Genomic DNA, 866,781 nt, shown 5'->3' with positions numbered 1-866,781 from the left:
AAGTGTAAAAATTAACAAAAACCATAAAAAAAGATTTTGGTTAGTATTTCCCGAAATGTTTTTACTAAATTGCTCTAGATTGTATTAGAACTAAAAAAAATAAGCAAACTAGTTTATTTGTATCTGTGGATAATTTTGTGAATTAAATTGTTTATTGTTTGTTACATTTATTGTTTTTAAACTTATTCACAAATATGTTGATAAATTTGTTAATAATTCAGTTTGTCTTTTATCCACATTTTTACTCAGATTCTTTTTAGTATCTTTTGACATGCTTATACTTTTTTTATTCTTCTCATAAATCCCTTTATTTAAAAGGTTTTTATGAAAGTATCCACAAGTTTTTGCTTGCATAATAAATAATAATATATAAAAAGAATAAATAACTTTATATAAATAGGTAAGAGTAAAAAAAGAGCTTTTAAGAAAATAAAAAAAATTGTATATAATAAATGTTAATAAAAAAAAGCTTTTAAAGAAATGTCTATAAATACAGAAATATTTTTAAATATAAACCATTATGAACAAAGAATCGCTATCAAAGAAAACAATGTTTTAAAAGAAATTTTCATAGAAAGAGATGATAGAAAAAGAATAGTAGGAAATATTTACAAAGGTAAAATAATAAGAGTTTTACCAGGAATGCAAGCTGCTTTTGTTGATATAGGTTTAGAAAAAGCAGGTTTTTTACATTTATCTGAAGTTTTGCCTTTAGAAAAAGAAGATCAAGAACAAGATGAAAAAGTTAAGCTAAACAAGTTAAACGAAGAAGATATCAATAAGTGGTTACGTGAAGGTCAAGAAGTACTTGTTCAAGTAGTCAAAGAAAGTATAGGTAATAAAGGGGTTAAACTTACTTCTCATTTATCAGTATCATCAAGATTTTTAGTGTTTTTACCTGATTTAGATCATATAGGAGTATCATTAAAAATAACTAAACAAGAAGAAAAACAAAGATTAATACAATTAATCCAAAAAATAACTATGAGTGAAAACCCTCGTGGTTATATATTAAGAACTGCTGCTGAAGGAGCTAGTTTTGAAGATTTACAAAATGATATAAAATTTTTAAATAACTTATGGCAAGACATATTGGACAATTCAAGTACCATTATTAAGCCTGGAGTTGTTTATGAAGATTTTAGCTTAATAATTAAAACTATAAATATTTTTGCTAATGATAATCCAAATAAAATATTAGTAGACAATATAGATTCATATAAAGAAATTTGCCATTTTGCAGACAGATATATCCCTGGACTTAGAGATAAAATAGAGCTTTACCAGAAACATAATATTTTTGAAGAGTATGATATAGATGCAGAGATAAATAAAGCTTTAGAAAAAACTGTATATCTAAGATCTGGAGGTTATTTAGTTATTGAGCAAACTGAAGCTATGATAACTATAGATATAAATACAGGTGGTTTTATAGGTTCTAAAAATCTTGAAGAAACTATTTTTAAAACAAATCTAGAAGCAACGAAAGAAATAGCCAGACATCTTAGATTAAGAAATCTAGGAGGCATAATAATTATAGATTTTATAGATATGATGGATGAATCTCATAGAATTCAAGTTTTAGAGGCTTTAAAGAAGGAATTAGAGCTTGATAAGGCAAAGACCAAGGTTAGTGATATATCGGAGCTAGGCTTAGTTGAAATGACCAGGAAAAGGGTTAATGAAAGTCTAGCTAGGACATTATGTCAACCTTGTGAGTATTGTAAAGGTAAAGGTAGTACTAAAACACTACAAACAATCTGTTATGATATTTTTAGAGAGGTAAAATCTGAATCTAAAAACTATCCTAATTACAATGGCTTTTTATTGATTTCATCTGAAAAAATAATTGATTACATACAAAAAGAAGAATCTATATGGCTTGGAGAATTGGAATTAGAAATAGGTAAAAATATTCACCTAAAAGCTGAAAATAGTCATATTTACAATCAATATGATATTATTCCATTAAATTAGAAAAAATTATAAAAACTTTGTTGACAGTTTTTTTAAAAAAGCTATAATACTAACTCATAGTAGCCGACTTAGCTCAATAGGTAGAGCAACTGACTTGTAATCAGTAGGTCGCCAGTTCGATTCCGGCAGTCGGCACCATAACGGAGTGGTAGTTCAGTTGGTTAGAATACCTGCCTGTCACGCAGGGGGTCGCGGGTTCGAGTCCCGTCCATTCCGCCATATTTATCTTGAGGTTTAGTTTTTAAATTCAGTTTTTCCCCTTTTTACTTCTGATATTTAATACTAAACCTTAATTTATTTGTCTTTGTAATTATTTAATTTAAGAATCTATTGAGTACTTTTTTCTATCTATAGCTAACCAAGAAGAAGTGGAGCACAATAATGAAATAGCTGGATTTTAATCTATTTCAGGAGATCTCAGGGGCAAGCAAGAGGTTAGCGTAATACTTTTTAGTATACGCGTGATATACTTTCTTTAGATTTCTGAAAATGGAAATATTGTTATTTAATTTGTAATGATGTATCATTACAAAAATACGTAAATAGTTTTAAATATATGAACACAATTAAAGATGGTTGGCAACAACTGGTTAGTATTTTATCAGAAAATACAGATCCACAAGATATTAGTGTAATTTGTGATTTTTTATTAACAAAAGAAGAGAAAGAACAGTTAAGTAAGAGAGTTCTTTTAACTAAAGAGCTTATAAAGAAATCTAAATCTCAAAGAGAAATTTCTAAAGAAATAGGTATTAGTATTTGTACAGTTACTAGGTGTTCTAATGCTTTAAAAGATTGCCCTACAAGAGTAAAAGAAATATTTAGTAAAAATATTAAAAAATAGGTGAATAAATGTCAGTTAAAGAGCCAAAAAAATTTTTAGCATCACTTGTTTACAGTATAGATTACCAAGAGGATTTGAATAAATGTTTTGCTAATAGTTGTATTGGTAAAAAAAATAACATTTTATTAGAATCTGCAGAAATAAATACTAAGGATAGATTAAAAAGCATTTTGGTAATAGACAGTGCTTTAAGAATATCGTGTATAGCTAATAAAGTAGTTATAAAAGCTTTGTCAAAAAATGGCGAATATGCAATAAAATCTATAGCTAAAAATCTAAAAAAGAATGTTAATCACAATTACGCCTCAGAAAATCAATTAATATTGGATTTTGAAAAAAATAAATCTATTAATTTGGATGAGCATCAAAAACTTAAGCAAAATTCTGTATTTGACGCTCTAAGGTTAATAAAGGATAGTTTTGAAATAACTAATGGATATAGTGTGTTTTTATCTGGGTTATTTGCCTATGATTTAGTAGGAAATTTTGAAGATATAGGTAAAGTAGAAAGAAAGAATAAATGCCCTGACTACGTTTTTTATTTAGCGGAAACTATTTTAGTTAGTGACCATCAGCAAAAAAAATCATTTATTCAGGCAAATAGTTTTGATAAAAAAATACAAAGTCAATTGGATAAAAGTCTTGAAGAAATAAAGAAAAGTCTTAAACACGATTTTCAAACACAAGTAACTAAAATAAAAAATTTAGAAACACAAACATCTATAAATGACAGGGAATTTTGTAATGTGGTAGATCAATTAAAAACTCATATTGTTAATGGCGATATATTTCAAGTAGTTCCATCGAGAAGTTTTTATTTGCCATGTCAAAACTCTTTAGAAGTTTATAGAGAACTTAAACGTACAAACCCTAGTCCATACATGTTTTACATGCAAGATGAAGATTTTATATTATTTGGAGCATCTCCAGAAAGTGCTTTAAAATATGAAACTAAAACTAACCAAGTAGAGATATACCCTATAGCAGGTACTCGCCGCAGAGGTAAAAATGAAGATGGCAGTATAAATCATGATTTAGATAGCCGTATAGAGTTAGAGCTTAGGTTAGATACTAAAGAAAATGCTGAGCATATGATGCTAGTTGATTTAGCAAGAAATGATATTGCTAGAATATCTAAGACAGGTACACGTTTTTTAGCTGATTTATTGAAAGTAGATAGATATAGCCATGTAATGCATCTGGTATCTAGAGTAGTTGGGCAATTAGCTGATGATTTAGATGCTTTACACGCCTACCAAGCATGTATGAATATGGGTACCCTTACTGGCGCTCCTAAAATAAAGGCCATGCAGCTAATATCTGAAGTTGAACAGCAAACAAGAGGTAGCTATGGTGGAGCTGTTGGATATATAAATGGCTATGGTGATTTAGATAGTTGTATAGTTATTCGTTCAGCTTACGTTGAAAGTAGTATTGCTGAGATCCAAGCAGGAGCTGGTGTTGTTTTAGATTCTATACCAATAGCAGAAGCTGATGAAACAAGGACTAAAGCACAAGCAGTAATATCAGCTATTAAAAATGTACATGGAGAAGCACATGGCTAATATTATATTTATAGATAACTTTGATTCTTTTTCTTATAACTTAGTAGATGAATTTAAATCTTTAGGTAATCAAGTGGAAGTTTATAGGAATAATTTAGAACTAGAGTTTTTATTGGAAAAAATAAATGCTACAAAAAATCCTATAGTCGTTATATCTCCAGGTCCAGGTAATCCTAATCAAGCTGGGTATATTGTTCCTCTAATATCGAAAATAAAAGGTAAAGTACCTGTTATAGGTATATGTTTAGGACATCAAGCTATTGTTGAAGCTTATGGTGGCATTGTTTCTCATGCTAATGAAATCGTACATGGCAAAATAGCTAGGGTTAAACACAATAACCATATTATTTTTAAAGGTTTAGGATCCCCTTTAACAGTTGCTAGATATCATTCTCTAGTAGCTGTAAAAGTACCTATGGACTTAAAAGTTACAGCTGAAGTAAATGATTTAGTGATGGCTGTAGTTGATGATGAAAATAAAATTTGTGGTCTACAATTTCACCCAGAATCAATAATGACAACTCAAGGAACAAAACTTTTAAAAAATATCATAAACTGGATACAAAATGATTAGTTTAGATAATATAAAAAATAAGCTTTATAATTTAGAAGATTTAACATACGAAGAAAGCTACCAGTTATTTGATTTTTTTATAAAAGGTGAAATTCCTGTAGCTTTACAAACTAGTATTTTAATTGCCCTTAAACTAAAAAAAGAAACACCAGTAGAGATATCAGCAGCAGCAAATGCTTTGGTGAATAATGCTAAAAAATTTCCTGAAATGGATAATAACGTAGTAGATATTGTAGGTACAGGTGGAGATGGCTTTAGTACTATTAATATATCAACTACAGCTGCTATTGTAGCTGCAACAGCAGGTTTTAAAGTTGCAAAACACGGTGGTAGAAGTGTTTCTAGTAAATCAGGTTCTTTTGATTTACTAGAAACGTTAGGTGTAGATATAAATCTTTCACCTGAGAAAACTAAAAAAAGTATAGAAGATAATAATTTAGGTTTTTTATTTGCTCCCTTTTATAATGATGGTTTTAAATATGTTAAAGAAGCTAGATCTATATTAAAAACTAGAACAATATTTAATATTCTTGGACCTTTAATAAATCCTGCTCGCCCTAAAAAGGCTCTAATAGGTGTTTATTCAAAAGATTTAATTTTGCCAATGGCAAAAACTCTATCCCAAATGGATACACAAAAAGCTATAGTAGTTCATGGAAGTGGTTTAGATGAAGTAGCTATACATGATATAACTTATGTAGCAGAAGTTAACAAAAACGGTATAAAAGAATATACACTAAAACCAAGTGATTTTGGTATAGATCTTTTTGATATTAAAGAACTTCAAGGTGGCTCCCCAGCAGAAAATGCTCAAATTATAAAACAAATATTGTTAGGTAAAGGCACACAAGCTCAAAATAGTGCTGTGGCAGTTAACGTTGCTTTAATGATGAAACTTTTTGATAAAAGTAATTTAGTAGAAAATACTAAAAATATTTTAGCTCTTATAAGGTCTGGTGAATGTTATAAAAAGTTAGAAAAAGTTAGAAATTATGGTAAAAATAAATTATTATCTTCTATGAGCCTTTCCACTTAACTGTGTAAATTCACTTACATGAATCTCTGAATTCTATGCTCAAACTCGATAGCGAAATAAGGCATAGCCTCATTCCAATATTTAACAGGCATAGACCATTTTTTAGTCAAATAATCTATAGCCAAGTACAAAGATTTGAAAACAGAGTCATCTTTAGGAAATAGCTTTTTATTCTTAATGACTTTCCTAAACTGGCTATTAAGCGATTCAATCGCATTAGTAGTGTAAATAACTTTACGAATTTTTGGAGGATATTGCAAGAATACAGTTAAATTATCCCAATTATTTATCCATGACTTTGAAATTAAAGGATATTTAGTATCATATTTATTTGCAAAGTTATCAAGCTCAGATTGAGCTATTGCAATGGTATCAGCATCATATATTTTCTTTAACTCTCTAGCTACCTCTTTCTTGTCTTTATATGGCACATACTTAAGACTATTACGAATTTGATGAACGATACAAAGCTGATGCTTTGTCTCAGGGTATATAGCTTGTATAGCATCAGACATGCCTTTTAAATTATCAGTACATGCTATAAATATATCCTGTAAGCCTCTATTCTTTAATTCAGTAAAAACACTAAGCCAATATTTAGCACCTTCATTTTGACTGATCCAAAGACCTAATACATCCTTATGACCAGTTAACGATATGCCAAGAGCCACATACACAGCTTTATTAATAATATGCTTGTCTTCTCTAACTTTAACGACTATACAGTCAAAAAACACTATTGGATAAACTGACTCTAAAGGTCTATTTTGCCATGCTTTAACATCATCAATAATAGCTTCTGTAACATCACTTATAAAGCTTGTACTTATCTTTGTATCATATAACTCAAATAACTGTTGTTGGATATCTGTAGTACTCATACCTTTAGCATACAAAGATATAATTTTTTGGTCTAAGCCGTTTATCTTGGTGACTCTTTTGGGAACTATTTGAGGTTCAAAGTCACTATCTCTATCTCGTGGAACTGATATTTCCAAATTACCTGTGTCTGTAGCTAATGTCTTGTTACTATAGCCATTCCTAGCATTTGATGAATTAGTCCTTTGGTGTTTTGAATAACCAAGATGACTATTCATTTCTGCATCTAGTGCTTTTTCTAATAATCGTTTTGTTAGTTGCTTTAGCAAACCATCTTTCTCAAACATTTGATTAATATCAACACCTGAATCTATTATTTGATCTGCAATAGCTGTGTAAATATCTTCTGACTTCTTATTCTTAGACATTGTTTCTATCCTTAATATTTCGCTAGAAATAATCTAGCAGGTTAATTAAGAATTTACACATTTATTTGGAAAGTCCCTCTTCTATATCTAGACTAATTTAAATCATATAAAACTAACTCTTGAAAATCACTTCAAAGCTTCTTTTTTCTCTAAAACTTTAGCATAAAGCTCTTGATACTTAGCAAGCTTTTCTTTTTCTGCAGCAACTACAATCTCTGGAGCATTTGAGACAAATCTTTCATTAGATAGCTTCTTTTGTACCCTATCAACTTCGCTTTTTAGCTTGTCTAATTCTTTATCTAACCTTGCTTTCTCAGCTTCAATATCAACTAACCCTGCTAATGGAATATTTAACTCAAGCCCTTCAACAATTTGTGATAAAGAAGTTGGTGGATTATCATTAAACTCAATATCTTTGACTTTAGCTAAAGCTTTTATAAATCCTTGAGTTTGTGCTAGATACTCTTTATCCTTATCTGCAACATCTTTAACAATTAAAGAAATCTCTAAAGATGGCTTGATACCAACTTCACTACGCATATTACGCAAAGTAGTCACTACAGTTTGTAACCATGTTATGACCTTTTCAGCTCCTGGTGCCTCTAAGTCTTGAGCAACTACAGGGTAAGATACATCCATAATTGTTTCTTTAGCATCATTTAAGTGCGCCTTTAACTGCTGGTAAACACTTTCCGTAATAAATGGTATCAGCGGATGTGCTAAAGCAAGGATATTTTCTAAAACTTTAGTAAGTGTATATTTAACGCCATTTTTTTGGCTTTCAGATAGTGACTCATCTTTCAAAGCGACTTTAGTAAACTCAACATACCAATCACAATAGTTATTCCATACCAAATCATAAATAGTATTTGCTACTAAGTCGAAACGATAGTTATCCAAGTGCCTATGCACATCAGCAATTGCAGTGTTTAAAACACTCCACATCCATTTATCTGCAACATCTAGCTCATAGTTACCACAAATCTTATAATCATCAAGGTTCATCATTACAAATCTTGAAGCATTCCAAAGCTTGTTACAGAAGTTACGATAACCCTCAACTCTAGCCGTATCAAAGCTAATATCACGCGATGTAGAAGCTAATGCTGCATAAGTAAATCTCACCGCATCGGCACCATAAGCACTAATACCTTCTGGGAATTCTTTCTTAGTCGCTTTCTCAATCTTAGCTTTCATTTGTGGTTGCATCAGACCAGTAGTTCTTTTCTTAAGTAAATCATCTAATGAAATACCATCTATCAAATCTACAGGATCTAAAACATTACCTTTTGATTTAGACATTTTTTGACCTTCACTATCACGGATAAGACCTGTAATATAAATATCTCTAAATGGCACATCTTTCATAAAGTACATGCCAAACATCATCATTCTAGCAACCCAGAAGAAGATAATATCAAAGCCAGTCACAAGTACGCTTGTTGGATAATATTTTGCTAACTCAGGAGTCTTCTCAGGCCAACCTAATGTACTAAATGGCCATAATGCAGATGAAAACCAAGTATCAAAGACATCTTCATCTTGCTTGATAGTCACATCATCAGCCAGACTATATTTAGCTCTAACATCTACCTCATCTTCGCCCACATAAGCATTACCTGCTTCATCGTACCAAGCTGGAATTCTATGACCCCACCATAACTGACGAGATACGCACCAATCTTGAATATCTCTCATCCACGCAAAGTAAGTATTTTTCCAGTTATCTGGTACAAATCTAACCCTACCTGTTTCTACAGCTTCTATTGCAGGCTTAGCAAGCACATCAGCTTTAACAAACCATTGTTTAGTTAGATATGGCTCTAAAATTTCTCCCGTTCTATCTCCAGTTGGCACTTTTAGTGCATGAGGCTCAATTTTATCTAAAAGACCTAAAGCTTCCATATCAGCAACGATTTGTTTACGTGCCTCAAATCTATCTAAACCTTGGTATTTTTCAGGAACTTGCGAATTTAAACTAGCATCATCGTTTAAGATATTGAACATTTGCAGATCATGTCTTTTACCCACCTCATAGTCATTAAAATCATGAGCAGGAGTAATTTTTACGCAACCTGTACCAAAATCTTTTTCTACATAATCATCAGCAATAATTGGAATCTGTCTATCTGTAAGTGGTAGATTTATCATTTTACCAACAAGATGAGTATATCTTTCATCTTCTGGATGAACTGCAACTGCCATATCACCTAGCATTGTTTCAGGACGAGTTGTAGCAATTATAATTTTTTCATCACAATTAGCTACTGGATATACAAAATGCCAAAGCGAACCTTGCTTGTCTACCTGAGCAACTTCTAAGTCAGATACAGCTGTCTTTAGCTTAGGATCCCAGTTTACTAATCGCTCGCCACGATAAGCTAAACCATCTTCATATAGTTTGATAAAACATTTCTTAACCGCATCAGAAAGACCCTCATCCATTGTAAACCTTTCTCTTTCCCAGTCTGGTGAAGTGCCTATTCTACGCATTTGCGACGTAATCGTACCACCTGAAAGCTCTTTCCATTCCCAAACTTTACTAACAAAATTTTCACGTCCTAAATCATGTCTTGAGATGCCTTGAGCATTGAGTTGTCTTTCTACAACCATTTGAGTTGCTATACCTGCGTGATCTGTACCTGGTTGCCATAGTGTGTCTTTACCTGACATCCTATTATAACGCGTAAGTATATCCATTAGAGTCATCTGAAAACCATGCCCCATATGTAAAGTTCCTGTGACATTTGGTGGTGGCAACATTATTGTATAAGTTTCTTTTGAATCAGTATTACCGCAAGCAAACTTACTAGCTGTTTCCCACTGCTGATAATTAGATTGTTCTATTTCTTTTGGATTATAGTTTTTGTTCATCTCTTTCATTTATAAAAAACCGTAAATTACTATGTAAGCTTTAGAAAAATTAATGAAGGTAATTTTAGCAAGGTTGGAAAAGAAAATATAGAATCTAAGCTTTTTAATAAATATATTTTAAGAAAGGATAGACAAATATATAGGTATACCAACACTTATATTAAAAACAAAAGTTATAACTAATGCTAAAGCAACCATTAATCCTATATTTCCACCTTTAACTGTTTCAGACATTGCTGCTGGAACAGCTATATAAGATGCTCCACCGAAAAGTACCGCTAATAATAGAGTATTACCTTCGCCTAGATGTATAATAGAGCCTAACAAAATAGCTAGTAATGATAATGCTATTGGCATTAGTATCGCGAAAGCTATTAATTTAACTCCAGCTTTTTTTAATATACCTATTTGCTCCCCAGCTGAAATACCCATACTCAAAAGAAAAAGCGCTAACATTCCTTTAAATAACGAAGAAGTCAGAGGTGACATATCCATGTTTCCACTATCTCCACACAAAAACCCTATAAACAAGCTTCCTACAAGCAATATAACAGAATAATCTAATAGTGATTCCTTAACAGAATTTAAAAACACAGTAGGTTGATATGTCTTTGTTGTTTTTTCAATAAAGAGATAATATATCATCGTGCCTGCTATTATTGCTGGAAACTCCATAATAGTCAAAGCTACTATCATATATCCATCATAATTTACACTATCTGCCACAAGTACATTTATTGCTGTTATAAAAGTTACAGCACTTACAGAACTATATGATGAAGCTATCAAAACAGAATCAGTTCTTACCTTTAAAATCCATTTTTGTAAAAAAGCATATAAAATAAAAGGCATTGTAAAAGAAAATAGCATACAAATTATTATTACCAAAATACCATTAGTATCTATGCCATTATGATATATTTGAAAGCCTCCCTTATAACCTATAGAAATCAATAAATATATAGATAAAAATTTTTTTATATCATTAGGAATGTGAATATTACTTTTAAATATTGCTGCTATAAAACCTAAAAAGAAAAATAGGATTGGAGGCGTTATAAGAGAACTCATTTGCTTAACCTAAAAATTATAGAATTAAATTATAGCATGAAAATATTAATATTTGAGAGTGTAAACTAAAAAATAGCTAGAGCAATTTTTTGGAATTTATCGAGCCTTTACGATTAAATGTAGTTAACTGTTTTTATATCAAAACCCAGTTTCTTATAAAAAATGTATTTATTGCGAGAAACTCCTAAAGCCTTTTGGTCTTGGTATACAAATTCAACAAGGTTGTTTATAGATACTTTCTCTAATTCTATAGGAATATCTATTAAATTAATTAGCTCATCAAAACCAGAAGCTATAAACATATTATCAGTTATTAAGATTGGTATATTTTTAAAGGTATTATAATCTTTAGCACTGATAGCGCAAAAATGTGGTATAAAACTTTCTTCACCAGCTTGCCAGAGTTTAATGTCTAGTTTTTTCGCAGCAACCTCTGGGGCAAGTATCACTATTGTTTTACCAGCGTCATATACTGATATAACTCTTTGCGCTACTACATCTAAAGTCTCAGCTAGATTATTTATTTGTAAGACATGAAATTCAACTTTCATAGAAAACGATAAACCTAATGTTTGTATTTACTAGTTTAACAAATAATCGACTAATTACCTTGGTATTTAAAAGCTAATTTTAATTTGTTTATAAAATCGCCACCTAATACAAAAAAACTACCTATAAATAAGATATCCCCACTAAACAATATCAACATCATATTAACTTTGCCAACTTGATCAATCTTATCAAACAACAGAATTAACTCCATTAATACTGTCGGATAGAATAAACTACTAAAAAACATTATTATACCTATAAGATACCTTTTATAGCTTATAGATTTATTATAAGTAAAAGTTTTTTTAAAAACTTTAGCAATAGCTGTTTTGATTGTCATAACTATTGTTTCACCTAGCAACATTACAGATAAAATAAATATACCTTCCGCACTTATTAATAATATTGATGATATAGCAAGATAACTAGAAGTTGAAAATCCGATAAAAGGCATAATGCAAAATACTAATATATACGGTACAAATGACAGTACAAAAAAGCTCACTCCTAAGTAATATTTCCAATCTTTTTTTTGCATAATCAATCCTAAAACTTTATTATTCGTATAAATCTTTAATTAATTTAGCAGATTGATGGATTTTTTGCTCCTTATTTACACTATCTACTAATTCTAATAACTCTTTGTATTGATTAAAACTTTTATTTGCGTATATTGCTGCGTTAAGATTTTTTAGTAATGGCAAAAGCTGTGGCATCAAATCAGCTATATCCAATAATGAAAATATCTCGCTATCAAATTTTAAAGAGGCCCAATTAATCAAAGCTTTTTGTAAAGCGATATTATCCTTATTAGAACAAGCTTTTTTTATTTCTTTTAAGCTTTCTGATCCTTTAGGTGCAACACTTTTAACACTATCATCATAAGACGACTTTCTAAATTTTGTAAATTTACATTTTAGCAGTAAAAGTAAAGTAATAAACCATAAAATAATAAAGAATATCGCAATGTTCCGCCAAAAAGGATCAACCACTTTTTTATGAATAATTTGGGTATCAGGAATTGGAGAGCCTAAAGGGTTAACGTTTGAAAGGTTACCTTTCTGTATATTAAATTTTTTTGTAGCTATTTTAGCTACTTTTGATTTATGGGTATCTACATCGTACCATTTAAGCTTAACATCTGGTACAGTGACTTCACCTTGTTTTATTGGCATATAACCAATCTTATATGTCGCTACTCCTATAAGTTTGCCACTATTCTCAATATCTTCTAATTTTGGTTTTTCAGCATAGATATTAAAACCATCTGTAGATTCAAACTCCAGTTTTGGAATATCATCACTTAAAACATTATCAGCGGTAATTTTTATAGTCCTTGTAACAAGTTCTCCTTCTTTGATATCTATCTCTTGAGACCAATTATCTGTTAAACTAACATTTGACGCTGGAAACCAATCTTGAATATCCACATTATCTGGAATAGGTGCTATATTTAAGCTAATAGGTTTGGTTGATACATATTCTGTTTTAGCCCCTAGCTGACCAAACCCATTTGGCATAGTCACTTGTAAAACCATAGCTGGAATATTGATCTTACCTGTACTATGGGGGACTATCAACAAGCTTTCCTCAAGAACATCATACATTCTACCATTAACCTTTTTTTGGTAAACTACTCTATGGCTAGTCTGACGTATCTCAGAATTTTTAATTTGAAAAGGCTTAGCTTGAAGGCTTAATATTGGTGTTGAATAGTAAAACTTAAGTGTATAAAGCACTGGCACATTTACATAACTTTTTGTAGTTGCTAACGTACCTATCGCAAAAAGGTCATTATATTTAGTTTCTTCTTCACTTGATAATGGCTTATCCACTTTAATCTGAATAGCTTTAGTGCTTTGACTACCAATCTTAATTGCTGGAATAGTTAAGTTGCCTGACTTATTGGGCATTAAAGTGATTATCATTTCATATTGTACACTTTTCTTACCATTTATAATTGTTGTTTTGCTACTAGTACTAGTGTTATAGACTATAAAATTCTTATCCAATACAGATAAATCCGGCTTACTATCAAAGTTATCTAATTGTAATACTAGCTGAGCTGTTTCACCCTTTTCAAGATGAGTTCTATCTATAGTTGCCGATACGTTGGCATAACTAATATTAATCGCTATAAATACCGTTAGTATAAAACCAATGATTTTAAATAGACTAATTTTCATAGTTAGCTCCTGCTATTCTTTGGTAATCTCTAGCAAACTTATGTTTTAAAAGACCGCCAGGGTCATCATCTATCATCGACAATAACTTATCTGCTTCTTTCTTACTAAGCTGGTCTTCTCGTGTTTGCTCAGCTGCATATTGTTGAGACTGGTCTTTGTTATCTTTGTTGTCTTTGTTGTCTTTGTTGTCTTTGTTATCTTTGTTGTCTTTGTTATCTTTGTTATCTTTGTTGTCTTTGTTATCTTTGTTATCTTTGTTATCTTTGTTATCTTTGTTATCTTTGTTATCTTTGTTATCTTTGTTGTCTTTATTGTCTTTGTTGTCTTTGTTGTCTTTGTTGTCTTTGTTGTCTTTATTGTCTTTGTTGTCTTTATTGTCTTTATTGTCTTTGTTGTCTTTGTTGTCTTTATTGTCTTTGTTATCTTTGTTGTCTTTGTTATCTTTGTTGTCTTTGTTATCTTTGTTATCTTGAGAATTATTTTGTTTTTGCTGCTGCTTTTCTAGTTTTTTTGTAATTTCTAAATTATTTTTTGCATCTTCAAAATCTGGTCGCTGTTGTATTGCTTTATTATACGCATCTATAGCTTCTTTATATTTACCTAAATGAGCTAAAGCATTTCCTTGGTTATATAACCCTGTTGCCGAACTATCTTTTTTAAATTCATCGTATGCATTTTGGTAATCCCCAGCCTTATAATAAGAAGCTCCTTTCCAATGATTATTTTCAAATGCTTGAGCGGCCTCTTTATGCTTTGCCTTATCAAAATAACTCATTCCTTGTTGATCTTTAGTTTGCCACATATCACTCCATGTACTAGCTAAAGCTAAACTAGGTAACAAAAGCATAATAAGCGTGATTTTTTTTATCGACATATTCTCTCCAAAAAACCTCTTCTAAATAGTAACGCACTCAAAATAGTTAATATCCAGATTATATAAACCCCTTCATCTTGCCAGAAGATATTTACTGATGACAGCTCAGATTTTTTAGCATCAGTATTATTTTTTATGCTTGTGAGTAAAGCTTTTACATCATCATTATTAGCTGTTAAAGTAATCAACTTACCACCACCAGCTTTAGCTAAACTTTGTAGCTGCGGCAAATTTACCCCAAAATATCCTATATTGCCTTGTTCATCCTTTAGATAATTACCATTTTTATCTTTTGCTATACCACCTTTAGGGGTACCTATAGCATACACATCTACTGTTATACCATTGTTTGAGAGTGTTTGAGCCTCTTCTATGGCTTTCTCATTAGGTGTAGAGTCTGTAATTAAAATTATTTGTCCTTCAGTTGCTCCAGCTTGCGATATTAACTCTGCTGATTTTTGCAAAGCTTTAGCAATGTCATTACCTTGTACAGGAACAATACCTGTATTTAACACAGAAACCAAATTCTCTACAGTTTTTGCATCAGAAGTAAGGGGAGAAACTACAAAAGCTTCACTTGAAAATACCACCATACCGACTTGACCTTCTGTAATTCTCTTTAAAATATCAAATATTTTATACTTCGCTCGTTCAAGACGGCTTGGAGAAACATCAGTCGTATCCATTGATTGAGAGACATCTAAAGTTAACACTCGCGATACGCTTTTTTGATATACGGATGTCTCCTTAAACTTCCATGTCGGGCCTGCTAAAGCCACTATTGCTAATCCCCAAAGTAATAAAAAACCTAATGGTAACAATGATTTTTTAATTCTCGATTCTTGTCCTACTAATAAATGATCTAATAAATGCTTGTCACAATATTTAGCCCAACTATTTATTTTTGCTGAATTTCTAAATAAGAAAACAACAGTAAACAGTGCCGGGATCAAAGCTAAAAGCCACCATGGACGTAAAAAATGCAACATCATTATTAAAGTCCTCTCCTACGCTTAAGCCAAATAGTTGAGACAATAAAACTTAGTAGTAATGCTGCCCCTAAACTCCATGGATAAAGATACGTAATTGGTCGCACTACTGTTTTATCTGATTCCACAGGCTCTAGTTTGTCAATTTCTTGATAAATTTTCTGTAGATCTTGACTATTTTGAGCCCTAAAAAACTTTCCTTTAGTCATTTGTGCAATCTCTTTAAGCACACTAGTATCTAAATCTTCAGAAGTATCTATAATTCTTTGACCAAACGCTGTTTGCACAATCATCTGACCACCACCTAAACCTATTGTATAGACTTTTATACCATTTTGTTTAGCAATTTCTGCTGCTTGTAATGGTTGTAATGCTCCTGAATTATTCTCACCATCTGTTAATAATACCAAAGCCTTTGATTGAGACGGGTATTGCATCAGTTTTTTAACAGCAAGGCCTATAGCGTCACCTATAGCAGTCTGGGGCCCCGGTAAAGCTATACTTGAATCATTAAGCATTTTTTTAACTGTCGGAATATCAAAAGTAAGTGGTGCTTGTAAATATGCTTTACTCCCGAAAAGTATCAATCCAACCCTATCACCTTTACGGGTATCTAGAAACTCATTAGCAACACGCATTACTAAGTCAAAACGGTTTTCCATTTGACCATCAGATTTTTTCATATCCTGTATAGCCATGCTTCCAGACAAATCAATAGCCATCATTAGGTCTCGACCACTTTGTGGCAAATCCATTGGCTTACCAAACCATTGCACCCCGGAACCTGAAATTACCAAAAGAGCCCATATAATACCTAATAGATACTTTAGGTAATTAGCACTCTTAAAATTACTATTTTTACTATCTACAATTTGTGACTTTATTTGCTGGAAAAAAGGAGTTTTTAAAGCTAATTGCTTATCTGTTTTCGCTCTAGGTAAAATCCAATATATTAATATAGGTAAAATTATCAGTACCAAAAACCAAGGATATTCTATTTTTATCATAAAACTCTCCTTAGCCATTTTTCTGACACCGTAATTATTTCTTGTAGCTGAGCAGTTTCTAAGGTTTGTGGTTTATAGCTATCAGCGAGTAAGCCACCGGATGATTTAGAAAACTCTTGGTTGTCTAATTTAGTATCTAAAAACTCAACCCAAGCATTACCGTGCAACACTTTCACGTTTTCATTAGGAAATTTTTGTAGAGCTACCCTTTTTAAGTAAATAGATATATTCAGCATTACTTCTTGAGGTCTATTTTCAAGAGTTTTTTGAATTGTAGCTTTAAAATCATTTATAACCGCCTGTTTATATATTTCATTTTTCTTCTTCTTATAGAGAAAAAATACTAATAAAAGCAGCCCTACAATAAAAATACCTATAACAATCCACCAACCGTATGCTAATGGCCACCATTGAGACACTCTAGCAGGTAGATAAATATCTTTTAACTGCTCTAAAAGATTATTACTTTGCATAGTTAACTATCCCATGGTTAATGGTTTTTACTAAATCATCATTTGTTGCTATCTGTACGAAGCCCATCCTATATTTATGTGAGTAATCTTTTATAGCTGAATATCTTGCACTGTATATATCTTGGTACATTTGATTTTGTTTTTTACTTGCAGCATCTAAAACAAATTTTTCTTTACCATCACTAAAGTAATAAAGATCTAAGGCAGGTAAAGCTTTTTCTATAGGATCATAAGTAAAAATATTTATAATTTGATTTTTTTTAGCCAAAAGCTTCAGATATTGCTGAGCGTGGCTATCAAATTCAGTGAAATCACTAATTAGTATTATCACACTATTACTACGTACTTTTGAATATAAGAATTTTAAAACAGTAGCTAAACCGCCTTCAGATTTAGTCTGATATTCAACTTCCTCAGCAACTGTAAAATTAAACATTTTAACTAAAGAGGATTTATCTTGTTTAGCTGGATAAAAATTATAACCATTATTATCAAAAACCATTCCACCGACTTTTTCATGAGCTTCTAAAGCTCCAAAACCTATTAAAGCCAGAATATTTGCAGCCTTTACTGATTTGAAGCACTCTCTAGTACCAAACTTCATAGTGTTACATTGATCTAACACAAAATATACTCTACGCTCTCTTTCTTCATGGTAAACCTTGGTATAAGGCTTACCCAATCTAGCTGTAAGTGACCAATTCATTAGACGAATGTCATCACCAGCTTGATAATGACGGACCTCATCAAAGTCCATACCTCGACCTTTTGCTTTAGAAAGACTATTACCAGCATTTACATTATTAACCTTTTGGTTAGCAAAAAGCTTTAAAGTCTTGGCTTGGTAACGATAGTTTAATAGCTCATTGATATCAGGTTTTACACCTTTATAGCTTTTCATTAAGCTTAACCTCTATGGAACTGGTACTACCTTTAATAAACTGGTAATAACGTCATCTGTTGTTATACCCTCGACTTCAGCTTCAAAAGTCAATAATATTCTATGACGTAAAACTTCATACACGACTGCATGAATATCACTTGGAGACACAAAATCATTACCGGATAACCATGCATGAGCTCTTGCTGCTCGATCAAGGGCTATAGTGCCTCTTGGGCTTGCTCCAAAAGATATCCACTTACACACCTCTTGACTATATTTGGTTGGATTTCTAGTCGCCAATATCAGCTCTATAATGTAATCTTCTACAGCTTGAGACATCTGTATATTTAGCACTTCCTTTTGGGCTATCAAAATCACTTTTTGAGTTATATTAGGATGCTCAAACCTATATCCTAAAGCTTCTCCACGGCTAATAGCTAATATCTTAGCTTCTGTTTTAGGGTCTGGATATTCAATCTTAATGAACATCATAAACCTGTCTAATTGAGCTTCTGGTAAAGGATAAGTTCCCTCCTGTTCAATAGGATTTTGGGTAGCCATTACCATAAATAAATCTGATAGCGGATAAGTCTTTTTACCAACAGTTATTTGTTTTTCACCCATTGCTTCAAGAAGAGCAGATTGAACTTTAGCAGGGGCTCTGTTTATTTCATCAGCTAAAAGAAGGTTGTGAAACAATGGCCCAGATTGAAATTCAAAACTTTGTTGTTGTGGCACATATATTTCCGTGCCTGTCAAATCAGCTGGTAACAAGTCTGGAGTAAATTGCACTCGGTGGTATGAGCAATCTATACATTCTGATAGAGTTTTTATAGCTGTAGTTTTTGCTAACCCTGGAGCTCCTTCAACTAATAAATGTCCTCCTGCTAGGAGTGCTATTAATAAACGTTTATTTAAATTTTCTTGTCCAACTACCCTATTATTTAAAAATTCTAGCAGCTCACTAAATTGATTATATGCTGACACAACCTTTCTCCAAAAGTCTAAACATAGCTTTAGTAAAGTATAGGGGCTATTATCGCTTTTTCAAGTTTTGTTAGTATCTTTTATAAAACATAACTAAACTTAAAAACAATAAGGTAATCAGAGAAACTTCAATTAATTTTGGATGATACAATTTAATTTAGGCCCTCAATCAGATGATTATTCCACCACCTAGACAAACGTCTTTACTATAAAAAACTACTGATTGTCCAGGTGTTATAGCCCTTTGTGGATGGTCAAAATACACTTCTACAGAGCCATCAGGATTTACCATAACTTCACAAGATTGATCTTTTTGTCTGTATCTAACTTTTGCGCTACATTTAAAATTATTTGATGGGGGCATACCAACTACCCAACTTAAGCCTATAGCATGCAATTTACTTTTAAAAAGCATGGAGTGATTATGACCTTGCACAGCTATTAAAACATTATTTTCTAGATCTTTTGCTGCTGCAAACCAAGGTATTTCTGGACGATTTTTTACCCCGCCTATGCCTAGCCCTTGTCGTTGTCCAATCGTATAGTACATAAGGCCATCATGTTCACCAATTTTAATTCCATTTTCGTCATGAATTGCGCCTTTTTGGGCAGGTAAGTATTTAGATAAAAAATCTTTAAATTTACGTTCACCAATAAAACAAATTCCTGTGCTATCTTTTTTATCAAAAGTAACAAGCTTGTTTTCTTTTGCTATTTGGCGAACCTTTTCTTTTGGCATATTACCTATTGGAAATAGAGTTTGTTTTAATTGCTCTTGTCCTAGTGTGTATAAAAAATAAGTCTGATCTTTGTTATCATCCAAGCCTTTTACCAATTGTACAGAACCATCTTTGGCAACCCTAGTTCTAGCATAATGTCCTGTTGCAATATATTCACCTCCTAAAAGATGAACGTAGTTTAGAAAAGCTTTAAACTTAATTTCTTTATTACACAAAATATCCGGATTAGGAGTTCTTCCAGCTTTATATTCAGTTAAAAAATGCTTAAAAACATTATCCCAATATTCAGCAGAGAAATTTATTTTTTTAAAAGGTATTCCTATAGAGTCACATACTGCTTGAGCATCTTTTATATCCTGTTCAGCAGAACAAAATTCATCGGTATCATCCTCCTCCCAGTTTTTCATAAAAACACCAGTAACATCATAGCCTTGTTGCTTTAACAACAAAGCTGATACCGAAGAATCAACTCCTCCTGAAATACCTACTATTACTTTTTTGGACATATTTCTATCCCATATTACTTTTTAAGTACAGATAAAAAAGCTTCTTGAGGGATTTCAACTGAACCGATATTTTTCATTCTTTTTTTACCCTCTTTTTGCTTTTCTAACAGCTTTTTCTTACGTGAAACATCACCACCATAGCATTTAGCTAATACATTTTTACGTAAAGCTTTAACTGTACTTCTAGCAACAATTGTACCACCTATAGCGGCCTGAATAGCTACTTCAAACATTTGTCTTGGAATAAGTTCTTTTAACCTTTCAACTAGCTCTCTACCTTTGTACTTAGCTTGTTCTTTATGAACGATGCTTGCTAGCGCATCTACCTTGTCACCATTTATCAATACATCTAGGCAAACCATATCTGCAGGCTCGTAACGGATTAATTCATAATCTAGTGAACCATAACCTTTGGTTACTGACTTTAGAGTATCAAAAAAGTCTGATACAACTTCTATCATTGGTAAATCATAAACTATAGAGACCTGACTACCTACATAATTCATATCTACCTGGATACCTCTTTTCTCTATACAAAGCGTAATTACACTACCAACATAATCTTTTGGCACAAGTATATTAGCCCTAACTATAGGCTCTTGGATTTCTTGTATAGCTCCCGGGTCAGGTAGTTTAGCAGGGTTATCAACCTCAACTGTTTCACCATCTTTTTTTACTGCCTTATAAACAACTGTTGGTGCTGAAGTTATTAAATCAAGGTTATATTCCCTCTCTAATCTTTCCTGGATAATTTCCATATGCAACATACCCAAGAAACCGCATCTAAAACCAAAACCTAATGCTTGAGAAACCTCTGGCTCAAAAAATAATGAAGCATCGTTAAGACTTAGTTTTTCTAGAGCCTCTCTAAAGTCAGGGTAGTCATCTGAGCTTATTGTAAACATCCCAGCATAGACTTGTGGCTGAACCTTTTTAAAACCAGGTACGGCTTTTTCAGTAGGGTTATGAGTATGTGTAAGAGTATCGCCAACCGGAGCTCCGTGGATATCTTTTATCCCAGCTACGATAAAACCAACCTCACCTGCTTTTAAGTGATCAAGATCTTTCATTTTAGGAGTAAATACACCTACCTTATCAACTTGATAAGAGTTGCCTGTGGACATTACTTTGATTTTCTCACCCACCTTCAAAGTACCATTTTTGATCCTAACTAGAGATACCACCCCAAGATAGTTATCAAACCATGAATCTATAATCAAAGCTTGTAACTTATCATCTGAATTACCAGCTGGAGCTGGAACCTTTGCAACAATAGTTTCTAAAACATCTTCTACACCTAAACCTGTTTTTGCGCTACATGTAGTAGCACCTGTTGCATCTATTCCAATAATTTCTTCGATCTCTTCTGCAACTTTCTCTGGGTCTGCAGATGGTAGATCAATTTTGTTTAATATAGGGATAACCTCTAGGTTTTGCTCTATCGCTGTATAGCAGTTTGCTACAGTTTGCGCTTCTACTCCCTGAGCAGCATCTACAACTAAAAGAGCTCCTTCACATGCTGCTAATGAACGAGAAACTTCATATGAAAAATCAACATGCCCTGGTGTATCAATAAAATTAAGCTTATAAGTTTGACCATCTTTTGCTATATAATCTAGAGTAACAGATTGAGCTTTAATTGTGATTCCTCGCTCTCTTTCAATATCCATGGAGTCTAGAACTTGTTCTTTCATCTCACGTTCAGTCAAACCATTGCAAACTTGGATAAACCTATCTGAAAGCGTTGATTTACCATGATCAATGTGAGCGATTATTGAGAAGTTCCTAATATTTTTTATGTACATATTTTTTAATAAACAATTTTTCTTAATGTTATAACTTAGCTACCTATTATGCTATAAAATAATTTTAAAATGTAGCTATTGCGACTTTTATGCAAAACAAATATTCTTTAACCATAACCTATTTAGTAAGAACCTTACTTACGCAAAACTTCTACTTTTGTTTTTTATTAGTATAATATTTATTGTTAGTATGGTGGCTTGCTTTTTCGAAACATTAATGTCCTAACTAGTAAAACATTTAATCAGTTATAAAAGTTTTTCTTCATAGTTATTGTTTGCTATAATTGAAGTTCAAAGAAGTCCAAATTAGGAGAGCTACTATGGCATATAAAAAAATACTGTTAGCAATTAATGTTTATGAGAAAGCAAATGTTGTTATTGATTCTGCAGTTAACTTTGCTAAGAAAAACAACATCAAACAACTTCAGGTTGTTTCTGTAGTTGATTGTGTGGCACCTTTTGCACCTTCTATAGTTGATTTCCAGCACTCTATAGAAAGAGATGCAAAAGAAGCGTTAGCAAAGATAGTGGCTAAAGTTTCAGGAGTGGATATTAAGCATGAAATCTTAATAGGTAATCCAGCTTCTGAAATAGTTGCATATGCTGAAGAAAGTGAATGCGATCTGATTGTTTTGGGCTCACATGCTACTCACGGTATTAACTTATTATTAGGCTCGGTTGCTAATGCAGTATTACATAAGGCAAAATGTGATGTTTTAACTATACGAGTTGGTAAAGATAAGCAAACAGCGATTGTAGACTACAAAAAGATATTGGTGCCTACAGATTTAGAAAATGATTCATGTGCGGTAGCGGCAAAAGCTAATGAAATAGCTAAGCTCTATAATGCAACAGTAGATACAGCTTTTGTTATACCAAATGACAGTATATCTTTAATGACTTATGAAACAGCAAAGGTAGAAAATGCTATAAAGGAATTTTCCAAAGAAAATGATATTAATGGAGAAAAATCTGTGTTAATTGGGGGAGTTTCTAATAGTATTTTAGAAAAAGCTAAAGAGCAAGGAAATGATCTAATTGTTGTGGGAAGCCATAGAAGAAGCGCCATTGGCAGATTCTTTTTAGGTTCTACGGCTAGTGGGATACTACATGAAGCAGACGTTGATGTTTTAGTAGTTAGATTAAAGTAGTTTTTGTCTTATTTTTCTCATTTTGGTTTAAGTTTTAGGTATATTTCTTACAGAATTTCGAGCCTTTCCACTTAACTGTGTAAATTCACTTACATGAATCTCTGAATTCTATGCTCAAACTCGATAGCGAAATAAGGCATAGCCTCATTCCAATATTTAACAGGCATAGACCATTTTTTAGTCAAATAATCTATAGCCAAGTACAAAGATTTGAAAACAGAGTCATCTTTAGGAAATAGCTTTTTATTCTTAATGACTTTCCTAAACTGGCTATTAAGCGATTCAATCGCATTAGTAGTGTAAATAACTTTACGAATTTTTGGAGGATATTGCAAGAATACAGTTAAATTATCCCAATTATTTATCCATGACTTTGAAATTAAAGGATATTTAGTATCATATTTATTTGCAAAGTTATCAAGCTCAGATTGAGCTATTGCAATGGTATCAGCATCATATATTTTCTTTAACTCTCTAGCTACCTCTTTCTTGTCTTTATATGGCACATACTTAAGACTATTACGAATTTGATGAACGATACAAAGCTGATGCTTTGTCTCAGGGTATATAGCTTGTATAGCATCAGACATGCCTTTTAAATTATCAGTACATGCTATAAATATATCCTGTAAGCCTCTATTCTTTAATTCAGTAAAAACACTAAGCCAATATTTAGCACCTTCATTTTGACTGATCCAAAGACCTAATACATCCTTATGACCAGTTAACGATATGCCAAGAGCCACATACACAGCTTTATTAATAATATGCTTGTCTTCTCTAACTTTAACGACTATACAGTCAAAAAACACTATTGGATAAACTGACTCTAAAGGTCTATTTTGCCATGCTTTAACATCATCAATAATAGCTTCTGTAACATCACTTATAAAGCTTGTACTTATCTTTGTATCATATAACTCAAATAACTGTTGTTGGATATCTGTAGTACTCATACCTTTAGCATACAAAGATATAATTTTTTGGTCTAAGCCGTTTATCTTGGTGACTCTTTTGGGAACTATTTGAGGTTCAAAGTCACTATCTCTATCTCGTGGAACTGATATTTCCAAATTACCTGTGTCTGTAGCTAATGTCTTGTTACTATAGCCATTCCTAGCATTTGATGAATTAGTCCTTTGGTGTTTTGAATAACCAAGATGACTATTCATTTCTGCATCTAGTGCTTTTTCTAATAATCGTTTTGTTAGTTGCTTTAGCAAACCATCTTTCTCAAACATTTGATTAATATCAACACCTGAATCTATTATTTGATCTGCAATAGCTGTGTAAATATCTTCTGACTTCTTATTCTTAGACATTGTTTCTATCCTTAATATTTCGCTAGAAATAATCTAGCAGGTTAATTAAGAATTTACACATTTATTTGGAAAGTCCCAGAATTTCCATTAAAAAGCTATATTTTTTTGTTTTTTTATAATTTAATAAAACAATATACAGATTTTACTTTCAGATTTTTATGAAAAAACTACTAGTTCTTCTTGCAAGTTCAGCAGAGTGGTATGAATTTACTGTGTATTCATTTTGTGCAGGATATATAGGCGCTGCATTTTTTCCATTTAATAACTCTTTTACCAACTTTTTATTTGCTTTTGGTGCTTTTGCTGTAGGTTTTCTTGCTAGACCACTTGGTGGAATTATTTTTGGCTACATAGGAGATAAAAAATCACGTATCTCAGCTCTTGCTTGGGCAGCATTTTTTATGGGAGTTCCTACAGTAGGTATGGCTTTGTTACCACCATATACTATGATAGGAATTTTAGCGCCTTTATTATTAGTAGTTTTTAGAATATTACAAGGTATAGCAATTGGGGGGCAATATAGTGGTTCTGTTGTTATTCTTATAGAAGGTGAAACTACAGCCTTGGGTAAAGCTAAAGCCTCAGCAAATGTGATAGCAAGCGCTTTTGGTGGAATATTACTTGCTATAGTTAGTTTTCAGGTTATTAGTTATTTTATACCAGATGAACTTATGGCAAATGGAGGCTGGAGAATCTTATTTGCTGTAGCAATTCTTTTAGTGATTTTGTCATTCTTTATTAAACATAGTGGTGCGAAAGAGGAAAAAAGTGCACCAAAAACTCAGGTTAAGCTAACATTATTATTTTTAGAGTATAAGGCGAGTATTTTGTATATGATACTATTATGTTTTCCTGGAGCAGTTGTAGCATACTTTCAGATTACTATATTGCCTAATATTATTAAGGAAGTACTTGGTCAAACTCACACCAATGTAGCTTTACTAACTACTATAAGCTTAGCTGTGTTTATAGGATCTTGTGCTTTGGCTGCTAGGCTGACGAAGTTTTTTGCTACAAAAGTCATAATTACAGCAGGATTAGTTTTGATGCTTATTTTACCTTTGCCAATGTATGCGCTATACAAGGCAAATAGTGAGCTATTGGTATTTTTCTTTATAGTCATGGGAGTAATCTTTGGGGTTTTTTATGGCAATATTATGGTAATATTCACAGACTGTTTTCCAAAAGATGTACGCTATACAGGCTTTGCTCTGGCCTATAATATAGGGTTTGGGGTATATGGAGGCTTATTGCCATTTGTATGCTTTTACTTAGCAGGTAAGTTCTCTGATTATGCAGCTGTTGGTGTTATATGTCTAAGTGCTATAGTTGGTTTGATAACATTATATACATTAGAACCAGAGATCTGCAAAAAAGGTACCTCAAAATAAAACTAATCTGTAAAATAGTATATAAAGGTATACTTGCTGCATATTGTTTATGAGTTACTATTTTTTAAGTGAAAGTTGCTTTGTTTATAACCTAAGTGATCGACTTTCTATAGATGATAATCTTAAGATCCTTAGAATTTATAAGTCTATTTCAGAAGATAAGTCATTTTGTAACGATTTAAAGATTCATGACATTGTACCGGCATATAACTCAATAGCTTTTCATTTTCTTTATACTAACGATTTTTTATCCTTACAAAACAAAATCATTAGTAGAATAGAATCAGTTGATTATAGTAGCTATATAGAATTTAAAACGCATTATATTGATGTTGAGTATGTTGGTGTAGATTTAGAATCTGCTTCACAAAAACTAGGCTTAAGTGTGCCGGAAATAATAAAAAGACACACAGCAGCAGAGTACCATATAGCAATGCTTGGCTTTAAACCGTACTTACCGTATTTATTGGGACTAGATACTAGTTTAAGTTTGCCTAGACTGGCTACGCCAAGAAATAAAATAGATGTTGGCTCTGTTGGGATAGGTGGCTCGCAGACTACTATATTTACAACGGATACTCCAAGTGGTTGGAATATTATTGGTAAAACAGCTTTTAGAAATTTTTCTAGTTTTAACCCAGCAGATAAAGTGATTTTTAGGGAAGTTTAGTTATGTTTTTAGTCAACTGTGATTTAGGAGAAAGAGGAGTAGCTCATCCAACAGATGATGAGTTAGTTAATTATATTGATATTGCAAATATAGCTTGCTCTGGACATGCTGGCGATAAGCAAAGTGTTGAGTATTATACAAAGCTTTGTAATGAGAATAACGTTAAAATAACTGCTCATATATCTTACCCAGACAAACAAAATTTTGGTAGAAAAGTTATTAGTATTGATAATACCTCTTTACAAAAGTCTTTTGATCAGCAGCTAGCTCTTTTTGATGGTACTATAAAAGCTATTAAGCCACATGGGGCATTATATAATCAATTAAACGTTGATGATAAGTTAGCTAATTTTTTTGTAACATGGTGCTTAGATAGAGATATAGAAGAGCTTTTAGTTAGTCCTGTTGGTATATTACGAAAATATGCAGAACAAAATGACATAAAGATACTTAAAGAGAGTTTTGCAGAAAGAGGGTATATGTTAGATAAAAACAATAATCCTATGCTTATCCCTAGAGGTACGCCAAATGCAGAAATCCATGATTTAAACAAGGCACTGTCTCAATATATGGATCTAAAAGAAGGTTTTATAAAGATAGCCAATAAAAAAGTTGCTTTTAATTCCGAGACGATTTGTGTTCATTCTGATAGTAAAATAGCACTAGCACTTGTAAAAGAAATATATAATCATAAAGGCTAAGTATGCAAACAAAAATATTTTCCGTGAAAGGAGGGTTATCGTTCCCTGTTTATGAAAGACTATATGGCTTTCAAGATAAGGGTATATCTCTTGGTGGCGCTCAAGATCAATTAAGTTTTAGAGTTGCTTATCAGTTATTTAATCAGCCTTTAGATTTTCAAGCCATAGAGATGATTTACCCTGCGAAAATAACAGCTGAAGAAGATTTGCTTTTTATATTGTGTGGAGCAACTTACGAAAATACTTCTATGGGCGGCAAACAAATAGTATACAACCAAATACAGTCTTTTAAAAAAGGAGATACACTAGAATTCAGTGGTATTAAGACTGGGTTTCGTACTTTAATTTTTGCTATAGCTCAAACTTCCAACCAAATTGTAGATATTGGTAAGAAAAGGTCAAAAGAAATTGAGCAGTTTATAGATTCAAACTATAAAAATAACTATATACGAGTAATTAAGGGCCCAGAGTTTGATATTCTAGAAGATAATGGTTTTTTTGAGCAAGTTTGGACAATCTCACCAAACTCAAGTCAAATGGGGATCTCTCTAGATGGTAATGCTTTGCCTATTAAGAAAGTAGAAATGATCTCACAACCTGTAGTTGATGGTACAATACAGCTCTCTCCAGGTGGACCGATAGTTTTGATGCGCCATAGACAAACTGTAGGTGGTTATCCAAGAGTGACTATAGTCGTTGAGCCAGATATAAATAAACTTGCTCAGTTTGTACCAAAGGCCCATTTAAGATTTAAGCTTGTTAGTTTCGATGAAGCAATAGAATTAAATTCTAAGTTTAATACTCTTTTTACAAAAAACCTTTTTTCGTAAATTAAGAGTGTTTTTATCTATTTTTTTGTTATAAACTTCTCATCGTAACTAACTCTAAATTAGAGGAACCATTTATAATGTTGCGAAAACTAGTAAAAACCTTAATTCCAAGTCAAGATAAGATATTTTTTGACCTATTGATACAGGCTACAGAGAGTGTAGAAGAGTCAGCAAGGATTTTAGATCAGATAATGAAAGAGAAGGATAATCTAACGATATCTGAGCTTGCAGAAGAGTTAAGACTAACTAGAACCGTCACAGTTGAGTTAGCTAATAAAATTGATCATGAGTTAGCCAGATATTTTGTAACACCTATAGATAGAGTCGAATTACATAATATTATAACTCTACTTTCAAAGCTGAATAAGCGAATCGTAAGAGCTTATCGCTATATGCAAATCCTAATGGAAGAGGAAAGAGGCAACGTTAACCTATATTTATCAAACTGTGTTGAAACTCTTAGAAAAATGACAAAAGTTCTAGATGGTATGATGAAAGCTTTTAGTAAAGGCGATTATAAAACTCTTAAATCACTTTACACAAGAATAACTGTTTTAGATGAGAATGTTTTAGAGGATCTAGGCTATGCTCTTAAGAAATTTTCTCATTTTGAAGAGGGCGATATTATTTTTATAATGAAGGTTAAAGATATCTACAAAACTATAGAGAATGCTATTTCAACTTGTACAGCTGTCGCAGAATCAATAATGAGAATATATGTAAAAGAAGTTTAAATAGGATTTTGTTATAATGGTTACCTCAATGTTAATAATAATCATTTGCGTGGCTTTATTTTTTGAGTTTACAAATGGTTTTCACGATGCAGCAAATGTCGTTGCTACACCAATAGCTACTAAATCTTTAACACCTTACCAAGCTATAGGTCTAGCCGCTTTTTTTAATTTTTTAGGAGCATTTTTTGGTACTGCTGTAGCAGCTACTATCTCAAAAGGCCTTGTAGATACAAGTATAGTTTCAGATATAGTTCTTGTATCTGCCTTGTTAGGAGCTATAAGTTGGAATTTTTTCACATGGTATTTTGGGATCCCGTCAAGCTCATCTCATGCCCTAATAGGCTCTTTAGTAGGGGCTGTTATAATAGGAGCTAGCTATAAAGACGTTAATTACATTACAGTAGTTAATAAGGTTCTTGTACCAATGATTAGCTCACCAATTTTAGCTTTTTTCGTAGCTTTAATTGTTTGTATAGTTTTGTTAAATATTTTTACTCAAGTAAAAAATGTAAGACTTACTAACAAATACATTAGGGAGTTACAAGTAGTATCAACTAGTTTATTATCCTTTTCGCATGGTTCAAATGATGCTCAAAAAACTATGTCAATTATAACCTTAGCATTATTAAGTGCCGGTTTAGTACAGAGCACTGTAGTTCCAGATTGGGTTATAATAGTTTGTGGTGCAGCTATGGGTTTGGGGACTCTTTCTGGTGGTAAAAAAATCATAAAAACCTTAAGTACAAAACTTTCGAAACTTGAGCCTACAAATGCTGTTTCAGCCGAGTTAAGTTCAGGATTATTAGTTTTAGGTGCTTCTCATATAGGCTTACCAGTTAGTACTACTCAAGTTGCATCAGGTTCAATCATGGGTGCTGGCTTTGCTGATTCAGGAGTTAATTGGAGAGTTGTTAAAAAGCTAGCAACCGCATGGCTACTAACCATACCTGCGTGTATCTTTGTTACAGGGATCATCTATACCATACTATATCATTCTTTTGGTAGTTTTTAGCTGTAAAATATTTTCCTAAAAGTCTCTGTTGGCTTATAATTTAGAATTAAGATATTATATTTTTTTCAAAGTATGCTAAAAAGAGATCTAGTTAAAAAAATTATTATGGCCCTTCACTGGTTTACGGTTGTTTTGTTAATCTTAGTATTTATATCTATAGAGTTTAGAAGCACTTTTGGTAAAAACACAGTTTTTTACAATTTTATGAAAAGCTCGCACTTATATATAGGTTTTAGTATTTTATTTTTAACCATTTGTAGGATTATTTTAAAGCAGTTTGCTATATTTCAGAGATCAGATTATAGTTTTTTGCGTGATTTTTCGGCCAAAGTAGTTCATGGGTTTTTATATTCTTGGTTAATAATTATGCCTATTTTAGGTTGGTGTATAATAAGTGCAAAAGGTACATATACAATACCATTTGGATTGCCAAGTATTCTTGACACCATGCCAAAAGAACAAGTTATACAGTTAAAGAATATGCATGAATACTTAGCATATCTTGGGTTAGGTATAGTATTTGTTCATATTTTAGTAGGTTTATCTAATTATTTATTAACAAGTAGAACTATTTCTTATTCGAAAATAAAAGTTTCTAAAAACACTAACAAATATAAGGAGAAAGTTTTCAAATAAAACAGCCGATTTTTTTGGAGGGGAGAAATGATAAAGCTGATATCTATAGAAGCTGTAAAAAAAGCTTTTCTAAAAGGCATCGATTCATTTACTGGTCTATATGCAATTCAAAATAATAAAAACCACGTCAATTTAGCTATTGGTAATTTAATGTTGAATATTAAAGGTCAAGGGGTTCATATAAATGAGATAACAACTATAGAGCTTGAAAAAGCTAACCGGATAAAGGCTATTTTAAATAGAGATAGTGATGAAGAGCTCAAAAAGCTTTTTATAGGTCTTGGAAGAAGGTTAAATCAAATAAGCCAAGACAAATGTAAAAGATGTTTTATAACGACTCATTACTCTTTTATAGCGCTATCGGTGTTTCATTATGCCTCTATAATAGATCCAAAATATTTGGAAGTAAACAATAATGTCTCCGTGCTTGATTTTTATGATATGGAGCGGTTGCTAGCATATTACTTAACTCCTGATACCCGCCATAAAAAAGTTATTTTGAAACTTTTTAATGTCATAGGAAATACTTTAATGAATATAAATACATCACTATATGAAGAAAGCTTTTTAGATCAGCTTTATTTAGATCAGATTTCTGAAAGTGAAAAGCTATGGGCTTTTATTTGTCAGTCAGACTCTAGCTTAAAAACTCAGGCAAAAGACTTTCTTGATTATAAAAGTTTTAAAAAATTCTCTGATCTAGGGAAAAAGATGTTAAAAGAAAAAAGCTTTAGAGATTTTAATAGTGGTAGAATAGCAGAATTCCGAGAGGTACCAGAAGATACTGACTTATTTATAAAACTAGATGAGCTATTTTTAAATACTAGAGACATTCTTAAGGGTGTTGATAATATATGTAATGGTATATTAGCTTATGAACTAAAATTTAAGCAAAACACAACAAACCTTCATTCAACAGCAGCGTTACTAAAAGGTTTCCGAGAAACGTATATATCTGGTGAAGCCATAATGCAGCGAGATACATTATCCCATTTAATATCTAAGGGTATAGCTTTTGGTATGTTAAAACCTGTTCTTTCATCGTCTATAATTGCTTTACTGATAACAAGTATTACTGGGAAAACTCTAAATATATCGTTTAATTCTCCGTATTATGGAGCTTGGAATAGGCATGGTATAACAGGACAAATCAGGGGTTTCCTACTAAAAAACTATCTTGAGATGTTTTCCATTTTTATAGAAAATCATCTATATTTTGTTTTATCTCAAGCGGAAAATTTTAATATACCTATGCTAACTGTTAACAAACTCTGTTTATTTGGAAATGATTTTATAAAAAAGTTTACTTCTTTTTATAAAGGTTGTTTAGAGCTACTGCCTAATAAAAAGCAAAAAGGAAGTTTGTATTTTTACCTGAAAATGTATGCTGGTATTACACCAGATGGACAATTTACTTTTGAACCTGACTTTGAGAAAATAGAAGCCTGGGATAAGTCAAAATTACCTAAAGTATATAGAGACATTTAGCTTCAATTTAGTTATTAACTAACATCATGGCTTCCTAAATCATTTCCTAATAATTCTAACAACTCAGTTCTAAATGCCTCAACTAACTTATCTTTATGCTTTGAATACTTGTATACTAAAACTAAAAAAGATTCTATGAGAAAATCTACCTCAAAGCCTCTTATAAAGTCAATATATTCGGAATCTTTCATCAGTGAGTCGTAGTAAAATTTAGGCATAAAACCAATTACATTCTCTTTTTTTATAATATTAGATTTTTGTACTTCATTACTAACTAGATATTTTATTTTATTAGGGTTGAACCTATAGGTTTTGTTTTGATGGTTATCTTCAGCATCTTCTTTATGTGTGAAGTTAAAAATATTGTGGTCCCAGTCATATCGGTTAAATACCAAGTCTGTCTCTAGAACTCTCTGGGGTTCGTTATGTAAATCTTTTATAAAATTTTTATCCCCATATATTAGAGCAGGTAGTTTTGCGGTATTGACAGATTTACAAATTATCCAATCATTTAAATCAATATGTTCCAGATGTTTTGTATTTATTAAGATTACATCATATGTCTCAAATTGATATTCTTTACCGTCTAGATGGTTTAAGGCATAATTGTCTAAAGTAAACTTTAAGTTACTAGTGGAGCCTTGATTTAGTTTGGGTATTACTCTATCTATAGTTACTTTTATAGAAAGTGGAGACCCCAGTATTCTTATAGCTCGTCTTTCTTTAAATCCATTATTTTTAACGCTATCTATAGTGCTTTCTAAATCCTTATAGATTTTGCTACAAGAATGAAAATATTTGACACCATTTTTTGTTGGGGTGATGCGATTGTGTATATTTTGTATGAGTTTAACTCCAAGATAATTTTCTAATATGTCTATCTTGCTTTTTATAGTGTTAAGTTCAACGTTATAGAATTTTTTTACAGAGCTGTATGATCCTAGTTCTACTACCTTGATGAAATAACGTGTTGCCTCAATAATATCTTTGCTGAAATCAATATTCATATAATAAAACCCCTTTATGTATTATATTAATATATAAATATACTTAAAAAAATTTAAATAATAAAGATATTTATATAAAATTAACCACATTATTTAATTTTTCTCTTTCTGTGCGATAATTATTTACTCTATCTTGAGTATCTTCGTATCCTATAGCGATACCACATAACAATATATAATCTTTGTAGCCTAACTCTTGTTTTACTACATCTGGATAGTGTGCTAATGATGCTTGAGGGCATGTTGCTAACCCTAGATCAATTGCTGCTAGCATTATAGATTGGATTAGCATCCCACAGTCCATGTAGCCACTAATTCCTGTATTATGGTACTTAAATATAAATGCTGTAGTCGGAGATTCGAAAGAAAGATAATTTTTTGCCCATTGTTGTAACCGTCTATCTTTATCCTCTCTGGTTATTCCTAAAGCACTATATAGATCGTGCCCACACTTTATAGCTCTTTGCTTTAGTTCGCCATCTAACTCTTCACCTTCATACCCGTATTCCATGCATGGTTTTTGTCCTTCTTTATGAGCTTTAAGTATTTTGTTCATTAGATTTTCTTTTTTTTCTCCGCTGATGACAGCTATCTTCCATGGTTGGGTGTTTTTGCTAGAAGGCGTCCATTTTGCAGCTTCAAATAATTTAACAAGAAGTTCTGGAGGTATAGGTTTTTCTAGAAATTTCCTAACAGATTTACGCTTTTTTAATGCATCGATTACATTCATAATTTATATAAAATAGTTTTTTGTCTGGATACTTTATTTTACTAGATAAAAGCAATAAAAGGGTAATTTCTACAGGCGAGCGCTTTTATTGCTTGATTAGTGATCTAGGTCTATATTAAAAAAATTTTTTATTTATTTGAGTTAGACTTCCTAAAACTATAAAATCTATACACAAAATTACTTATATAAACGGATAAAAATATGGAATCAGTAAACTATAGAACTTTATTAAAGGATTTATCTAATCGTATAGAATCATTACGAGGCTATCTTTGACTATGATGTCAAAAAAGAAAAATTAACAGAAATTTTAATGGAGCTAGAAGATGGCTCTATATGGGATAATCCTGAACATGCACAAAACCTGGGCAAACAAAAGGTTGAACTAGAAAACATTGTGTTAACTTGTGAATATATTATAGAGACTTTAGGAACTTTAACAGAACTTCTTGAGTTAGCACAAGAGGATGAATCTTTAATCCAAGAAATTGCAAAAGATACTCATGAGATTACTCAAGAAATTGAGAGGCTAGAATTTAGAAGAATGTTTTCTAAAAAGATGGACCCTAATAATGCTTATCTAGATATTCAGTCTGGTTCTGGAGGAACAGAAGCACAAGACTGGGCTGAAATGTTAATGCGAATGTATATGCGTTGGTCAGATAGTCATGGTTTTAAAGTTACGATAGATAATGTCTCAGATGGTGACGTTGCAGGTATAAAAGGATGTACTTTAAAAATTGAAGGTGAATATGCATATGGATGGTTAAGAACAGAAACAGGGATTCATAGGCTAGTTAGAAAATCACCCTTTGATTCTAATAATAAAAGACATACATCGTTTGCTTCAGTGTTTATCTCACCTGAAGTTGATGATAATATCGATGTTGAGATTAATCCAGCTGATTTAAGGGTGGATACATATAGAGCATCAGGAGCTGGTGGCCAGCATGTTAACAAAACTGATTCAGCTGTTAGAATAACTCACTTACCAACAAATATTGTGGTCCAGAGTCAAAGCGATAGATCGCAGCATAAAAATAGAGAAAATGCTATGAAACAGTTAAAATCTAAGCTGTATGAAATGGAGCTACAAAAACGAAACGCTGAAAAAAATGCTTTAGAAGATTCAAAATCTGACATTGGTTGGGGAAGTCAAATTCGCTCTTACGTTTTAGATCAATCTCGTATTAAAGATCTAAGAACAGGTGTGGAAAACACAAATACTCAAGCAGTATTAGATGGTGATTTAGATAAATTTATAGAAGCAAGCTTAAAAAGTGGTTTATAGGATAATTTTAAATGACGGATAAAAATAATAAAGTAGAAGAGCAAGTTTTAGATGAAAACTCACAAATTGCTTTAAGAAAAGAAAAATTAAAGATATTAGCTGAACAAAACGCAGGGATTAGTCATCCAAATATTTTTAAAAGAAATGTAGTTGCTGCGTGTCTTCAAGCTAAGTATGCAGATAAGACAAAGCAAGAATTAGAAGAAACAGAACCCAAACAGAATTATAAAGTCGCAGGACGTGTAGTATTAAGAAGAGTTATGGGAAAAGCTTCTTTTTTTACTCTTCAAGATATGTCAGGCAGAGTGCAAGTTTATCTTAAAAAAAGTGATTTGCCAGAAGGTCAATATGATACATTTAAGAATCTATGTGACTTAGGAGATATAGTTGCTGTTTCTGGTGTTGTGTTTAAAACTAATACAGGTGAGCTTTCTATTCATGCTGATCATTTTGAAGTTTTAACTAAAGCTATCAGACCATTACCAGATAAGTTTCATGGCTTGTCAGATCAAGAAATGAGATACCGTCAAAGATATGTCGATCTTATAACAAATGAAAAAGCTAGAGAAGTTTTCAAAGTACGTTCGAAGGTGGTTAGTTTTATTCGTAAGTATTTTGATAATTTAAATTTTATGGAAGTAGAAACGCCTATGATGCATGTGCTGCAAGGTGGTGCTGCAGCAAAACCTTTTAGAACCCATCATAATGCTCTTGATATGCCTTTATATTTACGTATTGCTCCGGAGTTATACTTAAAAAGGTTAGTAGTTGGTGGTTTTGAGCGTGTATACGAGATAAATCGTAATTTTAGAAATGAAGGGGTATCTTCTCGTCATAATCCGGAATTTACAATGCTTGAGTTTTATATGGCATATGCTGATTATAATGATTTGATGGATCTAACAGAGGATATGCTTTCAAAGTTAGTTAAAGAAATCACTGGTAGTGTAGAGCTGGAATATGGTGAACATAAGATCAACTTTTCTGCACCATATCTACGTATATCTATGGTTGATTCTATAGTTAAGTACAATCAAGATATTACAACTCAAGATTTAGCTGATTTTGAATCAGCAAGAAAAGTAGCAGAGAAGTTAAAGATAAAGGTAGAGCCTTTCTATGAGCTTGGTCATTTAATAAATGAAATTTTTGAAGAGACTGTTGAAGATAAGCTTATTCAACCTACATTTATAACAGACTATCCAGCTGTAGTTTCTCCTTTAGCTCGTCGTAGTGATAGTAATCCAGAGTTTACAGATAGGTTTGAGTTTTTTGTAGGAGCCCGTGAGATTGCAAATGGGTTTTCTGAGCTAAATGATGCTGAAGATCAGGCAGAAAGATTTAGAAAACAAGTTGAGGCAGCAGCTTCAGGTGATGATGAAGCAATGCCATATGATAAGGATTATATTAGAGCACTAGAGTACGGTATGCCACCAACAGCAGGTCAAGGTATAGGAATTGATAGGCTTGTGATGTATCTAACCAACTCACAGTCGATAAGAGATGTGATACTTTTTCCTCATATGAAACCTGAAATATCCTAAAATAGCTATAAAGCCCAATAAAAATACATATAATATAGTTAAAGAAATCTAATAGTTTATTAGGGCTTACGAGTGAAAAAAAACTTACCTAGAAAAAAAGTATACTTATTACTTTTATCATTATTGATAGTAATAATAGGCTTTATTATTTTATCTAAAAACACAGAGCTTAGTGTGCAACCGTCTGAAATGATCGGTAAGCAAAAAGAAAAACCAGCCAAATCAATCTTAGAATCACCGCATAAAAAGTTACTGCCAGATAGAATTATAGGAGGTTTTCTAGATATGATGGCTTTAAGTTCAGCTAATAATATTGATATGAAAAAAGTAGCCGATGACGGTTATAATGTTATAATTATTGCAAATACAGAGGTTTATGGTACAGACATAAATTTTTCTTCTAATAGCTTAGCTGGTGTTAGTAATCAAGAATTTGAAAAAAAGATAGCTGAAGCTAAAAGTGCAGGGTTAGACGTTATCTTAGGCGTTGGAGGCATCCCAAATACTTTTTATCCAGGGGGCCAAAAGAACGAGGTTGGTCCTAAAGTGATAGGGGAGGACTTAACAGATGCCCAAATAAATACACTTGCTGAGAATATAGTTAAATTCTTAAAAAAGTATGATATCAACGGTATCGTTTTTGGAATTAGGAGATACATTTCTCCAGCGTTTCTAAATAAACTAATAGCAAAAATTAAACATGCAGACTCAAATTTAGCTATTATAGTAAGTCCTAAGGTAAATGATTATAAACTTGTTACTACAGGTCATAGTGAAGATTACTCTAGTGCTATTAAATCTGGAAACGTTGATTATTTATTTATACAAGAATACGATGAATACCCACAGTATGATCCTAATTTTATTTCAGAAAGTTACGATAAAATTATTCAAAATGCTGAAGTTCCATTTAAAACAAAAGTTTTGATAATGGAACCAACAGACCCTTTAGCTGGAGGGGGAGTTAACACTGTGTATCATCCTATGGCAGATGCTACAAATTCTCTTACAACGTCTCAAGCCGTAGCTTTAATGTTACCACAGCTTGAAAAAATAAAACTTAAACCAAGATTTTCTGGCATTGTAGGTTGGACTTTAAATGCTGATTATACCTCTGGTTTATATGATGACGCTGACCATAAAGCAGGATCTTTTGCTTTAGGATTACGCAATTGTATTTATAAAAACATTTGTGATCCAAGAGTCAAAATCATTAAAGGACCAGTTGTTGCAGGATTTTTACCTTTGTGGGGGAAAAACAGTACGTATAACATTTCTGGTAGACAATTAAATAGTAGTCCTATAAGTATTAAAATGCCAGAGGATAAAGAGTATTGTGATGAAAACCCACAGGTTTGTAAGTATAACGTTTTTATAGTCGCGTATTTAACTTACAGCAGTAGCGGTGGATTTAAGTTTACTTTTAATCAAGAAAATGGTGACTCGAAAGAGATATATTCTCCACAAGATCTTAAAGAGTTTATAGGCTATATGAAACAAAAAGGCAAACATGTCATAGTTTCGATTGGTGGAAAATTTTCTTACATTGAGTGGCAAGAGTTTGATTTTGATGAGCTTGAAAAAATTGTTGGTGATTATGGTTTCGATGGTGTGAATTTTGACTTATCTCCTTCTGACCTTCCACAAAACAAACAGATGACACAGCAAGCTGCTAAAAAGATTATAGAGTTTGTAAAACATATGAAAACTACAAAACCAGATTTTTGGTTAACATTTTCCCCTGTTTGGACATATATTGTGGCGCCTTTAGATAAAAATGGTGAAGATAATATTTACCGTAATCAAAGTTATGCTGATTTAATGGATGAAATAGGAGTTAATAACATTGATTACATATGGTTAAATACATATGGTCATTCAGGTATGGCCGGTATTTTAGGTTTCTATAAAGATCCTAAAGGAAACTATCTGAAGGTTACTTCAAATGATGGTTACCCTAGTTTTATGGCTTCTTTAGCTTGGGCCTTAACGACACAACAGGGGTACGATGCAAATAAGCCTAAATACGAGGTAGATCGTGTTCCTAAAATTCCTGCTGATAAGTTAATATTTACTATCCCAGCCATAGAAGGAGTTACTGCAAGGGGGTTGACATACGCACTTTCTGCTAATGATATCAAAGCTACTGTGGAGTTGATGGAAAAACATCAAGCATCTTTTGGGGGTTTTGCATTATGGAGTATAGATTTTGATGCTATGAAAATTAACCAAGGAGAACTGTCTGCTGGATATTCACATCAGCCATGGAGTACTACTGATGCAATAGCTTCTATAAAGCTTCCTCCAGTTATTTCTAAAGTGATTTATAAATCCAGCATTAATAAAAATTCTAGTAAAAAAAACTACTCAGATGGATCCTTGATTACTAGTACACTAATCAATTATCCAGATGGTATAGGCACATATGGTGCTGGTACCATTGTTAGTTATCAAGCTGCAGAATATAAATGTATTTCTACTTTAGTGGCAAGTCTGTGTAACGATAAAATGTACATGCCAAATGGCTTATATGGAAAACTTGCATGGGAAAAAGTTCAAAAAGATAGCGTTGTCGATGATAGCACATTTACTAATAAACCTGAAATAATAATGGTCAATGGAGCTTATAAGTATCCTAGTGGCATAGGCTCCTACAGAGATGCTGAAGTTGTAGTAAACGGGGATAAAAAATATGAATGTATACCCGGCAATCAAGATTTATGTAACAATCTTACTTATGCACCTTACGGTGATAAAAGTTATCTGGCATGGAGTGATATAACAAAAGCGACTAATGTGGAGCGCTCGACTATAGATTCTAAGGTTAAAAAACCAAAAGCTGCCGAATATGTTTATCCAGATGGCATAATTTCGTATGCAGGTGGTACAACAGTATCAATAGGTAACGATCTGTATAGATGTAAAGTAGGACCAGAGTCAAGACTATGTTCTATAGAAGCATTTGATCCTTCGGGTGACTATGGTACAGATGCTTGGGTAAAAATAAATTAAAACTATTCGATAGAATCCATAAGCTCTTGGAGCTCCCCTGATTCTTTCATCTCCATTATGATATCACATCCTCCAATAAGCTCCCCTTTAACCCAGAGTTGAGGGAATGTTGGCCAGTCTGCATATTTAGGAAGAATGGCTCTAATATCTGGGTTTTCTAATATATTCACAAAAGCAAATGGTTTGCCACAAGCTCTAATTGCGCTAGCTGCATTAGCTGAAAACCCACATTGAGGCATATTTGGAGAGCCTTTCATATAAAGAATAATTTGGTTTTCTCTTATTTGTTTTTCTATTCTATCTATTACTTTTTGTTCATCAGGAGTATTCATTTTATATCCTCTTTATAGGTTAAGTGGTTAGTATACTTAGAAATTTTATTTAAAAAATGATAGCATATTATACTAAACGGGTATAGTCATCTAGAGGCTATTAAGATAAAAACAAATTTAAAGGGAGTTTTACTATGAAATTTGAATTACCAGCTTTACCTTATGCTAAGGACGCGTTAGAGCCAGTTATCTCTAAAGAAACTATAGAATACCATTATGATAAGCACCATCAAACTTATGTTACTAACTTAAACAAGTTAGTAGAAGCAACTGAGCATGACGGAAAAAACTTAGAAGAAATTATTAAAACTGCTAATGGTGGCTTATTTAATAACGCCGCGCAAGTTTATAACCATACGTTTTATTGGAACTGTCTTTCACCTGAAAAAACAGAGCCTTCAAGTCAACTTAAGGCTGCTATAATGGAAACGTTTGGTTCAATAGATAAATTTAAAGAAACTTTTTCAGCAGCAGCTATAGCTACATTTGGTTCTGGTTGGGCTTGGCTAGTTAAAGACTCTACAGGGAAGCTAGAGATAGTAACAACAAGTAACGCAGGGTGCCCATTAACAGATAACAAAAAGCCTTTATTAACTTTTGATGTTTGGGAGCATGCGTACTATATTGACTATCGTAACGCTAGGCCTAAATATATAGAGGCCCTCTGGAATTTAGTAAACTGGGAATTTGTTTCAGAACAGTTTGCTAAATAACTTTATACAAAAAGCTATAAACTTTTTAATTCTTTTTATATTATTAAAATTCTAGATGCTACAAAATGCTATACTAGTTTTGCTAATATGTCTTTGGATATTTCTTGGGCTTGGGATTGTGTAGTAGTAAAGCAAAATTATACTTATTTAAGATTTGCCATAGCTTTTATCTGGTTTTTGGATATATAGATAACCAACGACACAATTATCCCTATGATAAAGCTAAAGATAAATAGCCCACTCCAGCTATAGTAGTATTGGATATAACCAGCTAGCGGTCCGACTAGTACTCTACCAAGTGAATCAATAGAGCTAAGTATAGCGAATTGGGTTGCTGAGAATTTAACGTTTACTAAGCTCATTATCATTGCTACTAAAATAGCTGTACCCATTGCACCACAAAAATATTCAACTGCCACAGAGGCAACCATTAGACTATAATTTTTCCCTACTATTGCTAAAATGACGTACATTAAATTTGCACATGCCATGATAATGCTAAAATAAAGAAAGCTCTTATATATACCTATTTTTTTTGCTACTAGACCACCAAAAATTAATCCCAAGATAGTAAAAACTAGAGACAGGCCTTTATATGATACAGCAATAGTAGTTTTGTCAAACCCTAAATCAACAAAGAAAACTGAGTTTAGGGAAAAAGCTATAGCGTCTGCTAGTTTATAAGCTATTAGAATCGCTAATATAGTGAGAGCAGGTTTGATACCTTTGCGTGTTACAAATTCTATAAATGGATTAATAAAAGCTTCTTTAAAGGTCCTTGGTACAATAATCTTAGTATCTTCTTTTAAAAATAAAGTAAATATCGGACAGAGCGCAAAAAAAGCTAAAATGATTAGTAAAGCATTACCCCAGCCACAATTTATAATATGTAGGATGTTATCGTTACTAGAAACTAAAATTAAAGAACCTAAAAGGTGGGAAGAGTTCATAAGGTTAGTAACTTCAAGTGGAGTAAGACATAGCTGATCAAGGCTGTAACCATGGTTAAAGTTATCTACTAAAATTAAGAGTATTGATCCAGTAATTAACATGCCTATACGATACCCCATTACGGCAACAGCATTTCCTAGGGCTCGCTCAGATTCGTCAAGAACTTCAGTTTGGTATGCGTTGATGGCTATATCTTGTGTTGCTGATGTAAGGCATATTAAAAATCCGATAAAGGCTATTACTAAGGGGTAGTTAACAGGTGAAAACCTACTCATTAGAGCAATTAGTAAGATTAAAGTTACTTGGGTGATAAATATCCACCCCTTTCTTCTACTAAAACCTTTAATACTGACTTTGTCTAGAATCGGAGCCCATAAGTATTTAAAAGTATACGGTATTGCAATTAGTGTTAAAAACCCAATATCTTTAATTTGAATATTATTATCTTTATACCAAAGAAATAAAGATGACGCAGTAAGCATTAAAGGTAGGCCAGAAGCATAGCCTAAAATTAGCATACTAAACATTTTACTTTGCTTAAATGGTGCAATTAATTTCTCTAAAATGGTCGGGGATTTATTCATTAAGGATGAGATACAAAATTTTAGCCTGTATTTGATAATAGGCTAATTTAAAAATTATTGAATGTAAAGGTAAATAATGAAAAGTGACTAGAAGTTCCTACTAGTTGCACCTGTGTATAATTGTCTTGGGCGACCAATTTTTTGAGCTGAATCGTTTACCATTTCTATCCATTGAGAAATCCAGCCAGAGGTTCTAGCAAGAGCAAAGATTGCAGTGAACATTTCTTCTGGAATTCCCATAGCTTTTAAGATGATACCTGAATAAAAGTCCACATTTGGAAAGAGTTTCCTTTCTATGAAAAACTCATCTTGTAGTGCAATTTCTTCTAACTTTTTAGCTACAGCTAAAAGTGGGTTATCCCCATTGCCAAACTTAGCTAAAATTTGCTCACAGTTTTGTTTCATAGCAGTAGCTCTAGGGTCGGTATTCTTATATACTCTATGACCAAAACCCATCAATCTGAAAGGATCATCTTTATCTTTGGCTTTTTCAATAAACTTGTTGATATTATCCATGCTACCAATTTCTGATAACATTTTTAGAACAGCTTCATTTGCTCCCCCATGTGCTGGTCCCCAGAGTGCTGTTATACCTGCTATAATGGCAGCATAAGGTGAGTTACCTGTAGATCCTGATAATCTAACAGTTGACGTTGAAGCATTTTGTTCGTGGTCGGCATGAAGTATAAAGATTGTGTCCATCGCTTCAACATGAAGTTCATCTGGTTTATAGTTTTCATCTTCAGCGAACATCATATATAGGAAGTTTTCAGCATAACCGTAGTCTGGTTTTGGCTCTAGGAATTTTTTGCCTTGGTTATGTCTATAGGCCATAGCTGCTATAGTAGCAATCTTGGCAATTATATTTTTGGCAACCTCCTCTTGAGGTTCTTTTTGTCCATTGTGAACATGCTCAGCAGCAATCACGTTAACCCCAGCAATTAGGCTAGACATAGGGTGAGTATGTTTTGGCATAGCAGATACGGCTGCTTTTATATGTTCACATACAGGCATTTTTGCTATAATTTCTCTTCTGAAAGCTTCTCTTTGCTCGTTAGTTGGTAATTGACCGTAGATTAGAGCATAACATAGAGTTCTATAATTTGACTTTTGTGTCCATTCTTGTATAGGGTAGCCTCTATGAAGGAGAACACCTTTTTCTCCGTCTATATAAGTGATTTTAGATTCACACGATGCAGTTGACATAAAGCCAGGATCATAAGTGAAAAGACCGTGTTTTACTAGAGATGAAACATCTATGCAATCATTACCCAAACTAGGAGAATATACGGGCAAGTCTATCTCAATATTTTTCTCAGCATATTTAAGTGTAGCGTACTTTGACATTATTATAAAACCTCCGAATAAGAGTTGATTATTTTAAAAAGTAATAAAGTTTTACAGTAAAAAGAAACACATGCTACTTAACATATGATCATAGTCGAAATAATAAGCTAAACAGTATTTTTTTGCAAATAAAAATTGTTATTTGTAAAAGCTGCTTCTTGTTAAATTAGAGGATTAAAGCTACCTAGATCAAAAGCTTTTGACATGTGTAAATTAGTTCTAGGCTTTTATTTATAAATGTTTGAATTTCATCTTACAAAAATATATTATAAAGAGGTTAAGAACGTGAATTCACTTTGGTTTTAGTGTGAAGTTGCTTCGGAGGAATATCGAGCATGAAAAAAATAACAAATATTGATCTGATATCAATAAAATCCTATAACTTTCCTATTACGGCTATAAGCTCAATATTGCACCGTATAACAGGTGTGATTCTTATAGTGGCTATTCCATTAGCAGTGGTTGGAATGAACTATTCTTTAGCGGGGCCAAATGGTTATGAGCAGACTGTGTCAATTTTGACAAAAGGGTGGGCTAGCTTATTTTTTTGGGTTTTCTTGTCGGCTTTGACTTATCATGTATATGCTGGTGTCAGGCATATGATTATGGATATGGGCTTCGGTGAGAGTATGAAGATTGCTAAGTTAACTTCATTTATAACGATTGTTTTGGGTATTTTATCAGCGGTTTTTTGGGGGTACTTTTTATGGCTGTAATTTCGCTTACATCTTCAGGTGTTAAAGACTTTTTTGTGCAGCGAGTTACAGCTGTTATTATTGCTGTTTACTTTGCCTACATACTTATAAAAGCTTTATGTTTATCTCATGCTGGAGCACTTAATTATGACAGTTGGCACGGTTTGTTTACAGATGGAATATTTCTTAGAATTCTAACTTTGATGGCATATTTATCAATTTTCTTACATGCTTGGGTTGGTCTTTGGATTATCTGTGGCGACTATATTAAATGTGCATGGGCTTCAGCGGTCGTTATGCTAAGTTTTATTTTGATTTATGTGTTTTGTTTTTTTTGGTTATTTGCGATTTTATTTTTCTATTAAGAGGTTGTTTTTATGAGTATAGCTACACAAGAATTTGACGCGATTGTTGTTGGTGCTGGTGGCGCTGGACTTAGGGCTGCGTTTCAGTTATCGCAATCAGGATTTAAGACCGCGGTTGTTTCGAAAGTCTTTCCAACAAGATCTCACACTGTGGCAGCTCAAGGTGGTATAGCTGCAGCTTTAGGTAATATTCAGTTTGAAGATGATCTTCCATCTGATGATTGGAAGTGGCATATGTATGATACTGTTAAAGGTTCTGATTACATTGGTGATCAAGATGCTATCGAATATATGTGTGAACATGCACCTCAATCAATTATCGAATTAGAGCATATGGGTATGCCGTTTTCACGCTTAGAAAATGGAAAAATTTATCAGCGTGCTTTTGGTGGTATGTCTAGAAATTTTGATCCAGCAAATCAAGCAAAAAGGACATGTGCAGCTTCTGATAGGACAGGACATGCCCTTTTACATACTTTATATCAAGGTAACTTAAAACATAACACTAATTTTTACACAGAATGGTTTGCTGTGGATCTTGTCAAAGCTGATGATGGTAGTATATCTGGTGTTATAGCTCTTTGTATAGAAACTGGTGAAACAGTGTTCCTTCAATCAAAGATAACAATTCTTGCAACAGGGGGGGCGGGTCGTATTTATGAGTCTAGCACTAATGCCTATATAAATACAGGTGACGGTATGGGCTTGGCTTTAAGAGCTGGCTTGCCTCTTCAAGATATGGAGTTTTGGCAATTTCATCCTACTGGTATTGCAGGAGCTGGTGTGTTAGTTACAGAAGGTTGCCGTGGTGAAGGCGGTATCTTACGTAATAAAGATGGTGAAAGATTTATGGAAAGGTATGCTCCTAATGCTAAAGATTTAGCTTGCCGGGATGTTGTATCGCGCGCATCTCAGCAGGAAATCATGGAAGGTCGTGGGGATACTTTTAGTGGTTCTAGTTGTGTATGGTTGGACCTTACTCATCTTGGGGAAAACGTTATTGATGAAAGGCTTCCTACAGTTAGAGAGTTAGCAAAAACTTTTGCAGGTGTAGATCCTGTTGAAAAGCCTATTCCTGTTGTACCAACTTGTCACTATCAGATGGGTGGTATACCAACTAATAAATATGGACAAGTTATTACTCAAGAAAATGGTGAAGATAAAGTTATTGAGGGATTATACGCTGTTGGGGAATGTGCTTCAGTATCTGTGCATGGAGCTAACAGGTTGGGGAGTAATTCATTATTAGATTTGGTTGTATTTGGTAGAGCTGCGGGAATGCATGCTGAAGAAAGTTTAAAGTCAGGAATGACTATTAAAAAAACTTCTTGTGAAAATATTGAGCAAGCTGCAGCTAGAATTAAAAAATGGGACACTTCTGAACAGAGAGGCTGTAAAGAAAAAATCTCTGTATTGAGAAAAGAGTTACAGCAAACTATGCAACAATATTTTTCGGTATTTAGACAAGAAACTACAATGAAAGAAGGCTTTGATAAGCTTCTTAAGTTAAGACAAAGACTTGATGATGCTGTTTTAGAAGATAACAGTAGAATATTTAATATGACAAGAATCGAAGCATTGGAGTTAGATAACCTAATGTTAACAGCTATTGCGACGGCTAAGTTGGCTATAGAGAGAAAAGAATCTCGAGGCGCGCACTCAAGAGTTGATTATCCAGATAGAGATGATGAGAATTGGATGAAACATACACTATATTTCTTGGATGAAGATAGAACATCTTCTCGTGAAGTTAACATGTCTCCAACAAAAGTAAAAGCCTTTCAACCAGCAGAACGTAAATATTAATACAAGGATTTAATATAATGGACGTAAGATTTAAAATTTACAGATATAATCCGGAAACAGATAAAAAACCTTACTACGATGAGTATACGGTAACAGTTGAAAACGAAGGCGTAAAAGTTTTAACAGCTTTAGAGCTTATCAAAGAACAAGATCCGACTCTTGCTATGAGAAGATCATGTAGAGAAGGAGTTTGCGGTTCTGATGGTATGAATATCAACGGTAAGAATCGTTTGGCATGTATCACCTCTGTTGGAGAGTTAAAGCAGCCTATTAAGGTGAATCCTTTACCTGGATTACCTGTTGTTAGGGATTTGATTGTAGATATGAAACAATTCTACAAAAATTATGAAAAAGTAAAGCCTTACTTGATAAACGACGAAGAGGCTCCTGCCAAAGAAAGGCTACAATCGCCAGAGGATAGAGCTAAGCTTGATGGGCTGTATGAATGTATTTTGTGTGCGTGTTGTACTACTTCTTGTCCATCATTTTGGTGGAATCCTGACAAATTTATTGGTCCATCAGGGCTTTTACAAGCTTATAGATTTATAGCAGATTCTAGAGATACAGCTACTAATGAAAGGCTAGAAGACTTGAAGGATCCGTTTAGTTTATTTAGGTGTAGGACTATTATGAATTGTGTTTCTGTGTGTCCAAAAGGATTAAATCCAACAGAAGCAATAGGTAAGATTAGGTCAGCTTTATTAAAAAAGAGTGTATAAATAGTAAACCTAAGATCAGGTGGGTATATGAGAAAAAACCAACCAAATTTTAACCAATGGCTGGAAACAACGCAGTTCTTTGGCGGTAACTTGGAATATTTAGAGTCAATTTATGATGACTACATTGCAGGCAATCATGATGGGATAGATCCAGAATGGTTATCTTTTTTTGATTCAGTAGCTAGTGCAACAGATGAAGCTCATAGAGACATTGTAGAAGAGTTTAAGTATTTGGCTAAAAATAAAGTTAATGCTAGTAGTGTAGTAGCTACTGGTGGAAATGAAATATCATATAAAATAAAATCTTTGATTAATGCTTATAGGTTTTATGCTTATAAGTCTGCAAATATTGATCCTCTTGGACTTTTGAAAAAAGATAAAGATCCTGATTTGGATCCAAAAAGCCATGGATTAGATACTCAAGATATGCAGCAATCTATCAATTTAGGCGTTTTAACTCAAAACAAAGAACAATCAATAGAAAGTCTAATTAGTAATCTTAAGTCAATATATGAAGCTAGTATAGGTTACGAATATATGTATATTGACAGTAAAGAAGAAAAGAAATGGTTGCAACAGCAAATAGAGTCTAATATACCGATTTCTTTAGAAGAAAAAAAATGGATATTGCAGCAACTAGTCGCAGCAGAAGGTTTGGAGAAGTATCTAGCTGTGAGATATGTAGGTCAAAAGAGATTTGGATTGGAGGGTGGAGAATCAATGATTCCAGCCCTACAACATATTATTGAAAAATCTGTAGCTAGACATTCAACTCGATTTATACAGCTTGGTATGGCTCATAGAGGTAGGCTTAACGTTTTAGTCAACATACTTGGTAAAAATCCAAAAGAGTTGTTTGAGGAGTTTGAGGGTAAACAAAGTGGAAAGAGTTTATCTGGAGATGTTAAGTATCATATGGGTTACTCAAACTACCGTAGTATTGATGGCAAAGAAGCTAAAATAGCGTTGGCATTTAACCCTTCACATCTTGAAGCTGTTGATCCTGTGGTAGAAGGGGCAGCTAAAGCAATACAAAATAAGCTTGATGGCGATGTTTATAATAAAGTTGTACCTATACTTATACATGGTGATTCAGCCTTTTGTGGACAAGGTGTAGTTATGGAAACTTTTGGTTTTTCTCTTACGGAAGCTTATGGAACTGGTGGTACGATACATATAGTCATTAATAACCAAGTTGGTTTTACTACAAGTAGTAAGTTTGGTGTTAACAGAAGTAGTAATTATTCTACTGATATAGCTAAGATGGTAGATGCGCCAATTTTTCATGTGAATGGTGATGATCCAGAGGCTGTACTTAGAGCTACAAACATCGCTCTAGAATACCGTATGAAATTTAATAAAGATGTAGTCATAGATATCCTTTGTTATCGTAGAAATGGTCATAATGAGACAGATGAGCCATCTGGTACGCAACCAAGAATGTATGAGGTGATTAAGAAGCTTCCTACAACTTTGAAAATCTATAGTGATAGACTTCAGGGTCAAGGAATTGTTGATGCAGAGCTTTTATCAAGGTTAAATGCCCAATATCGCAGCAAGTTGGATGAAGGAAAAACTACTGTAGATATTCTTGATAGAAACAGTGTCAAAGATAAGCTAAAAGTTTGCGATTGGCTTCCTTATTTAGGTAAACAAAAAACTGAATATGTTTACAAGCCAATAGAGCAAGATGTGCTTAAAAATTTGGCATATAAAATGTGTGAAGTTCCTAAAGAGATCGATATTCAAATGCAAGTTAAAAAAACCATCTCTGACAGGCTTAAAATGGCAAAAGGTGATATTCCTGTTAATTGGGGGTTTGCGGAATCTTTAGCTTATGCAACGCTGCTTAATGATGGTCATACAGTCAGAATTTCTGGAGAAGATAGCGGTAGAGGAACATTCTCACATCGCCATGCTGTAGTTAAAAACATGGATACAAGCTTAGCAGTAAAAGAATATATACCTCTTAAGCATATAAATGAAAAAGCTAGATTTGATATTATTGACTCTACACTTTCTGAATATGGTGTATTAGGTTTTGAGTATGGCTATAGTTGTTATAGTCCAGATGCCTTAGTAATTTGGGAGGCTCAGTTTGGTGATTTTGTTAACACTGCTCAAGTAGTTATAGACCAGTTTTTAGTTGCAGCAGAGGAAAAGTGGGGTATATTATCAGGTTTAACTTTATTTTTACCACATGGCCAAGAAGGAGCTGGTGCTGAACATTCTTCAGCAAGGTTAGAGAGATTTTTAAGTTCTTGTGCTAACGGTAACATGCAGGTTTGTACACCAACGACTCCCGCACAAATTTATCATTTACTAAGAAGACAAGTTATTAGACCTCTAAGAAAGCCTCTTATTGTTATGACTCCAAAAAGCTTACTAAGAAATCCTATGGCTGTTTCATCTTTAGAGGAGCTTTCAAAGGGACATTTTGAAAGTGTAATAGATGATAAAAAAGCAAAAGCAGATGAAGTTAAAAAACTGATTTTATGTAACGGTAAAGTTTATTATGATCTTATGCTTAAGAAGCAAGACGTTTATGCAGATACAGCAGTAGTTAGAATAGAAGAACTTTACCCTGTTCCTAATGAGAAGTTGGAAGAAATATTTAAGAAATATGAAAATGCTAAGAAAATTGTTTGGTTACAAGAAGAGCCGCAAAACAAGGGGGCTTGGTACCATGTAAGGCATTTTATTGAAAGAATTCTTGGAGATGATCAAAAACTATTGTGTGTAGCTAGAGAAAGGTCTTCAGCTCCTGCTGTAGGCTACCATGCGATGTACGTAAAACAGCAGGAAGAAATTGTTAATAAAGCTTTAGAAATATAAATTTTAAATTTATTACTAGGAGTAAATAATGTTAGAGTTAAAAGTACCTATGTTTCCAGAATCAGTAGCAGATGGAACCTTGGCGCAATGGCATAAAAAAGAAGGTGACTTCGTAAAAGAAGGTGAGATAGTGGCTGAAATTGAAACTGATAAAGTTGTTTTAGAGGTTCCTGCTACCTCCTCTGGTATTTTAAAAAATATCAAAAAGCAGGCTGGTGATATTGTATTATCAGAAGAAAGCCTTGCTAATATAGATATAGATGGAAAGGCTATTTTTAGCAAAGAAGAATCTTCTACTCAAGGAGCCAAAAACCAAGTTCCAGTTTCTTCTGGTGCAGAAGTTGATGTTAAAGCGCCGGTTTTCCCAGAATCAGTAGCTGATGGTACAGTTTCTGAATGGCATAAAAAAGAGGGCGATGTGGTAGCAGAAGGTGATATTCTGGCAGAAATTGAAACCGATAAAGTTGTTTTAGAAGTTCCTGCAGTCGTAAGTGGTACATTAGTTAAAATAATAAAAGGTGCTGGAGATACTGTTTTATCAGCACAAACTATAGCTAAGATTGTAGAAGGCGCTTCTTCGATAGCTGTAGCGTCTAAGGAAACTAAGTCTGAGTCTGTAAATAATACAACTGCTCCACATTTGGTTCCATCAGCACGAAAAGCGTTTAACTCAAGTAATTTAGATTCGGCTGCGGGTATACAAGGTACAGGTAAAAAAGGACGTATTACGTCAGAAGACGTTAAAAAAGCAGCTACTATATCAAATAGTTCTCAAAATAGCTCTCAGCCAGTGATTGCTCAAGGTTCAAGGTTTGAAAAGAGAGTTAAGATGACTCGTCTACGCCAGACTATAGCAAATAGGCTTGTTGAAGTTCAACATACAAATGCTATTTTAACTACTTTTAATGAAGTAGATATGAGTGCTGTAATGGAACTTAGAAATAAATATAAAGATATGTTTTTAAAAGAGCATGACACTAAACTTGGCTTTATGTCTTTCTTTATAAAAGCAGCTACAGAAGCTCTTAAAAAATTCCCAGATGTAAATGCTTCTATAGATGGTGATGAAATCGTTTATCATAACTATTTTGATATAGGTATTGCTGTAGGTACAGATAGAGGACTTGTTGTACCTGTGTTAAGAGATACCGATACAAAATCTTTAGCAGAGTTAGAGGCAGATGTACTTGATAAGGCAATTAAGGGGCGTGATGGTAAATTAAGTTTAGATGATATGAAGGGTGGCACGTTTACTATTACTAACGGTGGTACTTATGGTTCTATGTTATCTACGCCGATCATTAATTCACCACAGAGCGCTATTTTGGGTATGCATAATATAGTAGAGCGCCCAGTTGTAATTAATGGAGAGATAAAAATCCGTCCTATAATGTATTTGGCGCTATCTTATGATCATAGAATTATTGATGGTAGCACGTCAGTTAAGTTTTTAAAGATGATTAAAGAATTACTTGAAGATCCAACTAGAATTCTTCTTCAAGTTTAGTTTTTCTAACATTTTCTTCAAGGTTTTCTCAGATGAGTTTGGAATTTATAAAAAGTAAGATTATGGCTGTGCCAGATTTTCCTAAAGCTGGTATCACATTTAGAGATATTACACCGCTTTTAGCTGAGCCCCAGGGTTTAAGAGTGACAGCCCAAGAGATGGCGAAAGAGTTACAAAGAAGAAATATAAAACCAACTATAATAGCAGGAACGGAAAGTAGAGGATTTATATTTGGAGTAGCTTTAGCAGAAGTTTTAGGAGTAGGATTTGTACCAGTTAGAAAGCCTGGTAAACTTCCTAGGGAAACTTATAGTGTTAGCTACGATCTTGAGTATGGCAGTGATAGTCTAGAGATTCATAAAGATGCTTTCAAAGAAAGTGATAAGGTATTAATTGTAGACGATTTACTGGCTACTGGAGGCACTGCAAAAGCTACCGTTAAGCTGATTGAAGAAACACACGCACAAGTTGCAGCTCTTATATTTGTGATGGAGCTTAAAGGCTTGGGTGGAAGAGATGTTTTGGATGGGTACAATGTTTCAGCGCTATTAGAATTTTAAATAAGGTTTTAAAAAAATGACAAAATATTTTGGTACAGACGGCATTAGAGGAGAAGTTGGTAATTCAACTATCACAGCAGAATTTGTTCAAAAATTAGGTAATGCTGTGGGATCTTTGATTAATGATAAAGAGTATCCGAAATTTGTCATGGTCGGTCAAGATACACGTAGCTCTAGTAATCTGTTAAAGTTTGCTTTGGTCTCAGGGCTAAATGCAGCTGGTATAAATGTTTTGGATTTGGGTATTGTACCAACCCCAGTGGTGGCATTTATGACTGTTAAACATAAAGCTTCAGCAGGTTTTGTCATAACAGCATCACATAATAAATTTACAGATAATGGTATTAAATTATTCTCCTCTAATGGTTTTAAGTTAGATGACTCTTTAGAAGAAGAGGTTGAGAAGAAAATAGATAGCTCATTTATATATCAGCCTCAATATAAGTTTGGTAACTACAAAATGTTAGAAAACACTATTACTGAATACATAGAGGATAATTACCAGCGTTTTGGAGATTTGGTTAAATATAAAGGTAAGGTTGTTATAGATTGTGCTAATGGTGCAGGATCGCACAATTTTGAGGCTTTACTTGATAAGTTTGGTATTGATTATATTTCGATAGCTTCTAACCCTGATGGTGTAAATATTAATGTCAATTGTGGAGCTACATGCGTAGAAAATATAAGTAAAGCTGTTTTAGAGCATAAAGCAGACCTTGGCGTGGCTTTAGATGGCGATGGTGATAGAATTATAATTGTTGATGAAACCGGTAGTGAAATAGACGGCGATGGAATTTTAAATATCATATCTCGATATAGTGATATTTGTGGTGGTACTAAAGGCATAGTTGGCACGCAAATGACTAATATGAGTTATGAAAACCATTACAGAAAAAATAACGTCCCATTTATTCGCTCTAAAGTAGGTGATAGATATGTTTTAGAAGACCTCGTGAAGTATGATTATAAAATAGGTGGTGAGTCTTCTGGACACGTCATTAATTTAAATTTTGGTACTACTGGAGATGGTCTTCTTACAGCTATACAGCTTTTAGCTATTTTTTCACAAATTGATAAGCCGGTTTCCCACTTTAAATTAAAAGATAAGCTAATGCAGCAGACTTTGATTAATGTGCCATTAGAGAAAAAAGTTACTAAAGAAGATTTACTCAAGCTTTCTATAGATATTGAAGAGGTTGAGAATAGATTGGCGGATAGAGGCAGAGTTCTGCTTAGGCCATCAGGGACAGAACCTGTTTTGCGTGTAATGGTAGAAGCCGATGATAAAGACTTGGCTACTTTAGAAGCAGAGTATTTAGCTAAACAAGTCAAGCAAAAATTAATATAGGGATGAGTATGCAAAAGTTAATCATGGGTAATTGGAAAATGAATGGCAACTCTCAGAGTATCAAAGAGCTTTGCTATGGTATTTCAAAAGTTGAGTATGATATTTCAAAAGTTAGCGTTGCTGTTTTTCCATCTAGTGTTTATGTAAAGGAAGTGGTTTCACAGTTGCCAGAAAGCATGGGTGTGGGTTTACAAAACATTACATTTTATGATGATGGGGCTTACACCGGAGAGTTATCTGTAAAAATGCTACAAGATACAGGTTGTAGTTATGTTCTGATTGGACATTCTGAGAGAAGAGCATTGTTTGGTGAGTCTGATGAAGATGTCTTTAAGAAGTTGCAGAAAGTTATAGATACAGATGTGGTACCAGTAGTTTGCATAGGTGAAACTTTATCAGATAGAGAAGGCGGAGTTTTAGAAGATGTTCTGGGAGCTCAGCTAGGTTTGATTTTAGAGAATTTTTCTGTCAAACAATTAGGGAAGTTAGTTATAGCTTATGAGCCTGTTTGGGCTATTGGTACAGGAGTTGTAGCATCATTAGAACAAATACAACAAACGCATAAATTTATAAGATCTTTGCTAGCAAAAATTAATCAAGATCTTGCTAAAAAAATCAAAATAGTGTATGGTGGTAGCTTAAAAGCTGAAAATGCTAAAGACATTTTAAGTTTACCGGATGTGGATGGTGGGCTTATAGGTGGAGCGTCTCTAAAAGCTTCTGAATTTAACGAAATAATAAGTCAAGCAAACAAGATATGTACGGAATAATTTTAACTATAGATATTATCGCTGCTTTAGCTGTTGTTGTATTAGTGTTATTACAACAAGGGAAAGGTGCAAATATGGGCGTTTCATTTGGAGGCGGTGCGTCAAATACTGTGTTTGGCAGTAAGGGTGCAGCATCATTTTTATTTAAAATGACTGTGTTCTTTACCGCTGTTTTTTTTGTGTGTTGTTTGACTTTAGGATACCTGGGTAAAAGTTCAGTTACAGCTTTAGTAGCTACAGAACAATCTATTGTTAGTCAGTATGACTATGATCAATATCAAAAGGAAATTGGTCAAAAATCCACATCATCAAATAATGCTTCTAAAGGTGAAATATAACTAACTAAGAAAATATCTATTGCACCGGTGGTGGAATTGGTAGACACGCCATCTTGAGGGGGTGGTGTCTTAAAGACGTGTGGGTTCAAATCCCACTCGGTGCACCATAATTTAGCGTTCTTAAAAGGTCTTTTTAGGACCATAAATCCATATATGGTATATTTCTGCGGAAGGTTATCAAGGTTGTATAAATACTTGTATGAGGGTATTTTTTTTCTAACATGTATTATATAATAATTACTCTTGATATAATGTAAGTTAAATAACTTAATAATTTTAATTTGACGAAGGAATATATTTGCTATGAACTGGAAAAAATGTTTAATCATACTGTTTAGCATATTAGGAGTTTTGTCCTTATCGGGTTGTAAAGGTGGTATATGGAACCCTATGGGGGTAATCACGCTACAAGAGAAAAAATTACTTATATTTGCGGTGCTTCTGATGCTTATCGTGGTTGTGCCTGTTATTATTTTGACTCTCTGGTTCGCTTGGAGATACCGTGAAGGAACAAATGCTGAATATCGTCCAAACTGGTGTCATAATAACCTTCTTGAAGTTATCTGCTGGGGGGTTCCTTTTATAATTATATTAATATTAGCAATCGTTACGTGGAAAACTACACATTCACTTAGCCAATATAAGCCTTTAGAGTCAGATAAAGAACCTGTAAACATAGAGGTTGTTGCTTTAGATTGGAAATGGATGTTTATATATCCTCAGTATGATATTGCTACGATTAATTATATTGAAATTCCAAAGGATCGTCCTGTGAATTTTAAGATTACGTCAGCTGCACCCATGAACTCTTTCTTTATTCCAGAACTAGGTAGCCAGATTTACGCTATGACTGGCATGACTACTCAATTGCATATTCTTGCAACCGAAGAGGGTAAATACCGTGGTTTTTCTGCTAACTACACTGGTAAAGGTTTTGCTGAAATGCAATTTTATACAAAAGTAACAGATCAAGATAGTTTTGATAAATGGGTCAAAGAAGTTAAAGATGGTAAGCATAAGTCGTTAACATGGGATTATTTCTGGAAGAATTTAGTTAAGCAATCTATTGACGATCCAGTAACTTACTATTCACATGTTGATGGAAACTTATTTAATGATATCGTTATGTCTTATATGATGCCAAATTATAAGCCTGGTGATATGGACCATATGCATATGCACCATAGTATGTCGCATTAATAATAAGTAGTATTTAAATAGGAGACGAGTATGCTAGAAGCATTGATAGGGAAACTGAGTAATCCACATTTAGTTTTTCCATATCTGTATGAGCCAGTAAGTCAGCAGATGATAATACTGGGGATGTTCATATTTATTGTGATCACAGGTGTGGCAGTCTTAGGTGGAGTAACTTATTTTAAGAAATGGGGTTACTTATGGAGAGAGTGGTTTACTACAATCGATCATAAGAAAATAGGAACAATGTATACAATAGTGGCTCTGGTCATGTTGTTTAGAGGCTTTATTGATGCTGCTATGATGAGAACGCAGCAAGCTTTAGCGGCAGGTGATAGTACTGGTTATTTGATACCAGAACACTTTGATCAGATCTTTACTGCTCATGGTGTCATCATGATTTTCTTTGTGGCGATGCCGCTTATATTTGCATTAATGAACTGGGTTATACCTCTGCAAATTGGTGCTAGAGACGTTGCTTTTCCTTACATGAATTCTTTAAGCTTCTGGCTTTTTGTTGTTGGAGCAATGCTTATTAATATTTCACTACTTGTTGGTGATTTTGCTCATGCTGGTTGGCTTGCATACCCTCCTTTTTCAGATATAACTTATAGCCCTACTGTGGGTACAGATTACTACATTTGGGGGCTACAAATATCTGGTATTGGATCATTAATGACCGGTATTAACTTCTTTGTGACAATTATTAAAATGCGTTGTAAAGGTATGACTTTGATGAAGATGCCTATTTTTACATGGGCTTCATTATGTTCAGTTATACTAGTTATAGCAGCTTTCCCTGTGTTAACAGTAACATTAGGTTTATTAACTTTAGATAGATATTTTGGTACGCATTTCTTTACAGTTTCTGGTGGCGGAGATCAAATGATGTACGTCAACCTAATATGGATATGGGGTCATCCAGAGGTTTACATTTTAGTACTTCCTATGTTTGGTGTATATTCAGAGGTTGTTGCTACTTTCTGTAAGAAACCTTTGTTTGGGTATGTAACCATGGTATGGGCAAGTATCGTTATTACTATCTTGTCATTTACCGTATGGCTACATCACTTCTTTACAATGGGAGCAAGTGCTAATGTTAATGCTTTCTTTGGTATAATGACGATGATTATTGCTATCCCAACAGGGGTGAAAATATTTAACTGGTTATTTACAATGTACAAAGGACGTATAACATTTACTACACCGATGTTATGGTTAGTTGGCTTTATAGTGACTTTCTCAATAGGTGGGATGACAGGTGTATTATTATCTGTACCAGGTGTTGATTTCCAAATGCATAATAGTGTATTTCTAATAGCACATTTCCATAATGTTATTATTGGAGGTGTAGTATTTGGTGCTTTTGCTGGGCTTACTTACTGGTTTCCTAAAATATTTGGCTTTAAGCTAAATGAACGTTTAGGTAAATATGCATTTTGGTGTTGGTTAGTTGGTTTCTTTGTAGCGTTTATGCCTTTGTATATACTAGGTATGATGGGTATGACTAGAAGACTTTATCACTATGATGCAGCAACTGGATATCAGCCGCTATTGATAGTAGCTTGGTTTGGAGCAATGATTATTGCTTTAGGTGTGTTCTTCCAAGTTCTACAGATTATAGTAAGTGTACGTAATAGGAATGAAAACCGTGTTACTGGTGATGCTTGGGGTGCCGGTCGTACTTTAGAGTGGGCTATACCATCTCCAGTACCTTTCTACAATTTTGCGCATGATCCAGTAGTATCAGAAAGAGATGCATTTTGGGATCAAAAACAAAAAAGCTTAGATATCCAAAATGAATCAAAAGATGGGACTAAGTCATATGAAGATATTCATATGCCAAGAAATACAGCTGTAGGTTTTGTTATAGGAGTATTCAGTTTTGTCTTTGGCTTTGCTGCAGTGTGGCACATTTGGTGGCTTGCAGCAGTTGGTGTAATAGGTATTATAGGTACTGTATTATATAGATCTTTTGATTACGATATTGATTATTACGTCAAAGCAGATGAGGTTGAAAAAGTAGAGAATGAATATAAAAATTCACAAGGGGTGATATAATGAGTGCAGTAACTGTAGATAATCATCATCACCAAGGCGAACACGACCATCATTTTGATGGTTCTAAAAACGTATTTGGGTTTTGGATTTACATTATGAGCGACTGTGTTCTTTTTGCGACACTGTTTGCTGTTTACGCAGTTTTTCATAAAAATACATTTGGTGGAGCTGGTGCTCAAGAATTATTTAGCTTGCCATATGTGTTTGTAGAAACTATGCTTTTATTAGTTAGTAGCTTTACTTTTGGTTTAGCTATGCTATCGCGCAACTCTGATAACATTAAAAATGTTACAAAATGGCTATGGGTTACTTTCTTTTTAGGTTTAGGCTTTATACTTATGGAAGTTCATGAGTTCTACGAGCTAGCCGTCGAAGGACATACTTGGTCAAGTAGTGCGTTTTTATCATCTTTCTTTGTACTGGTAGGTACACATGGATTACATGTATCTATGGGTCTTATATGGATAGTGAGTATGATTTTGCAACTTAAAAAGTATGGTATGACGCCGATGGCAAAAACAAAGCTTACTTATTTAGGTTTATTTTGGCATTTCTTAGATATCGTATGGATATTTGTATTCTCAGTAGTTTATTTGTTAGGAGCAATATAATATGGCTAAAGAACACTTATATGATCATGAAACAGGTGCAGCATATGGTACTCATAAAAGTTATATACAAGGGTTCATATTATCAGTAGTGATTACTACTATAGCTTTTGTATTAGTAGGCTTTAAGCTACTATCACCAGTAGCTTTATGTGTATCTGTTGCTTTACTAGCATTAATACAGCTTTTCGTTCAGTTGGTATTTTTCTTACATTTAAGCACAGATTCAAAAGCACGTTGGAACCTAATAAGTGCTATATTTGCATTAATAGTAGTTTTTATCGTTGTAGCAGGTACTATTTGGATCATGTTTGATCTTTATGACATGATGATGTAACTTTTGATTTTTAATTATGTCCTTCAAAAAATATCTTCAGTTAACTAAGCCGGGAATTATTTTCGGGAATTTGATTACACTTACGGGTGGTTTTTTATTAGCTACAAACCGCCAAATAGGCTTCACGCATTTAGATTTATATCTTTATACTATTATCGGTACAGCTTTAATGATAGGGTCAGGATGTGTTTTTAATAATTGCTTTGACCGTGATATCGATGCAAAGATGCAAAGGACCCAAAATCGACCTTTAGTTACGAATGATATAGGTCTTTTATCTGCAATGATTTTTGGAATAGCATTATTCCTATTAAGTAGTGTGGTCTTGTATGTATTAGTTAACCCTTTGACATTATGGATTATTATAATCGGCTTTATAGTATATGTAGGAATATACACTGTATCTAAACGTTTTACAGTGCATGCTACTTTGTTAGGAGGCATTTCAGGAGCTGTTCCTCCAGTTGCTGGATATACGGCTGTAGTAAATAATCTAGATCTAAATGCTTTTGCATTATTTTTAATACTATTTTTTTGGCAAATTCCACACTCTTATGCTATAGCAATACTATATATCAAAGATTATAAGAATGTACAAATCCCACTATTGCCTATAGTTAAGGGATTAAGCTATACAAAAAAAATAATGCTAAGTTATATGATCTTATTTTTAATTTCTTGTAGTTTACCTTATCTTTTAGGTACAGCTGATATTTATTCTTTTATAGTTTGCATACTGATAGCTATATTTTGGTTGTATAAAACTATGAAATCATTTTATACAGATAGTGATCGTGATTTTGCAAAAACAGTTTTTAAGTGGTCGATTATTGTAATTACAGTTATTTGTTTATCTATAGGTTAAGGGTTGCTGTATAGGTGTAGTTATTATACCTAAATATTCTAAAATAAATTTTATCAAAAGTGTAATTATATGCTAAAGCATAAAGTACATAAAATATGACAAATCCAATATCTACAAATAATGCTTCGAATAAGCTTATTCTTAGCCAGGAAGCTATGAAAGGAATGGTTATAATTAATAGAACAACCTCAAATAAAAGTGTGTGTAGTATTCTAACATTAAAATACCTTTTTGACCTATGTCCACCCAAAAAAGTTTCTATAACATCAAAAAGGTAGTTGTAGATGAAATTCCATATCATAGCCATTATAGATATAATAACGACTAATACACTTGTATCCAAAAAATTCTTATTTAATATAAACATGGTGATAGGAGTAAAAATAATTATGCCAATTACTTCAAACCCAATCATATGAATTATTCGACCTAACAAACCCATATTATTCCTAATAATTTTAAGTTAAAAAATACATAATAAAATTTATTCGATTTTTCTCTATTACATGGAGAAACCAATTAACTATTTATATTGTAGTTATTTGCTAAACCATTTTATAAATCGATATTTAAGCTTTTTGCTAAAGCTTTTAATTTTTTCATAGTCTCTGGAAGCTGCTTAATAGCTACCCATTGACGCATTAATTCACGCCCTTCACAAGCAGGGTAACCCATCTGGCTTTGGCCAGCAGGTACATCTTTCATAACACCTGATTTAGCGCCAATTCTAGCACCAGCTCCTATATTGGTATGATCTTTAATACCAGCATTGCCTGCAATTATAGCTCCATCACCAATAGTTACAGAACCGCTAATTCCAGCTTGACCACAAATCATACAACCTTTTCCAATAATTACGTTATGACCTATCTGTACAAGGTTATCGATCTTTGTAAAGTCACCTATAATGGTTGAACCAAACTTAGCAATGTCTATACATGTTGAGGAGCCAATATCAACATAGTTACCTATAACTACATTTCCGATATGTGGGATTCTTACTATGCTTCTACCATCTTCTGATGGTCTATATCCAAAACCGTCACTACCTATGGAGCAATTTGAATAAAGCCTGCAAAAGTGTCCTATTTGGGTTCTTTCTCTAATAGTAACGTTTGGCCATATAATACAATTTTGTCCGATAGTAGCTTCATCATAGATGCTTACATTTGCATATATGATAGTATTATCACCAATAACTACGTTTTTGCCTATGTAAGCTCCAGGACCAATAGAAACGTTGGCCCCGATAGTTGCTGTAGGTTCGATGACAGCTTTTTTATGAATACCATTTTGTTCCGGGTTGGGTTTAGAAAATAACTCTAAAGCTTTTGCCATAGCTAAATCAGCATTATGTACAACAATTAATGGTTTATTATTAATATTTCCTATATCGCGTAAATCTTTACTAATGATTGCGGCGCTAGCATTAGAATATTGCCAGAGTTTAATATGTTCATTTTTATCTATTAAGGTTAAATCGCCATTTTTAGCTTGGTTAGCGTAATTTAAGCCAGAAATATGAAAGTTATCATTAGAGGTAAAGTTAATTATTTCTCCACCAATTTGCTCAGCAATTTGCTGTATTGTATATTTCAAGTAAATTTCCCCTCATATATTAATTTATTTAACCATATTATAACATGTTTTTTGATATTTGACTTCATAAAAAATAAGTTATTAAAAAATTTTTACTTAACCTACGCCAAAATCTGTATTATCAACTAATATTTCGAATTGCGGATCATTGTATAAGTAGATGTACTCTTCTAAAAACCATTTTTTTAACTCATCATCGGCTTTAATGTGAGTGGTGTTGTTCTTATAGATATTTATAGTTGTATGGTTAAAATATGTTTTTGCTATCTCAATATCTTTTCGTATAATTTCTTTAGTTTGTCCTTTTACACCTATTAGTAAGCAGACAGAATCAAATAGGTTACTAAGTTCAGTCAGTGATTGATAGTTAAAACCTTTCTTCAGAATATTTTCCCTGAAATCATAATCGAAGCTTTCTAATCCTGTTTTTATAAATATATTAGTTTCAAAGATATCTTTTATTTTGTGTAGATGGTCTTTGTACATCCAGTGTGCTTCGACAAAAAGAAGATTAATATTCTTTTCTTTAATGATTTGTTTTATATAGCTTTTTGTTTTTAGAGGTAGCTCAAAAATATTGCCAGAATTGATAATTTCTAAAATGCCAAATTCACCAGTTACATTTTCTAGAACTTTGAGGTTTATCGAATTAATTTCATCGGTATTTTTGGAGTTATCTAGAATATAGTCACAAAATGAGCATTTTCCATAAGCACAAGGACGGCTTTTTAGAAGTACTATTTCTCGTTTATAACGATGAACGTTTGTTATCTTACTATAGCGTTGCATAATTATTTAATATACCTTTGTGCTTGTATTAGAGCTAATTCATTAGTATTTAACTCATAGGTGGTTTTAAATATACCATCTAAACATTTGATTACTTTATTTAAAGCTTGAAAAAAGTCTTTACCTTTTAAAATATAGCTTAAGAACATCGCAGCTGTGATATCTCCAGAACCACTTACGTAGGGTTGAACTTTATATTTTCGAGACTCTAAATATTTAAACTTATTTTTATGGTATATTGCAATACCAGTTTTAGAGTTATCAAAAGATGTGCTTGTAATAATAATTATTTGATTTGGATTTTTAATTTTAATTATTAGATTTTTACAAGCTTCGATAATATCATTAAAATTTTTAATTTTTGTATCACTTAGTATAGAAAGCTCAAATAAGTTCGGGGTAATAATATCAGCTATAGGCAATAAATATTCTAAGAAAATATTAGGATGTTCTTTTGTTGCAAAAATACGTCCTTGCTGGTTACCCGTGTCGTAGATGTCTCCAAATACTGGGTCACAGCAATATAGAGCATTTTGATTATCATTTTTAATGACCTTGACTGTATTGGCAATAACTTTAGCAACTTCAGTATCCCCAATGTAGCCAGAAAGCACCGCATCATGTTTAGTCAAAAAGTTATTTGCAACCATACCATCAATAACATTCTGGATCTCTTTTGCATTAAAAAAAGATCCCTTGTAGTGTGGATACTGAGTATGGTTAGATAATTGAACTGTATAAATAGGAGATACTTCTATCCCAAGCTTTTGCATCGGGAAGATAGCAGCTTTGTTACCTGCGTAACCATAAGCGACATGTGATTGTATAGAAAGGATTCGCGGAGTTTTTTTGATCAAAGCCATTACTATTATTTTATCGACCTAAGTTATTTCTTATATCAGCTAACAAATTTACATAAGCTTTTTTATCACCAAAAGTACCTATTTTGAGATATATATTTACTATGTCACTGTTGTCCTTTATCATTTTTACTTCAAAAGGGTCTTTGCCAGGTTTAACAATACCAGATATTTCAGCGTAATCGTCTTTTATGTAGCTCTTTTTAATATCATAACTACCATCATTGCTAAGAGCTAACCCTGTAGCATTGTAGACGCTTTGGATACTTGTGTTATCTATTTCTGCAGAAAAAGTACCATTTACAAACCTAACTATAGACTCGCTAGTGGAATTTAAATCATTAGAAAGACTAGCATTATTTGAGCAGCTAACTAGGGTAAGTGTAGCTAATGTATATGCTAAAAGTTTGACTTTTTTCATTGTATTGCTTGATTTATAGTTTAATGTTTAGATTTTATAGTAGTATTTAGGCTTTGTAAATTAACTAGATTCTGTAGACAAAAATAAATATAGATACTAATGATGGATAATTTTTTGTTCATGGAACCTAGTAGTTTTGTAAATTAGTAGGGTATTTTAGCTATTGTTAGATGTAGTAGTTACGCTTGAAGGCTCTTTATTAGGTTTGGAGCTATCAGATTTAGTGATAGTGGAATTATCAACGTTGCTACTACTACTAACCATATTTGTTACTAAACTATCGTCATTATTTAAGCTAGCCACCATTTGAGTAATTTCTGTATCTATAGAGCTACTTTGTTGGCTATTATTTGTTTCTTCATCAACAATCTTTTTTAGGTAATTATCAACCTCTTTAGTTACTTTTTTCTGACTTTTATGAACATTTTTTTGTGCATATTGAGCTTCGTGTACAGCATCCATAGTCATATGAGTGTATAGGTATGCAGGGTCTATAACAAAAGGCCTTAAGTTTGCGTTGTATTTTTTCACTACGTCAGGGAAATTAACAGTATAAGCGACTTTAATTTGTTTTTTACCCTCAGAATTAGTTACTACCATAGCAACTAGGTTTGCAGCTATTTTGAAGTCTCCTCTAACCAGATGATACTGTTGTTGTCTATCCATCATTATTTGTCTAACAGGAGTTGCATACACCTCACCTATTTTTATAGGCTTATTGATGGTAGTAATACCAGCTTTCTCAAGCTCAGAAATAGCATAATTGCCACCGTAACTATCTTTTTCTAGGAGTATATTCATTTTGATCATCTTAGCTAAGACATCATTTCTAAAAGATTTGGTCTGCTTTAAACTAAAAGCTAGACAAGTGCCTGTATCATCTTTTTGGAAACATCCATTTCTTTTATCTATTAGAATGAATAACTTCTTAGTTTTATCATAATATAATTGGTAGCTAGGAGTATCATCGCCATGACCAAGATAAACAAACTGATCATTAGTCAACATATTACAGGAGCTAAGCAAAACGATTAGTAATACTAAAGCGATTTTTTTGAATAAGTTACTTATATACATTTATAATCCCAATTTTATATATCTTTAAACACAATTTTTGCTTAGAAGCGCTGAAAAGTAAAGCTTTGACCATGAAAAAATTAATAAAATTCTAAAGTCTAGCATTCTCTTGCATTAATTTCTTATATTTTTTTTCTATCATTTGCCTTTTAAGTGGCCCTAAATGGTCAAAAAAAGTTATCCCATTAAGATGATCTATCTCATGTTGTACACAACGAGCTAAAAAACCTTCTTTTATAATCACCATGTCTTGACCAAACTCGTTTAAAGCTTGAACCTTGATCGTATTAGCCCTTTTGACTTTTGCTGAAACCCCTGGAAATGATAAACATCCCTCTTCATCTATAATTTCGCCATCTTTTTCAATAATTTGAGGATTAATTACAGCAATAACATTAGGCTTAGGACTTTCTAAGTCATCAACCATAATAAAAAACCTCTTTTTTATGCCTACTTGAATTGCTGCAAGCCCAACACCGCCAGCTTGTGTCATAAGTTGACGCATTTCACTAAACGTAGCTCGCAACTCATCGTTTATCTCATCTTTTGAGACTTCTTTTGCAATCTCTTTTAATACCGGATGTGGGTATTTTAAAATCTGTAGAGACACTATTAAGCTCCTTGAGTTTGTATATCCTTTTTCATCTTTGCCATAGTAATAGCTGCTTGTACGCAATACTTTCCTTTATGACCTTTTTTTCCGCCCACTCTATCTAAAGCTTGGTCTTTATTGTGGGTAGTTAATACACCAAAGATTACAGGTAAATTGTATTGATGCATAACTTTTTGTGTACCGTAGCTTACCTGTTCACATACGTAATCATAATGGTCTGTTTCACCACGGATGACACAACCAAGTAATATTATAACATCAAACTTACCTGTTTCAGCAAGTAGTTTAGCAGCATATGGCAACTCAATAGCTCCTGGTACTTTGTGTATTTCAAGTTGATCATCTTTTAAACCTTGAGTGTATGCCTCTTCTAAAGCACCTTCAAGCATTTTATCTGTTATTAATGCGTTAAACTCACTTACAACTATAGCTAATTTATTCATACTGATACCTATATACCCCTAATTGTGTGTTTCATTTTATTTTTTTTAGTTATAAGATAGTCTTTATTGTGTGAATTTACAAAAGCTTCACATGCAACAGGCTCTGTCTCTATACCAACCATTCTCAGAGCATTAACTTTTTTTGGATTATTTGAGATTAATCTACATTTATCAATTTTATTGTACTTTAATACTTGAATAGCTAAATCATATTTTCTAGCGTCCACAGGCAACCCTAGTGCTAAATTTGCCTCAATCGTATCCATATTATCATTAATTTGTAAATTATAAGCTTTAAGTTTATTAGTTAAACCAATACCCCGACCCTCTTGATTAAGGTAAATAAGATATCCTCCTTCTTCATTAATCATTTGCATAGCTTTCTTAAGTTGAGCTTGGCAATCACAACGCAAAGAACCAAATAAATCTCCAGTTATACAAGAAGAGTGCATTCTTACTAAAGGTTTATCTCCTTGATATGATTTGGATAATACAACTACCTCATCACTGTTAAATTTATCCTTATAAACAGATATTTCAAGCTCACCCACATCAAAAAAGGGTATAGAAGAGCTAGCCGTTTTCTCAATGAAAATTTCTGTTGCTAAACGGTATTGATATAGTTCAGCAATGGTTAGTACAGGTAGACTATGCATTTGAGTAAAATTTTCAATGTCTTTAGCTTTCATCATTGAGCCATCTTTATTCATAAGCTCGCATAGAACACCAGTGCTATTAAAACCACCTAGTTTCATTAAATCGACCGTTGCTTCTGTGTGACCATTGCGCCCTAAAACACCTTTATCATTAGCAATTAGTGGGAATATATGTCCGGGACGAGCTAAGTCTTCTGCTTTAGCATCAGATGCTGAGGCAATTTGAATTGTGTGTGCTCTGTCCTTTGCTGAAACACCAGTAGTTACACCTTCTTTTGCTTCTATAGTCACTGTAAAAGGAGTACTAAAGGTACTGTTGTTTTGGTCTGCAGCAACCATTGGAGTCAAATTTAATTTTTTAGCCTGCTTAGAGTCCATAGCCAAACAGATTATGCCACTTGTATGCTCTAACATAAAAGCAATATTCTGTTCAGTTGCCATTTGTCCTGGCAAGATTAGGTCTCCCTCGTTTTCACGATCGTAGTCATCAAGGACAACCACAGGTTTACCGGACTTAAGTGCTTGTATAGCCTTTATTACATTATTTTTTATTTGTTCAAACATTTTTGAATCCTTGTATATATTTGTAAATATATTTACCTGTAGCATCAGCTTCAAGGTTTACCAGAGAGTTTTTAGCGTAGTTTTTTGCAATAGTGGTATCTATTGTGTGTGGTATAAGAGTTATAGTGAAACTTTTCTCTAAAACATCCACAACAGTAATACTCATACCATCTATAGCCACGAACCCTTTAGGAATTAGATAATTTAAGAATTCCTTTGAAGCTGTTATTTCAACAATCCATGCTCCACCGACATCTTTAATCTCTTTAATAGAGCCTTTTTCATCAACATGGCCCTGAACTATATGGCCTCCGACTAAGTCTCCGTAGCGTATAGCAAGTTCAATGTTTACAGTATTTCCAATATTTAGTTCATTTAGATTTGTTTTGCTTAAAGTTTCTGGGACAGCATCAAAACTTGCTATAGTATGCTCTAAATTAAGGTCTGTGACAGTTAAACAGGTCCCGTTTATAGCAACACTATCACCTACACTACATTTACTACAGTTTTCAAAAGCAATATAAAAAGTTTTTATATTACCTCGAGTAGTTATTCTTTTTACAGTTCCTAATTGCTGAACTATTCCACTAAACATTTTGATCTTCCTTAATTCTTGAATTTATAAGTAAGTCACATCCAAGATAGCTAGTTTTATTAATAACTAGTTGTCTTTTAGGATTATTATTAGCCACCAATACAGGTGATATGTATGTTATAAACTCATTAATTGCATATACAGTAGCAAAATTTTCTATGAGCTTCATGCCACCTTCCAAAAGCGCACTTGTTATGCCAGTGTTAGCCATTTTTTTTAATAAACTATTTATACATACCTTGTCTTTTTGAGCTGGTAGTATCCAAAATTCGAGATTTAGACTTTGTAATATTTGCTTTGCTGAGTCTGTTATATCAGTGCATACAAAAATTGTTTTTGCATCAGTTTGATCTAAGATTTGCCAGCTTAGGTCTACCTCTTGTATTTTAGTAAATACAACGATCTTGATAGGGTGGATAGCACTTTTAATATCTAAGCGGACGTTCAATCTAGGATTGTCTTCGACCAGAGTATTTTTACCAATAATTATAGCATCACAAATGTTTCGTAGTTGGTGTGTGTAGATAGCTGCCTTATCTGAGCTGATTTTTTTTGAGTCATCAGCATTGACGGTAGTTTTTCCATCTAAAGACATTGCCCACTTAGCAAATATATAAGGTTTTTGATATTGTTGGTAATAGAAAAATATTTTATTCAATTCTTGAGCTTGTTTTTCTAAGACCCCTACTTTGACTTTGATACCAGCTTTTTTTAACTGCTGGACACCTTTACCAGCAACTTGGGGATTAGGATCAAGAGTTGCTATTATAACTTCTTTAATTTGAGCTTTTATCAGAGCATCTGTACAGGGTCCAGTTTTACCTGTGTGGCAACATGGCTCTAGAGTAACATAAACGATAGAGCCTTTAGTTTGTTCACCAGCTTGTTTAATGGCCAAACATTCAGCATGAGCTTGCCCAGCCCTGATATGCCAGCCTTCGGCAATTATTTTGCCATTTTTAACGATTATGCAACCAACCATAGGGTTTGGAGATACAGTAAGTCTACCTCTAGTAGCTAGAGCTAAAGCTTGTTGCATATAATACTGGTCGATATTTTTCATTAGCCACTTTGTTTTTTTTATTAGCAAATAAGGGCAGAAAGATAAGCTAAGAATATAGCAATCCGCTGACTAAAACATAGCACATGTCTTAGTCGGAGTAAATTTAGCTATAAAAATACTAATGTTACTATCTTCTTTCATCCAGACTTTAACTGTCGGCTTTGGAATCTCACCAAATCTGCTAGACCTCTTATTCTATTATAAGAGCGCTCGCGGGCTTCTTATGTAAAGTTACCGCCGGTAGGGAGTTTCACCCTGCCCTGAAGATTTGCTAATAATTATAGCATTAATGAATCAAATATCTAAGTGATAAAATAAGTGTGGTTTAAAGAATTTAGCTCATTCTTTATGTGCTGGTTGTAAAGGCTTGCTAAAAGCATATTTTTTCACAATTTCGCCACCGATAAGGTGTTTTTGAATTATCTCTTCAAGCACTTCTGGGATACATGAATGATACCACACGTTATCAGGATGAACTACTGCTATAGGGCCATTTTGGCAAATCCTTAAACAGAAGGTTTTAGATCTGTAAACATGTCCATTTTGGGTTAACCTTAGCTCTTTAAGTCTCTTTTTTAAAAAGTCCCAAGATTCTAATGATGTTTTCCCAGAACAGCATTTTTGTCTATCCTGGTCACAACATAAGAATATATGTTTTTGAATATTCTCAAGTCCAAGACTTTTTGCTTTTTCATCCAAAGATAAACCCATAACCGTGTCTCCAAAATAGGTTTTTTCTGATAATATATTTATGCCAATATTAACACTTGGAGTAAAAATGGAAAAGAATATTTCTAATGAGATGTTAGAAGAACTTGCAAAAACGTATATTAAAGATGTTAAAAGTAAGAGAAGATGGCGGTTATTTGTACGAAGCGTAATACTTTTGTTAGGAATAATTATTATAGTGCCTAACTTGTTTTTTTCAACAAAGGAGCTAGGGCCTCATGTGGCATTGGTCAAAGTTGACGGTATAATAGCAGCTGACTCTCAAGCAAATGCTCAAAGAATAAACAAAAGCTTAGATAATGCTTATAAAAATGAGTTTACAAAAGCCATAATTGTAGAAATAAATAGTCCAGGAGGCTCACCAGTACAGTCTGATGAAATATACTCACATATGAAATATCTTCAAAAAAAATATCCTTCAATCCCAATGTACGCGGTGTGTACAGATGTATGTGCTAGCGGAGGGTATTATATAGCAGTAGGAGCAAAAGAGATTTATGTTAATAAAATGACTATCACAGGTTCAATAGGAGTAATAGGAAGTAGCTTTGGTTTTACTGGTTTAATAGATAAACTAGGTATAGAACGAAGAATATATATTTCTGGAAAAAATAAAAATTTCTTAGATCCATTTTCTCCACAAAAACTAAATCAAGTAGAAGATTATCAAAAACTTTTAGATCAAAGCCACCAAGTATTTATAGATGCGGTTTTACAATCAAGAGGAGATAGGTTAAAAGACAAATCGAATGAAACAACTTTCTCTGGGCAACCATTTAGTGGTATAGAAGCTGAAAAAATAGGTCTAGTAGATGGTTTTGCATCTATAGACCAATTAATGTCGGAAAAACTACATGACATGGAGATGATCGATTATACTCAACCTTTAGATTTCTTAACGAAAGTATCAAGCAAGTTAACTAACGGTGTTTATTATAAAGCATTATTAGAGAATAGTTTTAGTTTGAAATAAAATATTTAAAATATTGAAACATTGTTTAACCAGGATTATAATCGATAGACATAATGATTTAAGTTTCAAACTAAAAAACTAATAAGGAAAGATAGTTATGAAAAAAACAATTATTGGTGCAGCAATTGCAGGTAGTTTAATGTTCTCAGCTACTACAGCCATGGCTGGCGGGGTTGGTTTTGCTAATGTGCAAGACATTTTTGAAACATCTCCACTTGGCAAGGCAAAAGTTACCGCTGACGAGAAAAAATTAAAACCTCAAATGGATGAGCTTAAACAAAATATCACAGATTTACAAGATAAAGTAAACTCTTACACAGAGGAGAAAGATCAAGTAGAGTTTGATGAAGCAAAAGGCGACACTAAAGATGCAGAAAGTGCAGATCAGCAAGAAAATGCTGATAAGCAACAAGCACAAGTTGATTTACAAAAAGCAATGAAAGAATACCAAAATCTTATGGCTCAGGTCCAAAAAATGGCTTCTGATGACGCTGATGCTTTCAAAGATGCTCTAACTAAAGCTTCTGCAGAAGTTGCTAAAGATAAACAATTAGACGCAATCTTACCAGCAGAGATGAGTTTGTATAATGTTGATAGCGTAGATGTGACTAAAGAAGTAATTGCAAAAATGCAATAATTGGGACTTTCCAAATAAATGTGTAAATTCTTAATTAACCTGCTAGATTATTTCTAGCGAAATATTAAGGATAGAAACAATGTCTAAGAATAAGAAGTCAGAAGATATTTACACAGCTATTGCAGATCAAATAATAGATTCAGGTGTTGATATTAATCAAATGTTTGAGAAAGATGGTTTGCTAAAGCAACTAACAAAACGATTATTAGAAAAAGCACTAGATGCAGAAATGAATAGTCATCTTGGTTATTCAAAACACCAAAGGACTAATTCATCAAATGCTAGGAATGGCTATAGTAACAAGACATTAGCTACAGACACAGGTAATTTGGAAATATCAGTTCCACGAGATAGAGATAGTGACTTTGAACCTCAAATAGTTCCCAAAAGAGTCACCAAGATAAACGGCTTAGACCAAAAAATTATATCTTTGTATGCTAAAGGTATGAGTACTACAGATATCCAACAACAGTTATTTGAGTTATATGATACAAAGATAAGTACAAGCTTTATAAGTGATGTTACAGAAGCTATTATTGATGATGTTAAAGCATGGCAAAATAGACCTTTAGAGTCAGTTTATCCAATAGTGTTTTTTGACTGTATAGTCGTTAAAGTTAGAGAAGACAAGCATATTATTAATAAAGCTGTGTATGTGGCTCTTGGCATATCGTTAACTGGTCATAAGGATGTATTAGGTCTTTGGATCAGTCAAAATGAAGGTGCTAAATATTGGCTTAGTGTTTTTACTGAATTAAAGAATAGAGGCTTACAGGATATATTTATAGCATGTACTGATAATTTAAAAGGCATGTCTGATGCTATACAAGCTATATACCCTGAGACAAAGCATCAGCTTTGTATCGTTCATCAAATTCGTAATAGTCTTAAGTATGTGCCATATAAAGACAAGAAAGAGGTAGCTAGAGAGTTAAAGAAAATATATGATGCTGATACCATTGCAATAGCTCAATCTGAGCTTGATAACTTTGCAAATAAATATGATACTAAATATCCTTTAATTTCAAAGTCATGGATAAATAATTGGGATAATTTAACTGTATTCTTGCAATATCCTCCAAAAATTCGTAAAGTTATTTACACTACTAATGCGATTGAATCGCTTAATAGCCAGTTTAGGAAAGTCATTAAGAATAAAAAGCTATTTCCTAAAGATGACTCTGTTTTCAAATCTTTGTACTTGGCTATAGATTATTTGACTAAAAAATGGTCTATGCCTGTTAAATATTGGAATGAGGCTATGCCTTATTTCGCTATCGAGTTTGAGCATAGAATTCAGAGATTCATGTAAGTGAATTTACACAGTTAAGTGGAAAGGCTCCAATAAGGAAAGTCCCAGTAATTTTTCTATTTTTCAGTTAAAATATAACTCTTTAAAATCCGTCATATACCATGGGCAATTGCATCAAAATTTCCGATGACTTTACATATAATTACTAGATATAATTTATGCTGACACAGAGTTTATTACACTCTCTATAAAACAGGTAACTGTCACATCAAGACTAGACTTTTACCTTTTACCATCAAAAACTTATCCACCAAGAAGTGTATACCCACAATACGTTTTATCTTTTTATATATAATAGGTTATATTATCTGATTATCTATGACTAAAAAAACTGGTAATCATTTTATTTGTTAAACTAAACAATTATATCAATAAAAGGTTTTCTCTTTTAGTAGTAGAATTATATTCTAAGCTATTAGATAATAAACGTTATGAAAAATATTTTCTCAAAACAGTAAGAATGAGTGTATCGTCTAACAAACAGGAAGTTATTAGTGGCTTAATTCTTTTTACTGCGGCTATAGCAGCTATTGTAGTAAACAATACACCATTATCTTTGTATTACGGTATGCTTGAAACTGTGAATGCTAAAATAGGCATAGGTCATTTAATTATAGATAAAAACTTAATACACTGGATAAATGATGGCCTAATGGCTATCTACTTCCTTTACGTTGGTCTAGAAATAAAAAGAGAAGCTTTGGTTGGAGCTTTATCCAAACCAACAAACGTGATTGTACCGGCAATAGCAGCTTTTTTAGGTTTACTAATTCCATCTTTTATATATCTTCTTATAAACATAAATTATCCTAATTTTATAGCTGGTTGGGCTATTCCATCAGCGACAGATATAGCCTTCACACTTGGTATTTTGGCTTTGCTTGGCTCTAGGGTATCTCCCACCCTTAAATTACTCGTTGTAACTATTGCTATTTTTGATGATATCGCCGCAATTATTATTATCGCCATATTTTATACAACCGATCTTTCAGTACCTTCATTACTTTTAGGGACAGTGTTTATTGGGTTAATGTTTATTTGTAATCTTATATTCAAGGTTAAAAGAATTTCTTTATACGTTGTACTTGGATTTTTTGCTTGGGCTTGTACTATTAAGTCAGGTGTGCATGCTACTTTAGCAGGCTTTGCAACTGCAATGTGTATTCCTTTTGAAAATAAAAGAGATAAAGAATCTCCTATTAGGTTTATGGAAGAATCATTACAACCTTGGATTGTGTATTTTATACTGCCAGTATTTGCTTTTGCTAATGCGGGTATTAATTTTTCTGGTTTTAATTTTTCAATGTTTTTTGAGCCTATAACTTTGGGTATTATTTTAGGTTTATTTATTGGTAAACAATTAGGCATATTCACAATTTTATTTATCTTTAAAAAAACCAGGTTTTTTCCTATGTCTAAGAATTTATCAAACGCTCAACTATATGGAATAGGTTTAGTATGTGGTATAGGTTTCACAATGAGTTTATTTATAGGTACACTTGCTTTTGACAGCAATCAAACTCTAAACCTTGTCAAGCTGGGAGTGTTAACAGGCTCTATACTATCTGGAATATTCGGATATATTGTATTAAGGTTAGTTACCCATAAGCCTAGTAAATGTACTTCTAACTAAAAACGGTTTTTGTTTTAAGCTATAATATCTATATTAAATACTTTTTAGTATAAACTGTATGTCTAAAAAAAGCTCTTTTCAAGAATTTCAAAATAAATTCTGTTTAATGAGTTGGAACACTTTTAAAATAGATTATAAAAACCCTCAAGCATTCAGGTCTTACATAACTAATATACACTCTGCGCATAATGTAGATATTTTCTGCTTACAAGAGGCTGTACACCATGACGATACAGTGTTTCCAATAGAAAATTTCAATATAAATTTTGCGTCAAATATTATCCTAAAAAACCATAATTATGGAGTGGCTACTGTAAGTCATTATCCTGTGGATAAAAATATTAAAATTCTTACAACACATCGAGAGTCTGTTATAAAAACACATAAAGCATCTTTAATAAGTCATATAAAAATTGATGATAAAAAAATAGTTGTGGTAAATATTCACGCTATAAATTTTAAAAGTAATAAGGTTTATGAGTATGAGTTTGAAAAAATAAAAGAAATTATTGACCCAGTAAAGTATAAAAACCCTATTATAATAGCAGGTGACTTTAATACTTGGAATAGAAAGAGAGTAAAGCTAATAAAAGATTTTTGTAGAGAATTCAAGTTTAGAATAGCTTTTATAGATGAACCAGACTTGGTTAAATCTTTCCAAAAGAATCATCTAGATTTTATTCTCTATAGGGGTCTAAAACTAGATAAAGCTTGTGTTTTAGATTGTAAAAAAATATCTGATCATAACCCAATAGTTGCTGAGTTCATTCTATAATAGAAAAGACCATTGATTTACTCATAAAAGCCCATGGGATACCAACACAATACCGTCATTCTCGTGATTGACATGGGGACCTTTTAACTTAACCACCAAAAGACTTTGTTTTAGTGTTTATAATTTCATAACATTTATCTGTTAACTCTGATACACTGTAACTTTTAGAATCTATAGCAGCTCCAAAAGACATTCTAGCAATTCCAGGTTTTATAAAGTCACCTTTTTTACGACCAAAATAAACCCCAAAATTATGTGCTACTGGTATTATGGGAGTCTGGGTTACTGTTGCAAGTTTTATAGCTGAACGTTGAAACTTAGGGTACTCACCTACAGGGACTCTAGTACCTTCAGGGAAAATTATTATACTTAAACCTTTATTTTTTATCCTGTCTTTTCCTTCTTCAATAACTTTTTTCATAGATGAGAGGCCTTTATCTCTATCTATACCTATTGCTTCAGCAAACTCATTTGTTTTACCAAATATAGGTTTTTCTAATAATTCTTGCTTCATAACAAAACAACATTTTTTAACTAACCCATAAAAAACAAAAGTTTCAAGCATCGATTGGTGTTTTGAGACATATATACAAGGAGTATTAGGAATATTTTCCTTGCCATCAATCTTTACATATATCTGTAAAATAATTAAAACCCCTAATCTATATAAACATGACCACAGCCAACATACAAAAAGCCTAACTTTCAAAGAAAATCCTAGTACACCAACTGTATTCATCAAAATACAACAGAACATAAGTACTATATATGCATATATTTTAAAGATTTGCATCCTCATCACTAATAAAGGATAGAGTATTTTTTTCATATAATATCCCTTAGTTAACCATTAAATTCTTTTGTTTTTTCATTAATAATTTTATGACAAAGGCTTGTTAGCTCTTTTGAATCATAATCATTAGGGTCTATTCTTTTACCAAAATCCATCCTAGCTATACCTGGTTTAATAACTTCTGACCAACTTTTTGGGAAAAATCTACCAAAATTATGTGCTACTGGTATTATAAAAACATTTGCATCAGATGCCAGTTTCATAGCTGAACGCTGAAACTCTGGATACTCTCCTACTTTAACTCTTGTGCCTTCTGGAAAAATAACAACATTTATTCCATTTGCTAAGCTTTCTTTACCTTCTGTAACAACCTTTTTTAAAGATTCTCTAGGCTTGTCTCTGTCTATAGCTATACTTCCTAAATTTTTCATAGCAGAACCAAATATAGGTGCATCAAAAAGTTCTTTTTTCATTATAAAGTGACATTTACCAATAAGTCCATAAAACATAAATGTCTCAAGCATTGACTGGTGTTTTGAGACGTAAATGCAAGAATAATCTCTATCTATATTAGCTCTACCTGTAACTTTTATAAAAACTTGTAAAAATACTAACATCCCTATCCAGTAAAGATATGTCCAAACATAACATACAGCCATTCTCCAAGATAAGGGCAACTTTAAAAAAGCGAAAATATTTATAAGAATACTGCAACCACCAATTACAGCAAAAGAGTAAAGCTGAAAAGCAGTCATTCTTGACCACATTAAAATATTCCAAATCTTTTTTAGAAAAGATTTCATCTATCTGTCTCCATAAATATAGATGTTAAATACATAAAGCTATATAACATTAGCCTTGTTCCTTAAAATGAATGCTACGAACAAAGTCTATGTATGCTGAACTTTTTCTGTATCGTAACAAGACAACATTTTTACAGGCTAGCTACATTAAACGATAATTACCCAAAATAATCAGTTTTCTTGAGTACTTATTATACACTTTTTTGTGGGATATTTTTTGATAAAATTGCTTCTAATATCAAATAACTACAATAACATCTAACATAGAAAGAGGCTTTTATCGGTAAATTTATCTCTCTAAATATTTTAATTTATCTGTTACAGATGCCCAATTATCAGCATCTTCGCAAGGCTCACATTTTTCTACTATATTTGGCCATAAATTTGCTAACTCTTTATTTAAATCTAGCATTTGCTCTTCTTTTTCATTAAGATCATCACTAGATTTGATTGCACTAACAGGACATTCTGGTTCACATAAAGCACAATCAATACACTCATCTGGATTTATAACCAACATATTTGGCCCCTCATAGAAGCAATCTACTGGACAAACCTCAACGCAATCACCATATTTACATTTTATGCAGCTTTCTGTTACTACAAACGGCATTTTTAAATCCTTTATTTTTCTGTGTTTTAAAAGAAACCCCAAAATTATACCATAGAAAATAAAAAGGTAAATGTTCTATTACTACGATTAAAAAGCATCTAATAGAATCGAAAGTTATTTAAAATTAGCAATTTTGACGATTTATGGTAGTATAAGCTCAACAAAAACAAGCCAAAAACATACTTAATATAGAATTATGAAAGCAGAATTTAACCCCAAAAAACTTATTTTTATAACTACTACTTCTGTAGCTGTACTTTTTTTAGTTATATATTTTATATCTATTGTTAATGGTCACAATAAATTATGTAATCCTTTTATATCCGGATGTTCTGACATAACTCATGCAGGTTTTTATCCACCTGAATCGTACATGTTAAAAGCTGTTTTAATACCTACAGCAACACTTATGGCTATTATTTTCTTTTTTATAAAAGAATGGCTAGTACAAATTAGTGATTATAATAGTGCCGTTATTAAGCAAGGTAAATTTATGCTTTTTTTAGCAGCTATAGGCTGTGCGGGTTTAGTTATTGGTACATCTGTCATCGATGGAGAAAATACCCCTCTTCAATTTCATATAAAGTGCGTTTCTATCTTTTTTGTATCTATGACTATCTGCCAAGTATGGTATACCTTAGTTGAATATAAATACTTTCACAAAGTTAACAAAAATCCTATTTTCATCAGATACTTTTGTTTAACTATAACAGTAGTCACAGCCATAGTTTCTATTTTTATGGCACCAACTTACGAAAATCAAAGTATAGTTGAATGGTGGGGGGTGTATGCTTTGGTTTTGTGGTTTTGGACTTTTTCTATAAATAAAAAAGTAGTCTCTGCTAAAAGGAATTAGCCTCAGAAACTAACTTTTTTCTAAAATGTATAATGTAAAATTCTGTTTCTCATCAGAGTATCTACCTACTCTATCTATTGTTATACATTTTTGCTTACCTATTGTGTAACCAAGAGATTCAAGATAAGCATTATTAGCTTTGATATTACAGTTATCCAAGACACCAAGTGAAACAGTGTTAGTTGGAATTCTGGTATCTTCAAAGTTTCTATATGCAGTTGCGGTGTCTGAAATAAAAGGTGTAATGTATATAGAAAAATACCCTATAACATTTTTCAATGGTTGGCTTTCATTTTGTTGCCAAAATTCTTCTGCCTTCAGCGCTACATGATTTGATAATGTTCTTGGATCTTTCATCGGTGTGAAATAGCCAAATAAGTTATATACCATAAAAACCAAAATCTGAAAACAGAGTACTACATATACAATCTTTCTTAATGAGAACTCTCTTATTTTAATATTCAACAAATAAAATACAGCTGGTAATGTAAGTGACATAATTGGAATTAACCAGCCATATTCAATATGAACTTTATAAGTTTGTAAAGCAAAGAAAAATAATAAAGGATATAGGCCATAGCAAACTAAAGGTTGTCTTAACCTTTTAAGGAAAGTTGTTTCGATGTTTTTTTGTATTCTGAATATACCTATTTTAAATAAAATCAAAATACATAATATTGGAACAGCGATAATACCAATTGTAGATAAGTTATTTAACTGTGCTAATAAAAAGTTGATTATAATATTATGATCTGTTGCACGTAATCCAGAGTATCTATTTAATGCGTAATTTATCAAAGCAAAGTTTGTATAAAATAGCCACCAAATAAGTGGAATTAAGCTAACTATAAAAATCCAAAAGGAAATAAAAACTTTACTCAAATACTCTTTTTTGTAATTAAAAGCTAGATAAAGTGCTAAACATAAAATAATCAACCCCATTTCTAGCTTAGCATATAACCCTAGCGCACATACCAAGCCAAGTGTAACCCAATAAATAAACTTATTGTTTCTCATGGCTAAAGTAAAATAATAGCAAGACATTACCCAAAATGGCAAAACTATAGAATTTTGACTATAGTCAACAAAATTTAAAGCTGTGTAAATACCCCCGCAGCTACTGAGGATAATGATAACAATAGACTCATTTTTTGACATAAAAAGCTTAGTTACTTTATAAGTGTAAAGTAGAGTCACTAACAAACAAATACTACTAGCTAATAAATTTGCTACCATAGTAGAGGGTGAAAAAGGCAATATTAACTTTATAAAAAACGCCCCTAAGAATGGATGCTTATCAAAAGCTATTTGCAGATGTTTTGACCACGCTATATTTTCTGCAACGTCTATGGGTAGTGCATTTGCATCGTATATCAAAATGCTTAGCCCAATCCAGATAAGCAGATAAAAGAAAAAATATGCAGAGATTATAACTTTATTTTGTAACAATAATTTTCTCATGGATGCTCGTAAAGTTTATATTTTTTAAGTGAAAAATAGAGTAAATTACATGGTATACTAAAGTAAATCCTCAACAATCTCAACTGTTAAAGTTAAGTGTGAGCAATAATAATTGCAACGTAAAATATCAGTTTTAGGTTTTGAAATAGATAGGTTTTGTGCACTATGTTTAAGTAATCAGTAAAATATTTTAAATACATAAAGTACAAGATTATTTATAATAATAGAATTTAATGAAAAATTTATTTTAATATGATTAGCATTATTCAAAGAGTTAGTTCAGCTAGTGTTATGATAGATAATGCAACTGTTGCTAAAATAGAACAAGGTATTTTAGCTTTGATATGTGTTGAAAAAGAAGACGATAGCAATAATTTTAACAAGGTAACTGATAAAATCCTAAAATATCGTATCTTTGAAGATGATGCTGGCAAGATGAATTTATCACTACAAGATATTAGTGGTGGAATTATCTTAGTTCCGCAGTTTACTTTAGCAGCTAATACCAGTAAAGGTAACCGTCCTAGCTTTAGCGATGGTTGTTCTCCAGCTATTGCTAAGGGTAAATTTGAAAACTTATTACAAATATTTAGAGATAAATACCCAAACACACAAGCAGGGGTATTCGGGGCTGAGATGAAAGTTTCATTAATAAATGATGGTCCTGTAACTTTTAGTTTTAAGGTATAAAGAATGCAAAAAAAGATTTGTATAGTAGGTGGTAATGGTGAAATGGGGCAGATGTCTCAATACATTTTTTCAAAGTTTTTACCAGAATACAAACTCACTATTTTTGATGAAGATGATTGGAATAATCCTAAAGATAAGCTTGCTAACCAAGATATAGTTATACTATCGGTGCCTATATATTTAACAGAAAAAATCATTAAAAAAGTTATTCCGTACCTCTCTCAAGGAACTATATTAGCTGACTATACAAGTATAAAACAAGAGCCTTTAGATGCTATGTTAAAGTATTATGATGGACCTGTAGTTGGACTACATCCAATTTTTGGACCAACTATAAAACATCCACATAAACAAGTAATTGTAGTGTGTGAAGGTAGGCATCAAGAGCAATATAAGTATTTTATTGATGATTTAGCTAAAATCGGTTTTTCTATCGAAAAAATGACTGCCAAAGATCATGATAAGGCTATGACTTTTATTCAAGGGATCGAGCATTTTAGTGTGTATTGTTTAGGTATGTTTCTAAGACATAAGGATATCGATATTCAAAAGATGCTGAAACTGGCAAGTCCAGTGTACAAAATGGAGTTAAACATAGTCGGCAGGCTATTTAGCCAAGGACCTGGATTGTATGCTGATATTATTATGTCTGATGAAAGTAGACAAAAAGCTATCGCTGAGTTTGCTGAGTTTGTCGCTGAAAATTCGAAAGATATCATCAAAGGTGATAAGCAAGCTTTTATGGAAAATTTTAAAGCTGTAAAGCAATGGATGGGTGATTTTGCTGAGCAAGCATATAAAGATAGTGATAAGTTATTGCTTAAAAAAAATTAAGTTTTTTATATTGAAAAGTATGAATATCGGAGTTTGACACTATTTTAGCAGCCCCTTTTTTGTAATAATTCGCAACGTTCATGGCAATATTTTTTCATATGATTTATAAAAGCCTTTTTAAGTGAAGTGATTTGTAATAAAAATTTATTTAGGCTATTTTGCAACGTCTCACCTTGCTCGCCAATTATTGTGTTTTGGCAAAGTATAGGTTCTTCTTTCGTAAATTCACTAGTTTCAAGCTTATCAATTCTATTAATAAGTAGTCCTCTTAGCATGTCTATAAAAATTAAGTTATATTTTTGATTACTTTCTTTTAATGCTTCATCTCTAGCTTTGAATATTTCACTAAGGGTGGCGGGATTATATTTTTTTATTTTTTCTACTTTATTAACTATTTTATTAAATGATGATTTAATGCTAGAGACATCTTCGGAATTTACTAAATTATAGATTATTTGTTGTGGCGCCCCATGAGTTTTTGTTTTTGGTAACACAAACTTATCACTGCTTAGCGCACTCTCTAACGTTATATTTTCTAAATAACCTGTAACACTAAATTTAAAACCAGTATCTTTATATTTTTTGCTCAATAAATTAAAGAACTTTTCATGATAATTTTCAATAGCAGCTTTGCATGATATAAGTTGTATGTCTGCGTCCAATATATTTAGATCCAACGAGGAAAAAAGGATATTATCTAAAATAGTTATAACGTCACTATAGCTTACAAAACCGTTGTTTAATTTTTTGTCTCCTGTTCCAAACTTCATATTATAAGCACCATGACCAGAAATAAAAACTCTTATCTTTGTTATCTTTTTATTTGGATTAATATATTTATTTAAAATATGTTTTTTCAACAACTCCACATATTTATGAAAGAGTTCATTATCAAAATTACAAGTAAGGTTAAACACTGGCACAAGTTTTTCATATTTTCGAAAATTAAAACTGGAGTGCAGAAAGATTTCGTAAGGTTCAGCACCTTTAAGCCTTTCATATTGGACTTGTCCTATCCAAGCACTTGAGTTATTATTAAAACGGTCTAAATCGTACTCGTTAAGTCGATCTCCAACAAATTTAAAAATAGAATGGTAATCAGGATTTAAACTATTTGTTTCATTAACAAACTTACTAAAGTTTATTGCTAACTCTAAATCATATGCCATTTTAGTTCTCCCTTTATTTTTGTTTTATTACCATCCGTCTAATTTCAGCTTACAACAGAGCCACCTACTTAGCCGCAATAATCATCTGTCCAGGAGTATTAATACTTATTTGGCCTCCCCAAATACACATACAAGTCGCGTTCTGTAGCAGAGCTGGTTGACCGTTAACCTTTGTTTTAGTTGCTGATGGTGTCCATGGAGATGGTATTATAGGTACGCATGGACATGGAGTAGGTACTATTGGTTTGCCCATACCAGCCGGATTTGAGGGGCTATTACACATTCCAAATGGCTTAATATTTACCATAGGAATATGATCATTTATAGTTGCTGCCAATTGACCTTGACCTTTTACTAAAGGTCCTTTAGGTAATACTGTTAAAGGAGTTGATACAGTGCCAAAAGAACATTTTAAAAGAGCATTACTTACTACAAAATTACTCATTATTACCTCCTATGTTAAATTTTATTACCTAATCAACAATATGCCAAAGTAAGAAAAAATAGGAAAACAAACAGCCGCTAAAAATATACTTTTATAGATCCATAATTTATAAGTTTTCCTAAATTTATTATCTAGATTATTAAGTGTTGGATAACTAATGTCACCTACTTCCTCATTTGGCAATATAGCACAAAGCTTATTTTTATATTTGTTTATTTCAGATTGTAAGCCGACATAACAACCTTTAAACCCTAATGCTAATATTAAATACAAAACTTGAGCTACAACTTTAGGAAATACGGGATTATCAAGGACAATTTCTATTATTTCAAAAAAATAGTCTCCCCCGTCGTTTCGCTGATAAACCTCCTCTTGGAGTAAGTGCCAATTAGTAACATTACTATCTGCTTCGAAGTTTAGTTTATTAATCACCTCATCGCAGTAAATGTATATTGCAAATGCAATATAAAAACTGATTCTCTCACCAAGCTCTTGGTGAATCAAATTGTGTATATGCGTTGTTTTAGTAATTACTTTCTCACGAAAAGCTATAATATCTTGCATATTTGTGTCTAAGTTATAACTTTCTATGAAAAAATTTATAGTAGCAAAAACGTCTATAATATCTTGATTCATAAATACTCCTTATATTATTTTGATTTGAAAGTTAACCTTAACACCTATTCGTTTAGAAAGGTGTGTTTTAAGAAACATACGTACAAGATCCGCATAGAAAACAAATTCAGGTTTATATAAGTCAGTTTTTATAGATATTACATAACGAAATTCACCACTTGACTCAATGTTAATAAGGTTTTTCTCAATAAACTTTACGGCATATTTATCATGATTTGTTATAAGAGAAATTAGCGTTTTAAAAGTGTCAATATCAAGACCTGTAGCGTTAATAATATTTAATACTTTTAAGATATTTTCTGCTCTTTCTAAGAGTTGATTCCTTCTAAAGCCGTAACTATAAATTATATTGAATTTCAGGCTACCAATACTCCTACTCAAAGGAATAAAAGTATAACTTTTTTTCTTAACATCCGCGGAGATTATCTGTGTCCATTGAGCGTTTATAACAATTTCATTAGAACCTGAAAGCTCCTCTAATGAAGGATCCAGGAAGGCTATTCTCATATGCCCTGAAGGCTCAAATATTAAATTATAGCTTTTTGCATTACTAAGATTTAGATAGCTATGATAAGCAATTTGTTTATTATATTCTACGCTATATAATTTTGTGGGAACATATTCATTAGGTCCATCTAAGTTCTTTACTCCATAGCTTTCTTGAGTATAATCACAGTTAATTTTCATTGCGTGATCTTCAAATAGGTTAAAGACAGGGAGTAGATTAGTTTTTATAACATTGGAAGCTAAAGGTTTCGATATATTATTAGATTTTGGTATTTCTATTTCTAACAAAATTTTATAAAAAAGATAATCTTCTGGTAAATCCTCAAACTCTATGTAAAAGTTACTAAATACGGCTTGTGTTAATGCCTTTAATATAATTTCTTGAGTTATCTCCAGATTAAACTTTAAATCAAAGTTTAAAAAAACAGTAATAGGTATGGGTTTATCTAACTCATTTACAAATAAAGTCATCTTTGCTGATTTATATTCTCTCAAAGTATTTATAAGATGGTAAATTTGATGGTTTTTCATAACCAAAGGATTAGCGCTTAGCAAAAAACGGTTTCTATCAAACCTAAAAGGTTTAATTGCGTCAATTTCAATGTTAATAATGTTGTTATCTATATAGCAATTTGTTACTTGAAAAGGTAATAGAGCAAAAGGTATAGCAGCCTGAAACCTAAAATTGCTATCGTCTAACTTTAATACGAATTCTTCACCTAGCTCTAAATCTATAAACTTATCATTTTGGTTTGTAGAAGCTTCTACTATAGCATGATTGGGTACATGTTGAAAAAAGTAAGGATAATAGCTATAAAATAAGTTAAACCTTCTTTGTAATATAAATTCTTGAATGCTTTGTGTAGAGCGTTGTACCGTATACTCTACCGCATCTATAATTACTTTTAGGTCGCCTGTCCCTAGAATATCATTTTTATTATGTTTATTTAATTCTAAATATTGATATAACTGCTCTTTTGACTGGATGTTCTTTAAGTCAGTATCCATACATACACCTTTCATAAATTTTTATTTTATGATTAATTAACTTAGTGTCTTGAGATAGATAAAAGGGCATAAAAATTATTTTTACAGGTTGAACTATAAGCCAAACAGTTACCATAATAGCATATCTATTTATGTCAAAAAGCTTACTTAAAACCAACTTTTCTATACATTTTGAAACTTCTTTGCATTTTTTTTTGTTAAATAAACGGTCAGATTGAAGAGTTATAGTAAAATGTAATTTAGGTGACAGTAATTTATTTCCAAGATGCATATTAGAGAGGTTCGTTTTTTGACTTAAGTAGCTAGCTTTATTAACTAAACTTAACTGCCACTTTGATCTAACGTTCAATTTATACTGTACAAGAGCCCTTTCAAATAAGCTGTTATAAGAAGATAATGAATAAAAAAAATTATCGTTTCTTGTAAAAAGAACGTCTCCATTTAAATATAAATGTTTTAACTCATCAGATTGTTCTATCAGAAGCATATTTATTTGGTGTTTTAAAAGTTTACTTGCTAAAGCGTTTAATACAGTACAAGATACAGAATCATTATTTATAGAAAAAAAATCCAATATGTGATCAGGCAAAGCCGAATTTGCAGATAGTATCCCCATATTTACAATAAGCTTAATTTTGTCCCGATCAAAAACTATATCTTCTATAAGCCTGCTAGTCTGGCTAAGACTTAAACGGCTTTCAAATGTAATATCTTGTGTATTAAAACCAATACGGTGCAACATGTTTAGCAGTATCATAAGATCAAGTTGCTTAAGTTTATCTAGAGGTATTTTCTTTAAATCTGTTTTGTTCATATATAATCTAACTATCCCTATACATAGTAATAAACGAATTTAAGTTCATTTACATCTTTACTATTTAGCAAAGATATTACCTGTTCACTAAGAACGTAATCCCACTCTCTTGATGGTAGAATTTCATAAATATCACAGTATTTATCGACACTTGATACAGGTAAAGGGTTAAAGTCCAACTTAGAAAGCTTTAAACCAACCATTGCGTATTTATTTACATGCTTAATTCTGCTTGGAGAAGTTAGCTTAATTGTAGAAAGTGAATAGCTATAATCTTGTGTTGGTTTACGCACAACTAAATAGTGCTTTTTACGATTTAAAACTTCAAACTCTATAATGCCTGTAGATAGTAAATTTTCTATAGGTTTTAAAACCTTATACTCTATAGCTTTTGTATGTAACACTTTCTCACGGATTGCTGCAATTAGATATTGAAAACTTTCCAAAGGTTTCTCGTGCTTATAAACCAAAGTAGAATCTACTTCTGTAGTTTCTTGGTATTGTAATAAATATAAATATATATTTTGAGTAGCATGAAATATAATTATAGGAGAATACTTACTATATGATAACTGCCAAATATAATACTGCAGCTGGTTACGGCTGTACAAAATATTATTTAATAACGTTAATTTAAAAGATGATATAGCTGAGTTAGTTGATTTTTCGTTTAAAATATAGGAGTGTATTATTTGTAATAAATTACTTAGTTTATCAGTCACTAATTTAAAGTTATAAACTTTTGTAGTTAAGATAGGAGGAAGGAATTCTTTAAGTGTCCAGTTGCCGTCTTCTAGTTTATTTAAGGTTAGTACTTTGAAACTAGACAACTCATCTGTTTTCTCAGGATTTACAGCTAGTGAGATATTGGAAAATTTTGTTTGAACTTTTGTATCATTATCACCAACGTCTTTTGTCAAAGGTTTTTTATTAATTTGTACGACAATCTCAGCGGTATCTGAATCTATAGTATTTAAATTTAATTCTAAGACTTTAGGGTAAGTGGAACTTTGGTAATGGATGCATTCGCAAGTAAGTGTTATGTATAGTAAGGATTCTACCCTAAGGATGTTTTTATCAAATAAATATTCATCTATTTTGAGCTCTGCTAGACCATAAAAATCTACAGTAGAGTTAACTTGGCAAAGGTGAATATTGCGCTTGTTTGATAAATGCTGAGATAGCGTAAAATGCTCAGGCAAAACTGCTTGTCCTAAGTGCCAATTTATTTGTTGCATACTCTTACTTCCACTCTACTGTTAGTAAATGTAATAATCATTTCTGCTCCTCTTTATAAATCCAAAATATCAAAATCTGGACCAAAAGCTTCATCATTATTTGGTGGTGTCTGATAATCATCAATTTTTTCATCAAGCATATTTTTAATATTATTTTTATAGTTAGAAGCTTGCAAAATATCGTCTATATCAAATCCAGTATTTATTTTTTTATTTTTAATATTTAACTCAATATCAGCGTGAGTTTTTTGCAGCATAAAATCCCATAAAGCAGAGCCTTTACTATTCTCTATAATTTGTTGAATTTGAGAGTAAGTTTCTGGTGTAACCGAATTTAAAAAAACCTGGAATTCCTTGGGAAAATATTTAATTGGATTAAATTCTTGTATTTCAGTCTGAATCGAATCAAAGAGTAAAGCTAGCTCAAACCTATCTGATACAGTATCCAAAGGGTTAGCTAAATTGTTAAATCTAGCTATTTTTAGCAAAAGGTTAGACCAATAGAAACTATATATATTTTCTTTGTTTGTCTGAGCCAAAGAGGTATCTACTTTCTCAATATCAGCTTTTTCTTGATTACTATTAACAACTTCTTTAAAAACGTATTTAGAAATAGTAGCTAGTATTTGGTTTTTTGCTCTATTAAAGTTAATTAATCCAACTTCTTGGATATTACATGCCAAAAGATCTTTAACTTGCTCTAAAAATTCTGTAACTTGCTGTAACTGATTATCCAAAAAATCAGGATAATAGTAGTTAATAGCATCATTAGCTTCATTAATTAAAGTTATGACGCTACGTAACACTATTGTATCTTTTTTATTTGTAGGAGTAATAAGATGATAACCACTTAATACTCCAGCTAAAATTTCTAATACTGAGACAAAATTTCCAGCTGAGTGGTTTATATTAAAGTAAGCTTGCAAGTAAAGGCAAAATAATTGTATATCTAATACATTATTTTCTTGAATATACTTAGTAATTAAACACATCGTTTCTTGAAAGCTTCGGTTATTTAAAAGTTCTGTACACTCATTTAGTAACTCAAGATTAGAGCGTTTACAAACTCGCCAATCCTGATTAGTATCAAATAGTTTTTTTAACTCTTCACTTGCCTTACTCATGTTTATATCTACTTATTATTTACCACTATCTACGCCTACAACTATTTTTTGACTACTATCACTAGTCCATGTAGAAATGGGTGTACCTTTTTCCCATTTACCGGAAATGATAATAGTTCCTGTTAACTCAGTTTCATTATTTGTAGCTGAACGGCTATATAAATCACCACACTCATGAGCTAGCAGATGCTGAAACTGGCGGGTCTTTTCTTCACACAGTGTAAATTTTGCTCCCTGTGGATCAAAATATTTAACAATAGTACCTTTGTTAGCTTGATCTACAGTTTGCTTATCATTAGCAGATGCTATCTCTACACTTAGCTGTGCTTTTGCTCCAGAAGACAATAGTTTTGTAATAGCCTTGTTTAATTCAGAAACTATAGTTTTTGTTGTTCGTAAGTGTAAGACTATAGTTTGGTTGACAGCATCAAAATCGCCATGCTCTAACTTAAAATTTACAGCAGCACTTCCTGGAGACGTTGTACCAACATCATAATAAGGTATTTTTGTTTTTAGGTCTGCTGGTCCTGCTTCTGCACTAAATTTAAGCTCCAAAAAGACAGCGTCATGGGTTGGTGACGGACTAGTTAAATTTGCACTAGGGTGCGAGTTTGGAGTTAAAACCATTTTTTGACCATCGATAGCTATAAAATCTGACATCTCTACTCTCCTTATTTATTTAAATGCCAACTACTTATGAGTTAAGTCTTGCATCAATACTTAACTCAACATCCATACCTTCAAATTGAACATGTGGAAGTATGGTAATATTTGATCTGTACCAACCGATTTTTCCTTCTATTGGCTCCACAGATATTTCTGCAGCTTTGAAAGGAAAATAACTTTTTGTCAGATCAGTAGGGTTTGGAACCGTGGTAACATAGCTATTAATCCAACTAGAAAGAGTGTTTGTAATAGTCTCTTTTGTAGCGGATGATCCAATACGATCACGCATTATCATCTTTATATAATGAGCTAATCGAGTAACTGAATATGTGTAAGAAATATTCGCTATTAACTGCGAGTTCTCAGAGTCTTTTGGATCTTTATATTCTTGAACCATCTTTAATGAATTAACACTAAAGAAGCAGCCTTCAGAAGTCCCTTTTTTATATACAAAAGGCATAAATCCTGCATTAGCAAATTCTAACTCCCTGTAATCTGGTATAACAAATTCTGTAGGGACTTTTAGCTCTTCATAACCTCTTATGTTAAAGGTATGAGCAGGAAGTCCTTCTACAGTACCTCCAGCACGAGGACCTCTAATACTTTGACACCAACCAGTAATTTTAAATGCTCTCATTAAGTTTTTAGCAAATAGTACTGATGAATTACCCCATGTATACTCTTCATTTGAAAGAGGACTAGTTATTTTTTCTTTAAAGTTCTTAATATACTTGCCAATGGTCGGATTATTATCTGGATCATACGGAGCTCTTAACAAAAATTGTGGTACTGTTAAACCGATGTATGCAGCTTGTTCTGTTTTACGAAAATTATTCCACTTACCGTATTTTGGATGTTCCATAAGAGCACCTAGATTTTTGATATCTGCTAAATCTTCAGCTGTTTCACACCCGAAAAACTTAGGACTAACTGCTGCAATAAAGGGAGCGTGTGAAGCTGTAGCTATTTTACCCATCAAAGACAGCCAGTTTATATCATCTTGTGTATTTTGAAATTCATACAAGCCAATCATTGTGCCGTAAGGCTCCCCACCATACTGGTCATATTCGCTTACGTATAGTTTTTTAAACATATCGCTGGATGAAATATCAACAGCATTGGTCTCAAAATCATCTAATAACTCTTCTTTTGAAACATCTAGAACTGAAAGTTTAATAGGAGCATCATTTGGTTTATCTAGGTAAATTTCATTAATAGATAACCATTGTTTCTCTAAAGCTTTAAACTTTTCATTGTGAATAATATCATTTACTTGCTCTTCGATTATACTGTCAATGCGGTTTATAACGTTACGTGTTAAATGTTTATTATAAAGGTTCATATCTTCATTTTTTGCATTTGCAAAAATAGCCGATAATCCAGCAGCTAGTCTTAAAACATCATCAGATGTTATATCTATCTGGTTATTTGCGTCTGTAACGTATTCATATTCAACTTTTCGCAAGATGTTTTCTGTTGTTTTTAAATTCAAGCTAGAGAATAGCTTTGATAAGTTAATCTCATCCTTTACTTCTATTGGTGTAACTTCAGACATTACTTCTCCTCCTTTTCGACTAAAAAAACTTCTTCAGTAACCATTTTGAAAGTCTCTAACGCAGGGAGCTCTTGTTTTATTTTTTCCAAAGTGGATTCATCTCTTAAGATTTCTTTTACCAAATTGCGAAAACCTTTATTGTTATCAACCGTTGACTCAAATTCTTGAACCATTTCTCTTAGTCGAATTAAAGACTTAAGCTGAGGAACGCTTTCAGCTATTACTCCTGGTTGAAAAGATTTCATGGAATCAATTTTTAACTTGACATCTAAATTTGAAGATTTAGTTGGAGTTATACGATTTGGAACTGAAATGTTAAGCTCCATATCCATATCCTTCATCATAGAGTCTATTGTTCCGTCCATGTGACGGATTTTTCTTTCTTCAAAGTCTTGCTTTCTATCTTTTGATAAACCTTGGGAAAGATCCCCCACTACCAAAAGTCTAAATGGCAACTCTTTGTCTTTTAGTTCCCCGTCGACCTCTGTTTTATAGCGAAGCATTAGTCGTGACTTAGGAATTTCATCATTTACAGCCATTTGCATCTCTCCTATTTCTTTGTCTTTAACTCTATCTTACAAAAATAGGGTTTTTGCTTTTATCTCAAAATTGATTCTAACAAGTAAAATTTTTTTTATAACTTTTTTTACAGCACTTTGTTTTAAACAAAAAACTAATATTAAACAAAAAAACTCCTTCTATGCATTAATTTTTTAGGATAAAAAGATGGTAAATTTTAGATTGTTTTTAATCTTCATAAATTTTTGGTGTAGAATCTCACGAAACTTTACTTTTCATATGTATAATTTATAAGAACCAGGAGGGATAAAAAACTAAGCGTAAGAACATGGATGAAGAAAACATAAATGATTTGATACTGCTAAATTTAATTAAAGAAGTTTCTCAAGATAAACTTATAGACTTAGTATACACAGAAAAATTTAATGATCTATTTAAACGAGATGGCATCCTAGAGAAGATGTTACCTATAGATGAGAAGCTTCTGAATAATATTGATCTAAATAAAAAATGGCATAAATCTCTTATAGAAAAATTGCTTCCAAATACATATTTATCGTTAGCTTGGCAATCAATAAAATTAAAAATAATACCTCTTGATGAAAAGCTTTCTTTACAGGCAGATAAGAGTATAGAAGTTAACTCATTCTATATTCAAGACCTTAAACTTTCTTTAGAAACTAAAGGATTTTGTGGCCATATAGATTTTGTATATCCATACCAAACTGAGTATGATAATAAGCTTATGGATATACTTGCAAATGGACTTCCTTTTCAACTAGAAATCTTGATTAAACAAGAGTTTTTCTTAGAGAGTGATCAAAAAGAATTTATTGAAAAAAATGGTGATTTAGGCAATCAAGAAATAAAGTTTACCGCCTATTCAGGTAACCATGAAACGAAAGAAACGCTAATAAGATCTCCAGAATTTGGCTTAGTAAGTGGAAAAATAAATTCTCCTTTAGTTAAATGTGATGCTTTATACAAAATAAGTTTTTGTGACGCAATGAGTTTCTTTTGGAAGCAGTTAAACCCTGTTTGCATATATAGTGGTCAATCATATAACGATATTTTTATAGAGCAAAACAGGCCTTTTGAAAAATTAGTTAAATTAATTTTTGATAAAAGTAGTGAAACAACTCTCAAGCAAAAGTTACCTTTTATCTGCATGAATTGTGAAGATGGTAGTTGTGAGGACGGGTTTCTTGGATACGTTAGTTATATTTTAAAACAATACAATTTATTGTTATTATACGATTATATTAGTGCCACATATACAATAACTTCTGATTACTCGAGTATATTGTCAAAAGCTAAACCTGTTAAAAGTATTCTAAAAGAAGATAAACAGCGTATACAAAGTATTAGGTATATATACAATAAGCCTTACTTACCAGAAAAGACTCTAATAAATGTAAATCCAAACTCTGCTGCTAAGCAACAATTAAAAGTCACAGAGTTAGACGATATACCTAAGAAAATAGATTCATTTAAGCAAGATTATACAACACAGCATGATGTTAACAACTTATTTAAACTAAAAGTAGATAATTGCCAAGCTAGACTAAAAAATAAATTTGCAGCAAAAAATACTGGTTTAGAAATAAATTCTAGCTCGCTTCCATGTTCATACTCAATCTTTCCATTACAAAACACTATTAGCTTAACCTCAGAGGAATGGTCCCTTATTTTAGGTAAAACTGATAAAAATATGGTTTTACATAAGATTGATTTGAATTTTGAAAAGACACCACTTTATGCAAAAAATAATAAAAGGCATCCTCTTGCCTATGAAGATAGGCAGGAAGGCAAAATATTAGAAGACAAAATTAGTTTTGAATTTGAAGATAAGCTTTTAAAAAACAATAAACTTCCTTTAATGTTTAACTGTCATTCAAAACTATACTTATATAATAAGGAGTTATGGCCTAAAAATAAAAGTTACCCAGCTTCTAAAGCACTAAAAATTAGTGGACATATTTTTGCTACAAAATCAGACGATGAAAAAGCAACCTATACCAGTGAACTTTTTAATTACACAGCTGATTCAAGTAAAAGTATGGCTGCAAATGAAAGCTATAGTTGTTCTGATAAGATAGCTACCCTGGATCCTAACGCAGCTAGTAGACCTAGATATCAAGTAAAGGTAGCTCCTCAACTATGGACAAAATTAACACCGGAAAATAAGCGCTTTGTACCTGCTGATATGATCTTATTCTCATATTCAAACGTATTGCTTTACTTAAAATCTGGAACGGAAGTAGAGATTAAGCTATTTCACGAACATGCAAACGTGACGAAAATAAAGAACTATATTGCTCCAGAAGATATGTTTACAGCAGGTGATAAAGAACAAAACCAAGGAATAATATTTGAGAATCGTAAAGAACAACTCACGATGGTTCAAAATACTTATGTACCTGGAGATAAAACAAGCTCATTTAAAATAAGTCACTGCCCTACAGATAACGGTACTCCATCAAACCTAGAGATGAATAATAAGTCGTTCAAAATAAGTGTAGATTGCAAAAAATAAGATTTTGGAGTAAATACATATGAACTTATATATCTTAATATTATTAGCTTTTGTATTAATTTTTATTGTTGCTGTTATTATATTACTAGTTTTTAATATTAAAAATTTAAGAAAGTATTTACGAAAGTTTCTTCCAAAATTTAGGTTAGGAAATTCTCTAAGGCTAAACAAGTCTTTTAGACAGTTATTATCACAAGCAGACAGAAAAACGAAAAAATCTTTTAAAACTAATGCTAATTTTTTTATCCATATAAATCCATCTAACTCAAAAGTTGTCGAAAATGAGACAAATAAAACTCTAGGGGTAGAGCTGTATAAGGTTGAAAGCACTAGCTACAATCATTATCTATCAGACCAATCTTATATCCTTGAATTACATAGATTTAATGAAGATCATATATACAAAGAATTAGGAACATTTTGTCATAAGGTTAGTTCGATGTGTGGGAAAATCCCAACTATTGTTTACTCATTTGAGCATATAAATATTAAGAACGAAACACTTATTTTAGAAGAAATAAAGAATCTAAGATCAGTAATAATACAACTAGCAAAAACTTACAAAAAGCTTCCTAATTTTATTTTGTCTGTTGCTGATATTGAAAAGCACCCTAACTATAGTACTTTTATTGATTATGTTGCAAAACATGATATCCCTCTATTATCATCTACTTTAAGCCCACAAAACATAAAAGAAGAATTTGAACATTATCTTAAGAAATTAAACGCCCTAGCAAATAATATGTTACTTAAAAAACATCCTCAGGGATTTTTGCGTTTTAGTTATTTCATCAACGATATCTATAATTGTTTTAAATATTTTTTAGAAAAATTAGATTATATAGATACGCCAAAAGCTATTCAGAGTATTTCTTTATATCTTAACAATACTACAGCTAGCATTAACCAGAACCTGTTTCAGAGGTCTTTTGGCTCTCAGCCATATAATGAAAAAATGCTCAAGAAAATAATATGGATATGTATGGTAGCTACATTAATTATACTAGGTGTAATGTTTGTAGCTAATATTTTCATTTACAAAAATATTATTAGTAGATATAAACAAGAGCTTTTTGCTATTTCAATTAAACCTAAAGAAGCTAAGCAAGTGGTCAATTTAAGTAAAAACTATATATCAGAGGTAAAAAGTAAACTAATAAAAAGTGTTCTGTACCCAGATAAAATGTTAAAGCATGGGATTTATATTAATGAAGGTATAAAGATTCAACATCAACTTTTAGGCTTATTAGAAAATACTTTCTCCTCAGATGATACAATAAATAGAATTTTTATCTTTTTAACCTTATACGCACCTCAAAATACTGATTTACAACGTTTTGTAAAGTCAAATATGAAGTTATGGAGTTTAGCAACAAATATACCTGAAGATGTTATTACAACGTATATCAGCGCTCCAGTACCAAAAGTAAATATTAATATGACTAATAAAGATCTTAATAATTTAGATTTGACTTATAAAAACTTACTTGTTAATTCCAACCTGTACGAAATGGTTAAATCATATGTGTTAGAGAATACTACTATTAATCTAAAAACTTTACATATATTTCTAGACGAACTAGGCTTACCTGTAGCAAAACAACAAGCTATAATCATATTCATGGAGAAGGTTTTTCCTACAATGAAAAAATCTCTATCAGAATATAACAGAGTATTTCTTGAAAAACTTTACGATAAGATCAAAGATACTACAAAGTCTTCAGATGAGCTTAAAGATATAAAAGAGCTAATTCCTTCTATGAGTGAAACCCAAGTAGACAATCTCCAGGCAGCTATTGACTTGTTAAAAAAAATAGACAAAAAGTTAGAAAAGAATTTACCTAATGATACAAAAATGGCAAAGCCAATATGGCATAAAGTAATTATGCAGGCAACTTATAACGATATAACGAACAATCTTGTATTATCAAGAGCTAAACTTATAGATAAAAATACTGTTAAGCAATCTACAATTAATATAGCTGACAAAGGCAGTTATTATGGCAATATCTCAACTATATATACCAAGGCGGGACTAAAAGAAATAATATTCCCAGAGATAACTTCCTATAAAGAGGTTATTAATTTACTAAAAAAATATGATATTAATAGTTCTGCTATTAATAACTATTATAATAATGCTTTACAAACATATATAGACAATTATAAAAAATCATATATTAAACTTATAACTTCATACAAAAATAGTATAAATCCTAATGATATAGTTTCTTCTTTACTGCTTATTTCATCAACTAGTTCCCAGTTTAATAATATGTTAAAAACTCTAATAGAGAATACGACTTTTGATAAAAAAAACCTAGAAAAAATACCTCAATTAGAACTAATTAATTCATACTTCCAAAACGTTAATAAAATGATTTCTAACCCTAATGATATGGAACAATATAATCAAATAATAAGAAGTATAGTCGATAAAATTCATGACTCTGATGACAAAAGTGATGCTATAAACAAGGTAACTCTTGATTTATTTACACAGCCAAAAGGTTCTTATTTATATAAAGTAAATTCTTTGCTGAAGAAGAATAATATCAGTGAAGAAAATTCTATTATTTTCACAGCACCATTACAAAGTATCATGCAATTTGGGAGACCTTATCTTACCACGTGTAAGTATAATCTTTGGGAAAAAGATATATTACCAATGATTGATAAACAAAAAAAATATTATCCTTTCATAGATAAATCTGACACAGCTATTTCTCCAAAAGAGCTTACTGAAACCTTTGGTCCAAAAGGGAAATTTTGGAAAACTGTCAAAAAAGATATGTACGGAATATTTGAATACAAAAATGAGCAATGGATAGCTAAAATTCCAGGTCTATTTGGCTCTAATACTCAAAATATGGTTAGTATTCTTAATAGTGTCCAAAAACTTACAAACTCTTTATGGGATAAATCTGGAAAGCCAAAACCTTTAGACATTACATTACATATAATGCCAGCTCCAAATGCCTACTTGGCAAATAATACTTTTGTTAAAATGACTATTTTAAGTACTGGTAATGAAAAAGTTATAGGAATTAGTACCCAACAAAAGCCTATAACGCTAAAATATAAATGGTTTGAGCAGCAACCCAGCTCTGTGGGGTATATAGATAACTATGATCAAATTAACTCTATAGAAATACATTCAAGCTACTGGTCTTTTTTAAAGCTTCTTGATGCAGCAAATAAAGACGGTAACACATATACTTGGAATCAAAATAATATAGCTACTAAATTTAAAATTCAATTTGACAATATGTTTAGTGAGTTTAATAAAATAAATACCGCGGAGAGCATATAATGAAAAAACTCCTCTTTAGTATAACCACCTCCCTTTTATTATCAGGTTGCATAACGACTACAGCAAAAGATAAATTTTATCTTAATCTAAAATCTTCTGCTCAGGCAAACGAAGGTAACAATTATCTAGTAGTTTATGAGCAACCTAGTTCTATGGAAAAGATGACTCAGACAACATATGACTCTCTTAGCAAACAAATCCTAGATAGCGAACACCAAACAAAGCTAATTCACCCTCAGAATCTAACTGACACATTATCGTTTAAATCTAAGGATGAGCCTGGAGCTATATATTTTGTTATGAATATAGGCAAAGATTATAACACCTGGAGATATTATATACCTGACCCTGCTGGAAACTCATGGAGTTGTACAGTAGATAATAATGGGTATATAAGCTGCAAAGAAAGCGAGTAATAATATTATGGCAGATAATAATAATTTTTTTGAAATAACTTCTGACGATATAACTATAAATGCAAACCAAAAAACCATTTTGACACTAAGTCAGAAAGATGAGTCAGCTAAATTAACAGCTAAAGAGACAACTATTGAATGTAAAGATAAAATTATTCTAAAATGTGGTAGTAATAGTATAGAAATAAATTCTAGTACAGTGATCATAAAATGTGGAGAAAGTTCGGTGGAGCTTTCTTCTAGTGGTGTTAGTATTAAAGGAACATCTATAAATCTTGATTAATTCGTTTGAAAAAAATAGTTGCAAATACAATATTCTTAAATTTTTAACAAAAGTTATAAAAAATTAATTTGGCTTAGCGTAAATAAAGGGACTTTCCAAATAAATGTGTAAATTCTTAATTAACCTGCTAGATTATTTCTAGCGAAATATTAAGGATAGAAACAATGTCTAAGAATAAGAAGTCAGAAGATATTTACACAGCTATTGCAGATCAAATAATAGATTCAGGTGTTGATATTAATCAAATGTTTGAGAAAGATGGTTTGCTAAAGCAACTAACAAAACGATTATTAGAAAAAGCACTAGATGCAGAAATGAATAGTCATCTTGGTTATTCAAAACACCAAAGGACTAATTCATCAAATGCTAGGAATGGCTATAGTAACAAGACATTAGCTACAGACACAGGTAATTTGGAAATATCAGTTCCACGAGATAGAGATAGTGACTTTGAACCTCAAATAGTTCCCAAAAGAGTCACCAAGATAAACGGCTTAGACCAAAAAATTATATCTTTGTATGCTAAAGGTATGAGTACTACAGATATCCAACAACAGTTATTTGAGTTATATGATACAAAGATAAGTACAAGCTTTATAAGTGATGTTACAGAAGCTATTATTGATGATGTTAAAGCATGGCAAAATAGACCTTTAGAGTCAGTTTATCCAATAGTGTTTTTTGACTGTATAGTCGTTAAAGTTAGAGAAGACAAGCATATTATTAATAAAGCTGTGTATGTGGCTCTTGGCATATCGTTAACTGGTCATAAGGATGTATTAGGTCTTTGGATCAGTCAAAATGAAGGTGCTAAATATTGGCTTAGTGTTTTTACTGAATTAAAGAATAGAGGCTTACAGGATATATTTATAGCATGTACTGATAATTTAAAAGGCATGTCTGATGCTATACAAGCTATATACCCTGAGACAAAGCATCAGCTTTGTATCGTTCATCAAATTCGTAATAGTCTTAAGTATGTGCCATATAAAGACAAGAAAGAGGTAGCTAGAGAGTTAAAGAAAATATATGATGCTGATACCATTGCAATAGCTCAATCTGAGCTTGATAACTTTGCAAATAAATATGATACTAAATATCCTTTAATTTCAAAGTCATGGATAAATAATTGGGATAATTTAACTGTATTCTTGCAATATCCTCCAAAAATTCGTAAAGTTATTTACACTACTAATGCGATTGAATCGCTTAATAGCCAGTTTAGGAAAGTCATTAAGAATAAAAAGCTATTTCCTAAAGATGACTCTGTTTTCAAATCTTTGTACTTGGCTATAGATTATTTGACTAAAAAATGGTCTATGCCTGTTAAATATTGGAATGAGGCTATGCCTTATTTCGCTATCGAGTTTGAGCATAGAATTCAGAGATTCATGTAAGTGAATTTACACAGTTAAGTGGAAAGGCTCTAAATAAAACCATTACTATCCGAGTAGTATCCTAAATTACTATAATTATTATCTATTAAATTATTTTCAAGGTATCGTTTTGAACGAAGACCCATGTAAAAATCATCTTTTGGTTTTTCTTTTATACTAAATCTAAAATCACGTTTTTTTAGATACCTTATATTAGTAAAAATATTATACATATTTTGACATATTGGGGAACCAGGTTTTCGTATACTAAAGTTAGCGACACCTCTAAATAAATATAAAAAATTTTCTTTATATCTCCATAAATACTCAAATAACATTTCAGCAAAAAAACATTTTTTAGGAGTGTACTTGTCATAATCACATATTAGCTGATAAATACATTTATGTGCACTTAAAAGACTGCCTGAGGTTATATATATGGCAACCATGTCAGTAACAAACTTTCTAACATATGCATCTTCTTCTTTTGACCCTATTTGCTTTTTTATATAGTTATTAAAGCAAACTATAGTAGCCTCTATTAATATATTTCTATTTCTAATTTCAGAGTTATGAAGCTCTAACAACAATGTATGCCATTGATCTTTATTAGATATCCATGGAGGAAGCGACTCTACACATCCTACTACGTGATGTTTGTAGCGTTTTACCTTATAGAATTTAATGTTCTTTCTATATGTATAATCTAGGTTGTAAAGACGGTAACATTCTATTAGTTCATCAAGTGTGGTACTAGGTATTTGTATAGATATATCACCAATTAATTTCTTAATCTTATCTATATAATATTGGTTTTTAAGCATATTCTCATTCAGGTCTATATGGCTAAAAGTAAGAGGCACATTGGTGGTATATGGTTTTAGATTTATACCCTCTAAAATAAAATGTATTTTCCTGTTTTTCTTTATAAAGCGTGATATATTTTGTCTGCAAAGGAAACTTATAATTAAGTGATAAATATCAGCGCTTAGATTGAGCGCACTCTCGTTAAATTTCTGTGGATATTTACCAATAGCTTTGGCCCAATCAGTAGCATATTCCTTATAAGAATACATTTCATCGGGTCTTCTCGAAAGGTATGTTTTAATCAATGGATCATCCATATTTTTATCAAAATCGAGGAAATTCTCAAAATTGGCTAATTTAAATTTGTTTTTCTCTCTGCCAAAAAAGTTATATATTTGTAGAAATAAGTTGTGAAATGTTAACGCAGTTTTCTTACCTCCTATACCTATTAGTGCATTATATTGATCAGATAGATGGGGGTATGTTTTTATATATTGACTTTCTGTTCTAGATAGATGCTTCAATACACCTATTCTTATACCGGCCATGCCATAAATTAAATCACCAAGGTTAAAGTTGTCTTTTAAATCCATATACTTTTTTACGCAATAACTAAACTACTAAGGAGACTATTTTACGGTGTATTATTTTTATTTTAAAGTAATGAAAAAATTTTTTAATAATATATTACTTATATACAACTTTATTTATTACAAAAACTTATTTAAAACTAATTTAGTAGCCGAGCAGAATGCAGCAGGTAAGCTTATGTCGAATACAAAATAGTCTCCTTAGTTATTAGATACACAATAACCTTTTTACAAGTTTCCTTGCTTTAACAGGATTAAATAAAACAGTACTTAGAGATAAATGATCAGCCCCAGCATCTAGGTATTTTTGGGCATCTTCTAGAGTGTATATCCCGCCGCCGCCAATTATGGTTATATTATCGCCAAACTCTTCTCTAGCTGCTTTTATAGCTGGTAGGGTATATTTCTGCAAAGGGTAGCCTGATATACCACCTTTCTCTGTAGGGATTGTATTACAAAGATGAAACGTTGTTATTCCAACAGCTACATACTCTTTTATCTTAGCATTAATATTTATAGTTGGTGGCATTTTGATAGATATATTTCTACCCTCAAATAGATAGGCAAGCTCAGCAGGAAAATCAACAATACTAGCATTAGGACAACCAATATTAATTTCTATGTTTTTATGATTAGCAAACTTTTGTGTTTTTAAAGTTGCTGCAAAACTATGCCAGTCTGCTATTTCTAATGCAGCTAATGAAATAATATCTTGCGATCTTTTGGGTGGATTTGTATTTGCTAAACCAGGATTACGTAAACCAATTTTATTACGCCAAGCATTTTTTTCTATTTTGCGAATAGTCTTTATAGCTTGTTTTATAAGGCCCCAACGTCTATTTACTGTAAAAGATCCATATACATTAGAGGTTTCTTTAAATTTAATATACTTCCCAAAGGGTGGAGAGATTATTATCTTCTTTAAAGTTTTGTTTTGCATAATTTTTATATAAACTCTTGTAATTTAGCCACGATATTATCAGCTTTTAGTAATGGTCTACCAACGATTATATAATCTACACCCAACTCTTTAGCTTTTTGCGGAGTTAAAGCATTAAAATGATCATCTTTAGAGTCTGACTCAAGTCTAACACCTGGTACATATAACTTAATTTTATTACCAAATTTTGCTTTTACATCTGTAACTAAATGTGGATGACATATAAAGTTTTCCACACCTAAATTCACGCATCTTTCAAACTTAGCTAAACTATCTTGTTTATCAAAATTAGCATCACTACTTAGTGTAATCACTGCTAAAGGAGTAGCCTGTGTATCTGCACTAAGAGCTGCTTTTACCATCTCATCACTAGCTGTACCATGAAAAGTAAAATATTTAAAGTTTGGAATAGCTTTTGAATAATTTTCAATGGCTGTTTTAACAGTATTTGGAATATCGTGTAGCTTAAAATCTAAAAATATATCTTTATCGCCTACAAGTTCATGAATTTCTTTAAAAGAAAGAGTAGAACATAAAATATGACCTATTTTTATACAGTCAACATACTTTGAAATAATGGCTGTCTTTTCTAAATCAAATTTAGAAATACCATCAGCTGAAAACATTATTTTCATATAATTCTTCTTAAAGTTAGTTACTAAACTAGTATTTTGTATTAGTATAGCAAACCTTGTTGAATATAACTAAATGGGTTTTTATAAAAAATTTATTAAATATCTATAAACACACATAGATATAATTAATATGACTATATTTTGCAGTCACTCAAATCACCAAAGTTGTCACCAAAACTAAGTTACTGAGTTTTACCTTTCCTTTGGATACCGCTTTTTGGGATTAGCTATAAATAACCATTATCTTTATACAGTCGTAGTTAAAATGCATGATCAAACTCTAAAGCTAGACCTTTCTTATCACTTACTATTTTTCCTTGATGGTATTTTAATATGCCATTTACGATAGTTGAATGGATTCTTGACTTAAATGTATAACCTGCAAAAGGTGTCCAACCACATTTATAATGACAACATTCATCAGTTACTGTATGCGGATTATTCAAATCAACTAACACTAAATCAGCCATATAACCTTCTCTAATAAAACCACGATCTTTAACTTTATACACTATAGCAGGAGCGTGAGCCGTTTTTTGTACCACTTGTTCAAGTGTTAAGAAACCTTTGTGATAATGCTCTAAAACCGAAATAAGTGCTTGCTCAACTAATGGTAAACCAGCTGGTGCTTTAAAATATGTCCCTTGCTTTTCTTCCCAAGTGTGCGGAGCATGATCTGTAGCTATCACGTCTATCACGTCATTTTTAACTGCTTCTAGAAGAGCTAAACGGTCAGTTTCTTCTTTTATAGCTGGATTACATTTAATTAAAGCTCCTTTTTCAGCGTAATCTTTACGTGAGAAAAATAAATGATGAGCACAAACTTCAGCTGTAATTCGCTTTTGTTCTAGTGGTAACTCATTATTGAAATGAATCATTTCCTCAGCTGTAGTTAAATGTAAAACATGCAAACGAGAGTTATATTTTTTAGCTAAAGACACCGCTAATTGTGACGATTTAAAGCAAGCTTCACGTGAACGAATATCAGGATGCAAGTCAAATGGTACGTTTTCACCATATTTTTCACGGGCTTTATCTTCATTTGCTTTAATCATAGGTGTATCTTCACAGTGAGTCACTATTAGTAAAGGACTATTAGCAAAAAATCCTTCTAATGTTTGTTGGTTATCTACTAACATATCACCAGTGGAAGCGCCCATAAAAATTTTGATTCCACAGGCATCATTTGGTTTTAAGCGCTTAAGCTCATCGACATTGTTATTCGTAGCTCCTAAATAAAAAGCGTAATTTGCATGTGAACGTTGAGATGCTCGTTCTTTTTTCTCAGCTAATCTCTCTACAACTGTGGTGGCTGGATTAACGTTTGGCATCTCCATATAAGAGGTAATACCTCCCATTACAGCTGCTCGTGACTCAGATTCTATATCTGCTTTATACATTAAACCAGGCTCTCTAAAGTGTACCTGATCATCAATCATTCCGGGTAATAAATGAAGGCCTGTAGCGTCTATAACCTTATCAGCGTTTTTATTTATATCACTATTAATCTGCGTTATTTTGCCATTTTCGATGAAAATGTCAGATTTAAAAATTTTTCCTTCATTTACAACGGTAGCATTTTTAATAAGTAAACTTTGAGTAGACATATTTTATCTCCTTTTGACGTTCTAAGGAGATTATAATCAACGAAGTTATAAATCTCTAGGCTTAAAAAAATATCGTACATGGTAAGTCAAAGGAGGATTTTAATAATTTCTAATTACTTCAAAAACTTCTTGTAATTTTTTCTCATCTTTTTCACCAGTTTTAGATTCTACTCCTGAGTTTATATCATATCCAGAACATTTGAGCTCTATTGCTTTAGCTATATTTGTAGAATTTAGACCACCAGATAAAATTATACTTTTTCTATCCTTTATAAGATTCCAATCAAAAGTTTTGCCTGTGCCACCTTTTTTACCATTTACTTGGCTATCTAAAAGATGGTAATCAACATTATCTAAAAACTTCGGAATTTCTGTACCGACACCGTACGCTTTCCAGATCTGACAATTTTTATGCAATTTAGCTTTTAAATTATCTATGTATTGCTGGTTTTCGTTGCCATGAAGTTGGACTGCGTTTAACTTTAAACCATAAGCAAAATCTACAACTTCATTAATATCAGCATCAGAAAACACACCTACATAATTTAATCTAACTTTTTTAGATATCTGTTTAGCGATGTCATAATTTATAAAACGAGAAGATTCTTTTACAAAAATTAACCCTCCATAAACAGCTCCTGCATCATATGCTTTTTGAGCATTCTCTACAGATGTTAAACCACAAATTTTATTAAATCCATAGATAATCTTTCTTACAGCAAGTTCTAGGTTACGTTCCCCCATAAGAGAGCTGCCGATAAGAAAACCGTCAGCATAATTTCTTAAATCTCTAACCTCTTTGTTTTTATAAATACCTGACTCAGAAATTATAATTGCTCCTTTTGGTATTTTAGGGGCTAGTATTTTTGTTGTGTTTAAATTTATAGATAAATCTCTAAGGTTACGATTATTTATACCTATAACTTTTGCTTTTAGATTTATAGCTCTTTGCAGTTCCTCTTCATTACTTACTTCTGTTAAGATACCCATATTTAATCTATTAGCAACTTTTGCTAATTTTTTATATTCTTGATCTCCAAGCACAGAAAGCATTAATAAAATAGCATCTGCCTTATAATATCTAGCTAAATATATTTGGTATTCATCTATAATAAAATCTTTACACAAAATAGGTTGTTGTACTTGGTTTCTAACTATTTCTAAGTTTGCAAAACTTCCCATAAAAAATTCTTCATCTGTAAGTACAGAGATAGCATTAGCATAATTTTTATATACAGAAGCTATTTCATTAAGATTAAACTTTTTACGGATAATTCCTTTGGAAGGTGAGCCTTTTTTGCACTCTAATATAAATACAGCTTTTTCAGACTCCAAAGCTTTATAAAAATCCCTATCTGTTTTGACAACTTCATTTTTAAAAATTTCTAGAGGAAATAATCTTTTTTTTGCAAAAAGCCATTTTCTTTTTGCTTCAACAATTTTTGCTAATATCGTTTCCATATTTTACTTCTTTAGGCTTTTTGTGACTATTTTAAACGAAAAAGAAGTAAATGTTGAATATTTAAAACCAGTCTTTTCTTGAATTTATAGGTATTTATTTGTTACCGTGTGTAATTTAAATTCCGAAGCGGAGCTATCGCTGTAAAATATAAATTATATCGCTACCAAATATGGTAAAATGTATTTTATATAAGTAACTAATTAGCGGAGTATTAATTATAAAGTTACTATCAGAATTTGACGACATATTGGTTATAGACAGAGAATACGTTTTTAGAAATATAAGCAACCCTAATGAGAGCTCTATAGCTATCGGACCTTTATTCACCTGTGTAGCATTTTTATTGATATGCTATTTAGATGAAACAGATGCTGATGAGATCATTCTATTTGCTGCTCACTTACAGTGTGGCGGATTTGGATATAAAAATTTAGACATTATAGATAAAAAGATATCTAAAAAAAATATCCAAAAATTGGAATACTATTATATTATCCCAGGATCTGTTGATAAATATTATGTAGAAGATATTGAGAAAATAACAGCTTTTCTAAAAGAATATAATGTAATAGTTCAAGATAACGTAATTGAGCTGCGTAGTGATGGTGCTCCTACTCCACTATTTATATATACCCATATTTCATTTCAAACTACAGAACTAACTTTAAGAAAAACTAATAGTGATTTGAGCTTATACATATTTGATCTTATATATGAAGATCAAACTAAATATGCATGGGAAAGAAATTCATCTATTTGTAGGTGTTGTAAAAAAACAAAATTAAAACTATTTCATAGGCACCATTGTAGGGTTTGTGGTAAGTCAATATGTGATAGATGTACCTTTAGAAAAAATATAATTGATAAACACATCAGACTAGCTACAAAGAATAGCTTTACTCCTTCAAAGAAAAAAACGGATGAAAACCTACTAGAAGTTAAAATTTGTGCCAATTGTATTAATCTATACTTAGATGATATTAATGATTTTAAGTGAGCTGGGAGTGCCATAAAGTGTAGCAAAGAATGAGTACTTATATCCTAATGATGTTTAATTTTTCTCTTACTACTGGAGACGCACACCTATTTTCAGAATCTAACGTTATAACAGTAAAACTCTAGTCCTCTTCCCTTAAAATGACACTAATAATGAAATCTATCGAACACTTATTATCACAGTTTCTATTAAAAAAAGATATTGTCTATCAAAAATACCTTATATAAAATAATGTTTTTAGCGTGTATGGTTAAATGTCAAAGTGTATAAAACCGTTTGAAAAATAAAAATCTCTGGCTAAATAAAAATGCGGGATACCGAAGTTCAGTTTAATTTTTATTATTACAAGACAACGACGTTTTATAACATATAATTTCTTGTTAAATTGGGGATCATAAAGTATGAATATTTTAGACAGCTTAAGTAACATAGAGTTGTCTTATTCAATCATCAGTTTGTCAGCCAATATTTTTAAACAGCACAACATAAGCAGATTTAGAGATTGGTTAAAAGTTTTAAGTATGCAACAAAATCCAAGAAGGAGATAATAATGAATGACTTTGAATATATAGACAAGGCAGTTAGCATTGTTTATATGCAAGATGATTTGCTGGCTATGCTATCATTAGTAAAAATTTTGGGTAAAGATGGTGAGCCAATATACGAATCAGCAGAGACAAGTTTAGTAAAATTTATCTCATCTTTGAAAAGCCTTGAACCAATTGTCCTTGGTGAAGGGGTTTCAAAAATTACTTTAGAACAGTTGCTTAAGCAGCTTGAAAATCCTCTTACAAGAGCTAAGGCATCTATTTTGTTACAACAGTATCATCAAAACCTAGTGACAAAGATTAATTTAGAAGCATCAACAAAACAAAAAAACACTTCTGTTAATGGTATGGGCGTTTTGTTATATGCTTACTCTTTGGTTCAGGCTTTTTACAGCGCTAAACCATTAGCTACGCTTTTAAAAGCTGTGCACACTTTAGCAGTTAAGGAGAACGGTTATACCTATGCACTAGAGCAAATAAAAGACTCGGAAAATGCACCTTATTACCTGTATAGCTTACTTATGCCTAGCGAAATTATTGAAGAAAATAATAATGCTGAAGCAGCATTTTTAGAAAGGCTTGACCAACGTTACGAGCAATCAGGATTGCCTAAAAAAATCAGCTCTAAGCTAATAGGAAAAAGGTTTGAAGATGGTTATTACTATGAAATGCTTTACTATGTATTAAGTTACTTTGCTGATTCTAAAAATTATGCAGAGGTACACAATAAGATTTCAGAACAATCACGTGAACCTGAAAGTTATTACATCATCAGTAAAGATCTGTATCCAGAGTTTCCAATAACTGCGCTAAGTACCATAGATGAAAAATTAAAATCGGTTTTGTGTAATGCTGAGAATATACAAAAAAAGACAAATGAGTATTTTAAAGAGCTTGAGCAAATCAAAAAAAATGCTGAAAAGCTGAAAGAATATAAGCGTAAAACGTTAAATGTCAGTTTAAAACAAGCTATTTTAATGTCTAAACTAAACTTGGCAGTTGCTATGCTTCATGAGTTAGGTACGCGCTTATCAAAGCTAGATATTGAAATTAAAGATAAGTTACTTTTGCCGAAAGAAGCCGTTCTTAATACAAGAAAGCTCCCTAGGTTCCAACAGTGGTGTAGCGCATTAGATGAGTTGATGTTACGATTAAACAATAAAAGGGATAGTTTCTCTTGCTTGGTATATCATAAAATAATGTCAGCTACTTTAGCAAGGTATGATGAATTATCTAAGATTTATGACGAAATATATACTGGAACAGTTTATGATGATAAAGCTATTCGTGGCTTAGTTACGACTAAAGCAAAGATGATTGCAAGTATCCAGATCAATCCTCTTAAATTATTAGGTGATGTATGTAGTGAAAATAATGTCCAAAAAAGTGATCAAGAAACAATTAAACACCTATTTTTAGATTTCCATAGTGAAATTCTTCCAATTACTAAAAACTGCTTGGAAGAATTTTGTTATTCATCTCCAACTAGTTTAAATAAACAATATCAGCTTGCAAAGAGAGAAACGCATCGCCATCCATTATATCCGTTAATAACAATATACAGCGAGTGGTATAAGCTAAGGTCTTTTGTTTTATTTTTTGAGAACTTTGGTAATAATCTTAGCGGCTATCTTTTAGGGTTTGAGAAAGTTAACGGAGTTGCATTTGAGATGCTCCATAAAGATTTGGTGTATCTAAGTTATGCTTTTGGTGCAATTTATAATGATCTTGAGCAATCCGCGCAAGCAATGTTGTTGAAGTATATGGCGATTTTTGCTATTGATCCAAGCAGTGAAAATTACTATTTAGCATTTAAAAAGTTTGCAATTATTGAGAGCTGTATTTTCACACACTCAGCGTTTAAATCAGTATCCTTTAATGCAATGCTAGATAAATATATTAAAAAAGAAAATTTAGAAATAAGCTCTCAATTTATAGAATTTATGAAAAGCTGTGAACGTACTAGAACTGGGTTTACACTTTTTAGTGTAGATCGAGGTACACACACTCTAGCCTATCAAGCAAGTGGTCAATACCAGTTTGAGTTAATTGTTACACATCAAGAGTTTCAAGAAGTTCAAAATGAACTTACACAGTTATATGAATTGGGTGGGGTCCCAGCACTTACAGCAATTGCAATGGTGGTATTTATAAAAAGTTATAATGATAAATTTTTAACTGGAACACGAGCTAAAGTTGAAAGCTTTAAAGGGCTTTATACTTCAGACATTTTTGCAGCTTGGCGCAGAACAGGCGTCAATAGTATGGGAAGAATTCTTAGATTAGTTAATTTAGATAATGACTATAACAGCCTACAGAAGTTAATTGAGAAGTTACAACAATATAAAACAACAGAGTCTATAAAGAAGGACGTAAATGATTTTTTAAAGGAAAAAAGTCAGCTCCTTATAAATTGTTTTACAGAAAAAACTAGACTAAATCTTGAGCAAATTAAATCCACTATTGATAATATTGACCGAATGCTAAACGTAGAAGCAGTTACCAAAGCGACAGGTAAATCAAAATGTAGGGAAAACTTATTACAATCAAAGGAAGTTTTTAGCAGTTTATACCAGAAGCTTGTGTACCTTGATATGTCATGTTTTTCTCAACGTTTAATTACAGGATTAAAACCATTTAAGGCTAATAGAAAATTTATTGATATGTTGGCATATTATTTGACCAAAACTTTTGCTCGCAATGATGAAGTAGTAATTACACGCTATGAAAATCTACCGAAGCTTGAAAGTTTTGGCAATGTTAACAAGAATGAAAATTTTCAACTTGCGTTACAGAGCGATACTCAGCTTGCTTTCCGATCAAGCTATGAGAAAGACCGTGAAATTTTAGGAATTACTCACGATCATGAGACAGGTAGAGAAATCGTGCCGCGTGATACCAGTAATAAGTTTTATTTTTTCTTGAAAATGCTCACCAGCATGTGCGAATACTACATGGATAGTATTATTAGAATATTCGGTGATCACTATGATAAAAAAAATAAGGAACGTTTTGATCAATTTCTAGATAAATTATTGGAAGATTTTCAAATAGCAGTTAACACTGACTTTAAGACCACCTACTTAGATAAAGTAGTTTCAGATTTGAAACTAAATATCAAAATTATTAATTTATATGTTATATTTTCGTCAGCTCCTGAAACAAATCGTTTTAAAGAAGATAATGGTGTTGACCTTCATTTTTTGCAACTATTTATTGAAGAAAGTATTGCAAGCCTTAAGGTTAGATCTTTTGATAAAGTAAAATTCTTTGATAGTTCATACCGAGAATTTAGCTTGATTGAGCGTTTCACCAAAGTCTACGATGAACTTGAATATATTTATACCTTTATGAAAGATAATGATAATTTTATTATATTATCGCGTTCAGATTTATTTGCTATATACAACTTAGCAAATGATCAAGAGTTCAATAAGCGTCTTTCTAATCCAAAAGATAAACAAGCTCAGGCTTTAAAGACCATATTTGATAGTAAAAGCACAAAGCGCTTTAAACTTAAAGATCTAAAGCGTGCAGTTGATTCCTATGAATTATATTTAACAAAACATGTTATATTCCCTGAATACAATGAGAATACAGTTTTGTCATGTGGATTATTATGTTATGAGTATAACCAAATTATTACTATCATATATCAGGATATCCTTGAAAGAAGCCAAAACTACCATGGGCTGTACAAGTTTAAATGGTGGCATGTCGCATCTTTAGGGTTCGGTGCTGCAATTGATTACCTTTATACGACGAACAATCTTGCTGAAGGAATTAAAGAAATTCAAACAATAATTTCTAAAGGGTCGTCTAATGCTAACCAACAAATTCAACACATCATAGCAGTTGCAAATAAGCGTTTACAAAAGCATAGTAAACGCAATGATAGCGTGCGACGCCTATATGCGTTTTTAAATCAAGATTTATCTAAATATATAGCAGAAAAAACCAAACAAATTAAGCTTTCTAAGCCAGATTTTGAGTTTCGACGAGTGTCTACTGTTAATCAAAGTAGTTTTGAGCAACATTTAAACAAAAAAGATTCGAATGATGGTAAAGAAAAATTTAGCTCTATGAATGACAGTTCATTAGATATTGGTATAAATAACGCATTAGTACTCTCAATTAGCCAAAATTTAGCTCCTTTAAACTTACTTACACCAGAATTGCGAGCTTCTATGGCTCTTGATATTGTTCAAGATATCGCTAGTCATAATGTGGAACGCGCATCCTTTATTTCTAATGGATTTATTGATATTTGCGTTGGCAAAAGGCACCAGGAAGGTGTTATTAACTTAAATCAAGATGACAAGTTTATAATAAAACCTTGCCGAACGATATTAAGTGATGAAATTGAAAAAGGGAATATACTAACTGAGATTAGCCAATTAGTAGCAGTTTCAAAAGATAGCTTAATTATCTTACCAATTAGTTTTGGAAACTGGCACTTTATGTTATTTATGATTGACACTGTAAATAAAAGGCTTTATTTTTTTGACTCATTAAACGGTAATCGAGCTGAGTGGGCTAAATCTAAAATCAAAGTGTTAGGGATAGAACGTTATCAATTAGTTTGCCTTACAGAATCATTTCAGCAAAACAATGATTGTGGATTTTTAGTGCTTGCCTTTATAGATCAGATTTATCTTCGCAATAATAAAAATATGGATATGGTTGAGCTATATAGATCAATCAAGAAAGAATATGATAGTAGTTTCCTAAGACAATATTTTTGTCACTATGCTGGGAAACCTTATGCTGCAGATAATTGGGTATTCACCATTGAATATAACTAAATAATTTTGGCAACAGTCTTATTATGTAACTTAAAAATTGAGAAAATCTAAGGCTTTATAATCTTTATATTAAACTTTTTTCTGATATCTTTTATAGGCGTATTCAGGTAACTATCATGACTGTACCAGTCCCATTTTTTAGTCATTTTAAAAGCTCTTTATATCCTTTAAAAGTAACGTTGGAACCAACTAAGGTCCAAATATCATTTATAGCCTCTCCTTTTATTTAATCTTTTGATTGCTTAGCTTTTTCGTTATTCTTATCCTTAGGCTTTTTATTTTCCTCGTTACAAGCTTTGTCAGTATCATGACAAGGGCAAGCAGATTCAGAATCACAGATATCTTTTTTATAGTATTTATAAGCAAACAATACGATAACTGCAGCTATAACAACCAACCAAGCATTACCATAGCTGGAACCTGGCAATATAGCTAAGATTAAAGTAATTATCTTTAATACTACAGCAACCCCTAAAATAGCTAAAAAGACTGCTAAAGCGCATTTAGCCATTTTTTTATAACATTCAGGATTTTCTTTAAAGCAACATTTCATAATTCTATCTCCATTGTTTTATGATACAGCTTAATTTTACCAAGAAAAAACGCTATTAGGTAGTATTAATTCAAGAGGCAGCAGATGAAAAATTAAATGATTTGGCTGCAATAATTGCTTGCACTATTTATTGCCTAAATTAAACAAAGGTTACCAAAAATAATATCGTTACAACAAGTTTTTTTATACCATATAACATAAGTAGATGTAAATATTGAGTTTTAAAGCATGAAAGAATTTAGTAAGAAAACCCATACACCTTTTTTACAAAAAAATTATCATAATTTATTATCTAACCCTGTAGATCATTATCTTAGGGGTGTAACAGCATCTTTAAAGGCTTATCCTGCTATTTTGCTTGCTGAGGAGCAGCCTAATTCTATCAAAAATGGTATCAGATTATTAAAAAAATTAAGTGATGACAAACGCATCGGCCATGCTACAGCGAAAAAATTTTGGTCAATAGTAGGAGATTCAAAAGTATTAGATTATTACGAGTTAGTTAAGAATGCTAATGAAGGGGCAAAGGTCATATTTGCTAATAATTTTGACTTAACTAGTATCTTAGCTGAGATTTTAAATATTTCAGGAAAGTCAGCTTTAGATTTGCTTAAAAGCATAGGGCTTGGTGAAATAGGTGCATTTGCTCTTGATTTAACTATTCCTGATTGTTGGGGGACTTTAATTGGTGTTAGTTTATCAGTTTGTTTACTTGGGCTGGATTTTGGCAGTTGTGCTGTAGTTGGTATGGCTGCGGACGCTGGTAAGAGCGTTAAAAAGACTTATGATTATACTAAAAAAGGTCTTGAAATTGGTGGTGTTGCCCTTAATCATAATTTGATGCTCCAAGCCTTAATATGTAAGATGTTAAATGGGATTATTAAATACAAACCTGCTGGCATGCCTTCTAGAATCTGCGTTGATATTGTTGACATGGTGCTTTTTCTGTTTTCAAAAATGAATGGTGTGTATATAGGGTCATATTCATTATTTGAACTGCTAATGGTTAATAAGCTCAATTTTATTAGTACAGCTCGTGACAATAAAGTTGATGCTTATATAATGAATCTTTATAAAGAGCTTCAAAAAAAATCTGAAGCATTAAATTACGTTGTAAATATAAAAGATATTGATGAGGTTATGAAAATTAGGCAATCTTTTTTTCAAAATCGTTTTAGTAATTTAGAAAGTCACTATGTCTCTGTTATGAATGCTGCTACAGATGATAAAATAAAAACCCAAGCTAAAAACAGAAATAATTCTGTCATTACACAACCTGATGAAGTATCAAGGAAAATAGCAGATTCTTATCTAACTATTCAGACAATTTTCAAGGAGACATTAGTAATAGAAGAAAGGCGTATAGCATTAAGTGGTAAAATTCCTATTGAAAAAATTAATAATAGTACCAGTAACTTTTGCAGCAAAGTGTTCGATTCATTTAATGAAGTTGATAGTTTATTGATATATTACCGAACTCAAAGTACTAATATTAGAAGATTACTTGACAAAATTTCTGGTGATTGCAAAAAACTTAGAGCTTCATTAGCCCAGGCACAAAAAGTTGGAGTTAAACGTAGATTTATAAATAATACGGCAGAGGATAAACGTTTAGGAAATTTAAGACAACAAATTGACACTGTGACAAGGATTAATGATCAACAAAATAGGGTTCGTCTAGAAGGTATGGATTTAGCCACAGAATCTTTAGATTATAAAAAAGTTATTCACAATGGTAAAGCAGTATTTGAACGTAGAAATAACACTTTTAGAATGAATCAAATAATTCGACATAGTCAATGTCAATCATTAGGTTCTTTACTAAATAGTAATTACCAAAACTCTAATAATAGTGTTGATAATTTTCTTAAGCAGGTAGAGGATGCTCTAGGTGACAAAAGTAATATTGATAAATATTATCAATATGGAAAAGCGATAACTTCAACTATACCCAGAATTAAATATAAAGCTATTGATTACTCTAAAGTTTCTGAGCTTCAGATTCTTAGCAGAGCAGCACTAACTTGCTTTTGGAGGACTGAAAGCGAATTTTCATTGAGATTCATTTTTTGGCACTATTGTGTTTGTACAAGAATTGACATAGATGACATTTCAAATAGATTTATTGATGATAAAGTAGCGATAGTACATAAATTATTTTCTGATAATTTGTACAAAAAATTTAAAACAGCAACTTCTAATTTTGAGTACTAGATTTTATATAGCATACTACTAGTATAAGAAGTATGCTATATTGTAGTTTTTGACGTTCAAACTACTTATATGAGCCAAATATCAAAAGATGATTATCAAATTTTATTAAAAATGCAAAACTTATATAAAGAGTTAGGCTTGGATTTTCCAGAAAAATATAAAGTAGGTGGAGCAAGAAAAAAATGTTTTTCTACCGAATATTATATGAGCAATGAAATTGCTAATATTGATGCTTTAAGGAAAATTGCAAAGTTCAAACTGCATCTTCATAGTAATAACCCTTATTCACAATATAATAAAATAACAGAAACCGTGTTAAGGCACTTGTGTAGACTGTTGAGAGAATATGTAAATAGATCCATTGGCCATAGAGCTGACCTGGTTAGGTATTTACTCATATATGAAAACATTGATGCAATTTTGGCATTAAGCCAATCTGATATGACACCTAGCTCAATGAAGCAAATTATGTCTCGATGTTTGCTTTATAAACAACTTGGTTATTGTGAGAGGTTTTTTTACGCAGGGATTCTAAGTACAGAATTTGCAAACACGTTTAAGAAGATATATGAAGAAATCAGAATTTTAATTTTTGAACTTCTAATAGATTTTATTAACCAAAGCCATGTAGAGAAAATAGGAAGTTTAATCAATATATTAACAACATATCGCGAATATCTCTTTCTCTACTTCACATCTAGTGACATACTCTCGCTTGAAGAAGAGGAAAATAATGATTTAGATATTAATCATCTTAAAGTTTATTTAAACCAAACGATGCTTGGCGCATTTTCTTTATCAGAAAATAAAAGCAAAAATAGATATTTAAATATGGTGAGGTTCACGAAACAATTGGTTCAAATAATAGAAAGAGAATTTCACATAAAATTTATTTCTATTGGCACTAATAACTATAATTTAAAAGATATTACCGAATCGCATAATCATATTAGGCATATCACAGCCAATATTTGTAAAAGCTATGACGACTTTGCAAAAAATTGCGTATATAAAGAACTATCGGAAAAATACATGTCTAAAGAATCACGAGATTTAAGGGATCAGAATATATTTATAGGTAATAAAAATGGTTTAAAAGGTATTGTATTTTCAGATTTGTTATTGGCATATTTTTGTAATGGCTTTTTAATATCTTCATCGCTAGGCAATTTAATTGATGGTTCTATAAAGTCGGGATTTATCGATGAGGTGTTACAAAAAAGATCAGATAAACGTAAATTTTCTAAAATGATCCAAGATTTTATAATACCCTTAATAAACTTGCTTAGAAACTATATTATTATTTCAACCATTTTAATTGAGCTCAAACTATATAAAGATTTCTATATACACCACGGTGAGCAGTCTCGGGAAAACTTAACTAAACTATTTATAAATCTTTCAACTGATATTCAAAAAGTGCTAAACCATACCAGAGATAATATGTCAAAAGTAAAAGATTATTTAATTGAAGAATCGCCTATACCTCACAAATGTAGAGAAATGAATTCTATTTTTAATCAATTAAACGTTGGCGAATCATCTTATGTTTCTAATATTTTTAAAGAGTCTGAAAGTATATGTATACAGAACGATATGATTAGTAAAGGTGAGTTGTTAGACTTTAAACAATTTTTTATATCAGCAAAAAATAATAAAGATATATTTTCTATTTTATCTTTATTCGGTATGAGGATAAAAGGTTATAATAATCACCATCAAAATATAAACCCAAATATGAATGAGAAAATCCAAAAGTGGGTAAATGGAAGTAATGAAGTAATTTACGATACTATGAAGGTTTTTCTTGAGCAAGTACAGTTTACTAAAAAGCAAATTGATAATATTAAAATAGGTGAAGAAAATATAGATATTAACGCCTTGGATGAGAACATTAACATTAATGTTTCATACTTTATTGCTTAAATAATCTCTATGTAAAATAAACCTAGTTAAGTCTTTGTTATAAGATATAGATTTAAATAAAGAGGCAAATTATGGCAAAATTAAATGAAAACCAATTTAATACGCTAAACCGTATATTCAAGTACTATGAACAAAGTAATATTTATGTAGATAAAGAAAAATATGGAATTGACTTAACACCTCATAGAATGTTTAGTTTTTTTCTAATCGGGGAATTTGGACCAAAAAGATGGTACAGTTATTCAAACGATTTAACACAAGAAAACCTTAAAAAAGCACGACTTGAAGGTAGGTCAAAATTGATAGAAGACCCTCATGGGAAATTTACATCTCTTGCAATAACTATCTCAAACGTATTTCAAAACTATTTTCATTCACATGACTCGGAATGGCTTACTTCTCCAGATATTATAAGAGGTATTGTGGCGCAAATAGAGTTAGAGTGGATAAAGAGCAAATTATGTAGATATCAATACTCTAATTATGCTTTACTAGAAATAGCTAAGCGAATTAAATTTTATACAAGTCTAGAAACTGATGAATATTTTTATCAAGGGAGATCAAAAAGGTTTATTGAAGTAATAAGACAAGTTAAAAAGGAATCTATTCTTGTATTAAAAGAATCTATGTTAAATTATTATAACTACGGAAAAGTTAAGCAATTTAAAGATATAAAAAGAGTAGCTACATACAATAATGAAATAATACTAACTATTATAACATCAGATGAACTGCAGAACGCTCATGATGGCCGCTACCAAGAGTTAATAGAATTTATTTTTAATACCTCTAGAGAGATTTCAAACATGCATATTATTGATGATTTAATCAATAAAAAGCGACCTAATAATCATATACCATCAGATGGGATGAACCATTTAGTTTTTAACAAAATTAAAAAACCCAGTAAAGAAGATTTAGTAATTAGCTTTTTATCTAAATGTGAAGACACTTTAAATAAAGCGTTATTGAAACTAGATAACATTAAAAAGTACGCTTTAAGTAAAAAGATTACAGGATACACCACAACACAATTAAGGGCGAGAAATTTTGCCCTCCCTTTAAATGGAAATTTGATTCCTGATAAGTCATATCACCACTCAGGGCTAAAGAAAAAGCAGTATTTTGACCAACAATCATTAGAAGCATTATTAGATATTCATAAAGCATTTTTAGTGTGTGTTTTTATACACTCTATTTCCTCTGCGATAGAATGCTATTTAGAAATATGTGGAGAAATTGTCTTTAATACTAATGAAGAATTTAAGAATATTGTTTGTGGTTTTTTAAATAAAACTACGAATGTATTGCTTTACGAAATAAACCCAAGCAAAGCTTTGGATGAGTTGATTTACACTTTTGTAAGGAATAACGGAGATAGTGAGTTTTTATCTGCCGCTAAAAGGAAGATATCTATCACCCCAGGCTTTAATTCTAATGGATCATTGCATTTGCTAAGGGAGCTAATATCTTTGTTGGCAGACACTAAAGAGTATAAAAAAAATATTAATACCTCTGGGGCTGAAATCGGTGAGATTAGTAGCTTTATTAAAGAACATGGAGGTTATTTACATAACAATCCTATAAACGATGAATTAATAGATATAATTCACACCAATGGCACACCTACTGATGTCACGATGCTTTTTGGGGCCTCAGCTGCTTTAGCATATGTAATTTATAAAACGTCATCAATCACAAGATTTTTTTAGGGTAAAGGTAAAGCTGAACAAAGAGTTAAAGGATAAGTAACATTTAATTACAAAGCCAAAGCGTGTTAACATTTTCATAAGTTGTTTGATATCGGTTAATAAGTTTATAGAAGTAGTTGATTATTATCCGTCTTATAGTGAGTCTTAAGTTTATCTTTATTCCACGCATCCATAGTTGCTTTGGATATGGTGACACCTTCATAGTTTTTAGATGGGTTAGCATACATTTCCAGATAGTAGTAAAAGCTACCATTTTGTTTCTTGTTTGGAAGCAAAACAGCAGCATTTTTATAGCTTTCTATAAATAGATCCTTAATGCCGGCTATATTGTTACAGTAAGATATAATATCTTCATCTTTTGTTAATGAGAAAGTATAATCGTAACTATTATTAAGGTGCGTTGTAAGCATTTCTATATAGAATTTTAGTAAAATTGCTCGAGTTTGCCCTGTTATCCCATGTCGATTAATAAAGCCATATCCCTTTGATGTTGTTGCTATTGCCAATAATTCTGCAATTAACCCTGATGCCATTTTGCTAATAACACCTGGTGGAAATATTGATTGCAGGATTTTTAAAGATCCTGTGGGATTTGAGCCACCCATTAGGGAAGTAATTTCATTACCTATATGTGGATCCAAAGAACCAAAAGCAAAAGTTTGAGCTTTACCTTTTGCTATGTTAATTGCTTCAGACCCTGTAGGAGGAGAGCCAGTTTTTTCTTGGTATTTTCCTTGGTAGGCGATAATTGCTTCACAGATTAACTGTTTGATCTTAAAAGTATTTGTTATATTATTAAAAGATTTTTTTATAGCTTTAGATGCGGCTTCGCTGACTACCTCATCAAGATGATTATCTACAATGTCTTTATTTTGTATACACCGTTCGATTTTTCTATTTAGATCTGTATAATGGTCGTATTTTTCATTTCCAAGTAGTGCTTTAATTTTATTTCTAAATTGAGGTTCTCCACATAAGAAGGCCCATAGTTTATCAGTATCACTTACTTGCATGACTGATCTGTAATCAAAATCTACATTATTATCATCCAAATATTTATAGTTGGGATCAGAAAAATTACTTAAGGACCTTCCTACAGTATTAAAAAGATTTTTAGTGACCTTAGGTTGTAGAGTATCAGGGGTAAGGTAGCATTTCAGTAGATCACCCATATTTAAATAATCATTATACTTATCTGTTACTATACATGCATTGTGGAATACTGCTAGAGCAATGAATGAGTAGTGTGAGGTTATAAATCTTCTTTTATTATCGTCTTCTTTATTACTACTTAAATTAAGAAGAGTATTCCCGAAATTTTTAAAAAATTCATTCAAAGCAGCCCGGTCATCATCATGATCACGCATACGAATTAAAGCAGCCTTAATATTATTAGCTTTTTCAACTTCCACTGAAGTAATATTATTGGTGTGTACGCTTTGGTTTTTTTGCAAAAAAAGGTTGCCTATATTACTACTAATAATGTTCTTGTTGCTCTGTAGTTTATATAATTCGTTAAAATTAGAGATGCCTTTTAAAAAAGCCTCAATTAAAGCTTCTTCTGATATGATTTTTGGGATATCTGCCATGTCGTTTTCCTCAGATGATGTATTTTACACCCATATTTTATTAAATTTTATTAAATAGCTTTCATTTTTTATTCGACCATGTATCAAGTTTCTCATATTGGGTAGAATTGTCAATTCTATAGAATAATTTTATGCGTTATTGTAAAAGTTTTTAGATTTTGCGTTAATAGACAAGAATACATTTCGCATATGACTCTTAATTTTGTAAAGAAACTAGGTAAAAGGATAGGTATTCAAAGAAATATTGCTAAGAGACCTAAATTTTGAGTTAGCAAAGTTTTATAAGGAATCAAAAATAAGAGAAAAATTTGCATAAATAACTAAAAAAGGTAAAGGTGTACAGGAATTCGCACGGATTATTTAAAAAGTATGTAAATTTTCACTCTCTAAATAAATAGCAAAAAGTTATAGAATAGTAAAATTATTTCAATTACTCCAGTTTTTAATTTTAAACTCACAGTTCATCAAATAATAATTTTGACCAATAAATTTTGCGAAATAAACACATAACTATTATAATCTATTTTATAACTATGTGATTTGGAGAGTTGCAATGAAACAAGCGGTTGATAAAAATATTATTGAAGCTACAAGATATTTTATAGCGTTAGTCGAAATGGGGTCCTACACTGCTGTGAAAAACTTTTATTCTGTAGAATTAAATACAGTTAAGAGTAAGCTTGAGGCTTTAGAAAAGTATTTAGATATAAACCTTTACCAAAATGTCCACAATAAGATAGTTATAACTAAAAATGGGATGAAATACTATCATTCGTGTCATAAGTTGTATTTTGACCTTGAAGGTATTATTAATAGAGTGAAATATAAAGGTTTAGACAACTCTTTCTCTATACGCGTCTTAAGTACTCGAGCTGGTTTAAATTTTACTATTCCGTATGTTTTACCTAAGCTAAATGAAATAAATCCAGCTTACACATTTACTTTTGATAGCTATTTTTTATATCAAAACAAAAGTTACCATTATCAATTAGATAATTATGACATTGCAGTTATAAATTCTAGAGATTTACATGTAATTGACCAAGACCGATGGATAGTTTGTTATACAATTGATTCAACCACTATACATTCTAACCTCTATGCGAAAAAAGAGTATATTGAAGCAAATAAACTTACAGACCCAAATAGCGTTTCTAAAGCACCTTTTGTATTTAGGCGTGATGAGATGGTTAATCATAGTTTTGGCTTTGAAAGTGGTAGTGAAAATAAAAGCTACCCTATAAATAATATAAAATATGTTGTTGAGGATGATACCCTTAAAGTCAAATTTATAGAAAGTGGTTTGGGGATTTGTATTCTACCGGAACATGCAGCAAACATTTTATTAGAAGGAAAAGAAGGAATAGCCAAAATAGAGGGATTAACTTCAGATGTATTTATGGAAGAGCAACTTATAATAGTGTCTAAGTATTTAACTGATAGGAAAGAGATTATTGCTGCTTTTAGAGAAAGTTTTGATGAGTTTTTAAAAATTTGGGGCTATTGTCCTAAATGATTATAGATTACGACTTTATTTGTTAGGAAGTCATAAAAATAAATATACAAATAGTATAAAAAGTTTCTAGAATCAGATAAGGTATGTTTGTTAAGATTTAACAGACTTAACTATATGTTACGTGTTCTGTCTTTAGCAAGAGATTCTTTTGTAGACTAAATTTAAGTAAAAACCAATTTTATAAACATGTCTGCATGCTATAATTAAAAACTAATAGAGTACCAGTTTTAATTGATATGCAAGATTTATATCATGTCATAGGCTATCCAGTTAAACATAGTCTTTCCCCTAAAATCCAAATGGAATTAGCTAAACAGTACAACCAGGACATGCTTTTTACGGCAATAGAAATTGCACCAGAAGACTTAGAGCAAAAAATCAAAGAGTTTAAAGCTAACCCGCAAATAAAAGGTTTAAGTGTAACAGTTCCCCATAAAGAAAGAGTTTTTGAACTATGTGATGATGCGGACGATATTGCAAAAGACGTTAAAGCAGCTAGTAATGTTATATTTACACCTGATCGTAAAATGATTGCCTTAAATTACGATGGTTTGGGAATAGTTAATGATATAAAAAACAATCATAAAGTAGGTTTTCAGAATAAAGATGTTCTTGTAGTAGGGGCAGGTGGTGCAGCTAAAGCTGTGGTAGCTGCAATTATAAAAGAAAAACCTAAATCCTTAACTATAACAAACCGCACTAAAGAAAAAGCTTTAGTTATTAAAAGCCTATTTAAATATAAATGTGACATTGAAATTGAAGATTTTGAAAATATTTCAAAATGTTTTGATATAGTCATAAATTCAACATCGTCAAGTATATCTAAAGAGTTTTTACCATTAACTGTAGAAAATTTTAATGAAAAGGCTCTAGCTTATGATCTTATGTATTCTGAAACTGGTACAGTCTTTACGCAATGGTGTCAAAACAATGGTATCAAAGCTATAGATGGTAAAGGAATGTTACTTGAGCTTAGCAAAGCTGTTTTTAAATATTGGCGAGGGATTTAAAACAAATATTTTAGTTGTGGTAAAATATAAAGTATATAAAACTCTGGCATGAAAATGTTTAGTGTAGGTTAGATTGAATAAGAAAATATTGTTTCTAGGAGTCGGTGGTATAGGCGTTTCAGCTTTAGCTATAGCAGCTAAAAAGCTTGGAGCAACAGTTGCTGGGTATGATAGCAAACCAAGTAAACTTACAGCTAAGCTAGAATCTTTGGGGGTAAACGTTTTTTCTAATCCTCTAGAAACTGATGTAGAAGAGTATGATATGGTTGTCTACTCTAGTGCTATTAAAGGTGATCACCCTTTATTATCTAAAGCTCGTCAATTTAATATACTTTGTTTACAAAGAGCTATGTTTTTAGCTATATTAATGAGGGATTTTAAGTATAGTGTAGCGATTACGGGAACTCATGGGAAAACAACTACTTCAAGTGTACTAGCGACGTTATTACAGCAATTAGATAGAACTAGTAGTTTTGTTGTAGGAGGCGTAGTTAAGCATACTAATTCAAATATAGATATAAATGGTACAGGTAAGTTAGTTATAGAAGCAGATGAAAGTGATGCTTCTTTTTTACACTTAGATCCGACTAGTATAGTAGTCACGAACATTGATAAAGATCATATGTCTACATATAAAAATAGTTATGATAATTTACTGAAAAATTTTTACGTTTTCTTATTCAAAGAGAGTGTCGAAAGTATCTATTTGTGTCTAGATGATAAGGGTTGCCAAGATTTGTTAGAAAAATATAGTTTTGGAGGAAAAAAAATAACTACTTATGGTTTTGCTAATAATGCTGATGCTAAGATTGCAGGCTACCAAATAGAAGATGGTTACACTAAATTTAGTATTTTCTATAATCAGCAAAAGTTAGACTTTTGCACTATTTTACCAGGTAGATATAACATTTTGAACATAACAGCTTGTGTAGTAAGCTGTTTAGATTTGGGTTTTAAGTATAGCCAAATTAAAAAAGCTCTTAAGCAAGTAGCTGGAGTAGTAAGAAGGTTTGATATATACACTAAAACTATCTCAAGCCATACAGTGCAAGTAATTGATGACTATGGGCATCATCCGGTTGAAGTCATTAATTGTCTAAGTGCAGTTAAAGATAAGTATCCTAATAAAAAAATTATTCATATATTTCAGCCTCATCGCTATAGCAGAAATAGAGATCTTTTTGATGATTGGACTAAAGCTTTAGCGATAGCAGATAAGCTTATCTTACTTCCAACATACTCTGCAGGTGAGGATATTATAGATGGTGCAACAAGTTTAGACTTATCAAAACAATTATCAAACTGTATTCTGGTAGGGGATTTTAGCCAAGCAATATCAGAGCTAGAAAATGTTATTGATGATGGTTATGTAGTTTTGGTTCAAGGGGCGGGTGACATAACAAATCTAGTGGAGATGTTAGGTGAGTAATTTAGAAAAAGGAATATTATACGTGGTTGCAACACCTATAGGGAATCTTCAAGATATAACGCTTAGGGCTATAGAAACCCTAAAAAAAGTAGAAATCATCTTAGCAGAAGATACTAGGGTAACTGGTAAACTATTATCTAACCTAAATATTAAAAATCAGCAAAAATTGATCTCGTGTCATGACTTTAATGAAGAGCAACGCATAGAGCAAGTAAAGCAACTTTTAGATGATAATAAAAATATAGCTCTTGTTAGTGATGCTGGTACTCCTTTAATATCTGATCCGGGTTATAAAATCGTAGCTACCTTACGTAAAAATGGTTATACAATAATGCCTATTCCAGGGGTTAGTGCTGTAATTACAGCCTTATCAGTAGCTGGGTTGCCATCAGATAGTTTCATTTTTAAAGGTTTTTTATCATCTAAAAAGAATAAAAGGCAGCAAGATTTAGAAAGCTTTATCAAGCTAAATTCAACAGTGATAATTTATGAATCAGTACATAGAATAACATATTTATTAGACGATATTAGTGAGGTTTTACCAGCTTGTAATATAGTTGTCGCAAAAGAGTTAACCAAGCAGTTTGAGCAGCTTATAAGTGGAAAAGCTTGTGAAATAAAAAAATACTTTGTGGATAATCCTAATAGGCTAAAAGGAGAGTTCGTTATTCTTTTAGATTGCAATAACAATGATCAGCTAACAGTAGATTCTAGTATTGATCAGGAAACTCTTTTGAAAGAATTATTGCTAGAGCTTCCTCTTAAAAAGGCTGTCAAAATAACAACTAAAATTTTAGACTTAAAAAAAAATGAAGTCTATGAAAAAGCATTACAGTTAAAAAAAGATTTGGAAGATTAGGATGTTTAAAAGATCTATATACACTTTTAACAAGATGTTAAAACACAAAAAAGAGCTAAAGAATATCAGAAAAGATCACGCTCTAGAAAGTGTTATACAGCTTGAATCTACATTTTTAAAGCAAAAGGGTATAAAGTATTTGGCTTTAGATTTTGATGGCGTGTTAGCTAGTCATGGTAAACCGAAAATATATCCTGAAGTAAAAACATGGTTAGACAATTTTGCTCTAAAGTTTGGAGAAGAAAAGATTTTTATTCTTTCAAATAAACCAACTAATCAAAGATTAGAGTATTTTAGAAAAAATTATCCACAAATCAGGTTTATATCAGACGTTGCAAAAAAACCTTATCCTGAAGGTCTTTTAAAAATACAAAGTTTATTAAACTGTGATATGAAAGAAATAGCTTTAGTTGACGATAGATTACTTACAGGTTGTTTAGCTTGTATAATCGTTGGAAGCTACCCTATATTAATTACTAAGCCATATGTTGATAGACAAAATTACTCTAAAGAAGAGAAGTTCTTCAATTTTCTGCGTTATTGGGAACAGAAGTTATTCTTATAAACTCTAATCCTCTAGCATTTTGATATAACTTTGCTTAAGATTATTATTAGCAGCTTTCGAAATAAATTTTTTAATATGAAAAAAACGATACTTTTAGTTATATTCTTATATGTTTTCTATCCAGTTTTTGCAACAGATACTTTTTCACAAACTTTCTTTGATAATTATAATCCTCAAACGGAAAACAACTTTGCAACTAAAGAAGATGATTATCGTGATGATAGTAAACTAAAAAAATATGGTGAAAATTATGATATTGAAAATGCCAAGGAATATAATTGTGAATACGATGTTGCTGGAGATCTTAGATGTTGGAAATATAAATTAAAAGACACTAGTAAGTCAAAAAAAAGTAATAAAAAAGTGACTAACATCTCAGTTGATATCAAAGATTTAAAAATAAAAGAGATTAGTAGAGGGGCGGACTTTAATTGTGCATTAGATAATGGTGATGATTTATACTGTTGGGGGCATAACGATAGAGGGCAATTAGGGCGTAAAACCAAGAAAGAAAATATTAACGTGCCATTAAAGATTGCTACAGATGTTAAATTTAAAAGAATATACACAAAGGCTCATTATGCATGTGCTTTAGATAAAGATAATCATGCTTATTGTTGGGGAGATGGTACTTTTGGGGAGGTTGGTAATGGTGAAAAAGGTATCTTTACTACCCCTCAAAAGGTCAAAACAGATCTGCAATTTAGCCATTTAGTTATGGCAACAACGTACACTTGTGGTGTAAGAAAAGATACAAAAGAAATCTATTGTTGGGGTAAAGGTGTAAAAGGTCATTCTAATACGTCTAACCTTGACTCTAGTGTTCCCGTTAAAATTTAAGTATGCAAAAACACACAAATAAATTTATTACCAACTCTCAATATTCTAAAGTTATTACAGAAATTATTAGCCAATTTGATGAATGTGAAGAATTTATTATAAGTGTAGCCTTTATCACCCTTAGCGGAGTTATTTGTATACTAGAATCGTTACGCCAACTTAAGCTTAAAGGTGTAAAGGGTAAAATTCTAACTGGATGTTATCTAAATTTTACTGAGCCTAAAGCTATAGAAAAGTTGCTAGAATTTGACAATATAGAGCTAAAAATACTCGACTCTGAAAACTTCCATGCAAAAGGGTTTTTCTTTCGTAAGGCGGATAACTGGCATATTATGATAGGTAGTGCAAATCTGACACAATCTGCCCTTACTGTTAATAGCGAATGGAATCTATTATTTAGCGCTAATTGTCAAGATAATGTAGTCAGACAAATTTTAGCAGAATTTAATAAGCTTTTTGATAGAGCTAAAGAAGCTTTGGCTATACTTGATGATTACCGTTTAAACTATGAAGTTGTCAACAGACTTATTACTTTTGGCAATTTGGAAAAAGTTAAACCTATCTCACCAAATTTTATTCAAAGCCAAGCACTAGAAAACCTAAAGTCTCTAAGGTTGAGTAATATAGATAAAGCTTTGATAATCAGTGCAACTGGTACAGGAAAAACTTTTTTAAGTGCATTTGATGTTGCATTAGTTAAGCCAAAACGATGTTTATTCGTTGTACATCGAACTAACATTGCTACTAAAGCAAAAGACACCTTTGCAAAAATTATTAAAGATAAGAAATTAGGGCTTTATACAGGAAGTAGTAAATCTCAAGCCGATTATTTGTTTGCGACGGTTCAAACTCTTAAGGATCCAAAAGTCTTTAGCAGTTTTCAAGCTGATGAATTTGATTACATAATCATCGATGAGGTCCACCATGCAGAAGCTAATAGTTATAAGAAAATTTTAGGCTATTTTAAACCAAAGTTTCTTTTAGGAATGACAGCAACACCAGAGCGTACTGATACTGGCGATATATTTAAGCTATTTGATTATAATATTGCTTATGAGATTAGACTGCATCAAGCTTTAGAACAAGATTTGCTGTGTCCTTTTCATTATTTTGCTATTGAGGATTTTTACCTTGAATCTGAAAAGGTATTAGCTAAAGATTTTGCTAAATTAACAAGTGATTTTCGTATAAACCATATTGTGGGAAAAATGAATTTTTATGGGTTTAGTGGTCAACATAGATCAGCTTTAATGTTTGTTAGTAACGTTAATGAAGCAAAAGAGCTAGCAACTAAGCTTAATCAAAGAGGTATAAAGTCACAAGCTTTAACAAGTCAAGATTCAGAGTATACAAGGGATTTGGCTATATCAAAACTTGAAAGTTATAGTTTAGAAGTGATCGTAACAGTGGATATTTTTAATGAAGGAATTGATATTCCATGTATTAACCAGATTATTTTACTACGCCCAACCCAAAGTAGTATTGTTTATATCCAGCAGCTAGGCAGGGGACTTAGGAAATTCAAAGATAAAAAATTTGTTGTGGTTTTAGATTTTATTGCTAATTATGAAAACAATTTTTTGATACCTGTAGCCCTAAGCCAAGATAACAGCTATGACAAAGACCAACTTAAAAAGTTTGTTGTTTCACCAAATAATTATATTAGTGGTAAAAGTACGATAACCTTCACTAATATTGCTAAAGAACTAATTTATAGAAACATCCAAAAAACTAATTTTTCTCAGTTAAAAAATATAAAAAGAGATTATGTTCAGTTGAAGAAAGAGTTAGGTAAAATACCTACCTTAGTTGACTTTGAAACACATAATTTTATTGCTCCAGAGGTTATTTTATCAGCAAAGGATACTTATTATGACATTCTTAAAGCCTTCAAAGAGGATATACCAAATTTAAATGAGCAAGAGTACAGAATTTTAAAGTTTATCTCAAAGGAGTTTACTCCTGCAAAAAGGTTGTACGAAATTTTAATTTTGGAAAAACTTCTAAAGCAATCGTGCATGGAAGTTAAAAACTTGGAAAGATTAGTAGCTCAAGAAATAGAGAATTTTAATATAGAAAGCTTTGTTAGTGCATTACAGCACTTATCTCTAAAAATATTTACAGTTAACGCTGGTAGGCAAGAGTATACACCTTTAATAAAGCTAGAAGATAAACAGATCTCTCTTTTACCTTATAGCACTATAATTGGTAACAGTTTCTTACAGTGGCACATACAAGATTTACTGGTTTATAATAAACTTATTTATCAGCAAAAATATCATAAAAATAAACTCAATGGTTTATCTCTGTATGCTAAATATTCTAAAAAAGATATTGCTCACTTACTTAATCAAGATTATACAAACGGTGGAGTTAATTTAGCTGGTTATAGATTTTTTGATAATAAGGCTTTGTTGTTTATGACTTTTGATGAGAATAAAAAATTTAGCCAATATGATAATAAGTTTCTTTCAGATTCAGTCTTTACATTTTACTCTAAAAAGAACAAATCTTTAGAAGATAAACAAGAAAAAGCCTTAGCAAAGAATAGCGTTATAAGCTATGTGTTTGCTAGAGTGGAGAAAAATGACGGCTATTACTATTTAGGAGATATACTAAAGTGTATAGAAGCTAAAGAGCTATATTCTAGCAAAACTATTAGATACACTTTTGAACTGTCTAAAAAGTTACCAGCTGACTTATGGGTATATTTTAAAACTGTTTATAAAAACCAAAACAGTATTGGTAGGCTATGTTGAATTTACACAATTACCTAGAAAGGCTCGCTGTTCACGCAAAACTTTGCATAGAGTACTTAGCCTCCAAAAACTCATAAATACCTTCATCTGAACCTTCTCTACCTAATCCAGATTCTTTAATACCTCCAAAAGGTGCCTTTTCATTTGAAATCAATCCTGTATTTATACCAACCATGCCATATTCCAAAGCATTTCTAACTCTTCGTATTTGATTTATATCGTTACTAAAAAAGTAACTTGCTAAACCATAATTTGTATGGTTGGCTCTTTTTAAAGCTTCTTTCTCGGTATCAAAATCAAAAACAGCTATGACTGGGCCAAAAGTCTCTTCACAACTAACTGTCATTTGATCAGTCATATTATCCAGTATTGTTGGCTCAAAAAACTTCCCACCTAGTTTAGGGTTAATTTGCCCACCATAAACTATTTTTGCACCTTTTGATACAGCATCAGCTATATGGGCTTGTACCTTTTCCACAGCAGACTTATTAATCAAAGGTCCTATTTGTACGTCCTTATCTAAGCCATTCCCTTGCTTTAGCTTAGCTATTGCTTCTTTAAGCTTAGACATAAATTCAGCTTTGATATTTTTTTGTACAAAGATTCTATTTGGCGCTACACACACCTGACCAGCATTTCTGATTTTTGCAGCAATAAGTCCTTCGACAGCTTTCTCAAGATTTGCACTTTCAAATACTATAAATGGAGCATTACCTCCAAGTTCTAGAGATACTTTCTTGACAGTCTCAGCAGCTTGTTGCATAAGTAACTTACCAACTTTTGTCGAACCCGTGAAGGTTATTTTTCTGACGATACTACTATGTTGAAACTCTTTTCCAATGATACTTGAATCTCCACAGATCACCTGCAGCAGATTTTCATCAGCACCTGTGTCAATAAATAACTCTCTTACAGCAAATGCAGTTAAAGGTGTAAGCGCAGAGGGCTTAAGTATCACACTGCAGCCTGCAGCAACAGCTGGAGCTACTTTTCGTGTGACCATAGCAATAGGGAAATTCCATGGAGTAATAGCTGCAACTACACCTACTGGCTGGTAGTCAACTCGACCTTCCGCGTCTTCAAAACCAGGTTCAAATATACGGCTATCTATTCTTTTAGCTTTTTCTGCATACCACTGTATAAAATTAGCTCCATATAGTATTTCAGATTTTGCTTCAGTTAAAGGTTTACCACTTTCTAAAGTAATGATCTGAGCCAATTCATCAGCGTTTTTAACAATTAAGTCATACCATCTGCTTAAAAGTTTTGATCTTTCTGTAGCTAACTGCTGTCTAAAACTATTTTGAGCTTGTTTTGATGAAATTATACTTTTTTGAATATATTCAGCACCTTTAGTCTCAAGCTTACAAATAAGCTCATCTGTAGCTGGGTTTATTACTTCAAAACTATTTATTCCATTAAAGGAATATCTGTTTATAACTCTAGTTAATAATTTATTATCTAGCATAGTTTTTTCCTATAAAAATTTTTATATTGCTTGTATAGCTGTAATTGCAATCGTGTAGGTTATGTCATCAACAGTCGCCCCTCTTGAAAGATCATTTACAGGCTTGTTGATACCCTGCAATACAGGTCCAATACTTAACACATTAGCACTTCTTTGGACTGCCTTATAGACTGTATTACCTGTATTTAAATCAGGGAAAATAAGAACGGTCGCCTTACCTGCAACTGGACTATTAGGAGCTTTTTTCTTCGCTACACTCTCTATCATTGCAGCATCATATTGTAACGGTCCATCTACCAATAATTCTGGTACCTTTTGCTTTAGAAGTTCTGTCGCTGTCCGTACTTTCTCAACTTGAGCACCAGAACCAGAAGTGCCTGTACTATAGCTAATCATCGCAACACGAGGCTCTATACTAAATTTTTTAGCAGACTCCGCGCTTTGAATAGCTATATCTACCAATTGCTCTGCTGTAGGATCTTGATTAACTGCACAATCTGCAAAAACTATAACTTCATCAGGCATGCACATAAAAAACACCGATGAAACTAAAGATACATTAGGTTTTGTTTTAATAAGTTGTAACGCTGGTCTTAGCACATCTGCTGTTGTATGTTCCGCTCCTGAAACTAATCCATCCGCCTCTCCAAGGTACAACATAAGAGTAGCTACTATTATAGGGTCTTTTAAAGCATCTTTGGCTAAACTTTCGGATAATCCTTTATGCTTTCTAAGGCTCATTAAAGTATCTAAATATCTTAACTCTTGAGCCTCATTTAACGGGATAATTTCTATACCTTTAGGTAAGCTAAAACCATTTAACTCAGCAACTTTATTAATCTTTACTTTATCACCAATAAGTACACAATCTGCGATACCCTGCTCATAGCAGTTTTTAGCTGCTAGCAAAGTTCTAGGTTCGTAACTTTCAGGTAAGATAATTCGTTTTCTCGCTTGCCTTGCCATTTTTAGTAGATGGTACCTAAATGCTGGTGGCGACATCACTTGTTGCTTTGGAACCTCTTGTCTGATCGCGTGTAAAATCTTTTCTTTATCCAGTGAGCTTACTATGGCTTCTTTAACCATTTGGATACGTTCTTTATCATCATTTGGTATACCCATAAAATCAATATTAGCTAGCTTAAGGATTGTATTTACGCTTCTATTTTTTGTGGTTAATATTACTAAACCAGCTTCTTCAGCTGTATCTAAACATAGCTGCTTTACCTTCTCGTCTAAATATTCCTCCGCTGTTAAAATAATCCCTGCTATCTTTAAACCATTTCTAGCAGCTAGACACACTGTAACTAATATATCCGATCTATCAGCAGAGGTTATTACTAAAGAATTTGGTGCTAGATCTCTAATAAAATTCTCTATCCTTCTAGAGCACATTGTCACTTTATGTACTCTAGCATCAAGGTTATTAGAGGTAATAATATTTAGTTTCAAACTATTTTTGATATCTACAACCCGTGGATAAGTTTTTTCTTTATCCCACTCTATCACACCTAATAAAGAGAGTTTATTTTCTCTTAAAATAGGTAGCTCTCGGATTTCTTCAAAGCTGACATTATTTCTCCTAATAGTAGAAGCATCCTCTTCTGCTAAACTAAAGCTCATATGTCCATCATCATCGTAGGGTGCGTTTAGTTTTGTGATTATTACCCCTAAAGTTTTTATTCTTTGAGGTAAATTCCGATAAGCGTAATCTAACTCACTATTGATATCATCCAAAGATTTATTACCATGATATGAAACCACTATAACTTTAGCTGATAGAGCTTTGATTAATTCCGTATTTAATTCACTAATTACACTATTTAACGGATATAGTTTATGGGTATCATTCCCTTGACGAAATAAACCATAAACTATAATAAAATCATAGCCTTGACACTTATCATAAAATTTACTAAGCAATATTTCTACATAATCTTTTACACGGCCATTTAACAAATATTTTTCAATCTCTTCTATAGTCATTCCTATATCAAAAATAGGGTGAAAAGTGGCTACTTTAAAACCTTCTTCCTGTAAAGCATACTCTAAGCTTTTTGTTAAAATCCTAAGTCCAGTATACTTCGATGTGGGTAACATAAGTATAGATGTTTTCATATCGTACCTCTAAATAAGACGCATTGTTTCCTGAGCTATCATCAACTCTTCATTTGTGTTTATAATCATAATATTATGGCTTTCTTGAGTATTAATAAAACTTTCTTTATTACTATTTTTTTGATGATCAAGCTTAAAACCAATATTTTTAAGCTTAGTGACTATATTCTCACGAATATTAATTGCATTCTCACCAATCCCACCTGTAAAAACTAGTCCATCAAACTTTTCAAAATAAACCATATAACTTGCAACAAACTTGGCGACTCTATGACAAAACATTTCTATGGCTAATTTCGCTAGCTCATTACCTTGATTAGCTAAATGAGAAATCTCTCGCATGTCACTATGTCCACAGATCCCTAATAGCCCGCTTTGTTTATTTAAAATAGTTGTGATTTTGTTTATATTCCAACCTAAATTATTGGCTAAAAAATCAAAAACTCCAGCATCAATACTACCTGAACGTGTACCCATAATTAAACCATCTAGCGGTGTAAAACCCATACTTGTATCTACACTTTTACCTTCAACTACAGCTGATAAACTACATCCATTACCTAGATGGGCCACTATAAAATTTCCATTTTTTTTGCCTAAGAGTTTAGCTGCTTGAGTAGATACATACTTATGCGATGTACCGTGAAAACCATATTTTTTTATATGATATTTTTTTGTTAACTCTCTAGGGATAGCATATTCTGATACGTACTTTGGTATTGTTTGATGAAATGCTGTATCAAAAACAGCTACTTGTGGTAGATTTGAAAATATTTGCTGACAAAATGTTATACCCTCTATATTTGCTGGATTATGCAGAGGCGCAAGTGGTATACAGTCTTTAATTTTTTCTAGGTTTCCTTCATCTATTACAACAGAATCTGAAAAGTACTGTCCGCCATGCACGACTCTATGACCAACAGCTACAATACCATTTAAATAACCACTTTCTTCTAAAAATACTTTCAACTCTATAAAAATATCTTTATATTGACCATTCTCTATGATCTTTTCGAAATTTTGCTTACTTTTAAGAACTATTCTACAATTTCGTTGACCTATGTTTTCAGCCAAACCTGTTAGCAAAGACTCTGAGCTTGTAGGATCGATAAGAGCGAACTTAACTGAGGAACTGCCGCAGTTTAGTACTAGAATATGAGGCATTTATTAAAACATTTAAAATAACTATTGGACTTAATTATACTATCTATTGTTACATAAGGCTAACTGTAGACATCTGTAAGACAATCGCATTAGGCTTCTTTTGAAATTCTAGTTTAGAAGATAGTAATCAAATTTGACATGAGGTTCCTATCAAAATCCCCCTAGACCATATCAAATTTATCATATATGAAATTATTTTTTTAATTTGTATTATTGATTGTGTTAAAAAAAGAAAAATTCTGTTTGATTCGCTGTTTGCGGCGGAAGCTATTTTTTTTGTATATAAAGGAGGTATATAAAAATGGATATAGATGATCTTATGAATGAAATGATGGACTCGTACGAAGAAAAATTATTAGATAGAAATGAAAAAATAATTATTAATAAACAATCAGTTAGAGAAAGGCTTAAAGTAACACCTACAAATATTGATAAAAGTATGCTTTTGACATTTGTAAGCCCAGAATCTCTTAAATATGCTTTTTTGGATGGTATTCAACAATACAACTCATATTTTAACATTCAGATCAACTATGGTGAAATAGCTAAAATTGCTAAACGATTGAATAAAAGTGAACACTATGTCTCAACAGCAGGTCTACAAGCAGCTGCAGAGTGGAATCGTCTTATGAGCTCAGCAGATGACTCAAAACGTATATTAAGTGTGTTACAAACATTTCTTGAGTACCAAGGTGCTTATGCTGAAGCAGGTTATAATACAGAAACTCTACAATACTCTAGAGCTTTTGACTGGAAATCAGAACAAACTTCTAAGTTAGATTCTAAGGGTAATTCTATAAAGAAAAGACACATGTCATCTGAAAGTTTAGTATCTATGAGTACATTTGTATATATGGCCGTTCTACACCAAGCGACTATATTTAGAGGTCTAAATAATAAATTAAACTTATATATGATTGCAGCAGCATCTAACCCACCTGACACAGGTAGTAGGCCGTTTCAAGGAGTTGGAGCAATGATAGCAAAATTTATTACAGGAAGGACCAATTCAGGAAACAGCTTATTTTTGAGTGAAGGCGATGAATCAGAATTAGATATGGTTTCCCTACCCGAATCTGAAAAAATTTTGGCTGGATTAGCATATTTACTATCTAAAACCCCTGAAGGAGCAAAAGTGCTAGGAAGTATTATTTCTGGAGATAGATTAAAACAATTTAGTGAATTAGGAAAAAAACTTGCTAGTTCTAATAATTTAACCCAACCTAATATAAATAAAGACGCAGGGCTTTCTGAAAACATGATAAAAAACGCTGGTAAATATTTAGCTCTTATTACCCAAGGAATAAGTGATTATGTTTCTAAGGTAACTAATAGAGTTGGACAGACTGATCATTTTAATTTACAGTTAGGGTTAACAGCTGGAAATATCTCAATGGCACTTAAGCCATTAGGTTATATTCCTGTCCTTGGTGGAACAATAGAATCATATTTTAACACTATTTTAGGAGGACTAGCTGATAAAAAAACTTATGGAGTCTTAGAACCTCATGGAGTAGATGGACGCGTTCGCGCTTTTTTATTTGGCAATGCATGTAAGAATTTTGCTATGCACGTTAGAAAGACGCAGCAATACCTTACTTCTTCTCACAATAAAAACAGAACAGGTCTACAGTTTGGTCAATTAAATAAAAAATCATTATTATTAGCTATAGATTGCTTTCATAATACGTATAAAGACTGTTTAAATATCATGCCAAATAAAAAAGGATCTTTGGGAACAATGTTGCGCATGCATGCTAACCCAGATGTAGATCTAATGAATGGTAACTTACCAGATATAGATCAAGCGGCAATGAACAAATATGTACAGCAGCGATTATAACTGATAGAGTTAGAAACGAGTCAAATATGAAAGTAAGAAGTCATATTTTCATGTATTCAGATTGTAGTAGTAAAAAACCTAAAAACTCTTATCAATTTAATTGTTTTAAAGAGAGCCTTTAAAAAGGGACTTTCCAAATAAATGTGTAAATTCTTAATTAACCTGCTAGATTATTTCTAGCGAAATATTAAGGATAGAAACAATGTCTAAGAATAAGAAGTCAGAAGATATTTACACAGCTATTGCAGATCAAATAATAGATTCAGGTGTTGATATTAATCAAATGTTTGAGAAAGATGGTTTGCTAAAGCAACTAACAAAACGATTATTAGAAAAAGCACTAGATGCAGAAATGAATAGTCATCTTGGTTATTCAAAACACCAAAGGACTAATTCATCAAATGCTAGGAATGGCTATAGTAACAAGACATTAGCTACAGACACAGGTAATTTGGAAATATCAGTTCCACGAGATAGAGATAGTGACTTTGAACCTCAAATAGTTCCCAAAAGAGTCACCAAGATAAACGGCTTAGACCAAAAAATTATATCTTTGTATGCTAAAGGTATGAGTACTACAGATATCCAACAACAGTTATTTGAGTTATATGATACAAAGATAAGTACAAGCTTTATAAGTGATGTTACAGAAGCTATTATTGATGATGTTAAAGCATGGCAAAATAGACCTTTAGAGTCAGTTTATCCAATAGTGTTTTTTGACTGTATAGTCGTTAAAGTTAGAGAAGACAAGCATATTATTAATAAAGCTGTGTATGTGGCTCTTGGCATATCGTTAACTGGTCATAAGGATGTATTAGGTCTTTGGATCAGTCAAAATGAAGGTGCTAAATATTGGCTTAGTGTTTTTACTGAATTAAAGAATAGAGGCTTACAGGATATATTTATAGCATGTACTGATAATTTAAAAGGCATGTCTGATGCTATACAAGCTATATACCCTGAGACAAAGCATCAGCTTTGTATCGTTCATCAAATTCGTAATAGTCTTAAGTATGTGCCATATAAAGACAAGAAAGAGGTAGCTAGAGAGTTAAAGAAAATATATGATGCTGATACCATTGCAATAGCTCAATCTGAGCTTGATAACTTTGCAAATAAATATGATACTAAATATCCTTTAATTTCAAAGTCATGGATAAATAATTGGGATAATTTAACTGTATTCTTGCAATATCCTCCAAAAATTCGTAAAGTTATTTACACTACTAATGCGATTGAATCGCTTAATAGCCAGTTTAGGAAAGTCATTAAGAATAAAAAGCTATTTCCTAAAGATGACTCTGTTTTCAAATCTTTGTACTTGGCTATAGATTATTTGACTAAAAAATGGTCTATGCCTGTTAAATATTGGAATGAGGCTATGCCTTATTTCGCTATCGAGTTTGAGCATAGAATTCAGAGATTCATGTAAGTGAATTTACACAGTTAAGTGGAAAGGCTCTTTAAAAAGGTATATCATCGTCAAAACTAGATGAATTTATCTCTGCAAAGTCAGGGATGTTATCCTGTTGTGTGGTTTGCTGGTTAAAATTACTAGTTGCTTGCTCATTATTATAGCTTGCGTCACCTTGAGTATTGCCACCACCAATAAACTGAAAATTACTTGCCACTACTTCGGTTGAGTATTGTGTGTTACCATTTTTATCTTGCCATTTGTTTGTACGTAATCTACCTTCTATAAATAGCTGTGAACCTTTAGTAGCATATCTTTGAATAATTTCCGCTGCTTTACCAAATACAACTATTCTATGCCATTCTGTAGTTATATTTTCACCCAAGCCGTCATTTGTAGCTAAACTTAAGGTTGCAACGGTTGTACCATTCTGGGTAGTTCTAACTTCTGGAGTTATACCCAATCTACCTAGTAAAATAACTTTATTTACGGTTCCTTTTGCCATTATCAAACTCCTATATTAAATTTTCATCAGCAACTATAGCTTACCTTAAAAAAACTAACTTATAAATAATTTATAATAAAAACATAATTTTTTTAATCTTCGGTGATTATAGTATTCTTTATTTCATCATAACTAAACCCATTATATACTAAATAGTTTATAGCTTTTTGTTTTAGTTTTGGATCTAGCTCTAACATTTCAATATCTGTATACTTTTTATATAAACATTTCTTGCATAGATCAAGCCAGTCAATGTCTAAACTTGCCAAAAAGTTTTCTACCAACTCTTGAGATAAACCTTTTTGATATGCAGCTATATTTATAATCCTCTTCTTTCCTCTTAATTTGTTAATTTCACTACTAACAAAGACCTCTACGAACCGCCTGTCTGATAACCAATTATTTTGCTCAAACTCATCTAGCAAACGCTCTATTTGCTCTTGTGAGATATTTGCTCTTTTATTTAATTTATCAAAAAGCTGTTTGCGTGAATATTCTTGTTTAGCAAGAAGATATAGAAGGTAGTTTCTTTCTTTAGATAAGCTCATTTTGAGTTTTTGAGTTTACTTTTGGTTCAGACTCTGAGTTTTGGTTTGTGTACTCTTGAGGAAGCAAAAGCTCTAAAATAGACTTTTCTATCTCATCACGTTCGACAGTATTTTCTTTTAGATAATCTTTAGCTTTTTCTTTACCTTGACCTATTTTTTTACCTTTGTAACTATACCAAGCCCCAGATTTTTCAATAATATTATGCTTTGCACCAAGGTCAACAAGCTCTGCCTCTAAAGATACACCCTCTCCATACACTAGCTCAAACTCTGCCTGTTTAAATGGAGGAGCAACTTTGTTTTTAACTACCTTCACTTTGATTTCATTACCACTAACATCAGCACCATCTTTTAGCGATCCACCTTTTCTTACTTCTAATCTTACAGAAGAATAGAATTTTAAAGCATTACCGCCTGTTGTGGTTTCAGGATTACCAAACATTACTCCTATTTTCATACGAATTTGGTTAATAAACATTACCAAAGTGTTCGAGCGTTTGATATTGGCTGTAAGCTTTCTCAAAGCTTGTGACATTAATCTAGCTTGTAGACCCATATGAGAATCTCCCATATCACCTTCTATCTCAGCTTTTGGAGTAAGTGCTGCTACAGAGTCAACAACAACGATATCCACGCCACCAGAGCGTACAAGCATATCAGCAATTTCTAAAGCTTGTTCACCAGTATCTGGTTGAGACACTATTAGATTGTCAATATCTACTCCTAGAAGCTTGGCGTATTTAGGATCAAGCGCATGCTCAGCGTCAATAAAGGCTGCTGTGCCACCTTGCTTTTGACATTGTGCTATCGCAAGAAGAGTAAGAGTAGTTTTACCAGAAGACTCATGTCCGTATATCTCTATTATTCGCCCTTTAGGATAACCTCCTATCCCTAAAGCAACATCTAATGCTATAATCCCTGATGGGATAACATCAATATCATGTGCAGCCTGCTGGTCGCCTAACCTCATGATTGAGCCTTTACCAAACTGCTTTTCAATTTGTGATAATGCTGATTCTAACGCTTTTTCTTTACTCATTTTTGACTTCCTTAGTGTTGCTTAGTGCTATCACTAGATTTCAAAGAATCTTGATACATCGCATCAAAGTTTACCGCGGACAGACATAACTGAGGGAAACCGCCGTTAACTACTAAGTCAGAAATAGCTTCACGAGCGTAGTGATAAAGTATGTTCGGGCAAAAAGAATACTTAGCATGTTCTATTTGTTGATCTTGCATATTAGAAATTGTAAAAACACCTGCCTGCTTAACTTCTATTTCAAAAGCTGTGACACCATCATTCTCAACTTTTACTTCTACAGTTAATATACTTTCATAAGTATTTTCTTCTGGTAGTTTTTCTGCTGTAATTTTCAAATCTGTATGTAATTGCGGTCTCCACTGTGTAGCCCATATTTTGTCAGAATTTGGAACAGAGAAAGAAAGATCTTTTATATAAACTTTTTGGATTTGAAATTGTGGTTGTGTTTGTTGATCCATTTTATGATCCCTTTTTAGTTTAGTCTTTTTAGTTTGAAGATGATTTTACTGGATAGTTGGCTTGTAGCCATGCTTTTAGACCATCTTTCAAAATATATACTTGCTCAAAACCTTCTTTACGTAATAATTGCATAGCTTTTTCTGCTTGGTCACCATAAATAACTATTGGTTTTGTTTTACTTTTAATTAACTTCTTATGCTTATCTGCTAAATCATTAATATTAATATTTTGAGCTCCTATAATATGAGTTTTACTGTATTGTTCATGATCTCTAACATCTAGATATATCCCTTTATTTTTATTTACAGTAGCAACTGCTTCTACTACTGAAAGCTTATATTGAGACTTCTTTGATTGTGTTAGCTCAAAAACTATATATACAGCTAAAATAAGAATAAAAGATATACAAAATAACAAATTCTGTGATACAAAGTAAGCTAGATTTTCCATAACTTATTGCTAATAATTAAAATATACCTGAGATAAGATTATACATATCTTTAGGTATAAAAAAAAGCAGTTTTGGGTTTATGAGACTGTTGCAAACTAAAATTATATGTTTCTAACTGTGAAGGGCGCCTGCAGTTGCGTGCTTATTGATAGACATTTTTCTAGCAAGTACTCTTATTTAGTTTAGAGAAAATTTTTATTCATGAAACCTAAACTCTTTTGAATACTTTGTCTCAGGCATCTTGTATATGACTCCCAGAGTGATTATAGATGTAATTATTAAGTAAAAGGCAGGAGCGTGACTAGAGTTAGTTAGACTAATCAGCCAAATACAAATCATAGGAGTAGTTCCAGCAAATAAGGCATTTCCTAAATTATAAGCAGCAGACATGCCACTATACCTATAATTTGTTGGAAAAAGCTCTGTAACAGCTATTTGAAAAGCTGCTGTCATGGCGGAAATAAGTAAAGCTAATATTAGCTCTAATATTAAGATACTTTCTAACCTCCCATTATTAAAAAATATAAACATAGGAAAACTTAAAATAGCAATTAGGATTATAGGGAAGTATAAAAATGGTTTTCTCCCCCATATATCTGATAACCACCCAAAAATAGGCGAGACTACTGCATATAGAGTTGAGACAACTACAGTTATAAACATAATTTTATTTACATCGAACTGTCTATTGGTTATCAAAATATTAGGTAAAAAAGTAGCCATCATGTAATAAGCAATACCCACATAGCCTGTTATTACAAATGTCCAAACAAGAGGCATCTTAGGGCCACTTAAAGCATCCCTTAGCGGGGTTTTGCTTAGTCTACACTCATTTTTTATGCTTTTAAAAAACGGAGACTCTTTTGCCTTTTTCTGAAGAGTAGTTGAAACAATTGCTAATATTAAGCCAACTCCAAAAGCTATGCGCCAGCCATATGCTAGCATTTGTTCTTTAGTTAAAAAAGTAGATAATATACCAACAGTTGAAGCACTCATAATAACGCCTATTTGTGAAGCTAAACCAGCTAAAGCTGTCGTAAATCCACGATACCTACTTGAAGCACTCTCTGCTAAAGCTACTAATACACCAGAATATTCACCACCTACAGAAAATCCTTGGAGCATACGGGCAAAAAGTAATATAAAAATAGCCCATATTCCCCCAGACTCATAAGTAGGCATAATCGTCATAATCAACATAGGCACACACATCAGAATCATACTTAATGTAATTGCATAACGCCTACCAAACCTATCGCCTAATGATCCAAAAAAGAACCCTCCAAGCGGGCGCATAATATAACTAGCGGCAAATATACCAAACACTGTAAGCAAAGCTACTGTTTGATCTTCTGTTGGGAAAAACAATATGCTTAAATAAGTAGAAAGATAACCATAAAGACTAAACTCAAACCATTCTAAAACAGCTCCAAGATTCGTTATAAAAATAGTTTTTCTTCGTTGGCTTGAAGTTAATTGTTTTATCATTTCGATCGAGTAAATATTAATACTGCTATTTATTATATAGGTTTAAGTATTTTAGAGGCAAATTTTATAAGTTTCATAAAATGTACACCACGATCAATTAATATAAATCTTTTGCTTTTGAACAATGCTGTTATTTTTATATTTAAATTACAAATATAATTTAATAATAAAATAACCCAATACTTTTATTGCTTAGTTATTAATGATGTGAATTTTGGAATCATAATAAACATTGAGAATACAACCTAGCATTAATATACGAATCATGATTTTCATAAAAAGTTTAAATTAATTTTTGATTTCTCCATTAAGACAGCATTATTTAAAGTTGTATTTGCAATCTCTTCAAGTGCTTCTTTAGTTAAAAAAGCTTGGTGAGCAGTTACTAAAACATTTGGAAATGTGAGAAGCCTTTCAAAGATGTCATCATTAATAATTTCTCCAGACATATCTCTAAAGAAAATATCTTTTTCATACTCATAAACATCTATAGCTAAACCAGCTATGGATTTAGATTTAAGAGCTTTGATGATAGCTTGAGTATCAATTAATGCTCCACGACTTGTGTTGATTATAAATGCCGAAGGTTTTATTAAACTAAGAGCTTTTTGGTCAATTATATATTTAGTATCATCATTTAACGGGCAATGTAAGCTTATAACATCAGCTTTCTTAAATATAGTATTCAAATCTACTAACTTAGCATATATAGGTATATCCTTTTTGTTTATAAAAGGATCATACACTAAAATTTCTCCACCAAAGCCAGACATAATTTGACCAAAAGCTTTACCAATATTACCAAAACCAATTATTCCTATAGTTTTTTGATGAATATCAAAACCTTCTAACCCCTCTATATTAAAATTACTTTCTTTGACTCTATTATAAGCTTTATGTATCTTACGATTTAAACATAATAAAAGAGCTAAAGTATGTTCAGCAACTGAAAATGGCGAATATGCTGGTACTCTGGCAACTTTTATACCTAGACTTTTAGCATGGGCAACATCAACGTTGTTAAAACCGGCACACCTTAGAAGAACATTTTTGACTCCAATATCATTAAGTTTATCTAATACATTTGCGTCACAAACATCATTTACAAAGATGCACACAGCATCATAGCCTTTAGCAAAAATAAAAGTTTCCTGGTTTAAAGAATAATTACCAAAAGTTAGTTGGTGATTAGAGTTTAGTTTAGAAAAATACTCTTTGTCATACTTTTTAGTAGAATAAAAAAAGATTTTCATGAGCTTTAGCTCCTGTTTTTAGCCAACAGAAATTCTCTTATACTTAATTTTAGTAACAGCATCATACTTATCGCCAAGACGGCGTTTTTTATCTTCTATATAAGCATCATAATTACCTTCAAACCATACTACTTCACTATTACCTTCAAAAGCAAGCATGTGTGTAGCAATACGATTTAAAAACCATCTATCATGCGAGATTACCATTATACAACCAGGGAATGCTAAAATAGCCTCTTCTAAAGCTCTTAAAGTTTCTACATCTAGATCGTTTGTCGGTTCGTCAAGCAATATTACATTACCGCCACTTCTAAGTAGCTTAGCAAGATGAACACGGTTTCTCTCACCACCAGATAACTGAGATATATATTTCTGCTGATCAGCACCTTTAAAATTAAATCTACCAACATACTGACGTGATGGTATAGTGTATTTACCAACTGATATAACATCTAAACCATCAGATATTTCTTCCCACACGGTTTTGTTATCATCTAGAGCATCGCGAGATTGATCTACATATGCTAGATTTACAGTTTCTCCAATTGTGATATTACCAGCATCTGGAGTTTCTTTGTCTGTTAGCATTTTAAAGAAAGTCGATTTACCAGCACCATTAGCCCCAATGATTCCAACAATCGAGCCAGGATAGACGTCCATATCAAGACCATCGATTAGTAATTTATCATCAAATGATTTAACAAGATCTTTAACCTTGATTACATTATTTCCTAAACGTTCTCCAGGTGGGATATATAGCTCTTGAGTTTCATTACGCTTTTGGAACTCTTGCGAGCTTAATTCATCAAATTTTGCAAGTCTAGCTTTTGATTTTGCTTGACGACCTTTAGCGTTTTGACGCACCCACTCTAACTCTTCTTTTAGGGCTTTTTGGTGCGATGATTCACGCTTTTCTTCCATTTCTAAGCGTTTCTGTTTTTGCTCAAGCCATTCTGAGTAATTACCTTTAAATGGTATACCTTCACCACGATCTAGCTCTAAGATCCACTCAGCAACATTATCTAAGAAATATCTATCGTGCGTAATAGCTACAACAGTACCTTTGTATTCTGCTAGGAATTTCTCAAGCCATGCTACAGACTCTGCATCTAAGTGGTTAGTAGGCTCATCTAGAAGTAAAATATCAGGAGCAGATAATAGTAATTTACATAAAGCTACACGACGAGCTTCTCCACCGGATAATTTAGTAACATCAGCATCCCAAGGCGGTAAACGTAAAGCTTCTGCAGCTACTTCAAGCTTGCGGTCTATTTCCCAAGCTCCAGCGGTATCTATAGCATTTTGTAACTCTCCTTGTTCTTCAAGAAGTTTTGCCATTTCATCATCAGACATTGGTTCACAGAATTTCATACTAATTTCATCAAATCTAGTAAGCATATCTTTTAAGTGGGAAAGGGCTTCTTCAACATTACCACGGACATCTTTAGTATGATCTAGTTTTGGCTCCTGTGGTAGGTAACCAATTTTAACTCCTTTGCGTGGAGCTGCTTCGCCAATAATCTCTGTATCAAAACCAGCCATAATTTTAAGTAGGGTCGATTTACCTGAGCCATTTAAACCAAGCACCCCAATCTTTGCACCATCAAAAAAAGATAGCGAGATATCTTTGAGTATGTATTTATTAGGCGGCACAACTTTACCAACCCTATGCATTGAGTATATATATTTTTCAGCCATGAAATTATTTTTTGAAAAATTTAAAGTAGTAAGATTATAGCAGATATGCTTAGGTTCCATGAACAAAAAAACATCTGAGCCAATTAAATGTACTTGCTAGAGCAGGTATCTGTCACATCAGGTCTAGACTTTTACAGTCTATACGTTTACACTCTCAGGAGTTGTAAGGCTTGCTCAAGTGTTATATAGAAAGAACTGTCTGTTACTTTGTTGTATTTTTTAGTAGTAATTTTTTTTACTTTATCTGAACGGCCTGTAATAGGTGTAATCTCTAACATATTTTTAATATTATTCATGTCCGCTTCATTTCCAGTTTGAATTGTTAGCTGCGTCATCTTTATAAGTGCGATGGCATAACTCTTGGATTCTACTTTTTCCAAAAGCTCTACCAATTGTTTATTCTTCCCATAATTATGTTTAAACACATTATATTTTGCATATCCTTGTAGAATTTCTAAGACCGATTTTTTGAGTGATCCATTAAAATTATTAGCGACGTTAAGAGACAAGTTACTTGCTGCCAAAGAGTCTCTCAGATTTTTTTCCGCAAACGTTAGGTTACCATTATAAAGATTCACATTATCAGCATCTATTAATTTAATAATATTTTTAAATTTGTCCTCCATTTCTTTTGGTATGTATAATTTATACTTAGACACATCCCTCCCATTCAACAATAAATCAGTCATGGGTAAGGGATAGGGGTTTCGAAGCTGTTGATCATAATAATCTATATACTGTTGGTTCTTGTTATTAGCAACCCACAACCACTGATCTTTATACATTACACTACAGCGGTCATCAAAAAAATCGGATCCGGGTTCAATATTTTTAACATGATATATAAATTCATTGAATTCTTGCTGGGTCATACGCTGCTTAATTTCATCTAGCTTTGCATAATATTCTTCCAGACTTAAATACCGTACCGGGAAATCGTCGACAATAACTAAATCATTATCCGAATACATCACATTTTGCCCTGATCTATGAGCCGGGGTTATCATTAAATCGGTGTGGTAATACCCTAATTGATTAAGTTCAAACAAAATCGACATGAGTCTATCTTCATATTCAGCTCGAAACCCATGAGTAAATCCACCTTCATGATCTTTCAAGTATCTCATTCGTTGGAACGGACGTAAAGTCCCATTTGTTAAATAATCAGATTTTTTGAAGCGAGTTTTTTCAGTCAAGTAATTTTTCAGACTAGGATTATTTTTTTCGAGGGTCCAATTTTTTATATCTTCTTCATTCTGAATAACCTTTAAGAGTGTGATTACGAAGTTTTTAGCTACACCTCTTTTTTTAAGTGCAAAAAGTAACTTAAGATTCTCGTAATTAGATTTACTTTCAGATTCGTAGTAATCATCCTCTTCTAGAAATCTTGCTCCGTATTTTTCAACACGTTTCACAGTAGATTTTCCTAATCCGTGGTAGATAGCATTTGCCTGTCCTTCAGCTATCTCGAATTCTTCTTTAGGTTTATAGGTGCCAGCGTTAACATAGTGACTCCCCCCCTCATTATAATGCTTCGTATCTCTAGATTGCCATAATTCTATATAATCACTCTCAAATTTTGAGTTGACTAAAGCATAAGCCACTCCATTATATGTGTATATATCAAATTTTTCCGTTCCAAAATTTTTGTAATCCTCTATTTGTTTCTGATAGTTAGAGTAAGTAAAATAATTATAACTTTTATTGATTCCTTTGCTTATAATTTCATTATACATCGTTTAAATTCTCCAACAAAACTTATTAATTTCAGATAGGATGTTAGCACACCTCCTGAATTGATTAAATTTTTTATTTTTATTGGAATGATGTTGATGAGGTTTGAGCAGATTAAAGATGAGTCACCTGAAGGATTTCGTAGACTTACAGGTGTTAAACGCACTACTTTTACTGTCATGACAAAGATATTAAAAGAAGCGCAATTCCAACTAAAAGCAAAAGGAGGCAAGCCGAATAAATTGTCTATAGAAGATAGGCTACTTATGGCGCTGGAATATTTACGCGAATATAGAACATATTTTCATATTTCACGCAGCTATGGTCTAAGTGAAAGTGCTTGTTATCGTAATATACGCTGGGTTGAAGATACTCTGATTAAAGATGGGCAATTCTCATTGCCTGGACGTAAGGCATTATTAAAAAGTGATGTTAAGTATGAGGTTCTTAACATCTTTATGCAAAAATTTTGTTCATGGAACCTAATAAAGATGATAAGAGAAAATTATTTTTCATAACCAATATACTCAACAGAGTCATTAGTCACTTCAAATTTAAATATCACAAGTCTAAACCTAAAGAGAAACATCCCTTGCGTAATACTTTCTTCTTTAACTCTTCTAATAATTTCTTCTTCTAGAGACTCATCTGTATATCTACATAAATTGAATATACTTGTAAAATCAGCGTATAATTTTTTAAAGTTTATGATTTTCATAATTAATATAGTGCCTGGTGTTGTTATGTAGTTTTAATATACTTTATGGAAAGTATTATCTCTATTAAATTATGCGAAGTTAATAAGAATTAATACCCATACGGATTAATAACTATACAGTAATAAAAATCCGGGTTGTAGAAATAAGTGAGAAGATTAAATAAGCAACCTTACCGAGCATGAGGGCGACGGGTTTAATCCCGCTAATGTGCGTTACTTTAATTCTAGTGTCTAAAATGTCTCATATTTGTAAAGATCATTGCTATAGCAGCTTTATTCGCGGCGTTGATTACTTCTTGATCATTTTTTGAGCCACCTGGTTGAATCACAGCTTTTGCTCCTGCTCTGATACACTCTTGTAAACCGTCAGCGAAAGGAAAAAAGCGTCAGAAAGCAGCTACAGAGTTTGTAGCTTAGGCGTCTGCTTTTAATTTTTTAATGAACGCATGCGGTATTCCAATTATTACTAATAATAAATATATTAATAATTATATATAAATAAATAAATAACTGTGTTATATTTAAAATAAACAAATAACTAGGTTAGTTAAAATAATTAAATGGAAGAATATAAAATTAAAAAAATTATTAATAATATTAATCACATGATAAAACTTGGTTTCCGTAGTTTAGACTTATCTAATTATAATCTATATAATTTAGATGTTAAAAGAATATTTAGTAAAATTGGATATCCAAATTTAGTAACCTCGCTTAATCTTAAAGGTAACAAAATTATAACGAATGGAACTTTTGAAATTGCTAACACTCTAAGTAATTTGGAAGCATTAAATTTGTCTGGTAATAAGATTGGGGATGAGGGTTTAGGGCATATAACTTACCGTTTAAAGCAAATGAAACACTTAACTCTCTCAGATTGTGACATTACTGACAAAGGGGCAAAGGAAATTGCTAACAACTTAAAAAAGTTGGAACACCTTAATCTTGAGCATAATGAAATAGGAATTGAAGGTGTTCGAGATATTTTTACGAATTTAAAAAATTTGAACTCGATAGATTTTTCTCATAATACTTGGTTAAAAACTGGGATAGAAATGTCTGATGGAAAAGAAATGACTCAAGCTATTGAGTCTTATTTACCAGCAAGCTCAAAAAACTCAATGACGACTCTAAAAATTTCAGGCTATCCTGAAGGCATGAGAAATGTAATCATAAAGATTGTATCTTGCTTACCCAACATAAAACACTTACACTTGTCCGGTAATAATATTGGTGATGAAGAAGTAGAACTTATTGTTGGTAAACTAACAGGCTTAGAGTCATTGGATGTTTCGAATAATAGAATCACAGATAAAGGAGTGGGAGACATTGTCTCAAGGTTGCCAAGCTTGAAAGTATTAAATTTAAATTGCAATGAAGTTACAGATAAAGCAGTGGAATGCATTGTCTCAGAGATGAAAAGCTTGGAATCATTAAAATTATGTGGCAATAAAATAAGTAATCTATCTATAACTGATAGCCACGCTTTCGGTCTGAGCAAATTGAAGTCTCTAGATATTTCAGGATATAAAATTTCTCATCCTTTAGCATATAATATTGGCCAATACTTAAATTTAAGATCACTATACCTTTCTAATTGTGAAATATTTGATATTAATTGGTTACTGAAATTATCAGCTCTGGAATCGCTGGATCTTTCAAATAGTGAAACCATAGACTATCCGCGTGTGAAGAAGCTTACGGAAGGGTTACCAAATTTGAAATACTTAAATATTTCAAATTGTAAATATATTGATAGTGAAACGTTAGAACACTTACGTAGAAGCCCTGATAAAAAAAACTTAATTATAAAAGGATAGTCGTTGTCATATAATTCTAGAGGTTATATTGTTAGATTGTATCCTCAGTGTTTATTTGGATCCAAATAATTGCGCTGTATTACATAAAAATGGGTGTTGTTAGGGATAATAAACATGAGTGCGTATAGAAATAATGGGGAGTACAGTCTATCATTTAGGATTTTATTAGGCGATATGAGTTTAAAGGTAGTTAGCTTAAATTACTCAGCGCGTTGATTTTTTTAAAATCGTATCATTTCTCTAGGCAAATTATTTATTTTATTTATGTTTATCTTTAAAATAAATTTGTTAATAATAATTCATGATTTTATTTTATTGTGATAATATTTAATATATATTAGTTTACAATTTTGAGAAACAAATTATGTATGGTATAACTCATAAAGAAATTGAAAAAATGGCTCGGTTTTTTGATAATGGAAAAGTAGTGGACTTATCTAATCATGGATTAACTGATGATGCTATAGAGCTGCTAGTTAAAACTATTAAACACCCTGACAAAAAAACTCATTTGAATCTTAAAGGTAACAGTATTGAAGATCAAGGAATAAAATATATTACTAATAAGCTAAAAAATTTGAAGGTTTTAGATCTTTCAGATTGTAATATTACTGACAAAGGAGTGGAATTTATTGTTAATCAACTAGAAGGTTTGGCAGGATTAAACCTTTCAGGTTGTAATATTACTGACAAAGGAGTAAGAGATATTGCTTTAAATACGTCATCTCTAAAATCTTTGAGCTTTTCAAGTCATGAAATTACTGATGTAGGAGTAAGAAGTATTACAACTTTTATGTCACATCCGAAATGTTTAAAATCCCTAGAACTTTCTAGCAATAGTATTACTGATGTAGGAGTAGGGTATATTACTAGAAATCTGTCGTCTTTAAGTTCATTAAGCCTTTCTAGTAATAGTATTACTGATGTGGGATTAAAGTATATTGCTAAAAATCTGCCATCTTTAAGTTCATTAAGTCTTTCTAGCAATAGTATTACTGATGAAGGGGTAAGATATATTGCTCAAAATTTACCGGCTTTAATGTCCTTGAATCTTTTAGATTGTAAAAAAATTACTGATGTAGGAGTAAGAGATATTGCTAAAAATCTGCCATCTTTAAGTTCATTAAGTCTTTCTAGCAATAGTGTTACTGATGAAGGGGTAAGAGATATTGCTAGAAAACTGTTATCTTTAAATTCATTAAGTCTTTCTAGCAACAGTATTACTGATGTAGGAGTAAAGTATATTGCTAAAAATCTACCGAAGTTAACGTCATTGGATTTTTCTAATTGTAGAAAAATTACTGATCAAGGAGCGATAAGAGTTATTAAAAGTATGTTTTTAAAAGAACTAGGTCTTTCTGGTTGTGATATTACAGATAGGGCATTGACACATCTTTGTAATCAAAGTTATAAAAGAGAGGGCTTTTTTAACAACATTTGTGAAGCTAAATTGCCTGATGAGAGAAATTCTACCTTTAGTAATGTGGGAGGAGATACAATGTGGGGGGGGCGCTCACTTAACCTTTCTAATTGTAAAGGAATTACTGATGTAGGGGTATCGTATGTCGCTCATTGTAGATTCTTGGAAGAACTTAATCTTTCAGGTAGTAGTGTTACTGATAAAGGATTGAAATATATTGGTTTTGGGCTATACAATTTAAGGATCTTGGACCTTTCAAATTGCTCTGATGTTACAGATAAAATTATAGTTCCTCTCCTTATAAATAACCTACCTAAATTGGAATTTTTAAACGTTTTGGGTTGTAATAATATTTCTATAGCTATGTTAAATTCGACTATCAGGCTACGTCCAAGATTATTATCATTAAAAAGTGACATGAGCATATATAAAGATGACTTTAATACTGTGGATTTATCTTACAGTAAATTATCTCTATCAGAGCTTATAGAAAGGGTGAATTTATTTTTAAAACTAAAAAGAACAATTAATAAATTAAACCTGGAGGGTAACAATATTAAACAATTTCAGCTCAAAAGCATAATATCTCTTCTAAGTTCTAACGAAATATGTCAAAGCCTGAAGTCATTAAACCTTTCGGGTTGTGAAATTGATGATAAAGGATTGGAGGTTATTACTAAAGAACTGACACATTTGAAGACTTTAATTCTAGCAGGTTATAGTGCAGGTAGCTTTTTAGAAGGATTGTTTGCAAATGGTAGAATGCCAAATTTGAGAACTTTAGTCCTTGCTGATTGTAATATGGAGGTTGATATGGTGGTGGCTTCTCGTATCACTCAAAAGTTCCAAAATTTAGAATCACTAGACCTCTCGGGCTGTAGAATTAGTGATAAAGGATTAGAAATTATAGCTAAAGGGTTAACACGCTTGAAAACTTTAATTCTCGCAAATTGCGATATGGCTAGCATTAATGATGGATTGTTAGCGATTGGAGGAATGTCAAATTTGGAGTCTTTAAATTTTTCAAGTTGTGGAGAAGGTATAAATGACAACATCATGCATTATGTAGCTAGAGCTTTACCAAATTTAAAGTTGCTCAATATTGCTTACTGTAAAATTACTGCTCAAGGGGTAAAAACTATTGCAAACAAACTAAGAGGATTGAGTTCGTTAAATCTTTCAGGTAGTAACATTAGTGAGATGGATGCGCGTATACTTGCTCAACAGCTAAACTGCTTAGAATTATTAGATCTTTCAAACTGTCAGAATATTGACGATAAGATGCTAGGGACCTTAACCAAAGAGTTTCCACATTTGGCATTCAAGAGTCTAGATTGTAAAAATTTAGGCTTTAAGACAAAGAGCTCAAAGTTATTAATAATAGGGTTTTAATGCCTAAAATGTCTCATATTTGTAAAGATCATTGCTATACCAGCTTTGTTTGCAGCGTCGATTACTTCTTGATCATTTTTTGAGCCACCTGGTTGAATCACAGCTTTTGCTCCTGCTCTGATACACTCTTCTAAACCATCAGCGAAAGGAAAAAAAGCATCAGAAGCAACTACAGAGTTTGTAGATCCAGCATGTACTTGAGCTTTTTCAGCCCCAATCCTTGCAGAATCAACACGACTCATTTGTCCAGCTCCAATTCCTACAGTTTGAGTATCTCTAGCATAAACGATAGCATTTGATTTAACATATTTGACTGCTTTCCAAGCAAACATCAAATCCGCCCATTCTTGCTCGCTAGGAACTCTGTTTGTAACTACCTTACAGTCTTGTATCGTAATGCTACCGTTATCATAGGATTGAGATAGTAAACCTCCGTGAATATTTTTACTAATCATACGTGATGATTTAGTATCAAAATTTTGACCTGTTTCTAAAACTCTTAGATTTTTTTTACTTGCTAATATTTCTAGAGCTTTAGGTGTGTAGCTAGGAGCTATTATTACCTCTAGGAATATTTTTCCTAATGAATTTGCAAACTCTTCATCAACTTCGCAGTTAAATGCAACTATACCACCAAACGCTGAAATAGGATCGCACGATAAAGCTTTTTGCCACGCTTTATAAGCACTTTCACCTGACGCTACACCGCATGGATTAGCATGTTTAATAATCGCACAAGATGGTTCTGTAAACTCGCATACCATTTCAAATGCACCATCTGCATCGTTGATATTATTATAAGATAATTCTTTTCCTTGTAGTTGTTTGGCGTTTGTTATACTTACTGTGTTAGAGTTTGTAGCGTATACAGCAGCTTTTTGGTGTGGGTTTTCGCCGTACCTAAGTACTTGTTTCAGAGTGCCTACAGAAAAAAGTTTTTCAGGATATTCTTCTTTTAACTCTTTGGAAAACCAGTTGGCTATATGACTATCATACTCTGCCGTATGTGAAAAAGCTTCTAAAGCTAGTTTTCTACGAGTTTCTAAAGTAGTAGAACCCTTATTTTCTGCCATTTCTTTTATTATGGTTTGGTATTGATTCGGATTAGTGACGATAGTAGTATGCTTGTGGTTTTTTGCACATGAACGAACCATAGAAGGTCCACCAATATCTATATTTTCTATACAGGTTTCAAAATCAGCACCTGAAGCTACAGTGTTAACAAAAGGATATAAATTAACTACAACCATATCTATTTCACTAATATTATTTTCTTGCATAGCTTTGATATGCTCAAGGTTATCTCTATCAGCCAAAATACCACCATGAATTAGAGGGTGCAAGGTTTTAACTCGACCATTCATAATCTCAGGAAAAACAGTATGTTCTGAGACATCTTTAATTTTTAGTCCAGCATCTTTTAGAGTTTTAGAAGTTCCACCTGTCGATAAAATCTCAATACCATATTTAGCTAATTGATTTGCAAAATCTACTATACCAGTTTTATCCGAGACAGATATTAAAACCCTTTTGATCTTTTCCATTTTTATTCCTTGTGAATTTAGAATATTTATAAACCTTCGGTACTCATTATAACAATTTTATTATAACAATTTTGGAAAGAAAAAAACTATAGTTAGTTTGCCTTAATAAAGATTGCACTAGCAAAATTAGTACTAATATATTAGTATATTAGACATCTAAATTTTAAATCTCAAAAAATTCAAATAAATGTCAAATATCGTAATCGTTGGTGCCCAGTGGGGCGATGAAGGTAAGGGTAAAATAGCAGATACTTTAGCAGAAAAGTCAGATTTGGTCGTTCGTTACCAAGGTGGTAATAATGCTGGCCATACTCTTGTTGTAGATGGTAAAAAAACATTTTTACATCTTATACCATCAGGTGTTTTGCATAAACATACTAAATGTGTAATAGGTCATGGAGTAGTTTTAGATCCAGTAGCTCTTGACCAAGAAATCACTAGATTATTAACAAATGGTGTGGAAATCTCTCCTAAAAACCTGTTTGTTTCTGAATCATGCGTTGTTATTACTTCTTATCATAAACTTTTAGATGCGGTTAGAGAAAATAATACTAATGAGAAAATAGGTACAACAGGTAAAGGTATTGGCCCAGCGTATGAAGATAAAGTTTCTCGTAAAGGTATAAAGTTTAAACATTTATTTGATAAAGAACAGTTAAGAACGAGACTTGTTAATAGCTTATCGGAAAAAGAAATTTTGTTTAAAGATTTGTATAAAGTTGAGTATCCAAGTTTAGAAGAAGAGCTAGAAAGATTGTATAATTTAGGACAAAAACTAAAGCAATATGCAGCAGATACTTTTTCTATAATTGATGGAGCTATTTCACAAGGTAAAAATATTGTTTATGAAGGAGCTCAAGGCGTATTGTTAGACATTGACTATGGTACCTATCCTTTTGTTACATCTTCGAATACTTCAGTAGCAGGTGTTTATTCAGGTGCGACAACAGCCGGTCATAATTTGGACCATGTAATTGGTATTACCAAAGCATATACTACTAGAGTTGGTGAAGGACCTTTCCCTACAGAGCTTTTTGATGATATCGGTAAATTTATCCAACATAAAGGTGGGGAAATAGGTGTAACTACAGGTAGAATCCGTAGATGTGGTTGGTTAGATTTACCACTTTTAAAATATTCTGCTAAATGCTCTAATTTAACATCTATAGCTTTAACAAAAATTGATGTACTTTCAGGTATGGACACTTTGAAAATATGTGTTGGTTATAATTATGAAGGTAGAGAAATCGATTGTGCTTACCCTGGTATTGATTTAGCTAAAGTTGAGCCTATATTAGTCGATTTAGAACCTTTTACTATCCAAGAAAAAATTACTCAAGATAATATACCAGAAGCTCTTAAAACATATTTAGAAATGATCGAAAAACATGTAGGCATTCCTATATCCGCAGTTGCTTATGGGCCATCTAGAGAACAAATTTTATTTTTAGAAGATTATTTTAAATAAAGGTTAAGTGTAATGAGTTATTCTGCGTATGATACAGATGTGTACATAACTAGTGAAGAAATAGAAAAAGAAGTAACAAAGCTTGCTCAAAAAATAAATAAAGATTATGAGGGGCAAGAACTTACTTTAATATGTGTGCTTAAAGGCTCATTTATGTTTTTTGCAGACCTTGTTAGAAAATTACGTGTAGACTTAAGAACCCAATTTGTAACAGCTTCATCATATGGTTCTGGTACTAAAAGCTCAGGTAAGGTAAATTCAACAGTAGAAGCTTTGAAAGAAGAGCATATTAAAGATAAGAATATAATAATAGTTGAAGATATTGTTGATACTGGACATACTTACCATAGATTGCTAGAAGGGGTTAAAAATTTCCAACCTAAAAGTCTAAAATTTGCAACTTTATTATTTAAGCCGGCAAGATTAGAAAGAGAGGTGGTTTTAGACTATGTTTGTTTTGAAATAGAAGATAAATTTATAGTCGGTTATGGTTTAGATTATGATGAAAGATTTAGAGAGTTGCCATATATAGGTTTGATAAAGTAGTACATCTTTCTAAAGTTCACCGAATTCTAAACATAAGTGTAAAAAACAAGAGCTTGCAAAAATTTCATTACGTACAAATAATCGTTCCAAAGATTTAGTAAATATCACCTTTAATGTTTATAATATAACTATATTTAATGTATCGTAGGTAGATATATGAAAGTTCTAATAGTTGGTGCTGGCCCTACAGGTCTTACTTTAGCTGTAGAATTAGCTTATAGAGGTATCGATATTCGAATCGTTGAAAAAAGAAAAAATGCTTCTAATTTATCTAGAGCTATAGGCATCCAGCCAGCTACTTTAAAGAGATATGAACATTTAGGAGATATTAAACAAAATATACTAGCGGAAGGTGTACACATACCACACGTAAATATTTTTCGTTATGATAAACTTCTAGTAAGTATAGATCTAAAAAAATATTTGGCTGATGATGAGCTTATGATCTCATTGCCTCAAGATAGAACAGAAGCAATTATAGAGCAGAGATTAAAAGAACTTGGTAGAGAAGTTGAATATGGTGTTGAGCTAAAAAGCTTGCATCAAAATGATGATGCCACAGTTACAGCAGAGTTTTTAAATGCTAAAGATGAAACTTTTGATTATGTGGTTGGTACAGATGGAGCTCATAGCAAAGTTAGAGAATTAGCAGGGATTGAGCAACAAGGTTATGTATTGCCTGATACATGGTATATAGCAGATTTTTATGCCAAGTCAGAAAATATTGACGCAGCTACAGTTTCAAATACTAAAGCAGGCTTGTTTTTTATGATGAGAATGGCTGATAAGAGATATAGAATTGTTTCCAACCATGAGATAGATTTAAAAAAATTACCGTATAACCTAGAAGTTGATAACGTTTATCGTCAAGGTAGCTTTAAAATATCTATTAAGCAAGCTAAGCAATATTTCAAAGGACATATTATCCTCTGTGGTGATGCAGCACATACTCATTCTCCTGTTGGTGGTAGGGGTATGAATCTAGGTATAGCGGATGCATTTGCTGCAGCCAAAGCTATTGTAACAGGCAATTTAGCAGCTTATAATGATAAGCAACATGCAAAAGGCAAAGAGATAATAAATATGACGGAGCGTGGTAGAAAGTTTATTATGTCGCAAAGCCAAGGTAACGCATGGCTACTTAGGTTAATCCTTCTTATATTGTCTAAGACTCCATGGCTACAGCGGAAATTTGCTAAGACTATAGTTACTTTTTAGTAATTAGTTGATCATGAGAGAGTCTTCAAAACCATATATGACGGCACTTTGATAACAAAGTATGAGTAAATAAACTCCAAGAAATTTACAGTGGTACTATTAAAAATTTGCAAATCTATATTATATAACTAATAGATAAAAGATAGTAAGTCTCGCGCATTAGCGGTTAGTAGTTACAAAAACAAATGATTAGAAAATAAAACTGTTTGAGCCAGTTTTTTAAATTGGTGAGTTTTTTATTTTCCATTTGTTTGTGAGTACGTTAGCGTAGTGCTAGGCAGTTTTGCATACTTTTTTTGCCATGAAAAAAGTATGTCGCTTTAGCTTACGCAGTAAGCAGCGAAAACTATTTTATTTATAAAAAATAATTCTTTGACTTTTGCAGGGAGCTAAACAAAAGAGTTTATATTGTTAAAAAAACCTACTTTTTAGAATACTTATAAGATATAAACCACATATGATAGTTGTTATAAGAAAGCTAATCGGTATATCTATATAGTATGCTGTAGCTATACCGACCCAAACTGTTAGTAAAGAAATTATAGTGCTTAAAAAGATTGGTTTATAAAAGCCATCAACCCATTGTGTTGCGATAGCCCCTGGTCCAATTAATAAAGAAAAAATTAGTAATATCCCAACTACCTGACAAGCCATAGACACAGTAATAGCTATAGCTATAAAAAGTGCTACAGAAAGTAGTTTATTTGGTATTTGTTTTGCTTCTGCAAATACAGGATCTAGAGAAGATATAAAAAGAGGTCTAGCAATAATTGCTAGTAGAATAATTGTAAATATTGCTAATCCTATTAGCACATATATTTGTTCAATAGATACTGCTAGGATATTTCCAACAAGTATAGTCATTACTGAACCAGAATAACCTGTTTGGTATAAAAAAAGGAAATAAGTACCCAAGCCTAAGAAGAATGTTAAAACGATTCCTATAGCAATATCGTTTTTTTTGATTTTATCACCAAAAGCTCCCATGAGTATACCAGCTATTAGGTTGATAACTAATTGACCAGTCATGGGCGAGAGATTTATTAATACAGCTCCAGCAGCTCCAGTAAGGCTAATATGTCCTAAAGCATGAGATGCAAATGATAATCTACGAATTATCACGAAAAAGCTTATGGCTCCACACATAACCGCAATAATACTTCCAGCAATAAAAGCATTTTGCATAAAGGTATAGTTAAACACAGATATCCTCCTGTAAGCAAGGCAATTCATCACAGTAGTGGCAAGCACCGTCTTTAAAATGGATAAAAGCATCTAGCTGGGAACTTATTTCTTTCATGTCATGAGATATTATTAACAAAGTAATATTCTCTTTTTTATGTATTTCTTTTAGGCTTGCAATAAATTTTTGTTTTGCATTAGGATCTAAATCTGATAGTGGCTCATCAAGCAAAAGTATTTTCGGTTCGTTTATTAGAGCTTGAATCAAAAATATACGTCTTTTTTGACCACCAGATAGGTCTTTGAAAGGTTTTTTGATATATTCTTTAGTTTCAGTTAGTTCTATAAGATAATTTAGTTTCTTTTTAAACTCTCTACTAAAGAAAGGCAAGCCCCAGGATTTTGGTTTAAAACTGTATTTTATTAGTGTCAAACCAGAAGTTTTTTCCTCATAATTAATTTCACGTTCTTGTGGGATATAGCTAATAGAGTTTATATCTATTTTTCCATCATTTATGGTGATTTCTCCAGAAATAGCAGGTATTTTTTTGAGGATAGTTTTGAAAAATGTTGACTTGCCTATACCATTTTTTCCGACTATTCCTACCCATGCATTAGTTGGGACATTTAAATTAAGAGGTTGGCTTAAGGGAACATTCTTATAGCCGATAATCAGATTTGAGCATTTAATCATTTTGAGCTGTCTTACTATTTTCTTTAGCTTGCTTTAATGCTTTTGCTGTAGTATTTAAAGTTTCAATCATCCAGCTTATAACATTTTTATCTGCAGGCATGGTTTCTGTAACTCCAACTACAGGAATATCGTTTTTACCAGCAACACTTAATATATTTTTGGTAGTGTTGTCTGTAACTTGTTTGTTGTAAAATAATACTTTGACTTCTCTATCAGCAAAAAGCCTTTGGTAATCTATTACCATTTTTGGACTGGGTTCTGAATCATTCATGATAACCCATTGGAAATCTAAACCTTTCATATCTAAGCCAAGAGCTGTAGCCATATAACCAAACAGAGGCTCTGTTGCAGTAACAGGGGTACCTTTATATTTTTTATTAATTTCGGTTACAAGCTCAAACACCTTTTTATATTTTTGGTTAAAGGCTTGATAATTTTTACTGTATAAACTACTATTTTCTTCATCCATTTCAGAAAAAATAAGTTCTAATTTTTCTGCTAAAGCAGGAAAAGTTTTTGGGTCATACCATAGATGGGGATTAATGCCTAAATTTGAAGTTTTTTCAAAATCACTTAAATCTTCTACTTTAATTACTCTTGCATTTTTATTGCTTTTTAAAATAGAGTCCACCCATGAATCATAATCTGCTCCATTGTAAATAATTACATCAGCATCAGCCAGTAGTTTGGCGTTTTTTACTGATGATATAAAAGTATGAGGGTCCCCATCAGCGTTACTGATAATATTTGCAACATCAACATTATCTCCACCAATCAGACTAGCAACACTGCCATATTGGTTTTCTGCAGCTACGACATTAATTTTTTCAGCAAAGGTTAAACTACAAAATCCAATAAATAGCAGTAAAAGATATGATAGCTTTTTCATTATATAACTTTAGAAAATATTTGTTTAAATAAAAATAATAAATTAAATAATTAACTGAGTAAAGCACTATTGTTAGCTTCTAGAGTCTTTTATAAAAAAACCTATTATAAAAGAAAAAAACATTAATATAGGGATAGCTAGCATAGTTACTTTAAATGCAAAAAGTTCATGATGTGATTGGCTTATATAGTTAATAATCTCTCCTGTTAGTGGCTGTAGGACTCCGCCGCTAAGAGGTAAAAATAAATTTACTAAAGCTAAAGCTGTGGCAATGCGTGTTAGCGTAACTGTATTTCTTAATGCTGAAAAGTTAAGTACGTGAACTGCTTGAACACCACCAAATAATAAACATAATATGAAAACTATATATACGTTAGTATTTATGTACAGTAGTAATATAACTACAAATATTCCTAAAAAAGGAGCTATTATAAGAGGCTTTCGTTCTCCATCTAATAACGTAGCGATCATACCCCAGATGGGACTAAATATAGCGACACCTATAAAAATTAAGGATGTGCAAATCCCAGCATTGTATTGAGAAAAACCTAACAATTTTAAATATTTTATTCCCCATAAATCAGCAAATAGTACAGTAGTTCCATAAATAGTGAAGCAGTATATACCGTTGAGCCAAATTTGTTTATTTTGTAAAACTTCCATTAAACTGGTTAAAGATTTAGTTTGTTGCCTCTTAAAAAGTATATTTTTAGAAAATTCTGGGTGGGTCTTAATTATGAAAATACTTAGTAAGAAAGTAATGATTGAAACTAAAAAGACCCCGCTCATAATCATTGAAATATTAAAATATTTTGATAATACCACAAGAGGGGCTGCCGATAACATTGCGCCAAAATATAAAAAAAATTGAGTAAGCCCAGTAAATAAAGGAAATAGTCGCGGAGGCAACCAAAGGGATATACTTTTAAAAGCACATAAAAATGCAAATCCTCCTCCTAATCCAGCAAGGCTACGATATATAATAATACCATTAAGAGAAGTTGCTACGGTGGCAATAAATATTGAAACGCTAAAAATTAGTGTGCTTACAATCATGACTCTTTTTATACCAAATTTATCTACTAATAATCCTGCAGGTAGTTGAGCAATTACATATGTTAGATAAAAGGCAGAGCTAGATAAAGAAATATCTTGAGCAGACATATTGTACGGGGAGATAGAAAAAGAGTGATATAATGCTCCGCTAGAGGATCTTATGAAATATTCTAGAGCATAGAAAAAAGCACAAATAAACCAAATACTTAACCCTAAGGTTTTTACTTTTTCCTTTAACATCAAAATGCTCCATATTTATTGTTTAGGTGATTCTATAGGTATTATCCTAGTATTATTTCCAGCAAATAAGATTGTTACTTGATCGCCTACATGAAGATTTTTATCATCTTCTTGTAAGACTGCAATTGTACTACCATCTTTAAGCTGTATGGTAAATTGGTAAGCTCCAGAAGACGTTAAAGCTTTTTCAGTTACACCTCCAGCGATGCCTCCAACTATGGCGCCACCTATAGAGCCTGCTATGCGTCCAAGTGTGCTGCCACCGCCAGCAAGCGCGCCTCCAAGACCGCCAGCAAACCCGCCTACTTGTGTACCAATATTGTCTTGGCCTTTAATATTAACTTTTTGGATATCAATAATCTTACCTTGTTCTACTTGAGAAACTTGTCCTACTGAATTAGCTGAGTAGGTTGGTCCGGAGCTAGTGCAGCTAACTAGAATCACAGATATAATAGTTAATAAAATTATACTGTAAATTTTTTTCATCGAACAGGCTCCATAAATTAACTAGTACCACAGGTATAATAGTTAATAAAATTATACTACAAATTTTTCTCATTGAATAGGCCTACTAAATTGAAAGTCTAATGGCTATAGTTGCTACTCTTTTGCCTAGAGTTTTACATATCCTAATTTCGTCATCAGATAGTGTTTTATTAGCTGAAAATGTGTTTAAATGTGATGCACCATAAGGGGTTCCTCCTGTACGAGTATGTTCCAAAGCTTGCTCGCTGTATGGTATACCGACTATCAAACAACCATGATGCATAAAGGGGATCATCATTGATAGTAGAGTACTTTCATGTCCTGCGTGCATCCCTGAAGCAGCTGTAAAAAAGCCTACAGGTTTATCTATTAAGTTACCTTTAAACCATAAATCACTATGTTTTTCTAGGAAGTGTTTAAGTGGTGAGGCCATATTACCAAAGTAAGCTGGGCTGCCAACAATTAAACCATCACAGTTAGCAAGATCCTCTTTTGTTGCAAATAGATCGCCACTTTCTGGGATGGAGGGTTCAGTTTTTTCTACATTGACAGAAATGTTTGGTACTGTACGAATCGTTGCTTCAGCTCCAGTAGCTTCAACACCAAGAGCTATCGTATGAGCCATTTTTTTTGTACTTCCACCTTGGCTGTAGTATATTATTAGTATGTTTTTCATTGCTGTGTTTCTATGTTTATTAATATCGAGTTATACAAAAAGTATCTACTAGTTTTTAAAAACTATTGGATATGGGTCTTTAAAGAATATGTCCGTAAAGATTGTCCAACTGTAGCAGCCTCTATGACACTTATTAGTTTATTTGCTATCGTACCAACTTTCTTTATAATAATAAACATTTTGAATATTTTTAATGTATTTAATTCGCTTTCTAGCAATATTCAAACATTCTTGTTCGAAAATATGCTTCCAGCTACAGCTGCAACTGTACAGGAGTATATTTTAAGTATTTCTAATAATATGACTTCCTTACCGGTACTTTCTGTATTCTTTCTTGTTTTAATTATATTTTTAATGATTAAAAACCTGGAAATGACTTTAAATAAAATCTTTTTTGTTAAAAAATCTCGTCCAATGATACAAAGCTTATTAGTATATTGGGCATTAATGACAATGGGCCCTTTACTATTAGGGTTTGTTTTTATTTCTAGCACGTATATATTATCTATGGCATGGTTTTTTGATGGTATTGGGGCTAAACAATATTTTTTGAACTCTTTATCGATAACGTTCCTGACAGCAGGTTTTTTTGTGGTTTATAAAATACTTCCGAATACAAAAATTAACTCATGGATAGCTTTAGTAGTTGCTTTATTTGTAACTATAGTTTTTTTTATAGCAAAAAGGATATTTTCTTTATACATGTTTTATGTGCCTACATATTCAGTTATTTATGGCTCTTTATCACTAATTCCAATATTTATTCTATGGGTGTACGTAATTTGGCATATTACTTTGTTAGGTGCAGTTATGATCAGGGCTATACAGTATATGAAAATCACTTTAGACTTCAAAAAAGAGGTCAAAAGAGATGATTTAAGTATTGGAATAAACATTCTAAAAGAGCTATATCTGGCTCAAAAAGAGCAGTTGGATGGTATATTAATAGATGACATCTATAAAAAGATGTCTGTAGCAGATTATGATAAAATAAAAAAAGTACTTTATGCTTTAGAAAGCAGTAGTATTATACGGATAGATGCAAATGATAAGTGTTTTATTAACTGTGATATATTTGGTATTAGTTTACATCAAGTATATTTAGCCTTTAGACCAACGTTGAATTTTAAAACGAGTTCATTTAGGAAAATTAATGCCATAAAATCGCAGTTGTATAAAGAACTTGATGTGAAATTATATGAATGTTTTAACTAGGTGATTTAGATGCTTTTAAACTTTCTTGATTATTTTGCTTTAGTAGTTAATGTGTTGTACACAGTGTACCTTGCTAGATTAAAGGTATGGTCATGGTCTTTGGGTATAGTGGGTGCCATTGCTCTTTTGATTTTATTTGCTCTCAAAGGAATTTATTCTCTTGTTTTATTACAAACTGTTTATGTAGGTTTTTTTAGCTTTGGCTGGTATAAGTGGTCTAGCCAAGGGATAAAAGGTGAAAAACAATCTATTAGATGGATGAATATAGCTGATTATCTACACTATAGTTTTTATACAATAGCGTTATGTTTATTATGTTTAGGGTTTAATTGCCTTACAAATTCAAGTGATATTGTATCCACTGGTATTCTAACGGGTATAACATTTACAGCTATTATTATGACTATACAGAAATTTATGGAAAATTGGATAGTTTGGATAATCTCAGATTTGTATTTTGTTGTAGTAATGTATCAGCAAGGATTGTATGGTCAAGTTATTCAGAATTTTATATTTTTTCTTACAGCAGTATATGGGTTTTACTATTGGTATACTAACACAAAGGTCGCTAAAAACTAGACTATGATAGTAAAAGTCGCTTTAGCAGTTCCACCGTCTTATTTACTGGATTATAAAGTAGATGGACAAAACTTAGATTTATTTGACAGAGTCTTAGTACAAGTTGGTAAGCGTCAACTTATAGGCTTTGTTGTAGCTAAAGATGTTACAGTGGATTATGAAACCACTAAAATAAAACCAATAATTAAATTGCTTGATAAACCTATAAGTTTACAAATGCAAAAGATTATCCAATGGATAGCTAATTATTACTGCTGTGATCTATATAGTGCAATACGTTTGGCTTTACCCAACGACTATTTTAGAGATGAAATTATAGCACCGAGCCAAGAGGTTTTTGTGTATGTTGATCAAGCTAGGTTGCAAGACCATAAGCCTACACTTAAACAGCAGCAGCTATTAGCAAGTTTTAAACAAAGAGAAATTATTAATTTTGAAGAACTAAAAAAATTAGGTTCTATTTACGTTATTAATAAACTTCTTGAGAAAGGAATTTTATTAAAGAAGACACAGTTGAAAAGTTTACCTGCAAAAATTGGTAAAGGCGATAGTTCTAAAAAATTAACTATAGAACAACAAAAAGCTGTAGAAACTATTTTAAGTGTAGATATCTTTGAAGTTTTCCTACTATATGGTGTAACAGGTAGTGGTAAGACTGAAGTTTATTTACAAACTATTGATAAATATCTAGAAAACTTACAACAAGTTTTGGTTTTAATTCCAGAGATAAATCTTACACCACAAACTGTAAGTAGATTTGAACAACGCTTTAATGATAAAAAAGTTGTTGTGTTACACTCTAAATTAAGTGAAAAAGCACGTTTGACAAATTGGTATAATATAAAAGAGGGTAATGCTGATATTGTAATCTCAACTAGAAGTGGTGTTTTAGCAGATTTTAAAGACTTAGGTATAATTGTGGTAGATGAGGAGCATGATACCTCATTTAAACAACAAAACAGCACTATACGCTATAATGCTCGTGATGTGGCTATATTCAGAGCAAAAGAGCTAAATATCCCTGTTATATTAGGTAGCGCTACTCCCTCTATTGAAAGCTATTATAATGCTCTAACACGTAAGTACAAGCTTTTAGAACTTAAAAACAGAGCTCTTAATAACCACACAAATGAAATTAAACTTGTAGATTTAAAATCAGCAATTGTAGATAACGGTATAAGCAATACGCTTTTTTCGCTTTTGGAAAAAAATATTAATTCTCACCAGCAGTCATTAATTTTTGTAAATAAGCTTGGCTTTGCAAAAGCTTTAGTGTGCAAGAGCTGTGGGGTCGCAGTTGAATGTAAAAAGTGTGATAAACCATATACATTACATACTCAACCCTATCAGTATTTAGAGTGTCATTTTTGTGGCACACGTAAGCCGCTAGTTGTTGTATGCCCTTGCTGTGGAGGAGAGTTGTTTACTTATGGTGTAGGAACCGAAAAGATCCAATCTCGGCTAGAGGCTAAATTCCCTTATAATAAAATCATTCGCTTTGATAGAGCTAACGTTAAAACCATAGATGATCTTGATAGCATAAATAAAATGATTAGCTTAAATATGGTTGATATTGTAGTCGGTACGCAAATGATAGCTAAGGGTCATCATTTTGAAAACATTACTTTAGTTGGGCTAGTTAATATAGATGCTGGATTATATAGTACAGACTTTCACGCAATAGAAAAAACTGCCCAAATGATTGTGCAGGTATCAGGGAGAGCTGGCAGAGCAGATAAAAAAGGATTGGTTTTATTACAAACTTATCAGCCAGAAAATAAGCTTTTACAATTATTGGTGAATAAGGACTATTTGGAATTTTTAGATTATTTGCTAGAACAAAGAAAATATGCAAATTATCCACCATATAGTTATCAAGCTCAGGTGATTGCAGAATCCAGAAAAGAAACTAATATCTTAGAGTATTTAAATACTTTACATAGTCATATAACTTTTGCCAATGATATTACGATATCAAAACCGTTACCGGCATTACATTTAAAGAAGAATAATATTTACAGATACAGTTTATTAGTGACATCACCATCTCGCAAGCATATAAATACTTTAATTAGGTGGATAAAAAGTACCACAGAAAAGCAAACACTTAAATCAATAAAATTATACTTTGATATAGATCCAGTGGAATTAGCTTGAACCATTTATAATATCTACTTTTTTATATATGTTTTTCTACTTAAGTGTTTAGTGAGAGCTATATTTTTGGCATAAAACGGAAAATCTATTGTTGTATTGTTGTAGCACAGGATATTTATCCTCACAATTTTGTAGCTCAATTAGCTTCTCTATTCGCTTACTTATATTATTCCATTTTTGCATCAGTTGATTATACGAGTCTTTATTAAGGTGTAATGCTTCTTGAGCTTTTAAGATTTTATTTTTGAGCATATTTAAGTCATTATTATAATCTTTATACTCCATGTTATTTTTAACATATATATTCTGATATTGACGTGACTCTATGGTTTGCTTTTTAATTTCATCTTGAATAGTGCATTTAGCTTTTTCAAACCCAGAATATCTCTCTTTATAATCTGAATAATCTTGCTCATACATAGAGACTCCAGAATTCTTTTTTATATATGCATCTAGTTCTTTATCTAAAGAGTCAAGTTTATTTTTTATATGATTAAAAGATTTTTCAAGGTTTTGGATAGTCCCCATCTTTTTTGAATATACATCATAATTTTTATCAAAATTCAATCGGTTGTCGCTTATCTTTAATTCTACATCTTTTAATAAAACTTCATCGTTCTGTTTCTCCTTTATAATAGTAGGCCATTCGGACACTAAATTATCAAGAGAAGAAATAATTGAATCTAGTTTGCGAAAATGATATTCAATCGCAGCATCTTTAATTCCCATCACGTTCTTTTTGAAATCTTCCGCCTGCATACGATGCTTTTCATTTGCGATCAAACTTAGAGCTTCGTTACGAGAGTATTTTAAATATTTACCATTTATGTTTAAGAAATTTCTCCATATCGGAATAATATTTTGTACGAACTGTATTTTATTTTTATCAGTATATGACGATCTTAAGTCCTCTATTCTTTTAAAGGTATTTTTGTATTGTTGAACATCACTAGGTCTATATTGCTCAACGTTGAATATATGCTTTGCATATACACATTGTAACCATTTTATGACTATCTGACTAAAGAACGAGTAATATTCTTTATTATTATTTTCATTTATCTCAAGAACAAGATAAATAAATATATTATTAATTGCTAATAAGATATTAGGCATGGGAGATACTTGATTGAAATTTACTTTTATTAGGTCATTACTTAACCCAGATATTATATCATGTATTGTATAAATAAAGGTAAAAGCAGCAAATATAGGATCTAAAAGGTTATTTTTTAGACTAGGAGTATTAATAGTGTCTTTTGATATTGCAATTGAAGATGGGTGAAATTGAGAAAGGTTTGACACGTATATAGCATTTTCTAGTTTTTGAGATGAGTGTATAAAATCATTTTCCAAACGTTTTAATTTTCTAATAGCGTTTTCTAGTGCCATACATGATGATTGTTTACTAGATTTCGGACCGTTCTTTCTAATATTAAGTGCTTGGTTAAAACCAATCTCAAGTTGATTAATTAATTCTATACATGAGAGGTTCATTTTTAGAAGAGATTTAGCATGATGAAACCCAAAATCTTTATTTGAAACTTCTTCATATCTTGAATTTATTTGCTCTAATATGACAGGGTTTACCATTTCCAAAGTTTTTCTGTAAGGTTCAAATTCTACCATATCTATTTACCAATATTTTAAATTTAACAAGTATTGGTATTAAATAATAACACAACACATCTAAGATTGTATCGATAAAATTTAATAAATAATTTCAAAATGGTTTCAAATGTAGTCTATAATAATTGTATTAGCAAATAATTTATTAGGTAAAACGATGAAAAAGTGTTTAATTACTCTGACTGGAGCCTTAGCAATTTTATCGCCAAATATTTATGCAAATAGTATCAATAAAGATACTATTCTTTTCGTTTGTGGAGGGAACACTGGTCGTAGTGTTATGGCTGAGTGGTATACAAAACATACATATAAGGATCTTGATACTTTTTCAAGAGGATCCGGAATTGACCCTAATGATGAAGTAACAACAGAACCTTATGCTGAAGAGCTTATACTTAAAAATAATGACGCAACGAAAAAAGAAATTAGTTTACATCGCGCCACACCAATTGCACTTACTGATATTTATAAGGCAAATATTGTTCTTACGATGGGTACTAAATATAGCGATAGACTAAAGAATACTATTGATAGGGAGTGTTCTGATTTTAACTTAAATTATTCAAATAGAAGTTTTAATAAGGATCAGTGGATTGCAATGTGTAATGATAAAGATCAATTAAAGGCAAAAATATATACGCTAATTGGATGTGCCACAGGAGCAGATGGAGATATACCTGACGCATATGGGCAAAATAAAGAATTTTATATTGACGTTAGAAACCAAATTACTCAAAATATAGATGAAATTATTCCTACTTATGTTAAAACTGGTCAATGTCCATACCCAATAATAATTCAAAAATAAAAACAAATTTATCAGATAAAAGACGGTCGGTTTAACCGCAGATATCCATATAGCTTGTCGAAATGGGTTTGTTAAAGTATAGTAAACCCTTGGTATCTGTTATAAAAATCAATAATTTGTTTATGTTTCATATGAGTTTTTTCTTTTAATTGTGATTCATTATATGAACTTCTTAAGTTGCGAATTTTCGGGCAAGTAAAGCAGGGGTAATAATTATGTGTTTCTAACTTATCAAAATATCATCATAACTTGTTAAAATAACTGTATATGAGATAGTATTTTTAATTTGTATTATCTCATGTAATAATAGTAAAGTTAAAAAGGAATGATTATATGTCAATTAACAATAGTGATATGGTTGTTCATATTATTTATGGTTATCATGAATCTACTATGAACTTACCTAATTTATCTCCTGACGGCTATGTTCAATCACAAATCGAAACAATAAAAAGTTATGCTAATTCTCTGGTGCAGCATAAAGTAGGACAAAGGCATTTAGTAGTTTGCCCTGAATATTTTTTAACTTATAAAGACAATAATCATTCTGGCTCCACAAAGGAGGAGTACAAGAAATATCTTATTGGACTTTCAAATATCCCGTCATATGTTATTCTAGTCCCTGGTACATGCGTTCGTAAAAAAACAGTCAATAGCGCTTACGATGATCTTCTAGACCTTCACACTAGTTTGGTCCAAAAAAAGGATAAAGATAAGGATGAAACTATTTCACAACAAATACAAGATGTTGAGAAAGAGCTTTATCATCATAAGCCACGTTTAGTAAATAAGTATCCGCAGTTAAATTCATTAGCTAACTACCGTTATCAGGTTTACAAAAACGCCTTTGATGATAAAAAATCTAGTTTACAAAATACTTATGTGGTTAATAGCGTAAGTAATTCAGATACTACAAATTTTATAAAAAATGAATATAGTAAATTTGATGTTAATAATATTAAGAAAATGAGTTTCGTATTTAATACCTTGAATGTCATTTATAATAAAAAAAATATATATAAGTATAATAAACGAAGCTTCTGGAATGAGAAAAAATCGCAAGTTGATTCAATCTATATGCCTTTAAATTTAAACTATGGCCATACATTAACGCTTGATAATCAGATAAATTTTTCTTTTGAAATATGTTTTGATCACAGATTAAAAATTCGATACAATGATATAAAAAATAATCAGGCAAAACCCTCAGATTATCATATAGTTCTATCTGACACTGTCAGTAATCATTTAGATACTTATCTAGCTCCGTATCTTGTTCACAGTAGTACAGAAAGTCGTAGTTCAGGACTTTTTGTTTGGGATGGTGGTTCTTACGTTAAACATCCTCTCTGTTCATATGCGTCAATTTTAAATAGTGTAACTAATGTAAAATATAGAGTTAACATTCATTATTCTTATTCTTATACAGATAAACAAAAGCTAAATAATAACTTTAATCTGTTATTTTCGGCTTTAAATAATAATGATGTAAAAAATATAACCGATTATATTAGGCAGACCTTATCTTTAAATCTTAGTCATTGGGAAACAGAGAAAGTTTTAGCTGCAAAAGATCGTAATGGTACACCTGGGTTACTTTTGGTTTTGGAGAATGGTCATGCTGCAGCAGTTAAAGCGTATATTGGTGGTATTAGAAATACACCTATGATCGATAAAGATATGCTTTTAGCTGCAAAAGATCGTGATGGTACACCTGGGTTACTTTTGGCTATGGAGAATGGTCACACTGCAGCGGTTCAAGCGTATATTGATAGTATTAGAAATATACCTATGATCGACAAGGATATGCTTTTAGCTGCAAAAAATCGTGATGGCACCCCTGGGTTGTACATGGCTTTGCAAGAAGGTCATACTGAAACTGTTAAAGCGTATATTGAAGGTATTAGAAATATACCTATGATCGACAAGGATATGCTTTTAGCTGCAAAAGATCGTGATGGTACACCTGGGTTGTACGTGGCTTTGGAGGGTGGCCATGCTGAAGCAGTTAAGGTGTATATAGAAGGTATTAAAAACATGTCTATAAACGATAAAGATATGATTTTAGCTGCAAAAGATCGTGATGGTACACCTGGGTTATTCATAGCTTTGCAAGAAGGTTACACTAAAGTTGTTGAAGTGTATATTGATGGTATTAGAAATATACCTATGATCGATAAGGATATGCTTTTAGCTGCAGAAGCTATTGATAGTACGCATAGTACGCCTGGGTTATTCATGGCTTTGCAAGAGGGTCATGCTGAAACCGTTAAAGCGTATATTGATGGTATTAGAAATATACCTATGATCGATAAGGATATGCTTTTAGCTGCAAAACGTAATGATGGTATACCAGGATTAAACCTGGCCTTACAGAAAGGTCATGCTGAAACTATTAAAGCGTATATTGAGGGTATCGATAATACACCTATGGTCAATAAAAACCTACTCTTAGCTGCAAAACGTAATGATGGTATACCAGGGCTAGTTATGGCTTTGGAAAAAGGTCACGTTGAAGCAGTTAAGGTATACATTAAGGGCGTTGAAAATGCAACAGGGGTAAACAAAGAAGTACTCTTAGTCCCGAAAGATAGTAATGGTACGCCTTGGTTATACCTGGCCTTGCAAAAGGGTTCTCGTATGGAAGCTGTAGCACAATATTTACAAATCGAAGATACGGATCAAAATATTGCTTACTCTATACTGTCAAGTATAAAAGGATCAAGAAAAGACTTAAAAAATAAACTATTAGACTGGTCGAGGAATTATAATTCAAACCACATTAAGTTGAAAAAGGATTATCAATTACTTATTAGTTTGCTTTCTTCTAATAGATCAAATTTTTTTAAAGTAGAGGTTTCAGATTCATTGAAAGAGCTTAACCGCGTTAGTCATTGGAAGTAACATACAATTCAATTAGTCAGCAATTACTGCTGCTGTAATATTGGTAAAATAAAGGCGCATAAAAAAAACTATAAATAAATACCTATCCAGGCTGTTGAATTAATCTTTAAACATTAACTTACTCACCTTACGCAAAAGATTGTAAGTTTTAAAAAGATATTTAGAATACTGATCATAGAAAAAAATTGTATTATCTAAGAAATGGACAAGGATTTACTAGACATATACACAGATTATCTTATAAGCCAAACTAAGTATGCTACGGCTACAAAATTATCAGATATATTAGATCAAGAAGTATCCCATGACAAAATAACAAGGTTTTTAAACAAGTCAGATTTAACAAGCTTAGAATTTTGGAAATATATAAAGCCTTTAGTTAGAAAACATAACAGCGAATACGATGTTCTTTGTTTGGATGATACAATTAGTGAAAAGCCAAGTACAGATGAGAATGATATAGTCTGTTGGCATCACTCTCATGCTAAAGGTGTTCATGTAAAAGGTATTAATATAGTCTCATGTATGCTTAGTACATCAAATTTATCTATTCCTATAGACTATGAAATAGTGAAAAAGGATGAGCGATATTATGATGAAAAAGATAAGCGGTATAAAAGAAGATCTAAAGTTACTAAAAACCAAATATTTCAAAACATGATAAATCGAGCAGTTATTAATCATGTTAAGTTTAAATATATTTTGGCAGATAGCTGGTTTTGCTCTAAAGATAATATGAATTTCATACATCACACATTATCGAAGAAATTCATACTTGGTATGAAGTCAAATAGAGTTGTTGCCTTGAGTGATTATGCTAGAAATAGTAAGGATTTTATTAAACTCTCTGAACTTGATATTGCTGATGGAGAATCTTTAAAGATATGGCTTAAAGATATGAATTTCCCTGTACTTTTAACAAAAAAGATTTTCATAAACGAAAACGGTACAAAAGGAATTTTATATCTTGTAACAAATGATTTAGAAATAGATTCTAATCAGTTATATTATGACTATCAAAAAAGATGGCAAATAGAGGTTTATCATAAATCAATTAAGCAAAATACTTCTTTATCAGCCTCGCCAACTAAAGTTGAGAAAACTCAAAGAAATCATATTTTTGCTCATTAGTGGCTTTTTGTAAACTAGAAATGCTCAAGATAAAAACTTCACTAAACCACTTCGCTCTGAAATATAAGCTCTTGGTTAGAGCTAATGCTATTGCTCTTAAGCAACTATATGAAATTAGAAATTCATAAGTAACATGCGTAAGGTGAGTAAGATAGAGAAAAAGTGGGCTCAAGCCAAGCATTATAAAAGAAAATATAGGTGTGATGTTGATACTTTATTTAGACAATTTAGAGCCTTTCCACTTAACTGTGTAAATTCACTTACATGAATCTCTGAATTCTATGCTCAAACTCGATAGCGAAATAAGGCATAGCCTCATTCCAATATTTAACAGGCATAGACCATTTTTTAGTCAAATAATCTATAGCCAAGTACAAAGATTTGAAAACAGAGTCATCTTTAGGAAATAGCTTTTTATTCTTAATGACTTTCCTAAACTGGCTATTAAGCGATTCAATCGCATTAGTAGTGTAAATAACTTTACGAATTTTTGGAGGATATTGCAAGAATACAGTTAAATTATCCCAATTATTTATCCATGACTTTGAAATTAAAGGATATTTAGTATCATATTTATTTGCAAAGTTATCAAGCTCAGATTGAGCTATTGCAATGGTATCAGCATCATATATTTTCTTTAACTCTCTAGCTACCTCTTTCTTGTCTTTATATGGCACATACTTAAGACTATTACGAATTTGATGAACGATACAAAGCTGATGCTTTGTCTCAGGGTATATAGCTTGTATAGCATCAGACATGCCTTTTAAATTATCAGTACATGCTATAAATATATCCTGTAAGCCTCTATTCTTTAATTCAGTAAAAACACTAAGCCAATATTTAGCACCTTCATTTTGACTGATCCAAAGACCTAATACATCCTTATGACCAGTTAACGATATGCCAAGAGCCACATACACAGCTTTATTAATAATATGCTTGTCTTCTCTAACTTTAACGACTATACAGTCAAAAAACACTATTGGATAAACTGACTCTAAAGGTCTATTTTGCCATGCTTTAACATCATCAATAATAGCTTCTGTAACATCACTTATAAAGCTTGTACTTATCTTTGTATCATATAACTCAAATAACTGTTGTTGGATATCTGTAGTACTCATACCTTTAGCATACAAAGATATAATTTTTTGGTCTAAGCCGTTTATCTTGGTGACTCTTTTGGGAACTATTTGAGGTTCAAAGTCACTATCTCTATCTCGTGGAACTGATATTTCCAAATTACCTGTGTCTGTAGCTAATGTCTTGTTACTATAGCCATTCCTAGCATTTGATGAATTAGTCCTTTGGTGTTTTGAATAACCAAGATGACTATTCATTTCTGCATCTAGTGCTTTTTCTAATAATCGTTTTGTTAGTTGCTTTAGCAAACCATCTTTCTCAAACATTTGATTAATATCAACACCTGAATCTATTATTTGATCTGCAATAGCTGTGTAAATATCTTCTGACTTCTTATTCTTAGACATTGTTTCTATCCTTAATATTTCGCTAGAAATAATCTAGCAGGTTAATTAAGAATTTACACATTTATTTGGAAAGTCCCATTTATGTGACTAAAATATAGTGATTTATCTATATCAGTACAACCTCATAGTCAACATCACTTTTTAATAATGCCTTACGTCCAGGCAATGAGAATTGCCCATCTTTAATCAGAGTATCTTCAACCCAGCGTATATTACGATAACAAGCACTTTCACTTAGACCATAGCTGCGTGAAATATGAAAATATGTTCTATATTCGCGTAAATATTCCAGCGCCATAAGCAGCCTATCTTCTATAGACAATTTATTCGGCTTGCCTCCTTTTGCTTTTAGTTGGAATTGCGCTTCATTTAATATCATTGTCATGACAGTAAAAGTAGTGCGTTTAACTCCTGTAAGTCTACGAAATCCTTCTGGTGACTCATCTTTAATCTGCTCAAATTTCATCAACACCATTCCAATAAAAATAAAAAGTTTAACCAATTCAGCAAGTTATGCAAGAGGTCTATTTATCTTAAATTGCTCATAAGCAAGGGCTAGCTGTGAAATTAAACTATTTACTCAACGGTCTTAATAAGTTTACTAAAAATTATGCCGTATAGCGTAAGTTTTAATAATTAGAAAATGTGTAGTTTATGGCTAACTCACTCTAAAACTAACATGTCAAAAACCATCTATACCTTATCAAATTCACCTTCTATGAAAAAGCATCCTTAATTTGTACTATCAATTTGATGAGATAACATCACAACGGAGGACGTATTGTATGGTGGAAACAAGAAGTAATGGAAATAATAAAAATAATAAAAATAAAGCTTCCTTTCATAAGAAAACACTTAATAAATATTTTCCTTCTAAAAAAATGACAACAGGAATTAAAAGTTCCCAGTTTGCTACTAGACCCCATCAACAAACATTAAATTTACATAGGCAATATTCTACAGATAGTATTGTAGAAGAACATGACGGTATAAATATAACAAGTCGTCCTATGACGGCATGGAATCGCCAACACTTAGGCAACTCTTTTGACCAATCTCTTATAAGCAATAGTCCTCAATCTAGAGATTGTGAAGTTTCAATAGGGGTAGTAAGTACTGAAGCGGTTCCAAACTTCGCTAATAGCAGTTGGGGCAAATTTGAAAAAAAAGATTCTAGTGTATTAGATATTAAGAATAGGAGATTAGAAACTCCGCGAGTTAATATGCCATTTAATAGTAGCCTTACAAAACCCGTGTTAATTGAACAAAAAAATTTAGCTGGTATTGAAAGCCTGCTGAATACTCTTTTTCACAGTCACAATACCCCAGAAAATATTGTTTTCATTGAGACTAATCCAGATCTGCTTCCTGATAGAATCAAGGTTAAGCCTAATATGAATGAATATACTTTCAGCAAATTTGCTACCATTAAAAATAGTGATAGCAGACAAAGCATGACCTCTTATGAACGTATAGATTGTGAAGGTTGGACAAAACATAACATTATAGAAACCCAGGTTGATAATATTAAGACTAGTTTTATAGCTATAGAATCCAGGTTCATAGACACACTATTTCCAAACAAAATATATGTGTTTATAGAATTGATCGCTCATATTCCAAATAAATTAAAGGATAACCCTAACAAAGTTTTTTATCATATTAAGGATGAGGTATGCCAAAAGATTAGGAATGGCCAGTCTTGCAAAGGTGTTATCTATCCTAATTTCTGGAATCCTGCCACGCTTAATTTACCAGTTTATTGCGATGAAGAAAGGATTATAGTCAGAGTTTCTGGTGATACTAACTTTAAGAAAGAATATCAAACTTTTGGTGCAGGAACCTTTAAAGGGTATGGTATTACGAACACCTCTCCTTATTTTAATACTTTTAAAGGGTCTGGAGCTGATGATAATGTTTTCATGCAAGCGATGAAGCTCATGCATAGTAATCATTATGCGCCACGTCAGGCAAATTTACTCCAGCCTGTCACAGCAAGACAAGGAGTATTAAGTGGAGGGAAATTAGGAATAGACCACCCTAGTTTTAACGTAACAGCCACTGTTAGTGGTCTTAAGAGAATAAAGCAGGTGGGAGGTGTTTGGGAAATAGTTTAAGAGTTAAAAAATATTATTTTTCTATTTCTCTTTTTTTATCTATCTTGCTAGCAACGTAGCAGCCAGCACTAGTTGCTAAAAACGCTGATATTATCCATGCTAAATAATACATATATTTTCTCCTTTATTTAGTACATTTCTAAAGAATTAGCTTTAATTTCTTCGGCAGTTGTTCTGCGACCATTAGCCCACATTTTTTTATACACAAAGAATGTATAGCTAAAGATGATGGGTAGGATTATCACTGCAGCACACAAAATACCTATTAAAGAAGTTTGACTACTACTAGCGTTCCAGATTGTTAAGCTATATTGATGCACACCAACATTAGATACCATGATAAATGGGAATAGTGTAAATCCAACAGTTAATATAGCACCTAATATAGAAGCCGTACTTGCTAGAAACGCAAATCCATCTTTATCTTGTTTGTTAAATTTAATTACAAGCAAGGCACCAACTACAGCTAATATCGGAGCAAACCACATCCAAATATGTGCATGGTTAAAATTATAATACCAAGAATCGTTAGTAGATACAGTACCAGATGTGAAAGGGTGATGCAGAGCATCAGACATATTTACTAAGTTTGCATTTGGGGTATATTGATAACCAGGGATAAAAGTAATCCAGATACCAGCTATTATAAATATTAGTATATAAGTCATAGCTGATACGTTAGTTACTTTTCTAAATCTATCTCTTAATGTACCCGCGGTTCTTAATTTTGCGTAAGCTGAACCATGCATAAGAGTCATGATTAAAGCAAATACACCAAATAACAAAGCAAAAGGTGATAATAGGTGAAGCAACGTAATCCACATAGATTGGTATTGTCCATTCACTATTGTACCATAAGTTAATCTTGCTGTGTCATCATAAGCTATAGGAAACCCTAGATACAAATTACCAATAGCAACTCCCATTACAACAATAGGAATTACACTACCTAAAACTAGCATCCAGTCCCAGAAATTCTTCCATTTTTGGTTATTGACTTTTTTTCTGTATTCAAAAGCTGGCGGTCTTAGGAATAATCCCCATAACACCACTAAAATCGCAATATATAAGCCAGAGAAACTAGTAGCATATACTTGAGGCCATATTGCAAAAATTGCTCCTCCTGCTGTGATAAACCAAACCTGGCTTCCATCCCAAGTAGGACCAACAATGTTTATAATAGCTCTTTTTTCATAGTCATCTTTGCCTACAAATTTAGCTAGAATTCCTACACCAAAATCAAAACCAACTGTAGCAGCTACTAAAAATATCAAAACTCCTACAACTAGCCAAGAGATAACTTGTAAAATATCTAATAACATTTATTTACCTCTCCTTATTTATCTTGTTTGTTTTGTTCAAAATGATATTTACCAGTTCCTAGTGAACTAGGGCCAAGTTTGGCATATTTGAACATTAAAAATAGTAATACAGCAAATAAAGCAGTATCTATTAGTAAGAAGATCGCCATAGATGTTGCTATATCTATAGAAGTTAAAGCAGATGAGCTAATACTAGTAGGTAATTCATTGTATACTGTCCAAGGTTGGCGTCCATGTTCTGTTACATACCATCCTGCTAAACATGCTATAAATGGTAAAGGTATTGACCATGTCATAATCCTTAAAGTAAACCTAGTAAAGGCGTTGCTAGTTAGAATGTTTCTAATTAGTAAGATTAGACCAACTATTATCAACCCAAACATAAAGAACCCTATAAATACCATTACCCTGAAACTCCAAAAAACACTAGCAACGTCAGGAACCATGTTTGTAGCAACTGATTTAACTAGCTCTGAGTCATTAGCAGCTTTAGCGATAGTTGTAGAATCAGCTACACCATATTTTTCTGTAGCTGCTTGTGTTAACATTTTACCAAAACCGATATATCTTTGATATTCAGGGTTATTGTAATATTTATAGTTACTGTTTGGTTTATCATCGTTGTGACCAGATTCTCTCCATTTTAGAAGATCTGCATAAGCTAAACCACCTTGTTTTATCATTACTAAAGCAGAAGGGACTTTTTCATAAATACTTGGGTTAGCAGCGGCTTCTTCCGGAGAAACACCAGCAGTTATGCCAGTTTTTATATTTCTGTAGTAAGCAAAGTTTGGATCTCTAGAGCCATTAGCTGTCATTTTCCCGTATAATATTGCTTTAACGCCAGGGATTTGTACATCTGTAGAGTGAGTTGCTATCAATCCCAATACAGCTGGAATTTCGACAGCGTAATTGTTTTTTTGTTCTTTTTGGCTTGGTAAAGCTACAGCATTAAATGCAGCAGGAGCCTTTGATGTTTCCCATTCTGCTTCGATAGCAGCCATTTTTAATGGTTGTACTTTAAAAACATCAACACCGTTTGCATCACCAAAAAGTATCGCAACGATACATGTCACTAAGCCAAAGCCAAGTCCTATACCTAGAGATCTTTTAGCAAAAGCTAGATCGCGACCTCTAATTATATAGTATGCACTAATTCCTACAACAAACATTGCTGCAGTAGTATAACCAGCAGTCATTACATGACCAAAGTTGGTTTGAGCAGTATGATTTAAAAATACATCTAATAAACTAACAGTTTCCATTCTCATAGTTGACGCTACAAACTCAGAACCAACAGGGTGTTGCATGTACCCGTTTGCTACTAAGATTAAAAGAGCTGAGAAGCTTGATCCTATAGCCATACAAAAAGTAGCTAATAAATGCTGTCTTTTTGATAGCTTATCCCAGCCAAAGAAAAACAACCCAGCAAAAGTCGACTCAAGCATAAATGCAGCAAGCCCTTCGATAGCTAGAGGTGTACCAAAAATATCACCTACGGATTGAGAGTAGTAAGACCAGTTAGTACCAAATTCAAACTCCATAGTAAGTCCTGTAATGATACCTAAGGCAAAGTTTATTCCGAGTAATTTACCCCAAAACTTTACCATGTCTTTGTAAACTTCCTTTCCTGTTCTTATATACATAAGCTCCATAGTGAATATGATCCACGTTAAACCTAATGTTAAAGGTACAAATAAGAAGTGAAATGATGCCGTTAGACCAAACTGCCATCTTGCAAGGTCTACAGACATAAGCGTTGGTAACATATTGTTTTCTCCTTAGTCATTCATTGAAGTAATAATCAAATAAATTGATTTTTTATTAAAAATTGGAGGAAGAAAAAATAGGCTTAGCTTGGTTGTAGTCACTTTTTCTAACCTAAAAACCTAAGCTTGCATGTGGTTACCAACCTCACCCTAGCTTAGGTTAAAAAAGTACGCTCAAATTGTAACACAATAGTTAACAAAATCAAAAAAATAAATTTCACTCAAAGCCTTTATTTTCAATGGTTTGAGTATACCAAATTGGTATAGTTTAATTTAAGAAAATAAGCTTTATGAGCACAGTATTTTGTGGTTATGGATTAATGAGTTGGCAATTAAATTCTCTTTGTAACTTATGAGTAAATGAGCTCTCGTTAAATTCTTTTTTATCTATTTTTAGGTAAATTGTTTCCTCATCTGGACAAACTATTGACTCATAAACACCTTTTTCTTTAAGGAGAAATTTTTCTAATTGATCTTTGATTTCAGATACATGGCAGTTTAGTTTATAAATTTTTGAGTTTAAGTAAGTTGGTTCAGCCATAACTAGAGAAATTATTAACCATGAAAGCGCTAATAGGATACAAAGTACTAATACTCCTAGGATTCCAAAGTGATGAAAAATAATTCCTCCTAAAGTACCTCCTATAAAAATACCGAAAAACTGACAACTGGAGAAAATCCCCATAGCAGTGCCCTTACTGCCAGCAGGGGCAATTTTAGATACTAATGATGGTAAGCATGATTCTAAGAAAGTAAAAGCTGCAAAAAAGAAGATAAGTATAGTACTTACTACAAGAGTTTGACTATATCCAAACACTAGGCTTGTTAAACATATTGCCAGTAGAGCTATTGCTAATATAAAATACTTCCTCATTTTACGTTTAACTTCAGCAATCATAACAAATGGGAACATCATGAAAAATGATATTATTAAAACAGGCAAGTATATTATCCATTGGTAGTTGGTTGGGATTTGTAAAATATTTGTTAAGATAGTTGGAATTATTATAAAAAGAGCCGTTAAGATGGCGTGTAAACTAAATATACCGTAGTTAAGGCGTAACAGTTCTTGGTGAATGATTACATCTTTGATTAGTCTAAACACTGTCTTAGCTTCATGGTGGAAACTAGGAGTTTTAGGAGTTGGAATTTTGGTTAGCATAAATATTCCAGCTACACCAAATATAGCAGTTAGCCAAAAAATTCCTGATAATCCGATAATGCTATTTAAAATAGAGCTAAGCATCATCGCCACTATAAAAGAAAATCCAATAGATAGTCCAATCATAGACATTGCTTTAAGACGATTTTCTTCTTTAGTCGTATCAGCAACTAGCGCTGTAAGTGTGCTGCCAATTGCTCCAGCTCCTTGAATAGCTCTACCTATTATAATTCCATAAATACTGGTTGAATAAGCTGATATGATACTTCCTATAATTAAAAGTATTAATCCAAACATTATTATAGGTTTGCGACCAAAGCGGTCAGATAGTATGCTTAAAACAATTTGTAGCATAGCTTGAGTTAGTCCATATATGCCCAGTGCTAAGCCTATTAGAAAAGGGGTAGCATATTGTAGATCGTCAATATACAGGCTAAATATGGGGAATATTATAAATAGTCCTATCATTCTGAAACTATATATTAACGAGATATAAGCGGTTGTTTGAAATTCTTTGTTATACATATAAGATAGTTTTTCTTATAAAAATAAAAGTAAAAATGAGTATAGCTAATAGAGGCTTATAATTAAATAGTGTTTTTTAGGTTTATACTGGAGGAGTTTTTTTAATCAGCTATATTTTTTTCAAACACATTAAATGTAAAATCAAACTCATTTTTATCATCTTTCAGGTATTGTTTTTGACCTATGCGTTTATATTTTGATTCATCCCACTTGGGGAAAAATGCATCAAGATCTTTAATCTGTGTATCAACTTCAGTGATATACAATCTATTAGCTAGATTTATAAATTCTTTATATATTTGAGCACCACCAATTATAAATATTTCATAATGAGGTTTAGCTTGTGAGAAATTGATTATTTCTTCTACGCTATGAATAATTAAGCAGTTATCTTGCTTGTAGTTTTTATCTCTAGTTAAAATTATATTCTTACGATTTGGTAGGGGTCTCCCGATAGACTCAAAAGTTTTTCTTCCCATTACAATATAGTTATTCTCGGTTATTTTTTTAAAATTCTTTAAATCTTCAGAAAGCTTCCAAGCCAAAGAGTTTTTTTTACCGATTCCAAAGTTTTTATCGTAAGCAACAATTAGAGAAATCATTTTGGATCTCAGGTTTTTTTAAAAATATGTTTGGTATTGTAGCATTTTACACAATAATTAAATAGCCAAATAGCTTTGTAATTTTTAGTTAAGTTGTGATATGATAGGCGAGCTTGAATGTATTTTTAAGCAGGTATGTATTTAATTTAATAAATCAAGCATCTGTTAAATTATAGTCTATTTCAAGGGGTGTCTTAGGATATTTGAAATAGTTTAGATGCTAGATAATAACCCAAAAGAGGAAAAACAAATGTCATTAATGAAAGATATGTTATCAGCTGGTGTGCATTTTGGACACAAAAAAGCTTTCTGGAACCCGCAAATGAACGAATATATTTTCGGTATTAATCATGGGGTTCATATTATCAACTTAGAAAAAACAGTTCCACTTTTTCAAGATGCTGTAAATTTTATTGGTAAAACAGTAGCTAATGGCGGTAAAGTACTTTTTGTTGGTACTAAAAGACAAGCGCAATCAATAGTTGAAGCTGAAGCTAAAAGATGTGGTATGCCATATGTAAGTCACAGATGGTTAGGCGGGATGCTTACTAACTATAAAACTGTTAGACAATCTATCAAAAGGTTAGCTCAGTTAGAAAAAATGAGAGAAGATGGTACTTTAGAATCTTTAACTAAAAAAGAAATGTTACAGAACTTAAGAACTATCGAAAAGTTAGAGAAAGTCCTTGGTGGTATCAAAGAAATGGGTGGTATTCCTGATGCTATCGTGGTTATCGATAGTAATAAGGAGCACATTGCTATCCAAGAAGCTAAAAAGTTAGGTATCAAAGTTGTAGCTGTAGTAGATACAAACTCTAATCCAGAAGGTATTGACTACATTATTCCAGGTAATGATGATGCGGTTAAATCAATATCTTTTTATATGAGTAAGTTTGCCGATGCTATTATCGACGCTCAAGGTTTAGATAGAGCTATAGCAGCAAAGACTGAAGAAACTACAGAAGCAAAAGAAGACTGATAGGAGCTAAAGCAATGTCAAATATTTCTGCTAAATTAGTAAAGGAACTTAGAGAAAGAACAGGTGCAGGCATGATGGAGTGTAAGAAAGCTCTTGTTGCTACAAATGGGGATATTGAAAAAGCTGCTGAAGAAATGAGAATTTCTGGTCAGGCAAAAGCTGATAAGAAGGCGTCTCGTATTGCTGCTGAAGGTGTTATAGAAGCTTATGCTGCTGATGGTAAAGCAATACTACTTGAGATTAATTCAGAAACAGACTTTGTTGCTAGAGATGAAAGTTTTAAAACTTTTGCTAAAGAAGCTGTTAAGGCTGCTCATACTGCAAACGCGCAGAATATAGAAGAAGTTTTAACTGCTAAGCTTTCCGTGCATAAAGAAACAGTAGAAGAAGCAAGAAAATCACTAATTGCAAAAATTGGTGAAAATATTCAAGTTCGTAGAGTAAAAACTATAGAGGCTCCTACATTAGGATCATATGTTCATAGTGGTAAAATAGGTGTTGTAGTTGCTCTAGAAGGTGGTGATGAAGAGCTTGCTAAAGATATAGCTATGCATGTTGCTGCTGTAAACCCTATGGTTGTTTCAGGTGATGAAGTTCCTGCTGATGTTGTGGCTAAAGAAAAAGAAATTTTCACGGCTCAAGCAAAAGAAAGTGGTAAGCCTATGGAGATCATTGAAAAAATGATTGAAGGAAGAATTCGTAAATTCTTAGATGAGGTTGCTCTTTTAGGTCAAGCTTTCGTGAAGGATCCTAGTATCAAGGTTGAAAAACTAGTTAAAGATAAGGGTGCAAGAGTGCTTGGCTTTATCCGTTTAGACGTTGGCGAAGGTATCGAGAAAAAAGAAGAAGATTTCGCAACAGAGGTAATGAACCAAATCAAAGGTTAATTTTTATGTCTAGCGATTCGTCAGAATATTCTAAAATAACTCCGAAGTTTAAGCGCATTTTGCTCAAACTTAGTGGAGAGTCTTTATCTACAGATCATGGTTTTGGTATAAGCGTTGAAGCTGCACAGCCTATTTTAAATCAGATTAAAATTCTTATCCAGCTAGGCGTTGGGTTAGCTATAGTTGTCGGAGGGGGTAATATCTTACGTGGTGGTAGAGCTAACTTTGGCGATAAAATTAGAAGAACTACAGCTGATTCTATGGGTATGATAGCAACTATGATAAATGCTTTGGCATTACGTGATATGCTTATGTCAGAGGGTTTAGAAGTTGATGTTTTCTCTGCAAGAGGTGTTGATGGGCTACTTAAGGTTGCTAGTGCACATGAGTATAATCAAGCATTAGATGCTGGTAAGATAGTTATATTTGCTGGTGGAACTGGTAACCCTTTTGTTACTACAGATAGTTCAGCTAGCCTTAGGGCTATTGAGATAAATGCAGATGCATTACTTAAGGCCACTACAGTTGATGGTATTTATGATAAAGACCCGAATAAGCATCCAAATGCTAAACGTTTTGAGAGAGTTAGCTTTGAAGAGGTTGTGCGTGAGGAGTTGTGTGTAATGGATTTAGGAGCTTTTACTCAGTGTAGAGATTTTAATATACCTATTTACGTATTTGACTTAGGTCAGCCATATGCTTTACTTGATGCTGTAACTGATTCTAAGTATGGTACTTGGGTAACTTTAAATTAAGGAAAATTTTATGATAAATGACGTTATAAGGGATGCAGAAGCTAGAATGACTAAATCACTAGATGTTTTAGCGGATGATTTAGCAAAAATTAGAACAGGAAGAGCACATCCTGACATTTTGGCTCATATCACTATAGATTACTATGGTGTTGAAACACCAATTTCACAGGCTGCTAATATAACTGTTTTAGATGCCAGAACGTTGGGGATTGCACCTTGGGAAAAAGGATTGGCTTCTAAAATTGAAAAAGCTATTTTGACTTCTGATCTTGGGCTTAACCCAGCTAATTTAGGTGATAGTCTTAGAATTCCAATGCCAGCTTTAAATGAGGAGAGAAGAAAAGAGCTTGTTAAGCTTGTTAAATCAGAGACAGAAAACGGCAGAATTTCTATTAGAAATATTCGTCGTGACGCTAACGGCGATATCAAAGAGCTGCTTAAAGAAAAGCAAATTACAGAAGATGAAGCTAAAAGAGCAGAAGATAGTATCCAGAAGCTTACTGATAAAATGGTAGCTCAAGCTGACGCTATGGCAGCTAAAAAAGAACAAGACTTAATGTCTGTTTAAATTCTTAATTCCTGAATAAAGCTTGTATTTGCAACTGTTCTTTCTTATTATTTAGTCAATACATCATGTTAACAAAATATATTTATGACTTTGGCTGAGAATAGCGCTCTAAAACATGTTGCCATAATTATGGACGGTAATGGTAGGTGGGCAAGAAAAAAGCTTAAGCCAAGGGTTTTTGGTCATAAGAGTTCAATAGCAAGTGTTGATGCTGTGATAGAGTATTGTGTTGAGAATTCTATACAAGTGCTTACCTTATTTGCTTTTGGTCGCGATAATTGGTCTAGACCGCCTCAAGAGGTTTCGGATTTGATGGATCTTTTTTATAAAACACTGAAAGATAAAGCTCCAAAGCTTGATAAAAATAACATTGTCCTTAAAGTAGTTGGTGATAGATCAAGATTGTCTAAAAAATTGCTGGAAAAGATAGTTCAAAGTGAGGATCTAACCAAAGGCAATACAGGTCTAGAACTTAGGATAGCTATTGATTACTCAGGCAGTTGGGATATTGTAAATGCAGCAAAAGCTTTTGCTAAAGATGTGGTTTTAAGTGGTTTATCTCCAGATGATCTAGATAGCAATTCTTTTGAAAAATACTTAATTGGTGGAACGCTGCCTATAGATTTGCTTATTCGCACCAGTGGAGAGGTTAGGCTTAGTGATTTTATGTTGTGGCAATTAGCATATGCTGAAATGTATTTTACGGATGTGATGTGGCCAGATTTTTCCAAAAAGGAAATGCAACAAGCGGTAGATTATTTTCATTCCCGTCAGCGAAGATTTGGCAAGAGTTTAGAGCATATTTAAGGTTTTTTTATAGATAAGAGGATAGTATGAAAGAGAGAATATTAACAGGTATAGTATTAGTTACGATTGTGTTTGGTTTTTTACTTTGCGCATCGGATTATTTATTTGGTGTGGGAGTTTTTTTGGTGTCTATACTGGCAGCCTATGAATGGCTGAAGCTTGCAAAAACCCCAGAAGATGATATGGTGAGAAATTTAATAGTGTTTTCTGCGACAACGTTTTTGGTTTCTAGTTTCTTTGTATATTTGCAATTTTTATTTCCATTGTTTTGGCTATATGCAATATTTAAGTTAAATCAGTATGAAAGACAAAAAATAGATACTCTAACTACTAACCAGATGCTTTTTATGGGACTTTTTGTTGTTTCTCCTTTTTGTGCAAGTTTGTACGTGTTGCATAGTAATGGTGTGGCTTGGATATTTATGTTTATACTGGTAATTGCTGCGGCTGATAGTGTGGCTTATTTTACTGGTAAAGCTATTGGTAAGAAAAAGATGTTACCACGCTTAAGTCCAAATAAAACAATAGAAGGTTTATTGGGTGGGCTTATAGGTGCAATCGTTGTTGCGGTAGTATTTTTGTTCTTTATGGATTTGAGCGTTGTGCAGTATTTATTTATGGTTGTGGTTTTAGCTGTTGTTGCTGCAGTATCTGTCATAGGCGATGTCTTTGAAAGTATGATGAAGCGTATTGCTGGTGTAAAAGATAGTGGCAATATTTTACCGGGACACGGTGGGATACTTGATAGATTAGATGGTTATATGCCAGCGCTGCCATTATTTGTATTGCTGGGTTATTTGGTTGGAGTTTTTGTTATATAAGGTGCTTTTGTTATGAAAATACAGATTAAAATTTTGGATAAAGAAAATATAAAAGAGGCGCCGGCGTATGGAACGGAAGGTTCAGCAGCAGTTGATTTAAGTGCTTGTATTAAAGAAAAGGTTTTTCTAAAGCCGGGCGAATGCAAGCTTATAGGTACGGGTGTGGCGATAAATATAGCAAACCCTGGCTATGCAGCCTTGATCCTTCCTAGATCTGGATTGGGTCATAAAAAGGGGTTGGTTTTGGGTAATGGGACGGGACTTATAGATTCCGATTATCAGGGTGAGCTAAAGGTTTCTTGTTTTAATAGGTCCCAAGAAACTATAGAGATTGAGCCCCTAATGAGGTTTGCTCAGCTTGTTATCGTGCCAGTTGTGCAGGCAAGATTTGAACTAGTTGAAGAGTTTTCTAATGTGACAAGTAGGGCAGATGGTGGCTTTGGTCATACGGGAGTGTAGATATGTTTTTTAATATTCCTAACATCTTAACTTTTGGACGTTTAGTTTTAATACCTTTTATAGTAATTTGCTATTACTTTGAATTTCCTCACCATCATGGTATTACAGCAACTTTGTTTTTGTTTGGAGCAGCTACTGATTGGTTGGATGGGTATTTAGCACGTAGGTGGCAGCAAACTAGTAAATTAGGAGCATTTCTTGATCCAGTTGCAGATAAGTTAATTGTTGCTACAGCATTATGTTTATTTATTGAGATGTACCCTTATTGGTGGGCGACTATTCCTGCTATTATAATGATATGTAGAGAGATAGTTGTTTCAGCTTTACGTGAGTGGATGGCGGAATTGGGTCAGCGTAGCGTCGTTAAGGTTGGATGCTGGGGCAAAGTTAAAACCACGGCACAAATGGCAGCATTATTTATATTCCTTATCAAGCCTGCTATAAATTTTGACTATCAAGTGGATTATGCAAGTTTTAATACTTGGTTTATATTTTTGGGGTTTTTAATGTTATACATAGCAGTCATTCTGACAATTTATTCTATGTGTAACTATTTGTATCTGGCTTTTAAGTCAGTTTTTGGTACTGCAAAAGAGTAGGATTTTTCTTTTATTTTATTTGTTTTTTTGTTATTATTGTCGTCTAATGCCATTTTTGTGTAAAAGTGGGATTAAGAATTTACATAAAATTTAAAACTGATAATAAAAAAACGGAGAATAATAACTAATGGCAACTATAAATCAGTTGGTGAACAACCCTCGCAAGAGATCGGTTGTTAAGTCTAAGGTTCCTGCGTTGAAGGCTTGTCCTCAAAGAAGGGGTGTGTGTACAAGGGTTTATACTACAACTCCTAAGAAGCCTAACTCAGCACTTAGAAAAGTTGCTCGTGTGAGATTAACGAGTGGTTTTGAGGTAACAAGTTACATTGGTGGTGAAGGTCACAACCTACAGGAGCACAGTGTAGTGCTAATCAGAGGTGGTAGGGTTAAAGACTTGCCAGGTGTTCGTTACCATATTGTTAGGGGTGCTTTAGACACTTCAGGTGTTAATAATCGTAAGCATGGCCGTTCTAAGTATGGTACAAAGCGTCCTAAATCTTAGTTTGTGTTTTAACTTTAATTTAAAAAGGTGTATTAATGTCTAGAAGAAATAGAGCTCCTAAAAGAGATATTTTACCTGATCCTAAATATAAGAGTCAGGTTGTTACTAAATTTGTTAACCATATAATGTTAGATGGTAAAAAATCTATTGCAGAAAAAATTGTATATGGCGCATTTGATAAGATTAAGGCAAAAAATGCTTCAGTCAGTGAGGTTGAAGCTTTTGAGCAGGCTTTAGAAGGTGTTAGTCCTATGGTTGAGGTTAAATCTCGCCGTGTTGGGGGTGCTACTTATCAAGTTCCTGTCGAGGTTAGACCAGAGCGTCGCCAAACTTTAGGGATGAGATGGATTATAGAAGCTGCTCGTAAGAGAAAAGAGAGTACTATGGGTGATAGAATTGCTGCTGAAATCCTAGAGGCTTTAGAGGGCAGGGGTGCTGCTGTCAAGAAAAGAGAGGATACTCATAAGATGGCAGAAGCTAACAAAGCGTTTGCTCACTTTAGATGGTAATTAAGGAGAAAGATAGTGTCTCGTAAAACTGCTTTAGAGAAATATAGAAATATTGGTATCTGTGCTCATGTTGATGCAGGTAAAACTACTACTACTGAGCGTATCCTTTTTTATACAGGTTTATCTCATAAGATAGGTGAGGTACATGATGGTGCTGCTACAATGGACTGGATGGAGCAGGAGCAAGAAAGAGGTATTACAATTACTTCAGCTGCGACTACTACATTTTGGAAAGGTATGGATCAACAATTTGATGAGCATCGTATAAATATTATTGATACTCCAGGCCACGTTGATTTTACAATTGAAGTAGAGCGTTCTTTACGTGTTCTTGATGGCGCTGTGGTTGTTTTTTGTGGTTCTTCAGGTGTTGAGCCTCAATCAGAAACTGTATGGCGCCAAGCAAATAAGTATGGTGTTCCTAGAATAGTATTTGTTAATAAAATGGATAGATCTGGAGCTGACTTTGAAAGAGTTTGTGCTCAGATTAGAACTAGATTAAAAGCAAAAGTTGTTCCTGTACAGCTAAATATAGGTGCTGAGGAAGATTTTAAGGGTGTAATAGATCTTGTTAGAATGAAAGCTATTATGTGGAATGAAGAAGACATGGGTCTTACTTATGAGCTTGTTGATATTCCCGCAGAACTTCAAGATAGAGCAGAAGAGCTTCGTATGGAAATGGTAGAGGCTGCTGCTGAAGCTTCGGAAGAGCTTATGGAAAAGTACTTGGAAGAGAGCGAACTTACTGAAGAAGAAATCCATGAAGGTTTGCGTAAACGTGTGATTTCTAACGAAATTGTATTAGCTTTTTGTGGCTCGGCATTTAAAAATAAGGGTGTTCAAGCTGTTCTTGATGGTGTTGTGCGTTATTTGCCGGCACCTAACCAAGTTCCTGCTATTAAATGTGAAACTGAAGATGGTCAGCCGGCAGCAAGAAGATCTTCTGATGATGAGCCTTTTGCGGCATTGGCCTTTAAATTAGCTACTGATCCATTTGTTGGTAACCTTACATTTATACGTGTTTATTCTGGTGTTCTTAAGTCTGGTGATGCGGTTTATAACCCTGTTAAGAGTAGGAAAGAGCGTGTAGGACGTATAGTTCAGATGCATGCTAATAAGCGTGAAGAGATTAAAGAAGTTAGGGCTGGTGATATTGCTGCCTGTATTGGCCTTAAAGATGTAACTACTGGTGATACATTGTGTGATCTTGATAAAGTAGTGGTTCTTGAGAGAATGGAATTCCCTGAGCCAGTTATTTCTGTTGCTGTTGAGCCTAAGACAAAAGCAGATCAAGAGAAGATGGGTATTGCTTTAGGTAAATTGGCTGCGGAAGATCCTTCATTTAGAGTTAAAACTGATGAAGAAAGTGGTCAGACAATTATTTCTGGAATGGGCGAGCTTCACTTAGATATTATTGTTGATCGTATGAGACGTGAGTTTAAAGTAGAGGCAAATGTTGGTAATCCACAAGTTGCATACAGAGAAACTATTAGATCAACTGTTGAGCAAGAGTCTAAATTTGTTCGTCAGTCGGGTGGTCGTGGTCAATATGGTCATGTATATGTGAAATTCGAACCGTTATCTGGCCAGGATGAGAATGGTGAAGATAAAGTTTATGAGTTCGTTGATGCTATCGTTGGTGGTGTAGTTCCTAAAGAGTATATAGGTTCTGTATCTAAGGGTATCGAAGAGCAATTGTCAAATGGTGTTTTAGCGGGCTATCCTATGATAGGTGTTAAAGCTACACTGTTTGATGGTTCATATCATGATGTTGACTCATCTGAAATGGCATTTAAGATTGCTGGTTCCATGGCTCTCAAAGAAGGTGCTAAAAAAGCTAACGCTTGTATTTTAGAGCCTATCATGAAGGTTGAAGTTGTAACTCCAGAGGATTATCTTGGTGATGTTATGGGTGATTTAAATAGAAGAAGGGGTATTATTGAAGGTATGGATGAAAATCCAAGTGGTAGAGTGGTTAGTGCTTTAGTTCCTCTTGCGGAGATGTTTGGTTATGCAACTAACGTACGCTCTATGAGTCAAGGTAGAGCCTCTTTCTCTATGGAATTTAAAAAGTACGCGGAAGTGCCAAATAATATCGCTGTTGAAATTATAAAATCTCGTAACTCATAATTAAAAGGAAATAAAAAATGGCTATAAATAATCAACGTATTAGAATTAGATTGAAAGCCTTTGATCATAAGCTTATTGATGTTTCTACGCAAGAAATAGTTGATACTGCTAAAAAAACAGGGGCACAAGTTAAGGGACCTATTCCTTTACCAGTTCGTAAGGAAAGATTTACAATTTTGATTTCTCCTCACGTAAATAAAAAAGCAAGAGATCAGTATGAGATAAGAACTCATAAGAGATTGATTGATATCGTAGAGCCTACAGATAAGACTGTGGATGCTCTTATGAAATTAGATTTAGCATCAGGTGTTGATGTTCAGATCAGTTTAAGCTAATATATACGTTACTTTTTTGAATATAATTTCAGAAATTCCAAAAAGTAGCTATTAGGTCTCTGTGGTCAATCGCAATCATGGAGTTAATATAATAATAATAGAGGATTAAATAATGTCTTTAGGATTAGTTGGTCGCAAATGTGGTATGACTCGTATTTTTACTGAAGATGGTGTTTCTATACCTGTAACAGTTATCCATGTGGAGCCAAATATGGTTACGCAAGTTAAAACTGTTGAGAAGGATGGTTATAATGCTATTCAGGTAACTACTGGCTTTAAAAAACGTTCTAATGTAAATAAGCCTATGTCTGGGCACTACGCTAAAGCTGGTGTAGAGCCAGGGAGAGGTTTGTGGGAATTTACAATCGAGGGTGATGATAAATACCAAGTTGGTTCATCTTTTGATGCTACAGTGTTTGAGGCTGGTCAAAAAGTTGATGTAAGAGGTGTATCTAAAGGTAAAGGTTTTGCAGGTGCTGTAAAGCGCCATAATTTTAGTACACAAGATGCTACTCACGGTAACTCTTTATCTCATAGGGTGCATGGTTCTACTGGTCAGAACCAAACTCCAGGCCGAGTTTTTAAGAACAAGAAAATGGCTGGGCATATGGGTAATGAGAATGTTACTATCCAGTCACTTGAGGTTGTAAGAGTAGATGCAGAAAATGGTTTACTTCTTTTAAAAGGTGGTATTCCAGGAGCGGTTGGTGGAGATGTTATAGTTTCTTCAGCAGTAAAGAGTTAGTAGATTAAATATTAAAATACCGGAGAGTTATTGTGGACTTAAATATTAAATCATTAACTGGTAAAGAGGCTAGTTCCGTTGATGTTGCAGATAATGTTTTTGCAATCGACTATAACGAGTCTTTAATTCACCAGGTTGTTGTTGCCTATATGGCAGGTGCTCGTCAAGGTACAAAAGCTCAGAAAACCAGATCAGAAGTTTCTGGTGGTGGAGCAAAGCCTTGGAGACAAAAAGGTACAGGTAGGGCTAGAGCTGGGACCATCCGCTCTCCTATCTTTAGAAAGGGTGGAGTTACATTTGCCGCTAAACCTAAAAGTTATAAACAAAAAGTTAATCGTAAGATGTATGCTGGAGCAGTTAAATCAATCTTATCTGAGTTGCTAAGATCAGGTAGAATGATTGTTGTTGAAGAAATGAAGTTAGAAACTCCAAAAACAAAAGAATTTAAAGCTATGGTTGATACTTTGGGTCTTAAGGATGTGCTTTTTGTGGTTGGCGTTGAGGAGTTTGATGAGAACTTATACCTTTCTTCAAGAAACCTTAAGAATGTGGCTGTGTGTGATTCTGTAGATATTAACCCAGTTTCTTTGGTGTGCTTTGAAAATGTAGTTGTTACTAAAAAGGCAATAAAAGAAATAGAGGAGAAATTAGTATGAGTTCTCAAGAAAAAATATTAAAAACTGTTGTAAGACCTCATGTTTCTGACAAAACTTATGGTTTATCAGATGCTAATTCTACAGTTGTGTTTGAGGTTGCTAGGTTCGCTAACAAGTATGATGTTAAAGATGCAATTGAGCAGCTATTTGAAGTTAAGGTTGAATCAGTTAATATCCTTAATGTGAAGGGTAAAGCACGAAAATTTGGCCGTATTGAGGGTAAAACAAAAGCTTGGAAGAAAGCTTATGTGAAGCTTGCTGAAGGGCATGATATCAATTTTGTTGGTGCAGAGTAATTTTAAGAAGGTTTGTAAGTCATGATTGAAATAAAAAAAGCTAAACCTACTTCACCTGGCCGTCGTCACGTAGTGAGCGTAAAAAATACAGAATTACATACAGGTAAGCCATTCAAAGGTTTGGTAGAAGTAAAGAAAAAAAATGCTGGTAGAAATAACACTGGTAGAATAACAGTACGTCATCAAGGCGGTGGTCATAAGCAGCACTATCGTATAGTTGACTTTAAAAGAAATAAAGATGATATTGTAGCTAAGGTTGAAAGGATTGAATACGATCCTAACCGTAGTGCAAATATTGCTTTAGTTTTATATGCTGATGGTGAGAGAAGATATGTGATTGCACCTAAGGGTCTAAGTAAAGACATGTCAATAATTTCTGGTGAGAAAGTTGATGTGGCTGTTGGCAATTGCATGCCACTTAGAAATATCCCTTTAGGTACAGTAATTCATAATCTAGAAATGAAGCCTAAGAAAGGTGCTCAGATGATTAGAAGCGCAGGGACTTTCGCTCAGCTTGTTGGTAAGGATAATGCATATGCAATTATTCGTTTAAGATCAGGTGAGATGAGAAGGGTGCTTTTAGATTGTAGAGCTGTTATTGGTGTTGTATCTAACTCTGAACATAACCTAAAATCTCTAGGTAAGGCTGGTGCTAAGCGTTGGAGAGGGATTAGGCCTACTGTTAGAGGTGTGGCTATGAACCCGGTAGATCATCCACATGGTGGTGGAGAGGGTCGTACTTCAGGTGGTAGACATCCTGTTACACCTTGGGGCGTACCTACAAAAGGTTATAAGACGCGTAAAAATAAGCGCTCTAATAAATTAATTGTTCAAAAACGTAAGTAATTAGGGAGAAGGGTGTGCCTCGTTCGTTAAAAAAAGGACCTTTTGTAGATCATCATCTGCTAAAAAAGGTTTTTGAAGCGCAAGAAAGTAATTCTAAAAAGCCGATCAAAACTTGGTCAAGAAGATCAATGATCGTGCCAGATATGATAGGTTTAACCATGGCTGTACATAACGGTCAGCAACATGTGCCAATTCTTATGACAGAAGAAATGGTGGGTCATAAGTTAGGAGAGTTTGCTATAACTCGTAACTATCGTGGCCATGCGGCTGATAAAAAAGCTAAGAAGAAATAGTTGGGGTTATATACATGGAAGTACAAGCTAAATTAAAATTTGCAAGAATCTCGGCTCAAAAATGCAGATTGGTTGCTGATCAAGTTAGAGGATTGCCAGTAGAAAGAGCTCTTAATATTTTGTCTTTTAGTAATAAAAAAGCAGCGGTTTTAATAAAAGAAGTTTTAAACTCTGCAATCGCTAATGCTGAGCATAATGACGGTATGGATATTGACTCTTTATATGTCTCAACTGTATTTGTAGATGAAGGTCCTACTATGAAGCGTTTTGAAGCAAGAGCTAAAGGTAGGGGTAATCGTATTTTAAAAAGAACTTCACATATTACTGTGAAAGTTGCTGAGAAAAATTAAGAGGTGTAGTAATAATGGGTCAAAAAGTAAATCCTAATGGAATTCGTTTGGGTTATATAAGAGACTGGCGTTCAACTTGGTATGCAGACTCCTCTAGTTACGCTACAAAGCTTAATGAAGACATTAAGGTAAGAGAGTTTTTACATAAGAAGCTGGCGTCTGCAGCAGTAAGTAAAATCCAAATAGAGAGACCTGCTCAAAATGCTAAAATCACAATTCATACAGCAAGACCTGGGATTGTGATTGGTAAAAAAGGCGAGGATGTTGAAAAATTACGTGCAGAAGTGCATAAGTTAATGGGTATTCCTGTACAAATTAACATAGAAGAGATTCGTAAGCCAGAATTAGAGGCTAAATTAGTGGCTGAAAGTGTTGCTCAACAATTAGAAAAAAGAGTGATGTTCAGAAGAGCTATGAAAAAAGCTATGCAAGCTGCTATGAAGTCAGGAGCTAAAGGAATCAAAATTATGGTAAGTGGCCGTTTAGGTGGTGCTGAAATAGCTCGTTCTGAATGGGCTAGAGATGGTAGGGTTCCGCTACAGACTTTTAGAGCAGATGTTGATTATGCTACAGCTGAAGCTTTAACAACTTATGGTGTTATTGGTGTTAAAGCTTGGATTTATAAAGGAGAAATTCTTCCGGGTCAATTGGCTGAGAAGAAAAATAATAAAAAAGGAGCTAGATAATGCTACAGCCTAAGCGTACAAAGTTTCGTAAACAGCAAAAGATGCGTAATAGAGGCTTGGCTCATAAAGGCAATAAAGTAAGCTTTGGTGAGTTTGGTCTTCAGGCAACATCTAGAGGTAGAATTACTGCTAGACAAATAGAGGCGGGACGAAGAGCAATCAATCGTCATATCAAGCGTGGTGGTAAGGTTTGGATAAGAATTTTTCCAGATAAGCCTATTACACAAAAGCCTTTGGAAGTTCGTATGGGTAAAGGTAAAGGTTCAGTTGAGTATTGGGTTGCTCAAATTCAACCAGGACGTGTGCTATATGAGATTACTGGTGTTAAAGAAGAGTTGGCTCGTGAAGCTTTTGAAAGAGCGGCTGCTAAGTTGCCAGTGTCGACAACTTTTGTTGAAAAGCAGGTGATGTAATGAAGAGAAAAGATACTTTAAAAGATTATAGAGGTAAAAGTATTGACCAGTTGCAAGAAGCTAAAATCGAGTTGTTACAACAGTTATTCTCGCTTCGTATGCAAAAGGGTACAGGGCAATTAAAGAAAAATCACTTATTTAAAAGTGCAAAAAAAGATATTGCTCGTATAAATACAATAATATCAGAAAAGAGTAGATAGGTGTCTATAAGATGAGTGATAAGGTTAGACTACTAGAGGGTAAAGTCTCTAGCGATGGTATGGATAAAACAGTAGTTGTAAAAGCTGAAAGATATGTTAAATTCCCTGTGCTTGGTAAGTTTGTGAAAAAAACTACTAAATATTATATTCATGATGAAAAAAATGAATGTAAAAAAGGTGATGTTATTAGGTTTAAGGAAACTAGGCCTTATTCAAAAACTAAGAGATGGTGTTTAGTAGATATTATTCGTAGAGAAAAATAATAAATTTGATTTTATTTTTGTTTATTGATATATTTATTGGGCTGCAAAAAGTCACTGCAGTCTTTATATAATAATAAATAAGGGTTATTTGTATGATTCAAATGCAGACAGAGCTCCAAGTTGCTGATAATAGTGGCGCTAAGAGAGTTGAGTGTATAAAGGTGTTGGGAGGCTCTCATCGTAGGTATGCATCTATAGGTGATGTTATCAAGGTTACGGTGAAAGAAGCTTCTCCAAAAGGTAAGGCTAAAAAAGGAAATGTGTATAACGCTGTGGTTGTTAGGACTGCTAAAGGTGTACGCAGAAAAGATGGTTCTTTGATTCGTTTTGATAATAATGCAGCTGTACTATTAAATGCTAATGGTCAGCCAATTGGCACGCGTATCTTTGGCCCAGTTACAAGGGAACTTCGTTCTGAAAAGTTTATGAAGATTGTATCTTTAGCACCAGAAGTACTATAATTATTTATTGAGGTGTAGGTAATGAATAGATTAAAAAAAGGTGATGACATAATAGTCATTGCCGGGAAAGACAAGGGTCGCAGAGGCGTAGTTAAATCATTCGCTAAAGGTGGTTCTTTGGTTTTGGTAGAAGGCGTAAATGTTGTTAAAAAGCACGTTAAGCCAAATCCAAATAGAGGTATCGAAGGTGGAGTTGTTGAAAAAGAGCTTCCTATAGATGCGTCGAATGTTGCTATTTTTAACCCAGCTACACAGAAAGCTGATAGAGTGGGTTATAAATTTGTTGATGAGAAAAAGGTTCGCTACTTTAAGTCTAATGGCGAGCTTGTAGACTTATAGGAATAAGTTTTATGGCAAGATTAAAAGATCATTATCAAAAAGAGCTTGTTGCTAAGTTAAAAAATGAGCTTAAATTGGATAATATAATGGAAGTGCCTCGTATTGAGAAAATTACTCTTAATATGGGTGTTGGTGATGCAGCAAAAGATAAAAAGATTATGACTTTTGCTCTAAACGATTTGACAGCAATAGCTGGGCAAAAGCCAGTTGTTACTAAGTCTAAAAAATCTATCGCTGGTTTTAAAATACGTGATGGTTGGCCAATAGGCTGTAAAGTTACGTTACGAGGCGAGCGTATGTATGAGTTCTTAGATAGGCTTATAACAATTGCTGTCCCTAGAATTAGAGATTTTAGGGGGTTAAGTCCTAAGTCTTTTGATGGTAGAGGTAATTATAGTTTGGGTATGAGAGAACAAATCTCTTTCCCAGAAATTGATTACGATAAAATTGATATCATTAGAGGTTTAGATATTTCAATAACGACTACTGCTAAAAATGATGACCAAGGAAGAGCTTTGCTAAGAGCTTTTGGTTTTCCTTTTAAATCATAATTAAATTGAGGTTTTAAATGGCAAAAAAATCTATGATTCAGAGAGAGTTAAAGAGAGAAAAGTTAGTAGCTAAATATGCTCAAAAAAGAGCTGAGCTTAAAGCTATTGTTCTCGATATAAACTCTACTGAAGAGCAAAAATGGGAAGCTCAAATTAAGCTGCAAAAATTACCAGTAAATTCTTCAGCTTCTAGGGTTCAAAGAAGATGTAAGGTTACAGGTAGACCTCACGCTGTTTATAGAAAATTTGGTTTATGCCGTAATAAACTAAGAGAGTATGCAATGGCAGGTGATGTTCCTGGTCTGAAAAAAGCTAGTTGGTAATAAGGAATTTAGATTATGAGTATGCAAGATCCTATAGCGGATATGTTTACAAGAATTAGAAATGGTCTTTCGGCACATAAAGAAACCGTTTCTATTCCTTTTTCAAAAATGAAAATGGAAATAGCAAACTTTTTGGTAAAAGAAGGTTATGTTGCACAATGTTCAAAAGCAACAACAGCAAAGGGTCATCCTTCTATAAATATTGAGCTTAAATATCATGCTGGTACCCCTGTGATTGAGATGATCAAGAGAGTTTCTAGGCCAAGCTTAAGAATATATAAGTCACATGCAGAGTTACCTAAAGTGTATGGTGGTTTTGGTGTTGCTATCGTTTCTACTTCAAAAGGTTTGGTGAGTGATAGAGAGGCTAGAGCCCTTGGTATTGGTGGTGAAATTATTGGCTACGTGGCTTAATGTTGGAGGAATATAATAATGTCAAGAATAGGTAAAAAACCTGTCATTATACCAAGTGGAGTTACCATAAGTGTGGCTGCTGGTAATGAGGTGCAGGTTAAAAGCGCTAAAGCAACTTTGACAAAAAAATTCTCTACTGATGTGAATTTTGATATCGCTGACAACGTTGCTAATATCAAACCTTCAAGTAGTAGCAAAAACGCTATTGCTCAATCTGGTACAGCTAGAGCTATATTAAGTAATATGGTTGAAGGTGTAACAAAAGGATTTGAAAGAAAGTTGAAAATTATAGGTGTTGGTTACCGTGCTAAGGCTCAAGGTAGTGAATTAAATCTAACTTTAGGTTTTTCACATCCAGTTGTTTATCAGCTGCCTGAGGGGATAATAGCGGAAACTCCAGCTCCTACAGAGATAATTTTAAAAGGTGCTGATAAAGAACTTTTGGGTAAAGTAGCTGCTGAAATTAGAGATTATAGGAAGCCTGAGCCTTATAAAGGCAAAGGTGTCCGCTATGAAGGCGAATTTGTAGTTAAGAAAGAAGCTAAGAAGAAGTAGTAGTAAAGGATAATATTATTATGGATAAGAAAACTGCTCGTTTGAATCGTAGTAAGCGTACTAGAATCAAGCTAAGAGAATTAGGGCATACTAGGCTTTGTGTTTTTAGAACACCTAAGCACATTTACGCTCAGGTTATTTCTAGTGATGGTTCTACCGTGTTAGCTGCTGCATCTACTGTAGAAAAAGATATAAAAGCAAAATGTAAATATACTGGAAATGTTGCATCTGCTGTAATTATTGGTGAAGAGATCGCTAATAGATGTAAAGAAAAAGGTATAGAAAAAGTTGCTTTTGATAGATCAGGATATAAATATCATGGACGTGTTAAGGCTTTAGCAGATGCTGCTAGAGAACATGGTCTACAGTTTTAATAAATAAAATATGGATGATTATTCATTATGTCTAATGAAGTGAAAAAAAATGAAGAACTGATTGAAAAGTTGGTTAGTGTTAAAAGGCACTCTAAGACAGTAAAAGGTGGTAGAATTATGAGCTTTGCTGCCTTGACAGTTGTGGGTGATGGCAAAGGCAAGATTGGAATAGGTAGAGGTAAATCAAGAGAAGTGCCTATAGCTATCCAAAAAGCTATGGAAAGCGCTAAAAGAAACATGGTATCAGTCAATTTAAATAATGATACGTTATGGTATCCAGTGATGTCGAATCATGGAGCATCTAAGGTGTTTATGCAACCTGCTTCAGCAGGTACAGGTATTATTGCTGGTGGTGCTATGCGTGCAGTTTTTGAAGCAGTAGGTGTGCATAACGTTTTAGCAAAGACTTATGGTTCAACTAATCCAGCAAACGTTGTTAGAGCTACTATCGCTGGTTTGGCAAAAATTAAATCACCAGAAGAGATCGCTGAGAAAAGAGGCCTTTCTGTTGAAGAGATTCAGGAGTAATTTAAAATGACTCAAGCTAAAACATTCAAGGTTACTTTAGTAAAAAGTCTTATTGGCCGTAAGCAAAACCATATAGCATGCGCTAGAGGTTTGGGGTTAAGAAAGATACGCCATACAGTAGAAGTTCTTGACACTGTTGAGAATAGAGGTATGGCTAATAAAATATATTATATGGTTAAAGTAGAGGGGTAGTATAAGATGAAATTAAATACAATTGCTCCTGCTGTTGGCTCAAAAAGTGCTCCTAAGAGACTAGGTCGTGGTATTGGAAGTGGACTGGGGAAAACTTCTGGTAAAGGTCATAAAGGACAAAAAGCGCGTTCAGGTGGCTATCATAAAGTAGGTTTTGAAGGCGGACAAATGCCTTTGCAAAGAAGACTACCAAAGTTTGGTTTTACTTCTCCAACTAAGAGATATATTGCTGAAATCAGATTGCATGAATTAAATAATATTGCAGTAGATGAGATTACTTTGGATGTCCTGAAAGACTTTGGTCTTGTTAGAAAAGATATAAAAACAGCTAAGGTTATAGCCAGTGGAGAGATTCAAAAAGCTATTAATCTAAAAGGAGTGGCTTGCACTAAAGGTGCGAAAGAAGCTATCGAAAAAGCTGGCGGTAAAGTAGAGTAAGAAACAAAAATATGTCAAAGTTTAATAGTGCTTCAGGTACAGGTGAATTAAAATCTCGTTTGATCTTTGTTGTGATGGCTATTATTGTGTTTAGGTTAGGAGTTTATATTCCTATTCCGAACATAGATCCAGCAAAATTGGTAGATATTATTTCTAATCAACGCTCATCAACTAGTGGTTTGATGAGTATGTTTAATATGTTTTCTGGCGGCGCTCTTACTCAGATGAGTATATTTGCTCTAGGTGTAATGCCTTATATCTCAGCATCTATAATTTTTCAAATGTTGTCAGCAGTTTATCCTAAGTTTATAGAGTTAAAAAAAGAAGGTGAATCTGGCCAGAAAAAAATAACTCAATATACTAGATATTTAACTCTTGCTTTAGCGTTGGTGCAATCTTTAGGTATAGTTGCTTTTGTGTTACACCAAGAGGGTTTAGTAACAACAAATAATACAGTTTTGTTTTATTTGACAACTATCGTTTCGGTGACTACAGGTAGTATGTTTTTGATGTGGCTAGGTGAGCAAATTACAGAAAGAGGAGTTGGTAATGGTATTTCATTATTAATTTTCTCTGGTATTGTAGCTAACCTTCCCGCTGAAATTTTAAATACTATTTCACAAGCAAATGCGCCAGGTTCTAGTATAACTTATTTATCAGTTTGGGTACTACTTATTTTACTACTACTAGTGATTGCTTTTGTAGTGTTTATGGAAAGTGCTCAAAGAAAAATAACTGTAAATTACGCTAAAAGACAGCAAGGTAGAAAAATGTATGCTGCTCAAACTAGCCATTTACCATTAAAACTTAATATGGCAGGGGTGATTCCAGCGATATTTGCATCTTCGATACTTATGGTACCAGGTGTATTATTTGGTTGGTTATCTAACTATAGTTCATTAGGTTGGTTGGCTGATGTTTCAGAAATACTTCAGCCCGGTAGTATAGTTTACACTATAGTATTTGCAGTAACTATTATATTTTTCTGTTTCTTTTATACTTCTTTAGTATTCAATCCGAAAGAAACAGCTGATAACCTGAAAAAGTCAGGAGCTTACATTTCTGGTGTTAGACCTGGTGAGCAAACTGCTAAATATATAGATGCAGTCATGACAAGGCTAACTTTGGTAGGATCGTTGTATATTACAGCAATATGTTTATTGCCTATATTTGTAGTTAAATTTTTTGCACAGGGATTGTCATTTACATTTGGTGGTACTTCGTTGCTAATTGTGGTAGTGGTTATGATGGATTTCATGGCTCAAGTGAGATCACATATGATGTCAACTCAGTATGATTCTTTATTAAAAAAAGCAAATCTCAGCAGTAAGAGAAAGTAGAGAAATTTTTGGAGAAATATAATGAAAGTTAGAGCTTCAGTTAAAAAAATGTGTAGGAATTGTAAGGTTATAAAACGTAATAGAGTTGTTCGCGTTATATGTACTGATCCTAGGCACAAGCAAAGACAAGGTTAAGGTACCAAGCTTATATAAATAAAGCTTGATTATTTGTTTTTAAAAAGTTATCCTAGCAAGTTACTAATTGCTTGTGGTAGCACTAAACTAAAGATAATTATTAGGAGTGAAATAAATGGCTCGTATAGCTGGTGTTAATATTCCTGTTCATAAACACGCTGTAATAGGATTAACTTCGATTTATGGAATAGGTAAAACAAGAGCGATGAAAATTTGTGAGAATTGCAAATTAAATCCAACTGTTAAAATCAAGGATTTAACAGAAGAGCAAGTTGAGAGCTTAAGAGCAGAAGTTGCTAAATTTACTGTAGAAGGTGATTTACGCCGTGAAGTTTCTATGGATATAAAAAGACTTATGGATTTGGGTTGCTACAGAGGTAGAAGGCATCGTCGTAGCCTTCCTGTAAGAGGGCAAAGAACGAAGACTAATGCTCGTACTCGTAAAGGTCCGAGAAAGCCTATAAAGGCATAATACAATTATAACTATAACGATTAAAGGGTAGATTATATGGCTAAGTCTGTTAGATCAACAAAGAAAAAAGTAAAAAGAGTAGTTACTGATGCAGTTGCTCATATTTACTCTTCTTTTAACAACACTATAGTAACTATTACAGATAGACAAGGTAATGCTTTATCATGGGCTACATCTGGTGGTAGTGGCTTTAGAGGGTCAAGAAAAAGTACACCATTTGCCGCGCAGGTTGCAGCAGAAAGAGCAGCTGATATGGCCTTAGAATATGGTGTTAAGAATGTAGATGTTTTAGTAAAAGGACCAGGTTCAGGTAGAGATTCAGCTGTTAGAGCTTTGAATACTAAGAACTTGAAGGTAACTAGTATAACAGATGTGACTGGTTTGCCTCATAATGGATGTCGTCCTCCTAAAAAACGTCGTGTTTAATATTTTAAAGGGAATTTTATAATGGCTAGATATCTAGGACCAAAGTGTAAACTTTCTAGAAGAGAAGGTACGGATTTATTCTTAAAAAGTGGCGTAAAAGCTATTGATGAAAAATGTAAAATGAATACAGCGCCAGGTCAGCACGGAGCTAGAAAGGCTCGTCTTTCTGACTATGGTCTTCAGTTAAGAGAAAAGCAAAAAGTTCGTCGTATGTATGGTATTTTAGAAGGTCAATTTAAGAAATACTATGTTGAAGCAAGTAGAAGAAAAGGTAACACAGGTGCTACTTTACTAGAGCTTTTAGAGTCAAGGTTGGACAACTTAGTTTATAGAATGGGATTTGCTGCGACTAGAGCTGAAGCAAGACAATTAGTCGTGCATAAAGGTATATTATTAAATGGTAAAACATGTAATATACCATCTGCGCAAATTAAAGCTGGTGATATTGTTGCGGTTAAGGAAAAATCTAAGAAACAATTGAGAATACAAAACGCAGTAGAGCTTGCAAAACATAGAAAAGAACTTTCTTGGATAGATGTAAATACTGATACTTTAGAGGGAACTTTAAAAACTTCTCCAGATAGATCTGAATTATCATCAGATATAAATGAACAATTAATTGTCGAGCTTTACTCTAAGTAATTATATTTTTTAAGATTCATTACTTTAGTAGCTCATTATAGCCTTATTTCAAGGAGATTTTTAGTGAGTAATAATAATTTGAAACAGGAATTTACACCTAGTGTACGACTTATAGAAGAATTGGGTGCTTTTGGATATAAGGTGCAGCTTTCTCCTGTGGAAAAAGGTATGGCTCATATTCTTGGTAACTCAATCAGAAGGGTTCTGCTTTCATCTTTGCCTGGAGCATCTATAGTTAAAGTAAATATAAAAGGTGTTTTGCATGAATACTCTACATTAGATGATGTTAAGGAAGACATTGTTGAAGTAGTTTCAAATTTAAAAAAAGTAGCGGTAAAGCTTGATGAAAATGTTGATAATGTTGAACTAGAGCTATCAGTTAATAAAAGTGGCGTTGTTACAGCAGGCGACTTTAAAGTTACTGGTGGAGTTGAGATTATAAATAAAGATCAAGTGATCGCAACTTTAACGAATAAGAGAGAACTTAATTTGGTAGCTAGCGTTGTTTGGGGAAGAAACGTTGGTATTCTTTCAGCGATGCCTGCTGAATTAGAGAAAGTAGGTGATATAGCTGTAGATGCTGATTTTAACCCAGCTAAAAAGGTAGCCTTTGAAGTTATTGAGAATGATGATAGTGAAGTATTAGAAATATTTCTAAAAACAAACGGGACTATAGAACCATTAGAAGCTGTTACAAAATCGTTGGAATACTTTTGTGAACAAATGTCAGTATTTGTTTCTTTAAAGGTGCCAAATCACAGTAAGATCGGAGATGCTTTAATAGATTCTAATATTGACCCGATACTTCTTAAGCCGATAGATGATTTAGAACTTACAGTTAGATCATCTAATTGTTTACGGGCTGAAAATATTAAGTATTTAGGAGATCTAGTTCAGTATTCTGAGTCGCAACTAATGAAAATACCTAACCTAGGTAAAAAATCTCTTAATGAAATTAAGCAGATACTTATAGATAACAACTTATCTCTAGGAGTTGTAATTGATAATTTTAGAGAATTAGTTGAAGGTAAATAAAATATATAGTAATCAAATAATATTAACTATAAAGGAGTAATTACTATGAGACATCATAAACAAGGTAGGAAGTTCAGCAGAACTAGTAGTCATAGAAAAGCAATGTTCAAAAACATGTCAGCTTCTCTTATTAATCATGAGATTATCAAAACTACATTACCTAAAGCTAAAGAACTAAGAACAATAATTGAGCCTTTAGTTACTTTAGCAAAAAGAGAACATAAATTAAGAAATGAGTTAGATACAAACTCTAATGAGTTTAAATCACAGTCTGTAGCTTTAAGAAGACAAGCTTTTGATTTCCTGAGAAATAAAGCAGCAGTAAAAAAGCTTTTTGAAGAGTTTGGAGTGCGTTTCGCTGAAAGAGCAGGTGGTTATACTAGAGTTCTGAAATGTGGATATAGATTTGGTGATAAAGCACCAATGGCATTTATTGAGCTAGTTGATAGACCACAAGTTGAAGAAGTAGCTGACGAAGGATAAATCTAATTTTTAATTTAACAATATTTTCCTTATCTTTTTATATAAAAAAATCTTGAAAAATAATATATAACTCTCATATTAACCATGTTGTAAATAGGTTAATCTAATAAAAGAGGGTTATATAAATGTCAGAAAAAAAATACACTTTTGAAACTGAAGTAGATAAGTTACTTCATTTAGTTATTCATTCGCTATATTCAAATCGTGAAATATTCCTAAGGGAGCTAGTTTCTAATAGTTCTGATGCTATTGAGAAACTTAGATACGAAAGTATTTCAAATGCACAACTTAATGAAGATGATACTGATTATGCTATAAAAATAGATTTTGATAAAAAAGCTAAGACAATAACTGTTAGTGATAATGGTATTGGTATGACAGAAGAAGAAGTTATCGAAAATTTAGGAACAATAGCAAAATCAGGCACTAAAAAGTTTTTAGAAAGTTTAACTGGTGATAAAAGTAAAGATAATGAGCTGATAGGCCAATTTGGAGTTGGGTTTTATTCGTCATTTATAGTCGCAGATAAGGTAACTGTAAGAACTAGAAAAGCAGGACAAGATAAATCTCAAGCAACAAAGTGGGTATCTGATGCACAAAATGGTTTTACTGTAGAGAGTATTACAAAAGAAAAGCGTGGTACGGAGATTACTCTTCACCTTAAAAAAGAGCATGAAGACTTATTGGAGCACCAAGTTTTAAAAGGGTTAGTCAATAAGTATTCTGACTGTATAAATACTTCTATCCAAATGAAAAAAGTTGAGTTTGATAAAGATGGTAAGCAAACTATAAAAGATGAATATGAAACTGTAAATAATACTAAAGCTATCTGGTTAAGATCAAAAGATGAGATTACAGATGATGAGTATAACGAATTCTATAAGTATATTTCACATGATTTTGCTAATGCATTGATATGGTCACATAATAAGGTAGAAGGTAATCTTGAATACACTAGCTTGTTATTTATACCAGAAAATAAATCTTTTGATTTTTGGAATAGAGATAAGGATTATGGTTTATCTTTATACGTACGTAGAGTGTTTATTATGGAGAACAAAGAATTACTACCTCCATATTTGAGGTTTATTAAAGGTGTAGTTGACTCTGCTGATTTGCCTTTGAATGTGTCGCGTGAAATTCTACAACATAATAAAGTAATTGATAAAATTAAAAAAGCATCGGCTACAAAGATTCTTAGTGAGTTAAGTAAGTTAGCTAAGAAAGATAAAGAGAAATACCAAAAGTTTTGGGATAATTTTGGTCAAGTGCTAAAAGAAGGTGTTTCGGATGACTATAGCAATAAAGAGAAAATCGCTGGTCTATTAAGATTTACTTCTACAGCTAGTGAAGACGCTAAACAAACAGTATCTTTAACTGACTATATTTCACGTATGAAAGAAGGTCAAGATATTATTTACTATATTACTTCAGATAGCTATAAAGCTGCGCTAAACAATCCTCAATTGGAAGTATTTAAAAAGAAAGGTATCGAAGTGCTTCTAATGACAGATAGAATAGATGAGTGGATGATGTCTAGTTTGACTGAATTTGATGGTAAGCATATGAAATCAATTATCAAAGGTGATATTGATTTAGATAAGTTTGAGACTGAAGAAACCAAAGAAAAATTTGAAAAAGAAACCAAAGATTTCGAAAAAGTGTTAAAAGATATCAAAGAAGTGTTAAAAGATAAGGTTGAAGATGTACGTTTATCTAAGCGTTTGACAGATTCTCCAAGTTGTGTGGTTGTAAATGATTATGGTATGAGTTTACATATGCAGAAAATGATGGAAGAAGCTGGACAAGCATTTATGCCTGGTATGGGTATGAAGCCAGTTTTGGAGCTAAATTCTGAGCATCATCTTGTACAAAGGTTAAAAGATGAGCCTGATACAGAGGTTTTTGGTGATTTGTCACAGTTACTGCTTCTTCAAGCGATGTTTGTAGAGGGGGCTAAGATAGAAGATCCAATGACTTTTGTTAGATTAGTTAACAAGTATATCAAGTAAACTTTCTATGTCAGCCTTGAGTCCCTTGAGGCTTTCTATTAACTGTGTAAATAGGTTTATAAATATGTCTGTGAGACTTAGGTTAAGCTGTAGTTACTTTAGATATCTATTATTTAAATGTTTATAATTATTTTTAATTTCATTCCATTTATTCAAAAGAGCCGTTGTTTTTACATTAAATTCATTTCTACTATAGGCCTGGTTCGCGCCTAAAAAATGTGTAGCATTGGATAATGAATCTAGGTCATAAAATTCATTACCTATTGTCAAAGAAATCCGAGAATTATTGGCATGACAAGTTAATTTATCTATATGTCCTACAATTTTTTTAACCTCATTATTTTTGACGTAAAGCTTTAGTTGAAATTCTTTTGTATTATAAGTAAAGAAAGAACCAACATTATTTCTTGAATTTACAATAATAATATTATTTGGATCTATCATGACATTAAATTTTTTATAATTAATAAATAAAGTTGAGCCTTCAATATTTATAACTTGATAGTTATTATCTATAGTTGTAATATTTAATTCCTCATCTAGAGGAATTAAGCTAACTTCTTTAGTCAATGGATACATTTTATATAATGAAAATAATATTGTGGAATAATAAAAAGGTAGAAACCTATCTCCCATAGACATTAGATTTTTATTATTACTATTGAAATTTGGAATTTCAATATTAAATTTATTACAAATATTTTTTATATCTTTATTTATATGAGAATCACTTAAGTACTCATCTGGTAATCCGATCATATGACCAAATTCATGTACAGCAATTGGGAAGTCTTGATAAGAATCTTTATGCATGACCTCTATATTATTTCTGCCTTTAATTATTATTTTAGGCGGTATATTTAATGCTTCTTTGTAAGTAATATTAGGGTAAATATTCTCTTTTTTAATACGTTGATACAAGCCTAAGTTATTATAAATGGTTATTGGATAAAACTCATAACAACCCTTATTCACATAATTTTTTAATTTTTGAATAAGTTCATTTTCGCTACTGATTTGTAAAATGGATTGTAACTTGGTTTTTGAGTAATGAGTTATAGCTGAAGTATTTGACCATTGTCCAAAAGTTAACTTGTATCCTATATTCATAGCCATGCTTTTAGTAGAAGAGCTTGAATCTAAGGCTCCAGAATATAATACTACATTTCCACTAAAGCAATTAACACAAGAGCGTCCTGAAGCCATATTTTTAACTAAAATATTCCAACAATCTTTTTCATTGTCGGGGTCAGCTTCAATAATTTTAAATATAGGAATAAGTTTTTCACCATCTATATTTATAATAAACCTACGTGACCAGTTAGATTCTATTGTATTTTTCCAGTCATTCTTAAATTTTTCTTCTGTGTTAATAGGAGAAAGGACGGACCATCCTTTCTCAAATTTCCAACTAACATATAATATAATATACAGAATATTAGATTCTTTTTTGAGGTGATATCTTTTTTTTGTAAAATTACCCTCAGCAAACTCTTTATTTATTAATGTAGTCATTAATAATGCTCCTTTTACATTTTTAAGGTAAACTATCTGTGATCTGACCAATTATTAAATTATTAATATTGCTAATAACAGTTACCTATATTTTATTTATATTCATTGTTTATAGCTGTTATTTGTTTCAATTTGAACTAGATATACATTAACATTATTTATCTCACCTTGTTATATATAAATCAATGCACACAATCATTTTTTGACAAACCATGTCATATATGATGCAGAGTTTCTTGATATTTTATGGGGCTTTGTTGCAACTTAGTAAGTTTAATGCTTTATCTACCTTTATTAACTTTATAAGTTCACGTGAAATATCTTAATCAAGAAAATCATAGTTTTTAATTTGCTATTGAAATTTGCCGTTTTGAAATGGTAACACTTGGTTAAAAATGTTATCATTATGTTCCATGATTTTCTAAAATTTCTTTTTCAAGATGAATTCAAATACTAAAATTATTTTTGTAACTGGTGGAGTTGTATCTTCACTCGGTAAAGGTGTTACAGCTGCATCTTTAGCTACTCTTTTAGAAAGCCGTGGTTTAAATGTAACTATGCTAAAACTTGATCCCTATATTAATGTCGACCCTGGCACGATGAGCCCGCTACAGCATGGAGAAGTATTTGTAACTGAAGATGGTGCAGAAACTGACTTAGATTTAGGTCATTATGAGCGTTTCATACGTGCTAAAATGACTCAAGCAAATAATTTCACTACAGGTAAAGTTTACCAAAGTGTACTTAGAAAAGAGCGTAAAGGAGACTATCTGGGTGCTACTATCCAGGTCATCCCACATATTACAGATGAGATTAAAAATCGTATTTGTATGGGTATAGCTGATAATGTTGATGTGGCTATTGTAGAGATTGGTGGTACAGTTGGTGATATTGAGTCTTTACCATTTTTAGAAGCTATTAGGCAGCTAAGAATAGAGTTAGGTAGATCTAGAACTTTATTTGTACATTTAACTTTGTTGCCATATATAAGGGTAGCAGGTGAACTAAAAACTAAACCTACGCAACACTCTGTAAAAGAGCTAAGAGGTATTGGTATACAAGCAGACGTTTTAGTTTGCAGATGCGAGCAAGCTTTTGATGAGAGTGAGAAAAGAAAGATAGCTCTTTTTACCAATGTAAGCCAAGATTGTATTTTTATAGCAGAAGATGTAAAGACTATTTATGAAGTACCACTTAAGTATAATAAGCAAGGATTTGATGCTAAGCTGGTAGAGCTTTTATCTTTACAAGCTAAAGAAGCAGATTTGACAGAATGGCAAAATGTTGTTGACACTATTAAAAACGTCAATGGTGAAGTAACGATAGCAATGGTTGGTAAATATGTTTCATTAACAGAAGCCTATAAATCTCTTAATGAAGCCCTTTACAATGCTGGCTATAAAAAAGGTGTAAAGGTAAACATCAAATTTGTTGATTCAGAAACAATTACAGAGAATAACATAAATTCATCTTTTAAAGGTGTATCAGCAATCCTTGTGCCTGGTGGATTCGGTAGTAGGGGAGTAGAAGGGAAAATCACGGCAATAAAATACGCCCGTGAGAATGATATTCCATTTTTGGGGATCTGCTTGGGCATGCAGCTTGCTGTAGTCGAGTACGCTCGTAATGTTTTAGGTTTAAAAGATGCTCATTCTAGTGAATTAGAACCGACTACAACTAATCCAGTAATTGCTCTTATAGAGGAGTGGCAATCTGAAGATGGAACTATACATCAACGTAACAAAGAGTCTGATCTAGGTGGTACAATGCGTCTAGGTGTTTATAAGTGTATATTAAAAGCAAGTTCTCGTGCTAGAGAAATATATCAAGCAGACAGTATCATAGAGAGACATCGTCATAGATATGAAGTAAATAATAATTACGTTGAAAGACTTGAGCAAGTAGGATTAATTTTTTCAGGCAGATCAGAAGATGGTAGCTTAATGGAGCTTATAGAGATACCTCAGCACAGGTGGTTTATAGCTTGTCAAGCACACCCGGAATTTACATCGACACCAAGATATGGTCATAAATTATTTGAATCATTTATAGAGGCTGCTATAGAAATAACTAATAATTAATGCTTGTTTTGATATTTCGTGAATAAAAGTGCTATAATTCAAACTAATAAAATATTGGAGAAGTAAAATGAGTAAACAGAGAACTCTATCTATAATAAAGCCTGACGCTGTAGAAAAGAATGTTATAGGTGAGATTTATAGCCGTTTTGAAAAAGCTGGTTTAAAAGTAATTGCTGCGAAGATGAAGCATTTATCAAAAACAGAGGCAGAAGGTTTCTATGCCGTACATAAACAAAGACCTTTTTTTAGCGCTTTGGTAGAATTTATGATTTCTGGGGCAGTTATGATTCAAGTTTTAGAAGGTGAAAATGCAATAGCAAAAAACCGTGAGTTGATGGGGGCTACTAATCCTAAAGAAGCAGCAAAAGGTACAATTAGAGCTGATTTTGCAGATAGTATAGATGCTAATGCTGTACACGGCTCTGATAGTGAAGATACAGCAGCCCAAGAAATAAAATATTTCTTTAGTGATATAGAAATATTTAGCTAGTTTTGTATATCTGTTTTATTTTAGGAGGACAGTAGTTTATGAGTTGGTTAACTAGGGTAATAAGTAGGAGTCTAGGGTTAAATGCTCAGAAAAAAGATTTACCAAGCGGAGTATGGAGTCAATGTCCAAGTTGTCAGGTGACACTATATTCTGAAGAGTTAAATAATAATAAGTCAGTGTGTCCTAATTGTAATTACCATTATAGAATCTCTGCTAGACATAGGCTAGAGATATTTTTTGACCGCCACAGCGCTGTAGAGCATTTTGCTAATATAGAGCCTGTAGATATGCTTAAGTTTAAAGATACAAAATCTTACAAAGATAGACTGTCGCAAGCTCAAAAAAAGACCGATGAAAAAGATGCTTTGGTAGTTATGCAAGGAACGGTAGAAGGTTTTCCAGTCGTAGCAGCTGCATTTAACTTTATGTTTTTAGGGGGCTCTATGGGATCTGTAGTAGGTGAAAAATTTGTCCGAGGCGTTAAGCTTGCAATGGAGAAAAAAATACCATTTATATGCTTTACAGCAAGTGGTGGCGCTAGAATGCAAGAGTCATTATTTTCATTAATGCAGATGTCAAAAACTAGTGCTGCTTTACAGAAGTTATCTGAAGCTAAGCTACCATATTTAGTTGTTCTAACAGATCCTACCACTGGTGGGGTATCGGCATCTTTAGCTATGCTTGGTGATGTACATATAGCTGAGCCAAAAGCTTTGATCGGTTTTGCTGGGCCTAGAGTTATAGAGCAAACAGTGAGAGAGCAATTACCAGAAGGGTTCCAAAGAAGTGAGTTTTTGGTAGAAAAAGGTATGGTTGATATGATTGTAGATCGTAGAAACTTAAGATCGGAAGTAGCACAGCTAATCGATAAACTAATGCCAGAACTTACAAAAAACAATTCTTACGCTTTGGAGCATAAGCATACTGAGCAACCACAAGCTTAACAAGAAAGCTAAAAATGAGCGTTGAAACCAAAATAGCTAAAATTATGGCTAACGATGCTCGTAAATGCACTCTTACAGATATTTTATTTATTCTTAGTAGATTCAATTTTAACAAGAAATTTAAAGTTATAACTATAGCTGGGACTAATGGTAAAGGGACTACTGTAGCTATGCTTGAGGAGTTGCTTGTTGCAAATAATAAAAAAGTACTAAGTCATACATCTCCTCATGTTTTTAAATTTGTTGAAAGGATATCTTTGAATAAATGTCCTATATCAGATAGTCAGCTATTAGAGCTGTTAGAAAGGTTAGAAGAACTAACACCAGAATATAAACTATCTTATTATCAAATAGCTTTTTTGTGTGCTTGTTTGTATTCACAAAGGATAACTAGGCTAGATTATTTACTATTAGAGGTTGGTATAGGTGGTAGGCTAGATGCTGCTAATATGATTGACCCGGATATAGCAGCGATTACAAATATAGATTTTGACCATTGTGAAATTTTAGGGGATACTTTGGAAAAAATAGGCATAGAAAAAGTTGCTATAGCTCGTAAAGGTAAACCTCTATTTTTAGGTTCAACGATGCCTAATAGTGTTTATGAGTATGCAAATATTATAGAAGCTGTAATCTACGATAAAGATTATAATCCTAAAGCAAAGAACTGCTTTCGTGACAGCTATAATATAGCTATGGGAATAGCTGATTATTTACTAAGAAAAATGCAGATTACTTATATTCCTAAGCTAGAGGATATAAGAGCTAGAGCTCGTTTTAATATACTCAAAAATGACGAAATAAATAATAGTTATGTGGTAGTTGATGTTGCACATAATCCAGCTTCAGTAGAGTATTTATTTAAGCTTTTGAATAATAGGTTTGGTACTAAGGATATTAAATATGAAGCTATATTTGGTGTTTTGGCGACCAAGGATATAAATGCAATTGTATCTATTGCTAAAAAACACATCTATAAGTGGGAAGTTATAGACCTTAAAACTTTTGATGAAAGAGCTCTAAATGTAGATAATATAAAACAGGTATTTAGTAACCATGACATTTTGCGAGTTGAGTTTAATAAAGATCTAAGTAGTGTTTATTTGTCAAAAAAGAGTACTGTAACAGTAGTTTTTGGATCATTTGTATTGGCAGGAGAATTTACAAAAGAGTATGAAAAAAATAGCTTCTAATGAAAGACAAATGCTAAGTTTAGCTGCTGAGTATTCTAAAAGTTTACAGCCTGGTAAAACAATTTTCTTACATGGTGATTTGGGAGCAGGTAAAACAACTTTTGTAAAAGGTATACTAAAAGCATTAGGCTATAAGGGCAATGTGAAGAGTCCGACCTATACTTTGGTAGAGAGTTATGAGTTTAAAGATTTTAATATTTACCACTTTGATTTGTATAGAATTTCTGATCCTGAAGAATTAGAATGGGTTGGTATTAGAGATTACTTTAATGAAAAAAGTATATGTTTTATAGAATGGCCAGATAAAGGCAAAGATTTTTTACCAAAACCCTCTTCAAATATTTACATAAGATATCTGGTTGAAAGAAGAGAGGTAGAAATTTCTTAAATAATTAAGGTATATTTTTATGGAAATATTAAATATTACTATATATCATTACCTTAAATTGTCTTTAATTCCAGCTAAGTTAGAAGGGAAACTGCATGAAAGTTAAGTTTTTAATTTGTTTTTTAGGCTTGTTGGTCTTTGGATCATCTTACGCGACTTTAGAGAGTTGCTACCAGGATGGTGCGCAGGAGAAATATGGTCAAGCTTTGGAAAACTGCCAGCCATATGCTAAAAAAGATGCAAAAGCTACAACAATATTAGCTCAAGCATATATTCAGACAGACCAAGATAATAAACTTGCTTTAGAATACGCTTTATGGGTAGTAGATTTTTACAATAAAAATGGTATCCCAAGTAGTGGGGATGGTTTAAAAGTTTATTATAGCCTAATGTATTCAATAGGAGAGATGTATTATTTTGGAGCGGATGGTGTAAAAATTAACCGAGCTAAAGGTTTTGAGTATATCAAAAAATCAGCAGAGTTAGGATATATGGTTGCGCAAAACCAATTAGGGAATCTTTATGCTAGATCTGGAGGAAATCCGTGGCCTAATTTTGCTCAAGCATTTAAATGGTATAAATTAGCTGTGGCTAATGGAAGTTTAATGGCTAGAGATTCTTTCTTGATTAAAAAAGAAAGTAGCTTTGTGAAATTATATCCATACTGCGTAGCTCAGGCTAGAACGTTTATTGGTGATGCCTATATGTCTGGCACAGGAGGTTTACCAAAAGATGACGCTATAGCATTAGAGTGGTATAAGAAGGCTTATGAACTTAATCATGTATCACCAGTAGAAGTTGGGTTGGCAAAAGTATATTTGGCTAAAGGTGATAAAAAAACAGCTCTAGTATATACTAAACAGGCTATAACTCAGCCTTTTGCACCAGCTTTTGTTTTAGCTGCTGAGCTAACTCAAGATCCTGTGGAAAAGTACGCTTATTTATCTGTGGCAATTGATTTGTTCAAAAAACCTAAGAAGGATTATTGGAAACAGTTTAATGAGTATTGTATGCCAGACTTTTCAAAAAATGGTTTTAAAGATGCCCAAGCTAACTTAGCAGCAATTAAGTTGTCCGAAAGCCAGGTTCAAGCTGCCAAAGAAAAAGTAAAAGCAATAGAAAGTCAGTGGAAGACTATAGTGTCTTTAAAGGATTCTAACTAATTTTTATTCTTGATTCCTATTTTGGCTTGCCTATGGTTATAATTGGTAAATATGGATTTTATTAATGTTTGTATTCTGTGAAAAAGTTTTTTTCCAATAGTTTAATTATTTCTGGTTTATTGCTTGTATCAAAAGTACTAGGCTTTGTGCGGGATTTGTTATTGGCAACGTTTTTTGGAAGTAGTGGAGCGTTACAGGCATTTTTGGTGGCATTTAGAATACCAGAATTTATGCGTAAAGTTACATCCTCAGGCACTTTTACTCAAATTATTAATCCATATATTGATGGAAAAATCTCAGATGAGCAAAAAGAATTTATAGCAACAATATTGTATTTAATCGCTATAATGCTGATGTTTTTAATCATAGTAGGTTTAGGTTTTAGTAGAGTATGGGTTGATATATACGCTTATGGACTTATTTCTAATAATGAGATGTTACAGCTAGTATGGACGATGTTTATCATAATGCTACCGTACGTTTTATTAAATTGTACTGTTGGATTAGTAGCTGCAATCCTTAATAGTTATAGTAAATATATAATTTCTTCATCTTTTCCAATATTTTTAAACTTAGTAATGATAGGTGGGATAATAATATCTCCAAAGTTTAGTGTACCTATTTATATTGTGGCTTATAGTGTTTTACTAGCAGGATTATGTCAGTTAATAATAGCGGTATTTTCATTATCTATGCTCTTAGGTAGGATAAATATAACTAAGACGATACTTTTTGTGAAAAATATAAAAGCAAAGCTTTTCTTCAAAAAGCTACCTATGGCTTTTCTAGGGGCAGCAGTTTTACAAATTAGCTCACTTATAGAAACTTTTTTTGCTTCATTTTTATTATCAGGAAGTTTAGCATGGCTGTATTACGCTGATAGAGTTAACCAGTTTTTATATGGTATATTTGGTACAGCTATAGCTATGGCTATGATTCCATATTTAGTTAAATCTAAGAAAGATAATGCACTATTTTATAAAAATCTAGCTTTAGTAATAAAAGTTATGTTTCTGATGGTAATACCAGCTATTATTGGGCTATCAATATTAGCTAAACCTATAGTTATAACATTATTTTATTATGGTAAGTTTAGTTTAAACGATGTGAATTTCACATATTTAGCAATGCTTGGGTATTTACTTTCATTGTTTTGTTTTGTTTTTATCCGCGTCATAGTTTCTGCTTTGTATGTTCAAAACAAAGCAAATATTGTTTTTTGGATTAGTCTATTTATTTTGATTTGTGGGGTTGCGCTTGATACTTACATAATACGCCTGTACAGTCATGACAAATACGCTTTTGTGTATTTAGCTGTTGTTAGCTCAATAACAGCTTTAATAAATATGGTTATCCAAATATTGATACTTATTAGATTCAATTTTAAGCTATTTGTTGATGTTTTCTTGCCATTTAAATATTTGCTAAAGATAGCTGTAGCCTGTGTTTGTATGGTAATGACATTAAAGTTATTTAATTTGACTGATGATTATTGGATTAGTTTAACAATGTTTGGTAGACTCAAGAATATATTAATGATTATATTATTTGGCGTTTTGGTGTATGTAAGCGTAATATTTGTTTTACGCTTAAAAAAAATGCTAGTATTAGATAATTAGCCTACCTAAGAATGTTTGGTTTGGCTGATTTTAACTATTTAGGACTAACATGTACGATCTTAAAAATGTAATGAACCTTAGAGGTATTGAGAGGGAGACTTTACGTATTTATAGTGATGGTAGCTTAGCTTGTTCTGGACACCCGCAATCTTTGGGTCATAAGCTTACTAATAGTAGTATCACGGTGGATTTTTCAGAAAACCTTCTAGAAATAATAACAAAACCACACAAAAATATAGATATAACATTGCATGAGCTTACTACCTTGAGCGCTTTTACTTTGCAAAGTATGTCTAAGGAAGAGTTTATTTTAAATACTAGTATGCCATTATCAGCAACAGAAGCACAAATAAAAGAAGCTGATTTTGGTGACTCAAATTCTGGTAGGATGAAACAAGTGTACCGTAAAGGGTTAACTGCTCGTTATGGTAAGATTATGCAGATTATAGCTGGGATCCATTATAATTTTTCATTTGATAAAAGTTTGATTCTAAAAAAGGCAATTGAGCTTGGGATATCAAATTCAGATGTTTATTTCGGGGTTATAAATAATTATTTTGAATATATGTGGTTATTGCCATATCTATTTGGAGCAAGCCCTATTTGTGCAAAAACTTCTGTCAGGAAAAAAACAGAGTATTTGGTAGATCTGGATGAGGAATTTTATGTTGGAGAGTTTTCAACTAGTCTTAGGATGAGCGATCTTGGTTACACCAGCCCTGCTCAAAAAGATCTTAATATTTCGTATGACAATGTTAAAGCTTATGTCAAAGATATGTTAAATGCAACAGCTCAAGAATTTAAACAATATAAAGAAATTGGGCTGTACAATGAAAAGGGTGAGAGAATACAACTTAACGAGAGTATTTTGCAGATAGAAAATGAGTATTACAGCCCTATACGACCTAAGCAAATAACAAAAAGATGTGAAAGGCCTGCTTTTGCTTTATCTAATAGAGGAGTAGAGTATATTGAGGTTAGGGTGCTTGATGTTGATCCTTTTGATAAAAATGGGATTAGTAAAAACACATCACTGTTTGTAGAGGCAATGCTAATGACCTGTTTAATGCAAGATTTTAAAGGCTATTCTCAAAGGCAGATCAGTTTAGGTAAACAAAATCTCACTAATGTTGCTATACAAGGGCGTAAGCCTAATTTAGAACTAGTTGACCCTGTTGGTGAAAAAGTTCTATTAAAAGAATATGGCTTAGCTTTATTTGGCAAAATTGAGATTGTAGCTAAGCAAATGGGGCAAGAGTATCTAGATGCGGTACTACTTGAGAAACAAAAAATTTTAGATGCTTCCAAAACTCCTTCAGCAAAAGTTGTGGAGTTGGCAAAAGAATTTGGATATAAAAACTTGGTGCTAGAAATCTCTAAGCAAGCTTCAGATGACTTTAGAAAGGTCACTTTAACGCAAAAAGAAAGAGAAACATTGCTTGATCAAGTTAAGCAGTCAATAGAGGCAGAAAAGAGTTTAAGAGATAATGATACAATTCATTTAGATGAGTACATAAGTAGGTATTATGGAACTGTTGCAAACTAAAATTATACTATGCTAATTGCGTTAAAAATATTCTCAAAATGCTCATTTACTATATGTAAACTGTGCTTTTTCAAATGTTTTTGCCTAATTTCAACTTTCAATAGTACCATTATAAGTCTGTAAGAGTGTGGGAGATTGTTGCTGATAAATAAAAAAAACCAGCGAAAGCCGGTTTAAATTGTTTAATAGAATTTGTTAGATAGTATGTATATATTATACTTTTTTAAGAGCACCAAATCTTTTGTTGAATCTGTCAACACGTCCTGCTGTATCCACAACTCTTTGCTTACCCGTATAGAATGGGTGACACTCAGAACAAATATCTATATTCATAGCTTCTTTAGATATAGTTGATCTAGTTGTGAAGCTGTTACCGCAACTACAAGTTACTTTAACTTCTGTATATTTAGGATGAATTTCTTGTTTCATTATTTATTTTCCTTATTTTTGTAAACTTTGACATCGCCACTTAGACTATCTCATCTAAGCACCATATCCTAATAAAAGTAGAATAGCACAAAGATTTTAGCTTAAATTATTAATAGTATCAAGCTTAATTGGAGGAAATATATTTCTCTCGGCGTACACTTTTAGCTTCAAATCCAACATTTGTAAGTATTTCGTAAGATTGATCAATCATGTTTGGGTTACCACAAACATAGATGACATCTTTTTCTGGATCTAAGTCAATTTTTTCAAATTGCTGTTGAACGTAACCAGAAACTTCATAGTCTTTTAAATCCTCTGTTTCTCTACTTAGGCAAAGTGTAAAATTTATGTTATTGTGCTTTTTTGCGAATTCTATAAAATCATTTTGGTATAGAGCATCTTTGCGATATTGCACACCTAATAATATGTGTATTTCAGTAGTTTCAGCTCGCTCTAGTAACTCTGGGAACATTGATCTATAAGGAACAATACCAGTACCAGTACCTACAAGTATTAGTTTTCTAACCTCTTCATCCTTTAGGACAAGCCTTCCCGCAGGTCCCATAGCAGCAGCAGTATCACCAATTTTCATATTGAAAAAAAACTCTGAAGCTGTACCACCTTTGACATGAGTTATCCCTATTTCTAGAAGCATATTGTCAGAAGGTAGTGATCCTAAACTATAACTTCTACGCTTTAGGTTACCCTTGTCATCTTTTAAAAGAAAAGTGATAAATTGTCCAGCTATAAAATTAAGTGGTTTTCCATCTGTTCTTTTAAAAACAAAATGTCTTACATTATTAGTAATATCTTTGAATGATACTAGTTCTAGATCAAATTTTTCTAATGCCATGATATTTAGCTTATTGTGTATATTTGCAACAGCTATAATTGTATAATAAATTTATCTCGATGATAAGTTTGTATTTTAAATATGTTTAGGTATTTTTATGTATTTTTGATTACACTAATATTGGTAAATACAGCTGTAGCTAAGATGACTCAAGAAGCTGTTGATAAAGTGTATACAAAACCAATAGTTCTTGAAGATAAACAAAAAATAATAAATATTAGTTTGCCAGTAGATTCAACAGATGGATATAGATGGTTTTTGGTATCCCCTGATTATGATTATATAAGAGCTGTTAGTTTTGTCCATAAAAGTGTGGATATGAAAAACTCAGAATATGGGTCTACAGATAACTTTAAATTTAGGTTACAAGATAGCTTTAAAAAGGTTCCACAAAAGATAGTTCTACATTTTGAATGTTTTAAGCTATTTGGTGAGGATAATCCAATAATTAGTAAAGATATTGTGATATTATCAGCTTTAGACTAAAAAGGAGATAAAAAGATGTTTATGGTTTGGTTAGTATTTTTATTATTACTTGTTGTTGTATTGCTAGGTTTTTCGATAAGTCTTGTAGCAACACAATCTGTAAATATTATAGAGAGATTTGGGAAATTTGTAAGGATTCAAAAGGCAGGCCTTAATTTTAGAATTCCATTTATAGAAATGGTAGCTGGTAGGGTTAGCTTAAGAGTGCAACAGTTAGATATAATAGCTGAGACTAAAACAAGGGATAATGTATTTGTACATATGAAAGTTTCGGTACAATTTTTAGTGGAAGAATCTCGAGCTGTAGACGCATTTTATAAGCTTACAAATGCTAGAGCGCAAATGGAGTCGTATGTCTTTGACGTGATTAGGTCATCTTTACCACGTATGAGTTTAGATGAGTCTTTTGAGAATAAAGATGCTATAGCTTTAGATATCAAAAAAGAGCTTTCTGAGGAAATGAGTACTTATGGTTATACAATAATTAAATCTTTAGTTGTTGATATAAATCCAGAAGAAAACGTAAAACGCTCTATGAATGAGATTAATGCCGCCCAAAGGCAACTTGAAGCTACAAAAGCAAAAGCAGAAGCCGAAAAGCTTATAAAAATAAAAGAAGCTGAAGGTCAAAAAGAATCGATGAAGCTACTTGGTGAAGGTATTGCTGAGCAACGTAAAGCAATAGCTAGAGGCTTAAGAGTTTCTATAGAAGATGTTAAGGAAGGTACTGACGGTAGTATATCTTCTGAGTATATATCTTCACTTGTGATGATGTACCAATATTTAGATAGAGCCTTTCCACTTAACTGTGTAAATTCACTTACATGAATCTCTGAATTCTATGCTCAAACTCGATAGCGAAATAAGGCATAGCCTCATTCCAATATTTAACAGGCATAGACCATTTTTTAGTCAAATAATCTATAGCCAAGTACAAAGATTTGAAAACAGAGTCATCTTTAGGAAATAGCTTTTTATTCTTAATGACTTTCCTAAACTGGCTATTAAGCGATTCAATCGCATTAGTAGTGTAAATAACTTTACGAATTTTTGGAGGATATTGCAAGAATACAGTTAAATTATCCCAATTATTTATCCATGACTTTGAAATTAAAGGATATTTAGTATCATATTTATTTGCAAAGTTATCAAGCTCAGATTGAGCTATTGCAATGGTATCAGCATCATATATTTTCTTTAACTCTCTAGCTACCTCTTTCTTGTCTTTATATGGCACATACTTAAGACTATTACGAATTTGATGAACGATACAAAGCTGATGCTTTGTCTCAGGGTATATAGCTTGTATAGCATCAGACATGCCTTTTAAATTATCAGTACATGCTATAAATATATCCTGTAAGCCTCTATTCTTTAATTCAGTAAAAACACTAAGCCAATATTTAGCACCTTCATTTTGACTGATCCAAAGACCTAATACATCCTTATGACCAGTTAACGATATGCCAAGAGCCACATACACAGCTTTATTAATAATATGCTTGTCTTCTCTAACTTTAACGACTATACAGTCAAAAAACACTATTGGATAAACTGACTCTAAAGGTCTATTTTGCCATGCTTTAACATCATCAATAATAGCTTCTGTAACATCACTTATAAAGCTTGTACTTATCTTTGTATCATATAACTCAAATAACTGTTGTTGGATATCTGTAGTACTCATACCTTTAGCATACAAAGATATAATTTTTTGGTCTAAGCCGTTTATCTTGGTGACTCTTTTGGGAACTATTTGAGGTTCAAAGTCACTATCTCTATCTCGTGGAACTGATATTTCCAAATTACCTGTGTCTGTAGCTAATGTCTTGTTACTATAGCCATTCCTAGCATTTGATGAATTAGTCCTTTGGTGTTTTGAATAACCAAGATGACTATTCATTTCTGCATCTAGTGCTTTTTCTAATAATCGTTTTGTTAGTTGCTTTAGCAAACCATCTTTCTCAAACATTTGATTAATATCAACACCTGAATCTATTATTTGATCTGCAATAGCTGTGTAAATATCTTCTGACTTCTTATTCTTAGACATTGTTTCTATCCTTAATATTTCGCTAGAAATAATCTAGCAGGTTAATTAAGAATTTACACATTTATTTGGAAAGTCCCTTTAGATACTTTAGAAAATATGACAAAATCAGGTAAATCGAATGTGATATTTACTCCTAATTCTCCAAGAGGCTTTAATAATTTAACTTCTGAAATGATAAGTGCTTTATCTGCTGCTAAGGATATGTAGTGAAATTATACTTTAGCAAGGCCCTAAAAGAATGTCGGTTCTTTCCACCTTATTACCATTAGACACATTGCTTTGGCTTATTTGTACACCTTTTAAGATTATAATCATTTTGTAGCTTGTTTAATTTAACCAGTAGCTATCAAAAAAGAATATAGATATACTATTTTTTTCCTATATTATTTAACGTTAATATAAGTTATAAGTTTTGATAAGCTTATTAGGCTTGTACTACAGCTATAGTAATACCAGCCCTAAGGTACTAGGGTATAGCAAGTTAGTGACAGGCCATTATATTGAGAACACTGGTTAGAGTAAAAAAGCATATAGTTTATGAACTTGTAGGTTAAGAGGAGCCACATGATTAAAAAGATAATAAATAGGTTTAAAACAAGAAGGTTTGTCACTGAGTTTGAAATTTACAGATATGAAAATAAACTAAGGTTTGTAAAAGTTAGGTGATATTAAGAGAGTTATACTTAGCTGAAGAGAAAAGATTTTCCTAGATTTACCCTGAGCATAAACAAACTATAGAAACTAAAACTAATATGGAGCTTAATAGCAATATAATTTATACGGTTTCTATAAAGCGTCTAAATTATATTTGTGTTAAAAACTAACTTTGAGAGTGAAACTATATAGGCTAGTTAAAAAGATATTGCTAGTATTTTTGAAATTGAAAGAAGTCTAGTTACTAAGCATATAAGAAATATATATTTAGATAATGATGTGGACAAAAACTCAACATGTGCAAAAATTGCACAAATTCAAAATGATGGATTCTAGAACTGTAAAAGGAATATCGAGATATATAACCTGGATATAGTATTAGCAGTTGGTTATAGAACAAATTCATCTAAAGCTATCCTTTTTAGAAAATGGGGACTTAATTTGTCTACAGGTTTATTTGATTATTACACTTAAAAGCATTGAGTTTAAATGGATAAATAAGTGGTAGCTATGACTGGACTTGAACCAGTGACCCCAGCATTATGAATGCTGTGCTCTAACCAACTGAGCTACATAGCCACAAAGATGTAGAATATTATAGTGAAATTATGGTTTTTGTCAATGATAATTGCTTTTCATGACAAAAAAAATCTCCACAAAGCTTTATTGCTTGCTAAAAGATATGATTTTGTAGTAGGATATAGCATAAGTATATAAAAGAGTAGAACTCTACAAATTAGAAAATAAATAAGATGTCTGAAGGTAGAAATAAACTAAACGATTTTTCATTGTTACAGTCTTTGATTGGTGCATCCTCTAAGATAGAGGAAAAAACATCTAGAATGAAACAAGCTAGAGACAAAAATATCTCTAAAAATAAAACTATCCCCCCTACGAAGGCTCCTGCTAAAAAAGTAGAAGATAGAGATACTTCTTTTATACGTATTCCACAATATGGTCATAGAATAAATAATAAAATAGTTGATGAGCTGCAAAACCCTATAGTTGAAGATAGTGAAGAGCTAGTTATTACTGTAGATATTGAAAAAGAAAGACAAAAAGAAGAAGCTAAATTATTTAAATGGTTGTGTGTTCGTTTCCCTAAATGTTTTGACCCAATAAGCAAAAAACCACTCAAAATAGGTATAAGTGAAGAGATAGAAATAATATATCAAAACGAGCATTTCACACCTGTAGATAAACTAGTTTTACGTAATGTTTTGCGTCGTTATGTGGGTGATACTCGTTATCATAGAGCTGTTTTTGAGCTTAAGCAGAGATTTAATTTACAGGGTCAACCAGTTGAAGATTATGCTCTAGAACATGTTGAGTATTCTAAGAGAAGACTAGATGAAATAGCAGAAAAAGCTGAGTTTAGAGCTAAAGGTTTAACTATGAAAGACTACTATGAGTACAAAAAGCAACAAAATTCTGAAGAGGTTGAGACAGAAGAATAAATAAACCTAAAATATTATAAATCCTTGCGTATCTAGTAATAAAAGTTTAAGATTTGCTTTATGAAATAGAAATTTGGAAGGTTTCTATGAGAATAAGAAAACGTTTTCTAAAACTAAAGAGAAATGCAACAATAGTTTTAAGTTTAGTTATTGTATCTGTTGGTTGTATTACAGAAACTCAATCACAAGTTAAAGCTCAACGATTAGCGTTGTTAGACCAAGGGTTTAGTAAATCAAAAGTTACTGCATATAAAGATTACAGCTTTGATTCGGCTAGTTTGCCTAGCGGAATAAAAAATATTGATCAAACGGATCCAACAGAGTTTAATATCAAAGTATATATAACTAATAATAAAGGTTGTAAATTTATTTATATAAAATCTAAAGATGGTATAAAAGATAAGCAGACTGAGTCTGGTTCCTTCAAAGCTTACTTGTCTGATAAAAATGTTTTGTTAAGAGCATCATGTAAAGGAAAAGAGTCAAATATTGATTATAAAATAATCATTAAAGTTAACGACATAGAGTATAACCGTGTAGGTAATTTGTCTTATAGGGCAGAGGCATCTGAATTTTAGAGGTTTACTTCTTCCAGAACTCTGGCATAAATAAAACTAAGATAGTAAAGATCTCCAAACGTCCAGCAATCATAGTGAAGTTGCATATCCAAAGAGCTTGGCTTGGTAAATTTTTGAAGTTAGACCCTATTTCTCCTAATCCAGGACCTACATTAGATAAAGTGGTAGCAGTTGTAGAAAAAGCTGTAGTAACATCTAACCCACATCCTAATAAAGCTAGCCATGCAACAGCAAAAACTATAATATAAACTGAAATGTAGCCAGATACTCTATTTAGAGCTTGTTCTGAGATGTGTATATCACCAAGCTTAACTGTAAAAACACCTTGTGGGTGAATAACTCTCTTTGCTTCAAGCATAGCTTTTTCTTTAAAGAGTATAGCTCGAATCATTTTTAATCCGCCAGCAGTTGAACCACCGCAGCCGCCAATTATAGCCATAAACATAAGCATGACTGGTAGAAAACTGGGCCATAAATAGAAGTTACTGTCAGACACAAATCCTGCACTAGAACTTATAGTTATTACTTGGAATATACTATCAGTTATAATTCTAGGGATCTTTGTTAAATCATCTGTATAAGCTATCATGGTGATAGCTATAATAAATGAACAAAAAAACAGAAAGTAACAGTATGCTTTAAACTCTATATTTTTGAAATAATGCTTAAGGCTTAGTTTTGATAAAGCTATATAATGGGCTTTAAAACTTGTAGCACCTAGAAATAAAAATATACCACAAACAATCAGAACCCCAGTAGATTTGTCAGTCATACTGGCATCACTAGGAGCAAAACCGCCAGTTGATACTGTGGAGAACGTATAGCATATCGCGTTAAAAGGATCCATTCCAACAATTATATAAGAGATAAAACATAAAAATGTAAATAGTAAATAAACCATCCAAAGTGCCTTAGCTGTACTAGATATTTTTGGTGTTAGTTTTTCGTCTTTCCATTGTCCTGCTATTTCCGCTTTGTAAAGCTGCATACCACCAACTCCAAGTAAAGGCAGGATAGCTACAGATAAAACGATAATACCCATACCGCCAAAAAACTCTGTTTGTTGACGGTAAAATAAAATGCTATGAGGTAAATTATCCAAACCACTTATGACCGTACCGCCAGTTGTAGTAAACCCAGATGTTGACTCAAATACAGCGTGGCTAAAGGATAAGCCCAAACCAGGAAAAGTCATATATGGAATTGCTCCAAACATAGTAACAATAATCCATACTAGCGCAACGATAATAAAACCATCTCGGTTAGAAAGTTTTTTGCTAGAATTTCTACCTATAAGCCACAGTATAAACCCAGCTGAAAAAGTGATTGTAAAACTTATCAAAAAAGGAAATGAGTTATGCTCAGAATATATATAATCTACTATAATGGGGCTAAGCATGGTAACGCTTAGAAACATTAAGAATATTCCAATAATTCTAGGTTTTTGACTTAAACGCATGCGCTTAATACTTAAAAGCTTATGTTTATAAGTGACTTTGGTGTCTAGTTTAGTATAATTATCAGCAAGCCACAAGAAAAATGTAATAGTATAAAGAGAGGTTCTATAATATGATGAAACTTATATTGCGATTAGCGCATTTGTTTGATAATAAGAAAAATAGAGCTTATGTTAGTGAGATTGATAACTTTTTGCAGGAGTTTGATAAAAAAAATCCTCAGAAGTCAGAATCTCAAAAAAAAGAAATCTTAAAACATAGAAATATTTTTAAAAGAGAGTCTAAAAAGAAACTAAGCTTTTTAGATGGTTAAATTTAAATGTATCAAGTTATACCAATTCCAATATAAATTGGTGCATTTATCACGAAGGAGTTTATTGGTAACAGAAAAAAATATACTTTTAAAATTAATTATCAGCTTAAACACTAACTAATAAAGTTCAGCATATTTTTTATTAGATTCATACATTTGATTACTCTCAAAAAAATTAAGAAAGTCACTACTATTTGCAAAAGGTTCGCCAGCAAAACTACAAAAGTACTGCCTTAAAAAATTACTGTCGTAGTTTCTTCTCATAGCATTATATACTTGAAGCATATTCATATTAAGATCGTTATGCATGTAGATATAGTCGATGAAGTGAAGTACTAAAAAGCCACAGTCATTATTTTGTTGAAAGTTGTCTATAAGAGCGATTAGATTATAATTTCTTAATTCAGGGATTTTTTTGATAACATCTTTTGCCCAATTGACCCGCTGATCGCCATAGGAGTCGAAAAAATAAAGCGTACGATGTTTGATATCAATGATTAAAAGTATAAAATGCCAGTTGTTAAAACTTATTGGTAATAGGATTAAGTTATTGCCGAATGCTCCTAAACTTCTGGTAAGTTTTAAGATATCGGGCACTATAGGACCTTCAAGCTCATTTTTTGTTACACAACGGCAGGGTTTAATATAAAATTTTTCTGCGGGATTTAAGTTAATCTGTCCTGATAAATGCCTTTTACCTATACAGACATCAATAAAACCACTAGAAACTAAGGAAGCACGTTCTATATCATGACTATTGACGTCGCTTACTATTTCTAGTGCAACACTGCTTCGCATTTCATCGTCTAGTAGATATAATGGAGCTAAATTTTTACTAATCTCCTTAACTTGAGGATGATTTATATTAATTTCTTCTATCACAGGACCTCTTTGATTACTCCTAGGAGGGCTGTGTCCTAAATTGCTAGAGTCATACTTGTAGTGGAAACTACGGCTCCTTTTATTTAAAAAGTCAAATTTAATAGTTGGTTTGCTCTTGGAAATTTGTTTTTGTTTTGAAATATAATTTGATAAGTCTCGAGTTAAAAATTCGTAAACGTTACGTACATCATCTCGCCGTTTATTATTTTTTTTAAGGCGGGTGTCTGCAACTTCTATAATTTTATCGATTTTTCTTTGTAGGTCTGGTTCATTTTCATCATTTAATATTTTTTGGATTTCTTTAATTCCCTTCGCTAAATGACTTGTGGTATAAAGATAATCAATTACCTCTCCTATGAGAGTTAGGTGCCACCATTTAAAGTTAAGAACTCCTTTATAATTTTTCCTATTTTCAAGTATGTCCTGGCAGATTATAGTGATGATTTGCTCATATTCATAGTTAAGTAAACCACAGGGTAGTACAATAGAGTCAACATCGTAATCAGGAAGTATAATATTATTTGAGAGATACTCATGATACCTGTCAATAGAACTTTTAAAACTACTGAGGTCATAAGATGTTGTAGACGGATCAAAAAGTATACGATTTAATATATGTTTTTCTTCAGTGTCAGGATTATTTAGGTAGTTTGTTAAAGCTTCTTCATTTCTTAACTCATATATGGTTAAAAGATCTGAGTATGATATAATTATAAAATTCTTATTTTCTTTCATAAAAGAATATATTTTATTAAGCTCATCAGTAGTTCTAGTAAACTTGTCGATTAAGCTAAATTCCTTATATGAGCTACTATAGAATTTGATTTTATCAAAAGACCCAATTTTTAATCGAGACCGGCTACTTGAAATAAATGTCTCGAGTTTAGAAAGGTCTAAGCTATTATTATGCTCAAAACCTTTAGATTTTTGAGTTTTTAATGTAAAATTTACATAAATATCAAGTTCTAGCATGCTTATTTTAAATTCTTTGATAATCTTATCTAGTTTTGTGGTTTTGAAATCTGTATTGATAGCTAGTTGAAAGTCTATAATAAGTTTATCTAAGAATTTTTCATATCTATCATGGTCTTTCTTATCAAAACTTTCCCCAAAAATATTTATAATAGCATCCATATAGTACTCACTCATTTCAGCTAAAATTCTAAGAAACACGTAAAACCTATTATCTATATTATGAGGAATAACCTCTTGTTCAATTTCTTTATCGTAAAATGCACCTAACATTTTTTGGTCATTTTCGTAGTTAAATTTGTGTAAAGAAGTCTCTATATTTGCTACTTCCAAAGCGGTTTTAGACTCTTCTTTGTTAAAGCGTTCTGGTATATTATAAGGGTTTAAGTTTTGATGCCGAGTCAAAGAAGATTCTTCATTGCGGACAAATGTTTTTGATAGATAATAAGCCATATTGTCCGTGAACATATCGTTGGGTTTAAATGGTTTTAAGCTTGTAACAGTGTATTGAGAGAAATAGCATTGGTCGATATGGGTTAGCTTATAATACAGTTCACTAAAAACAGTAACAGCTTTTTTTAAATTAGCTTTACACTTAGATTCTCCTACAGTAGCTTTAGTGATATCTTTATCTTCTAAAAGTTTTCTAATGTTCATTATAAAATCTTCTAATACATTTAATTCTAACCTATCCAATTTTGAACCTGATTCAAGAAAATACCTTTTATAGAAGTCACATTTTTCTAAGATGTAGTTAGTAGCTCGGATTTTTTTGTTTTCTACAGCCTTAGGTGATTTTTTCTTCGCTGATTTTCTTGTATATTTAGATAAATCAAACATTAAGTTTTCTAAAGCTATACAGTTTTCTTTTAAGTCTATAAAAGAGCTAACTGGGTCACTTTTTAATTTAACTTGACGAAAGGCTGCAAATATTTCATTAGTATAAAAGCCTTTAAACTTTACTTTCGGTAAATCAGTATCTATTAAAAAACTATCAAAATATTTTTTCATGAATATAATTGCTGCAAGTGCTATAACTGCTGTTTGATCTCCTAACTCCTGTAATTGTTGAAGCTCTTCTTTTATTTCGTTATATTCGTTATGAGATAATGTTAGTTTAAATAGAGTTTTATTATCTTTTTTATAAGCTAAAACATGGTTATCTTGATTGATTTCAATAAGGGAGACCCCATCTTTTCTTTCACTTAGAGAGCGGATAAAAAGTATACATTTAGAACTAATTTTGACATTTTTTTTAGTAGTAAAATATTTCTCCAGTTCTAAAGCGTCAAATTTTTTAGATGTAAAAATTAAACTCTCTATGACAGCGAGCCTTTTGAATCCTATATGGTGGTTTGGATTTTCAGGTTTTATAGAGAAGATGGAGAGAAATTTTAAAACCATACTCTGGGTTGATGGATCTAGCTCATCATAAATAGAGCTGAAAAGGTAATTTAGGTAGATGAAATCTCTGTATAAAATCTCAAAATCATCACCCTTAACACTTTCTATCCCGATGTAATAACTAGATAGATTATTGCCAAAATTTTCGAAAAAATTTATAAAAGCTCTTAATTTGTACCATTCACAATATATAGTAATTAAAGGGTAAAGAGGATGTTTGTTTGTTCTTTTAGCAATTTCTTGGTACTGTTGTCTCATGTGTGTATTAGGTAGAATGCAACAAAACTCTTCTATACAGTTTTGAGTAATGGGAACAATTGAGCTATTAGCGTCTTTAAAAAAATTTGCTATAACATCTTGGGTCTCGATGTCAAGATTTTGGTCACTACAGATACTATCCATAAGCATAAGAGGGTTTTTTTGTATATTTGCTATTAACTTTGATTTCTCTGTAACTATTGTGCGAATAGTTGTGTCGTCAAATGGTGTGTTAGTAAATATGTCATTATATATTTTAGAAGTTTCATCATATTCACTTAAAATAGCAGACATTAATTTATAATAAATAAGATACAGGAAATTATCAGTTTTGTTATCAAGCGACTCTATGAATTTATCAAGGGCTTCTTTCCATTTAATAAACCGTGGTAATTTATCAGCATTTACCTCATGTCTTTTAGGTATCTTTGGAGTCTTTGCTACTGTGGGAGCTAACTTTGATAAGCGTTCACTTAATTCTTGTAGCATAGCTATAGTTAAGCTTAGTGTCATTAATATAATAGATTGTTTAAGAGATACGTTAACTTTATTCTTTTTTTGTTCCTTTAGTCGCAAAGCTTTATTCTTGATTTTTTCTATTTCTTTAAAGTAACTATTTGTTTTATTTTGTATGCTTTCAGCGTTCGCTAGTACTGAGTTGAGCTTCGAGGAAATATTGTCATTTTCAAGTTTTTTGGGTAGTTTTTTATAAATGTCTTTATCAATTATGTAATAAATTTCAGGAGCTTTATTTGACTCTTTAATTTTATCGTAGACAAATTTATAGCTGAGATTATCTTTAAAGTAGCAAAGAATGTAATAAAGCGTTTGGTAGTGAAAATTTGATTCAAGTGTTATTTGGGGCAGGCCTTTGGGGATTTTCTTGCTGAAATTTGAGTAATCTCGTTCAATTTTTTCTAAAAAAGTACCTTGGTTTCCTGCCACTGTGGTAGTAACCTCTGTAGGCATAAGCAAATCGAATATATGAAAAGGAGCATTCTCTGAAGTATTAAGGCATTCAAATGCAAAGATATAACCCGATTCTTCATCTTTAGCTATTTCATGTAGTGATGTGGCTAAATTGGCAAGTACATCGCTTCCGTAGAATGAGAGTATTAAATTACGTGCTAAGTGGAAGATGTTTATATTTTTAATGGAGCTTTCCATTGAAGTAAGAGAACTATTTTTTTGTTTTGCTAAACAATATTTACGATAAATTTCCTCAACGATTATTTCATGATGCGCTTGTATTATTGCAAGTGCTCGATTTTTTTTATTAGGATTCTCAAGAGCACGGATAATTTGTGCTAGAGTGACAGTAGATGAGCCTTGTCCTATTATTATGTCGTCTTTTTCTTTTAGTGCTTCGGTGAATTTTTTTAGATTTTCTTTAGTTTTGTTATATATGTCTTCTTCACCACGGAACTTTGTAAGGGAAATAACAGCTAGTAGATCATCTTGTATATAAAGAATCTCAATAGCTTTTTGTATATATTCAAACTCTTCCATCCCACCACCACCTTAACCTTTGTTGGGGTTTTAACTTGGTAACTAAACTAAACCATAAGATATTATTTGCTAATTTCCAAGTTGTTTTATAGCAATTTGCTTGGGTGTTTAAAGAGAAAAAGCTGGTTGAGGTAATTAGGTTGAATATAAGTATTTGGGAAGTTGTAAAACTTATTAAGTTTCATCAATTATATCGGTACCTTTGGGAGGTACGAAGTTGAAGTCATCATTTTTTATATTAGATATATCGGTTTTAGTGTTACTAAAATTTATTTGAGTATATTGCTGCAAAGATGTTGAAATATCTAAGTAATCTAGCTGATTTTCATCGGTGAATTTTATAGTTAAGCTAGTTATCATCTCATTGTTTTTTGGCTTTAAGATATAAGTATTATTATTTTTTTTATATATATTAAACATTTCACCAATATTCTCAGTATTGTCTGCTAGTAATATCAAATAAGGAAATTGAGCAATATTATCAGATACCTTTTTAACAATTAGTTGCTCAAGGTCGCTATCATAAATCCAAAGTTTTTTACCATTTGATACAATTTCTTGTTTATTAGGTGACTGTGTTACCCATTTAAAAAAGTGAGGTTTTTTTAAGAGTATAAAGCCTTTTGAGCTAATATTATTACTGCTTTGTCCATCAATTAGCTTTTGTGTAAAATCTGCTGTCATCGAGTCTATATTGTTTAGCTTATCAATCAAGCTAATAGAATCAGATTTAGCAAAGCAAGTGCTAGTGATTAGTATTAACAATATGTATAAAATTGCTTTTCTCATTAATTTTCTCTCTTTATAAGTACTTCACGCATACCATTTGAATTCATTTCTGATACTATACCGTTTTCTTCCATCTCTTCCATAAGTCTTGCTGAGCGGTTATAGCCAATTTTGAGCTTACGTTGTATTGCAGATATAGAGGCTTTTTGAGTTTTAATAACTATTCCAACAGCTTCATTATATAGAGGATCTTCACTTTCTCCACTAGAGTTTGAAGCTCCATCATTACTGTCTTCGGTGGATTCTAGTATACTTTCAATATATTCTGGGGCACCATACTCTTTCCAAGCATCAACAACTTTATGGACTTCATTATCATCCACAAAAGCACCATGAATACGCATAGGGGCACCAAACCCTGGTTTTAGATATAGCATATCACCTTGACCTAATAGTTGTTCAGCTCCTTGTTGATCTAAAATAGTTCTAGAGTCAATTCTTGAAGAAACCTGAAATGACATTCTAGTAGGAATGTTTGCTTTTATAAGACCAGTTACTACATCTACAGAAGGTCTTTGAGTCGCTAAAATTATGTGTATCCCAGCAGCACGAGCTTTTTGTGCAAGTCTTGCTATTAGCTCTTCGACTTTTTTACCAACAACCATAATCATATCAGCAAACTCATCTGCGACTACCACTATATATGGCATTTTTGTTAAAGTGGGCGCTTCGTGTGCTCTTTCTGGATTCATCTTTATGAACATAGTATCTTTTAATGGACGTCCTGCTTTTTCAGCTTGTTCTATTTTGTCATTTAAAAGAGCTATATTACGCACTCCAGCAGCTGACATAAGAGCATAACGGCGCTCCATTTCCTTGACACACCAGCGTAGTGAGTTAGCAGCTTCTGTCATATCTGTAACTACAGGAGTTAATAAGTGAGGTATGCCATCATAGATAGAAAGCTCTAACATTTTAGGATCAATCATTATAAATTTTAATTCCTCAGGAGAGCATTTATAAAGCATACTAATGATCATGGCATTAACCCCTACAGATTTACCAGATCCTGTAGTACCAGCAACTAGTAAATGAGGCATTTTTGCAAGCTCAGCAAATGTAGGCTTACCAGAAATATCTACACCTATCCCCATTAAGGTAGGAGCTTTTGATTTGATAAACTCAGGAGCTGATAATACTTCTTTTATACGTACCATTTGGCGATATGAGTTTGGTAGCTCTAAACCAACATATGGCTTACCTGGGATCACCTCTACAACACGCACAGCGGTGGTTGATAAGGCTCTAGCTAAATCTTGAGAAATATTTGTAAGTTTACTAACTTTAGTACCTCTAGCTAAATCAATTTCATATCTAGTAATTACAGGTCCTGGGTATGCTGCGACAACTTTTGCACTAATATTAAAATCATTGAGGGTTTGCTCAAGTAAAGAAGATGTTTGCTTAAGCTCCTCTTGCGAGACTACGGTTTTTTTCTTCTCAGGTTCTATAAGTAAATCAAGAGATGGTAGATCATTTTTTTTAAGAGCAGTATTCGCTTTCGCTGAGCTTTGTACCGTTGTTGAGAAAGACGTTTTTTTTACAAGTTGTTCTGTAGTATTAATTTCTATTTCATTTTTTTTATCTATAAACGTAAGTTCACCCGAAGCTTTTTTATTGCTTAGGATTTCTCTAAAGGCATCTTCTTTGGGGTTTGTAGTGTTTTTTATTTCTAAAGAAGATATTTGGTTTTGACCTTTAGCTAGAGATTTTGTTTGTTGTGTATCAAATTCGTTAAAATCATTTGGATCTGATATTTTATAATTATTAGATCTAGGTTTAGTAATATAACTAATACCTTTTGTTAAAGAGAGGATTATAGTTTTAGTCAGATAAATCCATGTGGTTCCACAATAAAGTGTTAGTCCCACAAAGAGTGTAACTATTAGAGCAACTGATCCACCAACCGTACCTAGGTACTTAGTTGTAAACTTAACAACTTCGTAGCCGATGATTCCACCGGAGCGTTGAGGCATCCAGTAGTTAGCGAATCCTAGATATAATTCAGCAAGTCCATCACAAGCGAATATAAATGCAATTATCCCTAATGCTTTTATCACTACCATGAGGTAATTAGGGATTTGACTTGGCTTTTTTAACAGAAGGACCCTAATGCAATCAATAAGTAAAAATGGTATTATGAAACCAATAATACCAAATATTGATAAGATAACACTAGCAACGTAAGCACCTACTGGACCAGCGTAGTTTTTAATATAAGGCTCGGAAGAGACACTACTCCAACCCGGGTCATTTATATTGTAACTAAAAAGTGCTATAAATAAATATATCACAGTGGCAGTTAGAATGACTATTAGAGTTATTTTAAGCCGTCCAGTCGCATGATTTGTTTTTTTAAGCTTACTATCTGTCATATTTTTGTATAAAATTAAAAATTAAAATAATAAATTAAACTAATAAGTATTCTAGCAAAAAAAAGTTTAAAAATGTTAGAGTCTTTAGTTTATATGTAAGTAAACTTATAAAATCGAGATTGTTAAGGAGCTGTTTTGATAAGATTTCATATAGCGTTAGGTGTTGTTGTCTGTTTTATTGCTTGGGTGTTTTTTTTAATTTTACCTAACTTGGATATAGCTATAGCTGGTCATTTTTATAATTACTCAACACAAGAGTTTATCGGTAGTTATGACGGTCTTTTAGGGTTTTTGCATCTTTTTGCTAGATTTTTTCCTATTATTTTTTCTGTTGGAGTAATTTTATTTTTGCTTGGATCTTTATTTATTAAGGCTTTGCAAGTCAAGTATAGAAAAGAAGTATTCTTTATAGTTGTTTGTTTATGGGTTGGACCAGGTTTGGTTGTTAATTATATATTTAAAGATCATTGGGGCAGGCCCAGGCCTGAAATGGTGCAAGAGTTTAACGGTGATAAGATTTTCCAAAAACCGTTTGTAATATCTTCACAATGTAATAAAAACTGTTCTTTTGTTTGTGGTGATGCTTCGATGGGTTTTTGGCTATTTGCCTTTATGCCTTTGTTAGCTTCTAGAAAAAAGAAAGCCTTAGTATTTGCTGCAGCAGTATTTGCTGGTGGCGGTTTAGGTTTGATGAGAATCGCACAAGGTGGGCATTTCTTTAGTGATGTGGTGTTTTGTGGGATATTCGTTTATATATGTACATGGATGGTATATTCGATTATGTATCGCTCAGGGGACAGAAAGACGGATGTCAAATAACAGGGTATAAGTTTTATAGTATACGATTTACAAATTTTTTTATGCTGAGTTTCTTCATGGCTCTAAATTAACCTTTAAACAAAAAATATAATTGATTTATTGAGTATTAATAGACATAATGAAGTTAGTAAATTAGTAAATAAAAAATGAGTATGTAAGATGGATTTAGGTTTTATTTTTATGGCAGAGGTTTGGAATATTTAGAAAGAAGGTAAAACTTTCAACCTTGCTTTCTTTTCTCATGTTATTTTTACCTAATAATTCCCTTACAAACTGATGCCTAAATATGGCAAGTAAATTTTATAGTTTTATTTTTGTAATAAAGCTTAAAAGCTATATATGTAGTTTAAGGAGAAAAATATAAATGTCAGAAAGTCTTAGTCGTAATTTACAAAGTCGTCATATGTCAATGATAGCCTTAGGTGGCTGTCTTGGTACGGGATTATTTTTAGCTTTAGGTGGAGCTATAGCTGATGCCGGACCTGGTGGAACTGTTTTAGCATATACCATAATAGCTATTATGGTATATTTTTTAATGGCAAGTTTAGGTGAGATGGCAGCTTATAATCCAGTTGCAGGTACTTTTTGTGAGTATACTACAAAATACGTGGATCCTGCACTTGGGTTTAGTACAGGTTGGAGCTATTGGTTTAATTGGGCAATTACTGTTGCTACAGAGGTTATTGCTGCAGCGATAATTATTCAATATTGGTTTCCTGATACTTCTATATTGTTATGGAGTTCCTTTTTTCTCTTAATTATCTTTTGCTTAAATTTGTTTTCAGTGAGGGTGTATGGTGAATTTGAGTATTGGTTTTCTTTTATAAAGGTTTCTACTGTTATTATATTTATCATTGTTGGAGGATTATCAATATTTGGTTTAGTTGGAAATCATACAAATGTTGGTTTTAATAATTGGCATATAGGAGACGCTCCTTTTCATAATGGCTTGTTTGGATTTATGGCTGTGTTTATGATAGCAGGTTTTTCTTTTCAGGGTAGTGAGCTTGTCGGTGTAACAGCAGGAGAGGCAAAAGACCCTAAAACTTCTGTGCCTAAGGCAATAAAACAGACATTCTGGCGTTTGGTTATCTTTTATATTTTTGCAGTGATAATTATTAGTTTCTTGATCCCGTATAATGATCCTAATCTAGTAAGTGTAGCTAATGAGTCTCATAGCGATATTTCTATGAGTCCATTTACTATAGTTTTTAAAGCTGTTGGGTTATCATCAGCAGCTACTATAATGAATGTTGTGATTTTAACGGCGATATTATCTGCTTGTAACTCTAGTATGTATAGTGCTACTAGAGTTTTATGGCATTTGGGTAAGATTAACCATGCTCCTAGAACCTTTGCAATTACTAATTCTAAAGGCACGCCAATGATGGCGTTACTTGCTACCTCTTTGATAGGTAGTTCCTTTTTTTTAGTGTATTTTGTGGGAAGTAAGGGTATATTTAATTGGTTAGTAAACGTTTCTAGTCTTGCTGGTTTTTTGGCATGGTTTAGTATAGCAATTAGTCATTATAGGTTTAGAAGAGCATATATAAAACAAGGTAAAAGCTTAAAGGATTTGCCTTTTGTGGCGAAGTTTTTCCCGTGGGCACCTTTGATTGCCTTAGCTCTTGTAAGTATAATTATCCTCGGGCAAGGTATAAATATCTTTACAAACCCTAGTAAGAGCTGGCTTGGAGTTAGTATAGAGTTTTTTTCGACCTACATTGGATTTATAGCATTTGTAGTATTATATTTGGCATATAAGTTTATTAAAAAGACAAAACTGATAAAATTAGAGGATTGTGATCTGACATCTCAATTATAGAGAGACTTATGAATACATTTTTTATCGAGGGTAAACAAGGCCGTATAGAAGTAGCTCATGATAAAATCAAAGAGGCTAGAGAGGGTATTGTAGCGGTTATATGTCATCCTCATCCCTTATACCAAGGTAGTATGCATAACAAAGTAGTTACTACCATCTCTAGAGCCATGAAAACTTTTAAGATAGAATCATATAGGTTTAACTACAGAGGTGTAGGGGATAGCCAGGGTGAATATGGTGAGGGTTTAGGCGAGCTTGAAGATTTGCTTGTGGTTTGCAAGTGGATAGAGCAAAATACAAGTGTTAAAAAAATAATCTTATGTGGTTTTTCTTTTGGTGGAGCTATAGCATACAAGGGCGTAAGTAAACTAGATAATGTAGTATCTTTAATTACGATAGCTCCAGCTGTAGATAGATTTAATTTGTCAAAATATCCAGAACCAAATTTACCTTGGTTTTTAGTTCAAGGAGTAGACGATGACATTGTTAATCCAAAATCCGTTTTTGATTTTGCTATTAATAAGGTAGAGGCCGATCTAGTAATGCTCAAAATGAATCAAGTTGGACATTTTTTTCATGGTAAATTAACTGATTTGAAGAAAAAAATAGAAAATTTTATATCTCCTATTTTGAGCGATTTATAACTGTAAAACAATTAAAAAAGGATCTGTAAATGAATAGAAAAGTAGCTCTTGAGGCGGTTAGAGTAACGGAGTTGGCAGCTTTAGCATCATGGAGTCAAATGGGTAGAGGAGATAAAATAGCAGCAGATCAAGCTGCTGTTGATGCTATGAGAAATGCCCTTAATGAAGTAGATGTTGATGGTACGGTTGTTATCGGTGAAGGAGAGCTGGATGAGGCGCCTATGCTATACATAGGTGAAAAGGTAGGCAGAGGTGGACCAAAGGTAGATATAGCTCTAGACCCTCTAGAAGGGACCACTATCACGTCAAAAGGTGGGCCAAATGCTCTTACAGTTTTAGCTATGGCTGATGAAGGAGGCTTTTTGAACGCTCCTGATGTATACATGCAAAAAATAGCAGTCGGAGGTATAACAGCTCCTAAAGGGATAGTAGATTTAGATGATTCTGTTACAGAAAATCTTAAACGGATAGCAGAATATAAAGGCGTGCATTTATCAGCGTTGGTTGTGTGTACTATGGATAGGCCGAGGCATGCTGATATTATTAAAGAAGCAAGAGCGTGTGGTGCTAGGGTTATATTGATAGATGATGGTGATGTTTCAGCAGTTATTTCAACGGCTACTGAAGGATCTGGAATAGACGTATATATAGGTACAGGTGGAGCTCCAGAAGGCGTTTTAGCAGCTGCAGCCTTGAAATGCCTAGGTGGGCAGATGCAAGCAAGGCTCGTATTTAATAATGATGAAGAAATTAAAAGAGCTTATAAATGGGGTATAACAGACCTTAATAAAAAGTATGATATAGATGATTTGGCGTCAGGAAATATTATATTTGCTGCAACAGGAGTTACTGATGGTAATATGCTAAAAGGCGTTAAGAGAATAAACAGTTCTCGCAGAGGCTCATTTGCTGTAACTCATAGCATAGTTATGCGCTCAACAACAAGAACAGTGCGTCATATAACAGCTGAACACAGTTTTGACTTTAAAGACGGTGTTGAGAAGTTTATGGCTTAAATTTTTTTTGATTTTTTTTATTTTTATTTTTAGTAAAAATATTTTGAGTATTATATGACACAAATTTTACTAGATTGGGGTTTTAAAAAGCCTGCTAAAATGTTAATTTTTAATCAAATATGATAATTAATTAGAGGCTCTTGATGAATAATATACAAATACTTTGGATAACTTTTATTGTTTACATAGTTATTATATTTACTATAGGTATTTATTCGTATTTTCAAACAAAAAAAGTTTCTGATTATATGCTTGGAGGTAGATCTTTAAGTGCTCCGATAGCAGCATTGGGGGCTGGTGCTTCTGATATGGGCTCTTGGCTATTATTAGCTTTACCTGGTGCTTTTATGATATATGGTTTTAACCAAATATGGTTACCTTTAGGGTTAACTATAGGAGCTTTTATAAATTGGGGTGTTATAGCTAAAAGATTAAGGATATACACTGAAATAGTAAAAGATTCGATTACAATACCTGCTTATTTCGAAAATAGGTTTCATGACGATAAAGGAATACTTCGTTTTGTTACAGCTATAGTTATAGTAATGTTTTTCACGATTTACGTTGGAGCAGGTTTTGTATCCGGAGGAGTACTGTTTGGCTCTATGTTTGGTATTTCATACCATCAGGCTTTGCTTCTTACTGCTTCAATAATGTTTGTTTATACATGTGTGGGCGGCTTTTTGGCTATATCTTGGATAGATTTTTTTCAAGGAACTTTAATGCTATTTGCTCTTTTAGTGGTACCAATTGTTGTATTTAGTAATTTTGGTGAAGCAGATATTATGAGTGCTCTTTCAAATATAAATATATCTGGATTTTATGATATTACGGCTGGTGTTCCTATTATTACAATAATCTCTCTATTAGCTTGGGGTTTAGGGTATTTTGGTCAACCACATATTATTGTTAGGTTTATGGCTATAAAAGACCCAAATAAAACTTCTAAAGCAATGTGGATATGTATGTCATGGATGATAGCTGCACTCGTAGGCGCTGCTTGTATTGGTATATTAGGAGCTGCTTACTACCAAGCAGAAAAAATAAATCCAGAATCAGTTTTTCTTAGATTATCAGCGGTGTTTTTTAATCCTTGGATAGAAGGGGTTTTACTCGCGGCAGTTCTTTCAGCTGTTATGAGTACATCGTCAGCTCAATTATTGTCTTTATCTAGTGCTTTTTCTGTTGATGTATATGCTAAATTTTTTAGGAAAAAAGCCTCGCATACCGAGCAGCTGAATGTGAGTAGATTGACTGTTTTAGCAGTAACTATATTAGCGATTATTATCTCTTATAATCCAGAGAGTAGTATATTAAATCTAGTTAGCTACGCTTGGGCTGGCTTAGGTAGTTCTTTTGGTGCAGTAGTAATATTTTCATTATTTTGGTCAAGAATGAATAAGTATGGTGCTATAGCTGGAATTATTTCAGGGGCGTTTATGGTTTTGATATGGCCACTGTTTAAAAGTTTTGGGGGATGGTTTGAGATTTATGAGATGGTTCCTGCGTTTGCGCTTAGTTGTGTTTGTATAGTTATCTTTAGTTTAGCAACTTCAAAACCAGAAAGCTCAATTACAGCTGAATATGAAAAGTATAAGCTGGCTTTATAGATTTATTTATTGAGGCTATTAACTCTTTTAAGTAAAATGTAGCAGCATTTTGCTTAATTATTAATATGAAAAATATTGTTTTTACTCTTGATAGGAGTATATTGGACTACTTGTCATTAATAATTATTGGCTAACTTTTTCACACTTAATACTTATAATATGATAATTTTTATTTATTATTAAATATTATAATGTATAATTAAAATTAACATTATAATCACATATATTAAGTTACTATTTTATGGTTGATGACCTATATGGATTTATCACTACTAATTAATGTTAGTAATTTAAGTATTAAGAGAAAGGTTCTTGAAAGGTGAAAAATATGATTAGGAAAAAAGGTTTTTCATTATTGGAAGTGTTAATAGCATCAGCATTAGTTATATTTTTGTTATTTGCAGTATTCTATGCTATAGGTAATCTTTTATCAGGGTCTATTTTGGCTGAGAAAAAAGTTAAGCTAAATAGTGAGCTAGATGATAGGATTAACCATTTTTTTATCACTGGAACATTTGATGATAGTACCTCTGGAGAGATGGATTTTGCTAACAGTGGAGAAAGTGATAGTATTCTAACTTTTACAGGAACCAATTCTAATTATAATATTAGTGTAACTAAAAGATTGTTCAAATTAGATGAAGCTGAAAATAGTATTAGTTCAAGTGGTAGCTCAAAGGTAGTTATATGTCATAAACCTGGTACTGGGGCTCAAAAGACTTTAACGATACCAGCTCCTGCTTTAAACGCACACCTTAGTCATGGTGATTATATAGGAGCTTGCTCAAGTAGTTAGGCAAAATAAGATTAAAGTAGAGTGAAGAAAAAAGGATCTATTAAATGTATGCTAGGAAAAACTTAGCAAGGTTAAGAAAGGGCTTGACGTTAGTAGAATTATTAGTCTCTACAATAATTGCTATGATAGTTTTTTCTATGGTTATAACTATTTATTACACAGCAAAGACTAAATATAACTCTTTCAAAGATAAACTATCTATTGAAGTCAAAGAGTTAACTATTAAAAAGACTTTGTACGATTTTATCAAAAATACTGGGTTTGCATGTAAGTTTGGTTATAGTAGTCAAACTTATTATGATAAAACTGGGGACTCTTTAGATAGTTTTTTTTTAGGAAATTCGGGATTGCGTGTAGGCCCTTTACCATTAGATAGTAATAATATTAAATCTTCTTTAGGAAGTAGCTGCACCAGTAACTGTTATCAATCAGGAACTAACTATATAATGGTCAAAAAAGAAGATAGTCATACTAAACTTAAAGATACTAACATTTTGTCAACGATATTAAAGCTTGACTCTTTGGACAATGTATCCGTAGGTGTGTACATGGCTTTATGTAATAAAAGCGATATTAACTTAACTAAAGTATCAAGTATAACTAGTAATACCAATACGGTTGAATTAGCTTCTGCACCTAATAGTATATATTACGCTGGTGATTATGCTGGAATATATCGTTTAGAAATCCTTTATATTAAAGCTACAGGAGACCAAGATGCAAACGGTAATAATATTTATTCATTATATGTGTACATAAAGACTAATAATTCTAGTGGTAATACATATGAGCTAGTACGAGGAGTTAAAGATTTGCAAGTAGAGTATGCTACTATAAGTAATGGGGATATTACTTGGAATTCAGTATCTACCGATATGGATATTAAAAGAGCAGATTACCCGGCATTAAAGATATCATTTACAATTGATGGTGAAGCATTTAGTAAGGTGGTAGTCCTGTAGGAGTTGTATGCTAAAGTCTAAAAAGTTAAAGGGTTCATCATTGCTAACGACTCTTATATTTGCTTTTGTATTGATGGTGATAATATCTGCTCTTGCTTATAACTTTAGGATCAGTGCACTTGCAGTAAATACATTGGTGAGTAAGGAGGAGAACATAAATGTTGAAGAAGGATATATAGATGACATTTTTGTAACACACGACGTAGCAAACACCTTAGATGAATCGATAGATGAATCAGCAGGAAGTTTTAGGTTTTTGACAACTCATAACTCTACTATCCCAGGATTTTCTTTTGAAAACATAAATGCAGAGCTATATCAAGCTGATCCATATTTGCTAAGTAGCAATCTTACTTACCAGTTTTTTTATAACAATGTTGTCCAATCCACTACAAATCTTATATTTAATAGCTTAATTGGAGATATTATGATTCAGTATAGTGATAATATTTATCCTTTAAATGTGCCTTATGTTAACTCTGATAGTATAAAAGACTCTTTAGTTATTAATTATAAGTTAGATAATGGTGGTAAAATTGTAAGTAATAAAAGAGCTTATATAGGTTATATTGAAAAAAATAGCAACAAATTAGATATAAAAGCTAGCGGTACTGATTCTAGTGTTACAATACCAACTGATTTAGCTATAAGTGATTATAAGTTTAGTGTGGGATGGGACCTTAAAAGTGGCAACTGGAATATTTATTTAGCTGTTTATGATAGTGATAAAACTTATACATCTTCTACAACTTTAGACAATTTAGTGGATAATGCATCTCAAGCACAAGTTGATTTGGCAAATTGGCAACAAACAGTGATGCCTAGTGGTAGTGGGATAGTTAGTGGAAGTACAGTACTTACTAAATGGTTTCAAGACTCAAGTGTTGATATTCCTAAACTTTTAATTCTAAGGAAAGTTATTAGGTCAGAAGGTGGTCAAGACGTATATGACTTAGATGTACATTCAAGTATTTACGATGCAAATTCCAAGGTATTCACAGCTACTTCACCAGCTAGCTTTAGATCAACTAGTGATTTACTTAGCTCGAATGTGACAGTAGCTTTGCCTGATAATTTGTTTACTTTAGATGTTGTAAACCCTTTGGTGCAAGAAGGGCGAAATTTTATGACATATGACCCTATTAATTATAGTTTAAGTAGTGCTACACAGCTTGCTATTAGTTCAACAGGTACACCAGTTATTCTTAGAAAGAATAATACTGATTTGTATTATATAATCTTTAATGGTAGTCAGTATTACCAATACAATTATACAGGCAGTGCAATTAACGGTAGTCAGCATGTTGATTACTCTGGCGAAACTATTAACAAAATAATAGCTAAATTTGAAGCCTTGTTTATATTTACGGACCAGTACTTGAGAGTCAATGACTTTAGCACCAATACTTTAAGTATACTATCTATAGATAGTACAAAAGAATATCAAATACTCCGAGATGATAATGGCCAGATATATGCTATGCCAGATGGTTTGGCTTGTAATATCAATAATAGTTGTGATTCAAATAGTAGAGTTTATATAGATACGGGTTGTTCTACTTATTGTGACGAAATAACAGCTTTAAATGGTATTTACCAGAATCTAGGTTTGGTATATAGAAGTCTAGTGTAGTGCTAATAAAAAATCTTATTTCATAACATTTACACCAAATAATCATTAACTTCAGCCTTTTAGTTAAAGGCTTATTCTTATCGATAAATACAGTATATATCATATGACCACAAATGTCTTGGTATTGGTATAACATATATAGCTAATCCGAAAATATTTTGTTAAATACATGAGAAATAGCATCAGCTAAATTTTCAAAATTATTATTAATCTTCCTAAGCATTCTTTTAAAATTAGCCCATACCTTTTCAATAGGGTTTAAGTCAGGAGAATAAGCAGGAAGGTATAAGATTTGCACATCAAATTTTTTAGCAATGTCCACTAATTTAGGAGATTTATGAAAGCTAGCATTACCCATTACTACAGTTGTTTTGGGTTTTAGTGATGGACATAAATGTCTTTCAAACCATTCATTAAATATTTGAGTATCAGTATAACCACTATATTACCTGTGGAGCTATAATATTCTTATCAAAATAGTTATATCCAGCAATAATACTCTTTCTTTGAGTCTTATATGCTATAACTTCTCCATAACTAGGCTCACCAACAAGTGATCAGCCTCTTAATACTGATAGCTTATTATCAACACCCATCTCATCAAGATAAACAAGTAGCTTTGGGTCAATAGATTTAAGAATATTTAAATATTCTTGTCTGTCTTGTTCTTTTCTTTGTTTATATTTTGGCGTCTTTTTTTAAAACTAAAACCCAATCTATTTAAGCAATCATAGAATGTGCTTCTAGGAAGATCTGGAGCTAAATATTCTCTAATTTCCAGAGCATTAGCATCAGGATTAGTTTGTAAATATTCTTCTATTGCTTGTTTATCAGTAAAGCTTGCTTGTCTTCCATTATTAAATCCTAACTTAGAGCTATAGTTACCTGTAGTTTTATAACTTTCAACCCAACATCTAACTGTACGTATATCTATGCAAAAAAATCTCTTAGCTCTTTTAATGTGAATCCTTCTTTATATTTATTGATTACTATATCTCTAAAATCTTGGCTATAATGCTGGCATCTTTTTTCGATTTATTATAGCATATTAGCGGAAATATTTCGGATTAACTATAGATAAATTTACCTTTTTTATTGGTATTAATTAATATCTTTAATAAAATTTTATCTAGCTTAAGAGTTTGGTGAATTTAGAACCTAAATCGTTGAGGTTTAGTTTGAGGTTTAGTTTGAGGTTTAGTTTGAGGTTTAGTTTGAGGTTTAGTTTGAGGTTTAGTTTGAGGTTTAGTTTGAGGTTTAGCCCCGGTTTGGGGTAATCCAATTTTATTATCTACGACAAAAGGTTTCTTATTATTTTGAGAAAATGTCTGTTTGCTATCTGTAGACTTCTGGTTTACATTACTTGGAGGAAATGTCTGTAGAAAAACTTTTGGAGCTGCCTTGTTTGAAGTTTTAAACCAAGGGAACCCTGTTTTAATATTTCTTAGCGGTAGTGAGTCACCGAAGGCGTTCATTTCGGCGGTATCCATTTCAGCTACTAAAGAATAACTCGAAAGGGCCGTAGCACCTGTTAATACCTTTTGGTTGATTATTGTAGGATCAAAATCATTAGGGTTGGCAGGATAATATATGCAACGTTGACCTAAGCTTCCATCAAAAGGTGCAGAGTATTGAAAGCTGTAAAAACTATGTTTGAAGTCAGGTTGCACTTTATACCAACAGTCAGTTAGAAATTTTAGATATTCCTTAAGGCCTGCTAAATCTTGGATTGGTTGACAATCGTGCGAACGGGCCTCAAAAACTATATCTTTACTTTTAATACGGTCTGGGTTTCTATTATCCATCTGGTTAAGAATTTTGTTACTAACTTTATTAATAACACCTTTCTTGTCATACATTGGGTTTGGATTATTAATACGAGATTTTTTTATAATTTCTTCATCAGTAGTGTAAAAAACGGCTGATAATGTTTTTGAAATAGGACTAATAGGGTCATCAATAGGAAGTGAATCCTGGAATTCCCCAGACCATTTACCTTGATTAAATTTATTTAAAATTGTTACAGCTTCTGATAGCTCCAGGTCATAATCATTATATTTAGTAACAAGTGATTGTATCTCCTGGTCTGATGATATAATCGCATCAAAGGCAGCACCAACCTTTATAGATTTATCAATTTTTTGTCTATCTAAATTGTTTGTAGTTTGTTCATCATTCTTAGAAAAATAACTCCACCCTAGTTCTGTATCAGGAGTGATCTTTCGTTCAGGAGTACTGAGCACTTCACAAATAAAACTCTTCAAAGACGATGCATTTTGTTTGATGTAATCTTGATCTCTATGATTAAGTGAAATGTAGTAAGCGATAACGCTATGAGTTTTACATAACATAGGATGATATTGTTTCTCTTCGCCAATAACGAATTTTCTGACATTAACTAAATAGTCATGGTAGTGGTTACGACACCACACCGCCCAAATGAAAATAAAAAGAAAACCTTTGACACGATTCATTTCACGTGGCTTAATCGACGTTCCAGCTTTGAAAATAGATGAAGAAGTAAGAAAAAAAGAGTTAATGCGTTTAGCAATTTCACACCAAGAGTGATAAGCAAAAGGCGAACGACCAAACAAACCTTTTAAACCATCAAAAATAGCTGGATTACAAATGTGAGAAATAGGGATACTCCCATTACTTTGTATACTATATTTACTAGCCCAGGAGTTTTTATCAGCAGCATATTTAACAGTACATGGGTTAATGGTATCATAGATATAATTATCCCAATGGTATTGGTCTTGCAAAACCTCTTCAGCTTCCGTGAAAGATGTAGTTAAATCTGTTTTTGGAGCTATATTTTTGTCTGGGTCTTTATTAATTTCCCATTTTTTTATCCGGCCGCATAATTCCTGAAAAGTAGAGCTATGAGACTCCAGTGCGGGGAATATGGTACTGAGACCTTTCTCCTTTAAAAGAGGAACTAAAGGGTTATCATTGACCGATAGCCCACATAAGTATACATACCACTGTTTTATTGTCCTCCGTTTAGAATAGTGAGTTTTAAGGTTCGGATCTTTAATAAAAGCATTTGCCTTATCAACTGGTCGCATTAAAGCAACACCCTGAGATAGAGTCTTACTGCTAGAATGTTGTTGTTTAAAATCATTAATAAAGGAAGTGTATTCTAAGATGTAACTAATTTCTAGGAATTGAAAAACATCCGCTATTGTTTCATATACATTAACCATCGAATTAGAATCTTTGCGATTCATATCTGGAGTAGATTTTATCTCTATGATAGCTTTGTGTAATTCGCCTGGCCATAATTTACTAATCACGGCCGTAGGATAGCGATCAATCATGGTTTTAATATCTCGAGCAGAGTGATCGATTGCAACTTCTATACGTAAATCTTGAGATAAAGAGATTTCAAATAGCTGGAAATCATAATCATAATCCTCATCACTGCTGATGTGTTCGCTAGCTAAGTATTGATGAGGATTTCTACATAATAGTTGTATTTCACGCCCTTCTACTTCAAATCCAATGCTCATATTTGTCTTTCCTTATTGGTTTCTTGTTGGTAACAACAACTCTAAATTGCTTCTTTTTTCTTATTATCCAATTTGCAACTTATATAGATATATTACACCTTAAAGAAACCATTTTATATACATAAAAATTGATAAGTAGTGTATGTTTTTTGATAAAAAATGTAATTATATTGCTTATCTTTAATAGACTTCCTCGTAAAGTAGATTTTACGTAAAATTTAATATAAAAAAGCTTTGTAGTTGTGTATGAAATACGAACAGAGAAAAAGAAAAGCTTTGCTTAAAAAGGACTGTTGATTTAATATCTTCTTCTTAACACTTAATGTGTTCCAAATAGGAGGGTATGATCATATTGCAAAAAATTTTGTCCATGGAAAATGGTTATAAAAACAACCGTCTCTAATTTTTTTTAAAAAATCTACAAATTTAGTTATACTAATAGCTTATAATGTAACGTCTAGAAAAAGTATTTTTTTATTTTATGATTTTTTATAATTCCCTATCAGGTAAAAAAGAGGAGTTTAAGCCAATTACTCCTAATAAAATCAAGATGTATACATGTGGTGTAACAGTATACGATGACTGCCATATTGGTCATGCAAGAACTTATATTGCGTTTGACGTTATAAATAGGTATTTTAAATATCGCGGCTTTGACGTAACTTTAGTGAGAAATATCACAGATATTGATGATAAGATTATTACTCGTGCTAAGCAAAATGATGAATCAACCACTGAGCTTGTAAATAGAAATATCAAAGCTATGCATGAAGTTTTTGATAAACTTAATATCCTTGTCCCTGATAGTGAGCCTAGAGCTACAGAAACAATCCCTGAAATGATAGCTATGATAGAAGACTTGATAGAAAAGGGTTATGCCTACCAAGGAGCAAATAAGGATGTATTTTATCGTGTAACTAAATTTGTCGACTATGGTAAGTTAAGTAAGCAAAATCTAGAATCTTTGCAACAAGGAGCTAGAGTTGAGGTTACTGATGAAAAAGAAAACCCTATGGATTTTGTACTTTGGAAAGCAGCTAAAGAGGGTGAGCCAGTTTGGGATTCACCATGGGGAGAAGGTCGCCCTGGTTGGCATATAGAATGCTCCGCAATGGCAAAAAAACTTTTAGGTAAGAGTTTTGACATCCACGCAGGCGGCTCTGACCTTAGGTTTCCTCATCATGAAAATGAAATTGCTCAGTCAGAAGCTTGTAATGAGTGTACTTTTGCTAACTACTGGTTACATTCTGGCATGGTAAAAGTTAATGCTGAAAAAATGTCTAAATCGTTAAATAATTTTTTTACCATAGTGGATGTTTTACAAGGATATCATCCAGAAGTTGTTAGATATTTCTTAGCTTCGACTAATTATAGAAGTGAGATTAATTATTCAAAGGAAAACTTAGACAACGCTAAAGCTTCTGTTGAGAGATTATTTAATGCTCTTAGAGATATTGAGCCTATAGAGTTTAATTTGCCAGATGATGCTTGTGAATATGAGCAAAAGTTTATAAAAGCAATGGATAATGATTTTAATACTTCTGAAGCATTAGCAGTTTTATTTTCATTAGCTAAAGAGATAAATACACTCAAGGCAATAAATAAATATAAAGCTAGTGGCTATGCTTATTTGTTACGTAAACTGTGCGATGTGTTGGGTATTTTATTTACAAACGTAGAGGATTATTTTAAACATATTAGTGATGAAGATGTGAATATCGAGCAAATAGAGGAACTAATAGCTAAGCGTATACAAGCTAAGAAAGATAAAGATTATGCAACAGCTGATCAAATAAGAAGCCAGCTACAACAACAAGGTATTATGTTAGAAGATACAGCCACAGGCACAACTTGGAAAAAAGGATAGTTAATGTTTAGCAGAGAAAAACATAAGGATATTTTAGAAAATCTACACTCTATTAAAGACTATATTCGTTGGGCGATTTCAGAGATGACTTTGCAAAAGGCTTATTTCGGTCATGGTTCAGAGTCTGTGTGGGATGAAGCTGTACATTTGGTGCTTTCGGCAATAAATATGTCTCATGATATTGATAGTAATATGATTAGTGCAAAGTTGCTTACCGAAGAAAAAAGCAAAATTGTAGATTATGTTTACCAGCGAGCATATAAACGTAAACCACTACCATATATTCTTAAAAAAGCATGGTTTGCTGATATGGAGTTTGACATAGATGAAAGAGTTATTATCCCTCGTTCACCTATAGCTGAACTTATTCTTAATGATTTTTCTCCGTGGATAAATGATGTTGATGAGATTAGTGAAGTACTTGATTTATGTACAGGTAGTGGTTGTATCGGTATTGCTTGTTCAGATGTTTTTGAAAAGGCAGATATAACTTTGGTGGATATATCTGATGGTGCTTTAGAGGTAGCTAGACATAATATTGCAAAGCATAAGTTAAATGATAGAGTAAAAGCTATAAAATCAGATTTATTTAATAACTTGGAAGGTAAAAAGTTTGATGTAATAGTTTCAAATCCACCTTATGTTGATAGAGATGATCTAGCAAGTATGCCAAGAGAGTATCACTATGAGCCAAAGCTTGCTTTAGAGGCTGGTGATGATGGTTTAGAACTTGCTAAGAGAATTATTCTAGAGGCTGATCAGTATATGACTGAAAATGGGGTTTTAATTGTAGAAGTTGGAAATAGTCAGTATGCTTTGATGGAGATGTGCCCAGATATCCCATTTACTTGGTTAAGTTTTAGTGAGGGTGGCGATGGTGTATTTTTACTTACATACGCTGAGTTAGTTAAATATAAAGAGCTTTTTAAAGAGTATTTTCAGAAGTTTTAGTATAAAAAGCGTTAACTTAAATAAGTAAGGTTTAGTACAGTCTTATTATTTAATAACTATGTCAGGAAAGAAGTGTTTAACACACTTAGTGTAATCTCCTGGTGTAAATGCAGAAAACGGAGTTTGGTATCCTACTAATTTACATGTATAAGATTCATTTTTAGGGTTTTCAGCTACCCAACTATCGTCTTTTTCCCAGTAAATGTTAATAGCTCCAGCACCACTAGCATTAAAAGGTTTCATAGCTTTACAACTAAAAACCTCATCTGCAGGCATATCTACTTTAAGGTATTTAGCGAAGTTTTCATAATAGTTGATACGGTTTTTAGATTGGGGAGCCTCTATACCCTTTCCACATTCTACACCACCATTGATGATCTGAGTTGTTACACCAAATCCTGGAAGTAAACCATTAGCTTTATCAGCAGTATTTGGCTCCCATGTTCCATCAATTACATGCAGCATGGATGGCTTTGGTGGTTGTGGGTAAATAAAAAAGAATACTGCAGAAGCTAAATTTAACCAAGTATCAGCAACTAGCTCTGGATTATCTAATAATACCCTTACATCACCAAACATTGCTTGTGAGAAAGGACCGTAGTTATAGTTATTACTTAGTTGTTTCGCTCCTCTACCGAAGTACGATTTGAATGTACCATCTTCGAATTTACCGCAAGGCCAAGTTTCACCTTGCCATGTTGTTGGATCGCATTCTTGGTTATAGCCATCTCTAGATTCTTCAGTAAATCCAGATTCACGTAAGAAAACTAAACCTTGACGCCACTCAGGAGTGATGCTAGATTTAGAAGCATCGTGGCCGCCAGTCTCCTGAGTAAAGTGAGCAAACATAGTAGCTAGTGATTTACGACATATTGCCTCAGCATCTCTGCCATCATTATAACTACCACAGAAAGCTGGAAACTTAGCTACAGCTTTTAGAAAATTTTCATAGCTGTATTCAGGAGCTCTATCAGGGAATAGGTAATTCCAATTTGCTTCAGAGATTATCTTTTCAACTAGCTTTACATTTCCTGGGTTGCTAGTAGCTTTAGCTTTGACGGCCTCAACAGTTTTGTTATCTCTAGTTTTAATAGAGCTTTTTATTTGTAGCAGTTTTGGATCATTAGTTAACTCAGCTTCTTTAGCATCTAATTCTTTTTGGGTAGTAACGTATTTATCACTTGAATTTACAGGAGCTATTGAATTACTTTGGCTATCCTGGTCAACATAATTTTCATATATTGAAAGATCAATACCTCTACTTTTATCAAATCCATCTATATCATATGCCTGAGTATATGATGCTGTACTTATTAGAGCTAGAATAGTAGTTGTAATAAGTTTCATTTTTAGTTTCATAAGTTTTTCCTGCTTTAAATTGTTATTAATAATTTGCATAGGTAAATATATAGATTAGGCGTGTTACTTTATATATGGCAAATTTGATAAGGTATGGAGAGTTTTTGATAGGGTTTAGTAGTAGATAACCTCTATTTCACCTTCTAAACTATTTGGAATTATTTTGAGTTTATACTAATTATTCTCGGTATAATTAAGCTAAAGACGGTCATTAGATGATAAAAAGCAGGGTGATAAATAATAGCTTTAAAACCTTAATAAAAATATAAATTAATTAGTTTAATTTATTAATTAAATTTATTTAAAATATTATATATGTTAAAATAATTTATTCACACTTAATGAATGGTCATGATGCTAATTGGATACATACGTTTCGTATTAGGAAATACAAATTGCCAAAAACATTTACAATTTAATGCTTTAAGAGAATATGGAGTAGAGAAAAGACGTATATATAAGGATTATGTTTTTGGAGATGAAGCTAAAATAGAAGGGTTAAATAAAGCCATGAAGCGTCTTCAAAGAGGTGACACTTTAGTAGTGTGGAGCTTAAATAATTTAGCTGAATCTTATTCTCAGCTTATAGATATAATAAAAAAGCTTAGTGAGAGAAAGATAAGATGCTTTTTTATCAAAGAAAATTTTGATACAACAGTGTTTGTAAACTCACATAGCTCTTATATATTTTCTTGTTTTGCGAAACTCGAAAAACAATTAACTCAAGAAAATGTAGATTTAGGCTTAGACCCAGTAAGAAATAAAAAAATTGGAAATAGCTATAATCCGAGTATTAACGAGTTTAAATTAATGAATGGTGAATTACCTAACCAAGTATTTGGTAATTTCTCGCTTTCACCATTTTTAGCTTCTAGACCGAAAGGCACAATGAAAGCTTCTATGTTAGGCATGGCTAGAGCACATTTACCTTCAAATTTCACTGGAGCAAATAAAAGTGTTTTAGGAGGTGGAGTTGGTGGTCTTCCTCCTAATCAACCTCCTGATGGAGGAGATAAGAAATCAGGAGGCACTTATTCTCGTATTAAGAAAAAAACTCTTAGAGTTGTACCTTTTCAAACATATAGGTTAAGGCTTATACCAGGAGGGCCTTATACACATTTTGTTGACTTACCTGATTTAAATAGTCCATACGCAGAAAATTTACTGGTAGAAAGAGAGTATATTATCTATGATATCCAAACTGAAGAACCATACTTTATTGGTTCATTTAATTTGAGTCAAGATAGAAATTCAATACGTGCTATTATGGACTCTTTTTCATACTATCATAATGGCATTGGTTATATTTTTGATCGGGTGGAGGAGAGTGATGATCGAACAATTTTTAATGTTAATTATGATTGTGTTTCTAATCCAGTAATAATTTCCTGTGAAAAGAGCCGTGATTGGATAGATGGCCCAATTAATTGATAATGATAGATTTTTTGAGATACCTCTTATGAATATGAGCCGTATTAGTTATAGAATAAGTTATTTGGGTGCTACATGTGTTTTGGATGTAGAAGGCTTGTTCGGAGATGGTTATATTGATGAGGAGGAGAACGTGGATAATTTTAACCTCAAAGAAGTGGACACCTTTAATTTGTCTCATCTTTTTCATAATATGCGTGCAATTAGGTTTAGAGCCTTAGCTAACCATGTTGTACTAGAGTGTAGACATAGATATACAGGCCAATGGGTAAATACTGGAGTTAGGGTGCCTTCAATATCTTTACCACAAGTTAATAGAATTTTCTATTTCTAACAAAAAAGTGTAAGTCTTTTGGTTACTCAAATCAGATTTTTATATTATAAATACTAGGGTACAAAAAGTTTTAGAAAGTTATTTAGAAGCTTTGGCTTTGAGCAAAAGCAGAAATTGATCTTAATGAAAAATAGTTATTTAAGATTATTTTTTAATAATTATATCTGGAAAGAAATGCTTAACACAGTTAGTGTAGTCACCAGCTTTGAAAGCTGAAAATGGTGTTTGGTAACCCACTAGTTTACATGCATAAGATTTACCTTCAGGGTTTTTAGCTACCCAACTATAGTCCTCTTCCCAGTAGATGCTAGTAGCACCAGCGCCTGCAGCATCAAATTGTTTCATTAGTTTACAACCTAATACTTCATCTGCTGGTATTTCTACACCTAGGTATTTAGCAAAATTCTCATAGTAGTTGATACGGTTCATAGATTGAGCAACCTCTACGCTGCCACCACATTCTACACCACCATTGATAATTTGGGTTGTAACACCAAATCCTGGGGTTAATCCGTTAGTCTTATCAGCAGCGTTTGGTTTCCATGTGCCATCAATTACGTGTAGCATAGAAGGTTTTGGAGGTTGCGGGTATACAAAGAAAAACACAGCAGAAGCTAGGTTTAACCATGTATCTGCAACTAATTCTGGATTGTCTAATAACACTCTTACATCACCATACATAGCTTCTGAGAAAGGACCATAGTTATAGTTATAACTTAACTGTTTCGCGCCTCTACCGAAATATGACTTGAAATCACCATTTTCAAACTTTCCACAAGGCCAAGTTTTTCCTTGCCAAGTATCAGGGTTACATTCACCATTATAGCCACCACGCATGTTTTCATCCCAACCCATTTCACGGACATGAACTAGACCTTGACGCCATTCTGGAACTTCCCAGTGTATTGTGTGACCACCAGTTTCTTGAGTAAAATGAGCAAACATAGTAGCTAGTGACTTACGACAGATGGCATCAGCATTCCTACCATCATCATAACTTCCACAGAAAGCTGGAAATTTAGCAACAGCTTTTAAAAAGTTTTCGTAAGTATACTCTGGTGATCGTTTAGGAAATATGTAATCCCAATCTTTTTCAGAAATTATACTCTCAACTCTTTTTACGTTTTCTGGGTTGCTAGGATCTTTAGCTTTAACTGCTTCGACAATATTATTATCTCTAGTTCGGATCGAGTTTTTAATTTCAGTCATCAATGGATCACTAGTTAATTCAGCTTCTTTTGCATCTAGTTCTGCTTGGGTAGTTACATATTCATTACTTGGATCAACTGGATCAACTGGATCAACTGGATCAACTGGATCAACTGGATCAACTGGATCAACTGGATCAACTGGATCAACTGGATCAACTGGATCAACAGGGTTGCTAGGGTCATAATCTTCCCAAGCCATATACCAAGCACTTCCTGTACCTGGAGCATAAGCCCAAGCTGCTCCTGAACACCAAGCTGCTACTCCGTCTTTACAACGATAAAGTTTTCCATCTTTTTTAACTATATCTCCACTTTTGTATGTAGTAGCTTCCGAATATTGTGGGTATTCTGAACCAGGATCAACAGGATCAACAGGATCAACAGGATCAACAGGATCAACAGGATCAACAGGATCCGCTAAACCAGCTTTAAAATCTTGAACACTAAAATCAGGAGCACTAGGAGAAAATTGTATAGTAGCAGATTTTCCTTTTTTTAGAATCGTTGGGTTACCACTCCAATCCTTCGAAGTTATAGATACAGAACTACCATTAGTCTCTAGGTCAGTATTACCTAGGTTCCAAACGCTATTTACTTTTACTCCATTAGTTAGTTTAAAGCTAATAGGGTTTTTAACTAAGTCAGTATCTCTATCACAACTAAATTTGATACTAGCTGTCCAACCTGTGTTAACTTCTTCAGTACTACAGTTAGCAAACGCTGCAGTATTTATCAAAGCTAAAGTTAAGGTAGAAATTACTTTCATTTTTAAGCGCATATTTTATTCCTTTGATTTGTTGTTATATCTCCTCTTAAAGACGGAAACATTTTATAATATGAGCTTTAGAAAAGCTAGAGAATAAATGGTTTTGAACTTGTTAGATTTTAATAATATTCTTGTTATTTATGATACGGGTGTCCTTCTAAAATAGTGTGTGCCCTATATATTTGCTCTGCTATTATTATCCTAACTATAGGATGTGGAAAAGTCATTTTTGAAATAGAAATTTTATCTTTAGCTAAGTTTTTAATGCTTTGATCAATACCATCTGGTCCTCCAATCAAAATTACAATATTTGGGTTGTTAAGTTTCCAATTTTGCATTTTGTTAGCTAATTCCTCAGTAGATATTAGCTTAGATTGAACATCTAATATAACTAGATAGTCATTGTCACTAAGCCGGTTTAGTATAGTCTTTGCCTCCTGTTCTAACCATAGAGTAGGGTTACCAGTTTTAGTACGCTTTGCTATAGGTAATTCTATAAGTTCAACAGGTATGGCTTTACTAAGGCGTTTTTTGTACTCTTCAAAACCATCTGTTACCCACTTAGGTGGTTTTTCACCTAGTGATAAAATTTTGATTTTCATAACTATCTAGTAAAACAAAAAAGGTTACTGTGGGAAAATTCAGGATTATATTGGTAGCCCTCAACCTTAAAATTTTTAATATCTTGGATATTCTTGACTCTATTTTCAAGGATAAATCTAGCCATTAAGCCACGAGCTTTTTTTGCGTATATGCCTATGGTTTTGTAAGAGCCATTTTTATTTTCCTTAAAGTCTATATCTAGCCAGTTAGCCTTTAAAAGCTTTTTATCAATAGCTTGAGAATACTCATTAGAAGCTAAGTTTACTAAAGTTTTATTCTCTTGGTTTTCAAAAAGCCTATTTAACTGAGTAGTTATCTTATTCTGCCAGTATTTGTATAGTATCTTATTGTCTATTTTGATTTTTGTACCCATTTCTAATCTATATGCTTGCATTAGATCAAGAGGGCGTAAGAGTCCGTACAAACCAGATAACATTAGTAAATGCTCTTGAGCATAGTTGATAGTTTTTTCATCTAAAGTTTCAGCATTTAAACCTTTATAAACATCACCATTAAAAGTAAATACAGCAGCTTTTGAGTTTGTGCTATCGAAGTTAGTTGGTTCAAAACTGTTATGCTTATCAAAAACTTCTTGTGCCAATTTAGGGCTTATTTTCATTAACTTTTCAATTTCTTCAATTTCATAGTGTTTGAGCTTATTTATCAACTCTTTGATTTCTTGCTTAAATTCTGGTTGCGTAAAATTATAATTTGCTTTTTTTGACTCAAAGTTTTGGCTCTTTGCAGGGGAAATTACGATGATCATTTGTTTAACATTTATTTAAAAATTCACTTTGCTAAATAATACCAATTTATGAGCAATAATGGAATTTGCAATGAGAACTTGTAATTTAAATTTATCTCTAGTAATATGTAGCCTGCTGACTTGGTTTCCACGCAATGATAGATTGTGAACCCCGCCAGGTCCGGAAGGAAGCAACGGTAACAGTTGATTCATGTGCCGTGATAAGGCTAAGTCAGCGCTTTGAAAAAATACTCTTTTATAAATTTACCCTTATTTGTGTTCTAAAGATTCTCTGGTATTTATGGCGTTTTACATTTTATTTACCTTTACTTTCTGTATGGCACACCCAGAGAGTGTTTTGTAATGGTATTTTAGAGCTAATTGAAAAAAATAGGGTTTATCTTATAATTAGAGGTAAAATGTTTTTTACAATCGAGCTTTAAATGAAAAAAATCCCTATAGGTGTTAGTAGTTGTTTAATTGGTAATAATGTTCGTTTTAATGGTGGTAATTGTCATAAATCATACATAACAGGCGTTTATGCAAACTATTTTGATTATAAAGTAGTCTGTCCAGAGATTGCAGCAGGTTTAGGTGTTCCCCGACCTACTTTATTTCTAGTCGAAGATGCCACAAAAAATTTTTTAGCTGTAAAAACTAGTAAAATGCATGATGATATGACTGATAAAATTAATTCAGGCATTGAGCAAATAATCTCTAAACTGGATACTGTTTATGGATTTATTCTGCGAACAAAGTCTCCTAGCTGTGGAGTTCAAACAGCAAGAGTTTTTGACGCGCAGCATAATTATACTGGAACTAAAGCAGACGGTATATTTGTTAAAGCGTTACGAGAATATGATCCATTACTACCTTTAGAAGATGATGGTAGACTTACAGATAAAACGTTACGTGATCACTTCTTGAGAAAGGTATTTTGTTACTATGATCTTAAAACTACTTTTATGAATTGTGAAAATATAGCACAAATGATGGAGTATCATTCAAAACATAAAGTTTTGTTACGTTTATATAACAATAAGTTAAAAAAAGAGTTAGGCAATATGTTATCGGATTACTCACAAAGCTTAAATCTACAGACGCTTAAGAGTAAGTATATAGAATTTTTTATGCAAGCTATGGATAAGCCTGTAGGAAGAGGAGCTCATTATATGGCTTTACAGAATGTCTTAAGAGAAATAAATAAAAAAATTTCGAAATCGCAACGCCAATATTTACAAGAAATTCTTAATAAGTACAAAGATAGTAAAGTAGCTTGGGATGTTCCAGTAAGTATCATTAAGATGTATTTATTGGAACTCGAATTGCCTTATTTGAATAAACAAAGTTATTTAAATCCTTATCCTGATGACCTTATGACAATTTAAATTTTAATTCTCTTGGGTAGAAACATAGCTACTGGTAGACATATTATTGTAGGTATTAAGATAGTAATAAAAGCATGTTGGTAGCTTGTAATATCATAAAGGTTTGAGCCTGATATCATAGATCCATGTCTTGATAGAATATAGCCTATTGTTGGTAATAGTACTATAGGTATGAGGTTGTTAACTATATTTACACACGCTGTGCTTGACCCGGAAGCCCCTGGTGGTGATATAACTTTAGCTATAGTGAAAGTAATTGCTTGAGGACCAATCATAGCGCCTAATAAAAAATATAAGAGTATAAAGGTATTCCTATCAAGAGGTATATACATTAATATACTTGTAAGAATAGCTAAGCTTGAAAGACTAATAATAATCATTAGTCTAAAACGATTAGTATAAGCTGCAATTATTCCAAAGATACCAAATCCGACCGCTGCACCTATAAATAAAAAACTATTAATATGAGAGGCTATGACTTCGGGTACATTCAATTTTGTTTGGATAAAACTAACTCCCCAAAGTGAGCCTAAAACATTTATAGGCATAAACATAGTAGCCCCTACTGTACTAGCAACCCAAAATCTGACGTTAGTCAAGATGCTTAGTAACCTCAAAGTAGCTTGTTTGAAGCTACTTTCATTAATGTGAGAAAACTTTTGTACATGTTTAGGGTTATCTTTTATAAAAATAATTATTAATATAAAGAGTACTACTCCAAAGTAGGTAAATACATTATTACCTTGTTTCCACCCAAAATTATTTACTAAAGAAGATAATACAGTGTCAGTTACTAAGCCTCCTAGAATTCCTACAATTGTTGTAAAACTAATAAACGTTGAGAAAAATCTTTGAGGTAACCACATAGCAGCCATTTTAGCAGCACCAATAAATCCAAATGCTGAACCAATCCCCATTAGTATTCTACCTGTGAAGGCAACCTCGTAATAGTTTGTAGCAGAAAATAAATAATTACCTAACACGCATAGACCAGTAGCCACACCTATTACAGTCTTGCGATTATATTTATCTATTATAACTCCTGCTGGAATTTGCATTAAAGTATACGAAATAAAATAAGCTGAAGACAACCAACCTATTTTTGCACTGTTGATATTAAAAGCATCTGCTAAACTATGCGACATTACTCCAGGGGCAGCTCTAATAAAGAAATCATAGCTATAGTTTAGAGTTGCAATTAGACAGATGATCCAAGCCATAATAATTAAAAGTTTCTGATTTGGTAAATGTGATTCGTTATGCATAAAGATAAGTTATATATTAAGTAACAAACACGTATAGTAGCTTTTATTTTATAGATTAGCAATATTTAATTTAACTACTTTTTTAGGATTTATGAACAAAAGATATTAATAGTATCGGATGCGATTAAATATAGTTTTTGAAGTTAAATAACTCCTTGAATTGCCAGTGAAATACTAATGTATCAGAAATAAATTGATCAAGTATGTTACTTATTTCTATACTGGCAAAAAGGTTGAAGATGAGAAGCTATTTGAATTTAATAGGTAGTATCAAATTTTGATAGTTATAATTTAATTTTAAACCTATATATTTATAGAGTCAGTAATGGAAATGGTAGTAAGTTAGTGTAGGTGAATTTAAATTAATTACCTGTTTAATGTGCCATGATGAAAGTAAAGGAATTAATAGTCATTTAAAATGTACAGTGTTTTATTGCAAATAAAAAAAATCAAAAACTTAAATCTTGAGAAAGTAAATATAGCTAGTGTCTTAGGAAATAGATATTTTAACGTTTTTAGTTTAAACCCAAGTGACAATGAGTGGAAAGAATGTGTATCTAAACATAAACATGCTTGGTATTTAACAGAAGAAATTAACAATAAAAGACGTAAAATAACTTTATATTTTAAGCCTGGAAGTATAGATATAACTCTATTAATATTAGACCTTGGCTATGATGGTCTTAGGGATTATATATCCAACACTAGAACAATGTGTTGTGTCCTTGGACAGCGTACTGTGGAAAATGCACTAGAGCCGTATGCGTTAAAAATTATTGATAATAAAAATGAACAAATATACCAACAAATAAGTACTCAAAAAACATCATCCGTTTTAAATTTGTTCAGTGATCAAGAGGATTGTGGTACACCAACGTTTCGTGGCTTGAAAGAAAAACGGTATCAAGAACAACAGGATGCTGAGAAGTATCAAGAACAACAGTTTGTTGGTGGAATAACTATTGGAATAGGTGATAAAGCACAATTTCAACCTTATTCAAAAGATTTGTCTGGTATGCGATTTGATAATAAAGCTGTGAATGAGAAAATAGAACCTATTCAATTCATACCACAAAAAGACTTTGAGTATAGCTTTGTTATAGATTACAGTGCAAATAAAGAACAGAGCGTCATTTATGAAGTTCAAAGTTTACATTCTTCTAATATATACCATGGAGATGAAAAGTTTAAACCAAGATACGATAAGTTTTTTATAAACGAAAATAATATTGGTGTCCCTGGTGTAATTGATTACGATAAATGTTTACAGAGAGCAGCAATGGCAGCTTTCAATCTACCAGAAAAATTTTACCCTAAATTTATGATAATAAATAGACCAGGTACACTTGGCGAGCAATTTAAAGAAGGTGAAATAAATTAAAAAATTTCTATGAAGAATCTAAAAGGCAGGCTGTACAAAAGCGTGAAGGTACAATAGGAAGCGCAAATAGATTTTACCATAGAAATGACCCTGATTCGGTATGCCGTGATTTAGCTTCGGGGTGTCTTCATGTAGGTGGTATGAGTTTCGAACATATAATTATGTACGGATTGGAGAAACATCAAAGTTATGATTACTATCAAAGGCAGCAAAATAAAATTAATCAATATGATGATGAAATCGTTGGTCATAAGGTCGTATCTAAAAAAGAATTTGATTCTCGCAATCCACTATCTAGATCAGGGGTATACCTCAGGGATATTGTCTTTTATAATCCAAGAACAACATCTATAAGAGTATATAAAGTATATAAAACTATTATAGGTGATATAAATGTCACAACAGATAACCATTCTGGAAAAGGATTTCTACAAGATAGATGGTATCTAACAAACCTAGATCCAGATCAAACTGGCATTAAAATGGATAAAAGTAAACAAAAAAACCCGCATGTTTGGGAAATGTATACAGAAGTGGGAAAGTGGATTGAGAGGATATGTGGTAATTTAGGTAAGGATGAAAGATATAAGAATTATGGGTATCCTGAAAAGGAATTTGCACATCCGGATCATAGTTTCCAAAATACTTTTTTTGATAAAAATTCTTTGGCAAAACATTGTTTAAATGAAGTCGATTTCGAAAGAACTATAGAACAATTGCGAAATAAAGGAGTTTCAGTTTCAGGTTAAATTGTAGAAAAGTTCTAATGTTGCTCATTAGATAGATTATCGATAATTTTTTGTTGTTCTTTTTCTTTTTTAACAGCAAGAGTTTTATCTTCGGCTATGTACATGTACACCACAGGTAAAACGAATAATGAGAACATTGCTCCTATCACTAGCCCACTAGAAATAACAACACCTATACAGTTTCTACTAATTGCACCAGCTCCTGAAGAAGTTACAAGTGGTATAACACCTACAACCATTGCTGATACAGTCATAAGTATTGGTCTAAGACGTTGGGATGATGATTTCACAATTGCATCATATTTGTTAAGACCATCTACTTTTTGTAAGTGGTTAGCAAACTCAACTACCATGATCCCTTGTTTTGAGATCAGTCCTATTAGTGTTACTAAACCTAGTTGTGTATATATATTTAATGAAGCCCAACCAGCTCCTAAATATTGCCCTAGGTATAAGGGAATTAGTGCTCCAGATATTGCCATTGGTATGGTTACAAGGATTACTAATGAATCTCTAAAGCTCTCAAACTGAGCTGCTAAAGCTAAGAATATAAGAATAATAGCAAAACCAAAAGCAACCATCATAGTGTTACCATTTTCAATATATTGACGTGCAGATCCTGAGAAGTTGTAAGAGAACCCTTCAGTAAGTTCACTTTTTGCTAACTTCTCAACATAGTCTATAGCTTGGCCTTGAGTTACTCCTGGTGACATAACAGCGGAAATTGTTGCAGAGTTGAGCTGTTGGAATGTATTTAATGTAAGAGGTTGGCCTTCTGTACGGAAACTAAGTAAAGCTGATAATGGTAACTCAGAGTTAAACAGATTATCAGTAGCATCTGAACGGATATAAATATTGCTTAGTTGCTCTTGGGTGAGCATTTCATTACGGGCTAACTGTGGAATTACCTGGAAACTATAACCTTTTAAAAAGAAGTAATTGATGTAGCCTCCAGCATATGAATAACTAAGAGTTCTAGCGATATCTGACATAGTAATGCCAAGCATACCAGCTTTTTCACGATCTATATCGATATCTATGACAGGGTTATCAAATTTAAGGTCACTTTGAGCAAATACAAACAAACCACTTTTCATCATCTTACTAATTAGGTTATTTGTCACTTCATTTATAGCTTCATAATCATTGATGCTTTGAATAACTAATGACATAGGAGCTCCACGTGGTATCCCTGGAAGAGAAGGTGTTTGGTATGTATAAGTTTGAATACCAGGAAGATCGGTAACTTTTGATTGGACTATATTTGCAACTTTACCCTGAGAAATGGTACGATCATCCCATGGTTTCATTATAAAGCCACCAAATATTACATTTGAACCCATAACACCATTTAGTATAAAGACATTTTCTTTACCAGGGGTTTCATCTAATACTTTTTCAAGTGGTTTACTAAACGTTTCTAAATAGTTAATGTTGGCTGATGAGGGAGTTGTACCCATTATACCTAAAAAACCTTGGTCTTCATTAGGAGCTAGCTCTGATTTAACACCTCTAATCATAATAAAACAACTAGCAAGGACTATTATACCAACTATAGCTATTGCTGGCTTAATTTCTAATATAAATTCTAAAAGAGCTTTATATTTAGCTGTTAATTTACTAAAAAATCTATCTATAAAGACCACCAGTTTTGAGCTCATCATTTCACGGTTAAGTACTTTTGAGCACATCATAGGAGAAAGTGTATAAGCAACAAGCCCAGATATTAAAACTGAACCGGCAAGAGAATAGGCAAACTCTGTAAATAGCTGACCTGTAAATCCACCCATCATCCCAATAGGGGCGTACACAACCACTAAGGTTAATGTCATTAATATTACAGGATTAGCTATCTCACGAGCCCCTTTAATAGATGCAGCGAAAGGTTCCATACCTTCTTCGATGTGTCTATAAATATTTTCAAGTACTACAATAGCATCATCAACTACTAGACCAATAGCGAGAATCATAGCTAATAAGGTCAGCAAGTTTATTGAAAATCCCATAATCTTCATAAAGAAAAAAGCTCCTATGATAGATAACGGAATAGCAATAATCGGTACAATAATAGCTCTAAGTGAACCTAAAAATAAAAACATCACAATTGATACAATAATTACAGCTTCTATTAAAGTATGTATAACTTCATCAATAGAGCTTTCTATATAAAGAGTGCTATTGTAGGCAATATCAACATCTAAACCATTTGGTAAGCTTGCTTTTATACTTGGCAGCTGATCAACGAGTTTACTTACTACTGTAAGAGGATTCTCTTCCGGAGAAACTACAGCGCCAGCCAAAACAGCATTTTTATTATCAAAAGTTACAGATGAATTATAATCCTGTGCACCAAGTTCTACTTTAGCGACATCTTTTAATCTGATTATTTGATCACCAGATTTTTTTATAATCAGGTTTTCATATTCTTGAGAGGATGACATGCTTGTTTCAGGATTAAGAGTATAATTTAGGTATGGTCCTTGAATTTGTCCGCCAGCAGAAACTAAGCTATTGGATCCAACTGCTGTTGCTAGCTCAGTTGGAGTTATTGCATATTCTGCCATATGTTCTTTATTTGGGTATATACGCATAGCGTATGGTTTAAACCCCCAAATGTTAACATCTGTTAACCCCCCCTGAGCTAGTAGTTTAGGTTTTAGTTCAGAGTTTACATAAGCTGATATCTCAGATGTATTCATAGACTTACTGGTAAAAGCAAGTATCAAAGAGGGGAAATTATCAGCTGGATTTAATTTAATCGAAGGAGAATAGGCATCTTGAGGAAGCCTATTTAATACAGCATTGACGTTCTGGACTACTTCTGATAGTACATCGTTGGAATTATACCCAAGTTTAACGTATACAGTAATACTACTAGTACCTAAAGCAGACTCAGAAGTCATGTAGTCGATACCTTTTGAGGTGCCAACAGATGATTCAAGGGGCCTAGTTACAAACGCTTGGATTGTAGATGGGTTAGCTCCTGGATAACTGGTTGTTATGGTTATTGTTGCACTATCTATATATGGATATTGTCTAATCTGTAATGTGAAAAAAGAGCCAATACCGACAACGATAATCATAAAGCTTATTGAAAGTGATAAGACTGGTTTTCTGATGAAGATATCAATAAGTTTCATTACTGTATCCCTTCGTCGTAGATGTTATTGTCTATTTTCACATCATTATTTATTACAGCGTTGGTACCTTTACGAACTTTGTTTTGCCCAGATGTAACTATCGTAGTGCCAGCTTTAAGTCCAGATACTAGAGCTAAGTTATTTCTGGTGTCTAGAACTTGTATGTTTACTTGGCCTACTTTATATAAGATTTTATCTGTATTTACAGTTTCCATGCTCCCATTAGCGGTTGATGTATAAGAGGCTTTTTGGGGTTTACCATCTGGGTTAAGTGCGGGCTTTAAAGTATATACAGATTCACCATATAGACTATAAGAAACAGCATTTCTTGGTATAACTATGGAGTTTTCCTTTGGTGGTAAGTTTACATGGACTGTTAAAAACATGCCTGGGAAAATCTTACGATCAGGATTATCGTAAGTAGCTTGAACCATGATTGATCTGTTCGTTTGGTTGATAAATGAGTTCATGGCAGTAATTTTTGCTTTAAAAGTTTCTCCTGGAAAAGAGTCTGAGTAGAAGCTTATTTCTTGACCAACGCTAATTAGACTGACTTTGTTTTGTGGTACTGGGAAGGTTATAAATATAGGATTTATTTTTGTCAATGTAGCTGCGCTATCCCCATTATTAAAATACTGACCTAAGCTTATATTTCTAATACCTATCTTACCATCAAAAGGCGCTCTGACTACTTTGAAAGCTATTTGGGATTCAATATTTTGTACTTGTGCTATATTAGATAAATAATCAGCATCAGCTTTATCAGCAGTCTCTTTAGAAGTTGCTTTTTGTTCAGCTAGTTGATCGTATCTATCTTTAGTTAATTTGGCAAGTTTTAGTTTTGCAAGAGCTTCTTCTAAATTTGCTTTTAATTGACTTGTGTCAAGTTTAAAAAGTAGATCTCCTTTTTTCACTTCTTGGCCACTTTTAAAATGTATTTCGCTGACAATACCACCTGATTGAGATGATATTTCGGTCGATTGAACAGCTTGGGCTTCACCAATAGTATTGATTATTTGCTTCCACTGTGTTTCTTCAACTACAGACGAAGTTACAGCTACTGGTTGAGGCACATATGATGCCATCCCATGTTTGATTAAGCTTTGTACAAAGCTTGTAAAGCTAAATATTCCTCCAAATATTAAAGCCGCTCCAACTACAACAGCAATAGATGCAACTTTTTTATCCTTTAGTCTTGAAAGTTGTTTCTTTATAAATCCGAATTGAAATATAAAGTATACAATAGCTATTGAAACACCAATGTTTCCCAAGATTAGCCAGGCTAGTACTAAAGTCGTTATAGTAAAAGCTAAATAATTTTTTTTACTAGCATGAATTTTCTGTTTTGTATTGGACAGAATTTTTTTGTAATCTAACATCTATTTTTCTACCTTTTTAAAAAGAATCATAAAAAAAGAAATTGTATTTATGATTAATAAACTTGTAAAGAACATTAAGCTATAGACTGCTAAGCTGATACCAGAAATTTCTTCGGAAATATCAGAACAGTTTTCTACAGCACCTGTAAAAGCTTTTGTAGCCTGGATGATCAGAGTATTATCTAACATACCACATGAGCTGTCATATGTTGATGCATTTATTGAAAAATACTGAATATATGTTTGATATGCAGCTACATAAAGCCCCGCGATAATAACTGCGAAAATAATAATTCTAATTATCAAAGAAAAAATAACGGGCTTTTTTTTAACCCACCCTAGAATACTAAAGATTGCTACTGTAATTACACTAAATTGCTGTAGCAAACACATAGGGCATGGCTTCCAATTTAGTACTATAATTGTAAATACAGTAGTTATGATAGCTAGCGTACAAACTAAAGTATTAATTGGGAATATTAAATTATCAAACCTTTTCATTTTTGAATTCAATAAAATATATTATTTTTTGGTTCAAACATTAAATTATTGTATCATAAAAAATATAGTTTTTGACAATATCTAAATGTAGTTGATAAACTCTTGGTTTGAGTAAATTTGTCGGTGTCGAGTTCACTAAGCATTTAATATCTAATTTATTTATATCTGAAACTAATTTTTTAAGTAGCTTAAGTTTAGTTATTGGCTTATGTATATTTTCGTCTTGGCACAAAATTTTTATTAAACGTAAATATGCTTTCATGGTTTTGCTAAATAGACACTTATCTCTTAACAGGTTTGCATTTTTTAATAGCGATAAGATTTTTTTTGGATCATTTTTTTCTTTAGATTTAAGTATGGTGTGGATGTTATTGACAGCCACTATTAATTTATATTGATTATTCGTTAAGAATAATTCTTTTCTAATGCTGTTTAATAGATTTGGATCTATGTTAAAGAAAGTTAAAGCTATTTTTATATCAGTAGTTGCTAACCTGTATAGATTATGGTGAAAAAAGTTTCCGGAAGGTATTAAGTTTAATTGTTTATGAATACTAGGAAAGAGTATTTCTAAAGATTTTAATTCATTTAGTGACTCAAAAAAAACCCGAGGATTTTTTAGTGATTTTATAAACTCCATATACAGACGTGCTTTTGCTATATGTAGAAGCTCGTCAGACTCTAATATGTTATTGACCACCTTTTTTGTTTCATCTGCTATTTGAAAGTTAAATTCACATAATTGTGTTTTAAATCTAGCTAGTCTAACCACTCTAAGCGGATCTTCACAGAAGGCCTCTGAAGTATGTCTGAGAATTTTATTTTTTATATCTTGTTGGCCATTAAAAGGGTCAATGATATTATTATTTTCGTCTAAAGCTATTGAGTTAATAGTTAAGTCACGTCGTTTTAGGTCCTCTTCTAAAGTTGTAGTTATAGAAAATTCTGGCTTAAAACCGTGATAGCCTTTAGAAATTTTACGTTCGGTCCTAGCTAGAGCATATTCTTGTTTTGTTATGGGGTGGATGAAAACTGGAAAGCTTGATACAACTTTTTTAAATCCTAGTTCCTGCATTTTTTCTGGAGTGGCACCGACAACTACCCAATCTTTATCTTTTGGAATTAATCCAAGTAACATATCTCTAACAGCACCACCTACTAGATAAGTTTTCATCGAGCTAAAGCTAAGGTTATTTGTCTGTTTATGTTAACAGAAAAAAGTGTATAATGTTGATTTATGTATTTAGGTTTTTCGGTGCTTTTGTACCTTTTTAGCGGTTATATGGCAAATTTAATAGATAAAATAGAGTTAAAAGGTTCCTCTAGTAATCTTTCAGGCAACGCAAATAAAGAAAAGGTGACAGCACTTTATAAAAGGTTACTTAAGCAAGTAAGTCACCTATGGTATTTTTTAGTGCTTGCCGCGATTGGTAGTATCTTTTTTTCAGCAGCTGATGCTGCGATGATTTATTTGATAAATCCTATTTTAAACTATGGCTTTGGGCCTGATGGAGATATTACTAAGCAAAGTGGTCAAATATTAATGTTGATGGGTTTGGGTATGGTAGGACTGCTGGGGTTAAGATCTATAGGCTCTTTTATTTCACAGTATTTCATAGGCTCCTTAGGGCAAAAGGTTGTATATAAGTTTAGAAAAGATATATATAAAAGATTTACAAACCTACCTGCAAGTTTTTTTGATAAGCATTCCATAGGGCAAATTATATCTAGATTATTATACAATGTTGATCAAGTAACAGAAGCTACCTCTACAGCAGTTATTACTGTGGTTCAAGATGGTACTTTTGTAATTGGCTTGATAATAGTGATGGTAGTTTCAAGTTGGCAATTATCTTTATTTTTGATTATAGTTGGCCCTTTTTTGGGTTTATTTATAACAGTGATAAATAAAAAATTTAGAACTCTAAGTAGAAATACTCAGTCATCAATGGGGGATGTCACTCATACTGCAGAAGAGACACTTAGAAATTATAAAGAGATAAGAATTTTTGGAGCAGAAAAAAAGCAAGAAAATAAATTTTTTAAAAATTTAGATTACACATATTCACAACAAATTAGAACTATAGCTTTGGATGCTCTGACTTCTCCTGTTATACAAATTATTGCATCATTAGTTTTGGCTCTTTCTTTATTTACTATAGCAATCTTTGGCACTAATGAAAGTGGAGCTTCATGGTTAACAGCTGGTTCATTTGCTTCATTTTTTGCAGCAGCTGCGGCTATATTAAAGCCTATTAAAAACTTAACTAAAGTAAATGTTGTTATTCAAAAAGCTGTAGCAGCTACAGAAGATATTTTTTATATACTTGATTATCCAAGTGAAAAAGAGACTGGAAGTAAAGAACTAACGAAGGTTAAAGGCAACGTTAGTATTAAGGATTTAAGTTTTTCATTTGGTGATCAAAAAGTGTTAGACGGTGTAAGCGTAGACATTAAAGCAGGTGAAACAGTAGCTTTTGTTGGTAGATCTGGTAGTGGAAAAACTACACTTACTAGTGTTATATCAAGGTTTTATACACAACATAATGGAGTTGTTTATGTTGATGATGTCGATAGTCGTGATTTAACGTTAAAAAACCTACGTTCTCATTTATCATTGGTTTCACAAAATGTACATCTATTTGATGATACTGTTTATAATAATGTGGCATTTGGTACAGATAAAGATGTGACAGAACAAGAAGTTATAGATGCTTTAAAAAAAGCTAATGCTTATGAGTTTGTAGAAACTTTGCCAGAAGGTATACATACTGGTATAGGTAATAATGGATCTAAGCTCTCGGGAGGACAACGTCAGAGATTATCTATAGCTAGAGCATTATTAAAAGATGCTCCAATACTTATATTTGATGAAGCTACAAGTGCTTTGGATAATGAATCTGAAAGAGTAGTTCAGCAAGCTCTTGAGAACCTGACTACTTCACGTACAACTATAGTGATAGCACATAGGTTAAGTACAGTTGAAAACGCTGATAAAATCATAGTCATGGATAGAGGTAAAGTTGTTGAAAGTGGTAAGCATCAAGAACTTTTGGAAAATAATGGATTATACAGTAAACTATACCAATCAGGACTTAAGTAAGTCAAATGTTAGATAAAATATGGTATCAGCGAAAGACTAACGTTGTGAGTTTTTTGCTAAAACCATTATCAATTGTTTTTTCAAGAGTTGCTAATTTTCGTAAAACCAAGCAACTCCAGTTTCAGTATAGGTCTAATATACCTGTTGTTGTCGTTGGCAATATTTCTGTAGGCGGTACAGGTAAAACTCCTGTAGTTAGGAAGCTGGCGGAAAATTATCTTAGACAGAATAAAAAACTAGCTATTATAAGTAGAGGCTATGGTGCTAAATCTGCTGAGTATCCTTTTGAAGTAAGCAAAGGTACTCTTCCTAGTCAGTGTGGTGATGAACCTGCTATGCTTTATGATTCTTTAGGTGGTAAAGTGCCTATAGTTATCAGTCCGAAAAGAATAGACTCTGTTAAGTTTATTGAAAAAAAATACCCTAATACAGATATAATAATTAGCGATGATGGCTTACAGCATTATAAATTAGCTAGAGATTATGAGATAGTTGTTGTTGACGCTACACGCATGTTCGGGAATGGTTTGTGTTTACCAGCTGGACCACTAAGAGAGCCTATAGAAAGGTTAAAATCAGTAGATAGTATAATAGTTATTGGTCAATGTGATCTAAAGGATAAAGAGTTCTTAGTATCTTATAATCAAAATGTTATATTTACTAAAATTACAGCTACTAGGTTTGTAAATATTACTTCAGGTAGGTGTGTACCTATAAAAATTTTTGGTAAAAAACCAGTAGTTGCTGTAGCAGGTATTGGTAACCCAAATAAATTTTTTACTAGTTTGGAAAGTTGTGGATTAGATATAGTAGATAAAAAAGTGTTTAAAGACCATCACAAGTTTAGTCAAGAAGATTTTTCTATTATTGGTGACTCACAAACTGTAGTAATGACATATAAAGATGCTATTAAGTGTAAAAATTTTAGTAAAGAAAATTGGTGGTATTTGGATATCGATTTAGAATTATCTCTAACTGACTTAAGTATATTTAACTAAGCTTGGGACATTAAGTGTTTGCTAAACTGGGTTATATAGATTACTATTTAGCTTGATAAAAATTTTTATAAAATTTCTCATGAAAAAAATAGTTTTGGTTGATGGTTCGTCATATTTATTTAGAGCCTTTCACGCGCTACCAAAGCTCACTAATAGTCAAGGTGAGCCTACAGGGGCGATCTTGGGTGTAATCAATATGATTAAAAAACTACCAGTAATGTATCAAACAGAATATATTGCAGTAGTATTTGATCCCAAAGGTAAGAGTTTTCGTCACGAAATTTATCCAGAATATAAGGCAAACCGTAAGGATATGGATGACGAACTAAGGGTTCAAATTAAGCCTTTACATGAAATAATCAAAAAAATGGGTTTTCCTCTTATTATCAAAGAAAATGTCGAAGCAGATGACGTGATAGGTACTTTAGCAAAACAGCTTGAAGCTCAGGGGTATCAGGTGGTTATTTCTACTGGTGATAAAGATATGGCTCAGCTGGTAAGTGAAAATATAATGCTATATGACTCAATGAAAGACGCTACAACAGATATTCCCAAGGTTTTAGAAAAGTATCAAGTTAAACCTAGCCAGATTATAGATTATTTAGCTTTAATGGGAGATTCTTCAGATAATATTCCTGGGGTTCCAAAAGTTGGTCCAAAAACAGCAGTTAAGTGGTTACAAGAGTATAAAAATATTGAAAATATTATAGTAAACAAAGATAAAATAGCAGGCAAAGTTGGTGAGAATTTGCGTAACAATATTGATCTTCTTAGGTTATCTTATCAATTAGCTACTATAAAATGTGACCTTGACCTGAATATTTCTATAAATGAGCTAAAATGTAAAGAAATGGATAAAGAAACTTTACATAAATTTTTTGTAAGATACGAATTTAAATCTCTTTTAAAAGCTCTAGACATTGGTGTAGAAACTGTGGAAAGAAAAACCGTAAATATTGATTATAAGACAGTTTTTACAGATAAAGAGTTAGAAAGTTTGGTGAAAATTTTAGAAACTAAAGAAGGTTTTGCATTTGATACTGAAACAGATTCATTAGATACTTACGAAGCAAATCTGGTAGGGCTTTCTTTTTGTGCTGAAGAAGGCCAAGCATATTATATCCCTTTACAACATAGATACCTTGGAGTGCCGCAACAGCTTGAGTTAAAAACTGTATTGGAGTCCCTAAAACCAATATTCTCTAACATAAAGAAGTTTAAAGTCGCTCATAATTTTAAGTTTGATGAAAAAGTTTTATCAAAATATGGAGTTAATATTCAAGGAAGTATTCATGATACTATGATTATGTCTTATGTACTAAAAAGTAGTGGTAAGCATGATATGGATAGTGTCTCCAAAGAGTATCTTGATGTCGAGCCTATCCCTTATAGTGCAATAGCTGGGACTGGTAGAAACCAGCAAACTTTAGACCAAGTGGAAATCGACAAAGTAGCTAAGTACGCCGCTGAAGATGCAGATATTACTTTCAGATTATATAATTTTCTAAAAGTTTTATTGGAAAAAGAAGAGACACTTAATAAGCTGTATTTTAAAATAGAAATGCCATTGACCCTAATTTTAAATCAAATGGAAAAATTGGGTGTCAAGATAGATGCTGATAAGTTAATTAGACATAGTCAAGAGCTTGAAAATAGTATTAAAGAGCTAGAAAAAAAGTGTTTTAAGTTGTGTGGACAAGAGTTTAATTTATCTTCACCAGTGCAATTAAGAGAAGTACTATTTGAAAAAATGGGGTTGCCAGCAGTTAAAAAAACTGCAAAAGGTCAGGCTTCAACTTCAGAAGAGGTACTTACACAATTAGCTCAAGAATATGAAGTGGCTGATTTAATTATGAAATATCGCCACCTTTGTAAGTTAAAAAACACTTATACTGATAAGTTGCCAGCTATGCTTGATAAGAATTCAAGAGTACATACCTCATATAACCAAACAGGCACTGTAACAGGTAGACTATCTTCATCTGATCCTAATTTACAGAATATTCCGATTAAAAGTTCTGAAGGTAGAAAAATAAGAGAAGCCTTTATAGCAGAAGAGGGTAATTATATAGTTGCAGCAGACTACTCACAGATAGAGCTTAGGATTATGGCTCATTTATCCAAAGATGAAAACCTTCTTAAAGCTTTTAGACAGGGCTTAGATATACACCGTGCAACGGCTGCAGAGGTTTTAGGGATAAGCATAGCTGATGTAACAAATGAGCAAAGAAGAAGAGCAAAAGCTGTAAATTTCGGTTTGATTTATGGGATGAGTGCATTTGGATTGGCAAAACAGCTGGAAATTTCTAGAAGTGAGGCTCAAGAATATATAGAAACATATTTTAGTCGCTACCCGGGGATTAAGGAATATATGAATACAGCAAAAAAAGTTGCTCAAGAAAGTGGCTATGTAGAAACTACATTAGGAAGAAGGTTATATTTACCAGAGATAAACGCGAGAAACGTTATGCAACGTAATGCTGCTGAAAGAGCAGCTATTAACGCTCCAATGCAAGGCACAGCGGCAGACATTATTAAAAAAGCAATGATAGATGTTAGTACTAAGCTTGTTCAAGATTACAATCAAGACGTTAAAATGATAATGCAGGTTCACGATGAGCTTGTATTTGAAGTTACAAAAGATAAGATAGATGATGTTTGCAAGCAGATAAAAGGTATAATGGAGCAAGCAATCATGCTTAGCGTGCCACTTGAGGTAAACGTAGGATTTGGAGATAACTGGGATCAAGCACACTAGACTTATTTTGTGAGATATCTGCCAAAATTTTAGAGTGAGAGTGAATTATATCAATTAGGTAGTCAAAAGAAGCGCTTTAAATTATAGTTTTAAGTTGGCGTAAAGTTTTGGTTATTAATAGTTATTAATGGGTTTAAAATAGTGAATAACGAATACGTAAATAAGTACGTTAACATTATTAAGTTACATCATGGTGTTATTTATGTTTAGTAGAAAATTGAGGTTAATAAAATGTTATTAGTTATGGATGTGGGTAACTCACATATTCACACAGGTGTTTTTGATAGTGATAAATTAATTAATCAGACGCGTTATGCTACAGCTTCGGCTGATTCAACTTCTGATCAGTTGGGTGTATTTTTACGACAAGTTTTACGTGAGAATAATATTGATCCTAATTATATAACAGGGTGTGCAATTTCCTCAGTGGTGCCACATTTAAATTATTCACTTGGGTCAGCAATCATAAAATATTTCAAGCTAAAACCTTTTTTTGTGAATATGAATCTTAAACTAAACCTTGATATGTCTGCTGTAGAGGCACATCAAGTAGGAGCAGACAGGCTAGCAAGTTGTATAGGAGCAGTTGCTGACTACCCAGATAAGGATCTGATTATAGTTGACCTTGGTACTGCAACTACTTTAGATGTTGTAACTAAAGATCATAAATATTTAAGTGGTTGCATATTACCAGGTGTTAAGCTATCTTTGAACGCTTTATGCCAAGGAGCTGCTCAATTACCGTCAGTAACAATTATTAAGCCCAATAAGGCTATAGGTAATGATACAATAACAAACATTCGTTCGGGGTTGTATTTTGGCCATCTTGGGGCATTAAAAGAGCTTAAAAGTAGGATTATCGAGGAAGTAGGTACAAATGAAGTGTATACCATAGCGACAGGTGGTTTTGCTAATTTGTTTAAAGATGAAGACATTTTTGATGAAATCTCACCAGATTTGGTTTTACGAGGCATAAGAATAGCTTTTTTAGAAAATATTAACAATAAAGGTTAGTTGCCAGGAGTTTATATGTTGAGAAATAAAAAGGTTGTAATCTTGCTTTTTGATTCTTTTGGGATTGGTGAAGCTCCAGATGCTGCAGAGTTTGGTGACCAAGGGACTGATACTTTAGGGCATATAGTTGATTACTTTAAAAACAATGGTATGAGTATTAGTCTGCCAAACTTAGCTAAAAAAGGCTTAAAAAAAGTTGCAGAACATAGTCGTGGCCAAGCTTTATCTTTGAATATAGCAACTCAAGGTGATGAAATTGAAAACTCTAAGTATGGGTATTGTGCCGAAATTAGTAGAGGAAAAGATACTCCAAGTGGCCACTGGGAGTTAGCAGGTGTACCTGTTACATTTGATTGGTATTATTTTACACCTAAAAGTGAACAAAGTTGTTTTGACCAAGAATTTATAGATAAATGGGTTGAAAAAGCAAAGTTAAATGATGGTTTTATAGATGCGGGACATGCTTCAGGAACTGAAATTTTAAAACAATATGGTTGCGAAAGCTGTGTTACAAAAAAACCTATAGTTTATACGTCCGCAGATAGTGTATTTCAGATAGCTGCCCATGAAGATTATTTTGGATTAGAACGGTTGTTAGAGATATGTAAGATAGCTCGAGAAACGCTTAATGAAATGAATATTAAAGTAGGGCGTGTAATAGCTAGACCATTTATAGGCGAATCAGCAGATGAATATGCGCGCACTGGTAATAGAAGAGATTTTTCTATATTACCACCAGCACCAACTTTATTAGAGAAATTGACTAAAGCTGGTGGTAAAGTTATTTCGATAGGCAAAATAGCCGATATTTACGCTAACCAAGGGATATCTAAAAAAGTTAAAGCAACAGGTTTAGAAGAGTTGTTTGATCAAACTATAAAAGAATATGCACAAGCTGAGCCAAATAGTTTAGTATTTACTAATTTTGTCGATTTAGACTCAAGTTTTGGCCATCGTAGAGATCCAAAAGGTTATGGTAGAGCGTTAGAATATTTAGATTCTATGATTCCTGAATTAGATAAAATTTTAGACACAGACACTATGGTTATCCTTACTGCCGATCATGGTTGTGATCCAACTGCAGCAGGGACGGATCATACTAGAGAATATGTGCCTTTTCTAGTGTGGGGAAAAAATATAGAGTCAGAGTTTATAGGAGCTAGAGAAACTTTTGCAGACATTGGGCAAAGTATAGCTGATTTTATGGGAGTAGAGAAATTAGAGTATGGTAGATCAATTTTTGAGAAAAAGTAATGATTAGTAAACAAGAAATAGTACCTTTAATAGATTTAACGCAGTTAGGTGATAATGATACAGATCAACAAATTGTTGATTTATGTTTAAAAGCAAGAAATTCACTTGGTACAGTTGCTGCAATTTGTGTTTATAAAAAGTTTATTCCATTGGTTAAAAAGTATTTAGGAAAAGATTTTAGAGTTGCTACAGTTGTTAATTTCCCACAAGGCACCTTTTCTATAGAAGAAGTTTTAGCTGAAACTGCAGAAGCTTTAGAGCTAGGCGCTGATGAGATTGATGTAGTTATAGATTATAAAGAGTATTTGGAAAAAGGTTTTTCTGGTAAATCATGTGAGATAGTTTCAAAGCTCAAAGATCTCTGTGGTGATAAAATTTTAAAAGTTATAATTGAGTCAGGAGAGCTTAAGTCAGATAAGCTGATACATAAAGCAACCCAAGACGCTATAAATAATGGTGCTGATTTTATTAAGACTTCTACTGGAAAAGCACTGGAAGGCGCAACACCACAGGCAGCGAAAGTTATGCTTCAAACAATAAAAGAAACTAAAAAAACAATAGGATTTAAAGCATCTGGTGGTATAAGAGACTATGAGCAAGCAGTAGAATATATAAAGTTAGCACAAGCGCTCTTTTCAGATGATTATATCGACCCAAAAACTTTTAGATTTGGAGTCAGTAGTTTATTGGATAATTTATTAACAGATGGTGGATGTGTAAAGAATGGTTACTAAACTTTTATTTTTTGTATTAGATATTTTAGCAATTTTTTTATTAGCTTATATTTGGAGCAGTGATAGAAAAAAAATTAGGTATAACTATTTATTATTAATCCTTATAGTCCAAACCGGCTTAGCTTACTTTTTTTTAAAATCAAACATCGGTGAAAAAGTTATTACTGTAATTGTTGTTGGATTTAGTTATTTGCTAAATAGTGCTAATGTAGGGACAAGATTTATCTTTGGTTCGTTAGCTGATATGGATGGGGGACATATTTTCTTTTTTTCAGTGGCGATGCCGATTATTGTTATGTCTGCTATTATTGGTATTTTACAATATTTAAAAATATTACCGGTTCTAATAAAATTTGTTGGATTTGTACTATCAAAAATAACAGGAATGGGTAAGTTAGAGTCTTTTAATGCTGTTAGTTCACTTGCTGTTGGCCAATCAGAAAATTTTATAGCTTATAAAAAAATAATAGGTCACCTTCCTTCAAATGTATTATATACAATGGCAGCAACGGCTATGTCTACAGTTTCGCTTGCTATAGCAGGTGCGTATATGGGGATGTTGAGTATAGAAAATGGTTTTGATCCTAGATATGTGGTTGTGGCTATGGTTATGAATATGTTTGGTACCTTTTTTGTACTAACAATTATAAACCCATATGAGAAATCAGAAGCTTTTGATTATGATAACTTACATATTAGCCTAGAAGAGAATATTGAGAAGCAAAGTTTTTTTGAAATGTTGGCTGAATACATATTAGACGGATTTAAAATAGCTGTAATTGTTAGTGCTATGCTTATCGGTTTTATAGCATTACTGAGTATTATAGATATTATATGTAAAGCAGTTCTTGGAATTACCTTTACGGGTATCTTAGGCTATATCTTTTATCCTATAGCATGGTTGCTACGTATTCCAGACCAAGAATTACATCTTGCTGGTGAAATCATGGGAACAAAGTTGGTTAGTAATGAGTTTGCAGCTATAGATCTTATGATTAAAAAGGGTGTCGAACTCTCAACTCATGCAAAAGCTGTTTTATCAGTGTTTTTAATATCGTTTGCTAATTTTAGCTCTATAGGTATTATCATAGGGGCTATTCAAGCTGTTAGTAAAAAAGCCTCTATCAAGGTGGCAAAGTTTGGCTTAAAAATTGTATATGGAGCTTCGATAGTAAGTTTTCTATCGGCTACTGTAGTTGGTCTTTTTGTTTAGTAAAATAGGGTTGCTAGGTAATGCAAGGTAAATTTTTAGTTATAGAAGGTTTGGATGGAGCAGGTAAAAGTACTGCTATGCAATTTATTCAAAATTTTTTTGCTGAGAAAAAAATCCAAGCTATTTATACGCGAGAACCAGGTGGTACAAAGGTAGCTGAAGAGCTAAGAAATCTTGTTCTGCATAATAAGTATAACGAAGAAATTCACTCTGACGCTGAACTGCTGATGATCTACGCAGCTCGAGTGCAGCATTATAGAAATTTAATCCTACCAGCTTTAGAGCGAGGTGTAAATGTTGTCTCAGATAGATTTTACTGGTCTAGTTTAGCTTACCAAGGTGGTGGTAGAGGTTTAGACTTGGCAAAGATAGAAGCTTTAAATAGTAATTTTCTTGGTAATTGCGAGCTTGATTTAGTTATTTACCTAGACATAGAACCTTTAGTTGGGTCGCAAAGAGCAAAAAAAGTTAATTCTCCAGATAGAATAGAACAAGCTGGTTTAGAATTTTTCGAAAGAACAAGAAAGGTGTTTAAGAAACTCGTAAACAAATCAAATAAGGCTGTAGAAATAGATGCTAGTTTACCGTTAGAGGAAATACAAAAAAGGATCCATCAAGTTTTAAATGAATGTTTTTAGTTTTTAAATTATAAAATATTTAGTAAACTCTTCTAATTAAAATAAAGTCAATTAGTTTATTTATATTATTATGAACAATATTCTTAAAGAGATCGCTAAGCGTAGAACTTTTGCAATTATTTCTCACCCTGATGCGGGTAAGACAACCATAACTGAAAAAATGCTATTGTTTGGAAATGCAATAAAGACGGCAGGTACTGTTAAGGCTAAGAAAAGTGGTGTGCATGCAACCTCTGATTGGATGGAAATGGAAAAACAAAGAGGTATCTCAATAACTACTTCAGTTATGCAATTCCCTTATAATGATAGAATTGTTAACTTGCTTGATACTCCGGGCCATGAAGATTTTTCAGAAGATACGTATCGTACTTTAACGGCTGTAGATTCAGCTTTGATGGTTGTTGATGCTGTAAAAGGTGTTGAGGACAGAACTATTAAGTTAATGAATGTATGCCGCTTGAGAGATACACCAATAGTAACATTTATGAATAAGTTTGATAGAGATACGCGAGACTCTTTGGAACTGTTAGATGAAGTTGAGAGTATCCTTAAAATCAAATGTGCTCCTATGAATTGGCCAATAGGTATGGGTAAATATTTCAAAGGTGTTTATGATTTGTACAATGACGAAGTAACCATTTTTGAGGGTGGTCATGGCCATGAGATTTATCACTACAAAAAAATTAGTGGTTTAGAAAATGCTAAAGATGCTATAGGTTCAGACCTTTACGAAGATCTAGAGATGGAAATAGAACTAGTACGTGGTGCAAGTCATAAATTTGATGAGCAGGAGTTTTTAGAAGGCAAACTCACACCAGTTTATTTTGGTACAGCACTTAGTAATTTTGGAGTCAAAGAAATGATGGATGGTTTTACTAAGTATGCTCCAGCGCCGCAATCTAGAGAGGCTGACCAAAGAGTTGTTAAAGCCTGTGAGGAAAAACTAACTGGTTTTGTGTTTAAAATCCAGGCAAACATGGATGATAAACATAGAGACAGAATAGCATTTTTTAGAATTTGCTCAGGTAAGTATGAAAAAGGTATGAAAATATACCATGAAAGAACAGGTAAAACACTCCAAATCTCTAAAGCTTTGACATTTTTAGCAGGAGAAAGAGAGCAAGTTGAAGAAGGGTTCGCTGGGGATATTATTGGTTTGCATAATCATGGAAGCATCCAAATAGGCGATAGTTTTACTCAAGGTGAAAAATTAAAGTTCAAGGGTATACCAAACTTTGCACCAGAAATTTTTAAAAGAGTTAGACTAAATGATCCATTAAAAATGAAAGCTTTACAAAAGGGTTTAGTTCAGCTTTCAGAAGAAGGCGCTACTCAAGTTTTTAAGCCAGCTATTTCAAATGATCTTATTTTAGGAGCTGTAGGTGTATTACAGTTTGATGTGGTAGCACAACGTTTGGCCAGTGAATATAATGTTAAGTGCTCTTATGAAGGGGTTAACGTAACATTAGCTAGATGGATTTTTTCTAAAGATGAAAAAAAACTTAATGAATTTAAGAAAAAATATGAAGTAAACTTAGCTTATGATGGCACCGGTTATTTAACTTACTTGGCACCTACAGGGGTGAATCTACAGCTTGCTCAGGATAAAAACCCAGATATTATATTTAGTTCGACAAGAGAGCATTAATATCAAGGGCTTTTTAAGTGCAAAAAATATGCTATAATTTTTTAGTCTTTATTAGAATAAATTTAGGGTCGTTAGATGCTGGCAAGTGTTAAGAAAATTTTCGTAGCAAGCGTTGTTGTAGCTGTTACTAATATATCGTTTGGGATGGAAATATATACTGTTAAACCAGGTGACTATTTGTATAAGATAGCAAAATCACACGTTATCGATGGTGTTAGTAGCTCAGAATTAACAGATGCTATTAGAGGTATAAATAAAGCTGAAATACCTGGTATTGTTGATAATAGAATAAAAATTGGTGATAAGTTAGCTTTACCAACAACAAAATCAGAGGTTGAAGATGGTTTGGCGCTTGCTAGAAATCAAATTTTGCAAGGTTCTTATGAAAATGAAAGCCAACAAGATAATTCAACTAGTAACCAAAATTTACCAACAGTAATAAACACAGCCGAACAAAAGCTTGGCGATAGACCAACGATAGATACAAGTTCGTCTGCTGAAAACATAAGTACCGCAGAAAACGTAATTAGTAGTCAAGCAACAATACCCTCTTTGATCCCTGACGATAGTACTTCAACTATTGTATATAGTGATAGTCTAGACTCCAGAAATATCCAAACGACGGAAGATTCCAGTAGTGAGCAAGGGGGGGGAACTACATTTTTCAGCATATTTAAATTAATTTTAAGTTTACTGATTTTGGTTGTGTTATCTTTTGTGGCAAAGAAAGTATGGGAAAATATAAGTTCTAAAAAAGAGCTAGAACTAGCACTTATATCAAAGAGAAAGAGAGATCATCTTATGTCGCGTATTTCTCCGGTAGTATCAGACAGGGATTTTTACAAAACACAGCAAACTTTACAAAGTGAGTTTGATTTTTTTAATGATAATCCTACAGATAAGCAAGAAGAATCAGTTACAAAAACACCAGAGCTTTATCCAAGAGATAGCTTAGATGTATCGCCAGGTGATGGTGTAGAAGAGTTTGGTGAGAATGATAAAAGTATAGTTGTTAAGACCGAAAAAGGGATAGTATTTGAAACCAGCGTTAATGATAAGTTTAAATTTAATACAGAAAACTCAGTCCAAGAGATAGACTTAAAAGAGAATATTGAACAAGAATTGCTATATGTAAAAGAGTTAGTGGAGCAATATTTGGATAGTGAAAAATACATCGAGGCTAGTATCACTATTCAAGATTCTTTAGAGAAAGATCCTAATAATATTGATTTGCGTTATAAGTTACTGGAAGTTTATGCAAGAGCAAGGGATGAAATAGCTTTTGAAGGAGAGGTGCATTTTATTAAATCTAAAAATATCGTAAGTATGTTTGACCCTTTACATCAAAAAATTGCTAAGCTTAGGGATAAATATTTCGAATAGCACTTATGTTTATATATAAACCTTATAAACACTAACTTTCAAGGTTCTAATAATGCTCTTTAGAAAAAAGAAACAATCAGAAGATAATAGTCTAGATCAAAAACCAAGCAATAAAGGCTTATTTGCAAGACTACAGTCTGGACTGTCAAAGACAGCAAGTAAATTTGGTAATAGCTTAAATACTCTTTTAATGGGCCAAAAAGTTGTGGATGAGGACCTTTTAGAGGAACTGGAGATGCAGCTTTTAACAGCAGATATCGGTGTTGCAGCAACAGATGAAATTATCGCTCATCTAAGAACTAAAATTTCTAGAAATGAGCTACAAACAGCAGACATGCTTAACCAGATTATCAAAGAGAAACTTATAGAAATACTTCTACCTTGCCAACAGGCTTTAGCAATAGATAGTAGCAAATCTCCATATGTAATACTTGTTGTAGGAGTTAACGGTGTCGGCAAGACTACAACTATAGGGAAACTCACTAAAAAATTTCAGTCTGAAGGGAAAACTGTTATGTTAGCAGCTGGTGATACATTTAGAGCTGCCGCAGTTGAACAATTATGTGAGTGGGGTCATAGAAATAATACTCAAGTTATATATCAAAAAGAAGGTGCTGATAGTGCTTCAGTAATTTATGATGCTATTAGTTCAGCAAAATCAAAAAATATAGACGTTGTGATAGCCGATACAGCAGGTCGATTACATAATAAAGATAATTTGATGCAGGAGCTTAAAAAAGTAGTTAAAGTTATTAAAAAACTAGATGATACAGCACCCCATGAGGTAATGTTAGTATTAGATGCAACTACTGGTGGAAATGCTCTTAGTCAAGCAGAAGCATTCAATGAAATTGTAAAGCTCTCCGGTATAACAATTACTAAGCTTGATGGAACTGCTAAAGGAGGGATTGTTTTTTCAATAGCCAAAAAAATGTCTTTACCAATTAGATTTATAGGAGTTGGTGAAAAAATTGATGACCTTCAAGTTTTTAATGCCGAGGGTTTTACAAAAGCTTTATTTTAATCACATATGAAAAGCTTAGTTTAGTGAATACCTATTTACTTTTTATAAGGACTTCTTTTCTGCTAAAATATCTCCATTAATAAAATAATTTTTTTCTAATGTCTTTAAAAGATTTCTTGGGTAGCTTAAACCCACAACAGTACAAAGCTGTACTACTTGAAGATCGTAATTCCCTTATTTTAGCGGGTGCTGGGAGTGGTAAAACTAAGGTTCTTACTTCAAGGATAGCTTATCTATGCCATGATAAGGGTATAGCTGCTGACAACATTTTAGCTGTTACATTTACAAATAAAGCTGCTAAGGAGATTCAGCAGCGTGTTGAAAAAATGCTTGGAATCTCGACATTTGGGATGTGGATAGGAACTTTTCATGGCATAGCCCATAGATTACTACGTAAGCATTCACATGAACTTGGCTTAGATAAAAACTTTAGAATCCTTGATCAAGAAGAGCAAGCTCAACTTATAAAAAAAGTGATAAAATCTTTAGACCTTGATGATAAAAAATATCCTCCAAAATTACTTCAAAACTTTATAAATAAACAAAAAGACCAAGCAACCCGCAGCAATAAACTTTCTAGACAATATGATGCAAACTTTAACCGTATTTATGAGGCTTATGAAGAGAGATTACAGCTTGATAATGCTTTAGATTTTGCAGATTTATTACTTTACTTGTATGAGCTATTTTCTTTAAATATTCAACTAAGAGAATATTACCAAAATTTATTTAAATATATACTTATAGATGAGTTTCAAGATACTAACCATGTACAGTATCTTTGGTTAAAGCTTTTGCTGACGGATGATAATTATATTATGGCTGTTGGTGATGATGACCAATCAATATACGGCTGGCGAGGAGCTATAGTAGATAACATCCATAGCTACGTAAAAGAAGTAAACAATGTTGAGATAATCAAGTTAGAGCAAAATTACCGCTCAACAAAAAATATCCTTAAGGCAGCAAATTCTGTCATCAAAAATAATAATAACAGAATGTCCAAAGAACTTTGGTCCTCCGCTGAAGAAGGTGAAAAAGTACAAGTATACAATGCTGTAAATGAAAGAGAAGAAGCCAAATATATAATTGATAAAATCTGTAAACTTCATCAAGATGGTGAAAATTATAGTGATATTGCGGTATTGTACCGCTCTAACTATTTATCTCGTGTACTAGAAGAAAGTTGTATATATGCTAGTATTCCATATAGGATTTATGGTGGTTTTAGATTCTTTGATAGAGCGGAGGTTAAAGATGCTTTGGCTTACCTAAGACTAGCAGTTACAAGTACAGATAATTTAGCCTTTGAGCGTATCATTAACACTCCAACACGTGGGGTAGGTAATAAAACTTTAGATACAATTAGAAATTTTGCTCATATTAACTCATTATCATATCAGCAAGCAACTTTAGAAGTTATACAGAAAGAACTAGTAACAAAACGAACAGCAAGTTTGCTTTTAAATTTTATCCAATTAATTGACGATATCGCTAATCAGATAAAAGAGCTTAGTTTAGATAAATTACTAGAGTACGTGATTACAAAAAGTGGGCTTTTAGCTTCTTATGAGGAAAAGGATACAGAAAAAGATCGTCAAAAAATAGATAATTTAAAAGAATTAATAAGTGCAGCTAAGGACTTTGAACCACAAATTGAGTTGCTTGATGATAACGGTGATATTTTACAAGATTTTTTATCTTTAGCAGTTTTAGAAGCTGGTGAAATGCAGGCTGATGAATCAGTAGATAGTATACAATTGATGACTATCCATGCGGCAAAAGGCCTAGAGTTTAAACATGTGTTTATAGTTGCTGCAGAAGAGGGTGTTTTTCCTCCAAATGCTGTTATTAATAGTCAGGAAGCTTTTGATAATTCTCATTCAAAAAGACTTCAAGAAAAACTTGCTGAAGAAAGGAGACTTTTTTATGTCGCGATTACTAGGGCTATGGTGTCTCTAACTATTAGTTACGCTCAGGTACGTAATATTTTTGGTAGAAGTAGTTTCCAAGTTTGTTCTAGGTTTTTAGCTGAGATTGACGAGGAACATTTAAGCCAAGAACAAAACCAACTATCTAAAGCTAAAGTAAGGGCTAAATCTAACTTTGGTGTTTCGCCATTTGATTTTTTAAAAGCAAGTTCTCCCACTAATAAAATCTTCAAATCTGGAGATAAAGTTTTTCATAAAATTTTTGGTAAAGGTATTTTTATTAAATCACAAGCTCAAGGTACAAAAGAGTTTTATACAGTAAATTTTGGCCCTGACGTTGGGCAAAAGATTCTTTTGGCAGATATTGCTAATCTAGTCAAGGTATAGCTTTATCTTTTATGTTGAGTTTTTTAAAAACTATAGCTCCTAGTATTAGTGAAGTAACTAAGCATACACTTATACTTGTTTTAGGTGCTAGGTTTATGACATTTCCTATATCGATCGATAAACCAACTGTTAATTGACCAACTTCAGTGACTAAGGTAATTAGCATATTTGTGATAGCAATCCCTATAGCGGCAAAATTCTGAGGACATATTTTATTAAAAAAATACCATACTAAAACTTGTGAGGCAGAAAATGCACCAAAAATAAAAACTAAGAATATCGTATAGTTTTTTAATATTTCAAAGTTTATGACAATAACGGTTGTTATAGCTCCTAAAATGCAAACATTGATGACTTTTGTTGTATCAAATTTATCAGCTAATAGAGTTTTTATTGGAGAGAAAATAACCCAACCTATAAATATTGAAGTTATCAATGCTGTTGCAAGTATATCACCAAAACCATATGCTTGTTTAAAATATAAAATTCCATATTGCGAGGTTAAAACCACAGTCGGTATATATATCAAGCCTGCCCAAGTTGCATTAACCCAAAGCTTTTTATCTTTTATTAAATTTTTACTGGCGCTATAAATTTGTCTAAATTTTGGCATCAGTTTTACAGTTTGTACTTCTTTAGGTGAAAATATTTGAAACAATATAGCTAATGGTAGTGCAAACATACCGGAGTATACAAAAACATTTATCCAAGAAGTATTATAGTTGGATATAAGCACGCTAATGTTTTGTGAAAAAGCAGCAGCTAAGGTTCCTAACGATATTATAATGCTTGTTATGAAGCTAAAGTATTTGGGGTTAAAATTCTCTAGAGTTAGTTTTAGAACTCCTATAAATGCAAATGATGACCCAATACCTACTAACAGTCTACCAGCTATAGCTAAATTAAAACCTCCAGCTATAAATAGTATGTTACCAGCACCACACACTAAAGTTGCTGTGATTAAAATTCTTTTGCTACCAAATCTATCTAGCAATATACCAGCTGGTATTTGCATTATAAGGTAAGTTATATTGTAACTAGATATTAAAAATGAAAAGCCAATATGAGTTTTTATGTTAAAGTAGTTAACTATTTGTTCTTGGTATGCTCCAGTTAGTATCCTTAAAAAAAACTCATAGCAATAAAAGCTTATTCCAATAACTAGTATTATAAAGGTTCTGAAGTTCTTCATTTTTATAAAAAAATGCTCTTATTAATTTAGAAATTTACACTTTTATAACAATATTGTCTAATTAACTTTTTTTAATTCATCATTTACCCTATGGGCTATTAAATATATAATTTCTATATAAATTCTAAGTGTTGAAAATAACAATGTCAGAAAAATTTGTTTTAGCTGTTGATCAAGGCACAACTAGTTCACGAGCAATTATCTTTGATAAAAATGGTAATATCAGAAAAATTGCTCAGAAAGAGTTTACTCAGATTTACCCAAAAAGTGGTTGGGTTGAGCATGATCCTATGGAAATATGGGGAACACAAAGTGGTGTTGTTAGAGAAGTTCTTGAGTCTGGAAGAGTTAAACCAGAGCAGATTGTAGCCATAGGTATCACAAATCAGCGTGAAACGGTTGTTGTTTGGGATAAAGAAACTGGTGATCCTGTTTATAATGCTATAGTTTGGCAGTGTCGCCGTACTTCGTATATTTGTGATGAGATTAAAAAAGATCCGAAACTAGTTAAATACATTAAAGAAAATACTGGCTTAGTAGTGGATGCATATTTTTCTGGTACAAAAGTTAAGTGGATTTTAGATAATGTTGAGGGTGCAAGAGAAAAAGCTAATGCTGGTAAGCTTCTAATGGGTACTATAGATACTTGGCTTATTTGGAATATGACGCGTGGTAAAATCCATGCAACCGATTATAGTAATGCTTCACGTACTATGCTTTTTAACATTAATACGCTAGAGTGGGATAAGAAGATTTTAGAGTGTTTAGATATTCCAGCTTCTATGTTGCCAGAGGTGAAAAATTCAAGTGAAATCTACGGTTACACGGATGAAAAAACTCTAGCAGGAGCTAAAATTCCAATAGCTGGCGTGGCTGGAGATCAGCATGCTGCTTTGTTTGGACATTGCTGTTTTGAGAAGGGTATGGCTAAAAATACTTATGGCACGGGCTGTTTCGCACTTATGAATGTTGGTGATAAGCCAGTATTTTCTGATGCTGGGCTTCTAACAACTATCGCGTGGGGTGAAAATGGTAAACCAACTTATGCTTTAGAAGGTAGTGTGTTTATTGCAGGAGCTGTTATTCAGTGGATTAGAGATGGTTTGGGTCTTATTCGTTCAGCAGAAGATAGTGAGTATTATGCAACCAAAATTGATTCTACTAACGGGGTATATTTAGTACCTGCATTTGTTGGCTTAGGTACTCCATATTGGGATATGTATGCTCGTGGCACTATAGTTGGTATCACTAGGGACACTAAGAGAGAGCATATTATTAGGGCTGCTCTTGAAGCTATAGCATACCAAGCAAAAGCCGTTTTAGATTGTATGAAAGATGATACAGGATTAGATTTAGCTGGCTTACGTGTAGATGGTGGAGCGGTGCAGAATAATTTCTTAATGCAATTCCAGTCAGATATTCTTCAGTCTGAAATTTCAAAACCAAAAATCAATGAAATTACGGGTTTAGGAGCAGTTTTTTTAGCAGGTCTAGCAGTTGGCTTTTGGGAAAATAAAGAAGAGCTGAAAACTATATTGACTACCGAGAAAATCTTTGAGCCACAAAAAGATCCTAAAACAGTTGCTCATGACTATAAGGGTTGGAAAAAGGCAGTAGAAAGAAGTAAGGCTTGGGCTGAATAAAATGGAGAATAATTACGACATAATAATAATTGGTGGTGGCGCAACTGGGTTTGGGTGTGCTATAGAAGCTGTTTCACGTGGCTATAAAACTTTACTTTTGGAAGCATATGATTTTGGTAAAGGAACATCTTCAAAGTCTACTAAGCTTATTCACGGTGGCTTGAGGTATTTAGAAAATTTTGATTTTGCACTTGTAAAAGAAGGTTTGGAAGAAAGGTTTTCATTTTTACATAACGCTCCTCATTTGACTTATAAACAATCTTATCTTATTCCTACACGTAGTTATTTTGAAACTATTAAATACACAATAGGAGTTAAGTTATATGAGTTTTTGTCAGGTAAATACAAGATTGGTAAGAGCTATAATCTAAACAAGCAACAAACTTTAGCAGAGCTACCAAATATAGAAAGCTCTAAACTTAAAAAAAGTTTGGTGTATTATGATGGTCAGTTTGATGATACTAGACTTTTGATCTCTTTAATGAAAACTTTTGAATCAAAGGGTGGTGTAGCTTTAAATTATCATAAAGTTGAAAAAATTTATAGTTCAACAGATTCAAAATTAGACACTGTGGTAGCTACCGATACATTAACTCAGGAAAGAAGAGAATTTAAAGCAAGTCATATTATTAATGCTACAGGGACTTTTTGTGATACTATTATAAGCTTAGCAGGGCGAAAAGAGGCTCATAAATACGTTTCAGTTGCTCAAGGAACCCATATAGTTTTTGATCGAGAGAAGTTTCCAACCAAGCATGCAATTTTAATCCCAGAAACAGAGGATGGTAGAGTGTTATTTATTTTGCCGTGGCATGACCATTTGATAGTTGGTACTACGGATATTAAAAAAGAGGTTCCCAATATTGAACCAAAAGCCGATAAACAAGAAATTGAGTTTATTTTAGAAACCTTTAACCAATACGCTAAGCAAAAAGCAACTATTGCAGATATAAAGTCAGTATACTGTGGTCAGCGTCCGTTAGTTTCGCCTAAAAGAAATAAAAAAACGGCCAATATTTCTCGCAAGCATGAGATTATTGAGTCTGCAGACGGTTTGATTACGGTAGTAGGAGGTAAGTGGACTATATTTAGACGTATGGGGCAGGACACTTTAGATTATATGGAAAGTGGTAAAATTGCGCAAAAACCTTCTAAAACCTCTGAAGAATTATTGATTGATGCTGTTGAGTCTAAAGAGAGTTATCCACTAAAAGTTTATGGAAAAAATGCTGATGATATTAAAGCAATTCAGCAAGAAATGAATAACTATGAACTATTGCATAGCGATTTGCCATACTATCAGGCAGAAGTCGTTTACCATGTAAGAAGTGAAAAAGCTAAAACAGTTGAAGATGTGTTAGCGAGGCGTACACGAGCTGCTTTTTTAGATATTAAAGCAAGTATCAAAGCAGCGCCTATAGTCGCTGAGCTTATGGCTAAAGAGCTTGGAAAAGATAAAGCTTGGCAGAGTGAGCAGGTAGAGGAGTTTATAGAGTTTTCTAAAAATTTTGATGTGCAGGAATTATTTAGGTAGGACTAATTATGTTGGCAGCATGTGTAGCAGAAATTGTAGGAACTATGATTCTTATCCTTTTGGGTAATGGCGTAGTTGCAGGTGTAGTTTTAAATAAGACAAAATCACATAACAGTGGCTGGATTGTTATTGCTTTTGCTTGGGGACTTGCTGTTTTTATAGGTGTCTTGGTAGCTGGCCCTATTAGTGGGGCTCATATGAATCCAGCTGTTACACTTTCACTAGCAATAGCTGGGAAATTCTCATGGAACTGGGTAGTCCCTTATGTTATTTGCCAAGTTATGGGTGCTATGATTGGTCAATTTCTGGTATGGATTATGTATTATCCTCACTATTCTGCTACAACTGATGCCGATTTAAAATTGGCGACATTTTGCACGTCTCCAGCGATTAAACATCTACCTTCTAATTTTATGAGTGAGGTTATAGGAACCTTTGTGTTAGTGTTTGCTATATTAGCTATGCATGGGGTTGTAATACAGGTTGGAGGTTCTAATATAACAACAGCTTATGCAATTAATATGGGAGCTTTAGGCGGTATCCCAGTGGCATTTGTCGTTATGGCTATAGGTTTATCTTTAGGTGGTACTACTGGGTATGCTATTAATCCAGCTAGAGATTTTGGTCCAAGATTGTTTCATACTGTTATGCCTATACAGAGTAAAGGTTCATCTCACTGGAGTTACGCATGGGTACCAATTCTAGGTCCTGTTGTTGGTAGTGTAATAGCAACGGTCTTTTATCTGTTATTGAAAGCACAAGGGGCACTTTAGAATAAATGTGTGATTTTACATATGTGCCTATGTTTGGTGATGAGTTTTTAAGACTTATTTTATCTATCTTACTATTCTTTTGTTGTGTTATTTTAGCCCAAATCTTCATGTACAAGAAAAATTGGGGTGTAGCATTTTGGAGTTGCTTTGCTATTTTTCTAGTGGTTTTAGGCGGATATGGGTACGTTATTCACCGTTTATATTTGGAAAATACTTTTTCTTACGATGGTTTTATTTCAGGTGCTGGGTTTTTGACAGTGGTGGGTTTATTGTTCTCAAAATCTAAGGGTGAGGAAATTATCTTTAATGATAAGCTTATAAATAACGATACACCAATGTTTTTGACAAGCTTTATTGTGTTTTCAATCATTTATGTTTTGACTGTTGATTATAATTTTGAGTGTATTTATGATGCCAGTCAGCTATTTATAGAAGCGTTACAGATAATTGTTTATCCTGTATTATTACTACTTGGATTAACAGCATTTTTATTTAGGTTTGTGGTATGTATATATGTTTTTGCAATATGCATGGCTTTGTTTATAATTGAAGATATGGTTTCTGTTTATTACATATTATCACTTATTACAGATGAGTCTATAACCGTTGAAACGATGATGCTAGCTATTATTTCAACTATTATAAGTATAATGTCAATCTGCATACTTATCAAAGCAAAGAGAGTTTATAATAGGAGGAGAGTAAATGATTAAGTATTTTGACAATTTTTTTTGGACTAATGCGGTTGTAGCACTGGTTATACTAGTGGCAGGTTTACTCTTATCCAAGTATGTTAAATCATTAACTTATAACTTGTTAAAAAAGTATGACAATACAGTCTCTCAGTTTCTAGCAAGTTTAATCTATGTAATTTTTTTAATTTTAGTTGTTGTGGTAGCTTTGGCAAAATTAGGTGTCCCAATTTCTCCTATAACTGGTGTTTTGACAGGTATCGTTTTTGGTATATCAATGTCTTTAAAGGCATCTTATAGTATTTTCGCCTCTGGCATAATGCTTGCTTTTAGTAAACCCTTTGAGATTGGTGATAATGTTGATATAGGGGGCTCAGTAGGTGCTGTTAAATCTATAGGCTTTTTGTATACAAAGCTTAGTAGCGAAACTGGTGATGAGATTGTGATTGTAAATAATATGGTTATGTCAAAAGTAATTACTAGGTTTTCTAGTAAATAAGCCTTTTATAGCAAAATAATATTTACATTAATTTTTAAACGTAGTAGTATGTGATTAGTTCTTTAAGAAAAATTTTAAAGTAGTTATTTTCTTAAAAAGCTTTATAGATTCAAGCACAAAAAGCTTGATTTTTATTCAAATAGACTTTATAGTATTCTAGAAAGTTTTAGGGGAGGGATTCCCGAGCGGCCAAAGGGATCAGACTGTAAATCTGACGGCTCAGCCTTCGCAGGTTCGAATCCTGCTCCCTCCACCATGCGGGTGTAGTTCAATGGTAGAACTTCGGCCTTCCAAGCCGATAGCGTGGGTTCGATTCCCATCACCCGCTCCACCCTAAACGTGGTTATAAAATTTAAGCTCGCATGGCTCAGGTGGTAGAGCACTCCCTTGGTAAGGGAGAGGTCACCAGTTCAAGTCTGGTTGTGAGCACCATATTATTGGTTTTTTGTTTTTTGTTGAAAAAAAATGGAGTAATAAAAGAATGGCTAAAGAAAAATTTGAACGTTCGAAGCCGCACGTAAACGTAGGTACAATTGGTCACGTTGATCATGGTAAAACTACTCTTACTGCAGCTATCACTAAGGTAATGGCTGAAAAAAACGGTGGCTCTGCTCGTAGGTTTGATGAGATTGATAATGCACCAGAAGAAAAAGCACGTGGTATTACTATTAACACTTCTCACGTAGAGTATGAGTCTCCAAATAGACACTATGCTCATGTTGACTGTCCAGGACACGCGGATTATGTTAAAAACATGATTACTGGTGCTGCTCAGATGGATGGTGCTATCTTAGTATGTTCTGCTGCTGATGGTCCTATGCCGCAAACTCGTGAGCATATTCTACTTTCTCGTCAGGTTGGTGTACCATATATCGTAGTTTTCTTAAACAAGTGTGATATGGTTGATGACGAAGAGTTATTAGAGCTTGTAGAAATGGAAGTGCGTGAGCTTTTAGATCAGTATGAGTTCCCTGGTGATGATACTCCTATTATTATGGGTTCAGCTCTTAAGGCTTTAGAAGGTGATGAGAAGTACGTTGAGAAGATCGTTGAGCTAGTTCAAGCTATGGATGACTATATTCCAGCTCCTGAGCGTGATACTGATAAGCCATTTATTTTACCAATTGAAGACGTGTTCTCTATTTCAGGTCGTGGTACAGTTGTAACTGGACGTATTGAGCGTGGTGTTATAAACGTTGGTGATGAAGTTGAGGTTGTAGGTATTCGTCCTACTCAAAAAACTACAGTAACTGGTGTGGAGATGTTCCGTAAGCTTCTAGATAGAGGGGAAGCTGGAGATAACGTTGGTATTCTAGTTCGTGGTCTTAAGAGAGACGATGTTGAGCGTGGACAAGTATTATGTAAGCCAGGTTCAATTAAGCCTCACACTAAGTTTGAAGCTGAAGTTTATGTGCTTTCTAAAGAAGAAGGTGGTAGACATACTCCATTCTTTAAAGGCTATAGACCACAGTTCTATTTCCGTACTACAGATATTACTGGTGCTGTTGAGCTACCGGAAGGTGTAGAGATGGTTATGCCTGGTGATAACATTAAGATGGTTATAACTCTAATTAACCCAATTGCAATGGATGAGGGTTTACGTTTCGCTATCCGTGAAGGTGGTAGAACTGTAGGTGCTGGTGTTGTTGCTAAAATTATTGAGTAATAAATAGTTGTAAAGTAAAATAAAATAAAAGGTCAGTAGTTCAATTGGTAGAGCAGCGGTCTCCAAAACCGCAAGTTGGGGGTTCGAGTCCCTCCTGGCCTGCCAAATAATTAAGACAGTGATGCAATTTTGCTCACTGTCTTTTTTATTTTTCTTGATATTATATTTTCTGTGTGTTATTTTATACCCTACGTTTTAAAGGAGTATCATTCTTGTGAAAAAGAGTCAAAATTTTAATAAAGTTTGGGTGAGTGGAGCTACTAAACCTACAGAAGTGACAAGGATTTCAAGTTCGCTTAACGTTTTGCTGTGGTTTGCTGCTACCGTTGTTGTGATTTTGGGTGTTATGGTTACTATGGCTTCAGGTATTTGGGGTTTTGATTATAGTTCTTATAATACATCAATTGCCGTAGTGGTTGTTCTTGTGGCACTAGTTATTGCAAGGTTTACTAATCAGGGTCGTAGATTTTGGGCTTTTTTTAATGCTTCAAAACTGGAGTTGTCCAAAGTGGTTTGGCCTACACGCAAAGAAACTATGACTATATCTGCTATGGTTATAGTGGTGGTTATCATTTTTGCTATCTTTATATCTATATTTGGTTTGGTATTTGAAAAATTTATTCAATATTTCCTAGGTTAATAGGGGTTTACAATTATGCTTTGGTATGTCGTGCAGGTGCACTCAGGTTATGAAAAAAGAGTAAAAACTCAGTTGGAAGAAAATATTAAAATAGCTGGTTTGGAAAATAGTTTTGGTAGAATACTTGTTCCTACTGAGAATGTGGTAGAAATGAGAGCAGGTCAAAAGCGTAAAAGTGAACGTAAGTATTTTCCGGGGTATGTTTTGGTAGAGGCCGACCTTACTACAGATGCTTGGCAGCTTGTAAAGTCAGTTCCTAGAGTATTAACTGTTGTTGGTTCAAGAGGTAAGCCTATTCCATTAAGTAAGCAAGAAGTTGATAAAATTCTTAGTTTCATGGAAGGTAATAAAAATACTATTGAGCCAAGACTTAGAAAGTCGTATCAGGTTGGTGAAGTGGTTAGAGTTCTTGAGGGGCCATTTAATGACTTTACTGGTGTGGTAGAAGAAGTTAACTATGAAAAATCAAGGTTAAGGGTGGCTGTATCTATATTTGGTAGATCTACGCCTGTTGAGCTTGAATTTTCACAAGTTGAAAAAGAGTCTTAGTTTAAGAAATAAACTAAGTCATGGGGAGCTTATATTTAAATAATATGAGTGCTATTAACCTAAATTTTGGAGAAAACAATGGCTAAGAAAAAAGTAGAAGCTATTATTAAATTGCAAGTTGCTGCTGGTAAAGCTAATCCAAGTCCTCCTATAGGACCTGCATTAGGTCAGCGTGGTGTTAATATTATGGGATTCTGTAAGGAATTCAATGCTAAAACTCAGGGTATGGAGCCAGGTATGCCTATCCCTGTTGAAATTTCTGTATATAGCGATCGCAGTTTCACTTTCGAGCTGAAAACTCCGCCAGCTTCTTATTTGATTAAAAAAGCTGTCAAAATAAAATCAGGTTCTTCAAACCCTTCGAAAGAGTTTGTTGGTACTATTACTCGTGAGCAGTTGGAAGAGATTGCTAAAGTAAAAGATCCTGACTTGACAGCTGCTGATTTAGATGCTGCTGTAAGAATTATTGCTGGTAGTGCTCGTAGTATGGGCGTAAAAGTAGAAGGGGTTGCGTAATGGCTAAAATTTCAAAAAGAATGAAAACTATAGCAGCTAAGATAGATGCTGAAAAAAAATATCCTGTAGCAGAAGCTTTTGATATTTTAAGAGATGTTTCTTCAGTTAAGTTTGTTGAATCTGTGGATGTGTCAGTTGCTTTAGGTGTTGATCCTCGTAAATCTGATCAAGTGGTTAGAGGGGCTTCTGTGTTACCTAATGGTACAGGTAAAAGTGTTAGAGTAGCAGTTTTTGCAAAAGGTCCTGCTGCTGATGCAGCTAAAGAAGCTGGTGCAGATATCGTTGGTATGGAAGATCTTGCGGATGAGGTTAAAAAAGGTAATATGAATTTTGATGTTGTGATCGCTTCTCCTGATTCTATGAGAGTGGTTGGACAGTTGGGTCAAATTTTAGGTCCTAAAGGACTTATGCCAAATCCTAAGGTTGGTACTGTAACTATGGATGTTGCTAAAGCTGTAAGAGATGCTAAAGCAGGTCAGGTTAGATATAGAGTTGACAAAGCAGGTATTATACATACAACTATTGGTAAGGTTAATTTTACTTCAGATGCGCTAAAACAAAACCTAGAGCAGCTTTTGATTGATCTTAAAAAAGCAAAACCATCTGTTTCTAAAGGCATATATCTGAAGAAAGTTTCTGTGTCTAGTACTATGGGTCCAGGAATAGCAGTTGACTTTTCAGATTTAAGTATATAGAATAATACTTTGCAATTTCTTTGGGTTGTATGTGAATACAACGTTAAAGACCGTAGGAGCTAAGCTTGCTTGGCTTAATATTTATCCTACGCAGACGATGTTGACAACCTTTTTTGGTCTAAATATCGTGTTAAATTAAATAAAAGTGTAGACAATATAAGGAGTCGATTATGGCACTTAGAATAGAGGATAAAAAAGCAATTGTCGCTGAAGTTGCTGAACAGGTGTCCTTGGCGTTGTCTGCGGCAGTAGCCGACTATCGTGGTTTGACTGTTAATGAAATGACTTCATTAAGAAAACAAGCTCGTGAGTCAGGAGTTTATTTAAGGGTTGTTCGTAACAACTTAGCACGTTTAGCAATTAAAGGAACTAATTTTGAGTGTTTATCAGATGCTCTTAAAGGTCCTCTTGTTCTTGCTCTTTCTAAGGATGAGCCAGGTGCAGCAGCTAAGCTATTTAAAAACTTTCAAAAAGACCATAAGGCTTTTGAAGTTAAAAATTTAGCTATGTCTGGTGAACTGTTTGGTCCAGAAAAGTTAGATGACTTTGCTAAGCTTCCTAGTCGGGAAGAGGCACTTGCTACATTACTTAGTGTTATGCAAGCACCGGTTACTAAGTTTGTTCGTACCCTTAATGAGATTCCTTCTCAGGTGGTACGAGTATTTGCTGCTGTTGGAGATAGTAAATAATTGCATTGGCTTACTAGAAGAGCTAAACAAAGAATTAATTGTTAAATAAATAGGAGTTATAAAATGGCTATAACAAAAGAAGATATCCTAAATGCTGTTGCTGAGATGAGCGTAATGGATGTGTGTGATTTGGTTAAAATGATGGAAGATAAGTTTGGTGTATCTGCTGCAGCTGCTGTTGCTGTTGCTGCTGGTCCAGTTGCTGGTCCAGCTGAAGCTGCTGAAGAAAAAACTGAATTTGACGTTGTTTTAGTTGATGCAGGTTCAAATAAGATCGCTGCGATCAAGGCGGTTAGAGGTGTTACAGGTTTAGGTCTTAAAGAAGCTAAAGATGCTGTAGAAGGTACTCCTTTTACAGTTAAAGAAGCTGCTTCTAAAGAAGAAGCGGAAGCTCTTAAGAAGCAACTTGAAGAAGCTGGCGCTAAAGTTGAGCTTAAATAATAATATTCATAAAAAGTAATTTTTAGGAATTATGGCTAGTGGTCATTTATATGGCTTCTAGTCTTTCTAGTATTGAAAGATACATAGGTTGGTGCAAATATATTCATGTTTGCTTTTTATTTTGTGTAAACAAAATCTTAAGGGTTTTTTGATGTCTTACTCATACGCTGAGAAAAAAAGAATTCGTAAAGAGTTTGGGGAACTACCTCATATCTTGGATGTGCCATATTTACTCTCCATTCAAACAGAGTCATATAAAAAATTTTTAAATCCTGAAGGGACTAAAGGTAGAGAACGTTCTGGTTTGGAGCAGGTGCTTAAACAGTCTTTTCCTGTGGAAAGTAAAAATGGACAATATGAACTTCATTATGTTGATTATCAAATTGGTGAGCCAACATTTGATGAGAGCGAATGCCAGGTTCGTGGAGCTACTTATGACGCTCCTCTTAATGTTAAGATGAGGTTGGTTGTTTATAATAAAGAGGCTCTTCCAAATGAAAAAATCGTTGAAGATATTAGAGAAGAGTATGTATATATGGGTGATATCCCTCTAATGACAACAAACGGTACTTTTATTGTTAATGGTACTGAAAGGGTAGTCGTTTCTCAGTTACATAGGTCTCCGGGAGCATTTTTTAGTAAAGATGACACAGAAGAAGGGGCTTTTTCTGCACGTATAATCCCGTATAGAGGTTCATGGTTAGATTTTGAATTTGATTCGAAAGGTATAATCTGGGCTAGGATAGATAGGAAAAGAAAAATTTGTGCAACTGTTATTTTAAAGGCACTTGGATATTCGCAAGAAGATATTTTAGAACATTTTTCTACTACTAAAACGATTAAATTTGACGGTGAAAATTTTGCCTTGAAGTTGGGCGATCTTTCTTTAATAAAAGGCGAGTTACTAAAGTTTGACATCATAGATTCAAAAGGTGATGTAATAGCAAAGAAAAATAAAAAGATTACTTCGAAAGATGTTAAGAAAATAAAAGAAGCAGGTATTGATTCTGTAGCTATAGACTTTGACCTGGTGAGTACCCTTAGGGTGGCAAAAGATGTTATCAGTGAGAATTCAGGTGAAGTTATAGCTTATGCAAATAATGATATTACAGAAGGTTTATTAGACGCTTGTATAAAAGCGGGAATGTATGAGTTAGAGGTTGTAGATTTTATAACTACAGAAAAAGGTAGGTATATTTCTGACACTCTTAAGTATGATGTTACAAAAAATACTGATGAAGCTTTGGTTGAGATTTATAAGGTTTTAAGACCTGGGGATCCTCCAGCAGCAGCATCTGTAAAGGCTTTATTTGAAGGGTTATTTTTTATTGAAAGTAGATATAGCTTATCTGATATTGGTAGAATGAAATTAAACGCAAGATTAGGTTCTGACAAGGTTTCTAAAGACGTTTATACTCTTGAAAATAGTGATATAGTTGGTGTCCTTGAAGAGCTTATTAAGATCCGTGATGGTAAAGGAAAAGTGGACGATATAGATCATCTTGGTAACAGACGTGTTCGTTCTGTTGGTGAAATGGTCGAGAACCAATTTAGAATAGGTCTTTACCGTGTAGAAAAAGGAATCCGTGAGAGCATGTCTTTGGTACATAAAGATAAGTTAATGCCGAAAGATATAGTTAACTCTAAGCCTATAACAGCTTCGATAAAAGAGTTTTTTACTTCTGGAGCATTATCTCAATTTATGGATCAAGATAATCCACTATCAGAAGTTACACATAAAAGAAGAATTTCAGCATTAGGCCCTGGTGGTTTATCTCGTGATAGAGCTGGTTTTGAAGTTCGTGACGTTCATGCAACTCACTACGGTAGATTATGTCCTATTGAAACACCAGAAGGACCAAACATTGGTCTTATTAACTCTTTAGCAATTTATTCTAGGGTAAATGATTATGGTTTCTTAGAGGCTCCTTATAGAAAAGTTATTAATGGTAGAGTTACAGATGAAATTGAGTATTTATCAGCAACTGACGAAGACAATTTCGTAATTGCTCAGGCTTCAACTCAACTTGATGAAAATAACCATTTTGTTGATGAATTGATCCAATGTCGTTCAGGTGGTGAAGCAATGTTTACTGAATCTAGTAGAGTTCAGTATATGGATGTTTCTGCTAAACAGATGGTTTCGGCAGCTGCAGCATTAATTCCTTTCTTAGAGCATGATGACGCAAACAGGGTATTGATGGGTGCAAACATGCAACGTCAAGCAGTCCCAACTCTTAAGTCAGAAAAACCTTTGGTTGGTACTGGGATAGAGAAGATTGTTGCTAGAGATTCAGGTAACTGTATTATTGCTAGAAACCCTGGAACGATTGTTGAGGTTGACTCAAACAGAATAGTAGTTAAGGTAAATACTGAAAAATCTAAAACTAATAGATTAGTAGACATATATAGTTTAACTAAATTCAAACGCTCAAATAAGAATACTTGTATTAACCAGCGTCCTATAGTTAATGTTGGTGATAAAGTTGAGCAAGGTGATATCTTAGCAGATGGCTTTGCAACCGATTTTGGTGAGTTATCTTTAGGGCATAATCTAATGGTTGCATTTATGCCATGGAATGGTTATAACTTTGAGGATTCGATTCTATTGTCAGAAAGAATTGTTAAAGACGATAAGTATACAAGCATACATATCGAAGAGTTTACTTGCGTTGCTCGTGATACTAAACTTGGACCAGAGGAAATAACAGCAGATATTCCAAATGTTAGTGAAAGCAGCTTGGTTAAATTGGATGAATCTGGTATTGTCCATATAGGTGCTAATGTTGAATCTGGTGATATTCTTGTAGCTAAAATTACACCAAAAGCAGAGCAGCAGTTAACTCCAGAAGAAAGATTACTTAGAGCAATCTTTAATGAAAAAGCATCAAACGTTGCAGATAGTTCATTAAGGATGCCTAGTGGCACTTCAGGCACAGTTATTAATGTTCAAGTATTTGAAAATGATAAAGGTGGTAAGAGTCATAGAGCTTTAAAAATAGAAAAAGAGCTTATAGAAAAAACACGTAAAGACTTTGATGAAGAATTTAGTGTTATTGAATCTATAGTTAAACAATCTATTGAAAAGGATATTGTGGGTGCTGAGATTCTTAAAGCTAAAGGTCTTAAAAAAGGAGCTATTTTAACAAAAGAGTTTTTAGAAAAGCTGCCTTTTTCAAAATGGTTAGAAATTTCGTTCGAAGACGAGAAGTTAAACACTAAGGTGCAAAAAACTAAAGAATACTATGATGAAGCAAAATTAGCAGTAGATGCTAGATTTGAGGCTAAGAAAAAGTCTATAACTCAAAGTAATGAGCTATCTCCTGGTGTGTTAAAAACAGTAAAAGTATTTGTCGCTATTAAAAAGCGTATACAGCCTGGTGATAAGATGGCAGGGCGTCATGGTAACAAAGGTGTGGTATCCCGCGTATTACCTATTGAAGATATGCCATACATGGAAGATGGTACTCCAGTAGATGTTTGTTTGAATCCATTAGGTATACCATCACGTATGAATATTGGTCAGATCTTAGAAGCACATATGGGATTAGCTTCTTATGGTTTGGGTAAAAAGATAGAAAAAACTTTAGATCAAACTAGAAAAGCTGCTGAGCTTAGAAAGACTTTAGATGAAGTATATAACACTGTTGGTGGTAAGAAAGTAGACTTAGAGGCTTTAAGTGATGAAGAAATCTTACAGCTTTGTGAAAATCTTAAAGGTGGTGTGCCAATCGCAACGCCGGTATTTGATGGAGCTAAAGAAGAAGATATTAAATCGCTACTTCAACTAGGTGGTTTTGCAACAGATGGTCAAATGAAATTGTTTGATGGTCGTACTGGTAAAGCATTTGACAGACATGTAACTGTCGGGTTTATGTATATGCTTAAGCTTGATCACTTGGTAGATGATAAAATGCATGCTAGATCGACTGGTTCATATAGTTTGGTTACACAACAACCTCTTGGTGGTAAGGCCCAGTTTGGTGGTCAAAGATTTGGTGAGATGGAAGTTTGGGCGTTACAAGCTTATGGTGCAGCTTATACATTAAGAGAGATGCTAACAGTTAAGTCTGATGATATAGCTGGAAGGTCAAAAATGTATAAGAACATAGTTGATGGTAAACTAACTATGAACGTTGATGTTCCAGAATCCTTTAACGTTTTAAGAAATGAAGTTAGAGCGTTAGGTATAGATATGGATTTTGACTACTCAGCAGAGCAAGAATAAGCATCTTTAATAGAGTAACTTATTTTTTTTATTAAAATAAAAGTATAGGAGAGCTACCTGTGAATAACGGTATCCTACATCAAAACTACAATAGTAAAAAGTTTGATATTATAAAAATATCTTTAGCATCACCAGAGGTTATACGCTCGTGGTCTCATGGTGAGGTTAAAAAACCAGAAACTATTAACTATAGAACATTTAAGCCAGAGAGAGATGGTTTATTTTGTGCTAAAATTTTTGGTCCTGTTAAAGATTATGAATGTTTATGTGGTAAATATAAGCGTTTAAAACATCGTGGTGTGGTATGTGAGCGTTGTGGTGTTGAAGTCGAGCAAGCTAAAGTAAGAAGAGAAAGAATGGGACACATTGATTTAGTGTGTCCAGTAGTACATATTTGGTATCTAAAATCTTTACCTTCTAGGATAGGTTTGTTTTTAGACATGCCTCTTAAAAATGTAGAGAAGGTATTATACTTTGAGTCATATATAGTTACTGATCCTGGTATGACTCCATTAGAGAAAAAGCAATTACTTACTGATGAAGAATACATAGAAGCTCTAGAAAACTATGGATATGAGTTTGAAGCTTCTATGGGTGCAGAGGCTATTAGAGAATTGTTATCTGATACTGATATCGAATCAGAAATAGAGCAGCTACAAGTTGAATATGAAGAAAGCAAATCTGCAGCTAAAAAAGAAAAAGCTATAAGAAGATTAAGGCTTCTAGAGACTTTTCAAGCTTCTGGTAATAAACCTGAGTGGATGGTAATGACTGTCTTACCAGTTCTTCCTCCTGATTTAAGACCACTTGTACCAATAGAAGGTGGTAGGTTTGCTACATCTGATCTTAATGATTTATATCGTAGAGTAATAAATAGAAACAACAGACTTAAAAAGCTATTAGACCTTAATGCTCCTGATATTATTGTTAGAAATGAAAAAAGGATGTTACAAGAGGCTGTTGATGCTTTATTAGACAATGGTAGACGTGGAAGGGCGGTAACAGGTTCAAATAAACGTCCTCTTAAATCATTAGCTGATATGATTAAAGGTAAACAAGGTCGTTTCCGTCAAAACTTATTAGGTAAGCGTGTTGACTATTCTGGACGTTCTGTAATTACAGTAGGCCCATCTTTAAGATTGCACGAGTGTGGTTTACCTAAGAAAATGGCTTTAGAGTTGTTTAAGCCATTTGTTTACTCTAAGCTAAGATTTGGTGGGCATGCAACAACTATTAAGCAAGCTAAAAGAATGGTTGAGATAGAGGAATCTGTAGTTTGGGATATTTTAGAAGTTGTAATTAATGAGCATCCAGTACTATTAAACAGGGCTCCTACACTTCATAGGTTAGGTATTCAAGCATTTGAGCCGAAGCTTATCGAAGGAAAAGCTATTCAGTTGCACCCATTAGTGTGTGCGGCTTTTAACGCTGACTTTGACGGTGACCAAATGGCTGTTCACGTGCCATTAACAGTTGAGTCTCAGCTAGAAGCTAGAGTTTTGATGATGTCTACTAATAACATCTTATCACCAGCTTCAGGACAGCCTATTATCACTCCTACTCAAGATATAGTGTTAGGTTTATACTATATTACAAGAGAGAAAGATGGAGCAAAAGGAGAAGGTAAATTATTTGCAAGTTATGAAGATGTTAGTAGAGCGTATAACTCTGGAACTATAGATATCCATGCTAAAATCAAATTAAGAGTGGATAGACAAGTATTTGATACTAAAGGTAACACTTATAATGAAAAAGGCGTTGTTAATACAACTGTTGGTAGAGCATTGCTTATCAATATATTACCTGAAGGGTTATCATTCTCGTTAATTAATAAGGTTTTAGTTAAGAAAGAAATCTCTAAGATTATTAACCAAGCATTTAGAGTATTGGGTGGTAAAGCTACAGTCGTTCTAGCTGATAAGCTTATGTATGCTGGTTTTAAATACTCCACTATTTCTGGTATTTCTGTAGGTATAAATGATATGACTATACCTGCTGATAAAGACACTAAGGTAGAAAAAGCAGAACAAGAAATTAAGCATGTAACAGAGCAATACCAGTCTTCACTTATTACTGAGAATGAAAGATACAATAATATAATCAATATTTGGAGTAAAACTTCAGATGAAGTCGGTGCTTCGATGATGGATGCTATATCTAAAGATAAAGTTATTGTTAGCGGTCAAGAAAAAGAGATTGAATCATTTAACTCTGTATATATGATGGCTAAATCTGGTGCTAGAGGTTCTTATAACCAGATGAGACAGCTTGCAGGTATGCGTGGTTTGATGGCAAAACCTGATGGCACGATGATTGAGACGGCTATTACAGCTAACTTTAGAGAGGGTTTATCAGTATTACAATACTTTACATCGACTCACGGTGCTCGTAAAGGTTTGGCTGATACAGCTCTTAAAACAGCTAACGCTGGTTATTTAACTCGTAGACTAGTGGATGTGGCTCAGGATTTAGTAATCATTGAAGAAGACTGTGGTACAGATGATGGTTTAATGTTCTCAGCTATTGTAGAAGATGGTGAAGTTAAAGTGCCTCTTACAGAAAGAGCATTAGGTAGAACATTAGCGGCTGACGTTGTTACGGAAAAAGGTATCGTATTGTTAGAATCAAATACTTTATTAGATGAAAATTTAGTAGAGCTATTAGATGATAATGGTATTGATATGATTAAGGTTAGATCACCAATCACATGTAAGACTCGTAGAGGGTTGTGTTCTAAGTGTTATGGTAGAGATTTATCTCGAGAAAGAAAGGTTAATGTTGGTGAGTCTGTAGGTGTAATTGCAGCTCAATCAATTGGTGAGCCTGGTACTCAGTTAACAATGAGAACATTCCATACTGGCGGGGCAGCATCTTTAGGTGTAACAATTAGTGATATCAAAGTTAAAACTGCTGGTAAAATCAAGTTTAAAAATATTAGAACAGTAACAAATAAAGAAGGCCAAGACATTGTAATATCACGTGCTGCTGAAATCATTGTTTCTGATACTATGGGTAGGGTTAGAGAACAGCACAGAATCCCTATGGGTGCAGTACTTCCTCTAGCAAGTGGTAAAGCAGTAGAGATTGGTGATGTGATAGCTACCTGGGATCCTCATGCGCAGCCAATAGTCACAGATGTCGCAGGTAAGGTTGTTTTAGAGGATGTTATTGATGGTATTACATCTAAACATACTTATGATGACCTAACTGGCCAGCAGACTATTGAAATAACGTCGCTATCTCAGAGAATTACTTCTAAAAACTTAAAACCGGTAGTTAAAATAGTTGACAATGATGGTAATGAGTTAAAATCAATAGCATTAGCTGTTGGGGCAGTGTTAAACGTTACTGAGGATATGCAAATTTCGATAGGAGATGTTGTTGCCAAAATTCCTCTAGAAGGGTCTAAGAATAAAGATATTACAGGGGGTCTGCCTCGTGTTGCTGAATTATTTGAGGCAAGACGTCCAAAAGAAGCTGCGATACTTTCTCCTTGTGATGGTATAGTTAGATTAGGTAATAGAGACACCAAAGAGAAGCAAAGAATAGAGATTTTAGACAAGCGTGGTCATATTGTTGAAGAAATATTACTATCTAAATCTCGCCATTTGGTTGTATTTGATGGTGAAGCTGTCTCTAAGGGTGATGTATTAGCGGATGGTCCTACGGATCCGCATGATCTACTTAAATATAAAGGGTTAGAAGCCTTTGCTGACTATATCCTTTTTGAGGCTCAATCTGTATATCGTATGCAAGGTGTTGTAATTAATGATAAACACATTGAGACTATTGTTAGACAAATGCTTAGAAAGGCAGTTATTCTAGATGAAGGTGGCAGCAAATTTGTAAGAGAAGAAACGGTTGAGCTTGTTAGAATTCTTGAAGAGAATGATAAATTAAGTTTAGAAGGTAAAAAAGAAGTTGTATATGAGCCAGTATTAATGGGTATTACAAGGTCTTCTTTGTCTACAGAGTCTTTCTTATCAGCAGCATCTTTCCAAGAGACGACAAGAGTATTAACAGAAGCTTCTATTAATTCTCAGATTGATCAACTAAGAGGTCTTAAGGAAAATGTTCTAATTGGTAGATTAATTCCTACAGGTACAGGGCTGGCTGTCAGAAAAGAAGCAGCTAAGATTGAGAAGCTAAAAGAAGAGTTGGGGGTTGAAGATGGTATGGCATTTACAGATGCTACAGCATTTGGAATAGACAGTTCGTCTTTTGAGAATTATCAGCATGTAAGTGAGGAAAAAGATATAAATGATGATATCGAAGAATCATTAAGAAATGCTCTTGAATCATTAGACTTCTAAATCTTAAATTTTTACCCCAAATAAAATTTTATTATTCTAACTTTTTAAATTATACTATCTACATAACTTACACATTTATTAATGGTTAATATTTCGATGTTAGCGAAGCTTTTTTGGCAGATATTTTTTGGTATAGCGATCATACTTATAGTTATTTTATCTATATTAAATACTGACAGAGTTAGTTTTGACTATATATTTGGAATTACTACGTTACCATTGATAGTTCTTATGTCAATAGCTTTTGTGTTGGGTTTATTGTTAGGTTCTTTTATTACTAAGTTTATCCAAATAACAAAAACTTCTGGTGGCGCTAAAAAATAATGCTGATTCTGGGTATAGAAAGCTCGTGTGATGAAACTGGTATAGCTTTATATGATTTTTCTAAAAAGAAATTAATAGCAGATGCTTTGTATAGCCAAATAAGCTTACACAAAGATTATGGCGGAGTTGTACCAGAGCTAGCATCACGTGAACATATTGCAAAGCTTAATGTATTAACTAAAGAAATTATGAACAAGGCAAAAATTAGCTTTGCAGATATGGATTGTATTGCCTACACAGCTATGCCTGGTTTAGTTGGAGCTCTTATGGTTGGTGCAACGTTTGCTAAAACTTTAGGGTTTATGCATGATATTGACACTGTCGCAGTGCATCATTTGGAAGGACATTTACTTTCACCATTATTAGATGATAACAGCAGTATAGAATACCCTTTTATAGCTTTACTAGTTTCAGGAGGGCATACTCAACTTTTCGAGGTTAGGAAATTTGGTGATTACCAGTTATTAGGGGAGTCTATAGATGATGCTGTTGGTGAGGCTTTTGATAAAACAGCAAAGTTGTTAGGAATGTCCTACCCCGGAGGGGTTGAAGTTGCTAATCTTGCTGAAAAAGCTTCTGATAAGAATAGGTATACTTTACCAAGACCAATGAAAAATAAAACTAATTTGGATTTTAGTTTTAGTGGTTTAAAAACAGCTGTTTTAAACACGTGGTATAATGAGTTAGAGCAAACCCAAGAAAATAAAGCTAACCTTTGCTATGCTTTTCAAGAGGCAGCTATAGAAGTTTTAGTAGCTAAATGTGATAAGGCACTAGCTGCAACAAAAAACAAAAGGTTGGTAGTGTCTGGTGGTGTAAGTGCAAATAAGTTTTTACGTAATAAATTAAATAATCTAAGCCAAAAGAAAAATTATCAGATATTTTTTCCACCAATGAAGTACTGTACAGATAATGGTGCAATGATAGCTCTTGCAGGGGCGTATAGGTATAATCAAGGTTTTAAGGATGATAACCTCGAAATTAATGTAAAAGCACGAGCAGTAATTTGATATATATTAAAGCTCTGTTATAAAGTTATCTTATGTGGTATTATCTATATTGAAAAGATTAAAGTTTAAATTTTTTCGTGAATTTATCAAAGAAAATTAAGGTTTTGAATGAATAATACAATAGATCAAACTTTCGAAAAAGAAGGAAGCATAGTTTGGAAAAGTGTCTTTGGACTACTAATAATTCCTTTATTTACCATAATAGCGGTACCATGGTATGGCTTTACATATGGTTTTCAGACATCTGATTATGTTTGTCTTATAGTTTTCTACTGTTTGACAGGCGTTAGTATAACTATGGGTTACCATAGATTGTGGTCACATAAAACATATAAAGCTAATAAGTTTGTTAGTTATTTTTTACTGATATTTGGTACAGCAGCGTTACAAAACAGTGTACTACAGTGGGCGTCAGATCATAGAAAGCATCATAAAGACGTTGATGATCCAGTGAAAGATCCGTATGCAGCTACTAGGGGCTTTTGGTATAGCCATTTTGGATGGTTGCTGAGATATAACACGCATGACGTCCAGGAAATAAAAGGCGTTAATGATTTAATGAAAGATAAGGCTTTAGTGTTCCAACATAAGCATTATACAATACTTGCTATATTAGCTTGTTTTGGTCTACCTGTGCTATACGGGGTGTTTACGGGTAGAATTTTAGCAAGTGTGCTGATGGGCGGGTTTCTTAGAGTTGTGTTAGTTCATCATGCAACTTTTTGTATTAACTCTTTGGCTCATACTATCGGTAGAAGACCATACTCAACAAAAAATACAGCTAGAGATAGTTTTATAACGGCTATAGTTACTGGTGGAGAGGGTTATCACAACTATCATCATGCTTTTGCTGGTGATTATAGGAATGGTATTAGATTTTTTGACTTTGACCCTTCAAAATGGTTTATTGCGGGTTTAGCTAAGATAGGTTGGTGTTATGACCTTAAGAAAACTCCTAAACATTTGGTTGAAATAGCAAAAGCAAAAGTTAAGTTAGAAGAAACTTTAAAAAGGAAAAATAACGCTTCACAACTTGGTATAGAAGAAAAATATACTAAATTTGTTGCTAATGTTAAAAGTATGTATGGTGCAAAACAAGAGTATCTTAAAGCTAAAAGAGATAACGTCTTGTCTAAAGCTGACATTCAAGCTATAAAATCAAGATATAAAGATCTTAAAATTGAGTTTGTTGAGGCTAAAAAGAAATACAAAGCTAGTACATTAGTGTAGTTCGGCTCATAAAGTTTTACACCTTCTAATAATTTGAGCTCTAGGCTTTAGATTTTTCTCAGTTAACTTATTTTTATAAATTGTTATTAAATCGATAGAGTATATTAAGAGTTTAGTTGGCAGTTCTAAGAGCTTCTGCTTTATCAATTTTTTCCCAGCTGAATTCTGGTAATTCTCTACCAAAGTGACCATAGTTGGAAGTTTTTCTATAAATGGGCCTTAATAAATCTAGATTTTCAATAATTTTACCAACTCTTAAATCAAAAGTTTTGACAATAAGTTGCTCTATTTTTGAATCAGCTATTCTACCTGTACCAAATGTATTTACCATAAGTGATACGGGGCTTGCTACACCTATTGCATAAGCAACTTGTACCTCGCATTTATCAGCTAAGCCGGCAGCTACGATATTTTTGGCGATATATCTTCCCATATATGCACCAGAACGGTCAACCTTGGAAGGATCTTTACCAGAAAAAGCTCCTCCACCATGGTGTGCAGCGCCACCGTAAGTATCGACTATGATTTTTCTACCTGTTAAGCCACAATCTCCTTGTGGTCCACCTATCAAAAACACTCCAGTAGGATTTATATAGTATTTTGTGTTTTTTGTTATTAAGTTTTTAGGAATTACATCTTTTATGATTTCTTCTATTACTGCATCATGTAAGTCTTTCTGAGAAATTGTCTCATCATGTTGAGTCGAAAGTACAATAGTATCAATAAACTTTGGTTTATCATTTTCATATGCTAAAGTAACTTGAGCTTTGGCATCTGGTCGTAACCAACTTAGTTTATTTGTCTTTCTAAGCTTAGCTTGTTTTTTCATTAATAGATGTGAGTAATAAATTGCAGAAGGCATCAAGGTGGGGGTCTCGTTAGTCGCAAATCCAAACATTAAACCTTGGTCACCTGCTCCTAAATCTTCTGGTGAGCCGCGATCAACACCCTGCGCTATATCACTTGATTGTTTTCCAATAGCGTTTATAACTGAACAAGTTCTACCATCGATGCCTTTATTAGCATTATCGTAACCTGTTTCTGTAATTACGTTTCTTACTAGTTCCTCAATATCAACCCATGCTGAGGTTGTAATCTCACCAGCTACTAAAGCCATTCCAGTTTTTACAAGAGTTTCACATGCAACACGAGCATTTTTATCTTGTTTTAATATTTCATCTAGTATGGCATCAGATATTTGGTCAGCTAGTTTATCTGGGTGTCCTTCTGAGACTGATTCAGATGTAAAAAGGTAGTTTTTTGACATTTTTTGTTCCTTTTAGATTGTGCTAAAAGGCTTCTAGAAAATAATTTGGGAATAATTTATTTAATAGAAACGCTTTAGCTTATTGTTTTATGTCGCAAGCAAGTTGTTTGTTAAATACAGCGACAAATTGTATTATATCTAATGTTTATATTATGTCAACTATTGACTTTTTAGTTAAGAAACTTTAAAGTAGTGCTATTAAAATTTGTATAAAATTTGTACCAAAGGTAAATGATAGCATAAATCAGAGCTTTGGTAGTTTATAGTTTTAAAAATTTAAAAACTGGAGAAATAATAAATGGTAGTAATTCGTATGGCTCGTGGTGGAGCTAAAAAGCGTCCTTTCTATAAAATAGTAGTTGCAGATAAAAAAAGCCCTAGAGACGGCAAATTTATCGAAAAACTTGGCTTTTTCAATCCAATCGCTAAAGGTGGTGAAGAAAGATTAAAGCTAGATGTTGCAAAAGCTGATGAATGGATTTCAAAAGGAGCTCAACCTTCAGAAAGAGTAGCTTCTTTAATTAAAGAAGCTAAGAAATCTGCTTAATTTTTTCATAAGATCTATATTTTATGTCAGAAGATTTCGTTGAAATAGCTAAAGTGGGTTCTACTTACAAGCTTGACGGCGAACTTAACTTATACACTTTGGCAAATCCAATAGAAGTTTTATTAGGTTATGGTGATTGGTATATACGGCTTGCAGGAGCTGACTCCTGGCAATTGCTAAAGGGCGAAAGTGTATACCGCCGAGCTGATAAGATTTACCTGAAATTAGCTAACGTGAATGATGCAAGTGTTGCAAAAAAATACGTTAATGCATTAATAGGTGTACCTGTAGAAGCATTACCAGTATTGCTAGAGGATGAAGCTTATTTCAAAGACTTAATTGGTTGTAAAGTTAGTAATCATCATGGAGAACCCTTTGGTAAGGTTATAGATATTATTGAAACAGGAGCAAATGAGGTTTTAGTTTGCCATGATGGGGAGCATGAGTATTTAATTCCTTATGTTAAGCAATATATTGTTAAAGAAGAAATTAATCTAAAGAAAATAGTCGTTGATTGGGAATACGATTTTTAATTATGAAATTTGGAATAGTTTCAATCTTTCCAGAAATGTTTAAGGCATTAAGTGATTTTGGTATAACTTCTAGAGCATTTAAAACAGAAAAAGCAGAAATAAAATATTTTAACCCTCGTGACTACACTACCGACAAGCATGCAACCGTAGATGATACTAGTTTTGGTGGCGGAGCTGGTATGGTTATGAAATACCAACCATTAGCAGATGCTATTTTGAGAGCAAAAAAAACTTTAGGTTATGATACAAAAGTAGTATACTTGTCGCCGCAGGGTAGTATTTTTGATCATAGTAAGGCTCTAGAGCTTTTAAATAATGATTCTTTAATATTACTTTGTGGTAGATATGAGGGAGTTGATGAACGCTTAATCCAAGAACATGTTGACGAGGAAATCTCTGTTGGTGATTTTGTGTTAAGTGGTGGTGAAATTCCAGCTATGTTGATTATGGATAGTTTAATTAGGCTACTGCCTAATGTGTTGGGCAATAAAGATTCTGTTGTAGAAGATTCATTTTATGATGGTTTATTGGATTACCCACATTATACAAAGCCAGCAGTTTTACCTAATGGTGAAGCTGTCCCGGATATATTGTTATCTGGTAATCATTTAGAAATAGCAAGATGGAGACGTAAGCAAAAGTTGATTAGAACTTATGAGCGTCGTAAAGATTTAATACAGTGCCTATGCCTATCTGATAAAGATAAACATGTATTAGAACAGTACCAAAAAGATAAGGTAAGCACACAAGGGGTAAAAGATGAAAAATAAATTTGTTGAGCTAGTAGAAAAATCGCAAATAAGAACGGACCTTCCTGAGATCAATCCTGGAGATTCAGTAACAGTTAATCTATGGATTAAAGAAGGTGATAAGCAAAGAATTCAAGCATTTAAAGGTTTTGTTTTAAAAAAGAGAAACAGAGGTCTTCATTCAGCTTTTACAGTAAGAAAAATGTCTTCAGGTATGGGTGTTGAGAGAACGTTCCAAACGCATTCTCCTCTTATAGATAGCATAGTAGTTGAGAAGAAAGCTGATGTACGTAGAGCTAAACTATACTACATGAGAAACCTCACTGGTAAAGCTGCTAGAATTAAGGAAAAAGTATAATTATTTATATTCAGGGCTGATAAAAGTGTCTGCTAATATAGATGCTTTTTTAGATAACTTATGGCTTGAGCATGGTTTAAGTCAAAATACTATCTCTTCTTATCGTACAGATCTTAAATTCTTACAGAATTATTTTTCAAAATTGGACATTACAAACCTTAGCTTTGAGCAGGTATATGCTTTTATATCTTATAGGTCAAAAAAAGGCTATAGTGCTCGTTCTAACGCCAGGATGATTTCTACTTTACGTAAGTTTTATAATTGGCTTTTTTCAATAGGTCAGATTACGCTTAATCCAATATCTAAGCTCGAGTTACCAAAGCTAGCAAAAAATTTACCTAAAGATATGACGGAGTTAGATGTTGAAAAACTACTACAAGAACCTGATTTATGTGAAGATGTTGGTATACGTGATAAAGCAATGTTAGAGTTAATGTATGCTACAGGATTGCGTGTAAGTGAGTTGGTGGGTTTAAATATTAATGATTTAGACTTAAGCATGGGAGTTATACAAGTTTTAGGTAAAGGCTCAAAGGAACGTATAGTTCCAATAGGCGAATATGCTCTAGAGTATTTACAAAAATATTTTAATGAAGTAAGACCAAATCTAATAAAAACGTTCAAAGAAAAGGCAGTTTTTGTAAGTAAGCATTTTAGGCGGATTACTCGCCAATCATTTTGGCATCGTATAAAACATTATGCTTTAACAGCGGGGATAGATACAGATATATCTCCACATACCTTAAGACATGCTTTTGCTACTCATTTGCTTAATCATGGAGCTGACTTAAGATCTGTACAGTTATTACTAGGGCATAGTAATGTTTCTACTACAACAATATATACGCATATTTCACAGAATAGGCTTAAACAAATTTACCAGAAACACCATCCTAGAGGTTAGTAGGGGTGATCTTATAAAAAAAAATTTTAATAATTTTATAATGATAACTTGTTAGAATTGTACTAGACTTACTCTATTAAGCAAGTTTTTGCCAAAAACCTAAAGGCTTGCTGATGCTACTTTAATTGGCTGTATAATTTTAAAGATAAAATGGAGCTTTAAGTGAATATTTTGAGTGTTGACTATTACGCTGATGGTGCTGCTAAGGATTTTACTAGGTCTCTGAAAGAAACTGGTTTCGCTGTATTAAAAACTCATCCTATAGATTGGAGTTTAATTCAAACAGTTTATAAGGAGTGGGAAGATTTTTTAAAGTCTGATAAAGCTCAAATATATAAATTTGACATTGAGAAGCAGGATGGTTATTTTCCAAAAGATGTATCAGAAATAGCTAAGGGTGAAAAGGTTAAAGATATAAAACACTTTTACCATTTGTATTTTCCATGGGGGAGATACCCTAGTGAGGTAAGTGACGCTGCTAAAAAAATGTTTTATCAGATGCTAGAGCTTGGTAAGACTTTATTACAGTGGATCGATGACTATATGGATCCTAAAGTAGCTGATAAGTTACCTATGAGGCTTCGAGATACTATTTCTGAATCTGGTACTTTGTTGAGAATATTACATTATCCAGCAATACAGGGGAATGAAGATCCAGGTGCTATAAGGGCTGCAGCTCATGAAGATATAAACCTTATAACATTATTGCCAATAGCATCTTCACCCGGTTTACAAGTTTTGTCACCAACTAATAACCAATGGTACGATGTACCATGTGATAGTGAGTCTATAATAGTAAATATAGGTGATATGCTCCAAGAAATGACAAATGGAGAGTATATTGCGACTAAACATAGAGTAGTAAAACCAGAGGGTGAAGCTGAAAACGTTGATAGGATTTCTACACCTTGTTTCATACATCCTAAATCAGATGTTTACTTATCACAAAAGTACCCTCAAGCAGGCGATTTTTTGAACGAAAGGCTAAAAGAGTTAGGGTTAAAATAAAAGTTTCTTTTAAATGTAAAACAAATCTTTTGCCAGTTTGTATTTAATATTTACTTAATACTGTAGAAAAATATTAATCTTTATAATTTTAGTTTAGAATATAGGTTAGGTAAAAGAAATTTTTTTATATAATGATAGATAAAAATGGATATCGAGCAAACGTTGCTGTTGTATTGCTCAATAAGCAAAACAGAGTATTTTGGGGGCAACGTCGTAACCGAACATCTTGGCAGTTTCCTCAAGGTGGAGTAGTCTCAGGAGAAACGCCACTACAAGCTATGTATCGTGAATTGCATGAAGAGGTGGGGTTACGTCCTCATGATGTCGAGGTTTTAGCCTCGACTAGGGATTGGTACAAATATGACATACCAGAAGCTTTAATCAGAAATAAGGAGCCTATTTGTATAGGGCAAAAACAAAAATGGTTTTTGCTAAGACTCAAATCTTCGGAAGATAATATAGATTTAGAAGCTAATAAATCACCAGAATTTGATAACTGGCGCTGGGTTAGCTACTGGTATCCTATAAATCATGTTGTTTACTTTAAGCAAGAGACTTATCGTAAAGCTCTGACTTATTTTAAAGATTATGTACGCTGCACATAATCATGAAATAATTATCAGAATTTAACTCGTTGTGATATTATTTTTTTTTAGTAAAAGGATCTTGAGGGATGGAGATGGGAATATGTAGTCTGTGTTATTCATATGGTACATTGAATCAAAATAATCAATGCCTAAATTGTTCCACAATTTCAAAAACATATGTTTTGGATAAGAGATATGAAGAATTAGCTATAGTAATAAGTGAAAAAATTGATGAAGGGGATTATTATTATAGTAATGATACTAAATATATTGAAGTAGAAAATAGTGCTCAAATTGCATATATAATGAACCCTAGAGTTTTGAGTCAATGTAAAAACATCAAAAAGATTAGTATACACGCGCATGGTTCTCCAGTAGATAATATCTACTTATATAAAGATGCCTCGACAAATAAGGAATGTTACTATATTAGTGTAAACTATGTTGGAGAAATTATAGGAAAGTTTCTTAATTCAATTGGAGTATCGAATGTAAATATAGAGTGTATAGTTTGTTTTAGTGCTGATAGTTGTTATTATGGAAGAAATTTCAGTCTGAGCTCAAACATATTGAGAACTGAAGTGAAAAATTCAGTAAAAGGCAGTTTAATTGATAACCTTAGAAATCAAATTAAAAGACATTACTCTAAGGAGTTTACAGTAAAGGGTTTTACTGGACAGGCTGGAAGACTCTCGGATAAACAACGCTTTAGATCTGCAGGAGATGTCAACGCAAAATATTATTTTGATACCTTTAACAAAGATAAAGGAGTAGTATTTGGCCAGAAAAATGTTTTTAAAGGGTACCCTAATTTATCTAAAAATTTAACATATGAAGATTATGAGTGCCTTGAAGAGCAATTTATCTTATTTTCAGAGCTGGGTTTTTTAGATTATAAAGAAAAAAAAGAAGCTATTGATAGAATATTAACGAAATTGGCCTTTTTACAAGAAGATCACCAAATTGATTTAGATACTGCTAATGTACTTAACAAATTTTTTACTGGTTTTCTCCTTAATAAAAAAACTTCTAATTATGAAGATTTATTGAAACTAGCTGATAAAAATATTACTGCTGTAAAGGAATTAGCAGAAAGCATAAATGTAAATTATTACTATTCTTTCAAGAATGCAATCAGAAGTGCTATAGATAAAGATTATAGTATTACTATCAATCAACATGGTAACGTTATTGACTAGTTAATATTATAAGCCAAAGCAATTTATGTGGGCTCTTTCCAAATGATTGTGTAAATCCTGGTTACCAGTTACCACCCGTCTAATGACAGTTTGCAACAGATCATCCATATTAGATCAAGTAGTCGATATAATTCAGATGTTTGAAAAGCAAGGTCTGTTTAAACAACTTAAAAATCACTTTTATAATTTGCCTGAGCTTCTACAAAAGTTTTTGCCCATAAGTATGAAAATACACCTATATATGCAGCTATAAGAACATCAGATATATAGTGATCTAATATTATCACTCTACTAATAGCTACAAAACAAGCTAGCAATATAGCTACAGCAGTAATATATTTCTTATTAAAAAAATTGGCAAACGCTAAAAGTCCAGCAAATGATAATGTTGTGTGTCCTGATGGCATTGAGTTGAACATTTTCTTTAAAGAAAAAAAGTGAAAGCCATAGTTATTATCTAAAATAAGCATTTCTGGTCTGTATCTTGCTAGTATAATCTTTACAATGCTGGCTACAATGCTAGCTAGTATTAATGAAAGAGAGAGGGTGTAAATTTTAATAGAAGGTTCTTTTGATTTTATGTATTTAAAGATACAAAGTATCGTTGCTGAAATAGCTATAACCGTCCATACCTTTGTAGAGAATATTTTTGAAAACATAGTTGCAACACTACTGATTCCTGCTCCAAAAAAATCTTTGGTGTGTATTAGATTAACGATTTTTATATCAAGAAAATTATAACTTAAGGTAGCTAATACTAAAGTAAGAATTCCGTATAATCCAGTAAGTTTTATAAGTTTTAAATCTAAATATTTCATGCTGTTTATTTAAAATCATTCGGTTAACTGATAGAGTTGTAATATTACCATATGTTATAAATAAAGCCTAAGATGTTTGAACAAGGTTGGTATTCAAAAGCAACACAAATTTTAAGTGAAAATTTTAACCAACGTCCAACTAACGTTGAAGTTGATTTGGTAGTTGTGCATTGTATAAGTTTGCCAGAAGGTCAGTACAATAATTCCAACGTTGAGAAACTATTTACAAATATTTTAGACTGTAGTATAGATGTTAGTTTTGAAAGTCTTAGAGATATAAAAGTTTCTGCGCATTTTTATATCAAGCGAGATGGTGAAATTTTTCAGTTTGTTGCTGTAGATGATAGAGCTTGGCATGCAGGAGTTAGTAGTTATAATGGTAGAGAAAATTGTAATGATTTTTCTATAGGTATAGAGCTACAAGGTACGGATAAGTCAGCATACACAACAGAACAATACATCTCTTTAAATCTTTTATTGAAAGATTTGAAAGAAAGCTATCCAACTTTGAAGGATATAGTAGGACACCAAGAGATAGCGCCACAACGAAAAACCGATCCTGGTAGATGTTTTGATTGGAGCAAAGTAGTTTTTTAAATGTACTATTTTAAATGCTAACAGTTTTACAAGTTAGAATAATAATATTCCATAGCATTTTGATAAAGGTTAGCAATTGTGTCAGAGTTTTGTTTACTAATTTCTTTTATGAGATCTAGATTCTTTACCAAATCTTTGTAGTCAGATATTTGTGTTGTAACAGCTTTATTTTTATCATATTGATTTGTAAGAAAATGGAATTCCTGTTTCTTTCCTAGTAGTTCATATAGTTGCTTATATTTAACTATAGTATTTTCTAAGCTTCTAACAGAATAGTTAAAATCAGACATTGCAAACTGTTTGTAATTATTTATTTCTGCATCATCGCAAGTTTTTTGATCATTATTTTTACAGTCTTTTGTTTTTTGCGTATATGTTTCAATGTAACCTATGGTACTGTCAAAAGAGCCAAACTGCCACTCAACAGTATTAATCAGTCCCTGAATGACTTGGGATTTTTGATATTTACTGATGGTTGAATTGACTATACATAAAATACCTAGCAAAGTTATGATGATGATAGTTAATTTTTCGTTTAAAAGTTTCCATAAAGTTTTCATATTTTTTTCCTTTTATTCAATAATAGCTTTATCACCATAACTTTCTAGCCAGTCACGGCGGTCTTTGGCTCTTTTTTTTGCTAAAAGCATGTCTAGGGTCTCACTATCTTTGTGTGTATCTGAAATTGTAAGTTGTATTAGTCTTCTTGAAGATATATCCATTGTTGATTCCCTTAACTGAGTAGGGTTCATCTCTCCTAGACCTTTAAAACGCATTATATTTACTTTATTGTTAGTTTTAGCATGCTGAGAAAGTATGGAGTCTCTTTCAAGCTCATCTAAGGCATAAAAAGTATTTTTACCAATATCTATCCTAAATAGAGGCGGTTGAGCAATGTATATATGACCATTTTCTATGAGCTTTCTAAAATGTTTTAGAAACATAGCACATAATAAAGTAGCAATATGTAAACCATCAGAATCAGCATCAGCAAGGATACAAACTTTATTGTATCTTAGCCCAGAAATATCATCACTGTCAGGATCAACACCAATAGCTGTAGCTATATTATGGACTTCTTGAGAGTTCATAATTGAATCAGCATCTAGTTCCCAGCTATTTAGGATTTTCCCTTTAAGAGGCATTACAGCTTGAAAATTTTTATCACGAGCTTGCTTTGCTGATCCTCCCGCTGAATCTCCTTCAACTATAAAAAGTTCTGTGGAGTTTATATCTGAGCTAATACAATCAGTAAGTTTGCCTGGTAAACGAATAGAAGTATTCATAATGCGCTTACGAGTCGTTTTTTTATCAGCATTAATTCTTTTTTGGGCTATTTTGTTAATATTTTCGATTATCTCGCGAGCTTCATTGGGGTGTTGATTAAGCCAAATTGTAAGTATGTCCCTCACTGTAGTTGCTACAAAAGAGGTTACATCTTTATTTGACAGTTTTTCTTTTGTTTGTCCAGAGAATTGAGGATTTGGAATTTTTACAGATATTACATAGTTTAGTTGAGCAAAAGAATCATTAGCAGTTATTTTTACATTTTTTAGACCCAAAGAGTTCTTTTCTACATAAGTTCTAATAGCATCGTATATTCCATTTTTTAATCCTGCAACGTGAGTACCATCTTGTGGAGTTGGAATTAGGTTTACGTAACTATTTTTTATATATTCTATGGGAGAGTCACACCAGCAAAAAACAGCATCTATGTAAGACTCACTATTTGAAAAATTATCTATAAAAAATGGTTCTAAAGGTAAGGTATCCGTACCAAGCTTATGATCTAAGTAACCTTTTAAACCTGTATTGAAATGCCAAGTATGATTTTCTTTTTTTTGCTCGTTAGAGTATTTAATAGTAAGACCCTTACAAAGTATAGCTTTGGCTTCAAGTAGGTTTTTTAGTGCTTTTAAATTAACCTTAGTGTCATCGAAATACTTTTTATTAGGCCAAAATCTGACTTTTGTACCAGTATTTTTTTTACCAACAGAACCTATAACTTCTAGATCTTTTGTCTTAAAACCATCTTCAAAGAAGATGCTATAAATTTTACCATCTCTTTTTACTTCTGCTTCTAGGCGATTTGATAAAGCGTTTACTACCGATACACCTACACCATGCAAGCCACCCGAATGAGTATAGTTTTTATTATTAAATTTACCACCGGAATGAAGTTTTGTCATAATAAGTTCAACCCCTGATATTTTATGTTCAGGATGTATATCTACAGGCATGCCACGGCCATTGTCAATAACTTCGATACTGTTATCACTATAGATAGTCACTTGGATATTATCCGCAAAACCGGCAAGCACCTCATCGATACTATTATCCACGATTTCTTGAACAAGGTGGTTTGGGTTTTCTGTATTTGTGTACATACCTGGTCTTTTTTTAACGGGGTCAAGACCAGTCAGCACTTCTATAGATTTAGCATTATAGTTTTGCATAATATTTATTATAAGATATATATTCTAAAATTAACTAATACACATAGTAATTATTTTTTTAAGAAATAACAACTATAAGGTAAAAATATAGCAAGACCAATAGTGGGTAATATTATGAACGCAAACGATAAAACAAACTCACTTCCTAAGCCAATTTGACTCATAATGGCTGTAGTTATGGAGGCTATTCCCATTTGCATAAATCCCATAATTGATGATGCTGCACCAGCTGTTGAAGAGAAGTTTTCTAAAGCTATAGGAGTCAGTAGTGGCACACTAAAAGAAACTCCAGTAAATGTTAGTGACAGTATCGCTGTTAAAGCTAATGAAAGCTCTATGTCAGTTAGTTCTCTAAATGCATAAACACATAAAATTCCAGAGATAAGTGTACAAAGCATGCCGAAGTTGACTAAATACTTGTAAGCTATTATACGGCTTATCTTAGCACATACAAGTGAGCCAGAAACCACAGCTACAACTATTAATGTAAGTAAATATAAGAAGCTAAATTTATCAAGCTTAAGAATGTTTAAAAAAATATCGGGAGCTTCTATTAAGCAAGCATAAATGACACTAATGTTAATACCTAACACAAATGTTGCGAAAAAAAATTGATGATCTTTAAAGAGAGATAAATAGTTTACAATTAGATATTTTGGTTTTAATGCATTTATATTTTTTTTTCTTATAGTCTCAGGGAAAAATAAAGCAACGTTTATAAATAAAAAACTAGATGCTACAAGGAGTATCCAAAAGATTAGTACCGGTGTTAGGAATACCCCTAATATTGCCCCAACAGCAGGTGCCAAAACGAAAGCAATATTCATGATGGCAAAGATATATCCTTGCTCTTTTAGTTCAAAAGCATCCTTTACAGCAACAGTAGCTATTACTCCACCAGCAGCAGCCCCAAAGCCTTGTAGTAACCTTGCATAGATTAAATTTTCTACACTATCAACAAATATGCATATTATAGAGCTGAATATAAAAAAAATAGCTCCAGTGAGGATTAAGGGTTTACGACCATATCTATCAGATAAAGGTCCATATAATACTTGGCTAATAGAATAGCCTAGTAAATATGAGGTTATAGTAAGTTGCACATGTGAATAGTCAGTAGCAAGAATTTTTTTTAGCTCAGGCAACACAGGGGCGTAGATAGTATCACCAAATGGTCCTAATGAGACCATCAAAATAAGTATGAGTAAAGACGGTTTTGTTATTTTATACATTTACCCCTACTTATTTCTGCTAAAATCACCAATTATTACGTTAATTTTTAAACCTTTTGTTTGAGGTTTATTTTTATCAATCCCATTACTTCCAACAGTAAGTTCTTTAGTTTTTACTGGATAAATTTGCTTGATCTCTGTGCCTCTATCAACTTTGTAATCGCTAAGTATACTATCATATATAACTTTATCGCTATATGCATCTACTAAATATATAGTTCCATCTTCAGCTTGTATAATGATTCCTTCTTCGGTTGGAATTAGCTGCCCAGAAATCCCATAGTCAAAAATTTTACTTTCAGGAGTTAATTTAAACCTACCCAAATATTCACCATTTAGAGAGTTAAAGAAGTGTAGGTATCCTTGGTAATCTGCTACAACAATTAAGCCTTTGTAATACACTGGTCCAGTGATTTTACGCCATTTAAGTATGTCTTGGGTCCATACTGTGTCACCATTTTGGATGTCAAAAGCTTTTAGTGAGCTGTCATCTTGGCTGGTAAAAATTATTCCATCATTAATAGCTACGTTATTAATTACAGAAGATTTTTTTGCCCATAACATTTTACCATTATCTTTATCTAGAGCTACTATTGCTCCTTGATACGAGGCAAATATCAGGTAGTCATCATATAGCATAGGATTAGCAGTTATATCGACCATTTTGTCTGCAGGTGAAGAACCATGAGCTATAGCAATAGGAATATTAATAGTTCTATCCCCCTCTTCGGTCGTAAAACCAAGAACAGTACCAAAAGCCGAGCCAATCATAACGGTATTATTAAGAACTATAGGAGAGGAGTTGGTTGGCAAGGTGATTTCTGGAATATTATTAAGAGCACTCCACTTTTTTTCACCATTTTTTGCATCAAATGCAGACACAGAACCATCATGCGTGTAAGTATATATAATACTGTCATAGATGGTTGGTTGAGATAATAGACTACTTGGCATTTGCGTATGCCATAATGTTGAACCGTCTTTTGTATCAAGAGCGATTAAGTCGCCTTTTATTGAGCCCAATATTATAGCGTTGGCTATATCATTTGGTTGAGCTGATAAGCTCATATCAATATCTTTTTGCCAAATTATTTCACCATTTTTAATATTTAGAGCATATACTAGTCCATTTTCATTAGGGACAAATATTGATTCGTTAGTATATGTTGGTGCAAGATCATAGTTGCCCATTCCGCCATTGCCATTACCTGTTTTTGTTTGCCATTTTACTTTTATATGGGTTTGTTGAGGAGGCTTTTCTTCTAAAGGTGTGGGTGGTGGTACATTACTTTTTGAGCAGCTAGTAATTAAGATAGTCAATATTAAAAGAATAATAAAGTAGTTAATATTTAATAACCTATTCATAGTTAGTTTGAATTATTTATAAATTGAGTGATTATTTGTTTAAACTCTGGTGTGGTATTAGGGTCTTGAGTAGCTTTTTGCCAAATCTCAATAGCTTTTGTTGTATTACCCTTTTGCTTATATGCTTGGCCTAATAACATTAGAGGATAAGCACTATTTTGTAAATATTTTAAACTATTAAGGGTTTCTATAGCTTTATCTGATTGGTTGGTTTCTATGTAAAGTTTAGCTAATCTGGTTTTTGTAATATCTGTTAAGCTGTCTTTAGGGTTAGCATTAGCACTTTTTAGTAGAGCGTCAATAGCCTTTTTATAATCAGTAGCGCTAATCTCTTTTTTAGGATTTAATTTAGTTGATGTAATATATATATTTGCTATATTCCAACTTGCAAATATACCAAAACTCGTAGTTGGATAGATGTTTACTACACTTTCAAAACTAGCTATTTTAGTGTCTATAGGGTTGTCTGGATTTTCGCTTGTTATAAGTGCTTTTTGGTAACTTTCAGAGGCTTCTAGCATTTTCTGGTTATCCCCAGAATTATAAAACTGAAATATCGTAATACAAATAATAGCAACAATAATCACGCCAGCAATAGTGTATAAAGCTTGAGCTTGTTTTCTAGATAGATTTTTAATCTTCATTAGTTTAACTTCTTGTAAATTAGTAAACTTACAATATCTTATCATAAAAACAAGCTTGTTGTTAGTTCCTTAATGCCCCTAATAAAAAGAATAGCATATAATGTCAAGGTATTTTGTGTTAGAATAGGGAGTGTTTTTCCAATTGATTAAATTATTTTAGAAAATTTTAAAAATAAGTATGGCATTAATATCTTTAGCGATTGATTATAAAAAATCTCCCATAGAAGTACGCAGTGAGTTTTCATTATCTGGGTATGATGTAAGAGAGTTGTACAGCTCCATACTTGCTATAGATGATGTTTGTTACGCTGTTATTTTATCAACATGTAATCGTACAGAAATTTATCTTGAAATATCTAATTTAATAGTTGTCGATGCTATTTTGGTATGGTGGCAAAATTATGTCAGAGATTCAAAATACGCTCTTAAAGATTACTTTAAACTAAGACAAGGTACAGAAGTTATAAGACATCTAATGAAGCTTGCTTGTGGCTTAGAATCAATGGTTTTAGGTGAGCCACAAATATTAGGACAGGTTAAAGACTCTTATACGCAGAGTAAACAAAATCGTGCTTTAGGCAAAGAGTTAGATAGGGTGTTTCAAAAAGTTTTTGCTACAGCTAAAAAAGTTCGTAGTGAAACAAGAATTGGGCATTGTCCAGTTTCAGTAGCTTTTTCAGCTATTTCTTTGGCTAAAAAACAACTAGATAGTATTTCAACCAAAAATGTTTTGATTATAGGGGCTGGTCAAACAGGAGAACTCTTATTTAGACATGTTACAGCTTTAGCTCCAAAACATATTATGCTTGCTAATAGAAGTTTGGACAAGGCACAAAAGATCACCAGAACCTTTGCTAATGCTACAGCACATACTTTAGCTCAGTTGCCAGAGTTGCTTAAAGAAGCTGATATAGCCATTGCTGCAGTTACTGTGAAAGACTATATTGTTACACCAGTATATTTAGATTTTAAACCAAGAGTTTTTGTCGATATATCAATCCCTAGAGCTATAGATCCTACTGTCGGAAGTATTGGACAAAACGTATATTATTGTGTTGATGATATACATGCAGTCATGGAAGAAGGTAAAGATAAGCGTAAACTTGAAAGTACAAGAGCTCATAAGATTATAGTTAAATCTTTAGAGGAGTATTTAGAAAAAGAAAAAGCTATTATATCTAATACAGCAATTAAAGAACTTTTTGATAAAGCTGATGATATGGTTGATATGTCACTAGAAAGAAGTTTATCTAAAATTAGAAATGGTAAAGATGCTGAAGAGATAATAAAAAGATTTGCATATGAGATTAAGAAAAAAGTTTTACATTATCCAGTTATGGGAATGAAAGAGGCATCAAAAGAAGGTAGAAAAGATTGTCTTGTATGTATGAAACGAATGTTTGGTTTAAACATGGAAAAATAAATGAAAGATTCTATAAAATCAAAATTACAAAGCCTTGTAGAAAGGCATGAGGAAGTAAGAGCGTTACTTAGTGATGCTGGTGTTATTTCCAACCAAAACAAATTTAGAGATTTATCAAAAGAATACTCTAGTTTAGAGCCAGTTGTTAATGCTTTTAAAGAATATTCTCAAGCACAAGAAGATAAGCAAGCAGCTCAAGAGATGCTAAATGAGAAAGATCAAGACTTGGTTGAGATGGCAAAAGAGGAATTAAAACTTGCTGAAACTAAAATCATAGAGCTTGAGAAAGACCTACAGATCTTACTGTTGCCACGTGATCCTAATGATGATGCTAACGTATTTTTAGAAATAAGAGCAGGTACTGGTGGTGATGAGGCTTCTATATTTTCTGGAGATTTGTTTAGGATGTATTCTAAATACGCTGAGCAAAAAGGCTGGAAAATAGAAGTTGTGTCAGCTAGTGAAGGTGAGCATGGTGGCTATAAAGAAATAATTACAAAGATAAATGGTGAAGGTGTGTACTCACAGCTTAAATTTGAGTCTGGGGCTCATAGAGTGCAACGTGTTCCAGCTACTGAGTCACAAGGTAGAATCCATACTTCAGCATGTACTGTAGCTGTTATGCCAGAGGTTGATGAGGTTGAAGGTATTGATATTAACCCGGCGGATTTGAAAGTTGATACTTTTAGAGCATCAGGAGCAGGAGGTCAGCACGTTAACAAAACTGATTCTGCGATTAGGATAACACATATTCCAACAGGTGTTGTTGTTGAATGCCAGGATCAGCGTTCACAGCATAAAAACCGTGCAGCTGCTATGTCGATGCTAAAATCTAAGCTTTTACAAGCTGAGATAGATAAACAACAAAAAGAACAGTCAGATACGCGCAGAAATCTAGTTGGTAGCGGTGATAGGTCAGAGAGAATTAGAACTTATAACTACCCTCAAGGAAGGATTACTGATCATCGTATTAACCTTACATTGTATAAACTTGATGAAGTCATGGAGGGTTATTTAGACAGTATAGTTCAACCATTAGTTTTAGAGCATCAAGCTGATCTTTTAGCTACTATGTCAGATGAGTAGTAATCTAACAATTTCTAATCTAATAAAAACAAATCTAACGAAGTTTAAATTTAGTGATACTGCTACAGCTAAATTTGACATTCAGGCTATAGTTTGCGAAATCTTAGGTGTAAATAAGACTTATTTGTATATGTACCCAGAGCAAACTTTAGGTGATCAACAAACTAAAGAAATTGAGCAAAATATTTCACGATTAAGCCAAGGTGAGCCATTAGCTTATATATTAGGATATAAATACTTTTGGAAACAAAAATTATTTGTAACTAAAGATACACTTATCCCTAGAGCAGATACCGAAGTTTTAGTTGAAGCGATTTTGAGTGATATTAATAAACCAGTCATTCCGGACACTGATCTGGAATCTCTTGACTATAAGTTTCGTGTTAAATTGAAAATATTAGATTTAGGTACAGGTACAGGGGCAATAGCTTTGGCGCTGGCTAGTGAATTACCAAATAGTCAAATAATTGCTGTAGACTTCTCTAAAGAGACTTTAGAAATTGCTCAAAAAAATGCTGTAGTAAATAATATAGCTAACGTTAAATTTATGCAAAGTAATTGGTATCAAGCTTTAGGATTAGAAAAATTTGATATTATAGTTTCAAACCCACCATATATTGATTTTGCTGATAGTTATATTGATCATGAAGTGAAAGCTTATGAACCTAAATCAGCACTTTTTGCTGGCGATGAGGGGTTAGCTGATATAAAAATTATAGTTACTCAAGCTGCTAGATTTTTAGTACCAAAAGGGAGGATATATCTAGAACATGGATTCTCTCAAGCAGAAGCAGTAGTAGGATTGTTACAAGAAAATAACTTTTCAAATATTCAGACCATCAAAGATTTGAATAATAAGGATAGGTGTACAGTTGGGCAGAATTTATAAAGTTTTATATAAAAATTTAGATTTGTATATACTAAGCTTAGTTTTCAAAAATCCTTATTCTTCCAGATTTTCAATTACTTCAACTGGTAAAAAATTTGTTTGACATCTAACTCCGCCATGCTCTTCTTCAAAATATTCCATGGTTCTATGAGCGTTTCTACCATTATAATTGACAAAATATGGCTCAATACCAAATTTTTTGATCAACTTTGAAAAATATAGTTTATGATTTTCGTGAGGTGAGTCCATAGTTACATATAAATAGGTCTGTTTTTTAGGGCTATAAACATCAAACCCATTGACGAATGATGATTCTATATAGTCTCCATTCCAGGTTTCTAATGTCCAGTTTTCAGAAGCACAATGTGGCTTATAATTCATAGTAAGAAATGCTTCCTCAGCTTTAAAATTATTTTTATGTAGAATATTTATGATTTCTTCTACTTTACGCTCTTTGTCACTTAACAATTGTTTTGATCTTGAATGCGTTTTTAAATAATAAAATAATCCTGGTTTAAATTCCTTATACCAATTTATATCATAAGAGTTTACTAAAAAAGTACCTTTACCTATAAATGACATTTGTAAATCTAAATGATAAGCTAAATTGGGTAGTATGACGATATTATTTGTCTTAAAGATCTTCTTGTATTTTAATATAATCTCATTTTCTGTTTTATCTATTTTTTTATTTGCAGATATTTGTCTTTCAAACGAAATAATTTGCTCCCCTAAGAAAACATATTTTTGACCAAGGGTGTTATTTACGCAAAAAATATTTCCTCCTTCTGCTGCTCTATTTGTTGGTTTTATTTGGATACCATTGTTGGTAGGAGTGTCTAAAAATCTTAGGTTATTATCTTTCATACCAGGTATTACATTATGCATATCTGCAAGATAATCAATTTTTTTAGGATTGTATAAGTTTGTTTTAAAGCTACTTTCTTTAGCATAATCGCTATTCTTATTTCGAAGGTAAATTGTGCTACTATTCTCAAAAAAATAATCTCTAACCCAAACGTCTACCTCACCCTTAGCGTTTCTATGAAGTATTTGAAATGGAATGTCGTTTTCTTCACATAATCCATATAGGTCATATAAATATGAACTTTGCGCAGAAAAAACAAGAGTTTTCTGGTTATTATCGTTGGTATATAGAGATCCTTTTTTATTAGCTAAAAGAGGTTGCTTGTCATAAGGGTTATTATGATACTCTTTAAAGAGATTAGATGAGAGAAGTTCACGTACGGTTAAATTTTGGGTTTTAGAAAAGTTACGGATAATCTTACCTAATCGCCCATCTCTCAAAGCCTGAATCTCGTTCGGTTGAAAAATAATGTCTTTTCCTTCTGTAAAAAGAATGAAATTATTAAAAGCATCTTTTTTGGTATCTCGGCTTATTCCCGTATTAAATAAATCAGACCTTCTATGTTCGCGTGTAGCATTAGGCCCATTAAAACGTATTAATCTATAATTATCGAGTGCATTTATAAATTCTTGATATTGATTCTGTGATATAGGCATATTTACTACCAAATTTTATAATTTTTGACACACTTTTAGTTTATATTAATAGGCTTGGAATTAAAATATCAACCTATCTAGTAAATTTGGTAAGTAGTAGAGATTTTTGATGGTTGATTGGTTTACTAGACAAAATGTCTATATATTAAGAAATGTTTGTTTAAACTATATTTTAGTAGTGCAAATTCATGCTCACAGCTTTGCTAAAGTTCTTTTAAGTTGTATGTAATATAGTCAGATTCTGACTTACTGTGTGATTCTTAACTCATATCTTTTTATACAACATTATATATGCGTGTTTTCTTAGTCCTATTTCTTTATTTTCGTTTAAGATTATTACTTTTTCATCATTAATCTTATACATGTTAGGGTAGTTTTTAAGTGAAACTAAATAGTAATGTCCACTTGTAAGTTGATTTCCTTCATGAATAATATAGGCTACTAGTTTATAACGATTATGGTTTTGTATTGTTAGCTCGTTTTCTATGTCGATACTATCATTTATTTTGTATGCCCCCGTATTCTCATTATACCCAAATCTCTTTAGGTGAATAATCAAATAACTACTAGTACTGACAAGTTTCCTTATTTCAACCCCCTTGGCACACCTATATTTTTTTTCGTTCTCAATCGAATAATTATCATCACCTGCTGTGCTCATACAAGCATAACATACGGGATTATCGAGAGGTGATTCCTCTAGCTGTGCTTTTTCTATTAGTTTCTTTAACGATGGGTTATATTGTTTCTGAATTTCCTCTTTATTAAGACTTATCTCCAGCATGTTTGAATCATCATTACGACAGTATTGTAGAGCAGTTGCATGCTTCCAGCAGCTAGTGATTTTTTTTTGCACTTCGTATGAAATTTGAAATCTAGGCAACAATGAGTCTCTATACTTATTTGATTCTATTAGACACTGCAAAAATGCCGCCGCATCCTGCTGTGAATAATTTTCATTTAACGTTTGGTCTTCAGGACACCAAAAATCTGATACTAAAGCACTTAAACTCTTTCTTGAAGAAAAAGATGGGAAATTGAAAATATTGTCAGCAGATTCATTTATATGGTCTAATAGCTGTAAAGATGAGTTTATGTAACAAGTGTTATAAACGTTGTGTAATGGTGTGAAAAAATTACTTTTTCTATTAAAGTGGTGGGAAGCAAGATGATTAAAAGAAACTTGAGATGAATTATAGCGTGGACCAGAGGCCTTCTGCAGCTTTGTATTTACATAATTAAGCGCACTATTAATGGTTTTGTAAAACTCCGATTTATTTAAATCTTTAGGTATATTTTTTATCGTGCTATATTCGTTTTTATTCCAACGCTCAGAAATGCTACCTTTTACTTTGGTTTTGGAATATGACATTGCAGATTCAAATATGTCCTTTTGCTGTTGCAAAATGCTTTGCATATCATTTATATTGGTTGATCTTTCTATTTCTTCATAAACCTTTTTTAGGCGATTTATATGGTTTCTACCTTTAAGATATAGCCATATATTTCGAGACTTTGAGGTATTATTAGGGTTAGTTTTTAAGTATCCTTCTAATATTTTCAAAATATTTGTTTTAGTATCTTTAGTTTCCCTAATATCTTTGGCGCTATTTCGTTTTTTACAAGTAACATAGTTTTGGTCACTACTTTCAGCTTTAAATGAGGTTTTACTAGAGTCTATACTTTTGTCCCTAAGCTCAAGATGTTCTTCAAACAGCTCATTCATTTCCTCATTAGAGAAATCGTAGTTAGTGAAATTTTCAGAGGTTTGATATTTGTAAACAGAGTATATTTTTAAGTCACCTGTAGGAGGATCATTATCTTTGCCAAAATTTGAATATAAATTTACCTGATTTTGGTTGTTGGTGTCTTTGTCATCTATATGACCAAAAACGTTTATAATTTTAGGGTTAACAAATTTAGTATTCGTTAGACTACAACATACGAAGTTGTGGAGACGAGTAACCATTATCCACTTGCTAGTAAATGATTGATTACTATTAATGACAAAGTCTTGGAAATAATTATTGATGCCAATTATCGTACCACTTAGTTTTTTATTTGTTGGAGCAAACTTAATTTTCCTAATTGCCTCAAAATTGCAGGGAGCATGAGAGTAAACTATTTCGTTGTCTCCTATAGTTTCATATTCCATAACTTTTAAATGTGGTAAGTAAGCTGTAGCATAATTCTCTAGGAATGTATCTTCATATTGTTCAGATTGAGGTATTGAATCTAAATCATAAGACTTAGGGATGGAACGAGGCTTTATGCACCCTTTTAGTAAATCAATAAACTTCTCATCATGATTTGAAAGACATATCGTATAATCGATTCTAGATTCTTTCATTTTTCCGAAAACCAACAGAGTCATATAGTCGGAATTTCCTCTATCAGCCAAAATAGCACCAATAAAAACTAATTTTACTTGTTTAATGCGACTGGCATCAAATCGAATTTTATTTAGGTGAGTTTGAAAGGTAAGGTAGTTTTTACTGTAATAAGCAGACTTTAAACTATCATATATACTTTGTAGGTTATGCTGCTGCAAATCTATAACACCGATTTCAATGAGAAATCTAATTGCTTTTAATGCATTTCCATGTAAATCTCCAATAGCAAATGTAGCTTTATAACCAGGTTCTATTTTGAAGTTTTCATCTAATTCTTTTTTTATTTGTTCTATATCGATTACATTTAAATTTTTATATTCAGCATAATACTTCTTATACTCTATCATTTTAATACCTTATTCTTATTTTTGGTTTGAGTTATAAGACACTGTTGCAACTTAAAAGTTAAACAAGTGCTTATAAACAGCTCTTTTGGTTAAATTTAATTTTCACCGAAGGAAATGGTTTTTAAGTGAAATAACTTAATTTCAGTATATATTTTTATTAGTATAACTAAATTATAACATATATTAATTATTTACAAATATATTAAATATTTTTATTTAATATATTTGTAAAAAAACTCATTCTAAAGTGGTATTGAGTTATTAAAGTAATTTAGAGCAGTTGAAAGCATCAATAATTAATTAGAAGTGTTCATAGTAAAAGCTTATATCAAATTAAATCAGCCCTATGAATCTTTATTGAGTTATAAAGGCATTTTTTATCCAATTGACATCATTGTTATTTATAGTAATTACATCAAACCGGCACTCATAATTTTCATACTTTGAATTTCTCTTTAGAAAAATATTGGCAGTGTTTATAAGCTTTTTTCGTTTAGAATAAGTTATCATCTCTTCAGCTTTAGCAAAAGTTGTAGCGCTTCTATATTTGACTTCAATAAAAATAAGTGTGTTTTTGTCTAATGCAATAATGTCAATTTCACCATAAGGCAAAACTTTGAAATTTTGCACTAAAATTTGCAGACCTTGAGACTTTAAAAATTTACAGGCTTCTAATTCTGCTTTATTACCAATTTTTGTGGTTTCTTTCATGTTTGTAGTTACTTGTAGTGACAGCACATTGTGATGTCTTTGATAGTAAATTTAGGTTTTGACAGATCAGCGAATTGGTCACTACACTAAGGATTAAATTTCTTAATTGTTAATTCCACTATGTCTTAGTAATGCCTCTTCACTAGGTTTTCTACCCATAAATGCCATAAAATTATCCATAGCATCACGAGATGATCCTTTTGAAATAATATTCTCTAGTAATTCTTGTCCGACTTTATCGTTTAAAATACCTTCTTTTTCAAAGCGGGAAAAAACATCAGAAGAGAGGATTTCTGCCCATTTGTAGCTATAGTATCCAGCTGCATATCCACCAGCAAAAATGTGTGAAAAACTATTTTGGAATTTATTATAATTTGGCACTGGAAGTAGATCTATTTTTTTACGAACAGCATCTAGCTCTGCTTGTACCATATCTACGCTAGTTAGTTTTTTAAAGTGAATATTCATATCAAAAATACCAAACTCTAGTTGTCGAACCATCATTAATGCTGAATGAAAATGTCTTGTTCCAACGAGTTTACTTATTTGCTCTTTAGAGAGATTTTTACCATCACGTGAGCCTGAGATTAAATTTAGTCCTTCTTCACACCAACAGAAGTTTTCCATAAATTGGCTTGGAAGCTCTACAGCATCCCATTCAACACCATTTGTCCCAGATATTGAAGGAATACTAACTTTTGATAAAATATGATGTAAAGCATGACCAAATTCATGAAATAATGTAACAACATCGTTATGAGTTAGGTTAGCACCTTGTTTAGATGGTGGTAGAAAGTTACAAGTTACATAAGCAACAGGATTTTGTGTTTTACCGTCAGGTTTTATAAACGCTGTACGAGAGCCATCCATCCAAGCACCACCACGTTTATTATCTCTAGCAAATAAGTCACAAATTATACTACCTATATATTTTTCATTTTTGAAAAAATCAAAAGTTTGTTGTTCAGGAATGTATTTTTTATAAGAAGTATTTTCTTTTATCTCTAAACCGTATATGGAATTAAGGATTTTAAATAAACCAAGTTGTGCTTTTTCCAGAGGGAAATATTCTCTTAGCTCTTCGGCTGTGAAATCATATTTAGCTTTTTTAAGTTTCTCAGCGTAGTATGCTGTATCCCAAGGTTTTAGTTCATCTTTTAAACCATTTTCTTTAGCGAAGGTACATAACTCTTCTAACTCTTTCTTTGCTTGTAGTTTTGATTTGTCTAAAAGTTTATTTAAAAGTTCTAAAACTTGTTCTGGGGTTTCAGCCATCTTTGTAAAAAGTGAATATTCAGCATAATTATTAAAACCTAATATTTGTGATTTTTCGATACGTAATTTTAGGATTTTTTCAATAGTTTCATCATTATCAAAGCTAATATTATCAGCCTCTTTAGAGGCTTTTGTCGAGTATGCCTTATAGAATATTTCTCGTAAATCTCTCTTATCAGCTTGTTGCATTACTGCTAAATACGTTGGGATATCTATGCCAAGAGCATATTTTGAGTTTAATTTTTTTTGTTTAGCTTTATCCTTAGCCGCTTGAATAGTATTTTTTGGCAATCCACTTAAGTCGTTGTCATTATCGGTAGTGTAAGTCCAGTCCATAGTAGCATCTAAAACATTATTTTCAAATTTGCTAGCTAGTTGGGCTAACTCTTCTGATATTTCTAGTAGTCTTTGTCTTTTAGCTTCTTCAAGGTTTACGCCTGACATTTCAAAACCAACAATAGCTTTACGTACAGCTTGTGCTTGCTCGGAATTTAAATCTTGATTTTGTACTTTCTGATAAAAGCTTAGTAATTCTTTATTTTGTCCTACTTTTGTATAAAAGTTTGTAAGTTTGGTTACAGCATATTCATAGCTTTCTCGTAATTCTTTAGTATTACATACAGCATTCATATGAGAAATTGTTGAAAAGACTTGGGTGATTTTTTCATCGTCTTCTTCTAGCTTTAAAATAGTTTCCCAACTTATATTTTTAACTTTCAAAGTATTTTTTAGATTAGTTTGAGCTTGTTCTATAGCAGTATCTATAGCTGGTTTTACTTCTGGTTCTTTAAAATTAGCTAAATCTGGTAAGCTAGAGTGTTCTAGTATTGAATTCATAATTACCTCAAAATTTTTTTAAACATTAATATATGCTACAATATTATATAAGATCTATCTTAGCATACATCAAGGTTTTATTTATGATGAGTTTACAAGAAGATAAAATTACAGCCCCAATTTTTTTCAAAGAATATATAAATGGCTTTTTTAAACTTAATATAGGTGAATATAACTATCCACTGATTTTATCTGCTAATAAGATGATAGAGTATGATGAAAAGATAACTTCGATTAATGATATTAAGAAATCTCATTTAAAGTTGATACTTAAAGCTGATCCAGAGATTGTAATTTTAGGTACAGGTAATAAGCAGGTGATACCGTCTATAGAAATTATAAATGAACTAGCAAAGTCTGGTAAAAGCGTTGATTTTATGGCTAGTGACATTGCTTGTAAAACTTATAACTTACTTGTTAACGAAAACCGCAATGTAAGCTGTATAATTATTTAAAGAACTATTTTTTTTTTTAAATATAAGTGTTACAATTGGATTGGTTATGTGTAAATTGTAAGTGTAATACTCAAAGGAGAAATATTATGAAAAAAGTAATTAAGTTGGGAGTTTTTTCTCTATCAGTTATGGCGTTAGCAGGTTGTTCTACACTTGGGTCAGATAGTCCAAGTGCTACTGCTAACCAAGATAAAGATAAAGCTCCAGAAGTAAGCTCATCAAGTACAGCTCCTACTGCAAAAGTAAGCTTAAAACAGAGCTCACAAGATAAAATTGTAGCAATAATAGTTACAAATTATAATAATAATCCAGAAGGTAGTGTTAAGCTACAATGGAAGGCTCCAAGTGATACTAATTGTTATGACACTAGTTTCCCTATCACAAAATATGGTGAGAAGAATGATAAAACTTGGGCATCTGTACAAACTAAGCAAGGTGGTAAGTATTGTAAAGGTACATGGACAGCAAATGTTGTTTATGACAAGCATGTAATCGCTACTGATTCTATTACTATATAATTAGTGTTGTGTAACTTCTTTATAAAAAGTTAAACTTATTATTAAAGACCTTATCGATTAGTTAATTTATTTCATTCTAAAAAATATTTCCTTATAATCTTTTTTCAAAAGCTAATTCTTTTATGTCAAAATGATTATTTTGAAAAATTTAAAGTTTGTAAAGTCTATTAATCGAATGGTGGTTGTAATATAATATAAAACTAAAATAAGAAGTAAAATTTAAACTTAAAACTTAAAACTTAAAACTTAAAACATATAGTGGATAGGTGGGGATGAAGAAAATATTGTTATTTTGTTTGGTGAGTATTGGTTTGGTGAGTTGCAGTACTTACAATTCTTTTATAGATAAGCTTTATAGTCATGATGATGCTGTGTCAGTAAATCCAGATGATACTTTAGAGAATCCAGACCAAGATGGTGAAGCTGTAGCTTATGATACTCCTACAGCTTCCTTAACACTTAAGTATAAACCGGCTACTCATGAGATAGATGCTCGTATGGTTACTAATTGGAACGGAGCTCCTCAAGGCACGGTATATTTAACTTGGTTTGCTCCAAAAGATACTGATTGTTATAGTACATCTTTCCCTATTGCTAAATTTAAAGAAACAGAAGACTATACTGTTGACAGTCAAAGTGTGCTTAGTGATGATAAAATATGTGCAGGTACTTGGAAAGCGGTAGTAGTAAATAAATCTGATAATTCAGAATTAGCTAAAGCTTCTGTGATAATAGGATAATATTCATACTTCTTTTTCAAGACTTATTGTAGTTTAAGTATAATAATTTCCTTTTTTCTATATCAATGATTTTCTGCACTTTGAATTGGAATTGGTATTACAGTTTTTTTAAAGATAGAAGTTTGTGACTTTTATTTATGTTAAACTGTTTATTCCAGTAATAAAGAAATATTACCTAATGCTAAATTTTCTTAAAAAGATAACATACCAAGATATAATATTCTATTTTTTATGTATATCTTTATTTATAGTTTTTCTGATGCCTTTTATGCCTTATAGTACCCTAAATTTAATTAAAACCTCATCTGGTGGAAAGACGGTTTTTTTAAATGATATTCTTTCAGAAAACCTTTATTTGTTTAAGGTGAGATATCTTATTTTCTACTATACTTTATGTATTTGTAGTATAGCAATAATCTTTAATACAAAGCTTTTAGCTAGATTAATAAACTATTTTAAAGGCTTTAGTAAATTGGTCCAAACCTCGATATGCTTGTTTTTTATATTTGGGTTAATCTCATCATCTTTTGCTATCTCTCCTTCGATAGCTTTTAAGGGAGTTAGTGTTACTTTCTTACAATTTATTTGTGTGCTATTTGTTGCGTACTATGTTAGCCAAAATACTACCGTGGTAAAAAGGTTTTACATGATAATTTTGTTGTCTCTAATATTTTTTGGTGGTAGTTTATTTTTGCATTTGCTTTTGTCTAACTTTTCCGTTTATGGTCAAATAGTAGCTGGTAATATTCAGAAGGTTTTATTATATACATATAACTGCCTGAATCCTCGTTTTTTAGATAATTATTTTAGTTGGTTTATACCTTTGTTATTGCTGCCATGGTTTATTAACTTAAGACCAATATTTAAAGTAGGGTCTTTAATAGCTTTAGTGATGGTTTGGTTTGTGCTTATTAATCATGCCTTTAGGACAGTCGTGGCTGAGTACATAATTATATTTCCATTACTTATGTTTTATAACCGTAAGATGTTTAAGCTAGTATTGAAAATTTTTATTGTAAGTATAGTTATAGCAATTATTACTAATTTTTTATATATCAATTATATTATGGCAGTTCCAAATCAGGAGGTTTCTACTATTTTTAGGTACGGCACATCTGGGCGTATACCAGTATGGATAGAAGCCTTTAAGATAGGTCTTGAATATCCTTTTACAGGGATAGGGCAATGGAATTATATAGCTATCACAAAATATGATTCTGCTGGTTATCCTCATAATTTACTATTAGAAATTTGGTCGCAGTGGGGGATATTAGCATTTGTAATGGCGATAGTAGTTATTTTTACTGCTATTAAAAACTTATTTAAACAACGTATAGAGATATGTGAAAATCCATATTACTGTATTTTTATAATGATGTTAACAGCTGGAATGGTTGATGGTATGTTAAACGCTATGTTTAAAACATCTTTGGGTTTATTCGGTTGTGTCTTTGTATTTGGATTTTGTTTATCAATATTTAAGTCCAATGGACAGCAAAATACAGAAGCATTTAGCTTGGCTTTTCTCGTTACTAGATTAACAGTTTTTATTAGTATATTTTGTATAATTATTTTACCTTTAATTTTTCCACCTATGTGGATTTAGCAAATAATGAAGGCTGTTGAATTAATTTGATTTTGTAATAAGTCCTAGATATAAAAGCAGTACTAATTGAAATAGCTTAAAACCAAGCTATTTTGGTAGATTCCGTTGACAAGCCTGACGAAATGGTATACTACTTTTTAGATATTTTTGCTTGCGTTTAATCCATCTGATTCCAGCTTGCATCAGTTCCAGAGTGGAAATGAATTTTTAGTTTGTGAGAATACTAAAGATATTAGACTTCGATCAACTATGTTCAGTAACCGGTTAGCTTAGCTATCTTATTTTCTTATAGGTTATTATTAAATCAACAGCCTTTTGGTATTATTTTTTATCTAGAGAAACAGCATAATCACATTCTGTATTGGGGCATGCTTTTTGCTCACCATCTTTCTTTGTGGTTTTATGCAAAAGTATAGGTGAATTGCATTTAGGACAAGGCTCTTTAATCGGAGGATACCAATATGCGTTTTTACATTTTGGAAACCCTGAGCAAGCATAAAACACTTTTCCTTTACGAGATTTCTTTTCAACTATGTGATTTTGATTACATTTAGGGCAGACTACACCAGTATCTTTAGGCTTCTCAAGCGGTTCCATATGTTTACAAGTCGGATAGTTAGAACAACCAATAAACTTTCCATAACGCCCTTGTTTTATATGTAGATCAGAGTCACATTTAGGGCATTTTCTATCTTCAATAACAATAGGTTCTTCTTTTTCTTTTGGTTCTTCGCCTGCACCGACTATTTGTCTTGTGTAGGTACATTTAGGATAATTTGTACAACCAATAAAACGACCATTTTTACCTAAACGTAATGATAGTTTACTGCCACATTCTGGACAGTCTTCATCAATTACTTCTTGAACAACATCTTTACGAGATACCTCTTCAGAGATTTTATTTATTCTTTCTATAAAAGGTTGCCAGAAATTATTCAAAACACTCAAATAATCATTTTTATGATTAGCAATTTCATCTAGCTCTTCTTCAAGCCCGGCGGTATAGGAGTATTCTACATATTTTTTAAAATACTCTGTTAAAAACTTATTTACAACTCTGCCTTTATCTGTGGGGATAAACCTTTTTTTCTCAATCTCCACATAATCTCTTTGCTGAAGTGTGGATATGATACTAGCGTAAGTAGAAGGTCGCCCAATACCATATTTCTCAAGAGCCTTGACTAAAGATGCTTCTGTAAATCGTGGTGGGGGCTCCGTTGAGTGAGCTTTACTTATAATATCGTTAAGTTTGACCTTTTCACCTTTTTCAAATTTTGGTAAAGTTTGTTGGCTTTCAGGATCATCTTGGTCATCCTCATCTTTCTCAACGTTATATAAGCTTAAAAAGCCAGCATCAACTATAACTGTACCAGTAGTTCTAAATTTGTGTTTGCTATTTTCTGTAATTAAATCAACAGAGGTGCTATTTAAAGTAGCATGCTTCATTTGGCAAGCTATCGTTCTATTATAAATTAGACTATATAACTTAAACTCATCTGAAGTTAGATGTTCTTTAATAGATTCTGGTGTTCTACTTGCTGCTGTTACTCTTATAGCTTCATGTGCTTCTTGAGCATTTTGGGATTTTTTGCTAAACACACGAGGTTTGCTTGGTAGCATACCTTTTTGATATTTTGACTCTATGAAGTTTCTTATGTCATCTAAGGCATCGTTAGATAAATTTGTAGAATCAGTTCTCATATATGAAATAAGACCAACTGACTCACCATCACCCAGGTCTATACCTTCATAGAGTTTTTGTGCAACAGACATGGTTTTTTTCGCTGTAAAGCCTAATTTTTTAGCTGCTTCTTGCTGTAGAGTTGAAGTTATAAAAGGCGGATATGGGTTTCTTTTTAATGTTTTTTCTATTATTTCATTAACTATAAGATATCCGTTAGCGTCTTTTAAAATGGTTTTTTTAGCTGCTAACGCTGATTTTTCATCAGTAAAACTAAATTGCTCTATTTTATTTTCATTGAACTCTATTAAGTTTGCCAGTATTTGCTTTTGTTTAAAAGTATCTGCAGTAAGACTCCAATAATCTTTTTTAATAAAGTTTTCACGCTCAATTTCACGTTCGACTATCATGCGTAAAGCGGGACTTTGCACTCTTCCAGCAGATAACCCACTTGTAATCTTACGCCATAGTAAAGGAGATAGGTTAAAACCAACTAGAAAATCTAAAGCTTGACGAGCTTTTTGAGCATTCACAAGATCCATAGAAATTTCTTTAGGGTTAGCTATAGCATTAGATACAGCTGTTTTAGTGATTTCATTAAAGCTAATTCTATAAACATTCTTACCTTTTAGGAGTTTAGCGTTTTTAAGGATTTCTTGAACATGCCATGATATAGCTTCTCCTTCTCTATCTGGATCAGTAGCAAGATATATATTTTCAGCTTCTTGAGCAGATTTTTTTATAGCTTCAATATGCTTTTTACTTTTATCGTTAACAACATATTTAATTTTGAAGTTATCATTTACATCTATCGAAGTATCTTTAGAAGGGATCTCTCTTACATGCCCAAACGAGGCTAAGATATCAAAATCTTTTCCTAAGTATTTTTTGATAGTTTTAGTTTTTGCTGGTGATTCTACGACCACTAAATTTTTTGCCATTTTTTACCTTTTTCTAATTTTTTTCTAAAAAAGAGTTTTATTTATGCTTTGTAGTTGCATTATAAAATATAAGAAAAGCAGATGCTTATCAATAGTTAATATCATAAAAGTTAGTTTTATAGTCAATAAATATAGACTATAATTCTGTAAGTATTTTTAATTATTAATAAGCTAAGCTATATAGTTTAAGGTTTTGATTAGATGAAAGCAGCTAAAGTAATTTCTTTACTCCAGCAAAAAGGAGGTTCTGGGAAAACCACTACCGCAATCAATATAGCGTGTGGTTTAAAAGAGTTGGGTTTTAAAGTTGCCATAGTAGACATGGATAAAGATAAACCAGATGCATACATGTGGATGACAAAAAACAATGAAAACAATGATTTTGTTTATAACTTAGATGAGAAAAATGTTCGTGAAAAGGTCCTAGAATTAAAATCCTCCGTAGATTTTATAGTTATTGATACTCCTCCAAATTTCCAAACAGCTGCATTAAAGTCAGCTTTGTTGTCAGATTTAGTTGTGATTCCATGTTCACCAAGCGGTATGGATCTATCTGGATTGGTAGAAGCAAAAGATTTAGCTTTAACAGCAAATAAACCATATAAGTTTTTTGCAAATAGAGTACAAATGCAATCGAATATGTCAAAAAGTTTAATAGAATTTTTTGAAGAAGATGGACATTTTTTTGAAGCTTTTGTTTCCCAAAGTGTTAAATTTATCGAAGCTGAAGCGGAAGGTGTGTATATAGGTGACTATGCAAATGGCAGTAAAGTTCATCTTCAAGTTAAAAAGCTTGCTAGAGAGGTAGAAGAGTTTTTTGGAGAGGGTATAAATGGCTAAAAAAATATCTCTAGCTAATCGTAAAATTAACCAAAAAATTAATGACCCAGTAAGCCAAGAGAAAAAAGATATTCTAAGAGCTATGCAGCTACAGGAATTAAGTGAGCAAGCAAGCAAAGTAGGTAGACTTTTTGAACTACCTCTTAGTATTGTACAGCCAGATAAAAACCAGCCGCGTAAAACATTTAAAAACATAGAATCTTTAGCAGATAGTATTAGAGAAAATGGTGTGATTCAACCAATTATAGTTACACCTAAAAATATTGATGGTACTCACCATATAATTGCAGGTGAAAGAAGGTATCTAGCAAGTATACAAGCAGAGCGTAGTACGATACCATGTATTGTTAGGGAAGAAGAGTCTGATGCAAGTATACTATTGTTACAACTTCTAGAGAATGATCAACGTGAGAACGTTTCACCATTTGAAGAAGCAGACGCATTAAGACAATTGATTGAAGTTAAAAAACTAAAAAAAGCTGATATAGCAAAAATACTTGGACGAGATGCAAGCTGGATTTCTATGCGCTTGAAAATATCTGATGCAGATGAAAATATTCGCAAATTAGCCCAAAAAGGTATCATAGAAGATGTACGAACTTTATATGAGTTAAAAAAGTTTGCAGAAGAGATACCAGAAGGTGCTAGCGAGTTTGTTAAAAAAGCCTTGGATAATAAGATTTCAGGATCCTTTAGATCAGCTATAACACGTTATAGAGAAAACTGGAAAAGAAAAACACAAATTTTAGACAGTACAAAACTAGATGTGATAAATGTAAAAGAAGTATCTAAAGAAGGTAAGTTTCTAAAAATAAAAGGGTCTCGTTCAGGATTAAAAGCACACACATATACTTTTGAGATAACAGAAAAATTTAAAAAAATACTATTTGAAGCACTTGTAAAATAAGATTTATGAAGGTAGCTATATTACAAACAGATCATATTCCAGAACATCGACGTGAAATGGCTGGAGGTAATTATCCAGAGATGTTTGCAAATTTATTTTTTAAACTGTCATTGATTGTGGATTTTGATATTTTTGATGTGACAGAGCAAGATTATCCATCAGATTATGATATATATGATGGTTTTATAATAACAGGTAGTAAAGCTACTGCATTTGATAACTTACCATGGATATCTAAGCTTAAATCAACTATAGTTGAGTTGTATAATAGTAGTAAAAAAATAATAGGAGTTTGCTTTGGTCATCAGATTTTAGCACAAGCTTTAGGAGGCAGAGTTGAGCGAGCTACTAAAGGTTTCTCTGTTGGAATAAAAAATGTAAAAATTTTAACTAAAAAATCGTGGATGGAGCCATTTCATCATTATCTGAGTTTATTGTTTTATCATCAAGATATGATAGTTGAGCTCCCAACTGGTGCTGAACTTATTGGAACTAGTGACTATTGTCAGATCCAGATGTTTTGTATTAGTAATCAAATATTTGGTATACAAGCTCATCCAGAGATGTTAAAAACACATAATTACGCTTTGATAAAAGAGTATCAAGATGAGATAAAAAATGAATTTCAGCATGCTTTAGAAAGTTTGAGAATAAGAGATAATAGTTTAGTTATAGGCCATTGGATGGCAAATTTTTTTGAATTTAAGGATTAATGATGCAGATTAAACGTTTAGTTGTATTTGGTGATAGTTTATTAGATGCGGGGAATATTATAAAAACGCTAGATGTACCAGGGGAGCCGTATTATCAAGGTAGATTCTCTAACGGTATAGTGTCTACAGAATATTTAGCTCAGTATATCGCTAAAGACCAAAATATAGAGACTATTGAGCATAAAAGTTATGCTATTGGCGGTGCTTTAACTCATGGTAATAATCCTTCATCTTTACTGAGGTACCATTCTTTTGCTGTCTCACAACAGTTAATAAGATTTGAAAATGAAGAGGGAAGATTTTCTAAAGATGATCTTGTGATTATAAATGGCGGAGCTAATAATTTTATGTTTACCGTTTACAATGAAATACCTTATATAAATCTTATGGCTAAACTCAGAGTTGCCAGAGACCTTAAAAAAATAATTATAAAAACTATTAAGATGGGCGCTAGTAATATTATAGTTTGGAATATTCCTGATGTGACTAAAGCACCTGCTTATAAAGACTATTTGTCTAATTGGGTTGGCAAGTTTTTTAGATCATATTTGCAACTAAATATTAATTTACAAAATAACCTGCTTAAAAGTCGTGTAAATGATTTGCAACTTTTATTCCCTAAAGTAAATATAAAGCTCTTTGATTTTTATGCTTTACTGAATGATTGTTTTAATAATCCTACTGATTATGGTTTTGAAAATGTTACAGATATTTGCGTAGATAGTTATGGAGGAGCAGATTCTCTTGGCAATATTCAATATGATATAGAGTTGGTAAATGACCCGGATAAATTTTTATGTTGGGATTATTGTCATCCTACAACAAAAGGTCATGAAGTAATAGCCAAGAGAATGTTTGAGCTTTTAAAGCATAATATTTAACCTTTAAATCCTAGAGCAATAATATAAAACTCTCTGGATCTAGGTCGTGACGATTTGGGTTTAAATTGAGTAACTTTGGTAAAGTGGTTTTTAACTTGCTTTATATATGTATCAGCCCCTTCACCTTGAAAAATTTTAGCTACGAAACCACCACTTTTTTTAAGATTGTTTATTGCAAAATCTAGAGCTAGTTCTAATAAGAATATAGATTTAGCTTGATCAGAAGTTTTATTGCCGCTTATATTTGGAGACATATCAGAAACTATACAGTCTATTTTGTTTTGACCAATTAGGTTATTTAGCTTCTCATAAGTTTCATCACTTGTGAAATCGCCTTGAATAAAATCCACGCCTGGGATAGGTGCCATTTCAAGTAAGTCAAGAGCGATAAGTTTTCCATTAGAACCAATATATTTGATTATCTGCTCAGACCAACCACCTGGAGCAGCGCCTAGGTCTATAACAAACATATTTTGTTTAAATATTTTATATTTTTCTTGAATCTCAATTATTTTAAAGCTTGCTCTACTACGATAGCCTAGTTTATTTGCCTGAATAACATAGTAATCTGAGTTGTGCTCTTGTACCCAGCGTTTACTGCTAGCTGTTTTAACCATTTTTTGTATTTATTGGAAAGTTTGTTATATTGTATGAATATTTAAATCTTAAATAAAGTCTAATCCCTGTTTTAGGGTTGATATAAATTTATAAATCTATGTCTTTTGGATATAATAGTTATATATTGAGTGTTTATAGGTTTATAAATGTTAAAGAAAATATTTCTTATAGGTGTAGGCGCTTTAGTTATTAGTTCTTGTACAATTAGAGAAGACATTCAAGATAATATAGATCATTATAATAGACTAACTAGAGACCAAAATGTTAAGGAAATTAGTTTTGATAAATATACAAATACAGTTGAGGGAATGCGATTTTTAGTTGCAAATCACCCGGATCAAGTAATTCTCTTAGATGGTGAAGACTTTGATGTCAGGTATAATAAATTGGTAAGTTACCTTAAGCATGAAGAATACACTATAGTAGTTGATGAAAAATTACCAGCAGTAGCTACAATTATAGCAGAGGTTAATAAGCCTATGCCTGATGTTCATTATGTTGGTATCTTAATGGAACAGAATTCTCGAGCTAAGCAAACTAAATATAGTATAGTTTACGGAGATAATAATTTCTTAGCTCGTAAATTTTATAATGATTATAAAAAAACACTGTAAAGTAAAAGTTTGTAATTCTTAAACTAGCTTTAAGTAAATTTTGGATTTTAATCCTTGAGCGTGGTTTGTGCACATCTTTAGAGACTTGACTTGTACATACTTAGCTTGGTTATTATAATCGTAGTACCAGCAGAAGTATGAATATAGATATAAATGTGGACATGATCGCGTATAAAAAGCTTAAGTTTGAGAGTAGTTTGTCTCTAGAAACGCTTTTTCAAAGTAGCCAAGGTTATGATAATAACTTTCGGGATCTAAACAGCCCATATAGAGATAGTTTTAAGTGTAGTTTCCAAGGTATTTTCAGAAAGTGGAGGACTTTAAAAGGAGACCACTATCAAGGTGATTTTGTTTGGGACGGTAGTGATAATATTACTATAGGAGATCTCTTTTTTGGCACTGGCCGCGGTGGTTACCCAAGCTTGACAGAGCAAGGTGAGTTACTAAAATAAATAACCCATTAAGTGGCAAGGGTATGAAAATCAAGCAAGGATTATATAAGACGAAAGTATGTACTACTTGTGTTAGTTTATGACTTTATTAACTTGCACTAATTTCATTTCAAGGTTAAAGGCAATATGTGATAAGGTTTTGATAGTGCAGTTAGATTAAAGCAAGTGTGAAACTATTAAAAATCGCTAGGTAATAATAGGTTTACTTATATCAATTTATTCTTAATATTAGTTTGGAATGAAGTATTGGTAATAGGAATTTTTATTGGGTAACTCATTTGGAAACGTTCTAGGTATGGTATATTTTCCAAAATTCTGCCCTCCTTTAGAACCATACTGAATAATATCAGAAGCATTATAATCGAACATAGGTTCATTTTTTCTGCCATAAAAGACAAGTCCATGATCGGCTGTTCGCTTTTTGAAAAAATAAGATCTTGGTTTAAGTGGATTGTCATTGTCTTCTAGTTTATCTCGATTGACAAGTAAATTTTGTTGTTTTGGGTTCAAAGACATATCCAGATAATTAGGATAACAAAGTTGGAATCGGTTTAATCTCTCCGTTGTGGTTGCGAATCGATATTTATCATCTTCGATAAATGATAGCATTTGCAATGCTTTTAAACTTGATCCTGCTCCGTAAACAGAGATGCATCTGTCGTTATGATCAACGGATAAGGTAAAAACAATTTTGTCCAGTGCAGTGCCACGTAACCGTCCATTTGCAAGTCCTGCAAAGAATTTTTGGTAGTCCATTTTGAAATATCTATCCATATCATTTTCATGCATGGAGAGATATAAAAAAGAACCATTTATTTTTGTCATTGTTTTTTTCTTTATTTCTTGAAGTTTTTGCTCATAACATTTTTTTATCTGCTCCTGAGAAATTACTTTTTTAAGAGCCAGTTGACGTCTAAAGTTACGAATGTTACGAGCAAGATCTTTATAATTAGCCTCTCTTTTTGATATGATCTGTTGGATTTCAGGTTCTTGTATATGGTTATATCCTGCACTATTACAACACATAAGAACAAGTTCGTTCACGTTTTCAAAGTAACCTAATAATGCACTAAAGAACCGTCCACTTGCTTGTAATTTACCATAGTTTACTCCATATATCATGGTGCGATCTAAGTTTTCATGGGAACCATCTGTTGTAGAGATTAGTCCACCATGACTATACCATATAATTCTGTCATATTTTTTAGCATCAAGACAATTAATTTTAGGCATGTTTTCAATAGTTGACCACCATATGTCAGCATCTAAATATTCTTTAGGACCATAATCTGAGGGTTGTAACATAATGAAATCAGAGTTTTCCATCAACTTTAATCGGCCACTTAAATGGACTGTAAATTCAGTTTTTAGATCAAGACTATTCATTATATGTAGGGTTTTCATGAAATAAACGTTTCCTTAAGTTTTAGAGTTATCTGTTACAATAGCTTCCTGGCGTCTATGTTACATAAGTTTTTCCCAGTAATCTATAATTTCAACTTGCTTTTTTTACATATGTTTATCAAATTTAGATATGTTGTATGATAAATTTAGGTTCCGAACAAAATTTTTTACAATATGTATGTAAGTATATTTAAATATTTTTGCGAAACAAAAAATATACTTAATGCACATGGAATCTAATTTGTTCGTCTTTTTTATGAACAATCTGTTTCAGCGAGGAATACTTTTATATCAGTATTTACTTGTTATCATCTGTTTAATTTCAACTTGCAACAGTCTTATTAGTTTGAATCTAATTTTTATTTTTAAGCTAAGCGTCAGATGTCTCAAACGTATTGCCTAAAATTTGTCTGTAAAATATGTTTAATTTAAACTAAGGTTTTTTAGTAAAAGACTTTAAGATTATCAATATGACCCCACAAGTGATTGCTGAATCTGCAATATTAAAAGCAGGCCAGTGGTAGTTACCAAGATGAAAATCTAAGAAGTCTATTACAAACCCTCTAAAAGCTCGGTCATAAAAATTTCCTAACGCACCACCAAGTATTAATGAAAAAGAGATTAGATTTAATTTACCTTGTATTGGTTGTTTGATAATTAAGTATATTAGTATGACTGCAGCTATCAATGAAATCGACGAGAACATAATTAGTTGCCATGAGGTTTGGCTATTACTTAAAAAGCTAAATGCTGCTCCATGGTTATACAATAAAGTTAAGTTAAAAAAGCTTGTTACTTTAACAGGAGTAGCAAAATTTAAGTTGATGTTAGCTAAGTATTTGGTATACAAATCAAGAGCTATGATTATAATAGCTAATCCAAAATACTTAAGTTTAGGTCTAAGCATATTTGCGAGACTCCCCTAATTCCATTGTAATATTTTCTATGCAACGACTGCATATATCTTTATGTTCAGGATTTTCGCCAACTGTAGAGCTACGGTGCCAACACCTTTCGCATTTTGGTTCTTGTAATTTTTGAATGTCGATATATAAACCTTGTATACTTGATTGAGTGGCAATACTAGACTTTTCACTAAGATTTTTTAACTCAGCTTCAGAAGATATTAGTAAAAACCTTAGTTCATCCTCAATTTTTGCTAGAAGTTCATAGTTTTGTTTGTCAGCATAAAGGGTTATTTTTGCTTCCAAAGATGCTCCAATAAGACCTTCATTTCTCTTTATCTCGAGTACTCTATTTACTTCAGATCGAACTTCTTGAATTTTTGCCCAGAAATCTAAATCTAATTCATCAGTAGGCGAGAATGATTTTAACTCTGTATACCATTCACATAACTGTATTGGTAGATCGGTAGTTTTTGGAGCAGCTTCCCAGATTTCATCAGCTGTATATGATAAGATCGGAGCTATCCATCTAACTAATGCATGCACAATATGGTAAATTGCAGTTTGTGCTGACTTACGTGGATGTCCATCAGTTTTAGCCGTGTATTGTCTATCTTTAATAATATCAAGATAAAAGCTACCCATTTCAATTGAGCAAAAATGATGTATTAGCTGCGCTACAGTATGAGTTTGATAGTTTTCATAAGCTTGAATTACTTTATCCTGAAATTCTTTTGTTTTTGCTATAGCCCACTGGTCAAGTTTGACTAACTTGTCAAATTCTATGATATCAGACTTAGGATCAAAACCAGTTAGGTTTGATAATAAAAACCTTGCTGTATTACGCAATCTACGGTATGTATCAGCTGTTCTTTTAAGAATTTGGTCTGACACAGCCATTTCACTTTTATAGTCACTAGAAGCAACCCATAAACGCAAGATGTCAGCTCCTAAAGTATTATAGATATCTTGAGGAGATGTGACATTACCTAAAGATTTAGACATCTTACGGCCATGTTCATCAACTACAAAGCCATGAGTTAAAACTTCCTTGAAAGGTTTTTCTCCTTTAGCAGATAATCCAACAAGTAGAGAGGTTTGGAACCAACCACGATGTTGGTCTGACCCTTCTAAATATAGATCAGCAGGGTAACTTAATTGAGGGTCTTTGTCTAATACACACATGCTGGATGATCCTGAGTCAAACCAAACATCTAAAGTATCTTTTACAGATTTATATTCGTTAGTTTCTGATATGAATTCGCTATCATCAGCATTAAACCAAGCTTCAATACCACCTTTTTCTATTTTTTTGGCTACTTTCTCAAGAATTTCAGCTGTATTTGGATGTAGCTCTTCTGTATCTTTATGTATAAACAGTGGTAGCGGTACTCCCCAAGTTCTTTGACGAGAGATGCACCAGTCAGGTCTGTCTTTCATCATAGCTTCTATACGGTTTTGACCCCATGAAGGAATCCACAGTGTGTTTTTAATAGCAGTCATCGCGTTATTGCGTAAATTCTGTTTCTCCATGCTTATAAACCACTGTGGGGTAGCTCTAAACATTAAAGGGGTTTTATGACGCCAGCAATGAGGATAGCTATGTTTAACTTTATCAAAATTCATTAAACGTTTTCTTTCACCTAAAAGCTCTACTATTCGATCATTAGCTTTGAAAATGAATTCACCGGCAAAGAGTTTAGTATTTTCACTATAACAACCATTGCCTTTTACAAAGGATTCCATAGACAGATTATGTTCTTTACCTATAGAGAAATCTTCTACACCATGAGTAGGAGCTGTATGAACCATACCAGTACCATCAGTATCAGTCACATGATCACCATGTAAAATAGGAACATGGCGGCTGTAAAAAGGGTGTTCAACAAATATACCGGTTAGCTTATCTCCAGTAGTTGTTGCGATAATTTTAGCATTATCTGTAGCGTACCTTTTTAAAGTTTGCTCAATTAAGCCACTAGCTAGTATTATGTAAAAGTTATCAATTTCTACTAGACTATAATTAAGATTATCGTGTACAGCAATAGCTTGGTTAGCAGGTAGTGTCCATGGGGTGGTAGTCCATATCACCGCAAAAGCTTCATTTTTTAGAGATTCTAATCCAAACGCTTTAGCAAGTTTATCATGGTCTTTTACTTTAAATTTTACATCGATTGCTGGTGAGACTTTATCCATATACTCAACTTCAGCTTCAGCTAATGCTGAGCTACAATCAGTACACCAGTGTACGGGCTTAAATCCTTTACTTAGATGACCGTTTGAGATTATTTTAGCTAAAGTTCTTATCATGTTAGCTTCGTATTCAAAGTCCATTGTCAGATAAGGGTTTTCCCAGTCTCCTAATACACCTAATCTTTTAAAATCTTTTTTTTGTAACTCTACTTGTTGTTTTGCATATTTACGACATTCTTTTCTGAAAGTATTTTCATCTATCTTTTGTCCAGCTTTACCATATTTTTTTTCAACTTGTAGCTCAATTGGCAAACCGTGGCAATCCCATGTTGGAATATATGGAGCATCGTAACCACTTAAAGTTTTTGATTTTACTATAATATCTTTAAGAATTTTATTAACAGCATGGCCAACATGTATATTTCCATTAGCATAAGGGGGCCCATCATGAAGTATAAATTTATTTCTTCCAGCAAAATGCTCACGGATTTTTTTGTAGATACCTTGTTTTTCCCATTTGTTAAGAATCATGGGCTCTTTGTTTGCAAGGTTACCTTTCATGGAAAAAGAGGTTTTAGGAAGATTTAAAGTGTCTTTGTAATCACTCATGCGGATTCCTTAGTTTATTTGGTATATGATTAATTTAAAGTTTAATGAAATCAAACTATTTAAATACAAATTATAAAGTACAAAGCTAGTTATGTTAATAGTCTAGGATGTAGTTATCAATCTTTTTGCTGTTTGTATATCTTTGGCTATTTGGTCTTTTAGCTCCTCAAAGGAGTTAAATTTCTTTTCAGCACGAATAAATTTAAGTATTTCTACAGTAATATGCTTTTTATAAATTTCTTTATCAAAATCGAATATATGAGTTTCTAAGAGGTTTTTTTTGCCGTCCATAGTTGGTCTGGTTCCGGCGTTAGAAACACCATAAAAAATATCATCATCAATATATATTTTAGTTAAATAGACACCTTTTAACACAGAGTTTTTAAGTAATTTTTGGTTTGCAGTATGGAAACCTATTTTTCTACCGTTTTTTTGTCCGTGTATAACTCGTGAGTTTATTCTTAGTGGTTTTCCTAGTAGCTTTGCAGCATTTTCAAGCTGGTGGTTTTCAATAGCTGTACGTATTTGGCTGCTACTAATGCGTTGGTTGTTAAGAGTTAAAGTAGATATTTTATCAACCTGAAAGTCATATTTTTTTGAGAGTTGTTCCAAAAGCTTATAGTCTCCTTTACGGTTTTTACCAAATTTAAAGTCATCACCAATAATTATATGCTTGATTTTTAGTTTTTTAACAAGGTATTCAGTGACAAATTCCTCGGCATCAATATTGGCAAATTGCTCATTAAATTTTTGACAAATAATGTTTTTTATCCCTGCATGATTAATATTTATAATTTTGTTTCTAAAGTCATAAATTCTAGTAGGAAGTTTTTCTTTTCTAAAAAACTCTTTGGGTAAAGGTTCAAAGAAAAAAACAAAAGGAGCTAAAATATTTAAATATGAGATTGAAAGAAGTTCATTAATTACGGTTTGATGTCCTAAATGAACCCCATCAAAAGCTCCTATTGCTACAGCTGTATTCTGGGTACTAGAGAATTTGTTTAGGTGGGTTATTATGTTCATTACTAATGTTTTATTGGATGTTGGAAAAACCATAACTAATAGCATTATAGTATTCATTTTTTGTTGAAAAAAAGCAACTGCTGTTAGATACTTATTAGCTGTAAAAGAGCATTAGTGTATTATAGTTTTTGTACAATTTAACCTTTGGCTATATATGGAAAAGAAAAGAATAAGAAAATTAAGAAATAAAACTGGAAAAGTTTTTGCAATTGAAACGAACCTTACAGGTAGAAAGTTACTAAATAATCGCGTTTTAAATAAGGACGTAGCTTTTAGTCAAGAAGAGAGAATAGTTTTTGACTTAGTAGGGTATCTACCAGAGAAGGTGGAAAGCTTGGAAGAGCAGGCTCTTAGAGTCAGAAGGCAGCTTGATCTTAAGCCTAACTCACTAGAAAAGTACGTTTTTCTCAATAGGTTACATGATTTTAACCTTACACTTTTTTATCATTTTGTACGTGAGAATTTAGAAGAAATAATGCCGATAATATACACTCCAACTGTTGGTGAAGCTGTACAAAAGTATAGTAGCCAGTTTAGAAAACAAAGTGGTTTATTTATTTCAATTAATCATAAAAAGCATATTGGTAAAATTCTAGAAAGGTATGACTTTAATAGTATTGATTTGGTTTTGGTTACTGATGGTGAAGCTGTGCTTGGTATAGGTGACCAAGGCATAGGTGGCATGAATATCAGTATAGGCAAAATTATGGTATATGTTGCTGCAAGTGGTATAGATCCGGCTAGAGTTCTACCTGTGCAGCTTGACATGGGCACTAATAATGATGAACTACTAAGCGCGCCTGGATATTTGGGTATGCGCTTGCCAAGAGTCTCAGGAGAAACTTATGATGAATTTATTGAAGAGTTTGTAACACAAGTTAAAAGTAGGTTTCCTAATGTGTTTTTACATTGGGAAGATATTGGTAGAGATAATGCTACACGTATTCTTGAGAAATACAAAGAAAGATTATGCACTTTTAATGATGATATAGAAGGTACAGGTATTGTTGCAGCAGCTAATTGTATAGCGGGATTAAAAACTGTGAATTCTATCAGAATCAACGCAGGAGAACTAACCACAGAGCAAGCTATAAGTAGTATTAGTAACATTAAAGTAGTAATTTTTGGCGCAGGTAGTGCAGGTTGTGGTATAGCCAGACAGATTGCTGATATGATAGCAGATAGATCTCAAGTTTCTATTGAGAGGGCAAGGCAGAATATTTATCTAGTTGATAGGTATGGTTTGGTAACTGATAAGTTAAAAGCAAAACGGGTTACTCCTGAACAAAGGTTGTTTATAAAAAGCTCAAAAGAGTTTAATAAGTGGAACGTTGCTGACATAAATTGTATCACCTTAGAAGAAACTGTAAAAAACACTAAGGCTAAAATTCTAATAGGCACATCTGGTCAGCCAGGATCATTTACCGAAGAGATAATAAAAGAAATGGCTAAGCATAATAGTTATCCTATTATTATGCCTCTTTCTAATCCTACTTCATTATGTGAAGCTTTACCGGAAGATATTGTTAAATGGACTGACGGTAAAGCTCTAATAGCTACAGGTAGTCCATTCCCAGATGTTGAATATAATGGTAAGAAATATCGTATATCACAAGGTAATAACGCCTTTATTTTCCCAGGGTTAGGTCTAGGATGCGTTGCTGTACATGCTAGAGTTTTAACTAGTGGAATGATTAGGGCAGCTTGTTATAGATTGAGTGAATTGTCACCTATGGTTATTAACGAAGATATTACACAACCATTACTAGCGAAAATCACAGACTTAGTGGAAGTGACTAAAGAAATTACAAAAGCTGTAGTTAAACAAGCTATAGTAGAAGGTGTACATGAAGTAGATATAGACCTAGAAGATATGACTGATGAAGAGTTAGCTCAAGAAATAGATAGATTAATAAATCTTGCTTCTTGGACGCCGACCTATGCTCCATATATGCCAATATAAGCAATTAAAAATTTTAGTTTTTTCTCCTGTTTAATTTAATATTGTGATAAAATAGGCGTAATTTCTCAGTTGTTAAGATTTCTATTGTTTAGTTGTTGAAAATGTTATTCTTAATTGCTAAAATCAAAAAAATATATGTGTTTTTGATTAACTTACCCGGGGTTTTTAATGTTTAGAAAATTAAGTAAAACTTACGCTATTGTTGGTGGTATTCTGTCTTGTTGGAGCTTTGGTTATTCTGCAGAAAATTCTCCTGAAGTTGCTTCCCAAGGTGGGCCGTTAGGTTTTACAAGTATTGGTGAACAGGATATTGATGATAAATCATCAGATAGTAGCAGTGCTACAGGTACCAATACGACAAACATAGATGAAAGAAAGCTACTGTTACAGTTGCAACAACAAGTCCAGCAATTACAAGGTCAGTTACAACAATTAAAAAAACAACAAACAAATTTTAATAACACTTCTAGTGGCGGGTCTCAGTTTACAACTTATAGCTCTAAAGTAGATGATAATAAAGATTTTGGAAGAGCAAATCCTAATGCATCTCTGAAGGAATCTTTTATAGATAGTGACAATTCAGATATTTTAGAAAATGTTAGTTCAGATCATGCTATTGTAAACTTAGGAAACCAGTCTTTTGGAGGGGTATTTAACAAAAGCGGAGGTATTGATGTAGGGGGAGCACCTCCAATTACAACCCAAGGTCAAATAGCCTTTTTAGGTTCATATTCAGGTAACAATAGTATCCCAATTGGAATGATATCTTCAAACCTTTTTGCTTCTACATTGATGGGTCAAAGAAGTAAATTTGACGATTACTCAGTTTTCTTTGGGGGCTTTTTAGAAACTGATGCGCAAGTGTTTTTTGGTAGTCCAATTACGAAAAATAATAATGATATATCCCAAAGTAATGGTCAAAATATTTATCTAACAGCTGCAAACTTATATTTCTTATCAAACCTTGGTCATTATGTTACAGCTCAGTTTGATTTTGATACAGACGAATCTGGTAATTTTAACTTAGGTAATGCTTTCGTAATGTTTGGTAACTTAGATACATCGCCTTTCTTTGTAACTGCAGGTAGAAACAAGCTATCTGTTGGTTCTTATGGTGGTGGTGGTACTTTAACTTCGGGTATAATTAAGAATTTTTTATCACCGGGACAAGTCACTAACGTTTCTCTTAATTATAAGTCTGATACTATCAACGCCAATGTGGCGGTGTTTGGTTCAGATGATAGACGTGCTAACTTTTCTACAGGTTTATTTTATGCTGATAGTTTATCAGAAAATCTAGCAGCTGGTTTTAACGTTGGATATGTATTTAATATGGCCGGTGCAGGTAATAGTGCTCTTGCAGGAGCATTAAAAGATACACCACAAGAGAATGATAATGTGGGTGTTTTTAACCTTGATGCCAACGTAGGATATGCTATGTTAGGAGGTTTTTGGCAGGTTCAAGCAGGTTGGGCAACTACAACTAACGAAGAAAACTTCAATGGCACAGGTAATAACGTTCTTGCAGGTGCATGGTATACGGCTCTTAACTATTCACTGGAACTTTTTGGTAGAAATACTAACTTTGGTGCATCCTATGGTCAATCTTATAATGCTGCTAATATACCAATGGCTATAGCCTCTTCGCCTATTAGTTTTGGACGAGCAGCCTCAGGTATTCAAAACCAATTTATTGTTTCTGCTCAGCGAGCTTATTTTGATGATAATGTGCTATTTGGCCCAGAGTACGCGTACCAAAAGCTTTATAGTGGCCAGCATATGAATACTATTACGCTTGATGTTTCAGTATATGTTTAATAAGAATCTTTTATAGTGTAGAATAGGACCCTAAATACCATATCATAGTTGTTTTTTTAATTTTGATGTCAAAAAAAAAGTATTTTTTTTCACAGTGCTGTCAATTTTTAGTGCTAGCGTAGCTAATTCTAAAGATACTACTAGTGGTCTTAAGAATATTCAACAACAAGAAATAAGTAAATTAGTATATCAAATTCAGCTTTTAGAGCTTGAGATTGGTAACCTTAATGCCAAGCAGCAAAGTCCGGTTAGTTTGGATTTACAAAGAGAAATTATAAACTCTACTTTTAATGATGACCTTTTTGAGGATAAGAGTAAAGAGCTTCAAGAAAAGATTTTACAAGAGCGTATAAATAAGACTAATAAAAAAGTATCAGATGTTAATGTAGGCGGTGAAGTTAAGATTACAACACAGGGTCAGGTATCTTACGTCGGATCATTTTCAAGTAATAACAGTATCCCAATTGGTCAGCTACCTAGTAATTTATTTGCTTCTAGTATACTTAACCAAAGAGGGTTGTATGATGATTATGCTATTTTTTTTGGTGGTTTTATAGAAACTGATTTGCAAGGCTGGAGAGGTTCAGCTATCACTCAACGTAATGGCTCGGTGCTTGAAGGTGCTGGTGAGGGAGTTTACTTAACTGCCGCAACACTTTATTTTTTGGCAAACGTAGGTCATTATGTTACAGCTAATTTAGATTTTACAGCTAGTCAAAATAATAGCTACAATATCCAAGATGCTTTTTTCATGATTGGGAATTTAGATACGTCACCGTTTTTTTTATCTGTAGGTAAGTACAGGGTTTCTTTGGGAAGTTTTGGGGGAGGTGGTCCCTGGACAACTGGTCTAACTGCAAATATGTTTCGCCCACTTCGTGTAGCTAATGCAGCTATTAATTATAAGGGGGATACTTCAAATGCTAACTTCACAGTTTCAAATGCAGGAGATCATCCTACTTTTTCTTTGGCCTATTTTGATGCGGTTGGATTATTTGATATGGTTCAACTTGGTTTTAATACAGGATATATGCATGATATTCGTGGAGCTAATAATAGGTTTTCATTTGTAAATAAGCGAGTAGGCGAGTTTAATATTGATTTTGCTTTAAACCTTACAAATATGTTCCCTGGGAGTTTTAACTTAGGAGCAGGTTGGGCTACTACAACGAATAAAAGTATCCAATTTAATGGTATAAATGATTCCTACGCAGGAGCTTTTACAGTTCAAGCTGCATACACATTTACTATTTTCGGAAGTGGCCAAAATATCAATATCAGCTATGGACGTTCATATAATGCTGATAACATTCCTATGCCTCTTTCTTTTTCAGCAAGTAGGGTTATGGGTGCTTCAGGAATTAAAGATCAGGTATTGATCTCTACGCAAAGGTCTTTTTTTGATAATAATGTATTGTTTGGTCCGGAGTATTCTTATCAGAGTTTGTATAATGGCCAGCATATGAATACTGTTACTTTAGATATTTCAGTTTATATTTAAACCTTTGAATCAGATCAATTGTGATTGAATATGCCATTCCACATCTAAATATATATTTAAGTAAAATAATAATTATTATATGTTGATTTTTTATTTAAAACAAATATTTTTCTTAAAAATAATTTATTTTGAGGCTGAGTATGAAAAAAGTGCTATATCTATTTTTTAGAGGAACTGGAGATCCAAATTCTGTGATAAAGGTAAGAAAAGAATACTGCCGAAATAATCCAGAGGCAAAAGAAATGCCTAAAGATTGCGGTGTTCCAATTTATGACAGTTGGCATAATGAAAGCCAACTTAACGTCGATCTCTCACCTATGGTTGTTATAAATTCGATAGATATACCTGGAGCAGCCACTACAGGTACATCGTTAAAAAAAATTTATGATGGACTATTTTGTAATATAGAAGAAGAGGCTAGTAACGTATTTGAAGCCTTCAGTTTTCCCAAAAGTGGTACAGCACACTATAATTATCAAAACTATGACTACGTCATTACAGCAGGATTTAGTAGAGGTGCAATAGTGGCTATGTATTGCGCCACAATGCTTTCAAAAAGAGGCATTAAAGCTAGCTGTATAATGATGGACCCTGTACCTGGAAATGCAAAGGATCACTATTTTTCTGAGGTAAAAAAAGCAAATGATTTTTTTAAAACAGGAAAAGTAGATTTTGTCGTTTCACTTTTAAATAGAGAAGCAGCTTATCCTCTTCCTAAATCTTTTTTAAAAGAACCAGTTGCTTATGCTATTAATTCTTGTTTAAATCCTTTTTATAAAAGGGTGTGCTTTGAGTTGCCTTCTACGACTATTTACGATCAAGCAATTACAATTGACATACGTCACTCATGTAAACACAGTGAAATAATAGCTCGACATTATTTTCTTTATATCGTTGTTAAGTACGCTCTTGGACAAAATTTTGATACTAAAAAATATAAAAAATACTTCGTACCCAACTTAACGGTTAATGATTGTCTAGTTGAAGGTTTTAATTTGAATAAAACACCACAACCTGGATTTTTCAATTACATTTGTACTCAGCAACCCAGACACATACGAAATTTGAAGAGCGGAAAATACATGGAAAATATTCCACCATATTTAGCACGTTTCTCACCAGAAATATATGAAGAAGGTCATTATAATCCTATTAATAAGAATCGGTCTGCTACTCCAACTTTCAAATATGAAGAATATCATTATAATCCTATTAATAAGGATCGGTCAGCTACTCCAACTTTCGCTAGTAGTAGGTCACCACTAAATACATGGGACTCACGTCTGGATTATAGTAATGAACTTAGAAAGAAAGCACTACAAGATAAGAATACATATGACTGTGAGCAGATACTTATGGATGAAAATGTTTGTTTTGACCGTTCAACCAAAAAAATGTCTTTTCAGCAATTTATGGTAAACTCTCAGGTGGAGGTGAAGCCAAGAGAGACTGGTAATAAAATATCTAAAAGGCAAGTTAATCAATCTATCATTAAACCTAAAGCAGCCGTATTTCAAGATAAGAAGCCTTCGGTTGCAACACCTCGGTCAATGACGCCGTGGGAGAGTTAGTTTTATAAGTTTAGTTTAATCTTATTTCTAGGACGGAAGTCTTTATTTAATGTAAAAGTTAAAGACATCTAAATAGTATTCGCTTTATAAATACATATAAATAGAGTAATATTGAGCAATAATAATATAATAATCTAAATGGCTATATTTTAATGTCTTTTCTAACAGCTATAGTGGGTAGAGCAAACGTTGGTAAATCTACTCTGTTTAATGTATTAACTAACTCTCGAGATGCTTTGGTTTTCGATTTTGAGGGTGTTACTCGTGATCGTCAATATGGACAGTCAAAGTATGATGATCTTGATTATCTGGTGGTAGATACTGGAGGAATTTCTGATAAAGATATTGGCTTTGATGAATTTATGGCAAAGCAAGCAGAGATGGCTATAGATGAAGCAAATTTGGTTTTTTTTGTTGTTGATGGTAGGTCAGGGCTAACAAGCGGTGATGAATACGTTGCTAATTTACTTCGTCAGAAAGATAAAAAAGTTGTAGTAGTTGTAAATAAAGTAGACGGTGTTGAAGAAAATTCTGCAATGGCAGAGTTTTATGAATTAGGTTTTGAAAAAGTATTTGCTATATCTGCAGCACACCGTCGTAATATTCAAAAGCTTTTAGATAAGTATTTAAAAAAACCGTTGTTAGAGTATTACCAAGATCATACACAAACAGATGAGCATAAAGAAAAAACCCGCCATGGCATACACTTTTCATTAATTGGTAGACCAAACGTTGGTAAGTCGACTTTGACTAATAGAATGCTTGGAGAGGAGAGAGTTGTTGTATTTGATATGCCTGGTACAACTATTGATAGTGTAAGTGTCCCATTTGAGCGACATGGTAAAAAATATACTATTATTGATACTGCTGGAGTACGTAAAAGAGGTAAAATAAAACAAACTTTAGAAAAATTCTCAGTAGTTAAAACCTTACAAGCTATTCAGGATTCTAATGTTGTAGTAGCTATAGTTGATGCTAAAGAAGGTATTTCAGATCAAGATTTAAGTTTAATTCATTTTGCTATAAAAAATGGCAGAGCATTAGTTATCGCTGTTAATAAATGGGATGGTATGACAGATGAAGCTAAAGAAAACGTTAAAAAAGAACTTAAAAGACGTTTATTTTTCTTACAAGATTATGTAGATATCCATTTTATTTCAGCGTTGCATGGTACAAATGTTGGTCATGTGTTTGAATCTATAGATACAGCTTATGAATGTGCTAATAAGAAAATAACTACAGCCGATACTACTAGATTGCTACAATTAGCGATAGAAGCACATTCGCCACCAATGGTTGGTAAATTTAGAATAAAACTTAAATATGCTCATGTTGGCGGACATAATCCTCCTGTTATAGTTATTCATGGAAACCAGCTTAGCAAACTACCACAGTCTTATAAGAAATATTTAGAAAATTTCTTTAGAGAAGCTTTAGATTTTCGTGGTACCCCTGTAATATTTGAGTTTAAACAGTCAGATAACCCTTTTGCAAATAGAAAAAATAAGAGAATAAATAATGAAAGTACTAAGAGTAAGAAAGCTAAATAATATTGCTTCTGATGTAACTATAAATATTAGTGGGGCGAAAAATGCTCTTTTACACCTTATTTTTGCTAGTTTAATTCCAGATACAAAAACAAAATTTACTAATGTCCCTACTACTCTTTTAGACTATAAAGGCGCAAAGGAAATTTTAGAAAACGTTGGTGCAAAAGTTACCGAAAAAGGTGAAGAAGTAAGTATTGACACGAGTAGTGTCACTATAGAGCCACTTGAACTATGTGGCGAAATGACTTCAAAGACGCGCTGTTCTTTGATGCTTTTAGGTTCAATGCTAAAGAAAAAGGGTAAAGTTAAGATTGGCTTTCCAGGTGGATGTAGTTTTAGTGAAAAAAGGCCTTTTGATATTCATTTAAGTGGCTTAGAAGCTTTAGGAGCAGAAGTTAAATTAACTGATGAGCATATTGAAGTCATATACAAAGAAGAAAAAAACGCAGAGTTTAAGATGCCTTTTCCGTCTGTTGGTGCTACGATGAACTTAGTGATGTATGCGGTGATAGGTAGTTCAGAGGTGGTTTTAGAAAATGTTGCATTAGAACCAGAAGTGGTTACCTTAATAGAATACCTAAATAAGTGTGGAGCAAGGATTGATTTTGATATTGGAAGTAGAAAAATAAAAATACACGGGGTAACTAGACTTTTAGGATGTGAGTTTGAGATTATATTTGATCGTATCCAAGCTATGACTTACGCAGCTATGGCATATTTGTATAAAACGGACGTTACAATCACAAATATTAATACATATGATATCTACAATATTGAAAAACCTTTAGAAAAGCTTACTAATGCTGGAGCAAATTGGGAATATAACCAAGAAAATAAAACTATAAAATTTTTTGGTAAGGATAGTAGTTTAAACGGGGTGGACATAATTGCAGCGCCGTTTCCGCATTTCCCTACAGATTTGCAACCGATCTATGCTGTTATGCTGCTTATAGCAAACAGTCCTAGCACTATACAAGATACGGTATATCCAGAGCGTATTAATTACGTTTATCAGATTCGTAAAATGGGTTTTGATTTATCTATTGATAATAACCTTATAAAGATAAATCCAATAAAAGACTACGAAAACCTTAGAGCAGCTGTTATGAGTGTGAAGGATTTACGTGCTGGTATGGCGTGTTTGATGGCAGGTTCTTTACTGGATGAATTTTCTACTATTAATAATGCCCATCAAATATTTAGAGGCTATGATAATCTTGTAGATAATATGTCGCACTTTATGCAAATAGAGCTTCTAGAGCAAGATATTTAGGTGACTCGATGCCAGAAAATTACTTATCTCTAGAGAAATATAATACTTATAGAATTAAATCTTTTGCTAGGAATGTTTATTTTCCAAGTTGTGAAGAGGAGGTTTTAGCCATAGCCAATAAGCATGAGAAAATATTTTTTTTGGGTAATGGTAGTAATATTATCTTTTCTAAAAAATATTATGATGATGAGGTTGCTTTTGTAATTTTTTGTAAGAATTTTAATTCGTTTACAATTCAAGAAAGCACAGTCAATGTGCAGTCAGGAGCGTTATTACAAGATCTTGCTATAGCCACATATAAATCCGGTTTAAGTGGAATAGAAACATTTTATGATGTTCCAGCTAGTATTGGTGGGGCACTTATTATGAATGCTGGTGCTTATGGTGATGAGATTTATACTTGTGTCAAGAGTGTAAGAGTTTTGGATCTTCTTACACAAGAGGTTATAAACTATGCAAAAAAAGATATAGAATATGGATATAGGTATTCAATGTTTAAAGATAAGAGTAACCTGTGTATTTTGTCAGCAGAATTTGAGTTTGAAAAAAAACCTAAGCAAGAGATCAAAAATAAGTTAAATGACATTTATTCTCGGCGTCTGGCTAACTTACCTCAAAAACCTACAGCAGGAAGTGTTTTTAAAAGACCTCAGGCTAATATTCCAGTGGGTGTAATGGTACAGGAGCTTGGTTTAAAGGGAAAATCTATAGGAGATGCGCAAATTTCCCCGAAACATGGGGGGATTATTGTTAATAAAGGTGAAGCTACTGGTCAGGAAATTTTAGCTTTAATTAACTTTATTAAAGATCAAATATTTAAGCACTATAATATCGAGTTACATGAAGAACAGATAGTAATTTGATGATACAATTGCAAAATGGCTTTTTTATATTCACAATATTTAATATACTTTTTTTAATCGTACAAAATCTTTTTATATGTTATATGAAAATTAATAAATTACTTACTCTTTTAATTATTTCCATATCTTTGGGTTTTGCTTATGCAGACACTGCTGGAAGTACTAATTTAGAATCTCAAACTATTGGTTTGGCGGGTACAGTAGCTGACAGTGAGCAAGCTGAACAAACTGATAAAAATAGTGTAGAAAAACTCAGAAATGGGAAATTACCTGAACACACTAAAAAAGAATGGGACCAGTTTAGCAAAAATATGAACCAAGAATATGATCAGCTAATGGCTAGAGCTGAAAAAATATTAGGCAAAGAAACATTTGAAAAAGAAACAGAGCAAGGTAATAAAACAACTAGTGTAATAACATCACAAGTAACTAATTTAGAGGATAATGTTAATAGTAGTAGATCAGAATACCAATCAGAAGATGGCTACCGTATAGAGGATGTAACTACAGTTGGGTTGCTTAAAAATGAAGAAATACGTTTTAAAAATTGTTTGATTATGAAGAAATATGGTGATGGTGCATGGCAAACTTACTGCCAACCTTTAGCAAAGCCAAATATGTGTACATCACAAGACTGGCGCGATATTTCAACTATGGCAATTATGTATTGCTAGTAGTATTTTTAAATTCAATAATTTGTTTTTTTAAATCATCTAAGCTTATTCTGTTTGAAGTTGGTCGAGGAGTAACGTTATTATCATTAGCTTTACGTACAGCATAGCCATATAAGGCTTCTATTTCTAATTGTAAATTTTTACTAAGTTTATTTATAAATTTTTGCCAGCGTTTTTTACCAGTAAAAGTTGTTCGCATCTTGGTATCAGATAGAGGTTCGTTTAGAGAACGTATATCATTAAATAGAGTTTCTGTAGACTTGTATGTAAAAGTTATAAGATCAGATTCTATTGCAGGTGTTTTATATTTGCTAGCCTGTAGAGTATTTCCCCACGTTAATGCATCTATCATGGTATTGGTATGTTTTAGATTATCTATCTCAGCAAAAGTTTTGTTAAAACTACTAAAAGTTCTATCGCCAAAAGTTGAAAACAGCAGTATGCCATCATCATTTAACGATTCATAATAATACTCTAGTTTATTAGCTATGTTATCTGTTAAGTGGATTGTCGAGTTTGAGACAATAAGGTCAAATCTAATGTGGTGGCCTGGTTGTTTGTGTATTTTGCTTGTAGGAAATCGTAAGCTCAAAATATTTTGATATTGTTCATCGCTGTAACCGTCGACTAAAATATTGTTAGGTTTTAATTTTATGAACTCAAGTCTGCTTAATAACCTTTGAGCAATTTCATTTTTTATAAAAGACTCTTGGTGAACCTTAGTAGCAGGTTTACTAGATTGTAACTTTAGAAAAAGGTTATAATTAAACATAAGTTTTTTATAAAAGGTAGCTAGTTATATGGTGATTATACCAAAAATAATAAAAATACTCCTTAAACAAAGTTGCTTACTATGTAGACAAAGCTCAGACGATATTATTTGTGAGTATTGTTCTGATGATTTGGCTAGCCATTTAAATTTTAACAAAGAAACACTAGAACTTGATTGTGGGGAGTATGATTATTATTATTTACTTAACTACACTGCAGAAGTTAAGTATTTACTCAAGAAACTAAAATTTCATAAGGATTTATTAGTAGAATCAATATTTGATAAATTAATATCTATATGGTGGCAAAATTCTATTGATAAGGAGTTAGTTGATATCGACGCTATAGCTGCAGTACCGATCCATAGATTTAGGTATTTATACCGTGGTTTTAATCAAGCAGAGCTTCTAGCTAATAAACTCTCACAATATACTAATATCCCAACAACTTTCACAAATTATAAAAGAGTTAAGTATACAAAACCTCAATCAAAATCTTCTAAGCAAAAACGTATAGATCAGATAAAAGGAGTTTTTAAGTTAAATAAGCCAATACAAGCAAAACACTTAGTAGTTTTTGATGATGTATTAACAACAGGGTCAACTTTAAAAGAATTTGTTCAAACTATTAAAAAAGGAAGTCAGATTGACAAGATATCTATAATCACCTTAGTAAGGGCGGGGTAGAGTATTCTTAGATTACTCAGGCAGTCTCATATGTATTTTACCACCTAGTATATGAGCATGGAAATGAAATACCATTTGACCGCCTTCTTTACCTGTGTTTATAACAGTTTTAAAACCTTTTAGTCCTAAATGCTTAGCGATTTTTGGGATAATTAACATAAATTCACCCATAAGCTCTTGGTCTTGTATAGATAACTCATTTAAGCTAGCTATATGCTTTTTAGGTATGACTAGTACATGGATATCTGCAGCAGGATTGATATCATGAAAAGCTAAAAAACTATCATCTTCATAAACTTTGTTGCATGGAATTTCACCTGTGATAATTTTACAGAAGATACAGTCAGACATTTTTTATTTCTCCTTCTTTAAAATATAGTAAATTAAAAAAACTACTCCTGTAGCAATAAATCCATTGTGATGGGTTTCTATAAATTCTTGTAGTTTTACTAAAGGAGTGGGATCAGCATATAAACCATACCACATACCTAAGCCTGTCAACCCAAGCCCTAAAACTAAAGGCCATTTTCTAGGTTTTTTTCGTGGAATTTTTATGTAAGATACATGTTTTTCTTTTTTTAGATTAGCTTGAGTTTGTTGCAAGATATCAAAAACTATACGTGGTAACTCTGGAAGTTTGTCACTAACTCTAGGCATATTTTCTATAGAACGATGGTAAAAGCCTCTAAGCCCCATCTGCTCTTTCATCCATTTTTCTAAAATAGGGCGAGAGGTTTCCCAAATATTTAATTCAGGGCATAATTTTTGCCCTAGTCCTTCAACATGGAATAAAGTTTTTTGTAGCAAAGTTAGTTGAGGTTGGATATTCATCTCAAATCTTCTTGCGACGTTAAATAGTTGCATTAAAGTATAACCAAGAGAAATTTCTTTCATAGGTCTTTCAAATATAGGTTCACAAACTGTCCGAATTGCTGATTCTAGTACATCAACACGCGTATTAGCTGGTACCCAGCCAGATTCAATATGCAATTCAGCAACTTTTCTGTAATCACGCTTAAAGAAAGCTAAAAAATTTCCAGCTAAATAGCGTTGGTCTTCTCTATTTAGGGTACCAACAATACCAAAATCTATAGATATGTATTTAGGGTCGGCCGGGTTTGTTACATCTATAAACATGTTTCCAGGATGCATATCAGCATGAAAAAAACAGTCATCAAAAACTTGAGAGTAGAAAATCTCTACACCTCTTTTTGCTAGTAAACGTCGATCAACTCCTAGGGAGTCTAAAGTTTCTATGTCTGAAACGCTAACACCACTAACCTTTTCCATCACCATTACAGTAGAGCTAGTATATTCCCAGTAAATTTTAGGGACGTAATGTATAGGACTATTTTCAAAATTTCTACGTAATTGAGAAGCATTTGCAGCTTCTCTTACAAGATCTAGCTCGTCAAAAAAACTTTGGTTAATTTCACTAACAATTTCAACAGGTTTAAATCTTCTTATTTCTTTTAGTAGTCGAAGTCCTTTAGCAAAAATTAGCATCAAAGAAGTATCAAGTTTAAGGATTTTCTCAATGTTTGGACGCAGAACTTTAACTACAACTTCTTCACCACTATGAAGAGTGGCGCTATGTACTTGCGCTACTGATGCAGAAGCTAGTGGAGATTCGTTAAACTCACTAAATATGTCTTTAATAGTTTGTTTAGTTGCTTTTTCAATTTGTTGCATTGCAAGTTTACTATCAAAGGGAGGTACATCATCTTGTAGCTTTGCAACTTCTTTTATTACTTCTGGAGGTAGTAAGTCAGCTCTAATAGATAAAGCTTGTCCAAATTTAATAAATATAGGCCCTAGCTTTTCTAAAGCTTCACGTATGCGTACACCATGGTCTAGTTTTCTAACTCTTCTTGAATAGTAGAAAGGATTTAGAAAAAGTATAGCCCTTAAAGATTTTAGATTTGTAGCTCGTACTGGTTCATTAAATAAGCAGTATTTATTGACGATATAAAAAATATAAATAAGTCTGAAAAATTTTTTAATCATTATACAAACCTTGTAATAACTTTAGTTTCAAATCTATTCTATCAACCGATTGCTTTAATTCTTGAATCTCACGATAGAAGATATTTATTTCATTTTGTGAAATTAGTAGCTGTTTTTCTTCAGTTAAGTAATCTTTTATATCAATGATAGTTTCTTGACGAGATATTCGTAAATATTCTCTAGCTTTGTTAAATGGTTTTGCAACTAGGTTAGCAAAGCTTGGGCTTGTAATTTGCGAAATTTTGTAGATTATATCAATATCAAGAGCATTAAAAAAATGATTAAACTCGTTGAGTGCTTTTAAGCTGCCTTTGTAGTCTAGTTTTTTAGCTATTAAAAGCTCTTGTAGGTTTTTATTAAATATTAACTCTATAACGTGAGCTAACTTGCCACTTAAAGTATTTTCTGAAGTGGAGTCGGTAGCGTATATGTGTTGATTCTTTATGTTTATAGAAACTATGTAGTCTATATCACTAAAGCGTATAGCTAGTGACTTATTCTCTAAAGGAAGTAGTAAGTGACTAGCTTGTGGGTCAAGTTTGGTTATTAAATTTAAAGCTTTGTTAATGGTTTCTATCATTCTTAGTATTTATATCCATTGTGTAAAGCGACTATACCACCAGTCATATTTTGATATTCAACACTATCAAACCCAGCAGCTAACATCATTTGTTTTAAAGTTTCTTGGTCAGGATGCTTGCGTATTGATTCTGCTAGATATTTATAGCTATCAGCATCTTGTGTAATAATTTTTCCTAAAAAAGGTAATGCTTTAAAAGAGTATTCATCATAAATTTTAGCAAGCATAGGTATTATAGGTTTAGAGAACTCTAAAACTAGTAATCTACCACCTGGCTTTAAAACTCTACACATAGAAGCTAGAGCCTTATCTTTGTCTGTAACGTTCCTTAAACCAAAAGATATAGTTATGCAATCAAAAAAGTTATCAGGAAATGGTAAGTATTCAGCATTTGCTTGTACATATTCAATATTTCCAACACAACCTTTATTAGTTAGTTTTTCTTTACCAACTTCTAACATAGAGGAGTTAATGTCGCTAAGAACAACTTTACCTTGAAAACCTACTAGCTGACAAAACTTATAAGCTAAATCTCCTGTACCGCCTGCTAAATCTAGAACTCTATCTCCTTTACGAATACCAGCTTTTGAGATTGTTTGCTTTTTCCATATTCGATGTATTCCAAAAGACATTAAGTCATTCATTAGGTCGTATTTAGCTGCAACTGAGTGAAAAACTCCAGCAACTTTTTTTTGTTTTTCTTCCCATGGTACTTCTGTAAAGCCAAAATCTGTGGTTTTATTTTCTTTAGACATTTAGACTAAGATTTATGATATATTAGTTATTGTCTAATTATAGCAGAATATCATATATTTGTACTGGCAAGATAGTAAATAAGGGAAATAGGGTTTATGTATATATTATCTGGAGATATTGGAGGAACTAATACTAGATTAGAAGTTTCTCAGTTGGAAAATGGTAAAACTCAAAGTATAGCTGTAAGAAAATACAAAGGAGCAGATTTTAATTGTCTATCTGATGTTATTGATATTTTTTTATCTGCAATTGATTTGGCTGGAAAAATTGATTCTGTCTGCTTAGCTGTTGCTGGTTTTGTGGTAGATGGAGAGGTCGAAATTACAAATTTGCCATGGATGGTTTCAGAGCAATACGTTGCTGAGGGTTTAGGTATTGATAAAAGTAAAGTCAAAGTGATAAATGATTTTGAAGCCATTGGCTATGGTATTGAAAGATTAGATCGACAAAAGGATATTATCACTGTTCAAGAAGGTAAAAAAGATGATAATAGCCTTTGTGCAGTTATTGGTGCAGGAACTGGGCTTGGAATGTGTTTGGTGAGTTATGATGAAAACCATAAGCCTAGAGTTTACAAAACTGAAGGAGGGCATGTTGATTTCCCTCCAGTTGATGATGAGCAGGTTGAATTATTTAAATTTATGCGTAAGACTTTACACAGAGTTTCTCCGGAAAGGTTTTGTAGTGGTTATGGTATTTATAATATTTATAAATATGTAGTTAGAAACCCATTATATAATCAACCAGAATGTACCAGTTTACGTAGAGACCTATTTAAAGTTTCAGATTCAGATAAAGCAGCAATAATAGTTAAGTATGCTATAGAATATAAAGAACCATCTGCTTCAAGAGCTGTAGATATATTTTTGAGTATTTATGGATCAATTGCAGGTAATCTAGCTTTAACAAGCTTACCATTTAGGGGTTTATATATTGCCGGAGGTATTGCACCAAGACTTATTGATCAGATTAAAGAAAGCAAATTTTTGGAAAAATTTAGAGATAAAGGGAGAATGTCAGCAATGATGAAAGATTTTCCAATCCACATAATAATGAATACAGACGTTGGATTGATAGGAGCTAGAGCTTATGCTGCAAACTTGGTTAAAAAAGATTAAGTAGCTTTTTTATCTTTTATGTTCTTCTTTACTTTAAATGTGTATGTAATAGCTAAGTATATAGTGCCCAAAATAATTATAGCTACATAGAAACTTATAAAAATTAAAAATATTACTATCATTACTACTAGCTCAAGAAAGCTAAAAATAGCTAATATTATAGTTAAAAGTAAATAGCTGACTAGTTTATTAAAAAAGAGAATTTTTTTTGGGTATTTTCTATAATTGTCTTTCATTGTTTTGCAAAAGCTTAATTTAATTATTTTTTATATATTTTAGAACTATCTAGGTAGATGTAAATTATATATTTTGTAACATGTAGTTTGCAATTAAAAATCTAATTTATTTTTTCATATTTCTGGATAAATATAATGATTGGATTACCATAAATATAAAAGTAATACCTAAAAGCCCAAAAAGTTTAAAATTCATCCATATATTTGTAGAGAAAAAATACGCTACAAAAAGATTAATCGTCCCAAGAATTACAAAGTATGCCCCCCACATATTATTAATTACTTTCCATTTGTGTGAATTAAGATTAACAGCTTCTTTAAGAAGCTTTTCCATGGGAGTTTCTTGCATAACGTAGGTTGTTATTATTAATCCAATACCTATTAGCCAGTTTACTATACTAACTTTCCATTTGATAAACTCCTCGTTATGGAAATATAAAGTGGCACCACCAAATATTATTACCAATACAGTAATTAAAATTTGCATCTTGGCAATTCTACGATGAGCTATGTATTCCCATATAACTTGTGCTATAGTAACGATAATTAAAGCAGCAGTTGCATAAAAAATATCATAGACTTTATAAATCGCAAAAAAAACGATTGCGGGCAATAGATCATTAAGCATTTTATTCATAATTTAGGCTAAATTTAATAAGTGTTGTATAATTATCATAAAAGTATAACCTTTGTTAAGAAGATTATGAAGAGATTAATAGAATTATATAGTTACGGTAACAACACTTTAGCACTACAAGAAATAAAACAAGTATTAGATAAAGAAGGTGTTGTAGCCATTCCAACCGACTCAGGATATGCTTTAGCTTGTAAAATGAAATCAAAAAAAGCTATAGATAAAATTAGGAAAATAAGAGATTTAGATAGTAGCCATAATTTTACACTTTTGTGTAAAGATCTTTCTGAAATTTCAGAATACGCTAAAGTTGATAACAATGCTTATAGACTACTAAAAAGGTATACTCCAGGTCCATATACATTTATACTAAATGCTACTAAAAAGGTATCTTCTTTACTTGTTACTAAATCTAAGAACACTGTGGGTATAAGAGTAAGTGATCATTATGTTCCTCAAGCTATAAGTGCAGAGATAGGAGAGCCTTTGGTAGTTAGTTCTTTTATTCTACCGACTCAGGGTCATGTTATAACTGACTGTAGTAATATTGATAATGAAATCATGAATAATATAGATTTAATAGTAGAATCTGACTACTGTGGTTATGAGTCAACTACTGTAATTGAGATGCTAGAATTGCCTTATACTGTTTTGCGTGAAGGTGCAGGAAGTGTCGAAGGTTTTACAAATGAATAAAATAGTAGTTAATTCGAGCATATTAGATTAGGGTGGTAAGTTTGCTGTGAAGGTTAGGAAAGCTTATTGGATAATTTGATGACTAATTATTTTTTTAGTATTTATAAATAAGTAGCTCAAGGAGCCTAAAATACAAATAATACTTCCAGCAATAAAAACGATGCTAAAATTATTTCCTGTTTCCTGCAAAATAAAACCAGTTGTTAGAGGGGCTAATCCAGCGCCAATAAAATTAGCTAGATTTTGTATACCACCAACTATTCCTATTAATTTAGGTGGGGCTATGTCAGCAATTATTGCCCATGTTGGTGATATTCTAAGTCCTAGACAAAAGATACTAATGCTTATAAAAAAAATTATACTTAAGATATTGTCTAAAATAGGGATTACTATTATTGCTACACCAGCTATTAGACAACCAAAGATGATAGGAGTTAGACGTGAAGCAATAGCTGAAACACCTCGTTTTATAAGGTAATCAGAAACTATACCACCTAGTACGACAGATATAAGCGACGATAAAAATGATAAAGATGTTGCAAGCCCCATTTGTGATAGGCTAAGGTTCTTTGTTTCAATAAAATAAAATGGCAACCATGTTATAAATAACCAATAAGTATAAGTGCTACAGATATTACCGATACATAAAAATATTACATTATGATTGGTTATTATGGCTTTGAATTGTTTTTTTGTCAGCGGTTTTGGTTTTAAGCCATCATTATTGTGGGCAAAGTAACTATGATTTTGTAATTTAGCCCAGATAAAAGTTGTGGTTAAGCCGACAACTCCAAGTAAGATAAACATGCCTCGCCAACTAACTAAAAGCATTAAGCTAACTAAAAATATTGGAGCTATAACATTTGCAAGTCTTGGACCGAGAGCAACTATTGAATATACAAAACCCCTTTTAGCAACTGAGAAATTTTGTTGGATAATTTTTGTTGCAATTATGAATAAAGGTGCTTCAGCTATTCCTAATAAGATTCTCATTACAAGAACCGAATAGAAACCAACAGCTAAACCACTTAGAATACATACTCCTGCCCATGCTACCATACTTAATATAGCAATACGTTTAATACCAAAATAGTCAATTAAGTATCCAGCTGGAAGACTTGATAAAGCATAAGACCACATGAAAGCAGATAGTAATAATCCCATTCCTGAAGGGCTTATATTGAAATCAGTAGCGATTGAGGTGTTGGCAATACTTAATGTTGAGCGATCAAGGTAATTTATTAAGGCGCCTAGAAAAAGTACAAAAACGACAAAAATATAAAAAGTTTTTTTGGCCATATTTACTTTACTCTCATGCCAGGTTTAGCGCCCTCATGAGGTTCTAGTATATATAGACCTTTACCATCTCCAGCAGCTAAAACCATTCCTTCAGAAACACCAAATTTCATTTTTCTTGGTGCTAGGTTTGCAACCATAACAGTATGTTTACCTACTAAGTCCTCAGGATTATATGCTGATTTTATACCAGCAAATACTTGCTTAGTAACACCACCTAAATCTAAAATTAACTTAAGGAGTTTATCAGCTCCTTCAACATGTGAGGCTTCAATGATTTTTGCAACACGTAAATCTACTTTCATGAAATCGTCAAAAGTACATTCTGTAGCTATATCCACTTTTTGATCTTGTTGCTTATCCTGAGGCTGCTGAGATTGTTCTTTTTCGAGTATCATTTTTGTATCTTCCAAAATTTTATCAACTCTTTCTTTTTCTATACGAGTAGCGAGAGGCTTGAATTTGCTTATTTTATGGTTTTTTAAAAAATTTGGTGCGTCATTCCAGTTGTTAACTTTAATATTTAAAAATGTTTCAGCTTTTTCAGCTATGCTAGGAACAATTGGTTTAAGATAAGAAACTAAAACCTTAAACATATTAATACCTTGGGAGCATACTTGATGAACTTTCTTTTCATGTTCAGCTTCTTTAGCTAGTTGCCAAGGTTTATGAAAGTCTATAAATTGGTTTGCTTTATCTGCTAATGCCATTATTAGCCTAACAGCAGTTGCAAACTCTCTTTTTTCAAATGCCTGCGTAATAGAATTATGACTATCAGTAAACTCTTTCTCTAGATTTGTGTCATAAGTTTCAGTTGATAAAGTAGCATCAAAATTTTTGTATATAAATCCTGCACAACGACTAGCAATATTTACAACTTTTCCGACTATATCGGAGTTTGATTTAGTAACAAATTCCTCTAGATTTAAATCAATATCATCTATTTTAGAGGTTAGTCTAGATGCGAAATAATATCTTAGGTAGCTTGGCTCTAGATTATCAAGGTATGTTCTTGCTTGGATAAAAGTACCGCGTGATTTTGACATCTTCTTACCATTTATAGTCAAAAATCCATTTGCAAAAACACTAGTTGGTGTTTTGTATCCTGTAGAAGCTAAGATAGCTGGCCAGAATAAAGCATGAAAATATATAATATCTTTTCCTATAAAATGGTAAAGTTCACTTTGATTACCATTGCCCCAAAATTGGTCGAAATCTATACCAGTTTTATTGCAATAGTCTTTAAAACTAGCTATATAGCCCATAGGAGCATCTAGCCATACGTAAAAATATTTCTGCTCATTTGTGTCAGGTATTGCAAAACCAAAGTATGGAGCATCGCGTGATATGTCCCAACTTTGTAAACCTTGCTCAAACCATTCTTTTAGTTTATTGGCGACTTCTGGCTGTAACTGTTGGTTTGTGCTTATCCAAGTTTCTATATCTTTTTCTAAAGCTGGTAAATCAAAGAAAAAGTGCTCAGATTTTTTTTGAATAGGAGCTTTACCAGAAACTACAGATTTTGGGTTTATTAAATCAGTAGGATCGTAGGTTGCTCCACAGACTTCACAGCTATCTCCATATTGATCTTCAGCTTTACACTTTGGGCATGTGCCTTTTACAAATCTATCAGGCAGAAACATTTTAGCTTGTACATCATATGCTTGATTAATTTCTTTTGTTGAAATTAAGCCTTTTGTTTTTAATTTATTGTATATCTCTTCAACGATTTCTTTATTTAGTTTATTATGGGTAGAATGATAATTATCAAACTCAACTTCAAAATCTGTAAAATCTTTTAAGTGTCTTTCTGAAAAACTTTTAACCAATTCTTCAGGAGAAATACCTAGGCTCTTAGCTTTTAACATTATCGGTGTACCATGAGTATCACTACCACAGACAAAGACACATTTATTACCTTGTAATTTTTGGAACCTAACCCAAATGTCTGATTGTATATAGCCAAGCATGTGACCTAAGTGTAAATCACCATTAGCATAAGGTAAGGCGTTGGTAACTAGTATTTTCCGCATTATTATTTGATATTGACTTGTTGGATTATAGCTATTATAAAGATTTTTACCTATTTTGTTTAGATAAATTTTTGGAAGATATATTTACTTACAGAAGTAAAGTCATTTATTACACTTGACTAAAATCAAGGTAAACAAAAGTAAGAGGATTATACTTCTTATGATGTAGTTATATTAATAGTTGGGGGAAACGATACGGAGATTATAATGTTAAATAATCAAGCTTATCTAGCTTTAAATTGTACCAAAAGCTTGGAAGTTGTTCCGGGAGCACCCACTTATTTGAAGAACCAGGCACCTTGGAGAAAATGACTAGCCTTACAACGGGATGGTTTATGCGTTTTTTATCTTCTTAATTTAGAGTTTGTAATAAAGGAGAAGTGATATGAAAAAACCAACTTTGCTTTTAGTCACTAACACTATTAAAGCAAAAGCCTATGATGTAAATGGGTTTAAATACTTACATATTGAGGATTTAGAACATCCTCAGAGTAGGCTAAAAGCACAACAGTTAACTAGCGATAGTCCTGGTAATTATCATTCCAGAAAATTTATTCCAGCATCTGACCCTCATAAGCAAGAGCATATGCATTTTGCAAAAGTGGTGGCAGAGTTTATTAAAGAAGTTGTGGATAAAAAGCATTACAAGCAGGTGATTTTATGTGCCGAACCTTATTTTTATGGTCTATTAAAACAATTTTTTACTTCTGTATTAAAATCTTTGGTGGTAAAAGTGATTGAAAAAGATTATATCCCTTTGCCAGAGCATAAATTAAATGAAACTATCGAGGCTATAATTCATGAACCTTTTTAAAAGCCGTGCTGACGCTGGTCAACGTTTAGCTGAAAAGCTAATAACTTATAAAGGTAAAGAGAATGTTTTAGTTTTGGCATTACCACGCGGCGGTGTGCCGGTTGCTTTTGAAGTTGCTAATACACTGCAAATTCCAATGACTGTTTTTCTTGTAAGAAAACTTGGAGTTCCCGGTCATGAGGAATTTGCTATGGGAGCTATCTCTGAAGAAGATGTCTGTACCCTTGATCATAGTTTAATCCAGCAGTTAAATATCCCTAAGGAGCAAATCCACAGGGTATTACAAAAAGAAAAACAAGAATTAGAACGGCGTTTATATAAGTATCGACAAAATAAAAAGTTACCACCCTTAAAAGATAAGGTTATTATCTTAGTTGATGATGGTATAGCTACAGGCAACACACTTAAGGCAGCTATTCAAGCTTTAAAAACTTTAAAGCCAAAAAAAATAGTTCTTGCTGCACCTGTAGCAAGTTCTGACAGCATCCAAAAACTTTCATTATTAGTAGATGAAATTGTTTGCTTAGCAACTCCTGAACCTTTTTATGGTGTAGGACAATGGTATCATAATTTTCAACAAACAACAGATGAAGAAGTGTTACGATTACTTCAAAATTCACCAAAAAAATAGCTGGAGGGAAGTTATGAGTACACAATCTAAAGTTATTTCCGACAAACTTATTAAGCTACTAAATGAAGAAATTATTGCTTTTGATATAAAAGAACAACCCTCTTACCAAGATGTTGCTAAGCTGATTGGAGATGCCCGTATTGTGCTTATGGGTGAAGCTACTCATGGGACATCAGAGTTTTATCGAACGCGTATGGAATTAAGCAAATATCTTATCCGAGAAAAAGGATTTAAAGCAATAGCAATTGAAGGAGATTGGACTAGTGTATACCCTCTTCATTGTTATTGTAAAAGCTTAAGTAAGTTAAATAAAGCACAAGAGGCATTAAAGGCTTTTGATCGTTTTCCGAAATGGATGTGGTGTAACACTGATATGTTAAAATTTATTGAGCAACTTAGGCAATTTAATGATAACTATGAAAATAAAGAAGATAAAGTTGGTATCTATGGTTTAGATTTATATTGTTTAAATGAGGCTACACGAGCAATTATTAATTACTTACAACAGTACGATCCAGAGGCTGCAGAGATGGCAGCTAAACGTTATGCTTGTTTTGGCCAGGTGCAGATGGATCCTCAATTTTATGGTTATGCAGTTGAAAAACATTTGAGAAAAGCTTGTTTAGATGAAGTTACTACTCAGCTATTGGAAACTTATCGTAGTGCTTACCAAAACTTAAACATAGATACTACTCTTGACTTTAAGGAGCAGCAATTCTATATGACACAAAATGCTCGCGTTGTTAAAAATGCAGAATATTATTATAGAACTATGTTTGAGTCTCAAGCTAGTACTTGGAATATTCGCGACCAACATATGGCAGATACTTTGCAAAACATTATATCGCATTTGGAAACATTAACTAATAAGCCCGCTAAAGTAATTGTGTGGGCACATAATTCACATATAGGCGACGCCCGGGCAACAGAAATGTCTGAGCATGGAGAGATAAATTTGGGTCAGCTAGTCAGAGAGCGTTTTAATACAAATAGTTTTTTATTAGGTTTTTCTACTGCTACTGGTATGGTTACAGCAGCTAGTGGATGGGGAGCAAAAGCAGAGGTTAAAACTATTAACTCTCCTTTAAAAGGTAGCTATGAATGGTTTTTCCATCAACTTGATGAAAAAAATTTTTTGTTAAACTTACGTGAAGAAACTCACCTAACACATTTGCTTAAATTGCCTCTGTTACAGCGAGCGATAGGGGTTATTTACAGTCCTGAAACAGAGCGTATGAGTCATTATTACTTCTCACGCTTACCCTACCAGTTTGATGCTTTGATCCATCTTGATCATACAGAAGGAGTCATGCCACTTGATAGTTAATTTATATGGCAAAAGTATATACGTCTTGAAAGTTTCATAATATAGTACAGAAAAGATTAGAAAGGTCATTGTAATACAGATTACTTTTTTCTTGTTTATGAAAATTAAAACCAAATATCTATAACGTTTTACTTGACACCATATTATATCTATATATAATAACCATTCACATGGTTTAGGAGAGGTGGCCGAGAGGCTGAAGGCGCTCCCCTGCTAAGGGAGTATAGGCTTTAAACCCTATCACGGGTTCGAATCCCGTCCTCTCCGCCATTTCGATTTCATATCGGGTGCTTAGCTCAGCTGGGAGAGCATCGCCCTTACAAGGCGAGGGTCGGGGGTTCGAACCCCTCAGCACCCACCATGAACAATGGTGATAAAAAGATTATTCTTTAAAAGTACATTTAAATCTTGATTTTTAATACCATTATTTTTTGACAATTGATTAGTTAAGTTTAAGCTTTATTTTAGTCTCATTACACACAAGCTATGAGGATAGTAATTTTCATATGTGTTCCGTTATCAACTATATAATAATCCATGGTCATTATTATATTATTTATGAAGTGTAAGTGTTGACTTTCCTATTTTTAATAATTAGAATACATTGCTAATGTAGTTTTCAACAAAATAAATGTTAATTATGATTAACAAATCAGTTTTAGGAAGGAAGTACGCTATTAGTATCCTCTTTATTATTAAGTAGCTGTAGTCCAGAAAAAGAAAAAGTAGTTGAGTATCAGATAGTTACAAGCTGCGTTAATCTAACATGTAGTGTAGCATTAGACCAAGTAGACTTGCTTAGGTATACAAATGTGCTAGGTACACAAAAGGACCAAATATTGAAAGCCGAGGCCGTTGGCTCCAATGAAACGACACAATTTAATATAACGTGGAGTATATCAGGTGGAGATTATGCTACATCACAACAAATGACAGATGCTAATTTGACAGCATGTGAAGAAGACGCTTGTACAAACACAGCCAACCCAACTGGTTACGTATTTGCATCACCTGGAGCTTACAATATAAGTGTATCAGTAACTATAACTAATGACGATGGTAATACGGTAAGCGTTAGTGAAAGCACAACGGTTGAGGTGGAGGCCCAACCTGGCGCATATAGTCATGTGTTCAAGCGTACAGCTTCACCTGCTTTACCGGACGGTCAAACAATGCAAGAAGTAGTCAGTGCTCTTAATCAAAACGCCGCGTCTGCAAACGGAGCATTCTTTGTAACTACGGACCAAGTATCGGGTCTCGAGACATGGGCAATTATATGCAACGCAGGTTATAATTGGCAGAATGATCAAGACCCGGAATGGGGAGCAGTTGATACTAGCAGCGATTCGAGAAACACAAGTGTAACGTTTTGGAACGGAACAAGGTGGCAAAGTAATAACGTTAATCAGCAAGATACGATGAACGGGTTTTTTTCAGGAGATAATTTTTCCGCAGGCTGCTGGCCAAACCCTTAGTCAATATAATAATTAACGTTTAGCTGGGCACCAAGGTTATAGATTTAAAATAATTACCGAACCCAGCTAGGCATTTTATAAACTTCTTAACCAACACTAATTCAAGCATATTTAGACATTTATATAGACTTTCGCCATTGTCATAAGATGTATTTATCTTTGTTTTGATTTTAGCTATAACTTGGATGCACTCATAAAGTCTGGTGATTTTGATTGAGAAGTTTTCTTTAGTTTGTTTTTTGATGTCCTTGGCACCATTTTGGTTAAATTCAACTCCTAAGAAATTAAATGGTTTAGAGATTGGATTATTAAAATTTCTGTAGTCAGTTTTATCAGGATGCTCTTTTAGCTGTAGTTTTGACAATATTTGTTTGCATTTTTTAACAGCTTTTCTTAGTTTATGTTTGGTTTTAGCTAAGATTATCCAATCATCAGCGTAGCGTAGGTATTTTATATTTAATTTTTCCATAGCCTTATCTAGCTCATCTAGATATATGCATCCAAGTACAGGTGATAGTGGAGATGACTTAGATATACCTTGCTTAATTTCTACATATTCACCGTCTTGCCACTGAATTCTATCTAGATGCTTTGCTATCAATTTGCATTCGTTAGGTAGGGTATATGCAGGTAGTTTACTAAGTAGTATTTTATGGTTTATAGAATTGTAGAAACTTTTTATATCTGATTTATAAATATATTTGTGAGTTTTAAGAAGTCTATATACTGTTTTTATAGCTTTTAGTGTCCCTCCTTTACCTTTATTGGATACGCAGTATTTACTGAAGTTGTTTCTGTAGTTTATATTTTCAGCTAGATATTTAAGCACAAGAGAATCATTGGCATCCCATACTATGGTTTTGTTGCCATTAGCTGTGATTATTTGCTTAGCAGGAGAGAAATTATATTGAGCATTATTGATTTGGACTTGTAGCGATTGAATTTTTAAGTGTGAAGCTTTGATTTTGTAAATAAAATCCCAGTAATCATTATTATGAGACCAGTCTTTGCGCGATTTGCGGAGCCATTTAAAAACTAATTTCTACCAGGCATACCACCTAATTTATTAAGTTTAAAAAAATTTTTCTGAGTTGCAAATGAATTTTTTCATAAACAAATATATTTGCCTAAAAAACCGTAAAAAACTTTAAAAATTTTAGAAAAATCTCTTGCGTTGAGAGATGTAGGTGTGTATTATATGTCTTCACTGGCTGACGGGTGATGTTAGCGGTAGAGAGGGTTTAGGCCTGAAAGATATTTAAGAGATATATTATATACAAACACTTTGTTGATGAATTTGAGTTTAGTAATTGAGTCAAGAAATAGATTAAACTGAAGAGTTTGATCCTGGCTCAGATTGAACGCTGGTGGTATGCTTAACACATGCAAGTCGAACGGTAGCAGGTCTTCGGATGCTGACGAGTGGCGGACGGGTGAGTAACGCGTAGGAATTTACCCATTTGAGGGGGATACCAGTTGGAAACGACTGTTAATACCGCATAATATCTGAGGATTAAAGGTGGCAACTTGTTGCTGTCGCGAATGGATGAGCCTGCGTTGGATTAGCTAGTTGGTAGGGTAAGGGCCTACCAAGGCGACGATCCATAGCTGATTTGAGAGGATGATCAGCCACATTGGGACTGAGACACGGCCCAAACTCCTACGGGAGGCAGCAGTGGGGAATATTGGACAATGGAGGAAACTCTGATCCAGCAATACCATGTGTGTGAAGAAGGCCTTAGGGTTGTAAAGCACTTTAGTTAGGGAGGAAGGTCTGTTAGTTAATAGCTAATGGAATTGACGTTACCTGAAGAATAAGCACCGGCTAACTCCGTGCCAGCAGCCGCGGTAATACGGGGGGTGCAAGCGTTAATCGGAATTACTGGGCGTAAAGGGTCTGTAGGTGGTTTGATAAGTCAGATGTGAAAGCCCAGGGCTCAACCTTGGAACTGCATTTGATACTGTCAAACTAGAGTATGGTAGAGGAATGGGGAATTTCTGGTGTAGCGGTGAAATGCGTAGAGATCAGAAGGAACACCGATGGCGAAGGCAACATTCTGGACTAATACTGACACTGAGGGACGAAAGCGTGGGGATCAAACAGGATTAGATACCCTGGTAGTCCACGCTGTAAACGATGAGTACTAGCTGTTAGGTTCGGTGTAAAGGGCCTAGTGGCGTAGCTAACGCGATAAGTACTCCGCCTGGGGACTACGGCCGCAAGGCTAAAACTCAAAGGAATTGACGGGGACCCGCACAAGCGGTGGAGCATGTGGTTTAATTCGATGCAACGCGAAGAACCTTACCTGGTCTTGACATCCACAGAACTTTTCAGAGATGAATTGGTGCCTTCGGGAACTGTGTGACAGGTGCTGCACGGCTGTCGTCAGCTCGTGTTGTGAAATGTTGGGTTAAGTCCCGCAACGAGCGCAACCCCTATTGATAGTTACCATCATTAAGTTGGGTACTCTATTGAGACTGCCGCTGACAAGGCGGAGGAAGGTGGGGACGACGTCAAGTCATCATGGCCCTTACGACCAGGGCTACACACGTGCTACAATGGGTATTACAGAGGGCTGCCAAACCGCGAGGTGGAGCGAAACTCAGAAAGGTACTCTTAGTCCGGATTGTTCTCTGCAACTCGAGAGCATGAAGTCGGAATCGCTAGTAATCGCGAATCAGAATGTCGCGGTGAATACGTTCCCGGGTCTTGTACACACCGCCCGTCACACCATGGGAGTGGGTTGCTCCAGAAGTAGATAGCTTAACGAATGGGCGTTTACCACGGAGTGATTCATGACTAGGGTGAAGTCGTAACAAGGTAGCCGTAGGGGAACCTGCGGCTGGATCACCTCCTTAAAGGAAATACGAAAAGAATAATAAGAATAGAGCTTAATTGCTAATTCAGATAAATTGATAGAGTGTTTGTAGATAATAGATTTTAGTGTAAATAAGATACGGGTCTGTAGCTCAGTTGGTTAGAGCGCACCCCTGATAAGGGTGAGGTCGGTAGTTCAAGTCTACTCAGACCCACCATTTTTTTTGGGGCCATAGCTCAGCTGGGAGAGCACCTGCTTTGCACGCAGGGGGTCAGCGGTTCGATCCCGCTTGGCTCCACCACTGTTTTATTTGCATGAAGATAGAGATATTTAACAATTTAGTATAGAGATAGACTTAAGAAAATAAGTGCAAGCGGTGGATGCCTTGGCATTCAGAGGCGAAGAAGGACGTGTTAGTCTGCGATAAGTCTGGGGTAGCTGACAAATAAGCATTGATCCCAGAATTTCCGAATGGGGGAACCCAACTAGAGTAGTCTAGTTACTTTATCTGATATAAGATAGAGAGCGAACGAGGGGAACTGAAACATCTAAGTACCCTTAGGAAGAGAAATCAATTGAGATTCCCATAGTAGTGGCGAGCGAAGTGGGAAGAGCCTGGTATGATATAGTCTTAATTATAGTAGAACAAGTTGGGAAGCTTGACGATAGAGGGTGATAGTCCCGTATACGAAATGATTAAGATGGAACTAAGCATACGAACAAGTAGGGCGAGGCACGAGAAACCTTGTTTGAACATGGGGGGACCATCCTCCAAGGCTAAATACTCCTGAATGACCGATAGTGAACTAGTACCGTGAGGGAAAGGTGAAAAGAACCCTTATAAAGGGAGTGAAATAGAATCTGAAACCGCTTGCATACAAGCAGTAGGAGCATGATTTAGTCATGTGACTGCGTACCTTTTGTATAATGGGTCAGCGAGTTACTTTTAGTGGCGAGGATAACTGAATAAGGGATCCGTAGCGAAAGCGAGTTTTAATAGAGCGCCTAGTCGCTAGGAGTAGACCCGAAACCGGCGCGATCTATCCATGGCCAGGTTGAAGGTTAGGTAATACTAACTGGAGGACCGAACCCGGTACTGTTGCAAAAGTATGGGATGAGCTGTGGATCGGAGTGAAAGGCTAATCAAGCACGGAGATAGCTGGTTCTCCCCGAAAACTATTTAGGTAGTGCCTCGTGAATTGACTGATTGGGGTAAAGCACTGTTTCGACTAGGGGGCTTTTACGAGCTTACCGACTCGATGCAAACTCAGAATACGATCAAGTTTTATCACGGGAGACACACGGCGGGTGCTAAGGTCCGTCGTGGAAAGGGAAACAGCCCAGACCGCCAACTAAGGTCCCTAAGTCATAGCTAAGTGGGAAACGAAGTGGGAAGGCCCAGACAGCCAGGAGGTTGGCTTAGAAGCAGCCATCCTTTAAAGAAAGCGTAATAGCTCACTGGTCGAGTCGGCCTGCACGTAAGATTTAACGGGGCTAAGCTATGCACCGAAGTTGCGGAATATATTTAATATATTGGTAGGGGAGCGTTCTGTAAGCCGATGAAGGTGAATTGAGAAGTTTGCTGGAGGTATCAGAAGTGCGAATGCTGACATGAGTAACGTAAAATAAGTGAGATTCTTATTGGCCGAAAACCCAAGGATTCCTACGCAATGTTAATCAACGTAGGGTAAGCCGGCCCCTAAGGCGTAGCTGAAGAGTGAAGTCGATGGGAAACAGGTTAATATTCCTGTGCTGCTTATATGAACGAAGGAGGGACGGAGAAGGCTAGGTAGGCTTGGCGCATGGTTGTCCAAGTGAAAGTAGGTAGGTAGAGGTGCTAGGCAAATCCGGCATCTTGATGATCTGAGATACGAGACGAAGCCGAATTTATTTGGCGAAGCTACTAATGCCCTGCTTCCAGGAAAAGCTTCTAAGTATATTGTATAAGTAACCGTACTGTAAACCGACACTGGTGGGTAGGTAGAGAATACTAAGGCTATGAGAGAACTCTGGTGAAGGAACTAGGCAAAATGACACCGTAACTTTGGAAGAAGGTGTGCCCTTAATGGTGAAGTACTTGCTACGTAAGCTGTTGAGGGTTGCAAATACCAGGTGGCTGCGACTGTTTATCAAAAACACAGCACTCTGCGAACTCGAGAGAGGAAGTATAGGGTGTGACGCCTGCCCGGTGCTGGAAGGTTAATTGAAGGGGTTAGCTTAGGCGAAGCTCTGGATCGAAGCCCCAGTAAACGGCGGCCGTAACTATAACGGTCCTAAGGTAGCGAAATTCCTTGTCGGGTAAGTTCCGACCTGCACGAATGGCGTAACGATGGCCACACTGTCTCCACCAGAGACTCAGTGAAATTGAAATCGCTGTGAAGATGCAGCGTACCCGCGGTTAGACGGAAAGACCCCGTGAACCTTTACTATAGCTTTGCACTGGACTTTGATCATTTATGTGTAGGATAGGTGGGAGACTAAGAAGCATGGTCGCTAGATCATGTGGAGTCGACCTTGAAATACCACCCTTGAATTATTGAAGTTCTAACTCAGCCGGAAGGCGAGGACAGTGTATGGTGGGTAGTTTGACTGGGGCGGTCTCCTCCTAAAGAGTAACGGAGGAGTACGAAGGTGCACTCGGTATGGTCGGAAATCATACCAAGAGTATAAAGGCAAAAGTGCGCTTGACTGCGAGAGTGACGGCTCGAGCAGGTACGAAAGTAGGTCTTAGTGATCCGGTGGTTCTGTATGGAAAGGCCATCGCTCAACGGATAAAAGGTACTCCGGGGATAACAGGCTGATTCCTCCCAAGAGTTCATATCGACGGAGGAGTTTGGCACCTCGATGTCGGCTCATCACATCCTGGGGCTGAAGCAGGTCCCAAGGGTATGGCTGTTCGCCATTTAAAGTGGTACGCGAGCTGGGTTCAGAACGTCGTGAGACAGTTCGGTCCCTATCTGCCGTGGGCGTTAGAGATTTGAGAAGAGTTGCTCCTAGTACGAGAGGACCGGAGTGAACGAACCACTGGTGTTCCGGTTGTTTCGCCAGAAGCATTGCCGGGTAGCTACGTTCGGACGGGATAACCGCTGAAAGCATCTAAGCGGGAAGCCTCCTTCAAGATTAGATCTCTCTAGCTATAAGCTAGTAAGGAACGTTGGAGACTACGACGTTGATAGGCTGGGTGTGTAAGTGCAGTAATGTATGTAGCTTACCAGTACTAATGATCCGAGAGACTTAAGTCTATTTCTATGCTGAATTGTTAAATATCTTTATATACCAAAACTCAGGTTTTGGCGATGATAGCTTGTAGGAACCACCTGATCCCTTTCCGAACTCAGAAGTGAAACTACAACACGCCGATGATAGTCTGGCAGTTGCCCAGGTGAAAGTAGGTAGTCGCCATCTTTTTTAAACCCCAAAAACACAAATCTAAAGCCTCGTACTAAAATACGGGGCTTTTTTGTTTGTAAAAAAATCTAATATACTCTTGTATCTAATATTCTCTAGTTGAATAGAGAATTAGTTTTTTGCTGAAATTATTTTGGAATAGGTAAATAATTAGTTATAAAATAGTTTGTAACATGTGTAAATGAGGATATGATGAAATTTACAAAATACCTACTATTAGTATTATCGATTAGCTTATCTTTAGCTGGATGTGATAATAACGATACTATAGATAAAGTTGATTCTCTAAAATTATATGATGAAGTAACTCGGTTAAAGACTGAGTTTAATGAACAAAATGGTCATAAGTTTGAGTTACCAGATAATGTAAAAAGTTGTGTCAATCAGATTGTAAAGGAGTCAAACGTATATGATTATATGAGCAGTAAAGATGCTTTGAGTTATACGAAAAAATCGCAGTATGCAAAAGATTCAGAAGATACAATTAATGAAATAAATAAACTCTTGGAAAAATTTAAAGATATTGGATTTATTAACGCTATAAAAAAATCTGGTAAGATTCCTGGATTAATGTTTGATATTGATAACACGATTCAACTTTCCTCGTTTGAGGATGATTACTTTAGTAAAGGTAAAATAGTAACGCCAGCTATTGTTGATTTTATAAAAAAACAATGTTTTAAAGATGGGATAGCTTGTTATTTTATAACAGCTAGATACTGTAATAATAAGGCAGCTACAGCTACAGCTGAATGGTTAAAGAGTAATTTGGATCTTACAAGTAATCAGCTTGAAAAATTTGTCTTTTTTTCTGGTTCAATAGATAATAGTTTATGTGCTTCTAAACCTAATCAGAAAGTTGCATATAAAGATTCTTTCAGACAGGCATTATCTGAGCAAAAAAATGTATATTGGTTGATGTCTGTAGGTGATCAGATGACAGATTGGTACGGTTCACATAGTGGATTAAAAGTTAGATTTCCTAATCAAATGTTTCATAGTGAAATAGTTCCTAATAATTATAACAAAGAAAATGATTGTGATGTGAGAACAGTTATAGAGCCTACTCAGCAATGTTATAACCAGCTAAAAGAAGGTATATTAGAGCATTCAACAATTAATTATTGCAAAGAATTTAATAAAAATAAATATTTTGCAGGGAGAAGTTCTACACCTTGAAGCTTCCTGATTTGGATATAAATATAAGAGTGAGATAGTATCAAAAAAATTTAATATTCGTATTTATGTGTAGTATTTCGCTTTATATTAATACGTAGCCTACAGGGTTATCAGGACATTCATGTAAGCCACATTGAAAGAATGTAGAAGCTATATTAGCGAAAATTATTATTGCAAATAATATAAAAGCTACATGGGTGAAAATTCTAATTTTTTTATTTTTAGCTTCAGCAGTTTCTTGAGGAGGCTTACGAATTTCGTATTGTTGTGGGTACGATAAAATAATAGCAATGTAAATAATAGCAATCATAGAAATTACAAAAACCCAGCTGTACATATGCATACCTAATATTTTTGAGCCAAACCCTACGGGATCGGTAATATGTAGAGCTACTTGTCTAAGTGCAACAAAGGCAGTAAATACTGATGCTAATAATGATAAAGCATAATGGCTTGGACGAACATGATAGTGCATATTTAATAAAAAACCAAAGCCAATGCCTAATAAACCAAGTCTCTGTAATAAGCATAAAGGGCAAGGGATTTCATTCATAACAAATTGAAAGAAAAAAGCCATAAGAATTATGATAGTTATACCTGTAATTTCTATCGCACTTAAAGTTTTAATTAAATCGTTAAGGGTTATCTTCATCATAGCTTGTTCCTTATAGATATATGGATAAGTGATCAGTTGCATGATGTAAGAATGTCACCCCTGCAACGATAAGGAAAATGCTAAATACTATTACTCCCCACCTACGGTTAAACCAAGCTATAACTGCAGAGGTAAATAAAAATATAAAACTAATTAAAATACCAGGCATAACAATTTCTCCTAATTTACGTAATAAACAGAGAAGATCATAGCATTTAAATTTTTTTAATACAATTTGCTGGAGTCAATTAGTTGATTTTAGTAACTAAAAAGTATACTTCATACCGCTATCTAGTATCATGATGAGGATATTATACGATCTATCTAAGGGCAAAGTTTTTAGAAGTTGGTTGGCTATAAGATAGTTTGCACCACTGCTGTGTCCAGCATATATCCCTTGCTCTTTAGCTAGATCATTACAAGAATTAAAAGCTTGGACATCATCAAATTGTATTACCTCATCAATATAAGATAAATCCATAGATTGGCAAAAAACCGGGTTGCCTGGACCTTCGACTTTATAGCTATGTATATTTTCTTGGATAGGCTTTCCATAATTGAAGATATCATAATAGACAGAACCTTTAGGATCTGGCATTATTACTTTAGCGTCTGGAAAATGTTCTTTAATCTTTTTAGCACATCCAGTAATAGTGCCACCAGAACCTCCGACAGTGATAAAATAATCTAGTGATAAATTATTCTTAGTGAAAAAATCTACAATTTCTTGTCCTGTAGTTTCATAATGACAAAGTGTATTTAACTTATTATCATATTGATTAATTAAAATACCGTCAATCTCTGTGGCTATTTTTTTAGCTCTATTAACGTAAAACTCTGGATTTTTGTAGTCAGAAGTATTTTTACAAACCGTTAGTTTAGCCCCTAATTTTTCGATCATAACCCTTTTTGTAGGGCCAGTTTTTTCTGGACAAGTTATATAAACTGGATGATTATATAGTTTTCCTAAAGCTGCTAAAGATGTTCCCATGTTTCCTGAACTTGCTTCTACGATAGGTTGGTTAGATTTAAGTTGTTTACTGTTGATTAACTCTTGTACTATATATTTAGCTACACGATCTTTTATACTACCTGTAGGGTTTAACCATTCACATTTCGCAAAAAGATGGTGTTTGTCATTAGGTGCTTTAAGTTTAATGATAGGAGTATTACCTATTAAAGATAACATTTTAATTAATTATTTTTTTTGGGTTGAGCAATTGTAACAAAATTTATGCTATATTGGAGAATTATCTAAAGTATTTTGTTTAAATTTGTTTCATCAATTGAGACATAGGCATATTTACTTATCCAAGTCAGAGAATTTTTTTAAGTCCGCCGTTTTGTTTTAAGCCTTTAGGATACACAGTAAGGTTTGGTTGTAAGTCTATAAACATATCCATAGTTCTAAGCTGTATACACACCTATTTTATTTCCAAAGTCATGATTTAATTCAGAACACGCAAAGCTATGGGTAGTGATTAACACGTTAGAGATTAAAATTAAGGTAGTAATTAGTTTTTTCATCTTTACTTTCCCCAGCGACAGGGAGTCAACTAAAAACCTCTCCAACATCTACAACTAATCACTGAATTTCTTTAAAATAACGTTCTTAAAGATATCAGCAGCTACTATTACATTTTAGCATTAGCAGAATTATTTTGGCAGACATTTGCAAGCCAAACAGCAGAAGATACATACAATGGTATATCAAGTAAACATGCTAGAAAAGTACCAAACACTATATACAAAGTAGCTATAAGAAAACTGGATATGCTAAATGCTGCTAAAGTAATTGAGGATTTGAGAATTCCTCCAAACAATAGGCTAGAGCAGTTAAAAGGAAATTTGAAAGAGTATCACTCAATAAGGATTAATGATCAGTATCGTGTGATATTCAAGTGTCAAGATAATGAAGCATATGATGTTGATATAGTTAACTATCATAAGTAATTTTAAAAAAAGAGGTAAGTTATGTTTATACCAGCAAATAGACAACCAACACATCCAGGAGAGGTGTTGTTACATGAGTTTATAGAACCATTAGGTATTACTCAAAAAAAGCTAGCAGAACACTTAGGCTGGACCTATGCTAGATTAAATGAGATTGTTAATGGTAAAAGAGGAGTAACTGCAGACAGTGCTTTATCTCTGAGTGAAACATTTGGAGTTACCCCAGATTTTTGGTTAAACCTTCAAATAGCTTATGATCTATATTCTGCTAAACGAACACATAAACATGTAAAGCCGCTTGATGTAGCCTAGGAGATAAGTATGTCAACTATAACTAAAGACTATCTAAATAATGTTACAGAGTATTTATTAGCGAGCCTTTCCCCTTAACTGTGTAAATTCACTTACATGAATCTCTGAATTATATGCTCAAACTCGATAGCAAAATAAGGGTTAATAGTAAAAAAGTGTGGTGAAAAAGGGTCAGCACGTTAACGCTGGACAGATGACTGTTTGGGATCAGTTTTATGCTATAGCAACATAACTGTATCTGAAAAATACTGATTATAGAAAAATTACCGTCAAATATCAAGCTTGCGACAGAACCAGCCATTGCCCTGGATAAAATGTTCAGAAATGATGATTATTAAAAGCAAAAGGAGTATACTTTCAAAAAAAATAGCTACAAAACATATAATGTTAAAATTCGACAGCATAGGAACTATACATAAAGCATTTAAATTGAATCTCAGTGGGAATCTAAAAAAATATTACTATAATAGCAAAGATCATTACTTTGATTATTTTGAAACATTTAAAAATATAGGATTTGAACTATTATGGAATAGTGATTGTACTAACTTTAAGGGCTTCAAAAAAGATTATACGAGAACTTATTTTATTAATACAGAGCTACCTGATGGTATAAGCGAATACTTTAACCAAATCAATTCTAAAGCACTAGAAAAAGCGCTTTCTCTGTGGGGTCAATGGTTGCCTCGTATTGGTGGATTGACAGACCAAACAAACGTACCTCCTAATATCATTATGGATATGCCTAACAGAGGATTTATTCTAAAATCAGCTAAAGATTATGAATTATCATACTTTGATGTAGAGAATAAATTGCTAACATATTCAACTTTACAACGCTACGAACTCTTAAGATTTGATGATAAAGAATCTCTATTAGGTGTTTGCTATTTAGTGAAAAAATTCTATTTTATTGGAGGTGATAACATTCAAAATCATTATCATAGTGGTTATATAGCTAATAAAGACGGATGGGCTTTAAAAAAGCCATCTACTATTGTAACACTAGATTTAAGCCCCTTCTTGAATCTTTTTTATATACTAATTTTAGTATGATGAATCGTAAATGGGACCATTACAAATTTCCATCATCAAATGTATTAATTGGTAATGGAAAAGATGTTAGCGATAAAACGCTTAATCGAATTCATACTTTAATTAAAGTCGATTTTCCAGTCTTTGACCTTGAAAATATACAAAAAATTAAGATTATCAAAGTCTCTGAGCTTGATAGTAATAAAATTTACAAGAATTCAATAAACAATATAAATTATATAGGTCATCTAGGTTTAATGAACAAGAGAAATTAGGGGTTCTATTCAGGAAGGTACGGAATTTCTGCGACCATAGCTGTAAGTTGTGAGGTTCACAGACATGGTTTCAACTTTCTCATAATACAATTTTTTCTATAGACCTCTTTCGAAACTCATTTATGTAACTCCAGGTTATAAATGCCAGCTATTAAATTGAATCTTAGTCCAAATCTTTTTCGTCTATTTCTATATTTATCAGATACGATTATAAATCGTTTAATCATGCTAATGACATTTTCATTCAACACCCTTTGACTCGCAAGTTCTTGGTTTTTCTTTTTATCTTCTTTCGTTAAAAGATTTTTCTTACTCTTCTTTTTGGGCAACTCAGATTTGCTATGAAGCTTTTGTATGCCTTGATATCCAGTATCAGTAATGACCCTCTTTTCAGGATGGATATAGGTTTTGGATTCCTTAAACAACCTAAAATCGTGCCGCTTGCCGTTTGAAAATGCGGTGCATATCACTGCTTTAGTTTTCTTATCAACAACAACCTGAGCCTTTAAAGTATGCCTTCTCTTCTTGCCAGAGTAAAAATGCCTTTGCTTATTATTTCGATTCTTGATCCGCTGGTTATTTTTTACCCTTTTTTTGGGCGCTCGCATGGTGTTTCAGTTGCGTCTATGAGCACAACTTCATAGTCCATATCGCTTTTTTAAGCAAAGCTTTTCTTCCGGGCAAAGAGAAGTCCGGATACTTGATCAGCGTATCTTCTATCCATTTAATCGCTTTATAGCAAGAACTTTCACTTATTCCATAACTTTGACTAACATGAAAATATGTGCGATATTCCCTCATGTATTCCAAGGCCATTAATAGCTGGTTTTCTATGTTAAGCTTGTTCTTTCTACCTCCTTTTGCTTTTTTCTTCTTATCCGCTTCCTCTAAGATTTTTACCATCTTCTCAAACGTACTTCGCTTGACTCCTGTTAATCTTCTGAATTGTTCCTCTGATAAAAACTTCACTTGTGCGTATTTCAATACAAAACCATAATATTAGCTTTCTCTGAAACCCAGTATAAACTTTATATTATAGTTTCGAAAGAGGTCTTATGATCAGTATTCTAAATATCTTTTTAAAACTTACAATCTTTTGCGTAAGATGAGTAATATAAGTGAGAAACTAGTAAAATTTTATAGTGGGTAGTAAATTTTCAAAATTTACAGCCTTTCTATTATCAGTAACATCATTTATTATTTTGTTCACTGAATTTAGTTTTTATATTAAAACTTTTTACATGATTGATAGAACCCTCAACACCAATACTATTATGGCTTGGATTTATTAAATCTACGTATTTAATCAAATCGTCAATAGTTAGAGCAGTATTTCTAGTTATAATTTGCCGTACTAACAGCTCTTGTTCTAGAGTTAATTGGAAAGCAAGTGAATTTTCATTACGCCATGGTGATAGACGACGAACATCCATTTTTTTTAGAGAAGCATCTATACGCCAGGAAAGTTTATGAGCTAATTCAATATGTTGCACAGCTAATTCATTTTTGGTGTCACAAACTTTTATAATTAGATCCGCTCCAGATAAACATTTTCTTTGTTGACGTTCTTGTTGGTTTTTATATTTAAGAACTACAACACTTCCTTCTAAGTCACGAACTAATTTAGAAATGATATAGCCCCATCCTTTTAACCCTAAAAATGTCTTTTCAGGTTTGTTTTGTAATGGATAATTTTTAAATGAGTAATATAGAGTTTCAGGGTCACTCCTTGAGTTAAAGCTATTAGGCTCATAGAATATCTTTTCATAATGATTTAAGCTTATTGGTTCAACAATGCCGTTAATTACGATACGTGATATACAAATTGAATCAACTTTTAGTAATTCAATTTGTCTAAAGAGAGCATACTTTGCTATACCATTAAATCTAAGACCAAGTTTAGCCATTAATGGTCCCACGAATGCATTGTGAATATTAAATACATAAGAGTCTCTACCAGGCCTTTTGGTTAGACTAAAACCAAAATAGGAGTTCTTTACCTTGTTACCGTTATAGTCTATTGGAATCTTTCGTTCGTTGGGAAAGTTGTATTTTTGGATCAGACTTTTAAATCTAGGGCTTAATAAATTTACGTTTTCATCCTCAAAATAGATATAGAATCGCCCCGGCGTATTTGATTTAAAGGCCTGAAACTCATCGCCTATTTTCTCATATAAGGTATCATATAGATAAAAATCTTTTGAATTTTCCAATTTCTTTTTTGATAACAATAAATACATTTTCAAACCTTAGTTCTTAGTATGATAAACCTAGCTTAATGAAACTTAAGCCACATTAATGTTAAGCATTGGTAGCGTATTTTGGTTCTGTCGCAAATATTTATAATGGTTACAATTTTTCTAAGATTAGTATTCTCTAGATACAACTATGCTGCTAAGAACCTATCCAATATCTCCCATTCTATCAAATAATATAGAAATAAAAGCTAAATTCACAAACTGTTTGCTAGTGTTTAAAGATTTTTCGCAATTCTTCCACAATCGTCTACATTTATCAAGCCAAGCAAAAGATCTCTCAACAACCCATCTTTTAGGAATAACTACAAACTTATGAAGCTCATTACGTTTAGCTATTTCAACTTTAGCATCAATGGTATCTTTGACACTATTGGCAAAATTTTCACCAGTATACCCTCCATCTGCTAAAACATTTAAAACCTTTGATAAATTATATGCATTATTCTTATTCTTCATATGTTCTTTTAAAGAAATTTAGTGATTAGTTATAGATGTTGGATAGGTTCAAAAGTGTTTTACTTACCAATACAAAAGCTTGAGAAAATTTCTCCTAATAAATCATCAGAACTAAATTTACCAGTTATAGAGTTTAAATACTCTTGAACGATGAGTAATTCTTCAGCGATAAGCTCACCATTACCTAAAGATAATTGTTCTTTTGCTAAATTGATATGTTGAAAAGCTTTATCAATCGCTGTCATATGTCTTTCTCTAGCTGTATAAATGCTTTCGTTTTGATTTATAAACCCGACTTTCTTAAGGATACACTCTTTTAATTCATTAATCCCAATGTTTTTTTCAGCAGATATATATATATGATTTTCAGAATTTTTGGGAATTGTATCTAGTAAATCTATTTTATTATGCACGTAGGTTATATTTATGTTTTGTGGAATTTGATTATAGAATTCTGGGATAATTTCTTTTATATCATTAAAATTAACTCTACTGTTTATATAATCATCAGTGACAAAAAGTATTTGATCAGCTTCTTGAATTTTTTTTATAGCTCTTTTAATACCTTCACTTTCTATAATATCGTCACTACTTCTAAGCCCTGCAGTATCTATTATATGCATTGGCACACCATTTATTTGGATATGCTCTTTTACAATGTCTCTTGTAGTGCCAGCTATAGAGGTTACAATAGCAGTTTCCTTTCCAGCAAGAGCATTCAAAAGACTTGATTTACCAGCATTTGGTTTGCCAACTAAAATTATAGTTATACCTTCAGCAAGTATAACACCTTGTTTACAGCTATTCTTAACAGCTAAAATAGCGTTATAGATTTGTTCTAAACTATTATATATTTTTTGGTCTTCTAAAAAGTTTATTTCTTCTTCTGGGAAATCTATAGATGCTTCAACATACATTCTTAGGTAGATTAGTTTCTCTAGAAGGCTATTTATTTCTTTAGAAAATTCTCCTTGTAGAGATTTGGCAGCAGATTTAGCAGCTAATTCTGATGAGGCATTAATTATGTCAGCTACTGCTTCAGCTTGGGCTAAATCAAGTTTGTTATTTAAAAAAGCCCTTTCTGTAAATTCACCAGCTTTAGCCATTCTTGCTCCATGATGAATAGCTGCTTTGATAATTAAATTAAGAATAAATGGGTTTCCATGTGCTTGAATTTCAACAACATCTTCTCCTGTATATGAGAAAGGGGAGTTAAAAAATATTGCAATACCATTATCTATTCTTTCATTTTGGTGATAAAGATTGCAAAAAGTAGCATAACGAGGAGTAAGTTTTTTACGAGTAATCCTCTGGGAGATGTTTAGAGCATCTGCTCCAGAGATTCTTATAATTCCTATCCCGCCTGTACCTTGTGGAGTTGCTATTGCAACAATAGTATCTTTTGTTGACATGGTTATTTTAAATTTTTTAGGTTATTGAAGGGATCATTATTTTCTTCTTGATCTATAACTCTACCTTTTTTAGTTTTAAATTGCTTAAAAAACTCAGGATTTTCTTTTATTATTCTTCTTTTTAAGAAGAATGATGAAACCGTTAAGAATATAACTAAAAAGATAAATAAAGGAGCAAATAGTATGAAAGATATAACAGCGGCAGCTATTAAGCCTAAGGAAATTAAAATTTGTGAGACATTATTGTTCATCGCTTTTATTTAAAGTATTTAGCTTGTATAATATGAATTCAAGTATATCACTTTGGTGATTATTAAAATAGAGCTACTATAGTAAACTAAATAGTGGACTTAATATTTCAATTGTGGAGGTTTAAATGGATATTCAAATTACTGGTAGGCATGTAGAGGTTACTGATTCAATCAAAAAATACGTTGATGAAAAGATCGGTAAAATCGGTCATTATTTTGATAATATTACATCAACAAAGGTGATTCTAGCTGTTGAAAAAGAATATCAAGTAGCTGAAGCTATAGTTATAGTGCCTGGCAGTGAGTTTGTGGCCAAAGCTGAAGATAAAGATTTATATGCAGCTATAGATATGCTAGAAGGTAAGCTAGCTCGTCAACTTAAAAAGCATAAGAATAAAATTAAATGTAACCATGGAGAATAACCTTCTCTAAGTAGTTTATTTTCCTTTCTTATGAATTTAAAGGCTTTAATAGATAGAAAAAATATTATCCTGAACCTTAACATTGAATCTAAAAAAAGGTTGATTGAATTTTTTGCTAATAGGCTAGCAGACACCCAGCCTGAGGTTGACGAAGATAATGTAATTCGTAGTGTTTACCAAAGAGAAAGGATCGGCAACACATATATAGGCAAAAATATTTATATTCCACATTGTAGAGTTGAGGGATTAAGCACTACTAAAATAATTATTGCTACGCTAAAAAATAGCTACTACGATGATATAGTTAATGAAGAGATAAAAATAGCTGTTGGTGTGTTTTTTCCATATAAAATTTCAAAAATACATATAGAACTCCTAAAACAATTAGCACTTTATCTAAAAGATGTCCACATCCAGAAATATTTTGAAGATGCTGACAATGCCGATACATTATACAAATTAATTGTTAAAAATAATGATAACTAATAATTTACTCACTAATATTCGAATAGTTTTAGTTGAACCATCTCATAGTGGGAATATCGGATCTGCAGCAAGGGCTATGTTGAATATGGGTCTGACAAATTTATGGTTAGTTAACCCTAAGAAAGAAATTAATGAAGAAGCAAAAGCACTAGCATGTCATGCTTTAGAGGTTATTAATAATGTCAAAACAGTAAAAACTTTAGCAGAAGCCTTGGTTGGAGTAGATTATATAGTTGGAACCAGCGCTAGAGTTAGGCGAGTATCCTTGCCAATAGAACCTATATCAAAAGTGGCTAGTAATGTTTTAAATAAGATAAAAGCTTCTAATGATAAAATAGCTATACTTTTTGGTAGAGAAAGGACAGGCTTATTAAATGAAGAATTGCTTATGAGTAATGTGCATGCATATATTCCTTCTAATGAAGGGTATACATCTCTAAATCTAGCTCAAGCTGTGCAGCTTGTGGCTTATGAAATATATAAACAAGCTCTTGATGTTTTGGATTTAAATGACGTACCAGATTATACTCATTTGCACAAAAAAGCATCTGCAAAAGAGCTACAAGGGTTTTATAAGCATATTGAAGAGATGATGGTGGCTACAGGATTTTTAGATAAAGATAGGCCTGGGTATGTTATGGATAAGGTTAAAAGGCTTTTTCAAAGAAGTGAATTAGAAAGTCAAGAAGTAAATATTTTGCGTGGTTTTTTAAGCTCCATAAAAATGGATAATAGCTAAGATGGTAATACTTGGTATTGATGAGGCAGGTCGTGGTCCATTGTCTGGACCGGTTGTGGTAGCTGGAGTTATCCTTGACCTGAATAAACCTATAGAAGGTTTGGCAGATTCTAAAAAGATAAGTAGTAAAAAAAGAGAAATACTTGCTCTAGAAATAATGACTAAAGCTAAGGCTTACTCAATCATGGAGGTGTCTGCTAAAGAAATAGATCAGCTTAATATCCTTCAAGCAACTTTGTATGGTATGGAAAAAGTAGCAGAAGATTTAAAAAATCAGTTTGACAAGGTTTTAGTTGATGGTAATAGGTTACCAAATTGGCGATATAATTCTGAAGCTATTGTAAAAGGAGATTCTAAGATTCTAGAGATTTCAGCCGCTTCGATATTAGCAAAAGTACATAGAGATAATATATGCTTTGAGCATGAAAAAAAATATCCACAATATGGTTTTGCTAAACATAAAGGATATCCCACCAAAGAACACTTAAAAAATATTCTAAAGCATGGTGTATTAGAAATTCATCGAAAAAGTTATAAACCTATAGCAAATATTTTGGAAATAAAAGGTTAAAAAATTAAAATTGCTTATAAGTTAAATCATTAATCTAGAGTTATAACGTTGTTGTCAGAAGAAATATTTTCGCCTACTTTGTTGGGGTTAACTGAATCGTCATCCTCACCTTCATTAACGTTAATACCATATCCAAACTCACGTGCATATATCCCTTGCTCAGTTTCTCGAGAGAACACTTCTAGTACAGATTCTATAGGTATTACTACTGACATAGATTGACCATCAAATGTAGCGTCAAAAGAAATTTTTTGGTCATCTATATGAAGGTTTTGGATAGCTTGTAGGGATAAATCTAATAGTATTTTGTTGTCTTCATCTACATAATTAGTTGGCACTATAACACCATCATATTCGGTATCTACTAGCACATATGGTGTAAATCCATGGTCTACTAACCAGTTATATGTCGCCTTAATTATATAGGCTCTAAGCATTGCCATATTTAGCTCCGTCTTTAATAGTTTTAACAAAGTTTGGTTCATTAAAAAGAGCTTTAATTTCTTTAATGATATTTTTGTCTTTAGTTGGAATAGCTATTTTTAGTTTAATGAAATAATAAAAAACAAAAGTCATAATAAGTGTTAAAACGTTTATGTTTTGAGAGTCAGGGTTACTTTCAGCATTTATATCCCTTTCATTTATAACTGTTTTATAAGTTTTGATAAGCTCTTTTTGCATAGCGTTTTTTATTTCATTAATTTGTTCTTGGCCTAAGTCAAGCTCACACAACTTATGAATATTTTGAAGGAAGCTTTTATTAACATGTTCCAAAAGAATTCTGGCATTAGCTCGCTGTTTCGGAAACACAGGAAACATGGGCGGAAAAGGGTATAGGTCCTCTATAGCCTCTATAATAACTCCTAATCGATAAACGGCAAAATCTTCAGTAGTTAATGTAGGGATATTGCCGTTAGGAGTTATAATATTTAGTTCTTCAAAATGTTTAGAGTTTTCCTCGTCTGAAACATCTATAAATTTAGCATTAGCTCCTTTTATAAGAAGGATCATGCGTACTATATCACTATAGATATCATTCTTTTTTGTGTATAAAACCAAAGTTTTAACCTCCTAATAGATAAAAAGAATAATAGATAAAAAAGTATAATATAAAGATATATTAACGCTTAGAGAACTGTCTTTTTCTACGAGCTTTTCTAAGGCCTGGTTTTTTACGTTCAACTTTACGTGAGTCACGAGTTACAAAACCTGCTTGACGTAAAGCTGGTTTTAGATCTTCATCAAACTCTATAAGAGCTCTAGTAACACCTAAACGAATAGCACCTGCTTGACCAGTTGATCCACCACCTTTTACAGTTACTTTTAGATCAAAATTATCAACATTATTTGTTAACTCTAAAGGTTGTTTAACAATCATGCAGTCTGTTTCACGGCATAAGTATTGTTCTAATGGAAGACCATTAACAATAAACTGACCTGTACCTTTTTTCATAAACACACGAGCTACAGAGCTTTTGCGACGACCTGTACCATAATTATATTCTGACATCTTTTCCATCCTTTTTTAAATATTTAGAGCTTGAGGTTGTTGAGCTGTATGTGGGTGATTCTCACCAGCATATACCTTTAGTTTTTTAAACATAGTGCGACCTAAAGGGCTTCTTGGTAACATGCCCTTAACAGCTTTTTCAATGGCTCTTTCTGGATGAGTTGCTATTAGCTTTTCAAAAGATATAGATTTGATTCCACCAATGTAGCCAGTGTGGTGGTGATAAATCTTTGTTTTTCTTTTGTTGCCAGTTACAGCTACTTTTTCAGCATTTATTATAATAACATAATCACCAGTATCCATATGTGGAGTATATTCTGGCTTGTTTTTACCTCTTAGGATCATAGCTACTTCTGTAGCAAGGCGACCTAAAGTTTTATCTGTAGCATCGATCAAAAGCCAATCTCTTTTGATATCTGATGGTTTTGCAGTAAACGTTTTCATCTTTATTCCTATTTTATTGTTGTAAATTACTCAGTTTTCGCAAAAAATTATTTCAGCAAGTTGCTTAAGACTTGCTAAATTTCTAGCGTGCTAGTTTAAATTTTAAGCAGTTTACATAATACATTTTTATTTGCAAATAATCAAATTATATGGGGGTTTTATTCTGAATAATTCTATCAGCCTCTTTATTAGATCTTCTGATACAATTTTCAATTGCTAATCTATCAAAGAAATTACCAGTAATATATAAGTTGTGGGTTTGTAAGAGTTCTTTTTCTAGATCTTCTAAAAAGATACTGTGGTTACGATGGTAGCAGGGTAAAGAGTTATTTTTTACATGGATATGTAAAATATCTTCTTTGCTTATTTTTAGTAGTTTAGCTATTTTCTCTATTAAATCTTCTTGAGAGATGTTTTTATAACAATGAAACACTATAGCTCTATAGCTTGGATGATCAACAACATCTCTAGAAACAGCTGAAAAGAAAAATTGCTCTTTACCTATCAAACCAGCTATATTCTTAATATGTTTTAAGTTCTCTTTTCTAATTACAATACCAATACTTGTTAGTTTAGACGTAGTAGGACGATAAGGGTGATTAGTTATAGTTGGTAAAATGTTTTTAAGTAGTCTTTCTGTAACATACCACGGTGTTGCAAAACATAAATTATCACATGAGTATTTGGAATGATTTGTTTTTATGGTCCATTTATCTTTTACTTTTATTATTTCAGTAACTTTTTCTTTTATAATATTTTGAGAGTTTTTTTTAAATAGATCAGATAAGCCATTTTTTAAAGTAAAGCTTCTGGGTAATGACGTATTTCGGTCATATTTCTTAAAAAGATATTCCATAGGAAAGTTTTCACTATTTTGTGAAAGTACAGCATTAAAACAATACTTTAAGGTCTTGGTATAGTTTGACTCTCCAAAAACTTTTTTAGCATATTCACTAACAGTTTTATTATTTTTTGGTGTCTTTCTATTTTTGATAAAATTGAACACCAATGTAAAAGGATTTAGGTTTGCAAAAATACTTCGGATTTTATTGTTAGATTGTACAAATAAAAAAGGAGCTTTTTTTCTAGGTTGTATATTGTGTTCAAGGATATTATTTTGAATATATTCTATAGTATCTGAGTAGGAGTTGTATATTGTATGTGCACCCATTTCAAACCAAAAATCTTGATAAGTGGCAGAGTCAATACAACCACCGATTTTATCAGCTTCAAAAATGCAATTACCTATATTTGCTAGGCTTAGTTTTTGAGCTAAGCTAATCCCAGAAATTCCACTACCGATTATAATTGTATCTATATGTTTCATATTTTTTCTTTAGGTAAAAGTATCCATAGTTTACCCTGATTATTCATGTGACCGGCATTAAATTCAGCTTGGTCACCATGCCCCCAAAAAACATCACCTCGTATCGCTCCACGTATCGCTCCACCCGTGTCTTGGGCAATCATTAGTCTATCTAGAGAAACAGTTTCGCTACGGTTTTTTTCATAATATTGGGTTTCTAACCACATTGGTATACCGTAAAGATAATATTCGTCATCAATAGCTAGTGAATAACCAGGGGTTAATTCAACTTCTTGAGCACCCATGGCATTTTTAGCATCAATATATCTAAAAAAAACAAATGATGGATCGTAACTAAGAACTTCATCAATTTTGTCAGGGTTGTTATGGAGCCATTCTTTTATAGACTGCATAGATATTTTTTCTAGAGGTATATGGTTATGATCAAGTAAGTATTTTCCTATAGGCTTATATGGGTGACCATTTTCGCTATCATAACCAATTAAAATATCACCACTTTCAGTCTGAATCCTACCTGATCCTTGGATTTGTAAAAAAGAGCGATCAACTTTTGAATTTACCCATACTAAAACATCTTTATTATCAAAAAGGTTACCACTAGATATCTCAGCTCTAGTATAGTAAGGAACTAGTTTATTATTTTCACACCTACCAAATTTGTATGAATCTCCTATGTTTGGTATTTTCACCAGGTCTGTTGGAGTTTTGTAAATTGGAACATTATATTGTAGAGTTTTAACTAAACTTCCTTGCAGAGTTGGCTCGTAGTAACCGGTAAAAATGCCTGTATTTTTATTATTAAATATTATTTGGTAAGGCGAAAAATTTTCTTTAAAAAATAATCTTGCTTCTTCAATAGTGTTAATTTTAGTATTTATAGTCTTTTTACATATATTAATCCAGTTATTATACTCAGCTTTGTTTTCTTGAACGATTTTTCCACAAGATAATTTAAATGCATTAAAGGATTTAAGTTGGTCGGCATTATTCCAATTTTTTAAACTTTTAAAAGTTGATTTTTTATATGTTACTTTATCTGAGTATTTTTCTGTAAGATAGCGTTTAGCATTTAGATTTGTACACCCAGCTATAAATATTATTACTAGTAGAACACCTAATTTTTCTAAAGTTTTCATTGTTTTTGAGCGCTCATATTTAAAAAATACTAATAATTTCTTGAAAATGATAGAAATAACCATTATGTTTAAAACATCTAACAAATTGTAGTATTAACGGGATTAAAATAAAAGGTTGTTTTATGGGTAAAGAAGAAAAAAATCAAATAGAAGATAAAAACTTTGACACCGACAAAGAAATGGAGCAAAAACCTTCTAGTAGGGCTGTTCATGAATTGTCTATAGAAGAACAGTTAGAAAAGTCAAAAGATACTATTAAAGAACTTGAAGAAACTTGTGATGCTATGAAAGAGGAAGTCTTAAGAGCTAAGGCAGAAGCTGAGAATACACGTAAAAGAGCAGAAAGAGATGTTCAAAATGTTCGCAAGTTCGGTATTGAAAAGTTTGCAAAAGAGCTTTTGCCTGTTATGGATAGTATAGAGCAAGCTCTTAAGCATGAAGTTAAGTTGGAAGAAGCTATCGCTATGAAAGATGGTGTAGAGTTAACAGCAAAGATCTTTGTAGATGCACTTAAGAAAAATGGTCTGGAGGAGGTAGACCCGGTAGGTGAAAAGTTTGACCCGAATATGCATGAGGCAATGGCTATGATTCCTAACCCAGAGTTTGAAAATGATACTGTTTTTGAAGTGTTTCAAAAGGGTTATTTATTAAATGGCCGAGTTATTAGAGCTGCTAAAGTGATAGTGGTAAAAAATTAAAAAATCTTCTTGAAAAACTGATTAGAACTACCATATTTATTAGATAAGTTTATGGTATGTTTTTTAAAAAAAAGAAAATGAAAAATAGGAGAATAAAATGGGCAAGATAATAGGAATAGATTTAGGTACAACTAACTCATGTCTGGCTATTATGGATGGTAAGAAGGCAAAAGTTATTGAAAACGCTGAAGGACATAGAACTACTCCATCAATAGTTGCTTATACAGACAGTGGAGAAATTTTAGTAGGGCAAGCAGCTAAGAGACAGGCTGTAACTAACCCGGATAACACTTTTTTTGCTATCAAAAGATTAATTGGTAGAAAGTATGATGATAAAGCTGTACAAGATGATATTAAGAAAAAAGTGCCTTATGCAGTAATCAAAGCCGAGAATGGAGATGCTTGGGTTGCTACTAAAGATGGTAAAAAACTAGCTTCACCTCAAGTATCAGCTGAAGTTTTAAGAAAAATGAAAAAAACAGCAGAGGAGTTCTTAGGAGAACCAGTTACAGAAGCTGTTATCACAGTACCAGCTTATTTTAATGATAGCCAAAGACAGGCTACAAAAGATGCTGGTAAGATTGCTGGTCTTGATGTTAAGAGAATTATTAATGAGCCTACAGCAGCAGCTTTGGCTTATGGTGTAGATTCTAAAAAAGGTGAGCAAACAGTAGCTGTATATGACTTAGGTGGGGGTACATTTGATATATCTATTATCGAAATTGCTGATGTTGATGGAGACAACCAAATAGAAGTACTATCTACAAATGGTGATACTTTCCTTGGTGGTGAAGATTTTGACTTAGCATTAATGAATTATTTAATTGATGAGTTTAAAAAAGAGCAAGGAATAGACCTACATAATGATAAGTTAGCTCTTCAAAGAGTTAGAGAAGCTGCTGAAAAAGCAAAAGTAGAGTTATCTTCAGCGCAACAAACAGATGTAAACTTACCTTATATTACAGCTGATGCTACAGGACCTAAGCATTTAAATATCAAGATAACTAGAGCTAAATTTGAATCTCTAGTTAATGATTTGGTTGAAAGATCATTAGAGCCATGTAAAAAAGCTTTAGAGGATGCTGGACTAAGTAAATCTGATATAACAGAAGTGTTACTAGTTGGGGGTCAAACTCGTATGCCTCTAGTACAGCAAAAAGTAAAAGAATTTTTTGGTAAAGAGCCACGTAAAGATGTAAACCCTGATGAGGCAGTAGCTGTGGGTGCTGCTATTCAAGGTGGGGTATTAGCTGGTGATGTAAAAGATGTACTTTTACTTGACGTAACACCTCTTTCTCTAGGTATAGAGACAATGGGTGGGGTTATGACTAAACTGATAGAGAGAAATACAACTATCCCTACTAAGAAGTCACAAGTCTTCTCAACAGCTGAGGATAATCAGCCAGCAGTAACTATACATGTACTTCAAGGTGAGCGTGAAATGGCTTCCGCTAACAAATCTTTAGGTAGATTTGATTTAGCTGATATTCCACCATCTCCACGTGGTATGCCGCAAATTGAGGTTACATTTGACATAGATGCTAACGGTATCTTGAATGTATCTGCCAAAGATAAAGCTACTGGTAAAGAACAAAATATTGTGATTAAGTCATCAAGTGGCTTATCTGAAGATGATATCGAGAAAATGGTTCAAGATGCAGAGGCTAATGCTGAAGCTGATAAAAAATTCCACGAGCTTGTAGCAACTAGAAATACTGCTGATAACTTGATTCATAGTGCTAGAAAAGCGATAAAAGAGCTAGGTGACAAAATAACAGCCGAAGAAAAAGAAAAAGTTGAGGCTGCTTGTAAAGATTTGGAATCTGTAATAAAAGGTGATGATAAAGATGCTATAGAAGCTAAGACTAAGGTTCTAGAAGAAGCGTTTACACCAGTTGCTCAAAAAGCATATGCAGATACTCAGTCTGCTGCAGGTGGCGAGAAAGCTGCTCAAGGTGAAGAAGCCAAAAAAGGTGATGATGTTGTTGATGCTGATTTTGAGGACGTTGATGATAACAAAAAATAGTTAAACCTTTAACGATCAATAAAGTGTGGTTTATCCACACTTTTCTATTTGGTATAATTTTCCTAAATTTTTTATTGGTTATAATATTATGCAACAGAGATGTTACTACGAAATACTTAATGTTTCAAAGACAGCAGATATCACTGAAATAAAGAGGTCTTATCGAAAATTAGCAATGAAATATCATCCTGATAGGAATCCTGGTGATAAACAAGCAGAAGTGAAATTTAAAGAAATTTCAGAAGCTTATGAAGTATTAAGTGATAAGCAAAAAAGATCTAGATATGATCAGTTTGGTCACGCTGGGGTTAACCAGCAAGCAGGAAATGGCTCTGCTGGAGGCTTTGGTAGTTTTGAGGATATATTTGATACTTTCTTTGGTGGAGGTTCTGCTCGCGGGTCAAGTAGAACACGCCAGTCTAGAGGTAGTGATTTAGAGTATACCTTAGAAATAACTCTAGAAGAGGCATTTTTAGGAGTAGAAAAAGAAATAACTATTCCAAGGATGTCAACTTGTGAGAGTTGTGATGGTACAGGATCTAAAACTAAATCTAAAGCGACATGTCATGCTTGTCATGGTCAAGGTACTATCCGTAGACAGCAAGGTTTCTTTGCTTTTGAACAAACTTGTCCTGTGTGTAACGGTAGTGGATCTAGTGTTGCTGATCCTTGTGATGATTGTTATGGTTCAGGGAAAGTTAAAAAACATAAAACACTAAAAGTTAAAATACCAGAAGGTGTTGATAATGGAGATAGAATAAGATTACCAGGTGAGGGCGATGCTGGGTCAACTGGTGCTATGAATGGTGATCTATTTGTCCAAATTATCATAAAACAACATAGTATTTTTGAAAGAAGAGATATTAACCTATATTGTGAGATGCCGATTAGTTTCACTACAGCTTGCTTAGGTGGGGAGATTAAAGTCCCGACTTTAGATGGAGAAGTTAAGCTTAAAGTGATGCCAGAGACTCAAACTGATAAGGTTTTTCGTTTAAGAGAAAAGGGAATGAAGTCTCTTCGTGGGCATAGAAGAGGAGATTTGCTTTGTAAAGTGGTGGTTGAAACTCCTGTGAGTCTTAACTCCGAGCAAAAAGAGTTACTCAAAAAATTTGCTGAGAGTTTAGGTGAAGATTATGAAAGTAAACATTCACCAAAAAGCAAATCTTGGTTTGATAATGTTAAAGACTATGCTAAGAAATTTTTTGAGTAGAAATTAAAAGTTTAATTTTAGAGTTTGATTAGAAATTTGGTATTAAAGCCATTCTTCTTTTATGGTGAGAGCGATTATGCCAATAGCTTATTTTTTCAAGTGCTGCTGGTGATATTTCTTTACCGTCGAGAAAACTATCTATTTCCTGATAAGTAACTCCCATTTCATCTTCATCTGTTTGGCCTTGCCAAAGACCAGCAGAAGGCGCCTTAGTTAGGATATTTGCTGGAACATCTAAGTATTTACCTAATTCAAACACTTGAGATTTTTTAAGGTTTATCAATGGTAGTATATCAGCAGCTCCATCACCAAATTTAGTAAAATAACCCATATACCATTCACAAGCATTATCTGTTCCAACTACTATACGGTTATTTTGTTGGGCATAAGCATATAAATACATCATTCTAAAACGAGCTTGAGCATTACCTTTTATGACATTTTGTCTATCATTCTGTGAATTTGTAAATACTTGTGTAGATTGTAGAAAACTTTCATAAACTGGTTGGATTGGGATTATATGATATGGAATTTTTAATTTATTTATAAGTTCTAAAGCATCTATTATATCTTGTTCTGGATTGTTTTCTGATGGCATTATTAAAGCTGTTACCGGAAGATCAGTTTTGACTAAAAGTGATGCACATACTGCAGAATCTATACCTCCGCTTATACCAATTACAAAACCTTCAGCAGGATAGTTTATACAAGTATCCGTGAGCCACTGTACAAGTTTTTCTGAATATTCTGTAGGATTGAAATCTTTTACTATATTCATGTTTAAGCCCTATTTTACTAAAGTTAATCTACTTGAATCTAATTTTTTGCGACCTAATTTTGCTTGGGGTTTACCGTTTAGCTCTACACAGTCACCTGTAAAACCTATCTTTACTTTTAAAAGTGAACTACCAACGCCATATATATCAACAGGAGTAGCATCATTCTGAAACTGTTTGATTTTTTCGTGATCAAAGTTGCCAGAGGCTATTATTTTTACATTGTGAAAACCTTCTTTATCGAGTGATTTACGTAAAACTTTTATAAGCTCTGAATTTACTCCACGTGGATCAAAGCTGCCCATTTTCTCAGAATTTCTTAGAAAATACTTGTCAACCATGGTTGGTGAAGTATCAACTCTTACAGCAGCAAGCTTTTGACCAAACTGGTGAGCTACTTTTAGTGAATCTATAACTACGTCATTATTGTAATCTACAAGAGCTATTAAAGGTTCAGTTGGAAAGGTGTTTACATAAGCTTGGCAAGCTTTTACTAAATCACCGTTAAAGTTTTGAATTAAGGCGTGTGGCATAGTTCCTATACCGTTGATACCAGTCCAGGCACCCATAGCATCGGTAGCTACTTTTTTTATTCCACCAATATTTACAGCATAACCATCGCCTGATTGGGTTGTGTATATGTCTTCTCGGTCACCCATGAAAATTATTTCTTGATCACCGTTAAGTAAATTTGCAAGATCAGAAGCATTAGTAGCTAGACTAGTTCTGCGAGCTAATATCCCATCAATTATACCCTCAAGAAACCCAAAGTCTTTATATTCACCTTTTATTGTTAATACTGGCTCAAAAGCTGATATTTCATCACCATCGTGTAAAGCTTTGATTTCTAATTTATCATAATTTTTAGCAAACTTTTGAATTAAAGCTAAAGATTCGTCCACGCCGCAAAGTATAGCTTTTTCTTTACGTTGAAAAAATTGCAATAATACAATAGTAGAAAAGGGTTGCTGCTCTAAGATTTGTTGAGTTTTTAAAAAATATTTAGCAGAATAAAATCCTTCTTCGATTTGCTTATCAAAATTAAAAGTTTTATCAGTAAGCCTACTTATCTTACCATTTTGCTTGAGTATAAATTCACAATCTTTCATATAATTTAGAAGTATAAATAGAAAATTATTGTTTATTATAGCCCACTAGCGACACCGAAGTATATTGTTTAAAACAACTATTTAAGCAACAGGCTCTATATGCGATAATTTTCTAAAAGCTAGATTATATTCTCAATGTTTATATCAGTTCCGAAATGCTCTTAAGTTTTATGTTTACTATTAAGTTAATTTATTGCGAAATATTATAATATAGTTTTAATATATATTATATTGATAAATAAATTTTATTGGTGTTTAATATATAAATAATATTTTAGTTTTAGGTAAAACAAATTTTTAATATATATGATTGTTTATGTAAAACTAATTGATAGGACCAAGTAGAGATAAGGAGAACTTTATAATGCAATCTAATAAGTTTTTGAAAGCTAGGGAAGATTTGATTCAAAAATTCAAAAAAGTGGAATTCCAAAAAGATAAAGACACTATTTTTTGTAAACTAAAAATTCCATCTGCCGATATTATATTGCATCAGGGGAAATGGTTTAGATACGAGGAGGTGAAACTGAACGAAAGAAAAAAATTTATTACTCCAAAAGCTTCCTTAGGGATCCAAAATATAAATGGAAGAAGGATAGAAATTGATCTTATGATGCGTGAAGATACAAACGATATATGCTATAACATAAGTTTTTGTGATGGCCAGAATATAGTGTATTATTTATGGGACGTTGCTGAATTTCAAATGTTATCGCATAATGCTAACTCTAGAATTGCAATCTCCTATAAAAAATATCTTGAGAAGGATTCTAGGTTCGAAGATATACATCATCTGTCTACTTCAGTAAAATCAGTTATTAATAAGCCATACACTTATGAAAAATTTTATGATAAATTTTCTATCCTAAACTTTAGACTTCCATGAATGGAACCGTTGGAAACTAAAATTGTACAACACTAATTGTGTTAAAAATATTCTCAAAATGCTCATTTACTACATGTAAACTGTGCTTTTTCAAATATTTTTGCCTTATTATTTGCCTAATTTCAGCTTTCTACAGTCCCTGAACCTTATTAGACAGCCACCCTTATTTTGTGATGAGCGCGTGATTATGCTAGTAGCTATTATTGCCTCCTTAATCACTATTTGTCAAAGGCCGGATTGTTATAATTAGGGTCGCTATAGTTATCAACATTGTAACCACTACCTAAAGCTTGATAAAGATTAACTACACTAATTAGAGATTTTAGTTTAGCTTGATTTGTTTGCATTTGTTGATTAAGGATATTCAAGGCGATTCCTGTCAATTGAGCTTTACTAATAGCGCCATTCTGGTACTGTTTATAAAGTATACTTTGTTGTTTTCTAGTAGATTCCAAAGAAAGTTTTTGTTTGTTGAAATTTGTGTTATTTGCGGCTCTTTCAGACAGACTATCATCAACATCTTGGAATGCTTTTTGAAGTGTGGAGATATAATCATAATACCCTTGGTAAAATTGTGCTTTAGCTTTGTCACTATCAGCTAAAATGCTCATGTTAAATATAGGTACAGCAGAAACTGCTTGGGCCGCCCAAGCCCAAGCGTTCATAGTTGCTAATTCACCTAAAGCTAAAGTTGCATTACCAAAAGTTCCTGTTAGATCTATGCTAGGGAAAAATTGTGATCTTGCTAAACCAATATTTGCATTAGCTGTTTTAAGTTTGTATTCAGCTATAGCTATGTCAGGACGATTTTCTAAAACCTGAGAAGGCATATTGACTGGGACTTTAACGTCAGCGTTTATATCATTAAAATTTCGTGATATAGTAATTTTTCCAGGATTTTTACCTAGCAGTATTTTAAGGGTATTTTGAAAGTGCACTATATCATTGTTTATGATAGCAACTTTACCTTTTTCAGATTCTAATTGCTGCTTAATTAATTCAGACAGCATAGGGGAATTAGCGCCTAGTTTATGCTGAGCATTAGCATAACGATAAAGTAGCTCTAACTGGTTTACCATTTGTGATTGTAGTTTAAGTTGTTCTTGTGCTGTAAGTAATGAAAAATAAGCTGCACTGACTTGGCTAATTATAGAAAGACGAGTAGCATTTTTGATATTTTCTTGCATACTTTTGCTAAACCTGGAGATTTCGCCTAGTTTAAATTGTCTAGCTATGTTGATAGTGTAGCTTGGAATTATACCCACAAGACTACCACCAGCTAGAGTCGATCTAGGGATGTTTAAATTAGGAATATTAGTACTGGAATTGGTATCGAATGTTTGGGCAATAAACCCGCCTCCACCAACACTAGCTGTAGGTAGCCAACCATAGTTAGCTTTGTTTATTTCTGCGTTTGCTTGAAGAATATTGCCTATTGAGACTTGTAGACTATTGTTATCTTTTAATGCTGTGGTAATAAGACTGTTTAATACAGGGTCATTAAATTCACGCCACCATGCTAGACTTGTTAGATCCCAATCCTTTGTATTATCAATGCCTTTATTTTGACTGTTCCAAAGGGCAGGCACCTCTATCTCTGGTTTTTCATACTTAGGGCTAAAGAAGCTGCAGCTAGATGTAACTAAAGTAGTTGTAATTAAAATTATAGGTAGTGTAATTTTTTTTAACATAATAGTTTTCACCTATAAAGTATTAATTTTTACAGTTGCACTTGCGCCAACTCTTAAAGGGTAATTAGGATCATCTTTTAATACTATCTTAACAGGAAAGCGTTGGGTAACTTTCACCCAATTCCCAGTAGCGTTTTCTGGAGGTAGTAGTGAAAAGACAGAGCCTGTGGCGTAACTTAAACTATCAACTTTTCCAGTATATATATGGCTATACATGTCTAGTTTAACTTTCACTTTTTGTCCAGCTTTGATTCTATCAAGGTCTGTTTCTTTAAAGTTAGCATTTATCCACCATTTTTTATTGTCAATAAAACCAAATAAGGGTTGGCCTGGAGATATAAGCTGTCCTTTGTATATTTTTAAGTTAGAAACATAACCATTAGAAGGAGCTGTAAGTGTTGTATATCCTAAGTTTAAGTTGGCGTTTTCGGAATTTACTTGAGCAGAGTGTACTTGAGCTTTAGCTATCTCGACTTGAAGTAAGGCTTGTTTTAAAGATGAAAAGGCTTGGTCAGATGCTTTTTCTGCTTGTACGCGTTGGTCAGTATACTTTTGAGCGTCTTGTAAAGATCCAGCATCTTCATTATAAAGCTCAACGTATCTATCAGCCATACTTGTTGCAGTTTCAAGAGAGGCCTTTGTCTTTATAAGGTTTGATTTTGCTATAGATACTTGCTCGTTTGCTACAGCTAATTGTCCTTTTGCTTGAATCAAACTGGCATTAGCTTGGGAAACCTTAAGTTGGTAATCAGTAGGGTCAATTTGAATTAACTTATCACCTTTATGCACATATTGGTTATTTTGAACATACACTTTTTCTATATATCCTCCAACTTTAGCAGATATATTTATGACATTAGCATCAACGTAGGCGTTATCTGTGCTAGGATATATTTTATTATACATATAATACCCATATATACTAAAACCTGTAACTACCATAATGCTGATACCAATAGCAATTTTTTTTGGTGAGAACTTTGTTGTTTTATTATCTTGGTGGGCTTTATTATCTTTAGTTTCTGACATTTTATTAACCTTATTATACTAATTAATTTAATGTGCCACTATGGCGTGGGTGTCTTCTGGAGGTTCTTTTAATAAAAATGGTACAACAGCTAAAAAAAGACTAAGTATACCGACTACATAAAAAGAGTTCAGATAGCTTAGTAAGCTTCCTTGGTGTATTACTTGCTGTTTTGCCATAGCAATAACAGTAGAATCTGAAAGTGGAAGTTTGCTGCTCCAAGCTTGAAAATTTTGATTCAGCGAAGATATATTTTGAGATAGTTCCTGAAAGCTAGTTTGTTGGCTCCTAGAGATAAATGTAGCGACAAAAGCTGTTCCTACAGAACTACCAAAGTTTCTAAAAAAGTTAAATGAGCCAGACATATCTCCCATATCTTCTTCAGCGATACCAACAACTAATATGCTCATAAAAGGTATAAAAAACATCATCATACCAACTCCTTGTATTATAGTGGTTATTACTATATATAACTCATTAGGAGTAGCTGAAAAATGAGCTTGCATAATACATGATATGCCAAAGGTGATTATTCCTAAGCTTATCGTTTTTCTTACGCCTATTTTTTTAACTAAGTATGCTTGGGTAAACGCAGCACCAAATACAGCAGCAACACCTCTAGGAGCTGTGATATAACCAGCTAGATCGACAGGATAGCCATATACTTGTTGTAGCATAGTAGGTAGATACGCCATTGCTGCAGAAAATAGTAAAACGAAAGTAAAGCATAAAAAGCATGCTAGTACAAAATTGATATTTTTAAAAATTCTAAATTTAACTACTGAGGAATAAATTAAACCTCGCCATATGAAAAAGCCTAATGATATTATAGATATAGCAAATAAGATAATCATTTCTATAGAATCAAACCAACCATTTGTATTACCATTATCAATAAAAAATTCTAAGCAGCCTACACCTATCGCCATAAAACTAAAACTTGTATAATCTATTTTCATCTTTTTAATTTCTGTGGTTTCCATCATAAATAAGATGATAACAAAAGCTACTATACATAAAGGCACGTTGACATAAAAAATCCATTCCCAAGACATATTTTCACATATTGCTCCACCAAGTATAGGTCCAAGTATAGGTCCCATGACAATAACCATACTATATATGGTCATCATTTTTTTATACTCATCATTTTTAAAGTTTGTTGAAATATACGTTTGAGCTACAGAAGGTAAAAATGCTCCACCTATCCCTTGAAATGCCCTAAAAATAATCATCTCTGTAAGCGATGTAGATAAGCCACACATAATAGATGAGATACCAAAAACTACAGACGAAACTAACGCTACACGTTTAATTCCATATTTCTCTATTACTAAACCAGATAGCAATATAAATATAGCCGCAGAAACTATATACACGGTAGTCACATCAGCTATAGTTTCAACGTTTGCGCCAATAGCCCCCATGATCTGTGGTATGGCTACAGCAACAATTGTTAAATCAATTATTTCTGCCAAAGCAAGCAAGCTTATCGCTAGTGCAACAATAGTACGTTTTTGGCCCCAAAAGCTTTTGGTAGGAGAGGGTGTATTTGCTTGCATGTCAAATTTTAAAATAAATTAAATACAAAAATATGGCAAAAGCTTATGCCAAAAGAGCTTAAATGTAAAGTTGGAATTTTTTGTAAGATTTTATAGAAAGTCATTTTTTAGCTTTTTAATGTCAATCTTACCAGTATTATTTTTTGGGAGAGATTCAACAAAGATGCAAGATTTTGGTATCTTGTAGCTAGCGAGTTTTTCTCTACAGTGATCAATAATGTCTTTTTCTGTCAATTGTGCTCCTTTTTCTAACGATACAAATGCTATAGCGCGTTCTCCCGAAGTTTTTGATGCTATTCCAGTAACTGCAACTTCTTTTATTTGGTTAAGTTTTAAAATACATATCTCTATTTCTCTAGGATATACATTAAATCCAGAAACAATAATCATATTTTTGAGTCTTCCAGAGATTGTTAGGCGGCCTTTTTTGTCAATATATCCAATATCTCCAGTTTTCAACCATCCATCTTCAGTAAAATAGAATTTGTTACTTTCCTCGTCATCCCAAAATCCTTGGCATTTTTGGGGTCCGTTGAGCCAAATTTCTCCTTCTTTAAAGCATTCTACTATTTCTTGATGTGTGTCTATGTCTCGTATACTAAGTTCAGTACTTGGTATAGGGTATCCGCAAGTGCCAAAATAATCATTTTCAGAAACATTAAACTTATTTAGAGAAATTGCAGGAGACATCTCAGTCATTCCATAACCCTCTTTAAGCTCAACACCAGTCTTATCTAACCACCGTAAATAAATCTTACGTGAGATAGGCATGCCTCCACTTAAAGAGTACTTATATTTCGTTTTATTAATTTTATCAAAATCAGGATGCTCTAACATCGCCATGTAAAGAGTGTTAAGGCCATTAAAAATAGAAAATTCATTTTGTGACATTGTTTTGATAAGATTTTTAATATCTCTGGCATTTGGTATCAAGATGTTTTTTGCTCCAGCAAAGAAAAAACAAAACAAGTTAGCACTTAGAGAGAAGATATGATATAAAGGTAGGGCCGTTATTACTATTTGCTCTGATAAATCCATATCTGCTTTAATCCAAGCCCAGACTTGTTTAATATTAGAAGCAACATTATTATGCGTGAGAATAGCTCCTTTTGGCTTGCCTGTAGTACCACTTGAATATTGTAAACAAAGAATGTTTTCTATTGAAATAGTTGGTCTTTGATATAGCTTTTTATCCGCAGTTATAGCTTTGTTAAATGAAATAAAAGTGTTTTTGTTATAGTTTGGCTTATCTTTAATAAGGTATTTTGATATAAATCCAATAATCTGCTTTTTTGGAAATGAATATAAGTCAGAAATATTAGTTACTATAACATTTTCTAGAGAATGTATATTTATCCTAGCTTTTTGAATATGGTGGGCAAACATATCTAAAACAATAGCAATTTTTACATTACAACCATTTAGTATAGCTTCTAACTCATCAGACTTATACAGTGGGTTAATGTTTACAAAAATAGCTCCAATCTTTATACATGCAAATAAACTAACTGTAAATTGCACGCAATTTGGCAAGATTATAGCAACTCTATCGCCTTTTTGTACACCAAGATTATTCTGTAGGTAGCTAGCTAATTTTGTAGCTAGGTCATCTAGTTTTGAGTAAGTAAAGTCGACTTCATGGCAAGATAAAGCTATTTTATAAGGAAATTGTATTATAGCATTTTCATAAAAATCCAATATTGTCTGAGCATTATTATCAATAGTTGTAGGTACGTGTTTTGAGTAGTTATTTAACCACGTTTGTTTAGAAAATTTAGTCATAAATTGTTTAAAGGCCATTTTGGTTAATATATTTTAGCAAATAAAATCTAGAACTATCGAGAAAAATTATAAACTTTTGGTTAAACATTATCTATTTTATGGTCTTCAATAGCATGGATGCCTTTAATATATTTATTCAAAGTAGGTACTAAGATTATCATTAATACAGTGATTACTATAAGAGCTAGTGCTATAACTCCAAATACATGAGTATAAGTTTCTAGACTTTCTTGGACTGTTAGTGTGACACCTTCTGGAAGTGCTATAAATGAACCAATAAAAGAAGCAAGATATGAGGCAATCATACTAGAAATAAACCAAAAGCCCATAACAAATCCTGAAAATGTAGCAGGACAAAGTTCTGCAACCATAGCTAATCCAAGTCCGGAAATTAAAAGTTCACCTAATGATGAGGCAGCATAAGAAATAACTAACCAATTTCCAGAAACTATGCCATTTGTAGCAAAGAACTTTGTAAAATAAAGGATAGCGTAAGATGTAAACATCATAAACATACCAAAACAAAATTTGCTAGCGTGGCTTGAATTGTTTTTCTTATATATTATAGCTAGTAAAGGAGATAGTACTACTATCCAAAAAGGATTTAGTACTTGGTATTGTGCAGAAGGTACATTCCATCCAAATATATCTAATTGCACATTGTGTTCAGCAAAGAAAGTAAGAGTAGTAGGCATTTGAAAATATAAAGCAAAAAATATGATTGCTTGAATTATTAAAACCAAAGCTACAAGCATCCTATTTCTTTCATAACTGCTTGAAGTAAAAGCCATGTATAAAAAATAAGTTGTAGCAATAATGACTATAATAGCAGTTAGGCTTACACATAGCTTAGTATTAGGTAATATATGGGCTATTATTAGTAAAGAAACTAAAGCTCCTGCTAATGTGTAAACAAATTTGGTTTTGTTTAATGGTTTACTACCTGCTACTGTATAGAGTGTTTGCATTTTATTATAGAAAATCAAAAACCCTATAAGCCCAGTTACTAGACCTAAGCCACAAATTATAAAAGCATATTTATAACCTAATGTTTCAGCAATAATAGGAGTTATACTCATAGAAAATAACGATCCTACATTTATGGCCATATAGTATAGTGTCATAGCCCCATCTAATCTATTATCACCTTTTTCAAACATCTTTGATATTAGTGAAGATGGATTAGCTTTAAAAATAGCATTTCCTATTATGATACCAGCAAGAGTATAGTAGATAGTCTCTTTATTGGCAAAGCTAAAAGACCAATAAGAGATTGCTAGTATTATTGATCCTAAAATGACGCTTCGCTTGGCACCAAGTACCTTATCGCCTAGGTAGCCTCCTATCCACACAAAGCCGTATGTAAAAGCAAAAAAAGAGCCCATTATGTATATAGTCTGTGATTCAGTTAGTCCTATTTTTTTTGTAAAATACAAAGCAATAATAGCTTGGAAACCATAAAAACCAAATCTTTCCCAAAATTCAATCGCCCAAACAATCCAAAAAGGGGCTGAAAGCGTATTGTTGTTTTTATTCATTAAAAGTGCCATAAAAATAATATTTAGTGAAATATATTAAAGCATTATGATAATATTTTTGCAATATTTTTAAGAGCGTGAGAAAGGCTTTCTTTGATTAAATTGAATTGCCAACTTCAGCTTTATGGTCATCAACAACCTCTATTTTACGAGTGTAATTATTTAGTGTAGGGGTCAGTATAAGCATGATAACCGTAACAATAGCCACTCCAATGGCTATGTTACCAAATACAGTTGTATACATTTCTAAGATTTGCTGTTTTGTAATACCAGTACTATCTTTTGGTAAAGCTATGAATGAGCCTATAAATGAAGCAAGGTATGAAGCTATCATGGTGGCTATAAACCAAAATCCCATAACAAACCCAGAAATAAAAGCAGGACACAGTTCAGCTACCATAGCTAGTCCAAGTCCGGAAATTAAAAGCTCGCCTAAAGAGGAGGCAGCATAAGAAATAATTAACCAGTTTCCAGAAACAACGTAGTTTGTAGCAAAGAATTTAGTACAATATAATATGCTGTATGAAATAAACATCAAAGCCATCCCTATACAGAATTTTGTAGCGTGAGTGAGTTTACTTTTTTTGTAGATTATTGCTAGAATAGGGGAAAAAATTACTATCCATAGTGGGTTGAGAAATTGATACTGTGCTGCTGGTACACTCCATCCTAGGATATTTAACTCAACATTATGTTTAGCAAAGAAAGTAAGAGTTGTGGGCATTTGGAAGTATAAAGCATAAAAGACTATAGCTTCGATTATAAGTATTAGAGCTACAAACATCCTATTTCTGTCAATTTTTTCTAAGCCAAATGCTATATATAGAAAATATATTGTAGCTATACATACTACTATAGCTGTTAGAATTATACATAAAGTAGTATTAGCTAAAATGTTTGCTATTATTAGAAAGGCAATAATTAATCCGATTAATATGTAAATAAGATGGGTTTTATTTACAGGTTGTTTGCCAATATCTGTATCTAAGTCTTTCATTTTGCTATAAAAAGTTAAAAAACCAAAAAGTCCTATAAACAGGCCGAAACCACATAACACAAAAGCATACGTATAACCATAAATTTCAGAGATAACGGGCGTTAAAGCCATGCATGTTAGACCGCCTATATTAATCGCAAGATAGTATAAAGTCATAGCACTGTTTAAGCGACCATCACCTTTTTCAAACATTTTGGATATTAGGGATGAAGGATTGGCTTTAAAGACAGCATTACCAATAATAATCCCAGAAAATATATAATATATCGTCTGTTGGTTAGCAAAGATAAACCCTAAGTAAGATACACCTAATATTATGGCACCAATAACTACAGCACGTTTAGCTCCAAGTATTTTATCTCCAATTAATCCTCCGACCCAGATAAAACCAAAAGTAAAAGCAAAGAATGAACCCATTAGGTATATTGTTTCAGTTTCACTTAACCCCATTTTTTGCGTGAAAAATAAGGCGATAATTGCTTGGAATCCGTAAAATCCAAACCTTTCCCAAAACTCAACACCCCAAACAATCCAAAAGGGAGCTGAAAGAGTTTTATAGTTTTTTTGCATAACGTAACCTGAATTTTAAAGTTGTATTAGGTTAATTAAAACACTATAGCAATTATTTTTCAATGATTTATTAACTCTGTTTAATGAAATTTAGTATGGATAATATATTTATGGGCGTAGTTTCCGCCTTTAGTATCCTCTTGCCTAAGTTTACCATACAAAAACTGTTTTCTCTAAAGTAGTTTATTTCAGAATCACTAAAACCACCTTCTGGACCAATAAAAACATTAAAATTACAATTATTTTTAATTTTATCTACAAAGGTAGAGTCTGTTATTGTATATGGACATAATGTGATGTTTAAAGCTTCAGGCTCTAAATTTATACTATCAAGTTGTATTAAACTATGAATAGTTGGGATAAACACCCTTGCACACTGCTCGGAGGCGTTTATAGCTATTTTCGTCCATCTTTCGAGTTTTTTATCAAAATTTTTTTTATCAAACTTATGATTAGTTCGTTCTGTTATTAAAGGGAAAATGTTGTTAACTCCTAATTCAGTAGCTTTTTGTATCACTAATTCAAAGTTTTCATTTTTAATGATTGATTGAAAAAGATTGATAGTATAAGGGTTTTCATTGTTAATCAACTGAGAGCTTATTACTTCAAGTTCAATATGTTTATTATTTACAGCTGTGATTTTAGCTCTATATTGTTTACTATCATAGCCATTAAATAGTTCTATAAAATCATTTTTTTTTAAGCGTAATACGTTTTTAAAGTAGTTATAGTATTCACCAGTTATTTGAAGGCTAGTTGAAGCATTAGAAATATCACTGAAAAAACCACGAATAGTTCTCATAGGATTATAATTTGTTAAAATGTTTATTCTTTATTATATAATGGGAGTGCTGCAAACTAAAATTATATGTTTCTAACTGGGTTAAAAATATTCTCAGAATATTCATTTACTATGTGTAAATTGTGCTTTTTTGAATATTTTTGCCTTGTTACCACCCATCTAATTCCAGCTTGCAAATGCCCCATAATTAGAAAAAATAAAGTAGAGGTGATACATGTTTTTGTTAAATAAAAGTTTTATGACAAACTTAATATCTTTTTTAATAATTCTAGTTGGATTGTATTTCACAGATCAACATATAAAAAACATAGGTTTTTATGCTCTATCAGGAGCTTTAACTAATTGGATAGCAATTTATATGTTATTTGAGAAGATACCATTTTTATATGGTTCAGGGATTATTCCTAATAAATTTGATAGTTTTAAAAAAGCTATTAAGAAAATGATTATGGAACAGTTTTTTTCAGAAGAGAATTTACAGAAATTTTTAGCAAGTGACGAACTTAAAAGGTATTTACAAACTACATTTAAAGAGAAGGTTGACTATAATAAAATTTTTGACAGCTTTATCGAGATGCTAATGGATAGTAGATATGGCTCAATGGTAGAGATGTTTTTAGGGGGGAAGGTTGCTCTAGAAGCCTTAAGAGAGCCTTTTATATCTAAGCTTGATTTAAAAATTTCGCAGCTAATAGCAGAGCTTCATATTGATGAAAAAAAAGTTTCAATGCAAGTAACAGCAAAAATTGAAAAACTCATAGATGCTAGATTAGAGGAGTTAACGCCACAAATAGTAAAAGAAATTATACAAAAAATAATAAAAGAGCATTTAGGTTGGCTTGTTGTATGGGGAGGAGTATTTGGTGGATTGATAGGTTTGGTAGCTAGCTTTATTAATTAATTTTAAACCTTTTGGTTTATATTTATTAAAGTTGGTGCTGGATTATTATTTTTGGCATGTTCAATTATTTGAGCTTTTAGGTTGTGGACAAGCCATGGTTTTAGCTCTAAAAGAATATGCTTTAAGGCATCATTTGTTAAATCAACATAGTTATTTGCTGTTATATCATCACTAGCTATAGGTTGCTTATATTTTATTGTTTTTATTTTAGTTTCGCTATTGCGTTCATTTTTTAGATAAAAAGTTATATAAAAGTAAAATTGTTGTTCATCTAGATCTATAACCGGGCCATATGGTGTAGTGCCAGATAGAGTAAAATCTTGGCGAATATTCACATTCTGAAAAGCTAGATTGCTGACAATATTATTATCCAGAATGTACTCGAAAACAGCAACTGTAAGCATTGTTGTTACAGGTATTGCCCATACATTGTTTTCAAAAGTGTGTAACTGGTTACCTTGGATATAAAACATAGATGTAGATTTAACAGCTTGAGTTTGTATATTGTAAACTAGAAGGGTAGTGTTAACATCAGCTTTTTCAACGTCAGGCAACCCTGTTTTTTCTAGTTGTTTGTTATATATTACAAACTGCTTTTCTTCAGGAACTTTGATTGGGCCTCCAAGCAACGAAAAAGCAAATATATGTGCTGGTATAATTAAAGCTAATAAAACTAAAAGGTATTTTTTCATAATTTTTCCTTAGCGTTCTACGCCTCTAACTATTATCGAAGGATCATATTGAAGTAATCTAATAACGTCATTTAACCGCGAAATAGCTTCTTGACTTTCTGTCATATTTTCATTTAAGTTTACTAGAGTCTTATTAAAATATAGTGATGAGTTACTCAAGTTATATAATAGGATATTAACGCTATCTGTAAATTCATTGAACCTTCGGATATTCTCCTGGGAAAGCATTTTGTTGAATTTATTTGATATTTGCTGTAAGGAGTCGGCTATATTGTTAACTTTGTTGAGAATGCTCTCAATTTGTGACGGTTTGGATTTGATTTCAGGGATTTTACCTTTTATTTTTGTAAAAGGCTCTAGTGCTGTATCTTCTTTGCTAATATTAAAAGACAACACTACTTTTGATTGACCTGTTATGCCCATTGGTTGTAGGGTGGCTACAGTTTGCTTGAAAATGGTAATATTATCATAGATCTTCATGTAAACACTTATCAGTTTAGGATTTTCTTTATTGATTAATATATCTGAAACTTTACCAACGCTAAGTCCTTTGTATGATACGTCAGAGCCTACGCTTAAACCTGAGATACTCTTAAAGTTTGTTACAAAAGTTGTAGTAGCTTGACTTTTGAAACCTCCAGATAGAAAAACGCCAATAAATATCATCACAAAAACCATAAAAATAACAAATAAGCCAGCAATTATATTTTTTATACTATTTTCATTCATAAATAGGTTCCTCCATATCTTTTGTTTCATTATGTGAACCAAAGAACTTTCTTATACTTTCATATTGTGTCTGTTGAGACACAAACTCAACAGTATCATGTAACATTATTTTTTTATTATCCATATATATTATATCATCGACTATATTCCAAATTGTGCTTAAATCATGAGTTATCATAACTACAGACATCTCAAGCTCATTCTTTAGATATAAGATTAACTCATCCATAGCTCTAGCAGAATAAGGGTCTAACCCTGCATTAGGTTCATCTAGAAATATTATTTTAGGATCTAGTACTATAGTTCTAGCCAAAGCAACCCTTTTTAACATACCTCCACTTATTTCAGAAGGGTATTTATCAAAAGCTTCTTCTTTTAGCCCTACCATTTTAAGTTTAATGATAGCTATGTCAGTTAGTATATCTAAGGGCAGATCTGTATGTTGCTTGAGAGGGAAAATGACATTTTGTAAATTTGTTAATGAGGAGAATAAGGCACAGTGTTGAAACATCATACTCATTTTGCTTGATATTTGTTTTCGCTTATAGGGATTATCAGCAAGTTTAGAAATCTCTTGACCTAATAAGAATATTTTTCCAGAATAAATTGGTTGTAGCATGAGTATTTCACGCATAAGTGTAGTTTTTCCACAGCCACTAGCACCAATTATACAGCTAATTTTTTTAGCTGGAATATCAAGGTTTAAATCTTTGTGGATCCACTCTTTACCAAATTTTGTGCTTAGGTCTCTTATTTCAATAATATTTTTATCCATAAAAATGATTCCTAAGCAACGCCATTTAGTGAAACAGCAAAGATTGCATCAACAATGATTATTAGAAATATTGAGTACACAACACTTGTTGTAGTTGCTTTACCAACACTTTGAGAGTCTCTTTTAACAGACATACCCTTTAGGCAACCAATGCCAGCGATTACTAGAGCAAAAAAAGGTGTTTTCGATAATCCAATATAAAAATGACTGACATTTACATTTGAAAATAGTCTATCGATGAATTCAAGAGGAGTTATATCTGCAATCAAGTAAGTAATAATAATACCTCCTGTAATATTAGCTATCATCGCTACAGTTGTTAGTACTGGTAAGCTAATTATTAGAGCCGTAATTCGTGGTAAAACTAAGCGTTGTATAGGGTCTTCACCAATTGTCTGAAGGGCGTCAATTTCTTCATTTACTTTCATAATTCCTATCTCTGAGGTAAAAGCAGAACCGCTTCTACCAGCTATTATTATGGCAGTAAACAAGGGAGCAAACTCTCTAAAAGAGGATATGCCTAACATATCAACGACAAATATTTGTGTACCATACTGCATCATTAAATTAAGTGGTAGGTATGTTAAAACTAAGCCAATAATCAATGATAAAAGTATAACAATACTAAGCGCTTTAATAGTTGAGTCATATGCTATATTTAATACAATAGAAAAAAAAGAACCATAAGGTCGTCTAAAAAAGTTTAAATAACCTAGAACAATCGCTCCTAAGAAGCTAATACTTAATTTAATTTCTGCTATTAGATCGTTGGTATTTTTGCCTAATATATAAATACTATTAAAAACAGCATTTGGCTTTTTTGAAAATTCACTAATTTTTTTAGTAGGTAGATTTCGGTTTGTTAGATTAATCAGGTTTTGGTTTCTTTTTGAGTTACAAATGATTTGTTTTTTGTCGAGTTTAAATTTAGCTAAGGTTTTTAATATTATATAAGCACCAGCAGTATCTAATTCTTTAACGTTTGTTATATCAACAAACTGAATATTATTTTTTAGATTATTCAGAGGCTTTTCAATAAGCTTTGGTTTTATTTGCTTAAGTGTTAGAAAGCCTTCGAAATAAATAGTGTTTTGAACTACTCTTATATTCATACCGATTATACTGGGCAGCAATATCTTAATTAATCTAATATACAAGAAAAATAGTTTAATACCAACATGAATATCTAAAGTATTGGATTAACATGTACCATCATTATCATATTGAGTTAAATTATTAGGTCTAATTACACCTTCTAGGCGGTTTTTATATTCTTCACCATCTAACTCTGAGTAGTTTTCTAAAGTATCAAGCATAGCAGAACGTGGAAGAGTATGGTTTTTAACTTGCTGACGAGTAAGCCTGAACTGTTTAAATTTTGTGCCTGTATTAAGTCTATAATAGTATCCTAAAACGCTTTCTGTTGCGTTAGGGAAAGTTTCTAAATATACGTTAGCTCCTGAGGCTTTAACACCACAATCTTCAGAAAAACAGTGAAGCCCAAAATAGTTACTATACTCTCTAGCAAAACGTGAAGTGCCCCAACCACTTTCGAGCACCGCTTGAGCTATAACAAAGCTGCTAGGTACGGTACCGACTTTTATTTTTAACTGATTTATCATCTGTTGGGTGTCTGTAGCATTTCGTATTTTATAGTAGGATAAGTATGTGTTAAGCCTATCTAGCTGCTTCTTTGTGAGTTTTTGGTTTTTATCGTAAGCCTTTTTGAGTTTCTGTAATTCTTCTTGCTGAGCACAAATTTCTTTGTTAGCATTTTGAATCGCTTTTAAGATGTAGTTTATAAAAGCTTGTTTTTTTTCAGCGGTATCATCTATATTAAGAAAATCTGGCTTGTCAGATTTCTGGCTAATTTTGGTTGCTAGAGCATAACTGTCGTGTTTAGCTTTTCCATGATCAAAAGATAAGAAAGTTGCTAGTATTATAAAACTGCAGAAAAGTACGAAATTTCTAAGAGTATGTAATTTATCAGTTACCATATTTTAATAATCCTCTGTTAGACTGGGGTCGTCTGATATAGTCAACCTAAGTTGTGATATAAGATTTAACATATCACATGGCATATCACATGTAAAGTTTAGTATTTTATGAGTTAAAGGGTGAGTAAACGAAAGACTATAAGCATGTAAGGCTTGTCTAGGGAAACAGGCGAGGTTTGTATTTTTTAGTTTAGAAGAGGATTTGTTATAGGTTTGGTCACCTACTAAAGGGTGATTGATACTTTTCATGTGTACTCTTATTTGATGTGTGCGGCCTGTTTCTAGCTTACATTCTACTAGAGTAAACCCATCGTATATCTCCAAAGGAGTATAGTTTGTGATAGCTTGTTTGCCACTATAGTTAATAGCCATTTTGATTCTATTGTTAGGGTCACGACCTATTGGTTGGTCAATTGTACCTGATTCGTAAATTTCACCCTCTACTACTGCTAGATATTTCCTAGATACCGTTCTATCTGATAGTTGCTGGATAAGACTAAGGTAAGCCAAACTAGTCTTAGCAGCTACCATAAGACCAGTAGTATCTTTATCTAGGCGGTGAACGATCCCAGCACGAGGTAAGTTTTGTTGGTTTTTATTGAGATTTAGCAGAGCATTTGAAATAGTGCCAGTCATATTCCCAGCACCTGGATGAGTAACCATATTTGCTGGTTTATTTATAACAATAATATTTTCATCTTCATAAATGATATTTAGTTTAATATCTTCAGCTAACCATTCATTTGTTGGTACAAATGTGACATCTATTTCTATTTCTTCATCTCCAATAACTATATGTTTAGCTTTAGTATGGCTATTATTTAAAGTTATAGAGCCATCTTTTATCCATTTTTGTATTTGAGAGCGCGAAAAATCCTCAAATACTTCATTAACAGCTATATCTAACCTTTTGCCTGCGTGTTCAGGTGTTAGAATAATTTTTTGATGAAATCGCTTGGATAGTGTATTATTTGCCATAGTTTAAATTGCTATACGTAGCGTAAATTTTATAATTTTTTGTATGGAAATTATATAAGAAAAATAAAGGATAGCTAATCAAATGACTAGATTTTTATATTTAATAGTTATTTTATCTATGATTTTTGCTGTAGCGGGGTGTGGCCCTAAGAAAGATAATGAGCTACCTCAGGTCTACACAGGCTACACAGCAGAGTTTATTTATGCAAATGCCCATAAACAAATGCAAAATAATGATTATTTTGATGCGGTCAGATCTTATAAATCATTAGTTGCACAGTATCCTTTTACTCCTTTAGCTGAAAAAGGTATGGTTGATCTTGTATATGTATACTATATGAATGACGAATCGACTATGTCATTAGCTTTAGCACAGCAGTTTATCAAGATGTATCCATATAGTAAGTACAAAGGCTACATTTACTATATGATTGGGGTAGTTGGTTTTGAAAATGGTAGGGGGCTTTTACAAACTTATGCTCCATATGATATGGGTCATCATGACCCTACTGGCTACACTGAGGCATATAATAATTTTGAGAAAGCCTTAGCTTTAGACCCTAACGGCTCATTTGTTTCAGATGCTAAGCGTAGGATGATTTATATAAATAATACGATAGCAAAATACTATGATAATATTGCGCACTTTTATTATAAGAGGGGGGCTTTTAATGCGGCTATTGATAGAGCATCACAAGTCATACGTAATTATCCTCAAAGTTCATCTACAGAAGACGCTCTAGTAATAACTATAAAAGCATATAGGGATTTGGGTTTGAATGAGCAAGCAAAAGTAAACCTTGAAGTGCTTAAAAAGAATTATCCAAATAGTAATTACCTTAAAAAATTAAGGCCAGATGGAAGTGAGGAGCCTAGCTGGTTTGAAAGATGGTTTGGGTGGTTGTAAAACGTCAGAGATGAATGTTCCTAAAAATTTGCAAAAATCAAAGTTTTATAAAACTATTTGTGAAGCACTAGAAGTATGTGAAAAAAGCATAGAAAAACATTTGGTATGAATTGGTGACTACTTAACAACTGGATCTAACTCACCATTTTCATAACGCTGGAACATTGTTTCAAGTGAGATTGGCTTGATTTTGCTAGCCATACCAGCACTACCAAAAGCCTCATACCTAGCTTGGCAAATTTCAGACATTGCTTTTTTAGCTACAGCATTGTATTTACGTGGGTCAAATTCAGCGGGGTTTTCTGCTAAAAATCTCCTTATTGCACCAGTTGCTGCCATACGTAAATCAGTATCGATGTTTACTTTACGTACACCATATTTTATTGCTTCAACAATTTCTTCTACTGGCACACCATAGGTCTCACCCATTGCACCACCATAGTTGTTAATCACCTCTAGCCAATCTTGTGGTACAGAAGATGAGCCATGCATCACTAAGTGTGTACCTGGAATTCTAGCATGGATTTCTTTTACCCTTTTTATAGATAATACGTCACCTGTAGGTGGCTTAGTAAACTTATAAGCTCCATGACTTGTACCAATAGCAATTGCTAACGCATCAACTTTAGTTTTTCTTACAAAATCAGCCGCTTCTTCTGGGTCTGTTAATAGCTGATCCATAGATAAGGTGCCTTCTGCACCTATACCATCTTCTTCACCGGCTTGTCCAGTTTCCAAAGAGCCAAGACAACCTAGCTCACCTTCAACAGAGACACCACAAGCATGAGCCATATCTGTAACAGTTTTAGTTACATTTACATTATATTCATAATCTGCTGGAGTTTTGCCGTCTGCTTTTAGCGAGCCATCCATCATCACAGATGAAAAGCCTAACTGAATAGATCGTTGACAAACTGCTGGGGACGTTCCATGATCTTGATGCATACAAACTGGTAAATGTGGATATTCTTCTATAGCAGCTAAAACTAAATGTCTGATAAAAGGAGCGCCAGCGTATTTTCTAGCACCTGCAGAACCTTGTAAAATAACTGGTGAATTTACTTTATCAGCAGCCTCCATAACAGCCCTTACTTGTTCTAAATTATTTACGTTAAAAGCTGGGATTCCATACCCATGTTCTGCTGCATGATCTAATAGTTGACGTAATGAAACTAAAGCCATTTATTTTCTCCTTTTACCTTACTTGACCGGCTATTATTACTTTGATTTTATTAGTACTTCCATGTACACCCATACTGTCACCGCTAGTAAGTACAAGAATATCTCCCTCTTTTACTAACTTTCTACTTTCAAGCTCCATAGAGGCAGACCTGTTTACATATACTTTTGACATTCTAGTAGAGTCAAAATATATTGGTATGACACCTCTAAACAAAGTCATAGCCCCTAATGTTGGAGTATTACGAGATAGTGCATAAATCGGTAAATCTGTATTTATTCGTGACATCCAGCGTGAAGTATTTCCACCTTCTGTTAAAACAATTAAACCTTTAGCACCAATATCATTAGCTATCTTAACGGCTGCTACTGATACGGCATGATCAATTCGACTACAATCAGCTATTTTTTGTTTTTTAATAATGTGGTTATACTTGCTTTTTTCAGCAGATTCACAAATTCTTGACATAGCAGCAATAGTCTCTACTGGATATTTACCAACAGCTGTTTCAGCTGAAAGCATAACCGCATCTGTACCGTCAAATACAGCGTTTGCTACATCAGAAGCTTCAGCACGTGTAGGAGAGGAGTTTTCTATCATTGATTCCATCATTTGAGTGGCGGTAATAGATCCTTTTTCATTTTGTCTAGCTGTACTAATAATCAGCTTTTGTACAGTAGGGACATTTTCGTCACCAATTTCTACAGCTAAATCACCACGAGCAACCATAACTAAATCGGAAGCTTCTATGATGCTTTTTAAGGTTTCTTTGTGTACTGCTTCGGCTCTTTCAATCTTGGCAACCATAGCTGGTTTCCAACCAGCTTCATGTACTAATTGACGAGCATACTCCATGTCTTTACCATCCCTTACAAAAGACACAGCTAAAAAATCCACCTGTAGCATCGCTGCTATTTTAATATCTTCTTTATCTTTATCTGTAAGAGCTGGGGCGGTAAGTCCGCCGCCTTTTTTATTGATTCCTTTGTTATTAGAAACTTTACCGCCAATAACTACTTTAGTTGTAGCTTTATTTTCTTTGACTGACTCAACCTGCAAAACAATTTTACCGTCATCAACTAGTAAAATATCTCCAGATTTAACGTCTTTAATTAACTCTTTATAATCAATACCTACTGTATTCTCATCGCCATCATTTACACCAAGATCGGCATCAAGTATAAATTTTTGCCCTTTTTTTATCTCTACAGAACCATTTTTAAATTTAGAAAGTCTGATCTTAGGACCCTGCAAATCTGCCAATATCCCAACATAAGTATCTTGCTCTTTTGCAATTTGACGGATCAGTTCAACTCTCTTTCTATGGTCTTCAGCAGATCCATGTGAGAAATTACACCTAACAGCGTTAACCCCAGCCTTTATCATCTCAGTAAGGACTTCTTTAGATTCACTTGCAGGTCCAAGGGTAGCTAAAATTTTGGTTCTTCTCATAAGTATCACCTTAAATAAAATTATTTTTTTGCTTTTTCTTTTAATATTTCAATAGCTGGTAACTCTTTACCTTCTAAAAATTCTAAGAATGCTCCACCTGCTGTTGATATATAAGAAACCTTATCTTTTATATCAAATTTTTCTATAGCCGCTATAGTATCACCACCGCCAGCTACAGAAAATGCTTTTGAATTAGCAATAGCTAATGATAAAGCTTTTGTGCCTTCTGAGAAGCTATCAAACTCAAATACACCAACTGGTCCATTCCATAATATAGTACTTGAAGAATTTAGTAGCTTAGTAATATTTTCTGCTGATTTAGGTCCTATATCCAAGATCATATCATCATCAGTTACGTCAGCTACATTTTTTATAACTGCTTGAGCATTTTCGCTAAACTCTTTAGCAACTCTTACATCTACAGGGACAGGTATATTAATACCTTTTTGTTGAGCTTTTATTAGAATATCTTTTGCTTGGCAAACTAATTCTTGCTCATAAAGTGAACTACCTACAGAATATCCTTGCGCTTTTATAAATGTATTAGCTATGCCTCCACCAACTACCAAAGTTTCGACTTTATCAAGTAAATTATGTAAAACCGATAGTTTAGTAGATACCTTTGAGCCGCCTACTATGGCAGCCATTGGCTTTTTAGGGTTTTTTAATGCTTTCTCTAAAGCTTTGATTTCATTTGAAACTAAAAATCCAGCGCATGCAACTGAAATATACTTTGCTACTCCATAAGTAGAGGCTTGAGCACGATGAGCTGTTGCAAAGGCATCCATTACAAATACATCCCCTAAACTTGCTATTTTTTTAGATAGCTCATCATCAGATTTTTTCTCACCTTTATTAAAGCGAACGTTATCACACATAATAATTTCATCAGCTTTAATATCAACACCCGCAAGCCAATCTTTTTCAAACCTTACTGGCTTATGGATTATTTCTTCTAAGGCTCTCGCTACAGGTTCTAGCGAAAACTCAGGATCATACTCACCCTCAGTAGGGCGTCCAAGATGAGATAATAAAATCGGTCTCCCGCCTTGTTCTAAGATATACTCTATAGTAGGGATAGCTGCCTGAATTCTTACAGTGCTAGTGACTTTACCATCTTTAACAGGAACGTTAAAATCAACCCTAACTATTACTTTTTTATCTTTTAGGTTTACATCTTTTATAGTTAGAAAACTCATATTAGCTCCAAATTATAAAGACCCTATCAGCTTAACTACTCTAACCATTTGGTTTGTATAAGACATTTCGTTATCATACCAAGATACCACTTTCACTAGAGATTTATCACCTAGTGAAGTAACTTTAGTTTGAGTCGCATCAAATAGTGAGCCTTCAGAAATTCCTATAACATCACTTGAAACTAATTCTTCTTCAGTGTAGCCAAAAGATTCATTAGCTGCTGATTTCATAGCTACATTTATCTCTTCTGCTGTCACACTCTTAGATACAACGGCAACAAGCTCAGTTAAAGATCCAGTTGCAACTGGCACACGCTGAGCGGCACCATCTAGTTTACCTGCTAATTCTGGAATAACTAAGCCTATAGCTTTTGCAGCTCCAGTTGAGTTTGGTACTATGTTTATAGCAGCAGCACGAGCGCGACGTAAATCACCATTTCTATGCGGGCCATCAAGAGTGTTTTGATCACCTGTATAAGCATGAATAGTTGTCATGAACCCTTTTTCTATATTTGCTAGATCATGCAGTGTTTTTGCCATAGGAGCTAAACAGTTAGTAGTACAAGACGCTGCTGATATAACTTTATCTTCTGCTGTTAAAATATTATGGTTAACATTATAAACAACTGTTGGTAGATCATTTCCTGCTGGAGCAGAAATTACAACTTTTTTAGCTCCAGCATCTATATGAGCTTGGGATTTTGCTTTTGACGCGTAAAAACCTGTACACTCTAAAACAACATCTACATCTAACTCACCCCAAGGTAGTTTAGTAGCATCTGCTTGTGCGTAAATTTTTATCTCTTTTTCTCCTACAACTATAGAATTTTCTTTAGCAGAAACCTCATCAGCTCTAGCATACCTACCTTGAGCGGAATCATATTTTAACAAGTGAGCTAACATTTTTGGGTTTGTTAAATCATTGATTGCTACTATTTCAATCCCATCTTTGTCAAACATTTGACGAAATGCTAAACGACCTATTCTACCAAAACCATTAATAGCAACTTTCATTTTAGTCTCCTTTTATTAGATTTTTTAACTAATATTTATCAGATAAAGTTTTTAAACGTATTTAGCAACTATATTGCTTATATTTTCCACGGTAAAGCCAAAATATTCAAACAACTCTTCAGCAGGCGCTGATTCTCCAAAAGTTGTTATTCCTTTAACTTCACCACCTGTCTTTGGCATATATTTGTACCATGTGTCTGGCTGAGCAAGCTCAACAAATACTGCTGGAATATCTTGTCTAATTACAGAGGTTTTATATATATCAGTTTGCTTATCAAAAATTTCTACACAAGGTATAGACGCAACATTTATATTTATACCTTTGTTACTGTACTCATCAGCTACTTTTACAGCTAACTCAACTTCGGAACCTGTCGCAACTATCGTAGCTTTAGCATCTGAATATTGTTTAACTAGGTATCCTCCTTTAGATATGTTGCTAGCTTTTTCCATAGAAACGACTATTGGCTGCAACCCTTGACGAGTTAACACCATAACACTAGGAGTATCTTTTGATTTAATAGCCTCATACCAAGCGATCATTGTTTCCACTGTATCAGCTGGACGCCAAACATTAAGATTAGGTATCAATCTCAAACTTGGGATATGTTCAATTGGCTGATGTGTCGGACCATCTTCACCTAGCCCTATAGAATCATGTGACATTACATGTATGACAGGTTGTTTCATAAGCGCAGCCATCCTGATAGCATTTCGTGAATAGTCACTAAATACAAGAAAAGTACCACCATATGGCTTTAAACCACCATACAGGCTTAAGCCATTCATAATCGCAGCCATACCGAACTCACGCACACCGTATGAGAGATAATTAGCTCCTTTATCCGTATTATTTAACCAAACTGAGCCACTCCAGTTAGTGTTGTTTGAACCTGTAAGATCCGCTGATCCTCCAAACATTTCTGGCATATGCTTACATAGTACTTCCAGTGACATTTGAGATGCTTTTCGTGTAGCCACCTTGGTGGGATTTTCTATTTGTGATTTTATATAACTTTGGACTTCTTTTTCAAGTTTTGCTGGAATGTCTTTATCTAAAACTCTCTTAAGCTCATTATATTTAGGATTTAATTTGTAAACTTCCCAACGCTTTTGCCAATTTGTCTCTAATATTTGACCACGTTGGGTAGTATCCCAAAATCTATACACTTCATTAGGTATTTCAAAAGAGTCATATTGCCAACCTAATTCTTTGGCTGCTGAATTTCTCTCCTCCACACTTAATGGGGAGCCATGTACTGATGCTGTACCAGCTTTTTCTGGTGAGCCAAAACCTATCACTGTTTTACAACATATTAAAGTAGGTCTTTTTTGTTCAGATTGCGCGTGTATAATAGCTTGCTCTATAGCTTTGGTATCATGACCATCTATACTTTCAATAACATGCCAACCATAAGATCTAAATCTTTCGACTGTATTGTCTGTAAACCAACCTTTGGTATCACCATCTATAGATATATTATTGTCATCCCAAAAAGCTATAAGTTTATTCAAACCCAACGTGCCAGCTAATGAGCATGCCTCATGAGATATGCCTTCCATTAAGCACCCATCCCCTAAAAACACATATGTATAGTGATCTATAAGTTCGCAATCAGGAGTGTTGTATCTTTGTGATAAAAGCTTTTCCCCTAAAGCCATGCCAACAGCATTTGCAAGACCTTGTCCAAGAGGTCCGGTTGTCGTCTCAACTCCTGAAGTATAACCATATTCTGGGTGGCCAGGAGTTTTAGAGTGAAGTTGTCTAAAATTTTTAATATCCTCAATAGAGACATCGTAACCAGTTAGGTGCAATAAAGCATATAAAAGCATAGAGCCATGACCATTTGAAAGGATAAATCTATCGCGGTTAATCCAGTGAGGATTTTTAGGATTGTGTTTGAGAAATTTTGTCCACAAAACAGTTGCGATATCAGCCATCCCCATAGGCATTCCGGGATGACCGGATTTAGCTTTTAATGTTGCATCTATAGCCAAAAATCTTATGGCATTTGAAAACTCTTGAAAGATAGGTAAAGACATGTGATTGACCTTCTAAGTAAAAAATTAAAGTAATATGAACAACACTAAGATGATACAATAGCAACTTTAATAAAACAAGAAACCAAGTTAGAATATTCCAAATATAAGTAACACACTTAGAAAGCTGATTATGAAAAATAAATACGATATAAATTATAGTACATATGCCAAGCAAAAAAGAGAATTAATAGCTTTTGAAATTATACTTACTGATCTTAGCGAGCTATCTGATTATATTTTAGAAACGCCCTATATATTTAACTGTAATTTTTCTTTTTTTGAAGAAAATGGTAAACCTTGTATTAAATATAATATCTCTAGCAACTTAGAACTAATTTGCCAAGAATCTCTGGAACCTTTTGGGTATGATTTTAATGCATCTAACACTATTATGGTTGTCGAAGATGATAGACTAGTTCAAGATAGCTTGTATGAGCCTTTTATTTGTAGCACAGCTATTATAAATTTAGCAGATGTAATCAAAGAAGAAATACTTTTAGACTTACCGTTAATACCAAAAAACAACGCTAACACTTGTAAAAAAAGCAAAAAACATTCATACTATAGCAAGCAAGAAAACGTTGTTGAAAAAAAGGAAAACCCTTTTGAGGTTTTAAAAGTACTTAAACAACACTAAATAAAAATAGTAAAATTTCTACCGGAGGTTACATAAAATGGCAGTACAACAAGTCAAAAAAAGCAGATCAAGAAGAGATATGAGAAGGTCACACGACTCTTTATCTACAGCTACTTTATCAACTGATAAAGCAACTGGTGAATTACACCTAAGACACCACGTATCACCAAACGGGTTTTACAAGGGTAAAAAAGTAGTAGAGGTAAAATCTGAAGACTAAATTCCTTCTCCCAGAAAATTATAATTACATCACTTTACTACACCAACTTTTAGTAAAATAATTTTTTTGAAATAAAATAGGAAGTTTTATTTATTATGGGTTACAAAATATCTATAGATGCAATGGGTGGTGATCATGGTTTAAATACTACGATTCCAGCAGCTCTTGAAGCTGTAAGAAAAGACCCCAACTTACAAATTGTTTTAGTTGGGGATCACCATAAGGTTAAAAGAGCTTTAGACAGATATTCAAAACTAAAAAAGATAAAACTGCCAATTCTACAAAGAATAGCTATTCATCATGCTGGTGAAACTATTGGAATGGATGAATCTCCATCTATAGCTGTAAGAAAAAAGAAAGATTCTTCTATGCGCGTAGCTGTTAACCTTGTTAAAGATGGCTCGGTAAACGCTTGTGTTAGTGCTGGTAATACTGGGGCATTAATGGCTATATCAAAATTTGTTCTAAAAACTATCAATGGAGTAGACCGCCCTGCAATAGTTTATGCTTTACCAGCGTACAATAGGGAAACTAAAAAACTAAGTAAAACCTATATGCTAGATTTAGGTGCAAATGTGGTTTGTTCTTCTGAACAGCTTTTTCAATTTGCTATCATGGGCTCCATTTTAGCAGCAAGTTCAAAAGGTATAGCTGAGCCAAGAGTGTCTTTACTTAATATTGGTGAAGAAGAGATGAAAGGGTTGGATAATATTAAAAATGCTGCCAAACTTTTACAAGGCTGTGATTTTATCAACTATAATGGCTATATAGAAGGTAAATATATTTTTGATGATTCTACAGATGTCATAGTTTGTGATGGTTTTGTTGGTAATGTTTCACTAAAAACTATGGAAGGTACTTTAAGGCTTATAGAGTCTTTAATTAAAAAAACTGTAGTTGAAGGCTCTTGGTTAATGAAAATACCAACGATTATGGCTTTACCACTTTTCAAGAAAATGAAAAAAGGAATGAATTTGGATAGCTTTAATGGAGCTTCTTTGTTAGGCCTAACAGGGATCGTCATAAAAAGCCATGGTAGCGCTAGTGCTAATGCCTTTGAGACCGCTATTTATGAAGCTACCAAAGAAATCAAATATAACATCCCTAAAACAATTCAAGAATCTTTGGAAAAAGTTCTTTAATTATATTAATCATGTTACAATAATTTTGAGGGTTTGGCACTCTTTAGATTATTAAAGACTAAAGGGCTCGTTTCATATATTGTATTTAACTAACATATAGGTAGACTATTGAATGTTTGCACAAATATTAGGTACAGGAAGTTATTTGCCTGAAAAAATTTTAACTAACGATGATATAAGTAAATTTATTGATACTTCTGATGAGTGGATAAAGCAAAGAGTTGGTATAGAAAAACGCCACTGTGCTAATGAGCAAGAAAATACTAGCTTTATGGCTACCGAAGCAGCAAAAAAAGCTTTAGAAGCGGCTAATTTAGACGCTCAAGAAATTGACACGATAATAGTTGCCACTAGTACGGGTGACTACATTATGCCTTCTACAGCCTCTATTGTTCAAAAAGCACTTGATATCAAAAATTTTAAAACCCGCTGTTTTGATGTTTCTGCAGCATGCAGTGGTTTTGTATACGCGCTTGATATTGCAAAACAATATATAGAAAATGGCTCAGCAAAAAACATATTAGTAATTGGTGCTGAAAAGATGACCAGAGTACTTGATTGGAATGATAGGTCAACCTGTGTACTTTTCGGTGATGGAGCCGGTGCTGTAGTTCTATCTCAAAGCCAAGAGAAGAAAATTTTATCCTCTTTACTTTATACAGATGGCTCATGCTTAGAGACGTTAAATATCCCTAACAATCTGCCTAATAATAGAGGAGAAGCTATCACTATAGACCCATACCTGATAATGGAAGGAAATAAAGTTTTTAAATTTGCTGTTTCAAGGTTATCGTCTTTGGCTGAAGAACTAATTCAAGAAGCTGGAATAAAAGCTAGTGATATAGATTGGTTAGTACCACATCAAGCAAACTATCGAATACTAACTTCAACAGCAAATAAGATAAACATGCCTATGTCTAAAGTGGTAACTACATTACAAGATCATGGCAACACTTCAGCAGCATCTATACCACTAGCGTTAGATTATGCAGTTAGAAACGGACAAATTAAGCCAGGACAAATTATAATATCAGAAGCCTTTGGCGCAGGATTTGTGTGGGGCGGATTCGTAGCAAAGATATAATAAAGTTATCAACTTTTATATTCTAAAAACTTTTTTGATTTTCAATAATAAGGAGAACACTATGTCACAAAAAATTGCTGTTGTATTTCCTGGTCAAGGTTCACAAAAACTAGGTATGTTACAAGATTATTATCAAAACTTTGCAACATTTAGAAATATAATAGATGAGGCGAAAAACCATTTAGGTTACGATCTATGGAACATTATTCAAAATGATGAAGAAAAATTAAATAAAACTGAGTTTACACAACCGGCACTTTTAGCTACAAGCTACGCGATATATAAGGTACTTAAAGAACAAAGGCCAGGCCTAGAGGTCCAATATTTTGCTGGTCATAGCCTGGGAGAATATACTGCTTTATTGGCTGCTGAATGTATCTCTTATAAGGATGCTTTACAGTTGGTTTCAACTAGAGGTAAACTTATGCAAAATGCTGTTACAGACAAAGAATGTGCTATGAGTGCTATTCTTGGATTATCTAATGATGACGTGGTAGCTTGTTGCCAAGAAGCTTCTGATGAAGGTATCGTTGAAGCAGCAAATTTTAATTCGACTGGTCAGGTTGTTATTTCTGGTGAAAAGATAGCTGTAGAAAAGGCTAATGCTATAGCGAAGGAAAAGGGTGCAAAACGTGCTCAAATATTGGCTGTAAGTGTGCCTTCTCATTGTTCACTTATGAAGGGTGCTGCAGAAAAATTTGAAATAGAATTAAATAAAGTAGAGTTTAAAAACCCTACAACAGCTGTTGTACAAAATTTTGATGCTAAATCACACTCTAGTCTAGGTGAAATAAAAGAAGCTGTAATCAAGCAATTATATAAACCGGTATTGTGGACCCAATCTGTACAAGAACTTGTAAATTTGGGTGTCAACGAAATTATTGAATGCGGACCAAACAAAGTGCTGTGTGGGCTAATAAAAAGGATTGACAAAAATTTAAGTACAAAAGATACAAATACTATTGATAGTCTAGAAAATATTCAATAACTATAAGGAGATAATAAAAAATGTCTTTAAAAGAAAAAGTAGTTTTAGTAACAGGAGCTAGTCGAGGTATTGGCTATGAAGTGGCTGTTACTCTTGCAAAAAAAGGAGCTACTGTTATAGGTACTGCAACCTCAGAAACTGGCGCCAAAAAGTTTGAACAAAGCTTAACAGATCAGGGTTTAAGTGCAAGAGGAATGGTTTTAAATATCTCAGATTCTGAGAGTATAAAAAATTTCTTTGCTAAAATTAAAGATGAAAAAATAGTTATTGATATTTTAGTAAATAACGCTGGTATTACTCGTGATAATCTAATGATGAGAATGTCGGATGACGAGTGGAATGCTGTTATCAATACCAATCTAAGTTCTATTTTCCAAATGTCAAAAGAATGTGTTCGCGGTATGATGAAAAAAAGATGGGGTAGAATTATTTCTATAGGTTCAGTAGTAGCTTCTGCAGGTAACCCAGGCCAAACCAATTATTGTGCTGCTAAAGCAGGTGTAATCGGGTTTTCAAAATCCTTAGCTTATGAAGTTGCTAGTCGTAATATTACAGTGAACGTTGTAGCACCAGGATTTATAGCTACAGATATGACGGATAAGCTTACTGAAGAACAAAAAACGTTCATAGCTGGTAAAATACCTTCAGGACAAATGGGCCAACCTATAGACATAGCTAATACTGTAGCTTTCTTAGCTTCCGAAGAAGCTAGATATATTACAGGACAAACCTTACACGTTAATGGTGGTATGTATATGGCTTAATTTTTGCAAAATTATTGCAAAAAGAGACAAAAAATAATATTATTAAAACGGTTAGTTAATTTAAAAATTTTAAACAAAATAATAGAAGGAAAAAAAATGAGCGCAAACGAATTATATGCTAAAGTAAACTCTATCATAGTTGAACAATTAGGCGTTAAAGAAGAAGACCTTAAGCCAGAAGCTTCTTTTATTGATGATTTAGGTGCCGACTCCCTTGATACAGTTGAGTTAGTAATGGCTCTAGAAGAAGAATTTGACACTGAAATTCCTGACGAAGATGCTGAAAAAATCAGAACTGTTAAAGATGTTTACGACTATATTGACTCTAAAGTAAACTAATCAAAAATTAATCTCAAAAGTGGCATGATTTTATTTAGACTAGTTTCATGCTTTTTTCTAAAAGAATTAAATAGGTTAATTTAATATGAAATCTAATCGTAGAGTAGTTGTTACTGGTCTTGGAATGGTAACACCTTTGGGAAATGATGTGCCTACGACTTGGGCTAATATCTTAGCTGGTAAAAGTGGTGTAGAAACTATAACTGGTTTTGATACTCCAGCACCAGATATTAGTGAGTTCAAGGTAAGATTTGCAGCAAGAATTAAAAACTTTGATGTAGAGAAGCTTGTAGGCAAGAAAGATGCAAAAAGAGTGGATCCTTTTTGCTACTATGGTATAGCTGCTGCTAATGAAGCTTTAAAGGATGCTGGTATAGATAAAGTTTCTGAAGAAGACTCTTATAAGTTTGGAGTAGCAGTTAGTTCTGGTATTGGTGGTATTGAAACTTTAGAGTCTACAAAAGCTACTATTGATGCAAAGGGACCATCAAAAATATCTCCTTTTTGTATACCATCATCAATTATAAATATCTTATCTGGTGTTATATCAATAAATCATGGCTTACGTGGGCCTAATGTGCCTATAGTTACTGCTTGTACAACTGGTACTCACAATATTGGTATGGCAGCGAGACTTATAGCTTACGGTGATGCTGATGTCATGCTTGCAGGAGGTTCTGAGAAAGCTAGTAATGCTATTGGTATTGGTGGTTTTGCTGCCGCTAGGGCTTTATCTACTCGAAATGATGACCCGCAAGGAGCTTCTCGTCCATGGGATAGAGATAGAGATGGTTTTGTCTTAGGTGATGGCTCTGGAGTAGTAGTATTAGAAGAGTATGAAAGAGCAAAAGCACGTGGAGCTAAGATTTATGCTGAAGTTGTAGGTTTTGGTATGTCAGCCGATGGTTACCATATGACTATGCCTTACGCACCAGGTCAAGAAAAATGTATTAAAAATGCTTTAGCAGATGCAGGACTTGAAAAAAACCCTGATGCTATAGATTATGTAAATGCACATGGTACTTCGACTCCTTTAGGTGATGTTCAAGAAAGTCAAGTGGTTGAAAAAACTATTGGTCAATATAGAAAAGACCTCGTTATGAGCTCTACAAAATCTATGACGGGTCACCTACTAGGTGCTGCTGGTGCAATTGAATCTATATTTAGTGTCTTAGCTATAAGAGACCAAGTTGCTCCACCAACCATAAATTTACAAAATTTAGATGATGGCTGTAACTTGGATTATGCTGCTAATGCTGCTAAAAAAATGAAAATTGATTATGTGCTTAATAATTCCTTTGGTTTTGGTGGCACTAATGGTTCAGTTATCTTCAAGAAAATTTAGTCCTTTAGACAATTAAGTATAAAAACTTGAAAGCCACTACATGTGGCTTAATTTTTCTGTAGATTTACTTTTGTTTACACAATTGGTTGAAACTTTTTATATTTTAGGGCAAATTCATCTTCTTCAAACTGCTCATAGTTCTTGATAAAAGCTTTAGCTAAGGATTTATACTGTTTTTTGTATTCTGATTGATCCTGCCAGTAATTAGTTAAATGTAAGGTTTGGTCTTGGTCTTGGATTGTTATTAATGATTTAAAATTAAAATATTTTTGTCGTACATATTTAAAAGTAATATCTTGCTTATCATTTACTAGATAGTTAACGATAGCTTTTGTTTCTTCTACCGGTACACGCCTACCTGTTTTAAAATCGCCATCTATCCAGCCAACATTTATCATATAAATTTTAGCGTTACTATGTTTTAATCTTTGCCGTAAAATACTTGCGTACCTTGTGGGTTGGAGTAATAAAAATGGTTGAGCGTAACAACTAGAAAATTCAGGTTTTGGTTCTACTACACCTTCTTCAACTCCTGTTGAAGTACTAGTATAACCTGATAAGAAATAATATATTGCTTGACCTTTACTTAATTTTGCTATTCTAGGCAACACACCTTTCGCGTCTTTTACTAAAAAAATTATTGTACTAGGATCACTAGTATTTGTAATACAGTTTTCAAAATTTTCTCGACAAAATGTTAGATAGGTGTTGCTTTGAGAATGTTCTTTATGTCCGAAAATGATATTCCCGCCTTCATCAAAATTAGGGTTTTCTATAAGCAAATGGTTTTGTAAAACGTTTTTTATACGGCTATCATCTTCTTTAAAACTAGCAGCTTTGATAGTTAGTCCAGATTCTAAGCTGTATAAACCTTTTGATTCTGTCCATGCTATGGCTTCATTTGTGACTAAAGCCCTATGGTTGTCTAAAGCTAAGGTTGTCTTACCACTACCAGAAAGCCCTAAGAACATAAGGCTTCTAGCTTCTGCATCAACCCCAACAGAGCAGTAAAAGATACCAATATTATTTAGTGATAAATAATAACTCATGATCGATAACAAAACTTTATTAATTTCTGCAAGGTAGCGAGTACCTATAAATATGCTTTGGCGTTGTTTAAGGTTTGTTGCTATAACTTTTGATGAATTCAACCCGAGTTCTTTATAGTTATCTATACTAGTTTCAGGGGAATGCATCATTATCCATTGTGGTTTAAAATCTTCAAGCTCCTTTATAGCTGGCCTAATACATATAAGTCTAAAAAAATAAGCAGCTGAAGCTTGAGTTGTTATAAGTCTAACAGCTATTCTGTTTTTTTCATCATGGTTATAAAAACCTTCTATAACAAATATATTTTTGCTAGAAATGTTATCACAAAGTTTTTGTTTAATTAACTTCCAGTCTTTACGTTTAAGCCTTTTGTTATCAGAACCATGTTCATGCCACCAAACATTTTTTTTAGCGTATTTAGTTTCAACCACATACTTATCATCAGGTAGTCTGCCTTTGATATTTCCACTATCGACTATTAAGGTTTTACCATCCATATTTATGAAGTTACAAGTATGTTGCGCGTGTTCAGCAAGTTCATCCAAAGTTAAATTTTGGTACACATTTTTTGTTGTGAATAAATACTTACTATCATCCACAATAGACGGATCCATGATACAAGTTTCCTTATTAGCCAGGTAAGCTAGTGATATTTTAGTCAGATTATAGCTGGAATATACTTTTTTTTCAAAAAATTGTACGCAGAGTTCTCGAATAAAGTAAAATATTAACTAATATATTAAATCCACATTATTATAAGAAATATGACTGATAAAAATTATACTGTTAAAACTCACTTTATCAAAAATATTGTTAAAAAAGACCTAGAAAATAATAACATTTCTAGCATACTAACACGGTTCCCACCGGAACCTAATGGTTATCTGCATATAGGACATGCAAAATCTATTTGTCTAAATTTTGGCATAGCTCAAGAATTTGGTGGAAAGTGTAATCTACGGTTTGATGATACTAATCCAGATAAAGAAGATATCGAATATATAAATGCAATCCAAGAGGATGTACAATGGCTTGGTTTTAAGTGGGAAAATCAGCCTCACTTTGCATCAGAGTATTTTGATAAAATGTATGATCTTGCTGTGTTACTTATCAAAAAGGGAAAGGCCTATGTTTGTGATCTGTCTGCAGATGAAGTGAAGCAATATAGAGGCACCCTAAAAGAAGCAGGCCACAATAGTCCATATAGAGATAGAAGTATACAAGAAAATCTTGAACTTTTTGAAAAAATGAAAAAAGGTGAATTTGCTGAAGGTAGTAAAACTTTAAGAGCAAAAATAGATATGTCATCTGGCAATATCAATCTAAGGGACCCAGCTTTATATAGAATAAAATTCTCACGTCATCCAAAAACTGGTGATAAATGGTGTATCTATCCAATGTATGCTTTTGCCCATCCATTAGAAGATGCTATAGAAGGTATCACTCATTCTCTTTGTACTCTTGAGTTTCAAGATCAAAGACCATTTTATGATTGGGTGGTAAATGAGACAGAGTTTCAAGTTAAACCTCAGCAAATAGAGTTTTCTAGGCTTAATCTAAACTATACGATTACAAGTAAGAGAAAATTGAAATATCTAATTGATAATAACTTGGTAAATGGTTGGGACGATCCACGTATGCCTACACTAAAAGGTTATCGTCGTAGAGGCTATACTGCAGAATCTATCCGTAATTTTTGTGAAATGATAGGAATATCAAAACAAGATTCTATAATTGATGTATCAGTACTTGAAGAGTCTATTAGAGATGACCTTAATAAAAACGCTTTAAGGAAAAATGCTGTTTTAGATCCTATTAAAATAACTATAAAAGGGATGCAGCCACATACCTTAGATGTGCCAAATCATCCACAAAACCACGATTTAGGTAGAAGAGATATCACCATTTCGTCTGAGATATTTATTGAAAGAGATGATTTTGTATTTGAGCTTGAAAAAGGTATGAAAAAACTAAGTCCAAATGGTCGAGTGCGACTTATGAATAGCTATGTAATAGATTGTGACGAGGTTATTACAGATGTTAGTGGTAAGGTTATTGAATTAAAGTGTAGCTATCTACCAGAAACTCTAGGTGGTAAAAAACCAGAAGATGATAAAAAACCAAATGGTATTATCCACTGGGTAGATGCTAATAACTGTATAGATGCTGAAATTAGGATTTATGACAGACTTTTTAATGACGAAAACCCAACTAAATTTGAAAACATAGAAGATAGCTTAAATCCTAATTCTATGGAAGTTATCAAAAATGCTAAGCTAGAACAATCTCTAGAAGATGCTGTGCCTGAAGAGCATTTTCAGTTTAACAGAATTGGCTATTTTGTAGCAGATCAGAAAGATTACTCAAAAGAAAAGCCTGTATTTAATAGAACTGTAACTCTTAGAAGCAGTTAATCTGGCTTTTGTTTGATATTTTGTCCATTCTAGTATACATGTAGATAATAAGTTATAAAAAGTCTACTATCGTTATAGCCTACTACTTTTTAATATCGTTAGCTATATAATCTCAGCTTATATTAATACTTTAAATCTCTCGACTTAGATTTACAGCAGAAATGTTAGTAAAATTATTTAGTCTGATTCTAGAAATTCAGTTTTATGCGTCACATTTTGTAGTTTGAGAAAATGATTAGCAACTTGTTTGTTGGCAATATTTGTGATCAAAATATTAAAATGTGTACAAAAATAAAAAATGGGGATATTAACATGATTGATAGTGATGAGTTGTTAGCTATTGGTGCAGCACTTGTTCAGACAGTTAGAAAATATATAAAGTATTCAGAAAATATCGAACTATTATATTCTAACTATAAAGCAAGCAAATTTTATAAAAAAAGACGTGAAGAAGTGATACAGATAGATAATATACCAGGCTTAACTTATACACCCCAAGGGTATGGGAAAGTCGGACTAGAGCTAGGTGTTGGTTGGTGTGATGAGCTATCGTTAGCTTGCTTGTATATAGCACAAGGCTCAAAAAAAATAAGAATAGGTACATTTTATTTATCCCTTATAAGTACCTTCAAGCATACGTTTGTATTAGCCCATACTAGTTTAAAGTTATTCAATAGTACATCTCCAGACTGGGTATATTACAAAGATAATGTTCATGGATTATCAATCGATCCTGAGTTAAGCAACGCTGTTATTATTGATCCATGGACATATAAAGCTACAAAATTATCAAATTATTTAGAGCATTTGGAACATGCAGAATTATTCCAAGTTAGAGATTTTTTTGAGGGTACCATAAGGTATGGAGGTGTCCGTATTACAATCTCTCCAGAAAGTGAAGTCACTAATATAAGTGAGGATTATGTAAATACGTTTGAATTTTTTTATAAAGAGCAACAACAAAAACTATTAGAACGTAGTGATAGTTTTGCTAGAGGACGTAAATTTAGTAGCGTGGAAAATAGTTTAATACTTGATGTTAATAAAGAGAATGAAAATGAAATTGTAACAATTCAGCGGATGTATCGTGGTTATGCAACAAGAAAGCATTTACAACAACAGTTAATTAGTTTAATAGATTTTTTTACTAGATTAAAAAGTAAATCATCCTACTGGTATAGTTGGTGTCTTCATAGTGATCGAAAAGGTAAAGCTATAAACTCTGTAATTTTATATCTAGAAAGATGTATAGATGATTATAGATACCCCGGGGAAGATAAACTGGTAAAAATATTTATAAGAGTAATGACTATACTTCCTATCGTAAGAAGCTCAAATATAGCACCTACTAATTTAAGCAAGGAAAATATAACTATGACTTCAACAGCTAAAGGATTATTTAGTTTAGGTGTAGTGCCGGAAACAAAATATGACTTTGAAAAATATACCTCAGATGTGGATTTAAAATTAGACTGGGTGAGAGATATTCGTAGGCACAGAGCTATGGATAGAGTTAGATATACAGCTCTTTTAGATAAGTTAGAGGGTTGGAACGCGCAGTTCAGGTTGGAAAAATTATATACAAATAAAGATGGTTACTATAATTTAGTAAGCAAGGCTATAGATTCATAAATCTGGCTGAAAACTTCAAGTAAGCTTAGCAACCACTTATTAGTTGAATTAGTCTAGGACGTTTTAATAGCTTTCGGCATTAAAAGTTAAAATTAATATTTAAAAATTTAATTATTATTATATAATAATGTAAAACAAATTTAAATGTTGTATACAATGATCGATAGTAATGAATTGTTAGCTATTGGAGCTGCTTTGGTTGAGACTGTTAAGTTTTATATACCCTACGCGGTGAACATGGATAATAAAGGACAACTATTTTATGAATACAAAAATACGGACTTTTATAAAAAGCTTCATAATGACATGGTAGATTCAAGAAAAGATCCTACAAAACTTAACGGTTACATTGAAAAAGCACAGGCGGCTTTATCTATGGGTACAGCAAACTGTGGTCGTCTAATAGCTACTGCAATGTACATTAGTAATTTGATTAAAACCAATTATCATGAAGCAATTTATGTAACAAAGATTATGATCGAACAAAAAGATAATAATCATGCGATAATTATACTACATCAATCGTACTCGTTCTTCAATTTAAAAGAAGGTAGCTTACCTAGCCTTTCTAACTTAGAAAGCTTATATGCAAAATATGAAAATGACTTGAGAAATGCTATTGTAGTTGACCCGTGGATTCATACAGCGGTAAAACTTTCTGAAGTTAATAAGCTTTTAGAAAGCGCAAAAGATTATAAAGTAGAAGATTTCTACGCAGGAGTAATTAATATAAATCAGAAGACAAAAGTATCTACTTTATCACAAGATGTAAATTACATAGAAAAATATTCATATTTGGTAAATAAATTTGAGGAGTTTTACCAGAAACAAAAAGAAAAATTAGAAAATGGAAGAAGCTCTTTTGCCCAAGGTCGTAGATTTAGTAGTGTGAAGAACAGTTTGATACTTGATGTTAATAGGGAGCACGAAAATAAAATTATAACAATCCAGAGGATGTATCGTGGTTATGCAACAAGGAAGTCTTTAGATCAATCACAGTTTTATGCTAATCATAAATTTTTGAATGATAGGGGTCAAGGCAGTTTTCTATATGAGGAAGAAAAAAAATCAGGTTCAAGTAGAAGCTCTTATAGCAGCAGATTGTCAAACCAGAGTGTTAAGCATCGACTAGCAAAAGATTGGAAATTAAAAGTGGCTAAGATGTGTAAACTAAAAATTTTAGAAATACTTAAAACATATTCGAAATTTAATCCAAATAATGCTTCAAAGTTTTCGAAAGTAGCAGAGTACTTTAAGGGTAGACATCATACAGGGAGATTAGAAATGGTCTTTCGTGCAATAGATATGGCAGACAATGTAGATAATATGTTAGAGATTTTAAACAAAGAAAAGAAGGCATTTGAAGCTGTTGATGTAAAGTATAGTGGAAATGATAAAATTACTGAGCGTTGGACTAAAGATCCTGGGCAAATAAAAAATCTTCCTAAAAATTTCGAAAAATCAAAGTATTATCGAACTATTTGTGAGGCGATAAGAGTCGCAAAAGAGGTTATAATAGACGAAAGTTCAAATTATTACGTATAAACGCTAATCTTCGACTTTGTTTAGCTAATTTGTTTTTCAATACATCAAGGTTAAAATAACAGTCTTTGCTAGCATATATTTCTCTGTTGCCTTACAATAACCTTATTTGACGGTTTTTTATTAATAGATATGATCACTTCTCTAAAAGAGTTAGCAATTCAAGTAGGGTTTGAATATATAGGCAAAGATGTTCAAATAAAAACTATCACTATTAATTCAAATGATATTAAGCAAGATAGTTTGTTTGTTGCAATAGTAGCAAATAGGGATGGCCATGACTTTATTCCTCAAGCTATTACAAATGGTGCAAAAGCACTATTAGTTTCTAAAAAGCAAAATACAGATATTCCGCAAGTAGTCTGTGACAATACGATTCGTGGCTTACGTAAGCTTGCTAAGGAGTATCGTAAATCATTAAAAATGCCAATAATCTCGCTAACAGGTAGTTGTGGTAAAACAACTGTAAAAGAAATGATAGTAACTCTATTGGGAGATAATAAAGTTCACTTTACTAAAGGCAATTTAAATAATTACCTTGGTGTACCAATGACTATTTTAGAAGCACCTCAAGAGGCAGATTTTGCAGTAATTGAAGCTGGTACTAATGTGGGTGGTGAGATTAAAGCAGCAGCTGAAATCATTCAACCAGATATAGCGATGATTACAAACGTTGGTGCTTCACATTTAGAAAATTTGAAAAGTTTAGATGGTGTAATGGTAGAAAAGGGTGAACTCTTAAAAGCAACACCACAAAAAGGCTATTGTATAGTAAATCTTGACGATGAGAGAATACCTAAGTATGTATCTGCCTTAGACTGTAAAAAAATCACTTGCTCTATGTTTAACCAAATGGCAGATATTTACATAAAAGGATATGATGTTATCCAAGACACCTATAAGGTTAAACTTAGTATCTTTAGTAAAGAATATGAATATTTTCTTCCAGCTATAGGGAAACACAATTTATTTAATAGTGTATTAGCTATTGCTGGTGTAGTTGCTGCAGGAGTTGATCCAAAAGATTTTCTTAAAAATACTAGCAAAATTAGTAATTATAAAGGTAGATTTTGTATAAAGAAATTAAGTGAAAAGTTAATTCTGGTAGATGATACATATAACGCTAGTGTTGCTGCAGTAAAAGCAGCTATTGAAGATTTATCAGAGTTTAATGGAAAAAAGATTTTAGCTATTAGTTCGATGAAGGAGCTTGGTAACGAGGCAGAAAATTATCACCGGCAGATGGGGCAGTGGTTACAAGAAGCAAACTTAGATAGAGTTTTTTTATATGGTGATAAGAGTTTGCTAGAAGTTACTCTTAGCCAAATTCAAAGTGAGAATGTTAAACTTTATGATACAAAAGAAGAGTTAAAAAAAGGTTTAGAACAAGTTCTTAAGCTTTGTAATGACGTAGCTACAAAAGTCATAGTTAAAGGCGCTAGAAGTTATGAGATGGAAGAAGTTGTAGATTTCATAAAAACTTTATCTATCGACTTTCAAGACGGTAGATTACGTGGTCAATCCTAACTGAGTAACGTACTACTTTTTAGGGACTTTCCAAATAAATGTGTAAATTCTTAATTAACCTGCTAGATTATTTCTAGCGAAATATTAAGGATAGAAACAATGTCTAAGAATAAGAAGTCAGAAGATATTTACACAGCTATTGCAGATCAAATAATAGATTCAGGTGTTGATATTAATCAAATGTTTGAGAAAGATGGTTTGCTAAAGCAACTAACAAAACGATTATTAGAAAAAGCACTAGATGCAGAAATGAATAGTCATCTTGGTTATTCAAAACACCAAAGGACTAATTCATCAAATGCTAGGAATGGCTATAGTAACAAGACATTAGCTACAGACACAGGTAATTTGGAAATATCAGTTCCACGAGATAGAGATAGTGACTTTGAACCTCAAATAGTTCCCAAAAGAGTCACCAAGATAAACGGCTTAGACCAAAAAATTATATCTTTGTATGCTAAAGGTATGAGTACTACAGATATCCAACAACAGTTATTTGAGTTATATGATACAAAGATAAGTACAAGCTTTATAAGTGATGTTACAGAAGCTATTATTGATGATGTTAAAGCATGGCAAAATAGACCTTTAGAGTCAGTTTATCCAATAGTGTTTTTTGACTGTATAGTCGTTAAAGTTAGAGAAGACAAGCATATTATTAATAAAGCTGTGTATGTGGCTCTTGGCATATCGTTAACTGGTCATAAGGATGTATTAGGTCTTTGGATCAGTCAAAATGAAGGTGCTAAATATTGGCTTAGTGTTTTTACTGAATTAAAGAATAGAGGCTTACAGGATATATTTATAGCATGTACTGATAATTTAAAAGGCATGTCTGATGCTATACAAGCTATATACCCTGAGACAAAGCATCAGCTTTGTATCGTTCATCAAATTCGTAATAGTCTTAAGTATGTGCCATATAAAGACAAGAAAGAGGTAGCTAGAGAGTTAAAGAAAATATATGATGCTGATACCATTGCAATAGCTCAATCTGAGCTTGATAACTTTGCAAATAAATATGATACTAAATATCCTTTAATTTCAAAGTCATGGATAAATAATTGGGATAATTTAACTGTATTCTTGCAATATCCTCCAAAAATTCGTAAAGTTATTTACACTACTAATGCGATTGAATCGCTTAATAGCCAGTTTAGGAAAGTCATTAAGAATAAAAAGCTATTTCCTAAAGATGACTCTGTTTTCAAATCTTTGTACTTGGCTATAGATTATTTGACTAAAAAATGGTCTATGCCTGTTAAATATTGGAATGAGGCTATGCCTTATTTCGCTATCGAGTTTGAGCATAGAATTCAGAGATTCATGTAAGTGAATTTACACAGTTAAGTGGAAAGGCTCACTTTTTAGTATAATTAGTTATACTTAGTAACTTGAGTTATATCGCCATTTTTAGAAATTTTTATATAATTGCCTGTTTTGAACCAGTCTCCTAGTACGTACCTGGTGTGGTCTTTTTCTTTGTGAATAGCCATTCTGTGAGTGTGGCCATGGATTATAATATCACAATCTTTACGATATTTTTCTATTCCTATTGATGTGACATCTATATTAGGGTGTTTACGATTTTTCACATAGCTATGGCTTCTTACATTTTTGGCAGTTTTTTCCCTCAAGAATAATGGTAATCTTCGAAATAAAAACCTTAAAGGCTTATTATAAGCAATCCATTTACGGTAGATTTGGTAGCTTTTATCATCAGTACAAAATAAATCACCATGAGAAAAAAGAATTTTTTTATCAGCAATTTTTAGATAATAAGGATCTTTAATTATAGTTACACCACTGTATTTTGCAAATTTCTTGCCAATCAGAAAATCGCGATTACCATGCATGAAATATGTTTTTAAGCCTTTATCGCTAGCTTGTTTTAGCCACGTTGTGATTTGATGATAAAAGTCATCTTTGTGGTTATCACCTATCCAATAATCAAAAAAATCTCCTAGTATGAAAAGAATATTTTCATTTGATGATATTTTTTCAAGAAACTTTTTGAAAATATTAGCTGGTTCACCATGATGAGAGTTTAGGTGTAAATCAGCTATTATATATATATCTTTGTTATGATCCATACTTTTCACGATAGTTTTTAAACTTGCTAATCATTTCTTCATCAAGATTTTTTTTAACATACTCAAATATGCTTGCAAAGTTAGTAACAGCTAAAACTGGGATACCGAAGTCTTGGGAGATTTTTTTTGTAGCTGAAATATCGCTGTCCTTGGCTTTCTCTTGACGGTCTATTGATAGTACAACACCAGTGATTTTAGCATTTATGTTTTTTAACTTATTATAAGATTCATAAAAGGCTGTACCGGCTGTCATTACATCATCCACTAATAGAACGTTTTTATTTGTCATATCTGCACCCACAAAAATGCCACCTTCACCATGATCTTTTGCTTCTTTGCGGTCAAAAGCGTATGGCATATCGATGTTATATTTAACAGCTAAGATAGTTGATATAGCTGCTACTAGTGGTATTCCTTTATACGCAGGACCAAATAAAATATCATATTTTATATTATTTTTAGCTATTAGCTGAGCGTAATAATCTGCTAATGTTGCAAGCTGACTGCCAGTACTGAATAACCCAGCATTAAAAAAATATGGGCTAATCCTACCTGATTTAAGGGTAAATTCTCCAAATTTAAGAACTTGGTTTTTGAGGGCAAATTCAATAAACACTTTACTTTTCTTGTATTTAAATAATTGTTTTGTAAGTATAAATAATAATTCACAGAATACTAGTAATAACTTTGTAACAGCAGGCACTTGCATTAAAAAAAGAGTTGAAATTATGAATGTATATATGGTGTTTTAAGCAATCAGTTTCAGGTATGGTTTAGCTATTACAAATGAGACTCGCGGTTAAAAGCTCTCCATTAAAATGTTTGATAAATATAGTTTAGTATCAATTAATTTATTCAAATATCTAATACTCCCTGAATTTCGAATGACTTCAATTTCATTATCTATAGTCTTTATCACATCTTGTATAGAAGTTTGTTGTTGAATGCTATTAAACATCAAATTAGCTCTATCTTTATAAGATTTCCATGATAGAGTTTTTATATCAAGATATTCTTGAATGTGTGCTAAACATACTTGTTTAACTTTGGGTAAGTTAAAATTGAAAATTTTATTATTAAGTTGTTCAACTATTCTAAGTTTATTAAAGTTTAGGTTAGCTTCACAAGTTATATTTTCTTTTCTAATCAACCCCCAAATAGTGATGCTATCATATTCATTATCATCAAGGTCGTCATGATATAATACATGCGTATCCTTTCCTGTATATAGTTTGCGCCATCTGTAACTATGAGTAATACTATTGTTAATAGTATTACTATTAGCTTCAGATTTCCAAAATTTACCCTTTTCATCGGACATTGCATATTCGCTATGGCCTGGACCTTCTTTCATAGTAGTTCTTATAAAAACTCCGCCATTAAACTTTCCACTTGTGATCGCTAAAATTGCATTTTCAGTAGTAGACAACCTATAATCTAACGTTACTTCTTGTATAGTAAACCATTTTTCTAAAAATATAGCGGTTAAACGTTCACTCCTTAAATAACCAAAAGATGCTATTTTTTTATCATTACGGTTTAAAAGTATACCATTTGTTTCCAGAGCAGCACAAATAGCGCTATTACTACATAACATTCTACCTGGGTTATTGATAGAAGCATATTGGCTAGCTTCTTTCATTGTTAGTTTTGATACTTTTGTTGTTGATGCATGCTGGATAAATTTTTTCTGAAGTATGTTGATTGTTGCTGAAATAGCAATCAAACTATTCTCTTTTAAAATTTGTTTAACATTTTCTAGGTGGGTTTGAAAGAGGATCTTATTATATTCATCAGAGTTAGGTGATTGTTGTTGCATATTAGCTATTGATAGCTTAGCCAGGGCATTTACATTTTCAACGATAAAAGTACAAGTTTCTCTTTTTATTCTAGATAAGTGTAAATCATCAGAAATTTTAGGAATGGTACTTAAATACTTAGATTTAAATTCTGCTTGTTCTGTAAACTTAAGATAGTCTGTTAAAATGATTATAGCTTTTACTTTTAATTCTTCCCCTGTTGAACGTATCATATCCATCTTTGTAATGCCAGAAATAAAACTCTTCTTAACGTAAAAAGTTGTTAAAAAATCTTATAGGCTCACATAGCTTATCTTCTTCATCTAAGAGTTTGACCAAATTTTCATTAAATTCGAGATATGCTTCAATATATTGTTTAAAATTCATTGTATTGTTTCTCTATTGGTATTATTTACTTATATTTCAAGAATGCATATACAAAGTTATCATCTTTTTGAAAATTTGTAATACAGCTTTTGATGTTTCTATCATTTTTTGCTATCACTTTACAAAAAAAAATATATAACTAAATATACAAATTAGATACGTTATATCATATGTATTATATTTAATAAGGTGTAGTTATTTTTGATAAGAGTGATGCGAAATATTTTTATTGCATGTTTATTTTTCAAAACCGTATTATTGCGCATTCGCGAGTCTTTCTAAAATGTGGTTAGCATGTTTGCGTATATTGTCGCTGTATATTTAAAAACTATAAGCTGATATAATTGGTAGCAATTTTTGTTATTCATTTTTTTAATTGATGTCTAAACATATTCATATTTTAGGAATTTGTGGAACTTTTATGGGCTCGCTAGCTATATTAGCTAAGCAAAAAGGTTATAAAGTTACTGGATCTGACACTAATGTTTATCCTCCAATGAGTACTTATCTTGAATCACAAGGGATAGAAATTATTCAAGGCTTTGATTGTTCACAGTTAGAGACAAAACCAGATGAAATTATTATTGGTAATGTTATGAAAAGAGGCTTGCCGATAATAGAAAAGATTTTAGATGAAAAATTAAATTATTTTTCTGGGCCAGAGTGGTTATACCATAATATATTAAAACATAAAAAGGTTATAGCTATAGCGGGGACTCATGGTAAAACTACTACTACTACTATGACTATTAAAATTTTAGAACAGGCTGGTTTTAACCCAAGTTTTCTTGTTGGGGGAATTAGTGGGGATTTTGGAGTTTCTTCAAGGTATACAGATTCAGAATATTTTGTTATTGAAGCAGACGAATATGACACAGCCTTTTTTGACAAACGTTCTAAGTTAATTCACTATGACCCTAGCATTTTAGTAATCAATAATATCGAATATGATCATGCTGATATTTTTAAAGATATCGATGCTATCTATTGGCAGTTTCATCAACTTATTAGAAAAATGCCAGCTAGTGCAAGCATAATTTATAATGCTTCTGATGCAAATGTACAAAAAATAATAGATATGGGATGCTGGTCAAATGTTGTTGTTGCTAATTCAAAATTGGGTTTCTATATTACAGAACACTCTAATGATTATTCTAAGTTTATGCTGGCTTCAAATAGTAGTGATAAAGTAGAAATTTCTTGGAATTTTATCGGTGAGCATAATGCTTTAAACGCATTGAGTGCTTATGCTGTAGCTAAACAGCTTGATATATCTAATAACGATATTAAGCAGGCTTTAGAGAGCTTTAAAGGTGTGAAAAGACGCTTGGAAGTATTATGTAAAAGAGAAGGTATTGTTTTATACGATGATTTTGCACACCACCCAACGTCTATAAAACTAACGTTAGAAGCTGTACGCAATAAAAATCCACAAGCTTATATAATTGCCTTGATAGATCCGCGATCTAACACTATGAAACAAGGAAATAATAAAGAAAGCTTGCCTAATGCGATACTAAAGGCAGATAAAGTTTTATTGTATGATCATGCTTTATTAAAATGGAATGCAAACGAACTCTTAAAAGATAATATAAGCGTTGATTTTATTAAAAATATAGAAGAGTTTGTGGATATAATAGGATCTTTAGTAATCCAAAAAAATAAAGAAATAGAAATAGTTATGATGAGTAATGGCTCTTTTGATGGGTTAAGAGAAAAACTTGTAAAATTTTTGGAAAGCTTATAATGAGTGATTTAGTGTATGGAATCCATGCTGTAGAAAGTTTGGTAAAAGCAAACCAAGCAAAAGAGTTGCTTGTATTACAAAAGCAAAGCTTAAATGCTAAATTATCTCAGATTATAGATGAAGCTAAAGCTTTAGGCATAGAGATTACATTTTTAAATAGTATTAAAGATTTGCCAAGTTGTATTAAAAAAGATGCAAACCACCAAAATATTTTTGCGATTGAAAAGTCTAATCTAAGAACATATAGTGAAAATGATATCCCCAATTTATTGCTAGAGAGTGAAAAACCTTTCATCCTAGTGCTTGATAGTGTTCAAGATCCACATAATTTTGGTGCTTGTATCCGTAGTGCCCATTCAGCTGGAGTGGATTTTATTGTGGTTCCTAAAGATAATAGTGCACCTGTAAATGCTACAGTTAAAAAAGTAGCTTGTGGAGCTGCTGAGCACACTAAAATTGTTGTAGTTACAAACCTAGCTAGAGCTATAGAAAAGCTTAAAAAACACGGAGTGTGGGTAGTAGGTTTAGCGGGTGAAGCTAGTGATAGTTTGTATGATATGAATTTAAATGACCCAATAGCTATAGTAGCAGGTGCAGAAGGTAGTGGAATGCGACAACGCACTAAAACAAGTTGTGATTTTTTAGCAAAGTTACCGATGTTTGGTAAAGTTTCTAGTTTGAATGTTTCGGTAGCTGCTGGTATAGCCTTATATGAAACAGTAAGGCAAAGGGCTGGTTGAAAAAATCATTATGGGAGTGTTGCAAACTAAAATTATAAGTTGTCAAACTGAACTGATCTGGCTTATAAAAAATCATTGTGTACAGAGATCGATCTGTAACACTTAGCTTTTAGGGTTGATATAATATATAATCTAGCTCAAACCGTCTGGAAATATAAAAATGGCTATGAAAATTTATCATAACCCGAAATGTTCAAAATCACGCCAAGCTAAGCAAATTTTAGATCAACAAAATGTAAACTACAATGTACACTTATATTTGGATAATCCGTTGTCAGTAGAGGAACTAAAATGTTTACTTAAAAAACTTAAACTTTCTATAAGAGATATTATCCGTACGAAAGAGGAACTTTGGAAAGACCAATTATTGAGCATAAAGATTTTGCCGTTGTAGCAAGATCAGAGGATAAGATTGCTGAAATATTAAATACTTACTAGTTTTATGCTAGTATTTTAAAAGTTAAATTTACCTATTTATGGAGATTTCTTATGCATAAGATATTTTACACAATAACTGATGAGGCACCAGCATTAGCCACAGGTTCTTTTTTACCAATCGTTCAAAGTTTTACTAAATTAGCAGATATTGCTTTAGAGACAAAAGATATATCATTAGCAGCGCGCATACTTGCTAATTTTAATGATTATCTGACAGACGAGCAAAAATGTTCAGATGACCTTGCTATTTTAGGTGAGCTAGCAAAAACACCAGACGTTAATATTATAAAATTACCTAATATAAGTGCTTCTGTACCACAGCTAACAGCAGCTATAAAAGAGCTGCAAATAAAAGGGTATAATATTCCTGATTACCCGTTTGAGCCTAAAAATGAAAAAGAGCAAGAGATTAAAAGTCGCTACTCAAAAGTTTTAGGAAGTGCTGTAAATCCAGTTCTAAGAGAAGGTAATTCTGACCGTCGTGTAGCTGCAGCTGTCAAAGTTTATGCCCAAAAGCACCCACATTCTATGGGCCAGTGGACAAAAGATTCTAAATCTCATGTTGCAAGTATGGCGGATAATGATTTTTATGCTAATGAAAAATCTTACATAGTACCAAAAGCAACAACTGTGAAAATTGTTCATGTTGACAACAAAGGTAAAGAAACCACATTAAAATCAAACTTAAAATTAGAAGAAAAAGAAATCATTGATGCAACTAAAATTTCTGTAAAAGCTTTGAGAGAATTTTATAAACAAGAAATACAAAACGCTAAAAAAGAAGGCACATTACTTTCTTTACATTTAAAAGCAACTATGATGAAGATTTCTGACCCAATATTATTTGGGCATGCAGTAGAGATTTTCTTTGAAGATGTGTTTAAAAAATATGCAAAGGAGTTTAAAGAATTAGGTGTAAATCCACGTAATGGCTGGGGCGATGCAGTTGAGAAAATAAAACAACTTCCTCAAGAACTTCAAGATAAAATAAATACTGATATAGCAAGAGTCTTTGCTAAGCAGCCTGATATTGCTATGGTTAATTCAGACAAAGGTATTACAAACTTAAATGTTCCAAGTGATGTAATTATTGATGCTTCAATGCCAGCAGCTATCCGTTCATCTGGCAAGATGTGGAATAAAAATGGTGAGCTTCAAGATATGAAAGCTATGATTCCTGATAGGTGTTATGCTGGTGTATACGCTGCAACTATAGATTTTTGTAAAGAAAATGGCGCTTTTGATGTTGCCACAATGGGTGATGTTTCAAACGTGGGTTTAATGGCTAAAAAGGCTGAAGAGTACGGTTCTCATGATAAAACATTTGAAATACAAGCTGATGGTAAAGTGTTAGTGATAGATGCTGAAGATAATATTATATTTGAGCATAACGTTGAAAAAGGTGATATTTGGCGAGCTTGCCAAACTAAAGATATAGCAGTTAAAGATTGGGTTAAACTAGCTGTTAATCGAGCTAAAATTACACAAAATCCTGCTATTTTCTGGTTAGACTCTAAGAGAGCTCATGATAGAAATCTTATCGCTAAAGTGCATGAGTACCTAACTTTACATGATACAACAGGTCTTAATATTGAAATACTTTCACCAGTTGAAGCTACAAAATACTCTTTAAAGAGGATGAAAGAGGGTAAAGATACTATTTCTGTTACAGGTAACGTTTTAAGAGATTATTTGACGGATCTTTTTCCTATTCTAGAGCTTGGTACAAGTGCTAAGATGCTTTCTATTGTGCCACTTCTTGCTGGTGGTGGGCTATTTGAAACTGGTGCGGGTGGCTCAGCTCCTAAACATGTCGAGCAGCTAATTAATGAAAACCATCTAAGATGGGATTCTTTAGGAGAGTTTTTAGCATTAGGGGCTTCTTTAGAAGATCTAGCAATTAAGACTAGAAATTCTAAAATTAAAGTTCTTGCTGAAGGTTTAGATCAGGCAAATAAAGATTTCTTAGACAATGATAAATCACCTCATCGCAAGGTTGGTGAGCTTGATACTAGGGGTAGCCATTTTTATTTAGCTTTTTATTGGGTAAAGGCACTAGCTCAGCAGAATGGTGACCAAGAGTTAAAAACTAAATTTGAATCGATTTATAAAGAACTAAAAGCTAATGAAGAAAAAATTGTTAAGGAATTGGCTAGTGTTCAAGGTAAAAAAGCTGATATAGGTGGGTATTATTTACCAGAAGCTAGTAAGCTTGGTAGTGTGATGAGACCAAGTAAAACTTTCAATAATATTTTGACCAAAATATAGGAGTGAAAATGTCAGAAGTTAAAAAAGATGAATATATAGAAATTAGTCTAACTAAAATTATAATCGCGATATTTAAAAATGTTAAAACTTTTTTATTAGTGTTTTTGTTAGGAGTTATATTATCAGTTCTTTGTGTTTTAATTTATAAACCTAAATACGATTATGAACAAATAATACAGCCACCATTTTACTTGAGTGAGCAAGGTGAAGTTAGAATATTAGATGGAGTTAGATTGGATATTATATTAAATAATATTCTTGCAAGTATACAACATACTGATCCTAATAATAAGCTTTTAAATAATATTGAAATCTCGGTAGCAAGTAAAAACAGTAATGAGAATTATGAAAAGGGTGATACAAAAATAAATTTATTTTCTTTGATTGTGAGTGCACCACTTGATTCTAAAGAAGAAGTAGAGCGTTTATACAATTTGCTTATGAAAGATTTTTCTGAATCTGTTGCAGTGAAAAGACAGGTTCAGGTTTGGAGAGATAATACTCAAAAGAATATAGAAGCTAATAATGAGTATATCACTCGTTATGGTGAGCTTATTAAACAGAATCAAGATTACTTAAAAGAACTGTCTTCGCAAAAAAGATTATCTGGTATTGATGGGCAAACCTTATTATCCAGTTATGTTAACCGTATTGAAGGTTACCAAAAACAAATTTTTTCACTAGTAGACTCACAAAAAGCTTTAAAGTTGCAACTTGACAGTCTTCAACCAGAGGTAACTAAATTTGGCGATATTGATTATGAGAAAAACTCTAAGTTTTCAAAGCTTCAAATATTAGTTTTAGGGGTGTTATTATCAATATTTTTGGGATTATTTGGAGTATTTGTAAAAGTTATAATCAAAAGAGCTATTATTGAGTACAGAAATTCTGAAACCATAAGCTAAAATTAAAATTTCCATATTCTAACTTAAGTAATTTCATGTCTGATAGTCAATTTTATAATCTAATAAATCAGTTACCTACAATACTACGAGGCAAATATATTGCTGCTTTTAGAAATAAACAAGTAAATAAAGAAACATTATTAGAGGAGTTAGAAGCATTAGTCCTAGCAACTCAACAAAAAAACCTACCTAAAATAACTTACCCAGATCTTCCTGTAGCTGAAAAAGTTACTGATATAAAGAAAATGATCCAAGAAAACCAGGTAATCGTAGTAGCTGGGGAGACTGGTTCTGGTAAGTCAACGCAGTTGCCTAAAATATGTTTGGACTTAGGTTTAGGTAAAAGAGGGTTAATTGGTCATACTCAACCAAGAAGGTTAGCTGCTAGATCAATTGCTGCAAGAGTTGCCACAGAGATAGGCGATCAATCAAAAGTCTCTTATAAGATTCGTTTTTCAGATCACACTGATGAAAATACCTTAATAAAAGTAATGACTGATGGGGTACTTTTAGCTGAAATTAAAAATGACAAATACCTTTCTCAATATGAGGTAATTATAATTGATGAGGCACATGAGAGAAGTCTAAATATTGATTTCTTGCTGGGATGCATAAAAAAAATTCTACCATTTAGACCTGATCTGAAAGTTATTATTACTTCAGCAACTATAGATCACCAAAAGTTTATTAACTATTTTCCAAAAGCTAAAGACATTACTGTTAGTGGCAGAACGTATCCTGTAGAAATACGTTATCAAGATGATGAAGCTTTTGAAGATCTTTCTTTACAAGAAAAAATTTTGTACGCAATAGATGAGCTAGGTCAAAGTGATATTTTAGTATTTTTACCAACAGAAAGAGATATTCATGAAACTTTAGCATATTTAAATAAACAAAATCTTAGATTCACAGAGGTGTTACCTTTATTTTCTAGATTATCGAATAAAGAGCAAAATAAGATCTTTAATCCAGAAGGTTCTGTGCGCAGAATCATTTTAGCGACAAATGTGGCTGAAACATCTCTAACGGTACCAAGAATAAAATACGTAATAGACTCTGGTTTAGCTAGGGTCAGTAGATATAGCTATCGTACCAAGGTGCAACGTTTACCGATAGAAAAAATCTCCCAAGCTAGTGCAAATCAAAGAGCAGGTCGTTGTGGTAGATTATCAGCGGGTATATGTATTAGGCTTTATAGTGAGGATGATTTTTTATCTAGAAAAGAGTTTACAGACCCTGAGATTTTACGCACAAATTTAGCTTCTGTTATTTTACAGATGTTATTTTTGAAATTAGGTAATATTCAAGACTTTCCATTTATTGATCCTCCAGATTCTAGATTTGTAAAAGATGGATTTAAACTATTATTTGAACTACAAGCTATTTCTGAACATAAATTTTCAAACCCTAAAATCACAGCCGATGGCCTAAAAATGGCTATTATGCCTTTAGACCCTAAATTGGCTAAAATAGTAATAGAAGGTCATAGGCAAAATTGTTTAAAAGAAGTTATATCAATAGCGAGTTTTTTAAGTGTCCAAGACCCTAGAGAAAGACCGCTAAATTTTCAGCAAAAAGCAGATGAAAAACATAATATTGATAAAGATAAATCTTCAGATTTTATAGCTATTTTAAATTTAGCGAATAGGCTTAATTTAGAGCTTAAAGGATTATCCAATAAAGAGAAAAAAGAATATTTTAGAAAAAACTTTATATCTCCAGTTAGCTTTAATGAGTGGAGTGATATTTATAGGCAAATTGTTGAAGTTATACATGGTTTTAAGTGGAAGCTTAATAATTCCGATATTCTAAAACAAAATATTTATGATTCAGGACTTGATTCGGAATCTTCTGAGCATGGGGATGGTAGTCAGAATAATGAGATCCTGAAACAAGTTCAGGATGACAATAGTGCTGTGGTTAAGTATGAAAACCTACACAAAGCTATAGCTAGTGGTTTTTTAAGTAATATTGGCAAAATTCACGAAGGAGCAGAGTATTTAGGAGCAAGGGGGTTAAAGTTTTTTATATTTCCAGGGTCGTCACAATTTAAGAAAAAGCCAAAATGGATTTTAAGCTCAGAAATCGTTGAAACTACAAAAACATATGCAAAAAATGTCGCAAGCATTGAACCAGAATGGTTAGAGGATTTAGCTAAACATTTGATTAAAAAACATTATGATGAACCAGTTTGGAGCAAAAAACGTAGATCTGTAATTGTTAATGAAAGGGTAACACTTTATGGATTGGAGATAGTTTCTAAAAGATCAGTACAATATTCAAGAATAAATTCACAGCATGCTAGAGAAATTTTTATTCGTGAAGCTTTAGTTAATGGTGATTTTGAAAGTAAAGCATATTTTTACAATAAAAACCTTGAATTAATAAGCCAAATAGAAGACCTTGAGAGTAAGTCACGTAGAAAAGATATTCTAGTTGATGAACAAGGAATGTACCAGCATTACGACTGTATAATTCCTGAGAACGTTTTTGATGGTGTAAGTTTTGATAAATGGCTTAAGAATATATCTAAAGAAGAGCAGCAAAAATTTGTCTTTGACTTAGAAAGTTTGATGCAGCGTGATACTAAAGATATCACACAACATAAATATCCTGATTTTCTAACTATTGGTGATATGCATTTGCCATTGGAGTATCATTTTAATCCCTTAGATGAAAGAGATGGTGCAACCGTTACTGTGCCGCTTATTTTTTTAAATGATGTCAACCCAGTAGTGTTGGAGTGGGGGGTATATGGTTTTTTATATGACAAAATTGTTGCTTTATTAAGAGCTTTACCCAAAAATATCCGTAAGAATTGTGTCCCTGTGCCAACTTATGCTCAGGCTATATTTGAGTCTATCGATTTTGAGAAGGATAGATATAAGCCACTAAAATCAGTCATAGCAAAACATATAACTAGAATAGTTGGTTTTGTTGTAGATGAAGGCGTTTGGGAAAATGAAGAACTAGACAAATATCTTATTTTAAATATAAAGGTTGTTGATGAAATAGGTAAGGTTTTGGCTATAGATAAAGACCTTGACAAACTAAAACTTAAGTTTAAAGATTTTGAGTATAAAATTAGTAAACAGTCTGATGATAAGGTCTATTATGATTGGGATTTTAATAGTATAATCCACCAGCAGCAAATTAAAGAGTATGGCATAAATGTTAGGGTTTATAATTGTTTAGAAGAATTTAAAGATGGAGTTAGACTTTCTTATAAAGCTACTCAACAAGAGGCAAATTCTTCTATGAAAAAAGCTTTGATTAGATTAGTCAAGTTAAAACTACAAAGCCAATTAGAAAAAGGTGTTAGAAGTAATGATTTAGCTAGTTTATCTATGTCAATAAAGCTTAAAGATTCAAATGATAAGGTAATCACTAAAGCTATAGATTTAAGTTTTTTTAATAATCAAAACAAAAATACTGTTATTCCCGCCCACGATCAGGAATCTTTTAAGTGTAATGATAAAAATAGTAGTGAAATCCTGAAACGAGTTCAGGATGACGAAGGAATAGGATTACCTTATACGAAACAAGACTTTGAGGAGTTTTACAAATATGGTTTAGAGAATTTTCAGGCTAATAAAGCTCAAGTTGAGTCACTAGTGTTAGAAATATTTAAAGTTAAGGACCAGCTTGATAAGAAGCTTAATGTTAAAAAAATACCTCTAAACTTTATTCAACTATATGCAGATATAAAAAAAGAGTTAGATAAATTATTCACAGAAGATTTTTTATCTGCACCTTTAATTTATTTACAAAGATATAAGTATTATCTCCAAGCTTTAGGTAATAGATTAGAAAAAGCAAAATCAAATTTGCAAAGAGATAGAGCTTACCAGATAGAAGTGGATGAGTTAGAGAATAAATTAACAAAAAAAATATCTAGTAAACCATGCGATACAATCTCTGATGGTATGGCTAAAGTATCTTTCTTGATAAAAGAGCTATGGATATCTTGGTATCTACAAGATGTTAAAACCATAGAGTCAGTTTCTTATAAGAAAATAGCAGATTTTATCTCTAGATTGTAGTTTAGAAATATTAAGTTTGTTGCTATAATCCACTTTACGTTTTTTGTATATTTTAGTCTTATGTTAATTTTACGGGATAAGAGATTACTCAATTTTTTGGTGGTAATATTTTTAAGCTTTATAACTATAAGTTGGACTTTTTATATTTTTAAGAAACCTATAGGTTTATGTTTTTTCTACTTTTTTGTGTTTATGGTTTGTTTAAGGTGTTTATTTTCTTTATTGTTATTTAGAGATTATATTGCTAGTTGGAGTAAATCTACACAAAAGACATTTTTACGGAAAATTTTTGTCAACACACCAGTTTTTATAATTGTAGCAGCGCTCTTTTATCAAAAAATACCGTTTGCTATGATATTTTCAGAGTTTTTGTTCTATTTATTATTAACGAATATAAGTGTGTATTCTTATTGGTATCTTACAAATAGAAGTTTTATAGCAAAAACTAAAAACGTTGTTATATATGGTGCTGGTAGTGCTGGTACAAAGATAGCGCAGGAATTTGCAGGTACAGAGTATAAAGTTAAATGCTTTGTCGATGATAAAGAGTCTTTACAAAAGCGTAGTATAGATGGAAGAAAAGTTTTATCCAGAGCGCAGTTAAAACAGAAGTTACTTTCTCATAAGTTTGATTTACTAGTTATTGCTTTGCCAAGTACAGCAAATAAAGTTATCAAAGAGATTTACAAGGATTTAGATAAGGATTTTAAACAAATTAAAATTATGCCATCTTTGGAAAATATACTTCAAGATAAAAGCTTTATGTCGCAATTAAAGCCAGTTTCTGTTTATGATCTGCTATCGCGAGACTCTAAAAATTTAGATACTCAAAGTATTTCTAATTTTATAGAAAATAAAACAATTTTGGTTACAGGTGCCGGTGGAAGTATAGGTTCTGAGATTGTTAGGCAGTGTATAAAATATAAAGCAAAACAACTAATTTTATTAGATCATAGTGAGTTTAATCTATATAAAATTACAGAAGAATGTGAGTCAGCTAATATTAAAAGTGTGCTTTGTTCAGTGTGTGATAAAAAAGACCTAGAAAAAGTTTTTGAAAAGCATTCGCCGCAAATAGTATTTCATGCTGCAGCGTATAAACATGTACCAATAGTTGAGGAAAATATCAGTAAGGCAATACACAATAATATTCTAGGCACTAAAATTGCTATAGATTTGGCTATAGAATACGAGGTTGAAGCGTTTATTTTTGTATCTACTGACAAAGCTGTGCGTCCTACTAATGTGATGGGTGCTACAAAGCGTATTTGCGAGTTGTATTTACAAAATGTAGACTCCAAAAAAACTAAGCTTGCTGCAGTTAGATTTGGAAATGTTTTAGGTAGTAGTGGTAGTGTGATACCAAAGTTTGAGAGACAAATTAGAAATGGTGGGCCTCTAACAGTTACACATCCTGAAATTACAAGATACTTTATGCTAATACCAGAAGCGTGTGAGCTTGTGCTTCAAGCAGGTGCTATAGCAGAAAATTCTGAAGTTTTTGTTTTAGACATGGGTAAACCTGTTAAAATAATAGAGCTTGCTAAGCAATTTAAAAAATTGGCTGGAAGGGAAGATATAGAAATTAAAATCACAGGTTTAAGACCAGGTGAAAAACTCTATGAAGAATTACTTATAGATGAGAACGATGTTCGAACAGACTATAAAGATATATTTATAGGAAGAAAAACTTTTTATGATATTAATATTTTGAAGGCAGATATAAATTTATTAATGGAAGAGAGCTCTGATAAAGTTGAAATATTGAAGAAAATTGTGCCAGAGTTTGAGCGTAGACTTAATAATTAATTATAATGCAATACTATAGTTGATTATCCGGGTAATCAACTACACAAGGATTTATTAAGAGGGTTTGCTTGCTTATATACTATATACTAATATATAATAAATAAAATAACAAAACAAACACATGGGTTAATTTAATATGAGCGATGATAAAAACATTAGTCTAAGTCAGCAAGAGTATATTAATCTTATGGCTCATAAGATTACTCATGATGTTGTTGCTGAAACAAGAGTTGATATAGATAGATTAAGAAATGATGTCGATACTAAGTTTAGCGAATTAAAAACTAGTATTAACCAGCGTTTTGAGCAAGTTGATAAGAGGTTTGAACAAATTGATAAGAGCTTTGAGCAAGTTGATAAAAGGTTTGAACAAATCGATAGACAATTTGAACAAGTCAATGATAGATTTAGTGAATCAAAAATTAGCATTAATCACCGCTTTGAGCAAATCGATAAAAGAATAGACAGGATGCAAACATTTTTATATTGGATTGCTGGTATTGGTATTACTTCTATCATAGTCCCAATAGCTTTACCTCTTATTAAAACACATCTGTAATCAATTCAAGCAAATGTAAACGAGACTCAAGCAGGAAAAAGTAAAAAGGATTTTACTTTTTGATTTGAATAGAATACCAGAAAATTTAAAATCTGGTATACTTGGGTGCTATGAGATTTTGTGTGAGGTTCATTAATTATGTATAAAACCATTAAAAAGTTTTTGGATTTTTCTCTATCTTTGGTTGGACTAATAATTTTAAGCCCTATTTTTTTATTTATTATTTTATTTATAAAACTAGACTCAAAAGGACCAATTTTTTTTAAACAAAAAAGAATAGGTCAGAATAAAAAGTTTTTTCAAATATATAAATTTAGAACTATGTATGTTAATACTCCAAAAGATATGCCGACCCACTTATTGCAAGATCCTAGTAAATGTATTACCAAAGTTGGAGGTTTTTTAAGAAAGACCTCATTAGACGAATTACCACAAATTATAAATATACTAAAGGGAGAAATGAGTATCGTGGGACCGCGTCCTGCGTTGTGGAATCAAGATGACTTGATTGCTGAGCGTGATAAATATGGGGCAAATGATGTACCTGTGGGACTTACTGGTTGGGCTCAAATAAATGGTCGTGATGAATTGCCGATACCTGCTAAAGCCAAGCTTGACGGAGATTATGTCAAAAATAAAAGTACATGGTTTGATTTAAAATGTATTTTTTTGACAGTATTTTCTGTTTTTACAAAAAAAGGTGTAGTAGAAGGTGGTACAGGTTCTTTGAATAATAAAGATTTGAAGTAATATGAAGAATATACAAGAATCTCAAACTACAGAGTTTAAGCAAATATGGAAAGATGAATATCTAAAAACCATTTGTGCTTTTGCAAATAGCGATGGTGGGACTTTGTATGTTGGTATTGATGATCTTGGTGACGTAATAGGTATCAACGATAGTAAAAGGCTTGTAGAAATATTGCCAAATAAGATAAATAATCGATTAGGTGGTATTGTAACAGTTCTTTTAAAACAAAAAGAAAGTAAAGAATATATTGAGATACTAGTACAAAAAACATATGCTCCAACATCTTATAATGGTAAATTTTATCAAAGAAGTGGAAGTAATACGATAGAGTTAAATGGTGGAAATCTAACTAATTTTTTGCTAAAAAAATGTGGTAAGACTTGGGATGATATTGCTGAAGAGCGATTTGGTCTTGATGAAATCAGTTTAGATACGATACAAAAGTTTAAATACTTAGCTAAAGATAGAGTGCCAGATATTCAAAACGAAATAAATCTGGAGCAACTTTTACGTAAACTTAATTTATATGATGGTGACTATCTTAAAAGAGCAGCTGTGTTGCTTTTTGCAAAAGATCCACAGAAATATTACATACAATCACATTCTAAAGTAGGTAGATTCTTAAGTGAAACAGACATTCAAAGTAGTGATATTATAGAGGGAAACTTGATAGATCAGGTCGATAAGATTATGGATGTATTGAGATTAAAGTATCTCAAAGCTTATATATCATATGAAGGAATGCATAGAAGAGAAAAACTGGAATACCCTTATGAAGCTCTAAGAGAAGCAGTGATTAATGCACTTATACATAGGGATTATACCAACACCTCAAATCTACAGATAAAGGTATACGATGATAGGTTAGTGATGTATAACGGTGCTACACTAAGTAGTGAGGTGCCAATAGAAAAATTTGATAAACCCCACCAGTCAAAACCATTCAACCCGGCTATGGCAACAGTGTTTTATAAGTGCGGGTTTATAGAAAACTGGGGAAGAGGAACAACAAGTATAATCAATCAGTGTATAGAATATGGCTTGCCGAAACCAACGTTTGAGTATGAGTGGACAGCAGTTGTAACTACATTCTATAAAACTACCCAAGAAACTACCCAAGAAACTACCCAAGAAACTACCCAAGAAACTAAGAAAATATCTACAAAAGAAAGAATCTTAGTAGAGTTACAAAGCAATGGAAACCTGACACGAGAAGAATTAGCAAAGCTGGTAGGAGTGAGTAGTGAGGCTATTAAACAGCATATTTCAAATCTAAAAACAGAAGGTAAGCTTAAAAGAGTTGGTAGTACTAAATCAGGGTATTGGCGAGTGGTAAATAAATGAAAAAAAGAATCCTCATAACTGGTATAAATAGCTATGTAGGCAATAAGTTTGCTGAAAGCTGTGCAGATAATTGGATGTTATTTTTTAATGGTGATGACAATTATGAATTAATTGCTGAAGATGATGAAATATTAGATAATGAATATTTCAATCTATTTATAAGGGATTTATGATGAGTGAATTAGCAAAAAATATTTTGAAAGTAGCTTCAAAAACAGTAAAAGCTGCACAAAGAAAAAGTTTAGATAATGGTGTGGCAAATGTATATAGTAAAAATGGTCAGATATATTTTCAATTGCCAAATGGAACTATAACGCAAGAGATACCAAAAGAATATAGAGTTGAAAACTTATCTATCCTGAAATAATGATGTTAGGTGATAAACAAATAAAAAATAAGCCTATAGTACAAGATCAGAATATAACGATTATAAGAGATGAACTATGAGTTAAACATTATTAAACGATGTGTAGTTTATGTTATAATTTCTAATGTAGTCCTAAATAGCTAAGTGAGGTAAATCATGAGAGCAATTGAATTTGAAGCAGATGTAAAACAAAATTCAATAACAATACCCAGTCTCTATGATTCTTTAAATTTAAAACACGTTAAGGTAATAATTTTAACACCTGATGAGAATGATGAAAAAAAGAAATGTGATTTCTCTGATGTTGCTGGTAAATTATCTTGGAGAAGTGATGTTGTGAGTGAACAAAGAAAGTTAAGAGATGAATGGAAATAGATATTTTTTAGATACTAATGCAATAATTCAGCTCTTGCAGGGAAATGAAGAGCTTATCAAGTTATTAACTCATGCTGATTATATTGCTGTTTCAATAATTAGTAAGATTGAGTTTTTATCTTTTACAAAACTGTTTTCTAATGACATGTGACTTATGAGATTGATTATGCCTCAGTATAATAGAAAAAACATAATAAGAAATATTTAAAATGAAAAAGAAAATTCTAATCACTGGTATAAATAGTTACGTTGGAAACTCGTTTTCTGAGTTTTGTAAGGATGATTTTAATATTGATAAAATATCATTGCGAGATGTTTCTTTGTCGGATATAGATTTGAGTGGTTATGATGCTATATTGCATGTGGCTGGAATTGCGCATACTTCAAAAGATCCTAAACTAAAAGAAAAATACTATAAAATAAACACCCAACTAACTTATGATCTAGCAAAGAAAGCTAAAGACCAAGATGTCCGACAGTTTGTATTTTTAAGTAGTATTATAGTTTATGGTGATAGTGCGCCGATAGGTCAACAAAAGATTATAACAAAAGATACTGAACCTAAATCAGATGATTTTTATGGAGATAGCAAGCTTCAGGCAGAACTTAAATTAAATACATTAGCATCAGATAATTTTAGAATTGTTATAGTAAGACCTCCAATGGTATATGGTGAAGGCTCAAAAGGAAATTATCCAAAGTTGGTTAAGCTTGCAAGGTACGCTTTTATATTCCCTGATATTAAAAATCAGCGAAGTGTGTTGCATATTGATAAATTGTCTAAACAATTAAGGGAAATTGTTGAAAATAATGAAAGTGGAATATTTATGCCACAAGATGAGAAGTATTTTTGTACTTCTGAATTTATAAAAAATTATAGACAAGAAATATTAGGTAAAAAAACCTATCTGGTTGGTTTATTTAATCCACTTGTGAAGTTAATAGCTAAAAGAATAGGCTTTATTAATAAGGTTTTTGGGAATTTGGTTTATAAAAGGTGAATTAGTTTGAAAAAGCATATTTTAATAGTTAGCCAATATTTTTATCCTGAGAATTTTAGGGTCAATGATTTAGCAGTTGAGTTATATAATAGGGGGTATGAAGTCACAGTGTTAACAGCGGTACCTAATTACCCTTCAGGAAATTTTTTTAAAGGATATGGTTTTTTTAGTAAGAGAAAAGAAAGTTACAAAGGAGTTAAAATAATTAGAATTCCTATAATTCCAAGGAAAAATAATAAAATATTTTTGGCTTTGAATTATATCTCATTTGTGATTTCTGGTTTTATTTGGTCATTTTTTTCTAGATTAAAGCCAGATTATATATTTATATATGAAGTTTCACCAATGACTCAGGCTTTACCAGCCATTAAGATTGCGAAGAAAAATCGTATTCCTTGCTATATTTATGTGACAGATTTATGGCCAGAAAGTGTTGAGGTTGTTCTTGGTTTAAAAAATAAATTTATCCTTAGTAGACTCAATAAGATGGTTGATTATATTTATAAAAATTGTGACAAGATTTTAACTTCATCAAGGAGTTTTGTAAGTAAAATAAAATCTCGTAACGATATGTATGAACAAAAACTAATGTTTTGGCCTCAATATGCTGAGAGTTTTTATGAGGAGGCTAAATTAAGAGACGAGCAAATTTATAATAAATACTTTAAAGATGATAGTGGTTTTAAGGTGCTCTTTGCAGGAAATATAGGCCAAGCACAAGGTCTGGATATTCTTATCAAAGTCGCCTTAAAGCTTAAAGAGACAAATATAAGTAATGTAAAATTCTATATGGTCGGAGATGGTCGATATAAGCATCAATTGCAGGTGGATATTGCTAAAAACAGTATTGATAACTATTTTGTTTTTATTGAGTCGCAACTTCCACAAAATATCAAGTATTTTATGCATGAGATAGATGCCTCATTGATATGTTTGACTAAATCTGAAATATTTTCAATGACGATTCCTGGTAAAACACAGTCATGCTTGGCATGTGGTAAACCAATACTGGTATCAGCAGATGGTGAGGTTCAGGAAATAATTATGAAAGCAAAATGTGGCTTAGTCAACAACTCTGGAGATTGGCTATCATTATATAATAATATATTGAAAATGAAAGCTATGCCAGAAACTGACATGGTTAAAATGTCCCAAAACGCAATAGAGTTTTCACATAAATACTTTAATAAAAATAAATTAATGGAAGAGTTGGATGACTTGTTTAAATGATTTTAAAGATAAAGTTCTTTTAATAACAGGTGGTACAGGGTCATTTGGTGAAACTGTAGCAAATAGATTTTTAGATAGTGATATAAAAGAAATACGTATATTCTCGCGTGATGAAAAAAAACAAGATGATATGCGTAAGAAATATAACTCAGATAAGTTGAAATTCTATATAGGTGATGTAAGAGATAGAAAGAGTGTTGATACAGCAATGAAAGGGGTCAACTATGTCTTTCATGCTGCAGCACTTAAGCAAGTACCATCTTGTGAGTTTTTTCCAATGGAAGCTGTTAATACTAATGTTATCGGTACTGAGAATGTATTAGATTCTGCGATATTTTATAATGTAAAGAGTGTTATTTGCCTAAGTACAGATAAGGCTGCTTATCCTATAAATGCTATGGGTATCTCTAAGGCAATGATGGAAAAAGTAGCGGTAGCAAAAAGTAGAAATTTGTCTAATAATGAAACTAAGATATCCATTACAAGATATGGTAATGTAATGGCAAGTCGTGGTTCTGTGATTCCGCTATTTTCTCAGCTTATAGATGAGGGTAAAAACCTCACCATTACAGATCCTAATATGACTAGATTTATGATGACCTTAGAGGATGCTGTTGATCTGGTTTTATTTTCATTTAAAAACGCAAATCAGGGAGATTTATTTATCCAGAAAGCACCAGCAGCTACTATTGAGACATTAGCTGAAGCTCTAATGCAGAAGAAGAATAAAAAAGTAGGAATAGATATTATCGGGTTTAGGCATGGCGAGAAGCTATATGAAGTACTAGTTACAAAAGAAGAAATGGCTAGGGCTGAGGATATGGGACAATACTATAGGGTAGCTGCAGATGATAGGGATCTTAATTATAGTAAATATTTCTCAGATGGTAAAAGTGCTATTGCCAAAGCAGAAGATTACCACTCGCATAACACGGAAAGATTAAGTGTTAATGGGATGATTAAATTACTTGAAAAAATTAAACTTTAGAGGGAGTTGTAATATGTTGGAGCATATATACGGTAACACCGTTTTTAATTTTGATAAATTTGAAGAGTATGTTAAGAAGAATAAGGCTGCTTACCAGAACAAAAATCCTTTTTCTTACGATTCTATATCTAATCTCTTTTCAGATGAAGCATTAAATAATGTTATTAATAGTTTTCCTAGCATTAAAGATAAAAGATTTTGGGATATTAGAAATGATGAGGGTATACAAGTTAAGTATCGCACTAAGTGGCAGACAGAACTTGATATACCACCTAATATTTTGCTTGTAGTACAAGCTTTACAATCTGGTCGTTTCTGTAGGCTTTTGTCTGAATTTACAGGTATAAAAGGTCTTATGCCTGATTACTGGTTTGGAGGGGGTGGTCTAAATCAGATTATGAAGGGTGGACAACTAGCTATTCATGTTGATGGTACTTGGAATGATGATATACGAATGTATAGAAGAGTAAATGTTATAGTCTTTCTAAATAAAAACTGGAAAGAGGAGTATGGTGGATACCTTGAATTTTGGGATAAGGACTTAACCTATTGTGTTGATAAAATACCTCCAGTTTTTAACAATATGGTGTTATTTAATACGAGTGATTTAACTCAGCATGGACATCCACATAAATTGCAGTGTCCTGAAAATATGAGTAGAAAGTCTCTTATTTTGTATTACTATACCAGCAGTAGACCAAATAATGAAATTATACATAATAAAGTGCATAGAGCTATTTTTACTCCATTTGAAGAAATAATAAAGAAAAATAAATAGGTAAATAATGAAAGTTTTGGTTTTAGGTTGTAACGGAATGGCTGGTCATGTCATATCAATATATTTTGAAGAAAAAGGTTATATTGTTGATAAGATTGCAAGAAAACCAGCTATTTTTAAAGAAACTATTGTGATGGATGTTTCAGATTTTGACTTATTAAAAAGTTGTATTATATCAAATAAATATGACTATATCATTAATGCAGTAGGTATATTAAATACAGATGCTGAAAACAATCATGATAAGGCTGTTTTAATCAATTCATACCTCCCTAACTTTTTGGCAAAAATAACATTATATTTACCAACTAAAATAATACATATAAGTACAGACTGTGTTTTTTCTGGTGAAAAAGGTAGTTATAGTGAAGATGATTCAACAGATGCAAGAACGTTTTATGGAAGATCAAAAGCTTTGGGTGAGTTAGGTGATGCTAAAAATTTAACAATTAGAACATCTATTATTGGTCCAGATATAAATGAAAATGGTATAGGATTATTTAATTGGTTTATGAAAGCTAGAAAATTGTCAGAAATTAATGGCTATACTAGGGCTATGTGGGGGGGGGTTACCACAATACTATTAGCAAAATCAATAGATTTAGCAATAATAAAAAACTTAAAAGGCTTGTATCATCTAACAAATGGTCAGAAAATAAGTAAATATGATTTACTATTACTTTTTAAAAAATACTTTGCCTGCGATGATTTAAACATTTTAAAGAATGATAATTATGTAACTGATAAATCTCTCATAACAAAAAATCAGACTTTTGATGTTCCAAGTTATGATATTATGATTCAAGATATGCAAAAATGGATAATAGATAATAAAGAATTTTATAACTATTAGGATATTATGAATAATATGAAAAAATTAAAGATAATGACTGTTGTTGGTACAAGACCTGAAATTATAAGACTCGTGCCGACTATACAACTACTAGATGCAACACATGCTGTCAGACACATATTTGTTCATACAGGACAAAATCATGATTATGAGCTTAATCAGGTATTTTTTGATGATTTCAACTTAAGAAAGCCTGACTATTTCTTAAACTCAGTAGCTAGTGGTAAGCCTATCGAGACTATTGGTAATATCTTAATCAAAATTGATGAAGTTTTAGACAAAGAAATGCCAGATGCATTTCTTGTATTAGGCGATACCAATAGTTGTTTATGTGCTATAGCTGCTAAAAAGCGAAAAATTTCAGTATTCCATATGGAAGCAGGAAACCGTTGCTTTGATTCTAGAGTTCCAGAAGAACTAAATCGCAAGATAGTAGATCATATTTCAGATATAAATTTACCATATAGTGATATTGCAAGAGAAAATCTACTTGCAGAAGGGTTTCCTTCACAAAGAATTATAAAAACTGGTAGTCCCATGTTTGAGGTGCTACAGATAAAAAAAGACGATATTCACAACTCTGATATTGTTGAAAGATTATCTCTAGAAGAGGGTAAATACTTTGTAGTATCAGCACATAGAGAAGAGAATGTCAGTGATAGAGAATCATTTCTTGACCTGATGGAATCATTAAATGCGGTTGCTAAGACTTACGAATTACCAATTATATTTGCAGCTCACCCAAGAACAAAAAAAATGATAGATCAAGAAAACCTGGAAATTCATCCTTTGATACAAATTATGAAACCACTAGGGTTTAATGACTATGTTAAGCTTCAGTTAGACTCAAAAGTAGTGCTTAGTGATAGTGGTACGATTAGTGAGGAAAGCTCTATATTAGGATTTAAGGCTTTGAATATTAGATATTCTCATGAACGCCCAGAGGCTATGGAAGAGGGGGTAGTCATGATGGTTGGGCTTAACAAAGATAAAATCCTACAAGCATTAGCTATTTTAGATGAAGAAACTGACGATAGAAGAAGGCTTGTTGCAGATTATTCTATGCCAAATGTTTCTGATAAAGTTTTGAAAATATTATTATCGTACTCAAATTATGGTTTTTAAGATCAGAAGAAACACTATTTTTTTCGAAAATGTTTTAATTTTTGTTTTAGTTTATTCTTTATCAAGTATTTTATTGCATTACTATACCCAGGGTGATCAGTTATTTTATAACAAATTTTATGATTACATTCAGTTAAATATAGCAACAGAATCAATACATAAACTGTATGAGAGTATGTATAGTTTTATTGGGGCAAAGGAGCCTATATATTTTGCAGTAGTATATTTGGCTGTATGCTTAGGGCTTAGTAAGATATTTGTGATGTCATTAGCGAATGGATTGCTAGCTATTTTCTCATATACATATTTGAAGTATAAGGGGCACTATAAAATATATGGCTTTCTCATAGTTACATTCTCATTTTATTTTCTAGTTTTATATACAGGAGCTGAAAGATTAAAGTTTGGATTTCTTTTTGGAATCCTAAGTTTACTACTTTATAATAGAGCAAAGATAAAGTTATCATATTTATGTGTTTTATTATCAGTTCTATCACATTTCTCTATGATATTATTCTATATACCAATATTTTTATATATGCGTAGTAATTTTAAACTCACTAATAAGGAAACTATAGTCTTTTGCATAATTATGATGATTTCATTGTTTGTTTTTGTGCTATTTGAAAGTATAATCTTGCATAAGTTTTCGGCTTACATATATAAGACAACCATCTCAGATATTCTGAAAAGTTTGGTTGTTGGGTTAATTTTTATATGTTTTTATAAGGGTAATTATAGGGTTAGAGTTATTGCTATTTCTACATTCTATATCCTGGCGACAGTATTATTAGGTAATCGTGCTTTTATGTTTGAGGTTTTCTTTCTGTTGTACTTGATGTTACCTAAAAAAGATATGGAAATGAAAAGGTATAGTCTAGTATTATTTTTATTGATATCTTTTTTGTTAATTAAAGGAATTTTTTTTATTGATAATGTTATTGAATATGGTGATGGTTTTTGGGTGATTAAGTGAACATAGTGATAAATAATCCAGCTGCAAAAAGTGGTGGTGCTTTAGCTATCCTTAAAAGCTATTTGGAACAGGCTTTACAAGATAAAAGAAACTCTTATTATTTTTTTGTTTCATTAAATTCACTAGCACAATATGAGTCTAGTAATGTAAAAATATTTAACATTGGTAAGCAAAATAGAATAAAAAGGATATTTTGGGATAACTATCTTTTTAGTAAAGAGTTGAAAAGAAAAAACATCAAACCTGATACTATTATATCATTACAAAATACACCCCTTAATGTAAGTGGAAATATTGAGCAAATAGTTTATTTTCATCAAGCTTTATCTATTTCTGATAAGCAATGGAATATTTTTAGAAAAGATGAAAGGATTTTTTGGTTTTATAGAAATATATATCCTTTTTTTATTCGAATGGGATTAAATAGAGTTAGCAGAGTTATAGTCCAAACCCGTTGGGTTAAAAAAGCTTTTGCTGAGAAATTTAAATATAATACTAATAATATTGAAATAGTTAGACCTGAAATTAAGGATATTGACATATCTAGTATAAATGATATTCCTAAAACCAAGTTTAGAATTTTTTATCCAGCTGCACCTATTAAGTATAAGAATCATCATTTAATAATAGAGTGGCTTTCTAAATTAGATAGTGACTTTGAATGTGTCTTTACATTTTCTAAAAGTGACAGCAAAAGGCTTTATGACTTGATAATTGAAAAAAGGCTAGAAAATAAAATTAAGTTAGTGGGCAACCTTAGTTATGACCGTGTTTTGGAATATTATAAATCTTCAGATTTATTGTTGTTTCCTAGCGATATTGAGACCTTTGGTCTACCGCTAGTGGAAGCGCAGCTATTTGATTTGAAAATACTTGTTTCAGATCAGCCATACTCGAGAGAGGTGTTAGAAGGCTATAAAGATGTTATATATGTGAACACTCAATCTAATGATGTTTTAAAGCCTGTAAATTTTATACTCAACTTGATACATGGTTAAGACTAATATATTATAATTAAAGTATTGTAGATAAAAATTTTTAATTAGGTTTAGGTTGTGTAGAGAGATTTAATCCCGACAGTGAAATTTGATTATCAGAGCTAAGTTTATTTAATATAGGCTGTTAGATGAGTATAGAACAGCAATGTCTATTAAGAGGTTCTCTCATCAAGTTTAATAGACTGTATTGAATTATGAGTTAATTAAATAATGTAAAAAAGGTATCTAAAATGAAAAAAGTAGCATTAATTACAGGTATTACTGGTCAAGATGGTTCATATTTGGCTGAGTTTTTATTAAAAAAAGGCTATGTTGTTCATGGTATCAAAAGAAGAAGTTCGCTTTTTAATACTGATAGAATCGACCACTTATACCAAGATCCTCATGTTGAGAATAGAAATCTGATTCTACACTATGGTGATATGACAGATTCTATGAATCTAACTAGAATTATTGCTGATACTCAACCAGATGAGATCTATAACTTAGCTGCTATGAGTCATGTGCATGTATCTTTTGAAACTCCAGAATATGTTGCTAATGCTGATGGTGCTGGTACTTTGAGAATTTTAGAAGCTGTTAGACTTCTTGGGTTAGAGAAGAAGACTAAGATATATCAAGCAAGTACTTCTGAGCTTTATGGTAAAGTTCAAGCAATTCCACAGAGTGAGACTACACCGTTTTATCCAAGATCACCTTATGCAGTAGCTAAGATGTATGCGTTCTGGATTACTGTGAATTATAGAGAAGCTTATGGTATGTTTGCTTGTAATGGTATTTTGTTTAACCATGAGTCTCCAGTGCGTGGTGAGACTTTTGTGACTAGAAAGATTACAAGAGCAGCATCTAAGATAGCACTTAACCTTCAAGATAAGCTGTATTTGGGAAATCTTGATGCAAAAAGAGATTGGGGACATGCAAAAGATTACGTTAAGATGATGTGGATGATTTTGCAAGCAGATGAGCCTGAAGATTGGGTTATTGCTACAGGTCAGACTACTACAGTTAGAGATTTTGTGAAATTGTCATTTGCTTATGCTGGTATTAGTTTGAAATTTGAAAATGAAGGAGTTAATGAGGTGGGCATAGTTGATTCACTTGATTATAATAGAGCAAAAGAGCTAGGTCTTGATTTCACTCATTTATCAAAAGGTCAAATTATTGTTTGTGTTGATCCAAGATACTTTAGACCAACTGAGGTTGATTTGTTGCTAGGAGATCCTACAAAAGCTGAGCAAAAATTAGGCTGGAATAGAGAGTATGATTTGAAAGATCTTGTCAATGATATGATGGATAGTGATCTTAAACTTATGACCAAAGATGTTTACCTAAAAGAAGGTGGCTATAAAATTATGAGCTACTTTGAGTAAAGGGTAATTTGAAATGCGTAAAGACAGCAAAATATATGTGGCTGGGCACATGGGCTTAGTTGGCTCAGCTATTATTAAAAATCTTCAATCTAAAGGCTACACTAACTTAGTATTGAGAACTCATGTTGAGCTTGATTTAACGAATCAAAAATCTGTGGAAGATTTTTTCAGTACTGAAAAGCCTGAATATGTAATATTAGCTGCAGCTAAAGTCGGAGGGATTGTTGCAAATAATACTTATAGGGCAGACTTTATATACGAGAATTTACAGATTCAAAATAATGTTACACATCAAAGCTATATACACGGTGTTAAGAAATTATTGTTTTTAGGTAGTACATGCATCTATCCTAAAGAAGCGCCGCAGCCAATGTCTGAGGATTGTTTACTTACTAGCCCATTAGAGTATACTAATGAGCCTTACGCGATAGCTAAGATCGCCGGTATAAAGATGTGTGAAAGCTATAATTTACAGTATGGTACAAATTTTATATCAGTGATGCCAACTAACTTATATGGTCCAAATGATAATTTTGATTTAGAAAAATCTCATGTTTTACCTGCATTGATTAGAAAGATATATCTTGCAAAACTTCTAAATGAAGGCAAAATAGAGCAGGTATTGCTAGATCTGAAAGTGAACTCTATTGAAGAAGCTAGACAGTACTTATCGAAGTTTGGTGTAGATGAGAGCTCTGTAGAAATATGGGGAACTGGTAAGCCTAGAAGAGAGTTTTTATATTCCGAAGATATGGCAGATGCTTGTGTATTTTTGCTAGAAAATAGAGACTTCAAAGATACGTACTCAAAAAATGCTAAAGAAATTAGAAATACCCATATCAATATTGGTACTGGGGTTGATATTTCTATTAAAGAGTTGGCTGAGCTTATTAAAGATATTGTTGGATTTAAAGGAGAGCTTAAATTTAATGCTGATAAGCCAGATGGTACAATGGTTAAGCTTACAGACCCTACTAAAATTCATGAGCTTGGCTGGAATCATAAGGTTGGGCTTGAAGACGGTATCAGAAAGATTTATGAGTGGTATTTGAGGGATGAGTAATTGAGAGAGGAGTATTGTATGAAGGTGGTTATATTAGCTGGTGGTTTTGGAACAAGGCTTAGTGAAGAAACAGATTTAAAGCCAAAGCCAATGGTAGAAATAGGTGGAAAGCCAATACTTTGGCATATTATGAAAATATATTCAAAGTATGGGTTTAATAATTTTGTCGTGCTTCTTGGATATAAAGGCTATTATATAAAAGAGTATTTCGCAAATTATTTTTTACATCAAAGTGACGTTACAATTGATATGCAAAATGGGAATATAGACGTGTTGAATAATTCCAGCGAACCTTGGAAAATCACTCTTTTATATACGGGTATAAACAGTATGACAGGGGGAAGGATAAAAAGGGCTAAAGAGTTTATAGGAGATGAGGCGTTTATGCTTACATATGGTGATGGGGTAAGTGATGTAAATATTTCTGAACTAATTAAGCTTCATAAATCTCATGGTAAAGCTATTACTATGACCTCAGCTCAACCTGATGGCAGATTTGGGGCATTAGAAATTGCAGGAGATGGCCAGGTTAAAAGCTTCCATGAAAAACCAAAAGGCGATGGAAATTGGATAAACGCGGGTTTTTTTGTATGTGAACCTAAAGTATTTGATTATATAGAAAATGATTTGACAGTATTTGAACAAGAGCCACTTAAGAATTTAGCGTTAGATGGTGAGATGTTCACTTATAAACATGATGGGTTTTGGAAGCCAATGGATACGCTGAAAGATAAAAATGATTTAAATAAACTCTGGGATAGTGGCAAGGCACCATGGAAAACTTGGAATTGATTTCACTATTTGGTGGAATTTATAGAGGTAAAACAGTATTAGTTACAGGTCACACTGGATTTAAAGGTTCTTGGTTGGTCTATTGGTTATCACGGATGGGTGCGAAAGTTATTGGATACTCGCTTGAAGCTCCAACTAACCCGAATCATATAGAGCTATTGAATCTTAATATAGCTTCAATTATTGGCGATATTAGAGATCAGGTGAAATTAAATCAAATATTTGAAGTTTATAAGCCAGATATAGTGTTTCATCTTGCTGCACAGCCTCTTGTGAGATTATCCTATGAGAGTCCGGTTGAAACGTATGAAACTAATGTTATTGGTACTCTTAAGGTGTTTGAAGCTTGTAGAATGTATAATGTAAAAGCAGTAGTTAATATTACAAGTGATAAGGTTTATGACAATAAAGAATGGGTTTGGGGATATAGAGAGAATGATCCTATGGGTGGATATGATCCATACAGCTCATCAAAAGGTTGTGCAGATTTGCTTGCGACTTCTTACAGAAATTCTTACTTTAACCTAGATGAGTATAAAAAAACGCATAATACTTTGATCGCAACTTGTAGAGCGGGAAATGTGATAGGTGGTGGAGACTGGGCTAAAGATCGGCTTATTACAGATATTATGACATCTGTGTCTAAAAATAAAAAAGTGATTATACGAAATCCTTATGCTACTAGACCATGGGAACATGTATTAGAGCCTTTAAGTGGGTATTTGCAAATTGGACAAAAGCTTCTTGAGGGGAAAAAAGAGTTTGCTGAGGCTTGGAATTTTGGTCCTAGTGACGAAGGTAGTATTACGGTTAAAGAGGTTGTTAAGAGAGTGAAAAAGCATTGGGACAAGATAGATTATGAGATAAATAAAGATCCTGATCAATTACATGAAGCAAACCTTTTAAAACTTGACTGTTCGAAAGCTCATATTAGATTAAAATGGAGAGATGTTTGGGATAGTGAGACTACTTTTGAAAAAACAGTCAAATGGTATAAGTCTTTTTATGAAGATAATAAAAAAATATTAACAGAAAATGACTTAGAATGTTATATTACTTGTGCAAAAGACAAAAATATTGAATGGATTAATTGAATGACTATTTTTCTTAGTGTTAAATAGGTTTTTAGGATGGCTATTTATTGAGTAATTAATCGTTGAGAAATGCATCCATCTTTAACAAAATAATGATTAAAAATATGAAAGGAAGAAAATATGATTTATAAAGATAAAATGTTTGTACCTTATGGGTGTACTGTGCATGGTCAAGAAGAGATAGATGCTGTAGTTAACTGTCTAAAAACTTCTACACAGATGGGAAAAAATGTTAGAGAAATGGAGTCTAGGGTTGCTGAGCTGTATGATAAAAAATATGGTATTATGGTAAATTCTGGGTCTTCAGCAAACTATTTGTCAATAGAGTTGTTAAACTTGCCTAAGGGTTCAGAAATTATTACTCCTGCTCTTACATTTTCTACAACTGTAGCTCCTATAGTTAAAAATGGTTTGATCCCAGTATTTATTGATGTTGAAGAAGGAACATATAATATTGATGTAAATAAAGTTGAATCAATGATAACTTCAAAGACAAAAGCTATGATGATTCCAAACCTTTTAGGGAACCTTCCAAACTGGAGAAAATTAAAAGACATAGCTGATAAATACAATCTAATAACAATAGAAGACTCTTGTGATACTCTAGGTGCGGAAATTGATGGTGCATCTTCAGGAAGATTTGTCGATATTAGTGTCACTAGTTTTTATGGTTCACATGTAATTAACTGTGCTGGTAATGGTGGAATGCTTTGTGTGAATGATAAGAAGCTGAATGCTAAAGCTAAGTTGCTTAGAAGTTGGGGAAGAAGCTCATCATTGTTTGTAGAGTCAGAAGCTATTGAAAATAGATTTAATATAGACATAGAAGGGATTCGCTATGATGCTAAATTTGTTTTTGAAGCATTAGGGTATAATCTTGAACCTTCTGAAATGGGGGCAGCATTTGGTTTGGTGCAATTATCAAAACTACATAAAAACATAGACGCTAGAAATAAATGGTTTAACAAACAGATAGAATTTTTCAAAAAATATGAAGATTGGTTTATCTTACCAAAAACATTAGAAAATTGTAGAACTGGCTGGTTAGCATTTCCTCTTACAGTTAGAGAAAAAGCACCATTTACAAGAACAGATATGCAAATATTTCTAGAAAAATGTAATATTCAAACTCGTACTGTGTTTACAGGTAATATTTTAAGACAGCCTGGATTTAGAGATATTCCTCATATTGCTTGTGATGGAGGCTATCCTAATTCTGATGCAGTTATGAAAGGAGGTATCTTGCTAGCTTGCCATCATGGGCTAACCCAAGTGATGATGGACTATGTACATACTAATACAACAAAATTCTTAGAGCAATATAAATAAATTTATATGAAAAAAATATTAGTAACTGGTGCTACTGGATATTTAGGTAGTCGTCTAGTTAGAGAGCTTCTTCAGAAAGGATTCGAAGTGTTTGTGATAGTCCGAAGAACATCTGATTTTTCATGTTTAGAAAATAACTTATTTAAATTTAAGTCGAATATTTTTTATGCGGATGAGCTAAGTAAAATGCTTGATAAGCATAAGGATATTTCTATATTAATACATGCTGCAACCTGTTATGGTAGGAGTGGCGAATCTGATAGTTTTGTTACACAAGCAAATTTAAATTTCCCATTAGAGGTGGTTGAAACGCTGTTATGTAAGACTGATTCTTTATCACGGGTAATTAATGTAGATACCATCTTGGACAAGTTTTTTAATCCATACTCGCTTTCAAAAAAACAGTTCACAGAATGGTTAGAGTATTATTCAAAGGTTAAAAATATAACAGTTGAGAATGTTTTACTAAATTACATGTATGGTGAAGAAGATGCTAAGAATAAGTTTACATCTTTTGTAATTGACTCTTGCTTAAAAAATGTTAGAAATATTAACTTAACTACTGGTGTACAGAAAAAAGATTTTATATATATAGATGATGTGGTTAGTGCAATTTGTTACATATTAAATAGAAAATTAGATCATGTAGGCTTTTATAATTATCCTTTAGGAAGTGGGTATGTGCATTCGGTCAAAGAATATGCACAGCTAGTTAAAAAAATATCCAAGAGTAAAAGTAACTTGAACTTTGGAGTAGTAAAATCTAGAGATAATGAGCAAGATGATTTGCCTGCTGATATTTCAAACTTATATTCACTAGGATGGAAGCCAAAATACACCTTAATAGAGGGCTTGGAAAGGACAATTCAAAAGGAAATCAATAAATGAAGTATTTAATAACAGGAGGTTGTGGCTTTTTAGGCTCTAATATAGCTAGTAAAATATTAGCACAAGGTGATGAACTTATTGTATTTGACTCCTTGTATAGGCTTGGGTCTTATCAAAATAAAAAATGGTTAGAGTCTCAAGGTGAGTTTGAATTTATACATGGAGATATAAGAAATACAAATGATGTTGAGAGGGCTATTAAAATTCATAGGCCTGATGTTATTTATCATCTAGCTGGTCAAGTAGCTATGACAACATCTATAGCTGACCCTAGAATGGACTTTGAGGTGAATGTTGGAGGAAGCTTTAATCTTTTAAATGCAGTAAGACTTTATAGTCCTGATTCTACTGTTATATATTCTTCCACAAATAAGGTATATGGAGATTTAGAGCAGTATTCTTACGAAGAAGCAGCTACAAGGTATGTCTGTATAGATAAGCCTAATGGTTTTGATGAAAAAGTTACTTTAGATTTTCATTCTCCATATGGCACTTCAAAAGGGAGTGCGGATCAGTATATGTTAGATTTTGCTAGAATATATGGCTTAAAAACAGTTGTCTTTCGACATTCGTCCATGTATGGAGGTAGGCAGTTCGCTACTTACGATCAGGGGTGGCTTGGTTGGTTTACACATAAAGCCCTAGAGATAAAGAATGATACTTTAGAACAAGCATTTACAATATCAGGTAATGGTAAACAAGTAAGAGATCTACTTTATGCGAGTGATTGTGTGGATTTATACCTAAAAGCCTCACAAAAGATAGAGATTATTAAAGGGCAGGCTTTTAATATTGGTGGAGGGATAGAAAATTCATCTTCGTTACTTGAACTTTTTAGTTCCTTAGAATCAGAATTTGATATCAAAATGGCATATACTCAATTACCTCCAAGGGAGTCAGATCAAAGAGTATTTGTCGCAGACATAACAAAAGCAAAAGAATTAATAGGTTGGCAACCAAAGGTTTCTAAAGAATTTGGTATTAAAAAAATGATTGAATGGATTAGAGACTATCACTAATGGATACAAGTACATCTCAGCATCGCTCAAAAAATTACATTTTGCAGGTCAAGAAATCAACTATTTTTAAAATTTTAGCTATTATAATTAGTTTTTTGTTAGTTCCTATCATGATTTGGTATTTAGGAGTTGAAAAATATGGTATATGGAGCACTATAGTTAGTATCTTTTCATGGGTTGTTTTGTTTGATGTGGGTATTGGGAGTGGTCTTAGGAATAACTTATCTAAATCGCTAGCTAAAGGGAAAAAAAATGATGCTAAAAAATACGTATCTACTAGTTATATTTGTATAGGAGTAATAGTATTATGTTTACTGATAATTTTTTTTATTTTATCCTATTATATAAATTGGCAGGTGGTTTTTAACACAAAAACAATATCGGAAAACCAGCTTTATCTAGTTGTTTCTGTATCAGGGTTTTTCTTAATTATAAATTTTGGGCTGAGTCTTATTAATCAAATTTTATATGGATTGCAAAAATCTTCTATGGTTGTTTTTAATCAGTTTTTATCGAATTTTTTTGCACTTTCGATTTTAGGATTTATATATTTTTTGATTGAAAGATCTCTATTTAAATTGGCTTTTTGTTATGGCTTTTCATTGATTTTATCAAATGTTATTCTTACATATATAACATTTAAAAAATATAAATTCCTTATTCCTAAGTTAGGTTTTTTTTCAAAAGAATGTATTAAGTCTATTGCCTCCATGGGATTTAAATTTTTTATTATTCAAATAGCAGTTATTGTAATTTTTACAACTGACAAGATTATGATTACACAGTTATTTGGTCCAGAATATGTAACAAGTTATGATGTTGTATTTAAACTTTTTTCGATTATTATGATAATACATTCATTGCTAATTACACCATTATGGTCCGCATGTAGTGATGCTTATCATAGAGGGGATATCGAGTGGATTAAAAACTCTTTATTTAGACAACTTCAAATTTTTATGCTGATAATATTTGGAATAATTGTTTTAGCATTTATAGCAAAAAATATAATAAGTTTTTGGATAGGAAAAGATTTTATAGTAGATAATAATCTTATTTATGCTATGTCGATATTTATAATTGTCTGTGTATGGAATAATATTTTTGCATTTATTGTTAATGGAATGGCTAAATTAGGTATTCAAACTTTAACCTCCATTGCCGCCATGTTGTTTAATATTCCTTTATCTTTAATTTTAGTTAAATGCTATAGTTTTGGAGTGGATGGAATCATATATGGTGCAACAACCTCGTTATTATTATTTTCCTTTTTAGGGAGTATACAGGTCTATTATTTAGTTATCAAAAAAAGGAAATGATATGTATTCACTAGTAAGTATTTTAATACCAGTTTATAATAGGGAACATTTAATAGAAGAAACAGTTCAAAGTGCTCTCGCTCAAACTTACGAAAATATTGAGATAATTATTGTAGATAATAAAAGTACAGATAAAACTTGGGATATATTACAAAAACTTGCATCAAAAGATGATAGGATAAAAATCTTTCAAAACGAAACAAATATTGGGCCAGTGAGAAATTGGAAAAGATGTATAGATGAAGCTAGTGGAGAGTATGGGAAGATACTTTGGTCTGATGATTTGATAGCTCCTGAGTTTTTAGAAAAAACTTTACCATATTTAGAAAATCATGATGTGGGATTTGTCTATACTAAAACTGAAATTTTTCAGAATAATGGTTCTAATGAAAGTGATGTTTTTTGCATGGGAGAATCAAATACATACTCAAGTGAAAGCTATATTAATGGAGTTTTGTTTGATGTGAATTATCCAGTTTCTCCTGGATGTGCTTTGTTTAGGCTTAAGGATTTAAAGTCAAATTTATTGGTTAATATCCCGAATAAAGTTAATAGTGATTTTTCGATGCATGCTATAGGTAATGATTTGTTAATTTTTTTACTTACAGCACACCAATATAAAAAATTTGCTTTTGTTAATGAAAAGTTATCATTCTTTCGAGCACATGCTGATTCTATTAGTGTTAAATCAGATGATGGGAAATTGCCTTTACATTACGCACTAGTTAAAGCATATTTTATAGAGAACTATAGAGATAGTTTGATAAGAAAAAATAACGTCATGGTATCATGGTTATTGGTAAAATATTCTAAATTTACATATAAGTATAACTTACGTAATATTTCTGACTTTTATGTATTGAATAAAAATTTTAGTTTAAACTACTTTTTTTTGGTCAAAAAGATGGTTAAAAAAATCTTCTGGTGATTTATGATGAAAAGTTTTAATAAAACGCAAAAACAATGTATTCGTTTACAATTTCAAGGTATAGAAAAAAAATCACAAAAAGATAAACCTTTAATCACAGTTATAACGGTTGTTTATAATGGTGAGAAATTTCTAGAAGAAACTATCAAAAGCGTGATAAACCAAACTTATGACAATCTAGAGTATATAATCATAGATGGCGGCTCTAGTGATAGTACGTTAGAGATTATAAAAAGATATGAATCACAAATAGATTATTGGGTTAGTGAGCCTGATAATGGTATTTACGATGCTATGAATAAGGGAATTAGTTTAGCTACTGGTGATTGGATTAATTTTATGAACGCGGGAGATATGTTCTATTCGAATAGTACTTTAGCGAGTGTACTAAACTATTTGCAAAGAGAGTATACCTTTGTATACGGAGATACGGCACTTTTCTTTGATGATATAAAAAGATCTAATATAATTAAGAGCAGAGGTAAATTAATTCATAGAAACTTGCCTTACTGCCATCAGTCACTATTTGCTAGAGTAGATTACTTAAAAACCACTAAGTTTGATTTGAAATTAAAAATATCAGCAGATTATGACCAATATCTAAATGCGAAATATTCAAGAAAGTCTTTTAATAAAATGGATATTGTAGTGTGTTACTTTAGAGCTGGTGGTGTGTCTCAGTCGAAGAGCGCTTCTTTAAGAATATATAGAGAGTATTTTGAGTCTTTGAAAAAGTATAATTTTTTTATGGCTTTAGGTATATATTTTGCAAGAAGGATTAAAAGCTTTATAAAAACTATATAAATAATGCTAAGATAAGTAAGTATTTGAATAGATGTACAGTTCTAAGTGTTATTAAAAATGAGATTAATCCATCTTGCATATTTTTTAACTCAATTTAATTACAAAGTCGACTAGCTATAGATACACTTTTCTGCACATTATGGGCGTGTTGAAATCTAAAGCTGACAATTGCAAATTTTGTTAAAGTTTACATAAAATCTAGTTTCCGAGGAAGTCTAATAATATGCTTGGTAAAAACCATGATCAAGACAAATGGTTTAGTGCTATACGCTCACCTTATGAAAGAGTGTTTGCTCATCAGAATAAACGTGTTAGATACAGGAGAGTTTCAAAGAATCACTTTGCTGAGTTAATGAAATCTATTTGCTTCAATCTTAAACGTCTTGTAGTACTTGACCCACCAAATTTATGCCTTAACTAGGGATCAGTGTATCAAAATATCGAAAATATTAATAAAAAATAAAGAATAACTTTATAATAGTTGCTCGAGATACTCAGAATTAAAATATTAACCTTAAATCACCCAAATCGACTATGCTTGCAACAGACCCATTAGCGATTTTTCTGAAGAAAAGGGGCGATAATATACTATAGAAGTTAATAGATATTTTTTAAGAAACAATAACATTCATGTATAATTACCAGTATTAAAATTATTAGTTTTTACAAATGATCGTACCTACTATTTTATCTGGAGGGTCTGGCTCGAGATTGTGGCCATTATCTCGTGAAGCATCGCCAAAGCAGTTTATAGGTTTAGTTGATGAACATAGTCTACTAGAAAATACAATTAAGCGACTAGATAATGTCAAGGATATAACTTCACCTGTAGTTGTCTGTAATGAAAGTCATAGATTTCAAGTTGCTGAAGTGTTGCGGAAAATCAATAAAAAAGGCGATATACTCCTAGAGCCATTAGCTAAAAATACTGCTCCAGCAATTGCACTTGTAGCACTACATTTAGCTACTAATGACCCAAATACAATTATGCTAGTTTTAGCTGCCGATCATCATATTGAGAATTTAGAGGTTTTTTATCAAGCTATCGAAAAAGCACAGCAAAAAGTTCTTAAAGATGACTCTTTAGTCACCTTTGGGATTACGCCAACTTGTCCTCATGAAGGCTATGGTTATATTAAACAAGGGGTACAAACTACGATAAGTGGAGTTTATAAGGTAGATAAGTTTGTTGAGAAACCTAGCGCAACTGTCGCACAAGAGTATTTAGATAGTGGGAAATACTATTGGAATAGCGGTATGTTTATGTTCACAGCTAGAGCTTATTTAGAGGCTTTAGAGAAGTTACAGCCAGATATTTATAGTGGATGTAAAAAAACTTATCAAAAGTCACAGCATGATTTAGATTTTGTCCGTTTTGATAAACAAAGCTTTGCTACAGTTCAATCACAATCGATAGATTATGCAGTTATGGAGAAGGCGACTAATGTTGCTATAGTACCTATGCAACAAAGTGGCTGGTCTGATGTTGGTTCTTGGGATTCTTTGTATGATATTGCTGCAAAAGATAGTTGTGGTAATGTGGTTATTGGCGATGTGATTACTAGTAATGTCAAAAATAGTTATTTACGCTCGCATGATCGTTTATTGGCTGCAGTTGGAGTTAATGATTTAATAATTGTTGAAACGGCAGATGCTATATTAGTAGCAGATAAAAATAAAACTCAAGATGTCAAAAAAATAGTAGAAAATTTGAAAATTCAGCAACGTAGCGAGCTATTACAGCATAAACAAATTTATAAACCTTGGGGTTCAGCGACGATATTAGAAGATAAATCTGGCTATAAGATACAGGCGATTCAACTTGAACCAGGCAAGAAGTTATCATTACAGCAACATTATCATCGTAGTGAACATTGGATTGTAATTTCTGGAACTGCTACTGTAACTATTGGTACTACAAAGTCAATTGTTAGACCAAATGAGTCAGTATATATAAAAATAGGTGAATCTCACAGACTTGAAAATAATGGTAAAATTCCAGTCATTCTTATAGAAGTGCAAGTGGGAGAATATATAAGTGAAGATGATATTATTCGACTAGATACAAGTAGTTAATATAAAAACTATTAGATAGAAAAAATACAATGAGACAAACTATAATAAAAGAAATAATCAAATCTAGTGGCGTAAAGTTTGGTAATAGTGGAGTTAGAGGGCTTGTTTCAGCTATGACAGATAAAATCTGTTGGCTTTATACAAAAGCTTTTATTCAATTTCTAGAGCAGAAATATTCTATTGCTAAAGGTGCTAAAATTGCTATAGCTCATGATCTACGTGAAAGTAGCCCTAGAATAACAAAAGCTGTTATCAGAGCAATATTAGATAGTGGCTATGAGCCAATATATTGTGGCGAGATACCGTCACCAGCTGTGATGTTGTATGGTATATCTAATCAGATACCGTCAGTTATGGTTACTGGTAGTCATATTCCAGAGGATAGAAATGGTATTAAGTTTAATACTCCATATGGTGAAGTTCTCAAAGAAGATGAGTAAATAATTGTTAGCCAAACTATCAGCATTGATGAAGGCACTTTTGATAAAAATGGTATGTTTTTACAAAAACTCGAATTACTAGAACCTTGTAAGCAAGCATATACGCAGTATGTAGATAGATATGTAGATTTTTTCCCAAAAAACTGTCTATTAGGTAAAACTATGGGGCTTTATCAACATTCATCTGTAGGACGTAAAATAATCAAAGAAATTCTTGAGAAATTAGGAGCTGAGATTATTTTGCTTGGATTCTCTGAAAGATTTGTATCTGTAGATACCGAGGCAATTCGTCAAGAAGATGTGAAGCTTGCCAAGCAGTGGGCAAGCGAATATAAAATTGATAGTATAGTTTCAACTGATGGTGATGCTGATAGGCCACTAGTTAGTGATGAGCGTGGTAACTGGCTAAAAGGTGATATTTTAGGTGTATTGACAGCTAAATATTTACAAGCCGATGTCATCGCAACACCGATAAGGGCCCTGTTGAAATCTTGATTGATTTGGGTGATTTAAGGTTAATTTTTTAATGCTGAGCATATCAAGAGACTATTCTAAAGTTTTTCTTTAAGTTTTATTAATATTTTTGATATTTGGATACACCAATCCCTAGTTAAGACATAAATTTGGTGGGTCAAGCACTTTAACACTAGCTTTATGATTGAGTTTAGTAGTTTAGTAGAAGGTCATACTCCTTGTTTAATTTTCTTAGTTTGATTATAATGATGACAGTTATCATAACGGTTGTTTTTATAATCATGAAATTCTATAATCGAGAAAGTGAACTAGCCATTTTATCAAAAGCAGACATGCTTAAGTCTAAGCAATCTGTAATGACTATGCTTATTGGTAGGCGTAGGATAGGCAAGACTACACTAGCGTTACATAGCTATACAAAAGATAAGGTTTTATATTTATTCGTATCAAAGAAGGCTGAAGCTTTATTATGCCAAGATTTTTGTGAGGAAATTATAAACAAGCTAGGTGTTAAAATCTTTGGTGAATTAACAAGGTTTGAAGATATTTTTGAGTACCTTTTAGAGTTGGGTAAAACACAGTCTTTTACAATTGTTATTGATGAATTTCAGGAGTTTCTTAGGATTAATCCTAGTATATATTCGAGTATGCAGAAGCTTTGGGACTTGAATAAAAATACTTCAAAAATTCACTTGATAACATGTGGCTCTATATACCATCTTATGAAAAAAATATATGAAGATAGTAGTGAGCCATTATTTGGGCGTTGTGATTTTAAAATAGAGTTAAAACCGTTTAGTCCAAGTGTATTAAAGGAAATATTACAAGATAATCAGAGTTATACTACTGATAATATGCTTGATTTTTATTCTTTAACTGGTGGAGTGGCAAAATATATAGAGCTTTTCAGTTTATACAATAGTTTTGAACTGCGATCAATGATAGACGTTATTATAGAACCAAACTCGATATTTTTAAACGAGGGGAAAAACCGATTAATAGAAGAGTTCGGAAAAGATTATGGTACTTATTTTTCAATACTTAGCTTAATAGCGGAATCTAAAACCTCTCGTCCTGAGATAGAGTCTATTTTACAAAGTAATATTTCTGGTCATTTACATCGCTTAGAGCACGATTACTCTATTATTAGATCTATAAAACCTATTAATGCAAAGCCAAATTCAAAAGTACAAAAATATGAGATTGTTGATATATTTTTAGCCTTTTGGTTTAGGTTTATATTTAAATATCAGTCCTTAGTTGAAGCTGAAAACTTTTTAAAATTAAAAGAGATAATTTATAGGGATATATCGATATTTAAAGGAAAAGTTTTAGAAAGACTGTTTGTTGAGATATTTAAAGACACTCAAGTTTACACAAAAATAGGTTCATACTGGGAAAGAGGCAATAAAAATGAGATAGATGTAGTAGCTATAGATGATATTGGTAGAAAAATATTAATATGCGAAGTTAAGCTTAATGAAAATAAATTAGCTCTTAACAAGTTAATATTAAAGTCTCAGAAATTAGTTAATCAGTATAATGATTATAAGATAGATTATAAATTATTATCCTTAGCTGATATTGATAAGATGCTTAAATAGTCCCTCTCTTCATAGTTTCAAAAAACTCTTCGTTTGTTAGTGTGCCTTTCATTTTTTCAGTCAAGAATTCCATAGCTTGTACATCTTCCATATCGCTAAAAAACTTCAATTTTTTAGGCATTTTTATGTGTGTTTTGTTATTAAAAATTCTCTTTAATAATTTCCTTTATAGCTGAATCAATCAATTTTATGTTTGTGTTACTAACACCTACCATTTGTGCAAATTCAGACCATTTAGCAACAGCTGCTTTTACCTCACTAATTATACATAAAGCAACGTTTTTTTTAATATTACTTATTTTTGCAAGTTCTAGAAGATGAGAAATACCTGGGTTTTTTCCTTCCCCCATAATCATAGAGCAATGTTCACCACTAGGACCTGATGAAAATGTAAGATCATAAGATGGTGACATACGCCATGAGCCATCTTTAGCCATTAAAAATGAAAAATTCTTAGCATGATCATCACGGTTATGACTCAGAATATTAAATACACATTGCCTATACTGTTTTTCGCAACAATTCATATTACGGGTAAGATACATGGTTGCTTTCATAATCATTTGATAGTCTAGGCTCGGAATTCTATGATCAGCATGTAAGAGTCCACTTATTGTATGCATATGAATTCTTTCACAATCATTTCTATCAAAGCGTTTACTACCAAAGAATCCTAATCCTTGAGTAGAGGGAAAAAGCTTAGCATTTGGTACTTCAAGACCAGCATCTTGTGCCATGAGATGGTAGGCATATTCTATAGCGCCAATATCTTTTGGATCAGTACTAGATGGGAATTTAATAAGCCAGTGTTCACCCTTAATGTCAATAAGTATTTTAGGTCTAGCACCAGCAGATGAACCGCTAAGCTTTAGCAAATCTTCTACATAGCTATCATCATCATGTTTCTGGAATTCAGAGATCTCTTGAGCGATTTCGTCTAAAGAAGCATGAGATAATAAAGGAGCATTTTCTGTTTCAGGTTCATAAGTAAGAGCTCCCATACCATGTGAACCTACAAAACAAAGCCTATCTAATAAAGACAAAGAACCCGGATTAATATCATGTTTAACAAGAGCACGATCAAGCAATAAACGTCCCCAACCATCTGGTAGGCTATCATTAAAAACACCAAACATACCATCAAAAGTAAAGTCTTCTGATGGTATTATTCCTGCTTTAAGTTGTAACTTAAAAGGTGATAAATTAAGCCCTGTTTTGAGGAAATTAACGTCATATTCAAAGAATAATTTGTGGGATTTAACTGCTAAGCGCCCAACAAGGATTTTTTCATCCTGAGGTTTATAATAAACGTAAACAATTTTTGTAGGCGTAAATTTCATTTTCTACCTCTTTTTCTGGTGCTTTCTTCTACCAGTAATTCATCTAAAGAGGTAGGGATCTCTTCAGCGTTCTTTACAAAGAGCTGTTCAAATTTCTCAAATTCATCTAAAACAATAGCAATTTTTAAAAGTGATTCAAGTGATATTTGTCCAGTTCGTTCAAATTTTTTCAATGTACCATAGCTTACTCCAGATACTTTAGATAAGGTTTGCTGACTAAGATTGAGGCTCAAACGTTTAGCTTGTGCTCGTTTTGCGATATCTTTTGCCATTTCATAGGGTGACTTAAGTAGTACAGACACAATAATAGCCTAAAAACCAATTTTACCTACATAAGGTATATTATAATATCTATTATACAGATAATCAAATGTTTGAGAGTGTAAATTAAAAGATAGATAGAGCCATTTTTTCAATTAGCCCTAACTTATACCAATTCCAACCCATATTATTACTTTCTAACTTTGTATTTCATACCTAATTAATCCTTTAATATTTGCCAATAGCCACTGCTATTGCCTGCACATCAAAAACTTAAATTAGTCATAAACTCCTTTGGGATAAATGCAACAATTTATGTTGGAATTGGTATTACATCCAGTAGAGCAGGCTGCTAAATTGCATAGTGAATTTGTAAAAATATATCCTTTTATTGATGTTGATGGAAGAACTTCAAGACTTTTAAGATTTTGTATTTACAAAAGTACTTTATTGTAAGAATCTATTGACACACTCCAAAATATACTCCATAATATATTTAAAATAAAGCTTTAGATATTTTTGTGGGTATGCCTAGTATTAGTGAATTTTATGGAATTATAATATATATGTATTGGAATGAACATAACCCACCACATTTCCATGCCATTTATCAAGATAAAGAAGTAGTTAATATAAAAACATTAGAAATCATGGAAGGGATTTTACCACGAAGAGGATTAAACCTTGTTTTAGATTGGGCAGAGATACATCAAGAAGAACTTCTTAAGAATTGGAATTTATGTGAAAATATGGAACACCCTAATAGAATTGAACCTTTGATATAGGAGTTATTATGTATTGGGATATAAAGAATGTAAATTATAAAAAAACATTTAAAATTAGAGATTGAGTTTGCTGATGGTTTAAAAGGCGAATTATGTTTTAATGAAGAAAATTTAAAAGGGGTGTTCGAGCCTCTTAAAAAGACTGATGAGTTTAGAAAGTTTTTTATTGGTAATGGAAAAACCATTGTTTGGGATTGCGGTGTTGATGTAGCTCCAGATAGACTACACAATGACATAAAGAATAAAGGGTATTGTATTTTATAATTAATCCACTTACAGGAAAGCGTAATGGCAATAGTAGGATATGCTAGAGTATCTAGTGTAGGACAGTCACTAGAATTGCAAATTGAGAAACTAAAAGCTTATGGATGTACAAAGATTTATACAGAGAAAAAGTCTGCTATGGATCAAAAGCGGCCTGAGCTTCTTAAATGCTTAGATTATGTCAGAGATAGTGATGACACCCTTGTAGTAACAAAACTCGATAGAATTGCTCGTAGCTCGCTTCATTTGGGCAAAATAATAGAACAGCTACAAAACAAAGAGGTAAACTTTGTAGTTATAGATCAACAAATAGACACAACTACTAGTTATGGTAGGTTAACATTCCAAATACTATCATCAGTAGCAGAGTTTGAAAATGAGATACGCAGAGAGAGACAAAAAGAGGGTATACTCAAAGCAAAAAAGAGTGGTAAAAGACTAGGTAGAAAAATGTCTATATCACCTGAAACCATAAAAGAGGTTAAAGATGATATAACATCTAGTTTAACTGTTGCTAATATTATGAAGAAACATCAAATAAGTAATGGAACATTCTATCGTATTAAAAATGGTCAATATGATTCTTTATTAGAATTACATAATCAAAAGGTATCTTAGATTTAGTACCCTTTATAATTTCAAAAACCTTTATAAGCTCTCCTCTCTTCATAGTTTCATCAAAGCTAATAGCAGGGAAGACGGTGCTAGCCAAACTTATTATCAAAGTGGAGGTTTATGTTACAATTAAGTATCAACAGAAAGATGCAGTGTGCTTATATGCAAAAAATAGCAAAAGTAAATACAAACTATTACCAGCTAAAGAAAGATTTATTCAATAAGTTAAAAGGTATGGGATTATTCTGGAGCTATGATAAAGAATGTGATTATGTGAATTTTTCAGAAGCTTTAATTATAGAGCATGCGTTAAAGTATGCTGAGTATAATGATATTATTAGCTTGTTTAACCTGTATGAATATTCTTTTATTTTTACTGTTTGGGAAAAAAGTGTTAAGTCTGATTTGAGATTTATAAAGATAAATTTGATGCTAGCACGTGTATTTTTCGGAATGAATGTTGATACAGATTATTTTAGGAATCTAAAAAATGAAAGAGCTGAAAAACTTAGATTGCTTGCTTCCTAAAACGAGGCAATTATTATTAAGGTTAATTGATACGTGTGATTTTCTAAAGGACTATGTGTTTGTTGGGGGAAGTGCTTTGGCTTTGCATATTTGTCATAGGAAAAGTGAGGATCTTGATTTCTTTACATATGGAGATATTAATCTTTCTATCGCATCAACAGATCTATAGTTGGATAGTGTATACTAAAGAAAATTAGCAGTAATGGTATAAAAATAAAAGAGTAAATGTTACTGTTCTGTGGATGGTAAGGTAAGTTATGAGTAAATACAATTTTGATAAAATAGATCAGCTTAAATTTAAACTTGATAGCTTTAGGCCACTATCTGAAGAGATAGTTACTAATATACATGATAATTTAATTGTAGACTGGACATACCATTCCAACGCGATTGAAGGTAATACTCTTACGGTTAATGAAACCAAAGTAGTGTTGGAAGGTATAACTGTAGGTGGTAAATCACTTAGGGAACATTTTGAGGCTATTAATCATAAAGAAGCTATTCTTTTTTTAGAGGATATTGTAAAAGCTCATCAAGAATTGTCTGAAAAGATGATTAAAGATATTCATTTCTTGATACTTAAAAATATTGATAATACCAATGCTGGTAAATATAGAAACATAAATGTAAAAATAAGTGGCGCTGAGCATATTCCACCTAGCTATATACATTTAAACGAGTTAATGTTTGACCTTATTAAAAACTATAAATCTTGGAATAACTTGCATCCAGTAGAGCAGGCTGCTAAATTGCATAGTGAGTTTGTAAAAATACATCCTTTTATTGACGGTAACGGTAGAACCTCGAGACTTCTAATGAATTTGGTGCTTATGCAATATGGCTACCCACCAGCAATATTACCAATATCTAAAAGACTTAGGCATTATAACGCTCTAGATAAAGCTCATGTACAGAATGATTACACTGACTTTATAGGACTAATTGTAGAAATAGCAGAAGAATCCTTTGAACCGTACTGGTTTGCTTTAGGAGTATAGAGTTTTATAACCGTTTGTAAATAATTTTTATTATATTACACGGCAGATTTTTAGGCTATTTTTTCAATAATTTAGATGCGTTTATTCTGACTAAGTTTTATATATTATTGACAGTTTCCTGAGATGATTGTACAATGTTGAGTACAATAAGTATTTTAAAGGTATTAATTATGAAAACAGCTACATATTCTTTCTTTAGAGAAAAATTATCCAGTATGCTAGATTTTGTTAATGAAAATCATGAGCCACTTATAATAACCAGAAAAAATGGTTCAAATGCAGTTTTAATTTCTTTAGATGATTTTAACTCATACGAAGAAACTTCGTACTTAATGCGTAGTCCTAAGAATGCTGAGAGATTAAGAAAATCTATAAGCTCTTTAGAAGATGGTAAAATCAAAGAACGTGAGCTGTTAGAATGAAACTCTTATTTACAGATGAAGCATGGGAAGAGTATTTATATTGGCAAAGCTATGACAAAAAAATAATAAAAAAAATAAATAGTTTAATTAAGGAAGTAAAAAAAAGCCCTTTTGAAGGCACGGGCAATCCTGAACCATTAAAATATGATCTATCAGGATTTTGGTCAAGAAGAATAGATAGAGAACATAGGTTAGTCTATAAAATCGATAATGATACTCTTTTTATTGTTCAGTGTAGATACCATTATTGAAATCTCTAAAACTTTGGGAGAATTTATTTTGAGAATGCTTTTAGAACATTGAAACATGATAAACTGAAAATCTTCCAAAAAGTATACAATAAAAGTTACTTGAAATTTATTTAGCTATGAATCAAATATAAATGATAAATCTTAATGACTTAGTACCGAGAAATCATACTTATCGTAAATTTGTATCGATTGGAATTTTAAAAATGTTGCTAAGAAATTAGATTTCAACACGCCCATTGAATATCGTAGAATAAGAGCTGACTTAGAGAAATCAGGTGGAATGCTTGGGGCAAATGATTTATTTATTGCGGCCCATGCTAAATCTTTGAACATACCATTAGCAATTAATAACATTAAAGAATTTGAAAGAGTTGAGGATTTAATGTTATTAAATTGGATATAAGCCTTTCTTTTGTTTCTTATAGTGTTTTATATCTAAATAGCTTCACTGATAGTCATAACGCTGTGAAACTTTACAGATGCAAAATATTCCTAAATTTAAATTAAAAATAATTATATAGCTTGAATTTTTATTTAACTTTATGTATAAATAATTTAAAAATAATAAATGTGTTGGCGGTGTTTAATGAGTTTTCACCCATATGAGAATAATAATGATATAACTATAGATCATTATGAAAATAAAATATTAACAAACTTGCCAGATAAAGATGCGAGCGTGCTTTGTGAGTTGGTGTATGAGAGTATGATGCTGGAGAATATTGTTAATAATAGAGCAGGGAAAGAAAAAACTATTTCGAATCTTATTTATAACCTAGATAAAAAAACTTTAAATAAAATTTCTACGACTCTTTTATCTTCAGATGTAAAAGATGCTTTAGAACAATACCCTCATCATTACTATCCGGTATTAGCAAAATATAAATTAGTAGCTACAAGTAGCCAATTAGGTAACGATGTTGGTTACTATGGTATCGCAGTAGCAGCTGCTGGAGATAAGCAAAATAAAGGTGTATATGTAATAAACAGAGGTACAAGATTAAATAGTTTTGATGGTATCTATAACGACTTCCTTAAAACAGATATTAGAGATATGGCTATTTTAGGTAAAAGCTTACCTGTTGCAATAGTTTCAAATCATACAAAATCAGCTATAGAATTTGTTAAGTACCTTCTTAAAAGTTATAATCTTAAGCATATAGGCTTTGCAGGACATAGCTTGGGTGGCTCAATAGCACAAATGCAAGCAGTATACTTTGTAGATAAAAGATTTAGAGGAATTAGACTATCACCATCAAAAGGATTTGAACCTTTTGGTATTAAGAATGAAGCAGACCCATTTATGAAATATAATAATGAGGACGGAGCACTTTACTATTTGACTTTAAATCCAATTAAAGCTTTTAAGTCATGGCAGTGTAAGCTAGCAGCTAAAAATTGTAATAGTTGGCAAGGTATAGCAGATAAATTAATAATTAATTATGCAAGCTTTAAGTCAGATATTGATTTTACATCTTTTGCTAGAAACGGAGATATTGTTGCTAACCTTGCAGAAAATATTGGTAAAAAAGTGTTGATAGATAGTGCTGGTAGTTATAAGGACTTTAAAACTCTTCATGAGATAGCTAACTATCGTTATCAAGAATATCGACCAGATGGTAGTTTAATAGAAACACAAGTAAATAAACTTAATTCAGATATTTTAAAATCAAGCGATAATTTAGAGCAAAAGACTAAGTATAGGGTATGTTTTAATACTGATACTTTTAGTAACCGAGTAGAGGTTTAGTATGATAAGACTGCTTAAAATAATAACACTATTATATTTATCTATTTTTTTATCTGGTTGTTCATCAGTTGCATTAATGTCAGCACCAATTATTGGATATTCACAAAGAAGTATAAGTCCAAAAGCAACTAAAGAACAACAGCAGCAAGTTAAACAAGAAGTTATGCAACTTCTTGAGAAAGAATATAAGCAACCACTTAAATTAGAAAGTTTTGAATATAAATACCAAACTCATAACCGCCCTGGGTCTTTTGATTTTTCCCAATATGGTTCATACTACTTCAAAATACAAGCCCTAGATAATCCAATTATAGTTATGGATTTTAGAATCGATGATATAAAAAAATCATCAACCAATGAATTGTTAGAGGATTTTAAAAAAGATCAATTAAAGTACTTGTACTGTATAGCGTTAGCTAAACACTACATAGATGAAAAAAAACTTTTAACTGATAAGCTGACTAATATTGAAGTGACTACAAATAACTACTGTGATTTAAGAAATCAAAAGGAAGTATATGATAACGCTTGGACAAGATTATGACTATAAATGTCTTAATATTGGTTTTACCACCGATCTAATTCCAGCTTGCAACAGCCCCACTTTGCGTAGAATGATATTGATAAAAAGTATTGATATGCGAAGTTAAGCGTAATGAAAGTAAATTAGCTCTCGATAAGTTAACTGAGGGTAGAGAAAGATAAATATAATCACCAAGGGCTACTGATATAAACTCAAACTCTAGTACGGCTCCAAATATCAAAATCAGGTGTGTCTTAGCTACTAAATTAGTATTGAGTGATTATAGCTACAAATATTATAAAGCCAACCCAATGGTTATCTGAAAAAGCTTTGATGCAGTTGGATATTCCTAACTTTTTATAAATAAAATAATTTCTAATAAAGAAAAATCCACAAATAATGATCCCTATATAGAATATGCTATTAAAATCACAGTAAATTCCTAGTATTATCAAAAAAGCTAAAGCTAAAAAGTTAAATGCAAAGATATGTCTAAAAACATTTTTGCCAAAAGTCACAGCTGAAGAATTAATACCTATTTTTAAGTCATACTCTCTATCAGCTAAAGCATAGATAGTATCGTAGGCAACAGTCCAAAATATCGTGGCGAGATAAAATATCCAAGCTTCAAAAGGTAGTTTATCTTGTATTGCTGAAAATGCCATTAATATACCAAAATTAAACGCCAGCCCCAGTACTAGCTGAGGTATAGCAAAAAATCTTTTACAGAATGGGTATAACGTAGCTAAAAATAAAGCTACAAAAGATAATAAGATCGTAAAAATATTCAAAAATAACACACAAATAAAAGCAATGATTGCAAGAGATATACATAAATAAATAGCGTTCTTAACTGATAAAATACCACTAGTTAATGGTCTAGTACTAGTACGAGCAACGTGCTTATCAAAATCAATATCAGCTATATCGTTTATGATACAGCCAACAGTGCGCATAATTAATACACCTAAAGAAAAAATTATAAATAGTTTTAAACTTGGTAAGCCATGACTAGCTAATACTAAAGAAGTAAGTGTTGGCCATAAAATCAGTAATATAGGAATGGGTCTATGTAGCCGCATTAGCATGGCATAAGCTTTTAATTTATTTTGATTTATCATTTTGTAAACTCCGGTAGGCATAAAAAATATTCAGTTATTAGGACTTTTAAATTATCTGAAGGCATATAGCTGAAAATGGAGCTACGAGAGTATATGTTTTGATTTGAGATTAAACCTGTCTCATTTTTAAATACGTGTGTTGGTAACTCTCTAATAATAAATTGGCTTCTATTGAATTTTTTTTTATATAGTAGAGCATCACCGATTGGTTTGTCACCTAAATTATCTAATTCTTGAGTAAAGAAATCATACGTTGATTTAGGAATAATGGTTCTTGCAAAGACTATAGTCTGGTTATCTTTAGATAGTGTTATTTGCCTTACTAAAGCACTATCTACTTTTAAAAGGTCTTTTTCAAAACTACTTGTGTTCAAAATTTGTTGAGATATCTTATCTAGACGTATTTTTCCATAAAATTGGGTTAAACCAGCTACTAAATTGTTGACATCATTAAGCCAATAGAGTTTAGAGTTGCTTAATCTGTCAACATCCACATGAAAGTCCATATATCTAAATCCCTTAAATCTTTAAAGGTTTTTATTTTATTTTTGATTTGTATAATTATACACTTATAAAGGTGTGAAATTAATTAAAAGGATTTAAAATGCGTCCAAGTGGCAGAAATAATGACCAGTTGAGAAATATCAAAGTTACTCATAATTTTATAAAACATGCTGAAGGGTCAGTACTTATTGAGTTTGGTGATACGAAAGTGCTTTGTACTGCATCAGTAATAGAGGGTGTGCCAAGATTTAAAAAAGACTCAAAAGAAGGGTGGTTAACTGCTGAATATGGTATGTTACCACGTTCTACTCATACAAGGATGGATCGAGAAGCAGCTAGAGGAAAACAATCAGGCAGAACTCAAGAGATCCAGCGTTTGATAGGTAGAGCTTTACGAGCAAGTGTTGATTTAGCAGCTATTGGTGAGTATACAATCAAAGTCGATTGTGATGTGATTCAGGCTGATGGTGGCACACGTACAGCATCTATAACAGGAGCATCATTAGCTATAAAAGATGCTATTAATCATATGAAAGAAAAAGGGTTAATAGCTGAAGATGCCAAACCTTTAAACTCTCAAGTTGCTGCAGTCTCGGTAGGCATCTATAATAATCAGCCAGTACTTGATCTTGATTATGATGAAGATTCAAACGCTGAGACAGATATGAATGTCGTTTTAAATTCTAATGGTGGTATGATTGAAATACAAGGCACAGCTGAAGGCAAACACTTCTCTGAAGAGGAATTTGCTAAAATGCTTGCTTTAGCTAAAAAAGGTATCCAAGAGATTTTTGATACAGTGTTTTAGTTAAAATAAAAACCATTATATAAATATCGCAAACCTTGAGTTACTAAGTATAAATAGATTTGATTATCGCTCTTAGAAGTAATTATAAACTACTTATATGTGAGTTAATTTTAGTAAGTAGCTCGAAATCTTTAGTTTTTAGTTCAAATAAAAAGTCTTGTAAGGGTTCACTTTTTGCAAAAAGTAATCTCTGCTCAATTTGTTTTATTTGCTCATCTAGCTTTTGTCTTTCTTGATAAAGATTAGATAATTCTTTGTTAGCATTCATCAAGAAATTTGAGATATTATTCTCTTTTTTATTTTGGAGTTTGCTTTTTAAGTTACTACTGATATTAGACGTTCTATTGGTAGTAAGCGTCTTTCGATCTAATGATAATTTTTTACGTGGCTGTTGTTCTGACATTTATCTCTCTTTTAGGCTTAATAATAGTCTTTCGAAATTTTTACAAGAATTAGAGTGATAACTCTAACTTTAATCGATTATAGTATATTCGTTTGATAATTGCTAGCCTATGGTTTTATTTACACCAATCGATGCTAATCTTTTCTCAATAGAAGGATGAGTTGAAAATAAATCTGACATATCACCACCATTGATCCCAGCACTTAGTGGATCAAAAATATAGGAAGCACGACGTAGATTCTCATTTTTAGTGTGCTTGTAGCTATATTGAGTTTCGGGGTTTTTATTATCATTAGCTATTTTAATCAAAGCATTAGCCATTGGCATGTTAGTTCTCATAAGCTCTACTGCACCAGCATCTGCCATATACTCTCTTGTACGACTTAAAAATAGCATCATAAATATGGTGAATATTTGCAAGACATATTTTAGTATCATTATTATGATAAAAAATGCAGCTGCATTATTATTACGATTATTATTGCTATTACTATTACTGGTGTTTCCTGAAAATAGTACTGAATAGAATAAGAAATCCATAATTATCAGCATCATATTTGCTAAAACCATAGTAAATAGGTTCAGTTTTATATCTTGATTACGGATATGGGTTAGTTCATGCGCCATCACGGCTTGTAGCTCATCACGGTTTAGAGCATTAGCAAGTTTTGTTGTAATAGCAACCATAGCTGATTTTTCAGAGTATCCAGAGGCAAAAGCATTCATATAGTCAGCATTTATAAGAAATACTTTTGGCATGTATCTCATGCCAGCTGCAACTTTCATTTCTTCGACAACATTATAAACACGACGTGCTAAAGGACTTTGATCATCAGCGGTGATTTCTTGGTATTGAGTCCCTGAAAGCATAATTTTGTCATACATGCTAAAAGTTATAAATATCCAAATAACTGCTATACCAGAAATAATGATAGTAGCATAAGGAACTAACTGAAAAGTTGCTAGAGCCCAAAACACTTTTGATATAGGTAGTTCGATGCCATAAGCTCTATAATAGGCATTTGCAATTTCATTGTATCTGTATATTGTGTCTACAAATATACCAAGCAAGAAAAACACTAGCAAAAAGGTAGCTATAACTAGATATGTTTTTCTGGTATTTTTATGAACAACTTCACGCCAGTTTACAGAGCCATAATGTAGATTATCTGTAGATGACATTTATAGTTCCACTCTAGTATCTTCTAGTTGTTGTTTTTTCTCTTCAGAAATATTCCAATAGATGAAGTTCTCATTTAGCTTTTTAAATAAACTTACAACTATACCAGCAAAGAAAGATTTTTTATGGGCATTATACCTTTCTATAGAATCATTTAAAGCCTGTTTTGCAAAAGCTAACTTATTTTCGGTAGATGTTATTTCTTCTTGAAGCTGGATTACATTTTGGTTTGATTTTAACTCCGGGTAGTTTTCAAACTGTACATTTATACCTTTTGCAAGTTCAGATATTTGGTTTTCAGCTGCTATTCTTGTTTTAACATCACCATGTTGTTTTGCAGAGTTGGCTTGGCTTCGTAGAGCTACTATATCTTTTAGAGTAGTTTGCTCATAGTCCATATATTTCTTGACAACATTTACTAAAGAGTCAAAAACTTTTGCTCTACGGTCAAGTTGTACATCTATTTGTTTTTCTGAATTTTTAACAGTTTCTATTTCAGCTATTAGTTTGTTATAAGTCATAACAACATATATAGCAACTGCTGCTACGATTATAAGTAGTATTACACCTAATGACATATTAGCATTCTCCTAATTATTAATTACTCAATAAATATAATGATGATTTTTAACCAAAATTCAAGCTTTATATGTTTTCTTCCTCAAGAAAATGACAAAATGTTTGGGTCAGGTTTGTATGATATTTTGTTTTGTGTAAAAGTTTATAAAAATTTCTTTTTAAATTTAAATCTTTGGTATCTAAGATTTGGTATTGTGTAGCGTCCCAGGATTGTTCTACAATAGCATGAGATAAACATGTTAGACACTGGCTATTAGAGATATATTGTTTTATAGCTTCTGTGTTGTTAAAAATGATTTCTTTTTTTAGTTGAGGTAGATGGTTTTTGATTGCTTTAGAAAATATTTCGAATGTTCCTGATCCTTGTTCTCTTAGTACCCAATTATATTCGAGTAAATCTGTTATCTTTAAATTTTTTTTATTTGCTAGAGGATGGTTTATATTAGACATAATTACTAACTTATCTTCTTGCCATATTGTTGACTCAATACAATCATTGTGACAATATCCCTCAACAAAGCCTACATCACAAGTTAAGGTTTCAACTTTATGTATTATTTCTTTGGTATTATCACAAATTAGTTCTATTTCTACGTTAGGATAGAGGTTTCTAAATCGTGCAAGATGTTTTGGTAGTATATAGTTTGCTATTGTTGTACTAGCTCCAATAGTAATTTTACCAGCTAGGGGCTTGTCTTCATAAGCAAAAGATTCTAGTTCTGAAACTCTATCAATAATCTGTATAGCTTGGTTTAGGAGAGCTTGCCCATTAGAGTTTAATTTCATACGCTTACCTAACCTATCAAATAAAGTTATACCAAGCATACTTTCAAGTTGTGATAATGACATACTTGCAGCTGCTTGTGAGATAAAGCATTTTTCAGCACCAATACTTATTGATTCAGCTTTAGCAGTATTTACAAAAACTTGAAGTTGTTTTAATGTAATTCGCATATTTGCTCTATAAAAGTTTATAATCTAAGATTTTAGTAATCTTAAAGCATTTATTATAACAATAAAAGTTGCCCCCATATCTGCTGCAATCGCCATCCATAGGGTGGCTAAATCGGCAATAGCTAACGATATAAAAATGGCTTTTATAACTATAGAAAAGGTTATGTTTTGTTTTATTATATTTAGAGTTTTTCGTGAGTGCTTGATTAACCACGGTAGCTTACTGATATCATCAGACATTAGAGCAATATCTGCAGTTTCTATCGCAACGTCATTACCAATAGCTCCCATAGCAATACCTAGATTAGATCTAGCAAGAGCCGGAGCATCATTTATACCATCTCCAATCATTGCTACATTTTTATATTTATTAACAAGTTCTTCAATTTTAGTTACTTTATCTTCAGGTAAAAGTTCAGCATAAAAGTCATCAATCCCTGCCTGCTCTGCAATAGCTTTTGCTGTACCTTTATTATCACCTGTAAGCATTACAGTTTGCTCAACCCCTAATGCTTTTAGTTGTTTTAAGGAACTTTGGATATTATTCTTTATACCATCTTGTATGGCTATAGTACCAATTACTTCTTGATTATTACCTACAAATATTAATGAAAAGCCATCATCTCCAAGTTTTGCTGCCTGATTATGTAGTGAAGTATCCTCACAAAGTTGTTTTTCATGAGCAAAAGCATGGCTACCAAGCCAGAAGTAAGAATCTCCAATTTCTCCAGCAATCCCCTTACCTCCTATAACTTTAGTGTTTACAGCTTCTTCAATTTTTATATTGTTTTGGTTAGCATAATCAATGATTGCTTTAGAAATGGGATGATCCACTGTTTTTTCTAGACTAGCAGCAATAGTTATTAACTGCTTTTTTGAAAAGTTATTATTAGTTATAATTTCTTTTACGCTAGGCTTCCCTTGAGTTAGAGTACCTGTCTTATCAAAAGCAATAGCTTTAAGTTTTGCAGGGATTTCAATAAAATTACCTCCTTTAATTAAAACCCCATTTTGCGCTGCTTTTGCTAGACTAGAGACTATAGATATCGGGGTTGATATTACTAGTGCGCAAGGGCAAGCTATTACAAGAATAACTAAAGCTTGGTATATCCAGTTGACCCAAGGCTGATTCAAAATTAACGGTGCAAATACGGCGATTATCAAAGCAAGTAGTATCATGCTGGGAGTATAGATTCTTGCAAATTTATCGACCCATTTTTCTGCTTTGGAACGTTTTGATTGCGCGTGTTCTACAGCTTGAATAACTTTTGCTATTGATGAGTTATCAGCAGTTTTTGTTGTTTTTATTTCAATAGCAGAGTTTCCATTTATACTCCCAGCAAAAACTTCATCTTCAATTTGTTTTTCTACAGGGATCGATTCACCAGTTATTGGAGCTTGATTTATAAAGCTATTACCTTTAATAATAATTCCATCAAGAGCAATTTTTTGACCTGGTTTTATAAGTATTCTTTTGCCTACATTGATTTCTGCTATAGGCTTTTCTTCAAATTGCTTGTCATTACAGCAATAAACTAGCGCAGTATCAGGCGTTAAATTCATAAGCTTAGTTATCGCTGAACGAGCATTACTAACGCTCCATGATTCAAGTATAAGAGAAAGAGCAAATAAAAAACTTACAACTGCAGCTTCAAAAAGTTGACCAATAATAATAGCACAAACTATAGCTATTACCATAAGTAGATTCATATCAGCATCAAGACGTTTTATAGAAGATATTGCTTTTGGAAAAACAAACCAACTACCAAATACTATAGCTAGTAAGTAGCTAAGCTGTGATATAAAAAGAAATATCTCGGAAGAATCATTTTCACTACCTATAAACGCGTGCATAAACCCATGGTCAATAGAGTGGAATAAATATGCAAAAGCAATTAAAATTCCACAGATTGACGTTGTGATTAAACGTAGATATTTACTTAAGAAATTAGGATTTTTACCATTTGATAAATATTTATCCCAAGCTATAGCGTTTAAACCAGCTTTTTTAATCAAAGAAATAATTTCTTTTGAAGAAATATCTTGTTGGTTTATTAAAAGTTTACCATTAAGTAAATCAAACTCCATATTTTCTGCTGGTATTTTTTTACTTAGAGTTTTTTTGATGACATTTACTTCTTCAATACAGTCTAAGCCATATACTTTAAACCTTAAATATCGATTACTATCTGTCATAGTAAGTTCTCCTTTACGTGTATTTCTAGGTAAGTGCACAAACTTTTCTTTTACCATTTGCTTAAAAGTTATTGCTTAAAAATTATTGGTTATAAGTTGTTTACTCTTTATCAACTATAGCATATAGTAGGAATAAAGTGATTATATGGTTTTTATTTTTATGCAAAAGAGCATACTTGTCATAGGTGCAGGGGCATGGGGTACAGCGTTGGCTTTGCAACTAGCGTATAAAGGACATAACGTTAGAATTAGCTCATGGCGAGAGTCGCATAACCAAGAAATGCTAAAAAATCATAATAACATTAAGTATTTACCAAATATTGAAAAATTCCCAAACAATCTAACAGCTATTTCTAATTGGCAGGAGAGTATAGTTGATTTTGATCAAATATTAATAGCTACGCCTAGTTCTGGATTTAAAAATATACTTACTGAATTAAAAGAATATATATTACCTAAGCAAGGAATAATAAGTGCTACAAAGGGGTTTTGTCATAACAGTTATGCATTACTTGATGAAATAGCTAATGAAATACTACCAGGTACAAAATTTGCCTTGATTACAGGACCAAGTTTTGCCAAAGAAGTTGCTCAAAAGCTTCCGACAGCTGTAGTTGTAGCATCGAAAGATATTAAATACGCCAAAGAAGTTCAGCAACTTTTTAGTAACGAAAATTTTAGATGCTATACCACAACAGACATTATAGGTGCTCAAATTGGTGGAGCAGTTAAGAATGTTTTAGCAATTGCTGCAGGGATAGCTGCGGGAATGGATTTTGGAGTAAATGCCCATGCTGCACTTATAACAAGGGGATTAGCTGAGATTAAAAAACTTGGACTTAAGTTAGGGGCTGATTCAGAAACCTTTATAGGTCTTAGTTGCTTAGGTGATTTGTTATTAACATGTTCAGATAATCAGTCACGAAATCGTAGGTTTGGGTTATATATTGGTCAGGGCTATTCTATAGAGGAATCTCTAAAGATGGTTAATAATGTTGTAGAGGGCTATTTTACTGCTCAAGCAGTTTATAACTTAGCTAAGAAGCATAAAGTTGATATGCCATTGGTGTTTGCTACATACCAAGTATTGTATGAATCGGCTGAACCAAAAAATATAGTTAAACAGCTGATGCAACGTGAGCTTAAAGGTGAAAGTTAGCCACCAGCAACTTCTTTAGGAACATAATCTTTTAGATTTGTTTCTTGCATTTTCACTTTAGTGTTAAAAGCATAGTCGCCAACTTTTACTAATTTTGGTACAAAAACGGAATTTTCCCAAAGAGAACTATCTTTTATTGAATCAAAAGAGTTAAGAGTAGAACAAATTATGGCAAATATAAAACTGTAGCGAATAATAGCAATAAAAAAAGCAAATAACGTGTTTGATAAAGTTTCTTTTTCTTTATTATTTTTCATGAAAACTTTCATGACACCAAATATTATAAGATATGCACCAATAAGGACTAAAATAAAAGATACTACATAAGCAGTGCCAGGATCACTTACTATAGAATTAATATAACTTTGCTGTATTTTTTGAGCTAAAATACCTGCCAGTATTACAGCAAAAATCATAAGAATAAGTAGTACTATATTTTTAAATAGCCCTTTTACGGCTGCAAACAAGCTTAATGTCAAGCTCAAAATGATAATCAAAATATCTAAAAAGTTAAGACTTTCTAAAAGATTCATAGTAATTTATCCCGTAATTATATCTTTAAGCTGATTAAGGTTAGTTATACCTGTTATTTCTACATTATCGTTTTTTACTAGTTTGGAAATATTAGCTTTAGGAACAATTATTTTTTTAAAACCATGTTTCTTAGCTTCATTTATCCTTTCAACACCGTATGGTATGGGGCGTATTTCACCAGATAAACCTACTTCACCCATGATCAACATATCATGAGGTATCTCTAGTTCTTTTACGCTAGAGTAGATTATTGAGATAAGAGCTAAATCTATACTTGTTTCTGTAATTTTTATACCACCAACTACATTTAAAAATACATCTTTATCATATAAATCAAGGTGCATATATCTTTGTACGATAGCTAAAATCATAGCTAATCTATTATTATCAATTCCCACACAAAGTCTTTTGGGCGGTTGGTTTATATTTTTATCGACAACGAGTGATTGTAGCTCTACTAGTAGAGGTCTTGTGCCTTCCCAAACTGAAACTATAACACTTCCAATCAAGTTCGTGCGACCATTATTAAGAAAGATAGCTGAAGGATTTTTAACTTCTTTCATGCCTTTATCAGTCATTGCAAATACGCCAATCTCGTTAACAGCCCCAAACCTATTTTTGAGAGTACGCATTAGGCGGTATCTACCATTGTCTTGGGATTCAATAAATACTACAGCATCTACTATATGTTCTAAAACTCTAGGTCCAGCAACATCTCCTGATTTGGTAACGTGGCCAACTAGAAATACAGAAATATCATATTGTTTAGCAACTTGAGTTATATATGCTGTAGACTCACGGACTTGTGATACTCCACCAACCATGGACTGTAACTCTGGATTATAGATTGTCTGAATAGAATCTATAACTACAACTTCAGGCTTATTTTTAATAATATAATCCGCGATTGTCTCAATATTCGTTTCACACATTACTAAAAGATTATCTTTAGGCAAATCAAGCCTTTCAGCACGTAGAGCTATTTGCTCTAGAGATTCTTCACCACTTACATATAAGACTTTCTTTTTTAGAGACAAAACAGCCATTATTTGTAGTAATATTGATGATTTCCCAATACCAGGATCACCGCCTACTAGGGTTACAGACCCTTTTACAATACCGCCTCCAAGCACTCTATCAAATTCTTGGATATAAGTGGAAGTACGTGTATGCTCTTTGCCTTTTATCTCACCTAAAGAGATTGCTTTAGAGACACTGCCAGCAAACCCCATGCGTGATTTAGCTGGCTTTTTAGTGTCTGTTTGTATCTCTTCGACAAAAGTATCCCATTGATTGCAGCTATGACATTGACCTTGCCAGCGCGGCGAGGTTGCTCCGCATTCTTGACAAATAAAAGCTGTTTTATGTTTTGCCATGTGATTATTTTATTTTATAACCTAATAAGTATTTTGAAATTACTCTATCTGTTTCTGGTGCGTTAGGACCTATAAATTGTACTATATAATGATATTTATTACTGTCATTTTTTTCTGCAGTACGAATATTATGAGGAAATGCTGATATAATTCTAGCTTCACATCCTACTTGCTCTTTAAGCTCGGTTAACGTTACAGAAATCCTAACAATGTCATCAAGGTGTAAAATTTTTGATGTGTTGATTTCCATTCCACCACCTTTAATTACTTTTATATATAAGTAGTATATATCTTCGCGGTGATCAAAAACATACTCTAACTCTTGTTTAATATCAGCATCGCTATAGTTAACCCCGAGGTTGCACTCTACTATATCGACGGTTTCATCATCAATATCATCAGAAGTTTTTTTATCATTTGAATCTAACTCTTTGTCTGTATTATCATCAATATCTTCAATGAAAGAACTTTCAAGGTTGATACCTTCGCTGTCATTAATATCTATTTCTATGACATTAACACTCTCTTTATCAATATCATCAGAATTTGAATTGTTATCTTCTAGTGCAGATGGAGTAAGCTCATTTTTAAAATCATTAGCACTTAAAAAATCATTAGTTGTGATATTTTTTTCTCTCAGCTGCTTTTGTTGAGCTTTGTCATCTAGCATCCCACTTCGTCTAGTGGATTTAGCAGATTCATCTTTTTGTACTGTATTAGCTTTTTTTAAAAGATCTAACCGACTCATTTGATTCGCCTCTTTGCTTTAGAACATACTATTTTATAACTAAAATATATGACACTTGAAATTAAAATAAGTATAAATATCGATAAGTATTTATTACTTGATATCCATTCTACAATATGTACATGGTCAACAAAGTTTAAGATTGCGTGACCGAAAAAAAAACCTAAAGTTATGTATATAAATGCCCAAACAAAGCTACTTATAGCGTCTAAGGTTATAAATTTTAACTTACTAACTTTGCTAAGACCAACTATAAATATAGTTATGGTTCTTAATCCATACAAAAATCTAATACTAAGAATTGCCCAATGATCATATTTATCTAAAAGTTTTAAAGATTGGTTGGCTCGTGCTTGCCATGATTGCTTTCTTTCAATAAATTTTTTGCCTGTAAGTTTTGAAAAAATAAAAACACCGTTATCATGAATTATGGCTCCTATAGTTGCTGCAACTATCACTAAAGGGTAGTTAAATAAAGAAGCTGCTGTGGCAATACCAACCATGACTAGAAATATTTCACCCTCTATTAAAACAGCTATAGCTACAGCAAAATAGCCCCAATCAATTAACAGTTGCCAAAAATCGTGTTCACTCATTAGAATATTCTCTATAGGCATTTGTAAATAGTAACTCATCAACTAAAACTAAAGCTAACATTGCCTCAGCTATAGGTACACCACGGATACCAACACATGGATCATGTCTACCTTTGGTAATTACTATAGTATCTTGTCCATGTGTGTCAATACTTTTGCCAGGTTTTAATATACTTGAGGTTGGTTTAAAAGCTAATTTAGCTATTACATCTTGCCCAGTAGATATGCCTCCTAAGATACCACCAGCATGATTAGATAAAAAGCCTTGCTCTTGGGAAATTTCGTCACGATGTTGACTTCCTTTTTGGGTTACGCATTCAAAGCCATCTCCAATACTTACAGCTTTTACAGCATTTATACTCATTAAAGCATAAGCAATATTAGCATCAAGTCTATCAAATACTGGTCTACCAAACCCAGCTTGCATGCCTGTTGCTATAACAGTTACCTCCGCACCCACTGAATCACCTTCTTTGCGTATTTGATGTATTAGCTCTTCACATTTTGTTTGAGCATCTATGTCTGCTATAAAAAAAGGATTTTGGTTAATAAAACTCTTATCTTTGAAGCTTATTTTTAAGTCACCTATTTGTGAACAAAAACCATAAATCTCAATACCATGCTGTTTGAGTATCTTCTTTGCTATTGCACCAGCAGCGACACGCATAGCAGTTTCTCGCGCAGAAGAGCGACCGCCACCTCTATAGTCACGAATACCATATTTTTTAAAATAAGTATAATCAGCATGACCAGGTCGAAATTTATCTTTTATTTCCCCATAATCTTTTGATTTTTGATCTTGATTTTTAATAACCAAGCCAATAGGGGTACCTGTTGTTTTACCTTCAAAAATACCAGAGATTATTTTTACTTCATCAGGCTCTTTGCGTTGTGTAGTAAATTTAGATTGGCCTGGTTTGCGTCTGTCTAAGTCTAGTTGAATATCAGCTTCAGAGAGTTCTATATTAGCAGGACAACCATCAATGATTGCTAAAAGAGAATCGCCATGGCTTTCACCACAAGTTGTTACTGTGAAAATTTTACCGAACGTATTACCTGACATAGCTATAAATTATCAAAAAAGTATAGGAATTATTTAGTTATAATAACATAAAATAATAAATGTAATCTTGTTGATTTAATTATTTTTTGTAAATGAATGGGTTGAGTAAGTTTAGCCTAAGTTTAGTATTTAAGTGCTCCATAAGCACTTTTTCTTGGAGTAGGTTGCTTAAGCTAGTAAAGAGCTATTTAAATGAGTATTATTAATATGCAAAATTAGGAAATGAGGGAGCTATATGAAGAAAAGATATAAATTATTTGGTGTTGGTTTTGTAGTATTGTTGTCAAGTTGTAGTTTTTTTAACAGTGATAAATCTTATGATTTAGAGCATGATGGTGAGCTAATTGTTCATCTAAAAAATACCCAAACTGGTAAAGATGTTGGTACAGTAACTATTTCTCCATATATTGCCGATAAAGAAATTCAGGGTATGATTTTTACGCCACATTTATATAATTTGCCACCTTCAAGTACACATGGGTTTCATATACATGTTAATCCAAGCTGCAGTAACAAAGGTATGGCAGCAGGTGGGCATTGGGACCCTGACAATACAGGTAAGCATTTAGGTCCATATAATGATAAAGGTCATAAAGGTGATTTACCAAAATTAATAGTCAAAGCTGACGGTACAGCAACTAAACCAATAATCGCACCAAAGCTGAAATCTCTAGAAGAGTTAGAAGGACATAGTTTAATGATTCACGAAGGTTCAGATAACTATTCTGATGATCCCAAGCCTTTAGGCGGCGGAGAGGCCAGAATGTGGTGCGGCGTTATTACAGATTAAACTTGAATAGATAACGTTTTTGGTCAATAATTAATGTTTATTCTACAAAAGTTTATGAAATTGGGATTTTATGGCTTCTAATATTAATCAGATTGGAAAAATTTATCAGCGTCCTTGGGGTACGTATCAAACCCTTAATTTTACAGAAAAAAGCCAAACTAAAATAATAACAGTTAAACCCAAAGGACAACTGTCTTTACAAAAGCATTTTAAGAGAGCAGAACACTGGGTTGTAGTTACTGGTAATCCAACTATTACAGTTGATGATAATGTATGTGAATATAAAGTTGGTGACCATATTTTCATACCTAAAGAGTCTATTCATAGGCTTGAAAATTTTACAGATAGTGATATTCAAATAATTGAGGTCCAAGTTGGTGATTATTTAGGAGAAGATGATATCGTACGTTTAGAAGATATTTATAAACGTGACTAAAATTGAAGGTTGATTATCAATATTTAACGTTTAAAAAGTGCTAGAGCAAGCCGGCGGTACGTTACTAGTCGTTAGACTTGAAGCATTAGAGTTATGTGAGCACGTCCAATTAAACATGCTACCGCTAATAACTCCAGTAAGTTTGATAGTGTCATTAGGATTTGTAAATGTGTCGGGGTTTGTTTTGCTTAAGTTAACCTCAATTGTGCCGCCAGATGAGCTACCATTAATTACTGAGACACCCTGGGGAGTTTCGTAAGTTTGGGTAGATATATCTATATTGTTATTTATATTGTCTTCTATTTTTGCTTTTATTCCACCTATGCTATTTATAGCACTAGTAATTTGTGCTCGTTCTTTATAGTTAGCATATATTGGAATAGCTATTGCTGCTAGGATGGCAATAATTGCAATCACCATCATTAGTTCAATGAGGGAAAAGCCTTTTTGTGTTGTTTTTTTCATATTGTATCCATAATTATAGTTAAAGCCAAAAATACAAGACACAAAAATCTTGTAATTATATATTATAGGATAAAATATAACTTCATTTATAGTAACTAGACGAAAGTTGTGACACAATTTAGTCATCAGACTTAAAATAAAGCATTTAGTTTTCGTATGAGAAAAGCTACTTATGTAGCTTTTGATATTGGAGATTAGTTATTTGTGCAATTAGAAGGAACTTGAGATGAAGTTACACCACTTACGTTACAAGCCCAAGTAATTGCGCCAGATGCTGCAGTAGGTGTAAGTGTTATTGTAGCACCAGATACTTCTGTTGATGTTAATGAGATTACACCATCAGTTACAGAAGCCCCACTTGGCAAGTCTGATGCCGTTACACCAGTTACAGATCCATTGTTATTAGCGATACCTTCAGCAACCTGAGCTTTTGCGCCACCTAATTTTGAAAGCTCAGAACCTATCTTAGCACGAGTAGTATAGTTTGAATACATAGGTACAGCTACTGCTGCTAGAATAGCGATAATAGCAATCACTACCATTAACTCAACAAGTGAGAAACCTTTTTGGTTTGTCTTTTTCATAATTTGTTTCCTTAGTTTTTTGTTAGCTAAATGTTGTTAATTTTTCTTGAGAGTATAAGTCAAGGTTAAAACTATCAAGTACTAGCAATTATAAGGAGAATTTTTTGTACTTCAAGCAGTTTGTGGGACTTTTTTATCAAAATATACACAAAGCGTGTGGATAGGCATAATTTCTCTCCAAATAAATGCCAATTATTATTTAAACTGATTAAAAAAATGGTTGAGAAGGTAGGAATTTTTAAGAAATAAAGATTTAGGGTTTTGTAGATCTTAATTAATAATTCTATTATTCGTGTTGTATAGTATCATGTTAACTTAAATAGGGATATATGAGAGTTTGCCTTGTTTATTAAATAACCTAATTCAGCAATAGACTTATTATAGGATCTAAACTTCGTAGGAGTTTATTGAATGAAATAAGTAATCTTACCTAATAAATTCAACCATTCTTATCTTAAATTTGTTATCATATATCTACCTTTTACTTTATTAAAAGTATAGTTGATCAGTCATGACTTTAATCGACGGTAAAGCTCTATCGCAAAATCTAAAGATGCAACTTAAAGAGCAAATTCAAGAATACAAAAACAAAACCAATATCACGCCAAAACTTGTAGCTATAATAGTGGGGGATGATCCAGCTAGCCAAGTTTATGTTAGTTCTAAATCTAAAACCTGTGCTCAAGTGGGTATGGATTCAGATGTTATAAAACTACCAGAAAAAACCTCAGAAGAGGAGCTTTTGCAATTGGTTAAACAACTTAATAATGATAAACAAGTACATGCTATACTGGTACAGTTACCATTGCCAAAGCATATTGATAGCCAAAAAGTTATTAATTTTATAGCAGTAGAAAAAGATGTTGATGGCTTTCACCCAACAAATATAGGCAAACTACAAATAGGTGATAAAACTTGCTTACAACCATGTACCCCAAAGGGTATTATGACAATGCTTAAAAAGTATAATATTGATCTTATTGGAGCTAATGCTGTAGTAGTGGGTGCTAGCAATATCGTTGGTAAACCTATAGCACAAATGCTACTAAATGCTAAAGCAACAGTGACAGTATGTAATAGTAAAACAAAAGATCTTAGATCACATACTCAAACAGCTGATATTTTAGTGGTGGCGATTGGGAAAGCTAGGTTTATAACTGCAGATATGGTCAAATCAGGTGCGGTTGTGATTGATGTTGGTATCAATCGTGTAGATGGTAAACTATATGGCGATGTTGATTTTGAAGGTGTGAAAGATAAAGTTTCTGCTATAACTCCAGTACCAGGAGGTGTTGGTCCTATGACAATTACAGAGCTTTTGTTTAACACTTTCCAATGCGCTCAGGAGTTGAATGGGTAATAGATGTATCTAAATAAAATAAAAAAATGAGTCCATCCTGAACTTGATTTAGGATCTTTAGTGTGTTGGTTATAAGTTAAGAGATTCAGAATCGGTGTCCGGAATGACAGGGCATTTTGAATTGATTAAAAAGGAAATAAAATGGCAGATTTAAAATATGAAGACGCTGGTGTAAGTATTGAGGCAGGTAACCAAGCCGTAGACAGAATGAAAAAGCATGTCAAAAAAACTTTTACAAAAAACGTGCTAACAGGTTTAGGTAGCTTTGGTTCTTTATTCTCACTGAAAGATATTGTTAATAATTACAAAGATCCAGTATTAGTGCAGTCTATAGATGGTGTTGGCACTAAAACAAAAGTTGCTGTAATGTGTAACAAATTTGAAAACCTTGGTTATGATCTTTTTTCAGCTGCAACCAATGATATTGTAGTAATGGGTGCTAAGCCTATTACATTTTTAGATTATGTTGCCCATGATAAGTTAGATCCAGCTATTATGGAAGAACTTGTTAAAGGAATGTCAAAAGCATGTGCTGAATCTGGTGTATCTCTAGTAGGTGGCGAAACAGCTGAGATGCCAGGGGTTTACCAACCTGGTGAAATAGATATGGTTGGAGTAATCACTGGTATTGTTGAAAAAGACAAAATTATCAATGGTGAAAATATCCAACAAGGTGATGTTGTATTTGGTCTTAGTTCCTCAGGATTGCATACAAACGGCTACTCATTTGCACGTAAACTCTTCTTTGATGTTGCTAATAACAAGCATACAGATACTTACCCTGAGTTTGCTGGTAAAACTATAGGTGATATCTTGCTAGAGCCACATATTAATTATACAAATATTATCCATGACTTCTTAGATAATGGCGTTGATATCAAAGGTATGGCTCATATTACAGGTGGCGGGTTTATTGAAAATATTCCACGTGTGTTACCAAAAGGCTTGGGAGCTAAAATTAGTAAGGAGAGTTTTGAAGTTCCAGCAGTTTTTAAAGTTATGCAAAAAATTGGTAATATCAGTGATTTTGAAATGTACCGTTCATTTAATATGGGTATAGGTATGACTATAATCACAAACCAAGATCAATATCAAAAAATGCGTAAGCTAGCTTCTAAGTATACTAATACTAAACTGTATCAAATTGGTACTATTACAAACTCAGCTAAGGTGGAAATAGTCTAATGATTGATAAACAAATCATTATAAATAATATTAAAAATGTGTTGAAATCAACTAATTTAGATATCAAAGATAAGTACATTGGTAAAGTTAGAGACATGTATTTTGCGGATGATAAAAGTATTTTGATATCAACTGATAGACAGTCTGCTTTTGACAGATCATTAGGTTTTATTCCTTTTAAAGGGCAAATTCTAGCACAATCTTCAGTATGGTGGTTTAAAGAAACTGCTCATATAGTAAAAAACCACTTTATTGCATCACCTGATCCAAATGTTATTATAGCAAGAAAAGCTAAGGTGCTACCTATTGAATTTGTAGTGAGAAGTTATATCACAGGCTCAACATCAACATCATTATGGACACACTACAAAAATGGTAGTAGAGACTATTGTGGAAATATTCTCCCGGAGGGTTTAAGCAAAAACCAAAAGCTTCCTCATAATATTCTAACTCCTACAACCAAAGAGCAAGATCATGATAGACCAATATCAGCACAAGATATTGTTAAAGAAGGTTGGCTTACCCAGCAACAATGGGACTTTGCGTCACAAAAGGCATTAGAACTTTTTGAATTTGGGCAGAAAAAAGCTCAAGAACATGGTTTGATACTTGCAGATACTAAGTATGAGTTTGGTATAGATCAGCTTACAGGTGAGATTATCTTAATTGATGAAATTCATACTCCAGATAGTTCTAGATTTTGGCTAAAAGATAGCTACCAAGATAGATTTGAAAAAGGCTTAGAGCCTGAAAATATCGATAAAGAATTTTTTAGACTATGGTTTGCAAAAAATTGTGATCCGTATAATGATAAAGTTTTACCACAAGCACCAGAGGAGCTAGTTGTAGAACTATCACAAAAGTATATTACTCTTTTTGAAATGATTACAGGACAAACATTTGTTCCACCATTGGATAAAGAGGATATTAATAAGCGTATAGAAAAAAATGTTAAAAATTATCTAGATATGGAGAAAAATATGAATATTCTTCTAATTGGCTCAGGTAGTAGAGAGCATGCTATTGCAAAAGCTGTTAAAAGAAGTTCGATAGAAAATAAACTATTTTGTATAAGTAGTGCTACCAATCCAGGTATTGCTAAGTTATCAGATGGTTATAAATTAGCAGATATATGTGATTGTGAGGCTATTATAGATTATGCAAAATCACAAGCTATAAAGCTTGCAATTATTGGTCCTGAGGCTCCATTAGAGATCGGGTTGGCAGATAGGCTCAAAGCAAATGGGGTCAATGTTGTTGGGCCCACTAAGGAGCATGCTCAATTAGAAACATCTAAAGGCTTTACTCGTGAGCTTATAGAGGAGTATAAAATTGGAGCTAATCCGTTTTTTAAAAAATTCAATTCTATGGATGGTGTTGAAGAAACACTTAAAAAATACCAAAAGCAATTTGTAATAAAAGCAGATGGTTTATGTGGTGGTAAAGGTGTACTTGTATGGGGAGATCATCTTCATACAATGAAAGAGGCTATTAAACATTGTCAATCATTAGTAGATGCTGGTAAAGAATTTGTTATTGAAGAAAAGCTTCATGGTGAAGAATTTTCTTTAATATCTTTTACTGATGGTGAAAACTTTATACACATGCCAGTTGTCCAAGATCATAAACGCGCCCATGAAGGCGATAGAGGGCCGAATACAGGCGGTATGGGTACGTATTCAGACGTAAATCATAGCTTACCATTTTTGTCTGATAGTGATATTCAAAGAGCTAAGGAAATCAACGAAAAAGTTATTCATGCATTAGCTGATAAGTTTGGGTCTCCTTATCAAGGGATCATTTATGGTGGTTTTATGGCAACAATTAATGACACTAAAGTCATAGAGTATAACGCCCGTTTTGGAGATCCAGAAGCTATGAATTTGCTGACTTTATTAGAAGGTGATTTTGTGGAAATAGCTAAAGCGGTAGCTACAGGTGATTTACAAGACGTTAAGGCAAGCTTTAAAAAACAGGCTACAGTATGCAAGTATTTAGTGCCTCTGGGGTATCCAAATCACTCGGTAAAAAACTTTGAAATCGATATATCTCAATGTCCTAGTGATGTTGAGCTATTTTTTGGTGCAGTAGATGAAAGAGAGGGTAAACTTATTGGGACAGGTTCAAGAGCTATAGCTGTGTTAGGTTTAGGTGACAATATTGCTGAAGCTGAGCAAAAAGCAGAAAATGGTGTGAAAAATATTTATGGTAAATTATTCCATCGACCAGATATAGGAACCAAGAAGCTTATAAATAAGCGTATTAACCATATGAATATTTTACGTGGTAAAAAATACAAAGAACTTAGCTAGTACGATGTCAAAATTAAAACTTGTAATTTTGGGCTCCACTCGCGGTAGCAATATGCAAGCTATAATAGATGCAATTACTATTAAGCAAGTTGATGCTAATATAGAGCTTGTAATCTCAAATAAGAAAGAAGCATATATTTTACAAAGAGCAAAAGAACATAATATACCAAACAAGTTTTTAAGTGCTAAAGGACTTGATCGTGAACAGTACGATCAGTTATTAATCCAAGAAATACAATCATATAACCCAGATTTGATAATGCTTATAGGCTTTATGCGAATATTAGGTAAAGATTTTATAAACTATTTTAGAGGTAAAATTCTAAATATACATCCTTCTTTATTACCAAAATATGCTGGTTTGATGGATTTAGCTGTACACCAGTCTGTAATTGATGCTAAAGAGATAAAATCTGGTTGTACTATTCATCAGGTTACAGAAGATGTTGATGGTGGTCAGGTAGTACTGCAACTAGAATGTGATGTTTTAGCTACAGATATGGCTGAAACTTTAAAAGAAAGAGTACAAAAGTTAGAAAGTAAAGCTTGGGTTGAGGTTATTAAAAATTGGAGAAAAAGTAATAAAAATTTGTGATAGAGCTAACAACACACAGGTTAGCTCCTGCGGATAAATATAAAAAAATAACAATGAAATGTAGGAGTCGATCAGTGTATCGACCCGGTATAGTTAAAATGGATACCACGATCAAGTCGTGGTATGACAGATTTTGAGTTATACAAGAATTGGAGAAATAAAAAATGAGCATAGACATTGGCGTGATAATGGGTTCTAAGTCTGATTGGAGCACAATGAAAGAGTGTTGTGATATCCTTGACCAACTTGGTATTGGCTATGAGTGTGAGGTAGTATCAGCACACCGTACACCAGATAAGATGTTTACATATGCAGAAACTGCTAAAAAACGTGGCTTAAAGGTTATAATAGCTGGAGCAGGTGGAGCAGCACATTTACCAGGTATGGTAGCTGCAAAAACAGAGCTTCCTGTGTTAGGAGTACCTGTGAAATCTAGTATATTAAATGGTAAAGATAGTTTATTATCCATAGTACAGATGCCCGCTGGTATCCCAGTAGCTACGTTTGCAATAGGGGTTGCAGGTAGTAAAAATGCAGCACTTTTTGCAGCTAGTATATTGCAATTTACAGACTCTAAAATAGCTGAAGCTTTAGCTAAATTTAGAGCTGACCAAACTCAAAACGTTTTAGAAAATCCAAATCCTAGAGAGCAATAATTATGAGAATAGGTATTATCGGAGCAGGGCAACTTGCAAGGATGTTAAGTATAGCTGGTACCCCATTAGGTTTTGAATTTCACTGTTTAGGTAAAGCTGGCGATTGTGCCCAAGAGGTTGTAAAAAGTGTTACAGATATACCATTAGATAACATTAATGAAGTCGTAAATTGGGCAAAACAATTTGATGTAATCACATTTGAGAATGAAAATATTTCTCATGAGCTTATTCAAGCAATTAATCATGAGGTAAATGTTTACCCATCGGCTAAGTCTATAGCTATTTCTCAAGATAGGTTGCTTGAAAAATCATTTATGCAGGATCACGGTATTGCTACAGCTCAGTTTGCAAATATTGATAGTTTGGCAAAATTGGAAAAAGCAGTTAAAGAGTTTGGATTACCAGCTATAGTTAAAACTCGAAGATTTGGCTATGATGGTAAAGGTCAATTTGTCATAAAAACTCAACAAGACATAATAAAAGCTTGGAATGCCTTAAAAGATGCGCAAGATGGTTTAATATATGAAGCATTTGTTGATTTTAATTATGAGGTTTCTCAAATTTGTACAGCTGACGTTAAGGGTAATATAGCTTTTTATCCATTAGCTAAAAATATCCATAAACAAGGTATTTTAATTGAGTCTATAGCACCATTTGAAAATGATATTCTTTCCCAGAAAGCACAAGAAATAACGAAAATTTTAGTTAAAGAATTAGACTATGTTGGTACCTTAGCCATAGAATTTTTTGTAAAAGGTGATGAGTTGATAGTTAATGAGATAGCACCACGAGTACATAATAGTGGTCACTGGAGTATAGATGGCGCAGTTACATCACAATTTGAAAATCATATAAGAGCTATTACAGGACTCATACTTGGTGCTACAGATAGTCAAAAAACTATAATGTTAAATTGTATTGGTAATATGCCTTCTACTAGGGATTTAGCAGCTTTAGACTATGTAAAAATACACAGCTATAATAAAGCTCCAAGAAAAGGGCGAAAAGTTGGTCACCTTAACTTAAATCTAAAAGATGAAACAAGTGAGTATCAGCTTTTGCAAGCTAGGAAGCTGATTGTTCTTTCTGAAGAGTTGTAATAGAGTTTCTTAAAACAGCTAAAATAGTATCATTCTCGTACTTGTTGCGATAACTCTACCATTTCAAGTTTAGTTTTTCTAAAGACTACAATCTAAGAGATAGCTTTATAGATTGACTTAATTTTTATATCCAATCTATCAACTATCTATTAATAACTTTAATTATATATTGAATTATTAATATTTTAATATATTATTTTATAATAAATTAATTAAGTTTGAAAATTTTTAATCTATATAGCTAAATCACTATATTTTAGTTATAATGTTTTGTATTTGATCCAATGACCTATTCACTAGATTTCCGTAAGAAAGTATTATCGATAAAAAAGTCGGAAGGTTTAACATACCAGGCTACAGCAGATAGATTTAAGATTGGTAAAAACTCAGTATACTTATGGAGTAAACAAATTAACTCCAAGGTTACCAAATCTAGACCTGAAATTAAACTAACACAAGCTAAGTTACTTGATGATGTAAGAGCTTATCCAGATGATTACCAATATGAAAGAGCCCAAAGGTTAGGAGTAAGTCAAAGCTGTATATGCTATGCTTTACAAAGGTTAGAAATAACATGTAAAAAAAGACTTATAGCCACCCTAAAGCAGATTCTATTAAACAAAAGAATTTTGAATCTTGCTTAGAGAATTATATTCTAGAGGGTAGAAATATTGTATATGGTGATGAAAGCGGTTTTGCATATGATATGCCAAGAACCCATGGCTACTCTATTAAAGGAGAAAGATGCTACGGAGTTAAGGATTTTAGTAAGCTAGATTGTATTCTGAAAGTTTTAAAATAGTTGAAAGAGAGTTCCAGATGTAGTTTATTAGGTTTGAGAAGAACTTAAATAAACGAACAGGGACTAAAAATGGCACATAGACATTTAACTCTTTCAGATAGATATTATATAGAAAATTTACTTAAATTAGGATACTTAGAAGCAGCAATAGCTAATAAAATAGGATTTAGTAAAACAGCTGTTATAAATGAACTTAAAAGGAATAAAGTAGGTAAAAGTTATTCTGCAGAGATAGCCCATAAGTTGTATTGTAGTCGTAGAAAATCAAATAATCATAAACTTACTAATGAAGTTAAAAAACTGATAATAGCTTTACTCAAAAAGAAAATATCACTGGAGTTAATTTGTGGTAGATTACAGCATGAAGGTATAGCTAACCTAAGTTTTAAAGCTGTTTATAACTTTATACAAAGACATAACCTTAAACAGCTATTATTTTACAAAGGCAGGCGTTACAAATACAAAAAAGAAGGCTCCTCAAATCAAGGTAAGATAAAGGATAGAGTCAACATATCACAAAGGCCTAAAGCAGCTAGTGATAGAGAAGCGCTATATCATTTTGAAGGTGATACTATAGTCGGTAAAGATCATAAAGGAGCTATTTTGACTATGGTAGATAGAGTTAGTAGATTCACAATTCTAGGCAAAGCTAAAGATAGAACAGCTAGTTCAATTAACCAAATTTTATACAAAGCATCAAATGGTAATAAAATTACCACAGCTACTTTTGATAATGGTAAAGAGTTTGCTAAACACAAAAAATTATCAAATAAAACTGGTATTAAAGTATTCTTTGCAGATGCATATAGTCCATGGCAAAGAGGTACAAATGAAAACATGAATAGGTATATCAGACAATTTATTCCTAAAGGTACTGATTTTAGTAATATCTCTCATCAGTACCTTAGAAAATTACAAATTGACTTGAATAATAGACCTAAAAAATGTTTAAATTATTTAACACCTAATGAGGTACATTTCGGAATCAGTATAAACATTGAGAATACAATCTAGCTAATAAAAAAAGAACTAATGAGATAGGTGCTTTGCATAAAAAAGAATTAATCTGTTTAGGATTATTTAACTGCAGTATCGATACGGCAGTATACACAGAATGGGTAGAAAATGAGTTGATAAAAAACTTACCTGTAAATTCTGTATATATCATCGATAACGCTAGCTTCCATGATGAAAAGCTTCTTCGGCCTTTATTAGAACAAAATGGACATATACTCTTGTTTTTACCCACATACTCTCCTCAATATAATAAAATAGAGAAAAAGTGGGCTCAAGCCAAGCATTATAAAAGAAAATATAGGTGTGATGTTGATACTTTATTTAGACAATTTATGTGACTAAAATATAGTGATTTAGCTATAGTATGAATTTTGAAACTTTCGTGCATGCGATGTATAATTTAAGCATTAATTTTAATTATGTCAAAATTGAGTGATTTTGTCGATTGTTCTGAAAAAGAGTTACTTTGGAAAATAAATATCCATATTGTTAGTATTTAATAAAATATAAGTGCATTTTTGTTTTTTATTTGTATGATTATGTTTATTTTAGTTAAAAATTTTTATATAATTAATTATAATATTTTTTTTAAAAATCTAAATTTAGAAAAAATTATGTTTAACTTGTAGAGAGGCTGTTAAAAGACTTAGAAGGATAGCGCATTAAGATGAATTATTATAATAAAATAATCCAGAATATAGATATGCATAGCTGTAGTGATACTGCTGCTAAGTTAAAGAAAGAGAAAAATTTAAATTTTAGTATAACTGCTATGTGTGTTGAAGAATATTTGACTACTGGTGACCTTTACTGTTTTAGTAAAATATTAAATACACTTACATCTATGAGTGGTTGGAATGAGCAAAAAATAAAACCTTTCGTAGACAAATTACTTGAGTACGATCAAGATAAATTTCCTGTTATAAGTAAAAAAAGTGAAGAATTAATAAGCACTCAAAAATTTGTTAGTAGAGATCCCTCATTTGTGGAAACATATAATTACCCTTTTATTGGTACTAAAAGAGAATATTGTGATTTTTTAGAACCAATAATTGAGAATTTTATTAAGAATAAAATTCGTTTTTGTATTAGCCTAAGTAGTTTTGATCGTGTAATTGCATTTGTTCCTAACGGTAAGGAGTACTGCTTGTATAATGTTGATAAGTTAAAAACTGGTGAATTTACTCATAGCAATGTAGAAAGTTTTCCAAAATTAATAAAAGAAGTTTTTCAAACTTTTAATAGATACAAAGAAGAAAAAGAAACTACAGTAAAAGTAAGTGGAAGTGGACCGAGAGTCTCTCAGCATGTTTTTTTAGCTCTAAATGTGTTAATTCAAGCAAACCTCGGAGACAATTATCATTTAAATAGTATGGTAAATGATGATATTAAAGGAGTTAAAAGCGATACACTGAATGAATTAAACAAATATATAGGTAATTGGAAGTGGAAAAACCACAAAAACCGTGCAAAATATACTATAAATCAACTAAGACAAATAGAGGAAAATAAGTTTTATAAATTCATTAAAGAGGAAAAGAGCCTCTTAAGTAATGAAAATTTGGAAATAGACCCAGACAATTTACATTATAAGGATAATAGGCAATCATCAGATAATAATTTACACAAATCAACATATGCAAAGATTATTAGCAACGCACTACAAGGTATTAAGGATATTTATGCCAAGCGCGGATTAATTGACAGTGAACATTATAAAAATAGTTTACTTGCAAAAATTAAAAATGTTAATGATTCTAAAAATGCAAACTATGCTGACAGTGTTGTTTTGCTATGTCTTGCGTGTGCTCATGATCATATAGAAATAGTTAGGCTAACCAAAGTATACTATGTTGACGAATTTAGGTCGTTATTGGTAATGAAGTGGGTGCCGCGGCCTGAGCCTATAAATCCAGCTACAAATGATGGGCAAACCCCTTTATATATTGCTTGTAGTTATGGTTATACAGAAATAGTTAAGTTATTACTAAAAATATCAAAAGGTGCTGGCATAGATAACGCTACAAACGATGGGCAAACTCCTTTATCTATTGCCCGTGAAAATGACCACACAACAATAGTTAATTTATTAGAAGAACGTTCTCGTAGGTAAGGGTTAATACACCATGGAATATACCACAAGAAGATAGGCCAGCAGAACCATTAACTCCTTTAATACAAGGATGTTATTTTATCGATAATAGAAGCATTAAATGGCTTTTAGATAATTATAAGGAATTGAATGATGTCACGATTTATAAAGATAAAAGTGCCTTAAGGTGGTATCAAACTCATAAAGGTAAAGTAGGCTATGATGAGCATATAGAGAAAAGATTAAGGTTATTACCACGCGATAACGTTCTGACCTCAATATTACAAGAAAAGCCGTTAAATAAACGATCAAAAAGTGTTTTTTGACAGATACAGAAATCCTTGTTTATACTTTATCCCAAAATTTTTTAAAGAGATAAATGGAAGTGTACATACCTAAAGCTAAACCAAATATTACATCACTAGGATAGTGTTTTAAAACTATTACTCTTGTTGAAGCTATAAAGATCGCTAAAATTAACCATAGATATCTATGCTTTGGAAATATAAGCATTAAGCAAGCAAACAAACTTCCTATAGTTGTAGAGTGTCCAGAAGGCATGCTTGAAAAACTAGCTTCAAAAAAGTTAAAATGATGAAAATATGCTGCTCCATGCTCGCTAAAAAGTACAGGCCTTGCTCTACCAATTATACATTTTAAAATCTGAACTAAAATTCCACTTAAAATAACACTTGAAAGTATAAATATACTAGGAGATAAGAGTTTGTAAATGTTGTGAGAAGTTATAGCTTCTTTTTTCCTAATTTTATAGACTGTTAAAGTAATGATTATTAGTAAGGTTGAAATTATTATCCAGCTTGAGTCTCCTAAAAAAGTTATAACCTTGAAAATTGATCTAATATGTTCTGGGATAAGTAGAACGAGATTTTCAGCCCTTACATCTATAAAGTAATAGAAAAAAATCACCATTATAGCCACAGGTAAGACTGAGTATTTAAGTTGTAAGTATTTTAGAAGTTTATATTCTTTTAAGAATTGTGGTTTTTCCATTGTTGTTTTGCCTTATTGTTACCTAGTATTATATATGGATGAAGATTTTTTATTACGCTAATATTTTTTGATTTATAATCAATATCTAAACCATCTCTTGTTATTAGATAGTGTGGATATTTGTTAGATACTTTAGCATCTAGCTCATTTAAATTGTTTATAATAGTATAATTTTCTATACCTTGTGCTTTATTTGATTTTGCGTATTCTGTTGCAAAAGCATAATCATTGATTTTATCAGTGTTGAGATAGTAGTGTAGAGATGGCTTCATAATTGCTAATTCACTAACTACGGAATTTTTAGTTAGTTTACTTTTTAACTCTGTAGCCATATTTATCGCTGGCGTTTGTAACCATGAAATAGAAATAAAAAATATTAATATAGCTAATAAGCTATATAAAAATCCACCGACGATAGTAGTTAATATCATGAAGTTAATATTTTTTCTACGATAAAAATACTTAAATAAGAAAATCACTAAAATACTTACAATACCAAGTAAAAACAATATCCATAGATAATTAGGTAAAGTTGCAGGTAGTGCATATTCAGTTGGGTTAAAATCTTGACTAACTGCATTACTAATACTGTCCCATCCAAAATAAATAGCAAAAGGGGCTACAAAACTAACTACAATGATAAGTAAAGAGCTTAGATAAAATATTGTCCAAAAAACACTTTTATATGGTATAAAAAAGTTGTTGCTAGTTTTTACATTGAGCCAAAAATAACCTACTAATATACCTAAAAATGGATAAATTGGTAGTATGTAATAAGGTAACTTAGTAGCAGATAAGCTAAATATTATTATAGTGATAATACTAAATACAGCTGATAGTAAAGCTAATTTATCCCAGGTGGATTCTCTAGATTCTAAACCTTTATTTAATGCTAATAAAAATCCAGATACTGCTGGAGCAATAAATGGGATTGTAGTTAATAAGATCGTAGCTATATAAAAAAATGCACCCCCTAAATTTGCAAATATTGCTGTACCACCAACTAAGCTTTTTGAGCTTCTATTAAATATTTGCTGGATAAAAAAATCATTCCAAAACTTATACCCAAGTTTCCAAAAAACTATAAAGTACCAAAAGTTGACGAAACAAAATATTAATATTCCGACAGGTATGTTTGCTCTAAAAAAAACATGCCAAAATCTACGTTGGATTAATAAATATATAAACATAGCTGGTAAAATTATAGCTACACCTACTGGACCTTTAGCTAAAAAGCTTAAGCCTAAAAAAAACCATGAAAAATAATACCATTTTCTATCGCAAGACTTATCCCTTTCCGTAGCTATAAAAAAACACAATAAAGTCAAAGTTGTAGAAAGAACTAAAGGAATGTCTATCATAGTAGTTCTAGATATAACTATTAGCAAAGGCATAAATGCTATAGAGGCACAAATTATAAGGCTAAGAGTTTTATCTTTTATAATTTTTCTAAGCAAAAAATTCATAGACAGAATTAATAATACTCCACAACAAGCAGCAGGAAGTCTAAAAGCAAAGATACTCTTACCAAGTAATAATGTTGAAGTTTGTATTAACCAATATAGCAAAATAGGTTTTTCAAGCCAATACTCATTATTATAAATAGGTAATAGGTAGTTGTGGTTATTAAGCATATTCATTACAACAGAGACATAATAACCTTCATCACGATCAAATAAAGGAGTAGCTCCAATAAACAACAAATACATTAAAGCTACTGATATTATAAAAACTAAAAATATGTTTTTTTTCAAAAAATTATACATTGCAAGCGTAGCTAATAATTAATGACCTGGAGCGTATTCTATACCAAAAATTGAGCTTTGTCTAAATTGAGGTTTGTTTTTTATCTTCGAATAAAAATTTATGCATTTCTTGCTGTAAGAATTCTTTAGCTTTGGGTTCTATCAAGTTAAGACGATATTCATTAATTAAAATTGTCTGATGAGCAAGCCAATCTTGCCAAGCTTTATTCGAAATTTCAGCTTGAATTTTTTCTCCTAACTCACCTGGTAACGGTTTGTAGGGAATAGCGTCAAGTTGTTGGTTATATTTTTTACATAATACTTTAGTCATCTTTTCCTCTATATACATCTTTTAGGTTTTGGAAGCCCCGCTAATTTTGCAGCTTGAACAGCAGGAGAAATAGGAAACAAAACCTGTAAATATAAGCTGCTACCTAATTTATCACCGTATTCTTTCTTTAATGCTCCAACAAGCTCTCTTATTGCTGGGGATTTTTCATGTTTTTTATAAAAACTTCTAAGAAAATTGATAATTACCATATGTTCATCAGTCAACACTATATTTTCTTTAGCTGCTATTATTTGACAAAAAGTTATATCCCAATTGTTAGAGTCTAACAAAAAGCCTTCGCTGTCTGTGTTGTAGTTATCCACAAATATGGTAAAATTCTATATTAGTTTTTAGTATTCACAATTATAGCAAACAATAAGTAGAGTTTTAATTGTTTTAATCCCATAAAGGCAAGTTCAATGAAAGTAACGTTATATACAGCTAAATACTGTCCATATTCATTAAGAGCAAGGATTGCTCTAGCAGAAAAGAAGATGAATGTGGAAGTAATAGAATCAGGAGATTTATCATCAGAGATGTTAAAAAAAATCTCACCAGATGGCATATTTCCTGTTTTGAAAGAAAAAGATTATAGTATAAATAATAGAAAAGCTCTGTTAATTTATATTGACGAGAGATTTCCAGCACCAGGATTATTACCAAGTTTGGTAAATGAAAGGATTAGAGTTCGTTTGTCTCTAGATAAAATAGATAATGAGTGGTACCCAGTTTTAGAAGAAATCAAAAAAAATCGTAATAATAAAACTAAACTTGATTCCTTATTTAAAAATTTAAAAGAAAGTTTTTTAACGGTGGAAAAAGTTTTTACAGAGACTGATTTTTTTATCTGCTCAAATTTTACGTTGGCTGATTGCTATATAGCAGCGTACTTAATTTCTCTTGAAGCAGAAGGCTTTATTATAGATGAAAGTTTTGGTGCGATTTATAAGTACAAAAAGCGGATTTTTGCACGTGATTCTATCAAAAAAGCAAATTTGAAAGGAAATGCTAATGATTCATTATTAAAAACCTTACGAGCTCATAGGTAGGTAATTATGTGGTATCAATGCTTTGTAGATTTTGTGTTTTTTATATTAAGCGCATTAGTAGTAGTATTTGCTATTGTATTTGTTGTAGGAAGTTTCTTTTCGTTGTTAGCAAAGGCAAAGCAAGAGGTGACCAAGCTTTCAAAAGGTAAGCTAGAAATTAATAAGCTAGGTGGTGAATATAAAGAAACTAAAGAAAAACTTTTAGAGACAGTATTAGACAAAAAAGAATACAAAAATTACCTCAAAAAACATAAAAAACAAACTAAAGAGACTCAAACAAAAAATAGAGTTTTTGTTTTGAATTTTAAAGGTGATATTTACGCTTCTCAAGTTGAAAATCTACGTAAAGAAGTTTCAGCTATATTGGCTATTGCTAAAACTGCAGATGAGATTGTAGTACGAATTGATAGTCCTGGTGGAGTAGTTAATGGTTATGGATTTGCTGCGGCTCAATTAGAGCGTATCCGTCAAGCTGGTATAAATCTGACAGTATGTATAGATCAAATGGCTGCAAGTGGCGGTTATATGATGTCTGCTGTTGCACATAAGATTATTTCAGCACCGTTTGCTATAGTTGGCTCTATTGGTGTAGTAGGAACCGTACCTAACATTAGAGAGTTGCTACAAAAAAATGGTATAAACGTTGAAATGCATACTTCTGGAGCGTACAAGCGTACTTTGACTACTGTAGGTGAGAATACTGAAGAAGGGCGTCAAAAGTTTAAGCAAGACTTACACAATATACATGAGCTATTTAAAAAACATATATTAGTATACAGACCAAACTTAGATATGCAAAAAGTTGCTACTGGTGAATATTGGTTTGGTAAAGATGCTTTAGAGCTAGGCTTAGTAGATGAAATTCAAACTTATGATGATTACATTATTAATCATTTGAGCAAAGAAAGCGATGTGTATGAAGTCAGTTTTGTTAGAAAAAAAGAGAAAGGTTTTTTAAAATCAAAACTAACATATTTTAAGAGCATGATTACTAACTTTTTATATGCACGTAAAATAATATAGGATTGAAGTGTTAGATCTTAAAACTCATAAAGAGCTTCTAGATAATTTTTTTGAGCAGAAGTCTTCTAAAACTCTACATCATGCTTTTATTTTTAGAGTTAAAGATGCTGTATTGTTAAATAGTTTTATTAATTCTTTATGTCAGGTTATTTTAAGTCAACGTGTAGAAAATTATCAAGACTGCCCATATATTACTATTGCTACAGCTGAAAATGATGAGATAAAAGTAGCTGAAGTCAAAAAAATCATAAAAAATTGCGAGTTAACAGCTCATAATAACCTAGCTAAAATTATAATTATTGAAGAGTTAGATTTTCTAAACGACTCAGCTGCAAATGCTTTGCTGAAAACATTAGAAGAACCAACAGAAAATACTTTTTTTCTAATGTTTACGCGCGATTACAATAATATATTGGCAACTATAAAAAGTAGATCTTTAGTATACGATATAAAGCTTAACGACGAAGATAAGTTTAGTTATCTTAAATACACTTTTGAGATGTCAAAAGAAGGTGTAGCTAAATCTTTACAAATAGCTCGTGATGATATAAATATTGTAGCAAAAATCAAGCTTGAGCCACACTTTTGGCAAACTAGGAATTTACTAATGAAGGTATTGGTAAATCAATTTAATGTAAATCTTTTTTTAAAGGAGGTATCTCCTCAGTATAAAGACGCTTTATATTGGCTTACAAGTATAGCTATAGATGTATATTATTATAAATTAGATAAAGAAAGCGATAATATAGCAAACTATGATAAGTTAGCTGTCATTAAACATCTAGCAACAAAACTAGATGGTGATAATGTGTATAAAATATATAGACAAGCTTTAGAAGCAAAGAATTATTTTGCAAATTTTAAAAATGTTGATAAAGAATTGATTTTAGAAAATTTAATATTGGAGATTGTAAAATGATAGTATGTGTAGCTTCAAATTAATATGAATAGAAACTTTCATATTAACTATTGTTTTCGCTACTTACTACGTAAGCTATAGCGACATACTTTTTTCATTGCAAAAAAAGTATGCAAAAATGCTAGCACATGCTATCGCTTGGTTGTACGCCAGCGACAACTACAAAACTCACTTGTGTTCAAACAGTTGTAGTTGTTACTTCGCTGGCTTAACAACCGCTAACCGCAAATGTGCTTTTTTAAGTAAACTTGTAGATGAAAATGGTATTTATCTTAAATACTAATTTTTAAAAAACATTTAAACAATATAAGAAAATAATAATAGGAATAAAAAATGGATGTAAAGCAGCAACAACAATTAAAGGGTTTGGCTCATAAATTAAAACCAGTAGTTTTAATAGGAGAAAAGGGCTTGACAGAAAACGTGATGCTAGAGATTGATTTAGCATTAGGATCTCACGAACTTATAAAAGTAAAAGCTGGTCGCTTACCAAAAGATGAAAAGCAAGCTTTAGCTCAAGAGATCACACGATCTACTAAATGTGAGCTTGTGCAAATTATAGGCAATATTTTAGTTTTATATAGGAAAAATCCTAATAAAAAGAAATAGGGATTAAAATATGAGTTTTCCAATATCACGACCACGTAGGCTTAGAACGTCCCAAAACTTAAGAGATATGGTTGCTGAAACTAGCTTAAGTGTAAATGACTTAATGTATCCTATATTTGTAGTACATGGTCAGAACATAAAAAAAGAAATCTCAAGTATGCCTAATCAATACCATTGGTCTGTAGATAGGCTGGGTGAACTTGTTGAGCAAGTTACAACAGCTGGAATTAAAAGTATAATGATATTTGGGGTGCCAAAAACTAAAGATCTAGTTTCATCTGAAAATTATGATCCTAATGGGATCACTCAACAAGCGATTAAAAAAATTAAACAACTTGCACCGGAACTAGTAGTTGCTACAGATGTTTGTATGTGTAGTTTTACACCGCATGGACATTGTGGAATATTAGACCAAAATGAGTACGTTGATAACGATAAAACATTAGAGATTTTGCAAAAAACGGCCGTCTCTCACGCGCAAGCTGGAGCAGATGTCGTAGCTCCAAGTGGTATGATGGATGGTATGATTATAGCGATGCGTCAAGCATTAGATGACAAAGGTTTTGAAACTGTAGCAATAATGTCGTATTCAGTAAAATATGCTTCAGCTTTTTATGGACCATTTAGAAGCGCTTGTGACTCTTCGCTAAAAGGTGATCGTAAAACTTATCAGATGGACTACCGTAATAAAAAAGAAGCTATCCGAGAAGCTATAGCAGATATTGAGCAGGGTGCTGACTTTATTATGGTAAAACCAGCTTTAAGTTACCTTGATATTATCAATGAGTTAAGCCATATAGTTGATTTACCAATAGCAGCTTATCATGTAAGTGGTGAATATGCGATGATAAAAGCAGCTGCTCAAGCAGGTTTAGTAGATGAAAAAGCTATTACTATAGAAACACTAACATCTATGAAAAGAGCAGGTGCTAAAGTTATACTTACTTACACAGCTTTAGATGTTGCAAGTTGGATTTAAGAGTTTAACAAGATGATAAATATAGCTTTATATGAACCAGAGATCCCACCTAATACTGGTAATATAATTAGACTATGTGCTAATGTGGGTGCTAATTTACATCTTATAGAACCTTTGGGTTTTAAGTTAGATGACAAACAGCTTAGACGAGCAGGTTTAGATTACCATGAGTTTGCAAACCTTAAAATCTACAAAAATTTTGATGAGTTTTATCAAAAAAATAAAACCAAAAAAATTTGGGCTTGTACAACTAAAGCAAAGCAATATTACCATCAAGTAGATTTTGATTGCGATGATATTTTATTGTTTGGTCCAGAAACCAGAGGGCTACCAGTTGAGGTTTTGGATCTACTTAAAACTACTCAAATCAAAATTCCTATGCGTAAAAATAGTAGAAGTCTGAATTTATCAAACTCTGTAGCTGTAATTTTATATGGCGCTTTGAGTAATATCGGTTTTGAAGATTTAGACCTTTTATGAAGTAATTTGTTTTATTTGGTATTTTAAAGGTTCGTTAAGTAAGCTGGGAGTAATATCATAAGTTTAGCTGTACAGAAATAATCAAATTAGTTGATTTTATTACTAAACTAGTGTCAGATTAAGTCAAAGCTATTGCATATGAGTGACATATTGCTTTTGGTTTACCTGTAGATCCAGAAGAATATAATATAAAAGCAACATCATTTTCTTGCCAGTGATAACCTATACCTGATGAACTATCTTCAAAATCTGCTTTATCTATATACATGTAATTGGTTATATATTTTTTTAGTTCTTGCTCTAATTTCTTACTATTAGAATTTGGTGGAAAAACTATAATACAAATACCATTTAACCAAGCATGCTTAATAATCTTAGTAGCAACCTCAATATCCATGTCTGATTTTAATATAAAGGCGACATCTATATTTTTTTTCATGATTTATTCAAAATTGAATTTTACTCTAAAACCCACTGACCCTTTTTGCTGATTTGCTCATACATTACGTCAGGAGCTAGATCCAAACCATTTTCCCATGTTACAGTACCGATTTCTCTATCAATAAAAACTTTTTTAAACTCATTTTCATCTTCTAAAGACTTAAAAACTCCTCTAAATCGAGAAGGGTAAAAGATTATCTGACCTTTAAGCCCATCTTCGAATAAAACCTCTAATGTGTTTTTAGAAGTAACTTGTACATTAATAGGATCCTTCCACATATCTTACTCCCTCTATCTTAATGGTTCTATTTGCATAGGCTGTTTATCTTTTTGACACAGTTCCCAATTTTGTAGCAATTCTTTTTGATGGATCTCAGCCCAAGCTAAAACAAGCCTCTCTTGTTTCTTTGGAAGCTCTCCGACTATTACTGATATATTAGTAATGCTAACTGAACATTTATATTCACCAAATCTTACATGAAAGTGAGGAGGATTATGCTCATCCCAATACATACTGATAATTATACCGAAGAATCTGCTAATAGTTGGCATATCGTTCCTTTAAAGAAACTTAGAGTTCCTATTATGTGGTTGATATTATAATGAATTTATAGTACATTTCAATCGCTAGATTGTATTCTGAAAGTTTTAAAATAGTTGAAAGAGAGTTTCAGAAGTAGTTTATTAGGTTTGTGAAGATCAAACCCAGATTCTAAATAGGAATGCACCAATAATAATTTGATAAAGACGATGATTGTTTTCATATTTTACTATAGAAAATATGGGGCATTTATAGCACGTTTTAAATAGTAAACTTTAACTGGTAAGCTAAAGTTGCAAAAGCTATAGTTTTGGTTTGTAATACTTAGGCTTAAACTCTATACCATATTTGACATTCATCCACATTCTACTTATAAAACTTTGCATTTCTGCATCATGGATGTTTAGCACATACATTTTTTTAATTGCTTCATCCGTAGGCTTAATGTTTTCGTCATTAAATATAGGATCCATATACTTATCATTTTGTGTAACAGCATTGGGTTGGTATAGATAGTTACTATTTTGAGCTGATACATAAGGATCTATTATATAATTCATAAGTTCATATGCTTTATCGAGATTTTTAGCACCTTTAGGTATCATAAGTGTATCAAACCAAATATTAGTGCCTTCTTTAGGTACAATATAAGCTAATGTAACATTTGGATTGACTGATTTAGCTCTTTCAACAGATCTAACAACATCACCAGAGTAACCCATCACTAAACATAAATTACCAGCGGTAAAATCATTTTGGTATTTATTACTATCGAAATATTTGATAAAAGGGCGAATATTTCTAATTATATCAAGGGCGGCTTTTTCGTAGTTAGCTTTGTTAGTAGTATTTGGATCTATTCCATGATAAAAGAAATAATTACCAAAAATCTGTTCAGGTTCATCAAGTAAAGATACGCCACATTTAGCTAACTTACTTAGATATTTAGCATCAAATACATACTCCCAACTATTGGGAATAACTCCTTTACCAAGCTGTTCTTGTATTTGTTCTTTATTATAAGCAAGGCCAGTTGTACCATAGCTATAAACTACAGCATATTTGTTACCGGGGTCGTTGATTTGTGAAACCTTGTCATAAATAACTTTATTACGATACTTAAGATTTGGTAACTTTGATTTATCAAGTTCTACAAGAGCCTCGGAAGTTATTTCAGTGTTTAAATACAAGGCTCCTTGCTCAATAAGGTCAAACCCTGAGGAGCCAGTCATAACCTTAGCTCTTGTCATATTATCATCAGACGTATAAATATACTTAATTCTGGTATTAGAGAGTTTAGAAAAACAAGGAACTATATCAGGAGATATATAATCAGCCCAATTGGTAAAATTTATTTGTCCTTTTTCTTGTGAGTAGACTATAGGAGTTTTAAGTACATCACTACTACAGATATAAGACTCATCTTGAGCATAGCATAAGTTTAGTATAGTAAGTAACAAAATAATTAGAATACTTTTAGCTCTCATTTGTCAACTTAGGTTTGGTTGTTATGAATTGGTTTTAAGTATATACTAAATTGGTTATTGACGAAATAAATTCTGGTTTTCATGGAACAGGTTGTTAGTAGTAAAAAATTTGGTTTAATAAGGCTAGTGATGATAAACATTATAGCAGTAGATAGCCTTAGAAATATATCAATCACAGCCCAAGCTGGTTGGATTGTAGTAAGTTTTTATATATTAGCAGGAATATTTTTCTTAGTACCTTGTGCATTATTAACAGCAGAGATGTCAACAGGTTCGGCTCAAGAAACAGGTGGTATTTATATTTGGGTGAAAAAAGCCTTTGGTAAACGTTTAGGGTTTTTAGTTATATGGTTACAGTGGGTATATAACTTGGTTTGGTTTCCCTCGATTTGTGGTTTTTTTGCTGGAGTGATAGCCTATGTAATGGCACCAGTTTTAGGGCAAAATGCAGCAGATTTAGTATCAAACCCTTGGTATATGATTTCAATGAGTTTGGTAATGTTTTGGAGTGCAACAGCTATAAACCTATTTGGAATAAAAACCTCTAGTACGGTTAGTACATTAGGAGCTATTATTGGGACTTTATTACCTATGCTTATTATTATAGCTATGGCTTTTTTATGGGCGCTTTCTAATACACAAAGTATAGTATTTCCACACGTATCAGATTTTATTCCATCTGGTAATAATATCAGTAGTTGGGCTTTGTTTATTACAGTTATGTTTAGCTTGTTTGGTCTAGAAATGAGTGCTATTCATGCGGCTAATGTAAAAAATGCTAAAAAGAATTTTCCTAGAGCTTTGTTAATATCAGGTTCAGTAATTTTAGGTTCACTAATACTGTCTAATATAGCTGTAATATTAGTAAGTAGTCAGTTACAGATTGGTGATGTTGATATCGTTACAGGTTTGATGGTTTCTTTTAATTATTTTTTTAACCAAATAAATATGCCTTGGATGACGTATTTTATTGCAATTACGCTAATATTTGGGGCTTTTACTACAACCTCAGCATGGATTATGGGGTTATCTAGAGCCTTTATGGTTGTTAGTAATGATAATATTTTGCCTCATGCATTCGGTAGAACTAATAAAAATGATGCTCCAGATACTCTGCTAATAGTACAAGCTTTGATTTTTACCGTATTTTGTTTTTCTTATATATTTATGCCATCTGTAAATGAGGCTTATTGGTATCTTAGTGATTTAACAGCGCAGTTAGCAGTTATAGCATATATACTTATGTTTATAACAGCTATTAAGCTAAAAATTAGTCAACCATTGCAACAAGGGCAGTACGAAATATATAAAGGATTATTTGGTACAGTTACAATGGCAATTTTAGGTTGTGTGGGTTGTTTTATAGCTATTGTAGTAGGCTTTATTCCTATAGATAATATGGATATGAATATAATGCATTTTGATGCTTTATTACTTTTTGGTATAGTTGTTACATTAATTGTTCCTTTCGTGATTACTATTAAAAAATAAACAAAGTTTAGTATCAAGCTACAAAGTTATACAGAGTCCCTTTAGCTATTTAAAATTAAGTACATATATTTTTAAAAACTGATAAAATAATTAATAAGAGCAGTAGAGCACTTTTAGTAATGATTTTTACAACACTCAAGTCTTGGTATCAAAAGAAGTATTTAAATAATGAGCCTTTTATTTTTATTGGTTTAATGCTGTTTTTTTACTTAGTTTTAACTTTTTTAGGAAACTATATAGCACCAATACTAGCTGCCTTAGTTATAGCCTATTTATTAGATACTTTTGTTAATATCCTTCACAAAGCAACTCGGATAAATAGGCAATTTTTAGTTTATTTTGTATTTATTATCTTCTTAATAGTTTTATTATCGGTAATATTTGTATTATTACCTATTATGATTAATCAGTTGATTGATTTTATAAAACAAGGTTCGCATACATTATCTAGCTTAAAAAATAGCTTAGAAGAGTTATCTTTAAAATACCCAAGCTTACTTACTGAAGATAGGATAAATAATATAGTAAGCTGGTTTGATACAATTGATTGGCAAAAACTCAGCTCTAATTTTGGTTCATTTATACTCCAACGTACAGCAGCAACTCTACCAGTACTATTTTCAGCGTTAATTTATTTATTCTTGGTACCTTTGATGATTTTTTATTTCTTAAAAGATAAAGAAAAAATAATTAATTGGTTTAAAGGGTTTTTACCACAAGAAAATGGTGCGTTATATTACGTCTGGAATGATTTAAAGCCAAAATTGGCTGATTATGTTCGAGGTAAAGTTATTGAGTTTATTATAGTATCTATTACTACATATATAGGATTTGCTTATTTTGACCTTAACTATGCAGTACTATTAGCTTTTGGTGTGGGTATTTCTGTTATCATTCCATACGTTGGAATGGTTTTGGTTACTATTCCGGTGGTAATGGTTGCAATGTTTCAGTATGGTTTTAGCATGACGTTTGTATGGATGTTAACCGTATATTTTACAATACAAGCTTTAGATGGTAATTTGCTAGTGCCGTTGTTATTCTCAGAGGTTTTAAACATGCACCCTGTGGGAGTGGTTTCTGCTATATTAATATTTGGTGGAATGTGGGGATTATGGGGTATTTTCTTTGCGATACCTTTAGGCTTATTATTTATGTCTGGTGTTAATATGTTTAGAAATCATGTTAAAGGTAAACGAGAAGCATCTAATTTAAATTTATGTTAGTTAGGCAAAAACAAATTAATAAGCAAGTCTATGACTATTTAATATCTAATAAATACGATTCATTTATAGCTAAACTCATTGCTACAAGAGTACAAAATATAGATAGCTTAGATTTAATAATAAACGGAACAATTAAAGATTTATCTTCACCATTTTTGTTTAAAGATATCCAAAAAGCTGTAGACAGGCTTTACCTTGCCTTGCAAGAAGGAGAAGTTATTGGCTTAGAAACAGACCATGATTGTGATGGGCAAACATCTCAAGCGATACTTTATGAAGCTTTAACTAAAATTTTTAATCATCCTAAAGAAAAAACCAGATCATATATTGGTCATAGAATGAAAGAAGGCTATGGTTTATCAGAATCTGTAATGAATAGGATTCTGACAGATAGTGTTCGACCAAGTTTGATTATAACAGCAGATAATGGCTCTACAGATGAAGCTAGAATTTCTATTCTTAAGCAAAATGACATTGATACTATAGTCACAGATCATCATGGTATCCCACCAGAAGGGCCACCTAAAAGTGCTGTAGCAGTATTAAACCCTACCCAAGATGGTTGCCAGTATCCAGATAAATCTATAGCTGGATGTATGGTGGCATGGCTTTTTATGGCTGCATTACGCCGTAAATTTATTCAGAATAACAAAGCTATTTCTGGTGAATATAGTTTAAGTGACTTACTAGATTTAGTAGCTATTGGTACAGTAGCAGACTGTGTTAGTATGGCTAATAGTCATAATAATCGTATAGTAACTAAATTAGGTATTAGTCAGCTTAAAAAGGGTACTAGAAACTGCTGGGAGTTTTTTGATAGAGATAAAATTTCAAGTGAGTATATAGGCTTTAGTATAGCTCCTATATTAAATAGTGATGGAAGGCTAGCTGATGCTCTAGGCTCAGTAAATTTTCTATTAGAAAATGACGCAGAGAGAATAACGGATCTTTTCCAGAATCTTAAAGAGCAAAATAACCAACGCAAGGAAATCCAAAAGCAGCTTTCAGATGAAGCCATACAGCAAGCACAAGAGCTTAATTGCACTAAAAATTCTTTATGTATTTTTCTCAAAAATGGTCATACAGGTATACATGGTATATCAGCAAGTAAACTTAAAGAAAAGTTTGGTAAGCCTATCATTATATTTTCACAAACTCAGATAGATCCTAACCTAATATCAGGATCAGCTAGAAGCGTAGATGATATAGATATTAAACAAATATTAGATATGATAGCAAACACGAACCCCACCTTGATGTTAAAGTATGGAGGCCATAAAGGTGCTGCAGGTTTAACTATCAGAAAACAAGACTTTGACAGCTTTTATGAGGTTTTTGAGGAATATATAAATAAAGTAGTTAAAGAGTTTGGCCTAAGTTTAAAGCCTTATGTGGAATATGATTTTGAGCTTGAGGAGAACTATTTTAGTTTGGAAACTTTAGATAAAATAGACTTTTTAGAACCTTTTGGCAGAGAGTTCGAGAAACCAATTTTTTACAACAAGTTTATAGTTGAAAATTTCCGGCTAGTTGGTAAGGATCAAAATCATGTACAAATGGTTTTACGTTATAATGATATTCTTCAGTCACTTAAAGCAATCTGGTTTAATGCTTTAGATAGTGAAACCGTCGATAAAATTAGTGTTGGAGATACTATTACAGCCTGTTATCAACTACAGAAAGAAGAATTTCTTGGTCAAGTATCTTTGTCATTAAATATTAAAACTGTGCAGTTATGAAAAACCATAAATTTATAGAAGAACATTTACATAAGTATGTAGGTGATATAGAGATAGAGCACTTTGAGAGTATAAATTCTACGAATGACTTTATACTAAATAAAAATTTTACTCATAAATACCACCTATGCTATGCGGATGCACAGATAAAAGGAAAAGGTCAAAGAGGCGGTGATTGGGTTTCTAAAAATAAAGATAATATCTACGCAACCCTAGGATTTTCGTGTGATTTTAGCATAAATCAAAATACTTTAAGTAGTATTAAAGTAGCTATAGGAGTGCTGAAAGCTATTAGAAATTATATACCAATAGAATTAAGAGAAAGCCTAAAGATAAAACTACCTAATGACATTTATTATAAGGATCAAAAATTAGCAGGAATATTGATCGAGACAAAAAACATCAAAAAGTCTAGCTTTGATATAGTCATAGGAATAGGGATAAATGTTAATATGTTTGAATTAGATGAAAGGATTGATCGTTTATGGACATCATTAGCTGTCATTAATGGACAAACTATAGATAGCACTAGCTTGCTAGTGTCTATGATTATTGAAGTTATAAAGTCTTTTAGTAAGAGCATAGATGAAACTTTAAAAACTTTTGCAAAGTATGACTATGTATTGAATAAGCAAATAACTTTTAACTATGGCGGTCAAATCTATAAAGCGACAGCAAAAGGTATATCAAATGATCTTAAGCTTACTTTAGAGTTAGAGAATATGAATAAGCTTGAAATAGATATAGCAAGTATAAGTAAAATTAGAGTAGTAGAAAATGAGTATAACTAACATTAGAAAGAGAGCAGAATATTTAGAAAAAACCCGAGAATATTTTAAAGACATAAACGTTTTAGAGGTAGACACTCCATTAGCTTATAACTATGGTGTCACAGACCCATTTATAGATGTATTTTCAATTGATACTGTATTAGGTAAAAGATATCTACAAAGCTCTCCTGAATACGCGATGAAAAGACTTCTGGCTGCTGGTAGTGGCAGTATATATCAAATATGTAAAGCATTTCGTGATGAACCGGCTTGTGGTAGTTTACATAACTTTGAATTTACAATGATAGAGTGGTATAGGGTAGGGGTAGATTACCTTCAGCTTATGAAGGAAATGGAATCCTTGTTTTTAAAACTTAAGCCTAGTCTTAAATTTCGTTATTTAAGTTACCAACAAGCATTCGAGAAGTATTATGGTTTTAACCCACATTCAGTAAATCTAGAACAATTACTAGACTATGTAGATAAGTATGTTGGTAAAATTCAAGGTTTAGATAATCCAAGTGTAGCAGACTGTTTAGATATATTATTTAGTTACAAGATTGAAAAAAACCTTAATGAAGCAGGTACAGTATATTTTATCTTTAATTATACTGTTGAACAGTCAGCTTTGGCTAAAAAAGTTATAGATGATAATGATCAGCTAGTAGCTGCAAGGTTTGAGGTTTTTTATAATGGTATAGAGCTTGCTAATGGTTACTATGAGCTTATTGATAAACAAGAGCAGTTAAAGCGTTTTCAAGCAGATTTAGAAACTCGTAATCAACAGGGTAAGGCAATTCTAGATATAGATAAAAACCTACTTGATTGTCTTAATAAAATTCCTCAATGCTCTGGAGTTGCACTAGGTTTTGATAGGCTACTTATGAGTTTTGAAAATATCAAAAATATAAAAGATTTATCTATCTTTTAGAAAAATATTGAGAGACCATATCATTTATAGAATCACTATTAATAGAAATTTGATGGCTTTGGTTTTCTTGATTATTATTAGTTTCAGTTGGTACTGAACTTTCTTCTGTAGTGTCTGTGATATTAGGATTATCTATAATTACGTTGCTCATATTTGCATCAGCAGGTGGGTGGGCTGATATTTGTTTACTACTAGTAGCAGTAGCTGTTGCTGAATTATCTTCAGAACTACTTTCTTTAGAAGTAGTATCGGCGTCATAATTTATAGGCGTGTAAATTATAGAAGTTTTAGAGTCTTTAGTATTAAAAGTTATAGCATCATAAACGCTTGCTTTAATAAGTTTAACAACTAAAACTATTAACGTTACAGTTATTATTATTATTGCGAGCCTATTAATGTAGTCAAAAAGTTTTAATTTCCCATACTTAGACTTTTTATAGTATAAAATGTCAATTTTATTTAGTATAGATATGATTTTTTTCTCAGGAATCTCCAAGTATTCACAGTATCTTCGAACTTGATTTTTTAGTAAAGTACTAGAATTTTGTAATAGGGTGCCATTATCAGAACTTTCTATAGTCTGAATAGCCTCTATCGAGAGATTTGTAGCATCTGCAATGGTTTTTTGTTCTAAGTTTTTAGATTCTCTAGTACTTTTTAGAAAATTTTGGAAATTATGCATAGTTGTGCAATCTTATTTTGTTTGGATAAAAGTATATAAGAAAAAGAGAGAAATTAAAATGAAGATATAGATGATACTATTTAGAATTTTTCTTGTTTTCCAACATTTTTTCTAAGAAATGAATATTTGTTCCACCTTTAACAAAAGCTTCATTGCTTAGTATCTCTTGATGTAAAGGGATATTGGTTTTAATACCATTAATAACCATTTCTTCAAGAGCTGCACGCATTTTTTGTAGAGCAGTTTCTCTATTATGCGCACGTACAATAACTTTTGCTATCATAGAGTCATAATTTGGTGGTACAGCATATCCTGAGTAAATATGAGAATCTACGCGTACCCTTGGACCACCTGGTGGGTGATAAACATTTATCATTCCTGGTGAAGGGATCATTCTTTCAGGGTCTTCTGCATTAATTCTACACTCTATAGCATGCCCAACAATAGTGATATCTTCTTGTTTCCAGCTTAAACCTTGACCATTAGCAACTTTTATTTGCTCTTTGATAAGGTCCGTAGATGTGATAGATTCTGTAACCGGATGTTCAACTTGGATTCTAGTATTCATTTCGATGAAATAGAATTCTTCGTTTTCATATAAGAACTCAAACGTTCCAGCACCACGATATTTAAGTATTTTACAAGCTTTTACACATTGCTCACCAATTTGTTTTCTTTGTTTGTCGGTAAGTCCAATTGCAGGAGCTTCTTCAATAACTTTCTGGTGTCTTCTTTGTGTTGAGCAGTCTCTTTCAAATAAGTGTATAGCGTTACCTTGACCATCTCCGAAAACTTGTATCTCGATATGACGAGGGTTTTCTAAGAATTTTTCCATATAAACCATATCGTTATTAAAAGCGATTCTTGCTTCACTCTTAGTTAAAGAAATAGCACTTATTAAATCTTCTTTTTTTCTAACGATACTCATGCCACGACCGCCACCACCACCAGCAGCTTTAATAATCACTGGGTAGCCAATTTTTTCAGCAATTTCTAAGTTTTTCTTGTCATCGCTACCTAGAGGTCCACCTGACCCAGGTACACAAGGTACATTAGCTTTTTTCATGTATTTGATAGCTTCAACCTTATCACCCATAATCTCTATACTTTCTGGACGAGGACCTATAAAAATGAAACCACTTTCTTCAACAGCTTTAGCAAATTTAGCGTTCTCTGATAAAAACCCGTAACCAGGGTGTATGGCGTCAGCATTAGTAATTTCAGCGGCTGTGATTATACTTTGAATATTCAAATAACTAAGATTAGGTGCTGGCGGTCCAATACATACGGCTTCATCAGCTAGCTTAACATGCATAAGGTTAGCATCAGCAGTAGAGTAAACAGCTACAGTTTTAATTCCTAATTCTCTACAAGCTCTTAGAATCCTAAGCGCTATCTCACCTCTATTGGCGATTAGTACTTTTTTAATCATTTCATATTACCTCTTAAGAGTTTAGACCGACTTTCTCTATTTTCTATTAATAAAATGCTTCAATCAAATTACTCAATTATAAATAGGGGTTGATCGTATTGAACTGGATCGCCATCTTTAGCAAGGATTTTAATTATTTTTCCAGATTTTTCAGCTTCAATTTTATTCATTATTTTCATCGCTTCGATAATACATAAAACATCACCTTTTTTAACTTCTTGACCTTCTTTAACATATGCAGCTGCATCTGGAGAAGGTGAGCTATAGAAAGTCCCGACCATAGGAGATTTAATTTCTTCACCATTTAATACTTCTTCACTAGCAGATATAGTAGCTGCTGTGTGAGTAGAAGACACTGAAGTTAAGCTAGCTGCTGAGGTTGATGATGCAACAGGAGTTATACTACTTGCAACAGGTGCAGAAACTACACTTGTGGTAGCTGTATTATTCTTTGTCATAAAAATACTAGATCCGCCATCTTTGATTTTTATTTCTTTAATGTCGCTAGAATTAAGAATTTCAGCTACTTTATCTATTGCTTTTAATAAATCCATCTTTTTCTCCTTTAGTATTTATATAATTTATAGCTTCTATTACAGCTAAGGTGTAGCCATTCGTACCAAGACCAAATATGCCTCCATAAGCAATGTCAGAGAGAAGTGACTTAGACCTAAACTTTTCCCTATTATATATATTAGACAAATGTATTTCAATAAAAGGCTTACCTGTAGCTAAAAAGGCATCCCTTATTGCTACACTAGTATGTGTATACGCAGCGGGGTTTATGATAATAAATTTAACAGACGTTTGTTGTATTTTATCGACAATATTACCTTCATGATTGCTTTGAAAAAATTCTAAAGTTAATTTATGTTCTTTAGCTATATTAGAAAGCTCAAAATTTATATCTTCAAGTGTTTTATTGCCATATACATGAGGTTCTCTAGTCCCCAGTAGATTAAGGTTTGGACCATTAATTACTAGTATATCCATTTAAATATTCCTATAACTTTTAATTGCATTAATGCTAATGATTTTTTTATTTTTGGTACAGTAGCAAGTTAGTTTACCACCAAATACACATCCTGTATCTAGGGCTATTATATTTTTGTTACCAGTCACACCTTTAAGTGCAGCCCAGTGACCAAAAATTAAAATTTTGTCTGTGCTAAACTTTTTATGTTTAAATTTAAACCATGGTTCAAACCCATTTGGAATATTTTCGATAGTTGAGCTAAATTTTAGGTCTAGTTCGCCATTTTTCTTTATAGCTCTCATCCTAGTAAAGTAGTTAAGTATACACAGCCATCTTTCTATTCCTTCTAGCTCTTTATTCCACTTTGCAATTTCTTCGTTAAAGAGATTAGCTAGTAGTAATTTTCTTGTAGTTTCATTTTTTAAGATAAATTCAACTTCATTAGCTCTCTTTAGAGCTTTTTTAGGTGACCATATATGTGGAATACCCGCATGTGTTATATAATAATTATCAAGCTTTATTAGAAATTTTTGATTACAAAGCCATTCTTGGATTTCTTTAAGATTAGAAGCGTTTAAAATTTCATCAAAAGTATGCTTGTTATTTGAGGATAAAAAATTATAGCTGATAGCTAAAAATAGTATTTCATGATTTCCTAGGATAAGCTGAGCTCTCTCTTTAAGTGACATAATAAAATTTATTGTTTCAAGTGATTTTGGACCTTTATTTATAATGTCACCAGCAAAAATAAGCTTATCGGTATTTTTATTAAACTTTATTTTTTCTAACAGCAATTGTAGCTCGTCATAGCAGCCTTGTACGTCTCCGATTACATAAGTAGCCATTATTACTCCTAGCTTAAGAAGTTTGCCAAATTAACAAAATCATTAACACTTAGGTTTTCTGCTCTAAGACTTGTATCAATAGGCAAACAGTTAGAGTTAATGTTTCGTTGTTTTAAAATTTCCTTAAGATTATTATGCAGAGTTTTTCGACGTTGTGCAAAGCTTAGCTTTACAAGTTTTTCAAAAAAACCTTGATTTTTTAAGTATGGTTTATCGACTTTGGGCTTTAATCTAATTATTGCTGAATCAACTTTTGGTTTGGGGTAGAAAACTTCTGGTGGAATTTTAAGGATACAACTACAGGTGAAATGATATTGTAAAATAACAGAAAGTCTTCCGTAAACTTTAGTGTTTGGCAGGGATATTATTCTATCAACCATTTCTTTCTGGAGCATAAAGTGAGCATCAACAACTTTGTCACCCAAGGTTATTACTTTAAATAATATTGGAGTAGAAATGTTATAAGGTAAATTGCCAATGAGCTTTATTTTGTTATTTGACGTAGTTAGTTTATCAGTATCAAATTTAAGAAAGTCTTCATTAAAAACTGTAGGTTCGCCATAAGCTTTACAGTTATCCAGTAGTGACTCTATGATTGTACCATCAAATTCAACTACATTAACATTATTCGACTTAGTAAGTAAATGACGGGTTAATGCTCCTAAACCTGGTCCTATTTCTAATACAGTATCATTTTTATTTATGTTAGCTAGTTGAACTATCTTTTGGATAATATTTTCATCTTGTAAGAAATTTTGTCCCAAAAATTTTTTTGCTTTAATTTTATATTGCATGTGACTAACCTATTTAATACAACTCTGGAGTTTGAAGATCACTTTCTAGGATTTCTATGTAAGCGTCATCTTTCATAGAAGTTAGCCAGGTTTTATATATTTGCTGAGCTTTTTCTGAAAAAATAGCTTCTAAAGCTTTTTGTTCTTTTAACTCTTCTGCAGCATTATATTTTTTTGTTTTTGTATATTTTATAATCATCCAAGTTTTTGAATCAGCTTGAAAAACATCGGAAAACTCATCTTCTTTGAGAGTCTGTAGTTTTGCGAAAGCAGCAGGTGGTAGAGAAGGGGGGCTATCTAAAGTTGACACCCAACCGAATTTACCATCTGCATGATCATAATCTTGGTTGAATTTTTCTGCTACTTTAGTGAAATCCTCACCGCTTGATAGAGCAACAAATGCTCTATCAAGAGAACTTTTTGCACCATTCTCAGTCATGCTTCCAACTGCTTTTATAACTATACCGTAGACGTAGTATTTAGTGATTTCTTTACCTAATAAAGGAGCTTGAACATCTATTTTATCGATATAAACCATTTGTATAGTGTTATTTACTATAAAAGGCTTAGATACTTGATTTTGCTTAAGCTTTTTCACCCTTGTCTTATAAATACTCGGTATAGCATCAAATTTAAGAGGATGACTAACTATTCCTCCTATGCTTGCATTGGGAGCTTCTGAGAATTGTTCTACAACATCAGAAAAGCTAATATCACCATTATTAACGGCCATCGCTAGTTTTTTTAGCAAATCAAGTTTATCTTTTTTCGCTTTTTTTGATTCTGGTAAAGCTATGATTAGATTTTTAAGACTATAAGTTTTAATTGGAGACATTTGTCTATCAAATTCTTTTTGATGTTTCTTTATGTATTTTTGAATCTCTTCTGGAGAGACATATACTTGTTGAGCAATAGCTTGTTGTTGTAGTTGGCTAACCATTAGCTGCTCACGTATTTTGTCTTTATATTTACTAAACGACATACCAGATGCTTCTAGATTTAACTTTAGCGAATCTATGGACATATTATTCTTAGTGGCTACTTCTTGTATGGCAGAATTTAACTGCTGCTCTGATATTGTAATGTTATTTTGTTCAGCTAGTTGAATTAATACGCTTTGAGATATTAAATCTTGGAGCGCACGTCTTTTTATAGCTAGGTCATCTGGGTTGAATTGAGTTATCTGTGGATTGCTAGCTTGGAGTTTTTGAACCTCTTGGTTAAGTTCAAGTGAGGTTATGGGTTTATTGTTTACTATAGCAATAGTTTTGTTGACGAGGTTTTTTTTGTTAGAGTCCTGGGAAGAAGTTGTACTTGTTTCATTATTGTTACCAAAACTTGAGTTAAAAGAATTTTGGAACAAATTAGATGCTATATCTGCATAACCATTATAAAAAAAAATAGATAAAAAGCTTATGGAAATAAGAAGTTTTTTTATCATGATTTTGCGCCTCCCCATTCACCTGGTTCATAGCCATTTATTTGACTTAAACGAGAAGCAATATTGCTGCTACTACCAACGCTTCCTAGGCCTTTTAGCTCAAACTCAAGCATATAGGAGTTAACTAAATTTCCTAATTTTTGAGGATCATTTGGATCAGAGTTTGTATATGCACTTTTTTGCCATAGTGCTCTAACAGCCCAAGATTTATCGTTGTATTGCAGACCAACAAATGCATCTGCTAACTGGTTTTGCTGGAAATTGTAGTTCCACAACCCTGCTATTGCCCAGCTATCATTTAGGTTGATTATGGTTGAAAGGGTTACAGTTTCTTGCGGTGTTGGTTTTACACCGTTGTTAATTTGGTCTTGAGTTAGAGAGTTCCAGTTGTTAGCAATGTTGTTGTATGAAACATTAAAGATATTCTCACCCTCATCTTTGTAAGAAAGTTGATACACTTGGTAATCAACATTTTGCTGTTGAATGCGGTAATTAATCTGAGCAGATAAGTAAATATTTTTCATTATCTGGTACTCAAATGACGACATAATAGGAGAAAATGTTTCTTTTGCAAATACATCTGTCATTTCTGGGTTATTACATGTTGAATTACCTTGACAAAGCGTAACCATTCTATCAGCAAAGTACATCATCTGACCAATCTTAGCTGATGCTAGAGTAGAGCCGTCTTCTTGGTTAATCGTTGTTGACTCTAGAGCGTATGTAAGCTGATTGGCGTTGTTTATTCTGTCGTGCCCTGTAAACCTATTTACCTGGAACATCTGCATATATTGCTCGTTTTGTAAACTGGTGTCAAATAAAGGTATATCAGTTTGGTTTTGATAAGGAATATAGGTATAAAATAGTCTAGGTTGTAAAGTTTGTGTGTAAGCACCTTCTTTTGTTGTGTATTCGCGATCAAAGTATAATCCAGAATCAATGTTAAAAATAGGTAGGATACTTGTAACGTTATTTTTACTAAATTTTATAGTATCTGTTGGTTTATTATTTAGCTGGTAATAACGTATAGGCACTTCTAAAGAAGGAGTTAAATATCCCCAAGTTTCTGAAAAATTACCAGTGATTTTAGGTGATTCATATCCTCTAAAAGCGTTTACGTTTGTTCCTATATTTGTTAGGCTTTGGCTAGGGTTTATTGGGTATGCTGATTTATAGAAATAAGTATTTAATGTTTCAATACTTAGGCTTACAGAGTCAGGAGTATAACCATCAGCTGTGGCATTGAACTTTATTTCTGGTAGTTTAGCATAAGGTATGTTTGCAAGGTTCATCTCTGGATTAACTACACCATAGTATAATGCGGTTAATCCTGCGGTTATATTCTCATTGCTATAGTTTAGGTCAAATTCTCTATCTAAAAGGGTTTTTGTAACTAGGTTAATATTACCTACAGAGAAATCATCATAGTAATCTTTATCACTGACGTAGTCATACTTTAGTCTTGTAGTGATACCATTACCAAAATCACCACTATTTGAGAAAGTAAAAGCTCCTCTCATCGTATGAGTTTGGAAATCGTAAGGTACTATTGAGCCTTCAAATTGCCCCTGAAAAATATCAGTCATGTATCTGAAGGTACCATTTTCCATCAGACCACGTTTTAACCAAAAAACTGTCTCAAGCAATAAATCATAATTTGGTGCTAAGTTGAAATAATATGGTATTGCAACCCCGTATCCAGAAAGTTGACTATTAACGAAGTTTGGAGTTAAGAAACCAGATTTTCTTTTGTTACTTATAGGATATGAAAAATAAGGGATGTACATAACCGGTATATCTTTAATTTTAAAGAAGCCATCTTTAACATAAGCCATTTCTTTACCAGTATCAATATTAATATTTTTTCCGGTTATCTTCCAAGCGTTATCAGTAGGATCACCAGAAGTCAGATAAGCATCTTCCATTATTAAGTTATCTTGGTCTTCTTTTTCAAAAGTTTTTGCATAACCTCTTAAGTGTCCACTAAAGTGTTCTTTATTATACATAAGCGTATTTGGCACTTCTCTAGCCATTCTAAAGTATGTTTCACCAGCACTATAAGTGCCATCATTGGTGTTAGCAGCAAGCTCTTTTGTGCGGATAACTATACCAGTAGATGGTTGTCTAGCAATCACATCACCAGTCATTACGATTGATTGGATAGAGTTTTTATCAGTGTTAAAACTAACTATAGCATCATCACTATACATTTCTTGGTCACACTGTAATACTTCTACGTTTCCAGAAGCTATAAGTGTCCCATCTGTATCATACTCAGCATCTTCATAACTAAGTTCTGTTTTTTTAGATTCACATAAAGACTTGGTAAAAGCACTGTCATTATTATAGTAGCCACCAACAAAAGTTTTCGCTTGTGGGACCCACCCTAAGTCATCTGACAGGGCTTTTTGTTTTTCTTCTGGTTTTAATTTTTCATCAAAGACGTTCGCTGGCTGTTTAACTCGGTCACATTTCCATTCATTGTCTACAATTTTACAGCTCCAGTCCTCTTTTATAGGGTTTTCGTTCATAATTCTCGCAGCATGGCCAGACGCTGTAATAAATACAGTGCCAAAGCTAACCCACAGATATTTATGAATACCCTTTAACATATTGATTTTAGGAGCCTTTTTGTTGAGTTTTAAAAAATAACCATGATATTATATCTGTATTTGCTACATATTTCTATGTTAAATTTGGAAGGTATAGGAATAGTTTTATCTTGGATTTATAAAAAATGAATATAGAAGTTTATCTATCAAAAATATTCGCAAAAGCTTTTCAAAAGTTAAATTATGGGGAAAGTTTTGCCAAAGTTGTTGTCTCAACTCGTGAGGGAATAGGACATTTTCAATGCAATGGAGCTATGCCTTTAGCTAAATTTGCAAAAAAGCCACCATTTGTAATTGCTCAAGAGATTATTGAATGTATAGAACAAAAGGATATTTTTAGCAAAATTGAAATAGCAAAGCCAGGCTTTATAAATATCACGCTTTGTCCAAACTTTTTGTCTAAGGTTGTAAATGATTTTTTTAAAACAAATAGCTTTGGGGTAGAGAGTAATCCTAATCCCAAAAAAATAGTTCTAGACTTTGGTGGACCAAACGTTGCAAAACCTATGCACGTTGGGCATATAAGGTCAGCTTTATTAGGAGATGCTTTACAAAGGCTTTACCGTTTTTGTGGTGATGAAGTTATTTCTGATGTGCATTTGGGAGATTGGGGTACTCAAATGGGTATGCTTATAGAAGAAATAAAGTTACGCTCTCCGGAGCTAACTTATTTTGATAAAGAATATACTAAAGAGTATCCTAAAAAATCACCTGTAACAGTCGCTGAGTTAGCACAAATATATCCACAAGCCTCAAAAAGATGTAAGTCTGACATGAGTGAAATGGAAAAAGCAAGGCAAGCTACTTTTGAACTACAGCAAGGTAGAAGAGGTTATGTTGCCTTATGGAAACATTTTGTAAGGATTTCTATAGAGGCTGTTAAGAAGGATTTTCAAGAGCTTGATATAAATTTTGATCTCTGGTTGGGTGAGAGTGATGCTAATAAGTATGTGGGTGAAATGGTAGAGTACCTAAAATCTAAAGATTTTATGTATGAAGACGAAGGTGCTTGGGTGATAGACACAGGCAAACAAGATACGCCACCACTTATTATTGTAAAAAGTGATGGTGGTATTATGTATGGTACTACAGATTTGGCAACATTATGGCAGCGTAATAAAGATTTTGACCCTGATAAGGTAGTTTATGTTGTAGATAAAAGACAGTCTCTGCACTTTAAACAAGTATTTAGCGTAGCTCAAAAGACCAATATAGTTAACACTAAGTGTCAGCTAGAGCATATTGCTTTTGGTACGGTAAATGGAAAAGATGGCAAACCTTTTAAAACCAGAGAAGGTGGCGTAATGCATTTATCCGACTTAATATCACAAGCCAAAATATGTGCTAGGCAAAGGATGCCGGAAGAAAATGATGAAGAGGTTATAAATCAAGTAGCTATGGCAACAATTAAGTTTGGTGATTTAGTGAATAATTATTCAAACGATTATATATTTGATTTAGAAAAGTTCGCACAATACGAAGGTAAAACTGGACCTTATCTTTTATACACAGCTGTTAGAGCAAAATCCATAATTAGAAAAGTATTCGGTGATGAGTATAATTTACAAGATTTGGTTAAAGACTATAATGTTTCTGCTGCTACTAATGAATATGAGGAGAAGCTTCAGCTTCAACTTATACAGTTTCCAATGGCTATAACTAGAGCTTATGATACTTCCCAACCTCACATTATTTGTGAGTTTGCATATTCTTTGGCAAATATTTTTAATAAATTTTATGCTAATTGTCCTATTACTAATATCACGGATCAGGAAATACAAGATGCACGACTAGCACTTTGTGTAGCTATGGTTAAAGCGATGAGTATAGCATTAGGTGTGCTAGGTATATCGATACCAGAAAGGATGTAGTTTATGGAACTGTTGAAAACTAAAATTATACAACACTAATTGTGTTAAAAATATTCTCAAAATGCTCATTTACTACATGTAAACTGCGCTTTTTCAAATATTTTTGCCTTATTATTATTTGCCTAATTTCAGCTTTCAACAGTCCCTTTATTTATTTTTTATCTCAGCTAAGATCCGATGATAATTTGTATAACGTAGCCTATTTATATTACCATTTTTTAGATGCTTAACTATTTCACATCCTTTTGAGTTTTCTTCATGAGAGCAATTTCTAAATTGACACATACCTTTGTATTTTTTGAAATCCAAAAAGCCATCAAAAAGTTCTTCCTGGGAGATATTCCATAGACCAAACTCTCGAATACCGGGAGAATCGATAATAGCGGTGGTTTCATTTATTTCATATAGCGTGGAACAGGTGGTAGTGTGGCGCCCTTTTTTTGTTGAGTCAGATACTTGACTTGTAATTGTAACTTGTTCACCCAGAATAGTATTTAAAGTTTCAGATTTACCAACTCCTGATTGACCTAAAAATATAGAAGTTTTACCATTCAGGGTATGTAGTAGATTTTTCATGCCAATATTATCTTTTGCTGATATATATAAGATTTTATAGCCAATTAAGCTATAAATTTCAGTTAACTGTTGTATAAGTTGTTTGTCTAATTCGCTTTGGTTATCAATCTTATTTATAACTATAACGGGTGTAATCTCACTACTATGTATAGCTGCTAGGTATCTATCTATATAGTGTTCAACAGGGGCTGGAGAGTGAGAAATAATTATAATAGCTTGATCTATATTTGCAGCTATATTTTTATTTTTACGTTGATAGGAGTTAGGGCGAGATATAAGATTTCTTCTTTCTAGAAGATCAATTATTATGTAAGTTGTATCTAAATAATCAACGATTACATTATCTCCAACCGTTAATTCTCCTTTCAAGTGGCTTCTTAATAGACAGGAAACCTTTTGATTATCTTCTAATTTAACAATAAGATTGCCACCAAAGTTGGTTATAATTTTTCCTTGCTGTTTCAAAAAATATTATTCAAAGTATTAATCTAAGGTTTTTTAATTATAAACTTCTTTTACTAAATTTGCTTCGCAAAAATAAGTTATTTGAATAAAAACGCTATCTTTGTTACTATCAGTAAAGGGGAACTATTTGTTCACGAAGTTTTGTTAAGGAGAAAAAATGAAAAAATTTAAACTACTATCTTTAGTCGTATTAGCTGGTTTTTCTGTTAGTTCAGCATATGCAGAAGGTGCTAAAAATGCACCAGAAGACAAACTATCACCAGTAGGCTACTGGGTTCAGTTTGATGAGGATAAGGATGCTGGGATTGGTAAAGTTCAAGGTGTTGTACATTCTTATTTTGCTAAAAATAATAAATATGGAAATAAAGATACACTTGAGATGGAAATAGTTGTACCAATTATGGATGTTATTAACAACAAGATTGTACCCGCCCAGGTTCATTGCGATATTTGTGGTAAGGGAGATGTTAATGGCTTTAAATATAATTACACTAGTTCAAACGATAATTTGATGCAGGGTCTTGTTTTTGCTGGAAACTTGCAGCCTCAGGAAAATACAAATAGTTCTGACAAAAGTCTTGAATTTGATAAAGGTGGGGTGCTAAATCCAAATGACGGTAAAACTTATAATTCTAAAGCTCAAGTGCAGGATGGTGGAGAAACTCTATTTGCCAGAGCATATAAAGGAAGTGGTTGGTACGCTGTTGGTAAAAACGCTCACTGGAAGAGAATTACAGAGGCTCAGTATGAGCAAGTCAAACAAAAATGTGGCTTAAATGAAGAAACAGGTACTTATCCATATACAGATAAAGATGGTAAAGTGACAAATCAAAAATTATTTGAAGAGTGCTATAATTACGATTTTGGGGTAAAGAAACCAGTATAAGTTTTGGCAATACTTAAATTTATTTCTGTGTAAGATAGAGATTTCTTTACTAAATCTCTATAATCTAATTCTAGTAATTTCAAGCAGTTTTTGTCTAAATGAGTAGTTATCGTCAAATAAAAATATTGCCACAAAATTTGGCTAATCAAATAGCAGCGGGTGAAGTAATAGAAAGACCTTCATCTGTAGTTAAAGAGTTAGTCGAGAATGCTATAGATGCTGGAGCATCAAATATTGTTATTGAAATCCAAGATGGTGGCAAATCATTTATACGGATACGAGATAATGGTAATGGTATAACAAAGCAAGATATGGCTTTAGCTTTGGTGGCTCATGCAACCAGCAAAGTTTATACTTTAGAGGAACTTGAGGCGGTTGCAAGTATGGGTTTTCGTGGTGAAGCTTTAGCAAGTATAGCATCAGTCTCAAAATTAAAAATAATTTCTAAGCACATACAAGCACAGGACGCTTGGCAGATTAATAACCACACTAATGAAGTTGTACCAGCAGCTCACATCACAGGAACAACTATAGAAGTTAGTGAACTATTTTATAATACCCCAGCACGCCGTAAATTTTTAAAAAAAGATAACACTGAATTTTTACACGTTTTCGATTTACTAAAAAAATATATGCTGTGTTATTTTGGTGTATCCTTCAAATTTATCCACAATGGCAAAGAAATAAAAAATCTAATAGCTGCTGAAGATATTCAACTTAAATATAACCGTGTACTTGATTTGTACAGTCAAGAGTTTATTGAAAATGCTATTTATATTGATGAGAATGCAGGGGATGCACACTTATGGGGTTGGGTAGCAAGCCCACGTTATAATCGAACTAAAGCTGATATGCAGAGTTTCTATCTTAATGGGCGTATTATCAAAGATAAGATTGTAAGCCATGCGGTGAAAACCGCATATAAGGATGTAATGTATGGTAATAGGTATCCAGCATTTTTACTTTATCTGGATATGGATTATAGAGAGGTTGATGTTAATGTTCATCCTGCTAAGAGTGAAGTTCGGTTTAGGAATCAGCGATTTATTTATGACTTTCTCTTTGGCAAAATTAACAAAGCTATAACTACTAGTGCGGATGTACAAACTAATAATGATGATTTAAATTATAATTTGCAACAAAAGAAAACATCAGTAAATAATCCTCTCAATATTGGTAACATGAGTTTGGATATTTCTATAACTGATACGCAACCAACATCTAAAGTATTTGAATATGCTGTAACTGAAAATAATAATAACAACAATAGTAAAAATGAACTTCATATTAACCAACCTAAGAAAGAAGGTGGGTTGGGTCAAGCGATTTGTCAGATCCATGGTATATATATACTCTCTCAAGTTGATGGTGGAGTTGTGCTTGTAGACATGCATGCAGCACATGAAAGAATACTTTATGAGGAGATGAAAAAAACTTGGCATGCAGATGCTGATAAATTTAAACAGAATTTACTAATGCCTCTAACTTGCCAGCTATCTAGTAATATAGTTGCCACTATTGATGAAAATCTACTAGTTTTTGAAAAGCTAGGTTTTGAGATCTCAATAGTAGCAGATGATGCTGTATTAGTCAGAGCTGTTCCTATATATGTTAAAAATAAAGATATTCATGATTTAATATCTAATGTTGCAACAGAGCTTACATCTTCGGGAAAGACAAAAAGCGTTGAGTTTTATCTAAATCATATCCTTGCAACAGTGTCATGTCATGCTGCTGTCAGAGCAAATGATAAAATTAGTGTACCAGAGATGAATCATCTGCTTAGACAGATGGAAACAGTCGAAAACTCTGGTCAGTGTAACCATGGTAGACCAACTTGGGTAAAGTTATCTTTTAGTCAACTTGATAGTTTCTTTTTGAGAGGTAGGTAACAAAAAACTATTTTGTTGAAAATATTAGTTTTATAGTGTGTAAGTAGAGCACTCTTCACAAGTAAGGGTTGCTATTGATAATTTTCATTAATACATCCTCTAAACGTTTTTCATTTTTTGATAGGTTAGAGCTATATAGTTTACACTGTTAGAAAATGTGGCCTGGAGATAACTTTTCAACACACTTAAACTACAGATTTATATCTTATTGATCTCACTAAATTATTGAGCCTTTCCACTTAACTGTGTAAATTCACTTACATGAATCTCTGAATTCTATGCTCAAACTCGATAGCGAAATAAGGCATAGCCTCATTCCAATATTTAACAGGCATAGACCATTTTTTAGTCAAATAATCTATAGCCAAGTACAAAGATTTGAAAACAGAGTCATCTTTAGGAAATAGCTTTTTATTCTTAATGACTTTCCTAAACTGGCTATTAAGCGATTCAATCGCATTAGTAGTGTAAATAACTTTACGAATTTTTGGAGGATATTGCAAGAATACAGTTAAATTATCCCAATTATTTATCCATGACTTTGAAATTAAAGGATATTTAGTATCATATTTATTTGCAAAGTTATCAAGCTCAGATTGAGCTATTGCAATGGTATCAGCATCATATATTTTCTTTAACTCTCTAGCTACCTCTTTCTTGTCTTTATATGGCACATACTTAAGACTATTACGAATTTGATGAACGATACAAAGCTGATGCTTTGTCTCAGGGTATATAGCTTGTATAGCATCAGACATGCCTTTTAAATTATCAGTACATGCTATAAATATATCCTGTAAGCCTCTATTCTTTAATTCAGTAAAAACACTAAGCCAATATTTAGCACCTTCATTTTGACTGATCCAAAGACCTAATACATCCTTATGACCAGTTAACGATATGCCAAGAGCCACATACACAGCTTTATTAATAATATGCTTGTCTTCTCTAACTTTAACGACTATACAGTCAAAAAACACTATTGGATAAACTGACTCTAAAGGTCTATTTTGCCATGCTTTAACATCATCAATAATAGCTTCTGTAACATCACTTATAAAGCTTGTACTTATCTTTGTATCATATAACTCAAATAACTGTTGTTGGATATCTGTAGTACTCATACCTTTAGCATACAAAGATATAATTTTTTGGTCTAAGCCGTTTATCTTGGTGACTCTTTTGGGAACTATTTGAGGTTCAAAGTCACTATCTCTATCTCGTGGAACTGATATTTCCAAATTACCTGTGTCTGTAGCTAATGTCTTGTTACTATAGCCATTCCTAGCATTTGATGAATTAGTCCTTTGGTGTTTTGAATAACCAAGATGACTATTCATTTCTGCATCTAGTGCTTTTTCTAATAATCGTTTTGTTAGTTGCTTTAGCAAACCATCTTTCTCAAACATTTGATTAATATCAACACCTGAATCTATTATTTGATCTGCAATAGCTGTGTAAATATCTTCTGACTTCTTATTCTTAGACATTGTTTCTATCCTTAATATTTCGCTAGAAATAATCTAGCAGGTTAATTAAGAATTTACACATTTATTTGGAAAGTCCCAAGAATAAATAAACAAAATTTGAGAAAATACAGTAGTTATTTTAAAAGTGATGCGTATCCTGAACAATACTTTGAAGATTTATATAGCTTAGGCAGTATACCAGCATATGATTTAGTACATTATAGTACAAAACCTTTACTTGATGTAACTAAAACCGTTACAAAAGGTCTTTATGATATTGTTACATTTAAGGCCCCATATAATTACCTTTGTAGAAACCAAGAGTTTATAACAATAGATCAAAATTATAAAATGTTATACCTCCATTTGTTTTGGAATAAATTTACTCGTATTTATATATACACTCCATCAACACTTATATACACAGGTTATGAAAAAATGAATAACTTTTTTAAAATAGCTGATTGCGTGAAAGATCATTTTTCAAGAAGAAGAAGGCAAAAACTGTTTCAGCAATTAAATAACTCTGGTATACAAGAAATTGCAAATACTAACTTTAAAATATTAAAAATTCCAAATGCCAATATTATATTACACCGCGATAAATGGTTAAATCCAGACGTATACCAAACTTATGATAGTGTGCATTCTGGTAGTACTCAAATTAAAAACTATTTTCTGAGAATTTCTAATCTAAATGGAAGAAAAATCGAGATCATAATAAATGACATCGCTAAATACGATATAAAATTTTATGACAACCTAGATAACCTACTATATCAAATAGAAAAAGTTGAGCATTTTAAAATGTTATCACATAATTCTAATTCTAGAATCGCAATAGAATATAAAAAGCACAATGATAATGAATATAGATTCGTGGATATACACCACTTATCAACTGCAACAAAATGGTTAACAATGAATAAAGCGTACACTCATCAAAAGTTTATCCAAAAGTTTGACTATTTGATAAACAGATCTATGTCTCTGATTTAAAATATTTCACTTTAAACGTCTAAATTAACAACGTTCAAAGCATTTGACTCAATAAACTCTCTACGTGGTTCTACCTCATCTCCCATCAACGTAGTGAATAAAGCATCAGCCTCTACAGCATCAGCTATAGATACTTGCAGCAAAACTCTATTTTCAGGATCCATAGTAGTTTCCCAAAGCTGTTCTGGGTTCATCTCACCAAGACCTTTATAGCGTTGGACATCATGACCTTTTCTTGCCTCTTTTAATAGCCAATCTATAGCAGCCTCAAAGTCATCAACATACTCTTTACGTCCACCTCTTTCAACATACGCTCCTTTAAATGGTATATCTGATAGAACCTCACCATAGCTAATTAAATATTCGTAATCTTTAGTCATAAAAAAATTATTTTTGACAATATAATCTGTATCGTAACCATTTATATAATGGTTAACACCGTATGAAATCCTTTCTTGACCTTCTGCATCAATATATTTGGATTCTATTAGTTTAAATCTTTCATAAGACAATGCTTTTTGATTACATTTATCAACGATAGCATTCCACCATATTGAAATATCTTCATCGCTACATTTATGGCTATATGACATTACTCTAAGTAATTTTTCTGGATAAATCTTAGCGTATTTTTTTATTACCTTTTCAGACTTTTGGTATAACTCATAATAATTAGCCAATACTTGCCCAGAAATAGCATTACCACCATCAAGATATATAACAGCATTTTCAAGACCTATGTTACCAAGGTATTCTGCTAATGCATCCTCATCTTTGAGATAAGTTTCTTGTTTGCCACGTTTTACTTTGTATAAAGGAGGTTGGGCAATGTATAAATAACCCCTTCTAATCAGCTCTGGCATTTGTCTATAAAAGAATGTCAAAAGTAATGTTCTAATGTGAGATCCATCAACATCAGCATCGGTCATAAGGATAATTTTATGGTATCTCGTTTTATCTGGATTATAATCATCTACACCAATACCACACCCTAAGGCCTTAATTAGAGTACCTACTTCTTGCGAGCCAAGCATTTTATCAAATCGTGCTTTCTCTACATTTAATATTTTACCTTTAAGAGGTAATATAGCTTGGGATTTACGATCACGAGCTTGCTTAGCAGATCCGCCCGCAGAGTCTCCCTCTACTAGGTATAACTCAGACAAAGCAGGGTCTTTTTCTTGACAATCTGCTAGCTTTCCTGGCAAACCAGCTATATCTAAAGCACCTTTACGGCGTGTCATATCACGAGCTTTTCTGGCAGCTTCACGAGCTTTTGCTGAATCTAAAATTTTCTCACAAATTATTTTAGCCTCTTTAGGATTTTCTAATAAAAATTCCTGAAGCTTTTCATTTACTAATGATTCAACAGCTGACTTAACGTCCGAAGAGACTAATTTTTCTTTTGTCTGAGATGAAAATTTTGGATCAGGAACCTTAACTGATAATACAGCTGCTAAACCTTCTCTTGCATCATCACCCGTTAGGTTTACTTTAAGCTTTTTATTCAAGCCCTCTGTTTCGATATAGTTATTCATAGTTCTAGTAACAGCTGCTTTTAAGCCAGATAAGTGAGTACCTCCATCACGCTGGGGAATATTATTGGTAAAGCAAAATATAGATTCTGTGTATGAATCATTCCACTGCAAAGCTAATTCAACTTGGATATCATCTTTTATACCATTTACAGCAATCACATTTTCATGTATAGGTTTCTTGCTTTTATTTAAATATTGAACAAAAGCTATGATTCCACCATCATATTTGAAAATTTCTGATCTATCGTTGATTTTGTCAATCAATTCAATTTTAACTCCAGAATTAAGAAAAGATAATTCTCTAATCCTTTTCATTAATATCTCATAATCAAAATCCACAAATGAAAAGGTCTCTTTGCTTGGCTTAAAAGTTATTGTAGTACCTGTTTTTGTAGTTAGACCAACCTCTTTTAATGGAAATTGTGGCACACCATGAACGTATTCTTGAAAGTGCTCTATACCATTTCTATAAATAGTTAATTTTAAATTTTCTGATAGCGCATTAACCACAGAAACACCAACACCATGTAACCCACCAGATACTTTATAAGAGTTATCATCAAACTTACCGCCAGCATGTAACACTGTTAAAATAACTTCAGCTGCTGAACGCCCTTCTTCTTTATGTATATCTGTAGGTATACCTCTACCGTTATCAGATACTGATACAGAACCATCAGCATTTATGATTACCTTAATGTCATCACAATGTCCAGCTAATGCTTCATCAATAGCATTATCAACAACTTCAAAAACCATATGGTGTAAACCACTACCATCATCTGTATCACCTATATACATTCCAGGTCTTTTTCTTACAGCATCTAAACCCTTAAGTACCTTAATACTCGATGAATCATAAGTTTTGTTTTCTGACATTAATAAGCTCCAAAAAATTTCTCGGTATTCTAAACATAACTAGTTAAGATTATAACACAAATAAATATTTATATTAATTGATTATAATTGTTGTTATTTTTATATCTAACCCAAACGGGTTTTCATTTAAAAAAAAGGTGCTAATATAGATAAGTAAGTTTGGATACTTTACCTAAAAAGTGATTATTTTGAGCAACAAAAGCAGAAATATCATAATTATAGTGGTTATTTTTTTTACCATATCGGTAAGCTTTTTATTAGGAAGGTTAACTAGTCCCATAGCAACAAAATCAATTCGTGAAAATGAATTAAAGATCCTAGAAAAAGGTAAAGTTTCTCAAACTCCTGAGAATAGCATAAACTGTCGTCCAGGTATAAATACTAAGGTGGATAATTATGTAATTGGTTATGGTAGCCTTATGAACAAAGACTCAAGAGGATTAACAATACCAAATTCTGAATATGCTCCTCCTGTACTAGTAAATGGTTTTGAGAGAATTTGGGCTTCTCGTGGTGAAAAATCTAGAGCAACGTTTTTATTAGCCATACCAAATAAAGGTTATACCATGAATGCCATTTACTACAAAGCTTCTGCTAATGATATATTAGCTACAGATTTGCGTGAAGCTTCATACTGTAGAGTTAAAATCCCGCGTAAAGATATTTTACCACTAGGTGTTAAAAGTTTACCTAAGGGTAACTTTTGGATGTATGTTAAAGACTTTAAAGACGCTGAATTTCCCAACAAAGATTTCCCTATACTACAAACTTATGCTGACGTATTTATGACAGGATGTTTGCAAACACAAGCTGCTTATCGTCTTAGTGAATTTGGACAACTATGTTTTGACACTACTTACAATTGGGATCTAGCAAACTGGCTGTATGATAGACCGAACCCTCAATACGCACGATATTCTGCAGATACAGAAAAATACCGTTCAAAAATAGACCAAATCATCAAACGAATCGATTATAATGATGATTTAATAAAAAAACGTCAAGCACTTTAAAATTTCATGAAAGTTTCTAATAGAAAAATTTGCATAGCGCCAATGCTCGATTGGACAGATAGGCATTATAGATACATGATGCGTCTTATCACAAAAAAAACTATGCTCTACACTGAAATGATAACTTTAAATGCTATTTTACATGGCGACAAAAGTTTTCTGCTAAAATATAATGAAATAGAACACCCAGTAACCCTCCAACTTGGAGGAAGTGTGCCCAAAGACTTTATTAAGTGCGGCAAATTAGCTCAAGATTTAGGTTATGATGAAATAAATATAAATGTTGGCTGCCCTAGCGAGAGAGTTAAAAAAGGTAACTTTGGGCTATCATTAATGGCTGAACCAGAGCTAGTAGCAAACTGTGTTAAAGCTATGAAAGATAAATTAGATATCCCAATATCTGTTAAATGCCGTACTGGATACGATCATAATGATAGCTACCAAGAATTACATAATTTTGTAGCTAAGCAAGCAGATGCTGGAGTTGATTATATATGTATCCATGCCCGTAAAGGCTGGTTAAGTGGATTATCACCAAAAGAAAACCGAACTATTCCTGAACTTAATTACGATACTGTATACCGTATAAAAAAAGATTTTCCAAATCTTGAAATAGGTATTAATGGTGGGATACAAACTACTGTAGAAATTAAAGAACATCTAAAGAATGTTGATAGTGTTATGATTGGTCGCGAAGCCTATCACAACCCAATGGTTTTCACAGATTTTGATAAGCTTTTTCATAACCATAATGATGATTATAATCAAATAACTCCTTTAGACGTTGCCTACCAAATAGCCAGCTACATAGAAGAACAAATGAGAAAAGATCCTCTTATTAAACTTAATAACATCACTAAACATACTCTAAACTTATTCAATGGTTTACCAAATGCTAAAGTGTTTAGACGTTATCTAAGTGAAAATGCTACAAAAAAAGACTCCAATGTTGATACTTTTTTAAAAGCTTTAGAAATTTTTGGGAAACAATAGTAGTTTTTTCTAACTTAAACTGACACCAAATTGTGAAGCTAGCTGCTTAACATCGTCAGGTTTTAAATCATTGATAGACTTACCATTAATAGTTGTCTTCTTTAGCAGATCTTTTGTTTTTTTATCTAAGCCAGCCTGTTTAGCTAAGTTTTCAGCTGTTTTCTTAGCCGCCTCTGTGCTTAACAAACTAGTTAAAGATGACGTGTCTGCAGTGAAACTAACTTTGTCCAAATCACCAGAAATAGTAGCATCTAAAGTCAAATCTGAAATTTTTTGCTTTGTTTTTTGAAAACTCACAGCAACGTCTGTGAAATTTAGCTTTAAAGGAATATCAAAACTAATATTTCTAACATCCTTAAACTGCCATTTACCACTACCTGTGATATCTAAGCTATCTGCATCAATTCCAACTCCTTGAATACTCAAACCCTTAGCAAGCTCACCAGTTAAGTTTTTCAGATCAAAACTTACTGTATTATCAACTCCTACTTGATTTGATATAACTACTCTCGCGGCCATCTTATCATTACTTGATGATTTTACATTAATCTCTGTTGGTTTAGCTAATAGAATTGGATTTGTTGAAAGGTTCGAAATCTTGACATCATAAACCATATCCTCATTTTCATAACCTTTAATATTCATATTTTGAATAGTAAAGTCTGGAGCCTTATCGTGTAGATGCTTAGCTTGAATGTTAGCATAACCATATACTTTAGCCTGCTGGCTGATTTCAGCAGCTGTTGTTTTAGAGCTGTCACCCTGTGATTGTGTAGGAGACCTAAAGTACGCAAGAAACTCTACAACCTGTTTGATTCCTTTTGCAACATCTTTTGTCACCTTTGCTTTTTTTGTAATTTCTTGAATATCAATTTGTTGCATACTAGTGCTAACTTTTTTTATGCTTTTTGCAACCTCTTGAGAGCTTTTTTCAGAAGCAGAGGCATTTATATTCTGAGATTTAATATATAACGAACCTTTTTTATCTCTAGTTTTATCAAGACTAACATCTGTAACCTCGACATTCTTAAGAGAGATCTGCTTTGTTAGTAATTTAGATATATCCAAACTTGCGTTTATAGACCCTGCATAAAACCTATCTTTATTTAGATTAGCTGGGTCAGCAGCTCCCAAACCATTAACCTGAAGATTTGCACTAGCAATATTTAAACTTATAGAATCATAATCAACTGTAGCCCCATTTGCTTTAGTTAATTGCTGTTTTATTATGTTTGAAACTAAAGCCGTCTCTAAAACTTGTGGAGCAAAAGCTATACCAGCAATAAACAGTATTACCAACACAGCTCCCCAAACCCTTATAGGTTGTCTAAATTTTCTAGCTTGGATTTTTTGCCAATCAACTTTAGCAATGTTTTTACCAAAAATTACTTTAGAGGCTATTTTGACACTTAATTTACTAGTAACCTTTTGGTACATTTGGCTTTGAGATTGCATACTTACCATTTTAGCAACCATTTTTTTATAAGCTTTAGCAATAAGCAATCCAAATGCAATACCTAATATTAAAGAGACAAAAAAAGCGCCAGTTACCAAATAATAATCAAAACCCAAATATGCCAAAACAGGTGTATTAACTACAGTTTTAAATAGTGGTTGAGTAAAACCATCCAATAGCCATCTACCTATAGTAAAGCTTATACCCTCTAAGAGATATGACAATAATTTTGCAAAAAATGCAATAATAACAAACAGCCCTATATTTACACGCAATATCAATACTAAAACTATTATTAGTAAAAATAAAAATGGTGCATAACTAAAGCCTGGTATAAATCCAAATACAAAACCAAATATAGATACTAACAGAAGTTGTGCTGGCGTTGATGGACTGAATATAACTTTTACAAACATATCATATAGTTTATTCATACAACTCTCCTTAATTTACGAATAGTTTTCTAATAATTTTCTACTTATAACATCAAACACACTATACTGAATATGATAGGAAAATTCCACCAATTTAAGCTAATATTTTGAAATCTAGAACTAGTTTATGGGGCTGTTGCAAGCCGGAATTAGATGGGTGGTAACAAGGCAAAAATATTCGAAAAAGCGCAGTTTACACATAGTAAATGAGCATTTGGAGAATATTTTTAACACAGTTAGAAACATATAATTTTAGTTTGCAGCAGTCACTTTATAAAGAATTTACAAACAATTTATCTTTTCTCTTACATGCAGCGAGCACAGGACCAAACAACGACTATAAAAACTAATAAACATAATGATAATCTATAAACATTTCTAACGTATTTTTATTAGAAAAATGTACTTAAATACGTTATCATTTACAAGGTATTGACTTAAATTTCGTAAATAGATCAAATAAGGAAAAATCAATGAACTTACATGAATATCAAGCTAAAGAGCTTTTAGAAAGTTATGGTCTAAAGGTTCAAAAAGGTATTGTAGCGACTAATCCAAATGAAGCAGCTCAAGCTTTTGATCAAATCGGTGGTAAATTTGCTGTAATAAAGGCTCAAGTACATGCTGGTGGTCGTGGTAAAGCTGGTGGTGTTAAAGTTGTCAAGTCATCTCAAGAAGCTCGTGAAGTTGCTGAAAAACTTATCGGAACAAATTTAGTTACATTCCAAACAGATGCTGATGGTCAGCCAGTAAATTCTGTAGGTGTGTTTGAGGACGTTTATCCTGTATCTCGTGAGCTATACTTAGGCGCTGTAGTTGATAGATCTAGTCGTAAAGTTACATTTATGGCGTCTTCTGAAGGTGGTGTAGATATTGAAGAAGTAGCACATAACTCCCCTGAAAAAATCCTTAAAGTAGAAGTTGATCCTTTGGTTGGTCTACAACCTTTCCAAGCTCGTGAAGTTGCTTTTAAACTTGGTCTAGAAGGTAAGCAAATTAATGATTTTACAAAAACTATGTTAGGTGCGTATAAAGCTTTTATCGAATGTGATTTTGCTTTATTTGAAATAAATCCTCTTGCTGTTAGAGAAAATGGCGATATAGTTTGTGTTGATGGCAAAATCAACCTAGATTCAAATGCTCTGTATAGACACCCTAAGCTACTAGCTCTTAGAGATAAATCTCAAGAAAATGCCAAAGAATTAAAAGCTTCTGAGCATGAGTTAAATTACGTTGCTCTAGAAGGTAATATCGGTTGTATGGTAAATGGTGCTGGACTTGCTATGGCTACTATGGATATCATTCAATTGTACGGTGGCAAACCTGCCAACTTCCTAGATGTTGGTGGTGGCGCTACTAAAGAAAGAGTAATTGAGGCTTTCAAACTAATTTTAGATGACGAAAATGTAAAAGCTGTCTTAATTAACATATTTGGTGGTATTGTTCGTTGCGATATGATTGCAGAAGCTATTATCGAAGCTGTTAAAGAAGTAAACGTGACGGTACCTGTAGTAGTACGTCTAGAAGGTAATAATGCTGAACTTGGTTCTAAGATTTTATCTGAATCTGGATTAAAGCTTATTCCTGCTGATGGTTTAGCTGATGCTGCTGATAAGGTTGTAAAATCACTAGGTTAATTAATTAAAACAGTTAAAAGGATATTAAACAATGAGCGTATTAGTTAATAAAAATACAAAAGTTTTAGTACAAGGATTTACTGGTAAAAACGGTACTTTCCACTCAGAACAAGCTATTGCATATGGTACAAATATCGTTGGTGGTGTAACTCCTGGAAAAGGAGGTCAAACTCACTTAGGTAAACCAGTATTTAACACTATGAAAGAAGCTGTAGAAGCTACTGGTGCTGACGCATCTGTAATTTATGTACCAGCTCCGTTTGTAAAAGATTCTGCTATAGAGGCCATCGATTCTGGTGTTAAATTAGTGGTAATTATTACAGAAGGTGTACCAACTCTAGATATGTTAGTAGTTAAAGAGTATTTAGAAGGTAAAGATGTTAGAGTTATTGGTCCAAACTGTCCTGGTATAATTACTCCAGGTGAATGTAAAATTGGTATCATGCCTGGACATATTCATATGCCTGGTAAAGTTGGTATCATCTCTCGTTCTGGCACTCTAACTTACGAAGCAGTAGCTCAAACTACTAAACTTGGTTTTGGGCAATCTACTTGTATCGGTATTGGTGGTGACCCGATACCTGGTATGAACCAAATAGAAGCTCTAAAGCTGTTAGAAAATGACCCTCAAACAGAAGCTATCGTTTTAATCGGTGAAATTGGTGGTACAGCTGAAGAAGAAGCTGCAGAATACATCAAACATAATGTAACTAAACCTGTTATCGGTTATATCGCAGGTGTAACTGCACCTCCAGGAAAACGTATGGGCCATGCTGGTGCTATTATCTCTGGTGGTAAAGGTACAGCAGAAGAGAAATTTGCTGCATTTGAAGCTGCTGGTATCGCTTACACAAGATCTCCTGCTGAGATTGGTAAAAAACTTAAAGAAGTTACTGGTTGGTAAATATAAGTATAGACTTCAACAAGCCTAACTACCTGATCTTTTTATAACTCACAAAATATTGATTCTAAGATTTAATAAAAACGATATTATTTACAGAATCATTACTTACTGCTACTTAATAAGAAATTGTGGATATAAATTTTAAACCACTAATCAGCTATACAGCCAATCCCAGTACTATTATAAGCATTATTCATTGCCGCGTAAGTAACACCACTACTCCAGCTGCTGTCACTATACATTACAGTCCCGCTACTTCCAGTTACTCCAGAAATACGAACTACACGATCTGGTGCAAGATCAACCATTTCTTGAGTAACATGGTAACCTGTTTCACAAGTAAACCTTAGCTTACCACCTTCTGCAGCTACCGTTGCAACGTTCTTTTTATCACCACTGTAACCCACAAACTCTACTGCTATTTCCTCTGCTGTTTTTGTGGTCCCATTTGGAACTTCATATAAAACAGATATAGCGTTACCTGTTATTACATCCTCTGTAGATGTTGCTATCACCTTACCATCTAAAGATACTTCCAAGGTTACTGTGTAAGTTGTATTTGCTACTGGAAAAAAATAATTTATCTCTTGGCCTGTACCGATTTCTGTACCATTTACTTTCCAAGTAAAGGTTGCATTATCTGGTATTCCAGTATCTGTTATGTCAGCCGTAAAATGGTAATTTAATCCAGAGATTACTTCAGAGGCTATCTTAGGAGCTCCATACTCAACTGTAAAAGTCTTTGTAAGGCTTATCTCTTGAGTAGTACCATCGGGATTAACTATGCTCCCAGAAACACTTATTTCTTTTGATTCCACAGAATCAAATACATATCCTGTAGGGTTTGCTGTATCTAAACACACATCATTTTCACATGCTGTTAACCCTGCATCTAACATTTGCTGAGCTGAGGCATAATCTCCTCCTGATATATTCCATGTGACATCAAACTGTGTACCTTCAGCAGCTCCTAAAGGCTCTGATTTTAATACTTGGTCAACATATTTACCTAGCACATTTGTATATCTAAGTAAATCAACATCATCCACTACCACGCTACATACTACGCTACTACAGTCGGTAACTATCTGATACTCTTTTACTTTTTCTGATGAGCCACAACTACTTAATAATGAAGTCGATGCTAGTAGAGCTACCACCTTTATTAATTTTTTATTCATAATCACCCCATGCAATAATAATTTAAAATAACATATTTGTATTTTTTTATTAATATGTGCAATAAAATATTTTAGTTAAATTTTTTTTAATTTCAACAAATTTTAGTTAAATTTTAAACCTATGATGTAATATGGAAATTTATTTAGCTATTAATAAAATAGAAATGATTAGTATTAATAAACTTAGCCCCAGCAACTTATAACTACCGTAAGCTCATATTGATATGAAATTTGAAAAGAAACCCTTGTAAAAGCGGCTACGGAATGCTTGGGTTGTGTAATTTAAGTGTTATGCGACAATGATGATAACCATATCTATTCACTGCTATTAACGGTAGTACGTTTTTCACACTCGTACAACATAACTATATTTTTATGATCAGCTTTAATAGTTACCTCAACTGGGGCCTGATAATAAAGTTCTCTACGTTATTAGTAATTTAACTTACAAATGCCAGATGAAATATGATATCTTCGTTTTTGAGTAAATTGGATATAATAATCGCATAAGATTTATGTTAGTAAAATTAAATGATGAAGGATTTTAGTATAACTATGATTACTTTAGAAATATGTATTGATAACTACCAGTCAATTATACATGCTCAAAGGGCTAAAGCTGATAGGCTAGAGCTTTGCTCTGCTCTTGGAGTTGAAGGACTTACGCCCTCACCTAGCTTAGTAAAATTTGCTAAAGATAATTTCACAGGCTCATTGCAAGCCATGATTCGTCATCGAGCTGGTGATTTTTATTATGATGAAACTGATCAACAGATTATGCTTGATGATTTGCAAATGATGCTTGAACTAGATGTAAATGGGATTGTGATTGGAGCCTTAACAAAAGAAAATAAAGTCGATAAAGAGTTCTTAGAGCCATTTATTAAACTTACAAAACAAGCCAATAAAGAGCTAACTTTTCATAGAGCTATAGATTTAACAGCTGAAATACACACTAGTACAAAAGAAATCGTTGATCTTGGTTTTGATAGAATTCTCACATCAGGAGCAGCTACAAATGTAATAGAAGGATTAAAAACCATAAAATCCCTACAACAAGAGTTTGGCTGCCAAATACAAATAATGCCTGGAGGTGGTATTAACTCAAATAATATAAAAGAAATTTTAGATACCACAAAAGTAACAAATATCCATTGCTCTGCTTCTAAAAAGATATTAAGAACTGATGACTTTAGTGTTTTTCCTCAGTCAGCTTTAGAGATTAAAATTAGTCAAAAAAATGAGATCAAACAAATCAAATCTATGCTATAGCTTTTATATTTTAATTTAATACAATTAAAATATAATTATATATACAACTTATTTAAAATTTTTTTGTTTAAACAAATATTGGTTGAAATTTTTGACTACTGTCGTATAATAATTTAATTATATATTTTTTATTTATTAAAATATATTTAACTATATTTAGTTAATTTATTTATAAAAATAACCTCCTACAGCATAAGGATTAAACAAAATGAATGAATATAAAACACTAAGCTATAGCGAACTCTTGGCTCATAAAGATGAAGAATGTTGTATTTGTCAAGATCTCATATACCATAACAAAAGTAAAAAAGATGCTAGAGCATGTGAAACTACATGTTGTAAACGTTTATTACATATAGTATGCATAGAAAGCTGGTTATTTGCTAATTCTACTTGCCCATATTGCAGAGCAGTTTGCACCTCACCATTAACTGAAATGAGGTATGATTATAAAGCCAGACTCCCAGAAGCTCCTTTCCAGAACTTAAGTGACTGTCAAGCTTGGTTTAAAGAAATAATTAATGCGATTATACCAACCTACTTTCAAACCGCATTTTGGGGTAAGTATACTGAGTATACTGAGCTTAAAGTAGGTGTGGATGGACCACTGAGTGTGAAAAATATTAAAAAAGCAATTCAAATCGCTACAGATGAATACCTAGAGTGGCGTAAGAACAGAGGGGTTATAAATTTCTTTAGGCACAATGGTAATAAAGGGATAGTAAGAGCAAATACATTTAACAATGAAATTCAAAACTGGAAATATGACAAGTACAGCTCTTCAGATCCTAACAATTTATTTAATCTAATTTGTAAAAAAATAGAAAGATTTCCTCGTAAAGCTCATTCGTATACTTCATTTATATTAAATACTCTTTGCAACATAGAACCAATAGCCGATCACATCACACTTCATTGCCATACATATAAAGACTATAACGATTATGGGTGGTTTCAAGGATATGGTATTTGTGACTTTACTTCCGAAACACAAATTGCTCGTGATGCACGTAATGAATTACTTAGCGGAAAATTACTGGATATATTTAATCAACTACCTACCAGCAAAAAATGTAAAGAAATTAAAAAACAATATCATAACCTACTATATGCCAAAATATTTGGAAACGTAGATTGCATTAAAAAGTTTTGGAGAATATGCTTTGGTAAAGATCTTTCCAGCGGCTCATCACAGTATTTACACTTGGAAAATATATTTACCAATAACCGCAGCTTAAACATATCTGGCAAAATACTAAACCCAAGCTCTACTCAATTGTCACTAAGTGACAATACCGATTTTATTATTATTGTTGCAAATAACTTCGACGATTACTCCAGTTTGTATGGAGCAATAAATAATTGTGGTAATCTTCCTATAGTATGTGTTATACCTTTATAACGTTATTGACCAAAATACGTCTTCCACATTCTTAGCAATACTGCTATGTCTTTAAGATCTGCGTTACTAGCCACATCGAGAGGGCTAAGTTTATTTATAAATTCAGTACCATATAACTTTATGCTATAATTTTTTGAATAAAGAATTTTACTTATATTTATAGAAAACATGACAAACCATCATAAATTAATCATCTTAGGATCTGGCCCTGCTGGCTATACTGCAGCAATATATGCAGCTCGAGCAAACTTAAACCCGGTAATAATCACAGGTATGCAGCCAGGTGGTCAACTTACAACCACTACAGATGTTGATAACTGGCCAGGTGAGCCTGATGGCATTATGGGTCCTGATCTAATGGAGAAATTACAAAAGCAAGCTCAAAGATTTGATACTCAAATTGCATTTGACACAATAAATTCAGTAGATTTACAAAATAAGCCGTTTAAATTAGTTGGTGAACTAGGAGAATATACTTGTGATGCTTTGATTATCGCTACTGGAGCTACAGCTAAATACCTTGGTTTAGAGTCAGAAGAAAAATTCATGGGTAAAGGTGTTTCAGCTTGTGCTACTTGTGATGGTTTTTTCTATAAAAATAAAGATGTAGCCGTAATTGGTGGTGGTAACACTGCTGTGGAAGAAGCTCTTTTTTTATCAAACATCGCTAAATCTGTAACTTTAATACACCGTAGAGACACACTTAGATCTGAAAAAATTCTTATCGATAAGCTAATGGAAAAAGCTAAAGATGGTAATGTGAATATCATCTGGGACACTACATTAGAAGAAGTACTTGGCGATGATACGGGGGTTAACGCTCTACGTGTTAAAAATGTCAAAACTAATGAAGAATCTCAAATTGATGTAACTGGCGTATTCATTGCCATTGGTCACACTCCAAATACTGGTATTTTTAAAGATCAACTAGAGATGGAAAATGGTTATATTAAAGTCAAATCAGGTTTAGCTGGTGATGCTACTCAAACAAACATCAAAGGTGTATTTGCAGCTGGTGATGTAGCTGACCATATTTATAAACAGGCTGTAACTTCAGCTGGCACAGGATGCATGGCTGCTTTAGATGCTGAAAAATATCTAGATAGTTTAATAAAGGTATAAATCTTAAGGTAGTGAAAAATTTTTAGTTAAACCTGAAAATTGTATTTTCTGATGACCATCATATTCAATCACTATATAAACATTTTCAAAATTTAGGTTATGTTATTAAGGTTGCATAAACTAAAACTTACAACGCAGCAATAAAATTAAGCAAGGAATCCCGCATGTCAATAAATAATAGCGATATGGTTGTCCATATTATTCATGGCGCTCATGTACACACTAAGAGCTTAGCTAATTTATCTCCTGACGATTACATCCAATCACAAATCGATACAATAAAGGGTTATGCCAATACTCTGGTGCAGCATAAAATAGGACAAAGGCATTTAGTCATCTGTCCTGAATATTTTTTAACTTATAAAGACAAGGAGCATCCTGGCTCCACAAAGGAAGAGTACAAGAAATACCTTACAGGACTTTCAAACATTCCGGCATATGTAATTTTAGTGCCTGGTACATGTATGCGTAAAAAACCTGTTAACAGTATTTACGATGATCTTCTAGACCTTCACACTAGTTTGGTTCAAAAAAATGATACTGAGGATAACACTATTTCACAGCAAATAAAGAATACCGTCGAACAGGAGCTTGATTATCACAAGCCACGTTTAGCAAATAAATATCCACAACTAAACTCTCTTGCCAACTACCGTTATCAAGTGTACAAAAAAGCTTTTGAGAAGACTAATTTCCAAAATATTTATGCTGTTAGTAAAGTAAGTAGTTTAAACGCTATAAATTTCATCAGAAATGAGTATAGCAAATTTGACGTTAATAATATTAAGCAAATGAATTTCGTATTTAATACTTTGAATGTTATCTATAATAAAAAGAATGTATATAAGTATAATAAGCGAAGTTTCTGGAACGAAAAAAAATCGCAAACTGATTCAATCTATATGCCTTTAAATTTAAACTATGGCCATACATTAACGCTTGATAATCAGATAAATTTTTCTTTTGAAATATGTTTTGATCACAGATTAAAAATTCGATACAATGATATAAAAAATAATCAGGCAAAACCTTCAGATTATCATATCGTCCTATCTGACTCTGTCAATAGTGATTTTAATACTTACCTAGCACCGTATCTTATCCATAGTAGCACAGATATACTTAATTCAGGACTTTTTGTTTGGGATAATAGCTCTTACGTTAAACACTATCCTTGCTCACATACTTCAATTTTAAATAGTAAAACTAATACTAGATATCAAGTACACATTCATTACTCTTATTCTTATACAGACAAGCAAAATCTAAATGATAATGTTAATTTGTTGTTTTCAGCCCTAAATGACAATGATGTCGATGCCGTAACCAATTGCATTAAGCAGATCTTATCTGTAAATCTTAGTCATGGGGAAAAAGAAAAGGTTTTAGCGGCAAAAGATAGTGATGGCACACCTGGGTTATTCATAGCTTTGCAAGATGGCTTCGCTGAAGCAGTTAAAGCGTATATTGAGGGCATTAGAAATACACCTATGATTAATAAAGATATACTTTTAGCAGCAAAAGATAGTGATGGCACGTCTGGGTTATACATGGCTTTGCAAGATGGTCATGCTGAAACAGTTAAAGCATACATTGAAGGTATTAAAAATATACCTACGATCAATAAAAATGTACTTTTAGCGGCGAAAGATAGTGATAATGTACCAGGGTTATACATGGCTTTACAAAATAATCATGCTGAAGCAGTTAAAGCATACATTGAAGGTATTAAAAATATATCTCTGATTAATAAAGATATTCTTTTGGCTGCAAAAGATATCGATGGTAAACCTGGATTATTCATGCCTATGCAAGAAGGTTATGCTGAAACAGTTAAAGCATATGTTGAAGGTATTAAAGATATACCCATGATCAATAAAGACATACTTTTAGCCGTAAAAGATATTGATGGCACACCTGGATTATTAATGGCTTTGCAAGAAGGTCATACTGAAACTGTTAAAGCGTATATTGAGGGTATTAAAGATATACCTATGATCAATAAAGAAATACTGTTGGCTGCAAAAGATAGTAATGGTACACCAGGACTAAAACTAGCTTTACAATGCAATCGTGCTGAAACTATTAAAGCGTATATTGAGGGTATTAAAGATATACCTGAGATCAACAAAGAAAAGCTTTTGATAGCAAGAGATAGTAATGGTAAACCAGGATTAAGCGCGGCTTTGCAAGAAGGCCATGATGAAGCAACTAAAGCGTATATTGAGAGTATTGAAAATATACCTGGAATCAATAAAGACATTCTTTTGATTGCAAAACGCAAAAAAATGGTGCGATTGAATTAAAAAAATGATTCTTACACGCAAAAGACTCAACCTGTACTAGTTTTGCTTTTAGCTGTAAAATTTTTAGATATTTGATGTCTTTTCTCTATGAGATTATGACAAACTAATAATTTGGGACTTTCCAAATAAATGTGTAAATTCTTAATTAACCTGCTAGATTATTTCTAGCGAAATATTAAGGATAGAAACAATGTCTAAGAATAAGAAGTCAGAAGATATTTACACAGCTATTGCAGATCAAATAATAGATTCAGGTGTTGATATTAATCAAATGTTTGAGAAAGATGGTTTGCTAAAGCAACTAACAAAACGATTATTAGAAAAAGCACTAGATGCAGAAATGAATAGTCATCTTGGTTATTCAAAACACCAAAGGACTAATTCATCAAATGCTAGGAATGGCTATAGTAACAAGACATTAGCTACAGACACAGGTAATTTGGAAATATCAGTTCCACGAGATAGAGATAGTGACTTTGAACCTCAAATAGTTCCCAAAAGAGTCACCAAGATAAACGGCTTAGACCAAAAAATTATATCTTTGTATGCTAAAGGTATGAGTACTACAGATATCCAACAACAGTTATTTGAGTTATATGATACAAAGATAAGTACAAGCTTTATAAGTGATGTTACAGAAGCTATTATTGATGATGTTAAAGCATGGCAAAATAGACCTTTAGAGTCAGTTTATCCAATAGTGTTTTTTGACTGTATAGTCGTTAAAGTTAGAGAAGACAAGCATATTATTAATAAAGCTGTGTATGTGGCTCTTGGCATATCGTTAACTGGTCATAAGGATGTATTAGGTCTTTGGATCAGTCAAAATGAAGGTGCTAAATATTGGCTTAGTGTTTTTACTGAATTAAAGAATAGAGGCTTACAGGATATATTTATAGCATGTACTGATAATTTAAAAGGCATGTCTGATGCTATACAAGCTATATACCCTGAGACAAAGCATCAGCTTTGTATCGTTCATCAAATTCGTAATAGTCTTAAGTATGTGCCATATAAAGACAAGAAAGAGGTAGCTAGAGAGTTAAAGAAAATATATGATGCTGATACCATTGCAATAGCTCAATCTGAGCTTGATAACTTTGCAAATAAATATGATACTAAATATCCTTTAATTTCAAAGTCATGGATAAATAATTGGGATAATTTAACTGTATTCTTGCAATATCCTCCAAAAATTCGTAAAGTTATTTACACTACTAATGCGATTGAATCGCTTAATAGCCAGTTTAGGAAAGTCATTAAGAATAAAAAGCTATTTCCTAAAGATGACTCTGTTTTCAAATCTTTGTACTTGGCTATAGATTATTTGACTAAAAAATGGTCTATGCCTGTTAAATATTGGAATGAGGCTATGCCTTATTTCGCTATCGAGTTTGAGCATAGAATTCAGAGATTCATGTAAGTGAATTTACACAGTTAAGTGGAAAGGCTCTTATTTTTTTCTGTAGCTCATTTACACCCTCATAACCACTGTATTTATTATCTTGAAATAAGCCACTTGGAAATATTTTTCGAGTTTTTTCTTTGTATTCTTTAACATTCTTTTCGTAGTTAGCATAGTCACTTTTAAATTGTTCTGTTATGCTAAGGAGTGTATATGGAATGTAAAAATTTTTTCTTTTTACAGGTTCAAGGCAAATTTGAAACCCCACATCATATGAAGCTATTGAATCTATTTCACTATACTTAAGTTTACTAAGGGCACTTATTCTGCTTATGTTAACTTCCTTAGACTCGTCACTTATATCACAGTATTTAAGCAATACGAAAGTAAAGTTTTGCCGATTTTGAAATTTTTTATCCCTTAATTCAGAAGTGATTAGGTTTAATGAAGAATTATTATACTTTTCTGTTCTTATTTGGTTCATCGATTTAAAAAAATCTTCTTTTAATGGTAGAAAATCTATATCAAAATATAAACCTCCAAAGTTAGCAAGAAAATGAACGTTATAAGTATCTTTTACAAAAGCATAGAAATATGGTTTATTGTATAATTTATAAACTTTTAATAGAAATCTAAAATTTTCCGTTTCAACGTCAGTCTCGCCTAAATTGTATAAGTAACTTTCAAAGTTAACTACTATTGCAGGGATACATTTAAACCTATCTTCTACTTCTTTTTTTAAGACCCATTTTTCCTTATCTGTGAACTTTTCTTTGAAACCCTTATGGCTCTCGTAGCTGTATTTATAATTTAAGCCATAGAAAGCTTCTGTTTTTTTAGGTAACAATGAATAAAAATTTTTATACGAAGTCTGGCGTCCACTTTTGTAGTGATTAATATCATTACCAATAAATAAACCAGAATCCCCTGTCGTAGGTAAAGAAATGTTTGTTAAACAACTAGTGATATCAGCTATTTTATTTTGGGATTTTAGAATTTTGTAAACAGCTTCATTACACCATAGAATAGGTATAAACAGACTTTTAGAAGTGTATAAATGTTTAGCCCAAATATTAAGGTTTTTATATACAAAATGCGGGACATCTTTCCCTTCTGGGCCAGCCCAATAAAAATGAATAAAATTACTTTCCATACTTATGCCTTTGGTTAATAGCCATTTCAAACCGGTAGTTTATTGCTTAACCTATAATAAGATTTTTATTTTTTTAAATTATACATAAAATTTAGTTATTTTTATATTTATTGTGTTAAATATTTTGGAGAGTTTCCTATGGATTTGACAAAACTGACATAGCTTTTCTACGGTCTACTATTTGATTGCTCTTACTGATACTTTTATTTGGCCTAGATAAAATTGTGTTTATGGAACCTAAATAAAAAAGTCTATTTCTTGAAAGGGTTTTTCTTATCCATCCCAGTAAAACTGAAGTGGTTAGCGGTTATATTACTTATCATAGTATTACTAAAAGTGTGTTGTTCATCTAGCATTGATCTAAAATCCTCCACAGTAATTGCATATAATTTCTTAATTTCATATGCTTGCGCTAACTCTTTGATAGTACGTATTATAAACCCATCTTTTGAACGATTATCTATTATATATCCATTTGTTATAGTTAATGCCACATGATCTACATCATTGATTATTAAAAAACTACCAGGGATTAGATCCTTTACACAATTTAGATCAATTTCTGTAAGATAATTCTCATCTGATATAAGAAACTCACCTACGGAGTTACCCATTATAGAGTGTAAATATCTTTCATTACCCCATGGAAGCATTTTTGTCATAAGAAACTTCGAATAAATATGCGAATGTTGAGAAACATCACCTAGCTTTAAATCAATATAGAATTCTGCTAGATATACCGCATCCCAGCAATTAGCTTGTAAACTTATTGTAGCAGATAATCCATGAAACTTTTCTTCAAGAGACATATACTTAGCTATATCAAATTGTGTTCCTTTTCTCCAAGTAATTAAATCTCCTATTAATGCAGCCATTAAAAGTATACGATATGATCCTTCAACGTTTTTTATATACTCCAAATTTTCCTTATTATTTAAGACCTTAAGACGATATTGCTTACGACACAACAATAGCTTTTGCAAGTATCCTAGTTTCCTTGGCATAGAAGGAGTCTTTATATATTCATGTATATAAGCAAGCGCTTCAATGTAACTCATAATAAATTATTTTTTATTAAATAACTTAAATATTATTATATAATATATGAAACTTTTTGAAAATAAAAATTTAATTAAAATGAGTTAGATTTATGTTTACTATAGATTGGAATATATATTTCAATTTATAATTTTCATGGAAGGTTATTTAGTACTATTTCTGACATTTCTTACAAAAAAAAGTATTTCTTTGTCCTATGACTAAGCTTTGTATTTCTGTTTTACAAGTATAACAAGGCTGTTTAACTCTGCCGTAAACATTCAGTTGTTGGGTAAAGTACCCGGGTTTACCTTCTGTGTTCTTATAATCCTTAAGGGTTGTTCCACCTTCTTTTATAGCTTTTTCAAGGATTTTTTTAATAGAAATTACTAGTCTGTTAGCTTCTTTTTTTGTGATAGTATTTGATTTTCTGGTTGGAAGTATACGACTATCAAAAAGAGCTTCTGAAGCGTAAATATTACCCACACCTACTACAATACTATTGTCCATAATAGTTTGTTTTATTTTTCGTGAGGTTTTTGCTAGCTTTGAAAGTAGGTAATCACAGTTAAAGTCAGCTGTTAAAGGCTCTACACCATGAGATGCTAAAACTTGATGTTCTAATGGAAATAGAGTCTCATTGATTAACCAATAGCCAAACTTACGTGGGTCATTATATATTAGACTTAGTTGATTATTTAAATCTAAAATAATATGATCATGCTTAATTACAGTATAAGTTGAAGAGTTTTTAATCTTAATTACTCCGGACATACCTAAATGGATTATTAATTGCAGATTCTTTTCTAAAAAAACTATTAAATGCTTGCCTCTTCTTTGTACGTCTTTTATTTGTTTGTTTTTTAATTTACCTAACGCTACTTTATCAAGAGGATACCTTAACTTTTCAGTGTTTATCTGTATATTTTTAATAGTATGGTCAACTACGCTATCTAATAAACCTTTTTTTACAGTTTCTACCTCAGGTAACTCTGGCATAAAATCCACATTAGTTATAAAAATTAGGATTACTATATGATAACATATTAGCGATGGTTAGTTTGCGAGTAATATGGGAGAAATATGCAATTAAGTCAGCTGAAATCCTCTATACATAAAAGGTTAAATCAAAAATATATTTATAGTTGTAACCAGGATATAGACTTTAAAAAGCTCAAAGAAACTTCAATTGTTATTGCTAACGATACCTCGATAGTTTCAGTGTTGGCACTTAAAACCTATTTACCAGATATGCATATAACAGTGCTAGATGGTTTTGATAATAGAGCAAAAGGACTTGAGAGACTACTCAGTAGAAATAATATATCTTATATTAATCATATTAGTTTTTGGGACCATAATAGTTTACTTTTTGTAAATAATAATTTTATATCCCAGATTGACCAAGATAAAAATAGATTTATATTATTTATTTGTGGTCCAGAAATGCCTTATTATTCACAACGTAAAAATTTAGATAGGCAGGTTTTCTTTGATATTACAGAGTTAAAAAGTTTAAAAACACTAATAGAAGAGTTTGATGATTTATCAGTAAGAACTTGGGAAAAGTATCTATGTTTGCTTAAATCACCAGCTGAGATATGGTTTAGACAAATGTTAAACGCTAAAAATAATAAGGTTGTAAGTGATACTACGGGAGTTTGCTTAAACGGTTATAAATTCGTAACTGCTTCTATACTTATGGCCAAAAAATTCAAAACATATCTTCCTAAAGAAGAAAATGTAGGCATTTGTCTGCCAACTAGTGCGGGTGGTTATTTAGCAATTTTATCTTTACTTATAAGCGCAAAAACAATAGTTAACCTTAACTATACTGCTTCAGAAGAGTCTCTAAGGCATGCTATAACAAGTGCTGGAATCAAAACGATAATAACCTCTAGAGCATTTGTTGAAAAGCTCAAACATAAAGGTTTTTTTGTTGAAGACGTTTTCTCTATGTGTAAAATTTTGTATCTAGAAGATATAAAAGGGCAAATATCAAAGTTTGAATCTATAAAAACATTTTTGGAAGTCAAATTGTTTTCTCCAAGTTTACTTGTTAAAAAGTACATTAAACCTACTAAGCTTGATGATCTGGCATTTATTATTTTTAGTAGCGGAAGCGAAGGCGTACCTAAAGGAATAGCTATTAAACACAAAAATTTACTAGCAAATGTTTACCAAAGTACTTTAGTTATTGAATGTAGGGAAACCGACTCGGTTGCTGGAGTGCTACCTATATTCCATGCTTTTGGTTTAACTATTTCCTTGGTTTCTTTTTTCCAAGGTGGATTCATTTCTTGTCATCCTGACCCTACAGACGCTAAGGGAGTTGCAAATTTGATTAAAGAAAATAAAGCCACAGTGTTATGTGCAACGCCGACTTTTTTGAGAATTTATACTAAAAATAAGTCAGTTAAAAAAGAAGACTTTGCTACACTAAGGCTTATAATTACAGGAGCAGAGAAGCTTTCTAAAGAAGTTCGCTCGATGTTTGAGTCTAAATTCGGTAAAGTTATTAATGAAGGGTACGGTACTACAGAATTATCACCAGTTGCTGCAGTTAATAGACCAACAAAAGCTCCAAATAAAATTGGCACAGTTGGCTTAACGGTTCCTGGAGGACAGTTTAAAATAATTCATCCAGAATCACATGAGGAGCTACCGTTAGGTACAGAAGGTATGATTATTTATCGAGGTGTTAATAAGATGGATTATTACCTTAATGATCCTATCAAAACTAAAGAAGTCATGATAGATAAGTATGGACACACTTGGTATATAACTGGTGATAAAGGTAAGATTGATGGTGAGGGCTATCTAACGGTTGTTGATAGGTATTCACGATTTGCTAAAGTGGCAGGTGAAATGATTAGTTTAGGACTGTTAGAGCAACAGATTTATGATGCTTTGCGTGGAAAAGGTTATGATTCTCATGAAATGGACTTTGAGGTCTTAGCTGTAGCTACAAATGACTCTAAACGTGGTGAGATTATTAATTTACTTTATACCTTAGAAGAAATCGAACCTAATCAGCTTAAAGATATAGTAAGGCAGTCAAAGATAGAGAATCTGTATAAACCATCAAATTATTTTAAAGTAATAGCTATACCAAAGCTTGGTTCAGGAAAAACTGATTTTTCTAGGGCAAAAAAACTCGCTAATGAACTACTTAAGGTTTAGAATGCATTTTTCAGTATTATTGCAGGAATCTATAGAAGCTTTAAATATTAATCCTCAAGGAATCTATATCGATGCTACTTTTGGTAGAGGTGGGCACTCTAAAGCTATTTTAGATAAGTTAACTACAGGAAGTTTAATAGCTTTTGACAAAGATATAGAAGCTATAGAGTATGCTAAAAATAATTTTTATAAATACAATAACTTTAAGGTGGTTCATTCTAGTTTTACAAATATATATGCTTATTGCTATAAACAAGATCTTCTTGGTAAGATAGATGGAATTATTATGGATTTGGGGGTTTCTTCCCCTCAGTTAGATAATGCTAAGCGAGGGTTTAGTTTTATGCATGATGGTCCTTTAGATATGCGTATGGACACCACTCAGGGACAAACAGCAAGAGAAGCATTAGAAACTTTAACAGTAGAAGAGCTAGCATATATTTTTAAAGTCTATGGTGAAGAGAGATTTGCCAAAAGAATAGCAATGAAAATTAAAGAGTATATAAGCGTAAATGGCTCTATTAACACTACTACTGAGCTAGCTGAATTGATAAGAAAAACAATTGGTCAAAGAGAAAAGAAAAATCCAGCTACTAGATGCTTTCAAGCGTTGCGTATATACGTTAATAATGAGCTTAAAGATTTAGAAATTTTATTAGATAATATACTAGACATTTTGAGAGTAGGTGGTAGATTAGCAGCTATATCTTTTCACTCATTGGAAGATAGAATAGTAAAACAAAAGTTTACTAACTTGATAAATCCTAAAGTAGAAATTAACAGAATTAGCCGTATGCTTCCACAAGATGAGGGTCTAAAAAAATTACAGTGGGTAGTTAAAAAAGCAAAGGCAACTGAAAATGAATTAGACAAAAATATACGCTCAAGAAGTGCTATTTTGAGGGTGGCAGAAAAGTTATGATGCTAACAAACCGGCAAATCAGAATAAGACTTTTTGAATCTCTTAGAAATAGTTTTTTTAGGAAAACAGTTGCTATATCATTCGTGCTTTTATTTCTTTTACTTGTTACAGCTTTTAGTTTGATAGTTTTACGCTTTGAATATAAGATACAACTTAATGAACAAAAAGAATTGATCGTAGAAAAAACAAAATTGGATGAACAATGGAGCCAAATAGTTTTAGAGTATAGTTCTCTAGCTACACCCACGGTTGTTGAGAATTTTGCACAAAAAGAACATATGTCTTTGCCAACAAAAAACGATATCAAATTTTTAAATGAGGGTGTTGATGAGTAGTTACCGTCATAAACTAAGGCATTTAGTCATTTTAATTCTTTTGATATTTAGCTTTTTATTTTTGTTTTTTAAGCTTGTGTATATGGAGACAGCGCAGCACCAGAAATTAAAGCAAGAAGGTGATAATCGTAGCGATAGAGGTATAGATATCAAGGCTTACCGAGGTATTATTTTAGATAGAAATGGTAATCCTCTAGCAATAAGCACCCCAGTTGATACTATTTGGGTGGACCCTTACTATATAAAATCGTCGGATCCAAAGTTGCAAAAAATAATGAATATTTTGGATTTATCACAAAAAGAGCAAGATAAGGTAAGAAACCAAGTTAAAGTTAGGGAAGGCAGGAGTGGGTTTGTATATATAAAAAGGAAAGTTCAGCCATATCTTTCTCAGCAAATTAAAGATTTAGACATAACAGGTATCCATGTGATACGTGAATTTAAACGTTATTATCCATTAGCAGAAGTAGCGGCACATATTATAGGTTTTACAAACGTTGACGGTAAGGGTCAAGAAGGCTTAGAGCTTCAATTTAATAAATTTCTTACAGGTGAAAATGGTTATTTTGAATATAAGAAAGATTTAAAAGGTGGGGTTGCATCTAAGGTTGAGGATAAGTTTATAGAATCAAGAAACGGTAATAATTTGCAGTTAAGTATAGATTCAAGATTGCAATATGTAGCTTATAAATACCTAAAAGAGGGAGTGATACAGACAAACTCTGATGCCGGTTCAGTTATTATAGAAGATGTTCGTACAGGCGAGATATTAGCAATGGCTAACTATCCATCTTATAATCCTAACACAATGGCAGATGCCTATCCTGATAGTCGTAGAAATAGGGCTGTTACAGATGTTTATGAGCTTGGTTCTGTTATGAAAGCATTTGCTGCAGCAACAGCTCTTACTTATGGTGTTGATGTTACGTCTGAGGAGCCTGTAGTAGATACCCATCCAGGATATTATCGTATAGGTAAAAACACAGTAAGGGACTCTAGGGATTATGGTGATATTGACTTAAGACATATTTTAATGAAATCTAGCAACGTTGGTATTTCTAAGCTTATCCTGGGATTAGAAGAACCTACTATATTAGAACCTTCTTTGAGAAATTTTGGATTTGGAAGTAAGACAGGCATAGAGCTTCCTGGCGAAAGAGATGGTTTTGTGCCAATTAAAGAGAAGTGGGGAGATTTTCAATTAGCAACCTTATCTTTTGGTTATGGTATGAACGCTACAGATTTACAACTTGTAGCAGCAACAACAGCAATAGCAAATAATGGAGAGTATATAAAGCCTACTATACTTAAAAGAAGGTCTGAGGATGTTGTAGATACTAGTTCTATAGTTTCAGATAAGGTTGCGCAAGAAATGATAAGTATGATGCAATCTGTAGTAGAAGATCTTGGTGGTACTGGTTCAAAAGCAGAGATTCCCCTTTATCATGTTGCAGGTAAAACTGGTACAGCACGTAAGCTTTCTGGAGGAACTTATGGAGCAAATTATCTGGCAAGTTTTATTGGTATGGCACCGGCAAGTGATCCTCAGATAGCTATTGCAGTTACCATAGATAATCCAAAAGGTGATAGCTATGGTGGTGGAGCAGTAGCAGCTCCAATATTTGCTAAGATAGCATTAAGTAGCTTACAAATCTTAGGTATCAAGCCTGACAAGATTGCTAAGTAGTTCTTTGTTTTTATTATCCAATAGTATATAATTATCCATTGGTAAACTGTTCCTTTGTGCGGTTTGCTAGATGTTAATTTAGAAACAAACGGAGAAAATAATCATGTTAACAACTCAAGATAAGCAAAATATAGTAAAAGAACATCAAAGAACAGAAGGTGATACAGGTTCACCAGAGGTTCAAGTAGCACTTTTAACAGCTAGAATTAATGATCTTCAAGGTCATTTTGCAAAACATAAAAAAGATAACCACTCAAGAAGAGGTCTTTTAAGATTAGTTAGTCAACGTCGTAAATTGTTAGACTATCTTCATGATAAAGATGTAGAAAGATACCGTAGCTTAATTGACAAACTAAACCTACGTAGATAATAATCGGTAATTCATCTAAAATTTCTTCATCACATATTAAAAAATATCAAAAAAATAAGGTTGAACTGTGAAAATATATAGAGAAGTCTTTGAATTAGGAAATAAAAAAATCACCTTAGAAACAGGTGGCATGGCTCGTCAAGCAGATGGTTCTGTAGTAGTTAGTTGCGGCAAGAATATTGTACTAGTAACTACAACAGTCAAAAAAACTGTAGCAGCTGGAGCTGATTTTTTTCCTCTTTCTGTACACTACTTAGAAAAGTCGTATGCAGCTGGAAAAATTCCTGGAGGATTTACAAGAAGAGAAGCTAGACCTCCTGAGGAGCAGATTCTTATTTCAAGACTTATTGATAGATCTATTAGACCATTATTTCCAGATGGTTTTTTTAATGAGATTCAGATAGTAGCTACGGTTATTTCTTATGATGGCAGTTTTTCACCAGATATATTGGCTTTAATTGGAGCGTCTGCTTCTTTAGCTATATCTGGAGCACCTTATGATGATGTTATAGCTGGTGTTAGAGTGGGTTACATTAATGGTAAATATATTCTAAACCCTAATAAAGAAGATTTAAAAGAATCAGCTCTTGATTTAGTAGTTTCTGGTACAGATGATGCTATTTTAATGGTGGAGTCTGAAGCAAGAAGTTTACCAGAAAGTGTAATGTTAGGAGCAGTCCTATATGGACATAAGCATCTTAGAACTATAATTTCATCTATTAACAAGCTAGTAAAAGTAGCCTCTAAACCACGTATAGAATATACAGTTCATCAGATTAATAAGGTTCTTAAGGAACAGATTAAATCTAATTTTTTTGGTGAAATTAAGAATGTTTATATAGTAGCTTCTAAGCAAGATAGAAATATTAAATTAGCAGAGATTAGAAAGAATGTGTTAGAACATGTCTTTTCTAATGATGTTGATAACAATGAATATACTGAAAAAGAAATTATAGAAGCATTTCATTCTATAGAAAAAGATCTAGTAAGATCAAATATCCTTGATGGTAAACCAAGAATTGATGGTAGATGTACAGAAACAATTCGTCCAATAAACGTAAAAATTGGCGTTTTACCAGGTGCTCATGGCTCAGCTTTATTTACTCGTGGTGAAACACAAGCTCTTGTAGTTACAACTTTAGGCAGTGATAGAGACGCGCAATTGGTTGAAAGCTTAGACGGCGTTGAAAAAGCTAGATACATGCTTCATTATAATTTTCCACCGTATAGTGTTGGTGAATGTGGAATGGTTGGAATGGCACCAAAACGCCGCGAAATTGGTCATGCTAATCTTGCTAAACGTGCTACTAATGCCGTATTTCCTAATGAAGATGTTTACCCGTACGTTGTAAGGGTTGTCTCTGAAATATTAGAGTCAAATGGTTCAAGCTCTATGGCGACTGTGTGTGGTTCATCGCTTTCGATGATGGATGCAGGTGTTCCTATAGCTGAGCCTGTAGCTGGTATTGCGATGGGACTTATTAAGGATGGTTCAAGATACGCGGTTTTATCTGATATTCTGGGAGATGAGGACCATTTGGGTGATATGGACTTTAAAGTTGCTGGTACTAGATATGGTGTCACAGCTTTACAGATGGATATCAAAATCAAAGGTATTTCTAGAGAGATTTTAGAGCAAGCTTTAGAGCAAGCAAGAGTCGGTAGATTACATATTTTAGGTATAATGAATGAAGTTATTAAAGAACATAAAGAAGATGTTTCATCTGCAGCTCCTCAAATTCATATACTTAACGTTAATCCTAGTAAAATAAAAGATATCGTTGGTCGCGGTGGCTCTACTATAAAAGCAATAATAGAAAGAACAGGTGCTCAAATTGATACAAACGATACTGGTGAAGTTAAGGTTTTTGCAAAAAATAAAAGTTCTCTTGATATGGCAGTTAGAGAAATAGAGGCTATTGTGGCAGAGGTCGAAGAAGGACAGGTTTATAAAGGTAAAGTTGTTAAAATCTTAGAGTCAGGAGTGTTTGTTAATCTAATCGGCGATAAAGATGGTTATCTATCTTTTCAGGATATCGAACAAACCGGTGTAAAATCAAACTCTATAGTTGAAGGTCAAGGTCTTGAAGTTATAGCCCAAAACATAGATAGAAATGGTAGAGTTAAACTTTCTCTAGTAGCAAGGTAATTTTATGAGTACAGAAGTTCAAAGCGTTGATCCTATTAATTTTACAGATGCAGCTTCTCTAAAAGTTAAAGAACTTATAGAAGAAGAGGGGGATGATTCTCTTAGCTTAAGAGTTTATATAACAGGTGGAGGGTGCTCTGGTTTTCAGTATGCTTTTGCATTTGATAATGAGATAAAGCAAGACGATATTGTTATTACTAAAAATGGAGTTAGACTTTTAGTTGATTCAATGAGTTTCCAATATCTAGTTGGGGCAGATGTTGACTACAAGGATGACGTTGAGGGAGCATACTTTGTTATTAGAAATCCAAATGCGAAAACTACGTGTGGTTGTGGCTCATCTTTTTCTGTATAATACATACTCATAATGTTTTATTAAATCTTAGTTTGGAATTTTTATGAAAATTGCTAATTTTGAAGTTGGAAATGGCAAACCATTTTTTTTAATGTCTGGTCCATGTGTAATAGAGTCCGAGCAGATGGCTATGGACACAGCTGGGTACTTAACAGAAGTAACAAAAGAGTTAGGTATTAATTTTGTCTATAAGTCATCCTTTGATAAAGCTAATCGCTCATCTATCGACAGCTTTAGAGGCTTGGGGGTTGATAAGGGTCTAGAAATTCTATCTAAAGTAAAAAAAGTTTATAATGTCCCAGTTGTGACAGACGTACACGAGGATACTCCTTTTGCGGAGGTTGCAGAAGTTGTTGATGTTTTGCAAACTCCAGCTTTTTTATGTCGTCAGACAAATTTTATATTAGACGTATGTAAGCAAAATAAGCCAGTAAATATTAAAAAAGGGCAGTTTTTAGCACCTTGGGATATGCAACATGTAGTAGCTAAAGCAAAATCGACAGGCAATGAAAACATAATGGTTTGTGAAAGAGGTGTTAGTTTTGGTTATAATAATTTAGTTTCAGATATGCGTTCTCTTGAGATAATGAAGTCTACAGGTTGTCCAGTGGTTTTTGACGCTACACATTCTGTTCAACTTCCAGGTGGTCAAGGTAGTTCTTCTGGCGGTCAAAGAGAGTTTGTGCCAGTACTTTCAAAAGCTGCTATTGCAGTTGGTATTGATGGTTTATTTATGGAAACACATCCTAATCCTGATCAAGCAAAGAGTGATGGTCCAAACTCTTTTCCAATGTATAAAATAAAAGAGTTTTTAAAGTTATTGAAAGAACTTGATTTTTTAGTAAAATCTCAACCTAAGATACAGCTATAAAAGGAAGTAAGATATAGTGTCAAATAAAGTTTTTATAATGGGTATCGTAGGAGGTTCTGGTTCTGGGAAAACCCTTTTTTCGAATGCTGTAGTTGAGATGTTAGAAACTCACCATCTTGATAAAGTAGCAGTTATCTCTGAAGATAGATACTATAAAGATTGGGGCACAATCCTTGGTCAAGAAAAAGCAGCTAAAGTTAACTACGATCATCCAGATGCTTTTGATCATGCACTTTTAAAGAAAGATCTTGTAAAATTAATAAAAGGTGAAGATATTTACGTTCCATATTATGATTATAATACTCATTCACGAGTTAGCTGTATGTCTGAGAGGGTAACAAGTGGAGTTAACGTTATAATATTAGAAGGCATTATGCTATTTAACGATCCAGAGATACTTAATATGATGGATTTTAAAGTATATATGGATACACCATCAGATCTATGCTTTATAAGACGATTATTACGAGACCAAAATGAAAGAGGTAGAACAGTTGATTGTATTGTTAATCAGTATTTAGATACTGTTAGACCTATGCATATAAAGTTTATTGAGCCTTCTAAACGAAAAGCTGATATAATTATCCCCGATGGGGCACAAAATAAAACTGTAATAGATATTGTTTACAACAAGGTAAAACAATTATTAAAATAAAACGTCCTAAAATAAAGGAGTATAAAATATGGCTAGAGTAACAGTAGAAGATTGTTTAGATAAAGTAGAAACAAGGTTTGATTTAGTAGTATTAGCTTCTATGCGTGCAAATAATATCTTAAAGAGTGGCTACACTGAATCAGGAAATGAAAAAAAAGAGAAGGCAACAGTATTAGCATTAAGAGAAATTGCAGAATCAAAACTTACAGCAGAAGAAATACTAAAAAGTGAGATCGTTGGATAATTAAATAAGCCAAAAAATATTGACTTATTATAAAGTATATATATAATATGTTTTTGTCGGGTGCTTAGCTCAGCTGGGAGAGCATCGCCCTTACAAGGCGAGGGTCGGGGGTTCGAACCCCTCAGCACCCACCACGACAAATTCAAAAATTTTACTGTAGCTATATTGTTATAAAACACTGCAAAAAAATACTTAGTTATTTTAAACTTAATTCACGGTTTCACGAAAGTAACAGTAATAATGAGACATATCAAATCAATTCAGTAAATTAGTTTTTATAGTAGTTTATCTATATTAAACCCAAGATATTTTATTAATAATTAAAAGCCCAACTTTGATTGTATTTGTTAAATTTATTACATAAAATTGCTCTAATTAATTTTTTAAATTAAAATCTAAATGGGAAGATCTAGAAAAAATAAGCTTAAAGAAGGTATCTTTGAAGCTGAAATTATATCCTTAAGCCATGATGGTAGAGGTATAGCAAAGGTTGATGGTAAAACCACTTTTATACCTTTTACGCTCCCTACTGAAATAGTCAAATTTGAATACACGTTTTCAAAAACTAAGTTTGATGAAGGTCGAGTGATTGAATTTGTTAAAAAATCACCTGATAGAATCGCTCCTAAATGTGAGTATTTTGAAACTTGTGGAGGCTGTAATCTACAGCATATGTCACCTATAGCTCAAATCGAGCATAAACAAAATACCTTATTTAACCAGCTAAAATATATTGGACAAGGGGTAGTTCCTGAAAGTATTTTACCGCCTTTACAAACGGAAAATACGGAAGGGTATCGAAATAAAGCTAGATTAGGTGTTCGTTACGTAAACAAAAAGAATAAAATCCTAGTTGGTTTTAGGGAACGTAATGGCAGATTTTTGGCAGAAATTGATAAATGTGTAGTTCTAAACCCTGTAGTGGGTGAGAAGATAGCATATATAGCAAGCTTTGTTGAAAGTTTATCCATTTATCAGCAAATAGCTCAACTAGAAGTGGCTATAGATGATTATAGGACAGCTATTATCTTTAGGCATTTAGAACCATTCGCTAATGAAGATATTGAAAAATTAAAAAAATTCGGTAACGAAAATAACTATTGGATTTATCTTCAGTCAAAAGGGCCTGACACTGTATTTAGGTTATATCCAGAAAAATCTCAAACACCAACTCAACTTAGTTATCAACCAGCTGATGGTATAAAAATAAACTTTGAACCGAACGATTTTACTCAAGTAAATAGCGACATAAACAGAAAAATGATCCGAAGAGCTATAACTCTTTTGGACGTATCAAAAGACGATTCAATTATTGATTTATTTTGTGGTTTAGGCAATTTTACTTTTCCGCTATCACAATATGCTAAATCTGTTATAGGTGTAGAAGGTGAACAGGCTATGGTTGAGCGAGCAATACAGACAGCAGATACTAACGGTATTCTTAATGTGAAGTTTTATACTGCTAACTTATTTGAGAGTTTCGAGGGTAAAGAGTGGTTCAGTAATTTTGAATATAATAAAATGCTTTTGGATCCACCAAGAGCTGGAGCTTTGGAAGTTTGCCAAAATATTGAAAAATTTGGTGTTCAAAAAATAGTATATGTATCATGTGATACAGCAACTTTAGCTAGAGATGCTGGGATTTTAGTTAACCAAAAAGGATACAAGCTAATACATGCTGGAGTAATGGATATGTTTCCTCATACTATGCATGTTGAATCTATAGCAGTTTTTGAAAAAACTTTTTAAGCTAAAATTATATGGTGCTATAGAACTAATGGTAAATGATTTTGTTTAATTGTACAATTTTATAGCTATTGTTTTATAATTAAAAGGTAACTAAAATGCTAAGCATAATTTTAAGGAAATTTTATACTCAGACATATACATACTTGGCTAGTTTTAAAGATTTTAAAAAAGAAGATATCTTCGACGGCTGGAGTAAAAAAGAGATAACTTGGTTATTTGTTTGTATATTATTAACAGGTATAACAAGTATTTTAACCCAAGCAGAGGCTATTATCTTTATATATTCACTGTTAAGTATAATTAACCTTATATTGGTTGCAAAAGGTAAACTCTTAAACTATTTTATAGGTATAGTTAGCTGCTTTTTATATGCTATTATTTCTTTACAGAATCAGGTATATGGACAATTTTTGCTATTTATATTGTTTTTTACTCCAATGCAATTTTATGGTTGGTACATCTGGTCAGACCCTGAGAATATGCATACTAGCTCAACAGTAAAAGCTAGGCGATTGACTTTAAAACAGTTTTTATCGATTTTAATTATAGTCGCGATATGTGCGTCTTTATATGGCTATTTCATTTTATACAAACTTTTTGAGCAAAATATAGGTTTATTAGCTGATTCTGTGGTGGGAGTAGTTTCTGTAATAGCATTCTTACTGATGGTGAGATCTTACGCTGAACAGTGGGTGCTGTGGCTTATTATAGATATTTTAACAATTGTGATTTGGTTAGATGGTTTAGTAGGTAAAGAAATTACGTTAGCTTTGACTCCTGTTGTTATTACTAGGTCTTTAACTTTAATTAATGCATTTTATGGTTATATTAGTTGGTTGAAAATGAATAAAATGCAAACTAAGGAAATAAAATGGTAATAAATATGTTCTAGAAATTCTTTACTTAAATTAGAAGTTATTTATTATAGCCTGCTAAAAACAAATTTTATCTGCGTAATTAACTTAACTTGTAAATCACCATTCTATATAATTTACAATTAGAAGCAAAAAATATTTAATTTAAATGACTGTTAGGCAAACACTTTTTCTAATTTTGACACCAATTATAGCAATGTGCGTACTATCTTTTGGTAACGGCTTTTTTACTACTTTTTCTTCGATCGAGCTTAATACTCTTGGAAGATCTAATTTTATAATAGGGATTATATCGGCTGCATATTTTTTTGGTATGACTACAGGTTCTTATTTTTCTCAGTTTACAATTACAAGAGTAGGTTATATTAGAGCTTTTGTATTGTTTGCTTCATTAATGGCTATAAGTACATTAATACTTGGTATTTTTAAGGGCATTTTTGTTTGGGTATTTTTTAGGTTCACTTGTGGATATGCTTTAGCAGCTTTATTTCTAATTATAGAAAGTTGGTGTATTTTATCGTCTGATAAAAAAAATAGAGGGTTAGTGTTTTCAATATACCTACTTGTATATTACGGTACACAAGCTTTTTCTCAGCTAATGATAAACTTTAATTTTAGTGAAAATTTGCTAGCATATTGTTTTATATCATCTCTATGTAGTATAGCTATTGTACTTATGGCGTTTACAGGAACAGTAGCACCTGTGCCTAATTCAGAGCAGGTTTGTTCCCCTATGAAAATTATAAAAAAAGTACCACTTGCAATGGCAGCTAGTGTTATAGGGGGTGCATTGTTAGGCTCAATATACACTTTGCTCCCTATATTTTTAGTTAGAGTTGATATTACGCATAATATGCTTTCAATTTTAATGATGACGACTATTTTAGGAGGGATGTTACTACAAGTTCCTATAGGTAAGCTATCTGATTTGATCGATCGTAGAAAAGTTATATTATTAGTAGCATTGGGGCTTATAATAACTTCTGTTTGTATTTGTCTATTTTACAAAACTCATTTATTATTTTTTATAGCAGTCTTTTTATTTGGTGGGTGTGCTTTTGTGGTGTATCCTTTATCAATATCTCATGCTAGTGATTTTTTAGATGAGCATGAAATTTTAGGAGCTATAGGCGTAATAACCATTGCATATGGAGTTGGTTCTGTTATTGGACCTATAATAATTTCTAATATTATGGATTTTGTAGGCCCGTTTGGTTTTTTTATCATAACAGCTTTATTCAGTACATTATTATGTTTATATACATTTTATAGATTATCAGCAAGAAAATCAGCTACAGGAACGGTGCAATTCACACCGATATCCCCTGAAAGTGTAGGGTTTAGTGAAGCTCAAGAAGTTGTTTCAGATAAGCTTATAGAGTAGCGACGTACTAAGTATATTGATTGCAAAGCTATTACACCTAGCTTATAATGACACAATAGATTTTTCAAGATTTCAAAAGACTTAATTTACCTAAAGGAGAATAGTTATGTCATCGTTAATTAAGCAAGTTGTTGCTAGACAGATATTAGATTCACGTGGAAATCCTACTGTTGAAGTAGATGTTGTTTTAGAAAGTGGTGCTTTTGGTAGAGCTGCAGTACCTTCTGGAGCATCTACTGGGATTAAAGAAGCATTAGAACTTAGGGATGGTAATAAAGACATTTATTTAGGAAAAAGTGTTTATAAAGCAGTTGAAAATGTTAACACTAAAATTGCCCAAGTTATAAAAGGACTAGATGCTTTAGACCAAAGATTAGTTGATAAAACTATGATAGATTTAGATGGTACAGAAAATAAAAAAAACCTAGGTGCAAATGCTATCTTAGGTGTATCTTTGGCTACAGCTAGAGCAGCAGCTTCACATTTGAGAAAACCTTTCTATCGTTATTTAATGGATGTACAAGAATATCTCATGCCTGTACCAATGATGAACGTTATCAATGGTGGTGCTCATGCGGATAACAATGTTGATATGCAAGAGTTCATGATAGTACCAGCAGGCTTTGAAAGTTTTTCAGAAGCACTAAGATGTGGTACAGAGGTTTTTCATACCTTAAAGAAAGTTTTAATAGAAGATGGTTATAGCATCGCTGGGGTAGGTGATGAAGGCGGCTATGCTCCAGATCTTCCATCAAATGAAGCTGCTATAGAAGCGATACTAAAAGCAGTCAAAAAGGCAGGTTATGAGCCAGGTAAGCATGTATTTATTGCTTTAGATCCAGCTAGTAGTGAGTTTTACAAAGATGGTAAGTATGAACTTAAGTCAGAAAATAAATCTCTAACAAGCCAAGAAATGGTTGATTACTACGCTGCATGGGTTGAAAAATACCCTATAATTTCTATCGAAGATGGTCTTGCTGAAGAAGATTGGGATGGCTGGAAATTATTAACAGAAAAACTTGGCTCAAAAGTACAATTAGTAGGTGATGATCTATTTGTAACAAATCCTAGTATCTTATCTAAAGGTATTGAAAAAGGTGTAGCCAATTCTATTTTAATTAAATTAAACCAAATCGGGTCTTTAACAGAAACTTTTGAGGCTATGGCTATGGCTGGCCAAGCAGGGTACACTTGTGTGATTTCACATCGTTCGGGTGAGACTTCTGATACGATTATAGCGGATTTAGCAGTAGCTACTTGTTCTGGACAAATAAAAACAGGCTCTCTTTCTAGATCTGATCGTATAGCTAAATATAATCAATTACTTAGAATAGAAGAAGAGTTAGGTGAAAATGCAATCTACCCGGGTATAAAAGCATTTGTGTTTAACTCTGATGAAGAAGAACCTCAAGAAATAGTAGTACAAGAAACTGAAAATGAAAAAGTTGTTATTCAAGTTCAATAACAGTAGTAGTTTTTTGCAAAATGGGTAAATCTAATACTTTTTTCTATATTTTTATAACAATAGTGTTACTTTTGATTACTATCTTACAATATGATTTGTGGTTTAGTAATACAGGATTACTTAGTTATGAGCATTTAAAAAAAGCAGTAAAAACTCAAACAAAGGAAGTCCAAGAGCAATATCAGACCAATGCCCAATTATATTCTGAGGTTGTTTCTTTACGTAAAAACAGTGAAGTACTAGAGAGTCTCGCCCGCCAAAATATGGGTTTTATAAAGAAAGGAGAGGTCTTTTATAGTGTCAAATGATTCTAGTAAATATGTAATAATTCCAGCTGCGGGTATTGGAACTAGAATGGCACTTGATATTCCTAAACAGTATTTTAAGCTTTCAAATAATAAAACTATCCTAGATACAGCTCTAGAGAAATTTATAGAACCCGATTTTTTTGATAAGGTCATAGTAGCTCTTAATAAAGATGATAACTTCTGGAAAGATTCTATATATTTTAGTCATCCTAAAGTAGTTACTTGTTTAGGGGGGGAGACACGTTTTGATAGCGTCTATAACGCTTTAAAACAGATACAAATAAGATCTCAGACTACCTGGATATTTGTTCATGACGCAGCAAGACCAAATGTTACATTCCAAGATACTAAAAATTTGTATGAAGCTGTTAAATTGTCTAAATGTAAAAGTGGGATCTTAGGTATTAGAGCCTTTGAAACGGTTAAGCAGGTGACTTCTAATAGCCCAATTACTATAGATAAAACACTTAATCGTGATAACATATGGTTAGCTCAAACTCCACAATTATGTGAGCTTAGTTTGTTGTATAATGCTTTTGAATATTGCCGGCTTAATGATTTAGCAAAGCTAGTTACAGATGAAGCATCAGCATTAGAATTATATGGAAGCAGTCCTTTAATTATTCAAGGATCTAGAAGTAATATTAAAGTAACAACTCAAGAAGACTTAGAGCTAATAGATTGGCTTTGCCGAGCTTATACCAATTCCAACACATATTAGTACTTTCTAACTTTGTATTTCATACCTAATTTAATCCTTTGATATTTGCCAATAGCCACTGCTATTGCCTGCACATCAAAAACTTAAATTAGTCATAAACTCCTTTGTGATAAATGCACCAATTTATGTTGGAATTGATATTAGCTAAGTAGTAATCCTATTATGTATCCAAAAATTATTACACATCCTATTATCACTAATAATGAATCTAATACAACCTTGCGATACTCTTTGCATTTAACATTTTTATAGATGATTAATACAGGTAGTATATATAATAAAAAAGCTACTGTTGGGGCGACCAGGATCCCTATTATGCGGAGTATACTAAAATTACATATCGTACAAACCCATAAAACTAAAAAAATAATAGTTATACAAAGGGTATTAATTAAAGAGTCTTTTACTTGTATATTACAAACACCTTTAAATAAATATCTGAACAAAAACTTTAAAGCTTCTTTTGAACCTATATAGCAGCCAATAAAAGAACTTATAATAGCTGTAAATACTATCATTGGTGCTAATATCTTTAAAAAAGTATTAGGGTGTTGCTTTTGTATTAGAGTTACTATAGAAAGATTATTAACGTTAGCCATATGAAGGTCAGCTACTGTAGTGCTTAATAAACATGAAGTTACAAAAAGTAGTACAAAAATAAATAGGATTAATGAATTAACCTTAAGTATTTTATATACTTTAGCTTTTTCATCCTCATGTTTAAGTTTGATATTCTCTCTGTAGAATATTACTAAGCTAGAAATAACAGGTGAATGATTCATTGACAATACAAGGATAGGTAAGACCATAAGTAATCCTTTTATGTAACTAATAAAACTAAAACTACTTTCGGTTATAAATTTGCCATTCCAGTAAGGAATTATATATACAGACAGAGTAATAACTAATATTATAAGAAATAAAACAGTAAACTGCATAAATCTAAGTATTATATTTATTCCTAAAGATACTATTATTAAAAGGGTTGATAAAATAAAAAAACTAAACCAAATACTTTGAGAGAGGTTAGAGTCCGTAATATTGTAATATAATAAGAAGTTACCTAATTCGCTGTTTAGACCTATAGAGTACATGGGCATATTTAAGAAAATAGCAAAAAAGTACAGTACCACACATATTAAACCGAGTAGCTTTCCTAGATTATGTGTAAAAACCTCTGCGATACCGCCATCATTAGCTCCAATAACAGTGTTAGCCATGTTTTTATGAGAATAGTAAGTTAAAGGAAGTGCCAAGATGAGTACTGTGGTTAATGCCCAAAAACCACTATCACCAGCTTGAATAGGTAAGTAAAGGAGCCCCGCTCCAACAGCTGTCCCAAAAAGTGTGAAAATCCATTGAGTGTCTATTTTTATGGTATTTGTATGATTTGTTTTTTTCACCTTTTGCTCCAATCCAGTATTACTTTGCCACACTTGCCACTTTTCATAATTTCGAAAGCTTCTTGGTAGTCATCTATATTAAATCTATGTGTAATCACAGAATTCATATCTAGTCCAGCTTGGACCATACTAGACATTAGATACCAAGTTTCAAACATTTCTCTACCATATATGCCTTTTAATATAAGACCTTTGAACAATATTGCACCCCAGTCAATAGTGATATCTCCAGATGAAATACCTAATAAAGACACCTTACCACCATGATTCATTACATTTAACATCATTGAGATTGCTGAATTTATACCTGACATTTCTAAACCTACATCAAAGCCTTCTGTCATACCAATTTCAGACATTATATCTTTCATTTTTTTGGTCAATTCATCTTGTGATTTAAAATTTCCCACGTTAAAAGCAAAAGTAGCACCAAAATCTTTTGCTTTCTTAAGTCGATATTCATTAATGTCAGTTACAACGATTCTTCTAGCACCACAAAACCTCGCAATTTTAACAGCCATAAGGCCAATTGGACCAGCTCCTGTAATAAGGACATCTTCTCCAGTTAGGTTAAACGATAAAGCAGTATGCACTGCGTTACCAAGAGGATCAAAAATACTAGCAATATCATCACAGATGGTATCAGGAACTTTAAAAACATTAGCAGCAGTCATCACTAAGTATTCAGCAAAAGCTCCCTGTACATTTACTCCAATACCTACCGTGGACCTACACAAATGACGTTTTCCTGCTTTACAATTACGACAAAGTCCACATACTAAATGTCCTTCACCAGAGACTCTATCGCCTATATTTAATCCTTTTACTCCATCACCCTTGGCTGCTACTTCACCAACAAACTCATGCCCTATAATCATAGGCACAGGGATTGTTTGTTGAGACCACTTGTCCCAGTTATATATATGTAGATCCGTACCGCAGATAGCAGTTTTTCTTATTTTAATTAAAACGTCATTATAACCATATTCTGGTATAGGAGCGTCATTTATCATCCAAATTCCAGGCTCTTTCTTTAACTTTGCTAAAGCTTTCATATTTAAAAAAATCCTTTATGTAGTTTTGTTTATTAAAGTTGTTGCTTAAATCTTAGTACTATAGCTAACTACGCTAAAAAGTAGTACGTCATTCAGTTGGGATTGACCACGTAATCTACTGGAATAGCTTGATTTTAAGCTATTCCAGTTAGTACTGCTTTTTATACCTAGCAGGCTATAAATGCTCATAGATATATTAGAGTTAGTTTTTATTTTCATTTTCATCAAAAATGCTGAAAATAGTAAGCTTATTTAGCTCTAGCTTATTTTTTGTTGATATGAGTTTAAATTAACAAGCTTTTATTTCCTAAGTTCTGTCAAGCATTATATGATGTTCAGCTCTTTAGCTGCTTTTGTAAAGCTATCCACAGCTTTATCTATTTGTTCAAAAGTATGGGCAGCTGACATTTGAGTTCTAATTCGGGCTTTGCCTTTTGGAACTACAGGGTATGAAAAAGCTATAACATAAATACCATATTCTAGAAGTTTATCAGCAAGAATTGCTGCTGTTTTTTCATCATATATCATTACTGGGATAATAGGATGTTCCCCAGGAACCAGATCAAAACCAGCTGCTGACATTTTTGTTCTAAATCGTTGCTGGTTTAATTGGAGTTGTTCCCTTAGGTGGTTAGAATTTTTAGTTATTTCAAGAGCTTTTAGAGATGTTTTTGTAATAATAGGTGCTAAAGCATTTGAGAATAAATATGGCCGAGATAGATTTTTTAATAAATCTACTACTTCTTTTTTTGCACATATATATCCACCAGATGCTCCACCTAAGCCTTTTCCGAGAGTTCCTGTTAAAATATCCACACGACCCATAACATTACAATGCTCTATTGAGCCTTTACCATTTTTTCCTACAAAACCAGCAGCATGAGAATCATCAACCATAACTATAGCATTATATTTATCAGCTAGATCACAAATTGATTTTAAATCTGCGATTATACCATCCATAGAAAAAACACCATCTGTAGCAATCATCTTAAATCTAGCTCCAGCTTTATCAGCTTCGATAAGCTTATCTTCTAGTTCTTTCATATCATTGTTATCGTATCTAAATCTCATAGCTTTGCAAAGTCTAACACCATCTATAATACTGGCGTGGTTTAAAGAATCACTAATAATAGCATCTTCTTTTGTGAGTAGAGTTTCAAATAACCCAGCATTAGCATCAAAGCAAGAAGGGTATAAAATAGTATCTTCAAATCCAAAAAAATCACTCAACTCTTTTTCTAATTGTTTATGCACACTATTTGTTCCACAAATAAACCTTACAGAAGCCATACCATATCCACATTCTTCAATATGCTCTTTTGCATAAGCAACTAGTTCTGGATTATTCGCAAAACCAAGGTAATTATTTGCACAGAAATTAATTAAAGTCTTACCATTTTCTAGAGTTATTAACGGTTCTTGGGGGGTTGTTATAATTCGCTCACTTTTGTAGGTTCCTGCATTTTTTATTTCTTTAATTTTATCTCTAATACTGCAATAAAAGCTTTTATCCATAATAGTTGACCTCATTTCTACTAATCACAAAAAATAATATAATATGTAAATATAGCGGAAACTAGTACATTTTGGAAATATTTTGATTAAAAGTACTTAAGAATATCAGGAACATAAAAAGAAGAAAGAAAAGTTCTCTCTTTTAGAATTTAATTACTCAGCAAAAGCATCTTGCGAGTAATTTGCTAAACTATTGACGTTATCACCAGTAATAACATTTTGGTAGTAAGTAGAAGCTGTACCCATCGCTGGTTGGTTTATAGCCCAGAACATAGATCCACCAAAACCTTTTTCGGCAACGTAGTCAATCATTTGTTTATCAAGCTCCAGTCCTTCCCATTCTCCAGATGCAGCTTGCCCACCTGGTTCAAAGCCAAGAACTACTAAGCTTGGATTTACGTATTTAGAGAAGCTATTTAACATATCCTCATAAACGGCTTTAGTCCAAGTTTTGCCATTAGGCATATCATTAGGACTTACATCGTAAGCCATTATATTTACCCAATTGACAACCTCATCTAATGAAGATCCATTGTCTTTTAACCATTTTTCAATAGCTATACCTTCTCCATCAGAATTAAAGTTGTTTGCAAAACCGTGATTTTTACTACTTTCAAAGAAAGCGTTAAATCTGGTAGTATAACCTATTTGCTTATCACTCATGCCTTCAGCATCTAGTTTTTCTCTTAAGGTTTTAAGAGTTTTAGCTAAAGTTGCTAATTGTTGCTCTTTATTAGGGTTGGGTGAACCATCAGCCAATTGGCTTAAATGTTCCCAGTCAAAATCTACGCCATCACCACTAAGTTTTAATAGTTCGATAACCTGATTAACAAAAGCGTCTATTTGATCATCACTAATTGTTTGTTGTAAATCAGACCAGCCACCAATTGCCCATATGAACTTACCATTATTAGCATGGGTTAGGTTTATGAGAGAGTCTATACGCACCCTCTGCCAATTATAGTTATTATCCCACGGGTTTTGATAGTTACCCATAACACTTAGAACATCAGCGCCAGCCATACTTTCATTTATATGACCACTATTCCATTTTTTATTAGCAGGATTTTCTGGATTTGGCGAGCTATCTAATGTTAAGAAAGAGTATAGTACATGAGTATATGGAGCCACATCTTCAGCACTACCTTTATAGTCACCACTTATTAAACCTGGCTTCCAGTTTTCCCAATAACCTATAACTTTTTTACCAGCTTCAATAGGAGCGACTTGTTCAAAAGTTAAATTAACATTTTGCTCGTTTTGATCAGCCACAAAAGAACTAGGATTTATACTATCTTTGTATCCAGAGATTTTATCAGCAGATACAGTCCAAGTATTACCATCTTTTGGTAGTTGCTCAGTATAAACACCACTAGCGTTAACCTTTAGTTGTTGAGAATCACCATTACTACTTGTGAATTTTAAAGTAGTCTCTTTACCTTTTGGTAGATCAGTAACAGTAATATTTACAGCTTCTGTTGGGATTTCTTCTGATGTAAATTGTAATTGTGCTTCTGACTTATTAAAGCTATAGACTACTACTTCAGTAGGTTCTGATACGTACGCTCTGCCATCATAAGTAAAGTCTTTAGCCGTAATTGTATATTTAACACCTTCAGTAGATGCAGGTAAGTCATCAATAACTGTTGGAGAAGTGAAATTTACGGTACCTTCTGAAGCGACATTTCCAGCTTCATCCTTAACTACATAATCTACAGCTTTTGAAACGCTTCTGTCTGCAGAGGCTATTAAGTTTATAGATCCTACTTGTGCTTGTTCATAACTTATTGCGATGTTTTTAGTTTCACCTTTAGCTATAGAGAAGTTATTAGGAGTTGCAGTACCACGGCTGGAACCGATAGAGCTAACAGAAACTTTTAATTCTCCTGCAGGGACTTTAAGGTCAACAGAAGAGTTCCAATTAACATTTTTTCTCAGCTACTTTAGTGTTATTTTTATCAAATACAGTTACAGTAGGTAAAGAAGAGTCAGTAACAAAGGCAGGCTTTGCTGGTATAGTAATAGTAAGAGTAGCTTTTTCTTTAGCAGGATCTTCACCTACTAGTTTCCAAGGTCCCCATTCTCCAGAAGTTTCAGGGTTGTTACCTTGCGTCCACCATTTAGCCTCGTATATAGAGTTGTTATATGTTACTTGGTCACCTGCAGTATAAACAGCAGAAGGATCCCAGGCTTTTATACCTGGAGTAGGTTCAGGAGCAGGTTTTGCGGTATAAGTTAACGCAATAGTTGTAGTTGTAGCAGAAACTGTTACTGTAGAAGGAGAAATAGTACCTTCATCACCTTTAAGTTTAACAGTATAAGTTTCTGAGCCATCTTTTGGATATTCTAAAGTAACTTTACCATTTGAAACAGTAAAAGTACCTTTTGGACTTACAAAATCGATATCAGCCGTAGTAGGAAGTTGACCTTGAATAGAAACATTTGCTGTAACCTTTTCAGCTGGAGTTGGACTTGGACCAGGACCTGTCTCATCCCAAGCATCAGCACCATATATACCAGAAGGTCTATACGCAGCTGATTTACACCAACCTTCATATGGCCAAGGTTTACATTTATAAGTTTTGCCTTGATCAGTTACAATAGTACCTGCAGAGTAGCTACTTAGGTCAGAAGTAGACCAAGCTTCAGTAGCAAAAGCTGAAGACCCCATTAGGCTTAAGGTTACTATTGAGATTAATTTTCTTTTTATATTCATATTTTTCTCCTTAGTTTTAACATAAACAATTATGTTTACTGACTATGATTATAACTATAAGTCAATAGATTTGGTAGGTGTGTAATTAATAGTCACTAGTTAAAATTAATTAGTAATAATTAATAGTATATAAAGTGCTAAAGATGTTTAAACCACTTATTTACTTAAAATAATGAGCATTTGGAAAAATGTTATATGTTTCTAATTCTGTTAAAACTATAATTTTAGAATGTTTTTACCTTGTTATTCTTATCTAATAACAACTTGCAATAACTTCACAATACATAATAAGCAATTACCTATAGAATTCTAAACGCTAAAAAATCAAAAAACTTTAAAAATTTTAGAAAAATCTCTTGCGTTGAGAGATGTAGGTGTGTATTATATGTCTTCACTGGCTGACGGGTGATGTTAGCGGTAGAGAGGGTTTAGGCCTGAAAGATATTTAAGAGATATATTATATACAAACACTTTGTTGATGAATTTGAGTTTAGTAATTGAGTCAAGAAATAGATTAAACTGAAGAGTTTGATCCTGGCTCAGATTGAACGCTGGTGGTATGCTTAACACATGCAAGTCGAACGGTAGCAGGTCTTCGGATGCTGACGAGTGGCGGACGGGTGAGTAACGCGTAGGAATTTACCCATTTGAGGGGATACCAGTTGGAAACGACTGTTAATACCGCATAATATCTGAGGATTAAAGGTGGCAACTTGTTGCTGTCGCGAATGGATGAGCCTGCGTTGGATTAGCTAGTTGGTAGGGTAAGGGCCTACCAAGGCGACGATCCATAGCTGATTTGAGAGGATGATCAGCCACATTGGGACTGAGACACGGCCCAAACTCCTACGGGAGGCAGCAGTGGGGAATATTGGACAATGGAGGAAACTCTGATCCAGCAATACCATGTGTGTGAAGAAGGCCTTAGGGTTGTAAAGCACTTTAGTTAGGGAGGAAGGTCTGTTAGTTAATAGCTAATGGAATTGACGTTACCTGAAGAATAAGCACCGGCTAACTCCGTGCCAGCAGCCGCGGTAATACGGGGTGCAAGCGTTAATCGGAATTACTGGGCGTAAAGGGTCTGTAGGTGGTTTGATAAGTCAGATGTGAAAGCCCAGGGCTCAACCTTGGAACTGCATTTGATACTGTCAAACTAGAGTATGGTAGAGGAATGGGGAATTTCTGGTGTAGCGGTGAAATGCGTAGAGATCAGAAGGAACACCGATGGCGAAGGCAACATTCTGGACTAATACTGACACTGAGGGACGAAAGCGTGGGGATCAAACAGGATTAGATACCCTGGTAGTCCACGCTGTAAACGATGAGTACTAGCTGTTAGGTTCGGTGTAAAGGGCCTAGTGGCGTAGCTAACGCGATAAGTACTCCGCCTGGGGACTACGGCCGCAAGGCTAAAACTCAAAGGAATTGACGGGGACCCGCACAAGCGGTGGAGCATGTGGTTTAATTCGATGCAACGCGAAGAACCTTACCTGGTCTTGACATCCACAGAACTTTTCAGAGATGAATTGGTGCCTTCGGGAACTGTGTGACAGGTGCTGCACGGCTGTCGTCAGCTCGTGTTGTGAAATGTTGGGTTAAGTCCCGCAACGAGCGCAACCCCTATTGATAGTTACCATCATTAAGTTGGGTACTCTATTGAGACTGCCGCTGACAAGGCGGAGGAAGGTGGGGACGACGTCAAGTCATCATGGCCCTTACGACCAGGGCTACACACGTGCTACAATGGGTATTACAGAGGGCTGCCAAACCGCGAGGTGGAGCGAAACTCAGAAAGGTACTCTTAGTCCGGATTGTTCTCTGCAACTCGAGAGCATGAAGTCGGAATCGCTAGTAATCGCGAATCAGAATGTCGCGGTGAATACGTTCCCGGGTCTTGTACACACCGCCCGTCACACCATGGGAGTGGGTTGCTCCAGAAGTAGATAGCTTAACGAATGGGCGTTTACCACGGAGTGATTCATGACTAGGGTGAAGTCGTAACAAGGTAGCCGTAGGGGAACCTGCGGCTGGATCACCTCCTTAAAGGAAATACGAAAAGAATAATAAGAATAGAGCTTAATTGCTAATTCAGATAAATTGATAGAGTGTTTGTAGATAATAGATTTTAGTGTAAATAAGATACGGGTCTGTAGCTCAGTTGGTTAGAGCGCACCCCTGATAAGGGTGAGGTCGGTAGTTCAAGTCTACTCAGACCCACCATTTTTTTGGGGCCATAGCTCAGCTGGGAGAGCACCTGCTTTGCACGCAGGGGGTCAGCGGTTCGATCCCGCTTGGCTCCACCACTGTTTTATTTGCATGAAGATAGAGATATTTAACAATTTAGTATAGAGATAGACTTAAGAAAATAAGTGCAAGCGGTGGATGCCTTGGCATTCAGAGGCGAAGAAGGACGTGTTAGTCTGCGATAAGTCTGGGGTAGCTGACAAATAAGCATTGATCCCAGAATTTCCGAATGGGGGAACCCAACTAGAGTAGTCTAGTTACTTTATCTGATATAAGATAGAGAGCGAACGAGGGGAACTGAAACATCTAAGTACCCTTAGGAAGAGAAATCAATTGAGATTCCCATAGTAGTGGCGAGCGAAGTGGGAAGAGCCTGGTATGATATAGTCTTAATTATAGTAGAACAAGTTGGGAAGCTTGACGATAGAGGGTGATAGTCCCGTATACGAAATGATTAAGATGGAACTAAGCATACGAACAAGTAGGGCGAGGCACGAGAAACCTTGTTTGAACATGGGGGACCATCCTCCAAGGCTAAATACTCCTGAATGACCGATAGTGAACTAGTACCGTGAGGGAAAGGTGAAAAGAACCCTTATAAAGGGAGTGAAATAGAATCTGAAACCGCTTGCATACAAGCAGTAGGAGCATGATTTAGTCATGTGACTGCGTACCTTTGTATAATGGGTCAGCGAGTTACTTTTAGTGGCGAGGATAACTGAATAAGGGATCCGTAGCGAAAGCGAGTTTTAATAGAGCGCCTAGTCGCTAGGAGTAGACCCGAAACCGGCGCGATCTATCCATGGCCAGGTTGAAGGTTAGGTAATACTAACTGGAGGACCGAACCCGGTACTGTTGCAAAAGTATGGGATGAGCTGTGGATCGGAGTGAAAGGCTAATCAAGCACGGAGATAGCTGGTTCTCCCCGAAAACTATTTAGGTAGTGCCTCGTGAATTGACTGATTGGGGTAAAGCACTGTTTCGACTAGGGGCTTTTACGAGCTTACCGACTCGATGCAAACTCAGAATACGATCAAGTTTTATCACGGGAGACACACGGCGGGTGCTAAGGTCCGTCGTGGAAAGGGAAACAGCCCAGACCGCCAACTAAGGTCCCTAAGTCATAGCTAAGTGGGAAACGAAGTGGGAAGGCCCAGACAGCCAGGAGGTTGGCTTAGAAGCAGCCATCCTTTAAAGAAAGCGTAATAGCTCACTGGTCGAGTCGGCCTGCACGTAAGATTTAACGGGGCTAAGCTATGCACCGAAGTTGCGGAATATATTTAATATATTGGTAGGGGAGCGTTCTGTAAGCCGATGAAGGTGAATTGAGAAGTTTGCTGGAGGTATCAGAAGTGCGAATGCTGACATGAGTAACGTAAAATAAGTGAGATTCTTATTGGCCGAAAACCCAAGGATTCCTACGCAATGTTAATCAACGTAGGGTAAGCCGGCCCCTAAGGCGTAGCTGAAGAGTGAAGTCGATGGGAAACAGGTTAATATTCCTGTGCTGCTTATATGAACGAAGGAGGGACGGAGAAGGCTAGGTAGGCTTGGCGCATGGTTGTCCAAGTGAAAGTAGGTAGGTAGAGGTGCTAGGCAAATCCGGCATCTTGATGATCTGAGATACGAGACGAAGCCGAATTTATTTGGCGAAGCTACTAATGCCCTGCTTCCAGGAAAAGCTTCTAAGTATATTGTATAAGTAACCGTACTGTAAACCGACACTGGTGGGTAGGTAGAGAATACTAAGGCTATGAGAGAACTCTGGTGAAGGAACTAGGCAAAATGACACCGTAACTTTGGAAGAAGGTGTGCCCTTAATGGTGAAGTACTTGCTACGTAAGCTGTTGAGGGTTGCAAATACCAGGTGGCTGCGACTGTTTATCAAAAACACAGCACTCTGCGAACTCGAGAGAGGAAGTATAGGGTGTGACGCCTGCCCGGTGCTGGAAGGTTAATTGAAGGGGTTAGCTTAGGCGAAGCTCTGGATCGAAGCCCCAGTAAACGGCGGCCGTAACTATAACGGTCCTAAGGTAGCGAAATTCCTTGTCGGGTAAGTTCCGACCTGCACGAATGGCGTAACGATGGCCACACTGTCTCCACCAGAGACTCAGTGAAATTGAAATCGCTGTGAAGATGCAGCGTACCCGCGGTTAGACGGAAAGACCCCGTGAACCTTTACTATAGCTTTGCACTGGACTTTGATCATTTATGTGTAGGATAGGTGGGGACTAAGAAGCATGGTCGCTAGATCATGTGGAGTCGACCTTGAAATACCACCCTTGAATTATTGAAGTTCTAACTCAGCCGGAAGGCGAGGACAGTGTATGGTGGGTAGTTTGACTGGGGCGGTCTCCTCCTAAAGAGTAACGGAGGAGTACGAAGGTGCACTCGGTATGGTCGGAAATCATACCAAGAGTATAAAGGCAAAAGTGCGCTTGACTGCGAGAGTGACGGCTCGAGCAGGTACGAAAGTAGGTCTTAGTGATCCGGTGGTTCTGTATGGAAAGGCCATCGCTCAACGGATAAAAGGTACTCCGGGGATAACAGGCTGATTCCTCCCAAGAGTTCATATCGACGGAGGAGTTTGGCACCTCGATGTCGGCTCATCACATCCTGGGGCTGAAGCAGGTCCCAAGGGTATGGCTGTTCGCCATTTAAAGTGGTACGCGAGCTGGGTTCAGAACGTCGTGAGACAGTTCGGTCCCTATCTGCCGTGGGCGTTAGAGATTTGAGAAGAGTTGCTCCTAGTACGAGAGGACCGGAGTGAACGAACCACTGGTGTTCCGGTTGTTTCGCCAGAAGCATTGCCGGGTAGCTACGTTCGGACGGGATAACCGCTGAAAGCATCTAAGCGGGAAGCCTCCTTCAAGATTAGATCTCTCTAGCTATAAGCTAGTAAGGAACGTTGGAGACTACGACGTTGATAGGCTGGGTGTGTAAGTGCAGTAATGTATGTAGCTTACCAGTACTAATGATCCGAGAGACTTAAGTCTATTTCTATGCTGAATTGTTAAATATCTTTATATACCAAAACTCAGGTTTTGGCGATGATAGCTTGTAGGAACCACCTGATCCCTTTCCGAACTCAGAAGTGAAACTACAACACGCCGATGATAGTCTGGCAGTTGCCCAGGTGAAAGTAGGTAGTCGCCATCTTTTTATTTACTCATAAGCGTTAGTTAAAAATAATTAGTTTTGGCTTTCGTCAAAAATCTTATTATCCATTCTGAGAGTTTTATTTAACTTCCCAATTAGTTGATTTAGTTTAGCTATTTATTCAATAGGACACTTATAGCTAAAACCACATGTTTTAGTTACATCTTATGGGAATTGATCATCCATAGACAATTTTATCTGGTAGGTGGTACTAAAGAATCTAGAGATTTTTAGAGCAGACAAAATCTCTGTAACTCATATTGGTATATGGGATGGTTATTAATTGAAAAAATGTTGTACTATTAAATGCTATAAAATGTAGAACGTTTAGTATTATGTGTTTGAGACAAAAACATATTTTTATATAGGGGCTAATAATTTTTTAACCAAACAATAATAAAATCCATCACCATTTTCTTCAAATGGTAATATTTGGTAACCAAAATCTGTTTTATACTCTTCTAAAAGCTGTATTTTTTCAATTTTAGCGTCATGGTTATTTTTTAGAAATCTTTCTATTTGATCTTGGTTTTCTTGCTTTAGTATTGAGCAAGTTATGTATAAAAGATAACCGTCTTCTTCTAAATTATTATCCCATAAGTTTTGTAAAATCTGTTGCTGTAATATCTGGATATTTTCAATATCTTTAGGTTTGCGTAAAAGCTTAATATCAGGATTTCGTTTTAAAGTTCCTAAAGCTGAGCAGGGTGCATCAAAAACTATCTTGTTAAATTTCCCATCAAATGGTTTAGTCAAGTCATGTTTGACTACGTTTACACTATTACTTTGAGCAATTCTGTTTATACTACTTTTTAATAATTCTAATCTTTTATCAACAATATCTATAGCGGTAATTTTAGCTTCAGAATTTAATTCTAAAATATGGCTAGTTTTACCACCAGGAGCAGCACATGCATCTAATATCGTATCATTATTTTGAGGGTTAATTATCCAACCAGCGTATTGTGCAGATATATCTTGTACTGTGAAATAACCATCATTAAAAAGACGATTTTTTTGTATATCAAGAGCAGTTTCTAGTTCTATACAGTTTTCTACATTAGTAGTAGAAAATGCGATATCGTTTTCTTTTAGGTAATTAATAACTAATTGAGAGTCTTTATTTCTATTAAGACGTATAAACATATTAGCTTTAGATTTGACACCTTTAGCTACTTTGAGATAGTGTTTTGGATATTGCTCTTTGAGTATGTTGATTATCCAGTTAGGCAGATCTATAAGCTTGTATTCTAAATATTGAATTTTAATTTGCTCTATATTTCTTAGAATATTTCTTAATACCCCATTGACAAGTTTTTTTGCCCAAATAATTTTTAAATCTTTACAAGCATTTACAGTTTCATTAATAATAGCGTAGTGAGGCTGGTTAGTTTCTAAAAGTTGTAAAGTTCCAAGCATTATGAGAGTTTTAATGTTGGGTTTAGTATTTTTACTTATAAAGTTTTGAGCGATTCTTTCTATAGAATAATAATTTCTAAAAAACTCGTAACAAAGTAACTTTATAAAAGATTTATCTTGATTTGTTATTTGTAATTTAGATAGTTTATTATCGATAGTTAAAAGAGAATATTTGTTAGCTAAAATGTCTGTAATAGATTTAGCAGCAATAGCTCTAGTATTCATTATTTAACGTGTTTTGCTAGAAGTTTTATAAGCTTTGGTTGTATTTTTTTGTTCCCAGCAACTATTACTTGTAAATTGTGAATATCACTAACACCTTTAATGTCTGTAATAATAGCACCAGCTTCTTTTGCAATAACATATCCAGCTGCGATATCCCATAATTCAACATAACTACAAGTCCAAAGTCCATCAATATATCCAGCTGCTAAATATGCCATATCCATAGCGATACTACCAGAATACCTGTAGCCTGCAATTTGCTGTTGAAGCTTTATTAATTCTGCTACGTAACTATCATTAAAAGTTTTACGTGAATATTTTAGTGATGCTGATATCAAAGTATCATCTAACTCTTGACTTTGTGACACTCTGATTTTTTTACCATTTAGTTGAGCACCTTGACCTTTATATGCACTAAACATTAAATCCAAAAATGGATTATAGATTACACCAAGTACTAATTCATCATCTTTTTTAAGAGCTATAGAAATACAGCAGTGGGGTAAACCATGCACAAAATTGTTAGTGCCATCAATAGGGTCAATTATCCAAGAAAATTTACTTTCTTTGTTGCCGAATTCGCCAGCTTCTTCTGTAATAAAATAATCATCAAAGCCTAGCTTTTTTATGTTATCCACAAGAAAGTTCTCTACAGCTATATCAATATTTGACATGATAGTATTATTAGCTTTCTTAGAAGTTTTTATAGAGCTTAGGTCATTTTGAGCTTGTAGAATTATTTTTCCAGCTTTTCTGGCAGTGGTAGTGATCGCATTTACGATTGGCTTCATAATTAGAATTTAAAGTTTTAAATTTTTTAATATGATACATTATTTATTGCTAAAATAGCATAGGTAGATTTAAATAAACTTGTATTACACGTTATGCACAGCTGTTGAACGTTGACTAACTTAGAATCTAGGATTCTAGTATCCAGCATTAAATTATAGCAGTTATTAGGTAAGTTATAGCAAGTCCACCAAAAAACAACCACGCAAATAATATTAAAGCTAATAATAAAGGTTTAATTCCAGCTTTGATAAACTTAGATACATGAGTTTCTAAGCCAAGAGCAGTCATAGCCATAGCTAAAAGAAATTGGTCTATTTGAACTATTGAGTGTACAGCAAAGTGTGGTAGGAGATCTAAAGAATTGAATCCTGCCACCACAATAAATCCAATAGCAAACCAAGGAATGATTTTCATAATAGAATCAGTAGAAGGTTGAGTGTGTGTTTTATGTGCAACATCAATTACAGTTCTAGACAACCATATGCCTATAATTATTAGCATAGGAGCTAACATCATTACACGGATCATTTTTACAGTTACAGCTATTTCTTCAGCATGATGACCAACAGCACTACCAGCAGCTACTACTTGCGCGACCTCATGAATAGATCCACCAGCAAAGATGCCGTACTGTGTTTGGTCTAAATTTCCTAAAAGGCCAGCTTTCATTAAGACAGGGTATAAGAACATACTAATTGTACCAAACAATACAACAGTACCTACTGCCATAGCAGCTTTATAGGATTCAGATTTTAGCGTTCCTTCAGCAGCTAATACAGCAGCAGCTCCGCAAATAGCACTACCAGCAGCTACTAATATAGAACTATCTCTATCTAGACCAAAAACTTTCGTGCCTATAGCTATTCCTAACACTAAAGTTGAAACTAACATGATTATAGATACTAGAAGACCAGCTAACCCTACAGATGCTATAAGTTGGAAAGTTAAATTAAAGCCATAAAAGATAATAGCTAATCTAAGTATTTTTTTAGCACTGAACACTATACCATCTTTCCACTGGCTTATGATTTTACTGGCAGGTGTGTGAGTTAGTAACATACCTAGTAAAATACCAATAATTAAAGGACTAATTCCTAGTTTGGCAACAACTGGGACTTTTGCAATAAAATATGCAATACTAGCTACTGATGCAACAAATATGACACCATAAATTGCATTTAGAGAGAGATGTTTTGTCATTTTTAATACCTTGTTTATTATTATCTACTTATTTATAACTATACGCTATTAATGATTTTTTTAAAAATAAAAAGTTTTTATAAACGTTATCAAAAAAACTAATATGTATATTTGTTATAAAGAGTAAGAAACCATTGAAAAGGATTTAGTGGGCAATCGACTTTATGTTTTCTTTTGAATAAATAGCAGCAAAAACAATCAATATAAAAGATATTAAATAAAAGATAAGCACAGCATGCATTACAGTTGTTAAGCCAAAAAATTTGTTTATAAAAGCTCCAGTTGTTGTTGATAAAGCTGTACCTGTTGTACCAAATAGAAGAATAGTAGTTATTAGTGTTGGTGGAGGATTCTGCATTTGGAAAGTTCCATAAGCTAGTAATCCAGCATAGATATAGCAGTTAAACAAACCAAATATAATAGCAGCTTTTAAGACTATGTTTATATCAGGGATATAGACAATACATGATAATGCGATTAATCCTACAAATGTAAATAATGGAAGAATAAGCCTTAAAGGAACTACTCTAGTTATCAATGGACTTATGAATAAACCTATACTTTGAGCTGTCCAAAAGTATGATAATGGTTTATTTGCATCTATGACACCCCATCCAAGTACTTCTTGGAAATATGTTTGAGCATAACTAGTCATAGTTATTTGAGCTAGCAAAAATAAAAAAGCGGAGAAAGCTATGCAATACAAACTAAAGTTCCATGAAGAAAAATTCAGATTAAGGTTTGAGCTTTTAACGTCGGTAGTGTGTCTATTAAGTATTGAAAAGTCAGAAAATACTGATAATAACAGAATTGCTATAGCTGTTATTTGTAAAATTGAGTATATAGTATACCATTGGAAATTTTCCGTAATTAAATATGCAGCAAAAATTGGTACTAATGCACCACCAAAACTAAAGAAAAAGTCAGTAAAAATAACATTCATAGCTCTTATTTTATGATCATTGTAGATATGTACAATCATATAGCTACTTATAGCCATAAATAGCCCTCCGGTAATACCCACACAAGTTAGTAATATCTTTAGTGTAAACATAGAAGGGAAAATGCTTGTAAGTAGTGAAGACATAATACCAATTGCTACAGCGACTAATAATAAAAGTTTTATTGAAAATCTATTCATTAGAAAACCAATTATAAGTATAGCAAACCACATTGATACATTAATAAAGGTAAAAGCAAAACCTATATTGCTATCATCAAAGTATTCTGATAATGGACGCATTACAGCTCCAGTAACTAAAACAACATTGGCTGTATAAAAGTAGCAAAGATAGCAAATTATGGTTAACAAAAGCTTATTTTTAAAAGAAGTTGTACCATTTGTTATATTTTCCATTAATGATTCCGCAGTATAGATGATATGAAGGTTTTATTCTTGCACATTGTTATGTTTTTAGCAAGAGACTTACTTACCACTTTTAACATAAACTAATTATATACTTTTTTAGTTTAGATAAAATATTGTAGTAAGATGATTGCTGTATAGAAGAGCTTTTATGGTTTTTTTTATACTGATTATTTTCTAGATATAAATTATTACAATTTTTATCCTGTTCTGGCCTAATGTAGACTCCACTTTCTAGTAAAATAATTTCATTTTCAATAATAGTCATTATCTGGAGTATACTGCTGCTATTTTCTAATAACTTAAGCACAAAAATAGCTCTGTCATTATAATGATGGTTACTAAATATATTATGAAAAGAATTATATATATATTTATCTTTGAGTATCTGTATACAATAAAGTTTTATATCTACTAGAGAGAGATTTTGTTGCTCTAAATTAATTTGGGGTGTTAATGGTATTTGTTTTAATGGTTTCTTATCTATTTCATTATAATATTTAACTAATAAATCTTTGAGCATCTCTGAGAATTCACTAAAGTTTTCACATTTATGCATTTTATTTATACAATCAAAAGTTTTATTTACATCTAGGTTGAGGATATGTTCCAATAACAATAAAGTTTCTTTTATTGCATTTTCTGAATCGCCTATAATAGGGCTGTTTTTGTACATACTGTTTTTATTAATATTTTTATTAATTAGTGTGGAGTATATTTCGCTAACAGTCATTAACGTATAATCTAGTAAAGCTTCCATATTATTATTTATATGTTCATAGTTATCTTCCGAAATTTTACTCTCTAGTAATAACTTTTTAGCGTAAAATAAATTTTCACTATCTACATAAATGTAAGATTTATTTAAAAGTGGGTGTGTAATATCAATTTTGTTATTTGTTTTTTCAGCTAAGTATGGTTGTCCATACTTATTACATCCTATTTTATTATCTTTGTTAGTATATGCAGGTAAATACTCCATTATTCTATCGCCTTTTGGATTTCTTCCGAAAGGCATTTTCACATATGATATTCTAGTCATATTATAAATATATTGTTGTAGCTTGTGAGCAAATTCTTGAGCAAAAGGTTTTATGTGACTACTATTATATTCTTCATTATAAAGACCAGCTACGCACACATCTAACTCTACAAAATTTATAATCTCATTTTTCAACAAATTAACTTGGCCTCGATGATTGAAAAAGCTAGCACAAAGATATGCTAACTCGTGTGCTGATAATGCACCTGCTTTTTGATAAGTTTCTCCATGCCCAGTAAAAAATAGTTTCATTTTAAAAGAAGGACTATTTTTTAGCTGTAGTGAATCTCTTAGAGCAGGTATAACAACGGTATTTAGCTCTTCAATACATTGGCTATAACTGTCTGTACGTGACACTATAAATTTAGCGTTTTTATAACTATCTTTAGTCTTCTTTTTTCCATAGACAGTCATCTCTTCATATACTTGTTTAGCAGAGTCTTTTGAAATTAGTAATCTATTTTTAATAGAACTATATTCTTCAACAGTAGTTTCTACAAAACCATTATCGATGTTATTTTGGTAAGTTGGACCACCTACTCTCATGTCTATGGCATTATTTATAGGATTTATACCATCTTTGGATGTTGAATAGCTAGCTAACATCCATATAAAATCATACATAATCAACCTTTACTTATAGTTTTTATTATTTAACATGTGTATATTTTTGACGTATCATTTGTAGTGAGGACCTGAATTTCTGGAGTTTTGCTTTGTAGCGAGACAATAATAATTATTGAGTTTCTGTAAATTTATATCTCTTTCTTTTATACCGCCTTCTTGCATCCATAAGGTTCTATTAACTTCGTATATATCCATGTTACGTTCAATGTATTTATCAGAGATCTCTCTTTTTTCCTCATGAAAGTGATATTTTACTAATGAGGAAGTCCCACTTAGCACATATATAGCATTTTGTAGGCCTATTTCTAATTCTTGAAATATCTGACTTTTAGTACTATTTCCACCCATGCTAGGGTAGTAAAACATACAAGGTTCGCCCAAATACTTGTTAGTTTCAATTTTTACAAACGCACCAAGAGTACGTGTGTTCAAGTCATTTTCTAAGTGACATATTTCAAGGTTTTGTATAGCTTTAGCAAGTGCTTTAAATAACTTATTCTTTCTTGTACAAGTATCATGGTAGAAATCAATTCCATCAATATCTCGATTATATATATTCATAATAGCTTCACACAGGGTAAAAGAATCTGTATTGGTTAAAATATTTCTTGTTTTATGTGATGAACCAGATATTCTTTGTCCTGGATGAGAGTACCGCTGAGCTGATGTCAACGTAACATTAGAAGCGTCATATTTTATTTTATTTAAAATAGTTGCGTTGATACCTAATTCTTGTTTAAGCTCATTAGAATTTTCTATATATTCTTGCATTATAGCATTAGATGTTTCGTAATCTACCAGATCATAGCTGCATTGGCAACCCTGTTTTATAGATGAAGTATTAGCTTTTCCACCCGTTTTAGTTTTTATAATAGTGTGTAGTTCTTTATATTTTTCTGCATTCCATTTTTGAGTGGCTTGCATTTTTATTATAGCCTCAATTTGCGCAGAATAATAACCTGGTTCTTCTTTTTCATATTGGTCAGGTTTTTTAAGCCCATGTATATGGTTTTGCTTTTCTAATGGTACTTTTACCATATGACGACCGTCTGTAAGTAAAATTTTCCATAGACTTTCTTCACTTTGATCTGGAAATGGCATACTAAATTTTTGTAATATCTCAAAATTAACATTATCTTATACTTACATTATCTAGTTTCATATACGGTTATTTTAATAAAAGCTATCAATTTGGCACTGGTATATTAGTAAGGTTGCTGTTGCAAATGACCAAATTTATATCAAAAAATAAATTTAAATAGCATCACCCATTTGAAATATTGGCATGTACATACTTACTACTAAGAAACCAACTACACCACCTAAAACTACCATAATGATAGGTTCTAGCATTGAGCTTAGACTCTCAACAATTGTATCTACTTCTTCTTGATAGACTCTATTTAGATTGCCAAGCATAGTTTCTAATGCTCCAGATTCTTCACCTACAGATATCATTTGCTCTACTAAAAAAGGAAAGCAACCAGTCTCAACTATAGCATCTTTAAAAGAAGCTCCTTCATTAATACTTTTTTTAATATCAAGAGCCGCTTGGTCATATTTAGCATTACCCGTTGCTAGAGAAACCATATCTAAAGCTCTAGTTAAGCTCATACCAGATTGAACAGTAATTTCAAGGGTGCTAGAAAACCGTGCTAAAGCAGATTTGAAAACCACTTCTCCAATAATTGGTATTTTAAGCATGAAGTGGTCTTGAAATATTTGGATCCGTGGGTATTTAAGTTTTAATGACTTATAAACACCAATAACTATAAAGATTCCTAGTATTATTTTCCACCAAGCATCTTGCATAAAATTCGATGCATTAACAGTCATTTGTGTAATTGCTGGTAAAGGTTTTCCAGAGTTTATAAACATTGCTGAAAATGCTGGTACAGCAAAGGTTAATAAAATACCAGTTACCCCAGCAGCAATCACACATACAATTATAGGGTAGGATAGAGCTTTCTTAACTTTCTTTTTGATAGATTGTAAATTTTCCCGCTGATCAGCAATTTTATTTAGCATTAGATCAAGATTTCCAGATTCTTCACCAGCTGTTATCAAGCCTATATATAACTTATCAAAAAGTTTTGGAAATTGACTAAGAGCCTTAGAAAATGATTCTCCAGATTCAATAGACTGCTTAAGTTGGATTGTCATAATCTTTAAGCGAGGATGCTTTCTGATTCCCATTATAAATACCTCAAACGATTTTATAATAGGGATACCAGCTTTTGTCATAGTAGCAAGTTGACGAGTCATTTCAGTAATATCTTGGTATGAAATTTTTTTTGGAAATATATCTTTAGGTTGCTTTTTGAGCTTAATTTCAGAATAGCCTTTTTGTCTAAGTAAGATTTCGGCTTTTTCTTTTGTATCAGCATCAATAGAACCCTTTATTTGCTTACCATTTTTTAACTTTACCTTGTAACTCCAAGATATTATAGTTATTGTGTTTTTATCTTTTTTTCCAAATAACATAACTTTTTTCCTTAACTTACACGGTATGCTTCTTCCATTGACGTTAAACCTTCAGCAACCCTGACAAGAGCTGATTGTCTAACAGTAGCTACACCTTCTTTTTGTGCTTGTTGAGCAATTTCCATAGTGTTTCTATCCTCTAAAATCATTTTTGATATTGCTCTAGAAACAGGCATTACTTCATATAATCCTAGACGCCCTTTATAGCCTTTAAAACATCTTGGGCAACCTTTGGGATTAGGTTTGTATATAACAGCTTTCTTTATTTCACTAAGTGTAGTGTTAAATGTTTCTGATAATATATAATCATTTAACCCACTATCTTCAACAAGCATAGCAAATTCGGTTTCGGTATCCTTAATTTTACACTTTAGACATAGCTGACGTGTTAAACGTTGGGCTATAATCAACGTAACAGAAGTTGCGATGTTATAGCGAGGTAACCCCATATCTACAAGCCTATTGAGGGTCTCAGGAGCACTATTTGTGTGTAAGGTTGACATTACTAAGTGTCCAGTTTGAGAAGCCTTAATCGCAATAGATCCGGTCTCAATGTCTCGTATCTCACCAACCATGATAATGTCTGGATCTTGACGTAAAAAGGCTTTAAGAGCTGCTGCAAATGTAAGTCCTTGTTTATTATTTACACTCACCTGATTAATGCCTCTTACTATTAATTCCACGGGGTCTTCAGCTGTAGATATATTTTTCTCAATTTTATTTAGAATATTTATTCCAGTATATAAAGTCACAGTTTTACCAGAACCTGTAGGACCTGTTACAAGAACCATTCCTTGTGGTTGATGTATAGTATCTAGATAAAGCTTTTTTTGTTTCTCTGAAAAACCCAATGCTTCTATAGGAATTTGAGTGTTACTAGAATCCAAAATACGCAGCACTACTTTTTCACCAAAACTTACTGGGCAAGTACTTACACGAAAATCAATCGCTTTTTCGCGTGAGAGGGATATTTTAAATTTACCATCTTGAGGTATCCTTTTTTCTGCAATGTCTAGACTTGCCATGATTTTAAGTCTAGAGATAACTTTGGGTCCTAAGTTTTTTGTCGTGTTAAATGTCTCTACTAAAAGGCCATCAATCCTATACCTAATTCGGAAATTTTTTTCATAAGGTTCAAAGTGTATATCGGAAGCTCCTTTTTGTATAGCATCAACTATAGTATTGTTTATAAATCTGATAATAGGAGCTTCATCATCTTCTGTGTCTAAAAAAGCATCTCCTTCACGCTCTCCTTCATCGACAAAGTCAATGTCAAGCTCGACATTTTCCATTTTTTCACTGAGTGAGGAATCATCAGCTTTTTGACCTTCATCTTTCAAGTATTGATTAAATTCTAGTATTTTTTCTTTTAAGTGGTTTAGTTCACCAACTATTGCGATAAAAGCTTGATTATATTTGTTACGTAAGGTCTTTAATATTTGTTGACTGTCTAGTGGGTTTGCAATTGCAACATACACAACGTGTTTTCTTATGAAAAGAGGTAAGCAATTATTTTTTTCACAAAATTCTAAATCAAAAAATTCTTGTGGTAGAAATTTAACATTAATAGCAGTTAAGTCTATATATTGTAAACGTAACAAAGTTGCAGATTCAAACATAAAATCTCTGCTGTTAACTATTTCGTGCTCTATTAAATAGCTTAAAAAACCTGTTTTGCCTAAGTCTTTTTCAAGGCTGACTTCTTCTAGCTTTTCTTTAGTTATAAGTTTACGATGTAAAAGTAAAGAGGCTAGTTTTTTGCAAATTTGAGGATTATTAATCATTTAATTAAATTTAGCTACAAATTATCAGAAATTATAACACGATTGCTTATATTATAAAAAAACAAAAAACAATTTATGTTTTATATATTTTAGCGGTTTGAAAAAATGTTTTACTAAAATTCAGTGGTTCATGTATAATCGCCACTGGCAGATGTTAAACAATATTTATATGAAAATAGATAAATTTATTTCCCACCGTGGGGCAAACACGGATTTTGTTGAAAATACAATACAAGCATTTGAACACGCTAAAAACTATGGTTTTAAATGGTTTGAGATTGATGTTCAAATGAGCAAAGATGGCGAACTGTTTTTGTTTCATGATAAAACTTGCCAAAGGCTGGCTAGTTTAAATTCTGAAGTTACTGAGATGACAATTGATAAGCTTAAAGATTTAGAAATTGTACACCCTATTTTGGATATTAAGGGTTCGATACCAACTTTTAAAGAATATCTTGATTGGGCTACCAAAAATGATGTTTATACAAATGTAGAAATAAAGATAAATAAAAATTGTTTAGAATATGAAAAAACTATTGTCACAAAAGTTTTAGATGTTTTGAATGGTTATCCAGAGATTCAGAGTAAAATTTTTATATCAAGTTTCTCTAATTCTGTAATGAAGTTTTTGGAACAGGATAAAAAATATCAAAAAGGTAAGTTGTATTATACAACTAACTGGGATGAAGATTTCAATTATATAAACACTATTTTATACACACACTTTCAAGTAAATAAGTATTTAGCATTAATTATAAACTATGATTGCTTGAGTCAGCAGAGGTTAGAATACCTTAGGAAAAAATTTGGCAATGTGTTTGTCTACTCAGCTTGCTCTGATTATGAGGTTGAAACTTTATTATCATGGGGAGCAGATGCTATATTTGTAGATAAAAAAGAGCAACTTCATTTAAAGTCTATAAATATTGCTTAAGTAGTATTTCTACCTCTTTAATTACGTTCTCGCTGTGAGAGCACTCCGAAGGGTAAAAATATTTTAATTCGATATAAGGATCAGCAATCCTATATTTGAAGCTAACAAATGGATATTTTTGTTTTATTATTTCTAGTTTTTCAGCTAAAAAACTTTCGCCTATCCTATAAATATCCCATTTTTTTCTTATGACTTTTTTATAGTGAGTTTGTTTTTCAAAGTCTAAATTTTCAAGCATAGGGATACATTCTTTAGGGGGGCCAGGAAAAGCATAAATATATCTATTTTTTTCAAACTCTAGCTTAAAACCATTTGCACTACCATTATTATTAATTATAGTTTTAGAGTCTTCAGGGAACAAAGCTTGCTTTTTTGCTCCTAAAGTAACTTTACCATATTTTCTAATCATTCTTTGCTCTATCTTTATCCAAGAATCTTGGTCTAGCACTAGCTCTTTGTTAGAAAAAGTAGCTATTGCTTCTGCTGTTAAGTCATCTTCAGTAGGTCCTAGACCACCAATAGTTATTATGCTATGATGTGAATTTTTTAAAAAAAATATACTAGATACAATATCTTTTACATTATCGTTACAGATTATATGAAAACCAATATTAAATCCATTTGCAGTTAGATGCTTGGCAAAAATGGTTGTATTAGTATTAACTATATCACCATCAGTTATTTCATCACCAATAGCTATAATTCCAAAATCGTACTTCATTTTCCACTCACAGGACTGGGTAACCAGACAGAATTTTAATTATTTTTATTTTATTTTATGATATAAATGTAGCCAAAGATATAAAAATATATGTTTTTAGAGCATATATATGTAACTCTAAGGAATAATTAAGATGAATATACTATCTACAAACGTTTATGTTGGACCTAACATTTACGCAAATTTTCCTGTTATAAGGCATGAAATTGAGTTGGGGATTCTAGAAAATTGGCCTTCTGCTAAAATAGGTAAAGAGTTTATTAATAGTTTAGTTAACAGTTTGCCTGGGCTTGCCAAGCACGGTTGTTCTTACCGTACTGAAGGAGGGTTTATCCGTAGACTTAGAGAGGATGAAGGTACTTGGATGGGACATGTGTGGGAACATGTGATCCTAGAGCTCCAGAGTATGGCGGGAAGTGAAGTAACTTTTGGACGCACAAGATCTACTGGTAAAAAAGGTCACTATAGTATGGTATATGAGTATAAGCAAAAAGACGTTGGCTTATGTGCTATGGAGTTAGCAAAGGATCTTTTGCTTTCTTTATTGCCAGAAAATCTTAAACAAGAAGTTGGGTTTAAGAAAGAAGAATTTGATTTTGAAGAGGAAAAAGTTAAATTTATAAAATTCGCTCAAAGTAAAGAGTTTGGTCCAAGTACAGGATCACTTGTTGAAGCTGCTAAGAAAAGAGATATACCGTATATTCGATTAAACGAGCATTCTCTAGTTCAGTTTGGTTATGGTAAACACCAGCAAAGAATTCAAGCAACTATTACAAGCCAGACTACACACATTGCAGTGGAAATGTCATGTAATAAAGAGCAAACCAACAAAGTTTTGTCAGGCTTAGGTTTGCCAGTACCAAAGCAAAGAATGGTACGCACAGAAGAGGGAGCAATTAGTGCAGCAAAGCATTTAGGGTTTCCTTTAGTTGTTAAACCTTTAGATGGGAACCATGGTAGAGGGATTTCGATTAATTTAACTACATTTGAGCAGATTAAGGAAGCTTTTGTGGAGGCGAGTAGAATCTCAAGGTATGTGTTAATAGAGCAATATGCTACAGGTTTTGACCATAGAATGCTTGTTGTTAATGGAAAACTAGTTGCTGTAGCAAAAAGAGTACCTGGACATGTAATTGGTGATGGTAAACACACGATAGAAGAGCTTGTTGATATAGTTAACCAAGACCCACGTAGAGGTGTAGGTCATGAGAAAGTTTTAACTCGTTTAGAATTAGACTATCAAGCAAATACTTTGATGAAAGCAGCAGGATATACTAAAAATACTGTTTTAAACGATGGGGAAATGTTTTACTTACGCTCTACAGCTAATCTTTCTACAGGTGGGACAGCTATTGATGTTACAGATATAGTACATCCTGATAATAGGAATATGGCTGAAAGAGCTATCAAAGCAGTTGGTTTAGATGTGGGTGGAGTTGACTTTTTGATAGATGATATAACCCAATCTTACCATGAAATAGGTGGTGCAATCTGTGAAGTAAACGCAGCTCCAGGCTTTAGAATGCATGTGGCACCTAGTGAAGGAAAACCTAGAGATGTTGCTGGTGCTGTGATTGATATGCTATTTCCAAAAGAGTTGGGTAATGCACGTATTCCTATAGCAGCTATTACTGGTACTAACGGTAAAACTACAACTTCTCGTATGGTTGCACATATGTGGAAAAATGCCGGTAAGGTTGTTGGTCTTACTACGACTGATGGGGTGTATATAAATGGTAAGCTTACGGTTGCTGGAGATACTACAGGTCCAGTATCTGCCCAAATGGTACTAAAGGATCCCTCTGTGGAAATAGCTATTCTAGAAACTGCAAGAGGAGGGATCCTAAGAAGTGGTTTGGGATATGATTATTGTAATATTGGAGCATGCCTAAACGTTGCTTCCGATCACTTGGGCCTTAAAGGTGTAAATACTCTAGAAGATCTTGCTAAAGTGAAAAGTGTAGTTGTTGAAGCAGCAAAAGATGTCGCGGTATTAAATGCTGACGATCCACATGTTTTAAAAATGTCTGCTAAAGTAACTGCAAAAAACATTTTTTATGTAACAATCAATCCTGAGCATGCTTTGGTTAAACAACATATTAGAGCTGGTGGTAAAGCATGTATTATTGAAAAAGGAGTTAATGGTGATATGATTACGATCTTTGATAATCATATTCATATACCTGTATTATGGACGCATCTAATTCCAGCTACTATCGAAGGGAAGGCTATTCATAATGTTCAAAACTCTATGTTTGCTATAGCTATAGCTTATAGCATGGGTATGAGCTTAGATGATATTAGAGATGGTTTAAGAACTTTTGTTACAACGTTTTATCAAAATCCTGGGCGCATGAATTGGTTTGAAGAACATCCTTTTAAAGTTTTAATGGATTATGCTCATAATCCAGCGGCTATAAAACTAGTTAGTCATATGGTTGCAAATATGGATTTTACTGGTAAAAAAATATGTGTTTTAGCATCACCAGGTGATAGACGAGATGAAGATATTTATGAAATAGCTAAAGTTGCAGCACCTTTCTATGATTATTTTATCTGTAAGCGTGATGATAATCTACGAGGTAGAAACCCAGCTGAAGTGCCAAATATGTTAAAACAAGCACTAATAGAAGCTGGTGTTTCAGTTAATAATATCGAGACAATAGAAAATGAACAAGAAGCTGTAGATAGAGCCCTTTTTATTGCTAAAGAAGGGGATTTGGTGGCAATATTTGCAGATAAATTAAAAAGGACATGGAAGCAAATTATATACTTCAATAAAAAAGATGAATTTGCTGAAGAAACTAAATCTAAAAAGCAAGAGTCTTTTTCTGCTTCTATGATAGCTCAAGATCCTAGTTTATCTAAGGAGTTATCAGATGTAATAAAAGCAGGTATCATAACAGATGAAAGTGGCGTGCGAGTTGTTTATCATAATGAAGATAGTGATTAAAATTGTTTTTTGTTTAGGGAGAGTATACTACAATGATTCCAGAAGGCTATTCACGTAGATTAGTTGGGCCTAACTTGTTTTTTAAAGAAACAGGAACAGTTTTAGATGTGCCATTAACTGAAGATAAAGAAAAATTAACAAAGCTTTTTTATGAAGAAGCAAATAGAATCTTGCCAGCTTTAGGGTGGGAAGAAATTAAAATAGTACATAAATTTTTTAACAATGGTATTAGGCTAGCTATAACAGCACCTGTTGATATTACAATGCCAGCATGTGACGTTATAGACTTTATTTGGCTATCTGTGAGAGAATATATCGAAAAAGGAAGCTTTAAGACTTTAGAAGCTGCCAAAGAAATTCTTTTACCATTAATAAATGAGGATAAAAACTTAACTTATCGTAAATTGTACGAACTAGCTAAGTCTAAGGGATTTAATGCTTTTAGAGATAAAAATAAAGCATTTGTAGGTTCTGGTTCTGGTTGTTATGAGTTTGATCTAGAACATGATGATGTCTCTTTGATTCCTTGGCAAAATGTTTATGATATCCCAGCAGTTATAGTTACAGGTACTAATGGTAAGACTACCACCGTACGCCTTACAGATTATATTTGTAGGTTCGCTGGTAAGGTTACAGGCTATACATCTACAGATTGGGTTAAAGTTAACGATGAGTTAATAGATGAAGGTGATTACTCTGGTCCTACAGGGCACCAGTTTGTACTTACTAACAAAAAAGTTGAAGTTGCTTTGTTAGAGTCTGCTAGAGGAGGTTTGTTAAAAAGAGGTTTGATAGAAACATTTGTTGATGCTGCAGCTGTTACTAATGTTTCTGCTGATCACCTTGGTGAAGATGGTATAGAAACAGTAGCTGAATTAGCTGAAGCAAAATCTATAGTCTTTAGAGCTATGGGAAAAAATTCCCATGCAATTATTAACCTTGACAATTCCTACATGAAAGAAAGGTTTGACTTGATAAAGTGTAATAAAATAGTTGTTACTCAAAATCCTGAAGCTCATGATATGAGTTACTATTTATCTAAATCAGATTATGCTTGTATCGTAGAAGATGGCAAATTTAAATGGTTAGATAAAAATACAAAAACTGAGATTCTAAAAGTAGTAGATGCGCCTTTAACAGTAAGGGGTTTTGCAAAGCATAATATTGAAAATGCTATGGTATCAATAGCATTAGCATTTAAACTTAAGGTTAGTTTAGAAACTATTGCAGCCGCATTAAAAAGCTATAAGAACGACCAAAATGTTAATAGAGGTAGAGCAAACATTTTTGAATGGGATAATAAAGTGGTTGTGCTTGATTATGCTCATAACGAAGCTGGTGTGGAAGCGTTACTTTCAATGATGCAGCAAGCATATAATAAAGGTGGTAAAAGGTATCTTATGATGGGAACCACTGGTGATAGAAAGAATCTAATATCCTCCATAAATGATGTTATATTAAAGTATGATGTGGATTTTATAGTAATTAAAGAAACTGATAAATACTTAAGAGGAGCAAAGCCCTTTGAATTACCATTGGCAATACGTGAAGATCTGCAAAAAAAAGGTTTTAATGTTGCAAATACTTATATATCACATGGTGAACTTGAGGGGGTTAAATATATTTTAGATAAGCTTGATGACAATGATATCGGAATATTTTGTTGCCAAGCAGAGCTTGAAAGTGTAGCTAATTATTTAGGGAATTATTGTACAAAGGATTAAGTTCAGGCTGTAATAATTGTAGGATTCATGGTTATTAAAAACTAATACTCTGTGTTAAAATAACTATATATAAAAAGAAAGTTTTAAAATGTAATATTTTATTAAGTTTAGAGCTTAAACGATATATAAAATATGGAACTACAAGAAATAAAAAATTTTATAGTCGGCTGTATAGATAATTATCTTAACAGGTTTTATAAAAATCATAAAAATAGAGCTAATGAATTAAAAATATTTGTGGAAAATTGTAGTTCATACCATGAAATGTGTCTAAGGATTATTAATGAGCATAGTTTATTTAATTTAGGATACTCGTTAGTTAATGTGAATCTAAATCCAACCTTTGAGCATTGGATAAAAAATAAAAATACAGATGGAGCATATTACCAAACCGTTATTGAACCAGCTTTTAACACTATATTCTCTATTAATTACAATAGTTTACCTTTAAAAAATTCTAGTTCAAATTTTGGAAAAACGTTAATCTTTAGGGAGAATTGTGATTTCTATGACGATTTAGTGCCATTTTTAGAACAACAAAAAATACACTATAAAGTATTAAAAAAAGGAAATGAATGGCTACGAGATACTTTTTTTGTTGGCAAAGAAAAAATATATATTAGAACTAAACAAGAGATTAACGTTAAAAAACAGCAAAATAATCTTCCATGTAATGTAAATAGTAAAAAAAATTATACGCAAAATCAATTTAGAAACTTACAAGATGCATACCTTATTACAAATAAATTCTTATCTATGAATCATAATTTTTATGATAATCATGATTTTATGGCTCAACATAGTAGTAAAAGAGATTTACAGAATCTTATTAAACAAGATTTAAAAAAAGACACTATTAGACCATTAGAAGGAGGTAACCTTTTTGAGGCAATAAATTGTGAAGATGTTAAGTATTATTTTATAGGTGTCAACGTCTTACTTAATGAATCAGACTTTAGAAATATAAAATATGGGACTATGTCTGATCCAAGTAACTTATCTAATAGAGATATACTATCAAAATGTCATGTTGAGCTAGAAAGGTATAAGAAAATTTTTAAAACTGATAATGTTATATGTCTTCCTCAGTGGGCATATCACTTAGATTTGCAAATATCATATATGGGTGATTCTACATTCTTAATTCATAGCTTCAATGAGGTATTAAATAACATAGATGAAATTTCTTCAGATATAAATAAGAAGGATCAAGTTGCTAAATTTGCTAGAGATGCCTTGCAGCGAGAATTGGTAATAAAATATATAGACGCTATACTAAGATCTTGTAAATTCAAGACTATAAAATACGCTGGAATATTGCATAAAACTTACCAAGGTGTTGGTGAAAATGGTGAAATAGTAGAACTTAACCCCAAATATGCCCTAGGACAAGAAGCTATTTCAACGTTCATTAATGGTATAGATTTATGTACTCATGGTAATAAAAAGTTTTATCTCACGATAGATAGTCCATGTAATAATCATAAAGCATACTTTACTAAATTGTTGAAGAAACAAAATATAGAGGTTGTTTACTTAAAAGTAAACGGTAAATCTGCTGAAGATACAGTAAAACACATTAGTTATAGGGGAGGAGCATTACGTTGCCAGACAAACTTTATTCCATTTGACTATTTGAACCAGCTTTGAAGGAAATATTGATTAAACCTATATAAATAATTTTACCAGTATGCCTATAACCTATCCTCAAAATAGATAATGAATTAAACATACTACATGCGTAGCAATTCCTTCTTTCCTACCTATGAATCCAAGTTTTTCAGTAGTTGTTGCTTTTATATTTAGCTGATTAGTTTCAATACTAAGTATTTGAGCTAAGCATATTTTCATTTTTTCAATATAAGGAAGCATTTTAGGAGTTTGAGCAATTATTGTACAATCTATATTGCCAATTTGATAATTTTTGGCATCAAGCATTTTTTTAATTTCTGATAAAAAAAATTTACTATCGGTATTTTTATATTTATTATCAGTATCAGGGAAATGTCTACCAATATCACCAAGACCTAAAGCACCTAATATAGCATCACAAAGAGCGTGAATTAAAACATCGCCATCTGAATGAGCTTCAAGACCGAGGTGATATGGGATTTCCACACCACCAATTATTATGTTTTGCTTTTGATCAGTAAACTTATGTACATCGTAGCCATGACCTATTCTAAACATTTTACTAATTATCCTTCTTGTGTAATCGGATAATTATTATTTACCCAATCTTGAATACCACCATTAACTGACACAACAGTAGTATACCCCATCTTTTGTAGGTTAAAAGCAGCTAGTGCCGAACGATAACCGCTACCACAATATAAATAGATTTTTTGGTCTTTATTAGGGATTAAATTTTCGATCTTGACTTCTATTTGACCTTTACTAAGGTGTGTAGCACCGGGAATATGAAATTGGGAAAATTCTGAATCTTCTCTAACGTCAATGACAACTCCGTCAAGCGATTTATCTTTATACATATTGTATAAGGCAGTAGCAGATATTTCTTCTATATTTGACTTTGCGTTATTTATAAGTTTGATATACTCAATAGGCTTAAAGTTTTCCGGTGTTGTAATAGGATAGTTTTTAGCATTCCAAGCTCTCCAACCACCATCAACAGATATTACATTTTTATAACCCATACTTTGCAAAAGTTCTGCAACTAGTGCGGATCTAAAGCCACCACCACAATAAAAATACATTTTTAGGTTTTTATTTGGTATTAGTTGTTCGATTCTACATTCTATTAAACCTTTACTAATATGTATAGAATTTGGAATGTATCCATTAGCAAATTCAGATTCTTCTCTAGTATCAATTAGCAAACCATCAAGGGAGTCGGATATGTACATTTGGTAGATATCATCTACTGTACATTCTTTAATTTTTGATTTTGCCTCGTTTACTAGCTTTATAAAACCTTCTGAGTGTTGCATACTTACCCTTTAATATATTTTCATAGTTAAATATTTTATACATTTAAGAGTAAAAAAAGAATAAGTATTTAATTTGAAAAATTATAAGCATTACCAAGCAGCTATAGCAGCATCATTAGGATAAAGTTCTTGAACTAATTGTAATATTTGATCATTATTTAAAGATTTGACATATTCTTCTAAATTTGGATTGTCTTTTTGACTGTCTTGAACAGCAATTATATTTGCAAAAGGTGAGTCTTTAGGTTCTACAAAAAGAGCATCTTTTAGAGTCAATCCTGCTTTGGGAATATAGTCATTGTTTACAACCCCTATATCTACATCACCTAAATTATTAGGAATTTGGTCAGCTTGTAGAGGTATTATTTTTAGTTTTTTAGGATTACTAGTTATATTACTAGGAGTAGCCTGCCAAGTAATACCATCTTCGAGCGTTATCAAACCAGCATCTTGAAGAATCATAAGCGCTCTTCCTTGGTTAGTAGGGTCATTTGGAATAGCAACTGTAGCACCATTAGGTAATTGATCAAAGTTTTTATATTTCTTAGAAAATACTCCCATAGGGTACAAAAATGTCTTACCAATATAAGTAATTTTGTAACCAAATTTTTTGATTTGATTTTCCAAGAAAGGTATATGTTGAAATACATTTGCTTGAATCTCACCATCATTTAGTGCTCTATTTGGAATGTTGTAATCTCCAAATGTGACTAATTTAACATTAAGGTTATATTTTTCTTTAGCAATCTTTTTACTTAGCTCCATAATCTTATCTTGAGGGGGACTAGTGATATAACCAACCGTGATTTCATTTGACTGGTTAGAAACTACAAAATTTTGATATAGTTGTAATCCACTGACTACTACTAAAATAATAGTTACTAACCATAAAGCTGTTAGTTTTCTAGCAGAAACTAAATAGTTACCAAAAGATTGAGTTAGCTGCACTAGAATAACTAGCATCACTACACCACCAAGTAGCAAAGTATAATCCCCATAGTTATAGCCTTTGAAGTAAGTCAAATCACCTAAACCGCCACCACCAACTATACCAGCCATAGCTGAAAAACCAATTAGTGATATACATGTTAAAGTAGCTGCATCTATAAGAAGTGCTTTTGACTCAGGAAGTAAGACTTTGGAAATTATTTGTATTCTAGTAGCTCCCATAGCCTTTGCTGCTTCTATAAGACCATGGTCAACTTCACGTAGAGCCGATTCCGTTAAGCGAGCATAAAATGGTAAGGCAGCAATTGCTAGTGGAACTATAGAAGCAGTAGTACCGATAGTTGTGCCTACTATAAGCCTAGTTAGAGGATAAAGTAAAATTAATAAAATAATATACGGAATACTTCTAGTAATATTTATAACGACGCTAAAAATTTTATTAAAACTTTTTACCAGAATGTTTTTACTTTCTTGGGTGGTATACAGTAATATACCTAAGATTATCCCACCTATTACTGCTACAAGTGTAGCAATAAATACCATAAAGATAGTTTCCCATGTCGATTGAGCTATTAAGCTAAGTTCTTGGAAATTAAATATTGTCTGCTGGTGCATAACCTAATACCTTTAAATTAACATCTTGATTTGTTAGGAAGCGCAAAGCATTTTCCCAGTCTTGTCTTTCGCCAGTAATATGGCAAATTGCTATACCAACAATTTGGTCTTGGATAGTCTCAATGTTCGCTTGGATGATGCTTGCGCTAGCATTAAACTGACGTGATATTTCAGCAATTATAGGCATTTTGCCTTTTTCCCCATAAAAAGTTAGTTGAACGAGAGGGTAAGTATTTTCGTAACTATAAGGGTTATCATAAAGTCTCTTTGCAATAAATTCTGGTATTTTTGTATGAATACTAGTTTCAACGAATGATTTTGTTACTTCAGTTTGAGGATTTAAAAATATGTCTAAAGTTTTACCTATTTCAGCAATTTGACCTTTATCAATAATTGCAACTCTATCACAAACTTTCCTTACCACATCCATTTCATGAGTTATAAGTACTATTGTTAGATCTAGTTCTTTATTTAGTCTTTTAAGTAGAGCTAAAATTTGTTTAGTAGATGTTGGATCTAATGCAGATGTAGCTTCATCTGAAAGCAAAACTAATGGATTAAGAGCTAATGCTCTGGCAATAGCCACTTTTTGCTTTTGACCACCACTTAATTCTTTGGGATATGCTAAAGCTTTGTTAGGTAACTCAACTAAGTCTAGTAACTCATGTACTCTTTTTTTTATTTCAGATTTTGGTATACCTTGTATTTCTAATGGCAAAGCTATGTTTTCAAATACATTTCTCGAAGAAAGTAGATTAAAATGTTGAAAAATCATAGCAACTTTCTTGCGAAATTCACGTAACTGTTTAGGAGTCTTTTTTGTAATATTTTCCTCAGCAATAAATATTGAACCATCAGAAGGCTGTTCTAAAAGATTTAAACATCTAAGTAAAGAACTTTTGCCAGCACCACTATGACCTATTATGCCAAATATTTCACCTTCTTGGATTTCAAGGTTTATGTTATCAAGGACCAGATTGTTAATATTGTTGGTTATATATTCTTTTTTAAGATTTTTTATCTCTATCATTTTTTAACCTTTGTCTTGTCGCCTATTTTGCTTTCTTGCCCATTTATTAATCTTTGGATATTTCCTTTATGTTTTATAATTATAATTATCGCTATTATTAAAAAAGGAGCTGCGACCTTTAGATTTGCTAAAAATGTTACAGAAACACTAGCTATCATAGTTGCTACTAAAGCTGATAAAGAAGAGTAGCGTGTGATTATAGCTACACATAACCAAGACACTATAAATATAATACCTAATACCCAGTAAAAACCAAACAACGCACCTATTAATGTAGCAACACCTTTACCTCCTTTAAAGCCAAAAAATATTGGGAAAACATGTCCTAATATCGCATATAAAGCAGTACAAGCGATAATAAATTCATTATTAGTTAGCATTTTTGCAACTAGTATGGGTATTAAACCTTTGAGTATATCAAAAATAAGTGTTATAGTTGCTGGTAGCTTACCGCCTACACGTAAAACATTTGTTGTGCCTGGATTTCCTGAACCAACACTTCTTGGTGAGGGTAGGCGAAATACATAACATACAATAATAGCACTATTAATAGAGCCTAATAAATAAGCAAATATTAGCAAACCAAAATTTAATAAATTCATATACCACCGTTAAAAGTTTTAAAATCTTCAATATATTATAAAAGATAATATTATCTAGGCAATAGCTAAAACAACTATTTTTATTGCTTTGTTGATATTATTTTTATAGGATTAGTAGCTAAAAAATTATATTTATAAAAGTATATATCTATCTTAAGGATTAAGTTTTATGACAGTAATGAAATTCGAGATCTCTAAAAAACAAGGTAAAGCAAGAAGAGGAAAAATAACTTTCCCTCGTGGAGAAATCCAAACACCTGCTTTTATGCCTGTAGGTACTTATGGTGCAGTGAAATCATTATCACCAGTAGAGCTTAAGGAAATGGGTGCTGATATTATCTTAGGTAATACTTTTCATCTTTGGCTACGTCCAGGTACTGATATCATTAAAAAACATGGGGACTTACATGATTTTATAGGATGGGATAAGCCTATTTTGACAGATTCTGGCGGGTTTCAGGTCTTTAGTTTAGGCAAATTACGTAAACTTACAGAAGATGGGGTAACATTTAGTTCGCCTGTTAACGGCTCAAAAGTTTTTTTATCTCCTGAAATATCAATGCAAGTTCAAAAGGATTTAGGCTCTGATATTGTTATGTGTTTTGATGAATGTACACCATATCCAGCAACTGAAAAAGAAGCTAAAGAGTCTATGGAACTTTCTATGAGGTGGGCAAAAAGATCCAAAGATGCTCATGGAGATAACTCATCAGCATTATTCGGTATTATTCAGGGTGGCATGTATGAGCATTTGCGAGATGAGTCTTTAGAAAAACTTACAGAAATTGACTTTGACGGATACGCTATAGGTGGTTTATCTGTTGGTGAACCTAAAGAGGACATGATAAGAATATTAGACCATATTGCTTGTAAAATGCCAGAGGATAAGCCTAGATATCTAATGGGAGTTGGAACTCCAAAAGATTTGGTCGAAGCAGTATATAGAGGTGTGGATATGTTTGATTGTGTAATGCCTTCACGTAATGCAAGAAATGGACATATCTTCACATCAGAAGGAATTATTAGGATTAGAAACTCTAAATATAAAGAAGACACATCTGCATTGGATCCAAATTGTGATTGCTATACATGTAAGAATTTTAGCAAGAGCTATTTGCACCATCTTGATAAAACTAAGGAGATTTTAGGCTCAAGATTAAATACTATCCATAATCTAACTTTTTACCAAAGTTTAATGAAAAAGATTCGTAAAGCTATAGAAGAGGACAGTTTTGAAGAGTTTAGAAACGGGTTTTTAGAAAATTATAAATAATTAGTCATTAATTATGTGTTTGATGGGTTTAGTTTTATTAATATTTGCCTTCTTTAGAGTCTCTATAAAGATGTTGCTTTAGTATTTTTTAAATTTTATATTATAATAATATAAAATTTTTTATATTATTATATTTTAGTTAAAGATGGTATTTAATGAATTTATTTTAACTTTTTTTATATTTTAATTAAGATATCTTGGTTTGATACGGGTAGCTCTAAGTTAACAATTCACAATTTATTAATATGTCATTAGAAACATATAATTTTAGTTTGCAACAGCCCCGCATTGTAAGGTAGACGATGGAAGGTTATTGACTTTATTACTATGGGGTACAAAAATTTTTTAAAGCTTTAAAAAAATGACAAATATAATATTTCAAACCCAGAAAAATAGAAATTATGAATTTGACAAATATGTTAATGACTATGAAAAGCAAGATATTTGTTACGAAGTTCCTTTTATTTACCAGAATAAAATAAACTTGTGCTCTATTTCTTCTTTTTATATGATGCTTTTGTTTTTTAAACGATATGATGAGCTAGACAAAAGTGAATTAGCAAAGTGTATAGAGCATTCTCCATATAATGCAAATATTTATCAATTTTATACTAACAAAGGTATACCATATATTCATAACGATAATAATTTTTTAGTAGAAATTAAAAAGAAGTTTGGTTTTAATATACAACATTGGGACATTAGAGATTATGGTGAAAGTAAAAATGGTATATATGAGCTTCTTGATAAGGAGGGACCATTTGCTGTTGTACACGAATGGAAACATGTAGTTTTGGTAAAGGGGATTATAGGAAATAATGTAATTTTTCATGATCCATGGAGCGGAAGGAATTTACAGTGTAGATACGATGATAGGTCATGGGATTGGACTAATGCATGGTTACATGACCCAGGACCTTTATTTAACAGAAACGACATCATTGTTAAGAAAAATTTTAAAACTTATTTAACAGAAGCCATAAACGCTTATATGACTGCGTATAAACAACAAGGAAATAGAGGGTTATTCCATAGACACTCTAAATCAGGCCTAGATAGAATAAATAAATTCTTAGAAAATATAAAAACGATTACAACAAATGATAGCCTTATGCTTGAAATAAGAAGATTTATGTTAAAAGAATACCCGTATAATCTATATAGTGGGCAAATTAATCTTAATAGGCATTCAGGAGCAACATATCTTCTACTTGCTATACGCTTATATCTTAAGCAAGCTGTAGAAAATGATTTAGGTGTACATTTATTTAGAATAAACGAGCATTTAAAAACCATAAATCCTAATATACTTATAATAGACTGGAGCTCTAAAATCAGGGAAAATATAAAGAACTTTATATGTAAAAATTGCAAGATGAGCTTTTAGGAAAATTCACAGAATCTGTAGAGCAATAGAGGATGGTGCGTTTAAAGAGTTCGGAAAAGCTTTTTTTAAAGCTTGTGAATGATAGGTTATAAATTTGATGGGAGCGGTATTATAATATAAGTTGGTTATGTGCAAAATTATTTTTATTTTTTTAATCTCTTACATCTTTTTTTAAAAATTTCATTAATAAGTAAGTAAAGCTTTGTTTATAATTTATATTTCATAAACTTTATTAAGATGAGCAAGGTTAATCGTAATTTTAAGTTACAGTGATTCGCTACTACCTTTATTTTGGCTGGCGATATGTTTATCACAATTTTTTAATAAGTGATTAACACATTGATAATACTCCTTTACTAAGGTAAAATTCAAACGATTAAAATAAAAATTTTTGGAGAAAAATAATGAAAAAGATTATATTGTCTTTAGCGGCTATTGCGTTGTTTACTACAAATTCTTTTGCTGCAGATGCAGCGCAGTCTGCAGGTAGCCCGTATAGTGGTCTTTTAATGTTGGTAGTGTTTTTTGCTATATTTTGGTTTTTACTTATTAGACCACAGCAAAAGAAAAACAAAGAACTTCGTAAAATGTTATCTGAATTAGCTAAGGGTGATGAGGTTGTAACTAATGGTGGGATTATTGGTAAAATAGCTAAGTTAGATGACACTTTAGTTGACTTGGAAATTGCTGAAAATATAGTTGTAAAAGTACAAAGAAATGCTGTATCAAATATTTTACCAAAAGGGGCTACTAAGGCTTAATAAGCTTTGAATCTTATTTTTTTAACCTTTTTCTTTTTTATAAAAGGACCTTTCAATGAGCAATAATAAAAGTTTTCCTATAAATCAGTTTCCATTATGGAAAAACCTTTTGATAGCTTTTATATTAGTGATAGCTTTATTTTATGCTTTACCAAATATTTTTGGTAAAAGTCCAGCTTTGCAAATATCACAAAAAAATGGTGATATAACTAGCCAAATTCTTACTCAGATCGAGGACATTTTAGGTAAAAAAAATATAATTTACCAAAAAGCAACCATAGCGGAGGATAAAAGTAATATTGCAGTAATTTTTGGGGATGTTGCTGAGCAGCTTAAAGCTAAACAAATTTTAAAAGAGCAATTAGGAAACCAGTATATTATAGCTATGAATATGCTTACTAACTCTCCTAATTGGTTGTCAGTGTTAGGTGCTAATCCAATGAACTTAGGTTTGGATCTACGTGGCGGTATGTATCTTATGTTAGAAGCTAATACCCAATCAGCTTTAGACGCTCAGCTTGGTAATACTTTAAGTATAATCTTAAATGCGGCCAAAGAAAAAGGTATAAATATAAATAATTCGACAAAAGCAGAAGATAAGACTGTTACTAATGTACCTACAGAGTACACTAATAATGGTTTTATTTCACTAACGTTGAATAACCCTTTAGACATGCAAAAATTTATAACATACCTAGACACAGATTTTAGAAAAAACCAAGATCCTGACGTTCTTTACACAGCTAAGGGTAACACAATATTTATTACTTATACGAGTCCAAAGATATTGCAGTTAGAGCAAAGTGCTATATCTCAAGTAGTAACAGTCATGCGTAATCGTATTAATGCTCTTGGTGTGGCTGAAGCGTCAGTAGCTCAAGCTGGACAAAATCGTGTGGTTATAGAAATACCAGGTTTACAAGATGCTACCCAAGCTAAGCAGATATTAGGTGGTACATCTACAGCAAATTTTTATTTAGTGAATCCTGTTACTAATCGTTTAGCTACAGAAGAGCAGGGTTATAAAGTTTATTCTTTAGATAGTGGCAGAGGTTATCAAAGTTACTATAGTTTAAAAGGAACTCCAGTTGCAGGTGGGGCTGATATTATTAGTGCTAATCCATCTATTGATCAACAGACTGGTACGCCAATCGTTATGGTTGAGCTAAGTAGGGGGGCGGCTAGTAATTTTAGAGAAATTACTGGTAAAAATGTTGGCAACCCTATGGGTGTAATGCTTATAAATACAACTTATGAAAAGACGTTAGATAAAAATGGTAAAGAGCAAAACACTGTAAATAAAACTGAAAAGTTGATTAACGTTGCAACTATTCAGTCGGCTTTAGGTTCACATTTTCAAATTACTGGATTAAATCAAAAGGAAGCAAATAATTTAGCTCTTATGATTAAATCAGGAGCGTTACAAGTACCTGTTCATATTGTACAAGAGCAGCAAATAGGTCCAAGCCTTGGTAAAGATAATATTGAGAAAGGGACTCTTTCAATAGTGATAGCTCTTTTAGCAGTTATAATTTTTATTGTGATTTATTATAGAGTTTTTGGTGTTATTGCCAATATAGCTTTAATCATGAACTTACTGCTAATAGTAGCGGTTATGTCAATTATACCTGGTGCAACTTTAACTTTACCTGGTATAGCTGGTATAGTGCTTAATTTGGGTATGTCTATAGATGGTAATGTACTAATCTTTGAGAGAATTAGAGAAGAAATTCGTGCTGGTACACCACGCCAAAGCGCTATTCATATAGGTTATCAAAAAGCATTTACAACAATAGTTGACTCAAATATAACAACATTGATTGTGGCGATAATTTTATTTTTTATCGGCAGTGGAGCAGTAAAAGGATTTGCCATTACTCTAATGATAGGTATAGTAACCTCTATGTTTACAGCTGTTACAGTGTCCAGAGCAATGACAAATTTTGTCTATGGTAAGAGAAAAAAACTAGATAAAATCTCTATTGGAATATAATTTTTAGGTTGGGTTTATAATGGAATTTTTTAAGCAAAAGACTCAGATAGATTTTCTAGGAATAAAGAAATATACAACTATCTTATCGGTGTTAATGATTGTTATATCATTGATTTTTATTTTCGCCAAAGGTCTAAATTTAGGGTTAGATTTTACAGGTGGTTATCAAGTACAAATCCATACACAAAAAAATGAAAATTCACAGACTTTAGCTGATAAGTTGATTAAGGTAGGTTTTGATAACACAACTATTACAACTTTTGGTGAAAATGGTGACTATTTAATCAAATTTGCTCCTAATGTAATTAACTTAAAAGCTAATGATTTAGATGATGCTCAACAACAATTGCAGCAAAAAATAGAAACTGTCCTTAACGCAAAGGTTCAAAGTGTTAACTATATAGGCCCACAAGTTGGTAAAGAACTAGCAAGCAATGGTATTTTGGCTATTATTATAGCTCTAGTGTGCATACTAATATATATTAGTGCTAGATTTGAGTTGAAATTTGGTATAAGTGCATGTTTAGCATTACTGCATGATCCTATAGTTATATTAGGTATATTTGCTGCATTTCAATTAGAATTTGACCTTACAGTTTTAGCAGCTGTGTTAGCTGTAATAGGTTATTCGTTAAATGATACTGTAGTAATTTATGATAGAGTCAGAGAAAATTTTAGAAAAATGCGTAATGCAAGTGTAGTAGAAGTAGTTAATAGAAGTATCAATGATACTTTATCAAGAACTATCCTTACATCAGGGTTAACTATGTTAGTCGTTGTAGTATTGTATTTGTTTGGTGGTAGTTCGGTACATAATTTTTCTTTAGCACTAATCTTGGGCATAGTTGTTGGTACTTATTCTTCTATATATGTTGCAGGCGTTTTAGCAGTAGCTTTAGGATTAAGTAGGGAGTCACTATTACCTAAACAAGTTGAAAACAATGATACGTCAGTATTTTAATGAAGATGTAGTTAGTTTGCAGTTTTAATAGTGTATAATATCACTAAGAGTTTGTAATAAGGAAGTAATATGAAAAAAACTTTTTTAGCGGTAATACTGTCAATTTCTACATTAGGTTTAGTATTAGCTATGTCAAATGACTCTACTAAAGAGATTGCTCCAAAATCTCAGAAGCATTATAGTGATAAGCTTGTGAGTATTTATGCAGAGGATGTAAACGATTCTAAAGTTGTTGATACTATAACATTTAAAAATCTAGATGAATACAATATTTTTTATTGTAAAGATAATAATTGGTGTGAAGTTGTTAATCAAAAAGATGGTAACGTTGGTTGGATTAATTTAGAAGAGCTAAAAAAAGCTCAGGATAGATATGCACAACAAATGTATAAAAAGAATTTAATGCAAAAATTACAACAAGACAACCAAGCACAAAGTCAACAAATAGCAGAGTTACAAGGAATTGTAGTTAGAATGCAAAAAGATTTCTCTGTGGCTTTACAAAATCAACAAATACAAATTAATCAATTAAAGCAGGCTATCTACCGCTAAAAAATAGGAGCCACATGGCTAAAAAAAATTGTTTTCCTATCGCAACTAAGTCTAAAACTTTACCTGTAGTATCCGATAATGATCTAAATTCATATCTTAATTTTGTTAATAGTTTACCTATATTATCGGTTGAAGAGGAGCAAGAGTTGGCAAGACTTTATAAGTATAAAAAGGATTTAGATGCAGCACAACACCTAGTAATGGCACATCTTAGATTTGTGACCAAAATTGCTAAAGGTTTTGCTGGATACGGCTTATCTATTGCTGATCTTATCCAAGAGGGTAACATTGGTCTTATGAAAGCAGTTAGTAAGTTTGATCCAGAACAGGGGGTTAGATTAGTTTCTTTTGCTGTTCATTGGATTAAGGCAGAAATGCATGACTATGTACTTAAGAATTGGAAAATTGTAAAAGTGGCGACTACAAAAGCGCAAAGAAAGCTATTTTTTAATTTAAGGAGTAGCAAGGGTAAGATTGGTTGGTTAAGCTCCGAAGATATAAAGCAAATAGCTGATGAGCTTGGAGTTAAAGAAGAAACTGTTATTGAAATGGAAAAAAGAATGTGTCAAGGGGATGCTAGCCTTGATCTACCATATAAAGATGATGAAGGAGAAGATACAAATCAACAAAGCTTATATCTTGAAGATAAAAACTCAGATGTTGAGCATCAGATAGTCCAGCAAGATTATTATGATAATCTTATGGAAGCTGTAAAAGAGGCTCTAAGTAATTTTGATGCTCGTACAAAAGATATTGTTATGTCTAGATATTTGTTGGAAGAGAAAACTACCCTTCAAGATTTAGCAGATAAATATAAAATTTCTGCTGAGCGGGTTCGTCAAATAGAAGAAGAGGCTTTAGTTAAACTTAAAAAAGCTATTAAAAACCGTAGTTAATAAACCTTTCTTTATCTTAAAATCTTTATCTTGAAATTACTTATGCTAATATAATAGCTATTATATTATAAATTTTTACTAGAGTAATCTGAATGAAAGATTGTATACCTAGACTAAGGTTGCAGGTAAAAAAACAAGTAACTTTAGATGGCTCAAAAAGCTTATCTAATAGAGCTTTAATAATTGCTGCTGTAGCTAAAGGGCAAACTAGTTTTGAAAATTTACCTAATAGTGCAGACGTTTTAGCTTGTGTGGCAGCGTTAAAAGAACTTGGCTGCGATCTCAAACATAACCGAGAAACAAAATCTTTAATTATAAATGGTTGTGACGGAGTATTTAAAAATAAAAAAGCTAAGATTTTTTGTAATGAATCTGGCACTTTAACTAGGTTTATAATTCCTATGTGTGCCACCCAAGACGGCGGTGAGTTTTATGTGTATGCGAAACAAAGAATGATGGAAAGACCTTTAGCTGATCAATTAAAACCACTAGAAAATCTTGGAATTCAAGTTACATACCATAATACTGAGTATGCGATGCCAATAACTATTCATTCAAATCTTTTAAATGGTGGCGGTATACAGGTTGATGGTAAAAAAAGTTCACAGTTTGCTTCTGGATTACTTATGGCAGCACCATTAATGCAAAAGGGATTATCTTTAGAGTCAATTACAGATCACAAGCAACCGTATTTAGAAATGACATCTAAGGTTATGTTAGAATTTGGAGTAAATGTTGAAGTTGATAATAACATTTATAAAGCTAAAAATTCTAATTATGTTTCACCTGGAAGATACGTAGTTGAGCCAGATGTTTCTACAGCTTCATATTTTTGGGCATTTGCTGCTATTACTGGTTCTGCTATTAAAGTTTTGAATGTAACTAAACATTCAAAACAAGGAGATATAAAATTTTTAGAAGTATTACAGAAGATAGGTTGCGCTATTAATTATTATGATGATGGTATCGAAGTAATTGGAAATAACCAGTTAAAAGGGATACATGTTAATATGCGTAACTTTTCTGACACTTTTATGACTTTAGCTGCTATAGCTTGTTTTGCCGAAGGTGACACCTATATAGAAGGTCTTAGTCATACACGTGGGCAGGAGTCAGACAGGGTTGCAGCTATAGCAGAGGGTTTAACTAGATTAGGAGTTTATGTTGAAACTACAAAAGATAGTATATTAATTTCACCAGCAAGAAGTAGTTTAAAATCAGCAGAAGTTGATAGTTATAATGACCATAGAATAGCGATGTCATTAGCATTATTAGGTTTAAGGATTGATAAGGTTATTATTACTAATGCTGAGGCTGTTAATAAAACTTGTCCAGATTATTTTGATAGAATGAGAAGTTTGGTAAGTTAGCTTATGACAGCAAAAGACCGGATTATTATTAAATACCTTCAGCAACGATGGTATAAAAAAACTTTGGTAATTACAAATTTAGAATGTAATTATTCGGGTAATATTAGATCTTTGAAAACAGTAGTTTGCTCAGGGTATTTAGAAACTGGTGAAAATGGGTGTATTTTTGATATACACGCTTGGCCATTTGAGCCTAGATTTTTCGATTTGATCATAATTGATAGTGCTTTTGTAGATAGTAGACAGAAGCAAAAAGCCTTATTAAAGCAGTTATATTTCTGTCTTTCAGATGATGGAGAAATTATCGTTGCAGGAACTACAAACATTAGAGCTTATAGGCTTGTTTCAAAATTTCTCTCAAGCGGTTTTCTTAGTAAAAAAATAGAGTTATTAACAAATTCTGACAGCGCTTTTATTAACTTATTTAAGAGAATTTTTAGCAAAAAATTTGTAGCTTTTTTTAAAAAAGATAATTTCTTTAAAATAGATCCTTTAGAGATTTCAGAGTTACTTGAAAAGCCAGCTAAATGTAAAGCATATAGTGGTGCAAATGCTAAAAGTATATATAAGGGTTATTATGAAAAAAAATAGTTTAGTGGCATATACTGATGGAGCATGTAAAGGAAATCCTGGTATAGGCGGTTGGGGAGCTATCTTAAGTTACGGCGATATCACTAAAGAAATATACGGAGCAGAATTTAATACAACAAATAATAGAATGGAGCTTTTAGCTGCAATTGAAACATTAAAAACTCTAAAAAGAAAATGTCAAATTAGTATCTTTACAGATTCAAAGTATTTACAAAATGGAATTAATCAATGGTTGACTAACTGGAAAGCAAATGGCTGGAAAACTAGTGGTAGAAAAGAAGTCAAAAATAAAGATTTATGGCAAGAATTAGACCAGCTAACAAGGACACATGAAGTTAGTTGGCATTGGGTTAAAGGGCATAGCGGCAACCAAGGTAATGAAAAAGCAGATCAATTGGCAAATAAAGCAATACTGGAGCTTATAGAAAAGTCACATGAAAAGTCTTAGTCATAAAAGGATTTTAGTTTTATATACTGGTGGTACTATAGGCATGGTTAGTACAGCTAATGGTTATGATGTAGAAGACGGTTACTTAACAAAAACAATTAACAGCATAATTGACTTTTATAATCATAAAATGCCAAAGTTTGTTATAAAGGAATACAGACCACTTATTGATTCTTCTAATATTAAGCCTACAAATTGGCTGACTTTAGCCTTAGATATTGTTAAAAACTATGGTAATTATGATGGATTTGTAATTTTACATGGTACAGATACTTTAGCTTATACAGCTTCTATTTTGTCTTTTATGCTAGGAGAAATCCAAAAACCAGTCATTATAACAGGTTCCCAAATTCCTATTTCACAAATTCGCTCAGATGCTGTATCAAATATTCTAAATAGTTTTATATTTGCTTGTAGTGATATGATTAAAGAGGTCTGTGTGTATTTTAATAAACGCTTATTAAGAGGTAATAGAACTACAAAAATAAGTGCTACAGGATTTGACGCATTCTTATCACCAAACTATCCTGTACTAGCTCATGCAGGTGTAGATATTAGGGTGGATGATAGATTACTATGGCAACGCACTATAGATGCTAAACCAACAATACTAGAGAATTTGGAAATACCTAATATTGCTATCTTGAGTGTTTTTCCAGGTATGAGTACAAAATTTTTAGAAAATATTTTAGAGCCTCCTATTCAAGGGCTAATCCTTAAAACTTATGGGGCTGGGAATATGACAGATGAACCTAAAATTCATGATGTTCTTGCTAGTGCAAACGATAGAGGAGTTGTAGTAGTTAATTGCACACAATGTATGTATGGAAGTGTTAAGATGGGAGCTTATAAAGCCGCTAGTGGTTTAGTCAAGGCAGGAGTTGTATCAGGGTATGACATGACAGATGAAGCAGCATTTGGTAAATTGTTTTATTTGTTGGGTCAAAAAGGTTTATCACAAAATCAGGTAAAAGAATCGTTTGAAAAATCTTTGCAAGGTGAAGTTACTATTGAAATTTAGTTAGCGGTAAGCTAATGTAGCTAAAAATAAATGGAAAATAAAAAAGTTTCTTAGCTTAAACGTTTTTGTTTTCTAATAGTTTACTGAATAACTACTAACCACTAATATGCTGTGAATAAAACTAAAGTGCTCCGAATAAAATACTAAAATCTTCCTTTGTTTGAAAAGGGTAGATTGCGTAAGCAAGACAGTAGTAGTTTGGCAAAGTAAAAAATTAACAACATAATTTGATGATGAATAAAATAAGTTTTTTAAAAAAAATATAGGAGAATAGTATGAGTAATATAAATGAGTTAATTAAGGGTAATAGAGAATGGGCAGAGGAGGTTAAAAAAACTAATCCAAAATTTTTTGAAACATTATCAAAAGGACAATCTCCAGAGTATCTTTGGATAGGTTGCTCAGATAGTCGAGTGCCAGCTAACCAAGTTTGTGGATTGGTGCCAGGAGAGGTTTTCGTGCATCGTAACGTTGCAAACGTTGTTTCTTTGACAGACCTTAATTGCTTATCAGTTTTACAGTTTGCTATTGAAGTTTTGAAAGTAAAAAAGATTATTGTTTGTGGACATTACGCATGTGGTGGTGTGGAAACAGTTGTAAGAGATAAAAGTTATGGTCTTATTGATAACTGGTTAACGTCTATTCATGAAGTCAAGGAACAAAATAAAAAATTTATAGAAGAAATTTTAGGTTGCTTTAGGCAAGATGAAGAAAATTATATGAAGAAAAAAGTAGATGTTATGTGTGAGTTAAACGCTTTACATCAAGCTTTAAATTTATGTAAAACTACAGTTGTAAAAGCAGCTTGGCAGAAGGGTCTGAAATTTACTATACATGCAGCTATATACGGTGTTGCTGATGGTAAACTATATGAAATAGGTGGAGGTGTAGGCTCTAGAGAAGAGATGGATATCGTTTACGATCAAGCTATAGCATCGATTAAGTCTAGATACTGTCAATAAAATTACTAGTTTAATTCTATCTGCCAATTAATCTGTATAATACATATGCAATTAAACCAGTTGTGATATTTATAGCAAATAAAATAGCTATAAACTGGTTATGACTATCATCAGTTAATAATGTAAATGAGCTTAAAATGCTGTAAATACTAAAAAAAATCAAGCAAGCAGCTTTGAATGGTGGCTTTTTAATTATTGCAATTATTGAAAAGAAACACATACTTAATTGAAAAATACCAATTTGAAAAATTGCAGGAGTGAAAATCCATCCTTGAAATTTGCTTACACTATCCCCATATAACAAACACATGTAGCTGTTAATAAAAGTTATAATGCTGAAGTTGCAGGCTATAAAGTAGTTTGCGTATATTCTACTATGATGTTCACTGTAAATAATAATGCTGTGACAGAAAGCGAGGATAAAAGGTGTTATTAGTAGACATATACTTATAATAATAGTTACCATATAATGATCTTGAAAAGTTGTAAAATAAGTATGTCGAATTTTACAGTAAATATTTTGCCTTGTCATATATTTACAAAATAAAGATATAGACAATCTAGGTGATGATAGTTAAAATTTGCTACTAGGATATTTTGTTAAATAAAAATAGGAAAAAGTTAAAATGGATGTAACTGTTGAAAAGAAAGAAGGAATTAATTGTTCACTACTAATAGAAGTACCGGCTGATGAAATTGATAATATGGTGACTAAGAAAATAGCACAAACTGCTAAGTCAATAAAATTAGATGGTTTTAGACCCGGTAAAGTTCCAGCAAACTTAGTAAAAAAGAAATACGGTGAGCAAATCCGTTTTGAAGTTATCTCTGAGTTGATACCTAAAAAATATACAAAAGCTATACAGGATGAAAAGCTTGAAGTTGCTGGCATAGAAGTTGATTTAAAAGAAAATGAGGAAGGTAAAAATCTTAAGTTTGTAGCTAACCTTGAGTTGTTTCCAGAAATTGAAGTAAATGGTTGTGACAATATAGCGGTTGAAAAACCAATAGTTGAACTAGGTGATAAAGAAGTCAAACAAATGATAGAAAACCTTAGAAAGCAATTTGCTACTTATTCTGAAGTTGATAGAGCTGTAAAATCAGATGATAAAGTTACTATAGATTTTGTTGGCAAAAAAGATGGAGAGGTTTTTGATGGTGGTTCAGCTAATGATACGGATGTGATTATTGGTTCTGGACAGATGATACCAGGCTTTGAAGATGGTATTATTGGTATGCTAAAAGATGAGCAAAAAACTATTACAGTTACTTTTCCGAAAGATTACCAAAATCAGGAGCTTGCAGGTAAAGATGCTCAGTTTGATATAACAGTGAAAAAAATCCAACAACCAGAATTACCAGAAGTAAATGAAGAATTTGTTAAGAAATTTGGAGTAAAAGGTGGGGTGGGTAGTTTTGAGTCAGAAATCAAAGAAAATATGCAACGCGAATTGAAGTTTATAATCCAAAGGAAAATTAAAGAACAAGTTTTTAAAGGGTTAAGAGATATAGTTGAGTTTGACGTGCCAAAAGCTTTAGTTAAGAGAGAGATTGATGCTGCTAAGAAAAACCTACTAAATAGCATGGGTGGAGCAAAAAGTAATTTTGATGTTAACCAGTTGCCAGATAATTTATTTGAGGCAAATGCTAAGCAAAAAGTAAAAACAAGTTTGATACTTGATAGCATAATTAAAATTCAGAATTTTGAGGCTGATGATAGGGAAGTTGACAGCTTATTGGATGAAATGGTTCAAGCATATGAGGAACCAGAAAAAACTAAAGAGCAAATCAAAAAAAACCCGAGAGAAATTAATAATTTAAAAGCACTAGTGATAGAAAATAAGCTAACTGATTGGGTTTTAGACCAAGCTAAAGTTACTGATAAAAAAGAAGATTTCTTTGCGATTATTAAAGAAAATATGCAAGCACAACAAGCTGGGTTTTAAATTAAAATTCAGAGAGAAGAGGTTTTTTTATAGATGATAACTAATAATTTAGTACCTACCGTTATAGAAAAAAGTGCAGGTGGTGAGCGTGCTTTTGATATTTATTCAAGACTTTTAAAAGAGCGAATAGTTTTTTTAAATGGTGAAGTGAATGATCAATCAGCAAATCTTGTCATTGCCCAACTATTATTTTTAGAGTCAGAGGATCCAGACAAAGATATTTATTTTTATATCAACTCTCCTGGTGGAATGGTAACAGCTGGTATGGGTGTGTATGATACGATGCAATTTATAAAGCCAGATGTTAACACTATTTGTATAGGACTTGCTGCTAGTATGGGGTCTCTTTTATTAGCAGGTGGAGCAAAAGGCAAAAGATATAGTTTGCCTAGTTCACAAATAATGATTCACCAACCATTGGGTGGTTTTAGAGGGCAAGCATCTGATATAGAGATTCATGCTAAAAATATTCTACGGATTAAAGAAAGGTTAAATGATATTTTGGCTTACCATACAGGTCAAGATCTTGAAACTATAGTAAAAGATACAGATAGAGATAAATTCATGATGGCAGAAGAAGCAAAAGAATATGGTTTAATAGATAATGTTATTCAGTCACGTGAAGCAATGAAAAAAGTAAATAATTAAAGGAATCTAATTAATAAAGATGTCTAAAATCCTATATTGTTCTTTCTGCGGGAAGTCACAGCAAGAAGTAAAAAATATTATAGTTGGTAGAGAAGGTAACATTTGCAATGAGTGTATTGATAAATGTGTAATTAAAATTCATGGTGGTAATAAGATATTAGATGCTGAAGACATAAGTTTTGAGAAATTACCTAAACCACTAGAAATTAAAAAATATTTGGATGATTATGTCATTGGTCAAGATAATGCTAAAAAAGTTTTATCTGTGGCGGTGTATAATCATTATAAAAGAATTACTTCTAAAATACTAAATGAAGATGATACCGAGCTTAAAAAAAGTAATGTCCTTTTGATAGGGCCAACTGGTTCTGGTAAAACATTATTTGCGCAAACTTTAGCTAAATTACTTAACGTTCCATTTGCTATCGCAGATGCAACAACTCTTACAGAGGCCGGTTATGTGGGTGACGACGTTGAAAATATAATTGTTAGATTATTGCAGAACGCTGAGTTTGATGTGGCTAAAGCACAAAAGGGTATTATCTACATAGATGAAATTGACAAGATTGCGCGTAAATCAGAAAGTGCATCTATAACCAGAGATGTATCAGGAGAAGGTGTACAACAAGCATTACTTAAGCTTATAGAGGGTACAGTAGCTTCAGTTCCACCTAAAGGAGGTAGAAAGCATCCTAATCAAGAGATGATAGAAGTTGACACCACTAATATTTTATTTATTTGTGGAGGAGCTTTTGCTGGTATTGAAAAAACTGTTAAACATAGAATGGATAAGGTAAGTATTGGGTTTAACGCGGATATAGTTGAGCAAAAAAACAGTCTTAACGTAGAAAAATTAATGCAAAAAGTAGAAAGTGAGGATTTAACTAAATTTGGTTTGATTCCAGAACTTATTGGGCGTTTACCTATCGTTACCGTGTTAAATGAGCTAAAAGAAGAGGATTTAGTAAGAATTCTTAAAGAGCCAAAAAATGCTTTGATAAAACAATATATTAAATTATTCAAAATTGATGGTATAGAGGTTGAATTTACAGACCAGGCTCTTATTGAGATAGCTAAAAAAGCTATAGTTAAAAAAACTGGTGCTAGAGGTCTAAGAACAATTCTTGAAGGGATATTACTAGAGCTAATGTTTTATATTCCATCAACTCAAGATATGAGTAAAGTTATAATAAGTGACAAAACTATCTTGGAACAAGAAGAGCCTATTTTAGTTACAAAAACACAAGAATATAAACAGTTAAAAGATATAATTTAATTTACAGGGGTTATATAAACTTATGTCAGAAATTTTAAGCGTTGTTCCTGTTATCCCACTACGAGATGTGGTTATTTATCCTGGTATGACGATCCCTTTGAATGTAGGGCGTACAAAATCAATAAACGCAGTAAAAGAAGCATCCAACAATTATAATAATTCTATATTGTTGGCTACTCAGAAAAATAGCTCTAGTTCAGGTGATGTTGCTGAAAATATTTATGATATAGCTACTTTAGCAAAAATCATACAGATAATGAAGCTTCCAGATGGAAGCTTAAAAATTATAGTCGAAGGAGTAGCTAAAACACGAGTAGATAAATATGTAGATGAAAAGGATTGCATTTATGCTCATATAGAAGATGCTGCTTCAAAGCCTATTCAAACACAAGACTCTATTCAGTTAAATAAAGAGTTAAAAGCTATAATTTTATCTATATCAGAGTCACTGAAAGAGTTTGTTGAATATAGCGGCACTATTACTAAAGAAGCATTGTCTACTTTAATAAATACTCAGCATCCGGAGAAATTTATATATGAAATAGCAGCTATTCTTAATTCTAGTATTGCTAAAAAACAAAAAATTTTAGAAGTAGAGGATTTAAAGGCTAAAGCATTAATTCTACTTACGTGCTTAGAAGAAGAGCTTGAAATACTTGAGTTAGAAGCAAAAATTAAAGATAGAGTAAAAGCTCAAGTTGATAAAAATCAAAGAGAGTATTATTTAAACGAACAAGTAAAAGCTATTTACAAAGAGTTAGGTGAGGCTGATGAAGAATCTGAAACTTCAGCTCTTAAGAAGAAAATAGAATCTGCAAAGATGTCTAAAGAGGCGAAAGAAAAGTGTTTAAAAGAGCTCAAAAAGCTAAAATCTATGCCACCGTCATCTTCGGAATCTGCCGTATCTAGAAACTATATTGAGACTATACTTTCTTTGCCATGGGGTAAGCGCACTAAAGTTAAAAAAGATATTAATTTGGCGGAAAAGGTTTTAGAAAAAGACCATTATGGCATCAAAAAAGTTAAGGAGCGTATATTAGAGCATTTAGCTGTCCAGATAAAGAGAGATTCTAATACTAAAGCTCCTATTTTATGTTTAGTTGGGCCTCCAGGTGTAGGTAAGACTTCTATAGGGCAATCTATAGCCAGAGCAACAGGGAGAGAATATGTACGTATGGCATTAGGTGGAGTCCGTGATGAATCAGAAATAAGAGGTCATCGTCGTACTTATATAGGATCTATGCCAGGACAAATAATCCAGAAGATAATTAAAGCAAAAGCTGAAAACCCGTTATTTTTATTAGATGAAATAGATAAAATTTCGTCTGATTTTAGAGGTGACCCGTCTGCAGCGCTGCTTGAAGTTCTTGATCCTGAACAAAATAATACTTTTAATGATCATTATTTAGAAATAGATTATGATTTGTCAAAAGTTATGTTTGTAGCAACAGCTAACTCTTTGGATATTGATCCAGCTTTACGCGATAGATTAGAGATTATTAATTTGGCGGGTTATACTGAGATAGAAAAGCAAGCTATTGCTAAGCAATATTTAATACCAAAAGCTTTGAAAAATAATGGTCTAAGTAATAAAGAATTAACTTTCACAACAACGGCAATTCTAGATATTATTAGATATTATACCAGAGAGGCCGGAGTGAGAAACTTGCAACAAAAAATTAACAGCGTTTGTCGTAAAGTAGTTAAAAATACACTTAAAAATCCAGAAATTACTAAAGCTTCGATTACTCAAAAAAATTTACAAGAGTACTTAGGGGTTTATCAGTACGATTATGGTGTTAAAAGTTTAAAATCTAAAGTCGGGCAAGTTACAGGTTTAGCTTGGACATCTGTTGGTGGTGAACTTTTAACTATAGAAGCTTTAGCTATGCCTGGTAAAGGGAAAGTTAAATATACAGGTAGCTTAGGCGATGTGATGAAAGAGTCTATTGATGCGGCATTTAGTGTTGTTCGTTCTATGTCAAAAGACTATAAGCTTGAGGATGATTTTTATGAGAAAAAGGATATTCATATCCATGTCCCAGAGGGGGCTACTCCTAAAGATGGTCCAAGCGCGGGTATTGCGATGACTACTGCTTTAGTTTCTGTATACACAAATAAGCCAGTTCGTAATGATATTGCAATGACTGGTGAGATAACTTTAAGGGGAGATGTTTTAGCTATAGGCGGCTTAAAAGAGAAACTTTTAGCTGCATTAAGAGGTGGGATTAAGGAAGTTTTAATCCCAAAACAAAATGTTAAAAATCTAGCTGAAATTGATAAAGAAATAATAGAAAAACTAAAAATAACCCCTGTTAACAACATAAAAGAAGTTTTATTAAGGGTTTTTTAGTATTTTAGTGTTGAAATGGCGTTTTTTTAGTGTTATAACCTTAATTGACAGTATGTCATTAAAAACAGAAGGAGTCTTAAAAATGAATAAAGGTGAATTAGTAAGTGCTATTGCAAAAGAAGCAGATGTTACTAAAGAAGTTGCTAGTAAAACTTTAGATGCTACAATCGCAGCAGTAACTAAAGCTTTAAAAGCAGGTGATAGTGTAACTTTAGTTGGTTTTGGTACTTTTCAAGTTAAAGAAAGAAGTCCAAGAGAAGGTAGAAACCCTAAAACAGGTGAAACTATCAAAATTGCTGCCTCAAAAGTTCCTAGCTTTAAAGCTGGTAAAGGTCTTAAAGACGCAGTTAAATAATAAAAAATCAAATTTTATTAGCGATTTTTTATATAAGCATACTTAACAGTATGCTTTTTTTATCTATAATATGATATATAGTCAACCCTTTATAATCCTGTTATAATAACTGTAATTAAAAACATTAATCTAATGTTCGTTATACTCGTGTATGAATACAATAAGGATACCTTAGTTTATGGATTTTATACCTTTTGGATTCCTACTTATATGGGAATGATAGTGGTTTTAAATTGGGTTAGCTATATTTAGGTTATTAATTTTAAGAACTTTTATTAAATAAGGTTGGAAAAATGTTACAGTCTTTTAATGATAGGCTAAAAGGTCCGTTTACTTGGATAATTATTATCTCAATAAGTTTTATTTTTGTAATAACTGGTATGAGTTTCTTTTTTACAAATGTAGGAGCTAGTAGATCATATGTTGCAAAGGTTGGGGATAATGAAATTAGTACAAGACAGTTTGAACAATATGCACAAAGTGCTAAAACAAGAATTCAAAAGCAACAGTTGCTTGACCAGCTAGTTAGCCAGTATTTGGTTTTAGCTGATTCTCAGCAGCATAACGTTCAGGTTTCAAAACTAATGTTGCAGGCAACTATATTTAATAACCCTATGTTTTTTGAAAAGGGTAAATTTTCTAGTGATAAGTTAAAACAGTTAGCTAATTACTTGGGCGGTTTAGGCAAGCTAGAACAGATACTTTCGCAAAACATCAAGGCTAGTATTATTCCTCAAACTATAACGGATACATCCTTTACCACTGAATATGAGTTAAAATCTTTATCTAATGTTTACTCAGTTAATAAAACAATTGAGTATATAAAAATTTCTCCACAAGCTTTAAAAGCTCAAGTTAAACCAAGTACTCAATCATTAAATGCTTATTATGAAATTCATAAAAATGAATATATAAATCCGGCAAAGATCAACATTAGTTTCTTTGTTATTTCAAAGGATGATTTTAAATCTAAAGCTAGTATTAGTGATTCACAAGTAAAAGAATATTATGAAAACAATAAAGATTTATTTGAAAAATTTGATGATAATACGAAAGCTACTATTAAAAAGATTATTCAAAATAGAGAAGCTTTACAACAGTATAATTCTTTTATTCAAGACGTTGATGATATTAAATTTAACCAACTTGAAAAAAAGATAGGTAAGCCAAAAGTTGCAAACATTATAGATAATAACGATACTGATATAGAAGGCGTTAAGAATAGTTCATTTTTTGTTAATGTAGAGAAATATTCAAGTATTTCATTGTCAGAAGACAAAACTTTGATCTATCAAGTAAATAAGCAACAAAAAGCAATATCACAGTCATTTGATAAGGTTAAAGATAAGGTTACCCAAGCTTATATTTTAGAAAAATCACAAACTCTAGCTTTAGAGAAAGCAGATAAGCTATTATCTGATTTGAATAAACAACAAAAAGTACAGCAAAGTTTTGAAAAAGCTGTAGTTTCTAGTGAGTCTAAAGACTTTTCAAAAGATTTTAGTGATTTTGTATTATTAAATAGTAATACCGATTACCATGAATATGAAGCTTTAGATGGAAGCATCTACGTTTATAAGGTGATAAAAGTCCAACCAGAAAACTCTAAAAAAGCTACTATTCCTAATCAAGTTGAAGCAAGTTATAAGCAAGAAGAGCTTAATTTCTATCTACAAAGAATTAAACAAGACATTCCAGTAAAAATAAATTATAAAAATATCTAAATGAACAAGCTAGTTTATGGTATAGCTGGTCCTACAGCTTCAGGGAAGACTGCTCTTTCAATATCTATTGCTAAGCAGATTAATGCTGAGATTATTAGTGTTGATTCATCTTTAGTTTATAAACAGATGGACATAGGCACAGCTAAGCCAACTAAACAAGAGCAAGATGGTATAAAGCATCATTTAATTGATATCATAGAGCCCACTGAAAACTTTTCGGTAGCAGATTTTATTTCTAGTGTTAATATTCTCAAAAAAGAAATACACTCTAGAGGGAAGCAAGTTTTATTAGTTGGTGGCACGATGCTTTACTTTAAAGGTTTAATAGAGGGACTATCAAATTTACCTGAAAGCCAACCTGAAATAAGATCTATTTTGGAACTAGAAAAAAAGGAAAAAGGCTTAGAGTACCTTTATAAGCAACTTTATAAGATGGATCCAGATGCAGCCCAAAAGCTTAATGCAAATGATCAACAGCGAATATTTAGGGCTTTAGAAGTTATTATGATAAGTGGTGAAAAATATTCACAACTAGTTAAAACATCTAAAGTAGGTCAGTTAGATGAAGAAATTAGATTGTGTGCTATAGTTCCAAAAAACAGAACTCTTTTACATAGAAATATCGAGTTGAGATTTAGACAGATGTTAGAAGATGGCTTTCTAGATGAAGTTAAAAATCTTAGAAAAAATCCAAATCTAACTAAAGATACTACAGCTATAAGAAGCGTAGGGTATCGTCAAGCATGGGAATACTTTGATGGTGATATAGATTATGACAGGTTTGTTGAAAAAGGTATTGTAGCAACAAGACAACTAGCAAAACGTCAACTTACTTGGATACGAAATTGGCAGGGAAATATTAACCTTATAGCAATGGAAGATATAAATAAAGAATCTAAAGTTATAAAGCTTTTTGGTTTGGATTAAATGGGTTTAGTATAATAGTTGGTAAAACTGATGTGATGGATTGACACCCTTTAGAAAGCTTATTAAATATTTCACAAATAAAATTTGCTGATAAATATAAATGTTGTTAAAATGTGTAGCTAAGTTTAATTGTTAAACTTGATAAAATAATAATTATAATTAAATAACTAAAAGGAAGTGAAACAATGTCAAGAATATCCTCTTTACAAGACCCATTTTTAAATGCGTTGAGAAAAGAAAAAATCAGTGTATCTGTATACTTAGTTAATGGAATTAAACTTCAGGGGCAAATCGAAGCTTTTGATCAATTTTGTATAGTACTTAGAAACACAGTAAACCAAATGGTTTATAAGCATGCTATTTCAACAATAGTACCAGCTAAAAGTGTAAGAATGGTTTATAGTTCATTTAATCCATATCATCAAAATTCTAATGATGATCAAGACGAAAATGTAGATGATATTCATACTGATGAACTTGAAGTTCAAGAAAGTAACGAACATATTGAACAATAATACTTTTTTCTTTTTCTTTAATAATTCCATTGTGAGGTATATTATTTAATGGAATTTTTCCAATCTTACGAAGCAGGCAGTAAATGTTTGCTTGTAAATATAAATTTTAAATATCACCGCGAATTAAATGCTGATCCGGCTGAGCTAGAAGGTTTAGTGTTGGCAGCAGATAAAGTTGTCTTAGAAAGTTTAGACTTTAATCACTCTGAACCTGATATCAAATATTTTTGTGGTATGGGTAAAATGGAAATGATAAAAAATAAGCGCGATGAAATAAAAGCAGATCTAGTCGTTTTTAATCATCCATTAAGCCCATCTCAAGAGAGGAATATAGAAAAATATCTTGAATGTAAGGTAATGGATAGAACACGTCTTATACTAGAAATATTCTCCTTACGTGCCAAAACCTATGAAGGCAAGTTACAAGTTGAGTTAGCTCAGTTAAATTATCAGTCAACGAGATTAGTTAAAGGTTGGACTCACTTAGAAAGACAAAAAGGTGGTATTGGTGTGCGAGGGGGACCAGGTGAAACTCAGCTTGAGATAGATAGACGTTTGATTAGACAAAGAATTAAGCAGATAACTCAAAAGTTAGAAAGAGTAAAACATCATAGAGATTTAAGCAGGTCTTCTAGGCGTAAAAATAATATTCCAACACTTTCTTTTGTCGGCTATACAAATGCTGGTAAATCAACGTTATTTAATAAAATCACAAATGCTCAGGTTCTAGTAAAAGATCAATTATTTGCAACTTTAGATCCAACTTTACGTAAAGTAATTGTACCTAAGTTAGGTGAAGTAATTTTCTCAGATACGGTAGGATTTATCAAAAACTTACCTCATGATTTGGTGGAAGCTTTTCATGCAACTTTAGAAGAGGCTATAGAGTCAGATTTATTGATTCATGTTATAGACTATGCTGATGAGGATTATAAAAGTTATATAGACCAGGTAAACAAAGTATTAAATGAAATTGGTATAGGTGATAAAGAGAGAATTTGTGTCTATAATAAGATAGACAAGCTTGAAAATATAAAACCTAGTTTTGTAGCATTCGATAACTCAGAGGATAGTATCGTGGCTAGAGTTTATCTTTCAGCAGTAACAGGTGAAGGATTAGAGGAGTTTTATACGGCTTTAGCAACTTTTTTTAATAAGTCATGGTTTAAAGGAACCTTAGAGTTACCACCAAAACATTCCAAGATTAGATCTATGATGTATGATCTTGGTGTTATAGAAAAAGAACAAATATCTGAAGATGGTAATTATTTATTAGATATAAATATATCAGAATCTGATTTTGAACGCTTCAATAGAGAGTTTGAGTTAGACCTTCAGCAGTTTTTAATATAAGGTTTCATAGTATAGGAATATAAAATGATTAAAAAAATAAAGCAAAGATGGTTTTGGAGTAAAAATTCAGAACAGGGACCACCAGACTTAGAAGAGATGATTAAAAGATTCTTCTCCAAGAAGAAAAAGAATAATGGTGATGACAACGAGAGTATTTATTCAAAGAACGCTAGTAAAAATCAGAAGTTTCAAACACCTCCAATAGGTAAAATAGCAGCTATAGTAATAGGTTTGCTTATAGCTATTTGGGCGGGTTTTGGTTTTTATGTTGTGCAACCAGCTGAACAGGCTGCGGTACTTAGGTTGGGGAAGTTTTCTAAAATAGTTGAGTCAGGATTGCATTGGTATCCTATAGGCATAGATAAAGTTTATAAAGAAAATGTTCAAGAGCTAAAAACTATTTCATTACAAAGAGATATGTTAACTTCTGAAGAGAATATCGTACATATTTCTTTTACAGTACAATATCGTATTTCAAATTTAGAAGATTATTTATTTGCTAATACGGATCCGCTCCAGCTTTTACAACAATCATTAGAGAGTGCTGTTAGACAAGTAGTAGGCCAAAGTAACTTATCTGATATTCTAACAACAAAAAGAGCTGCTATAGCCATTCAAGTTAAAGACGAAATGGAAGCTTTATTAAGGCAATACAAATCAGGTATATACGTAAGTGATGTCATCATGCAACCAGCACAAGCGCCAGATGCTGTAAAAGACGCTTTTGATGATGTGATAAAAGCTAGAGAAGATCAAGCTAGGTTGCAAAATGAGGCTGAATCTTATGCAAATAGAATTATACCAGTAGCAGAAGGTAAAGCTCAAAGGATTGTAGACCAGGCAAACGCTTATAAGCAACAAGTCGTATTAGAGGCACAAGGAGAGGTAGCTCAGTTTGAGCAACTGTTACCAATCTATAAAACTAATCCTGATATTGTAACTAACCAAATGTACTTTGATACAATTTCAAATGTGTTACAAAATAATAAGATTTTCTTGATAGATGGAGATGGTGCTAAAAATATCTTTTATGGTTTAGATCAAGCTCAAAAAAATATACTAGCATCTTCAAATACACAAGGGAGTAATTAAAACATGAAAAATTTATCAAAAATACTCTTAGTACTTGTGGTAGTTGGCTTATTCTTAATTTTAAGTAGTAAATTTATAGTAAAACAAGGTACAGAATCTGTACTTTTAAGATTAGGTGAGCTTGTTAAAAAAGATGATAAAGTAATAGAGTATAAACCAGGAATCCATATCAAAATACCATTTTTAGATACAGTTAAAAACTATGATATGAGAAATAGGGTTTTAACAACAGATTCATCACGTGTGGTTACCAAAGAGAAAAAAGATGTTTTAATAAATGCTTATGTGGTTTGGAGAATAAATGATATTTCTAAATTCTTTACTAGTACAAGTGGACAGGTTTTTAGAGCAGAAACTTTATTAAAACAATTCTTAGAATCATCATTAAGAGCAGAAGTTGGTAAGAATGATATCCAAAGCTTAGTAAATAATGATCGTGATAAGTTGATGATAGCTTTGACAAAAGATGTTGCTGTCCAAGCTAAAGAAATTGGAATATCTATTGTTGATGTAAGAGTAAATCAAATTGATTTGCCAGAAACCATAACAGAGTCAATATATCAGCGTATGAAATCGTCCAGACATAAAGATGCTTCTCGTATAAGAGCAGAAGGTGAAAGAGCAGCTGAAAAAACTAAAGCATCGGCAGACGCTACAGTAACTGTAACTATGGCTGAAGCAGAAAAGCAATCTAAAATTATAAGAGCCGAAGCAGATGCAAAAGCGGCTAAGATATTTGCAGATGCTTATTCTAGCTCAATACCATTGTATGAGTTTTTAAAGAGTATGAACTCGTATAAAGAAAGTTTTAGTGGTAAGAATGAAGTAGTATTTATGCTTAAACCAGATAGCAAATTTTTTCAAGGTTTTAAATTAAAACCAGATAGTAAACTTGCTGAAGATATGAAAAAGGCTAAATAGTAGGAGTCATTAAAAAATGAGTTTAGTAAAAATACTATTTGTATGTAAAGGCAATATTTGTAGGTCACCAACTGCTCATGGGATATTTAGAGATATTGTTAAGCAAAATGGTTTACATGAAACTATTTTAATTTCTTCTGCTGGTACTTGCTCACGTAAATGGGGTCATGAAGGAGACTACGCTGATATCAGATCAGTAGAAATGGCAAAAAAATACGATTGTGATTTATCAGATTTAATTTCAGAGCAGTTAGAAGAGTTTCATTTTAATGATTATGATTATGTATTAGTTATGGATCAAGAAAATATTGATACAATAAAACAGATGTTTCCTAGAGCAGATTTTTCAAAAGTTTCTAAAATTTTAGATTATGCACCCACAATCTCTTTAACAGATGTACCTGATCCATATTATGAAAATAATTTTGAAAAAGTTTTTCTAATGTTAGACACAGCCTGCCATGAATTTTTTGAAAAAATAAAAAAAGAGCATAATTTATGAATTATCATCATGCAAAATATATAATGGGTGCTGCTAAGGTTACTCAACTTCCAGAAGATACTGGAATTGAAGTTGCTTTTGCAGGTCGTTCTAATGCTGGTAAATCAAGCGCTTTAAATACTTTGACAGAGCAGAAAGGTCTAGCAAGAGTAAGTAAAACACCAGGTAGAACTCAACTTATAAATTTATTTGATCTGGGTGATAATAAACGTTTAGTAGACTTACCTGGATACGGCTACGCTAAAGTTTCTGAATCTATAAAGAAAGTATGGCAAAGAGAGATGGAGCACTATTTAACCTCACGTCAATGTTTGAATGGGGTAGTGCTTTTAGTAGATTCTCGTCATGAGTTAAAAGAGTTTGATTGCTTGATGATAGAGTTGGCAATTTCATGTGATTTAAATTTACATATTCTGCTTACTAAAGTTGATAAACTCAATAATAAGCAAAAAGCAGAAGCTAATAGAATGCTCGAAAGTTTCCTCAAAAACTTTAAATCAACAGAAAAAGTTTCTTATCAGCTATTTTCTTCTTTAAGTAAATTAGGCCTTGATAAATTTAAACAAAAGTTAGATTCTTGGTACCTATAAATATTACAAATCATTTGGTTTTATAAATGTTAATAGATAAAATAAAGGCGCATTTATAATAGCAACTATATACTTAATTAGTAGTGTAGAAGCTGCTATTTCTAAAGCGTATTGCATAGGAATGATACCGGCAAATGCAAAGCCATAAGTGATTAAAGCAGTATCGATAATTTGTGAAATTAAAGTAGAACCTGTATTTCTAAACCAAAGCCATTTTAAATCGTTACTATAGCTTTTAAGTTTGGCGTATATTAAAACATCAAAAAGCTGTGAAATTAGATATACCAAATTACCTATTATAACAGCCTTAAGAGCACCACCGCTTAAAGAGAAAAAAATATCAAGAGCATCACTGGAGCTTTGATAAAACTCATCATTACTAACCGTTTGGTAAAATGTTGAGACAAGCATCAGTAGAATAAAGGAGATTCCAAAGAAAATAGATACTAATACAACTTTGCGTGCCTCATTTCTTCCATATTTTTCATTTAGCAGATCATTAGCCACAAAAATACCACCAAACATTACATTACCCAAAGTCGCTATAATGTGTAATCCAAATATATCGTATTGGACTCCTTTATTTACTTGGATATTAGCAGCTATAAGACTAATGACTATAAAGATAGTAACCCCTTTTTTTCCAAATAACCTAAAAGCTAAAAAAAGGATAAAAAAATCAATAAAAGTATAAAATATAAGTAATTCAAAATTAGTCATGTTAACCCTTAGTTTTGATAACCCTGGATGATTGCGAACAGGGGCATAAAATTTGTTATAATATAGCAAACTAAACTTATAAAGGCAATTTTAGAGGATGAAATTATGAGATTTGCTCATGTGATGATAAGAGTTAAAGATTTAGATAAATCGATAAATTTTTATACTAATATACTAGCCATGCAAGTTATTAAAAAAACTGACAATCCAGATTATAAATATACTTTAGTATTTTTAGGTTATGGAGATATTAATGATCATACAGTTCTGGAATTAACATATAACTGGGGTGATCATGAGTATGATCATGGTAATGCTTTTGGACATTTATGTATGGAAGTGGATGATGTTTATAAAGCTTGTCAAGATGTTATATCTAAAGGAGGTATTGTCACGCGTCAAGCAGGTCCTGTAAAAGGAGGTACATCAATTATAGCATTTATCAAGGATCCTGACGGATATCAGATAGAGTTGATAGAGAAAAAAGAGAGATAAAATCTATATATGAACGTTTTAGTGTTAAGAGGCTATTATAGTAAAGGTGATAGTGTTGAGAGCTTTGAAATAAATGGTTTAAAAGTTAAAGTTACAACAGTAGCGTTAGGGAGACCTATATTTGTCAGACGAAAACTTAAGAAAATAATCAATAAATACCAAGTAAATGCTCAGAATTATGACCTTATTTATGCAATCTCAATGTCAGCTGGAATTTCTTCATTATTAGATAAGACACTATATGACAGATTACATTTAGTTACACCTTTTTTTATTAATTACAAAACTATGTTTATTTTAAGGAAAGTTAAGATTAGGAAATTTTTAGGAGCATATTTGCTGCTACTATTAAATGGTAGCCTAGGTAAACTTGACAAGGCAATAAGAATAACTCTTGCAGAAAATGATGATATAGTAGATAACAAGTTTTTTGAAAATGCTTTTAATAAACCTAACATCATAAAAGGATTAGGACATACCTTAAGTAATGAGATTATCAACGAGATTATAAAAAAAGATATTGAAACTATATATCCAGAACTCACCTTACCTACTGGTCACGCTTCATGACATATTTATTAAGGCAATTGGGTATTAGTCTCTTGAGATATTAGAGTGATGAATAATCCAATATATTAATAACCCCCAAACTCCAGATATTAAGCCAACCAAAATCCATATATTTTTAGGTAGTAATATTGTTGTAAGCCTTTTATCTAGGACTTTAGGTATATCTTTCGCTATAGCCAAGCCACAAAAAATATGTATGAGTACGGAGAAAACTGTAATTATAGGTAGGGAGTTATTTATTAGGGTTATAGAAATAGTATTAATATCCATATCAGATTCCTAAAATACGATTTTTGCATGCTCTTTAGAACTGTAGGTATTATTATAGTGCTCTTGTATAATTTCAACTACTTCTTCAGCACTATCAACTAAGGTTAATAATCCAACTTCTTGTTCTGTTATTACCCCTTTATTCACCATAGTAGTTTTAACCCAGTCTAAAAGCCCACTCCAAAATTCTTTACCAACTAATATAATCGGCATATAGGCTTTTTTCTTAGTTTGTACTAGCGTTGTTGTATCAAATAATTCATCTAATGTCCCAAATCCACCTGGCATAACAATATATGCCATTGAGTGTTTAATAAACATTGCCTTACGAGTGAAAAAGTATCTATAAAATAAAGATATATCTTGATGACTATTGGGAACTTGCTCAAAGGGTAAAGTTATATTTAACCCTATACTAGAAGAACACCCTTGTTGAGCCCCTTTGTTGCCAGCTTCCATTATACCTGAGCCACCTCCTGTAATAATAGAAAATCCACTATCAGAAAGTATTTTCGCTAGTTTCTCAGCTTGTATATAGTGATGATCATCTTCTTTTAGTCTAGCTGATCCAAATATACTTATAGCAGGAGTAATATTATCTAAGCGTTCATAACCTTCGACGAGCTCAGAGGTTATTTTCATTATGTTCCAACTTGCTTTAGCACGATCAAAACTTACTTCTCCATGAGCGTTAGCTATAATTTTTTTATTTTTACATTTCATATGTTTATTGCCTATACTGAAATTAATCTAGTGTTTTAATGTTTGATTATTTATAATTATAACTCATTAGTTTAAGGTATTCATACTATATGTAGTGTTAGAGTATGTCTATTAGGTTTTAGTTAAAATCCACAAAGGAGAATGTAAACATGGGTTTTTTAAAGGGTAAAAAAATATTAATTACAGGGCTTTTAAGCAATAAATCAATTGCCTATGGTATTGCAAAAGCTATGCATAGAGAAGGTGCTGAATTAGCTTTTACATATGTGGGCCAATTCAAAGAAAGAGTAGAAAAGTTATGCGTGGAGTTTAATCCTGCAGCCGTTCTTCCTTGTGATGTAACTTCAGATGAAGAAATCAAAAATTTATTTGTAGATCTGAATAAAGTATGGGACGGTCTTGATGGTATCATACACTCTATTGCATTTGCTCCTCGTGATCAGTTAGAGGGTAACTTTATTGATTGTGTTACGCGTGAAGGTTTTGCTATTGCTCATGATATTAGTGCATATTCTTTTGCTGCTTTAGCTAAAGAAGGTCGTCAGATGATGAAAGGTAGAAATGCTTCTATGGTTGCTCTTACTTACATCGGAGCTGAAAAAGCTATGCCAAGTTATAATACAATGGGCATTGCTAAAGCATCTTTAGAAGCTACAGTTAGATATACTGCTTTAGCTCTTGGTGAAGATGGGATAAATGTAAATGCTGTTTCAGCTGGTCCAATTAAGACTTTAGCAGCTTCTGGTATCAGTAACTTTAAGAAAATGCTAGATTATAATGCTATGGTCTCTCCACTAAAGAAAAACGTTGATGTTATGGAAGTTGGTAATACGGTTGCTTTCTTATGTTCAGATATGGCTTCTGGTATTACTGGTGAAGTTATTCACGTAGATGCTGGCTATCACTGTGTAAGTATGGGTAATGTTCTTTAGATATTTGTTAATTTAAGTTTATTTTCTAAGCGTCCAATTAGTGATGTGTAAATAAGGATATTGTAATAAGCTACTTTAAACCTAACTTCACTAAATCATGCATATTTACTACCCCTAATATATTTTTATCATTATCAACTACAGCAAGATTTGTTATTGCAAATTCTTCCATTTTTTCAAGTGCTGTAACAGCCATATCATCTTTTAAAATAGTTTTTGGATTTTTACTCATAACTTGATCGATAGATATTTGAGAGTTAAAATTTCCTGTTTCAAATATTCTTCTTAAATCACCATCAGTAAAAATGCCCAAAAGTTTATTATTTTCAACTATCAATGTATTACCTATGCCTTTATCACTAATTTCTAAAATCGCTTTGCGAATAGTATCGGTAGGCTTAACTATAGGTATTTCATCGCCTTTGCGCATAATATTTTCTACTTTGAGTATTAGTTTTTTACCAAGCGAACCGCTAGGATGGGAGAAAGCAAAATCCCTAGCAGAGAAGTTTTTTGCTTTTAGTAAAGCTATGGCTAAAGCATCACCTAATACTAAACTTGCAGTTGTACTCGATGTTGGAGCTAAATTTAGCGGACAAGCCTCTTTATCAACATGTAAATTTAGTACTACATCACTATTTTTAGCCATTATAGAATTTTCATTACTAGTGATAGTTATTATGGGAATGTTTAAATGCTTTAACATAGGCATTAATCCCATTATTTCGGCTGAATTGCCGGAATTTGATATGGCTATTAAGATATCATTAGATGTTATCATTCCAAAGTCTCCATGACCTGCTTCACCAGGGTGAACAAAAAATGCTGGAGTGCCTGTACTAGCTAAAGTCGCAGCTATTTTTTTTCCAATATGACCTGATTTACCCATCCCAGTGATGATAACTCGACCATGATTGTTAGCTAATATAATCTCACAAGCACGCTCAAATTCGCCATCAATCGCGTTTTTTAGTTTTTCTAGAGCTTTAATTTCAAGTTCAAAAGTTTTTTGTGCATTTTCTATATAGTTTCTACTCATTTCTTACAATCTCTTAGAATAAAAAATTTAACAAGCCTTTGTATTATAGTTTTAGAACCCGAATAGCTCAAATATTTTATACGATTATGTTAGAATTGAATTTTATTTTGTTATATATGAGAAGTTAGGTATGCAGGATTTTCAGATTAACCCGTCTATTTTGTCTGCTGATTTAGCTAGATTAGGTGATGATGTTAAAAACGTTTTGCTGGCTGGAGCTAATAATATTCATTTTGATGTGATGGATAACCATTATGTACCAAATCTTACTTTTGGCCCAATGATTCTAAAAGCTCTTAGAGATTATGGTATAACTGCAGGAATGGATGTGCATCTGATGGTTAAGCCAGTTGATAGTTTGATTGAAAGCTTTGCTAAAGCTGGGGCTAGTAGTATAGTTTTTCATCCGGAAGCTAGTGAACACGTTGATAGAAGTTTACAGTTGATTAAATCTTTTGGAATACAAGCAGGTCTTGCTTTGAATCCTGCAACAGGATTGGAGTGTTTGAAATATGTTGAGGCACATATTGATAGAGTATTGTTAATGTCAGTAAATCCTGGATTTGGTGGACAGAAATTTATTCCAGCTATATTGAAAAAAGCAAAAGAAGTTTCCCAGTGGATAAACACTACTGGTAAAGATATCCTTTTAGAAATTGATGGCGGGGTAAATGCTGATAATATCGCTGAAATAGCTAGTTGTGGTGTAAACGCTTTTGTCGCGGGTTCCGCTATTTTTAATTCTGAGAGTTATGAGAAGACAATAACTAATATGAAACATGAGCTTGAGAAAGTTAATAATTTATAAGATAGTTTTTTTTTATAAAAGTCCAAAATATAATAAGTTTTGATGTTTAATTATGAATTATAAAATAAATTTAAACGTAAGTTTGGACTTTATAAGTTAACATAAATGTCTTTATTGGAAACCAAAAAAATAATGAAAACATATATATTTGATTTAGACAACACCCTTTATTCTTATAAAAATGGTCTATTTGATAGCCAACTTGAAAGAATGCGCGAGTACATAAAAATTAAGTTGAAAATTTCAGATGACGAAAAAGCTGATGCTATTAGAGATGAATTATATTATGAATGTGGCTCAACCATGCTGGGGCTTATGAGATACCATAATATTGATTATAAAGAATATCTAAATTTTATCGATGATATTGATATTGGTCATTTTAAACCTAATTTAAAGCTTAATAGTCACCTAAATACTCTCAAAAATACTAGTAATGTCTATGTTTTTACTAATGCTTCTAACTTTCATGCAAATAGAGTTATGAAGCAGTTTGGGCTAGATAACCTGTTTCATGGAGTATTGACATTGGAAGATACAGAATTAGTTGCTAAACCTAAAGAAAAATACTTTGAGGTAGGTAAAAATAAGTTTGGCATTGACTTTAGTAAAGCTATCTTCTTTGAAGATTCCTCTCATAATCTAGTAACAGCTAAATATTTAGGTATGGAAACGGTTCTTATACATGCAGATGACAAAAAATCTGCCGTTAATTTTTACGAAAATCAAGAAATTGATTATTATGTCAAAGATGTAGAATCTTTCTTAGAGGGTGACTATATTGCTACCAGAAATTAATAGAGATTTTAGAGTCTAATTCAGTATCAATCTTTGATTTTATTTTTTCCAGGTCTGTTATATGTTGTAATCCAGATTTAGCATCAGGATGTTGAATTACATGACAAGCGTTTATTAAGGCATATTTTATAGCTTCTTCTATGGCTAAGCCTTTGTATATGTTAGCACAAAAAGTTGAGCTAAAAGCATCCCCAGCTCCTAGGGTATTAACTACGTTACTGACATTAAATGACTCACTGTGGTAAAATTTATCTTTAGTAGCTGCATAAACACCGTTAGCTCCATCAGTAACAACAATTATTCTAGGGCCAAGATCTAGACAGATTTTAAAAAAATCTTTTAACCTAAATGTGGCATTTAGGAAATCGCTATTTTCTTCATCCAGATTGGGCTGCTCTAGTCTATCTGTAGACTTGGTAATGCCTTGATCATCAATAGATAATAAAGAAAGCATCAGCTTTTGAGCTTCTTGGTAGTTTAGTACTAATATATCTATTCCAAACATAGAGTCCTTAATAAAACTCTCTCCGATACTGAGTTGGCTTGATCCTGGATTGATAGCTACTTTAGTATTATTTTGAGAAGCTAATTTTACTATTTCTGGGAGCCTAGCAGCAGAAGATTTACTTAAAGAGGTTATGTATATAAAGTCACTTTGAATTATTGCTTGAGTAGGTAAATCGTCTTTTAGGATATCTTTATTAGCTCCTCTATAGGCAAATATTGTCCGATCACCACTTAAAGTTGGTATTACGTAAGATGTTGCAGTCCCATACTTATTGGAGTAACGAATATTTGAGATATCTATATCAAAATCTTTTAGTTCTTGAATGATTTTCTCACCAGCAATATCTTTACCAATTTTTCCAAAGAAACTAACATCAAGGTTTTGTTTTTTGAAAGAAACAGCTGCGTTTGTAGCACCACCTCCTGTAAAAGAATTATGTTCTTTAACTTCAATTTTAGCACCTTCTTCTAACAGCATGAAAGATTGGGTATTATCTTTTTTTTGCATGTTCATGGTAAACATTTCCTCGTACTGTATTATAGTATCTAGGGTTGCTCCACCTATGGTTAAAACTTTTATAGTTTTGCTCATTTTTAAATTTAAAAATCATTTTTTAGTACTTTAGGAATAGCATATCATCAAATTTTGACAGCGTAAATGACCTGGGCGGTTATAAAAATAAAACTCTTTACGAGAAACAGATCATTTTTATAGAAAAGTCTGTAATTACTTAGTATTATTTTATAAAAATGTATTATTTCTAACAAAAGTTAAAATAAATAGGAGAAATTTAGATGCCTTCTAAGCCGGTTGCAAAAAATCAACGTGGATTTATTATGCCAATAGGGGGAGGAGAAGATAAGTTTGCATGCCCTACAGTTTTAGAAAAATTCGTAGATTTATCTGGAGGTAAAGATGCTAAAATCGCTGTAATACCTACAGCGTCTAAACTTCCCGATACCGGAGATATTTACGTTGATATTTTTACTAAAATGGGAGTAAAGGAAATTCATAACCTAAAGATAGAAACCCGTTTAGAAGCTACTAATAAAGAGCATCAGGATAAATTATCTGCATGTACAGGTATATTTATGACAGGTGGGAATCAATTACTATTGTCAACTACTTTGGGAGGCACTCCAATAGCCCAACTTATTCGAAAATTAAACGCAGAAGGCGTTAATGTAGCTGGCACTTCAGCTGGGGCTGCTTTTATCTCTGGCTTTATGATAGCAGGAGGTCAAGCTGGTCTTATGCCTAGGTGTAATATGGTAAATTTAGCACCAGGTTTAGGTCTAACAAATAAACTTTTAGTAGATCAGCACTTTTCTCAAAGAGATAGGTTAGGTAGGTTATTAGCAGCGCTTTCTTATAATCCATATATGGTTGGTGTGGGTATTGATGAAGATACAGCAGCACTTTTAGACTCTTCTAATGTGATAGAAGTTATAGGTTCTGGTATGGTGACGATTATAGATTTTTCACATCTTAAGCATTCATCGTTACATAACGCTCGCAATAATGCGCCTATAAGTTTAGTTGATATACGTATGCATATGTTATTAGAAGGTCAAAAGTTCGATTTAAATACTTCTCTAGTAGATTTTTAATTTAAGATTCTTTTTATTGTAAGCTGGGAGTAGTTTATTATGCAAAAAATTATCATTCATGGTGGCTGTGGAGCAAGAGAGGATAAAAATACTTCTTTTATTGAGTATCATAGTCATCTTTTACTTATAATTGAGAAAGCTTATGAATATTTGCAGCAAATTGATGACGCTAATAAAGCGGCAATATTTGCTGCAAAGCTTTTAGAGGATGATGAGATCTTTAATGCAGGAACTGGCTCAAGGGTCCAGCAGGATGGCCAAATTAGAATGTCTGCTTCGATAATGGATAGTAAGCAACAAAAATTTGCTGGGGTCATTAATATCCAAAATATAAAAAACCCAATAGAAGTTGCAAATAGACTGATGCAGCAGCACCATAGTGTTTTGGCAGCAGATCAAGCTACTGATTTTGCTCATAATATTATGGAATTACCTAAATATGACCCTATGACACATAAAAGATATAAAGAATATCTTGGGTCAAAAAAAGGATATACTGGTACTATAGGTGTAGTAGCTTTAGATTCTACAGGAAAAATTTGTGCCATAACATCTACAGGTGGGGCAGGATTTGAGTATCCGGGGCGTGTAGGAGATAGTCCAACAGTTGCTGGTAATTTTGCCACAAAAGAAATGGGTATTTCTTGTACAGGTATAGGTGAGCATATTGTTAATCAAGCTGTAGCAGCTAAAGTATGTACTCGTGTAAAAGATGGTATGAGCTTAAAAGAAGCTGTAGATAGATCTATTGCCGAAAGCAATAGTCTAGGTGATTATGTGGGATTAATAGCTATTGATAAAAAAGGTAATATCTGTTCAGGATCTACAGATATAGCTCAAACATTATACGCATATGCTGAAGAAGGACAATTTAAAACGTTTTATCAGTAAAATATTATAAAAAACTTATTGACTTAAAAGCATTTATATAGTTATAATATACGTCATTGGCCAGATAGCTCAGTCGGTAGAGCAGAGGACTGAAAATCCTCGTGTCGGCAGTTCGATTCTGCCTCTGGCCACCATTATTAAGTTATTGTCGGAGCATAGCGCAGTTTGGTAGCGCATCTGGTTTGGGACCAGAGGGTCGGGGGTTCAAATCCCTCTGCTCCGACCATTGTTTGATGCGTCCGTAGCTCATCTGGATAGAGCATCGGCCTTCTAAGCCGAGGGTAGCAGGTTCGAATCCTGCCGGACGTGCCATTACGAATATTGCAATTTGTAATGGTGGTTGTAGCTCAGTTGGTAGAGCCCCGGATTGTGATTCCGGTTGTCGTGGGTTCAAGTCCCATCAATCACCCCAGTTATTGCGGACGTGGCGAAATTGGTAGACGCACTGGATTTAGGTTCCAGCGGGTAACCGTGGGAGTTCGAGTCTCCCCGTCCGCACCACTGAATAATAAAATATAGTCTAAACTAGTCTAAAATCCACTATAAAATAAAGCTTTCAGTATGATTATTAGTTAAATATATTCTAATTTAGTCTATTTACATCTAATGCAAAGTGGTATACAAATTAGTTCTAAAAACTCTTGTATACCATATCAAGCTAAACAATGCAAAAATAAAGAATATATATTTAACCCGAAATATTTTCGGATTAGCTATATATGGTTTTGAAGGTTTTTTTAGTGGTGATTAATTGTTTTTTATCTTATCTAAGACTTTATTAAAAACTTTCTCAATAGATAAATTAGAAGTGTCAATAATTATAGCATCAGTAGCTGGCTTTAGAGGAGCAATTTTGCGATTTCTATCTTGAAAGTCTCTTTTTTCAATATCTGTTAAGATAGTTTCAAAATTAGGGTGTTGATTTTTTTCTTCTAACTCGGTAAATCTTCTTGTAGCTCTGACTTGCGAGCTGGCATCTAGGAAAAACTTATATTTTGCATTAGGAAAGACTATTGTTCCCATATCTCTGCCATCAGCTACTAATCCTTGTTCAGTAGCAAAATCACGCTGTTTATTTAATAAAACCTTTCTTACACTTGTGTATGCAGCTATCTTTGAAGCAAGCATGCCTATTTGCTCTGTACGAATTTCTTTAGAAACATCATCACCAGCTAGAATAATTTTTATCGAGTTAGAACCATTGTCTATTTCAAACCTAATATCTAAATTGTCAAGAGTCTTACAAACGTTTGTTTCACTAGTTAAATCTGTATTGTTATTAAAACAATGCAACGCTGCTAGTCTATAAATTGCACCACTATCTAAAAGTTTATAGTTTAAATGTTTTGCTAAAGCTTTAGCTAAAGTACCTTTGCCAACCCCACTAGGACCATCGATAGTGATAATTTTAGAGTTGTTCATTTTCAAACTCCTGCATGAATTTAGTCAATGCTTTTACATCTTCTAAAGATACTGCATTATATAAACTAGCTCTACAACCACCTACAAGACGATGACCTTCTAAACCATAGAATCCTTTATTACCTGCATCTAGAAGGAATTTTTTAGTTAATTCCTGTGTTGGTAACTGGAATATTACGTTCATGTTTGATCTATATATTGGTTTTATGTCATTTTTATAGATCTTAGAGTTATCAATTGTTGAATATAAAATTTTTGCTTTGGTATGATTGAATTTCTCTACTTCATTCAAATCTTGAAATTTATCTATCAAATACTCTAACATTAGCTCAAAAGTAACCCATGAAATTACAGAAGGAGTGTTATAAAGGGAGTTAGATTTTCTAGTAGTATCATAGTCAAATACTATAGGTATATTTTCTTTCTTTTTAATTAAAGAATTTTGTACAATAACTATCGTAAGGCCAGGAATACCAGCGTTTTTTTGTGCTCCAGCGTAAATCAATCCATAGTCTCTAATATTAATAGGTTTTGATAAAAAACTTGAAGACATGTCACATACTAGCTTAGTGTTACAAGATTTGGCTAATTGGTTTATTTGAAAGCCATCTACAGTTTCGTTGTCTGTATAATAAACATAATCATACATATTAGAAACGAAAGTTTCAGCTATGCTATTACCATATGTGACAGATTCCACATTTATAAATTTTTTAGCTTCTTTGGCTGCTTTTTCTGACCATTGACCACTACATATATAAAGGGCTTTATTGTACTTATCTGACAAATTCATAGGTATAGCAGTAAATTGAGCTGTTGCTCCTGCTTGCATAAGTAACATAGAGTAATCATCCGGTATATTTAATAAATACTTAAGTTTAGTTTGTATAGAATCATGAACCTCTTCAAAAGCTTTATCACGGTGAGAAATAGATAATAATGAAACACCAGTATTTTTATAGTTAGTCATCATTTTTTGTAATTTTTCAATGATACAAGTTGGTATTACAGCAGGACCTGCACAAAAATTTATTTTCATGGTAATAATAATCTTTAATTCCAAATTTAACTATATTTTATCAGACGTAATTGGTTTGATATAAGTAAAATATTAGTAAAGTTGAAAAGAAGAGCAGTTTTTATATTGTTGCTTAAGAAGTTGGGAATTATCAAAGTATATTTTTTCAAATTTACTAAATAAATCTTCAAAAATAATAACATTATTACCAGAATTGTATGAATTTATATAAGAAACTCTAATGTAGTACTGATTATTAGTCCTGTATACTCTAAAAGATAAATCAGCACCGTATCCTGGATTTGTTGTTAGTATCGTTTTTATCTTATCAGCTTTGCTAAGTAGGTAAGCAATATTGAACTTAATACCAGTATCATGTCCAACAAATAGAATATATTTAGGATATTTTTTGTTGTTTGGATTTGAGATGATTTGTTTTATATCAAAAATTATTTGACTAATTACAACAGCGCCATTAGAGTTAATTGAATTTTGTAAATAATCTTCTGTAAAACCAGCAAAACCATCTGATTGTGATGGAGTAGCAGAGTGATAGCTATTAAAATTAAATATATCTACTAAGGTATCTATATCTGAGTTTGTAAGGGCTTTATATGTCTTGAATATTGAGCAACCTGATTTTGAGCAATAATCTTTTAGCGGGATTAATTGTGCTGCAAATTTAGCGATTGGCTGTATGCATTTATAAGCCTGCTGTGGTGTAGAAACTGTAGTATCGCAGTAGTCATTTTTAGATATATAATTATTTTTAGCTAAAACTTCAGATAGATATCCTATTTTGCGCCATTCATCAAGCCATCCGGGTGCAGAATCAATATTTTTGATGTTTTTGTGCATACTTAACATTGGATCTTTAGCTTTAGGTATAATCTCGATAACATCTGAGTTTTTTATACGAGGGAACATTCCTAATAAAGCTGCTTGAGCACTAACGATATCTCTATTAGCACCACCAGCAACAATACAAATATCTTCGTGGTGATATTCACTGCCTAAAAGTTTATGATATTCTTTGCTAAAGTATTCGCCATTACACCTTTCCATCTCAAAGCCATATTGAGTTAACTGACCAGCTGGTATGTTATCTATATTCCATAGAGGAGGGTATTCTAGGTTTTGGTCATATTGTGTTGATGTGCGAGCGCCATGTCTGATAATATCCGCAGCAAATACCATATTTGCATTAGTTAATTGTAGTTGTTTGGGATAATATGAATCTTTTGCAAAGAGTGGTGCTATAGTTGTAAAGTATAGCACGCAGATAGCGATTTTTTTCATGACTAATCTTGTTGTAATGTTTACTATTTAAGCCAATCTTTAGGTTTAATATACTCGTAAATTTTAGCCTCTTCAGAGTCTTCTTCTGGATGCCAATTGTATTTCCAGGATGCCATTGGAGGCAGAGATGATAGTATAGATTCTGTTCTACCACCACTTTGTAAACCAAAAATAGTTCCTCTATCCAAAACTAGGTTAAATTCTACGTATCTACCACGGCGATAGAGTTGAAAATCTTTGTGTTGTTGAGAATACGATATATTTTTCCTTTTTTCCACAATAGGGATATATGCTTTTATATAAGCATTTGCACATTCAGTAACAAAATCATAACATTTTTCAAAAGATTCTTCATTTAAGTCATCAAAGAATAAACCACCCACACCGCGGCACTCATCACGGTGCTTTAGGTAAAAGTATTCGTCACACCATTTTTTAAATTCGGGATAATAGTTTTTATTGTGTTTGTCGCAAACATCTTTAGCAGTTTGATGCCAGTAGATAGCATCTTCTTCAAATGGATAATATGGTGTAAGGTCAAATCCACCACCAAACCACCAAATTGGATTATCTGTATCAGCTCCAGCAACAAATAGTCTAAAGTTAGCGTGAGAGGTTGGCACAAAAGGATTGCGTGGATGGATTACTAAAGATACTCCTGTAGCAATAAAAGACTTACCTGCTAAATCTTTACGTTTCTCTGTGGCAGATGGTGGCAGGGCTTCACCATGTACTTTTGAAAAAGCAACAACTCCTTTTTCAAGAATCTCACCACCTTCGATAATCATAGAGTCGCCATAACCTTTAAGTTTTTGTTCAGGAGTATCTGGTTTTTGCCATTTATCGCTAATGAATCTTTGATTATTAGTCTCACAGCTTTCTAAAGCACTAGTAATGTTGTTTTGAAGTTGTATTAGAAAGTTTTCAAATTTCTTGATTTTATCTTGCATAAGGACACCTCTTGTGATGAAACTTTTATTTGCTGCCAAATAAAAGTAAAGCTAAATTTGATGTGTTTAATTTTACCATTAGGAAATGAAATTGCTTACAAAAATAGCCTTTTATTTTAGCTAGGTTTTTTATGATTAAAACAAGTTGATATCAGCACATATAATTAGTACAATATGGTTTGCTCTTTGCTACATAAATTAATTTATGTAGCTTATCAGTGTAGGAAAAATTAATGATAAACCGTAAGGAGTTTATAAAAATGAAACATTATGAAATCGTGTTAATGATACACCCTGATCAATCTGATCAGTTACAAACTATGCTTGATAAATACCGTAGTATCATCGAAGAAAAAGGCGGTAAAATTCATAGGTTTGAAGACTGGGGACGTCGTCAATTAGCTTACCCTATAGAGAAACTTCATAAAGCACATTACATACTATTTAATATAGAGTGTGGGACTGAATCTCTAGATAAGCTTCAAGAAAATTTAAGATACAACGATGCTATATTACGCCGCCTAGTTATATCAAAAAAAGAAGCTGTTACAGAGTCATCAGTTATGATGCAAACTAGTGAAAAAGAAGTAATTTAAATAAGTTTATAGAGGTATTTAAAAATGAGTCGTCGTAAAGTTTGCCGTTTCAAAGTAGATGGCGTTAAAGAAATTGATTATAAAGATGTAAATAAGCTAAAAGCTTATATAACAGAAACTGGGAAAATAGTCCCAAGTCGTGTGACTGGTACATCAGCTAAGTATCAAAGACAATTATCTACAGCTATAAAGAGAGCTAGATTTTTAGCTTTGCTACCATACTGTGATCGTCATTTTAACTAGTACTGGGGATTGATACAATGCAAGTTATTTTAAAAGAAAAAGTGGAAAACCTAGGTGTATTAGGTGATATCGTAAATGTAAAGCCAGGTTATGCAAGAAACTTTCTTATCCCTTTTGGGAAAGCTGTACAAGCAACTAAAGCTAATATAGAAACGTTTGAGGCTCAAAAGGCTGAACTTGAGAAAGCAGAAAAAGCTAGATATGAAGCAGCCGTAGCTACTGCTGAAGCTATAAAGGATAAAAAATTCACTATAGCAGCTAAAGCAGGTGACGGTGGTAAATTATTTGGTTCAGTTGGTACTGCTGAAGTTGCAAAAGCGGTGTCTCAAGCAACTGGTAAAGAGATTGAAAAAAGCCAAGTTCGCATGCCTGAAGGCGTTATTAGAAGTATTGGAGAGTTCGATCTTACAATTCATGTGTATACAGATGTTGATGCTGATATAAAAGTAAATGTTGTAGCTTCTGAAAGTTAGTTTATAATAATACAACTAACACATTTTTTAAATCTGAATATATAAATATAAACCATGTGTTAGGCATGGTTTTTTTGTATTTATGAAAAAGGTTTTTTATTATAATCTATGACTAACCAATTTAAGCCTGCAGAAACAACTTATTCTTTAGAAGCTGAAAGAGCTATACTAGGAAATATTTTATTATATAACCGAAATATTGAACTAGTAGAAGATTTACTTTTAATAGAAGATTTTTTTGATAGAAGACATAAAATTATCTATAGTCAGTTAAACACTCTTAATCAATCAAACATACCTTTTGATGTGTTGATAGTAAGTGAATACTTAGCAACAGCAGGATTACTTGATGAAGCAGGCGGTGAAGGCTATATTATTGATTTAGCAACAAATACACCTTCTATTTCTAATATCAAAACTTATGCTAATATCGTTAAAGATAAAGCTAAATTGAGAAGTTTACAAAATAGTGTTAATGATATTATTCAAAAAATATATTCTGCAGAGTCAAAAAATCCTGACGAAGTGATTGATTACGCTGAAAGTAGAATTTTAGATGTTGCAAAAGAAAGAGACATCTTAACAAAAGGCCCTGAATCTATAAAAGATGTGATTCCAAAGCTTGTTGATAGAATGAGTGCAATAGTTGATTCTGGCACGGGTTTAACAGGAGCTTCTACAGGGTTTATAGATTTAGATAAAATGACTTCAGGGTTGCAACGAGCTAATTTAGGAATTATAGCTGCTCGACCATCTATGGGTAAAACAGTTTTAGGCATAAATATAGCTCAAAATATTGCTAAAGCTGCCCAAAAGCCAGTTTTAGTATTTAGTTTAGAAATGCCAGCGGAAGATATAGTCACAAGAATGTTAGCTAGCCAAGCTCGTGTTGAGATGAATTTGCTTAAAGAATGTAATAGGTTAAATGATGCTCATTGGGTTAAGATTACTACAGCTATGAAAAATCTAAGTGAAATGCCTTTGTATATAGACGACACTTCAACATTGACTCCAGCAGAAATGCGTTCACGAGCTCGTAGATTGTATAATGAGCATGGTGGTCTGTCTATGATTTTAATAGATTACTTACAGTTAATGAAAATTCCAGGTTATGAAACAAATAGGACTTTAGAAGTATCTGAGATTTCTCGTTCTTTGAAAGCTTTAGCTAAAGAATTAGATATTCCTGTAGTAGCATTATCACAATTAAATAGGGGGGTGGACGATCGTAAAGATAAACGCCCAATGATGTCTGATTTAAGAGAGTCTGGAGCTATTGAACAAGACGCTGATTTAATAATGTTTATTTACCGCGATGAAGTTTATAATAAAGATAAAGAAGATAATAAAAATATTGGTGAAATAATAATAGGTAAACAGCGTAATGGTCCTATAGGGACTGTACATGTGCGTTTTGATGGGCAATATGCTAGCTTTACAAATTTAACTAATGAGAACGACTATATTGTGCCTGGTGATATGGGATATAACGGCTAAATTCATATTATAGAAATTATTTAAAGAGAACTTTTATGCAACAAGATACTAAAGTTAATTTGCTGGGTTTAAATCAAAAGGCTATTGAGGATTTTTTTATATCAATAGGAGAAAAAAAATTTCATGCTAGACAAGTTTTTAAATGGATGCATAAAAAAGGAGTCATAGATTTTGATGCTATGACAGATTTAGGTAAAGGCTTACGAAATAAGCTAAAAAACTTATCATATGTGACAGTACCTAAAGTAGTTTTTAGTAAAGCTTCTAAGGATGGTACACATAAGTGGTTGATAGATGTTGGCGGTAGTGCAATCGAAACTGTATTTATACCAGAAGAAGGTAGAGGGACTCTTTGTGTATCTTCTCAGGTTGGTTGTACTTTAAATTGTAGTTTTTGTTCTACTGGTAAGCAAGGCTTTAACAGAAATTTGACAGTAGCGGAAATAATAGCTCAACTTTGGATAGCCGCTAGAACTTTATCTAAAAACAATGGTGAACATGATTTTACAGTTACAAACATTGTAATGATGGGCATGGGTGAGCCATTGATGAATTTTGAAAATGTCGTACCAGCTATGGATATTATGATGGACGACTTAGCTTATGGTTTATCGAAACGAAAAGTTACTCTTAGTACCTCAGGGGTTGTTCCTAGGATATATGATTTACTAGAGCAATCAGGGGTGTCATTGGCAGTTTCTTTACATGCTTCAAATAATAATTTACGTAATGAAATTGTACCTATAAATAAAAAATATGATATTGATGAATTATTGCAAGCTTGTAAATTATATGCAGAAAAGGGTCCTCATAAGCAAATAACTTTTGAATATACCTTAATGAATGAAATCAATGATAATTTAGATGATGCCCAAGAGCTAGTGGAACTATTAAAATCTCGAGAAGTTCCTGCTAAAATAAATTTAATTCCATTTAATCCATATCCAGGAACTATTTATAAAAAGCCTAGTAATAATAGAATTCATAAGTTTAAAGAATTTTTACAGCAAAATGGTTTTGTAACTACAATCCGTAAAACACGAGGTGATGATATAGATGCTGCATGTGGCCAACTTGCTGGTGATGTTATAGATAAAACTAGAAGAAAAGAGCGATATTTAAAAAAACTAGGAGATAATAACAGTGCAAGCTAATTTAAAGAAAGCTGTATTGGTAAGTCTACTAGGCATTTTGGGAGCATGTTCTACACAGTTGCAACCTAATAACTCTAGTTCTCAGCAAAATACTGTTCAGGATAACTTCAAAAAAGAGCCTCAGATAGTAGAAGGTAACGTTGCAAAATATACTATATCTACTAAAACGACAGAGCAAAAAGCTGATTATAAAAAAGCTATTAGTTTAAACGCTGAATTAGTTATCATCTACTCACACGACGGGTATTTAGATAGAGCTAAAGATAAGTTGGTTAAAGCTCAACAGTTAGCAAAGCAGCATGGTTATAGATTAGCGATAGTAGATTACGCAGCAGGTTACTATTATCAAACAATAGGTTCTAAGTCTATAGCTGAAAAATATTATAAAGATGCTATCAGTAATGAACCTAAAAATTTTGAAGCAATGAATTTCTATGCCCAATTTTTATGTCAAATGAAGGATAATTTTTCACAAGCAGAAAAGTTATTTGAGAAATCATTATACATGTCGGACAATAATGATATGGCACAGACGTTTTTCCTTTATTCTGAATGCTTGTATAAACAGGATAAGAAAAAAGATGCTCTAAGTTTTATGAAAAAAGCTGACAAATTTAAATCAAACTATTTAGGTGCTAAATTACGTTTGGCAGAGATGTACTTTGAGCAGGGACAATATAAAGAATGTTACAAAGTAATATACGAAATGAGAAGTAATGAAGAATTTTTTAATAATAAACGTGTATTAGAGCTGAGGTTAAAGTTAGCAGAATATGCAAATAATAAAAATGAAGCTGCTACAGTGAGGTTAATATTTTCATCGAAAGATTTCAATGATGATGATATGGATCAATTTTTCTCAGCTTCTGATGGTGGTATAGAATAATGACTAAAACTAATAATTTTAATGATAATAATCAAGAAAGACTTCAAAAAATACTTGCTAAACATGGTATAGGTTCTAGAAGGAAAATAGAGGAATTTATAGAGCAAGGCAGGGTTAGAGTAAATGGTAAAGTTGCTAAACTAGGTGATAAAGCATCAAGTACAGACAAAATAAGTTTTGATGGTAAAGCGTTGCATTTATATGGTCAACCAATGACAAGACCTAGAGTGATAATTTACCATAAACGTGAAGGGGAAGTTTGTACAACTAAAGATGAAAAAGATAGAAAGACAGTTTTTGATTCATTGCCTAAGTTAGCTGGATCTCGTTGGATAATGATAGGAAGATTGGATATAAATACTACAGGTCTACTGTTATTTACGACAGATGGAGATTTGGCAAACCGTTTAATGCATCCTTCTTATGAAATAGAGCGAGAATACGCCGTAAGAGTATTTGGACAGCAATTATCAGATGATGTATTAAGTAAGCTTAAAGAAGGTATACAACTAGAAGATGGCTTAGCTAAATTTAATAGTGTTAGATTTTCTGGGGGAGAGGGGGCTAACTTATGGTATTACGTGACTTTATCTGAAGGGCGAAACAGAGAGGTCAGACGTATGTTTGAAGCTGTCGGTGTTACAGTAAGTAGATTAACACGAGTTAGATTTGGTGATGTAGTATTGCCGAAATATGTGTCTCGTGGAAAAACATTAGAACTTTCACCTACAGAAGTAAACAACCTACGTAAATCCGTCAAACTTGAACCGTATAGCTATCCAAAAAAACTAGTTGAAAGATTAGAGAGATAATATGGATTTTGAAAAGGAGCTAAAAGAAGTCTTTGATATAGATATATGGAATTTAAAGGATAAATACAGCTCTAATAGTCAAAAGTCGAAACAAGAATTATCTACTGTAGCTACTATAGTAACAAAAAAAAGCTTTTTTGTAGATGCCAAACTAGATAACAAGCCTATATATTCTAATAATCTCGATAGTGACAGGGTGATAAATATCTATATTTCAGAAGAATTGAGTATTAACTTTTTAAAAAATGTGATTGAAAGTCTATTTTTTAAAACAAAGGTTAATATGTATAAGGTATCTAAAAGTTTAGGTCAACAAGCAGCAATTAATATTTATCAAAAAGACTTTATTTCAGATGAGTTTGAACTATTAAGTGTAGAGAGCAAAAAATATATTCTACAGAAACTATATCAGTATGCAGATTTTAGTCCTAGATGAAAGCTATTGTAATCAAGTTATTAACTTAATTCGTAAAACTGATAATTATATAAACTGGTCAGATAAACAAATATTTGAAAGTTTTAATAATAATGGTCTAGTTTTTGGGGTTTTGCAAGGTGATTATCTAAGGGCTGTAGCTATATTTAACTATATCCTTGATGTAGCAGAACTTTTGTATATTTGTGTAGATAAAAATAATCAATCAGCAGGTTTAGGGTACGAACTCCTAGGAACTGGTATTCAAGAGCTAAAGCTAAAAGGGATAAAAGAACTTTTCTTAGAAGTTGACGTAAAGAATTTTAAAGCTATAAAGCTATATGAAAAAATAGGTTTTAAGTGTATTTCTAGGCGTAAAAATTATTATGTTTATAAAGATGGAAATATTAGTGACGCTTTGATATATCAACTATGATATCTGGGATCCTTATATATGACAACTAGCTGTGACGCATCTAGTTTAGGTTTGTATAGCTTAATAATTATAAAAGTAGTATTATAACTGGAATAGCTTAAAATTAAACTATTATGTCGATTACGCGGTCAATCCTAATTGAGTGATGTACTATTTTTTTAGCGTGGTTAGCTATATAGTATGTGTATAGTTACACTATCTTGTGACAACAATAGTTATTGCTTTAAAATAGAATAAAAACTAAAATCTATACGTTTAGATTTAAAAAAATAAACTATAAGGAAATATGATGGCTACTCTAAACAAAAAGATTCAGAACGTTTCAGCTTCTCCAACAACTGCTATGGCAGCATTAGCAAAGCAAATTAAAGACCAGGGTCATGACGTTGTTTCTTTAGCTATAGGCGAGCCCGGATTTAGCACCCCAGATACTATTAAAGAAGCTGGAATAGAGGCTATAAATGCGAATATTACTAAGTATACTAATGTTGATGGATTAAAAGAGTTAAGAGAAGCAGTAGTTAAGCGCTATAAAAGACAATACGGTATCGATTTTAGTGCTGAGCAGGTGTGTATAACATCGGGTGCTAAACATAGTTTGCATAACATTTTCAACTGTATTTTAGAAGAGGGAGATGAGGCAATATTTTTTGCTCCATATTGGGTTTCTTATCCAGATATGATTGCATTAACAGGTGCAAAGCCAGTAGTTGTAAAAACTAAGTTTGAGGATAATTTTGAAATAGATGTTGATGAATTAGAAAAATATATAACAAGCAAAACTAAGGCAGTTATTATTAATTCACCAAATAATCCTACAGGGTTAATTTATACAAAAAAATGTATACAGGATCTAGCTAACTTGTTAAGAAAATACCCGAATATTTGGATTGTTGGTGATGATATCTATGATCAACTATATTTTACTCAAAGAATAACTTTAATTACAGAGGTTGCACCAGAGTTGGCAGATAGATATGTGATTGCTAGTGGTGTTTCTAAAAACTTTGCTATGACAGGTTGGCGTATTGGCTTCACTATAGCTCCAAAATTGCTAAATGATGCTATGAAAAAGTTCCAATCGCAATCAACTACATGTGCTTGTTCTATATCTCAATATGCAGCTATAGCAGCAATGAACATGCCGGTAGAAGATTTACAATATTTTGTTGAATCATATAAGCAAAAGGAGCAATTTATAACTAAATGTTTAAAAGAGATGCCTTATATTGATGTAAAAAATGCAGATGGTACTTTTTATTTATTTCCTGATATTCGGGATTTAATTAGACATACTAAGTTTAGTAGTGATATTGAGCTATGTAATGCTTTATTGGCAGAGGAGTATGTTGCGATGATGCCAGGTGTAGCTTTTGGTTTGGAAGGTTTTGCTAGAATCAGTTGTGCTAACGAAATGCCAGAACTAGAGAAAGCTATGGATAGGCTTAAGAAATTTATTATTAGACACGCATGTACCTAGTAGCTATTCGATAGTGTTTGATAACAAACTTACTAATATTTTTTATAAAGTAACAGTTTTTGTAGCTAAAAAGGGTCTTTAAGATGGCGGAGAAAGAGGGATTCGAACCCCCGGACCTGTTACAGTCAACGGTTTTCAAGACCGCCGCTTTCGACCACTCAGCCATTTCTCCGAATTGATGTGATCTATTATACAAAATTTTTTAAGCTTTGCAATACTATTTGTTAAAAATAGACTAACCCGACAAAAATGTTATGAAACTTTAGGTTATTACTCAATATTTGCAACCAAGTTTAAAATAGAAACGCAAATTAACTGATATTGGATTATTATACGCCTGTATAGTAATCATATCTGTCTACTTTAGGTTCAGTTTGTAAAAATTGACTTTTTTTAACGCTTTGATAATGTTCGTCAGCTTTTTTTGAAAAATTATCCTTGAACTTTATTAGTGTTTGATATAATTCTTTGGATAGTGCTATATTTTCTAAACTTAGATAATAAGGAGATTTAGGTACTATATTAATACCTGAATAATACTTTTTTTTAGAATCCGGTATTCCAGCATATTCTATAGCATCCATTAGTTTAGAGCATAAAACATCAATAGTTTTTAACGTTATTCGCCCTTTTTGGGAGTTTATTGCTTCATTATACATATACAATAAAAAAGGTAGTTTTGAGGCATAAGCATTTATTATTTTATTTAACTCTTTTTTAAAGTTTTGTCTATAGGCCATTCTCCCCTCATATTCATTAGAATAAAAAGTAGAAAATTTTTGTACATTTTCATCATGTCTCGTATTTAATGCATTGCACATATTAATTTTGTTGTCGTATCCAACAACAGAAAAATGGAATGGGAACGATAACTTTATCATTTCTTCATATAGAAATTTAGGTGTACCAACTTTATTGGCACCACACGCTATTAGACATATTTTCAGGTAAGAGATATTTTCATAACACCCGTTTGTTAAAAATGCTAGTATATCAACAATTTCTTTTATGGTTACATAACCTGAATTTAACTTATCATTTCCTGTTCCTAAGGAGTTTATAGATTGTCCATGCCCAGAGATAAGTATTTTAACAAATTTATTAAAATGTGTTCTTAGCTCAGCTTTTACACTGGTCAGATATTTTGCAGTAAATTCCTTGGAGTTTAAAGGGTTAAAGCTTAAATTTATAATCGGGATACTGTTAGATTTATTTAGTTTATGGTAGCTTGGTATATTAAGAGGTTTTGCAATCCCACTTGAAGTATCAATATGAGATATATAAGGATTAGTTCCATATAGACCATTGTATTTATATTCAAATAAATCGACACTTCCTTCATCATCGTCAAGACCGATTCCTTTATACATTACATTCCAATCATCAAAATAACCAAAATTTAATCCAAATATAAAATCATATAACTTACTCATTTTAAATCACCTGCCGATATATATATACTCTATACTATGTTAATTTATGATAATTAAAATCTATCAAAAATCCATACCAAGTATCAAATAAAAATAGTTTACTATATAATTATTTATTATAAGGGGCCTAGTTTTAAGGTTGTTGTACACGTATTTCTTTTTTTAAAGCTAGTTATAGGCAGATATTAAATTTATTAAACTTTAGAAATAACTTAAAATAGTGATTTTATGACTATATTATAATAGACATTAGCTTTTCTAAAAGTTATTATTTGCTTTGTGTAAGCTCTTTTCTTTTAAATTAAGAAGGTTATAAAAATGTCGAATAATAGATATCAGATTACCAAAAAGGTCACCCTTATTGGTATGTTTATAAATGCATTACTAGCAATTGTTAAAGTCTTGGTTGGCGTGGTGGGTCGTTCTCCAGCGTTATTTGCAGATGGTATACATTCTTTTTCTGACCTACTAAGTGACGCGATGGTTTTATTTGCAGCAAAATATGCAAATAAAGAAGAAGATCACAACCACCCATATGGTCACGAAAGAATAGAAACCTTAGCAACTTTGATTTTGTCAGGATTACTAATTGCAATTGGTTTTATGATAGTCTATCACTCAGTAGTTAGCTTAATGACTGGCGAATATAATCAACCTAACAGTTACACAGCTTTTGCTGCTATCTTTTCAATTGTGGGTAATGAGTTTATTTATCAATACACTATGGCAGCAGCAAATAAGATTAATTCCGATCTGCTTAGAGCTAATGCATGGCATAGTCGTTCAGATATGTGGTCATCAGTAGTGGTATTGGTTGGGCTACTTGGAGCATTTGCAGGTTTTGTATGGATGGATGCTTTAGCAGCTTTTGTAGTTTGTTATATGATTGTTAAAATGGGTATAAAATGGGGTTATTCAGCCGTTGCAGAACTTATAGATGAAGGTGTAGACGAGCAAACTTATAAAGCGATTAAAGAAATAATAGCTAGTATAGAAGATGTTAGAGATTTTCATTATCTTAGAACTAGAAAAATGGCTGGAAAAATAGTTTTAGATGTACATATTTTAGTTGATAAATATTGTACAGCATCTGAAGGTCACTATATAGCTGAAGTTGTCAAAAGTAATATTTATCATAAAGTAGGTGGCATTAAAGATATCACCGTTCATGTTGACGTTTTAGACCATGAAATTGGAGTAGTTAAGTTAGAAAATTTCGAGCCTTCACGTGCTCAAATATATAGTCTAATTTTAAACTTTTTTGCTACTAATGGGCTTAGCAAAAGCTTGATTTTAGATAAGCAAATATCTATCTACTATTTTGACGAGGAGATAATAGTAGACTTATATGTTAAATGGTCAAATGATCTTAGAAAATATATTGATCAGTTAAAGAATTTAGCTTATGAAAATTATAAGATAAGAGTAAACTTATACTGTCAGTTGTAAAATGTATCTACTGTAATAAAATGTTAAGAATTTAAGGTATTGTCAAAAATATGAAAATTAGAAAAGTAGTTTTTCCCGTTGCTGGTTGGGGTACTAGGTTTTTACCAGCAACAAAGTCTTGTCCTAAAGAAATGCTAACAGTAGTTGATAAACCACTAATCCAGTATGCTGTAGAAGAGGCAATAGAAGCTGGTTGTAAAGAGTTAATATTTGTGACAAGTTCAAATAAAAAATCATTAGAAGATCATTTTGATAGAAACTTTGAACTTGAATATTCTTTGGAAAAAAAGAAAAAGTATGAGCTACTCGAAGCTGTAAAAAATATTATTCCTAGAGATGTTAGTTTTTTCTTTGTGCGCCAACCAGAAGCTTTAGGTTTGGGTCATGCGATATTGTGTGCGAAACCTTTAGTTGGGATAGAGGATTTTGCTGTAATTTTGCCTGATGACCTTATTTATAACCATAATTGTGGTACGGGCGCGCTTAAACAGATGATAAAAACTGTTGAGGGTACTGACCTTAGAGGTTGTATAGCCACTCAACAAATTTCAAGAGATAAAACACAATCTTATGGCATAATAGCTAAAAATGATGAGAATATCATAGAAGCAATTGTTGAAAAGCCAACACCTGATAAGGCTCCGTCAACAAATGCTGTAGTTGGTAGATATCTCTTGCCGAATAAGATTTTTAGATGTTTAGAAATAACTTCTGAAGGTGCTGGTGGAGAGATTCAGCTTACAGATGCTATAGCGAAACTAATTGATCAAGAAGAGAAATTATTAGCCTACGAATTTAAAGGAACTCGCTATGATTGCGGAAGTAAACTAGGTTTTTTAATAGCAAATTATGAGATTGCTTTGAAACATCCAGAGCTAGGAGAAAAGTTTAAAAACTACCTATCTAATAGATAAAAAGTAACGATGTTTAATTTATGTGTGATAATATAAGTTTTAAATATTAACTCGTAGGTTGTTATTTATGTCATACTCTAAATTCCAGGTTTCACAGAAATTCATTGAAAATTCTCATGTTAACTCAGTAGTTTACGAGCAACAATATAAAGAATCTTTAAGTAACCCAGAGGAGTTTTGGTCTAAACAAGCCAATCGTATTTATTGGCATAAGCCATTTGACAAAGCATATAGTAGTAGCTTTGACCCAGTAGATATAAAATGGTTTGAATCAGGTAAATTGAATGTTTGCTATAACTGCGTGGATAGACATTTAAAAGATAAAGCTGATAAGATCGCTTATATATGGCAAGCTGACAACCCAGATAAATCTAAGAAAATTACATATAAAGAGCTGTATCACAGTGTATGTGAAATGGCAAACGTTCTTGAGGCAAATGGTGTTAAAAAAGGTGATATTGTTACAATTTATATGCCTTTAATACCCGAGTCTATATATACTATGTTGGCTTGTGCTCGTATAGGAGCTATCCATTCGGTTGTATTTGGCGGCTTTTCATCAGAAGCATTAAAGCAGCGTATAATCAATGCAAAAAGCAGTTTTGTTATAACGGCGGATGAAGGGGTCAGATCTGGTAAAAGAATAGCCATGAAAGCAAGTGTTGACAAGGCTATCTCTGGATTGGATTTTGTAAAAAATGTTTTAGTAGTACGTAATACTAATACGGCAAATATTACCTGGAATGATAAAATAGATTTATGTTATAGGGATGAGTGTAAAAAGGTATCAAAAGAGCACGAGATACAAGCTTTTGATTCAGAAACACCACTATTTATGCTTTATACTTCAGGATCAACAGGTGCCCCTAAAGGTTTAGTACACACCTCTGGCGGTTACTTAGTTTATGCAAGTTTTACCCATAAAATAGTGTTTGACCATAAAGAAGATGATGTATATTGGTGTACAGCAGATATCGGTTGGATAACAGGGCATACTTATGTAGTATATGGACCTCTTGCAAACGGCGCTACTTCAGTTATTTTTGAAGGTGTTCCAACTTATCCAGATGCTTCAAGATTATGGCAAGAAGTAGACCAACATAAGGTTAACATACTATATACAGCTCCAACCCTAATTAGATCTTTAATTAAAGTGGGTGATGACTATTTGAAAGAAACTTCTAGAGAATCATTGAGAGTTCTTGGCTCAGTTGGAGAACCAATTAATCCAGAAGCATGGGAATGGTTTGTTGAAAAAGCAGGCAATAATCAAGCTCCTTTGGTTGATACTTGGTGGCAGACAGAAACAGGTGGTATTATGATTACTCCTCTACCAGGTACACATAAATTAAAAGCAGGTTCAGCAACAAAACCTTTTTTTGGGGTTGAGATAGCTCTTCTTGACACTGATGGTAAAGAAATACTAGGCGAAGGTAAAGGAGCTTTATGTATTAAAAGAGCAACACCTGGTATGGCAAGAACTATTTATAATGACCATGATAGATATATAAATTCATATTTTAGTAGTTTTAAAGGGTATTATTTTTCAGGTGATGCTGCTAGGCGCGATAAAGATGGTTACATTTGGATTGAGGGGCGTATGGATGATGTTATCAACGTCTCTGGTCATAGAATGGCAACGGCAGAAATTGAAGCGGCTTTAAATACGCATAAAGACGTTGCGGAAAGCGCGGTTGTAGGTATGCCCCATGAAATCAAAGGTGAGGCTATATATGTTTACTGTATTTTAAAAGATGGTATAGCAGACGATGAGCAAACTCTAACTGATATAAGAAAATCTTTAGTAATGTATGTAAGACAAGAAATAGGTCCAATAGCTACTCCTGAAGTTATACAATTTACTCCAGAATTACCAAAAACTAGATCAGGTAAGATTATGCGTAGAATCTTAAGAAAAATAGCAGCTGGGGATTATGATAACTTTGGTGATACATCTACCTTAGTAAACCCGAATATAGTAGAATATTTAATCAATAGTAAATAAACTGCTATACGTTATTATGGATACCTCCACTAAAAGTTACGTTAAAATATTGCTGGCTGTTACATTTTGGGCTAGCTTATATCATATAGCACCATTACCTTTAAAGTATGTAGATATATATATGGTGGGATTTATTCGTTATGTATTTGCCTCATTATTATTTTTACTTGTTCATTATTATTATACTAAAACACTGTTACCAAAATTAAATATAAAACAGTGGCTTTATATAATTGCTATAGGCTTCTTTGGTGTATTTTTATACAACATCGCATTCTTATGGGCTGAAAAATTAATATCAGGAAATATCATAGCTATTATATACGCATTTTCTCCTTGTTTCATAACAGTTTTATGTAGTTACATTTTTAAAATGAAGGTAAATTTGCAAGCTAAGCTAGGCATTTTAGTAGCACTCTTGGGAACTGTAGGTGTTGTATCATTTTCAGGTTATGGAACAGATGCAGAATGTGCGATTGGTCTATCAATTAATTTAGGTGAAGTACTAAGTATTTTAGCAGTTTTATGCTTTAGTGCTTATGCTATCTTAGGTAAAAGTTGTGTTAGACAAGGTATAAATATGATAACCATAAATACCTACGGTGCTATTGTTGGTATGGTTATGTTTGCTATTGTTAGTTTATTTAAGTCTGATTTTAGTAGGCTTGCAGATACGGATTTTCCTTTTTGGACAAGTATGATATATATATCAATTTTTGCTACAGTAATATCTTACGTGTGGTATTTACAATCGTTAGAAGAAATAGGTGTTTATAAGACAGCCGTATTTCAAAATGTTATGCCGTTTTTAGTTATAATTATAGGATTTATATTTTATGGTGAAACACTATCACCATTATCTTTACTCTTTGGTGCGGTAATATTTTTAGGTGTGTATATGACAAATGTTGCGATAAATAAAAAAGGTGGTTGTTAACTCCTATATATTTACACTATAATTTAGTTTATACCAAGAGGAGTATTTTGATGTTCTGTAGAGTAACTTTGTAAAGTTGCTACTAAAACTTAAATCTAGTAAGGTTTATTATCTCAATAAAAATATAGTTTAAAATTTTGATATGTTAAAATTGTCACAAATCATTTAGAGTTTAAAGTATTTATTTCAATTACTCATTATGGAAAAACAAATAAAAGCAGTTTCATTGATATCAGGTGGTCTTGACTCTATGTTAGCTACAAAGTTAATACAAGAGCAGGGTATCCACGTTGAAGGGATTAATTTTTTCACAGGGTTTTGTGTTGAAGGACATACTCACGCTATCCGTAAGCGTGATAAAGAAAAACAAAAAAGAAATAACGCTTTATGGGTCGCTGAACAGTTGGGAATAAAGCTACATATTATTGATGTGATAGAAGAATATAAAGATGTCCTTTTAAACCCCAAATATGGCTATGGTGCTAATATGAATCCATGTCTAGATTGTAAGATATTTATGGTAAGAAAAGCCAAACAGTGGGCTATTGAAAATGGTTTTGATTTTATAATAACTGGAGAAGTTATTGGTCAAAGACCAATGTCACAAAGAAAAAATACTATGCCAATAGTGCAAAAACAATCTGGTATCGATGATCTTCTACTGCGGCCACTTAGTGCTAAAAATCTTCCAGAAACTAAACCTGAAAGAGAAGGTTGGGTTAATAGATCTAAATTGCTTGGTATTACAGGAAGAGGTAGAAAAGATCAAATACGTTTAGCAAAAGAATATGCTATAGATGATTATGCCTCTCCCGCAGGAGGATGTTGTTTTCTTACAGATAAACAATACTCTGATAAGCTCGTGGATTTATGGCAAGCTAGAGATACACGAGAATATGAGTTTGATGATATTATGCTTCTAAAAGTAGGTAGGCATATTCGTTTTAAGCCAGAATTTAAGCTTATAGTTGGCCGAGAAGAGGGTGAAAATAACTATTTAAATGGTTATAAAAATCAGTTTATAAGTGTTTATTGTTCATCCCACACAGGTCCTTTGACCCTTATAGATGGTAAATTTGATAAAATTGATGAGAAGGTTACAGCAGAGATTTTAGGAAGGTTTACGCAAGGTAAAACTGAAGATTCTGTAACGATGGTGTTTAACTACCTAGATGGTACTAGTAAAGAGATTAAAGTTAAGCCTATGCAAGCTGAAAATATTAAAAAAGAATGGTATATATAAGAATGAAAGAATTAAATCTAGAAAGACTACTTTGTCCAATGCCAGTGATTAAAACTCAGAATATGCTTAAAACTATGAATCCAGGAGAGCTATTAAAAGTTACTTGTAGTGATCCTGGCACAATGCGTGATATACCAGCTTGGTGTAAGGTTAATGATTATAAGCTTATAGCAGCTAAAGAAGTAAGTGCTAAATTTGAATTTATAATAGAGGTGAAATAAATGGATCAATCTGTTTTGGACATATTAGTTTGTCCGGTTTGTAAGTCTAACTTGCACTATGATAAACAAAAGCAAATCTTAGTGTGTAAAGCAGATAAGCTAGCATACCCTATACGTGATAACATACCGGTTATGCTTGTTGAAGAAGCTACTAAGCTAAACATTGAAGAGATAAAAAAATATGGCTAAAATTCATATTATTATTCCAGCTAGGTTAAACTCTACACGTCTACCAAATAAAATGCTTGCTGATATAGCAGGTAAACCAATGATTCAAAGAGTATTTGAGCAAGTCTCTAAATCTAAATTTGAAAGCATAGTTATAGCTACAGATTCGCATAAAATAAAAGATATAGCACAAAACTTTGGTGCACATGTGATTTTGACTAAGCCTGAACATGCATCTGGCACAGACCGGATAGCTGAAGCAGTCTTACAACTTGCTTATAACGATGAGGATATAGTTATTAATGTACAAGGTGATGAACCATTAATACCTGTCGAAAATATAGAGCAAGTAGCAGAGTTGTTAGTAAATAGATCTGAAGCTGTGGTGTCAACTTTGTGTGAAAAAATAACTTCTTCAGAAGATATATATAATGCAAATAATGTAAAAGTGGTGTTTGACAAAGATAACTATGCTCTCTATTTTAGTAGAGCATCTATCCCTTTTGAAAGAGGTTTTTCAGAAAATAAACAAGTTCAACAAGCTGAGTATTTTAGGCATATTGGAATGTATGCTTATAGGGTAGAGTTTTTAAAAAAATACTCAAGTTTAAGTAAAGCACCTATTGAAAACTATGAGTCTTTAGAGCAACTACGAGTTTTATATAATGGTTATAAAATAGCAGTTGCCAAAGCTATAAAAAGTACCCCAGCAGGAGTTGATACATTAGAAGATCTGGAAAAAATTAGGGAGTATTTTAATGTTTAAACTAGATGAACGTTTAGAAAAAGACACTTTTGAAGTTTACCAAACTTTAGATTGTAAAATATTAGTAATGAATAATGTTATATTACCATGGTTTATCATTGTGCCATTTACAGATAAAACAGAATGGTATGAGTTAGATGATTCTGTTCAGTACAATATAAACACTCTTATAAATAAGCTATCCGTATTTTTAAAAGATGAATATAAGGTTGATAAGTTAAATGTAGCTACTTTAGGGAATGTTGTAAAACAAATGCATATTCATGTGATAGGAAGATTCACTACAGATCCAGCTTGGCCTAACCCGGTATGGGGCAATATTCAAGCACAACCTTACTCCAAAGAGCAAAAGGTTAGTTTAAAAGAGAGGTTAAAAAAATATTTTTCCTAAAATGCTAGATGTTAAGTAGTAAAATTTATAAAAGTTGTAAATTTTAAGTAAATAATGTATCCTGTTGGGTGTAATTTGCAATAGTAAATAATAAAAATAAGGAACTTAATTATGAAAGCTTCAGCAAGACATTTGCTAGTACAGTCAGAATCTGAATGTGAACAAATAAAAAAAGATATTAATGAAGGTAAAATAACTTTTGAAGAAGCTGCAAAAAAACATTCTCTGTGTCCATCTGGAGCTAGAGGTGGTGATCTAGGTACTTTTTCCCAAGGTCAAATGGTTCCTGAATTTGATAAAGTAGTCTTTAATGACGAGTTAAACACTGTTCATGGACCAGTGAAAACGCAATTTGGCTACCATCTACTAGAAATTACATCACGTGGATAATTTTAAATTTTCATAATTTTCAAATTATTATTTCTCAAAATATTTAATTTACGGTTACAAAATGAATTCAGAAACAAAAAAAGATTTTAGCTCTTTAGGCTTAGATCAAAATATTGTAGATACTGTTATGAATCTAGGGTATGAGAACCCAACGCCAATTCAACAGTATGCTATTCCATATATATTATCGGGTAGAGATGTGCTAGGACAAGCACAAACAGGTACAGGTAAAACAGCAGCTTTTGCGTTACCATTAATAAATAATTTAGATCTGAATGATAAAAGCAGATCTCCTCAAATTTTAGTATTAGCGCCAACTCGCGAATTAGCTATACAAGTAGCAGAACAGTTTGAAGCTTTTGCAAAAAGTGTTCCGAGCTTGTCTGTTGCTTGTATTTATGGTGGACAAGAATATGGCTCACAAATAAGAGCACTTAAAAATGGTGTCCAAGTAGTAGTCGGTACTACTGGTAGAGTTATGGATCACATCGAGAAAGGAACACTAAAGCTAGATAATCTAAGAGCGTTAGTATTAGATGAAGCAGATGAAATGCTTAGAATGGGTTTTATTGACGATGTTAGATGGGTTTTAAGCCATGTATCTGATGAGTGCCAACGACTACTTTTTTCAGCAACTATACCAAATGATATTGCTGACATTATAAAAGAATATCTAAGAAATCCATGCAAAATACAGGTTAAAGCAACAACTAAAACAGCTAACACTATTACACAAAAATTTATAGTAGTTAAAGGTTTTAAAAAGATAGATGCTTTAGATAGACTCCTAGAAATAGAAGAAACTGATGGCGTGCTAATTTTTGTTAAAACTAAGACAAGCACAATAGAAGTTGCTGATAATTTAAAAGCTCTTGGCTATAAAGTAGCTGCTATAAATGGTGATATGCAACAGTCTCAAAGAGAATATATTGTTGATCAATTTAGAAATTCTAGATCTGATGTTTTAGTAGCAACTGATGTTGTAGCTAGAGGTATAGATCTTGAGCGTATTAGTCATGTGATTAACTATGATATGCCTAATGATGAAGACACTTATGTCCACAGAATAGGCCGTACTGGTAGAGCAGGGCGTGAAGGCGTTTCTATCTCTTTAATAACGCTAAAAGAAATGCGATTCTTACGTTCGCTTGAGCGATTCACTAATTCAAAACTACAAGAAATGTTTATGCCAGGCGCTAAAGAGCTTGCTGATAGTAGAATCAATAATTTTAAAAATAGAATAATATCTGCTTTGGAGAAAAACAAATCTTTAGATAAATATAAAGAAATAATACTTGATATACGTGATCAGCTAGAATTAGACTCAGAAGATTTATTAGCAGTACTTACGCTTTTAGCACAAGATAAGAAAGGCTTTTTCCCAAGGGAGATCCAGGCTAAAGAAGAAAAGAGAGCTCCTGCTAAAAGAGATGATAGATCATCCAAATCTAGTGATAGGTTTAATGATAGAGACAGAAATAATAACTCTAGGTTTGATAAAAAGCGACCAAAGCGAGTGGATCTAGATCTAACTACCTATAGAATAGATGTGGGTCGTGAAAATGATGTACAACCAAGAAATATAGTTGGTGCTATAGCAAATGAGGGTGGCATAGATAGTAAACATATTTGTAATATATCTATAGAAAAAGACTATACTCTAGTTGATTTACCAGCTAATTTGAGTGCAAAAGTTATAAATCATCTTAAAAAAGTTTGGGTAGCAGGTAAAAAATTAAATCTTACTGAGCATAGGTAGATTAGAACCTCTTCATTAAACTGTATTTAGGCTCTTAGGGAGTAGTGAATATCTCTGAGGAGCCAAAATTAGAGCCTACTTTCTGGCGTTTTTGCATAATATTTTCTCTTTTCTTTACTTTTTTTTATAGTATTAAGTTTTTGAATTTTTTTAATAAAAAATTCAAGGTTATCAGTGGGATTTCTAAATTCGATAACAACTTCGGGAATATTATTTTGCACCATTCTAATAGGCAAATAGGTTTCATTTCTTGCACCTGTAAGTCCTGCGATATCATAAGCTTCAATTAACTTGCTTATACTTTTAGATTTTTCTATATATTGTTTAAAATCAGATTTATAGTTTTCATCATTTTTTTTAAAAGCTAAATTATTGTGTTTGCTTATATCATCAATATGTTTTTTAAAGTTAGCATGGAAGTTCTTTTCGAGGGATTCATTAACTATAAAAATGTCGTTATTTACAGTGCTCGTTCTCAACTCAATAGCTGGTTTTAAATTGGCATTTACTTTGCATATTATCTCTTCTTCCATATGGTTCCTTATAGTCACCTCTCTTACTTGCTCAATATTTAGTAACGTTCTATTTATTATAGATGCTATATATTTATCAAATGGAAAAAACAGTTTGGAGCATTTATTAATATGAGAGGAAGATTTATCTATATTATATGTTTTACAAATTATTTCCATCAAAAACTTTGATATGTTATCCCTGTGTAAGCTAATCGTTTCATATATATCTGTACATAATTTTGTCCTATAGTTGGCAGGAATATATAAGCATATGCATGCGATTATGCCTTCTAGGCCTGTTTTAATCCAGAATTTATCAAAAGAATTACTTTTAATACTCGTTAATCTATGATGTGATTTCTTATATATCGCCTGTAAATTTGAATCTCTTTCAATATGATGGAGATAATTGTATAAAAGTTTTTCTATGTAACTAGTTATTTCTATTATTTTCAGTGTTAGTAGTGCAGAGCAAATTTCAGTATTAATATTTACCCCTTTTAAATATTTATCTAATGTGGACCTTAAACTAGTGTATATGACATATAATTTTTGTAATATTAGCTTATCATCTATATAGAACCAGTTTTTTGTACTTGGAGTTTTGTCGTGTGTATTTTTTTTATAAATACTCCTGAAAAAAGAAAAATTATTATCTTCTTTCAGAAGGTTATTAATTAAATAATCAAAAGTAATACCTATATTAAGGTGTGAACCGCGAATTTTATTGTTTATTTGTCCTTGATACTTGTGCTCGATCTCATAATTAGTTTTTATTAAATTTAGTAGTCCTGTTTCATTATGTTCACTTCCTATCTTTTCAATATTAATATTATACTTTTCATTAATTTTTTTAGAAAATATATTTAGGTTTCCAGAAGCGTTGGCTATATCTAATATTTCTTTAGTGTAAAATTCGAGAAATGTAAATGCTGCTATGATTTTTTGTGTAAAATCATATTTATTAGAAGTATAAAGACATAAAATAGGTGAAACTAGTTCTAATTCTTTCTGTGCATCTGTTTCAATTTTCCACTCATTTATAAAACTAGTTGAATCTTTCATGATTTCATTGTGTCCAGTGGCACAGAGATCCCGGGCTTCTTTATTCATTGAAAGAAACTGCTGTTTATTAAAACCTGCAAATTCATATTCAAAACCAAATGTTATAAGATTTTGATTTTTAAATAATGTATTAATTTCTGATTTTAAGCTTTTATTATAATATAAAAGCGTCTGCAAATTAAAAGGGTTATTTTTAAAAGTTTTATGGTTTGAGTATAATTGCAGAGAGTTTGTGTTGAAATTATTAACTCTTATAGTATTTAGTATTTCATCAGAATATTGAATAAACTTATTTAATAAAATGTTTCCCTTATGTCTAGGAGTTATTGATTTAGTTTTTAGATTATGAATTATTGGTTCAATATAATTTTTTTTTGGTGTATGTACTATAGATTTATCTCTTATGATAAATTCTCTAGGAGTTCTATTAACTGATTTTGTTTCTATTCTATTGATAGTACTATAATTATTAATAGTATCTTTAACATCAAAGTTGTGTGCATGGTTCCTTTTATGTTTGTTTTTTGGTAATTCTAATATTGGTTTTGTTTTTATTATTAAGCTGTTATCTAAGATGCCTTTATTAATTATGGGATTCAATTTAGTTTGCTTCCGTGAACTAATAAAAGAATTTGTAAGGTAATCTTTTTTGATAAAGTTGCGTTTAATATTAATAATTTTTTTCTTAATATGACAAGAACAAGGATCATTCCCACAAATGATGCATTTCATATATTATTAGTATTCCTTCTTCATGGATCATATAAACAAGTTTTATATAACAATATTATCATATTTAAATAAAATAAAAAGATTTTAAATAATTTTATAACTAAATAAATTTTAATTGATATGAATTTTAAACAAACAAAAATTTTGATAATACACTGCAAATTTAAAAGCAAAACGAGCTCTTCAACAAATTAGAAAAGGTTTAAAGCTTAAAATCTAACACTCTACTTAATTTATAATTTTAAAAAATACACCACAAATAATTGTCAAATGAATAAAAAAATCTCAACTCAACCAGTTTAATAATCGGTAAATAAAAATAAAACTATTTATTAATAATAAATAATATAAAATATTAGTAAAATATATATTTTATATTACTGAAACCAATATGAGTAAAAACATGTACCATTTAAAATTACCAAAAGACTTTATAAATCTTTTATATATATTAAATATAGACATTTATGCGGTTCCATGGGATAAAAAATTTACCAAAAACATTTATCAACACCCCTCCCTTCAAATACCTTTTGACTACGTCCAATATGAAGTTTTTAACTTTGTTAAGGGTGAAGCAAAAGCTACAGTGGTACCTAAAAAAAAGGCTAAGCAAATTAGTGAAAAGCTATTAAATGGCTCTAAATCACTGTCAGATTTATTAAGAGTTAACGAAGATAATTCATTATCTAAAGTAGCTTTATTTGATAAAGAAAATACCTTAGTACCTAATCCTATACTACCAAATCGCACAGGTGCATTACTATTTGTGTGTAAGACAACTCACATGATCTTATCTGGGCTGGTGTATATGGGATTGGATAATATAAAAGATTTCATTCATCAAGGTTTAATGTGTCAAAAAAAACTTAAAAAAGTTCATATTTATCTTCTGTATTCTTCTCATTTATTGTATAAAAAATATAGGGAATCTCGACCACCCATAAGTCAACCAGAAAACAATGAAAAAGAGGAAAGAAAAATAGGAGGCTTTGCTAGTGGGTATGCAGGATTATTATTAGCTGTTTTACTTGAAAATTTTCATGCTAAGTTAGAAGCTACTAAAAAAGCTTTAAGAAGTTACAGGAGTATGTTTGATGATCAAAAAAAATACAGAGACTTACAGATAAACAAGCGAGGGATGTATGATATAAGCTTTGAATGCGGTGATGGACTAAAGATTTTTTATAATTTTTATATCAAATTTCTCCAAAAGCAAAGTATTGAACATCTATACAAAAGTACACTAATTAGGTTAAATGCAAATGTTAAGGCTAAAGAAGAACAAATTGATAAATATAAGAAGCATTATGAAAAGGTCAAAATAAAAGATGCTCCTAAAATAGGTAAGTTAGAAATTGAACTAAAACAGTATATTTCTGATATCAATAAATTAAATAAAGATAACCTTGAATCAATATTTTCTGACAACAGATTATTTAACATGATCTCGAAAACCATCCATAGCGTGATAATATTTCAAAGACTCTTTTTTCTATCTGAGTTAAGTGCTAATAATCTTAAAGAAGTTTATCCTAATGGAAATAAAGATATACATAAAGAAATACGCAAAGCCAAGGCTGTAGAAATAAATAATTATAAAGGAAAGCCGACTCCTTCCAAAATTCAACTACCGAAAAATAATCTTAAAAGCGAGATCATTAAGCGTAATCACAGTTATAAAGATCAAAAATTAATTGACCAGTTTATCCAAGAATTAGGTAAATTTTTTAATAAAAAAAATAAACAAAAAACAACAAAAAGCCGAAAATTACAGTATATGAGCATTAAAGATAATCATGAGATAGCACGTGATGGCAACTGTTTTTATAATGCTGTAGTTAAACAAGTTCATCGTTTAGGAAGAGCCCATGATATTGTTGGCTTTCCTGACTCTGGTGAGAATTTAAGGGCTATATTAGCTTCATATATTCTAAATGACATGGTACAGCAGTATCTAAGGCCTTTTGTTCCTGCTAGTGATTTTAATAAAGTTTACTATGATATAGCAAATCCAGGATTATGGAACAACGAAGCTGGCGATTTAGTTATGTTTTTATTAGTAAATTTATATCCCAATATTAGACTTAATATACACCGGATAATGGTAGAGTCAGGACAAACACCTATTGAGCAAATAATAGCTATAGCTCCGTCAAATAATTTAATCGATATTGATGTAGGCTATGATAATACAATACCTGGCAAAGAACACTATTTTTTAATAGCTGATGGACAAATGGCCAATAATAGAATACAAATTCCTTCAGGTATGAATAAAAACCAAGAACAACCCTACATTGAAGTAAATAATAATACTATTAGCATACCACTACAAATACAAAAGGCTACTAAACAGTTAGAAAAGTCAAAAATAACAGATAAAATTTTAGGTAAAAGACAAAATAAACCTCAGCCAGTAGATATTCTTATGGAAGAAACATTAAATGGTGATAATGAAAACCCAACAGGGAATTTAGAAATACATACTAAAGAGAAAAAACATAAGTGTAAAGTCTGTGATAAACGTTTCACCAAAACATCAAATTTGAAACAACATATGCTCATACATACAGGAGAGAGACCATTTGAGTGTAAAGACTGTGGTCAATGTTTCACCCAACAATCAAACTTGAAACAACATATGCTCATACATACAGGAGAGAGGCCATTTCAGTGTAAAGACTGTGGCAAATGTTTCACCGACTCATCAAACTTGAAAAGACACATACTTATACATACAGGAGAAAAACCATTTCAGTGTAAAGACTGTGGTCAACGTTTCAACCGTGCATCAAGCTTGAAAAACCATATGCGCATACATACGTAGAGGGTATATAAGTGTAAGGTTGAAGACTGTAGCGTAAGCTTTTCTCAATTATCGAATTTGAAAACACAACACATAAGTGATAAACAATAAGGGGTGATATTATTCTAGTAAATAAAGTCACTTTAACGGATACAGTTTATTTGGAAGCAGTGTTCTATTTACAGTTTTAAAATTGTATAATCTTGTGAATTAATATTTATTTTAGTTAATTACTATGCGTAATTATATCTTTATAGTTTCAGCTCCATCTGGGGCTGGCAAAAGTTCACTTTTAAAAGCTTTTTTGGGAACTCAAATGGGTAAAAGTAGCTTTGCAGTAGCAGTATCACATACTACGCGATCTCCTCGAGTTGGTGAGACTAATGGAAGATATCCTTTATATAGAGTACCAATTTTCTAAAATACTTTTTTATATTATAATATTTTCCTAAGTTTTTTAACATATTTAATTTTTAAATATTATTACAAATTTAATATATATTTTTTATTTAAGTTGTGATTAAATAAAAATATATTTTAATATAAAACAGATAATTTTATTTAAGATCTTGAATGGGTAATAAAGTTTATGATTATATATTACTTGGACTTGGCCCAAGTAATTTAGGGCTAGCAGCTTTACTCTATAAGACTAGTATAGATTTTTTAGTTATAGATAAAAAAGAAAGATTTTGTTGGCATGGTGAATCCCTTTTACACCATGCAAAATCGCAAACAAGTTTTCTAAAAGATCTAGTAACACCTATTGATTCAACACTCCCATTATCTTTTTTATCATACCTTCATAATCATGGACTTTTATATGTTTTTATGTGGTTTAAAAATAAGGAGTAAGTATTAATGAATAATGTTCAAAATAAACTTTTAACGGCTTTATCTGAGCTAGAAAATCATAAAGTTTTTAAATGTGAATATTTTGATTTTTTTAAATCTAATATTAATAAAAAAATATATGAATTACACCGAGCAAATTTTTTCTTTAGAACTGAGGCTACAGTAAAGGGTATAGCATATGTTGTATCTCAGGCTGCTTTACATGATGATATGGATACACTTATATTTTTTACTTATATTTTAAATGAGGAGTGTGGAGAAGGTGATAAAAATAGGTGTCATGAAGTATTAATGGAAACTTCTCATAATAAATATGGTAAATATGAGTTTGGATTACCATCATTATTTGTTAATGATGCAAAAAATAATGAATTAATAATTGATGAAACTCATAATTATAGACGTGAAATTATAAATATATTGTCAGATAGTTATCATAGTATGCTAGGTTGTGTTTATGCTCTTGAAACCCATGCTGACTTTATGTTAACTAATTTTAGAGATGCATTTAGAGCAAATAGAAAGAAAATGGATTTAATCAATACAAAAAAAACGTAGAAATATACTTTAATTGTCATATAGATAACGGTGTAGAGGAGAGGCATGCTAGTGATGCAAAGAGATGTGTGATAAATAATTGTAATTCGGATAATGATTTAGAAAAAATATTATATGGAGCACAAAGAATGTTAACTCTGCAAGTTGATATGTGGGATGGTTTATATCAAAAAGCAAAAATTTTAGTGTAGGATTGGATATGAAAATAAATCAAGAATATAAAAATGATTTTTATACTAAATTATTAAATATAAATGAGTCAGTAACACATGGGACTCATAAAAAAATTAATGAATTAAATAAAAATTTATCAAAAGAAGATAGGGTAATAGATTTAAGTATAGGAACTTTAGATGTACCTTGTGATAAAGAAATAGATAATGGAGTTATAGAGTATATAAAAAATCAGTCTAGTCTTATCCATCAATTTGCTCCAGTTAAAGGTTTTGATTTCCTGTTAAAATCTATCTCAGATAGAACAAATAGATTACATAATATTAACTATGACCCTAATACCGAAATAATGGTTACACCAGGTGGTATAAAAGGAAGTATTAGTGTAGTTTTTAAGACTTTATTGAATGAGAGCGATGAAGTCATAATACCACTACCTAACTGGCCTCATTATTCTGATATGGTTGAAATAAGTGGGGCTAAGAAGATTTTTATTGAACAAGATAATGAGAGTCTTAGAAAAGGTATAACAGTAGATATATTATTAGAGAAGATTACAGATAGTACAAAAATAATAATACTGGGTGATTGTATAAATCCAACAGGAAAAGTTTATACAACTGATGAATTAACTAATATTGCAAACTTGATATGTAATATTAATAGTGAAAGAATAAATAATGGGTTAAATAACATTTATATATTATTTGATTGTCCTTATGAAGCACATATACTTAACAATAGATCAAAACATATTGCACTTAAAAATGATGGAACAAAACATGATTTTATTATAAATGTCACAGGACCAGGTAAAACATATGGGATGCATGGAGATAGAATAGGTTATATCCTGGCTAATTCAACATTTATTAAGATGGCAAGTATTTCGCAGGTTAATATGAATTCTTTTGCTAGTACTTATGGTCAAATATCAACTTTTTTTGCAATGCAAGAAAAGTTCGATGATATTTCACGAGATAGAGCAACCAAAGCAAGGAGTAATTTATCTATAGTCGTTGACGAATTACAAGCAATGAATTTAATAGTTGATATGCCTCAAGGTGGTTATTTTATTTTTGTTAGCTTTAAAAAATATGCTTCAAAATATAAAAGTATTGGGTACATGAGAGCTAGTGAATTTTTATTAGATAAAGCGAGAGTGGCATCTATTTCTGGGGAACATTTTGCTACTGGATACTCTAACTCGAGTATATATGGTGATTATGTAAGAATTAATTGTGGTAGAAATATTGATGTTTTAAAAGAAGCCCTTACTAGAATCAAAGAAGCTCTTCAAAATTTGGAATAATCAAATGAATAAATTTGCTATTGTTGGTGCTGGTTTTTCAGGAACTTGTGCATTATGGCATTTGGTTAAAAATATTTCTAATAATAATTGCAAAGACTATGAAATACATATTATAGAAAAATCTAATGTTTGTGGTCCTGGATTTCCATATTCCAAATATAATAATATTCAAAGTTATTTATGTAATAATCCTGCTGATCAGATGTTTATAGATAACAATGATTTTGTTTCTTGGGTAGATGAAAATAAAGATTTTATATTAAATCAATACTCAGAGTTGGTTGATGGTTGTTACGCTGTTACCCAAAATAAAAGTTATATATTTGATCATAAAGCTTTTTATCCTAGAGAGTTTTTTGGCATTTACCTTACACATAGATTTAAGGAAGCTATTTACATAGCAAAAAATAATCGGGTGAATATTAAAACCTATAATCTTTGTGAAGTTTTAGATATGGATCTAAATACTTATAATAAAGTCAATATTTTATATATAGATAAAAAGAATAATTCTAAACATTTATTATACGATATCGATAGAGTGTTATTAGCTACAGGACATTGGAATAAAAATGTATCAGAAAGAATAGACAATATTATTAATATGCCTTACCCACCTGAAATAGTTGCTAATAAAATAATAAATTTACAGAGAAAAAATAGAAGCAAAGATATTGACGTATATGTTGAGGGTATGGGTCCTTCTGGAGTAGATTCTATTTTAAATATCTGTCAATATGGTAAATTTATTTATGATAATGGTACTCCTATAGATTATGTCGCAAATTGGAATACATACGAAGCTAACAAGGTTAATATTGTTGCTGTTTCAAGATCTGGAATTTTTCCAGGAGTTAGAACTGAAAAAGTTCTATATGAACCATATTTCCTTTCAGAAAAAGAATTATTTAAATCTTTTGTTGATGGCTATATACCCCTAAAATCTATAACCAATCTTATTGATTTAGAATTAAAGCATCAATCTGAGGGTCAGCTAACATTAAATGATTTCGTTAATGCTTCAAATATTACAGCAGAAGATAAGTTAAATATTGATTTAAAAGAAAATAAAAATAGTAAATTACTATACACAATCATTCTTCATGTTAGAAGATTTAAATTTTATAGATACTTGAGCTCTAGAGATAAAAAAGAGTATGATCAGCTTTGGGATAGACATTTTATTAGGGTTGCTGTTCCAATTCCTAAAATTAATGCTATAAAATTAAGAATATTGTTTAGTAAAGGGATATTAAAAGCATTAAAGTTGAATGACTTGCCCGATGAATATTTTTATAGTCAAAATATTATAATAAAAGCATCAGGTATGAGTAGTGATGTATTACATCATAGTTCTGATTTAATAAAAAACTTATTGAGAAAAAGGATTATTACACCAGCTTTAGATAATCATTACAATGTGGGGGGAATAAACGTAGATAGAGATAATAGTTTTAAGGTTTATCAATACATAAATGATAAAGAGGAATTATCTAGTAGAATATACTCTTTTGGTCCAATAATTGCACATTGGAAAAATACTGATAATTACGCAGGAGCTTTTGTGGAAGCAGCGAAAAGAATTTCACAAGAATGGATACAGAATAAAGAGTAGCTTATGAAATTTAAAGAATATAATTTAGATAATACTTTGAGGATATGTAGTTATATCGTCGACAATGAAAATTTAGATTTTCATAGACATCAATATTTGTCAGACATTACTTACTGTGTTTATGGAAGGCTATTATTAGAGTTACCAAGATTAAAGGAGTCTATGGTTATTAGCCCAGGTCAGATAATTCAAGTCCCCAAAAACGAGTGGCATAGAGTTACTAGCTATAATGGGGAAGAAGCCAAATATATTCTTATCCAAGAAGGACAATTTAATATTGAATTTAATGAGTCATTGGCATTGAAAGAGAATATGAATATGAATATGAATCATAATGTCCAACCCTCATCTAAATATGGTGATATAAATGCAAACATAAAGCATTTAAAGGATACTTTTCATAAGTATTTATTTTTCAATTGTGATGATAAAAAAGATATAGCAGAAGCCATTAATGTTTTATGTAATATTTTAAAATTAAATGTTTGAATCGATTTATTAAATATAGGCATTATTAGATGTATGAAGATAAAAAAAGTTTAGTTTTAGATTTTAAGCAAGAAATAGTATATAAAACTATAAAATCTTCTTTTTATATCAAGAAAAATAAAGTTTTATACAAAGATAATCTTAGATGGTTCCATCTGTGGGGCCCTGTGGGTAGAGGAAAATCTATGATCATTGGGAAAATTTTTAGAGAAATAGATATAGATAGTAAAACTAGATTTCATTATCAGCACTTAATGAAAGAAATTCATAAGAATATTTTTATTCTTAATAAAAATGGATATAGAGGCAATTCTGCCAAGGAAGTTATTTCTAAAATTGTAAAAACAAATAAGGTTATCTATATCGATGAATTTTTTGTTGAAGACATTGCAGATATTATGATTATTAACTTATTTCTTAGCTTTGTTTATAAATATAAGAGATTACTTTTTTTAACATCTAATTTTGATCCTTTGAATATATATTCTAAAAATATAAAGTCAGATAATAGAAATTTAATTAGTGAAAATTTGTTACAAAATAGTAAGGTAATTGGACTAGATAACAGTGTTGATTATAGAAAGGAAGATATTTCAAATAAAACATTTTTATTTGAGTCCAATATCGATCGTGGATACGATTTTTTATTTAAAAAATATGTAAATATAAATAATATAAACGAACCAGTAAGAGGTTCTATAATTATAAATGGAAGGCTAATAGATGTTGAAGGTAAAAGTGATATCACACTATGGATTACTTTTTGTAACTTATGTGAGACAAATAGAAGTTATTTGGATTATATTGAGATAGTCAGTAAATTTAAAGTAGTATTATTGCAGGATATCCCAAAATTTGATTTAAGAGGTGTAAATAACAATAGAGAGAAAGATAGTCTAAGAAGGTTTATTAGCTTTATAGATGAAGCTTATGAAAGGTCTATTATTTTATACGCTAATTTTCAATCATCTATAGATGATCTTGTTTATACCAATGATAGTAAAATAAAAAACGTTTTTATAAGGACTCAAAGTAGGTTATATGAAATGATGAAGAATATAGGAGCTTAATATGATAAGTCATATAACATTTAGTATGATAATAATGATTTTTTTAGCTGTATTCTTGGCATATATTGTATTTGGAATGACAGGTTTTGGAACATCATTAATTGCTAGTCCAATATTAATATATTTTTTACCGTTAAGTGCTATTATTCCTATACTAGCACTGTTAGATCTTACCGCATCATATAGGCTAATAAAAGGAAATATACAAAAAGCAGATAGAAAAATTCTTGTTAGATTATTACCCATGATTCTTATAGGTTCTATTATGGGAGGTGTAGCATTATTGACGATAGATGTATCTATATTAATGCTACTCTTAGCTATATTTATAGTTTTATATTCTCTATATTCTCTTTTAAAGGTTAATATAAAGTATAATCCTGACAATAGAAACCTAGTATATCTCTTTGGAGTTTTAGGAGGTGTTTTAGGTACTCTATTTGGGTCTGGAGGATTTATATATGCTATATTCTTATCTAATAGTTTGAATGATAAAGCTAAAATAAGAACAAATCAGTCTTGTTTGATAGCTTTTAGTACTCTTACTAGAGCTATACTTTTTTTATTATCGGGAGTATATTTAAATTTATCTATATTAATCATTGCATTATCACTAGTACCAGTTATGGTAATAGGAGTGCTTATAGGTAATAAATTATATTCGTTAATACCTGTTAAATTTTTTAAAATATTAATAAATGTTCTAGTTTTAGTTTCAGGAATTACATTATTAATCCATTGTTTATATATACTTTGTTAATGTATCTATATTTATGGTTTTAGAAAGCTCAAATCATTAGCTAAAAAATATACACCTTTTCATATCAGAACTAACAAAATTAAAGGTGGGAAGTTACCATAAAGGAGAATTATAAAATGAGAATAACTCTTAATGAAGTACCAACAATTGAAAAAATTATTAGTTTATATGAAGATTCTGGGATAATACGTCCTGTAGATGATTTTGACAGAATAAAAAAGATGTACAAAAATTCCAATTTAGTCGTTTGTGCATATGAGGGTGATGAGCTTGTTGGTATAGCTAGATCGTTAACAGATTTTTCATATTGTTGCTATTTATCAGACTTGGCTGTTTCTAAAAAATATCAAGGCAAAGGAATAGGAAAGAAGATAATAGATTATATTAAAAATGTTATCACTCCAAAATGTACTCTTTTATTACTATCATCGCCATCCGCTATGGGTTTTTATGAAAAAATTAATCTAGACAAATCTAACAATTGTTTTATGAAAAGAAGAGAGTTTTAAAAAATCGAAATTGGCATAATAGGGTAATGCTTTCATAAATAAAGTCACTTTAACGGATACAGTTTATTTGGAAGCAGTGTTCTATTTACAGTTTTAAAATTGTATAATCTTGTGAATTAATATTTATTTTAGTTAATTACTATGCGTAATTATATCTTTATAGTTTCAGCTCCATCTGGTGCTGGCAAAAGTTCTCTTTTAAAAGCTTTTTTAGCAACTCAAATCGGTAAAAGTAACTTTGCAGTGGCAGTATCACATACTACGCGATCTCCTCGAGTTGGTGAGACTAATGGTAAAGAGTATTATTTTGTAGATACATTGGAGTTTGAAAATATAATAAAAAAAGATGGCTTCTTAGAATATGCTAAAGTATTTAAAAACTATTATGGAACATCAAAAGCTGAACTAGACAGATTATTAAAAGAAGGTAAAAATATAATCTTAGAAATTGACTGGCAGGGAGCACAACAGACAAGAGCAATATATAAAGACAAAGCAAAAAGCTTGTTTATATTACCACCTTCTCTAGATGAGCTTAGAAATAGGTTAGAAGCTAGAAATACAGATACTAAAGAAACTATAGATTACCGTATGAAACAAGCTGAAAGCGAAATTGCTCATGCTAATGAATATGATTGCCAACTTGTGAATGATGATTTTGATAAGGCTTTAGTAGACTTATGTAAATATTTTAAAGAGAATACTAAAAGTTAAATATGAACAAAACTCAACAGCAAATCTTTAATTTCTTAAGTGACAAAGAATATGTAAGTGGGGAAGAGATAGGAAATAAGCTTGGAATTACAAGAGCAGCTGTATCTAAGAATATAAAAAAACTAAAAGACAAATATAAAATAAATATTTTTTCTAATCCCAAAATAGGCTATTTATTAGAAGAAAAATTAGATTTAATTGATGTAAATAAAATAGAAAAAGTTTTTGATAAAGTTATATATTTTTATTCGATAGATTCAACATCTAAATATGCTATAGAAAGCCAAGGTGATTTTAGCAAAAATACTATCTTTATAGCAGAGCATCAGACTAGTGGTTTTGGTAGGTTTAATAGAAGTTGGAGTTCTCCTTTTGGTAAGAATATATATTGTACTTTGCTTGAGTTTGTAGAGTTAGATGTGTCAAGATTAACAGGTTTGTCTTTAGTTATATCGATAAGCATTGCTAAAGCGTTAGCCAGATTCGGGCTAGAACCTAAATTAAAGTGGCCTAATGATATTTTTATTAACAATAAAAAAGTTAGCGGAACTATTATAAATATTTTTGCTGAAATTAATGATAAAGCAAAACTATTTATTGGTTTTGGCTTAAATGTAAATATGCAGAAAAATGAAGATATAGCAAACCAATGGACTTCTTTAAAGTTAGAATCAAAGAAACATATTGATAGAACATGGCTGCTAATTGAGCTAATTAAAGATATCCAGCAAGAGCTAGATATCTTTATTAAACAAGGATTTGCTTATTTTAAACCAGACTATGAGAAGATAAACTACTTAAAAGATAAAACCTTTTCACTAAAAATAGGAGATAAGGTTTTTTCAAATTGTAGCTACAAAGATTTATCTGATATTGGTGAAATAATTGTTGAATCTAACAATAATACTTATACTTTTTCTTCAGGAGAGATTAGTATTTTAGACAACTCAATAAAATCTAGATAATTACTGTCTTTGTCTATTCTTGCTAAACATTTCTCATTAGATAGTTGTTCTATTGTTTGTATTTGTTCATTAATATGGAGTGTTTTTTGACTATTACAATTAGCTACCCAACCTTTTAAATTAATATTATGACGCTTTAACTCATTGATTGTCAGCAATGTATGGTTTATACAACCAACTCTTATACTAGAAACTAATAAAACAGGTATTTGTAAAGATTTTATTAAATCTAGTTGTGTAAGCTTATTACAATAAGGTGTAAGCAATCCTCCGGCACCTTCTATAAGTAAAATATCATAATTATGACTATATTTGTTTGTAATAAATTGGTTAAGTTCTGTTAGATTAATATTTTTGTTTAAATTCATGGCAGCTATATGTGGTGCTATAGCCTGATCAAATGAAATTAAGTTTATTTGCTCAGCAGTGAATTTATAATTATAAGCATTTAAAATGCTTTCAACATCTTCTGCTAAATCAGAAGTTTCACTTTTTCCTGAAGCTACAGGCTTTAAACACAGTGAGTTTATACCTTGTGATTCATAAGCTTTTATTAGGTTTGTTGAAATATATGTTTTACCTACTTCTGTGTCTGTCCCTATTATAAAAAATTTTTTCATAAATTACTCCTTGTAGCATATAAATAAACCAATATGGTAAGTTAATTTACAGTCATTAGATTGCTTGTAGAGGTTTTTTATGGTACTAAAACTTACCTTATTTAATGAACCTGTATATGTATTTACTCCTGTATTTTTAAGGTGTGTAGTTAATTTTTTAAAATTCTCAAATCTAAGAGTTAGATAGAATGATTTGTTATATAAACATTCTAGTTTATTATCCTTAATTATTTTAATAGTAGTATCTTTTGAAAGCATTTTATTTACTCTTAAAATATTTGAAATTTCATGGAAATTTCCAGAAAGTAAAGTAGTAAAAGTTAGCAAAGATTTATTATTTAGCTTTCTTTTTAAATTGGATATTAAATTGTTTAGGTTATTACTCCATTGAAAAGACATATTAGAAAAAATAAGATCGTAGTTTTTAGTCAATAAATGTAAATCTTGATCAAAATTTAGTTCAAAAAGGTTTATATTTTTATCCTTATATACTTGTGAATTAGATAAATTTGGCAGGGCTAAATCAACAATATCAAGTGTATTTGGTTGAAACATATTATTTAGTTCTAAGAGTTCTGAAGTACTTCTCATACCAAGACATAAAATGTTATTCACTGGAGTATTAACAAATTCTAAACTTATATTTAGAAGTTGTTTTCTTACTAGATTTTGTACAGTTGCATTATTCGAGTATTCATTGGCATAAAAGAAATTTTGCTTAATCTTATTGTATTTATCCATTGCTAGATACCTTTAGATAAAATAGTTAGAGCTTTTTGTATTTCTTCAAATGTATTATTTGCATGTATTGAGAACCTAAGTAATGATTGGTTTTTTGGTACCGTTGGATATCTAAAGCATGATACAGCTATATTATTTTTGTCTAAATCATCTTTTAGTTTTATAGCTAAGCTAGAATCTCCTATTAAAATGCTTCTAACAGGAGAGGCGTCATCAGATACTAGTTTTAAGTTTTTTTCTTGACACAAGCTATTAAAAAAATAAATGTTATTTTTTAAATTCTCTCTTTGAATATTTGCATTTTTTAAGTTTTCTAATTGAATCATTGATGCTTCTAAAATTAAAGCAGGTAAGGCGGTAGTATAGATATAATGTCTAGCAAACTGTATTAGATAATTTGCTATTTTGTTGGTAGTGCATACGACAGCACCAACCCCACCAAAAGCTTTGCCTAAAGGAAAAACTGCTATTGGACATTCTTTATGACTTAAATTGTGATAATTAATAGAGCCAGAACCTTGATTACCAATAACTCCAAAACTATGTGCTTCATCTACAACAAGTTTATTATTATTTATAAAGCTAGATATTTTATTTAAATCCGTAATGCTGCCAGTAGTACTAAATACTCCTTCTGTGATTACAAAACTCTTATGGTCATAGATGGTTTTTAAATGTTCTGTGCTTTGGTGTTTATACCTTTTAAGTTTTGCTTCTGAAAGTTTAATTCCATCAATGATAGAGGCATGAATATTTTTGTCTGTAAAAATAGTATCTTGTTTAGTAAATAAAGTCGAATAGACGGCTAAATTGGCCATAAAACCAGAATTGAAGAATATAGCCTGAGGGTAACCTACAAAGTTAGAAAATATCCGTTCAAACTCTTTAATGCTATCGTTATACCCACAAACTATAGCTGAACCTTTACTTCCAAAACCATATTTTCTGAATCCCTGGGTAAAGGCTTTTTCAAGGTTTTGTGAGTTAGATAGATTTAAATAATCACTAGTAGTAAAGTCTATAATATCGTTACTATTTTTATAAGTTTTTAGCTCCCTTAGCAAATTAGCTTGCTGATATTCAAAATATTTTTTTTCTAAATGTTCCATAATTACCTATAATTAAGCAACAGCATTAGAGTGTAAGCCAAGTTTAGATATTAGATATTTATCAGAGTTGATAGAAGCATTATTTTCAGTAAGTAACTTATTGCCATAAAATATAGAATTTATTCCAGCTAGGAAACAAAGAGTTTGAGTTTCAAGAGACATATGCTCTCTACCTGCTGAAAGTCTTAATCTAGCTTGTGGAAATAAGATTCTGGTGGTTGCTATAAATCTAACCAAATCAAGATTATCAACTTGGGCTTGTGAATATTTATCACCTAAAGGGGTTCCTTTAACAGGGATTAATGTATTAATAGGTATACTTTTAGGAACTGCTGGTAAATTTAAAAGTTCTAATAGTAGATTTAGTCTATCATCTAAAGACTCTCCCATACCTAGAATGCCGCCACAGCAAACATTGATATTAGCATTAGCTACATTTCTAATAGTTTCTATCCTTTCTTCAAATTTACGCGTTGATATTATGTTGGGATAAAACTCTTTTGACGTATCTAAGTTGTGGTTATAGTAATCAAGACCAGCTTCTTTTAATAAATTTGCTTCATCACTACTTATGCTTCCTAATGTGACACACGTTTCTAAACCTAATCCTTTAACTTCAGATATGATTTCAGCTACTTTATCTAAGTCTTTTTTAGGTATACTTTTCCAAGCAGCACCCATACAAAATCTTTTTGAACCATTAGATTTTGCTTTTTGAGCTTCTTTTAAGATCTCATCTTTATCTAAAAGCTTATGTTTTTCTATATTGGTATTGTAATGTCCACTTTGTGGGCAATATTTACAATCTTCTGGACAAGCTCCAGTTTTGATACTCTTTAGCGAACATAATTCAATATCATTAGTAAAATGTTTTTTATGTGTTTCTAAAGCAAGGAAAATTAGTTCCGTCAGTGGTTTATTATAAATCTCTTGTATTTGTTCTAACGTCATGTTTTTTTATTGTAATTTGTAATTGTGAACAATTCTATCTTGCGTGTATAATATTTGTCAACTTTAATATCTAATAATGGTTTACAAATGACTTATAGTACAAATATATGGCATCCATGCACCCAAATGAAAGATTTTGAAAGAATCCCACCTTTAGAAGTCATAAAAACACAAGGTAGATACATTTATACTAAAGATAATAGAGAGCTCTTTGATGCTACCTCTAGTTGGTGGTGTAAATCATTAGGTCATAGGCATCCAAGTATAATTAGTAAGTTAAAAGATCAGCTAGATAAGTATGAGCATACTATATTTGCAAATACCACAAATAATGAAATAAATACTTTTAGTCAAAAAATATGTAAGCTAACTAACATGGATAAAACCCTGTATGCTAGCGATGGTTCTTGTGCAGTTGAGATAGCCTTAAAAATGACCACGCATATTAGAAAATTTAATAACCAAAGTAATAAAACTAAGTTCTTATGTTTAGAAAATTCATACCACGGTGAAACATTAGCTACAATGAGTGTTAGTGATTGTAGTTTATATTCAGAACCTTATAAAGCATTATTATTTGAAAGCTTTATTTTAAAGGGTATCCCTTATGTAACAGGAAAAAATGATCCATTATGGGAGAATGCAGAGCTTTACTGGCTAGAATCAAAAAAATATCTAGAGCAGCATAAAGATAATATAAATGCTTTAATAGTAGAACCATTATGCCAAGGCGCTGGGGGGATGTTAATATATAGCAAAGACTATCTAAACAGACTCTGTAAATGGTGCAAAGAAAATGATATTTTTATAATTTTTGATGAAATTATGACCGGAATAGGGCGTCTTGGTAAGATGTTTGCCTTTGAATATTTAGACGTTCAACCTGATTTTTTATGTTTATCAAAAGGCTTAACTTCGGGAAATTTTCCGTTTAGCGTGGTTGTAACAAAGAATGAATATTATAAAATGTTTTATAGTGATGATTTAACTAAAGCATTTTTGCACTCACATACGCATAGTGGCAATGTTTTAGGTGCTGTTTGTGCAAACGCAGTGATAGACATTTTTGAACAAGAGAAGATTTTAGAAAACGTATCAAAACTTGAGGAATCATTTTTAGAATCATTTTTAGAAATACAGAAAGAAATACCTATTTTAAAAAATATTAGAAATATAGGAGCTATAATAGCAGCTGATTTAGATGTGAATAAAAGTAGGTTTGGCTTAGATGTTTATCGTGAGGCTGTAAAAATTGGTGCATTACTTAGGCCGCTAGGAAATACTATATATTGGCTACCACCTTTAAACTCTACAAAAGAAGAAATACATCAGCTAAAGGTAATAACAAAAGATGCTATCTTAAAATCTTTGAGAACTTAATTGAGAAACGAATTGTTATAGCATAATTTAACCTTTCTAACCACAAATAAAAAAAGGATATATGGCAATTATTTCATTATCTAATAGAATAATTTTTGCTTTATGTCTACTTTCGGCAGGTATTTTCAGCTCTTGAAAAAGGACTTTTAAATTATTAGTTTTATGTCTTCCTATGTATTTACATTTATCTGAACTTTTTCTATCTCTAATAACTACCTTGGTGAAATCTTTTTTTCCATCAGAACATTGTTCCAGCCAATTTATGACGGTCTGTCTATCTGTAGGAGGTTCTGTTAAAACTTTCTGGTTTATCTTTAGTAAACCATATTCTACAACTAGCTTGTAATCGTAATTTATATCAAGTTGCCATCCAGTAGTTACTTGGTTACTATTGAGGCTCAAAATAATAGTATCAAGTTGGTTGGCTTTTAGACTTAAATGAGTATTGTTTTTAAACCATAAATGCAGTAAATTAGTTTGAACATCTTTATCAAGTTTTATTAGTAAGTCTACGTTGATATGTTTATTATCTGATATTTCTGTTAATTTTTCTGCAAGCAATTTGTTTAAAATATTATTGCTCTGGGCACAAATACTTGCACTGCGAGAAAGAGTTTTACTTATACTTGGATTAAACTCCTTTAATACTGGGATGATTTGGTTACGTATCAGGTTACGACGATATTTATTATCTTGATTACTGTTATCATATATATGAGTAATATTATTGTTTATAGCAAATTTTTCTATTTCAGCTTTAGGGTAGTTAAGTAGTGGTCTTAGAAGCGCTCCATTATTTAATTTTTTATAACGCGGCATAGCCGAAAGCCCAGCAAGCCCAGCACCTCTAATAGCTTGTAATAAAAAAGTTTCTGCTTGGTCATCTAGGTGATGTCCTAATAGTAGTAGAGGGTTAGGGTAGTTAGACATTGTCTTTTGGAAGAAAATCATCCTTTGCTTACTAGCCCATGCTTCAAAGCTTTCTGATTTAGGAGCTTTATCAAGAGTATGAGCTATAAATTCAGCTTTGTAGTGCTTGCATGTCTGTTGACAATGATTTTGCCAATTATCAGCTTGTGGATGAATACCATGGTTAATATAGATTGCTACTATAGGTATGTTAGTTGCGGCAGATATATTTAAAAGTACACTAGAGTCAACTCCACCGCTATATCCTATAATGATGTGTGAAGGATTTAGAGAAGTTATTTCTTTTACAATTTCGGCTTTGTTGATAGCTGCCATCTATATCAAATAACGTGCACGTATAGTTGCTTTTACTTTTTTAAATTCTTCGACAAGATCTTTTGCTTGATTATCCGTTGAACGAATATCCATAACAACATAGCCTATATTTTCTAATGTTCTAAGGTATTGTCCTTCAACATTTATATTTTTCTCAGCTAAAATCTTGTTTAGCTCATTTATTATACCAGGAATGTTTTGGTGTATATGCAAAATTCTATGGCTGTTAGTGTGGAGTGGTAGAGATAATTCTGGGAAATTTACAGCATTTAAAGTAGAACCATTATCAGAGTATTTGATAAGTTTGGCGCTAACTTCGTTTGCTATGTTTTCTTGAGCTTCTATAGTGCTTCCACCAATGTGTGGTGTTAAAAATACATTATCAAAATTTCTTAAAGGACTGTCAAAAACTTCATTTTTAGAAGAGGGCTCTTTAGGAAAAACGTCTATAGCAGCTCCTTTAAGCTTTTTAGTTTCTAAAGCTTTAACTAATGCATCAATATCTATAACATTACCACGTGAAGCATTTATAATTACAGAATTATTTTTCATTAAGCTAAATTCATTATACGAAATCATATTTTTAGTAGTAGATAATTGAGGCACGTGTAAAGATATGATATCAGACTGTTTCAGTAGTTTCTCTAAGTTAGAAACTTGGGTAGCATTGCCTAGAGGAAGTTTTTCTTCAATATCATAAAATATAACATTTAGACCAATACTCTCAGCAAGTATTCCAAGTTGCATACCAATATGACCATAGCCAATTATTCCTAAAGTTTTGCCTCTAATTTCATTGGCATTTTCTGCTGATTTTAACCACTCACCACGGTGAGCTTTAGCATTTTTGTCTATGACATTTCTTACTAGTAAGATAGCTTCAGCTAAAACTAATTCCGCAACACTTCGTGTATTTGAAAAAGGAGCATTAAAAACAGGTATACCTAACTGTTGAGCAGCCTTTAAATCTACTTGATTAGTTCCGATACAAAAACAGCCTATAGCTGTAAGATGCTTAGAATTTTCTAAAACTTCTTTAGTTAATTGAGTTTGTGAGCGTAAGCCAACTATTTTAAAGTCTTTTAATTTTTCTATTAACTGTTGGCCTTCTAAAGCGGTATTTAAAAGTTCAACGTTCTCATAACCAGCAGCTTTAAAAGATTCTATAGCGTTACTGTGTATCCCTTCGAGCAATAATATAGGAATTTTCTTTTTACTAAGTGAAAGTTGGTTCATTGGAGAATCGTTCCTTTATATAGATATTTTTGCTTTAATAGCAGGGTGGTAATTATAATTTACAAACTCAAAATCGTCATACTTATAATCAAAAATAGAGTTTGGTCTTCTCAAAATCTTTAGGGTTGGTAGCTCTAGAGGTGTACGATTAAGTTGTTCGTTAACTTGATCTATATGATTATTATAGATATGACAATCTCCACCAGACCATATAAACTCACCAACATCTAAATCGCATTGTTGTGCTACCATATGTGTAAGTAGTGAATAGCTAGCAATGTTAAAAGGTACGCCTAAAAATGCATCTGCACTACGCTGGGTAAGCATACAGGATAGTTTATTATCAGCTACATAAAACTGAAACATAGCATGACATGGTGGGAGGGCAGAATTACCGATTTTTACGTTCTCTTGAGGAGAAAGTTTTTCACTAGGTACCACACATGGGTTCCAAGCTGACACTAATATTCTACGTGAATTAGGATTAGTTTTTAAAAGCTCTATAACTTCAGCAATTTGGTCAACTCCTTGACCATTAAAATCACGCCATTGCTTACCATATATTGGACCTAGCTCACCATTTTCAGTTGCCCATTCATTCCATATTCTTACTTTATTTTCGTTAAGGTATTTAACGTTTGTATCACCGCTTATAAACCATAACAGTTCATGAACAACACTTGGTAGATGAATCTTTTTAGTAGTTACAAGAGGAAACCCTTTTTGTAAATCAAAACGCATCTGAAATCCAAAAATACTTTTTGTACCAGTACCAGTTCTATCTCCCTTATCTGTACCATTTTCTTTGATATATCTAAGGAAATTTAAATATTCACGCATGTTTTTTACCTTTAGTTTTAACAAACACAGCGATTAAGATTGTTGCTCCTAATAAAACCATAGGCGCAGATAATATTTGCCCCATAGTTACCCAATTAAAGAAAATGTAACCATACTGCGGGTCTGGTTGTCTGAAAAATTCGCAAATAAATCTAGCAGATCCATATAAAAACATAAATAAACCTAGTACCAAATATCTAGGACGTTTTTTTATAGTTACAATCCAAAGGATACTAAAAAGAACCACACCTTCTAACAAAAATTCAAAAAGTTGAGAAGGGTATCTTGGTAGAGGGCCTCCAGTTGGGAAAATCATGCCTATAGGAGAATCGGTAACTCTCCCCCAAAGTTCACCATTGATAAAATTACCTATTCTACCAGCACCTAGACCTATCGGTATTACTGGTGCAACAAATTCACCAAGATCAAAAAAGTTAATATTATGCTTTTTTGCATATATACCAAAAACTACTAATACACCAATAAAACCACCATGGAACGACATACCACCATCCCATAAAGAAAACATATTTAGAGGATTATGTATATAAAATAAGAGATTATAGAAAACTATATAACCAATTCTCCCACCTAAAATTACACCAAGAGCTATATAGAAGGTTAAATCTCCAACTTGCTCAGGTTTAACTGGAGACCAAGACTTTCTTTTAGCTCTATACTTAAGTAGAAACCAACCAGCAAGAATGCCAATTAGATACATCAACCCATACCAATGAATTTTAATTGGTCCTAACTGTAGGGCAACAGGGTCTATATGGGGGTATTGTAACATCATTAACCCTTATATTATTTTTTGAGATTCAAAGTCCACAGCAGCAGAATAATTTATAAATCCATCAGCTGGTTCTTGCTTTACTTTTTTATTTTCAGCTTTTTCTTTAGCAGGCTTTGCGGCTTTTGTGATTTTTTTAGAAGAATCTGCTTTTGCTTTTGTATTTTTATTAAAGCCTTTTTCTTCTAAGTTTGTATCTACTTTTTCTTCACTGGTTGCTAGAGTAGTTTTTTTAACTTCTGTTTTCTTTGTATCTTTAGGTCCTTCAGTAGTTTCAATAAAAGTTTGCTCTTTAGAACTTGTTTCAGGTTCAATACTGATTTGAGTTTCTTTTTCATTTACATTTTTAGTAACATTAGCTAATTCTGCGTCAACAGAAACAGTGTCAAATTTTAGGTATTTTTGAGTTTCAACCTTTTCTTCGGTTTTTACTTTCTTAGCGCCATCACACTTTAAACTATTATAGTTATCTAAAATATCTTTAACCATAACAGAGACAAACTCATCTGGGTTCTTTGAGATAACTTTTTTAACAAGGTCTATTTTATTGTCAATAGATTGAGTTTCATACTTTAATTGTGTTATATTAACCACTTCTTCAGCGTCGTTAATGTTTATGTTGCTAGACCTGCTATTATTTTTGTTGGGTGGGCGTTTATCAGTATCATCATTTTTCTTAGTTTTATTACTACGATCATTACGCTCATTGTTGTAACTATTTTTTTTGTGATGTTGATTATCACGCTCATGGCGGTTTTTTTTATTATTACCGTTACTATTGTTATCTCTAGTTGTATTACTTAGAGGTTTGTTGAGCTCAATTTTCTCGACAGCTTTATCTTCTTTATTTTTATTAGGTTGGTTATTTCTTTGCTGATGATTTTTATCATCTTTTTTCTTATTCAGCTCAGTTTCAGAAGTTTTTGCACTATCTTTAGTACCAAAGATGACATTTGCTAATTTAGCAAATAAGCTTTTTTTCTTAATATTATTAGTATTAGAATTAGTATTAGATTCTTTGGGCTGATAGCTTTTATCTTCTTGTTTTTGTTCTTTTTTTTCAGAAACTTTGGTTTCAACAGCTTTAGTTAAATCAACAGCTGCGACTTTTTTCTTACCAGCTTTTGGTATTTCAAGGTTATATACATCTTCTATAAGCTCTGGGCTTGTACGATTTGATTTGTAGCTTGCACCCCAAATTCTTTGCATTTGGAACTTAGGAGATTCCATATTAAAGTTAGGAATAATCATGACTTTAACATTAGATATTCTTTCGATATCAACTATATTTTCTCTTTTTTCATTTAGTATATATGCAGCTATATCTACAGGAACTTGTACGCGAATTTCATTAGTATCATCCTTCATGGCTTCAGCTCTAATTTTACGTAATATTGTAAGAGCTGTAGCTTGAGTGGTCTTAATAAAACCATGACCTTCACAACGTGGACACTTTTGCATAACACTTTCATTTATAGACGAGCTTAGACGTTGTCTTGATATTTCAATAAGTCCAAGCTTAGAAATACGAGACATTTGAATACGAGCTCTATCTTGCTGTAAAGCTTCCATAAGCTTTTCTTCAACTTGTTTTCTATTTTGATAAAAAGACATGTCAATAAAATCGACAATTACAAGTCCACCAAGATCCCTGATTCTAAGTTGCCTAGCAACTTCCTCAGCAGCTTCTAAGTTTGTTTTAAAGGCTGTAGTTTCAACATCTTCAGCTTTATTAGATCTGGAAGAATTTACATCTATAGCCACTAAAGCTTCAGTTGTATCTATTACTATAGAACCACCTGAAGGTAGACGTATTTCTCTTTTGTAAGCATTTTCTATTTGCTGATCAATACCATGTTGAGTAAATAAAGGTAGCTCTTCATTGTATAATTTAACCTTGTTGGTGTCAAAGCTTTGTCTTAGTAAGCTAAGTTGCCTTTTGACATCATCAAAGCATTCTTTACTATCTATTATGATCTCTTTTACATCTTCTTTTAAATGATCTCTAACAGTTCTAACGATAATGTCGCTTTCTTTATGAAGTAGAGCAGGTTTTTTTATCTTATGGTAAGCTTGTGTGATAGATTGCCATAATTCAACTAGTGTATCAAAATCATATTTTAACTCCTCAAAAGAACACTCCACACATGCCGTTCTAGCAATTACACTCATGTTTTTAGGGATATTTAAATCTTTGAGATATTTTTTTAACCTTTCTCTTTCTTCACCTTCAACACGACGTGAAATACCACCACCTTCAGGGTTATTTGGTAAAAGCACCATATATGAGCCAGCTAGTGTAATAAAAGTAGTCAAAGCAGCTCCTTTATCACCACGTTCTTCTTTGTCTATTTGTACTATTAGTTCTTGACCCTCAGATAAAAGATGAGCAATATTTTCACCTGTAGGAGTATCTTTTAAATAGTATTCAGATACCTCTTTGAATGGTAAAAAACCATTTTTTTCTTCACCATAATTTACAAAAATAGCATTCAAACTTGGTTCTATTCTTGAAATATAACCTTTGTAGATATTAGCTTTTTTTTGTTCTCTATCAACGTTTTCAATGTCTAGATCAATTAGTTTACCGTTATCTAAAGTAGCAATTCTAATTTCTTCGCTATTTTTACTGTTAATTAGTATTTTCTTCATTTTTTTAAATTCCTTAAGTAATATTCATAGCTGACTTTTTAACGAACCAGCTTGTTTTTTTGTTGACCTCTATGGTCTTCTTAATTTAATCACTATTTTTATGAACTAAGCAGATTCCAAACTTGTGAAATTAATCAGATTTACCATCTCTGATTTAGAGCTTAGACGTGTTAGTGATTTTGTTAAAGTACTATGTACGCAATTATTTGATATAATAACAATATTAGCTATTAATTGAAAGAAATATCGGGGTTAAATGAGCTTTATCTATCTGGATTACGCTGCTACTACACCACTAAGTGAAACGGTTAAAAATAAACTCATAAACTATATAAATAATGATAATAATTATTTTTTTAACTCAGGGTCATCTACTTATGAAGAAGCTGAAAAAATAAAAGATCAAATTGAAACAGCAAGAGAAGATATCGCTAAAACTTTAGGGGTTTTAAGTAGAGAAATAATATTTACATCAGGAGCTACTGAATCTAATAATTTAGCTATAAAAGGTATCGCTGAAGCTTATAGTGATAAAGGGAAGCATATAATTACATCTAAAGTTGAACATAAAGCTGTTTTGGATGTTTGTAGGTACCTAGAAACAAAAGGGTATGATGTGACCTATCTAGATGTGAATAGTAAAGGTAAAGTGAGTATTTTAGATCTTCAAAAAGCTATTACTAAACGAACTATATTAGTGAGTTTAATGGCTGTAAATAATGAGCTAGGCACTATGAATGACTTAACTAAAATAGGTGAGATTACCAAACGTAATAAAGTGTTTTTTCACGTTGATGCAGCTCAAGGCTATGGTAAGGTAAACTTAGATATTAAAGCTATGAATATTGACTTGTTATCAGTATCTGGACATAAGATATATGCACCTAAAGGAATAGGTTTTCTATATGTCAGATCAAAGGCTCCTAGGGTTAAGTTAGTGAAACAAATTCATGGAGGCACACAGGAATTTGGAATGCGAGCTGGAACATTACCTAATTATCAGATTTTTGCGTTAGCTGAAGCTTGCAAAGATATATTCAGTAATAAAGATGAAAATTATAAACGTATTAATAAGTTACGCGATATATTTTTAGAGCAACTTAATAAAATCCAGAACATAAAGCTCAATACAGATTTACAACATAGTTATCCAGGTATTTTAAATGTAACCATTAAAGGTGTAAAAGCAGAAACTTTACTAGCTATGCTTGATGGGGTTTGTTTATCAACGGGATCAGCTTGTAACTCTCAAGCAATAGAACCATCTCATGTCTTAAGGACAATAGGTTTAAGTGCAGATGATGCTGATAATACAATTCGTGTCTCTTTTGGGTTACCAACAACTGAAAAAGAAGTTGCCAAAGCAGCAGAGCTCATTAAAGAAAAGGTGAATACTTTAAGAGTAGTGTCACCTTTTGAGTGATACAGATACTGATTTAAATACAAGGGTTAAGATAAGTGTACAATAGTCTAGTAAAAGAAATGTTATCAAAGATATCAGTAGATGATGCTGAGATTTTACCTACTCAAGTAAAATATAATGTTAGTGATAACTTTTTAACAGTAGAAATTTACGTAAGTAAAGAAAAAACTTCTTTTAAAGTTTTTGGTGATGCTTACATAACAGCTATGGCAAAATGGTTACAGCTAAAATTGCAGGCTAATGAAAGTGTAAAAGTATCACTAGAAGATTTAATAGATATATTTGGGTTACCTGAAATAAAATATAGAAATGCAGTTCAGCTTATAGAATTAATAGAGAAATTAAATGAAAGATAAGCTCTATGATTTTTATATTTTGCATCAGCGTAAATATAAGGAAAGTTCTTTACTAGTTTCCATATTTACAAGTGAATTTGGTAAAATTTCTGGGGTCATAAGAACTAATAAAAAACAGCAAAATTTGTATCAACCATTAGTTAAACTTTGTGGACAGATAAGCCTAGCTAGGCGAGACTCTGGATTAAATAAGATTTATAACATAGAGTTTATAGAGTCTTTTTATAAAAAATCATACATTAATCTTTTAGCTTTACAGTATATAAATGAACTTATTTTTTTACTTTTAAGCTACTCTGATGAGGATGATGCACTTTTTAAAAAATATGATTTTGTTATGAGTAATATGAGTGAGGATAATTATAAGTATTTATTGAGATTTTTTGAGTTGGAACTTTTAGAGAGTTTAGGACAAGGTGTTTATGTTGAGCATGATCTTGACGGTTACAATATAGAGCCAGCTAAAAATTACAATATTTTATTTGCTGGATTTAGAGAGGCTGTGGTAGCTGGTGTTAACTCGGTTAAAGGATTAAGTCTCATGAAGATAAGGGAACCACTCTATAAGTGGACAGAACAAGATTTAAAGGTTATAGCTAGAGTTACAAGATTAAAGTTAGACAATATTTTGGTAGGTAAGCAGCTTCAAAGTAGGAAACTTTTATTAGATTATTTAAGTTTAAAGAGACGAACTGTTATTTGTTAAAAATTTAGTTCTATAAGCTTTAATGAAAGATATGGTTGGTGGTATTAAAGAGACAACGACTATCAAAATTATAAATACGCCAAAGTATTTTCTTACAAAAGCATTATTGCTAAACCAGAAAGCTATATAGATGATGGAATACACCCAAATAAAAGCTCCTACTGCACCTAATACTACAAATTTGATGTAACTCATCCTACTCATACCAGCAGTAAAAGGTAGTAAAGTTCTAATTAGTGGTGTAAATCTAGCAATAATTATTGCTCTACCTCCATATTTATTAAAGAAATTTTGGGCTTTAATAAGGTGAGTTGTTTTAAGTATTCTAGCGTCATCCTTAAAAATCCTTTTACCAATAAATCTACCCAAAAAGTAGTTACAAGAGTCTCCGCAAATAGCAGCTAAAACTAAAATAGGGGCAACTAGATGAACATTTAGTGTAGTGACAGCACCTGTTAAGCCAATTGCAAAAAGTAGTGAATCGCCCGGTAAAAATGGTGTAACTACTAATCCTGTTTCACAAAATATGACTACAAAGAGTAGTAGATAAGTCCAGTCGCCTAATATATTAATATAAGTACTTATAAATTGGTCTAAGTGTAAGATAATATGCAATATTGCTGTTATAGTGTCCATCAATAAATTTTTCCAAATGATTTAGATTTATACATAAAATACTTGAAAATACAGGTTTCTATTTTTGTCTTTATTGATGATTTTAGTATTCTAAATTTTGATAATAGCTAGCTATTATCTGCAATCCATAGCACTAAACTCATACAAAAATACTTTGATATAAATCCCGCATTTTCAAGTATTTTATGTAAGATTATAAAAAAATAATTATCAAAGGTTAAGATCTTTTTGTTTTTATTTTATTAAGGATGTACTTGAATATCACTTGTCCTATGACTGCGACTATCACAAGAATAATTATTAAGCTTAAGTTTTCTTTTATAAACTTATTTTCACTGAAAAAATAAACAGTGTAAGTAATAGAAAAAGACCAGATAATAGCTGAAAGCGAGCCTAGAATAACAAACTTAGGATAATTCATCCTACTAATACCTGCTACGAAAGGTGTTAATGTTCTTACAAAGGCAATAAAGCGTGAAAATATAATCGCTTTAGTTCCATTTTTTTCTAAAAACAATTTAGTTTTCTCTAAGTATGCTGATTTAAGTATAGGTGCATGTGGGCGGAACATCTTTTCACCTATAAATTTGCCTGTAATATAGTTACAGGAGTCACCTATTATAGCAGCTATGCATATTGTAAAAACAGCTACATGTATATTAATACTAGTAGCAGCTGCCGTTAAGCCAATTGTGAAAAGTAAAGAGTCTCCTGGAAAAAATATTCCTAAAACGATTCCAGTCTCACAGAATATAATTATAAAAAGTAGAATGTAAAACCACACTCCTAGAGTATCAACAAAATAGTTTATGTAGGAGTTAAAATGTATTATAAAATCAAACATCGACTTGCTCCGGTTTAATTTTAATAGATAAGGCATGGATATATGCCATTAAATCACCAATTGCTATATATACTTGTTTATGTGAGGATAATTTAGCTATAGAGTTAAGTTTATTGGACTCTATTTCTATTAGTAAATGATACTTTTCTTTTGTGTAGCCTTTGTGCTTAATATGCTTATAAGTCTCATCTGTTAGTGTAATATTTGCTTTAGGATCAAGTTTAGATAATATACGTTGCTTTATTTGATCTACTAAAGTCGAAATGTCCATTTACAGAATCCTTGTTGGGGTAATTATTACATCAAGTTGTATATCATGTCTATCTATGATGATATCATTATTTTGTTGTTCATCAAAGGCTATACCTATACTTAATGGGTAATTAAAGTTTTTTTTAAAATCTAAAGAATAGTCATAGAACCCGCCACCCATACCCATACGGTATTTTTGTTTGTTGAATCCTACTAATGGGATTATTATTATATCAAGTTCCCAAGGTGCTATAACTTTAGTTATTGAGTATATAGGCTCATTAATCTTATATTTATTTTTGTAGTATGATTTGGTGTCTTTTGCAAACCATAGTCCATGCTTAATGAAAGGATGTATTATCGGTAGGTAAACTTCGAAATAGTTATTTACAGTTTTTGTATTAACCTCATTTTTTAAGGAGAGAAAACTAGCAATTTTAGGAGTTGTAAAATTTTGGTTTATGTAATTAATAACCTTATTAGCAATATCTTCAGACAATAGATCTTTATTTGGAAGGTCATTACGAATTTGTAATAGTTGTTTTCGTATTTGTGACTTATTCATAAATAAATTAGCTATCCAGGTTACCGTTTTGGTCCAATGTGCTTGATCCCTGTGGTATCAAGTGGGTGTCATAGTTCCACCGTTGGGCTTCTTTGCTAATATCTAAAAGATACCAAAGCTTGCTCTCTAGGCGAAACACCAAAACTCCCTTTAGTAAAACTATCGGCTCAAGATTGTAACCAAATTACGAATAACCCAGACAGCTAAACTTATGTATCTATTATAAGATAAGTTGATTTTAGTGTGCAAGAGGATAAATGGTAAATATATGAAAATATTTAGAATAGACCTCTTGCATAACCCACCTAGAGCTCAAAATTATAAATTCCAGCAATCAAATTAAACCTTAAACCAAATCTTTTTCTTCTGTTTCTATAACGATCGGCAATAATTTTAAATCGCTTAACCGTGCCGATCACATTCTCATTTAGAACACGTTGACTAGACAGTTCACGGTTTTTCTTTTTGTCTTCTTTGGTTAGTGTGTTCTTCTTTGTTCTTTTCTTCGGCAATTCTGAATGCTGATGCAGCTTATGTATCCCTTGATAGCCTGTATCGGTGAGGCTTTTTATCTCTGGGTGGATATGAACACCAGATTCTTTAAATAATCTAAAGTCATGCCTCTTGCCGTTGCAAAAATTGGTACAAATAATTTCCTTTTTCTTCCTATCCACGATAATTTGCGTCTTTAACGTATGTCGCTTCTTTTTGCCAGAATAAAAGGTTTTTTGTTTTTTTTAGGTCGTTCAATGGGTGTTTCTGTCGCATCTATCAGTACAACCTCATAGTTAACATCACTTTTTAATAATGCCTTACGTCCAGGCAATGAGAATCGCCCATCTTTAATCAGAGTATCTTCAACCCAGCGTATATTAAGATAACAAGTACTTTCACTTAGACCATAGCTGCGTGAAATATGAAAATATGTTCTATATTCGCGTAAATATTCCAGCGCCATAAGCAGCCTATCTTCTATAGACAATTTATTCGGCTTGCCTCCTTTTGCTTTTAGTTGGAATTGCGCTTCATTTAATATCTTTATGATGACAGTAAAAGTAGTGCGTTTAACACCTGTAAGTCTACGAAATCCTTCTGGCGACTCATCTTTAATCTGCTCAAATTTCATCAACACCATTCCAATAAAAATAAAAAGTTTAACCAATTCAGCAAGTTATGCAAGAGGTCTAATATTTGAAACAAAAAGCTTATCTTATATGGTAGTTTAGAGGATGTTAGGTTAAAACCTGCTTATTGGTTATGGATTTATTATATATAAGACCTAATACAGCTTTGCGGGAGTTTTCTCTTAAATTAATGACTGCTTGGACCGTTTAATAAAATGTATTTTTTATGATCCTATGTGTGAGAGTATTACCTAGATATCTGTTTTTATTATTAGTAAAACTATCATAAATTCACATGCTTTATCAAATACATCATATATAAGCCACCGTGCTTAAATTGTATAATTTTATCTATACAAGCTAAGAAACAACATACCAAAGGGACGCAATATGTATGATAGGCAAGTAGTAATTTCAATAGATGATACTGATGATTATAAGCTGTTACTTGAAAAATGGACTTATTCACATAAGCCAAACTGTCTTAATTTTGACGTTATACACTGGAAAGGCGGGAATGATTTTAGTAATGTTGATAGTTTAAAGAAAATAACAGCAAATTCTAGAATTTACATAGTTGGTCATTGTATGCCAGGAGCCAGCGTAATTTCTAAAACGCAAGATTTGACCGGCCTTTCGATTTCTTACAAAGACTTAGGTGATTTTTTGGTAAAGCATATCCCCTTTCATGTTGGAATGAGTAAGGTTAACCATCTTACGATATCATTAATCTGTTGTTATGCCGCTGTTAATAGTAAATATAAGCATGACTCATTGTTAGATGTGTTAAATATAAACGACAAAATACCTTCAACTGGGTCATTTGCTTTGAAATTCATAACACACCTTAAAAACAAGAATTTTTATGCTAAGGTTCTAGCCCGTTCTCACGCTTGCCTTGTATATAACCCTTACGACGTTGACACCCGTGATATTGTAAGGGATTTAGGATATAAATTTCCAGGCAATGCAGGCAGAAAAGCAACTAAACACGACAGCAAAGTATATAACAGCAAAGATATCAGATATAAATATGTCTATTATTGGGATAACGATATTCTAAAAACAAAAGGCATTTATGGTAATGACAAGAAAAGTCACTATCGTGGTGATCTTGAACCAGCATTTAACGCAGGATTAATTATAAAAGATGTTATTAAGGAATTGGAGCGTTTATCTAGCATTACCAAAACCAAAGCAAAACAAGATGTTCTTGCTCACGCTTCTAGACTTGTCACTGAAAGTGAAACGATACATGACGTATTATGGCAATTGCATCAATTAACTAATAACCCAGTAATTCTGGAAACTCGAAATTTTTGGACTTCAACTTCTGCGACAGAAAAAGCTTTACGCTTACTAATAAAGACCGTTAAAGAATGTATGTGATTTGAGGTATTTGCTTGACTGCTCCAATAATATTTATAAAAACTTCTTTAAAATAGCCGTTATAGGCTTATTTCAAAATGATATCTATAACATGGCTACTTTCCTCTATGAAGTCTATAATTTTGTTTTTTTCTGTAGTAGTTATAAAAACTTGTGAATTTAGTTTATTTAGATAGGCAAACAATGTTTGAGTGTGATTATTGTCTAGTTCAGAAGTTATATCATCTATTAAATAGATACATTTATTTTCATTTTCAAGGTTATGGATTTCTCCTTGAGCTAATTTTATAGCGCAAATAAGTAATTTTTGTTGTCCTCTTGAAAATATATCTTGTATAGGTTTGTTATTTATAGTCAAGACAATATCAGCCTTATGTGGACCATGGTTAGTGACTTTATATTTATTGTCATAATCAAAAGATTCTGTTAGAACCTCTATTAGACTTTTATCACTATTCCAACCGCGGTAATATTCTATACTTAATTGCAGATCTGGATTAAACTTGGCAAGTATTTCGTAGATTTTAGGTTTTAGTTTTGTAAAGTAACTTTGTCTTTTTAAGTCAAGAATATTGCCGAATTCATTAAGTTTTTTATCTATACCTACTATGTAAGTATGAGGGTAGTTTTGTTTTAGAGCAGAGTTTCTCTGTTTGACAAGAAATTTAGTTTGCTGCCATATTTTTAAAAAAGTTTTATCAAGGTAAAATGCTCCCCAATCAAGGATTTTGCACCGTTGTTGAGCTCCAGAATTGATCAGATTAAAAGCTTCAGGATTGACTAACTGTATGGGCAGATTTCTAGTAATTTCAGTATGGTTTTTTTGTATTTCCAGATTAAGCTTAGAAATACTATTGCCATTTTTCTTACGTGATAAAGCTATAGTTATTTCATCAGAGTTATAGGCTTTAGCAAATATGACAAATTCATCAGCATCATGGTTGACTATTTTGTTAAGCTGAGAGCTACGAAACGATCTACTATGAGATAAAAAATATATAGCCTCAAGTATAGAAGTCTTTCCAGAGCCATTTTTACCAATAATAAAGTTGATACTAGAGTTAAAATCAAAGCTTTTAGATTGTATATTTCTAAAATTTTGAAGTCGTAAATTAGATATATACATTTTTAGATAAACTCTAGGCTAGTATTATAAATTTGTTGTTTTAGTATATCAGGATTTAATTCATAAATATTGCTTACAAGCTCAAAAATTTTAGGTATGTTTTGGGGCGTATTAGTACTTTGCTGTTCTGTATAAAGTTGCATATCTGGAGAGTCAGTTTCTAAAACAATATTTTTGGGGTCTATATTTTTTAAGGTTTGTTTTAGCTTTGAATGTGGGTGCGAAATAATACCACCTATGCCAAGTTTAAAACCAAGATCAGTATATATTTTAGCTATACTGGTGTTAGCATTAAAGGCATGAATTATACCTCCATTGGTAAAGTTAGTATCTTTTATAACCTTGATAATTTCATTATGAGATCTAACGGAGTGAATAATGACTTTTTTATTAAGATTTTTTGCAACATTAATTTGGCTTTTAAAAAACTTAACCTGCTTATTAAAGTTTTGTAGACGCTTGTCTAAACCAATTTCACCTATAAGTTTAGTTTTAGTATTTTGAGTATATTCTTCTAATTTTAAAATGTCAGAATCTTGATGCAACTCTATAAAAATAGGGTGTAAACCAAAACATATATGAATATTATTAAATTGCTTATTTATAGTTAGTAGTTTGTCCCAACTGGAGCTTTGAGTTGCTGGATTTATAAATTTTTTAACACCAAGTTTACCACACTCAAAAATCAAGTTTTGGCGGTTTTTATCAAAAACAGTAAAATCCAAATGGCAATGTGTATCGATAAACATAGTAGTTTTATTAAAATCTTATCTGGATTAAGATATAATACATCAAGTTATTTAAACGTTGTAGTTAAGCTAATTAGGTTTGGTGGGGTTTGATTTAGGTGTTTTATTGCACTTCAGCAAGCTCAGGGTACCTAAGTTTAGTTGTAGAATAGAAATTTATTAAAGGTTTTATAATGAATAATAATAATGTTACAAAAGATTTTTTATTTGAATTGGGTACGCAAGAGCTACCACCAAAAGCTTTAAAAAGTTTAGCTCAATCATTGCTAATAAGTGTTGAGGATCAGCTAAAAGAAGCAGAGATTGAATTTGCTCAAACTAAATGGTTTGCATCACCGCGACGTTTAGCATTTATAATAAATGATTTAGCAGAATCACAAAAGGATCTAACAGTTGAAAAACAAGGACCTTTAGTAAGTATCGCATATAAAAACAATCAGCCAACACCAGTTGGTTTAGGGTTTGCAAAATCTTGTGGAGTTGAGTTTGATCAATTACAAAAAATAGATACTCCAAAAGGTGAAAAGCTTTTTTATAAAAGCATCCAAAAAGGACAAAAAACAGTAGTTTTACTTCAAGAAATTATAACAAAAGCTCTAAAGCAGTTACCAATTCCAAAAATGATGCGTTGGGGTGCTTCTGAGGTTGAGTTTGTAAGACCTGTACATTGGGTTTTAGCTTTGTACGGTGATAATATCGTAGATATAGAGATTTTAGGTCATAAAGCCGCTAATATTACATATGGTCATAGATTTCATAATCCAGCTGCTATCACAATAACATCAATAGCTAGTTATGTAGATGCTTTAGAGGATGCTATGGTTATAGTAGAGTGGGATCAGCGTAGACAAAAAATTATAGAACAAGCTCAAAATCTAGCAAAACAGCATGGCTATAAAGTTGTCCTTGATAGTGATCTTGTTGATGAAGTCTGTGCTATAGTAGAATATCCAAATGCTATGCTATGTGGTTTTAATAAAGACTTTTTAAGGGTGCCACAAGAAGCATTAATTTCATCGATGCAAGAACACCAAAAATGCTTTGCACTTTTAGATAATCAAAATAAATTAATTGCTAACTTTATTACAATTTCAAACATTAAAAGCACTAAACCAGAACTTGTAACAACTGGTAATCAAAAGGTTATGAATGCTAGGCTTGCAGATGCGGCTTTTTTCTATGATACAGACCTTAAGCGCCCTCTCGATAGTTTACTACCAAAGCTAGAAAATGTTACGTTTCACAATAAGCTTGGTAATATGTACCAAAAAGCGCAAAGGATAGCTAAAACTTCCAAAGAGCTAGCTAAGCTTAATGATATAGATATACAAGCGGCATATAGAGCTGGTTTGCTTGCTAAAGCAGATTTAATATCTGATATGGTTTTTGAGTTTACTGATTTGCAGGGTATTATTGGTAAATACTATGCTAAAGCGCATGGTGAACCTGATATTATAGCTAATGCTATAGAGCAACAATACTGGCCAAAGTATTCTGGGGCAGAGTTGCCAACAATTGCGGTGGCAAGCTGTGTAGCTTTAGCAGAGAAATTAGATACTTTAGTAGGTATTTTCGGTATTGGACAAAAACCAACTGGTAATAAAGATCCTTTTGCTCTACGCAGATCCGCAATAGGTATACTACGCATTTTGCGAGATACAAATTTAGATATATCTCTAGATAAAGTTATAGATATTGCTTTAACCAGTTATAAAGAAGTGAATAACTTGTATTTAAATTCTAATACTAAAGAAGAGGTAAAATCTTTTTGTTTAGATAGATTAAAAAATCTTTATAAAGAAGAAGGTGTGTCGGTAGATATATTTGAGTCAATTAGTAGTACTGGTTATCAATCTATAAAAGACTTTGATAGACGTGTCAAAGCTGTTATAGAGTTTGGAGGTTCTAAAAAATCACAAAGCTTGATTGCTTCAAATAAACGAGTTGCTAATATATTAAGCAAAAACTCACAAGATGCTACTTCAAGTTACGATGTTGAGTTAGCTAAAACTGTAGATAATGATTATGAGTTAAATCTAGCTAACCAGATAGATAAAGTGGCTAGTAAAATAAAAGAGTTAGTATCTAAAAGAGAGTACTCACAAGCATTAGAATTATTAGCAACTCTGGATGAAACAATTAGTAAGTTTTTTGATAATGTAATGGTGATGGATGAAAATTTACAAATCAGAGTTAATAGAGTAGCTTTATTAAGTAAGCTACGTTTACTATTTACTAGCGTGGCGGATATTTCTAGGTTGCAGTAAAAATTCCTCAATCATTGATTTTTGAATCTATATTCATTTTATAAATAATAAACAATATTAAAATAGTAACACCAATGAAGCCTAATTGTACAATAGGAGAGGCTAATATTAAATCTCTACCATGGTAATAGCTGACTACAAAACTACCTGATGCTGCTATCATATTTTTAATAAAGTTTGAGATTGAGTTAGCCGTACCAAAATTATGATCCACTTGGTTTATAGAAAAAGAGTAAAGTATAGTGCAAATAAAAGCTACTGTAGCGCATAGTATAAACATTACTATAGTATAAATAAAAGCGTTATCTATATGTAGGTAATTAAATATCGCTAGTGCTGTGCAACTAACCGCTAATACAGCAATACTATAATAAGTATATTTAATATCTTTGATTTTGTGAGAGTGTTTTTTTATCAAAAGGTTAGCAAGTATCGAAGCTATAGCACATATTCCATAATATATACAATATAAAATTGAACCAGTTGAATATTGTTCTAAGTATATAATTGCAGATGAAGATATATAAATTAATAAAGCTGCAAAAGTAGAGCCACCGGCTATAGTTGCTAACATAAAACCAGGATTTGTCAGATGTTGAAAATAGCTAGGAGCAATTTTTAAAATACTTATTTGCCTATTTTTTGGCTCAAGAGTTTCCTCTATAAGTAAAGCAGCTATTAATATAATTACCCCATAGAAAGTTAAAAAATAAAAAGTACTTTGCCAAGTGCCTGTAAGATTTGTAAATACAGTTCCAATGATAGGTGCTACAATTGGAGCTATCAGCATAATAATAACTATACTAGCTACCATATTTGTAAGTTTAGTGCCTTTATAGCAGTCTCTAGCTATGGAAAAAGCTATAACACCACCAACAGAGTCGGATAAGCCTTGTATAAACCTCAATGTTTCAAGCATTGTAAAACTGGTACTATGAGAACATAGTAGTGTGCTTAAAATATAAATAACACTACCAATAATTATAATTTTTTTACGGCCATATTTATCTGAGATAGCTCCCCAAAAAAGCATTCCAAATGAAAATCCGACAAAATAAGTAGCAAAAGTTGTTAATACTTGGCTATCTGGGACACCGAAATCTTGAGCTATTAATGAAATAGCAGGAGCATAAGTATTGACAGCTAATGGAGGTAAAGCAGCAAAAAGTGCTAAGATTATAGGGAAAATTTTAGATTCACGTGTTATATATTTCATAATTATAAAATTTTTATATATTTTTATTTAATGTGGTTAAGTATATACTCTTTTAAGTTTTTACCAACTATTTTGTAACGCCAACCATTAAGCAATTTATTATTAATATTTTGACTGTCTAATTTAAGGTTGTAAACTAACGAGCGAATGTCTTTTTTTGAAGCAATGATACTGCTGTCAAAATTAAAATCTGTAATCTGAGAGTTAAAAAAATCTATAATTTGTTCGATTAACTCGTTTGATAATTTACTCGTAGATTTTTTCTCAGTTATTAGATTCTGAATGCATTTATTTGAATTTATTGTGCTAATTATACCTTTTTTAATCCAGGGTTTAAACTTTTTTAATTCTATGTGCTCAAAATCATTTAGGGAGGCAGGAGATATATGAGCTATTAGATAGAGCAACTTATTATCAAATATATATCTTAATGGAATGTTTTTTTCTTGGGCAATCTTTTCACGCCATTGAGCTAATAAGATAATATTTCTTTGAGTTTGTTCGTTAAACTTTTGAATATTACCTATTCTATTATGAACATTTTCTACAGAATTAAATTCCATAGTGGTTATCTGAGATAAATCTTCTAAAAATAGCTTATGGTAACCTATATCAGAGAGTTTCTTTTCTAGGAGTTGGGCTAGAGTTATAAGGTGTTTAACATCGTTTATGGCGTAAATTATTTGATTGTCAGAGAGAGGCCTTTTTCGCCAATCAGAAAATTGAGATTCTTTTTCCATTTCTATATCTAAGATTTCTTTAAGAAGGTTTTTCAAAGAGATCTGAGGTTGCAACCCCAAAAAACCTGCTGCTAACTGAGTATCAAAAATATGGTTGATATTACACTCCAAAAAATTTCTAATAATAGGGACATCATTAGTGGCTGAATGAATAATTTTTTGTATATTCTTATTTTCAAAGATGGCTTTTAAAGCTGAAAAATCTAAATTTTCTAAGGTATCTATTAAAAAAATGTCATTTCCTGTAGCTATCTGGATTAAGCAAAGTTCAGGGTAATAAGTTCGCATCCAATAAAATTCAGTATCTACAGCTATTTGAGGATATTGGGATATCCTTGCAGTGGCCTTGTTAAGTTCATCTTGAGATTGAATCAGCATTAGTATTTAAACAATGTATTAAAAAACTTTAATATGCTAACATTTTTATATATTTATTAGTATTTAAAATAAGAAATTATCTATACAAATGATCCCTAGTGAAACAAAAAGCTTTGATTTGAAAAGTTTTTTAGCAAATTTAACAACACATCCTGGTGTTTATCGTATGCTTGATAAACATGGTGAGATTATTTATGTAGGTAAGGCAAAAAATCTTAAAAACCGTGTAAATAGTTATTTTTCAAAAGGTGCTAAAGATAGTAAGACTTTAATGATGGTTTCACAAATAGCAAAAATAGAGATAACTATAACACCAAGTGATTATGAAGCTTATTTATTAGAAAATAATCTAATCAAACAACACCGACCAAAGTATAATATCTTATTTAAAGATGATAAAAGCTATCCATATTTAGTTATTTCGAGAGATAAGTTCCCAAGGATAGCATTTTATAGAGGAAAATCTGCCTATAAAAAAGGCCAATGTTTCGGACCATTTGTCTCCATATCATCTGTGAAAAATACTCTTAATATTATTCAAAAAATTTTCCCAATTAGACAATGTGAGAATTCATATTATAAATCACGAGTTAGACCATGTTTACAGTATCAAATAAAGCATTGTCTTGGACCATGTGTAGGGTTAGTTTCCAAAGAGCAATATGATGAGCAGTTAGCTATCTTAAAAAAATTTTTAGCTGGTAGATTTAGTAGTGTTTTAGAGGAGATATCCCAAAAGATGCATCAAGCTTCTGAAAATATGCAATATGAGAAAGCACAAGTTTACAGAGATCAATTAGTAGTACTTAGAAAGTTACAACAGCAGCAAATAGTAGATATTCAAGCAGATAAAACTTTTGATGTAGTTGGTATATATTTACAAGATAATTACGCAAGTATAGCTTTATTGCAGATCCAAAATGGTGATGTGGTTGCAGATAAACATTGGAGTATAGACGCAAAAGGGCAAGATAAAACGTCTATTATGCATGCTTTTTTATCGCATTTTTACCTTGGTGATGAGATACGTAATATTTGGCCAAAGAATATAATTTTGTCTAAAGTTGATTTTAGTAAGATTCAGGATTTGTTAGTAAGTATTTCACAAAAAATTGGCCAATCTATAAATTGGATAATAGCCCCAGCAGCTGATAACTTAAAATGGTTAAAATTAGCAGAAGTAAATGCTAGACAAAAGCTAAATATTTATACTACATCAAAAACACAGTATCAAAAGAGACTAGCTTCTTTAAAAGAATTTTTAGAGCTAGATAAAGATATTAAGCGTATAGAATGTTTTGATATTTCGCATTTTCAAGGCGAAGCAACTGTAGCATCTTGTGTAGTATATACAGATGATGGTGAAGATCGTAAGTCACATCGTCGATACAATATTAAAGATATTAAAGCAGGTGATGACTATGCAGCAATCTACCAAGTGGTATATCGACGTGTAAATTCAGGATTGGAAGCAAACAACCTTCCTGATGTTATGATAATAGATGGTGGAAAAGGGCAAATCCATCAAGCTGAAAAGATCATCGAAGAATTTGACTTACAAGATAAAATTCAACTGGTAAGTTTAGGTAAGGGTGTAGAGCGTATAAGCGGTAAAGAAAAAATCTACAAAGGTTTTGATGATACTGAATATATTCTAGACGAGCATGATTTAGGATTTTTGTTGCTACGTCAAATAAGAGATTCTGCTCATGACTATGCTATAAAAGGCCAGCGTAAAAAGATTATTTCTAATAAGCAATCGTCAATTATTGAGGAAATAGAAGGCGTAGGACCAAAACGTCGTAAAGCTTTAATAATGCACTTTGGTGGCTGGCAAGAGCTAAGCAAAGCTTCTGTAGATGAGATAGCAAAAGTGAAAGGAATAAGTAAAAAATTAGCTCAAGAAATTTGGGAGAGTTTTCATTAGAGAGTTTTAAGATTTTAATTTTAAAAAACAAAAATAAGGTAGATTTGTTATACTGGCACCTAAAGTTAGGATTTTTAGGTTAAAGGTTAGATTAATGGCATTGATAATGGGATTAGCTTTATTTACTATTGTTTTGGGCATAGTGCTTCTTTTTTCGTGTGGTAAGAAAGCTAAAGAAGTTAAAAATATCAAACAAGTTTTTGAGGAATATAAAAGCTCGGCACAATCTCAAATATTAGCTTTGGAAAGTGAAAAATCGACATTTGACATCTTGCTATCTAGTGAAAGGCAAAAAAATACTGAGCTAAAGGAAGATAGCGTTCAAAGGTTTGAAGAACTAAAACAAGATTTAAGAGCAGAAAGAATTAAGGTTGATAAATATATTGAAGAGATAAAAGAGTATAAATCGCAAATCTCAATGTTACAAACTCAGTTAAAGGAAAAACTAGAGCAATTACAAAACAATGAGGTAAAACTAAAAACTGAATTTGAGAATTTGGCAAATAGGATATTTGAAGATAATTCTAAAAAGCTAAATGAACGTAATCATGAAAGCCTAAATAACGTTTTAAACCCTGTAAGAGAACAGTTAAAAGATTTTAAACAAAAAGTAGAAGACGTTTACGATAAAGAATCTAACGCTAGAAGTGCATTACAAAATGAGCTCAAAACTTTAAAAGAACTAAATCAAAAGATGACTGTAGAAGCTCATAACCTTACAAATGCTCTAAGAAGTAGCACTAAGCAACAAGGTATCTGGGGTGAGATGGTACTTGAGAATGTCCTTGAAAAATCTGGTCTTAGAGAAGGGTTTGAATACTTTAGAGAAAAGCACACAATTGATCATGAGGGTAAAGCTTTTCGCCCTGATGTGGTTGTGAAACTACCTGATGATAGAGATATTATAATCGATGCAAAAACTTCATTAGTTGCTTATAATGACTATATAGCTGTTGATGATGAATATAAACAAGCACAATTAAAAGCTCATATAAAATCCATAAAAGACCATATAAAAGGTTTAGCTGATAAGAAATATGAAAATCTTAAAGGTATAAATTCATTAGATTTTATATTTATGTTTATCCCGATAGAAGGAGCATTACTTTTAGCGTTGGATAATGATGTAAACTTATATGATGAAGCATTCAAGCAGAAGATAATTTTAGTAAGCCCAACTACTTTATTAGTAGCTTTACGAGCAGTTGAAAATACTTGGCGATATGAAAAACAAGCTCAGAGCATCACTGATGTATACAGCAGAGCAGAAGAGTTATATAAAAAGTTTGTAGGCTTTATTGAAGATTTAGAAAAAGTAGGTAAGTCTATAAATGATGCTAATAAATCTTATGAAAATGCTTTTACTAAACTAAAAACTGGGCGCGGTAATTTAATTGGCCAAGTTGAAAAACTTAAGCAAGTTTCAAGTATAAAACCTAAAAAAGAAATTGATAAAAATTTAATAGAGAATGCTGTAGTTGATTTTGAGTAAAATTGTTAGTTTTCAGCCAGAGCCTCTATAAGCCATTTATAGTGTAATGACCTTCTATGTGGTGATGGGATTTTTTATCTTTGATAATATTAATATTATAAGATTATTTCCATCCACTTTTATACCTAGTAGGCCATATTAGTAAAAGCGCTCCTTTATGATTTTGAATATTGTTACAAAAATTATACTAATTCCAATAACCAAAAATATCAAAGACATACCAATTTTTAACCAAATTGTTTCAAAATCATTAAGATAAATTTCTGATTCTAAAGTAGCTTGAGTATCTTTAGGAAGCTCTTTAACAATAATACCACTAGGGTCAATGATGGCGGTTATACCATTACTAGTAGTAGCTAATACATATTTGGAAGTTTCTATTGCTCTAACTTGAGATATTTGTAGTTGTTGGTCACGAGCTATAGAGTCACCAAACCATGAGTCATCACTTATTACGGATATTAGTCTAGCACCTTGTAGTTGGTCACGAACTTGTTCAGGGTAACCGATTTCATAGCAGATAAAGTTAGCCAAAGGATAGTCAAAAGCTTGCATTATAGGTTGAATCCTTGTACCAGCATTAAAATTGCTAAGACCAACACTATCTATGTAACCAAAAAACTTAATCGGAAAATATTCTCCAAATGGTACTAGGTGGTGTTTATTGTATATACCTTTACCTTTACCTAATATTGTAGAACTATTATAGATTTTTGAGTTATCAATACTGAGTGAGCCTACTAATATAGCATTATTATTTTGGTTTGCTATTTTTGTTAATTCCTCAAAGTATAAGTGTTGATATTGACGATAATCAGGCAGGGCATTTTCTGCTAATATAATTAATGAATTTTGATATTTACTTGCCATGCTTTTATAGTAAGCTTGCATTTTAATAAAGTTATCCTGGTTCCACTTAAATCCCTGGATGAAATCGCCTTGAACTAGGACTACTTTTTGGACTTCATTAGTTTGAGTGCTAGGTTGATTTTTAGAAATAACATAACCACCTATGTATATTAAAGTTATTGTAGTAATAATAAGACTAGTTTTTCTTATGTTTTTAGCTTTGTTAAATAGGTATAAAACTATAAGTGCCGAAATTAAAGCAATAATATATGTAACAAAATACACACCGCCAACGTTAGCATACCATATTAAAGGTGATTCTGTTTGTGAGTAACCAAGAGATACCCAAGGAAAACCTCCCCATAGTAAGTTAGCTTTTACTACTTCAAATAATGTCCATAAAGCTGGATATATTAATAGTTTTATAAAGTTGTTCGATTTTTTTGTTAAAAGATAGCTACCTATGCCAAATGGAATAGTATGTAAAAAACTTAACAAAATAACCAAAGCTATAGCTGCAACTATGCCAGCTACTACTGAATCTGTAAATAAATGTATACTTATATAAACCCAGGAAATACTTGTGCCAAAAAAACCGATACCAAAAAAAGCTGATATCAAAAAGCTGCTCTTGAGTTTAGAACATTTATTCAATAAGTAGAAGAAAATACATAATGCTACTATCGCAATAATATCTATGCGAAAAGGAGCAAATGCAAGAGTAAGTAGGCTACCGCTTAAGGTGGCTAATATTAAGTTAAGGATAGTTTTTTTCATTATTTTTTAGATTTTTCTACTAGAATTTTTATTATTTTACGGTTATCAGCTTCTTGTATAGTAAATCTGAAGTCTTCAACAACTATGCTTTCGCCTTTTTTGGGAAGGTATTCAAGAGTTTGGATAATCATTCCAGCAATAGTATCAAAGTCATTCTCATCATCTATAGATGTATTGAAATACTCATTAAAATCCTCAATTGCAGTGGTAGCTTCAACTAAGAACGAATTGTCTGCTATTTTAGTTATATTTTCATTGATGGTATCAAACTCATCCTCAATATCACCAACTATTTCTTCTAAAATATCTTCTATAGTTATCAACCCTGAGATTGCTCCGTACTCATCAACAACTATAGCTATATGATTTTGACTGTTTTTAAAATCTTTTAACATAGAGTTAAGTTTTTTCGTTTCAGGAATGAAAATAGCAGGTCGAAGTATATTTTTTATGTCTTCAGACTCAAGGTGTGTTTTAGTATATCCTTGTATTTCCACGTCAAAAATTAGTTTTAATAAGTCTTTAGCATGTAATACGCCTAATATTTCTGTTTTGTTTTCGCAATAAACAGGTAAACGTGTATGACTTGAGAGGATAGTCTTTTCTAAAATCTCATTTATACTCATAGACATATCTACAGCCACTATTTTAGTATGGGATATCATGATATCTCCCACATCAAGTGATGATATTTTTATAGCACCTAGTAGCATATTTTGTGAGGTTTTATCTATAACCTCATTATTTGTAGCTTTAGTAATTGCATTAATTAGGTCTTCTTCATCTTTAATAGTAAAGATACTTGAGGTAAGTTTTTTGATGAAAGGGCTTTTATCTTTTTTAAGCTGGTCGTGACTATTATTATCCGTCATATTTACTCTCTTATAAGATATGGGTTTGGTATATTCAATTTATCTAGTAGCTCAATTTCCAGGCTTTCCATTATATTAGCATCGGTGTCATTTTGGTGATCGTATCCTAGTAAATGTAATAAGCCATGAATAAAAATATGACACCAATGATCTTGTAAATTTTTGTGTTGTTCTTTAGCTTCTTTATCTAATACATTTGGAGCTATAACTATATCTCCTAGAAAATCTTCTATAATACCATCTGGTAGCCCTTGGGGTTTCTCAAATTCAAATGATATTATATTTGTTGGTTTATCTTTATTACGAAATTGCTTATTTATATTTTTTATTTCATCATCTGAGACAATGTTTAGATTAACGCTAGCAGCTTTGACATTATGACGTTGTGCAACAAGCTCAAAGCAGTTTAATAAGACCTGCTCATTTGGTATGGGGTATTCATCATCATTGATAATATTTAGATCTAAACTATCCATAGTTTGTATTCTCTTCATGCTTATCATAGGCGTTGACAATTTTTTGTACTATTTGATGTCTAACTATATCAACAGATTTTAAGTAGCTAATAGCGATACCGTCTATATCTGTAAGGATTGAAAGAGCATGTTTTAAACCTGAAGTAACACTTTTTGGTAAATCTATTTGTGTAATATCTCCTGTAATTACAGCAGTAGTATTAAAGCCTATTCTAGTTAAAAACATTTTCATTTGTTCTTTGGTAGTGTTTTGACTTTCATCTAACACTATAAAAGAATCATTAATAGTTCGTCCACGCATATAGGCTAAAGGAGCTATTTCAATAGCTTGTTTCTCGATAAGTTTAGTAACTTTCTCGACGCCCATAAAGTCAAATAAGGCGTCATACATCGGACGTAAGTAAGGATCTATTTTTTGAGCTAAATCGCCAGGAAGAAACCCTAGTTTCTCACCAGCTTCTACAGCTGGACGGACTAGCACTATTCTTCGTACTTCACCACGCTCATAAGCAGCAACTGCACATGCTATAGCTAAATAAGTTTTACCTGTACCAGCAGGACCTACTCCAAACGTTATAAAGTTGGTTTTAATATTATCTAGGTATGTAGCTTGGTTAGAAGTTCTAGCTTTTAGTTTTTTACTTCTAAGTTGCACTTCGGCTTCATCAGAAGGCCTTTTTGCCTTAACTTGAGAAGTTTTTTCTTTAGCTGTAGCATTTAAGATAGTAGTTATTTGCTCTAAATCTAACTCTGTATTTCCAGATAAGATTTCTGCATAGCATGATTTGATAAATCTTTTAGCTTGAGTGTTATTTGCACTAGATTCACTAGAAATCTCAAATTCATCAGCACGGTGTTTTATTTCAACGTAAAAATAGTTTTCAATAGCACGGATATTTTCATCAAGGTTGCCACAAAGTAGCATCATGGAATCATAGTTGTATGGTTCTAAAACAAACTGAGTTTTATTCATATGTTAGATAAGTTCTCCTCTAAGAGAGTGTGGTAAGCTTTCTGTTATTTTAACTTCAGTAAACTGACCAATCAAAGACTTATCACCTTTAAAATTAACGATTCTGTTATTCTCTGTTCTACCAGATAATACGTTATCATCTTTTTTAGACGTTCCTTCTACTAGTATACGCTGCTTAGTTCCTACCATTTGTCTAGAGATGATTTGGGCATTACTATCTAGTAGATCTTGTAACCTTTTAAGTCTATCTTTTTTGACTTCTATAGGTGTATCATCTGGTAAATCAGCAGCAGGAGTACCTGGGCGTTTACTATATATAAAGCTAAATGACTGGTCAAAGTGAACGTCTTTAACAAGATTTAATAGCTTTTGAAAATCTTCTTCTGTTTCACCTGGAAAGCCAACTATAAAGTCAGATGATATCGTAATATCTGGACGTATAGCACGTAGTTTTCTGATTTTTTGTTTAAACTCTAAGATAGTGTGGTTTCTTTTCATATTTATAAGAATTCTATCAGAGCCATGTTGAACTGGTAAATGTAAATGATTTGCTAGCTTTGGTACAGTTGCGTAAGCATCTATTAGGTTTTGAGAAAACTCAACTGGATGAGATGTTGTAAATCTAATTCTTTCAATACCATCAATTTCAGCTATAAAGTGTATAAGTAAAGCAAGGTCTGCTACTTGACCATTCTCCATTGGACCTAAGTAGTGATTAACATTTTGACCGAGTAAAGTAATCTCTTTGACTCCTTGTTCAGCCAAAATAGCACATTCTGCTAGTACATCTTCAAATGGTCTATTTACTTCAGGACCACGTGTGTATGGAACTACACAATAAGAACAATATTTATCACAACCTTCCATGATAGATACAAAAGCTTTAGCCCCTTCAGCTTTTGGTTCAGGAAGATAATCAAATTTTTCAACTTCTGGAAAAGATATATCAACTTGTGATTGCTGAGTTTGATTTTTTTGTTTGATCATCTCAGGTAATCTATGGATAGTTTGAGGGCCAAATACTAAATCCACAAATGGAGCTCTTTTAATAATATTTTCACCTTCTTGAGATGCAACACAACCACCGACACCTATGACTAGATCTTCTTTTGTTTTTTTAAGGTTTTTCCATCTACCAAGTTCATGGAAAACTTTTTCTTGAGCCTTTTCTCTAATAGAGCAAGTATTAATTAATATAATGTCAGCATCTTTATAATCTTCTGTTTTAACTGTATTAAAATGCTCATTTAGAACTTCATGCATTCTAGATGAGTCATACTCATTCATTTGGCAACCCAAAGTTTTAATAAAAACTTTTTTTACTTCTTTCATTTAATAAAAACCTTTAAATGTTATTTTATTTTTATAGTTTGAAACTCTGGATCTAGTTTGGAATTATATAATAACTACCATTTAGAACTTGATTCAGAAACTTATCAATTTATTAACAACTCAACAAGCTTATCGAGAGTTTTTTATAATAAAATTCATCGAAATTCTAACATAAAAAATATTCAAAAGCACTTTCATTATCTAAATTGGTAATGCAAAATACTAAGAGTTTTAGTTAGATCCTTTTAAATGTCAATGAAACAAAACCTGTTCGCGGAAGATAGTATTTGGCAGTATTGCATTGAGCATACTAGTAATTTATCTGATAATTTGAAGCAGCTTGTATCCTCTACCAAAGAAAATGTCCATGGTGCTCAGATGCTATCTGAAAAAATTGTTACAAAGCTTTTACAGTTTTTTGTATTTAGTACCCAAGCTAAAATATGTGTTGATGTTGGTACATTTACAGGTATGTCAGCAATAGCAATGGCTGAAGTTTCTCCAAATTTAAAAGTTTATACAATTGATAAACCAAATCAAGCTGGTGAGAAAGTAGCTAAAAAGTTTATTGCTAAATATCCAAATATTGAATACTTAGAAGGAGATGCTAGTGAAATATTGTCAAGTATGCCAAATTGTATTGATGTTGCATTTATAGATGCAGATAAAAAGCAAACTCAAAAGTATTTTGATATTTTAATAGATAAGCTTTCCGATAAAGGGATCATAATTGTAGATGATATTTTATGGCGGGCAGAAGTTTTAGATCCACAAGATAAAAGAGCAAAAGCTTTAGATGATTTTAATAAGTATGTGAATCAACGAAGAGATATTGAGACATTAGTTTTGCCTATTCGTCATGGAATTAATATAATAAGAAAGGTTTAGAATGTAGGAAAAGACTAATGGCAAAATTATATTTTAGATATTCATCTATGGATGCAGGTAAGACGTTAGATCTACTAAAAGTCGCTTATAATTATGAAGATAGAGGTAGGCATCCTCTGGTTTTAACGTCTGCTATAGATAAAAGAGCTGGTCTTAATAAGGTTAAATCTCGTATTGGTATAGATCAAGATGCGTATTCTCTTACAGATAAAGATAATATTTTTGAGTTTGTAAGACAGTATAATTTAAAAACAAAAACTGATTGTATATTAATAGATGAAATACATTTTTTTACAGTTAAACAAGTATGGCAATTATCGGAAATCGTAGATGATTTAGAGATTCCTGTAATTTGTTATGGTTTGCGTACCAATTATTTAGGACAACCTTTCGAAACAGCAGCTTTACTTTTGTCTATAGCTGATACCTTAGAGGAAGTTAAGACAATTTGTCACTGTGGTAAAAAGGCAAGCTTTAATATGATAGTTCAAAATGGTAAAGTATTAAAACATGGTAACCCAATAGTTATTGATGATGATTCTCTAAAAGAAATTGATACCAAATATTTTTCTGTATGTAGAAAGCATTGGAAAGAGGGCGTTTACGAAGAGAATAATTAAGATGTAGAAGCAGTTAGAAAGTATTGAATTAGTCCAATTTATCGTATTTTATAAATATGTTACTTTGGGAGTTAAATTATAACTCTGAGTGGCTACTGCGTCAAAAATATGTTATATAACAAAGTCTTTGATAGAAAATTTTTTTCTAATTTCTATATCCATAGACGGCACATTAAATATGTTATACTTCATTTTTGTTTTAAACTCTTTTAATGTAAATATCTGATTCAACCATGGGTCTATGATTATTGAATTATCACCATACTCATTATGTCCGACAATTACAAAAATGTGATCTATCTCTTCTGGTTTAAAACTTGTGTTGTAATAATTTTCCGATACTTTGAAGAAAGCTAGACATACATCGTTATAAATTTCTGAGTAATTAATGCACCACATAAAAAATGCTTGTGTTGCCAGTTCTTCACAGTTCCCTAAACCATATTTTTCTGATAAAAACCTTATTTTGTTACGTAGGAAGAATCTTTTATGTTCGATGTTCATTCCTTGAAAATTTTGTTCATTCATATAATTTCTAATTATGTTTCTCATTAAAGAGAGCTTTTCTGTCTTTATTTCATTTATATTTTCGTACGTTAAAGCATCTATGGTATAATTTCTTTTTTTTGAGATGATCCCCTCATTTACAATGTATTTATCTAAATGTGGAGAATAAAAAGTATTTTTTATATTTGTAGAACCTAAATTATTATTTATTTTTTTCAAAATATTTAAGCTGATTAATTTTAATTGATTATAGTCGCTCATAAGTATAAATTACTCTTTTGTTATACATCATTTCTGATAGTTGTGGGGATAAACAAATATACAAATTAAGTACATGATTTTATATATGGCGTATTTAATATGGTGTATGAGTTTTTGATAATACCAGTCATTAAAAGATCCCTGTAATTAGTTTGTAACCGTCCTATTTACTATACTTTGATTATAGTTTGGAGATAATACGAAATTTAAAAATCTCCCTGTTCCTGATATGTATGAGTAGCTATGGTAAACATTAGCAGGGATATATACAGAAGCTGGACTTTGTATTATTTTAGTAGTTTTTTGAGCGTCCTCTCCAAATGTAACACTTACTTTTAGTCCAGTGCCATCAGTATTGTTCCCCATAAATACAAATGTACTATCACAATTATGAGCATGTGAATCAACATGAGATTCATAGGAGGTAGAGTAATCTTTGTCAAATATTCTTTCTATAATGTATATTTGGCTTCTAGGATCGATACGACTATCCATAAATACCCACCTAGCGCCGACACCATCACGGTGGTGAAGTAGTTCAGATGCTCCTTTAATAAAAGGGATTTTTACTTCTAAATTATCATTGATTCTTTGGGTTTCTGTTCTATTTAATTCATTTACTATAATCTTTCTTTGCTCACCAAACTCACTAGGATCTATTATTTCATATGCTTTTGGATTATTTTTTGTAGCTTTCGCGTGATATTTAGAAGTATGTGTAAATACGTTTCTGCCAACTAGAGGATGGTGGGGCTCAATGTTAAAACAGCTAACTCTTGATATCATATCTGCAAGCTCTTGACTAAGTTTAAAATTAAACTTTTTCACATCATAAAACTTATCTAAAGATTTAGCTAAAGGTATTAAGTCACATATGCCAGCTCTTTCACCAATACCTAGTATAGAGGTATCGATCACTGTTGCACCAGCTTGTATAGCCGATATAGCATTTGCTTGAGCTAATCCAAGATCATTATGAAGGTGTACTTCTATCTCACAATTAAGTTTTGATTTCACAGCTTTGACTATATCGTAGCATTCTTGAGGGTGCCAAGCACCAACGCTATCTGTTAGGCTGATTCTATCTGCTCCGGCTTGTATGGCAGTGGTAGCTAAATTAAGAATTTGTTCTAAAGGCGTTCTAGAAGCATCTTCTATACTAAATCTTATCTTGAAACCAAAATCTTTTGCTAGCGTTACCGTTTTTTTAACTTGGCCTTTAATCCAGCCTCTAGATTTATTATTAAACTTACTTGAAAGGGATATATCATTAAACGATGTCCAGATACCAATCCATTGAGCATTGGTTTTAGCAGCAGCTTCTACATCTTCTACTAATGCTCGAGAGTGGACTAGTATATCTATATCTTTAACATTCTCAATTATTTTTGCACAGTTGAGTTCTTCTTGTTTAGATATTCCAGGATGTCCAATTTCTATAACATCTACACCAAAATCTTTAAGCTTGTTAGCTATAGTTATCTTCTCTACTACAGAAAAACAAGTGTTTTGTGATTGCTCTCCCTCACGTAACGTACAGTCGAGTATTTTGATTTTGCTCATAATTATTTCTTATCTAAAAAATCTAACATAGTTTGAATAAATTGATCACGGGCTTTTTCATAGATTAGCCAATGTGTTGCGTGTTTTATTTTTACTTCCTGTTTAATTTTTACATTAGTTAATTTGCTGTACAACTCTTTATCAGCAAATAAATCTTGGTCACCATAAATAACTAATGTAGGAGTTGTTAGCTTTGAGATATCATATATTGGTTTGCCGTTCCATATAGAATACAAATCTTTCATAGGACCCATAGGACGACGTAAACTATCTGGAATGTATGGAGCAGGATCTATGTTGATATATGCTTTTCCAACTTGATTTATAGTTTGATCACTAACAATAGATTTATCATCTTTTAGCATCATTTGCCAGTGATGTTTAATCATTTGCCAAGGTATATTTTGGTAGTCTGGCAACTCTTCATTAAATTCATCATTTATACCAGCAAATGGTTGGATAAACATTGGTTCTATAGGCTTTTCTAGACGAGAGGAATACATTGACCCATATAAAACCAGATGGCTTACTTTGTGTGGATTTTCAGTTGTATACATAGCTGCAACTACAGAACCCCAAGACCAGCCTAATATAGCCATATTCTTTTGCTGGGTTTTGTTAAGTACAAAATCTATAGCTTTATCTAGTTGTTTTATTGCTTGAGTTGCCTGTAGTGGATAAGTGCCTTTTGGTGCTGGATCTATTTGCATTATTTTAGGGTAAGAGGATTTGCCCTCTCCAATAAAATCTATAGCCCAAACATCATAGCCACTCTCAGCTAGTGAATCCATAAGGGAATGATTAGGAACATCAAAAGCAACTATAGATGGGATACTCAAAGGGTTTATAAGCATAATTACGTCTTTGGTATTTTTTGTAGTAAGTTTTTTTTCTTTTAAATGAATTTTTTGAGTACCATAACTAATATAGTAGTCTGATGATACCAAGTTAGAGTTTTTAGCATTCTTACTTATAAGTGAAGTAACAAACACAAATAGCAAGCAAATTAACGCAAAAGCAAATATTTTAGAGAGTTTTTTAGAGTTCAGCATTATCCCAAGTTCCATTTTCTGGGGTTATTTCTTCTATCATAGTAGTTTTAGCCATATCTATCTTAAGCAGGTTTGGAGCATAAACTGGCTTTAGGGTTTTACGATTTAGGATTATTTTAAAGGCTTCAAAACTAGCACAAATACCAACAATATTTGCAACAGGGCAGATAACAGCCCATGGAGCATTACCATTTATATATGAATCTGCCCAGTCAGCAAGAGCTCCATGCTCTACAGAAATTTTTGCACGTCTATCTTTAATAGCAGATATTTCTTTTTTTATTTCTTCTGTTAGCTTTTTACCATACGATGGATGATTTAATACAAGCTCATATGCAGGAGTCCTATCAGAAAAAACCATTACACCTCCTCTAAAAGGAGGAGTTACAGCTATCCAAATAGAATGTATTTTTAGCTTCTGAGCGGCTCTGTGAATAATCACTCTACTAACAAGGTTATCAGTAGCATCTATTACCAGATCAGAACCAATTATGATTTCTTCTATATTATCTTCGGTCATCATCTCTTGACGAATAGAGACATGTATGTTTGGGTTGATATCTAGTATCGTTTCTTTGGCACATTGAGCTTTATTTTTGCCGATACGCGATACACCTGATAACATTTGTCGATTAATATTTGAGTACTCAAACTCATCACCATCTATAACTTGTATATTTCCAAACCCCATCCTTGCTAAGCTTATTAATGTAATACCACCAACGCCACCAGCACCTATTACAGTAACTTTAGAATTTTTTAATTTGGCTTGTTCGTGATCCGTAATTACACCTATATTCCTTGCATAGATTTGTTTTTCAATATTTTCCATGAGCTAATTCCTTTATCTATATTTTATATGCTTCCCAAAAACCATATTCTGGATTTATTACTTGAACAGGGTTTGTTAGATTATCCATATCTATATATATACCCTTAGGAGCAGCAGCTAGTGGTTTTTGTCCTATTAATATCTGTATAGCTTCATGACAGCTAAAAGAAGCAATGAGACTGGCTCTTATTGGGGTGATTATCCAACCAGCTTTACCGCTACAGAAATCATCCGCCCACTGTTGTGGAGCTCCTTGTGTAACAGAATATTGAGCTCTCTTCTTTTTTATGTCACAAACAAAATTTGCTACTTCAGGGTCAGACATTGATTTGCCTTTAGTAGGTATATTAAGTGCATCCTCGTATGATATACCATTTGGTAAAAATGAAGATACAAATCCGCGATGTGGGGGACTTCCTGACATCGAAATACTAGGGACTTCAAATTTTTTAGCAGCACGGTGGACAACTATTCTTGATGGCATATCATCAAGAGCTTCTAGCACAAGATCATGACCTTGTATTAGTTCATCAACATTTTCTTCAGTGACTTTGACGTTATGAAAGTTTGTGCTAAGGAAAGGGTTAATATCTTTTAGATATTCTTCAGTTGATTGGCTTTTATACTTACCCATAGTTGAAGTCATGGCTATCATTTGACGATTTATGTTAGATAGTTCAAAAATATCAGGATCAACACCACTTATATGCCCTATACCACTTCTAGCACATAATATTGCTTGCATACCGCCAACGCCACCTAAACCAAATATTATTATTTTACTATTTTGTAGTTTAGTCTGTTCTTGTTTAGTATATACACCAATGTTTTTTTTGGTAATTTCGTTATAAAACTCGTCTGGGGTTAAATCCAGCATCTAACTTCCTTTTAGGCTTTCAAATTAATTTTTAGAATCTTACTACTTAAGCTGATTTTATTCAATGTCTTAAACAGCATATTAACTTTGTGTATAATACCAAGAAATTTAATACAAGAATGTTATTTATTTGATTTAATTAGCATCAGTATACTTTTAGCGTTACGTATCCCTAATTCAGCAGCTTTTTGGTAGTATTTAATAGCTTTTTCTTCATTATATGGGACGCTATTTTGCTCTTCATTATAGTGGATGTTAGCTAATTCGTAATATGCTTTACCGAAGCCGGCGTCAGCAGCTTTATTAAAATATTTTAAAGCTTCAGTATATTCTTTTTCTTCATAATAATATTTACCAATGTAATAAATAGCGTATACATCCCCAGCATCAGCAGCTTCTTCTAATTTATTAAATTCTTTGTAATCTCCTTTTTGAGCAAATATCGCCATTCTTTGGATTTTTTCTTCATGTGATAGTTCTATTGGCCTTTTGATATTTTCAGGATTTAAGGTAGGAGTAGACGTTATTGGATCAGGTATGGGTCTATTATTTAACGCAAAAGTACTAATATTAGGTATTAGTGAAGACGGTTTGGGCTTTTGCATAATTATCATATTAAGTAAGTCTTGGGAGTATTGATTTTTATCATTATAGAAGTAATAAACTAAACCTTCATATTTGTTATCATCAGTTTGGTTATCGAAGTTAAACCATAGAGAAGACTTATTATGCTTAAGCTTTGCTAATTCTAAGAGTTTATTTGTGTAACTTATATCCAAATTAGTTGGGCTGGGTAGAAGACTACTATTAAAATATATATCAGCAATCTCTTTATGAAAGTTTACTAAGAAATCTTTGTTTATGTTAGATAAATTTAGGTACATTAAACCGGTTAGGTTTTCAATTTGTCTTTTTGGTATAGATAAACCAACTTGTCTTTTGTACTTTATGTGTTTCTGAATGGCTCTTTTTTTTAATAAATCTTCTATAAATTGCTTTTTTTGTAAAGACCTTTTTATAAGAACTTCTTCTTTATTACGCTTTTGAATTACATTCTGAAGTTCTGGTATTTTTGACTTTGCTAACGCAGAGATTTTAGGATTAGAGCTGTAAAGTAAAGTTTTCCATAGTGTTAAAGCTTGATTACTGTCCCCATTTCTAGCAAGATCTTCAGCTTGAATAGCTAAAGCTGGTTCATAGCCTTTAGAAATAGCAGCAAGTAAAAATTTGTCTTTTAGGTTGCTACTGTTAGTCTTTAGAATTTTACCATCTTTATATGCTAAGTAGGTCTCAAATAAAAGCTTAGGTTCTACCTTGGGAATAAGCTTTTGATTAGATTCGAGCAATTTATCTAAAGGTATTAATGCTTTTGTATCACCTAAGTTATACGCTTTTGTAAAATAACTAATAGCTTTTTCATCGTTTTTATTAACACCTTGCCCATCTTTATATAAGATAGCTAGCTGATAGTAAACTTCAGGATTTTTATCATCAATGGCTTTTTGGTAATACTTATACGCTTGGAAATAATCTTCGTTTGTGGCTAACCCATACTGATACATGTATCCTAAATAATAGTAATCTTTAATTGTTGCTTTATCAGAGTCAGCTAATTTTTTAAAAATTTTATATGCTTGGTTATATCCTTGTTCATTTTTGTTTTGTATATCAGCTATAGCTGTAGAATATTGTTCTAAAAAAACTTGATGCTTATAGCTAAAATACCTGTTAAGCCCACTAATAAAAACTAATATAAGCCCTATAGCAATAAAGACTCTGATGATATTTTTTTTTGTTAATATTATAGGCCCTATTTTTTTTGGCACTTTAGTGGAATCATCTTTGTTAAACATAAATACAAGTTACAAATTAATTTACTTACTAAATTATATAATAGCTTGATATTACATTTAAGGGTTAATTTATAATATCTTATGGTTTTAGTTGTAGCTGCTCTTTTTCAAGTATAGCTGTTTCAGGATTCTCAAGGGATAATCTACCGAAATGTCCGTTTCTATAATCATGAACTATATTTTTAGCAGCTTGCTTAATATTTAAGTTAGTTTTAGTATTAGCGATTTCTTTTAATATTTCTAGAGGGTGTTTTTGGTCTGTCTCGATACCGTCATGACGGTAAAGGAAAGCTTTAGGGCTATTCTTAAGTAAAAAATCTATCAAAAAACAAGCTGTTGACTCATAGTCCATAGCTGTATCTCTAATAGACCCTATACTTGCGATTCTAAATCCACTAGCCTCATTTTTAGGACTTGGGAACATAATTCCAGGTGTATCAAATATTATAAAACCTTTGTGGACATCTATACGTTGCTGTAGTTTTGTGACAGCGGGCTCATTACCAGTTTTTGCAACTTTTCTGCCAGCTAATTTGTTTATCATAGTCGATTTACCGACGTTAGGTAAGCCAAATATTATTGCACGTATAGGTTTTAGCGCCGTTCCTCTATTAGGTAGTTTCTTTTGGGCAAGATCAAGTATTTTTTTTACTATATTTTTATCTGTTAGAGTATCAACAGCTATAGCATTACCTTTATAGTAATTCAGCCATAATTTAGTTATATTAGGATCTGCCAAATCATTTTTAGATAGTATCTTTATGATAGGTTTATCACCAACTATTTGCTCTAAAACATGATTGCTACTTGAATCTGGAATACGTGCATCAACTATTTCTATAGCTATATCTATAGAAGGCATTTTTTTGCGAAACTCTTTAGTCGCTTTGTGCATATGACCAGGAAACCAATGTAACATTATAGATAAAAACTGTAAATTTGGTTAATATAAGTAAAGATTTTACCTATAAGAGTTTTTTTATGCAAAGTTATATTCTCAAAGGAGCTAAGATTTATAGTGATATAGCATTTGAGTATAAAGATGTAGTAGTTCGAAATAATGTTATCGAAACTATTGCAGAAGATATAAAGCAAAGTAATTACAATCTGCCTGTGATACAACTTTTAGCTAGTGATTTTGTGATACCAGGGTTTATAGACATTCATATTCATGGCTCAAAAGGAGCTGATGTTATGGATGCTAATATTGAAGCACTAGAAACTATTTCAAAATCTATATATGCCCAAGGTGTTACAAGCTATCTTGCAACTACGATGACAGCTTCAGATGAGCATATTACAAAAGCTATGCAAGTTATAGCTCAATATAATAAGCTTGACCATACAAATACAGCAAAAATATTAGGGGTTCATGTAGAGGGACCATTTATTTCTCCAGGTAAAATTGGTGCTCAAAACCCTAATTATCTACAAAAAGCAGATATCGATAAGTTGGCTAAATGGCATAAAGCATCTAATAATTTAATAAAAAAAATAACTATTGCTCCAGAAATTGAAAATGCTGATGCAGTTATAGCATACTGTAATAGTCAAAAAATAATTAGTTCAATAGGGCACACTAATTGTACGATGGCGCAAGCCTTGAAGGCTATAGATCAAGGTTGTAGTCATGCAACGCACCTTTTTAACGCAATGAGTCCCATAGACCACCGAAATCCAGGTGCAGCTACAGCGCTTTTAATGTCTAAAAAAGTTCTAGCTGAACTTATCGTTGATGGCGTTCACCTTCACCCAGATACAGTTAAATTTGCATATGAGATTAAAGGAAGCAATAATCTAGCATTAATTACAGATGCTATGTCCGCTCAGGCAGCAGGAGAAGGTATATTTGAGCTTGGTGGGCAAAAAGTTATTGTTAAACATAATCAAGCAAGGTTAGAAAATGGTGTTTTAGCAGGTAGTGTACTAACTATGAATAAAGCATTAGCTAATATGTTAAAATTCTCAGGTTGTGAGCTTTTTGAAGCTGTAAAAATGACTAGTACAAACCAGGCAAAATCTTTAGGTTTAAAGAAAGGGCAACTTAAAGTAGGTTTTGATGCTGAATTTGTTATTTTAGATAAAAATTATCAAGTTAAACAGGTGATTAGTTAGATTATATGAATTTTTTAATTTTAGACACCTCAAGTGCCTATTGTTCACTAGCACTTAGAGTTAAAGATAAGACTTATTCTAATACAAAATATATTCCTCGTCAGCATAATAAGTTTCTTTTAGAGATGATAAAAGAAGTTTTTGAAAGTGCAGGTATTGATAAAAAAAACCTAGATTTTATAGCATACGGTGTAGGACCTGGAAGTTTTGTAGGAGTACGTTTGGCAGCTGCTGTGGCTCAGGCTTTTGCAGTTGGGTTGGATATTCCTATAGTAGGTTTCTCAAGTATGTTTGCTATTGCAAAAAGTACGTCTACTAATTCAGATAAAGTAGCAGTAGTTTTAGATGCTAAAATGGGAGATTTTTATTTAGGCTTGTACAATAAAAAAACTGATGATGTGTTTTTAGAGAATGTTTATAAGCTACAAGAGTATTCAGCTGAATTGTATCAAGGATTTAGTTTGGTGGGTGAGGCTATTGAACAAATAAAACTGGTACCGGAGGTAACAGATTTTAAGCTTGATGTTAGTAATTTAATTGACTATGTTTACAGACAATATTTTTTACAAAAACAAAACAATAAACTAACGCAAGAAACGTTTCCGGTTTATCTTAGAGGAAATGCTCATTGGAGTAAATAAAATTTATACTTTAAATCATATAATTCCAAGCAACAGCCACTTTCTGGATGAAAATTCTAAATAATGAGGTTTATTATATAAATAGATGTTTCTAATTATCAGAGGTGAATATAGGATGTAAATGCTTTTTTATTTATGTTATATTGGTGCTTACAACAGGGGTGCTATTTATAAATTTATTAGTAATAGCTGAGAGATACCCTTTGTACCTGATCTAATTAGTATTAGCGTAGGGAGTTTGTTTGGTACCCTTTGGTAGAAAGGCCAAGATCATGCAAATTCCTATTAATATAATAGGAGAATTTTAGTGCAGAACATAGGCTTTATAACTTTAAACATTTCTCTAATAATATATTTTGTGCATTTCTTGCCTCAGATGGTTCATAATCAGTTTAAACATAAAACTTTTGAGATAAGCTTGTGGACACATTCTTTAATGATTTTAGCAAACTCTTTTGATTTGATATATGCTGTAGGTTTTAGTTTACAATGGCAATATGTGTTAGTAGATATTATTTTATTAAGTTTTTTAGTTATTCAACAATTTCAAATTTTAAATGATAGAAAAAACAAATATATAGCTGCACATACAGTATTTATAATAACATTTTTATTGTTAGTAATATCTGTAGCTTTATATAAAAACCTCGATTCTAAGTATTTGCTAGTATTAGGGTCGATAAGTGGAGTTATCTATAACATATATTGGTTGCCACAAATATATAAAAATTATCGTCAAAAACAAGCTGAAGGATTTAGTATAATTTTTTTAACACTATCTTCAGTAAGCGTAGTTTGTGATATAAGTAGCGCTATATTTTTGGGCTGGCCAACTCTATCAGTAATAGTATCTTGTAGTTTAGCTATACTGCTTTTGTTCCAAATTTTGCAGTATTTTTACTATAAAAACCGGGGCCAAATTTGTATCATATAAATTAGACAGGAGCAAATAATAGAAAAAACTCAATAAAAATATTTCATTAAAATTTGAGGTTTTAGCTTTTAATGTTTTTAAAAAGCATTAAAATTAGTTTTGTGGTGTGTAAGTATATTGAGGTTTTTTATAAATGTCTGATGATTTGATGATTTTTAGTGGTAATGCGTCAAGAAAGCTTGCCAATGAGGTTGCAAAGGAATTAGGAGCAACTCTTGGTAATGCAACAGTTGATAGGTTTAAAGATGGTGAAATACATGTTGTGTTAAATGAAAATGTTCGTGGTAAAGACATATTTGTAATACAGTCAACTTGTCCACCAGCAGATAATTTAATGGAACTTATTTTATTGGTTGACGCATTAAAAAGATCATCAGCTGAAAGGGTAACAGCAGTTTTACCATATTTTGGTTATGCTAGACAAGATAGAAGATCAAAATCTGCTAGGGTTCCAATTTCAGCAAAAGTAGTTGCAAATATGCTTCAAGCAGTTGGTCTTGATAGAATACTGTCAGTGGATATTCATGCTGAGCAAATTCAAGGTTTTTTTGACATACCTTTTGATAACGCTTTTGCTACAAAAATATTTTTAGAATATGTGCGTAAAAATCCATCAAAATATGAAAACATTAAAATAGTATCTCCTGATATGGGTGGAGTGGTTAGAGCCAGATCAGTAGCTAAAAATTTAGGAGTGGAGATAGCAGTAGTAGATAAAAGAAGACCCAAACCGAATGTTGCTGAAGTTATGAATATAATAGGAGAGGTGGATGGGAAACATTGCATTTTAGTTGATGACATAATGGACACAGGTGGTACCATATGTCAAGCAGCTCAGGCTTTGGTTGATAAAGGTGGGGCGACTAAGGTAACAGCTTTTTGTGTTCATCCTTTGCTCTCTGGTGATGCGATTAAAAATATCGAAAATTCAGCTATAGATGAGCTTATAGTTACTGATTCAATTCCACTTAAGGTAAATGCTCAAAACTGTAATAAAATAAAGGTTATTTCTTTAGCTCCTTTGTTGGCTCAAATAATAGAGAAAACGAATGGAGAAGAGTCTGTAAGTGATATCTTCCGCACCGATGGCTTGGTAGATTAAGGTTTTTTAAACTTGAATTATAGTTCTTAATTTAATACAATAGCTCAGCTAATCTAGGGTCGCATAGATTAGTATTTAATTGTTTGTTTAAAAAATAAGGAATAAAAAATGACAAATTTTGTTTTAAAAGCACAAAAAAGAGAAGATTTAGGAACAGGTGCGAGCCGCCGTCTAAGAAGTGCTGGTAAAATTCCAGCAGTTGTATATGGTGGTGAAAAAGAAGCTATATCTATAGTTATGGATCATGATAAACTTTTACATGCTACTGAAGATAAAATATTTTTTTCAAGCGAAGTAGTTTTAGATATAAATGGTAAAGAAGAAAAAGTTATTATCAAAGCTTTACAAAGACATCCGTACAAAGTTAAGCTTATTCACGCTGATTTTATGAGAGTTTAATCTATAAAAAAATTATAATAGAGCTAATAAATTACCAATGCCCAATAAACCGTATCTTATAGCTAAAGAATCAAGCGTCCTACCCGTTTTTCCATCTTTAAGAATATATTTATCTTCTTCATTTAATTTATAAATACTAAAATTAGTATCATAATCACTTTTTTTATGTGCGATTAGGTTATCTAATTTGTTTAAAGCTGCAAGTTTCTGTTCTTTGGAGTAACCTATTCGGAAAATGTTGCTATAACTGCTCGTTTTTGCCTCCTGATAGTTTTTAAGTTCTTTAATTTCCATTTTTAGGTCTGGTAAGATTTTTTCGATATGTTCCGATATTTTTGAAGTTAAAGTGAAGTTAAAGTTTTTTTGAGATATTGTTTTAAGTACTTCTAAGTCACTTTGTAAAACTAAATCTGTGTAAAAAAATAATGCTTGGTTGACATATGAGGTCATAGGTGTAACGAGGTACTTTTTTTTATTTTTTAATAGTGCTTCCCATAAACAAGTAAAACTATGATCAATAGTCTCTAAGACTTGAGAATAATTACTGTAAGTTGTTGGCGATAGCTTTCCATTTATTTTTTGAGCATTATAATAATTTTTCGCGTTATTCACATAGTGTTCTGTTAAACCATTTAATACGTTAACTTTACTTGCTGTAGCAGGAAGAGAAGGTTGTGAAGTGATATCAGATATTGATGAAATAAGACTTCGGAGTCCTTGCTTATCTTTAGACAATTTATAATCTATGCTTGTTGTACAAGCATCAATTCTGGTGACGTGACATTTGTAGGCTGAAAGATTTAAATTACTTTCACATACTGAATCAAGGTTACAGATTGAGTTTATTCGTTTATTTAAAGAAAGTATTGAATCTCGAATAATGTATAAATTCTCAATATTATGACTGCTCCTACATGTGTCTGTTTGTATACTATCCCAATCTTGTGGAGACATTTTGTTAATAAGTTTAATTAGTTGCATAGTGCTTTCTCCTATAATAATTTATTTTATTTATCGACTTTTATTAATACCTTTGATTGGTGGCTACACAATCGCAGTAATTTTTTCTTACGATGCGTTTTAATCTTTCCCTCTTTCCCTCTTTCTGTAACTTTTACGATTATATTAGAGTGACTTAAGAAAGGTATCCCGAATTTTTGATAAGAGATATTGATTTTTAATAAACTATGAACTATTAAAGGAATTAATTAGGGGTCAACATATGATAATTATTGTATACTTTCCAATGATTTCATAAACTCTTGATAATATTGATTATGTACTTTTTCAACAGAAGTTGTGTTATCGAAATCTGCTATCTGGCACATCTTTAAACCACTATAACCACACGGGTTGATATAGCTAAAAGGAGTTAAATCCATGTTTGTGTTGATAGCTATGCCATGATAAGTTTTACCTTGCTTAATTCTAAGACCTAGGGAAGCTATTTTTTTATTATTAATATAAATTCCGTGAGCATTTTCAACTGTATGAGCTTGCAAGTTATAATGTTTAGCTAACATATTTATGCAAGCCTCTTCTATTATGGAGACTAGTTTTTTGGCTCCAAATTTATTTTTTTTTATATCAAGTAAAAAATAAATCACAGCTTGCCCAGGTCCATGGTATGTAACTTGACCACCTCTATCTGTGTTAAATATAGGTATATTATGTAGGTTTAAAATATGCTCAGGCTTACCATGTTTTCCTTGTGTAAAAATAGCAGGGTGTTCAACCAACCAAATCTCATCAGTAGTTTCATTGGTACGGTTTTCGGTAAAAGTGATCATATCCTTAAAAACTTTTGAGTATTCTTGTAATTGAAGATTTTTTTTAGTTATTTTCATATTTAATAAATTACTCGTTATATTTATGATTGTATTTATGTAAAAAAACGCTGGTTTTACACGTAGATATAAATTTCTGAAGCAAAGAGATTTCTGTCGTTGTAAGGATAATTATATTCGATTAACGTTTCTAAATCATATATTATACCAGCTTGTTTATATAGTATACCTGATCTTATAAAACCATATGTACCTCAGGGTAAGCAGATATTTCTTTGTATATATTATCTAACTGCTCTTTACTATTAGCCTCAAAGATGGCTGTGATAGATATATACTTTCCTGTTTTACTTTCTTTTGTTTTAAAGTCAATTTTATCATGATTGGGTACATACTTTTCAAAAACACCCAACACAAATTCAATAGTTTCTTTTTGAGGATTTGCCATGATTTTTATAGGAAATTGACAAGGGAATTCAAAGAAAGTTTCTTTTTGCTCTTGCTCAGACATTTAAAAAAATCCTTATTTTAATTTATTAAATTACCACCAACCTTTTTTTGCAATATCATTTTGTGCTGTAACAGGTATACTGGCTATTTTTTCTTTAGTGTCACCTACCGTGATCACTATATTACCAACTACTTGACCTTTATTGATAGGAGCTTTTATACTTGAATCAAATGCCACCCCTTGTTTTAAGTAAGGAACATAGTTTTTAGGTACGGTTTTGTATATGTTTTGGTCAGATGCTACAGTTATTTTTTGGCCTGATTTAGCATTTAGTATATTATCAGCATTTATTGTTATAGGTGTGTTAGCTTTATATAATAGAACATTTTCAAATTTAGTTAGAGCATATCTAAGTAATTTAGTAGACTCTAGCTCGCGGGTAGTTGAGCTAGGAGCTCCTAACACCACACCTATGTATCTTTCGCTGTCTTGTACTGCAGAAGACACCAGACAATATCCTGCATCGCCAGTGTGGCCTGTTTTCATGCCGTCTACCCCATCAAATGTAAATAGTAGTCTATTTCTATTATTTTGTAATACAAATTTGTCACCAGTAGGGAAAAGTTTAGAGCATTTATTTTTGGTAGCATCATCTAGATTGCTTGCCGTATAGCTACTGATTACACCACCGTCAGTACGATCAAATTTGGGTAAGCACTGCTTACGATCTGCTATACTTACAGATTTTTGTTCAGTTGCATTCCAAACTAGACCCTTTTCTCCATATATTTCATATGCTTCTGGGAAGTTATATATATATGACCTTGCTAATAAAGCCATGTCATGGGCAGTGGTATATTGCTCACCCCCTGGTAAACCATCTGGATTAGCAAACTGGGTGTTATCCATGCCAATAGCTTTAGCAGTTTGATTCATAAGTTCAGTAAAGGCTTTAGGAGAACCAGCAATATACTCAGCTAAAGCTACTGTTGCATCATTACCAGATACTACATCCATACCTTTTACTAAATCTCTTACTGAAACTTTTGCGCCAGCTTTGACGTACATTTTTGACCCACCAGTAGCAGCAGCATTGTGGCTTATAGGGATCATAGTGTCCCAAGTTAAATTACCAGCTTTGATCTCACTAGCTACTATATACGATGACATAATTTTAGTTAGACTTGCGGGTGCTCTTCTTACATCCATATTGTTTTGACTAACGATATCTCCTGTGCGGTAATTCATAGCTACCCAGGCAGGGACATTTAACTCTAGATCTATAGGTTTAACGATAATATCTTTTTGTTTAACACTATTAGCATTATCATTAAAATATGGATCGCTAGCAGATATATTTGGTGCTGATATAGCAATACTTGTACTCAAACCTGCTATAGTTAGCAAAGAGACTTTTTTTAGTTTTATCATTTGTTATTCCTTCCTTTACTGCTTAAAGTATAGTGTCTAAATTTAAAAGTTCTTTTAGTATTTTAATATTTATGTATTATAAATACAAAGGTTTTTGTGGTAGACTGGGGTTTATGAAATATTTATGTCAAATCGGTGAAAATTATATAGGAGTAATTCACGATGATTAAAAATATACCTTGTGGAAAAGATGTCCCGAATGATTTTAATGTTGTTATTGAGATACCTCAAGATAGTGACCCTATTAAATATGAATTTTGCAAAGATACTAATATGATAGTAGTAGATAGATTTATGTCTTCTACTATGAGGTACCCTTGTAACTATGGTTTTGTACCAAATACATTATATGATGACGGCGATCCAATAGATGTGCTTGTTTTAGCTCCTTATCCGTTAGTAGTAGGTTGCGTGATTAACTGTAGAGCAGTAGGTGTTTTTAAAATGGAAGATGATGGTGGAGTAGATGCTAAAATAGTCGCTGTACCAAGCTCTAAGTTAACTAAAGAGTATGATCATATCAATGATGTAGAGGATCTACCTGAAACATTAAAGCAAAGAATAGAGCATTTCTTTACTCATTATAAAGATTTAGATTCTGGTAAATGGGTAAAAGTAGAAGGTTGGGATAACGCAGCTTTTGCTAAAAAAGAGATCGAAAAATCTGTCAAAAACTATAAGTAAATAAAAATAATATTATACTATTTCTAGTAAAGTTTTCTTTACTTAGCGTATTTTCTGTAGCATTAGATAAAACACTTCAAACTTTCTTGTTTATTTATTATAGAAGTGTAAAAATCTAGATAGTTAAAAAAACTTAGTTGGTTGAAAATGCAAGAGTCTCTAAAACTAAGTGAGTTCTTAGAACTGATAAAAAGCACTATAGAAATAAGTTTCGGCCATGATGGTTTTTGGGTAGTGGCTGAACTATCAGAGTGGCGAGCATCTGGTAAGCACTATTATGGCGAACTTATTGAGCATGACGGTGTAAGTAAATATCCAGTAGCTAAAATCAGGTGCAATTGTTGGGCAAATATAGCTGGCTATGTTAATAACAAATTTAGTGCTGTAACTGGTGAACTATTAAGACCTGATATGAAGGTACTGCTGAAAGTTGCTGTTAGCTACCATATAAGTTTTGGGCTTAGCTTAAATATTATTGATATAGATCCAAGCTATACTTTAGGAGATAGGCAAGCTCGTAAATTAGAAATCTTAGAGCAACTAGCAAAAAAGGGTATTTTAGATAAAAATAAAAAACTTCAATTACCAAAAGATTTTACAAATATAGCTGTTATAACTAGTCTGACAGCGGCAGGTAAGGGAGATTTTTTTGAAGAAGCCGATAAGTTACAAAGTTTGAAGTTATGTGAGTTTGATATTTATGAAGCAAAAATGCAAGGTAAGGATTGTGCTGTTAGCGTATCTAAAGCTTTTGATGAAATAACAAATAATTCTAATAAATATGACACTATAGTACTTATCCGTGGCGGTGGTTCTCAAGCAGATCTAGATTGGTTTAATAACATTTTATTAGCAGAAAATGTATGTAATAGCACATTACCTGTAATGGTTGGTATAGGACATGAACGAGATAGCACAGTTTTAGATGATATTTGTACTAAACGGTTTGACACACCATCAAAGGTTATTAATTTTATTACTAGATCTATAATTGATAATGCAACTCAAGCAAAATACAACTATGATTCTATAGTCGGGATTACAAGAGCCTTGGCAAAACAAAAAAATAGTGAATTAGATACTTTATACATTAGTTTGAGAACAAAGCTAAACCATTATTTGCAGTATATAGAACAAACAGTACACCACAATTATAAAAATACTTTAGCTACGTCAAAAGGGGTGATTAAACTATATAGTCAGTCACTTGATACTCAATACAAAACATTAGTTTCAAATACTAAAAATTCCATTAAATATTATGGCTATAAAATAGATGAGTACTATAATCAGTCTGTACAAAACTCCAAGCATTATTTAAGCTTTTATAACAAATCTAGCGAATATTTGTATAAGCAAATATTATCCTTATCAATACAATCGACATTAAAACGAGGATTTAGCCTTACAAAGGCTATGGATGGCAAATATATAACAACCAAAGAGCAAGCTCAAAGCCAAATAGATTTTGAGGTTATTTACCATGATGGCAGAGTTAATGTAGAGGTAAAAAAAGATGGCAACACAGAGTAAAAAATTTGCAAAAAACTACGAAATCTTAGAACAGATAAATGAAAAATTACAGGATAGTCAAGATACTCCAGCATTACTTGATGAATTAGCATCCATACTTGAACAAGCATCAAAGAGCTATAAGCTGTGTAAAGAGAGAATTGATGCGGCTCAGAAATTTATAGATGAGTTTGAAAGTTAATCAAATGATTACGAAATAAGCTTTTAAACATTTCTCAGCTGATTTAATACTCCTAACTTAGGCATTAAATTAAATCAATAATGGAAATAGTTAAAAAATAACTTTTTTCAGTAAGTTTTTTTGTATAAACTTTATAATTATTTTTTTAAAAAAGTACCTACACATGCAAAATATTTCATCTAAACACCCCAAAGCACTCTGGTATATAATGGCTATATATATGTGGGAGTATTTTAGCTTTTATGGAATGAGAGCTCTTTTGATCCTTTATCTGACTAAAAAACTACTACTTACAGATAATATGTCTTACTCTATATATGGATCTTTTGTAGCACTAGTATACTTGACCCCTATTTTTGGTGGGGTTTTAGCCGATAAATTTTTAGGGTTTAAACGTACTGTAGTTATAGGTGCTATTTTAATGTCTTGTGGTCATATTATAATAGGGATAGATGGCGAAAGCTTACTTTTTTTAGGCATGGCATTTATTATATGTGGTTATGGTTATTTTAAAAGTAATGTTCCTTGTTTAGTCGGACAACTTTATGCAAAAGATGATCCTAAAAGAGACTCTGCTTTTACACTTTTATATTTAGGCGGAAATATAGGAAGTTTTATAGCTCCTTTAACTTGTGGCGTAGTCGCCGAAGTCTATGGTTGGGATTATGGGTTTGGCTTAGCTGGTATAGGAATGATTATAGGGATTATAATCTTTTTATCTGGTAATAAATATATTCCTTGCCCTAGTAATGTTAAAGCATCTTTACGAAGAAAAACTATAGACACATTCTTTATATCAGCAGCTATTATTTTACTTTGCTACTTTGCACTAGAGTATCATTTTGAAAGTTATTTGATATTTGTAGTAACTGTAGCAAGTACACTATGGTTTATAAAGATATGCTATAGCGCAGACAAACATACACGTAAAAGACTAATGTTATTAATACCATTTGTAATGTTTGGGATATTGTTCTGGGTATTTGATGAACAGATTTTTACCTCAGTAGAATTATTTATAGAGAGAAATGTTAATACAGCCGTATTCGGTTATAATTTTCCAGCTAGTGCAGCTGCATCTATTAATGCTTTTTCTATTATTATAGGGGGAGCAGTAGTAGCTTGGATCTGGAAAGTATATAAAGCTTTAGATAGTGATTTTGGACGTATGGTCAAATTTATGTTTGGTTTTATATTTCAGCTTATTTGTTTTGTATTGCTTATTTTAGCAGCAAAAGAAGCTACTATTTATGGTAAGGCCTCTGTAATATGGATAATAATAGGAATAATGGCTTTAGGAATATCTGAGTTATTTATAGATCCTATTGCTTTATCAGAAATTACATCGATTGATAGTTCACACAATACGAGTTTCTTAGCAGCTATATATATGCTATTTACAGGTAGTATAGCTGGCTTTATTGGGGCAAAAGTTGCTGATATGGCAGCTTTTAAAAATGTTGAAAACCAAGTTGATTTAGTAACACAAGCTCATTTGTTTGAGAATTTATTCATTAATATAACTATAGTGCTTGTTTGTATGGTTGTATTATGGGCTGTCATAGCCCTAGTTATAAGAAAAATGAAATAAATTTTCTCAAATAAATTTCTAATCTTCTAAGAGCGAATCAGAGATAATCTTAAAACTAGTATTTTAAACATATATATTATCTGAAACCTCTAAATAGAGAAATAATATCATAATAGGGCAAAAATTCTTGTATAGGACTGGTACAGAGATATAATATCAATTAGAGCGGGATTAAAATAGTTAGGTTGTATTTATGAAAATAACCAAATGCCATAGTTGTGGAGCTAAATGGAATTCACTATCTGTTTTTTCTGATTTAAGAAGAGATTCTTGTTATAGATGTGGGTCAACTAAAATTTATACGATTCAAGTTAAGGAGTTTAACCCGAAACCTGACGCTAACCTCAACGCTACGGTTTATAAACCATTAATCCTAACTAAAGAATCTTCTTTAAATGAAAATGCTCTACAAAAAGGGATGGTTACCCATTGCGGTGCTTTGAATCAATATGACCAAAAAGGACATTTGTTTAAAGTAGGTACCTATATAGTTAAAGATCCATATACAACTAAGTACCAAGACTTAAAATCTACTGAATTTACAGAGGAATTTAAAGGAAAGTGTGGTGGTATGACCGGCACAGTAAAAGTCTTAGTTTGTGATAAATTTATTTTTTATAAGAAACATTCTGACAAGATGTCACACGTTAATTTATGGAACAAAATATATAAAGGAACTGGTTATGATGTTGCGTTTTATTTCCCTTATGCAGCATATTACCCAGAAGTGCCAGGAACTACTATTAATATTTTAGGACATAACAACGTTGAATTAGATTTGAAATCCGAATTATTGCGAGCTTCTCATACGTGGCTTATAAAAAAAATGGGGTTATTTCAGCAAGATTTTTGTTCGCCTGGGGGTACTATTTTTAATTCACAGAATGTGTTATACCAAGTATGTAATTTAAGTAAAACTATAACATTTTACCCAATAGATGTGGCAACAATTTGTGAGTATGGTGAAATTTGTGAAAAAAACCAATCGCCAGAATGGCTTAGAAATCTTTAGCCGCCTTTCAAATAGAATGACATTATTATGTTATAAAAAAACATCAGAAATTTTATTAAACTAAAGTTACAAGCTCCTCGGAGCTAGTAGGGTGGATAGCTATAGTATCGTCAAAATCGCGTTTAGTAGCACCCATGTTGATAGCTACTGCAAACCCTTGTAGTATTTCATCGACATTTAAACCTATCATATGACAGCCAATAACTTTTTCATTTTCACCAGTTACAACTAACTTCATCACTGTAGGCATTCTATGACCAGATATTGCACAATATAAAGCTGTAAAACGACTCTTATAGACTTTTACATTTTCTTCACCATATTTTTCTTTAGCATCTTTTTCAGATAAGCCGACAGTACCGATAGCAGGGTGGGAGAAAACAACTGTTGGTATATACTCAAGTTTAGGTTTAAGTCCTTCTTCGCCATTAAAAAGCCTACGTGCTAACCTACGACCGCAAGCAATTGCTACAGGTGTTAGCTGAGCGCCACCAGAAGCATCACCTAAGGAATAGATACCTTTAACATTTGTCTCTTGCCATTGATTAGCTGGAATTACACCTTTAGTTGTAATTTCAATATCAGTGTTTTCAATACCCATATTATGAGTGTTTGGCGCGCGCCCTGTCGCCCATATTAAAGTATCAACATTTTCTAAAATACCACTTTTATCTGTAGTTATTTTCAGGGCATCACCAGTTTTTTCAACTTTAGTGATATTTGTATGGTTCATAAGTTTTAAACCAGTCATTTCCATACATTCAACTAGAGTATTACTAATATCATCATCAAAATCCATAAGGGGTTTTTCTCTACGACATATTAGCGTTACATCAGTACCATGAGCATTTAACACTCCAGCAATCTCAACACCAATGTAACCACCACCAACGATCACAGCTTTTTTAGGGGTATCTCCTAGTTCAAAGAATTCATCTGAAGTAATACCAAATTCAGAACCAGGTATGTTTTTAGGTACAATAGGATAAGCACCTGGTGAGATGAAAATATTATCAGCTGTTAATTCCGTGCCATCATCTAAGATGATTGTTTTATTATTTTTAAATTTGCCCCAATTATTAAAATGGATGATATTCCATTTATCTAAAAGTCTGTTATAAAAACCATGAATATTACCGATATATTTAGCTCTTTTTTCTTTCAAGGTAGCCCAATTGAAACCTTTAACTTCAACATCAAAGCCGTAGCCAGCAACATCATGCTTAAATTGCTCAGCAAGCATGCCGCCATACCACATAGCTTTTTTAGGCACACAACCTCTATTTACACAAGTGCCACCAAGCTCACGTTTTTCTATGATTGCAACTTTTTTACCAAATTTAGCAGCCTGTACAGCAGAAGCTATACCACCTGAGCCACCACCTAAACTTATTACATCAAAGTGATTGTTTTTCATTTATTTTCCTCATACTTTTATTTTAAGTAATTTTATTAATTGTTCCAAAGAATCATCTATTTTCATATTAGCTGTATCAACTGTAATTACTTTTTTATCGGACCAGTCTTGATATTCTCTATCTAATACGTCTTGCCAAGAAGGGTATTTATTTTTATTTTCTTCAAACCTTAATTCTACTCTATTTCTATGAATTCGTTTATCACTACATAAAACTTCTATGTTTACTATTTCAGTAAAATTTAATTCTGACAATTTATTCCATAATTTTCTAGATTCATTAACTGGATTACAACAATCTATAACAACATTATTACCTAACTCTAAATTTTCTTTTGCTAAGAAAAAAGCTAATTCATAGCCTTGCTTTGTTAAATTATCAGAATATTCTTTTTTTAAATAATGCTCTATAGTATCTATTCTATAGTAAACCGCATTGATATATTTAGCTATATTTTTGGCTAAAGTAGTTTTTCCAACACCAGGCAAACCTGAGAAAATATAAGCATAAGGCATGACGATTCTTACTCAACCTCATAATCATAACAAATACTAATTGGAGCATGGTCAGAAAACCAGTTTTCTTTGTAGATATGATCTGATTGAGGTATTACTTTATCTTTTAAAGTAGGTGTTGAGATATGGTAGTCAATCCTCCAGCCAACATTTTTTGCTCTAGCTTGTCCACGATTAGACCACCAAGTATATTGTAGCGGCTCTTGGTTAATTACCCTAAAAGTATCTACCCAACCTAAATCATAAAAGATATGATCTAGCCATGCTTGTTCTTCTGGTAATACTCCTGAAGTTTTACCATAGTTAGATTTCCAGTTTTTTATATCTATCTCTTTATGCACTATATTAAAGTCACCACAAACTATAAAATCCCTTCCAGATTGTATCTGCTGTTTTAATACTTGTGTGTATTTTGCTAAAAATTGCATTTTATATTCTTGGCGCACGTCACCACTAGAGCCAGATGGTAAATACAAGCTTGCGATACTAAAATTTTCATAGTCAAACTGAATATATCTTCCTTCTTCATCTGCCCAATCTATACCGATTTCTTTGATTACTCGTATAGGTTTCTTTTTAGCATAAATAGCTACACCACTATAGCCTTTTTTTATAGCATCTTTATAATCGTAAAAATATCCTTTAGGAAAGTATGTAGGGTCAGATTCTAATTGATGAAATTGAGCTTTCGTTTCTTGGATACATAAAAAATCTATATTTTGAGTTTTAAACCAACCCCAAAAGCCTTTTTTAGTTGCAGCACGAATTCCATTAGCGTTAAAGCTTGTTATTTTCATAAAAACAATAAAAATTATTAATATTTATTATTCTAACATATTAAATGACACTTGTGATTTTAAATAGTTTAGTTAGAATACCATTCCAGGCATTTGCCATAGTCCAGCAGTCCGTAGAGTATCTTTGATAATTAGAATCTTTTTTTGCATATTTGCTGGTTTATCTGAAGCTTAGTTTTCAGGTATAGATCCAGGATTACAAATTTTAAAAGGCATTTTATTATTAGCGCTAGATTGTAGTCTGAAAGTTTTGAAATAGTTGAAAGAGAGTTCCAGATGTAGTTTATTAGGTTTGAGAAGAACTTAAATAAACGAACAGAAACTAAAAATGTCACATAGACATTTAACTCTTTCAGATAGATATTATATAGAAAGTTTACTTAAATTAGGATACTTAGAAGCAGCAATAGCTAATAAAATAGGATTTAGTAAAAAAAGGAATTAAGTTGGAAAGATGATTTTTTTTATTACTTTTATTCACTTAATAAATCTTTATCCATCAAATGACTTGGTAAAACATTCGAAAGAGAGTTTAAAATATTACTTGGTACTTTAGGATTTTCATGTGCTAAGTCTTGGATAAGTTTTTTGACTTTCTTTCTCTTTAGATTTTCTTGTGAACCACAGAGGTTACATGGAATTATTGGGAAATTTTCTTCTTTTGCAAATTCTATAAGATCACGTTCTTGAACTAATACCATTGGACGAATAACAGTATTTTCACCATCTTGAGTTACAAACTTTGGTGGCATTGATTTTATTTGTCCTTGGTACAGTATCGACATAAGCAAAGATTCGATTAAATCATCACGGTGGTGTCCCAAAACCACCTTATCCATTTTATTATCTTTTGCATACCTATAGATATTGCCACGACGCAATCTAGAGCAGAGCGAACAATAAGTTTTACCTTCTGGTACTTTATCAACAACTACACCGTAAGTGTTTTTTGTCTCGATTTCATAAGATACACCTAAATCATCAAGATATTTTCTAAGCTGACTATCGTCCCACCCTGGTTGAGATTGATCTAGTGTATACACGTGAAGATCAATATCATAGGTCTTATCTTCAATTAGCCCATGTAAAACTTTCAATAGGCCAAAAGAGTCCTTACCTCCAGACAGACAAAGCATAACTTTATCACCTTTTTGTAAAAGGTCAAAATCAGCAACAGCTTTAGTAATATAATGACGTAATTTTTTTTCAGTTTTTGTCATTTAGCGATGTACCTTTTTAAATAGCCTATCTTTTTCACGTGCCCAATCTTTATCTTTTTGAGCTTGACGCTTATCATGAACTTTTTTACCTTGAGCTAGGGCAATCTCTACTTTTACTCTAGGACCTTTCCAATACATCGCCAGTGGTACACAAGTAAAGCCTTTTTGTTCAATTCTACCCATGATTTTGTCTATTTCACGACGATTAAGTAAAAGTTTACGTGTTGCTGCTGCATCAGGTGTTATATGCGTTGAGGCTGATAGTAAAGGAGTGATTAGACAATTAAAAAGCCAAGCTTCACCATGTTTTACATGCACATGACTATCGACCATTTGTACTTTACCAGCTCGTATACTTTTAACTTCCCAACCTTTAAGTACAATTCCAGCTTCAAATTTTTCTAGAATAGTATAGTCATGGAAGGCTTTTTTATTTTTAGCAATAGTTGCTGAAGAAACCTTATGTTTACTCATAACTTTATTATTTTTTGTAAAAGATATACAATGTAATGCTATATATTATCAGCAAAACGTAAAAGATTAAATAAATGAATAAGGTTAATAAATTTGCTGTTGTAAATTACAGTGCTGCTCAAATGTATGATTTGGTGAATGATATCAAAAACTATCCGCAATTTTTGCCAATGTGCTATGACGTTGAAATTTTTGAACAAACTGAAACACAAGCAAAAGCTTCTTTGAAAATAAAGTCTGGATTTGCAAAATTAGATCTAGCAACTCATAACACTATGGTAAAAAACCAACATATTCATTTAAATCTAATAAGTGGTCCTTTTAAAACTTTAACAGGTGATTGGAATTTTGAACCACAAGATGAAAATTCGTGTAAAGTTTCTTTAGATATGGAATTTACATTTGAAAATAAATTTGTAGAAATAGCTCTTGGTCCAGTATTCCGTGGTTTAGCAAATAAGATGTTAGAAGCGTTTTGTAAGCGTGCAGAAGAGGTTTATAAATAAGTGAGAGTAGAAGTTATATATCCACTTCCTAATGAGCAAAAATCTTTTTTTGTGGAGTTTATAAATAGTCTTACTGTTAGGCAAGCTATAGAGAAATCTAAAATTTTACATAAGTATCCTGAATTAGAAAAAATAGCAGATTTTAAAATAGGTATATATGGGGAAATTGTTGATTTAAATGACCCTGTAAATGATAACGATAGGATAGAAATATATAGAGAATTGACTATTGACCCTAAAAAAGCTCGGATGCTAAGAGCTGAACAAAAGCGTAAAAAAGAAGGTATTAAGCTTTTCGGCGCATGATTAGGCAAAAAATAGCTATTATAGGGGCAGGGCTTGCAGGTTGTTCTTTAGCTTACGAGCTTACTAAAATAAGCGATTTTGATGTAACGCTATTTGATAAAAATTCTCAAATAGCTAATGATGCTTCAGGTAATTTTGCTGGAATTTTAGCACCATATTTGACTTCTGATAATAATTATTCAGACCAGTTTCATACATTAGGTTATAAGTTTTTATTAGAGTTTGTAAACAGCTATAAGGAAGAGTTAGAAATTTGTAACAAAGGTGTGTTACAAATATTAAGCGATGAAAAAGAGCAAAAAAGATACGAAAAAATATTTAATAAAAGAAATATACCTTCTAATTTAGCCAAAATTTTATCAGCTAATCAACTTTCAGAGTTTATAGATATAAACACTTCAAATCAAGCTGTGTATTATCCTAATGCATTGTCATTAGTGCCTAAAAGTATTTGTCAATTGTGGTTAAAGTTATCAAATGCTAAATTAATTTTAGATACTGAGCTAGTAGATATTAAAAAATTTGATTCTAATGGTTGGCTTCTTGAGTTTGACAATTTTAATGAAAAGTTTGATATTGTTATTTTTGCAGGGGGATATGAGCTTTTTAAAAAAATCTCCTATCTTCAAAAAATTCCAGTTTACCCATCTCAAGGGCAGCTAACTGTTATTAATAAAGCTTTTGATATAAAAAACACAATTAAGGATAAAGGATACATAATTCCAAACTATAAAAATAACCTACAAGTTATAGGAGCAACTTTTAGAGAAAATAATGATATAACAGCAGAGGTTAGAGATTCTGATGATGAATATAACTTATTTCAAATTAAACATATGCTGCCAGGTTTATCCAAAGCCGACATAAATATAGTAGATTCAAGAGTAGCAACAAGATGTGTCACTGCAGATCATTTACCATTAGTAGGCAGGCTTGTAGATTATGATAAATTTGAGCAAGGTTTTTATAAACCTCTCTCAAAAGGCTATCCAAAATCAAAAATGCCACAAGTAGAGTATGAAAATGGTTTATATTTGTCTTCTGGGTTTGGTTCAAAAGGTCTATGTTCATCTTTATTGGCTGCAAAAGTTATTACCTGCCAAATTATCAATCAACCAAACGTAGTTTCGAATAAATTATTAGAAGTCTTGTCACCGCAAAGATTTTGGGTTAGGAGTTTTAAGAAGGCTTGAAATAAAATTCTTAATAGAGAAAATGGTAGTTTGACTTTTACATTTAAGGTGTATTTTTAAATCATACCTCTAGAGGCTTTTTTGCGATCGCTTTCTGTAAGGTGTTTCTTTCTAAGTCTAATTGATTGAGGTGTTATTTCTACAAGTTCATCATCTTCGATAAACTCTAAAGCATATTCTAAAGTTAGTTTTATAGGTGTAACTAAAACAACAGCATCATCTTTACCAGAAGCACGTACGTTGGTCAGCTGCTTACCTTTACATGGATTTACAGCTAAATCATTATCTCTACTATGAATGCCAATAATCATTCCTTCATAAACTTCTGTACCATGCCCTATAAACATTTTTCCACGTTCTTGAAGGTTAAATAAAGCAAAAGCCAAAGCTTTACCAGCACACATAGATACTAAAGTTCCATTTTGACGAGTTTCTAAAGCTTGCTTTTTCATTGGTCCATAGTGGTCAAACACTTTATTTAATATACCTGAACCAGATGTAATAGTTAAAAACTCCGTGTAGAATCCTATCAAACCTCTAGAAGGTATTATAAACTCAAGTTTTACACGGCCTTTTCCATCTGGTTCCATATTTTTAAGCTCACCTTGACGTAAGCCCATTTTTTCCATTACAGTACCTTGATGCTCTTCATCTATATTGATAATCGCATGCTCATATGGTTCATGCTTTTCACCATTAACTTCTTTAAAAATCACATGTGGACGTGATACAGCTATTTCAAAGCCTTCACGACGCATATTTTCTAGTAAAATAGATAAATGTAACTCACCACGTCCAGAAACTTTAAATTTATCAGGGTCATCTAGCTGCTCAACACGTAAAGCAACGTTATGGATCAATTCTTTTTCAAGCCTTTCTTTGATCTGGCGAGAAGTTACAAATTTACCTTCTTTACCAGCAAAAGGTGAGTTATTAACCTGAAATGTCATACTAATTGTTGGCTCATCTACAGACAGTGGTGGTAGAGCTTCAAGGTGCTCAGGATTACATAGAGTATCAGATATTTTTAAACCATCCATACCTGTTACACATACAATATCCCCAGCACTAGCTTCAGCAACTTCATTTCTATCTAGACCTAAATATCCTAATATTTGTAAAACTCTACCGTTTCTTTTTTTTCCATCAGCGTTGATTATAGTTACAGGAGTGTTAGTTTTTACAGAACCTCTTTGAATACGACCAATACCTATAGTCCCTAAAAAGCTTGAATAATCTAAAGATGATATTTGCATCTGAAAAGGACCAGTTTCATCTACTTTTGGTGGTTCAACTTTATTGATAATAGTGTTAAAAAGATCACTCATATCAGTAGTTTGCTTTTCTAGATCATCAGTAGCAAAACCATTTATAGCAGAAGCATAAATTATAGGAAAATCTAATTGATCATCAGTAGCACCAAGTCTATCAAATAAATCAAATACTTGATCAACAACCCAGTCAGGGCGAGCACCATCTCTGTCAATCTTGTTAATAACCACGATTGGTTTTAATCCTTTCGCAAAAGCTTTCTCAGTTACAAACCGTGTTTGTGGCATAGGACCATCTACAGCATCTACTAGTAAAAGTACAGAGTCCACCATTGAAAGTACACGCTCAACCTCACCTCCAAAATCAGCATGCCCTGGAGTATCAACAATGTTAATGCGGTAATCTTTATAATTAAGAGCTGTATTCTTAGCTAGAATCGTAATACCTCTTTCTTTTTCAATATCATTTGAGTCCATAACTCTTTCAACTTCTGGACCACGATTTTTTAAAGTCCCTGACTGCTGTAGTAGCTTGTCAACAAGAGTTGTTTTTCCATGGTCTACATGGGCGATAATAGCAATGTTTCTTAAATTTTTAAGCATGTAATTTACCTATTTTTATAAAATCAAGGATAATTATAGACTAATAAGGAAAAAAAGTACCTAAAAATAGTTTATAAACTTTAGGTTTTGCATATTTTAAAAATATACGGGTATGACGAAATTTTTTATAACAAAGAAAATTGAGACTCTTCTTTAACTTCTTTTTTTTCTTGAGAAATTCTTCTTTGTTGTACAGCTTTTGATAACATTTCTAACATTTCTATTGTTTCATCAAAGCTTACACAAGCATCTGTAACACTTTTACCATATTCAAGTGGTTTTTTATTAATGTCTTGATTTCCTGCTACAAGGTTACTTTCTATCATAACACCAAACACATCATTACTTTGAGCTATTTGCTTGCAAATATCAGTAAGTACAGTTTTTTGTTTGGAGTGATCTTTTTGACTATTACCGTGGCTACAATCAATCATTACTTTAGTATCTAAGCCTGCTTTTTTGAGTTTTGCGATGCATTCATCAACATGTTCTTTGCTAAAATTAGGTCCAGATGCACCACCACGTAGAATTATATGACCGTTTTTATTACCTTTTGTTGCAAATATTGCCGTTGATCCTGATTTGGTAGTGCTTAGAAAATGGTGTGGGTAAGTAGCGGACTTAATAGCGTCCACAGCTACTTGAATATCACCATTAGTAGCATTTTTAAAGCCTATAGGCGCAGATAAACCTGATGCAAGTTCTCTATGAATTTGGCTTTCTACAGTTCTAGCTCCAATAGCTCCCCAAGAAATTAACTCAGCAAAATATTGGGGTGTTATTACATCCAAAAATTCAGTAGCACATGGTAAACCCATATTAGTGATATCGGATAATAATTGACGTGCTATCTGTAACCCTTTATTTATACGATATGAATTATCAAGGTCAGGGTCATTTACAAGTCCTTTCCAGCCAATAGTTGTACGTGGTTTTTCAAAATACACTCTCATTACAATAATGATGTTTTTTTCAAATTTTTTGACTTGTTCTTTGAGCTTAGTCGCATATTCAAGCGCAGCTTTAGGGTCGTGTATAGAGCAAGGTCCAACAACAACTATAACTCTATCATCATTACCATGAATTACATTAGCTACTTCTTTACGGGATTTTTTAACTGTTTCATATGAACCTTTTAAAAGAGGTATTTCTTGAATCAGTACTTCAGCAGGGATCAACACTTTTTCTTTTTCTATATTTATGTTAGAAACTTTATCAAATCTTTTATCACCTATCATTAAATAATTTCCTATACTTATTATTTTTTACCTAGTAGATTTGCCATGCCACCCATACCTTGCATAGCAGACATACGCTTCATTATATTTGCCATACCACCTTTTTTACCAACTACACTTTTCATCATTTTTTTCATTTGAGTATGTTGTTGTAATAATTTATTAAGGTCTTGAATAGTGGTACCAGAACCTCTAATAATTCTTTGTTTTCTGCTATGTTTAATAAGTTCTGGCTTTTTACGTTCAAGTGGTGTCATTGAATCTATCATAGCCTCTATTTTTTTAAACATTTTATCACCAACGTTGCCAGGCATATTTGGTATATTTGGTAAATTTGACATTATAGAGTCAACACCACCCATTTTTTTCATTTGTGAAATTTGGTTCTTAAAATCTTCTAGATCAAAATTTTTACCACTTTTTAGTTTTTTAGTAAGTTTTTGAGCAGCATCTTTTTCTGTTTTTTGTTCTATGCTTTCTATTAAACTAAGCATATCACCCATACCTAAGATTTTAGAAGCAACTCTATCCGGGTGGAAAGGCTCTAAAGCATCAGTTTTTTCACCAGTACCTAAGAATTTAATAGGTTTACCGGTTATCTCTCTAATTGATAGAGCTGCACCGCCTCTAGCGTCACCATCAGTCTTAGTTAGTACTATACCAGTTAGCTCTAAAGCATCGTTGAAAGCTTTGGCAGTTATAGCAGCATCTTGACCGGTCATACTATCTACTGTAAATAGCGTTTCTATAGGTTTTGCAATTTTGTGAATTTGTTTGATTTCATCCATCATGGATTCATCTATATGTAATCTACCAGCAGTATCTATTATGAGCACATCAGCTAGTTTAGTTCTTGCTGTTTTGATAGCTTGAGTAACTATAAAATCAGGCTTTTGGTTAATATCAGACTCAAAAAAATCAATATCTAAGCTATTTGCTAAAGTTCTTAGTTGATCAATAGCAGCAGGGCGGTAAACGTCAGCACTTACTACCATTACTTTTTTCTTATACTTTTCTTTAAGATATTTAGCTAGTTTTGCTGTAGATGTCGTTTTACCAGCACCTTGTAAACCAGCCATTAAGATAATAGCAGGGGGCTGAGTTTTTAAATTTATAGGTACTGCTTCTTCACCAAGAGCTTTTTCTAACTCTTTTTTTACAAAAGATACAAAAGTCTGATCTGGTGTAAGGCTTTTTTTAACTGTCTCACCAATGGCTTTTTCTTTGATGTTTTCAATAAATTTCTTTACAACAGGTAAAGCTACATCGGCTTCTAATAGTGATACCCTGATATCACGTAAAGCTGATTGAATATTCTCTTCTGTAAGAGAAGTCTGTCCTTTTAATTTATTAAAAGAAGATTGTAATTTTTCCGATAAACTAGTAAACATAAGTCTATAAGTATTCCAACCCTTGGGGTGAATTAGTTATTAGTTAGGAAAATGTTAACATTTTTAGAGAAAATATACTATCTTAAGAGATTATACTTATCCCAATAACACTAAATAATAGTAAACAAATTATAATGTATGTATAGTTTTTTTCTTTTATAAAGAAACAAAATTCTAAAAATATTCGCAGAACTGGGAAAATAATTATTAAGAATAGCCCAAAATTTATAATTTTTATCGCTACAGTCTCTTGATAATTTATTATATATTGACTACTACAATTAATGACTTCATAGCTCCTATAGAAAAAACCTATAATTAGAATTACTATAGAAATGATTAAGTTAGATTTTAAAACTTTATATATAATTTGATTTTTTGTCATAAAAGTAGCCCTTTACTGATCATTTGGATAGCTGCTAATAAAATAATAATAAAAAATGTTAACCTTAAAACCTTTACCGAGACAAAAGGCATAATTTTAGAACCTATTGTAGCTCCTAGTAAAGTTCCTAATGCAACTGGTAGAGTGATTACGCTATCAATGTAACCAGCAAAGTAATAAGTAGAAGTAGCAGCAAAAGCAGTTATTCCCATGATAAAATTGCTTGTAGAAGCACTTACTTTAAATGGAATTTTCATTATTTTATCCATGGCAATAACTTTAAATGCTCCGGCACCTATACCTAGTAACCCACCAATAAATCCAGCACCTAGCATACTTAAAAAACCTAAGCCAGGTTTATCAACGTTATAGTGTATTTCTTGATTATCAACCATAAATTTATCATTAAGTTGTAGTTTTTCTGCTAGTTTCGAAGAAAACTGCTGCTGAGAAGTTTGTCGTTTTGAGAAACTTAAAAATGCTACCACGACAAGTACTCCTCCAAAAATTAAGAACAAAGTAGCTGGTTTTATAGATATTGCTAGCTTTGCTCCAAGTGTTCCTCCAATTCCTGCTGCTAATGCTAAGAAAACACCAAGTTTTTCTTTTGTGAACCCGTGGGATTTTAAAGATACTATAGAAGTTGCTGAAGATGTACATATTATAGCAACTAAAGATGCTCCAATAGTATAGTGTAAAGGAACCCCTAAAACTGTTGATAGTAGGGGGGTAATAACTAATGCTCCCCCTAATCCAACAACAGATCCTACGGTTCCACCTAACACTGCTACTAGAAAAATGATTAATTCAAATAAAAGGTTATTTTCCAAAATAAAAGAGTTTTAAGTAACATTTTAAGTGAGAAAAGTATATCATTCCTAAAAAAGTTTGTTTTGCAAATATTGTGTTTTTATTGAAATGCTTTAGAATATAAAGCTGTTTTATATTTAATTATATAAGTTTAAAAATAATATAGGAGAATTAGCCACTATGGCAAAAGAAGATTGTATAGAAATGGAAGGGGTGGTTTTAGAAGCTCTTCCTAACACAATGTTCAGAGTTGAGTTAGAAAATGGTCACATTGTAACAGCTCACATTTCTGGGAAAATGAGAAAAAATTATATTCGTATCTTAACGGGTGATAAGGTTGTTGTTGAAATAACTCCTTATGATTTGACAAAAGGACGTATTAAGTTCCGTAGTAAATAAACTTGTTTCCTAAGTTAGTCACTTAATCATAACATTTTCTGGTTTGAACATTTTAAATAGATTAGAAATTTACTTAAGAACTAAACCCTTTTAGTTTTTAGTCTAACATAATCACTTCTTTTGTCGATCTACAGAATGTTTCTTTGATAAAAAACACACTAATAACTATACCTAAAGCTGTAAAAACAAGTAAAATGCTTAGACTTATTTTGTAATCATATATCGACACTTTATTTTCATTAGAGAGCATACCTAATATACTACTAATAATCGGCGAACCAATTGCTACAGACAGTGTTATTAGAAAATTATTTATTCCTAATCCAGTAGCTCTATATTTAGATTTACACTGTTCAGCAATAATTGCAAATCCAATACTTTGACCACTTGCGCCAAATCCTAAACAAATAAATGATGTATATAATATAAGGTTATTTATAGGAAAAAATATTATCGTAACTAAAGAAATAAATGTTAAGCAAATAGCAAGAATCATGATTGGTTTTCTTCGTTTTAAGGTATCTGATATAAACCCTAAACTTGGACAACCTAATCCATAGCCAAGCCAAGCTATTGTAATTAAATAAGATCCTAACTGTGAGCTATAGCCATTTAACCCTAAGAAATTTTTTGTAGTATTTTCAGATAAATACTCTATAGCTAGATATGTTGTAGCAGAAAAAATAGCAATTAACCATATTTGTGTATTAGAAAATAAGGCTTTTATTTCACTAACAATAGATGATGGGTTACTTAATATAATAACTTTGTTTAATTCTTGATTATTATTTTTTACTACCATTATGGTTACAGCTGCTAATATTAGCCCTATAATAGCTAGTGTTATGGATATAAAGCGCCAACCTACACCGCCAGCTTGTGATAATGAATCCAAAGGCCCAGCAGCTAACATTGGGCCCATTACACCTATAAACTGAGATAATCCTATATATAAACCAATATGCTTATGTGGTAGCCAATCATAAACAGCTATTAGTAGACATAAAAAACCAAAAGAAGCACCAAAACCTATCGTCATTCTATAAATAAGTGCTGCAGTAAAACTATTACATAAACTAAATAACCCGACACCTAATACACAGATTAAAATAGCTAAGCTAAGAGTTTTTTTTAAGCCTAATTTACCAGTAATTACACCGGCTGGAATTTGCATTAATCCATATGTTATTTGGTATGCGGTTGAACTAAGGATACTAAAGGTAAACAAGTTTAGGTTCAAATCAGTAATTATTTGATGTTCAAATGTTCCTAGGATAGTTCTAAGTAAAAACTCATACATAAAAAAACTAGCACAAGTCAACCAAACTATTATTGCAATCAAAGAGACCCTGTTATTCATCACTAAAATTTTCTTTTGCTATTTCTTCCCAATTTTCTATTTTTGCTTCAGCTTTTTCATCGTTATGAAAAGATGCTACCTTAAAAACTAAATCCCCTTCTTTTATTAAAGGGTAGTTATTGATACCTAAAATTATTCCATCGATAGGTGATTTAAGTGATACGCTTTCATCATTACCAAAAGGATCTATCAGTTTACCAATTTTTTGATTTTCCTTTACTCTAGTGCCAAGCCCTATTTCTGTTCTTAGAATCCCAGGTTTATCAGATATGGTCCATTCAGTATCATTAGATACTACAGGTTTTATTTGTTGTACAAAATCTTGGTCTTTTAAAATATCCAGTTTTCTCATGACATTTTTAATGCCTGAAACACCTACATTTATAGCTTCTTCATTAAATTTATTAGCTTCACCAGCTTCATAACATATAAAAGGTATACCTAGATCCTGATGGATTTGGCGGATACTAGATTGATTCATATTTACAGCAGTTATAACAGGAGCTTGAAATGCTTTAGCCATTTTTATAGAATTTTGATCTTTAGCATTAAAATAAACTTGAGGCAATATTTCATGATCTATAGCACCAGTTTTTAGCTGTATTGAATAATCAGCTTTGTTAATTATTTCTTGGGTTACTCTATAAGCATAACGTTGCATAAAAGAGCCATTTTCATCACCTGGAAAAGCTTGTTCTAATGGTAAGCTATGTCTGGTTGAATGCACTAGTCCAAAAATATTTAGCACAGGTATAGCTATTATTGTGCCATTTAACTGCTTAGGATTAATATCTTCCAAAAGAGAGTTTATTATTTCAATACAGTTAAATTCATCACCATTGATCATTCCAAATATTAAAAAACAAGGTCCTTGATATAAGCCATTTAGTATTTTTATAGGTAAATACATGGGGGCACATGAGTATTGACTTGGTAATGGCATGGCAAGTGTAGCCGTTTCTCCTGCTTGAAAAATTTTATTAAAAATTTTAAATTTCATAGATTTTTTATAAGCTTAAAAGCGTTTAAGCTCTTTTATATATTAATCTGAGGTTTTAGTAGTATAACAAAGCTAAGTTTACAATTCAAAAAATCGGTTTTTTGATAAGGCAGTACTAGTACTAATGATTCGCTTAAATCATGTCCGTTAAAACAAATATTTCTTACTTGGTAACATACTATCTATATGTTTATCATAAGATTCATTTTCATTAGTTATTTGATATAAATCATTGTCAATTAATATATCCTCCTCTATAGCCTGTTGTGTTACAGTCATTAAGCTTTTAAAAGGACTTATTTTTGAATTATTATAAGGCAATAAAGCTTTTTCTTTTAGATTTTCTTCTATTTCTCTTTCCCAGACAGATTTAACTGGGTCAAAAGCTTCTACTGCTTTTCCACGAGTATTGTTTGAAACATATACCCGCATTGATTTACCAGTATTATTATACCATACAGATGTAGATAGTAATTTACCTTTACTTTTTACTTCAATGGGCTTATAGCCTATTATCTCAAATTCTGTTTTTTGTTTATTAAATAAATACTTAAAACACTGTCTTTGAGCTAAAGCTCCCTTATACCCAAAGATAATAAATTTAATATCAGATCGATGGTGGAGCTTTAATATTCTATTAAGTTCAAAAAATAAATTCTCAGCTATCTTGTCACTATAGCAAACCCACAGTACAATTTTATATGTAAAGGTATGATTTTTTTTGCCAAATCGTATAAACACATCCTTTAAAAGAATTGCGATTTCGGTTATAGAAATCTTTTCATTGTCTTTAGTGTGTATATAGTTGGGTTCATTTTTGTTGCCATGCGCATGGATCACAAGTGTATCACGATTTGGATCTAAACCATTTGAATCGTTTGAAAATTTATAATCAGACACACCTAAACTACTCATTTTTTCTTTTATTCCTACCTTGGCGTAGCTACCTGTAAAGCCTGTAGAACTAACTTTAAAGTATGAGAAGTATTTCATATTTGGTTTAATTTTTAACTTATTAAGGTTTTTGTATAATGTTAGTAAAAACTCATTCTGCTCACCTACAGCATTACTACCACATTTTATATGGTGAGGTCGACTATAACGTCCATGATCGTACTGTTTAACCTTATCTTCACTTGGCTTTATTAGAAATCCATTATGCCAACTGTTGAAATTTTGCTTTACCTGTTGCTCTGAGGCTAGACTAAAACACAAATCGCCTATAAGATTTTGATCTCTAAATCCAAAAACATAATACATTTTATTTCTTATACCGGTAATTTTAACAATATTATATTTTAAATATAAATATTAAAAACTTCAATAAAACATTAAATAATTAAAATATAAATAACTTTTATGCTGAAATGCATACCTTTATAATTTTTTTAATTTGTTTTATGTACTTACCTATGTGGTAAAAATTTTAATTGCCTATGTTTTACAAAAATATTATATTGGTAAGAGTAACTTGTAGCATGTTTGGTATTACCAACAAAATTTAACATGTAGGAATTTGCTTATGAAAAAACTTTCAACCTTAGCTATTGTTTTTATTTCAACGGGTGGAATGATAGGTAGTGGCTGGTTATTTTCTCCATATTATGGTTATCAAACTGCTGGAGTGGGCGTGATACTTTCATGGTTTTTAACTGCTCTTTTAACTTTACTAGTAGCTTTGTGCTTTGCTGAGGTAGCTTCGATGCTTCCGATTGTTTCTGGTGCTATGCGTTTTTTAAGAATTACACATTCACGTGCTTTAGGTTTTTTATTTGTAGTGTTAGGTTGGATTAGTTACATTGTATACCTGCCATTAGAAGCACAATCTGTTGTTCAGTATTTGGGTTTTTGGTTTCCTAACTTAGTTGATAGTAACTCTAGTGGAGTATTTTTATCGCACTATGGTGTTGCTATAGCTTTCTTTATTATGCTAGGAGTTACGTATCTTAATACTTACCAGCTTAAAAATGTTGCTAAAGTTAACTCTATAGTAAGTATGTGGAAGATATTTTTGCCAATAGCAATAGCTCTAGGCATGTTAGCTGTATATGGGTCTTTTGATAACTATTATGCTAATAGTGCTAAAATAAGTGTAAGCTTTGAGCATATACTTTTAGCAGTAACAGGATCTGGTCTTGCTTTTGCTTTTTCTGGATTCCAAAACGGTTTGATTATCGCAAATTCCGCTAGAAACCCTAAGCTAGCAATTCCATTGTCTTTATTTGCTCCTGTAGTTGTTGGACTGACAATGTATTTGTCTTTATCTTTATTGTTCATATTTTGTGTACCAGCGCAAGTAGATAATTTCAATGCTAGTGTTGCTCCTTTATTGGGACTTTTAAGTTTGTTTGGTTTGCATTTTGTATATACTATTTTATTTATAGATGCTATGGTAGCTCCTTTAGGAACAGCCAATGTATTTACAGCTGTAACAGGAAGAATACTGCAAGCTTTTGGTTTAGAGTTTTTCAAAGAGTCTATCTTAACTAAATTAAATAAAAGTTCAGTTCCTGTTTTTTGTATCTGGATTAATTTCTTTGTAGGGTTAATATTTTTATTCCAATTTCCAACCTGGACTCAATTAGTTACATTTTTATCATCATTAGTTTTATTTAGCTGTTTATCCGGTCCGGTGGTTTTAATTATTTTTAGGGATAATTTTCCAAGTTTAGAAAGAAAGTTTAAACTGCCATTTTACAAACTATTTGGTTATTTAGGTTTCATATCATGCTCTTATTTTATCTATTGGTCAGGTACGGCTAATCTTATGTATTTGGCAATACTTATAGTTTTAGTATGCATATTCTACTGGTTAGTTTTTATACCAAATGACTTCTTACGGTTATTAAAACAAACTTGGTTTGTTTGTTTGTATATAGTTATGTTATGGCTAATTTCATATTTTCGTGAGTTAAATATTATAGATTTTCCTTACGACAATTTATTGGTAGCTATAGGTGGCGTTATCTTTTTAAAAATATTTGTAATGACTCAAGCATCATCTGACTCTATTAAAAAAAACGTTAAAAGTATTATGTTTGAAATTGAAAATTTACAAAGTAATTAATCACTCATTTTTATCGGCAAAAGCTAATTACAATTTTGGTTCTTTTAAGCTAGAATATGCATTAATATTTCTTTTTCATATAATATAATGACGGATATACATAAACATAAAATCCTTATTTTAGATTTTGGTTCACAATATACACAACTTATAGCTCGTAGAGTTAGAGAAGTAGGAGTTTTTTGTGAAATTTTCCCTTATGATATAGATGCTGAGTTTATTAAATCGTATGGTGCTAAGGGTATTATCTTATCTGGAGGACCAGAATCAGTATATGACTCTGATGCTAGAGCTTCAGATATGGTTTTTGAACTAGGAATTCCCGTACTTGGTATATGCTATGGCATGCAGACTATGGTTATGCAACATGGGGGCGAAGTTAAGGGAGCAGATCAAAGTGAGTTTGGGAAAGCCATTATAAATATTTTAAACTCCGACAATAACATTTTTTCTAACTTAAGTAATGAACAACTAGTTTGGATGAGCCATAGTGATAAAGTTACTAATACAGGCGAGTATTTTGAGATTATTGCTTCATCTAGTAATGCGCCTGTAGCAGCTGTTGCTCATAAATCAAAGCCTTTTTATGGGGTGCAATTTCATCCTGAAACTACCCACACAGAAAGTGGCAAACAAATAATAGAAAATTTTGTAGTTAATATTTGTAAATGTGACACACTTTGGAATATTGAAAACATTATTGAAAATGATATTGAACAAATCAAAGAAAAAGTAGGTTCTGATAAGGTAATATTAGGTTTATCTGGTGGAGTTGATTCATCTGTAGTTGCAGCGATATTACATAAAGCTATTGGTGATCAACTTACATGTATATTTGTAGATACAGGATTACTTCGTCTTAATGAAGGCGACCAAGTAATGAAGGTGTTTGCTGATAACATGGATATTAACGTTATCCGTGTTAATGCAAAAGATAGATTTTTAGATGAGCTTAAAGGAGTTGCTGATCCTGAGCAAAAACGTAAAATTATAGGTAAGCTTTTTATTGATATCTTTGATGAAGAAGCAGCAAAGATTGAAAACGCTAAATGGCTAGCGCAAGGCACAATTTATAGTGATGTTATCGAATCAGCAGGAAATAATAAATCTAAAGCTCATGTTATTAAATCTCATCATAATGTTGGTGGATTGCCTAAAGAAATGAAGCTAAAACTTTTAGAGCCGCTAAGAGAGCTATTTAAAGATGAAGTTCGTAAATTGGGGTTAGGTTTAGGATTGCCTTATGATATGTTATACAGACATCCTTTTCCTGGGCCTGGTTTAGGAGTGCGTATATTAGGCGAAGTTAAAAAAGAATATGTAGAGATTTTACAAAAAGCAGATGCTATATTTACAGCAGAACTATACAATCATGGTTTGTATCATGATATTTCTCAAGCTTTTGGAGTATTTTTACCTGTAAAATCGGTTGGGGTGGTTGGCGACCAACGTAGATATGAGTACGTTATAGCTCTAAGGGCTGTTGTAAGTATTGATTTTATGACTGCTACATGGGCAAACTTACCATATGATTTTTTATCATTAGTTTCTAACAGAATAGTAAATGAGGTAAAGCAAGTATCTCGCGTAGTATATGATGTTACAGGGAAACCACCAGGAACGATAGAGTGGGAATAATAACGTTAACTCTAAAAAGTTAATGGGATTTAAATACATATTTTCTAACTAAACAAAAGATTTTTAAAGTTATGTCAAAATACAATTTGTTAGATAAGATAAACACACCTGCTGATCTTAAGCTTCTTTCAGAAAACCAGCTTAAAGATTTATCGTCAGAATTAAGAAGTTTTCTTATTAACACATTAGATGTAAGTGGGGGGCATTTCGCTAGTAGTTTAGGTGCTACTGAGCTTACAGTTGCCTTGCATTATGTTTATAACGCACCGCATGATAACATAGTTTGGGATGTTGGTCATCAGACTTATATTCATAAGATTCTAACAGGTAGAAAAAATCAGTTAGTAACTATCAAAAAAGATGGTGGCATATCTGGATTTCCAAAGCGTTCAGAGAGTGAATATGATGCTTTTGGGGTAGGGCACTCAAGTACATCAATTAGTGCAGCTCTTGGTATGGCTATAGCTGATAGGCTTAAAAACAAACCTTCAAAAACAGTAGCAATAATCGGTGATGGAGCTATAACTGGAGGTATGGCTTTTGAAGCTTTAAATCATGCTGGAGGAATTAAAGAAGATATTCTAGTAGTTTTAAATGATAATGAGATGTCGATATCTGATAACGTAGGAGGCTTATCTGCTCATTTTAGCAAGATAATTTCCGGAGGGTTTTATAACTCTCTACGTGAGAAAGGTAAAGAAGTTTTAAAAAATATTCCACCAGTATTTGAGTTAGTTAAAAAGATAGAAACTCAAACTAAGGGAATGTTTGTACCAGCTAATTTTTTTGAAGATTTAGGATTTTATTATGTGGGTCCGATAGATGGGCATGACGTACATGAGCTGATTAAGACTTTAAAGATTTTAAACAATCATAAAGGACCTAAACTTCTACATGTTGTAACTAAAAAAGGCAAAGGATATACAAAAGCAGAGTTTGATCCTATTAAGTTTCACCACGTTGCTCCAAGTTTTCATACAGGTGATAGCATCACTAAAGTGCCAAAACCAACTTTTTCAAATATTTTTGGTTCCTGGATATGTCAAAAAGCGGCTAAAGATGATCGTTTAGTTGGTATTACTCCAGCTATGAAAGAAGGATCTGACTTAATAGCATTTTCACAGCAATATCCTGATAGATATTTTGATGTTGCTATAGCTGAGCAACATGCAGTTACTTTTGCCGGTGGTCTTGCTTGCCAAGGTTTAAAGCCAGTAGTTGCTATTTACTCAACATTTCTTCAAAGAGCATATGATCAAGTTATTCATGATGTAGCATTACAAAATTTAGATGTTTTATATGCTGTTGATAGGGCAGGTTTAGTAGGAGCTGATGGCGCTACACATGATGGTAGTTTTGATCTTAGTTTTATGCGCTGTATACCAAATCATATAATCATGGCTCCAAGTGATGAAAATGAAGCTTTTCATATGTTAGAACTTGGGTATCAGTATACTGGTCCTGCTATGGTTCGTTATCCACGAGGAGCTGGAGTAGGGGCTGAAATTACAGAAAAACTAGACTTAGAAATTGGTAAAGCAAAAATTATAAAATATGGATCAAAAGTAGCGATTTTAAGTTTTGGTACTTTATTGCCTATAGCTATAGAAGTAGCAAATAAACATGACGCTACAGTTATAGATATGCGTTTTGTTAAACCTTTAGATGAAAAAGTGATTACTGATATTTGTAAGTCTCATCAAATAGTTATAACTTTGGAAGAAAACTCTATTGCTGGTGGAGCTGGTTCCGCTGTAAATGAATATATTTTTGCTAATGATTTGCACAAAAATGTAATAGTTAGAAATTTTGGTTTAAAAGATAAATTTTTAAGCCATGGAATCAAAGATATACTTTTAGAAGATAGTGATATCTCTGGTGTAAAAATTTCTGAGGAAATAGTAAGAATGCTAAATAATTGTTAGAAACCCCCGAGGGTTTTCAAATCTTTGTACTTGGCTATAGATTATTTGACTAAAAAATGGTCTATGCCCGTCAGATATTGGAATAAGGCTATGCCTTATTTCGCTATTGAGTTTGAGGATAGAATCCAGAAGACTCAAACTAATGAGTGACTGTCAGATTAAGTTTGAGCTACTACAACTTAGCTCTTTAATACAAATTCCAACACATATTATTACTTTCTAACTTTGTATTTCATACCTAATTTAATCCTTTAATATTTGCCAATAGCCACTGCTATTGTCTGCACATCAAAAACTTAAATTAGTCATAAACTCCTTTGTGATAAATGCATCAATTTATGTTGGAATTGGTGTAACTTCTCAAATTAATTCTTTGAAAACAGAAATACTACCACTATCAAGCCCATTAACATAATCTATTATCTCATCGTAGGTATTTAAGGTAGGGCAGCCTAATCGACTAACTTTATCCATTAAATTATGAAACCATAGCTCCGATTTTGATTTATATATCATATCTCCATTTCTTGACTCTATAACAATGTTATCACTTTTAATATAAGTATCTTGCCTAGCACCAATAGTTTTATATTCATTAATTTTTTTTAACTGTCCCAATTCTTTACTATAATACTTATTTTTATCAAAACGAGCAAAAGTGTCTATATCGTTTATTAAAAGTTCGATCATATTATTGATTATCGTTTCTAGCTCACTTTTTAATATACTACACTTAGGTAATGCTACCTCTTTAGAGTATTGATAAAACTTACTAACTGCCCTATATGCAGACGTATTTAATATAATATCTCTAGCTACAGCTTTAAAGTTCTCGAGTTCATATTGTATAGATGGTAATTTACAATTATGTTTTAAAAACTCCGGCAAGCTACATTTTAGCCAAAAATAATTGTAATCTTTTATACGGGAAGCATATAAAAGAGTTAACGGAAGTTGGTTTCCAGAAAAAATAGACTTATTATATTTATTTTTCTTAGAAAAAACAAACTTATATTTTTTACCAGAAAAATCTTTAAATTTTTTTTGACTGTTTTCCTCAGAAATATATTTACCTGGATTGCTAACCATTTTCTTATGCCATGACCTTAGTTTGCCTGAGCTGTATTCACTCTCTTCTACCCTAAAGTAATAAGCTAAAAAATTAAGAGCTCTAATATGATTTCTATATTTATATTCTGTAGCTGTACTCTCACTATGTATAACTTCTAAGATCATAATAGGTATTTGCCTAATATAGGTAATCATACCCAATAACACATACTCATCTAATCTTGGAAATATTTTTTGCAAACTTTCTAATACCTCTGGATAATACCTTTTAGTCTCAGTAAATAGCATTTCTTTGATATTAACTGGTATCGTATCACCACTTAAATTAAATTGAAAATTAACACCTTTATAAAATTTATTAATCGGTTTAACTACTGATTTAAGGGCTTGTTTATTTATAACTATATTGTTATATATAGGCTTTTTATTAAAGAATTTTGCCATATGATTTGTGAATTCATCTACATCGATATTATCTCTAGCATGCTTTTCATACCAAACATGATGTGGTTGGTTTCTTGAGTTATAACCAAATATTTCTTTATCTACCCAAATATAAACTAATACTGCTATATATAAGGCTCTTTCTAAGTAATTGTCTTTCTTAATGTATCTCGGCGAGGTTACATATTCTAAGGCGTGAGAATTATCAGTTTCCAATACCTCTTGGAAAAAGTCGTCTTCAGATCCAAAAACTGCTACTATTGTATGAGGTTCATAAAATTCAGCTGGAGAATTTTGAGCATATTTACTAATACAAGCTATTTCAAACTCAAGTCCCGTGAATATATGTTCACGAGATTGATGCCTATGATGTATTTTATTATAAAAAGTAGATAGATCTCCCGTTTTATCTATAGTTAATGATTTTCTTTGCGCACGAAAATAATCCTCTTGCAACATAATACACGAATTACCTTTTTCAAAACTTGGAAGGGTTGGGTTAGATAATGACTGTCTTCGAGAATGCTTTTTCATATCAATACTAGTATCTAACCTAGACTGACCTAATTTAACTTTATTAACTAACAAAGAGTTTCTATAAATTTGTGATCTTACATCTTCTTTACTTATTGTTCTTTCATAGTCTTCTTCTTGAGTACAAAATATCCCATATAAATCACGGATATTTGGACTTTCCTCTATTGAATCTGATACACTTCCAAAACCAAGTTTGGCTAATAAAGGTAATATCCTTCTTCCTAGAGATCCTTGTTGTAAATTCTGAATGTCTTGGATATCAGGCGATAAATCTCCTACTATTATAAAGTTCAGGTATGTATTAACAGCACTAATTTTTTCAGTTTTTGATGGCTTACCAAACACCCCTGCTACAAAGCCTCCTTTATACTTTGGTCCTTCCTTCCTAGTCTTTTCATAATCTTTTAATGTACTTATTATTTTTTCAAGTATTTCCTCTGACATATCATGATAAATTTTTAACATTTTATTTACTTATTTTAATATAACTTTAACAATTATTCAAACTATAATTGTGTATTATTTTAAGTAAATTATGGTTTTAAGATGAAAGGTGTTACACCATATATGGTTTTTTAGCTAGATATTTCATTTTAGAAAAACTTTTGGTTGTTATAAATTTCCTTCCAAGATAGTAAAACATTAAGAAATATTACTTTCTTATAGGAGTTGTTGATATTGTTAGGTTTTTTTTGCTATTAAGTACAAAATTTATTAAGAAATCTTGGCTTGAATGGAATATGGCTTTACCTATTGTAAATTCAGTATTCACACGAAACGTATAAATACCAGATCCAGCAAGTCCACAATTAACACTAAGAATGGCATTATCAAAACCTTCTTTATAAAGAAAAGTTGTACCTGTTGTTGTATCACTAGGTAAAATTTCCCAATCTCCATTAACGTTTGTAAAAGAAATTATACATAAAGGATTGTTGATAGCATCTCCGGATAGACTAAATTTAATAGCTGTTGGAGTTAAAGTAGAAGAAGGCTGAGCATAGATTACTCCTTTAGGTATCCAAGTATAGGCTGGATAAGCTACATAAGGTTGGGTATCAGCTGTATCGTTATACATAAGTAGAGAAACATTATTGTTATTTTCTAAACAACTGGATAAAAAAGAAATAAATAATATGACAATTAAAGAAATACAGATTCGTTTAAGCATGATAAAGCTTGCTATTTTTTATTACACCTGATATTAAATAATGATTAAAACAAAGTCAACACTAATAATAGTAGAACGTTATGAAAAAGGAAATATTAAAAAAGGGATCTCTCTTAAGTTTGGGACTATTGAGTTTTAACTTGTTAAAAGCTGCAGATTACCCATTAAAAATTATTAATAATACTAATGTGATCGATGATACTTATATAACGGTTGTAGATGGAGCAAACATTTATACAGTAAATAATGATGGATCTTTGACAAAAGGACCTTTACTGGGTAAGGCATATTTGCAAGACTATAGTAAAAGTATCGGAACAACTGGAGACTTTACAATAAAACTTCCAGATCCATTTGTATCCGGACGAATATATGTATCTATAGGACACCCTTTAGGAGGTGTTGCTTCATCAATACCTTTTTATAGCACTAACTCTTCAGATAGTAATTATTATATGTCTCAAGTTGTTTATGATAAATTTGAGCTAACGTGGCAGAGTGGTGTACTATATATAGACCCGACAAGTGTTGATTTTTTTGGTATACCAATTACTATACAAAATCCTTCTCCTATTGTTGTTAGTGATCTAACTGAATCCGGATACCCTTTAGGAATGAGCTGGAGTCAGATTATGAATAAAGCAGTACCTGAAATGCCAACAGGAGTTTATTCAGAAAACCAAACTACTTGGAGCTCTCTGGTATTTAATGATTCTGGATCAAATCCAATACGAATTATCAGTCCTTCCGGAATAGCTACTTCTCCTGGAGCTACAAATTCTTTAGGATCTCAAAAAAATATTGCAAATGATCCTCCAGCTACTGGTACAAGTTATTTACTACAAACTATATCTTCGACTTCTTATTTGAATAACCTAATAAGTTACTATACAGATACATCTAATCAGCTTGCTTTTGATGTAAGTCAGCTAAACCAACCAGCTTATCCTCAAACAATTATTTTTAAAGATGTTGTTTATTTTGCCAACGGAATATCAGCTAATAGTCAATGTAGCCAAAAAATAAATGGGTATGATTCACAAGGTAGGCCAATATATGGAGCTTATGCTAATAGTAGCGATTGTTGGGAGTTTATTCCAAAGGTATGTGCAGATACTACAGATCTAAGCACATGTACAACACCAACAGGTAACCAAAGTATTTTACAAAAAGAATATATACCTATGGATTACGTAAGTTCATTTGATTTTTTTAGTCCAGGTCAATGGCCTTTTGATAACAATAATATATTACCAAAAGTATACACAACAGTAGCTACTATTCAGACTAATCATCCAGCAAAAGGGCTTATAGCTGAATCATTGACAGCTCTTTTTTCAGCAGGATTGCTTCCTGTTTCAAATAGTCAAATATACAATATTGCTATAGATAAAGATTCTTTGAAAAATATCATAAATAGTAATGAAGATATTTTATATAAAAATAACTCTGCAAATGGAAGTTTAACAGATAAAGGTCCATGGTTTAGTCAATATTCTAAGGTTATTCATTCGCTTTGTTATGATAAAGCTTCTGGAGATCTATGTACTAATGCGACAGCACCTTCTGACAAGCAATACCCAACAGTATATACGTTTGCATTTGACGATTTTTTAGCTCAAGATGGTACCCTTACCAGTAATAATATAAGTAATCCAATAACAGTCACTATAAATGATATGTCAGGTTATCCTCAAACTACACCTGGAACGCCTCCTAGACCAAATATCAGTGTTGATACCCCGACTGTAGTTTCAGGGACGCTTTTAAACTGTCAAGATGAGCGTCCAAGCCAGACTTGCTCTATAGCAGCTGTTTTTACAACTAAAAATACTCCAGAAGAGATATTAGGTAGCTACATTGTCCAAGCCTCACCTATAACCTCTACAGCAAATGGTTCTAACTGCCATCGAATCGGCCAGAGTAGTTGGGCCCAATGTGGAGGTATAGCACCGACTAATATTAACACAATCTCAGTAACAAAAGTCTCAGGACCAGACTCTAGTGCTAATTATACCTATAAAGTTACTTCAGAGGTTCCTAGAGACCAAATTGAGCAAGTTGTAACAGGAGCTGTATGGAAGAATTGTCCAAACTCTACAACACAGAACAAATTTAAGTATTATGTTTCAGTTTCAGATGGTACAACCACTATTGCAGCTGAATCTCCAAACACATCTATATATCATAATATTCCTGGGTGTGCAGTTCCAAATTAGGAAATGCTGAAAAACTATTAACTTTGGGTTGCGGGAGCCGTTTAATATTTAGTTTTATCTTAAATAAGTAACTAGAATGCAAAGTTCTGTTATATCCATTGTCATTTACTTTAATTACTATATCATTTAAGCCATATAACATTATTTACATTTTTTATGCAAAATTTTACATTTTTTATTAGTTGCGCTAAAGGTTTAGAAATTCTTTTAAAAGAGGAACTAGTAAGCTTAAAAATATCAGCTCAAGAAAAACTTGCCGGAGTAGAATTTGAGGGCTCTTTAGAGGATGCATATAAAGTTTGTATTCATTCACGTTTAGCTAGCCAAGTGATGCTTAAAATAGCTACCCAAAAGGTTGAAACTCAGCAAGAACTATATGGTTTTATATCCTCTATAAATTGGAATGATTATTTTGAAGTTGATAAAGCTTTTAAAATTATAGTATCAGGAAATCATTATGATTTTAATAATACTATGTTTGTCTCACAAAAGACAAAAGATGCAATAGTTGACCAATTTAGAAATAATTTTAAAGATCGCCCGGATGTTGATACGGAAAATCCGGATAACGTTATTAAGTTACATTTGCATAAAAATTTTGTGAATGTCTATTTGTGCATTAACTTAGAAAGTTTGCATAGGCGTTCATATAGACAAAGCCAAGGTCAAGCACCGTTAAAAGAAAATCTAGCTGCAGCTATACTTATAAAAGCAGGGTGGCTAGAAGAGTTAAAAAACGATACACCAATTTTAGTAGACCCAATGTGCGGTTCTGGCACAATTTTAATAGAAGCTGCATTAATGGCTAAAAATATTGCTCCTGCTTTACTAAATGATAGTTTTAAGGTTTTTAACTCAAAATTACATAACCAAGAACTATGGCAAGATTTACTAACTAAAGCCAAAGAAAGTGTAAAAACTTCAAAAGCCATTATACAGGGCTATGATATTGATAATAATATTTTAGATAAAGCTAGTAAAAATATTTCTTTAGCAGGGTTCAGTGATATTATCACTATTAAACAACAAGATATTAGAGATCTTAAAAATGTATTTCCAAATACTGGTTTAATAGTTACAAACCCGCCATATGGTGAGAGATTATTCGGCGATAGAATAGCTGATTTATTAGACGCATTTAATGGCTTTGATGAAAGGCTTTATATTGATTTCCAAGATTGGAAAGTTGCAATATTAACTAATTTCTATGATTCTATAAAAGAGTTACAATTTCGCACAACTAAGCGTAATAAATTTTATAATGGTGCTATAGAAACTATCCTATACCAGTTTGAAATAAATGAGCAGTCAAGGTTTAAACATGAATCTCAATTAGAAAAAAATATTCGTCTTGCTGAAGCTTCTGCAGCTAAATCTGATGAGCATATGGATTTTGCTAATAAGCTACAAAAAAACCTTAAAAATTTAAAGCCTTGGTTAAAGCAAACGGCAGTAGAGTGTTACCGTCTATACGATGCTGATATACCAACATTTGCAGTAGCTGTCGATATTTATGGTGAGAAGGTTTTTTTACAAGAATATAAAGCAGATGTAACTATAGACCCTAATATTGCTAAGCAAAGATTTTACCAAACCATATATCAAATACATAAAGTTTTGAGTATCCCGTATGAGAATATTTATACGAGAGTACGTCAACGTCAAAAAGGTAAAGATCAATACCAAAAATCAGATAGCAAAAACAAATTTCATATAATAAAAGAATTTGACGCAAAGTTTTATGTTAATTTTGATGATTATCTAGATACAGGTATTTTTTTAGACCATCGTAAAATAAGACAATTAGTTGCAAAAGCTGCTAAAAATAAAAACTTATTGAACCTTTTTAGCTACACTTGTACAGCTAGTGTTCATGCAGCATTGTTAGGTGCTAAAACCACAAGTGTTGATATGTCAAATACTTATCTAGAATGGGGTAGGCAAAATTTTAAGCTAAATAATCTTGATGTTTCAAAACATAATTTTGTTCAGTCAGATTGTATTAGTTGGCTAAAGTCAAATACACAAAAATTTGACGTAATATTTCTAGATCCACCAACTTTTTCTAATTCTAAGCGTATGGATGATGTGCTTGATATTCAAAGAGATCATGAGTTACTAGTAAATTTAGCTATGGATTCTTTGAAAAAAAATGGTATTTTGTACTTTTCTAATAACTATAGACGCTTTAAAATTTCTGAAAGCATCCTAAATAAATACAAGTGCGAAAACATTGATAAACAGTGTTTATCTAGAGATTTTTTATCTAATAAAAATATTCACAATTGTTGGGCGATTGAATATAAAAAATAATTTTAGTTAAGCTAAGTTGATTATGTTTTTTCCGGAAAAACACCTGTTTAGCATAAGTAACATATGTTAAAATCTAATAAAATTTTTAAAGGTAGTTTTTAGGTATGAGTAGATTTAATCAAAATGTTATGTATATAGTCGTAATAATAGCAGTATTTGTTACGTGTATTTATTTTTTTACCTCTAATAATGACTATGAAACCAAAGGTATTTTTTTACCGGAGTATAGTGTTAAGTTACCTAAAGTTGATCCTAATAGTGTCAAAATCTATAACCTACGTTACCAAAGTGATGCGGAAGGGGCAGTTGGTCTAATCAGAGTATCTACTCATACGACTAATCGAGATAATTTTACAAAGTTATGTGATAGAAATTTAAAAAAAGCTGTAGAATTAGCTGCCGAAAATGGTGTGGATGAGATTAAATATATTTGTTTGTATCCAGAAGGTCAGCTAGATGAATTAAGCAACGTTTCTTTACAGGCGTATACTTTTAGGAATTGACAAATGAAAAAGTTAGATATTGTCTTTGCAGGAACGCCAGAGATTTCAGCTTACGTTTTAAAAGATTTATATGCAAGTGGTTATAATATCAAGGCAGTACTAACGCAACCAGATAGAGCAAAAGGTAGAGGTAAGAAAGTCCAATATTCTGCTGTTAAAGAAGTTGCTTTAGCTAATAACACTTTGATACTTCAACCACAATCTTTAAAAAAAGATCCAGAAGTTTTAGAGCAATTAAAAGAACTAAAGCCAGATGTTATCGTCGTTATAGCTTACGGCATAATCGTACCAAAAAGATTCTTAGACATTCCTAAGTATGGCTGTTTGAATATTCATGTATCTTTACTACCTAAATGGCGAGGAGCTGCCCCAATTCAAAGAGCAATTCAAGCTGGTGATAAAAAAACTGGTATCTGTATAATGCAAATGGATGAAGGGCTTGATACTGGTGATATCCTTAATACTTTAGAAATAGATATAAAAAACACAGATACATCAGCAAGTTTACATGATAGTTTTGCTAAGCTAGCAATTAAACCATTATTAGAAACTTTAGAAAATATTGATAATGTACAAGCTAAGCCTCAAATCGGTACACCCACTTATGCTCACAAGATAACTAAGCAAGAAGGCTTAATAGATTTTAATAAAACAGCAGAACAAATAAGCTGTCATATAAGAGCGTTTACTCCTTGGCCATCAGCTTTTTTTATACTTGAAAATCAGACTATAAAAGTAGGACAGTTTGAAATTTTGGAACAAAATTCACAACAAGCATCTGGAACTATAGTAGATACTTCAAAAATTGGCATGGATATTGCTACTTTGGATAAAGTTATTAGATTTAAACAGTTACAATTCCCAAATAAAAAAATGCTTCAAATAGCAGATATTTTAAATGGTAATGATCTAACCAAATATATTGGATATAGAATAGGATAAATACAATGAAAATAGGTTTTATAATAGATAACTTAAACTCTTTTAATATCTCTAAAGATAGTACCTTTATGATGCTGTTAGCAGCTCAAGAAAAAGGTTGGAATATTTATACGTTTTACTTAAATGATTTGTATATAGACAATGGCAAACCCAAAGGAGATGCCCTTGAACTAAAAATCCATAAGGATAAAAGTCTTTGGTATGAAATTATTTCACAGCATAGGAACCTTTCATTATTGGACTTAGATTGCATCTTTATGCGTAAAGATCCTCCATTTAATATGGAATATATCTATGTAACTTATATGTTAGATTTGGCTAAAAAGGCAGATGTTCTAATAGTAAACAATCCTCAGGCTCTAAGAGATTTTAATGAAAAAGTAGCAATTTCAAATTACTCTAAATATTCTCCCAATACGCTTATTACTAGAAGTTATGAGCAAATAAATAAATTCTATGATGAACATAAAGATATTATAGTTAAGCCTCTAGATGGTATGGGGGGAAGTTCTATATTTAGGATAAAAGATGGTGATAAAAATAAAAATGTAATTTTAGAAACACTGACACATCACCAAACTAAGTATATAATGGTGCAAGACTACCAACAAGCTATATCTAAAGGTGATAAAAGGATACTTATAGTTAATGGTGAACCTATCAAATATTTGCTTGCGCGTATACCTAGTGATAAAGACAATCGTGGTAATCTAGCAGCTGGAGCAACAGCAGAGGTTAGGCCTTTAGAAGATAGTGATTATAGAATAGCAAAAAAAGTTGCTAAGAAACTTAAAAAGCATGGAGTAATGTTTGCAGGTATTGATGTAATAGGTGATAAATTAACAGAAATAAATATCACTAGTCCTACAGGTATACAAGAAATTTATAAAGCTACTAAAATCAATGCTGCTAGCTTACTGATGCAAGCAGTAGAACAGAAAATACATAAAATCAGACAGGAGCAATTAGATGGATAATAACACAGGCTCAGTTAATCTCTTTGAAGAGGCAAAGCGATATATACCTGGTGGAGTAAACTCACCAGTTAGGGCTTTTAAAAGCGTTAACCAGGATTTTCCAAGATTTATAAAGTCTGCCAAAGGGGCTTATATTTATGATGTTGATTGGAACAAATATATAGATTATGTAGGGTCTTGGGGACCAATGATTTTAGGTCATGGTGACGATGATGTTTTAGAAGCTATCAAGTGTCAATTAAATAACGGTTTAAGCTATGGAGCTCCTTGTAAGCTAGAGGTTGAGTTAGCTAAGAAAATCACCAAATTAATGCCAAATATTGAACAAGTTAGGTTTGTAAACTCTGGTACAGAAGCTACTATGAGTGCTGTTAGACTAGCTAGAGCGTATACAGGTAAAAATAAGATTATTAAATTTGAAGGTTGCTATCATGGACATGCTGATGAATTTTTAGTAGCAGCTGGTTCTGGAGCTTTATCATTAGGACAACCGAATTCTCCTGGTGTTCCAGAGGATGTTGTTAAAGATACTTTAATAGCTGATTTTAATGATGCTGAATCGGTAAAATCTTTATTTGAAACATATAAAGACGAAATAGCATGTATCATAGTAGAGCCAGTAGCTGGTAATATGAATATGATTTTGCCACAAAACGATTTTTTACATAGCCTAAGAATATTATGCGATGAAAACCAAAGTTTACTAATTTTTGATGAAGTAATGACTGGGTTTAGAGTAGCACTAGGTGGGGCACAGCAAGTGTTTAACGTTAAGCCAGATTTGACAACTTTAGGTAAAGTAATTGGTGGTGGTATGCCAGTAGGTGCTTTTGGTGGAGCTAAAGATATTATGCAGATGGTATCACCAGCTGGCCCAGTTTACCAAGCAGGTACGCTTTCTGGAAATCCTATAGCGATGACAGCAGGCTTAACGACTCTTGAGAAAGTCAGCAAAGAAGGGTTTTATGAGGAGTTAAGTGTCAAAACTGCTAAACTTATAGATGGTTTAAATACTGCAGCAGAGAATTATGATTTCGCTTTTCATGCAAAAAGTTTAGGAGGCATGTTTGGTTTATTTTTCTGTTATGAAAAAGTGAAAATTCAAACATTTAAAGATCTAGGTAAGACAGATCTAAATATGTTTAATAAATTTTTTGCATATATGTTGGAAAAAGGCATTTATTTGGCGCCATCTGCTTACGAAGCTGGTTTTGTATCTATAGCTCATAGTGATCAAGATATAGAAAAAACAATAGCTTTAGCGAAAACTTTTTTTCAAGAAAATTAGGCTATTTATCTAAAACCTTGTCATAGTCATTTTTATCTAGTTTGAATAAACTTTATCGCCTTGTCCAAAGCAATTTTAGCATTATTTAATGGGCTAATGCCAACGGTACTTATAAAACCATGAAACATTTCTTCATCATAGTGAGTTTCAACTAGAATACCTTGAGTTTTAAGTTTTGCTTCATAAGCATATATACTATCTACAAGTATATCGTGAGTCGCAGCTATTATTAAAGTATCAGGCTGTTTAGTATTTTCATAGAATATAGGTGAAAGTTGCGGGTCTTTTAATTTATGAAAATTTTTACTAATATCATCAATATAAGCTTTTAGAAACATCTCACACCACTGACTGGTCAGATGATATTTATGAGCATCAAACTTTTTGATACTGTTATATTTAGTATACATATCTACAGCTGGATAAACTAAAATTTGAGCTTTAGGTATATTATCTTGACGCTCATGACAAATGATAGTAGAAAGATTACCGCCAGCACTATCACCCATTACAAAAATATTTTTAGGATCTATAGTAAATTGCATAGCATTTTCATATAACCAATCATATGCGTACAGGGAGTGTTCAACAGCTATAGGATATTTTTCTTCTGGAGCTAATCCATACTCTAAGGAAAATACATGAAAATCACCATTATCGCACAAATATCTACAAACATTATCATATGTATCAATAGAGCCTAAACACCAGCCACCACCGTGTATAAACAAAACAGCTTTGTCACTACTAATTTTTGGCTGATAGTGCCTTAAAGTAGTTTGGTTTTCTAACTTAATATCTTTTTCAACTATATTTGGTTTAGGAGTTTGGTTAATAAGTTGAATTACATTTTTACTAAAAACTTCACGCTGAATGCGTAAGTCTTGTTTTTTTAACTCTCTAATTTCTGGAGTGTCTAGTATTTTCTCCAACATAGGATGATATGGCATTTAAGATTTTCCTTTTAAACTTTATGTACTCTGATAATTTCAATGTTTTGTTGTTCTAGTTTTTGGGATAATTCCTTTGTTGCTAGATCCAATTCATTAATGCTAGTATTTTTATTTAAACCTAAAACAGAAGGCTTACGTGAATGTCCAACCAAAGTTTTGAGGTTTAATTTATCTCTTATAATGTTTATATTCTCAAGCAGGTATCTAGCAGTGTCAGCACTTTTACTAAAGCCAAAACCAATATCAAAGTAAATGTTATCTTTATTTAAACCTTCACTTACTAAAATATTCTTTTTTCCTTGGATATATTTATAAATCTCTTCTATAGAGTCTTTTTTTTCTAGATACTGGTTTCTATCTATAATACCTAGATTATGAGTTATAACATATTTTTTGTCATATTTAGCAAGTAGCTTAGATTTCTGTTGAATATCATTACACTCAACATCATTTATCATCCAGATAATATCATGGTGTTTTGCTAAAATTTCTTGCATAACTTCTAATTTACGAGTGTCTACGCTAATTAAAGGACGGTATTTTAAAGTATGCAATTGAGATTTTAGGTAGTCTAAAAAGCTATCTAATCTGTTTATTTCTTCACTCGCAGGTATAGGTTCAGCATCAGGTTTTGTTGATTCAGCTCCGATATCTATAATTTCTGCACCATCTTCTATAAGTTGCTCTAGGTTGGTTTTACGTTCATTATCAGTTAGAAATCCATCAGAAAAAGATTGTTCTGACAGGTTAACTATACCCATGCGCATAGTGTTAGATAACCTTTGATTTAATATATCAATATTTTTTAGCTCTTTTAATCGAATATTTAGGTCAATATCTATATGTCTAGGATGATGCCAATTTTTATTGAGTTCTAATAATGGAGCTAAAGCAAAGTTTCTATTTAAAAGCTCTTTATGAGGTATTGTGAGCTCTTCAGTGTCTAAGATTAGATCTTCTGCTGCAAGTATGTCTAAGTCGATAACTCTAGGTGACCATATTGGAGCGTTTAAATCTCGGCCAATATTTTTTTCAATATCTTTAAGAAATTTTAATAGCTCTAAAGGTTTTAACGAACTTTCTATTTTTATAGCGGTATTTAAATATATGATATCCCAGTCTTTAGGGGAATTATCTTTTAGTAGAGCTTTGCTACTGTAAAGACTCGCTTTAGCTAATAACTTTATGTTCTCGTTAGAGGCTATAGTATGTATAGCTTTGTTAATATTTTCTAATGTAAAACCAATATTAGCACCTATACCAATAATATATTGCATTTTTAATTCCTAATTATAAAAGCAGCTGATTCTATTTGGGAAACAGGAGGTGATTTTATAAGTTTAAGATACTTAGTAGTGATAGTAGGGTGCTTAGCACAGATAAATTGATAAATCTGTTTTGCTAAATACTCAATAAGATTACAACTAGTATTATCACAAAATTTTTGGATATCATTTCTTAATGTATAGTAGCAAATAGTTTGCTGTAGATCATCAGTGTCATTGGCGGTAAAACTCTCATCAAAGGCTAATTCTAGGTCTATTTTAACCATTTGTCTTTGAGCTTTTTCTTCTTCAGAACATCCTAGATTAACATAAATTTCTAGACCTTTTAAAAATAAGGATTGTTGCATGTTTATAAATATAAATAAATGTAAGTTTTAGTAACTTAATATATCATATCTAAAAGTTAGATAATATATTGAAATACTAAGTAAGACTTATGCTACGTTGTAATTTTCTTAGTATTTTATGGTTTGGGGACTGTAAGTAATTTTGTGCTAGACCTAATCTAGCAAGTTAATCAAGAATTTACTCAATTATTTGGAAAGAAGCGATCGTTACTCTTCCTCGAAGGTTTGCGTAATAGACTTTCGCTCTTGACTTATACTTTCTTCATCAATCTCATAATTATTTATATAATTAGAATTCTCATTTTCTTCCTCCATATTATCATTAACCGCAGTATGGAATTCGCTTTCCATATCTAAATTAATTTCATCGTCGTATTTAATAAATGATTTGTTTTTCTTGAAATTATGTTTCCCGTGGTAGTATTTTTTTTCTGAGTCAGGATCCCCTCTTTTTAATCTACCTATGATTTGTTGCGTTGCTCTATAGTTAGTTTCTTCTTTAGTATTAATAATAAAATCTAAATTTGGTATGTCTGTACCAAGTTGCAACATTTTATCAGCTAAAATTATTAACTTACTATTATTTCTTATTATTTCTGAATAAGTGTTTCTAGCTACTTTTGAATGAACTTCAATAATTTTTCTATCATCCAAAAGATGATTAGTAAAATAATCTTGCAATTTCTTAGCATAATCTTTTATGTTTTTAATACCACTTAAAAAAATTAAGCCCTTACCATGTTCTTCTCTTAAGATATTACATATATTTTTAAATATGGCATTATCACCATTAAAGTCCTTTTGGATCTTTGTGACATTTGGAATAAGTTTAAACTCATCAGTAGCTTTTTTAGTACTTAAAGAATAATCATAAGGACCAAAAGAGTATGGCGTAGCTGAAAATAATATATTTTTAGTACTTAACAAACCCTCATGTTCTTTATTAGGCTTAAAATATATATGCGACTCATCAAATATTCTTGGAGTATCTGGATATACATTCTTGTTTCTTGCTAAAAAAATCTTAAATGAATCATAACAAAATATATATCCAAATCTATGGTTATATAGATGATTTCGGTCAAGCATCTTTTCACAAATAGCTTTCTCGCCTGACATTATTTTTAGAAATGGGATGTTTATATCTTTATATTCCATCAAGTCTTTTTTGAAGGAATCAAATATTTGATTAACTATATCAATAGTTGGCGCAATTATAAAAATACTCCTACTTTGTAGTAAAGACAATGCCGAATACAAGATAACCTTAGTTTTACCTGTCCCAGTAGGCATTTTTATGTTTATGATTTGTTTGTCTGACTTGTTTATAATATCGGCAGCTTCTGCCTGGGGGACACGAAATTCTTTAAATATTTTTGATGTAACGTTATCATAAACATTGGATTTATTCTTCTGAGAATCAAATTTTAGAGAATTCTTTTTATAAAAATCTAACACAAATATTTTTCTATAGTCTTCATAATATTGTCTTTTAGTTTCAATTGCTTTTGTTACAGTTGTTTTTAGAGTATTAATAACAAATTTTCTCAAATCTGTGCTACCATCAGTATCAACTAAGAGCCAATCATTGGCAGTCGTTAAGTTAATTAAAGACTCTTTTTTAGAATTATTAGTAGTAAGCATGGATCTTTCATAACCAATAGTTTCTTGATTTAAAATTCCTATACTATCCATAATTGACTTTGTATTATCAGATTTATATTTGCATTTATATAAAAACATTATGCTAAATAGCATGTAGTAATCTTCTAAAGGAAAATGAACTTCTTGATTATTTAAATTAGGTAATAAGTGTTTAACTTCTCCTTTAAAAGAGGAATCTAAAATCTCAAATATTTCTTTGCTATTTATAAAATGGATTTTTGAAGGAAATCTTAAATTTATACCATAGATATTATTCATTCCTGAAATAAAAGATCCTATTTCCTTACATTCTTTTCTCAAAAAGTCATATAGACCATCCCAATCGCAATTTCTTTCAGTGCTTGATGATATAACTGTATTAAAATGAACAATAGACTTAATATTATCGTCCATCATTATAAAATCATTTAATTTAAAATGTTTAGCAAAATGTAATATAGCTGCTCTACGAGTTGTGATATTTTTCTCTTTACTATAATCTCCAGTTATCTGATAACTTAGTGTTGTGCCACTGATATTGTTTCTTTCAGATAAATGAATTACAGGAACAATTATAGTTTTAGTAGATCTACTAGGTACGAAGCTACTGTTCTGAGATATTCTCCCAGCACAGACAAATATAATTTGTGTATTATCCTTTATTTCAAAATTATATTGAAAAGCAAATTCGCAAACCTGAATATTTTGATTAATATCTTGGTATTTTATACTTTGTTGATTAAATAAGAATTGTGTTGTCTCATAATAATAAGCAGATAGTTTGCTGAGGTCATTTTCTCCAATCTTTTCCACAAAAACTTCCTGAACTGGATCTAATCCTTTTAAATATTTATGACTTACTGGAGGTAATATAAGTTCTAGGTTTATATCTTCTTTATCAGATCCAAAGCCATGATCGTTTGTTTTATGATTACGAAGAGTGGTACGATTATTAAATTTTTGGTTACAATCTTCACATATAAAACCAGAACCATGATCTTTTATTTTATGCTCCCTAAGAGCATTGTAATTATTAAATTTTTGGTTACACCCCGGCTCTTTACATATAAAACCATGACCATGACCATGATCTTTTATTTTATGCTGCCTAAAAGCAAAGTCATTATCAAATTTTTGGTTACACCCCGGCTCTTTACATATAAAACCAGAACCGTGCTCTTTTATTTTATGCTGCCTAAGAGCAAAGTCATTATTAAATTTTTGGTTACACCCCGGCTCTTTACATATAAAACCAGAACCGTGCTCTTTTATTTTATGCTCCCTAAGAGGAGTTCTACTATTAAATTTTTGGTTACAATCTTTACATATAAAACCAGAGCCATGCTCTTTTATTTTATGATTACTAAGACCCCTGCTATTATTAAATTTTTGGTTACACCCCGGCTCATTACATATAAAACCAGGACCATGATGGTTTATTCTATGATCCCTAAGAGCAGTGCTACTATTAAATTCTTGGTTACACTCCGACTCTTTACATACAAATTTTGCCACAACATGCTCCTTGATTGCTCTAGATAAAGATAGCTCTAAACATCAACTGGTTGGATGTTTTGTCGATCTTTTATTTTATACAAAAGACTGTTGATTTAATACCCTATTTTTCTTTAAATTAGGTTTTTAAAAAATACAAAGAAGCATCTTTATATTAGCCATTTTTGACTAATGTGAAACTGTTGTTATTTAGAAATTGAAAGTTAACAATAACAATGGTTTAGCAAATCAATTATCATATAAAAGGGTTGTTCTGGTTAGATATTTTAACTCCATATTTAATAATCAGAAATAAATGTAAGTTTTAGTAACTTAATATATCATATCTAGAAGTTAGATAATATATTGAAATACTAAGTAGAAAATGCTTTTAGTTGAAAACTTTTTGCAAAGGGTAAGTAGTTACTCATCACAACGTAAAGTTTATTTTGAAGACCAAGAATATAGCTATAATCAGATTGTTGCTAAAAGCTATGATTTAGCTAGGCTACTTGAATCTTATAAATATAAAAAAGTTTTCTTCAATCTTAAAAATTCACCTCTAACAATTTGTTTATATCTAGCTAGCTGGATTGCAGAAATTGAGTTAGTTGTACCAGTTAACCCTAGGCTTATAGATAAGGAGCTAGAAGGAATTTTAGAGACCAATTCTTTATTTTTAACAGATAAAGACAGTATCGAGCTGACAGAGTTTTATAAAAAGAATAATATTGAAGTTCTTATAATAGGCAATGAAATAAAATTTTTGGAGAATATTACTAAAACTACAGATTTTAGTGTATTCAGGAAAGCTATAACAGCTCATGTAAGCTCAGGTACTACAGGAGCTTATAAAAAACATATGCATAACATTAATCAAATTATAGAATATGCTAAAAATAGAGCTAATGATTTAGATTTAGTAATAGATGATCATTTATTGATAGCGTTATCTATGAATCATGCGTTTGCTTTTTCATATCAACTTTTACCAGCTTTAGCAATAGGGTTAGATATTACGATTATTAGAGAATTTAACCCTCAAAAGATGGCACAGATAATATCTAGATGTAAAGTAACATCTTTAGCTTTGCTACCAACTATGTATTATTTTTTACTAAAAGAAAATATCACTAAACATACACTAAGGTATTTAAGTGTAGCAGGAGATTTAGCTTCCGAAAAGTTACACAAAGCTATAAAACAAAAGTTAGGGTTACCTTTATTAAACGGTATAGGTATGACAGAGATTTTTGGTTATGGGCAAAATGTTTGCGAAAACACTAGTATAAATGAGGTTGAAATTTTTAAAGATACAGAGATTAAAATAGAAAAGTTTGAAGGTTGTACTTATGGTAAAATCTTCATTAGAAGCTTTATGTTACCAATTAACAATAAAAAAGAGTGGCTTAAAACTGGAGATATAGGTAGCTTTGATGAACAAACTAAAAAACTTACTTTCTATGGCAGGTACAAAGATATTATTATAAAGGGCGGTTCAAATATTTCCCCAGTAGAGCTAGAAAATATTATTTTAAAGTTAGCTAGTATAAAATCTTGTGTAGTTGTTGGCAAAAAAGATAAAATTTGGGGAGAGCTTGTTTGTGCTATTATAGTTAGCGAAAGTAAAATTTCTTTAGAAGAGTTAAACAAACACTTGTTAAAATATTTAGCTGAATATAAAAAAGTGGACATATTATTAAACTTTGATCAAATACCGTTGACAAATACTGGTAAAGTAGATAGAAAAAAAATAAGGCAGATTGTAGAAAATGGATAAAGTTTTACCAGAATATGCCTTGTTTGAGGATTCTTTAACAAAAGAGTTAAGTTACTATTTTACCGAACCAGTAACAGAAATTATTGCGACTAATGAGCCATCCTTATTAGAAGCTTTTAAAGAGATGTTAAAGCTACAAAAACAAGGTTTGTATTTAGCAGGTTTTGTTAGCTATGAAGCAAGCTATTATTTAAATAAGACCTTAACGCATCTAAGATCAGATAATGATGGAATACTTCTTTATTTTGTGGCATTTAAAAAGCTTGAAAATAATATCCCTGCAAAAGAAAGTAACAAAAGCATTGTACTACTCATAGATAATCTTAGCTTTGATGACTATCAAAAAGGTTTTATAAAAGTCCAAAATGCTTTACAAAATGGTGAAAGTTATCAAATTAATTATACAAAAAACATTAAAGGAGCTACTTCTTTAAGTGGTTTAGAGTTGTATACTTTATTAAAGAAGCAACAACCAGTTAGATACGGTGCGTATTTACCATTTCGGGATATTGAAATAATATCAATATCTCCAGAGCTATTTTTTAAAAAACAAGCTACAAAGCTAGTTGTAAGACCTATGAAAGGTACAGCAAGACTTACTGGGGATATTAACGAGGATGAAAAAGCTTATAACCAACTACTTAGTTGCCCTAAAAATAGAGCTGAAAATCTTATAATTGTAGACTTATTAAGAAATGATTTGTCAGGTATTGCCAAAACTCATACAGTAAAAGTTGATGAAGCATTCACTATAGAAAGGTATAATAAGCTTTTACAAATGACTTCTGAAATTTCTGCAGAAGTAAACAAAGAGACACCTTTTAAAAAAATTCTAGATAGTCTTTTTCCATGTGGATCGATAACAGGAGCACCAAAAAAGCGCACCATGGAACTTATAAAAAATATTGAAAAAGATAATAGAGGTGTTTATACAGGAGCTATTGGTTACATACTGCCAAATAATGATATGTGTTTTAACGTTGCTATTAGAACTATTCAAAAGAAGGGTCAAAACTTACAATTAGGAGTAGGTGGAGGAGTTACAATATATTCTGAATGCTTTTCAGAATGGCAAGAAATGGCTACCAAGATAAACTTTATAAAACAAATCTATAAGCCTGATTTCTCATTAGTAGAGAGCATATATTTTTATAATGGATTTAGGAACCTAGAGTTACACCTACAACGTTTACAAAATACTGCCGAGAGGTTATTTTTTGATTTTTGTATTGATAATGTAGCTAAAAGTTTAAATAAATACTCTAAAAAATTAGAGGCAGATAAGGAATATAAAGTTCGTTTAGAATATTTTCATGATCAAAGCTTCAGTATTGAGGATACTGAAATTAACAATTCCAATATCATACCGGTAAAACTTAAAGTTTGTCCTGAAAGAATAGACTCTAAAAATAAATTATTTAACTATAAAACTACCCACTCATCGACTAGAGATTTTTATTCAGCTATGCATGAAAAGTATGTTGGCAACTGCTCAAATATAGAGATTGTATTTTTAAATGAGTTTAACAACATTACAGAAACAAGGTTTCACAATATAATTATAGAAATTAATGGTAAAAAATATACTCCTAAACTTAGTGATGGTGTATTAGCAGGTGTAGCTAGAAAAACACTAGTAGATAAAAAAGAAATTGAAGTTAAAAGTATTAGCTTAGAAGAATTTAAAGCAGCTGATAAAATATACCTTATCAATAGTGTCAGAGGCTTAATACAAGCATATTTAGAGATTTGATTATGGTACTTTTTATTGATCATTATGATTCTTTTACTAATACTATAGTTGACTATATTACTTACCTTGGACATAAAGTTTTAGTGATTAAAACAGATGATGACATACCAAGATTAGGTAGCTTTAGTCATATTGTAATAGGCCCAGGTCCAGGGCATCCAAATGAATTAAAAAAACAATACCAAGTTATTAAATACTGCGAGCAAAATAATACTTCTTTATTAGGCATATGTTTAGGTCATCAGTTAATAGCTCAATATTACGGTTCTAAAATTATAAAAGCTAAACAAGTTTATCATGGTAAAAATTCAGTAATCAATCAATGTAATCAATCATCACTTTATTTTAATCACCCAGAAAGTTTTGAGGTTACACGTTACCATTCTCTAATAGTCGATAAGATTAAAGAACCTCTTATTACTACTGCTATAACTGAAAATAATGAAATTATGGCTTTTCAGCATGAAAGTTTAAAAATCTTTGGTGTTCAATACCACCCAGAAGCTTATTTGACAGAGTATGGATTAAGTACATTAGGTAATTTTTTAAAGTTATAAGTCTACTTATTTTTCCAATAAGATTCTTTTTTTTCTTCTTCAAACCGAGAAACTGAGTGGGAGCGACTTCTTGGAGATAAGTTAGTATAACTTTCCCTATTATTTCTATCTATTAGTTGAGATTCATTTTTATACTTTGTAAAAACTGAAATTACGTTACCTCTTAATATACTTCCAAGGTTAAAATAATCTTCATAGCTTTTTGCTTGTTCAACAACTGACAGAATTTCTTTATAAAGGTTGGAGACTAAACTTATTGGATAATTGTCTAAGAAATATGAAAACTTGTTGTTACGAATTAGCTCAAGTGATTCATTTATGGAGTAATAGAAAAATAAAGGTGAATTAGTTTGTTTTGGGTTTGTAATATAATCTTTTATAGTTTTCTTATCTTTTATGCACTCAAGTACGGATAACACACTCTTTAAAAATGGTAGGAGCACATAATTTTTTAGGTCTTTAAAAGCACTTCGGTCTTCAGTAAATGTATAGCTATAGTAAGCTGCACTTACGAACTGATCATCATAGCAATCTGATATATCTAATATTTCATCTGGAATTCCACAAGCTAAGGGTATTCCGTTTAGAACATTACTAAGTGGTGTTATTTTACTAAGGTGTTTACGGTATCTGGTTAATGTAGGAGAATCAGGATTACTATTTACCGCTTTTATAGCTGAATGAGCTTTATCTCTGTTAATCTCTCTTCTAATAGGAGAAAGTTCAGCTTCAACTTCCACTAATAGAACATTTTTAAGTTCGAATAATAGTTTATAAAAATCTCCATTTTTTTTCTTGTATTTTTGAGATCGTGGTAGAGTATGTTGTTGAAATTGTTTTGGTTGGTTGAATAATACTTGAGTTTCTCTACTTGTTGCATATTCTGTAATTGCATCAGATCCATCATAAGAATTTATAAAAGAATCTAAAACAAACTTTGCCTCATCCTTAAGCTTACAATCGTTTATCTCTTTTAATAATTTATTCGCTTCATTTACATGAAGGCGGTTCTTAAAAAAGTGGCGTGGGTTTATGTAATCATTTATTTCTTTATTAGCAAATTTCTTAAATTCTTTTAAGTTCATATTTAAACTATATTTTTAAATTTATATATATTAAATAAATTTTTAATTTATTGCAAGGGAAATATTTTTGACTTAGAATATGAAATATATTTTCTAACTTTAATAAAGAAGAATATTGTAGTTGTTAATAATGTGAGTATTTTCAAGTTTTAAGACAATATATTATTGCTAGAATGATTTATTTGATTTTCACATAGGTTTTAACTTTTTAAGAAAAATCAAAAAGGTACAGGATATTTTCTTCTAACCTTCTCAATATCTACTAATACTTCCGTTGATAAATTTAAATTTATAGCGTCAATGTTATTTTTAAGTTGCTCCATAGAAGTAGCTCCTATGATACTACAACTCATATATGGTTTTCTTATGGTAAAAGCTATAGCCATTTGACAAATATCAAGATTATGTTTTTTTGCTATGTCTATATATGCAGCTACTGCTTCATCATTTGTTATTAGTCTAAATTTATAACGGTCTTCTTGACCATCTAAAATCTCTGGTGACATTCTAGTACCTTTAGGCCTAGCACCATTAAGGTATTTGCCTGTTATAATTCCTTGCTCAAGAGGTGACCATGCAAGGTAAGAAATATCCTCAAGAGCACAGCTTTCCATAACATCAGTTTCATCTCTTCTTCGGTTAAGATTGTACTCATGCTGGATACTTTGAAGGCGTGGTAAATTATGCTTTTCAGCTAATTTAATAAACTGGTTAATACCCCAAGCAGAATCATTAGATAAACCAAGATATCTTATTTTACCTGCTTTTATTAGCTCCTCACATGTTTGTAAAATTTCTAAAATATTATCAACAATCTGATTTTTATTTTTATTACCAACTGGAGGCTCAAAATCCCACCAATTACCAAAATGGTAATGAGCTCTATTAGTTGGCCAGTGAAATTGGTAAAGATCAATATAATCTGTTGATAAACGTTTTAAGCTGTTATCGACAGCTGTAATTATATTTTGTTTATCAGTTTTTGGATTTTTTTCATTTCTTGCCCACTGCATAGGTGAAAATTTAGTTGCTAGAGTTACTTTTTGACGTTTTTTTGTAGCTTTAAACCAATTTCCTATAATGGTTTCTGTATCTCCATACCTGTCAGCTGTAGGTGGAATAGGGTACATCTCTGCTGTATCCCAGAAATTAACTCCTTGAGAAAGTGCATAATCCATTTGCTCAAAACCTTCAGCTTGAGTGTTTTGTCTACCCCATGTCATTGTTCCAAGACAAATTCTACTGATATCTATGTTTGTTGATCCTAATTTTGTATATTTCATTTCTAAATTATGCAAGTTTTTTGAAAATTATAACAAGTCTACAGTCTTATGACTATATGTATTAATTTCTAGGAAAATTAACTTATAAAATATGCTCTTACTATACCCAAATATTCATGAACAATTCTTTGTGTAATATAAAAATTATAAGCATTAGGTAGTATCTTAAGTTCGGTGGTAGGATTAGATGAGGCTAGACTAATAATTTTAATATCAAATTTATTAAAATATATTTTGGAACGTTTTAAATGTATGGAATCAGTAATTAGACAGTAGTTATTTTGGCTATTACCAATTATTTCTTTCACAAACTTAGCATTTTGATAAGTATTTTTTGCTTGTTTCTCCAACAATACATCTGATTTTTGTATCCTCAGCTTATATAAATCGTCTGCATAAACTTCAGCTTCTGAAAGTTTATTATTACTAGTAACTCCACCTGTTATTATTACCTTTTGAGGATATTTGGTATAAACTTCAGCAGTCTTTAAAATCCTATCATAAGCAGCAAGACTTGGCTCTAAGTTGCCATTTAAGGGTTTGGATATACCAGCACCTAGTAAAATTATACCTTTAGTATTTGAGCACATATTTATATCTGTAGGTTTGGTTTCTAGTGAACTAGCTAAAAGTTTTCCCAGTAAACCACTACCTGCTAGATAATAAACTATAACTATAAATATAAAAAAAATTCTCACGTATTTTTTTGTAAAAATACAACTAATTATTAGAATAAAAAAGAAAATACAACCTAGATCAAGTAAATCACTCATTTTTAAAGTAACCGCCAATAATTTGTGTAAAAGTTTCAGAATTTTTATTGTTTTTTCCTCGAAATGAAACACAAGTATGTTGGGCTGTTATTTTTACAGATACATCTTCTGTTTTGAGTATAAATTTAAGTGTTTCAAATATTTGAGCAGCCATTCTTTCTTGAATTTGTGGCCGTCTTGCAAAAAAATCACAAATACTATTTATGCGACATAAGCCAATAATATTATTATCTTTTGGGATAAATGAAACTTCCGCTGTTCCTTCAAATGGTACAAAGTGATGTTCACAAAAAGACATTATATTAATGTTTTTTTGTGTAAGTATACCATCATACTTAAATTCATTTTCATATAAAGCGCAAGCAGGAAAATTGCCATAGTCAAGACCATAAAAAATTTCTTGGGCAAACATTCGAGCGACTCTATGTGGGGTTTTTTCAAATTCAATAGTAGTTAGACCTAAAGCTGTTAGAATTTCTTGGTAAGCGTTTGAAATAGTTTCTATCTGCTTGGGTTTGTCTATTTTCAAGCTTCTATATACTTCTAGTCCTTTTGATACTAGGTGTTTTTGTACTTGTAGACCTAGCTCTTTATCATATGTTGTTTTCATTAAATTCGAGCAAAATAAAAGTTCCTAAAACAATTATATTATGTAATAGCTTGTAAATAAATCTAACTAATACTTTTATAAATGATAATATAGTATGACTAAATATTAAAAGGATACAAATGTCTACTAATTTTATGCAATTAGGGCTTTCAACACAGATATGTAAAGCTCTAGAAACTAAAGGTTATACAAAGCCAACACCAATTCAAGAGAAATCTATTCCTCTTATATTAAAAGATAATGACTTAATGGCAAGTGCGCAAACTGGTACAGGCAAAACCGCAGCATTTACATTACCAATTATTGAAAAATTAATAAATCAGCCTAAAGCTAGATCTAATACAACTAAAGTTCTTATTCTAACACCAACGAGGGAACTAGCTGCTCAAATAGAAGATCAAGTTAGTATATATGCTGCAAATACGCATATCCGTTCTACAGTAGTATTTGGTGGTGTAAGCATAAACCCTCAAATGATGAAATTAAGAAAAGGAGTAGAAATCCTAATAGCGACACCTGGTAGATTACTAGACTTATATAGTCAAAATGCTATTAGATTTACTGACTTAAACACCTTAGTTTTGGATGAAGCTGATAGAATGCTTGATATGGGTTTTATTCATGACTTAAAAAGAATCCATAAGCTTTTGCCTAAGAAGATACAAACACTAATGTTTTCAGCTACTTTTTCTGCAGAGATAAAAGATCTAGCCCAAAATTTTTTAAATAACCCTAAATCTGTTTCTGCTGATGTTGCTAATACAACTGTAGAAAAAATAACCCAAAGTATTATAACTGTAGATAAATCACAAAAAGTTAATGCTTTGATATCCCTAATCAAAAGGGATAATTGGAATCAAGTATTAGTATTTTCACGTACAAAACATGGAGCTAATAAGATAGCTGAGAAGCTTAATGATGCAGATATAAAAGCTAGCGCTATCCATGGCAATAAAAGTCAAACTGCCAGAACAAAAGCTTTAGCAGATTTTAAATCTAATCTGATAACTGTTTTAGTGGCTACAGATATAGCGGCTAGAGGAATAGATATTCAGCAGTTACCATATGTTATAAACTTAGATTTGCCTAATGTTGCTGAAGACTATGTGCATCGTATAGGTAGAACAGCAAGGGCAGGCCAAACTGGAATAGCTATATCATTAGTAAGTGCTGATGAAGTTGAGATGCTATCAAATATCGAGCATCTAATAGGACACTTATTACCTCGTGAAGAGCTTGAAGGCTTTGAAGCTCAACATAATGTACCTACTACAAGTATGAGTAGAAAAACAAAAGTTAAAAAAATAGATGAAGTAAAAATTATTGCAGCAAAAAGAGCAAATAAAAGTAAAAAATCATCAACTCATAACAAGGATTTCTCTAAACTAATTAGACAAAAAATCCATGCTAATAAGAGTGTAAAGGCTAGGCAAAGTTAGGAATTAAATAATGGTCGGGGAGCGAAAGTTATTCCAAGTAATGAAGTGTCTTACATGTAAGAATCTGAGCCTTTCCACTTAACTGTGTAAATTCACTTACATGAATCTCTGAATTCTATGCTCAAACTCGATAGCGAAATAAGGCATAGCCTCATTCCAATATTTAACAGGCATAGACCATTTTTTAGTCAAATAATCTATAGCCAAGTACAAAGATTTGAAAACAGAGTCATCTTTAGGAAATAGCTTTTTATTCTTAATGACTTTCCTAAACTGGCTATTAAGCGATTCAATCGCATTAGTAGTGTAAATAACTTTACGAATTTTTGGAGGATATTGCAAGAATACAGTTAAATTATCCCAATTATTTATCCATGACTTTGAAATTAAAGGATATTTAGTATCATATTTATTTGCAAAGTTATCAAGCTCAGATTGAGCTATTGCAATGGTATCAGCATCATATATTTTCTTTAACTCTCTAGCTACCTCTTTCTTGTCTTTATATGGCACATACTTAAGACTATTACGAATTTGATGAACGATACAAAGCTGATGCTTTGTCTCAGGGTATATAGCTTGTATAGCATCAGACATGCCTTTTAAATTATCAGTACATGCTATAAATATATCCTGTAAGCCTCTATTCTTTAATTCAGTAAAAACACTAAGCCAATATTTAGCACCTTCATTTTGACTGATCCAAAGACCTAATACATCCTTATGACCAGTTAACGATATGCCAAGAGCCACATACACAGCTTTATTAATAATATGCTTGTCTTCTCTAACTTTAACGACTATACAGTCAAAAAACACTATTGGATAAACTGACTCTAAAGGTCTATTTTGCCATGCTTTAACATCATCAATAATAGCTTCTGTAACATCACTTATAAAGCTTGTACTTATCTTTGTATCATATAACTCAAATAACTGTTGTTGGATATCTGTAGTACTCATACCTTTAGCATACAAAGATATAATTTTTTGGTCTAAGCCGTTTATCTTGGTGACTCTTTTGGGAACTATTTGAGGTTCAAAGTCACTATCTCTATCTCGTGGAACTGATATTTCCAAATTACCTGTGTCTGTAGCTAATGTCTTGTTACTATAGCCATTCCTAGCATTTGATGAATTAGTCCTTTGGTGTTTTGAATAACCAAGATGACTATTCATTTCTGCATCTAGTGCTTTTTCTAATAATCGTTTTGTTAGTTGCTTTAGCAAACCATCTTTCTCAAACATTTGATTAATATCAACACCTGAATCTATTATTTGATCTGCAATAGCTGTGTAAATATCTTCTGACTTCTTATTCTTAGACATTGTTTCTATCCTTAATATTTCGCTAGAAATAATCTAGCAGGTTAATTAAGAATTTACACATTTATTTGGAAAGTCCCAAGAATCTAGTTTTTTCAGAGCATCTAATATAGATTCTCGCTCTTTTTTATCTGATAAATTGGTATACTTAAACTTCAAGCTATCTTCAAACTCTTGTAGGGATTCATTTACAAGCTCATTATCAACAACACCGGCCATTTGTTTATAAAACGTTTGTAAACCTTCTAATATTTTAGTCATACCTGAATTATCATTGACATTTATTTTTCTAGAAAATAAAGAGTTACCCGCGAATTTTCTATATTCACGATCTTGCTTAGCAAAATCTATTATTTCGACAATTATACGATTTGCTATATTTTCTAATGTAACTTTATCGTTAGCATCTCTTATATCGTCTTCACTTATAGCTGCGATTCTATCGTGAAAACACATTATTCTATTATAACCTATCTTTCCATGATGATGTTTTATTCCATGAAACGATTTTTGTTCATAATTATTAACATACTCGCTTAATGAAAAAACAAGTAAAAAATCTTTCAAAGTTTGAACTTCAAATTTTGATTGCGTTAGTTCCATTTGTGGTAGATGGTCTTGGTTATATTTTTTAGTTTTTCCCTCACCTTCATTGCGTTCTTTATGTTTGAAATCTTTAAAACTTTTTAAAACCTTGTTTAAACCCCTTTTGTACTCGTCATTAAAGCCACTCATATATTTTTTCTTAAAGTCTCGATATCCGGTTTCTTCCACTTTATCCGTATGGCTGTAGTTATGGAAGACAATTTTATTATCAGATTGCTTATTACCATGTTTAAAATGTAATTCATCTGCTGTTTTTTGGAAAGCACGATCTCTATCTATTGTTGATATATCGTTTAATTTAAACTTATTTTTTGAATTCTTCGTTAGTTCAATAGCCTTACATGCATTATTATATGCAACGACAGAAGTTCGATTGAAATTATTTTTGTGTAATTCTTCCATCAATGATTGAGCAAAAATTTTGGTCATAGGAGTTATTTCTCCCAAGTCGTCTTTTTTGAAGTCAACATTAGCGATCATAAGGAAAATTTGGAGGTTTTTTTTAGATAGAGCAGGGATATATTTGGATAGTACATTTGCTATATCAGAAGATGGAATACTCTGATAGTCTAAGTCATGACCTGGAGATTTTATAAGTTGTTGAATACTACGTTCACTTACGCTATGTGCAGAGATATAGATCCTAGAATATGGTTGAATATTTTTTAATTCTTTTGCCATTAATTCTTCTGCAATCTCACAATTATTTTTATCTCTTTTAATATCTAGTTTTTTGGCATGAACATTACTAAAATAAGGAAAATTTATCCTAACAAAAGGAATAGTAGACTTTAATAGAGATTTGCGTTTATGATCGCTATGCATTTTAATCGTATACTCACGCTCTAGGTTTTTATCTTTTTGATAAAAATAGGATTTCTTAGTTTCACTACCTGTTCCATTCATATCTCCATGGAATGATATGTATATAGCATGTCTAAATTTCATAATATTACCTAATTTTTAATTTTGTTAATTTTAAACATAATACAATAAATAAATAATATTTTAAATATATTATAAAAATAATTTTTAATAAAATTATATATTTTGTAATTATTTTAATATTTGGCTTAGTTTATAATGCTTGTTAAATTTTAAACTTCTAGGTAACAATCATAAGTCTATTTTATACGATTGTTTAATATAATTTTATTAATTTAATTGTTGAATAAATTTAAATTAAAATATAAAATAAGTTTTGGAGATTATTTTACTTAAGTATAGAAGCCTCATTTAAAGTAAATCTAACTAATTTATAAAAATTTCGTTTAATCGTACTAATGTTAGGAGAACCTATGGAATATAAAAAAACAAAATTATTTGGTGTACTCTTTATGAGTCTATTTTTTTCAAAATTATATGCTGGAAGTAAAGGTTCCGAATTATGCATTATTAATCAATATTCGCAACCTATAACTATCAAACGAGTAGATTTTAACCCCAGTGATTGGGAAAATAAAAATACTCAAATTAGAGATAATTTTCAAGGCAAAACTGTTTTAGAAGGAGAAAGAGTTTGTTCTCACTTAGAATTAAATAAGTCGTTTTGGTCTAATGATGTCTCGGGGCCATATACAATGTATGTCGAAACAGGAAATGATGATTTATTAAAATTTTCGACAAACCAAAATTTGGCTTTTAATTCAGGACCGTTTACAAAAAGCATTTCATTAAACCAAGCTAGTGCTCCAGGTGATTCTGTTTTCTTAGTAGGATCTGAAGAAAGGCTTTCTATATATATAAGGGCAGCTAAGCCTGATAATACTAATTGGATGGAGCAGTTAATTAACCAAAACCCTAATCTACTTTTAAACCAATTAATTATGCCTGCTACTCACGATTCTGGAGTATATCAAAGCTCTATTAGATTTAGTGATAATCCAAGTATTAGCGAGGTTGTTGTAAGTTCTGTAGCACGTAAACACCCTGAGTGGTACTTTACAAACGATTTAAATATAACAGAGCAGCTTCGTGCAGGGGTTCGCTTCTTTGACGTTAGAGTGGGTATGTTTAATGGTAAAGAGATGGCGCTTTTTCACCAAAATTATGACTGGGGTCATGGTTATGGTGTTTCCTTTAACCAATTTTTAGAGGAGATGGAAAGTTTTATAACAACTGAAGGTAAAAACGAAGTTATATTTTTATATTTAGCTCACGCTGAAACGAACGAAAGTAGTTCTTCTACAATAAAGGCTATCGATAAGAAAGAAATGATATCAACTTTAAAAAGTAAACTAGATCCATATTTCTATAAACAAGAAGATGGAGATTCTCTACGTAAAGTTACTTTATCTGAATTAAAAGGTAAAATTGTGCCTTTACTAAATAAAAGGGAGCTTGGTACGTATATAGATTCAAAAGATGGTTTATGGGGGTATGTTGGTTATCCAAACATTAGTCCAGAAAATTACACCATATATGATAAATACTCAGAAACTGCATCACCTAAAACTTTAGTTACAGACCAGAATAATAAGCTAGAAAATTTTGGGGGACTAGATAATTATTATTGGTTCTTATACAGCTTTACATTAACTGGAGAAGCAGGGATTCTTGATATAAGATCATTAGCTGCTAGAGCAAATTATATATTACCTGAGCAAATTCATAAAATGAGTCAATCAGAGATGAAAAAAGCTAATATTATATCTTATGACTTTGTTAACGCTTGGCAAAATAAGCAAATAATAGATTTGAATTTTGACTAATATAACCTGAGTTAGATATTGAAAGTTATATTTTTATAAAAGTTTAAGAGTTTAAACAATACAAAATTATTTTAATAGTATCTTTAAAAGTGTTTCGCAACTAGCTTTGCTAGTTATTGCGACATACTTTTTTCATGGCAAAAAAAGTATGCAAAACTGCCTAGCACTATGCTATCGCGTAGCTGTAAGCCAAGGGCAGCTACAAAACTCACGAAGCTCAAATAGTTGTAGCTGCTTATTGCTTGTCTTTACAGCCGCTAACCGCAATGTGCCAATTGATAAAATAATTGTCGAACTTAGGTTAATATAAGGTAATAGGTAAAACTGATTCTAGTTTTAAATTAGTGTCAAAGATATTTTCTAGAGCTGACATGATATTTATTTTTAAAGAGACTTTTGTATAGTTCGTCTGATCAATAGAGGTAGCTCCATAAATACAAACATAATTTTCAATATTATCTATATAATTTATATCGTATGGTTTTATCGCAGCTATGTTTATAGTTTTTTTAGATGCTAAAGATGTTAGATAACTATATTTTTGGTTATATTGCTTTAAATTCTCCGAAACTAAAATAACTATATCTGCTAAATTTATATCTTCTGGTAAATCATCATCATTTATATTTTTAATCATGATTTTAGCTTGTAGATTTTTTCGTTTTAATAGCTGACTTAAACATTCATAAAAATCTTTTAATCTCTCGCTATCAAAATCTATAATTAAAATGGTATCTTGATCTTTTAAATCATATGGAATTAAACCATTATTTTTTACTATAGTAGTGCTTTGTTTAGAAATTTCATAAGCTATGTTTTGGTGTTCGATCGAACCTACAATCTTTTCAGCAAGTTTAAGTTGTTTCTCAAAAGGCATTATTAAAGTAGAGTTTTGACTTATTTTGGTATCTTTAAATTTGATTATTTTGTCATATGCTATATCTACCGCTTTAGCAAAACTCTTATTTGAAATATATTCATTTTCTAACTCAACAAAGAGTTTTTTTAGTTTATAAATATCCTGCTCACACCAAACTCGTGTAGGCATTAGCACTATATCTACGCCAGCCAGTATAGCAAGTTTAGTAGCTTGTACTGGGTCAAAATGAGTTGTTATAGCTTTCATATCCATAGCATCAGTAATCACTAGCCCAGTAAATCCAATCTCTTCTTTTAGAAGTTTTGTGATCACCTTATGCGATAATGTAGCTGGTATGTAAATTTCTTGATTATTGGATATAGAAATATGCTTGGTATCATCAATATTTGGAACACTAATATGCGCTGACATCACCATATCATATTCTTTAACAAGTTCTCTAAAGGGATATAATTCTATTTTTTCTAATTCATCTAGGTTTTTATTTAATATTACATTACCAACGTGGCTATCTACGGCAGTGTCTCCATGGCCCGGGAAATGCTTAACACAATTGATGATATTGGCATCAGACAAACCTTTTATGCTTTCTCTGGCATATTTAATAACTGTCTTAGGATTATCAGAGTACGATCTGACTCCTATAACGGGATTGCTTTTATTTGAATTAACATCGATTACAGGAGCAAAATTAATATTAATACCCAAACTGTGTAATTCATCTCCGAGTATTTTAGACATTTGGTAAGAGTTTTTAGGGTTGTTTGTCGCAGCTATAGCCATGTTGCCACAGCCACTAGTTCCTTGAATTAGTCTATGAACCCTACCACCTTCTTGATCTGTTGCAAAAAATAGTGGGATTCTATTACCCCCTTGCAAATCTCTAAGTAAAGAAATAGTTTGACGATTATTTTGTATATTTTCCTTAAAAAGAATAAAGCCACCTAGGTTATACTCTTTAAAAAGGTTACAAATAGTTTGGTTTGCTTTAGTAAAAGGAATTGGATTTTTATTTAGATCTTCACCCCAGTAGCGAAAATCCATCATAAAAAGTTGACCTAGCTTAGTTCTAATAGACATAAGAAAGTACCTTATTTTTTACACCTTTGGTTTCCATCTGCTATAAATGCAAATTTTTATTATTACCGATTAGATTATAATAGAAAAATTTAAGAATCAGCATAAATAGTTAGGATATTTTGAAATAGAGAGTATAAAAAAATCTGGTAAAAAGTATCCATATAATTTAACTATCAAAGACATAGAAAATAAATTTTACTGTAAGTAAGGTTTTAATTTTAGTAATATTGTAAATACACAAGGTATTGCTAATTTCATACAATGAATCAAAATAAAATATTTTCGATCCCAAAAGTGATCTTACATGATCATTTAGATGGCGGTTTAAGAGCCGATACAGTTATTGATATTGCTAATGAGCAAAATATAAACTTACCACAGAAAAATCCTCAAGATTTGTCCAGGTGGTTTTACGAAGAATTTTCCTCAAGGGATTTTGAAAGATGTTTTAAAGCATTTGATTTATCTTGTGCAGTGATGCAAACAGAAGATGCTATTGAAAGAGTAGCTTTTGAGTTTGCAGAAGACCATGCTTTACAAAATGTTATTTATGCTGAAGCTAGGTTTTGCCCTTATTTCCATAGAGAGAAAGGGTTGTCTTATAACCAAATTATAGAAAGTGTAATAAAGGGATTTGAAAAAGCTAAAAAGAAATACTCTATTGAAACAGGGATATTAGTTTGTGGTATGTATCATTTAGATGATAAAACTAATCTTGAGTTGGCAAAACTTTGTACAAATTATAGCGAAGTAGTGGGCTTTGATTTTGCTGGCATGGATATAAATGGTAGTTTATCTGAGACTCAAATGCAGACTCTAGAATTTTTAAATAAAAACAATATCAAGCTTACAGCACATAGTGGTGAGTTTTCGACTATTGAAAATATAATAGATGCTGTAAAAAGTGGGGCTAGTAGGATAGGGCATGCGTGTAATTTATTTGCCACAAAAGACCAGCAATTACTTGAAGACACTGTTAAATTACTGATAGAAAAACAAATCCACATTGAATCAAATATTACTAGCAACATAGTTTTGGGTTTTATAGAAAGTTTTGAAGTTCATCCATTTAAAAAGATGTTTGATAAGGGTATAAGTATAGCTTTAAATACTGATGATCGTTTAATGATGCAAAATCTAACAATAACAGATGAATATACAATGGCATGTCAAAAAACTAATTTATCATTAGATGATATTATTACTATGAATATAAATGCAGCTAAAGCAGCTTTTACGAATAAGCAAACCAAAGAAAATCTTATTGAAAAAATAAACTCATATAGGTAGACGTTTTAAAGACTATTTTTAAAATAGTTGTTTTGCTCTAACACCTACAATAGTTATAAATATTGCAAAAAAAATGTTTAAATTATTTAACTCCTAATGGAGTACATTTCGAAATCAATATAAACATTGAGAATACAATTTAGCTTTCTACCGTTGTAGATGAGGATTTCAATAATGATAATAAAAAACCGTCTATTGCCTTTCTAACCCAACAACATCTTCCATATTTACAATTTGTTTAACCATATTGGGGTCAGTTGGCTTTATTCCGCTATCTTGAGCTCTTGGTGGTATATTGTTAAAATTCATTGCCTTTAGATCATAAGTAACATAGCCACTATCTATACTCATAGCATACACTCCGGCTGTTCCTATCCCCTGGTATACTGCATTATCTTTGTATGCTATAGTTAGGTTATTTAAATCTTTGATAGTTGTCCAAAGAGTCATAGATTTTTCATATGGTGGTACAGATGTATTTGCAATTATAGATGTAGCATGAAAATAAGCTTCTCTATTTGATTTTGGTTCAGGCATTAAACTAGAAAGTATATATGCTCTAATAAAACGAGAAGCTGCACTAAAATCACCTGGCATACCTATTAATTGTGCTACTTCAGGTCTTGAACTATTAGCAACATCATTATAATTAACAGTCTTATCAGCAAATTTACTTTTACTTTGTGGTTTTAGTAAGGATTTATATTCTTTAATATTTTCTAAATGCCAATCATAAGTTGGAGCGTTTGTTAAAACATCACCTGCTTTGGGATAAATTTTTATCTTACCATTTATAAACTCTAAAACAGCACTATTACCATATTTATCACGTAATGATATATGTAAAGGAATCCCAGTTACAAATATTCCAGGTTCTAACTCAACAGCACTATTTACAATTTGATGATTCTCTATTAATGTTAAAGCTTCTGGTACATCTTTAGCAACTGCAAGTAAAAAGTTTGTAATATCATATATAGCAATGACGGGACGTTTATCTTTAGGATCATATTTGGGATAAATAGTACCATGTAAATACAAAATACTTAATGACAAGCCTTGTGTATTCATACCATCTGTTATACGCTTATCAAAGCCAAATCTACCAAAGTAGCCATATTTGTTTTTCCAGCTAGTTAATTGATCTTTCGGTATATTAACTGCATCTATAACAATATCAGTTGTATTTTCTACATTCACATAACTCCAACCATTTTCGAAAGCTATATTAATAGGAAAATCCATAGATCTAGCTTCTACTTTATATCCATTTTTATTTATAAAAACACTTGTACACATATTCTTATCTCTTTTTTCATATAAGTTAGTTATATCAGACTATATACTATAATTACTAAGTTAAATTTATGATACATAAAATATGCAGAAATGAAAAACAATATAAAACATAATTGAAGTATCACTATATTATTAATTAGTTACCGAACTATAAAGCACGAGGATGACGGACCGCGTAGTATTCAATAGTTGAAGTAGATAATAGTAATTTAGGTAGTAATTTATATACCCTTAGAAATGTTTGCTACACCATCTTTTTGATATGAGTGATAAACTTCTAATCCAAGCTTCCTTTTAATGTGGCTAAAAGAAAAATATCCGCGAATGTATTGCTCATTTTTAGAATCTTCATCATATACAACTATATGATGATAGCTAGTATTCATTAAAGTATTCAGTATATGTCCTATTTTTGCATCTTTTATCATTGAGTGAGGAATAGCATTTACGTTAGATATGCGAAGTTTTATATCATCTGCAGTTAATTCCGTTATTTTCACACCTGTTTCTTGAGCAGTTTTTTGTAATGCTGTACTCTCAAGATAGTGAAGACCGATAGTTCCAGTTACTTGATTATCAGAGTTTATAACTAATATAAAATCTTTATGGTTATCAAAAAGTTTCTGTTTTACTTCCTGTAAAGGCGCATCCCCAGTTATAGTTAAGGCTCTATGTTCTTTAAAGTCTCTAAATACATTTACAGCAGGGCTTTCTAGGTATAATAGTTTGCTAGCTTCATCATTAAAATAGCTGACAGCTTTTGTATCAAAGTGCGATAATTCAATAATTTTAAAATCCTTTAGGTCCACTAGTTTCTCCTAGTATAAAATAAGTTAAGTTATGTAATTGGAATTTTAGACAAAATGTTTAAACTTTTCAAAGTTTATCAGATATTATTTATATTATGATAGACTTTAATTTGTAACATATGCGGAATTATTTAGTTACAGGCGGATCAAAAGGCATTGGTAAGGCTGTAGTGGATTTGTTACTACAGAAAGAAGAAAACTATATTATTAATTTAGATATTTTAGAACCAGAATTGAACCTACCAAATATTAACTATATAAAGATAGATTTAACTGATTACTCACAAATCAAAGTAGCTATGGAAAGTCTTCCTCCAGAAATTAGCTTTGATGGAATATTTTTAAACGCAGGAATGTTGATTAAAGGTTCTATATTTGATTTAGAAATAGAAGAAATCCAAAAAGTTATAAATCTAAACGTGTGGGCAAATATTTATATAATAAAAGCTTTAAATGGTAAACTAAAGAAAGAGGCTTCGATTGTTTTTAATGGTTCGGATCAGTGTTTTATAGCCAAACCTAATAGTTTTGCCTATACTTTAAGTAAAGGAGCCATAGCTCAGATGACAAAATCTTTAGCTTTAGATTTAGCTAAAGACCATATTCGTGTTAATACTATTTGCCCTGGAACAGTCGATACTCAGCTATATAGATCAACTATTAAAAGATACGCTGATAGTCAAGGTATTGAAATGAAGGTGGCACATAGTACAGAAGAGCAAGAATTTCCATTAGGACGTATTGCTCAACCTCAGGAAATAGCAGAGCTTGTATATTTTTTATTAAGTGATAAAAGTAAATTTATGACTGGTGGTTTAATACCTATAGATGGAGGCTATACAGCTAAATAGACGTATTAATCTAAATTAAAAGCCAAATAAAAGTGTTATAATAAATTTATATTTTTATAACATTTTTTAAAACATGATTGAAACAGATAGAATAATTTCTGCAAACTCTATCCAAAGTAATGATGAAAAGGCTATCGACAGGGCTATAAGACCAAAAACTTTAGCAGATTATGAAGGTCAGCCTAATGTCCGTGAGCAGATGGAAATTTTTATCCAAGCCGCTAAAAGTCGTAATGATGCACTTGATCATACCCTTATATTTGGACCACCAGGATTGGGTAAAACAACTCTTTCAAATATTATCGCAAATGAGATGGGTGTTGAACTTAAGCAAACTAGCGGCCCTGTATTAGAAAAAGCTGGTGATCTGGCAGCTTTACTTACAAATTTAGAAGAAAACGACGTTTTGTTTATAGATGAGATACATCGTTTAAGCCCTGTAATAGAAGAAATTTTATATCCGGCAATGGAGGATTACCAGCTTGATATCATGATAGGTGAGGGTCCTGCTGCTAGATCTATAAAAATTGATTTGCCTGCTTTTACTTTAGTTGGAGCTACAACAAGAGCAGGGCTTTTGACTTCACCACTTAGAGATAGGTTTGGTATTATTCAACGTTTAGAGTTTTATTCTATAGAAGATCTATCTAAGATTGTTTATCGTTCCGCTAAGCTTTTAAATTTGGACATTACAGATGATGGTGCTAAAGAAATCGCAAAACGTTCACGTGGTACCCCAAGGATAGCAAATAGATTGTTACGACGAGTAAGAGATTACGCTCAAGTAAAAGCCTCTGGTAAAATCAGTCTGGACATAGCCGATAAGGCATTAGGTATGTTAAAGGTAGATCCAGTAGGTTTTGATCACATGGATCATAAATATTTGCTTACATTAATGGAGAAATTTGGAGGAGGGCCTGTAGGTTTAGATACTATGGCAGCTGCTTTAAGTGAAGAGAAGGGCACTATAGAGGATGTTATAGAACCATATTTAATTCAACAAGGTTATATAATGAGAACAGCTAGAGGTAGAATAGCGACACTCTTAGCTTATAACCACTTTAAATTAAAAATCCCAGATAATCTAAACTCACAACAGCAACCTCTAATTGTAGTTGATGGTATTTAGATTATTATTTGAACATTTATATAATGTTACTAATAGACTAATTAATTTTATGATATGTTTAAAATTTTATAATATATTTATTTTAATTTTGTTTTTGATGGATATGATTTATATTGCGGTTAGGATATATAGACTTTTACGAACTAAAATTATATCAGTATCTAACTTTTTTTACCAGTTAATTTTTTTCTTAGGAATCCATTTGTTTAAAAGAGCTTTATACTTTGCTTCTAAAATTTCCTTAGGAGGCAATTCTGGTAGTTTAGAGTATAAATCAGCTTTTTGGAAAGCTTTCAATAAAGGTAATAATAACCAATCTTTTTCACTAGCTAACTCTTGGTAAGCTAAACCACCGGTTTGTGGTGTATGCCAAGGGTAAAAAGAATGGTATCGTAGAATATATAAACCTTCATAAGGTATGTTACTCCCTTCTTCAAAGACTTTATAAATATACTCATCATGTCCAAAGCTCATATGAACTTTATCAAAACCACAGCCTTTTTCATAGATGCCGTAATGGGAGTTTGTTTCTGTATTGTATTTATTATAGTCTTTAGAGCCCTTAATGAACTCTTTGTGAGAAAATACATTGGCCTTAGCGAAAGGACACGCCACAGGATAAGTATCTCCAACAGTAGACCATTGAGGAAGCCCACCATATTTAGGTAAAGTCATAATTTTGCCTAGATCATGTATGAATCCTATTAGAGGAAACCATGACCAATCTGTAATGTGACTATATAAATTTGTAAGAGTTTCTTTTTGGGTATAAAACTCTTGCCACTGTGATGGTAAACTATGCCACTCATGGTCACGAAACAACGATTTAATAAAAGCATTTTCTCTAATTTCAGTATTATTTTTTAACAGCTTATTTTGGCAAGCTTCAGCTGTTTGGTAAGCATGTTCTATTTGAGGTAGATCATTGTCTGGATCACTCTCATCATGGACATCTTCAAGTAATTTAAAGACCTCATAAACATCCATATTACCTAACTCAAGCTTAAAGTATTTATTTTTCATTTGTTGAACATACTCTAGAGATTGGTTGGTATGCATCTCTTTATAAGTTCTTTCTACTCTATTTTGGAATTTACTGTCTGTATAGTTACGAAATTCACCAAACGTATTTTTTTCTGTTGCTTGAAGCATAACGAGGCCCCCTTAAATTATTCTGTAAGTATAAATTTGTTGCTTTGAATGGTGTAACCTAGTCAGACCTCCCTAAATGTTTAGTCGGTACACCTTTGTTTAAATTATCTTCTATAGTTTCAAGAGATACTCCTTTTGTTTCTGGAACAAAAAAGTATGTAATTACAAACGCTAAGGTGGCTATACAAGCATACATACCAAATGTAAATGAAACTCCTAAAGCTGTTAATATAGTTAAGAATGTTGCAGCAACAACAAAGTTGGCTAACCATTGTATTGAAGCTACAAAACTCATAGCAGAACCACGTACATTTAAAGGAAATATTTCCGATATAATTAACCAAAATAGTGAACCTACACTTATACAATAACCAACCACGTATATCAATAGACATATTAAAGCTAAAATTGCTGTTGTACCAGAAGAATCATCATTTAATAAATAAATCATACTAAACAAACTTACTGCTGCCATAGCTGAACCTATTAATAAAAATCTTCTTCTACCTAACCTATCTATAAATATAATTGTTACAATAGTAGCTATAAAGTTAACTAGGCCTAATGCTAAAGTCATCAACATTTTAGTTTCAGCGCCCTCAAAGCCTATGTTAGACATTATATATGGACCATAATACATAACTGTATTGATACCAAAGAACTGTTGGAAAATACCAAGAGCTAAACCTATATAAAGTACTGGGCGTACTTTTTTATCAAAAATTGCAGAAAATTTTGTCTTTACTGATTTCTCCAAGTTATTTTGGATTGCTTTTAACTCTTCTAGAACATCACCTTCAGTTCCACGAATCTTTATCAAGGTTTCACGAGCCTCATGTTTTCTACCTTGAGAAAATAGCCATTTTGGAGAATATGGCATAAAGCACATACCTATAAATAGTAGGATTGCAGGAATTAGACCTGTAGCTATCATTACACGCCAATCACCACTAGCTGTAAGTAAATAGTTAACTATAAAAGCGATTACTTGACCACCTGTTAAAAAAGCTCCATTCCAAAGTACAAGAGAGCCTCTTTTAGATGCTGGAGCAACTTCTGCAATAAATAATGGTACTGCATACGAAGCTACACCAATCGCAGACCCTAACATAAAACGTCCTAAAACTAAAAATCCAATATTAGGAGCCAAAGCTGCTATCAAAGTACCTATTATGAAAAGTAAACTAGTAGCAATCATTGCTTTTTTACGTCCAAACTTATCAGTAAAGTAACCACTAGTAAGAGCTCCAAAAAAAGCCCCTAAAACACAGAAGCTAACTACTATCTCTATTTGCCAGTGTTCAGCTGTGAACTCTTTTTGAATAAAAGGCGTAGCTCCTGCAATAATTGAAGTATCAAAACCAAATAATAGTCCCCCAATAGCAGCTACAGCTACTACAATAGCCACGTAAAATTTAGTAGAAGTAGATTTCTGATTGTTCACTATTTCATTCTCCATATTAGATATTAGATGTTAAATGTCTAAGTTAAAGATTTTGATAGATTGCGTATATGTTAAATCATAAGCTACATCTAAAGCGTCAGCTTTTGATAATCTTCCTAACATAACCATTTCAGCTAGATAGTTAGCGTCTACACGTCTAGCTATATCGTGCCTAACAGGTATAGACAGTAGGGCACGAGTATCATCTATAAAACCACAACAATTATAAAAACCAGCTGTTTCTGTGACAGCATGTCTAAACTTTTTCATACCTTCCGCAGAATCATTAAACCACCATGGTGGACCTAAAAACACGCTTGGATAATGCCCAGCTAATGGAGCCAGCTCACGAGTATAAGTAGATTCATCCATAGTAAATAACACCGTTTTAAAATTACGGTTGTTACCTACTTTACTTAAAAGAGGATGTAAGCCATTTACATAATCACATTTAACTGGAATATCACATCCTTTATCATTACCAAATTTTCTATGAATACGTGGATTATGGTTTCTAAATACGCCAGCATGAATTTGCATTACTAATCCATCGTCTGTTGCCATTTTGGCCATTTCTGTAAGCATTTGACCACTAAAAATTCTTTTTTCTTTATCAGAAGCTATATTAGTTAGTATTTTTTTAAACAAACTTTTACATTCAGATTTATCTAGATCATATGTTTTAGGTATACTAATACCATGATCTGAAGCTGTCGCACCATTTGATTTAAAAAATTCTCTACGTTCTCTTAAAACCTTTAGAAAATCTTCATATGATGCTATTTCTGTATTTAGTTTTTTGGCTAATTTTTTAATATTTTTATGCACAGGATGTAGCTCAGGATTTGTAACAGTATCTGGTCGAAACGTAGGTATTATCTTACAATCAAAATCAGAGTTTGCTATATTTCTATGAGATTGAAGGTCATCATCAACATTATCAGTAGTAGCTATAACTTTTATGTTAAATCTTTTACATATTTCTCTAGGTAGGAAATCTTTTCGTTTTAAACAATTATTTATGTGCTCATATAGCTCATCAGCTGTTTCTGGGGTTAAAGTTTTGTTATAACCAAAAACATTTTTAAGTTGCGCGTCAAACCATAAACCAACCTGGGTGGCTCTAAATAAGTACCAATTTTCTGCAACTTTTTGCCATATTTTTTTAGGATCTGTTTCTACTGATTTATCATCTTTACGAGAGATACCAAAATCCTCTAATCTAAGGCCTTGAGAATAAAACATTCTAAAAATATAATGATCAGGCTTTATAAGTAATTCTACAGGGTTTTCAAAAGGCTTATTTTCATCAAACCAAATTGGATCAGTATGCCCATGTGGACTAATTATTGGTAAATCCTTAATATATTGATAAATTTCAAGAGCAATTTCTCTAGTTTGTTTATCAATAGGCATTAATACGTTGTCACTTAGCATTTTCTCTCCTTCTACACTAGTGATGAGCTTCCTATAGCTATAACATTCTCTTGATTAAGGTATTTATCTTTATTGGTTGTATTAATTCCACCAGTAGCACAAAATTTAACTTGAGGGAAAACAGCTTGGTAAGTTCTTAGGAGATTTATTCCACCAACTATTTCAGCAGGAAAGAGTTTTATAACATTAAATCTATATTCTAATATAGTCATTATTTCAAAAGCTGTAACCCCTCCGGGCACGTAAGGAAGGTTATGGTCTCTAGCAAATTTTAGCATTTCTATAGTTGTTCCAGGAGAAACTAAGAAATCTGCACCTAAGAGTGAGCATTTTCTTAATTGCTCTAAAGTTGTAATAGTTCCAACGCCTATAACAAAATCTTCATTACTCTGAATAACTTCTTTAATAACTTCTAATGCATTAGGTGTTCTAAGAGTAAACTCAACGATTTTTATATTTTTATTACGAAGTTTATATAAAATGTTATTTGCTTGATCTGTTGTATCAGCAGCGACGACTGGTATTAGAGGGTTCTTTTTTAAGATATTTTCTAATGACATTTTAAAGCTCCTTTAGAATTTCTACATAGGTATCTGTATATTTTTTGTCTATTATAGCTCCATGATGTTGTATGATTTCAGCAGCAAAACTTTGTGCAAATTTAACACTATTTTGTATACCTATGTTATGATCAAGTCCGGCTAAAAAGGCTGCATTAAAGCTATCTCCAGCTGCGGTTGTATCTATAGGTTTAACCATATCTGTATTTACTAATATTATCTCACTTTTAGCTAAAACAACAGTAGATTTAACACCACGCTTAATTACGATAGTTTCGATACCAGCTTTGTTATATCTAACTAAAGTCTGCTGATAGTCTGTATCATCAAATAATAACTGTTCATCCTCAAAAGTAGTTATAACTATAGTTATATATTTAAGGATTTTTTTTAGGTAAATTTTAGCTTGATCTTTTGATTGCCAACATTTAGGGCGATAATTTAAATCAAAAATAATTTGTTTATTAGAATCTGCATTTTTAAATTCTTTTAACCAGCTAATAAAAATTTCCAATTGGCTTTCGTCCCACCTTGATAACGAAATTCCAGAGAAATACAGATATTGGTAATTGTTAATGTAACTATTTAACTGATCTTTTGTAACATGTTGGAAAAGTTGTTTTATTGGTGCTTGCTCTCTCCAGTAATAAAAACTTCTTTCTCCAAAATCATCTGTCTGGATAGCATATAGACCAGGTACTGTATTTTTAAGCCTTAAAACCGTAGATGTATCGATATTTTCACTTTGCCATTGGCTTATCATTTGACTAGAAAAGTCATCGTCACCTAAAGCTGTAAAAAAAGAAACTTCTCCACCTAATCTAGAGTAATAAAGGGCTGTATTTAAAACATCTCCACCAAAGTTTAGTTTAGCGTGCGAACCTAGCTGAATTTTGCCACTAAGCTCTAGCATGCATTCACCAATAGCTAGTAATTTATTTCCCATTTTCTAACTCTTTTTTAACAGCATATGCAACACCACGTACTTCTGCAAGACCTTTCATCCGTCCAATGCAGGAGTATCCAGGATTTGTTTTTTTATCCAAATCACTTAACATTTGTTGACCGTGGTCAGGACGCATATATATAGGATTAGAATCTTTTTCAATTTTAAGAATTTCTTTTATTAAAGCATACATATCAGTATTACCACATAAATGCTCAGCTTCGTAAAAACTACGACTATCTAGATCAAGAGATACATTTCTTAAATGGGTAAAGTAAATTCTTCTACCAATTTTTTTAGCCATAAGTGGCAAATTATTATCCCATCTAGAGCCCAGCGAACCGGCACAAAAGGTTATACCATTGGCCATAGATGGTATAGTTTTAAACAACCAGTCATAATCTTCTATAGTACTAATAATTCTAGGTAAACCAAACAATTCAAATGGCGGGTCGTCTGGGTGGATCGCAAGCTTAGCTCCAACTTCTTCAGTAACAGATATAACCCTTTCTAGAAAATATACTAAATTTTCACGTAGCTTTGTTTTATCAATACCTCTATATTCATCAAGTGCTGCCTGGAATTGTTCTAAAGAGAAACTTTCCTCAGCACCTGGTAGACCAGCAATAATATTCTTTGTAAGTGTGTTGATTTCACTTTGACTCATGTTTTCAAAATATGCTTTAGCTTGAGACACGATTTTAGGTTTATAATCTTTATTAGCATCTTTTCTTTTTAAAATATGGATATCAAAAGCAGCAAAAGCAATTTCATCAAAAGATAAAGTCTTTGCACCAGTAGCGGTTTTTTTATCCAAATCTGTACGCGTCCAATCTAGAACAGGCATAAAGTTATATATTATTAGTTTAATACCACATTTAGCTAAGTTACGAATACTCTGACAGTAGTTCTCTATATACTTATCGCGAGTAACTTTACCTTTTTTAATGTCTTCATGAACGGGTATACTTTCAACAACTGACCAGGTTAAGTTAGTTTTACCTAATTTAGTCGAATTTTCTACCTCAGATTGTCTTTTTTTAATTTCATCTATAGACCAAACTTGACCATTAGGGATGTGATGTAGGGCAGTTACTATATCTGTAACACCAGTTTGCATAATATCTTCGATACATACAGGATCATTTGGACCGAACCATCGCCATGACTCTATCATTTTATACCTCTAAACTTAAACGTTTTAATTACTTGTAATACGCCTTTTGAGCCAATTTCTTTTGTATAATAAATTACTTTTTCCACTAGTGTTTTATTGGTAGAAAGCTCTTTTGAGAATATTTCCTCAAGGTTAATAAATTCATTAACTATTTTTTCAATAGTGCTATTGTTTTGATAAATAAAGAAGTATTTTTCTTCCAGTGGATCAGATATTCCAATATTTTCGCCTATTTCATTCTTACCAGAATTAAATAATATCCAGCCAGCTAAACCCACTGCTATAATGTCAAATTTGTGATTATTCTGTATTAATTTTTTCAACGAGCCTAGCCACCTTTGAGGAATTTTTTTAGAGCCGTCCATCGCTATTTGCTCAGTTTTGTGTTTTAAATGTGGATTAGCAAAACGATGTAATAATTTATTAGCATACTCTAAAGTTGAAACGTTTTCGGGTAAACCATCTACTAAGGGTGCTGCTATTTCTAACATATATTTTTTAATAAAATTATAAAATTCAGGCTTAGCAATAACCTCATCAACAGTTTTTAACCCAGCATATGCTCCTAAATAAGCAATTAAGCTATGACTGCCATTTAACATAGTAAGCTTGAGTTTTTCAAAAGGTTCTATATCTTTTACAAACTCAACTCCTACTTTCTCTAGAGTAGGGCGTCCGTTAGCAAATTTATCTTCAATCACCCACTGAGAAAATTTCTCCGTAGCAACAGCTGATAAGTCTTTTTGTCCAATCATATTAGCGATGTTTTCAATAGTTTGTTCAGTTACAGCAGGAACTATTCTATCTACCATTGAACTAGGAAAACTACAGTTACTTTTTATCCAGCTAACCAAATTTTTATCTATTTTATTTGAAAAATCTAATATAGCTTGTTTAAGGATTTTACCATTATTAGGCATATTGTCACAACTAAGCAAAGTTGCGGGGTGACCATTTTCTTGCCAACGTTTATATAGACCAGCAACAGTAATACCTATAGCTGTTTTAGGTGTATTAAAATTTTTAAGGTCATAAATAATATCTGGACTTTCAAGATTTAATTTTTGTGTAGATAAATCTACGTAATAACCTTTTTCAGTTACTGTGTAGGTTATTATTTTTATTTCTTTAGTACGGATTTTATCTATAAGTCCTTGCGATTGCCCATTACCAGCAAAATATACTTCTTTCAAGGCTCCAATAATTTTATTGCTAGTACCGTTTTCATCATTAGTTGAAAGAGTGTACATACAATCATTTAAGCGAAGGTTATCAATAAGCTTTTTATTACTTCTGATAGTGCCACTAATATAGCCCCAATTAAGAGCATCTTTATCATTACAATTAAGTAATTTATCTACGTAATATACTTGGTGAGCTCTATGAAAAGCACCAATTCCAATATGTAGTATTCCTGTCTTTAGTTGAGATCTATCATAGTTGGGTAAGCTACAGTTTTGTAATTTTTTCAGCTCAAGCATCGTGTTCTAAATCCTTGTTCATATTTACAATTTTTAGTTTTGAAACTTTAAATTTTTCATGACCGATATAATGCCAATCTACTTTCAGTTTACCATTATTATTTTCAAGTTGAATAGTTATGACACCATTTTTTCAATTAACTCATATTCATTGTTTTAGGCAAAGCAGCGTCTCCCATTAGTACATTAGAAAATTGCAAATTAACTTGAATAATAAAACTAAAAAATGTTTAATTTATTTAACTCCTAATGAGGTTCTATTTTGGAATCAAGATAAACGTTTAGAGCACAATCTAGCAAAGGCTTAAAGCAACTAATGGTAAAAAGAATTATCAAAAACTCGACAATAAAATGTTATAATAAATAATCACTTAAAATTAGATATACAAAAGTTATGATAAATATTAAGAAACAAAATCCTTTTTTCCTTTTATGTTTTTTCGAATTTTTTGAAAGATTTGGGTATTACGGTTTTAGCTACACAGCTATATTATTTTTTATGAGTAAGTATGGGTTTAATTTTACCGAGAAAAACGCAGTTTTATTGTTTGGTGGTTTTGCATCATTAACCTATGTTTTTAATGCTGTAGGTGGTTTTGTTGCAGATAAAGTTTTCGGTATAAAAAAGACCATGTTTTTAGGGTCTATATTTCTTTTAATTGGATACTTTAGCTTAGCTCTTAGTCCCTTTATACAAAGTATAAGTAGTTATGTATACTTTAGTTTAGCATGTATTATAGTTGGTTCATCCTTGTTTAAACCAGCACCTACAAATTTAATATCTAAAATGTATACAGATAAAAGAAAGCTAGATTCTGTATACACTTATTTTTATATGTCTATAAATATGGGTTCTCTATCAGCGTCTTTATTAGTTCCTATTTTAGCTACAAACTATGGATACACTGTTGCGTATGGAGTTTGCTCAATTGGTTTTGCAATAGGAATTTTAAACAGCTTGGTTAGTTATTCAAGTATAAAAAATATTGATAATGAAATTGGTTTAACAGGTGTAGGTACGCTCAAAACAGTACTTATAGTATTTGTTTTTATACTTGCTATTGCTGGACTTAGTTTTATTTTACAAACAAATGACACGATAAATTATATACTATGGTTTGGTGCTGGACTTATTTTTGGGATCTTTGCGTTTCAAATATATGTAGAAAAAGATCCTCAATCTAAAAAGAAAATTCTAGCTGCTATTATACTTTTGGTTTATGCAGTACTTTTCTTTGTAATTTATCAGCAAAAAGCAACTTCTTTCTTTTTGTTTAACGTTCACCACGTTAACTTAAACCTTTTTGGTTACACTGTTAATCCACAAACAATACCTGGGGTTTTAAATACAGCGGGTATTATAATTTTATCTCCAATATTAGCTTTTGTTTACACTAGATTAGGAAGTAGAGATTTAACCTTACCATTTAAGTTTGCTTTGGGTATTTTACTTTGTGGATTTGCTTATGGAAGCATGTTTTTAGCTTGTTTAGTTAATGATCCAACTGCGAAAGTAAGTATGCTTTGGGAAGTTTTAGCAATAACAATATTTTTCTCATCTGGTGAACTATTAATATCTGCTTTAGGTTTATCTTTAATGGCTAAACTATTACCTGAAAGGGTTACAGGATTTGCAATGGGAACTTGGTTTATCACTTCAGCTATAGGTATAAAGATAGGTACAACTATCGCTCAAGCTGTTACCACTGGTATAAAATACGATACTGACGTAGGATTTTCAACTCAGATGACTATAGAGAGTTTTCATAAATACCAAGAGTTATTTGGATATATATCCTTGATAGCTATAGTTTTTGCAGTAGTTGCTTTTTTGATTGGTAAAACACTCAATAGAATGATTCAAAATTAGATTTTTAAAAATTTTTCTCAAAAAATATAATTTTTTATAATTTGTTAATATTTATCTGTCCATGAGAAAACTAGCTAAAAGCTTAATTTTATAAGTTTTAGAATTTTAATAAAAATATTTTTTGTCTATAATATCGATAAGTTTTTAAATGGAAATAAGTATGCAACTAGTAGAGCAAATGAAAGAAAAAGCTCTTGATGAGCTTAACCTTGTCACAGATAGAAAATCTGTCGATGATATACGTGTTAAATACCTTGGTAAAAAAGGTGAGCTAACTGATATGATGAAAATGATAGGCTCATTACCAAATGAAGAAAAGCCTAAACTTGGCCAAGCTGTAAATGTTGCTAAACAAGCTTTGCAGGATGCTATAAATACAAAACTAGCTTTTTTTGAAGAACAAGAGATTAATCAAAAACTAGCACAAGAAAAAATAGATGTGACTTTAAAAGGAGTAGGGCAAAGCCAAGGCTCTCTTCATCCTGTTACAAAAACATTAAATAGAATAGAATCTTTTTTCAAACAAAACGGCTTTGGTATAGAATTTGGACCTGAAATAGAAAGTGATTATTATAATTTTGAAACATTAAATATTCCCTCACATCATCCAGCTCGTGCTATGCATGACACTTTTTATATTGATCAATCTCATGTTCTTAGAACACATACATCTGGTGTACAAATTCGTACTATGGAAAAGCAGGAGCCACCAATCAGAATTATAGCTCCAGGTAGGGTATATCGCTGTGATTCTGATGTTACTCACACACCGATGTTTCATCAAGTAGAAGGTCTACTAGTTGAAAAAGATGTATCTTTTGCAGACTTAAAAGGTTTATTACATGCTTTTTTAAGTTCATTTTTTGAAAAAGATCTAAAAGTAAGGTTTAGGCCTTCTTATTTTCCATTTACTGAACCCTCAGCAGAAGCTGATATAGAGTGTGTTATATGTGGAGGCTCTGGTTGTAGGGTTTGCAAGAATACAGGGTGGCTAGAAGTATTAGGTTGCGGCATGGTTCACCCTAAAGTTTTAAAATCAGGTTCTATAGACTCTACTAAATTCCAAGGTTTTGCCTTTGGTATGGGAGTTGAAAGGCTTTCTATGCTTAGATATGGAATAGATGATCTAAGAATGTTCTTTGAAAATGATCTAAGATTTTTAAAGCAGTTTTAAGAAGAGTAGTTAGCTTATAGATAGACTATTTAATTGGGTAGAAAATGCTGAAAAAAACCAGTAAAAGAATTTTTACTAAAGTTGATTACTGGCATACTTCAGATTTTGTAATTTATGGGACTGTTGCAAACTGAAATTGAATATTTTTGCCTTGTTACCTCCCATCTAACTCCAGCTTGCAACAGCCCCTTTATTTATTGCCTTTGTTTTTGTTATCATCTTCATCTTCATCTTCATCTTCATTTTGGTTTTGGTTGGTACCACCTTTGTTATTACCGACAGAAGATGTTTCAGAATCATGCTCTTTTCTAGTTTGAGCAGCTTTTTTAGCTATTTCACTTTCTTCCTCTGATGATTTATTATGCCTTTCTTGAGCTCCTTTTTTACCCATTTCAGAGAAAGCATCAGGATCATGCTCTTTTCTAGTTTGAGCAGCTTTTTTAGCTATTTCACTTTCTTCTTCTGATGATTTATTGTGCCTTTCTTGAGCTCCTTTTTTACCCATTTCAGAGAAAGCATCGGGATTATGCTCTTTTCTAGTTTGAGCAGCTTCTTCACTTATCTCTGTCCTACTTTTTTTTGTATTGTTATTGTCGTTGTTGTAAGTCATAACTAATCCCCCTTAGTTTGTTAGTTGACTACTTGAAAATATTAACTCTTGTAGTGTAAAAAATTAATATTTTCAAACGAAAGCCTACCATAAAGTAGAACCTTATCTAGGATTTTTACAGCAACCTTATAATTCTAGGTGGATTTTAGTATATGACATTAAAAAATGGTTTTAGATCGCAATTATATAGATTATTTTTATAACGGTTCATCAACTTCAACTATAACATACAAGTCTTCTTCGTATACCCCACCATTCTCATCTTGAGATTCGTACTCTTCTAACGCATTTTTAGCCTCTTCATAAGAGTTAAATACTTCTATTGAATTTCCAGTTTCTCTATCTTGTACTTCGTATTTTCTCATTTATATTTCCTTCTTTATTTGAACCACTCAACTAAATAGAAATAACATAAAGTTAAATAATTTACAAAAGTAAACACCAAATTTAAGACCAATTCATGTGACATTTTAGAAAATTTGTTAATACAAAATTTACACACAGATATATGTTGTTATAATAGCATGAGTTATTATTTTAAATTTAAAAGTTTACGTTAGTAGATTTGAAATATTATTTTATATATAGAATAATACGCTGTAATTAAGTTATTTATTTTGCAGATGTTTTAAATCAACATCTTTAGGAGATTTTACAAATGAAATTTAGTCATAATTGGTTAAATGAGTATCTAGATGCTACTCAAAGTAGTCAAGACCTAGCAGACACACTGACATTGGCAGGCTTAGAAGTTGACGCTGTAGAAGCAGTAGTTACTGAAAAAGTCAGTAATGTTGTAATTGGTCAAATAAAAACTATTACAAAACACCCTGATGCAGAGAAATTAAATGTTTGCACAGTAGACGTTGCTGAACTAGAGCCTTTAACAATAGTTTGTGGTGCTAAAAATATCTATGAAGGTATGAAAGCGCCAGTGGCAAAAATAGGGGCTGTGTTACCGGGTGACTTTAAAATTAAAAAATCCAAATTAAGAGGCCAAGAATCTTTTGGAATGATGTGTTCAGAACAAGAGCTTGGTTTGGCAGAAAATGCTGATGGTTTAATGGATTTACCACAAAATGCTCCTGTCGGTGAAGATATTAATAAATACCTTAATTTAGACGATAATATTATAGAAGTCGATTTGACACCAAATAGGGCAGATTGCTTAAGTGTCTATGGCATAGCTCGTGAAGTTTCGGCTCTGACAAAATCACAATTAAAAACTATTGAAATAGTTGAACCAAAATCTCAAATACAAGATGCTAAAGATATCAAGATAACTGCTTTAGATGCTTGTAAAAGTTATTATGGTTGTATTATAAGAGATGTTGATACTTCAGTTACTACACCTTTATGGATGCAAGAAAAACTTAGAAGAAGCGGAATTGGTAGTATTTCTTTATTTGTAGATGTTACGAATTACATAATGTTACTTTTAGGTCAACCAATGCATGCTTTTGACCTAGATAAGTTAGACGGTGGTATTAATATTCGGTATGCAAACGACCAAGAAGAGTTAACTCTTTTAGATAATACAAAGGTTGTATTAGATAGCGACACTCTTGTGATAGCTGATGAGAAAAAAGCTTTAGCAATAGCTGGAGTTATGGGTGGCTTAGATTCATCTATTACAGCTAATACTAAAAATATATTCTTAGAAAGTGCTTTTTTTGTGCCAGAGAAAATAGCAGGTAAAGCTCGTAAATATAATTTACATACAGATTCATCACATAGGTTTGAAAGAGGTGTTGACCCTAAGCTTGCTAAATCTGCTATGAAGTTAGCTATACAGCTAATAACTGATATAGCTGGTGGAAAAGTTGGTGAAATTTCTTGTCAAGAAGATTTAGAGTTTTTAAATAAACAAATTACTATAAATTTATGTATCAAAAAGCTAAATAGAGTTTTAGGTACGGATTTTGAAATTGATTATGTGCTTAACGTACTTACAGCATTGCATATGCAAGCCAAAAAAACAGATGAATGTTGCTTGGAGGTGACTCCTCCATCATATCGTTTTGATATGGAAATTCCTGAAGATTTGATAGAGGAGGTTGCTCGAGTTTATGGATATTCAAATTTACCAGAAACTATGCCTTTATATCGAGCATCTAAAGTAAATATTTCAGAAAGTAGACAGGCGGTAGAAATTTTAGAATCTAGACTTATCGATAGAGGTTACCATGAAATTATTAACTATAGTTTTATCGATCCTAAATATGACGAATTTTTCTTTGATAGTAGAGGAGTAACTATACAAAACCCTATTTCGCAAGATTTATCTGTAATGAGACAATCTCTTATCCCAGGATTATTAAATACTTTTAAAGTAAATATCTCTCGTCAGCAAAATAGAGTAAGAATATTTGAAAAGGGTGCTTGCTTTAAGTTAAAAGACAATCAAAGAAGTCAGCTTAATAGAATTGCTGGATTAGCTTATGGTGACCTTTTGAATATTAATTGGTCTAACCCTAAAAAAGTAGATTTTTTTGATATGAAATCAGATGTCGAAGCATTATGTAATGATGTAGGTAACTTAAGTTTTGAGGTTTGCGATGATATTCACTGGTTACATCCAGGCCAGTCTGCCTACATCTTAGCTAGAAGTAAGAAAGTAGGAACTATTGGAATGATCCATCCATCAGTACTTAAAACCTTTCAAATCAAAGCAAAAGCTCCTATAGTTTTTGAACTAGATTTAGATATTTTAACTCAAAAAGAAATTCCTAGTTTTGAAAAAATTTCTAAATATCCATCAGTATCTAGAGATATTTCATTTCTAGTTGGTAAAGATGTTTTAGCTAGCGATATTATAAATGCTATTAACGAATTAAATATGACTATCTTAAAAGATATAAATATCTTTGATATCTATCAAGAGCAATCAAATGTTAAAAAAAGTATAGCTCTAAGTGTGCTTTTCCAAGATAATAATCAAACTTTAGATGAGAAAATAATTCTAGAAAATACAGAAAAAGTTCTAGAAACTCTAAAAGAAAAGTTTGCTATAGAACAGAGAGTTTAGTTTACATCAAAGGAGTAAGTATTTTCATAATACTTTCTACTATTAAACTACTTCGTTTATTAGTTATATGAGATGTATCTTGACTTGAATCTCCAATAATTTTTTCTGCCCACTTATATAACTTTAGTACTTGCTTAGGAGTATAAATAAATGTAGTTAGTTCATAATTTAAAAATAGACTACGATTATCAAGGTTTACAGAACCAAGCATGGCTATATTTTCATCTATCAAAACAGCTTTTGCATGAACCATATTTTTTGTAAAATGCACTTCAATATTGCAATTAAGTAGTTCTCTGATATAGCTAGTTCTAGCTTTATCAACTATTTTATGATTTGACTGTTTAGGAGTTATAACTTTGACATCTATGCCTCTGCGTTTAGCAAGTACTATTGCCTGAAACAAATCAGCTGAGGGTATTAGGTATGGTGTAATAATCCATAGTCTGTTTTTTGCTGAGCTTATTGCTGTAATTAAGCCAGCATATAGCTGGTCTCGCTGCATATCTGGACCAGATGGGATAACCTGGGTAAAGCATTTTTCTTTAACATTATTTTTTATTTTAAAGTCTAATTCTTCACTTGTTGCGAAATGCCAATCTGAACAAAAAACTTTTAGAAAGTATACTAAAGATTCTCCTTGAATTTTAAATAATAAATCATCCCACATTCCTTCATGCTCTATAGGGCTCATATACTCATCGCCAATATTCATACCGCCACTAAATACTGTATGGTTATCAAAAATGTAAATTTTACGGTGGTTACGATAATTAATGTAGTTACGTAAAGGATTTATTAGTATAGGCATAAAAAAAACAACTTTAGCACCTAACTTACGTAAATTACTGAATATTCTCCTATTATGACGGTAAACATAAAAGGATCCTAAAGCATCTATCATTATTTTAATTTCTACACCACAAGAGGCTTTTTTCTCTAACGCATTGAGTATTAATCTAGAGGTTGTGTCGTATTTAAAGACATATGTTTGTATATATATATTTGTTTTAGCAGAATTTATAGCTTCAATAAAAGCTTTGTATGAGCTTACACCATCAGTATATATTTCAAAAGAATTGTTAGCTGTTAAAGTAGGCAGCTCAAGATTTGAAAAAACATTTATAATATCTGTAGGAAGGTTTCTATAAGCAGTATCACCTTTAATACAAATATTTTCTAAAGAAGGCTGACGTATACTCATAGCTTCTTTTTGCCAAAAACTCCGTCTATCTTTACGCTGAAATATAAAAAAGAAGGGAATAGCTATATATGGAATAAATAAGATCGCTAAAAGCCAAGCTAATATATTTGAGGCTGATTTTTTATCAACGATAAGCTTCAGAACAACAATTATAGTGAATACTTGGCAAACAAACAGAATGATGTTTGCCTCTAAAATATATACCAAACTTAATAAAAAATTTTCCATTTATAGAACAACGCGTACCTAACGTTAAAAAAATAATTTCAGAATCTATAGGAATTTTAACATATGTGAGGTCTACTATATATGTTAGGTTGACTTAATTTTTGATAGGTTAACCTATATTTCTTAGTCTTTAGACCAAAAAAAACAATTTTAACTACCTTTTTAAAATAAAACTAATAAAGTATAATGTCATCAAATTATAGAAAATTAATTGCATGAAAAAGATAGAGAACGTTGAAAAAAAGAAAGTCCAACCTGGACAAAAGTTACTACCTAATATAAAAAATATTATCCTAATTGCTTCAGGCAAAGGAGGAGTTGGTAAATCAACTGTCACAACTAATCTGGCCGTAGCTTTTGCTAAGATGGGAGCCAAAGTCGGTATTTTAGACGCTGATATTTACGGCCCTAGCCAGCCAACTTTACTAAATCTTAAAGATAATCCAAAAACTACAGATAAGAAAAAAATTATTCCTTTAGAGCGATATGGTGTAAAGATGATATCAATCGGTAACCTAATTGATCCAGAATCCGCTGTAATTTGGCGGGGTCCTATAGTTTCGCGAGCATTAATGCAACTTCTTAATGATACCGATTGGCAGGATATAGATTATCTATTTTTAGATTTACCACCTGGAACAGGGGATATCCAATTGACCATATCGAAAAATATGCCTGTAACAGGTGCTGTGATTGTAACTACACCCCAAGATTTATCCTTAATAGATGCTAAACGTGCAATAGCAATGTTTGAAAAAGTGGATATTAAAACTTTAGGTATAGTAGAAAATATGAGCTATTACATTTGTCCAAAATGTGGTAATAGTGAGCATATTTTTGGTGAGGATGGTGCTCATTTACTTTGTGGTAAAAACAATATTGAATTTTTAGGAAGTTTACCTTTGCATAAAGATATCAGAGAAAATTCAGATCACGGTAAACCATATGTAAGTCTAGAGAAAAACGATAGTATAACTATAAGCTATCTAACAGTAGCTGAAAGTTTATTACATGAAATACAAAAGTTACCTAAAGCAAGTAGCTTGGATTCTATTGGCGTTAAATTAGAAAAATAAGTGAGTAAAAATGACAATTAAATCAGATAAATGGATTAAAAAAATGTCCCAAGAACAAAACATGATAGAACCTTTTGAGGCAGGGCAAGTTAAAATAGTAAATGGTGAAAAAATAGTTTCTTATGGAACGTCAAGCTATGGGTATGATGTACGTTGTGCAGATGAGTTTAAAATTTTTACAAATATAAATTCATCTATAGTTGATCCTAAAGATTTTAGTGATAAGAACTTTGTAGATTTTAAAGGGAATGTTTGTATTATTCCTCCCAACTCATTTGCTTTAGCACGTACCGTTGAGAAATTTAAAATACCTAGAGATGTGCTAGTAGTATGTCTTGGTAAGTCTACTTATGCAAGGTGTGGTATTATTGTAAATGTAACGCCACTTGAGCCAGAGTGGGAAGGATATGTAACCCTAGAATTTTCAAATACAACTCCATTACCGGCTAAAATATATGCTAATGAAGGTGTTGCTCAAATGCTATTTTTTCAATCTGATGAACCTTGCGAAACTTCATATGCTGATAAAGGTGGTAAATACCAAGGTCAATTTGGAGTAACACTTCCTAAGTGCTAATTTTTTTATAAAGCTAATTACTAATCTTTTGGTGTTATCCTACCTGTAATAGCCTGGAAAGCTCTTAATTCAAACATTGATAAACTAGCAAAAATATAATCAAAAATATCAGCTTGGATCTTTTCGTAGCTTACCCAATCGGTGTCATTTGTAAAAATATATATCTCTATAGGTAAACCAGATTCAGTAGGTTGTAATTCTCTTATTAAAAAAGTTAGATCGTGGTGTATTTTTGGATGTTTACGTAAATAATTTTCTATATAAACTCTAAGCAAGGTTATGTTAGTTATTTTTTCATTATTATTTTTTGCTACATAATCTTTTAGCAACTCCTCTTGTTTTAACTTTCCTAAAAGGTCATCATTACAAAATTTTATAGTATCAATATCAATATTTATTGAACGCTTTATTCTACGGCCACCGGTTTCAACCATACCTCGCCAGTTTTGGACACTATTACTGATAAGAGCATATGTTGGGATTGTTGAAATAGTTTTGTCAAAATTACGTATTTTTACAGTATTTACAGAAACCTCTATGACATTACCATCAACGCCAGCAGCTGGTACTGTAATCCAATCACCCACTCTCACCATATCTAAAGCTGCTACTTGAATATTTGTAACAAAACCTAAAATAGTGTCTTTGAAAACTAACATTAATACAGCAGATAAAGCACCTAATCCTGTTAAAAAAGCAATAGGGGATTTATTTAATAATTGTGATACCACTAATATAAAAGCTATGAAAAATAAAATTATCTTTATGATTTGAGCGTAACTACGTAATGAATGTCTTGCAAAATATGGTAAAGTTTGAAAATATTCAAAAATAGCATCTGTGAAAGCTATGAAAAACCATATAATAACTAATGTCAAATAAATTTGAGCAATTAATTCTATAGCATTTACTAAATTTAATGTCCAAGGACAATCTGGAAAACTGGCTAAGCTAATAGCTACATATATAAAAATGGCAGGCCCTATATGGGATAACTTTCTAAAAACATGGTATTTAATTAAAGATTTTCCAAAATTAGAATCCTTTTTACTAAAAAAAACTTTAACAATAGTTACTATATATTTTTTTAGTACCAAATTTAGCATCCAGGATATAAATAGTACTATTACAAAAATAGTCGCGAAACTCAAAACATTTGCGATACTGTTATTCCCTAGCAATTTAGTATAAAAAAATATTAAAGTTTCCATCATCGTGTTCCTCTTAGATATTATTTTCCTTGTGTATTAGAAGATTCTAGATTTTTGTCAGAACTAGAGCTATTTTGCTGAGATCCTTTATTACTAGCAGCTATTGATGTAGTAGTATCATTACTAACTTGTTCAGGTAAAAGTAAGGCTATTTGGTTAACCATATTATTTACTAATTGATCCTGTAAATAATTATAAGTTCTACTTGCTTCATTATCTTGAGCTAGTACTGTACCGGAGTTAGACTGCCAGAATTGTTGTGTACTTAGGGTTTTATTCGGTACAACTGGAGTTTCATCATATGGTTTAACTATGTTATATGTTACTGTGTATATTAGCTGATATGTATTATTTGAAGCACCGCCAACAACACTTGTCATTTGTGACGTCTTAGCAGCATCTTGGATATTTATGATATAATCAGCATCTTTATCATTTGTGACAATATTTGCTTTATAACTTACTAAAGTTTTTCTTAGTTCATTTGCGTATTGATCAAAGTCATTAGATTCAATATAAAATTTCGTGCCTACAATACTATCAAATGTACTAACACCACCATTTATTGAGACGCCACGTGGGTGAAAACCACACGAAGATAATAAAATAATAAATAATACGAGAATATACCTTTTCATTTAAAGCACCTATTTTATTACAATGTTTATTAGTTTTTGTGGTACGTAAATCACTTTTATAACTTCTTTACCTTCAATTACAGTTTTTACATAGTTATCGGATAAAACAGCCGCTTCAACTTGCTCTTTTGACAAATTAGCATCTAGTTCTAACTTGGCTTTTAATTTACCATTTATTTGTACCACTAATACGAAATCATCTTTTTTAAGAGCTTGTTCATCAACTAACGGGAAATTAGAATTTAAAATATCGTCCCCTAAGTTAAGCTCTTGCCATAGATAATGACATACATGCGGCGTAAAAGGAGCTAATAGTCGAAGTAAGATATTAAAGCCTTCAGATTTTATATCTTTTGCTAAATTTTCATTACTGTTTAAACTATTTAATATTTTCATACAAGCAGAAACTACGGTATTAAACTGGCTTTTATCAAAGTCAAAAATAGCCTGCTTAAGAGCTGAATGTATCTCAAAACGAGTTGTTTTATCACTTTTTGTAAGCTTTTCGTGGTCAACTTGGAAATTAGCGATTAGCTCATTTTGATTGGTTTGAGCATAGTTAAATACTTTACGTAAAAACTTATGTGCTCCTTCAACACCTGTTTCTGACCACTCTAGAGATTGCTCTGGTGGAGCAGCAAACATACTAAAAAGTCTAACCGTATCAGCGCCATATTTATCTATTAATTCTTGAGGGTCTACAGTGTTACCTTTTGACTTAGACATTTTTGCACCATCTTTTAAAACCATACCTTGAGTAAGTAAGTTTTCAAAAGGCTCATCCGAAGAAACTAAGTCTTGATCACGCATTAATTTATGGAAAAATCTAGCATATAATAAATGCATGATAGCATGTTCAATACCACCTACATATTTATCTACTGGTAACCAATAATTTGCTTCAGTGTCAAGCATTTGATTGGCAGTAGGGCAAGTATATCTTGCATAATACCAAGAAGATTCAAAAAACGTATCAAAAGTATCAGTTTCACGTTTTGCTTTAGCGCCACAGTTAGGGCAACTAACTTCCAAAAACTCTAGCATATCTTTTAAAGGAGACCCTGCAGCTGTTAGGGTAACATCAGTAGGTAACCTTACTGGCAAATTTTCTTCTTTTTCTGGTATTATTCCACAACTATCACAATGAATCATAGGAATAGGGCAGCCCCAATACCTTTGACGAGAAATACCCCAGTCATGTATTCTAAAATTAGTTGTTTCATAACCTTTATCATTATCAAAAAGGTATTTTTTAATAGCTTGGTATGCTTGCTTAAAGTTTAAATCATTGAATTCGCCAGAATTTATCAAGGTACCTTTCTCTACAAAAGCTTCTTTTTCTAAATTAACATTTAGCTTTTCATCATTGGATTTAATAACTTGTTTTAGAGAAATATTATACTTTTTTGCAAACTCCCAATCTCTTTGATCATGTGCTGGAACACACATAACAGCACCAGTACCATAACCCATTAGTACAAAGTTTGCTACCCATACATCTACTTCTTCGTTAGAAATAGGGTGAATAACTTTTATAGAAGTTTTAAAACCTTTTTTCTCTTGTGTTGCAAGATCTGCTTCCATAGTCGAAGATTTTTTACATTCATCTATAAACTTATTTAAATCAGAATTTGACTTTGTTTGTTCTAAAACCAAAGGGTGCTCCGGAGCTACAGCTAAGTAACTTACACCCATTAAAGTATCAGGGCGAGTAGTAAATACTTCTATATCATCTTGGTGGCTATTTTTAATCTTAAATTTAACTGTTAAACCTTTAGATTTTCCAATCCAGTTAGTTTGCATTGTTTTAACAGCTTCAGGCCAACCATCTAATTTATTTATATCTCTTAAAAGCTCATCGGCATATTCAGTAATTTTAAGAAACCATTGTGGAATTTCTTTTTTTTCTACTAAAGCACCAGATCTCCAGCCACGACCATCTATGACTTGCTCATTTGCTAAAACTGTTTGATCAACAGGATCCCAATTTACTACAGAGTTTTTGCGATAAGCTAAACCTTTTTTATATAACTGAATAAAAAACCACTGTTCCCATTTATAATAATCCTCATCACATGTGGCTATTTCTCTTGACCAATCAAAACTAAAACCTAGAGAGTTAAATTGATATTTCATATGAGAGATATTACTTTTTGTCCACTCATATGGAGATCGTTTATGTTTAATAGCAGCATTTTCAGCAGGTAAGCCAAAAGCATCCCACCCCATAGGATGTAAAACATTTTTCCCTAGCATTTTTTGGTATCTAGCAATAACATCACTTATTGTATAGTTTCTTACATGTCCCATATGTAAAGTACCACTAGGATACGGTAACATTGACAAACAATAAAATTTTTCTTTAGATGTATCTTTAATAGCTTTAAAACTATTATTTTCTTGCCAATATTTTTGAGCATCTTGTTCTATGCTAGTGAAATTGTATTCTTTCATTGAATAATAAAACCTAGTTAATTTATTGCGAAAACTAATTAGGTAATTCTATGTGAAAACAAACAAAATATCTAGTTCTCAGACATCCATGTTTCTAAAATCACGCAAGCTGCTAAAGCATCAACTTTCACGTGACTGACTTTTTTATTTTTAACACTTTCTAAACGCCACCGTGCTTCTCTAGTTGAGTAAGCTTCATTTATTAGATGCACGTTTTTTTGGTATCTATCTTCAACTTCTTTAGCAAAGTTACGAGCGTCCCTAGTTATATCGGTATCAAGATCTTTTGCGTCTAAGGGCAGTCCAATTATAATATCAGAAGGATTCCAACGTTTTATAATCTTACCAAGCTCAAACCAGTTGGGTTTACCATCATAAGCTTCAATTGTGCCAATTGGGGAGGCTGTTTTTGTGATCATTTGACCACTAGCTAGCCCAATCCGCGCTCTACCATAATCTATAGCTAGTAAAGCTTTAAACATAAATTAAGCATGCCCTATGTTTTTAAACAAGGTATTTAAATTTTGGAAACTATAACCGGCATGTTCTAGGTGATGTTGCCATTTTGATTTATTTTCATAATTAAATAAAATTTTTTTACTAAGCTTAGTTGTAACAATCCAATCATTAGATTTAATTTCGTTGGTTAGCTGCTCAGCAGTCCAGCAACTATAACCAACTATTGGTAGAAAATACTCTGGCAGGATATTATTAGCTAGATCTTCTAAAATGTCTACAGAAGCTGTAATAGCTAAACCTTCATCTAGTCTAATAGTTGAACTATAGTTTCTACCGTTAGTAGTATGTAAAATTAAGATTTTGTGTGAACTAATAGGCCCACCCATATAAAGAGGATGATTAAGGATTTCTTCGAAAGTGTGTAAACAAGGTATCTCTAGCTCTTCAAACACATCTTTCAAGGTTTCTGTTAAAGGTTTATTAATAATTAGCCCCATAGCTCCATACTTATCGTTCTGACATAGGTATATTACAGATTGCGTAAATATAACGTCATTCTTAATAAGTGGAGTTGCAAGTAAAATTTCACTTTTATGGTTTTGAAACATATTATATGGTTATAACCTTTATTTTTTTAATAAAACAAACATGAAAAAAATCAATGCAGCGATAGGGATAATTCTAGATGATAAAAGTTCTAAAGTCTATATAACACTAAGACAAAAACACCAAACTTATTCTAACTACTGGGAATTTCCTGGTGGTAAAGTTGAGAAGGATGAAACTTTTGTAGAGTGTATTAAACGAGAACTTTATGAAGAGGTTGGAATACTAGCGAAATCTATAAATAATTTCTTTAAGAAAAAATATGTTAATAGAGATGGTGTGGAAGTAAGTTTAGAATTTTTTATTATTGATAAATTTGAAAATAAGCCTTATCCAAAAGAAAATCAGCAACTAGAGCTTGTAGAAATTTCGGAACTTAAAAAGTATAAATTTTTACCAGCAAGTTTAGAAATTATCGACAGATTACAAGTTGTTTATTCGTAAGTTTTTACCCATCAATTTAGTAAAAGAGTAGTTATCAACATGTTTTAAACAGTCACTTATCAATAACATATATAATTTAACATAATATATATTATGCGAATGTTTGCTGAGTCCGATATTGATTTTGTGCAAAAGAGTCTCTGATTATGTATTTAGTTTATTTTTCTGCTAAAAAACCATACATTTCAGGTTTAGCATTTCTATAAGTTGCAATCTTATTTAATCTCTGTTTATATTCTTCATTAGCAGTACCATAGTCCTCTGTAACGCGCGCTTTAGTTGCTGCCTGCATCTTTTTAAAACTAAAATTACCAGGTGTGTGAGCTTCAATTCTAAATAGTTTCATTAGTAACTGCCCAAACTCTACGTCAATATCTTTATTAGTTTCAGATAGCCTTTCCTCAGTCCATTTAAGAATTTTTCCATCAATATCAAAACGCCTTAATTCTAGTAGAATGCTTAGATAAAGACCTTCTCTTATATAAGGCCCAAAAAACATTGCAAATGACGCAATATGATTAGTTTTATCTAAGGAAATTGGATATTCATAACTACCACCAGAAGCATTTTGTTTGCGATTAATAATCTTCCTTTGATCTCCATCATAAAAGTTAAAAGAAATGTCATGATTATCTAATAATTTCCTAAGGTATATAACCTCACCCTCATCCTCATCCTCATCCTCATCTATGTATTCTTCTATTTCTCGTGCATATTTAAGCATATCTTGCCAAAATGGCAGTTTATCAAGCTTTGTCATATTCCCAGATATTTCAGGTAATACATCAACATTTTTTTGTTCTGTCATACAAATAAAACCATATGAAAATAATCCTGCTTCTTTAGCTGGAGCAACATATTCATTGCTACCAAAATGGCTCAGTATCCTGGTATCAAATTTAGCTGGTTGTAGATGCCAAAAAACAAAACGCAAATTGCCTAAATCTACAGCATCATATTTCGAATTACTATTTCCTCCACAATCTTTATTGGGGTATAAGGATTCATAAGTTTTTAAAATAAAATCATTACCATTCCATATTTTATCTGTTGTTGTACCAGTGTAATGTTTTAAATTAAATTCACTTTCAAAACAAAGTTTTTTGAGATTCGGATAGCCTTTAAATATATCTACTTTTGACATCCCATGTTCTTCTTGGAGTTCTATTTTAATTGCTTCAATTCTAGCTTTACTCAAGGTACATAAAGATGAGTATGTATCATTACACATTACATCAGCAAAGTGTGTCTTACGGAAGGCTTCTTTATTAAGTAATAATCTTTTTTTATTTATCTCTACTAACTTTTGTAATTTTTGTTTTTCAGCAGGTGATAATTCTTTAGGTAGCTTTTTATCATCTATCTCTAATAACGTTTGTAATAATTTTTTTTCATCAGGTGATAATTCTTTAGATAGCTCTTTATTATCTATCTCTAATAACATTTGTAATAATTTTTCTTCATCAGGTGATAATTCTTTAGATAGCTCTTTATTATCTATCTTTACTAATCTTCGTAATAATCCTTTATATCCTTCTGTATGAAGATATTCTCCCATAGGGTAGCAATTATCACTTTTTGTAAACTTTTCATCTGTATACTTTTTTGGCAAACGCTCCATTATTAATGGCTCATATGCCTTCATCTTTTTACGTCTCCAATAGGTTTGAAGTTTAGAAGCAGCAATATTTTTCATTCTATCATTTACATTTTTCACTCTATCAGCTGGAGTTTCAATACCTCTAAATAATTCAATTCTTATATCCTTAAATTTTATTTTAAATATTTCATTCAAATATTCCAAAAGTCTTTGATATTGAATAGATTTAGTGATTTCGTCCATTAACGCCGTGTCTTGCTTAATTAAAAGGTACATCATCTTATATGAGATAAGTTCTTTCATAAAATCGTTTGACGGTGTTAATGTATTACTATTTTTATTTATAATTTCAGACATCTTAAAAACGCTAGCTCTTAGTATTTCTATTGACCTACTTGCCCTCAAGATTTTTGTCTTATCAAACAACTCTAATGACTCAAATTCAACTTTAGCTTTATTAATGTATTCCATACAAATTGTCCTTATCTAATTTATTTTTTTATAAATTAAATATACTACTGGAAGATTTCTTTTCATATACTGTAAACTTGATAGGTTATGTTGAATTTTGACAGCTTAGATATTTATATAGCTAATACCATATCTGCCAATAGCTACTGTTATTGCCTGCACATCAAAAACTTAAATTAGTCATAAACTCCTTTATTATAAATGCACCAATTTATGTTGGAATTGGTATAACTCCCTATAAAACTAGTGCATATAACATTCTTGGACTTGTTGAAATTTAACGTTGACAAGCCCAAATTTTGTTAAAATAGTATGGTAAAAGTTATTTGAAATTTATTTAACCACGAATCAAATAGAAATAATAAGACTTAATGACTCACCTTACGCATGTTACTTATGAATTTCTAATTTCATATAGTTGCTTAAGAGCAATAGCATTAGCTCTAACCAAGAGCTTATATTTCATAGCGAAGTGGTTTAGTGAAGTTTTTATCTTGAGCATTTCTAGTTTACAAAAAGCCACTAATGAGCAAAAAATATGATTTCTTTGAGTTTTCTCAACTTTAGTTGGTGATGCTGATAAAGAAGTATTTTGCTTAATTGATTTATGATAAACCTCTATTTGCCATCTTTTTTGATAGTCATGATATAACTGATTAGAATCTATTTCTAAATCATTTGTTACAAGATATAAAATTCCTTTTGTACCGTTCTCGTTTATGAAAATCTTTTTTGTTAAAAGTACAGGGAAATTCATATCTTTAAGCCATATCTTTAAAGATTCTCCATCAGCAATATCAAGTTCAGAGAGTTTAATAAAATCCTTACTCTTTCTAGCATAATCACTCAAGGCAACAACTCTATTTGACTTCATACCAAGTATGAATTTCTTCGATAATGTGTGATGTATGAAATTCATATTATCTTTAGAGCAAAACCAGCTATCTGCCAAAATATATTTAAACTTAACATGATTAATAACTGCTCGGTTTATCATGTTTTGAAACATTTGGTTTTTAGTAATTTTAGATCTTCTTTTATACCGTTTATCTTTTTCATCATAATATCGCTCATCCTTTTTCACTATTTCATAGTCTATTGGAATAGATAAATTTGATGTACTAAGCATACATGAGACTATATTAATACCCTTTACATGAACACCTTTAGCATGAGAGTGATGCCAACAGACTATATCATTCTCATCTGTACTTGGCTTTTCACTAATTGTATCATCCAAACAAAGAACATCGTATTCGCTGTTATGTTTTCTAACTAAAGGCTTTATATATTTCCAAAATTCTAAGCTTGTTAAATCTGACTTGTTTAAAAACCTTGTTATTTTGTCATGGGATACTTCTTGATCTAATATATCTGATAATTTTGTAGCCGTAGCATACTTAGTTTGGCTTATAAGATAATCTGTGTATATGTCTAGTAAATCCTTGTCCATCTCTTAGATATAGCTAATCCGAAAATATTTTGTTAAATACATAAGAAATAGCATCAGCTAAATTTTCAAAATTATTATTAATTTTCCTAAGCATTCTTTTAAAATTAGCCCATACCTTTTCAATAGGGTTCAAGTCAGGAGAATAAGCAGGAAGGTATAAGATTTGCACATCAAATTTTTTAGCAATGCCCACTAATTTAGGAGATTTATGAAAGCTAGCATTATCCATTACTACAGTTGTTTTGGGTTTTAGTGATGTACATAAATGTCTTTCAAACCATTCATTAGACCTCTTGCCGTTGCAAAAATTGGTACAAATAATTTCCTTTTTCTTCCTATCCACGATAATTTGCGTCTTTAACGTATGTCGCTTCTTTTTGCCAGAATAAAAGGTTTTTTGTTTTTTTTAGGTCGTTCAATGGGTGTTTCTGTCGCATCTATCAGTACAACCTCATAGTTAACATCACTTTTTAATAATGCCTTACGTCCAGGCAATGAGAATTGCCCATCTTTAATCAGAGTATCTTCAACCCAGCGTATATTACGATAACAAGTACTTTCACTTAGACCATAGCTGCGTGAAATATGAAAATATGTTCTATATTCACGTAAATATTCCAGCGCCATAAGCAGCCTATCTTCTATAGACAATTTATTCGGCTTGCCTCCTTTTGCTTTTAGTTGGAATTGCGCTTCATTTAATATCTTTATCATGACAGTAAAAGTAGTGCGTTTAACACCTGTAAGTCTACGAAATCCTTCTGGCGACTCATCTTTAATCTGCTCAAATTTCATCAACACCATTCCAATAAAAATAAAAAGTTTAACCAATTCAGCAAGTTATGCAAGAGGTCTATTAAATATTTGAGTATCAGTATAACCACTATACACCAGTGGAGCTATAATATTCTTATCAAAATAGTTATATCCAGCAATAATACTCTTTCTTTGAGTCTTATATGCTATAACTTCTCCATAACTAGGCTCACCAACAAGTGACCAGCCTCTTAATACTGATAGCTTATTATCAACACCCATCTCATCAAGATAAACAAGTAGCTTTGGATCAATAGATTTAAGAATATTTAAATATCCTTGTCTGTCTTGTTCTTTTCTTTGTTTATATTTTGGCGTCTTTTTTTAAAACTAAAACCCAATCTATTTAAGCAATCATAGAATGTGCTTCTAGCAAGATCGGGAGCTAAATATTCTCTAATTTCCAGAGCATTAGCATCAGGATTAGTTTGTAAATATTCTTCTATTGCTTGTTTATCAGTAAAGCTTGCTTGCCTTCCATTATTAAATCCTAACTTAGAGCTATAGTTACCTGTAGTTTTATAACTTTCAACCCAACATCTAACTGTACGTATATCTATGCAAAAAAAATCTCTTAGCTCTTTTAATGTGAATCCTTCTTTATATTTATTGATTACTATATCTCTAAAATCTTGGCTATAAGCTGGCATCTTTTTTCGATTTATTATAACATATTAGCGAAAATATTTCGGATTAACTATAATACAATTTTTTCTATGATCAGTATTCTAAATATCTTTTTAAAACTTGCAATTTTTTGCGTAAGGTGAGTTAATGAATTAGAGTCTGTTGAAATCTAGAATCATGTAGACTAAAGTATGTTAGAATATCGGTATATTAATTTTTATATGATTATGTATTTAGTTTATTTTTTTGCTAAAAAACCATACATTTCAGGTTTAGCATTTCTATAAGTTGCAATCTTATTTAATCTCTGTTTATATTCTTCATTAGCAGCATCATAGTCCTCTGTAACGCGCGCTTTAGTTACTGCCTGCATCTTTTTAAAACTAAAATTACCAGGTGTACGGGCTTCAATTCTAAATAGTTTCATTAGTAATTGCCCAAACTCTACGTCAATATCTTTATTAGTTTCAGATAGCCTTTCCTCAGTCCATTTAAGAATTTTTCCATCAATATCAAAACGCCTTAATTCTAGTAGAATGCTTAGATAAAGACCTTCTCTTATATAAGGCCCAAAAAACATTGCAAATGACGCAATATGATTAGTTTTATCTAAGGAAATTGGATATTCATAACTACCACCAGAAGCATTCTGTTTGCGATTAATAATCTTCCTTTGATCTCCATCATAAAAGTTAAAAGAAATGTCATGATTATCTAATAATTTCCTAAGGTATATAACCTCATCCTCATCTATGTATCCTTCTATTTCTCGTGCATATTTAAGCATATCTTGCCAAAATGGCAGTTTATCAAGCTTTGTCATATTCCCAGATATTTCAGGTAATACATCAACATTTTTTTGTTCTGTCATACAAATAAAACCATATGAAAATAATCCTGCTTCTTTAGCTGGAGCAACATATTCATTGCTACCAAAATGGCTCAGTATCCTGGTATCAAATTTAGCTGGTTGTAGATGCCAAAAAACAAAACGCAAATTGCCTAAATCTACAGCATCATATTTCGAATTACTATTTCCTCCACAATCTTTATTGGGGTATAAGGATTCATAAGTTTTTAAAATAAAATCATTACCATTCCATATTTTATCTGTTGTTGTACCAGTGTAATGTTTTAAATTAAATTCACTTTCAAAACAAAGTTTTTTGAGATTCGGATAGCCTTTAAATATATCTACTTTTGACATCCCATGTTCTTCTTGGAGTTCTATTTTAATTGCTTCAATTCTAGCTTTACTCAAGGTACATAAAGATGAGTATGTATCATTACACATTACATCAGCAAAGTGTGTCTTACGGAAGGCTACTTTATTAAGTAATAATTTTGTTTCATCAGGTGATAATTCTTTAGGTAGCTTTTTATTATCTATCTCTACTAAAGTTTGTAATAATTCTTTATATTCTTCTGTATGAAGATATTCTCCCATAGGGTAGCAATTATAATTTTTTGTAAACATTTCATGTGTATACTTTTTTGGCAAACGCTCCATTATTAATGGCTCATATGCCTTCATCTTTTCACGTCTCCAATAGGTTTGAAGTTTAGAAACAGCAATATTTTTCATTCTATCATTTATATTTTTTGTTTTGTCATCTCGAGTTTCAATACCTCTAAATAATTCAATTCTTATATCCTCAAATTTTATTTTAAATATTTCATTCAAATATTCCAAAAGTCTTTGATGTTGAACAGATTTAGTGATTTCGTCCATTAACGCCGTGTCTTGCTTAATTAAAAGGTACATCATCTTATATGAGATAAGTTCTTTCATAAAATCGTTTGACGGTGTTAATGTATTACTATTTTTATTTATAATTTCAGACATCTTAAAAACGCTAGCTCTTAGTATTTCTATTGACCTACTTGCCCTCAAGATTTTTGTTACTTTACTTGTCTTAAGAAATAACTCTAATGACTCAAATTCAACTTTAGCTTTATTAATGTATTCCACAAACAATAGAGCTCCAGAAAAATGTTTTATTGCTTTAATAGTCTTACACATTATATCACATAACATTTTATTTTTAAGAGTTTTAAGTTATTATCGTTTATAGCTTTAAATATATCAAGCGATCCTAGATAGAAACTTCCCTACCCTTATAGCTTTTCTTTGACCAATAGCACATTTAGCTACATATATAGCGAGATTTTTCACATAGTAGATAGCATCTTGGGAGTGTTTTAAACCTAAGTTACAAGCGTCATCTATAGAGATCACTTCAAACATAAAGCCATCTTCTTTATGCCCTGTTTTTTCATCGAACCCGTTAATTTGGTATACCCAATCATAACTTTGCCTAAGCTCAATTTCTAAAACTTTATTTCTTAATAAGTTTTTTTCAAGGCTAAGTTCTTGATTCATTGGGTTAAAAGCTGTAATAATAGCAAATTTTGTTGGATAATATTCAGGTACTACAGGTAGCTCAAATTTAGTATTAAAATACCAGTCCGGCATATTTTCAGTAGCATTTCTACTCATATACTTCTAGTTTCTTTTGAAGTTCAGAGGCTGTAAAAACACCGTTTAAAGTTTCAACTTGCTTGGCATTTTTAAATATGATTAATGTGGGAATGCTTCTAATACCAAATTTGGCAGCTAGATCTTGATTATCATCGACATTCACTTTCGCAACCAAAGCATTTTTATAGTCTTTAGACAATTGGTCAAGTATTGGTGCGAGAGTTTTGCATGGACCACACCAATCAGCGTAAAAATCTACAAGTATTGGTTTTGAGGTGCTATTAATTATCTTATCGAAACCCACTTCATCTGTTTTTATAACGTTACTTATAGCCATTTTTATTACCTCTCGATAAATGTTACATTTGCTTTTATATTTATATCTTTTGAAACTGCAGCTTGATTAGTATTATCATTATAGTTATTTGCTACTGTTTTCATTAATACCAAATTACCACTAGAAGGTAATATATTATAATCGGGACCATACTTAATTGAATGTATGATGTAATTACTATCAGTCTGCTTATTAAAGTTACTTAGATATTTTTTTGCATCATTATATATTTTTATCATCAACTCTTGTTTTGCGTTTTCGATATCTTGAGTTGGTGGATTATAATCTAAAATATCAACAACTAGTTTTTGTCCATTAACTTTTTGATTATCTAAAGCAGTTTGTAGTTTATTTAATTGAATTTGAGTAATTCTAGCTTGTAATTCTAAAGTGATATTTAAAGCCCCACTTTGACTTGTACTTTGTTGAATATTTTTAACTTTCCAATCAGTATCAATAATATTTTTAATATCAGCAGTAATTTTATGTTGAACGTTATTTATATCTTGTAAAGTTGTTGTAGCATAAGCTGTGACTTGGACTAATATGCTATCACTTTTAACTCTAGTTTCAGCTTGAGTGGCATAACTTATAGTATTATATTTCCTCTGATCTTTGCTATCACATGCATATAACGATGTCATTGTAGCAAGACTAATCAAAGTCGTAGAAATAACTTTTTTCATTAACTTAACCTTTTTACCCTATAGTCTTCTTATATTCTAAGTTTAGCAGATAAATCGTAGTTAATTAATAGAGTAAATAGAATTATAGCCGAGTTTTATATAACTGAATCCAATACACTATCTAATGACTCTAAAATCTCTTCTATTATTTCATTATCAAAAGGAAAATCATCGGCTGTTAATTGGGATTTAACGAAACTTTCTAACAATAAATGTTGTGCATCATGCAAAGGAAGTCCTCTAGATTGTAGATAGAACAAAGCTTCTTTATCTAACTCCCCTATTGTTGCTCCATGAGTACAAACAACATCATCAGAATAAATTACCAACTCAGGTTTAGTATTTATTTCAGCCTTGTTACTTAATTGAATATTTTTATTATTTTGAAAAGCTTGAATTTGTTTAACGTCTTTAGCAACTACTGCTTTAGCATTAAACCAAGCTTTCGAATTTCCATTAACTACTCCACGAAAGTTTACATTACTGTAAGTATTAGAAGCATTATGATTAACAAGAAAAGTAGTATTAGCAATAGCTTGGTTGTTGAGCAAATAAAGCCCTCTGATATCAAACCTTGAACCTTCTTGATTAAGGTTAGCTACAAAATCATTTCTAAGTAAAGCATCTCTATTTAATAAATTAAAGGCATTAAATTCTGAGTTTTTTGCTAAATTTACTAAATAATTTGCTGTAGTTAAAAACTCTATATTATTAGAGTTATCAGCATTGTTTGTAAAATTAACTCTTGCTGACTCAGCTAACTCTATGTCTAAAAATAAATTGGTAGCCGAATTTGAAGTCAAATTCACAAAATCAATATCCAAATTCAAACTAGCGAAAATATCAATTTTCAGTTTTAAAGCAATATTAGTCAGCTTACCTTTTGCATTTTCAGTATTTATAAATATCAGGCTTAGACAATCTTTAGTATTTTTTGCTATTTCTACTATAAAATGTTTTGAATTTTCTATTGCTAATTTAGACATTTCTCTTATGTCTTTGTTAAATTCTAAACTACTTATAGACTCTAGTTTATTGTGATAATCAATTGCCAAAACTCCGTCAATTATGATTATAACGTTTTCTTGCGTATCAAACTTAAAACCTTCAAGATAGTCTTTAGCTTGTGGAGATTCTTTAAGTATTTCGGATATATTGTTCTTATCGTAAATAGCAGCTAGATTTGTATATTTCCAGCTTTCTTGTTTAATAGTTGGTAGAGAATTTTTGTTTATTAACATCTTTTTTAACCTTTTTAACTATTTAACCAAGAATAACCTTTCTCTTCTAATTCTAAAGCAAGGTCTTTATTTCCAGTTTTAACTATTTTTCCATCCGCTAAAACATGAACAAAATCAGGCTGTATGTAATCTAAAAGTCGCTGATAGTGAGTAATTACTAAAAAGCTTCTATTATCACTACGCATAGAATTTGCACCGTGAGATACTATTTGTAAAGCATCGATATCTAAACCAGAATCAGTTTCATCCAGAATAGCTAATTTTGGCTCAAGCATCATAAGCTGAAGCATTTCATTACGTTTTTTTTCGCCACCAGAAAAACCTTCGTTTACTCCACGAGACATATATTTTTGGTCAATCTTGAGAACTTGCATGTTTTCTTTTAATTTTTTCATAAAAGAAATAGCATCCATTTCATTTTCACCCTTTTGCTTTCGAATGCTATTTATAGCAGTTTTTAAAAACTGGACATTACTAACTCCAGGGATTTCAATAGGGTATTGTAAACTTAAGAAAATTCCAGCTGCCGCTCTTTCAGATATACTTAGTTCTTTTATATCTTTTTCAGCAAACTTTATAGAACCTTGAATTATTTCATAACCACTTTTTCCAGCTAAAACATTACTTAAAGTGCTTTTACCAGCTCCATTTGGTCCCATTATAGCATGGACTTCACCATAGTTAACTTTTAGGTTTAGACCTTTTAAAATTTGTTTATCACCAACATTTACATGTAGATTTTCTATTTCTAACAACATTTTATTAACCTTATTTATTGATTTGTATTAAGTTAATTTGGATTTTTTAACCAACAGCACCTTCTAAGCTTACTTCCATAAGTTTTTGTGCTTCAACGGCAAATTCTAGGGGAAGTTTTTTGAAAACTTCTTTACAAAATCCATTTACTATCATAGCGATAGCATCCTCTTCAGAGATTCCTCTTTGCTTACAGTAAAAAAGTTGATCTTCAGATATTTTAGATGTGGTTGCTTCGTGTTCTACTTGTGAGCTATTACTTTTATTTTCAATGTATGGATAAGTATGAGCACCACAATTATGTCCTATAAGTAAAGAATCACATTGAGAAAAGTTTCGTGCATTATCTGCATTAGGAGATATTCTAACTAATCCTCTATATGCTTGAGATGCTCTGCCTGCTGATATTCCTTTAGAAATGATTGTACTTTTAGTGTTTTTACCAATATGGATCATTTTAGTACCAGTATCTGCTTTTTGAGCATGGCGTGTTAAAGCAACTGAATAAAATTCGCCTACAGAATTATCTCCTCGTAAAACCACGGAAGGATACTTCCAAGTAATAGCAGAACCTGTTTCTACTTGTGTCCAAGAAATTTTAGAATTATCACCTTTACACATACCTCTCTTGGTTACAAAATTATATATGCCACCTTTGCCATTTTTATCACCTGGATACCAATTTTGTACAGTAGAGTATTTAATTTCAGCACCTTTTAAAGCAACTAGCTCAACTACAGCAGCGTGAAGTTGGTTTTCATCTCTCATTGGAGCAGTACAGCCTTCTAGATAACTTACATAACTACCCTCATCAGCTATAATAAGTGTTCTTTCAAATTGTCCTGTATTTATAGCATTTATTCTAAAATATGTAGATAATTCCATTGGGCAAGTGACACCTTTTGGTATATATACAAAAGAACCATCACTAAATACAGCCGAGTTTAATGCTGCAAAAAAATTATCACCTTGTGGGACTACAGAACCTAAATACTTTTGGATTAAATCGGGATACTTTTGTACAGCTTCGGATATTGGACAGAATATTACTCCTGCTTCAGCAAGCTTATCTTTAAATGTAGTCACTACAGATACAGAATCAAATACCGCATCTACAGCTATGTTTTTAACACCTGCTAGCATTTCTTGTTCATGTAAAGGAATGCCTAGTTTATTATAAGTTTCAATAATCTCCGGATCTACCTCATCTAAACTTTTAGGATGGTTTTTCATAGATTTAGGAGAAGAGTAATAACTAATAGCTTGGTAATCTATTTTAGGATAATTAAGATCAGCCCAGCTAGGTTCTTGCATTTCTAGCCATTTTTTATATCCTTTAAGACGCCAATCTAGCATAAATTGAGGTTCGTTTTTTCTAGTTGAAATTAGCCTGATAACATCCTCATTTAGGCCAGCAGCTATAGTTTCAGTTTCTATATTTGTAACAAAACCATGTTCATAATCTTGTTCAATGAATTTATCTAAATTTGCACTCATTTTATTTAGCTCTTAGTTATTCTTTATGATTAACGATATCATAAATTGAAGTATTAGAAAGCATACTTAACACCCTATTATTCATAATTTTCCAATAATTATGTACAGTACACCTTTTTAAAACACTACAGCTTTTTTGCATATCGCAACATTCAGTAATATTGACATCACTTTCCACAGCTTTAACTACCTCTAACACAGATATTTCTCTAGGATTTTTAACTAAAGTATAACCACCTTCAACACCACGTTTAGAAGATACTATACTCGCTAAGGAAAGAAGGTTTAGTAACTTTCTTATAGTAGGTATGTTTAAGCCAGTTACCTCTGCTATTTTTGCAGCACTATATGAAGAAGAATCATTTTTAGCGATCGTAACTACTATCAATAGTCCATAATCTAATAATTTACTTATCTTTAGCATAACATTTGCTCAAACTATACCATTTTAGTATCATTTTGCTGATATGATAATAATAAACGCTAGCAAAGTAAATTAAAATTTGATTATTTTAATACCTTAGATTAGTATGTTTGCAATCTATTATTTTTTAAACATTGTATCAATAATATATGAGAATTGCTATTTTAGGTGCAGGACAACTAGGTGTTTATTTAACACAAAGACTCAGTTTAGACCACCAAGTATCAGTTATTGATTTAGACGAGGAAAAATTAGGGTTTATATCTTCTGCTTTTGACGTGCAAACCATAATTGGTGATGTCACTAAACCTAATATAATGGTGGAAGCTAACTTTAAAGACACTGACATGTTAATAGCTGTAACTTCTGATGATACTACAAATATAGCTGTATGTGATATGGCTTATAAACTATATAAAATACCTTATAAAATAGCTAGAATCAGGGATTCCGAATATAGTAGGTTTCCAAAGTTATTAAACAATATTGATTTAGTGATTAAATCTTTTTTTGAAACTACAAAACAATTAGAACAGTTAATCTTTCTACCAGGTGCTTATTTTATATCCAATTTTTTTGACAAAAAAGTACAAATAGTTGGTGTTGAAGTTGCAGAGAACTCCCCTTTAATAAGTTTTTCAGTAAAAGATATATATTTAGGTTTAGGTGATGTAAAGGTTGATATAGTATCTGTATATAGAGGCGATGATAAGCTTGACATAAACGATCCTAATATTTTGATTAAAGCTGGAGACAGAGTAATGTACTTATCTGATAAAGCATATTCTCCTCAAATATTATCTATATTCCAAACTAAAAAGGCGAACATCAAAAAAATATTTATAGCCGGGATTAATCACGCAAGTATAACTTTAGCTAAATCTCTCGAAAATAAAGGATATATAATAAAAATAATAGATCCAAGTGCAAAAAAATGTGAAGTAGCAATAAATCAATTATCTAAATCAACAGTACTACAATATAATCCTATTAATAATAATCTTTTAGTAAATGAAGGAATAGATGAAGCTGATATGTTTTTTGCTCTTACTAATTCCGATGAAGTTAATATTATGTCATCAATACTTGCAAAGAAGCTAGGTGCTAAAAAGACAGTTGCTACTGTTAATAGTGCTGAATATTACTCTATTACTAGAGATTTAAAATTAATAGATTTATCTATTTCACCACATAGTTTTTCATATACAACTATTAAGGCCTTTCTTACTCAGGTTGATATACTTAAGATGTATGAGGTTGAAGGTACAGAAGAGTTGTTAGTTGAAATAAAAGTTCATGGTGAAGAAAATATGTCGACTATTATAGGTAAAAATATTTCTGAGGTTAAATTACCAAATGGATTAAAAATTCTAGCTGTTATGAGAAATAATACACCTATATTTTATATTGATAATATAATTGTAGAGAATGAAGATCGTCTTATCATTAAAGTAAGTAATAAAGATGCCCTAAATATCCTAGAGAAACTTTTCCAAGTAATGCCATTATACATTGCTTAAAAGGTTACTAATTTATGTTATTTTAATGTACTATAACTTTTATGTTTAATTTTTTAGTTTTTTATTTTTATGGCAAATAAAGTATTTGGTAAAGAAAAGATTGGTATCTTATTATTAATATTATTAATGACAGGTGCAATTGATAATATTAGAAACTTACCATCAACAGCAACTTCTGGTACCTACATCTTTTTCTTTTTTCTTTTAGCTGTAATTTTATTTTTAGCTCCTGTGGGTTTAGTATCTGCTGAAATGACTTCTACATACACAAATAAAGGTGAAGAAGGGGTATATGGCTGGGTTAAGAAAGCTTTCGGACCAAATATGGCAATGTTAGCTATTTGGTTTCAGTGGATTAATACACTTATTTGGTTTCCAAGCATTTTGACGTTTCTAGCTGGAACTGTTGCATATCTATTTAATCCTGACTTTGCTCAAAATATAAAATTTACGGTCATATTTATAACGATAGTGTTTTGGTCTTTAACTATAATTAATTTAAATGGCTTAAAGATATCTGCTATCTTTGCTAGTATTTGTACGTTTTTTGGTATGGTTATTCCAATGATGCTTATGGTAATATTCGCTTTGATATGGTTAACTTCTAACTACCCTACTCAGTTACACTTTAGTTTAGATAATTTGACTCCTAGCTTAAACTCTACTGATTCATGGATGGGTTTAACAGCCATCATAGCTTCATTTTTAGGACTAGAGTTAGCAACGGTTCACATTACAAAAGTTGCCAACCCTAAAAAAAATTTTCCATTAGCTTTGTTAATATCTACAGTGTTTATAATTTTTACTATGATATTAGGCGCGTTAGCAGTTAGTATTATTTTTCCTCAGTCAGATATAGATGTTGTTCATGGTACTATTAAAGCTTTTAAAGTGTACTTAGATAGCTTTAGTATTCCGATATTTTTTTACTATCTGTTGGGTATAATGATAATTGTAGGATCAGTTGGTTCTATGATTAATTGGATGATATCCCCAGCAAGAGGTTTGCTACAAGCTGCAGATAGCCATTTTTTACCGAAAATTTTAGATAAAACCAATAAACATGATGTACCTAATGGCATCTTAATTTTACAAGCAATTATTATGACTATAATATGTTTTCTACTTGAATTAGTTCCTTCTGTTCAAGCTTATTATTGGTTATTAACAGCTCTTAGTACACAGATATATTCTTTAATGTATTTAGTAATGTTTTTAGCAGCTATCAAATTAAAGCTACAAAATAAAACGCCTCTAAAAAATGAAGAAGACTTTCGTATTCCATTTGGTAAGTTTGGAATGCTGGTTGTTTGTGCAGCTGGAATTATGGGTACTACAATATGTATATTGGTTGGATTTGTTCCACCAGATAATATGTATGATAACCCGATAGAATTTATAATTTCTTTGTCTATCTCTCTAATAATAGCTTTATTGCCAGTATTATTTTTTATGGCGTATAGAAAACGTTATTTAAAGAAAATGGAATTAATAAGTGTAAAATAGATTAACATTAGTGCTGTCAATTACTACAACATTTAAATACCTCTGGGTTTATTGTTTTGGAAACCTTCTTGTGGTCCATCGAACATCATTTGTCGGTTTAGCTTTCTATCCTCATCAGAAAGTAGATTCAAATTGTGTTGCATATTTTCAGACACTTGTTTTTTTGGGGGTTGTAGATTTGTAGTTAAATTGCTATATTCATCATCTGCGCCCTTTTGTTGATCATCGATTTTTCGATGTGGTGGCATCCCCTTTGGTCTGATTGAAGGCGGCATATTATCAATTTCTTGTTGTCCCCCATCTATGTTATTTTCTTTAATTTTTGGTTTCATTTTTTTTATTTTCTTACGTTGAGATTCTATATCTTTCATATTATTGTTTAGTTGCTTAGGAGACTGTACTTTTTTAGGTGGCATTTCATTGATATAACTATTAACGTCTACACTATTAGACAAATCGCTAAACCCAAGCGATGCTAAGCTACAAAATAACATTGATACTAAAAGTTTTTTTTTCATCACTTATCTCCACAAGTTTGGTTAAAAACTCTTTTTAATAATATCTTCTAGTTCTATAGTGTCCTTTGCAAATAAACGGATCCCTTCAGCTAATTTGTTTGTAGCCATTGAATTTTGATTTAATTGCCAGCGAAACTCAGCTTCTGTAAGAGTTGGAGTTTGTTTTATAACTTCGATACTGTTAGACAAACTAGTATCCAATTTTTCATATTTGTTTGCTAATTCTTCTAGTAGCGCTGGTGAAATCGTTAAAGCATCACATCCAGATAAAGCCATGACTTGATTAGTATTTCTAAAACTAGCACCCATGACTATAGTTTTAAAACCATGAGTTTTATATAGTTGATAAATACTTTTAACAGAATTAATACCAAGATCTCCTTCAACAGCTGGAAACTCACTTAAATTATTCTCTTTAACTTGCCAGTCTGTAATTCTACCGACAAAAGGTGAAATTAGATATACACCAGCTTCAGCGCATGCTTGAGCTTGAGCTTTGTCAAATATAAGAGTCAAGTTACAGTTGATACCCTCTTTTTCTAGAATCTTAGCAGCTTTGATACCTTCCCAAGTTGCTGCTATCTTGATTAAGACTCTATCTTTAGAAATATTATTTTGCTCATACCTAGATATTATTTTTTTTGCATAATCAATAGTTTTTGCAGTGCTAAAAGAAACTCTTGCGTCAACCTCACTAGATACTTTTCCTTCGATAACTTCTAATATCTTAGATCCAAAAACCACTAGTATTTCTATTAATGCTTCTTGTATTAACGTTTCTTGACCAAGAGTAGGAAAGTTCTGTTTAACTTGAGAAATAGATTTTTCCAATAGATACTCATATTTTTTGTCTTTTACAGCTTTTAAAATTAAGCTTGGGTTTGTGGTTGCATCAACTGGTTTATATTTTTTGATTAGTTCAAAATCTCCAGTATCTGCAACTACTCTAGATACTTTTTTTAACTGCTCTAATATTGATTGTGTCATGACTAAAATGCCTCCATAAAATTTTAGAAAAATAATTTATTTTTTTGAATATTTGGTTTTTAACATAGCAAAAACTGCTCTAACAGCCATCATTTCACCACCAACTGGCTTACCAGCTGTAGAAGATAAATTCCACGCCATTATATCAAAATGAATCCAGTTTGGTGGATTGTCTCCTAAAAAATGCTCTAGAAATAAAGCTGCTTTAGTAGCTCCTGCATATGGCGATAAATCGGCATGTACTAAGTCTGCAAAGTCACTTTTTAGGTTTTTTTTGTAGCAAGTAGCTAATGGAAGCCTCCAAATGGAATCTTGAGTACTTTGACTATGGGTGTATAGTTCGCTAGCGGTGGTATCATTGTTACTAAAGAATGCAGAGATTTCAGTTCCTACTGCAACTCTAGCAGCTCCTGTTAAGGTCGTAAAATCTAATAATAAATCCAAATTTTTTTGTGATTCCTCGTAGAGAGGTTCTGCTAATATTAACCTACCTTCAGCATCAGTGTTCGTAACTTGAACAGTAGTACCATTTTTCATTTTTATGATATCACTTGGACGGAAGGATTTAGCATCTATAGAGTTTTCTACAGCTGGTATACTTAAACTTAAGCGTACTGGTAGTTGATGTTTCATAATTATATAAGCCAAACCAATAGCATTAGCAGCTCCACCCATATCTTTGTGCATAAGTTGCATAGCAGAAGCAGGTTTTATATCTAAACCACCTGTATCAAAAGCTACACCTTTACCAACTATAGAGATTCTAGGATTTTCTTTATTGCCCCAGTTTAGCCTAATTAAACGAGGTTCTCTATGGCTTGCTTTTCCTACACTATAAATACCCATATAACCCTGATTAGCAAGTTCTTGACCTACTACTTCATCAAAACTAGCATTAAATTTATTAGCTATTTTTTTTATAATTGCTGATATCTCAGCTGGACCCATATCTTCAGCTGGTGTAGAAATCATATCTCTAACGATATAACATGCTTCTATTTCCGGTAAGATATAACTGTATTCATTAGGCAATAATATTTTGACTTCATTAACATTTTTGTTTGAAGAAAGGTATTTCCCAAATCTATAAGCTCCTAATGCAAAGCCTATATAATAAAGAGCTAAATCACTTATTTCAGAATACTCTATATAGTAATTTCCTTTAACTAACTGGTTGGGTAGGTTTGCTATAGAAAACATATCATCGGTTACTATGCATATAATTCTATCTATATCGCCAGCCGAATTAGGAATAATTAAAGTCGATTGCTTTTCTCCTAAATGAGAGTTTTGGATAAATTTTTGCGTAAATTGGTTTTGATTAGTAACCCAATTCTCAAGATTATTTTTTTTAACCAAGTAAATAGGATACAAATTTGTATCTTTTTCTGTAATAAAGCAGTTTAGTTGGGTTGATATGTACATATTTATAACTCCACCTTTTGATTAAACAACAACCATTCATTAAAATCTTCTACCGTTTTTGTAGTTAATATACCAGCAGTTTTATATAAGCTTAAAAATCCTAAAATGTAATCAAATTCAGCATTGTTTAGCTCTATAAGGCGTTGGTAATATTGGTTTAATAATATGAAATATTGAGTAATGGTAGTTGTACCCTGATCATATCTTTCTTTATATTTTTCATAAGCGATCTTAGCACTAGCAGCAGATTCTCTTAATGAAAAAACTTTATTTTTTCTTAACTCTACAAATCTATAAGCATACATAGCGTCATTTTGAGCAACCCTTCCTGTTTGTATCATATCAAATTCTGATGACTGATAATTGTAAGCTGCTTCTTTAAGCTCAGCAAAGTTAGTACCACCTGATAAAATGTTCCATTCTAAATTTATTCCAAAGTAAAAAGCGTCAACAGCGCCTCTTGCCGGTAAAAAATTATCAAAAATTGGGTTACCTAGGGATGTAATAGAATTATAACCTGGTGAATACTTTATCTCAAAGTTAACCTTTGGCATAAATGGGCTAGTTGCTGACTGATAGTTATAGAATTTACTTTCTTTAGTGTGTATAGAACTTAAATATGCTGGGTTACTTCTCATAGTTAGCTCTTCCCATTCTTCTTCTGAAGATGGAGAAGGGTTTTTAAGTTCAAATTCATTACCGTATATTACAACAACATCATCATTGTTAGTAAATTTGCGTAATTCAGCACGAGCAACTTTTTCTTCTCGTTTTGCAGAAGCGTAATCAGCATCAGCTATATAATAGTTTGCTTTAGATGTCTCATAATCAGCTACATCTGTTGCTCCAGCATTATACTTATTCTCTAATTCAGTTAGATTTGTTTTAGCAGCTTTACGATTATATGCTGTGTACTCAACATTCTTTATAGCTTTAGCTAAATTAAAATAAGCATAACTAACATCATACAAAAATTGTTGATAATTTGTTCTGTAGTCTTGCTGAGCAAATTGTGCTGTTTCTTGGGCAGATTGTAAATCTTTATAGGCACCATAATCATATAAAGGTTGGGTTAAACTGACTAAACCTTTTATTGAGTTGTAAGGCCCTGTTTGAATGTATGATTGGCTATTTCTGCCTTGTAGTATATTGTTTTGGCTTATAGTTCCAGAAATATCTATTCTTGGCAATAATCTGCCCAGCTGGATAGCTGGATTCATTTGACGAGAATCAAGCTGATATCCTATATACTTATATTGAGGCGAATTATTTATAGACTGTTGTATCGTACGATTATAGTCAGCAATAGTATCTGCAGCATAGCTAGTATATAGAATAAATACATTTAGTAGTATTATTAAAAAATACTTTCGTACTAATTTCAAAATTTCCTGCTCTTAGTTTAAGTTGGATAAAATAAATTTTTGTGTTAGCTCTAGAGCTATTTGTATATTTTGAGAATTATTACCACCGCCTTGAGCCATATCTGGTCTACCACCACCTTTACCATCTATGTATTCACTTAGATATTTGGCAATGTCTCCAGCTTTTATTAAAGAGGTAATAGATTTGCTTACGCCTACTACAAACTGAACCTTACCAGCAATTATAGTGCTAAGTACCACTACGACTTTATCATTTTTTGCTTTATAGTCATCTACTTTTTCACGCAGTGTTTTTATATCAACGTCATTAATATTTGCTATAATTAAAGTTATATCATCATATTTGGTTTCTTTTATAGAACTATTTGAACCTGATAAAAGATCTTTCTTTAACTTGGAAATTAGCTTCTCTTGAGTTTTTAGTTGTTCTTGTAAAGAATATAGTTTGCTAAGGATATTAATATCATTACATTTTAGAGTATTTTTAATGTTAAAAAGCAAATTTTCTGCCTCTAGAGTATTTTTAATAGCTTGATCGGCTGTTACTGCTTCTATTCTGCGGACACCTGCGGCTATGCCGCTTTCTGATACTATTTTGAATAATCCAATCTCTCCTGTACGATTAACATGAGTGCCTCCACATAATTCTGTAGAAAAATCTCCTATAGATATCACACGTACTATATCACCATATTTTTCTCCAAATAGTGCTTCTGCACCCATTGCTTTTGCTTTTTCTTGAGTAGTTTCAATAACAGAAACCAAAAAGTTAGCTCTGATTTGAGCATTTACTAAAATTTCAATTTCTTGAATTTGCTGACGTGATATAGCTTGATCATGAACAAAGTCAAATCTTAATCTTTTAGCGTCAACCAATGAGCCTTTTTGTTCTACATGGTTACCTAATATAATTTTTAGTGTTTTATGTAGTAAATGAGTAGCACTATGATTAGCTGCTGTAGCTATTCTTATTTTATCATTCACCCTTGCAGTGACTTCATCATTGATATTTAGAGAACCTTTTACTAGTTTACCTATATGCAAAATTGCTGGACCTGATTTTTGTACATCCTCAACAATAAATTCTAAACCTACTCCTTCTAATATACCTTTATCACTAACTTGCCCACCAGATTCAGCATAAAAAGGTGTTTTATTGAGTACAACTACCACTGTGTTATCACTACTATCTAGACTTTGAACAAGTTTACCGTCTGTATATATTTCTATAACTTTAGCATCTTCAATTAAAGTTGAGTAACCTCTAAACTCTGTTTTTGTCTGTGAGCTAATAACATCATTATAATCCACACTAAATTTTCCAGCTTCTTTAGAGCGCTGTTTTTGGAGCTGCATATGCTGCTGAAAGGCTTCTTCATCGATCTTAAGACCTTTTTCTCTTGCCATATCAGCTGTTAGATCCAAAGGAAAGCCATAAGTATCATATAGCTTAAAAGCTATCTCCCCAGAAATAGTATCCCCTGTTATATTTTGTATTTCATTTTCAAAGATTTTTATACCATTCTCAACAGTTTTTAAAAACAATTCTTCCTCTTTAATTAAAGTTTTTTCTATTAAATCTTTCTTGTTAATAAGCTCTGGGTAAGCTTGTCCCATTTGATTTATTAGCTCGTTAACAAGTTTATAGAAAAAGACTTCTTTAGCACCTAGTTTATTACCATGGCGTATAGCTCTACGGATGATTCTTCTAAGTACATACCCTCTACCTTCATTAGATGGCAATACTCCATCAGCTATTAAAAAAGCACATGACCTAATATGATCTACAACCACTTTTAGAGATGGTGAATTTATATCTAAAGCGTTAGTTACTTGTTGAGCTTTCTTAATTAATGCTTGGAATAAGTCAATTTCATAATTACTATTTACATGTTGAAGTACCGCAGCTATACGCTCAAGTCCCATACCTGTATCTACAGACGGCTTTGGTAGTTCTGTCATGCTACCGTCAGCATGCCGGTTATATTGCATAAATACAATATTCCATATTTCTATATATCTATCACCATCCTCTTCAGGAGTTCCAGGTAAACCACCAGCAATATGTTCTCCATGATCGTAAAAAATTTCTGTGCATGGACCACACGGTCCAGTGTCACCCATTGACCAAAAATTATCAGATGAGTTTATCCTAATGATTCTTTCTTTTGCTAAACCAATATGCTTATGCCAAATATCAAAAGCTTCATCATCACTAGCATAAATAGTTACCCAAAGCTTTTCTATAGGTAGGTTAATCTCTTTAGTCAAAAATTCCCAAGCAAAGCTAATAGCTTCTTTTTTAAAGTAATCACCAAAGCTGAAATTTCCTAACATTTCAAAAAATGTATGGTGCCTAGCAGTATAACCAACATTATCAAGATCATTATGTTTACCACCAGCTCTCAGACATTTTTGTACAGTAACAGCTCTTGAAAAATCTCTTTTTTCAATACCTAAAAACGCATCTTTAAACTGTACCATCCCAGCATTAGTAAAAAGTAAAGTTTCATCACCAAAGGGTATTAAAGAAGAACTTGACTGGTGGCTATGATTTTTAGATTTAAAGTAATCTATAAATTTATCACGTAATGCTTTTGTTGTAATCATACAAATACTTACCTTTAATAAACAATAAAATAGCTATCGCTTCTTTATTCAAAATACTTAACATTATAAACTATTTTATCTACTAAAATAAACTCTACTAATCGTATTTATACTTAATTAGTATATAATTGCTAACAAATATAATTATTATAGAGCGGAAAATGAAAAAAAAATTAGTCATAACTATAGTTTTAACTATCATAATAATTACATCCTTCCTTATATACCATTTTATAAAGGCAGTTAAAGTAGAAGAATCTTCCAAACAAGAAGTTGCAATAACTCAACCTAGTAACTACTGTTTGATCACTTACCAAGTTTCTAAAGATAATGCAAAAACATGGCAAAAAATCACTGTAGATGATGGCAGGACTCCTTCTGAAAAAGCAGAATGCTGGAAAAAATACTTACTGCTTTTAAAAGAATTTAAAACTGATATCAAAGAAGATAAAAAATGGTATGGTGAAAATCAAAATGGTCAACTTATAACTAAACCAGCTATGAAGTTTTCTGAAAAGCCTTTTACTAAAGTTAAAAAGAGTAAGAAACCTTTAAAAAATGAAAGTACTAGTTCAATAGAAGAGCAAGGCTAGAGTTAGGATACTGCTAGACCTTTCTGCTATTTCCGTTTAACAACTATTATAGCAATCCATTATTAGTAATTTCATAAAGTTAATCAGAGATCTTTTAATATATTATTTTTATAAAATTTTTCAAGTTCAGCAAGCTCATCAGCAGCGCTTTTACCTTTTGGAGGAGGATTGTTTTGAATCTGGTTATCAAGCTTAGTTATAAGCCCCTTTAAAATTTTTTCCATACGGGCTTTATGTTCGTCCATACCACTTAGGGAGACACTAGGTTTTTTATTGCTAGGAGAAATTTCTTCATCTATTTCAATAATCCCATCACTAGGAAGGTAGTTTAAAAGAATATTATGAATTTTGCTTGCCTTTTGAGAGATTACTGACTTATAAATATTAGGAATAATAGTATTTGTCAGTAATTCAGCATAAAACTTAGTATTAAACGACGATGTATCGTAAAGCATACCTCCAACGTTAAAATTCCCTATAGAACCAATAAATACAGTTGTGGAGATACACTCGTTAAATAAATCTTTTCGTGGTGCCTCATTTGGCAGGTTATCAATATTTATATTATTTGGATTAGCTAAAGGCTTTAATGGAGGGAATGTATTCATTTTTTTATTATGATCTAATAATGCTTGTCTAATTTTACTGTTATTATCTCCTATGGTATTGAAAAATGTCTTATACACACCATAACCTTCATGCTCTCTAATTGCATTTTCTGCAGTTCTAATCAAGATCTTGGAAAAATCATTTGGAAATTTATAAATATATGTAATAAATTCTTTAATAATTCCATTTAGTTCATCTAATTCATTTGGTTTATTTTTAAACATAAAAGATATTTTGACCGTATTGAAAAAATTGACAGTAAATTTATTTTACATAGAATGGGTTATAAAGTCTTTAATTTTTACATTTTTTTAAGGCCTCTCTATCTGCTTATTCAAAACCTTACAAACTTCCCTAGCTACCCTACTAGGCAAGACGCCTATATAACCACCAAATTTTTTAGCCAAGTTATCACCTGCTAAGCCATGGACATATACAGCCAACCTACTTGCTGATAAAGTGTCTAAACCTTGAGCTAAAAATGCCCCTATAATCCCAGATAAAACGTCGCCTTGCCCTGCTACTGCCATTCCTTGATTACCAGTGGAATTTATATAAATAATATTTTCCTGGCAGATTAAACTACCAGCTCCTTTTAGTACTACAGTTGAATTATACTTTTGTGCTAGCTTTCTAACTGCTTCAAATCTGTCATCTTGAATATTCTGGGTACTACAATCCAGTAATCTAGCTGCCTCTGCTGGGTGTGGTGTTATTATCTTATTTTTTAGTTTTATAAATTTTTCTCTAATTTGTGGATTTTTAGCAATTATATTTAATGCATCAGCATCAAATATAGCTGGTTGGATTAGGTTATCTATGATTTTCTCTAGAATTTCTTGAGAATATTTAGTTGTGTCAAACCCTATACCCAAAGCTAAACTAGTATAAGTTACTATTTTTTTAATAGTACTTTCTAAATCTTTGGTCATAAGCTCAGGTGTAGTAATATCAGGGCTAAAGTCAATATCTAATGGTGTTAATGTGACTTTACCACAACCACTATATAAAGCACTAATTCCAGCTAGCTGTAATGCTCCATTCATGCCTATATTACCACCAACTATTGCTAGGCTACCATAGCTACCTTTATTAGTGTTTTTCTTCTTTCTTAAGATAATATCTAGATTTATATCTTGAATTTTATTTTTATAAACTTGGTAAGGTGTTGGTATTAACTTTATAAACGAACTATCTATTAGCTTTGCAACTGTGACCTTACCTGCATAATCTAAACCCTCTGCAGTATGCAAGCCTTGTTTATCTGCTAAAAACGTAATAGTTTCATCTGCTAAAATTGCCTCTTTATATACTTTAGCATTAAAAGCACCTAATCCACTAGGAACATCTATAGCTAATGTATATTTAGATTTGCTATTTATAGCTTTAACGATTTCTGAAATATCACTTTGTAAATCCCTATCAAGCCCTATACCAAATATACCATCTACAACTACATCATAATTACTAATATTAGGCATGTTTACCAATGGAGATTTAAGTTTAAAAAATTCAAGGTAATAGTTTTGATTTTCTGGGTGGGCTTTTTGGAAGACTCTATAGACATTAACATTATAATTTTTGTTATAAAGTTTGATAGCTGCAGCGATAGCATCACTACCATTGTTACCAGCGCCGACTATAAAAAGTATTTTTGTATCTTGTGAGAATTTTGCCATTATATGCTTGACTATTTCATCAGAAGCGTATTCTATAAGGTTTATACCCTTAGCAATAGCATATTCTTCTATATTACGATTTTGCTTTTGAGTAAGAAAACACATAGCTTTGGCGAGTTTAATTTAGAGCTTTATTGAATATAATAGAGTAAATAATGGTGTATTTGTAGGAATAAATTGGTATATACCTATGAGCAATATGATCAAGATTGCAATAAATTACTATTTATATAATTTCTAAAGGAATTTAGTGATGAATAAAAAATCAGTCTTTTATAAAATTTTCGATATCTGGGATAAGATCTTCCGGCATATCCTTAGGTGCAAATCTCTCTATAGTTTCACCATCTTTACTTATAAGAAATTTTGTAAAGTTCCATTTTATTCTTTCTGTACCAAGCACACCTTTAGCATGTTCTTTTAAATACACAAACAATGGTTCTGCGTCTTTACCATTAACGTTTGTTTTTTTCATAATTGGAAACGTTACATTATAGTTAGTCTCACAAAAATCTTTAATCTCAACATCAGTTCCTGGTTCTTGACCACCGAATGAATTACAAGGAAAGGCTATAACCTCTAAATCAGGGTATTTTTCATACAAATACTGTAAACCTTTATATTGCTTCGTAAAGCCACATTTACTAGCTACATTCACCACCAATAAAACTTTATCCTTAGGTAGGTAAAAGTCTGAACCGTCGTTTGCTGTTAATTTAAAATCATAAATGCTGTTCATTATATTTTCCTTTTTTTTATTATATACTTTTAAACTTTTTTCTCTAAATCTCTGGAGTTTGAGATTATCACATCAAAGACATTATTTACAAGCTCAGGCGAAACATCATACTGCATAGCTATAGCTTCATGAGTTTTTTTAAGCTTTGCTTCTCTGTCTGGGTCATATACAGCTAAGTTATGTTTTTTCTTATATTTACCTACTTGTTTTACTATTTGTTCTCTTTGGGCTATTAGCCTAATAATTTCTTGATCAATATTGGTAATCTTTGTTCTATATTGATCTAACGAAGGTGTGTTATGCTTTCCCATAGCAGATACACTGCCCCAACAAATTATCCCTACTATTAGTATAGTTATAGTTTTTTTCATAGTTTTAATTATTTTTGATATTTTGTATACTATAATCTTTTAAAAGGATTTTTAAAAGCCCATAATTGCTAATTTGTTAATAAAACATTTAATTACAATGACTAAAGATAGAGATTTATTAGATATTAATACTGAAAATTATCTAAAACCTAAGATATGGAAACTTTTCAATTGGATGATTTTTTGTTCATTTATGCTAGTGTTATGCTCTTACATAAATGCAATATTCTTTACTAGTGCTTTCATAGCTACAATCATGGTTTTACTAGCTATCAAACTTTATCTAATAAATAAACTACCACCTGTAAATTTCAGGATTTATATAGTAGTTTTTTTTGCAGTATTCATATTATGCGAATACAACCATTTACAAATTGTATACTATAAGTTATTTAAAATAAGCAACCTTGATTATACTAATCTGATAACTGATCCAGGAATCTTTGTAGGAGCTTTATGCAACATAGTTTTTACAACTAAAATCCAAGTAGCTCCTACTTTATTTTTTAGTGAAGAATTTATAGCTTGGGCTCAATCATATCTACAAGTCTCTTCATCGGAAGTGGTTCTTCATATTGATGCTATATTTTTTATAATATTTGGTTATATAGTACCAGTATTAATTAATGCCTTTTATGCAATGCTTTGCGGCGTAATAAGTGTAAGGACAAAACAATTGCTCAGAAAATAAACTAGAAATAAAAGAAAATTCACTGTAGGCAATTTATGAAAAAAAACCACTGTCTGTGGTACTCGCAACTGGATTCGAACCAGTGACCCCTACCATGTCAAGGTAGTACTCTAACCAACTGAGCTATGCGAGTAAATCGAGCATAATTATAGGTCTTTTTTTTGTTGATGTCAATGTTTTACAAATTGACAAAAACACTATCACAAAACCCAGTCATTGAAGCAAGTACAACATTATTTTCTATTTCGATATTAGCATTTTAAAGCTCTTTTTTTATACCATCTAATAAAAACCACTGTCCCATCTGCTTAGGTGAGTTAAAAATTATACCATGCTTAACAAATACTTCCTGGACTTCTTCAACTTGATTTTCTATGATTCCAGATAGAGCAAGTCTTCCACATTGCTTTAGACTACCAGCTATATTTTCAACTAAGCTTATTAATACATTTGAAAAAATATTTGCTACAATCAGATCAAATTCTTGTGTTGGTGGCTTATCACTAAAATGTATCTTATCAACAATACCATTTTCTTTAGCATTTTTCTGTGAAGATTCAAGAGAATTAGGATCTATATCTATACCTTGAGCATAACTAGCACCTAATTTGATTGCTCCAATAGTAAGTATACCTGTACCACAGCCATAATCTAAAACAAGGGAATCTTTAGTTACATGCTTTTCTAACCACTCAAGACACATTTTAGTGGTTTCATGATTACCACAGCCAAAAGCAATACTTGGATCAACTATTATATACGTAGCTTTATTATCTTTAGGCAATTCACGCCAGTTTGGATACACTATAATATTTTCACCAATTTTTATTGGTTCATAATCATATAACCAAGCAGCTTCCCACTGCTGGCCTTTGATAACCTCATAATCAATCTGACTTTCTAAGATATTCTCAAACTCTTTTTCAAGAGTAGCTATTATCATAGCTATATTATGATGATTTTCATATAACACTATAACGTTAACAATATCATTTGGCTTATCAATCTTAGTTATAGATCCAACCCCATTATTAAAAAGATAATCTTCAACAAGATCAAAAAAATTAGATTTTATCTCAAATTGTAATTGGTGCCACTGTTGCATTTAAAGCTATATTCTAGAAATTAATTAAATTGAAAGTTATTATACAATATATTATGGCTGACTATAAGACCAAAAAAGTCTGTTTGCATCATCTGATGGACTAAATTCAGTCTCTCTGTTATCTATATATTCGCCATATCTAGAGTTTATAAACTCTCTATCTGGCGGCACATATGCAGCACCTTCAGCACGCTCTTCTTTAACCTCTGGACCATCATACATATTGTATGGATCAGCTGGGCGCATGTAGGCATAACTCATACCCAAGCTTAGGATTCCTATTGTTATTAAAGTTAATTTTTTCATAATATATCTCCTTACAAAGACTTATTAGCCTACTTTCCATTATAACCTGTTTGCTACTTATATGAAAAAAATTTAACTCTTAGAGAAATATTTTTTGTTAAAATAATTTCTAGGCAAACTCATACCTAATCAAACAAATGCAAGAATATAATGGGAAATATAATAAAAAAGCTATTCTTTTAGTTAACCTAGGGACACCTGATAATTATGATATAAAATCCATAAAAAAATATCTTAAAGAATTTTTATCAGATAAACGAGTTATAGAAGCTAATCCTATTTTATGGAAGCTAATTTTAAACCTTATAGTCCTACCTATTCGCTCCAAAAAGAATGTTCATAACTATAACAAAGTTTGGAACAAGGAACATAACAAATCACCTTTACTACTATATACAGAAAAGCTAGCTAAAAAATTAAATCAAAGGCTT

At 32.1% G+C, this 866,781-nt stretch carries 784 protein-coding genes, 22 tRNA genes, 6 rRNA genes, 2 other RNA genes, 18 pseudogenes and 2 riboswitches (1 of these 834 only partly in view); of the genes and pseudogenes, 489 read left to right on the top strand and 343 right to left on the bottom strand.

Annotated elements, in window-relative coordinates; translation table 11 throughout:
• Positions 1-480: 480 nt before the first annotated feature.
• The 7 genes from E3E15_RS07875 to trpD all read left to right on the top strand — a co-directional run bounded on the left by E3E15_RS07875 (position 481) and on the right by trpD (position 5,996).
• On the top strand, positions 481-1,977 hold the full coding sequence (locus tag E3E15_RS07875) for an Rne/Rng family ribonuclease (protein ID WP_035720554.1): 1,497 nt from the start codon (positions 481-483) through the stop codon (positions 1,975-1,977).
• Positions 1,978-2,039: 62 nt separating this feature from the next.
• Positions 2,040-2,115, top strand: a tRNA-Thr gene (locus E3E15_RS07870).
• A gap of 4 nt (positions 2,116-2,119) precedes the next feature.
• Positions 2,120-2,196 (top strand) — tRNA-Asp (locus E3E15_RS07865).
• Between the two features lie 337 nt (positions 2,197-2,533).
• Positions 2,534-2,821, top strand: coding sequence for a trp operon repressor (gene trpR, locus E3E15_RS07860; protein ID WP_172107210.1), 288 nt, complete (start codon positions 2,534-2,536; stop codon positions 2,819-2,821).
• A gap of 8 nt (positions 2,822-2,829) precedes the next feature.
• The gene (locus tag E3E15_RS07855; RefSeq protein WP_172107209.1) at positions 2,830-4,386 is read left to right on the top strand and encodes an anthranilate synthase component 1; all 1,557 of its coding nucleotides are present in this window, start codon (positions 2,830-2,832) and stop codon (positions 4,384-4,386) included.
• Complete coding sequence (locus E3E15_RS07850; RefSeq protein WP_172107208.1) at positions 4,379-4,960, top strand: aminodeoxychorismate/anthranilate synthase component II; 582 nt, start codon at positions 4,379-4,381, stop codon at positions 4,958-4,960. The genes E3E15_RS07855 and E3E15_RS07850 overlap by 8 nt, the downstream gene beginning before the upstream one ends.
• On the top strand, positions 4,953-5,996 hold the full coding sequence (gene trpD / locus E3E15_RS07845) for an anthranilate phosphoribosyltransferase (RefSeq protein ID WP_172107207.1): 1,044 nt from the start codon (positions 4,953-4,955) through the stop codon (positions 5,994-5,996). The genes E3E15_RS07850 and trpD overlap by 8 nt, the downstream gene beginning before the upstream one ends.
• Positions 5,997-6,010: 14 nt before the next feature.
• On the opposite strand, the gene E3E15_RS07840 is transcribed toward trpD, so the two are convergent.
• From E3E15_RS07840 to lepA, 14 genes are all read right to left on the bottom strand, one after another.
• On the bottom strand, positions 6,011-7,243 hold the full coding sequence (locus tag E3E15_RS07840) for an IS256 family transposase (RefSeq protein ID WP_172106156.1): 1,233 nt from the start codon (positions 7,241-7,243) through the stop codon (positions 6,011-6,013).
• A 126-nt stretch (positions 7,244-7,369) separates the two neighbouring features.
• On the bottom strand, positions 7,370-10,126 hold the full coding sequence (locus E3E15_RS07835) for a valine--tRNA ligase (RefSeq protein WP_172107206.1): 2,757 nt from the start codon (positions 10,124-10,126) through the stop codon (positions 7,370-7,372).
• A gap of 108 nt (positions 10,127-10,234) precedes the next feature.
• Positions 10,235-11,188 (bottom strand): sodium-dependent bicarbonate transport family permease, encoded by a 954-nt coding sequence (locus E3E15_RS07830; RefSeq protein WP_172107205.1) that lies wholly within the window; start codon positions 11,186-11,188, stop codon positions 10,235-10,237.
• Between the two features lie 113 nt (positions 11,189-11,301).
• Positions 11,302-11,739, bottom strand: a complete 438-nt coding sequence (locus E3E15_RS07825; protein ID WP_035720542.1) for a DNA polymerase III subunit chi — start codon at positions 11,737-11,739, stop codon at positions 11,302-11,304.
• A gap of 50 nt (positions 11,740-11,789) precedes the next feature.
• Positions 11,790-12,278, bottom strand: coding sequence for a transporter suffix domain-containing protein (locus tag E3E15_RS07820; protein ID WP_172107204.1), 489 nt, complete (start codon positions 12,276-12,278; stop codon positions 11,790-11,792).
• Positions 12,279-12,297: 19 nt separating this feature from the next.
• Positions 12,298-13,926, bottom strand: a complete 1,629-nt coding sequence (locus tag E3E15_RS07815; protein WP_172107203.1) for a BatD family protein — start codon at positions 13,924-13,926, stop codon at positions 12,298-12,300.
• Complete coding sequence (locus tag E3E15_RS07810) at positions 13,916-14,800, bottom strand: tetratricopeptide repeat protein (protein WP_172107202.1); 885 nt, start codon at positions 14,798-14,800, stop codon at positions 13,916-13,918. The genes E3E15_RS07815 and E3E15_RS07810 overlap by 11 nt, the downstream gene beginning before the upstream one ends.
• Positions 14,791-15,792 (bottom strand): vWA domain-containing protein, encoded by a 1,002-nt coding sequence (locus E3E15_RS07805; protein WP_035720535.1) that lies wholly within the window; start codon positions 15,790-15,792, stop codon positions 14,791-14,793. The genes E3E15_RS07810 and E3E15_RS07805 overlap by 10 nt, the downstream gene beginning before the upstream one ends.
• Positions 15,793-15,794: 2 nt before the next feature.
• The gene (locus tag E3E15_RS07800) at positions 15,795-16,796 is read right to left on the bottom strand and encodes a VWA domain-containing protein (protein ID WP_172107201.1); all 1,002 of its coding nucleotides are present in this window, start codon (positions 16,794-16,796) and stop codon (positions 15,795-15,797) included.
• Positions 16,793-17,269 carry a DUF4381 domain-containing protein gene (locus E3E15_RS07795; RefSeq protein ID WP_172107200.1) on the bottom strand — a complete coding sequence of 159 codons (477 nt, stop codon included), beginning with the start codon at positions 17,267-17,269 and terminating at the stop codon, positions 16,793-16,795. The genes E3E15_RS07800 and E3E15_RS07795 overlap by 4 nt, the downstream gene beginning before the upstream one ends.
• The gene (locus E3E15_RS07790) at positions 17,259-18,170 is read right to left on the bottom strand and encodes a DUF58 domain-containing protein (protein WP_172107199.1); all 912 of its coding nucleotides are present in this window, start codon (positions 18,168-18,170) and stop codon (positions 17,259-17,261) included. Before E3E15_RS07790 ends, E3E15_RS07795 begins: the two co-directional genes overlap by 11 nt.
• Positions 18,171-18,182: 12 nt before the next feature.
• Positions 18,183-19,139: an AAA family ATPase gene (locus tag E3E15_RS07785; protein ID WP_172107198.1), complete on the bottom strand. Its 957-nt coding sequence runs from the start codon at positions 19,137-19,139 to the stop codon at positions 18,183-18,185.
• 169 nt (positions 19,140-19,308) lie between these two features.
• Positions 19,309-20,385: a tRNA 2-thiouridine(34) synthase MnmA gene (gene mnmA, locus E3E15_RS07780; RefSeq protein ID WP_172107197.1), complete on the bottom strand. Its 1,077-nt coding sequence runs from the start codon at positions 20,383-20,385 to the stop codon at positions 19,309-19,311.
• Between the two features lie 14 nt (positions 20,386-20,399).
• The gene (gene lepA / locus E3E15_RS07775; protein ID WP_172107256.1) at positions 20,400-22,184 is read right to left on the bottom strand and encodes a translation elongation factor 4; all 1,785 of its coding nucleotides are present in this window, start codon (positions 22,182-22,184) and stop codon (positions 20,400-20,402) included.
• A 326-nt stretch (positions 22,185-22,510) separates the two neighbouring features.
• On the opposite strand from lepA, the gene E3E15_RS07770 reads away from it, so the two are divergent.
• Positions 22,511-23,341, top strand: coding sequence for a universal stress protein (locus tag E3E15_RS07770; RefSeq protein WP_035720524.1), 831 nt, complete (start codon positions 22,511-22,513; stop codon positions 23,339-23,341).
• Between the two features lie 89 nt (positions 23,342-23,430).
• On the opposite strand, the gene E3E15_RS07765 is transcribed toward E3E15_RS07770, so the two are convergent.
• Positions 23,431-24,663: an IS256 family transposase gene (locus tag E3E15_RS07765; RefSeq protein WP_172106156.1), complete on the bottom strand. Its 1,233-nt coding sequence runs from the start codon at positions 24,661-24,663 to the stop codon at positions 23,431-23,433.
• A gap of 158 nt (positions 24,664-24,821) precedes the next feature.
• Here E3E15_RS07765 and E3E15_RS07760 point away from each other — a divergent pair, with 158 nt between their 5' ends.
• The 8 genes from E3E15_RS07760 (at position 24,822) to E3E15_RS07725 (ending at position 32,125) form a co-directional block, all read left to right on the top strand.
• Positions 24,822-26,054, top strand: a complete 1,233-nt coding sequence (locus E3E15_RS07760; protein ID WP_172107196.1) for an MFS transporter — start codon at positions 24,822-24,824, stop codon at positions 26,052-26,054.
• A gap of 49 nt (positions 26,055-26,103) precedes the next feature.
• Positions 26,104-26,724: a 5-oxoprolinase subunit B family protein gene (locus E3E15_RS07755; RefSeq protein WP_172107195.1), complete on the top strand. Its 621-nt coding sequence runs from the start codon at positions 26,104-26,106 to the stop codon at positions 26,722-26,724.
• Between the two features lie 2 nt (positions 26,725-26,726).
• Positions 26,727-27,425, top strand: coding sequence for a 5-oxoprolinase subunit PxpA (locus E3E15_RS07750; RefSeq protein WP_172107194.1), 699 nt, complete (start codon positions 26,727-26,729; stop codon positions 27,423-27,425).
• Between the two features lie 2 nt (positions 27,426-27,427).
• Entirely contained in the window at positions 27,428-28,255 is an 828-nt protein-coding gene (locus E3E15_RS07745; protein ID WP_172107193.1) for a 5-oxoprolinase subunit C family protein, read from the top strand.
• A gap of 77 nt (positions 28,256-28,332) precedes the next feature.
• Positions 28,333-28,989, top strand: a complete 657-nt coding sequence (locus tag E3E15_RS07740) for a DUF47 family protein (protein WP_035720517.1) — start codon at positions 28,333-28,335, stop codon at positions 28,987-28,989.
• Between the two features lie 16 nt (positions 28,990-29,005).
• Positions 29,006-30,001 carry an inorganic phosphate transporter gene (locus E3E15_RS07735; RefSeq protein ID WP_172107192.1) on the top strand — a complete coding sequence of 332 codons (996 nt, stop codon included), beginning with the start codon at positions 29,006-29,008 and terminating at the stop codon, positions 29,999-30,001.
• 72 nt (positions 30,002-30,073) lie between these two features.
• The gene (locus tag E3E15_RS07730; protein ID WP_172107191.1) at positions 30,074-30,637 is read left to right on the top strand and encodes a cytochrome b; all 564 of its coding nucleotides are present in this window, start codon (positions 30,074-30,076) and stop codon (positions 30,635-30,637) included.
• Between the two features lie 27 nt (positions 30,638-30,664).
• Positions 30,665-32,125: a hypothetical protein gene (locus tag E3E15_RS07725; RefSeq protein ID WP_172107190.1), complete on the top strand. Its 1,461-nt coding sequence runs from the start codon at positions 30,665-30,667 to the stop codon at positions 32,123-32,125.
• Between the two features lie 14 nt (positions 32,126-32,139).
• On the opposite strand, the gene E3E15_RS07720 is transcribed toward E3E15_RS07725, so the two are convergent.
• Both E3E15_RS07720 and E3E15_RS07715 read right to left on the bottom strand, forming a co-directional pair.
• Positions 32,140-33,132 (bottom strand): LysR family transcriptional regulator, encoded by a 993-nt coding sequence (locus E3E15_RS07720; RefSeq protein ID WP_172107189.1) that lies wholly within the window; start codon positions 33,130-33,132, stop codon positions 32,140-32,142.
• Positions 33,133-33,202: 70 nt separating this feature from the next.
• Complete coding sequence (locus E3E15_RS07715) at positions 33,203-33,862, bottom strand: nitroreductase (protein ID WP_172107188.1); 660 nt, start codon at positions 33,860-33,862, stop codon at positions 33,203-33,205.
• Positions 33,863-34,063: 201 nt separating this feature from the next.
• Between E3E15_RS07715 and prfB the strand changes: the two genes are divergently transcribed.
• The 3 genes from prfB to E3E15_RS07700 all read left to right on the top strand — a co-directional run bounded on the left by prfB (position 34,064) and on the right by E3E15_RS07700 (position 39,709).
• A protein-coding gene (gene prfB / locus E3E15_RS07710; RefSeq protein WP_172107187.1) for a peptide chain release factor 2 occupies positions 34,064-35,153 on the top strand; the annotation gives its coding sequence in 2 pieces (ribosomal slippage) (positions 34,064-34,135 and positions 34,137-35,153; 1,089 coding nt in all).
• Positions 35,154-35,164: 11 nt separating this feature from the next.
• Positions 35,165-36,697 (top strand): lysine--tRNA ligase, encoded by a 1,533-nt coding sequence (gene lysS, locus E3E15_RS07705; protein ID WP_172107186.1) that lies wholly within the window; start codon positions 35,165-35,167, stop codon positions 36,695-36,697.
• Between the two features lie 72 nt (positions 36,698-36,769).
• Positions 36,770-39,709, top strand: coding sequence for a glycoside hydrolase family 18 protein (locus E3E15_RS07700; RefSeq protein WP_172107185.1), 2,940 nt, complete (start codon positions 36,770-36,772; stop codon positions 39,707-39,709).
• A gap of 2 nt (positions 39,710-39,711) precedes the next feature.
• Here the strand turns inward: E3E15_RS07700 and grxD are convergent, their stop codons facing one another.
• Positions 39,712-40,041, bottom strand: coding sequence for a Grx4 family monothiol glutaredoxin (grxD, locus tag E3E15_RS07695; RefSeq protein WP_172107184.1), 330 nt, complete (start codon positions 40,039-40,041; stop codon positions 39,712-39,714).
• Positions 40,042-40,175: 134 nt separating this feature from the next.
• Here grxD and E3E15_RS07690 point away from each other — a divergent pair, with 134 nt between their 5' ends.
• Positions 40,176-40,754 carry a superoxide dismutase gene (locus tag E3E15_RS07690; RefSeq protein ID WP_035720503.1) on the top strand — a complete coding sequence of 193 codons (579 nt, stop codon included), beginning with the start codon at positions 40,176-40,178 and terminating at the stop codon, positions 40,752-40,754.
• 143 nt (positions 40,755-40,897) lie between these two features.
• On the opposite strand, the gene E3E15_RS07685 is transcribed toward E3E15_RS07690, so the two are convergent.
• Both E3E15_RS07685 and E3E15_RS07680 read right to left on the bottom strand, forming a co-directional pair.
• Complete coding sequence (locus E3E15_RS07685; RefSeq protein ID WP_172107183.1) at positions 40,898-42,289, bottom strand: AmpG family muropeptide MFS transporter; 1,392 nt, start codon at positions 42,287-42,289, stop codon at positions 40,898-40,900.
• An 87-nt stretch (positions 42,290-42,376) separates the two neighbouring features.
• Complete coding sequence (locus tag E3E15_RS07680; protein ID WP_172107182.1) at positions 42,377-43,636, bottom strand: citrate synthase; 1,260 nt, start codon at positions 43,634-43,636, stop codon at positions 42,377-42,379.
• A gap of 335 nt (positions 43,637-43,971) precedes the next feature.
• On the opposite strand from E3E15_RS07680, the gene sdhC reads away from it, so the two are divergent.
• The 16 genes from sdhC to cyoE all read left to right on the top strand — a co-directional run bounded on the left by sdhC (position 43,972) and on the right by cyoE (position 59,647).
• Complete coding sequence (gene sdhC, locus E3E15_RS07675) at positions 43,972-44,352, top strand: succinate dehydrogenase, cytochrome b556 subunit (protein ID WP_035720497.1); 381 nt, start codon at positions 43,972-43,974, stop codon at positions 44,350-44,352.
• Positions 44,328-44,696 carry a succinate dehydrogenase, hydrophobic membrane anchor protein gene (gene sdhD / locus E3E15_RS07670; protein WP_209451678.1) on the top strand — a complete coding sequence of 123 codons (369 nt, stop codon included), beginning with the start codon at positions 44,328-44,330 and terminating at the stop codon, positions 44,694-44,696. The genes sdhC and sdhD overlap by 25 nt, the downstream gene beginning before the upstream one ends.
• Before the next feature lie 12 nt (positions 44,697-44,708).
• Positions 44,709-46,502 (top strand): succinate dehydrogenase flavoprotein subunit, encoded by a 1,794-nt coding sequence (gene sdhA / locus E3E15_RS07665; RefSeq protein WP_035720493.1) that lies wholly within the window; start codon positions 44,709-44,711, stop codon positions 46,500-46,502.
• 17 nt (positions 46,503-46,519) lie between these two features.
• Complete coding sequence (locus E3E15_RS07660; RefSeq protein ID WP_035720491.1) at positions 46,520-47,221, top strand: succinate dehydrogenase iron-sulfur subunit; 702 nt, start codon at positions 46,520-46,522, stop codon at positions 47,219-47,221.
• Positions 47,222-47,248: 27 nt separating this feature from the next.
• The gene (locus E3E15_RS07655; RefSeq protein ID WP_172107181.1) at positions 47,249-50,056 is read left to right on the top strand and encodes a 2-oxoglutarate dehydrogenase E1 component; all 2,808 of its coding nucleotides are present in this window, start codon (positions 47,249-47,251) and stop codon (positions 50,054-50,056) included.
• Positions 50,057-50,084: 28 nt separating this feature from the next.
• Positions 50,085-51,563: a 2-oxoglutarate dehydrogenase complex dihydrolipoyllysine-residue succinyltransferase gene (gene odhB / locus E3E15_RS07650; RefSeq protein WP_172107180.1), complete on the top strand. Its 1,479-nt coding sequence runs from the start codon at positions 50,085-50,087 to the stop codon at positions 51,561-51,563.
• A 32-nt stretch (positions 51,564-51,595) separates the two neighbouring features.
• Complete coding sequence (locus E3E15_RS07645; protein ID WP_035720484.1) at positions 51,596-52,123, top strand: adenine phosphoribosyltransferase; 528 nt, start codon at positions 51,596-51,598, stop codon at positions 52,121-52,123.
• 16 nt (positions 52,124-52,139) lie between these two features.
• Positions 52,140-53,471, top strand: coding sequence for a phosphoglucosamine mutase (gene glmM / locus E3E15_RS07640; protein WP_172107179.1), 1,332 nt, complete (start codon positions 52,140-52,142; stop codon positions 53,469-53,471).
• Positions 53,472-53,479: 8 nt separating this feature from the next.
• Positions 53,480-54,241 (top strand): triose-phosphate isomerase, encoded by a 762-nt coding sequence (gene tpiA / locus E3E15_RS07635; RefSeq protein ID WP_172107178.1) that lies wholly within the window; start codon positions 53,480-53,482, stop codon positions 54,239-54,241.
• Positions 54,229-54,579 (top strand): preprotein translocase subunit SecG, encoded by a 351-nt coding sequence (gene secG / locus E3E15_RS07630; protein WP_172107177.1) that lies wholly within the window; start codon positions 54,229-54,231, stop codon positions 54,577-54,579. Before tpiA ends, secG begins: the two co-directional genes overlap by 13 nt.
• Positions 54,580-54,600: 21 nt before the next feature.
• A tRNA-Leu gene (locus E3E15_RS07625) sits at positions 54,601-54,686 on the top strand.
• Positions 54,687-54,882: 196 nt separating this feature from the next.
• Positions 54,883-55,779, top strand: a complete 897-nt coding sequence (gene cyoA, locus E3E15_RS07620; RefSeq protein WP_172107176.1) for a ubiquinol oxidase subunit II — start codon at positions 54,883-54,885, stop codon at positions 55,777-55,779.
• Between the two features lie 30 nt (positions 55,780-55,809).
• Positions 55,810-57,837 carry a cytochrome o ubiquinol oxidase subunit I gene (gene cyoB, locus E3E15_RS07615; protein ID WP_172107175.1) on the top strand — a complete coding sequence of 676 codons (2,028 nt, stop codon included), beginning with the start codon at positions 55,810-55,812 and terminating at the stop codon, positions 57,835-57,837.
• On the top strand, positions 57,837-58,448 hold the full coding sequence (gene cyoC / locus E3E15_RS07610) for a cytochrome o ubiquinol oxidase subunit III (protein ID WP_172107174.1): 612 nt from the start codon (positions 57,837-57,839) through the stop codon (positions 58,446-58,448). The genes cyoB and cyoC overlap by 1 nt, the downstream gene beginning before the upstream one ends.
• Before the next feature lies 1 nt (position 58,449).
• Positions 58,450-58,782, top strand: a complete 333-nt coding sequence (cyoD, locus tag E3E15_RS07605; RefSeq protein ID WP_035720472.1) for a cytochrome o ubiquinol oxidase subunit IV — start codon at positions 58,450-58,452, stop codon at positions 58,780-58,782.
• A gap of 16 nt (positions 58,783-58,798) precedes the next feature.
• A complete protein-coding gene (gene cyoE, locus E3E15_RS07600; RefSeq protein WP_172107173.1) occupies positions 58,799-59,647 on the top strand; it encodes a heme o synthase in 849 nt (282 codons plus the stop codon).
• Here the strand turns inward: cyoE and E3E15_RS07595 are convergent.
• The 12 genes from E3E15_RS07595 to E3E15_RS07540 form a co-directional block, all read right to left on the bottom strand.
• Positions 59,637-60,089 carry a PACE efflux transporter gene (locus tag E3E15_RS07595; RefSeq protein WP_425352910.1) on the bottom strand — a complete coding sequence of 151 codons (453 nt, stop codon included), beginning with the start codon at positions 60,087-60,089 and terminating at the stop codon, positions 59,637-59,639. The genes cyoE and E3E15_RS07595 overlap by 11 nt on opposite strands.
• A gap of 113 nt (positions 60,090-60,202) precedes the next feature.
• A complete protein-coding gene (lpxD, locus tag E3E15_RS07590; RefSeq protein ID WP_172107172.1) occupies positions 60,203-61,246 on the bottom strand; it encodes a UDP-3-O-(3-hydroxymyristoyl)glucosamine N-acyltransferase in 1,044 nt (347 codons plus the stop codon).
• Positions 61,247-61,342: 96 nt separating this feature from the next.
• Positions 61,343-62,035: a radical SAM protein gene (locus tag E3E15_RS07585; RefSeq protein WP_172107171.1), complete on the bottom strand. Its 693-nt coding sequence runs from the start codon at positions 62,033-62,035 to the stop codon at positions 61,343-61,345.
• 2 nt (positions 62,036-62,037) lie between these two features.
• Positions 62,038-62,898, bottom strand: coding sequence for a pyridoxal kinase (gene pdxY, locus E3E15_RS07580; protein ID WP_035720464.1), 861 nt, complete (start codon positions 62,896-62,898; stop codon positions 62,038-62,040).
• A 10-nt stretch (positions 62,899-62,908) separates the two neighbouring features.
• Positions 62,909-63,316 carry a DUF3568 family protein gene (locus E3E15_RS07575; RefSeq protein WP_172107170.1) on the bottom strand — a complete coding sequence of 136 codons (408 nt, stop codon included), beginning with the start codon at positions 63,314-63,316 and terminating at the stop codon, positions 62,909-62,911.
• A gap of 156 nt (positions 63,317-63,472) precedes the next feature.
• The gene (locus E3E15_RS07570) at positions 63,473-64,393 is read right to left on the bottom strand and encodes an FTN_0109 family protein (protein ID WP_035720460.1); all 921 of its coding nucleotides are present in this window, start codon (positions 64,391-64,393) and stop codon (positions 63,473-63,475) included.
• A 91-nt stretch (positions 64,394-64,484) separates the two neighbouring features.
• The gene (def, locus tag E3E15_RS07565; protein ID WP_172107169.1) at positions 64,485-65,003 is read right to left on the bottom strand and encodes a peptide deformylase; all 519 of its coding nucleotides are present in this window, start codon (positions 65,001-65,003) and stop codon (positions 64,485-64,487) included.
• Positions 65,004-65,005: 2 nt separating this feature from the next.
• Positions 65,006-65,449: a 6,7-dimethyl-8-ribityllumazine synthase gene (gene ribH, locus E3E15_RS07560; RefSeq protein WP_035720456.1), complete on the bottom strand. Its 444-nt coding sequence runs from the start codon at positions 65,447-65,449 to the stop codon at positions 65,006-65,008.
• Between the two features lie 8 nt (positions 65,450-65,457).
• On the bottom strand, positions 65,458-66,669 hold the full coding sequence (ribB, locus tag E3E15_RS07555; RefSeq protein WP_035720454.1) for a 3,4-dihydroxy-2-butanone-4-phosphate synthase: 1,212 nt from the start codon (positions 66,667-66,669) through the stop codon (positions 65,458-65,460).
• Positions 66,662-67,264, bottom strand: coding sequence for a riboflavin synthase (locus E3E15_RS07550; protein ID WP_035720453.1), 603 nt, complete (start codon positions 67,262-67,264; stop codon positions 66,662-66,664). The genes ribB and E3E15_RS07550 overlap by 8 nt, the downstream gene beginning before the upstream one ends.
• The gene (gene ribD, locus E3E15_RS07545; protein WP_172107168.1) at positions 67,257-68,327 is read right to left on the bottom strand and encodes a bifunctional diaminohydroxyphosphoribosylaminopyrimidine deaminase/5-amino-6-(5-phosphoribosylamino)uracil reductase RibD; all 1,071 of its coding nucleotides are present in this window, start codon (positions 68,325-68,327) and stop codon (positions 67,257-67,259) included. Before ribD ends, E3E15_RS07550 begins: the two co-directional genes overlap by 8 nt.
• Positions 68,328-68,452: 125 nt before the next feature.
• Positions 68,453-68,599: riboswitch (FMN riboswitch) on the bottom strand.
• A 67-nt stretch (positions 68,600-68,666) separates the two neighbouring features.
• Positions 68,667-69,038: a (2Fe-2S) ferredoxin domain-containing protein gene (locus E3E15_RS07540; RefSeq protein ID WP_172107167.1), complete on the bottom strand. Its 372-nt coding sequence runs from the start codon at positions 69,036-69,038 to the stop codon at positions 68,667-68,669.
• 67 nt (positions 69,039-69,105) lie between these two features.
• On the opposite strand from E3E15_RS07540, the gene E3E15_RS07535 reads away from it, so the two are divergent.
• From E3E15_RS07535 to E3E15_RS07515, 5 genes are all read left to right on the top strand, one after another.
• Positions 69,106-70,029 carry a S49 family peptidase gene (locus tag E3E15_RS07535; protein WP_172107166.1) on the top strand — a complete coding sequence of 308 codons (924 nt, stop codon included), beginning with the start codon at positions 69,106-69,108 and terminating at the stop codon, positions 70,027-70,029.
• A gap of 97 nt (positions 70,030-70,126) precedes the next feature.
• On the top strand, positions 70,127-70,666 hold the full coding sequence (locus E3E15_RS07530; RefSeq protein ID WP_035720448.1) for an OmpH/Skp family outer membrane protein: 540 nt from the start codon (positions 70,127-70,129) through the stop codon (positions 70,664-70,666).
• Positions 70,667-70,745: 79 nt separating this feature from the next.
• Positions 70,746-71,978 carry an IS256 family transposase gene (locus E3E15_RS07525; RefSeq protein ID WP_172106156.1) on the top strand — a complete coding sequence of 411 codons (1,233 nt, stop codon included), beginning with the start codon at positions 70,746-70,748 and terminating at the stop codon, positions 71,976-71,978.
• A 460-nt stretch (positions 71,979-72,438) separates the two neighbouring features.
• A complete protein-coding gene (gene nhaA / locus E3E15_RS07520; RefSeq protein ID WP_035720447.1) occupies positions 72,439-73,611 on the top strand; it encodes a Na+/H+ antiporter NhaA in 1,173 nt (390 codons plus the stop codon).
• Positions 73,612-73,669: 58 nt separating this feature from the next.
• Complete coding sequence (locus E3E15_RS07515; protein ID WP_172107165.1) at positions 73,670-74,386, top strand: endonuclease/exonuclease/phosphatase family protein; 717 nt, start codon at positions 73,670-73,672, stop codon at positions 74,384-74,386.
• Positions 74,387-74,474: 88 nt separating this feature from the next.
• On the opposite strand, the gene E3E15_RS07510 is transcribed toward E3E15_RS07515, so the two are convergent.
• The 3 genes from E3E15_RS07510 to fdxA form a co-directional block, all read right to left on the bottom strand.
• A complete protein-coding gene (locus E3E15_RS07510) occupies positions 74,475-75,215 on the bottom strand; it encodes a lysophospholipid acyltransferase family protein (RefSeq protein WP_172107164.1) in 741 nt (246 codons plus the stop codon).
• A 14-nt stretch (positions 75,216-75,229) separates the two neighbouring features.
• Positions 75,230-75,982: a lysophospholipid acyltransferase family protein gene (locus tag E3E15_RS07505; RefSeq protein WP_035720441.1), complete on the bottom strand. Its 753-nt coding sequence runs from the start codon at positions 75,980-75,982 to the stop codon at positions 75,230-75,232.
• 289 nt (positions 75,983-76,271) lie between these two features.
• Positions 76,272-76,595: a ferredoxin FdxA gene (gene fdxA, locus E3E15_RS07500; RefSeq protein WP_035720440.1), complete on the bottom strand. Its 324-nt coding sequence runs from the start codon at positions 76,593-76,595 to the stop codon at positions 76,272-76,274.
• Between the two features lie 196 nt (positions 76,596-76,791).
• Here fdxA and E3E15_RS07495 point away from each other — a divergent pair, with 196 nt between their 5' ends.
• Positions 76,792-77,451: a Frag1/DRAM/Sfk1 family protein gene (locus tag E3E15_RS07495; RefSeq protein WP_172107163.1), complete on the top strand. Its 660-nt coding sequence runs from the start codon at positions 76,792-76,794 to the stop codon at positions 77,449-77,451.
• A gap of 9 nt (positions 77,452-77,460) precedes the next feature.
• On the opposite strand, the gene E3E15_RS07490 is transcribed toward E3E15_RS07495, so the two are convergent.
• Positions 77,461-78,912, bottom strand: a complete 1,452-nt coding sequence (locus tag E3E15_RS07490; protein WP_172107162.1) for a glycosyltransferase family 39 protein — start codon at positions 78,910-78,912, stop codon at positions 77,461-77,463.
• Positions 78,913-79,164: 252 nt separating this feature from the next.
• On the opposite strand from E3E15_RS07490, the gene dtd reads away from it, so the two are divergent.
• On the top strand, positions 79,165-79,602 hold the full coding sequence (gene dtd / locus E3E15_RS07485) for a D-aminoacyl-tRNA deacylase (protein ID WP_172107161.1): 438 nt from the start codon (positions 79,165-79,167) through the stop codon (positions 79,600-79,602).
• Positions 79,603-79,605: 3 nt separating this feature from the next.
• Positions 79,606-80,436, top strand: coding sequence for a bifunctional chorismate mutase/prephenate dehydrogenase (gene tyrA / locus E3E15_RS07480; protein ID WP_172107160.1), 831 nt, complete (start codon positions 79,606-79,608; stop codon positions 80,434-80,436).
• A 44-nt stretch (positions 80,437-80,480) separates the two neighbouring features.
• Here tyrA and E3E15_RS07475 read toward each other — a convergent pair whose 3' ends face one another.
• From E3E15_RS07475 to tssB, 10 genes are all read right to left on the bottom strand, one after another.
• Positions 80,481-81,605, bottom strand: a complete 1,125-nt coding sequence (locus E3E15_RS07475; RefSeq protein ID WP_172107159.1) for a hypothetical protein — start codon at positions 81,603-81,605, stop codon at positions 80,481-80,483.
• A gap of 64 nt (positions 81,606-81,669) precedes the next feature.
• Positions 81,670-82,050 carry a DUF4280 domain-containing protein gene (locus tag E3E15_RS07470; protein WP_035720431.1) on the bottom strand — a complete coding sequence of 127 codons (381 nt, stop codon included), beginning with the start codon at positions 82,048-82,050 and terminating at the stop codon, positions 81,670-81,672.
• A 24-nt stretch (positions 82,051-82,074) separates the two neighbouring features.
• Positions 82,075-82,686, bottom strand: coding sequence for a DotU family type IV/VI secretion system protein (locus tag E3E15_RS07465; RefSeq protein WP_172107158.1), 612 nt, complete (start codon positions 82,684-82,686; stop codon positions 82,075-82,077).
• A gap of 9 nt (positions 82,687-82,695) precedes the next feature.
• On the bottom strand, positions 82,696-84,201 hold the full coding sequence (gene iglH, locus E3E15_RS07460) for a type VI secretion system baseplate subunit TssF/IglH (RefSeq protein WP_172107157.1): 1,506 nt from the start codon (positions 84,199-84,201) through the stop codon (positions 82,696-82,698).
• Positions 84,191-85,015: a hypothetical protein gene (locus tag E3E15_RS07455; RefSeq protein WP_172107156.1), complete on the bottom strand. Its 825-nt coding sequence runs from the start codon at positions 85,013-85,015 to the stop codon at positions 84,191-84,193. Before E3E15_RS07455 ends, iglH begins: the two co-directional genes overlap by 11 nt.
• A gap of 17 nt (positions 85,016-85,032) precedes the next feature.
• Positions 85,033-86,253, bottom strand: coding sequence for a type VI secretion system baseplate subunit TssK (gene tssK / locus E3E15_RS07450; RefSeq protein ID WP_172107155.1), 1,221 nt, complete (start codon positions 86,251-86,253; stop codon positions 85,033-85,035).
• Positions 86,254-86,306: 53 nt separating this feature from the next.
• Positions 86,307-87,377 carry a type VI secretion system protein IglI family protein gene (locus E3E15_RS07445; protein WP_172107154.1) on the bottom strand — a complete coding sequence of 357 codons (1,071 nt, stop codon included), beginning with the start codon at positions 87,375-87,377 and terminating at the stop codon, positions 86,307-86,309.
• A 15-nt stretch (positions 87,378-87,392) separates the two neighbouring features.
• Positions 87,393-88,037: a hypothetical protein gene (locus E3E15_RS07440; RefSeq protein ID WP_035720422.1), complete on the bottom strand. Its 645-nt coding sequence runs from the start codon at positions 88,035-88,037 to the stop codon at positions 87,393-87,395.
• A 34-nt stretch (positions 88,038-88,071) separates the two neighbouring features.
• Positions 88,072-89,598 (bottom strand): type VI secretion system contractile sheath large subunit, encoded by a 1,527-nt coding sequence (gene tssC / locus E3E15_RS07435; protein WP_133940810.1) that lies wholly within the window; start codon positions 89,596-89,598, stop codon positions 88,072-88,074.
• A complete protein-coding gene (gene tssB, locus E3E15_RS07430; RefSeq protein ID WP_172107153.1) occupies positions 89,598-90,137 on the bottom strand; it encodes a type VI secretion system contractile sheath small subunit in 540 nt (179 codons plus the stop codon). Before tssB ends, tssC begins: the two co-directional genes overlap by 1 nt.
• A gap of 308 nt (positions 90,138-90,445) precedes the next feature.
• On the opposite strand from tssB, the gene E3E15_RS07425 reads away from it, so the two are divergent.
• The 5 genes from E3E15_RS07425 (at position 90,446) to E3E15_RS07405 (ending at position 98,062) form a co-directional block, all read left to right on the top strand.
• Entirely contained in the window at positions 90,446-92,653 is a 2,208-nt protein-coding gene (locus E3E15_RS07425) for a hypothetical protein (protein ID WP_172107152.1), read from the top strand.
• A 19-nt stretch (positions 92,654-92,672) separates the two neighbouring features.
• On the top strand, positions 92,673-95,966 hold the full coding sequence (locus tag E3E15_RS07420; RefSeq protein WP_172107151.1) for a cation-binding protein: 3,294 nt from the start codon (positions 92,673-92,675) through the stop codon (positions 95,964-95,966).
• Positions 95,966-96,382 carry a type VI secretion system lipoprotein IglE gene (gene iglE / locus E3E15_RS07415; RefSeq protein WP_245313661.1) on the top strand — a complete coding sequence of 139 codons (417 nt, stop codon included), beginning with the start codon at positions 95,966-95,968 and terminating at the stop codon, positions 96,380-96,382. Before E3E15_RS07420 ends, iglE begins: the two co-directional genes overlap by 1 nt.
• Before the next feature lie 7 nt (positions 96,383-96,389).
• The gene (locus E3E15_RS07410; protein ID WP_172107150.1) at positions 96,390-96,665 is read left to right on the top strand and encodes a hypothetical protein; all 276 of its coding nucleotides are present in this window, start codon (positions 96,390-96,392) and stop codon (positions 96,663-96,665) included.
• Between the two features lie 164 nt (positions 96,666-96,829).
• A complete protein-coding gene (locus E3E15_RS07405; protein ID WP_172106156.1) occupies positions 96,830-98,062 on the top strand; it encodes an IS256 family transposase in 1,233 nt (410 codons plus the stop codon).
• 29 nt (positions 98,063-98,091) lie between these two features.
• On the opposite strand, the gene E3E15_RS07400 is transcribed toward E3E15_RS07405, so the two are convergent.
• The 5 genes from E3E15_RS07400 to trpCF form a co-directional block, all read right to left on the bottom strand.
• The gene (locus E3E15_RS07400; RefSeq protein WP_172107149.1) at positions 98,092-99,441 is read right to left on the bottom strand and encodes a hypothetical protein; all 1,350 of its coding nucleotides are present in this window, start codon (positions 99,439-99,441) and stop codon (positions 98,092-98,094) included.
• Positions 99,442-99,646: 205 nt separating this feature from the next.
• Positions 99,647-100,378, bottom strand: a complete 732-nt coding sequence (locus tag E3E15_RS07395) for a beta/alpha barrel domain-containing protein (RefSeq protein WP_172107148.1) — start codon at positions 100,376-100,378, stop codon at positions 99,647-99,649.
• 5 nt (positions 100,379-100,383) lie between these two features.
• Entirely contained in the window at positions 100,384-101,013 is a 630-nt protein-coding gene (gene pyrF / locus E3E15_RS07390; protein ID WP_209451677.1) for an orotidine-5'-phosphate decarboxylase, read from the bottom strand.
• A gap of 260 nt (positions 101,014-101,273) precedes the next feature.
• Entirely contained in the window at positions 101,274-102,620 is a 1,347-nt protein-coding gene (locus E3E15_RS07385) for a dihydroorotase (protein ID WP_172107147.1), read from the bottom strand.
• A 99-nt stretch (positions 102,621-102,719) separates the two neighbouring features.
• Positions 102,720-104,081: a bifunctional indole-3-glycerol-phosphate synthase TrpC/phosphoribosylanthranilate isomerase TrpF gene (gene trpCF, locus E3E15_RS07380; protein ID WP_172107146.1), complete on the bottom strand. Its 1,362-nt coding sequence runs from the start codon at positions 104,079-104,081 to the stop codon at positions 102,720-102,722.
• Between the two features lie 248 nt (positions 104,082-104,329).
• Here trpCF and E3E15_RS07375 point away from each other — a divergent pair, with 248 nt between their 5' ends.
• Both E3E15_RS07375 and E3E15_RS07370 read left to right on the top strand, forming a co-directional pair.
• A complete protein-coding gene (locus E3E15_RS07375; RefSeq protein ID WP_172107145.1) occupies positions 104,330-105,079 on the top strand; it encodes an FYVE zinc finger domain-containing protein in 750 nt (249 codons plus the stop codon).
• 550 nt (positions 105,080-105,629) lie between these two features.
• A complete protein-coding gene (locus tag E3E15_RS07370; RefSeq protein WP_172107144.1) occupies positions 105,630-110,432 on the top strand; it encodes a C48 family peptidase in 4,803 nt (1,600 codons plus the stop codon).
• 226 nt (positions 110,433-110,658) lie between these two features.
• Here E3E15_RS07370 and E3E15_RS07365 read toward each other — a convergent pair whose 3' ends face one another.
• On the bottom strand, positions 110,659-110,985 hold the full coding sequence (locus tag E3E15_RS07365) for a hypothetical protein (protein ID WP_172107143.1): 327 nt from the start codon (positions 110,983-110,985) through the stop codon (positions 110,659-110,661).
• Positions 110,986-111,213: 228 nt separating this feature from the next.
• On the opposite strand from E3E15_RS07365, the gene E3E15_RS07360 reads away from it, so the two are divergent.
• From E3E15_RS07360 to E3E15_RS07350, 3 genes are all read left to right on the top strand, one after another.
• Positions 111,214-113,199, top strand: a complete 1,986-nt coding sequence (locus E3E15_RS07360) for a hypothetical protein (RefSeq protein ID WP_172107142.1) — start codon at positions 111,214-111,216, stop codon at positions 113,197-113,199.
• A gap of 69 nt (positions 113,200-113,268) precedes the next feature.
• On the top strand, positions 113,269-115,125 hold the full coding sequence (locus E3E15_RS07355) for a hypothetical protein (RefSeq protein WP_172107141.1): 1,857 nt from the start codon (positions 113,269-113,271) through the stop codon (positions 115,123-115,125).
• Between the two features lie 71 nt (positions 115,126-115,196).
• On the top strand, positions 115,197-116,837 hold the full coding sequence (locus E3E15_RS07350) for a hypothetical protein (RefSeq protein WP_172107140.1): 1,641 nt from the start codon (positions 115,197-115,199) through the stop codon (positions 116,835-116,837).
• Positions 116,838-116,941: 104 nt separating this feature from the next.
• Here the strand turns inward: E3E15_RS07350 and E3E15_RS07345 are convergent, their stop codons facing one another.
• Positions 116,942-118,426, bottom strand: coding sequence for an RNA-binding protein (locus E3E15_RS07345; protein WP_172107139.1), 1,485 nt, complete (start codon positions 118,424-118,426; stop codon positions 116,942-116,944).
• 553 nt (positions 118,427-118,979) lie between these two features.
• Between E3E15_RS07345 and E3E15_RS07925 the strand changes: the two genes are divergently transcribed.
• From E3E15_RS07925 to E3E15_RS07310, 7 genes are all read left to right on the top strand, one after another.
• Positions 118,980-119,942 carry a type 2 periplasmic-binding domain-containing protein gene (locus tag E3E15_RS07925; protein ID WP_035720401.1) on the top strand — a complete coding sequence of 321 codons (963 nt, stop codon included), beginning with the start codon at positions 118,980-118,982 and terminating at the stop codon, positions 119,940-119,942.
• Between the two features lie 236 nt (positions 119,943-120,178).
• Entirely contained in the window at positions 120,179-120,952 is a 774-nt protein-coding gene (aroE, locus tag E3E15_RS07335; protein ID WP_172107138.1) for a shikimate dehydrogenase, read from the top strand.
• A gap of 73 nt (positions 120,953-121,025) precedes the next feature.
• The gene (gene murC / locus E3E15_RS07330; protein ID WP_035720398.1) at positions 121,026-122,381 is read left to right on the top strand and encodes a UDP-N-acetylmuramate--L-alanine ligase; all 1,356 of its coding nucleotides are present in this window, start codon (positions 121,026-121,028) and stop codon (positions 122,379-122,381) included.
• The gene (gene rsmI, locus E3E15_RS07325; protein ID WP_172107137.1) at positions 122,374-123,240 is read left to right on the top strand and encodes a 16S rRNA (cytidine(1402)-2'-O)-methyltransferase; all 867 of its coding nucleotides are present in this window, start codon (positions 122,374-122,376) and stop codon (positions 123,238-123,240) included. The genes murC and rsmI overlap by 8 nt, the downstream gene beginning before the upstream one ends.
• A gap of 1 nt (position 123,241) precedes the next feature.
• Positions 123,242-123,805 (top strand): YqeG family HAD IIIA-type phosphatase, encoded by a 564-nt coding sequence (locus tag E3E15_RS07320; RefSeq protein ID WP_172107136.1) that lies wholly within the window; start codon positions 123,242-123,244, stop codon positions 123,803-123,805.
• 75 nt (positions 123,806-123,880) lie between these two features.
• The gene (locus tag E3E15_RS07315) at positions 123,881-124,645 is read left to right on the top strand and encodes an RCC1 domain-containing protein (RefSeq protein ID WP_172107135.1); all 765 of its coding nucleotides are present in this window, start codon (positions 123,881-123,883) and stop codon (positions 124,643-124,645) included.
• Positions 124,646-124,647: 2 nt separating this feature from the next.
• Positions 124,648-127,404, top strand: a complete 2,757-nt coding sequence (locus E3E15_RS07310; protein WP_172107134.1) for a DUF3427 domain-containing protein — start codon at positions 124,648-124,650, stop codon at positions 127,402-127,404.
• A 31-nt stretch (positions 127,405-127,435) separates the two neighbouring features.
• Here the strand turns inward: E3E15_RS07310 and E3E15_RS07305 are convergent, their stop codons facing one another.
• The 3 genes from E3E15_RS07305 to E3E15_RS07295 are packed head-to-tail and all read right to left on the bottom strand — an operon-like array spanning position 127,436 to position 132,154.
• Entirely contained in the window at positions 127,436-128,872 is a 1,437-nt protein-coding gene (locus E3E15_RS07305) for an NAD-dependent succinate-semialdehyde dehydrogenase (protein WP_172107133.1), read from the bottom strand.
• A 21-nt stretch (positions 128,873-128,893) separates the two neighbouring features.
• Positions 128,894-130,990 carry a phosphate acetyltransferase gene (gene pta, locus E3E15_RS07300; protein ID WP_172107132.1) on the bottom strand — a complete coding sequence of 699 codons (2,097 nt, stop codon included), beginning with the start codon at positions 130,988-130,990 and terminating at the stop codon, positions 128,894-128,896.
• A gap of 9 nt (positions 130,991-130,999) precedes the next feature.
• A complete protein-coding gene (locus E3E15_RS07295; RefSeq protein WP_172107131.1) occupies positions 131,000-132,154 on the bottom strand; it encodes an acetate/propionate family kinase in 1,155 nt (384 codons plus the stop codon).
• 301 nt (positions 132,155-132,455) lie between these two features.
• On the opposite strand from E3E15_RS07295, the gene E3E15_RS07290 reads away from it, so the two are divergent.
• The gene (locus tag E3E15_RS07290; RefSeq protein ID WP_172107130.1) at positions 132,456-133,997 is read left to right on the top strand and encodes a hypothetical protein; all 1,542 of its coding nucleotides are present in this window, start codon (positions 132,456-132,458) and stop codon (positions 133,995-133,997) included.
• 202 nt (positions 133,998-134,199) lie between these two features.
• Entirely contained in the window at positions 134,200-135,432 is a 1,233-nt protein-coding gene (locus tag E3E15_RS07285) for an IS256 family transposase (protein WP_172106156.1), read from the top strand.
• 31 nt (positions 135,433-135,463) lie between these two features.
• On the opposite strand, the gene E3E15_RS07280 is transcribed toward E3E15_RS07285, so the two are convergent.
• From E3E15_RS07280 to E3E15_RS07240, 9 genes are all read right to left on the bottom strand, one after another.
• The gene (locus tag E3E15_RS07280) at positions 135,464-135,919 is read right to left on the bottom strand and encodes a single-stranded DNA-binding protein (RefSeq protein ID WP_172107129.1); all 456 of its coding nucleotides are present in this window, start codon (positions 135,917-135,919) and stop codon (positions 135,464-135,466) included.
• A gap of 92 nt (positions 135,920-136,011) precedes the next feature.
• Positions 136,012-136,467 (bottom strand): regulatory protein RecX, encoded by a 456-nt coding sequence (locus tag E3E15_RS07275; RefSeq protein WP_172107128.1) that lies wholly within the window; start codon positions 136,465-136,467, stop codon positions 136,012-136,014.
• Positions 136,454-137,506 carry a recombinase RecA gene (recA, locus tag E3E15_RS07270; protein ID WP_035720383.1) on the bottom strand — a complete coding sequence of 351 codons (1,053 nt, stop codon included), beginning with the start codon at positions 137,504-137,506 and terminating at the stop codon, positions 136,454-136,456. Before recA ends, E3E15_RS07275 begins: the two co-directional genes overlap by 14 nt.
• Before the next feature lie 11 nt (positions 137,507-137,517).
• Positions 137,518-137,967, bottom strand: a complete 450-nt coding sequence (gene secB, locus E3E15_RS07265) for a protein-export chaperone SecB (RefSeq protein ID WP_172107127.1) — start codon at positions 137,965-137,967, stop codon at positions 137,518-137,520.
• A gap of 28 nt (positions 137,968-137,995) precedes the next feature.
• Positions 137,996-138,418 carry a rhodanese-like domain-containing protein gene (locus E3E15_RS07260; protein WP_172107126.1) on the bottom strand — a complete coding sequence of 141 codons (423 nt, stop codon included), beginning with the start codon at positions 138,416-138,418 and terminating at the stop codon, positions 137,996-137,998.
• 196 nt (positions 138,419-138,614) lie between these two features.
• Complete coding sequence (locus tag E3E15_RS07255; RefSeq protein ID WP_172107125.1) at positions 138,615-139,907, bottom strand: MFS transporter; 1,293 nt, start codon at positions 139,905-139,907, stop codon at positions 138,615-138,617.
• A gap of 272 nt (positions 139,908-140,179) precedes the next feature.
• On the bottom strand, positions 140,180-141,160 hold the full coding sequence (locus E3E15_RS07250; RefSeq protein ID WP_172107124.1) for a 2-hydroxyacid dehydrogenase: 981 nt from the start codon (positions 141,158-141,160) through the stop codon (positions 140,180-140,182).
• A gap of 18 nt (positions 141,161-141,178) precedes the next feature.
• On the bottom strand, positions 141,179-142,858 hold the full coding sequence (ettA, locus tag E3E15_RS07245; protein ID WP_172107123.1) for an energy-dependent translational throttle protein EttA: 1,680 nt from the start codon (positions 142,856-142,858) through the stop codon (positions 141,179-141,181).
• 146 nt (positions 142,859-143,004) lie between these two features.
• Positions 143,005-144,594, bottom strand: coding sequence for a hypothetical protein (locus tag E3E15_RS07240; RefSeq protein ID WP_172107122.1), 1,590 nt, complete (start codon positions 144,592-144,594; stop codon positions 143,005-143,007).
• 96 nt (positions 144,595-144,690) lie between these two features.
• Here E3E15_RS07240 and E3E15_RS07235 point away from each other — a divergent pair.
• Positions 144,691-145,047, top strand: a pseudogene (locus E3E15_RS07235) (transposase family protein); the annotation flags it as partial.
• Positions 145,048-145,097: 50 nt separating this feature from the next.
• Here the strand turns inward: E3E15_RS07235 and E3E15_RS07230 are convergent.
• Positions 145,098-145,310 (bottom strand): hypothetical protein, encoded by a 213-nt coding sequence (locus E3E15_RS07230; RefSeq protein WP_172107120.1) that lies wholly within the window; start codon positions 145,308-145,310, stop codon positions 145,098-145,100.
• A 224-nt stretch (positions 145,311-145,534) separates the two neighbouring features.
• Positions 145,535-145,693, bottom strand: a pseudogene (purH, locus tag E3E15_RS07225) (bifunctional phosphoribosylaminoimidazolecarboxamide formyltransferase/IMP cyclohydrolase); the annotation flags it as partial.
• Between the two features lie 177 nt (positions 145,694-145,870).
• On the opposite strand from purH (E3E15_RS07225), the gene E3E15_RS07220 reads away from it, so the two are divergent.
• Both E3E15_RS07220 and E3E15_RS07215 read left to right on the top strand, forming a co-directional pair.
• Entirely contained in the window at positions 145,871-147,130 is a 1,260-nt protein-coding gene (locus tag E3E15_RS07220) for a leucine-rich repeat domain-containing protein (protein WP_172107119.1), read from the top strand.
• Between the two features lie 397 nt (positions 147,131-147,527).
• On the top strand, positions 147,528-149,942 hold the full coding sequence (locus E3E15_RS07215) for a leucine-rich repeat domain-containing protein (protein ID WP_172107118.1): 2,415 nt from the start codon (positions 147,528-147,530) through the stop codon (positions 149,940-149,942).
• Here the strand turns inward: E3E15_RS07215 and purH (E3E15_RS07210) are convergent.
• A complete protein-coding gene (gene purH / locus E3E15_RS07210; RefSeq protein ID WP_172107117.1) occupies positions 149,939-151,486 on the bottom strand; it encodes a bifunctional phosphoribosylaminoimidazolecarboxamide formyltransferase/IMP cyclohydrolase in 1,548 nt (515 codons plus the stop codon). The genes E3E15_RS07215 and purH (E3E15_RS07210) overlap by 4 nt on opposite strands.
• 187 nt (positions 151,487-151,673) lie before the next feature.
• On the opposite strand from purH (E3E15_RS07210), the gene E3E15_RS07205 reads away from it, so the two are divergent.
• The 3 genes from E3E15_RS07205 (at position 151,674) to E3E15_RS07195 (ending at position 154,718) form a co-directional block, all read left to right on the top strand.
• Positions 151,674-152,954 carry an adenylosuccinate synthase gene (locus tag E3E15_RS07205; RefSeq protein WP_172107116.1) on the top strand — a complete coding sequence of 427 codons (1,281 nt, stop codon included), beginning with the start codon at positions 151,674-151,676 and terminating at the stop codon, positions 152,952-152,954.
• A gap of 12 nt (positions 152,955-152,966) precedes the next feature.
• Positions 152,967-153,500, top strand: coding sequence for a hypoxanthine phosphoribosyltransferase (gene hpt / locus E3E15_RS07200; protein WP_035720365.1), 534 nt, complete (start codon positions 152,967-152,969; stop codon positions 153,498-153,500).
• A gap of 156 nt (positions 153,501-153,656) precedes the next feature.
• Positions 153,657-154,718, top strand: a complete 1,062-nt coding sequence (locus tag E3E15_RS07195; protein ID WP_172107115.1) for an FAD-dependent oxidoreductase — start codon at positions 153,657-153,659, stop codon at positions 154,716-154,718.
• Between the two features lie 411 nt (positions 154,719-155,129).
• Here the strand turns inward: E3E15_RS07195 and E3E15_RS07190 are convergent, their stop codons facing one another.
• The 6 genes from E3E15_RS07190 to wrbA form a co-directional block, all read right to left on the bottom strand.
• Positions 155,130-155,951, bottom strand: coding sequence for a metal ABC transporter permease (locus E3E15_RS07190; protein ID WP_245313682.1), 822 nt, complete (start codon positions 155,949-155,951; stop codon positions 155,130-155,132).
• Complete coding sequence (locus E3E15_RS07185) at positions 155,914-156,594, bottom strand: metal ABC transporter ATP-binding protein (RefSeq protein WP_172107113.1); 681 nt, start codon at positions 156,592-156,594, stop codon at positions 155,914-155,916. Before E3E15_RS07185 ends, E3E15_RS07190 begins: the two co-directional genes overlap by 38 nt.
• A complete protein-coding gene (locus tag E3E15_RS07180; protein WP_172107112.1) occupies positions 156,587-157,483 on the bottom strand; it encodes a metal ABC transporter solute-binding protein, Zn/Mn family in 897 nt (298 codons plus the stop codon). Before E3E15_RS07180 ends, E3E15_RS07185 begins: the two co-directional genes overlap by 8 nt.
• 72 nt (positions 157,484-157,555) lie before the next feature.
• Positions 157,556-158,779, bottom strand: a complete 1,224-nt coding sequence (locus tag E3E15_RS07175) for an MFS transporter (RefSeq protein WP_172107111.1) — start codon at positions 158,777-158,779, stop codon at positions 157,556-157,558.
• Between the two features lie 15 nt (positions 158,780-158,794).
• Positions 158,795-159,265: an outer membrane lipoprotein gene (locus tag E3E15_RS07170; RefSeq protein WP_172107110.1), complete on the bottom strand. Its 471-nt coding sequence runs from the start codon at positions 159,263-159,265 to the stop codon at positions 158,795-158,797.
• Between the two features lie 85 nt (positions 159,266-159,350).
• On the bottom strand, positions 159,351-159,941 hold the full coding sequence (wrbA, locus tag E3E15_RS07165; protein ID WP_172107109.1) for an NAD(P)H:quinone oxidoreductase: 591 nt from the start codon (positions 159,939-159,941) through the stop codon (positions 159,351-159,353).
• Positions 159,942-159,953: 12 nt separating this feature from the next.
• On the opposite strand from wrbA, the gene E3E15_RS07160 reads away from it, so the two are divergent.
• From E3E15_RS07160 to priA, 3 genes are read left to right on the top strand one after another with little or no spacing between them, the layout of a single operon-like run.
• Positions 159,954-161,156: a YhjD/YihY/BrkB family envelope integrity protein gene (locus tag E3E15_RS07160; RefSeq protein ID WP_172107108.1), complete on the top strand. Its 1,203-nt coding sequence runs from the start codon at positions 159,954-159,956 to the stop codon at positions 161,154-161,156.
• Between the two features lie 9 nt (positions 161,157-161,165).
• Positions 161,166-161,735, top strand: coding sequence for a nicotinamide riboside transporter PnuC (gene pnuC / locus E3E15_RS07155; protein ID WP_172107107.1), 570 nt, complete (start codon positions 161,166-161,168; stop codon positions 161,733-161,735).
• A 3-nt stretch (positions 161,736-161,738) separates the two neighbouring features.
• Positions 161,739-163,892 carry a replication restart helicase PriA gene (gene priA, locus E3E15_RS07150; protein ID WP_172107106.1) on the top strand — a complete coding sequence of 718 codons (2,154 nt, stop codon included), beginning with the start codon at positions 161,739-161,741 and terminating at the stop codon, positions 163,890-163,892.
• A 48-nt stretch (positions 163,893-163,940) separates the two neighbouring features.
• Here priA and E3E15_RS07145 read toward each other — a convergent pair whose 3' ends face one another.
• A complete protein-coding gene (locus E3E15_RS07145) occupies positions 163,941-165,521 on the bottom strand; it encodes a hypothetical protein (RefSeq protein WP_172107105.1) in 1,581 nt (526 codons plus the stop codon).
• A gap of 157 nt (positions 165,522-165,678) precedes the next feature.
• On the opposite strand from E3E15_RS07145, the gene E3E15_RS07140 reads away from it, so the two are divergent.
• From E3E15_RS07140 to E3E15_RS07130, 3 genes and pseudogenes are all read left to right on the top strand, one after another.
• Complete coding sequence (locus tag E3E15_RS07140) at positions 165,679-166,329, top strand: low molecular weight phosphatase family protein (protein ID WP_172107104.1); 651 nt, start codon at positions 165,679-165,681, stop codon at positions 166,327-166,329.
• Between the two features lie 333 nt (positions 166,330-166,662).
• Positions 166,663-169,233 carry an ankyrin repeat domain-containing protein gene (locus E3E15_RS07135; RefSeq protein ID WP_172107103.1) on the top strand — a complete coding sequence of 857 codons (2,571 nt, stop codon included), beginning with the start codon at positions 166,663-166,665 and terminating at the stop codon, positions 169,231-169,233.
• A gap of 201 nt (positions 169,234-169,434) precedes the next feature.
• Positions 169,435-170,492: pseudogene (locus E3E15_RS07130) on the top strand (IS701 family transposase).
• 132 nt (positions 170,493-170,624) lie between these two features.
• On the opposite strand, the gene E3E15_RS07125 reads toward E3E15_RS07130, so the two are convergent.
• Together E3E15_RS07125 and E3E15_RS07120 are read right to left on the bottom strand one after the other, a co-directional pair.
• A complete protein-coding gene (locus E3E15_RS07125) occupies positions 170,625-171,857 on the bottom strand; it encodes an IS256 family transposase (protein WP_172106156.1) in 1,233 nt (410 codons plus the stop codon).
• A gap of 109 nt (positions 171,858-171,966) precedes the next feature.
• Positions 171,967-172,323: pseudogene (locus tag E3E15_RS07120) on the bottom strand (transposase family protein); the annotation flags it as partial.
• Between the two features lie 319 nt (positions 172,324-172,642).
• On the opposite strand from E3E15_RS07120, the gene E3E15_RS07115 reads away from it, so the two are divergent.
• Positions 172,643-173,974, top strand: coding sequence for a hypothetical protein (locus E3E15_RS07115; protein ID WP_172107100.1), 1,332 nt, complete (start codon positions 172,643-172,645; stop codon positions 173,972-173,974).
• A gap of 13 nt (positions 173,975-173,987) precedes the next feature.
• On the opposite strand, the gene E3E15_RS07110 is transcribed toward E3E15_RS07115, so the two are convergent.
• The 5 genes from E3E15_RS07110 to E3E15_RS07090 all read right to left on the bottom strand — a co-directional run bounded on the left by E3E15_RS07110 (position 173,988) and on the right by E3E15_RS07090 (position 179,354).
• The gene (locus E3E15_RS07110; protein ID WP_081835929.1) at positions 173,988-174,086 is read right to left on the bottom strand and encodes a cytochrome bd oxidase small subunit, CydX/CbdX family; all 99 of its coding nucleotides are present in this window, start codon (positions 174,084-174,086) and stop codon (positions 173,988-173,990) included.
• A 16-nt stretch (positions 174,087-174,102) separates the two neighbouring features.
• Positions 174,103-175,296 carry a cytochrome d ubiquinol oxidase subunit II gene (gene cydB / locus E3E15_RS07105; RefSeq protein ID WP_172107099.1) on the bottom strand — a complete coding sequence of 398 codons (1,194 nt, stop codon included), beginning with the start codon at positions 175,294-175,296 and terminating at the stop codon, positions 174,103-174,105.
• 14 nt (positions 175,297-175,310) lie between these two features.
• Entirely contained in the window at positions 175,311-177,065 is a 1,755-nt protein-coding gene (locus E3E15_RS07100; protein WP_172107098.1) for a cytochrome ubiquinol oxidase subunit I, read from the bottom strand.
• Between the two features lie 310 nt (positions 177,066-177,375).
• On the bottom strand, positions 177,376-178,752 hold the full coding sequence (locus E3E15_RS07095; protein WP_172107097.1) for an MFS transporter: 1,377 nt from the start codon (positions 178,750-178,752) through the stop codon (positions 177,376-177,378).
• A gap of 101 nt (positions 178,753-178,853) precedes the next feature.
• Positions 178,854-179,354 (bottom strand): dihydrofolate reductase, encoded by a 501-nt coding sequence (locus E3E15_RS07090; RefSeq protein WP_172107096.1) that lies wholly within the window; start codon positions 179,352-179,354, stop codon positions 178,854-178,856.
• Positions 179,355-179,604: 250 nt separating this feature from the next.
• On the opposite strand from E3E15_RS07090, the gene rpsB reads away from it, so the two are divergent.
• From rpsB to htpG, 40 genes are all read left to right on the top strand, one after another.
• Complete coding sequence (rpsB, locus tag E3E15_RS07085; protein ID WP_172107095.1) at positions 179,605-180,333, top strand: 30S ribosomal protein S2; 729 nt, start codon at positions 179,605-179,607, stop codon at positions 180,331-180,333.
• Between the two features lie 14 nt (positions 180,334-180,347).
• A complete protein-coding gene (gene tsf, locus E3E15_RS07080; protein ID WP_035720311.1) occupies positions 180,348-181,220 on the top strand; it encodes a translation elongation factor Ts in 873 nt (290 codons plus the stop codon).
• 5 nt (positions 181,221-181,225) lie between these two features.
• A complete protein-coding gene (pyrH, locus tag E3E15_RS07075) occupies positions 181,226-181,975 on the top strand; it encodes a UMP kinase (RefSeq protein WP_172107094.1) in 750 nt (249 codons plus the stop codon).
• 10 nt (positions 181,976-181,985) lie between these two features.
• On the top strand, positions 181,986-182,543 hold the full coding sequence (frr, locus tag E3E15_RS07070) for a ribosome recycling factor (protein ID WP_172107093.1): 558 nt from the start codon (positions 181,986-181,988) through the stop codon (positions 182,541-182,543).
• Between the two features lie 84 nt (positions 182,544-182,627).
• Positions 182,628-183,350: a polyprenyl diphosphate synthase gene (uppS, locus tag E3E15_RS07065; protein WP_172107092.1), complete on the top strand. Its 723-nt coding sequence runs from the start codon at positions 182,628-182,630 to the stop codon at positions 183,348-183,350.
• A gap of 26 nt (positions 183,351-183,376) precedes the next feature.
• Complete coding sequence (locus tag E3E15_RS07060) at positions 183,377-184,171, top strand: phosphatidate cytidylyltransferase (protein ID WP_035720306.1); 795 nt, start codon at positions 183,377-183,379, stop codon at positions 184,169-184,171.
• A 12-nt stretch (positions 184,172-184,183) separates the two neighbouring features.
• On the top strand, positions 184,184-184,630 hold the full coding sequence (dut, locus tag E3E15_RS07055) for a dUTP diphosphatase (protein ID WP_172107091.1): 447 nt from the start codon (positions 184,184-184,186) through the stop codon (positions 184,628-184,630).
• A gap of 2 nt (positions 184,631-184,632) precedes the next feature.
• A complete protein-coding gene (gene pgsA, locus E3E15_RS07050; RefSeq protein WP_133941958.1) occupies positions 184,633-185,229 on the top strand; it encodes a CDP-diacylglycerol--glycerol-3-phosphate 3-phosphatidyltransferase in 597 nt (198 codons plus the stop codon).
• 127 nt (positions 185,230-185,356) lie between these two features.
• Positions 185,357-185,731 carry a 30S ribosomal protein S12 gene (rpsL, locus tag E3E15_RS07045; protein ID WP_003035357.1) on the top strand — a complete coding sequence of 125 codons (375 nt, stop codon included), beginning with the start codon at positions 185,357-185,359 and terminating at the stop codon, positions 185,729-185,731.
• A 35-nt stretch (positions 185,732-185,766) separates the two neighbouring features.
• Positions 185,767-186,240, top strand: coding sequence for a 30S ribosomal protein S7 (gene rpsG / locus E3E15_RS07040; protein ID WP_035720303.1), 474 nt, complete (start codon positions 185,767-185,769; stop codon positions 186,238-186,240).
• Positions 186,241-186,255: 15 nt separating this feature from the next.
• Entirely contained in the window at positions 186,256-188,370 is a 2,115-nt protein-coding gene (fusA, locus tag E3E15_RS07035) for an elongation factor G (protein ID WP_172107090.1), read from the top strand.
• A 17-nt stretch (positions 188,371-188,387) separates the two neighbouring features.
• Positions 188,388-188,705: a 30S ribosomal protein S10 gene (rpsJ, locus tag E3E15_RS07030; RefSeq protein WP_096334699.1), complete on the top strand. Its 318-nt coding sequence runs from the start codon at positions 188,388-188,390 to the stop codon at positions 188,703-188,705.
• A gap of 112 nt (positions 188,706-188,817) precedes the next feature.
• A complete protein-coding gene (gene rplC / locus E3E15_RS07025; protein ID WP_172107089.1) occupies positions 188,818-189,450 on the top strand; it encodes a 50S ribosomal protein L3 in 633 nt (210 codons plus the stop codon).
• 32 nt (positions 189,451-189,482) lie between these two features.
• Positions 189,483-190,106 (top strand): 50S ribosomal protein L4, encoded by a 624-nt coding sequence (gene rplD / locus E3E15_RS07020; RefSeq protein WP_035720299.1) that lies wholly within the window; start codon positions 189,483-189,485, stop codon positions 190,104-190,106.
• On the top strand, positions 190,103-190,402 hold the full coding sequence (gene rplW / locus E3E15_RS07015) for a 50S ribosomal protein L23 (protein WP_172107088.1): 300 nt from the start codon (positions 190,103-190,105) through the stop codon (positions 190,400-190,402). The genes rplD and rplW overlap by 4 nt, the downstream gene beginning before the upstream one ends.
• 21 nt (positions 190,403-190,423) lie before the next feature.
• On the top strand, positions 190,424-191,248 hold the full coding sequence (gene rplB, locus E3E15_RS07010) for a 50S ribosomal protein L2 (RefSeq protein ID WP_035720297.1): 825 nt from the start codon (positions 190,424-190,426) through the stop codon (positions 191,246-191,248).
• Positions 191,249-191,262: 14 nt separating this feature from the next.
• Positions 191,263-191,541 (top strand): 30S ribosomal protein S19, encoded by a 279-nt coding sequence (gene rpsS / locus E3E15_RS07005; RefSeq protein WP_035720295.1) that lies wholly within the window; start codon positions 191,263-191,265, stop codon positions 191,539-191,541.
• A 14-nt stretch (positions 191,542-191,555) separates the two neighbouring features.
• A complete protein-coding gene (rplV, locus tag E3E15_RS07000) occupies positions 191,556-191,891 on the top strand; it encodes a 50S ribosomal protein L22 (RefSeq protein WP_035720293.1) in 336 nt (111 codons plus the stop codon).
• A 14-nt stretch (positions 191,892-191,905) separates the two neighbouring features.
• Positions 191,906-192,577 (top strand): 30S ribosomal protein S3, encoded by a 672-nt coding sequence (gene rpsC, locus E3E15_RS06995; RefSeq protein WP_035720291.1) that lies wholly within the window; start codon positions 191,906-191,908, stop codon positions 192,575-192,577.
• Positions 192,577-192,990 (top strand): 50S ribosomal protein L16, encoded by a 414-nt coding sequence (gene rplP / locus E3E15_RS06990; protein ID WP_035720289.1) that lies wholly within the window; start codon positions 192,577-192,579, stop codon positions 192,988-192,990. The genes rpsC and rplP overlap by 1 nt, the downstream gene beginning before the upstream one ends.
• Entirely contained in the window at positions 192,990-193,190 is a 201-nt protein-coding gene (gene rpmC / locus E3E15_RS06985; protein WP_172107087.1) for a 50S ribosomal protein L29, read from the top strand. Before rplP ends, rpmC begins: the two co-directional genes overlap by 1 nt.
• An 11-nt stretch (positions 193,191-193,201) precedes the next feature.
• Positions 193,202-193,453, top strand: coding sequence for a 30S ribosomal protein S17 (gene rpsQ / locus E3E15_RS06980; RefSeq protein ID WP_172107086.1), 252 nt, complete (start codon positions 193,202-193,204; stop codon positions 193,451-193,453).
• Between the two features lie 92 nt (positions 193,454-193,545).
• Positions 193,546-193,914 carry a 50S ribosomal protein L14 gene (gene rplN, locus E3E15_RS06975; protein WP_035720283.1) on the top strand — a complete coding sequence of 123 codons (369 nt, stop codon included), beginning with the start codon at positions 193,546-193,548 and terminating at the stop codon, positions 193,912-193,914.
• A 21-nt stretch (positions 193,915-193,935) separates the two neighbouring features.
• On the top strand, positions 193,936-194,253 hold the full coding sequence (gene rplX / locus E3E15_RS06970) for a 50S ribosomal protein L24 (RefSeq protein ID WP_035720281.1): 318 nt from the start codon (positions 193,936-193,938) through the stop codon (positions 194,251-194,253).
• Between the two features lie 11 nt (positions 194,254-194,264).
• Entirely contained in the window at positions 194,265-194,804 is a 540-nt protein-coding gene (gene rplE / locus E3E15_RS06965) for a 50S ribosomal protein L5 (protein ID WP_035720279.1), read from the top strand.
• Positions 194,805-194,821: 17 nt separating this feature from the next.
• A complete protein-coding gene (rpsN, locus tag E3E15_RS06960; protein ID WP_172107085.1) occupies positions 194,822-195,127 on the top strand; it encodes a 30S ribosomal protein S14 in 306 nt (101 codons plus the stop codon).
• Positions 195,128-195,142: 15 nt separating this feature from the next.
• Positions 195,143-195,541 carry a 30S ribosomal protein S8 gene (rpsH, locus tag E3E15_RS06955; RefSeq protein WP_035720271.1) on the top strand — a complete coding sequence of 133 codons (399 nt, stop codon included), beginning with the start codon at positions 195,143-195,145 and terminating at the stop codon, positions 195,539-195,541.
• A gap of 18 nt (positions 195,542-195,559) precedes the next feature.
• Positions 195,560-196,096 carry a 50S ribosomal protein L6 gene (gene rplF / locus E3E15_RS06950; protein ID WP_172107084.1) on the top strand — a complete coding sequence of 179 codons (537 nt, stop codon included), beginning with the start codon at positions 195,560-195,562 and terminating at the stop codon, positions 196,094-196,096.
• A gap of 20 nt (positions 196,097-196,116) precedes the next feature.
• Positions 196,117-196,470, top strand: a complete 354-nt coding sequence (gene rplR, locus E3E15_RS06945; protein WP_035720267.1) for a 50S ribosomal protein L18 — start codon at positions 196,117-196,119, stop codon at positions 196,468-196,470.
• A gap of 27 nt (positions 196,471-196,497) precedes the next feature.
• Positions 196,498-196,998, top strand: a complete 501-nt coding sequence (gene rpsE / locus E3E15_RS06940; RefSeq protein WP_035720265.1) for a 30S ribosomal protein S5 — start codon at positions 196,498-196,500, stop codon at positions 196,996-196,998.
• Between the two features lie 6 nt (positions 196,999-197,004).
• Positions 197,005-197,190: a 50S ribosomal protein L30 gene (gene rpmD, locus E3E15_RS06935; protein ID WP_035720264.1), complete on the top strand. Its 186-nt coding sequence runs from the start codon at positions 197,005-197,007 to the stop codon at positions 197,188-197,190.
• A gap of 6 nt (positions 197,191-197,196) precedes the next feature.
• A complete protein-coding gene (gene rplO / locus E3E15_RS06930) occupies positions 197,197-197,628 on the top strand; it encodes a 50S ribosomal protein L15 (protein ID WP_035720263.1) in 432 nt (143 codons plus the stop codon).
• Between the two features lie 11 nt (positions 197,629-197,639).
• A complete protein-coding gene (secY, locus tag E3E15_RS06925) occupies positions 197,640-198,968 on the top strand; it encodes a preprotein translocase subunit SecY (RefSeq protein ID WP_035720262.1) in 1,329 nt (442 codons plus the stop codon).
• 21 nt (positions 198,969-198,989) lie between these two features.
• Complete coding sequence (gene rpmJ / locus E3E15_RS06920) at positions 198,990-199,103, top strand: 50S ribosomal protein L36 (protein ID WP_003017816.1); 114 nt, start codon at positions 198,990-198,992, stop codon at positions 199,101-199,103.
• A gap of 115 nt (positions 199,104-199,218) precedes the next feature.
• On the top strand, positions 199,219-199,575 hold the full coding sequence (gene rpsM / locus E3E15_RS06915) for a 30S ribosomal protein S13 (RefSeq protein ID WP_035720260.1): 357 nt from the start codon (positions 199,219-199,221) through the stop codon (positions 199,573-199,575).
• A gap of 36 nt (positions 199,576-199,611) precedes the next feature.
• On the top strand, positions 199,612-200,001 hold the full coding sequence (gene rpsK, locus E3E15_RS06910) for a 30S ribosomal protein S11 (protein ID WP_035720259.1): 390 nt from the start codon (positions 199,612-199,614) through the stop codon (positions 199,999-200,001).
• 21 nt (positions 200,002-200,022) lie between these two features.
• On the top strand, positions 200,023-200,643 hold the full coding sequence (rpsD, locus tag E3E15_RS06905) for a 30S ribosomal protein S4 (RefSeq protein WP_035720258.1): 621 nt from the start codon (positions 200,023-200,025) through the stop codon (positions 200,641-200,643).
• 63 nt (positions 200,644-200,706) lie between these two features.
• Positions 200,707-201,678, top strand: a complete 972-nt coding sequence (locus E3E15_RS06900) for a DNA-directed RNA polymerase subunit alpha (RefSeq protein ID WP_172107083.1) — start codon at positions 200,707-200,709, stop codon at positions 201,676-201,678.
• Positions 201,679-201,723: 45 nt separating this feature from the next.
• On the top strand, positions 201,724-202,161 hold the full coding sequence (gene rplQ, locus E3E15_RS06895) for a 50S ribosomal protein L17 (protein ID WP_172107082.1): 438 nt from the start codon (positions 201,724-201,726) through the stop codon (positions 202,159-202,161).
• 125 nt (positions 202,162-202,286) lie between these two features.
• Positions 202,287-204,173: a molecular chaperone HtpG gene (gene htpG, locus E3E15_RS06890; RefSeq protein ID WP_172107081.1), complete on the top strand. Its 1,887-nt coding sequence runs from the start codon at positions 202,287-202,289 to the stop codon at positions 204,171-204,173.
• A gap of 93 nt (positions 204,174-204,266) precedes the next feature.
• Here the strand turns inward: htpG and E3E15_RS06885 are convergent, their stop codons facing one another.
• Entirely contained in the window at positions 204,267-205,688 is a 1,422-nt protein-coding gene (locus tag E3E15_RS06885; protein WP_172107080.1) for a hypothetical protein, read from the bottom strand.
• A gap of 440 nt (positions 205,689-206,128) precedes the next feature.
• Here E3E15_RS06885 and E3E15_RS06880 point away from each other — a divergent pair, with 440 nt between their 5' ends.
• The 8 genes from E3E15_RS06880 to gshA all read left to right on the top strand — a co-directional run bounded on the left by E3E15_RS06880 (position 206,129) and on the right by gshA (position 215,112).
• On the top strand, positions 206,129-207,769 hold the full coding sequence (locus tag E3E15_RS06880; protein WP_172107079.1) for a CTP synthase: 1,641 nt from the start codon (positions 206,129-206,131) through the stop codon (positions 207,767-207,769).
• A 67-nt stretch (positions 207,770-207,836) separates the two neighbouring features.
• Positions 207,837-208,259 carry a nucleoside-diphosphate kinase gene (gene ndk / locus E3E15_RS06875; RefSeq protein WP_172107078.1) on the top strand — a complete coding sequence of 141 codons (423 nt, stop codon included), beginning with the start codon at positions 207,837-207,839 and terminating at the stop codon, positions 208,257-208,259.
• Positions 208,260-208,297: 38 nt separating this feature from the next.
• Positions 208,298-209,203 carry an acetyl-CoA carboxylase, carboxyltransferase subunit beta gene (gene accD / locus E3E15_RS06870; protein ID WP_172107077.1) on the top strand — a complete coding sequence of 302 codons (906 nt, stop codon included), beginning with the start codon at positions 208,298-208,300 and terminating at the stop codon, positions 209,201-209,203.
• Between the two features lie 14 nt (positions 209,204-209,217).
• Positions 209,218-210,396 carry a bifunctional folylpolyglutamate synthase/dihydrofolate synthase gene (locus E3E15_RS06865; protein WP_172107076.1) on the top strand — a complete coding sequence of 393 codons (1,179 nt, stop codon included), beginning with the start codon at positions 209,218-209,220 and terminating at the stop codon, positions 210,394-210,396.
• Positions 210,377-210,784, top strand: a complete 408-nt coding sequence (tsaE, locus tag E3E15_RS06860) for a tRNA (adenosine(37)-N6)-threonylcarbamoyltransferase complex ATPase subunit type 1 TsaE (protein WP_245313659.1) — start codon at positions 210,377-210,379, stop codon at positions 210,782-210,784. Before E3E15_RS06865 ends, tsaE begins: the two co-directional genes overlap by 20 nt.
• A 95-nt stretch (positions 210,785-210,879) precedes the next feature.
• Positions 210,880-211,947: a tetratricopeptide repeat protein gene (locus E3E15_RS06855; protein WP_172107075.1), complete on the top strand. Its 1,068-nt coding sequence runs from the start codon at positions 210,880-210,882 to the stop codon at positions 211,945-211,947.
• 77 nt (positions 211,948-212,024) lie between these two features.
• Entirely contained in the window at positions 212,025-213,566 is a 1,542-nt protein-coding gene (gene murJ / locus E3E15_RS06850) for a murein biosynthesis integral membrane protein MurJ (RefSeq protein ID WP_172107074.1), read from the top strand.
• Between the two features lie 49 nt (positions 213,567-213,615).
• The gene (gene gshA / locus E3E15_RS06845; RefSeq protein ID WP_172107073.1) at positions 213,616-215,112 is read left to right on the top strand and encodes a glutamate--cysteine ligase; all 1,497 of its coding nucleotides are present in this window, start codon (positions 213,616-213,618) and stop codon (positions 215,110-215,112) included.
• A gap of 213 nt (positions 215,113-215,325) precedes the next feature.
• On the opposite strand, the gene rpmE is transcribed toward gshA, so the two are convergent.
• Together rpmE and E3E15_RS06835 are read right to left on the bottom strand one after the other, a co-directional pair.
• Positions 215,326-215,541 carry a 50S ribosomal protein L31 gene (gene rpmE, locus E3E15_RS06840; RefSeq protein WP_172107072.1) on the bottom strand — a complete coding sequence of 72 codons (216 nt, stop codon included), beginning with the start codon at positions 215,539-215,541 and terminating at the stop codon, positions 215,326-215,328.
• Positions 215,542-215,665: 124 nt separating this feature from the next.
• A complete protein-coding gene (locus E3E15_RS06835) occupies positions 215,666-216,394 on the bottom strand; it encodes a ferredoxin--NADP reductase (protein WP_172107071.1) in 729 nt (242 codons plus the stop codon).
• An 81-nt stretch (positions 216,395-216,475) separates the two neighbouring features.
• Here E3E15_RS06835 and E3E15_RS06830 point away from each other — a divergent pair, with 81 nt between their 5' ends.
• The gene (locus E3E15_RS06830) at positions 216,476-216,880 is read left to right on the top strand and encodes a hypothetical protein (RefSeq protein WP_172107070.1); all 405 of its coding nucleotides are present in this window, start codon (positions 216,476-216,478) and stop codon (positions 216,878-216,880) included.
• 15 nt (positions 216,881-216,895) lie between these two features.
• Positions 216,896-217,708, top strand: coding sequence for an SPFH domain-containing protein (locus E3E15_RS06825; protein ID WP_342589346.1), 813 nt, complete (start codon positions 216,896-216,898; stop codon positions 217,706-217,708).
• On the opposite strand, the gene E3E15_RS06820 is transcribed toward E3E15_RS06825, so the two are convergent.
• Entirely contained in the window at positions 217,701-218,933 is a 1,233-nt protein-coding gene (locus E3E15_RS06820; RefSeq protein ID WP_172106156.1) for an IS256 family transposase, read from the bottom strand. The two genes, E3E15_RS06825 and E3E15_RS06820, sit on opposite strands and share 8 nt — an antisense overlap.
• Before the next feature lie 78 nt (positions 218,934-219,011).
• Between E3E15_RS06820 and E3E15_RS07975 the strand changes: the two are divergent.
• A pseudogene (locus tag E3E15_RS07975) lies at positions 219,012-219,140 on the top strand (SPFH domain-containing protein); the annotation flags it as partial.
• Between the two features lie 798 nt (positions 219,141-219,938).
• A complete protein-coding gene (rhuM, locus tag E3E15_RS08015; RefSeq protein ID WP_081835932.1) occupies positions 219,939-220,061 on the top strand; it encodes a RhuM family protein in 123 nt (40 codons plus the stop codon).
• 28 nt (positions 220,062-220,089) lie between these two features.
• Here the strand turns inward: rhuM and E3E15_RS06805 are convergent.
• Positions 220,090-220,166 (bottom strand) — tRNA-Met (locus tag E3E15_RS06805).
• Positions 220,167-220,339: 173 nt separating this feature from the next.
• Between E3E15_RS06805 and E3E15_RS06800 the strand changes: the two genes are divergently transcribed.
• The gene (locus E3E15_RS06800) at positions 220,340-221,044 is read left to right on the top strand and encodes a ProQ/FINO family protein (protein WP_035720230.1); all 705 of its coding nucleotides are present in this window, start codon (positions 220,340-220,342) and stop codon (positions 221,042-221,044) included.
• A gap of 86 nt (positions 221,045-221,130) precedes the next feature.
• Positions 221,131-221,622 (top strand): FTL_1709 family lipoprotein, encoded by a 492-nt coding sequence (locus E3E15_RS06795; RefSeq protein WP_051686775.1) that lies wholly within the window; start codon positions 221,131-221,133, stop codon positions 221,620-221,622.
• Positions 221,623-221,626: 4 nt separating this feature from the next.
• Here E3E15_RS06795 and E3E15_RS06790 read toward each other — a convergent pair whose 3' ends face one another.
• Entirely contained in the window at positions 221,627-223,081 is a 1,455-nt protein-coding gene (locus tag E3E15_RS06790; RefSeq protein ID WP_035720227.1) for a potassium transporter TrkG, read from the bottom strand.
• 110 nt (positions 223,082-223,191) lie between these two features.
• Here E3E15_RS06790 and E3E15_RS06785 point away from each other — a divergent pair, with 110 nt between their 5' ends.
• Positions 223,192-223,392, top strand: coding sequence for a CBU_0585 family protein (locus E3E15_RS06785; protein ID WP_035720226.1), 201 nt, complete (start codon positions 223,192-223,194; stop codon positions 223,390-223,392).
• Between the two features lie 117 nt (positions 223,393-223,509).
• Here the strand turns inward: E3E15_RS06785 and E3E15_RS06780 are convergent, their stop codons facing one another.
• The 4 genes and pseudogenes from E3E15_RS06780 to E3E15_RS08005 form a co-directional block, all read right to left on the bottom strand.
• Positions 223,510-228,417, bottom strand: a complete 4,908-nt coding sequence (locus tag E3E15_RS06780) for a hypothetical protein (RefSeq protein WP_172107069.1) — start codon at positions 228,415-228,417, stop codon at positions 223,510-223,512.
• Between the two features lie 174 nt (positions 228,418-228,591).
• Positions 228,592-229,206 carry an outer membrane lipoprotein periplasmic chaperone LolA gene (gene lolA / locus E3E15_RS06775; RefSeq protein WP_172107068.1) on the bottom strand — a complete coding sequence of 205 codons (615 nt, stop codon included), beginning with the start codon at positions 229,204-229,206 and terminating at the stop codon, positions 228,592-228,594.
• Positions 229,206-230,732: pseudogene (locus tag E3E15_RS08010) on the bottom strand (DNA translocase FtsK); the annotation flags it as partial. The gene lolA and the pseudogene E3E15_RS08010, both read right to left, overlap by 1 nt.
• Positions 230,733-230,938: 206 nt before the next feature.
• Positions 230,939-231,581: pseudogene (locus E3E15_RS08005) on the bottom strand (DNA translocase FtsK 4TM domain-containing protein); the annotation flags it as partial.
• A 135-nt stretch (positions 231,582-231,716) separates the two neighbouring features.
• On the opposite strand from E3E15_RS08005, the gene lpxF reads away from it, so the two are divergent.
• The 8 genes from lpxF (at position 231,717) to E3E15_RS06730 (ending at position 240,886) form a co-directional block, all read left to right on the top strand.
• Entirely contained in the window at positions 231,717-232,400 is a 684-nt protein-coding gene (gene lpxF / locus E3E15_RS06765; RefSeq protein ID WP_172107066.1) for a lipid A 4'-phosphatase LpxF, read from the top strand.
• Between the two features lie 364 nt (positions 232,401-232,764).
• A complete protein-coding gene (locus E3E15_RS06760; protein WP_172107065.1) occupies positions 232,765-234,225 on the top strand; it encodes an amino acid permease in 1,461 nt (486 codons plus the stop codon).
• An 8-nt stretch (positions 234,226-234,233) separates the two neighbouring features.
• Positions 234,234-234,869 carry an alpha/beta hydrolase gene (locus E3E15_RS06755; protein ID WP_035720215.1) on the top strand — a complete coding sequence of 212 codons (636 nt, stop codon included), beginning with the start codon at positions 234,234-234,236 and terminating at the stop codon, positions 234,867-234,869.
• 29 nt (positions 234,870-234,898) lie between these two features.
• Positions 234,899-235,885: a class II fructose-bisphosphatase gene (gene glpX, locus E3E15_RS06750; protein ID WP_035720213.1), complete on the top strand. Its 987-nt coding sequence runs from the start codon at positions 234,899-234,901 to the stop codon at positions 235,883-235,885.
• A 143-nt stretch (positions 235,886-236,028) separates the two neighbouring features.
• On the top strand, positions 236,029-237,495 hold the full coding sequence (gene putP, locus E3E15_RS06745) for a sodium/proline symporter PutP (protein WP_035720211.1): 1,467 nt from the start codon (positions 236,029-236,031) through the stop codon (positions 237,493-237,495).
• Positions 237,496-237,823: 328 nt separating this feature from the next.
• Positions 237,824-238,291, top strand: a complete 468-nt coding sequence (locus tag E3E15_RS06740) for a PulJ/GspJ family protein (RefSeq protein ID WP_172107064.1) — start codon at positions 237,824-237,826, stop codon at positions 238,289-238,291.
• Positions 238,292-238,335: 44 nt separating this feature from the next.
• Positions 238,336-239,253, top strand: a complete 918-nt coding sequence (locus E3E15_RS06735) for a photosystem I protein M (PsaM) (RefSeq protein ID WP_172107063.1) — start codon at positions 238,336-238,338, stop codon at positions 239,251-239,253.
• Between the two features lie 7 nt (positions 239,254-239,260).
• Positions 239,261-240,886, top strand: a complete 1,626-nt coding sequence (locus E3E15_RS06730; protein ID WP_172107062.1) for a hypothetical protein — start codon at positions 239,261-239,263, stop codon at positions 240,884-240,886.
• Between the two features lie 142 nt (positions 240,887-241,028).
• Here E3E15_RS06730 and E3E15_RS06725 read toward each other — a convergent pair.
• Positions 241,029-241,921: pseudogene (locus E3E15_RS06725) on the bottom strand (IS630 family transposase).
• Positions 241,922-242,037: 116 nt separating this feature from the next.
• Positions 242,038-244,401, bottom strand: a complete 2,364-nt coding sequence (locus E3E15_RS06720; protein ID WP_172106130.1) for a hypothetical protein — start codon at positions 244,399-244,401, stop codon at positions 242,038-242,040.
• A gap of 481 nt (positions 244,402-244,882) precedes the next feature.
• Here E3E15_RS06720 and cysS point away from each other — a divergent pair, with 481 nt between their 5' ends.
• Together cysS and prmB are read left to right on the top strand one after the other, a co-directional pair.
• The gene (cysS, locus tag E3E15_RS06715; protein WP_172107061.1) at positions 244,883-246,268 is read left to right on the top strand and encodes a cysteine--tRNA ligase; all 1,386 of its coding nucleotides are present in this window, start codon (positions 244,883-244,885) and stop codon (positions 246,266-246,268) included.
• A gap of 3 nt (positions 246,269-246,271) precedes the next feature.
• Entirely contained in the window at positions 246,272-247,219 is a 948-nt protein-coding gene (gene prmB / locus E3E15_RS06710) for a 50S ribosomal protein L3 N(5)-glutamine methyltransferase (RefSeq protein WP_172107060.1), read from the top strand.
• Between the two features lie 45 nt (positions 247,220-247,264).
• On the opposite strand, the gene E3E15_RS06705 is transcribed toward prmB, so the two are convergent.
• Entirely contained in the window at positions 247,265-248,578 is a 1,314-nt protein-coding gene (locus E3E15_RS06705) for a chitinase (RefSeq protein ID WP_245313657.1), read from the bottom strand.
• 351 nt (positions 248,579-248,929) lie between these two features.
• Here E3E15_RS06705 and E3E15_RS06700 point away from each other — a divergent pair, with 351 nt between their 5' ends.
• Positions 248,930-250,009 (top strand): recombinase family protein, encoded by a 1,080-nt coding sequence (locus E3E15_RS06700; protein WP_172107058.1) that lies wholly within the window; start codon positions 248,930-248,932, stop codon positions 250,007-250,009.
• Positions 249,993-250,343 (top strand): hypothetical protein, encoded by a 351-nt coding sequence (locus tag E3E15_RS06695; RefSeq protein WP_172107057.1) that lies wholly within the window; start codon positions 249,993-249,995, stop codon positions 250,341-250,343. Before E3E15_RS06700 ends, E3E15_RS06695 begins: the two co-directional genes overlap by 17 nt.
• 144 nt (positions 250,344-250,487) lie before the next feature.
• On the opposite strand, the gene E3E15_RS06690 is transcribed toward E3E15_RS06695, so the two are convergent.
• From E3E15_RS06690 to yaaA, 3 genes are all read right to left on the bottom strand, one after another.
• A complete protein-coding gene (locus tag E3E15_RS06690; RefSeq protein WP_172107056.1) occupies positions 250,488-252,332 on the bottom strand; it encodes a glycoside hydrolase family 19 protein in 1,845 nt (614 codons plus the stop codon).
• A gap of 122 nt (positions 252,333-252,454) precedes the next feature.
• Positions 252,455-252,922 (bottom strand): 23S rRNA (pseudouridine(1915)-N(3))-methyltransferase RlmH, encoded by a 468-nt coding sequence (gene rlmH / locus E3E15_RS06685; RefSeq protein ID WP_035720200.1) that lies wholly within the window; start codon positions 252,920-252,922, stop codon positions 252,455-252,457.
• 2 nt (positions 252,923-252,924) lie between these two features.
• Entirely contained in the window at positions 252,925-253,689 is a 765-nt protein-coding gene (gene yaaA, locus E3E15_RS06680) for a peroxide stress protein YaaA (RefSeq protein WP_172107055.1), read from the bottom strand.
• A 118-nt stretch (positions 253,690-253,807) separates the two neighbouring features.
• Between yaaA and ffs the strand changes: the two genes are divergently transcribed.
• Both ffs and E3E15_RS06670 read left to right on the top strand, forming a co-directional pair.
• An RNA gene (ffs, locus tag E3E15_RS06675) (signal recognition particle sRNA small type) lies at positions 253,808-253,904 on the top strand.
• 207 nt (positions 253,905-254,111) lie between these two features.
• Positions 254,112-255,056 (top strand): YbgA family protein, encoded by a 945-nt coding sequence (locus E3E15_RS06670; RefSeq protein WP_035720196.1) that lies wholly within the window; start codon positions 254,112-254,114, stop codon positions 255,054-255,056.
• On the opposite strand, the gene E3E15_RS06665 is transcribed toward E3E15_RS06670, so the two are convergent.
• Positions 255,053-256,321, bottom strand: coding sequence for an MFS transporter (locus tag E3E15_RS06665; protein ID WP_172107054.1), 1,269 nt, complete (start codon positions 256,319-256,321; stop codon positions 255,053-255,055). The genes E3E15_RS06670 and E3E15_RS06665 overlap by 4 nt on opposite strands.
• Positions 256,322-256,739: 418 nt before the next feature.
• On the opposite strand from E3E15_RS06665, the gene E3E15_RS06660 reads away from it, so the two are divergent.
• Positions 256,740-257,702: a hypothetical protein gene (locus E3E15_RS06660; RefSeq protein WP_172107053.1), complete on the top strand. Its 963-nt coding sequence runs from the start codon at positions 256,740-256,742 to the stop codon at positions 257,700-257,702.
• Positions 257,703-257,842: 140 nt separating this feature from the next.
• On the top strand, positions 257,843-258,451 hold the full coding sequence (locus E3E15_RS06655; protein WP_172107052.1) for a hypothetical protein: 609 nt from the start codon (positions 257,843-257,845) through the stop codon (positions 258,449-258,451).
• A gap of 14 nt (positions 258,452-258,465) precedes the next feature.
• Here the strand turns inward: E3E15_RS06655 and E3E15_RS06650 are convergent, their stop codons facing one another.
• Genes E3E15_RS06650 through E3E15_RS06635 form a run of 4 tightly spaced genes read right to left on the bottom strand, consistent with a single transcriptional unit; the run spans position 258,466 to position 264,645 of the window.
• The gene (locus tag E3E15_RS06650; RefSeq protein WP_172107051.1) at positions 258,466-261,591 is read right to left on the bottom strand and encodes an efflux RND transporter permease subunit; all 3,126 of its coding nucleotides are present in this window, start codon (positions 261,589-261,591) and stop codon (positions 258,466-258,468) included.
• On the bottom strand, positions 261,591-262,970 hold the full coding sequence (locus E3E15_RS06645) for an efflux RND transporter periplasmic adaptor subunit (protein ID WP_172107050.1): 1,380 nt from the start codon (positions 262,968-262,970) through the stop codon (positions 261,591-261,593). The genes E3E15_RS06650 and E3E15_RS06645 overlap by 1 nt, the downstream gene beginning before the upstream one ends.
• Complete coding sequence (locus E3E15_RS06640; protein ID WP_172107049.1) at positions 262,971-263,471, bottom strand: disulfide bond formation protein B; 501 nt, start codon at positions 263,469-263,471, stop codon at positions 262,971-262,973.
• Positions 263,472-263,511: 40 nt separating this feature from the next.
• Entirely contained in the window at positions 263,512-264,645 is a 1,134-nt protein-coding gene (locus E3E15_RS06635; protein ID WP_172107048.1) for a tRNA nucleotidyltransferase/poly(A) polymerase-related protein, read from the bottom strand.
• Positions 264,646-264,753: 108 nt separating this feature from the next.
• On the opposite strand from E3E15_RS06635, the gene msbA reads away from it, so the two are divergent.
• From msbA to E3E15_RS06575, 12 genes are all read left to right on the top strand, one after another.
• Entirely contained in the window at positions 264,754-266,574 is a 1,821-nt protein-coding gene (gene msbA / locus E3E15_RS06630; RefSeq protein ID WP_035720223.1) for a lipid A export permease/ATP-binding protein MsbA, read from the top strand.
• A gap of 5 nt (positions 266,575-266,579) precedes the next feature.
• Positions 266,580-267,572 (top strand): tetraacyldisaccharide 4'-kinase, encoded by a 993-nt coding sequence (lpxK, locus tag E3E15_RS06625; protein WP_172107047.1) that lies wholly within the window; start codon positions 266,580-266,582, stop codon positions 267,570-267,572.
• 79 nt (positions 267,573-267,651) lie between these two features.
• Positions 267,652-270,330 carry a DNA polymerase I gene (gene polA / locus E3E15_RS06620; RefSeq protein WP_172107046.1) on the top strand — a complete coding sequence of 893 codons (2,679 nt, stop codon included), beginning with the start codon at positions 267,652-267,654 and terminating at the stop codon, positions 270,328-270,330.
• A 231-nt stretch (positions 270,331-270,561) separates the two neighbouring features.
• Positions 270,562-271,344 carry a type III pantothenate kinase gene (locus tag E3E15_RS06615; protein WP_035720179.1) on the top strand — a complete coding sequence of 261 codons (783 nt, stop codon included), beginning with the start codon at positions 270,562-270,564 and terminating at the stop codon, positions 271,342-271,344.
• A gap of 15 nt (positions 271,345-271,359) precedes the next feature.
• Positions 271,360-272,598 carry a phosphopentomutase gene (locus E3E15_RS06610; protein ID WP_035720177.1) on the top strand — a complete coding sequence of 413 codons (1,239 nt, stop codon included), beginning with the start codon at positions 271,360-271,362 and terminating at the stop codon, positions 272,596-272,598.
• On the top strand, positions 272,598-273,332 hold the full coding sequence (gene deoC, locus E3E15_RS06605) for a deoxyribose-phosphate aldolase (protein ID WP_035720176.1): 735 nt from the start codon (positions 272,598-272,600) through the stop codon (positions 273,330-273,332). The genes E3E15_RS06610 and deoC overlap by 1 nt, the downstream gene beginning before the upstream one ends.
• Positions 273,322-274,545 (top strand): NupC/NupG family nucleoside CNT transporter, encoded by a 1,224-nt coding sequence (locus E3E15_RS06600; protein WP_035720175.1) that lies wholly within the window; start codon positions 273,322-273,324, stop codon positions 274,543-274,545. The genes deoC and E3E15_RS06600 overlap by 11 nt, the downstream gene beginning before the upstream one ends.
• A gap of 20 nt (positions 274,546-274,565) precedes the next feature.
• Entirely contained in the window at positions 274,566-275,183 is a 618-nt protein-coding gene (gene tmk, locus E3E15_RS06595; RefSeq protein ID WP_172107045.1) for a dTMP kinase, read from the top strand.
• Between the two features lie 70 nt (positions 275,184-275,253).
• Entirely contained in the window at positions 275,254-276,831 is a 1,578-nt protein-coding gene (locus E3E15_RS06590) for a peptide chain release factor 3 (protein WP_172107044.1), read from the top strand.
• 75 nt (positions 276,832-276,906) lie between these two features.
• On the top strand, positions 276,907-278,214 hold the full coding sequence (locus E3E15_RS06585; protein ID WP_035720169.1) for a LysM peptidoglycan-binding domain-containing protein: 1,308 nt from the start codon (positions 276,907-276,909) through the stop codon (positions 278,212-278,214).
• Positions 278,215-278,266: 52 nt separating this feature from the next.
• Entirely contained in the window at positions 278,267-279,238 is a 972-nt protein-coding gene (ftsY, locus tag E3E15_RS06580) for a signal recognition particle-docking protein FtsY (RefSeq protein ID WP_035720167.1), read from the top strand.
• 98 nt (positions 279,239-279,336) lie between these two features.
• Positions 279,337-281,556, top strand: coding sequence for a UvrD-helicase domain-containing protein (locus E3E15_RS06575; RefSeq protein ID WP_172107043.1), 2,220 nt, complete (start codon positions 279,337-279,339; stop codon positions 281,554-281,556).
• Here the strand turns inward: E3E15_RS06575 and E3E15_RS06570 are convergent.
• Complete coding sequence (locus E3E15_RS06570; protein WP_172107042.1) at positions 281,546-282,748, bottom strand: MFS transporter; 1,203 nt, start codon at positions 282,746-282,748, stop codon at positions 281,546-281,548. The genes E3E15_RS06575 and E3E15_RS06570 overlap by 11 nt on opposite strands.
• A gap of 143 nt (positions 282,749-282,891) precedes the next feature.
• Here E3E15_RS06570 and glpK point away from each other — a divergent pair, with 143 nt between their 5' ends.
• From glpK to E3E15_RS06465, 21 genes are all read left to right on the top strand, one after another.
• Positions 282,892-284,391: a glycerol kinase GlpK gene (glpK, locus tag E3E15_RS06565; protein ID WP_172107041.1), complete on the top strand. Its 1,500-nt coding sequence runs from the start codon at positions 282,892-282,894 to the stop codon at positions 284,389-284,391.
• A 1-nt stretch (position 284,392) separates the two neighbouring features.
• Positions 284,393-285,925 carry a glycerol-3-phosphate dehydrogenase/oxidase gene (locus tag E3E15_RS06560; RefSeq protein WP_172107040.1) on the top strand — a complete coding sequence of 511 codons (1,533 nt, stop codon included), beginning with the start codon at positions 284,393-284,395 and terminating at the stop codon, positions 285,923-285,925.
• An 8-nt stretch (positions 285,926-285,933) separates the two neighbouring features.
• The gene (locus E3E15_RS06555; protein ID WP_172107039.1) at positions 285,934-286,698 is read left to right on the top strand and encodes an MIP/aquaporin family protein; all 765 of its coding nucleotides are present in this window, start codon (positions 285,934-285,936) and stop codon (positions 286,696-286,698) included.
• A 5-nt stretch (positions 286,699-286,703) separates the two neighbouring features.
• Positions 286,704-287,411 carry a hypothetical protein gene (locus E3E15_RS06550; RefSeq protein ID WP_172107038.1) on the top strand — a complete coding sequence of 236 codons (708 nt, stop codon included), beginning with the start codon at positions 286,704-286,706 and terminating at the stop codon, positions 287,409-287,411.
• A complete protein-coding gene (locus E3E15_RS06545; protein WP_035720155.1) occupies positions 287,404-287,889 on the top strand; it encodes a mechanosensitive ion channel family protein in 486 nt (161 codons plus the stop codon). The genes E3E15_RS06550 and E3E15_RS06545 overlap by 8 nt, the downstream gene beginning before the upstream one ends.
• Positions 287,890-288,060: 171 nt before the next feature.
• Positions 288,061-288,145: transfer RNA gene (locus E3E15_RS06540), tRNA-Tyr, on the top strand.
• 1 nt (position 288,146) lies between these two features.
• Positions 288,147-288,220, top strand: a tRNA-Gly gene (locus tag E3E15_RS06535).
• Positions 288,221-288,245: 25 nt separating this feature from the next.
• Positions 288,246-288,321: transfer RNA gene (locus tag E3E15_RS06530), tRNA-Thr, on the top strand.
• A gap of 49 nt (positions 288,322-288,370) precedes the next feature.
• Complete coding sequence (gene tuf / locus E3E15_RS06525) at positions 288,371-289,555, top strand: elongation factor Tu (protein ID WP_039123801.1); 1,185 nt, start codon at positions 288,371-288,373, stop codon at positions 289,553-289,555.
• Positions 289,556-289,584: 29 nt separating this feature from the next.
• Positions 289,585-289,660 (top strand) — tRNA-Trp (locus tag E3E15_RS06520).
• Between the two features lie 109 nt (positions 289,661-289,769).
• On the top strand, positions 289,770-290,195 hold the full coding sequence (gene secE, locus E3E15_RS06515) for a preprotein translocase subunit SecE (protein WP_172107037.1): 426 nt from the start codon (positions 289,770-289,772) through the stop codon (positions 290,193-290,195).
• A 15-nt stretch (positions 290,196-290,210) separates the two neighbouring features.
• Entirely contained in the window at positions 290,211-290,744 is a 534-nt protein-coding gene (nusG, locus tag E3E15_RS06510) for a transcription termination/antitermination protein NusG (protein WP_035720141.1), read from the top strand.
• 78 nt (positions 290,745-290,822) lie between these two features.
• Entirely contained in the window at positions 290,823-291,260 is a 438-nt protein-coding gene (rplK, locus tag E3E15_RS06505) for a 50S ribosomal protein L11 (protein ID WP_035720138.1), read from the top strand.
• Positions 291,260-291,955 (top strand): 50S ribosomal protein L1, encoded by a 696-nt coding sequence (gene rplA / locus E3E15_RS06500; RefSeq protein ID WP_035720137.1) that lies wholly within the window; start codon positions 291,260-291,262, stop codon positions 291,953-291,955. Before rplK ends, rplA begins: the two co-directional genes overlap by 1 nt.
• 170 nt (positions 291,956-292,125) lie before the next feature.
• On the top strand, positions 292,126-292,644 hold the full coding sequence (rplJ, locus tag E3E15_RS06495; RefSeq protein ID WP_035720135.1) for a 50S ribosomal protein L10: 519 nt from the start codon (positions 292,126-292,128) through the stop codon (positions 292,642-292,644).
• A gap of 63 nt (positions 292,645-292,707) precedes the next feature.
• A complete protein-coding gene (gene rplL / locus E3E15_RS06490; protein WP_035720133.1) occupies positions 292,708-293,085 on the top strand; it encodes a 50S ribosomal protein L7/L12 in 378 nt (125 codons plus the stop codon).
• Between the two features lie 151 nt (positions 293,086-293,236).
• Positions 293,237-297,313, top strand: a complete 4,077-nt coding sequence (gene rpoB / locus E3E15_RS06485; RefSeq protein ID WP_172107036.1) for a DNA-directed RNA polymerase subunit beta — start codon at positions 293,237-293,239, stop codon at positions 297,311-297,313.
• A 59-nt stretch (positions 297,314-297,372) separates the two neighbouring features.
• Entirely contained in the window at positions 297,373-301,626 is a 4,254-nt protein-coding gene (gene rpoC / locus E3E15_RS06480; RefSeq protein WP_172107035.1) for a DNA-directed RNA polymerase subunit beta', read from the top strand.
• 96 nt (positions 301,627-301,722) lie between these two features.
• The gene (locus tag E3E15_RS06475; protein ID WP_035720129.1) at positions 301,723-301,950 is read left to right on the top strand and encodes a lipopolysaccharide assembly protein LapA domain-containing protein; all 228 of its coding nucleotides are present in this window, start codon (positions 301,723-301,725) and stop codon (positions 301,948-301,950) included.
• On the top strand, positions 301,950-302,960 hold the full coding sequence (tsaD, locus tag E3E15_RS06470; protein WP_035720128.1) for a tRNA (adenosine(37)-N6)-threonylcarbamoyltransferase complex transferase subunit TsaD: 1,011 nt from the start codon (positions 301,950-301,952) through the stop codon (positions 302,958-302,960). Before E3E15_RS06475 ends, tsaD begins: the two co-directional genes overlap by 1 nt.
• A 108-nt stretch (positions 302,961-303,068) precedes the next feature.
• Complete coding sequence (locus tag E3E15_RS06465) at positions 303,069-304,190, top strand: fatty acid desaturase (RefSeq protein WP_035720127.1); 1,122 nt, start codon at positions 303,069-303,071, stop codon at positions 304,188-304,190.
• A gap of 112 nt (positions 304,191-304,302) precedes the next feature.
• On the opposite strand, the gene metK is transcribed toward E3E15_RS06465, so the two are convergent.
• Positions 304,303-305,457 (bottom strand): methionine adenosyltransferase, encoded by a 1,155-nt coding sequence (metK, locus tag E3E15_RS06460; RefSeq protein ID WP_172107034.1) that lies wholly within the window; start codon positions 305,455-305,457, stop codon positions 304,303-304,305.
• 298 nt (positions 305,458-305,755) lie between these two features.
• On the opposite strand from metK, the gene rpsP reads away from it, so the two are divergent.
• The 8 genes from rpsP to E3E15_RS06420 all read left to right on the top strand — a co-directional run bounded on the left by rpsP (position 305,756) and on the right by E3E15_RS06420 (position 311,342).
• Positions 305,756-306,004: a 30S ribosomal protein S16 gene (gene rpsP / locus E3E15_RS06455; protein WP_035720123.1), complete on the top strand. Its 249-nt coding sequence runs from the start codon at positions 305,756-305,758 to the stop codon at positions 306,002-306,004.
• 23 nt (positions 306,005-306,027) lie between these two features.
• Positions 306,028-306,537: a ribosome maturation factor RimM gene (rimM, locus tag E3E15_RS06450; protein WP_172107033.1), complete on the top strand. Its 510-nt coding sequence runs from the start codon at positions 306,028-306,030 to the stop codon at positions 306,535-306,537.
• Between the two features lie 2 nt (positions 306,538-306,539).
• Entirely contained in the window at positions 306,540-307,307 is a 768-nt protein-coding gene (gene trmD / locus E3E15_RS06445; protein ID WP_035720119.1) for a tRNA (guanosine(37)-N1)-methyltransferase TrmD, read from the top strand.
• Positions 307,297-307,644, top strand: coding sequence for a 50S ribosomal protein L19 (rplS, locus tag E3E15_RS06440; RefSeq protein ID WP_035720117.1), 348 nt, complete (start codon positions 307,297-307,299; stop codon positions 307,642-307,644). Before trmD ends, rplS begins: the two co-directional genes overlap by 11 nt.
• 25 nt (positions 307,645-307,669) lie before the next feature.
• Positions 307,670-308,548 (top strand): site-specific tyrosine recombinase XerD, encoded by an 879-nt coding sequence (gene xerD / locus E3E15_RS06435; protein ID WP_172107032.1) that lies wholly within the window; start codon positions 307,670-307,672, stop codon positions 308,546-308,548.
• A 162-nt stretch (positions 308,549-308,710) separates the two neighbouring features.
• Positions 308,711-309,556 carry a 2OG-Fe(II) oxygenase family protein gene (locus E3E15_RS06430; protein ID WP_172107031.1) on the top strand — a complete coding sequence of 282 codons (846 nt, stop codon included), beginning with the start codon at positions 308,711-308,713 and terminating at the stop codon, positions 309,554-309,556.
• Positions 309,557-309,687: 131 nt separating this feature from the next.
• On the top strand, positions 309,688-310,161 hold the full coding sequence (locus tag E3E15_RS06425) for an RNA pyrophosphohydrolase (RefSeq protein WP_172107030.1): 474 nt from the start codon (positions 309,688-309,690) through the stop codon (positions 310,159-310,161).
• 164 nt (positions 310,162-310,325) lie between these two features.
• Positions 310,326-311,342 carry a hypothetical protein gene (locus E3E15_RS06420; protein ID WP_172107029.1) on the top strand — a complete coding sequence of 339 codons (1,017 nt, stop codon included), beginning with the start codon at positions 310,326-310,328 and terminating at the stop codon, positions 311,340-311,342.
• A gap of 167 nt (positions 311,343-311,509) precedes the next feature.
• On the opposite strand, the gene E3E15_RS06415 is transcribed toward E3E15_RS06420, so the two are convergent.
• Positions 311,510-312,160, bottom strand: a complete 651-nt coding sequence (locus E3E15_RS06415) for a phosphatase PAP2 family protein (protein WP_172107028.1) — start codon at positions 312,158-312,160, stop codon at positions 311,510-311,512.
• Positions 312,161-312,232: 72 nt separating this feature from the next.
• Here E3E15_RS06415 and ampD point away from each other — a divergent pair, with 72 nt between their 5' ends.
• Complete coding sequence (ampD, locus tag E3E15_RS06410; RefSeq protein ID WP_172107027.1) at positions 312,233-312,757, top strand: 1,6-anhydro-N-acetylmuramyl-L-alanine amidase AmpD; 525 nt, start codon at positions 312,233-312,235, stop codon at positions 312,755-312,757.
• A gap of 26 nt (positions 312,758-312,783) precedes the next feature.
• Here ampD and E3E15_RS06405 read toward each other — a convergent pair whose 3' ends face one another.
• From E3E15_RS06405 to E3E15_RS06385, 5 genes are read right to left on the bottom strand one after another with little or no spacing between them, the layout of a single operon-like run.
• Entirely contained in the window at positions 312,784-313,317 is a 534-nt protein-coding gene (locus E3E15_RS06405; RefSeq protein ID WP_172107026.1) for a hypothetical protein, read from the bottom strand.
• A 12-nt stretch (positions 313,318-313,329) separates the two neighbouring features.
• On the bottom strand, positions 313,330-315,213 hold the full coding sequence (gene parE / locus E3E15_RS06400) for a DNA topoisomerase IV subunit B (RefSeq protein ID WP_172107025.1): 1,884 nt from the start codon (positions 315,211-315,213) through the stop codon (positions 313,330-313,332).
• Between the two features lie 50 nt (positions 315,214-315,263).
• Positions 315,264-316,445, bottom strand: a complete 1,182-nt coding sequence (locus E3E15_RS06395) for a multidrug effflux MFS transporter (protein WP_172107024.1) — start codon at positions 316,443-316,445, stop codon at positions 315,264-315,266.
• Positions 316,446-316,451: 6 nt separating this feature from the next.
• Positions 316,452-317,810, bottom strand: a complete 1,359-nt coding sequence (gene bamB / locus E3E15_RS06390; RefSeq protein WP_172107023.1) for an outer membrane protein assembly factor BamB — start codon at positions 317,808-317,810, stop codon at positions 316,452-316,454.
• Between the two features lie 2 nt (positions 317,811-317,812).
• The gene (locus E3E15_RS06385) at positions 317,813-318,448 is read right to left on the bottom strand and encodes a tetratricopeptide repeat protein (RefSeq protein ID WP_172107251.1); all 636 of its coding nucleotides are present in this window, start codon (positions 318,446-318,448) and stop codon (positions 317,813-317,815) included.
• 184 nt (positions 318,449-318,632) lie between these two features.
• Between E3E15_RS06385 and E3E15_RS06380 the strand changes: the two genes are divergently transcribed.
• From E3E15_RS06380 to prmC, 3 genes are read left to right on the top strand one after another with little or no spacing between them, the layout of a single operon-like run.
• Positions 318,633-319,877, top strand: coding sequence for a glutamyl-tRNA reductase (locus tag E3E15_RS06380; RefSeq protein WP_172107022.1), 1,245 nt, complete (start codon positions 318,633-318,635; stop codon positions 319,875-319,877).
• Entirely contained in the window at positions 319,878-320,963 is a 1,086-nt protein-coding gene (gene prfA / locus E3E15_RS06375; RefSeq protein ID WP_172107021.1) for a peptide chain release factor 1, read from the top strand.
• Positions 320,956-321,852 carry a peptide chain release factor N(5)-glutamine methyltransferase gene (gene prmC, locus E3E15_RS06370; protein WP_172107020.1) on the top strand — a complete coding sequence of 299 codons (897 nt, stop codon included), beginning with the start codon at positions 320,956-320,958 and terminating at the stop codon, positions 321,850-321,852. Before prfA ends, prmC begins: the two co-directional genes overlap by 8 nt.
• 54 nt (positions 321,853-321,906) lie before the next feature.
• On the opposite strand, the gene E3E15_RS06365 is transcribed toward prmC, so the two are convergent.
• From E3E15_RS06365 to E3E15_RS06350, 4 genes are all read right to left on the bottom strand, one after another.
• Positions 321,907-323,376: a hypothetical protein gene (locus E3E15_RS06365; protein ID WP_172107019.1), complete on the bottom strand. Its 1,470-nt coding sequence runs from the start codon at positions 323,374-323,376 to the stop codon at positions 321,907-321,909.
• 265 nt (positions 323,377-323,641) lie between these two features.
• Positions 323,642-326,116, bottom strand: a complete 2,475-nt coding sequence (locus tag E3E15_RS06360) for a ubiquitin carboxyl-terminal hydrolase (RefSeq protein ID WP_172107018.1) — start codon at positions 326,114-326,116, stop codon at positions 323,642-323,644.
• A gap of 354 nt (positions 326,117-326,470) precedes the next feature.
• Entirely contained in the window at positions 326,471-326,827 is a 357-nt protein-coding gene (locus E3E15_RS06355) for a YraN family protein (protein WP_172107017.1), read from the bottom strand.
• 102 nt (positions 326,828-326,929) lie between these two features.
• Entirely contained in the window at positions 326,930-328,939 is a 2,010-nt protein-coding gene (locus tag E3E15_RS06350; RefSeq protein WP_172107016.1) for a M3 family metallopeptidase, read from the bottom strand.
• 83 nt (positions 328,940-329,022) lie between these two features.
• On the opposite strand from E3E15_RS06350, the gene E3E15_RS06345 reads away from it, so the two are divergent.
• The 4 genes from E3E15_RS06345 (at position 329,023) to E3E15_RS06330 (ending at position 332,258) form a co-directional block, all read left to right on the top strand.
• Positions 329,023-329,394 (top strand): Mth938-like domain-containing protein, encoded by a 372-nt coding sequence (locus tag E3E15_RS06345; RefSeq protein ID WP_172107015.1) that lies wholly within the window; start codon positions 329,023-329,025, stop codon positions 329,392-329,394.
• Positions 329,395-329,480: 86 nt separating this feature from the next.
• The gene (locus tag E3E15_RS06340) at positions 329,481-329,912 is read left to right on the top strand and encodes a TUL4 family lipoprotein (RefSeq protein WP_172107014.1); all 432 of its coding nucleotides are present in this window, start codon (positions 329,481-329,483) and stop codon (positions 329,910-329,912) included.
• 272 nt (positions 329,913-330,184) lie between these two features.
• Positions 330,185-330,652 carry a TUL4 family lipoprotein gene (locus E3E15_RS06335; protein ID WP_035720080.1) on the top strand — a complete coding sequence of 156 codons (468 nt, stop codon included), beginning with the start codon at positions 330,185-330,187 and terminating at the stop codon, positions 330,650-330,652.
• 178 nt (positions 330,653-330,830) lie between these two features.
• Positions 330,831-332,258, top strand: coding sequence for an O-antigen ligase family protein (locus E3E15_RS06330; protein ID WP_245313656.1), 1,428 nt, complete (start codon positions 330,831-330,833; stop codon positions 332,256-332,258).
• A gap of 321 nt (positions 332,259-332,579) precedes the next feature.
• Here E3E15_RS06330 and topA read toward each other — a convergent pair whose 3' ends face one another.
• The gene (topA, locus tag E3E15_RS06325; protein ID WP_172107013.1) at positions 332,580-334,880 is read right to left on the bottom strand and encodes a type I DNA topoisomerase; all 2,301 of its coding nucleotides are present in this window, start codon (positions 334,878-334,880) and stop codon (positions 332,580-332,582) included.
• A gap of 201 nt (positions 334,881-335,081) precedes the next feature.
• Between topA and E3E15_RS06320 the strand changes: the two genes are divergently transcribed.
• The 4 genes from E3E15_RS06320 to E3E15_RS06305 are packed head-to-tail and all read left to right on the top strand — an operon-like array spanning position 335,082 to position 338,221.
• Positions 335,082-335,720 carry a ParA family protein gene (locus E3E15_RS06320; protein ID WP_133942080.1) on the top strand — a complete coding sequence of 213 codons (639 nt, stop codon included), beginning with the start codon at positions 335,082-335,084 and terminating at the stop codon, positions 335,718-335,720.
• On the top strand, positions 335,713-336,627 hold the full coding sequence (locus tag E3E15_RS06315) for a ParB/RepB/Spo0J family partition protein (RefSeq protein WP_035720073.1): 915 nt from the start codon (positions 335,713-335,715) through the stop codon (positions 336,625-336,627). The genes E3E15_RS06320 and E3E15_RS06315 overlap by 8 nt, the downstream gene beginning before the upstream one ends.
• A 5-nt stretch (positions 336,628-336,632) precedes the next feature.
• Positions 336,633-337,340 (top strand): glutamine amidotransferase-related protein, encoded by a 708-nt coding sequence (locus E3E15_RS06310; RefSeq protein ID WP_172107012.1) that lies wholly within the window; start codon positions 336,633-336,635, stop codon positions 337,338-337,340.
• A complete protein-coding gene (locus E3E15_RS06305; protein ID WP_172107011.1) occupies positions 337,340-338,221 on the top strand; it encodes an SGNH/GDSL hydrolase family protein in 882 nt (293 codons plus the stop codon). Before E3E15_RS06310 ends, E3E15_RS06305 begins: the two co-directional genes overlap by 1 nt.
• On the opposite strand, the gene E3E15_RS06300 is transcribed toward E3E15_RS06305, so the two are convergent.
• On the bottom strand, positions 338,218-338,838 hold the full coding sequence (locus E3E15_RS06300) for an RlmE family RNA methyltransferase (RefSeq protein WP_172107010.1): 621 nt from the start codon (positions 338,836-338,838) through the stop codon (positions 338,218-338,220). The genes E3E15_RS06305 and E3E15_RS06300 overlap by 4 nt on opposite strands.
• A gap of 147 nt (positions 338,839-338,985) precedes the next feature.
• Between E3E15_RS06300 and E3E15_RS06295 the strand changes: the two genes are divergently transcribed.
• Both E3E15_RS06295 and E3E15_RS06290 read left to right on the top strand, forming a co-directional pair.
• The gene (locus tag E3E15_RS06295) at positions 338,986-339,453 is read left to right on the top strand and encodes a hypothetical protein (RefSeq protein WP_035720061.1); all 468 of its coding nucleotides are present in this window, start codon (positions 338,986-338,988) and stop codon (positions 339,451-339,453) included.
• 137 nt (positions 339,454-339,590) lie between these two features.
• Entirely contained in the window at positions 339,591-339,905 is a 315-nt protein-coding gene (locus tag E3E15_RS06290; protein ID WP_172107009.1) for a hypothetical protein, read from the top strand.
• A gap of 228 nt (positions 339,906-340,133) precedes the next feature.
• On the opposite strand, the gene E3E15_RS06285 is transcribed toward E3E15_RS06290, so the two are convergent.
• From E3E15_RS06285 to ribF, 4 genes are all read right to left on the bottom strand, one after another.
• Positions 340,134-341,291 carry a hypothetical protein gene (locus tag E3E15_RS06285; protein WP_172107008.1) on the bottom strand — a complete coding sequence of 386 codons (1,158 nt, stop codon included), beginning with the start codon at positions 341,289-341,291 and terminating at the stop codon, positions 340,134-340,136.
• 451 nt (positions 341,292-341,742) lie between these two features.
• Complete coding sequence (gene lspA, locus E3E15_RS06280; protein WP_035720055.1) at positions 341,743-342,216, bottom strand: signal peptidase II; 474 nt, start codon at positions 342,214-342,216, stop codon at positions 341,743-341,745.
• The gene (ileS, locus tag E3E15_RS06275; RefSeq protein ID WP_172107007.1) at positions 342,209-345,016 is read right to left on the bottom strand and encodes an isoleucine--tRNA ligase; all 2,808 of its coding nucleotides are present in this window, start codon (positions 345,014-345,016) and stop codon (positions 342,209-342,211) included. The genes lspA and ileS overlap by 8 nt, the downstream gene beginning before the upstream one ends.
• Positions 345,017-345,118: 102 nt before the next feature.
• Positions 345,119-346,039: a bifunctional riboflavin kinase/FAD synthetase gene (gene ribF / locus E3E15_RS06270; RefSeq protein ID WP_172107249.1), complete on the bottom strand. Its 921-nt coding sequence runs from the start codon at positions 346,037-346,039 to the stop codon at positions 345,119-345,121.
• A gap of 154 nt (positions 346,040-346,193) precedes the next feature.
• On the opposite strand from ribF, the gene E3E15_RS06265 reads away from it, so the two are divergent.
• The 8 genes from E3E15_RS06265 to E3E15_RS06230 all read left to right on the top strand — a co-directional run bounded on the left by E3E15_RS06265 (position 346,194) and on the right by E3E15_RS06230 (position 357,252).
• A complete protein-coding gene (locus E3E15_RS06265; protein WP_172107006.1) occupies positions 346,194-348,002 on the top strand; it encodes an NAD-dependent malic enzyme in 1,809 nt (602 codons plus the stop codon).
• Between the two features lie 168 nt (positions 348,003-348,170).
• On the top strand, positions 348,171-349,820 hold the full coding sequence (locus E3E15_RS06260) for a DUF3573 domain-containing protein (RefSeq protein ID WP_172107005.1): 1,650 nt from the start codon (positions 348,171-348,173) through the stop codon (positions 349,818-349,820).
• Positions 349,821-349,914: 94 nt separating this feature from the next.
• Positions 349,915-351,321 carry a DUF3573 domain-containing protein gene (locus E3E15_RS06255; protein WP_172107004.1) on the top strand — a complete coding sequence of 469 codons (1,407 nt, stop codon included), beginning with the start codon at positions 349,915-349,917 and terminating at the stop codon, positions 351,319-351,321.
• Positions 351,322-351,461: 140 nt separating this feature from the next.
• Complete coding sequence (locus E3E15_RS06250) at positions 351,462-352,892, top strand: hypothetical protein (protein ID WP_172107003.1); 1,431 nt, start codon at positions 351,462-351,464, stop codon at positions 352,890-352,892.
• Between the two features lie 152 nt (positions 352,893-353,044).
• A complete protein-coding gene (gene der / locus E3E15_RS06245; RefSeq protein WP_035720043.1) occupies positions 353,045-354,442 on the top strand; it encodes a ribosome biogenesis GTPase Der in 1,398 nt (465 codons plus the stop codon).
• Complete coding sequence (locus tag E3E15_RS06240) at positions 354,411-355,715, top strand: UDP-N-acetylglucosamine 1-carboxyvinyltransferase (RefSeq protein ID WP_172107002.1); 1,305 nt, start codon at positions 354,411-354,413, stop codon at positions 355,713-355,715. Before der ends, E3E15_RS06240 begins: the two co-directional genes overlap by 32 nt.
• Positions 355,716-355,723: 8 nt before the next feature.
• Positions 355,724-356,578, top strand: a complete 855-nt coding sequence (gene murB, locus E3E15_RS06235) for a UDP-N-acetylmuramate dehydrogenase (protein WP_172107001.1) — start codon at positions 355,724-355,726, stop codon at positions 356,576-356,578.
• Between the two features lie 83 nt (positions 356,579-356,661).
• Positions 356,662-357,252 carry a hypothetical protein gene (locus E3E15_RS06230; protein WP_172107000.1) on the top strand — a complete coding sequence of 197 codons (591 nt, stop codon included), beginning with the start codon at positions 356,662-356,664 and terminating at the stop codon, positions 357,250-357,252.
• On the opposite strand, the gene E3E15_RS06225 is transcribed toward E3E15_RS06230, so the two are convergent.
• On the bottom strand, positions 357,239-358,024 hold the full coding sequence (locus tag E3E15_RS06225) for a methyltransferase domain-containing protein (RefSeq protein WP_172106999.1): 786 nt from the start codon (positions 358,022-358,024) through the stop codon (positions 357,239-357,241). The two genes, E3E15_RS06230 and E3E15_RS06225, sit on opposite strands and share 14 nt — an antisense overlap.
• A gap of 28 nt (positions 358,025-358,052) precedes the next feature.
• Between E3E15_RS06225 and E3E15_RS06220 the strand changes: the two genes are divergently transcribed.
• Positions 358,053-358,709: a ComF family protein gene (locus E3E15_RS06220; RefSeq protein ID WP_172106998.1), complete on the top strand. Its 657-nt coding sequence runs from the start codon at positions 358,053-358,055 to the stop codon at positions 358,707-358,709.
• Positions 358,710-358,721: 12 nt separating this feature from the next.
• On the opposite strand, the gene E3E15_RS06215 is transcribed toward E3E15_RS06220, so the two are convergent.
• The 4 genes from E3E15_RS06215 to ubiE are packed head-to-tail and all read right to left on the bottom strand — an operon-like array spanning position 358,722 to position 362,051.
• The gene (locus E3E15_RS06215; protein ID WP_172106997.1) at positions 358,722-359,060 is read right to left on the bottom strand and encodes a histidine triad nucleotide-binding protein; all 339 of its coding nucleotides are present in this window, start codon (positions 359,058-359,060) and stop codon (positions 358,722-358,724) included.
• A 3-nt stretch (positions 359,061-359,063) separates the two neighbouring features.
• A complete protein-coding gene (gene ubiB / locus E3E15_RS06210; RefSeq protein ID WP_172106996.1) occupies positions 359,064-360,716 on the bottom strand; it encodes a ubiquinone biosynthesis regulatory protein kinase UbiB in 1,653 nt (550 codons plus the stop codon).
• Positions 360,709-361,296, bottom strand: coding sequence for a ubiquinone biosynthesis accessory factor UbiJ (locus E3E15_RS06205; RefSeq protein ID WP_172106995.1), 588 nt, complete (start codon positions 361,294-361,296; stop codon positions 360,709-360,711). Before E3E15_RS06205 ends, ubiB begins: the two co-directional genes overlap by 8 nt.
• A gap of 2 nt (positions 361,297-361,298) precedes the next feature.
• Positions 361,299-362,051 carry a bifunctional demethylmenaquinone methyltransferase/2-methoxy-6-polyprenyl-1,4-benzoquinol methylase UbiE gene (gene ubiE / locus E3E15_RS06200; RefSeq protein ID WP_172106994.1) on the bottom strand — a complete coding sequence of 251 codons (753 nt, stop codon included), beginning with the start codon at positions 362,049-362,051 and terminating at the stop codon, positions 361,299-361,301.
• Positions 362,052-362,147: 96 nt separating this feature from the next.
• Between ubiE and glk the strand changes: the two genes are divergently transcribed.
• Positions 362,148-363,170: a glucokinase gene (gene glk / locus E3E15_RS06195; protein WP_172106993.1), complete on the top strand. Its 1,023-nt coding sequence runs from the start codon at positions 362,148-362,150 to the stop codon at positions 363,168-363,170.
• Positions 363,171-363,512: 342 nt separating this feature from the next.
• Here glk and E3E15_RS06190 read toward each other — a convergent pair whose 3' ends face one another.
• A complete protein-coding gene (locus tag E3E15_RS06190; RefSeq protein ID WP_035720019.1) occupies positions 363,513-364,043 on the bottom strand; it encodes a septation protein A in 531 nt (176 codons plus the stop codon).
• Positions 364,044-364,109: 66 nt separating this feature from the next.
• On the opposite strand from E3E15_RS06190, the gene E3E15_RS06185 reads away from it, so the two are divergent.
• Positions 364,110-364,736 carry an L-threonylcarbamoyladenylate synthase gene (locus E3E15_RS06185; protein WP_172106992.1) on the top strand — a complete coding sequence of 209 codons (627 nt, stop codon included), beginning with the start codon at positions 364,110-364,112 and terminating at the stop codon, positions 364,734-364,736.
• 63 nt (positions 364,737-364,799) lie between these two features.
• Here E3E15_RS06185 and E3E15_RS06180 read toward each other — a convergent pair whose 3' ends face one another.
• Complete coding sequence (locus tag E3E15_RS06180; protein ID WP_172106991.1) at positions 364,800-366,035, bottom strand: MFS transporter; 1,236 nt, start codon at positions 366,033-366,035, stop codon at positions 364,800-364,802.
• Positions 366,036-366,037: 2 nt separating this feature from the next.
• Positions 366,038-368,065: a methionine--tRNA ligase gene (gene metG / locus E3E15_RS06175; protein WP_172106990.1), complete on the bottom strand. Its 2,028-nt coding sequence runs from the start codon at positions 368,063-368,065 to the stop codon at positions 366,038-366,040.
• Positions 368,066-368,450: 385 nt separating this feature from the next.
• Here metG and E3E15_RS06170 point away from each other — a divergent pair, with 385 nt between their 5' ends.
• From E3E15_RS06170 to E3E15_RS06145, 6 genes and pseudogenes are all read left to right on the top strand, one after another.
• On the top strand, positions 368,451-368,879 hold the full coding sequence (locus E3E15_RS06170) for a host attachment protein (RefSeq protein ID WP_172106989.1): 429 nt from the start codon (positions 368,451-368,453) through the stop codon (positions 368,877-368,879).
• Positions 368,866-369,510 (top strand): phosphoribosyltransferase, encoded by a 645-nt coding sequence (locus E3E15_RS06165; protein ID WP_172106988.1) that lies wholly within the window; start codon positions 368,866-368,868, stop codon positions 369,508-369,510. The genes E3E15_RS06170 and E3E15_RS06165 overlap by 14 nt, the downstream gene beginning before the upstream one ends.
• A gap of 13 nt (positions 369,511-369,523) precedes the next feature.
• Positions 369,524-370,837, top strand: coding sequence for an erythromycin esterase family protein (locus tag E3E15_RS06160; RefSeq protein WP_172106987.1), 1,314 nt, complete (start codon positions 369,524-369,526; stop codon positions 370,835-370,837).
• Positions 370,838-371,015: 178 nt separating this feature from the next.
• A tRNA-Ser gene (locus E3E15_RS06155) sits at positions 371,016-371,107 on the top strand.
• 15 nt (positions 371,108-371,122) lie between these two features.
• Positions 371,123-371,198: transfer RNA gene (locus tag E3E15_RS06150), tRNA-Val, on the top strand.
• 364 nt (positions 371,199-371,562) lie between these two features.
• A pseudogene (locus E3E15_RS06145) lies at positions 371,563-372,312 on the top strand (DUF3281 family protein); the annotation flags it as partial.
• A 19-nt stretch (positions 372,313-372,331) separates the two neighbouring features.
• Here the strand turns inward: E3E15_RS06145 and E3E15_RS06140 are convergent.
• Entirely contained in the window at positions 372,332-373,141 is an 810-nt protein-coding gene (locus E3E15_RS06140) for a reverse transcriptase/maturase family protein (protein ID WP_245313655.1), read from the bottom strand.
• A gap of 500 nt (positions 373,142-373,641) precedes the next feature.
• Here E3E15_RS06140 and E3E15_RS06135 point away from each other — a divergent pair.
• The 6 genes from E3E15_RS06135 (at position 373,642) to E3E15_RS06110 (ending at position 379,718) form a co-directional block, all read left to right on the top strand.
• Positions 373,642-375,171 (top strand): 16S ribosomal RNA (locus E3E15_RS06135).
• A 100-nt stretch (positions 375,172-375,271) separates the two neighbouring features.
• Positions 375,272-375,348, top strand: a tRNA-Ile gene (locus tag E3E15_RS06130).
• 8 nt (positions 375,349-375,356) lie between these two features.
• Positions 375,357-375,432: transfer RNA gene (locus E3E15_RS06125), tRNA-Ala, on the top strand.
• A gap of 52 nt (positions 375,433-375,484) precedes the next feature.
• A 23S ribosomal RNA gene (locus tag E3E15_RS06120) occupies positions 375,485-378,373 on the top strand.
• A gap of 47 nt (positions 378,374-378,420) precedes the next feature.
• Positions 378,421-378,536 (top strand): 5S ribosomal RNA (gene rrf / locus E3E15_RS06115).
• The 16S, 23S and 5S rRNA genes sit together here with 2 tRNA genes alongside, the layout of an rRNA operon.
• Positions 378,537-378,728: 192 nt before the next feature.
• Positions 378,729-379,718 (top strand): HAD family acid phosphatase, encoded by a 990-nt coding sequence (locus E3E15_RS06110; RefSeq protein ID WP_172106986.1) that lies wholly within the window; start codon positions 378,729-378,731, stop codon positions 379,716-379,718.
• An 82-nt stretch (positions 379,719-379,800) separates the two neighbouring features.
• Here the strand turns inward: E3E15_RS06110 and E3E15_RS06105 are convergent, their stop codons facing one another.
• From E3E15_RS06105 to E3E15_RS06095, 3 genes are all read right to left on the bottom strand, one after another.
• Positions 379,801-380,373: a disulfide bond formation protein B gene (locus E3E15_RS06105; RefSeq protein WP_035720005.1), complete on the bottom strand. Its 573-nt coding sequence runs from the start codon at positions 380,371-380,373 to the stop codon at positions 379,801-379,803.
• Positions 380,374-380,383: 10 nt separating this feature from the next.
• Positions 380,384-380,542 carry a DUF5993 family protein gene (locus tag E3E15_RS06100; RefSeq protein ID WP_172106985.1) on the bottom strand — a complete coding sequence of 53 codons (159 nt, stop codon included), beginning with the start codon at positions 380,540-380,542 and terminating at the stop codon, positions 380,384-380,386.
• A gap of 96 nt (positions 380,543-380,638) precedes the next feature.
• Positions 380,639-381,562 carry a PLP-dependent cysteine synthase family protein gene (locus tag E3E15_RS06095; RefSeq protein WP_172106984.1) on the bottom strand — a complete coding sequence of 308 codons (924 nt, stop codon included), beginning with the start codon at positions 381,560-381,562 and terminating at the stop codon, positions 380,639-380,641.
• Positions 381,563-382,146: 584 nt separating this feature from the next.
• Here E3E15_RS06095 and E3E15_RS06090 point away from each other — a divergent pair.
• From E3E15_RS06090 to E3E15_RS06075, 4 genes are all read left to right on the top strand, one after another.
• Entirely contained in the window at positions 382,147-382,326 is a 180-nt protein-coding gene (locus E3E15_RS06090; protein ID WP_245313654.1) for a type II toxin-antitoxin system RelE/ParE family toxin, read from the top strand.
• A 21-nt stretch (positions 382,327-382,347) separates the two neighbouring features.
• On the top strand, positions 382,348-382,638 hold the full coding sequence (locus tag E3E15_RS06085) for a HigA family addiction module antitoxin (protein ID WP_035719955.1): 291 nt from the start codon (positions 382,348-382,350) through the stop codon (positions 382,636-382,638).
• Between the two features lie 384 nt (positions 382,639-383,022).
• On the top strand, positions 383,023-383,694 hold the full coding sequence (locus E3E15_RS06080) for a hypothetical protein (RefSeq protein ID WP_172106983.1): 672 nt from the start codon (positions 383,023-383,025) through the stop codon (positions 383,692-383,694).
• Positions 383,691-383,948 carry a hypothetical protein gene (locus E3E15_RS06075; protein ID WP_172106982.1) on the top strand — a complete coding sequence of 86 codons (258 nt, stop codon included), beginning with the start codon at positions 383,691-383,693 and terminating at the stop codon, positions 383,946-383,948. The genes E3E15_RS06080 and E3E15_RS06075 overlap by 4 nt, the downstream gene beginning before the upstream one ends.
• A 116-nt stretch (positions 383,949-384,064) precedes the next feature.
• On the opposite strand, the pseudogene E3E15_RS06070 reads toward E3E15_RS06075, so the two are convergent.
• From E3E15_RS06070 to E3E15_RS06050, 5 genes and pseudogenes are all read right to left on the bottom strand, one after another.
• Positions 384,065-384,932, bottom strand: a pseudogene (locus E3E15_RS06070) (IS5 family transposase).
• A gap of 206 nt (positions 384,933-385,138) precedes the next feature.
• Positions 385,139-386,188 (bottom strand): hypothetical protein, encoded by a 1,050-nt coding sequence (locus E3E15_RS06065; RefSeq protein WP_172106981.1) that lies wholly within the window; start codon positions 386,186-386,188, stop codon positions 385,139-385,141.
• A 162-nt stretch (positions 386,189-386,350) separates the two neighbouring features.
• Positions 386,351-386,635: pseudogene (locus tag E3E15_RS06060) on the bottom strand (transposase); the annotation flags it as partial.
• 86 nt (positions 386,636-386,721) lie between these two features.
• Positions 386,722-388,074, bottom strand: coding sequence for a tRNA uridine-5-carboxymethylaminomethyl(34) synthesis GTPase MnmE (gene mnmE / locus E3E15_RS06055; RefSeq protein WP_172106980.1), 1,353 nt, complete (start codon positions 388,072-388,074; stop codon positions 386,722-386,724).
• A 2-nt stretch (positions 388,075-388,076) separates the two neighbouring features.
• Positions 388,077-388,325, bottom strand: coding sequence for a hypothetical protein (locus tag E3E15_RS06050; protein ID WP_035719948.1), 249 nt, complete (start codon positions 388,323-388,325; stop codon positions 388,077-388,079).
• Between the two features lie 125 nt (positions 388,326-388,450).
• Between E3E15_RS06050 and hpf the strand changes: the two genes are divergently transcribed.
• Genes hpf through rnhB form a run of 4 tightly spaced genes read left to right on the top strand, consistent with a single transcriptional unit; the run spans position 388,451 to position 390,543 of the window.
• Positions 388,451-388,747, top strand: coding sequence for a ribosome hibernation-promoting factor, HPF/YfiA family (gene hpf / locus E3E15_RS06045; protein WP_172106979.1), 297 nt, complete (start codon positions 388,451-388,453; stop codon positions 388,745-388,747).
• Between the two features lie 30 nt (positions 388,748-388,777).
• Positions 388,778-389,233: a PTS sugar transporter subunit IIA gene (locus E3E15_RS06040; protein ID WP_035719946.1), complete on the top strand. Its 456-nt coding sequence runs from the start codon at positions 388,778-388,780 to the stop codon at positions 389,231-389,233.
• The gene (locus E3E15_RS06035) at positions 389,223-389,972 is read left to right on the top strand and encodes an RNA methyltransferase (protein WP_172106978.1); all 750 of its coding nucleotides are present in this window, start codon (positions 389,223-389,225) and stop codon (positions 389,970-389,972) included. The genes E3E15_RS06040 and E3E15_RS06035 overlap by 11 nt, the downstream gene beginning before the upstream one ends.
• 1 nt (position 389,973) lies before the next feature.
• Positions 389,974-390,543, top strand: a complete 570-nt coding sequence (gene rnhB / locus E3E15_RS06030; protein ID WP_035719944.1) for a ribonuclease HII — start codon at positions 389,974-389,976, stop codon at positions 390,541-390,543.
• A 29-nt stretch (positions 390,544-390,572) separates the two neighbouring features.
• On the opposite strand, the gene mglB is transcribed toward rnhB, so the two are convergent.
• From mglB to mltA, 6 genes are all read right to left on the bottom strand, one after another.
• Positions 390,573-390,986, bottom strand: a complete 414-nt coding sequence (gene mglB, locus E3E15_RS06025; protein WP_172106977.1) for a transcriptional regulator MglB — start codon at positions 390,984-390,986, stop codon at positions 390,573-390,575.
• On the bottom strand, positions 390,973-391,602 hold the full coding sequence (gene mglA, locus E3E15_RS06020) for a transcriptional regulator MglA (RefSeq protein WP_172106976.1): 630 nt from the start codon (positions 391,600-391,602) through the stop codon (positions 390,973-390,975). Before mglA ends, mglB begins: the two co-directional genes overlap by 14 nt.
• A gap of 61 nt (positions 391,603-391,663) precedes the next feature.
• On the bottom strand, positions 391,664-392,053 hold the full coding sequence (rpsI, locus tag E3E15_RS06015) for a 30S ribosomal protein S9 (RefSeq protein WP_035719940.1): 390 nt from the start codon (positions 392,051-392,053) through the stop codon (positions 391,664-391,666).
• A gap of 15 nt (positions 392,054-392,068) precedes the next feature.
• Positions 392,069-392,497 (bottom strand): 50S ribosomal protein L13, encoded by a 429-nt coding sequence (gene rplM, locus E3E15_RS06010; RefSeq protein WP_035719938.1) that lies wholly within the window; start codon positions 392,495-392,497, stop codon positions 392,069-392,071.
• 145 nt (positions 392,498-392,642) lie between these two features.
• Positions 392,643-393,824, bottom strand: coding sequence for an NAD(P)-binding protein (locus E3E15_RS06005; RefSeq protein ID WP_172106975.1), 1,182 nt, complete (start codon positions 393,822-393,824; stop codon positions 392,643-392,645).
• Positions 393,821-394,960: a murein transglycosylase A gene (gene mltA / locus E3E15_RS06000; RefSeq protein ID WP_172106974.1), complete on the bottom strand. Its 1,140-nt coding sequence runs from the start codon at positions 394,958-394,960 to the stop codon at positions 393,821-393,823. The genes E3E15_RS06005 and mltA overlap by 4 nt, the downstream gene beginning before the upstream one ends.
• A 122-nt stretch (positions 394,961-395,082) precedes the next feature.
• Between mltA and grpE the strand changes: the two genes are divergently transcribed.
• From grpE to dnaJ, 3 genes are all read left to right on the top strand, one after another.
• Complete coding sequence (gene grpE / locus E3E15_RS05995; RefSeq protein ID WP_172106973.1) at positions 395,083-395,658, top strand: nucleotide exchange factor GrpE; 576 nt, start codon at positions 395,083-395,085, stop codon at positions 395,656-395,658.
• 97 nt (positions 395,659-395,755) lie between these two features.
• Positions 395,756-397,684: a molecular chaperone DnaK gene (gene dnaK / locus E3E15_RS05990; protein ID WP_172106972.1), complete on the top strand. Its 1,929-nt coding sequence runs from the start codon at positions 395,756-395,758 to the stop codon at positions 397,682-397,684.
• 88 nt (positions 397,685-397,772) lie between these two features.
• A complete protein-coding gene (gene dnaJ / locus E3E15_RS05985) occupies positions 397,773-398,897 on the top strand; it encodes a molecular chaperone DnaJ (RefSeq protein WP_172106971.1) in 1,125 nt (374 codons plus the stop codon).
• Between the two features lie 28 nt (positions 398,898-398,925).
• Here dnaJ and nadE read toward each other — a convergent pair whose 3' ends face one another.
• Complete coding sequence (nadE, locus tag E3E15_RS05980) at positions 398,926-399,675, bottom strand: NAD(+) synthase (RefSeq protein WP_172106970.1); 750 nt, start codon at positions 399,673-399,675, stop codon at positions 398,926-398,928.
• 9 nt (positions 399,676-399,684) lie between these two features.
• Entirely contained in the window at positions 399,685-400,782 is a 1,098-nt protein-coding gene (locus E3E15_RS05975; protein ID WP_172106969.1) for a nicotinate phosphoribosyltransferase, read from the bottom strand.
• Between the two features lie 364 nt (positions 400,783-401,146).
• Between E3E15_RS05975 and E3E15_RS05970 the strand changes: the two genes are divergently transcribed.
• Entirely contained in the window at positions 401,147-401,668 is a 522-nt protein-coding gene (locus E3E15_RS05970) for a hypothetical protein (RefSeq protein WP_172106968.1), read from the top strand.
• A 218-nt stretch (positions 401,669-401,886) separates the two neighbouring features.
• Here E3E15_RS05970 and E3E15_RS05965 read toward each other — a convergent pair whose 3' ends face one another.
• From E3E15_RS05965 to E3E15_RS05935, 7 genes are all read right to left on the bottom strand, one after another.
• Complete coding sequence (locus E3E15_RS05965) at positions 401,887-403,359, bottom strand: efflux transporter outer membrane subunit (protein WP_172106967.1); 1,473 nt, start codon at positions 403,357-403,359, stop codon at positions 401,887-401,889.
• A gap of 12 nt (positions 403,360-403,371) precedes the next feature.
• On the bottom strand, positions 403,372-404,388 hold the full coding sequence (locus E3E15_RS05960) for an HlyD family secretion protein (RefSeq protein ID WP_035719921.1): 1,017 nt from the start codon (positions 404,386-404,388) through the stop codon (positions 403,372-403,374).
• A gap of 27 nt (positions 404,389-404,415) precedes the next feature.
• Positions 404,416-405,948, bottom strand: coding sequence for an MDR family MFS transporter (locus tag E3E15_RS05955; RefSeq protein ID WP_172106966.1), 1,533 nt, complete (start codon positions 405,946-405,948; stop codon positions 404,416-404,418).
• 90 nt (positions 405,949-406,038) lie between these two features.
• On the bottom strand, positions 406,039-407,730 hold the full coding sequence (locus tag E3E15_RS05950) for a long-chain-fatty-acid--CoA ligase (protein ID WP_172106965.1): 1,692 nt from the start codon (positions 407,728-407,730) through the stop codon (positions 406,039-406,041).
• A gap of 80 nt (positions 407,731-407,810) precedes the next feature.
• On the bottom strand, positions 407,811-409,268 hold the full coding sequence (locus tag E3E15_RS05945) for an oligopeptide:H+ symporter (protein ID WP_172106964.1): 1,458 nt from the start codon (positions 409,266-409,268) through the stop codon (positions 407,811-407,813).
• Between the two features lie 97 nt (positions 409,269-409,365).
• Positions 409,366-410,835, bottom strand: coding sequence for an oligopeptide:H+ symporter (locus tag E3E15_RS05940; RefSeq protein ID WP_172106963.1), 1,470 nt, complete (start codon positions 410,833-410,835; stop codon positions 409,366-409,368).
• A gap of 70 nt (positions 410,836-410,905) precedes the next feature.
• Positions 410,906-411,637: a 16S rRNA (uracil(1498)-N(3))-methyltransferase gene (locus E3E15_RS05935; protein ID WP_172106962.1), complete on the bottom strand. Its 732-nt coding sequence runs from the start codon at positions 411,635-411,637 to the stop codon at positions 410,906-410,908.
• 214 nt (positions 411,638-411,851) lie between these two features.
• On the opposite strand from E3E15_RS05935, the gene E3E15_RS05930 reads away from it, so the two are divergent.
• Positions 411,852-412,538, top strand: a complete 687-nt coding sequence (locus tag E3E15_RS05930) for a DUF445 domain-containing protein (protein ID WP_172106961.1) — start codon at positions 411,852-411,854, stop codon at positions 412,536-412,538.
• A 2-nt stretch (positions 412,539-412,540) separates the two neighbouring features.
• Here the strand turns inward: E3E15_RS05930 and E3E15_RS05925 are convergent, their stop codons facing one another.
• The 6 genes from E3E15_RS05925 to E3E15_RS05900 form a co-directional block, all read right to left on the bottom strand.
• On the bottom strand, positions 412,541-413,230 hold the full coding sequence (locus E3E15_RS05925) for a hypothetical protein (RefSeq protein ID WP_172106960.1): 690 nt from the start codon (positions 413,228-413,230) through the stop codon (positions 412,541-412,543).
• 9 nt (positions 413,231-413,239) lie between these two features.
• Complete coding sequence (locus E3E15_RS05920) at positions 413,240-413,959, bottom strand: MlaD family protein (protein ID WP_035719907.1); 720 nt, start codon at positions 413,957-413,959, stop codon at positions 413,240-413,242.
• The gene (locus tag E3E15_RS05915; RefSeq protein ID WP_035719905.1) at positions 413,952-414,734 is read right to left on the bottom strand and encodes an ABC transporter ATP-binding protein; all 783 of its coding nucleotides are present in this window, start codon (positions 414,732-414,734) and stop codon (positions 413,952-413,954) included. Before E3E15_RS05915 ends, E3E15_RS05920 begins: the two co-directional genes overlap by 8 nt.
• Before the next feature lie 11 nt (positions 414,735-414,745).
• On the bottom strand, positions 414,746-415,846 hold the full coding sequence (locus E3E15_RS05910) for an MlaE family ABC transporter permease (protein ID WP_172106959.1): 1,101 nt from the start codon (positions 415,844-415,846) through the stop codon (positions 414,746-414,748).
• A gap of 87 nt (positions 415,847-415,933) precedes the next feature.
• Complete coding sequence (locus tag E3E15_RS05905; protein ID WP_172106958.1) at positions 415,934-416,731, bottom strand: glucosaminidase domain-containing protein; 798 nt, start codon at positions 416,729-416,731, stop codon at positions 415,934-415,936.
• A 3-nt stretch (positions 416,732-416,734) separates the two neighbouring features.
• A complete protein-coding gene (locus tag E3E15_RS05900; protein ID WP_172106957.1) occupies positions 416,735-417,709 on the bottom strand; it encodes an RluA family pseudouridine synthase in 975 nt (324 codons plus the stop codon).
• A gap of 82 nt (positions 417,710-417,791) precedes the next feature.
• On the opposite strand from E3E15_RS05900, the gene E3E15_RS05895 reads away from it, so the two are divergent.
• Positions 417,792-418,616, top strand: a complete 825-nt coding sequence (locus E3E15_RS05895) for an outer membrane protein assembly factor BamD (protein WP_172106956.1) — start codon at positions 417,792-417,794, stop codon at positions 418,614-418,616.
• Positions 418,591-418,725, top strand: a complete 135-nt coding sequence (locus E3E15_RS07960) for a hypothetical protein (protein WP_280954102.1) — start codon at positions 418,591-418,593, stop codon at positions 418,723-418,725. Before E3E15_RS05895 ends, E3E15_RS07960 begins: the two co-directional genes overlap by 26 nt.
• Positions 418,726-418,733: 8 nt before the next feature.
• On the opposite strand, the gene fba is transcribed toward E3E15_RS07960, so the two are convergent.
• The 5 genes from fba to tkt are packed head-to-tail and all read right to left on the bottom strand — an operon-like array spanning position 418,734 to position 425,504.
• Complete coding sequence (gene fba / locus E3E15_RS05890) at positions 418,734-419,798, bottom strand: class II fructose-bisphosphate aldolase (RefSeq protein ID WP_172106955.1); 1,065 nt, start codon at positions 419,796-419,798, stop codon at positions 418,734-418,736.
• 13 nt (positions 419,799-419,811) lie between these two features.
• Complete coding sequence (gene pyk, locus E3E15_RS05885) at positions 419,812-421,248, bottom strand: pyruvate kinase (RefSeq protein WP_172106954.1); 1,437 nt, start codon at positions 421,246-421,248, stop codon at positions 419,812-419,814.
• A gap of 20 nt (positions 421,249-421,268) precedes the next feature.
• Positions 421,269-422,447: a phosphoglycerate kinase gene (locus E3E15_RS05880; RefSeq protein ID WP_172106953.1), complete on the bottom strand. Its 1,179-nt coding sequence runs from the start codon at positions 422,445-422,447 to the stop codon at positions 421,269-421,271.
• 12 nt (positions 422,448-422,459) lie between these two features.
• Positions 422,460-423,461, bottom strand: a complete 1,002-nt coding sequence (gap, locus tag E3E15_RS05875) for a type I glyceraldehyde-3-phosphate dehydrogenase (RefSeq protein WP_172106952.1) — start codon at positions 423,459-423,461, stop codon at positions 422,460-422,462.
• Between the two features lie 51 nt (positions 423,462-423,512).
• On the bottom strand, positions 423,513-425,504 hold the full coding sequence (gene tkt / locus E3E15_RS05870; RefSeq protein WP_172106951.1) for a transketolase: 1,992 nt from the start codon (positions 425,502-425,504) through the stop codon (positions 423,513-423,515).
• Positions 425,505-425,634: 130 nt separating this feature from the next.
• Between tkt and E3E15_RS05865 the strand changes: the two genes are divergently transcribed.
• The 8 genes from E3E15_RS05865 (at position 425,635) to fabF (ending at position 432,023) form a co-directional block, all read left to right on the top strand.
• Positions 425,635-426,141 (top strand): YceD family protein, encoded by a 507-nt coding sequence (locus E3E15_RS05865; RefSeq protein WP_172106950.1) that lies wholly within the window; start codon positions 425,635-425,637, stop codon positions 426,139-426,141.
• Between the two features lie 37 nt (positions 426,142-426,178).
• Positions 426,179-426,361 (top strand): 50S ribosomal protein L32, encoded by a 183-nt coding sequence (rpmF, locus tag E3E15_RS05860; protein ID WP_035719885.1) that lies wholly within the window; start codon positions 426,179-426,181, stop codon positions 426,359-426,361.
• Between the two features lie 95 nt (positions 426,362-426,456).
• A complete protein-coding gene (gene plsX / locus E3E15_RS05855; protein ID WP_035719884.1) occupies positions 426,457-427,503 on the top strand; it encodes a phosphate acyltransferase PlsX in 1,047 nt (348 codons plus the stop codon).
• 112 nt (positions 427,504-427,615) lie between these two features.
• On the top strand, positions 427,616-428,587 hold the full coding sequence (locus E3E15_RS05850) for a beta-ketoacyl-ACP synthase III (RefSeq protein WP_035719882.1): 972 nt from the start codon (positions 427,616-427,618) through the stop codon (positions 428,585-428,587).
• Positions 428,588-428,648: 61 nt separating this feature from the next.
• A complete protein-coding gene (gene fabD / locus E3E15_RS05845; protein WP_172106949.1) occupies positions 428,649-429,575 on the top strand; it encodes an ACP S-malonyltransferase in 927 nt (308 codons plus the stop codon).
• 20 nt (positions 429,576-429,595) lie between these two features.
• Positions 429,596-430,339 carry a 3-oxoacyl-ACP reductase FabG gene (fabG, locus tag E3E15_RS05840; RefSeq protein ID WP_172106948.1) on the top strand — a complete coding sequence of 248 codons (744 nt, stop codon included), beginning with the start codon at positions 429,596-429,598 and terminating at the stop codon, positions 430,337-430,339.
• A 96-nt stretch (positions 430,340-430,435) separates the two neighbouring features.
• Positions 430,436-430,678, top strand: a complete 243-nt coding sequence (gene acpP / locus E3E15_RS05835; RefSeq protein ID WP_035719877.1) for an acyl carrier protein — start codon at positions 430,436-430,438, stop codon at positions 430,676-430,678.
• An 85-nt stretch (positions 430,679-430,763) separates the two neighbouring features.
• Positions 430,764-432,023 (top strand): beta-ketoacyl-ACP synthase II, encoded by a 1,260-nt coding sequence (fabF, locus tag E3E15_RS05830; RefSeq protein ID WP_035719876.1) that lies wholly within the window; start codon positions 430,764-430,766, stop codon positions 432,021-432,023.
• Between the two features lie 74 nt (positions 432,024-432,097).
• On the opposite strand, the gene E3E15_RS05825 is transcribed toward fabF, so the two are convergent.
• Positions 432,098-433,687 carry a phosphoenolpyruvate carboxykinase (ATP) gene (locus tag E3E15_RS05825; RefSeq protein ID WP_172106947.1) on the bottom strand — a complete coding sequence of 530 codons (1,590 nt, stop codon included), beginning with the start codon at positions 433,685-433,687 and terminating at the stop codon, positions 432,098-432,100.
• Between the two features lie 150 nt (positions 433,688-433,837).
• Between E3E15_RS05825 and E3E15_RS05820 the strand changes: the two genes are divergently transcribed.
• The 5 genes from E3E15_RS05820 to E3E15_RS05800 all read left to right on the top strand — a co-directional run bounded on the left by E3E15_RS05820 (position 433,838) and on the right by E3E15_RS05800 (position 441,520).
• The gene (locus tag E3E15_RS05820) at positions 433,838-435,487 is read left to right on the top strand and encodes a glutamine--tRNA ligase/YqeY domain fusion protein (RefSeq protein WP_035719872.1); all 1,650 of its coding nucleotides are present in this window, start codon (positions 433,838-433,840) and stop codon (positions 435,485-435,487) included.
• A gap of 312 nt (positions 435,488-435,799) precedes the next feature.
• Positions 435,800-437,119 carry a hypothetical protein gene (locus tag E3E15_RS05815; protein WP_172106946.1) on the top strand — a complete coding sequence of 440 codons (1,320 nt, stop codon included), beginning with the start codon at positions 435,800-435,802 and terminating at the stop codon, positions 437,117-437,119.
• A 156-nt stretch (positions 437,120-437,275) separates the two neighbouring features.
• Entirely contained in the window at positions 437,276-438,664 is a 1,389-nt protein-coding gene (locus tag E3E15_RS05810) for a hypothetical protein (protein WP_172106945.1), read from the top strand.
• 129 nt (positions 438,665-438,793) lie between these two features.
• Positions 438,794-440,188, top strand: coding sequence for a UDP-N-acetylmuramoyl-tripeptide--D-alanyl-D-alanine ligase (locus E3E15_RS05805; protein ID WP_172106944.1), 1,395 nt, complete (start codon positions 438,794-438,796; stop codon positions 440,186-440,188).
• 99 nt (positions 440,189-440,287) lie between these two features.
• Positions 440,288-441,520 carry an IS256 family transposase gene (locus E3E15_RS05800; RefSeq protein WP_172106156.1) on the top strand — a complete coding sequence of 411 codons (1,233 nt, stop codon included), beginning with the start codon at positions 440,288-440,290 and terminating at the stop codon, positions 441,518-441,520.
• Positions 441,521-441,564: 44 nt separating this feature from the next.
• Here the strand turns inward: E3E15_RS05800 and E3E15_RS05795 are convergent, their stop codons facing one another.
• The 3 genes from E3E15_RS05795 to E3E15_RS05785 form a co-directional block, all read right to left on the bottom strand.
• Positions 441,565-442,281 carry a UDP-2,3-diacylglucosamine diphosphatase gene (locus E3E15_RS05795; protein WP_172106943.1) on the bottom strand — a complete coding sequence of 239 codons (717 nt, stop codon included), beginning with the start codon at positions 442,279-442,281 and terminating at the stop codon, positions 441,565-441,567.
• Positions 442,271-442,897, bottom strand: coding sequence for an orotate phosphoribosyltransferase (pyrE, locus tag E3E15_RS05790; protein ID WP_172107246.1), 627 nt, complete (start codon positions 442,895-442,897; stop codon positions 442,271-442,273). The genes E3E15_RS05795 and pyrE overlap by 11 nt, the downstream gene beginning before the upstream one ends.
• Before the next feature lie 183 nt (positions 442,898-443,080).
• Positions 443,081-444,313, bottom strand: coding sequence for a hypothetical protein (locus E3E15_RS05785; RefSeq protein ID WP_172106942.1), 1,233 nt, complete (start codon positions 444,311-444,313; stop codon positions 443,081-443,083).
• Positions 444,314-444,846: 533 nt separating this feature from the next.
• Here E3E15_RS05785 and mpl point away from each other — a divergent pair.
• From mpl to E3E15_RS05610, 35 genes and pseudogenes are all read left to right on the top strand, one after another.
• Positions 444,847-446,214, top strand: coding sequence for a UDP-N-acetylmuramate:L-alanyl-gamma-D-glutamyl-meso-diaminopimelate ligase (gene mpl / locus E3E15_RS05780; RefSeq protein ID WP_172106941.1), 1,368 nt, complete (start codon positions 444,847-444,849; stop codon positions 446,212-446,214).
• Positions 446,214-446,954, top strand: coding sequence for a 23S rRNA (guanosine(2251)-2'-O)-methyltransferase RlmB (rlmB, locus tag E3E15_RS05775; RefSeq protein ID WP_172106940.1), 741 nt, complete (start codon positions 446,214-446,216; stop codon positions 446,952-446,954). Before mpl ends, rlmB begins: the two co-directional genes overlap by 1 nt.
• 166 nt (positions 446,955-447,120) lie before the next feature.
• Positions 447,121-447,392: pseudogene (locus tag E3E15_RS07920) on the top strand (ArsC/Spx/MgsR family protein).
• A gap of 51 nt (positions 447,393-447,443) precedes the next feature.
• Positions 447,444-449,660: an NADP-dependent isocitrate dehydrogenase gene (locus tag E3E15_RS05765; protein ID WP_172106939.1), complete on the top strand. Its 2,217-nt coding sequence runs from the start codon at positions 447,444-447,446 to the stop codon at positions 449,658-449,660.
• 8 nt (positions 449,661-449,668) lie between these two features.
• Positions 449,669-450,565 (top strand): Wzz/FepE/Etk N-terminal domain-containing protein, encoded by an 897-nt coding sequence (locus tag E3E15_RS05760; RefSeq protein ID WP_172106938.1) that lies wholly within the window; start codon positions 449,669-449,671, stop codon positions 450,563-450,565.
• Positions 450,566-450,600: 35 nt separating this feature from the next.
• Positions 450,601-454,608 carry an ATP-dependent RNA helicase HrpA gene (gene hrpA, locus E3E15_RS05755; RefSeq protein ID WP_172106937.1) on the top strand — a complete coding sequence of 1,336 codons (4,008 nt, stop codon included), beginning with the start codon at positions 450,601-450,603 and terminating at the stop codon, positions 454,606-454,608.
• Between the two features lie 60 nt (positions 454,609-454,668).
• A complete protein-coding gene (locus E3E15_RS05750; protein ID WP_172106936.1) occupies positions 454,669-456,417 on the top strand; it encodes a polysaccharide biosynthesis protein in 1,749 nt (582 codons plus the stop codon).
• Positions 456,418-456,553: 136 nt separating this feature from the next.
• Entirely contained in the window at positions 456,554-456,976 is a 423-nt protein-coding gene (locus tag E3E15_RS05745; protein WP_172106935.1) for a DUF16 domain-containing protein, read from the top strand.
• A gap of 138 nt (positions 456,977-457,114) precedes the next feature.
• Positions 457,115-457,726 carry a sugar transferase gene (locus E3E15_RS05740; RefSeq protein ID WP_209451676.1) on the top strand — a complete coding sequence of 204 codons (612 nt, stop codon included), beginning with the start codon at positions 457,115-457,117 and terminating at the stop codon, positions 457,724-457,726.
• A gap of 1 nt (position 457,727) precedes the next feature.
• Positions 457,728-459,071 carry an RNA-binding domain-containing protein gene (locus tag E3E15_RS05735; RefSeq protein ID WP_245313653.1) on the top strand — a complete coding sequence of 448 codons (1,344 nt, stop codon included), beginning with the start codon at positions 457,728-457,730 and terminating at the stop codon, positions 459,069-459,071.
• A complete protein-coding gene (locus tag E3E15_RS05730; RefSeq protein WP_172106934.1) occupies positions 459,068-459,244 on the top strand; it encodes a hypothetical protein in 177 nt (58 codons plus the stop codon). Before E3E15_RS05735 ends, E3E15_RS05730 begins: the two co-directional genes overlap by 4 nt.
• Complete coding sequence (locus E3E15_RS05725) at positions 459,241-459,438, top strand: hypothetical protein (RefSeq protein WP_172106933.1); 198 nt, start codon at positions 459,241-459,243, stop codon at positions 459,436-459,438. Before E3E15_RS05730 ends, E3E15_RS05725 begins: the two co-directional genes overlap by 4 nt.
• A gap of 156 nt (positions 459,439-459,594) precedes the next feature.
• Positions 459,595-459,813, top strand: a complete 219-nt coding sequence (locus tag E3E15_RS05720) for a hypothetical protein (protein WP_172106932.1) — start codon at positions 459,595-459,597, stop codon at positions 459,811-459,813.
• 209 nt (positions 459,814-460,022) lie between these two features.
• Positions 460,023-460,814 carry an NAD-dependent epimerase/dehydratase family protein gene (locus E3E15_RS05715; protein WP_172106931.1) on the top strand — a complete coding sequence of 264 codons (792 nt, stop codon included), beginning with the start codon at positions 460,023-460,025 and terminating at the stop codon, positions 460,812-460,814.
• A 6-nt stretch (positions 460,815-460,820) separates the two neighbouring features.
• A complete protein-coding gene (locus tag E3E15_RS05710; RefSeq protein WP_172106930.1) occupies positions 460,821-462,044 on the top strand; it encodes a glycosyltransferase family 4 protein in 1,224 nt (407 codons plus the stop codon).
• Positions 462,028-463,032 carry a polysaccharide biosynthesis protein gene (locus E3E15_RS05705; protein ID WP_172106929.1) on the top strand — a complete coding sequence of 335 codons (1,005 nt, stop codon included), beginning with the start codon at positions 462,028-462,030 and terminating at the stop codon, positions 463,030-463,032. The genes E3E15_RS05710 and E3E15_RS05705 overlap by 17 nt, the downstream gene beginning before the upstream one ends.
• A 13-nt stretch (positions 463,033-463,045) precedes the next feature.
• Complete coding sequence (locus E3E15_RS05700) at positions 463,046-463,810, top strand: 2OG-Fe(II) oxygenase (RefSeq protein WP_172106928.1); 765 nt, start codon at positions 463,046-463,048, stop codon at positions 463,808-463,810.
• A gap of 7 nt (positions 463,811-463,817) precedes the next feature.
• Positions 463,818-464,663 carry a dTDP-4-dehydrorhamnose reductase family protein gene (locus tag E3E15_RS05695; RefSeq protein WP_172106927.1) on the top strand — a complete coding sequence of 282 codons (846 nt, stop codon included), beginning with the start codon at positions 463,818-463,820 and terminating at the stop codon, positions 464,661-464,663.
• A 15-nt stretch (positions 464,664-464,678) separates the two neighbouring features.
• Positions 464,679-465,788: a non-hydrolyzing UDP-N-acetylglucosamine 2-epimerase gene (gene wecB / locus E3E15_RS05690; RefSeq protein ID WP_172106926.1), complete on the top strand. Its 1,110-nt coding sequence runs from the start codon at positions 464,679-464,681 to the stop codon at positions 465,786-465,788.
• A gap of 175 nt (positions 465,789-465,963) precedes the next feature.
• Positions 465,964-466,764, top strand: a complete 801-nt coding sequence (locus tag E3E15_RS05685; protein ID WP_245313652.1) for a hypothetical protein — start codon at positions 465,964-465,966, stop codon at positions 466,762-466,764.
• Positions 466,761-467,762 carry a glycosyltransferase gene (locus E3E15_RS05680; protein ID WP_172106924.1) on the top strand — a complete coding sequence of 334 codons (1,002 nt, stop codon included), beginning with the start codon at positions 466,761-466,763 and terminating at the stop codon, positions 467,760-467,762. Before E3E15_RS05685 ends, E3E15_RS05680 begins: the two co-directional genes overlap by 4 nt.
• A gap of 230 nt (positions 467,763-467,992) precedes the next feature.
• On the top strand, positions 467,993-469,132 hold the full coding sequence (gene gmd, locus E3E15_RS05675; RefSeq protein ID WP_172106923.1) for a GDP-mannose 4,6-dehydratase: 1,140 nt from the start codon (positions 467,993-467,995) through the stop codon (positions 469,130-469,132).
• Between the two features lie 13 nt (positions 469,133-469,145).
• Positions 469,146-470,195, top strand: a complete 1,050-nt coding sequence (locus E3E15_RS05670) for a GDP-L-fucose synthase family protein (RefSeq protein ID WP_172106922.1) — start codon at positions 469,146-469,148, stop codon at positions 470,193-470,195.
• 18 nt (positions 470,196-470,213) lie between these two features.
• Positions 470,214-470,987: a glucose-1-phosphate cytidylyltransferase gene (gene rfbF / locus E3E15_RS05665; protein WP_172106921.1), complete on the top strand. Its 774-nt coding sequence runs from the start codon at positions 470,214-470,216 to the stop codon at positions 470,985-470,987.
• The gene (gene rfbG, locus E3E15_RS05660; protein WP_172106920.1) at positions 470,969-472,081 is read left to right on the top strand and encodes a CDP-glucose 4,6-dehydratase; all 1,113 of its coding nucleotides are present in this window, start codon (positions 470,969-470,971) and stop codon (positions 472,079-472,081) included. The genes rfbF and rfbG overlap by 19 nt, the downstream gene beginning before the upstream one ends.
• Before the next feature lie 120 nt (positions 472,082-472,201).
• Positions 472,202-473,410 (top strand): aminotransferase class I/II-fold pyridoxal phosphate-dependent enzyme, encoded by a 1,209-nt coding sequence (locus E3E15_RS05655; RefSeq protein ID WP_209451675.1) that lies wholly within the window; start codon positions 472,202-472,204, stop codon positions 473,408-473,410.
• A 6-nt stretch (positions 473,411-473,416) separates the two neighbouring features.
• A complete protein-coding gene (locus E3E15_RS05650) occupies positions 473,417-474,298 on the top strand; it encodes an NAD-dependent epimerase/dehydratase family protein (RefSeq protein ID WP_172106919.1) in 882 nt (293 codons plus the stop codon).
• Entirely contained in the window at positions 474,295-475,317 is a 1,023-nt protein-coding gene (locus E3E15_RS05645; RefSeq protein WP_172106918.1) for a GDP-mannose 4,6-dehydratase, read from the top strand. Before E3E15_RS05650 ends, E3E15_RS05645 begins: the two co-directional genes overlap by 4 nt.
• Positions 475,317-476,636 (top strand): oligosaccharide flippase family protein, encoded by a 1,320-nt coding sequence (locus E3E15_RS05640; protein WP_172106917.1) that lies wholly within the window; start codon positions 475,317-475,319, stop codon positions 476,634-476,636. Before E3E15_RS05645 ends, E3E15_RS05640 begins: the two co-directional genes overlap by 1 nt.
• A 1-nt stretch (position 476,637) precedes the next feature.
• Positions 476,638-477,564, top strand: coding sequence for a glycosyltransferase family 2 protein (locus E3E15_RS05635; protein ID WP_172106916.1), 927 nt, complete (start codon positions 476,638-476,640; stop codon positions 477,562-477,564).
• A 3-nt stretch (positions 477,565-477,567) separates the two neighbouring features.
• On the top strand, positions 477,568-478,368 hold the full coding sequence (locus E3E15_RS05630) for a glycosyltransferase family 2 protein (protein WP_245313651.1): 801 nt from the start codon (positions 477,568-477,570) through the stop codon (positions 478,366-478,368).
• A 223-nt stretch (positions 478,369-478,591) separates the two neighbouring features.
• Positions 478,592-478,789 (top strand): hypothetical protein, encoded by a 198-nt coding sequence (locus E3E15_RS05625; RefSeq protein ID WP_172106915.1) that lies wholly within the window; start codon positions 478,592-478,594, stop codon positions 478,787-478,789.
• 248 nt (positions 478,790-479,037) lie between these two features.
• A complete protein-coding gene (locus E3E15_RS05620; protein ID WP_172106914.1) occupies positions 479,038-480,444 on the top strand; it encodes a mannose-1-phosphate guanylyltransferase/mannose-6-phosphate isomerase in 1,407 nt (468 codons plus the stop codon).
• A 29-nt stretch (positions 480,445-480,473) separates the two neighbouring features.
• Positions 480,474-481,358 (top strand): annotated as a pseudogene (locus E3E15_RS05615) (phosphohexomutase domain-containing protein); the annotation flags it as partial.
• 281 nt (positions 481,359-481,639) lie between these two features.
• Positions 481,640-482,962, top strand: coding sequence for an ATP-binding protein (locus E3E15_RS05610; RefSeq protein ID WP_172106913.1), 1,323 nt, complete (start codon positions 481,640-481,642; stop codon positions 482,960-482,962).
• On the opposite strand, the gene E3E15_RS07955 is transcribed toward E3E15_RS05610, so the two are convergent.
• Genes E3E15_RS07955 through E3E15_RS05600 form a run of 3 tightly spaced genes read right to left on the bottom strand, consistent with a single transcriptional unit; the run spans position 482,955 to position 484,604 of the window.
• Positions 482,955-483,083, bottom strand: coding sequence for a hypothetical protein (locus tag E3E15_RS07955; protein ID WP_280954108.1), 129 nt, complete (start codon positions 483,081-483,083; stop codon positions 482,955-482,957). The two genes, E3E15_RS05610 and E3E15_RS07955, sit on opposite strands and share 8 nt — an antisense overlap.
• Before the next feature lie 19 nt (positions 483,084-483,102).
• Complete coding sequence (locus E3E15_RS05605; RefSeq protein ID WP_172106912.1) at positions 483,103-484,302, bottom strand: type II toxin-antitoxin system HipA family toxin; 1,200 nt, start codon at positions 484,300-484,302, stop codon at positions 483,103-483,105.
• Positions 484,299-484,604, bottom strand: coding sequence for a helix-turn-helix domain-containing protein (locus E3E15_RS05600; protein WP_209451674.1), 306 nt, complete (start codon positions 484,602-484,604; stop codon positions 484,299-484,301). Before E3E15_RS05600 ends, E3E15_RS05605 begins: the two co-directional genes overlap by 4 nt.
• Positions 484,605-484,866: 262 nt before the next feature.
• On the opposite strand from E3E15_RS05600, the gene E3E15_RS05595 reads away from it, so the two are divergent.
• From E3E15_RS05595 to E3E15_RS05545, 12 genes are all read left to right on the top strand, one after another.
• A complete protein-coding gene (locus tag E3E15_RS05595) occupies positions 484,867-485,019 on the top strand; it encodes a Fic family protein (RefSeq protein WP_155960878.1) in 153 nt (50 codons plus the stop codon).
• A gap of 71 nt (positions 485,020-485,090) precedes the next feature.
• Positions 485,091-485,348: a DUF4160 domain-containing protein gene (locus E3E15_RS05590; protein ID WP_172106911.1), complete on the top strand. Its 258-nt coding sequence runs from the start codon at positions 485,091-485,093 to the stop codon at positions 485,346-485,348.
• Positions 485,349-485,381: 33 nt separating this feature from the next.
• Positions 485,382-485,612: a DUF2442 domain-containing protein gene (locus E3E15_RS08000; RefSeq protein ID WP_172107240.1), complete on the top strand. Its 231-nt coding sequence runs from the start codon at positions 485,382-485,384 to the stop codon at positions 485,610-485,612.
• 24 nt (positions 485,613-485,636) lie between these two features.
• Complete coding sequence (locus tag E3E15_RS05580; RefSeq protein ID WP_172106910.1) at positions 485,637-486,230, top strand: recombinase family protein; 594 nt, start codon at positions 485,637-485,639, stop codon at positions 486,228-486,230.
• A gap of 117 nt (positions 486,231-486,347) precedes the next feature.
• Positions 486,348-486,755, top strand: a complete 408-nt coding sequence (locus E3E15_RS05575) for a hypothetical protein (RefSeq protein ID WP_172106909.1) — start codon at positions 486,348-486,350, stop codon at positions 486,753-486,755.
• A complete protein-coding gene (locus E3E15_RS07995; RefSeq protein WP_172106908.1) occupies positions 486,718-486,924 on the top strand; it encodes a nucleotidyl transferase AbiEii/AbiGii toxin family protein in 207 nt (68 codons plus the stop codon). Before E3E15_RS05575 ends, E3E15_RS07995 begins: the two co-directional genes overlap by 38 nt.
• An 88-nt stretch (positions 486,925-487,012) precedes the next feature.
• Positions 487,013-487,753, top strand: a complete 741-nt coding sequence (locus E3E15_RS05565) for a Fic family protein (protein WP_172106907.1) — start codon at positions 487,013-487,015, stop codon at positions 487,751-487,753.
• Positions 487,754-487,923: 170 nt separating this feature from the next.
• Positions 487,924-488,175: a type II toxin-antitoxin system Phd/YefM family antitoxin gene (locus E3E15_RS05560; protein ID WP_035719783.1), complete on the top strand. Its 252-nt coding sequence runs from the start codon at positions 487,924-487,926 to the stop codon at positions 488,173-488,175.
• On the top strand, positions 488,172-488,426 hold the full coding sequence (locus E3E15_RS05555; protein WP_172106906.1) for a Txe/YoeB family addiction module toxin: 255 nt from the start codon (positions 488,172-488,174) through the stop codon (positions 488,424-488,426). Before E3E15_RS05560 ends, E3E15_RS05555 begins: the two co-directional genes overlap by 4 nt.
• 178 nt (positions 488,427-488,604) lie before the next feature.
• Complete coding sequence (locus E3E15_RS07990; RefSeq protein ID WP_425352920.1) at positions 488,605-488,829, top strand: PIN domain-containing protein; 225 nt, start codon at positions 488,605-488,607, stop codon at positions 488,827-488,829.
• A 183-nt stretch (positions 488,830-489,012) separates the two neighbouring features.
• Complete coding sequence (locus E3E15_RS05550; RefSeq protein WP_172106905.1) at positions 489,013-490,176, top strand: lipase family protein; 1,164 nt, start codon at positions 489,013-489,015, stop codon at positions 490,174-490,176.
• 1 nt (position 490,177) lies between these two features.
• Positions 490,178-490,720 carry a hypothetical protein gene (locus E3E15_RS05545; RefSeq protein WP_172106904.1) on the top strand — a complete coding sequence of 181 codons (543 nt, stop codon included), beginning with the start codon at positions 490,178-490,180 and terminating at the stop codon, positions 490,718-490,720.
• Between the two features lie 245 nt (positions 490,721-490,965).
• Here the strand turns inward: E3E15_RS05545 and ubiA are convergent, their stop codons facing one another.
• Both ubiA and E3E15_RS05535 read right to left on the bottom strand, forming a co-directional pair.
• Positions 490,966-491,820 (bottom strand): 4-hydroxybenzoate octaprenyltransferase, encoded by an 855-nt coding sequence (ubiA, locus tag E3E15_RS05540; protein WP_172106903.1) that lies wholly within the window; start codon positions 491,818-491,820, stop codon positions 490,966-490,968.
• Positions 491,817-492,326 (bottom strand): chorismate--pyruvate lyase family protein, encoded by a 510-nt coding sequence (locus tag E3E15_RS05535; RefSeq protein ID WP_172106902.1) that lies wholly within the window; start codon positions 492,324-492,326, stop codon positions 491,817-491,819. The genes ubiA and E3E15_RS05535 overlap by 4 nt, the downstream gene beginning before the upstream one ends.
• Positions 492,327-492,424: 98 nt before the next feature.
• Between E3E15_RS05535 and rph the strand changes: the two genes are divergently transcribed.
• Positions 492,425-493,132 carry a ribonuclease PH gene (gene rph, locus E3E15_RS05530; protein WP_035719772.1) on the top strand — a complete coding sequence of 236 codons (708 nt, stop codon included), beginning with the start codon at positions 492,425-492,427 and terminating at the stop codon, positions 493,130-493,132.
• An 82-nt stretch (positions 493,133-493,214) separates the two neighbouring features.
• Here the strand turns inward: rph and E3E15_RS05525 are convergent, their stop codons facing one another.
• The 5 genes from E3E15_RS05525 to E3E15_RS05505 form a co-directional block, all read right to left on the bottom strand.
• A complete protein-coding gene (locus E3E15_RS05525; RefSeq protein ID WP_172106901.1) occupies positions 493,215-493,535 on the bottom strand; it encodes a hypothetical protein in 321 nt (106 codons plus the stop codon).
• 102 nt (positions 493,536-493,637) lie between these two features.
• The gene (gene htpX, locus E3E15_RS05520) at positions 493,638-494,717 is read right to left on the bottom strand and encodes a zinc metalloprotease HtpX (protein WP_172106900.1); all 1,080 of its coding nucleotides are present in this window, start codon (positions 494,715-494,717) and stop codon (positions 493,638-493,640) included.
• A complete protein-coding gene (locus tag E3E15_RS05515; RefSeq protein ID WP_035719769.1) occupies positions 494,718-495,293 on the bottom strand; it encodes a LemA family protein in 576 nt (191 codons plus the stop codon).
• A 67-nt stretch (positions 495,294-495,360) separates the two neighbouring features.
• Positions 495,361-496,248 carry a LysR substrate-binding domain-containing protein gene (locus E3E15_RS05510; protein ID WP_172106899.1) on the bottom strand — a complete coding sequence of 296 codons (888 nt, stop codon included), beginning with the start codon at positions 496,246-496,248 and terminating at the stop codon, positions 495,361-495,363.
• 24 nt (positions 496,249-496,272) lie between these two features.
• Complete coding sequence (locus E3E15_RS05505; protein WP_172106898.1) at positions 496,273-498,444, bottom strand: heavy metal translocating P-type ATPase; 2,172 nt, start codon at positions 498,442-498,444, stop codon at positions 496,273-496,275.
• Positions 498,445-498,604: 160 nt separating this feature from the next.
• Between E3E15_RS05505 and E3E15_RS05500 the strand changes: the two genes are divergently transcribed.
• Positions 498,605-499,603 carry an NAD(P)H-dependent glycerol-3-phosphate dehydrogenase gene (locus tag E3E15_RS05500; protein WP_172106897.1) on the top strand — a complete coding sequence of 333 codons (999 nt, stop codon included), beginning with the start codon at positions 498,605-498,607 and terminating at the stop codon, positions 499,601-499,603.
• On the opposite strand, the gene E3E15_RS05495 is transcribed toward E3E15_RS05500, so the two are convergent.
• The 5 genes from E3E15_RS05495 to aroC are packed head-to-tail and all read right to left on the bottom strand — an operon-like array spanning position 499,600 to position 503,920.
• Positions 499,600-500,136 carry a CvpA family protein gene (locus tag E3E15_RS05495; protein ID WP_035719766.1) on the bottom strand — a complete coding sequence of 179 codons (537 nt, stop codon included), beginning with the start codon at positions 500,134-500,136 and terminating at the stop codon, positions 499,600-499,602. The two genes, E3E15_RS05500 and E3E15_RS05495, sit on opposite strands and share 4 nt — an antisense overlap.
• Positions 500,137-500,142: 6 nt before the next feature.
• Positions 500,143-501,513, bottom strand: coding sequence for a DNA repair protein RadA (gene radA / locus E3E15_RS05490; RefSeq protein WP_172106896.1), 1,371 nt, complete (start codon positions 501,511-501,513; stop codon positions 500,143-500,145).
• Positions 501,514-501,517: 4 nt separating this feature from the next.
• Entirely contained in the window at positions 501,518-502,261 is a 744-nt protein-coding gene (locus E3E15_RS05485) for a PilZ domain-containing protein (RefSeq protein ID WP_172106895.1), read from the bottom strand.
• Positions 502,258-502,857, bottom strand: coding sequence for a DedA family protein (locus E3E15_RS05480; protein WP_035719977.1), 600 nt, complete (start codon positions 502,855-502,857; stop codon positions 502,258-502,260). Before E3E15_RS05480 ends, E3E15_RS05485 begins: the two co-directional genes overlap by 4 nt.
• Positions 502,850-503,920 carry a chorismate synthase gene (aroC, locus tag E3E15_RS05475; RefSeq protein WP_172106894.1) on the bottom strand — a complete coding sequence of 357 codons (1,071 nt, stop codon included), beginning with the start codon at positions 503,918-503,920 and terminating at the stop codon, positions 502,850-502,852. Before aroC ends, E3E15_RS05480 begins: the two co-directional genes overlap by 8 nt.
• Positions 503,921-504,155: 235 nt before the next feature.
• Between aroC and E3E15_RS05470 the strand changes: the two genes are divergently transcribed.
• Positions 504,156-504,710 carry a superoxide dismutase family protein gene (locus E3E15_RS05470; protein WP_035719759.1) on the top strand — a complete coding sequence of 185 codons (555 nt, stop codon included), beginning with the start codon at positions 504,156-504,158 and terminating at the stop codon, positions 504,708-504,710.
• Positions 504,711-504,780: 70 nt separating this feature from the next.
• On the top strand, positions 504,781-505,146 hold the full coding sequence (locus E3E15_RS05465; RefSeq protein ID WP_035719756.1) for a phosphomannose isomerase type II C-terminal cupin domain: 366 nt from the start codon (positions 504,781-504,783) through the stop codon (positions 505,144-505,146).
• Between the two features lie 30 nt (positions 505,147-505,176).
• Here E3E15_RS05465 and E3E15_RS05460 read toward each other — a convergent pair whose 3' ends face one another.
• Together E3E15_RS05460 and E3E15_RS05455 are read right to left on the bottom strand one after the other, a co-directional pair.
• Positions 505,177-505,611 (bottom strand): pilin, encoded by a 435-nt coding sequence (locus tag E3E15_RS05460; RefSeq protein WP_035719754.1) that lies wholly within the window; start codon positions 505,609-505,611, stop codon positions 505,177-505,179.
• A gap of 194 nt (positions 505,612-505,805) precedes the next feature.
• Positions 505,806-506,195, bottom strand: a complete 390-nt coding sequence (locus E3E15_RS05455; RefSeq protein ID WP_035719752.1) for a pilin — start codon at positions 506,193-506,195, stop codon at positions 505,806-505,808.
• Positions 506,196-506,706: 511 nt separating this feature from the next.
• On the opposite strand from E3E15_RS05455, the gene folD reads away from it, so the two are divergent.
• The 10 genes from folD (at position 506,707) to E3E15_RS05405 (ending at position 517,335) form a co-directional block, all read left to right on the top strand.
• Positions 506,707-507,555 (top strand): bifunctional methylenetetrahydrofolate dehydrogenase/methenyltetrahydrofolate cyclohydrolase FolD, encoded by an 849-nt coding sequence (folD, locus tag E3E15_RS05450; RefSeq protein WP_172106893.1) that lies wholly within the window; start codon positions 506,707-506,709, stop codon positions 507,553-507,555.
• Positions 507,556-507,696: 141 nt separating this feature from the next.
• Positions 507,697-508,740, top strand: a complete 1,044-nt coding sequence (gene purM, locus E3E15_RS05445) for a phosphoribosylformylglycinamidine cyclo-ligase (RefSeq protein ID WP_172106892.1) — start codon at positions 507,697-507,699, stop codon at positions 508,738-508,740.
• Entirely contained in the window at positions 508,740-511,052 is a 2,313-nt protein-coding gene (locus E3E15_RS05440; protein ID WP_172106891.1) for a phosphoribosylaminoimidazolesuccinocarboxamide synthase, read from the top strand. Before purM ends, E3E15_RS05440 begins: the two co-directional genes overlap by 1 nt.
• Positions 511,053-511,056: 4 nt before the next feature.
• A complete protein-coding gene (gene purN / locus E3E15_RS05435; RefSeq protein WP_035719974.1) occupies positions 511,057-511,647 on the top strand; it encodes a phosphoribosylglycinamide formyltransferase in 591 nt (196 codons plus the stop codon).
• A gap of 164 nt (positions 511,648-511,811) precedes the next feature.
• Positions 511,812-512,303 carry a 5-(carboxyamino)imidazole ribonucleotide mutase gene (gene purE / locus E3E15_RS05430; protein ID WP_172106890.1) on the top strand — a complete coding sequence of 164 codons (492 nt, stop codon included), beginning with the start codon at positions 511,812-511,814 and terminating at the stop codon, positions 512,301-512,303.
• A gap of 2 nt (positions 512,304-512,305) precedes the next feature.
• Entirely contained in the window at positions 512,306-513,403 is a 1,098-nt protein-coding gene (locus E3E15_RS05425; protein WP_172106889.1) for a 5-(carboxyamino)imidazole ribonucleotide synthase, read from the top strand.
• Positions 513,404-513,687: 284 nt separating this feature from the next.
• Positions 513,688-514,047, top strand: coding sequence for an IS630 transposase-related protein (locus tag E3E15_RS05420; RefSeq protein WP_172106888.1), 360 nt, complete (start codon positions 513,688-513,690; stop codon positions 514,045-514,047).
• A gap of 227 nt (positions 514,048-514,274) precedes the next feature.
• Positions 514,275-515,219 carry an IS30 family transposase gene (locus E3E15_RS05415; RefSeq protein WP_172106887.1) on the top strand — a complete coding sequence of 315 codons (945 nt, stop codon included), beginning with the start codon at positions 514,275-514,277 and terminating at the stop codon, positions 515,217-515,219.
• A gap of 32 nt (positions 515,220-515,251) precedes the next feature.
• The gene (locus tag E3E15_RS05410; protein WP_172106886.1) at positions 515,252-515,560 is read left to right on the top strand and encodes a transposase; all 309 of its coding nucleotides are present in this window, start codon (positions 515,252-515,254) and stop codon (positions 515,558-515,560) included.
• A gap of 329 nt (positions 515,561-515,889) precedes the next feature.
• Positions 515,890-517,335, top strand: a complete 1,446-nt coding sequence (locus tag E3E15_RS05405; protein ID WP_172106885.1) for an ankyrin repeat domain-containing protein — start codon at positions 515,890-515,892, stop codon at positions 517,333-517,335.
• A gap of 324 nt (positions 517,336-517,659) precedes the next feature.
• On the opposite strand, the gene E3E15_RS05400 is transcribed toward E3E15_RS05405, so the two are convergent.
• The 4 genes from E3E15_RS05400 to E3E15_RS05385 all read right to left on the bottom strand — a co-directional run bounded on the left by E3E15_RS05400 (position 517,660) and on the right by E3E15_RS05385 (position 520,724).
• Positions 517,660-518,325 (bottom strand): phosphatase PAP2 family protein, encoded by a 666-nt coding sequence (locus tag E3E15_RS05400; RefSeq protein WP_172106884.1) that lies wholly within the window; start codon positions 518,323-518,325, stop codon positions 517,660-517,662.
• On the bottom strand, positions 518,304-520,091 hold the full coding sequence (locus E3E15_RS05395; RefSeq protein ID WP_172106883.1) for an ArnT family glycosyltransferase: 1,788 nt from the start codon (positions 520,089-520,091) through the stop codon (positions 518,304-518,306). Before E3E15_RS05395 ends, E3E15_RS05400 begins: the two co-directional genes overlap by 22 nt.
• A gap of 61 nt (positions 520,092-520,152) precedes the next feature.
• Entirely contained in the window at positions 520,153-520,401 is a 249-nt protein-coding gene (locus tag E3E15_RS05390) for an oxidative damage protection protein (RefSeq protein ID WP_035719729.1), read from the bottom strand.
• A gap of 8 nt (positions 520,402-520,409) precedes the next feature.
• A complete protein-coding gene (locus tag E3E15_RS05385) occupies positions 520,410-520,724 on the bottom strand; it encodes a TusE/DsrC/DsvC family sulfur relay protein (protein WP_035719704.1) in 315 nt (104 codons plus the stop codon).
• A 96-nt stretch (positions 520,725-520,820) separates the two neighbouring features.
• Between E3E15_RS05385 and sspA the strand changes: the two genes are divergently transcribed.
• The 6 genes from sspA (at position 520,821) to trmL (ending at position 525,460) form a co-directional block, all read left to right on the top strand.
• On the top strand, positions 520,821-521,450 hold the full coding sequence (gene sspA / locus E3E15_RS05380; RefSeq protein ID WP_035719703.1) for a transcriptional regulator SspA: 630 nt from the start codon (positions 520,821-520,823) through the stop codon (positions 521,448-521,450).
• 6 nt (positions 521,451-521,456) lie between these two features.
• On the top strand, positions 521,457-522,473 hold the full coding sequence (gene sohB / locus E3E15_RS05375) for a protease SohB (RefSeq protein ID WP_172106882.1): 1,017 nt from the start codon (positions 521,457-521,459) through the stop codon (positions 522,471-522,473).
• A 7-nt stretch (positions 522,474-522,480) separates the two neighbouring features.
• Positions 522,481-523,392 carry a DNA polymerase III subunit delta' C-terminal domain-containing protein gene (locus tag E3E15_RS05370; RefSeq protein ID WP_035719700.1) on the top strand — a complete coding sequence of 304 codons (912 nt, stop codon included), beginning with the start codon at positions 522,481-522,483 and terminating at the stop codon, positions 523,390-523,392.
• Between the two features lie 333 nt (positions 523,393-523,725).
• Positions 523,726-524,001 (top strand): ribosome assembly RNA-binding protein YhbY, encoded by a 276-nt coding sequence (gene yhbY, locus E3E15_RS05365; protein WP_172106881.1) that lies wholly within the window; start codon positions 523,726-523,728, stop codon positions 523,999-524,001.
• 10 nt (positions 524,002-524,011) lie between these two features.
• On the top strand, positions 524,012-524,980 hold the full coding sequence (hemB, locus tag E3E15_RS05360; RefSeq protein ID WP_172106880.1) for a porphobilinogen synthase: 969 nt from the start codon (positions 524,012-524,014) through the stop codon (positions 524,978-524,980).
• A gap of 12 nt (positions 524,981-524,992) precedes the next feature.
• A complete protein-coding gene (gene trmL / locus E3E15_RS05355; protein WP_035719696.1) occupies positions 524,993-525,460 on the top strand; it encodes a tRNA (uridine(34)/cytosine(34)/5-carboxymethylaminomethyluridine(34)-2'-O)-methyltransferase TrmL in 468 nt (155 codons plus the stop codon).
• Between the two features lie 118 nt (positions 525,461-525,578).
• Here the strand turns inward: trmL and E3E15_RS05350 are convergent, their stop codons facing one another.
• From E3E15_RS05350 to E3E15_RS05335, 4 genes are all read right to left on the bottom strand, one after another.
• Positions 525,579-525,899: an AMP-binding protein gene (locus E3E15_RS05350; RefSeq protein WP_172106879.1), complete on the bottom strand. Its 321-nt coding sequence runs from the start codon at positions 525,897-525,899 to the stop codon at positions 525,579-525,581.
• Between the two features lie 20 nt (positions 525,900-525,919).
• On the bottom strand, positions 525,920-526,180 hold the full coding sequence (locus E3E15_RS05345; RefSeq protein WP_035719683.1) for a DUF2442 domain-containing protein: 261 nt from the start codon (positions 526,178-526,180) through the stop codon (positions 525,920-525,922).
• Between the two features lie 12 nt (positions 526,181-526,192).
• On the bottom strand, positions 526,193-526,453 hold the full coding sequence (locus E3E15_RS05340) for a DUF4160 domain-containing protein (protein ID WP_035719680.1): 261 nt from the start codon (positions 526,451-526,453) through the stop codon (positions 526,193-526,195).
• A 291-nt stretch (positions 526,454-526,744) separates the two neighbouring features.
• Positions 526,745-527,929: a polyamine ABC transporter substrate-binding protein gene (locus E3E15_RS05335; RefSeq protein WP_172106878.1), complete on the bottom strand. Its 1,185-nt coding sequence runs from the start codon at positions 527,927-527,929 to the stop codon at positions 526,745-526,747.
• 81 nt (positions 527,930-528,010) lie between these two features.
• Between E3E15_RS05335 and E3E15_RS05330 the strand changes: the two genes are divergently transcribed.
• The 5 genes from E3E15_RS05330 to epmA all read left to right on the top strand — a co-directional run bounded on the left by E3E15_RS05330 (position 528,011) and on the right by epmA (position 534,086).
• Complete coding sequence (locus E3E15_RS05330; RefSeq protein WP_035719658.1) at positions 528,011-529,420, top strand: APC family permease; 1,410 nt, start codon at positions 528,011-528,013, stop codon at positions 529,418-529,420.
• A 119-nt stretch (positions 529,421-529,539) separates the two neighbouring features.
• Entirely contained in the window at positions 529,540-530,646 is a 1,107-nt protein-coding gene (locus E3E15_RS05325) for an AI-2E family transporter (RefSeq protein ID WP_035719657.1), read from the top strand.
• Positions 530,640-532,385, top strand: a complete 1,746-nt coding sequence (recJ, locus tag E3E15_RS05320) for a single-stranded-DNA-specific exonuclease RecJ (protein WP_172106877.1) — start codon at positions 530,640-530,642, stop codon at positions 532,383-532,385. Before E3E15_RS05325 ends, recJ begins: the two co-directional genes overlap by 7 nt.
• Positions 532,382-533,176 carry a biotin--[acetyl-CoA-carboxylase] ligase gene (locus tag E3E15_RS05315; RefSeq protein ID WP_172106876.1) on the top strand — a complete coding sequence of 265 codons (795 nt, stop codon included), beginning with the start codon at positions 532,382-532,384 and terminating at the stop codon, positions 533,174-533,176. The genes recJ and E3E15_RS05315 overlap by 4 nt, the downstream gene beginning before the upstream one ends.
• A complete protein-coding gene (gene epmA, locus E3E15_RS05310) occupies positions 533,163-534,086 on the top strand; it encodes an EF-P lysine aminoacylase EpmA (RefSeq protein ID WP_172106875.1) in 924 nt (307 codons plus the stop codon). The genes E3E15_RS05315 and epmA overlap by 14 nt, the downstream gene beginning before the upstream one ends.
• Before the next feature lie 127 nt (positions 534,087-534,213).
• Here the strand turns inward: epmA and E3E15_RS05305 are convergent.
• The 8 genes and pseudogenes from E3E15_RS05305 to E3E15_RS05270 form a co-directional block, all read right to left on the bottom strand.
• Positions 534,214-534,768 (bottom strand): annotated as a pseudogene (locus E3E15_RS05305) (helix-turn-helix domain-containing protein); the annotation flags it as partial.
• A 76-nt stretch (positions 534,769-534,844) separates the two neighbouring features.
• Positions 534,845-536,200: an acetyl-CoA carboxylase biotin carboxylase subunit gene (accC, locus tag E3E15_RS05300; RefSeq protein ID WP_172106873.1), complete on the bottom strand. Its 1,356-nt coding sequence runs from the start codon at positions 536,198-536,200 to the stop codon at positions 534,845-534,847.
• A gap of 68 nt (positions 536,201-536,268) precedes the next feature.
• The gene (gene accB, locus E3E15_RS05295; RefSeq protein WP_172106872.1) at positions 536,269-536,754 is read right to left on the bottom strand and encodes an acetyl-CoA carboxylase biotin carboxyl carrier protein; all 486 of its coding nucleotides are present in this window, start codon (positions 536,752-536,754) and stop codon (positions 536,269-536,271) included.
• Positions 536,729-537,193, bottom strand: a complete 465-nt coding sequence (gene aroQ / locus E3E15_RS05290) for a type II 3-dehydroquinate dehydratase (protein ID WP_172106871.1) — start codon at positions 537,191-537,193, stop codon at positions 536,729-536,731. Before aroQ ends, accB begins: the two co-directional genes overlap by 26 nt.
• Entirely contained in the window at positions 537,194-538,021 is an 828-nt protein-coding gene (locus tag E3E15_RS05285; RefSeq protein ID WP_035719644.1) for a symmetrical bis(5'-nucleosyl)-tetraphosphatase, read from the bottom strand.
• Between the two features lie 8 nt (positions 538,022-538,029).
• Complete coding sequence (gene rsmA / locus E3E15_RS05280) at positions 538,030-538,815, bottom strand: 16S rRNA (adenine(1518)-N(6)/adenine(1519)-N(6))-dimethyltransferase RsmA (RefSeq protein WP_172106870.1); 786 nt, start codon at positions 538,813-538,815, stop codon at positions 538,030-538,032.
• 13 nt (positions 538,816-538,828) lie between these two features.
• Positions 538,829-540,253 carry a SurA N-terminal domain-containing protein gene (locus tag E3E15_RS05275; RefSeq protein WP_172107239.1) on the bottom strand — a complete coding sequence of 475 codons (1,425 nt, stop codon included), beginning with the start codon at positions 540,251-540,253 and terminating at the stop codon, positions 538,829-538,831.
• A complete protein-coding gene (locus E3E15_RS05270; protein WP_172106869.1) occupies positions 540,253-542,868 on the bottom strand; it encodes an LPS-assembly protein LptD in 2,616 nt (871 codons plus the stop codon). The genes E3E15_RS05275 and E3E15_RS05270 overlap by 1 nt, the downstream gene beginning before the upstream one ends.
• A gap of 125 nt (positions 542,869-542,993) precedes the next feature.
• Between E3E15_RS05270 and argS the strand changes: the two genes are divergently transcribed.
• Positions 542,994-544,739 (top strand): arginine--tRNA ligase, encoded by a 1,746-nt coding sequence (argS, locus tag E3E15_RS05265; protein WP_172106868.1) that lies wholly within the window; start codon positions 542,994-542,996, stop codon positions 544,737-544,739.
• A 147-nt stretch (positions 544,740-544,886) separates the two neighbouring features.
• Here the strand turns inward: argS and rsgA are convergent, their stop codons facing one another.
• The gene (gene rsgA, locus E3E15_RS05260; RefSeq protein WP_172106867.1) at positions 544,887-545,780 is read right to left on the bottom strand and encodes a ribosome small subunit-dependent GTPase A; all 894 of its coding nucleotides are present in this window, start codon (positions 545,778-545,780) and stop codon (positions 544,887-544,889) included.
• A gap of 157 nt (positions 545,781-545,937) precedes the next feature.
• Between rsgA and E3E15_RS05255 the strand changes: the two genes are divergently transcribed.
• Together E3E15_RS05255 and mutL are read left to right on the top strand one after the other, a co-directional pair.
• Positions 545,938-546,666, top strand: a complete 729-nt coding sequence (locus tag E3E15_RS05255) for a DUF2147 domain-containing protein (RefSeq protein WP_172106866.1) — start codon at positions 545,938-545,940, stop codon at positions 546,664-546,666.
• Between the two features lie 98 nt (positions 546,667-546,764).
• Positions 546,765-548,558: a DNA mismatch repair endonuclease MutL gene (gene mutL, locus E3E15_RS05250; protein WP_172106865.1), complete on the top strand. Its 1,794-nt coding sequence runs from the start codon at positions 546,765-546,767 to the stop codon at positions 548,556-548,558.
• Between the two features lie 257 nt (positions 548,559-548,815).
• Here mutL and E3E15_RS05245 read toward each other — a convergent pair whose 3' ends face one another.
• Positions 548,816-550,048 carry an IS256 family transposase gene (locus E3E15_RS05245; protein ID WP_172106156.1) on the bottom strand — a complete coding sequence of 411 codons (1,233 nt, stop codon included), beginning with the start codon at positions 550,046-550,048 and terminating at the stop codon, positions 548,816-548,818.
• 96 nt (positions 550,049-550,144) lie between these two features.
• Here E3E15_RS05245 and E3E15_RS05240 point away from each other — a divergent pair, with 96 nt between their 5' ends.
• A complete protein-coding gene (locus tag E3E15_RS05240) occupies positions 550,145-551,026 on the top strand; it encodes a hypothetical protein (protein WP_172106864.1) in 882 nt (293 codons plus the stop codon).
• Positions 551,027-551,037: 11 nt separating this feature from the next.
• On the opposite strand, the gene gyrB is transcribed toward E3E15_RS05240, so the two are convergent.
• The gene (gene gyrB / locus E3E15_RS05235) at positions 551,038-553,443 is read right to left on the bottom strand and encodes a DNA topoisomerase (ATP-hydrolyzing) subunit B (RefSeq protein WP_172106863.1); all 2,406 of its coding nucleotides are present in this window, start codon (positions 553,441-553,443) and stop codon (positions 551,038-551,040) included.
• A 212-nt stretch (positions 553,444-553,655) separates the two neighbouring features.
• Between gyrB and chaC the strand changes: the two genes are divergently transcribed.
• Positions 553,656-554,456: a gamma-glutamylcyclotransferase ChaC gene (gene chaC / locus E3E15_RS05230; RefSeq protein ID WP_209451693.1), complete on the top strand. Its 801-nt coding sequence runs from the start codon at positions 553,656-553,658 to the stop codon at positions 554,454-554,456.
• Positions 554,457-554,462: 6 nt separating this feature from the next.
• On the top strand, positions 554,463-555,449 hold the full coding sequence (dusA, locus tag E3E15_RS05225; RefSeq protein WP_172106861.1) for a tRNA dihydrouridine(20/20a) synthase DusA: 987 nt from the start codon (positions 554,463-554,465) through the stop codon (positions 555,447-555,449).
• Between the two features lie 9 nt (positions 555,450-555,458).
• Here dusA and E3E15_RS05220 read toward each other — a convergent pair whose 3' ends face one another.
• Positions 555,459-557,339, bottom strand: coding sequence for a TIGR03546 family protein (locus tag E3E15_RS05220; RefSeq protein ID WP_172106860.1), 1,881 nt, complete (start codon positions 557,337-557,339; stop codon positions 555,459-555,461).
• Positions 557,340-557,812: 473 nt separating this feature from the next.
• On the opposite strand from E3E15_RS05220, the gene sucC reads away from it, so the two are divergent.
• Both sucC and sucD read left to right on the top strand, forming a co-directional pair.
• Positions 557,813-558,976 (top strand): ADP-forming succinate--CoA ligase subunit beta, encoded by a 1,164-nt coding sequence (gene sucC, locus E3E15_RS05215; protein ID WP_035719629.1) that lies wholly within the window; start codon positions 557,813-557,815, stop codon positions 558,974-558,976.
• Positions 558,977-559,007: 31 nt separating this feature from the next.
• Entirely contained in the window at positions 559,008-559,880 is an 873-nt protein-coding gene (gene sucD / locus E3E15_RS05210) for a succinate--CoA ligase subunit alpha (protein WP_035719631.1), read from the top strand.
• A 149-nt stretch (positions 559,881-560,029) separates the two neighbouring features.
• Here sucD and E3E15_RS05205 read toward each other — a convergent pair whose 3' ends face one another.
• Positions 560,030-561,061, bottom strand: coding sequence for a DUF3281 family protein (locus E3E15_RS05205; protein WP_172106859.1), 1,032 nt, complete (start codon positions 561,059-561,061; stop codon positions 560,030-560,032).
• Between the two features lie 555 nt (positions 561,062-561,616).
• Here E3E15_RS05205 and E3E15_RS05200 point away from each other — a divergent pair.
• From E3E15_RS05200 to E3E15_RS05180, 5 genes are all read left to right on the top strand, one after another.
• Positions 561,617-562,333: a copper homeostasis protein CutC gene (locus E3E15_RS05200; RefSeq protein WP_172106858.1), complete on the top strand. Its 717-nt coding sequence runs from the start codon at positions 561,617-561,619 to the stop codon at positions 562,331-562,333.
• Between the two features lie 208 nt (positions 562,334-562,541).
• Positions 562,542-563,735 (top strand): RING finger protein, encoded by a 1,194-nt coding sequence (locus tag E3E15_RS05195; protein ID WP_172106857.1) that lies wholly within the window; start codon positions 562,542-562,544, stop codon positions 563,733-563,735.
• A gap of 168 nt (positions 563,736-563,903) precedes the next feature.
• Positions 563,904-564,857, top strand: coding sequence for a thioredoxin-disulfide reductase (gene trxB, locus E3E15_RS05190; protein WP_172106856.1), 954 nt, complete (start codon positions 563,904-563,906; stop codon positions 564,855-564,857).
• A 164-nt stretch (positions 564,858-565,021) separates the two neighbouring features.
• Positions 565,022-567,163, top strand: a complete 2,142-nt coding sequence (locus E3E15_RS05185) for an ankyrin repeat domain-containing protein (protein WP_172106855.1) — start codon at positions 565,022-565,024, stop codon at positions 567,161-567,163.
• Between the two features lie 190 nt (positions 567,164-567,353).
• Positions 567,354-568,586, top strand: a complete 1,233-nt coding sequence (locus E3E15_RS05180) for an IS256 family transposase (protein WP_172106156.1) — start codon at positions 567,354-567,356, stop codon at positions 568,584-568,586.
• Here E3E15_RS05180 and E3E15_RS05175 read toward each other — a convergent pair.
• The 3 genes from E3E15_RS05175 to mutM form a co-directional block, all read right to left on the bottom strand.
• On the bottom strand, positions 568,579-569,721 hold the full coding sequence (locus E3E15_RS05175) for a hypothetical protein (RefSeq protein ID WP_172106854.1): 1,143 nt from the start codon (positions 569,719-569,721) through the stop codon (positions 568,579-568,581). The genes E3E15_RS05180 and E3E15_RS05175 overlap by 8 nt on opposite strands.
• A 251-nt stretch (positions 569,722-569,972) precedes the next feature.
• Entirely contained in the window at positions 569,973-570,779 is an 807-nt protein-coding gene (locus E3E15_RS05170; protein WP_172106853.1) for a hypothetical protein, read from the bottom strand.
• 154 nt (positions 570,780-570,933) lie between these two features.
• Entirely contained in the window at positions 570,934-571,758 is an 825-nt protein-coding gene (gene mutM, locus E3E15_RS05165) for a bifunctional DNA-formamidopyrimidine glycosylase/DNA-(apurinic or apyrimidinic site) lyase (protein WP_172106852.1), read from the bottom strand.
• 84 nt (positions 571,759-571,842) lie between these two features.
• On the opposite strand from mutM, the gene migR reads away from it, so the two are divergent.
• From migR to E3E15_RS05080, 17 genes are all read left to right on the top strand, one after another.
• Positions 571,843-573,942, top strand: a complete 2,100-nt coding sequence (gene migR, locus E3E15_RS05160) for an iglABCD operon regulator MigR (protein WP_172106851.1) — start codon at positions 571,843-571,845, stop codon at positions 573,940-573,942.
• Position 573,943: 1 nt separating this feature from the next.
• The gene (rsmH, locus tag E3E15_RS05155; RefSeq protein ID WP_172106850.1) at positions 573,944-574,864 is read left to right on the top strand and encodes a 16S rRNA (cytosine(1402)-N(4))-methyltransferase RsmH; all 921 of its coding nucleotides are present in this window, start codon (positions 573,944-573,946) and stop codon (positions 574,862-574,864) included.
• Positions 574,861-575,199, top strand: coding sequence for a cell division protein FtsL (ftsL, locus tag E3E15_RS05150; protein ID WP_035719606.1), 339 nt, complete (start codon positions 574,861-574,863; stop codon positions 575,197-575,199). Before rsmH ends, ftsL begins: the two co-directional genes overlap by 4 nt.
• Positions 575,192-576,886: a peptidoglycan D,D-transpeptidase FtsI family protein gene (locus tag E3E15_RS05145; protein WP_172106849.1), complete on the top strand. Its 1,695-nt coding sequence runs from the start codon at positions 575,192-575,194 to the stop codon at positions 576,884-576,886. The genes ftsL and E3E15_RS05145 overlap by 8 nt, the downstream gene beginning before the upstream one ends.
• 103 nt (positions 576,887-576,989) lie before the next feature.
• Positions 576,990-577,256 carry a 30S ribosomal protein S15 gene (gene rpsO / locus E3E15_RS05140; RefSeq protein ID WP_081835921.1) on the top strand — a complete coding sequence of 89 codons (267 nt, stop codon included), beginning with the start codon at positions 576,990-576,992 and terminating at the stop codon, positions 577,254-577,256.
• A 67-nt stretch (positions 577,257-577,323) separates the two neighbouring features.
• The gene (pnp, locus tag E3E15_RS05135) at positions 577,324-579,405 is read left to right on the top strand and encodes a polyribonucleotide nucleotidyltransferase (protein ID WP_172106847.1); all 2,082 of its coding nucleotides are present in this window, start codon (positions 577,324-577,326) and stop codon (positions 579,403-579,405) included.
• A 4-nt stretch (positions 579,406-579,409) separates the two neighbouring features.
• Positions 579,410-579,760 carry an iron-sulfur cluster insertion protein ErpA gene (gene erpA, locus E3E15_RS05130; RefSeq protein WP_035719590.1) on the top strand — a complete coding sequence of 117 codons (351 nt, stop codon included), beginning with the start codon at positions 579,410-579,412 and terminating at the stop codon, positions 579,758-579,760.
• A gap of 43 nt (positions 579,761-579,803) precedes the next feature.
• Entirely contained in the window at positions 579,804-580,631 is an 828-nt protein-coding gene (kdsA, locus tag E3E15_RS05125; protein ID WP_172106845.1) for a 3-deoxy-8-phosphooctulonate synthase, read from the top strand.
• Positions 580,632-580,668: 37 nt separating this feature from the next.
• Complete coding sequence (gene udk / locus E3E15_RS05120; protein WP_425352919.1) at positions 580,669-581,286, top strand: uridine kinase; 618 nt, start codon at positions 580,669-580,671, stop codon at positions 581,284-581,286.
• A gap of 28 nt (positions 581,287-581,314) precedes the next feature.
• Positions 581,315-581,530, top strand: a complete 216-nt coding sequence (gene rpoZ, locus E3E15_RS05115; protein ID WP_035719587.1) for a DNA-directed RNA polymerase subunit omega — start codon at positions 581,315-581,317, stop codon at positions 581,528-581,530.
• Positions 581,531-581,588: 58 nt separating this feature from the next.
• Positions 581,589-581,664: transfer RNA gene (locus E3E15_RS05110), tRNA-Val, on the top strand.
• Between the two features lie 265 nt (positions 581,665-581,929).
• Positions 581,930-583,279, top strand: a complete 1,350-nt coding sequence (rlmD, locus tag E3E15_RS05105) for a 23S rRNA (uracil(1939)-C(5))-methyltransferase RlmD (protein WP_172106843.1) — start codon at positions 581,930-581,932, stop codon at positions 583,277-583,279.
• A 95-nt stretch (positions 583,280-583,374) separates the two neighbouring features.
• Positions 583,375-584,157: a nicotinamide riboside transporter PnuC gene (gene pnuC, locus E3E15_RS05100; RefSeq protein WP_081835920.1), complete on the top strand. Its 783-nt coding sequence runs from the start codon at positions 583,375-583,377 to the stop codon at positions 584,155-584,157.
• Between the two features lie 145 nt (positions 584,158-584,302).
• Positions 584,303-585,538: an MFS transporter gene (locus E3E15_RS05095; protein WP_035719584.1), complete on the top strand. Its 1,236-nt coding sequence runs from the start codon at positions 584,303-584,305 to the stop codon at positions 585,536-585,538.
• A gap of 106 nt (positions 585,539-585,644) precedes the next feature.
• Positions 585,645-587,003 (top strand): phosphopyruvate hydratase, encoded by a 1,359-nt coding sequence (gene eno, locus E3E15_RS05090; RefSeq protein ID WP_035719582.1) that lies wholly within the window; start codon positions 585,645-585,647, stop codon positions 587,001-587,003.
• 20 nt (positions 587,004-587,023) lie between these two features.
• Positions 587,024-587,311, top strand: a complete 288-nt coding sequence (locus tag E3E15_RS05085) for an FtsB family cell division protein (RefSeq protein WP_035719580.1) — start codon at positions 587,024-587,026, stop codon at positions 587,309-587,311.
• Positions 587,312-587,357: 46 nt separating this feature from the next.
• On the top strand, positions 587,358-588,032 hold the full coding sequence (locus E3E15_RS05080) for an IspD/TarI family cytidylyltransferase (protein WP_051686761.1): 675 nt from the start codon (positions 587,358-587,360) through the stop codon (positions 588,030-588,032).
• 140 nt (positions 588,033-588,172) lie between these two features.
• On the opposite strand, the gene E3E15_RS05075 is transcribed toward E3E15_RS05080, so the two are convergent.
• The 5 genes from E3E15_RS05075 to E3E15_RS07910 all read right to left on the bottom strand — a co-directional run bounded on the left by E3E15_RS05075 (position 588,173) and on the right by E3E15_RS07910 (position 594,724).
• Positions 588,173-589,435 (bottom strand): amino acid permease, encoded by a 1,263-nt coding sequence (locus E3E15_RS05075; RefSeq protein WP_035719578.1) that lies wholly within the window; start codon positions 589,433-589,435, stop codon positions 588,173-588,175.
• A complete protein-coding gene (gene tdh / locus E3E15_RS05070) occupies positions 589,432-590,490 on the bottom strand; it encodes an L-threonine 3-dehydrogenase (protein ID WP_035719577.1) in 1,059 nt (352 codons plus the stop codon). The genes E3E15_RS05075 and tdh overlap by 4 nt, the downstream gene beginning before the upstream one ends.
• A 324-nt stretch (positions 590,491-590,814) precedes the next feature.
• Positions 590,815-592,008, bottom strand: coding sequence for a glycine C-acetyltransferase (locus E3E15_RS05065; protein ID WP_172106841.1), 1,194 nt, complete (start codon positions 592,006-592,008; stop codon positions 590,815-590,817).
• 153 nt (positions 592,009-592,161) lie between these two features.
• Positions 592,162-593,280 (bottom strand): glycosyl hydrolase family 18 protein, encoded by a 1,119-nt coding sequence (locus E3E15_RS07915; protein WP_245313650.1) that lies wholly within the window; start codon positions 593,278-593,280, stop codon positions 592,162-592,164.
• A 649-nt stretch (positions 593,281-593,929) separates the two neighbouring features.
• Positions 593,930-594,724, bottom strand: coding sequence for a carbohydrate-binding protein (locus tag E3E15_RS07910; protein WP_245313649.1), 795 nt, complete (start codon positions 594,722-594,724; stop codon positions 593,930-593,932).
• Between the two features lie 516 nt (positions 594,725-595,240).
• On the opposite strand from E3E15_RS07910, the gene E3E15_RS05050 reads away from it, so the two are divergent.
• The 5 genes from E3E15_RS05050 (at position 595,241) to rrf (E3E15_RS05030) (ending at position 600,127) form a co-directional block, all read left to right on the top strand.
• A 16S ribosomal RNA gene (locus E3E15_RS05050) occupies positions 595,241-596,767 on the top strand.
• A 100-nt stretch (positions 596,768-596,867) separates the two neighbouring features.
• A tRNA-Ile gene (locus E3E15_RS05045) sits at positions 596,868-596,944 on the top strand.
• 7 nt (positions 596,945-596,951) lie between these two features.
• Positions 596,952-597,027: transfer RNA gene (locus E3E15_RS05040), tRNA-Ala, on the top strand.
• Between the two features lie 52 nt (positions 597,028-597,079).
• Positions 597,080-599,964: ribosomal RNA gene (locus E3E15_RS05035) — 23S ribosomal RNA — on the top strand.
• A 47-nt stretch (positions 599,965-600,011) separates the two neighbouring features.
• A 5S ribosomal RNA gene (rrf, locus tag E3E15_RS05030) occupies positions 600,012-600,127 on the top strand.
• A 360-nt stretch (positions 600,128-600,487) separates the two neighbouring features.
• Here rrf (E3E15_RS05030) and rsmB read toward each other — a convergent pair.
• The 8 genes from rsmB to pilB form a co-directional block, all read right to left on the bottom strand.
• A complete protein-coding gene (gene rsmB / locus E3E15_RS05025; RefSeq protein WP_172106839.1) occupies positions 600,488-601,771 on the bottom strand; it encodes a 16S rRNA (cytosine(967)-C(5))-methyltransferase RsmB in 1,284 nt (427 codons plus the stop codon).
• Positions 601,771-602,562: an inositol monophosphatase family protein gene (locus E3E15_RS05020; protein ID WP_172106837.1), complete on the bottom strand. Its 792-nt coding sequence runs from the start codon at positions 602,560-602,562 to the stop codon at positions 601,771-601,773. Before E3E15_RS05020 ends, rsmB begins: the two co-directional genes overlap by 1 nt.
• Before the next feature lie 148 nt (positions 602,563-602,710).
• Complete coding sequence (locus E3E15_RS05015; RefSeq protein WP_172106835.1) at positions 602,711-603,763, bottom strand: YeiH family protein; 1,053 nt, start codon at positions 603,761-603,763, stop codon at positions 602,711-602,713.
• A gap of 145 nt (positions 603,764-603,908) precedes the next feature.
• Entirely contained in the window at positions 603,909-605,120 is a 1,212-nt protein-coding gene (tsgA, locus tag E3E15_RS05010; protein ID WP_081835919.1) for an MFS transporter TsgA, read from the bottom strand.
• An 82-nt stretch (positions 605,121-605,202) separates the two neighbouring features.
• Complete coding sequence (locus E3E15_RS05005) at positions 605,203-606,795, bottom strand: hypothetical protein (RefSeq protein ID WP_172106834.1); 1,593 nt, start codon at positions 606,793-606,795, stop codon at positions 605,203-605,205.
• Between the two features lie 54 nt (positions 606,796-606,849).
• On the bottom strand, positions 606,850-607,899 hold the full coding sequence (locus E3E15_RS05000) for a hypothetical protein (RefSeq protein WP_172106832.1): 1,050 nt from the start codon (positions 607,897-607,899) through the stop codon (positions 606,850-606,852).
• Positions 607,900-608,052: 153 nt separating this feature from the next.
• Complete coding sequence (locus E3E15_RS04995; RefSeq protein WP_172106830.1) at positions 608,053-609,282, bottom strand: type II secretion system F family protein; 1,230 nt, start codon at positions 609,280-609,282, stop codon at positions 608,053-608,055.
• Between the two features lie 11 nt (positions 609,283-609,293).
• On the bottom strand, positions 609,294-611,066 hold the full coding sequence (gene pilB / locus E3E15_RS04990; protein WP_172106828.1) for a type IV-A pilus assembly ATPase PilB: 1,773 nt from the start codon (positions 611,064-611,066) through the stop codon (positions 609,294-609,296).
• A 169-nt stretch (positions 611,067-611,235) separates the two neighbouring features.
• On the opposite strand from pilB, the gene E3E15_RS04985 reads away from it, so the two are divergent.
• A complete protein-coding gene (locus E3E15_RS04985; RefSeq protein WP_172106826.1) occupies positions 611,236-612,000 on the top strand; it encodes a glycerophosphodiester phosphodiesterase family protein in 765 nt (254 codons plus the stop codon).
• On the opposite strand, the gene E3E15_RS04980 is transcribed toward E3E15_RS04985, so the two are convergent.
• Complete coding sequence (locus E3E15_RS04980; protein WP_172106824.1) at positions 611,984-612,721, bottom strand: competence/damage-inducible protein A; 738 nt, start codon at positions 612,719-612,721, stop codon at positions 611,984-611,986. The two genes, E3E15_RS04985 and E3E15_RS04980, sit on opposite strands and share 17 nt — an antisense overlap.
• A 133-nt stretch (positions 612,722-612,854) precedes the next feature.
• Between E3E15_RS04980 and cphA the strand changes: the two genes are divergently transcribed.
• The 3 genes from cphA to E3E15_RS04965 all read left to right on the top strand — a co-directional run bounded on the left by cphA (position 612,855) and on the right by E3E15_RS04965 (position 619,048).
• The gene (cphA, locus tag E3E15_RS04975) at positions 612,855-615,674 is read left to right on the top strand and encodes a cyanophycin synthetase (protein WP_172106822.1); all 2,820 of its coding nucleotides are present in this window, start codon (positions 612,855-612,857) and stop codon (positions 615,672-615,674) included.
• A gap of 32 nt (positions 615,675-615,706) precedes the next feature.
• Positions 615,707-617,398 carry a Mur ligase family protein gene (locus tag E3E15_RS04970; RefSeq protein WP_172106821.1) on the top strand — a complete coding sequence of 564 codons (1,692 nt, stop codon included), beginning with the start codon at positions 615,707-615,709 and terminating at the stop codon, positions 617,396-617,398.
• Between the two features lie 132 nt (positions 617,399-617,530).
• The gene (locus E3E15_RS04965; protein WP_172106820.1) at positions 617,531-619,048 is read left to right on the top strand and encodes a hypothetical protein; all 1,518 of its coding nucleotides are present in this window, start codon (positions 617,531-617,533) and stop codon (positions 619,046-619,048) included.
• A 57-nt stretch (positions 619,049-619,105) separates the two neighbouring features.
• On the opposite strand, the gene ispF is transcribed toward E3E15_RS04965, so the two are convergent.
• The 5 genes from ispF to plsY all read right to left on the bottom strand — a co-directional run bounded on the left by ispF (position 619,106) and on the right by plsY (position 623,544).
• Positions 619,106-619,588: a 2-C-methyl-D-erythritol 2,4-cyclodiphosphate synthase gene (gene ispF, locus E3E15_RS04960; protein WP_172106819.1), complete on the bottom strand. Its 483-nt coding sequence runs from the start codon at positions 619,586-619,588 to the stop codon at positions 619,106-619,108.
• A gap of 8 nt (positions 619,589-619,596) precedes the next feature.
• Positions 619,597-620,349 (bottom strand): rhodanese-like domain-containing protein, encoded by a 753-nt coding sequence (locus E3E15_RS04955; RefSeq protein ID WP_172106818.1) that lies wholly within the window; start codon positions 620,347-620,349, stop codon positions 619,597-619,599.
• Positions 620,350-620,439: 90 nt separating this feature from the next.
• Positions 620,440-621,912, bottom strand: coding sequence for a MetQ/NlpA family ABC transporter substrate-binding protein (locus E3E15_RS04950; RefSeq protein WP_172106817.1), 1,473 nt, complete (start codon positions 621,910-621,912; stop codon positions 620,440-620,442).
• Positions 621,890-622,942, bottom strand: coding sequence for a methionine ABC transporter ATP-binding protein (locus tag E3E15_RS04945; protein WP_172106816.1), 1,053 nt, complete (start codon positions 622,940-622,942; stop codon positions 621,890-621,892). Before E3E15_RS04945 ends, E3E15_RS04950 begins: the two co-directional genes overlap by 23 nt.
• Complete coding sequence (gene plsY / locus E3E15_RS04940; protein WP_035719522.1) at positions 622,939-623,544, bottom strand: glycerol-3-phosphate 1-O-acyltransferase PlsY; 606 nt, start codon at positions 623,542-623,544, stop codon at positions 622,939-622,941. Before plsY ends, E3E15_RS04945 begins: the two co-directional genes overlap by 4 nt.
• Before the next feature lie 169 nt (positions 623,545-623,713).
• Between plsY and tgt the strand changes: the two genes are divergently transcribed.
• From tgt to E3E15_RS04880, 12 genes are all read left to right on the top strand, one after another.
• Positions 623,714-624,817 carry a tRNA guanosine(34) transglycosylase Tgt gene (tgt, locus tag E3E15_RS04935; RefSeq protein ID WP_172106815.1) on the top strand — a complete coding sequence of 368 codons (1,104 nt, stop codon included), beginning with the start codon at positions 623,714-623,716 and terminating at the stop codon, positions 624,815-624,817.
• 361 nt (positions 624,818-625,178) lie between these two features.
• Positions 625,179-626,204, top strand: coding sequence for a C39 family peptidase (locus tag E3E15_RS04930; RefSeq protein WP_172106814.1), 1,026 nt, complete (start codon positions 625,179-625,181; stop codon positions 626,202-626,204).
• A gap of 404 nt (positions 626,205-626,608) precedes the next feature.
• Positions 626,609-626,965, top strand: coding sequence for a preprotein translocase subunit YajC (gene yajC, locus E3E15_RS04925; RefSeq protein WP_172106812.1), 357 nt, complete (start codon positions 626,609-626,611; stop codon positions 626,963-626,965).
• A gap of 55 nt (positions 626,966-627,020) precedes the next feature.
• Positions 627,021-628,958, top strand: coding sequence for a protein translocase subunit SecD (gene secD, locus E3E15_RS04920; RefSeq protein WP_172106811.1), 1,938 nt, complete (start codon positions 627,021-627,023; stop codon positions 628,956-628,958).
• A 19-nt stretch (positions 628,959-628,977) separates the two neighbouring features.
• Positions 628,978-629,919, top strand: a complete 942-nt coding sequence (gene secF, locus E3E15_RS04915) for a protein translocase subunit SecF (RefSeq protein ID WP_035719506.1) — start codon at positions 628,978-628,980, stop codon at positions 629,917-629,919.
• A gap of 69 nt (positions 629,920-629,988) precedes the next feature.
• The gene (locus tag E3E15_RS04910; RefSeq protein ID WP_172106810.1) at positions 629,989-630,471 is read left to right on the top strand and encodes a hypothetical protein; all 483 of its coding nucleotides are present in this window, start codon (positions 629,989-629,991) and stop codon (positions 630,469-630,471) included.
• A gap of 14 nt (positions 630,472-630,485) precedes the next feature.
• Positions 630,486-631,367 (top strand): RNA polymerase sigma factor RpoH, encoded by an 882-nt coding sequence (gene rpoH / locus E3E15_RS04905; protein ID WP_035719501.1) that lies wholly within the window; start codon positions 630,486-630,488, stop codon positions 631,365-631,367.
• Positions 631,368-631,459: 92 nt separating this feature from the next.
• Positions 631,460-632,737 (top strand): 3-phosphoshikimate 1-carboxyvinyltransferase, encoded by a 1,278-nt coding sequence (gene aroA / locus E3E15_RS04900; RefSeq protein ID WP_035719499.1) that lies wholly within the window; start codon positions 631,460-631,462, stop codon positions 632,735-632,737.
• Positions 632,738-632,740: 3 nt separating this feature from the next.
• Entirely contained in the window at positions 632,741-633,328 is a 588-nt protein-coding gene (locus E3E15_RS04895; RefSeq protein ID WP_172106808.1) for a class I SAM-dependent methyltransferase, read from the top strand.
• Positions 633,315-633,776 carry a ribonuclease HI gene (rnhA, locus tag E3E15_RS04890; protein ID WP_155960869.1) on the top strand — a complete coding sequence of 154 codons (462 nt, stop codon included), beginning with the start codon at positions 633,315-633,317 and terminating at the stop codon, positions 633,774-633,776. The genes E3E15_RS04895 and rnhA overlap by 14 nt, the downstream gene beginning before the upstream one ends.
• Positions 633,763-634,797 (top strand): asparaginase, encoded by a 1,035-nt coding sequence (gene ansA / locus E3E15_RS04885; RefSeq protein WP_172106806.1) that lies wholly within the window; start codon positions 633,763-633,765, stop codon positions 634,795-634,797. The genes rnhA and ansA overlap by 14 nt, the downstream gene beginning before the upstream one ends.
• A gap of 275 nt (positions 634,798-635,072) precedes the next feature.
• Positions 635,073-635,759, top strand: a complete 687-nt coding sequence (locus E3E15_RS04880) for a carbonic anhydrase (protein WP_172106804.1) — start codon at positions 635,073-635,075, stop codon at positions 635,757-635,759.
• Positions 635,760-635,775: 16 nt separating this feature from the next.
• On the opposite strand, the gene E3E15_RS07970 is transcribed toward E3E15_RS04880, so the two are convergent.
• Positions 635,776-636,225 (bottom strand): DUF6790 family protein, encoded by a 450-nt coding sequence (locus E3E15_RS07970; protein ID WP_172106802.1) that lies wholly within the window; start codon positions 636,223-636,225, stop codon positions 635,776-635,778.
• A 160-nt stretch (positions 636,226-636,385) separates the two neighbouring features.
• Between E3E15_RS07970 and tig the strand changes: the two genes are divergently transcribed.
• From tig to yihA, 13 genes are all read left to right on the top strand, one after another.
• Positions 636,386-637,705: a trigger factor gene (gene tig / locus E3E15_RS04870; RefSeq protein WP_172106800.1), complete on the top strand. Its 1,320-nt coding sequence runs from the start codon at positions 636,386-636,388 to the stop codon at positions 637,703-637,705.
• A gap of 33 nt (positions 637,706-637,738) precedes the next feature.
• Entirely contained in the window at positions 637,739-638,353 is a 615-nt protein-coding gene (gene clpP / locus E3E15_RS04865; RefSeq protein WP_035719486.1) for an ATP-dependent Clp endopeptidase proteolytic subunit ClpP, read from the top strand.
• A gap of 19 nt (positions 638,354-638,372) precedes the next feature.
• Positions 638,373-639,629 carry an ATP-dependent Clp protease ATP-binding subunit ClpX gene (gene clpX, locus E3E15_RS04860; protein ID WP_172106799.1) on the top strand — a complete coding sequence of 419 codons (1,257 nt, stop codon included), beginning with the start codon at positions 638,373-638,375 and terminating at the stop codon, positions 639,627-639,629.
• A gap of 22 nt (positions 639,630-639,651) precedes the next feature.
• Positions 639,652-641,982, top strand: a complete 2,331-nt coding sequence (lon, locus tag E3E15_RS04855; RefSeq protein ID WP_172106797.1) for an endopeptidase La — start codon at positions 639,652-639,654, stop codon at positions 641,980-641,982.
• Positions 641,983-642,064: 82 nt separating this feature from the next.
• Entirely contained in the window at positions 642,065-642,337 is a 273-nt protein-coding gene (locus tag E3E15_RS04850) for an HU family DNA-binding protein (RefSeq protein ID WP_035719481.1), read from the top strand.
• A 293-nt stretch (positions 642,338-642,630) separates the two neighbouring features.
• Positions 642,631-644,061 (top strand): peptidylprolyl isomerase, encoded by a 1,431-nt coding sequence (locus E3E15_RS04845; RefSeq protein ID WP_172106795.1) that lies wholly within the window; start codon positions 642,631-642,633, stop codon positions 644,059-644,061.
• Positions 644,062-644,988 (top strand): tRNA (adenosine(37)-N6)-dimethylallyltransferase MiaA, encoded by a 927-nt coding sequence (miaA, locus tag E3E15_RS04840; RefSeq protein WP_172106794.1) that lies wholly within the window; start codon positions 644,062-644,064, stop codon positions 644,986-644,988.
• Positions 644,989-645,173: 185 nt separating this feature from the next.
• Positions 645,174-645,503, top strand: coding sequence for an RNA chaperone Hfq (hfq, locus tag E3E15_RS04835; RefSeq protein ID WP_035719472.1), 330 nt, complete (start codon positions 645,174-645,176; stop codon positions 645,501-645,503).
• Between the two features lie 48 nt (positions 645,504-645,551).
• Positions 645,552-646,856 (top strand): ribosome rescue GTPase HflX, encoded by a 1,305-nt coding sequence (hflX, locus tag E3E15_RS04830; RefSeq protein WP_035719470.1) that lies wholly within the window; start codon positions 645,552-645,554, stop codon positions 646,854-646,856.
• Positions 646,857-646,880: 24 nt separating this feature from the next.
• Positions 646,881-647,948, top strand: a complete 1,068-nt coding sequence (hflK, locus tag E3E15_RS04825) for an FtsH protease activity modulator HflK (protein WP_172106792.1) — start codon at positions 646,881-646,883, stop codon at positions 647,946-647,948.
• 3 nt (positions 647,949-647,951) lie between these two features.
• Positions 647,952-648,869: a protease modulator HflC gene (gene hflC, locus E3E15_RS04820; protein ID WP_172106790.1), complete on the top strand. Its 918-nt coding sequence runs from the start codon at positions 647,952-647,954 to the stop codon at positions 648,867-648,869.
• Between the two features lie 16 nt (positions 648,870-648,885).
• Positions 648,886-649,371, top strand: coding sequence for a low molecular weight protein-tyrosine-phosphatase (locus E3E15_RS04815; protein WP_172106788.1), 486 nt, complete (start codon positions 648,886-648,888; stop codon positions 649,369-649,371).
• Entirely contained in the window at positions 649,368-649,961 is a 594-nt protein-coding gene (yihA, locus tag E3E15_RS04810) for a ribosome biogenesis GTP-binding protein YihA/YsxC (protein WP_172106787.1), read from the top strand. Before E3E15_RS04815 ends, yihA begins: the two co-directional genes overlap by 4 nt.
• A gap of 3 nt (positions 649,962-649,964) precedes the next feature.
• On the opposite strand, the gene E3E15_RS04805 is transcribed toward yihA, so the two are convergent.
• Positions 649,965-650,681, bottom strand: coding sequence for a queuosine precursor transporter (locus tag E3E15_RS04805; RefSeq protein ID WP_172106786.1), 717 nt, complete (start codon positions 650,679-650,681; stop codon positions 649,965-649,967).
• A gap of 105 nt (positions 650,682-650,786) precedes the next feature.
• Here E3E15_RS04805 and gloA point away from each other — a divergent pair, with 105 nt between their 5' ends.
• Together gloA and E3E15_RS04795 are read left to right on the top strand one after the other, a co-directional pair.
• Complete coding sequence (gloA, locus tag E3E15_RS04800; RefSeq protein ID WP_035719458.1) at positions 650,787-651,176, top strand: lactoylglutathione lyase; 390 nt, start codon at positions 650,787-650,789, stop codon at positions 651,174-651,176.
• Between the two features lie 9 nt (positions 651,177-651,185).
• On the top strand, positions 651,186-651,746 hold the full coding sequence (locus E3E15_RS04795) for a hypothetical protein (protein ID WP_172106785.1): 561 nt from the start codon (positions 651,186-651,188) through the stop codon (positions 651,744-651,746).
• Positions 651,747-651,770: 24 nt separating this feature from the next.
• Here the strand turns inward: E3E15_RS04795 and E3E15_RS04790 are convergent, their stop codons facing one another.
• On the bottom strand, positions 651,771-652,016 hold the full coding sequence (locus E3E15_RS04790) for a hypothetical protein (RefSeq protein ID WP_035719456.1): 246 nt from the start codon (positions 652,014-652,016) through the stop codon (positions 651,771-651,773).
• A gap of 9 nt (positions 652,017-652,025) precedes the next feature.
• Positions 652,026-652,739, bottom strand: coding sequence for an LOG family protein (locus E3E15_RS04785; protein ID WP_172106783.1), 714 nt, complete (start codon positions 652,737-652,739; stop codon positions 652,026-652,028).
• Between the two features lie 149 nt (positions 652,740-652,888).
• On the opposite strand from E3E15_RS04785, the gene E3E15_RS04780 reads away from it, so the two are divergent.
• The gene (locus tag E3E15_RS04780; RefSeq protein WP_035719453.1) at positions 652,889-653,671 is read left to right on the top strand and encodes an enoyl-ACP reductase FabI; all 783 of its coding nucleotides are present in this window, start codon (positions 652,889-652,891) and stop codon (positions 653,669-653,671) included.
• A gap of 70 nt (positions 653,672-653,741) precedes the next feature.
• On the opposite strand, the gene E3E15_RS04775 is transcribed toward E3E15_RS04780, so the two are convergent.
• Positions 653,742-654,710 carry a KpsF/GutQ family sugar-phosphate isomerase gene (locus E3E15_RS04775; protein WP_172106781.1) on the bottom strand — a complete coding sequence of 323 codons (969 nt, stop codon included), beginning with the start codon at positions 654,708-654,710 and terminating at the stop codon, positions 653,742-653,744.
• A gap of 130 nt (positions 654,711-654,840) precedes the next feature.
• Between E3E15_RS04775 and rpe the strand changes: the two genes are divergently transcribed.
• The gene (gene rpe, locus E3E15_RS04770) at positions 654,841-655,518 is read left to right on the top strand and encodes a ribulose-phosphate 3-epimerase (RefSeq protein ID WP_172106780.1); all 678 of its coding nucleotides are present in this window, start codon (positions 654,841-654,843) and stop codon (positions 655,516-655,518) included.
• A gap of 132 nt (positions 655,519-655,650) precedes the next feature.
• Positions 655,651-656,316 carry a pyrimidine 5'-nucleotidase gene (locus E3E15_RS04765; protein ID WP_035719446.1) on the top strand — a complete coding sequence of 222 codons (666 nt, stop codon included), beginning with the start codon at positions 655,651-655,653 and terminating at the stop codon, positions 656,314-656,316.
• Here E3E15_RS04765 and E3E15_RS04760 read toward each other — a convergent pair.
• Positions 656,303-657,415 (bottom strand): carbohydrate kinase family protein, encoded by a 1,113-nt coding sequence (locus tag E3E15_RS04760; RefSeq protein ID WP_172106778.1) that lies wholly within the window; start codon positions 657,413-657,415, stop codon positions 656,303-656,305. The genes E3E15_RS04765 and E3E15_RS04760 overlap by 14 nt on opposite strands.
• A 203-nt stretch (positions 657,416-657,618) precedes the next feature.
• Here E3E15_RS04760 and E3E15_RS04755 point away from each other — a divergent pair, with 203 nt between their 5' ends.
• The 7 genes from E3E15_RS04755 to E3E15_RS04725 all read left to right on the top strand — a co-directional run bounded on the left by E3E15_RS04755 (position 657,619) and on the right by E3E15_RS04725 (position 659,826).
• Positions 657,619-658,434 carry a cyanophycinase gene (locus E3E15_RS04755; protein WP_035719441.1) on the top strand — a complete coding sequence of 272 codons (816 nt, stop codon included), beginning with the start codon at positions 657,619-657,621 and terminating at the stop codon, positions 658,432-658,434.
• A 39-nt stretch (positions 658,435-658,473) separates the two neighbouring features.
• Positions 658,474-659,325: an isoaspartyl peptidase/L-asparaginase gene (locus tag E3E15_RS04750; protein ID WP_172106777.1), complete on the top strand. Its 852-nt coding sequence runs from the start codon at positions 658,474-658,476 to the stop codon at positions 659,323-659,325.
• A gap of 58 nt (positions 659,326-659,383) precedes the next feature.
• A tRNA-Phe gene (locus E3E15_RS04745) sits at positions 659,384-659,459 on the top strand.
• Positions 659,460-659,474: 15 nt separating this feature from the next.
• Positions 659,475-659,551: transfer RNA gene (locus tag E3E15_RS04740), tRNA-Pro, on the top strand.
• Positions 659,552-659,560: 9 nt separating this feature from the next.
• A tRNA-Arg gene (locus E3E15_RS04735) sits at positions 659,561-659,637 on the top strand.
• Between the two features lie 24 nt (positions 659,638-659,661).
• Positions 659,662-659,737, top strand: a tRNA-His gene (locus E3E15_RS04730).
• A 6-nt stretch (positions 659,738-659,743) separates the two neighbouring features.
• Positions 659,744-659,826 (top strand) — tRNA-Leu (locus E3E15_RS04725).
• Between the two features lie 246 nt (positions 659,827-660,072).
• Here the strand turns inward: E3E15_RS04725 and cmk are convergent.
• The 4 genes from cmk to hemF all read right to left on the bottom strand — a co-directional run bounded on the left by cmk (position 660,073) and on the right by hemF (position 664,014).
• Positions 660,073-660,747: a (d)CMP kinase gene (gene cmk / locus E3E15_RS04720; protein WP_172106775.1), complete on the bottom strand. Its 675-nt coding sequence runs from the start codon at positions 660,745-660,747 to the stop codon at positions 660,073-660,075.
• Entirely contained in the window at positions 660,734-661,786 is a 1,053-nt protein-coding gene (gene serC / locus E3E15_RS04715; protein ID WP_172106774.1) for a 3-phosphoserine/phosphohydroxythreonine transaminase, read from the bottom strand. Before serC ends, cmk begins: the two co-directional genes overlap by 14 nt.
• 72 nt (positions 661,787-661,858) lie before the next feature.
• Positions 661,859-663,064 (bottom strand): histidine-type phosphatase, encoded by a 1,206-nt coding sequence (locus E3E15_RS04710; protein WP_172106773.1) that lies wholly within the window; start codon positions 663,062-663,064, stop codon positions 661,859-661,861.
• A gap of 23 nt (positions 663,065-663,087) precedes the next feature.
• Entirely contained in the window at positions 663,088-664,014 is a 927-nt protein-coding gene (gene hemF, locus E3E15_RS04705) for an oxygen-dependent coproporphyrinogen oxidase (RefSeq protein WP_172106772.1), read from the bottom strand.
• A gap of 260 nt (positions 664,015-664,274) precedes the next feature.
• Between hemF and rpsF the strand changes: the two genes are divergently transcribed.
• The 10 genes from rpsF to E3E15_RS04655 all read left to right on the top strand — a co-directional run bounded on the left by rpsF (position 664,275) and on the right by E3E15_RS04655 (position 672,006).
• Positions 664,275-664,610 (top strand): 30S ribosomal protein S6, encoded by a 336-nt coding sequence (gene rpsF, locus E3E15_RS04700; RefSeq protein ID WP_133940300.1) that lies wholly within the window; start codon positions 664,275-664,277, stop codon positions 664,608-664,610.
• Positions 664,611-664,634: 24 nt separating this feature from the next.
• Positions 664,635-664,853 (top strand): 30S ribosomal protein S18, encoded by a 219-nt coding sequence (gene rpsR, locus E3E15_RS04695; protein WP_035719428.1) that lies wholly within the window; start codon positions 664,635-664,637, stop codon positions 664,851-664,853.
• A 17-nt stretch (positions 664,854-664,870) separates the two neighbouring features.
• Positions 664,871-665,326, top strand: coding sequence for a 50S ribosomal protein L9 (gene rplI, locus E3E15_RS04690; protein ID WP_035719426.1), 456 nt, complete (start codon positions 664,871-664,873; stop codon positions 665,324-665,326).
• A gap of 108 nt (positions 665,327-665,434) precedes the next feature.
• Entirely contained in the window at positions 665,435-666,823 is a 1,389-nt protein-coding gene (dnaB, locus tag E3E15_RS04685) for a replicative DNA helicase (RefSeq protein WP_172106771.1), read from the top strand.
• 35 nt (positions 666,824-666,858) lie between these two features.
• Positions 666,859-667,977 (top strand): dual-specificity RNA methyltransferase RlmN, encoded by a 1,119-nt coding sequence (gene rlmN / locus E3E15_RS04680; protein WP_172106770.1) that lies wholly within the window; start codon positions 666,859-666,861, stop codon positions 667,975-667,977.
• Positions 667,967-668,863, top strand: a complete 897-nt coding sequence (locus E3E15_RS04675; protein WP_035719417.1) for a CDC27 family protein — start codon at positions 667,967-667,969, stop codon at positions 668,861-668,863. The genes rlmN and E3E15_RS04675 overlap by 11 nt, the downstream gene beginning before the upstream one ends.
• Positions 668,863-669,675: a 23S rRNA pseudouridine(2605) synthase RluB gene (rluB, locus tag E3E15_RS04670; protein ID WP_035719414.1), complete on the top strand. Its 813-nt coding sequence runs from the start codon at positions 668,863-668,865 to the stop codon at positions 669,673-669,675. Before E3E15_RS04675 ends, rluB begins: the two co-directional genes overlap by 1 nt.
• A 1-nt stretch (position 669,676) precedes the next feature.
• Positions 669,677-670,111, top strand: a complete 435-nt coding sequence (locus tag E3E15_RS04665; RefSeq protein ID WP_172106769.1) for a chloroquine resistance protein — start codon at positions 669,677-669,679, stop codon at positions 670,109-670,111.
• The gene (locus E3E15_RS04660; RefSeq protein WP_172106768.1) at positions 670,089-670,526 is read left to right on the top strand and encodes a GNAT family N-acetyltransferase; all 438 of its coding nucleotides are present in this window, start codon (positions 670,089-670,091) and stop codon (positions 670,524-670,526) included. The genes E3E15_RS04665 and E3E15_RS04660 overlap by 23 nt, the downstream gene beginning before the upstream one ends.
• A gap of 289 nt (positions 670,527-670,815) precedes the next feature.
• Positions 670,816-672,006 (top strand): pyridoxal phosphate-dependent aminotransferase, encoded by a 1,191-nt coding sequence (locus tag E3E15_RS04655; RefSeq protein ID WP_035719407.1) that lies wholly within the window; start codon positions 670,816-670,818, stop codon positions 672,004-672,006.
• A gap of 84 nt (positions 672,007-672,090) precedes the next feature.
• Here E3E15_RS04655 and E3E15_RS04650 read toward each other — a convergent pair.
• Both E3E15_RS04650 and E3E15_RS04645 read right to left on the bottom strand, forming a co-directional pair.
• Positions 672,091-672,178 (bottom strand) — tRNA-Ser (locus E3E15_RS04650).
• Between the two features lie 157 nt (positions 672,179-672,335).
• A complete protein-coding gene (locus E3E15_RS04645; protein ID WP_172106767.1) occupies positions 672,336-673,439 on the bottom strand; it encodes a hypothetical protein in 1,104 nt (367 codons plus the stop codon).
• Between the two features lie 318 nt (positions 673,440-673,757).
• On the opposite strand from E3E15_RS04645, the gene E3E15_RS04640 reads away from it, so the two are divergent.
• The 11 genes from E3E15_RS04640 to E3E15_RS04590 all read left to right on the top strand — a co-directional run bounded on the left by E3E15_RS04640 (position 673,758) and on the right by E3E15_RS04590 (position 683,682).
• Entirely contained in the window at positions 673,758-674,888 is a 1,131-nt protein-coding gene (locus E3E15_RS04640) for a cation diffusion facilitator family transporter (protein WP_172106766.1), read from the top strand.
• A gap of 50 nt (positions 674,889-674,938) precedes the next feature.
• Positions 674,939-675,802 carry a UTP--glucose-1-phosphate uridylyltransferase GalU gene (galU, locus tag E3E15_RS04635; RefSeq protein ID WP_172106765.1) on the top strand — a complete coding sequence of 288 codons (864 nt, stop codon included), beginning with the start codon at positions 674,939-674,941 and terminating at the stop codon, positions 675,800-675,802.
• A 67-nt stretch (positions 675,803-675,869) separates the two neighbouring features.
• Positions 675,870-677,807 (top strand): acetate--CoA ligase, encoded by a 1,938-nt coding sequence (gene acs / locus E3E15_RS04630; protein WP_172106764.1) that lies wholly within the window; start codon positions 675,870-675,872, stop codon positions 677,805-677,807.
• 16 nt (positions 677,808-677,823) lie between these two features.
• Positions 677,824-678,744, top strand: coding sequence for a DMT family transporter (locus E3E15_RS04625; protein WP_035719398.1), 921 nt, complete (start codon positions 677,824-677,826; stop codon positions 678,742-678,744).
• Positions 678,745-678,943: 199 nt separating this feature from the next.
• On the top strand, positions 678,944-679,987 hold the full coding sequence (locus tag E3E15_RS04620; RefSeq protein ID WP_209451672.1) for a tRNA (5-methylaminomethyl-2-thiouridylate)-methyltransferase: 1,044 nt from the start codon (positions 678,944-678,946) through the stop codon (positions 679,985-679,987).
• A gap of 2 nt (positions 679,988-679,989) precedes the next feature.
• Positions 679,990-680,208 (top strand): sulfurtransferase TusA family protein, encoded by a 219-nt coding sequence (locus E3E15_RS04615; protein WP_245313648.1) that lies wholly within the window; start codon positions 679,990-679,992, stop codon positions 680,206-680,208.
• Complete coding sequence (locus E3E15_RS04610; protein WP_035719393.1) at positions 680,209-680,397, top strand: Trm112 family protein; 189 nt, start codon at positions 680,209-680,211, stop codon at positions 680,395-680,397.
• Positions 680,390-681,142, top strand: a complete 753-nt coding sequence (gene kdsB, locus E3E15_RS04605; protein WP_172106763.1) for a 3-deoxy-manno-octulosonate cytidylyltransferase — start codon at positions 680,390-680,392, stop codon at positions 681,140-681,142. Before E3E15_RS04610 ends, kdsB begins: the two co-directional genes overlap by 8 nt.
• Positions 681,135-681,533 (top strand): HIT domain-containing protein, encoded by a 399-nt coding sequence (locus E3E15_RS04600; RefSeq protein WP_172106762.1) that lies wholly within the window; start codon positions 681,135-681,137, stop codon positions 681,531-681,533. The genes kdsB and E3E15_RS04600 overlap by 8 nt, the downstream gene beginning before the upstream one ends.
• Positions 681,534-681,644: 111 nt before the next feature.
• The gene (locus E3E15_RS04595; protein ID WP_039124542.1) at positions 681,645-681,923 is read left to right on the top strand and encodes a peptidylprolyl isomerase; all 279 of its coding nucleotides are present in this window, start codon (positions 681,645-681,647) and stop codon (positions 681,921-681,923) included.
• Between the two features lie 61 nt (positions 681,924-681,984).
• A complete protein-coding gene (locus tag E3E15_RS04590) occupies positions 681,985-683,682 on the top strand; it encodes a DEAD/DEAH box helicase (protein WP_172106761.1) in 1,698 nt (565 codons plus the stop codon).
• 68 nt (positions 683,683-683,750) lie between these two features.
• On the opposite strand, the gene E3E15_RS04585 is transcribed toward E3E15_RS04590, so the two are convergent.
• A complete protein-coding gene (locus E3E15_RS04585) occupies positions 683,751-685,994 on the bottom strand; it encodes a hypothetical protein (protein ID WP_172106760.1) in 2,244 nt (747 codons plus the stop codon).
• Positions 685,995-686,385: 391 nt separating this feature from the next.
• Between E3E15_RS04585 and E3E15_RS04580 the strand changes: the two genes are divergently transcribed.
• From E3E15_RS04580 to E3E15_RS04525, 12 genes and pseudogenes are all read left to right on the top strand, one after another.
• Complete coding sequence (locus E3E15_RS04580; protein WP_172106759.1) at positions 686,386-688,824, top strand: C2H2-type zinc finger protein; 2,439 nt, start codon at positions 686,386-686,388, stop codon at positions 688,822-688,824.
• Between the two features lie 214 nt (positions 688,825-689,038).
• Positions 689,039-689,194, top strand: a pseudogene (locus tag E3E15_RS04575) (guanylate kinase); the annotation flags it as partial.
• A gap of 182 nt (positions 689,195-689,376) precedes the next feature.
• Entirely contained in the window at positions 689,377-689,658 is a 282-nt protein-coding gene (locus E3E15_RS04570) for a SidA/IucD/PvdA family monooxygenase (protein WP_172106758.1), read from the top strand.
• Between the two features lie 6 nt (positions 689,659-689,664).
• Positions 689,665-690,216 carry a hypothetical protein gene (locus E3E15_RS04565; protein ID WP_172106757.1) on the top strand — a complete coding sequence of 184 codons (552 nt, stop codon included), beginning with the start codon at positions 689,665-689,667 and terminating at the stop codon, positions 690,214-690,216.
• 199 nt (positions 690,217-690,415) lie between these two features.
• Positions 690,416-691,702, top strand: coding sequence for a pyridoxal phosphate-dependent aminotransferase (locus E3E15_RS04560; RefSeq protein ID WP_172106756.1), 1,287 nt, complete (start codon positions 690,416-690,418; stop codon positions 691,700-691,702).
• Between the two features lie 4 nt (positions 691,703-691,706).
• Positions 691,707-693,317 carry an FAD/NAD(P)-binding protein gene (locus tag E3E15_RS04555; RefSeq protein ID WP_172106755.1) on the top strand — a complete coding sequence of 537 codons (1,611 nt, stop codon included), beginning with the start codon at positions 691,707-691,709 and terminating at the stop codon, positions 693,315-693,317.
• Positions 693,318-693,320: 3 nt separating this feature from the next.
• Entirely contained in the window at positions 693,321-693,806 is a 486-nt protein-coding gene (locus tag E3E15_RS04550; protein ID WP_172106754.1) for a cupin domain-containing protein, read from the top strand.
• A 29-nt stretch (positions 693,807-693,835) separates the two neighbouring features.
• Positions 693,836-694,876: a cell division protein ZapE gene (zapE, locus tag E3E15_RS04545; RefSeq protein WP_172106753.1), complete on the top strand. Its 1,041-nt coding sequence runs from the start codon at positions 693,836-693,838 to the stop codon at positions 694,874-694,876.
• Position 694,877: 1 nt separating this feature from the next.
• Complete coding sequence (locus E3E15_RS04540) at positions 694,878-695,636, top strand: sulfite exporter TauE/SafE family protein (RefSeq protein WP_172106752.1); 759 nt, start codon at positions 694,878-694,880, stop codon at positions 695,634-695,636.
• A 116-nt stretch (positions 695,637-695,752) separates the two neighbouring features.
• Positions 695,753-696,145, top strand: coding sequence for a GNAT family N-acetyltransferase (locus tag E3E15_RS04535; RefSeq protein WP_172106751.1), 393 nt, complete (start codon positions 695,753-695,755; stop codon positions 696,143-696,145).
• A 141-nt stretch (positions 696,146-696,286) separates the two neighbouring features.
• Positions 696,287-696,859: a guanylate kinase gene (gmk, locus tag E3E15_RS04530; RefSeq protein WP_172106750.1), complete on the top strand. Its 573-nt coding sequence runs from the start codon at positions 696,287-696,289 to the stop codon at positions 696,857-696,859.
• A 2-nt stretch (positions 696,860-696,861) separates the two neighbouring features.
• Complete coding sequence (locus tag E3E15_RS04525; RefSeq protein ID WP_172106749.1) at positions 696,862-697,824, top strand: biotin--[acetyl-CoA-carboxylase] ligase; 963 nt, start codon at positions 696,862-696,864, stop codon at positions 697,822-697,824.
• Here the strand turns inward: E3E15_RS04525 and bioD are convergent.
• The 4 genes from bioD to bioB are packed head-to-tail and all read right to left on the bottom strand — an operon-like array spanning position 697,767 to position 701,245.
• Complete coding sequence (gene bioD, locus E3E15_RS04520; RefSeq protein WP_172106748.1) at positions 697,767-698,444, bottom strand: dethiobiotin synthase; 678 nt, start codon at positions 698,442-698,444, stop codon at positions 697,767-697,769. The two genes, E3E15_RS04525 and bioD, sit on opposite strands and share 58 nt — an antisense overlap.
• A 3-nt stretch (positions 698,445-698,447) precedes the next feature.
• Entirely contained in the window at positions 698,448-699,185 is a 738-nt protein-coding gene (locus tag E3E15_RS04515) for a methyltransferase domain-containing protein (RefSeq protein WP_172106747.1), read from the bottom strand.
• Between the two features lie 2 nt (positions 699,186-699,187).
• Complete coding sequence (locus E3E15_RS04510) at positions 699,188-700,294, bottom strand: aminotransferase class I/II-fold pyridoxal phosphate-dependent enzyme (RefSeq protein WP_172106746.1); 1,107 nt, start codon at positions 700,292-700,294, stop codon at positions 699,188-699,190.
• A gap of 12 nt (positions 700,295-700,306) precedes the next feature.
• Complete coding sequence (gene bioB, locus E3E15_RS04505) at positions 700,307-701,245, bottom strand: biotin synthase BioB (RefSeq protein WP_133941712.1); 939 nt, start codon at positions 701,243-701,245, stop codon at positions 700,307-700,309.
• 87 nt (positions 701,246-701,332) lie between these two features.
• On the opposite strand from bioB, the gene bioA reads away from it, so the two are divergent.
• Positions 701,333-702,625 carry an adenosylmethionine--8-amino-7-oxononanoate transaminase gene (gene bioA / locus E3E15_RS04500; protein WP_172106745.1) on the top strand — a complete coding sequence of 431 codons (1,293 nt, stop codon included), beginning with the start codon at positions 701,333-701,335 and terminating at the stop codon, positions 702,623-702,625.
• A gap of 36 nt (positions 702,626-702,661) precedes the next feature.
• Here bioA and tilS read toward each other — a convergent pair whose 3' ends face one another.
• The 5 genes from tilS to E3E15_RS04475 are packed head-to-tail and all read right to left on the bottom strand — an operon-like array spanning position 702,662 to position 709,391.
• Positions 702,662-703,870, bottom strand: coding sequence for a tRNA lysidine(34) synthetase TilS (gene tilS, locus E3E15_RS04495; protein ID WP_172106744.1), 1,209 nt, complete (start codon positions 703,868-703,870; stop codon positions 702,662-702,664).
• The gene (serA, locus tag E3E15_RS04490; protein ID WP_172106743.1) at positions 703,871-705,106 is read right to left on the bottom strand and encodes a phosphoglycerate dehydrogenase; all 1,236 of its coding nucleotides are present in this window, start codon (positions 705,104-705,106) and stop codon (positions 703,871-703,873) included.
• Positions 705,107-705,121: 15 nt separating this feature from the next.
• The gene (locus E3E15_RS04485; RefSeq protein ID WP_172106742.1) at positions 705,122-705,946 is read right to left on the bottom strand and encodes a thymidylate synthase; all 825 of its coding nucleotides are present in this window, start codon (positions 705,944-705,946) and stop codon (positions 705,122-705,124) included.
• Positions 705,939-706,739, bottom strand: a complete 801-nt coding sequence (gene lgt, locus E3E15_RS04480; RefSeq protein ID WP_172107236.1) for a prolipoprotein diacylglyceryl transferase — start codon at positions 706,737-706,739, stop codon at positions 705,939-705,941. The genes E3E15_RS04485 and lgt overlap by 8 nt, the downstream gene beginning before the upstream one ends.
• A 9-nt stretch (positions 706,740-706,748) precedes the next feature.
• Positions 706,749-709,391: an Rne/Rng family ribonuclease gene (locus E3E15_RS04475; protein WP_172106741.1), complete on the bottom strand. Its 2,643-nt coding sequence runs from the start codon at positions 709,389-709,391 to the stop codon at positions 706,749-706,751.
• A 256-nt stretch (positions 709,392-709,647) separates the two neighbouring features.
• On the opposite strand from E3E15_RS04475, the gene E3E15_RS04470 reads away from it, so the two are divergent.
• The 3 genes from E3E15_RS04470 to recO are packed head-to-tail and all read left to right on the top strand — an operon-like array spanning position 709,648 to position 711,876.
• Complete coding sequence (locus E3E15_RS04470; RefSeq protein ID WP_172106740.1) at positions 709,648-710,814, top strand: cysteine desulfurase family protein; 1,167 nt, start codon at positions 709,648-709,650, stop codon at positions 710,812-710,814.
• 35 nt (positions 710,815-710,849) lie between these two features.
• Positions 710,850-711,170 carry a hypothetical protein gene (locus E3E15_RS04465; protein WP_035719330.1) on the top strand — a complete coding sequence of 107 codons (321 nt, stop codon included), beginning with the start codon at positions 710,850-710,852 and terminating at the stop codon, positions 711,168-711,170.
• On the top strand, positions 711,160-711,876 hold the full coding sequence (gene recO, locus E3E15_RS04460; RefSeq protein ID WP_172106739.1) for a DNA repair protein RecO: 717 nt from the start codon (positions 711,160-711,162) through the stop codon (positions 711,874-711,876). Before E3E15_RS04465 ends, recO begins: the two co-directional genes overlap by 11 nt.
• Here the strand turns inward: recO and E3E15_RS04455 are convergent.
• From E3E15_RS04455 to E3E15_RS04430, 6 genes are all read right to left on the bottom strand, one after another.
• The gene (locus E3E15_RS04455; RefSeq protein ID WP_172106738.1) at positions 711,850-712,512 is read right to left on the bottom strand and encodes a VTT domain-containing protein; all 663 of its coding nucleotides are present in this window, start codon (positions 712,510-712,512) and stop codon (positions 711,850-711,852) included. The two genes, recO and E3E15_RS04455, sit on opposite strands and share 27 nt — an antisense overlap.
• A 217-nt stretch (positions 712,513-712,729) precedes the next feature.
• Entirely contained in the window at positions 712,730-713,356 is a 627-nt protein-coding gene (locus E3E15_RS04450; RefSeq protein ID WP_035719323.1) for a VTT domain-containing protein, read from the bottom strand.
• A complete protein-coding gene (locus E3E15_RS04445; protein ID WP_172106737.1) occupies positions 713,349-713,627 on the bottom strand; it encodes a BolA family protein in 279 nt (92 codons plus the stop codon). The genes E3E15_RS04450 and E3E15_RS04445 overlap by 8 nt, the downstream gene beginning before the upstream one ends.
• Positions 713,628-714,173, bottom strand: coding sequence for a 5-formyltetrahydrofolate cyclo-ligase (locus tag E3E15_RS04440; protein WP_035719318.1), 546 nt, complete (start codon positions 714,171-714,173; stop codon positions 713,628-713,630).
• An 8-nt stretch (positions 714,174-714,181) separates the two neighbouring features.
• Positions 714,182-714,378: non-coding RNA, 6S RNA (gene ssrS, locus E3E15_RS04435), on the bottom strand.
• 100 nt (positions 714,379-714,478) lie between these two features.
• Positions 714,479-715,299 (bottom strand): IS5 family transposase gene (locus tag E3E15_RS04430; RefSeq protein WP_245313647.1). Its coding sequence is split into 2 segments (ribosomal slippage): positions 714,479-714,912 and positions 714,912-715,299, totalling 822 coding nucleotides; the frame shifts between segments, so codons are not numbered across the junction.
• A gap of 388 nt (positions 715,300-715,687) precedes the next feature.
• Between E3E15_RS04430 and E3E15_RS04425 the strand changes: the two genes are divergently transcribed.
• Positions 715,688-716,686: a hypothetical protein gene (locus tag E3E15_RS04425; protein WP_172106736.1), complete on the top strand. Its 999-nt coding sequence runs from the start codon at positions 715,688-715,690 to the stop codon at positions 716,684-716,686.
• Positions 716,687-716,753: 67 nt separating this feature from the next.
• Here the strand turns inward: E3E15_RS04425 and recF are convergent, their stop codons facing one another.
• Both recF and E3E15_RS04415 read right to left on the bottom strand, forming a co-directional pair.
• Positions 716,754-717,812, bottom strand: coding sequence for a DNA replication/repair protein RecF (gene recF, locus E3E15_RS04420; protein ID WP_172106735.1), 1,059 nt, complete (start codon positions 717,810-717,812; stop codon positions 716,754-716,756).
• 2 nt (positions 717,813-717,814) lie between these two features.
• Positions 717,815-718,561 carry a TatD family hydrolase gene (locus tag E3E15_RS04415; RefSeq protein ID WP_172106734.1) on the bottom strand — a complete coding sequence of 249 codons (747 nt, stop codon included), beginning with the start codon at positions 718,559-718,561 and terminating at the stop codon, positions 717,815-717,817.
• 173 nt (positions 718,562-718,734) lie between these two features.
• Here E3E15_RS04415 and glyS point away from each other — a divergent pair, with 173 nt between their 5' ends.
• The gene (glyS, locus tag E3E15_RS04410) at positions 718,735-720,828 is read left to right on the top strand and encodes a glycine--tRNA ligase subunit beta (protein WP_172106733.1); all 2,094 of its coding nucleotides are present in this window, start codon (positions 718,735-718,737) and stop codon (positions 720,826-720,828) included.
• 7 nt (positions 720,829-720,835) lie between these two features.
• Here the strand turns inward: glyS and E3E15_RS04405 are convergent, their stop codons facing one another.
• Both E3E15_RS04405 and E3E15_RS04400 read right to left on the bottom strand, forming a co-directional pair.
• The gene (locus E3E15_RS04405; protein ID WP_172106732.1) at positions 720,836-722,044 is read right to left on the bottom strand and encodes a multidrug effflux MFS transporter; all 1,209 of its coding nucleotides are present in this window, start codon (positions 722,042-722,044) and stop codon (positions 720,836-720,838) included.
• 23 nt (positions 722,045-722,067) lie between these two features.
• On the bottom strand, positions 722,068-723,162 hold the full coding sequence (locus E3E15_RS04400; protein ID WP_172106731.1) for a ribonuclease D: 1,095 nt from the start codon (positions 723,160-723,162) through the stop codon (positions 722,068-722,070).
• Between the two features lie 88 nt (positions 723,163-723,250).
• On the opposite strand from E3E15_RS04400, the gene uvrC reads away from it, so the two are divergent.
• Together uvrC and E3E15_RS04390 are read left to right on the top strand one after the other, a co-directional pair.
• Entirely contained in the window at positions 723,251-725,089 is a 1,839-nt protein-coding gene (gene uvrC, locus E3E15_RS04395) for an excinuclease ABC subunit UvrC (RefSeq protein ID WP_172106730.1), read from the top strand.
• Positions 725,090-725,183: 94 nt separating this feature from the next.
• A complete protein-coding gene (locus E3E15_RS04390; protein ID WP_172106729.1) occupies positions 725,184-726,581 on the top strand; it encodes a DNA recombination protein RmuC in 1,398 nt (465 codons plus the stop codon).
• A gap of 138 nt (positions 726,582-726,719) precedes the next feature.
• Here E3E15_RS04390 and lnt read toward each other — a convergent pair whose 3' ends face one another.
• Genes lnt through miaB form a run of 5 tightly spaced genes read right to left on the bottom strand, consistent with a single transcriptional unit; the run spans position 726,720 to position 731,860 of the window.
• A complete protein-coding gene (lnt, locus tag E3E15_RS04385) occupies positions 726,720-728,207 on the bottom strand; it encodes an apolipoprotein N-acyltransferase (RefSeq protein WP_172106728.1) in 1,488 nt (495 codons plus the stop codon).
• On the bottom strand, positions 728,207-729,079 hold the full coding sequence (locus E3E15_RS04380) for a CorC family transporter (RefSeq protein WP_172106727.1): 873 nt from the start codon (positions 729,077-729,079) through the stop codon (positions 728,207-728,209). Before E3E15_RS04380 ends, lnt begins: the two co-directional genes overlap by 1 nt.
• 2 nt (positions 729,080-729,081) lie before the next feature.
• The gene (gene ybeY / locus E3E15_RS04375) at positions 729,082-729,555 is read right to left on the bottom strand and encodes an rRNA maturation RNase YbeY (protein WP_172107235.1); all 474 of its coding nucleotides are present in this window, start codon (positions 729,553-729,555) and stop codon (positions 729,082-729,084) included.
• Positions 729,548-730,528 (bottom strand): PhoH family protein, encoded by a 981-nt coding sequence (locus tag E3E15_RS04370; protein WP_172106726.1) that lies wholly within the window; start codon positions 730,526-730,528, stop codon positions 729,548-729,550. Before E3E15_RS04370 ends, ybeY begins: the two co-directional genes overlap by 8 nt.
• A gap of 3 nt (positions 730,529-730,531) precedes the next feature.
• The gene (miaB, locus tag E3E15_RS04365; protein WP_172106725.1) at positions 730,532-731,860 is read right to left on the bottom strand and encodes a tRNA (N6-isopentenyl adenosine(37)-C2)-methylthiotransferase MiaB; all 1,329 of its coding nucleotides are present in this window, start codon (positions 731,858-731,860) and stop codon (positions 730,532-730,534) included.
• A 255-nt stretch (positions 731,861-732,115) separates the two neighbouring features.
• On the opposite strand from miaB, the gene E3E15_RS04360 reads away from it, so the two are divergent.
• Positions 732,116-732,748 (top strand): O-methyltransferase, encoded by a 633-nt coding sequence (locus E3E15_RS04360; RefSeq protein ID WP_172106724.1) that lies wholly within the window; start codon positions 732,116-732,118, stop codon positions 732,746-732,748.
• Positions 732,749-732,765: 17 nt separating this feature from the next.
• Positions 732,766-733,368 (top strand): thymidine kinase, encoded by a 603-nt coding sequence (locus tag E3E15_RS04355; protein WP_172106723.1) that lies wholly within the window; start codon positions 732,766-732,768, stop codon positions 733,366-733,368.
• 111 nt (positions 733,369-733,479) lie between these two features.
• Here E3E15_RS04355 and E3E15_RS04350 read toward each other — a convergent pair whose 3' ends face one another.
• The 7 genes from E3E15_RS04350 to ylqF all read right to left on the bottom strand — a co-directional run bounded on the left by E3E15_RS04350 (position 733,480) and on the right by ylqF (position 741,232).
• Positions 733,480-734,136: a hypothetical protein gene (locus tag E3E15_RS04350; protein WP_172106722.1), complete on the bottom strand. Its 657-nt coding sequence runs from the start codon at positions 734,134-734,136 to the stop codon at positions 733,480-733,482.
• 147 nt (positions 734,137-734,283) lie between these two features.
• Positions 734,284-735,699, bottom strand: a complete 1,416-nt coding sequence (locus tag E3E15_RS04345) for a homocitrate synthase/isopropylmalate synthase family protein (RefSeq protein WP_209451671.1) — start codon at positions 735,697-735,699, stop codon at positions 734,284-734,286.
• Between the two features lie 2 nt (positions 735,700-735,701).
• Positions 735,702-736,751 (bottom strand): alpha/beta hydrolase, encoded by a 1,050-nt coding sequence (locus tag E3E15_RS04340; protein WP_172106721.1) that lies wholly within the window; start codon positions 736,749-736,751, stop codon positions 735,702-735,704.
• Positions 736,738-737,583 carry a HesA/MoeB/ThiF family protein gene (locus E3E15_RS04335; protein WP_172106720.1) on the bottom strand — a complete coding sequence of 282 codons (846 nt, stop codon included), beginning with the start codon at positions 737,581-737,583 and terminating at the stop codon, positions 736,738-736,740. Before E3E15_RS04335 ends, E3E15_RS04340 begins: the two co-directional genes overlap by 14 nt.
• Before the next feature lie 16 nt (positions 737,584-737,599).
• Complete coding sequence (locus E3E15_RS04330; RefSeq protein ID WP_172106719.1) at positions 737,600-738,460, bottom strand: HesA/MoeB/ThiF family protein; 861 nt, start codon at positions 738,458-738,460, stop codon at positions 737,600-737,602.
• Between the two features lie 122 nt (positions 738,461-738,582).
• A complete protein-coding gene (locus E3E15_RS04325) occupies positions 738,583-740,313 on the bottom strand; it encodes a tetratricopeptide repeat protein (protein ID WP_172106718.1) in 1,731 nt (576 codons plus the stop codon).
• A gap of 79 nt (positions 740,314-740,392) precedes the next feature.
• Positions 740,393-741,232: a ribosome biogenesis GTPase YlqF gene (gene ylqF, locus E3E15_RS04320; RefSeq protein WP_172106717.1), complete on the bottom strand. Its 840-nt coding sequence runs from the start codon at positions 741,230-741,232 to the stop codon at positions 740,393-740,395.
• Between the two features lie 62 nt (positions 741,233-741,294).
• Here ylqF and nagA point away from each other — a divergent pair, with 62 nt between their 5' ends.
• The 5 genes from nagA (at position 741,295) to rplY (ending at position 745,504) form a co-directional block, all read left to right on the top strand.
• A complete protein-coding gene (nagA, locus tag E3E15_RS04315) occupies positions 741,295-742,428 on the top strand; it encodes an N-acetylglucosamine-6-phosphate deacetylase (protein WP_172106716.1) in 1,134 nt (377 codons plus the stop codon).
• 5 nt (positions 742,429-742,433) lie between these two features.
• Positions 742,434-743,069 carry a tRNA (adenosine(37)-N6)-threonylcarbamoyltransferase complex dimerization subunit type 1 TsaB gene (gene tsaB / locus E3E15_RS04310; protein WP_172106715.1) on the top strand — a complete coding sequence of 212 codons (636 nt, stop codon included), beginning with the start codon at positions 742,434-742,436 and terminating at the stop codon, positions 743,067-743,069.
• 147 nt (positions 743,070-743,216) lie between these two features.
• Positions 743,217-743,323, top strand: a riboswitch (TPP riboswitch).
• Positions 743,324-743,376: 53 nt separating this feature from the next.
• The gene (locus E3E15_RS04305; protein ID WP_172106714.1) at positions 743,377-744,003 is read left to right on the top strand and encodes a PQ-loop repeat-containing protein; all 627 of its coding nucleotides are present in this window, start codon (positions 743,377-743,379) and stop codon (positions 744,001-744,003) included.
• A 133-nt stretch (positions 744,004-744,136) separates the two neighbouring features.
• Positions 744,137-745,105 carry a ribose-phosphate pyrophosphokinase gene (locus E3E15_RS04300; RefSeq protein ID WP_035719268.1) on the top strand — a complete coding sequence of 323 codons (969 nt, stop codon included), beginning with the start codon at positions 744,137-744,139 and terminating at the stop codon, positions 745,103-745,105.
• A 108-nt stretch (positions 745,106-745,213) separates the two neighbouring features.
• Positions 745,214-745,504, top strand: a complete 291-nt coding sequence (gene rplY, locus E3E15_RS04295) for a 50S ribosomal protein L25 (RefSeq protein ID WP_035719266.1) — start codon at positions 745,214-745,216, stop codon at positions 745,502-745,504.
• Between the two features lie 12 nt (positions 745,505-745,516).
• Here the strand turns inward: rplY and E3E15_RS04290 are convergent, their stop codons facing one another.
• The 4 genes from E3E15_RS04290 to E3E15_RS04275 all read right to left on the bottom strand — a co-directional run bounded on the left by E3E15_RS04290 (position 745,517) and on the right by E3E15_RS04275 (position 749,170).
• Positions 745,517-746,485, bottom strand: a complete 969-nt coding sequence (locus tag E3E15_RS04290) for a hypothetical protein (RefSeq protein WP_172106713.1) — start codon at positions 746,483-746,485, stop codon at positions 745,517-745,519.
• Between the two features lie 248 nt (positions 746,486-746,733).
• Positions 746,734-747,351, bottom strand: a complete 618-nt coding sequence (gene lipB, locus E3E15_RS04285) for a lipoyl(octanoyl) transferase LipB (RefSeq protein WP_172106712.1) — start codon at positions 747,349-747,351, stop codon at positions 746,734-746,736.
• 175 nt (positions 747,352-747,526) lie between these two features.
• A complete protein-coding gene (locus E3E15_RS04280; RefSeq protein ID WP_035719263.1) occupies positions 747,527-747,802 on the bottom strand; it encodes a YbeD family protein in 276 nt (91 codons plus the stop codon).
• Between the two features lie 30 nt (positions 747,803-747,832).
• On the bottom strand, positions 747,833-749,170 hold the full coding sequence (locus tag E3E15_RS04275) for a D-alanyl-D-alanine carboxypeptidase family protein (protein ID WP_172107233.1): 1,338 nt from the start codon (positions 749,168-749,170) through the stop codon (positions 747,833-747,835).
• 165 nt (positions 749,171-749,335) lie between these two features.
• Between E3E15_RS04275 and ppa the strand changes: the two genes are divergently transcribed.
• The 5 genes from ppa (at position 749,336) to E3E15_RS04250 (ending at position 754,174) form a co-directional block, all read left to right on the top strand.
• Positions 749,336-749,857: an inorganic diphosphatase gene (gene ppa / locus E3E15_RS04270; RefSeq protein ID WP_172106711.1), complete on the top strand. Its 522-nt coding sequence runs from the start codon at positions 749,336-749,338 to the stop codon at positions 749,855-749,857.
• Between the two features lie 147 nt (positions 749,858-750,004).
• The gene (xseA, locus tag E3E15_RS04265) at positions 750,005-751,390 is read left to right on the top strand and encodes an exodeoxyribonuclease VII large subunit (RefSeq protein WP_172106710.1); all 1,386 of its coding nucleotides are present in this window, start codon (positions 750,005-750,007) and stop codon (positions 751,388-751,390) included.
• The gene (gene xseB, locus E3E15_RS04260) at positions 751,374-751,571 is read left to right on the top strand and encodes an exodeoxyribonuclease VII small subunit (protein WP_172106709.1); all 198 of its coding nucleotides are present in this window, start codon (positions 751,374-751,376) and stop codon (positions 751,569-751,571) included. Before xseA ends, xseB begins: the two co-directional genes overlap by 17 nt.
• 163 nt (positions 751,572-751,734) lie before the next feature.
• A complete protein-coding gene (locus tag E3E15_RS04255; protein ID WP_172106708.1) occupies positions 751,735-753,162 on the top strand; it encodes a peptide MFS transporter in 1,428 nt (475 codons plus the stop codon).
• A gap of 193 nt (positions 753,163-753,355) precedes the next feature.
• Positions 753,356-754,174 carry a hypothetical protein gene (locus E3E15_RS04250; RefSeq protein WP_172106707.1) on the top strand — a complete coding sequence of 273 codons (819 nt, stop codon included), beginning with the start codon at positions 753,356-753,358 and terminating at the stop codon, positions 754,172-754,174.
• A 55-nt stretch (positions 754,175-754,229) separates the two neighbouring features.
• Here E3E15_RS04250 and gorA read toward each other — a convergent pair whose 3' ends face one another.
• Genes gorA through E3E15_RS04235 form a run of 3 tightly spaced genes read right to left on the bottom strand, consistent with a single transcriptional unit; the run spans position 754,230 to position 756,904 of the window.
• Positions 754,230-755,591 (bottom strand): glutathione-disulfide reductase, encoded by a 1,362-nt coding sequence (gene gorA, locus E3E15_RS04245; RefSeq protein WP_172106706.1) that lies wholly within the window; start codon positions 755,589-755,591, stop codon positions 754,230-754,232.
• A gap of 9 nt (positions 755,592-755,600) precedes the next feature.
• Positions 755,601-756,107, bottom strand: coding sequence for a P-loop nucleotide/nucleoside kinase family protein (locus E3E15_RS04240; RefSeq protein WP_035719249.1), 507 nt, complete (start codon positions 756,105-756,107; stop codon positions 755,601-755,603).
• A gap of 8 nt (positions 756,108-756,115) precedes the next feature.
• Complete coding sequence (locus E3E15_RS04235; RefSeq protein WP_172106705.1) at positions 756,116-756,904, bottom strand: exodeoxyribonuclease III; 789 nt, start codon at positions 756,902-756,904, stop codon at positions 756,116-756,118.
• Between the two features lie 328 nt (positions 756,905-757,232).
• Between E3E15_RS04235 and E3E15_RS04230 the strand changes: the two are divergent.
• Positions 757,233-757,337 (top strand): annotated as a pseudogene (locus tag E3E15_RS04230) (IS30 family transposase); the annotation flags it as partial.
• Positions 757,338-757,377: 40 nt separating this feature from the next.
• On the opposite strand, the gene ttcA reads toward E3E15_RS04230, so the two are convergent.
• Positions 757,378-758,124: a tRNA 2-thiocytidine(32) synthetase TtcA gene (gene ttcA, locus E3E15_RS04225; protein WP_172106703.1), complete on the bottom strand. Its 747-nt coding sequence runs from the start codon at positions 758,122-758,124 to the stop codon at positions 757,378-757,380.
• Positions 758,125-758,598, bottom strand: a complete 474-nt coding sequence (smpB, locus tag E3E15_RS04220) for an SsrA-binding protein SmpB (protein ID WP_172106702.1) — start codon at positions 758,596-758,598, stop codon at positions 758,125-758,127. It lies immediately after the preceding gene.
• A 74-nt stretch (positions 758,599-758,672) separates the two neighbouring features.
• On the opposite strand from smpB, the gene E3E15_RS04215 reads away from it, so the two are divergent.
• The 3 genes from E3E15_RS04215 to mnmC1 are packed head-to-tail and all read left to right on the top strand — an operon-like array spanning position 758,673 to position 760,603.
• Complete coding sequence (locus E3E15_RS04215; RefSeq protein WP_035719241.1) at positions 758,673-759,104, top strand: type II toxin-antitoxin system RatA family toxin; 432 nt, start codon at positions 758,673-758,675, stop codon at positions 759,102-759,104.
• Complete coding sequence (locus tag E3E15_RS04210) at positions 759,105-759,410, top strand: RnfH family protein (protein WP_172106701.1); 306 nt, start codon at positions 759,105-759,107, stop codon at positions 759,408-759,410.
• Positions 759,410-760,603 carry an FAD-dependent 5-carboxymethylaminomethyl-2-thiouridine(34) oxidoreductase MnmC1 gene (gene mnmC1, locus E3E15_RS04205; RefSeq protein ID WP_425352918.1) on the top strand — a complete coding sequence of 398 codons (1,194 nt, stop codon included), beginning with the start codon at positions 759,410-759,412 and terminating at the stop codon, positions 760,601-760,603. The genes E3E15_RS04210 and mnmC1 overlap by 1 nt, the downstream gene beginning before the upstream one ends.
• A gap of 56 nt (positions 760,604-760,659) precedes the next feature.
• Here mnmC1 and typA read toward each other — a convergent pair whose 3' ends face one another.
• The 5 genes from typA to E3E15_RS04180 form a co-directional block, all read right to left on the bottom strand.
• Positions 760,660-762,477, bottom strand: a complete 1,818-nt coding sequence (gene typA, locus E3E15_RS04200) for a translational GTPase TypA (RefSeq protein WP_172106699.1) — start codon at positions 762,475-762,477, stop codon at positions 760,660-760,662.
• A 125-nt stretch (positions 762,478-762,602) separates the two neighbouring features.
• Positions 762,603-763,715, bottom strand: coding sequence for a 3-deoxy-7-phosphoheptulonate synthase (locus E3E15_RS04195; protein WP_035719236.1), 1,113 nt, complete (start codon positions 763,713-763,715; stop codon positions 762,603-762,605).
• 20 nt (positions 763,716-763,735) lie between these two features.
• Positions 763,736-765,106 (bottom strand): signal recognition particle protein, encoded by a 1,371-nt coding sequence (gene ffh, locus E3E15_RS04190; RefSeq protein ID WP_172106698.1) that lies wholly within the window; start codon positions 765,104-765,106, stop codon positions 763,736-763,738.
• An 82-nt stretch (positions 765,107-765,188) separates the two neighbouring features.
• Positions 765,189-765,491 (bottom strand): DUF1634 domain-containing protein, encoded by a 303-nt coding sequence (locus E3E15_RS04185; protein ID WP_081835917.1) that lies wholly within the window; start codon positions 765,489-765,491, stop codon positions 765,189-765,191.
• The gene (locus E3E15_RS04180; RefSeq protein ID WP_172106697.1) at positions 765,488-766,321 is read right to left on the bottom strand and encodes a sulfite exporter TauE/SafE family protein; all 834 of its coding nucleotides are present in this window, start codon (positions 766,319-766,321) and stop codon (positions 765,488-765,490) included. The genes E3E15_RS04185 and E3E15_RS04180 overlap by 4 nt, the downstream gene beginning before the upstream one ends.
• 160 nt (positions 766,322-766,481) lie before the next feature.
• Here E3E15_RS04180 and infA point away from each other — a divergent pair, with 160 nt between their 5' ends.
• A complete protein-coding gene (gene infA, locus E3E15_RS04175) occupies positions 766,482-766,700 on the top strand; it encodes a translation initiation factor IF-1 (protein WP_003033733.1) in 219 nt (72 codons plus the stop codon).
• A 97-nt stretch (positions 766,701-766,797) separates the two neighbouring features.
• On the opposite strand, the gene E3E15_RS04170 is transcribed toward infA, so the two are convergent.
• The 3 genes from E3E15_RS04170 to E3E15_RS04160 form a co-directional block, all read right to left on the bottom strand.
• The gene (locus E3E15_RS04170; protein ID WP_172106696.1) at positions 766,798-768,060 is read right to left on the bottom strand and encodes an MFS transporter; all 1,263 of its coding nucleotides are present in this window, start codon (positions 768,058-768,060) and stop codon (positions 766,798-766,800) included.
• On the bottom strand, positions 768,053-769,060 hold the full coding sequence (locus tag E3E15_RS04165; RefSeq protein WP_172106695.1) for a succinylglutamate desuccinylase/aspartoacylase family protein: 1,008 nt from the start codon (positions 769,058-769,060) through the stop codon (positions 768,053-768,055). Before E3E15_RS04165 ends, E3E15_RS04170 begins: the two co-directional genes overlap by 8 nt.
• Before the next feature lie 147 nt (positions 769,061-769,207).
• The gene (locus tag E3E15_RS04160) at positions 769,208-770,320 is read right to left on the bottom strand and encodes a hypothetical protein (protein WP_172106694.1); all 1,113 of its coding nucleotides are present in this window, start codon (positions 770,318-770,320) and stop codon (positions 769,208-769,210) included.
• Positions 770,321-770,582: 262 nt separating this feature from the next.
• Between E3E15_RS04160 and E3E15_RS04155 the strand changes: the two genes are divergently transcribed.
• The 4 genes from E3E15_RS04155 to E3E15_RS07950 all read left to right on the top strand — a co-directional run bounded on the left by E3E15_RS04155 (position 770,583) and on the right by E3E15_RS07950 (position 775,840).
• On the top strand, positions 770,583-772,127 hold the full coding sequence (locus E3E15_RS04155; protein ID WP_172106693.1) for an APC family permease: 1,545 nt from the start codon (positions 770,583-770,585) through the stop codon (positions 772,125-772,127).
• Between the two features lie 87 nt (positions 772,128-772,214).
• Positions 772,215-773,765: a glutamine-hydrolyzing GMP synthase gene (guaA, locus tag E3E15_RS04150; RefSeq protein WP_172106692.1), complete on the top strand. Its 1,551-nt coding sequence runs from the start codon at positions 772,215-772,217 to the stop codon at positions 773,763-773,765.
• Between the two features lie 71 nt (positions 773,766-773,836).
• Positions 773,837-775,690: a 1-deoxy-D-xylulose-5-phosphate synthase gene (dxs, locus tag E3E15_RS04145; protein WP_172106691.1), complete on the top strand. Its 1,854-nt coding sequence runs from the start codon at positions 773,837-773,839 to the stop codon at positions 775,688-775,690.
• A 24-nt stretch (positions 775,691-775,714) separates the two neighbouring features.
• The gene (locus E3E15_RS07950; protein ID WP_280954100.1) at positions 775,715-775,840 is read left to right on the top strand and encodes a hypothetical protein; all 126 of its coding nucleotides are present in this window, start codon (positions 775,715-775,717) and stop codon (positions 775,838-775,840) included.
• Positions 775,841-776,050: 210 nt separating this feature from the next.
• Here the strand turns inward: E3E15_RS07950 and E3E15_RS04140 are convergent, their stop codons facing one another.
• Both E3E15_RS04140 and E3E15_RS04135 read right to left on the bottom strand, forming a co-directional pair.
• The gene (locus tag E3E15_RS04140; RefSeq protein WP_172106690.1) at positions 776,051-778,207 is read right to left on the bottom strand and encodes a hypothetical protein; all 2,157 of its coding nucleotides are present in this window, start codon (positions 778,205-778,207) and stop codon (positions 776,051-776,053) included.
• Positions 778,208-778,394: 187 nt separating this feature from the next.
• Positions 778,395-778,820, bottom strand: coding sequence for a hypothetical protein (locus E3E15_RS04135; protein WP_172106689.1), 426 nt, complete (start codon positions 778,818-778,820; stop codon positions 778,395-778,397).
• Between the two features lie 173 nt (positions 778,821-778,993).
• Here E3E15_RS04135 and E3E15_RS04130 point away from each other — a divergent pair, with 173 nt between their 5' ends.
• From E3E15_RS04130 to hemL, 6 genes are all read left to right on the top strand, one after another.
• On the top strand, positions 778,994-781,132 hold the full coding sequence (locus E3E15_RS04130; RefSeq protein WP_172106688.1) for a beta-1,3-glucanase family protein: 2,139 nt from the start codon (positions 778,994-778,996) through the stop codon (positions 781,130-781,132).
• A 156-nt stretch (positions 781,133-781,288) separates the two neighbouring features.
• Positions 781,289-783,445, top strand: coding sequence for a bifunctional 23S rRNA (guanine(2069)-N(7))-methyltransferase RlmK/23S rRNA (guanine(2445)-N(2))-methyltransferase RlmL (gene rlmKL, locus E3E15_RS04125; protein ID WP_172106687.1), 2,157 nt, complete (start codon positions 781,289-781,291; stop codon positions 783,443-783,445).
• A gap of 104 nt (positions 783,446-783,549) precedes the next feature.
• Positions 783,550-783,948, top strand: coding sequence for a Francisella virulence factor A (fvfA, locus tag E3E15_RS04120; RefSeq protein WP_172106686.1), 399 nt, complete (start codon positions 783,550-783,552; stop codon positions 783,946-783,948).
• Positions 783,949-783,951: 3 nt separating this feature from the next.
• The gene (fmt, locus tag E3E15_RS04115; protein ID WP_172106685.1) at positions 783,952-784,890 is read left to right on the top strand and encodes a methionyl-tRNA formyltransferase; all 939 of its coding nucleotides are present in this window, start codon (positions 783,952-783,954) and stop codon (positions 784,888-784,890) included.
• 5 nt (positions 784,891-784,895) lie between these two features.
• Positions 784,896-785,867 (top strand): glutathione synthase, encoded by a 972-nt coding sequence (gshB, locus tag E3E15_RS04110; RefSeq protein WP_035719210.1) that lies wholly within the window; start codon positions 784,896-784,898, stop codon positions 785,865-785,867.
• Positions 785,860-787,155 carry a glutamate-1-semialdehyde 2,1-aminomutase gene (gene hemL / locus E3E15_RS04105; RefSeq protein ID WP_172106684.1) on the top strand — a complete coding sequence of 432 codons (1,296 nt, stop codon included), beginning with the start codon at positions 785,860-785,862 and terminating at the stop codon, positions 787,153-787,155. The genes gshB and hemL overlap by 8 nt, the downstream gene beginning before the upstream one ends.
• A 32-nt stretch (positions 787,156-787,187) precedes the next feature.
• Here hemL and bioJ read toward each other — a convergent pair whose 3' ends face one another.
• From bioJ to E3E15_RS04085, 4 genes are all read right to left on the bottom strand, one after another.
• Entirely contained in the window at positions 787,188-788,105 is a 918-nt protein-coding gene (gene bioJ / locus E3E15_RS04100; RefSeq protein ID WP_172106683.1) for a pimeloyl-ACP methyl ester esterase BioJ, read from the bottom strand.
• 14 nt (positions 788,106-788,119) lie between these two features.
• On the bottom strand, positions 788,120-789,385 hold the full coding sequence (gene folP, locus E3E15_RS04095) for a dihydropteroate synthase (protein ID WP_172106682.1): 1,266 nt from the start codon (positions 789,383-789,385) through the stop codon (positions 788,120-788,122).
• 2 nt (positions 789,386-789,387) lie between these two features.
• Entirely contained in the window at positions 789,388-789,741 is a 354-nt protein-coding gene (gene folB / locus E3E15_RS04090; protein WP_172106681.1) for a dihydroneopterin aldolase, read from the bottom strand.
• Between the two features lie 207 nt (positions 789,742-789,948).
• Positions 789,949-792,900, bottom strand: coding sequence for a DEAD/DEAH box helicase family protein (locus E3E15_RS04085; RefSeq protein ID WP_172106680.1), 2,952 nt, complete (start codon positions 792,898-792,900; stop codon positions 789,949-789,951).
• Positions 792,901-793,264: 364 nt separating this feature from the next.
• Between E3E15_RS04085 and E3E15_RS04080 the strand changes: the two genes are divergently transcribed.
• Genes E3E15_RS04080 through E3E15_RS04070 form a run of 3 tightly spaced genes read left to right on the top strand, consistent with a single transcriptional unit; the run spans position 793,265 to position 796,969 of the window.
• Positions 793,265-794,659, top strand: a complete 1,395-nt coding sequence (locus E3E15_RS04080; RefSeq protein WP_172106679.1) for a class I adenylate-forming enzyme family protein — start codon at positions 793,265-793,267, stop codon at positions 794,657-794,659.
• Positions 794,652-796,412 (top strand): chorismate-binding protein, encoded by a 1,761-nt coding sequence (locus E3E15_RS04075; RefSeq protein WP_172106678.1) that lies wholly within the window; start codon positions 794,652-794,654, stop codon positions 796,410-796,412. Before E3E15_RS04080 ends, E3E15_RS04075 begins: the two co-directional genes overlap by 8 nt.
• 2 nt (positions 796,413-796,414) lie before the next feature.
• A complete protein-coding gene (locus E3E15_RS04070) occupies positions 796,415-796,969 on the top strand; it encodes an anthranilate synthase component II (protein ID WP_172106677.1) in 555 nt (184 codons plus the stop codon).
• Between the two features lie 2 nt (positions 796,970-796,971).
• On the opposite strand, the gene E3E15_RS04065 is transcribed toward E3E15_RS04070, so the two are convergent.
• The 4 genes from E3E15_RS04065 to folE all read right to left on the bottom strand — a co-directional run bounded on the left by E3E15_RS04065 (position 796,972) and on the right by folE (position 800,720).
• Entirely contained in the window at positions 796,972-798,054 is a 1,083-nt protein-coding gene (locus tag E3E15_RS04065) for a hypothetical protein (protein WP_172106676.1), read from the bottom strand.
• A gap of 218 nt (positions 798,055-798,272) precedes the next feature.
• On the bottom strand, positions 798,273-799,337 hold the full coding sequence (locus E3E15_RS04060; protein WP_172106675.1) for an aldo/keto reductase: 1,065 nt from the start codon (positions 799,335-799,337) through the stop codon (positions 798,273-798,275).
• A gap of 77 nt (positions 799,338-799,414) precedes the next feature.
• Positions 799,415-800,110 carry a YdcF family protein gene (locus tag E3E15_RS04055; protein ID WP_172106674.1) on the bottom strand — a complete coding sequence of 232 codons (696 nt, stop codon included), beginning with the start codon at positions 800,108-800,110 and terminating at the stop codon, positions 799,415-799,417.
• Complete coding sequence (gene folE / locus E3E15_RS04050) at positions 800,103-800,720, bottom strand: GTP cyclohydrolase I FolE (protein ID WP_172106673.1); 618 nt, start codon at positions 800,718-800,720, stop codon at positions 800,103-800,105. The genes E3E15_RS04055 and folE overlap by 8 nt, the downstream gene beginning before the upstream one ends.
• 119 nt (positions 800,721-800,839) lie before the next feature.
• Between folE and E3E15_RS04045 the strand changes: the two genes are divergently transcribed.
• Positions 800,840-802,159: a DEAD/DEAH box helicase gene (locus tag E3E15_RS04045; protein WP_245313646.1), complete on the top strand. Its 1,320-nt coding sequence runs from the start codon at positions 800,840-800,842 to the stop codon at positions 802,157-802,159.
• Positions 802,160-802,255: 96 nt separating this feature from the next.
• Here E3E15_RS04045 and E3E15_RS04040 read toward each other — a convergent pair whose 3' ends face one another.
• Positions 802,256-803,488, bottom strand: coding sequence for an IS256 family transposase (locus tag E3E15_RS04040; RefSeq protein ID WP_172106156.1), 1,233 nt, complete (start codon positions 803,486-803,488; stop codon positions 802,256-802,258).
• A gap of 45 nt (positions 803,489-803,533) precedes the next feature.
• Entirely contained in the window at positions 803,534-805,039 is a 1,506-nt protein-coding gene (locus E3E15_RS04035; RefSeq protein WP_172106672.1) for a hypothetical protein, read from the bottom strand.
• Between the two features lie 350 nt (positions 805,040-805,389).
• On the opposite strand from E3E15_RS04035, the gene E3E15_RS04030 reads away from it, so the two are divergent.
• Positions 805,390-806,802, top strand: coding sequence for a PI-PLC domain-containing protein (locus tag E3E15_RS04030; protein ID WP_172106671.1), 1,413 nt, complete (start codon positions 805,390-805,392; stop codon positions 806,800-806,802).
• A gap of 301 nt (positions 806,803-807,103) precedes the next feature.
• On the opposite strand, the gene E3E15_RS04025 is transcribed toward E3E15_RS04030, so the two are convergent.
• On the bottom strand, positions 807,104-808,762 hold the full coding sequence (locus E3E15_RS04025; protein WP_172106670.1) for a glycoside hydrolase family 3 protein: 1,659 nt from the start codon (positions 808,760-808,762) through the stop codon (positions 807,104-807,106).
• 261 nt (positions 808,763-809,023) lie between these two features.
• On the opposite strand from E3E15_RS04025, the gene add reads away from it, so the two are divergent.
• Entirely contained in the window at positions 809,024-810,052 is a 1,029-nt protein-coding gene (gene add, locus E3E15_RS04020) for an adenosine deaminase (protein WP_035719168.1), read from the top strand.
• Between the two features lie 192 nt (positions 810,053-810,244).
• Here add and E3E15_RS04015 read toward each other — a convergent pair whose 3' ends face one another.
• Positions 810,245-811,351: a linear amide C-N hydrolase gene (locus E3E15_RS04015; protein WP_035719150.1), complete on the bottom strand. Its 1,107-nt coding sequence runs from the start codon at positions 811,349-811,351 to the stop codon at positions 810,245-810,247.
• Between the two features lie 221 nt (positions 811,352-811,572).
• Entirely contained in the window at positions 811,573-812,160 is a 588-nt protein-coding gene (locus E3E15_RS04010; protein ID WP_172106669.1) for a CBS domain-containing protein, read from the bottom strand.
• Positions 812,161-812,279: 119 nt separating this feature from the next.
• Here E3E15_RS04010 and E3E15_RS04005 point away from each other — a divergent pair, with 119 nt between their 5' ends.
• Positions 812,280-813,011 (top strand): SDR family NAD(P)-dependent oxidoreductase, encoded by a 732-nt coding sequence (locus E3E15_RS04005; RefSeq protein ID WP_172106668.1) that lies wholly within the window; start codon positions 812,280-812,282, stop codon positions 813,009-813,011.
• Positions 813,012-813,084: 73 nt separating this feature from the next.
• Positions 813,085-814,140, top strand: coding sequence for a Holliday junction branch migration DNA helicase RuvB (ruvB, locus tag E3E15_RS04000; protein WP_172106667.1), 1,056 nt, complete (start codon positions 813,085-813,087; stop codon positions 814,138-814,140).
• Positions 814,141-814,311: 171 nt separating this feature from the next.
• Here the strand turns inward: ruvB and E3E15_RS03995 are convergent, their stop codons facing one another.
• From E3E15_RS03995 to E3E15_RS03965, 7 genes are read right to left on the bottom strand one after another with little or no spacing between them, the layout of a single operon-like run.
• Entirely contained in the window at positions 814,312-815,292 is a 981-nt protein-coding gene (locus tag E3E15_RS03995) for an inositol oxygenase family protein (RefSeq protein ID WP_172106666.1), read from the bottom strand.
• A 58-nt stretch (positions 815,293-815,350) separates the two neighbouring features.
• Entirely contained in the window at positions 815,351-816,736 is a 1,386-nt protein-coding gene (locus tag E3E15_RS03990) for a sugar porter family MFS transporter (RefSeq protein WP_245313645.1), read from the bottom strand.
• Positions 816,737-816,766: 30 nt separating this feature from the next.
• The gene (uxaC, locus tag E3E15_RS03985; RefSeq protein ID WP_172106664.1) at positions 816,767-818,173 is read right to left on the bottom strand and encodes a glucuronate isomerase; all 1,407 of its coding nucleotides are present in this window, start codon (positions 818,171-818,173) and stop codon (positions 816,767-816,769) included.
• A gap of 11 nt (positions 818,174-818,184) precedes the next feature.
• Complete coding sequence (locus E3E15_RS03980; RefSeq protein WP_172106663.1) at positions 818,185-818,733, bottom strand: bifunctional 4-hydroxy-2-oxoglutarate aldolase/2-dehydro-3-deoxy-phosphogluconate aldolase; 549 nt, start codon at positions 818,731-818,733, stop codon at positions 818,185-818,187.
• 1 nt (position 818,734) lies between these two features.
• On the bottom strand, positions 818,735-819,679 hold the full coding sequence (locus tag E3E15_RS03975; RefSeq protein WP_172106662.1) for a sugar kinase: 945 nt from the start codon (positions 819,677-819,679) through the stop codon (positions 818,735-818,737).
• On the bottom strand, positions 819,669-820,856 hold the full coding sequence (uxuA, locus tag E3E15_RS03970) for a mannonate dehydratase (protein WP_172106661.1): 1,188 nt from the start codon (positions 820,854-820,856) through the stop codon (positions 819,669-819,671). The genes E3E15_RS03975 and uxuA overlap by 11 nt, the downstream gene beginning before the upstream one ends.
• Positions 820,853-822,337 carry a mannitol dehydrogenase family protein gene (locus tag E3E15_RS03965; protein ID WP_172106660.1) on the bottom strand — a complete coding sequence of 495 codons (1,485 nt, stop codon included), beginning with the start codon at positions 822,335-822,337 and terminating at the stop codon, positions 820,853-820,855. Before E3E15_RS03965 ends, uxuA begins: the two co-directional genes overlap by 4 nt.
• 182 nt (positions 822,338-822,519) lie before the next feature.
• Here E3E15_RS03965 and E3E15_RS07985 point away from each other — a divergent pair.
• From E3E15_RS07985 to pheS, 3 genes and pseudogenes are all read left to right on the top strand, one after another.
• Positions 822,520-822,622, top strand: a pseudogene (locus E3E15_RS07985) (IS30 family transposase); the annotation flags it as partial.
• A gap of 109 nt (positions 822,623-822,731) precedes the next feature.
• Positions 822,732-824,207 (top strand): peptide MFS transporter, encoded by a 1,476-nt coding sequence (locus E3E15_RS03960; RefSeq protein WP_035719116.1) that lies wholly within the window; start codon positions 822,732-822,734, stop codon positions 824,205-824,207.
• Between the two features lie 160 nt (positions 824,208-824,367).
• Entirely contained in the window at positions 824,368-825,381 is a 1,014-nt protein-coding gene (gene pheS / locus E3E15_RS03955; RefSeq protein ID WP_172106659.1) for a phenylalanine--tRNA ligase subunit alpha, read from the top strand.
• 190 nt (positions 825,382-825,571) lie between these two features.
• Here pheS and E3E15_RS03950 read toward each other — a convergent pair whose 3' ends face one another.
• Positions 825,572-825,991, bottom strand: a complete 420-nt coding sequence (locus tag E3E15_RS03950; protein WP_172106658.1) for a hypothetical protein — start codon at positions 825,989-825,991, stop codon at positions 825,572-825,574.
• A 197-nt stretch (positions 825,992-826,188) separates the two neighbouring features.
• Complete coding sequence (locus E3E15_RS03945) at positions 826,189-826,356, bottom strand: hypothetical protein (protein WP_155960865.1); 168 nt, start codon at positions 826,354-826,356, stop codon at positions 826,189-826,191.
• 293 nt (positions 826,357-826,649) lie between these two features.
• Here E3E15_RS03945 and pheT point away from each other — a divergent pair, with 293 nt between their 5' ends.
• Positions 826,650-829,019 (top strand): phenylalanine--tRNA ligase subunit beta, encoded by a 2,370-nt coding sequence (gene pheT / locus E3E15_RS03940; RefSeq protein ID WP_172106657.1) that lies wholly within the window; start codon positions 826,650-826,652, stop codon positions 829,017-829,019.
• Between the two features lies 1 nt (position 829,020).
• Here the strand turns inward: pheT and cls are convergent, their stop codons facing one another.
• Positions 829,021-830,451, bottom strand: coding sequence for a cardiolipin synthase (gene cls / locus E3E15_RS03935; RefSeq protein WP_172106656.1), 1,431 nt, complete (start codon positions 830,449-830,451; stop codon positions 829,021-829,023).
• Between the two features lie 215 nt (positions 830,452-830,666).
• Between cls and E3E15_RS03930 the strand changes: the two genes are divergently transcribed.
• Positions 830,667-831,527, top strand: coding sequence for an Mrp/NBP35 family ATP-binding protein (locus E3E15_RS03930; RefSeq protein WP_035719105.1), 861 nt, complete (start codon positions 830,667-830,669; stop codon positions 831,525-831,527).
• A 10-nt stretch (positions 831,528-831,537) separates the two neighbouring features.
• Positions 831,538-832,104 carry a dCTP deaminase gene (gene dcd / locus E3E15_RS03925; protein ID WP_035719103.1) on the top strand — a complete coding sequence of 189 codons (567 nt, stop codon included), beginning with the start codon at positions 831,538-831,540 and terminating at the stop codon, positions 832,102-832,104.
• Positions 832,105-832,124: 20 nt separating this feature from the next.
• Here the strand turns inward: dcd and E3E15_RS03920 are convergent, their stop codons facing one another.
• The 5 genes from E3E15_RS03920 to E3E15_RS03900 all read right to left on the bottom strand — a co-directional run bounded on the left by E3E15_RS03920 (position 832,125) and on the right by E3E15_RS03900 (position 837,474).
• Positions 832,125-833,315 (bottom strand): mechanosensitive ion channel family protein, encoded by a 1,191-nt coding sequence (locus E3E15_RS03920; protein WP_172107231.1) that lies wholly within the window; start codon positions 833,313-833,315, stop codon positions 832,125-832,127.
• Between the two features lie 20 nt (positions 833,316-833,335).
• Entirely contained in the window at positions 833,336-833,953 is a 618-nt protein-coding gene (locus E3E15_RS03915; protein ID WP_172106655.1) for an LPS-assembly lipoprotein LptE, read from the bottom strand.
• Between the two features lie 9 nt (positions 833,954-833,962).
• The gene (leuS, locus tag E3E15_RS03910) at positions 833,963-836,407 is read right to left on the bottom strand and encodes a leucine--tRNA ligase (protein WP_172106654.1); all 2,445 of its coding nucleotides are present in this window, start codon (positions 836,405-836,407) and stop codon (positions 833,963-833,965) included.
• A gap of 71 nt (positions 836,408-836,478) precedes the next feature.
• Complete coding sequence (ruvX, locus tag E3E15_RS03905; RefSeq protein WP_172106653.1) at positions 836,479-836,889, bottom strand: Holliday junction resolvase RuvX; 411 nt, start codon at positions 836,887-836,889, stop codon at positions 836,479-836,481.
• A 3-nt stretch (positions 836,890-836,892) separates the two neighbouring features.
• Positions 836,893-837,474 (bottom strand): YqgE/AlgH family protein, encoded by a 582-nt coding sequence (locus tag E3E15_RS03900; RefSeq protein WP_172106652.1) that lies wholly within the window; start codon positions 837,472-837,474, stop codon positions 836,893-836,895.
• Between the two features lie 40 nt (positions 837,475-837,514).
• On the opposite strand from E3E15_RS03900, the gene mutT reads away from it, so the two are divergent.
• On the top strand, positions 837,515-837,916 hold the full coding sequence (gene mutT, locus E3E15_RS03895; protein ID WP_172106651.1) for an 8-oxo-dGTP diphosphatase MutT: 402 nt from the start codon (positions 837,515-837,517) through the stop codon (positions 837,914-837,916).
• 157 nt (positions 837,917-838,073) lie between these two features.
• Here the strand turns inward: mutT and E3E15_RS03890 are convergent, their stop codons facing one another.
• The 12 genes and pseudogenes from E3E15_RS03890 to E3E15_RS03830 all read right to left on the bottom strand — a co-directional run bounded on the left by E3E15_RS03890 (position 838,074) and on the right by E3E15_RS03830 (position 850,306).
• Positions 838,074-839,987 carry a hypothetical protein gene (locus tag E3E15_RS03890; RefSeq protein WP_172106650.1) on the bottom strand — a complete coding sequence of 638 codons (1,914 nt, stop codon included), beginning with the start codon at positions 839,985-839,987 and terminating at the stop codon, positions 838,074-838,076.
• Between the two features lie 394 nt (positions 839,988-840,381).
• On the bottom strand, positions 840,382-841,440 hold the full coding sequence (locus tag E3E15_RS03885; protein ID WP_172106649.1) for an IS701 family transposase: 1,059 nt from the start codon (positions 841,438-841,440) through the stop codon (positions 840,382-840,384).
• Positions 841,441-841,453: 13 nt separating this feature from the next.
• Positions 841,454-842,235, bottom strand: a protein-coding gene (locus tag E3E15_RS07905; protein WP_245313677.1) for a transposase whose coding sequence is annotated in 2 segments (ribosomal slippage) — positions 841,454-841,848 and positions 841,848-842,235 — 783 coding nt in all. Because the reading frame shifts where the segments join, the coding sequence is not laid out codon by codon here.
• A 57-nt stretch (positions 842,236-842,292) separates the two neighbouring features.
• Positions 842,293-842,906 (bottom strand): annotated as a pseudogene (locus E3E15_RS03870) (transposase); the annotation flags it as partial.
• A 215-nt stretch (positions 842,907-843,121) separates the two neighbouring features.
• Positions 843,122-844,906: a hypothetical protein gene (locus E3E15_RS03865; protein WP_172106647.1), complete on the bottom strand. Its 1,785-nt coding sequence runs from the start codon at positions 844,904-844,906 to the stop codon at positions 843,122-843,124.
• Between the two features lie 63 nt (positions 844,907-844,969).
• Positions 844,970-845,383, bottom strand: a complete 414-nt coding sequence (locus E3E15_RS03860; RefSeq protein WP_172106646.1) for a DUF3293 domain-containing protein — start codon at positions 845,381-845,383, stop codon at positions 844,970-844,972.
• Positions 845,376-845,702 carry a thioredoxin gene (trxA, locus tag E3E15_RS03855; RefSeq protein WP_172106645.1) on the bottom strand — a complete coding sequence of 109 codons (327 nt, stop codon included), beginning with the start codon at positions 845,700-845,702 and terminating at the stop codon, positions 845,376-845,378. The genes E3E15_RS03860 and trxA overlap by 8 nt, the downstream gene beginning before the upstream one ends.
• Before the next feature lie 5 nt (positions 845,703-845,707).
• Positions 845,708-846,388 carry a hypothetical protein gene (locus tag E3E15_RS03850; RefSeq protein ID WP_172106644.1) on the bottom strand — a complete coding sequence of 227 codons (681 nt, stop codon included), beginning with the start codon at positions 846,386-846,388 and terminating at the stop codon, positions 845,708-845,710.
• 95 nt (positions 846,389-846,483) lie between these two features.
• Complete coding sequence (sufD, locus tag E3E15_RS03845) at positions 846,484-847,629, bottom strand: Fe-S cluster assembly protein SufD (protein WP_172106643.1); 1,146 nt, start codon at positions 847,627-847,629, stop codon at positions 846,484-846,486.
• Between the two features lie 14 nt (positions 847,630-847,643).
• Positions 847,644-848,387, bottom strand: a complete 744-nt coding sequence (gene sufC / locus E3E15_RS03840; RefSeq protein WP_172106642.1) for a Fe-S cluster assembly ATPase SufC — start codon at positions 848,385-848,387, stop codon at positions 847,644-847,646.
• Positions 848,388-848,433: 46 nt separating this feature from the next.
• Positions 848,434-849,882, bottom strand: a complete 1,449-nt coding sequence (gene sufB, locus E3E15_RS03835; protein WP_172106641.1) for a Fe-S cluster assembly protein SufB — start codon at positions 849,880-849,882, stop codon at positions 848,434-848,436.
• Positions 849,883-849,898: 16 nt separating this feature from the next.
• Positions 849,899-850,306 (bottom strand): SUF system Fe-S cluster assembly regulator, encoded by a 408-nt coding sequence (locus tag E3E15_RS03830; RefSeq protein WP_172106640.1) that lies wholly within the window; start codon positions 850,304-850,306, stop codon positions 849,899-849,901.
• 149 nt (positions 850,307-850,455) lie between these two features.
• Between E3E15_RS03830 and trkA the strand changes: the two genes are divergently transcribed.
• Entirely contained in the window at positions 850,456-851,826 is a 1,371-nt protein-coding gene (gene trkA, locus E3E15_RS03825; protein ID WP_172106639.1) for a Trk system potassium transporter TrkA, read from the top strand.
• 69 nt (positions 851,827-851,895) lie between these two features.
• On the top strand, positions 851,896-853,332 hold the full coding sequence (locus E3E15_RS03820) for an APC family permease (RefSeq protein WP_035719081.1): 1,437 nt from the start codon (positions 851,896-851,898) through the stop codon (positions 853,330-853,332).
• 32 nt (positions 853,333-853,364) lie between these two features.
• On the opposite strand, the gene E3E15_RS03815 is transcribed toward E3E15_RS03820, so the two are convergent.
• From E3E15_RS03815 to alaS, 5 genes are read right to left on the bottom strand one after another with little or no spacing between them, the layout of a single operon-like run.
• On the bottom strand, positions 853,365-853,850 hold the full coding sequence (locus E3E15_RS03815) for a hypothetical protein (RefSeq protein ID WP_172106129.1): 486 nt from the start codon (positions 853,848-853,850) through the stop codon (positions 853,365-853,367).
• A 21-nt stretch (positions 853,851-853,871) separates the two neighbouring features.
• Positions 853,872-854,837, bottom strand: coding sequence for a transaldolase (gene tal, locus E3E15_RS03810; RefSeq protein WP_172106638.1), 966 nt, complete (start codon positions 854,835-854,837; stop codon positions 853,872-853,874).
• A 36-nt stretch (positions 854,838-854,873) separates the two neighbouring features.
• Positions 854,874-856,262 carry a M17 family metallopeptidase gene (locus E3E15_RS03805; RefSeq protein WP_172106637.1) on the bottom strand — a complete coding sequence of 463 codons (1,389 nt, stop codon included), beginning with the start codon at positions 856,260-856,262 and terminating at the stop codon, positions 854,874-854,876.
• 2 nt (positions 856,263-856,264) lie between these two features.
• Positions 856,265-857,647 carry a TolC family protein gene (locus E3E15_RS03800; protein ID WP_172106636.1) on the bottom strand — a complete coding sequence of 461 codons (1,383 nt, stop codon included), beginning with the start codon at positions 857,645-857,647 and terminating at the stop codon, positions 856,265-856,267.
• Between the two features lie 12 nt (positions 857,648-857,659).
• A complete protein-coding gene (alaS, locus tag E3E15_RS03795; protein WP_172106635.1) occupies positions 857,660-860,257 on the bottom strand; it encodes an alanine--tRNA ligase in 2,598 nt (865 codons plus the stop codon).
• 161 nt (positions 860,258-860,418) lie between these two features.
• On the opposite strand from alaS, the gene E3E15_RS03790 reads away from it, so the two are divergent.
• A complete protein-coding gene (locus E3E15_RS03790) occupies positions 860,419-860,850 on the top strand; it encodes a hypothetical protein (protein ID WP_172106634.1) in 432 nt (143 codons plus the stop codon).
• Between the two features lie 83 nt (positions 860,851-860,933).
• On the opposite strand, the gene E3E15_RS03785 is transcribed toward E3E15_RS03790, so the two are convergent.
• The 4 genes from E3E15_RS03785 to E3E15_RS03770 all read right to left on the bottom strand — a co-directional run bounded on the left by E3E15_RS03785 (position 860,934) and on the right by E3E15_RS03770 (position 864,248).
• Positions 860,934-861,683 carry a hypothetical protein gene (locus E3E15_RS03785; RefSeq protein WP_172106633.1) on the bottom strand — a complete coding sequence of 250 codons (750 nt, stop codon included), beginning with the start codon at positions 861,681-861,683 and terminating at the stop codon, positions 860,934-860,936.
• An 87-nt stretch (positions 861,684-861,770) separates the two neighbouring features.
• Positions 861,771-863,243 (bottom strand): NAD(P)H-hydrate dehydratase, encoded by a 1,473-nt coding sequence (locus E3E15_RS03780; protein WP_172106632.1) that lies wholly within the window; start codon positions 863,241-863,243, stop codon positions 861,771-861,773.
• A gap of 160 nt (positions 863,244-863,403) precedes the next feature.
• The gene (locus E3E15_RS03775; RefSeq protein ID WP_035719047.1) at positions 863,404-863,877 is read right to left on the bottom strand and encodes a glutathione peroxidase; all 474 of its coding nucleotides are present in this window, start codon (positions 863,875-863,877) and stop codon (positions 863,404-863,406) included.
• 29 nt (positions 863,878-863,906) lie between these two features.
• On the bottom strand, positions 863,907-864,248 hold the full coding sequence (locus tag E3E15_RS03770) for a chorismate mutase (RefSeq protein ID WP_035719046.1): 342 nt from the start codon (positions 864,246-864,248) through the stop codon (positions 863,907-863,909).
• Positions 864,249-864,345: 97 nt separating this feature from the next.
• Between E3E15_RS03770 and E3E15_RS07900 the strand changes: the two genes are divergently transcribed.
• Positions 864,346-864,939: a hypothetical protein gene (locus E3E15_RS07900; RefSeq protein ID WP_245313676.1), complete on the top strand. Its 594-nt coding sequence runs from the start codon at positions 864,346-864,348 to the stop codon at positions 864,937-864,939.
• 56 nt (positions 864,940-864,995) lie between these two features.
• Here E3E15_RS07900 and E3E15_RS03760 read toward each other — a convergent pair.
• The 3 genes from E3E15_RS03760 to E3E15_RS03750 form a co-directional block, all read right to left on the bottom strand.
• Positions 864,996-865,072 (bottom strand) — tRNA-Val (locus E3E15_RS03760).
• Between the two features lie 126 nt (positions 865,073-865,198).
• On the bottom strand, positions 865,199-866,044 hold the full coding sequence (gene prmA, locus E3E15_RS03755; protein WP_172106631.1) for a 50S ribosomal protein L11 methyltransferase: 846 nt from the start codon (positions 866,042-866,044) through the stop codon (positions 865,199-865,201).
• A gap of 51 nt (positions 866,045-866,095) precedes the next feature.
• Complete coding sequence (locus tag E3E15_RS03750) at positions 866,096-866,350, bottom strand: hypothetical protein (RefSeq protein WP_035719043.1); 255 nt, start codon at positions 866,348-866,350, stop codon at positions 866,096-866,098.
• A gap of 137 nt (positions 866,351-866,487) precedes the next feature.
• Here E3E15_RS03750 and hemH point away from each other — a divergent pair, with 137 nt between their 5' ends.
• Positions 866,488-866,781: the 5' end (the start) of a ferrochelatase gene (gene hemH, locus E3E15_RS03745; protein WP_172106630.1), read on the top strand. The gene runs 696 nt beyond the window's last position; only the first 294 of its 990 coding nucleotides appear in the window; the start codon lies at positions 866,488-866,490; its stop codon lies beyond the right edge, outside the window.

The sequence above is a fragment of the Allofrancisella frigidaquae genome, assembly GCF_012222825.1.
In the GTDB taxonomy this organism is placed as follows: Bacteria; Pseudomonadota; Gammaproteobacteria; order Francisellales; family Francisellaceae; genus Francisella; species Francisella frigidaquae.
This window is presented reverse-complemented; position numbering and strand designations above follow the sequence as displayed.

What these genes read in the sequence shown, in the direction of transcription:
- E3E15_RS07875 (WP_035720554.1), top strand. Translation starts at nt 481, where the DNA reads ATGTCTATAAATACAGAAATATTTTTAAATATAAACCATTATGAACAA.
- trpR (WP_172107210.1), top strand. Translation starts at nt 2,534, where the DNA reads ATGAACACAATTAAAGATGGTTGGCAACAACTGGTTAGTATTTTATCA.
- E3E15_RS07855 (WP_172107209.1), top strand. Translation starts at nt 2,830, where the DNA reads ATGTCAGTTAAAGAGCCAAAAAAATTTTTAGCATCACTTGTTTACAGT.
- E3E15_RS07850 (WP_172107208.1), top strand. Translation starts at nt 4,379, where the DNA reads ATGGCTAATATTATATTTATAGATAACTTTGATTCTTTTTCTTATAAC.
- trpD (WP_172107207.1), top strand. Translation starts at nt 4,953, where the DNA reads ATGATTAGTTTAGATAATATAAAAAATAAGCTTTATAATTTAGAAGAT.
- E3E15_RS07840 (WP_172106156.1), bottom strand. Translation starts at nt 7,243, where the DNA reads ATGTCTAAGAATAAGAAGTCAGAAGATATTTACACAGCTATTGCAGAT.
- E3E15_RS07835 (WP_172107206.1), bottom strand. Translation starts at nt 10,126, where the DNA reads ATGAAAGAGATGAACAAAAACTATAATCCAAAAGAAATAGAACAATCT.
- E3E15_RS07830 (WP_172107205.1), bottom strand. Translation starts at nt 11,188, where the DNA reads ATGAGTTCTCTTATAACGCCTCCAATCCTATTTTTCTTTTTAGGTTTT.
- E3E15_RS07825 (WP_035720542.1), bottom strand. Translation starts at nt 11,739, where the DNA reads ATGAAAGTTGAATTTCATGTCTTACAAATAAATAATCTAGCTGAGACT.
- E3E15_RS07820 (WP_172107204.1), bottom strand. Translation starts at nt 12,278, where the DNA reads ATGCAAAAAAAAGATTGGAAATATTACTTAGGAGTGAGCTTTTTTGTA.
- E3E15_RS07815 (WP_172107203.1), bottom strand. Translation starts at nt 13,926, where the DNA reads ATGAAAATTAGTCTATTTAAAATCATTGGTTTTATACTAACGGTATTT.
- E3E15_RS07810 (WP_172107202.1), bottom strand. Translation starts at nt 14,800, where the DNA reads ATGTCGATAAAAAAAATCACGCTTATTATGCTTTTGTTACCTAGTTTA.
- E3E15_RS07805 (WP_035720535.1), bottom strand. Translation starts at nt 15,792, where the DNA reads ATGATGTTGCATTTTTTACGTCCATGGTGGCTTTTAGCTTTGATCCCG.
- E3E15_RS07800 (WP_172107201.1), bottom strand. Translation starts at nt 16,796, where the DNA reads ATGATAAAAATAGAATATCCTTGGTTTTTGGTACTGATAATTTTACCT.
- E3E15_RS07795 (WP_172107200.1), bottom strand. Translation starts at nt 17,269, where the DNA reads ATGCAAAGTAATAATCTTTTAGAGCAGTTAAAAGATATTTATCTACCT.
- E3E15_RS07790 (WP_172107199.1), bottom strand. Translation starts at nt 18,170, where the DNA reads ATGAAAAGCTATAAAGGTGTAAAACCTGATATCAATGAGCTATTAAAC.
- mnmA (WP_172107197.1), bottom strand. Translation starts at nt 20,385, where the DNA reads ATGTCCAAAAAAGTAATAGTAGGTATTTCAGGAGGAGTTGATTCTTCG.
- E3E15_RS07770 (WP_035720524.1), top strand. Translation starts at nt 22,511, where the DNA reads ATGGCATATAAAAAAATACTGTTAGCAATTAATGTTTATGAGAAAGCA.
- E3E15_RS07765 (WP_172106156.1), bottom strand. Translation starts at nt 24,663, where the DNA reads ATGTCTAAGAATAAGAAGTCAGAAGATATTTACACAGCTATTGCAGAT.
- E3E15_RS07760 (WP_172107196.1), top strand. Translation starts at nt 24,822, where the DNA reads ATGAAAAAACTACTAGTTCTTCTTGCAAGTTCAGCAGAGTGGTATGAA.
- E3E15_RS07755 (WP_172107195.1), top strand. Translation starts at nt 26,104, where the DNA reads ATGAGTTACTATTTTTTAAGTGAAAGTTGCTTTGTTTATAACCTAAGT.
- E3E15_RS07750 (WP_172107194.1), top strand. Translation starts at nt 26,727, where the DNA reads ATGTTTTTAGTCAACTGTGATTTAGGAGAAAGAGGAGTAGCTCATCCA.
- E3E15_RS07745 (WP_172107193.1), top strand. Translation starts at nt 27,428, where the DNA reads ATGCAAACAAAAATATTTTCCGTGAAAGGAGGGTTATCGTTCCCTGTT.
- E3E15_RS07740 (WP_035720517.1), top strand. Translation starts at nt 28,333, where the DNA reads ATGTTGCGAAAACTAGTAAAAACCTTAATTCCAAGTCAAGATAAGATA.
- E3E15_RS07735 (WP_172107192.1), top strand. Translation starts at nt 29,006, where the DNA reads ATGGTTACCTCAATGTTAATAATAATCATTTGCGTGGCTTTATTTTTT.
- E3E15_RS07730 (WP_172107191.1), top strand. Translation starts at nt 30,074, where the DNA reads ATGCTAAAAAGAGATCTAGTTAAAAAAATTATTATGGCCCTTCACTGG.
- E3E15_RS07725 (WP_172107190.1), top strand. Translation starts at nt 30,665, where the DNA reads ATGATAAAGCTGATATCTATAGAAGCTGTAAAAAAAGCTTTTCTAAAA.
- E3E15_RS07720 (WP_172107189.1), bottom strand. Translation starts at nt 33,132, where the DNA reads ATGAATATTGATTTCAGCAAAGATATTATTGAGGCAACACGTTATTTC.
- E3E15_RS07715 (WP_172107188.1), bottom strand. Translation starts at nt 33,862, where the DNA reads ATGAATGTAATCGATGCATTAAAAAAGCGTAAATCTGTTAGGAAATTT.
- lysS (WP_172107186.1), top strand. Translation starts at nt 35,165, where the DNA reads ATGACGGATAAAAATAATAAAGTAGAAGAGCAAGTTTTAGATGAAAAC.
- grxD (WP_172107184.1), bottom strand. Translation starts at nt 40,041, where the DNA reads ATGAATACTCCTGATGAACAAAAAGTAATAGATAGAATAGAAAAACAA.
- E3E15_RS07690 (WP_035720503.1), top strand. Translation starts at nt 40,176, where the DNA reads ATGAAATTTGAATTACCAGCTTTACCTTATGCTAAGGACGCGTTAGAG.
- E3E15_RS07685 (WP_172107183.1), bottom strand. Translation starts at nt 42,289, where the DNA reads ATGAATAAATCCCCGACCATTTTAGAGAAATTAATTGCACCATTTAAG.
- E3E15_RS07680 (WP_172107182.1), bottom strand. Translation starts at nt 43,636, where the DNA reads ATGTCAAAGTACGCTACACTTAAATATGCTGAGAAAAATATTGAGATA.
- sdhC (WP_035720497.1), top strand. Translation starts at nt 43,972, where the DNA reads ATGAAAAAAATAACAAATATTGATCTGATATCAATAAAATCCTATAAC.
- sdhA (WP_035720493.1), top strand. Translation starts at nt 44,709, where the DNA reads ATGAGTATAGCTACACAAGAATTTGACGCGATTGTTGTTGGTGCTGGT.
- E3E15_RS07660 (WP_035720491.1), top strand. Translation starts at nt 46,520, where the DNA reads ATGGACGTAAGATTTAAAATTTACAGATATAATCCGGAAACAGATAAA.
- E3E15_RS07655 (WP_172107181.1), top strand. Translation starts at nt 47,249, where the DNA reads ATGAGAAAAAACCAACCAAATTTTAACCAATGGCTGGAAACAACGCAG.
- odhB (WP_172107180.1), top strand. Translation starts at nt 50,085, where the DNA reads ATGTTAGAGTTAAAAGTACCTATGTTTCCAGAATCAGTAGCAGATGGA.
- E3E15_RS07645 (WP_035720484.1), top strand. Translation starts at nt 51,596, where the DNA reads ATGAGTTTGGAATTTATAAAAAGTAAGATTATGGCTGTGCCAGATTTT.
- glmM (WP_172107179.1), top strand. Translation starts at nt 52,140, where the DNA reads ATGACAAAATATTTTGGTACAGACGGCATTAGAGGAGAAGTTGGTAAT.
- tpiA (WP_172107178.1), top strand. Translation starts at nt 53,480, where the DNA reads ATGCAAAAGTTAATCATGGGTAATTGGAAAATGAATGGCAACTCTCAG.
- secG (WP_172107177.1), top strand. Translation starts at nt 54,229, where the DNA reads ATGTACGGAATAATTTTAACTATAGATATTATCGCTGCTTTAGCTGTT.
- cyoA (WP_172107176.1), top strand. Translation starts at nt 54,883, where the DNA reads ATGAACTGGAAAAAATGTTTAATCATACTGTTTAGCATATTAGGAGTT.
- cyoB (WP_172107175.1), top strand. Translation starts at nt 55,810, where the DNA reads ATGCTAGAAGCATTGATAGGGAAACTGAGTAATCCACATTTAGTTTTT.
- cyoC (WP_172107174.1), top strand. Translation starts at nt 57,837, where the DNA reads ATGAGTGCAGTAACTGTAGATAATCATCATCACCAAGGCGAACACGAC.
- cyoD (WP_035720472.1), top strand. Translation starts at nt 58,450, where the DNA reads ATGGCTAAAGAACACTTATATGATCATGAAACAGGTGCAGCATATGGT.
- cyoE (WP_172107173.1), top strand. Translation starts at nt 58,799, where the DNA reads ATGTCCTTCAAAAAATATCTTCAGTTAACTAAGCCGGGAATTATTTTC.
- E3E15_RS07595 (WP_425352910.1), bottom strand. Translation starts at nt 60,089, where the DNA reads ATGGGTTTGTTAGGTCGAATAATTCATATGATTGGGTTTGAAGTAATT.
- E3E15_RS07585 (WP_172107171.1), bottom strand. Translation starts at nt 62,035, where the DNA reads ATGCAACGCTATAGTAAGATAACAAACGTTCATCGTTATAAACGAGAA.
- pdxY (WP_035720464.1), bottom strand. Translation starts at nt 62,898, where the DNA reads ATGGCTTTGATCAAAAAAACTCCGCGAATCCTTTCTATACAATCACAT.
- E3E15_RS07575 (WP_172107170.1), bottom strand. Translation starts at nt 63,316, where the DNA reads ATGAAAAAAGTCAAACTTTTAGCATATACATTAGCTACACTTACCCTA.
- E3E15_RS07570 (WP_035720460.1), bottom strand. Translation starts at nt 64,393, where the DNA reads ATGTATATAAGTAACTTATTCAAAAAAATCGCTTTAGTATTACTAATC.
- ribH (WP_035720456.1), bottom strand. Translation starts at nt 65,449, where the DNA reads ATGAATAAATTAGCTATAGTTGTAAGTGAGTTTAACGCATTAATAACA.
- ribB (WP_035720454.1), bottom strand. Translation starts at nt 66,669, where the DNA reads ATGTTTGAACAAATAAAAAATAATGTAATAAAGGCTATACAAGCACTT.
- E3E15_RS07550 (WP_035720453.1), bottom strand. Translation starts at nt 67,264, where the DNA reads ATGTTTAGTGGAATAGTTCAGCAATTAGGAACTGTAAAAAGAATAACT.
- ribD (WP_172107168.1), bottom strand. Translation starts at nt 68,327, where the DNA reads ATGAAAAATATCGACCAGTATTATATGCAACAAGCTTTAGCTCTAGCT.
- E3E15_RS07540 (WP_172107167.1), bottom strand. Translation starts at nt 69,038, where the DNA reads ATGGGTTTATCTTTGGATGAAAAAGCAAAAAGTCTTGGACTTGAGAAT.
- E3E15_RS07535 (WP_172107166.1), top strand. Translation starts at nt 69,106, where the DNA reads ATGGAAAAGAATATTTCTAATGAGATGTTAGAAGAACTTGCAAAAACG.
- E3E15_RS07530 (WP_035720448.1), top strand. Translation starts at nt 70,127, where the DNA reads ATGAAAAAAACAATTATTGGTGCAGCAATTGCAGGTAGTTTAATGTTC.
- E3E15_RS07525 (WP_172106156.1), top strand. Translation starts at nt 70,746, where the DNA reads ATGTCTAAGAATAAGAAGTCAGAAGATATTTACACAGCTATTGCAGAT.
- nhaA (WP_035720447.1), top strand. Translation starts at nt 72,439, where the DNA reads ATGAGTGTATCGTCTAACAAACAGGAAGTTATTAGTGGCTTAATTCTT.
- E3E15_RS07515 (WP_172107165.1), top strand. Translation starts at nt 73,670, where the DNA reads ATGTCTAAAAAAAGCTCTTTTCAAGAATTTCAAAATAAATTCTGTTTA.
- E3E15_RS07510 (WP_172107164.1), bottom strand. Translation starts at nt 75,215, where the DNA reads ATGAAAAAAATACTCTATCCTTTATTAGTGATGAGGATGCAAATCTTT.
- E3E15_RS07505 (WP_035720441.1), bottom strand. Translation starts at nt 75,982, where the DNA reads ATGAAATCTTTTCTAAAAAAGATTTGGAATATTTTAATGTGGTCAAGA.
- fdxA (WP_035720440.1), bottom strand. Translation starts at nt 76,595, where the DNA reads ATGCCGTTTGTAGTAACAGAAAGCTGCATAAAATGTAAATATGGTGAT.
- E3E15_RS07495 (WP_172107163.1), top strand. Translation starts at nt 76,792, where the DNA reads ATGAAAGCAGAATTTAACCCCAAAAAACTTATTTTTATAACTACTACT.
- E3E15_RS07490 (WP_172107162.1), bottom strand. Translation starts at nt 78,912, where the DNA reads ATGAGAAAATTATTGTTACAAAATAAAGTTATAATCTCTGCATATTTT.
- dtd (WP_172107161.1), top strand. Translation starts at nt 79,165, where the DNA reads ATGATTAGCATTATTCAAAGAGTTAGTTCAGCTAGTGTTATGATAGAT.
- tyrA (WP_172107160.1), top strand. Translation starts at nt 79,606, where the DNA reads ATGCAAAAAAAGATTTGTATAGTAGGTGGTAATGGTGAAATGGGGCAG.
- E3E15_RS07475 (WP_172107159.1), bottom strand. Translation starts at nt 81,605, where the DNA reads ATGGCATATGATTTAGAGTTAGCAATAAACTTTAGTAAGTTTGTTAAT.
- E3E15_RS07470 (WP_035720431.1), bottom strand. Translation starts at nt 82,050, where the DNA reads ATGAGTAATTTTGTAGTAAGTAATGCTCTTTTAAAATGTTCTTTTGGC.
- E3E15_RS07465 (WP_172107158.1), bottom strand. Translation starts at nt 82,686, where the DNA reads ATGAATCAAGATATTATAGACGTTTTTGCTACTATAAATTTTTTCATA.
- iglH (WP_172107157.1), bottom strand. Translation starts at nt 84,201, where the DNA reads ATGGATACTGACTTAAAGAACATCCAGTCAAAAGAGCAGTTATATCAA.
- E3E15_RS07455 (WP_172107156.1), bottom strand. Translation starts at nt 85,015, where the DNA reads ATGAACAAAACAGATTTAAAGAAAATACCTCTAGATAAACTTAAGCAA.
- tssK (WP_172107155.1), bottom strand. Translation starts at nt 86,253, where the DNA reads ATGCAACAAATAAATTGGCACTTAGGACAAGCAGTTTTGCCTGAGCAT.
- E3E15_RS07445 (WP_172107154.1), bottom strand. Translation starts at nt 87,377, where the DNA reads ATGAGTAAGGCAAGTGAAGAGTTAAAAAAACTATTTGATACTAATCAG.
- E3E15_RS07440 (WP_035720422.1), bottom strand. Translation starts at nt 88,037, where the DNA reads ATGTCAGATTTTATAGCTATCGATGGTCAAAAAATGGTTTTAACTCCA.
- tssC (WP_133940810.1), bottom strand. Translation starts at nt 89,598, where the DNA reads ATGTCTGAAGTTACACCAATAGAAGTAAAGGATGAGATTAACTTATCA.
- tssB (WP_172107153.1), bottom strand. Translation starts at nt 90,137, where the DNA reads ATGGCTGTAAATGATGAAATTCCTAAGTCACGACTAATGCTTCGCTAT.
- E3E15_RS07425 (WP_172107152.1), top strand. Translation starts at nt 90,446, where the DNA reads ATGGATGAAGAAAACATAAATGATTTGATACTGCTAAATTTAATTAAA.
- E3E15_RS07420 (WP_172107151.1), top strand. Translation starts at nt 92,673, where the DNA reads ATGAACTTATATATCTTAATATTATTAGCTTTTGTATTAATTTTTATT.
- iglE (WP_245313661.1), top strand. Translation starts at nt 95,966, where the DNA reads ATGAAAAAACTCCTCTTTAGTATAACCACCTCCCTTTTATTATCAGGT.
- E3E15_RS07410 (WP_172107150.1), top strand. Translation starts at nt 96,390, where the DNA reads ATGGCAGATAATAATAATTTTTTTGAAATAACTTCTGACGATATAACT.
- E3E15_RS07405 (WP_172106156.1), top strand. Translation starts at nt 96,830, where the DNA reads ATGTCTAAGAATAAGAAGTCAGAAGATATTTACACAGCTATTGCAGAT.
- E3E15_RS07400 (WP_172107149.1), bottom strand. Translation starts at nt 99,441, where the DNA reads ATGGATTTAAAAGACAACTTTAACCTTGGTGATTTAATTTATGGCATG.
- E3E15_RS07395 (WP_172107148.1), bottom strand. Translation starts at nt 100,378, where the DNA reads ATGCAAAACAAAACTTTAAAGAAGATAATAATCTCTCCACCCTTTGGG.
- pyrF (WP_209451677.1), bottom strand. Translation starts at nt 101,013, where the DNA reads ATGAAAATAATGTTTTCAGCTGATGGTATTTCTAAATTTGATTTAGAA.
- E3E15_RS07385 (WP_172107147.1), bottom strand. Translation starts at nt 102,620, where the DNA reads ATGTCTACTCAAAGTTTACTTATTAAAAATGCTACCGTTGTAAATGAA.
- trpCF (WP_172107146.1), bottom strand. Translation starts at nt 104,081, where the DNA reads ATGGAAACGATATTAGCAAAAATTGTTGAAGCAAAAAGAAAATGGCTT.
- E3E15_RS07370 (WP_172107144.1), top strand. Translation starts at nt 105,630, where the DNA reads ATGAATGACTTTGAATATATAGACAAGGCAGTTAGCATTGTTTATATG.
- E3E15_RS07365 (WP_172107143.1), bottom strand. Translation starts at nt 110,985, where the DNA reads ATGAAATGTTGCTTTAAAGAAAATCCTGAATGTTATAAAAAAATGGCT.
- E3E15_RS07360 (WP_172107142.1), top strand. Translation starts at nt 111,214, where the DNA reads ATGAAAGAATTTAGTAAGAAAACCCATACACCTTTTTTACAAAAAAAT.
- E3E15_RS07355 (WP_172107141.1), top strand. Translation starts at nt 113,269, where the DNA reads ATGAGCCAAATATCAAAAGATGATTATCAAATTTTATTAAAAATGCAA.
- E3E15_RS07350 (WP_172107140.1), top strand. Translation starts at nt 115,197, where the DNA reads ATGGCAAAATTAAATGAAAACCAATTTAATACGCTAAACCGTATATTC.
- E3E15_RS07345 (WP_172107139.1), bottom strand. Translation starts at nt 118,426, where the DNA reads ATGGCAGATATCCCAAAAATCATATCAGAAGAAGCTTTAATTGAGGCT.
- E3E15_RS07925 (WP_035720401.1), top strand. Translation starts at nt 118,980, where the DNA reads ATGAAACAAGCGGTTGATAAAAATATTATTGAAGCTACAAGATATTTT.
- aroE (WP_172107138.1), top strand. Translation starts at nt 120,179, where the DNA reads ATGCAAGATTTATATCATGTCATAGGCTATCCAGTTAAACATAGTCTT.
- E3E15_RS07320 (WP_172107136.1), top strand. Translation starts at nt 123,242, where the DNA reads ATGTTTAAAAGATCTATATACACTTTTAACAAGATGTTAAAACACAAA.
- E3E15_RS07315 (WP_172107135.1), top strand. Translation starts at nt 123,881, where the DNA reads ATGAAAAAAACGATACTTTTAGTTATATTCTTATATGTTTTCTATCCA.
- E3E15_RS07310 (WP_172107134.1), top strand. Translation starts at nt 124,648, where the DNA reads ATGCAAAAACACACAAATAAATTTATTACCAACTCTCAATATTCTAAA.
- E3E15_RS07305 (WP_172107133.1), bottom strand. Translation starts at nt 128,872, where the DNA reads ATGCTAGATAATAAATTATTAACTAGAGTTATAAACAGATATTCCTTT.
- pta (WP_172107132.1), bottom strand. Translation starts at nt 130,990, where the DNA reads ATGAAAACATCTATACTTATGTTACCCACATCGAAGTATACTGGACTT.
- E3E15_RS07295 (WP_172107131.1), bottom strand. Translation starts at nt 132,154, where the DNA reads ATGCCTCATATTCTAGTACTAAACTGCGGCAGTTCCTCAGTTAAGTTC.
- E3E15_RS07290 (WP_172107130.1), top strand. Translation starts at nt 132,456, where the DNA reads ATGGATATAGATGATCTTATGAATGAAATGATGGACTCGTACGAAGAA.
- E3E15_RS07285 (WP_172106156.1), top strand. Translation starts at nt 134,200, where the DNA reads ATGTCTAAGAATAAGAAGTCAGAAGATATTTACACAGCTATTGCAGAT.
- E3E15_RS07280 (WP_172107129.1), bottom strand. Translation starts at nt 135,919, where the DNA reads ATGGCAAAAGGAACCGTAAATAAAGTTATTTTACTAGGTAGATTGGGT.
- E3E15_RS07275 (WP_172107128.1), bottom strand. Translation starts at nt 136,467, where the DNA reads ATGAGCTTATCTAAAGAAAGAAACTACCTTCTATATCTTCTTGCTAAA.
- recA (WP_035720383.1), bottom strand. Translation starts at nt 137,506, where the DNA reads ATGAGTAAAGAAAAAGCGTTAGAATCAGCATTATCACAAATTGAAAAG.
- secB (WP_172107127.1), bottom strand. Translation starts at nt 137,967, where the DNA reads ATGGATCAACAAACACAACCACAATTTCAAATCCAAAAAGTTTATATA.
- E3E15_RS07260 (WP_172107126.1), bottom strand. Translation starts at nt 138,418, where the DNA reads ATGGAAAATCTAGCTTACTTTGTATCACAGAATTTGTTATTTTGTATA.
- E3E15_RS07255 (WP_172107125.1), bottom strand. Translation starts at nt 139,907, where the DNA reads ATGATAAAACAATTAACTTCAAGCCAACGAAGAAAAACTATTTTTATA.
- E3E15_RS07250 (WP_172107124.1), bottom strand. Translation starts at nt 141,160, where the DNA reads ATGAAAATCTTTTTTTATTCTACTAAAAAGTATGACAAAGAGTATTTT.
- ettA (WP_172107123.1), bottom strand. Translation starts at nt 142,858, where the DNA reads ATGGCTGAAAAATATATATACTCAATGCATAGGGTTGGTAAAGTTGTG.
- E3E15_RS07240 (WP_172107122.1), bottom strand. Translation starts at nt 144,594, where the DNA reads ATGTATAATGAAATTATAAGCAAAGGAATCAATAAAAGTTATAATTAT.
- E3E15_RS07230 (WP_172107120.1), bottom strand. Translation starts at nt 145,310, where the DNA reads ATGAAAATCATAAACTTTAAAAAATTATACGCTGATTTTACAAGTATA.
- E3E15_RS07220 (WP_172107119.1), top strand. Translation starts at nt 145,871, where the DNA reads ATGGAAGAATATAAAATTAAAAAAATTATTAATAATATTAATCACATG.
- E3E15_RS07215 (WP_172107118.1), top strand. Translation starts at nt 147,528, where the DNA reads ATGGCTCGGTTTTTTGATAATGGAAAAGTAGTGGACTTATCTAATCAT.
- purH (WP_172107117.1), bottom strand. Translation starts at nt 151,486, where the DNA reads ATGGAAAAGATCAAAAGGGTTTTAATATCTGTCTCGGATAAAACTGGT.
- E3E15_RS07205 (WP_172107116.1), top strand. Translation starts at nt 151,674, where the DNA reads ATGTCAAATATCGTAATCGTTGGTGCCCAGTGGGGCGATGAAGGTAAG.
- hpt (WP_035720365.1), top strand. Translation starts at nt 152,967, where the DNA reads ATGAGTTATTCTGCGTATGATACAGATGTGTACATAACTAGTGAAGAA.
- E3E15_RS07195 (WP_172107115.1), top strand. Translation starts at nt 153,657, where the DNA reads ATGAAAGTTCTAATAGTTGGTGCTGGCCCTACAGGTCTTACTTTAGCT.
- E3E15_RS07190 (WP_245313682.1), bottom strand. Translation starts at nt 155,951, where the DNA reads ATGAATTGCCTTGCTTACAGGAGGATATCTGTGTTTAACTATACCTTT.
- E3E15_RS07185 (WP_172107113.1), bottom strand. Translation starts at nt 156,594, where the DNA reads ATGATTAAATGCTCAAATCTGATTATCGGCTATAAGAATGTTCCCTTA.
- E3E15_RS07180 (WP_172107112.1), bottom strand. Translation starts at nt 157,483, where the DNA reads ATGAAAAAGCTATCATATCTTTTACTGCTATTTATTGGATTTTGTAGT.
- E3E15_RS07175 (WP_172107111.1), bottom strand. Translation starts at nt 158,779, where the DNA reads ATGTTAAAGGAAAAAGTAAAAACCTTAGGGTTAAGTATTTGGTTTATT.
- E3E15_RS07170 (WP_172107110.1), bottom strand. Translation starts at nt 159,265, where the DNA reads ATGAAAAAAATTTACAGTATAATTTTATTAACTATTATATCTGTGATT.
- wrbA (WP_172107109.1), bottom strand. Translation starts at nt 159,941, where the DNA reads ATGAAAAACATACTAATAATATACTACAGCCAAGGTGGAAGTACAAAA.
- E3E15_RS07160 (WP_172107108.1), top strand. Translation starts at nt 159,954, where the DNA reads ATGTTTATTAATATCGAGTTATACAAAAAGTATCTACTAGTTTTTAAA.
- pnuC (WP_172107107.1), top strand. Translation starts at nt 161,166, where the DNA reads ATGCTTTTAAACTTTCTTGATTATTTTGCTTTAGTAGTTAATGTGTTG.
- priA (WP_172107106.1), top strand. Translation starts at nt 161,739, where the DNA reads ATGATAGTAAAAGTCGCTTTAGCAGTTCCACCGTCTTATTTACTGGAT.
- E3E15_RS07145 (WP_172107105.1), bottom strand. Translation starts at nt 165,521, where the DNA reads ATGGTAGAATTTGAACCTTACAGAAAAACTTTGGAAATGGTAAACCCT.
- E3E15_RS07140 (WP_172107104.1), top strand. Translation starts at nt 165,679, where the DNA reads ATGAAAAAGTGTTTAATTACTCTGACTGGAGCCTTAGCAATTTTATCG.
- E3E15_RS07135 (WP_172107103.1), top strand. Translation starts at nt 166,663, where the DNA reads ATGTCAATTAACAATAGTGATATGGTTGTTCATATTATTTATGGTTAT.
- E3E15_RS07125 (WP_172106156.1), bottom strand. Translation starts at nt 171,857, where the DNA reads ATGTCTAAGAATAAGAAGTCAGAAGATATTTACACAGCTATTGCAGAT.
- E3E15_RS07115 (WP_172107100.1), top strand. Translation starts at nt 172,643, where the DNA reads ATGGTGGAAACAAGAAGTAATGGAAATAATAAAAATAATAAAAATAAA.
- E3E15_RS07110 (WP_081835929.1), bottom strand. Translation starts at nt 174,086, where the DNA reads ATGTATTATTTAGCATGGATAATATCAGCGTTTTTAGCAACTAGTGCT.
- cydB (WP_172107099.1), bottom strand. Translation starts at nt 175,296, where the DNA reads ATGTTATTAGATATTTTACAAGTTATCTCTTGGCTAGTTGTAGGAGTT.
- E3E15_RS07100 (WP_172107098.1), bottom strand. Translation starts at nt 177,065, where the DNA reads ATGTTACCAACGCTTATGTCTGTAGACCTTGCAAGATGGCAGTTTGGT.
- E3E15_RS07095 (WP_172107097.1), bottom strand. Translation starts at nt 178,752, where the DNA reads ATGTATAACAAAGAATTTCAAACAACCGCTTATATCTCGTTAATATAT.
- E3E15_RS07090 (WP_172107096.1), bottom strand. Translation starts at nt 179,354, where the DNA reads ATGATTTCTCTAATTGTTGCTTACGATAAAAACTTTGGAATCGGTAAA.
- rpsB (WP_172107095.1), top strand. Translation starts at nt 179,605, where the DNA reads ATGTCATTAATGAAAGATATGTTATCAGCTGGTGTGCATTTTGGACAC.
- tsf (WP_035720311.1), top strand. Translation starts at nt 180,348, where the DNA reads ATGTCAAATATTTCTGCTAAATTAGTAAAGGAACTTAGAGAAAGAACA.
- pyrH (WP_172107094.1), top strand. Translation starts at nt 181,226, where the DNA reads ATGTCTAGCGATTCGTCAGAATATTCTAAAATAACTCCGAAGTTTAAG.
- frr (WP_172107093.1), top strand. Translation starts at nt 181,986, where the DNA reads ATGATAAATGACGTTATAAGGGATGCAGAAGCTAGAATGACTAAATCA.
- uppS (WP_172107092.1), top strand. Translation starts at nt 182,628, where the DNA reads ATGACTTTGGCTGAGAATAGCGCTCTAAAACATGTTGCCATAATTATG.
- E3E15_RS07060 (WP_035720306.1), top strand. Translation starts at nt 183,377, where the DNA reads ATGAAAGAGAGAATATTAACAGGTATAGTATTAGTTACGATTGTGTTT.
- dut (WP_172107091.1), top strand. Translation starts at nt 184,184, where the DNA reads ATGAAAATACAGATTAAAATTTTGGATAAAGAAAATATAAAAGAGGCG.
- pgsA (WP_133941958.1), top strand. Translation starts at nt 184,633, where the DNA reads ATGTTTTTTAATATTCCTAACATCTTAACTTTTGGACGTTTAGTTTTA.
- rpsL (WP_003035357.1), top strand. Translation starts at nt 185,357, where the DNA reads ATGGCAACTATAAATCAGTTGGTGAACAACCCTCGCAAGAGATCGGTT.
- rpsG (WP_035720303.1), top strand. Translation starts at nt 185,767, where the DNA reads ATGTCTAGAAGAAATAGAGCTCCTAAAAGAGATATTTTACCTGATCCT.
- rpsJ (WP_096334699.1), top strand. Translation starts at nt 188,388, where the DNA reads ATGGCTATAAATAATCAACGTATTAGAATTAGATTGAAAGCCTTTGAT.
- rplC (WP_172107089.1), top strand. Translation starts at nt 188,818, where the DNA reads ATGTCTTTAGGATTAGTTGGTCGCAAATGTGGTATGACTCGTATTTTT.
- rplW (WP_172107088.1), top strand. Translation starts at nt 190,103, where the DNA reads ATGAGTTCTCAAGAAAAAATATTAAAAACTGTTGTAAGACCTCATGTT.
- rplB (WP_035720297.1), top strand. Translation starts at nt 190,424, where the DNA reads ATGATTGAAATAAAAAAAGCTAAACCTACTTCACCTGGCCGTCGTCAC.
- rplV (WP_035720293.1), top strand. Translation starts at nt 191,556, where the DNA reads ATGGAAGTACAAGCTAAATTAAAATTTGCAAGAATCTCGGCTCAAAAA.
- rpsC (WP_035720291.1), top strand. Translation starts at nt 191,906, where the DNA reads ATGGGTCAAAAAGTAAATCCTAATGGAATTCGTTTGGGTTATATAAGA.
- rplP (WP_035720289.1), top strand. Translation starts at nt 192,577, where the DNA reads ATGCTACAGCCTAAGCGTACAAAGTTTCGTAAACAGCAAAAGATGCGT.
- rpmC (WP_172107087.1), top strand. Translation starts at nt 192,990, where the DNA reads ATGAAGAGAAAAGATACTTTAAAAGATTATAGAGGTAAAAGTATTGAC.
- rpsQ (WP_172107086.1), top strand. Translation starts at nt 193,202, where the DNA reads ATGAGTGATAAGGTTAGACTACTAGAGGGTAAAGTCTCTAGCGATGGT.
- rplN (WP_035720283.1), top strand. Translation starts at nt 193,546, where the DNA reads ATGATTCAAATGCAGACAGAGCTCCAAGTTGCTGATAATAGTGGCGCT.
- rplX (WP_035720281.1), top strand. Translation starts at nt 193,936, where the DNA reads ATGAATAGATTAAAAAAAGGTGATGACATAATAGTCATTGCCGGGAAA.
- rplE (WP_035720279.1), top strand. Translation starts at nt 194,265, where the DNA reads ATGGCAAGATTAAAAGATCATTATCAAAAAGAGCTTGTTGCTAAGTTA.
- rpsN (WP_172107085.1), top strand. Translation starts at nt 194,822, where the DNA reads ATGGCAAAAAAATCTATGATTCAGAGAGAGTTAAAGAGAGAAAAGTTA.
- rpsH (WP_035720271.1), top strand. Translation starts at nt 195,143, where the DNA reads ATGAGTATGCAAGATCCTATAGCGGATATGTTTACAAGAATTAGAAAT.
- rplF (WP_172107084.1), top strand. Translation starts at nt 195,560, where the DNA reads ATGTCAAGAATAGGTAAAAAACCTGTCATTATACCAAGTGGAGTTACC.
- rplR (WP_035720267.1), top strand. Translation starts at nt 196,117, where the DNA reads ATGGATAAGAAAACTGCTCGTTTGAATCGTAGTAAGCGTACTAGAATC.
- rpsE (WP_035720265.1), top strand. Translation starts at nt 196,498, where the DNA reads ATGTCTAATGAAGTGAAAAAAAATGAAGAACTGATTGAAAAGTTGGTT.
- rpmD (WP_035720264.1), top strand. Translation starts at nt 197,005, where the DNA reads ATGACTCAAGCTAAAACATTCAAGGTTACTTTAGTAAAAAGTCTTATT.
- rplO (WP_035720263.1), top strand. Translation starts at nt 197,197, where the DNA reads ATGAAATTAAATACAATTGCTCCTGCTGTTGGCTCAAAAAGTGCTCCT.
- secY (WP_035720262.1), top strand. Translation starts at nt 197,640, where the DNA reads ATGTCAAAGTTTAATAGTGCTTCAGGTACAGGTGAATTAAAATCTCGT.
- rpmJ (WP_003017816.1), top strand. Translation starts at nt 198,990, where the DNA reads ATGAAAGTTAGAGCTTCAGTTAAAAAAATGTGTAGGAATTGTAAGGTT.
- rpsM (WP_035720260.1), top strand. Translation starts at nt 199,219, where the DNA reads ATGGCTCGTATAGCTGGTGTTAATATTCCTGTTCATAAACACGCTGTA.
- rpsK (WP_035720259.1), top strand. Translation starts at nt 199,612, where the DNA reads ATGGCTAAGTCTGTTAGATCAACAAAGAAAAAAGTAAAAAGAGTAGTT.
- rpsD (WP_035720258.1), top strand. Translation starts at nt 200,023, where the DNA reads ATGGCTAGATATCTAGGACCAAAGTGTAAACTTTCTAGAAGAGAAGGT.
- rplQ (WP_172107082.1), top strand. Translation starts at nt 201,724, where the DNA reads ATGAGACATCATAAACAAGGTAGGAAGTTCAGCAGAACTAGTAGTCAT.
- htpG (WP_172107081.1), top strand. Translation starts at nt 202,287, where the DNA reads ATGTCAGAAAAAAAATACACTTTTGAAACTGAAGTAGATAAGTTACTT.
- E3E15_RS06885 (WP_172107080.1), bottom strand. Translation starts at nt 205,688, where the DNA reads ATGACTACATTAATAAATAAAGAGTTTGCTGAGGGTAATTTTACAAAA.
- E3E15_RS06880 (WP_172107079.1), top strand. Translation starts at nt 206,129, where the DNA reads ATGAATTCAAATACTAAAATTATTTTTGTAACTGGTGGAGTTGTATCT.
- ndk (WP_172107078.1), top strand. Translation starts at nt 207,837, where the DNA reads ATGAGTAAACAGAGAACTCTATCTATAATAAAGCCTGACGCTGTAGAA.
- accD (WP_172107077.1), top strand. Translation starts at nt 208,298, where the DNA reads ATGAGTTGGTTAACTAGGGTAATAAGTAGGAGTCTAGGGTTAAATGCT.
- E3E15_RS06865 (WP_172107076.1), top strand. Translation starts at nt 209,218, where the DNA reads ATGAGCGTTGAAACCAAAATAGCTAAAATTATGGCTAACGATGCTCGT.
- tsaE (WP_245313659.1), top strand. Translation starts at nt 210,377, where the DNA reads ATGAAAAAAATAGCTTCTAATGAAAGACAAATGCTAAGTTTAGCTGCT.
- E3E15_RS06855 (WP_172107075.1), top strand. Translation starts at nt 210,880, where the DNA reads ATGAAAGTTAAGTTTTTAATTTGTTTTTTAGGCTTGTTGGTCTTTGGA.
- gshA (WP_172107073.1), top strand. Translation starts at nt 213,616, where the DNA reads ATGTACGATCTTAAAAATGTAATGAACCTTAGAGGTATTGAGAGGGAG.
- rpmE (WP_172107072.1), bottom strand. Translation starts at nt 215,541, where the DNA reads ATGAAACAAGAAATTCATCCTAAATATACAGAAGTTAAAGTAACTTGT.
- E3E15_RS06835 (WP_172107071.1), bottom strand. Translation starts at nt 216,394, where the DNA reads ATGGCATTAGAAAAATTTGATCTAGAACTAGTATCATTCAAAGATATT.
- E3E15_RS06830 (WP_172107070.1), top strand. Translation starts at nt 216,476, where the DNA reads ATGTTTAGGTATTTTTATGTATTTTTGATTACACTAATATTGGTAAAT.
- E3E15_RS06825 (WP_342589346.1), top strand. Translation starts at nt 216,896, where the DNA reads ATGTTTATGGTTTGGTTAGTATTTTTATTATTACTTGTTGTTGTATTG.
- E3E15_RS06820 (WP_172106156.1), bottom strand. Translation starts at nt 218,933, where the DNA reads ATGTCTAAGAATAAGAAGTCAGAAGATATTTACACAGCTATTGCAGAT.
- E3E15_RS06800 (WP_035720230.1), top strand. Translation starts at nt 220,340, where the DNA reads ATGTCTGAAGGTAGAAATAAACTAAACGATTTTTCATTGTTACAGTCT.
- E3E15_RS06795 (WP_051686775.1), top strand. Translation starts at nt 221,131, where the DNA reads ATGAGAATAAGAAAACGTTTTCTAAAACTAAAGAGAAATGCAACAATA.
- E3E15_RS06790 (WP_035720227.1), bottom strand. Translation starts at nt 223,081, where the DNA reads ATGCGTTTAAGTCAAAAACCTAGAATTATTGGAATATTCTTAATGTTT.
- E3E15_RS06785 (WP_035720226.1), top strand. Translation starts at nt 223,192, where the DNA reads ATGATGAAACTTATATTGCGATTAGCGCATTTGTTTGATAATAAGAAA.
- E3E15_RS06780 (WP_172107069.1), bottom strand. Translation starts at nt 228,417, where the DNA reads ATGGAAGAGTTTGAATATATACAAAAAGCTATTGAGATTCTTTATATA.
- lolA (WP_172107068.1), bottom strand. Translation starts at nt 229,206, where the DNA reads ATGAGAAAAGCAATTTTATACATATTGTTAATACTAATCACTAGCACT.
- E3E15_RS06760 (WP_172107065.1), top strand. Translation starts at nt 232,765, where the DNA reads ATGTCAGAAAGTCTTAGTCGTAATTTACAAAGTCGTCATATGTCAATG.
- E3E15_RS06755 (WP_035720215.1), top strand. Translation starts at nt 234,234, where the DNA reads ATGAATACATTTTTTATCGAGGGTAAACAAGGCCGTATAGAAGTAGCT.
- glpX (WP_035720213.1), top strand. Translation starts at nt 234,899, where the DNA reads ATGAATAGAAAAGTAGCTCTTGAGGCGGTTAGAGTAACGGAGTTGGCA.
- putP (WP_035720211.1), top strand. Translation starts at nt 236,029, where the DNA reads ATGAATAATATACAAATACTTTGGATAACTTTTATTGTTTACATAGTT.
- E3E15_RS06740 (WP_172107064.1), top strand. Translation starts at nt 237,824, where the DNA reads ATGATTAGGAAAAAAGGTTTTTCATTATTGGAAGTGTTAATAGCATCA.
- E3E15_RS06735 (WP_172107063.1), top strand. Translation starts at nt 238,336, where the DNA reads ATGTATGCTAGGAAAAACTTAGCAAGGTTAAGAAAGGGCTTGACGTTA.
- E3E15_RS06730 (WP_172107062.1), top strand. Translation starts at nt 239,261, where the DNA reads ATGCTAAAGTCTAAAAAGTTAAAGGGTTCATCATTGCTAACGACTCTT.
- E3E15_RS06720 (WP_172106130.1), bottom strand. Translation starts at nt 244,401, where the DNA reads ATGAGCATTGGATTTGAAGTAGAAGGGCGTGAAATACAACTATTATGT.
- cysS (WP_172107061.1), top strand. Translation starts at nt 244,883, where the DNA reads ATGATTTTTTATAATTCCCTATCAGGTAAAAAAGAGGAGTTTAAGCCA.
- prmB (WP_172107060.1), top strand. Translation starts at nt 246,272, where the DNA reads ATGTTTAGCAGAGAAAAACATAAGGATATTTTAGAAAATCTACACTCT.
- E3E15_RS06705 (WP_245313657.1), bottom strand. Translation starts at nt 248,578, where the DNA reads ATGAAACTAAAAATGAAACTTATTACAACTACTATTCTAGCTCTAATA.
- E3E15_RS06700 (WP_172107058.1), top strand. Translation starts at nt 248,930, where the DNA reads ATGATGCTAATTGGATACATACGTTTCGTATTAGGAAATACAAATTGC.
- E3E15_RS06695 (WP_172107057.1), top strand. Translation starts at nt 249,993, where the DNA reads ATGGCCCAATTAATTGATAATGATAGATTTTTTGAGATACCTCTTATG.
- E3E15_RS06690 (WP_172107056.1), bottom strand. Translation starts at nt 252,332, where the DNA reads ATGCGCTTAAAAATGAAAGTAATTTCTACCTTAACTTTAGCTTTGATA.
- rlmH (WP_035720200.1), bottom strand. Translation starts at nt 252,922, where the DNA reads ATGAAAATCAAAATTTTATCACTAGGTGAAAAACCACCTAAGTGGGTA.
- yaaA (WP_172107055.1), bottom strand. Translation starts at nt 253,689, where the DNA reads ATGATCATCGTAATTTCCCCTGCAAAGAGCCAAAACTTTGAGTCAAAA.
- E3E15_RS06670 (WP_035720196.1), top strand. Translation starts at nt 254,112, where the DNA reads ATGAAAAAAATCCCTATAGGTGTTAGTAGTTGTTTAATTGGTAATAAT.
- E3E15_RS06665 (WP_172107054.1), bottom strand. Translation starts at nt 256,321, where the DNA reads ATGCATAACGAATCACATTTACCAAATCAGAAACTTTTAATTATTATG.
- E3E15_RS06660 (WP_172107053.1), top strand. Translation starts at nt 256,740, where the DNA reads ATGTACAGTGTTTTATTGCAAATAAAAAAAATCAAAAACTTAAATCTT.
- E3E15_RS06655 (WP_172107052.1), top strand. Translation starts at nt 257,843, where the DNA reads ATGAGTTTCGAACATATAATTATGTACGGATTGGAGAAACATCAAAGT.
- E3E15_RS06650 (WP_172107051.1), bottom strand. Translation starts at nt 261,591, where the DNA reads ATGAAACTTATTGATATCTTCATCAGAAAACCAGTCTTATCACTTTCA.
- E3E15_RS06645 (WP_172107050.1), bottom strand. Translation starts at nt 262,970, where the DNA reads ATGTTAGATTACAAAAAAATTCTGTCCAATACAAAACAGAAAATTCAT.
- E3E15_RS06640 (WP_172107049.1), bottom strand. Translation starts at nt 263,471, where the DNA reads ATGAAAAGGTTTGATAATTTAATATTCCCAATTAATACTTTAGTTTGT.
- E3E15_RS06635 (WP_172107048.1), bottom strand. Translation starts at nt 264,645, where the DNA reads ATGAAAACTTATCTAGTAGGTGGTGCTGTTAGAGATATGTTACTTGGA.
- msbA (WP_035720223.1), top strand. Translation starts at nt 264,754, where the DNA reads ATGGCAAATTTAATAGATAAAATAGAGTTAAAAGGTTCCTCTAGTAAT.
- lpxK (WP_172107047.1), top strand. Translation starts at nt 266,580, where the DNA reads ATGTTAGATAAAATATGGTATCAGCGAAAGACTAACGTTGTGAGTTTT.
- polA (WP_172107046.1), top strand. Translation starts at nt 267,652, where the DNA reads ATGAAAAAAATAGTTTTGGTTGATGGTTCGTCATATTTATTTAGAGCC.
- E3E15_RS06615 (WP_035720179.1), top strand. Translation starts at nt 270,562, where the DNA reads ATGTTATTAGTTATGGATGTGGGTAACTCACATATTCACACAGGTGTT.
- E3E15_RS06610 (WP_035720177.1), top strand. Translation starts at nt 271,360, where the DNA reads ATGTTGAGAAATAAAAAGGTTGTAATCTTGCTTTTTGATTCTTTTGGG.
- deoC (WP_035720176.1), top strand. Translation starts at nt 272,598, where the DNA reads ATGATTAGTAAACAAGAAATAGTACCTTTAATAGATTTAACGCAGTTA.
- E3E15_RS06600 (WP_035720175.1), top strand. Translation starts at nt 273,322, where the DNA reads ATGGTTACTAAACTTTTATTTTTTGTATTAGATATTTTAGCAATTTTT.
- tmk (WP_172107045.1), top strand. Translation starts at nt 274,566, where the DNA reads ATGCAAGGTAAATTTTTAGTTATAGAAGGTTTGGATGGAGCAGGTAAA.
- E3E15_RS06590 (WP_172107044.1), top strand. Translation starts at nt 275,254, where the DNA reads ATGAACAATATTCTTAAAGAGATCGCTAAGCGTAGAACTTTTGCAATT.
- E3E15_RS06585 (WP_035720169.1), top strand. Translation starts at nt 276,907, where the DNA reads ATGCTGGCAAGTGTTAAGAAAATTTTCGTAGCAAGCGTTGTTGTAGCT.
- ftsY (WP_035720167.1), top strand. Translation starts at nt 278,267, where the DNA reads ATGCTCTTTAGAAAAAAGAAACAATCAGAAGATAATAGTCTAGATCAA.
- E3E15_RS06575 (WP_172107043.1), top strand. Translation starts at nt 279,337, where the DNA reads ATGTCTTTAAAAGATTTCTTGGGTAGCTTAAACCCACAACAGTACAAA.
- E3E15_RS06570 (WP_172107042.1), bottom strand. Translation starts at nt 282,748, where the DNA reads ATGAAGAACTTCAGAACCTTTATAATACTAGTTATTGGAATAAGCTTT.
- glpK (WP_172107041.1), top strand. Translation starts at nt 282,892, where the DNA reads ATGTCAGAAAAATTTGTTTTAGCTGTTGATCAAGGCACAACTAGTTCA.
- E3E15_RS06560 (WP_172107040.1), top strand. Translation starts at nt 284,393, where the DNA reads ATGGAGAATAATTACGACATAATAATAATTGGTGGTGGCGCAACTGGG.
- E3E15_RS06555 (WP_172107039.1), top strand. Translation starts at nt 285,934, where the DNA reads ATGTTGGCAGCATGTGTAGCAGAAATTGTAGGAACTATGATTCTTATC.
- E3E15_RS06550 (WP_172107038.1), top strand. Translation starts at nt 286,704, where the DNA reads ATGTGTGATTTTACATATGTGCCTATGTTTGGTGATGAGTTTTTAAGA.
- E3E15_RS06545 (WP_035720155.1), top strand. Translation starts at nt 287,404, where the DNA reads ATGATTAAGTATTTTGACAATTTTTTTTGGACTAATGCGGTTGTAGCA.
- tuf (WP_039123801.1), top strand. Translation starts at nt 288,371, where the DNA reads ATGGCTAAAGAAAAATTTGAACGTTCGAAGCCGCACGTAAACGTAGGT.
- nusG (WP_035720141.1), top strand. Translation starts at nt 290,211, where the DNA reads ATGCTTTGGTATGTCGTGCAGGTGCACTCAGGTTATGAAAAAAGAGTA.
- rplK (WP_035720138.1), top strand. Translation starts at nt 290,823, where the DNA reads ATGGCTAAGAAAAAAGTAGAAGCTATTATTAAATTGCAAGTTGCTGCT.
- rplA (WP_035720137.1), top strand. Translation starts at nt 291,260, where the DNA reads ATGGCTAAAATTTCAAAAAGAATGAAAACTATAGCAGCTAAGATAGAT.
- rplJ (WP_035720135.1), top strand. Translation starts at nt 292,126, where the DNA reads ATGGCACTTAGAATAGAGGATAAAAAAGCAATTGTCGCTGAAGTTGCT.
- rplL (WP_035720133.1), top strand. Translation starts at nt 292,708, where the DNA reads ATGGCTATAACAAAAGAAGATATCCTAAATGCTGTTGCTGAGATGAGC.
- rpoB (WP_172107036.1), top strand. Translation starts at nt 293,237, where the DNA reads ATGTCTTACTCATACGCTGAGAAAAAAAGAATTCGTAAAGAGTTTGGG.
- E3E15_RS06475 (WP_035720129.1), top strand. Translation starts at nt 301,723, where the DNA reads ATGTTAGCGAAGCTTTTTTGGCAGATATTTTTTGGTATAGCGATCATA.
- tsaD (WP_035720128.1), top strand. Translation starts at nt 301,950, where the DNA reads ATGCTGATTCTGGGTATAGAAAGCTCGTGTGATGAAACTGGTATAGCT.
- E3E15_RS06465 (WP_035720127.1), top strand. Translation starts at nt 303,069, where the DNA reads ATGAATAATACAATAGATCAAACTTTCGAAAAAGAAGGAAGCATAGTT.
- metK (WP_172107034.1), bottom strand. Translation starts at nt 305,457, where the DNA reads ATGTCAAAAAACTACCTTTTTACATCTGAATCAGTCTCAGAAGGACAC.
- rpsP (WP_035720123.1), top strand. Translation starts at nt 305,756, where the DNA reads ATGGTAGTAATTCGTATGGCTCGTGGTGGAGCTAAAAAGCGTCCTTTC.
- rimM (WP_172107033.1), top strand. Translation starts at nt 306,028, where the DNA reads ATGTCAGAAGATTTCGTTGAAATAGCTAAAGTGGGTTCTACTTACAAG.
- trmD (WP_035720119.1), top strand. Translation starts at nt 306,540, where the DNA reads ATGAAATTTGGAATAGTTTCAATCTTTCCAGAAATGTTTAAGGCATTA.
- rplS (WP_035720117.1), top strand. Translation starts at nt 307,297, where the DNA reads ATGAAAAATAAATTTGTTGAGCTAGTAGAAAAATCGCAAATAAGAACG.
- E3E15_RS06425 (WP_172107030.1), top strand. Translation starts at nt 309,688, where the DNA reads ATGATAGATAAAAATGGATATCGAGCAAACGTTGCTGTTGTATTGCTC.
- E3E15_RS06415 (WP_172107028.1), bottom strand. Translation starts at nt 312,160, where the DNA reads ATGAAATATTTAGATTTAAAACTTATAAAACTTACTGGATTATACGGA.
- ampD (WP_172107027.1), top strand. Translation starts at nt 312,233, where the DNA reads ATGTTTGAACAAGGTTGGTATTCAAAAGCAACACAAATTTTAAGTGAA.
- E3E15_RS06405 (WP_172107026.1), bottom strand. Translation starts at nt 313,317, where the DNA reads ATGAAAACTTTATGGAAACTTTTAAACGAAAAATTAACTATCATCATC.
- parE (WP_172107025.1), bottom strand. Translation starts at nt 315,213, where the DNA reads ATGCAAAACTATAATGCTAAATCTATAGAAGTGCTGACTGGTCTTGAC.
- E3E15_RS06395 (WP_172107024.1), bottom strand. Translation starts at nt 316,445, where the DNA reads ATGTATAAAATAACAAAACCGTCTTTACTCATACTTATTTTGATGGTC.
- bamB (WP_172107023.1), bottom strand. Translation starts at nt 317,810, where the DNA reads ATGAATAGGTTATTAAATATTAACTACTTTATTATTCTTTTAATATTG.
- E3E15_RS06380 (WP_172107022.1), top strand. Translation starts at nt 318,633, where the DNA reads ATGGCATTAATATCTTTAGCGATTGATTATAAAAAATCTCCCATAGAA.
- prfA (WP_172107021.1), top strand. Translation starts at nt 319,878, where the DNA reads ATGAAAGATTCTATAAAATCAAAATTACAAAGCCTTGTAGAAAGGCAT.
- prmC (WP_172107020.1), top strand. Translation starts at nt 320,956, where the DNA reads ATGAGTAGTAATCTAACAATTTCTAATCTAATAAAAACAAATCTAACG.
- E3E15_RS06365 (WP_172107019.1), bottom strand. Translation starts at nt 323,376, where the DNA reads ATGCCTATATCACAGAATCAATATCAAGAATTTATAAATGCACTCGAT.
- E3E15_RS06360 (WP_172107018.1), bottom strand. Translation starts at nt 326,116, where the DNA reads ATGATAGAGTATAAGAAGTATTATGCTGAATATAAAAATTTAAATGTA.
- E3E15_RS06355 (WP_172107017.1), bottom strand. Translation starts at nt 326,827, where the DNA reads ATGAAAGAAACCACAAAAATTGGTAATAAAGCAGAATTAGAAGCCTGT.
- E3E15_RS06350 (WP_172107016.1), bottom strand. Translation starts at nt 328,939, where the DNA reads ATGAATTCAATACTAGAACACTCTAGCTTACCAGATTTAGCTAATTTT.
- E3E15_RS06345 (WP_172107015.1), top strand. Translation starts at nt 329,023, where the DNA reads ATGATGAGTTTACAAGAAGATAAAATTACAGCCCCAATTTTTTTCAAA.
- E3E15_RS06340 (WP_172107014.1), top strand. Translation starts at nt 329,481, where the DNA reads ATGAAAAAAGTAATTAAGTTGGGAGTTTTTTCTCTATCAGTTATGGCG.
- E3E15_RS06335 (WP_035720080.1), top strand. Translation starts at nt 330,185, where the DNA reads ATGAAGAAAATATTGTTATTTTGTTTGGTGAGTATTGGTTTGGTGAGT.
- E3E15_RS06330 (WP_245313656.1), top strand. Translation starts at nt 330,831, where the DNA reads ATGCTAAATTTTCTTAAAAAGATAACATACCAAGATATAATATTCTAT.
- topA (WP_172107013.1), bottom strand. Translation starts at nt 334,880, where the DNA reads ATGGCAAAAAATTTAGTGGTCGTAGAATCACCAGCAAAAACTAAAACT.
- E3E15_RS06320 (WP_133942080.1), top strand. Translation starts at nt 335,082, where the DNA reads ATGAAAGCAGCTAAAGTAATTTCTTTACTCCAGCAAAAAGGAGGTTCT.
- E3E15_RS06315 (WP_035720073.1), top strand. Translation starts at nt 335,713, where the DNA reads ATGGCTAAAAAAATATCTCTAGCTAATCGTAAAATTAACCAAAAAATT.
- E3E15_RS06310 (WP_172107012.1), top strand. Translation starts at nt 336,633, where the DNA reads ATGAAGGTAGCTATATTACAAACAGATCATATTCCAGAACATCGACGT.
- E3E15_RS06305 (WP_172107011.1), top strand. Translation starts at nt 337,340, where the DNA reads ATGATGCAGATTAAACGTTTAGTTGTATTTGGTGATAGTTTATTAGAT.
- E3E15_RS06300 (WP_172107010.1), bottom strand. Translation starts at nt 338,838, where the DNA reads ATGGTTAAAACAGCTAGCAGTAAACGCTGGGTACAAGAGCACAACTCA.
- E3E15_RS06295 (WP_035720061.1), top strand. Translation starts at nt 338,986, where the DNA reads ATGTTAAAGAAAATATTTCTTATAGGTGTAGGCGCTTTAGTTATTAGT.
- E3E15_RS06290 (WP_172107009.1), top strand. Translation starts at nt 339,591, where the DNA reads ATGAATATAGATATAAATGTGGACATGATCGCGTATAAAAAGCTTAAG.
- E3E15_RS06285 (WP_172107008.1), bottom strand. Translation starts at nt 341,291, where the DNA reads ATGAATAGTCTTGATCTAAAAACTGAATTTACAGTCCATTTAAGTGGC.
- lspA (WP_035720055.1), bottom strand. Translation starts at nt 342,216, where the DNA reads ATGCTTAGACCTAAACTTAAGTATTTTGGATTAGCTATTATAATCATA.
- ileS (WP_172107007.1), bottom strand. Translation starts at nt 345,016, where the DNA reads ATGAGTGATTACAAAGACACTTTAAATCTTCCTAAAACCTCTTTTTCC.
- ribF (WP_172107249.1), bottom strand. Translation starts at nt 346,039, where the DNA reads ATGAACATAATAACCCACCTAAACAAATTCTCTAGTACCCAGAATACA.
- E3E15_RS06265 (WP_172107006.1), top strand. Translation starts at nt 346,194, where the DNA reads ATGGAAAAGAAAAGAATAAGAAAATTAAGAAATAAAACTGGAAAAGTT.
- E3E15_RS06260 (WP_172107005.1), top strand. Translation starts at nt 348,171, where the DNA reads ATGTTTAGAAAATTAAGTAAAACTTACGCTATTGTTGGTGGTATTCTG.
- E3E15_RS06250 (WP_172107003.1), top strand. Translation starts at nt 351,462, where the DNA reads ATGAAAAAAGTGCTATATCTATTTTTTAGAGGAACTGGAGATCCAAAT.
- der (WP_035720043.1), top strand. Translation starts at nt 353,045, where the DNA reads ATGTCTTTTCTAACAGCTATAGTGGGTAGAGCAAACGTTGGTAAATCT.
- E3E15_RS06240 (WP_172107002.1), top strand. Translation starts at nt 354,411, where the DNA reads ATGAAAGTACTAAGAGTAAGAAAGCTAAATAATATTGCTTCTGATGTA.
- murB (WP_172107001.1), top strand. Translation starts at nt 355,724, where the DNA reads ATGCCAGAAAATTACTTATCTCTAGAGAAATATAATACTTATAGAATT.
- E3E15_RS06230 (WP_172107000.1), top strand. Translation starts at nt 356,662, where the DNA reads ATGAAAATTAATAAATTACTTACTCTTTTAATTATTTCCATATCTTTG.
- E3E15_RS06225 (WP_172106999.1), bottom strand. Translation starts at nt 358,024, where the DNA reads ATGTTTAATTATAACCTTTTTCTAAAGTTACAATCTAGTAAACCTGCT.
- E3E15_RS06220 (WP_172106998.1), top strand. Translation starts at nt 358,053, where the DNA reads ATGGTGATTATACCAAAAATAATAAAAATACTCCTTAAACAAAGTTGC.
- E3E15_RS06215 (WP_172106997.1), bottom strand. Translation starts at nt 359,060, where the DNA reads ATGTCTGACTGTATCTTCTGTAAAATTATCACAGGTGAAATTCCATGC.
- ubiB (WP_172106996.1), bottom strand. Translation starts at nt 360,716, where the DNA reads ATGATTAAAAAATTTTTCAGACTTATTTATATTTTTTATATCGTCAAT.
- E3E15_RS06205 (WP_172106995.1), bottom strand. Translation starts at nt 361,296, where the DNA reads ATGATAGAAACCATTAACAAAGCTTTAAATTTAATAACCAAACTTGAC.
- ubiE (WP_172106994.1), bottom strand. Translation starts at nt 362,051, where the DNA reads ATGTCTAAAGAAAATAAAACCACAGATTTTGGCTTTACAGAAGTACCA.
- glk (WP_172106993.1), top strand. Translation starts at nt 362,148, where the DNA reads ATGTATATATTATCTGGAGATATTGGAGGAACTAATACTAGATTAGAA.
- E3E15_RS06190 (WP_035720019.1), bottom strand. Translation starts at nt 364,043, where the DNA reads ATGAATAAAATGCTTAATGATCTATTGCCCGCAATCGTTTTTTTTGCG.
- E3E15_RS06185 (WP_172106992.1), top strand. Translation starts at nt 364,110, where the DNA reads ATGAAGAGATTAATAGAATTATATAGTTACGGTAACAACACTTTAGCA.
- E3E15_RS06180 (WP_172106991.1), bottom strand. Translation starts at nt 366,035, where the DNA reads ATGGCCAAAAAAACTTTTTATATTTTTGTCGTTTTTGTACTTTTTCTA.
- metG (WP_172106990.1), bottom strand. Translation starts at nt 368,065, where the DNA reads ATGCGGAAAATACTAGTTACCAACGCCTTACCTTATGCTAATGGTGAT.
- E3E15_RS06170 (WP_172106989.1), top strand. Translation starts at nt 368,451, where the DNA reads ATGAAAAAACCAACTTTGCTTTTAGTCACTAACACTATTAAAGCAAAA.
- E3E15_RS06165 (WP_172106988.1), top strand. Translation starts at nt 368,866, where the DNA reads ATGAACCTTTTTAAAAGCCGTGCTGACGCTGGTCAACGTTTAGCTGAA.
- E3E15_RS06160 (WP_172106987.1), top strand. Translation starts at nt 369,524, where the DNA reads ATGAGTACACAATCTAAAGTTATTTCCGACAAACTTATTAAGCTACTA.
- E3E15_RS06110 (WP_172106986.1), top strand. Translation starts at nt 378,729, where the DNA reads ATGATGAAATTTACAAAATACCTACTATTAGTATTATCGATTAGCTTA.
- E3E15_RS06105 (WP_035720005.1), bottom strand. Translation starts at nt 380,373, where the DNA reads ATGATGAAGATAACCCTTAACGATTTAATTAAAACTTTAAGTGCGATA.
- E3E15_RS06100 (WP_172106985.1), bottom strand. Translation starts at nt 380,542, where the DNA reads ATGCCTGGTATTTTAATTAGTTTTATATTTTTATTTACCTCTGCAGTT.
- E3E15_RS06095 (WP_172106984.1), bottom strand. Translation starts at nt 381,562, where the DNA reads ATGTTATCTTTAATAGGTAATACTCCTATCATTAAACTTAAAGCACCT.
- E3E15_RS06090 (WP_245313654.1), top strand. Translation starts at nt 382,147, where the DNA reads ATGCTAAATGCTGCTAAAGTAATTGAGGATTTGAGAATTCCTCCAAAC.
- E3E15_RS06085 (WP_035719955.1), top strand. Translation starts at nt 382,348, where the DNA reads ATGTTTATACCAGCAAATAGACAACCAACACATCCAGGAGAGGTGTTG.
- E3E15_RS06080 (WP_172106983.1), top strand. Translation starts at nt 383,023, where the DNA reads ATGTTAAAATTCGACAGCATAGGAACTATACATAAAGCATTTAAATTG.
- E3E15_RS06075 (WP_172106982.1), top strand. Translation starts at nt 383,691, where the DNA reads ATGATGAATCGTAAATGGGACCATTACAAATTTCCATCATCAAATGTA.
- E3E15_RS06065 (WP_172106981.1), bottom strand. Translation starts at nt 386,188, where the DNA reads ATGTATTTATTGTTATCAAAAAAGAAATTGGAAAATTCAAAAGATTTT.
- mnmE (WP_172106980.1), bottom strand. Translation starts at nt 388,074, where the DNA reads ATGTCAACAAAAGATACTATTGTTGCAATAGCAACTCCACAAGGTACA.
- E3E15_RS06050 (WP_035719948.1), bottom strand. Translation starts at nt 388,325, where the DNA reads ATGAACAATAATGTCTCACAAATTTTAATTTCCTTAGGCTTAATAGCT.
- hpf (WP_172106979.1), top strand. Translation starts at nt 388,451, where the DNA reads ATGGATATTCAAATTACTGGTAGGCATGTAGAGGTTACTGATTCAATC.
- E3E15_RS06040 (WP_035719946.1), top strand. Translation starts at nt 388,778, where the DNA reads ATGAATTTAAAGGCTTTAATAGATAGAAAAAATATTATCCTGAACCTT.
- E3E15_RS06035 (WP_172106978.1), top strand. Translation starts at nt 389,223, where the DNA reads ATGATAACTAATAATTTACTCACTAATATTCGAATAGTTTTAGTTGAA.
- rnhB (WP_035719944.1), top strand. Translation starts at nt 389,974, where the DNA reads ATGGTAATACTTGGTATTGATGAGGCAGGTCGTGGTCCATTGTCTGGA.
- mglB (WP_172106977.1), bottom strand. Translation starts at nt 390,986, where the DNA reads ATGGCAATGCTTAGAGCCTATATAATTAAGGCGACATATAACTGGTTA.
- rpsI (WP_035719940.1), bottom strand. Translation starts at nt 392,053, where the DNA reads ATGTCAGAATATAATTATGGTACAGGTCGTCGCAAAAGCTCTGTAGCT.
- rplM (WP_035719938.1), bottom strand. Translation starts at nt 392,497, where the DNA reads ATGAAAACGTTTACTGCAAAACCATCAGATATCAAAAGAGATTGGCTT.
- E3E15_RS06005 (WP_172106975.1), bottom strand. Translation starts at nt 393,824, where the DNA reads ATGAAACATATAGATACAATTATAATCGGTAGTGGAATTTCTGGGATT.
- mltA (WP_172106974.1), bottom strand. Translation starts at nt 394,960, where the DNA reads ATGAAAACTTTAGAAAAATTAGGTGTTCTACTAGTAATAATATTTATA.
- grpE (WP_172106973.1), top strand. Translation starts at nt 395,083, where the DNA reads ATGGGTAAAGAAGAAAAAAATCAAATAGAAGATAAAAACTTTGACACC.
- dnaK (WP_172106972.1), top strand. Translation starts at nt 395,756, where the DNA reads ATGGGCAAGATAATAGGAATAGATTTAGGTACAACTAACTCATGTCTG.
- dnaJ (WP_172106971.1), top strand. Translation starts at nt 397,773, where the DNA reads ATGCAACAGAGATGTTACTACGAAATACTTAATGTTTCAAAGACAGCA.
- nadE (WP_172106970.1), bottom strand. Translation starts at nt 399,675, where the DNA reads ATGAATATAGTAAAAGATTTCAATCCTACAGAATATTCAGAAAAACTT.
- E3E15_RS05975 (WP_172106969.1), bottom strand. Translation starts at nt 400,782, where the DNA reads ATGAAAGATTGTGAATTTATACTCAAGCAAAATGGTAAGATAAGTAGG.
- E3E15_RS05970 (WP_172106968.1), top strand. Translation starts at nt 401,147, where the DNA reads ATGCAATCTAATAAGTTTTTGAAAGCTAGGGAAGATTTGATTCAAAAA.
- E3E15_RS05965 (WP_172106967.1), bottom strand. Translation starts at nt 403,359, where the DNA reads ATGTTAAAAAAAATTACACTACCTATAATTTTAATTACAACTACTTTA.
- E3E15_RS05960 (WP_035719921.1), bottom strand. Translation starts at nt 404,388, where the DNA reads ATGTCAGAAACTAAAGATAATAAAGCCCACCAAGATAATAAAACAACA.
- E3E15_RS05955 (WP_172106966.1), bottom strand. Translation starts at nt 405,948, where the DNA reads ATGCAAGCAAATACACCCTCTCCTACCAAAAGCTTTTGGGGCCAAAAA.
- E3E15_RS05950 (WP_172106965.1), bottom strand. Translation starts at nt 407,730, where the DNA reads ATGACTAAATTTTCTAAACAAACGTGGTTAAATAACTACTCAAAACAC.
- E3E15_RS05945 (WP_172106964.1), bottom strand. Translation starts at nt 409,268, where the DNA reads ATGAATAAAAACAACAATACGCTTTCAGCCCCTTTTTGGATTGTTTGG.
- E3E15_RS05940 (WP_172106963.1), bottom strand. Translation starts at nt 410,835, where the DNA reads ATGCAAAAAAACTATAAAACTCTTTCAGCTCCCTTTTGGATTGTTTGG.
- E3E15_RS05935 (WP_172106962.1), bottom strand. Translation starts at nt 411,637, where the DNA reads ATGAGAACTATTCGTGGTTTTTTCAGTGATATTTCTAATGCTTCAACT.
- E3E15_RS05930 (WP_172106961.1), top strand. Translation starts at nt 411,852, where the DNA reads ATGTTTTTGTTAAATAAAAGTTTTATGACAAACTTAATATCTTTTTTA.
- E3E15_RS05925 (WP_172106960.1), bottom strand. Translation starts at nt 413,230, where the DNA reads ATGAAAAAATACCTTTTAGTTTTATTAGCTTTAATTATACCAGCACAT.
- E3E15_RS05920 (WP_035719907.1), bottom strand. Translation starts at nt 413,959, where the DNA reads ATGAATGAAAATAGTATAAAAAATATAATTGCTGGCTTATTTGTTATT.
- E3E15_RS05915 (WP_035719905.1), bottom strand. Translation starts at nt 414,734, where the DNA reads ATGGATAAAAATATTATTGAAATAAGAGACCTAAGCACAAAATTTGGT.
- E3E15_RS05910 (WP_172106959.1), bottom strand. Translation starts at nt 415,846, where the DNA reads ATGAATATAAGAGTAGTTCAAAACACTATTTATTTCGAAGGCTTTCTA.
- E3E15_RS05905 (WP_172106958.1), bottom strand. Translation starts at nt 416,731, where the DNA reads ATGGTAACTGATAAATTACATACTCTTAGAAATTTCGTACTTTTCTGC.
- E3E15_RS05900 (WP_172106957.1), bottom strand. Translation starts at nt 417,709, where the DNA reads ATGGCAAATAATACACTATCCAAGCGATTTCATCAAAAAATTATTCTA.
- E3E15_RS05895 (WP_172106956.1), top strand. Translation starts at nt 417,792, where the DNA reads ATGACTAGATTTTTATATTTAATAGTTATTTTATCTATGATTTTTGCT.
- fba (WP_172106955.1), bottom strand. Translation starts at nt 419,798, where the DNA reads ATGGCTTTAGTTTCATTACGTCAACTATTAGATCATGCAGCAGAACAT.
- pyk (WP_172106954.1), bottom strand. Translation starts at nt 421,248, where the DNA reads ATGAGAAGAACCAAAATTTTAGCTACCCTTGGACCTGCAAGTGAATCT.
- E3E15_RS05880 (WP_172106953.1), bottom strand. Translation starts at nt 422,447, where the DNA reads ATGAGTTTTCTAACTATAAAAGATGTAAACCTAAAAGATAAAAAAGTA.
- gap (WP_172106952.1), bottom strand. Translation starts at nt 423,461, where the DNA reads ATGAAAGTTGCTATTAATGGTTTTGGTAGAATAGGTCGTTTAGCATTT.
- tkt (WP_172106951.1), bottom strand. Translation starts at nt 425,504, where the DNA reads ATGTCTTTACCTATCTTTCAAGAGTTTTCAAATGCCATAAGATTTTTG.
- E3E15_RS05865 (WP_172106950.1), top strand. Translation starts at nt 425,635, where the DNA reads ATGAAAAATAAATACGATATAAATTATAGTACATATGCCAAGCAAAAA.
- rpmF (WP_035719885.1), top strand. Translation starts at nt 426,179, where the DNA reads ATGGCAGTACAACAAGTCAAAAAAAGCAGATCAAGAAGAGATATGAGA.
- plsX (WP_035719884.1), top strand. Translation starts at nt 426,457, where the DNA reads ATGGGTTACAAAATATCTATAGATGCAATGGGTGGTGATCATGGTTTA.
- E3E15_RS05850 (WP_035719882.1), top strand. Translation starts at nt 427,616, where the DNA reads ATGTTTGCACAAATATTAGGTACAGGAAGTTATTTGCCTGAAAAAATT.
- fabD (WP_172106949.1), top strand. Translation starts at nt 428,649, where the DNA reads ATGTCACAAAAAATTGCTGTTGTATTTCCTGGTCAAGGTTCACAAAAA.
- fabG (WP_172106948.1), top strand. Translation starts at nt 429,596, where the DNA reads ATGTCTTTAAAAGAAAAAGTAGTTTTAGTAACAGGAGCTAGTCGAGGT.
- acpP (WP_035719877.1), top strand. Translation starts at nt 430,436, where the DNA reads ATGAGCGCAAACGAATTATATGCTAAAGTAAACTCTATCATAGTTGAA.
- fabF (WP_035719876.1), top strand. Translation starts at nt 430,764, where the DNA reads ATGAAATCTAATCGTAGAGTAGTTGTTACTGGTCTTGGAATGGTAACA.
- E3E15_RS05825 (WP_172106947.1), bottom strand. Translation starts at nt 433,687, where the DNA reads ATGGATCCGTCTATTGTGGATGATAGTAAGTATTTATTCACAACAAAA.
- E3E15_RS05820 (WP_035719872.1), top strand. Translation starts at nt 433,838, where the DNA reads ATGACTGATAAAAATTATACTGTTAAAACTCACTTTATCAAAAATATT.
- E3E15_RS05815 (WP_172106946.1), top strand. Translation starts at nt 435,800, where the DNA reads ATGATTGATAGTGATGAGTTGTTAGCTATTGGTGCAGCACTTGTTCAG.
- E3E15_RS05810 (WP_172106945.1), top strand. Translation starts at nt 437,276, where the DNA reads ATGATCGATAGTAATGAATTGTTAGCTATTGGAGCTGCTTTGGTTGAG.
- E3E15_RS05805 (WP_172106944.1), top strand. Translation starts at nt 438,794, where the DNA reads ATGATCACTTCTCTAAAAGAGTTAGCAATTCAAGTAGGGTTTGAATAT.
- E3E15_RS05800 (WP_172106156.1), top strand. Translation starts at nt 440,288, where the DNA reads ATGTCTAAGAATAAGAAGTCAGAAGATATTTACACAGCTATTGCAGAT.
- E3E15_RS05795 (WP_172106943.1), bottom strand. Translation starts at nt 442,281, where the DNA reads ATGGATCATAACAAAGATATATATATAATAGCTGATTTACACCTAAAC.
- E3E15_RS05785 (WP_172106942.1), bottom strand. Translation starts at nt 444,313, where the DNA reads ATGATACGTTCAACAGGGGAAGAATTAAAAGTAAAAGCTATAATCATT.
- mpl (WP_172106941.1), top strand. Translation starts at nt 444,847, where the DNA reads ATGTCTAAACATATTCATATTTTAGGAATTTGTGGAACTTTTATGGGC.
- rlmB (WP_172106940.1), top strand. Translation starts at nt 446,214, where the DNA reads ATGAGTGATTTAGTGTATGGAATCCATGCTGTAGAAAGTTTGGTAAAA.
- E3E15_RS05765 (WP_172106939.1), top strand. Translation starts at nt 447,444, where the DNA reads ATGCATAAGATATTTTACACAATAACTGATGAGGCACCAGCATTAGCC.
- E3E15_RS05760 (WP_172106938.1), top strand. Translation starts at nt 449,669, where the DNA reads ATGTCAGAAGTTAAAAAAGATGAATATATAGAAATTAGTCTAACTAAA.
- hrpA (WP_172106937.1), top strand. Translation starts at nt 450,601, where the DNA reads ATGTCTGATAGTCAATTTTATAATCTAATAAATCAGTTACCTACAATA.
- E3E15_RS05750 (WP_172106936.1), top strand. Translation starts at nt 454,669, where the DNA reads ATGTTAATTTTACGGGATAAGAGATTACTCAATTTTTTGGTGGTAATA.
- E3E15_RS05745 (WP_172106935.1), top strand. Translation starts at nt 456,554, where the DNA reads ATGAGCGATGATAAAAACATTAGTCTAAGTCAGCAAGAGTATATTAAT.
- E3E15_RS05740 (WP_209451676.1), top strand. Translation starts at nt 457,115, where the DNA reads ATGTATAAAACCATTAAAAAGTTTTTGGATTTTTCTCTATCTTTGGTT.
- E3E15_RS05735 (WP_245313653.1), top strand. Translation starts at nt 457,728, where the DNA reads ATGAAGAATATACAAGAATCTCAAACTACAGAGTTTAAGCAAATATGG.
- E3E15_RS05730 (WP_172106934.1), top strand. Translation starts at nt 459,068, where the DNA reads ATGAAAAAAAGAATCCTCATAACTGGTATAAATAGCTATGTAGGCAAT.
- E3E15_RS05725 (WP_172106933.1), top strand. Translation starts at nt 459,241, where the DNA reads ATGATGAGTGAATTAGCAAAAAATATTTTGAAAGTAGCTTCAAAAACA.
- E3E15_RS05720 (WP_172106932.1), top strand. Translation starts at nt 459,595, where the DNA reads ATGAGAGCAATTGAATTTGAAGCAGATGTAAAACAAAATTCAATAACA.
- E3E15_RS05715 (WP_172106931.1), top strand. Translation starts at nt 460,023, where the DNA reads ATGAAAAAGAAAATTCTAATCACTGGTATAAATAGTTACGTTGGAAAC.
- E3E15_RS05705 (WP_172106929.1), top strand. Translation starts at nt 462,028, where the DNA reads ATGACTTGTTTAAATGATTTTAAAGATAAAGTTCTTTTAATAACAGGT.
- E3E15_RS05700 (WP_172106928.1), top strand. Translation starts at nt 463,046, where the DNA reads ATGTTGGAGCATATATACGGTAACACCGTTTTTAATTTTGATAAATTT.
- E3E15_RS05695 (WP_172106927.1), top strand. Translation starts at nt 463,818, where the DNA reads ATGAAAGTTTTGGTTTTAGGTTGTAACGGAATGGCTGGTCATGTCATA.
- wecB (WP_172106926.1), top strand. Translation starts at nt 464,679, where the DNA reads ATGAAAAAATTAAAGATAATGACTGTTGTTGGTACAAGACCTGAAATT.
- E3E15_RS05685 (WP_245313652.1), top strand. Translation starts at nt 465,964, where the DNA reads ATGTATAGTTTTATTGGGGCAAAGGAGCCTATATATTTTGCAGTAGTA.
- gmd (WP_172106923.1), top strand. Translation starts at nt 467,993, where the DNA reads ATGAAAAAAGTAGCATTAATTACAGGTATTACTGGTCAAGATGGTTCA.
- E3E15_RS05670 (WP_172106922.1), top strand. Translation starts at nt 469,146, where the DNA reads ATGCGTAAAGACAGCAAAATATATGTGGCTGGGCACATGGGCTTAGTT.
- rfbF (WP_172106921.1), top strand. Translation starts at nt 470,214, where the DNA reads ATGAAGGTGGTTATATTAGCTGGTGGTTTTGGAACAAGGCTTAGTGAA.
- rfbG (WP_172106920.1), top strand. Translation starts at nt 470,969, where the DNA reads ATGGAAAACTTGGAATTGATTTCACTATTTGGTGGAATTTATAGAGGT.
- E3E15_RS05655 (WP_209451675.1), top strand. Translation starts at nt 472,202, where the DNA reads ATGATTTATAAAGATAAAATGTTTGTACCTTATGGGTGTACTGTGCAT.
- E3E15_RS05650 (WP_172106919.1), top strand. Translation starts at nt 473,417, where the DNA reads ATGAAAAAAATATTAGTAACTGGTGCTACTGGATATTTAGGTAGTCGT.
- E3E15_RS05645 (WP_172106918.1), top strand. Translation starts at nt 474,295, where the DNA reads ATGAAGTATTTAATAACAGGAGGTTGTGGCTTTTTAGGCTCTAATATA.
- E3E15_RS05640 (WP_172106917.1), top strand. Translation starts at nt 475,317, where the DNA reads ATGGATACAAGTACATCTCAGCATCGCTCAAAAAATTACATTTTGCAG.
- E3E15_RS05635 (WP_172106916.1), top strand. Translation starts at nt 476,638, where the DNA reads ATGTATTCACTAGTAAGTATTTTAATACCAGTTTATAATAGGGAACAT.
- E3E15_RS05630 (WP_245313651.1), top strand. Translation starts at nt 477,568, where the DNA reads ATGATGAAAAGTTTTAATAAAACGCAAAAACAATGTATTCGTTTACAA.
- E3E15_RS05625 (WP_172106915.1), top strand. Translation starts at nt 478,592, where the DNA reads ATGCTTGGTAAAAACCATGATCAAGACAAATGGTTTAGTGCTATACGC.
- E3E15_RS05620 (WP_172106914.1), top strand. Translation starts at nt 479,038, where the DNA reads ATGATCGTACCTACTATTTTATCTGGAGGGTCTGGCTCGAGATTGTGG.
- E3E15_RS05610 (WP_172106913.1), top strand. Translation starts at nt 481,640, where the DNA reads ATGAAATTCTATAATCGAGAAAGTGAACTAGCCATTTTATCAAAAGCA.
- E3E15_RS07955 (WP_280954108.1), bottom strand. Translation starts at nt 483,083, where the DNA reads ATGCCTAAAAAATTGAAGTTTTTTAGCGATATGGAAGATGTACAAGCT.
- E3E15_RS05605 (WP_172106912.1), bottom strand. Translation starts at nt 484,302, where the DNA reads ATGAAATTTACGCCTACAAAAATTGTTTACGTTTATTATAAACCTCAG.
- E3E15_RS05595 (WP_155960878.1), top strand. Translation starts at nt 484,867, where the DNA reads ATGCAACAATTTATGTTGGAATTGGTATTACATCCAGTAGAGCAGGCT.
- E3E15_RS05590 (WP_172106911.1), top strand. Translation starts at nt 485,091, where the DNA reads ATGCCTAGTATTAGTGAATTTTATGGAATTATAATATATATGTATTGG.
- E3E15_RS05580 (WP_172106910.1), top strand. Translation starts at nt 485,637, where the DNA reads ATGGCAATAGTAGGATATGCTAGAGTATCTAGTGTAGGACAGTCACTA.
- E3E15_RS05575 (WP_172106909.1), top strand. Translation starts at nt 486,348, where the DNA reads ATGTTACAATTAAGTATCAACAGAAAGATGCAGTGTGCTTATATGCAA.
- E3E15_RS07995 (WP_172106908.1), top strand. Translation starts at nt 486,718, where the DNA reads ATGAAAGAGCTGAAAAACTTAGATTGCTTGCTTCCTAAAACGAGGCAA.
- E3E15_RS05565 (WP_172106907.1), top strand. Translation starts at nt 487,013, where the DNA reads ATGAGTAAATACAATTTTGATAAAATAGATCAGCTTAAATTTAAACTT.
- E3E15_RS05560 (WP_035719783.1), top strand. Translation starts at nt 487,924, where the DNA reads ATGAAAACAGCTACATATTCTTTCTTTAGAGAAAAATTATCCAGTATG.
- E3E15_RS05555 (WP_172106906.1), top strand. Translation starts at nt 488,172, where the DNA reads ATGAAACTCTTATTTACAGATGAAGCATGGGAAGAGTATTTATATTGG.
- E3E15_RS05550 (WP_172106905.1), top strand. Translation starts at nt 489,013, where the DNA reads ATGAGTTTTCACCCATATGAGAATAATAATGATATAACTATAGATCAT.
- E3E15_RS05545 (WP_172106904.1), top strand. Translation starts at nt 490,178, where the DNA reads ATGATAAGACTGCTTAAAATAATAACACTATTATATTTATCTATTTTT.
- ubiA (WP_172106903.1), bottom strand. Translation starts at nt 491,820, where the DNA reads ATGATAAATCAAAATAAATTAAAAGCTTATGCCATGCTAATGCGGCTA.
- E3E15_RS05535 (WP_172106902.1), bottom strand. Translation starts at nt 492,326, where the DNA reads ATGGACTTTCATGTGGATGTTGACAGATTAAGCAACTCTAAACTCTAT.
- rph (WP_035719772.1), top strand. Translation starts at nt 492,425, where the DNA reads ATGCGTCCAAGTGGCAGAAATAATGACCAGTTGAGAAATATCAAAGTT.
- E3E15_RS05525 (WP_172106901.1), bottom strand. Translation starts at nt 493,535, where the DNA reads ATGTCAGAACAACAGCCACGTAAAAAATTATCATTAGATCGAAAGACG.
- htpX (WP_172106900.1), bottom strand. Translation starts at nt 494,717, where the DNA reads ATGTCATCTACAGATAATCTACATTATGGCTCTGTAAACTGGCGTGAA.
- E3E15_RS05515 (WP_035719769.1), bottom strand. Translation starts at nt 495,293, where the DNA reads ATGTCATTAGGTGTAATACTACTTATAATCGTAGCAGCAGTTGCTATA.
- E3E15_RS05510 (WP_172106899.1), bottom strand. Translation starts at nt 496,248, where the DNA reads ATGCGAATTACATTAAAACAACTTCAAGTTTTTGTAAATACTGCTAAA.
- E3E15_RS05505 (WP_172106898.1), bottom strand. Translation starts at nt 498,444, where the DNA reads ATGACAGATAGTAATCGATATTTAAGGTTTAAAGTATATGGCTTAGAC.
- E3E15_RS05500 (WP_172106897.1), top strand. Translation starts at nt 498,605, where the DNA reads ATGCAAAAGAGCATACTTGTCATAGGTGCAGGGGCATGGGGTACAGCG.
- E3E15_RS05495 (WP_035719766.1), bottom strand. Translation starts at nt 500,136, where the DNA reads ATGAATCTTTTAGAAAGTCTTAACTTTTTAGATATTTTGATTATCATT.
- radA (WP_172106896.1), bottom strand. Translation starts at nt 501,513, where the DNA reads ATGGCAAAACATAAAACAGCTTTTATTTGTCAAGAATGCGGAGCAACC.
- E3E15_RS05485 (WP_172106895.1), bottom strand. Translation starts at nt 502,261, where the DNA reads ATGAGTCGGTTAGATCTTTTAAAAAAAGCTAATACAGTACAAAAAGAT.
- E3E15_RS05480 (WP_035719977.1), bottom strand. Translation starts at nt 502,857, where the DNA reads ATGAGTGAACACGATTTTTGGCAACTGTTAATTGATTGGGGCTATTTT.
- aroC (WP_172106894.1), bottom strand. Translation starts at nt 503,920, where the DNA reads ATGTCAGGTAATACGTTCGGTAAAATTTTCACAGTAACAACTTGTGGT.
- E3E15_RS05470 (WP_035719759.1), top strand. Translation starts at nt 504,156, where the DNA reads ATGAAGAAAAGATATAAATTATTTGGTGTTGGTTTTGTAGTATTGTTG.
- E3E15_RS05465 (WP_035719756.1), top strand. Translation starts at nt 504,781, where the DNA reads ATGGCTTCTAATATTAATCAGATTGGAAAAATTTATCAGCGTCCTTGG.
- E3E15_RS05460 (WP_035719754.1), bottom strand. Translation starts at nt 505,611, where the DNA reads ATGAAAAAAACAACACAAAAAGGCTTTTCCCTCATTGAACTAATGATG.
- E3E15_RS05455 (WP_035719752.1), bottom strand. Translation starts at nt 506,195, where the DNA reads ATGAAAAAGACAAACCAAAAAGGTTTCTCACTTGTTGAGTTAATGGTA.
- folD (WP_172106893.1), top strand. Translation starts at nt 506,707, where the DNA reads ATGACTTTAATCGACGGTAAAGCTCTATCGCAAAATCTAAAGATGCAA.
- purM (WP_172106892.1), top strand. Translation starts at nt 507,697, where the DNA reads ATGGCAGATTTAAAATATGAAGACGCTGGTGTAAGTATTGAGGCAGGT.
- E3E15_RS05440 (WP_172106891.1), top strand. Translation starts at nt 508,740, where the DNA reads ATGATTGATAAACAAATCATTATAAATAATATTAAAAATGTGTTGAAA.
- purN (WP_035719974.1), top strand. Translation starts at nt 511,057, where the DNA reads ATGTCAAAATTAAAACTTGTAATTTTGGGCTCCACTCGCGGTAGCAAT.
- purE (WP_172106890.1), top strand. Translation starts at nt 511,812, where the DNA reads ATGAGCATAGACATTGGCGTGATAATGGGTTCTAAGTCTGATTGGAGC.
- E3E15_RS05425 (WP_172106889.1), top strand. Translation starts at nt 512,306, where the DNA reads ATGAGAATAGGTATTATCGGAGCAGGGCAACTTGCAAGGATGTTAAGT.
- E3E15_RS05420 (WP_172106888.1), top strand. Translation starts at nt 513,688, where the DNA reads ATGACCTATTCACTAGATTTCCGTAAGAAAGTATTATCGATAAAAAAG.
- E3E15_RS05415 (WP_172106887.1), top strand. Translation starts at nt 514,275, where the DNA reads ATGGCACATAGACATTTAACTCTTTCAGATAGATATTATATAGAAAAT.
- E3E15_RS05405 (WP_172106885.1), top strand. Translation starts at nt 515,890, where the DNA reads ATGAATTATTATAATAAAATAATCCAGAATATAGATATGCATAGCTGT.
- E3E15_RS05400 (WP_172106884.1), bottom strand. Translation starts at nt 518,325, where the DNA reads ATGGAAAAACCACAATTCTTAAAAGAATATAAACTTCTAAAATACTTA.
- E3E15_RS05395 (WP_172106883.1), bottom strand. Translation starts at nt 520,091, where the DNA reads ATGTATAATTTTTTGAAAAAAAACATATTTTTAGTTTTTATAATATCA.
- E3E15_RS05390 (WP_035719729.1), bottom strand. Translation starts at nt 520,401, where the DNA reads ATGACTAAAGTATTATGTAAAAAATATAACCAACAACTTGACGCTATT.
- sspA (WP_035719703.1), top strand. Translation starts at nt 520,821, where the DNA reads ATGAAAGTAACGTTATATACAGCTAAATACTGTCCATATTCATTAAGA.
- sohB (WP_172106882.1), top strand. Translation starts at nt 521,457, where the DNA reads ATGTGGTATCAATGCTTTGTAGATTTTGTGTTTTTTATATTAAGCGCA.
- yhbY (WP_172106881.1), top strand. Translation starts at nt 523,726, where the DNA reads ATGGATGTAAAGCAGCAACAACAATTAAAGGGTTTGGCTCATAAATTA.
- hemB (WP_172106880.1), top strand. Translation starts at nt 524,012, where the DNA reads ATGAGTTTTCCAATATCACGACCACGTAGGCTTAGAACGTCCCAAAAC.
- trmL (WP_035719696.1), top strand. Translation starts at nt 524,993, where the DNA reads ATGATAAATATAGCTTTATATGAACCAGAGATCCCACCTAATACTGGT.
- E3E15_RS05350 (WP_172106879.1), bottom strand. Translation starts at nt 525,899, where the DNA reads ATGAAAAAAAATATAGATGTCGCCTTTATATTAAAATCAGACATGGAT.
- E3E15_RS05345 (WP_035719683.1), bottom strand. Translation starts at nt 526,180, where the DNA reads ATGTGGAAGGATCCTATTAATGTACAAGTTACTTCTAAAAACACATTA.
- E3E15_RS05340 (WP_035719680.1), bottom strand. Translation starts at nt 526,453, where the DNA reads ATGCCAACTATTAGCAGATTCTTCGGTATAATTATCAGTATGTATTGG.
- E3E15_RS05335 (WP_172106878.1), bottom strand. Translation starts at nt 527,929, where the DNA reads ATGAGAGCTAAAAGTATTCTAATTATTTTGTTACTTACTATACTAAAC.
- E3E15_RS05330 (WP_035719658.1), top strand. Translation starts at nt 528,011, where the DNA reads ATGGAACAGGTTGTTAGTAGTAAAAAATTTGGTTTAATAAGGCTAGTG.
- E3E15_RS05325 (WP_035719657.1), top strand. Translation starts at nt 529,540, where the DNA reads ATGATTTTTACAACACTCAAGTCTTGGTATCAAAAGAAGTATTTAAAT.
- recJ (WP_172106877.1), top strand. Translation starts at nt 530,640, where the DNA reads ATGTTAGTTAGGCAAAAACAAATTAATAAGCAAGTCTATGACTATTTA.
- E3E15_RS05315 (WP_172106876.1), top strand. Translation starts at nt 532,382, where the DNA reads ATGAAAAACCATAAATTTATAGAAGAACATTTACATAAGTATGTAGGT.
- epmA (WP_172106875.1), top strand. Translation starts at nt 533,163, where the DNA reads ATGAGTATAACTAACATTAGAAAGAGAGCAGAATATTTAGAAAAAACC.
- accC (WP_172106873.1), bottom strand. Translation starts at nt 536,200, where the DNA reads ATGATTAAAAAAGTACTAATCGCCAATAGAGGTGAGATAGCGCTTAGG.
- accB (WP_172106872.1), bottom strand. Translation starts at nt 536,754, where the DNA reads ATGGATTTATTAAAAGCAATAGATAAAGTAGCTGAAATTCTTAATTCT.
- aroQ (WP_172106871.1), bottom strand. Translation starts at nt 537,193, where the DNA reads ATGGATATACTAGTAATTAATGGTCCAAACCTTAATCTACTGGGGACT.
- E3E15_RS05285 (WP_035719644.1), bottom strand. Translation starts at nt 538,021, where the DNA reads ATGGCTACTTATGTAATCGGAGACGTACAAGGCTGCTATGACGAGCTA.
- rsmA (WP_172106870.1), bottom strand. Translation starts at nt 538,815, where the DNA reads ATGCAATATAAAATTAAAGCAAAAAAATTTTTGGGACAAAATTTCTTA.
- E3E15_RS05270 (WP_172106869.1), bottom strand. Translation starts at nt 542,868, where the DNA reads ATGTTAAAGGGTATTCATAAATATCTGTGGGTTAGCTTTGGCACTGTA.
- argS (WP_172106868.1), top strand. Translation starts at nt 542,994, where the DNA reads ATGAATATAGAAGTTTATCTATCAAAAATATTCGCAAAAGCTTTTCAA.
- E3E15_RS05255 (WP_172106866.1), top strand. Translation starts at nt 545,938, where the DNA reads ATGAAAAAATTTAAACTACTATCTTTAGTCGTATTAGCTGGTTTTTCT.
- mutL (WP_172106865.1), top strand. Translation starts at nt 546,765, where the DNA reads ATGAGTAGTTATCGTCAAATAAAAATATTGCCACAAAATTTGGCTAAT.
- E3E15_RS05245 (WP_172106156.1), bottom strand. Translation starts at nt 550,048, where the DNA reads ATGTCTAAGAATAAGAAGTCAGAAGATATTTACACAGCTATTGCAGAT.
- gyrB (WP_172106863.1), bottom strand. Translation starts at nt 553,443, where the DNA reads ATGTCAGAAAACAAAACTTATGATTCATCGAGTATTAAGGTACTTAAG.
- dusA (WP_172106861.1), top strand. Translation starts at nt 554,463, where the DNA reads ATGAAAGTTTCTAATAGAAAAATTTGCATAGCGCCAATGCTCGATTGG.
- E3E15_RS05220 (WP_172106860.1), bottom strand. Translation starts at nt 557,339, where the DNA reads ATGAATAAACTATATGATATGTTTGTAAAAGTTATATTCAGTCCATCA.
- sucC (WP_035719629.1), top strand. Translation starts at nt 557,813, where the DNA reads ATGAACTTACATGAATATCAAGCTAAAGAGCTTTTAGAAAGTTATGGT.
- sucD (WP_035719631.1), top strand. Translation starts at nt 559,008, where the DNA reads ATGAGCGTATTAGTTAATAAAAATACAAAAGTTTTAGTACAAGGATTT.
- E3E15_RS05205 (WP_172106859.1), bottom strand. Translation starts at nt 561,061, where the DNA reads ATGAATAAAAAATTAATAAAGGTGGTAGCTCTACTAGCATCGACTTCA.
- E3E15_RS05200 (WP_172106858.1), top strand. Translation starts at nt 561,617, where the DNA reads ATGATTACTTTAGAAATATGTATTGATAACTACCAGTCAATTATACAT.
- E3E15_RS05195 (WP_172106857.1), top strand. Translation starts at nt 562,542, where the DNA reads ATGAATGAATATAAAACACTAAGCTATAGCGAACTCTTGGCTCATAAA.
- trxB (WP_172106856.1), top strand. Translation starts at nt 563,904, where the DNA reads ATGACAAACCATCATAAATTAATCATCTTAGGATCTGGCCCTGCTGGC.
- E3E15_RS05185 (WP_172106855.1), top strand. Translation starts at nt 565,022, where the DNA reads ATGTCAATAAATAATAGCGATATGGTTGTCCATATTATTCATGGCGCT.
- E3E15_RS05180 (WP_172106156.1), top strand. Translation starts at nt 567,354, where the DNA reads ATGTCTAAGAATAAGAAGTCAGAAGATATTTACACAGCTATTGCAGAT.
- E3E15_RS05175 (WP_172106854.1), bottom strand. Translation starts at nt 569,721, where the DNA reads ATGGAAAGTAATTTTATTCATTTTTATTGGGCTGGCCCAGAAGGGAAA.
- E3E15_RS05170 (WP_172106853.1), bottom strand. Translation starts at nt 570,779, where the DNA reads ATGAGTTACATTGAAGCGCTTGCTTATATACATGAATATATAAAGACT.
- mutM (WP_172106852.1), bottom strand. Translation starts at nt 571,758, where the DNA reads ATGCCAGAGTTACCTGAGGTAGAAACTGTAAAAAAAGGTTTATTAGAT.
- migR (WP_172106851.1), top strand. Translation starts at nt 571,843, where the DNA reads ATGCAATTAAGTCAGCTGAAATCCTCTATACATAAAAGGTTAAATCAA.
- rsmH (WP_172106850.1), top strand. Translation starts at nt 573,944, where the DNA reads ATGCATTTTTCAGTATTATTGCAGGAATCTATAGAAGCTTTAAATATT.
- ftsL (WP_035719606.1), top strand. Translation starts at nt 574,861, where the DNA reads ATGATGCTAACAAACCGGCAAATCAGAATAAGACTTTTTGAATCTCTT.
- E3E15_RS05145 (WP_172106849.1), top strand. Translation starts at nt 575,192, where the DNA reads ATGAGTAGTTACCGTCATAAACTAAGGCATTTAGTCATTTTAATTCTT.
- rpsO (WP_081835921.1), top strand. Translation starts at nt 576,990, where the DNA reads ATGTTAACAACTCAAGATAAGCAAAATATAGTAAAAGAACATCAAAGA.
- erpA (WP_035719590.1), top strand. Translation starts at nt 579,410, where the DNA reads ATGAGTACAGAAGTTCAAAGCGTTGATCCTATTAATTTTACAGATGCA.
- kdsA (WP_172106845.1), top strand. Translation starts at nt 579,804, where the DNA reads ATGAAAATTGCTAATTTTGAAGTTGGAAATGGCAAACCATTTTTTTTA.
- udk (WP_425352919.1), top strand. Translation starts at nt 580,669, where the DNA reads ATGGGTATCGTAGGAGGTTCTGGTTCTGGGAAAACCCTTTTTTCGAAT.
- rpoZ (WP_035719587.1), top strand. Translation starts at nt 581,315, where the DNA reads ATGGCTAGAGTAACAGTAGAAGATTGTTTAGATAAAGTAGAAACAAGG.
- rlmD (WP_172106843.1), top strand. Translation starts at nt 581,930, where the DNA reads ATGGGAAGATCTAGAAAAAATAAGCTTAAAGAAGGTATCTTTGAAGCT.
- pnuC (WP_081835920.1), top strand. Translation starts at nt 583,375, where the DNA reads ATGCTAAGCATAATTTTAAGGAAATTTTATACTCAGACATATACATAC.
- E3E15_RS05095 (WP_035719584.1), top strand. Translation starts at nt 584,303, where the DNA reads ATGACTGTTAGGCAAACACTTTTTCTAATTTTGACACCAATTATAGCA.
- eno (WP_035719582.1), top strand. Translation starts at nt 585,645, where the DNA reads ATGTCATCGTTAATTAAGCAAGTTGTTGCTAGACAGATATTAGATTCA.
- E3E15_RS05085 (WP_035719580.1), top strand. Translation starts at nt 587,024, where the DNA reads ATGGGTAAATCTAATACTTTTTTCTATATTTTTATAACAATAGTGTTA.
- E3E15_RS05080 (WP_051686761.1), top strand. Translation starts at nt 587,358, where the DNA reads ATGGCACTTGATATTCCTAAACAGTATTTTAAGCTTTCAAATAATAAA.
- tdh (WP_035719577.1), bottom strand. Translation starts at nt 590,490, where the DNA reads ATGAAAGCTTTAGCAAAGTTAAAGAAAGAGCCTGGAATTTGGATGATA.
- E3E15_RS05065 (WP_172106841.1), bottom strand. Translation starts at nt 592,008, where the DNA reads ATGGATAAAAGCTTTTATTGCAGTATTAGAGATAAAATTAAAGAAATA.
- E3E15_RS07910 (WP_245313649.1), bottom strand. Translation starts at nt 594,724, where the DNA reads ATGAATATAAAAAGAAAATTAATCTCAATAGTAACCTTAAGCCTAATG.
- rsmB (WP_172106839.1), bottom strand. Translation starts at nt 601,771, where the DNA reads ATGAATACTAGAGCTATTGCTGCTAAATCTATTACAGACATTTTAGCT.
- E3E15_RS05020 (WP_172106837.1), bottom strand. Translation starts at nt 602,562, where the DNA reads ATGAAGCCAATCGTAAATGCGATCACTACCACTGCCAGAAAAGCTGGA.
- E3E15_RS05015 (WP_172106835.1), bottom strand. Translation starts at nt 603,763, where the DNA reads ATGACAAAACATCTCTCTCTAAATGCAATTTATGGTGTCATATTTGTT.
- tsgA (WP_081835919.1), bottom strand. Translation starts at nt 605,120, where the DNA reads ATGGAAAATATAACAAATGGTACAACTTCTTTTAAAAATAAGCTTTTG.
- E3E15_RS05005 (WP_172106834.1), bottom strand. Translation starts at nt 606,795, where the DNA reads ATGTATGATTTTATATGGATGTTAGCTAGCTATTCAACATCCAAAGAT.
- E3E15_RS05000 (WP_172106832.1), bottom strand. Translation starts at nt 607,899, where the DNA reads ATGCCATTTCCAGATCAAAGTGAAGAAAGTCTATGGAAAATTTTACTT.
- E3E15_RS04995 (WP_172106830.1), bottom strand. Translation starts at nt 609,282, where the DNA reads ATGTTATTTGGAAAAAAAGATAAAAACACAATAACTATAATATCTTGG.
- pilB (WP_172106828.1), bottom strand. Translation starts at nt 611,066, where the DNA reads ATGATTAATAATCCTCAAATTTGCAAAAAACTAGCCTCTTTACTTTTA.
- E3E15_RS04985 (WP_172106826.1), top strand. Translation starts at nt 611,236, where the DNA reads ATGAAAATAGATAAATTTATTTCCCACCGTGGGGCAAACACGGATTTT.
- E3E15_RS04980 (WP_172106824.1), bottom strand. Translation starts at nt 612,721, where the DNA reads ATGAAGTACGATTTTGGAATTATAGCTATTGGTGATGAAATAACTGAT.
- cphA (WP_172106822.1), top strand. Translation starts at nt 612,855, where the DNA reads ATGAATATACTATCTACAAACGTTTATGTTGGACCTAACATTTACGCA.
- E3E15_RS04970 (WP_172106821.1), top strand. Translation starts at nt 615,707, where the DNA reads ATGATTCCAGAAGGCTATTCACGTAGATTAGTTGGGCCTAACTTGTTT.
- E3E15_RS04965 (WP_172106820.1), top strand. Translation starts at nt 617,531, where the DNA reads ATGGAACTACAAGAAATAAAAAATTTTATAGTCGGCTGTATAGATAAT.
- ispF (WP_172106819.1), bottom strand. Translation starts at nt 619,588, where the DNA reads ATGTTTAGAATAGGTCATGGCTACGATGTACATAAGTTTACTGATCAA.
- E3E15_RS04955 (WP_172106818.1), bottom strand. Translation starts at nt 620,349, where the DNA reads ATGCAACACTCAGAAGGTTTTATAAAGCTAGTAAACGAGGCAAAATCA.
- E3E15_RS04950 (WP_172106817.1), bottom strand. Translation starts at nt 621,912, where the DNA reads ATGCACCAGCAGACAATATTTAATTTCCAAGAACTTAGCTTAATAGCT.
- E3E15_RS04945 (WP_172106816.1), bottom strand. Translation starts at nt 622,942, where the DNA reads ATGATAGAGATAAAAAATCTTAAAAAAGAATATATAACCAACAATATT.
- plsY (WP_035719522.1), bottom strand. Translation starts at nt 623,544, where the DNA reads ATGAATTTATTAAATTTTGGTTTGCTAATATTTGCTTATTTATTAGGC.
- tgt (WP_172106815.1), top strand. Translation starts at nt 623,714, where the DNA reads ATGACAGTAATGAAATTCGAGATCTCTAAAAAACAAGGTAAAGCAAGA.
- E3E15_RS04930 (WP_172106814.1), top strand. Translation starts at nt 625,179, where the DNA reads ATGACAAATATAATATTTCAAACCCAGAAAAATAGAAATTATGAATTT.
- yajC (WP_172106812.1), top strand. Translation starts at nt 626,609, where the DNA reads ATGAAAAAGATTATATTGTCTTTAGCGGCTATTGCGTTGTTTACTACA.
- secD (WP_172106811.1), top strand. Translation starts at nt 627,021, where the DNA reads ATGAGCAATAATAAAAGTTTTCCTATAAATCAGTTTCCATTATGGAAA.
- secF (WP_035719506.1), top strand. Translation starts at nt 628,978, where the DNA reads ATGGAATTTTTTAAGCAAAAGACTCAGATAGATTTTCTAGGAATAAAG.
- E3E15_RS04910 (WP_172106810.1), top strand. Translation starts at nt 629,989, where the DNA reads ATGAAAAAAACTTTTTTAGCGGTAATACTGTCAATTTCTACATTAGGT.
- rpoH (WP_035719501.1), top strand. Translation starts at nt 630,486, where the DNA reads ATGGCTAAAAAAAATTGTTTTCCTATCGCAACTAAGTCTAAAACTTTA.
- aroA (WP_035719499.1), top strand. Translation starts at nt 631,460, where the DNA reads ATGAAAGATTGTATACCTAGACTAAGGTTGCAGGTAAAAAAACAAGTA.
- E3E15_RS04895 (WP_172106808.1), top strand. Translation starts at nt 632,741, where the DNA reads ATGACAGCAAAAGACCGGATTATTATTAAATACCTTCAGCAACGATGG.
- rnhA (WP_155960869.1), top strand. Translation starts at nt 633,315, where the DNA reads ATGAAAAAAAATAGTTTAGTGGCATATACTGATGGAGCATGTAAAGGA.
- ansA (WP_172106806.1), top strand. Translation starts at nt 633,763, where the DNA reads ATGAAAAGTCTTAGTCATAAAAGGATTTTAGTTTTATATACTGGTGGT.
- E3E15_RS04880 (WP_172106804.1), top strand. Translation starts at nt 635,073, where the DNA reads ATGAGTAATATAAATGAGTTAATTAAGGGTAATAGAGAATGGGCAGAG.
- E3E15_RS07970 (WP_172106802.1), bottom strand. Translation starts at nt 636,225, where the DNA reads ATGGTAACTATTATTATAAGTATATGTCTACTAATAACACCTTTTATC.
- tig (WP_172106800.1), top strand. Translation starts at nt 636,386, where the DNA reads ATGGATGTAACTGTTGAAAAGAAAGAAGGAATTAATTGTTCACTACTA.
- clpP (WP_035719486.1), top strand. Translation starts at nt 637,739, where the DNA reads ATGATAACTAATAATTTAGTACCTACCGTTATAGAAAAAAGTGCAGGT.
- clpX (WP_172106799.1), top strand. Translation starts at nt 638,373, where the DNA reads ATGTCTAAAATCCTATATTGTTCTTTCTGCGGGAAGTCACAGCAAGAA.
- lon (WP_172106797.1), top strand. Translation starts at nt 639,652, where the DNA reads ATGTCAGAAATTTTAAGCGTTGTTCCTGTTATCCCACTACGAGATGTG.
- E3E15_RS04850 (WP_035719481.1), top strand. Translation starts at nt 642,065, where the DNA reads ATGAATAAAGGTGAATTAGTAAGTGCTATTGCAAAAGAAGCAGATGTT.
- E3E15_RS04845 (WP_172106795.1), top strand. Translation starts at nt 642,631, where the DNA reads ATGTTACAGTCTTTTAATGATAGGCTAAAAGGTCCGTTTACTTGGATA.
- miaA (WP_172106794.1), top strand. Translation starts at nt 644,062, where the DNA reads ATGAACAAGCTAGTTTATGGTATAGCTGGTCCTACAGCTTCAGGGAAG.
- hfq (WP_035719472.1), top strand. Translation starts at nt 645,174, where the DNA reads ATGTCAAGAATATCCTCTTTACAAGACCCATTTTTAAATGCGTTGAGA.
- hflX (WP_035719470.1), top strand. Translation starts at nt 645,552, where the DNA reads ATGGAATTTTTCCAATCTTACGAAGCAGGCAGTAAATGTTTGCTTGTA.
- hflK (WP_172106792.1), top strand. Translation starts at nt 646,881, where the DNA reads ATGATTAAAAAAATAAAGCAAAGATGGTTTTGGAGTAAAAATTCAGAA.
- hflC (WP_172106790.1), top strand. Translation starts at nt 647,952, where the DNA reads ATGAAAAATTTATCAAAAATACTCTTAGTACTTGTGGTAGTTGGCTTA.
- E3E15_RS04815 (WP_172106788.1), top strand. Translation starts at nt 648,886, where the DNA reads ATGAGTTTAGTAAAAATACTATTTGTATGTAAAGGCAATATTTGTAGG.
- yihA (WP_172106787.1), top strand. Translation starts at nt 649,368, where the DNA reads ATGAATTATCATCATGCAAAATATATAATGGGTGCTGCTAAGGTTACT.
- E3E15_RS04805 (WP_172106786.1), bottom strand. Translation starts at nt 650,681, where the DNA reads ATGACTAATTTTGAATTACTTATATTTTATACTTTTATTGATTTTTTT.
- gloA (WP_035719458.1), top strand. Translation starts at nt 650,787, where the DNA reads ATGAGATTTGCTCATGTGATGATAAGAGTTAAAGATTTAGATAAATCG.
- E3E15_RS04795 (WP_172106785.1), top strand. Translation starts at nt 651,186, where the DNA reads ATGAACGTTTTAGTGTTAAGAGGCTATTATAGTAAAGGTGATAGTGTT.
- E3E15_RS04790 (WP_035719456.1), bottom strand. Translation starts at nt 652,016, where the DNA reads ATGGATATTAATACTATTTCTATAACCCTAATAAATAACTCCCTACCT.
- E3E15_RS04785 (WP_172106783.1), bottom strand. Translation starts at nt 652,739, where the DNA reads ATGAAATGTAAAAATAAAAAAATTATAGCTAACGCTCATGGAGAAGTA.
- E3E15_RS04780 (WP_035719453.1), top strand. Translation starts at nt 652,889, where the DNA reads ATGGGTTTTTTAAAGGGTAAAAAAATATTAATTACAGGGCTTTTAAGC.
- E3E15_RS04775 (WP_172106781.1), bottom strand. Translation starts at nt 654,710, where the DNA reads ATGAGTAGAAACTATATAGAAAATGCACAAAAAACTTTTGAACTTGAA.
- rpe (WP_172106780.1), top strand. Translation starts at nt 654,841, where the DNA reads ATGCAGGATTTTCAGATTAACCCGTCTATTTTGTCTGCTGATTTAGCT.
- E3E15_RS04765 (WP_035719446.1), top strand. Translation starts at nt 655,651, where the DNA reads ATGAAAACATATATATTTGATTTAGACAACACCCTTTATTCTTATAAA.
- E3E15_RS04760 (WP_172106778.1), bottom strand. Translation starts at nt 657,415, where the DNA reads ATGAGCAAAACTATAAAAGTTTTAACCATAGGTGGAGCAACCCTAGAT.
- E3E15_RS04755 (WP_035719441.1), top strand. Translation starts at nt 657,619, where the DNA reads ATGCCTTCTAAGCCGGTTGCAAAAAATCAACGTGGATTTATTATGCCA.
- E3E15_RS04750 (WP_172106777.1), top strand. Translation starts at nt 658,474, where the DNA reads ATGCAAAAAATTATCATTCATGGTGGCTGTGGAGCAAGAGAGGATAAA.
- cmk (WP_172106775.1), bottom strand. Translation starts at nt 660,747, where the DNA reads ATGAACAACTCTAAAATTATCACTATCGATGGTCCTAGTGGGGTTGGC.
- serC (WP_172106774.1), bottom strand. Translation starts at nt 661,786, where the DNA reads ATGAAAATAAATTTTTGTGCAGGTCCTGCTGTAATACCAACTTGTATC.
- E3E15_RS04710 (WP_172106773.1), bottom strand. Translation starts at nt 663,064, where the DNA reads ATGAAAAAAATCGCTATCTGCGTGCTATACTTTACAACTATAGCACCA.
- hemF (WP_172106772.1), bottom strand. Translation starts at nt 664,014, where the DNA reads ATGCAAGATAAAATCAAGAAATTTGAAAACTTTCTAATACAACTTCAA.
- rpsF (WP_133940300.1), top strand. Translation starts at nt 664,275, where the DNA reads ATGAAACATTATGAAATCGTGTTAATGATACACCCTGATCAATCTGAT.
- rpsR (WP_035719428.1), top strand. Translation starts at nt 664,635, where the DNA reads ATGAGTCGTCGTAAAGTTTGCCGTTTCAAAGTAGATGGCGTTAAAGAA.
- rplI (WP_035719426.1), top strand. Translation starts at nt 664,871, where the DNA reads ATGCAAGTTATTTTAAAAGAAAAAGTGGAAAACCTAGGTGTATTAGGT.
- dnaB (WP_172106771.1), top strand. Translation starts at nt 665,435, where the DNA reads ATGACTAACCAATTTAAGCCTGCAGAAACAACTTATTCTTTAGAAGCT.
- rlmN (WP_172106770.1), top strand. Translation starts at nt 666,859, where the DNA reads ATGCAACAAGATACTAAAGTTAATTTGCTGGGTTTAAATCAAAAGGCT.
- rluB (WP_035719414.1), top strand. Translation starts at nt 668,863, where the DNA reads ATGACTAAAACTAATAATTTTAATGATAATAATCAAGAAAGACTTCAA.
- E3E15_RS04665 (WP_172106769.1), top strand. Translation starts at nt 669,677, where the DNA reads ATGGATTTTGAAAAGGAGCTAAAAGAAGTCTTTGATATAGATATATGG.
- E3E15_RS04660 (WP_172106768.1), top strand. Translation starts at nt 670,089, where the DNA reads ATGCAGATTTTAGTCCTAGATGAAAGCTATTGTAATCAAGTTATTAAC.
- E3E15_RS04655 (WP_035719407.1), top strand. Translation starts at nt 670,816, where the DNA reads ATGGCTACTCTAAACAAAAAGATTCAGAACGTTTCAGCTTCTCCAACA.
- E3E15_RS04645 (WP_172106767.1), bottom strand. Translation starts at nt 673,439, where the DNA reads ATGAGTAAGTTATATGATTTTATATTTGGATTAAATTTTGGTTATTTT.
- E3E15_RS04640 (WP_172106766.1), top strand. Translation starts at nt 673,758, where the DNA reads ATGTCGAATAATAGATATCAGATTACCAAAAAGGTCACCCTTATTGGT.
- galU (WP_172106765.1), top strand. Translation starts at nt 674,939, where the DNA reads ATGAAAATTAGAAAAGTAGTTTTTCCCGTTGCTGGTTGGGGTACTAGG.
- acs (WP_172106764.1), top strand. Translation starts at nt 675,870, where the DNA reads ATGTCATACTCTAAATTCCAGGTTTCACAGAAATTCATTGAAAATTCT.
- E3E15_RS04625 (WP_035719398.1), top strand. Translation starts at nt 677,824, where the DNA reads ATGGATACCTCCACTAAAAGTTACGTTAAAATATTGCTGGCTGTTACA.
- E3E15_RS04620 (WP_209451672.1), top strand. Translation starts at nt 678,944, where the DNA reads ATGGAAAAACAAATAAAAGCAGTTTCATTGATATCAGGTGGTCTTGAC.
- E3E15_RS04615 (WP_245313648.1), top strand. Translation starts at nt 679,990, where the DNA reads ATGAAAGAATTAAATCTAGAAAGACTACTTTGTCCAATGCCAGTGATT.
- E3E15_RS04610 (WP_035719393.1), top strand. Translation starts at nt 680,209, where the DNA reads ATGGATCAATCTGTTTTGGACATATTAGTTTGTCCGGTTTGTAAGTCT.
- kdsB (WP_172106763.1), top strand. Translation starts at nt 680,390, where the DNA reads ATGGCTAAAATTCATATTATTATTCCAGCTAGGTTAAACTCTACACGT.
- E3E15_RS04600 (WP_172106762.1), top strand. Translation starts at nt 681,135, where the DNA reads ATGTTTAAACTAGATGAACGTTTAGAAAAAGACACTTTTGAAGTTTAC.
- E3E15_RS04595 (WP_039124542.1), top strand. Translation starts at nt 681,645, where the DNA reads ATGAAAGCTTCAGCAAGACATTTGCTAGTACAGTCAGAATCTGAATGT.
- E3E15_RS04590 (WP_172106761.1), top strand. Translation starts at nt 681,985, where the DNA reads ATGAATTCAGAAACAAAAAAAGATTTTAGCTCTTTAGGCTTAGATCAA.
- E3E15_RS04585 (WP_172106760.1), bottom strand. Translation starts at nt 685,994, where the DNA reads ATGAAATGCATCATTTGTGGGAATGATCCTTGTTCTTGTCATATTAAG.
- E3E15_RS04580 (WP_172106759.1), top strand. Translation starts at nt 686,386, where the DNA reads ATGAGTAAAAACATGTACCATTTAAAATTACCAAAAGACTTTATAAAT.
- E3E15_RS04570 (WP_172106758.1), top strand. Translation starts at nt 689,377, where the DNA reads ATGGGTAATAAAGTTTATGATTATATATTACTTGGACTTGGCCCAAGT.
- E3E15_RS04565 (WP_172106757.1), top strand. Translation starts at nt 689,665, where the DNA reads ATGAATAATGTTCAAAATAAACTTTTAACGGCTTTATCTGAGCTAGAA.
- E3E15_RS04560 (WP_172106756.1), top strand. Translation starts at nt 690,416, where the DNA reads ATGAAAATAAATCAAGAATATAAAAATGATTTTTATACTAAATTATTA.
- E3E15_RS04555 (WP_172106755.1), top strand. Translation starts at nt 691,707, where the DNA reads ATGAATAAATTTGCTATTGTTGGTGCTGGTTTTTCAGGAACTTGTGCA.
- E3E15_RS04550 (WP_172106754.1), top strand. Translation starts at nt 693,321, where the DNA reads ATGAAATTTAAAGAATATAATTTAGATAATACTTTGAGGATATGTAGT.
- zapE (WP_172106753.1), top strand. Translation starts at nt 693,836, where the DNA reads ATGTATGAAGATAAAAAAAGTTTAGTTTTAGATTTTAAGCAAGAAATA.
- E3E15_RS04540 (WP_172106752.1), top strand. Translation starts at nt 694,878, where the DNA reads ATGATAAGTCATATAACATTTAGTATGATAATAATGATTTTTTTAGCT.
- E3E15_RS04535 (WP_172106751.1), top strand. Translation starts at nt 695,753, where the DNA reads ATGAGAATAACTCTTAATGAAGTACCAACAATTGAAAAAATTATTAGT.
- gmk (WP_172106750.1), top strand. Translation starts at nt 696,287, where the DNA reads ATGCGTAATTATATCTTTATAGTTTCAGCTCCATCTGGTGCTGGCAAA.
- E3E15_RS04525 (WP_172106749.1), top strand. Translation starts at nt 696,862, where the DNA reads ATGAACAAAACTCAACAGCAAATCTTTAATTTCTTAAGTGACAAAGAA.
- bioD (WP_172106748.1), bottom strand. Translation starts at nt 698,444, where the DNA reads ATGAAAAAATTTTTTATAATAGGGACAGACACAGAAGTAGGTAAAACA.
- E3E15_RS04515 (WP_172106747.1), bottom strand. Translation starts at nt 699,185, where the DNA reads ATGGATAAATACAATAAGATTAAGCAAAATTTCTTTTATGCCAATGAA.
- E3E15_RS04510 (WP_172106746.1), bottom strand. Translation starts at nt 700,294, where the DNA reads ATGGAACATTTAGAAAAAAAATATTTTGAATATCAGCAAGCTAATTTG.
- bioB (WP_133941712.1), bottom strand. Translation starts at nt 701,245, where the DNA reads ATGACGTTAGAACAAATACAAGAGATTTATAATAAACCACTGACGGAA.
- bioA (WP_172106745.1), top strand. Translation starts at nt 701,333, where the DNA reads ATGACTTATAGTACAAATATATGGCATCCATGCACCCAAATGAAAGAT.
- tilS (WP_172106744.1), bottom strand. Translation starts at nt 703,870, where the DNA reads ATGGCAGCTATCAACAAAGCCGAAATTGTAAAAGAAATAACTTCTCTA.
- serA (WP_172106743.1), bottom strand. Translation starts at nt 705,106, where the DNA reads ATGAACCAACTTTCACTTAGTAAAAAGAAAATTCCTATATTATTGCTC.
- E3E15_RS04485 (WP_172106742.1), bottom strand. Translation starts at nt 705,946, where the DNA reads ATGCGTGAATATTTAAATTTCCTTAGATATATCAAAGAAAATGGTACA.
- lgt (WP_172107236.1), bottom strand. Translation starts at nt 706,739, where the DNA reads ATGTTACAATACCCCCATATAGACCCTGTTGCCCTACAGTTAGGACCA.
- E3E15_RS04475 (WP_172106741.1), bottom strand. Translation starts at nt 709,391, where the DNA reads ATGAAGAAAATACTAATTAACAGTAAAAATAGCGAAGAAATTAGAATT.
- E3E15_RS04470 (WP_172106740.1), top strand. Translation starts at nt 709,648, where the DNA reads ATGAGCTTTATCTATCTGGATTACGCTGCTACTACACCACTAAGTGAA.
- recO (WP_172106739.1), top strand. Translation starts at nt 711,160, where the DNA reads ATGAAAGATAAGCTCTATGATTTTTATATTTTGCATCAGCGTAAATAT.
- E3E15_RS04455 (WP_172106738.1), bottom strand. Translation starts at nt 712,512, where the DNA reads ATGGACACTATAACAGCAATATTGCATATTATCTTACACTTAGACCAA.
- E3E15_RS04450 (WP_035719323.1), bottom strand. Translation starts at nt 713,356, where the DNA reads ATGTTTGATTTTATAATACATTTTAACTCCTACATAAACTATTTTGTT.
- E3E15_RS04445 (WP_172106737.1), bottom strand. Translation starts at nt 713,627, where the DNA reads ATGGACATTTCGACTTTAGTAGATCAAATAAAGCAACGTATATTATCT.
- E3E15_RS04440 (WP_035719318.1), bottom strand. Translation starts at nt 714,173, where the DNA reads ATGAATAAGTCACAAATACGAAAACAACTATTACAAATTCGTAATGAC.
- E3E15_RS04425 (WP_172106736.1), top strand. Translation starts at nt 715,688, where the DNA reads ATGTATGATAGGCAAGTAGTAATTTCAATAGATGATACTGATGATTAT.
- recF (WP_172106735.1), bottom strand. Translation starts at nt 717,812, where the DNA reads ATGTATATATCTAATTTACGACTTCAAAATTTTAGAAATATACAATCT.
- E3E15_RS04415 (WP_172106734.1), bottom strand. Translation starts at nt 718,561, where the DNA reads ATGTTTATCGATACACATTGCCATTTGGATTTTACTGTTTTTGATAAA.
- glyS (WP_172106733.1), top strand. Translation starts at nt 718,735, where the DNA reads ATGAATAATAATAATGTTACAAAAGATTTTTTATTTGAATTGGGTACG.
- E3E15_RS04405 (WP_172106732.1), bottom strand. Translation starts at nt 722,044, where the DNA reads ATGAAATATATAACACGTGAATCTAAAATTTTCCCTATAATCTTAGCA.
- E3E15_RS04400 (WP_172106731.1), bottom strand. Translation starts at nt 723,162, where the DNA reads ATGCTGATTCAATCTCAAGATGAACTTAACAAGGCCACTGCAAGGATA.
- uvrC (WP_172106730.1), top strand. Translation starts at nt 723,251, where the DNA reads ATGATCCCTAGTGAAACAAAAAGCTTTGATTTGAAAAGTTTTTTAGCA.
- E3E15_RS04390 (WP_172106729.1), top strand. Translation starts at nt 725,184, where the DNA reads ATGGCATTGATAATGGGATTAGCTTTATTTACTATTGTTTTGGGCATA.
- lnt (WP_172106728.1), bottom strand. Translation starts at nt 728,207, where the DNA reads ATGAAAAAAACTATCCTTAACTTAATATTAGCCACCTTAAGCGGTAGC.
- E3E15_RS04380 (WP_172106727.1), bottom strand. Translation starts at nt 729,079, where the DNA reads ATGACGGATAATAATAGTCACGACCAGCTTAAAAAAGATAAAAGCCCT.
- ybeY (WP_172107235.1), bottom strand. Translation starts at nt 729,555, where the DNA reads ATGGATAGTTTAGATCTAAATATTATCAATGATGATGAATACCCCATA.
- E3E15_RS04370 (WP_172106726.1), bottom strand. Translation starts at nt 730,528, where the DNA reads ATGAATAAAACTCAGTTTGTTTTAGAACCATACAACTATGATTCCATG.
- miaB (WP_172106725.1), bottom strand. Translation starts at nt 731,860, where the DNA reads ATGAAAGAAGTAAAAAAAGTTTTTATTAAAACTTTGGGTTGCCAAATG.
- E3E15_RS04360 (WP_172106724.1), top strand. Translation starts at nt 732,116, where the DNA reads ATGAAACAAAACCTGTTCGCGGAAGATAGTATTTGGCAGTATTGCATT.
- E3E15_RS04355 (WP_172106723.1), top strand. Translation starts at nt 732,766, where the DNA reads ATGGCAAAATTATATTTTAGATATTCATCTATGGATGCAGGTAAGACG.
- E3E15_RS04350 (WP_172106722.1), bottom strand. Translation starts at nt 734,136, where the DNA reads ATGAGCGACTATAATCAATTAAAATTAATCAGCTTAAATATTTTGAAA.
- E3E15_RS04345 (WP_209451671.1), bottom strand. Translation starts at nt 735,699, where the DNA reads ATGAGCAAAATCAAAATACTCGACTGTACGTTACGTGAGGGAGAGCAA.
- E3E15_RS04340 (WP_172106721.1), bottom strand. Translation starts at nt 736,751, where the DNA reads ATGCTGAACTCTAAAAAACTCTCTAAAATATTTGCTTTTGCGTTAATT.
- E3E15_RS04335 (WP_172106720.1), bottom strand. Translation starts at nt 737,583, where the DNA reads ATGGAAAATATTGAAAAACAAATCTATGCAAGGAATATAGGTGTAATT.
- E3E15_RS04330 (WP_172106719.1), bottom strand. Translation starts at nt 738,460, where the DNA reads ATGCTGGATTTAACCCCAGACGAGTTTTATAACGAAATTACCAAAAAA.
- E3E15_RS04325 (WP_172106718.1), bottom strand. Translation starts at nt 740,313, where the DNA reads ATGTTTAACAAAGATGATTCCACTAAAGTGCCAAAAAAAATAGGGCCT.
- ylqF (WP_172106717.1), bottom strand. Translation starts at nt 741,232, where the DNA reads ATGTTACATTGGTTTCCTGGTCATATGCACAAAGCGACTAAAGAGTTT.
- nagA (WP_172106716.1), top strand. Translation starts at nt 741,295, where the DNA reads ATGCAAAGTTATATTCTCAAAGGAGCTAAGATTTATAGTGATATAGCA.
- tsaB (WP_172106715.1), top strand. Translation starts at nt 742,434, where the DNA reads ATGAATTTTTTAATTTTAGACACCTCAAGTGCCTATTGTTCACTAGCA.
- E3E15_RS04300 (WP_035719268.1), top strand. Translation starts at nt 744,137, where the DNA reads ATGTCTGATGATTTGATGATTTTTAGTGGTAATGCGTCAAGAAAGCTT.
- rplY (WP_035719266.1), top strand. Translation starts at nt 745,214, where the DNA reads ATGACAAATTTTGTTTTAAAAGCACAAAAAAGAGAAGATTTAGGAACA.
- E3E15_RS04290 (WP_172106713.1), bottom strand. Translation starts at nt 746,485, where the DNA reads ATGCAACTAATTAAACTTATTAACAAAATGTCTCCACAAGATTGGGAT.
- lipB (WP_172106712.1), bottom strand. Translation starts at nt 747,351, where the DNA reads ATGAAAATAACTAAAAAAAATCTTCAATTACAAGAATACTCAAAAGTT.
- E3E15_RS04280 (WP_035719263.1), bottom strand. Translation starts at nt 747,802, where the DNA reads ATGTCTGAGCAAGAGCAAAAAGAAACTTTCTTTGAATTCCCTTGTCAA.
- ppa (WP_172106711.1), top strand. Translation starts at nt 749,336, where the DNA reads ATGATTAAAAATATACCTTGTGGAAAAGATGTCCCGAATGATTTTAAT.
- xseA (WP_172106710.1), top strand. Translation starts at nt 750,005, where the DNA reads ATGCAAGAGTCTCTAAAACTAAGTGAGTTCTTAGAACTGATAAAAAGC.
- xseB (WP_172106709.1), top strand. Translation starts at nt 751,374, where the DNA reads ATGGCAACACAGAGTAAAAAATTTGCAAAAAACTACGAAATCTTAGAA.
- E3E15_RS04255 (WP_172106708.1), top strand. Translation starts at nt 751,735, where the DNA reads ATGCAAAATATTTCATCTAAACACCCCAAAGCACTCTGGTATATAATG.
- E3E15_RS04250 (WP_172106707.1), top strand. Translation starts at nt 753,356, where the DNA reads ATGAAAATAACCAAATGCCATAGTTGTGGAGCTAAATGGAATTCACTA.
- gorA (WP_172106706.1), bottom strand. Translation starts at nt 755,591, where the DNA reads ATGAAAAACAATCACTTTGATGTAATAAGTTTAGGTGGTGGCTCAGGT.
- E3E15_RS04240 (WP_035719249.1), bottom strand. Translation starts at nt 756,107, where the DNA reads ATGCCTTATGCTTATATTTTCTCAGGTTTGCCTGGTGTTGGAAAAACT.
- E3E15_RS04235 (WP_172106705.1), bottom strand. Translation starts at nt 756,904, where the DNA reads ATGAAAATAACAAGCTTTAACGCTAATGGAATTCGTGCTGCAACTAAA.
- ttcA (WP_172106703.1), bottom strand. Translation starts at nt 758,124, where the DNA reads ATGACAAAAACTGAAAAAAAATTACGTCATTATATTACTAAAGCTGTT.
- smpB (WP_172106702.1), bottom strand. Translation starts at nt 758,598, where the DNA reads ATGAGTAAACATAAGGTTTCTTCAGCAACTATTGCTAAAAATAAAAAA.
- E3E15_RS04215 (WP_035719241.1), top strand. Translation starts at nt 758,673, where the DNA reads ATGAATAAGGTTAATAAATTTGCTGTTGTAAATTACAGTGCTGCTCAA.
- typA (WP_172106699.1), bottom strand. Translation starts at nt 762,477, where the DNA reads ATGCTTAAAAATTTAAGAAACATTGCTATTATCGCCCATGTAGACCAT.
- E3E15_RS04195 (WP_035719236.1), bottom strand. Translation starts at nt 763,715, where the DNA reads ATGATAGGTGATAAAAGATTTGATAAAGTTTCTAACATAAATATAGAA.
- ffh (WP_172106698.1), bottom strand. Translation starts at nt 765,106, where the DNA reads ATGTTTACTAGTTTATCGGAAAAATTACAATCTTCTTTTAATAAATTA.
- E3E15_RS04185 (WP_081835917.1), bottom strand. Translation starts at nt 765,491, where the DNA reads ATGACAAAAAATCAAATTATATATAAAGTTTTAAAATCTAACTTAATC.
- infA (WP_003033733.1), top strand. Translation starts at nt 766,482, where the DNA reads ATGGCAAAAGAAGATTGTATAGAAATGGAAGGGGTGGTTTTAGAAGCT.
- E3E15_RS04170 (WP_172106696.1), bottom strand. Translation starts at nt 768,060, where the DNA reads ATGAATAACAGGGTCTCTTTGATTGCAATAATAGTTTGGTTGACTTGT.
- E3E15_RS04165 (WP_172106695.1), bottom strand. Translation starts at nt 769,060, where the DNA reads ATGAAATTTAAAATTTTTAATAAAATTTTTCAAGCAGGAGAAACGGCT.
- E3E15_RS04160 (WP_172106694.1), bottom strand. Translation starts at nt 770,320, where the DNA reads ATGTATTATGTTTTTGGATTTAGAGATCAAAATCTTATAGGCGATTTG.
- E3E15_RS04155 (WP_172106693.1), top strand. Translation starts at nt 770,583, where the DNA reads ATGAAAAAACTTTCAACCTTAGCTATTGTTTTTATTTCAACGGGTGGA.
- guaA (WP_172106692.1), top strand. Translation starts at nt 772,215, where the DNA reads ATGACGGATATACATAAACATAAAATCCTTATTTTAGATTTTGGTTCA.
- dxs (WP_172106691.1), top strand. Translation starts at nt 773,837, where the DNA reads ATGTCAAAATACAATTTGTTAGATAAGATAAACACACCTGCTGATCTT.
- E3E15_RS04140 (WP_172106690.1), bottom strand. Translation starts at nt 778,207, where the DNA reads ATGTTAAAAATTTATCATGATATGTCAGAGGAAATACTTGAAAAAATA.
- E3E15_RS04135 (WP_172106689.1), bottom strand. Translation starts at nt 778,820, where the DNA reads ATGTATAACGATACAGCTGATACCCAACCTTATGTAGCTTATCCAGCC.
- E3E15_RS04130 (WP_172106688.1), top strand. Translation starts at nt 778,994, where the DNA reads ATGAAAAAGGAAATATTAAAAAAGGGATCTCTCTTAAGTTTGGGACTA.
- rlmKL (WP_172106687.1), top strand. Translation starts at nt 781,289, where the DNA reads ATGCAAAATTTTACATTTTTTATTAGTTGCGCTAAAGGTTTAGAAATT.
- fvfA (WP_172106686.1), top strand. Translation starts at nt 783,550, where the DNA reads ATGAGTAGATTTAATCAAAATGTTATGTATATAGTCGTAATAATAGCA.
- fmt (WP_172106685.1), top strand. Translation starts at nt 783,952, where the DNA reads ATGAAAAAGTTAGATATTGTCTTTGCAGGAACGCCAGAGATTTCAGCT.
- gshB (WP_035719210.1), top strand. Translation starts at nt 784,896, where the DNA reads ATGAAAATAGGTTTTATAATAGATAACTTAAACTCTTTTAATATCTCT.
- hemL (WP_172106684.1), top strand. Translation starts at nt 785,860, where the DNA reads ATGGATAATAACACAGGCTCAGTTAATCTCTTTGAAGAGGCAAAGCGA.
- bioJ (WP_172106683.1), bottom strand. Translation starts at nt 788,105, where the DNA reads ATGCCATATCATCCTATGTTGGAGAAAATACTAGACACTCCAGAAATT.
- folP (WP_172106682.1), bottom strand. Translation starts at nt 789,385, where the DNA reads ATGCAATATATTATTGGTATAGGTGCTAATATTGGTTTTACATTAGAA.
- folB (WP_172106681.1), bottom strand. Translation starts at nt 789,741, where the DNA reads ATGCAACAATCCTTATTTTTAAAAGGTCTAGAAATTTATGTTAATCTA.
- E3E15_RS04080 (WP_172106679.1), top strand. Translation starts at nt 793,265, where the DNA reads ATGCTTTTAGTTGAAAACTTTTTGCAAAGGGTAAGTAGTTACTCATCA.
- E3E15_RS04075 (WP_172106678.1), top strand. Translation starts at nt 794,652, where the DNA reads ATGGATAAAGTTTTACCAGAATATGCCTTGTTTGAGGATTCTTTAACA.
- E3E15_RS04070 (WP_172106677.1), top strand. Translation starts at nt 796,415, where the DNA reads ATGGTACTTTTTATTGATCATTATGATTCTTTTACTAATACTATAGTT.
- E3E15_RS04065 (WP_172106676.1), bottom strand. Translation starts at nt 798,054, where the DNA reads ATGAACTTAAAAGAATTTAAGAAATTTGCTAATAAAGAAATAAATGAT.
- E3E15_RS04060 (WP_172106675.1), bottom strand. Translation starts at nt 799,337, where the DNA reads ATGAAATATACAAAATTAGGATCAACAAACATAGATATCAGTAGAATT.
- E3E15_RS04055 (WP_172106674.1), bottom strand. Translation starts at nt 800,110, where the DNA reads ATGAGTGATTTACTTGATCTAGGTTGTATTTTCTTTTTTATTCTAATA.
- folE (WP_172106673.1), bottom strand. Translation starts at nt 800,720, where the DNA reads ATGAAAACAACATATGATAAAGAGCTAGGTCTACAAGTACAAAAACAC.
- E3E15_RS04045 (WP_245313646.1), top strand. Translation starts at nt 800,840, where the DNA reads ATGTCTACTAATTTTATGCAATTAGGGCTTTCAACACAGATATGTAAA.
- E3E15_RS04040 (WP_172106156.1), bottom strand. Translation starts at nt 803,488, where the DNA reads ATGTCTAAGAATAAGAAGTCAGAAGATATTTACACAGCTATTGCAGAT.
- E3E15_RS04035 (WP_172106672.1), bottom strand. Translation starts at nt 805,039, where the DNA reads ATGAAATTTAGACATGCTATATACATATCATTCCATGGAGATATGAAT.
- E3E15_RS04030 (WP_172106671.1), top strand. Translation starts at nt 805,390, where the DNA reads ATGGAATATAAAAAAACAAAATTATTTGGTGTACTCTTTATGAGTCTA.
- E3E15_RS04025 (WP_172106670.1), bottom strand. Translation starts at nt 808,762, where the DNA reads ATGTCTATTAGAACTAAGCTAGGTCAACTTTTTATGATGGATTTTCGC.
- add (WP_035719168.1), top strand. Translation starts at nt 809,024, where the DNA reads ATGAATCAAAATAAAATATTTTCGATCCCAAAAGTGATCTTACATGAT.
- E3E15_RS04015 (WP_035719150.1), bottom strand. Translation starts at nt 811,351, where the DNA reads ATGTGTACAAGTGTTTTTATAAATAAAAATGGATATAAAGTAGAAGCT.
- E3E15_RS04005 (WP_172106668.1), top strand. Translation starts at nt 812,280, where the DNA reads ATGCGGAATTATTTAGTTACAGGCGGATCAAAAGGCATTGGTAAGGCT.
- ruvB (WP_172106667.1), top strand. Translation starts at nt 813,085, where the DNA reads ATGATTGAAACAGATAGAATAATTTCTGCAAACTCTATCCAAAGTAAT.
- E3E15_RS03995 (WP_172106666.1), bottom strand. Translation starts at nt 815,292, where the DNA reads ATGCTTCAAGCAACAGAAAAAAATACGTTTGGTGAATTTCGTAACTAT.
- uxaC (WP_172106664.1), bottom strand. Translation starts at nt 818,173, where the DNA reads ATGCTAAGTGACAACGTATTAATGCCTATTGATAAACAAACTAGAGAA.
- E3E15_RS03980 (WP_172106663.1), bottom strand. Translation starts at nt 818,733, where the DNA reads ATGTCATTAGAAAATATCTTAAAAAAGAACCCTCTAATACCAGTCGTC.
- E3E15_RS03975 (WP_172106662.1), bottom strand. Translation starts at nt 819,679, where the DNA reads ATGGGAAATAAATTACTAGCTATTGGTGAATGCATGCTAGAGCTTAGT.
- uxuA (WP_172106661.1), bottom strand. Translation starts at nt 820,856, where the DNA reads ATGATAGAGTCATGGCGATGGTTCGGTCCAAATGATCCTGTATGTATC.
- E3E15_RS03965 (WP_172106660.1), bottom strand. Translation starts at nt 822,337, where the DNA reads ATGCTTGAGCTGAAAAAATTACAAAACTGTAGCTTACCCAACTATGAT.
- E3E15_RS03960 (WP_035719116.1), top strand. Translation starts at nt 822,732, where the DNA reads ATGATAAATATTAAGAAACAAAATCCTTTTTTCCTTTTATGTTTTTTC.
- pheS (WP_172106659.1), top strand. Translation starts at nt 824,368, where the DNA reads ATGCAACTAGTAGAGCAAATGAAAGAAAAAGCTCTTGATGAGCTTAAC.
- E3E15_RS03950 (WP_172106658.1), bottom strand. Translation starts at nt 825,991, where the DNA reads ATGACTTACAACAACGACAATAACAATACAAAAAAAAGTAGGACAGAG.
- E3E15_RS03945 (WP_155960865.1), bottom strand. Translation starts at nt 826,356, where the DNA reads ATGAGAAAATACGAAGTACAAGATAGAGAAACTGGAAATTCAATAGAA.
- pheT (WP_172106657.1), top strand. Translation starts at nt 826,650, where the DNA reads ATGAAATTTAGTCATAATTGGTTAAATGAGTATCTAGATGCTACTCAA.
- cls (WP_172106656.1), bottom strand. Translation starts at nt 830,451, where the DNA reads ATGGAAAATTTTTTATTAAGTTTGGTATATATTTTAGAGGCAAACATC.
- E3E15_RS03930 (WP_035719105.1), top strand. Translation starts at nt 830,667, where the DNA reads ATGAAAAAGATAGAGAACGTTGAAAAAAAGAAAGTCCAACCTGGACAA.
- dcd (WP_035719103.1), top strand. Translation starts at nt 831,538, where the DNA reads ATGACAATTAAATCAGATAAATGGATTAAAAAAATGTCCCAAGAACAA.
- E3E15_RS03920 (WP_172107231.1), bottom strand. Translation starts at nt 833,315, where the DNA reads ATGGAAACTTTAATATTTTTTTATACTAAATTGCTAGGGAATAACAGT.
- E3E15_RS03915 (WP_172106655.1), bottom strand. Translation starts at nt 833,953, where the DNA reads ATGAAAAGGTATATTCTCGTATTATTTATTATTTTATTATCTTCGTGT.
- leuS (WP_172106654.1), bottom strand. Translation starts at nt 836,407, where the DNA reads ATGAAAGAATACAATTTCACTAGCATAGAACAAGATGCTCAAAAATAT.
- ruvX (WP_172106653.1), bottom strand. Translation starts at nt 836,889, where the DNA reads ATGTTTAAAGCTTTACTAGCTATAGATTATGGTAGAGCGCGGATTGGG.
- E3E15_RS03900 (WP_172106652.1), bottom strand. Translation starts at nt 837,474, where the DNA reads ATGTTTCAAAACCATAAAAGTGAAATTTTACTTGCAACTCCACTTATT.
- mutT (WP_172106651.1), top strand. Translation starts at nt 837,515, where the DNA reads ATGAAAAAAATCAATGCAGCGATAGGGATAATTCTAGATGATAAAAGT.
- E3E15_RS03890 (WP_172106650.1), bottom strand. Translation starts at nt 839,987, where the DNA reads ATGGAATACATTAATAAAGCTAAAGTTGAATTTGAGTCATTAGAGTTG.
- E3E15_RS03885 (WP_172106649.1), bottom strand. Translation starts at nt 841,440, where the DNA reads ATGGACAAGGATTTACTAGACATATACACAGATTATCTTATAAGCCAA.
- E3E15_RS03865 (WP_172106647.1), bottom strand. Translation starts at nt 844,906, where the DNA reads ATGTGTAAGACTATTAAAGCAATAAAACATTTTTCTGGAGCTCTATTG.
- E3E15_RS03860 (WP_172106646.1), bottom strand. Translation starts at nt 845,383, where the DNA reads ATGAGTAGAAATGCTACTGAAAATATGCCGGACTGGTATTTTAATACT.
- trxA (WP_172106645.1), bottom strand. Translation starts at nt 845,702, where the DNA reads ATGGCTATAAGTAACGTTATAAAAACAGATGAAGTGGGTTTCGATAAG.
- E3E15_RS03850 (WP_172106644.1), bottom strand. Translation starts at nt 846,388, where the DNA reads ATGAAAAAAGTTATTTCTACGACTTTGATTAGTCTTGCTACAATGACA.
- sufD (WP_172106643.1), bottom strand. Translation starts at nt 847,629, where the DNA reads ATGTTAATAAACAAAAATTCTCTACCAACTATTAAACAAGAAAGCTGG.
- sufC (WP_172106642.1), bottom strand. Translation starts at nt 848,387, where the DNA reads ATGTTGTTAGAAATAGAAAATCTACATGTAAATGTTGGTGATAAACAA.
- sufB (WP_172106641.1), bottom strand. Translation starts at nt 849,882, where the DNA reads ATGAGTGCAAATTTAGATAAATTCATTGAACAAGATTATGAACATGGT.
- E3E15_RS03830 (WP_172106640.1), bottom strand. Translation starts at nt 850,306, where the DNA reads ATGCTAAAGATAAGTAAATTATTAGATTATGGACTATTGATAGTAGTT.
- trkA (WP_172106639.1), top strand. Translation starts at nt 850,456, where the DNA reads ATGAGAATTGCTATTTTAGGTGCAGGACAACTAGGTGTTTATTTAACA.
- E3E15_RS03820 (WP_035719081.1), top strand. Translation starts at nt 851,896, where the DNA reads ATGGCAAATAAAGTATTTGGTAAAGAAAAGATTGGTATCTTATTATTA.
- E3E15_RS03815 (WP_172106129.1), bottom strand. Translation starts at nt 853,850, where the DNA reads ATGAAAAAAAAACTTTTAGTATCAATGTTATTTTGTAGCTTAGCATCG.
- tal (WP_172106638.1), bottom strand. Translation starts at nt 854,837, where the DNA reads ATGACACAATCAATATTAGAGCAGTTAAAAAAAGTATCTAGAGTAGTT.
- E3E15_RS03805 (WP_172106637.1), bottom strand. Translation starts at nt 856,262, where the DNA reads ATGTACATATCAACCCAACTAAACTGCTTTATTACAGAAAAAGATACA.
- alaS (WP_172106635.1), bottom strand. Translation starts at nt 860,257, where the DNA reads ATGATTACAACAAAAGCATTACGTGATAAATTTATAGATTACTTTAAA.
- E3E15_RS03790 (WP_172106634.1), top strand. Translation starts at nt 860,419, where the DNA reads ATGAAAAAAAAATTAGTCATAACTATAGTTTTAACTATCATAATAATT.
- E3E15_RS03785 (WP_172106633.1), bottom strand. Translation starts at nt 861,683, where the DNA reads ATGTTTAAAAATAAACCAAATGAATTAGATGAACTAAATGGAATTATT.
- E3E15_RS03780 (WP_172106632.1), bottom strand. Translation starts at nt 863,243, where the DNA reads ATGTGTTTTCTTACTCAAAAGCAAAATCGTAATATAGAAGAATATGCT.
- E3E15_RS03775 (WP_035719047.1), bottom strand. Translation starts at nt 863,877, where the DNA reads ATGAACAGCATTTATGATTTTAAATTAACAGCAAACGACGGTTCAGAC.
- E3E15_RS03770 (WP_035719046.1), bottom strand. Translation starts at nt 864,248, where the DNA reads ATGAAAAAAACTATAACTATACTAATAGTAGGGATAATTTGTTGGGGC.
- E3E15_RS07900 (WP_245313676.1), top strand. Translation starts at nt 864,346, where the DNA reads ATGACTAAAGATAGAGATTTATTAGATATTAATACTGAAAATTATCTA.
- prmA (WP_172106631.1), bottom strand. Translation starts at nt 866,044, where the DNA reads ATGCAACAGTGGCACCAATTACAATTTGAGATAAAATCTAATTTTTTT.
- E3E15_RS03750 (WP_035719043.1), bottom strand. Translation starts at nt 866,350, where the DNA reads ATGAAAAAATTAACTTTAATAACAATAGGAATCCTAAGCTTGGGTATG.